Source organism: Thauera sp. K11, from assembly GCF_002354895.1.
GTDB classification, from domain to species: domain Bacteria; phylum Pseudomonadota; class Gammaproteobacteria; order Burkholderiales; family Rhodocyclaceae; genus Thauera; species Thauera sinica.
In genome coordinates this window covers 2,867,043-3,768,970 of the sequence record NZ_CP023439.1, presented here as the reverse complement: position 1 = coordinate 3,768,970, position 901,928 = coordinate 2,867,043, and the positions used below count along the sequence as shown (strand labels likewise).

At 68.6% G+C, this 901,928-nt stretch carries 807 protein-coding genes, 6 tRNA genes, 1 other RNA gene, 8 pseudogenes and 1 riboswitch (2 of these 823 cut by a window edge); of the genes and pseudogenes, 434 read left to right on the top strand and 388 right to left on the bottom strand.

Features of this window, described 5'->3' with window-relative positions; translation table 11 throughout:
- From CCZ27_RS16395 to CCZ27_RS16380, 4 genes are all read left to right on the top strand, one after another.
- On the top strand, window positions 1-941 hold the 3' portion of the coding sequence (locus CCZ27_RS16395) for an STAS domain-containing protein (RefSeq protein ID WP_096449939.1). It extends 241 nt beyond the left edge of the window; the window shows 941 of its 1,182 coding nt (coding positions 242-1,182); its start codon lies off the left edge, out of view; its stop codon occupies window positions 939-941.
- Between the two features lie 38 nt (window positions 942-979).
- On the top strand, window positions 980-1,516 hold the full coding sequence (gene hslV / locus CCZ27_RS16390; RefSeq protein WP_096449937.1) for an ATP-dependent protease subunit HslV: 537 nt from the start codon (window positions 980-982) through the stop codon (window positions 1,514-1,516).
- A gap of 21 nt (window positions 1,517-1,537) precedes the next feature.
- Window positions 1,538-2,872 (top strand): ATP-dependent protease ATPase subunit HslU, encoded by a 1,335-nt coding sequence (hslU, locus tag CCZ27_RS16385; protein WP_096449935.1) that lies wholly within the window; start codon window positions 1,538-1,540, stop codon window positions 2,870-2,872.
- A 96-nt stretch (window positions 2,873-2,968) separates the two neighbouring features.
- Window positions 2,969-3,844 carry an AEC family transporter gene (locus CCZ27_RS16380; protein ID WP_096449933.1) on the top strand — a complete coding sequence of 292 codons (876 nt, stop codon included), beginning with the start codon at window positions 2,969-2,971 and terminating at the stop codon, window positions 3,842-3,844.
- Window positions 3,845-3,856: 12 nt separating this feature from the next.
- On the opposite strand, the gene CCZ27_RS16375 is transcribed toward CCZ27_RS16380, so the two are convergent.
- The 9 genes from CCZ27_RS16375 to CCZ27_RS16335 all read right to left on the bottom strand — a co-directional run bounded on the left by CCZ27_RS16375 (window position 3,857) and on the right by CCZ27_RS16335 (window position 13,314).
- Window positions 3,857-4,657: a slipin family protein gene (locus CCZ27_RS16375; protein ID WP_096449931.1), complete on the bottom strand. Its 801-nt coding sequence runs from the start codon at window positions 4,655-4,657 to the stop codon at window positions 3,857-3,859.
- On the bottom strand, window positions 4,654-6,087 hold the full coding sequence (locus tag CCZ27_RS16370) for an NfeD family protein (protein ID WP_096449929.1): 1,434 nt from the start codon (window positions 6,085-6,087) through the stop codon (window positions 4,654-4,656). Before CCZ27_RS16370 ends, CCZ27_RS16375 begins: the two co-directional genes overlap by 4 nt.
- 140 nt (window positions 6,088-6,227) lie before the next feature.
- Window positions 6,228-6,623 carry an RNA-binding S4 domain-containing protein gene (locus tag CCZ27_RS16365; protein ID WP_096449927.1) on the bottom strand — a complete coding sequence of 132 codons (396 nt, stop codon included), beginning with the start codon at window positions 6,621-6,623 and terminating at the stop codon, window positions 6,228-6,230.
- Between the two features lie 34 nt (window positions 6,624-6,657).
- A complete protein-coding gene (gene cysN / locus CCZ27_RS16360; RefSeq protein WP_096452694.1) occupies window positions 6,658-7,938 on the bottom strand; it encodes a sulfate adenylyltransferase subunit CysN in 1,281 nt (426 codons plus the stop codon).
- Between the two features lie 404 nt (window positions 7,939-8,342).
- A complete protein-coding gene (cysD, locus tag CCZ27_RS16355; RefSeq protein WP_096452692.1) occupies window positions 8,343-9,257 on the bottom strand; it encodes a sulfate adenylyltransferase subunit CysD in 915 nt (304 codons plus the stop codon).
- Between the two features lie 144 nt (window positions 9,258-9,401).
- Window positions 9,402-10,172 (bottom strand): phosphoadenylyl-sulfate reductase, encoded by a 771-nt coding sequence (locus tag CCZ27_RS16350; RefSeq protein WP_096449925.1) that lies wholly within the window; start codon window positions 10,170-10,172, stop codon window positions 9,402-9,404.
- A gap of 75 nt (window positions 10,173-10,247) precedes the next feature.
- On the bottom strand, window positions 10,248-10,799 hold the full coding sequence (locus tag CCZ27_RS16345) for a DUF934 domain-containing protein (protein ID WP_096449923.1): 552 nt from the start codon (window positions 10,797-10,799) through the stop codon (window positions 10,248-10,250).
- The gene (locus CCZ27_RS16340) at window positions 10,792-12,480 is read right to left on the bottom strand and encodes a nitrite/sulfite reductase (RefSeq protein WP_096449921.1); all 1,689 of its coding nucleotides are present in this window, start codon (window positions 12,478-12,480) and stop codon (window positions 10,792-10,794) included. Before CCZ27_RS16340 ends, CCZ27_RS16345 begins: the two co-directional genes overlap by 8 nt.
- A gap of 54 nt (window positions 12,481-12,534) precedes the next feature.
- On the bottom strand, window positions 12,535-13,314 hold the full coding sequence (locus tag CCZ27_RS16335; protein WP_096449919.1) for a sulfite exporter TauE/SafE family protein: 780 nt from the start codon (window positions 13,312-13,314) through the stop codon (window positions 12,535-12,537).
- A 119-nt stretch (window positions 13,315-13,433) separates the two neighbouring features.
- Here CCZ27_RS16335 and CCZ27_RS16330 point away from each other — a divergent pair, with 119 nt between their 5' ends.
- Window positions 13,434-14,375 carry a CysB family HTH-type transcriptional regulator gene (locus tag CCZ27_RS16330; protein WP_096449917.1) on the top strand — a complete coding sequence of 314 codons (942 nt, stop codon included), beginning with the start codon at window positions 13,434-13,436 and terminating at the stop codon, window positions 14,373-14,375.
- Window positions 14,376-14,776: 401 nt separating this feature from the next.
- Here the strand turns inward: CCZ27_RS16330 and CCZ27_RS16325 are convergent, their stop codons facing one another.
- The 5 genes from CCZ27_RS16325 to CCZ27_RS16305 all read right to left on the bottom strand — a co-directional run bounded on the left by CCZ27_RS16325 (window position 14,777) and on the right by CCZ27_RS16305 (window position 19,127).
- Window positions 14,777-15,862: a type II asparaginase gene (locus CCZ27_RS16325; protein ID WP_096449915.1), complete on the bottom strand. Its 1,086-nt coding sequence runs from the start codon at window positions 15,860-15,862 to the stop codon at window positions 14,777-14,779.
- Between the two features lie 70 nt (window positions 15,863-15,932).
- Window positions 15,933-16,661 carry an amino acid ABC transporter ATP-binding protein gene (locus CCZ27_RS16320; protein ID WP_096449913.1) on the bottom strand — a complete coding sequence of 243 codons (729 nt, stop codon included), beginning with the start codon at window positions 16,659-16,661 and terminating at the stop codon, window positions 15,933-15,935.
- Between the two features lie 18 nt (window positions 16,662-16,679).
- On the bottom strand, window positions 16,680-17,360 hold the full coding sequence (locus CCZ27_RS16315; protein WP_096449911.1) for an amino acid ABC transporter permease: 681 nt from the start codon (window positions 17,358-17,360) through the stop codon (window positions 16,680-16,682).
- 1 nt (window position 17,361) lies between these two features.
- Window positions 17,362-18,096 carry an amino acid ABC transporter permease gene (locus tag CCZ27_RS16310; RefSeq protein WP_096452690.1) on the bottom strand — a complete coding sequence of 245 codons (735 nt, stop codon included), beginning with the start codon at window positions 18,094-18,096 and terminating at the stop codon, window positions 17,362-17,364.
- 134 nt (window positions 18,097-18,230) lie between these two features.
- On the bottom strand, window positions 18,231-19,127 hold the full coding sequence (locus CCZ27_RS16305; RefSeq protein ID WP_096449909.1) for a transporter substrate-binding domain-containing protein: 897 nt from the start codon (window positions 19,125-19,127) through the stop codon (window positions 18,231-18,233).
- Window positions 19,128-19,339: 212 nt separating this feature from the next.
- On the opposite strand from CCZ27_RS16305, the gene prsT reads away from it, so the two are divergent.
- Together prsT and xdp1 are read left to right on the top strand one after the other, a co-directional pair.
- The gene (gene prsT, locus CCZ27_RS16300; protein WP_096449907.1) at window positions 19,340-22,147 is read left to right on the top strand and encodes an XrtA/PEP-CTERM system TPR-repeat protein PrsT; all 2,808 of its coding nucleotides are present in this window, start codon (window positions 19,340-19,342) and stop codon (window positions 22,145-22,147) included.
- 95 nt (window positions 22,148-22,242) lie between these two features.
- Entirely contained in the window at window positions 22,243-23,184 is a 942-nt protein-coding gene (gene xdp1, locus CCZ27_RS16295) for an exosortase-dependent surface protein XDP1 (protein ID WP_157748612.1), read from the top strand.
- Between the two features lie 86 nt (window positions 23,185-23,270).
- On the opposite strand, the gene CCZ27_RS16290 is transcribed toward xdp1, so the two are convergent.
- From CCZ27_RS16290 to CCZ27_RS16260, 7 genes are all read right to left on the bottom strand, one after another.
- On the bottom strand, window positions 23,271-25,088 hold the full coding sequence (locus CCZ27_RS16290; RefSeq protein WP_096449903.1) for an ABCB family ABC transporter ATP-binding protein/permease: 1,818 nt from the start codon (window positions 25,086-25,088) through the stop codon (window positions 23,271-23,273).
- Window positions 25,089-25,387: 299 nt separating this feature from the next.
- A complete protein-coding gene (locus tag CCZ27_RS16285) occupies window positions 25,388-28,915 on the bottom strand; it encodes an indolepyruvate ferredoxin oxidoreductase family protein (RefSeq protein ID WP_096449901.1) in 3,528 nt (1,175 codons plus the stop codon).
- 127 nt (window positions 28,916-29,042) lie between these two features.
- On the bottom strand, window positions 29,043-29,837 hold the full coding sequence (dmpH, locus tag CCZ27_RS16280) for a 2-oxo-3-hexenedioate decarboxylase (protein WP_096449899.1): 795 nt from the start codon (window positions 29,835-29,837) through the stop codon (window positions 29,043-29,045).
- 16 nt (window positions 29,838-29,853) lie between these two features.
- A complete protein-coding gene (gene dmpE, locus CCZ27_RS16275) occupies window positions 29,854-30,636 on the bottom strand; it encodes a 2-oxopent-4-enoate hydratase (RefSeq protein WP_096449897.1) in 783 nt (260 codons plus the stop codon).
- A 95-nt stretch (window positions 30,637-30,731) separates the two neighbouring features.
- Window positions 30,732-32,192, bottom strand: a complete 1,461-nt coding sequence (locus CCZ27_RS16270; RefSeq protein WP_096449894.1) for a 2-hydroxymuconic semialdehyde dehydrogenase — start codon at window positions 32,190-32,192, stop codon at window positions 30,732-30,734.
- A gap of 150 nt (window positions 32,193-32,342) precedes the next feature.
- Window positions 32,343-33,275, bottom strand: a complete 933-nt coding sequence (locus CCZ27_RS16265; RefSeq protein ID WP_096449892.1) for a catechol 2,3-dioxygenase — start codon at window positions 33,273-33,275, stop codon at window positions 32,343-32,345.
- A gap of 2 nt (window positions 33,276-33,277) precedes the next feature.
- Window positions 33,278-33,745 (bottom strand): 2Fe-2S iron-sulfur cluster-binding protein, encoded by a 468-nt coding sequence (locus tag CCZ27_RS16260; RefSeq protein ID WP_332460882.1) that lies wholly within the window; start codon window positions 33,743-33,745, stop codon window positions 33,278-33,280.
- A gap of 479 nt (window positions 33,746-34,224) precedes the next feature.
- Between CCZ27_RS16260 and benA the strand changes: the two genes are divergently transcribed.
- The 5 genes from benA (at window position 34,225) to CCZ27_RS16235 (ending at window position 39,626) form a co-directional block, all read left to right on the top strand.
- The gene (gene benA, locus CCZ27_RS16255) at window positions 34,225-35,577 is read left to right on the top strand and encodes a benzoate 1,2-dioxygenase large subunit (RefSeq protein WP_096449890.1); all 1,353 of its coding nucleotides are present in this window, start codon (window positions 34,225-34,227) and stop codon (window positions 35,575-35,577) included.
- A gap of 19 nt (window positions 35,578-35,596) precedes the next feature.
- On the top strand, window positions 35,597-36,085 hold the full coding sequence (gene benB / locus CCZ27_RS16250; RefSeq protein ID WP_096449888.1) for a benzoate 1,2-dioxygenase small subunit: 489 nt from the start codon (window positions 35,597-35,599) through the stop codon (window positions 36,083-36,085).
- A 135-nt stretch (window positions 36,086-36,220) separates the two neighbouring features.
- Window positions 36,221-37,231 carry a benzoate 1,2-dioxygenase electron transfer component BenC gene (gene benC / locus CCZ27_RS16245; protein ID WP_096449886.1) on the top strand — a complete coding sequence of 337 codons (1,011 nt, stop codon included), beginning with the start codon at window positions 36,221-36,223 and terminating at the stop codon, window positions 37,229-37,231.
- A 43-nt stretch (window positions 37,232-37,274) separates the two neighbouring features.
- Complete coding sequence (locus CCZ27_RS16240; protein WP_096449884.1) at window positions 37,275-38,057, top strand: 1,6-dihydroxycyclohexa-2,4-diene-1-carboxylate dehydrogenase; 783 nt, start codon at window positions 37,275-37,277, stop codon at window positions 38,055-38,057.
- 201 nt (window positions 38,058-38,258) lie between these two features.
- Window positions 38,259-39,626, top strand: a complete 1,368-nt coding sequence (locus tag CCZ27_RS16235) for an MFS transporter (RefSeq protein WP_096449882.1) — start codon at window positions 38,259-38,261, stop codon at window positions 39,624-39,626.
- A gap of 144 nt (window positions 39,627-39,770) precedes the next feature.
- Here CCZ27_RS16235 and CCZ27_RS16230 read toward each other — a convergent pair whose 3' ends face one another.
- On the bottom strand, window positions 39,771-40,724 hold the full coding sequence (locus CCZ27_RS16230) for an AraC family transcriptional regulator (RefSeq protein WP_096449880.1): 954 nt from the start codon (window positions 40,722-40,724) through the stop codon (window positions 39,771-39,773).
- Between the two features lie 451 nt (window positions 40,725-41,175).
- On the opposite strand from CCZ27_RS16230, the gene CCZ27_RS16225 reads away from it, so the two are divergent.
- From CCZ27_RS16225 to CCZ27_RS16210, 4 genes are all read left to right on the top strand, one after another.
- Window positions 41,176-42,459 carry an OmpP1/FadL family transporter gene (locus CCZ27_RS16225; protein ID WP_096449878.1) on the top strand — a complete coding sequence of 428 codons (1,284 nt, stop codon included), beginning with the start codon at window positions 41,176-41,178 and terminating at the stop codon, window positions 42,457-42,459.
- A 113-nt stretch (window positions 42,460-42,572) separates the two neighbouring features.
- Entirely contained in the window at window positions 42,573-44,954 is a 2,382-nt protein-coding gene (locus tag CCZ27_RS16220; protein WP_096449876.1) for a 3-hydroxyacyl-CoA dehydrogenase/enoyl-CoA hydratase family protein, read from the top strand.
- A gap of 13 nt (window positions 44,955-44,967) precedes the next feature.
- On the top strand, window positions 44,968-46,167 hold the full coding sequence (locus CCZ27_RS16215; RefSeq protein WP_096449873.1) for an acetyl-CoA C-acyltransferase: 1,200 nt from the start codon (window positions 44,968-44,970) through the stop codon (window positions 46,165-46,167).
- Between the two features lie 77 nt (window positions 46,168-46,244).
- Complete coding sequence (locus CCZ27_RS16210) at window positions 46,245-47,045, top strand: enoyl-CoA hydratase/isomerase family protein (protein ID WP_096449871.1); 801 nt, start codon at window positions 46,245-46,247, stop codon at window positions 47,043-47,045.
- A gap of 19 nt (window positions 47,046-47,064) precedes the next feature.
- Here the strand turns inward: CCZ27_RS16210 and CCZ27_RS16205 are convergent, their stop codons facing one another.
- Entirely contained in the window at window positions 47,065-47,838 is a 774-nt protein-coding gene (locus tag CCZ27_RS16205) for a YdcF family protein (RefSeq protein WP_096449869.1), read from the bottom strand.
- A gap of 136 nt (window positions 47,839-47,974) precedes the next feature.
- On the opposite strand from CCZ27_RS16205, the gene CCZ27_RS16200 reads away from it, so the two are divergent.
- The 9 genes from CCZ27_RS16200 to CCZ27_RS16160 all read left to right on the top strand — a co-directional run bounded on the left by CCZ27_RS16200 (window position 47,975) and on the right by CCZ27_RS16160 (window position 56,391).
- On the top strand, window positions 47,975-48,499 hold the full coding sequence (locus CCZ27_RS16200) for a DUF2802 domain-containing protein (protein WP_232516447.1): 525 nt from the start codon (window positions 47,975-47,977) through the stop codon (window positions 48,497-48,499).
- A gap of 91 nt (window positions 48,500-48,590) precedes the next feature.
- Complete coding sequence (gene ridA, locus CCZ27_RS16195; protein ID WP_096449867.1) at window positions 48,591-48,971, top strand: deaminase RidA; 381 nt, start codon at window positions 48,591-48,593, stop codon at window positions 48,969-48,971.
- A gap of 70 nt (window positions 48,972-49,041) precedes the next feature.
- Window positions 49,042-51,156 (top strand): ATP-dependent DNA helicase RecG, encoded by a 2,115-nt coding sequence (gene recG / locus CCZ27_RS16190; RefSeq protein ID WP_096449865.1) that lies wholly within the window; start codon window positions 49,042-49,044, stop codon window positions 51,154-51,156.
- 359 nt (window positions 51,157-51,515) lie between these two features.
- Window positions 51,516-52,082, top strand: coding sequence for a chorismate--pyruvate lyase family protein (locus tag CCZ27_RS16185; protein WP_096449863.1), 567 nt, complete (start codon window positions 51,516-51,518; stop codon window positions 52,080-52,082).
- Window positions 52,079-52,960 carry a 4-hydroxybenzoate octaprenyltransferase gene (ubiA, locus tag CCZ27_RS16180; RefSeq protein WP_096449861.1) on the top strand — a complete coding sequence of 294 codons (882 nt, stop codon included), beginning with the start codon at window positions 52,079-52,081 and terminating at the stop codon, window positions 52,958-52,960. Before CCZ27_RS16185 ends, ubiA begins: the two co-directional genes overlap by 4 nt.
- A 73-nt stretch (window positions 52,961-53,033) precedes the next feature.
- Window positions 53,034-53,279 carry a PA2433 domain-containing protein gene (locus tag CCZ27_RS16175; RefSeq protein WP_198363155.1) on the top strand — a complete coding sequence of 82 codons (246 nt, stop codon included), beginning with the start codon at window positions 53,034-53,036 and terminating at the stop codon, window positions 53,277-53,279.
- 133 nt (window positions 53,280-53,412) lie between these two features.
- Window positions 53,413-54,249, top strand: coding sequence for an orotidine-5'-phosphate decarboxylase (gene pyrF / locus CCZ27_RS16170; RefSeq protein WP_096449859.1), 837 nt, complete (start codon window positions 53,413-53,415; stop codon window positions 54,247-54,249).
- A gap of 76 nt (window positions 54,250-54,325) precedes the next feature.
- Entirely contained in the window at window positions 54,326-55,816 is a 1,491-nt protein-coding gene (ubiD, locus tag CCZ27_RS16165; RefSeq protein WP_096449856.1) for a 4-hydroxy-3-polyprenylbenzoate decarboxylase, read from the top strand.
- A 155-nt stretch (window positions 55,817-55,971) separates the two neighbouring features.
- On the top strand, window positions 55,972-56,391 hold the full coding sequence (locus tag CCZ27_RS16160; RefSeq protein ID WP_096452682.1) for a DUF4870 family protein: 420 nt from the start codon (window positions 55,972-55,974) through the stop codon (window positions 56,389-56,391).
- Window positions 56,392-56,455: 64 nt separating this feature from the next.
- Here CCZ27_RS16160 and dacB read toward each other — a convergent pair whose 3' ends face one another.
- A complete protein-coding gene (gene dacB, locus CCZ27_RS16155; protein ID WP_096452680.1) occupies window positions 56,456-57,859 on the bottom strand; it encodes a D-alanyl-D-alanine carboxypeptidase/D-alanyl-D-alanine endopeptidase in 1,404 nt (467 codons plus the stop codon).
- Between the two features lie 214 nt (window positions 57,860-58,073).
- On the opposite strand from dacB, the gene CCZ27_RS16150 reads away from it, so the two are divergent.
- On the top strand, window positions 58,074-58,421 hold the full coding sequence (locus CCZ27_RS16150; protein WP_096449854.1) for a hypothetical protein: 348 nt from the start codon (window positions 58,074-58,076) through the stop codon (window positions 58,419-58,421).
- A 36-nt stretch (window positions 58,422-58,457) separates the two neighbouring features.
- Here the strand turns inward: CCZ27_RS16150 and lysA are convergent, their stop codons facing one another.
- Both lysA and lptM read right to left on the bottom strand, forming a co-directional pair.
- On the bottom strand, window positions 58,458-59,720 hold the full coding sequence (lysA, locus tag CCZ27_RS16145) for a diaminopimelate decarboxylase (RefSeq protein WP_096449852.1): 1,263 nt from the start codon (window positions 59,718-59,720) through the stop codon (window positions 58,458-58,460).
- Window positions 59,717-59,911, bottom strand: coding sequence for an LPS translocon maturation chaperone LptM (gene lptM / locus CCZ27_RS16140; protein ID WP_096449850.1), 195 nt, complete (start codon window positions 59,909-59,911; stop codon window positions 59,717-59,719). Before lptM ends, lysA begins: the two co-directional genes overlap by 4 nt.
- 45 nt (window positions 59,912-59,956) lie before the next feature.
- On the opposite strand from lptM, the gene cyaY reads away from it, so the two are divergent.
- The gene (gene cyaY, locus CCZ27_RS16135) at window positions 59,957-60,283 is read left to right on the top strand and encodes an iron donor protein CyaY (RefSeq protein WP_096449848.1); all 327 of its coding nucleotides are present in this window, start codon (window positions 59,957-59,959) and stop codon (window positions 60,281-60,283) included.
- A 217-nt stretch (window positions 60,284-60,500) separates the two neighbouring features.
- Here the strand turns inward: cyaY and CCZ27_RS16130 are convergent, their stop codons facing one another.
- Window positions 60,501-62,924 (bottom strand): penicillin-binding protein 1A, encoded by a 2,424-nt coding sequence (locus CCZ27_RS16130; protein WP_096449846.1) that lies wholly within the window; start codon window positions 62,922-62,924, stop codon window positions 60,501-60,503.
- Between the two features lie 172 nt (window positions 62,925-63,096).
- Between CCZ27_RS16130 and CCZ27_RS16125 the strand changes: the two genes are divergently transcribed.
- The 11 genes from CCZ27_RS16125 (at window position 63,097) to CCZ27_RS16075 (ending at window position 78,239) form a co-directional block, all read left to right on the top strand.
- Entirely contained in the window at window positions 63,097-64,173 is a 1,077-nt protein-coding gene (locus CCZ27_RS16125; RefSeq protein ID WP_096449844.1) for a pilus assembly protein PilM, read from the top strand.
- A complete protein-coding gene (locus CCZ27_RS16120) occupies window positions 64,170-64,778 on the top strand; it encodes a PilN domain-containing protein (RefSeq protein WP_096449842.1) in 609 nt (202 codons plus the stop codon). The genes CCZ27_RS16125 and CCZ27_RS16120 overlap by 4 nt, the downstream gene beginning before the upstream one ends.
- Entirely contained in the window at window positions 64,775-65,452 is a 678-nt protein-coding gene (locus CCZ27_RS16115) for a type IV pilus inner membrane component PilO (RefSeq protein WP_096449840.1), read from the top strand. Before CCZ27_RS16120 ends, CCZ27_RS16115 begins: the two co-directional genes overlap by 4 nt.
- A gap of 8 nt (window positions 65,453-65,460) precedes the next feature.
- The gene (locus CCZ27_RS16110; protein WP_198363154.1) at window positions 65,461-65,967 is read left to right on the top strand and encodes a pilus assembly protein PilP; all 507 of its coding nucleotides are present in this window, start codon (window positions 65,461-65,463) and stop codon (window positions 65,965-65,967) included.
- On the top strand, window positions 65,964-68,117 hold the full coding sequence (locus tag CCZ27_RS16105; protein WP_096449836.1) for a type IV pilus secretin PilQ: 2,154 nt from the start codon (window positions 65,964-65,966) through the stop codon (window positions 68,115-68,117). Before CCZ27_RS16110 ends, CCZ27_RS16105 begins: the two co-directional genes overlap by 4 nt.
- 111 nt (window positions 68,118-68,228) lie before the next feature.
- Window positions 68,229-68,762 carry a shikimate kinase gene (locus tag CCZ27_RS16100; RefSeq protein ID WP_096449833.1) on the top strand — a complete coding sequence of 178 codons (534 nt, stop codon included), beginning with the start codon at window positions 68,229-68,231 and terminating at the stop codon, window positions 68,760-68,762.
- Window positions 68,750-69,832 (top strand): 3-dehydroquinate synthase, encoded by a 1,083-nt coding sequence (aroB, locus tag CCZ27_RS16095; RefSeq protein ID WP_096449831.1) that lies wholly within the window; start codon window positions 68,750-68,752, stop codon window positions 69,830-69,832. The genes CCZ27_RS16100 and aroB overlap by 13 nt, the downstream gene beginning before the upstream one ends.
- A 46-nt stretch (window positions 69,833-69,878) precedes the next feature.
- A complete protein-coding gene (locus tag CCZ27_RS16090; RefSeq protein WP_096449829.1) occupies window positions 69,879-71,003 on the top strand; it encodes a deoxyguanosinetriphosphate triphosphohydrolase in 1,125 nt (374 codons plus the stop codon).
- 265 nt (window positions 71,004-71,268) lie between these two features.
- Window positions 71,269-75,942 carry a glutamate synthase-related protein gene (locus tag CCZ27_RS16085; RefSeq protein WP_096449827.1) on the top strand — a complete coding sequence of 1,558 codons (4,674 nt, stop codon included), beginning with the start codon at window positions 71,269-71,271 and terminating at the stop codon, window positions 75,940-75,942.
- A 3-nt stretch (window positions 75,943-75,945) separates the two neighbouring features.
- Complete coding sequence (locus tag CCZ27_RS16080; RefSeq protein ID WP_096449825.1) at window positions 75,946-77,409, top strand: glutamate synthase subunit beta; 1,464 nt, start codon at window positions 75,946-75,948, stop codon at window positions 77,407-77,409.
- A gap of 80 nt (window positions 77,410-77,489) precedes the next feature.
- On the top strand, window positions 77,490-78,239 hold the full coding sequence (locus CCZ27_RS16075; RefSeq protein ID WP_232516675.1) for a sulfite exporter TauE/SafE family protein: 750 nt from the start codon (window positions 77,490-77,492) through the stop codon (window positions 78,237-78,239).
- A gap of 66 nt (window positions 78,240-78,305) precedes the next feature.
- Here CCZ27_RS16075 and CCZ27_RS16070 read toward each other — a convergent pair whose 3' ends face one another.
- Both CCZ27_RS16070 and CCZ27_RS16065 read right to left on the bottom strand, forming a co-directional pair.
- Window positions 78,306-79,496, bottom strand: coding sequence for an acetate/propionate family kinase (locus tag CCZ27_RS16070; RefSeq protein ID WP_096449821.1), 1,191 nt, complete (start codon window positions 79,494-79,496; stop codon window positions 78,306-78,308).
- Window positions 79,493-80,905: a bifunctional enoyl-CoA hydratase/phosphate acetyltransferase gene (locus CCZ27_RS16065; RefSeq protein ID WP_096449819.1), complete on the bottom strand. Its 1,413-nt coding sequence runs from the start codon at window positions 80,903-80,905 to the stop codon at window positions 79,493-79,495. Before CCZ27_RS16065 ends, CCZ27_RS16070 begins: the two co-directional genes overlap by 4 nt.
- A gap of 194 nt (window positions 80,906-81,099) precedes the next feature.
- Between CCZ27_RS16065 and glmU the strand changes: the two genes are divergently transcribed.
- From glmU to tnpC, 8 genes are all read left to right on the top strand, one after another.
- Window positions 81,100-82,461: a bifunctional UDP-N-acetylglucosamine diphosphorylase/glucosamine-1-phosphate N-acetyltransferase GlmU gene (gene glmU, locus CCZ27_RS16060; protein WP_096449817.1), complete on the top strand. Its 1,362-nt coding sequence runs from the start codon at window positions 81,100-81,102 to the stop codon at window positions 82,459-82,461.
- Window positions 82,462-82,510: 49 nt separating this feature from the next.
- On the top strand, window positions 82,511-84,337 hold the full coding sequence (glmS, locus tag CCZ27_RS16055; RefSeq protein WP_096449815.1) for a glutamine--fructose-6-phosphate transaminase (isomerizing): 1,827 nt from the start codon (window positions 82,511-82,513) through the stop codon (window positions 84,335-84,337).
- A gap of 490 nt (window positions 84,338-84,827) precedes the next feature.
- Complete coding sequence (locus CCZ27_RS16050) at window positions 84,828-85,979, top strand: DUF262 domain-containing protein (protein ID WP_096449813.1); 1,152 nt, start codon at window positions 84,828-84,830, stop codon at window positions 85,977-85,979.
- Window positions 85,980-86,001: 22 nt separating this feature from the next.
- Window positions 86,002-87,108, top strand: a complete 1,107-nt coding sequence (locus CCZ27_RS16045) for an AAA family ATPase (RefSeq protein ID WP_096449811.1) — start codon at window positions 86,002-86,004, stop codon at window positions 87,106-87,108.
- Window positions 87,108-87,977: a hypothetical protein gene (locus tag CCZ27_RS23635; RefSeq protein ID WP_157748611.1), complete on the top strand. Its 870-nt coding sequence runs from the start codon at window positions 87,108-87,110 to the stop codon at window positions 87,975-87,977. The genes CCZ27_RS16045 and CCZ27_RS23635 overlap by 1 nt, the downstream gene beginning before the upstream one ends.
- A gap of 41 nt (window positions 87,978-88,018) precedes the next feature.
- Window positions 88,019-88,336 (top strand): IS66 family insertion sequence element accessory protein TnpA, encoded by a 318-nt coding sequence (gene tnpA, locus CCZ27_RS16040; protein ID WP_096449809.1) that lies wholly within the window; start codon window positions 88,019-88,021, stop codon window positions 88,334-88,336.
- Window positions 88,336-88,695, top strand: a complete 360-nt coding sequence (tnpB, locus tag CCZ27_RS16035; protein ID WP_096449807.1) for an IS66 family insertion sequence element accessory protein TnpB — start codon at window positions 88,336-88,338, stop codon at window positions 88,693-88,695. The genes tnpA and tnpB overlap by 1 nt, the downstream gene beginning before the upstream one ends.
- Before the next feature lie 22 nt (window positions 88,696-88,717).
- Window positions 88,718-90,496, top strand: a complete 1,779-nt coding sequence (tnpC, locus tag CCZ27_RS16030; RefSeq protein WP_096449805.1) for an IS66 family transposase — start codon at window positions 88,718-88,720, stop codon at window positions 90,494-90,496.
- 317 nt (window positions 90,497-90,813) lie between these two features.
- Here tnpC and ilvA read toward each other — a convergent pair whose 3' ends face one another.
- Both ilvA and CCZ27_RS16020 read right to left on the bottom strand, forming a co-directional pair.
- Window positions 90,814-92,058, bottom strand: a complete 1,245-nt coding sequence (gene ilvA / locus CCZ27_RS16025) for a threonine ammonia-lyase (protein WP_232516446.1) — start codon at window positions 92,056-92,058, stop codon at window positions 90,814-90,816.
- Window positions 92,059-92,230: 172 nt separating this feature from the next.
- Window positions 92,231-94,033, bottom strand: coding sequence for a sigma-54-dependent Fis family transcriptional regulator (locus CCZ27_RS16020; RefSeq protein WP_232516445.1), 1,803 nt, complete (start codon window positions 94,031-94,033; stop codon window positions 92,231-92,233).
- 429 nt (window positions 94,034-94,462) lie between these two features.
- Here CCZ27_RS16020 and CCZ27_RS16015 point away from each other — a divergent pair, with 429 nt between their 5' ends.
- The 9 genes from CCZ27_RS16015 to CCZ27_RS15975 all read left to right on the top strand — a co-directional run bounded on the left by CCZ27_RS16015 (window position 94,463) and on the right by CCZ27_RS15975 (window position 105,914).
- Window positions 94,463-95,374: a VOC family protein gene (locus CCZ27_RS16015; protein WP_096452676.1), complete on the top strand. Its 912-nt coding sequence runs from the start codon at window positions 94,463-94,465 to the stop codon at window positions 95,372-95,374.
- A gap of 46 nt (window positions 95,375-95,420) precedes the next feature.
- Window positions 95,421-96,302 (top strand): alpha/beta fold hydrolase, encoded by an 882-nt coding sequence (locus CCZ27_RS16010; protein ID WP_096449803.1) that lies wholly within the window; start codon window positions 95,421-95,423, stop codon window positions 96,300-96,302.
- A gap of 31 nt (window positions 96,303-96,333) precedes the next feature.
- Window positions 96,334-96,861, top strand: a complete 528-nt coding sequence (locus CCZ27_RS16005; protein ID WP_198363153.1) for a flavin reductase family protein — start codon at window positions 96,334-96,336, stop codon at window positions 96,859-96,861.
- Between the two features lie 21 nt (window positions 96,862-96,882).
- A complete protein-coding gene (locus tag CCZ27_RS16000) occupies window positions 96,883-98,088 on the top strand; it encodes an acyl-CoA dehydrogenase family protein (protein WP_096449799.1) in 1,206 nt (401 codons plus the stop codon).
- 65 nt (window positions 98,089-98,153) lie between these two features.
- A complete protein-coding gene (locus CCZ27_RS15995) occupies window positions 98,154-99,800 on the top strand; it encodes a DUF1302 domain-containing protein (protein ID WP_198363152.1) in 1,647 nt (548 codons plus the stop codon).
- Window positions 99,801-99,827: 27 nt separating this feature from the next.
- Window positions 99,828-101,222, top strand: a complete 1,395-nt coding sequence (locus tag CCZ27_RS15990; RefSeq protein WP_096449795.1) for a DUF1329 domain-containing protein — start codon at window positions 99,828-99,830, stop codon at window positions 101,220-101,222.
- A gap of 120 nt (window positions 101,223-101,342) precedes the next feature.
- Entirely contained in the window at window positions 101,343-102,422 is a 1,080-nt protein-coding gene (locus CCZ27_RS15985) for a WD40/YVTN/BNR-like repeat-containing protein (protein WP_096449793.1), read from the top strand.
- A gap of 26 nt (window positions 102,423-102,448) precedes the next feature.
- Window positions 102,449-104,905, top strand: coding sequence for an efflux RND transporter permease subunit (locus CCZ27_RS15980; RefSeq protein ID WP_096449791.1), 2,457 nt, complete (start codon window positions 102,449-102,451; stop codon window positions 104,903-104,905).
- 13 nt (window positions 104,906-104,918) lie between these two features.
- Window positions 104,919-105,914 carry a universal stress protein gene (locus tag CCZ27_RS15975; protein WP_096449789.1) on the top strand — a complete coding sequence of 332 codons (996 nt, stop codon included), beginning with the start codon at window positions 104,919-104,921 and terminating at the stop codon, window positions 105,912-105,914.
- 41 nt (window positions 105,915-105,955) lie between these two features.
- Here the strand turns inward: CCZ27_RS15975 and CCZ27_RS15970 are convergent, their stop codons facing one another.
- Together CCZ27_RS15970 and CCZ27_RS15965 are read right to left on the bottom strand one after the other, a co-directional pair.
- Window positions 105,956-106,879, bottom strand: a complete 924-nt coding sequence (locus CCZ27_RS15970) for a LysR family transcriptional regulator (RefSeq protein ID WP_096449787.1) — start codon at window positions 106,877-106,879, stop codon at window positions 105,956-105,958.
- 196 nt (window positions 106,880-107,075) lie between these two features.
- The gene (locus tag CCZ27_RS15965) at window positions 107,076-107,855 is read right to left on the bottom strand and encodes a glucose 1-dehydrogenase (protein ID WP_096449785.1); all 780 of its coding nucleotides are present in this window, start codon (window positions 107,853-107,855) and stop codon (window positions 107,076-107,078) included.
- A gap of 345 nt (window positions 107,856-108,200) precedes the next feature.
- Here CCZ27_RS15965 and CCZ27_RS15960 point away from each other — a divergent pair, with 345 nt between their 5' ends.
- From CCZ27_RS15960 to CCZ27_RS15895, 14 genes are all read left to right on the top strand, one after another.
- On the top strand, window positions 108,201-108,833 hold the full coding sequence (locus tag CCZ27_RS15960; protein ID WP_157748610.1) for a TetR/AcrR family transcriptional regulator: 633 nt from the start codon (window positions 108,201-108,203) through the stop codon (window positions 108,831-108,833).
- A 59-nt stretch (window positions 108,834-108,892) separates the two neighbouring features.
- Window positions 108,893-110,923 (top strand): hydantoinase/oxoprolinase family protein, encoded by a 2,031-nt coding sequence (locus CCZ27_RS15955; protein ID WP_096449781.1) that lies wholly within the window; start codon window positions 108,893-108,895, stop codon window positions 110,921-110,923.
- Window positions 110,920-111,249 carry an acetone carboxylase subunit gamma gene (locus CCZ27_RS15950; RefSeq protein ID WP_096449779.1) on the top strand — a complete coding sequence of 110 codons (330 nt, stop codon included), beginning with the start codon at window positions 110,920-110,922 and terminating at the stop codon, window positions 111,247-111,249. Before CCZ27_RS15955 ends, CCZ27_RS15950 begins: the two co-directional genes overlap by 4 nt.
- A 10-nt stretch (window positions 111,250-111,259) precedes the next feature.
- Window positions 111,260-112,054 (top strand): hypothetical protein, encoded by a 795-nt coding sequence (locus CCZ27_RS15945; RefSeq protein WP_096449777.1) that lies wholly within the window; start codon window positions 111,260-111,262, stop codon window positions 112,052-112,054.
- Between the two features lie 45 nt (window positions 112,055-112,099).
- Window positions 112,100-114,238 (top strand): hydantoinase/oxoprolinase family protein, encoded by a 2,139-nt coding sequence (locus tag CCZ27_RS15940; RefSeq protein ID WP_198363151.1) that lies wholly within the window; start codon window positions 112,100-112,102, stop codon window positions 114,236-114,238.
- A gap of 52 nt (window positions 114,239-114,290) precedes the next feature.
- Complete coding sequence (locus CCZ27_RS15935; RefSeq protein ID WP_096449773.1) at window positions 114,291-116,363, top strand: hydantoinase B/oxoprolinase family protein; 2,073 nt, start codon at window positions 114,291-114,293, stop codon at window positions 116,361-116,363.
- A 10-nt stretch (window positions 116,364-116,373) separates the two neighbouring features.
- Window positions 116,374-117,990 (top strand): AMP-binding protein, encoded by a 1,617-nt coding sequence (locus tag CCZ27_RS15930; protein WP_198363150.1) that lies wholly within the window; start codon window positions 116,374-116,376, stop codon window positions 117,988-117,990.
- Complete coding sequence (locus CCZ27_RS15925; RefSeq protein ID WP_096449769.1) at window positions 117,987-118,433, top strand: Zn-ribbon domain-containing OB-fold protein; 447 nt, start codon at window positions 117,987-117,989, stop codon at window positions 118,431-118,433. The genes CCZ27_RS15930 and CCZ27_RS15925 overlap by 4 nt, the downstream gene beginning before the upstream one ends.
- Entirely contained in the window at window positions 118,426-119,574 is a 1,149-nt protein-coding gene (locus tag CCZ27_RS15920; RefSeq protein ID WP_096449767.1) for a thiolase family protein, read from the top strand. Before CCZ27_RS15925 ends, CCZ27_RS15920 begins: the two co-directional genes overlap by 8 nt.
- A 42-nt stretch (window positions 119,575-119,616) precedes the next feature.
- Complete coding sequence (paaI, locus tag CCZ27_RS15915) at window positions 119,617-120,087, top strand: hydroxyphenylacetyl-CoA thioesterase PaaI (RefSeq protein WP_096449765.1); 471 nt, start codon at window positions 119,617-119,619, stop codon at window positions 120,085-120,087.
- A 47-nt stretch (window positions 120,088-120,134) separates the two neighbouring features.
- The gene (locus CCZ27_RS15910; RefSeq protein ID WP_096449763.1) at window positions 120,135-121,229 is read left to right on the top strand and encodes a WD40/YVTN/BNR-like repeat-containing protein; all 1,095 of its coding nucleotides are present in this window, start codon (window positions 120,135-120,137) and stop codon (window positions 121,227-121,229) included.
- Window positions 121,226-123,622: an efflux RND transporter permease subunit gene (locus CCZ27_RS15905; protein WP_096449761.1), complete on the top strand. Its 2,397-nt coding sequence runs from the start codon at window positions 121,226-121,228 to the stop codon at window positions 123,620-123,622. Before CCZ27_RS15910 ends, CCZ27_RS15905 begins: the two co-directional genes overlap by 4 nt.
- A gap of 77 nt (window positions 123,623-123,699) precedes the next feature.
- Entirely contained in the window at window positions 123,700-125,217 is a 1,518-nt protein-coding gene (locus tag CCZ27_RS15900) for a DUF1302 family protein (protein WP_198363149.1), read from the top strand.
- Window positions 125,218-125,249: 32 nt separating this feature from the next.
- A complete protein-coding gene (locus CCZ27_RS15895) occupies window positions 125,250-126,509 on the top strand; it encodes a DUF1329 domain-containing protein (protein ID WP_198363148.1) in 1,260 nt (419 codons plus the stop codon).
- Between the two features lie 267 nt (window positions 126,510-126,776).
- Here the strand turns inward: CCZ27_RS15895 and CCZ27_RS15890 are convergent, their stop codons facing one another.
- The gene (locus CCZ27_RS15890) at window positions 126,777-128,057 is read right to left on the bottom strand and encodes an NAD(P)/FAD-dependent oxidoreductase (protein WP_096449759.1); all 1,281 of its coding nucleotides are present in this window, start codon (window positions 128,055-128,057) and stop codon (window positions 126,777-126,779) included.
- Between the two features lie 120 nt (window positions 128,058-128,177).
- The gene (locus CCZ27_RS15885) at window positions 128,178-128,513 is read right to left on the bottom strand and encodes an SMR family transporter (protein ID WP_096449757.1); all 336 of its coding nucleotides are present in this window, start codon (window positions 128,511-128,513) and stop codon (window positions 128,178-128,180) included.
- A 147-nt stretch (window positions 128,514-128,660) separates the two neighbouring features.
- On the opposite strand from CCZ27_RS15885, the gene CCZ27_RS15880 reads away from it, so the two are divergent.
- The 6 genes from CCZ27_RS15880 to CCZ27_RS15855 all read left to right on the top strand — a co-directional run bounded on the left by CCZ27_RS15880 (window position 128,661) and on the right by CCZ27_RS15855 (window position 136,097).
- Window positions 128,661-130,010: a sigma-54 interaction domain-containing protein gene (locus CCZ27_RS15880; protein WP_096452670.1), complete on the top strand. Its 1,350-nt coding sequence runs from the start codon at window positions 128,661-128,663 to the stop codon at window positions 130,008-130,010.
- A gap of 281 nt (window positions 130,011-130,291) precedes the next feature.
- Window positions 130,292-130,885, top strand: a complete 594-nt coding sequence (petA, locus tag CCZ27_RS15875; RefSeq protein ID WP_096449755.1) for a ubiquinol-cytochrome c reductase iron-sulfur subunit — start codon at window positions 130,292-130,294, stop codon at window positions 130,883-130,885.
- A 443-nt stretch (window positions 130,886-131,328) separates the two neighbouring features.
- Window positions 131,329-132,801, top strand: a complete 1,473-nt coding sequence (locus CCZ27_RS15870; protein WP_198363147.1) for an efflux transporter outer membrane subunit — start codon at window positions 131,329-131,331, stop codon at window positions 132,799-132,801.
- 11 nt (window positions 132,802-132,812) lie between these two features.
- Window positions 132,813-134,108 carry an efflux RND transporter periplasmic adaptor subunit gene (locus CCZ27_RS15865; protein ID WP_198363146.1) on the top strand — a complete coding sequence of 432 codons (1,296 nt, stop codon included), beginning with the start codon at window positions 132,813-132,815 and terminating at the stop codon, window positions 134,106-134,108.
- Between the two features lie 79 nt (window positions 134,109-134,187).
- Complete coding sequence (locus tag CCZ27_RS15860; RefSeq protein ID WP_096449749.1) at window positions 134,188-134,895, top strand: ABC transporter ATP-binding protein; 708 nt, start codon at window positions 134,188-134,190, stop codon at window positions 134,893-134,895.
- On the top strand, window positions 134,895-136,097 hold the full coding sequence (locus tag CCZ27_RS15855) for an ABC transporter permease (protein WP_096449747.1): 1,203 nt from the start codon (window positions 134,895-134,897) through the stop codon (window positions 136,095-136,097). Before CCZ27_RS15860 ends, CCZ27_RS15855 begins: the two co-directional genes overlap by 1 nt.
- Window positions 136,098-136,126: 29 nt before the next feature.
- Here the strand turns inward: CCZ27_RS15855 and CCZ27_RS15850 are convergent, their stop codons facing one another.
- Complete coding sequence (locus CCZ27_RS15850; protein WP_096449745.1) at window positions 136,127-137,281, bottom strand: ribonucleotide-diphosphate reductase subunit beta; 1,155 nt, start codon at window positions 137,279-137,281, stop codon at window positions 136,127-136,129.
- Window positions 137,278-140,043, bottom strand: a complete 2,766-nt coding sequence (locus tag CCZ27_RS15845) for a ribonucleoside-diphosphate reductase subunit alpha (RefSeq protein WP_232516444.1) — start codon at window positions 140,041-140,043, stop codon at window positions 137,278-137,280. The genes CCZ27_RS15850 and CCZ27_RS15845 overlap by 4 nt, the downstream gene beginning before the upstream one ends.
- A gap of 159 nt (window positions 140,044-140,202) precedes the next feature.
- Window positions 140,203-140,399, bottom strand: a riboswitch (cobalamin riboswitch).
- A gap of 253 nt (window positions 140,400-140,652) precedes the next feature.
- On the opposite strand from CCZ27_RS15845, the gene CCZ27_RS15840 reads away from it, so the two are divergent.
- The gene (locus CCZ27_RS15840; protein WP_096449741.1) at window positions 140,653-140,985 is read left to right on the top strand and encodes a YnfA family protein; all 333 of its coding nucleotides are present in this window, start codon (window positions 140,653-140,655) and stop codon (window positions 140,983-140,985) included.
- Between the two features lie 64 nt (window positions 140,986-141,049).
- Here CCZ27_RS15840 and CCZ27_RS15835 read toward each other — a convergent pair whose 3' ends face one another.
- The 5 genes from CCZ27_RS15835 to CCZ27_RS15815 form a co-directional block, all read right to left on the bottom strand.
- Window positions 141,050-141,832, bottom strand: coding sequence for a DUF2894 domain-containing protein (locus tag CCZ27_RS15835; protein ID WP_096449739.1), 783 nt, complete (start codon window positions 141,830-141,832; stop codon window positions 141,050-141,052).
- Window positions 141,829-142,470 carry an OmpA family protein gene (locus tag CCZ27_RS15830; RefSeq protein WP_096449737.1) on the bottom strand — a complete coding sequence of 214 codons (642 nt, stop codon included), beginning with the start codon at window positions 142,468-142,470 and terminating at the stop codon, window positions 141,829-141,831. The genes CCZ27_RS15835 and CCZ27_RS15830 overlap by 4 nt, the downstream gene beginning before the upstream one ends.
- A 2-nt stretch (window positions 142,471-142,472) precedes the next feature.
- Complete coding sequence (locus CCZ27_RS15825; protein ID WP_096449735.1) at window positions 142,473-144,683, bottom strand: DUF802 domain-containing protein; 2,211 nt, start codon at window positions 144,681-144,683, stop codon at window positions 142,473-142,475.
- Entirely contained in the window at window positions 144,680-145,438 is a 759-nt protein-coding gene (locus tag CCZ27_RS15820; protein WP_096449733.1) for a DUF3348 domain-containing protein, read from the bottom strand. Before CCZ27_RS15820 ends, CCZ27_RS15825 begins: the two co-directional genes overlap by 4 nt.
- Window positions 145,439-145,499: 61 nt before the next feature.
- On the bottom strand, window positions 145,500-146,414 hold the full coding sequence (locus CCZ27_RS15815; RefSeq protein ID WP_232516443.1) for a LysR substrate-binding domain-containing protein: 915 nt from the start codon (window positions 146,412-146,414) through the stop codon (window positions 145,500-145,502).
- A 177-nt stretch (window positions 146,415-146,591) separates the two neighbouring features.
- Between CCZ27_RS15815 and CCZ27_RS15810 the strand changes: the two genes are divergently transcribed.
- Entirely contained in the window at window positions 146,592-147,041 is a 450-nt protein-coding gene (locus CCZ27_RS15810; RefSeq protein WP_096449729.1) for a MaoC family dehydratase, read from the top strand.
- Window positions 147,042-147,159: 118 nt separating this feature from the next.
- On the opposite strand, the gene CCZ27_RS15805 is transcribed toward CCZ27_RS15810, so the two are convergent.
- Window positions 147,160-148,512 carry a virulence factor family protein gene (locus CCZ27_RS15805; RefSeq protein ID WP_157748609.1) on the bottom strand — a complete coding sequence of 451 codons (1,353 nt, stop codon included), beginning with the start codon at window positions 148,510-148,512 and terminating at the stop codon, window positions 147,160-147,162.
- Between the two features lie 40 nt (window positions 148,513-148,552).
- The gene (mprF, locus tag CCZ27_RS15800) at window positions 148,553-151,126 is read right to left on the bottom strand and encodes a bifunctional lysylphosphatidylglycerol flippase/synthetase MprF (RefSeq protein ID WP_096449725.1); all 2,574 of its coding nucleotides are present in this window, start codon (window positions 151,124-151,126) and stop codon (window positions 148,553-148,555) included.
- 339 nt (window positions 151,127-151,465) lie between these two features.
- Here mprF and CCZ27_RS15795 point away from each other — a divergent pair, with 339 nt between their 5' ends.
- Window positions 151,466-152,878, top strand: coding sequence for a nicotinate-nucleotide adenylyltransferase (locus tag CCZ27_RS15795; RefSeq protein ID WP_096449723.1), 1,413 nt, complete (start codon window positions 151,466-151,468; stop codon window positions 152,876-152,878).
- 35 nt (window positions 152,879-152,913) lie between these two features.
- Here the strand turns inward: CCZ27_RS15795 and CCZ27_RS15790 are convergent, their stop codons facing one another.
- The 6 genes from CCZ27_RS15790 to CCZ27_RS15765 all read right to left on the bottom strand — a co-directional run bounded on the left by CCZ27_RS15790 (window position 152,914) and on the right by CCZ27_RS15765 (window position 159,160).
- On the bottom strand, window positions 152,914-153,831 hold the full coding sequence (locus CCZ27_RS15790; RefSeq protein ID WP_096449721.1) for a LysR family transcriptional regulator: 918 nt from the start codon (window positions 153,829-153,831) through the stop codon (window positions 152,914-152,916).
- A 49-nt stretch (window positions 153,832-153,880) separates the two neighbouring features.
- The gene (locus CCZ27_RS15785) at window positions 153,881-154,651 is read right to left on the bottom strand and encodes a flavin reductase family protein (RefSeq protein WP_157748608.1); all 771 of its coding nucleotides are present in this window, start codon (window positions 154,649-154,651) and stop codon (window positions 153,881-153,883) included.
- Window positions 154,652-154,894: 243 nt separating this feature from the next.
- Complete coding sequence (locus CCZ27_RS15780) at window positions 154,895-155,518, bottom strand: aromatic-ring-hydroxylating dioxygenase subunit beta (protein ID WP_096449717.1); 624 nt, start codon at window positions 155,516-155,518, stop codon at window positions 154,895-154,897.
- Window positions 155,515-156,849, bottom strand: a complete 1,335-nt coding sequence (locus tag CCZ27_RS15775; protein ID WP_096449715.1) for an aromatic ring-hydroxylating oxygenase subunit alpha — start codon at window positions 156,847-156,849, stop codon at window positions 155,515-155,517. Before CCZ27_RS15775 ends, CCZ27_RS15780 begins: the two co-directional genes overlap by 4 nt.
- A 66-nt stretch (window positions 156,850-156,915) precedes the next feature.
- Window positions 156,916-157,620 (bottom strand): glutamine amidotransferase-related protein, encoded by a 705-nt coding sequence (locus tag CCZ27_RS15770; RefSeq protein WP_096449713.1) that lies wholly within the window; start codon window positions 157,618-157,620, stop codon window positions 156,916-156,918.
- Between the two features lie 61 nt (window positions 157,621-157,681).
- Window positions 157,682-159,160 (bottom strand): glutamine synthetase family protein, encoded by a 1,479-nt coding sequence (locus CCZ27_RS15765; protein ID WP_198363145.1) that lies wholly within the window; start codon window positions 159,158-159,160, stop codon window positions 157,682-157,684.
- Window positions 159,161-159,397: 237 nt separating this feature from the next.
- Here CCZ27_RS15765 and CCZ27_RS15760 point away from each other — a divergent pair, with 237 nt between their 5' ends.
- The 3 genes from CCZ27_RS15760 to arsB are packed head-to-tail and all read left to right on the top strand — an operon-like array spanning window position 159,398 to window position 161,244.
- A complete protein-coding gene (locus CCZ27_RS15760; protein WP_096449709.1) occupies window positions 159,398-159,757 on the top strand; it encodes an ArsR/SmtB family transcription factor in 360 nt (119 codons plus the stop codon).
- Complete coding sequence (locus tag CCZ27_RS15755) at window positions 159,754-160,167, top strand: arsenate reductase ArsC (protein ID WP_096449707.1); 414 nt, start codon at window positions 159,754-159,756, stop codon at window positions 160,165-160,167. The genes CCZ27_RS15760 and CCZ27_RS15755 overlap by 4 nt, the downstream gene beginning before the upstream one ends.
- Before the next feature lie 9 nt (window positions 160,168-160,176).
- Window positions 160,177-161,244, top strand: coding sequence for an ACR3 family arsenite efflux transporter (gene arsB / locus CCZ27_RS15750; RefSeq protein WP_198363144.1), 1,068 nt, complete (start codon window positions 160,177-160,179; stop codon window positions 161,242-161,244).
- A gap of 151 nt (window positions 161,245-161,395) precedes the next feature.
- Here the strand turns inward: arsB and CCZ27_RS15745 are convergent, their stop codons facing one another.
- Window positions 161,396-161,587: a hypothetical protein gene (locus CCZ27_RS15745; RefSeq protein WP_096449705.1), complete on the bottom strand. Its 192-nt coding sequence runs from the start codon at window positions 161,585-161,587 to the stop codon at window positions 161,396-161,398.
- A 235-nt stretch (window positions 161,588-161,822) separates the two neighbouring features.
- On the bottom strand, window positions 161,823-162,116 hold the full coding sequence (locus CCZ27_RS15740) for a hypothetical protein (protein WP_232516442.1): 294 nt from the start codon (window positions 162,114-162,116) through the stop codon (window positions 161,823-161,825).
- 233 nt (window positions 162,117-162,349) lie between these two features.
- On the opposite strand from CCZ27_RS15740, the gene CCZ27_RS15735 reads away from it, so the two are divergent.
- Both CCZ27_RS15735 and rquA read left to right on the top strand, forming a co-directional pair.
- Window positions 162,350-163,291, top strand: a complete 942-nt coding sequence (locus CCZ27_RS15735) for a pirin family protein (protein ID WP_096449700.1) — start codon at window positions 162,350-162,352, stop codon at window positions 163,289-163,291.
- A 242-nt stretch (window positions 163,292-163,533) separates the two neighbouring features.
- Window positions 163,534-164,271, top strand: a complete 738-nt coding sequence (gene rquA, locus CCZ27_RS15730; protein WP_096449698.1) for a rhodoquinone biosynthesis methyltransferase RquA — start codon at window positions 163,534-163,536, stop codon at window positions 164,269-164,271.
- A gap of 19 nt (window positions 164,272-164,290) precedes the next feature.
- Here the strand turns inward: rquA and CCZ27_RS15725 are convergent, their stop codons facing one another.
- Complete coding sequence (locus CCZ27_RS15725) at window positions 164,291-166,801, bottom strand: sensor domain-containing protein (protein WP_096449696.1); 2,511 nt, start codon at window positions 166,799-166,801, stop codon at window positions 164,291-164,293.
- Window positions 166,802-166,983: 182 nt separating this feature from the next.
- Between CCZ27_RS15725 and CCZ27_RS15720 the strand changes: the two genes are divergently transcribed.
- The gene (locus CCZ27_RS15720; protein WP_096449694.1) at window positions 166,984-167,853 is read left to right on the top strand and encodes a peptidoglycan DD-metalloendopeptidase family protein; all 870 of its coding nucleotides are present in this window, start codon (window positions 166,984-166,986) and stop codon (window positions 167,851-167,853) included.
- Window positions 167,854-167,871: 18 nt separating this feature from the next.
- On the opposite strand, the gene CCZ27_RS15715 is transcribed toward CCZ27_RS15720, so the two are convergent.
- The 13 genes from CCZ27_RS15715 to CCZ27_RS15655 form a co-directional block, all read right to left on the bottom strand.
- Window positions 167,872-168,108: a hypothetical protein gene (locus CCZ27_RS15715; RefSeq protein ID WP_096449692.1), complete on the bottom strand. Its 237-nt coding sequence runs from the start codon at window positions 168,106-168,108 to the stop codon at window positions 167,872-167,874.
- A 49-nt stretch (window positions 168,109-168,157) separates the two neighbouring features.
- Window positions 168,158-169,777, bottom strand: coding sequence for an MFS transporter (locus tag CCZ27_RS15710; protein ID WP_096449690.1), 1,620 nt, complete (start codon window positions 169,775-169,777; stop codon window positions 168,158-168,160).
- Window positions 169,778-169,832: 55 nt separating this feature from the next.
- The gene (locus tag CCZ27_RS15705) at window positions 169,833-170,282 is read right to left on the bottom strand and encodes a universal stress protein (protein WP_096449688.1); all 450 of its coding nucleotides are present in this window, start codon (window positions 170,280-170,282) and stop codon (window positions 169,833-169,835) included.
- A 78-nt stretch (window positions 170,283-170,360) separates the two neighbouring features.
- Window positions 170,361-171,875: a tripartite tricarboxylate transporter permease gene (locus CCZ27_RS15700; protein ID WP_096449686.1), complete on the bottom strand. Its 1,515-nt coding sequence runs from the start codon at window positions 171,873-171,875 to the stop codon at window positions 170,361-170,363.
- A 4-nt stretch (window positions 171,876-171,879) separates the two neighbouring features.
- A complete protein-coding gene (locus CCZ27_RS15695) occupies window positions 171,880-172,332 on the bottom strand; it encodes a tripartite tricarboxylate transporter TctB family protein (RefSeq protein WP_157748607.1) in 453 nt (150 codons plus the stop codon).
- A 39-nt stretch (window positions 172,333-172,371) separates the two neighbouring features.
- Window positions 172,372-172,824, bottom strand: a complete 453-nt coding sequence (locus CCZ27_RS24025; RefSeq protein WP_198363143.1) for a PaaI family thioesterase — start codon at window positions 172,822-172,824, stop codon at window positions 172,372-172,374.
- A 64-nt stretch (window positions 172,825-172,888) separates the two neighbouring features.
- On the bottom strand, window positions 172,889-174,241 hold the full coding sequence (locus CCZ27_RS15685; RefSeq protein WP_096449682.1) for a 3-hydroxyacyl-CoA dehydrogenase: 1,353 nt from the start codon (window positions 174,239-174,241) through the stop codon (window positions 172,889-172,891).
- An 11-nt stretch (window positions 174,242-174,252) separates the two neighbouring features.
- Complete coding sequence (locus CCZ27_RS15680; RefSeq protein ID WP_096449681.1) at window positions 174,253-175,041, bottom strand: crotonase/enoyl-CoA hydratase family protein; 789 nt, start codon at window positions 175,039-175,041, stop codon at window positions 174,253-174,255.
- Between the two features lie 26 nt (window positions 175,042-175,067).
- Window positions 175,068-176,036 carry a PDR/VanB family oxidoreductase gene (locus CCZ27_RS15675; protein ID WP_096449678.1) on the bottom strand — a complete coding sequence of 323 codons (969 nt, stop codon included), beginning with the start codon at window positions 176,034-176,036 and terminating at the stop codon, window positions 175,068-175,070.
- A 99-nt stretch (window positions 176,037-176,135) separates the two neighbouring features.
- Window positions 176,136-177,119, bottom strand: a complete 984-nt coding sequence (locus CCZ27_RS15670; RefSeq protein ID WP_096449676.1) for a tripartite tricarboxylate transporter substrate-binding protein — start codon at window positions 177,117-177,119, stop codon at window positions 176,136-176,138.
- Window positions 177,120-177,171: 52 nt separating this feature from the next.
- Window positions 177,172-178,410 (bottom strand): Rieske 2Fe-2S domain-containing protein, encoded by a 1,239-nt coding sequence (locus tag CCZ27_RS15665; RefSeq protein ID WP_096449674.1) that lies wholly within the window; start codon window positions 178,408-178,410, stop codon window positions 177,172-177,174.
- Between the two features lie 52 nt (window positions 178,411-178,462).
- On the bottom strand, window positions 178,463-179,458 hold the full coding sequence (locus CCZ27_RS15660; protein WP_096449672.1) for an amidohydrolase family protein: 996 nt from the start codon (window positions 179,456-179,458) through the stop codon (window positions 178,463-178,465).
- Window positions 179,459-179,478: 20 nt separating this feature from the next.
- Window positions 179,479-179,865, bottom strand: coding sequence for a RidA family protein (locus CCZ27_RS15655; RefSeq protein WP_096452663.1), 387 nt, complete (start codon window positions 179,863-179,865; stop codon window positions 179,479-179,481).
- Window positions 179,866-180,455: 590 nt separating this feature from the next.
- On the opposite strand from CCZ27_RS15655, the gene CCZ27_RS15650 reads away from it, so the two are divergent.
- On the top strand, window positions 180,456-181,529 hold the full coding sequence (locus CCZ27_RS15650; protein ID WP_157748606.1) for a porin: 1,074 nt from the start codon (window positions 180,456-180,458) through the stop codon (window positions 181,527-181,529).
- A gap of 344 nt (window positions 181,530-181,873) precedes the next feature.
- Here CCZ27_RS15650 and CCZ27_RS15645 read toward each other — a convergent pair whose 3' ends face one another.
- Window positions 181,874-182,623, bottom strand: coding sequence for a GntR family transcriptional regulator (locus CCZ27_RS15645; protein WP_096449668.1), 750 nt, complete (start codon window positions 182,621-182,623; stop codon window positions 181,874-181,876).
- A gap of 344 nt (window positions 182,624-182,967) precedes the next feature.
- Here CCZ27_RS15645 and CCZ27_RS15640 point away from each other — a divergent pair, with 344 nt between their 5' ends.
- The 16 genes from CCZ27_RS15640 to CCZ27_RS15565 all read left to right on the top strand — a co-directional run bounded on the left by CCZ27_RS15640 (window position 182,968) and on the right by CCZ27_RS15565 (window position 199,175).
- Window positions 182,968-185,106, top strand: coding sequence for an acetate--CoA ligase family protein (locus tag CCZ27_RS15640; RefSeq protein ID WP_232516441.1), 2,139 nt, complete (start codon window positions 182,968-182,970; stop codon window positions 185,104-185,106).
- A gap of 12 nt (window positions 185,107-185,118) precedes the next feature.
- Window positions 185,119-186,306 carry an acyl-CoA dehydrogenase family protein gene (locus CCZ27_RS15635; RefSeq protein WP_096449664.1) on the top strand — a complete coding sequence of 396 codons (1,188 nt, stop codon included), beginning with the start codon at window positions 185,119-185,121 and terminating at the stop codon, window positions 186,304-186,306.
- A 28-nt stretch (window positions 186,307-186,334) separates the two neighbouring features.
- Window positions 186,335-187,468 (top strand): acyl-CoA dehydrogenase family protein, encoded by a 1,134-nt coding sequence (locus CCZ27_RS15630; RefSeq protein ID WP_096449662.1) that lies wholly within the window; start codon window positions 186,335-186,337, stop codon window positions 187,466-187,468.
- 49 nt (window positions 187,469-187,517) lie between these two features.
- Entirely contained in the window at window positions 187,518-188,498 is a 981-nt protein-coding gene (locus CCZ27_RS15625) for a Bug family tripartite tricarboxylate transporter substrate binding protein (protein ID WP_096449660.1), read from the top strand.
- 30 nt (window positions 188,499-188,528) lie between these two features.
- A complete protein-coding gene (locus CCZ27_RS15620; RefSeq protein WP_096449658.1) occupies window positions 188,529-189,734 on the top strand; it encodes a thiolase family protein in 1,206 nt (401 codons plus the stop codon).
- Window positions 189,735-189,736: 2 nt separating this feature from the next.
- Window positions 189,737-190,165 carry a Zn-ribbon domain-containing OB-fold protein gene (locus CCZ27_RS15615; RefSeq protein ID WP_096449656.1) on the top strand — a complete coding sequence of 143 codons (429 nt, stop codon included), beginning with the start codon at window positions 189,737-189,739 and terminating at the stop codon, window positions 190,163-190,165.
- Window positions 190,166-190,176: 11 nt separating this feature from the next.
- Window positions 190,177-191,397 carry a CaiB/BaiF CoA transferase family protein gene (locus CCZ27_RS15610; RefSeq protein ID WP_096449654.1) on the top strand — a complete coding sequence of 407 codons (1,221 nt, stop codon included), beginning with the start codon at window positions 190,177-190,179 and terminating at the stop codon, window positions 191,395-191,397.
- A gap of 21 nt (window positions 191,398-191,418) precedes the next feature.
- Window positions 191,419-192,417 carry a DODA-type extradiol aromatic ring-opening family dioxygenase gene (locus CCZ27_RS15605; RefSeq protein WP_096449652.1) on the top strand — a complete coding sequence of 333 codons (999 nt, stop codon included), beginning with the start codon at window positions 191,419-191,421 and terminating at the stop codon, window positions 192,415-192,417.
- Window positions 192,418-192,454: 37 nt separating this feature from the next.
- Window positions 192,455-193,129: an RraA family protein gene (locus tag CCZ27_RS15600; RefSeq protein WP_096449650.1), complete on the top strand. Its 675-nt coding sequence runs from the start codon at window positions 192,455-192,457 to the stop codon at window positions 193,127-193,129.
- Between the two features lie 5 nt (window positions 193,130-193,134).
- On the top strand, window positions 193,135-193,800 hold the full coding sequence (locus CCZ27_RS15595) for an RraA family protein (protein WP_096452661.1): 666 nt from the start codon (window positions 193,135-193,137) through the stop codon (window positions 193,798-193,800).
- Entirely contained in the window at window positions 193,797-194,459 is a 663-nt protein-coding gene (locus CCZ27_RS15590) for a 4-carboxy-4-hydroxy-2-oxoadipate aldolase/oxaloacetate decarboxylase (protein WP_096449648.1), read from the top strand. Before CCZ27_RS15595 ends, CCZ27_RS15590 begins: the two co-directional genes overlap by 4 nt.
- Before the next feature lie 51 nt (window positions 194,460-194,510).
- Window positions 194,511-195,302, top strand: coding sequence for an enoyl-CoA hydratase/isomerase family protein (locus CCZ27_RS15585; RefSeq protein ID WP_096449646.1), 792 nt, complete (start codon window positions 194,511-194,513; stop codon window positions 195,300-195,302).
- A gap of 109 nt (window positions 195,303-195,411) precedes the next feature.
- Entirely contained in the window at window positions 195,412-196,161 is a 750-nt protein-coding gene (locus tag CCZ27_RS15580) for an electron transfer flavoprotein subunit beta/FixA family protein (RefSeq protein WP_096449644.1), read from the top strand.
- Window positions 196,162-196,255: 94 nt separating this feature from the next.
- Window positions 196,256-197,188: an electron transfer flavoprotein subunit alpha/FixB family protein gene (locus tag CCZ27_RS15575; RefSeq protein ID WP_096449642.1), complete on the top strand. Its 933-nt coding sequence runs from the start codon at window positions 196,256-196,258 to the stop codon at window positions 197,186-197,188.
- 39 nt (window positions 197,189-197,227) lie between these two features.
- Complete coding sequence (locus CCZ27_RS15570) at window positions 197,228-197,956, top strand: TerC family protein (protein ID WP_198363141.1); 729 nt, start codon at window positions 197,228-197,230, stop codon at window positions 197,954-197,956.
- 217 nt (window positions 197,957-198,173) lie between these two features.
- Window positions 198,174-199,175 (top strand): Bug family tripartite tricarboxylate transporter substrate binding protein, encoded by a 1,002-nt coding sequence (locus CCZ27_RS15565; protein WP_096449638.1) that lies wholly within the window; start codon window positions 198,174-198,176, stop codon window positions 199,173-199,175.
- Between the two features lie 45 nt (window positions 199,176-199,220).
- Here the strand turns inward: CCZ27_RS15565 and CCZ27_RS15560 are convergent, their stop codons facing one another.
- From CCZ27_RS15560 to benC (CCZ27_RS15550), 3 genes are all read right to left on the bottom strand, one after another.
- Entirely contained in the window at window positions 199,221-199,835 is a 615-nt protein-coding gene (locus CCZ27_RS15560; protein WP_096449636.1) for a trimeric intracellular cation channel family protein, read from the bottom strand.
- 175 nt (window positions 199,836-200,010) lie between these two features.
- Window positions 200,011-200,721 (bottom strand): MFS transporter, encoded by a 711-nt coding sequence (locus CCZ27_RS15555; RefSeq protein WP_096449634.1) that lies wholly within the window; start codon window positions 200,719-200,721, stop codon window positions 200,011-200,013.
- A 130-nt stretch (window positions 200,722-200,851) separates the two neighbouring features.
- On the bottom strand, window positions 200,852-201,871 hold the full coding sequence (benC, locus tag CCZ27_RS15550) for a benzoate 1,2-dioxygenase electron transfer component BenC (protein WP_096449632.1): 1,020 nt from the start codon (window positions 201,869-201,871) through the stop codon (window positions 200,852-200,854).
- 570 nt (window positions 201,872-202,441) lie between these two features.
- On the opposite strand from benC (CCZ27_RS15550), the gene CCZ27_RS15545 reads away from it, so the two are divergent.
- Window positions 202,442-203,473, top strand: coding sequence for an AraC family transcriptional regulator (locus CCZ27_RS15545; RefSeq protein ID WP_096449630.1), 1,032 nt, complete (start codon window positions 202,442-202,444; stop codon window positions 203,471-203,473).
- A gap of 10 nt (window positions 203,474-203,483) precedes the next feature.
- Here CCZ27_RS15545 and CCZ27_RS15540 read toward each other — a convergent pair whose 3' ends face one another.
- Complete coding sequence (locus CCZ27_RS15540; RefSeq protein ID WP_096452658.1) at window positions 203,484-204,362, bottom strand: LysR family transcriptional regulator; 879 nt, start codon at window positions 204,360-204,362, stop codon at window positions 203,484-203,486.
- A gap of 152 nt (window positions 204,363-204,514) precedes the next feature.
- On the opposite strand from CCZ27_RS15540, the gene CCZ27_RS15535 reads away from it, so the two are divergent.
- Window positions 204,515-205,750 (top strand): multidrug effflux MFS transporter, encoded by a 1,236-nt coding sequence (locus CCZ27_RS15535; protein WP_096449628.1) that lies wholly within the window; start codon window positions 204,515-204,517, stop codon window positions 205,748-205,750.
- 267 nt (window positions 205,751-206,017) lie between these two features.
- Complete coding sequence (locus CCZ27_RS15530; protein ID WP_096449626.1) at window positions 206,018-206,491, top strand: MarR family winged helix-turn-helix transcriptional regulator; 474 nt, start codon at window positions 206,018-206,020, stop codon at window positions 206,489-206,491.
- Between the two features lie 170 nt (window positions 206,492-206,661).
- On the opposite strand, the gene CCZ27_RS15525 is transcribed toward CCZ27_RS15530, so the two are convergent.
- On the bottom strand, window positions 206,662-208,419 hold the full coding sequence (locus CCZ27_RS15525) for an FAD-dependent oxidoreductase (RefSeq protein WP_096449624.1): 1,758 nt from the start codon (window positions 208,417-208,419) through the stop codon (window positions 206,662-206,664).
- A 17-nt stretch (window positions 208,420-208,436) separates the two neighbouring features.
- On the bottom strand, window positions 208,437-209,576 hold the full coding sequence (locus tag CCZ27_RS15520) for an ABC transporter substrate-binding protein (RefSeq protein ID WP_096449622.1): 1,140 nt from the start codon (window positions 209,574-209,576) through the stop codon (window positions 208,437-208,439).
- Between the two features lie 70 nt (window positions 209,577-209,646).
- Between CCZ27_RS15520 and CCZ27_RS15515 the strand changes: the two genes are divergently transcribed.
- Complete coding sequence (locus CCZ27_RS15515; RefSeq protein ID WP_232516440.1) at window positions 209,647-210,345, top strand: GntR family transcriptional regulator; 699 nt, start codon at window positions 209,647-209,649, stop codon at window positions 210,343-210,345.
- A 15-nt stretch (window positions 210,346-210,360) separates the two neighbouring features.
- Here CCZ27_RS15515 and CCZ27_RS15510 read toward each other — a convergent pair whose 3' ends face one another.
- Window positions 210,361-210,804, bottom strand: coding sequence for a gamma-glutamylcyclotransferase family protein (locus CCZ27_RS15510; protein WP_096449618.1), 444 nt, complete (start codon window positions 210,802-210,804; stop codon window positions 210,361-210,363).
- Window positions 210,801-211,460, bottom strand: coding sequence for an HAD family hydrolase (locus CCZ27_RS15505; protein ID WP_096449616.1), 660 nt, complete (start codon window positions 211,458-211,460; stop codon window positions 210,801-210,803). The genes CCZ27_RS15510 and CCZ27_RS15505 overlap by 4 nt, the downstream gene beginning before the upstream one ends.
- 190 nt (window positions 211,461-211,650) lie before the next feature.
- Between CCZ27_RS15505 and CCZ27_RS15500 the strand changes: the two genes are divergently transcribed.
- Complete coding sequence (locus tag CCZ27_RS15500) at window positions 211,651-211,977, top strand: thioredoxin family protein (protein ID WP_096449614.1); 327 nt, start codon at window positions 211,651-211,653, stop codon at window positions 211,975-211,977.
- Window positions 211,978-212,008: 31 nt separating this feature from the next.
- Here the strand turns inward: CCZ27_RS15500 and CCZ27_RS23625 are convergent, their stop codons facing one another.
- The 3 genes from CCZ27_RS23625 to CCZ27_RS15490 form a co-directional block, all read right to left on the bottom strand.
- Window positions 212,009-212,164: a hypothetical protein gene (locus CCZ27_RS23625; RefSeq protein WP_157748605.1), complete on the bottom strand. Its 156-nt coding sequence runs from the start codon at window positions 212,162-212,164 to the stop codon at window positions 212,009-212,011.
- A gap of 51 nt (window positions 212,165-212,215) precedes the next feature.
- A complete protein-coding gene (locus CCZ27_RS15495) occupies window positions 212,216-212,854 on the bottom strand; it encodes a LysE family translocator (protein ID WP_232516439.1) in 639 nt (212 codons plus the stop codon).
- Between the two features lie 123 nt (window positions 212,855-212,977).
- Entirely contained in the window at window positions 212,978-214,279 is a 1,302-nt protein-coding gene (locus CCZ27_RS15490) for a DUF1615 domain-containing protein (protein WP_096449610.1), read from the bottom strand.
- A 461-nt stretch (window positions 214,280-214,740) separates the two neighbouring features.
- Here CCZ27_RS15490 and CCZ27_RS15485 point away from each other — a divergent pair, with 461 nt between their 5' ends.
- Window positions 214,741-218,043: a bifunctional diguanylate cyclase/phosphodiesterase gene (locus CCZ27_RS15485; RefSeq protein WP_096449608.1), complete on the top strand. Its 3,303-nt coding sequence runs from the start codon at window positions 214,741-214,743 to the stop codon at window positions 218,041-218,043.
- A gap of 36 nt (window positions 218,044-218,079) precedes the next feature.
- On the opposite strand, the gene CCZ27_RS15480 is transcribed toward CCZ27_RS15485, so the two are convergent.
- On the bottom strand, window positions 218,080-218,325 hold the full coding sequence (locus tag CCZ27_RS15480) for a hypothetical protein (protein WP_157748604.1): 246 nt from the start codon (window positions 218,323-218,325) through the stop codon (window positions 218,080-218,082).
- Window positions 218,326-218,500: 175 nt separating this feature from the next.
- Here CCZ27_RS15480 and CCZ27_RS15475 point away from each other — a divergent pair, with 175 nt between their 5' ends.
- Window positions 218,501-219,418 (top strand): LysR substrate-binding domain-containing protein, encoded by a 918-nt coding sequence (locus CCZ27_RS15475; protein WP_096449604.1) that lies wholly within the window; start codon window positions 218,501-218,503, stop codon window positions 219,416-219,418.
- 138 nt (window positions 219,419-219,556) lie between these two features.
- On the top strand, window positions 219,557-220,297 hold the full coding sequence (locus tag CCZ27_RS15470; RefSeq protein WP_096449602.1) for an SDR family oxidoreductase: 741 nt from the start codon (window positions 219,557-219,559) through the stop codon (window positions 220,295-220,297).
- Window positions 220,298-221,677: 1,380 nt separating this feature from the next.
- Here CCZ27_RS15470 and CCZ27_RS23620 read toward each other — a convergent pair.
- From CCZ27_RS23620 to CCZ27_RS23605, 5 genes and pseudogenes are all read right to left on the bottom strand, one after another.
- Window positions 221,678-221,929 carry a hypothetical protein gene (locus CCZ27_RS23620; protein WP_157748603.1) on the bottom strand — a complete coding sequence of 84 codons (252 nt, stop codon included), beginning with the start codon at window positions 221,927-221,929 and terminating at the stop codon, window positions 221,678-221,680.
- A gap of 59 nt (window positions 221,930-221,988) precedes the next feature.
- Window positions 221,989-222,794, bottom strand: a pseudogene (locus CCZ27_RS15465) (IS5 family transposase).
- Window positions 222,795-222,934: 140 nt separating this feature from the next.
- Complete coding sequence (locus tag CCZ27_RS23615) at window positions 222,935-223,279, bottom strand: DUF2489 domain-containing protein (RefSeq protein ID WP_157748602.1); 345 nt, start codon at window positions 223,277-223,279, stop codon at window positions 222,935-222,937.
- A gap of 30 nt (window positions 223,280-223,309) precedes the next feature.
- Window positions 223,310-223,702 carry a hypothetical protein gene (locus tag CCZ27_RS23610; protein ID WP_157748601.1) on the bottom strand — a complete coding sequence of 131 codons (393 nt, stop codon included), beginning with the start codon at window positions 223,700-223,702 and terminating at the stop codon, window positions 223,310-223,312.
- A 781-nt stretch (window positions 223,703-224,483) separates the two neighbouring features.
- On the bottom strand, window positions 224,484-225,047 hold the full coding sequence (locus CCZ27_RS23605; protein WP_157748600.1) for a hypothetical protein: 564 nt from the start codon (window positions 225,045-225,047) through the stop codon (window positions 224,484-224,486).
- 437 nt (window positions 225,048-225,484) lie between these two features.
- On the opposite strand from CCZ27_RS23605, the pseudogene CCZ27_RS15455 reads away from it, so the two are divergent.
- Window positions 225,485-225,733: pseudogene (locus tag CCZ27_RS15455) on the top strand (IS3-like element ISAzo10 family transposase); the annotation flags it as partial.
- Window positions 225,734-225,775: 42 nt separating this feature from the next.
- On the opposite strand, the gene CCZ27_RS15450 reads toward CCZ27_RS15455, so the two are convergent.
- From CCZ27_RS15450 to gcl, 21 genes are all read right to left on the bottom strand, one after another.
- Window positions 225,776-229,375, bottom strand: coding sequence for an RHS repeat-associated core domain-containing protein (locus tag CCZ27_RS15450; protein WP_198363139.1), 3,600 nt, complete (start codon window positions 229,373-229,375; stop codon window positions 225,776-225,778).
- A gap of 73 nt (window positions 229,376-229,448) precedes the next feature.
- Window positions 229,449-230,120, bottom strand: coding sequence for a hypothetical protein (locus CCZ27_RS23600; protein WP_157748599.1), 672 nt, complete (start codon window positions 230,118-230,120; stop codon window positions 229,449-229,451).
- Between the two features lie 12 nt (window positions 230,121-230,132).
- Entirely contained in the window at window positions 230,133-232,316 is a 2,184-nt protein-coding gene (locus CCZ27_RS15445; protein WP_198363138.1) for an RHS repeat-associated core domain-containing protein, read from the bottom strand.
- Window positions 232,310-232,645 carry a hypothetical protein gene (locus CCZ27_RS23595; RefSeq protein ID WP_157748598.1) on the bottom strand — a complete coding sequence of 112 codons (336 nt, stop codon included), beginning with the start codon at window positions 232,643-232,645 and terminating at the stop codon, window positions 232,310-232,312. The genes CCZ27_RS15445 and CCZ27_RS23595 overlap by 7 nt, the downstream gene beginning before the upstream one ends.
- Window positions 232,642-236,799 (bottom strand): RHS repeat-associated core domain-containing protein, encoded by a 4,158-nt coding sequence (locus tag CCZ27_RS15440; RefSeq protein WP_198363137.1) that lies wholly within the window; start codon window positions 236,797-236,799, stop codon window positions 232,642-232,644. The genes CCZ27_RS23595 and CCZ27_RS15440 overlap by 4 nt, the downstream gene beginning before the upstream one ends.
- Before the next feature lie 32 nt (window positions 236,800-236,831).
- The gene (locus CCZ27_RS23590) at window positions 236,832-237,521 is read right to left on the bottom strand and encodes a hypothetical protein (RefSeq protein ID WP_157748597.1); all 690 of its coding nucleotides are present in this window, start codon (window positions 237,519-237,521) and stop codon (window positions 236,832-236,834) included.
- 9 nt (window positions 237,522-237,530) lie between these two features.
- Window positions 237,531-240,998 carry an RHS repeat-associated core domain-containing protein gene (locus CCZ27_RS15435; RefSeq protein ID WP_198363136.1) on the bottom strand — a complete coding sequence of 1,156 codons (3,468 nt, stop codon included), beginning with the start codon at window positions 240,996-240,998 and terminating at the stop codon, window positions 237,531-237,533.
- A gap of 61 nt (window positions 240,999-241,059) precedes the next feature.
- Entirely contained in the window at window positions 241,060-241,779 is a 720-nt protein-coding gene (locus tag CCZ27_RS15430; protein ID WP_096449594.1) for an SMI1/KNR4 family protein, read from the bottom strand.
- Between the two features lie 2 nt (window positions 241,780-241,781).
- Window positions 241,782-242,672, bottom strand: a complete 891-nt coding sequence (locus tag CCZ27_RS15425) for an IS630 family transposase (RefSeq protein ID WP_232516438.1) — start codon at window positions 242,670-242,672, stop codon at window positions 241,782-241,784.
- 51 nt (window positions 242,673-242,723) lie between these two features.
- Window positions 242,724-242,987, bottom strand: a complete 264-nt coding sequence (locus CCZ27_RS23585) for a hypothetical protein (protein WP_157748596.1) — start codon at window positions 242,985-242,987, stop codon at window positions 242,724-242,726.
- A 24-nt stretch (window positions 242,988-243,011) separates the two neighbouring features.
- The gene (locus tag CCZ27_RS15420; RefSeq protein WP_096449592.1) at window positions 243,012-247,553 is read right to left on the bottom strand and encodes an RHS repeat-associated core domain-containing protein; all 4,542 of its coding nucleotides are present in this window, start codon (window positions 247,551-247,553) and stop codon (window positions 243,012-243,014) included.
- A 24-nt stretch (window positions 247,554-247,577) separates the two neighbouring features.
- Window positions 247,578-250,664, bottom strand: coding sequence for a transglutaminase-like domain-containing protein (locus CCZ27_RS15415; RefSeq protein WP_157748595.1), 3,087 nt, complete (start codon window positions 250,662-250,664; stop codon window positions 247,578-247,580).
- Window positions 250,665-250,690: 26 nt separating this feature from the next.
- Window positions 250,691-251,500 (bottom strand): hypothetical protein, encoded by an 810-nt coding sequence (locus tag CCZ27_RS15410; protein WP_096445229.1) that lies wholly within the window; start codon window positions 251,498-251,500, stop codon window positions 250,691-250,693.
- Window positions 251,497-252,768, bottom strand: a complete 1,272-nt coding sequence (locus CCZ27_RS15405) for an MYXO-CTERM sorting domain-containing protein (protein WP_096449588.1) — start codon at window positions 252,766-252,768, stop codon at window positions 251,497-251,499. The genes CCZ27_RS15410 and CCZ27_RS15405 overlap by 4 nt, the downstream gene beginning before the upstream one ends.
- A gap of 241 nt (window positions 252,769-253,009) precedes the next feature.
- A complete protein-coding gene (gene pyk / locus CCZ27_RS15400; RefSeq protein WP_096449586.1) occupies window positions 253,010-254,428 on the bottom strand; it encodes a pyruvate kinase in 1,419 nt (472 codons plus the stop codon).
- Window positions 254,425-254,841, bottom strand: coding sequence for a GlcG/HbpS family heme-binding protein (locus CCZ27_RS15395; protein ID WP_096449584.1), 417 nt, complete (start codon window positions 254,839-254,841; stop codon window positions 254,425-254,427). Before CCZ27_RS15395 ends, pyk begins: the two co-directional genes overlap by 4 nt.
- A 38-nt stretch (window positions 254,842-254,879) precedes the next feature.
- Entirely contained in the window at window positions 254,880-256,142 is a 1,263-nt protein-coding gene (locus tag CCZ27_RS15390) for a glycerate kinase type-2 family protein (RefSeq protein WP_096449582.1), read from the bottom strand.
- A gap of 23 nt (window positions 256,143-256,165) precedes the next feature.
- Window positions 256,166-256,588 carry a DUF3830 family protein gene (locus CCZ27_RS15385; protein ID WP_096449580.1) on the bottom strand — a complete coding sequence of 141 codons (423 nt, stop codon included), beginning with the start codon at window positions 256,586-256,588 and terminating at the stop codon, window positions 256,166-256,168.
- Window positions 256,589-256,703: 115 nt separating this feature from the next.
- The gene (locus CCZ27_RS15380) at window positions 256,704-257,591 is read right to left on the bottom strand and encodes a 2-hydroxy-3-oxopropionate reductase (protein WP_096449578.1); all 888 of its coding nucleotides are present in this window, start codon (window positions 257,589-257,591) and stop codon (window positions 256,704-256,706) included.
- A 47-nt stretch (window positions 257,592-257,638) separates the two neighbouring features.
- A complete protein-coding gene (gene hyi / locus CCZ27_RS15375; RefSeq protein WP_096452654.1) occupies window positions 257,639-258,418 on the bottom strand; it encodes a hydroxypyruvate isomerase in 780 nt (259 codons plus the stop codon).
- A 118-nt stretch (window positions 258,419-258,536) separates the two neighbouring features.
- Complete coding sequence (gcl, locus tag CCZ27_RS15370; protein ID WP_096452652.1) at window positions 258,537-260,312, bottom strand: glyoxylate carboligase; 1,776 nt, start codon at window positions 260,310-260,312, stop codon at window positions 258,537-258,539.
- Window positions 260,313-260,592: 280 nt separating this feature from the next.
- On the opposite strand from gcl, the gene CCZ27_RS15365 reads away from it, so the two are divergent.
- A complete protein-coding gene (locus tag CCZ27_RS15365) occupies window positions 260,593-261,507 on the top strand; it encodes a LysR family transcriptional regulator (RefSeq protein ID WP_096449576.1) in 915 nt (304 codons plus the stop codon).
- Window positions 261,508-261,675: 168 nt separating this feature from the next.
- Window positions 261,676-264,072 (top strand): calcium-binding protein, encoded by a 2,397-nt coding sequence (locus CCZ27_RS15360; protein ID WP_198363135.1) that lies wholly within the window; start codon window positions 261,676-261,678, stop codon window positions 264,070-264,072.
- A gap of 49 nt (window positions 264,073-264,121) precedes the next feature.
- On the opposite strand, the gene CCZ27_RS15355 is transcribed toward CCZ27_RS15360, so the two are convergent.
- Window positions 264,122-265,231 (bottom strand): RNA methyltransferase, encoded by a 1,110-nt coding sequence (locus CCZ27_RS15355; RefSeq protein WP_096449571.1) that lies wholly within the window; start codon window positions 265,229-265,231, stop codon window positions 264,122-264,124.
- Between the two features lie 378 nt (window positions 265,232-265,609).
- On the opposite strand from CCZ27_RS15355, the gene CCZ27_RS15350 reads away from it, so the two are divergent.
- The 3 genes from CCZ27_RS15350 to CCZ27_RS15340 all read left to right on the top strand — a co-directional run bounded on the left by CCZ27_RS15350 (window position 265,610) and on the right by CCZ27_RS15340 (window position 267,946).
- Window positions 265,610-266,419 (top strand): amino acid ABC transporter substrate-binding protein, encoded by an 810-nt coding sequence (locus tag CCZ27_RS15350; RefSeq protein ID WP_096449569.1) that lies wholly within the window; start codon window positions 265,610-265,612, stop codon window positions 266,417-266,419.
- Between the two features lie 113 nt (window positions 266,420-266,532).
- The gene (locus CCZ27_RS15345; RefSeq protein ID WP_096449567.1) at window positions 266,533-267,183 is read left to right on the top strand and encodes an amino acid ABC transporter permease; all 651 of its coding nucleotides are present in this window, start codon (window positions 266,533-266,535) and stop codon (window positions 267,181-267,183) included.
- A gap of 10 nt (window positions 267,184-267,193) precedes the next feature.
- Complete coding sequence (locus tag CCZ27_RS15340; RefSeq protein WP_096449565.1) at window positions 267,194-267,946, top strand: amino acid ABC transporter ATP-binding protein; 753 nt, start codon at window positions 267,194-267,196, stop codon at window positions 267,944-267,946.
- 16 nt (window positions 267,947-267,962) lie between these two features.
- Here CCZ27_RS15340 and CCZ27_RS15335 read toward each other — a convergent pair whose 3' ends face one another.
- Entirely contained in the window at window positions 267,963-268,196 is a 234-nt protein-coding gene (locus CCZ27_RS15335; RefSeq protein ID WP_096449563.1) for a DUF2789 domain-containing protein, read from the bottom strand.
- 273 nt (window positions 268,197-268,469) lie between these two features.
- On the opposite strand from CCZ27_RS15335, the gene CCZ27_RS24355 reads away from it, so the two are divergent.
- Window positions 268,470-269,429, top strand: coding sequence for a methyl-accepting chemotaxis protein (locus CCZ27_RS24355; protein WP_157748594.1), 960 nt, complete (start codon window positions 268,470-268,472; stop codon window positions 269,427-269,429).
- 9 nt (window positions 269,430-269,438) lie between these two features.
- On the opposite strand, the gene CCZ27_RS15325 is transcribed toward CCZ27_RS24355, so the two are convergent.
- The 3 genes from CCZ27_RS15325 to CCZ27_RS15315 are packed head-to-tail and all read right to left on the bottom strand — an operon-like array spanning window position 269,439 to window position 271,534.
- Window positions 269,439-270,113: an alpha/beta hydrolase gene (locus tag CCZ27_RS15325; RefSeq protein ID WP_096449559.1), complete on the bottom strand. Its 675-nt coding sequence runs from the start codon at window positions 270,111-270,113 to the stop codon at window positions 269,439-269,441.
- A 33-nt stretch (window positions 270,114-270,146) separates the two neighbouring features.
- The gene (locus tag CCZ27_RS15320; RefSeq protein ID WP_096449557.1) at window positions 270,147-270,686 is read right to left on the bottom strand and encodes a cytochrome b; all 540 of its coding nucleotides are present in this window, start codon (window positions 270,684-270,686) and stop codon (window positions 270,147-270,149) included.
- Window positions 270,687-270,718: 32 nt separating this feature from the next.
- On the bottom strand, window positions 270,719-271,534 hold the full coding sequence (locus tag CCZ27_RS15315) for a DODA-type extradiol aromatic ring-opening family dioxygenase (protein ID WP_096449555.1): 816 nt from the start codon (window positions 271,532-271,534) through the stop codon (window positions 270,719-270,721).
- Window positions 271,535-271,658: 124 nt separating this feature from the next.
- Here CCZ27_RS15315 and CCZ27_RS15310 point away from each other — a divergent pair, with 124 nt between their 5' ends.
- From CCZ27_RS15310 to CCZ27_RS15290, 5 genes are all read left to right on the top strand, one after another.
- On the top strand, window positions 271,659-272,606 hold the full coding sequence (locus tag CCZ27_RS15310; RefSeq protein ID WP_096449553.1) for a LysR family transcriptional regulator: 948 nt from the start codon (window positions 271,659-271,661) through the stop codon (window positions 272,604-272,606).
- Between the two features lie 43 nt (window positions 272,607-272,649).
- On the top strand, window positions 272,650-273,672 hold the full coding sequence (locus CCZ27_RS15305) for a patatin-like phospholipase family protein (RefSeq protein ID WP_096449551.1): 1,023 nt from the start codon (window positions 272,650-272,652) through the stop codon (window positions 273,670-273,672).
- Between the two features lie 28 nt (window positions 273,673-273,700).
- On the top strand, window positions 273,701-274,723 hold the full coding sequence (locus CCZ27_RS15300; RefSeq protein ID WP_096449549.1) for a DUF5924 family protein: 1,023 nt from the start codon (window positions 273,701-273,703) through the stop codon (window positions 274,721-274,723).
- Between the two features lies 1 nt (window position 274,724).
- Entirely contained in the window at window positions 274,725-275,714 is a 990-nt protein-coding gene (locus tag CCZ27_RS15295; protein WP_232516436.1) for a toll/interleukin-1 receptor domain-containing protein, read from the top strand.
- A gap of 104 nt (window positions 275,715-275,818) precedes the next feature.
- Window positions 275,819-276,082, top strand: a complete 264-nt coding sequence (locus CCZ27_RS15290; RefSeq protein ID WP_157748593.1) for a hypothetical protein — start codon at window positions 275,819-275,821, stop codon at window positions 276,080-276,082.
- A 31-nt stretch (window positions 276,083-276,113) separates the two neighbouring features.
- On the opposite strand, the gene CCZ27_RS15285 is transcribed toward CCZ27_RS15290, so the two are convergent.
- The gene (locus tag CCZ27_RS15285; RefSeq protein WP_096449545.1) at window positions 276,114-278,852 is read right to left on the bottom strand and encodes a cation-transporting P-type ATPase; all 2,739 of its coding nucleotides are present in this window, start codon (window positions 278,850-278,852) and stop codon (window positions 276,114-276,116) included.
- Window positions 278,853-278,968: 116 nt separating this feature from the next.
- Between CCZ27_RS15285 and CCZ27_RS15280 the strand changes: the two genes are divergently transcribed.
- Window positions 278,969-279,856, top strand: coding sequence for a universal stress protein (locus CCZ27_RS15280; protein WP_096449543.1), 888 nt, complete (start codon window positions 278,969-278,971; stop codon window positions 279,854-279,856).
- Between the two features lie 9 nt (window positions 279,857-279,865).
- On the opposite strand, the gene nudC is transcribed toward CCZ27_RS15280, so the two are convergent.
- Window positions 279,866-280,732: an NAD(+) diphosphatase gene (gene nudC, locus CCZ27_RS15275; RefSeq protein ID WP_096449541.1), complete on the bottom strand. Its 867-nt coding sequence runs from the start codon at window positions 280,730-280,732 to the stop codon at window positions 279,866-279,868.
- Entirely contained in the window at window positions 280,725-281,984 is a 1,260-nt protein-coding gene (locus CCZ27_RS15270; RefSeq protein ID WP_096449539.1) for an Hsp70 family protein, read from the bottom strand. The genes nudC and CCZ27_RS15270 overlap by 8 nt, the downstream gene beginning before the upstream one ends.
- Before the next feature lie 138 nt (window positions 281,985-282,122).
- On the opposite strand from CCZ27_RS15270, the gene CCZ27_RS15265 reads away from it, so the two are divergent.
- The 4 genes from CCZ27_RS15265 (at window position 282,123) to CCZ27_RS15250 (ending at window position 286,966) form a co-directional block, all read left to right on the top strand.
- The gene (locus CCZ27_RS15265) at window positions 282,123-283,706 is read left to right on the top strand and encodes a thymidine phosphorylase family protein (protein WP_096449537.1); all 1,584 of its coding nucleotides are present in this window, start codon (window positions 282,123-282,125) and stop codon (window positions 283,704-283,706) included.
- Complete coding sequence (locus CCZ27_RS15260) at window positions 283,706-284,611, top strand: ribose-phosphate diphosphokinase (RefSeq protein WP_096449535.1); 906 nt, start codon at window positions 283,706-283,708, stop codon at window positions 284,609-284,611. The genes CCZ27_RS15265 and CCZ27_RS15260 overlap by 1 nt, the downstream gene beginning before the upstream one ends.
- A gap of 246 nt (window positions 284,612-284,857) precedes the next feature.
- Window positions 284,858-285,772 carry an adenylate/guanylate cyclase domain-containing protein gene (locus CCZ27_RS15255; protein ID WP_096449533.1) on the top strand — a complete coding sequence of 305 codons (915 nt, stop codon included), beginning with the start codon at window positions 284,858-284,860 and terminating at the stop codon, window positions 285,770-285,772.
- 84 nt (window positions 285,773-285,856) lie between these two features.
- Window positions 285,857-286,966, top strand: coding sequence for an NAD(P)/FAD-dependent oxidoreductase (locus CCZ27_RS15250; RefSeq protein WP_096449531.1), 1,110 nt, complete (start codon window positions 285,857-285,859; stop codon window positions 286,964-286,966).
- 54 nt (window positions 286,967-287,020) lie between these two features.
- Here CCZ27_RS15250 and CCZ27_RS15245 read toward each other — a convergent pair whose 3' ends face one another.
- The 8 genes from CCZ27_RS15245 to CCZ27_RS15210 all read right to left on the bottom strand — a co-directional run bounded on the left by CCZ27_RS15245 (window position 287,021) and on the right by CCZ27_RS15210 (window position 304,314).
- Window positions 287,021-290,284: an efflux RND transporter permease subunit gene (locus CCZ27_RS15245; protein WP_096449529.1), complete on the bottom strand. Its 3,264-nt coding sequence runs from the start codon at window positions 290,282-290,284 to the stop codon at window positions 287,021-287,023.
- A 1-nt stretch (window position 290,285) separates the two neighbouring features.
- Window positions 290,286-291,800, bottom strand: coding sequence for an efflux RND transporter periplasmic adaptor subunit (locus CCZ27_RS15240; RefSeq protein WP_096449527.1), 1,515 nt, complete (start codon window positions 291,798-291,800; stop codon window positions 290,286-290,288).
- A complete protein-coding gene (locus tag CCZ27_RS15235; protein WP_096449525.1) occupies window positions 291,797-293,083 on the bottom strand; it encodes a TolC family protein in 1,287 nt (428 codons plus the stop codon). Before CCZ27_RS15235 ends, CCZ27_RS15240 begins: the two co-directional genes overlap by 4 nt.
- A gap of 129 nt (window positions 293,084-293,212) precedes the next feature.
- Window positions 293,213-293,554, bottom strand: a complete 342-nt coding sequence (locus CCZ27_RS15230) for a copper-binding protein (RefSeq protein ID WP_096449522.1) — start codon at window positions 293,552-293,554, stop codon at window positions 293,213-293,215.
- Window positions 293,555-293,893: 339 nt separating this feature from the next.
- Window positions 293,894-299,188, bottom strand: coding sequence for a beta strand repeat-containing protein (locus CCZ27_RS15225; protein ID WP_096449520.1), 5,295 nt, complete (start codon window positions 299,186-299,188; stop codon window positions 293,894-293,896).
- Window positions 299,189-299,579: 391 nt separating this feature from the next.
- Window positions 299,580-300,101 carry a hypothetical protein gene (locus CCZ27_RS23580; RefSeq protein WP_157748592.1) on the bottom strand — a complete coding sequence of 174 codons (522 nt, stop codon included), beginning with the start codon at window positions 300,099-300,101 and terminating at the stop codon, window positions 299,580-299,582.
- Window positions 300,102-300,730: 629 nt separating this feature from the next.
- Window positions 300,731-302,176, bottom strand: coding sequence for an HlyD family type I secretion periplasmic adaptor subunit (locus CCZ27_RS15215; RefSeq protein WP_096449516.1), 1,446 nt, complete (start codon window positions 302,174-302,176; stop codon window positions 300,731-300,733).
- Complete coding sequence (locus CCZ27_RS15210; RefSeq protein WP_096452648.1) at window positions 302,173-304,314, bottom strand: type I secretion system permease/ATPase; 2,142 nt, start codon at window positions 304,312-304,314, stop codon at window positions 302,173-302,175. Before CCZ27_RS15210 ends, CCZ27_RS15215 begins: the two co-directional genes overlap by 4 nt.
- 420 nt (window positions 304,315-304,734) lie before the next feature.
- Between CCZ27_RS15210 and CCZ27_RS15205 the strand changes: the two genes are divergently transcribed.
- From CCZ27_RS15205 to CCZ27_RS15070, 28 genes are all read left to right on the top strand, one after another.
- Window positions 304,735-305,418, top strand: a complete 684-nt coding sequence (locus CCZ27_RS15205) for a heavy metal response regulator transcription factor (protein WP_096452646.1) — start codon at window positions 304,735-304,737, stop codon at window positions 305,416-305,418.
- A complete protein-coding gene (locus CCZ27_RS15200; protein WP_096449514.1) occupies window positions 305,415-306,836 on the top strand; it encodes a heavy metal sensor histidine kinase in 1,422 nt (473 codons plus the stop codon). The genes CCZ27_RS15205 and CCZ27_RS15200 overlap by 4 nt, the downstream gene beginning before the upstream one ends.
- Before the next feature lie 30 nt (window positions 306,837-306,866).
- A complete protein-coding gene (locus CCZ27_RS15195) occupies window positions 306,867-307,346 on the top strand; it encodes a DUF411 domain-containing protein (protein ID WP_096449512.1) in 480 nt (159 codons plus the stop codon).
- A gap of 309 nt (window positions 307,347-307,655) precedes the next feature.
- A complete protein-coding gene (locus CCZ27_RS15190; RefSeq protein ID WP_096449510.1) occupies window positions 307,656-307,997 on the top strand; it encodes a hypothetical protein in 342 nt (113 codons plus the stop codon).
- On the top strand, window positions 307,994-308,833 hold the full coding sequence (locus CCZ27_RS15185; protein WP_096449508.1) for a DUF3025 domain-containing protein: 840 nt from the start codon (window positions 307,994-307,996) through the stop codon (window positions 308,831-308,833). Before CCZ27_RS15190 ends, CCZ27_RS15185 begins: the two co-directional genes overlap by 4 nt.
- A gap of 78 nt (window positions 308,834-308,911) precedes the next feature.
- Window positions 308,912-309,628, top strand: coding sequence for a hypothetical protein (locus tag CCZ27_RS15180; RefSeq protein WP_096449506.1), 717 nt, complete (start codon window positions 308,912-308,914; stop codon window positions 309,626-309,628).
- 584 nt (window positions 309,629-310,212) lie between these two features.
- Window positions 310,213-311,451, top strand: a complete 1,239-nt coding sequence (locus CCZ27_RS15175; RefSeq protein WP_096449504.1) for a benzoate/H(+) symporter BenE family transporter — start codon at window positions 310,213-310,215, stop codon at window positions 311,449-311,451.
- Window positions 311,452-311,505: 54 nt separating this feature from the next.
- On the top strand, window positions 311,506-312,210 hold the full coding sequence (locus tag CCZ27_RS15170; RefSeq protein WP_096449502.1) for an AzlC family ABC transporter permease: 705 nt from the start codon (window positions 311,506-311,508) through the stop codon (window positions 312,208-312,210).
- On the top strand, window positions 312,207-312,533 hold the full coding sequence (locus tag CCZ27_RS15165; protein ID WP_096449500.1) for an AzlD domain-containing protein: 327 nt from the start codon (window positions 312,207-312,209) through the stop codon (window positions 312,531-312,533). Before CCZ27_RS15170 ends, CCZ27_RS15165 begins: the two co-directional genes overlap by 4 nt.
- 90 nt (window positions 312,534-312,623) lie before the next feature.
- Window positions 312,624-312,833 carry a hypothetical protein gene (locus tag CCZ27_RS15160; protein WP_096449498.1) on the top strand — a complete coding sequence of 70 codons (210 nt, stop codon included), beginning with the start codon at window positions 312,624-312,626 and terminating at the stop codon, window positions 312,831-312,833.
- Between the two features lie 121 nt (window positions 312,834-312,954).
- Window positions 312,955-313,566, top strand: coding sequence for a 30S ribosomal protein S4 (gene rpsD, locus CCZ27_RS15155; protein WP_096449496.1), 612 nt, complete (start codon window positions 312,955-312,957; stop codon window positions 313,564-313,566).
- Window positions 313,563-313,862: a hypothetical protein gene (locus CCZ27_RS15150; RefSeq protein WP_096449494.1), complete on the top strand. Its 300-nt coding sequence runs from the start codon at window positions 313,563-313,565 to the stop codon at window positions 313,860-313,862. Before rpsD (CCZ27_RS15155) ends, CCZ27_RS15150 begins: the two co-directional genes overlap by 4 nt.
- Before the next feature lie 111 nt (window positions 313,863-313,973).
- On the top strand, window positions 313,974-314,663 hold the full coding sequence (locus CCZ27_RS15145) for a PA4824 family protein (protein ID WP_232516435.1): 690 nt from the start codon (window positions 313,974-313,976) through the stop codon (window positions 314,661-314,663).
- Between the two features lie 66 nt (window positions 314,664-314,729).
- A complete protein-coding gene (locus tag CCZ27_RS15140; RefSeq protein ID WP_096449492.1) occupies window positions 314,730-315,878 on the top strand; it encodes an imelysin family protein in 1,149 nt (382 codons plus the stop codon).
- 100 nt (window positions 315,879-315,978) lie between these two features.
- The gene (locus CCZ27_RS15135; RefSeq protein ID WP_096449491.1) at window positions 315,979-317,424 is read left to right on the top strand and encodes a di-heme oxidoreductase family protein; all 1,446 of its coding nucleotides are present in this window, start codon (window positions 315,979-315,981) and stop codon (window positions 317,422-317,424) included.
- Complete coding sequence (locus CCZ27_RS15130; protein WP_096449489.1) at window positions 317,424-318,449, top strand: imelysin family protein; 1,026 nt, start codon at window positions 317,424-317,426, stop codon at window positions 318,447-318,449. Before CCZ27_RS15135 ends, CCZ27_RS15130 begins: the two co-directional genes overlap by 1 nt.
- Window positions 318,439-319,530 carry a DUF1513 domain-containing protein gene (locus CCZ27_RS15125; protein WP_096449487.1) on the top strand — a complete coding sequence of 364 codons (1,092 nt, stop codon included), beginning with the start codon at window positions 318,439-318,441 and terminating at the stop codon, window positions 319,528-319,530. Before CCZ27_RS15130 ends, CCZ27_RS15125 begins: the two co-directional genes overlap by 11 nt.
- Window positions 319,531-319,807: 277 nt before the next feature.
- Window positions 319,808-320,149, top strand: coding sequence for a heavy-metal-associated domain-containing protein (locus tag CCZ27_RS15120; RefSeq protein ID WP_096449485.1), 342 nt, complete (start codon window positions 319,808-319,810; stop codon window positions 320,147-320,149).
- Window positions 320,136-320,831, top strand: a complete 696-nt coding sequence (locus CCZ27_RS15115; RefSeq protein ID WP_096449483.1) for a ferritin-like domain-containing protein — start codon at window positions 320,136-320,138, stop codon at window positions 320,829-320,831. The genes CCZ27_RS15120 and CCZ27_RS15115 overlap by 14 nt, the downstream gene beginning before the upstream one ends.
- A gap of 1 nt (window position 320,832) precedes the next feature.
- Window positions 320,833-321,207 carry a hypothetical protein gene (locus CCZ27_RS15110; protein WP_096449481.1) on the top strand — a complete coding sequence of 125 codons (375 nt, stop codon included), beginning with the start codon at window positions 320,833-320,835 and terminating at the stop codon, window positions 321,205-321,207.
- A 4-nt stretch (window positions 321,208-321,211) separates the two neighbouring features.
- The gene (locus tag CCZ27_RS15105) at window positions 321,212-321,553 is read left to right on the top strand and encodes a hypothetical protein (RefSeq protein WP_232516434.1); all 342 of its coding nucleotides are present in this window, start codon (window positions 321,212-321,214) and stop codon (window positions 321,551-321,553) included.
- A complete protein-coding gene (locus tag CCZ27_RS15100; protein WP_198363134.1) occupies window positions 321,546-322,037 on the top strand; it encodes a hypothetical protein in 492 nt (163 codons plus the stop codon). Before CCZ27_RS15105 ends, CCZ27_RS15100 begins: the two co-directional genes overlap by 8 nt.
- Entirely contained in the window at window positions 322,034-324,187 is a 2,154-nt protein-coding gene (locus CCZ27_RS15095) for a heavy metal translocating P-type ATPase (RefSeq protein WP_198363133.1), read from the top strand. The genes CCZ27_RS15100 and CCZ27_RS15095 overlap by 4 nt, the downstream gene beginning before the upstream one ends.
- The gene (locus CCZ27_RS15090; RefSeq protein WP_096449477.1) at window positions 324,184-324,429 is read left to right on the top strand and encodes a FeoA family protein; all 246 of its coding nucleotides are present in this window, start codon (window positions 324,184-324,186) and stop codon (window positions 324,427-324,429) included. Before CCZ27_RS15095 ends, CCZ27_RS15090 begins: the two co-directional genes overlap by 4 nt.
- Window positions 324,430-324,498: 69 nt before the next feature.
- A complete protein-coding gene (locus CCZ27_RS15085; RefSeq protein ID WP_096449475.1) occupies window positions 324,499-324,726 on the top strand; it encodes a FeoA family protein in 228 nt (75 codons plus the stop codon).
- A complete protein-coding gene (feoB, locus tag CCZ27_RS15080; RefSeq protein ID WP_096449473.1) occupies window positions 324,726-327,050 on the top strand; it encodes a Fe(2+) transporter permease subunit FeoB in 2,325 nt (774 codons plus the stop codon). The genes CCZ27_RS15085 and feoB overlap by 1 nt, the downstream gene beginning before the upstream one ends.
- Window positions 327,051-327,062: 12 nt before the next feature.
- Window positions 327,063-327,299, top strand: coding sequence for a FeoC-like transcriptional regulator (locus CCZ27_RS15075; RefSeq protein ID WP_096449471.1), 237 nt, complete (start codon window positions 327,063-327,065; stop codon window positions 327,297-327,299).
- A 19-nt stretch (window positions 327,300-327,318) separates the two neighbouring features.
- Window positions 327,319-327,879 (top strand): hypothetical protein, encoded by a 561-nt coding sequence (locus tag CCZ27_RS15070; RefSeq protein ID WP_096449469.1) that lies wholly within the window; start codon window positions 327,319-327,321, stop codon window positions 327,877-327,879.
- Window positions 327,880-328,157: 278 nt separating this feature from the next.
- Here CCZ27_RS15070 and CCZ27_RS15065 read toward each other — a convergent pair whose 3' ends face one another.
- Window positions 328,158-328,589 (bottom strand): HMA2 domain-containing protein, encoded by a 432-nt coding sequence (locus CCZ27_RS15065; RefSeq protein WP_096449466.1) that lies wholly within the window; start codon window positions 328,587-328,589, stop codon window positions 328,158-328,160.
- Window positions 328,590-328,974: 385 nt separating this feature from the next.
- On the opposite strand from CCZ27_RS15065, the gene CCZ27_RS15060 reads away from it, so the two are divergent.
- From CCZ27_RS15060 to CCZ27_RS15035, 6 genes are all read left to right on the top strand, one after another.
- Complete coding sequence (locus tag CCZ27_RS15060; RefSeq protein ID WP_096449465.1) at window positions 328,975-331,062, top strand: TonB-dependent receptor plug domain-containing protein; 2,088 nt, start codon at window positions 328,975-328,977, stop codon at window positions 331,060-331,062.
- A gap of 1 nt (window position 331,063) precedes the next feature.
- Complete coding sequence (locus tag CCZ27_RS15055; protein WP_232516433.1) at window positions 331,064-332,200, top strand: ABC transporter substrate-binding protein; 1,137 nt, start codon at window positions 331,064-331,066, stop codon at window positions 332,198-332,200.
- Window positions 332,197-332,988, top strand: coding sequence for an ABC transporter permease (locus CCZ27_RS15050; RefSeq protein ID WP_096449463.1), 792 nt, complete (start codon window positions 332,197-332,199; stop codon window positions 332,986-332,988). Before CCZ27_RS15055 ends, CCZ27_RS15050 begins: the two co-directional genes overlap by 4 nt.
- Complete coding sequence (locus tag CCZ27_RS15045) at window positions 332,985-333,947, top strand: ABC transporter ATP-binding protein (protein WP_232516432.1); 963 nt, start codon at window positions 332,985-332,987, stop codon at window positions 333,945-333,947. Before CCZ27_RS15050 ends, CCZ27_RS15045 begins: the two co-directional genes overlap by 4 nt.
- 373 nt (window positions 333,948-334,320) lie before the next feature.
- A complete protein-coding gene (locus CCZ27_RS15040) occupies window positions 334,321-335,619 on the top strand; it encodes an NnrS family protein (RefSeq protein WP_232516431.1) in 1,299 nt (432 codons plus the stop codon).
- Between the two features lie 72 nt (window positions 335,620-335,691).
- Entirely contained in the window at window positions 335,692-336,702 is a 1,011-nt protein-coding gene (locus CCZ27_RS15035; RefSeq protein ID WP_198363132.1) for a cytochrome-c peroxidase, read from the top strand.
- 129 nt (window positions 336,703-336,831) lie between these two features.
- Here CCZ27_RS15035 and CCZ27_RS15030 read toward each other — a convergent pair whose 3' ends face one another.
- The 18 genes and pseudogenes from CCZ27_RS15030 to CCZ27_RS14945 all read right to left on the bottom strand — a co-directional run bounded on the left by CCZ27_RS15030 (window position 336,832) and on the right by CCZ27_RS14945 (window position 356,990).
- Window positions 336,832-337,515 (bottom strand): Fe2+-dependent dioxygenase, encoded by a 684-nt coding sequence (locus CCZ27_RS15030; RefSeq protein WP_096449459.1) that lies wholly within the window; start codon window positions 337,513-337,515, stop codon window positions 336,832-336,834.
- An 18-nt stretch (window positions 337,516-337,533) separates the two neighbouring features.
- Window positions 337,534-338,646, bottom strand: coding sequence for an alpha-hydroxy acid oxidase (locus CCZ27_RS15025; RefSeq protein WP_096449457.1), 1,113 nt, complete (start codon window positions 338,644-338,646; stop codon window positions 337,534-337,536).
- A gap of 61 nt (window positions 338,647-338,707) precedes the next feature.
- On the bottom strand, window positions 338,708-340,993 hold the full coding sequence (locus tag CCZ27_RS15020) for a TonB-dependent siderophore receptor (protein ID WP_232516430.1): 2,286 nt from the start codon (window positions 340,991-340,993) through the stop codon (window positions 338,708-338,710).
- Window positions 340,994-341,637: 644 nt separating this feature from the next.
- Window positions 341,638-343,062 (bottom strand): efflux transporter outer membrane subunit, encoded by a 1,425-nt coding sequence (locus CCZ27_RS15015; protein WP_096449453.1) that lies wholly within the window; start codon window positions 343,060-343,062, stop codon window positions 341,638-341,640.
- 5 nt (window positions 343,063-343,067) lie between these two features.
- Complete coding sequence (locus CCZ27_RS15010) at window positions 343,068-345,044, bottom strand: MacB family efflux pump subunit (RefSeq protein WP_096449451.1); 1,977 nt, start codon at window positions 345,042-345,044, stop codon at window positions 343,068-343,070.
- Window positions 345,041-346,426 (bottom strand): efflux RND transporter periplasmic adaptor subunit, encoded by a 1,386-nt coding sequence (locus CCZ27_RS15005; RefSeq protein WP_096449449.1) that lies wholly within the window; start codon window positions 346,424-346,426, stop codon window positions 345,041-345,043. The genes CCZ27_RS15010 and CCZ27_RS15005 overlap by 4 nt, the downstream gene beginning before the upstream one ends.
- Before the next feature lie 167 nt (window positions 346,427-346,593).
- Window positions 346,594-347,010, bottom strand: a complete 417-nt coding sequence (locus CCZ27_RS15000) for an ExbD/TolR family protein (RefSeq protein ID WP_096452632.1) — start codon at window positions 347,008-347,010, stop codon at window positions 346,594-346,596.
- A complete protein-coding gene (locus CCZ27_RS14995) occupies window positions 347,010-347,768 on the bottom strand; it encodes a MotA/TolQ/ExbB proton channel family protein (RefSeq protein ID WP_096449447.1) in 759 nt (252 codons plus the stop codon). The genes CCZ27_RS15000 and CCZ27_RS14995 overlap by 1 nt, the downstream gene beginning before the upstream one ends.
- Window positions 347,769-347,774: 6 nt before the next feature.
- Window positions 347,775-348,578 (bottom strand): energy transducer TonB, encoded by an 804-nt coding sequence (locus tag CCZ27_RS14990; protein WP_232516429.1) that lies wholly within the window; start codon window positions 348,576-348,578, stop codon window positions 347,775-347,777.
- Window positions 348,579-348,639: 61 nt separating this feature from the next.
- Window positions 348,640-349,119: a bacterioferritin gene (gene bfr, locus CCZ27_RS14985; protein WP_096449443.1), complete on the bottom strand. Its 480-nt coding sequence runs from the start codon at window positions 349,117-349,119 to the stop codon at window positions 348,640-348,642.
- Between the two features lie 106 nt (window positions 349,120-349,225).
- A pseudogene (locus tag CCZ27_RS14980) lies at window positions 349,226-349,354 on the bottom strand ((2Fe-2S)-binding protein); the annotation flags it as partial.
- A gap of 41 nt (window positions 349,355-349,395) precedes the next feature.
- The gene (gene hemP, locus CCZ27_RS24015; RefSeq protein WP_198363131.1) at window positions 349,396-349,593 is read right to left on the bottom strand and encodes a hemin uptake protein HemP; all 198 of its coding nucleotides are present in this window, start codon (window positions 349,591-349,593) and stop codon (window positions 349,396-349,398) included.
- A 135-nt stretch (window positions 349,594-349,728) separates the two neighbouring features.
- Window positions 349,729-350,136 carry a hypothetical protein gene (locus CCZ27_RS14970; protein ID WP_096449441.1) on the bottom strand — a complete coding sequence of 136 codons (408 nt, stop codon included), beginning with the start codon at window positions 350,134-350,136 and terminating at the stop codon, window positions 349,729-349,731.
- Between the two features lie 25 nt (window positions 350,137-350,161).
- Complete coding sequence (locus CCZ27_RS14965; protein WP_096449439.1) at window positions 350,162-351,376, bottom strand: hypothetical protein; 1,215 nt, start codon at window positions 351,374-351,376, stop codon at window positions 350,162-350,164.
- 4 nt (window positions 351,377-351,380) lie between these two features.
- Window positions 351,381-353,825 (bottom strand): EAL domain-containing protein, encoded by a 2,445-nt coding sequence (locus CCZ27_RS14960; RefSeq protein ID WP_198363130.1) that lies wholly within the window; start codon window positions 353,823-353,825, stop codon window positions 351,381-351,383.
- Window positions 353,826-353,941: 116 nt separating this feature from the next.
- The gene (locus CCZ27_RS14955) at window positions 353,942-355,324 is read right to left on the bottom strand and encodes a malonyl-CoA decarboxylase (protein WP_096449437.1); all 1,383 of its coding nucleotides are present in this window, start codon (window positions 355,322-355,324) and stop codon (window positions 353,942-353,944) included.
- Between the two features lie 148 nt (window positions 355,325-355,472).
- Window positions 355,473-356,270: a prolipoprotein diacylglyceryl transferase gene (gene lgt, locus CCZ27_RS14950; RefSeq protein WP_096449435.1), complete on the bottom strand. Its 798-nt coding sequence runs from the start codon at window positions 356,268-356,270 to the stop codon at window positions 355,473-355,475.
- Window positions 356,271-356,285: 15 nt separating this feature from the next.
- Window positions 356,286-356,990: a YceH family protein gene (locus CCZ27_RS14945; protein ID WP_096449433.1), complete on the bottom strand. Its 705-nt coding sequence runs from the start codon at window positions 356,988-356,990 to the stop codon at window positions 356,286-356,288.
- A 163-nt stretch (window positions 356,991-357,153) separates the two neighbouring features.
- On the opposite strand from CCZ27_RS14945, the gene ilvD reads away from it, so the two are divergent.
- The 9 genes from ilvD (at window position 357,154) to CCZ27_RS14900 (ending at window position 366,007) form a co-directional block, all read left to right on the top strand.
- The gene (gene ilvD, locus CCZ27_RS14940; protein WP_096449431.1) at window positions 357,154-359,004 is read left to right on the top strand and encodes a dihydroxy-acid dehydratase; all 1,851 of its coding nucleotides are present in this window, start codon (window positions 357,154-357,156) and stop codon (window positions 359,002-359,004) included.
- A 92-nt stretch (window positions 359,005-359,096) separates the two neighbouring features.
- A complete protein-coding gene (locus CCZ27_RS14935) occupies window positions 359,097-359,291 on the top strand; it encodes a hypothetical protein (protein WP_096449429.1) in 195 nt (64 codons plus the stop codon).
- Between the two features lie 4 nt (window positions 359,292-359,295).
- Window positions 359,296-359,598 carry a cell division protein ZapA gene (locus CCZ27_RS14930; protein ID WP_096449427.1) on the top strand — a complete coding sequence of 101 codons (303 nt, stop codon included), beginning with the start codon at window positions 359,296-359,298 and terminating at the stop codon, window positions 359,596-359,598.
- Window positions 359,599-359,622: 24 nt separating this feature from the next.
- Window positions 359,623-359,804: non-coding RNA, 6S RNA (ssrS, locus tag CCZ27_RS14925), on the top strand.
- Between the two features lie 80 nt (window positions 359,805-359,884).
- Window positions 359,885-360,691 (top strand): sulfite exporter TauE/SafE family protein, encoded by an 807-nt coding sequence (locus tag CCZ27_RS14920; RefSeq protein WP_096452626.1) that lies wholly within the window; start codon window positions 359,885-359,887, stop codon window positions 360,689-360,691.
- 52 nt (window positions 360,692-360,743) lie between these two features.
- A complete protein-coding gene (locus CCZ27_RS14915) occupies window positions 360,744-362,870 on the top strand; it encodes an ATP-dependent helicase (RefSeq protein ID WP_096449425.1) in 2,127 nt (708 codons plus the stop codon).
- Between the two features lie 155 nt (window positions 362,871-363,025).
- Complete coding sequence (locus CCZ27_RS14910; protein ID WP_096449423.1) at window positions 363,026-363,607, top strand: tetratricopeptide repeat protein; 582 nt, start codon at window positions 363,026-363,028, stop codon at window positions 363,605-363,607.
- Window positions 363,608-363,712: 105 nt separating this feature from the next.
- Entirely contained in the window at window positions 363,713-364,519 is an 807-nt protein-coding gene (locus CCZ27_RS14905; protein WP_096449421.1) for a hypothetical protein, read from the top strand.
- 99 nt (window positions 364,520-364,618) lie between these two features.
- Entirely contained in the window at window positions 364,619-366,007 is a 1,389-nt protein-coding gene (locus tag CCZ27_RS14900) for a fused MFS/spermidine synthase (RefSeq protein WP_096449419.1), read from the top strand.
- An 80-nt stretch (window positions 366,008-366,087) separates the two neighbouring features.
- Here the strand turns inward: CCZ27_RS14900 and CCZ27_RS14895 are convergent, their stop codons facing one another.
- The 11 genes from CCZ27_RS14895 to CCZ27_RS14845 form a co-directional block, all read right to left on the bottom strand.
- Window positions 366,088-367,521 carry a c-type cytochrome gene (locus CCZ27_RS14895; RefSeq protein WP_096449417.1) on the bottom strand — a complete coding sequence of 478 codons (1,434 nt, stop codon included), beginning with the start codon at window positions 367,519-367,521 and terminating at the stop codon, window positions 366,088-366,090.
- Window positions 367,522-367,669: 148 nt separating this feature from the next.
- Complete coding sequence (locus CCZ27_RS14890; protein ID WP_198363129.1) at window positions 367,670-369,271, bottom strand: c-type cytochrome; 1,602 nt, start codon at window positions 369,269-369,271, stop codon at window positions 367,670-367,672.
- 126 nt (window positions 369,272-369,397) lie between these two features.
- Window positions 369,398-371,497 (bottom strand): hypothetical protein, encoded by a 2,100-nt coding sequence (locus CCZ27_RS14885; protein ID WP_096449415.1) that lies wholly within the window; start codon window positions 371,495-371,497, stop codon window positions 369,398-369,400.
- A 72-nt stretch (window positions 371,498-371,569) separates the two neighbouring features.
- Window positions 371,570-372,490 carry a hypothetical protein gene (locus CCZ27_RS14880; RefSeq protein WP_096449413.1) on the bottom strand — a complete coding sequence of 307 codons (921 nt, stop codon included), beginning with the start codon at window positions 372,488-372,490 and terminating at the stop codon, window positions 371,570-371,572.
- A gap of 16 nt (window positions 372,491-372,506) precedes the next feature.
- On the bottom strand, window positions 372,507-375,092 hold the full coding sequence (locus CCZ27_RS14875) for a hypothetical protein (protein WP_096449411.1): 2,586 nt from the start codon (window positions 375,090-375,092) through the stop codon (window positions 372,507-372,509).
- A 364-nt stretch (window positions 375,093-375,456) separates the two neighbouring features.
- Window positions 375,457-376,044 carry a phasin family protein gene (locus CCZ27_RS14870; protein WP_096449409.1) on the bottom strand — a complete coding sequence of 196 codons (588 nt, stop codon included), beginning with the start codon at window positions 376,042-376,044 and terminating at the stop codon, window positions 375,457-375,459.
- A gap of 164 nt (window positions 376,045-376,208) precedes the next feature.
- Window positions 376,209-377,144, bottom strand: a complete 936-nt coding sequence (locus CCZ27_RS14865) for a metal ABC transporter solute-binding protein, Zn/Mn family (protein ID WP_096449407.1) — start codon at window positions 377,142-377,144, stop codon at window positions 376,209-376,211.
- A 17-nt stretch (window positions 377,145-377,161) separates the two neighbouring features.
- Entirely contained in the window at window positions 377,162-378,028 is an 867-nt protein-coding gene (locus CCZ27_RS14860; protein WP_096449405.1) for a metal ABC transporter permease, read from the bottom strand.
- Window positions 378,029-378,070: 42 nt separating this feature from the next.
- On the bottom strand, window positions 378,071-378,907 hold the full coding sequence (locus tag CCZ27_RS14855) for a metal ABC transporter ATP-binding protein (RefSeq protein WP_096452622.1): 837 nt from the start codon (window positions 378,905-378,907) through the stop codon (window positions 378,071-378,073).
- Between the two features lie 183 nt (window positions 378,908-379,090).
- Window positions 379,091-379,582, bottom strand: a complete 492-nt coding sequence (locus tag CCZ27_RS14850; protein WP_385961205.1) for a Fur family transcriptional regulator — start codon at window positions 379,580-379,582, stop codon at window positions 379,091-379,093.
- Window positions 379,583-379,744: 162 nt separating this feature from the next.
- Complete coding sequence (locus CCZ27_RS14845) at window positions 379,745-380,527, bottom strand: enoyl-CoA hydratase/isomerase family protein (RefSeq protein ID WP_096449401.1); 783 nt, start codon at window positions 380,525-380,527, stop codon at window positions 379,745-379,747.
- A 228-nt stretch (window positions 380,528-380,755) separates the two neighbouring features.
- Here CCZ27_RS14845 and CCZ27_RS14840 point away from each other — a divergent pair, with 228 nt between their 5' ends.
- The 4 genes from CCZ27_RS14840 to paeA all read left to right on the top strand — a co-directional run bounded on the left by CCZ27_RS14840 (window position 380,756) and on the right by paeA (window position 385,718).
- The gene (locus CCZ27_RS14840) at window positions 380,756-381,076 is read left to right on the top strand and encodes a DUF485 domain-containing protein (protein WP_385961207.1); all 321 of its coding nucleotides are present in this window, start codon (window positions 380,756-380,758) and stop codon (window positions 381,074-381,076) included.
- On the top strand, window positions 381,076-382,755 hold the full coding sequence (locus tag CCZ27_RS14835; RefSeq protein WP_096452620.1) for a cation acetate symporter: 1,680 nt from the start codon (window positions 381,076-381,078) through the stop codon (window positions 382,753-382,755). Before CCZ27_RS14840 ends, CCZ27_RS14835 begins: the two co-directional genes overlap by 1 nt.
- A gap of 146 nt (window positions 382,756-382,901) precedes the next feature.
- Window positions 382,902-384,305: a class II fumarate hydratase gene (fumC, locus tag CCZ27_RS14830; RefSeq protein WP_096449397.1), complete on the top strand. Its 1,404-nt coding sequence runs from the start codon at window positions 382,902-382,904 to the stop codon at window positions 384,303-384,305.
- A gap of 117 nt (window positions 384,306-384,422) precedes the next feature.
- Entirely contained in the window at window positions 384,423-385,718 is a 1,296-nt protein-coding gene (paeA, locus tag CCZ27_RS14825; protein WP_096449395.1) for a polyamine export protein PaeA, read from the top strand.
- Between the two features lie 22 nt (window positions 385,719-385,740).
- Here the strand turns inward: paeA and CCZ27_RS14820 are convergent, their stop codons facing one another.
- Window positions 385,741-386,412, bottom strand: a complete 672-nt coding sequence (locus tag CCZ27_RS14820) for a GntR family transcriptional regulator (RefSeq protein ID WP_096449393.1) — start codon at window positions 386,410-386,412, stop codon at window positions 385,741-385,743.
- A gap of 328 nt (window positions 386,413-386,740) precedes the next feature.
- Between CCZ27_RS14820 and scpA the strand changes: the two genes are divergently transcribed.
- The 5 genes from scpA to ypfJ all read left to right on the top strand — a co-directional run bounded on the left by scpA (window position 386,741) and on the right by ypfJ (window position 394,756).
- Complete coding sequence (gene scpA / locus CCZ27_RS14815) at window positions 386,741-388,903, top strand: methylmalonyl-CoA mutase (protein ID WP_096449391.1); 2,163 nt, start codon at window positions 386,741-386,743, stop codon at window positions 388,901-388,903.
- Window positions 388,904-388,989: 86 nt separating this feature from the next.
- Window positions 388,990-390,006, top strand: coding sequence for a methylmalonyl Co-A mutase-associated GTPase MeaB (gene meaB, locus CCZ27_RS14810; RefSeq protein WP_096449389.1), 1,017 nt, complete (start codon window positions 388,990-388,992; stop codon window positions 390,004-390,006).
- A gap of 88 nt (window positions 390,007-390,094) precedes the next feature.
- The gene (locus CCZ27_RS14805; RefSeq protein WP_096449387.1) at window positions 390,095-391,627 is read left to right on the top strand and encodes an acyl-CoA carboxylase subunit beta; all 1,533 of its coding nucleotides are present in this window, start codon (window positions 390,095-390,097) and stop codon (window positions 391,625-391,627) included.
- 138 nt (window positions 391,628-391,765) lie between these two features.
- Window positions 391,766-393,754: an acetyl-CoA carboxylase biotin carboxylase subunit gene (gene accC / locus CCZ27_RS14800; RefSeq protein WP_096449385.1), complete on the top strand. Its 1,989-nt coding sequence runs from the start codon at window positions 391,766-391,768 to the stop codon at window positions 393,752-393,754.
- A 135-nt stretch (window positions 393,755-393,889) separates the two neighbouring features.
- Window positions 393,890-394,756 (top strand): KPN_02809 family neutral zinc metallopeptidase, encoded by an 867-nt coding sequence (ypfJ, locus tag CCZ27_RS14795; RefSeq protein ID WP_096449383.1) that lies wholly within the window; start codon window positions 393,890-393,892, stop codon window positions 394,754-394,756.
- Window positions 394,757-394,777: 21 nt separating this feature from the next.
- Here ypfJ and CCZ27_RS14790 read toward each other — a convergent pair whose 3' ends face one another.
- From CCZ27_RS14790 to CCZ27_RS14775, 4 genes are all read right to left on the bottom strand, one after another.
- A complete protein-coding gene (locus CCZ27_RS14790; protein WP_096449381.1) occupies window positions 394,778-395,257 on the bottom strand; it encodes a VOC family protein in 480 nt (159 codons plus the stop codon).
- Window positions 395,258-395,843: 586 nt separating this feature from the next.
- Entirely contained in the window at window positions 395,844-396,566 is a 723-nt protein-coding gene (locus CCZ27_RS14785; protein ID WP_096449379.1) for a response regulator transcription factor, read from the bottom strand.
- Entirely contained in the window at window positions 396,563-398,605 is a 2,043-nt protein-coding gene (locus tag CCZ27_RS14780) for a PAS-domain containing protein (RefSeq protein ID WP_096449377.1), read from the bottom strand. Before CCZ27_RS14780 ends, CCZ27_RS14785 begins: the two co-directional genes overlap by 4 nt.
- 115 nt (window positions 398,606-398,720) lie before the next feature.
- A complete protein-coding gene (locus CCZ27_RS14775; protein ID WP_096449375.1) occupies window positions 398,721-399,803 on the bottom strand; it encodes an AraC family transcriptional regulator in 1,083 nt (360 codons plus the stop codon).
- A 141-nt stretch (window positions 399,804-399,944) separates the two neighbouring features.
- Between CCZ27_RS14775 and icmF the strand changes: the two genes are divergently transcribed.
- On the top strand, window positions 399,945-403,211 hold the full coding sequence (gene icmF, locus CCZ27_RS14770) for a fused isobutyryl-CoA mutase/GTPase IcmF (protein ID WP_096449373.1): 3,267 nt from the start codon (window positions 399,945-399,947) through the stop codon (window positions 403,209-403,211).
- 67 nt (window positions 403,212-403,278) lie between these two features.
- On the opposite strand, the gene fic is transcribed toward icmF, so the two are convergent.
- The 3 genes from fic to CCZ27_RS14755 all read right to left on the bottom strand — a co-directional run bounded on the left by fic (window position 403,279) and on the right by CCZ27_RS14755 (window position 406,642).
- Window positions 403,279-404,391 carry a protein adenylyltransferase Fic gene (gene fic, locus CCZ27_RS14765; protein WP_096449371.1) on the bottom strand — a complete coding sequence of 371 codons (1,113 nt, stop codon included), beginning with the start codon at window positions 404,389-404,391 and terminating at the stop codon, window positions 403,279-403,281.
- A gap of 127 nt (window positions 404,392-404,518) precedes the next feature.
- Window positions 404,519-405,619, bottom strand: coding sequence for an extracellular catalytic domain type 2 short-chain-length polyhydroxyalkanoate depolymerase (locus CCZ27_RS14760; protein ID WP_096452618.1), 1,101 nt, complete (start codon window positions 405,617-405,619; stop codon window positions 404,519-404,521).
- A gap of 231 nt (window positions 405,620-405,850) precedes the next feature.
- On the bottom strand, window positions 405,851-406,642 hold the full coding sequence (locus tag CCZ27_RS14755) for a DNA-binding transcriptional regulator (protein ID WP_096449369.1): 792 nt from the start codon (window positions 406,640-406,642) through the stop codon (window positions 405,851-405,853).
- 200 nt (window positions 406,643-406,842) lie between these two features.
- Between CCZ27_RS14755 and mhpA the strand changes: the two genes are divergently transcribed.
- The 16 genes and pseudogenes from mhpA (at window position 406,843) to CCZ27_RS14675 (ending at window position 426,826) form a co-directional block, all read left to right on the top strand.
- Window positions 406,843-408,570 (top strand): bifunctional 3-(3-hydroxy-phenyl)propionate/3-hydroxycinnamic acid hydroxylase MhpA, encoded by a 1,728-nt coding sequence (mhpA, locus tag CCZ27_RS14750; protein WP_096449367.1) that lies wholly within the window; start codon window positions 406,843-406,845, stop codon window positions 408,568-408,570.
- On the top strand, window positions 408,570-409,517 hold the full coding sequence (locus tag CCZ27_RS14745) for a 3-carboxyethylcatechol 2,3-dioxygenase (RefSeq protein ID WP_096449365.1): 948 nt from the start codon (window positions 408,570-408,572) through the stop codon (window positions 409,515-409,517). The genes mhpA and CCZ27_RS14745 overlap by 1 nt, the downstream gene beginning before the upstream one ends.
- 93 nt (window positions 409,518-409,610) lie before the next feature.
- Window positions 409,611-410,750 (top strand): ABC transporter substrate-binding protein, encoded by a 1,140-nt coding sequence (locus tag CCZ27_RS14740; RefSeq protein WP_096449363.1) that lies wholly within the window; start codon window positions 409,611-409,613, stop codon window positions 410,748-410,750.
- Window positions 410,751-411,019: 269 nt separating this feature from the next.
- The gene (locus tag CCZ27_RS14735) at window positions 411,020-412,057 is read left to right on the top strand and encodes a branched-chain amino acid ABC transporter permease (RefSeq protein WP_096449361.1); all 1,038 of its coding nucleotides are present in this window, start codon (window positions 411,020-411,022) and stop codon (window positions 412,055-412,057) included.
- Window positions 412,054-413,846: pseudogene (locus tag CCZ27_RS14730) on the top strand (branched-chain amino acid ABC transporter ATP-binding protein/permease). The gene CCZ27_RS14735 and the pseudogene CCZ27_RS14730 overlap by 4 nt, the downstream one beginning before the upstream one ends.
- Window positions 413,847-413,862: 16 nt before the next feature.
- Window positions 413,863-414,681, top strand: a complete 819-nt coding sequence (locus CCZ27_RS14725; protein ID WP_443081511.1) for an ABC transporter ATP-binding protein — start codon at window positions 413,863-413,865, stop codon at window positions 414,679-414,681.
- 35 nt (window positions 414,682-414,716) lie between these two features.
- Window positions 414,717-415,313 (top strand): hemerythrin domain-containing protein, encoded by a 597-nt coding sequence (locus tag CCZ27_RS14720; protein ID WP_096449359.1) that lies wholly within the window; start codon window positions 414,717-414,719, stop codon window positions 415,311-415,313.
- Window positions 415,314-415,846: 533 nt separating this feature from the next.
- The gene (locus CCZ27_RS14715; protein WP_198363128.1) at window positions 415,847-416,707 is read left to right on the top strand and encodes an alpha/beta fold hydrolase; all 861 of its coding nucleotides are present in this window, start codon (window positions 415,847-415,849) and stop codon (window positions 416,705-416,707) included.
- A 383-nt stretch (window positions 416,708-417,090) separates the two neighbouring features.
- A complete protein-coding gene (locus CCZ27_RS14710) occupies window positions 417,091-419,079 on the top strand; it encodes an AMP-dependent synthetase/ligase (protein ID WP_096449355.1) in 1,989 nt (662 codons plus the stop codon).
- A 23-nt stretch (window positions 419,080-419,102) separates the two neighbouring features.
- Window positions 419,103-419,930, top strand: a complete 828-nt coding sequence (locus tag CCZ27_RS14705; protein WP_096452614.1) for an ABC transporter ATP-binding protein — start codon at window positions 419,103-419,105, stop codon at window positions 419,928-419,930.
- A gap of 15 nt (window positions 419,931-419,945) precedes the next feature.
- Window positions 419,946-420,875: a branched-chain amino acid ABC transporter permease gene (locus tag CCZ27_RS14700; RefSeq protein WP_096449353.1), complete on the top strand. Its 930-nt coding sequence runs from the start codon at window positions 419,946-419,948 to the stop codon at window positions 420,873-420,875.
- Between the two features lie 18 nt (window positions 420,876-420,893).
- Window positions 420,894-421,958, top strand: a complete 1,065-nt coding sequence (locus CCZ27_RS14695; RefSeq protein ID WP_096449351.1) for a branched-chain amino acid ABC transporter permease — start codon at window positions 420,894-420,896, stop codon at window positions 421,956-421,958.
- 91 nt (window positions 421,959-422,049) lie between these two features.
- Entirely contained in the window at window positions 422,050-423,366 is a 1,317-nt protein-coding gene (locus tag CCZ27_RS14690) for an ABC transporter substrate-binding protein (RefSeq protein ID WP_096449349.1), read from the top strand.
- A gap of 87 nt (window positions 423,367-423,453) precedes the next feature.
- Window positions 423,454-424,263, top strand: a complete 810-nt coding sequence (locus CCZ27_RS14685; RefSeq protein ID WP_096449347.1) for an ABC transporter ATP-binding protein — start codon at window positions 423,454-423,456, stop codon at window positions 424,261-424,263.
- Between the two features lie 43 nt (window positions 424,264-424,306).
- Window positions 424,307-425,551: a phenylacetate--CoA ligase family protein gene (locus CCZ27_RS14680; RefSeq protein WP_096449345.1), complete on the top strand. Its 1,245-nt coding sequence runs from the start codon at window positions 424,307-424,309 to the stop codon at window positions 425,549-425,551.
- 90 nt (window positions 425,552-425,641) lie between these two features.
- Window positions 425,642-426,826 (top strand): CaiB/BaiF CoA transferase family protein, encoded by a 1,185-nt coding sequence (locus CCZ27_RS14675; protein ID WP_096449343.1) that lies wholly within the window; start codon window positions 425,642-425,644, stop codon window positions 426,824-426,826.
- Between the two features lie 6 nt (window positions 426,827-426,832).
- Here the strand turns inward: CCZ27_RS14675 and CCZ27_RS14670 are convergent, their stop codons facing one another.
- From CCZ27_RS14670 to CCZ27_RS14660, 3 genes are all read right to left on the bottom strand, one after another.
- Window positions 426,833-427,249 (bottom strand): PhaM family polyhydroxyalkanoate granule multifunctional regulatory protein, encoded by a 417-nt coding sequence (locus CCZ27_RS14670; protein WP_096449341.1) that lies wholly within the window; start codon window positions 427,247-427,249, stop codon window positions 426,833-426,835.
- A 104-nt stretch (window positions 427,250-427,353) separates the two neighbouring features.
- Window positions 427,354-429,282: a hybrid sensor histidine kinase/response regulator gene (locus CCZ27_RS14665; protein WP_096449339.1), complete on the bottom strand. Its 1,929-nt coding sequence runs from the start codon at window positions 429,280-429,282 to the stop codon at window positions 427,354-427,356.
- A complete protein-coding gene (locus CCZ27_RS14660; RefSeq protein WP_096449337.1) occupies window positions 429,279-430,226 on the bottom strand; it encodes an ABC transporter substrate-binding protein in 948 nt (315 codons plus the stop codon). Before CCZ27_RS14660 ends, CCZ27_RS14665 begins: the two co-directional genes overlap by 4 nt.
- Window positions 430,227-430,462: 236 nt before the next feature.
- Between CCZ27_RS14660 and CCZ27_RS14655 the strand changes: the two genes are divergently transcribed.
- Window positions 430,463-431,095, top strand: a complete 633-nt coding sequence (locus CCZ27_RS14655) for a response regulator transcription factor (protein WP_385961626.1) — start codon at window positions 430,463-430,465, stop codon at window positions 431,093-431,095.
- Window positions 431,096-431,176: 81 nt separating this feature from the next.
- Here CCZ27_RS14655 and CCZ27_RS14650 read toward each other — a convergent pair whose 3' ends face one another.
- The 4 genes from CCZ27_RS14650 to CCZ27_RS14635 form a co-directional block, all read right to left on the bottom strand.
- The gene (locus tag CCZ27_RS14650; RefSeq protein WP_096449335.1) at window positions 431,177-431,884 is read right to left on the bottom strand and encodes a P-loop NTPase family protein; all 708 of its coding nucleotides are present in this window, start codon (window positions 431,882-431,884) and stop codon (window positions 431,177-431,179) included.
- Between the two features lie 98 nt (window positions 431,885-431,982).
- Window positions 431,983-432,735 (bottom strand): class I SAM-dependent methyltransferase, encoded by a 753-nt coding sequence (locus CCZ27_RS14645; protein ID WP_096449333.1) that lies wholly within the window; start codon window positions 432,733-432,735, stop codon window positions 431,983-431,985.
- Window positions 432,736-432,898: 163 nt separating this feature from the next.
- Window positions 432,899-436,453, bottom strand: coding sequence for an indolepyruvate ferredoxin oxidoreductase family protein (locus CCZ27_RS14640; protein ID WP_096449331.1), 3,555 nt, complete (start codon window positions 436,451-436,453; stop codon window positions 432,899-432,901).
- Between the two features lie 184 nt (window positions 436,454-436,637).
- A complete protein-coding gene (locus tag CCZ27_RS14635; RefSeq protein ID WP_096449329.1) occupies window positions 436,638-438,044 on the bottom strand; it encodes an FAD-binding oxidoreductase in 1,407 nt (468 codons plus the stop codon).
- Window positions 438,045-438,205: 161 nt separating this feature from the next.
- Between CCZ27_RS14635 and CCZ27_RS14630 the strand changes: the two genes are divergently transcribed.
- The 47 genes and pseudogenes from CCZ27_RS14630 to galE all read left to right on the top strand — a co-directional run bounded on the left by CCZ27_RS14630 (window position 438,206) and on the right by galE (window position 471,524).
- Window positions 438,206-438,290: transfer RNA gene (locus tag CCZ27_RS14630), tRNA-Tyr, on the top strand.
- A gap of 82 nt (window positions 438,291-438,372) precedes the next feature.
- Window positions 438,373-438,446: transfer RNA gene (locus CCZ27_RS14625), tRNA-Gly, on the top strand.
- A 29-nt stretch (window positions 438,447-438,475) separates the two neighbouring features.
- Window positions 438,476-438,550 (top strand) — tRNA-Thr (locus tag CCZ27_RS14620).
- A gap of 85 nt (window positions 438,551-438,635) precedes the next feature.
- On the top strand, window positions 438,636-439,826 hold the full coding sequence (gene tuf, locus CCZ27_RS14615) for an elongation factor Tu (RefSeq protein WP_096449306.1): 1,191 nt from the start codon (window positions 438,636-438,638) through the stop codon (window positions 439,824-439,826).
- Window positions 439,827-439,888: 62 nt separating this feature from the next.
- Window positions 439,889-439,964 (top strand) — tRNA-Trp (locus CCZ27_RS14610).
- 24 nt (window positions 439,965-439,988) lie between these two features.
- Entirely contained in the window at window positions 439,989-440,336 is a 348-nt protein-coding gene (secE, locus tag CCZ27_RS14605; protein ID WP_096449326.1) for a preprotein translocase subunit SecE, read from the top strand.
- A 1-nt stretch (window position 440,337) separates the two neighbouring features.
- Window positions 440,338-440,871 carry a transcription termination/antitermination protein NusG gene (gene nusG / locus CCZ27_RS14600; RefSeq protein ID WP_096449324.1) on the top strand — a complete coding sequence of 178 codons (534 nt, stop codon included), beginning with the start codon at window positions 440,338-440,340 and terminating at the stop codon, window positions 440,869-440,871.
- A gap of 122 nt (window positions 440,872-440,993) precedes the next feature.
- Window positions 440,994-441,424: pseudogene (gene rplK / locus CCZ27_RS14595) on the top strand (50S ribosomal protein L11).
- A 2-nt stretch (window positions 441,425-441,426) separates the two neighbouring features.
- Window positions 441,427-442,128: a 50S ribosomal protein L1 gene (rplA, locus tag CCZ27_RS14590; RefSeq protein WP_096449322.1), complete on the top strand. Its 702-nt coding sequence runs from the start codon at window positions 441,427-441,429 to the stop codon at window positions 442,126-442,128.
- Window positions 442,129-442,419: 291 nt separating this feature from the next.
- Window positions 442,420-442,920 (top strand): 50S ribosomal protein L10, encoded by a 501-nt coding sequence (gene rplJ, locus CCZ27_RS14585; protein ID WP_096449320.1) that lies wholly within the window; start codon window positions 442,420-442,422, stop codon window positions 442,918-442,920.
- A gap of 73 nt (window positions 442,921-442,993) precedes the next feature.
- Window positions 442,994-443,368, top strand: coding sequence for a 50S ribosomal protein L7/L12 (gene rplL, locus CCZ27_RS14580; RefSeq protein ID WP_096449318.1), 375 nt, complete (start codon window positions 442,994-442,996; stop codon window positions 443,366-443,368).
- Between the two features lie 151 nt (window positions 443,369-443,519).
- Window positions 443,520-447,653, top strand: coding sequence for a DNA-directed RNA polymerase subunit beta (gene rpoB / locus CCZ27_RS14575; RefSeq protein WP_096449316.1), 4,134 nt, complete (start codon window positions 443,520-443,522; stop codon window positions 447,651-447,653).
- A 101-nt stretch (window positions 447,654-447,754) separates the two neighbouring features.
- A complete protein-coding gene (gene rpoC / locus CCZ27_RS14570) occupies window positions 447,755-451,969 on the top strand; it encodes a DNA-directed RNA polymerase subunit beta' (protein ID WP_096449314.1) in 4,215 nt (1,404 codons plus the stop codon).
- 133 nt (window positions 451,970-452,102) lie between these two features.
- Complete coding sequence (rpsL, locus tag CCZ27_RS14565) at window positions 452,103-452,480, top strand: 30S ribosomal protein S12 (RefSeq protein ID WP_096449312.1); 378 nt, start codon at window positions 452,103-452,105, stop codon at window positions 452,478-452,480.
- 33 nt (window positions 452,481-452,513) lie between these two features.
- Window positions 452,514-452,984: a 30S ribosomal protein S7 gene (gene rpsG / locus CCZ27_RS14560; protein ID WP_096449310.1), complete on the top strand. Its 471-nt coding sequence runs from the start codon at window positions 452,514-452,516 to the stop codon at window positions 452,982-452,984.
- 107 nt (window positions 452,985-453,091) lie between these two features.
- Window positions 453,092-455,191 (top strand): elongation factor G, encoded by a 2,100-nt coding sequence (fusA, locus tag CCZ27_RS14555; RefSeq protein WP_096449308.1) that lies wholly within the window; start codon window positions 453,092-453,094, stop codon window positions 455,189-455,191.
- Window positions 455,192-455,219: 28 nt separating this feature from the next.
- Window positions 455,220-456,410: an elongation factor Tu gene (tuf, locus tag CCZ27_RS14550; protein WP_096449306.1), complete on the top strand. Its 1,191-nt coding sequence runs from the start codon at window positions 455,220-455,222 to the stop codon at window positions 456,408-456,410.
- 65 nt (window positions 456,411-456,475) lie between these two features.
- Window positions 456,476-456,787, top strand: a complete 312-nt coding sequence (gene rpsJ / locus CCZ27_RS14545; RefSeq protein ID WP_002931577.1) for a 30S ribosomal protein S10 — start codon at window positions 456,476-456,478, stop codon at window positions 456,785-456,787.
- A gap of 113 nt (window positions 456,788-456,900) precedes the next feature.
- Window positions 456,901-457,539: a 50S ribosomal protein L3 gene (gene rplC, locus CCZ27_RS14540; protein WP_096449304.1), complete on the top strand. Its 639-nt coding sequence runs from the start codon at window positions 456,901-456,903 to the stop codon at window positions 457,537-457,539.
- Window positions 457,540-457,553: 14 nt separating this feature from the next.
- Window positions 457,554-458,174 carry a 50S ribosomal protein L4 gene (gene rplD / locus CCZ27_RS14535; protein ID WP_096449302.1) on the top strand — a complete coding sequence of 207 codons (621 nt, stop codon included), beginning with the start codon at window positions 457,554-457,556 and terminating at the stop codon, window positions 458,172-458,174.
- Window positions 458,171-458,476: a 50S ribosomal protein L23 gene (rplW, locus tag CCZ27_RS14530; RefSeq protein ID WP_096449300.1), complete on the top strand. Its 306-nt coding sequence runs from the start codon at window positions 458,171-458,173 to the stop codon at window positions 458,474-458,476. The genes rplD and rplW overlap by 4 nt, the downstream gene beginning before the upstream one ends.
- Window positions 458,477-458,482: 6 nt before the next feature.
- Window positions 458,483-459,310 carry a 50S ribosomal protein L2 gene (gene rplB / locus CCZ27_RS14525; RefSeq protein WP_096449298.1) on the top strand — a complete coding sequence of 276 codons (828 nt, stop codon included), beginning with the start codon at window positions 458,483-458,485 and terminating at the stop codon, window positions 459,308-459,310.
- Between the two features lie 10 nt (window positions 459,311-459,320).
- On the top strand, window positions 459,321-459,596 hold the full coding sequence (gene rpsS, locus CCZ27_RS14520) for a 30S ribosomal protein S19 (RefSeq protein WP_096449296.1): 276 nt from the start codon (window positions 459,321-459,323) through the stop codon (window positions 459,594-459,596).
- Window positions 459,597-459,605: 9 nt separating this feature from the next.
- Entirely contained in the window at window positions 459,606-459,935 is a 330-nt protein-coding gene (gene rplV, locus CCZ27_RS14515) for a 50S ribosomal protein L22 (RefSeq protein ID WP_096449294.1), read from the top strand.
- Between the two features lie 9 nt (window positions 459,936-459,944).
- The gene (gene rpsC / locus CCZ27_RS14510; protein ID WP_096449292.1) at window positions 459,945-460,715 is read left to right on the top strand and encodes a 30S ribosomal protein S3; all 771 of its coding nucleotides are present in this window, start codon (window positions 459,945-459,947) and stop codon (window positions 460,713-460,715) included.
- Window positions 460,715-461,131 carry a 50S ribosomal protein L16 gene (gene rplP / locus CCZ27_RS14505; RefSeq protein WP_096452610.1) on the top strand — a complete coding sequence of 139 codons (417 nt, stop codon included), beginning with the start codon at window positions 460,715-460,717 and terminating at the stop codon, window positions 461,129-461,131. Before rpsC ends, rplP begins: the two co-directional genes overlap by 1 nt.
- Window positions 461,132-461,134: 3 nt before the next feature.
- Window positions 461,135-461,329, top strand: coding sequence for a 50S ribosomal protein L29 (rpmC, locus tag CCZ27_RS14500; RefSeq protein ID WP_096449290.1), 195 nt, complete (start codon window positions 461,135-461,137; stop codon window positions 461,327-461,329).
- Window positions 461,326-461,595, top strand: coding sequence for a 30S ribosomal protein S17 (rpsQ, locus tag CCZ27_RS14495; protein ID WP_096449288.1), 270 nt, complete (start codon window positions 461,326-461,328; stop codon window positions 461,593-461,595). Before rpmC ends, rpsQ begins: the two co-directional genes overlap by 4 nt.
- A gap of 151 nt (window positions 461,596-461,746) precedes the next feature.
- Window positions 461,747-462,115, top strand: coding sequence for a 50S ribosomal protein L14 (rplN, locus tag CCZ27_RS14490; RefSeq protein ID WP_096449286.1), 369 nt, complete (start codon window positions 461,747-461,749; stop codon window positions 462,113-462,115).
- Window positions 462,116-462,127: 12 nt separating this feature from the next.
- Window positions 462,128-462,445, top strand: a complete 318-nt coding sequence (rplX, locus tag CCZ27_RS14485; protein WP_096449284.1) for a 50S ribosomal protein L24 — start codon at window positions 462,128-462,130, stop codon at window positions 462,443-462,445.
- Window positions 462,446-462,454: 9 nt separating this feature from the next.
- Window positions 462,455-462,994 (top strand): 50S ribosomal protein L5, encoded by a 540-nt coding sequence (gene rplE, locus CCZ27_RS14480; RefSeq protein WP_096452608.1) that lies wholly within the window; start codon window positions 462,455-462,457, stop codon window positions 462,992-462,994.
- 7 nt (window positions 462,995-463,001) lie between these two features.
- The gene (gene rpsN, locus CCZ27_RS14475; protein ID WP_096449282.1) at window positions 463,002-463,307 is read left to right on the top strand and encodes a 30S ribosomal protein S14; all 306 of its coding nucleotides are present in this window, start codon (window positions 463,002-463,004) and stop codon (window positions 463,305-463,307) included.
- 13 nt (window positions 463,308-463,320) lie between these two features.
- Complete coding sequence (gene rpsH / locus CCZ27_RS14470) at window positions 463,321-463,716, top strand: 30S ribosomal protein S8 (RefSeq protein WP_096449280.1); 396 nt, start codon at window positions 463,321-463,323, stop codon at window positions 463,714-463,716.
- Window positions 463,717-463,727: 11 nt separating this feature from the next.
- Window positions 463,728-464,261, top strand: a complete 534-nt coding sequence (gene rplF, locus CCZ27_RS14465; protein ID WP_096449278.1) for a 50S ribosomal protein L6 — start codon at window positions 463,728-463,730, stop codon at window positions 464,259-464,261.
- A gap of 11 nt (window positions 464,262-464,272) precedes the next feature.
- The gene (gene rplR / locus CCZ27_RS14460; protein WP_096449276.1) at window positions 464,273-464,626 is read left to right on the top strand and encodes a 50S ribosomal protein L18; all 354 of its coding nucleotides are present in this window, start codon (window positions 464,273-464,275) and stop codon (window positions 464,624-464,626) included.
- Window positions 464,627-464,638: 12 nt separating this feature from the next.
- Entirely contained in the window at window positions 464,639-465,163 is a 525-nt protein-coding gene (gene rpsE / locus CCZ27_RS14455; protein ID WP_096449274.1) for a 30S ribosomal protein S5, read from the top strand.
- Between the two features lie 3 nt (window positions 465,164-465,166).
- The gene (rpmD, locus tag CCZ27_RS14450; RefSeq protein ID WP_096449272.1) at window positions 465,167-465,349 is read left to right on the top strand and encodes a 50S ribosomal protein L30; all 183 of its coding nucleotides are present in this window, start codon (window positions 465,167-465,169) and stop codon (window positions 465,347-465,349) included.
- 1 nt (window position 465,350) lies between these two features.
- Window positions 465,351-465,788: a 50S ribosomal protein L15 gene (gene rplO / locus CCZ27_RS14445; protein ID WP_096449270.1), complete on the top strand. Its 438-nt coding sequence runs from the start codon at window positions 465,351-465,353 to the stop codon at window positions 465,786-465,788.
- A 12-nt stretch (window positions 465,789-465,800) separates the two neighbouring features.
- Window positions 465,801-467,126, top strand: a complete 1,326-nt coding sequence (gene secY, locus CCZ27_RS14440) for a preprotein translocase subunit SecY (RefSeq protein WP_096449268.1) — start codon at window positions 465,801-465,803, stop codon at window positions 467,124-467,126.
- Window positions 467,127-467,129: 3 nt separating this feature from the next.
- Window positions 467,130-467,348, top strand: a complete 219-nt coding sequence (infA, locus tag CCZ27_RS14435) for a translation initiation factor IF-1 (RefSeq protein ID WP_096449266.1) — start codon at window positions 467,130-467,132, stop codon at window positions 467,346-467,348.
- A gap of 24 nt (window positions 467,349-467,372) precedes the next feature.
- On the top strand, window positions 467,373-467,486 hold the full coding sequence (gene rpmJ / locus CCZ27_RS14430) for a 50S ribosomal protein L36 (RefSeq protein WP_011767118.1): 114 nt from the start codon (window positions 467,373-467,375) through the stop codon (window positions 467,484-467,486).
- A 53-nt stretch (window positions 467,487-467,539) separates the two neighbouring features.
- Window positions 467,540-467,902, top strand: coding sequence for a 30S ribosomal protein S13 (rpsM, locus tag CCZ27_RS14425; protein ID WP_096449264.1), 363 nt, complete (start codon window positions 467,540-467,542; stop codon window positions 467,900-467,902).
- A 12-nt stretch (window positions 467,903-467,914) separates the two neighbouring features.
- On the top strand, window positions 467,915-468,304 hold the full coding sequence (gene rpsK / locus CCZ27_RS14420; RefSeq protein WP_096449262.1) for a 30S ribosomal protein S11: 390 nt from the start codon (window positions 467,915-467,917) through the stop codon (window positions 468,302-468,304).
- A 14-nt stretch (window positions 468,305-468,318) separates the two neighbouring features.
- The gene (gene rpsD / locus CCZ27_RS14415; RefSeq protein ID WP_096449260.1) at window positions 468,319-468,948 is read left to right on the top strand and encodes a 30S ribosomal protein S4; all 630 of its coding nucleotides are present in this window, start codon (window positions 468,319-468,321) and stop codon (window positions 468,946-468,948) included.
- 40 nt (window positions 468,949-468,988) lie between these two features.
- A complete protein-coding gene (locus CCZ27_RS14410; RefSeq protein WP_096452606.1) occupies window positions 468,989-469,969 on the top strand; it encodes a DNA-directed RNA polymerase subunit alpha in 981 nt (326 codons plus the stop codon).
- A gap of 27 nt (window positions 469,970-469,996) precedes the next feature.
- Window positions 469,997-470,392: a 50S ribosomal protein L17 gene (rplQ, locus tag CCZ27_RS14405; RefSeq protein ID WP_096449258.1), complete on the top strand. Its 396-nt coding sequence runs from the start codon at window positions 469,997-469,999 to the stop codon at window positions 470,390-470,392.
- A 109-nt stretch (window positions 470,393-470,501) separates the two neighbouring features.
- Window positions 470,502-471,524, top strand: coding sequence for a UDP-glucose 4-epimerase GalE (gene galE, locus CCZ27_RS14400; protein ID WP_096449256.1), 1,023 nt, complete (start codon window positions 470,502-470,504; stop codon window positions 471,522-471,524).
- Window positions 471,525-471,641: 117 nt separating this feature from the next.
- On the opposite strand, the gene uvrA is transcribed toward galE, so the two are convergent.
- Window positions 471,642-474,470 carry an excinuclease ABC subunit UvrA gene (gene uvrA / locus CCZ27_RS14395; protein WP_096449254.1) on the bottom strand — a complete coding sequence of 943 codons (2,829 nt, stop codon included), beginning with the start codon at window positions 474,468-474,470 and terminating at the stop codon, window positions 471,642-471,644.
- Window positions 474,471-474,576: 106 nt separating this feature from the next.
- On the opposite strand from uvrA, the gene CCZ27_RS14390 reads away from it, so the two are divergent.
- The 3 genes from CCZ27_RS14390 to CCZ27_RS14380 all read left to right on the top strand — a co-directional run bounded on the left by CCZ27_RS14390 (window position 474,577) and on the right by CCZ27_RS14380 (window position 477,529).
- The gene (locus tag CCZ27_RS14390; protein ID WP_232516426.1) at window positions 474,577-475,791 is read left to right on the top strand and encodes an MFS transporter; all 1,215 of its coding nucleotides are present in this window, start codon (window positions 474,577-474,579) and stop codon (window positions 475,789-475,791) included.
- Window positions 475,792-475,846: 55 nt separating this feature from the next.
- Complete coding sequence (gene ssb / locus CCZ27_RS14385) at window positions 475,847-476,353, top strand: single-stranded DNA-binding protein (protein WP_096449252.1); 507 nt, start codon at window positions 475,847-475,849, stop codon at window positions 476,351-476,353.
- Window positions 476,354-476,515: 162 nt separating this feature from the next.
- Entirely contained in the window at window positions 476,516-477,529 is a 1,014-nt protein-coding gene (locus CCZ27_RS14380) for an MBL fold metallo-hydrolase (RefSeq protein WP_385962252.1), read from the top strand.
- On the opposite strand, the gene CCZ27_RS14375 is transcribed toward CCZ27_RS14380, so the two are convergent.
- Window positions 477,519-478,331 (bottom strand): tetratricopeptide repeat protein, encoded by an 813-nt coding sequence (locus tag CCZ27_RS14375; protein ID WP_096449248.1) that lies wholly within the window; start codon window positions 478,329-478,331, stop codon window positions 477,519-477,521. The genes CCZ27_RS14380 and CCZ27_RS14375 overlap by 11 nt on opposite strands.
- 171 nt (window positions 478,332-478,502) lie before the next feature.
- On the opposite strand from CCZ27_RS14375, the gene CCZ27_RS14370 reads away from it, so the two are divergent.
- The 6 genes from CCZ27_RS14370 to CCZ27_RS14345 all read left to right on the top strand — a co-directional run bounded on the left by CCZ27_RS14370 (window position 478,503) and on the right by CCZ27_RS14345 (window position 484,737).
- The gene (locus CCZ27_RS14370) at window positions 478,503-479,345 is read left to right on the top strand and encodes a tRNA threonylcarbamoyladenosine dehydratase (protein ID WP_096449246.1); all 843 of its coding nucleotides are present in this window, start codon (window positions 478,503-478,505) and stop codon (window positions 479,343-479,345) included.
- Between the two features lie 16 nt (window positions 479,346-479,361).
- Window positions 479,362-479,757, top strand: coding sequence for a sirohydrochlorin chelatase (locus CCZ27_RS24350; protein WP_385962257.1), 396 nt, complete (start codon window positions 479,362-479,364; stop codon window positions 479,755-479,757).
- A 92-nt stretch (window positions 479,758-479,849) separates the two neighbouring features.
- Complete coding sequence (locus CCZ27_RS14360) at window positions 479,850-480,905, top strand: efflux RND transporter periplasmic adaptor subunit (RefSeq protein ID WP_232516425.1); 1,056 nt, start codon at window positions 479,850-479,852, stop codon at window positions 480,903-480,905.
- Between the two features lie 16 nt (window positions 480,906-480,921).
- On the top strand, window positions 480,922-484,158 hold the full coding sequence (locus CCZ27_RS14355; RefSeq protein WP_096449240.1) for an efflux RND transporter permease subunit: 3,237 nt from the start codon (window positions 480,922-480,924) through the stop codon (window positions 484,156-484,158).
- A complete protein-coding gene (locus CCZ27_RS14350; protein WP_096449238.1) occupies window positions 484,158-484,367 on the top strand; it encodes a YgaP family membrane protein in 210 nt (69 codons plus the stop codon). Before CCZ27_RS14355 ends, CCZ27_RS14350 begins: the two co-directional genes overlap by 1 nt.
- A gap of 61 nt (window positions 484,368-484,428) precedes the next feature.
- Window positions 484,429-484,737: a PilZ domain-containing protein gene (locus CCZ27_RS14345; protein ID WP_096449236.1), complete on the top strand. Its 309-nt coding sequence runs from the start codon at window positions 484,429-484,431 to the stop codon at window positions 484,735-484,737.
- A gap of 186 nt (window positions 484,738-484,923) precedes the next feature.
- Here the strand turns inward: CCZ27_RS14345 and CCZ27_RS14340 are convergent, their stop codons facing one another.
- Window positions 484,924-485,436 carry a disulfide bond formation protein B gene (locus CCZ27_RS14340; RefSeq protein ID WP_096449234.1) on the bottom strand — a complete coding sequence of 171 codons (513 nt, stop codon included), beginning with the start codon at window positions 485,434-485,436 and terminating at the stop codon, window positions 484,924-484,926.
- A 266-nt stretch (window positions 485,437-485,702) separates the two neighbouring features.
- On the bottom strand, window positions 485,703-486,623 hold the full coding sequence (locus tag CCZ27_RS14335) for a LysR family transcriptional regulator (protein ID WP_096449232.1): 921 nt from the start codon (window positions 486,621-486,623) through the stop codon (window positions 485,703-485,705).
- A 98-nt stretch (window positions 486,624-486,721) separates the two neighbouring features.
- On the opposite strand from CCZ27_RS14335, the gene CCZ27_RS14330 reads away from it, so the two are divergent.
- Entirely contained in the window at window positions 486,722-487,321 is a 600-nt protein-coding gene (locus CCZ27_RS14330; protein ID WP_096449230.1) for an FMN-dependent NADH-azoreductase, read from the top strand.
- Between the two features lie 91 nt (window positions 487,322-487,412).
- Window positions 487,413-488,291, top strand: a complete 879-nt coding sequence (locus CCZ27_RS14325) for a pirin family protein (RefSeq protein WP_096449228.1) — start codon at window positions 487,413-487,415, stop codon at window positions 488,289-488,291.
- Between the two features lie 100 nt (window positions 488,292-488,391).
- Here CCZ27_RS14325 and ybiB read toward each other — a convergent pair whose 3' ends face one another.
- Window positions 488,392-489,330, bottom strand: a complete 939-nt coding sequence (gene ybiB / locus CCZ27_RS14320) for a DNA-binding protein YbiB (RefSeq protein WP_096449226.1) — start codon at window positions 489,328-489,330, stop codon at window positions 488,392-488,394.
- Between the two features lie 29 nt (window positions 489,331-489,359).
- Between ybiB and CCZ27_RS14315 the strand changes: the two genes are divergently transcribed.
- From CCZ27_RS14315 to CCZ27_RS14305, 3 genes are all read left to right on the top strand, one after another.
- A complete protein-coding gene (locus CCZ27_RS14315; RefSeq protein ID WP_096449224.1) occupies window positions 489,360-490,241 on the top strand; it encodes an NAD(P)-dependent oxidoreductase in 882 nt (293 codons plus the stop codon).
- An 11-nt stretch (window positions 490,242-490,252) separates the two neighbouring features.
- Window positions 490,253-491,137, top strand: coding sequence for an NAD(P)-dependent oxidoreductase (locus CCZ27_RS14310; RefSeq protein ID WP_096452602.1), 885 nt, complete (start codon window positions 490,253-490,255; stop codon window positions 491,135-491,137).
- 137 nt (window positions 491,138-491,274) lie between these two features.
- Entirely contained in the window at window positions 491,275-491,559 is a 285-nt protein-coding gene (locus CCZ27_RS14305; RefSeq protein ID WP_232516424.1) for a hypothetical protein, read from the top strand.
- Window positions 491,560-491,583: 24 nt separating this feature from the next.
- Here CCZ27_RS14305 and CCZ27_RS14300 read toward each other — a convergent pair whose 3' ends face one another.
- Window positions 491,584-492,258 carry a class II aldolase/adducin family protein gene (locus CCZ27_RS14300; RefSeq protein ID WP_096449222.1) on the bottom strand — a complete coding sequence of 225 codons (675 nt, stop codon included), beginning with the start codon at window positions 492,256-492,258 and terminating at the stop codon, window positions 491,584-491,586.
- The gene (gene mtnA, locus CCZ27_RS14295) at window positions 492,255-493,349 is read right to left on the bottom strand and encodes an S-methyl-5-thioribose-1-phosphate isomerase (protein WP_096452598.1); all 1,095 of its coding nucleotides are present in this window, start codon (window positions 493,347-493,349) and stop codon (window positions 492,255-492,257) included. The genes CCZ27_RS14300 and mtnA overlap by 4 nt, the downstream gene beginning before the upstream one ends.
- A gap of 200 nt (window positions 493,350-493,549) precedes the next feature.
- Between mtnA and CCZ27_RS14290 the strand changes: the two genes are divergently transcribed.
- Genes CCZ27_RS14290 through CCZ27_RS14275 form a run of 4 tightly spaced genes read left to right on the top strand, consistent with a single transcriptional unit; the run spans window position 493,550 to window position 497,925 of the window.
- Window positions 493,550-494,707, top strand: a complete 1,158-nt coding sequence (locus CCZ27_RS14290; RefSeq protein ID WP_096449220.1) for a pyridoxal phosphate-dependent aminotransferase — start codon at window positions 493,550-493,552, stop codon at window positions 494,705-494,707.
- Window positions 494,708-494,757: 50 nt separating this feature from the next.
- Entirely contained in the window at window positions 494,758-495,006 is a 249-nt protein-coding gene (locus tag CCZ27_RS14285; RefSeq protein WP_096449218.1) for a PP0621 family protein, read from the top strand.
- Window positions 494,981-496,558, top strand: coding sequence for a sensor histidine kinase (locus CCZ27_RS14280; protein ID WP_232516423.1), 1,578 nt, complete (start codon window positions 494,981-494,983; stop codon window positions 496,556-496,558). The genes CCZ27_RS14285 and CCZ27_RS14280 overlap by 26 nt, the downstream gene beginning before the upstream one ends.
- Window positions 496,555-497,925, top strand: a complete 1,371-nt coding sequence (locus CCZ27_RS14275; protein WP_096449213.1) for a sigma-54-dependent transcriptional regulator — start codon at window positions 496,555-496,557, stop codon at window positions 497,923-497,925. Before CCZ27_RS14280 ends, CCZ27_RS14275 begins: the two co-directional genes overlap by 4 nt.
- 167 nt (window positions 497,926-498,092) lie before the next feature.
- On the opposite strand, the gene CCZ27_RS14270 is transcribed toward CCZ27_RS14275, so the two are convergent.
- Window positions 498,093-498,902, bottom strand: coding sequence for an outer membrane lipoprotein-sorting protein (locus tag CCZ27_RS14270; protein ID WP_096449211.1), 810 nt, complete (start codon window positions 498,900-498,902; stop codon window positions 498,093-498,095).
- A gap of 44 nt (window positions 498,903-498,946) precedes the next feature.
- Here CCZ27_RS14270 and CCZ27_RS14265 point away from each other — a divergent pair, with 44 nt between their 5' ends.
- The gene (locus tag CCZ27_RS14265; protein ID WP_096449209.1) at window positions 498,947-499,696 is read left to right on the top strand and encodes an ABC transporter ATP-binding protein; all 750 of its coding nucleotides are present in this window, start codon (window positions 498,947-498,949) and stop codon (window positions 499,694-499,696) included.
- Window positions 499,697-499,709: 13 nt separating this feature from the next.
- Window positions 499,710-501,032: a DUF1302 family protein gene (locus CCZ27_RS14260; protein WP_096449207.1), complete on the top strand. Its 1,323-nt coding sequence runs from the start codon at window positions 499,710-499,712 to the stop codon at window positions 501,030-501,032.
- 45 nt (window positions 501,033-501,077) lie between these two features.
- Here CCZ27_RS14260 and CCZ27_RS14255 read toward each other — a convergent pair whose 3' ends face one another.
- Window positions 501,078-501,854 (bottom strand): N-acyl amino acid synthase FeeM domain-containing protein, encoded by a 777-nt coding sequence (locus CCZ27_RS14255; protein ID WP_096449205.1) that lies wholly within the window; start codon window positions 501,852-501,854, stop codon window positions 501,078-501,080.
- Between the two features lie 222 nt (window positions 501,855-502,076).
- On the opposite strand from CCZ27_RS14255, the gene CCZ27_RS14250 reads away from it, so the two are divergent.
- From CCZ27_RS14250 to CCZ27_RS14165, 18 genes are all read left to right on the top strand, one after another.
- Window positions 502,077-502,706: an XrtA/PEP-CTERM system exopolysaccharide export protein gene (locus CCZ27_RS14250; protein ID WP_096449203.1), complete on the top strand. Its 630-nt coding sequence runs from the start codon at window positions 502,077-502,079 to the stop codon at window positions 502,704-502,706.
- An 80-nt stretch (window positions 502,707-502,786) separates the two neighbouring features.
- Entirely contained in the window at window positions 502,787-504,334 is a 1,548-nt protein-coding gene (locus CCZ27_RS14245) for an XrtA system polysaccharide chain length determinant (protein ID WP_096449201.1), read from the top strand.
- Window positions 504,335-504,347: 13 nt separating this feature from the next.
- A complete protein-coding gene (locus tag CCZ27_RS14240; protein ID WP_096449199.1) occupies window positions 504,348-505,295 on the top strand; it encodes an XrtA-associated tyrosine autokinase in 948 nt (315 codons plus the stop codon).
- Window positions 505,258-506,886, top strand: a complete 1,629-nt coding sequence (locus tag CCZ27_RS14235) for a TIGR03016 family PEP-CTERM system-associated outer membrane protein (RefSeq protein ID WP_157748590.1) — start codon at window positions 505,258-505,260, stop codon at window positions 506,884-506,886. Before CCZ27_RS14240 ends, CCZ27_RS14235 begins: the two co-directional genes overlap by 38 nt.
- Before the next feature lie 11 nt (window positions 506,887-506,897).
- Window positions 506,898-508,001: an XrtA/PEP-CTERM system-associated ATPase gene (locus CCZ27_RS14230; protein ID WP_096449195.1), complete on the top strand. Its 1,104-nt coding sequence runs from the start codon at window positions 506,898-506,900 to the stop codon at window positions 507,999-508,001.
- Window positions 507,998-509,161 (top strand): non-hydrolyzing UDP-N-acetylglucosamine 2-epimerase, encoded by a 1,164-nt coding sequence (wecB, locus tag CCZ27_RS14225; RefSeq protein WP_096449193.1) that lies wholly within the window; start codon window positions 507,998-508,000, stop codon window positions 509,159-509,161. The genes CCZ27_RS14230 and wecB overlap by 4 nt, the downstream gene beginning before the upstream one ends.
- A 2-nt stretch (window positions 509,162-509,163) precedes the next feature.
- Complete coding sequence (locus tag CCZ27_RS14220; protein ID WP_096449191.1) at window positions 509,164-510,003, top strand: XrtA system polysaccharide deacetylase; 840 nt, start codon at window positions 509,164-509,166, stop codon at window positions 510,001-510,003.
- 22 nt (window positions 510,004-510,025) lie between these two features.
- Entirely contained in the window at window positions 510,026-511,084 is a 1,059-nt protein-coding gene (locus CCZ27_RS14215) for a FemAB family XrtA/PEP-CTERM system-associated protein (protein ID WP_096449189.1), read from the top strand.
- A 5-nt stretch (window positions 511,085-511,089) separates the two neighbouring features.
- Window positions 511,090-512,394: a TIGR03087 family PEP-CTERM/XrtA system glycosyltransferase gene (locus CCZ27_RS14210; protein ID WP_096449187.1), complete on the top strand. Its 1,305-nt coding sequence runs from the start codon at window positions 511,090-511,092 to the stop codon at window positions 512,392-512,394.
- 79 nt (window positions 512,395-512,473) lie between these two features.
- Window positions 512,474-513,664 carry a TIGR03088 family PEP-CTERM/XrtA system glycosyltransferase gene (locus CCZ27_RS14205; RefSeq protein WP_096449185.1) on the top strand — a complete coding sequence of 397 codons (1,191 nt, stop codon included), beginning with the start codon at window positions 512,474-512,476 and terminating at the stop codon, window positions 513,662-513,664.
- 46 nt (window positions 513,665-513,710) lie between these two features.
- A complete protein-coding gene (locus CCZ27_RS14200; protein ID WP_096449183.1) occupies window positions 513,711-515,642 on the top strand; it encodes an XrtA/PEP-CTERM system amidotransferase in 1,932 nt (643 codons plus the stop codon).
- A gap of 26 nt (window positions 515,643-515,668) precedes the next feature.
- Window positions 515,669-515,869 carry a hypothetical protein gene (locus CCZ27_RS14195; protein ID WP_096449181.1) on the top strand — a complete coding sequence of 67 codons (201 nt, stop codon included), beginning with the start codon at window positions 515,669-515,671 and terminating at the stop codon, window positions 515,867-515,869.
- Window positions 515,866-516,120 carry a ParE family toxin-like protein gene (locus tag CCZ27_RS14190; protein ID WP_096449179.1) on the top strand — a complete coding sequence of 85 codons (255 nt, stop codon included), beginning with the start codon at window positions 515,866-515,868 and terminating at the stop codon, window positions 516,118-516,120. The genes CCZ27_RS14195 and CCZ27_RS14190 overlap by 4 nt, the downstream gene beginning before the upstream one ends.
- Window positions 516,121-516,124: 4 nt before the next feature.
- Complete coding sequence (locus CCZ27_RS14185; protein WP_096449177.1) at window positions 516,125-517,330, top strand: TIGR04063 family PEP-CTERM/XrtA system glycosyltransferase; 1,206 nt, start codon at window positions 516,125-516,127, stop codon at window positions 517,328-517,330.
- 163 nt (window positions 517,331-517,493) lie between these two features.
- Window positions 517,494-518,597, top strand: coding sequence for a glycosyltransferase family 4 protein (locus CCZ27_RS14180; protein ID WP_096449175.1), 1,104 nt, complete (start codon window positions 517,494-517,496; stop codon window positions 518,595-518,597).
- A 17-nt stretch (window positions 518,598-518,614) separates the two neighbouring features.
- Window positions 518,615-520,240, top strand: a complete 1,626-nt coding sequence (gene xrtA / locus CCZ27_RS14175) for an exosortase A (protein WP_096452596.1) — start codon at window positions 518,615-518,617, stop codon at window positions 520,238-520,240.
- A 16-nt stretch (window positions 520,241-520,256) separates the two neighbouring features.
- A complete protein-coding gene (locus tag CCZ27_RS14170; protein ID WP_096449173.1) occupies window positions 520,257-521,630 on the top strand; it encodes a phenylacetate--CoA ligase family protein in 1,374 nt (457 codons plus the stop codon).
- Entirely contained in the window at window positions 521,618-522,943 is a 1,326-nt protein-coding gene (locus CCZ27_RS14165) for a putative O-glycosylation ligase, exosortase A system-associated (protein WP_096449171.1), read from the top strand. The genes CCZ27_RS14170 and CCZ27_RS14165 overlap by 13 nt, the downstream gene beginning before the upstream one ends.
- Here the strand turns inward: CCZ27_RS14165 and CCZ27_RS14160 are convergent.
- Window positions 522,926-524,767 carry an asparagine synthetase B family protein gene (locus tag CCZ27_RS14160; protein WP_232516422.1) on the bottom strand — a complete coding sequence of 614 codons (1,842 nt, stop codon included), beginning with the start codon at window positions 524,765-524,767 and terminating at the stop codon, window positions 522,926-522,928. The genes CCZ27_RS14165 and CCZ27_RS14160 overlap by 18 nt on opposite strands.
- A gap of 9 nt (window positions 524,768-524,776) precedes the next feature.
- Here CCZ27_RS14160 and CCZ27_RS23575 point away from each other — a divergent pair, with 9 nt between their 5' ends.
- From CCZ27_RS23575 to CCZ27_RS14145, 4 genes are read left to right on the top strand one after another with little or no spacing between them, the layout of a single operon-like run.
- Window positions 524,777-524,932, top strand: coding sequence for a hypothetical protein (locus tag CCZ27_RS23575; protein WP_157748589.1), 156 nt, complete (start codon window positions 524,777-524,779; stop codon window positions 524,930-524,932).
- A complete protein-coding gene (locus tag CCZ27_RS14155) occupies window positions 524,929-526,173 on the top strand; it encodes a hypothetical protein (protein ID WP_096449169.1) in 1,245 nt (414 codons plus the stop codon). The genes CCZ27_RS23575 and CCZ27_RS14155 overlap by 4 nt, the downstream gene beginning before the upstream one ends.
- Window positions 526,174-526,204: 31 nt before the next feature.
- Window positions 526,205-527,377, top strand: a complete 1,173-nt coding sequence (locus CCZ27_RS14150; protein WP_096449167.1) for a glycosyltransferase family 4 protein — start codon at window positions 526,205-526,207, stop codon at window positions 527,375-527,377.
- Window positions 527,374-528,279, top strand: coding sequence for a tetratricopeptide repeat protein (locus CCZ27_RS14145; RefSeq protein ID WP_096449165.1), 906 nt, complete (start codon window positions 527,374-527,376; stop codon window positions 528,277-528,279). The genes CCZ27_RS14150 and CCZ27_RS14145 overlap by 4 nt, the downstream gene beginning before the upstream one ends.
- Here the strand turns inward: CCZ27_RS14145 and CCZ27_RS23570 are convergent.
- Complete coding sequence (locus CCZ27_RS23570; RefSeq protein WP_198363127.1) at window positions 528,255-529,421, bottom strand: glycosyltransferase family 4 protein; 1,167 nt, start codon at window positions 529,419-529,421, stop codon at window positions 528,255-528,257. The two genes, CCZ27_RS14145 and CCZ27_RS23570, sit on opposite strands and share 25 nt — an antisense overlap.
- Here CCZ27_RS23570 and CCZ27_RS14130 point away from each other — a divergent pair.
- The gene (locus tag CCZ27_RS14130) at window positions 529,399-530,514 is read left to right on the top strand and encodes a glycosyltransferase family 4 protein (protein WP_096449163.1); all 1,116 of its coding nucleotides are present in this window, start codon (window positions 529,399-529,401) and stop codon (window positions 530,512-530,514) included. The genes CCZ27_RS23570 and CCZ27_RS14130 overlap by 23 nt on opposite strands.
- A gap of 37 nt (window positions 530,515-530,551) precedes the next feature.
- On the opposite strand, the gene CCZ27_RS14125 is transcribed toward CCZ27_RS14130, so the two are convergent.
- From CCZ27_RS14125 to CCZ27_RS14035, 19 genes are all read right to left on the bottom strand, one after another.
- A complete protein-coding gene (locus CCZ27_RS14125) occupies window positions 530,552-533,662 on the bottom strand; it encodes a sulfatase-like hydrolase/transferase (protein ID WP_096449161.1) in 3,111 nt (1,036 codons plus the stop codon).
- A 63-nt stretch (window positions 533,663-533,725) separates the two neighbouring features.
- Complete coding sequence (locus CCZ27_RS14120) at window positions 533,726-534,643, bottom strand: glycosyltransferase (RefSeq protein ID WP_096449159.1); 918 nt, start codon at window positions 534,641-534,643, stop codon at window positions 533,726-533,728.
- A gap of 160 nt (window positions 534,644-534,803) precedes the next feature.
- Window positions 534,804-535,727, bottom strand: coding sequence for a glycosyltransferase family 2 protein (locus tag CCZ27_RS14115; RefSeq protein ID WP_096449157.1), 924 nt, complete (start codon window positions 535,725-535,727; stop codon window positions 534,804-534,806).
- A 9-nt stretch (window positions 535,728-535,736) separates the two neighbouring features.
- Window positions 535,737-536,534, bottom strand: coding sequence for a polysaccharide deacetylase family protein (locus CCZ27_RS14110; protein WP_232516421.1), 798 nt, complete (start codon window positions 536,532-536,534; stop codon window positions 535,737-535,739).
- A gap of 3 nt (window positions 536,535-536,537) precedes the next feature.
- Window positions 536,538-537,509: a beta-1,6-N-acetylglucosaminyltransferase gene (locus CCZ27_RS14105; RefSeq protein WP_096449153.1), complete on the bottom strand. Its 972-nt coding sequence runs from the start codon at window positions 537,507-537,509 to the stop codon at window positions 536,538-536,540.
- Window positions 537,506-538,447, bottom strand: a complete 942-nt coding sequence (locus CCZ27_RS14100; protein ID WP_096449151.1) for a glycosyltransferase family 2 protein — start codon at window positions 538,445-538,447, stop codon at window positions 537,506-537,508. The genes CCZ27_RS14105 and CCZ27_RS14100 overlap by 4 nt, the downstream gene beginning before the upstream one ends.
- 4 nt (window positions 538,448-538,451) lie before the next feature.
- Window positions 538,452-539,918, bottom strand: coding sequence for a lipopolysaccharide biosynthesis protein (locus tag CCZ27_RS14095; protein ID WP_096449149.1), 1,467 nt, complete (start codon window positions 539,916-539,918; stop codon window positions 538,452-538,454).
- A 154-nt stretch (window positions 539,919-540,072) separates the two neighbouring features.
- Window positions 540,073-540,996, bottom strand: a complete 924-nt coding sequence (locus tag CCZ27_RS14090; protein ID WP_232516420.1) for a hypothetical protein — start codon at window positions 540,994-540,996, stop codon at window positions 540,073-540,075.
- Window positions 540,983-542,080: a polysaccharide deacetylase family protein gene (locus CCZ27_RS14085; RefSeq protein WP_232516419.1), complete on the bottom strand. Its 1,098-nt coding sequence runs from the start codon at window positions 542,078-542,080 to the stop codon at window positions 540,983-540,985. Before CCZ27_RS14085 ends, CCZ27_RS14090 begins: the two co-directional genes overlap by 14 nt.
- Window positions 542,081-542,140: 60 nt before the next feature.
- A complete protein-coding gene (locus tag CCZ27_RS14080; RefSeq protein WP_096452588.1) occupies window positions 542,141-543,097 on the bottom strand; it encodes a UDP-glucuronic acid decarboxylase family protein in 957 nt (318 codons plus the stop codon).
- Window positions 543,098-543,116: 19 nt separating this feature from the next.
- Window positions 543,117-544,196, bottom strand: coding sequence for a glycosyltransferase family 61 protein (locus CCZ27_RS14075; RefSeq protein WP_157748587.1), 1,080 nt, complete (start codon window positions 544,194-544,196; stop codon window positions 543,117-543,119).
- A gap of 168 nt (window positions 544,197-544,364) precedes the next feature.
- Window positions 544,365-545,294, bottom strand: coding sequence for a glycosyltransferase family 2 protein (locus CCZ27_RS14070; protein WP_232516418.1), 930 nt, complete (start codon window positions 545,292-545,294; stop codon window positions 544,365-544,367).
- 59 nt (window positions 545,295-545,353) lie between these two features.
- Window positions 545,354-546,280: a sulfotransferase family protein gene (locus CCZ27_RS14065; protein ID WP_096449141.1), complete on the bottom strand. Its 927-nt coding sequence runs from the start codon at window positions 546,278-546,280 to the stop codon at window positions 545,354-545,356.
- A gap of 62 nt (window positions 546,281-546,342) precedes the next feature.
- Entirely contained in the window at window positions 546,343-547,110 is a 768-nt protein-coding gene (locus tag CCZ27_RS14060) for an FkbM family methyltransferase (RefSeq protein WP_096449139.1), read from the bottom strand.
- A complete protein-coding gene (locus CCZ27_RS14055; RefSeq protein ID WP_096449137.1) occupies window positions 547,107-548,336 on the bottom strand; it encodes a glycosyltransferase family 4 protein in 1,230 nt (409 codons plus the stop codon). Before CCZ27_RS14055 ends, CCZ27_RS14060 begins: the two co-directional genes overlap by 4 nt.
- An 87-nt stretch (window positions 548,337-548,423) precedes the next feature.
- Complete coding sequence (rfbC, locus tag CCZ27_RS14050) at window positions 548,424-548,969, bottom strand: dTDP-4-dehydrorhamnose 3,5-epimerase (RefSeq protein ID WP_096449135.1); 546 nt, start codon at window positions 548,967-548,969, stop codon at window positions 548,424-548,426.
- Window positions 548,970-549,096: 127 nt separating this feature from the next.
- On the bottom strand, window positions 549,097-549,975 hold the full coding sequence (rfbA, locus tag CCZ27_RS14045; RefSeq protein ID WP_096449133.1) for a glucose-1-phosphate thymidylyltransferase RfbA: 879 nt from the start codon (window positions 549,973-549,975) through the stop codon (window positions 549,097-549,099).
- Window positions 549,976-550,137: 162 nt separating this feature from the next.
- Window positions 550,138-551,226, bottom strand: coding sequence for a dTDP-glucose 4,6-dehydratase (gene rfbB, locus CCZ27_RS14040; protein ID WP_385960929.1), 1,089 nt, complete (start codon window positions 551,224-551,226; stop codon window positions 550,138-550,140).
- 116 nt (window positions 551,227-551,342) lie between these two features.
- Complete coding sequence (locus CCZ27_RS14035) at window positions 551,343-554,906, bottom strand: VanZ family protein (protein ID WP_096449131.1); 3,564 nt, start codon at window positions 554,904-554,906, stop codon at window positions 551,343-551,345.
- A gap of 149 nt (window positions 554,907-555,055) precedes the next feature.
- Between CCZ27_RS14035 and CCZ27_RS14030 the strand changes: the two genes are divergently transcribed.
- Window positions 555,056-555,550: a hypothetical protein gene (locus CCZ27_RS14030; RefSeq protein ID WP_157748586.1), complete on the top strand. Its 495-nt coding sequence runs from the start codon at window positions 555,056-555,058 to the stop codon at window positions 555,548-555,550.
- Between the two features lie 72 nt (window positions 555,551-555,622).
- Here CCZ27_RS14030 and CCZ27_RS14025 read toward each other — a convergent pair whose 3' ends face one another.
- The 4 genes from CCZ27_RS14025 to CCZ27_RS14010 all read right to left on the bottom strand — a co-directional run bounded on the left by CCZ27_RS14025 (window position 555,623) and on the right by CCZ27_RS14010 (window position 559,384).
- Window positions 555,623-556,876, bottom strand: a complete 1,254-nt coding sequence (locus tag CCZ27_RS14025; protein ID WP_232516417.1) for a pyridoxal-dependent decarboxylase, exosortase A system-associated — start codon at window positions 556,874-556,876, stop codon at window positions 555,623-555,625.
- A gap of 109 nt (window positions 556,877-556,985) precedes the next feature.
- The gene (locus CCZ27_RS14020; RefSeq protein WP_096449128.1) at window positions 556,986-557,381 is read right to left on the bottom strand and encodes a HEPN domain-containing protein; all 396 of its coding nucleotides are present in this window, start codon (window positions 557,379-557,381) and stop codon (window positions 556,986-556,988) included.
- On the bottom strand, window positions 557,374-557,688 hold the full coding sequence (locus CCZ27_RS14015; RefSeq protein ID WP_096449126.1) for a nucleotidyltransferase domain-containing protein: 315 nt from the start codon (window positions 557,686-557,688) through the stop codon (window positions 557,374-557,376). Before CCZ27_RS14015 ends, CCZ27_RS14020 begins: the two co-directional genes overlap by 8 nt.
- Before the next feature lie 112 nt (window positions 557,689-557,800).
- Window positions 557,801-559,384, bottom strand: coding sequence for an acyl-CoA ligase (AMP-forming), exosortase A system-associated (locus CCZ27_RS14010; protein WP_096449124.1), 1,584 nt, complete (start codon window positions 559,382-559,384; stop codon window positions 557,801-557,803).
- A gap of 109 nt (window positions 559,385-559,493) precedes the next feature.
- Here CCZ27_RS14010 and CCZ27_RS14005 point away from each other — a divergent pair, with 109 nt between their 5' ends.
- Window positions 559,494-559,745, top strand: a complete 252-nt coding sequence (locus CCZ27_RS14005; RefSeq protein ID WP_096449122.1) for a phosphopantetheine-binding protein — start codon at window positions 559,494-559,496, stop codon at window positions 559,743-559,745.
- Window positions 559,746-559,879: 134 nt separating this feature from the next.
- On the opposite strand, the gene cysQ is transcribed toward CCZ27_RS14005, so the two are convergent.
- Window positions 559,880-560,662 carry a 3'(2'),5'-bisphosphate nucleotidase CysQ gene (gene cysQ / locus CCZ27_RS14000; RefSeq protein WP_232516416.1) on the bottom strand — a complete coding sequence of 261 codons (783 nt, stop codon included), beginning with the start codon at window positions 560,660-560,662 and terminating at the stop codon, window positions 559,880-559,882.
- Between the two features lie 183 nt (window positions 560,663-560,845).
- Between cysQ and cysD (CCZ27_RS13995) the strand changes: the two genes are divergently transcribed.
- Window positions 560,846-561,763 carry a sulfate adenylyltransferase subunit CysD gene (gene cysD / locus CCZ27_RS13995; protein WP_096449120.1) on the top strand — a complete coding sequence of 306 codons (918 nt, stop codon included), beginning with the start codon at window positions 560,846-560,848 and terminating at the stop codon, window positions 561,761-561,763.
- An 81-nt stretch (window positions 561,764-561,844) separates the two neighbouring features.
- Window positions 561,845-563,761, top strand: a complete 1,917-nt coding sequence (gene cysN / locus CCZ27_RS13990; RefSeq protein WP_096449118.1) for a sulfate adenylyltransferase subunit CysN — start codon at window positions 561,845-561,847, stop codon at window positions 563,759-563,761.
- Window positions 563,762-563,821: 60 nt separating this feature from the next.
- Here cysN (CCZ27_RS13990) and CCZ27_RS13985 read toward each other — a convergent pair whose 3' ends face one another.
- Window positions 563,822-565,243, bottom strand: a complete 1,422-nt coding sequence (locus tag CCZ27_RS13985) for a DHA2 family efflux MFS transporter permease subunit (protein WP_096449116.1) — start codon at window positions 565,241-565,243, stop codon at window positions 563,822-563,824.
- A 60-nt stretch (window positions 565,244-565,303) separates the two neighbouring features.
- Between CCZ27_RS13985 and CCZ27_RS13980 the strand changes: the two genes are divergently transcribed.
- The gene (locus CCZ27_RS13980; RefSeq protein WP_157748585.1) at window positions 565,304-565,732 is read left to right on the top strand and encodes a MarR family winged helix-turn-helix transcriptional regulator; all 429 of its coding nucleotides are present in this window, start codon (window positions 565,304-565,306) and stop codon (window positions 565,730-565,732) included.
- Between the two features lie 86 nt (window positions 565,733-565,818).
- On the opposite strand, the gene argB is transcribed toward CCZ27_RS13980, so the two are convergent.
- The 6 genes from argB to CCZ27_RS13955 form a co-directional block, all read right to left on the bottom strand.
- Window positions 565,819-566,721: an acetylglutamate kinase gene (gene argB / locus CCZ27_RS13975; RefSeq protein WP_096449112.1), complete on the bottom strand. Its 903-nt coding sequence runs from the start codon at window positions 566,719-566,721 to the stop codon at window positions 565,819-565,821.
- 167 nt (window positions 566,722-566,888) lie between these two features.
- Window positions 566,889-567,080, bottom strand: coding sequence for a YgaP family membrane protein (locus CCZ27_RS13970; RefSeq protein ID WP_096449110.1), 192 nt, complete (start codon window positions 567,078-567,080; stop codon window positions 566,889-566,891).
- A 145-nt stretch (window positions 567,081-567,225) separates the two neighbouring features.
- On the bottom strand, window positions 567,226-567,918 hold the full coding sequence (locus CCZ27_RS13965) for a Crp/Fnr family transcriptional regulator (RefSeq protein WP_096449108.1): 693 nt from the start codon (window positions 567,916-567,918) through the stop codon (window positions 567,226-567,228).
- An 84-nt stretch (window positions 567,919-568,002) separates the two neighbouring features.
- On the bottom strand, window positions 568,003-568,770 hold the full coding sequence (xth, locus tag CCZ27_RS13960) for an exodeoxyribonuclease III (protein ID WP_096449106.1): 768 nt from the start codon (window positions 568,768-568,770) through the stop codon (window positions 568,003-568,005).
- 137 nt (window positions 568,771-568,907) lie between these two features.
- The gene (locus tag CCZ27_RS24550; RefSeq protein WP_269769075.1) at window positions 568,908-569,039 is read right to left on the bottom strand and encodes a hypothetical protein; all 132 of its coding nucleotides are present in this window, start codon (window positions 569,037-569,039) and stop codon (window positions 568,908-568,910) included.
- 66 nt (window positions 569,040-569,105) lie between these two features.
- Window positions 569,106-569,921, bottom strand: a complete 816-nt coding sequence (locus CCZ27_RS13955; protein ID WP_096449104.1) for a sulfite exporter TauE/SafE family protein — start codon at window positions 569,919-569,921, stop codon at window positions 569,106-569,108.
- A 268-nt stretch (window positions 569,922-570,189) separates the two neighbouring features.
- Between CCZ27_RS13955 and CCZ27_RS13950 the strand changes: the two genes are divergently transcribed.
- Window positions 570,190-571,014 carry a polysaccharide pyruvyl transferase family protein gene (locus CCZ27_RS13950; RefSeq protein WP_096449102.1) on the top strand — a complete coding sequence of 275 codons (825 nt, stop codon included), beginning with the start codon at window positions 570,190-570,192 and terminating at the stop codon, window positions 571,012-571,014.
- Between the two features lie 61 nt (window positions 571,015-571,075).
- On the opposite strand, the gene CCZ27_RS13945 is transcribed toward CCZ27_RS13950, so the two are convergent.
- The 15 genes and pseudogenes from CCZ27_RS13945 to CCZ27_RS13875 all read right to left on the bottom strand — a co-directional run bounded on the left by CCZ27_RS13945 (window position 571,076) and on the right by CCZ27_RS13875 (window position 589,763).
- Window positions 571,076-571,573 (bottom strand): glutaredoxin family protein, encoded by a 498-nt coding sequence (locus CCZ27_RS13945; RefSeq protein WP_096449100.1) that lies wholly within the window; start codon window positions 571,571-571,573, stop codon window positions 571,076-571,078.
- Window positions 571,570-573,654, bottom strand: a complete 2,085-nt coding sequence (locus tag CCZ27_RS13940) for a M3 family metallopeptidase (RefSeq protein WP_096449098.1) — start codon at window positions 573,652-573,654, stop codon at window positions 571,570-571,572. Before CCZ27_RS13940 ends, CCZ27_RS13945 begins: the two co-directional genes overlap by 4 nt.
- Window positions 573,655-573,790: 136 nt before the next feature.
- The gene (locus CCZ27_RS13935; RefSeq protein ID WP_096449096.1) at window positions 573,791-574,564 is read right to left on the bottom strand and encodes a DUF2189 domain-containing protein; all 774 of its coding nucleotides are present in this window, start codon (window positions 574,562-574,564) and stop codon (window positions 573,791-573,793) included.
- 194 nt (window positions 574,565-574,758) lie between these two features.
- Window positions 574,759-576,030 carry an MFS transporter gene (locus tag CCZ27_RS13930; protein WP_096449094.1) on the bottom strand — a complete coding sequence of 424 codons (1,272 nt, stop codon included), beginning with the start codon at window positions 576,028-576,030 and terminating at the stop codon, window positions 574,759-574,761.
- 512 nt (window positions 576,031-576,542) lie between these two features.
- The gene (locus tag CCZ27_RS13925) at window positions 576,543-577,460 is read right to left on the bottom strand and encodes a phosphoribosylaminoimidazolesuccinocarboxamide synthase (RefSeq protein WP_096452580.1); all 918 of its coding nucleotides are present in this window, start codon (window positions 577,458-577,460) and stop codon (window positions 576,543-576,545) included.
- A gap of 46 nt (window positions 577,461-577,506) precedes the next feature.
- Window positions 577,507-578,802, bottom strand: coding sequence for a DUF3422 family protein (locus CCZ27_RS13920; RefSeq protein ID WP_096449093.1), 1,296 nt, complete (start codon window positions 578,800-578,802; stop codon window positions 577,507-577,509).
- A gap of 356 nt (window positions 578,803-579,158) precedes the next feature.
- Complete coding sequence (locus tag CCZ27_RS13915) at window positions 579,159-580,499, bottom strand: dicarboxylate/amino acid:cation symporter (protein WP_096449091.1); 1,341 nt, start codon at window positions 580,497-580,499, stop codon at window positions 579,159-579,161.
- 95 nt (window positions 580,500-580,594) lie between these two features.
- Window positions 580,595-580,780: pseudogene (locus CCZ27_RS13910) on the bottom strand (class II fructose-bisphosphate aldolase); the annotation flags it as partial.
- A 53-nt stretch (window positions 580,781-580,833) separates the two neighbouring features.
- Window positions 580,834-582,072 carry a phosphoglycerate kinase gene (locus tag CCZ27_RS13905; RefSeq protein WP_096449089.1) on the bottom strand — a complete coding sequence of 413 codons (1,239 nt, stop codon included), beginning with the start codon at window positions 582,070-582,072 and terminating at the stop codon, window positions 580,834-580,836.
- 137 nt (window positions 582,073-582,209) lie between these two features.
- Window positions 582,210-584,237, bottom strand: coding sequence for a transketolase (gene tkt, locus CCZ27_RS13900; protein ID WP_096449087.1), 2,028 nt, complete (start codon window positions 584,235-584,237; stop codon window positions 582,210-582,212).
- 445 nt (window positions 584,238-584,682) lie between these two features.
- Window positions 584,683-585,564 carry a phosphoribulokinase gene (locus tag CCZ27_RS13895; RefSeq protein WP_096449085.1) on the bottom strand — a complete coding sequence of 294 codons (882 nt, stop codon included), beginning with the start codon at window positions 585,562-585,564 and terminating at the stop codon, window positions 584,683-584,685.
- 23 nt (window positions 585,565-585,587) lie between these two features.
- Entirely contained in the window at window positions 585,588-586,676 is a 1,089-nt protein-coding gene (locus tag CCZ27_RS13890; protein WP_096449083.1) for a class 1 fructose-bisphosphatase, read from the bottom strand.
- Between the two features lie 29 nt (window positions 586,677-586,705).
- Window positions 586,706-587,632 (bottom strand): CbbX protein, encoded by a 927-nt coding sequence (gene cbbX / locus CCZ27_RS13885; RefSeq protein ID WP_096449081.1) that lies wholly within the window; start codon window positions 587,630-587,632, stop codon window positions 586,706-586,708.
- A gap of 213 nt (window positions 587,633-587,845) precedes the next feature.
- Complete coding sequence (locus tag CCZ27_RS13880; protein WP_096449079.1) at window positions 587,846-588,271, bottom strand: ribulose bisphosphate carboxylase small subunit; 426 nt, start codon at window positions 588,269-588,271, stop codon at window positions 587,846-587,848.
- A 25-nt stretch (window positions 588,272-588,296) separates the two neighbouring features.
- Complete coding sequence (locus CCZ27_RS13875; protein WP_096449077.1) at window positions 588,297-589,763, bottom strand: form I ribulose bisphosphate carboxylase large subunit; 1,467 nt, start codon at window positions 589,761-589,763, stop codon at window positions 588,297-588,299.
- Window positions 589,764-589,869: 106 nt separating this feature from the next.
- On the opposite strand from CCZ27_RS13875, the gene CCZ27_RS13870 reads away from it, so the two are divergent.
- Complete coding sequence (locus tag CCZ27_RS13870) at window positions 589,870-590,790, top strand: LysR substrate-binding domain-containing protein (RefSeq protein ID WP_096449075.1); 921 nt, start codon at window positions 589,870-589,872, stop codon at window positions 590,788-590,790.
- Window positions 590,791-590,877: 87 nt separating this feature from the next.
- Here the strand turns inward: CCZ27_RS13870 and CCZ27_RS13865 are convergent, their stop codons facing one another.
- Together CCZ27_RS13865 and fba are read right to left on the bottom strand one after the other, a co-directional pair.
- A complete protein-coding gene (locus CCZ27_RS13865; RefSeq protein WP_096449073.1) occupies window positions 590,878-592,731 on the bottom strand; it encodes an ATP-dependent nuclease in 1,854 nt (617 codons plus the stop codon).
- A gap of 216 nt (window positions 592,732-592,947) precedes the next feature.
- Window positions 592,948-594,012, bottom strand: a complete 1,065-nt coding sequence (gene fba / locus CCZ27_RS13860; RefSeq protein ID WP_096449071.1) for a class II fructose-bisphosphate aldolase — start codon at window positions 594,010-594,012, stop codon at window positions 592,948-592,950.
- A gap of 457 nt (window positions 594,013-594,469) precedes the next feature.
- Here fba and CCZ27_RS13855 point away from each other — a divergent pair, with 457 nt between their 5' ends.
- Complete coding sequence (locus CCZ27_RS13855; protein WP_096449069.1) at window positions 594,470-594,868, top strand: hypothetical protein; 399 nt, start codon at window positions 594,470-594,472, stop codon at window positions 594,866-594,868.
- Window positions 594,869-594,917: 49 nt separating this feature from the next.
- Here the strand turns inward: CCZ27_RS13855 and CCZ27_RS13850 are convergent, their stop codons facing one another.
- The 4 genes from CCZ27_RS13850 to tkt (CCZ27_RS13835) form a co-directional block, all read right to left on the bottom strand.
- On the bottom strand, window positions 594,918-596,843 hold the full coding sequence (locus tag CCZ27_RS13850) for a B12-binding domain-containing radical SAM protein (RefSeq protein ID WP_096449067.1): 1,926 nt from the start codon (window positions 596,841-596,843) through the stop codon (window positions 594,918-594,920).
- Between the two features lie 126 nt (window positions 596,844-596,969).
- Window positions 596,970-598,154, bottom strand: coding sequence for a phosphoglycerate kinase (locus CCZ27_RS13845; protein WP_096449065.1), 1,185 nt, complete (start codon window positions 598,152-598,154; stop codon window positions 596,970-596,972).
- A 62-nt stretch (window positions 598,155-598,216) separates the two neighbouring features.
- Window positions 598,217-599,233, bottom strand: a complete 1,017-nt coding sequence (gap, locus tag CCZ27_RS13840) for a type I glyceraldehyde-3-phosphate dehydrogenase (protein WP_096449063.1) — start codon at window positions 599,231-599,233, stop codon at window positions 598,217-598,219.
- A 90-nt stretch (window positions 599,234-599,323) separates the two neighbouring features.
- The gene (tkt, locus tag CCZ27_RS13835) at window positions 599,324-601,342 is read right to left on the bottom strand and encodes a transketolase (protein WP_096449061.1); all 2,019 of its coding nucleotides are present in this window, start codon (window positions 601,340-601,342) and stop codon (window positions 599,324-599,326) included.
- 198 nt (window positions 601,343-601,540) lie between these two features.
- On the opposite strand from tkt (CCZ27_RS13835), the gene CCZ27_RS13830 reads away from it, so the two are divergent.
- The gene (locus CCZ27_RS13830; protein ID WP_096449059.1) at window positions 601,541-601,819 is read left to right on the top strand and encodes a type II toxin-antitoxin system HicA family toxin; all 279 of its coding nucleotides are present in this window, start codon (window positions 601,541-601,543) and stop codon (window positions 601,817-601,819) included.
- A 19-nt stretch (window positions 601,820-601,838) separates the two neighbouring features.
- Here the strand turns inward: CCZ27_RS13830 and CCZ27_RS13825 are convergent, their stop codons facing one another.
- Together CCZ27_RS13825 and CCZ27_RS13820 are read right to left on the bottom strand one after the other, a co-directional pair.
- A complete protein-coding gene (locus CCZ27_RS13825) occupies window positions 601,839-602,714 on the bottom strand; it encodes a phosphoribulokinase (protein ID WP_096452578.1) in 876 nt (291 codons plus the stop codon).
- Between the two features lie 23 nt (window positions 602,715-602,737).
- The gene (locus tag CCZ27_RS13820) at window positions 602,738-603,547 is read right to left on the bottom strand and encodes an inositol monophosphatase family protein (protein WP_096449057.1); all 810 of its coding nucleotides are present in this window, start codon (window positions 603,545-603,547) and stop codon (window positions 602,738-602,740) included.
- Window positions 603,548-603,672: 125 nt separating this feature from the next.
- Here CCZ27_RS13820 and CCZ27_RS13815 point away from each other — a divergent pair, with 125 nt between their 5' ends.
- From CCZ27_RS13815 to CCZ27_RS13795, 5 genes are all read left to right on the top strand, one after another.
- Window positions 603,673-604,401, top strand: a complete 729-nt coding sequence (locus CCZ27_RS13815; RefSeq protein WP_096449055.1) for a 16S rRNA (uracil(1498)-N(3))-methyltransferase — start codon at window positions 603,673-603,675, stop codon at window positions 604,399-604,401.
- Between the two features lie 65 nt (window positions 604,402-604,466).
- Entirely contained in the window at window positions 604,467-605,948 is a 1,482-nt protein-coding gene (gene pap / locus CCZ27_RS13810) for a polyphosphate:AMP phosphotransferase (protein WP_096449053.1), read from the top strand.
- 155 nt (window positions 605,949-606,103) lie between these two features.
- Complete coding sequence (gene argA, locus CCZ27_RS13805) at window positions 606,104-607,459, top strand: amino-acid N-acetyltransferase (protein ID WP_232516415.1); 1,356 nt, start codon at window positions 606,104-606,106, stop codon at window positions 607,457-607,459.
- A 59-nt stretch (window positions 607,460-607,518) separates the two neighbouring features.
- Window positions 607,519-608,898 (top strand): sensor domain-containing diguanylate cyclase, encoded by a 1,380-nt coding sequence (locus tag CCZ27_RS13800; protein WP_096449049.1) that lies wholly within the window; start codon window positions 607,519-607,521, stop codon window positions 608,896-608,898.
- Window positions 608,899-608,942: 44 nt separating this feature from the next.
- Window positions 608,943-609,215: an oxidative damage protection protein gene (locus tag CCZ27_RS13795; protein ID WP_096449047.1), complete on the top strand. Its 273-nt coding sequence runs from the start codon at window positions 608,943-608,945 to the stop codon at window positions 609,213-609,215.
- A 123-nt stretch (window positions 609,216-609,338) separates the two neighbouring features.
- Here the strand turns inward: CCZ27_RS13795 and phoU are convergent, their stop codons facing one another.
- From phoU to moeA, 3 genes are read right to left on the bottom strand one after another with little or no spacing between them, the layout of a single operon-like run.
- A complete protein-coding gene (phoU, locus tag CCZ27_RS13790; protein WP_096452576.1) occupies window positions 609,339-610,037 on the bottom strand; it encodes a phosphate signaling complex protein PhoU in 699 nt (232 codons plus the stop codon).
- 46 nt (window positions 610,038-610,083) lie between these two features.
- A complete protein-coding gene (gene rpiA, locus CCZ27_RS13785) occupies window positions 610,084-610,770 on the bottom strand; it encodes a ribose-5-phosphate isomerase RpiA (protein WP_096449045.1) in 687 nt (228 codons plus the stop codon).
- 53 nt (window positions 610,771-610,823) lie between these two features.
- Complete coding sequence (moeA, locus tag CCZ27_RS13780) at window positions 610,824-612,071, bottom strand: molybdopterin molybdotransferase MoeA (protein ID WP_096449043.1); 1,248 nt, start codon at window positions 612,069-612,071, stop codon at window positions 610,824-610,826.
- A gap of 112 nt (window positions 612,072-612,183) precedes the next feature.
- On the opposite strand from moeA, the gene CCZ27_RS13775 reads away from it, so the two are divergent.
- Window positions 612,184-613,044, top strand: coding sequence for a ferritin-like domain-containing protein (locus CCZ27_RS13775; protein WP_096449041.1), 861 nt, complete (start codon window positions 612,184-612,186; stop codon window positions 613,042-613,044).
- Between the two features lie 259 nt (window positions 613,045-613,303).
- Here the strand turns inward: CCZ27_RS13775 and CCZ27_RS13770 are convergent, their stop codons facing one another.
- On the bottom strand, window positions 613,304-613,933 hold the full coding sequence (locus CCZ27_RS13770; RefSeq protein ID WP_096449039.1) for a c-type cytochrome: 630 nt from the start codon (window positions 613,931-613,933) through the stop codon (window positions 613,304-613,306).
- A gap of 130 nt (window positions 613,934-614,063) precedes the next feature.
- Between CCZ27_RS13770 and yihA the strand changes: the two genes are divergently transcribed.
- From yihA to CCZ27_RS13755, 3 genes are all read left to right on the top strand, one after another.
- Window positions 614,064-614,750 (top strand): ribosome biogenesis GTP-binding protein YihA/YsxC, encoded by a 687-nt coding sequence (gene yihA / locus CCZ27_RS13765; protein ID WP_232516414.1) that lies wholly within the window; start codon window positions 614,064-614,066, stop codon window positions 614,748-614,750.
- Window positions 614,751-614,973: 223 nt separating this feature from the next.
- Window positions 614,974-615,990: a porphobilinogen synthase gene (gene hemB, locus CCZ27_RS13760; RefSeq protein WP_096449037.1), complete on the top strand. Its 1,017-nt coding sequence runs from the start codon at window positions 614,974-614,976 to the stop codon at window positions 615,988-615,990.
- Window positions 615,987-616,484: a GNAT family N-acetyltransferase gene (locus tag CCZ27_RS13755; RefSeq protein WP_232516413.1), complete on the top strand. Its 498-nt coding sequence runs from the start codon at window positions 615,987-615,989 to the stop codon at window positions 616,482-616,484. The genes hemB and CCZ27_RS13755 overlap by 4 nt, the downstream gene beginning before the upstream one ends.
- Window positions 616,485-616,486: 2 nt before the next feature.
- Here CCZ27_RS13755 and CCZ27_RS13750 read toward each other — a convergent pair whose 3' ends face one another.
- On the bottom strand, window positions 616,487-617,134 hold the full coding sequence (locus CCZ27_RS13750) for a pyrimidine 5'-nucleotidase (protein WP_096449035.1): 648 nt from the start codon (window positions 617,132-617,134) through the stop codon (window positions 616,487-616,489).
- An 18-nt stretch (window positions 617,135-617,152) separates the two neighbouring features.
- The gene (locus tag CCZ27_RS13745; RefSeq protein WP_096449033.1) at window positions 617,153-618,100 is read right to left on the bottom strand and encodes a methyltransferase domain-containing protein; all 948 of its coding nucleotides are present in this window, start codon (window positions 618,098-618,100) and stop codon (window positions 617,153-617,155) included.
- A gap of 159 nt (window positions 618,101-618,259) precedes the next feature.
- On the opposite strand from CCZ27_RS13745, the gene CCZ27_RS13740 reads away from it, so the two are divergent.
- Together CCZ27_RS13740 and CCZ27_RS13735 are read left to right on the top strand one after the other, a co-directional pair.
- The gene (locus CCZ27_RS13740) at window positions 618,260-618,979 is read left to right on the top strand and encodes a ComF family protein (protein WP_232516412.1); all 720 of its coding nucleotides are present in this window, start codon (window positions 618,260-618,262) and stop codon (window positions 618,977-618,979) included.
- Window positions 618,980-619,082: 103 nt separating this feature from the next.
- Window positions 619,083-619,565, top strand: a complete 483-nt coding sequence (locus CCZ27_RS13735) for a tRNA (cytidine(34)-2'-O)-methyltransferase (RefSeq protein ID WP_096449031.1) — start codon at window positions 619,083-619,085, stop codon at window positions 619,563-619,565.
- Between the two features lie 42 nt (window positions 619,566-619,607).
- On the opposite strand, the gene CCZ27_RS13730 is transcribed toward CCZ27_RS13735, so the two are convergent.
- The 7 genes and pseudogenes from CCZ27_RS13730 to CCZ27_RS13705 all read right to left on the bottom strand — a co-directional run bounded on the left by CCZ27_RS13730 (window position 619,608) and on the right by CCZ27_RS13705 (window position 622,669).
- Window positions 619,608-620,594, bottom strand: a complete 987-nt coding sequence (locus CCZ27_RS13730; RefSeq protein WP_096452570.1) for an NAD(P)H-dependent glycerol-3-phosphate dehydrogenase — start codon at window positions 620,592-620,594, stop codon at window positions 619,608-619,610.
- A gap of 17 nt (window positions 620,595-620,611) precedes the next feature.
- Window positions 620,612-620,869, bottom strand: coding sequence for an SH3 domain-containing protein (locus CCZ27_RS24345; RefSeq protein ID WP_232516411.1), 258 nt, complete (start codon window positions 620,867-620,869; stop codon window positions 620,612-620,614).
- Window positions 620,869-621,075 (bottom strand): annotated as a pseudogene (locus tag CCZ27_RS24340) (SH3 domain-containing protein); the annotation flags it as partial. The pseudogene CCZ27_RS24340 and the gene CCZ27_RS24345, both read right to left, overlap by 1 nt.
- A 7-nt stretch (window positions 621,076-621,082) precedes the next feature.
- A complete protein-coding gene (gene secB, locus CCZ27_RS13720; RefSeq protein ID WP_096449029.1) occupies window positions 621,083-621,547 on the bottom strand; it encodes a protein-export chaperone SecB in 465 nt (154 codons plus the stop codon).
- 75 nt (window positions 621,548-621,622) lie between these two features.
- Window positions 621,623-621,892 carry a glutaredoxin 3 gene (grxC, locus tag CCZ27_RS13715; protein WP_198363125.1) on the bottom strand — a complete coding sequence of 90 codons (270 nt, stop codon included), beginning with the start codon at window positions 621,890-621,892 and terminating at the stop codon, window positions 621,623-621,625.
- A 2-nt stretch (window positions 621,893-621,894) separates the two neighbouring features.
- The gene (locus CCZ27_RS13710) at window positions 621,895-622,311 is read right to left on the bottom strand and encodes a rhodanese-like domain-containing protein (protein WP_096452568.1); all 417 of its coding nucleotides are present in this window, start codon (window positions 622,309-622,311) and stop codon (window positions 621,895-621,897) included.
- A gap of 31 nt (window positions 622,312-622,342) precedes the next feature.
- Entirely contained in the window at window positions 622,343-622,669 is a 327-nt protein-coding gene (locus CCZ27_RS13705; RefSeq protein WP_096449025.1) for an ArsR/SmtB family transcription factor, read from the bottom strand.
- Window positions 622,670-622,884: 215 nt separating this feature from the next.
- Between CCZ27_RS13705 and CCZ27_RS13700 the strand changes: the two genes are divergently transcribed.
- From CCZ27_RS13700 to CCZ27_RS13685, 4 genes are all read left to right on the top strand, one after another.
- A complete protein-coding gene (locus CCZ27_RS13700) occupies window positions 622,885-624,297 on the top strand; it encodes a murein hydrolase activator EnvC family protein (RefSeq protein ID WP_232516410.1) in 1,413 nt (470 codons plus the stop codon).
- A 50-nt stretch (window positions 624,298-624,347) separates the two neighbouring features.
- Window positions 624,348-625,727, top strand: a complete 1,380-nt coding sequence (locus tag CCZ27_RS13695) for a S41 family peptidase (protein WP_096449023.1) — start codon at window positions 624,348-624,350, stop codon at window positions 625,725-625,727.
- 16 nt (window positions 625,728-625,743) lie between these two features.
- Complete coding sequence (locus tag CCZ27_RS13690; protein ID WP_096449021.1) at window positions 625,744-626,193, top strand: hypothetical protein; 450 nt, start codon at window positions 625,744-625,746, stop codon at window positions 626,191-626,193.
- 62 nt (window positions 626,194-626,255) lie between these two features.
- Window positions 626,256-627,011 (top strand): HesA/MoeB/ThiF family protein, encoded by a 756-nt coding sequence (locus CCZ27_RS13685; RefSeq protein WP_096449019.1) that lies wholly within the window; start codon window positions 626,256-626,258, stop codon window positions 627,009-627,011.
- A 78-nt stretch (window positions 627,012-627,089) separates the two neighbouring features.
- Here the strand turns inward: CCZ27_RS13685 and ribD are convergent, their stop codons facing one another.
- From ribD to pmbA, 5 genes are all read right to left on the bottom strand, one after another.
- On the bottom strand, window positions 627,090-628,196 hold the full coding sequence (gene ribD / locus CCZ27_RS13680) for a bifunctional diaminohydroxyphosphoribosylaminopyrimidine deaminase/5-amino-6-(5-phosphoribosylamino)uracil reductase RibD (RefSeq protein WP_096449017.1): 1,107 nt from the start codon (window positions 628,194-628,196) through the stop codon (window positions 627,090-627,092).
- Window positions 628,177-628,692, bottom strand: a complete 516-nt coding sequence (gene nrdR / locus CCZ27_RS13675; RefSeq protein WP_096449015.1) for a transcriptional regulator NrdR — start codon at window positions 628,690-628,692, stop codon at window positions 628,177-628,179. The genes ribD and nrdR overlap by 20 nt, the downstream gene beginning before the upstream one ends.
- A gap of 37 nt (window positions 628,693-628,729) precedes the next feature.
- Window positions 628,730-629,980: a serine hydroxymethyltransferase gene (gene glyA, locus CCZ27_RS13670; RefSeq protein WP_096449013.1), complete on the bottom strand. Its 1,251-nt coding sequence runs from the start codon at window positions 629,978-629,980 to the stop codon at window positions 628,730-628,732.
- Window positions 629,981-630,075: 95 nt separating this feature from the next.
- Window positions 630,076-630,744, bottom strand: a complete 669-nt coding sequence (locus tag CCZ27_RS13665) for a histidine phosphatase family protein (RefSeq protein ID WP_232516409.1) — start codon at window positions 630,742-630,744, stop codon at window positions 630,076-630,078.
- A 136-nt stretch (window positions 630,745-630,880) separates the two neighbouring features.
- Window positions 630,881-632,221, bottom strand: coding sequence for a metalloprotease PmbA (gene pmbA / locus CCZ27_RS13660; RefSeq protein ID WP_096449011.1), 1,341 nt, complete (start codon window positions 632,219-632,221; stop codon window positions 630,881-630,883).
- Window positions 632,222-632,285: 64 nt separating this feature from the next.
- On the opposite strand from pmbA, the gene yjgA reads away from it, so the two are divergent.
- Together yjgA and mog are read left to right on the top strand one after the other, a co-directional pair.
- On the top strand, window positions 632,286-632,867 hold the full coding sequence (gene yjgA / locus CCZ27_RS13655) for a ribosome biogenesis factor YjgA (protein ID WP_096449009.1): 582 nt from the start codon (window positions 632,286-632,288) through the stop codon (window positions 632,865-632,867).
- Window positions 632,864-633,454, top strand: a complete 591-nt coding sequence (gene mog / locus CCZ27_RS13650; RefSeq protein ID WP_096449007.1) for a molybdopterin adenylyltransferase — start codon at window positions 632,864-632,866, stop codon at window positions 633,452-633,454. Before yjgA ends, mog begins: the two co-directional genes overlap by 4 nt.
- 77 nt (window positions 633,455-633,531) lie before the next feature.
- Here mog and msrQ read toward each other — a convergent pair whose 3' ends face one another.
- The 5 genes from msrQ to CCZ27_RS13625 all read right to left on the bottom strand — a co-directional run bounded on the left by msrQ (window position 633,532) and on the right by CCZ27_RS13625 (window position 637,019).
- Window positions 633,532-634,218 carry a protein-methionine-sulfoxide reductase heme-binding subunit MsrQ gene (gene msrQ, locus CCZ27_RS13645; RefSeq protein WP_232516408.1) on the bottom strand — a complete coding sequence of 229 codons (687 nt, stop codon included), beginning with the start codon at window positions 634,216-634,218 and terminating at the stop codon, window positions 633,532-633,534.
- A gap of 10 nt (window positions 634,219-634,228) precedes the next feature.
- Complete coding sequence (gene msrP / locus CCZ27_RS13640) at window positions 634,229-635,173, bottom strand: protein-methionine-sulfoxide reductase catalytic subunit MsrP (RefSeq protein WP_096449003.1); 945 nt, start codon at window positions 635,171-635,173, stop codon at window positions 634,229-634,231.
- A gap of 147 nt (window positions 635,174-635,320) precedes the next feature.
- Entirely contained in the window at window positions 635,321-636,100 is a 780-nt protein-coding gene (locus CCZ27_RS13635) for an anti-sigma factor family protein (RefSeq protein WP_096449001.1), read from the bottom strand.
- A complete protein-coding gene (locus tag CCZ27_RS13630; protein WP_096448999.1) occupies window positions 636,097-636,615 on the bottom strand; it encodes a sigma-70 family RNA polymerase sigma factor in 519 nt (172 codons plus the stop codon). Before CCZ27_RS13630 ends, CCZ27_RS13635 begins: the two co-directional genes overlap by 4 nt.
- Window positions 636,616-636,632: 17 nt before the next feature.
- Window positions 636,633-637,019, bottom strand: coding sequence for a COG4315 family predicted lipoprotein (locus CCZ27_RS13625; RefSeq protein WP_096448997.1), 387 nt, complete (start codon window positions 637,017-637,019; stop codon window positions 636,633-636,635).
- A 147-nt stretch (window positions 637,020-637,166) separates the two neighbouring features.
- Between CCZ27_RS13625 and aroG the strand changes: the two genes are divergently transcribed.
- The 3 genes from aroG (at window position 637,167) to CCZ27_RS13610 (ending at window position 641,502) form a co-directional block, all read left to right on the top strand.
- The gene (aroG, locus tag CCZ27_RS13620; RefSeq protein ID WP_096448995.1) at window positions 637,167-638,252 is read left to right on the top strand and encodes a 3-deoxy-7-phosphoheptulonate synthase AroG; all 1,086 of its coding nucleotides are present in this window, start codon (window positions 637,167-637,169) and stop codon (window positions 638,250-638,252) included.
- A 245-nt stretch (window positions 638,253-638,497) separates the two neighbouring features.
- Window positions 638,498-639,610 carry a DNA polymerase IV gene (gene dinB, locus CCZ27_RS13615; protein ID WP_096448993.1) on the top strand — a complete coding sequence of 371 codons (1,113 nt, stop codon included), beginning with the start codon at window positions 638,498-638,500 and terminating at the stop codon, window positions 639,608-639,610.
- A gap of 17 nt (window positions 639,611-639,627) precedes the next feature.
- Entirely contained in the window at window positions 639,628-641,502 is a 1,875-nt protein-coding gene (locus tag CCZ27_RS13610; RefSeq protein ID WP_096448991.1) for an ATP-binding cassette domain-containing protein, read from the top strand.
- Window positions 641,503-641,637: 135 nt separating this feature from the next.
- Here the strand turns inward: CCZ27_RS13610 and CCZ27_RS13605 are convergent, their stop codons facing one another.
- Window positions 641,638-642,696, bottom strand: a complete 1,059-nt coding sequence (locus CCZ27_RS13605; protein ID WP_157748584.1) for a porin — start codon at window positions 642,694-642,696, stop codon at window positions 641,638-641,640.
- Window positions 642,697-642,896: 200 nt separating this feature from the next.
- Window positions 642,897-643,448, bottom strand: coding sequence for a cob(I)yrinic acid a,c-diamide adenosyltransferase (locus tag CCZ27_RS13600; protein ID WP_096448987.1), 552 nt, complete (start codon window positions 643,446-643,448; stop codon window positions 642,897-642,899).
- 145 nt (window positions 643,449-643,593) lie between these two features.
- On the opposite strand from CCZ27_RS13600, the gene alaS reads away from it, so the two are divergent.
- Window positions 643,594-646,215, top strand: a complete 2,622-nt coding sequence (alaS, locus tag CCZ27_RS13595; RefSeq protein WP_096448985.1) for an alanine--tRNA ligase — start codon at window positions 643,594-643,596, stop codon at window positions 646,213-646,215.
- A gap of 116 nt (window positions 646,216-646,331) precedes the next feature.
- Here the strand turns inward: alaS and CCZ27_RS24335 are convergent, their stop codons facing one another.
- The 7 genes and pseudogenes from CCZ27_RS24335 to CCZ27_RS13565 form a co-directional block, all read right to left on the bottom strand.
- Window positions 646,332-646,670 (bottom strand): acyl-CoA thioesterase, encoded by a 339-nt coding sequence (locus tag CCZ27_RS24335; RefSeq protein WP_232516668.1) that lies wholly within the window; start codon window positions 646,668-646,670, stop codon window positions 646,332-646,334.
- Window positions 646,671-646,751: 81 nt separating this feature from the next.
- Window positions 646,752-647,084 (bottom strand): annotated as a pseudogene (locus CCZ27_RS24760) (acyl-CoA thioesterase); the annotation flags it as partial.
- 229 nt (window positions 647,085-647,313) lie between these two features.
- Window positions 647,314-648,705, bottom strand: coding sequence for a phosphomannomutase/phosphoglucomutase (locus CCZ27_RS13585; protein WP_096448981.1), 1,392 nt, complete (start codon window positions 648,703-648,705; stop codon window positions 647,314-647,316).
- 75 nt (window positions 648,706-648,780) lie between these two features.
- The gene (locus CCZ27_RS13580) at window positions 648,781-649,758 is read right to left on the bottom strand and encodes a hydrolase (protein WP_096448979.1); all 978 of its coding nucleotides are present in this window, start codon (window positions 649,756-649,758) and stop codon (window positions 648,781-648,783) included.
- Window positions 649,759-649,764: 6 nt separating this feature from the next.
- A complete protein-coding gene (locus CCZ27_RS13575; protein ID WP_096448977.1) occupies window positions 649,765-650,193 on the bottom strand; it encodes a YybH family protein in 429 nt (142 codons plus the stop codon).
- A gap of 109 nt (window positions 650,194-650,302) precedes the next feature.
- The gene (locus CCZ27_RS13570; protein ID WP_096448975.1) at window positions 650,303-650,503 is read right to left on the bottom strand and encodes a zinc-finger domain-containing protein; all 201 of its coding nucleotides are present in this window, start codon (window positions 650,501-650,503) and stop codon (window positions 650,303-650,305) included.
- Window positions 650,504-650,515: 12 nt separating this feature from the next.
- Window positions 650,516-651,436, bottom strand: a complete 921-nt coding sequence (locus tag CCZ27_RS13565; RefSeq protein WP_096448973.1) for a branched-chain amino acid transaminase — start codon at window positions 651,434-651,436, stop codon at window positions 650,516-650,518.
- Window positions 651,437-651,604: 168 nt separating this feature from the next.
- Between CCZ27_RS13565 and CCZ27_RS13560 the strand changes: the two genes are divergently transcribed.
- Genes CCZ27_RS13560 through mnmA form a run of 3 tightly spaced genes read left to right on the top strand, consistent with a single transcriptional unit; the run spans window position 651,605 to window position 653,988 of the window.
- Window positions 651,605-652,057 (top strand): NUDIX hydrolase, encoded by a 453-nt coding sequence (locus CCZ27_RS13560; RefSeq protein ID WP_096448971.1) that lies wholly within the window; start codon window positions 651,605-651,607, stop codon window positions 652,055-652,057.
- A 13-nt stretch (window positions 652,058-652,070) separates the two neighbouring features.
- On the top strand, window positions 652,071-652,874 hold the full coding sequence (locus tag CCZ27_RS13555; RefSeq protein ID WP_232516407.1) for a hypothetical protein: 804 nt from the start codon (window positions 652,071-652,073) through the stop codon (window positions 652,872-652,874).
- Between the two features lie 16 nt (window positions 652,875-652,890).
- Window positions 652,891-653,988 (top strand): tRNA 2-thiouridine(34) synthase MnmA, encoded by a 1,098-nt coding sequence (gene mnmA / locus CCZ27_RS13550; RefSeq protein WP_096452560.1) that lies wholly within the window; start codon window positions 652,891-652,893, stop codon window positions 653,986-653,988.
- A 34-nt stretch (window positions 653,989-654,022) separates the two neighbouring features.
- Here mnmA and CCZ27_RS13545 read toward each other — a convergent pair whose 3' ends face one another.
- The 4 genes from CCZ27_RS13545 to glnE all read right to left on the bottom strand — a co-directional run bounded on the left by CCZ27_RS13545 (window position 654,023) and on the right by glnE (window position 660,053).
- Window positions 654,023-654,997, bottom strand: coding sequence for a hypothetical protein (locus CCZ27_RS13545; protein ID WP_232516406.1), 975 nt, complete (start codon window positions 654,995-654,997; stop codon window positions 654,023-654,025).
- Window positions 654,998-655,120: 123 nt separating this feature from the next.
- The gene (locus tag CCZ27_RS13540; protein ID WP_096452558.1) at window positions 655,121-655,573 is read right to left on the bottom strand and encodes a SixA phosphatase family protein; all 453 of its coding nucleotides are present in this window, start codon (window positions 655,571-655,573) and stop codon (window positions 655,121-655,123) included.
- Between the two features lie 101 nt (window positions 655,574-655,674).
- Window positions 655,675-657,189, bottom strand: a complete 1,515-nt coding sequence (locus CCZ27_RS13535) for a CYTH and CHAD domain-containing protein (RefSeq protein ID WP_096448969.1) — start codon at window positions 657,187-657,189, stop codon at window positions 655,675-655,677.
- A gap of 101 nt (window positions 657,190-657,290) precedes the next feature.
- Window positions 657,291-660,053, bottom strand: a complete 2,763-nt coding sequence (gene glnE, locus CCZ27_RS13530) for a bifunctional [glutamate--ammonia ligase]-adenylyl-L-tyrosine phosphorylase/[glutamate--ammonia-ligase] adenylyltransferase (protein ID WP_096448967.1) — start codon at window positions 660,051-660,053, stop codon at window positions 657,291-657,293.
- A 240-nt stretch (window positions 660,054-660,293) separates the two neighbouring features.
- On the opposite strand from glnE, the gene CCZ27_RS13525 reads away from it, so the two are divergent.
- From CCZ27_RS13525 to CCZ27_RS13510, 4 genes are all read left to right on the top strand, one after another.
- Window positions 660,294-664,229, top strand: coding sequence for a YhdP family protein (locus CCZ27_RS13525; protein WP_096448965.1), 3,936 nt, complete (start codon window positions 660,294-660,296; stop codon window positions 664,227-664,229).
- A 57-nt stretch (window positions 664,230-664,286) separates the two neighbouring features.
- Window positions 664,287-665,129: a carbon-nitrogen hydrolase family protein gene (locus CCZ27_RS13520; protein WP_096448963.1), complete on the top strand. Its 843-nt coding sequence runs from the start codon at window positions 664,287-664,289 to the stop codon at window positions 665,127-665,129.
- A gap of 94 nt (window positions 665,130-665,223) precedes the next feature.
- On the top strand, window positions 665,224-666,669 hold the full coding sequence (gene tldD, locus CCZ27_RS13515) for a metalloprotease TldD (protein ID WP_096448961.1): 1,446 nt from the start codon (window positions 665,224-665,226) through the stop codon (window positions 666,667-666,669).
- Between the two features lie 254 nt (window positions 666,670-666,923).
- Entirely contained in the window at window positions 666,924-668,180 is a 1,257-nt protein-coding gene (locus tag CCZ27_RS13510) for an HD-GYP domain-containing protein (RefSeq protein ID WP_157748583.1), read from the top strand.
- A gap of 44 nt (window positions 668,181-668,224) precedes the next feature.
- On the opposite strand, the gene CCZ27_RS13505 is transcribed toward CCZ27_RS13510, so the two are convergent.
- The 5 genes from CCZ27_RS13505 to CCZ27_RS13485 are packed head-to-tail and all read right to left on the bottom strand — an operon-like array spanning window position 668,225 to window position 672,952.
- Window positions 668,225-669,322: a PA0069 family radical SAM protein gene (locus tag CCZ27_RS13505; RefSeq protein WP_096448957.1), complete on the bottom strand. Its 1,098-nt coding sequence runs from the start codon at window positions 669,320-669,322 to the stop codon at window positions 668,225-668,227.
- Complete coding sequence (locus tag CCZ27_RS13500) at window positions 669,309-669,503, bottom strand: hypothetical protein (protein WP_096448955.1); 195 nt, start codon at window positions 669,501-669,503, stop codon at window positions 669,309-669,311. Before CCZ27_RS13500 ends, CCZ27_RS13505 begins: the two co-directional genes overlap by 14 nt.
- A gap of 14 nt (window positions 669,504-669,517) precedes the next feature.
- Window positions 669,518-670,933 (bottom strand): sigma 54-interacting transcriptional regulator, encoded by a 1,416-nt coding sequence (locus CCZ27_RS13495; RefSeq protein ID WP_096448953.1) that lies wholly within the window; start codon window positions 670,931-670,933, stop codon window positions 669,518-669,520.
- A complete protein-coding gene (locus tag CCZ27_RS13490) occupies window positions 670,930-671,553 on the bottom strand; it encodes a hypothetical protein (RefSeq protein WP_198363123.1) in 624 nt (207 codons plus the stop codon). Before CCZ27_RS13490 ends, CCZ27_RS13495 begins: the two co-directional genes overlap by 4 nt.
- Window positions 671,543-672,952, bottom strand: a complete 1,410-nt coding sequence (locus CCZ27_RS13485; protein ID WP_096448951.1) for a sensor histidine kinase — start codon at window positions 672,950-672,952, stop codon at window positions 671,543-671,545. The genes CCZ27_RS13490 and CCZ27_RS13485 overlap by 11 nt, the downstream gene beginning before the upstream one ends.
- Before the next feature lie 346 nt (window positions 672,953-673,298).
- Here CCZ27_RS13485 and CCZ27_RS13480 point away from each other — a divergent pair, with 346 nt between their 5' ends.
- Window positions 673,299-673,898, top strand: coding sequence for a bactofilin family protein (locus CCZ27_RS13480; RefSeq protein ID WP_096448949.1), 600 nt, complete (start codon window positions 673,299-673,301; stop codon window positions 673,896-673,898).
- Window positions 673,899-673,986: 88 nt separating this feature from the next.
- On the opposite strand, the gene CCZ27_RS13475 is transcribed toward CCZ27_RS13480, so the two are convergent.
- Together CCZ27_RS13475 and CCZ27_RS13470 are read right to left on the bottom strand one after the other, a co-directional pair.
- Window positions 673,987-674,643 carry a lytic transglycosylase domain-containing protein gene (locus tag CCZ27_RS13475; RefSeq protein ID WP_096448947.1) on the bottom strand — a complete coding sequence of 219 codons (657 nt, stop codon included), beginning with the start codon at window positions 674,641-674,643 and terminating at the stop codon, window positions 673,987-673,989.
- Window positions 674,643-676,397 (bottom strand): proline--tRNA ligase, encoded by a 1,755-nt coding sequence (locus CCZ27_RS13470; RefSeq protein WP_096448945.1) that lies wholly within the window; start codon window positions 676,395-676,397, stop codon window positions 674,643-674,645. Before CCZ27_RS13470 ends, CCZ27_RS13475 begins: the two co-directional genes overlap by 1 nt.
- A gap of 157 nt (window positions 676,398-676,554) precedes the next feature.
- On the opposite strand from CCZ27_RS13470, the gene CCZ27_RS13465 reads away from it, so the two are divergent.
- From CCZ27_RS13465 to coq7, 7 genes are all read left to right on the top strand, one after another.
- Window positions 676,555-677,118 (top strand): RNA pyrophosphohydrolase, encoded by a 564-nt coding sequence (locus CCZ27_RS13465; protein ID WP_096448943.1) that lies wholly within the window; start codon window positions 676,555-676,557, stop codon window positions 677,116-677,118.
- Window positions 677,119-677,253: 135 nt separating this feature from the next.
- Window positions 677,254-677,850 (top strand): CBS domain-containing protein, encoded by a 597-nt coding sequence (locus tag CCZ27_RS13460; RefSeq protein WP_096448941.1) that lies wholly within the window; start codon window positions 677,254-677,256, stop codon window positions 677,848-677,850.
- A 147-nt stretch (window positions 677,851-677,997) separates the two neighbouring features.
- A complete protein-coding gene (locus CCZ27_RS13455) occupies window positions 677,998-678,417 on the top strand; it encodes a rubrerythrin family protein (protein ID WP_096448939.1) in 420 nt (139 codons plus the stop codon).
- Between the two features lie 90 nt (window positions 678,418-678,507).
- On the top strand, window positions 678,508-679,860 hold the full coding sequence (locus tag CCZ27_RS13450; RefSeq protein ID WP_096448935.1) for a (Fe-S)-binding protein: 1,353 nt from the start codon (window positions 678,508-678,510) through the stop codon (window positions 679,858-679,860).
- The gene (locus CCZ27_RS13445; RefSeq protein WP_232516405.1) at window positions 679,860-680,444 is read left to right on the top strand and encodes a DUF3501 family protein; all 585 of its coding nucleotides are present in this window, start codon (window positions 679,860-679,862) and stop codon (window positions 680,442-680,444) included. The genes CCZ27_RS13450 and CCZ27_RS13445 overlap by 1 nt, the downstream gene beginning before the upstream one ends.
- A gap of 20 nt (window positions 680,445-680,464) precedes the next feature.
- A complete protein-coding gene (locus tag CCZ27_RS13440) occupies window positions 680,465-680,992 on the top strand; it encodes a CNP1-like family protein (protein ID WP_096448931.1) in 528 nt (175 codons plus the stop codon).
- Window positions 680,989-681,609 carry a 2-polyprenyl-3-methyl-6-methoxy-1,4-benzoquinone monooxygenase gene (gene coq7 / locus CCZ27_RS13435; protein WP_096448929.1) on the top strand — a complete coding sequence of 207 codons (621 nt, stop codon included), beginning with the start codon at window positions 680,989-680,991 and terminating at the stop codon, window positions 681,607-681,609. The genes CCZ27_RS13440 and coq7 overlap by 4 nt, the downstream gene beginning before the upstream one ends.
- 66 nt (window positions 681,610-681,675) lie before the next feature.
- Here the strand turns inward: coq7 and CCZ27_RS13430 are convergent, their stop codons facing one another.
- Window positions 681,676-682,095, bottom strand: coding sequence for an OsmC family protein (locus CCZ27_RS13430; RefSeq protein ID WP_096448927.1), 420 nt, complete (start codon window positions 682,093-682,095; stop codon window positions 681,676-681,678).
- Window positions 682,096-682,684: 589 nt separating this feature from the next.
- Between CCZ27_RS13430 and rplM the strand changes: the two genes are divergently transcribed.
- Entirely contained in the window at window positions 682,685-683,113 is a 429-nt protein-coding gene (gene rplM / locus CCZ27_RS13425) for a 50S ribosomal protein L13 (RefSeq protein ID WP_004258894.1), read from the top strand.
- 13 nt (window positions 683,114-683,126) lie between these two features.
- Entirely contained in the window at window positions 683,127-683,519 is a 393-nt protein-coding gene (rpsI, locus tag CCZ27_RS13420) for a 30S ribosomal protein S9 (RefSeq protein ID WP_096448925.1), read from the top strand.
- 149 nt (window positions 683,520-683,668) lie between these two features.
- Here the strand turns inward: rpsI and pip are convergent, their stop codons facing one another.
- Window positions 683,669-684,736 carry a prolyl aminopeptidase gene (gene pip, locus CCZ27_RS13415; protein ID WP_232516404.1) on the bottom strand — a complete coding sequence of 356 codons (1,068 nt, stop codon included), beginning with the start codon at window positions 684,734-684,736 and terminating at the stop codon, window positions 683,669-683,671.
- A 202-nt stretch (window positions 684,737-684,938) separates the two neighbouring features.
- Here pip and pqqA point away from each other — a divergent pair, with 202 nt between their 5' ends.
- From pqqA to pqqE, 5 genes are read left to right on the top strand one after another with little or no spacing between them, the layout of a single operon-like run.
- Entirely contained in the window at window positions 684,939-685,013 is a 75-nt protein-coding gene (gene pqqA, locus CCZ27_RS24635; protein WP_096452556.1) for a pyrroloquinoline quinone precursor peptide PqqA, read from the top strand.
- A 59-nt stretch (window positions 685,014-685,072) separates the two neighbouring features.
- Complete coding sequence (gene pqqB / locus CCZ27_RS13405) at window positions 685,073-685,987, top strand: pyrroloquinoline quinone biosynthesis protein PqqB (protein ID WP_096448921.1); 915 nt, start codon at window positions 685,073-685,075, stop codon at window positions 685,985-685,987.
- Window positions 685,984-686,760: a pyrroloquinoline-quinone synthase PqqC gene (gene pqqC, locus CCZ27_RS13400; protein WP_198363122.1), complete on the top strand. Its 777-nt coding sequence runs from the start codon at window positions 685,984-685,986 to the stop codon at window positions 686,758-686,760. Before pqqB ends, pqqC begins: the two co-directional genes overlap by 4 nt.
- On the top strand, window positions 686,757-687,053 hold the full coding sequence (pqqD, locus tag CCZ27_RS13395) for a pyrroloquinoline quinone biosynthesis peptide chaperone PqqD (RefSeq protein ID WP_232516402.1): 297 nt from the start codon (window positions 686,757-686,759) through the stop codon (window positions 687,051-687,053). Before pqqC ends, pqqD begins: the two co-directional genes overlap by 4 nt.
- 1 nt (window position 687,054) lies before the next feature.
- Window positions 687,055-688,236, top strand: coding sequence for a pyrroloquinoline quinone biosynthesis protein PqqE (gene pqqE / locus CCZ27_RS13390; protein WP_096448919.1), 1,182 nt, complete (start codon window positions 687,055-687,057; stop codon window positions 688,234-688,236).
- A 192-nt stretch (window positions 688,237-688,428) separates the two neighbouring features.
- On the opposite strand, the gene CCZ27_RS13385 is transcribed toward pqqE, so the two are convergent.
- From CCZ27_RS13385 to CCZ27_RS13375, 3 genes are all read right to left on the bottom strand, one after another.
- Window positions 688,429-689,076 (bottom strand): response regulator, encoded by a 648-nt coding sequence (locus CCZ27_RS13385; protein ID WP_096448917.1) that lies wholly within the window; start codon window positions 689,074-689,076, stop codon window positions 688,429-688,431.
- Entirely contained in the window at window positions 689,060-690,505 is a 1,446-nt protein-coding gene (locus tag CCZ27_RS13380; RefSeq protein ID WP_096448915.1) for a sensor histidine kinase, read from the bottom strand. Before CCZ27_RS13380 ends, CCZ27_RS13385 begins: the two co-directional genes overlap by 17 nt.
- A 122-nt stretch (window positions 690,506-690,627) precedes the next feature.
- Window positions 690,628-691,332: a sigma-54-dependent transcriptional regulator family protein gene (locus CCZ27_RS13375; protein WP_157748582.1), complete on the bottom strand. Its 705-nt coding sequence runs from the start codon at window positions 691,330-691,332 to the stop codon at window positions 690,628-690,630.
- A gap of 299 nt (window positions 691,333-691,631) precedes the next feature.
- On the opposite strand from CCZ27_RS13375, the gene CCZ27_RS13370 reads away from it, so the two are divergent.
- The 8 genes from CCZ27_RS13370 (at window position 691,632) to CCZ27_RS13335 (ending at window position 698,789) form a co-directional block, all read left to right on the top strand.
- The gene (locus CCZ27_RS13370; protein WP_096448910.1) at window positions 691,632-692,621 is read left to right on the top strand and encodes an ABC transporter substrate-binding protein; all 990 of its coding nucleotides are present in this window, start codon (window positions 691,632-691,634) and stop codon (window positions 692,619-692,621) included.
- Window positions 692,618-693,481 carry an ABC transporter permease gene (locus CCZ27_RS13365; RefSeq protein ID WP_232516401.1) on the top strand — a complete coding sequence of 288 codons (864 nt, stop codon included), beginning with the start codon at window positions 692,618-692,620 and terminating at the stop codon, window positions 693,479-693,481. Before CCZ27_RS13370 ends, CCZ27_RS13365 begins: the two co-directional genes overlap by 4 nt.
- A 2-nt stretch (window positions 693,482-693,483) precedes the next feature.
- Window positions 693,484-694,245 carry an ABC transporter ATP-binding protein gene (locus CCZ27_RS13360; RefSeq protein ID WP_096452549.1) on the top strand — a complete coding sequence of 254 codons (762 nt, stop codon included), beginning with the start codon at window positions 693,484-693,486 and terminating at the stop codon, window positions 694,243-694,245.
- Window positions 694,238-694,996 carry a lanthanide ABC transporter ATP-binding protein PedB/LutE gene (locus CCZ27_RS13355; protein ID WP_096448908.1) on the top strand — a complete coding sequence of 253 codons (759 nt, stop codon included), beginning with the start codon at window positions 694,238-694,240 and terminating at the stop codon, window positions 694,994-694,996. The genes CCZ27_RS13360 and CCZ27_RS13355 overlap by 8 nt, the downstream gene beginning before the upstream one ends.
- Window positions 694,997-695,093: 97 nt before the next feature.
- Window positions 695,094-696,080 (top strand): PQQ-dependent catabolism-associated beta-propeller protein, encoded by a 987-nt coding sequence (locus CCZ27_RS13350; protein WP_096448906.1) that lies wholly within the window; start codon window positions 695,094-695,096, stop codon window positions 696,078-696,080.
- 53 nt (window positions 696,081-696,133) lie between these two features.
- The gene (locus CCZ27_RS13345) at window positions 696,134-697,381 is read left to right on the top strand and encodes a lanthanide ABC transporter ABC transporter substrate-binding protein PedA1 (protein ID WP_096448904.1); all 1,248 of its coding nucleotides are present in this window, start codon (window positions 696,134-696,136) and stop codon (window positions 697,379-697,381) included.
- 17 nt (window positions 697,382-697,398) lie between these two features.
- Window positions 697,399-698,208: a lanthanide ABC transporter permease protein PedC gene (locus CCZ27_RS13340; protein WP_096448902.1), complete on the top strand. Its 810-nt coding sequence runs from the start codon at window positions 697,399-697,401 to the stop codon at window positions 698,206-698,208.
- A gap of 32 nt (window positions 698,209-698,240) precedes the next feature.
- On the top strand, window positions 698,241-698,789 hold the full coding sequence (locus CCZ27_RS13335) for an SRPBCC family protein (RefSeq protein WP_096448900.1): 549 nt from the start codon (window positions 698,241-698,243) through the stop codon (window positions 698,787-698,789).
- A 72-nt stretch (window positions 698,790-698,861) separates the two neighbouring features.
- Here the strand turns inward: CCZ27_RS13335 and CCZ27_RS13330 are convergent, their stop codons facing one another.
- Both CCZ27_RS13330 and CCZ27_RS13325 read right to left on the bottom strand, forming a co-directional pair.
- Complete coding sequence (locus CCZ27_RS13330; protein ID WP_096448898.1) at window positions 698,862-700,409, bottom strand: diguanylate cyclase; 1,548 nt, start codon at window positions 700,407-700,409, stop codon at window positions 698,862-698,864.
- A gap of 194 nt (window positions 700,410-700,603) precedes the next feature.
- Window positions 700,604-701,518 (bottom strand): MBL fold metallo-hydrolase, encoded by a 915-nt coding sequence (locus CCZ27_RS13325; protein ID WP_157748581.1) that lies wholly within the window; start codon window positions 701,516-701,518, stop codon window positions 700,604-700,606.
- Window positions 701,519-701,581: 63 nt separating this feature from the next.
- Here CCZ27_RS13325 and CCZ27_RS13320 point away from each other — a divergent pair, with 63 nt between their 5' ends.
- Window positions 701,582-702,130, top strand: coding sequence for a DUF3280 domain-containing protein (locus tag CCZ27_RS13320; protein ID WP_096448894.1), 549 nt, complete (start codon window positions 701,582-701,584; stop codon window positions 702,128-702,130).
- Between the two features lie 66 nt (window positions 702,131-702,196).
- On the opposite strand, the gene CCZ27_RS13315 is transcribed toward CCZ27_RS13320, so the two are convergent.
- The 7 genes from CCZ27_RS13315 to CCZ27_RS13285 form a co-directional block, all read right to left on the bottom strand.
- A complete protein-coding gene (locus CCZ27_RS13315; RefSeq protein WP_096448892.1) occupies window positions 702,197-703,045 on the bottom strand; it encodes a quinoprotein dehydrogenase-associated SoxYZ-like carrier in 849 nt (282 codons plus the stop codon).
- 16 nt (window positions 703,046-703,061) lie between these two features.
- Window positions 703,062-704,033, bottom strand: a complete 972-nt coding sequence (locus CCZ27_RS13310) for a quinoprotein relay system zinc metallohydrolase 2 (RefSeq protein ID WP_232516400.1) — start codon at window positions 704,031-704,033, stop codon at window positions 703,062-703,064.
- An 8-nt stretch (window positions 704,034-704,041) separates the two neighbouring features.
- The gene (locus CCZ27_RS13305) at window positions 704,042-704,407 is read right to left on the bottom strand and encodes a hypothetical protein (RefSeq protein ID WP_198363121.1); all 366 of its coding nucleotides are present in this window, start codon (window positions 704,405-704,407) and stop codon (window positions 704,042-704,044) included.
- On the bottom strand, window positions 704,404-705,102 hold the full coding sequence (locus tag CCZ27_RS13300) for a hypothetical protein (protein ID WP_096448886.1): 699 nt from the start codon (window positions 705,100-705,102) through the stop codon (window positions 704,404-704,406). The genes CCZ27_RS13305 and CCZ27_RS13300 overlap by 4 nt, the downstream gene beginning before the upstream one ends.
- A 77-nt stretch (window positions 705,103-705,179) precedes the next feature.
- Window positions 705,180-706,031, bottom strand: a complete 852-nt coding sequence (locus CCZ27_RS13295; protein ID WP_232516399.1) for a quinoprotein dehydrogenase-associated putative ABC transporter substrate-binding protein — start codon at window positions 706,029-706,031, stop codon at window positions 705,180-705,182.
- A 79-nt stretch (window positions 706,032-706,110) separates the two neighbouring features.
- Window positions 706,111-706,503 (bottom strand): c-type cytochrome, encoded by a 393-nt coding sequence (locus CCZ27_RS13290; protein WP_096448882.1) that lies wholly within the window; start codon window positions 706,501-706,503, stop codon window positions 706,111-706,113.
- A 274-nt stretch (window positions 706,504-706,777) separates the two neighbouring features.
- Window positions 706,778-708,601, bottom strand: coding sequence for a methanol/ethanol family PQQ-dependent dehydrogenase (locus tag CCZ27_RS13285; RefSeq protein ID WP_096448880.1), 1,824 nt, complete (start codon window positions 708,599-708,601; stop codon window positions 706,778-706,780).
- A gap of 274 nt (window positions 708,602-708,875) precedes the next feature.
- On the opposite strand from CCZ27_RS13285, the gene CCZ27_RS13280 reads away from it, so the two are divergent.
- The 9 genes from CCZ27_RS13280 to fae (CCZ27_RS13240) all read left to right on the top strand — a co-directional run bounded on the left by CCZ27_RS13280 (window position 708,876) and on the right by fae (CCZ27_RS13240) (window position 716,607).
- On the top strand, window positions 708,876-709,739 hold the full coding sequence (locus CCZ27_RS13280; protein ID WP_157748580.1) for an ATP-grasp domain-containing protein: 864 nt from the start codon (window positions 708,876-708,878) through the stop codon (window positions 709,737-709,739).
- The gene (locus CCZ27_RS13275) at window positions 709,739-710,074 is read left to right on the top strand and encodes a hypothetical protein (protein WP_096448876.1); all 336 of its coding nucleotides are present in this window, start codon (window positions 709,739-709,741) and stop codon (window positions 710,072-710,074) included. The genes CCZ27_RS13280 and CCZ27_RS13275 overlap by 1 nt, the downstream gene beginning before the upstream one ends.
- A gap of 14 nt (window positions 710,075-710,088) precedes the next feature.
- The gene (locus tag CCZ27_RS13270) at window positions 710,089-710,475 is read left to right on the top strand and encodes a 4a-hydroxytetrahydrobiopterin dehydratase (protein WP_096452547.1); all 387 of its coding nucleotides are present in this window, start codon (window positions 710,089-710,091) and stop codon (window positions 710,473-710,475) included.
- Window positions 710,475-711,407 carry a triphosphoribosyl-dephospho-CoA synthase gene (locus CCZ27_RS13265; RefSeq protein WP_096448874.1) on the top strand — a complete coding sequence of 311 codons (933 nt, stop codon included), beginning with the start codon at window positions 710,475-710,477 and terminating at the stop codon, window positions 711,405-711,407. The genes CCZ27_RS13270 and CCZ27_RS13265 overlap by 1 nt, the downstream gene beginning before the upstream one ends.
- 132 nt (window positions 711,408-711,539) lie before the next feature.
- Window positions 711,540-712,607: a beta-ribofuranosylaminobenzene 5'-phosphate synthase family protein gene (locus CCZ27_RS13260; protein WP_232516398.1), complete on the top strand. Its 1,068-nt coding sequence runs from the start codon at window positions 711,540-711,542 to the stop codon at window positions 712,605-712,607.
- A 70-nt stretch (window positions 712,608-712,677) separates the two neighbouring features.
- A complete protein-coding gene (locus CCZ27_RS13255) occupies window positions 712,678-713,583 on the top strand; it encodes an NAD(P)-dependent methylenetetrahydromethanopterin dehydrogenase (protein ID WP_096448870.1) in 906 nt (301 codons plus the stop codon).
- A gap of 87 nt (window positions 713,584-713,670) precedes the next feature.
- Window positions 713,671-714,681, top strand: coding sequence for a methenyltetrahydromethanopterin cyclohydrolase (gene mch / locus CCZ27_RS13250; RefSeq protein ID WP_096448868.1), 1,011 nt, complete (start codon window positions 713,671-713,673; stop codon window positions 714,679-714,681).
- A 91-nt stretch (window positions 714,682-714,772) separates the two neighbouring features.
- A complete protein-coding gene (locus CCZ27_RS13245) occupies window positions 714,773-715,735 on the top strand; it encodes an ATP-grasp domain-containing protein (protein ID WP_232516397.1) in 963 nt (320 codons plus the stop codon).
- Window positions 715,736-716,097: 362 nt separating this feature from the next.
- Complete coding sequence (gene fae, locus CCZ27_RS13240; RefSeq protein ID WP_096448866.1) at window positions 716,098-716,607, top strand: formaldehyde-activating enzyme; 510 nt, start codon at window positions 716,098-716,100, stop codon at window positions 716,605-716,607.
- A 120-nt stretch (window positions 716,608-716,727) separates the two neighbouring features.
- Here the strand turns inward: fae (CCZ27_RS13240) and CCZ27_RS13235 are convergent, their stop codons facing one another.
- Window positions 716,728-717,249, bottom strand: a complete 522-nt coding sequence (locus CCZ27_RS13235) for a dihydroneopterin aldolase (protein WP_232516396.1) — start codon at window positions 717,247-717,249, stop codon at window positions 716,728-716,730.
- 245 nt (window positions 717,250-717,494) lie between these two features.
- Between CCZ27_RS13235 and CCZ27_RS13230 the strand changes: the two genes are divergently transcribed.
- From CCZ27_RS13230 to CCZ27_RS13215, 4 genes are read left to right on the top strand one after another with little or no spacing between them, the layout of a single operon-like run.
- Entirely contained in the window at window positions 717,495-718,118 is a 624-nt protein-coding gene (locus CCZ27_RS13230) for a flavoprotein (protein WP_096448864.1), read from the top strand.
- The gene (locus CCZ27_RS13225; RefSeq protein WP_232516394.1) at window positions 718,097-719,575 is read left to right on the top strand and encodes a DUF6513 domain-containing protein; all 1,479 of its coding nucleotides are present in this window, start codon (window positions 718,097-718,099) and stop codon (window positions 719,573-719,575) included. Before CCZ27_RS13230 ends, CCZ27_RS13225 begins: the two co-directional genes overlap by 22 nt.
- Window positions 719,559-720,137 (top strand): DUF447 domain-containing protein, encoded by a 579-nt coding sequence (locus CCZ27_RS13220; protein ID WP_232516392.1) that lies wholly within the window; start codon window positions 719,559-719,561, stop codon window positions 720,135-720,137. Before CCZ27_RS13225 ends, CCZ27_RS13220 begins: the two co-directional genes overlap by 17 nt.
- The gene (locus tag CCZ27_RS13215; RefSeq protein ID WP_096448862.1) at window positions 720,137-720,880 is read left to right on the top strand and encodes a (5-formylfuran-3-yl)methyl phosphate synthase; all 744 of its coding nucleotides are present in this window, start codon (window positions 720,137-720,139) and stop codon (window positions 720,878-720,880) included. The genes CCZ27_RS13220 and CCZ27_RS13215 overlap by 1 nt, the downstream gene beginning before the upstream one ends.
- A 180-nt stretch (window positions 720,881-721,060) precedes the next feature.
- Here the strand turns inward: CCZ27_RS13215 and CCZ27_RS13210 are convergent, their stop codons facing one another.
- The 3 genes from CCZ27_RS13210 to CCZ27_RS13200 form a co-directional block, all read right to left on the bottom strand.
- A complete protein-coding gene (locus tag CCZ27_RS13210) occupies window positions 721,061-721,666 on the bottom strand; it encodes an amino acid kinase family protein (protein ID WP_232516390.1) in 606 nt (201 codons plus the stop codon).
- 190 nt (window positions 721,667-721,856) lie between these two features.
- Window positions 721,857-722,993, bottom strand: coding sequence for a hydantoinase/oxoprolinase family protein (locus tag CCZ27_RS13205; protein WP_232516388.1), 1,137 nt, complete (start codon window positions 722,991-722,993; stop codon window positions 721,857-721,859).
- A complete protein-coding gene (locus CCZ27_RS13200) occupies window positions 722,990-724,201 on the bottom strand; it encodes an ATP-grasp domain-containing protein (protein ID WP_157748578.1) in 1,212 nt (403 codons plus the stop codon). The genes CCZ27_RS13205 and CCZ27_RS13200 overlap by 4 nt, the downstream gene beginning before the upstream one ends.
- Window positions 724,202-724,205: 4 nt before the next feature.
- Here CCZ27_RS13200 and CCZ27_RS13195 point away from each other — a divergent pair, with 4 nt between their 5' ends.
- The 11 genes from CCZ27_RS13195 to erpA all read left to right on the top strand — a co-directional run bounded on the left by CCZ27_RS13195 (window position 724,206) and on the right by erpA (window position 736,800).
- On the top strand, window positions 724,206-724,928 hold the full coding sequence (locus tag CCZ27_RS13195) for a HisA/HisF-related TIM barrel protein (protein WP_096452537.1): 723 nt from the start codon (window positions 724,206-724,208) through the stop codon (window positions 724,926-724,928).
- Window positions 724,929-724,969: 41 nt separating this feature from the next.
- Window positions 724,970-726,265, top strand: a complete 1,296-nt coding sequence (locus CCZ27_RS13190) for a molybdopterin-binding domain-containing protein (protein ID WP_096452535.1) — start codon at window positions 724,970-724,972, stop codon at window positions 726,263-726,265.
- Window positions 726,266-726,344: 79 nt separating this feature from the next.
- Window positions 726,345-728,018 carry a formylmethanofuran dehydrogenase subunit A gene (locus CCZ27_RS13185; RefSeq protein ID WP_096452533.1) on the top strand — a complete coding sequence of 558 codons (1,674 nt, stop codon included), beginning with the start codon at window positions 726,345-726,347 and terminating at the stop codon, window positions 728,016-728,018.
- On the top strand, window positions 728,015-728,962 hold the full coding sequence (fhcD, locus tag CCZ27_RS13180) for a formylmethanofuran--tetrahydromethanopterin N-formyltransferase (RefSeq protein WP_232516386.1): 948 nt from the start codon (window positions 728,015-728,017) through the stop codon (window positions 728,960-728,962). The genes CCZ27_RS13185 and fhcD overlap by 4 nt, the downstream gene beginning before the upstream one ends.
- Window positions 728,959-729,783 carry a formylmethanofuran dehydrogenase subunit C gene (locus CCZ27_RS13175; protein WP_096448858.1) on the top strand — a complete coding sequence of 275 codons (825 nt, stop codon included), beginning with the start codon at window positions 728,959-728,961 and terminating at the stop codon, window positions 729,781-729,783. Before fhcD ends, CCZ27_RS13175 begins: the two co-directional genes overlap by 4 nt.
- A gap of 108 nt (window positions 729,784-729,891) precedes the next feature.
- Window positions 729,892-730,422 (top strand): formaldehyde-activating enzyme, encoded by a 531-nt coding sequence (gene fae, locus CCZ27_RS13170; protein WP_096448856.1) that lies wholly within the window; start codon window positions 729,892-729,894, stop codon window positions 730,420-730,422.
- Window positions 730,423-730,458: 36 nt separating this feature from the next.
- The gene (locus tag CCZ27_RS13165; protein ID WP_096448854.1) at window positions 730,459-732,357 is read left to right on the top strand and encodes a chorismate-binding protein; all 1,899 of its coding nucleotides are present in this window, start codon (window positions 730,459-730,461) and stop codon (window positions 732,355-732,357) included.
- Entirely contained in the window at window positions 732,347-733,048 is a 702-nt protein-coding gene (locus tag CCZ27_RS13160; RefSeq protein ID WP_232516383.1) for an HAD family hydrolase, read from the top strand. The genes CCZ27_RS13165 and CCZ27_RS13160 overlap by 11 nt, the downstream gene beginning before the upstream one ends.
- A 156-nt stretch (window positions 733,049-733,204) precedes the next feature.
- On the top strand, window positions 733,205-735,262 hold the full coding sequence (locus CCZ27_RS13155; RefSeq protein ID WP_096448850.1) for a sigma-54-dependent Fis family transcriptional regulator: 2,058 nt from the start codon (window positions 733,205-733,207) through the stop codon (window positions 735,260-735,262).
- A gap of 67 nt (window positions 735,263-735,329) precedes the next feature.
- Complete coding sequence (gene argC, locus CCZ27_RS13150) at window positions 735,330-736,358, top strand: N-acetyl-gamma-glutamyl-phosphate reductase (RefSeq protein ID WP_096448848.1); 1,029 nt, start codon at window positions 735,330-735,332, stop codon at window positions 736,356-736,358.
- 91 nt (window positions 736,359-736,449) lie between these two features.
- Entirely contained in the window at window positions 736,450-736,800 is a 351-nt protein-coding gene (gene erpA / locus CCZ27_RS13145; RefSeq protein WP_096448846.1) for an iron-sulfur cluster insertion protein ErpA, read from the top strand.
- A gap of 80 nt (window positions 736,801-736,880) precedes the next feature.
- On the opposite strand, the gene CCZ27_RS13140 is transcribed toward erpA, so the two are convergent.
- Entirely contained in the window at window positions 736,881-738,206 is a 1,326-nt protein-coding gene (locus CCZ27_RS13140) for a M23 family metallopeptidase (RefSeq protein ID WP_096448844.1), read from the bottom strand.
- Window positions 738,207-738,295: 89 nt separating this feature from the next.
- Here CCZ27_RS13140 and tyrS point away from each other — a divergent pair, with 89 nt between their 5' ends.
- Together tyrS and murI are read left to right on the top strand one after the other, a co-directional pair.
- Entirely contained in the window at window positions 738,296-739,495 is a 1,200-nt protein-coding gene (tyrS, locus tag CCZ27_RS13135) for a tyrosine--tRNA ligase (protein ID WP_096448842.1), read from the top strand.
- A gap of 37 nt (window positions 739,496-739,532) precedes the next feature.
- Window positions 739,533-740,345, top strand: coding sequence for a glutamate racemase (gene murI, locus CCZ27_RS13130; protein ID WP_096448840.1), 813 nt, complete (start codon window positions 739,533-739,535; stop codon window positions 740,343-740,345).
- A gap of 34 nt (window positions 740,346-740,379) precedes the next feature.
- Here the strand turns inward: murI and CCZ27_RS13125 are convergent, their stop codons facing one another.
- From CCZ27_RS13125 to CCZ27_RS13115, 3 genes are all read right to left on the bottom strand, one after another.
- The gene (locus tag CCZ27_RS13125; RefSeq protein ID WP_096448838.1) at window positions 740,380-741,234 is read right to left on the bottom strand and encodes a sulfurtransferase; all 855 of its coding nucleotides are present in this window, start codon (window positions 741,232-741,234) and stop codon (window positions 740,380-740,382) included.
- Window positions 741,231-741,593 carry a SpoIIAA family protein gene (locus CCZ27_RS13120; protein WP_096448836.1) on the bottom strand — a complete coding sequence of 121 codons (363 nt, stop codon included), beginning with the start codon at window positions 741,591-741,593 and terminating at the stop codon, window positions 741,231-741,233. The genes CCZ27_RS13125 and CCZ27_RS13120 overlap by 4 nt, the downstream gene beginning before the upstream one ends.
- An 86-nt stretch (window positions 741,594-741,679) precedes the next feature.
- Window positions 741,680-742,522 carry a DMT family transporter gene (locus CCZ27_RS13115; protein ID WP_096452529.1) on the bottom strand — a complete coding sequence of 281 codons (843 nt, stop codon included), beginning with the start codon at window positions 742,520-742,522 and terminating at the stop codon, window positions 741,680-741,682.
- Window positions 742,523-742,720: 198 nt separating this feature from the next.
- Here CCZ27_RS13115 and glpK point away from each other — a divergent pair, with 198 nt between their 5' ends.
- Both glpK and CCZ27_RS13105 read left to right on the top strand, forming a co-directional pair.
- A complete protein-coding gene (gene glpK / locus CCZ27_RS13110) occupies window positions 742,721-744,211 on the top strand; it encodes a glycerol kinase GlpK (RefSeq protein WP_096452527.1) in 1,491 nt (496 codons plus the stop codon).
- 31 nt (window positions 744,212-744,242) lie between these two features.
- Window positions 744,243-745,811, top strand: a complete 1,569-nt coding sequence (locus CCZ27_RS13105; protein WP_096448834.1) for a glycerol-3-phosphate dehydrogenase/oxidase — start codon at window positions 744,243-744,245, stop codon at window positions 745,809-745,811.
- Window positions 745,812-745,845: 34 nt separating this feature from the next.
- Here the strand turns inward: CCZ27_RS13105 and CCZ27_RS13100 are convergent, their stop codons facing one another.
- Window positions 745,846-746,199: a DUF2917 domain-containing protein gene (locus CCZ27_RS13100; protein WP_232516382.1), complete on the bottom strand. Its 354-nt coding sequence runs from the start codon at window positions 746,197-746,199 to the stop codon at window positions 745,846-745,848.
- Between the two features lie 98 nt (window positions 746,200-746,297).
- On the opposite strand from CCZ27_RS13100, the gene gcvA reads away from it, so the two are divergent.
- Window positions 746,298-747,320: a transcriptional regulator GcvA gene (gene gcvA / locus CCZ27_RS13095; RefSeq protein ID WP_096448830.1), complete on the top strand. Its 1,023-nt coding sequence runs from the start codon at window positions 746,298-746,300 to the stop codon at window positions 747,318-747,320.
- On the opposite strand, the gene CCZ27_RS13090 is transcribed toward gcvA, so the two are convergent.
- Window positions 747,286-748,617, bottom strand: a complete 1,332-nt coding sequence (locus tag CCZ27_RS13090; RefSeq protein WP_096448828.1) for an ATP-binding protein — start codon at window positions 748,615-748,617, stop codon at window positions 747,286-747,288. The two genes, gcvA and CCZ27_RS13090, sit on opposite strands and share 35 nt — an antisense overlap.
- Entirely contained in the window at window positions 748,614-749,378 is a 765-nt protein-coding gene (locus tag CCZ27_RS13085) for a response regulator (RefSeq protein ID WP_096448826.1), read from the bottom strand. The genes CCZ27_RS13090 and CCZ27_RS13085 overlap by 4 nt, the downstream gene beginning before the upstream one ends.
- Window positions 749,379-749,566: 188 nt before the next feature.
- Here CCZ27_RS13085 and CCZ27_RS13080 point away from each other — a divergent pair, with 188 nt between their 5' ends.
- Window positions 749,567-750,136, top strand: a complete 570-nt coding sequence (locus CCZ27_RS13080) for a Spy/CpxP family protein refolding chaperone (RefSeq protein WP_096448824.1) — start codon at window positions 749,567-749,569, stop codon at window positions 750,134-750,136.
- Window positions 750,137-750,227: 91 nt separating this feature from the next.
- Here the strand turns inward: CCZ27_RS13080 and aceA are convergent, their stop codons facing one another.
- The 4 genes from aceA to clpS form a co-directional block, all read right to left on the bottom strand.
- Window positions 750,228-751,541, bottom strand: a complete 1,314-nt coding sequence (gene aceA, locus CCZ27_RS13075; RefSeq protein ID WP_096448822.1) for an isocitrate lyase — start codon at window positions 751,539-751,541, stop codon at window positions 750,228-750,230.
- Window positions 751,542-751,860: 319 nt separating this feature from the next.
- A complete protein-coding gene (rraA, locus tag CCZ27_RS13070; protein ID WP_096448820.1) occupies window positions 751,861-752,340 on the bottom strand; it encodes a ribonuclease E activity regulator RraA in 480 nt (159 codons plus the stop codon).
- A 196-nt stretch (window positions 752,341-752,536) separates the two neighbouring features.
- On the bottom strand, window positions 752,537-754,813 hold the full coding sequence (gene clpA, locus CCZ27_RS13065) for an ATP-dependent Clp protease ATP-binding subunit ClpA (protein ID WP_096448818.1): 2,277 nt from the start codon (window positions 754,811-754,813) through the stop codon (window positions 752,537-752,539).
- Window positions 754,814-755,122 (bottom strand): ATP-dependent Clp protease adapter ClpS, encoded by a 309-nt coding sequence (clpS, locus tag CCZ27_RS13060; RefSeq protein WP_096452525.1) that lies wholly within the window; start codon window positions 755,120-755,122, stop codon window positions 754,814-754,816.
- Between the two features lie 342 nt (window positions 755,123-755,464).
- On the opposite strand from clpS, the gene CCZ27_RS13055 reads away from it, so the two are divergent.
- Window positions 755,465-755,668, top strand: a complete 204-nt coding sequence (locus CCZ27_RS13055) for a cold-shock protein (RefSeq protein WP_011764868.1) — start codon at window positions 755,465-755,467, stop codon at window positions 755,666-755,668.
- Between the two features lie 204 nt (window positions 755,669-755,872).
- Here the strand turns inward: CCZ27_RS13055 and rpmG are convergent, their stop codons facing one another.
- From rpmG to radC, 3 genes are all read right to left on the bottom strand, one after another.
- A complete protein-coding gene (gene rpmG / locus CCZ27_RS13050) occupies window positions 755,873-756,040 on the bottom strand; it encodes a 50S ribosomal protein L33 (protein ID WP_096448816.1) in 168 nt (55 codons plus the stop codon).
- 26 nt (window positions 756,041-756,066) lie between these two features.
- Entirely contained in the window at window positions 756,067-756,303 is a 237-nt protein-coding gene (rpmB, locus tag CCZ27_RS13045) for a 50S ribosomal protein L28 (RefSeq protein WP_096448814.1), read from the bottom strand.
- Window positions 756,304-756,438: 135 nt separating this feature from the next.
- Entirely contained in the window at window positions 756,439-757,116 is a 678-nt protein-coding gene (gene radC, locus CCZ27_RS13040; protein ID WP_096448812.1) for a RadC family protein, read from the bottom strand.
- Between the two features lie 85 nt (window positions 757,117-757,201).
- Here radC and coaBC point away from each other — a divergent pair, with 85 nt between their 5' ends.
- Genes coaBC through CCZ27_RS13025 form a run of 3 tightly spaced genes read left to right on the top strand, consistent with a single transcriptional unit; the run spans window position 757,202 to window position 759,329 of the window.
- Complete coding sequence (gene coaBC / locus CCZ27_RS13035) at window positions 757,202-758,395, top strand: bifunctional phosphopantothenoylcysteine decarboxylase/phosphopantothenate--cysteine ligase CoaBC (RefSeq protein ID WP_096448810.1); 1,194 nt, start codon at window positions 757,202-757,204, stop codon at window positions 758,393-758,395.
- Between the two features lie 53 nt (window positions 758,396-758,448).
- Window positions 758,449-758,898: a dUTP diphosphatase gene (gene dut, locus CCZ27_RS13030; RefSeq protein ID WP_096448808.1), complete on the top strand. Its 450-nt coding sequence runs from the start codon at window positions 758,449-758,451 to the stop codon at window positions 758,896-758,898.
- Entirely contained in the window at window positions 758,898-759,329 is a 432-nt protein-coding gene (locus CCZ27_RS13025; RefSeq protein WP_096448806.1) for an NUDIX hydrolase, read from the top strand. The genes dut and CCZ27_RS13025 overlap by 1 nt, the downstream gene beginning before the upstream one ends.
- 19 nt (window positions 759,330-759,348) lie before the next feature.
- On the opposite strand, the gene CCZ27_RS13020 is transcribed toward CCZ27_RS13025, so the two are convergent.
- On the bottom strand, window positions 759,349-760,626 hold the full coding sequence (locus tag CCZ27_RS13020; protein ID WP_096448804.1) for an NAD(P)/FAD-dependent oxidoreductase: 1,278 nt from the start codon (window positions 760,624-760,626) through the stop codon (window positions 759,349-759,351).
- Between the two features lie 13 nt (window positions 760,627-760,639).
- On the bottom strand, window positions 760,640-760,948 hold the full coding sequence (locus CCZ27_RS13015; RefSeq protein WP_096448802.1) for a c-type cytochrome: 309 nt from the start codon (window positions 760,946-760,948) through the stop codon (window positions 760,640-760,642).
- Between the two features lie 275 nt (window positions 760,949-761,223).
- Between CCZ27_RS13015 and soxY the strand changes: the two genes are divergently transcribed.
- Both soxY and soxZ read left to right on the top strand, forming a co-directional pair.
- On the top strand, window positions 761,224-761,691 hold the full coding sequence (gene soxY / locus CCZ27_RS13010; protein ID WP_096448800.1) for a thiosulfate oxidation carrier protein SoxY: 468 nt from the start codon (window positions 761,224-761,226) through the stop codon (window positions 761,689-761,691).
- A 19-nt stretch (window positions 761,692-761,710) separates the two neighbouring features.
- A complete protein-coding gene (soxZ, locus tag CCZ27_RS13005; RefSeq protein ID WP_096448798.1) occupies window positions 761,711-762,022 on the top strand; it encodes a thiosulfate oxidation carrier complex protein SoxZ in 312 nt (103 codons plus the stop codon).
- Between the two features lie 22 nt (window positions 762,023-762,044).
- On the opposite strand, the gene aceK is transcribed toward soxZ, so the two are convergent.
- The gene (aceK, locus tag CCZ27_RS13000; RefSeq protein ID WP_096448796.1) at window positions 762,045-763,844 is read right to left on the bottom strand and encodes a bifunctional isocitrate dehydrogenase kinase/phosphatase; all 1,800 of its coding nucleotides are present in this window, start codon (window positions 763,842-763,844) and stop codon (window positions 762,045-762,047) included.
- Window positions 763,845-764,098: 254 nt separating this feature from the next.
- Here aceK and icd point away from each other — a divergent pair, with 254 nt between their 5' ends.
- Entirely contained in the window at window positions 764,099-765,343 is a 1,245-nt protein-coding gene (gene icd, locus CCZ27_RS12995) for an NADP-dependent isocitrate dehydrogenase (RefSeq protein WP_096448794.1), read from the top strand.
- Here the strand turns inward: icd and CCZ27_RS23565 are convergent.
- A complete protein-coding gene (locus CCZ27_RS23565) occupies window positions 765,262-766,056 on the bottom strand; it encodes a hypothetical protein (protein ID WP_157748577.1) in 795 nt (264 codons plus the stop codon). The genes icd and CCZ27_RS23565 overlap by 82 nt on opposite strands.
- 481 nt (window positions 766,057-766,537) lie before the next feature.
- On the opposite strand from CCZ27_RS23565, the gene CCZ27_RS12985 reads away from it, so the two are divergent.
- Genes CCZ27_RS12985 through CCZ27_RS24010 form a run of 4 tightly spaced genes read left to right on the top strand, consistent with a single transcriptional unit; the run spans window position 766,538 to window position 770,126 of the window.
- Entirely contained in the window at window positions 766,538-768,391 is a 1,854-nt protein-coding gene (locus CCZ27_RS12985; protein ID WP_096448790.1) for a lipase family protein, read from the top strand.
- Window positions 768,388-769,542, top strand: a complete 1,155-nt coding sequence (locus tag CCZ27_RS12980; protein ID WP_096448788.1) for a T6SS immunity protein Tli4 family protein — start codon at window positions 768,388-768,390, stop codon at window positions 769,540-769,542. Before CCZ27_RS12985 ends, CCZ27_RS12980 begins: the two co-directional genes overlap by 4 nt.
- Window positions 769,539-769,739, top strand: coding sequence for a hypothetical protein (locus tag CCZ27_RS23560; protein ID WP_157748576.1), 201 nt, complete (start codon window positions 769,539-769,541; stop codon window positions 769,737-769,739). Before CCZ27_RS12980 ends, CCZ27_RS23560 begins: the two co-directional genes overlap by 4 nt.
- Before the next feature lie 15 nt (window positions 769,740-769,754).
- The gene (locus tag CCZ27_RS24010) at window positions 769,755-770,126 is read left to right on the top strand and encodes a PAAR domain-containing protein (RefSeq protein WP_232516667.1); all 372 of its coding nucleotides are present in this window, start codon (window positions 769,755-769,757) and stop codon (window positions 770,124-770,126) included.
- Window positions 770,127-770,156: 30 nt separating this feature from the next.
- On the opposite strand, the gene CCZ27_RS12970 is transcribed toward CCZ27_RS24010, so the two are convergent.
- The 9 genes from CCZ27_RS12970 to CCZ27_RS12930 all read right to left on the bottom strand — a co-directional run bounded on the left by CCZ27_RS12970 (window position 770,157) and on the right by CCZ27_RS12930 (window position 779,764).
- On the bottom strand, window positions 770,157-770,417 hold the full coding sequence (locus CCZ27_RS12970) for a DUF4212 domain-containing protein (RefSeq protein ID WP_096448786.1): 261 nt from the start codon (window positions 770,415-770,417) through the stop codon (window positions 770,157-770,159).
- 82 nt (window positions 770,418-770,499) lie between these two features.
- Window positions 770,500-772,554: an elongation factor G gene (gene fusA / locus CCZ27_RS12965; protein WP_096448783.1), complete on the bottom strand. Its 2,055-nt coding sequence runs from the start codon at window positions 772,552-772,554 to the stop codon at window positions 770,500-770,502.
- Between the two features lie 111 nt (window positions 772,555-772,665).
- The gene (locus CCZ27_RS12960; protein WP_096448781.1) at window positions 772,666-774,297 is read right to left on the bottom strand and encodes an MFS transporter; all 1,632 of its coding nucleotides are present in this window, start codon (window positions 774,295-774,297) and stop codon (window positions 772,666-772,668) included.
- Window positions 774,298-774,386: 89 nt separating this feature from the next.
- Entirely contained in the window at window positions 774,387-775,121 is a 735-nt protein-coding gene (locus tag CCZ27_RS12955) for an LrgB family protein (protein ID WP_096448779.1), read from the bottom strand.
- Window positions 775,118-775,483 (bottom strand): CidA/LrgA family protein, encoded by a 366-nt coding sequence (locus tag CCZ27_RS12950; protein WP_096448776.1) that lies wholly within the window; start codon window positions 775,481-775,483, stop codon window positions 775,118-775,120. The genes CCZ27_RS12955 and CCZ27_RS12950 overlap by 4 nt, the downstream gene beginning before the upstream one ends.
- A gap of 73 nt (window positions 775,484-775,556) precedes the next feature.
- Window positions 775,557-776,492 (bottom strand): nucleoside recognition domain-containing protein, encoded by a 936-nt coding sequence (locus CCZ27_RS12945; protein ID WP_096448774.1) that lies wholly within the window; start codon window positions 776,490-776,492, stop codon window positions 775,557-775,559.
- A gap of 76 nt (window positions 776,493-776,568) precedes the next feature.
- Entirely contained in the window at window positions 776,569-777,522 is a 954-nt protein-coding gene (locus CCZ27_RS12940) for a DMT family transporter (protein WP_096448772.1), read from the bottom strand.
- A 150-nt stretch (window positions 777,523-777,672) separates the two neighbouring features.
- Entirely contained in the window at window positions 777,673-779,271 is a 1,599-nt protein-coding gene (aceB, locus tag CCZ27_RS12935) for a malate synthase A (RefSeq protein ID WP_096448770.1), read from the bottom strand.
- Between the two features lie 139 nt (window positions 779,272-779,410).
- Window positions 779,411-779,764 (bottom strand): TSUP family transporter, encoded by a 354-nt coding sequence (locus tag CCZ27_RS12930; RefSeq protein WP_385960858.1) that lies wholly within the window; start codon window positions 779,762-779,764, stop codon window positions 779,411-779,413.
- 130 nt (window positions 779,765-779,894) lie between these two features.
- On the opposite strand from CCZ27_RS12930, the gene CCZ27_RS12925 reads away from it, so the two are divergent.
- The 15 genes from CCZ27_RS12925 (at window position 779,895) to CCZ27_RS12855 (ending at window position 791,772) form a co-directional block, all read left to right on the top strand.
- On the top strand, window positions 779,895-780,794 hold the full coding sequence (locus CCZ27_RS12925; protein WP_096448766.1) for a LysR family transcriptional regulator: 900 nt from the start codon (window positions 779,895-779,897) through the stop codon (window positions 780,792-780,794).
- A gap of 70 nt (window positions 780,795-780,864) precedes the next feature.
- Window positions 780,865-780,940: transfer RNA gene (locus tag CCZ27_RS12920), tRNA-Thr, on the top strand.
- 9 nt (window positions 780,941-780,949) lie between these two features.
- Window positions 780,950-781,026 (top strand) — tRNA-Met (locus tag CCZ27_RS12915).
- Window positions 781,027-781,336: 310 nt separating this feature from the next.
- Window positions 781,337-781,861 carry a glycine cleavage system transcriptional repressor gene (locus CCZ27_RS12910; RefSeq protein ID WP_096448764.1) on the top strand — a complete coding sequence of 175 codons (525 nt, stop codon included), beginning with the start codon at window positions 781,337-781,339 and terminating at the stop codon, window positions 781,859-781,861.
- A gap of 192 nt (window positions 781,862-782,053) precedes the next feature.
- Window positions 782,054-782,821 (top strand): 3-hydroxyacyl-CoA dehydrogenase, encoded by a 768-nt coding sequence (locus CCZ27_RS12905; RefSeq protein WP_096448762.1) that lies wholly within the window; start codon window positions 782,054-782,056, stop codon window positions 782,819-782,821.
- Window positions 782,822-782,984: 163 nt separating this feature from the next.
- Window positions 782,985-785,480, top strand: coding sequence for a heavy metal translocating P-type ATPase (locus CCZ27_RS12900; protein WP_096448760.1), 2,496 nt, complete (start codon window positions 782,985-782,987; stop codon window positions 785,478-785,480).
- Window positions 785,481-785,489: 9 nt separating this feature from the next.
- Window positions 785,490-785,696 (top strand): cbb3-type cytochrome oxidase assembly protein CcoS, encoded by a 207-nt coding sequence (gene ccoS, locus CCZ27_RS12895; protein ID WP_096448758.1) that lies wholly within the window; start codon window positions 785,490-785,492, stop codon window positions 785,694-785,696.
- 436 nt (window positions 785,697-786,132) lie between these two features.
- Entirely contained in the window at window positions 786,133-787,560 is a 1,428-nt protein-coding gene (gene ccoN, locus CCZ27_RS12890) for a cytochrome-c oxidase, cbb3-type subunit I (RefSeq protein ID WP_096448756.1), read from the top strand.
- An 18-nt stretch (window positions 787,561-787,578) separates the two neighbouring features.
- Window positions 787,579-788,214 (top strand): cytochrome-c oxidase, cbb3-type subunit II, encoded by a 636-nt coding sequence (gene ccoO / locus CCZ27_RS12885; protein ID WP_096448754.1) that lies wholly within the window; start codon window positions 787,579-787,581, stop codon window positions 788,212-788,214.
- A 14-nt stretch (window positions 788,215-788,228) separates the two neighbouring features.
- Entirely contained in the window at window positions 788,229-788,417 is a 189-nt protein-coding gene (locus tag CCZ27_RS12880; protein ID WP_096448752.1) for a cbb3-type cytochrome oxidase subunit 3, read from the top strand.
- The gene (ccoP, locus tag CCZ27_RS12875; RefSeq protein ID WP_096448750.1) at window positions 788,410-789,300 is read left to right on the top strand and encodes a cytochrome-c oxidase, cbb3-type subunit III; all 891 of its coding nucleotides are present in this window, start codon (window positions 788,410-788,412) and stop codon (window positions 789,298-789,300) included. Before CCZ27_RS12880 ends, ccoP begins: the two co-directional genes overlap by 8 nt.
- A 74-nt stretch (window positions 789,301-789,374) precedes the next feature.
- A complete protein-coding gene (gene ccoG, locus CCZ27_RS12870) occupies window positions 789,375-790,802 on the top strand; it encodes a cytochrome c oxidase accessory protein CcoG (RefSeq protein ID WP_096448748.1) in 1,428 nt (475 codons plus the stop codon).
- A gap of 3 nt (window positions 790,803-790,805) precedes the next feature.
- Window positions 790,806-791,318 (top strand): FixH family protein, encoded by a 513-nt coding sequence (locus CCZ27_RS12865; RefSeq protein ID WP_096448746.1) that lies wholly within the window; start codon window positions 790,806-790,808, stop codon window positions 791,316-791,318.
- A 28-nt stretch (window positions 791,319-791,346) separates the two neighbouring features.
- Entirely contained in the window at window positions 791,347-791,493 is a 147-nt protein-coding gene (locus CCZ27_RS12860; protein WP_096448744.1) for a DUF3149 domain-containing protein, read from the top strand.
- A gap of 33 nt (window positions 791,494-791,526) precedes the next feature.
- Window positions 791,527-791,772 (top strand): hypothetical protein, encoded by a 246-nt coding sequence (locus CCZ27_RS12855; protein ID WP_096448742.1) that lies wholly within the window; start codon window positions 791,527-791,529, stop codon window positions 791,770-791,772.
- 66 nt (window positions 791,773-791,838) lie between these two features.
- On the opposite strand, the gene CCZ27_RS12850 is transcribed toward CCZ27_RS12855, so the two are convergent.
- Window positions 791,839-792,282: a universal stress protein gene (locus CCZ27_RS12850; protein ID WP_096448740.1), complete on the bottom strand. Its 444-nt coding sequence runs from the start codon at window positions 792,280-792,282 to the stop codon at window positions 791,839-791,841.
- Between the two features lie 128 nt (window positions 792,283-792,410).
- Between CCZ27_RS12850 and CCZ27_RS12845 the strand changes: the two genes are divergently transcribed.
- Window positions 792,411-793,820, top strand: coding sequence for an MBL fold metallo-hydrolase RNA specificity domain-containing protein (locus CCZ27_RS12845; RefSeq protein ID WP_096448738.1), 1,410 nt, complete (start codon window positions 792,411-792,413; stop codon window positions 793,818-793,820).
- 63 nt (window positions 793,821-793,883) lie between these two features.
- On the opposite strand, the gene CCZ27_RS12840 is transcribed toward CCZ27_RS12845, so the two are convergent.
- The 22 genes from CCZ27_RS12840 to CCZ27_RS12735 all read right to left on the bottom strand — a co-directional run bounded on the left by CCZ27_RS12840 (window position 793,884) and on the right by CCZ27_RS12735 (window position 818,179).
- Complete coding sequence (locus CCZ27_RS12840; RefSeq protein ID WP_096448736.1) at window positions 793,884-794,453, bottom strand: cysteine dioxygenase family protein; 570 nt, start codon at window positions 794,451-794,453, stop codon at window positions 793,884-793,886.
- Window positions 794,454-794,540: 87 nt separating this feature from the next.
- Window positions 794,541-795,350 carry a class II aldolase/adducin family protein gene (locus CCZ27_RS12835; RefSeq protein ID WP_096448734.1) on the bottom strand — a complete coding sequence of 270 codons (810 nt, stop codon included), beginning with the start codon at window positions 795,348-795,350 and terminating at the stop codon, window positions 794,541-794,543.
- A 197-nt stretch (window positions 795,351-795,547) separates the two neighbouring features.
- Entirely contained in the window at window positions 795,548-795,976 is a 429-nt protein-coding gene (locus tag CCZ27_RS12830) for an ExbD/TolR family protein (RefSeq protein ID WP_096448732.1), read from the bottom strand.
- 15 nt (window positions 795,977-795,991) lie between these two features.
- Window positions 795,992-796,414 (bottom strand): ExbD/TolR family protein, encoded by a 423-nt coding sequence (locus CCZ27_RS12825; RefSeq protein WP_096445567.1) that lies wholly within the window; start codon window positions 796,412-796,414, stop codon window positions 795,992-795,994.
- Between the two features lie 3 nt (window positions 796,415-796,417).
- A complete protein-coding gene (locus tag CCZ27_RS12820) occupies window positions 796,418-797,227 on the bottom strand; it encodes a MotA/TolQ/ExbB proton channel family protein (RefSeq protein WP_096448730.1) in 810 nt (269 codons plus the stop codon).
- Between the two features lie 23 nt (window positions 797,228-797,250).
- Window positions 797,251-797,889 carry an energy transducer TonB gene (locus CCZ27_RS12815; RefSeq protein WP_096448727.1) on the bottom strand — a complete coding sequence of 213 codons (639 nt, stop codon included), beginning with the start codon at window positions 797,887-797,889 and terminating at the stop codon, window positions 797,251-797,253.
- A complete protein-coding gene (locus CCZ27_RS12810) occupies window positions 797,886-798,941 on the bottom strand; it encodes a PhnD/SsuA/transferrin family substrate-binding protein (protein WP_096448725.1) in 1,056 nt (351 codons plus the stop codon). Before CCZ27_RS12810 ends, CCZ27_RS12815 begins: the two co-directional genes overlap by 4 nt.
- Before the next feature lie 24 nt (window positions 798,942-798,965).
- A complete protein-coding gene (locus CCZ27_RS12805; RefSeq protein WP_096448723.1) occupies window positions 798,966-800,300 on the bottom strand; it encodes an LLM class flavin-dependent oxidoreductase in 1,335 nt (444 codons plus the stop codon).
- Window positions 800,301-800,310: 10 nt separating this feature from the next.
- Window positions 800,311-802,449, bottom strand: coding sequence for a TonB-dependent receptor family protein (locus CCZ27_RS12800; RefSeq protein ID WP_096448721.1), 2,139 nt, complete (start codon window positions 802,447-802,449; stop codon window positions 800,311-800,313).
- Window positions 802,450-802,492: 43 nt separating this feature from the next.
- The gene (locus CCZ27_RS12795) at window positions 802,493-803,839 is read right to left on the bottom strand and encodes an NtaA/DmoA family FMN-dependent monooxygenase (RefSeq protein WP_096448719.1); all 1,347 of its coding nucleotides are present in this window, start codon (window positions 803,837-803,839) and stop codon (window positions 802,493-802,495) included.
- 55 nt (window positions 803,840-803,894) lie between these two features.
- Complete coding sequence (locus CCZ27_RS12790) at window positions 803,895-805,232, bottom strand: LLM class flavin-dependent oxidoreductase (protein ID WP_096448717.1); 1,338 nt, start codon at window positions 805,230-805,232, stop codon at window positions 803,895-803,897.
- A 322-nt stretch (window positions 805,233-805,554) separates the two neighbouring features.
- Window positions 805,555-806,850 carry an NtaA/DmoA family FMN-dependent monooxygenase gene (locus CCZ27_RS12785; RefSeq protein WP_096448715.1) on the bottom strand — a complete coding sequence of 432 codons (1,296 nt, stop codon included), beginning with the start codon at window positions 806,848-806,850 and terminating at the stop codon, window positions 805,555-805,557.
- Between the two features lie 48 nt (window positions 806,851-806,898).
- A complete protein-coding gene (locus CCZ27_RS12780; RefSeq protein ID WP_096448713.1) occupies window positions 806,899-807,870 on the bottom strand; it encodes an ABC transporter substrate-binding protein in 972 nt (323 codons plus the stop codon).
- The gene (locus tag CCZ27_RS12775) at window positions 807,867-808,553 is read right to left on the bottom strand and encodes an RraA family protein (RefSeq protein ID WP_198363119.1); all 687 of its coding nucleotides are present in this window, start codon (window positions 808,551-808,553) and stop codon (window positions 807,867-807,869) included. Before CCZ27_RS12775 ends, CCZ27_RS12780 begins: the two co-directional genes overlap by 4 nt.
- A gap of 13 nt (window positions 808,554-808,566) precedes the next feature.
- Window positions 808,567-811,002 (bottom strand): TonB-dependent receptor plug domain-containing protein, encoded by a 2,436-nt coding sequence (locus CCZ27_RS12770; protein ID WP_157748575.1) that lies wholly within the window; start codon window positions 811,000-811,002, stop codon window positions 808,567-808,569.
- A gap of 191 nt (window positions 811,003-811,193) precedes the next feature.
- The gene (locus CCZ27_RS12765; protein ID WP_096452519.1) at window positions 811,194-812,297 is read right to left on the bottom strand and encodes an LLM class flavin-dependent oxidoreductase; all 1,104 of its coding nucleotides are present in this window, start codon (window positions 812,295-812,297) and stop codon (window positions 811,194-811,196) included.
- A gap of 231 nt (window positions 812,298-812,528) precedes the next feature.
- Window positions 812,529-813,137, bottom strand: coding sequence for an NADPH-dependent FMN reductase (ssuE, locus tag CCZ27_RS12760; protein ID WP_096448709.1), 609 nt, complete (start codon window positions 813,135-813,137; stop codon window positions 812,529-812,531).
- A gap of 30 nt (window positions 813,138-813,167) precedes the next feature.
- Window positions 813,168-814,010 (bottom strand): ABC transporter permease, encoded by an 843-nt coding sequence (locus tag CCZ27_RS12755; RefSeq protein ID WP_096448707.1) that lies wholly within the window; start codon window positions 814,008-814,010, stop codon window positions 813,168-813,170.
- Between the two features lie 46 nt (window positions 814,011-814,056).
- Window positions 814,057-815,007 (bottom strand): NAD(P)-dependent oxidoreductase, encoded by a 951-nt coding sequence (locus CCZ27_RS12750; RefSeq protein WP_096448705.1) that lies wholly within the window; start codon window positions 815,005-815,007, stop codon window positions 814,057-814,059.
- Between the two features lie 106 nt (window positions 815,008-815,113).
- Window positions 815,114-816,304 (bottom strand): acyl-CoA dehydrogenase family protein, encoded by a 1,191-nt coding sequence (locus CCZ27_RS12745; protein ID WP_096448703.1) that lies wholly within the window; start codon window positions 816,302-816,304, stop codon window positions 815,114-815,116.
- A gap of 11 nt (window positions 816,305-816,315) precedes the next feature.
- Complete coding sequence (locus CCZ27_RS12740) at window positions 816,316-817,140, bottom strand: ABC transporter ATP-binding protein (protein ID WP_096448701.1); 825 nt, start codon at window positions 817,138-817,140, stop codon at window positions 816,316-816,318.
- Window positions 817,141-817,255: 115 nt separating this feature from the next.
- On the bottom strand, window positions 817,256-818,179 hold the full coding sequence (locus CCZ27_RS12735; RefSeq protein WP_096448699.1) for a LysR family transcriptional regulator: 924 nt from the start codon (window positions 818,177-818,179) through the stop codon (window positions 817,256-817,258).
- Between the two features lie 96 nt (window positions 818,180-818,275).
- On the opposite strand from CCZ27_RS12735, the gene CCZ27_RS12730 reads away from it, so the two are divergent.
- Window positions 818,276-819,892 carry a rhodanese-related sulfurtransferase gene (locus CCZ27_RS12730; RefSeq protein ID WP_096448697.1) on the top strand — a complete coding sequence of 539 codons (1,617 nt, stop codon included), beginning with the start codon at window positions 818,276-818,278 and terminating at the stop codon, window positions 819,890-819,892.
- Between the two features lie 59 nt (window positions 819,893-819,951).
- On the opposite strand, the gene CCZ27_RS12725 is transcribed toward CCZ27_RS12730, so the two are convergent.
- Complete coding sequence (locus CCZ27_RS12725; protein ID WP_096452517.1) at window positions 819,952-820,632, bottom strand: Crp/Fnr family transcriptional regulator; 681 nt, start codon at window positions 820,630-820,632, stop codon at window positions 819,952-819,954.
- 98 nt (window positions 820,633-820,730) lie between these two features.
- Between CCZ27_RS12725 and CCZ27_RS12720 the strand changes: the two genes are divergently transcribed.
- Window positions 820,731-821,129, top strand: coding sequence for a SirB2 family protein (locus CCZ27_RS12720; RefSeq protein WP_096448695.1), 399 nt, complete (start codon window positions 820,731-820,733; stop codon window positions 821,127-821,129).
- A gap of 28 nt (window positions 821,130-821,157) precedes the next feature.
- Here CCZ27_RS12720 and fnr read toward each other — a convergent pair whose 3' ends face one another.
- Complete coding sequence (gene fnr, locus CCZ27_RS12715; protein ID WP_096448693.1) at window positions 821,158-821,898, bottom strand: fumarate/nitrate reduction transcriptional regulator Fnr; 741 nt, start codon at window positions 821,896-821,898, stop codon at window positions 821,158-821,160.
- A 143-nt stretch (window positions 821,899-822,041) separates the two neighbouring features.
- Between fnr and hemN the strand changes: the two genes are divergently transcribed.
- The gene (hemN, locus tag CCZ27_RS12710; RefSeq protein WP_096448691.1) at window positions 822,042-823,433 is read left to right on the top strand and encodes an oxygen-independent coproporphyrinogen III oxidase; all 1,392 of its coding nucleotides are present in this window, start codon (window positions 822,042-822,044) and stop codon (window positions 823,431-823,433) included.
- A 92-nt stretch (window positions 823,434-823,525) separates the two neighbouring features.
- Complete coding sequence (locus CCZ27_RS12705; protein WP_096448689.1) at window positions 823,526-824,236, top strand: sulfite exporter TauE/SafE family protein; 711 nt, start codon at window positions 823,526-823,528, stop codon at window positions 824,234-824,236.
- A 44-nt stretch (window positions 824,237-824,280) separates the two neighbouring features.
- Here the strand turns inward: CCZ27_RS12705 and CCZ27_RS12700 are convergent, their stop codons facing one another.
- Window positions 824,281-824,721 (bottom strand): MerR family transcriptional regulator, encoded by a 441-nt coding sequence (locus tag CCZ27_RS12700; RefSeq protein ID WP_096448686.1) that lies wholly within the window; start codon window positions 824,719-824,721, stop codon window positions 824,281-824,283.
- A 69-nt stretch (window positions 824,722-824,790) separates the two neighbouring features.
- Here CCZ27_RS12700 and CCZ27_RS12695 point away from each other — a divergent pair, with 69 nt between their 5' ends.
- From CCZ27_RS12695 to CCZ27_RS12660, 8 genes are all read left to right on the top strand, one after another.
- A complete protein-coding gene (locus CCZ27_RS12695) occupies window positions 824,791-827,067 on the top strand; it encodes a heavy metal translocating P-type ATPase (RefSeq protein ID WP_096448684.1) in 2,277 nt (758 codons plus the stop codon).
- Window positions 827,068-827,104: 37 nt separating this feature from the next.
- Window positions 827,105-827,314: a heavy-metal-associated domain-containing protein gene (locus CCZ27_RS12690; protein ID WP_096448682.1), complete on the top strand. Its 210-nt coding sequence runs from the start codon at window positions 827,105-827,107 to the stop codon at window positions 827,312-827,314.
- Between the two features lie 202 nt (window positions 827,315-827,516).
- Window positions 827,517-828,029: a sigma-70 family RNA polymerase sigma factor gene (locus tag CCZ27_RS12685; protein ID WP_096448680.1), complete on the top strand. Its 513-nt coding sequence runs from the start codon at window positions 827,517-827,519 to the stop codon at window positions 828,027-828,029.
- Window positions 828,026-829,051: a FecR domain-containing protein gene (locus CCZ27_RS12680; protein ID WP_096448678.1), complete on the top strand. Its 1,026-nt coding sequence runs from the start codon at window positions 828,026-828,028 to the stop codon at window positions 829,049-829,051. Before CCZ27_RS12685 ends, CCZ27_RS12680 begins: the two co-directional genes overlap by 4 nt.
- Before the next feature lie 125 nt (window positions 829,052-829,176).
- Window positions 829,177-831,939, top strand: coding sequence for a TonB-dependent receptor (locus CCZ27_RS12675; RefSeq protein WP_096448676.1), 2,763 nt, complete (start codon window positions 829,177-829,179; stop codon window positions 831,937-831,939).
- Window positions 831,940-832,013: 74 nt separating this feature from the next.
- Window positions 832,014-833,135: a cytochrome-c peroxidase gene (locus CCZ27_RS12670; RefSeq protein ID WP_096448674.1), complete on the top strand. Its 1,122-nt coding sequence runs from the start codon at window positions 832,014-832,016 to the stop codon at window positions 833,133-833,135.
- A gap of 85 nt (window positions 833,136-833,220) precedes the next feature.
- Window positions 833,221-833,748: an inorganic diphosphatase gene (ppa, locus tag CCZ27_RS12665; protein WP_096448672.1), complete on the top strand. Its 528-nt coding sequence runs from the start codon at window positions 833,221-833,223 to the stop codon at window positions 833,746-833,748.
- Window positions 833,749-833,880: 132 nt separating this feature from the next.
- Complete coding sequence (locus tag CCZ27_RS12660) at window positions 833,881-834,693, top strand: helix-turn-helix domain-containing protein (RefSeq protein WP_232516378.1); 813 nt, start codon at window positions 833,881-833,883, stop codon at window positions 834,691-834,693.
- 15 nt (window positions 834,694-834,708) lie between these two features.
- On the opposite strand, the gene CCZ27_RS12655 is transcribed toward CCZ27_RS12660, so the two are convergent.
- The 3 genes from CCZ27_RS12655 to CCZ27_RS12645 form a co-directional block, all read right to left on the bottom strand.
- The gene (locus CCZ27_RS12655) at window positions 834,709-836,748 is read right to left on the bottom strand and encodes a multiheme c-type cytochrome (protein ID WP_096448668.1); all 2,040 of its coding nucleotides are present in this window, start codon (window positions 836,746-836,748) and stop codon (window positions 834,709-834,711) included.
- A gap of 38 nt (window positions 836,749-836,786) precedes the next feature.
- Window positions 836,787-838,550: an arylsulfatase gene (locus CCZ27_RS12650; RefSeq protein ID WP_198363118.1), complete on the bottom strand. Its 1,764-nt coding sequence runs from the start codon at window positions 838,548-838,550 to the stop codon at window positions 836,787-836,789.
- Window positions 838,551-838,704: 154 nt separating this feature from the next.
- Window positions 838,705-838,998 carry a hypothetical protein gene (locus CCZ27_RS12645; RefSeq protein ID WP_157748574.1) on the bottom strand — a complete coding sequence of 98 codons (294 nt, stop codon included), beginning with the start codon at window positions 838,996-838,998 and terminating at the stop codon, window positions 838,705-838,707.
- A gap of 53 nt (window positions 838,999-839,051) precedes the next feature.
- Between CCZ27_RS12645 and CCZ27_RS12640 the strand changes: the two genes are divergently transcribed.
- Window positions 839,052-839,516, top strand: a complete 465-nt coding sequence (locus tag CCZ27_RS12640; RefSeq protein WP_096448664.1) for a hypothetical protein — start codon at window positions 839,052-839,054, stop codon at window positions 839,514-839,516.
- A gap of 104 nt (window positions 839,517-839,620) precedes the next feature.
- Here the strand turns inward: CCZ27_RS12640 and CCZ27_RS12635 are convergent, their stop codons facing one another.
- From CCZ27_RS12635 to CCZ27_RS12590, 10 genes are all read right to left on the bottom strand, one after another.
- The gene (locus CCZ27_RS12635; RefSeq protein ID WP_232516376.1) at window positions 839,621-840,424 is read right to left on the bottom strand and encodes a tetratricopeptide repeat protein; all 804 of its coding nucleotides are present in this window, start codon (window positions 840,422-840,424) and stop codon (window positions 839,621-839,623) included.
- Between the two features lie 45 nt (window positions 840,425-840,469).
- Window positions 840,470-843,349, bottom strand: a complete 2,880-nt coding sequence (locus CCZ27_RS12630; protein WP_096452513.1) for an adenosylcobalamin-dependent ribonucleoside-diphosphate reductase — start codon at window positions 843,347-843,349, stop codon at window positions 840,470-840,472.
- Window positions 843,350-843,956: 607 nt separating this feature from the next.
- Window positions 843,957-844,460 (bottom strand): GNAT family N-acetyltransferase, encoded by a 504-nt coding sequence (locus tag CCZ27_RS12625; protein ID WP_096448660.1) that lies wholly within the window; start codon window positions 844,458-844,460, stop codon window positions 843,957-843,959.
- Window positions 844,457-844,747: a type II toxin-antitoxin system TacA family antitoxin gene (locus CCZ27_RS12620; RefSeq protein WP_096448658.1), complete on the bottom strand. Its 291-nt coding sequence runs from the start codon at window positions 844,745-844,747 to the stop codon at window positions 844,457-844,459. The genes CCZ27_RS12625 and CCZ27_RS12620 overlap by 4 nt, the downstream gene beginning before the upstream one ends.
- 66 nt (window positions 844,748-844,813) lie before the next feature.
- Window positions 844,814-845,437 (bottom strand): hypothetical protein, encoded by a 624-nt coding sequence (locus CCZ27_RS12615; RefSeq protein ID WP_096448656.1) that lies wholly within the window; start codon window positions 845,435-845,437, stop codon window positions 844,814-844,816.
- Window positions 845,434-847,038, bottom strand: a complete 1,605-nt coding sequence (locus CCZ27_RS12610; RefSeq protein WP_096448654.1) for a substrate-binding domain-containing protein — start codon at window positions 847,036-847,038, stop codon at window positions 845,434-845,436. Before CCZ27_RS12610 ends, CCZ27_RS12615 begins: the two co-directional genes overlap by 4 nt.
- A complete protein-coding gene (locus CCZ27_RS12605) occupies window positions 847,025-848,203 on the bottom strand; it encodes a toxic anion resistance protein (protein WP_096448652.1) in 1,179 nt (392 codons plus the stop codon). The genes CCZ27_RS12610 and CCZ27_RS12605 overlap by 14 nt, the downstream gene beginning before the upstream one ends.
- 10 nt (window positions 848,204-848,213) lie before the next feature.
- Window positions 848,214-849,308 (bottom strand): substrate-binding domain-containing protein, encoded by a 1,095-nt coding sequence (locus CCZ27_RS12600; RefSeq protein ID WP_096448650.1) that lies wholly within the window; start codon window positions 849,306-849,308, stop codon window positions 848,214-848,216.
- Between the two features lie 440 nt (window positions 849,309-849,748).
- On the bottom strand, window positions 849,749-850,606 hold the full coding sequence (locus CCZ27_RS12595; RefSeq protein WP_096448648.1) for an HDOD domain-containing protein: 858 nt from the start codon (window positions 850,604-850,606) through the stop codon (window positions 849,749-849,751).
- Between the two features lie 29 nt (window positions 850,607-850,635).
- Window positions 850,636-851,652: a cation diffusion facilitator family transporter gene (locus CCZ27_RS12590; protein WP_232516374.1), complete on the bottom strand. Its 1,017-nt coding sequence runs from the start codon at window positions 851,650-851,652 to the stop codon at window positions 850,636-850,638.
- Window positions 851,653-852,036: 384 nt separating this feature from the next.
- Here CCZ27_RS12590 and CCZ27_RS12585 point away from each other — a divergent pair, with 384 nt between their 5' ends.
- A complete protein-coding gene (locus tag CCZ27_RS12585; protein WP_096448644.1) occupies window positions 852,037-852,897 on the top strand; it encodes an endonuclease/exonuclease/phosphatase family protein in 861 nt (286 codons plus the stop codon).
- A gap of 71 nt (window positions 852,898-852,968) precedes the next feature.
- On the opposite strand, the gene CCZ27_RS12580 is transcribed toward CCZ27_RS12585, so the two are convergent.
- From CCZ27_RS12580 to CCZ27_RS12570, 3 genes are read right to left on the bottom strand one after another with little or no spacing between them, the layout of a single operon-like run.
- Window positions 852,969-853,763 carry a DUF2189 domain-containing protein gene (locus CCZ27_RS12580; protein ID WP_096448642.1) on the bottom strand — a complete coding sequence of 265 codons (795 nt, stop codon included), beginning with the start codon at window positions 853,761-853,763 and terminating at the stop codon, window positions 852,969-852,971.
- A gap of 54 nt (window positions 853,764-853,817) precedes the next feature.
- Complete coding sequence (locus tag CCZ27_RS12575; RefSeq protein WP_096448640.1) at window positions 853,818-854,630, bottom strand: alpha/beta fold hydrolase; 813 nt, start codon at window positions 854,628-854,630, stop codon at window positions 853,818-853,820.
- Window positions 854,631-854,639: 9 nt separating this feature from the next.
- Window positions 854,640-854,855 (bottom strand): YdcH family protein, encoded by a 216-nt coding sequence (locus CCZ27_RS12570; protein WP_096448638.1) that lies wholly within the window; start codon window positions 854,853-854,855, stop codon window positions 854,640-854,642.
- A gap of 182 nt (window positions 854,856-855,037) precedes the next feature.
- Here CCZ27_RS12570 and greB point away from each other — a divergent pair, with 182 nt between their 5' ends.
- Window positions 855,038-855,595 carry a transcription elongation factor GreB gene (greB, locus tag CCZ27_RS12565; protein WP_096448636.1) on the top strand — a complete coding sequence of 186 codons (558 nt, stop codon included), beginning with the start codon at window positions 855,038-855,040 and terminating at the stop codon, window positions 855,593-855,595.
- Between the two features lie 117 nt (window positions 855,596-855,712).
- A complete protein-coding gene (gene htpG, locus CCZ27_RS12560; protein WP_096448635.1) occupies window positions 855,713-857,644 on the top strand; it encodes a molecular chaperone HtpG in 1,932 nt (643 codons plus the stop codon).
- A 121-nt stretch (window positions 857,645-857,765) separates the two neighbouring features.
- Here htpG and CCZ27_RS12555 read toward each other — a convergent pair whose 3' ends face one another.
- Window positions 857,766-858,344, bottom strand: a complete 579-nt coding sequence (locus CCZ27_RS12555) for a YceI family protein (RefSeq protein ID WP_096448633.1) — start codon at window positions 858,342-858,344, stop codon at window positions 857,766-857,768.
- 54 nt (window positions 858,345-858,398) lie between these two features.
- On the bottom strand, window positions 858,399-858,971 hold the full coding sequence (locus CCZ27_RS12550; protein WP_096452511.1) for a YceI family protein: 573 nt from the start codon (window positions 858,969-858,971) through the stop codon (window positions 858,399-858,401).
- 360 nt (window positions 858,972-859,331) lie between these two features.
- Between CCZ27_RS12550 and CCZ27_RS12545 the strand changes: the two genes are divergently transcribed.
- A complete protein-coding gene (locus tag CCZ27_RS12545) occupies window positions 859,332-861,245 on the top strand; it encodes a diguanylate cyclase domain-containing protein (protein WP_096448631.1) in 1,914 nt (637 codons plus the stop codon).
- A gap of 60 nt (window positions 861,246-861,305) precedes the next feature.
- Here the strand turns inward: CCZ27_RS12545 and CCZ27_RS12540 are convergent, their stop codons facing one another.
- Entirely contained in the window at window positions 861,306-862,523 is a 1,218-nt protein-coding gene (locus tag CCZ27_RS12540) for an MFS transporter (protein WP_198363117.1), read from the bottom strand.
- 55 nt (window positions 862,524-862,578) lie between these two features.
- On the bottom strand, window positions 862,579-863,019 hold the full coding sequence (locus tag CCZ27_RS12535; protein ID WP_096448627.1) for a GatB/YqeY domain-containing protein: 441 nt from the start codon (window positions 863,017-863,019) through the stop codon (window positions 862,579-862,581).
- A 174-nt stretch (window positions 863,020-863,193) separates the two neighbouring features.
- On the opposite strand from CCZ27_RS12535, the gene CCZ27_RS12530 reads away from it, so the two are divergent.
- Window positions 863,194-864,087, top strand: coding sequence for a DMT family transporter (locus CCZ27_RS12530; protein WP_096448625.1), 894 nt, complete (start codon window positions 863,194-863,196; stop codon window positions 864,085-864,087).
- A gap of 97 nt (window positions 864,088-864,184) precedes the next feature.
- On the opposite strand, the gene CCZ27_RS12525 is transcribed toward CCZ27_RS12530, so the two are convergent.
- From CCZ27_RS12525 to CCZ27_RS12505, 6 genes are all read right to left on the bottom strand, one after another.
- Window positions 864,185-865,837: a flagellar assembly protein A gene (locus CCZ27_RS12525; protein WP_096448623.1), complete on the bottom strand. Its 1,653-nt coding sequence runs from the start codon at window positions 865,835-865,837 to the stop codon at window positions 864,185-864,187.
- A gap of 50 nt (window positions 865,838-865,887) precedes the next feature.
- Window positions 865,888-868,980: an efflux RND transporter permease subunit gene (locus tag CCZ27_RS12520; RefSeq protein WP_096448621.1), complete on the bottom strand. Its 3,093-nt coding sequence runs from the start codon at window positions 868,978-868,980 to the stop codon at window positions 865,888-865,890.
- The gene (locus CCZ27_RS12515) at window positions 868,977-870,143 is read right to left on the bottom strand and encodes an efflux RND transporter periplasmic adaptor subunit (RefSeq protein WP_232516372.1); all 1,167 of its coding nucleotides are present in this window, start codon (window positions 870,141-870,143) and stop codon (window positions 868,977-868,979) included. Before CCZ27_RS12515 ends, CCZ27_RS12520 begins: the two co-directional genes overlap by 4 nt.
- Entirely contained in the window at window positions 870,131-870,376 is a 246-nt protein-coding gene (locus CCZ27_RS24320; protein WP_232516370.1) for a hypothetical protein, read from the bottom strand. The genes CCZ27_RS12515 and CCZ27_RS24320 overlap by 13 nt, the downstream gene beginning before the upstream one ends.
- Before the next feature lie 34 nt (window positions 870,377-870,410).
- Complete coding sequence (locus tag CCZ27_RS12510) at window positions 870,411-871,655, bottom strand: nitronate monooxygenase (protein ID WP_096448617.1); 1,245 nt, start codon at window positions 871,653-871,655, stop codon at window positions 870,411-870,413.
- A gap of 99 nt (window positions 871,656-871,754) precedes the next feature.
- A complete protein-coding gene (locus CCZ27_RS12505; RefSeq protein WP_096448615.1) occupies window positions 871,755-872,951 on the bottom strand; it encodes a methyltransferase in 1,197 nt (398 codons plus the stop codon).
- A gap of 486 nt (window positions 872,952-873,437) precedes the next feature.
- Here CCZ27_RS12505 and CCZ27_RS12500 point away from each other — a divergent pair, with 486 nt between their 5' ends.
- Window positions 873,438-873,950: a MarR family winged helix-turn-helix transcriptional regulator gene (locus CCZ27_RS12500; RefSeq protein ID WP_232516369.1), complete on the top strand. Its 513-nt coding sequence runs from the start codon at window positions 873,438-873,440 to the stop codon at window positions 873,948-873,950.
- 137 nt (window positions 873,951-874,087) lie between these two features.
- Here the strand turns inward: CCZ27_RS12500 and CCZ27_RS12495 are convergent, their stop codons facing one another.
- The 3 genes from CCZ27_RS12495 to CCZ27_RS12485 are packed head-to-tail and all read right to left on the bottom strand — an operon-like array spanning window position 874,088 to window position 877,562.
- Window positions 874,088-875,266, bottom strand: coding sequence for a vWA domain-containing protein (locus tag CCZ27_RS12495; RefSeq protein ID WP_096448611.1), 1,179 nt, complete (start codon window positions 875,264-875,266; stop codon window positions 874,088-874,090).
- Between the two features lie 19 nt (window positions 875,267-875,285).
- Window positions 875,286-876,695, bottom strand: a complete 1,410-nt coding sequence (locus tag CCZ27_RS12490) for an EAL and HDOD domain-containing protein (protein WP_096448609.1) — start codon at window positions 876,693-876,695, stop codon at window positions 875,286-875,288.
- Window positions 876,696-876,710: 15 nt separating this feature from the next.
- On the bottom strand, window positions 876,711-877,562 hold the full coding sequence (locus CCZ27_RS12485; protein WP_096448607.1) for an AAA family ATPase: 852 nt from the start codon (window positions 877,560-877,562) through the stop codon (window positions 876,711-876,713).
- Between the two features lie 102 nt (window positions 877,563-877,664).
- Here CCZ27_RS12485 and CCZ27_RS12480 point away from each other — a divergent pair, with 102 nt between their 5' ends.
- The gene (locus CCZ27_RS12480) at window positions 877,665-878,249 is read left to right on the top strand and encodes a c-type cytochrome (protein WP_096448605.1); all 585 of its coding nucleotides are present in this window, start codon (window positions 877,665-877,667) and stop codon (window positions 878,247-878,249) included.
- Window positions 878,250-878,271: 22 nt separating this feature from the next.
- On the opposite strand, the gene metC is transcribed toward CCZ27_RS12480, so the two are convergent.
- The 12 genes from metC to CCZ27_RS12420 form a co-directional block, all read right to left on the bottom strand.
- Complete coding sequence (gene metC, locus CCZ27_RS12475; RefSeq protein ID WP_096448603.1) at window positions 878,272-879,477, bottom strand: cystathionine beta-lyase; 1,206 nt, start codon at window positions 879,475-879,477, stop codon at window positions 878,272-878,274.
- Between the two features lie 565 nt (window positions 879,478-880,042).
- Window positions 880,043-881,023 carry a cysteine synthase A gene (gene cysK / locus CCZ27_RS12470; RefSeq protein ID WP_096448601.1) on the bottom strand — a complete coding sequence of 327 codons (981 nt, stop codon included), beginning with the start codon at window positions 881,021-881,023 and terminating at the stop codon, window positions 880,043-880,045.
- Window positions 881,024-881,154: 131 nt separating this feature from the next.
- Window positions 881,155-881,958, bottom strand: coding sequence for a class II glutamine amidotransferase (locus CCZ27_RS12465; RefSeq protein ID WP_096448599.1), 804 nt, complete (start codon window positions 881,956-881,958; stop codon window positions 881,155-881,157).
- A gap of 181 nt (window positions 881,959-882,139) precedes the next feature.
- On the bottom strand, window positions 882,140-882,571 hold the full coding sequence (locus CCZ27_RS12460; protein ID WP_096448597.1) for a DUF1841 family protein: 432 nt from the start codon (window positions 882,569-882,571) through the stop codon (window positions 882,140-882,142).
- A gap of 71 nt (window positions 882,572-882,642) precedes the next feature.
- Window positions 882,643-883,275 carry an endonuclease III gene (gene nth, locus CCZ27_RS12455; protein ID WP_096452509.1) on the bottom strand — a complete coding sequence of 211 codons (633 nt, stop codon included), beginning with the start codon at window positions 883,273-883,275 and terminating at the stop codon, window positions 882,643-882,645.
- A gap of 11 nt (window positions 883,276-883,286) precedes the next feature.
- Entirely contained in the window at window positions 883,287-883,988 is a 702-nt protein-coding gene (locus CCZ27_RS12450) for an electron transport complex subunit E (protein ID WP_096452507.1), read from the bottom strand.
- Entirely contained in the window at window positions 883,988-884,671 is a 684-nt protein-coding gene (locus tag CCZ27_RS12445) for an RnfABCDGE type electron transport complex subunit G (protein WP_503660834.1), read from the bottom strand. The genes CCZ27_RS12450 and CCZ27_RS12445 overlap by 1 nt, the downstream gene beginning before the upstream one ends.
- Complete coding sequence (locus CCZ27_RS12440) at window positions 884,668-885,672, bottom strand: RnfABCDGE type electron transport complex subunit D (RefSeq protein WP_096448595.1); 1,005 nt, start codon at window positions 885,670-885,672, stop codon at window positions 884,668-884,670. The genes CCZ27_RS12445 and CCZ27_RS12440 overlap by 4 nt, the downstream gene beginning before the upstream one ends.
- Entirely contained in the window at window positions 885,669-887,378 is a 1,710-nt protein-coding gene (gene rsxC, locus CCZ27_RS12435) for an electron transport complex subunit RsxC (protein ID WP_096448593.1), read from the bottom strand. The genes CCZ27_RS12440 and rsxC overlap by 4 nt, the downstream gene beginning before the upstream one ends.
- A complete protein-coding gene (gene rsxB / locus CCZ27_RS12430; protein WP_096452503.1) occupies window positions 887,375-887,926 on the bottom strand; it encodes an electron transport complex subunit RsxB in 552 nt (183 codons plus the stop codon). Before rsxB ends, rsxC begins: the two co-directional genes overlap by 4 nt.
- A gap of 69 nt (window positions 887,927-887,995) precedes the next feature.
- Entirely contained in the window at window positions 887,996-888,580 is a 585-nt protein-coding gene (gene rsxA, locus CCZ27_RS12425) for an electron transport complex subunit RsxA (protein ID WP_096448591.1), read from the bottom strand.
- 76 nt (window positions 888,581-888,656) lie between these two features.
- A complete protein-coding gene (locus CCZ27_RS12420; RefSeq protein ID WP_096448589.1) occupies window positions 888,657-889,211 on the bottom strand; it encodes an NUDIX hydrolase in 555 nt (184 codons plus the stop codon).
- A gap of 186 nt (window positions 889,212-889,397) precedes the next feature.
- On the opposite strand from CCZ27_RS12420, the gene CCZ27_RS12415 reads away from it, so the two are divergent.
- The 10 genes from CCZ27_RS12415 to CCZ27_RS12370 all read left to right on the top strand — a co-directional run bounded on the left by CCZ27_RS12415 (window position 889,398) and on the right by CCZ27_RS12370 (window position 899,949).
- A complete protein-coding gene (locus CCZ27_RS12415) occupies window positions 889,398-891,380 on the top strand; it encodes a diguanylate cyclase (RefSeq protein WP_096448587.1) in 1,983 nt (660 codons plus the stop codon).
- Window positions 891,381-891,515: 135 nt separating this feature from the next.
- Entirely contained in the window at window positions 891,516-891,833 is a 318-nt protein-coding gene (gene flhD, locus CCZ27_RS12410; protein WP_096448585.1) for a flagellar transcriptional regulator FlhD, read from the top strand.
- A gap of 10 nt (window positions 891,834-891,843) precedes the next feature.
- Window positions 891,844-892,395 carry a flagellar transcriptional regulator FlhC gene (gene flhC, locus CCZ27_RS12405; RefSeq protein ID WP_096448583.1) on the top strand — a complete coding sequence of 184 codons (552 nt, stop codon included), beginning with the start codon at window positions 891,844-891,846 and terminating at the stop codon, window positions 892,393-892,395.
- Window positions 892,396-892,547: 152 nt separating this feature from the next.
- Window positions 892,548-893,402, top strand: a complete 855-nt coding sequence (gene motA / locus CCZ27_RS12400; RefSeq protein ID WP_096448581.1) for a flagellar motor stator protein MotA — start codon at window positions 892,548-892,550, stop codon at window positions 893,400-893,402.
- 139 nt (window positions 893,403-893,541) lie between these two features.
- Window positions 893,542-894,492, top strand: coding sequence for a flagellar motor protein MotB (motB, locus tag CCZ27_RS12395; RefSeq protein WP_096448579.1), 951 nt, complete (start codon window positions 893,542-893,544; stop codon window positions 894,490-894,492).
- 120 nt (window positions 894,493-894,612) lie between these two features.
- A complete protein-coding gene (locus CCZ27_RS12390; protein WP_096448577.1) occupies window positions 894,613-895,581 on the top strand; it encodes a chemotaxis protein in 969 nt (322 codons plus the stop codon).
- 10 nt (window positions 895,582-895,591) lie between these two features.
- A complete protein-coding gene (locus tag CCZ27_RS12385; protein WP_096448575.1) occupies window positions 895,592-896,548 on the top strand; it encodes a chemotaxis protein in 957 nt (318 codons plus the stop codon).
- Window positions 896,549-896,579: 31 nt separating this feature from the next.
- Window positions 896,580-896,981, top strand: a complete 402-nt coding sequence (cheY, locus tag CCZ27_RS12380) for a chemotaxis response regulator CheY (RefSeq protein ID WP_096448573.1) — start codon at window positions 896,580-896,582, stop codon at window positions 896,979-896,981.
- Between the two features lie 40 nt (window positions 896,982-897,021).
- Window positions 897,022-897,972 carry a protein phosphatase CheZ gene (cheZ, locus tag CCZ27_RS12375; protein WP_096448571.1) on the top strand — a complete coding sequence of 317 codons (951 nt, stop codon included), beginning with the start codon at window positions 897,022-897,024 and terminating at the stop codon, window positions 897,970-897,972.
- 96 nt (window positions 897,973-898,068) lie between these two features.
- Entirely contained in the window at window positions 898,069-899,949 is a 1,881-nt protein-coding gene (locus CCZ27_RS12370; RefSeq protein WP_198363116.1) for a chemotaxis protein CheA, read from the top strand.
- Window positions 899,950-900,099: 150 nt separating this feature from the next.
- Here the strand turns inward: CCZ27_RS12370 and tal are convergent, their stop codons facing one another.
- Complete coding sequence (gene tal / locus CCZ27_RS12365) at window positions 900,100-901,176, bottom strand: transaldolase (protein WP_096448567.1); 1,077 nt, start codon at window positions 901,174-901,176, stop codon at window positions 900,100-900,102.
- Window positions 901,177-901,281: 105 nt separating this feature from the next.
- Window positions 901,282-901,928, bottom strand: the 3' portion of a protein-coding gene (locus CCZ27_RS12360) for a pseudouridine synthase (protein WP_096448565.1). The gene runs 130 nt beyond the window's last position; only the last 647 of its 777 coding nucleotides appear in the window; its start codon lies beyond the right edge, outside the window; the stop codon is at window positions 901,282-901,284.

The window sequence follows — 901,928 nt, the reverse complement described above, 5'->3', positions numbered from 1 at the left end:
GCGACGTGGCCGAGGCCGAGCGGACGCTCGAGGCGGCACTCGACGATCCCTCTACGATCGCGGGCGACGGGCTCTGGCTGATGCTGCTCGATCTCTACCGCCTCACCGGCCAGAAGCAGCGCTTCGAGGCGCGGGTGCTCGACTACGCCACGCACTTCGAGCGCTCGCCGCCGCCCTGGGCCGATCTGTCGCCGCAGGCCGAACGCCGGGACGCGGGCGTCGCACCCATGGTCAACCTGTCGGGCAGGCTGTCGGCGCAGGCCGCCGCGCAGTTCCAGCAGATCGGCATCATCGGCCGCAAGAGCGGCGCGATCCGCATCGACCTGGGCCGCGTGCGCGGCGCCGACGAGGCCGGCTGCGCATTGCTGCGCCAGGCCCTGGCCGCGCTGGCCGCCGATCGGGTGAAGGTTGCGCTGCTCAATTGCGGGCCGCTGGCCGACTCCCTTGCCGGGCAGACGGCGCCCGGCCGCGCCGAGGGGCGGGACGTGTGGTTGCTGCTGCTCGACCTGCTGCAGTACGGCGCCGACGAGGCGCGCTTCGAGAACCTCGCCATCGACTATGCGGTGACCTTCGAGGAGTCGCCGCCCTCGTGGGAAGGGCGCGCGGCGCAGGCGCCGGCGGGGCGGGCAGCCGCGGCGACCGTCCCGGCGGGGGATGCCGGCGCCGATGACGTGTTCCGTTTCGATGCCGAACTGGCCGGTGCGTCGAACGACACGCTGCGCGCACTGGCGGCCTTCGGTGCCGAGCGCACCGCGATCATCGTCGATTGCGCCCGCCTCCGGCGCATCGATTTCGTTTGCGCGGGCACGCTGTTCAACATTCTGTCCACGCTGCGCGCTCAGGGTAGACTGGTCACCCTGCAGAACGTCAATGCCATGGTCGGCGCCCTGCTGCGTGTCATGAACGTCGACCAGGTGGCCCATGTCACGCTGCGCGACTGAGCGTACGGCCGGGCCGAACATCCCGCAAGGAAAGGCTCATGGAACAGTATCACGGCACCACCATCCTGTCGGTGCGGCGCGGTGACCACGTCGCCCTCGGCGGCGACGGCCAGGTCACCCTCGGCAACATCGTCATCAAGGCTTCGGCGCGCAAGGTGCGCACCCTCTACGGCGGCAAGATCCTGGCCGGTTTCGCCGGCGGCACGGCCGATGCCTTCACGCTGTTCGAGCGCTTCGAGGCCAAGCTCGAGAAGCATCAGGGCAACCTGCTGCGCAGCGCGGTGGAGCTTGCCAAGGACTGGCGCACCGACCGCATGCTGCGCCGCCTCGAGGCCATGCTGGCGGTGGCCGACCGCGACAACTCGCTGGTCATCACCGGCAACGGCGACGTGCTCGAGCCGGAGCAGGGCATCGTCGCCATCGGCAGCGGCGGCGCCTATGCGCAGGCGGCGGCGCGTGCGCTGGTCGAGAACACCGAGCTCGAACCGAAGGACGTGGTGGCCAGGGCGCTCGCGATCGCCGGCGACCTGTGCATCTACACCAACCAGTGCCACACCATCGAGACGCTGGACTGAAGCCGGCGCGAAGGTAGAAACATGACCCAGATGACCCCGCCGGAGATCGTCTCCGAACTCGACAAGCACATCGTCGGCCAGGACAGGGCCAAGAAGGCCGTCGCCATCGCGCTGCGCAACCGCTGGCGGCGCGCCCAGGTGGCCGAGCCGCTGAGGAGCGAGATCACGCCCAAGAACATCCTGATGATCGGCCCCACCGGCGTCGGCAAGACCGAGATCGCGCGCCGCCTTGCGCGGCTGGCGAACGCGCCCTTCATCAAGATCGAGGCGACCAAGTTCACCGAGGTGGGCTACGTCGGCCGCGATGTGGACACCATCATCCGCGACCTGGTCGAGATCGCGATCAAGGATGGCCGCGAGCGGGCGATGAAGACGGTGCGCGACCGCGCGCTCGATGCCGCCGAGGACCGCGTGCTCGATGCGCTGCTGCCGCCGGCGCGTCCGGTCGGCTTCAACGCCGAGCCGGAACCGCAGGATTCGGCCACCCGGCAGAAATTCCGCAAGAAGCTGCGCGAGGGCGAACTCGACGACAAGGAGATCGAACTCGAGGTCGCCGCGCCGTCGATGCAGGCGGAGATCTTCGCGCCGCCGGGCATGGAGGAACTCACCCAGCAGATCCAGGGCATGTTCCAGAACCTGGGCGGGGGCAAGAAGAAGCAGCGCAAGCTGAAGATCCGCGAGGCGCTCAAGCTGCTCGCCGACGAGGAGGCCGCGCGCCTGATCAACGACGACGAGATCAAGGCCGAGGCGGTGCGGGCGGTGGAGCAGGACGGCATCGTCTTTCTCGACGAGGTCGACAAGATCGCCGCGCGCACCGACGCCCATGGCGCCGACGTGTCGCGCCAGGGCGTGCAGCGCGACCTGCTGCCGCTGGTCGAGGGCACGACGATCTCGACCAAGTACGGCATGATCAAGACCGATCACGTGCTGTTCATCGCCAGCGGTGCCTTCCACCTGTCCAAGCCGAGCGACCTGATCCCCGAACTGCAGGGGCGCTTCCCGATCCGCGTCGAACTCGAATCGCTGTCGGTGGACGATTTCGAGCGCATCCTGACCAGCACCGACGCCTGTCTGACGCGCCAGTACGAGGCCCTGCTCGCCACCGACGGGGTGAAGCTCGAGTTCGCGCCGGACGGCATCCGCCGCCTCGCCGAGATCGCCTTCCAGGTGAACGAGAAGACCGAGAACATCGGTGCGCGGCGGCTCTACACCGTGGTGGAAAAGCTGCTCGAGGAGGTCTCGTTCGAGGCCGGCCGCAGCAGCGGCGAAATCGCGGTGCGCGTCGACGCCGCCTACGTCGACGGCCGCCTCGAGGTGTTCGCCGAACGCGAGGATCTCGCGCGCTACGTGCTGTAACCCGCTCCAGGCGACGATCCGGCGGGCCGCCGCACGAAGCGGCCCCCGGTACCGGTCCGCGGTACTGCCGCGGACCTTTCATTTTCAGGCCACCCCATGCTGATCCGCATCGTCTCCATCCTGTTTCCGCTGTTCTCGATCACCGCGCTCGGCTATTTCGTCGGCCGCCGCATGAAGCCCGACCTGTCGCACGCGAACAAGCTGAACATGGACGTCTTCGTGCCGGCGCTGGTGTTCGGCGCGCTGGTCAGCAAGGACTTCCGCATCGGGGAATACCTGCCGCTGCTGCTGGCGACGGTGGTGATCATCGTGGGCTCGGGCGTGGTCGGGCTGTTCGTCGCGCGCGCAGCCGGCATCGCGCCCAAGACGCTGGTGCCGCCGATGATGTTCAACAACTGCGGCAACCTCGGCCTGCCGCTGGCGGTGCTGGCCTTCGGCGAATCGGCGCTGGCGCCCGCGGTGGTGATGTTCGTGGTGTCGAACGTGATCCACTTTTCCTACGGCGCCTGGCTGCTGGACCATCGCACGCGGCTGACCACCGTGTGGAGATCGCCTCCTATCCTGGCGACGATCGCCGGCCTGACGGTGGGGCTGCTCGGCATCGAGGTGTGGCCGCCGCTGCTGATGTCGATCAGGATGGTCGGCGACATCTCGATTCCGCTGATGCTGTTCGCACTCGGTGTCAGGCTGGCCGATTCGCGCATCGGCGCAGTGGGCTTCGGCCTCTTCGGCGCGGCGCTGCGTCCGGCCGCGGGCATGCTGCTGGCGTGGGGCATCATGCTGCTGATCGATCTGCCGCCGCGTGAGCGGGCGCTGCTGCTGGTATTCGGCGCGCTGCCGCCGGCGGTGCTCAACTACATGTTCGCCGAGCGCTACGACCAGGAGCCGGACAAGGTCGCGTCGATGGTGCTGATCGGCAACATCGCCGCGGTGGTGTCCCTGCCGATCGCGCTCGCGCTGGCGCTGCCCTGAGGCACCGCGGAACTACGCCTTGCCGCCGCCCGGGTCCGCATCGCCGGGCGCGGGGGAGCGGGCGCCCGCGAGCAGGCTGCCCAGCAGGTCCACCGGCACGGGAAAGACCAGCGTCGAGCTTTTGTCGCCCGCGACCTGGGTGAGCGTCTGCAGGTAGCGCAACTGCATCGCCGCCGGCTGGCGCGCGAGCATGTCGGCGGCGTCCAGCAGCGAGCGCGCGGCCTGCTTCTCGCCCTCGGCGTGGATGACCTTGGCACGCCGCTCGCGCTCGGCCTCGGCCTGGCGGGCGATGGCGCGCACCATGCTGTCGTTGAGGTCGATGTGCTTGATCTCGACGTTGGTCACCTTGATGCCCCAGGAGTCGGTCTGCGCGTCCAGGATCTGCTGCACGTCGAGGTTCAGGCGCTCGCGCTCGGCCAGCATCTCGTCCAGTTCGTGCTTGCCGAGCACCGCGCGCAGCGTGGTCTGGGCGAGCTGGCTGGTGGCGACGAGGTAGTTTTCCACCTGGATGATGGCCTTCTGCGGGTCGACCACGCGGAAGAACACGATGGCATTGACCTTGACCGACACGTTGTCGCGCGAGATCACGTCCTGCGACGGCACGTCCATCGTCACCACGCGCAGGTCCACCTTCACCATCTGCTGGACGCCGGGGAGCACGATCACCAGCCCCGGCCCCTTCACCTTCCAGAAGCGTCCCAGCATGAAGATCACGCCGCGCTCGTATTCGCGCAGGATGCGCAGCGACGACAGGCCCAGCAGGATCAGCAGCAGGATCAGCGGGGCAAGGCCGAATTGAAGGTCGATGCTCATTGTGGTCTCCGGGGCGTGCGGGTTGGGGGAGCGGGCGGGTCGGCGGGAGAAACGTCCACGGTGAGCCCGTCGAGCCGTTCGACCCGCACCCTGGCGCCGGGCGACAGCGGCACAGGGGAGCGGGCGCGCCAGTTTTCGCCGTGGACGGTGATCCACCACGTACCGTCGTCCGCCGCGGCGCCGACGGTGCCGAGCGCGCCGACGAGTTCCTCGCGGCCGCTCACCACCGGGCGGCTGCGGCTGCGGGCGGCGAAGCTGCCGATGGCCAGCAGGATCGCGGCGCTGGCCAGCGCCAGGCCGACGACGAGCCCCACCGGCACGCCGAAGCCGGGTGCCTCGGCGTCCATCAGGAACAGCCCGCCGACGACGAAGGCGACGATGCCGCCCACGCCCAGCACCCCGAAGCTGGGCAGGAAGGCCTCGGCCAGCATCAGGCCGGCGCCGACGGCTAGCAGCAGCACCCCCACCCAGTTCACCGGCAGCAGGTGGAAGGCATACAGCGCGATCAGCAGGGAGATCGCGCCGGCCACGCCGGGTACGCCGCCGCCGGGCGAGGAGAATTCGAAGAACAGGCCGTACAGGCCGATCATCATCAGGATCAGCGCCACCTGCGGGCTGGCGAGCGTGGCGAGGATGCGGTTGCGCCAGTCGGGCTCGACGCGCTCGATCGTCACCCCGGCGGTGGTCAGCGTGCGGGAACCGCCGGACGCCGAGATCTGGTGGCCGTCCAGCTTCTTGAGCAGTTCGGGGACGTCGGCCGCGATCAGGTCGATCACGCCGCCGGCGAGCGCCTCTTCGGCCGACAGGCTGGCCGCCTCGCGCACCGCGCGTTCGGCGAAATCGGCGTTGCGGCCGCGCAACTGGGCGAGGCTGCGCAGGTAGGCGGTGGCGTCGGACATCGCCTTGGCGGCCATCGCATCGGCGCCGGCGGCGGCCTTGTCGTCCGGAGGCTGGGCAGGCGAGCGCTCGCCGGCTGGCGGAGCCGGCGAGGTCTTGCCCGGCTGCGGTCCGCCGATGCCGATCGCCACCGGCGTGGCGGCACCCAGATTGGTGGCCGGCGCCATCGCCGCGATGTGGCTGGCGTAGAGGATGTAGGTGCCGGCACTGGCCGCGCGCGCGCCTTCAGGCGCCACGAAGGTGGCCACCGGCACCGGCGAGGCGAGGATGTCCTTGATGATGGCGCGCATCGAGGTATCCAGCCCGCCGGGCGTATCCATCTCGATCACCACCAGCCGGGCGCCGCCGGATGCCGCGCGTGCCAAGCCCTTGTGGATGTAGTCGGCACTCGCCGGTCCGATCGCGCCATCCACCTTCAGGACCAGCACGCCTTCTGCCGCCGCGTTCGTGCTTCCGGCCGCGAGGATCAGCAGTGCGAGCAGCGACAGCACGCGGGCGATGTACCGCGACGGGGCGAACGAACGGATCTGCATCGCGTGCCTCCAGTGCGTGCCGCATGGGAGCGCTGCGGCTTCCAACGGTGGGAGTGCGGATGCGGGTGCAAGTTCATTGCGGGCGAGGGCATGTCGTCCGCGTTTGCGGTCCGGCGGCATCCACGGCCGCCGGGGCGGGCTCAGCGCCCGCCGAAGCGGTCCATCCGCCTGCGGTCGCGCTTCGTCGGCCGGCCGTGCAGGTCGGCGCCCGGCACGGCGGCCAGGCGGTGCATCTCGCGCGCGGCTTCGCGCTTTCGGATGCTCTCCGGCGTTTCCTCGTACAGGGTCTGCGCCACGCTGGCCGGTCCGCGTTTGTCGGCCAGCGCACGCACGACGACGGTACGCACGCCGTCATCGGCGGTGATCTCGACCCGATCCCCCGCCCTGACCTCGCGCGCCGGCTTCACTGCCGCGCCGTTGAGCTTCACACGGCCGCCGTCGACCGCCTCGGTGGCCGCGGTGCGGTGCTTGAAGAAGCGCGCCGCCCACAACCATTTGTCGAGGCGGATGCGTTCGCTGGTTTGCTCGGTGGCCATGCGGGTTCGGTCGGGTGGCGTGCTGTGGACCGCTTCAGCCGATCATGCCGGCGCCGACGGTGTTGTTGGTGCTCTCGTCGATGACGATGAAAGCGCCGGTGGTACGGTTGCCGGCATAGCGGTCGGCGACGATGGGCTGCGCGAGCTTCAGCGTGACGCGGGCGATGTCGTTCATCGCCAGGCCGGTCGCCGCTTCCCGCTCCAGCGTATTCACGTCCAGGCGGTAGTCGATCTTCGCCACCTTGGCCTTCACTTCGCGCGTGGTGTGGCGCACGAGGTAGGTGCGGGCCGGCGACAGCGGGGTTTCGGAGAGCCAGCACACGGCGGCCTCGATCTGCTTGACCGGCTCGGGCGCTTCCGACGATTTCACGATCAGATCGCCGCGCGAGATGTCGATCTCGTCCTCCAGCAGCAGCGTCACCGACTGCTCGTGGATCGCGCGCGGCAGCGGCACGCCGCCGAGTTCGATCGCCTTCACCCGGCTCGCCGCGCCCGAGGGCAGCACCGTGATCTCGTCGCCGACGGCGATCTCGCCCGACTCCACCCGGCCCATGAAGCCGCGGTAGTCGTGCAGTTCGGGGTTGGCGGAGTCCTGCGGCCGGCACACGAACTGCACCGGAAAGCGGAAGTCCTCGGCCCGCTCGGTGTGGGCGGCCGGCGCGGCCTCGAGGATGTCGAGCAGGGTGGGGCCGCTGTACCAGTCCAGGCGGTCGCCACGCTCGACGACCATGTCGCCGTTGAGCGCCGACAGCGGAATGAAGCGCACGTCCCGGATGCCGAGCTTGCCGGCGAAGGCGCGGTAGTCGGCCTCGATGCGCTCGAACACCGCCCGGTCGTAGTCGACGAGGTCCATCTTGTTCACCGCGACGACCAGGTGGGGAATGCCGACCAGGCTGGCAAGGTAGGAGTGCCGCCGGGTCTGCGTCAGCACGCCCTTGCGCGCGTCGATGAGGATGATGGCGAGGTTGGCGGTGGAGGCCGCGGTCACCATGTTGCGGGTGTACTGCTCGTGGCCGGGGGCGTCGGCGATGATGTACTTGCGCCGGCCGGTGGAGAAGTAGCGGTAGGCGACGTCGATGGTGATGCCCTGCTCGCGTTCGGCCTGCAGGCCGTCGGTGAGCAGCGACAGGTCGACCGCGCTCATGCCGCGCTTGGCCGAGGTCTTCTCGATGGCGTTGAGGGTGTCGGCGAGAATGGTCTTGGTGTCGAACAGCAGGCGGCCGATCAGCGTGCTCTTGCCGTCGTCCACGCTGCCGCAGGTCAAGAAGCGCAGCAGGCCGTTGTCGATCTCGGGCAGTTGTTCGGGAGCGGACATGGTCATGATTCCTTCAAGCTTTCTCAAATTCGTTGGCTGCGGGCCTCTGCCGGTGGGGCGTTCGCGCCTGCGATCCGCCGGAGCCGCACCGGGTGTTCCTTCCGAAGGCTGCGGAACTCGCCCTTCGGGCTCGGACAGTCCTCGCCTTCTCCAGGAACACCCGGCACGTCTCTGGCTACCGTGGATGGTGGTTCATGCGCCGGCAGGGAACGATCGACGGTTCGGTTTTTGCCTTTGCGGCCATCGGTAACACCGTGGCGGGACGAGCGGGGTGTTTGCGGAGTTGGGCGAGGACTGTCTGAGCCGAGCGCAGCGAAGGCGAGTTCCGCAGCCCAACGGAGCAAATACCCCGCGCGCCGTCCGTTCAGATTTCCGTGGTCTTGCCTTTCAACAGGGTCAAGAAATCAGAAATACCCTTCCTTCTTGCGCTGCTCCATCGACGCTTCGGAGGTCTGGTCGTCCATCCGCGTCGCGCCGCGCTCGGTGATCGTCGTCGTCGCGGTCTCGGCGAGGATCTTCTCCACCGTGTCGGCGTCGGACTCGACCGGCGCCGTGCAGGTGATGTCGCCGACGGTGCGAAAGCGCACGAGAACCTCCTCGACCACGTCGCCGTCCCTGGCCGGCGTCACTTCGGTCACCGGCTGCAGCAGGCCGCTCTTGCGCACCACCGGGCGGGTGTGGGCGAAGTAGATCGACGGCAGTTCCAGTTGCTCGCGGGCGATGTACTGCCACACGTCGAGTTCGGTCCAGTTGCTGATCGGGAAGGCGCGGATGTTCTCGCCCTTGTGGCTGCGCGCGTTGTACAGGTTCCACAGCTCCGGGCGCTGGTTCTTCGGGTCCCATTGGCCGAACTCGTCGCGGAAGCTCATGATCCGCTCCTTCGCGCGCGCCTTTTCCTCGTCGCGGCGGGCGCCGCCGATGCAGCAGTCGAAGCCGAATTCCTCGATCGCCTCCAGCAGCGTCACCGACTGGTGCTTGTTGCGGCTCTCCTGCGGGTGCTTCAGCACCACCGTGCCGCGCGCCATCGAATCTTCCACCGAGCGCACGATCAGGCGCTCGCCCAGTTCGGCGGCGCGCCTGTCGCGGAAGTCCGTCACTTCCCTGTAGTTGTGGCCGGTGTCGATGTGCATCAGCGGAAAGGGGAAGCGGCCCGGGCGGAAGGCTTTTTCGGCCAGGCGCAGCAGGCAGATCGAATCCTTGCCGCCGGAGAACAGCAGCACCGGGTTGGAGCACTGGCCCGCGACTTCGCGCAGGATGTGGATGGCCTCGGCCTCGAGCCAGTCGAGATGGGAAAGCGTCTGTTTGGTAAGGGTCGACATGATTCTGTTCAGCATTTCGTGGGTGTCGCGGGGCCGAAGGCGTGCAGGCCGGCCCGCAGCGCCGGCAGCCGGTCCCGGCCGGGGAGCGGAGCGCGCGGGGCGCCGCACCGGGGGGGCGTGTGCCGGATGCGGGCTTTGCATCGCTCAGCGCTCGCTCACGTGCAGGCCGCATTCCTTGGTGGCGGGGTCCTCCCACCACCAGCGGCCGGCGCGCACGTCCTCGCCGACGGCGATCGCCCGCGTACAGGGCGCGCAGCCGATGCTCGGGTAGAACTGGTCGTGCAGCGCGTTGTAGGGCACGTCGTGGATGCGGATGTAGGCCCACACCTCGGCTTCGCTCCAGTTCAGCAGCGGATTGAGCTTCTCGAGGCCGTTGCCGTCGTCGAACTCGCGCAGGGCCATGCCGGTGCGGGTCACCGACTGGGCGGCGCGCAGGCCGGTGATCCAAGCCTTCTTGCCGGCGAGCGCGCGGCGCAGCGGTTCCATCTTGCGCACGCCGCAGCAGGCTTTGCGCAGATCGACCGAATCGTAGAAGGCGTTGATGCCGCTGGTGCGCACGAACTGTTCGACCGCGGCGGCGTCGGGGAAGAAGATCTTCAGCTTCACGCCGTAGCGCTTCTCGACTTCGCCGATCAGCGTGTAGGTCTCGGCCGGCAGGCGGCCGGTGTCGAGCGAGAAGATCTCGATCGGCAGCTTCGCCTGCAGGATCAGGTCGGTCAGCACCATGTCCTCGGCGCCGAAGCTGTTGGCGAAGGTGAGTTCGCCGCCGGTGCCGAACTCGGCCATCGCCGCGCGCAGGAAGTCCTGTGCGGCCGCGGCCTTGCCGGCGACCGCCGCGCGCAGTGCGTCGGTCAGTTCGGGGCGGGTGGCGGGGTTGGTCGGCGCCGGGCGCAGCAGGGAGACGGTGGCGCTCATTGGACTACCCTCCTGTCGCTGCGCGACATCCTCCCCGAGGGAGGATGAGCGCCCCCTTCGGGCGGGCGGGGGCGCTCATGCTTTTTCCTTGGCCGGAGCCGGGTGCGGGCGGCGGCGGAACAGCGGCTCGGCGACATCGACCGCGCCCTGGTAGGGTTCGGAGAAGGTGCGCAGGCTGGCGAGCGCCGCCTCGAGCTGGGCGTGGGTGTATCTGCCCGCGGGCGGCTGCATGCTGTCGAAGCCGCAGCGCTTCATGTAGAAGAACTGGTCGCGCAGCACTTCGCCGATCGCGCGCAGTTCGCCGCCGTAGCCGTACCGGCTGCGCAGCAGCGCGGCGATCGAATAGCCGCGGCCGTCGACGAACTTCGGGAAATCGACCGCGATGAGCTGCAGCCTCGGCAGGTCGCCGGCGAGCGCCGCCGGATCGTCGCTGCCGGCCAGCCAGACGCCGAGCACGCCGGCTTCGGCCAGCGGCAGCAGCGCCTCGCGGCGTGCGAGCCAGACGGCGAGCGGGACGATCACGCGGCCCGCAGGCAGTCCGGCGCCGGCGGCGTCCTCGTCCGCGGCAAGGCGCAGCACCGTCCATTCGTCGGCATGGACCTGGCCGTTCTTGATGATCTCAGGCATGGGCGGTCTTCCTTTCTTCCTGGCGGGAGGCGCGTTCGGCATACACGCGCGTCTTGAACGGCTCGATGCCGAGGCGGCGTACGGTGTCGACGAAGGACTCGCCTTCGTTGCGGTTGTCGACGTAGCTGCGGATCAGCGACTCGACCACGTCGGGCATCTCGGCCGCGGCGAAGGACGGGCCGATGACCTTGCCCAGCGAGGCGTTTTCGCCCTGGGCGCCGCCGATCGTGACCTGGTACCACTCCTCGCCGCTCTTGTCGACGCCGAGCACGCCGATGTGGCCGACGTGGTGGTGGCCACAGGCATTCATGCAGCCGGAGATGTTCAGCTCGAGTTCGCCGATGTCGTGCAGGTAGTCGAGGTCGTCGAAGCGGTCCTGGATCGCCAGCGCGATCGGGATCGACTTGGCATTGGCGAGCGAGCAGAAGTCGCCGCCGGGGCACGAGATGATGTCGGTCAGGAGGCCGATGTTGGGCGTGGCCAGGCCGAGCGTGCGCAACTGCTGCCACAAATCGTACAGGTCGGCTTCGCGCACGCTGGCGAAGGCGAGGTTCTGCTCGTGCAGCACGCGCACTTCGCCCTGGGCATGGCGCTCGCACAGGTCGGCCACCGCGTCGAACTGTTCGGCGGTGATGTCGCCGGGGGCGATGCCGGGCTTCTTCAGCGACAGCACGACGCTGGCGTAGCCGGAGAGCTGGTGCCCGCGCACGTTGCGCCTGGCCCAGTTGGCGAAGCCCTTGTCGTCGGCGAGACGGGCGCGGTAGTCCTCGTCCGGCGGCAGCGGCGCCAGTTCCGGATCGGTGAAGCGGCCGGCGACGCGGTCGATCTCGGCCTGGGTGAGCGTGGACGGGCCGTCCTTCAGATGCACGAACTCGGCTTCGACCTGGCGCGCGAACTCTTCCACGCCCAGCGCCTTCACCAGGATCTTGATGCGTGCCTTGTAGGCGTTGTCGCGCCGGCCGTGCAGGTTGTAGACGCGCAGCACCGCCTCGCAGTAGTTGAGGATCTGCTGCCACGGCACGAAGCTCGCCACTTCCTCGCCGAGGATGGGCGTGCGGCCGAGCCCGCCGCCCACCAGCACGCGAAAGCCGACGTTGCCCCCGGCGTCGCGCCTGAGGTCGAGGCCGATGTCGTGGATCTGGATCGCGGCGCGGTCTTCCGCCGCGCCGTTCACGGCGATCTTGAACTTGCGCGGCAGGTAGGCGAACTCGGGGTGGAAGGTGCTCCACTGGCGCACGATCTCGCACCACGGGCGCGGGTCGATCAACTCGTCGGCGGCCACGCCGGCGAACGGGTCGGACGTGACGTTGCGGATACAGTTGCCCGATGTCTGGATGGCATGCATCTGCACGCTGGCGAGCAGGCGCAGGATCTCCGGCACGTCCTCGAGCTTCGGCCAGTTGTACTGCAGGTTCTGGCGCGTGGTGAAGTGGCCGTAGCCGTGGTCGTAGGTGCGTGCGATGTGGGCGAACATGCGCAGTTGCTCCGCGCGCAGGTTGCCGTAGGGAACCGCGATGCGCAGCATCGGCGCGTGGCGCTGGATGTAGAGGCCGTTCTGCAGGCGCAGCGGACGGAACTCGTCCTCGCCCAGTTCGCCGGCCAGGTAGCGTGCCGTCTGGTCGGCGTATTGCGCCACCCGTTCGTCCACGATGTGCTGGTCGTATTCGTCGTATCGGTACATTGCGTCTCTCTGGTTAAGTCCGGGGGTTCTTCACCGCGTGCTGCGGGCGCGCTGTCAGCGGCCGATCAGCTTCGCACCCACCATCACCAGCATCGCCGCCAGCATCGGGCGGAGGATGCGGTCGGGCACCTTGGTCGAAATGTGGCTGCCGATCCAGATGCCGGGCAGGGAGCCGACCAGCAGGCTGCCCAGCAGCAGCCAGTCCACGCTCCCCAGCATCCAGTGCCCGATGCCGGCGACGGCGGTCAGCGGCACCGCGTGGGCGATGTCCGAGCCGACGATGCGCAGGGCGGGCATGGCCGGATAGAGAAAGAACAGCGCGGTGACGCCCAGTGCGCCGGCGCCGACCGACGAGATCGACACCAGCACGCCGAGCACCGCGCCGGTCAGCACCGTCAGCCGCGCGGTGCGGACCGGGTTGGGCGTGTCGCCGAAGTGCCGGCGGGCGTAGTCCTGGATGCGCTTGCGCAGGATCAGGGCCACCGCCGTCAGCAGCAGGGCCACGCCCAGCACCACCTTGATCAGGTCGGCTGCGCCGTCGATGCCGCCGGGTGCGAACTGGTGCACCAGCAGCAGCGTCAGCGCGGCGGCCGGAATGCTGCCGGATGCCAGGCGGCGGGTGATCTGCCAGTCTACCGTCCCTCGCAGGCCGTGGGCCAAGGTTCCGCCCGCCTTGGTGATTGCAGCGTAGAGCAGGTCGGTGCCCACCGCCACCGACGGATGGATACCGAACAGCAATACCAGCAGCGGCGTCATCAGCGAACCTCCACCGACGCCAGTGAGTCCGACGATGGCGCCGACCGAGAAGCCTGCGAGCGTGTAGGCGAAATCCATAGAATGTTCCTTTTTTATGCCCGGCATCCTAATCGTGACGGTTAGGGCGATAAAGGCGATGTGCGTTAGACTTTAAGAACTATTGGTTATTAAGCACGCCCGGCACGTGCGAAACCACGATGAATCTCCAGCAACTGCGTTACATCCACGAGGTCGCGCGGCGTGGTCTCAACGTGTCGGACGCGGCCGAGGCGTTGTTCACCTCGCAGCCGGGCGTTTCGAAGCAGATCCGCTTGCTGGAGGCGGAACTGGGGGTCGAGATCTTCGCCCGCCACGGCAAGCGCCTCGTCGCGGTCACCGAACCGGGCCGCGCAGTGCTGGCGATCGCCCAGCGCATGCTGCGCGACATGGACAACCTGCTGCAGGTGGGGGAGGAATTCTCCAACGAGTCGTCCGGCACGCTGTCGATCGCCACCACCCACACCCAGGCGCGCTACGTGCTGCCGCGCGTGGTGCGCGACTTCATGCAGCGCTATCCCGGGGTGCGGCTGGAGCTGCACCAGGGCGATCCGCAGCAGGTGTGCGACATGGTGCTGAGCGGCGGCGCCGACATCGCCATCGCCACCGAGGCCATCGCCGACAATCCCGACCTGGTGATGCTGCCGTGCTACCAGTGGAACCGCTGCATCGTCGCCACGCCGCGCCACCCCATCCTGCGCGAGCATCCGCTGACGCTGGAGGCGATCGCGCGCTATCCGCTGATCACCTACGACGATGCCTTCACCGGCCGCGGCCAGATCAACAAGGCGTTCCTCGGCCGCGGCCTGAAGCCGAACGTGGTGCTCACCGCGATCGACTCGGACGTGATCAAGAAGTACGTGGAGATGGACCTGGGCATCGGCATCCTCGCGCGCATGGCCTACGATGCCGACGAGGACCGCAAGCTCGGCATGGTGGATGCCAGCCACCTGTTCGAATCGAGCACCACGCGCATCGGCATCCGCCGCAACGCGTGGCTGCGCGGTTTCGTCTATGCGTTCATCGAGCTGTTCGTGCCCTCGCTGACGCGCCGCATCGTCGAGGCGGCGCGCAGCGGCGGCGGGACCGACGCCGGCCTGTGAGGTCGCCGGGCCAGGCTCATGGATGCCCGGCAATCCGGTCTGGAGTCGGGATGCGCTCCGTCGGCTGCGGAACCCGCCCTCGCTGCGCTTGGGGCTTGGGCGGTCTTCGCTCGTTACGGCGCGTCTCCTGAGTCCGGTCCGGAGCCGGGGGGTGCGTTCCGTCGGGCCGCGGAACCCGCCCTCGCTGCGCTTGGGGCTTGGACGGTCTTTGCTCGTTACGGCGCGTCTCCTGAATCCGGTCCGGAGCCGGGGGATGCGTTCCGTCGGGCTGCGGAACTCGCCCTCGCTGCGCTCGGTGCTCGGACAGTCCTCGCCCGCTCCACGCATCCCCCGGCTCCAGACCTGCCGCGTCGAGTCATCCGGTCGCCGGCTGGCGAGGGTGTCGTCCGCCTGGGCCTGGTTCAATACTCCCAGAAGATGCGTTGCAGGTCCTTGGCGTCGCGCGGCTGGGTCAGGGCGACGGCGGCGAGGATGCGTGCCTTCTGCGGGTTGAGGTCGTGGGCGACGACCCAGTCGTACTTGTCGTCCGGCTGCTCGGCGTTGCGGATGACGAAGCCGCCGGTGGTGACGCGCGACGAGCGGATGATGTGCAGCCCCCGCCCGCGCAGCTCCTGCAGGGCCGGCACCACCTGGCTCGCCACCGAGCCGTTGCCGGTGCCGGCATGGACGATGGCCTTGGCGCCGGCCTGGGCGAAGGCGCGGTAGGCCACGTCGGAGAGGTTGCCGTAGCCGTAGGCGATCTCCACCGGCGCCAGCGTGCCGATCCGGTCGATGTCGAACTCGGAGGCCGTCGTGTGGCGCTTGGCCGGCTGGCGGAACCAGTAGGTCTTGCCTTCGACGACCATGCCCAGCGCGCCCCACGGGCTCTTGAAGGCTTCGGTGCGGATGTTGATCATCTTGGAGACGTCGCGCCCGGTGTGGATCTCGTCGTTCATCGCCACCAGCACGCCCTTGCCGCGCGCCTCGGGGCTGCGCGCCACGGCGACCGCGTTGTACAGGTTTAGCATGCCGTCGGCGGACATCGCCGTGCCGGGGCGCATCGAGCCGACCACGACGATCGGCTTGTCGCTGTGGATCACCAGGTTCAGGAAGTAGGCGGTTTCCTCGATGGTGTCGGTGCCGTGGGTGATCACGATGCCGTCGACGTCGCCCTGTTTCGCCAGTTCGCCGACGCGCTTGCCCAGTTGCAGCAGGTGGTCGTTGGTGAAGCTCTCCGAGGCGATCTGGAAGACCTGCTCGCCGCGCACGTTGGCGAGGTCCTTGAGTTCGGGCACGCCGGCGATGAGCTTGTCCACCGGCACCTTGGCCGCCTGGTAGGTGGCGCTGTTGGCCGCGCTGGCGCCCGCGCCGGCGATGGTGCCGCCGGTCGCGAGGATGACGACGTTGGCGAGCCGGGTGTCGGTCGGTGTCTCCCGGGCCTGCAGGCCGCCGGGCAGCAGCAGGGCGATGGCGGCGAGGCCGGGCACGATGCGGTGCAGTATCTTCATGGTCGTCTCCGTGGGAAGGGGCTGGCCATGTGGCGGCCGGCCAGGGCGCGTCCGGCGGCGGGCAGGCCGCTCAATGCTGCAGGATCTTGGCGAGGAAGCTCTGCGCGCGCTCGGAGCGCGGCTTGCCGAAGAAGTCGTCCTTCGCGGCGTCCTCGACGATGGCGCCGCGGTCCATGAAGATCACGCGGTGGGCGACCTTGCGGGCGAAGCCCATCTCGTGGGTCACGCACATCATGGTCATGCCCTCGCGCGCGAGTTCGACCATCACGTCGAGCACCTCGTTGATCATCTCGGGGTCGAGCGCCGAGGTCGGCTCGTCGAACAGCATGCAGATCGGGTCCATCGCCAGCGCGCGTGCGATCGCCACGCGCTGCTGCTGGCCGCCGGAGAGCTGGCCGGGGAACTTGCCTGCGTGCGCCTTCAGGCCGACGCGGTCGAGCAGCTTCAGGCCCTTGTTCACCGCTTCGTCGCGGCTGCGGCCGAGCACCTTGATCTGCGCGATCGCCAGGTTGTCGGTGATCGTCATGTGCGGGAACAGCTCGAAATGCTGGAACACCATGCCGACCTGCGAGCGCAGCCTGGGCAGGTTGGTCTTGGGGTCTTCGATGGCGATGCCATTGACGACGATGCTGCCCTGCTGGAAGGGCTCCAGCGCATTCACGCACTTGATCAGCGTGGACTTGCCCGAGCCGGACGGGCCGCACACGACGACTACTTCGCCCTTGGCCACATGGGTGGTGCAGTCGGTCAGGACCTGGAAGCTGCCGTACCACTTGGAAACGTTCTTGATCTGGATCATCGGTGGGAACTCCCCGGGTCAGCGAATGATGGCGATGCGGGCCTGCAGCCGTTTCACCAGCCTCGACAGCACGAAGCAGATGATGAAATAGACGACGGCGACGGTGGTGTACATCTCCACCGGGCGCAGGTCGCGCTGGGTGATCTTGTCGGCCGCGCCGAAGAAGTCGGTGGCGCCGATGGCATACACCAGGGACACGTCCTGGAACAGCACGATGGTCTGCGTCAGCAGCACCGGCAGCATGTTGCGGAACGCCTGCGGCAGCACCACCAGGCGCATCGTCTGGCTGTAGGTGAAGCCGAGCGCGTAGCCCGCACCGATCTGGCCGCGCGGCACCGACTGGATGCCCGAGCGCATGATCTCGGAGTAGTAGGCGGCCTCGAAGATCGTGAACGTGAAATAGGCCGAATTCTCCGCGCCGATCGGGATCATCCGGCCGGTGACGAACTGCAGCACCAGCGGCAGGATCAGGTAGAAGGCGAGGATCACCTGCACCAGCGGCACGCTGCGGAAGAAATTCACGTAGCCGGCCGCGAACCACTGCAGGGGCTTGATCGACGACAGCCGCATCAGCGCGAGCAGCGTGCCGAGGATGATGCCTCCGGTCATCGCGGTGACGGTGACCTGCAGCGTGTAGCGCAGGCCCTCGGCGAGAAATCTCCAGTTCGCGGTGATGACCGAGAAATCGAAGTCGCTCATGTCACTTCCCTCCCGTACCCGTGATCAGGCCCGGCACCCGGGTGCGCTTCTCGACGAAGGCCAGCAGCCGGTTCATGACGAAGGCCAGGATGAAGTAGGCGAGCGTGACGACGATGGTGATCTCGAGCACCTGCGAGGTCTTCTCGATGATCTGCTTGTACTGGAAGTAGAGTTCGAGGATGCCCACCGCGTAGGTCACCGCCGAGTTCTTGAAGATGTTCATCGCCTCCGAGGTGAGCGCCGGCAGCACGATGCGGTAGGCCATCGGCAGGCGCACGTAGCGGTAGGTCTGCCACTCGGTGAAGCCCAGCGCCAGGCCGGCGAAGCGCTGGCCGCGGGGCAGCGAGTTGATCCCGGAGCGGACCTGCTCGGCGATGCGCGCGGCGGTGTAGAGGCCCAGCCCGACGACGGCGGTGACGAAATAGGGCAGGTCCTGCTTCATCCAGATGCCCATCTGCTGCGGCACCAGCTCGGGCACGACGAAGAACCACAGGAAGAGCTGGACGATCAACGGCACGTTGCGGAACACGTCCACATAGGTGTCGCCGACCGCCACCAGCCAGCGCTTGGGCGTGGTGCGCATGACGCCGAGCACCGAGCCCAGCAGCAGCGCGACGGCCAGCGAGGCGAGCGACACGGCCGTCGTCCACCCCAGGCCGGACACTACCCACTCGTAGTACTTGAGGCCGTCGTCGGTCTCCTGGAAGAAGAACTGCCAGTCCCAGTGGTAGTCCATGAGCATCCCCTGGCATGAGGCGGCGCGCCGGCCACGCGCCGCGGGTACCGGCCGGCAGGCCGGCCGGCGGACGGATCATATTGGCCCGGTGCGCGGCTCGTCCGGGCCGCGCACCGGGCCTGGGCGGTTGCCGCTTATTCGACGCCCTTGTCGGTCGGCGTCTCGAGGGCGGCCTTGAGGGCCGGGCTCATCGGGAAGTTGAGGTTCACGTTGCGCGGCGGGATCGGGTTCATGAACCACTTGGTGTACAGCTTTTCGGCCTCGCCCGACTTCATCAGGTCGACCAGCGTCTTGTCGACCAGCGCCTTGAAGGGCGCGTCGTCCTTGCGCAGCATCACGCCATAGGGTTCGTCGCGCAGCGACGGGCCGACGATGGCGAAATTCGCCGGATTCTTGGAGTTGGCGATGAGGCCGGCGAGCAGGATGTCGTCCATCACGAACGCGGAGGCACGCCCGCTCTCGACCATCAGGAAGGAGTCGGCGTGGTCCTTGCCGTAGATGTTCCTCACGTCGATCGACCTGCCTTTCTCGTTCTGCTTGATCAGCGCGTCCGACGTGGTGCCGGTGGTGGTGGCGACCGGCTTGCCGTTGAGGTCGCCGATGTCCTTGACGCCGGAATCCTTGCGTACCGCCATGCGCACGCTGGTGATGAAGTAGCTGACGGAAAAGCCGACCTGCTGCTGGCGCGCCACGCTGTTCGTGGTGGAACCGCATTCGAGGTCGATGGTGCCGTTCTGCATCAGCGGGATGCGGTTCTGCGAGGTCACCGCCTGATACTTCACCTGCAGATTGGGCAGCTTCAGCTCGGACTTCACTGCATCGACGACCTTCGCACAAAGGTCCATCGCATAGCCGACCGGTTTCTGGTCGGCGTCGAGGTAGGAGAAGGGCACCGACGACTCACGATGGCCGACGGTGATCGTGCCCGATTCCTTGATCTTCTGCAGCGTGCCGGTGAGCTGGGCGTGGGCCGGTGCGGCAAGTCCGGCGGCGGACAGGCACAGGGCGAGGACGGTGAGGGACTTGCGCATGGACAGCCTCCAGTCGTGGTCGAAATGATCGGGTGACGGACATCCCTGTATCCAAGCATCGCACAAAACCGCGTGCTGCCGAAATTGCGGCCAACACTGACGCGTGGCGCGCCGGAGCGTGCGATCACGGCGGCAGCCAAGGATGTCACGGCGGTATTTGCCCGAGTTCCCTAAAGTGTGCGCGTCCACCACACGCCGCTGCCGGCTCCGCCATGACCAAGTCGTTTCGCCCCTTGCTGCTGCCCGTCGCCGTCGCGCTCGGCCTGATGTCGCTCCCGGTCGCCGCGCTGGCCGATGCCGCCGCCGCCAGCCGTTACTATGAGGATGGACTGGCGCGCTACCAGAAGCAAGACGTCACCGGCGCGATCATCCAGTTGAAGAACGCGCTGCAGCAGGACCGCAACATGCTCGCGGCGCATCTGCTGCTGGGAAACGCCTACCTGCATGACGGCGACGTCGGTCCGGCCGAGGTGGAGTTCAACGAGGCGCTGCGCCTGGGCGTGAATCGCGCGGAGGTGGCCGTGCCGCTGGGGCGCATCTACCTGCTGCAGGGGCGGCCGGGGAAGCTGATCGAGTCGATCCCGGCGGATGGCCTGCCGCCCGGCATACGGCTCGAACTGCTCGCGCAGCGCGGCACGGCCTACGCGGCGCTCGACAAGCGCGCCGAGGCCGAGCGCAGCTTTGCCGATGCGCGCGCGATCGACCCTGCGTCGCCGGTGCCGCTGATCGCGGAGGTGCCGATGCTGATCGCGGCGGGACGCATGGACCTCGCCCGCGAGCGCGCCGCGAAGGCCGTGCAGCTCGGGCCGACCCATGCCGCCGCCTACAACGTGCGCGGCTCGGTGGCGCATGCCGGCGGCGACGTCGCCGCCGCGCTGAAGGACTACGAACGCGCGATCGAACTGCAGCCGGGTTTCGTCGACGCCCGCGTCGCGCGTGCCGGCATCCTGATCGACCTCGGCCGCGATGCCGACGCGCGCACCGATCTCGAGGATCTGGCGAAGGACGGACCGGTCGAGCCGCGCGCGTCCTACCTGCTGGCGCTGCTGGCCAGCCGCCGCGGGGATGCGGCCCAGGCGACGCAATATCTCGAGGAGGCGGCGCGCCTGGTCGATGCCCTGCCCATCGAATGGCTGGCCGGCCACGAACCCCTGCTGATGGTGGGCGCGCTGTCCCACCATGCCGGGCGCCAGTACGAAAAGGCGCGCAAATACCTCGATTCGCTCGTGGCACGCTTTCCGCGCAACCTCGGTGCGCGCAAGCTGCTGGCCTCCATCCATGTCGAGACGGCCGACTACGCGCGGGCGACCGGCCTGCTCGAACAGGTGCTGCGCGCGCAGCCGGACGACCCGCAGGCCCTGCATCTGCTGGGGCGTGTCTATCTCGCCCAGAAGCGCTACGCGAAGGCCACCGAACTGCTGGAGAAGGCCGCCCAGGGCGGCGACACGCGCGCCCAGGCCGCGCTCGGCGTCAGCCGCCTCGGACAGGGCGACACCGTGGCAGCGGCCATGAACCTGCAGGCGGCGTTCGACGGATCCCCCGGCGATCTCGGCCTGGCGACCACGCTGTCGAACACGCTGATGCGCCAGGGCTATCCGAAGAAGGCGCTCGACGTTGCGCAGCGCGCCAGCGCCGCCCTCCCCGGCAACCCGGCGGCGCTGAACCTGCTCGGGGTGGTGAAGGGAGGCGCCGGCGACCGCGCCGGGGCCCGTGCTGCCTACACGGATGCGCTCGGGCGCGACCCCGGCTTCACCCCGGCACGCTTCAATCTGGCCCGGCTCGACATCGCCGAGGGCCGCTTCGACGATGCGCGCAAGACCTACGCCGAGATGCTGAAGAAGGACAGGCGCGATGCGACGGCGATGTACGAATCCGCGCTGCTCGAACAGCGTGCCGGCAGTCCGGCCGAGGCGATGCGCTGGCTGGAGAAGGCGTCGGCCGAACGCCCGAACGATACGCGCGTCGGCCTCGCCCTGGTCCGGGCAAAGGCAATGGCCGGCGACCGGCCCGGCGCGCTCGAGGCGGCGAAGGCTCTGGCGGCGCGGCGCAGCGACGATCTCGCCGTCCTGGCCGCACTGGCGCAGGCGCAGCTCGACAGCGGCGACGGCAAGTCCGCGCAGCAGACGCTGCGCGACATGACGAAGCTGGCGGAGTTCGACACCGATGCCCAGGTCCGCGTCGGCCGCCTGCAACTGGCTGCCGGCAACCCCGCCGGCGCCCAATATTCCGCTGAAAAGGCGCTGGCCGGGCGCCCCGGCGATGCGGGCGCCCTGATCCTGGCGGCAGAAGCCGCGATGGCGTCCACGGACTTCGACAAGGCGCGCGAGCGCACCAGGACGCTGCGCGACCGGCACCCCGGCAATGTCGAGGGTCTGCGCCTGGGCGGGGATCTCGCGCTGCTGGCCGGCCGGTATGCCGAAGCCGAAGACGCCTACCGCGAGGCGGCGCGCCTCCAGCCTTCGGGCGCGAGGGTGCTGAGCGTCGTCCGCGCGCAGATGGCGCAGGGCAAGCGTGCGCAGGCCGTCGCGACCCTCGAGGCGCGGCTGCAGCAGCAAAATGACGATGCCGCGGTGAGGCAGGCCCTGGCGGAACTGCACATGCGCGCGGGGAGTTGGCCCGCCGCCGCGCGCGAGTACCGGACCCTGGTGGACAAGGGCGCGGCCCATCCCGGCGTGCTGAACAACTACGCGCTCGTGCTGCACGAACTGGGGGACGCGCAGGCGCTGGCCATGGCGGAAAGGGCCCACGCCCTGGCGCCTGCCGACCCGAACGTGGTGGATACCTACGGCTGGCTCCTGCTGCGTGCCGGGCGCCGCGAGGAGGGCATGCGCTACCTGCGCGAAGCGAGGCTGCGCGATCCCGACAACCTGGAGATCCGCTACCACCTCGCGCGCGCTTTGCATGAAACGGGCCGCACGGCCGAGGCCCGCGCCGAGATGGTGGATGTCTCCGGCATGCCGGCGGCGTCGGTTCCCGAGAAGGTCGGCAGCTTCCTGCGTGAGATCAATGCCGGCAAATAGATGTCGGCGATTCTTACAGGTTTTTCCAGCGAGTACTGCTAGTCTTCAAAAAATCATTTATTTTCAGTTGCTTGTGAAGTTGGATCGATTCTTGCATGTCTAGCGCAATAGCGTACAACCGGAGATTTACCATGTTCTACCGCATTCCTCTGACGCTCACTGCAGCCGCCGTACTGGCCCTGGCACCGGTTGTGGCGCAGGCGGCGACGGACTGGTCCTTCAATCTGCAGACCAATGCAACGACGTCGACGACGTCCGGCGATGCGTCCGGCTACGGCAACTCCCGCAACTACACCAACTCGGGCGTGACGGTGGGCGTGAGCGCGTATTCCAATACGGGCAACAACGGCGCCTCGACGACGAGCGTGGACAACAGCAATGCCAACCGGCTCCAGACCGCGAGGCTCGCATACGACAGAACCTGGGAAGGGCTCGGCGTCTACAACCGGGACGCCGGCGGCAGCACGTCCAGCAGTTCCGGTTACGACTGGCAGGAAAGCCAGAGCCCCGAGCATTCCATCGACAACAACGAGCGCGCCGACTCGGTGCTGCTGTCGTTCGGCACCGCCGTCACCCTGAACAGCATCACGTTCGGCTGGACGACCAACGACAGCGACTTCTTCGTGCTCGCCTATATCGGGGGCGGCACGCCGACGCTCACCGACCTGACCTACGCGACCCTGAGCGGCTGGACGCTGGTCGGCAACTACTCGAACAAGGGTACGACCAGCGTCGATCTGAGCGCGCAGTCGGCAGGGATCACGTCCAGCTACTGGCTGATCGGCGCGGGCGGTTTCACGGTTGGCACCGGTGTGAATTCGGGAGATACGTCCGGCAGCAGCTACCTCCCCCTGGATTCGACGTCCAGCAAGAAGAAATTCGACTACCTCAAGCTCACCAGCATCGGTGGCGTGACGGGTGGCGGCGGCACCAGCGGCGGCGGTGGAAGCGCACCCGAGCCCGGTTCGCTCGCCCTTGCCGGCGTGGCCTTCCTCGGCATGGTGGGGTTGCGCCGCCGCCGCAGGGCTGCCGCCTGACGGCTTTGATATAGAAACAGAAACCCGGAAGGGTTCAGGGAGGGGGAATCGGCGCCTGCGGGCGCCGATTCCTTTCCGGGCGCCACTCAGGCGGCAGGCGCGGCTGCCTCTTCTTCCTCCTGCTGCTGCAACAGCCACATCTGCGCGTAGGTGCCGCCGCGCGCGAGCAGCGCCGCATGGCGGCCGCGTTCGACGATGCGGCCGGCTTCCAGGACGATGATCTCGTCGGCATCCATGATGGTCGACAGCCGGTGAGCGATGACCAGCGCGGTGCGGCCTTCGGCGGCGCGTTCGATCTGTGCCTGGATCGCCTTCTCGGTCTTCGAGTCCAGCGCCGAGGTGGCTTCGTCGAAGATCAGGATGGCGGGGTTCTTCAGCAGGGCGCGGGCGATGGCGACGCGCTGCTTCTCGCCGCCGGAAAGCTTCAGGCCGCGCTCGCCGACCCGCGTTCCATAGCCGTCCGGCAGTTCGCGGATGAAGTCCTCGAGCTGGGCGGCACGCGCGGCGGCCTCGACCTCGGCGCGGCTGGCGTTCGGGCGGCCGTACTGGATGTTGTACAGCAGGGTGTCGTTGAACAGCACGGTGTCCTGCGGCACGATGCCGATCGCCGCGCGCAGGCTGTGCTGGCCGAGCTGGCGCAGGTCGTGGCCGTTGATGCGGATGGCGCCCTGCTGCACGTCGTAGAAGCGGTACAGGAGCCGCGCCAGGGTCGATTTGCCGGAGCCGGAATGCCCCACGACCGCGACGGTGCTGCCGGCGGGGATCTCGAAATCGACGTCGAACAGGATGGGGCGCTTGGCATCGTAGGCGAAGTCCACGTGTTCGAAGCGCACGCTCGCCGGGCCGGGTGGCAGCGCCAGCGCACCCGGCGCGTCGGCCACCTCGCGGTGCTGGTGCATCAGCGCGAACATGCGTTCGATGTCGGTCAGCGACTGGCGGATCTCGCGGTACAGCACGCCGAGGAAGTTCAGCGGGACGTAGAGCTGGATCAGGAAGGCATTCACCAGCACGATGTCGCCGATCGTCATGCTGCCGGCGGCCACCCGCACGGTGGCCTGCCACATCATCGCGGTGACGCCGACGGCGATGATCGCCGCCTGGCCGACGTTGAGCGCCGACAGCGAGTACTGGTTGGTGATCTGGGCCTTGATCCACTTCTGCAGCTGTTCGTCGTAGCGGCGCGCTTCGTATTCCTCGTTGTTGAAGTACTTGACCGTCTCGAAGTTGATCAGGCTGTCGATCGCGCGCGAGTTTGCCGCGGAATCCAGTTCGTTGGCATGGCGGCGCAGCGCGGTGCGCCAGTTCGTGACGCTCACGGTGAACACCACGTACAGCAGGAGCGTCGCCAGCGTGATCAGGGCGAAGACGGCGTCGTAGCGGACCAGCAGGATGCCGATGACGAGGCTGATCTCGATCATCGTCGGCAGGATGGAGTACAGCGTGTAGCTGATCAGCGAGCCCACCGAGCGGGTGCCGCGCTCGATGTCGCGGGTGAGGCCGCCCGTCTGGCGCTCGAGATGGAAGCGCAGCGACAGCGAATGCAGGTGGCGGAAGGTGCGCAGCGTGATCTCGCGCACCGCCTGCTGCGTGACGCGGGCGAACACCACCTCGCGCAGTTCGGTGAATAGCGAGGTGGAAAAGCGCAGCATGCCGTAGGCCAGCAGCAGCGCCGCGGGCACCACGATCAGCGCCTGCTGCGGCGTGATCGACAGGGCGTCGATCAGATCCTTGAAGATCAGCGGCACCGCCACGTTGGCGCCCTTGGCGGCGAACAGACAGGCGAGCGCGAACAGTACGCGTCCGCGGTAGGCCCAGATGAAAGGCAGCAGGCTCTTGACCGTCTGCCAGTCGTGGCGTTCGGCGGGTTCGGGGGCGGGGAGGGCGGCGGCTGGGGCGCGTCTCATGAACTGGAGATCCGGAAGGGCGTTCGGGTTGGTGCCGGGCAGGCGGCTGGATGGCCGTGCCCGCATCCGCAGGCATCGCCGCGGCCGGCATGTGGCGGGCTGCGCGGGCAGGCCGGATTCTGTTGCCCCCGGCGCCGGGCGTCAAACGTGGTGCCGCGAAGGGCGGCGACGGTGCGGGCGGAGGAAAAAAAGAGCCCCGCCCGCGATGCGCGGGAGAGGCCAAGAGGGAGCTGATGCCGCCGGCGCCGGGCGGCTTTCCGCGCAGCGGCGGAAGGCCACCCTGCCGCGCAGGGGAAGAATCAGGCGGCGACGCGGGCCGGCTGTGGATTGCGGAAGGCTTCGAGCAGCCTGGCTTCCTTCTCCTTCGCCAGATGGATGTTCTTCTCCTTCACGTGACCGTAGCCGCGGACGTCGTCCGGCACGCTGGCCAGTTGCACGGCGGTGGCGAGGTTGTCGCGGCTCAGCTTGCCGGCGATCTCGTCGAGCAGCCTGCCGTAGTCCTCGATCGCCTGGCGTTCCTGGCGGCGCTCCTCGGTCTTGCCGAAGATGTCCCACTTGCCGCCGCGCAGGTGCTTGAACCTGGCGAGATGGCGGAACGCCTTCAGCACCCACGGGCCGTACTTCTGCTTGATGAGTTCGCCGGTCTCCGGGTCGCGCTTCGAGAACAGCGGCGGCGCGAGGTTGTACTCGACCGTGTAGCCGTTCGGGAACTGCGCGTCCAGCTCGGCCAGGAAGGCCGGGTCGGAGTGCAGGCGCGCCACTTCGTATTCGTCCTTGTAGGCCATCAGCTTGTAGAAGTAGCGGGCCGCGGCCTCGGCCAGCGCGCTGCTCTCGGGCGCGACGCGCTTCTCGGCTTCCAGCACGTCCTTGATCTTCGCGGCATAGCGGCGCGCGTAGGCGGCATCCTGGTATTCGATCAGGTCGGGGACGCGGACCTCGAGCAGGTGGCGGACCTCGCCGGCGGCGCCGACGGAATCGACGATCTGGCGGGCTTCCGGCGTCAGCGCCGGCAGTCTGGACGCCTTGGCTTCGTACTTGTGGATCTCGGCCTTGACGAAATCGAGGTCGACCACCGCCATGCGGCCCCACTTGAACGCCAGCAGGCTCATCTCGATGCCCACGCCGGCCTGCTTGATCGCCGCTTCGATGGAGGCCGCGCCGATCGGCAGCGCGCCGGCCTGGTAGGCCACGCCGACCATGAACATGTTGGTCGCCATGCTGTCGGCGAACAGACCTTCGGCCAGCGTCTGCGCGTCCATGTAGACGTTGTCGTTCTTGCGCGTGACGCGGTCGATGCCGCGCGTCAGCCCGCCGACGTTGGGGAACTGGACAGACTTGTCGGACACCATGTAGCCCGTCGGCGCCTGGCCGGTCGCCACGATGGCGATCGTGCGTTCCGGATGGCACTTGTCGAGGTTCTTGGGGTCGGTGGCGTTCAGGATGTCGAAGCCGAGGTAGAGGTCGGTGCTGCCGTCCGAGATCTTGTTCGAGCCGTCGAACCGGGTGCCGGTGACCTTGATGTCGGAGATCACCGCGCCGCCCTTCTGCGCCAGGCCGGTCTGGTCCAGGCCGATGGCCCACTTGCCGTCGATGCGCGCCGCATTGGCGATGGTCGCCGCCACGGTCACCGAGCCGGTGCCGCCGATGCCCATGATGTGGGCGCCGAAGTTGTCCGGATCGGCCTTGTACGCCGGCTCGGGCAGGCTGCGGTCGAGCGCCGGCAGGCGGCCCTTTTTCTTCTTCTTGCCGCCTTCCTCGGCCGGCGCGGCATTCGGCGTGATGGTCAGGAAGGACGGGCAGAAGCCCTTCACGCAGGAATAGTCCTTGTTGCACGACGGCTGGTGGATGCGGGTCTTGCGGCCGAATTCGGTCTGCACCGGCTCCACCGACATGCAGTTCGACTTGACGCCGCAGTCGCCGCAGCCCTCGCACACGCGCTCGTTGATCACCATGCGCGCTTCAGGCTCGAAAGCCTTGCCGCGGCCGCGCTGGCGGCGCAGCTCGGCGGCGCATTCCTGGTCGTGGATCAGCACCGTCGTGCCTTCCGTCGCGGCCAGTTCCTTCTGCGCGTCCATGATGCGGTCGCGGTGCCAGACCTCGGTGCTGCCGGCGAGGCTGACGCCGTTGTAGCGGCTCAGGTCCTCGGTGGTGACGATCACGCGCTTGACGCCGTTGGAGACCAGTTCGGACACCATCGCGCGCACCGGTTCCGCGCCCATGATCTCCTGCCCGCCGGTCATCGACGTGTGGCTGTTGAACAGGATCTTGAAGGTGATGTTGGTGTTGGTGGCGGCGCAGTAACGCACGGCGAGGCTGCCCGAGTGCGCATAGGTGCCGTCGCCCATGTTCTGGAAGATGTGCTTGGTGTCGGTGAAGGGCTGCATGCCGATCCACTGCGTGCCCTCGGCGCCCATGTGCGTACCCATCACCACGCCGCGGTTCATCCACATCGCCATCGTGTGGCAGCCGATGCCGGCCGACACGATGCTGCCGTCGGGCGCCTTGGTGGAGGTGTTGTGCGGGCAGCCGGAGCAGTACCAGGCCGAGCGGCCGAGCGTGGTCAGCGTGTTGCGGCTGTGGATCTCGTCCAGGCGCTTGATCCAGGCTTCGGCCGATTCCAGCCTGGCCTTGCGCGACATGCGGGCATGCAGCGCGCGGGCGATGATGTCCGACTCGAATTCGCTGTGGAAGGGCAGCAGGTCGCGCCCTTCCTCGTCGCGCTTGCCGACGATGCGCGGGGCGTTGGCGGTGCCGTAGAGGATTTCCTTGGCGAACAGTTCGATGAAGGGGCGCTTCTCCTCGATGACGAGGATCTCTTCCAGGCCCTTCGCGAAATCCTTGATGTCCTGCGGCTGCAGCGGATGCAGCATGCCGATCTTCAGGATGCGCACGCCGTAGCTGCGCAGCGCGTCGTCGTCCAGGCCCATCTCGAGGAAGGCCTGGCGCAGGTCGTGGTAGGTCTTGCCGGCGGCGATGATGCCCAGCCACGCGTCGGGGTTGGGCAGCACGACCTTGTTCAGGTTGTTCTCGCGCGCATACTGGCGGGCCACCTCGTGGCGCGCGTAGTACAGCGTGCGCTCCATGTCGAGCGCGTCCTTGCGCACGTTCATGCCCAGGTTCACCTCGGGCACGTAGGGCTTGCCGTCGAGTTCGACCACCGGCGCGACGAACTTCATGCGGTCGGGATCGACGATGGCGCTGCCGCTGCCGTCGGCCACGTTGGTGACGATCTTCAGGCCGCACCACAGGCCGGAGATGCGCGACAGGTAGTAGCCGTGCAGGCCGAAGTCGAGGATGTCCTGCACGTTGCCGGGGTACAGCGAGGGAATGCCGACGTGGTAGAACATCGCCTCCGACTGGCTCGGCAGCGAGGACGACTTACAGCTCGGGTCGTCGCCGAAGATGGCGAGCACGCCGCCGTTCCTCAGCGTGCCGGTGTAGTTGGCGTGCTTGAGCACGTCGCCGCTGCGGTCGACCCCCGGGGCCTTGCCGTACCAGGTGCCGACGACGCCGTCGAACTTCTGCTTGCCGACGGTGTGCAGCATCTGGGTGCCCCAGACGGCGGTCGCGGCGAGGTCCTCGTTGAGGCCATCGACGAACTGGATGTTGTGCTGCAGCAGCAGCTTCTGCTGCTTGATGAAATTCGCGTCCAGCATGCCGACGGGCGAGCCGCGGTAGCCGGAGATGAACATGGCGTTGTTCAGGCCGCGGCGGCGGTCGAAGCGGATCTGGTCCATCGTCAGCCGCACCAGCGCTTCGATGCCGCCGATGTGGATGACGCCTTCTTCCGCGGTGAACTGCCTGGTGAAGTCCTGTTTGGATGACATCGCTATGCCTCCCGAAAGCACCGCATCGCTCGGCCAGCCATGTCTGCGGCAGCAGCGGCGCCGGCCGCTGCTGCCCCGATGCGCAACGTTTCAGCGCATGACTGATCCTGGCGTGCAGTAGGTATTGTCAGACGAAGCGGAACGAGACGTTGCCGAGATCCTGGAAGCGGACGACGACGTTGTCGCCCTTGGCGACCGGAATCGCCTCGGTGACGCCGCCGGTCATGATGAAGGTACCGGCCGGGATCTCCTGGCCGCGCTTGCCGAGTTCGTTCGCCATCATCGCGATCGCGACCAGCGGGTTGCCGAGCACGGCAGCACCGGCGGCCATCGACTTGACCTCGCCGTTGATCTCGAGCACCACGCCCAGCGTGGGCAGGTCGAGTTCGCCGAGGTCGCGCATGTTGCCGCCGATGACGAAGCGGGCCGACGAAGTGTTGTCGGCGATCACGCTCTTGAGGTCGAACTTGAAGTCGCGGTAGCGCGAGTCGATCACTTCGACGGCCGGCAGCACGAAGTCGATCGCCGCCATCACGTTGCCGATGTGGCAGCCGGGGCCGCGCAGCGGCGCCTTGGTGACGACGCAGATCTCGGCTTCGACCTTCGGGTGGATGAGTTCGTCGAACTTGACTTCGCCGCCGTCGGGCACCGACATGTAGTCGGCGACGAAGCCGAACACTGGGGTCTCGACGCCCATCTGCTTCATCTTGGCGCGCGAGGTCAGGCCCGCCTTCAGGCCGGCGATCCTGTTGCCGCGGGCTTCCTTGCGGCGGCGGATCTCGTCCTGGATGGCGTAGGCATCTTCCCAGCTCATGTCCGGGTATTCGTCGGTGATCTTGGTGACGTCGTGCGCCTGCAGCTCGGCGTTCTCGAGATGCTCGGCGAGTCTGGCGATGGTTGCCTGGTCGAGGGTGATGGCCATGTGTGCGGATTCCTTGTCAGATGAAGCGGACCGACGTGCCGCCCAGGCCGCCGACGTTGCAGATGAGGCTGTCGCCGGCGACGACCGGGACGAGCGGGGATTGGGAGCCGGACAGGATGATCTCGCCGGCCTTCAGGCTGATGCCCAGGCGGCCCAGGGTGTTGGCCAGCCAGGCGATGGCGTTGACCGGCGAGCCCTGCACCGCGGCGCCGGTGGAGGTGCTGATGATGTCGCCGTTCTTGGCGAGCACCATGCCGGCCAGCGCGAGATCGAGCTGGCGCGGGCTCTTGCGCACGCCGCCGAGCACCAGCACGCCGCACGAGGCGTTGTCGGCCACGGTGTCCTGGATCTTGATCTTCCAGTCCTTGATGCGCGAATCGACGATCTCGAAGCAGGGCACCACGCAGTCGGTGGCGCGCAGCACATCGGCGGCGGTCACGCCGGGGCCGGTCAGGTCGCTCTTGAGGATGAAGGCGACCTCGGCTTCGGCCTTGGGCGCGATCATCGACGATGCCTGGATCGGCTCGCCTTCGTTGTACACCATGTTCGACAGCAACTGGCCGAAGTCGGGCTGGTTCACCTTCAGCATGTCCATGACGACCTTGCTGGTGACGCCGATCTTCTTGCCGACGATGGTGTGGCCGTCGTCGAGCTGGCGCTGGATCATGCGCAACTGGATCTGGTAGGCGTCCTCGATGGTGATGTCGCTTTCGCGGTCGGTGAGGGGCGCGACGGGAGTCAGCGTCTTGAGCGCGCTGTACAACTCGTCGCCGTAATGATCGATCTTGGTTTGGTCCATGTCTGGCTCGTGTGAATGTGCGGAGCGGGTAGGGATGCGGAACGGCGGGCGCCGGACGCGGGCGGGCGGTGGCCCCGTCCGCGCCGGACGTGCGATCAATACTTGACCATCACGTTGCGCAGTTCAGTGTAGAACTCGAGCGAGTGCAGACCGCCTTCACGGCCGATGCCCGACTGCTTCGAGCCGCCGAACGGCGTGCGCAGGTCGCGCAGGAACCAACTGTTGATCCAGCACAGGCCCACTTCGATCGCGTTGGCGAGGCGCATGGCGCGGCCGATGTCCTGGGTGTGGATCGAGGTGGCCAGGCCGTAGCGGTTGTTGTTGACCATCGCGATCACTTCCTCTTCCGTGTCGAACGGCTGGATGTGGCAGCAGGGGCCGAAGATTTCCTCGGTGATGACGGTCGCGGTCTCCGGTAGGCCGGTCCAGATCGTCGGCTGGACCCAGCAGCCGTCCTTCAGCTCGGCCGGCATGTCGGGGATGCCGCCGCCGAAGACGATGTTGGCGCCTTCTTCCTTGGCCTTGGCATACATGCCCAGCACCTTCGCCTGGTGCTTCTTGCTGACCAGCGGTCCGATCTTGGTGTCGGGGTCGAACGGGCGGCCGGGCTTCATCGTCTCGGCCTTCTCCTTCAGCGCGGCGACGAACTTGTCGAAGATCGGGCGCTGCACATAGACGCGCTCGGTGCCCAGGCAGACCTGGCCGGCGTTCTCGAAGCAGGAGCGGGTCACGGTGGCGATGGCGTTGTCGAAATCGCAGTCGGCGAACACCAGCGCGGCGTTCTTGCCGCCCAGTTCCAGCGACACCGGGCGGATGCCGTCGGCGCCCGCCTTCATGATGGCGGTACCGGTCCTGGTCTCGCCGGTGAAGGTGATGCCGTTCACGTCCGGGTGGGCGGTCAGGAAGGCGCCGGCGGAATCGACGCCGTAGCCGTTCACCACGTTGTACACGCCCTTGGGCAGGCCGACCTTGTTCATGACCTCGCCCAGCAGCGTGGCGGTGCTCGGCGTGTCCTCGGAGGGCTTGACCACCACGGTGTTGCCGCAGGCCAGCGCCGGGCCGCACTTCCAGGTCATCAGCAGCAGCGGCAGGTTCCACGGGCAGATGATCGCGATCACGCCGCGCGGCACGCGCACGCCGTAGCTGCGCGCGGTCTTGCCGTCGGGGGTGCGCATTTCGAACGACTCGGTCGAGGCGTTCTTGATCGTGTCGGTGAAGATCTTGAAGTTGGCCGCGCCGCGCGGGATGTCGACGTGGGAGGCGAGATGGACCGGCTTGCCGGTATCCGCGATCTCCGCCTGCAGGAAGTCGTCGAAGCGGCGGTTGATCTCGTCCACGACGGCGTCGAGCATGGCACAGCGCTCGACGACGGAAAGCTTGCCCCACGGGCCCTTCAGCGCGGCCTTGGCCGCCGCGACCGCTGCATCGACTTCGGGCTTGCCGGCTTCATGAACCGTGCCGATCAGCGAATTGTCGACCGGATTGCGTTTCTCGTACGTCTTGCCGCTGACGTTGGTGACGTACTCGCCGTTGATGAAGTTCTTGATGTCTTTCATGCTCAGGTTTCCCAAAGTTGATGGAGAAGGCGGCTACGCGGGCTGCGGCCGATCGGACTGCGCGGCTCGAACCTGCGGTGCCGGGCAGTCGTGGTCGGGCAGTCGCCGGAGGCCGCGATGCCTGGCCTCCGGGGTCGCCCGTTGCGTGAATCAGGAGAAAACAGACAGGAACTTCTCGTTGAGCACCCGGTCGTGGTAGAAAATTGCCTTGCCGAGCTGGTCGTCGGTCCAGTAGATCGTCGGCTTGTCCGGGTACCAGATGTAGCCGCCGGCGAACACCTCGTTGCGGTTGCCGCTCGGGTCGAAGAAGTAGATCGTCTCGCCGCGGGTGATGCCATGGCGGGTCGGGCCGATGTCGATGGACACGTCCTTCTTCGAGATGATGTCGCCCGCCCGCAGCACTTCGTACCAGTTGTCGAGCAGGAAGGAGGCGTGGTGCAGCTTGCCCTTCACCGGCTGGCGGATGAAGGCGACGTCGTGCGCCTTGTTCGAGCAGGTCAGGAAGGCGCCGATCGGGAACTTGTCGGGGCCGGCCACCACCAGTTCGGCGATGTTGAAGCCGAGAATCTCGGTGAACACCTTCACCGTGCCGTCGAGATCGTCGCCGTACAGCAGGCAGTGGTCGAAGCGGGAGGGCGCCATGCCCTTCAGGCCGTCAGGCCAGGCGTCCGGGTTGGTGGTCGGCATGCCGTTGCCGACCTGTTCCTTCTCGGCATACAGCTCCATGATGTGGCCGGTCGGGATCGTGAAGCGGAAGCGCTCGCCCGTCTTCGGGTGCTCGCCGGCCGGGACCCAGCTCAAGTCCGTACACAAGCCCGAGGCTTCGAGGTCGGCCGCCAGCTTCTTCAGCGTGGCGGGGGAATCGACGCGCCAGCCCATGTAGTCCATGCCGGCTTCGTCGGCCTCGCGCAGCACCACGCTGTGGTGGTCATGCTCGTCCCAGGCTTTGAGGAAGACGCGGCCCTTGTCGTCGCGGGCCGTCTCGATAAGGCCGAGAACCTCGACGTAGTGGTTGAGTGCCGCAGCCATGTCCAGTACGCGGATGACGACGTGGCCGGGACGAAGAACGCCAGTAAGTGCCATGATCAACTCTCCTCTCTGATGGTGGGCGAACGGCAAGGTTGGGCCGCCGCCAATGATTCGACACGCCCTTGCGGAGGGCGTGCCATGAAACGGTGCAGATCGAAACTCCGGGACATCTTCCCCAGTACGCCGAGTTCGATGTCGCTTTGAGGAAAGGCCCGGCAGGCCAGGACGACGCCCTCGGCTTCCTCCTCGTGCGTGACGCGCTGGCGGCTCATCTTCAGCGAGCGCACCCGGCCTTTCGCGATTCTTATCTTGCAGACGCCGCACCCGCCGCCGCGGCAGCCGACGGGGATCCCCCTGCGCGACAGGTGCTCCATCCCCTTGAGCAGATTGTCGCTTTCGGCGCAGACATACTCTTCTCCGCTATTGGAGATCAGCACGCTGAATTGCCGTGCGCAGTTATTGTTCTGTGGTGCGATTTTGCCGCCTCCTCCAATTGCAGGTAATTGCGCCGCCGATTCGGGCACGATTGCATGTCGTGCAGCGGCGTATTATTTTTTATTCGATAGATGAACGAATGTCGATTCGCCGCCCGAAATTCCGGCCGGCGCGAAGAGTCTCCCCTCGCCGCCGGCGATGTCATCGACGTGCGCCAAGGGGAAACCCTAATGCCTTCGCCCTGCCGTCGATAAATCCTGAATTTTCAGTTGCTTGCACGCTTTTCCAGCGTACAGCAAAAATATCTCGAGATTTTATACTCGAGAACGGCCGGTACTGCAAGAGGTTTGTCGATAAAAAAAATCCATGACTCCCGTTTCCCCTCCCGGCCGTGTCCGCCCCATCGATTTTCCTCTTCCATTCTCGTCACGTTTACGTAAACAGGGTATTCCTTTCATTCATCGACCGCATGCAAAAAACGGATATTGATCGTGCAGGAAATGGATATTATCGATCCGGCGCGATCTCTAATCTCTGCCCCTGCCAGCCAACGAAGGAGACTACGGCCATGCAAGTGACTAACGAGTACCTGGATTCCCTGCTCGAGAAGGACAAGGAGAAGGGGCTTTTCCGCTGCAACCGCGAGATGTTCACCAGCGAGGAACTGTTCGAACTCGAGATGAAGCACATCTTCGAGGGCAACTGGATCTACCTCGCCCATGAAAGCCAGTTGCCGAAGATCAACGACTACTACACGACCAAGATCGGTCGCCAGCCGATCTTCATCACGCGCAACAAGGACAACCAGCTCAACGCCTTCATCAACGCCTGTGCCCACCGCGGCGCCACGCTGGCCCGCTTCAAGCACGGCAACAAGGCGACCTACACCTGCCCGTTCCACGGCTGGACGTTCAACAACTCGGGCAAGCTGCTGAAGATCAAGGACCCGAACGAAACCGGCTATCCGGACAGCTTCAACACCGACGGTTCGCACGACCTCAGGAAGATCGCCCGCTTCGAGTCCTATCGCGGCTTCCTGTTCGGCAGCCTGAACCCGGACGTCGTCCCGCTCGAAGAGCATCTGGGCGAGTCGACGAAGATCATCGACATGATCGTCGACCAGTCGCCGGAAGGTCTGGAAGTGCTGCGCGGTTCCTCGACCTACGTGTACGAGGGCAACTGGAAGCTGCAGGCCGAGAACGGCGCCGACGGCTACCACGTCACGGCCACGCACTGGAACTATGCGGCCACCCAGGCCGCCCGCAAGGAGCGCGACGCCGGCGGCGACGGCATCAAGGCGATGAGCGCCGGCGGCTGGGCCAAGAAGGGCGGTGGTTCCTACTCGTTCGAGAACGGCCACCTGCTGCTGTGGACGCGCTGGGACAACCCTGAAGACCGTCCGCTGTATCCGGTGCGCGGGCAGCTCGCCGAGCGCGTCGGCGAGAACACCGCAGAGTGGATGATCAACAACTCGCGCAACCTGTGCCTGTACCCGAACGTCTATCTGATGGACCAGTTCAGCTCGCAGATCCGCGTGTTCCGTCCGCTGTCGGTGAACAAGACCGAAGTGACGATCTACTGCATCGCGCCGAAGGGCGAGAGCGCCGAGGCCCGCGCCCGCCGTATCCGCCAGTACGAGGACTTCTTCAACGCCTCGGGCATGGCCACGCCGGACGATCTGGAAGAATTCCGCGCCTGCCAGGAAGGTTTCAACGGCCGCAGCCTCGTCTGGAACGACATGTCCCGCGGTGCCGAGCACTGGGTCGAGGGGCCGGACGCCGAAGCCGACAAGATCGGCCTGAAGCCCATCCTCAGCGGTGTGAAGACGGAAGACGAAGGTCTCTACGTCGCCCAGCACACCTACTGGCTCGAGGAAATGAAGAAGGCGCTCGTCGCCGAACAGCAGGCCGCCGAACAATAATACCGAGGAGACGAATTAAATGAGCATTTCCTACGAGGCCGTGTGCGCCTTCCTCTACCGCGAAGCCCGTTACCTCGACGACCGCGACTGGGATAGCTGGCTGGCCTGCTACGACGAGAAGGCCACCTACTGGATGCCCGCCTGGGACGACGACGGTGAGCTGACGGAAGATCCGCAGAGCGAAATCTCGCTGATCTACTACGCGAACCGCGGCGGCCTGGAAGACCGTGTGTTCCGTATCCGCACCGAGCGCTCGAGCGCGACGATCCCGGATACCCGCACCTCGCACAACATCACCAACGTGGAAGTCGTCGAGCAGAGCGGCAGCCTGGTGAAGGTGCGCTTCAACTGGCACACGTCGAGCACCCGCTACAACCACACGGACCTGTTCTACGGCAGCAGCTTCTACACCATCGACTTCTCGGGCGCCGGCCCGATCATCAAGGACAAGAAGGTCGTTCTGAAGACCGATTACATCCGCCACGTCATCGACGTCTATCACGTCTGACGCAGGCGCCGGGCTCAGGCTCGGGCGTGTCAGTGGCCGGCGACAGCTCTTACCCGGGGTTGTCGCCGGTTTTCGCCTGATCGACATGTGGAGGGTGGTGTCGATTCGGGCTCATCTCCAGCAGAGGGGGTCAATATGACTTACAAGATCGCACTGAACTTTGAAGACGGTGTCACCCGCTTCATCGATTGCAAGTCGACCGAGACCGTGGCCGACGCCGCCTACCGCCAGGGCGTCAACGTTCCGATCGACTGCCGCGACGGCGCCTGCGGCGCCTGCAAGAGCTTCGCGGAGTCCGGCAAGTTCGAACTGGACTTCTACATCGAGGATGCCCTCAGCGAAGAGGAGGCGGGGCTGGGCTACGTCCTGACCTGTCAGATGCACCCCAAGAGCGACTGCGTGATCCGCATCCCGGCGTCGTCGGAAGTGTGCAAGATCAGGCAGAGCAGCATCGCCGCCACCGTCAAGGAAGTGCGCCAGTTGTCGGCCAGCACCATCAACCTGACGCTGCAGGGCGAAGGCATCGACAAGCTGTCCTTCCTGCCGGGCCAGTACGCCAACCTCGGCGTTCCCGGCAGCGACCAGCATCGCGCGTATTCCTTCAGCTCGATGCCGAAGGCGGGCGAGGTGTCCTTCCTGATCCGCAACGTGCCCAACGGCCTGATGAGCGGCTACCTGACCGGCAAGGCCCGGCCGGGCGACGAGATCAAGCTCGCCGGCCCGCTCGGCAGCTTCTACCTGCGCGACATCCAGCGTCCCGTGCTGATGCTGGCGGGCGGCACCGGCCTGGCGCCGTTCCTCGCCATGCTCGACAAGATCGTGGCCGACGGCGGCAGCGCGCAGCCGATCCACCTGATCTACGGCGTCAATACCGATGCCGACGTGGTCGAGACCGACAAGCTCGACGCCTTCACCAGACTGCTGCCGAACTTCACCTATGCCGTGTGCGTGGTGGCGGAGGACAGCGCCTGCCCGAGGAAGGGCTACGTCACCGCCCACATCGAGCCGGCGCACCTGAACGAGGGCGACGTGGATATCTACCTGTGCGGCCCCCCGCCGATGGTGGAGGCCGTTGCGCACAACCTGCGCGAGCGCAAGGTCGAACCGGCCAGCTTCCACTACGAGAAGTTCGCCGCCAGCGTCTGAGCGGGTTCCGATCCACGCAATCCATCCATTCGGGTAATTCGACATGCAGCAGAACAAGCGTTTCGACAACAAGGTCGCGGTCATCACCGGCGCCGCGCAGGGCATCGGCCTGCGCGTAGCGGAGCGGATGGCCGACGAGGGGGGACTCCTGGTACTGGTGGACCGCGCCGAATTCGTCCATGAGCTGAACGACACGCTGGGCAAGATCACCCAGGTGCTGACGCTGACGGCCGATCTCGAGCAGTTCGCCGAGTGCCAGAGGGTGATGGACGAGGCCGTCGAACGCTTCGGCCGCATCGACATCCTGATCAACAACGTCGGCGGAACGATCTGGACCAGGCCCTTCGAGCACTACGAAGAAAAGCAGATCGAGGCCGAGGTGCGCCGTTCGCTGTTCCCGACGCTGTGGTGCTGCCGCGCCGCGCTGCCCTACATGCTCGAGAAGGAGCACGGCGTCATCGTCAACGTGTCGTCGATCGCCACGCGCGGCGTCAACCGCGTGCCCTATGGCGCGGCGAAGGGCGGCGTCAATGCCCTGACCGCGTGCCTCGCGTTCGAGAACGGCGAGCGCGGCATCCGCGTCAATGCGGTGTCGCCCGGCGCCACCGAGGCGCCGCCGCGGCGCGTGCAGCGCAACACCGGCAAGCAGTCCCGGCAGGAAAAGACCTGGTACAAGCAGATCTACACCCAGTCGCTCGACACCAGCCTGATGAAGCGCTTCGGCACCACCGACGAGCAGGCCGGGGCGATCCTGTTCCTGGCCTCGGACGATGCCTCCTACATCACCGGCGTGGTGCTGCCGGTGGGCGGCGGCGATCTGGGCTGATCGCAGACACTCCCAAACGATAGACGGGGCGCCCCGCAAGCCGGGGCCGCAGCGGCGGAAAGCCACGGTTTCCGGTGCGTCATGCGCACTGGAGGGGAGACTGTGCGCGCAAAACAGGATCAGGCGCCCCGTCCCCTTCACGGATGCGTGGAAGAGCCTTCCCCATCCCCCGGTTTTTCATAAGCGAGCAGGAGACGTAACGTGGCAACGGTTGATGTACACAAAATAATCGACGAGGCGAAATTCAACAGATTTCACCTCAATGTCCTTTTCTGGTGCGCGCTGGTCATCATCTTCGACGGCTACGACCTCGTCATCTATGGCGTGGTGCTGCCCAAACTGATGGAACAGTGGGCGCTGAGCCCGATCGAGGCCGGTGCGCTGGGCAGCTACGCGCTGTTCGGCATGATGTTCGGAGCACTGATCTTCGGGCCGCTGTCCGACAAGATCGGCCGCAAGAAGGTGATCATGATCACGGTGCTCATCTTCAGCGGCATGACCTTCCTGAACGGCTTCGCCACCACGCCGACGCAGTTCGGCATCTGCCGCTTCATCGCCGGCCTGGGCATCGGCGGCGTGATGCCCAACGTGGTCGCGCTGATGACCGAATACATGCCGAAGAAGATCCGCAGCACCATGGTCGCGGTGATGTTCTCCGGCTATTCGGTGGGCGGCATGACCTCGGCCTTCCTCGGCATGTACCTGATGCCGAACTACGGCTGGCAGGCGGTGTTCTTCGTGGCCGGCGTCCCGCTGCTGCTGCTGCCGCTGATCTGGTTCTTCCTGCCGGACGCGGTGGGCTTCCTGATCCAGGCCAGGCGCGAGACCGAGGCGGGCGGGCTGCTGTCGCGGGTCGAGCCGTCCTTCAGGATGCGGGCGGGCGACACGCTCCACTACCCCACCGGCAAGGGCAAGGGCGCCGCGCTGGGCGCGCTGTTCCAGAACGGCCGCTTGCTGAGCACGCTGATGTACTGGGTCGCCTTCTTCGGCTGCCTGCTGATGGTGTACGCGCTGGGCTCGTGGCTGCCGAAGCTGATGGTCAAGGCCGGCTACGACCTGAAGAACAGCCTCGCCTTCCTGCTGGTGCTGAACTTCGGCGCGATCTTCGGCGCGATCGGCGGCGGCTGGCTGGCGGACCGCTTCCACCTGCGGCGCGTGCTGACGATCATGTTCGTGATCGCCGCGCTGTCGATCGGCGGACTCGGCTTCCTGCCGAAGGAAGACCAGGGCCTGCTGTACCTGTTCATCGCCGTGGCCGGCGCATGCACGATCGGCGCGCAGATCCTGCTGTACGCCTACGTCGCGCAGTACTACCCGCTGGCGATCCGTTCCACCGGCATCGGCTGGGCATCGGGCGTCGGCCGCCTGGGCGCCATCTCCGGCCCGATGCTGGGCGGCTTCCTGGTGAGCGCGGAGCTTGCGTTCCAGTTCAACTTCCTGGCCTTCGCGGTGCCGGGCGCCATTGCCGGCCTCGCGATCTCGATGGTCGGCCGCAGCGCGGTGCATGCGCCGGAAGAGGAAAAGAACCTCGCCTTCGCCGCCGAGACCGGCATGATGGAAGTCGACTGAGGCTGCGGCCGATGAAAACCCCCGGGCACCGCGTGGTCGTCCGGGTCTGTCGAAGGGCGGCGTTCCGGCATCGGGGCGCCGCCCTTCGTCCTTGCGGACGGCGCATGCGGGACGGCCGGCGCGGCGGCGAAGGCCGCGGCCAGGTCAGCGGCGTTTCAGGGAATCGGACGGCAGGATGCCGAAGGCTGCCTTGTAGCACTCGGAAAAGCGCCCGAGGTGCGTGAAGCCGTAGTCGAGGGCGACCGCGGTGACGCTGCGCACCGTGCTCGCCGGGTCGATCAGCGTCGCATGGATGCGTTCGAGCTTGCGCCGCTTGATGTAGTTCTTGGGCGTCGTGTCCGCATAGCGCTCGAACAGCAGGTAGAGCGAGCGCAGGCTCATGTGCGACACGCGCGCCAGTTCCTCCACCGAGATGTCGCGCTTGATGTTCTCGTCGATGTGCTGGACGAGCCGCTCGAACGAGCAGGACTGCAGGGTGGGAAACTCCCGCCGGATGTTGTGCTTGAGCAGGGTCAGCAGCTTGTTGGCGACGATCCAGTTGTAGTGCCCGAAGATCTGCAGTGAGCCGTCCGCGGATTCGGCCTCCTGGCACAGCAGCGCCAGCAGGTTCATGAGGCTCTCGATCTCGTGGAGCTGGTAGCGGATCGGGATGAACTTGATGCCCTCGCGGGGCTTGAGCCAGCCTTGTTCGGCGCAGACGTCGTCGAGCAGCGAGGCCGGGATCTTGAGGATGAACTTTTCGCAGTCTTCCGAGTAGGTCAGGTCGATCGGATCGTCGGGGTTCAGCAGCAGGATGTCGCCGGAAGAAAACTCATGGTTCTGGCGCGAGATCTCGTACCGGCAGTGGCCGCGCAGGATGATCTGCAGGTGGTAGACGTCGGACAGCCCGGTGGACACCACGCGTACCGGGCCGCCGTAGCTGATGCGGCACAGGTCGATCAGGCCCACCTTGCGGTGGCGCAGCCCGGCCGCGGGATCTGCGCTTCCCGGCAGCCGGATGCGGTGCACGCCGACGTGGCGATTGACGTACTCCGATACCTCGAACGGGTCCGCGCCTTCGAAGATCAGACTCTTCTCGTCGAGCAGGCGATATTTCATGGGGCTCCACCACCTATGGTTCCGTCCCACGTCGAAGGTAGTGCCAGAACGCCCGTGGCGCGGGAAGACGAGACCAACCCGGCCGGTCGTGGAGGGAACGGAATTTTTTCCTTAATCGTTTATATCACTATAAATGGCGGGAAGGTTCATTTCGACTGCCGCCCGGTCCGCCGCAACCGCTGCGCGACGGGCGCTGCCAGCGTGCAGGCACGGGCGTTTGCGGGGGGCGGGCGCTTGCCCGTGCGGGGAAACCCTGATTGGCGGAGAGGGCATGCTGCACGATGGTGCATTTCCGTGCGGCGACCGGACACGGCGCTGCGGCACGAAACCCCTCCCGGCGGGACAGGCGGTACCGTCGCATGGGCGGGTGCGCCGGGCCGGGGCATCGGGACCATCCCGGCCGCCGCGGATATCGGTGTCCATTACAAGACGAACCGTGGAGGGATGACAGATGCGGCGATCGACGATTTCAGGTGTGCTGGCCGCTGCGCTGGCGGCGATGGCTTCCGGCCCGGCGTCGGCAGCGGGCTTCCAGCTTCTCGAACAGAATGCGAGCGGCATCGCCAACGCGTATGCCGGGTCCGCGGCGATCGCCGAGAATGCCAGCACGATCTTCTTCAATCCGGCCGGTATGACGCGGCTGCCGGCGCGGACCCTGTCGGTCGGCCTGGCCGCGGTGCGGCCGAGCTTCAGGTTCAGCAACGAGGGCTCCCAGACCGGCGTGCTGAATGCCGGGACGAGCGATGCGGGGGGCTGGGCCGCCATTCCCAACGGCTATGTCTCATGGGCGCTCGACAAAGACGTCCATGTCGGCGTCGGCCTGGGCGCGCCCTTCGGCCTGATGACCGAATACGACGACGACTGGGCGGGGGCGGCGCATTCGACGAAATTCGACATCAAGACCTACAACATCAATCCGTCGATCGCCTGGCGCGTCAACGACAAACTGTCGCTCGGGGCCGGGGTGAACTGGCAGCGCATGGAGGTCGAATACGTCAGGCGCACGGGCATCGTGCCGGTGGGCGGATTTCCCCTCCCCGCCAGCTTTGCGACCCTGGATGCCGCCAGCGACGCGTGGGGCTGGAACGTCGGCGTCCTGCTCGAGCTGACCAGCGCGACCCGGGTCGGCCTCTCGTACCGCTCCAGCATCGATCACGAACTCAAGGGCGACCTCAAGGTGAAGGGGCCGTCGCCTCTCTTCAATGCGGCGCGAAGCTCGAATGCGAAGGCCGACGTCGAACTCCCCGATACCGTCATCCTCAGTGCCGTGCACAAGCTCGGCAGCAGGTGGGAACTGCTGGGCGACATCTCGCGCACCGGCTGGAGCAGCATCAAGAAAGTGGACATCGTGCGCACGTCGGGGCTGGACAACGGTGCCGTCGCGCAGGTGCTGACGACCGACTTCCAGGATTCGTGGCGGTACGCGCTCGGCGCGAGCTACCAGTACAACGATGCCTGGAAGCTCAAGTTCGGCATCGCCTACGATGAATCGCCGGTCAAGGACGCGCGCCGGCGCCTCACCTCGCTGCCCGACAACGATCGGACGTGGTTTTCGTTCGGCGGCCAGTGGCGGGCGGGCAAGGACTCGCTGCTCGACCTCGGCGTGGCGTATCTCTACATCCCGGATACGTCCATCGAGAACCGCGATGCGCGCGATCCCCTCAAGGGGCTGGTCAAGGGGGAGTACGATTCGAGCGTGTGGATTCTCGGCGCACAATACTCGCTGTCCTTCTGAACGTCCGCGATGCGGATGCCCGATGCGAAGAGGCACCGGGCCCGATGACCCGGCGAGGGAGCCCGCCCGCGACGGGTCCGGCTCTCCGCCCCGTTTCCAATCTGGAGCGCAGCATGAGCCGTTTCATGATTCGCAAGGTTGCCGTCCTGGGCGCCGGCGTGATGGGCGCGCAGATCGCCGCCCACTGTGCCAGCGCCGACGTGCCCGTGATCCTGTTCGACCTGCCGGCGAAGGAGGGGCCGCCGAACGGCATCGCGGCGAAATCGCTCGCCGGGCTCGGCAAGCTGGACCCGGCGCCGTTCGCGACCAGGGACAGGGCGCAGCACGTCGAGCCGGCGGACTACGGCAGCGACCTGGCCCGGCTGGGCGAGTGCGACCTGGTGATCGAGGCGATCGCCGAGCGCATGGACTGGAAGCTCGACCTCTACGCCAGGGTCGCGCCGCACCTGAAGCCGGGCGCGGTGTTCGCGTCCAACACCTCGGGGTTGTCGATCCAGGCGCTGGCCGCGGGCATGCCGCCGGATCGCCGTCCCCGCTTCTGCGGCATCCATTTCTTCAACCCGCCGCGCTACATGCCGCTGGTGGAGCTGATTCCCGCCGCGGAAACCGAGCCCGCGATGCTCGACGGGCTGGAAACCTGGCTCACCACCCGGCTGGGCAAGAACATCGTCCGCGCCCGGGATACCCCCAACTTCGTCGCCAACCGCGTCGGCGTGTTTTCGATCCTGGCGGTGATGCACCACACCGCGCGCCTCGGCCTCGCCTTCGACGAGGTGGACCTGCTCACCGGGCCGCGCATCGGCCGTCCCAAGAGCGCGACCTTCCGCACCGCCGACGTGGTCGGCCTGGACACGGTGGCCCACGTCATCGACACGATGCAGGCGACGCTGGCCGACGACCCGTGGAGCAGCCACTTCCGCACCCCCGAATGGCTCCAGGTGCTGATCGCGCGCGGTGCGCTCGGCCAGAAGAGCGGCGCCGGCATCTATCGCAAGGACGGCAAGCGCATCCTGGTGCTCGACCTGCACCGGCAGGACTACGTCGACAGCGGCGGCGAGGTCTTCCCCGACGTCGAGGACATCCTCAAGCTGCGCGATGCGGGAGAGAAGTTCGCCGAACTGGCGGCGCATCCGCATCCCCAGGCGCAGTTCCTGTGGTCGGTGTTCCGCGACGTGTTCCACTACTGCGCCGTGCATCTGGCCGACATCGCCGACAACGCGCGCGACATCGACCTGGCGATGCGCTGGGGCTTCGGCTGGACGATGGGGCCGTTCGAGACCTGGCAGGCCGCCGGCTGGCGCGCCGTCGCCCGGCTGATCCAGGAAGACATCGATCATGGCCGCGCGATGGCGAACGTGCCGCTGCCGGCCTGGGTGGGCGAGCGCGACGGCGTCCATGCGCCGTCCGGATCGTGGAGCGCGGCCGAGGGCGTGCTCGAGCCACGCACCGCGCTGCCGGTCTACCGGCGCCAGCTCTATCCCGACCGCGTGTTCGGCGAGGCGCCCGCGGACCGCGGCGAACTGCTGTGGGAGAACACCGGCGTGCGGCTGTGGCGGCGGCCGGACCAGGACGCGGGCATCGGCATCCTGTCGATCACTTCCAAGATGCACGCGATCGGCGACGACGTGATGGACGGCATCCTCGAGGCCATCGCGCGTGCGCAAGCCGATCTCGACGGCCTGGTGATCTGGCATGAACCGCCGTTCGCCGTCGGCGCCAACCTGCAGCAGGTGGCGCAGGCATGCCATGCGCACCGCTTCGACCTGCTCGATCGCATGGTGGCCCGCTTCCAGCACACGGCGATGACGATCCGGCATGCGCAGATCCCGGTGGTGGCCGCGGTGCAGGGCATGGCGCTGGGCGGCGGCTGCGAGTTCCTGATGCACGCGGCGCACCGCGTGCTGGCGCTGGAGAGCTACATCGGCCTGGTGGAGGCGGGCGTCGGCCTGATACCGGCCGGCGGCGGCAGCAAGGAATTCGCCCTGCAGGCCCACGCGATGGCGCAGCGCGCCGCGGGCGGCGACGTGTTCCCCTACATCCAGAACGCCTTCCAGACCATCGCCATGGCGACGGTGGCCAAGAGCGCGCTCGAGGCGGTGCAGCTCGGCTTCGCACGCGCGGGCGACGACATCGTCTTCAACGCCGCCGAACTGTTGTACGTGGCCATCCGCCGCGCGCGCGCGCTGGCGGAAGCGGGCTGGCATCCGCCCCTGCCGCAGCGCGCGGTCATCGTGGCCGGGCGCAACGGCATCGCCACCTGCGAGATGCTGCTGCTCAACATGGCCGAAGGCGGGATGATCTCGCCGCACGACTACCGCGTCGCCAAGGCCGCGGCCACCGCCCTGTGCGGCGGCGAGGTCGACAGCGGAACGCAGGTCAGCGAACAGTGGATACTCGACGTCGAGCGGGCGCAGTTCGTCGAACTGCTGAAGACGCACAAGACGCAGCAGCGCATCGGGCACATGCTGGAAACCGGCAAGCCGCTGCGCAACTGACACGGAGACGGGCATGAGCAGACAGATCCAGGATGCCTACATCGTCGCCGCCGTCCGCACCCCGGTGGGCCGGCGCAACGGCGTCTTCCGCCGCGTGCGCCCGGACGACATGCTGGCGCACGTGCTGCGCGCCGTGGTGGCGAAGGTGCCGGGGCTCGATCCGCAGGAGATCGGCGACGTCATCGCGGGCTGCGCGATGCCCGAGGCCGAGCAGGGCATGAACGTCGCCCGCATCGGCCTGCTGCTGGCCGGCCTGCCCGAGCGCGTGCCGGGCGTGACGATCAACCGCTTCTGCGCCTCCGGGCTGCAGGCGGTGGCCGATGCCGCGGCCCGCATCCGGCTGGGCGAGGCCGACGTGATGATCGCCGCCGGCACCGAGAGCATGAGCGCGATGCCGCAGATCATGGGCAACAAGGTGAGCATCAATCCGGAGATCTTCGCCCATGCGGAAAACCGCAGCATCGCCTTCGGCATGGGGCTGACCGCGGAAAAGGTCGCCGAGCAGTGGCGGGTGGGCCGCGAAGACCAGGACGCCTTCGCCGCCGAATCGCACCGTCGCGCCTGCGCGGCCATCGCCGACGGCCGCTTCGCCGGCGAGATCGCGCCCTATACCGTGCGCAGCCACCTGCCGGGCGAGGATGGAGCGGTGCGCATCGTGGAGAGCGTGGTGCGGCACGACGAAGGGCCGCGTGCCGACTCCTCCGTCGAGAGCCTCGCCAGATTGAAGCCCGTCTTTGCCGCACGCGGTTCGGTGACGGCCGGCAACAGCTCGCAGATGTCGGACGGCGCGGCCGCCGTACTGCTGATGAGCGAGGCCGCGCTCAGGCGCAGCGGCGCCGTGCCCATCGCGCGCGTCGCGGCGTATGCGGTGGCGGGCGTCCCGCCTGCGGTGATGGGCATCGGGCCGGTGGAGGCCATCCCGCGCGCCCTGGCGCAGGCAGGCATCGCGCAGGACGAAGTGGACTGGATCGAACTGAACGAAGCCTTCGCGGCGCAGGCGCTGGCGGTCATCGGGCAGCTCGGCCTCGATCCCGCCCGCGTGAATCCGCAGGGCGGCGCCATCGCACTGGGCCATCCGCTGGGCGCAACCGGCGCGATCCGTACCGCCACGCTGATGTCGGCCATGCAGCGCGACGCCAACCTGCGCTACGGCATGATCAGCATGTGCATCGGCACCGGCATGGGCGCGGCGGGCGTCTTCGAGCGGGTCTGACCGCCGCGCGGCGTGCAGGGAGCGGGTCCGGGTTCGTCCGCCGGACGCGCATCCCGACAGGAGCAGGAGCTATTGCAATGGCCGGAACCGCATTGCTCGACGTCGCCAGCGGCGTCGCCACCCTGACGCTGAACCGACCCGGCGCGCTCAACGCGCTGTCGGTCGAGATGATGCAGGACCTTTCGGCCGCCGCGCGCGAACTCGCCGGGCGCAAGGATGTGGGCGTGGTGGTCGTCACCGGCGCGGGCGATCACTTCATGGCGGGAGGCGACCTGAAGGACTTCGCGCGCCACCTGCATCTGTCGCCCGAGGCGCGCCTGGCCGCGTTCAAGGCGATGATCGTGCAGTACATCAACCCCACCGTCGAGACGCTGCAGAGCCTGGGCCAGCCGGTGGTCGCCAAGGTGCGCGGCGCCTGCGCCGGGTTCGGCCTGTCGCTGATGGTCGGCTGCGATCTTGCCGTATGCGCCGACGACGCGACGTTCGCCACCGCCTACTCGGCGATCGGGCTGCCGGGCGACGGCGGCGCCTCGTATTTCCTGCCCCGCATCGTCGGCCGGCGCAAGGCCGCCGAGCTGTTGCTGCTGGGCGAGCGCTTCGACGCGGCGCAGGCCCTGCGGCTGGGCCTCGTCAATCGCTGCGTGCCCGCAGCCGAGCTGGACGCCGAGGTTGGCCTGCTGGCGGAACGGCTCGCGAGCGGGCCGCGCCACGCCTACGCGGAAATCAAGCGCCTGCTCGCCGATTCGCACGGCAACCAGATCGAATCGCAACTGCAGAGCGAGGCCGAAGCCTTCGCACGCTGCGGCGCGACGGCGGACTTTGCCGAGGGCGTGACGGCCTTCCTGGAAAAGCGCAGGGCGGTGTTCAGGAAGGCGTGAGTGCCGCGGGCGCCGCCCTTCAGCGCGACAGCCGGTAGGCGATCAGGCCCAGCCATTCGTGCAGGGCGTACCAGCCGGCGTAGGCCGTGTTCTGGCTGGGCAGCAGCGCCAGCCTGTGGTCCTGCGATTCGTGGCTGCCCAGCCAGGCGGTGGGCGCCGGCACCACGTCGAGGCCCTGTGCCGCGAACTCGGCGCGCGCACGCGGCATGTGCGCCGCATGGGTGACCAGTAGCACACGGTGCACGCCGGCCTCCTTCAACTGCAGCGCCGACAGGCGGGCATTGTCGCGGGTGTCGCGCGATCCGGCCTCGACCCAGCGCGGCGTGACGCCGAAATCCTCGATCAGGCTTTGCCGCATCAGCACGGCTTCAGGCTGCTCGCCGGTCGGCGCGCCGCCGCTCACCAGCACCGGCAGGCCGCTTTCGCGCGCCAGGCGCGCGCCGTAGCGCAGCCGTTCCAGCGCGAGCCGGTTCACGGTTTCGCCGCCGAACTCCGGTGCATGGTCGCGCTTGCCCGCCCCCAGGATCACGATGGCCTGGGCGCCGCGGGCGGCCGCTGGCTGCAGCACCGGCTGCGCCTCCAGCGGGGCCAGCAGTAAGCCGACGGCGGGAGGAAAGACCAGCAGCAGCTGCAGCGCGACGCCGAGCCAGGCCAGCCCCAGGCCGAGGCGCCGGCGGCGGCGCAGCAGCAACAGCCCGGCTGCGACGAGCAGCAGGGGCATCAGCGGCGGCAGTACCACGAGGGCGACGAGTTTCTTCAGCCAGAAAAGCAGCAGCGAGGTATCGAACGGCATCGGCGTTTGTCTGTGCCAAGGGTGGTCGCTATTATCGGTTCAATTCAGCCCGTCCCCGCCGTCGATGATCGCTTTTGCCCCTGCTTCCCGCGTGTCCGTGCCGCAAGCTGGTTCCACCGGTCTGGCGGAGGTCTAGGTGGCCGTCGATCTGCTGGCCGTCGGAGGCGTCCTGCTGGCCCTGGCGGTGGCGGCCGGCGCGTGGTGGTACGTGCGTGCGCGCGGGCTGGTGCCCGCGCGCGGCAAGACCGGGGTGGATGCAGCGGCGGCGGGCGGGGCCCGGCAGCCGGCTCCGCCGCAGGCCGAAGACGACGAGTCCGATGCGGCGGACGACGATTTCGACTACGCGCCCGAACTGCGGCCGCAGCCTGCCGCGGTCACGGATGACGATGCCTTCCGCAGGTCGTTCGAGTGGCAGCACCTGCACCGCGAATTGGAGCGGCTGCAGCAGCGGTGCGCCGAGCAGGACCGGACCATCGCCGGCCTGCGCGCCGACGTCGAGGATCTGCGCGAGCGGCTGGCGCCGGCGCCGGCCGGCGTCTCGCCCGAATACGACGCGGCCCTCGCGTATGCGCGCCGCGGCGTCGAGGCCGCCGCCATTGCGGAGCGCTGCGGCATCACGCTGGCCGAGGCCGAACTGGTCCGTGCCATGGCGCAGCGCTGAGCGCGGCCGTACGCACCGCGGCGGGCGGAAGCGTGTCCGTAGTCCGGCAGGGGTTAGAATCCTGTGATTTCAAACACGCGAGGATGAGTTCATGAGCCGCAGCATCGTTTCCACGCCGAACGCTCCGGCCGCCATCGGCACCTATTCGCAGGCGGTGAAGGCGGGCAACACGGTCTACATCTCCGGGCAGATCGGCCTCGACCCTGTCTCCATGCAGATGGCCGAGGGTTTCGAGGCGCAGACCGTGCGCGTGTTCGAGAACCTGAAGGCGCTTGCCGAGGCGGCCGGCGGCTCGCTCGCCGACGCCGTCAAGCTGACGATCTTCCTGACCGACCTGGGGAACTTCGCCAAGGTGAACGAGGTGATGGCGCGCTACTTCGCCGAGCCGTATCCGGCGCGCGCCGCCGTCGGCGTGAAGGAGCTGCCGCGCGGCGCGGTGGTCGAGGCCGACGCCATCCTGGTTCTCGGCTGACCCGGGCTGCCGCTGCGAACGGACCGGTCCCGCGGGCCGGCCCGTTCGCCGACCGCTTCCCTTTTCCAGATTGCCGTCCGCGTCCGCCTCGAAGCCTGCCGCGCAGGATGCATCTCCGGCGGCGCCCGCGCCGGCTGCGCGCGGCTGGGCGGGCGTCGGCTCCCAGCTCGCCGGCCGCCTGGCGAAGCTCGACATCCACCGGCCGGAAGATCTCGTCCTGCATCTGCCGCTGCGCTACGAGGACGAGACCCGCATCACGCCGATCGAGGCCGTGCGCCCCGGCTTTCCGGCACAGGTCGAGGGCGAGGTGTCGTCCTGCGAAGTCACCCCGCATCCGCGCCGCCAGCTCGTCGCCCGGGTCCGCGACGCATCGGGCACGCTGGTGGCGCGCTGGCTCAATTTCTACCCGTCGCAGCAGAAGATGCTGGCGCCCGGCCGCCGTGTGCGGCTGTTCGGCGAGGTGCGCGGCGGCTTCTTCGGCGACGAGATGGTGCATCCGCGGCTGCGGCCGGTGGCGGCCGGCGAAGGGTTGCCCGAGGCGCTGACGCCGGTGTATCCGACGACGGCGGGCCTGGGGCAGGCGACGCTGCGCAGGCTGATCGACCGCGCGCTGGCGGTGTCGCCGCTGGACGATCCGCTGCCGCCGGCGGTATGCGATGCGCTGCTCCTGCCGTCTTTCGCCGACGCAGTCCGCGCGTTGCACCATCCGGCTCCGGATGCCGATCCGGCGGCGCTGGAGCAGCGGCATCATTCGGCCTGGCGGCGCATCAAGTTCGAGGAACTGCTGGTGCAGCAGATGTCGCTGCGCCGCGCCTACAACGCCCGCCGCGCGCGCGGCGCGGCCGCCTTGCCGGCGCGCCGCGAGCTGACGGACGCGCTGCTGGCGCAACTGCCCTTCCGGCTGACCGGGGCGCAGGCGCGCGCCGTTGCCGAGATCGCCGCCGATCTCGCGGCGGCGCATCCGATGCAGCGCCTGCTGCAGGGCGACGTCGGCAGCGGCAAGACCATCGTCGCCGCGCTGGCGATGCTGCAGGCGGCCGAGAACGGTTACCAGGCGGCGCTGATGGCGCCGACGGAAATCCTTGCCGAACAGCACTGGAAGAAGCTCGCCGCCTGGCTGGAGCCGCTCGGCCTGCACGTGGTCTGGCTGTCGGGCAGCAGGAAGAAGCGCGAGCGCGAGGCCGAACTCGAGCGCCTGCGCAGCGGCGAGGCGTTGCTGGCGGTCGGCACGCATGCCCTGATCGAAGACCCGGTGAACCTGCCCCGGCTGGCGCTGGCCGTCGTGGACGAGCAGCACCGCTTCGGCGTGCGCCAGCGCCTGGCCCTGCGCGAGAAGGGCATCGCCGGCGAAGGCGCCGGCCTGCGGCCCCACATGCTGATGATGTCGGCCACGCCCATCCCGCGCACGCTGGCGATGACGCACTACGCCGACCTCGATGTGTCGGTGCTCGACGAACTGCCGCCGGGCCGCACGCCGATCCGCACGCGGCTGGTGTCCGATGCGCGCCGCGACGAGGTCATCGGCCGGCTGCGCGCCGCCTGCAGCGAGGGGCGCCAGGCTTACTGGGTGTGCCCGCTGATCGAGGAGTCCGAGACGCTGCAACTGCAGACCGCGCTCGAAACCTTCGAGACCTTGTCCGCCGCGCTGCCGGAGCTGCGCATCGGCCTGCTGCACGGCAAGCTGAAGGCCGACGGGAAGTCGGCGACGATGGCGGCCTTCGCCGCCCATGAGCTTGACGTGCTGGTGGCCACCACCGTCATCGAGGTCGGCGTGGACGTGCCCAACGCCAGCCTGATGGTGATCGAGCACGCCGAGCGCTTCGGCCTGGCGCAACTGCATCAGTTGCGCGGCCGCGTCGGGCGCGGCAGTGCGGAGTCGGTGTGCATCCTCATCTACGCCCAGCCGCTGTCGCAGACGGGCCGTGAGCGCCTGAAGGTGATCTACGAGCACACCGACGGTTTCGAGATCGCCCGTGCCGACCTGCGCATCCGCGGCCCCGGCGAGTTCGTCGGCGCGCGCCAGAGCGGCCTGCCGCTGCTGCGCTACGCCAGCCTGGAGGGCGACGTCGACCTGATCGAGCCGGCGCGCACACTGGCCGAGCAGATGCTGCGCGACATGCCGCAGGCGGCCGAGCGGCTGATGGCGCGCTGGCTGGGCGGGCGGGAGGCGTTGCTGCGCGCTTGAGTGTTTCTGGCCGGCTGTTCGGAGGGGTTGCGGGCGCCATTGCGTGCTTCCCGCGATCCGGCGCCGGGGATTCGTTCCGTCGGGCTGCGGAACTCGCCCTCGCTGCGCTCGGTGCTCGGACAGTCCTCGCCCGCTCCACGAATCCCCGGCACCGGATCGCTGCGCGGTTGCGTGCCTGGGGCGGGGTGTGAGTCGTCTTGTCGGACAGTCCTCGCCCGTTCCGCGAATCCCCGGCGCCGAATCCCTGCGCGGTTGCGTGCCTGGGGTGGGGTGTGAGTCGTCTCGTTCCGTCGTGGCCGTCGTCGGGCCGGCTGCCCGATCGGCTTGCTAGAATGCCGCTCCGAACCGCCTTGCCCCTCATGCGTACCCGACTCCACCGCGAAACCTGGCGCCCGGCACCGCCGCGCGCCGGCGTCCCGTCCGCCCTGATCCCCTGGCTGACCGATCCTGCCTCGCTGACCTCGCGCATCCGTGCGCGCTGCACGCATTTCGCCGTGCGCCTGTTGTTCCAGGGGCCGGGCAGCGCGCGGCTCGACGAGGCAGCCTTGCTCGGCCTGCGTGCGGGCGAGCGGGTCTGGGTGCGCGAGGTGCTGCTGCTGGCCGACGGCCGGCCGGTGGTGTTCGGGCGTTCGCTGCTGCCGCGGCGCAACGTGCGCGGCGCCTGGAACCTGTTCCACGGCATGGGGTCGCGGCCGCTGGGCGAGGCGCTGTTCGCCGATCCGGCGATCAGCCGTTCGCCGCTGAGCTGCATGCGTTTCGATGCGCGCGATGCGCGTTATCATCGGGCGCGTTCCGCGCTCGCCGTGCACGACGGCGCCCCGCTGCCGCGGCAGTCGTGGGCGCGCCGCTCGCTGTTCCGCCTGCACGGCCGCGCCCTGCTGGTGAGCGAATTCTTTCTGCCTGCGATATTCGATCTGCCCCGATGATGAACACGATGACACTGAGTGCCAAACTGCCCCACTACGTCCGCCTGATGCGGCTCGACAAGCCGATCGGCACGCTGCTGCTGCTGTGGCCCACGCTGTGGGCGCTGTGGATCGCGGCGGACGGCGTGCCGCCGCTCCACGTGCTGCTGATCTTCGCGCTGGGTACGCTGCTGATGCGCTCGGCCGGCTGCGTGATCAACGACTACGCCGACCGCGACTTCGATGGCCACGTCGAGCGTACCCGGAGCCGTCCGCTCGCCACCCGCGCGGTGAGCCCGCGCGAGGCCCTGCTGCTGGCGGCGGGGCTGTCGGCCGCGGCCTTCATCCTGATCCTGCCGCTCCAGCCGCTGGTGATCTGGCTGTCGGTGCCGGCGCTGTTCCTGGCGGCGAGCTATCCGTTCACCAAGCGCTTCTTCGCCATCCCGCAGGCGTACCTGGGCATCGCCTTCGGCTTCGGCATCCCGATGGGTTTTGCCGCGATCCTCGGCGAGGTGCCGGCCATCGCCTGGGTGATGCTGCTGGCGAACATCTGCTGGGCAGTGGCCTACGACACCGAGTATGCGATGGTCGATCGCCCCGACGACCTCAAGATCGGCATCAAGACCTCGGCGATCACCTTCGGGCGCTTCGACGTCGCGGCGGTGATGCTGTGCTATGCCGCGGCGTTCGCGCTGCTGGCGGCGGTCGGCGTCGCCGCCGCCCGCGGCCCGCTCTATTTCGCCGGCCTGCTCGGCGCGGCCGGCATCGCCGGCTATCACTACACGCTGATCCGCGAGCGCGACCGCGCCAACTGCTTCAAGGCGTTCCGCCACAACAACTGGGTGGGGGCGGCGATTTTCGCCGGCGTGTTCCTCGACGACCTGCTGCGCCGCTTCTGATCCTGCCGCAACCCTCGGGCGTGGTGCCGGTCAACCCCTCGCGGGAATTGGCCCGCAAGCCGAGGAGATGATGATGAACGGGATGCACATGCTGGCAGGGGTGGCGGCGATGCTGCTGTCGGCGGCCGCGCTGGCCTTCCATTGCCCGGCCGACATGAAGAAGATCGACGAGGCGCTGTCGAAGAATCCGTCGCTGAGCAGCGAGCAGATGGCCGAGGTCAAGAAGCTGCGGGCCGAAGGCGAGGCGCTGCACGACGCCGGAAAGCACCAGGAGTCGATCGATACCCTGGCCAAGGCGATGAAGATCCTGAATATCTGACCTATCCGTGCTGCAACCGGCGCCGGCCGCATGGCCTGCGCCGGACGGTTCCCGGGCCGCGGCCCGAGCCTTCGCGGTGCGCGGCGCGCTTCATCGGGCTTATCATTGCGCCCGCCATCATCCAGGAACCATCATGCACTTCATGACCGCCCTGAAGGCCGCCTGGCAGCAGCGCAACAGCCTGCTGTGCGTCGGCCTCGATCCCGATCCGGCCAGGTTCCCGGCCCATCTGCAGGGACGTCCGGACGCCATCTTCGAGTTCTGCAAGGCCATCGTCGATGTCACGGCGGACGCCGTGTGCTGCTTCAAGCCGCAGATCGCCCACTTCGCCGCGCGCCGCGCCGAAGACCAGCTCGAAGCGCTGATCGAGCACATCCACGCCAGGCATCCCGGCACGCCGGTGGTGCTCGACGCCAAGCGCGGCGACATCGGCAGCACCGCCGAGCAGTACGCGGTCGAGTCCTTCGAACGCTACAAGGCCGATGCGGTCACGGTGAACCCCTACATGGGGCGCGATTCGGTCGAGCCCTACCTGGCCTACCCGGACAAGGGCGTGATCCTGCTGTGCCGCACCTCGAACCCGGGCGGTTCGGACCTGCAGTTCCTCGACGTCGGCGCCCCCGGCGGCAGCCTGAAACTCTACGAGCACGTCGCGCGCCTGGTGGCCGAGGAGTGGAATGCCGGCGGCAACTGCGGCCTGGTGGTGGGGGCGACCTTTCCGGCCGAGATCGCGCGCGTGCGCGCACTCACCGGCGACATGCCGCTGCTGGTGCCGGGCATCGGCGCGCAGGGCGGCGACGTTCCCGCCACCGTGGCCGCCGGCCGCACGGCGGACGGCACCGGGCTGATGATCAACTCCTCGCGCGCCATCCTCTATGCGGGCGCGATGTCCGCCGAAAGCGAAGGCTTCGCCGCCGCCGCGCGCCAGGCCGCGCTCGCCACCCGCGACGCGATCAACGCCTGCCGCTGAACACCCACCACCGCAATCGCCATCGGGCGTGGGTGCCGGACGGCGCTTCGCGCCCTGCGCCGATCACGAGACATCCATGAAATACGACGACCTGCGCGACTTCATCACCCAACTCGAGGCCCGCGGCGAGCTGAAACGCATCGCGGTGCCGGTCGACACCCATCTCGAGATGACCGAGATCGCCGACCGCGTGCTGCGCGCGGGCGGCCCGGCGCTGCTGTTCGAGAAGCCGGTGACGAAGGGCGTGCCGCAGTCGATTCCGGTGCTCGCCAACCTGTTCGGCACGCCGCAGCGGGTGGCGATGGGCATGGGCGAGGACGTCGCCGACGGCGACTGGAGCACGCCGCTGCGCGAGGTCGGCAGGCTGCTGGCCTACCTCAAGGAGCCAGAACCGCCCAGGGGCCTGAAGGACGCCTGGGAAAAACTGCCGGTGCTCAAGCAGGTGCTGAACATGGCGCCGAAGGAAGTCCGCTCCGCGCCCTGCCAGCAGGTCGTGTGGGAGGGCGCCGAGGTGGACCTGGCGAAGCTGCCCATCCAGCACTGCTGGCCCGGCGACGCCGCGCCGCTGATCACCTGGGGCCTGGTGGTGACGCGCGGGCCGCACAAGAAGCGCCAGAACCTGGGCATCTACCGCCAGCAGGTGATCGGCCGCAACCGCGTGATCATGCGCTGGCTGGCGCACCGCGGCGGCGCGCTCGATTTCCTCGAGCACCAGCGCGCGCACCCCGGCGAGCCTTTTCCGGTATCGGTGGTGCTCGGCTGCGATCCGGCGACCATCCTCGGCGCGGTGACGCCGGTCCCCGACACGCTGTCGGAATACCAGTTCGCCGGTCTGCTGCGCGGCGCCAAGACCGAACTGGTGAAATGCCTCGGCAACGAGCTGCAGGTGCCGGCCTCGGCCGAGATCGTGCTCGAGGGCGTGATCCTGCCCGGCGACACGGCGCCCGAAGGCCCCTACGGCGACCACACCGGCTACTACAACGAGGTATCCGACTTCCCGGTGTTCACGATCGAGCGCATCACCATGCGGCGCGACCCGATCTACCACAGCACCTACACCGGCAAGCCGCCCGACGAGCCGGCGATGCTGGGCGTGGCGTTGAACGAAGTGTTCGTGCCGCTGCTGCAGAAGCAGTTCCCGGAGATCGCCGATTTCTACCTGCCGCCGGAAGGCTGCTCCTACCGGCTTGCGGTGGTGGGCATCCGCAAGCAGTATCCCGGCCATGCCAAGCGGGTGATGTTCGGCATCTGGAGCTTCCTGCGCCAGTTCATGTACACGAAGTTCATCATCGTGGTCGACGACGACGTGGATATCCGCGACTGGAAGGAGGTGGTCTGGGCGCTGACCACGCGCATGGACGCCAGCCGCGACACGACCCTGGTCGACAACACGCCGATCGACTACCTGGACTTCGCCAGCCCGGTGGCCGGCCTGGGCAGCAAGATGGGGCTGGACGCCACCAACAAGTGGCCGGGCGAAACCGGCCGCGAATGGGGCCGACCCATCGTCATGGACGACGCGGTGAAGCGGCGCGTCGATGCGATGTGGAGCGAACTCGGGCTCTGACCGCCCGCGAACCTGCCGCGGCTTCGGAGCATCTGCCCGGCACGCGGCCGGGCGGGCCGACGACGTTGCGGCGCAAGAACGAAACGGACCCGCACGGGTCAACCGCCTCGACCGGCGCCACGGCGCCCGATTCCAGCATTCCGGAGGAACAACCGATGAACGATCCAGTCCCCGTCCCCGCGCCCGTGCAGGCCGGCCAGCCTTCCGAGAACATGGTCACGCTCACCCACCTGATCTACGCGCTGCATGCCTTCGCGGTCTTCTCGGGCGTGGTCGGCTCAGCCTCCATCATCGGCAGCTTCGTCGCCAGCCTGCCGTCGATCGCCGCGATCGTGCTGAACTACTGGAATCAGGACGCGGTGCGCGGCACCTGGCTGGAGTGCCATTTCCGCTGGCAGATCCGGACCTTCTGGTTCGCGGTGCTGTGGATCGCCGTGGCGGTGCTGATGATGCTCACCATCATCGGGATTCCGTTTGCCCTGCTGCTGCTCGGTCTCGCCGGCCTGTGGGTGCTGTACCGGGTGGTGCGCGGCTGGCTGGCGCTGATCAATCGCCGCACGCTGCCGATGAACTGACCCGCGGGAAGGGCCGGCTGCGGCGCCGTCCGCCTGCCGGCCGGCAACGGGGGCGGAGCCTGTCCTAGGGCGCGCGGCCCGGCCCGCCGGCCCACACCCATTCGAGCAGCGCATCCTGCGCCGCGGCGGTGTTCGCGGCCTCCGGGTGGTTGATCATCATGACCACGACGTGGCGGTGCCCCGTGTCGTCGAGCAGGTAGCCGGCGATCGCGCGCACGCCGTTGAGCGTGCCCGTCTTGACGTGGGCTTGTCCGCTGGCCGGGCTGCGGGCCAGCCGCTTGCGGGCGGTGCCGTCGACGCCGGCCACCGGCAGCGCCGAGATGTATTCGGGCATCCACGGCCGCTGCCAGGCGGTGGCCAGCAACTGTCCCAGGCTCGCCGCGGCGATGCGCTCGATGCGTGACAGGCCGGAGCCGTTCTCTATCACCAGTCCGCTCGTATCGATGCCGGCGGCGGCGAGCACGTCCGCGGCGACGCGGGCGCCGCCGGCCACCATGTCCGCCGCGGGCGCGGCGGCGGCGGTCGCCCCCAGGGTGGCCAGCAACTGGCGGGCGATCACGTTGCTCGACCACTTGTTCATGTCGCGCACGACGTCGGCGAGCGGCGGCGAGTCCTCGGTCAGGCGCACTTCGGCATCGGCAGGCGCGGTTCCCGGCCTGACCCTGCCGCGCAGTGCGCCGCCCATCTCGCGCCACAGGCCGGCGACGAGCGCCGTACCGTAATCGGCGGGGGCCAGCGGCGCCGCGCTCCAGTTGCGCGGGCCGCAACTGGCCGGCAGGCTGCCGGCCAGCACCAGGCGCGGGCCGGGGTCGAGGCGGGCATCGAGGTCGCGGTACCAGACCGTGCATGGCGCGTCCGAGGTGACCAGCCGGTTGTCGATCGCCATGCCGGAGAGCGGCTGCTCGGCGGCGACCGCCACCGCCTCGCCGGTGCGCGCGGCCGGGGTGAGGGCGAGCTGCAACGTGTTCCAGTTCAGCAGCAGGCCGTACGGTCCGCTGTTGTAGGGCCGCAGGCCGCGGCCGTCGAATGCGCCGGGGTCGTGGGGCGGCAGCGACAGTGCCGAGCCGTCGAGCACGATGTCTCCGCGCACCGTGTGGATGCCGAGCGCCTGCACGCGCCGCAGCATCTTCCACAGCCGGTCGTAGCCGAGCATCGGGTCCGCCCCGCCCACGATGTAAAGATCGCCGTCCAGGATGCCGTCGTGCACCTTGCCCGTGCTCGCGATCCGCGTCGTCCAGACGTGTGCGGGACCGAGGCGATCGAGGGTGGCGAACGCGGTGACGAGCTTCATCACCGAGGCCGGATTCATCGGCTGTGCCGCATTGAAGGCCAGTGCCGGCCGGCCCCCGTCGACGGGCTGGACCCAGATCGAGACCGCTTCGGCCGGAACCCTGGCCTGTTCGAGTGCCAGGCGCACGGTGGGCGGCAGGGTGTCGGCGGTGGCGAGCAGGGCGGTGCAGGCCAGCATGGCGCCGGCGAGGCCGCGCAGCCGGCGGCCGAAACGGTGGAGCATCGGGACGGTCATCGCAAACCGGAGCGTGGACGTGACGGAGAAGGGTTCGAACACCGTGGTGGGAATGTTGCGGTGCCGCAAGTATCGACGGGTGCGCAATACTATACGTTGGTGATCAGGGAGGAACAGCACCGGTGCGCGCGGCGCGCGCCCCGGGGAAGCGGCAATCATGAGCGGATTCGGGCATTACGATCGCACGGCGAAAGAAGTCGAACGGGAAATCATCAAGCGTTGCATCCTCCTCAGGCTGGACTGGAGAGATGCGGCGACGATGCGCGCGCTCGCGCGCGAGGCGCTGGAGTGCACCGCGGAGTGCCGGCTGGGGCTGCTGCGCGCTCCGGACTACGCGCGCCGCGGCAAGGGGGAACTCTTCGCGCTGGCCGAACTGATGCTGAACACGATGCGGCAGAGCGCGCAGATCGGCGTGCATACCAGCGGCGGGCCGGTCTGGAAGGCGTTCGGACGCGCGCTTTACGAAGAATCGCTGCGGGCCGGCACGGGCACCGCCAAGGCGTGAAGCCGGGGCCGGGCGCGGAGCCCGGCCCGCCGCCGCTCAGGCGAGCGGCTTCTCCGATGCATAGAGGCTCTCGATCGGCTCGCGCTCGCGCACCAGGTGGGTGCCGGCGCCATCGACGATGACCTCGGCCGCGCGGCCCCGCGTGTTGTAGTTCGAACTCATCGTCATGCCATAGGCGCCGGCCGACAGGATGGCCAGCAGGTCGCCCTCGGCGACGGCGAGGCTGCGGTCGTGCGCAAGGAAGTCTCCGCTCTCGCAGATCGGGCCGACGATCTCGTAGCGCCGCTCCGGAACCTCGCGCGCCTGCACGGCGACGACCTCGTGGTAGGCGTCGTACAGCGCCGGCCGCGCCAGATCGTTCATCGCCGCATCCACGATGGCGAAGTTCTTCTCTTCGCCCGGCTTCAGGTACTCGATGCGGGTCAGCAGCAGGCCGGCATTGCCCACCAGCGAGCGCCCGGGTTCAAAGCACAGCTCTTCCCGGCGCCCGTCGAAGACCGCCAGCAGCGGTGCCAGGTATTCGGCCACGGCGGGCGGAGTCTCGTCACTGTAGCGGATGCCCAGTCCGCCGCCGAGGTCGATGTGCTCGAGCGCGATGCCTTCGGCGGCGAGCCGGTCGACCAGGCCGAGCACCTTTTGCGCGGCCTCGGCCATCGGCGCGGGGTCCAGGAGCTGCGAACCGATGTGGCAGGCGACACCGCTGATGCGCAGGTTGGGCAACTGCGCCGCGCGGCGATAGATGGCGAGCGCGTCGTCGAAGGCCACGCCGAACTTGTTGCTCTTGAGGCCGGTGGAGATGTAGGGGTGGGTCTTGGGGTCGACGTCGGGATTCACGCGCAGCGCGATCGGCGCCCTGCGCCCCAGTTCGCCCGCCACGTCGTTCAGGCGCTCGAGTTCCGCCGCCGATTCGACGTTGAAGCAGCGGATGCCCGCCGCGAGCGCCTGGCGCATTTCGGCGCGGGTCTTGCCGACACCGGAGAAGACCACCTTGGCGGCCTCGCCGCCGGCGGCGATCACGCGTGCGAGTTCTCCACCCGACACGATGTCGAAGCCGGCCCCGAGCCGCGCGAACACCGACAGCACGCCCAGGTTGGAGTTGGCTTTCACCGCATAGCAGACGAGGGCGCGGCGGCCGTTCAGGGCTCGCCGGTAGGCATCGAAGGCCGAGGTCAGGGCTGCGCGCGAATACACGTAGGTGGGGGTGCCGTAGCGGGCCGCGATGTCCTGCAGCGCGACGTCTTCGAGCATCAGCGCACCGTCGACGGCGTGCAGCGTGGGCGTGGGGTAGGGGTGGCTCATCGGGGTCTCAGGGCGGGCGGCAGGCCGTCGTCCGGGGTGACGAAGGGTTTGTTATCATCGGCGCCCGCCCGGGAGTCCGTCCTGGCGGCCTTCCCTTCGGCCGGCGGCGGCGGCATGTACAGCGGCCCCTTGATGCCGCAGGCGGAAAGCAGCATGCAGCCGAGCACGATCACCAGAGACTTTGCTTGCATCGCCGTTCTTCAGGAAAAAGCGGAATGCTAACAGAAGGAGTCAGCATGGAAGAGTCTGCATTCAACGCGCTCGCCGAGGCGGAACTCGCGTGCATCGAGACCGCGCTGGAAGAGTGCGGCGCGGACTTCGACATCGAGCCCAAGCCCGGCGGCGTGCTCGAAATCGAGTTCGACAACGGCAGCAAGATGATCATCAACCGCCACACGGCGGCGCGCGAGATCTGGGTGGCGGCGCGCTCGGGCGGATTCCACTTCCGCCCCGAGGACGGCCGTTGGGTCGATACCCGCGACGGCGCCGACCTCTACGCCACGCTGTCGGCGCTGGTCGGCGAGCAGAGCGGCACGCCCGTCACGGTACGGCGCGGTCCCTGAGCGCTTCCGCCCGGCCGCCCGAAGGAAGCGCTCCCTCCCGCGGGGAGGGTGCCGCGAAGCGGCGGGAGGGCAGTGCGACAGGCGCTTCCGCCCGGCCGCCCGAAGGAAGCGCTCCCTCCCGCGGGGAGGGTGCCGCGAAGCGGCGGGAGGGCAGTGCGACAGGCGCTTCCGCCCGGCCGCCCGAAGGAAGCGCTTCCTCCCGCGGGGAGGGTGCCGCTCAGCGGCTGATGGGCACGGGCACCCGGTCGACGACCGGTGCTGGTGCCTGCATCGCGGGCACCTGGTGCCGCACCGCCGCCGCTGCCGGGTACGCGGCCGGCGCCGGCGGGATCGCCTCTTCGGGCGCCTCGGTCGCCGGCGTCGTCTCGTCGGAGAAGAGTTCCCTCAGCCAGTCCGGCACGGCGGGCGGTGCGGGCGGCTTGTTCTCGGCGTAGATGTAGTCCTGCCGGCTGCCGTCGCCGGCGGTCACGGCCAGCAGGCCGCCGGGCAGCGGATGCTCCCGCGGGGGCGCGTCGTTCAGCGCGGTGCGCATGTAGTCGATCCAGATCGGCAGCGCCGCGGCGCCCCCCGTCTCGCCCCTGCCGAGGTTGCGCGGCTGGCTGTAGCCCATCCACGCCACCGCCACGACGTCGCCGCCATAGCCGCAGAACCAGGCATCGAGGTAGTCGTTCGTGGTGCCCGTCTTGCCGGCCAGGTCGCTGCGGTTGAGGGCGCGGGCGCGCGTCGCGGTGCCGGAGCGGACGACGTCCTGCATCATCGAGTCGAGCAGCCAGGCATTGCGCTCGTCGATCACGCGGGGCGCGCTTTCGCCGGCAACCGGCGGATCGGTGCGCGCGATCAGCCGCCCGTTGCCGTCGTAGATCTCCTTGATGACGTAGGGTTCGACACGGTAGCCGCCGTTGGCGAACACCGCGTAGCCCGAGGCCATCTCCCATGGCGTGACCGAGCCGGCGCCCAGCGCCATGGTCAGGTAGGGCGGGTGCCTGGCGGCATCGAAACCGAAGCGGGTGATGTAGTCCTGGGCGTATTCGGGCGAGATCTGCTGCAGCAGCCGGATCGACACCATGTTCTTGGAGCGGGCGAGCGCGCTGCGCAAGGTCATCGGGCCGCCGTACCTGCCGTCGTAGTTCTTCGGTTCCCACGCCTGGCCGCCGGTGGTGCCGGCCGGGAAGGAGATCGGTTCGTCGCTCATCACGCTGCCCGGACCAAAGCCGCGCTCGAATGCAGCGGAATAGATGAAGGGCTTGAAGCTGGAACCCGGCTGGCGCTGCGCCTGGGTGACATGGTTGAACTTGTTGCGGTTGTAGTCGAAGCCGCCGATCAGCGCGTGCACCGCGCCGCTGCGGGCGTCGATCGACACCAGCGCGCCCTGGGCCTCGGGCAGTTGCGTGATTTCCCAGCCCTTGCCGCCGTTCGCCGCGCGGATGCGGACGATCGCACCGGGGCGGATGCGGCGGGTCTGCGGCGCCTTCTCGGCCAGCATCGGCGCGGCAAAGCGCAGGCCGGCGGCGGCGACGGTGACGCGCTCGCCATGGCGGTACAGCGTGACCTGCTTGGGCGACGATTCCAGCACCAGCGCGGCGAGCAGGTCGTCGTAATCGCTGACGTCGCCGATCAGGTCGTCGAGCTGCTCGTCGTCGAGCTTGCCGGCGGGCAGATCGACGAAGCCCTCCGGGCCGCGGTAGCCGTGGCGGCGGTCGTAATCCATGATGCCGTTGCGCAGTGCCGCGTAGGCCGCTTCCTGATCCTTGCGGGTGATCGTGGTGACGACGCGGATGCCCAGTTCGTAGGCGCGGTCGCCGAACTGCTCGACGGCGATCTGGCGCGCCATCTCCGCGACGTAGTCGCCGTGCAGCACCGGGTCGCCGCCGTTGGCGGCTGTGCGCCGGCTCGTCGTCAGCGGCTGGTCGATGGCGTCGCGGTAGGCGACTTCGTCGATGAAGCCCGCCTCGACCATGCGGCGCAGCACGTAGCGCTGGCGCAACGTCGCGCGCGCCGGGTTGACGATGGGGTTGAATGCCGACGGGGCCTTGGGCAGGCCGGCCAGCATCGCCGCCTCGGCCAGCGTGATCTCGGCCAGCGGCTTGCCGAAGTAGGTCTTCGCGGCAACCGCGAAGCCGTAGGAGCGCTGGCCGAGATAGATCTGGTTGAGGTACAGCTCGAAGATCTCGTCCTTGGACAGACTGCGCTCGATCTTGAGTGCGAGCAGGATCTCGTAGAGTTTCCGGTTGAAGGTCTTCTCGCGAGTCAGGAAGAAGTTCCGCGCCACCTGCATCGTGATCGTCGAAGCGCCCTGGCCGCGGCCGCCCGAGGAAATGTTGGCCAGGGCGGCGCGCATGATCCCCATCGGATCGATGCCAGGGTGTTCGTAGAAGCGCTCGTCCTCGGCAGCGAGGATGGCCTGCCTGAGGACGGGCGGCACGTCGGCGATGCGTACCACGCTGCGGCGTTCCTCGCCGAACTCGCCCAGCAGGTGGCCATCGGCGGTGAACACCTGCAATGGCACGCGCGGGCGATAATCGGTCAGCGTTTCGAGCGAGGGCAGGTTGGGCCAGGCGAAGAGCGAGATGGCCGCCAGGGTGGCGATGCCGAGGACCGCGAGCGAGATTGCCGCCACGACCGGATAAAGGACCCAACGCATTGGCAGTCCGCAAGAAAAATCGGGTCGCTAGTATAAAGGATGGGTGCCGGCAGGCCGTTACAACGGTTTATTCGTGAAGAGTTGCGCTTTACACCCATGGTCGTTGTTGCTAGCATCCAAGAAAATTAATCACAAGTTGCGCGTAACATAAAGAAATGTAAGGGTTTTCTTTGTGATTGAGCTCTCCCTCTTCGGTTCAAAGGCGCGTCAACTGGCCGGACTTGATATCTCATCTTCATCGGTCAAGCTTGTCGAGCTGTCCGGAGGGGACAAGGACGGTTACAAAGTCGAGCGTTACGCGATCGAGCCGTTGCCGCGCGACGCGGTCGTCGACGGCAATGTGGCCAACCTCGAGGCGGTCAGCGAGGCCGTGCGGCGCGCACTGCGGCGCTTCGGCGCGGGGGTGCGCAACGTGGCGATGGCCCTGCCCGCATCGTCGGTCATCACCAAGAAGATCATCCTGCCGGAGGGCCTGCGCGAGCAGGAAATGGAACTGGCGGTCGAGTCCGAGGCCAACCAGTACATCCCCTTCGCGCTCGACGAGGTCAATCTCGACTTCCAGGTCATCGGTCCGGCGCCCGGCAGCCCCGGTGAGGTCGAAGTCCTCATCGCCGCTTCGCGCAAGGACAAGGTGGAAGACCGCGTGGCGGTCGCGCAGTCGGCGGGACTGAAGGCGACCGTGGTGGACGTGGAGTCGCTCGCGATCGAGTCCGCCCTCGAACTCGTCAGCGCCCAGTTGCCCAACGGCGGGCGGGACAAGGTCATCGCGCTCATCGACGTCGGCGCCAGCGTGATGAACGTGACCATGCTGCGCAACCACATCCAGGTCTATTCGCGCGAGCAGGCGTTCGGTGGAAACCAGCTCACGCAGGACATTTCCCGCCAGTACGGCATGAGCGTGGACGACGCCGAGGCGGCCAAGCGCGCCGGCACCCTTCCCGAAGCCTACGCGCACGACCTGATGCGGCCCTTCATGGACAGCCTCGCGCTGGAGGTGTCCCGCGCCCTGCAATTCTTCTTCACTTCCACGCAATACAACCAGGTCGATCATCTCGTCCTCGCCGGCGGCTGCGCGGTGATGCCGGGGCTCGCGCAGGTGGTCGGCGCGCGGACGCAGGTCGAGACGGTCATCGCCAACCCCTTCGCGAACATGACCCTCTCGTCGAAAGTGCGGCCCAAGAACCTGCTTGCCGATGCGCCCTCCCTGATGGTGGCGTGCGGGCTGGCCCTGCGGAGATTCGACGCATGATCCGGATCAACCTCCTCCCCCATCGCGAGGAAAAGCGCCGGCAGCGGAGAAAGCAGTTCTACGTCCTGTCCGCGATGATGGTGGTGCTGGGCGGGCTGATCGGCCTGCTGGTGCATACCATCTACGCCGGCTACATCAGCGAGCAGGAGGCCCGCAACGCCTTCTTCAAGTCCGAGATCGCCAAGGTCGACCAGCAGATCGTGGAGATCCGCAGGCTGCGCGAGCAGATCGACGCCCTGCTGGCACGCAAGCAGGTGATCGAATCGCTGCAGGGGACCCGGGCGCAGACCGTGCATCTGTTCAACGAACTCGCCCGGGCGATGCCGGAGGGCGTGTATCTGAAATCGGCCAAGCAGGCCGGGCAGCGCGTGACCCTGGTCGGCTACGCGCAGTCAAACGCGCGCGTTTCCCACCTGATGCGCAATGTCGATGCCTCGCCCTTCCTCGAGCAGCCCGCGCTGGTCGAAGTCAAGGCGGCCACCGTCAACAACCGCCGCGTGAGCGAGTTCACGCTGGGCGTGAGCATCGAGCAGCCAAAGCAGGACGACGCGGCGCAGAACAAGGGCAAGGCGGCGCCGGCGGCGGGCAAGGGAGTGTCCAAATGAGTGCGAGCGGCGCGCTGGCCAGCCTGCGCAGTGTCGATCTGAAACGCCTTGCGCAGGATTTCCGCGGGCTCGATGCGAAGGACCCCGGCGTGTGGCCGCTGGCGCCGCGCGTCGCGGTCTTCGTCGGCCTGCTCGTCGCCACCGTCGCCGCCTTCTGGTGGTTCGACTGGAGCGAGCAGGCGCTGACGCTCGAGCAGCGCCAGGCCGAGGAGGCGAGTCTGCGCGAGGAATGGCTGAACAAGAAGCGGCAGGCGGTCAACCTCGACGAGCACCGGCGCCAGTTGTCCGAGATCGACCGGCAGTTCGGTGCGCTGCTGAGGCAGTTGCCGAACCGCGCGGAGATGGACTCGCTGCTGTCCGACATCAACCAGGCCGGGCTCGGTCGTGGCCTGCAGTTCGACCTGTTCAAGCCGGGTTCCGATGTCGTCAAGGACTTCTATGCCGAGATGCCGATCGACATCAAGGTCATCGGGGCCTACCACGACCTCGGCGAGTTCGCGAGCGACGTCGCGCAGATGCCGCGCATCGTCACGCTCAACAACGTCGCGCTGGAAACGGACAAGGACGGCAGGCTGAAGCTCGAGGCGAAGGCGGTCACCTACCGCTATCTCGACGAGGACGAGCTGGCCAAGAAGCGAGCGGCGGAGAAGGCTGCCAAGGGGAAGAAGAAGTGAGGCGCACCATGACCGTCCTCGCATGCTGCCTCGGCCTGGCCGCATGTTCGGGTGACGCGCAGGACGACATCCGGGGATGGATGGACGAGCAGGCCAAGACCATGCGCGGCAGTGTCAAGCCGCTGCCCGAGATCAAGCCGTTTCCGGTCGTGGCCTATGCGGCTGCGGGTCTGGTCGAGCCGTTCCGGGCGAGCCGTCTCGAGCCGGAGAAGGCGCCGGGCGGGGTGCGGCCCAATCTCGAGCGCCGCAAGGAACCGCTCGAAGCCTATCCGCTCGAGTCGTTGAAGATGGTCGGGGTGATGCGGCAGCGCAGGGCGGTCAATGCCCTGGTCATGGCCGACAAGAGCCTGTATCAGGTCAAGGTGGGGAACTATATGGGCCAGAATTTCGGCATCGTCACGGACATCTCCGACACGTCGATGACGCTGCGGGAGCTCGTCGAAGACGTCAACGGCGACTGGGTCGAGCGCGTGAGCACGCTGATGCTGCAGGAGCGCCAGGAGGGCAGGAAATGAAAAACGGCATCGGAGTGCTGCTGGCGGCGCTGTGCGTCGCGCTTGCGCCGGTCCAGGCTGCGCGCGCGCAGCAGGCCGCGCCGGCGCAGGCGCAGGCAAATCAGATCGAATCGCTCGAGGTGGCCGAGCAGGGCGGCACGCTCTACGTCCGGCTCGCCCTCAAGCAGCCGCTCGCGGCGGTACCGGCGAGTTTCAGCGTCGCCAATCCGGCCCGCATCGCCTTCGATTTTCCCGGCACCGGCAACGGGCTCGGCCGCACGCTGCAGAGCATCGACCAGGGCGACCTGCGCAGCGCCAACATCGTGCAGGTCGGCGACCGCACGCGGCTCGTGCTGAATCTGGTGAAGGTGAGCCCGTACGAGACCCGCATCGACGGCCGCAACCTGATCATCGCCATCAGCCCGACCGGCAAGAGCGCCGCGCCGGAGACGGCCGTCGGCCAGTCGTACGGCAATTTCTCCGATGCCCGCGCCGCCGCGCCGGGCGGCAGCAGCGTGCGGGACATCAATTTCCGCCGCGGCAGGAACGGCGAGGGCCGCGTCGTGGTGGACCTGTCGCGGCCCGATGCCGGCATCGACATCCGCCAGCAGGGCGGCAACCTCGTGGTCGATTTCCTGAAGACGACGCTGCCGGAGCATCTGCGCCGCCGTTCGGACGTCATCGATTTCGCCACGCCGGTCAGCGCCATGGCCGCGCAGCAGCAGGGCGACAACGTCCGCCTGGTGGTGACGCCCAACGGCATGTGGGAGCACAACGCCTACCAGAGCGACAACCAGTTCGTCCTCGAGGTCAAGCGCGTGATCGAGGACCCGAACAAGCTGGTGCAGGGCAGCCGCGGGCAGTACCAGGGCGAGAAGCTGTCGCTGAACTTCCAGAACATCGACGTGCGCTCGGTGCTGCAGGTCATCGCCGACTTCACCAACTTCAACATCATCACGTCGGACTCGGTGCAGGGCAATCTGACGCTGCGGCTCAAGGACGTGCCCTGGGATCAGGCGCTGGACATCATCCTGCAGGCCAAGGGCCTCGACAAGCGCAAGGAAGGCAACGTGATCTGGATCGCGCCGGGCGACGAACTCGCCGCGCGTGAAAAGCTGCAGCTCGAAGCCAAGGCGCAGATCGGCGACCTCGAGCCCGTGCAGACGGAGAGCTTCCAGATCAACTACCACAAGGCCAAGGAGATCGAGGAGTTCATCACCAAGCGCAAGGACCAGTCCCTGCTGTCCAAGCGCGGCAGCGTCACCCACGACGACCGCACCAACAAGGTCTTCGTCAGCGACGTCAGCATCCGCCTGCGCGAAGTGCGCAAGCTGATCTCCGAGATCGACGTGCCGCCGCGCCAGGTGCTGATCGAGGCGCGCATCGTCGAGGCGAACAAGACCTTCGCCCGCGACCTCGGCGTGCGGCTGGGCTTCGGCAACGCGAAGGTTGCCAACCTGGGCGGCCTGGGGCGGCTGGGCTTCGGCAAGTCCGAGTTCGCCACCGTCGCCGACGGCAAGATCACCACCTCGCCCGACCAGGTGCTGAATTCGACGGTCCGTCGCATCGGCGAGGACGCGACGAGCGGCGACGGCTTCCTGCCCAACGGCTACGGCTCGCTGGCGCTGACCTTGTTCAACAAGGGGCTGACGCGCTTCCTCAACCTGGAGCTGCAGGCGCTCGAATCCGATGGCCGCGGCCGGGTGGTGTCGAGCCCGCGTGTGCTGACGGCGAACCAGGTCGAGGCGTCGATCGAGCAGGGCACCGAGATCCCCTACCAGCAGGCGACCAGTTCCGGCGCGACCAGCGTGTCGTTCAAGAAGGCGGTGCTGTCGCTCAAGGTCACGCCGCAGATCACGCCCGACGGCCGGCTGCAGCTCAAGGTCGAGGTGAACAAGGACCGTCCGCTGTTCGAGGCCGCCCTGCTCGGCGTGCCGCCGATCGAGACCAAGAACGTCAAGAGCGAGGTGCTGATCGACAACGGCGGCACGGTCGTCATCGGCGGCATCTACGAGGAAGAGGAAACCACCAATATCGACCGCGTGCCCGTGCTGGGCGAACTGCCAGTGGTCGGCGGGCTGTTCCGCACGACGCGCAAGGACTCGAACCGCAAGGAACTGCTGGTGTTCATCACGCCGCGGATCGTCGCCGACGCGCTGACGCTGCGCTGAGCGGCCCCGTTCCGCCGCTCCTTTCCGCGTCCCGCACTGCTGTTACAATGCCGGGCGGGCACCCTCCGGGGGTGCCCGCCCTTTTTTTGATCAACTTCCGGCGAATCTGGCGTGAGCTGTCTGATATTGATCGGCATGATGGGAGCCGGAAAAACCACCGTGGGCAAGGAGCTGGCGCGCCGCCGCGGGGTGCGCTTCGCCGACGTCGATCAAGAGATCATCGCCCGCACCGGGGTGAGCATTCCGACGATCTTCGAGATCGAGGGCGAGGCGGGCTTCCGCAAGCGCGAGTCGCAGGCGCTGAACGACCTCACCCGGGAGTCCGGGATCGTCATCGCCACCGGCGGCGGCGCGGTGCTGGACCCGGGCAACCGCGAGCTGATGGCGGGGCGTGGCGTGGTGGTATACCTCAACGTACCGCCGCAGATCCTGTGGGAGCGGACCCGCACCGACCGCAACCGTCCGCTGCTCCAGGTGGAGAATCCGCGTGCGCGCATCGAGGAACTGTATCGTGCGCGCGATCCGCTGTACCGCGAAGTCGCCGACATCGTCATCGACGGCGGACGTGGCAACCCTGGCACGATGGTGCGGCAGATCGAGAAGGTCGTGCAGAATCTGGACAAGAAATTCCCATGCGAACCCTGAACGTTGCACTCGGCGATCGGGCCTATCCGATCCACATCGGCCGCGGGTTGCTCGCCCGGCCGGAACTGCTGCTGCCGGCGCTCAGGACGCCGCGCGCGATCATCGTCACCAACGACCGGGTCGGGCCGCTCTACCTCGCCACGCTGCGCGCCACGCTCGAAGGTGCCGGCGTGCGCGTGTCCGCCGTCGAATTGCCCGACGGCGAGGCCCACAAGGACTGGATGACGCTGAACCGCATCTTCGACGCGCTGCTCGAGGGGCGCTGCGAGCGTTCGACCACGCTGATCGCACTCGGCGGCGGCGTCGTCGGCGACATGGGCGGATTCGCCGCGGCCACCTACCAGCGCGGCATGCCGTTCATCCAGGTGCCGACCACGCTGCTTGCGCAGGTGGATTCCTCGGTCGGCGGCAAGACGGCGATCAACCATCCGCTCGGCAAGAACATGATCGGCGCTTTCTACCAGCCCAGGCTGGTGCTCGCCGACACCGCCACGCTGGACACGCTGCCCGCGCGCGAACTGGCCGCGGGTATGGCCGAAGTGATCAAGTACGGTCTGATTCGCGACCCCGGGTTCTTCACCTGGCTCGAGGCGAACCTCGAACGGCTCGTGGCCCGCGATGCGGAAGCGCTGGCCCATGCCATCGAACGCTCCTGCCGCAACAAGGCGGAAGTGGTCGCGGCCGACGAGACCGAGCAGGGCGAGCGGGCGCTGCTCAACCTCGGCCACACCTTCGGCCACGCCATCGAGACCGGTATGGGCTACGGCACATGGCTGCACGGCGAGGCGATCGCCGCGGGCACGATGATGGCGGCCGAGCTGTCGCGCCGCCTGGGCTGGCTGAGCGATGCGGACGTCGGGCGCATCGCGGCGCTGTTCGAGCGCGCGGGGCTGCCGGTATGGGGGCCGGAACTGGGCACCGGGCCTTATCTCGAACTGATGTCGCACGACAAGAAGGTCGAAGCCGGCAGGCTGCGTCTGGTGCTGCCGAAGTCGATCGGCCAGGCGGTGATCCACGCGGATGCGTCGCGCGAGGACATTGCCGCGGCGATCGCCGCGCGCTGCCGGTGAGGAGGCTCGACCTTCGGCGGCGCTCCAATCCATGGAGGATCGACGCATGATGCAACTCGCCCCGTATGCCGTCACCGAGGCCAATTCCCGCGGCAGGGTGCATGACGAGCCGGCGCCCGTGGCACGCGGCCAGTTCCAGCGCGACCGCGACCGCATCGTGCATTCCACCGCGTTCCGCCGCCTCGAGTACAAGACCCAGGTGTTCGTCAATCACGAAGGCGACCTGTTCCGCACGCGGCTCACGCACAGCCTCGAGGTTGCCCAGCTCACCCGCGGCATAGCGCGCGAACTGGGCCTGAACGAAGACCTCGCCGAAGCCATCGCGCTCGCGCACGACCTCGGCCACACGCCCTTCGGCCATGCGGGGCAGGAGGCGCTGAATGCTTGCATGAAGGCTTACGGCGGCTTCGAGCACAACCTGCAGTCGCTGCGCACGGTCGATCTGCTCGAGGACCGCTATGCGGCCTTCGACGGGCTCAATCTCATGTTCGAGACGCGCGAAGGCATCCTGAAACACTGCTCGCGGGCCAATGCCGAGCAGTTGGGAGCGCTCGGCCGGCGCTTCATCGAGGGTACCCAGCCCTCGCTGGAAGCCCAGCTCGCCAACCTCGCCGACGAGATCGCCTACAACAATCACGACGTCGACGACGGCCTGCGCTCCGGCCTCATCACCCTCGATCAACTCGAGACGGTGCCGATCTTCGCCACCAGGCGGCGCGAGGCGGAGGCGCTGTGGCCGGGCCTGGGTGGGCGCAAGCTGATCAACGAAACCGTGCGGCGGATGATCCACACCATGGTGATCGACCTGATCGGCCAGACGCGTGCGAACATCGCCGCCGCCGGTGTCCACACGCTGGCCGACGTGCACGCCGCGGGCCGCCTGGTCGCCTATTCGGACGAACTGCTGCCGCGCCTGCGCGAACTGAAGGTCTTCCTGCGCGACGAGCTGTACCGCCACTATCAGGTGCTGCGCATGACCAACAAGGCGCGCCGCATCGTCGGCGAGCTGTTCGCGGCCTTCATGGACGACCCCCACATCCTACCGCCGCAATACCAGGCCAAGGCGCGCGAAGACAAGCCGCGGGCCATCGCCGACTACATCGCCGGCATGACCGACCGCTACGCGATGAAAGAGCATCGGCGACTGTTCGCGGTCGGCGAGATCCACTGATGGCGCCCTTTGTTGCGGGATGATTGCCGCAGCGCAAAAAAACTTGAACCTCGCTCCCGTCGGGCGTATAGTTTTTTTCGTCAACAGTCAGTACGGTAGCCGGCGTCCCCGAAAAGCCCCGTTTCCCGTCTCTGTTATGCACCGATTCGGTGCAACCATAAAGCCGGTGCGCGTGCGCCCGGCTTTTTTGTGCGCGTTCGGTTTTGTTTGTACGGCCCTCCGGGTCCCTGCGCGTGATCTTGCGTGTCGTTTGAGGAAGAAAGAGATGGATCTGCCCCAAAAGCAGGGTCTGTACGACCCCGCCAATGAACACGATGCCTGTGGCGTGGGTTTCATCGCCCACATCAAGGGCGAGAAACGTCATGACATCGTTCTGCAGGGTCTCGAGATACTGAAGAACCTCGATCATCGCGGCGCAGTCGGTGCTGATCCGCTGCAGGGGGATGGCGCCGGCATCCTGATCCAGATCCCGGACCAGCTCTACCGCGAAGAAATGGCGCAGCAGGGCGTGGCCCTGCCGTTGTCCGGCGAGTATGGCGTAGGCATGGTCTTCCTGCCAAAGGAAGCTGCCTCGCGCCTGGCCTGTGAAGAGGAAATCGAACGCGCCGTCGTCGCCGAAGGCCAGTCCGTCCTCGGCTGGCGCGACGTGCCGGTCAACCGCGACATGCCGATGAGCCCCGCGGTGAAGGCCAAGGAGCCGGTGATCCGCCAGATCTTCATCGGCCGCGGTTCCGACGTGATGGTCACCGAGGCGCTCGAGCGCAAGCTCTACATCGTGCGCCGCCGCGCCGCGAACGCCATCGCCGCGCTGCAGTTGAAGCACGGGCGGGAGTTCTACATGGTCTCCATGTCGGCCCGCACGGTGAACTACAAGGGCCTGCTGCTGGCCAACCAGGTCGGCGAGTACTACGCCGACCTCGTCGATCCGCGCGCGGTGTCGGCGCTGTCGCTGGTGCACCAGCGCTTCTCGACCAATACCTTCCCGAAGTGGGACCTGGCGCATCCGTTCCGCTACATCGCCCACAACGGCGAGATCAACACGCTGCGCGGCAACTACAACTGGATGCGCGCACGCGAGAAAGGCGTGAATTCGCCGCTGCTCGGCGACGATCTGCAGAAGATCTGGCCGCTGATCTACCCCGGCCAGTCCGACTCGGCATCCTTCGACAACGCGCTCGAACTGCTGGTGATGAGCGGCTATTCGCTCGCCCACGCGATGATGATGATGATCCCGGAAGCCTGGGAGTCGCACACGCACATGGACGAGCGCCGCCGCGCGTTCTACGAGTACCACGCGGCGATGATGGAACCGTGGGACGGCCCGGCCGCCGTCGCCTTCACCGACGGCCGCCAGATCGGCGCCACGCTCGACCGCAACGGGCTGCGTCCCGCGCGCTACCTCGTCACCGACGACAATCTCGTCGTGATGGCCTCCGAGTCCGGCGTGCTTCCCATCCCCGACGGCAGGATCGTCAAGAAGTGGCGCCTGCAGCCGGGCAAGATGTTCCTGATCGACATGGAGCAGGGCCGCATCATCGGCGACCAGGAACTGAAGGATTCGCTCGCCAACGCCAAGCCGTATGCCGAGTGGCTGCGCCGCATCAACATCAAGCTCGACGGCCTCGAGGCGCCGGCCGATGCCGCCGCGCCGGAATGCGCCGCGGCGCTGCTCGATCGCCAGCAGGCTTTCGGCTACACGCAGGAAGACCTCAAGTTCATCCTCGAGCCGATGGGCAAGTCGGGCGAGGAAGGCACCGGCTCGATGGGCAACGACTCGCCGCTGGCGGTGCTGTCGTCGAAGGAAAAGCCGCTCTACAACTACTTCCGCCAGCTCTTCGCGCAGGTGACCAACCCGCCGATCGACCCGATCCGCGAGCAACTGGTGATGTCGCTGGTGTCCTTCATCGGCCCGAAGCCCAACCTGCTCGAGATCAACGAGATCAACCCGCCGTTCCGCCTCGAGGTCACGCAGCCGGTGCTGGATTTCGCCGACATGGCGAAGATCCGCAACATCGCGCACTACACCAAGAACAAGTTCCGCTCAGCCGAGCTGGACATCTGCTATCCGGCCGCCTGGGGCAAGGAAGGCGTCGAGGCGCGCCTGGCCTCGCTGTGCGCCGATGCCGAGAACGCGGTGCTGGGCGGCTACAACATCCTGATCGTGTCCGACCGCATGGTGTCGGCCGACAGCGTCGCCATCCCCGCGCTGCTGGCGCTGTCCGCGATCCACCAGCACCTGGTGGCGAAGGGCCTGCGCACGCGCGCCGGCCTGGTCGTCGAAACCGGTTCGGCGCGCGAAGTGCATCACTTCGCGGTGCTCGCCGGCTACGGCGCGGAAGCGGTGCATCCCTACCTCGCCCTCGAGACGCTGCAGCAACTGGCGGGCGACGCCGAGACCGGCGCCAAGTACGTCAAGCACTTCGTCAAGGCCGTCGGCAAGGGCCTCATGAAGGTCATGTCCAAGATGGGCATCTCGACCTACATGTCCTACACCGGCGCGCAGATCTTCGAGGCGATCGGCCTGCAGAAGGCGATGGTCGACAAGTACTTCACCGGCACCACGACCCAGGTCGAGGGCATCAGCGTGTTCGAGGTCATGGAAGAGGCGATCCACCTGCACAAGGCCGCCTTCAGCCCCGACCCGGTGCTGTCCGACATGCTGGACGCGGGCGGCGAGTATGCCTTCCGCATCCGCGGCGAAGAGCACATGTGGACCCCGGACGCCATCGCCAAGCTGCAGCACTCGACGCGCTCGGGCAAGTACGACACCTACAAGGAATACGCGAAGATCATCAACGACCAGAGCCGGCGCCACATGACGCTGCGCGGCCTGTTCGAGATCAAGCCCGCCGGCGCCCCGGTGCCGATCGACGAAGTCGAGCCGGCCAAGGAGATCGTCAGGCGCTTCGCCACCGGCGCGATGTCGCTCGGCTCCATCTCCACCGAGGCGCACACCACGCTGGCGGTGGCGATGAACCGCATCGGCGGCAAGTCGAACACCGGCGAAGGCGGCGAAGACCCGATGCGCTTCAAGCCGCTCACCAGGGCGACGAAGCTGTCGCAGGTGATCGGCGCCGGCCGCATCGAGCGCGACCTCGAACTGTCGGCCGGCGACAGCCTGCGTTCCGCGATCAAGCAGGTGGCCTCGGGCCGCTTCGGCGTCACTGCCGAATACCTGGTCAACGCCGACCAGATCCAGATCAAGATGGCGCAGGGCGCCAAGCCCGGCGAAGGCGGCCAGTTGCCCGGCCACAAGGTGTCGGAATACATCGGTTTCCTGCGCCATTCGGTGCCGGGCGTCGGCCTCATCTCGCCGCCGCCGCACCACGACATCTACTCGATCGAGGACCTGGCGCAACTGATCCACGACCTGAAGAACGCCAACCCGGCGGCCAGCATCTCGGTGAAGCTGGTGTCCGAGATCGGCGTCGGCACCGTGGCGGCGGGCGTGGCCAAGGCCAAGGCCGACCACGTCGTCATCGCCGGCCATGACGGCGGCACCGGCGCCTCGCCGTGGAGTTCGATCAAGCATGCCGGTTCGCCGTGGGAACTCGGCTTGGCCGAAACCCAGCAGACGCTGGTGCTGAACCGCCTGCGCTCACGCATCCGCGTGCAGGTCGACGGCCAGATGAAGACCGGCCGCGACGTCGTCATCGGCGCGCTGCTGGGCGCCGACGAGTTCGGCTTCGCCACCGCGCCGCTGGTCGTCGAAGGCTGCATCATGATGCGCAAGTGCCACCTCAACACCTGCCCGGTGGGCGTGGCGACGCAGGACCCGGTGCTGCGCCAGCGCTTCTCGGGCCAGCCCGAGCACGTCGTGAATTTCTTCTTCTTCGTCGCCGAGGAAGTGCGCGAGCTGATGGCCCAACTGGGCATCCGCAGGTTCGACGAGCTGATCGGCCGCGCCGACCTGCTCGACATGAAGAAGGGCATCGCGCACTGGAAGGCGAAGGGGCTCGACTATGCGCGCATCTTCTACCGCCCGAACGTGCCCGCCAGCGTGCCGCGCATGCACACCGAGGAGCAGGATCACGGCCTCGGCGGCGCGCTCGACCAGAAGCTGATCGAACTGGCCGCGCCCGCGCTCGAGCGCGGCGAGAAGGTCGCCATCGACCTGCCGGTGCGCAACATCAACCGCACCGTCGGCGCCATGCTGTCCGGCCGTGTCGCGGCCAAGTACGGCCATGCCGGGCTGCCCACCGACACCCTCCACGTGCGCCTGAACGGCACCGCCGGCCAGAGCTTCGGCGCCTTCCTGGCGCGCGGCGTGACGCTGGAACTGGTGGGCGAGGGCAACGACTACGTCGGCAAGGGCCTGTCGGGCGGCCGCATCATCGTGCGTCCGCAGGCGGAGTTCCGCGGCGACGCGGCCGACAACATCATCATCGGCAACACCGTGCTGTACGGGGCGATCGAGGGTGAAGCCTACCTGTCCGGCGTCGGCGGCGAGCGCTTCGCCGTGCGCAACTCGGGCGCCACCACGGTGGTGGAAGGCGTCGGCGACCACGGCTGTGAGTACATGACCGGCGGCACGGTCGTCGTGCTCGGCCAGACCGGCCGCAACTTCGCCGCCGGCATGTCGGGCGGCGTCGCCTACGTGCTCGACATGGACGGCACCTTCGAGCAGCGCTGCAACATGGCGCAGGTCTCGCTCGAGCCGCTGCCGGACGAGTTCGAGGCGCGCAAGGGCTCCGAATCCGGCGACGAACTGGAATCGCACGGCCGCGTGGACATCGACCACCTCGAGATGGGCGACGAGCTCATCCTGAAGGGCCTCATCGAACGTCACGCACGCTTCACCGGCAGCGCCCGCGCCCGTGAGATCCTGGACAACTGGGCCACCCACCGCGCCAAGTTCGTGAAGGTGTTCCCGCATGAGTATCGTCGCGCGCTGGCCGAGATGGCCGAGCAGCGGCAGCAGCAACTGGAGGCCGCGTAAAAAATGGGCAAGCCCACTGGTTTTCTGGAGTATCAGCGTCTTTCCGAAGCCTACGAGCCGGTCGAGGCGCGGCTGAGGAGCTACAAGGAGTTCGTCGTCCGCCTGACGGATGCCGAGGCCGCCGTGCAGGGCGCGCGCTGCATGGACTGCGGCATCCCGTTCTGCAACAACGGCTGCCCGGTGAACAACATCATTCCGGACTGGAACGACCTCGTTTACCGCGGCAACTGGCAGCAGGCCATCGAGGTGCTGCATTCCACCAACAACTTCCCCGAGTTCACCGGCCGCATCTGCCCGGCGCCCTGCGAGGCGGCCTGTACCTTGAACATCAACGCCGAGGCGGTGGGGATCAAGTCGATCGAGCACGCGATCATCGACAAGGCGTGGGAAGAGGGCTGGGTGCAGCCCAGGCCGGCCGCGGTGAAGACGGGCAGGAAGGTCGCCGTCGTCGGCTCCGGCCCCGCCGGCCTTGCCGCGGCCCAGCAACTGGCGCGCGCCGGCCACGACGTGACGGTGTTCGAGAAGAACGACCGCGTCGGCGGCCTGCTGCGCTACGGCATTCCCGACTTCAAGATGGAGAAGGGGCTGATCGACCGCCGCGTCGCGCAGATGGAAGCCGAGGGCGTGACCTTCCGTACCCGCGTGGTCGTCGGCACGCAGGACATCCCGGCCGGCATCGTCAATGACGCCGCCCGGATGGTCAGCGCCGAGCAACTGCAGAACGAGTTCGACGCCGTGGTGCTCGCCGGCGGTGCGGAAGTGCCGCGCGACCTGCCGGTGCCGGGGCGCGACCTCGACGGCGTGCATTTCGCGCTCGAGTTCCTGATTCCGCAGAACAAGCAGAACGCGGGCGATGCCTCCAACCCGATCTCGGCCAAGGGCAAGCATGTCGTCGTGATCGGCGGCGGCGACACCGGCTCCGACTGCGTCGGCACGTCCAACCGCCACGGCGCGGCCAGCGTGACGCAGTTCGAGCTGATGCCGATGCCGCCCGAACAGGAGAACAAGCCGCTGGTGTGGCCCTACTGGCCGACCAAGCTGCGCACCTCGTCCTCGCACGAAGAAGGCTGCGAGCGCGATTTCGCCGTCGGCACCAAGGCGTTCGTCGGCGAGAACGGCAGGATCAAGGCGCTGAAGGCCGCCCGCCTCGAATGGAAGGACGGCCGCATGAGCGAGATCCCGGGCTCGGAATTCGAGATCAAGGCCGACCTCGTGCTGTTCGCGATGGGCTTCACCCAGCCGGTGGGCGGCGTGCTCGACGCCTTCGGCGTGGCCAAGGACGCCCGCGGCAACGCCAAGGCCGCGACCGATGGCGAGGGCTGCTACACCACCAACGTGCCCAAGGTGTTCGCCGCCGGCGACATGCGCCGCGGCCAGTCGCTGGTGGTCTGGGCGATCCGGGAAGGGCGGCAGTGCGCGCGCGCGGTCGATGCCTTCCTGATGGGCGAGAGCCTGCTGCCGCGCTGAGCGGCCGGCCGGGAAACGGCATGCGGGGCGGTCTTCGGGCCGCCCCTGTCTTTCTGTAACGGGGAGCGGTGCGGGTGGACATGGATCTCGCCGGCTGGGCCGTCACCGCGGTCGCGGTGCTGCTCACCGGCATCTCCAAGTCGGGTCTGGGCGGCGCGCTGGGCGGGCTGGCGGTGCCCTTCATGTCGATGTGGATCTCGCCGCGCGACGCGGTGGCGGTGATGCTGCCCATCCTCATCGCGATGGATTTCGTCGGCATCCGCGCCTGGCGGGGCAGGGCCGACTGGGCGGAGCTGCGCCTGCTGATCCCGGCGGCGCTGGCCGGCATCGTGCTCGGCACGCTGGCCTTCGGCGTGCTGTCCGACCGGGTGGTGAAAGGGACCGTGGGCCTGATCGCCGTCGGCTTCGCCCTCGATCGCGTGCTGCGCCGCAGCCGCGGCGCAGTGGCCGGCCCGGGCGGGCGCCGGCGCGGCTTCGCCTGGCTGTGCGGCGGCGGGGCGGGCTTCACCAGCACGCTCGCGCATGCCGGCGGTCCGCCCTTCATGATCTACCTGCTGAGCCGCAGGCTGCCGAAGGAGACCTTTGCTGCTACCTCGGTCTTCTTCTTCGCGGCGATCAACCTGGCCAAGCTGCCTTTCTATCTCGGCCTCGATCTGTTCAGCCGCGACACGCTGCTGATGTCGGCCATGCTGCTGCCGCTGGTGCCGCTCGGCGTGTTCATCGGCATGCGCCTGCTGGCGCGGATTCCCGAACGCCCCTTCTACCTGTTCGCCACCGCGGCGCTCGGCCTGTCGGGCGCCAAGCTGCTGTGGGACGCGCTGCTGGCCTGAGGCGGTGAACGGACAAGGGCGGCCCGCTTCCTGCAGCGGGCCGCCCTTCGTGGCTTTGCGGACGGCTTACAGCAACTGCAGTCGTTCGACGGTGTAGCGCGCGATCATCAGTTCCTCGTTGGTCGGCACCACCGCCACCGCCACCCGGCTTTCCTCGCCGTCGATGCGCGAGGCGTCCGCCGCATTGGCCGCGAGGTCGATGCGCACGCCCAGCCAGGCCGATTGCTCGGCCACCTTCTGGCGCACCTGCGCCGCATGCTCGCCGATGCCGCCGGTGAACACGAGCACGTCGAGCCCGCCCGCCGCCGCGGCCAGCGAACCGAGTTCGCGGGCGATGCGGTAGCAGTACAGGTCGACCGCCTCGCGCGCTTCGGGCGCATCGGAGGCCAGCAGCGTGCGCATGTCGTGGCTGATGCCCGACACGCCGAGCAGGCCGGACTCCTTGTACAGCAGTTTCGTCAGGGCCCTGGCGTCCATGCCCTTCTGCTCCATCAGGTAGAGCATCACGCCGGGGTCCAGGCTGCCGGTGCGGGTGCCCATCATCAGGCCCTCGACCGCGGTGAAGCCCATCGTCGAGGCCACGCTCCTGCCTTCGCGCAGCGCGCACGCCGACGAGCCGTTGCCGAGGTGGCAGATCACCACTGCGCCGTGCGCACGCTCGCCCACCACGCCGGGCAGCGCGCGCGCGACGTAGTCGTACGACAGGCCGTGGAAGCCGTAGCGCTTGATGCCCGCGGCCGTCATCGCGCGCGGCAGCGCGTAGGTCTGCGCCAGCACGGGCTGGGTGCGATGGAAGGCGGTGTCGAAGCAGCCGATCTGGCGGATGCCCGGCATCAGGCCGGCGACGGCATGCACCGCGCGCAGGTTGTGCGGCTGGTGCAGCGGCGCGAGCGGCACGAAGCGCTCCAGTTCGGCCAGCACCTGGGGCGTCAGCTCCACCGGCGCGCTGTAGCGTTCGCCGCCATGCACCACCCGGTGGCCGGCGGCGACGATGTCGAGGTCCGGATTGTTGGCCGTCAGCCAGCGGAACAGGTGGGCCAGCGAGTCGCGGTGCTGCTGCTCGAGCTGGTCGCTGGAAGTGAGGACCGGCTCGCTGGACTTGTGCCCGTCGGCCGTCCTGGTGGTCAGCTCGGGCGTGGCGCCGATGCCTTCCACCTGGCCCGAGATGGCCGGGTGCGAGGCGAGTTCGCCATCGAGCGGGTACAGCGCGAACTTCAGGCTCGACGAGCCGGCGTTGAGGATCAGGACGGCCTTCATGCCTTCGTCGCCTCCCGCTTGCAGTGGGCCATCAGTTGCACCACGGCGCACGACGCGGCGCGGGTTTCGGCGGTGTCGGCACGGCTGGTCAGCACGATGGGCACGCGCGCGCCGAGCACCACGCCGGCCATCAGCGCATCGGCCAGGTATTCGAGCTGCTTGGCGACCATGTTGCCGGCCTCGAGGTCGGGCACCACCAGGATGTCGGCGTTGCCGGCCACTGCGGAGCGGATGCCCTTGGTCTTGGCGGCCACCAGCGACACCGCGTTGTCGAAGGCCAGCGGGCCGTCGAGCAGGCCGCCCTTGATCTGGCCGCGGTCGGCCATCTTGCACAGCGCGGCGGCCTCGATGGTGGAGCGCATCTTGGGATTGACCGTTTCCACCGCGGCGAGGATCGCCACCTTGGGCTCGGCCTGCCCCAGCACGTGGGCGAGGTCGATCGCGTTCTGGATGATGTCCACCTTGTCCTCGAGCGTCGGCTCGATGGTGATCGCCGCGTCGGTGATCATCAGCGGATGCGGGTAGGTCGGCACGTCGGCGAGGAACACGTGGCTGATGCGGCGGCCGGTGCGCAGGCCGGTTTCGCGGGCGACCACCGCCCCCATCAGTTCGTCGGTGTGCAGCGAGCCCTTCATCAGCGCCTCGGCCTTGCCGCTGCGGCACAGCGCCACCGCGGTGGCGGCGGATTCGTGGCTGTGGGCGGTGTTCACGATCTCGAAGCGGCTGATGTCCAGGCCGAACTCCTCGGCCACCGCGCGGATCTTCGCCTCCGGCCCGACCAGGATGGGCGTGACGAGGCCGGCGGCAGCGGCCTGCACCGGCCCGGCCAGCGATTCCTTGTCGCACGGGTGGGCCACCGCGATGGGAATGGGCGTGAGGCCGGCGGAGATCGACAGCAGATGGCTGTAGCGCAGCTCGCGGTCGGAAATCGTCACGTCGGGCAGGTTGACGCGCGGGCGGCGGATCTTCTCGGTGGGCGCGGCCACTTCCGCGGTGCCGTCGATGACCTTGAGGCCGTCCTGGTTCACCGCCAGGCAGTCGAACACGATGTGGTGGTTGTGCTCGTACTTCTCGCGGCAGGTGACGGTGATCGTCAGCGTGTCGCCGATCGTGATCGGGCGCCAGAAGTTCAGGTTCTGCGACACATACACCGTGCCCGGTCCGGGGAACTCGGTGCCAAGGACGGACGAGATCAGCGTGCTGCCCCACATGCTGTGGCCCACCACCTCGCGGAACTGGCTGGAGCGGGCGAACTCGGGGTCGACGTGGGTCGGATTGACGTCGCCGGACATCACGGCGAACAGGTGGATGTCTTCCGGCCGCAGCGTGCGCATGAGCTGGGCGAAATCGCCGCGCTGGATCTCGTCGAAGGTTCGGTTCTGGATGTATTGTTGGTTGGAACTTTCCATGGCGGATGTCTCTGTTTGCGATGCAACAATGTAATTCTATCCGCTCGGTCTGGTGGATAGGGCGAATCGGACGATCGTATTGTGCATTGCATTACCGTTTTGTTTCAGCCCTTTGCCATGAAGGCGATCACGTCTTAGGCAGATTGCCGCGTGCTACCATCGCGCCCGATTCGTGCAATGTTCGGGAAGCTCCCATGGAAGTCGTCATCCTCGCCGCCGGCCAGGGCAAGCGCATGCGCTCGATCCTGCCCAAGGTGCTGCAACCCATTGCCGGCAAGCCCATGCTGGCACACGTCATCGATACCGCCCGCACCCTGCAGGCCGAGCGCATCTGCGTGGTGTACGGCCACGGCGGCGAGGTCGTCCGCGAGCGCCTCGACGCGCCCGACCTCGCCTGGGCGCGGCAGGAGCCGCAACTGGGCACCGGGCATGCGGTGCAGCAGGCGCTGCCGCACCTGGCCGATGGCGACATGGCGCTGGTGCTGTACGGCGACGTACCGCTGATCGGCGTACCCACGCTGCGCCGGTTGTCCGAGGCAGCCGGCGCCAGCCGCCTCGCGCTGCTCACCGTCGAACTCGAAAACCCCACCGGCTACGGCCGCATCCTGCGCGACGCCGCCGGCCGCGTCACCCGCATCGTCGAGGAAAAGGACGCCACCGCCGACGAGCGCAAGGTGCGCGAAGTCAACACCGGTATCCTGGTCGCCCCGGTCGAACGGCTGCGCAACTGGCTGGGCCGCATCGGCAACGACAACGCCCAGGGCGAGTACTACCTCACCGACATCATCGGACTCGCCGTGGGCGAAGGCGTGGAAGTCGTCACCGTGCAGCCCGATGCGGCGTCCGAGACGCTGGGCGTCAACAGCAAGCCGCAACTGGCCGAACTCGAGCGCATCCACCAGGGCAACATCGCCCGCCGCCTGATGGAAGAAGGCGTCACCCTGATCGACCCGGCGCGCATCGACGTGCGCGGCGAACTCATCTGCGGGCGCGACGTCGAGATCGACATCAACTGCGTGTTCGAAGGTCGGGTGGAACTGGCCGACGGCGTGCGCATCGGCCCCAACTGCGTGCTGCGCGACGCCCGCATCGGCGCCGGCGGCCGCGTCACGCCGTTTTCCTTCATCGACGGCACGACGATGGAAACCGACTGCCTGGTCGGCCCCTATGCCCGCACCCGCCCCGGCACCAGGCTGGGCAAGGGCGTGCATATCGGCAACTTCGTCGAGATCAAGAACAGCACCATCGCCGACCAGTCCAAGGCCAACCACCTCGCCTACATCGGCGACGCCGACGTGGGCCGCAAGGTGAACATCGGCGCCGGCACCATCACCTGCAACTACGACGGCGTGAACAAGCACCGCACGGTGATCGAGGACGACGTCTTCATCGGTTCCGACACCCAGCTCGTGGCGCCGGTGCGCGTCGGACGCGGCGCCACGCTCGGCGCCGGCACCACGCTGACCAAGGACGCGCCGGCGGAACAGCTCACCGTCTCGCGCGCCAGGCAACAGAGCATCGCCGGCTGGAAGAAGCCTGAGAAAACTCCACGCTGAGCACCCCGGGCATCCGCCCGCCCCCTGACTTCTCCGAGGAGCCCTCGCCATGTGTGGCATCGTTACCGCCATCTCCACGAACAACGTCGTGCCCGTGCTGCTCGAGGGGCTGCGCAAGCTCGAATATCGCGGCTATGACTCCGCCGGCCTCGCCGTGCTGTCGGGCGAACTGATCCGCCTGCGCTCGGCCGGGCGCGTCGCGGAACTCGCCGCCCTGGCCGACGCGCGCCGCCTGTCGGCCACCATCGGCATCGCCCACACCCGCTGGGCGACCCACGGCGTGCCCTCGGAGCGCAACGCCCATCCGCACATCTCGAGCGGCCTCGCGGTGGTGCACAACGGCATCATCGAGAACTTCGAGACCATCAAGCAAAGCCTGCAGGCGCGCGGCTACGTGTTCGAATCCGAGACCGACACCGAGGCCATCGCCCACCTCGTGCACAGCAAGCTCGAGATCACGCCCGACCTCTTCGACGCGGTGCGCCTGGCCACCAACGAACTCGCCGGCGCCTACGCCATCGGCGTCGTCGCCGAGGCCGACCCCTTCCGCGCCATCGTCGCCCGCCGCGGCTCGCCGCTGCTGCTGGGCGTGGGCGAGGACGGCATGTATGCCGCCTCCGATACCGCCGCGCTGCTGCAGGTCACGCGCAAGGTCGTGTACCTGGAAGACGGCGACCTCGCCGAACTGCGCCTCGACGGCTACCGCATCGTCCGCCCCGACGGCACACCCGTGGAGCGGGAGGTGCACATCTCCAGCCTGTCGGCCGACGCGGTGGAACTGGGCCAGTTCCGCCACTACATGCAGAAGGAAATCTTCGAGCAGCCGCAGGCGCTGGGCAACACGCTGGAAATGATCGCAGGCGGCGGCGCCGTCGCCACCCAGCATTTCGGCGCCCGCGCGCCCGAAGTCTTCGAGGGTGCGCGCCGCGTGCTGGTGCTGGCCTGCGGCACCAGCTACCACGCCGGCCTGGTGGCGCGCTACTGGTTCGAAGCGGTCGCGAAGATGCCCTGCACGGTCGAGATCGCCAGCGAATACCGCTACCGCGAATCCGTGCCCGATCCCGACACGCTGGTCGTCGTGATCTCGCAGTCCGGCGAAACCGCCGACACCCTCGCCGCGCTCAAGCACGCCCGCAGCCTGGGCATGGAGCGCACGCTGGCGATCTGCAACGTGCCCGAATCGGCCATCGTGCGCGAATCGGCGCTGCGCTTCATCACCCGCGCCGGCCCCGAGATCGGCGTCGCCTCCACCAAAGCCTTCACCACCCAGCTCGCCGCGCTCGCGCTGCTGACGCTGGCCCTGGCCAAGCTCAACGGCCGCCTCTCCGAGACCGAGGAAAACCGCCACCTCACCGCCCTGCGCCACCTGCCGGTCGCGGTGCAGAAGGTGCTGGAGCTCGAACCCGAGATCGAACGCTGGGCGCAGCGCTTCGCCGCCAAGGAACACGCACTCTTCCTCGGCCGCGGCAGCCACTGGCCGATCGCCATGGAAGGCGCGCTCAAGCTCAAGGAAATCTCCTACATCCACGCTGAAGCCTACGCCGCCGGCGAACTCAAGCACGGCCCGCTGGCCCTGGTCGACAAGGACATGCCGGTCATCGCCGTGGCCCCGGCCGACGACCTGCTGGAAAAACTCAAGTCCAACCTGCAGGAAGTCCGCGCCCGCGGCGGCGAACTCTACGTCTTCGCCGACGCCGGCAGCGAGATTCCCGAAACCGAAGGTGTGCACATCCTGCACATGCCCGAGCACTACGGCATGCTGTCGCCGGTGCTGCACGTGATCCCGCTGCAGTTGCTGTCGTATCACGCAGCGCTGGTGAAGGGGACGGATGTGGACAAGCCGCGGAATCTGGCTAAGTCGGTTACGGTGGAATGATGGGGTCGCGTTGGCCTTGCTATTGCTGACAAATGAAGTCGAAAACGCCCGGTTGATTGCCGGGCGTTTTTTTATCTGGGGTCAGTTCAGAGTACGCTAGGACACGGTGGTTTGTATCTAGCAGGGGGAGGTTACAGTACTGAGCAGTTCAACCATTTCGGCTAAGCTCCAAATCGCTGCCGCCCGCCTGCTTCCGGGCGGCTTCTGCCATCTGTCCGACGCGAAAAACAGGATATAGGCTGGGTTACGGGCAACATCTTTCGGGGAACTTCAGCATGTAGTCGGACGACTCACTCTCCGCGAAATATCCACGGATGTGGTGCTAGGGGCACATCCTGAATTGATCTATATCCTGAGGGCGCGTGGTCACGCGCCGATCATAGCGCCTGCGACAACTTCACCGGGCACCCACTGCCCTCCCCAGGTCACGTCTGCGGGTTAAGTGTTATATGATAACCGGCTTACCAGCCTCCATTGCATACAGTACTCGATGAATCTCCAATCTAGCGACGCACTCAACGAAACGTACGAGCTTGAGACCGGCGATGAGCTTGCCGACGATCGCGACGGTGAAGTGACCGATCCATTAATGATGGAACCGTTCGATCCGACGAAAATAAACATCCAAGCCAAGCAGGATACTCTACGGAATCTAATTGATCGGCTGCGGAATGACGAGATCGACATGAATACCGACTTTCAACGGCATGCCGACCTGTGGACCCCAGGCCAAATGTCCAGGCTGATCGAATCGATTTTGATCCGCTTCCCGTTGCCTGCTTTCTACTTCGATGCCTCAGACGACGACAGATGGCTTGTGGTAGATGGTTTACAGCGACTATCTTCTATACGTCGATTCGTAATCGATCACGAAAAACCGCTCCGACTGTCCAATCTAGAATATCTTAAGGATCTTACGTCAAAAACTTATAACGATCTGCCGAGACAATACAAACGTCGAATCGACGAATGCCCGGTAACGCTGTTCTTGATTCAAAGAGGCACGCCAGGTGAGGTCAAATATAGCATCTTTCGCCGCATTAATACCGGCGGCTTAGTATTGAATAGCCAGGAAATCAGAAATGCTCTGGCGAAACCGCGCGAACGTGAATTCCTTCAAAAGCTAGCAAGAGATGAAAACTTTCTACGCACCATCGGGGACCAATCAAAGCGCCTGCTAGATCAGGAGTTGGTCTTACGTTTTATCGCTTTTCTCACACAAGACTACATAAAGAGTCCAAAAAATATCGCCGAATTCATGGACGAGGCAATGGGGGCTCTTGAAAAGAAGACAGACTTGGAGTTGGTAGATCTCGAAAAGAAATTTCGGGGATCGATGCAGTTGTGCGAGCAAATATTCGGCAATTCCGCATTTGAAAAGAAAGCAATAGGCGATACTGACCGGCGCAAGCGAAAGAATACAACCTTATTCGAGGTTTGGTCTGTCTGCCTGGCCAAGGTAAATTATGTATCCGCAGAAACCCTGATTTCTGCACGGCAAGATATTATCGCAAGGCTTCAAAGATTGATAACTGAAGATGATGATTTCTTTCGATCAATTTCGTTGGCAACACAAAAACGAGATCATGTTCGAATTCGTTACGAACGGATTAATCGGATAATAGCAGAAGCGGTACGATGACTTTCTCTTACGGAGATCATCAATGATTGAGTTTGTTCGAATTCAACGATTCAAAACGTTACTAGATAATAGTTTTGCACTCGGGCGGTTGAACCTGTTTACGGGTCTTAATGGAATGGGTAAATCGTCAGTTATTCAAGCATTGTTGCTGCTGAGACAGTCATATGAACTCAATGTGCTTCAAAAGCGTGGCCTTCTATTGAAGGGTGCATACGTCAATCTAGGCGTCGGTCAAGATGTACTTTCCGCTCAAGCGGATCTCAACTCATTTGAATTCTTCGTGAAATGGAGTTCTCTACCCGGAAGGAAATTCTGCTTTGATTACTCACAGGATTCTGACCTTCAGCCGTCCGGAGCATCAAACGACATTGAGCAGTTGGAATTACAGAGCTTATTTAATCGTCAGTTCCAATATTTGTCGGCGGACAGGATTGGGCCTCGTAGTCAGCACGAAGTTTCAGATTTCAATCTACGTCTCTTGAATTCAATCGGTAATCACGGAGAGTATGCGGTTCAGTATATTGCGGAGTACGGGCAAAAGACTGTTCAGAATCCTGTGCTACAGCATTCCATGGCGACGTCCAATACCATCTTGGCAAACGTAAATGCATGGATGTCCGAGATTTCACCTGGTGTTAGGATAAATGCATCAACGCAATCGCAGTTTGGTGTAGCAAACTTGTCCTTCTCTTTTGAGCAAGGGAAGGATCTAACCGCTGAATTCAAGCCTCAGAATGTTGGTTTCGGGCTATCGTACGTTCTCCCCGTTGTAACTGCAGTGCTACGTAGCGAGCCTGGGGACCTCATTATTGTTGAGAACCCAGAGTCCCACCTTCACCCCGCGGGTCAGTCGTCGATCGGAAGAATGTGCGCGCTTGCAGCCGCATCTGGGATTCAGTTGATTATCGAATCCCACTCCGATCACTTCTTGAACGGGATTCGTGTTGCTATACGTAAGAAGTCAATTGAACCGGACCAGGTTTGTTTATTTTACTTGGAACGTCATCAGGACGACAACGAACACGCATCTGTAGTTCAAAGGCCAGCCGTTGACGCAGACGGACGCATCGATCATTGGCCTACGGGATTTTTTGATGAGTGGGACAGGAATCTGGAGCAGCTTCTGTGATGGGAGAGTTTGCCTTCTTCAACCATCACTGCCTGCCGTTTGCTGACAAGGAGCAGCTCAATGACCTGATGCCAAAGTTCTTGAGATTATGCTTGAGGGCTGGGCGTTGTGGATTGAAAACAATCATTGTTGACCAGAATGTTGATGCGCACTGGTTTCGAATTGAACTGACTCCCGGTTACTATTGGCAGGATTGGTACTCGGAGAGGGCTCTTCGTGATCCATTACTGAGGGAACAGGCGCAGGCTTTTCGCAGCATCTCAACCCGACAGCCTTTTTTTTCACCGGAAGAATTAGAAGCTGCGCTATTGTTTGATGTCGAACATAGTGAATCAAAGACTTCATTTTCTGTGCTGAGGGCGGCTGTCTGGCATGGCTCTGGAATTATAAGCTTTCCCACTCGTCAACCATGGAATAAATCACCAATCATGGTTCACGTCCAGGAGATGGGCGATATCGGCGAGATTAAAATAAAAGCGAACTGGGTGGTAAACCTTTATTCGCTTGATGTGTTTGATGACGTTGAGCAGTCCCTGATTGCTGCAAGACATGCAGCAATGCGCTCAGGTAGGGAAATCTGGGAGAATAGAAATGGTTTGTTTCCGCACTTGGAATTCTGTGGCCGTGCGCCAGATCAGCTGCGGACGTGGAGCCATCGGTTATCCTGCCTCGAACAGAGCCGCGACGCGATGAGAGTTCTTGACGTGTTTGCAGACAAGTGGAAAAGGGGTGAGATTCACGAGTACACTCATGAAACATTGCGGCGTCTCGGTCTGGCCCACCGTGTAAGCGGAGAGTCTGAAACGTGCGCAAACGATCGAAGGAGGGTAAGCGCTCCACGAACCCCATCCTTATGTAGTCCCGGGTGAGCCGGCATGCTTTGGCTTCCGTTTTTTCAGTGAGCACGAGCATGTCGGAGCGCAGTACGTTCTGGTTGTCGCACCTGTCGGCAATCGAAGCCGAGGGCATTACCACAAAGGCGTACGCCGAGCGCGAAGGGCTGTCGCCACAGGCGCTCTATCAGTGGCGCAAGCGCCTGGTAGCCGGTGGCCGTGGTAGCCGCGCCAAGCTTGGCGGATTCGTCCCGATCCAGATCGAACCCTCGATGGCGGCCCGCGCGGGCTGCACGGTGGTGATCGATGCACAGTTGCGGCTCGAGTGCGCGACACTGCCGGGCGTCGACTGGCTCGCCGCGCTGTCGGCAGCCCTTGCCGAGCGGGGGCGCTGATGCACCCGGGGCATTCGATCGGCGCGGTGTATCTGTACCGGCCGGCGATCGACTTCCGCAAGTCCATCGGCGGGCTGTCGGCGCTGGTCGAGCAGGAGCTGGGGCTGAACCCGTTCGGCGACGCGCTGTATCTGTTCATCAACCGCCGCCGCGACAAGCTCAAGGCGCTGTACTGGCACCGAAATGGCTTCTGCCTCTGGTACAAGCGGCTGGAAGCCGAGCGTTTCGCCTGGCCTTCGACCGAGGCCGGTGAGCCCCCCTGCGTACTCACGATGAAGGAGCTCGAATGGTTGCTCGAGGGCTTTGATCTGTGGGCGGCCAGGCCACATAAAACACTGCAATACCAATCAGTTACGTAGCATAATCGGGTATAATTGCGGCATGCCGCACCGCCCCGCCGACCCGCTCTCGAACTCCGCCGTTGGCGTGTGCGCATCCGTCCTCCCCGCGCAGTTGCCCGACGATCCGACTGCACTCAAGGTCTTGCTGCTGGCGCAGCAGCGTGCCTTCGAGGCGCGTGAAGCCGAACGACAGGCAGCCCTCGAGGCCCGGGAGGCCGCATTCCAGCAAGCCATTGATGCCCGGCAGGCCGCACTTCAGAAAGCGTTCGATGCCCGCGAGCTTGAACGCCAAAGAGCCTTCGATGCGCGGGAGGCGGAACTGCACAAAGCCTTCGAGGCACGCATCCTCGAGCTCTACGAGCAATTGCGTCTGGCGCGTCGGCGCATGTTCGGGCCCAGCAGCGAATCGCACGCGGGCCAGGGGTGGCTCTTCGACGAGGCCGAGGCGCTGGTCGAGTCCGCGCCCGAGGCGGGCGACACCGCAACCTTGCCGCCGCCGGCCACCGAGACGACGGGGGAGACGCCCGCCGACACCGGCAAGAAGAAGGCGCGCGGCAAGCGCAAGCCCTTGCCGGTCGAGCTGCCGCGCATCGACGTCGTCCACGACGTCCCCGAAGCCGAGCGCACCTGCGCCTGCGGCACACCCATGGTCGAGATCGGCCAGGACGTCAGCGAACAGCTCGACATCGTCCCGATGCAGGTGCGTGTGCTGCGCCATATCCGCAAGCGCTACGGCTGCCCCCAGGGCGACCAGGCGCCGGTCACCGCCCGCGCCCCAGCGCAGGTGCTGCCCAAGAGCAACGCCAGCAACGACCTCCTGGCGATGCTGCTCGTCACCAAGTACGTCGATGGGCTGCCGCTGGCGCGTTTCGAGTACGTGCTCGCTCGCGCGGGCGTGCTCGTGCCGCGTCAGACCCTGGCCCGCTGGGTGATCGGCACCGCCCGGGCGCTGCAGCCGCTCGCCAACCTGATGCGCGACGTGCTGCTCGGGCACGACGTCATCCACATGGACGAGACCCCGGTGCAGGTGCTCAAGGAGCCTGGCCGGGCAGCCACGAGCAAGAGCCAGATGTGGGTGCAGCGCGGCGGCCCGCCGGGTAAGCCGGTGGTCCTCTTCGAGTACGATCCGAGCCGCGCGCAGGCGGTGCCCTTACGCCTGCTCGAAGGCTGGAAGGGGCATCTGATGGCCGACGGGCTCGAGAGCTACGGCGCGATCTCCTTCACCGAAGGGGTGACCCGGCTCGGCTGCTGGGTGCATGCGAGGCGTCGTTTCGTCGACGCCGGCAAGGTGCTGCCCGCCGGTAAGCGCGGCCGGGCCCACGAAGCCCTGGCCCTGATCAGCAAGCTCTACGCCATCGAGAAGGACGCACGCGGACTCAATGACGCCGAGCGCCTGGTGCTACGCCAGAGCAGAAGCCGCGCCGTCATCGACGAACTGCGCCGCTGGCTCGATCAAGCGCTCCCCACCGTGCCGCCCACCTCGGTGCTCGGCGGTGCGCTGGGCTACCTGCATCGGCAGTGGCCGCGCCTGATCCGGTACCTCGAGCGCGGCGATCTGCCGATCGACAACAACCCGGCCGAGAATGCCATCCGTCCCTTCGTCATTGGGAGGAAGGCGTGGCTCTTCTCGGACACCCAAGCCGGGGCGCGCGCCAGCGCGCTGCTCTACTCGCTGGTCGAAACCGCCAAAGCCAACGGCTTCGAGCCGTATCTGTGGCTGCGCCACGTGCTGCGCGCCTTGCCCGCTGCGACCACCGTCGAACATTTCGAGGCCCTCCTGCCCTGGAATCTCAAGGCTGAGCAGTTGATCACGGCGTAGCGGGCTCGGGGAAGGATGGGGTTCGTGGAGCGCTTACGAAGGAGGCAGCTTCAGCGCACTTTCCATTTGAACACTACGGGCGAGGCTGCTTACTTCCAAGATCATATTAAAGTGCAGCTTGGTTTCAGGGTTCATTTTTTTTGCGACACTAGGGACCGGCGCGTTCATGTAGGCTATATTGGGCCACACTTCAAATGAATTGACATAGCCATAATTTGGGCCAGTATAGCGATAGCTGGGGAGCGGCTCTTGTAGGCCCAAGCGATGTCAACACTCGAAGAATTTGGCATTATTCAAAAACGACTCGCCACCCACCCTCAGTTGCTCCCCATCCGCCGCGCCTCCACCCCCTGGCGCCCGAAGTGCTCGATCAACTCCTCTTGGTGGGCGGCGTCCCGGGTTTCCATCTGGAGGATGATCTCGGTCATGCCGACGGGTACGTGGAGTTCCCCGCGGCGGTGCTCCACGTGGCGGATGTTCATGCCGTGCTCCGCCACCAGGCCGAGGATGGATGCCAGGCGCCCCGGGGTGTCGGGGATGCGGACGGCGAGGCTCATCAGGCGGCCGCTGCTGGCGAGTCCGTAGTCGATGGTGCGGCCGATGAGGGTCATGTCGGCGTTGCCGCCGCTCACCACCACCACGGTGGGGCGATCCGCGTCCAGGGGGACGAGGCCGCGCATGAGGGCGGCGAGGCCCACGGCGCCGGCCCCTTCTGCCAGGGTGCGGGTGCGTTCCAGGAGACGCACCATGGCTTCGGCGATGGTGTCGTCGTCGACGGTGACGATGGCATCCACGTGACGGGCGATCACCTGCCGGGGGCAGTGGCCGGGGGCCTTGACCTTGATGCCGTCGGCAATGGTGTGGGCATCGGCCGGCACGGGGCCGACGCTGCCGTCGGCCAGGAAATGCCGCCACGGGGCGACGGCGTCGGCCTGAACGCCAACCAGGCGGACGTCCGGCCGCTGGCTCTTCACCGCCAGGGCGATTCCCGCCAGCAGCCCGCCGCCTCCCAGGGGGACGACGATCTGGGCCGTTGCGGGCAGGGCCTCGATGATCTCCAGGCCGACCCCCGCCTGGCCGGCGATGATCTCCCAGTCGTCGTAGGGGTGGATGAAGTTCGCCGCGCTCTCGGCGGCAATGCCTTCCGCGGCCTGGCGCGCCTCTTCCAGGGTGCCGCCCTGCAGGACGACCGTGGCGCCGAGATGGCGGCAGGCTTCGATCTTGGTGAGGGGCGCATTGACCGGCATCACCACGGTGGCCGGGATGCCCGCCTCCCGGGCCGCCCGGGCCACGCCGTGGGCGTGGTTGCCGGCGGAGGCGGCGACTACGCCATGCTTTCCTTCGCCACGGGACAGGAGGCACGCGATCTTGTGGGTCGCCCCCCGCAGCTTGAAGGAGCCGGTGCGCTGCAGGTTCTCCAGCTTCAGGTAGATGGAGCCGCCCAGTTCCTGCGAGAGAGGATCGTTCGCCCATAGGGGCGTGGTGAGTACGAGGCCGGCGACACGCTCCCGGGCAGCGCGAAGGGCGGCCAGATCCAGCGGCAGGGCGGGCATGGCGTCCATGGGAACGCTCCTTGGCGGAGTGGGGCCGGAACAGCGTAGTTCCTTTGTTTCCGAACATAAAGGGGGCGCGAATCAGGCGACCACGGCACCCATGGGCTGCCGCCCCGCTGCGCCGGCTGCCGCATCGATCCTTCCGTCGGCTGGCGCAGGCGAAAGCGGGTCGGGGAGATCCTTAGCCGGCACTGCCTTCGAGCTTCTTGACCCGATAGACGAGTTGCGCGCGCGTGAGGCCGAGCAGGCCGGCGGCTTTCGACATGTTGCCCCCGGCCGCGGAGAAGGCGGCCTTGACCAGCGAGTTTTCCACCACGTCGAGCGAAACGCTGGCGTGCTGAACGATGTCTTCGGCCCAGGAACTCCAGGCATCGGCCTCGACGCCGCCGTACTCGCCCGGCACCGTGGAATCGGTGGCCGGGGCGCTCTGCGCGGCGATCAGCCCGAGTTCGTTCAGTGCCATCGGACCGCTTTCCCGGGCCTCGCCGCCGATCGTGAAGAGCTGGTTATAGCCCAGCGGCTGATCGTCCTCGCCCAGGATCACGCCACGCTCGATCACGTTTTCCAGTTCGCGGATGTTGCCCGGCCAGCGGTAATTGAGGATGAGCTGCAGGCCCTGCGACGTCACGCCGGACACGCGCTTGCCGTGGAGGGCGCCGTAACGGCGGATCAGGTGCTCGAGCAGCAGCGGGATGTCGTCGCGCCGCTCGCGCAGCGGCGGGATCAGGATGGGAAAGACGTTGAGCCGGTAGAAGAGGTCTTCGCGAAAGCGGCCTTCCTTGACCGCGCCGTGCAGGTTCTCGTTGGTCGCCGCGACGATGCGCACGTCCACCTTGCGCGTCGTCCCGCCGCCGAGCGGCTCGAACTCCCCGGTCTGCAGGACGCGCAGCAGCTTGCCCTGCGCCGTCATCGACAAGGTGCCGATCTCGTCCAGGAACAGGGTGCCGCCGTCGGCGAGCACGAAACGGCCCGGCCTGGATTCGGCCGCGCCGGTATAGGCGCCGCGCTCCACGCCGAACAGTTCGGATTCCATCAATTGCTCGGGAATCGCCGCGCAGTTCACTTCGAGGAAGGGCCCGTCGGCACGCCGGCTTGCCCGCTGTATTTCGCGCGCGAAGGCGCTCTTGCCGACGCCGCTTTCGCCAAGCAGCAGCACCGTGGCATTGGTCGGGGCCACGCGGCGGATCTTGTGCATGATGGCGTTGAACTGGACCGAAGCCCCGATCACGCCCGTGCGCGGCAGCGCCGCAGCCGGCAATGGCTCGCCACGGAGGGCGGATACCGTCCCCGCCGGGACCGCCCCGAGTTCATGGGCCAGCATCCGGATCGGCCCCGGTTCGAAGTATTTCAGATCGTCCTCCGGATCGACCCAGTCCTCGACCGGCTTGGCAATGCAGCGGCAGACATCGTGGCCCATCGCCCGGCAACTGACCTCCCTGACCAGGATGCGCTTGCCCATGCAGGTACACAGAAAGCCCGAGGCATAGCCGACCGAGGTCCAGCACGCCGCCTCGCTGCCGATGCCGTAGGCCGCGATATGCACCTGGTCCTCAAAGCAGTTCTTCCAGACGAATTCGAGATGGCAGATGCCACGTTCGACATCGACTTCGGAATACACCTTCTCGACCATCACGATGCCCTGCAGCGCATGGAACTGCGCGCCGCTGACGAGGAGGTCGTCTATCGCCTTGGAGCGATTGCTGAGCTTCAGTGCCATTTCGGCATCCCGGCAGCCGGCGGCGTAGCCGAAGCGCGTCAGCAGGCCCCGCGCGGCCTCGATGCCCACGCTCTCGATCAATTCCTGGCGCAGCGCACCGATGGCATCGGCATGCATCAGCACCATGCGGCGGTCTTCCAGCCAGATCAGGCCCTCCGCCGGATTGAAGTGCAGGCGCTTGAGCACTTCGGGCGTGACCGGTAGCGGCACGTCGCCAACGATGGTGGGTGTTTGGACGGGCCTCTCCCGTACCTGGGATTTTCTCACTCGCGTCTCCCCCGACGGCCTCTGCGGGCCTGTTCGAACCTGGAAGCAGGGTAATCCCACAAATGATCCGCCTGCGCAAGTCCGGACGGGTGTCCGCGGGAAGCCGGGTCCGATGAAGTGCCGCAGGCCGTCGAGAAAATCATTCAGCCGCGGGGCGGCCGATTCCCGGGGAAATGAATAATTCCATTCATCCTCCCGATTTGCCCGTCCTGCTGCAATCGCAGCAAAGACGTCTCCAGGGCAACGTAGCTCTTCATTATCAAAAGAAAAAATTCATCTTGCGATGCAGCAGATCGATTCCTGCATCGATCTGGCACGCCGGTTGCTGATAGGTAGCCGCGGCGCCGATCGCGTCCGATTCTCAAAATCACAAGGCCGGTTCCACGATCAGCGCGGATGCGCGCTGCGGAGAAGGCACAGGAGGAGCACATGCCGGAAATCTCGACGCTGGGTTACGTGGTATTCGACGCCAGCAACCTCGACGAATGGGAAGGCTTCGCGACCCGGATTCTCGGGCTGCAGGTCGGCGCCCGGAGCGCCGATACGCTGCGCCTGCGCATGGATGAGCGCGAGCAGCGGGTGATCATCGAGCGCGGCGACGAAGACGATCTCGCGGCGCTCGGCTGGGAGTTCGACACCGCCGCGGAATTGAAAGCCTACGTGGTGCGCCTGCGCGAACGGGGCGTCGACGTGGTCGAGGCCGGCACCGAACTGGCCCGGGCGCGCAGCGTGGAAAAGGTCTACTACTGCGCCGATCCGACCGGCTTCCGGCATGAGTTCTTCTATGGACCCGCCCACGCGCCGCTCGCCAGGGTCTTCCATTCGCCGCTGCTGGCCGGCGGCGGCTTCGTGACCGGCGCGCTGGGCGTGGGGCACGTGTTCGCGGTCGCCAGGGACAAGGCGGAATCGGTGCGTTTCTACACCGAGGTGCTTGGACTGAAGATTTCCGACTACATCCGCGACCCCGAGGTGATTCCCGGCGTCGAGGTCGATGCCGTGTTCATGCATGCGCGCACGGGGCGCCACCATTCGCTGGCCACGGGCGTGGTGCCCTCGAAGAAGCGGATCAACCACCTGATGATCCAGGTGCGCAGCCTGGAGGACGTCGGGCTGGCGTACGACCGTGTGCGCGAGGCCGGCCTGCCGGTGATCATGGATCTCGGGCAGCACCCGAACGACCGGATGATTTCCTTCTACGTCGCCACGCCGTCCGGATTCGGCCTCGAATACGGCTGGGGCGGCATCGTCGTCGTCGACGCCGACTGGAATGTCCGCAGCTTCAGCAAGCTGAGCTACTGGGGGCATCGCTTTTCCCTTCCCGCGCCGCCTGTGGCTGCCTGAATGCGTCAGGCACGTCTTATCCATTCACAGATTGGAATTGAAAACCATGAGCCTGTGGCTTGATTTTCTTGGTGCGGAGATCCGCTACGTAGACACGCCGTCGTTCGGTTGTGTGCGAATCGCCGAGGCGGGCAAGGGCAATGCCGAATCCCTGATTCTGATGCACGGGATGGGTGGTCATCTCGAAGCCTATGCGAAGAATGTGCTGGCATTGGCCAATACCTTCCATGTGGTCGCGTTCGACTTCATCGGACACGGGCTGTCCGAGAAACGGACCGATGTCGATTACATGCCTTCGACCTACGCGGCCATGCTGGCCGAGCTGATGGACGTGCTCGGCATCGAGCGGGCGCACATTTCCGGCGAGTCGCTGGGGGGCTGGGTCGCCGGCCTGTTTGCCGTGCGCCATCCCGGTCGGGTGCGGCGTCTCGTGCTCAATACCGCGGGGGGTATCCCGGTGGTGAGCGAAAAGGGGCGGCGAGACCTTCAGGAACTCGACGAACTCAACAAGAAGAATTTCGGCAAACCGCCGTCGGTGGAAACCGTCCGCATGCGCATGCAGTGGCTGTTGCACAAAGCCAATTGGCACCTGCTGGACGACGAGCTGATCGGCTGCCGGCTCGCGTTCTATACCCGTCCCGAGTTCCAGAAGTCGGCCCCGCTGGTATTCAGTCTCGTGACCCGTCAGAGCGAAGTCGAGACACGTGGCGAAATGATGCCCGTGGAGGACTTGCAGTGCGACACGCTGTTTTTCTGGACCCGTGACAACCCCATTCACGACGTGGCCGCCGCCGAGGCCGCGTGCGTCCGTAACCCGCGGGCCAAGCTGTACGTGATGAAGGCCGACGCGGCGCACTGGCCGCAGTACGAGGCGCCGGACGAATTCAACGCGGTGATGCGCACCTACCTGCTGACCGGTGAGGTGTGAGATGGGAACGGCATTCGAAGGCGTATCCACCATGAATGGCCCTCCGCCGGTGGACGCAGCGGCGTTCAAGAACGGCATGCGCCGCCTCGCGGGTGCGGTCTGCATCCTGACCGTGCGAAAGGGCGGGATGCGGGCGGGACTCACCGCCACCGCGGTGATGTCGGTGTCGGCCCAGCCGCCGCGGCTGATGGTCTGCATGAATCGCGGGGTGTTCGCCCACGACCTGCTCGAGGTCGGCGGCCCGCTGTGCGTGAACGTGCTCGGTGCCGACAGCCTGGGCGATGCGCGGCGCTTTGCCGGGATGGTCGATGGCGTGATCGGCGATGAGCGCTTCCGGCGCGGCGCCTGGCGCGACGGCGAGGCGGGCGCGCCGGTGCTGGACGATGCCCTGGCCGCCTTCGAGTGCCGCGTGGTCGAGATGATTCCCGCTTCGTCGCACACGATGGTGCTGTGCGAGGTGGTGGGGCTGCGTACTCCCGGGGCCGACGAAGCCGCGGGCAGGTCCGGGCAGCCGCTGGTGTATTTCGATGGACGTTTCGCGTCCATCGGCGAACTCTGAAAAACGACAAGGAGACTGGAGATGGGAGTAGTGACTGAAAACGTGTCGGCAAGGCCGACGATGGACGATCTCGTGCAGCGCGCGGGTGCGATGCTGCCGTGGCTGCGCGAGCAGGCCGACGCGGTGGAGGCGGCGCGCAGCGTGCCGGCCGCGACGATCCAGGCGTTCAGGGAGGCGGGTTTCTTCAGAATCCTGCAGCCGGCGGCCTGGGGCGGCTACGAGATGAACCCGGAGGCGTTCTACCGGGTGCTGATGGAGCTGGGCCGCGGCTGCCCGTCCAGCGCGTGGAACCTGATGATCCTGGGCATCCACCAGTATGAGTTCGGCAAGCTCGATCCGCGCGCCGGCGACGAACTGTGGGCGGCCGACCGCGACATCCTGGTGGCGTCGTCCTATGCGCCCTGCGGCAAGGCGCGCAGGGTCGAAGGGGGCTGGATGATCTCCGGCACCTGGCCGACCTCCAGCGGTTCGGACCATGCGGAGGGCGGCGCCTTCCTCGGCGCGCGCCTGTTCGACGGCGACGGCAACATGATCGACCATCGTTCCTTCCTGGTCGGCCGCGACGACTACGAGCTGATCGACGACTGGTACGTGGTCGGCCTGGCCGGCACCGGCAGCAAGACGCTCAAGGTGAAGGGCGAAGCCTTCGTGCCCGACCATCGTTCCCACAGCATCATCGAGTACACGATGGGCCACGGCCCGGTGATCTACCGGCTGCCGTTCGCTCAGGTGTTCTTCGGCGCCGTGGCCTCGGTCATCGTCGGTTTTGCGAATGGCATGGTCGACTTGTTCGTCGAACACATGACGCCGCGCCGGAACGTTTTCATGGGCGGACCGGTGGCTGCAGCGAATCCCTTCGTGCAGGAAAAGCTCGGCAACGCGGTGCTGCTGATCCGCTCGGCGCGCGCCCGCATCCTGCAGTGCATCCAGGAGGCGACGGTGTATGCCGAGCGTAACGAACCGGTGCCGCTCGACGTGCGTGTGCATCAATTCCTCGACGTCCAGGGCACGAGCAAGGACTGCTTCGCCGCCAGCCACATGCTGTTCAAGAAGACCACTGCGCGCGGCATCTTCAACACCAGCCCGCTGCAGCGCCAGTTGCGTGCCCTGCTGGTGGCGGGCAATCACATCGCCCAGAACGAGGACGACACCTCGGCGCTGCTGGGGGCCTATCTCCTCGGCCAGGGCCTGCCGCCCGGCGTGTTCGAGCTGCCCCAGGCGAGCTGATCGGTCCCGCCCGGCGGGCGTCCGTCCGGCGGGCATGCGCACCAGAAGACATATAAGAGGTGGAGATGACAAAAAAATACAAGATGGATGTCCGGCAAGCGGGGACGGGTGACCGCCGTCTTTCCCCGATCCGGCTCGCCGCGATGCTGTTCGCGGCCGGCGCGAGCGCGCCCGCGCCGGCGATCGAGTTCGACACCGGCAACAGCGACCTGAAGATCCGCTGGGACAACAACCTCAAGTACAGCGCGATGTGGCGGGTGAAGGACGCATCGGGCGAGCTGGTCGCCGAGGCCAACCAGGACGACGGCGACCGCAATTTCTCCCGCGGCCTGGTCTCGAACCGCGTCGACCTGCTGTCCGAGCTGGACGTGGTCTACAAGGACGTCGGCTTTCGCGTGAGCGGCGCCGCCTGGTACGACGACATCTACAACCGCCGCAACGACAACGACAGCCCGCTGACCGCCAACGCGGCAAGCGTCGACCACCGCCACTTCACCGACCCCACCGAGAAGCTGCACGGCCGCAAGGCCGAACTGCTCGACGCCTTCGTGTTCGGCCGCTTCGACGCCGCCGGCATGCCGCTCACCCTGCGCGCGGGCAAGCACACCCTGGTGTATGGCGAGACGCTCTTCTTCGGCGCCAACGGCATCGCCGCGGCGCAGGGTCCGGTGGATGCGGTGAAGGCGCTGTCGGTGCCCAACACCCAGTTCAAGGAACTGCTGATGCCGGTGCAGCAGGTTTCCGGCCAGTTGCAGATCGACGCCGAGTTCAGCATCGGCGCCTACTACCAGTTCGACTGGAAGAAGACGCGCCTGCCGGCGGCCGGCAGCTATTTCAGCACCATCGATTTCCTCGGCGATGGCGCGGAGCGCCTGTTCGTCGGGCCGGGCGTCGCCTTCGGCCGGGTGAAGGACATGGAGGCGCGCGACCAGGGGCAGGGCGGCATCCAGTTGCGCTGGCGGCCGCAGGGCGGCGAGGGCGAGTATGGCTTTTACGCCGTGCGCTATCACGACAAGACGCCGCAGATCTACCTGCTGCCCGTAAGTGGCAGCTTCCGCTGGGTGTATCCGGAGAACATCAAAGCCTACGGCGCGAGCTTCAGCACGGTGCTGGGTGACACCAACGTGGCCGGCGAACTGTCCTACCGCACCGACATGCCGCTGGTGTCGCTTGGCCAACTCGACTTCACCGGCACCGGCGACAACGACGGCAACGCGCTGTACGCCATCGGCCGCACCGCCCATGCCAACTTCTCTGCGATCCATGCCTGGGGCAGCACCGCGCTGTTCGACAACGCCACCCTCACCGCCGAACTCGGCTGGAACCGCCTGCTGAAGGTGACGAAGAACCGGCCGGCGCTCGACCCGAACACGACGCGCGACGCCTGGGGCCTGCGCTTCATCTTCGAGCCGAACTACTACCAGGTGCTACCGGGGCTGGACGTCTCGGTGCCGATCGGCCTCGGCTACAACCCGCAGGGCCGCTCCGCGGTGGTCGGCGCGTTCAACGGTGGCGCGCACGAAGGCGGCGACCTCAGCATCGGGGTCAAGGGCGAATACCTGAAGAACCTGCGGCTCTCGCTCAATTACACGCATTTCCTCGGCGCCACCAGGACGACGCTGCGGCCCGTCGCCGGCGGCTATGTCCAGAACTTCGGCCAGGCGCTGGCGGACCGCGACTACGTGTCCTTCTCGGCGCAATACAGCTTCTGAAAACGACAACGATACGGAGACAACGGAATGAGCAGAATCAAGCATCACGCGCTGGCGGCCTGCGTCGCCGCCGGCGCGGCGCTGGGCGCCAATCTGGCCGCCGCGGTCGGCGAGGCCGAGGCGGCCCGGCTCGGCAAGGAACTCACCCCGCTCGGCGCCGAGCGCGCCGGCAACAAGGACGGCTCGATCCCGGAATGGAAGGGCTGCCCCGACCTCGGCGCGCCGCTCGACAAGCTCAAGGCCGGCGACCGCCGCTGGGACCCGTACGCGGCCGAGAAGCCGCTCTACACCGTGACGGCGGCGAACATGGCGCAGTACGCGGACAAGCTGTCCGACGGCGTGCGCGCGCTGCTGCAGAAGTACCCGGAGACGATGAAGCTCGACGTCTATCCGACGCATCGCAACCATTGCGCGCCGGAATGGGTGTACCAGGCCACGGCGAAGAATGCGGTCAATGCGAAGCGGGTGGCCGGCGGCGACAACGACGGCGTGGAGGGCGCGGTCAACGGCATCCCGTTCCCGATCCCGAAGGACGGCGCGGAAGTGCGCTGGAACACCAACTTCCGCTGGCGCGGCGAATCCTTCGAATCGAAGCTGCGGCACTTCTCGATGACTTCCGCCGGCGACCGCGTGCTCGGCACCCAGGACCTGCAGTACAACCAGTTCGAGGCTTACCGCAAGGGCATGTCGCCCCAGGAGTACGCCGCCAAGGGATACCTGGGCTGGATGCTGATGCAGATCACCGACGCGCCGTCGTTTCGTGCCGGCGAAGGGATCGTCGCGCGCGATTCCACCAACTACGTCGAGCGCGACCGCCAGGTGTGGCAATACCTCGTCGGCCAGCGCCGGGTGCGGCGCGCGCCGAACATGGGCTGGGATACGCCGGATTTCGTGAATTCGGGTGCGAACTTCTTCGACGAGGTGTTCGGCAGCCCCTACACCAGCCAGGAGCGCTACGAGTACAAGCTGGCCGGCAAGAAGGAGATGCTGATCCCGTACAACAACAACAAGGTGTTCGGCCTCAAGGAAGACGGGATCTATCTCAAGGACCACCACAACCCGGACGCCATCCGCTGGGAACTGCACCGGGTGTGGGTGCTGGAGGCGACGCTCAAGCCCGGCAAGCGCCATGCGGTGAGCAAACGCGTGTTCTACGTGGATGAGGACACCTGGGGCACGGCACTGTTCGACGGCTGGGACCCGTCCGGCAAGCTGTGGCGGGTCAGCCTGAGCCTGAACTACTACCTGCCGGACATGCCCGGGGTGATGAGTTCGTATTCCGACATCCTGTACGTGCTGGACGGAAGCTGGTCGTCGCGCAACACGGTGTTCTACGAGCCCGGCTACCAGTTGAAGGCGGTGGCGATGAAGCCGGACTCGGTATTCACCCCGGATGCGCTGTCGGGACGCGGCGTGCGCTGAGCGCCGCCGCACGTACCCGGCTTTCCCCTGAAGTGCGTTCGTTCCGCCGGCCGTTGCCGGCCGGCGGAACGAACGGACACGGCTCCAGACCGTGCATGTCTCCGGAAATGCCCAACGATCATGAGAATCCAGTTCTGCTCCGGTGTAGTGCTCGCCGCCTTGTTGTCGGGCCTGCACGCGGCCCCGCCTGCGCCTGCCGCGGATGAGGCCGCAGCGCAGGCGACACCCCTAGACCGCCCCGCCCAGCGCTCCAGACTGGCCGCGCACGGCGCGCTGCTCGACGTCGCCGAAGCCGAAGGCCGCCTGGTCGCGGTCGGCGAGCGCGGCCACGTGCTGCTCTCCGACGACGGCGGCGCCAGTTGGACGCAGGCCGCCACGCCGGTCTCGGTCACCCTCACCGCCGTCCATTTCGCCGACCGCCAGACCGGCTGGGCGGTCGGCCACGGCGGCGTGGTGCTGCGCACGCAGGACGGCGGCAGCCATTGGACCCGCCAGACCGACGGCCGCGCGCTCGCCGCCGCGCTGACGGAAGCGCTCCGCGCTGCGCAGGCGGCGGGCAAGGCCGCGCTCGCCGACAAGCTGCAGCGCTTCATCGACGAGGGCCCGGACAAGCCGCTGCTCGACGTGCTGTTCCTCGACGGCAAGCGCGGCTTCGCCGTCGGCGCCTACGGCCTGCTGCTCGCCACCGACGACGGCGGCGAGCGCTGGCGGGTGGCCTGCGACCTGCTCGACGACGAGGAAGACCGCCACATCTACGCCATCCGCCAACTGGGCGACACGCTCCTGCTGGCCGGCGAGCAAGGGCTGCTCTACCGCTCGACCGACGGCGGCGCCAGCTTCGCGCGGCTGGCCAGCCCGGCCGAGGGGAGCTGGTTCGGCCTGGTCGGCACGGGCGACGAACTGCTGCTGCTCGGCCTGCGCGGCGCGCTGTGGCGCTCGGACGACGGCGGCGCGCACTGGCACCGCCTGCCGGTCGATACCAAGTACTCCTTCGTCGCCGGCCTCGCGCTTGCCGCCGGCAAGGGCTATCTGCTCGCCGACGACGGCGGCGGCATCTGGCGGCTCACCACTGGCGACGCCGCGCCGCGCCGGCTCGACAGCTCCGCCCGCTTCCCGCTCGCCGGCCTCGCACGCACCGCGGACGGCGGCGTGGTCGCCAGCGGCCTGCTGGGGGCGCTGCGCATTGCCCCCGGACTCTGAACGCATCACCACACGCAGGTAGAAACATGGCCGTCTCCACACAGGAATTCGAATCGATCGCCCGCCTGGAGCAGTTCGACCACCGCTCCGGCAACGCGGTCGAGCGTCTGCTGTTCAACCATCGCGGGCTGATCGTGCTGCTGTGCGCGCTCGTCACCGCCGCGCTGGCCTTCTCGGCGCTGCGCGTGCAGCTCAACGCCAGCTTCCTCAAGACCATCCCCAACCAGCACCCCTACGTCCTCAACTTCCTCAAGTACGAGAACGAGGTCAAGGGCCTGGGCAACGCGGTGCGCATCGTGGTCGAGGCCGCGCCGGGCGGCGACATCTTCACGCCGGACTACGTCGGCATCCTCAAGGAGGTCAATGACGAGGTCTATCTGCTGCCCGGCGTCGACCGCCCCTTCATGAAGTCGCTGTGGATGCCGGCGGTGCGCTGGACCGGCGTCACCGACGAGGGCTACGAGGGCGGCCCGGTGATGCCGGACGGCTACGACGGCTCGGCCGCCAGCATCGCCGCCTTCCGCGACAACGTGCTGCGCTCGGGCGAGATCGGGCAACTGGTGGCGCCGGATTTCCGCTCGTCCATCCTCTACGTGCCGCTGGTGGAGCAGGCCGGCCAGCGGCTGGACTACGGTGCGCTGTCCGACCGGCTGGAGGACATCCGCGCGCGCTACGAGGCGCGCGGCGTCCATGTCCGCATCACCGGCTTCGCCAAGGTGATGGGCGACCTCATCGCCGGCCTCTACGCCATCCTCGCCTTCTTCGCCTTCGCGCTGGCGGTGACCGCGCTGATCCTGTACGCCTTCACCCGCTGCCTGCGCAGCACGCTGCTGGTGATCGCCACGACGATGATCGGCATCGTCTGGCTCATCGGCTGCCTGCCGCTCTTGGGCTTCGAACTCAACCCGTACTCCATCCTCGTGCCTTTCCTCATCTTTGCCATCGGCGTCAGCCACGGTGCGCAGAAGATGAACGGCATCATGCAGGACATCGGCCGCGGCACGCACAAACTCATCGCCGCGCGCTACACCTTCCGCCGCCTGTTCGTGGCCGGCGCCACCGCGCTGCTGGCCGACGTGGTCGGCTTCGCCGTACTGACGATGATCGACATCCCGGTGATCCGCGAGCTGGCGCTGATCGCCAGCCTGGGCGTGGGCATCCTGATCTTCACCAACCTCGCGCTGCTGCCCATCCTGCTGTCCTACACCGGGGTGTCGCCGCAGGCGGCCGAACGCAGCCTGCGCGAGGAGCGCCTCAGCGCCTCCACGGCCGGCCGGCACGGTCTGTGGCGCTTCCTCGACCTCTTCACCCGGCGCGGTCCGGCGGCGTGGGCGATCGGCGTGGCGCTGGCGCTGGGCGTCGGCGGCTTCCTGGTGAGCAAGCAGGTGAAGATCGGCGACCTCGATGCCGGCGCGCCGGAGCTGCGCGCGGACTCGCGCCACAACCTCGACAACGATTTCCTGGTGCGCAACTACCAGGCCGGCAGCGACGTGTTCGTGGTGTTCGGCCGTACCGAACCCGGCAAGTGCGCCGATTACGACAAGCTGCTGCAGGTCGATGCGCTGGAATGGTCGCTGCGCCAGTCGAACGTGGTCGAAGGCACCAGCTCCTTCGCCGGGCTGGTGCGGCGTGCCTCGGCGGGCATGAACGAGGGCAGCCTGAAGTGGTACGACCTGGTCGCCAACCAGCACCTCATCAACGGCAGCGCCGCGCGGGCGCCGCGCGAGCTGTTCAACGCCACCTGCGACCTGCTGTCGATCTACGCCTACCTGAAGGACCACAAGGCGGATTCGCTCGACGAGGTGGTGCGCGTGGTCGAGGACTTCAGCGCGGCCAATCCGTCCGCCGGCATCCGCTTCGAGCTTGCCGCCGGCAACGCCGGCATCGAGGCGGCGACCAACCAGGTGGTGAAGTCGGCCAACAACCGCATGCTGTTCGGCGTGTATGTGGCCGTGACCCTGCTGTGCGTGATCGCCTTCCGCTCGTGGCGGGCGGTGCTGTGCGCGGTGCTGCCGCTGGTGCTGACCTCCATCCTGGTGGAAGCGCTGATGGTGGGGCTGGGGATCGGCATCAAGGTGTCGACCCTGCCGGTGATCGCGCTCGGCGTCGGCATCGGCGTCGATTACGCGCTCTACGTGCTCAGCGTCACCCAGACCTGGCTGCGCAACGGCGCGACGCTGTCGGAAGCCTACTACCGCGCGCTGGTGTTCACCGGGCGGGTGGTGATCTTCACCGGCTGCACGCTGGCGATCGGCGTCGGCGCCTGGGCCTTCTCGCCGATCAAGTTCCAGGCCGACATGGGCATCCTGCTCACCTTCATGTTCCTGTGGAACATGCTCGGCGCGCTGATCCTGATCCCCGCGCTGGCCACCTTCCTGCTGCCGGCGCGGCGCGAGGGGGTGGCGGGCGCGGCTGCGTCGCCGCCCGCGCCGGTGGCGGAAACGCCACGGCCGCCGTCGGTCGCTGCAACGGTCCAAGCTTGAGGAGGGCGCGCAAATGTACAAGCACATCCTGATTCCGATCGACGAGAGTGCGCTGTCGATGCGCGTGATCGAGCGCGGCGTGGAGCTGGCGCGGGCCTTCGGCGCGCGTGCGAGCTTCCTCTACCTGCAGCCGGACGCGCAGGACATCATCGACGGCGACGCCGGCCTGCTGCACGCGATGGCGCCGGCACTGTTCGCGCGCAAGTACCTGTGGGCCGACGGCTACGTCGAGGCCAAGGCGCGCGCATGGGCACAGATGAACGGCGTCGAGGCCGATTTCATCGGCGGCGTCAGCCGGGGCAAGGTGCACGAGGAGATCGTGGCGACCGCCGCGGCGCGCGCGGCCGACCTCGTCGTCATCGGCTCGCACGGGCGCACGACGAGGCTGCAGAAGCTGCTCGACTCGGTCACCGTGAAGCTGATCCTGAATTCACCGCTGCCGGTCTTCGTCGCCGAGACCGGCGTCGCACCGCAGACGGCCAGGGATCGGCTGATCGCCCGCTTCCGCGAGGAACACGCGGCCTGGGTGGCGCTGACCGACCGCCTGGTCGACGCGCTTGCCGCCGACGAACCCCGCATCGATGCCGCCCTGATGGACGACACCCTCGACTTCCTCGCCCGCTTCAGCAGCGAGGCGCACGGCCCCAAGGAGGCGCGGCTGCTGGCCGCGCTGGAAGCCGGTGGTGCTGCGGCCGGGCTCGCCACCATCGAGGCCCAGCACGACGAAGAGCCGCGGCGCTTCGCCGAGCTGCAGGCCGCCTGGCGCCGGCGCGGCGACGCCGGCATCGCCCCGGCGCGGGCCGCGGCGATGGCGTGGCAGGACTTCATCGTCGCCCACGTCCGCGACGAGAACCGGCTGTTGCTGCTGCGCGCCGACGACGCGCTGTCCGAGGCCGGCTGGGCGCGGCTCGGCCAGGAGATCGACGGCACCGAGCGGCCGGCGCAGCGCGAGGCGCGCGACGACGAATTCCGCCGGCTGTTCGCGCGCTTCAGGGCGGGCGAAGCCTAGGGTGCCGGGGCATCGCGGCAAAAGTGGCGCGGGGCTGGCGTTCAGGCCGCCGGAACGACGGGCGGCAGGGCGCAGCGGACGGCGATCACCTCGCGCAGCCACTGGCTGGCCGGGTCGCGGTGGAAGCGCGCGTGCCAGAACTGGTTGACGGACAGCCTGGGAAGCTGGACGGGATGGCGGGAGCAGGCCAGCGACAAGGGCGAGATGTTGGGCTGGACCAGTGCCTCGGGCACGGTGGCGATCAGGTCCGAGCCGCTGAGGAGCCGTTCGAGGCTCGCATAGTTGGGGATGCGCAGGCGCACCTTGCGCTGGATGCCCTGCTTGCCGATCAGGTCGTCGACCTGCGCGTGGCCGCTGCCGGTGCCGGTGACGAGCACGTGTTCGGCCGCCAGGAAATCGTCCAGGCTCATCGTCCGTCCGGCCAGCGGATGGTCGGGGCGGAAGACGCAGACGTAGCCCTGCCTGTAGATCTGGCGGCGGAAGAAGCCGGCTTCGAGGTTGTCGATCAGGCCGATGGCCAGGTCGATGCGGCCGGCTTCCATGCCGGCCTTCAGCGTCTCGCCGTGGTCGCGCACCACGGTGATCGACACGCCCGGCGCTTCTTCCGCCAGCACGCTCAGGAGCCGGGGCAGGATGTAGATCTCGCCGATGTCGGACATGCGGATGGTGAAGTTCCTGTCGCTCGTCGCGGGGTCGAAGGAGGCGCGCTGGCTGATCGCGTTGCCGAGCGCATCGAGCGCGGAGGAAATCGGCTCGGCGAGCTGGCGCGCATGGGCGGTCGGCTCCATGCCGGTCGAGGTGCGGTAGAACAGTTCGTCCCCAAGCAGGTTGCGCAGCCGTTTCAGCGAGCGGCTGACGGCGGGCTGGGTGAGGCCGAGCTGGTCGGCGACGCCCGATACCTTCTTTTCCTTCAGCAACAGGTCGAAGATGACCAGCAGGTTCAGGTCGAAGTTCTTCAGGTCCATGCCTCGGCGGCTCCGGTGCGGGGCGCGGCGCCGCACCGGTCGGGCGGTCGCGGAACGTCCCCGGCCGCCATCATGACGGCAGGCGCGCCTTCGGAAAAGGCGCGGCAGGCCCGCCCGGCGCCTTGCCGTGCGCACGTGCGGCGCGCGATTGCGCCGCCGGCGGCTGCATCGGGGTCCGCCGTGGCGGCGTCCGGCGTCAGACGGCGGTGAATCCTCCGTCGATGATCAGGCTGGAGGCGGTGACGAAGCGCGATTCGTCCGAGGCCAGGTACAGGATGCCGTTGGCGATGTCGTCCGGCTGGCCGATGCGGCCGATGGGGTGCAGGGCGGTGAACATCGCGATCGCGTCTTCGTCCCGCGCGGCGCCGGTGGCCAGGCGCGCCATCTCGACGCCCGACCTGGTTTCGATCAGTCCGGGATGCACGACGTTGATGCGGATGTTGTAGCCCTTCTGCCCGCAATACACGGCGGCCGACTTGGACAGCATGTTGATGCCCGCCTTCGCCGCGCAGTAGGCGGCGAGGTTGGGGGCGGCGCTGAACGCGGCCACCGAGCTGACGTTGATGATGTTGCCGCCCCCCGTGTTCTTCATCCAGCGGATGGCGGACTGGGTGCCGATGAAGGTGGCGTCCAGGTTGATCGCCATGATCCTGCGCCATTGCTCGAGGCTGACGGTCTCGATGTCGTTGTAGGTGCCGCCGCCCGCGTTGTTCACCAGGATGTCGAGGCGGCCGTGGGCTTCGTCCAGCCGGGCGAGCACCGATGCCCAGTCGTCGGGGCTGGAGGCGTCGTGGTGGCAGTAGCGGGCCTTGCCGCCCGCGGCGCGGATGCCTTCGGCGGCGGCTTCTCCGCCGGCGTCGTCGATGTCCGTGAGCAGCACCAGGGCGCCTTCGCGGGCCAGCACGGCGGCGGTGGCGCGGCCGAGGCCGTTGGCGGCGCCGGTCACGAGGGCGATCTTGCCTTCTACGCGTTTCATGTCTGTCTCCTCCTTGTCTTGATCGGATGCGTCGGAACGGCGGGCGAACGACAGAACGATCGTTCGATACGAATACCTTAATTTGCCGGAAGGCGCTTCGTCAAGACGCCCAGGGCAGAGCGCGTGATGGCTCGTTTCGTACAAAAATACTGGGAAAGCGGTTGACAAGGGCAGGCGGCATCGCAAGAATGGACACAAGAACGATCGTTCGATTTATTTCCGCGCAACGAAGCCTGGACGATCCTGCTTCAACTTTCCCGACTGCCGCGCCGGATGGGAGCGCGGCTAACATGGGCGGGCAGTAGAACGAATGATCGATACCCATCAGCCATCGAGGAAACAGAAATGTTCGAAACCCCAGCCGTCGCTGTCGCCGAGGCCGAGCCGGTCGAGCGCACCGGACGGCGAGAAGAACTGCTCCAGACCGCGGTCGATCTGTTCGCCGCCAAGGGGTTCAAGGGAACGTCGATACGCGACATCGCCTCGACGCTCGGCGTGAGCGTTTCGGTGATCTACCACTACTTCACCAACAAGGAAGGGTTGTGGTCGGCGATCCTGGACTACTCGGTGAAGGGCCTGCCCGACCGGCTGGAGAAGGCGGCGGCGGGGGGCGGCCATGCGCTCGAGCGCTTCCGCCGCGTGCTGCGCGCGCATCTGGCCGCGTCGTCGGCCTACCAGAAGGAATCCAAGATCTTCCTGATCGACTACGACCGGATGTCCGCCAGCGGCGATCAGGCGAGCAAGGCGATCCAGAAGCGGGTGCTGGACGTGTACGTGGAACTGCTCGAGGCCCTGCACGCCGAGGGGCTGGTGAAGAGCCCGCACACCAAGATCCTCGCCTTCAACGTGCTGGGCGTCGTGAACTGGTACCTGCGCTGGTATCGCTCCGACGGCCCGATGAGCCCCGAGGAGGTGTACGAGGAGATCGTGGCCTTCGTCCTCTACGGCGTGATCGGCGCGCCGCCGGGGCGGAGCTGATCCGCGGTCGTCACCCGAAAAAAAACGCAAGCAACGACCGATGACAACGGAGGAGACAAATGGGTTTTACCGTCGATATCGACACCGGCGGCACTTTCACCGATGGGTTCGTCACGTCCGGCGATGCCTTCCGCACGGTGAAGACGCCGACCACGCCGCACGACCTCACGCTGTGCTTCATGGCGTGCATCGAGGAAGCCGCCCGCGCGTTCGACCTGCCGCTGCGCGACTTCCTGTTCCGCACCGACATCATCCGGTTCTCGAACACGATAGGCACGAATTCGATCATCCAGCGCGACGGTGCCAAGATCGGCCTCATCGTCACCGCCGGCCACGAGGCGCTCGCCCCGGCGGTGGATGCGGAAGGCAAGAGCCCGCTGGTGGCGCCGGACATGGTCGCCGGCGTGGATGAGGCGATGGACGCCACCGGCCGCGCGAGGCATGCGCCGCAGGCCGGGCAGATCATGGAGGCCGCGCAGCGTCTCATCGACCGCGGGGCGCGCTGCCTCGTCGTCGCGCTCGCCAACGCGGACCTGAACCCGGCCGGCGAGCAGGCCATCCGCGAGACCATCAAGCGCGAATATCCGCGCGACTACCTCGGCTCGGTGCCGGTCTTCCTGTCGTCCGACATCGTGCAGCGCAGCGGCTACCGGGAGCGCATCAACACCGCCGTCCTCAATGCCTACATCCACGGCAAGCTCACCCGGCTGCTGTACAAGGCCGGCGAGGACCTGCGCCGCCGCCACTACCGCGGGCAACTGCTCATCGGCCACAACAACGGGGCGGTGGCGCGCGTGGCCAAGACCCGCGCCATCAACACCTACAATTCCGGCCCCGCCGCCGGCCTGCTGGGCGCGCGCGAGATCGGGGCGCTGTACGGCGCGCGCTGCGTGATCTCCGGCGACATGGGCGGCACCTCGTTCGACATCGGCTGCGTGCTCGAAGGCGAGCCGGGCTATGCCCTGCGCCCCGACGTGGAAGGCTTCGACTGCAACCTGCCCATGCTCGAGATCCGCGCGCTCGGCGCCGGAGGCGGTTCGATCGCGAGCGTGGCGGGCGGGCGCCTGCGCGTCGGCCCGCAGTCGGCGGGCGCCTTGCCCGGCCCGGCCTGCTTCGGCCTGGGCGGAACCCAGCCGACGGTGACCGACGCCAACCTCGTGCTCGGCTGGCTGGACCCGGCCTACTTCCTCGGCGGCAGCCGCAGCCTGGATGTCGACAAGGCGCGCCGGGCGATCGCCGAGCACGTCGCCGGTCCGCTCGGCATCGGCATCGAGGAAGCGGCGTGGCGGATCAGGGAAACGGTGGAGGCCGACGTCGGGCGGGAGCTGGCGCGGCTGCGCGACCAGATGGGCCCGCAGCCCGACCCGCTGATGGTGATCTACGGCGGCGCCGGCCCGCTGCACAGTTGCGCGATCGCCGAAGCCGCGGCCATCGGCCGCCTCGTGGTCACGCCCTTCTCGGCGGTGTTCTCGGCCTATTCCTCCTCGCTGATGGACGTCGGCCACCTCTACTGCCAGCGGATGGATCTCTCCCTCGCGCCGGGGCAGGACGCCGAGCCCGTGCTGCAGGCGGTGGCAAGCCTGCGGCGGCGGGCTGAGGCCGACATGCGCGGCGAAGGCTTCGAGCGCGACGGCATCCGCTGGCAGCTCGAATCCATCGTCGACGATGGCGGCGGCCGCGAGGCGCGGCTGGCTGCGCCGCTGGAGATCCTCGACGAAGCGGCGCCGCTGGAAGCCCTGCGCCGGCGTGCGGCCGCGGCGCTCGGCCTGGAGCCGGACGCCGGCGCGCGGCTGGCGACGCTGGGCGTCTTCGCCCGCTCGTCGGTGCCGCACTACCGCCAGGCCGCCCGCCCGGCGACGGAGGCGCCGCTTGCCGCCGCGCGGCGCGGCGAGCGCAAGGTGTATCTGGACCCGCGCCAGGGCGTGCGGCCGCTGCCGGTGTACGACCGCGAGCGGCTGGGGCACGGCCATGCCCTCGCCGGGCCGGCGATCGTCGAATCCCGGCAGACGACGATGGTGATCCCCGCCGGATGGACCCTGCGGGTGGACCCGTACGACAACGCCCTCATCGAGCGGAGCCGCGAATCATGAAAGTGCGCATCACCGAATACCTCGACATCGAACTCTCCACCGAGCAATGGCAGTGCAGCCGCTGCGGGCACGCGCTGGCGCCGGCCCGCAGCAACTACAAGACCGGCTGCCTCGTGGCCGAGGTGCCGATGCGCGAGGCGCATCCGCCGCTGACGCAGGGCGAAGCCTTTTCCTTCTCGCCCGATCCGGACTACTGCCGCCTGGTGGAGTTCTACTGCCCGGACTGCGGCACGCTCATCGAGAACGAGTACCTGCCGCCGGGGCATCCGCTCACCCACGACATCGAACTCGACATCGATGCGCTCAAGGCGCGTCGCGGCTGCTGAGGGCCGCACCATGGGCTATTTCGCGACCCTGGCGGCGGGCGACCGGCCCGCGGGAGCCGGCGTCCTGACCTCGCTCGAAGCGCTGGCCGCCGACATGGAGGGCGTGGCCGAAGCCGCGCTCGCCGCCGATGCGACGCGCTGGGCGAATGCGCTGCCGCGGGCGGCGCGGCTCGTCGGCAGCAAGGCGCTGGCCGTCGGCGGCGGGCCGTTCCAGGCGGTCTTGCGCGCCGCGCTGGCCGAAGGCTTCGCGCCGCCGGCCGACACGCTGGTGGACACCGTCTCCCGGCTGGCCGAGACCCAGCGCGCGGAACGGGACCTCGCCGTCCTGCTGCCGGGGCCGGGCCGGCTGCTGGCCGACGGCACGAGCGTGAACGACGTCAAGGCCGCGCTGGTCGGCCTCATGGAGCGCATATGCGCCAGCCGGCCGGCAATGGTGCTGCTCGACGAGCGGGAGGATCCCGCCCTCGACGGCACCGCCTGCCGCCGCCTGGCGGCGACCGCGAGGAACGTCGCCGACTACTACGGCGTGGCCCTGGGCCTGTGCCTGTCGCAGGTGGACGACCCGCTGGCTGCGATCGCGGCGCGGCGCGCCCTGCGCCTGGACCACCTGCTGATCGCCGACGCGGCGGCCAGCCACGCCGAATGCCTGGCGGCCGCGAGCGCCGCCGGCTGGCGCAGCCTGGGGCTGGCCGGGCCGCCGGCCGGCGTGCCGGCGGCAGAGGGCGACGGTGCCGCGCCGTGGTTCGCGATGAGCGGCGCGCAGCGCGACATCGAGGCTCTGCAGCGTGCCCTGGCCGGCGTCTAGCACAGCAATCCGAACAAAAGAAGAGCGAACACAGGAGACATGAAAATGGGATTCAACGTGGGCATCGACATCGGTGGCACCTTCACCGATTTCTGCTCGGTCGGGGAGGACGGCCGGGTCGTCGTCTACAAGACGCCGACCACGCACTACGACCTGTCGGTCGGCTTCATGCGCGGCATCAAGGAGCTGGCCCGCCGCAGCGGGCTCGGCGGCCACGACTATCTGTCGCGGGTGGAGGCGCTGCGCTACTCGACCACGGTGGGAACCAACGCGCTCATCGAGCGCAACGGCCCCAAGCTGGGCCTCATCACCACCGCGGGGTTCGAGGACACCGTCTTCATCGGGCGTTCGCGCAGTTGGGCCGACGGCGTGCCGGTGCATCAGGCGCGGGACCTCGCGCGCATCCGCAAGCCCGAACCCCTGGTCGATCCGGAGATGGTGGTGGGCGTGCGCGAGCGCATCGACTGCAACGGCAGGATCGTCACCCCGCTGTCGCGCGAGGACGTGCTGGAAAAGCTCCAGCAACTGGTGGACCGCGGCGCGATGGGCTTCGTCGTGAGCCTGATGTGGTCCTTCGTGAATCCCGCGCACGAACGCATGATCAAGGAGATCATCGAGGAGGAATACCCGGAGGACTACCTCGGGGCGATGCCGGTCACGCTGTCGAGCGAGATCTCGCCCAAGTCGGGCGAATACACCCGCACCATGACCACGGTCGTGAATGCCTACATCCACGGCATCATGGCCGACAACCTGAACCGGCTCGGCAACGAGCTGCGCGACGGCGGCTACGAGCGGCCGCTGATCCTGGTCCACAACACCGGCGGCACGAAGAAGGTGTCCCGCACCAAGGCGGTGCTGACCCACAACGCCGGCCCGGTGGCCGGCATGTACGGCTCGGTCGAGATCGGCCGGCTGGCGGGGTACGACAACATCGTGTTCACCGACATGGGGGGCACCTCGTTCGACATCGGCGTGATTGCCGGCGGCGCGCTGCGCGCCCACGACTTCATCCCCGTCATCGACCGCTGGCGCACCAACATCCCCGCCATCGAGGTCAAGTCGATCGGCGCGGGGGGCGGCTCCATCGCCTGGATCAACGAACTGATGGGCAAGGCGCTGGAAGTCGGGCCGCAGTCGGCCGGCTCCATGCCGGGGCCGGCCTGCTACGACAAGGGCGGCACGCAGCCCACCGTCACCGATGCCGACCTGGTGCTCGGCTACCTCAACCCCGACAACTACCTGGGCGGCGAGATGTTCCTCGACCCCGACCTCGCCCGCGATGCCATCGAGGAAAAGGTGGCCCGGCCGCTGGGCATCGGCGTGCTGGAGGCGGCCTACCGCATCCGCCGCCTGGTGGATGCGCGCATGGGGCAGGAGGTGTTCAACGAAGTCGCGCTCAAGGGGCACGACCCGCGCAAGTTCGCGGTGTTCGCCTGCGGCGGCGCGGGGGCGGCGCACGCGTGCGGCTTCGCGCCCTACATCGGCGCGCGCACGGTGGTCGTGCCGGCGGTGGCCTCGGTGTTCGGCGCCTTCGGCGCCTCGACCATGCAGATCCGCCAGGTATGGGACGTGTCGCGCACCCTCAAGCTGTTCCGCTGGAACGAGCAGGCATGGCTGGACGACCTCGAAGCCTTCAACCGCGTCGTGCGTGAACTGAGGGACCAGGCGGTGCGCGACCTGCGCCTGGAAGGCTTCGCCGAGGACAGCATCGACTTCCGGCTCGAACTCGACATGCGCTACGGCAGCCAGTACAACCTCACCAAGATCGAGGCGCCGCGCCTGCTGCTGCAGGGCGGGGACGACGTGCGCGAACTGTGCGAGCGCTTCACGCAGCGCTACTCCGAGATCTATTCCCCCGAGGCGGCCTTCCCGGTGGGGGGCATCAACGTCGAATGCTTCTACCTGACGGCTTCCGTCAGCCAGCCGCGCGCGCCCTTCCACCACCAGGCCGCGGCCGGCGAAGACCCCGCCGCGGCACGCAGCGGCAGCCGCCCCGCCTGCTTCGATCCCGCCGCCGGGCTGGTCGAGACCCCGGTGTTCGACTGGACCAGGCTGGCCCCCGGCCACCGCATCGCCGGCCCTGCGCTGATCGAGGCGCCCGAGACCACCTACGTGATCCTGCCGGGCTGGACCTACCGCATGGACGGCTGGCGCAACGGCGTGCTCGAGCGCGCCGAATGAGGCTCCCGCCGCCCCCGACATCGACACAAGACGACCCGAATCAGGAGGAAACATGAACGCACGAGCGAATTTCCGCTACGGGCGCGACTTCGAAGTGGTGCAGCGCCTGCGCCCCGAGCCCGAGACCGCGCGCGAGACCGCCGCGCAGCAGGGCATCGACGACCTGGAGTTCGAGATCTTCCAGCACAAGGCGGGCATGATTGCCCTGGAAGGCAAGGAAACCACGATGCGCCTGGGCGCCTCCACCGCGATGCGCTGGGGCGACGTGGCCTTCGGCATCTACACCGCGCAGGGCGACCTCGCGATCTGCGCCACCGGCATCTACCACCACGCGGTGCTGTCGCAGATCCCCATCAAGTACATCGTCAAGCACTGGAAGGACGATCCCTCGGTGGGGCTGAAGGAAGGCGATTCCTTCTTCTACAACGATCCCTTCTACGGCGGCGTGCACAACGCCGACATGGGGCTGGCCATTCCGGTGTTCGCCGACGGCGAACTGGTGTGCTTCATCGGCGCGGCCGTGCATACCGGCGAGTGCGGCGGCTCCGAGCCGGGCGGCATGGTCAACGGCGCGCGCTCGCGCTACGACGAAGGGCTGCTGGTGACGCCGATCAAGATCGGCGAGAACTTCACGCTCAAGGAAGACCTGCTGGGCATGCTCGCCAACATGACGCGCGACCCGCGCACCATGCTGCTCGACATCAAGGCGCGGCTGGCGGCCTCGCGCATCGCCGAGCGGCGGGTGAAGGAGATCGTCGCCGAGAAGGGCGCCGACTTCTTCGTCGGCGCGCTGCGGCGGGTGCTGCGCATCACCGGCGAGGCGGCGCGGCGCAAGGTTGCCCGCATCAACGACGGCATCTACCGCCAGCCGCGCTTCATGGACACCACCGGCCCCGAGGACGCGCTGCTGAAGATCAACCTCGCGGTGAAGAAGCGCGGCGACCGCATCACGCTGCTGCTCACCGGCTCCTCGCCGGCGATCGCGGACCGCCCGGTCAACAGCTACTTCCAGGGCATCATCGGCCTGGCGATGGTGTATTTCTGCGGCTGGTTCTTCCACGACCTGCCCGCCAACAACGGCCTGCTCGAAAGCATGGACTGGGAGTTCGACGACGACTCGCTGGTGAGCGCGGGCGGCGACCTGCCGGTGTCCTACGCGCCGGCGACGCAGGTCGCCTTCACGCAGGGCATGTTCATGTGCGGCGCGCGCATGACCTACGCCATCGAGCCCGAGCGGGCGGTGGGCTGCTGGTACTCCGGCTTCGCGGTCACGCCCTACGGCGGCCTCAACCAGTGGGGCGAGCCGGTGGCGGACATCACGCCGGAGATCAACGCCACCGGCGGCGGCGCCTGCCCCGACGGCGACGGCGTCGATGCGGCGGGGGCGTTCTTCGCCACCATGAGCGACTGCGGCGACGTGGAAGCCACCGAGGCGGACCGGCCCTTCCTCTACCTGTTCCGCAACTTCTTCAGCAATTCCTACGGCCACGGCAAGTTCCGCGGCGGCTCCGGCGTGGGCTTCGGCGCGATGATCCACGGCGTGCCGGGGCTGGCAGTGGGCGGCATGGGCTTCGGCACGCGCTTTCCGGCCACGCTGGGCATCTTCGGCGGGCGCGCGGCGCCCACGGTGTTCGTGCAGGTGGTGTCGGGCAGCAACATGCCCGGCCTGCTGGCCGAGGGCCGGGCGCTGCCGCACAACCTCGACGAACTGTACGAGGGCGGCACGCCGGAAGCCGGACGGCGGCGGCTGCAGCACGTGAGCTTTCCGCCGCAGCCGCTGGCCGGCGGCGACACGATCTACGTGCCGGTGTCGGGCGGCGCGGGCTATGGCGACGTGCTGGAACGCGATCCGGAGCGGGTGATGGCCGACCTGCGGCGCAAGCTGGTGAGCCCGTGGGCGGCGCGCGAGATCTACCGCGTGGCCTACGACGAGGCTTCGCTGCACGTGGATGCGGCGGCGACCGGGGCCCTGCGCGCCGAGGCGCGGCGGGCCCGCATGGCGCGCGCCAGGCCCTATGCCGAGTTCGAGCGCGACTGGCTGCGGCAGGCGCCGCCGGCGCAGGTGCTGCGCTGGTACGGCCACTGGCCGGAGCCGGGCCGCCCGGCCCTGGCGGCCGCGGCCTGAGGTGCGCGCCATGGACTGGATCAAGCTGGACGGGCCGGATGAGCGCACGCTCCACGGCATGCTCGAGTGGCGCGCCCGCCGCCAGGCGGATGCGCCCTGGGTGTGGTTCCGCGAGCGGGTCATCACGTATGGCGAACTCGACGGCGACGCGGACCGCGTGGCCGCCGGGCTGGCCGCGCAGGGCGTCGCCAAGGGGGTGAAGGTCGCCGTCATGCTCGCCAACCGGCCGGCGTTCCTCGCCGCCTGGTTCGGGCTGTCCAAGCTCGGCGCGGTCGAGGTGCCGGTCAACACCGCGCACCGCGGCTACCTGCTGTCCTACCTGCTCGGGCAGGCGGACTGCGAGGTGCTGATCGTCGAAGCGGCCTTCGCCGACCGCGTGTCCGAACTGATGGCCGCGGCGCCGGACGCGCTGCCGCGCCTGCGCACGGTGGTGGTGCTCGACATGGAGCCGGGCGCATTGCCCCTGCCGGGGCGGACGGTGATGTCGTGGCGGGCGCTGGTGTCGAACGACGGCCGCTTCGAGCGTCCGGCGGTGCGCTGGAGCGACGCCATGGGCATCCAGTTCACCTCCGGCACCACCGGGCCGTCCAAGGGCGCCGTGCTGCCGCACAACTACGCGGTGCAGACCGCCGAGAGCGTGTGTGCCATCGCCCGCTACCGCGCGGAAGACTGCCTCTACAACGCCCTGCCGCTGTTCCACGGCAACGCGAAGTTCCTCTCCGCCGCGCCGTCGCTGCTGGCCGGAACCCGCATGGTGCTGGGCGAGCGCTTTTCCGCGCGCATCTTCTGGGACGATGTGCGGCGGCACGGCTGCACCGAGTTCAACTACATCGGCAGCATCCTGGCGATTCTGCTGAAGGCGGAGCCGCGCGCGGACGATGCCGACAATCCGCTGCGCGTCCTGTTCGGCGCCGGCGCCACGCCGGAGGTGCATGAAGCCTTCGAGCGCAGGTTCGGCGTGCGCCTGATCGAAGGCTACGGCATGAGCGAGATCGGCCTGGCGCTGGTGAGCGACCCGGACGATCCGCGCCCCGGCAGTTGCGGCAAGCCGCATCCCGACTGCGAGGTGGTGCTGGTCGACGACGACGGCGCCCCGGTCGGCGACGGCACGCCGGGCGAACTGCTGGTGCGGCCGAAGCGGCCGTGGTCGATGCTGCTGGAGTACTACGGCATGCCGGAGAAGACGGTGGCGGCGTGGCAGGGGCTGTGGTTCCACACCGGCGACACGCTGGTGCGAGACGCCGAGGGCTTCTACCGCTTCATCGACCGCAAGAAGGACGCCATCCGCCGCCGCGGCGAGAACATCAGCTCGTTCGAGGTGGAACGCCTCGTCGTCGGCCATCCGGCGGTGCTGGAGGCCGCCGCGCTGCCGGTGTCGTCCGAGCTGGGCGAGGACGAGGTGATGGTCTGCGTGGTGCGCAGGCCCGGCGAACGGCTGGAGGCGCAGGAACTCGTCGACTACTGCAAGGGCTTGATGGCCGGCTTCATGGTGCCGCGCTACGTGCGCTTCCTCGACGCCCTGCCCAAGACGCCCACCGAGAAGGTGCAGAAGTTCCGCCTGCGCGAGGAGGGCGTGACGCCGGACACCTGGGACCGCGAGCGGGCCGGCGTGGAGTGCGCATCATGAACGCGCGCAACGAAGCGGCCGAAGGCGGCGTGGAACTGGTGCCGGGCCTGGTCGAGGCGCTCGACGGAGCGGGGCGCTACGGCCTCATGGGCAGCCGCTGCCCGGACTGCGGTGCCTGGGCCTTCCCCGCGCTGGAACGCTGCCCGCGCTGCCAGGGCAGGCAGGCGCCCACGAGGGTCGGCACCGCCGGCAGCCTCTATACCTACACGGTCGTCCGCACGCGGGCGCCGTTCGGCCTGCCCGAACCCTATGCCGTGGGCTACGTGGACCTGGACGAATCCGGCCTGCGGGTGTTCGGGCTGATCGACCCGGCGGCGACGGACGGGCTCGAAGTCGGCCAGCGCATGGAGATCGGCCTGCGTTCCATCGGCGTGGACCGCCACGGCAGGCCCTGCCTGCGGCCGCTCTTCCAGCCGGCGGCGAGGGGGAAGCGGCATGACTGAACGCGTTTTTGTCGCAGGCATCGGCAGCACCGCCTTCGGGCGGCAGCCCGGCCGCAGCCTGCTCGATCTGGCGGTGGAGGCCGGCGCCGCGGCGCTTGCCGACGCCGGGCTCAAGCCGGCCGAGGTGGGCATGGGCGTGTTCGCCAACGCGCTCGCCGGCAAGCTGTTCGGCGATCTCACCGTGGGCCAGAACGTGTTCGCCGCGCTCGGCATGCCGCGCCTGCCGGTGGCCAACGTGGAAAACGCCTGCACCTCGGGTTCCACCGCCTTCTATCTCGCCTGCCTCGCGGTGCGCGCCGGCGAGGCGGACTGCGCGATGGTGATCGGCGCCGAGAAGATGTGCGTGCCGCAACTGGGCCTGCTCAGTTCGGGCGACAGCGAACTCGATACCCTGCTCGGCCTGGTGACGCCGGCCAGCTTCGCCATGCGCGCCCGCCGCCACATGGTCGAGTTCGGCACCACGGTGGAGCAGTTGGCGCAGGTCTCGGTGAAGAACCGCCGGCATGGCGTGCTCAATCCGCTCGCCCAGTTCCGCGGCGCGGTCAGCGTCGAGGAAGTGCTCGCCTCGCCGATGATCGCCGACCCGCTCACCCGCCTGCAGTCCTGCCCGATGGCGGACGGCGCCTCCGCGGTGATCGTCTGTTCGCCCGCCGTCGCGCGGCGCATCGGCGCGCGGGTCGCGGTGCGCGCGGCGACGCTGCTGTCGGGCGACTACGACAATCCGCAGGACATGGTGCGCTGGCGCACCGACCGCGAGGGCATCGAGCGGGCCTACGAGCATGCCGGCATCGGCCCCGCCGATCTCGATCTGGTCGAGTGCCACGACGCCTTCTCGATCGCCGAGATCCTGCACTACGAAGCGCTCGGCCTGTGCGCGCCGGGCGAGGGCGGCAGGCTGGCGGCGGAGGGCGCGACCGCGCTGGGCGGGCGCCTGCCGGTGAATGTATCGGGCGGGCTGATCTCGCGCGGCCATCCGGTGGGGGCGACCGGGGTGGAGCAGATCGTGGAGCTCACCCGGCATCTGCGCGGCACCGCGGGCGAACGCCAGGTGGCGGGCGCGAGGGTGGGCCTGGCCCACTGCATGGGGGGCGACCGCGCCGCCGACACGAAATCGATGACGGTGGCGATCCTCGCCGGCTGACCGGCGCCGCGCGCATCCGACGAACAGGGAGACGACAACGACATGAAGAACGACGAAACCGCAGCGGCCGCCGACGCCGTCGCGCAGGAGGTTGGCGCCGAGATGTACCGCAGGGACCGCGTGGCGCAGCGCCTGGGCATGAAGATCGAGGAGGTGCGGCCCGGCTTCGCGCGCATCGCGATGACGGTGATCGAGGACATGATCAACGGCCACGGCATCTGCCACGGCGGCTACACCTTCGCGCTTGCCGACACGGCCTGCGCCTACGCCTGCAATTCCTACAACGTGAATACGCTGTCGCAGGCCGTCAACATCGTGTTCATGGCGCCCGCCCGCCTGGGCGAGACCCTCGCCGCCGAAGCCGTGGAGAGCAGCCACGCCGGCCGCACGGGGAGCTACGACATCAAGGTCTACGGCGACGGCCGGCGCGTGGTCGCGGTGGCGCTCGGCCAGTGCCGCAGCCTGCGTGGCCGCCTGGTGGAAAGCCTGCCATCGCTGCGCGACAGCGCCTGATCCCGTCGGCCTGAGCGGAACGGGTTTGTCGAGGAGGAAACATCGACATGAATAGAACGAACGATCGATATGAGCTTGCCCAACTGCGGATGGCCTGCAACCCGGCGGCGCTGGCGATGCGCGCATCGCCGGCGCGCCGCGTCACCCCGGGCCGGCTGGCCGCGGCCGTCCTGCCGGCGACGGTGATCGCCGGGCTGCTGTACGCCGGGCTGTTCATCAAGCCGGCGCCGTCCGGGCAGGCGGTGCCGCTGCCGGTGCTGGAGCGGCGCGATGCGTTCTTCGGCATCGACATGCCGGCGAGCGGCGTGGTGTGGGCCGCCGGCAGCCGCGGCAAGATCGTGCGCAGCGACGACGGCGGGCGGACCTGGGCGCGGCAGGCGGCGCCGACCGCCGAGCACCTGCAGGACATCGCCGCGTGGGACGCGCAGCGCGCCGTCGCCGTGGGCAACCGCGGCGTGCTGCTGAGGACCGAGGACGGCGGCCGGCACTGGTCGAACGTCGCCGTGCCGTTGTCCGCCGTCGACAACAAGCTGCTGCGGGTCCGCACCACGGCGGACGGCCGGGCGTTCGCCGTGGGCGAGATGGGGGCGCTGCTCGGCAGCCGCGACCACGGGCGCAACTGGCAGCGCCTGATGCCGGAGCAGGACGTCGGCCTCAACGGCGTCGCCGTCGTCGGGGACCGGGTATGGGTCGCCGGCGAGCGCGGCCTGATCCTCCATTCCGCCGACGGCGGCGCGACCTGGGTCCGCCAGCCGGTGCCGGTGGCGCGCAGCCTGACGGCGGTCGCCTTCCGCGACGCGCGGCGGGGCGTGGCCGTCGGCCTCAACGGAACCATCCTGACGACCGAAAACGGCGGCCTGGACTGGAACGATCGTTCGATCCGGGATACACCCCATCTCTACGACGTCGCCCACGACGGCGAAGGCTGGTACGCCGTCGGCGAGCGCGACCTGCTGCTGCAGGCGGACGCCGAGGCCGGCGCGTGGCGGGCATCCCGCGCCACCGGCACGTCGCTGGCGTGGCATTCCGAGATCGCCATCCGCGACGGCCGCCGGCTCTACGCCGGCCCCGGCCCCTCCCTGGCGGCGCAGGCCGCGGCGGGCATCCCGCCCGCGAACGACGGCAAAGGACCACAGCAATGAAGGACGCCACCTATCGCAGACTGGGCGATTTCGTCGCCCTGTGCATCCGCCGCCGGCTCGCCGTGCTGGCCCTGCTCGGCGGCCTCACCGCCGTGTTCGCATGGCTCGCCGCCGGGGTGTCGGTGCGCACCGTGTTCTCCGACCTCCTGCCGGCGGCGCACCCCTACGTCCAGGTCCATGACCGCTTCAAGGGCGGGTTCGGCAGCTCGAACATGGTGTCGATCATGCTGGAGGTGGAGGAGGGCGACATCTTCCGCCCCGACGTGCTGGGCGAACTGCGCCGGCTGACGCGCGACCTGCAGAGGGTCGATGGCGTCGATCCCTTCCAGATCGTGTCGCTGGCATCCAGGAAGCTCAAGGAGGTCCGCGCGTCGAACGACGGCATCGAGATCCGCCCGCTGATGTGGCCGGACGTGCCGGCCGACGCGGCCGGCATCGCCGCGCTGCGCCAGGCGGTGATGGGCAACCCGATGGCCTACGGCGCCTATGTTTCCACCGACTTCAAGGCGGCGCTGGTGACGGTGGATTTCTACGACCACCTGCTGGACTACCGCGCCGTGTTCGAGCAGGTGCGCGCGCTGACCGGCGAGCTGGAGCGGCGCGGCGCGGGCCAGGGCATCCGCGTCAGCGTGGTGGGCGAGCCGATGCTGTACGGCTGGGTGGATCACTACCTGCCCGAGACCCTGCACATCTTCCTGCTGACCCTGGGCGCGCTGGTCCTGCTGCTCCTGCTGATCACCCGGAGCTGGCGCGGCACGCTGGTGCCGCTGACGGCGGGTGCCGTCAGCGCGGCATGGGCGCTGGGCGGGGCGCGGCTGATCGGCTATCACCTCGACCCGCTGGTGATCGTGGTGGCCTTCCTCATCACCGCGCGGGCGATCTCGCACTCCGTGCAACTGGTGACGCGCTTCGACGAGGAGATGGCGCGCGACGCCGCCGCGCCGCAGGCCGCGCTCGCCGCCAGGGCCGCCATGCTGGCGCTGTTCAAGCCGGGCATGCTGGGCGTGGTGGCCGACGCGGGCTGCATGATCGTGGTGATCCTGACGCCCATCCCGCTGCTGCAGAAGGTCGCCGTCATCGGCACGATGTGGGTCGCCACCATCGCAGTGAGCGCGGTGGTGCTGACGCCGGTGCTGCTGTCCTGGGCGCGCCGCGCGCAGGCGGCCGTGCATCCGGTCGACCTCGGACCGGCCCTGGCGCGGGTGCTGGGCCTGTGCACCGCGCTGGTCCGCGCGCGCCGGGCGAGGGCGCTGGTGCTGGCCGCCACCGCGCTGGTGTTCGCCGGCTCGCTGGCGTATGCCTTTAGGCTCAACGTCGGCGATGCCAATCCGGGTTCGCCCATCCTGTGGCCGGACTCCGGATACAACCGCGATGCCGCCCGCATCAACGCGCGCTTTCCCGGCGCCGACCGCATGTTCGTGGTGGCCGCCACCGGCCGCGCCGACGGCCTCAAGGACCCGGCCGTGCTGGACAACCTCGCCGGGCTGCAGCGCTTCATGGACGCCCAGCCCGACGTGGGCGCGAGCGTGTCGCTGGCCGACGTCGTGCCCACCGTGAAGCGGACGCTGCGCGAAGGCAGCCCGCGCTACGAGGAGTTCGGCAACTCCCCGGAAGAAAACGGCGAACTGCTCTACCTCTTCATCTCGGGCGCCGACCCCGGCGACCTCGAACGCTATGCGGACAGCCGTTTCGCCAACGGCGCGGTGACCTTCTTCTTCCGCGACCACCAGGGGGAGACCATCCGCACCGCGGTCGAGCGGGTCAAGCAGTACGCCGCCGAGCACCCCCTGCCGGGCGGCGGCGAGTACCTGCTCGCCGGCGGGCTGGTCGGGGTGCTCGCGGCGGTCAACGAGGTGATCCTGGCCGGGCAGATCGAAAGCATCGCGCTGGCGCTGCTCGTCCTCGTGCTGTGCTGCACGGTGACCTACCGCTCCGCCGTGGCCGGGATGTTCTTCATGGTGCCGGTGGTGCTCTCCAACACCCTCACCTTCAGCTACATGGCGTGGAAGGGCATCGGCATGAACATCAACACCCTGCCCATCGCCGCGCTGGGCATCGGCCTGGGGGTGGATTACGCGTTCTACATCGTCGACGGCATCCGCGAGGAACTGCACAAGCATCGCGACCTCGACCGCGCCATCGCGAATGCGCTGTCGAGCGCCGGCAAGGGGGTGCTCGTGACGGCGCTGACGCTCACCGCCAGCGTGATCCTGTGGGCGTCGTCGTCGCTGCGCTTCCAGGCGGAGATGGGGCTGCTGATGGCGCTGTGGCTCGGCGTCTCCGCCTGCTGCGCGCTCTTCGTCATGCCGGCGATGGTCCGCGTCTTCCGTCCGCGCTTCATCGTCGGCGCGCCGGACGGGATGCGCCCGAGCCCGCTCGCCGCACCCGCCTGACGCCCGTTTTCCGCCGGCTGCCCGGCGATGGCGGGCAGGACCGGGCAGCCGCAGCAAATCAACCAAGGAGGAGACAGATGAAAAGAACGACCTCGCCGATCCGGCCGCGGGCGCATGCCCTGCTGATCGCCCTGGCATTGGCCGCGACCACGGCCGCCGCCGACGACGGGCCTGAGTTCCACCTCGGCGGCTACGTGCGCGCCGCCGCGTCGGTCAACCTGCAGGACGCGCCGGAAACGCGGCAGGACGACGCCGGCACCCTGTCGATGCTGCGCGGCACCCTGCTGCTGGACGGCGACGCCCGCATGGGGCCGTTCCGCGTCAAGGGCATCGCGCGCGCGGTGCGCGAATACCAGACCGATTATCTCGACCGGCTGGAGAAGCGGGTGAAGGCGGGCACGCCCGGCGGGCCGGGCTCCGACATGATGGACTACCTCTACAACGAGGCCGAGATGCGCGAGCTGTACGTCGAATTCGACGCCTCCGACCGCGTGCAATTCAGGCTCGGCAAGCAGCAGGTGGTGTGGGGCGAGACCGATTTCTTCCGCGCCATGGACGTGGTGCACGGCTTCGACTACCGCTGGCGCGCCTTCCTCGAGCCCGAGAACGAGGAACTGCGCAAGCCGCTCATCCTCGCCAACGTGATGATCCAGGTGCCCGAGGCGCAGGGCGCCCTGCAGTTCCTGTTCCGGCCGGGCTGGGATCGCAGGCAGGACATCGGCAACACGGCGGACCTGGCCGGCGGGCGCTGGCGGCCCCAGCCCTACCGCGGCGTGGATACCCTGTCGGCCACCGACTACGACCCGCGCCACCCCGAGGGCGACGTGCGCGACAAGACCTGGGGCGCGCGCTGGAGCGGCAGGGCGGGGCCGGTCAACTACTCGCTGGCCTACTTGCAGACCTACAACCCCGATCCGGTGCTCAATTCCGCCTTCTTCCCGTACAAGAAGGCGCCGGGCGGCCTTCTGGGCGACTGGATACATCCGCGCAACGACGTCGTCGGCGCGACCCTGTCGGGCTACGTGCAGCCCATCGACGCGGTGCTCAGCACCGAGCTGGTCTACACCAAGGACGCAGCTTTCAACACCGGCAGCAGGAGCCTGTTCCCCGGCGTGCTCCCCGAGGGGCTGGGCGGCATCCTGCGCCGCGACACCTTCACCACGATGCTGCGCATGGACAAGAACCTGGACCTGCGCAACCTCATCGGCACCAGCAAGCAGTCGATGTTCTCGGTGCAGTTCTTCAACACCCGCATCCTGGATTTCGACCGCCAGGACGACATCGTGATGAACGTGGGCTACGCCACCCGCAAGAAGCGGGATTCCGCGCTGCTCACCGCCCTGCTGGGCATGCACTACGACGGCGACCGCATCAACCCGCAGATCGCCGCGGGCTGGGACATGAGCTACGGCGGGGGCTTCGTCATTCCCAGCGTGGATGTCGTCATGGGCGACCTGTGGCGGCTCAAGGTGGAGGCCGACCTGTTCTTCGGCGGCAAGCCGCGCCGGCCGGGCGACCTCGACAGTTCCACCAGCACGATGGGCTACTTCCGCGACAACAACCAGCTCTACGTCCGCCTGACACGCCAATTCTGAGCGGCCCGTTACCGAACATCACAGGAGGAGACATGAACAACGATACCGCCCGAACCGCCGCCCGCTGGATGCTCCTGCTCGGCATGGCGCTGGCTCCGGCCTGGGCCGCCGCCGCCGAAGTCGCGCCCGGCACGGTCATCAACGCCGCCAGCCTCGACAAGCTCAAGACCGAGAGCTTCGAGGGCAAGACCATCGCCAGCATGCTCACCGAGCGCATGGAGTACATGATCCGCAACCACGGCCTCTACATCAGGCTGCGCAAGTCGGCGCCCATCGCGCCCGACCCCCGCCTGCTCGAGGTCACGCGCAAGAACGCGGCGAACGTGAGCTTCGATGCGGCCACCCGCAGCGTGAAGGGCTGGACCGCCGGCCTGCCCTTCCCGGACGTGTCGGAAAAGGACCCCCACGCCGGCGAGAAGCTCATCTGGAACATGCGCTACGGCTCGATGATGGGCGACCAGCCGGTCGAGGACCTGCACTTCCTGATGGTTGATTTCGACAAGGGGCTCGACCGCGTGCAGAAATGGCAGATCAAGCGCTACATGACCGTGGGACGGCTCACCGGCGCGAAGACCTTCGAGGGCGATGGCAGCGAATATTCCCGCACCCTGCTGTACGCGACCTATCCGCACGACATCCGCGGCATCGGCACCTTCACCATCCGCTACACCGACCCGGCCAAGGTCGACGACAGTTGGGTGTATGTGAAGTCCGTGCGCCGCGTCCGGCGCCTGTCGGGCAACGCCTGGATGGACCCCATCGGCGGCACCGTGTCCCTCAACGACGACATCGACGGCTGGGATTCGCCGCCGTCGTGGTACCGGGAGGTGAAGCTGGTGGGCAAGCGCTGGGTGCTCGCCGTCGCCCACGGCAAGCAGGCGCTGGTGGACGGCAAGGCGACGCCGGAGGAGAGCTACCCGCAGGTGGATTTCAAGACGCCGCCCTTCATCAACACCCACGACGAATGGGAACCGCGCGAGGTCTGGGTGATCGAGGGCGTGCCGCCCGACGAGCATCCGTACGGCAAGAAGGTGGTGTACATGGACACGGCCTTCCCGCGCGTCTACATGGCCGAGATGTACGACAAGAAGGGCGAGTTCTGGAAGTTCTTCACCTGGCACCAGAGCACCGTGCAGGGCAAGGACGGCTTCCGGGCCATCGGGCCGCTGCAGGGCGAGCAGGTGGACGTCAAGGCGCGCAAGGCCACGATCTTCGTCGGCGACCTGCGGGTCAACGAAGCCATGAGCGCCGACGACGTGACGCTCGGCAAGCTCGAGGCCGCCGGCCGCTAGCGGACGGGCACGATACGCAGCCGGCGAAGGAGGGGGCTCCTTCGTCGTTGCCCGGCCTCGGCCGGGCTTTTTTTGTCTGTGGCGGCCGGGCCGGGTTGCTTCCCGGCGGCGGGCGCAGGAAACGGGAGGCGGGCCGGCGCCGGCTGCGGCATCATGCCGGACTGCAGCGCGAGCGGAGCAGCGATGACGACGACCGAATCCCGTACCGATTCCTACCGCCGCGCCACCGCGTACATCGCCGGCGTCGACGCCGAGGTAGCGGCTGATTCAGTGCAGCTTGAGCCGCCCAGACACCCGCTGCTGCAATAGCCGCGCCAGCGCCAGCACCGCGGTCTTGCCGGTGCCGAGGATGGCGCGGTGGTGGTTGAGGTGCAGCGACATGTACATCCACTTGGCGATCAGGCCCTCGACGAAGAAGTTGCGCCCGGACAGCCCGCCCATCAGGTTGCCGATGCCCTTGTTCTCGCCGAGCGACACCAGCGAGCCGAAGTCGCGATAGACGAAGGGTGCGTCGATGCGGCGCTCCTGCAGCGCGGCCAGCAGCACGCCGGCGAGGTAGCCGGCCTGCTGGTGGGCGGCTTGGGCGCGCGCCGGCACCAGCTTGTCGCCCTGCCAGCGGCAGGCGGCGCAGTCGCCCAGCGCATAGACGTTGGGCACCGAGGTCTCCAGCCGGTCGTTCACCACGAACTGGTTGATGCGGTTGGTCTCGAGGCCGAACTCGCGGTTGGCATCGGCCGCCTTGATGCCCGCCGCCCACACGATGATGTCGGCCGGGATCTCGCCGGCGGTGGTCAGCAGGCGGTCGCGCCGGACCTCGGTGACGCGGGTGGCGGTGAGTACCCGCACGTTCTTGCGCTCCAGCGCCAGGCGGGCCTGTGCGGAGATCTGCTCCGGCAGCCCGGCGAGGATGCGGTCGGCCGCCTCCACCAGCGCGATGTCGAGGCGGAAGCGCTGCTCGCTGCCCAGGCTCTCCAGCAGTTCGTTGTGCGCCTCGATCAGTTCGGCCGACAGTTCCACGCCGGTGGCGCCGCCGCCGACGATGGCGATGGACAGCGTCTTCTCGGCGGAGAACGAGGCGCGGGCGAAGGCGGCGAGCAGCTTGGCGTGGAAGCGCTGGGCGTCGCTGGCGTGTTCCAGCACGTGGGCGTGCTCGGCGCCGGGCGTGCCGAAGGAGTTGGAGCCGCTGCCCATCGCCAGCACCAGCCGGCCGAAGCTGATCGTGCGGGTCGGCACCAGCACGCCGCCATGTTCGTCGCGGGTCTCGCCCAGCGTGAGCAGGCGGCGCTCGCCGTCCAGCCCGGCGAGTTCGCCGAGCGCGAAGCTGAAGTGGTTGCGCCGCGCCAGAACCGGGTAGGACAGGCCCTCCTGGTGGGCGTCGAGCGTGCCGGCCGCCACTTCGTGCAGGGTCGGTTTCCAGATGTGGAAGACCGCGCGGTCCACCAGCAGCACCCGTTCGCGCCCCTGGCGCGGCCCGAGCTTGCGCCCGAGCCGCGCGGCGAGTTCCAGCCCGCCGGCGCCGCCGCCGACGATCACGATGTCGAAATGCATGGGTCGCCTCGTTGTATGGGATGGCGCGCAGTATCGCCCGGACCTGCGGACGGCGTCACCGTCGCCGCGTCCGCCGCGCCGTCACGGCGCTGCAGCCCTGCGGCGGCTGGGGAAGCGCCGCTACCCGTGGCCCGTCGTCTTCGAGAACAGGTTGAGGACGAGCACGCCGGCGACGATCAGCACGATGCCGACGATCGCCGGCAGGTCCAGCGCCTGGCCGTAGATGAGCCACGCCGCGAGGGCGATCAGCACCACGCCGGCACCGGACCACACCGCGTAGGCCACGCCCACCGGAATCGTCCGCAGCGTGAGCGACAGGAAGAAGAAGGCGACCGCGTAGCCCGCCACCACGATCAGCGACGGCCACAGGCGGCTGAAGCCCTCGGACGCCTTCAACGCCGAAGTCGCGATCACCTCGCTGACGATCGCCACGGAAAGGAAAAGCCACTGCTGCATGGATGAAATCCTCTGTTCGGGCCGGTGCGGTGCATTCGACCGCACGCCGCCCATCGTTGTCCGGCGCAATCCTGCCATCAAAGTCCGTTGCGCGGATCGTGCCGACGCGGCAGATTGTTGGCAGTGACAAAGCCAATGTGGCATCCGATGCCTGCCGATCCGCGCCCGCTGCCCGAACTCGTCTCCTTCATCGAAACGCTGCCCGAGCCGCACATCCTGTGCGACCGCGACTACCGCATCATCGCGGCCAACGCGGCCTACCGCAGTTCATGCGCCGGGGGGCGCAGCGTCGTCGGGCGGACCTGCTACGAGGTCTCGCACCGCTACAGCGTGCCCTGCGACCGCGCGGGCGAATCCTGCCCGCTCGCCAGGAGCCTGGATTCCGGCCAGCGCGAACGCGTGCTGCACCTGCACCACACGCCGCGCGGCGAGGAGTACGTCAACATCGAGCTTTCCCCGGTGCGCGATGCGGCCGGCGAGATCACCTGGTTCGTCGAGAAGATGGAGCCGATGCCCGTCGCCCGCGGCGTCTCCGGCCACCATGGGCTGATCGGCCGCGCGCCGGCTTTCCGGCGCATGCTCGAACTGGTGATGCGGGTGGCGCCGTCGGACGCCAGCGTGCTGCTGCAGGGCGAATCCGGCACCGGCAAGGAACTCGTCGCGGCCGCCGTGCATCAGGCCAGCCGGCGCGCCGACCGTCCCTTCGTGGTGGTCGATTGCTCCGGCCTGCCCGAGACCCTGTTCGAAAGCGAACTCTTCGGCCACGAGCGCGGCGCCTTCACCGGCGCGGTGGCGCGCAAGACCGGGCTGGTCGAGGCGGCCAGCGGCGGCACGCTCTTTCTCGACGAGGTCGGCGACATCCCGCTGGGCATGCAGGTCAAGCTGCTGCGCCTGCTCGAAACCGGCACCTATCGCCGCGTCGGCTCCACCGAACTGCGCCGTGCCGACGTCCGCCTGGTCTCCGCCACGCACCGGCCGCTGCAGCAGATGATCCGCGAAGGGCGCTTCCGCCAGGATCTCTACTTCCGCATCAACACCTTCCCCATCCGCGTGCCGCCGCTGCGCGAGCGAACCGGGGACCTGCCGCTGCTGGCATCCTCGCTGCTCGAACGGGTGGCGCCGCACCGCGGCCTCGCGCTGTCGCCGGCGGCGCTGCGCATGCTGGCCGCCTATCCCTTCCCGGGCAATGTGCGCGAGCTGCGCAACGTGCTCGAGCGCGCCAGCCTGATGTGCGACGGCGAGGTCATCGGCCCTGGACACCTTGCAGAGGAAGTCCGCCGACCCGCCTCCCTGCCGGCGGACGAAGCCGGCGGCGGGCAGGGCGCACCGGCCGCCGATGCCACGCCGGACCTGGGGGAGATCCAGCGCCAGGCCCTGCTGCAGGCCCTGCGCGGGCATCGCGGCAGCCGCCGCGAACTGGCGCGCAAGCTCGGCATGAGCGAGCGCACGCTCTATCGGCGGCTGCGCGCGCTCGGGCCCGAGGGGCCGGGCGACTGACGACTGCCAGGGTGCAGTGGCAGTGATCTGACGATTCTGGCGGATCTGGCAGTCCCCCTCCCGCGGCGAGGCCCGGTTCCACGGCATGGCGGGTGGATTCGCATGTGGCACGACGCTTGCACAAGGAGATGCCGGAGCGAAGCCGCGCCGCAATCGCCGTCCGATCGCCGCCTCTACGGTCACCCGCCCCTGGGACGGCTGTTGCGAGGCTCATCCCCCGGCGGCTTCGCTTCGCCTTTTCCATACCAATGCCACCCGCAAGCCTGCCCCGGAGAGCCGCCATGTCCGCCCGTCTAGAAGATCGCCGCAAGTTGCTGATCGCCACCGCCGGTGCAGGCGCGGCGGCGGCGGCCGCGAGCGCCGTACCCTTCGTCGCCAGCCTGACGCCGTCGGCGCGTGCACGCGCGGCAGGGGCGCCGGTGGAGGTCGACGCCGGCAAGCTCGCCGCCGGCGAGATGACGACGGTGGAATGGAAGGGCAAGCCGGTGTGGATCCTGCGCCGTACGCCGCAGATGCTGGCGACGCTCGAAGGCCACGAGGGCCGGCTCGTGGACCCGGCATCCGGGCAGGCGCAGCAGCCCGGGTACGCCGCCAACCGCCACCGTTCCGTCAAGCCCGAATTTCTCGTCGTGATCGGCATCTGCACGCACCTGGGCTGTTCGCCGTCGGAGAAGTTCGCACCGGGCGCGGCGGGCGGCATGAAGGACGACTGGCCGGGCGGATTCCTGTGCCCCTGCCACGGCTCGATCTTCGACCTTGCCGGGCGCGTGTTCCGCAACCAGCCCGCGCCGACCAATCTCGAAGTGCCGCCCTACAAGTGGCTGTCCGATGCCCGGCTCCTCATCGGAGAGGACGACGGCGGCGATGCGGCGTGACACCGCGCAGCGGCGGGGACGCGCCGGCCGGGGATGCGAAGCGGACTCCCGCAGCGGGTGCGCGTAGCCGCGTCCGGCCTCCCATAGCCGCCGGCGACCGTGACACCCTCGCACGCCCGGCTGCCGCGCCGGCCATGCGCCATGCGCTCATCGGCACATGCGTCGCCACTCGTCCGTTTCGTGCCGACACGGCTCCAGCGCCGCCGGAGCCTGCGCGCCGCGATGAAGCCGCATAGGTGAAAATGCGGCGGGCCGCGGCCGCGACACCGCGACGTCCGCCGGCCCTCGGGCAGAGAACGCGGGGACCGTCATATGCCCGCCATCTACATTCGGGTACATCCTCAGGCCGCCCCCCCGCTAGCATGGCGTCCGGCATGCTCTGCCGGACGGCGTCGCCGCCGGCGGGCACCCTTCTTCCAGGACGTCGAAAGACGGGAATCCGCATGAAACCTGTTTCCGTGCCGCTGCCCGCGTGGCGGCGCCTTCTTGCCCGCGGCGGCCCGATGCTGCTGGCGACCCTGGCGCTGTCGGCCTGCATGACCGTCGGCCCCGATTACCACGCGCCGCACGTGGCGGTGCCGGCCGCATGGTCGGTGGCCGGCGATGGCCGCGGCAGCGATCCCGCCGTGCTCGCGGCGTGGTGGCGGCAGTTCGACGATCCGGTGCTGGACGGCCTGGTGGCCGATGCGCTGGCGGCCAATCTCGATCTCGCCACCGCGCGGGCGCAACTGCGCGAGGCGCGGGCGCGGCGCCTGCTGGCGGGCGCCCAGCTCGGCCCGTCGGTGGATGCCTCGGGCAGCGCGCGGCGTTCGCGTTCCAGCGCCGAGAGCGGCAGCGGCAGCGCCGTCAATCTCTACAGCGCCGGCTTCGACGCGAGCTGGGAGCCGGACGTGTTCGGTGGCCTGCGGCGCGGTGTCGAGGCGGCCGAGGCCGATCTCGGCGCGGCGGTGGAAAGCCTGCGCGACGTCCGGGTGTCGCTGCTGGCCGAGGTGGTGCTGAACTACGTCGAACTGAGAACCACCGAGCGCCGCCTGGCGGTGACCGAGGCCAGCGTCGCCGCGCGCGAGGAAACCCACGCGCTGACCGGCTGGCGGTTGCAGGCCGGGCTGGTGTCGGAGCTGGACACCGCGCAGGCGCTGACCGAGCTGGAAAGCGCGCGCGCCGCGCTGCCCGCCTTGCGCACCGCCATCGTCGAGGCCCGCAACCGGCTGGCGGTGTTGTGCGGCCGTGCGCCGGGCGAACTGGCGGTGCGGTTGAGCAGTACGGAGACGACGGGCGTGGCGATTCCGCTGGCCGCCGAGGCCGTCTTCGCCGGCATCCCGGCCGACGTGCTGCGCCAGCGCCCCGACGTGCGCGCCGGCGAGCGCCGGCTCGCCGCCCAGACCGCCCGGCTGGGCGAGGCGCAGGCGGCGCGCTACCCGAGCTTCAGCCTGTCCGGCTCGATCGGCGTGGAAGCGCTGCGCCTGGGCGCGCTCGGCAACAGCGGCGCGGTGGCCCGCTCGCTGCTGGCCGGCGTCACCGCGCCCATCTTCGATTCCGGCCGCATCGCCGCCAACGTCGAGATCCAGGACGCGCTGCTGGAGCAGGCGCGCGTCGCCTACCAGGGCGCGGTGCTGACCGCGCTGGAAGACGTCGAGAACGCGCTGGTGGCGGTCGCCAACGGCACCGAACGGCACACCCAACTCGCGCGTGCGACCGCGGCGGCGCAACTGACCCTGCAGATCGCCCAGCACCGCTACGCCACCGGCCTGACCGACTTCCTCACCGTGCTCGACAGCCAGCGCACGCTGCTCGGCCTCGAAGACGAACTCGCCAGCAGCACCGGCGATCTCGCCAGCGCGCAGATCCAGCTCTACAAGGCGCTCGGCGGCGGCTGGTCGAGCGCCCCCGCCGATGAACCCGGCAACGCCTCATGAACGAGACCCGCATGCAGAACGAAGACAAGGCCGGCGCGCCGGCGACCGGCCTCCACGCCATCCTCGCCGCCAACGGCCGCGGCGGCCTGCGGCGCTGGCGCCTGCCGCTGCTCGGCGTGGCCGTAGCGGCGGTCATCGCCGCCGTGCTGGTGTTCAGGGGCAACGGCGAGGCGAACAGGCCGCAGTACCGCACCGAAACCGCGAGCGTCGATACCCTGGTCGTCGAGGTCTCGGCCACCGGCAATCTCGAACCGACCAACCAGGTGAACGTGGGCAGCGAACTTTCGGGCACCGTCGCCACGGTGCTGGTGGACGACGACGACAGGGTGAAGAAGGGCCAGGTGCTGGCGGTCCTCGACCTATCGAAGTTCGAGGACGCGGTGGCCAAGTCGCGCGCCGCGGTGGCGGTGGCCGAGGCCGGGCTGAAGCAGGCCGAGGCCACCGTGGTCGAGGCGCGCGCCAAGCTCGCGCGCTACCGCGAGGTGGCGCAGCTTTCCGGCGGCAAGGTGCCGTCCAAGACCGAGATGGAGACCGCCGAGGCGGAGTTGGCGCGCGCCGAGGCCAACGTCGCCAGCACCCGGGCCGCCATCGCCGAGGCCAAGGCGGCCTTGCGCACCGACGAGACCAATCTCGGCAAGGCGCAGATCCGCTCGCCGATCGACGGCGTGGTGCTGGCGCGCTCGGTCGATCCCGGCCAGACGGTGGCGGCCTCGCTGCAGGCGGTGACGCTGTTCACCCTGGCCGAGGACCTTTCCAAGATGGAACTCAAGGTGGACGTGGACGAGGCCGACGTCGGCCAGGTCAAGGCCGGGCTGAAGGCGAGCTTCACCGTGGATGCCTGGCCGGGGCGCCGCTTCGAGGCGGAGATCACCCGCGTCGGCTTCAACGCCACCGACGACAACGGCGTGATCTCCTACCCGGCGGTGCTGCGGGTGGACAACGGCGACCTCAGCCTGCGCCCCGGCATGACCGGCACCGCCGAGATCACCACGCTGGTGCGCGACAACGCGCTGCTGGTGCCCAACGCCGCGCTGCGCTTCGCGCCGCCGATAAGCGCCGCGCCGCAGAAATCCGGCGGCGGCGTGTTCGGTTCGCTGATGCCGCGTCCGCCGGCGAGCACGCCGAAGGCGGCCGCGCCGGCCGTCGGCACCGACGGCAGCCAGCGCATCTGGGTGCTGCGCGACGGCCAGGCGGTGCCGCTGCAGGTCAAGGCCGGCGCCACCAACGGCCGCCACACCGAGATCGTCGGCGGCGAACTGCAGGCCGGCATGGCGGTGATCACCGAAGCGCTGGGCGTCAAGCGATGAGCGCCCCCGCCCGGCCGCCCGAAGGGGGCGCTCTTCCTCCCCTGGGGAGGATGTCACGCAGTGACAGGAGGGTCGTTCAATGAGCGCAGCCGAACCGCTGATCCGGCTCGACGCCATCACCAAGACCTACGGCCGCGGCCAGGCGGCCTTCCAGGCGCTGAAGGGCATCACCCTCGACATCGGCGAAGGCGAGTTCGTCGCGGTGATGGGGCCGAGCGGCTCGGGCAAATCCACGGTGATGAACATCCTAGGCTGCCTCGACACGCCCACGACGGGCAGCTACCTGTTCCAGGGCGCCCACGTCGAGCGCCTGTCGCGCGACGAGCGCGCGCTGCTGCGGCGGCACTTCCTCGGCTTCGTGTTCCAGGGCTTCAACCTGCTGGCGCGCACCACCGCGCTGGAGAACGTCGAGCTGCCGCTGATCTACCGCGGCGAGCCCGCGGCCTCGCGCCACGCGGCGGCGCGCGAGGCGCTGCGGCTGGTGGGGCTGGAAGGCTGGGAGCACCATGCGCCCAACGAGCTGTCCGGCGGCCAGCAGCAGCGGGTGGCGATCGCGCGCGCCATCGTCACCGGCCCCAAGGTGCTGCTCGCCGACGAGCCCACCGGCAACCTGGACACCCACAACAGCCAGGAGATCATGGAACTGATCGCCGGCCTCAACCGCGAACGCGGCATCACCGTGCTGATGGTGACGCACGAGCCCGACATGGCCGCCCACGCCCGGCGCATCGTGCGCTTCGTCGACGGCCGGGTGGACAGCGACCGCCGCAACGAGGAGCGCGCCTGATGTGGTGGAACACCCTGCAACTGGCGATGCGCGCCATCCGTCGCAACCTGATGCGCTCCTTCCTCACCATCCTCGGCGTGGTGATCGGCGTCGCCGCGGTCATCACCATGGTGACGCTGGGCAACGGCGCGACGCAGTCGGTGTCGGACCAGATCGCCAGCATGGGCAGCAACCTGCTGATGGCGCGGCCCGGCCAGCGCTTCGGCCCCGGCGGCGAGGACGCGCCCCAGTTCAAGGCGGCCGACGTCGACGCGGTGCGCAACCAGATCGGCGGCGCGGCCGCGGTGGCGCCGGTGGTGAGCAGCAGCGTCACCGCGGTGTATCAGGCGCGCAACTGGAGTGCGGTGGTGACCGGCACCACCGACGCCTACTTTTCCGCCGGCAACTGGACGTTCGCCGCCGGGCGCAGCTTCACCGAGGCCGAGGAGCGTTCCGGCAAGGCGGTGTGCGTGATCGGCGAGACCGTGCGCGACAAGCTCTTCGGCCAGCAGAACCCGGTGGGCGCCGAGATCCGCATCAAGCAGTTCGCCTGCGAGGTGGTGGGGCTGCTGCGCTCCAAGGGCCAATCGGCGATGGGCTCGGACCAGGACGACACCATCGTGATGCCGCTGCGCACCGTGCAGCGCCGCCTCACCGGCAGCCTCGACGTGCGCATGGTCATGGTGTCGGTGGCGGGCAATGCCTCCATCGACGCGGTGAAGGCGCAGTTCGAAGCGCTGCTGCGCGAACGGCGCAAGATCGGCGAGGGCGAGGAGGACGACTTCCGCGTGATGGACACGCGCCAGATCGCCGAGGCGCTCACCGGCACCACCCGCATCCTCACCATGCTGCTCGGCGCGGTGGCGGCGGTGAGCCTGCTGGTGGGCGGCATCGGCATCATGAACATCATGCTGGTGTCGGTGACCGAGCGTACCCGCGAGATCGGCATCCGGCTGGCGATCGGCGCACTCGAACGCGAGGTGCTGCTGCAGTTCCTGATCGAGGCCGTGGTGCTGTCCAGCCTGGGCGGGCTGATCGGCATCGCGCTCGCCACCGCCGCGTCGCTGGCGCTGACCGCGGTGATGCAGGTGCCCTATGTGTTCGACCCGACGATCAACGTGATCTCGTTCCTGTTCTCGGCGGCGATCGGGGTGCTGTTCGGCTACTTCCCGGCGCGCCGCGCCGCGCGGCTCGACCCCATCGAGGCGCTGCGCCATGAGTGAGGGCGGGCAATGCCCGCCGGCCGGCCGCCTCAGTCCCAGGCCAGTGCGCCCCCCGTCTGGTACTCGGTGACCCGCGTTTCGAAGAAGTTCTTCTCCTTGCGCAGGTTGGCCTGCTCGTCCAGCCACGGCAGCACGTTCTCGGCCCCCGGGAAGGGTTCGGCCACACCCACCTGCCGCGCCCGCCGGTTGGCGATGAAGCGGAACTGCTGGACGTGCAGCTCGGCGTTGTAGCCGAGGATGGGCTCGCGCAGGATGTAGCCGGCGTAGGCCGCCTCCGCCGCCTCGGCCTCGTCCCACAGCGTGCGCAGCGCGTCCGGGGCGAGGGCGAGGTTTTCTTCCTTCAGCAGTTCGCGCACCACGCGGATGCCGAAGGCGCAATGCAGCACCTCGTCGCGCATGATGTACTGCAACTGCTCGGCGGTCCCCTTCATCAGGCCCCGCCGCTGCAGCGCGAAGATGGGGGTGAAGCCGTTGTAGAACCAGCAGCCCTCGAAGACGACCGCGAAGAAGAAGTACGAGAGCGCGAATTCGTGCAGCGCGTCGCGGTTGGCGAGGTCGAAGTCGGAACGCATCACCCGCTCCAGGCGCTGGCTGGCCAGCCGGATCTTGCCGTGGATCTCGGGAACGACGCGGTAGCGGTTGTAGATCTCCTGCTGGTCCAGGCCGATGCTCTCGATGCAGTGCTGGTAGGTCCAGGTGTGCAGCGCCTCTTCATAGACCTGGCGCGCCTGGTAGATCTGCAGCTCGGGCGCGCTCATCTTCTCCATCACCGCAAGGCCGATGTTCCGCATGGCCAGGATGTCGGACGTGGTGAGGTAGGCCAGCACGTTGGAGAAGACGTGGCGCTCGGCCCCGGTGAGCTTGTGGTGGTAGTCGTGGACGTCCTGCGCCATGCCGATTTCCAGCGGCGTCCAGTGGTTGCGGTTGGCCTTGAGGAAGAATTCCCACGCCCAGGGGTACTTGAACGGCGCCAACTGGTTGATGTCCGTCTTGCCGTTGACGATGCGCTTGTCCGCCGCATTGACGGGAGCGAGGCTTGGCGGGGCGGACGGTGCCGCCTCCCCGCCGGCGGGCGCGGCCGGCGCGAGCGCGGCAGTGCCCGCCGGAGCGGGTGCGCCCGGCATCGCACGGGTCGCGGCCGGCGCCGCCGGCATGTCCCAGTCGTCGAAACGCAGCGCGCTCATTGGCAAGCCTCGCATTCCGGGTTGTCGATGCTGCAGAAGCGGGGCGCCTCCTGCGCCGGGGCGTCGTCGCGCGCGCCCGCCTTCTCGGTCTGGCTGGCGCCCAGGGTGCGCAGGTAGTAGGTGGTCTTGAGGCCCCGCACCCAGGCGAGCTTGTAGAGTTCGTCCAGCTTCTTGCCCGAGGGCAGGGCGAGGTAGAGGTTGAGGGACTGCGCCTGGTCGATCCACTTCTGGCGGCGGGCGGCGGCTTCGATGAGCCACCGCGGGTCGATCTCGAAGGCGGTGGCGTAGCGTGCCTTGAGTTCGTCCGGAACGCGGTCGATGCGGGCGAGCGAGCCGTCGAAATACTTGAGGTCGGCAGCCATGACTTCGTCCCACAGCCCCAGCGCCTTCAGGTCGCGCACCAGCGCTTCGTTGATGACGGTGAATTCGCCGGACAGGTTCGACTTGACGTAGAGGTTCTGGTAGGCCGGCTCGATGCTGGCCGACACGCCGACGATGTTGGAGATGGTCGCCGTCGGCGCGATGGCGACGCAGTTGGAGTTGCGCATGCCGTAGCGGGCGATGCGCTCCTTCAGGCTCGCCCAGTCCAGGCTCGCGCTGCGGTCGGTGTCGAGGTAGCCGCCGCGGTCGGCCGCGAGCAGGTCGAGGGATTCGTGCGGCAGGATGCCCCTGTCCCACAGGCTGCCGGCGAAGCTCGAATAGCGGCCGCGTTCCCGCGCCAGTTCGGTCGATGCCCGGTAGGCGTGGAAGCACACCGCCTCCATGCTGCGGTCGGCGAACTCGACGGCTGCCGGCGAGGCGTAGGGCAGGCCCAGCCGGTACAGGCAATCGGCAAAGCCCATGATGCCCAGCCCCACCGGGCGATGCCGCAGGTTGGCGTTGCGCGCCTTGGGCGTGGCGTAGAAGTTGATGTCGATCACGTTGTCCAGCATGCGCATGGCCGTCTGTATCGTGCGCGACAACTTCTGCAGGTCCAGCTCGCCGTCCTTCAGGTGCGCCGGCAGATTGACCGAGCCCAGGTTGCACACCGCGGTTTCCGAAGCCGAGGTGTTGAGCGTGATTTCCGTGCACAGGTTGGAGCCGTGGACCACGCCCGCATGCTGCTGCGGAGAGCGCAGGTTGCAGGCGTCCTTGAAGGTGATCCACGGATGCCCGGTCTCGAACAGCATGGTGAGCATCTTGCGCCACAACTGCACCGCCGGAATCTTCTTGTGCAGGCGGATCTCCCCCGCCGCGGCCCTGGCCTCGCAGGCCAGGTAGGCTGCCTCGAACGCCGCGCCGAACTTCTCGTGCAGGTCGGGCACGTCCACCGGCGAGAACAGCGTCCACTCGCCGTTTTCGTGCACGCGCTTCATGAACAGGTCCGGAATCCAGTTGGCGGTGTTCATGTCGTGGGTGCGGCGGCGCTCGTCGCCGGTGTTCTTGCGCAGCTCCAGGAATTCCTCGATGTCGAGGTGCCAGGTTTCCAGGTAGGCGCAGACCGCGCCCTTGCGCTTGCCGCCCTGATTGACGGCCACCGCGGTGTCGTTCACCACCTTGAGGAAGGGGATCACCCCCTGGCTCTGGCCGTTCGTCCCCCTGATGCGGCTGCCCAGGGCGCGCACCGGCGTCCAGTCGTTGCCCAGGCCGCCGGCGTACTTCTGCAGCAGCGCGTTCTCCTTGATGGCCTGGTAGATGCCGTCGAGGTCGTCGTCGACGGTGGTGAGGTAGCACGACGACAACTGCGGATGCATCGTGCCGCTGTTGAACAGCGTCGGCGTCGAGCACATGAAGTCGAAGCTGGAGATGAGGTCGTAGAACTCGATGGCGCGGGCCTCGCGGTCGATCTCGCCCAGCGCCAGCCCCATCGCGACGCGCATGAAGAAGATCTGCGGCAGCTCGATGCGCTGCCCTTCGACGTGCAGGAAATAGCGGTCGTAGAGCGTCTGCAGGCCCAGGTAGCCGAACAGCAGGTCGCGTTCCGGCTTCAGCGCCGACGCCAGCCGGACGAGGTCGTATTCGGCCAGGCGGGGGTCGAGCAGGCCGGCCGCGATGCCGCGCCCGACGAACTCCGGCAGGTATTCGGCATAGGCCGGCGCCATGTCCTGCGGCGCCACCGCGCGGCCGGCGACCTCCTGCACCAGGCTGCCGAGCAGCAGGCGGGCGGTCGCTTGGTCGTAGCCCGGTTCGCGCTCGATGAGGGCGCGCGCGGCGAGGATGAGCGCCTGCTGCACGTCGGCCATGGCGACGCCGTCGTAGAGGTTCTTCAGCGCCTGCTCGAGGATCAGCCGTGCCGACACGCCTTCGTCCAGGCCGGCGCAGGCAGCCTCGCAGGTCTCCAGCAGCGCGGCCACGTCGAGCGGGCGGCGTTCGCCGTCGACCGTGACGTGCAGCGCCGGCGCGCCCCGGGCCTCGGCCAGCGCCGCGCGTTCCGCCGCCCGGCGCTCGCGGTACAGCACGTAGGCGCGCGCCACGTCGTGCTCGCCGGAGCGCATCAGCGCCAGTTCGACCTGGTCCTGGATGTCCTCGATATGCACCGTGCCGCCGTCCGGCAGCCGGCGGGTCAGGGAGCGGACGACGATGTCGGTCAGGCGCGCCACCAGTTCGCGGACGCGCGACGACACCGCGCTCTGGCTGCCCTCGACGGCGAGGAAAGCCTTGGTCATCGCAAGCGCGATCTTTTCGGGATCGAAGGCGACGACGGCGCCGTTGCGGCGGATGACCTGAAGTGCGGCGAGCGCGGATTCGCTGCCGACGGGCAGTGCTGATACGTTCGAGGACACGGCGATTCTCCGGATCGGGGGGCGGGGAACCGGCGGAGCATGCCGCACGCAAGCCGGCTTGCGCCCGCGGCAGAACCCGCGGCGGCAGACGACTTGCGAACGGAAACGAGCAGCGGCATGCACGGACCTTTCGCCAGGGACACCCCGCCCCGTCATTGGTTGGAAGGACGTTGCGGCAGGTCTCCTGGCTCTCGGTTCATCGCGCTCCGCCGCCTTCCCGGTACGCGACCAGTGGCGACGATGGCGAAGCGCTCGCCGATGACAGTTGCGGGGGCAGCTCCGGAATTCAGGCTGGCGGCCTGGCACCGGATTCCCTTTTAATCCCCGGACGGGGAACCGTTCAACGCCGGGAAGTCTAGTGGCCCGGGCTCCGGGCCGTCAAGCCGGATGACGCTACCGATAGTTGCCGGGTCGCCAGTTTCTACTACAGGTAGTATCCTGCTGCATCCCGCCGCCGCCCGGGCGGGGAGAATGGATGCGGTGCCGGCGAAGGATTCCACCCGGCGCGTTGCGCCCGGACACGCCAGCCGCCTCCTCGATCGCGGAGCCCTTCGCAGCGAAGCGGCGGGAGCGGCAGTGTCCTGATTCCAACCAACCTGGTCATTCGTCTTGGAAGCCCTGCGTCTGTGTTTCCTCTTCGCCGTGACGGCGCTGGCCGAGATCGTCGGCTGCTATCTGCCCTGGCTCGTCCTCAAGCAGGAGCGGAGCCCCTTGCTGCTGGTCCCGGCGGCGCTTTCGCTGGCCCTGTTCGCATGGCTGCTCACGCTGCATCCCACCGCCGCCGGCCGGACCTACGCCGCATACGGCGGCATGTACATCGCGGTCGCCCTGCTCTGGCTGAGATTCGTCGATGGCGTGCCGCTGACGCGCTGGGACGTCGCCGGGGCGGCGATCGCGCTCTTCGGCATGGCGGTCATCGCCCTGCAGCCGCCGGCCGATTGAGGCCGTAGCCTCGCCGCCGTCGCAGAGGTGGCATGGAAGGGGCGGCGGAAGCGCGCGGCCCGGATCAGCCGGCCTTGCCGCGGGCCGGCTTCCGTTTCTTGTCGCGTTCCCCGCGTGTCGTGCCCTTCACTGCCGTTCCCTTCGCCGCCGCGCTGCTGCGGCCGGCGTCCGCCTGGTCCAGCCACAGCAGGGCGTCGACGTAGGACATGAACTGCTCCAGGTAGGCCGGCGAAAGCTTGCGCATCTGCGTGAGCGAGCGCAGCACGAGGTGGTGCGAGTTGAGCGGGCCGGCGTTTTCGGGCGCGTGCGCCAGCGCGTGGGAGAACTGCCGGTCGATGCCGAGCTTCGACCAGGTGCGGCGGAAATGTTGCAGCGATTTCAGCTCGACCCGCGGCCCGTCGGCGGCCGGGGCGGGTGCGCCGGCCGGCGCGTGCCGCCCGGCATGGGCGAGCAGTTCGGCCAGCGGGCTGCGGCGGGCCCGGGCTCCCAGCGCGGTGAGCCGGCGACGCAGGGCGCCGAAATCGCCCGCCTCGCAGTCTTGCCGCAGCGCGTCGACGGCTTCCGGAAAGCGGTCCGCCGCGTGCGCGACGGCATCTTCGGCCTCGCGTCGGGCGCTGTCGAAGCGTTCGGCGTAGCCGGCGATCGCCGCTTCCAGCCTTTGGTCCAGCAGGCGCCGGACGTCGTCCCGCCGGGCTGCGGCCCGCTGCGCCAGGGCTTCGAGGAAGCGCAGGCCGACCGGATCGAAGCGTTCCGCGCCCCGCGCCCGCAGGGCTTCGAGCGGCGGCGCGGCGGGCGTGCCTTGCGGCGCGGCGTCCGGCGTGGCGCCGGCTCGGGCGGCTTCGTTCATCGGGGCGTTCCGTCCGCCCTGGACGACTTCGGCACCGGCGCCATCTCCACGCGCCGGTTGCGGGAGCGCCCTTCGGCGTCGGCATTGGAGGCCACCGGCTGTTCCGGCCCGAAGGCCGCGGCGAAGATCGACGAGGACGGGATGCCTTCGTCGATCAGGGCGCGGGTCACGGTCAGGGCGCGCTGGGCGGAAAGTTCCCAGTTGTCGGCGAACTGCCGGTTGCTGTCGTGCACCGGCCGGTCGTCGGTGAAGCCGCTCACCATCAGCATCTCGTCGCGGCTGCCGAGATAGGCGGCCAGCGGCGGCGCCAGGCTCTTCAGGAGTTGCCGGCCCTCGGGCTGCAGCGCGTCGGAGTTCAGCGCGAACAGCACGCTGCCGCTGATGCCGATGCGGCCGTCGTCCAGCGTCACGCGGCCGGCGGCGAGCGGCACGGCCAGGGCCTTCTCCAGCGCTTCGCGCCGCTGTTCCTCGATGCGGCGTTTCTGCACCTCGGCCTCCAGCGTGGTCGCCAGTTCCAACTGGACGCCGAGCACGCCCACCAGGATCAGCACGAAGGCGCCCAGAAGGCCGGACATCAGGTCGCCGAACACGGCCCAGACCGGCGTGGAATGCTCGATGCCGGCGTCGATCTCGTCCATCGTCACACCTCGCCGGCGAGCGAGGGCTGCCGGCCGGAGATCTGCTGCAGGTCGTCCACGATCCGCTTCTGCGACATCAGGCTCAGGTCGATGATCTCGCGCGCCTGGGCCACGTAGTAGGCGAGCTGTTCGTCGCTGCGTGCCATGGACTTGTCGAGCGCGCCTTCGACGCGCTGCAGCGTTTCCATCAGCTTGGCGCTGGAGTCGCCGAAGAGCTGCACCGCGAGCCCGAAAGCCTCGGTGAGGCTGGCCACCTCGACGGCGCCGCCGGCGACCTGGCTGGCCGCGTCGGCCATCTTCGCGGATTCCGCGTCGACGCGTTCGGCGAAGCGGCTGCCGGCGGTTTCGAGCGCCGCGGCGGAGGATGCCACCAGGGCGTCGATCGCCTCGCGCTGTTCCGTCGATGCGTGGTTGATCGCGGCGAGCAGCGCGCCCAGGGTTTCCATGATGCGGTTGCGCTCGGCCAGCATCTCGTTGTCGCGCGCGATGCTGGCGGACAGTTCCCGGCGCAGTTCACCGATGACCTCGGCCGCGGCGCGCGGCGCCTCGGCGGCGGTCTGCATGAGCCCGGCCATCTGCTCGATCGTCCGGCCGGCCTGGGCCTGCGCGGCGGCGGCGATGTCGCGGGCGGTGTCGTCCAGCGCCTCGCAGATTCGTTCCTGCTGGGCGCGGGCGTGTTCGCCGGCCTGCTGCCATTCCTGCCGCAGCGCCGCGGTCATCGCCGCCAGGGCTTCGGTCTGCGCCGCCAGCCGGGCCTGGTCCGCGGCGGCCAGTTCGGCGCGCAGGGCGGAGGCGGCTTCGCTCGCCCCGGCGAGCAGCGAGGCCGAACGCTGGCCGAAGGTCTCGGCGAAGGCGCCGAGGGCGGCGCGCAGTTCGGCGTTCAGCGTGTCGCCGGCCTGCTCGTGGCGGGCCAGCGCCGCCGTCCACGTGCCGGACACGGTGTCGACCGCCGCGCCGAAGCGCCGGGCGATGCCGTCGAGCTGCGTCCCGACGGCTTCCGTGAGGCCGGCGTGCAGCGCGCGGGTTTCCTGCGCCATGCCCGCCGTCGTGGCCGCCAGTTCCGCCCGCAGGCCGGCATGGGCGCCTTCCACCGAGGCGAGCAGCGCAGCCGAACGCTGCGCGACGGTGTCGGCATGGGCCGTCAGCGTGTCCTGCAGGCTGCGGGCCACGGATTCGCTGCTGTGTTCGTGGCGGGCCAGCGCCGCGGTCCAGGTATCGGATACGGTGGCGACGGCGCCGTCGAAGCGTGTCGAGAGCCCGTCGAGCTGGGCGGTGACGGTGTCGGCCACGCGCTGCTGCAGATCGGCCGTTTCCCGCGCGATGCCGGCCATGGTGGCCTCCACCGCCGGCCGGATCGCGTCGCCGGCGAGGCGCGCGCTTTCCGTCAGGCTGTCCCCGAGCGACTTGCCGACGGATTCCGCCAGCCCGGAATACGCCTCGCGCGCGTCCTGGTAGAAGCGCTGCTGCTCGGTGAACAGGCGCTCGTTCAGTTCGCGCTGCTGGCGTTCCATCTGCGCCATCATCGCCTGCAGCGTGCCCACCACCTCGGGCAGCGCCTGCGCCTGCTGCTGCACCGCCCTGAAGGTTTCCTGGCGTTGATGGGCGCGCGAGAAGCCGCGCAGATCGGTGGCGATCTTCGTGTCCAGCAGTTGCGACGCCTGCAGCCGCGCGCGGCGGCACAGGGCCGACATCAGCCCCAGCATGGCGGAGGCGGCCACGCCGGCCACCGAGGTGCCGAAGGCCACGCCCAGCCCCTTCACCGGGGCGGAGAGCGCGGAGCGGATGGCGTGCAGGTCGGTGGTGCTTTCCAGCGCCACCACCGCGCCGTTGAGCGTCACCACCATGCCGAGGAAGGTGCCGAGCATGCCCAGCAGCACCAGCAGCCCCACCAGGTAGGGCGTGACCGCCGGTCCGGGCAGGGCGGCGCGTTCGCCTTCGAGGCGCAGGCGCACCGGGTTGCGCAGCGATGGCGGCAACCGGCCGAGCCAGTCGCCCGGTTCCGGCAGGCCGTCGGGGATGTTCGCCAGCGCGCGTTCCAGCGCGGCCGTGGCGCGGTGGAAGCGCAGCAGTTCCACCGCACCGGCGACATGGACGGCGCCGATCAGGGCCGTCACCGCCAGGGCCAGCGCACTGTGGCCGATGTAGCCGGCGCCCACCCAGGCGACGGCGAGCAGGCCGGCGACGAAGGCGGCCACGCAGATGCTTTTGTTCATTGCTGCTTTTCTACCTCGTTGTCGAGTGCCTCGATCAGCCCCGCGACCGGCTGCAGGCGCAGTTCCAGCTCGGCCAGCAGCACCGCCCGCATCTCGCCGCAGAACCGCGCCAGCCAGCCGCCCGGCTCCATCCACCGGGCCGGATCGTCCGCCGTCTCCGCGTCGGCCCGTGCCGCCCGGTGCGCCTGGAACAGGCGCTCAAAGCGCCCGGCCAGCAGCGCCGGCACTGTCGCCAGCAGGGTGCGCTCCCGGTCGGCCAGGGCCTGGTCCATCGCCGCATCCAGGGCGGCGAGCCGCGCGAGGACGGGCGACTGCCGGGACAGCGCGGCCCGCACCGTGGCCCGCAGCGGGCCGACGTTCGCGTTCATGTCGCGCTGGTGCGCGAGATAGTAGCGATGGTAGGGGCCGAAGTCGGACGCGCTCTCCACCGTGTCGTGCGGCAGCGGGGCCGGCAGCGCGATGCGCGCCTTGCCCGGGTTCTGCACGCCGTCGATGGTGATCGATTCCGCCAGCGTGCCGCGCACGCGCGCGAACGCCTGCCGCGCCGGTGAGGGCGCGGCGGCCGGCGCACCGGATTCCCCCGCCGCCGCATCGAGGGCGGAGTACAGCGACAGCGCATGCGTGAAGTCCAGCCAGTCGCCCAGCCGCTCGGCGAACGACTGCCGCGCCTCCGCGACGTCCGCGACCGCGAGCCCGGACAGGAGGCGAACCAGTCCGGCGCTGTTGAAATGCGTGCGCGGAAGTCCTTGCGCCATAAGAAAGTTCGGGGCCGGATCGGCGAAAAAGGCGCAAGGCTACTACAAAGCGGCGGCCGGGTCAGCGGTGGCGGGAGCCTTCGGGTGGGAGATCGTCGCGCTCCCTTCCCGCTCCGTTCGCCTCGTCGATCAGCCATTGCCTGACCGCCGCGGCGGCCGGCCGCAGGGGCAGCCTGCGGTGGTGGACCACGTAGTAGCCCTGGGAGAGCGGCAGCGCGTGCGCGAAGGGTTCCACCAGCGAACCCGCGGCCACTTCCGCTTCGACCAGATGCGGGCTGGTCATCACCACGCCCTGTCCCTGCCGGGCGGCTTCGATGGCCGTCAGGCTCTGGTCGAAGTGGATGCGCGGGATGGCGTCGATCCGGGCATCCGGAAGGCCGCTGCAGGCCCGCAGCCAGGCGGGCCAGTGCGGCTGCAGCGTGGTCACGAGCAGGGTGGCGCGCGTGAGGTCGTCCGGCACGCGCAGGTCCAGCGACGCGAGGTAGCGCGGATTGCCGTACGCGCGGCCTTCGTCCTGCAGCAGCAGCGTGGCGTCCAGGTCGGGCGCCCGGCCGTCGAAATAGCGGATGGCGAGGTCGATCGGCTCGCGTTCGAAGTCGATCACCTGCGGCGTGGCGTTGAGGTGCAGTTCGATGGCCGGATGCCGCCGCAGCAGGCCGGCCATGCGGCGGGTGAACCATTGCGCCGCGAAGCCGGGGGGCATGGACAGCGACACCGCCATGCTGCGGCTGTTCCTGAGCTTGTCGCTGGCATCGACGATCTGGGCCAGCGCCGGCTGGATGCGCTGCCAGTAGGCCAGCGCCGCTTCGGTCGGCTGCACCTGGCGGGTCCGGCGCACGAACAGCGCCACGCCCAGCCATTCCTCCAGCTTCTGGATCTGCTGGCCGACGGCGCCGGGGGTGACGAAAAGCGCTGCCGCGGCAAGAGAAAAACTGCCCGTCCGCATCGCGGCATCGAACGCGACGAGCGCTTTCATCGGTGGATGGCGATTCATGGAATAGAAAATCTACGGCATGGCCCATATTAGATCGTTTGTCGGCGGCGTGCCGGGCCAGCACAATCGGCCTCGTCTTCCACACGGGGTGGAGCCATGTTCCACACCCTGCGCCGCCCGGGCGTGCTGGCGGTCGCTCCATACGAGGGAGTCTGAACGATGACAGAACCGCACTATCTCGACGACCTCGCGGTCGGGCAGAAATTCGGCTCCGGCCGTCTGGCGATCGATGCCGGGGCGATCTGGCGCTTCGCCGCCGAGTTCGACCCGCAGCCCTTCCACCTCGACGACGGCGCGGCGCGGGACACGATCTTCGGCGGGCTGGCGGCCAGCGGCTGGCATACGGCCGCGCTCACCATGCGGCTGCTGGTGGACGGCGAGTTCCGGCCGGCCGGCGGCATCGTCGGCGCCGGACTGGAAGAACTGCGCTGGCCCCGCCCGGTGCGCCCGGGGGACGAGCTGCGCGTCGAAAGCGAGGTGCTCGAAGTCCGGCCGTCGCGCTCCCGGCCGGAACAGGGCATCGTCCGGGTGAAGGTCACGACGCTGAACCAGGACGGGGAGGCGCTGCAGATCTACGTCGCGAGCCTGGTCGTGCGGCGCCGGCCGTAGGGGCCGCGGCCGCGGCGGCAGGGGATGCCCCGGACGTGGAGGGCGTACCGGGGAACGCCGGGGAGGCCCATCCCCCCGGCGTGTTCCGATGGCCGGCCGGCGGACCGGCCTGCCGGCTTCAGGGCGCGTCGCGCCGCTTCAGCCCCTGCAGGATGTGCCGCGCCAGCGCCTCGTAGTCGCCGTCGAAGTGATGGCCGCCGGAGGTGCGGATGAGTTCGAGGCCGTTGCCGACCTGCGGGCATGCGGCCTCGTCGTCGTCCTCGCCGTAGAAGCACTGCACCCGCTGCGGCTCGATGCGCCGGACTTCGGGCAGGGTGGGCAGCGCACCGCTGCCGTGCTGCCGCAGCCAGCCGGCGACGGTGACCTCGAAATCCGCCGTCGCCGAGAAGCCGAGCAGCGACAACTGCGCCACCGCCGCCCGGTCCGCGGCCGCGAGGCGGTTGTACAGCGCCGGCAGCACGTCGGCGCCGAAGGAAAAGCCGATCAGCGCGACCTTGTCCGCGCCCCACTTGCGGCGGTAGGCATCGATGATGCGGCCCAGGTCGTGCGCGGCCTGTTCCGGGCTGCGGTGCGTCCAGAAATAGCGCAGCGCGTCCACCCCGACCACCGGCAGGCCGTTGCGCTGCAGGATCGCGGCGAGCGACTTGTCGAGGTCGCGCCAGCCGCCGTCGCCGGAGTACAGCACGGCGAAGGCGCCGCCCGGATGGGCGACGGGAAGCTCGACCAGCGGCAGGTCGGCCACGCCCGCCGCCCCGGCCGGCGGCAGCGGCGCGGGCAGGGCGTCCAGCAGGGCGGACAGGGGCGATGCCTGGGGGGCGTCCGCCAGCTTCGCGTCCGGATGGCGGGCGGAGAATCCGGCCGCCTGCCGGCGGACGGGCGCCGTCGCCGCAACGCTGAGCCGGATGTCGACGCCGTAGGGCAGCCGGCCGGCGGGCAGGTCGTAGGCCGGCAGATCGTGCGGCGGCGGACCGGCGGGGCGGGGCGCGTCGGTGCACAGGGGCTTGCGGCCGGGCAGCGCGGGGTCGGGGTCGACCGCCAGCACGCGGTCTATCGTGGCGGTGGATGCCTGGCCGGCGACTTCGAGCGCCATCGTGCCGCCTGCCCGCATGCCGGCGAGCACCGGGAAGCGGTAGGCCGGCGCGCCCGCCTCGCGCTGCGCCTGGTGGCTGGCGGCCTCGATCTCGCCGATCAGCGTGGCGCAGGCGTCCCGGCTCGCCGCCATGCGGCGCAGGGTGGCCGCGAGGTCGATGCCGATGACGATCTGCCCGCGTCCGGCGAGCGTGGTGGCGATGCCGCGTTCCGCATCGCCCCAGCCGTCCGCGCCCGAGAACAGTACGACGGTGCCGGTGGGCGCGGCGCGGGGGAGCACGATCTCGGGCGTGCCTATGGTCGCCTGCGCCGGCATCGCGGCGCGGGCCGTGGCGGCGCACAGCAGCGCGGCCGCGGCCAGCAGGTGTCTGCGCAGGCTCATCGTCCGCCCGCCTTCTGCCCGTTGTTCGTGCATGTGCCGTTCATTTTCCGATCACGCCCTTGAGTCCGCCGCCGATCAGCACGGTGATGTCGGTCAGCGCCAGCATGGGGTTGATGCCGCCGCCGACGGCAAGATAGCGCGGCTGCCATTCGGGGCGGAACTTGGCCTTGAAGGCGCGCAGGCCGGAGAAGTTGTAGAAGCGCTCGCCGCGCTCGAACACCGCGCGGCCCACGCGGTGCCACACCGGCGCCGCTTCGCTCGCCGACAGGCCCGACAGCGGCGCCATGCCGAGGTTGAACGAGGCGTAGCCGGCGGCCTTGAAGTGCAGCATCAAGCGCGTGAGCAGGACTTCCATGACGCCGCCGGTGATCTCGGGGACGAAGCGCATCAGGTCGATGCTGGCCTCGTCGCGGAGGCCCGTCAGCAGCAGGTTGGCGAAGGCCACGATGCGCCCGTCCTGCGTCAGCACCGCCACCGGCTGGCCGCGCAGGTAGGCGGGGTCGAACGCCCCCAGCGAGAAGCGCTTCTCGCGCACCTTGTGATGCGCCACCCAGGCCTGCGACACGGCGGCGAGTTCGGCCATCCGGCCGGGCACCTCGTCCGGCGGCAGGATGGCGAATTCGAGCCGTGCGCGCTCGGCGCGGTTGAGTGCCTGGCGCAGGCCTGCGCGCCGGGCGCCCTTCACGTCGAAATCGGCCAGCGGCACCCGTGCTTCCTCGCCGAGCTTGAAGGCCATCAGCCCCGCGTCGGCATACAGCGCCAGCGAATCGGCGCCCACCTGGTAGAACACCGCGCGGCCGCCGGCGCGGCCGGCCATCTCGACGAAGCGCCAGACGAGTTCGGGCCAGCATTCGCGCGGGCCGACGGGGTCGGACAGCGCAACCCACGAGCGCCCCTGCCGGCCGTACATGATGAAGGCGCGCCCGTCGGCCGAGAACAGCAGGCTCTTGTCGCCCATCGCGGCCAGGCAGGCGTCGGTGCGCGGCTGTGCCGCGACGATGCGCATCGCCTGGTCGAGCGCCTGGGGCGTGGGCGGCGCCGTCGTGCCCGCGAAGGGGCGCAGCAGCAGCCAGCCGGCGCCGAAGCCCGCCGTCAGTATGATGCCGACCATGGCGCGCAGGCTGCGCGGTGCCTCGCCCGACAGTTCGAACTGCCACCACAGCTCGTGCGTGTAGGCGACCTCCTTGTAGACGAAGAACAGCAGTGCGGCCGCGGTCACGAGCAGCGTGCCCATCGCCGCCAGCCAGCCGGGCGACAGTGCCTGGTGCAGCAGCGAGGCGGGCCGCGAGAACACCCGGCGCGAGGCCACCAGCGCCAGCAGCAGCGTGGCCAGCAGCGCGATCTCTCCCGCCGCCATGCCCTTGGCCATCGACAGCATCATCGACAGCGGCACCAGCACCATCGCCAGCCACCACGCGCCGTCGAGCCTGAACACCAGCCCGCGCGCCACCAGCAGCAGGACCACGCCGAGGACGCTGCCCAGGAAGTGGGCGCCTTCGACCAGCGGCAGCGGCGCCCAGGCCCAGGGCGGGCCCGGCGGCGTCACGCCGGAGAAGATCAGCACCGCACCCAGCACCAGGGTGAGGGCGCCGATGGCCGGCGGCGCCATGCGCGTGGCCGCGCGCAGCGCCAGGCGGGCGAGCGGGCTTGCCGCCACCCGGCGCATCTCGAGGATGGAGATGGCGAGCACCGCCAGCACCAGCGGCACGACGTGGTAGATCACGCGGTACAGCACCAGGGCGCCCAGCACGGCGTCGAGGCCCGCGCGGTCGCCGAGGCCGGCGACGATCACCGTCTCGAACACGCCCAGCCCGGCCGGCACGTGGCTCAGCACGCCCAGCCCGACGGCGACGGCATAGAGCGCGATGACGGCGGGCAGGCTGACGCTGCCCGCCGGCAGCAGGACCCACAGCACCGTCGCCGATGCCGACACGTCGACCGCGGTGGCGAGGAACTGGCGCAGCATCAGCCGGCGCGACGGCAGGCGCCAGGCGCGGGCGAAGAGGGTCACCGTGCGCCCCGCGCCGGCGGTGAGCACGAGCCCCGCCAGGGCCGCCACCACCGCGGCGCCGAGCCATTGCAGGCCCGCCGGCGGCAGCGGCAGGCGCGCGAATTCGCCGGCCGCCGCCACCATGCCGAGACCGGCCACGCCGGCCAGGCCCAGGCCGAAGGCCACGGTGACGAAGGCGACGATGCCGGCGATCTCTTCCGGCTCCAGGCCCTGGGAGGTGTAGAAGCGGTAGCGGATCGCCCCCGCGGTGAGCGGCCCGAAGCCGACGGTGTTGCCCACCGCATAGGCGCAGAAGGAAGTCAGCGCCACCACCGGCAGGGGCAGCCGGCGGCCGACGAAGGCCAGCGCCCCGAGGTCGTAGAGCGTCAGCGCGGCGAAGCTCAACGCGGTGCAGGCCAGCGCCGCGAGCAGGGCGGCCGGCCCGATGCCGGCGATGGCCGAGCGCAGGTCGGCGTACGACACGTCCGACGCCAGGTGGCCGACCGCGAACCAGGCCAGGATCAGCAGCAGGGCCGCGACCACCGGCATGGCGAGGCGGCGCAGCACCTTCGTCCGCTCCGCGAATGCGCTCCGCCCGTCGTCCGTCGTCGTGTTTTCCTGCATGCGGTCATCCTCCGCGTGGTGGTCCGCTCCGCCGGGCAGTGCGCGGCGGACGGGTTGCTGTCGCGGTATTGGGCTGGCGCGCAGCGGATCGCCTGGGCATGCATCCCGGAGAGGGAAGGGTAACGACATTTTCATTGTTGCGTGGCCTCGTCGCGTGCGCGGCCTCCATCGGGCCGGACAGGGTTGCAGCGTAGATGCGTGCGACTTAACGCAGGCTTAAGGCCGCATCCCGGCGCGGATCGTGCCGCCGCGCTTGTCGCGGCCACGGCGCATGCAAGAAAATGACGTGCCGCTGCCGCGAGCCGCCCCATCCTGTCCATCAGCGCCGGAGCCCCGTCCATGCACAAGCGCGACACCTCCCTCACCACCGATCAGAAGGCCCTGCAGGTCAATCTCGACAAGTACAAGTACGGCTCCATCGTGGAGATCGGGGCCGGGCAGGAGGTGGCGCGCCGCTTCTTCCAGGTCGGCGCCGCCGCCGGGACCGTCGCCAAGACCATGTCGGCCTACGACATGGCGGTGAGCGACGACATCTACGGCCACGTCGACCGCTACGTCAGCCGCGCGCGGCTGCTGCAGATGCTCGACAAGGAGTTCGACCAGGTGGTGGCGCGGCTCGCCCACGTGCGGCCGAAGAACACCACCTTCTTCGCCTACGCCGCCACCGTCACCGCGCGCAGCTTCAAGCAGAAGAACGAATGCCACGGCTGGGTCGGCATCCGCCTGCAACTGCACCCGGGCGCCGCGCCCAGCGACGTGATCCTGCACGTGCGCATGCTGGACAACGACAACGCGCAGCAGGCCGAGGCGCTCGGCATCCTGGGGGTGAACCTGATCCACGGCGCCTTCTTCAACCACCACCATCCCGAATGGGTGATCGAAGGGCTGGCCGACGGGCTGGGCTCCGAGCGCATCGAGGTGGACCTGATCCACTTCTCCGGCCCCTACTTCGACGAGGTCGAGAACCGCCTGATGAACCTGCACCTGATCCGTAGCTGGCTGACGCGGGCGGTGGTGTTCAACCCGGCGGGCGAGGTCGTGGTGCCGGGCGAACTGTTCTACCGCAAGCCGGTGATGGTGATCCGCGGCAGCTTCAAGCCGGTGACCTGCGTCAACGTGGACATGATGACCGCCGGCCTGAAGCAGTTCAGCCAGCTCGCCGCGGTCGACCAGGACGAGATCGTGTCGCTGGCCGAGATCACGATGAATTCGCTCATCAGCGGCGACAACGTCGATGGCGCCGACTTCCTCGCCCGCATCGACCTGCTCGCCTCGCAGGGCTACACGGTGATGATCTCCGACTACGTGCGCTTCTTCCGCCTGCGCGCCTACCTGCGGCGCTACACGCAGAAGCCGATCGGCATCGTGCTGTCGGTGCGCGACTTCGGCTCCCTGTTCGACGAGAAGTACTACGACGGCCTGGAGGGCGGCATCCTGGAAGCCTTCGGCAAGCTGTTCCCGGACAACACCCACGTCTATGTGTACCCGTCGCGGCCCAGCGGCGGCGGCGCGGAACTGGTCACGCTCGACAACGTCGAGGTGCCGCCCAACCTGCGCCACCTGCTGGCCCACCTGGTGGACAACTGCAAGCTGCTCGCGGTGCAGCCGCTCGACGACAGCCACCTGCACATCGACGTGGCCGAAGTGCTCGCCGGCCTGCGCCGCGGGCGCGGCGCGTGGGAGAAGGACGTGCCCGAACCGGTGGCGCAGCGCATCGTCGGCGGGCGGCTGCTGGGGTATGACACCGAGTAGGGCGGGGCTTGCGGCGGGTTGCCGCCGCGGCGCGGTCAGTACGTCTGGATCGCCTGCCGCAGGCTCAGCGCCTCCTTCAGCATCTCGGCCAGTTCCCGCTGCCAGGCGGCCCGCAGGTCGAAGCGGCTGACCATCCACAGGTCTCCCGGGGTGTCCGGGCGGTCGGGGAGCACCGGGCGGAGGTCGGGATGGCTGGCCGCGGTGACGCTGGGCATGACGGCTACGCCCATCCCCAGTTCGCACATGCGCGCGAGCATCAGCATGCTGTCGGAGCGGCTGACCACCCTCCCGTGCAGCCCGAGTTCCTCCCACGTCAGTTCGCGGTAGGCGAAATTGTGGTCGCTCGAGGGAAAGCCCAGGTTCATCGCGAGCAGGTCGTGGCTGGCCGACTCGGGGCGTATTCCGCGGGCGGCCAGCCGCGCGAGGTAGTCCCGGCTGGCGTAGGCGTTGAGCCGGAGATCGCCGATCTTGCGGATGCGCAGCGAGCCGCCGTTGCGCAGCGGCCGGGCGAGGCGGATGGCGATGTCGACCTGCTCCTTCTCGAGGTCGACGAAGTGGGATTCGGTGGTGATGTTCAGGACGATGCGCGGGAACTTGCGCTGAAATTCGCAGAAGGCTTCGCTGAACAATTCGGCGCAGACATCGAGCAGGGTGATGGAGATGACGCCGGTGTTTTCCTGGCTCGAACTCGAGAAGGCGCGGGCGGCTTCTTCCATGCGCAGCGCGGCGCCGACCAGTTCGACCTGGTCGGGCGCCGCTTTCGAGCCGTGCTCGGTGCGCACGAACAGGGTCCGGCCCATGCGCTGCTCGAGCGTGCGTATGCGCCGCCGCAGGGTGGAGTCGTCGATGCGCTCCATCTCGGCGGCAACCGCGTAGTCGCCGTGGCGGTCCAGCGCGAGAAAGGCGCGGATCAGGTCCCAGGGAAGGTTGTTCGCTCCGTCGTCGTCCATCATTGGGCCTGCGCCGGGTTGATCTCATTGCCGCCGGACATGGCCCGCTCCATCACGGGAAGCGGATCGCCACCGCGCCGCCGGCCGCCCGCGTGCGGCAGGCCACCAGCCAGCCGTCGGCGACGTCGTCGTCGTCGAGCACGCTGTTGCCCAGGCGCACGACTTCTCCGCTGACGAGGCGGCACATGCACGACGCGCATTCGCCCGCGTTGCAGGCGTGGGGCACGTCCAGGCCGGCATCGAGCATCGCGCTCAGCAGGGATTCGCCGCCCTTCACCGGCACCGTCGCGGTGCGTCCGCCGAATTCTACGGCGAGCGTGGACGCGGGGGCATCCTCCCCGCCACCGGTCTCGTCGTCGCCGTCGGGCGGAGCGCCGAAATCCTCGCGGTGGATGTGCGAGGCGTCGAACCCCGCCCGCGCGAGCGCCTCGCCGGCGATCCGCATGAACGGTTCCGGCCCGCACACGTAGGCATCCCGGCCGCGGCGGTCCGCGGCGAACGACGCGAGCAGTTCGGCCGAGGGCAGGCCGTCGTCGGCGTCGTACCAGTATTCCAGTTCCAGGCGGTGGCCGTGCAGGGCGCGCATTTCCTCGAGTTCGGCCACCAGCATCGCCGACTCCCGGTCGCGGTTGGCGTAGAAGACGGCGGCCTCGCCGCCCGCCGCCAGTGCCTGGCGGGCGAGCGAGATGACGGGGGCGATGCCGCTGCCGCCCGCGAACAGCAGGGCCGGCCCGCCGGGCCGCCGCAGCGTGAAGCGCCCCGCCGGCGGCAGCACGGTGAGGGTGTCGCCGGCACGTGCGTTGTCGCATATCCAGTTCGACACCAGGCCCCCCGCACGCGGCGCACCAGCACCTCGAGCGGCGCCGCGGGAGCGCTGGTGATCGAGTAGCACCGCCAGCGCCGCGCATCGGCCGGCCCGGCCAGCAGGGTCAGGTACTGCCCCGGCCGGAAGCCGAAGTGCCCGGCCTGCGCCGCGTCCAGGCCGAAGCGCAGCAGCACCGCATCCGACCCCTGGGGAACGACGCCGGAGAGCGTCAGGGTATGAGCCCGCTTCATCCGTCGGCCCTCAGAGGAAGAACGAGTTGTTGCCCTGCGGCTCTTCCGGATCGAGCAGATTCACCTGCTTGAGCGCCAGCCGCAGGGTGCCGTCGACGCGGCGGACGACGAATCCGTACCAGCCGGCCAGCATCCGGGACCTGCCGGCGCGGGATTCGGCGACGAGGAAGTTGCAGCGCGCGTGCCATCCGCCGTCGCCGCCCGGCGCGGCCCAGACTTCGAGGCCGCCGAGCTGGCGCGCCGTGCGGGACGCCGGCAACTGCGAATAGGCCAGGCCAGTGCCGAGGCGGGCGATGCGATCCATCAGCCGCCGGCGGTCGTGGAATTCCAGGGTGATCTGCAGGCGCGGATCGCCCGCCGGCCGGGTGGACGGAATCCAGTACGCGCACTCGGGCAGGTAGAGATCGAGCCAGTCCGCGTAGGCATGCTGGTCGAGCAGGCGCGATTCGACGGTGAGCAGCCGTCCGACCTCGTCGTGCAGGGCCGCGTCGGCGCCGGCCGCGCGATCGGGCACGGCGGCGGCGAGATCCGCCGACACCTCGCCGAGCCACCGGTAGAAGGCGTCGTCGACGTAGTGCGAGGGAGGCTGGTAGCGGGATGCCGCGCTGGCCGCGGCCGTGTTGTCCGTGTTCATTGCGGGATCCTCGATTTGTTCGCCTGCAGCCTGGGGCTCGCCGCCATCAGGCGCTTCCAGTGCGCGTAGTACATGCGCAGGTGCAGCTCCGACGTCACCGGCCCGACGATGCGGCCCAGGTCGTCGCCGGCGTCGGCGCCCGTCTCGTGGTGGCGGCTGATGTCCACCCATTCGTCCTCGGGAAAGTTCTCCAGGCCGCGCTGGCATTCCTCGAAATTGCCCGCGTCGTCCATCTCGCCCAAGATCGGAAAGTCTTCCTGGGTGCGCATGCGCATCGTATTCAGCTCGGCGTCGGCATCGCGCCGGCAGGTCGCATGCCAGTGCATCGTCGTGGCGCCGGCATGCCGCGGCTGGATGACCTGGATCTGGTTGCCGATGAGCAGCAGGTTGGGAAAGATGTTCAGGTTCATCCCGGCGCCGACCGCGCTCTCGAGCACCCGCTTGACGTCCTGCTCCGGGACATTGGCGCGGACGTGGGCCTCGAACACCTCGCGGCCGGGCTGCGGGCGCTGCTGTTCCCAGGCCGAGTTGCCGTACATGTCGGGGCGCTGGTCGATGACCGTATGGCCGTTGCCCAGCGCGTAGAGCTTCATGCGCGAGCGGTCCGCGTCGGCGAAGTACGACATGTCGCCGCCGCCGTAGCGCGCACTGGTCATCTGCAGCAGCGACTGGTGCGAGAAGGGCACGTGGTAGCCGTCGCCCGCGTTGTCGAACACCATCTTCCAGTTGCATTCCAGGTGGAAGCGCTGCGCGCCGGCGACCACGATGTTGCCGGCGCCGCCCTGGTGATCGATCCACGCGTCGATGAAGCGCGCGGCGGCCCCGAGGTGCTCTTCCAGCGGCGGCGCGTCCGGGTTCAGCGTGGCGAACACGAATCCCTTGTACGAGGCGACCTGGGCGGGGCGGGCGAGGTGCATGTCCCGCGCCTTGAATTCCGGCCCGTAGGCCGTCTTGCCGGGGATGCCGAACAACTGGCCGCGCCTGTCGTACTTCCAGCCGTGGTAGGGACAGGTGAAGCCCGACGCGCGCCCGGCCGGCTCGCGGCACACGGTGGCGCCGCGGTGCGAGCAGCGGTTCGCGAAGACGTGGATGGCGCGGTGCTCGTCGCGGGTGACGATGACTTCGCGTGTGCCCATCCAGGCGCGGCGGAAATCCCCCGGCTCCGGGATCTCGCTCTCGTGCAGCAGGAACACCCAGGTCGCCGCGAAGATGTGGCTCATCTCGCGCCGGAAGATGGCGGCGTCGGTATAGACGCCGCGATGTACGCGATGCGGCTGGATCAGGAAGTCCAGCGGCGGCAGGCCGGGGGCCTGCGGAAATTCGGTATTCATGGTGTCACCATCGGATCGTGATTCGGTAAGGCGCCGTGCCGGGCGGAACGGCGCGTGGAGGCCGGCTCACAGCCGGCCCTGCGCCAGCAGGCGCCGGCCGAGCGCGACCATGCCGTCGCGCTGCAGCGGCAGTTCGGCTTCGCGCTCGACCGCCTGCCATGCCTGCGCCGGGAAAAGCGGGCGATGCAGCGGCATGAAGTGCGACTTCAGCGCATGCGCGCTCATCTCCGGATGCCCCTGGATGCCCAGCACGCGGTCGCCGACCAGGAAGACCTCGTGCGGGATCGAGGCGGACGACGCCAGTCCGACGCCGCCCGGCGGCAGGTCGAGCACGCATTCGCCGTGGCTGGCGACGATCGCCGCGGGCTGTGCCGCCTCGGGCCAGCGGGAGGCGGCGTCGTTCCATCGGATCGACTCCACGCCCAGGCGGAAGCCGCCGCCGGGATTGCGGCCCACCTTGCCGCCGCCGGCTGCCGCCAGCGCCTGGGCGCCGAAGCAGATGCCCAGCACCGGGCTGCCGGACGGCAGCGCGCGGTGCCGCAGCCATTCCAGCAGGCGCTGCACGGGCGGCGTGTGCGCATCGTCCATCACGGATTTCTCGCTGCCGCTCAGGACGTAGCCGTCGTAGCCGGCGGCCGCCTCGGCGAAGTCCGGGTCCGCCGGCGACAGAACGTTCCACTGCTCCCCTTCCCCGGCGAAGCACGCCAGCAGCATGTGCTGGAACTCTTCGCCCAGGCGTTCGGAGCACGATACAAGTGCAAATCTTTTCATTGGCCGTCTCGCCTCCTGCCCGCGTGGCGTCCGCCGGTGCGTCCGGCGAACGCCCGCCGCATCACATCAGTTCGAAATACTCGCGGTGTTCCCACTCGGTGACTTCGTCGGACGCGGCTCCCGCCTCGCCTTCGGCCGCCACGAAGCGGTTCCACTCGCTGCGGCGCAGGTGCAGCCAGTAGTCGATGAACTCGCCGCCGAACGCTTCGCGGTACATCTGCGAGCCGCCCAGGGCGTCGAGTGCCGCCGACAGGCTGGTCGGCAGGATGGTCACGTCGGCGGCGTAGGGGGTTTCCTGGAGCGGGCCCGGATCGAGGTGCCGGCGGATGCCGTCGAGCCCCGCGAACACCTGTGAGGCGAGGTAGAGGTAAGGGTTGGCGGCGGGTTCGCCCACCCGGTTCTCGACCCGGCTGGCCGGGTCGCCGGGGGCGGAGATGACCCGCGCCATCGCCGCGCGGTTGTCCATCGCCCACGTCACGCGGTCGGGCGCGAGCGAGTACGGCCGGCGGCGGCGATAGCCGTTGACCGTCGGGGTGGTGAAGCTGGAGGCGGCACAGGCATGCTCGAGCAGCCCGCCGACGTAGGCCCTGCCCAGCGCCGACAGCGGCTCGCCCTCCTGCGGGATGAACCGGTTCTGCCCGCTCGCGGTGTCCACCAGCGACTGGTGCAGGTGCCAGCCCGAGGCGTAGAAGCCGGGAATCCGCGGCTTGCACATGAAGCTGGCGAGATGGCCGCGCCGCCGGCAGATCTGCTTCACCGCGCTGCGGAACAGCATCATCGTGTCGGCCAGTTCCATTCCGGCCATGACGTCGAACGTGGTCTCCATCTGGCTGGGCGCCCACTCGTCCTCCATGCTGCGCAGGGGCATGCCCAGGGCGAGCAGATGCTGCCGGACTTCGGCCATGATCGGCTCGACCTCGTCCAGGTGGTTCTCCAGCAGGTAGGAGTAGCCCTTGGCCACCGGCATGACCTTGGGCGGCGCGGCGGGGGTGCCCGGGCCGCCGATGGTCTCGGGGTCGAGACAGGGATCGACGATGCGCGTCAGATACCACTCCACCTCCAGGCCGGCCCTGATCTCGTAGCCCGCCTCCGCCAGCTCCGCCAGCGCCTTGCGCAGGATGGCGCGCGGGCTGAGGGAAAAGGGGCGCCCGCTGCGCATGTACAGGTCGGCCAGCATCCAGCCAGTGCGATCGGCCCACGGCAGGACGCGGAACGTGGCTGGGTCCGGCACCATCACCACGTTCGGGCTGCCCGCCAGCTCCGACGAACCGAAGCCGCCGCCGGCTTCGAAGGGGTTGAAGACGATGGCGCTCGCCGTATCGAAGAAGAAGGGCGCCATCGTGATCTCGGAACCGCTCGCGAACGCCGACTTCAGCGCGGAGACCGAAAGCATCTTGCCGCGCAGCAGGCCGTACTGGTCCGACCACGACAGGCGCACCATCTGGATGCCTTCCTTCTCGATCCGCTCCAGGACCTCCCGCGCGGCGGCCCGCTGCGCGTCGGTCCACAGGTTGTGCTGCTCGATGAATCTCTTGCTCATCTGATGTCTCCTCATGTCTCTTCTTTGTTGGGGCGTCGTGTGCAACGCGCTCAGAATGTAAAAGGTGCCGTTTTTTTGATGAAGATCAAAACTGCGACTCCGGATTGCAGATATGCGAATCCACGGAGGTAGCGGCTGCCGGGGAGGGCGGGCATGTGATCCGATCGTTCTTGCCGTGGACGAAAGGGCTCCGGATGGCGTATGGTTCGGTTTCCATATTTCGATATTATTCAAATAATGGAAACATTGAACGCAGCCGAACTCCTTGCCGCGCTCGGCCACGAGACCCGCCTTTCCATCTTCCGCCTGCTGGTGGAAGCGGGTCCGGACGGGCTCAATGCGAGCGCCATCGGCGAACGGCTGGGCCTCGTCCCGGCCACGCTTTCCTTCCACCTGGCCCACCTCAGCCGGGTCGGCCTCATCGAGGGCGAGCGCGAAAGCCGCTTCATCCACTACTCGGCCAGGTACGACACGATGGACGAACTGATTGCCTTCCTCACCAGCAACTGCTGCCAGGGCAATGCCTGCCTGCCCAAGGCAGAAGGCTGCAGCACCATCGACAAGCGTCGGACCACCGCCACGAAGGACGCCCCATGACCGCACCCAGGACCGTGCTGATTCTCTGCACCGGAAACGCCTGCCGCTCGCAGATGGCCGAGGCCATCCTCAACCACGACCTGGCTGGCCGGGTCCGTGCGCTGTCGGCCGGCACCGTGCCGCAGTCCAAGGTGGCCGATGGCGCCATCGAAGCGCTGAAGCTCGCGGGACTGCCGACCGACGGCCTCCATCCGAAGGACATCGATGCCGTGCTGAACGAACCCATCGACCTCGTCGTCACCGTCTGCGACAACGCCAAGGAGAGCTGCCCGGTATTCCCGCGCCCGCTGCCGCGCATCCACCTGCCGTTCCACGATCCGCACGGCGAGCCGTTGGAACGCTTCGTCGCGGTGCGCGACGACATCCGCGCCCGGCTGCTGCCGGCGGTCCGCGAGGCGCTGGGACTGTGAGGAGGCATCATGTCGGTCCAATGTGAAGTGACGGCCAAGGTGGCGGCGGGTGCGCCGATGAGCGTTTTCGAGCGCTACCTCACCGTCTGGGTGTTCCTGTGCATCGTCACCGGCATCGCGCTGGGGCAGTGGCTGCCTGGCGTGTTCCAGGCCGTCGGCCGCATGGAGGTGGCCCGGGTCAATCTGCCGGTCGGCCTGCTGATCTGGGTGATGATCATCCCGATGCTGGTGAAGGTCGATTTCGGCGCGCTGCACGAGGTGCGCGAGCACGTGCGCGGCATCGGCGTCACGCTGTTCGTGAATTGGCTGGTGAAGCCCTTCTCGATGGCCTTCCTCGGCTGGCTCTTCATCCGCCACCTGTTTGCGCCGATGCTGCCCGCCGACCAGCTCGACAGCTACATCGCCGGCCTGATCCTGCTGGCGGCGGCGCCGTGCACGGCGATGGTGTTCGTCTGGAGCCGGCTCACCAACGGCCATCCGCTGTTCACGCTGTCGCAGGTCGCGCTCAACGACACCATCATGGTGTTCGCGTTCGCGCCACTGGTCGGCCTGCTGCTGGGCATCTCGGCCATCACGGTGCCGTGGGACACGCTGTTCACCTCGGTCGTGCTCTACATCGTCATCCCGGTCGTGCTGGCCCAGATCTGGCGCAGGCGGCTGCTGGCCCAGGGGCAGGCCGCGTTCGACGCGGCGATGGAGCGGATCGGCCCGTGGTCGATCGCGGCGCTGCTGCTGACCCTGGTGCTGCTGTTCGCCTTCCAGGGCGAGGCCATCCTGCGCCAGCCGCTGGTGATCGCGCTGCTCGCCGTGCCCATCCTGATCCAGGTGTTCTTCAACTCGGCACTCGCTTACTGGCTCAACCGCGCCGTCGGCGAGAAGCACGACGTCGCCTGCCCGTCGGCGCTCATCGGCGCCTCGAACTTCTTCGAGCTTGCCGTGGCCGCGGCCATCAGCCTGTTCGGCTTCGAATCGGGCGCGGCGCTGGCGACCGTCGTCGGCGTGCTCATCGAAGTGCCGGTGATGCTGCTGGTGGTGCGCGTCGTCAATGCATCCAGGGGCTGGTACGAAGCCCGGTGAGCCGGCAAGGCGCGGGCGTGCCGGCGCAGCGCTTGCCGGCGCGCAGGAATCGCCGGCCCGTCCCTTTGCGCGTCCCGATCTGCGCAATGCCAGCCGGGCCGATTTGCGCACCCCCGTGTAGCCGTCTTCTGAAAACGGCAGCCGCGGCGCTCTACGGCATGGCGTGCTGCCGCGCCGCGGCAGGGGGCGGCGCGGATGCGGCCCTCTGGCCGGCCGCCTGGAGTGCGGGGGCGGAGGTTTCGTGCGCGTCGGCGATGCCGGTCACGATGAGGAAAGCGAACACCACGCAGGCGTGCAGAAGGATGCGGCTCCAGCCGGGCAGTCGGTTGTGCGGTGCCTGCATGTCGGAAACTCCTCGAGAAATTCGGGGCCGCGTCGCATCCGGTCCGGGCGGGCGGAACCGCGGCGCGCGGGCGCCATGCGGTTCCCGATGGGCCGGCTGCCGTGGCCCGGCTTGCTCCCGGAAGAGCAGGAGAGGCCGGCCGCCGTGCGTGCCGGGCGCCGGGCGTGCGGAGAGGGGCGCATGCATCGCTTTCAGCCGGGTGGACGATGCAGCGGAACGACGCGGCCTTCTTCGGTCAGCCCGGAAACGGGATGGCCGAGGCGCAGGCGCGCGAAGAGCGCGAGCGAGGCGGCTTCGAAGTCGATGCATCGCCGGTTCCGCCTGCGCCGCAGGGATGTCGTCGACGGGATATCGCCTGGTCCAGTTGCTCGCATGATGTCATCAGCTCCCGATCCATGATGCCGGCGTCGAGACGACGCAGCAGAAGGCCCGCCTGGAAGGCGGCACGCGGACAGCCGGTGTCGAGGTAGCACGAGACGTGGGCCAGCACGCCGGCCAGCAGGCGTGTCTGCTCCAGGGTCGGGTCCATTGCCATGCGGGCACCTTTTTATTTGAGAATGATTCTTAATATCATGAAATCGGCTCAGGATGTCAAGCGCTTCGGCAACGGCCTGCAGGCGACCGCCTCCCGTCCGGCGTCGGTGCGCGGGGCATGGCGGACGCCGCCGTTGTACCGCCGGCCAAGGTGAGGTAGACCCGTTCCGTCGCGGTTCCGCGCATGGCTGCGGAGCCGGGCACCGCCATACATGACAGGAGGCAACCATGAGCAATCGCGATTCTCTCGGCGCATCGCCGCCGCCCACGGGACTGCCGGACGCGGGCGCGCCCCGGCTGCAGCGCATCGTCGCGCACACGGCGGAAATCGGCGGCGGGGTGCCGGTGAGCCGGCTGGTGCCCACGCGGCAGCGGCGCATGGTCGGCGCCTGGTGCTTCCTCGACCACGCCGGGCCGGCGCGTTTCGAGCCGGGGGCGGGGATGCGGGTGGGGCCGCATCCGCACATCGGGCTGCAGACCTTCACCTGGATGATCGAGGGCGAGATCCTCCATCGCGACAGCCTGGGCCACGTGCAGGTGATCCGGCCCGGACAGGTGAACCTGATGACGGCCGGGCGCGGCATCTCGCATACCGAGGAATCGCTGCCGGGCGAGCGCCGGCTGCATGCGGCGCAGTTGTGGATCGCGCTGCCGGCGGATGACCGGGACTGTGCGCCGGCCTTCGACCACTATCCCGATCTGCCGCTGTGGGACGAGCACGGCTGCCGCTTCACGCTGCTGGCCGGCCGCTGGGGCGGGCGGGAGTCCCCGGCGCGGCTGTATTCGCCGCTGGTGGGGCTGGACGTGCATGCGCCCGCCGAAACCCGCCTGCGGCTGCCGCTCGAACCGGGCTTCGAGCATTGCGTGCTGCCGCTGGAGGGCGCGGTGACGGTCGAGGGCGAGCAGTTCGGCGTCAATGAACTCGCCGACCTGGGCAGCGGCCGCGACGGCATCGACGTCGGCTTTGCCGCCGGCACCCGCGCGCTGCTGCTGGGCGGCGCGCCGTTCGGCACGGAAGTGCTGATGTGGTGGAACTTCGTCGGCCACGACAAGGCGGACATCGCCCGCGCGCAGCGCGACTGGGAGGCGGGCGGCGAGCGCTTCGGCCGCATCGAGGGCTGGGACGGCCCGCCGCTGGTGGCGCCGCCGTTGCCGTGGATCGGGGTCTAGCGCGCCGGGCGGGCGTCCTGCAGGCAACGCCCTGCGGGAAGGGGCGCCCGTGCCGGCGGGACGCGGACCGCCGCCTCTGTTAGCATCGCCCAGTGCATCCGCGTATGACCGGCGCGCACGGCCGCCGCTGACGGCGCGCCGCGCCCGGCGGCGGCGCGGCAAGGCAATCCCTTGGCACGACGACGTGCACAATGCCGCGGCCGCACGACGGCCCGGCGCGACGATCCCCATCCGGCCCCAGCATGAACGACAACCCCGACGCCATCGCCCCGGTCTATGGCGACCCCGCGACCCCCGCCGGCCTCTCCGCCCCCGGCATCCCCGCCTACCTGCAGAAGGTCTACTGGTGGGCCTACCTGCACCCCAACGCGGTGCGCGTGTTCGAGCGCGAATGGCTGGTGAACCTGATCCTGTGGGGCAACTTCCGCCGCTTGCGCGACGCGGCGCTGGCCGAGCTGGGCGAACGCATCGGGCAGCAGGTGCTGCAGATTGCCTGCGTGTATGGCGACTTCACCCAGCGCATCGCCGCGCGCCTCCATGGCGAGGGCCGGCTGGACGTGGTCGACGTGGCGCCGATCCAGCTCGCCAACCTGCGCCGCAAGCTGGGCACGGACGTGCCGGTGCGGCTGCACCGCCAGGATTCGAGCGCGCTGCAGTTCCCCGATGCGAGCGTCGATGCCGCGCTGCTGTTCTTCCTGCTGCACGAGCAGCCGGAGGACGTGCGCCGCGCCTCGCTGGCCGAGGCACTGAGGGTGACGCGCCCGGGCGGCAAGGTGATCATCGTCGATTACCACCGGCCGGCGCGCTGGCATCCGCTGCGCTGGCCGATGCGGCTGGTGCTGCGCACGCTGGAGCCCTTCGCGCTCGACCTCTGGCGGCACGACGTCGCGCACTACCTGCCGCAGGGCATCGACCCCGCCGCCGTCACCCGGACGACGGCCTTCGGCGGGCTCTACCAGAAGGTGGTCATCGTCCGCTGAGCGGGCATGCCGGCCCGGCTCAAGCGGTCGACCGGTTCCAGTCCGTCACCCACTGCATGACGCCGTCGGCGGGAATCGGCCGGGAGAGTCCGTAGCCCTGGGCGAGGTCGCAGCCGAGCGCCTTCAACTGCTCGATGTGGGCGGGCGTCTCGGCGCCTTCGGCGATCACCAGGCGGCCGAAGGCCCGGCCCAGGCCGATGATGCCCTTGACGATGCTGAGGTCCGCCTCGCTGTCGAGCATGGTCAGCACGAAGCTGCGGTCGATCTTGAGCACGTCGACCGGCAACTGCCGCATGTAGGTCAGCGACGAGTAGCCGGTGCCGAAATCGTCGAGCGAGAACAGCACGCCCAGCTCCCGGCACTCTTCCAGCCGGCGGCAGACCCGGGCGAAGTCCGAGATGCGTGAGGTCTCGAGGATCTCCAGCGTCAGCAGGTGCGGCTCGGCCATCGCGTGGTGCTGCAGCGCGGTGCGCAGCATGGGGACGAAATCATCGCCGAGCAGATGGTCGGCCGACACGTTGACGCTGACCGGCAGCCTGAGCCCCTGCGCGTGCCAGGCGCACTGCTGGCGCAGGGCCTCGTCGATCACCCAGTCGCCGACGCGCGTGTCGAGCGGGGTGCCGCTCAGGGCTTCGATGAACTCGCCCGGCGGGCGGATGCGGCCGTCGGGCAGGCGCCAGCGGATCAGCGCCTCCACCGACCAGACGCGGCCGCTGCGCAGGTCGAGCTTGGGCTGGTAGAAGAGGCGGAATTCGCCGTCGGCCAGCGCCCGTTCGGCCGCCTGCAGCAGGTCGGCGCGCACCCGGCTGATGAAGCCTTCTTCGCGGTCGAAGACGACGTAGCAGTTGCGGCCGCGTTCCTTGGCACGGTAGAGGGCCTGGTCCGCGTAGCGGATGAGTTCGTCCGCCGACAGGTCGAGTTCCGGATACAGGGCGACGCCGATGCTCGCGCTCAGCGCGATCTGCTCGTCCTGACGCAGGGAGAACGGCGTGCGCGCGAGTTCCATGACGCGGTGGATCAGCTCCAGCGCCTCGTGCCTGTTGCGCAGGCCGGTGAGCAGCAGCAGGAATTCGTCGCCGCCGACGCGGCCGATGGTGTCGTGGCCCCGCAGCGCGTCCGCGAGCCGTTCGGCGAACCGCGTCAGCAGCAGGTCGCCCACGCCGAAGTCGTGGTTCTCGTTGATCTGCTTGAAGCGGTCGAGATCGAGATAGCAGATGGCGACCAGTTCCTGGTGGCGCTTCGCATGCTCGATGGCGATGTGCAGGCGGTCGCTCGCCAGCCGGCGGTTGGGCAGCCCGGTGAGGGGGTCGTAGTAGGTGGCGCGGTCGAGTTCGTACTGGTGCTGCTTCACCTCGGTGATGTCGCGGAACACGCCGATGTAGTTCTCGGGCTGGCCCAACTCGTCCAGCACCGCGTCGATCGACAGCAGTTCGGGGTAGATCTCGCCGTTCTTGCGCCTGTTCCAGATCTCGCCGCGCCAGCGGCCCTTGAGCCGGAGGTCGCTCCACAGCGCGCGGTAGAAGTCGGGCCCCTGGCGGCCGGACTTGAGCAGCGAGGCACGCTGGCCGATGGCCTCCTCGGCGCGGTAGCCGGTCAGGCGGCAGAATGCCTCGTTCACCTCCAGGATGCGGGCATTCGGGTCGGTGATCATCACCCCCTCCTGGGTGGAGGAGAACACCTTGGCGGTGAGCTTGAGCTTGGCGCGCTGGCGTTCGGCCTCCGTCGCATCGAGCAGGAAGCCGTGCCACAAGGTGCTGCCGTCGGCCAGCCGCTCCGGCGTCGACACGCCGTCGATCCAGATCTCGCCGCGCGTCGGGTGGAGCACGCGATAGCGGTCGCGCCGCACGCCGAGCCGCACGGCCGACTCCGCGATGCCCGCGCGGACGCGGTCGCGGTCGTCCGGGTGGATGACCGCGAACACCGGCGCGGCATCGTCGGCGACGTCGGCCGGCGTGCAGCCGTAGATGAGTTCGATGGTGTCGGTCGCATAGGGAAAATGCGAACTGCCGTCCGGGCGCAGGCGGTACTGGTAGAGGCTGCCGGGCAGATGCGTGGCGAGGCGGCGGAAACGCTCCAGGATCTGGTCGCGTTCCGCCTCGGCCGCCTTCTGCCGCGTCAGGTCGGTGTGCGCGCCGAACATCCACTGCGGCCTGCCGCCCTCGTCGCGCGACAGCAGCCTGCCGCGGTCGAGTACCCAGACCCAGTGGCCGTCCTTGTGGCGCAGGCGGCATTCGCACTCGTAGCGGTCGGTCTTGCCGCGCCAGTGCCGCTTCAACTGCCGGCCGGATTCGGCGAGATCGTCGGGGTGCGCCAGTGATTCCCACAGCGTGATGGTGGCCGGCTCGAGTTCGGCCAGGGTGTAGCCGACGGTGCGCGCCCATTCGTCGGCGATGCGGATCTCGCCCGTTTGCACGTTCCATGCCCAGGTGCCGATGCCCGCGCCGTGGATCTGCAGCGCCGACAGGCGGTAGTCATCCGGGAGTTCATGCAGGGGCGGCGCATCCCACGGCGCGGGCAGGGAACGGGGCATCGCGGGGGCTCCTGTTTCCGCAAATCGATTTCGCGCAAAACATAGGCCCAAAATGGGCAATTGCCAAGGAACTTGGTCTCGCACGGCGCGTGCGCCGTTCTCGCCGGACGGGCACCGGCGTACTTGCCGCGGGCGCGGAAATCGATTCTCATCATCGCCCCGCCGGCACAGAATGGGGCCCCATGGCCTGCCTCTTCCTCCACCGCTCTCCGTGGCGCGGCATCGCAGCCGCGCTCGTACTTTCCGCCGCCTGCCTCTCCGCGCCGCATGCCGGCGCGCTGGAGCTGCCGCGCGCGCGCAGCGTGCCGGGCGGCGTCGCCATCGTCGATCTCGGCACGTCGGCTGCGGCGCCGCAGGCCATGCTGGACGGAGAGCCGGTGCTGGTGGTCGGCGAAGGCGGCCGGTGGCAGGCGGTGGTCGGCATCCGGCTCGACGCCGGGCCGGGCATGCGCGAACTCGTCGTGCGGCACGAAGGCGGCGCCGAGGCGCGGCTGCCCTTCGCCGTCGGCCCGGTGCGCTACGCCGAGCAGCGGCTGAAGGTGGCGCCCGGCAAGGTGGACCTGTCCGCCGAGGATCTCGCGCGCCATGAGCGCGAGCGCGAACACCTGGCCGCGGTGGCCGCCACCCGCAGCGATGCGCCGCCCGCCTCGCTGCGCATGCGCCCGCCCGCCGACGGGCGCCGCTCCAGCTCCTTCGGCCTGCGCCGCGTCTTCAACGGCCAGCCGCGCAACCCGCACAGCGGCATGGACATCGCCGCGCCGGCCGGAGCGCCGGTGGTCGCGGCGGCAGCCGGGCGCGTCATCGACAGCGGCGACTATTTCTTCAACGGCGGCACGGTCTGGCTCGACCACGGCAGCGGCCTGCTGACGATGTACTGCCACCTGAGCGCGGTCGACGTGAAGCCGGGCGACCTCGTCGCCGCCGGCCAGCGCATCGGCGCGGTCGGCGCCACCGGCCGCGCGACCGGCCCGCACCTGCACTGGTCGGTCAGCCTCAACCGCGCGATGGTCGATCCGGCACTGTTCCTGGACGAAGGCGGCGGGCGAAAATAGCCCGGACCGCCCGGCGCCTCACTTGCCCAGGGTGTCGATGCGGAACCGCATCTCGGCGATGGCCAGTGCCAGCGCCTTCGCCGCGCCATCGCCGTCGCCCGGGCGGTCGGGGTAGTCGGTCCATTCGCCGTAGCGCAGTTGCCAGCCCGCGGGCGCCGGATCTTCCCGCCGGACGATGTGTTCGGGCACCTCGAAGGACCGGCCGGCGGCGGTGGTCACGGTGCGGTAGCGGAGCGGTATGTCGGCGCGGCTCATGTCATATCCCCTGGTGGCTCGGCCCTTCGCCGCCCTGCGGCACGGGCCGCTAGACGGTGGATTCCAGCAGGTAGCGGTTGACCGCCGGCGGGGTGTCGCCGAGGTGGAAGGCGAGCTTGCGCTGGCGGAGGGCGACGTCGGCCGAGGTCACGCGGTCGAAGCGGCGCAGGTGCTCGATCCAGGATTCGTCGACCACCACCTCGACGAAGCGCCCCGGGGTGTTGAGGTCCTGCAGCAGTTCCCACGACAGGGCGCCGTGGCGCAGCCTGCTGCGGCGGCTTTCGTTCATCAGGGCGCGGAATTCGGCGGCCCGCGCGGGGTCGATGCGGTATTCCACCGTCGTCATCACCCGGCCCGAGGGCGGCGGTGCATTGGCGATCGGCGGGGGGAAGGCGTGCGACGGCGTGAGGTCGTCCTTGAACCCGAGGTCGGGCATCAGGCGATGGGCCAGCGCCATGCATGCGAGGCCGCTCACCGCCGCCACCGACAGGCCGAGCGGCACGCTGCCCAGGGTGGCGACCTGGCCCCACAGCGCTGCGCCGAGCGCGCTCGATCCCATCACGGCCATCTGCAGGATGGACATGCCGCGCGCGCGCACCCAGGCCGGCAGCCCCATCTGCGCCGACACGCTGAGCGAATTGGCGGTGGTGATCCAGGCGCCGCCGCAGACCAGCATCGCCAGGGCGGCGATCCACTCCTGCGTGGTGTTGCCCACGACCAGCATGGCGCCGGACAGCAGGATGCCGCTGCCCAGCACCAGCGTGTCGCGCGCGTGGCGCAGCCGCAGCCGCGGCAGGAACAGGCTGGAGGCGATGGCGCCGCAGCCCATGGAGGCGATCAGCAGGGTGAAGGTGCCGGCGTCGCCGCCCTCGATGCGGCGGGCGATCAGCGCGAGCAGGGCGAGCAGGGCCGAGGTGTGCAGGAAGAAGATCGCGGTGCGCAGCATGACCCCCTTGAGGTGGTAGGACTGCCCGACGTACTGCATGCCCACCCGCATCGCGCTGAACAGGCGTTCGCGCCCCAGCGGGTCGGGCTTGTGCTGGTAGCGCCAGCGCGCGATGGTGACCGCCGCGAGCAGCGACAGCACCGCGTTGAGCAGGAAGACCCAGGCGCTGCCGGCGCCGGCGATCAGCGCGCCGGCGGCGATGGGGCCGACGATGCGCGAGGTGTTCATCGCCACGCCGTTGAGCGCCAGCGCGGCGGCGAGCTGCGGTCGCGGCACGAGGTCGGGCACGATGGCGGCGAACACCGGCATGCGCATCGCCAGCCCGATCCCGTTGGCGAAGGTCAGCGCCAGCAGCAGCGCCGGCGACAGCGAGCCGAAGAATGCGAGCAGGCACAGCACCAGCGCGACGACGGCCACCCAGACCTGGGTCGCCAGCAGGTAGCGCTGGCGGTTGAGCATGTCGGCCAGCGCGCCGCTGGGCAGGCCGAGCAGGAACACCGGCAGGGTGGCGGCGGTCTGCACCAGCGCCACCCAGATGGGCGTGTCGGTCAGCGAGGTCATCATCCACGCCGCGGCGACGTCGTTCATCCACATGCAGACGTTCGCCACCAGCCATGCCGACCACAGCATGCGGAAGGCCGGCAGCCGCAGCGGCGCCAGCGGGGAGAGGGCGTCGGCGTGGGGCGCGGCGTCGCCCGGCGGCGCGGGATCGGGATGGTTCATGCTTCGGGCGTGGGGCGGGCGAAAGGCGCGGGGCAGGGCCTGTGCCCGGGGTGGATCAACGATACACCAGCACCGGGACCTTGCAGTGGGTCAGCACCTTCTGCGTTTCGCTGCCGATCAGCAGCGCCTGCAGGCCCTTGCGTCCGTGGGAGGCCATGAAGATCAGGTCGCAGCCGAGGCGTTCGGCGGCGGCGATGATGGCCTGGTGGGGGCTGGCGCCGGTCTCGGTGACCGCGGCGGCGGCCAGGCCGCGCGCCTGCGCCTTGTCCAGCGCCTGCGCGATGATCCTGCGGCCGGCCTCGGTCTCGTGGTCGACGAATTCCTGCTTGCGCTTCATGTCCACATGGCCGGACTCGGTGAAGTCGGTGACCGGGAACGGCGGTTCCGGCATGACGTGGATGAAGGTCAGCGCGGCGCCGGTCAGCCGGGCGAACTCGATGGCGTTGTCTTCGGCGACGTGGGAGATGCCCGAGCCGTCGGTCGGTACGAGGATGTGCTTGAACATGGGCTTTTCCTGGGCCGGGCGCGGGCCCGGCGAATCGGTGGATGGGTGTGGGGCCAGGCTTGCAGCGGCTGCCGGGCCTCAGTCTTCCTGGAAGGCTTCCTCGCGCCGCCGCGCCCACATCGGCGCCATCATCGCCGCCAGCATCAGGACCGCCACCGCCAGCAGCGCGGCGCTCAGCGGCCGGGTGACGAACACCGTGGGGTCGCCGCGCGACAGCGTCAGCGCGCGCCGCAGGTACTCCTCCATCATCGGCCCCAGCACGAAGCCGAGCAGCAGCGGCGCGGGCTCGCAGCCGAGCTTGGAGAAGGCGTAGCCGAGCACGCCGAAGATCGCCATCATCAGCACGAGGAAGGCCGAGTTGGAGACGCTGTACACGCCGATCGCGCAGATCGCGAGGATGGCCGGGTAGAGGAGGCGGTACTTCACCGACAGCAGCTTCACCCACAGGCCGATCAGCGGCAGGTTGAGGATCACCAGCAGCAGGTTGCCGACCCACATGCTGGCGATCAGCCCCCAGAACAGCGCCGGGTTGGCGGACATGATCTGCGGGCCGGGCTGGATGTTGTGGATGGTCAGCGCGCCCACCATGATCGCCATGATGGCGTTGGCCGGCAGGCCCAGCGTCAGCATGGGGATGAAGGAGGTCTGGGCGCCGGCGTTGTTGGCCGATTCCGGGCCGGCGACGCCTTCAATGGCGCCGTTGCCGAAGCGCGACGGGTCCGGCGAGATCTTCTTCTCCAGCATGTACGAGGCGAAGGAGCCGAGCACCGCGCCGCCGCCGGGCAGGATGCCGAGCACGGAACCGAGCGCGGTGCCGCGCAGCGTCGCCGGCCAGGCGCGGCGGAAGTCCTCGCGCGTGAAGTGCCACAGCTTGAGCTTCTGCTTGCCTTCGGTGAAGACCTCGCGTTCTTCCTCGCGCGTCTCCAGGTTGTTGATGATCTCGGCGATGCCGAACAGGCCCATGGCGACGACCACGAAGTCGATGCCGTCCATCAGTTCGGGGATGTTCAGCGTGAAGCGCTCCGTCCCGCTCTGCACGTCGGTGCCGACCAGGCCCAGCAGCAGGCCGAGGATGACCATGGCGATGGCCTTGACGATGGAGCCGCGCGCCATCACCACCGCGGCGATGAGGCCGACCACCATCAGCGCGAAGTACTCGGCCGGCCCGAAGGTCAGCGCCAGCGTCGCCAGCGGCGGGGCGAAGGCGGCGATCAGCAGCGTGCCGACGGTGCCGGCGAAGAAGGAGCCCAGCGCCGCCGTCAGCAGCGCGGTGCCGGCGCGGCCGCGGCGGGCCATCTGGTAGCCGTCGATGGCGGTGACCACCGAACTCGTCTCGCCGGGCAGGTTGACCAGGATGGCGGTCGTCGAGCCGCCGTACTGCGCGCCGTAGTAGATGCCGGCGAGCATGATCAGCGCGGTCGTGGGTTCCAGGCTGTAGGTGAGCGGCAGCAGCAGTGCGATCGTCGCCACCGGGCCGAGGCCGGGCAGCACGCCGACGAGCGTGCCGATCAGGGTGCCGATGAAACAGTACAGGACGTTCTTGACCGTCAGCGCGACCGAGAACCCGAGCGCGAGGTTGGAGAGCAGTTCCACGATGTCACTCCTGGCCGGAGACCGGCCACATCGGCATCTGCACGCCGAGGCCGTAGTGGAAGACGGCCGCGCACAGCACCGTCACCGCGGCCGACAGCACCAGCGTCTCGCGCCACGAATATTCCGGGCGGGCGGCGCGGCTGACGGCGCACATCGCCAGCAGGGTCAGCAGGAGGCCGGCGCGGGGCAGCAGCACCGAGAACAGCACGATCGCCAGCGTCAGGCTGGCGAGCGGCCGCCAGGCGATGCGCAGCTCCTCGCCGCCTTCGCTGCGCCGGGCGGCGAAGGCCACCAGCAGCCCGAACGCGATCAGCAGGAAGCCGAGCACGCGCGGGAAGTAGCCGGGGCCCATGCGCGCCGCGCTGCCGGCCGGCAGGTCGGCGGACAGCAGCAGGGCGAGCACGCCGAAGGTGGCGAACATCGCCCCCGATATCAGGTTGACTCTGTCGGTTTTCAATTTGTCTCCTTTCCCGTCGCTTGGATGCGGGATGTCTCGTTATCTGTCGGGCCGTACCTGCGCCGCGGCCTGGCGGGGGCGGCGCACCATGCAGACCGCCGCCGCGCTGGCGACGAGGGTGTCGCCCTGCCAGATCTCGCCGCGCACGTTGCAGATGTTCGCGCCGCGCCGCTCGAAGCTGGCCCTGCCGTTCAGCGTGCCGACTCCGGCCGGCGCGAGGAAGGAGGTGTTGAGGCTGAGCGTGGCGCAGAAGGCGCCCGGCTCCAGCGTGGCGGTGACGAGGACGGCGGTGACGTCGTCGAGCATCGCGCCCAGCATGCCGCCCTGGATCTGGCGGGCCGGGTTCTGGAAGGCTTCGCTGCCGTCGAACTCGACGGCGAGCGTGCCGGCCTCGAGATCGAGCGCCAGGATGCGGCGGCCCAGCAGGCGGGTGATGGGCGCGCGTTCGAGCAGCGCGACGAGTTCGGCGGGGGGCGGGTTGTTCGCTTGCACGATGATGTCTCCAGTGTGGCGGCCGGCGGCGCGCGGCCGGTGCGGGTGGGCGCGCCGCCGCGCCTCAGGCGGGCGTGGCCTGCAGGTCGGCGAAGCGCCTGCCCTCGCGCACCAGGCGTTCCAGCAGCGGCGCGGGCTGCCACCAGAAGCCGTCGCGTTCGTGGAAGCGCCGGATGTCGGCCAGCACGTTCTCCAGGCCGATGCGGTCGGCCAGGTACATCGGGCCGCCGTGGTGTTCCGGGAAGCCGTAGCCCGTCAGGTAGGTGATGTCGATGTCGCTCGGGCGCAGCGCGATGCCCTGTTCGAGCAGCTTCGCGCCCTCGTTGATCATGCCGTAGAGGCAGCGCTTGATGATCTCGTCCTCCGGGATCTCCCGCCGCACGATGCCCATGCGCGCCGATTCCGCTGCGATCCAGGCTTCCAGCTCGGGGTCGCGGTGCGGCGTGCGCCCGCCCTCTTCGTAGCGGTACCAGCCCTTGCCGGTCTTCTGGCCGAGGCGGCCGATGTCGCACAGCTTCATGATGAGGTCGTTCCAGCGGCGGTCGGCCGGGCGGGTGGCCATCTGCGCCTTGCGCGTCTGGTAGCCGACGTCGTTGCCGGCCATGTCGTGCACCGCGAAGATGCCCATGGCGTAGCCGAACTTCTTCAGCGCGGCATCCACCTCGTGCGGCAGCGCGCCGTCCTCGACCAGGAAATGCGCCTCGCGGGTGTAGTTGCGGAACAGCGCGTTGCCGATGAAGCCGGGGTAGATGCGCGCCAGCACGGCGATCTTGCCCATGCGGCGGCCCAGGTCCATGAGCGTGGCGACCACGTCGGGCGCGGTCTTCGCTGCGCGCACCACCTCCAGCAGCTTCATGACGTGGGCGGGGCTGAAGAAGTGCGCGCCGACCACGTCCTGCGGGCGGCCGGTGACCGCGGCGATCTCGTCCACGTCCAGGCCGGAGGTATTGGTGGCGAGGATGCAGCCGGGCCGGGCATGGGCGTCGAGCCGGCGGAACACGTTCTTCTTCAGCTCCATGTCCTCGAACACCGCCTCGATCACCATGTCGGCATCGCGCACGTCGGCGATGTCGATCGAGCCGGTGATCAGTCCGAGGCGCTGCGCCATGTCCGCCTCGGCGAGCCTGCCGCGTTTCACGCTGCCGGCGTAGTTGTCGCGGATGCGCTGCAGGCCGCGCTCCAGCCCTTCGGCGTTGGCGTCGACCAGGGTGACCGGGATGCCGATGCTGGCGAGCGACATGGCGATGCCGCCGCCCATGGTGCCGGCGCCGATCACCGCCACGCGGGTGACGGGGCGCAGTTGCAGGCCGGCGGGCAGGTCGGGGACGTTCGCCGCCTCGGCGGCGGCGAAGCGGGCGTGATCGAGCGCGCGGCGGCGCTCTTCGTCGGTGACGGAAAAGAGGTCTGTGGCGTTCATGGCGGGGTCTCTCAAGCCTGGTTGTCCTGCAGGCGCCGGGCTTTGCCGTCGACGAATTCGCGCAGGCGGGCCTCGGCCTCCGGCGGACGGGCGCGGGCGGAGTTGAGCTGCTCGACGAACAGGCCGTCGTCGTGCGACATGTCGTGGATGCGCGGCAGCACGTTGATGATCATCCAGTTGGTCTCGACGCTGTTCTTCGCCACGCGCGCGGCCAGTTCCCCGGCCTTCTGCAGCGCCTCGCCGGCGGGCACGACGTAGCGCACGACGTGTTCCTGCAGGCCCTCGGCCGCGGTGAGCAGGCGGCCGGTGAGCATCATGTCCATCATCACGCTGGTGCCGACCACGCGCTGGATGCGCACGGTGCCGCCGCCGCCGACGAAGATGCCGCGCTGCCCCTCGGGCAGGCCGAACGTCGCCGTCTCGTCGCACACGCGCAGGTGGGCGGCGGTGGCCAGTTCCAGGCCGCCGCCGACGACCGCGCCGTGCAGCGCGGCGACGAAGGGGATGGGGCCGCGGGCGATGAGGTCGAACACCTCGTGCCAGTTGTGGCGGCGGCGCTTGCGCGGCGGCTTGATCTGGCCGGTGGCGCGGGCGAGCGCCTCGGCGAGGTCGAGCCCGGCGCAGAAATTGCTGCCGTGGCCGAACAGCACCGCGACGTCGGCTTCTTCGTGCGCGCGCAGCACGGCGGCGCGCAGTTCGTCGATCAGCGGGTCGTTGATGGCGTTGCGCTTGTCCGGGCGGTTGAGCCCGATCAGGGCGATGTTGCCGTCCAGTTCATAGGTGATCAGCGGTTCGTTCATGGTGTGGATTCCGGAATGCGTGGGTGTCAGAGGTCGAGCAGCAGGCGGGCGCTCTTCGCGCCCGAGCAGCAGACCATCATGCGGTCGTTGGCGGCCTGTTCGTCGGCGCTGAGCACGAGGTCGCGGTGGTCGGGAACGCCCTCCAGCACGCGCACCTCGCAGGTGCCGCAGACGCCTTCGCGGCAGGAGTAGGGCGGCTCGATGCCGGCGTCGATCAGGCTGTCGAGGATGGTCTGGCCGGGGTGCACCTGGATGCGCTTGCCGGCGCGCGCCAGTTCGACGACGAAGCCGCCCTCGGTCGCCGCCGCCTCCCTGGCGGCGAAGTACTCGCGGTGCACGCGCTGCGGCGGCAGCCCGGCGGCGGCCTTCTCGAAGGCGTCGAGCATGGGCAGCGGGCCGCAGCAATAGACGTGGGCATCGGCCGGCAGCCCGCGCACGATGGCGGCGATGTCCATCATCGCGGCGCCGGGCTCCTGGTCGAAGACCAGGCTCACTTCCGCACCGGGCTCGTCGCGCCAGCCCTGCAGCAGGTCGAGGAAGGCGGCATGGCGGCGCGTGCGCGCCGCGTAGTGGAGCTGCCAGGGCATGCCCAGCGCGCGGGCGCGGGCGATCATGCTCAGCATCGGCGTGATGCCGATGCCGCCGGCGATGAAGACGCTGCGCGCCGCGTTCTCGTCGAGCGGGAAGTTGTTGCGCGGCGGATGGATGCTCAGCGTCTCGCCGGCGCGCAGCGTCTCGTGCATGTAGCGCGACCCGCCGCGGCTGGCGGCATCCTTGTTCACGCCGATGACGTAGCGGTGGCGCTCGTGCGGCGCGTTGAGCAGCGAGTAGCTGCGCGTCAGGCCGCTCGGCAGCAGCAGGTCGATGTGGGCGCCGGCGGTGAAGGCGGGCAGTTCCTTGAGCGGCGGCATCGGCACCAGCTCGAAGCCGAGGATGCCCTCGGCCTCGAAGCTGACGGCCCGCACGCGGGCCTGCAGGATCTCGGGAGTGTTCACGGTTGTCCTCGTGACGTGGTTTGGTTGCGCGCGGACGGGCGGGCGCGGCGGCTCCTCTGCCGCCGGCCGCTGCCGGCGGCGCGGGATGCGGCGGCGGACCTATTCGGGCTTGAAGCCGGAAGCCTTGATGATCGGCTCCCAGGCGGCCAGCTCCTTGCGCTGCTCCGCGGCCATCGCCCCGGCATCCAGGTAGCGCGGCACGACCGCCAACTGGGTGCGCAGGTGGTCGCCCACCTGCGGACGCGCGAGGATGCGGGCGAGCGCCTGCTGCATGCGCTCCAGCTCGGCCCCGGGCGTCTTCGCCGGCGCCCACATCGCGGTCCAGGCTTCGCCCAGGGTGACGTCGTAGCCCTGTTCCGCCAGGGTCGGCACCTCGGGCAGCAGCGGCGAACGCTTGTCGCTGAAGATGCCGAGCAGGCGCAGCGTGCCGGCGCGGTGCTGGGGCGCGAGCGATTCGATGAGCGCGACGCCGGCCGGGATATGGCCGCCCAGCAGGTCGTTCATCATCGGCGGCGTGCCCTTGTAGGGCGTCGGCTGCAGCTCGATGCCCGCCACCTTGGCGAACTGCACGCCGAGGAAGTGGGTCTGTCCGCCCATGCCGGCGGTGCCGAAGCTGGCCTGCGCCGGGTGGGCCTTCGCCCAGGCGACGAATTCGCGCGCATTGCCGACCTTGAGCGCGTTGCTCGCCGCCAGCCCGATCGGGTAGGAGACGAGGCCGGCGACGGGCGCGAAGTCGCGCCACAGGTCCCACCTCAACTGGTGGCCGAACACCAGGGTCTGGAAGGTGGGCGTCGCGTTCGGCGCGATCATGTAGGTGAGCCCGTCGGGCGCCGCCTTCGCCAGCGCGTCGGCGGCCAGCCGCCCGCCGGCGCCCGGCTTGTTCTCGACGATCACCGGCTGGCCCAGTTCGGCGCGCAACTGTTCGGCGAAATAGCGCGCGATGGCGTCGGTGCCGCCGCCGGCCGGCAGCCCGACCAGGATGCGTATCACCGCCTTGTCGCCGCCCTGCGCCTGCAGCAGCGGGCTGGCCGTCGCCAGCCCGAGGCCGATGCCCAGCGCCAGCAGCGCCTTTCTTCGCGTCATCGACACGATGCTGTCTCCTGTTGTTTGTTGTTGTCGTTGTTCCGGCGGGCCTTCAGGCCGCTTCGGCGATGCTGCGCCAGTCTGAGCCGGGGGGCAGCACGCCGCCGACCGACCTGACCTCGGTGTAGTCGAGTTCGGGGCTGGAGGCGATCGTCGGCGCCTTGCCTTCCTGGAACTCGCGCACCGCCTTCAGCAGCAGTTGGCGCAGCCGGATCACCGCGCCGTCGGCCGAGCACAACTGCTCGTCGGTGCGGTCGTAGACCGGGCCCTGGCTGAGGAACATGGCGAAGTCCTCGGTCCCCAGGTGCTGCGGGAAGCCGGTCTGGTGGCCGCGCTTCATCAGGTCGCGGTTCTGCCCCCAGTTGTCCTTCGCCTCGCCCGGCGGCAGCGGCGGGAAGTTCCACACGTCGGGCGAGGCCGACATCACGGTCATGCCCAGGTCGCGGTGCTGGTTGAAATGCACGAACCACGCGCGGTGGGTGACGTCGTCCACCGGGGTGGAGAAGAACACGGTGGTGGGGCCCTTCTCGTCGGGCGGACAGATGATCCCGTACCACGGCATCACGAAGTTGTTGATGCGCACGTAGATCGAACTGTCGGCCAGCGGGCGGATCGCGGCGTAGCGGTAGCCGTAGGGGCGTTCCTCGAATTCCAGGCGCGGCGCCAGCGACTTGGTCATCAGCATGCGCTGGTTGCCGCCGCCGGCGGTGAGCTGGGTGGTGGATTCGTGCAGCACGCCGACGTGCGAGGAATCCATCGACGCCTCCACGCCCTGCAGCCAGTTCGTCGGCACCTCGACGCTGGTCACCGAGCGCTGCGACTGCGGCAGGTCGACGAAGGGCAGCTCGGGGAACTTGGGCGGCGTGTCGCCCTGGCCCAGCCACACCCACACGATGCCGCCGCGGTCGGCGGCGGTGTAGCGGTTGACGCGCACGTGCTTGCAGAACTGCTCCTGGTTGCCGGTGTGGTTGGGCGCCTCGACGACCTCGCCCTTCACGTTCAGCTTCCAGCCGTGGTAGATGCAGCGCAGGCCGCCGTCCTCGTTGCGCGCCAGCGCCAGCGACGCCTTGCGGTGCGGGCACTGCTCGTCGAGCACGCCGACGCTGCCGTCGGTGGCGCGAAAGGCCACGTAGTTCCTGCCCAGCAGGCGCACCCGGACGGGCGCGCCGTCCGCTTCGAGCTTGCACGACGGTACCGCCGGCAGCCAGTAGTGCTGGCGGATCATCTCGCCCATCGGCGCGCCGTCGGCGACGCGGGTGAGCAGGTCGTTTTCTTCCTTGGTCAAAGGCATGGAGGTCTCCTCGGTTCTGTTGATCTGTCGCCGCGAACCCGCGGACGACGGCCTACTCCTTGGGGAAGGCGCGCCGGTAGACCCGGCGACTGTTGTTCTCGAAGACGTCGGCGCGCTGTTCGGCCGACAGCCATTCAATGCTCTCGATCACCGGCTTCATGTCGTCGTAGTCGCGTCCGCTGACGGGGTCGCGCGCGCTGCCGGTGCCGGGTTTCTCGGTGCCGAACAGCACGTTGCGGGTGCCGGCGACTTTGAGCAGGAGGTCGATCGCCTCCTTGCTGTAGTTGCAGGTGTCGAAGTAGAGCTTCTTCAACTGCTCGTCGAAGGTTTCCTTTTCGCCCCTGCGCACGTTCCACGAGCGGAAGCGGCCCATCTGGTAGGGGATGGCGCCGCCGCCGTGGGCGACGACGATCTTCAGCTCCGGGAAGGCTTCGAAGGTCTTCGCGCCGAGCAGCGACACGATGGCGATGCTCTCCTCGTTGATGAACTTCAGCGTGTAGGACTCGCGCGCGCAGCAACTGCCGGCGGAGTGGATGAGCCCGGGCACGTCGAGTTCGACCATCGCCTGGTACAGCGGGTGCCAGAACGGATCGCCCAGGCCCGGCGGGGTGGGGCCCTCGCCTTCGGTCGGGTCCGGGTTGATCAGGCAGCCGATGAAGCCCAGTTCGGTGACGCAGCGCCTCAGTTCCGGGACGGCCCTCGTTTCCGGGGACTCGTTCATGTACTGCGGCAGGCCGGCGACGCCGCGGAAGCGGTCCGGGAACATGGCGACGACGCGCGCGATCAGGTCGTTGCAGTGGCGCGACCACAGTTCGGTGACCTTGGCCGGCTTGACCGAGTGCATCTGCAGGTAGGGGCGCGGCGACAGGAACTGGATGTCGGTGCCGACCGAATCCATCGTCTTCACCAGTTCTTCGGCGACCTTGCGCACCGATGCGTCCGGGACGTTGGGCGTGGTGTGGGGGTTTGCGCGCCCGCCGACGAGTTCCGCCATGAAGCGGAAGCTCTCCGGCGGCATCACGATGTGGGCGTGGGAGTCGATGATCATCGGTTCTGTCTCCTGATCGATTATTGGATGACGGCCATGAATTCGAGCTGCAGCCACATGCCGTGCTGCAGGTCGTGGATGAGGACGTGCCGCGCGGGCCGGTCGGCGGGGTCGGGGAAGCAGCGCAGCCATTCGGCATTGACGGCCTCGCGCACCGAGTCGTCCCTGGCGTAGATGGTCAGCCTGACGACGTCGCCCGTCGTCGCGCCGCCCGCCGCGAGCAGCGCCTCCATGTTGCGGAAGGCGTTCTGCGCCTGGGTCCGGGCGTCCCCGGGCAGCTTGCCGGAGGACGCATCCTTGCCCGAGATGCCCGACGAGCAGAGCACGGCGCCGACTCTCGCGGCCTGCGGGATCGGGGCGTTGTGCGACAGCCCGGGAACGTCGATGGAACGGGGAATACGGGGCATGGCGTGTCTCGCAGCGTACTGGATGGCGGAGTCCCCGCCGGCGCCGGGCGCGATGCCGTCGACCGGTGGGGTGCAGGCGAATATATACATCGATTCTCTTGTGGTGTGCAATAGTTTTAAAAATAAATACCACGAACAGGCATTTTCGCTGCACTGCACCACCTGGTTTCCGCATCCGCCTCGTCGTCCGCGCAGCGCGGCACATCCGCTTCCATCGCCGCGCATAGACCGGCAGACGCGGTGCCCGTTTCCCCCTCTCCGGCTCCAAGGCCCCGCCATGAGCAGCTTTCCGGGCAGCGTCGCCGAGCGGCGGAACGGCTTGCCGCCACCGGCTGCCGCGCCGCCGCGGGCAGGCCCGGCGGTGCCGTCCGGCGGTCCGGCGGCGGCACGGCCTGGATGATCGTGTGCACCTCATTTGGAAGGGTGGATGCCAAAATTTAAAAACTGGTATGTACAAAATGTAAATGTGTACGCCACAATCGCGCCGCAAGCTGAATCGACCTTGCAGCAGGTTCCGGGCGGTGTGGGCGGGTCCGTGGCGACCGTCGCCCGGCACCGGCCGGATCGACATCCAGAAAAAGGAGACAGGTGTGCAGAAGAAAACGAATCGTTTCGTCCCCCTGGTGGCCGGCGGAGTGCTTGGCGCCGCGATGCTGCCGGCGGCGGCGCAGAGCAACGTCACCATCTACGGCGTGGTGGATGCGGCAATGACGAGGACCACCGGCGGCGGCTACAACCAGACGGCCATGGACGGCCGCGGCATCCTGCAAGGCAGCCGGCTCGGCTTCAGGGGAACGGAGGATCTGGGCAACGGCCTGAAGGCGCTGTTCCAGCTCGAACAGGGCCTCAACGTCGACACCGGCACCGCGCCTCCGGGGGCTCCCGCCGGCGAGAGCTGGGCCTTCCAGCGCCAGGCGTGGGTCGGCCTCGGCGGCGCCTGGGGCACGCTCGGGCTCGGCCGGCAGTACGCGCCGGGCTATGCCACCGCGCGCTTCGACATCCTCGAAGGGTCGGGGCTGTATAGCGCCCGCGGCTGGCTGACCTCGGTCGGCGGCTACACCATCAACCCCGGCTCCCCGGCGCGCTGGTCGAACTCCGTGCGCTACATGTCGCCGGACCTGAGCGGCTTCTCGTTCGAGGGCATCTACTCCAACTACAACAACGAGGACCCGGCCAGGACGCGCCATCCGAGCGGCGACGACCGCTGGGCGATGGGCTTCGGCTACGCGAAGGGGCCGGGCGAGATCGGCGTGGTCTACCACAACGTGGGGGTGGGTGCCGGCGTCGAGGACACGAGGGAGTTCTTCATCGGCGGCTCCTGGGACTTCGGCTTCCTGAAGGCGATGGCGACTTGGCAGCGCAAGGATGCCGAGGTCCGCAGCGGCGACAACCGGCTGTGGTCGGTCGGCGTGGTGGTGCCGGTGCTGACCTCGAGCGCCTTCCACCTGGGCTATGCCTCGCTCGACGTGAAGGGCAGGGACAACGACTCGAACTCGCTGTCGACCGGCTTCGTCCATAACCTGTCGAAGCGCACCGCGCTCTACGCCATCCTCAACCGCATGCATCACGACGACCTCGCGCCCAACCTGTCGGGCATCGAGCAACCCATCCAGCCCGGCGAGACCGCCAGCACCTGGGCGCTCGGCGTCCGTCACAAGTTCTGACGGCGGCCTCGCCCGGCATGCCCGCCGGCGCGCTTCCAGCAGGGGCGCGCCGGCGGGCGTGGCCGTTCCGGCGTGCCGCGGCAGCCTTCGTCCGGCCGCGGCGAGGGCGTGGCTTCGCCGCAGGAGCCGGCGTGCGGGAGCGGGATGGAGTTGTGGGATGTACCGCCGCTCATGCGGAGCGTCGCCGGGCGGAGCGTCGCCGGGCGGAGCGTCACCGGGCGGGTCGCCGCCGAGCGGACCGCCGTCGCGGTGCGCACGGTCGCGGCCGGCCGGCCGCGCTTCGGCGCCGGCGCTTCAGCCAGGCGGTTGCCGTGGCGGGAGATGATGCGTTGCGGCGCGGGCCTTCAGCGGTCGTGCGAATCCGACTCGAAGAAGCTCTCCGGCAGGCGGGCGAGGAATTCCGAGAAGCCGGTGGAGCCGGACGGGACGTGCTGCGCCATGCTCTGCGCCGCCTGGGCTTCGTCGCCTTCCTGGATGGCGCGCGCCACCTTCAGGTGTTCCTGCAGCGACTTGCTGATCTCGGCCTTGGTCTGGAAGTCCTTGGTGCGGTAGCGCTGTATCTGCCGCCGCGCGTTGCGGATCAGTTCGGCCAGGTAGGCGTTGCGGCTGCCGCCGTAGATCACTTCGTGGAACTGGTTGTTGGCGACCCCGTACTCGGCGGGGCTGCCCTGCACCGCCGCTTCCTGGCAGCGCTGCAGGGCGTCGTCCAGCGCCCTGCGCATGTCGTCGTCGATGCGCCGCGCCGCCAGCTTGGCGCACAGCGATTCGAGTTCGCCCACCGTTTCCATGATGGCGCGCACCTGGCCGATGGACAGGCGCCCGACCGTCACGCCCTGGCGCGGCGCGATGCGCACCAGGTCGCGCGCGGCGAGTTGCTGGAGCGCCTCGCGCACCGGCGTGCGCGACACGTCGAAGCGGGCGGCCAGGGCGCGTTCGTCGAGCGAGGCGCCCGGCGGCAGCCGGCCCGACTCGATCTCCTCCTGCAGCGTGGCACGGATCTCGTTTGCCCTCCCGCCGCGGCCGCGCGTTTCGGCGGACGGGGAAGGGGGCGGGATCTCCTGGAGGGCGGAAGTGGTGTTCGGGTTCTTTTCCATGGTGGCCGAAGTATATACATGGCGGAATTTTGCGCGCAAGAAGATGCGTCTGATACACCACGCGGCAGCAGGTGCATGCCGGTTTTTTGCGCCCGGCGGCGCGCAGGGCATCGACGGGCAACGGCGCCTTGCCGAAATTGAACAGACGAATCAATGGATTGTGCGTCGCCGCCGGGCTGCCGGCCATGTTTATTTCAGAGGCGATAGTGGATACCAATAAAAACTTGTGGCGTATTGATAAAGCTATTTTTGTATGCCAGAATCCGTCTCAACAATAATCAAGTGCTCCGGCAACCGCCCTGCACTGCACCAGACAGGAGGATGTGTACGAAATGAGTGTTTCCGTGTCCGGCTCCGTCCGCGAGCCCCTGCCCGTCGGCCGCATCCTTGCGCCGGCCTCCATCGCCATCGTCGGCGCCTCCGCCGATCCGCGCTCCTTCGGCGGCTTCGTGCTCGCCAACCTCGAGCGCTTCGGCTACGCCGGCGAGATCCACCTGGTCAGCCGCAGCAGCAGCGAGATCAACGGCCGCGCCTGCGTGAAGACGGTGGACGAACTGCCGGAAGGCATCGATCTCGCCGTGCTGGCGATCCCGGAAGCGGGCGTGCTCGACGCCGTGCGCTCGCTCGCCGCGCGCAAGGCGCATGCGGCGATGCTGTTCGCCTCGGGCTATGCCGAAGCGGGCGAGGACGGGCGCGCCAGGCAGGACGCGCTCGCCGAACTGGCGCGCGCTGCCGGCCTCTTGCTGGTCGGCCCCAACTGCATGGGCTTCACCAACCTCGCCGCCGGCATCCCGCTGACCTTCGAGCCGCTGCCCGCGCGCGAACGCGAACTGCGCCCCGGCGTGGGCGTGGTGGCGCAGAGCGGCTTCATGGCCGCCAACCTGCGCGAAGCCTTCCTCGGCCGCCGCCTGCCGACGACCGCGGTGTTCTCCACCGGCAACGAGGTTTCGGTTGGGATCGAGGACGTGCTGGCGCACTACATCGCCGATCCGCAGACGCGCGTCGTCGCGGTCTACGCCGAGCAGATCCGCCGCCCGCAGCTCTTCCTGCGCCTGGCGGCCTCGGCGCGCGCCGCCGGCAAGCCGGTGGTGCTGCTGATGCCGGGCCGCAGCGCGCGTGCCCGCGAGGCCGCGCAGTCGCACACCGGCGCGCTGGCCGGCGACCATGCCACCGCCGTCGCGCAACTGCGCAGCGAGGCGGTGGTGGTGGTCGATTCGCTGGACGAACTGGTCGACACCACCGCGATCCTGCTCCGCTTCCCGGTGCCGCCGGCCGGCGGCACCGGCTTCATGACCGGCTCGGGCGCGATGAAGAACCTCGCGCTGGATTTCTGCGACGACCTCGGCCTCGACCTGCCCGTACTCGCCCCGGCGACGGTGGCGAAGCTCGAGGCGATGCTGCCCGACTACGCGGTGGCCGAGAACCCGCTCGACTACACCACCATCGGCGTGCGCCAGCCGGGGCTGATCGGCGAGGTGCTGCTGACCATGCTCGACGATCCGGGCATCGGCAACATCGTGCTGGCGATCCCGGTCGGCCCCGAGGTGGCGCAGCGCGACAAGGCCGGGCACATCGTGCCGGTGGTCGCCCGCGCGACCAAGCCGGCGGTGCTGGTGCTGACCGGCGACACCAGCCCGATCGAGCCCTTCTTCGAGGAGGCGATCGAGGCCAGCGGCGTGCCGATGTTCCGCTCCGCCGACCGCGCCCTGCGCGCGCTGGGCAATGTGGCCGCCTACGGCGAGGCCCTGCAGCGCGCCGCGCGCGCGGTGGCGGACGGCGCCGGTGCGCTGCCGCTGCCGGGCGCCGTGCCGGCCAACGGCATCTTCGCCGAATACCAGGGCAAGGGCTGGCTGGCGCAGGCAGGGCTGGCGGTGCCGGCCGGCGGGCTGGCGCGCAGCGCCGACGAGGCCGCCGGCATCGCGGCGCGCATCGGCTATCCGGTGGTGCTGAAGGCGCAGGCGAGCGAGCTGCCGCACAAGAGCGACGTCGGCGGCGTGCTGGTCGGCCTCGCCGACGAGGCGGCGCTGCGCAGCGGCTGGGACCGCCTGCACGCCAGCGTCGCCTCGCACCGCCCGGAACTGAAGCTCGACGGCGCGCTGGTCGAGGCGATGGGCCCGCGCGGGCTGGAACTGGTGGTGGGCGCCAAGCGCGACGCCGACTGGGGGCCGGTGGTGCTGGTGGGCCTGGGCGGCATCTGGATCGAGGCGCTGAAGGACGTGCGCCTGGTCCCCGCCAGCATGGCCGAGGAAGACATCGTCGTCGAACTCGGCCGCCTCAAGGCGGCGAGCGTGCTGCGCGGCATCCGCGGCGCGGCCGGCGTGGATCTGCCGGCCATCGCCCGCGTGGTGGCGCTGATCGGCGCCCGGATGCGCGCCAATCCGCAGATCACCGAGATCGACATCAACCCGCTGGTGGCCTATCCCGCCGGCTCCGCCCAGCCGGTGCTCGCGCTCGACGCGCTGGTCGTGGCCGTCAGGGACTGAGGAGCCAGGCCGATGAAACTGGAATTTTCCGCAGCGGACGAAGCCTTCCGCCTCGAGGTGCGCGAGTTCGTCCGCACCCGCCTGCCGGCCGACATCAAGCGCAAGGTCGAACTCGGCCTGCGCCTGGAGCACGAGGACTACGTCACCTGGTTCCGCATCCTGGAGGAGCGCGGCTGGATCACGCCGGGCTGGCCGGTGGAGCACGGCGGCCCGGGCTGGAACCACGTGCAGCGCTACATCTTCGACGAGGAAACCCTGCTCGGCGGCGCACCGCGCATCATCGCCAGCGGCATCCAGATGCTGGGGCCGGTGCTGATCGCCTTCGGCAGCGAGGAGCAGAAGAAGAAGTACCTGCCCGACATCCGCCACAGCAACACCTGGTGGGCGCAGGGCTTCTCGGAGCCGGGCGCCGGTTCCGACCTCGCCGCGGTGCGCACCAGCGCGGTGCTGGAGCCCGACGGCGAGCACTTCGTCGTCAATGGCCACAAGGTGTGGACCTCGTACGCGCAGTGGTGCCCGATGATGTTCGCGCTGGTGCGCACCGATCCCGCCGCGAAGCCGCAGGAGGGGATCTCCTTCCTGCTCATCGACATGGCCTCGCCCGGCGTCGAAGTGCGTCCGATCCGCATGCTGGAAGGCGGCGCCGACCTCAACGAGGTGTATCTCGACAACGTCCGCGTGCCGGCCGGGAACCTCGTCGGCGAACTCGACAAGGGCTGGTCCTACGGCAAGTACCTGCTCGGCCACGAGCGCACCGGCATCGCCGGCATCGGCTCATGCAAGCAGCAACTGGCGCGTGCGCGCAGGATCGCCGCGCAGCAGGGGCTGGACGGCGATGCGTTGCTGCAGGCGCGGCTGGCCCAGTTCGAGATCGAGCTGATGGCGCTCGAATTCACCGCGCTGCGCCTGCTGAGCGCCAACCAGCGCAGCCGCATGCCGGCGGTCGAAGCCTCGATGCTGAAGGTGCGGGGCACCGAACTGCGCCAGGCGATCTACGAGACCCTGGTCGACATCGCCGGCCCCGACGCGGTGCCGTTCTCGCCCGAGGTGCTGGAGCTGGCGCACCTCGGCGAAGGCGTCGTCCCCGAAGAACTGGTCGCGCTCGCCGCCAACTGCCTCGATTCCAGAAAGATCACGATCTACGGCGGCACCAGCGAGGTGCAGCGCAACCTCATCGCCCGCGCGGCGATGGAAGCCTGACGGCGCGCCGCCACCACGAGGACATGCGATGGATTTCTCCCTGAACGAAGACCATCTGGCGCTCGCCGACGCGGTGCGGCGCTTCTGCGATGGCGAATATCCGCTCCAGCACCGCGGCAATCCCGAAAGCACGGACGAGGCCGCCCGCCGTCTGGCCGGCATGGCCGAAATGGGCCTGCTCGGGCTGCCCTTCCCGGCCGCGTTCGGCGGCGGCGAGCTGGGGCCGGTCGAGATCATGCTCGCAGCGCGCGAATTCGGCCGCTGCCTGGGCGGCGGCCCCTTCCTCTCCGGCGTGGTGATGGCCGGGCAGTTGCTGGCCCGCCTCGGCTCGGACGCGCAGAAGGAGGCGTGGCTGCCGGCGCTGGCGCAGGGTTCGCTGCAGGTGGCGCTGGCGGCCTACGAGGACGGCGCGCGCTACGACTGGCAGAGGGTCGCCACCCGCGCCGTGCCGGCCGCCGGCGGCTACGTGCTGCACGGCCGCAAGTCCCTGGTGCTGAACGGCGACGCCGCCGGGCTGCTGCTGGTCGTGGCGCGCACCTCCGGCGAGGCCGGCGAGCGCCGCGGCCTGACGGTGTTCGCCGTCGATGCCGGCACGCCCGGCCTGGCCGTGCGCGGCTTCGACACGCTCGACGGCCGCCGCGCCGCGCATCTGGCGCTGGACGGCGCCGCCGTCGGCGCCGATCGCGTGCTCGGCTGCGCCGGCGAGGCGGCGGACGACATCGAGGCCGTCCTCGACGCCGGCGCCGCCGCGCTGTGCGCCGAGGTCGTCGGCGCGGTCGAGGCGCTGATGGAGCACACCGTCGAGCACCTGCGCACGCGCAAGCAGTTCGGTGTGCCGCTGGCCAGGTTCCAGGTGCTGCAGCACCGCGTCGCCGACATGGCCATCGCGCTCGAGATGCTGAAGTCCATGGACTGCGCCGCGGCGATGGCGCTGGCCGGCGCCGACGCCGCCACCCGCCGCCGCATGGTGTCCGCGGCCAAGGTGCTCGCCAGCCAGCAGGGCCGGCAACTGGGCATGGCGGCGATCCAGATGCACGGCGCAATGGGCATGACCGACGAATGCCGCGTCGGCCACTACGCCAAGCGATTGATGGTGATCGGCCAGTTGCTCGGCGACGCCGGCCACCACCTCCGGCGCTTCGACGCACAGCGGCAGAACTGAGCGCGAACGCTTCCGACACACCACCCAGAGCAGAACGAAGGAGACACCCATGCTTTCCACCCGTACCCTCGGCCGCCTGTTCGGCCTCCTGATGATGGGCGCCGCCGGCGCCGCGCACGCCGCGGACGGCGACCCGGTGCGACTCATCGTCGGCTTCCCGCCGGGCGGCTCGACCGACACCGTGGCGCGCGTGATCGGCGACGAACTGCGCGAGCAGCTCAAGCGCCCGGTCATCGTCGAGAACAAGCCCGGCGCGGGCGGGCGCATCGCCGCGCAGGCGCTGAAGGGCGCGCCGGCCGACGGCACCGCCTACATGCTCGCCCCCAACGCCACCGCCATCTTCCAGAACCTGCTGTACTCCACCGCCGAGCGCAAGTACGACCTGCTGACCGATTTCACGCCGGTCGGCGTCGTCGTCTCCTATCCGCTGGCGCTGGCCGTCAGCAAGCGCGTCAAGGCCGGCAACCTGAAGGAATACGTCCAGTGGGTGAAGGCCCATCCGGAGGACGGCGTCTTCGGCACCGCCGGCGCCGGCGGCCACACCCACTTCTCCGGCCTGCAACTGGGCAAGGCGATCGGCGTCGATCTGCAGGTGGTGCCCTACAAGGGCAACGGCCCGCTGGTCACCGACCTGCTCGGCAGCCAGATCGCCGCGGGGGTGATGACCGCGGGCGACATCCTGCAGCACCACAAGGCCGGCACGGTGAAGGTGCTGGCGGTGTTCGGCGCCAGCCGTTCGCCGCTGATGCCGGACGTGCCCACCGTCAAGGAGCAGGGCTACGACGTCGACACCGGCGATGCCTGGACCGCGGTGTGGGCGCCGGCGAAGACGCCCAAGGCCGAGATCGAGCGCATGCAGCAGGCGCTCAAGGTGGCGCTCGACAAGCCGGCCATCCGCGAGAACCTGACCAGCAAGGCCACCCTGCAGCCGGATTTCCGCCCGGCGGCCGAGATGGACAAGCTGGTGCAGAAGGAACTCGCCTACTGGGGCCCGGTGATCAAGGCATCCGGCTTCACCCCCGCGCAGTGAGCGGCGGGACCATCCACGGGAAGGACTGAAATGAGCCTCAACGGAAAAGCCTGCATCGTCGGCGCCTACGAGCATCCGACGCGCCAGGCGGACGATCTGTCGGTGGTGCGGCTCCATGCCGACGTGGCCAGGGGCGCGCTGGAAGACGCCGGGCTGACGAAGGGCGATATCGACGGCTACTTCTGCGCCGGCGACGCGCCCGGCCTGGGCACCACTACCGTCGCCGAGTACCTCGGCCTCGATCTGCGCCACGTCGATTCCACCGAATGCGGCGGGTCCGCACCCATCCTGCACGTGGCGCACGCGGCCGAAGCCATCGCCGCGGGCCGCTGCAACGTCGCGCTGATCACCCTCGCCGGGCGCCCGCGCGCGCAGATGGCGCAGGCGCAGGCGGCGGCGAAGGAAGGCCGCGGCGGCAAGGCGCCGCTGGCGCTGAGGGCGCCCGATCCGGACGCGCCCGAACTGGCGTTCGAACTGCCCTTCGGCCCGGCGACGCAGAACCTCTACGCCATGGTGGCCAAGCGCCACATGTACGAGTTCGGCACCACCAGCGAGCAACTGGCGTGGATCAAGGTCGCCGCCTCCCATCATGCGCAGCACAACCCGAATGCGGTGCTGCGCAAGGTGGTGACGGTGGAGGACGTCGTCGAGTCGCCCATGGTCAGCGATCCGCTGCACCGCCTCGACTGCTGCGTGATGAGCGACGGCGGCGGCGCGATCATCGTCGCGCGGCCGGAGATCGCGCGCGAGCTGAAGCGCCCGCAGGTCGTGGTGCGCGGCACCGGCGAGGCGCCCAAGCACGGCATGGGCGGCCGGGTGGACCTGACCTGGTCCGCCGCGCGCCGGTCGGGCCCGCTGGCCTTCGCCGAGGCGGGCGTGACGCCCGCCGACATCCAGTACGCCTCGCTGTACGACAGCTTCACCATCACCGTGCTGATGCAGCTCGAAGACCTCGGCTTCTGCGCCAAGGGCGAGGGCGGCCGCTTCGTGATGGACGGCAACCTGATCTCCGGCGTCGGCCGCCTGCCGTTCAACACCGACGGCGGCGGCCTGTGCAACAACCATCCGGCCAACCGCGGCGGCATGACCAAGATCATCGAGGCCGTCCGCCAGCTCCGCGGCGAGGCGCATCCGGCCGTGCAGGTGCCCGGCTGCACGCTCGCGCTCGCCAACGGCATCGGCGGCGCGCTCGCCTCGCGCCACACCAGTGCCACCCTGATCCTGGAGAGGGTTTGACCATGAACCAGCAAGCCGACAGCGACAAGGCCGCCCGCGCGCCGGGCACGCCGCGCCGCATCCCCGCGCCGCGGGTCCTCCCCGAGTCGCTTCCGTTCTGGGAAGCCGCCAACGAGGGCCGGCTGCTCGTCAAGAAGTGCGCGGCCTGCGGCGAATTCCACCACTACCCGCGCGACATCTGCCCGCACTGCCTGAGCGCCGACACCGCGTGGGTGCAGGCCGCCGGCACCGGCACGGTGTATTCGTTCAGCACCATGGGGAAGGGCGAGGCCGCCTGCACCCTGGCCTTCGTCACGCTCGACGAGGGCGTGACGCTGCTGACCAACCTCGTCGATTGCGATCCGGCGAACGTCGGGATCGGCCAGCGGGTGAGGGTCAGCTTCAAACCCAGCGACGGCGAATACGCCGTGCCGATGTTCACCCCGGCGTGAAGGAGCCGCCCATGCACAACAGCGACAGCAACGGCAGCGTGCGCAAGGGGCCGCTGTCCCGCTTCACCGTCCTCGACGCCTCGCGCGTGCGGGCGGGCCCGACCGCGATCCGCCTGTTCGCCGACCTCGGCGCGCGCGTGATCAAGCTCGAGATCCCGTCCGGCGCCCCCGGCGGCGACGACATGATAGGCGGGCGCGACCACAACCGTGCCGACTACGAGAACCTGCACCGCAACAAGGAGAGCCTGACCCTCAACATGAAGGCGCCCGAGGGCATCGCCATCCTGCACAAGCTGGTGAAGCAGGCCGACGTGTTCATCGAGAACTACCGGCCGGACGTGAAGTACCGCCTCGGCATCGGTCCGGAAGCGCTGCGCGCGATCAACCCGCGGCTGGTGTATGCCAGCATCTCCGGCTTCGGCCAGGACGGGCCGTATGCCAACTGGCCGGGCTTCGACTCCATCGCCCAGGGCATGGGCGGGCTGATGAGCGTCACCGGCAAGCCGGGCGAGGGGCCGATGCGCGTCGGCATCCCCATCGCCGACCTGTGCGCCGGGCATTTCTGCGCGCAGGCGATCCTCGCCGCGCTGCTCGAGCGCGAAGTCTCGGGCGAAGGGCAGTGGGTCCAGACCTCGCTGCTGGAATCGCAGATCGCGATGCTCGACTTCCAGGCCGCGCAATGGCTGATCGACGGCAAGGTGCCGGGGCAGAACGGCAACGAGCATCCGCTGACCGTCCCCACCGGCGTGTTCGAGACCAGCGACGGCTACCTGAACCTCGCCGCCATCGGCCAGACGATGTGGAAGCGGCTGTGCGACGCGCTGGAGGTCCCGCACCTGGTGCAGGAACCCGGCTTCGGCTCCGACCCCGAGCGCGTGCAGAACCGCGAGCGGGTGAATGCCGCCGTCGGCGCGGCGTTCAAGACCCGCAGCACGGCGGATTGGACCGAGCGCCTGCTCGAGGCGGGCGTGCCCTGCGGGCCGATCCATCGCGTCGACCAGGTGTTCGGCGACGCGCAGGTGCGCCACTTGGGCATCACCCGGCCGATGCACCATCCCGAACTCGGCGACATTTCGCTGATCGGCCTGCCGATGCGCTTCTCGAGCCATCCCCGCGAGGACGGCCCGCTGCGTCCGGCGCCCCACCAGGGCGACCAGACCGATGCCATCCTGGCCGATCTCGGCTATGCGCCGGCGGACATCGCGCGCCTGCGCGCCGCCTTCGTCGTCTGACCCTCACCAGCGAGTTTCCACATGGCCCGACTAGTAGCCGCCTTCGGCTCCTCCCACAGCATCATGCTGGCCTCGCAGCGCGAGGACTGGCAGCACGGCTTTCGCGCGATCGACCCGAAGAACCGTTTCTATTACGACAAGAACGGCAACAAGACCGATTACGCAAGCCTGCTGCCGCTCGCGCCGCCCGGCGCGGACGAGATGGTCACGCCCGAACGCATGGGCGAGCGCTTCGACCAGGCCCAGGCCGCGATGGACGAACTGCGCGAGCGCATCCGCGCCGCGCGCCTGGACGTGCTGGTGCTGGTCGGCGACGACCAGACCGAGCTGTTCCGCACCACCAACAACCCGGCCTTCGCCATCTACTACGGCAAGACCATCCGCAACGGCGCCCAGGTGCACGGCGATGCCGACGCCTGGTACCAGAAGGCGCGCGTATGGCGCCAGGAGCCGGGCGGCGAGCGCGACTACCCGGTGCGCGCCGACATGGCCGAATGGCTGATCCGCCAGTTGTGCGACCGCGATTTCGACATCACCGCGATGGACGGCCTGGAACCCGGCCAGTACGAAGGGCACGCGTTTTCCTTCATCCACCGCCGCTACCTGCAGGACATCGAACTGCCGGTGATCCCGGTGATCGTCAATACCTTCGATCCGCCCAACCAGCCGACGCCGCGCCGCTGCATCCAGCTCGGCGCCGCGCTGCGCGAGCTGATCGCCGCCTATCCGGAAGACCTGCGCGTGGGCGTGCTGGCCTCCGGCGGGCTGAGCCACTTCGTCGTCGACGAGGATCTCGACAACGGCATCATCCGCGCGCTGCGCGACAAGGACACCGCCTGGCTGGCGGGCATCGATCCGAAGCTGCTGCAGGCCGGCAGCTCGGAGATCCGCAACTGGATCATCGCCGCCGAGGCGGTGAAGCCGCTCGACCTGGAATGGGTGCGCTACGTGCCGGGCTACCGCAGCCCGGCGCTGACCGGCACCGGCCTGTGCTTCGCGGCCTGGCAGACGCTGGACTGAGAACCCCGACCGCCCTCCATCGGCAAAGGATTTCCACATGACCGAAGTTTCCGACTCCGTGAGCGAGAACGTGCAGCGCCTGCGCCGTCTCGACGCCTGCGCGGTCTCCGACGCGCTCGACAAGCTCGGCCTGCCGGGCGCGGTGACCGGCTTGGCGCAGCGCTCCGGCAACCGCCGCATCGCCGGCCGGGTGATCACCGTCAAGCTCGGCACCGGCGAACCGCCGCCGGGGCCGCCGCGCCACCTGGGCTGCACCGCCATCGAGGCCGCCGGCCCCGACGACGTCATCGTCGTCGAACAGCGCACCGGCATCGAGGCCGGCTGCTGGGGCGGCCTGCTGACCCTGGGCGCCAAGGTGCGGGGGGTGGCCGGCGTGGTGGCCGACGGTCCGCTGCGCGACGTCGACGAGGCGGTCGCCTACGACTTCCCCGTCTTCAGCCGCAGCCTGACCGCGCGCACCGCCCGCGGCCGGGTGGTGGAGAAGGGCACCAACGTGCCGGTGCAGATCGGCGACGTGCAGGTGAATGCGGGCGACTACCTGCTCGCCGACGGCAGCGGCGCCATCTTCATCGCCGCCGCCGACATCGGGCGCGTGCTCGAAGCGGCCGAGACCATCGTCGCCAAGGAGGCCGCCATGGCCAGGTCCATCCTCGCCGGCACCCCGATCGGCGACGTCATGGGCGGCAACTACGAAAAGATGCTGGAGAAATGAACACCATGAGCAAGACCCGAGACCGCAACGTGGAACGCGCCGCCGCCTTCGACACCGCCACCCTGTCCGATGCGCTGGACAAGCTGGGCATCGCCGGCCAGTGCTACAGGATCAAGCCGCGCGACAACGGCTTTCGCATGGCCGGCCGCGCCTGGACCCTGCTCTACGGCCCGGCCGCCAATCCCCCCGGCACGGTGGGCGACTACATCGACGACGTGCCGCCGGGCAGCGTGATCGTGCTCGACAACGGCGGGCGCGACAACGCCACCGTGTGGGGCGACATCCTCACCGAGATCGCCCACCGCCGCGGCATCGCCGGCACGGTGATCGACGGCGTGTGCCGCGACACCCGCCTGTGCCTCGAACTCGGCTACCCGGTGTTCAGCAAGGACCACTGGATGCGCACCGGCAAGGACCGCGTGCAGGTCGAGGCCACCGGCATCCCGGTCAACATCGGCGATGCGCGCGTGGCGCCGGGCGACATCGTGCGTGGCGACGCCGACGGCGTGGTGGTGATCCCCAAGGAGCACGAGGACCGCGTGCTCGATACCGCCGACGAGATCGAGGCCGCCGAGAACCGCATCCGCGAGGCGGTGCGCGGCGGCATGCGGCTCGACGAGGCCCGCCGCCAGTTCAAGTACCACCAGTTGCAGACGCGGGAGGCTTCATGAACAGGCTGGATCCGGCGCTGACCACGCGCCTCGACTTCACCCGCCTGCCGCGCGAGCTGGCGGTGGCCGCCGCCGGGCTGCCGACCGCCACGCTGCACGAGGCGGCGAAGAAGACCGGCGCCCTGCCGGCGGCGATCAAGCCGGTGGCGCCGCACTTCCGCTTCGCCGGCTCGGCGCTCACCGTGCATTCTCCCGGCGGCGACAACCTGTGGCTGCACCGCGCGCTGGACGTCGCGCAGCCGGGCGACGTGCTGGTGGTGCATGTCGGCGGCGCCTACGAGCACGGCTACTGGGGCGAGGTGATGGCCACCATGGCCAAGGCCCGAGGGCTGGCCGGGCTGGTGATCGACGGCGGCGTGCGCGACAGCGTGCTGCTGGCCGGGCTGGGCTTCCCGGTGTTCTCCCGCGGCCTCAGCATCCGCGGCACCGGCAAGGACTTCGGCGCGACCGGCTGGATCAACTACCCGGTGATGATGGGCAACGTCATCGTCCATGCCGGCGACCTCGTCGCCGGCGATGCCGACGGCGTCGTGGCGATCCCCGCCGCGAGTGCCGCGGCGGTGGTGGACCTGGCCACCCGCCGGGAAGCGGACGAGGCCGCCATCGTGCGCCGCCTGGAACAGGGCGAGAGCACGCTGGACGTCTACGGCTGGCGCTGAGCCGCGCCGCCGCAGGCCGTTCCCGATCCCGCAGAAAAGGCAGAGGAAAGCATGTCCCGATCCAGCACGCCACCGCCGTCGCCGCCGCTGCTCGACGTCGACGGCGCGGTCGCCACCATCACGCTGAACCGCCCCGCCCACCGCAACCGCCTCCAGGAAGAGGACCTGCACGTGCTGCTGCGGCACTTCGAGCGGATCGACGATACCCCGTCGGTGCGCGTCGCCGTGCTCACCGCCAGCACCGCAGGGCAGACCCGGCCGGTGTTCTGCGCCGGCTACGACATGGGCAACTTCGACAGCCCCGACAGCGATCCGCATTTCTTCGAGCGCGTCCCGGATGCGCTCGCGGCGCTGCGGCCGGTGACGGTGTGCGCGCTCAACGGCAGCGTGTACGGCGGCGCCACCGACCTGGTGCTGGCCTGCGACCTGCGCGTGGCACTCGCCGGCATCGAGTTCCGCATGCCGGCGGCGGTGCTGGGCCTGCACTACTACCCCGGCGGCCTGCAGCGCTACGTGTCGCGGCTGGGCATCAATGGCGCCAAGCGCGCCTTCCTGACCGGACAGCCGCTGTCGGCGGAGACGCTCGACCGGTTCGGCTGCCTGGCGGCGCTGGCCGATGCCGGCGGCTTCGGCGACGCGGTGGACGGCCTGGTGCGGCAGGCCGCCGCGCTGGCGCCGCTGGCGGCGCAGGCGACCAAGCTGTCGCTCGACGAGATCGCCCGCGGCCAGCCCGACCTCGCCGCGATGCGCGCGCGCGAAAGGCTGACCCTGGCCTCGGACGACTTCCGCGAAGGCCGGCGCGCCTTCGCCGAACGGCGGACGCCGGATTTCAAGGGGCGCTGAACGCGGGTGCCGCCGCCGCGCGGCGCCCGCCACGATCAATCGGCCGCGCCGGCTCGCCCGCGCACGGCCCGGCCGGGGCCGCGGCGCCCCGCCAGCGGAGTGAAACGACATGAAGATTCTCATCCCCGTCAAACGCGTGGTCGATTACAACGTCAAGGTCCGGGTGAAGGCCGACGGCACGGGCGTGGACATCGCGAACGTGAAGATGAGCATGAACCCGTTCGACGAGATCGCGGTGGAAGAGGCGGTGCGTCTGAAGGAAGCGGGCGTGGCGAGCGAGGTGGTGGCGGTGAGCTGCGGCGTGGCGGCGTGCCAGGAGACGCTGCGCGCGGCGATGGCGATCGGCGCGGACCGCGGCATCCTGGTCGAGAGCGATACGGAGCTGCAGCCGCTGGCGGTGGCCAGGCTGCTGAAGGCGGTGTGCGACAGGGAAGGCCCGGCGCTGGTGATCTGCGGCAAGCAGGCGATCGACGACGACGCCAACCAGACCGGTCAGATGCTGGCGGCGCTGCTGGGGTGGGCGCAGGCGACGTTCGCCTCGAAGGTGGCGCTGGGCGAGGGCCGGGCGACGGTGACGCGCGAGATCGACGGCGGTCTGGAGACGCTGTCGGTGAAGCTGCCGGCGGTGGTGACGACGGACCTGCGGCTGAACGAGCCACGCTACGCGACGCTGCCCAACATCATGAAGGCGAAGAAGAAGCCGCTGGAGACGGTGAAGCCGGCGGACCTGGGCGTGGACGTCACGCCGCGGCTGACGACGCTGAAGGTGGCCGAGCCGCCCCGGCGCAGCGCGGGCGTGCGGGTGGCCGACGTGGCCCAGCTGGTCGACAAACTCAAGAACGAAGCGAAGGTGATCTGAAGATGGATACGACCCCCACGTTTGCGGCATCCGCCACTGCACTGCCCCCCAAGGGGGCGTGCCCCCTCCTCGGGACGGCCCAGCGGAGGGCGCAATGCTCCTGGTGATTGCGGAACATGACAATCAGTCGCTCAAGGCGGCGACGCTGAACACGGTGGGCGCGGCGGCGAAGATCGGCGGCGAGATCCACGTGCTGGTGGCCGGTTCGGGCTGCGGCGCGGTGGCCGGGGCGGCGGCGAAGATCGCCGGCGTGGCCAGGGTGCGGGTGGCCGATGCGCCGCACTACGAGGCGCAGGCGGCGGAGAACGTGGCCGAACTGGTGAAGGGGCTGGCGGGCGGCTACAGCCACGTGCTGGCGCCGGCCACGTCGTCGGGCAAGAACGTGCTGCCGCGGGTGGCGGCGCTGCTGGACGTGGCGCAGATCTCGGACGTCGTCGGGGTGGAATCGGCCGACACCTTCGTGCGGCCGATCTACGCGGGCAACGCGCTCGCCACGGTGCAGAGCGCCGATGCGGTGAAGGTCGTGACGGTGCGCACGACCGCGTTCGAGGCGGTGAGCGGGGACGGCGGAGCGGCGCCGATCGAGGCGGTGGCGGCGGGCGCCGACCTGGGGCTGGCGCAGTTCGTGGGGCGCGAGATCACGAAGAGCGCGCGTCCCGAGCTGGGCGCGGCGAAGATCATCGTGTCGGGCGGGCGCGGGGTGGGCAGCAGCGAGAACTACCACGCGCTGCTCGAACCGCTGGCCGACAGGCTGGGTGCGGCGCTGGGCGCCAGCCGCGCGGCGGTGGATGCGGGCTACGTGCCCAACGACTACCAGGTGGGGCAGACGGGCAAGATCGTGGCGCCGCAGCTCTACATCGCGGTGGGCATCTCGGGGGCGATCCAGCACCTGGCTGGGATGAAGGACAGCAAGGTGATCGTGGCGATCAACAAGGACCCGGAGGCACCGATCTTCCAGGTGGCCGACTACGGCCTGGTGGGCGATCTGTTCCAGGTGGTGCCCGAACTCACCGCGGCCGTGGGCTGAGCGCCCGCCCCGCACGACAACGACGGACGGATTCACATCATGGTCGACATATTCTCGGCGAGTTTCCTCGTCGCGCTGCTGCAGATCATCCTCATCGACATCCTGCTCGGCGGCGACAACGCGGTGGTCATCGCGCTGGCCTGCCGCCGGCTGCCGCCCGACAAGCGCAGGCAGGGCATCCTGTGGGGCGTTGCCGGCGCCATCGGGTTGCGCGTGGTGCTGATCTTCTTCGCGCTGCAACTGCTGGCGGTGCCTTGGCTGAAGGTGGCGGGCGCGCTGCTGCTGTTCTGGATCGGCATCAAGCTGCTGCAGCCCGAGGACGGCGGGCATGGCGAGGTCGCCGCGCCGGCCACGCTGGCCGGCGCCATCAAGACCATCGTCGTCGCCGACGCGGTGATGAGCCTGGACAACGTCATCGCCGTCGCCGGCGCGGCCAATGGCAGCCTCGCGCTGGTGGTGTTCGGCATCCTCGTGTCCATCCCCATCGTCGTGTGGGGCAGCCAGTTCGTGCTGAAGATGATGGACCGCTTCCCGATGGTCATCACCGGCGGCGGCGCGCTGCTCGGCTGGATCGGCGGCGGCATGATCGTCGGCGATCCGGCCCTGCCGCCCGACCTGTTCGCGGCGGTGCCGTACGCGAAATACCTCGCCTCGGCGCTCGGCGCCGTCCTCGTGGTGGCGGCCGGCAGGCTGCTTGCGCGGCGTTCCCGGCAGGCGGCGGAATGCCCCGGCGAAGAACCGGCCGAGCCGGCGCCGGAGACCGTCTGAAGCCGGCGATGGCAGGCACGGCGGGACGCCGCGCACCGGGCTTCGCACCACTGGCCGGCCGGGTCGCGCCGGCGGCGCGGACCGCCGCGCCTTCATCTCTCCTCCGGTGGGCGGTCTTTCCTGTTTCTTGCCTGCCCACCGTCTTCGGTCCGTCCGAGGCTGGCGCCTCGGACGGATTTTTTTGATCTTCCATCGTGGATCGCGTCAGGAGCATCCCATGAGCCGCATATCCGAATCCCGTTCCTCCAACCCCTTCCGCGCCCTGTGCGGCCTGGCGCTGGCATCGGCGCTGGCCGGCACGGCGGCGCAGGCCGCCGACTTCCCGTCGCGGCCGGTCACGATCTACACCGTATCGGCACCGGGCAGCGGACCGGACGTCCTGCTGCGCTTCATGGGCGGCAAGCTGGAGAAGTCGTGGAAGCAGAAGGTGAGGGTGGAGAACCGGCCGGGCGGTGCGGGCTTCCTCGCCATCGGCGCCGCCCGCCGCGAGGCGGCCGACGGCCACGCCCTGCTGGAGCTGGAATGCGAGCACCTGACCGCGCTGCAGCACCTCTACCCGAAGCGCAACTTCAACGCGCTGACCGTCTTCGATCCGGTCACCGCGCTGCTGAAGACGCCCTTCATGCTGGCGGTGTCGAGCAAGTCGCCGTGGACCAGCGTGAACGACCTGATCTCGGCCTCCGCCAGGACGCCGGACGAGATCACCTATGGTTCCTGGGGCGTCGGCAGCGCGGGGCACCTGGGTGGCGAACTGCTGGAACTGAGCGCCGGCGTGAAGACCGCCCACCTGCCGTTCCAGGACGTCGGCCAGCTCTACAACGCGGTGGCCAAGGGCCACGTGTCGTGGAGTTTCGCCAGCATTCCGTCCAGCCTCGAGGCGTATCGCGAAGGCGGCATCCGCTACCTCGCGGTGGCCGCGCCCAGGCGGATCGACCTGTTTCCCAACGTGCCGACCATCGCCGAGGCGGGCGGCCCGGCCGGCGTCACCGTCGAGTCGTGCGCGGTCATCGTCGCGCCCCGGGGCGTACCCGGGGCGGTGCGCGAACGCATCCACCGCGACGTGCAGCAGGTGCTCGCCGAACCCGAGGTGCGCGAGAAGCTGCGCGGCTTCGCCTACGAGCCGCTGACCTGGTCGGCCGAGGAGATCCGCCGCAACGCCGAGCAGCGCTCGCGCGAGTATGAAAGCCTGATCCGGCGCGCCAACATCCGGCTCGACTGAAGCGCGCGGGCCGGCCGCACGGCATCTGGCTGGCCGGCGCCGCTCCTACTTGCGCTCGGCGTAGGTCGGCAGCGTGATGCGGAAGACGATGGCGAGCAGGCGCACGGCGAAGATCAGCGCCATCGCGCACCAGGCGGCGAGCACCGGCGGCACGCCGAGCCGCTGCAGCCCGACCAGCGACAGCGCGCCGGCCCAGGCCGCCGAGGCATAGAGTTCGCTGCGCACGAAGACCAGCGGGACGTCGTTGCACAGCACGTCGCGCAGCACGCCGCCGACCACGCCGGTGATGACGCCAAGCAGGCTCGCCGCCAGCCAGGGCGCCTGCCATTCGAGCGCGATCTGCGTGCCGACGACGGTGAAGAGGGCCAGGCCGACCGCGTCCGGGATCAGGAACAGGCGCGCCGGGAGCCGCAGGCCGCGCACCGCGAAGAAGGTGGCCACCGTGGTGGCCAGGGCGGCCACCAGGTAGGTCTGGTCGTTGATCCAGAACACCGTGCGGTCGAGCAGGATGTCGCGCACCGTGCCGCCGCCCAGCGCGGTGGCGCCGCCCACCATGACGACGCCGATGATGTCCATGTTCTTGCGCCCGGCATCGAGCACGCCGGTCAGCGCATTGACCGCCACGGCGGCGAGGCCGACCCAGTAGAGCAGGTTGTCCATCCCAAGTCTTCCGGTTCGCGGGAGGTCTGCAGTGTATCGGCTCCGCCCCGCCGCGCTAAGGGCATGGCCGGGCGGGAATGCGGGAGAAAAAAAGTCCATCGCGCGATCCCGGGGAAAGCGCGATGGACGGGAAGGCGGGGCGCTCCGGCGGCGGCGCTCCCGCGTGGATCTCCGCTCAGCGGCTGGAAGTGCCGGCCGCCAGCGCACGCTCCGGCGCCGCGTCGGGCACCTCGGCGCTGACGTCCTCGTGATGCGCCGAGGCCGAGCGGCGGTGGTCGATCAGCGTCAACGCGGCCGCCGCGATCACCGCCGGGATGGCGATGGCGACGAAGTTCTGCTGCAGCGGCAGCGCCATGCCGACCAGCGTGCCGATGACGATGGGCGCGAGGATGGCGCCGGCGCGGCCGATGCCGAGCATGAAGCCCAGGCCGGTGGAGCGCACCGCCATCGGGTAGAACTGGCCGCAATAGGCGCAGGTCACGATCTGCGTGCCGATGGTCGAGGCCCCGGCCAGCGCGACCACCAGGTACAGCATCCCGGTCGGCAGCTTGTAGCCGAGCAGCGTGATCGACGCCGCCGCCAGCAGGTACATGCCCACCAGCACGTGCTTGATGTGGAAGCGATCGGCCAGCCAGCCGCCGCCCACCGCGCCGGCGATGGCGCCGGCGTTGAGCACCAGCACGAAGGTCAGCGCCGAGCCCAGGCTGTAGCCGGCGCTGGTCGCATCGACGCCCATCTCCTTCATGATGGACGGCAGCGCGATGCCGGCCACCGCCAGGTCGTAGCCGTCGAAGACGATGATGAGCGCGCACCACAGCAGCACGAGGCCGTGGAATCCGTTGAAGCGGGCGTCGTCCGCCAGCTTGTGTACATCGATCTGACGCATGGGATGTCTCCTCCTTTTTGGGTTGTTGTCTGCAGAATCGTGGGCAATGCCGGCCGCCGCCCGCGCACGGGGCGGGCGGGGCGATCGCGGGCGGGAGCCGCCCTGCCGCGGCCGGTGGGCCCGGGGCCGCTCAGGCGGTGCTGGCGGCGAACTTCTCGTAGTGGAACGAGGCCGACTCGACGCCGATCTCGCGCAGGTGCCGGGCCACCGCTTCGACCATCGGCGGCGGTCCGCACAGGTAGATGTCGACCTCGCCGCCGTTGAGGCGGGCGGGCTCGATGTGCTGCATGACGTAGCCCTTGCGCGGGTGGCCGCTGTTCTCGTCGACCACGCAGACGGCGTAGCTGAAGTTCGGGATCAGGCGCGTGAAGGCGTCCAGGCGCGCGGTCTCGACCACGTCGCCGTCGGTGTTGACGCCGTAGATCAGGTGGATCGGGTGCGGGTTGCCGCCGGCCGCGGCGATCCTGTCGAGCATCGCCAGGAACGGCGCCAGGCCGGTGCCGCCGGCGAGCATCAGCACCGGGCGCTGGACGGGGCGCAGGTAGAAGCTGCCGAAGGGGCCGGTGAGGGTCATCGCCTCGCCCGGCCGCGCGCGTTCGGCCAGGTAGCCGCTCATCAGCCCGTCGGGGACGTTGCGGATCAGGAACGAGACCGTGTCGCCGCCGGGGTCCATCGAGCTGAACGAATAGGCGCGGTGGTGCGCGCCGTCGCCGGGCACCTGCAGGTTGGCGTACTGGCCGGGCAGGAAGAGCAGCTTCTGCAGCGCGTCGCCCTGCAGGACGAGCGAGAAGGTGTTGTCCGACAGCCGGCGCACCTCCCTGATCTGCGCGGTGTAGCTTTCCTGGCGCGTCTTGCACACCGAGGAGTCGGCGGGAATGCGCACGACGCAGTCGGACGTCGGCCGCATCTGACAGGCCAGGGCGTAGCCCTGCGCCGCCTCGTCCCCGCTCAGCGCGTCTTCGATGTATTCGCCGAGCGCATAGCTGCCCGATTCGACGCGGCACTTGCACGCGGCACAGGCGCCCTCGCGGCAATCCATGGGAATGTTGATGCCCTGGCGGTAGGCGGCATCGACGACGGATTCGCTGCCGCTGCACTTGATGAAGCGGGTCACGCCGTCTTCGAAATCCAGCGCGATGGTGTGGCTCATTGATCTGTCTCCTGTCTCATCGGCGAACCTTGCCGGGTTGCCGTCCCCTTTCGCGCCCGGCACGAGGCCGGGAGCCGGGGTGCGGTGTCGAGGTGAATCAATGCTTTTGTTCTGGTCCGGATTCCGCAGGACCTGCGTGTTCGCGTCCATACCCTTCGGATCGGGGGATGGTGCGGCATTGATCCGGGTCGAATTCTAGAAATATCGAGAAATTTCCGTATATCCGAAATTTGCGCCCGGAACAGGCAATGAAGTCCGCTTCCGGCAGGCCACCGGCGCGGGTCGCCGCCGTGGCGGCCGATGTTGCGCAGCACCCAGGCGACGGCGCTGCGGGCCTGTTGCTGTCGGGGGAACCGTTCAGTCTAGAAGCGCGCCGCCGGCCGGACTATCCGGAAACGGCGGTGGGCGGGCGCGGATTCGTCCGGAAACGGCAGCCGGCGGTGGCGGGGAAGGCCACTTCCTTGCACGAATACGATGCTTGGTGTTTGATGAACATCAAACGGAACGCTCATCTCGTGCCGCCGGTGCTCCGCCGCCCGCACGAGCCCGCCGGCCGATCGATGGAGGCCCATGTCCGCCAAGCCCAGCGTCCTTGCCCCGCTGTATGGAAACTGCCTCTTCCGTTCCGACGAGCGCGTGGAGGCGCACGAATACGTCGCGCGCGAACTGATCGACCATGTGCTGCGCTGGAAGCGGGGGCGGCCCGACGTCGCGATGTACAAGGGCCAGGCGAACCGCCTGCAGGTCTACCTGCTGCGGTACGGCGCCGAGGTCGAAGTGACGCCGCGTCCGTTCGACGACTTCGCGCTGGTGCACACCTCGCTGCTCGGCGCCGCCGAGATCGAGGCGGACGGCAACCGCATCGAACTGGCCGAAGGCAGGACGGCCGTGCTGGCGCCGCGGCGGCGCCTGCTGCTGCGCTGGTATCCGGGCACCGAGCAACTGATCGTGAAAGTGCCGCACGCATTGATGCGGGAGGCCGCCGCCGGCGAGGAAGACCAGCCGCTCGGCCTCGCGCCGGGCTTCATGTTCGCGCGCACACACGGCGTGCAGTGGGGCCTGCTGCTGCAGTCGCTGCTGAACATGACGGCGATGTCCGGCGAGCCGGGCGGCGAGGGCATGAACCGGGCGTGGCTCGACCACTTCGAACGCAATCTCGCCCTCTTCATGCTCTCGCACCAGCCTGACGGCCTTCCTGCCACGGAGCAGGCCGCGACGGGCCCCGGCGGCGCGACGCCGGTTGACGACGCGGGCACGGCGCCGCTGCGCGATGCCGGCGACGCGCGCATGGCGGCGCTGATGGAATACATGGAAGCGCGCCTGTGCGCGCCGATCACGCTCGAAGACCTCGCCCGCGCGGCCGGCACCAGCGTGCGCACGCTGAACCAGCTCTGCCACCGCCACCACGGCGTCACGCCGATGGACCTGCTGCGCAATCTGCGGCTGGACGCGGTGCATGCGCGGCTGCGGCTGCAGCCCGACCTCGGCATCACCGAAACCGCGCTGGCCTTCGGCTTCGGCCATCCGGGCCGCTTCGCGCAGTACTACCAGGAGCGCTTCGACGAACTGCCGCGCCAGACCCAGGCCAGGATGAAGGCGTGACGGCCCGCCTTCAGCCGGCGAGCCGGGCGGGCAGATGTTCGGCCAGATGGTCGACGAAGGTGCGGATCTTCGCCGACAGGTGCTTGCGGCTGGGATAGACCGCGTAGATGCCGATCGGGTCGAGCGTGTAGTGCTGCAGCACCTCCACCAGCCGCCCGGCGCGCAGCTCGTCGCCGACCAGGAAGCGCGGCTGGCGCAGCAGGCCGACGCCATCGGCCGCCAGTTGCAGCAGCATGTCGCCGTTGTTGGCGCGTACGGTGCCGCCCACCTTCACCGTCTGTTCGCCGTCGGCGCCGCGCAGGGTCCATTCGCTGCCGGAGGAGGAGTAGCTGTAGAGCAGGCAGTTGTGCCGCTGCAGATCGGCCGGCGAGGCCGGCACGCCGTGGCGTCGCAGGTAGTCCGGCGAGGCGCAGAACACCACGCGGTCGGTGGCGAGGCGGTGGGCGATGAGCCCGGGTTCGGGCGAGGGCCCGGCGCGCAGCGCGAGATCCATGCCTTCCTCAATGAGGTCGACGCGGCGGTCGCTGAGCGTGGCGTCGATGCGCACCTCCGGGTATTTCGCGAGATAGCCCGAAATCAGCGGCCCCAGGTGGCGGACGCTGAACGAGACCGGCATCGCCACGCGCAGCAGGCCCTGCGGCTTCACCGTCAGGTTGACGGCGCTGGCCTCGGCTTCGGCGATCTCGGCGAGGATCTGCGTGCAGCGCTCGTGATAGGCCGCGCCCGATTCCGTCAGGCCCAGCCTGCGCGTGGTCCGGTGCAGCAGGCGGGTGCCGAGATGTTCCTCCAGGTGGGCGATGTACTTGGACGCCATCGCCCGCGACAGGCCCAGGCGCTCGGCCGCCGCGGCGAAGCTGCCGCCATCGACGACGGCGGCGAAGACTCTCATGCTGGTCAGCGTATCCATGGCCGTCCGTGCAGGCGATCGAAACGGGTCGATTATCAACAATCGAGAACCAAACCATCAACGGCTCCCGGGTTTATCCATTCACTATGCGCAAATAGAATCGCTGCCATCGTCCGTCTCCCGATGCGCCCGCCATGTCGCCGCCCTTCGTCATCCTGATCCTGTCGCTGCTGCTCGGCCTGCAGCCGCTCACCACCGACCTCTACCTGCCGGCCCTGCCGGCGCTGACCAAGAGCTTCGGCACCGTGCCGGCGCAGGCCCAGCTTACGCTCACCGCGCTGCTGCTGGCCTTCGGCCTGTCGCAACTGGTGTGGGGGCCGGTGTCGGACCTGGTCGGGCGGCGCAAGGTGCTGCTCGCCGGCCTGGCGGGCTACACCGTGGCCGCCGTCGGCAGCACCCTTGCCGCGTCGATCGAGGCGCTGGTGCTGTGGCGCACCGTGCAGGGCGCCTGCATGGGCGCGGGCACGGTATGCGCGCGGGCGATCGTGCGCGACCTGTACGCACCCGAGGCAGGTGCGCGGGCGATGAGCAAGGGCCTGTCGGGGCTGGGTGTGGTCGCCTGCATCAGCCCGCCGCTGGGCGGCCTCGTCGCCGAACTGTTCGGCTGGCGCACGGCGCTGATGCTGCTGGCGCTGTTCGGCGGCGCCACGCTCTTCGTGGTCGCGCGCCGCTTCGAGGAGACGCTGCGGGAGCGCCGCCCCGCAGCGCTGCGGCCGGCGGTGCTGGCGGGCACGGCGAGGCAGATCCTCGGCAACGGCACCTTCTGGGCCTTCGCCCTGCTGTGCACCTCGTCGTTCGGCGGCCTGTTCTGCTTCCTGGCCTCGTCCTCGTTCATCTTCATCGGGCTGTTCGGTTTCTCCTCCACCGCCTACGGCATGGTGCTGCTGTCGCTGTCCGCCTGCTACATCGCCGGCACGATGCTGTGCCGGCGCCTGCTGGTGCGCATCGGCGTGACGCGCGCGGTACGGGTGGGCGGGCTGCTGTCGCTGAGCGGCGGCGGGCTGATGGCCGCGCTGCTGGTGGCCGGGGTGAACGACCCTTGGGCGGTGATGGCGCCGGCCTGGCTCTACATGCTCGGCCACGGCATCCACCAGCCCTGCGGGCAGAGCGGGGCGGTCGGTCCGTTCCCGCAGGCGGCCGGCACCGCCTCCGCGCTGGCGGGCTTCCTCATGATGGCGGTGGCGTTCGCATCCGGCGGCTGGGTGGGTGCGCACATGGACGGCACCGCGTCGCCGCTGATCGAGGGCATGGCGTTCTGGAGCGTGTCGGTGGCGCTGGTGGCGTGGGTCCTGGTGCGGCGTGTCGGCCCCCGGCATGAGCCCGCCGCGCCGTCGGCCGCCGGCGCGGCATCGCGGCAGGGATGCGCCTGAGGCATCGTGCCGGCGCGAACGCGGGGAAACGCGTGCCGCCCGGCCACGCTGCCGCCGGACGGGCCGGCGCACATCCGCCCGCGTCCGCCGACATCCACCACTGGCACGCGCATCCGGTGCAAGGCGCGGATCGAAGGCAGGCGTCCGTCATGCGGTTCCGGCACGGCAGGGCGCTGGGATATACTTGCAAAGTAAAGTGATTCCCCGGCAGCGTCGCCGCAAAGGCCCGCCGGAGAGCATCCCGCCGCGAAACGGAACGACAACAGCATGCCCGCGAAGAAGAAGATCAGCCGCTTTCTGCCCGACAGCGAAGCCTTTCGCTACGAGGATTTCCCGTTCTACTGGCTCGCCCGGGTGCATGGCATCTACGCGCTCGAGATGGAACGGGTACTGAAGAAGCTCGGCACCGACATCCCGACCCGCCGCGTGCTGATGATGCTGCGCCTGCACGGCACCGTCAGCGTGTCGGAGCTGGCGACGCATTCCATCATCAAGCTGTCCACGCTGACCCGCATCATCCAGCGCATGCGCGAGGAGGGCCTGGTCGAGACGAAGACCAATGCCGAGGATGCGCGCATCACCGATGTCCACATCACGCAGAAGGGCGAGGAACTCGCCGACCGCATCCAGCAGGCGACGAGGAAGATCTTCGTGAAGGGCTACCAGGGCCTGACGGAATCGCAACTGACGAAGTTCACCGAGACCCTGCAGGTGATCTTCCGCAACTTCGCCGACGACTGAATCACGGGCCCCGGCATCCCGGCCGCTGCCGCGCCGGTCTGGATATGCGAGTCCGCGCCGCGCGCGTGCGCTTCAGTCCCCGATGCCGTCGCACTGGCCGCCCGGCACGCCCCGCACCCTGTTTGCGAAGCGTTGCCGGATGCTGCTCCGCCGCGGGCGGAGCGGGCGTCCTAGCCGCGGCGGTCGAGCACCGCATCGATGGCGGCGGAGAGCTGGCGCAGCGCCTCGGCGTCGTCCCACACGGCTTCGCCCTGGCGCCATGCGACATGGCCGTCCGGCCGCACCAGCAGGGCGCCGGCCTCGTGGATCTCGCGCACCCGCTGCCAGGCGCAGTACGGGTCGGCGGTGCCGCGCTCGCCGGTGACGACGGTGCGCAGGAAGGGCAGATCCAGCGCTTGCGTGGCGCGTACCCAAGCCTGGCCGGCGATGCCGGTCAGCAGCGTGAACCGGCCCTTGCCGGTGACGTCCAGCGTCGACACGCGCAGCCCGCGCCGGTCGACCAGCCAGGCGTGCGGGATCTTCGCGCCCGGCCGCGTGGTGGCCTGGAGATGGAGCTGGCGGTCGCGCTTCCAGACCTCCTCGCCGGCGGCGGGGTCGGGGATCACCGCGGAGGATTCGTAGCGCTGGTTCAGCTCCACGCCCTGCGCGTTGAACTCGGTGTTCTTCAGCTCCAGCGCCTTCTGCAGCGCCTCGCGGACCTGCACGCCCTCGGGCGTGGGCGCGCGCAGACGGGCCAGCCCGGCGGCCACCGGATCGCTGCCGCCTTCGGCGCGGAGGCATGCGTGCAGCGGCGCGTAGTCCTGCCGCGACTGGTTGGCGCGGGCCACGATCTGCCGGCCCACCGGCACGCGCTCGGCGCCGTAGCTGTCGAGCAGGCCGGGGCCGGCGTGGCCCTTGATCACGTAGGCGAGCTTCCACGCCAGGTTGAACGCGTCCTGCATGCAGGTATTGGAGCCCAGGCCGCTCGACGGCGGATGGCGGTGCACCGCGTCGCCGCCGCAGAACACGCGGCCCCTGGAATACGCGGTGGCGTGCTGCTGGTTGACGTACCAGGTCGAGCTGCGCACCAGTTCCACTTCCAGTTGCGGGTCGCCGACCAGGGTGCGGATCTTGCCCAGCATGGCTTCGTCCGACAGGTCGGGTTCGCCGTCGGCCATGTCGAAGCCCCAGCCGGCGATCCATTCGTCCCACGGTCGCACCGCGCGCAGCAGGCCCATGCCGATCTCGCCGAAACCGGCGGCCGAGGTCGCGATCCAGTGCAGGATGCTGGGGCGGTGAGCGACGTAGCGGGCGAGGTCGGCGCGGAAGATCACGTAGGCGGTGCCGGCGCGCGCCATGACGCCTTCCAGCGGCAGGCCGAGTTCCTCGACGATCTGCGAACGCGCGCCGTCCGCCCCCACCAGGTAGCGGGCGCGCATCGAGTACTCGTGCCCGGACAGGCGGTCCCTGAGCCTCGCGGTGACGCCGTCGGCGTCCTGCTCGTGGCCGAGGTATTCGGTGTTGAAGGCCACGCTGGTGCCGCGCTCGGCGGCGTTCTTCAGCAGGATGGGCTCCATCTTCGGCTGGATCACGTCGAGCAGCGTGCAGGGACTGCCCTGCACGTAGTCGCCGTGGCGCTCGTCGCCGGTGCCCCAGGTGCGCAGGCGGGCGATCTCCTCGCCGGCGAGGCTGGTGGCGAACAGCGTGTCGCCCATCTGCTCCCACGGCGTGGCGTACTTGCGCACCTCGTCCTCCACGCCGAGGTCGCGCAGCACCTCCATCGCGCGCTGGTTGGTGATGTGGGCGCGCGGCGTGTCCGCCAGCCAGTTCCAGCGGGACACCATGTGCACCCGCACGCCGTAGGTGGCCAGCGCGAGCGCGGTGGTGGCGCCGGTGGGGCCGGAGCCGACCACCAGCACGTCGGTATCGAAACCGTCCGGGTCCTTCATCTCCGTTTCCGCTGCGCTCACTTGACCAGCTTCCACGCGCCGTTGGCGACCTCGATCAGCACCGGGCCGGCGGGATCGTAGCCGCCGTGGTCGGTGGGCGACATGGTGTAGGTGCCGTTGGCGCCCACGACCTTGTGCGACTTCTCGAGCGCGTCGCGCACCGCCTCGCGGAACTCCGGCGTGCCGGGCTTGGCGCTCTTCAGCGCCTGGGTGAAGGCGCCTTCGAGCAGCAGCCAGCCGTCCCAGGACGCGCCGGCGAAGGTCGAGCGCGTGTTGGGGCCGTTCTTCGCCTCGATCGCCTGCACCAGGCCGAGTCCGACCTTCTTGTTCGGATGGCTGTCCGGCAGTTGCTCGGCGACCAGCACCGGCGCCACCGGCAGGCGCGTGCCTTCGACGGCCTTGCCGCCGACGCGCAGGAACTCCTTGTTGGCGACGGCGTGCGACTGGTACATCGGGCCGGTGTAGCCGCGCTCGCGCAGCGTGGTCGCCGGCAGCGCCGCGGGCGTGCCGGTGCCGCCGACGAAGATGGCGTCGGGTTTGGCGGCGAGCAGCTTGAGGGACTGCCCGGTCACCGACGTATCCACGCGGGCGTAGCGCTCGGTGGCGACGATCTTGATGCCGGCCGCTTCGGTCGTCCTGGTCAGCGCCTTCAGCAGCAGTTCGCCCCAGGAGTCGGCAAAGCCGATGAAGCCGACCGTCTTGATGCCCTTCTCCTTCATGTCGGCCACCGCGCGGCCGACCATCACGTCGGCGGTGGGCTCGACGCGGAATGCCCATTTCCGCTTTTCGGGCGCGATCTCGATCGGTGCCTGCGACAGCAGCGCCACTTTCTCTTCGTTGGCGACGTCGGCCATCGCCATGCCGGAGGTGATGAGGTTGGGCCCGAACAGCACGTCCACCTTGTGCTCGCTCGCCAGCTTGCGCGCATTCTTGACGGCGTTGCCCGGATCGGTGGCGTCGTCGAGCACGATGTAGTTGATCTTCTCGCCGCCCAGGCTCTGCGGCATCAGGTCCACCGCCTTCTTCGTCTCCAGGCCGAGCGAAGCGGCCGGACCGGTGAGCGAGAACACCACGCCGACGTTGATGTCGGCCAGTGCCGGCGCTGCGCCCAGCGCGAGGCAGAGGGCGGCGAGTAAGGTCTTGAGCGTGGATTGCATGGGGGTCTCCGGGTTGTTGTGGTGTAGAGCTTGCATGCTAGCATGCAAGTTGTAGGATGCAAGGGGGCCGATGCTAATATCCGCCCTCGCCATTTCCGCCCGCGGCGCCGACGACATGGAAACCCCGCACAAGAAAGCCCTGATCTACCAGGAGATCCTGCAGCGCCTGCTGGCGGGGCGCTACCGCTTCGGCGAGCGCATCCCGGTGAAGGAGATCGGCGAGGAAACCGGCGTCAGCCGCCAGCCCGTCATGACGGCGCTGTACAGCCTGCAGGAGCGCGGCTTCGTACGCATCACCGCCCAGGTCGGCTGCGAGGTGATCTCGCCCGCGCCGGACGAGGTGGAGGACTTCTACCGCATGTTCGCGGCGGTGGAGGGCGTCATCGCCGGCCTGGCGGCGGGCCGCGCCACCGCGGACGAACTGGCGCGGCTGCGCGACATCAACGCGCAGCTCGACCATCTGGCGCCGCATGCGGCGAGCGCGGCCGACTACCGCCGCATCAACGTCGACTTCCATCGCCAGTTGCACCTGATGGCGCATTCGCCGCTGATCAGCGCGCGCCAGCTCGCCAACTTCGAGATGTCGGACTTCTTCATCGTGCAGAGCTGCGGCTTCGACGCCCACCTCGACCGCGTCGCCGGCGAGCACCAGGACGTGATCGACGCGATCGCCTCCGGCGACGCGCGCCGTGCCGACGCCGCGGCGCAGGCGCACATCCTCAGCGTGTCGGCGACGGTGGTCGGCTACCTGCGCCGCCTCGCCGGCTGAGGTGCCGCGGCGGTTTCAGCCGCGGCGGTCCGCGTCGCGTGCCAGCACGCCGAAGCCGAGGTAGGCGGCCTCGAAGCGCGCCTTGCCGTGGCGCAGGAAGCGGTCGAAATCCCAGTCGCCGGCGGCGAGCCGGGCGGCGTAGCGGGGCTTGAAGAGATAGGTCCAGGCGGCGACCGTGCGGCCGTCGGCAAGGCTCACGTCGACCCGGCCGCGTTCGTACTCCTCGCCTTCGAAGGCATCCAGCCGCGGCCAGGCCGCCGTCGGCAGATCCAGGTAGAGCACGCCCTGGACCGTGCTGCCGGCGGCGCACACCATGCCAGGGTAGTGCTGGCCGATCACCGGGTGGCGGCGATGGTCCGCGAGCACGGCGGGCGCATGGCGGGTGCAGGCCGTGCCGCACACCGCCGACATGATGTCCTCGCACATCAGCGAGCCGTAGGTGAAGCAACTGGAAATCATCGTTCGTCCAGGACGGCGTCGGCGAGCGCCGCAGGGCTGGGCAGCGCGCGCCAGTGCGGCGCCAGTCCGGCCGCGTCCAGGCTGCCGTAGCCCCAGGTCGCGGCGAGAAAGGGCAGGCGGTTGGCGTCGGCCGCTTCGCCATCCTCGCTGCGGTCGCCCACATACACCGCCGCCTCGCGCGGTATGCCGCGGTCGGCGAGCAGGCGCGCGATCATCGCCGCCTTGTCCGGCAGGCGCGGCTCGGACATGTCGAGCGCGTAGACCGCGTCGAAATGCCCGGCCCAGCCCAGGTGTTCGAGGATCAGCCGCGTCGGGTGCAGGCGCTTGTTGGTGGCGATGGCGAGCCGGCACCCGCCCGCGGCCAGGCGCGTCAGCATGTCGCCGACGCCGTCGTAGGCGGCGGTGCGGCGGTAGCCGGCGGTGTCGTAGCTGGCCTTGAAATGGGCGGCGAGTTCGCCGACCAGCGCGGCATCCGTGCTGCCGGCGAGCAGTTCGAGCGTTTCGAGCAGCGGCGGGCCGACGATGCCCTCGTCGATGGGGACGGCAGGCGCGCGGCCGGCGGCGGCGAAAGTCTCGCGATAGCTGGCGAGGATGGCGGGCGCGGAGTCGATCAGGGTGCCGTCGAGGTCGAACAGCACGTGCTGGTAGCGGGACATGGGCTGGGCTGCGGATGGCGAGGCGCCATTCTACGCGCCCGGCGCGCGCCGCGTGCCGGTGCTCCGTCGCCGCCGGCCGCGCGCCTGCGGCACCCGATACGAGGGCCGGCGGTAAACTGGCAGCGCGCGACCGCATCCCGCTCGGGGCGCGGCGCAAGGATCCAGGAACGATGTTGAAGGGAGGTGTGGCTTGCACGACGATTCCACCGCGCACGAGCCTGCGCGCAGCGAGGTCGACGCGCTCGAAGGGGCGACGGTCGTCGAGTTCGGCGCCTCGTGGTGCGGCCATTGCCGGGCGGCGCAGCCGGCGATCGCCGCCGCCCTGGCCGCGCATCCGCGCGTGCGCCACCTCCGCGTCGAGGACGGCCCCGCCCGCCGCCTGGGCCGCGCCTTCCGCGTCAAGCTGTGGCCCACGCTGGTGTTCCTGCGCGACGGCGAGGAAGTCGCGCGGCTGGTCCGCCCCACGGCCGCCGGCGAGATCCTGCAGGCGCTCGGGCAGATCGACCACGCCGCCTGAGCAGCTCTCTGCCACGCCGCAGGGCGGCGCCTCAACGCGCTTCGCGCTCGATGCAGCCGGTCCTGCCCGGCCACACGCCGGACAAGTCGATGTGGCGCTGGCCGGTGAGCCACTGTCCCAGCGGGATGATCCAGTTGGGGACGATGAGGCGCCCGTCGAACGATGCGAAGGTGTAGGCGATCGGCACCGGCTAAGGAACGCACGATCCCGGTGTTGCATGGCCATGCTCCGGGATAAGTCAGCGCTCGGCCATGGCCAGCCGGGCGGCCAGTCCGACGAAGACGCAGCCGGCCACCTTGTTCATCACCGGGATGGCGCGGGGCGACCTCTTCAGCCACCCGCCGAGGCTGCCGGCGGCGCAGGCGATGGCGCAGAAGACGACGAGCGCCGACAGGATGAACAGCATGCCCAGTTGCGCGATCTGGAACGTGACGGAGCCCGCATCGGCCTTCACGAACTGCGGCAGGAAGGCAAGGAAGAAGATCGCCACCTTGGGGTTCGTGAGATTCATCAGGACGCCGCGCCCATACAGCGCAAGCCCCGATCTTTCCGCCGCCGCCCCCTCTGTCCCGCCGCCCGCCGGCGTTCCGCCGCCGGCCCTGAAGGCGCCGTACGCCAGGTAGAGCAGATACGCGGCGCCGAGGATCTTGAGCGCGGTGAAGGCCGTGGCCGACGCCTGGAAGATCGCGGCTACGCCGAGGGCGACCGCAGCGGTATGGACGACCAGGCCGGTGCACAGGCCGAGCGTCACGGCCACGCCCCTGCGGCTGCCGCCGATGGCCGATTGAAGCAGGACGAACAGATTGTCGGGCCCGGGCACGAGTGCGAGCGCGATCGACACGACGATGAACTGCACCGCGACGTCCAACGGAATCACGCGTCCTCTCCCTCTCCGGCGGTACGGGGCGGTTGCCCCGATCATTGCGCCGATTGTCGCGATCCGCGGCGGAAACATCCAGCGGGCGGCGCCACCCGGCGCGTGGCCGCCGCCGGCCTGCGGCTACAGGCTGCGGGCGAGGGCGGCGCGGTCCATGCAGTGGCCGTAGCGCATCTTGACGCGCTCGGCGAACCAGCCGGTGGTGATCCTGCTGCGGATCTTGGGGCTCTTGAGGTCGATGCGCGGCACCGCTTCGCGCGGCAGCGGCCGGCCGGCGGCAGCGTCGGCCAGGGCGAACACGCGCCGATAGACCTGCGTGCGGTAGAAGGATTCGTCCTTCTCCTGGCGCAGGCCGGCCTGGATTTCTTCCCGGCTCAGGCCGAGCCTGCGCGACAGGCCGAGCACCGCGCGCTGCGTGTTGCTGGCGGTGGCGGCGGGGGTGCCGCCGGCATAGTTCAGCAGGTCGCCGTCGAGCGCCAGCGTGCGTCCGGAAAGCCGTGCCACCGCCTGCTGGAAGGCGGCGTTGCGGCTGCTGTAGTGGCCGGCGTTGAAGTCGGCGAAGCGGTACAGCGGGTCGCGGTAGGGCGCCGGGTAGTCGAGCAGGTGGGCGATGCCGAAGTACAGGCCGCCGCGGCGGGTGAACACCGCGTCGCGCAGCGTGGCCCGGGCCGGCAGCGGATAGGGCCGGGCGCGCGCATGCTCCTCGGCGAAGGCGACGCTGACCTGCATCGGCCCGCCGGTGCGCACCGGGTTGTAGCCGGAGAGCAGCAGCTTGCCGGCCGGCAGTTCGTCGATCATGTCGCCGAAAAGCTCGCTCATCTCGCGTTCCGTGCGCAGCGCGTCGATGCGCTGCCGGTAGCTGCGGCCGCCGGGCGACGGCCTGGCCAGGGCGGTATCGAGCGCGACTCGCGGGATCAGGTACTTCGCGCGGCGGGCCTCGATCTCGCGCCACACGATCTTCGACAGGCCGGGCACTGCGGGGTCGGCCTGGAAGGTCGATTCCTGCTCGATGACGGCGATCGCCGCGCAGTAGTTCTCGGCGCTCGGCGGCAGGCCCAGGGCGGTGAAGGCGGCGGCGATGTCGGCGGCCCAGCCGGCGCGGTCCTTCGTCACCACCGGCGGCAGCAACTGCTGCACCAATGCCTGGCCCTGCGGACCGGTGAACGGCGCCGGCGCGGCAGGGGGCAGGCCGGGTGCGGGCAGCGGCTGCAACACGCCGCCCGGCGCCGCGGGTGAAGGCGCGGGCAGCGGCACGGGGGCTGCCGCCGGCGCGGTGGCCGGCGGCCGGACGCTGCCGGGCATGCGGCTTTCGACCGGTGCCGGAGGCTGGGTGCGGGGCGGCTCCGGCGTGGCGCAGGCGGCCAGCAGCGTGGCGAGCAGGATGCCGGAAACCGGCAGGCGGAGGCGAGAGGAGCGAGGCTTCATGGCGTCCCGGCAGGCGTGAGCGGTAGCCGCGGAAGGCGCGATTCTATCCATGCCGCAAGGCGCCCGCCAGCCGCGGGCGGCGCATGATCCAGGCCCATCTTACGATGTCTTTCATCGGTCCGGACCGCGCGGCACGGCAGGTCCGGTGGCGGGGGATGGGTGGAGCGGGCGAGGACTGTCCGAGCCCCGAGCGCAGCGAGGGCGAGTTCCGCAGCCCGCGGAACGCATCCCCCGCCATCGGACCGGATTAGAGAAACACATGGAGCGAGTGGAGGCCGCCCAGGCACCGGACAAAGCGAACCCGGGTTCCGCAGCCCGACGGAACGCCTCCCCCGCCATCAGTCCGGATTCCAGGCACTCACGCGATCGCCCTGGCGCATAATCCGCGCAACATTCGTCATCCCCCGAAGCAATGGCGGGTTCGTGCCGCGACGCATCCGGCATGGGCGCGCGCCCTTTCCATGACCATGCCGAGCAGCCCGTCCCGATTCCGCAAGCTCCTGATCCCGGTTCTCATCTTCATGTCCGGCGTGGCGATCACCTGGTTCGTCCAGGATGCCCTGCGCGAGCATGCGAAGGCGACGCTGCGCGAGGAATTCTCCTTTCGCGTGGACGAACTGGTCGGCAACATCCGCGGCCGGCTGGCGAGCTACGAGGAAGTGCTGTGGGGGACGGCCGGCCTGTTCGCGGCCTCGCACGTGGTGGAACGCGGCGGGTTCCGCGCCTATGTGCGCATGCTGAAGCTGGAGAGCACGTATCCGGGCATACAGGGGGTCGGTTTCGCGCAGTGGATGGCGGCCGAGGACAAGGCGGACCATGTGCAGGCGGTGCGCGCGGAGGGCTTTCCCGACTACGACCTGCGTCCGCCCGGCGAGCGCGAATGGTATTCGTCGATCCTGTACCTGGAGCCCTTCGACTGGCGCAACCAGCGCGCCTTCGGCTACGACATGTACACCGAGGCGGTGCGGCGGACCGCCATGGAACGCGCGCGGGACGAGGGCGGCACGACGATCTCCGGCCGGGTGCGGCTGATGCAGGAGACGGAACGGGACGTGCAGTCCGGTTTCCTGATGTACCTGCCGCTGTACCGGCCGGGCATGTCCGTCGACACCGTGGACGGCAGGCGCGCGGCGCTGCTGGGCTGGGTGTATGCGCCATTCCGCATGGACGACCTGATGAGCGGCATCCTCGGCAGCCACTTCGGCGAAACCGGCGCCGGTCTGGGGCTGGAGATCTACGATGGGCGCGGCACCGGCCGCGATGCGCTGATGTTCGAATCCGCCGGCGCGGCCGACGGCGCGCGGGCGCGCTACCGCATCGAGCGCCCGATCGAGATCTTCGGCCACCCGTGGACGGTGGTGGCGTATCCGCTGCCGGCCTTCGATGCGCGCCTGCGCACCGACGCCGCCGACCTGATCCTGACCCTGGGCGTGCTCGGCAGCGCGCCGCTGGCCTGGGTGGCGTGGCTGACGCTCACCGCGCGCGCACGCGCGCTGGCAATGGCCGGCCGCATGACCGACGAGCTGCGCCGCTCCGAGGCCAAGCAGACCGCCCTGTTCGAGAACATGGGCAGCGCGCTGGCGGTGTTCCGGGCGTCGGCCGACGGGCGGGATTTCTACTTCCGCGCCTTCAACCGGGCGGCCGAGCGCATCGACCGCATCCCGCGCGGCGAGGTGCTGGGGCGGCGCCTGCAGGACGTGTTTGCCGGCGTCGCCGGCAGCGGCCTCCTGGACATGATGCGCCGCGTGTGGCTGAGCGGCACGCCGGAAGCGTGTCCGGTGAGCTTCTATGCCGACGAACGCGTTTCGGGCTGGCGCGAACGCTTCGTCTACAAGCTGCCGGACGGCGACATCGTGGTGACCTTCGGCGACGTCACCGCGCGCAAGGAGGCGCAGCTTGTGCAGGAAAAGCTCAACCGCGCGCTGCGCCTGCTGAGCGACTGCAACACCGCGCTGGTGCACGCCGACGACGAGTACCGGCTGCTGGTCGAGGTCTGCCGCCTCATCGTCGAACGCGGCGGCTACCTGATGGCGTGGGTGGGCTACGTGGATGCCGGCGCCGGCAAGACCGTGCGCCCGATCGCGCAGTCGGGCCACGAGGCCGGCTACCTGGACGACATCCACGTCACCTGGGACGAATCCCAGCATGGCCGCGGCCCCGTCGGCACCGCCATCCGCACCGGCAGGACGGCCGTCATCCAGAACGTGCTGACCGACCCGCAGATGGCGCCGTGGCGCGAGGCCGCCCTCGAGCGCGGCTACCAGGCCGCCCTGGCGCTGCCGCTGATCTGCGAGGGCACGACGCTGGGCGCGCTGACGCTGTACTCGCGCGACGCCCATGCCTTCAACCCCGACGAGGTCGGCCTGCTGGAAGAGATGGCGAGCGATCTCGCCTTCGGCATCGTCACCCTGCGCACCCGCGCCGAGCATGCCGCCGCCAAGGAGAAGGTCGCCTTCCTCGCCAGCTACGACACGCTGACCGGCCTGCCCAACCGCCTGCTGCTGCGTGACCGCTTCGAGCATGCGGCGCTGATCGCCGACAAGGAGCAGGGCGGCTACGGCCTGCTGGCGATGATGTACCTCGACCTGGACAACTTCCAGCACGTCAACGAAGGGCTGGGCCACGACGTCGGCGACAGGCTGCTGGTGGGGGCGGTGGAGTACCTCAGGCGCTGCGTGCCGGAAACCGACACCATCGCCCGCCTGAGTGGCGACGAATTCGTCGTGCTGCTGTCGGGCGGCCGCGACCTGGCCGGCATCGCCGCCGTCGCCAACGCCATCCGCGACGCCTTCGCCGAGCCGCTGGCGGTGGACGGGCACCTGCTGACGACCTCGTTCTCGATCGGCATCAGCGTGTTCCCGCACGACGGGCGGGATTTCGACACCCTGCTCAAGCGCGCCGACACCGCGGTGCATAGCGCGAAGGAAAGCGGGCGCAACACCTTCCGCTTCTATACCCGCGAGATGAATGCCGACGTGGTCGAGCGGATGCGGCTCACCGGCATGTTCCCGGGCGCGCTGCGCAACCGCGAGTTCGTGCTGCACTACCAGCCGCAGGTACACGCCGCCACCGGGCGCATCGTCGGCGTCGAGGCGCTGCTGCGCTGGCAGCACCCCGCCGAAGGGCTGATCTCGCCGGGGCGCTTCATCCCCATGGCCGAGCAGAGCGGGCACATCGTCGCCATCGGCGAGTGGGTCATCCTCGAAGCCTGCCGCCAGGGGCGCGCGTGGCTGGAGCGCGGCGGCGCGCCGCTGGTGATCGCGGTCAATCTTTCCGCGCTGCAGTTCAAGCGCGGCGACGTGCTCGAGACGGTGACCGCGGCGCTGCGCGACTCCGGGCTGCCGCCCCACTGCCTGGAACTCGAACTGACCGAATCCATCTTGCTGCAGGACGTCGACACGACGATGAAGACGCTGCATGCGCTGAAGGCGCTGGGCGTCAAGCTCTCGATCGACGATTTCGGCACCGGCTATTCCAGCCTCGCCTACCTGAAGCGGCTCGCGGTGGACAAGCTGAAGATCGACCAGTCCTTCGTGCGTGACATGCTGACCGACGCCGACGGCGCCTCCATCGTCAAGGCCATCATCCAGCTCGGGCACACGCTGCAACTGACGGTGATCGCCGAAGGCGTCGAGACCGAGGCGCAACTGGCCTTCCTCGGCGGGTCGGGATGTGATGAAGTGCAGGGCTACCTGTTCAGCCGGCCGGTGCCGGCGGCAGCCTGCGGCGACCTGCTGGCCGCGGGGCTGCCGAAACGCGCGTGAGCGGCCGCCGGGCGCCGCTCCGTGCGGGGTCCGGCCTCAGCCGACGCGGCGGACCGGCGTCTGCGGCCGCTGTGCGGCGCCGGCTTCGGCGAGGGCGGCGCGCAGCACCTTCTGCGCGGTGCGGTGCATTTCGTGCCAGCTCGGCGCCGCGGTCATCGCCGCGTTCGCCGAGGCGATGGCCGCCAGCAGGGCCGCGTTCTGGGCGCGGAGCCGCTCGATTTCGCCGGCGACTCTGCCGGCCGGGGTGCGGTCGTGGGTGCGCGTGCGTTCGATGGCTTCCATGATATTGCTCTCCTTGGTCGAAACTTCCGTGGCAGGGCCTGAGTGCTGCCGGCCGGTGCCCGACATGCCGTCGCTGCGGCATGCTTTCATCGGAAGGACGATTGCAGTGTACGCGGCGGTTTTGAATTCGTAAAATGAATACAAATCATAAAATCGATTCTATGAAGGAATGAAAATGGACGTACGGGCCCTGCGTTATTTCGTGGAAGTGGTGAATCAGCAAGGTTTCACGCGCGCGGCGGAAGCCCTGCACGTCACCCAGCCGACCATCAGCAAGATGGTGCGCAGCCTGGAGGACGAACTCGGCGGCCCGCTGCTGATCCGCGAGGGGCGGCACACCCGGCTGACCGATGCCGGCAAGGTGGTCCATGCCCGCGGCCAGGCAGTGCTGAACGAGGTGGCGCGCCTGTACCAGGAAGTGGCCGAAGTCGAAGGCCTGACCCGCGGCGAACTGATGATCGGCATCCCGCCCGCGACCGGCCCCTATTTCGCCCAGGCGATCGGCGCCTACCGCCAGCAGTATCCCGACGTCACGCTGCGCCTGCGCGAGCAGGGCACCCGCGCGCTGGAGGATGCGGTCGCCAGCGGCGAACTGGACATCGGCGTGACCTTCCTGCCTGTGGCGCGGCCCGGGATCGCGAGCTACCCGGTGGCGAGGCAGGCCGCCTCGGCCCTGTTCCCGATCGCGCGCGCGCCGGCAGGCCAGGGCCCCGTCGCCTTCCGCGAACTGGCCGACTACCCCTTCGTGTTGTACGAGGACGATTTCGCGCTCGCCTGCATCGTCTCCGACGCCTGCGCCAGCGCGGGCTTCGTGCCCAACGTGGTGGCGCGCAGCCGCTACTGGGACTTCATCGGCGAACTGGTGGCGGCCGACGTGGGCATCGGCATCCTGCCCGACGAGGCTTTCACCCGCCTCGACCCCGCCCGCATCGCGCGCCGTCCGCTGAAGGACCCCGAGGTGGTGTGGGAACTGGGCCTGATCTGGCGCGAGGACTACGTCTCGCGCGCGGCGCGGGCGTGGCTGGGCTGCTGCGAGCGGATTTTTCCGCGGCCGTTGCAATCGAACGGAGTGGCCGGGGAAGTGCGCTCGTGAGTTCTACCGCCCGGCCGTCCGAAGGGGACGTTCGAAGGGCAGGGCAGGGATCTTGCAGAGCACCGCTTCGCGCCTGCGGAACGGGCCGGCCGTGCGAGGCCGGCCTGCCGTCCCACAGCGACGACAGGAGATAGTTCAATGACCATCAAGGCCATCGTCACCGGACACAGCCGCGGCCTGGGCGCCGCCATCGCCGAGGACCTGCTGCAGCGGGGCGTTGCCGTGCTGGGCCTGGCGCGCAGGCACAACGACGAACTGGCCGCGCGCTTTCCGGCCGGGCTGGCGCAGCATGCGATCGACCTTGCCGATCCGGCGCGCCTGGCGGCGTGGCTGGGCGGCGGCGAGTTCGCCGGCTTCGCCGCCGACGGCGATATGCTGCTGCTGGTGAACGATGCCGGCACGCTGCAGCCGGTCGGGCCGCCGCGCCTGCAGGACGTGGCGGCGATCGCCCCGGCGGTGGCGCTGAACGTGGCGGCGCCGCTGATGCTCGCCGCCGCGGTCGCGGCGGTGGAATCGACCGCCGCCGAACGGCGCGTGCTGCATGTGTCGAGCGGCGCGGCGCGCAAGCCCTATGCGGGCTGGAGCGTGTACTGCGCCACCAAGGCCGCGCTCGATCATCACGCGCGCGCGGTGCAGGCGGACGCGCAGGCGGGCCTGCGCATCTGCAGCGCGGCGCCGGGAGTGGTGGATACCGGCATGCAGGCCGAAGTGCGCGCCTCCACGCTGGAACAGTTTCCGCTGCGCGACCAGTTCGCCGCAATGCAGCGCGCCGGCGGCCTCATCCCGCCCGCCGCGGCCGCCGCGCGTCTGGTGGCCCATTTGCTTAGCGAGGATTTCGGCGCCGCACCGGTGGTCGACCTGCGCGACCTGCCCGGCTGAACCACGGGCCGCGGGCGGGCGAGGGCCAAGGACAAGTCTGCCACACCGTAGCCAAGTCCTGAGCCGTCTGATTCCTGGGGAAAAGCGTATCTGCAGGAATTGTTGTACCACTGGTCGGAAGGTTTGCCGGGTTGTCCTCGAATGGGTCTCGTGGTTCCAATCGCAGCCCGTCAGCACTCTCGACCAATTATGGGTACTCTTGGATTCTCGTCACTGAATATCGACGCTGCCCTTCGTTAACTCCGTCCATTCTAATGGTAACGAATGCGCGCATTTTTTCTCCTTTTGCCAGATAAAGATATTCCCGATATGGTGGAGTCTGGCCCCCATGGCCGATATAGTAACGTTTGTGAAGGGAATAATCTGAAATCACTCCCACTTGCTCTATAACTTCTTTGCTTGTCAGTAGGAGATGAAGGGCTTCTCTCTGTCCCGAATCAAAATAGTCCAACCCTTTCAATAGAGCAGACATAGCAATTGCTGATACAAAAAATAGGAATACCCATTTCAATTTTTTTGGCATTGCCATTGCTCGGTGGATTATTTTCTGTAAATATTTACTATATGATTAATGTTAGTTTTGCTTGAGTATGACGAGTACGATTCAAAAGTAGAGGGAGAAGTAATCTGCTCAAAACTCAACAATGGATTGAAAACAGGCTCTGCCTTCATTAATTTTTCATCATCATATTGGATGGATACAGGTCTTTTTATATAGCTTCCCACTTCAATGCCAACGGCGCCATTTAATCGCACCCCAAAATACGGCTTACTCACTTCATTGCTTACTGAGTATGTGGCTCCTGAAGATTCGAGATAATCCCCACCTACGGGAGTTGTAATTGCATTTCCTGATCGCCATGTAGTAGAACTGCCTACTCCAAACGGACCAGCACCTGCTTCCAGTCCGACCGATGAAAATGATCGTGCAATATAATTGGAGCTATCTTTCGCATGTCTAGACGGGCTCCCTGTGGGTTCATACTGCAGTCCGCCACCAAGACCAAATCTTCCAACAATTGGCGGTAACGGTGGCCATGCCCGGGGCGATTCAAAATCCGCTCATCCGCTTCACTCGATCAGAACCAATCCAGTGCGCTCTGCGCATCAAGCTTGCCCACAAACGAACTCCACATATGGCACCGACTGGAAATCCAATCGACGATGCCAAGATGATTCTCAAGAGCACAGGGTTATTCCTTACTTGACCACTCAAAACCCCGGTTACAAGGCCTATCCCGCCCACCAAAAAAAATGATATGAAAATTATTGAGTAGACAACAACGAGCCCAATTCCGACCAACATTAGCAACCATGACAGCCAAGCCAAGAAGACTCGAATCCTGCTTTCCGGCAGTAGAACTGAACCTTCCCTACTGATCATTTAAATAGCCTAAGCTGGTAAGTGTGCGCCCCGAACCGTGTTTGCGCCCGTGACGTTTCGGAACGAACGCCGCTGCGCCCTGGCCGGCAAACCAGCGCGACCACTTCCATCACTGTCGAGATCGACATGCCACGCACCTTCGCAATTTCGGCCCAAGTGAGCCACGTCTCTCGGTGCAGCGTCAGTGCCTGACGGCGAAGCAGTTTCAGTGATTCGGCGGATAGGGCGCGAGCGTCGATTTTCTTCATTCTCGAATCGTACTCGATCCTTTTTGTTTGCCGGCTTAGAAGCGCTAACAAAATGCATGCTATGCCTTTCGCAATTGCCGCCAGCAGATGATGCAGCAGGCTATCTCGAGAAAGGCTTCGTGGATGATGGCCAGCCGCTCGAAACGGATGCGCAATCGCCGAAAGTTGTGCAGCCAACCCAAGGTGCGTTCCACAACCCAACGGGTCTTGCCCAGACCGCTGCCATGCGGTTGGCCCCGGCGGGCGATCTGGGTGGTGATGCCTGCAGCGTGGAGCGGTCGGCGGTACTTGTCGTGGTCGTAGCCGCGATCGGCCTGCACGAGTCGGGGTTTCGACAGCGGTCGGCCGCGCTTGCCACGGATCGGCGGGATCGCCTCGACCAAAGGGAGAAGCTGGGTGACGTCGTTGCGGTTGGCACCGGTGAGGATCACCGCCAGCGGGATGCCTTGCGCTTCGGTGATGAGATGGTGCTTGGAGCCTGGACGAGCGCGATCGGTGGGGTTCGGTCCTGTTTTTGACCGGCCCCCACAGCGCGTATGGACGAGGAATCGACGATGGCGCGAGACCAATCGAGGCGGCCGGCAGCGCGCAACCGTGCAAGCAGCACTTCGTGCAGGCGGTCCCACACGCCGGCCTCCTGCCACTTCCGTAGTCGTCGCCAGCAGCTCATCCCTGAGCCGCAGCCCATCTCCTTGGGGAGCATCTCCCAAGGAATGCCCGACTGCAGCACGAAGAGGATGCCGGTGAGCACCTTGCGGTCGTCCAGTGGCTTGCGTCCGGGATACCGTTCCCGGCGCGGCTTCGGTGGCGGCAACAGCGGCTCGATCAACGCCCACAATTCGTCATCCAGTATCGGTTTCGCCATCTCCTCTGCCTCGACAAACAAGGCAGAGGTTAACAAATGAAATCAAGGGTGAACAGCCCATTTCATCATTTTGTTAGAGCTTCTTAGCAGCTACCCGCCAGCGGCGGGTGGGGTAGGTTTTTCTGTTTTACTCCGACCCCTTATCGGTTCGGGTTTTCCCCGTCGGATAGTTCTGCAATGAGCCGCCGACATGCGTCCTTGATCTTCTCGGACATATGGGACAGGTATCGCGCCTTCTCGGCGTCAAATTTCTTCAACGCGTTCTCGCTGTACCTATATCTATTCTCCGGTTCCGGCCACACGTCTGTTTCAGAAACGAACGCAACAAAGAAGTCGAAGCACTCGTCATCGGAGTTATCCAATTCAAGCCGTAGATCAGTAATTTGGCGTGAACCGGAAACCGGGTCCATCTCTTCACTCAAGATCGCGCGCGCAAGATCGACTATGCGAGCTGCCACATTTGTCCCATTAGGCATCCATTCCATCCTAACCGCTCCGAGCTTGCCCCTCGATCGTCACTTTTTTTTATACACCGACTGCAACTGGTTGGTATTCGCTTTGTTCGGATATAGCAAGAACCCACCCGCTGAAGACTGCGGCGGTGAATAACATCCTAAGCACCACCATGGCCCTGGTATTGAACCTTCGGGCGCCTTTGAGCCAGAGGTAATGTAGGTCGTCGGATCCAAGACCTCGCCCGCAATTGCTGCTGCGCCGAGGATCGCCGAACCAGCATCCAGAAGAGCTGCACCTGCCTTCTTGCTCCATTCGTTCACAATAGTCTTGAATTCGACATTGAGTCCAAGTGCATTATTCTGGTCCAATCCCAGTGTGTGGTCGCTCCCAAACGTCTGCGCGCACACGGTGGAATCCGTGCTTGGCAAGGCGTTGATCGAGAAAAGACCCAATTCGCTCCTGCATTTCGACTGTTTTAAGAGGTGAGTGTTTCGGATTACGAGGCGGCTTTTTGAATGGCGTGCTATCAAAAATAAAATAGGTAATTTCGTCCCAGACGCGCAGAAGAAAAAGCCCCGTCTTCATTTACGATACACCGAATGCATTATATTGGCATTCGAGTTGCTGGGATAGCCAAGGCTAGCGCCTACCCCTTCTGCTATTGCGGGAGTTAGAGTGAGAGCCTGGTCCCATGGCCCGAAGCGGAGAGTTTCGATAGCGTTAATTGCCTGCCCTTCGATTCCAGCTCTCATGGCACGAGAGCCGCTGGCAATGCCAACGCCACCATTCTCAATAACCCCATATCCCGCTTTCTGTACCGCGGTGAGGGGAGCGTTTCCGTATTTCACTTCGACGCCAGTAAGTTTGGCAAGGTCATCAAACGATCCGGTAACATAGTCGACTCTTGGAGCGCCAGCGAAGGTTTTCACCATAATTTGCTGCCACAAAGCAGACGTGCCCAACACATCACCCCGTAGCGACGATTAGGACGCTGGCGATGGAGAGAAACGACCCTATTACTGCTGACTTACCCATGCCTAGGGCAATGTATTATCGATCAGGGGACAGGGGAAAATTGGCAATTCGCTTCCATGACCTCATCAGCCTACTTTGCGTAGACCAGACTACATCTGGTTTGCATTGGGCCCTTGCGGATAGAGAAGGAATCCTCTTGCCAAGGAAATAGCGAGATCAATTAATTCAGCAATAGCGGTCGTGAGCATTGCCTCCCCCTCAATCATGCCCGAATATCGTGCTGGCCAATAATCCAAATAGACCAACCACAATAGGAACGACGAACACCATGTAGAAGTAGCGTCTACGACCAATTTTATAATAACCCATATATCCGGTTTGATAACTCAATGCCAGCAGAACGCCTAACATTAACAGACCAGTAATCATTGATTGCTGGAAACCTATACTGGGGTTTCTCCATTGAAATCCAGCAAACACTGAACCAACCCACATCAAAACCGGTAGAAAGAAGAAATCGAGAATCAACCTAAGTAAATGCACTGGAATCTTGCTGTAAACCGATTGCATCATGTTGGTATTGGCATTGTTCGGATAGAGCGGGAGCCCACCGTAGGAGGAAGATGGTCCAAAGTTGCTCCCGCTGAGCACGTCGCTGCACACGCCAGCACTGATGCAGCGGCCCAAACCTTCCGAGCGCAGCAAACCCCAAGGAGAGACCGCGTCCATCAAGGTATCCGCAGCTTCTGCAGCTTCCGCGACCCCACCCAGCACGGCAGCACCGGCCCCGAGAAGCCCTCCCTGATGGAGTATCGAGCTCATCGAGGCTGACGGCTGAAGTGCTCGGCCTGAGCAAAGCCGGCTGAGGCGTCAGAACCCGCTCATCCGCTTGATCCGCTCTGCGCTGATCCAGCCGGTACGGCGCATCAGCCGCGACCATAGGCGCACACAGAGCAAGGCGCCAGGTGCTGAACCAATAAAGGCACTTGCCAGCAAAGTACGGAATGCCCTTTCCTCATCGACAGGTATCGGCCACGGTGTCCATTGAAGCTGCCCAGTCAGCAAGAGCCAGAGATAGGTAACGCTGAATGCCCCAAACACCCCCCCAGCCGAAACAGCCAGCCATAGCAGGATGCCACTGGCAATCACATATAGCCTGGACTCTCGCGCCTCGTTCACTGGCAACCCCCTAGCTCTCGCGGAGGCCGATCACGCATATTGCCACGGCGCCCGGCTAAGTCTAGTGCTGGGACATAACCTACAACTTCGAGCACCTGCATAGCGGTATTCGCTATGTCGAGCCAGCGCAGCGCCATGCCGGCGAGGATCACGCGATCCTGCAAGCGCGTCATCGAACGTATCTCCAGGCGCGAGTACGCCATCCGTCACGCTGGTCCGACCCCACACGCGACTGGTCACCGATCTGCGTTGTCACGCTTAATCCCGAGCGCGATGCCGTCATTTGCGACCATCTCCATGCAGAAGACAAGAAGCAGTCCGTTGCATAAATCAGGCGACAACTACCTTGACGTGCTCCGCAACGCGGATATCTACTTGACATAAACCGACTGCATCATGTTGGTGTTGGACTTGTTGGGATAGAGCAAGAAACCGCCGGCCGCGCCCTGGGATGCGCTCAACTGCTGGAAGCTTTGCAGGGTCTGGCTACCGCTTGATGCGTCCCCGGCAGGCGGAGTCGGGAAGAGCATGTTCTCGATGGCCTGTCCGCCCGCCTCGAAGGTGCCGCCTATGGCCCCTTCCGTGAGCGCCCGGAAGGTGCTGCCCGTATGCTGAACAGTCGGAGTGACAATGGTCAGGGAGCGGGAACCCCAAGTCACGCTGGTACCCACCGAAGTGGCTGCCGCGTTGCCAACGAGCTTGGCCGGAACGCTGGCGAGTACATTGCCAGTAGCGGAACCAGCAACAGCACCCCAACTGAAATTGGTGCCTGGTGTCTGACCCGTCACCACGTTTCCGGACAATTGGCCCGCCGCGCTGGAAGCGCCGCCAACCAGAAGCGTAGCAGCGGTCGCCCCTACTTGATGCGAAAGCCAGGGAGTAACTGCACCAACGCCCGCACCAACAACAAAACCTGTGCCGAACCCCTTCGCTGCCCCCGACCAGCCTTCAGACGCATAGCCGCTGATTGCCCCACCAACACCGCCAGCAATTCCACCGTAGATCATGCCAACTACAGCGACCTCCCCGCTGGGGTCTGTGTAGTTGACCGGGTTGTTTCCCACATAGGCATAGAAATTGACATCCCCCGCCGCGAACCCAAGCGGGTCTTCGGAGATGAATCGCCCTCTGCCAGGATCGTAGTAGCGCGCTCGGTAATAATACAGCCCCGTTCCATCATCCTCGCGCCCCGTATATTTCAACCGGTTCGGACTGCTCCCCGAGTTCGTGATCACGTTGCCGAAGGCGCCGTAGGCGATGTGCTGGATCGTGCCGCCGTTGTGCCCCGTCACCGCCGTGGTGTTGGTCAGCGCATCGTGGTGAAAGAGGTAGGGCTTCGTCTTGCCCTCGCCGTCCTTGAGGAAACCGGCGACCAGTTCGTCAGTACCGGCGCCCCGGAAGTAGCGTTCGACCAGTTCGCCGCCGCGCTCGACCGATTCCAGATGCTCGCCTTCGAGGAAATAGCTGCGGCTGCCGAGGCTCCCGCCGCTGCGCCCGATGCGGTAGTCCATCGGATCGTAGGTGTAGGACTCCGCTCCTGCCGTCTTCAGCCGGCCCTTGGCATCCCACGTCAGCGCCTTCGCGCCGGCTCCGGTCTGGCTGGTGAGCCGCCCTTCATGGTCATGCACAAAGCTGGATTCCACCGTGCCGCCCGTACCGCCGATGCGGATATCGAGCAGCCGGTTGGTGCCCGCCGTATAGCCGTAGTAACGCGTGTTCGCGTTCGGCGCGAGGCTGCCCCTGGTGTGCGTGAGCCGGTTGCCGACCGCGTCGTAGGTAAACGCTTCGTCGTTCGTCGCACCCGGGTAGTCAGCCGTTTTCAGGCGGTAGCGTGCATCGTAGGCGTAGGTCGTCGTGCCCGCGCCGTCGTTCCGGGTGAGGATGTGGCCCACCCGGTCGCGCGTGTAGGTGGTGTCGGAGACCAGGGTGTTGGCCGCGTCGTACTGGGTTTCGCGGGTGAGCGTGCCGTTGGCTTCGTACTGGTAGGTGCTGCGCGCGCCGTTGGCGGTGACGCGCGAGAGCATCCGCCCGGCCGGATCGTACTGGTAGTCGACCTGGGTGTAGTCGGGGTTGCGGAGCATCACCAGCCGGTTGGCGGCGTTGTAGACGTAGTGCGTCGTGCTGCCCTGGTAGGTCGTCTTGGTGAGGAGGTTGCCCGCCGCGTCGTAGGTGAAGCTCAGGCTGCGGCCGCGGCTGTCGAGCTTGGCGGTGGGCCGGTTGAGCACGTCGTACTGGAAGGTGTAGCTCACCGCCCCGTTGGCCGCGGCGCTGCGGTTGCCCGCCGCATCGTAGGCGAAGGTCTCCGCGCTGCCGTCCTTGAGGTAGTCCACTCGAGTGAGGCGGTTGCCCGTGTCGAAGCTGTAGCGGGTGACCTCGGCGAGGCGGTTGGTCTTCTCATAGACGTTGCCCGCTTCGTCCGCCTTGTAGGCAAGGCTCTTGCCGGCATGATCCGTCTCCGCGGCGAGACGGCCCAGGTCATCGTAGGCGAAGGCCCAGGTCTTGTTCGCGGCATCGGTCACCGCCAGGCGGTGGCCCGCGAGGTCATAGGTGAAGGCCGTTTCGCCGCCCAGCGCATCGACGATCCGGGTCACGCGGTTCAGTTCGTCGTACTGGCGGAATTCCGTGCAGCCGTGGCTGTTCTTGGGCTGCAGCCCGGCCTGGGCGTTGGCGTCAGTGGTGCAGACGAGGTTGCCCGCCGCGTCGTACTGGAACTCGCTGCGATAGCCCCTGGCGTCCACTGCGGCGGTCTTGCGGCCCAGCGCGTCGAACTCGAAGACCACGGTCTCGGTGTTCGCGTTCGTGAGGGCGATCGCGTCGCCGCGCTGGTTGTAGGCGGTCTCGGTGCGGTAGCCGGTGGCGTCCTCCACCGCCGCCTTCCGGTTCATCGCGTCGTATTCGACACGCGCGGTGTGGCCCTCGGCATCGGTCACCGCCACCACGTTGCCTGCCGCGTCGTAGGCGTAGGTGGTCGCATGCCCTGCGGCGTCGGTCTCGGTCTTGACCCGGTCGGCGGCATCGAACGTCCGGGTGGCCACGTCGCGCACGTCGAAACTGCCGTCAGGGCGCTTGTAGCGGTGCGCGATCTTCCAGAGCTGGCCGTTGGCGTCGAAGCTGTTGATGACTTCGTTGCCCAGCGGATCGGTCGCCTTGACGACGCGGTCGAGCGCGTCGTAGTCGTAGCGGGTGGTCAGGTCGAGGAGCGTCGCATTGGTCGGGCTCGTGCGGCGCTTGAGGGTCTCGGTTCTCTTGCGGCCCAGCGCATCGTAGGTGTAGGTGCGGGTGACCGTGGCGCCCGACGGCATGCCGACCGTCTGCTGCTGGCTCACGTTCAGTCCGTTGTCGGTGTAGCTGAGCCGCGTCTCGACGTAGCGCGTGCCGTCCAGGTATTGGCGGCGGTGGGCGAGCGTGGCATCGCCGTTCCAGCACTGGCTCGCGAGCAGCACATTGCCCGATCCCGCCAGGGTGCTGATGCGGGTCTCCTTCGGGCGTCCGGCATGGTCGCAGCCGCTGGTCGCCGTGCCGAAGGTCGTCGTCGTGACCGTGCCGCGCGGGTCCTTGACCGTGGCGACCTGGTCGAGCGGGCCGTAGCCGTAGTCGATGGTGCGCCCGAGCGCGTCCTGCTCGCGGGTGACGTTGCCGTAGGCATCGGACGTGCCGGTGAAGGCGCGATCCAGCCGGTAGCTGTAGCGGGTCGCGTAGCCCAGCGCATCGACCTTCGCGCTGCGAATGGCGTCGGCCTGGTTCTCGAAGTTGAGGATCGCGCCGTCGGCCTCGACGAGCTTGGTCATCCGGCCGTTCTCATCGTAGTCGTACTGGCGCACGCCGCCGCGCGGATCGGTCACCCGCGTACTGCGGCGGAAGAGGTCGTAGTCGAGGAACTCGCCTTCGCCCAGCGCGTTGGTCTGGCTCATCGCGCGGCCGTTCTCGTAGTAGGTGAAACGCGTTTCGACGGCCTTGCCATCGCGCTGCAAGGGCTTGGTGATGCGGGTGAGCAGAGGCTTCGGGACGTCGTAGCCATTCGTGTTAATGCCTCATCTGCGAGACTCAATCATTCTTGCCAACATATGTGATCTTTCCAGGCTTACCAGACTTATAGGCCTGCTCAGCAAGATGCCACGAGGCGAGAAGTGCAAAGTGGTCTGACATTGCGAAATGCTGTGGTTCAGCGTTAAACCACTCTTCTGGTATGCCACGCTCGAAAAAATCAAACAGTTCTGGCAGGAGCGACGCGGCCTTATCTACCTCGTTGTGCAGGTATCGCTGAGGATTCAGCATATAGAAAATGATTCTGAATGGATTCGTGAACAATGCGTTTAGGGCTCCGAACCCGAAAATACTATCACTCGCGCTCCGCCCTTTTTGAAGACGTAGCTGCACTGGCCCCATGCCCAGGTACGCCTCTTCCCGTGGGATATCGACTATTGCACTAGAAGTAAGCTTTTTGCACACAGGCGGCAGCACTGAGACTTCGACTATGAATCGCGGCCTTCCCCGCTTATCGAAGTGAAGCTCCACGATAGGCCAATTAGTGCCGCTACGCTTCAAAAGCGTGATGTAGTTCAAGTTCCTTATCGCCGGTGGCTCCATGCTTTTGAGCCAAACAAAGCCGTGCTTTTCGAACTCCGGTACAATGCGCGTACACACCTGTTCGACTAGGTAGTTCGTGTTCTGGCCGAGCTTCGCACGCCAACGAGTGAAACGTTTTTGATAATCCATGATGCACCCTGGCTACTTCGAGTAGATCGACTGCATCATGTTTAAATTAGCTTTGTTTGGATAAAGGAGAAATCCTCCTCCTGCGCTGCCATAGTCGTAACCGACAGCCCCCGCAGAGAAACTGCCTCCGGCAACTCCAGAAACGGTCGGATAGGTCCACTGGTGTACGGTTAGCGATGTGCCTGGTATTTGTGCGGCTTCACGCTGTGCGGAGGATAGGGTCGCTGTGCCCCATTTCGATTCAACGAAATTGCGATAGCCTGCCAAGCCGAAATCATATGTAGATGCTTGACCATTTCTAACTACTCCATTCTCGACTTGTGTGCTGAAAGACCGGCCAGTTGCAGTTAGCCCGATTGCAGACATCGCTTCTCCAAGCGAGCCTTTAACCTGATTTGCCGTACCAGTACCCAAGAGGCTGGGCAAGGTTGTCTTGAACAAATACGGCACCACGGTGCCCGCCACCTTGCCGCCGACAGCACCCAGCGCAGTATCGGTAACAAAGTTCCAGGCACTTACCGCCTGCCCCTGCGCCCAATTGATTCCCTGTGTCGTCGCGCTGCTCACTGCTCCGGCCGCGGTACCCGCGCACATCGGTCCGCAAGTGACCGCTGCCGCGCCGCCCGCCGCGCCACCGGTGAGCGCCCCGGCGTAATCCGCGAAGGAACTGAGCCTGCCGCGGGCCAGATCAATGCCTCCTTGTGTCAGCAATCCGCCGACGCCGCCGACAACAGCCCCGCCAAGCTGCATCGCGGCATGCCCACTTGGATCATTCGCATTTGTGGGATTGTTCCCGACATAGGTATAGAAGTTGACATCCCCCGCCGCGAACCCAAGCGGGTCTTCGGAGATGAATCGCCCTCTGCCAGGATCGTAGTAGCGCGCTCGGTAATAATACAGCCCCGTTCCATCATCCTCGCGCCCCGTATATTTCAACCGGTTCGGACTGCTCCCCGAGTTCGTGAGGACATTGCCAAAGGCCCCATAGGCGAGGTGCTGAATCGTGCCGCCGTTGTGCCCCGTCACCGCCGTGGTGTTGGTCAGCGCATCGTGGTGAAAGAGGTAGGGCTTCGTCTTGCCCTCGCCGTCCTTGAGGAAACCGGCGACCAGTTCGTCAGTGCCGGCGCCCCGGAAGTAGCGTTCGACCAGTTCGCCGCCGCGCTCGACCGATTCCAGATGCTCGCCTTCGAGGAAATAGCTGCGGCTGCCGAGGCTTCCACCGCTGCGCCCGATGCGGTAGTCCATCGGATCGTAAGTGTAGGACTCCGCTCCTGCCGTCTTCAGCCGGCCCTTGGCATCCCACGTCAGCGCCTTCGCGCCGGCTCCGGTCTGGCTGGTGAGCCGCCCTTCATGGTCATGCACAAAGCTGGATTCCACCGTGCCGCCCGTACCGCCGATGCGGATATCGAGCAGCCGGTTGGTGCCCGCCGTATAGCCGTAGTAACGCGTGTTCGCGTTCGGCGCGAGGCTGCCCCTGGTGTGCGTGAGCCGGTTGCCGACCGCGTCGTAGGTAAACGCTTCGTCGTTCGTCGCACCCGGGTAGTCAGCCGTTTTCAGGCGGTAGCGTGCATCGTAGGCGTAGGTCGTCGTGCCCGCGCCGTCGGTCCGGGTGAGGATGTGGCCCACCCGGTCGCGCGTGTAGGTGGTGTCGGAGACCAGGGTGTTGGCGGCGTCGTACTGGGTTTCGCGGGTGAGCGTGCCGTTGGCTTCGTACTGGTAGGTGCTCCGCGCGCCGTTGGCGGTGACGCGCGAGAGCATCCGCCCGGCCGGATCGTACTGGTAGTCGACCTGGGTGTAGTCGGGGTTGCGGAGCATCACCAGCCGGTTGGCGGCGTTGTAGACGTAGTGGGTCGTGCTGCCCTGGTAGGTCGTCTTGGTGAGGAGGTTGCCCGCCGCATCGTAGGTGAAGCTCAGGCTGCGGCCACGGCTGTCGAGCTTGGCGGTGGGTCGGTTGAGCACGTCGTACTGGAAGGTGTAGCTCACCGCGCCGTTGGCCGCGGCGCTGCGGTTGCCCGCCGCATCAAAGGCGAAGGTCTCCGCGCTGCCGTCCTTGAGGTAGTCCACTCGAGTGAGGCGGTTGCCCGTGTCGAAGCTGTAGCGGGTGACCTCGGCGAGGCGGTTGGTCTTCTCATAGACGTTGCCCGCTTCGTCCGCCTTGTAGGCAAGGCTCTTGCCACATAGACATAAATTCAGCACGAGCTTTGTATAAATTGGTAGGCGGCAACGCCTGAAATAACCAGCACTACAGCTAGGCTAACTACCTCAGTCTTCCATGTTGCGCGCCAAGGAATGAGTCCGAAGTGGCGTGCTAAATCAATGCCTGCAAGTATTGCAAATTCGGACAGAAGCGCACTTGCTAAGAAAGCAAGCATGATCATACCGAGTGCCGCACCACCTCCGGCAGCGTTCTCGCCGTGAAGATCATCGCAATAAAACTGATCCATGCGGAACAGGATTTCGCTAGCGAGTATTCCGGCTACTAAACTGACAAAAAAAAACCGAAGGCCACGTAGGAAAATTTTCACTTCGAGTACACCGACTGCATTTGATTGGTATTCGGTTTATTCGGATAGAGGAGGAAACCGTCTGCGGCATCGGTACCCAAGCCACCCCCTCCATTTGATGATGACGGGAAATTATATCCAAAGTGAATCGCTTGCTGATCCCTTGGATCGTCTAGCGAACCGTTTGCTCTTATAGATTGAACTTGTGCACCAATCCGAGCAACCAGCTCGCTTATGCCAAGCGACCTCAAACCAGCGCCCCAAATGGCATTCCCAACATAATCCCTTAACTCGACCTTCCCATTGATGGCATAAACACTCGTGGGGGATAAGAACTGTTTTGTATCCCAAACTCTTCCTTCACCAGACTGCCTGTTGACTTCCGACAAAGAAGCGTCCCCACTCGCACCGCTAAGCCGGTTATTCTGAATATGCGAAACACCCCAATCAACAATTTTTGCGGTCTGTATTGCGCCAATGACATTATCGAATGGGCGGCCCTGCACCACGGTTCTCTGATATACACCCGTCCCCATAGGATAAGTGGCACCATCCGAGCCAGCTACAAAATAATTCCTTCCAGGGGAGTTAATATTTGTGATGATTGGTTTCAGGCTGCCGGCAGAATAAGTAATATCAATCATCCCGCTCGGATCATTCGCATTGACCGGGTTGTTCCCTACATAGGCATAGAAGTTGACGTCCCCTGCCGCGAACCCCAGCGGGTCTTCGGAGATGAATCGCCCTCTGCCAGGATCGTAGTAGCGCGCTCGGTAATAATACAGCCCCGTTCCATCATCCTCGCGCCCCGTATATTTCAACCGGTTCGGACTGCTCCCCGAGTTCGTGATCACGTTGCCGAAGGCGCCGTAGGCGATGTGCTGGATCGTGCCGCCGTTGTGCCCCGTCACCGCCGTGGTGTTGGTCAGCGCATCGTGGTGAAAGAGGTAGGGCTTCGTCTTGCCCTCGCCGTCCTTGAGGAAACCGGCGACCAGTTCGTCAGTACCGGCGCCCCGGAAGTAGCGTTCGACCAGTTCGCCGCCGCGCTCGACCGATTCCAGATGCTCGCCTTCGAGGAAATAGCTGCGGCTGCCGAGGCTCCCGCCGCTGCGCCCGATGCGGTAGTCCATCGGATCGTAGGTGTAGGACTCCGCTCCTGCCGTCTTCAGCCGGCCCTTGGCATCCCACGTCAGCGCCTTCGCGCCGGCTCCGGTCTGGCTGGTGAGCCGCCCTTCATGGTCATGCACAAAGCTGGATTCCACCGTGCCGCCCGTACCGCCGATGCGGATATCGAGCAGCCGGTTGGTGCCCGCCGTATAGCCGTAGTAACGCGTGTTCGCGTTCGGCGCGAGGCTGCCCCTGGTGTGCGTGAGCCGGTTGCCGACCGCGTCGTAGGTAAACGCTTCGTCGTTCGCCGTACCCGGGTAGTCAGCCGTTTTCAGGCGGTAGCGTGCATCGTAGGCGTAGGTCGTCGTGCCCGCGCCGTCGTTCCGGGTGAGGATGTGGCCCACCCGGTCGCGCGTGTAGGTGGTGTCGGAGACCAGGGTGTTGGCCGCGTCGTACTGGGTTTCGCGGGTGAGCGTGCCGTTGGCTTCGTACTGGTAGGTGCTGCGCGCGCCGTTGGCGGTGACGCGCGAGAGCATCCGCCCGGCCGGATCGTACTGGTAGTCGACCTGGGTGTAGTCGGGGTTGCGGAGCATCACCAGCCGGTTGGCGGCGTTGTAGACGTAGTGGGTCGTGCTGCCCTGGTAGGTCGTCTTGGTGAGGAGGTTGCCCGCCGCGTCGTAGGTGAAGCTCAGGCTGCGGCCACGGCTGTCGAGCTTGGCGGTGGGCCGGTTGAGCACGTCGTACTGGAAGGTGTAGCTCACCGCGCCGTTGGCCGCGGCGCTGCGGTTGCCCGCCGCATCAAAGGCGAAGGTCTCCGCGCTGCCGTCCTTGAGGTAGTCCACTCGAGTGAGGCGGTTGCCCGTGTCGAAGCTGTAGCGGGTGACCTCGGCGAGGCGGTTGGTCTTCTCATAGACGTTGCCCGCTTCGTCCGCCTTGTAGGCAAGGCTCTTGCCGGCGTGATCCGTCTCCGCGGCGAGCCGGCCCAGGTCATCGTAGGCGAAGGCCCAGGTCTTGTTCGCGGCGTCGGTCACCGCCAGGCGGTGGCCCGCGAGGTCATAGGTGAAGGCCGTCTCGCCGCCCAGCGCATCGACGATCCGGGTCACGCGGTTCAGTTCGTCGTACTGGCGGAATTCCGTGCAGCCGTGGCCGTTCTTCGGTTGCAGCCCGGCCTGGGCGTTGGCGTCAGTGGTGCAGACGAGGTTGCCCGCCGCGTCGTACTGGAACTCGCTGCGATAGCCCCTGGCGTCCACTGCGGCGGTCTTGCGGCCCAGCGCGTCGAACTCGAAGACCACGGTCTCGGTGTTCGCGTTCGTGAGGGCGATCGCGTCGCCGCGCTGGTTGTAGGTGGTCTCGGTGCGGTAGCCGGTGGCGTCCTCCACCGCGGCCTTCCGGTTCATCGCGTCGTATTCGACGCGCGCCGTGTGGCCCTCGGCATCGGTTACCGCCACCACGTTGCCTGCCGCGTCGTAGGCGTAGGTGGTCGCATGCCCCGCGGCGTCGGTCTCGGTCTTGACCCGGTCGGCGGCATCGAACGTCCGGGTGGCCACGTCGCGCACGTCGAAACTGCCGTCAGGGCGCTTGTAGCGATGCGTGATCTTCCAGAGCTGGCCGTTGGCGTCGAAGCTGTTGATGACTTCGTTGCCCAGCGGATCGGTCGCCTTGACGACGCGGTCGAGCGCGTCGTAGTCGTAGCGGGTGGTCAGGTCGAGGAGCGTCGCATTGGTCGGGCTCGTGCGGCGCTTGAGGGTCTCGGTCTTCTTGCGGCCCAGCGCATCGTAGGTGTAGGTGCGGGTGACCGTGGCGCCCGACGGCATGCCGACCGTCTGCTGCTGGCTCACGTTCAGTCCGTTGTCGGTGTAGCTGAGCCGCGTCTCGACGTAGCGCGTGCCGTCCAGGTATTGGCGGCGGTGGGCGAGCGTGGCATCGCCGTTCCAGCACTGGCTCGCGAGCAGCACATTGCTCGATCCCGCCAGGGTGCCGATGCGGGTCTCCTTCGGGCGCCCGGCATGGTCGCAGCCGCTGGTCGCCGTGCCGAAGGTCGTCGTCGTGACCGTACCGCGCGGGTCCTTGACCGTGGCGACCTGGTCGAGCGGGCCGTAGCCGTAGTCGATGGTGCGCCCGAGCGCGTCCTGCTCGCGGGTGACGTTGCCGTAGGCATCGGACGTGCCGGTGAAGGCGCGATCCAGCCGGTAGCTGTAGCGGGTCGCGTAGCCCAGCGCATCGACCTTCGCGCTGCGAATGGCGTCGGCCTGGTTCTCGAAGTTGAGGATCGCGCCGTCGGCCTCGACGAGCTTGGTCATCCGGCCGTTCTCATCGTAGTCGTACTGGCGCACGCCGCCGCGCGGATCGGTCACCCGCGTACTGCGACGGAAGAGGTCGTAGTCGAGGAACTCGCCTTCGCCCAGCGCGTTGGTCTGGCTCATCGCGCGGCCGTTCTCGTAGTAGGTGAAACGCGTTTCGACGGCCTTGCCGTCACGCTGCAAGGGCTTGGTGATGCGGGTGAGCAGGTGCCTGGTGTCGTAGCCGTAGGTGAGCGTGTGCGAGAGCGGATGGGTGGTGCTCGCGAGGTTGCCCGAGCCGTCGTAGGCGAAACGCCATTGGCGACCGCTCCAGTCGGTGACGTCCTTCAGCCGGCCATTGGGGTCGTAGGTGAAGGTGAGGCCCGTACGGTTCGGGATGCCGAGGTTGTCGGTGATCGTCGAAAGCCGCCCGTTGGCGTCGTAGGCGAGCGTGAGGCGATCGCCCCAGGCGTTGTCGATGTACTTCAGGCGCGCCGTGACGTTGGGCGTCGTCTTCAGGTTGCCGCTCGGCGTCTCGAAGACGTACTTCACGCCGTTGCGGAACGTCAGCGTGTGCTGGCCGGCGGCCGGGCTGTCCAGGGTGAGGGTGTCGTGAATCCCCTGGGGCGCGGTGATGGCGTAACTGGATTCGTTGACGAGGAAATTCTGTTCGCCGCCGCGCTCGTCGGTGTAGGTGACCGAGCTGGTCTTGCCGTTGCCGTTCTCCGGCTTTTGGCTGGTCGCGCAGTTGGGGCATTCGCCGAAGTCGTTCGAACGCAATTGCATCATGTCGCTGCGCATCCGCTGGTCCAAGTCACAACTTATTTTCCAGTTCGTTTCACTATCTCATCAAGCAAGAACTCCAACTCTTTCTCAGAGTAATTGAGTCCAATGGCTAAATATGTTGCCAGCATTAACAGCCTTTCATTGCTTGCCTGAATGTACACAGCGGAATCCTTCTCCCAAATGCGATAATTCATCAGGCGGTCTAATGTAAGAATGAAAGATGGAAACCCCGCTTTAGAAAGTCCAATCCTAATCTTACTGCTCTTGATTTTTTTATAAGCCTTTAGCAGACTATCTCTCGCAGACCCCACAGATCGATAGTGTAAAGCTGGATCAAGAAATAGATTAGGGTTTTTGGGCTTTCTTCTTGTGCCGCCAATATTTTTTAGAAGCTCAAGCAAGAAGTCTTGGCGAGCAGATTGCCGACTGGCTTCCCATTTTTCAATCTCGGATGGATCAAGCTCTCTATTAATCGCATCTTCTGTGGCAGAAAGAAGTTTTTTTGGAAAATCAATTCCATTTTCAATATATATCGCAGCAAGCGCAATAACCTCGTTGTTTGTTACTGTATCGCCGTGATTTATTGAATCACCCCATTGCAGAAAGAAACGATTCGCGGCCTCATCATAACTAATCGCGCCGTGACCTTCTGTCCAGCTACTCCATCGTTCCTTAACGTCAAGCCCTTCATCGCACTCAAACGGATTCACCCCCCAAGCGCCCATTCGTTGCTCCTATTTTCTATACACACCATTTGCTATTCCAGCAATGGGTTGTGATGGGTAAAGATTCGCGCTTGCCCCTGTTATTGACCCAGCGGAAATCGGATTCCAAATTGATTGCGCAGGAGTTGCGATCGAGGTGATGTTACCCAGTGTTGGATTGTTCAACAATCCAGATCGGGCGGATCCAATAGGGTTTACCACATTTAGCACGCCTGTCGCATTAACTCCGCCCATATTATTCAATGTCAATTGCTCGGCAACTTCCCGGCTAGTCTTGCTGCCGCTTACCGCAGCCCTTACAGCATCGTCAATGGATGATATTGGTTTTGTGGCATCTGCGACATGAGTGGCTAGGCGCGTACTTAATTGCCCAGATTGGCCAACATAACTTGCACCACCTTGCTCAAGAAAATAAATCCCACTGGTTATTTCTGCCTGAGCTGCCGAACCGCTGCTTGCTGTCAATTTTGTTATGAGTGGAGCCGCAATGTGACGAGCTTGGTAAAGCTGGATTGCTTTGCTGGTAAGACCCGCCCCAACACTGCCTAGGGCTGCATCTCTTGCGGCGTCTTGCCATGTATATTCTTGGTCAGTAAGCATGGATATTCCGTAACCCATTGCTACGCTAATGCCACCACCAACCAACAGGTTTGCGAACTTTCCTTCCGGATCATTCGCATTGACCGGGTTGTTGCCAACATAGGTATAGAAATTGACATCCCCCGCCGCGAATCCGAGTGGGTCTTCGGAGATGAACCGGTCGATGCCCAGGCAATAGTACCGTGCGCGATAGTAGTAGCATCCATTGCCGTCATCCTCGCGCCCGCTGTATTTCAACCGGTTCGGACTGCTCCCTGAGTTCGTGAGCACGTTGCCGAAGGCCCCATAAGCGAGGTGCTGGATCGTGCCGCCGTTGTGCCCCGTCACCGCCGTGGTGTTGGTGAGCGCGTCGTGGTGAAAGAGATAGGGCTTCGTCTTGCCCTCGCCGTCCTTGAGGAAACCGGCGACCAGTTCGTCAGTGCCGGCGCCCCGGAAGTAGCGTTCGACCAGTTCGCCACCGCGCTCGACCGATTCCAGATGCTCGCCTTCGAGGAAATAGCTGCGGCTGCCGAGGCTCCCGCCGCTGCGCCCGATCCGATAGTCCATCGGATCGTAGGTGTAGGACTCCGCTCCTGCCGTCTTCAGCCGGCCCTTGGCATCCCACGTCAGCGCCTTCGCGCCGGCCCCGGTCTGGCTGGCGAGCCGCCCTTCGTGGTCATGCACAAAGCTGGATTCCACCGTGCCGCCCGTGCCGCCGACGCGGATATCCAGCAGCCGGTTGGTGCCCGCCGTGTAGCCGTAGTAGCGCGTGTTCGCGTTCGGCGCGAGGCTGCCCCTGGTGTGCGTGAGCCGGTTGCCGACCGCGTCGTAGGTAAACGCTTCGTCGTTCGTCGCACCCGGGTAGTCAGCCGTTTTCAGGCGGTAGAGGGCATCGTAGGCGTAGGTCGTCGTGCCCGCGCCGTCGGTCCGGGTGAGGATGTGGCCCACCCGGTCGCGCGTGTAGGTGGTGTCGGAGACCAGGGTGTTGGCGGCGTCGTACTGGGTTTCGCGGGTGAGCGTGCCGTTGGCTTCGTACTGGTAGGTGCTCCGCGCGCCGTTGGCGGTCACGCGCGAGAGCATCCGCCCGGCCGGATCGTACTGGTAGTCGACCTGGGTGTAGTCGGGGTTGCGGAGCATCACCAGCCGGTTGGCGGCATTGTAGACATAGTGGGTCGTGCTGCCCTGATAGGTCGTCTTGGTGAGGAGGTTGCCCGCCGCGTCGTAGGTGAAGCTCAGGCTGCGGCCGCGGCTGTCGAGCTTGGCGGTGGGCCGGTTGAGCACGTCGTACTGGAAGGTGTAGCTCACCGCCCCGTTGGCCGCGGCGCTGCGGTTGCCCGCCGCATCGTAGGCGAAGGTCTCCGCGCTGCCGTCCTTGAGGTAGTCCACTCGAGTGAGGCGGTTGCCCGTGTCGAAGCTGTAGCGGGTGACCTCGGCGAGGCGGTTGGTCTTCTCATAGACGTTGCCCGCTTCGTCCGCCTTGTAGGCAAGGCTCTTGCCGGCATGATCCGTCTCCGCGGCGAGACGGCCCAGGTCATCGTAGGCGAAGGCCCAGGTCTTGTTCGCGGCATCGGTCACCGCCAGGCGGTGGCCCGCGAGGTCATAGGTGAAGGCCGTTTCGCCGCCCAGCGCATCGACGATCCGGGTCACGCGGTTCAGTTCGTCGTACTGGCGGAATTCCGTGCAGCCGTGGCTGTTCTTGGGCTGCAGCCCGGCCTGGGCGTTGGCGTCAGTGGTGCAGACGAGGTTGCCCGCCGCGTCGTACTGGAACTCGCTGCGATAGCCCCTGGCGTCCACTGCGGCGGTCTTGCGGCCCAGCGCGTCGAACTCGAAGACCACGGTCTCGGTGTTCGCGTTCGTGAGGGCGATCGCGTCGCCGCGCTGGTTGTAGGCGGTCTCGGTGCGGTAGCCGGTGGCGTCCTCCACCGCCGCCTTCCGGTTCATCGCGTCGTATTCGACACGCGCGGTGTGGCCCTCGGCATCGGTCACCGCCACCACGTTGCCTGCCGCGTCGTAGGCGTAGGTGGTCGCATGCCCTGCGGCGTCGGTCTCGGTCTTGACCCGGTCGGCGGCATCGAACGTCCGGGTGGCCACGTCGCGCACGTCGAAACTGCCGTCAGGGCGCTTGTAGCGGTGCGTGATCTTCCAGAGCTGGCCGTTGGCGTCGAAGCTGTTGATGACTTCGTTGCCCAGCGGATCGGTCGCCTTGACGACGCGGTCGAGCGCGTCGTAGTCGTAGCGGGTGGTCAGGTCGAGGAGCGTCGCATTGGTCGGGCTCGTGCGGCGCTTGAGGGTCTCGGTTCTCTTGCGGCCCAGCGCATCGTAGGTGTAGGTGCGGGTGACCGTGGCGCCCGACGGCATGCCGACCGTCTGCTGCTGGCTCACGTTCAGTCCGTTGTCGGTGTAGCTGAGCCGCGTCTCGACGTAGCGCGTGCCGTCCAGGTATTGGCGGCGGTGGGCGAGCGTGGCATCGCCGTTCCAGCACTGGCTCGCGAGCAGCACATTGCCCGATCCTGCCAGGGTGCTGATGCGCGTCTCCTTCGGGCGTCCGGCATGGTCGCAGCCGCTGGTCGCCGTGCCGAAGGTCGTCGTCGTGACCGTGCCGCGCTTGTCCTTGACCGTGGCGACCTGGTCGAGCGGGCCGTAGCCGTAGTCGATGGTGCGCCCGAGCGCGTCCTGCTCGCGGGTGACGTTGCCGTAGGCATCGGACGTGCCGGTGAAGGCGCGATCCAGCCGGTAGCTGTAGCGGGTCGCGTAGCCCAGCGCATCGACCTTCGCGCTGCGAATGGCGTCGGCCTGGTTCTCGAAGTTGAGGATCGCGCCGTCGGCCTCGACGAGCTTGGTCATCCGGCCGTTCTCATCGTAGTCGTACTGGCGCACGCCGCCGCGCGGATCGGTCACCCGCGTACTGCGGCGGAAGAGGTCGTAGTCGAGGAGCGCAAGGTGGAGAACTTATGCATCGTTAATTGTAGAACCTTCGTACTTCACTATCCAAATCATTTATCAGCCCCTCAAATGACTCAGCAACAAAGTGCACATTGCGATAATTTGGGGGCACTTGCTCCGCATACCAATCCCACAAATAGACGCTTCCGAAATCTTTTCCCGAGAGTGCCAAGCAGATAACACTTCCCGAACCATCGCAAGCAATCGGAAGGAAATCACTCGGAATTCTATTTGCCAATACTCTATAGTTCCACAGAATACTACGCGGATCCAATTTTTCGATAAGCTGAAAGAAGGAGTGCACAGTGTCAGTGACCTCTTTTACATTTCGATGCCCCGGTTCTCTTAACTCCTTGACCCTGTGCATCTGGGCATACAGATTTCCTTTTGCGTTGCTCTGGTGAAAGCGGCTAATAGCACTATGCCTCCCCGTAATTAGATGAACATCGTAAGGCACCAACTGCAGTTTCTCCCCGTTTTCAACATGATGCCAAATGTAGCCTTCGGGTGTTTTAACAAGGCCACTGGCTTTATTGGCTGACGATTCACCTTCAAAGTAGCGTTTCAGTTCTGATTCAACACACATCCAAAAAACAGCTGGATACGTTTCTGGAGTCCCACCGTTATGAATGAGCAGAAACCTTCGGTACTCTGAAGGCAGTGCAAAGCCAATTTCATGCTCAAAAGCATCAATGTCAGCTTCCGACAAAGAGGGGCCAGCATGCAGAAGATTCATTATTAACCCGGCAATAAGTCGGAATTGAGTTCCGGCGCATAGGGCGGCAGGTAAAACAGCTCGATCTTTCCGACATGCTCAGCGACCCACTCACGAACACGGTTGGCACGATGCACACGCAGGTTGTCGACGATCAGAAACACCTTACGCTGCGCGTCCTGGATCAGATCCTGCAAAAAGACGATGAAGCGCTCGGCATCGATGGCCCCCTCGAAGAACGAGAAACGCACCAGCCCCTGGTTGGTGATCGCCGAGATCATCGAGATCGAGCCACGGCGAGCGGCCGGAAGGGGCAGTTCCGGCGTCATCCCCGCCGGCGAGTAACCGCGCACCCAGTTCGAGTCCTGGCGAATCGCCGTCTCGTCGCCCCAGTAAATCTCGGCGTCCTCAGCCTTGGCGCGCGTGACGATCTTCGGGTATTCGTCCTCGAGCCACGCCTTGAGCCGAGCTGGATCCTGTTCAAGTGCGCGCTTGACTGGTCGCTGCGGCGTGAAACCCCAGCGTCGAAGGTACTCGCCAACCGTGCGAATGGGCATATCGATACCGTACAGCTGCTTGATCGCAAGCATGACCGCACGACGGTTCCACAGCGCAAATTCGAGTTGCAACTGCGCGGGGCTCGAACCGATGATCCTCAAGCGCAACTGCTCTTCTTGAACCAGCGTCAGTGTTCGCCCCGAGCCATGGCGGCGGCCACGCTGCCCGCCCTTGATGACGGTATCGACGCTGTCCGCTTGGGCACGCCGCGCCCATTTCAACACCGTGCCAACATGAACCCCGCAAACCTCAGCGATATGAGCCCATGTGTAGCCCTGCTTGTGAAGCACAAACGCCTGGCGGCGAATATGTTCGAGGGTCTCAGGCGGCAGCTTTCTGGCATCGATCTTGTCCATGCCGGAATCTTAACAGAATCTATTTGATTGCCGGGTTAATAATAGAAGCTATCAGACAAAAGAAATCGCCTCAAGAAATGAGGCAATAGCAATGCGCGCGCTTTCTTTTAGCGTTTTCTTTTTCTTTAACCATTGATAAATGAACACGGGAAACGCCCATAGAACGAAAAATGAAATTTCGACTGCAAATATCGCAACCGCTACCCCCCTAATTATCGGAGACCAAGGGTTGAATAAACACGCAAAAGCCAACACTTGGAGTGCAATAAGAATCTTAAACCACGGAAACGATGAATTATTTCCATTTGGGTTCATCGACCAGCCTCCATATTTTTATATCTATTTGTTATAAACAGACTTCAATAAAGAACTCGGATCGCTCGCGTAAGAAGAATTGGCCCCAGAAGACACTAAATTCGGCAGTCTACTCTCGATGGAATTGACTGTGGAGTAAGTCTTACTAAGATCAAGATTGTATTCTGGCAAGACAGGACCTATTCCAACCCCAGCTGCCGTCGTCCCGACCTTCAGTTGTGCAACCAAACCCAAGCTTCCAAGAGTATTCGCGGTGCTTTGGCTTAGCCCAGAGCTCAAGGCAACAGCTTTAAGAGCGCCCTGAGCTCCCCCAGGAATTGCTCCTAATGCTCCCGTGACTCCCACTTCTGTCAAATTGATTTGTCCCCTATTGCCGAAGAATTGTCCAGAAGCGCTACCGCCTGCTGCGGAAGCTACCCCGATGGCTGCACCTTTGGCTACTAGTGCAGTACTTGATGCAGCCACACTCGCGCCGAACGTCAAGCCTGCTACTGCACCGAATACCCCACCTGCCAGCGCACCTTTCCAAGTGGCTGACCAATCCCCTCCGGATTTAATGAAGGCTGTCATGCCTCCTCCTATACCTCCAATAATCGCTCCACCAGCACCAGCAAAGAGGTTGACTGCCTCGCCGCTCGGATCATTCGCATTGACCGGGTTGTTCCCTACATAGGCATAGAAATTGACATCCCCTGCCGCGAACCCGAGCGGGTCTTCGGAGATGAACCTGTCGATGCCCAGGCAATAGTACCGTGCGCGATAGTAGTAGCACCCATTGCCGTCATCTTCGCGCCCCGTATATTTCAACCGGTTCGGACTGCTCCCTGAGTTGGTGAGCACGTTGCCGAAGGCTCCATAGGCGATGTGCTGGATCGTGCCGCCGTTGTGCCCCGTCACCGCCGTGGTGTTGGTGAGCGCGTCGTGGTGGAAAAGATAGGGCTTCGTCTTGCCTTCGCCGTCCTTGAGGAAACCGGCGACCAGTTCGTCAGTGCCGGCGCCCCGGAAGTAGCGTTCGACCAGTTCGCCACCGCGCTCGACCGATTCCAGATGCTCGCCTTCGAGGAAATAGCTGCGGCTGCCGAGGCTCCCGCCGCTGCGCCCGATCCGGTAATCCATCGGATCGTAAACGTAGCTTTCCGCGCCGGCCGTCTTCAGCCGGCCCTTGGCATCCCACGTCAGCGCCTTCGCGCCGGCTCCGGTCTGACTCGTGAGCCGCCCTTCGTGGTCGTGCACAAAGCTGGATTCCACCGTGCCGCCCGTGCCGCCGATGCGGATGTCCAGCAGCCGGTTGGTGCCCGCCGTATAGCTGTAGTAACGCGTGTTCGCGTTCGGCGCGAGGCTGCCCCTGGTGTGCGTGAGCCGGTTGCCGACCGCGTCGTAGGTAAACGCTTCGTCGTTCGTCGCACCCGGGTAGTCAGCCGTTTTCAGGCGGTAGAGGGCATCGTAGGCGTAGGTCGTCGTGCCCGCGCCGTCGGTCCGGGTGAGGATGTGGCCCACCCGGTCGCGCGTGTAGGTGGTGTCGGAGACCAGGGTGTTGGCCGCGTCGTACTGAGTTTCGCGGGTGAGCGTGCCGTTGGCCTCGTACTGGTAGGTGCTGCGCGCGCCGTTGGCGGTCACGCGCGAGAGCATCCGCCCGGCCGGATCGTACTGGTAGTCGACCTGGGTGTAGTCGGGGTTGCGGAGCATCACCAGCCGGTTGGCGGCGTTGTAGACGTAGTGGGTCGTGCTGCCCTGGTAGGTCGTCTTGGTGAGGAGGTTGCCCGCCGCGTCGTAGGTGAAGCTCAGGCTGCGGCCACGGCTGTCGAGCTTGGCGGTGGGCCGGTTGAGCACGTCGTACTGGAAGGTGTAGCTCACCGCGCCGTTGGCCGCGGCGCTGCGGTTGCCCGCCGCATCAAAGGCGAAGGTCTCCGCGCTGCCGTCCTTGAGGTAGTCCACTCGAGTGAGGCGGTTGCCCGTGTCGAAGCTGTAGCGGGTGACCTCGGCGAGGCGGTTGGTCTTCTCATAGACGTTGCCCGCTTCGTCCGCCTTGTAGGCAAGGCTCTTGCCGGCGTGATCCGTCTCCGCGGCGAGCCGGCCCAGGTCATCGTAGGCGAAGGCCCAGGTCTTGTTCGCGGCGTCGGTCACCGCCAGGCGGTGGCCCGCGAGGTCATAGGTGAAGGCCGTCTCGCCGCCCAGCGCATCGACGATCCGGGTCACGCGGTTCAGTTCGTCGTACTGGCGGAATTCCGTGCAGCCGTGGCCGTTCTTCGGTTGCAGCCCGGCCTGGGCGTTGGCGTCAGTGGTGCAGACGAGGTTGCCCGCCGCGTCGTACTGGAACTCGCTGCGATAGCCCCTGGCGTCCACTGCGGCGGTCTTGCGGCCCAGCGCGTCGAACTCGAAGACCACGGTCTCGGTGTTCGCGTTCGTGAGGGCGATCGCGTCGCCGCGCTGGTTGTAGGTGGTCTCGGTGCGGTAGCCGGTGGCGTCCTCCACCGCGGCCTTCCGGTTCATCGCGTCGTATTCGACGCGCGCCGTGTGGCCCTCGGCATCGGTTACCGCCACCACGTTGCCTGCCGCGTCGTAGGCGTAGGTGGTCGCATGCCCCGCGGCGTCGGTCTCGGTCTTGACCCGGTCGGCGGCATCGAACGTCCGGGTGGCCACGTCGCGCACGTCGAAACTGCCGTCAGGGCGCTTGTAGCGATGCGTGATCTTCCAGAGCTGGCCGTTGGCGTCGAAGCTGTTGATGACTTCGTTGCCCAGCGGATCGGTCGCCTTGACGACGCGGTCGAGCGCGTCGTAGTCGTAGCGGGTGGTCAGGTCGAGGAGCGTCGCATTGGTCGGGCTCGTGCGGCGCTTGAGGGTCTCGGTCTTCTTGCGGCCCAGCGCATCGTAGGTGTAGGTGCGGGTGACCGTGGCGCCCGACGGCATGCCGACCGTCTGCTGCTGGCTCACGTTCAGCCCGTTGTCGGTGTAGCTGAGCCGCGTCTCGACGTAGCGCGTGCCGTCCAGGTATTGGCGGCGGTGGGCGAGCGTGGCATCGCCGTTCCAGCACTGGCTCGCGAGCAGCACATTGCCCGATCCTGCCAGGGTGCTGATGCGCGTCTCCTTCGGGCGTCCGGCATGGTCGCAGCCGCTGGTCGCCGTGCCGAAGGTCGTCGTCGTGACCGTGCCGCGCTTGTCCTTGACCGTGGCGACCTGGTCGAGCGGGCCGTAGCCGTAGTCGATGGTGCGCCCGAGCGCGTCCTGCTCGCGGGTGACGTTGCCGTAGGCATCGGACGTGCCGGTGAAGGCGCGATCCAGCCGGTAGCTGTAGCGGGTCGCGTAGCCCAGCGCATCGACCTTCGCGCTGCGAATGGCGTCGGCCTGGTTCTCGAAGTTGAGGATCGCGCCGTCGGCCTCGACGAGCTTGGTCATCCGGCCGTTCTCATCGTAGTCGTACTGGCGCACGCCGCCGCGCGGATCGGTCACCCGCGTGCTGCGGCGGAAGAGGTCGTAGTCGAGGAACTCGCCTTCGCCCAGCGCGTTGGTCTGGCTCATCGCGCGGCCGTTCTCGTAGTAGGTGAAACGCGTTTCGACGGCCTTGCCGTCACGCTGCAAGGGCTTGGTGATGCGGGTGAGCAGGTGCCTGGTGTCGTAGCCGTAGGTGAGCGTGTGCGAGAGCGGATGGGTGGTGCTCGCGAGGTTGCCCGAGCCGTCGTAGGCGAAACGCCATTGACGACCGCTCCAGTCGGTGACGTCCTTCAGCCGGCCATTGGGATCGTAGGTGAAGGTGAGGCCCGTACGGTTCGGGATGCCGAGGTTGTCGGTGATCGTCGAAAGCCGCCCGTTGGCGTCGTAGGCGAGCGTGAGGCGGTCGCCCCAGGCGTTGTCGATGTACTTCAGGCGCGCCGTGACGTTGGGCGTCGTCTTCAGGTTGCCGCTCGGCGTCTCGAAGACGTACTTCACGCCGTTGCGGAACGTCAGCGTGTGCTGGCCGGCGGCCGGGCTGTCCAGGGTGAGGGTGTCGTGAATCCCCTGGGGCGCGGTGATGGCGTAACTGGATTCGTTGACGAGGAAATTCTGTTCGCCGCCGCGCTCGTCGGTGTAGGTGACCGAACTGGTCTTGCCGTTGCCGTTCTCCGGCTTCTGGCTGGTCGCGCAGTTGGGGCATTCGCCGAAGTCGTTCGACTTCAGCCGCATCATGTAGCTATGCACCCAGCCATACCCCAGGCCGCGATCCACCTTGGTGACGGGCAGGCTGTTGTAGGTGCGCGTAAAAACGATGTTCAGCCCATTGCGGCCGCGGATCGTGAAATCGGTCTCGTCGTGATAGTTGTTGCCCGTCACCGTCGAGATGGGGTCCGAGGTCGAGGGCGTGCGCAACCAGTCGTTGTTCACCGCACTCACCAGTATCTTGTCGGTGAAGGACGCGTTGTTGTAGGCAACCACCGGCGGCGTGCCGGGATTGACCGGCGGCACCGACGGGATGATGGGCTTGGCGGCCGTCACGAAACCCCCCGCCATTGCGGGGGCCGCGGTCGTCAGCGTGAAGGCGGCGAGCGTCAGGCCGGCAACGATGCGGCGCACGCGTGGATGTCGAGTGGACATGATGGATCGTTCCTTCCGCAGACCTCAGTCCGCATCGCTCTGGTTGGAGATGGCGTAGCTGGACGACTTGTAGCTGCCATCCGAGTTGAACTCGTTCAGCAGATGCACGTTGAAGAGATAGCCGTCGCCTTGCGGCATCCGGCTCGGCAGCACGTATTCCACGAGGCCAGGTTCGGCGCCGTAGTAGGCGCCCTGCAGCGATTTGAGGAATCGCACCGGATACTCGTTGGCCGCCTTTGTCGCAGCGTCCCGGAACAGGTACAGCGAGGGATTGAAACCCTTGTTCCGGTCGAGGAAGTCAATCAGGTCGATCGCACCGGCGATGGCCGGCTCGAAGCACTGGGTCCTGAGGCTGGACAGCAACTGGGTCGGGGTACCGCTGAATGTCTGGCCGTTGCAGGCCTGGATGCTGATTGCGTCGGAGGTGTTCACCCCGTTCAGGGCAAAATCCATGAGGCCTTCGATCACCCGGTTTTCCCGCGCCCAGAATGCCTGGCCCCCAATGGCATTGTTGTTCACGATATACGGGGTGCCCGACTGGTTGTACGCCATGCCACTGGCGACGAGCTGAATCACCAGATTGTCGGTGTCCGATATGTAGGCGATTTTCTCGACTCGGGCTGTCGCTGCCGTGTTGTAGGGTATCTGGCTCGGATAGCTGACGACCCTGAAAGCCGGGTTGCTGGACGTCATGCCGGTCAATGTGAAGCTGTACCCCTGCGCAGGAATGGGAATGTCCCATGTCGTCTTATTGGACGTGGCCAGGTAGAGGCGAGTCAGGATGTTGTATGTGTTGTCAGGCAGCGGCGGGTTCTTCTCGTTGTACGTGAGACGATGGGTCGTCGAATCGAGGCGGCTCACGCCTACCGAGAAACCAGACGGCGGACTGGTCACATCGGCCCTGACGATGTCGTAGTTTTGCGTTCCCACGTCGGTCTGGATGTTGGTCTTGGGCTGTCCTTCACTCGGCTGCCGTTCAAGCAGGAAGTTTTCGACGTCGTCGTAGCTCTTGATGACGGACTGCACGTTGACGGATACCCAGAACTGGTCGGGTTCGGCATTGAGCACGCTGGCGGAGACGCCACTGGCGTTGGCGCGGATGATGTCCAGCCCGGCGGCAGCGGGATTCGATCCGGTGTATTCCCACGTGTAGATCCTGCGGCCGAACAGCGTGTATTCACGCGGCGTGTAGCCGGCCGGTGGCGTGCTCTTGAAACGCCAGGCATCGAGCGCCGCGGGAAGCGGATCGACCGACGTACTGCGTTTCAGCGTGAGCAGACTGTGCCCCTGGCTCAGGCTGGTCTGGAAACCGCGCAGGGTGGAGATGGCATCGAGCCCCGTGACCTTTTGCCAGACCTCGTGCTCGTGGGCGGACAGCGCATGGCCCACGAACAGAAAGGTGGACGACGGCGCCCGGCTGACCGTTTCGCGCTTGTAGGTCCCCCCGGTCTGGTAGGCCTGCAGGTCGATCAGCAGACCTTCGGGCGCGATTCCGAAGCTGGTCTCGCCCAGGTAGTGGGCGGCCTGCGCGGTACTCAGAATGCCCCCCGAGGACTGCAGGAGGTCGATATGGTTGGTCAAGAGCGTATATCGATCCACGGAGTGCTTGAGGGACCTCACGTAGAGCCGCGAGGCCACGTCGAGCAGGCCGCCAACCAGGGCTTCGCGAGCCTGGGCGTGATTGCCCAGCAGCGTATCGCCCGTATCCACGGCGCCATTGCCGTTGCGATCGACGTACACCGCACCGCCCGAATCGACGACCAGCGGATACTGGTCATTCGCTTCGTTGAGCCGGGTGTAGGCACGCTTGACCTGATCCCAGTTCGAGACCTCGGCGCCGGTGGCAAGCACGAAGTACCCGCCAATCGTGAGGTTGTCGTACTTTGCGGAAACCGCGGCGGAATCCTGGTCGATATTGTCGAACGAGACCGTGGCCGTCACGCGGCTGCCCGCGCCGAGCGTCCGGGTGGAACCATCGGTGCAACTCACCTGCTGGCTGCCCAGGGTGACGGTGCTGCCCTGTTGTACGCCGTCGAGCTGGAAGCCGAAACGGGTCTGGCCGCCATCGGTCAGGGTGCCAAAGGTGAGCCGCGAGCTCGCGAGCACCGCGAGCGGCACCTGAGCCGACGGCAGCACATGGGCGGTGTCGCCGCAGTCGTCGACTTCGAGCGTGACCGAAGCCATCCGGCGCCATCGCGTGGAAATTGCGGCATCGTGGTCGTCGACCGAGGGGTAGCGGCCCGTTGTGGTCGCTGCAAAGGGGAGTGACGCCGGCAGCAGGCCACTGTCGTCGGCGACGATTTCGCCCACATCGGCCACGTCGTCCAGCGTGACGCCGGCGTGATTCGCCTTCAGGTAGGCTTGGGCCTTTTCCTCGAAGATGGTGATCGGGTTCTTGTTTTTCAGGCTCGCATCGTGGTTCGGGCTCGCCGGGTTGTCGGCGTTGTAATAGGCGGTGAAATCGAAGCCGACATCCCTCAGCAGCAGATGCTTGTCCGGATGGGCATAGCGCTTTTGCTTGAAGGAGGGGTCGAGTGCCACCCAGCGGCAGTCGACGCTCTCCGCGGCGCATGTAGCGGGCGCCGCGCCACGGTAGGCACGGTAGGGCACCAGGGCCTCGACCCAGGTACGCTCGATGGTCATCGTGGTATCGGTGTTCGCGGTGTAGATGACCCCCTGGGAACCGAGCACGGTGGGCAGAAGCGCGATGTTGTCCACGCGAAGCTGGTTGGCAAGCGGGTTCTTCTGAATGGTGGCCGAACCCAGTGCGTAACGCGCCTTGATGCCTTGCGAGCGCAGCATCGCGATGAGCGTGGAGGCGAGGTCTACGTCGTTGCCGACGAGCCCGCCGAAACTGTTGATCGAGTCACTGCGCGCGCCGTAATACGGGGTGTATTCCGCATGGTTGCGCAGGTAGGCGTAGATGTCCGCAGCGTTGCCCAAGGCGGCGGCCTTGTTGCGCAAGACCTGTGCCGCTTCGCCCCGGAAACGGATTTCGCGGGTTTCGCACAGCAGCGGGTCTTCTGCGGTGTCGAGACAGAGTGCCTGCGCGCTGGCAGCACTCGCCGCAAGCAGGATCGATACGACACATCTGGGGAAGGAAATCTTCATGGCGGCACGCGCTTCCTTGTCCGGGCTCACTTGCGGGGGGCTGATTGGCGAACGTCCGGCCCGACATCCACTGGCACCTGCCGGATCGACGGGCTCGAAGGCTTGAGCGCCGGCGGCTCGGGCGCTTCGAGGGCGCGGCGCAGGCGGCGGACCTCGGCCAGGCGCTGGGCCGGCTCTTCGGGCAAGGCGTCGAGCCGCTCCAGCACCTGATCCCACTGGCGCTCCACTGCATCCGTGTCGGCAACGACTCGTTCTCGCCGCTGCAGCCCGCGCGCTGCGGCGATGCGCGAGCGCGCTTCGCTTTGCTTTTGCGCCAGGTGTTCCATGGCTGCCGCGTTGCGCCCTCCCGCCTTGCCCGTCAGCTCGGACCAGTTGAACACCTGTGGTGCGGGCTGCGGCATGGCGGGTGCCGCCAGCGGTCGCGCAGGACGGGAGGGGTCGAATCTGAAATCGACGGGAACGTCGGCCGGCACCAGCTTGAGATCGATGCGTGGCACCGGCTGGTCGCGCTTCTGGCTGCCGCCGGCCAGCAGGCGCGGATGCATGACCTCTTCGGTCAGGGACTGCTCCAGTTCCTTCAGCGCGTCCTTCACCGGCGCCAGGCGGGCGCGCTCCTCCGCGGCTTCCTGATCCGCGACCGCGCGTTCGGTCGCCATGGCCTGCAACACGCGGCTGCCAACCATCTGCAGCGTCTGGACCTGCCGGGGATTCAGTACCTCGGGCGGGATGGCACCACTGCGGCCGACGGCGGGCGGCTCGGCGCCCGCCGGGATAGCGAGCAGGGAAAGGCTGCCTGCCAGGAAGAGGCAGGTGAGGGCTGTGCGTAGCGGGGTCATGAACCTCTCCGGTTGCGCGAACGGCGCATGGCGCCCACAAAGGCCGCGCCCAATGCAGCCAGCGCCCAGGCCGGCAGCGGGGTTTCGCCCATGGGCATCGACGTGCCGCCCGCGCTGCACCCGGCGCAGGGATTGCCGGCCAGATCGGTGGTTGCGAGCTGGGTCAGGCCATTCAGGGGCGAGGTGTCCGTGATGCTGTTGTTGGCGGCATGGAGCGCGGTGAGACTGGTGGCGTACTCCAGCCCGGCCAGGCTCGTCACCCCGCTCCCCGAGATGTCGAGCGAGGTCAGCTTCGCCAATTCACCGCGATTGAGATGATCCAGCGCCCCCCGGTTGAGCGCCTTGTTGATGGCTGCCCGCAGGGCTTCGTCGGGGACTTCGACGCGCAGGCGCTGCGCAGCAAGATCACTGCCGGCCGCCACCGCGAGGGCCTGCAGGGCCGAGGCGGTGGCGTGGATGTCGCCGCCCCAGGCGCCGTCGCTTCCCTGCTGGGCGAGTACCCCGTTCATCAGCGCGATGCCGCTGGAAGACGCCGGATCGCGCGCCAGCAGGGCCTGGGCGGCCAGCGCGCGCATCTGCACCGGCGCCCCGGCGCCGACCTGGGCCGCGAGCGTCGCCGCCGCATTGGCCAGGGGCGTGGCCAGCGTGTTGTCCTGGGCCCGGTAGGGAACAAGCGCCAGGATGACCATGGCGTTGGTCGTGGCGTCGCTGGCGGTGTTCTGGCTGATGGACCAGCCCTTGTCGGTGCCGGTGAGCTGGGCCCCCTTGAGGTAGGAGATGGCGGCGGACGTATCGACGGTCTGGCCGCTGACGCCGATCGCCTGCAGCGCGAGCGCGGTATCGAGCGGCGAGCCGTTGTAGGCGGCGGTGAGTCCCCATCCGCGATTGAAAGGGGCGCCGGGGCGCTGTTCGCTCAGCAACGCCTGGAGGTCGTTCGAGACCACCGCGCCGCTCTCGGCCAGCGCCACCATCCGCCGCGCGCGGTAGTCGATGTTGCCGGTCTCGTGGTTCTTCAGCCAGGCGATACCCGCGTAGTAGGCGGCGTCGCGCCGGTTCATGGCGTGCAGCGCGCGCACGGCCAGGGCGGTATGCACGGGTTTCAGGCCGGGCGCGTTGCCCCAACTGCCGTCGCTCGCGTCCTGCCGGGAAATCAGCCAGTCGGCAGCCTGCCGGCCGGCCAGTCCGTAGTCGCCCGCCGCGAACGCCGGGACGGCGCTGGCGGCGAGCAAGGTGCCGGCAAGCGGCACGGCGATGAAACGACGAAGCACGGGCGCTCTCCCCAATCGATCGGCATTGGAGAGTACGCCTTCATCATGACCCGGAGATATATCCGGCATGATCCACACGAGCTAAGACTTAGGTGATAGACCCGGTTCGGGTAGCCTCCCATCACGTCATCCCCGCATCACTTCGATGGGCTGCCGGAACCTGCCGGAGCGATGCGCTCCGGTTCGGCCACGCACAGTCCCCACGCGCAACCGCCGCCCTGGTGGTCCAGGGGCCACCGGATCAGCGCGGAATGCGCTCCACATGCAGCAGGTTGGTGCTGCCGCTGCGCCCGAAGGGCAGGCCGGCGATGACGACGATGTTGTCGCCCGGCGCGGCGAAGCCATGGCTCACCGAGGCGCCGGCCGCGTGCGCGACCATCTCGGTGACGTCGGCCACCTGCTCGAACGGGATCGGATGCACCCCCCAGGCCAGGGCCAGCCGGCGCGCGGTGCCGAGCTGCGGCGTCAGCGCCAGGATGGGCGCCACCGGCCGCTCGCGGCTGGCGCGCAGCGCGCTGAAGCCCGACGAGGTGTAGGCGACGGTAGCGGCCGGTTCCAGCAGCGCGACCACGCGGCGCAGCGCGCAGCAGATCGCGTCCGGCGTGTTGGCGCCGGCGGGCGTGTGGCTCGCTTCCAGGCCCTCGCGCCAGGCCGGGTCCTGCTCCACCTCGCAGATGATGCGGTGCATGATGCCGACCGCCTCCACCGGATACTGGCCGGAGGCCGATTCGGCGGACAGCATCACCGCGTCGGCGCCGTCGTAGATCGCGGTGGCGACGTCGGAGGCTTCCGCACGGGTGGGCACCGGCGCGCTGATCATCGATTCCAGCATCTGCGTCGCCACCACCACCGGGCGGCCGGCGGCGCGCGCGGCGCGCACGATGCGCCGCTGCAGCACCGGCACCTGCTGCGGCGGCAGTTCCACGCCGAGGTCGCCGCGCGCCACCATGATGCCGTCGGCCAGCGCGACGATGGGTTCGAGATGCTCGATCGCCGCCGGCTTTTCCAGCTTGGCCATGATCCAGGCGCGGTCGCCGATGATCTCGCGCGCCTCGCGGATGTCTTCGGGGCGCTGCACGAAGGACAGCGCCACCCAGTCCACGCCCAGCGACAGGCCGAAGTCGAGGTCGGCGCGGTCCTTGGCGGTGAGCGGGGAGATCGGCAGCACCACGCCGGGCACGTTGACGCCCTTGCGGTCGGACAGCACGCCGCCCACCAGCACGGTGGTGTCGGCGAAATCCGGGCCGAAGGCGTCCACGCGCAGGCGCAGCTTGCCGTCGTCGAGCAGCAGGTCGGTGCCGGCCTCGAGTGCGGCGAAGATCTCCGGATGCGGCAGGTTGGCGCGGTGCTCGTCGCCGTCCTCCGGCGACAGGTCGAGGCGGAAGCGCGCGCCGGGGGCCAGCACGACCTTGCCGGCGGCAAAGCGGCCGACGCGCAGCTTGGGGCCTTGCAGGTCCATCAGCACGCCGATCGGGCGGCCGAGTTCCTGCTCGACCTGGCGGATCAGCTCCAGGCGCTCGGCATGGTCGGCGTGGCTGCCGTGGCTGAAGTTCAGGCGGAACACGTCGGCGCCGGCCTCGGCCAGCGTGCGGATGCGTTCGAGGGTGGAGCTTGCCGGCCCGAGCGTGGCGAGGATGCGGGCGCTGCGTTCGCGTTTCATGCTGCCTCCCTGGGCGCAGTGACGGCGGCGACGCCGGCGCGCGCCACCTGGGCGTCTTCGCCCGATTTCACGCCCGACACGCCGACGGCGCCGATCACCGTGCCGTCGATGACGATGGGTTCGCCGCCTTCGAGCGGCACCACCGGCATCCTGAGCGCGGCGAAGCGGCCGTTGTTGACCATCTCTTCATAGACGCGGCTGGGCTTGCCGCTCAGCACGCAGGTGCGCGCCTTTTCCGGCGCCACGGCGGCGCTCATCGGCGCCGCGCCGTCCATGCGCTGCAGCCACAGCGCGTGGCCGCCGGCGTCGCACACCGCGATGCTGACGGCCCAGCCATTGGCCAGTGCCTCGGCCTCGGCCGCCGCGGCGATGCGCTTCACGTCGTCCAGCGTCAATGCCTTGATGTCCTTCATCTGCTTGTCTCCTTGCTCGTTCTCGTGGCGGCGCCGGATCAGGTGATCAGGATGGCGCGGAAGTCGTTCACGTTGGTCAGCGTCGGGCCGGTGACGAGCGAATCGCCGAGCGCTTCGAAAAAGCCGTGGCCGTCATTGTCGTCCAGGCTGTCGCGCGGACGGATGCCCCGCGCCCAGGCGCGCTCGAGCGTGTCCGGGGTGACGAAGGCGCCGGCGATCTCGTCCAGCCCGTCCACGCCGTCGGTATCGCCCGCCACCGCATGGATGCCGGGTGCGCCGTCGAGTGCCACCGCGAGCGACAGCAGGAATTCGACGTTGCGCCCGCCGCGGCCCTTGCCGCGCACGGTGACGGTGGTTTCGCCGCCGGACAGCAGCACGCAGGGCGGCGGCACCGGCTGGCGGTGCTTGGCGACCTGCAGCGCGATGCCGGCCATGACCTTGCCCACGTCGCGCGCCTCGCCCTCGATGCCGTCGCCCAGCAGCACCGGCGTCACGCCTTCCAGCGCGGCGACCTTGGCGGCGGCCTTCAGTGCCAGTTGCGGGGTGGCGACCAGGTGGGTGGAAACGCCGGCGAGGCGGCCGTCGCCGGGCTTGACCGTCTCGCTGGCGCCGCTCTCGAGCAGCCGGCGCGCGCCCTCGGGCAGGTCGATGCCGTAGCGGCGCACGATCTCCAGCGCGTCGGCGCAGGTCGTGGGGTCGGCCACCGTGGGGCCGGAGGCGATGTCGATGGGGTCGTCGCCGGGCACGTCGGAGATCAGCAGGTTCACCACCCGCGCCGGATGGCAGGCCGCCGCCAGGCGGCCGCCCTTGATGGCGGAGAGGTGGCGGCGCACGCAGTTCATCTCCGAGATCGTCGCGCCGGATTTCAGCAGCGTGCGGTTGATCGCCTGCTTGTCCTCCAGCGTGATGCCTTCGCCGGGCAGCGGCAGCAGCGCCGAGCCGCCGCCGGAGACGAGGCAGATCACCAGGTCGTCTTCGGTGAGGCCGCGCACGAACTCCAGCAGGCGTCCGGCGGCCTCGCGGCCGGCGGCGTCCGGCACCGGGTGTGCCGCCTCGACGATCTCGATGCGCTCGCACGGCACCGCGTAGCCGTAGCGGGTGACGACCAGGCCCTGCAGTTCGCCCGGCCAATGGCGCTCCAGCGCCCGCGCCATCGCGGCCGACGCCTTGCCGGCGCCGATGACGAGGGTGCGGCCGCGGGGCGGCTCGGGCAGGAAGCGCGGAATGCAGTGTTCGGGCTGCGCCGCGTTCACCGCGGCGGCGAACATGTTGGCGAGCAGCTCGCGCGGGGTGAGGTTCATGTCGGTGTCGCTCCGTCGTTGCGTCAGCGCTGGCCGGGATCGCTGAAGCGGATCGGCTGCGCGCCCTGCCACAGCACCCGGCGGCCCATTTCCATCAGCCGCCCGCCGCCCTCGACCACGGTCAAAAAGTGGTTGCCGGCCAGTTGCCCCATCTTGCTCGCGAAGCAACTGCTGCCGTAGGCGAACAGGATCTCGGTTTCCGAGAAGCCGCCGGGGTAGAGCAGGATATCGCCGCGCGAGGGGTGGCTGGTGTGGTTCTCGAAGCCGAGGCGGGTGTCGAAGTCGCCCAGCGGAATCCAGACCGCCTCGCCGCTCCAGCGCGAGTGGATGACCTGGTTGGCGAAGGGCAGCAGTTCCAGGAAGGCGGCGCAGGTGCGGGGCGCGGCTTCTTCTTCGAGGCGGGCGACGAAGCGGATGTCTCCGACTTCGATGGCGAGATGACGCATGACGTGCTCCTCTGGTGGCCCCGCCGGGCGCTGCGCCCGGCGGGGCGGGCCGGTCCTTGCCTGCCCTTTGTCGTTGTCCGGCGCGGTCCGCGCCGCGTGCCGGCGAAGCGCCCGCCTACCTGCCGCCGATCTCGTAGTTGGCCATGCGCTCGAGCGCGCGCACCATCGCCGAGTGGTCCTGGCCGGCGCCGCCGTGCGCGGCGCAGGCGTTGAACAGTTCCTGCGCGGTGGCGGTGTTGGGCAGCGACACGCCGAGCTGGCGCGCGGTGGTCAGGGCCAGGTTGAGATCCTTCTGGTGCAGCTCGATGCGGAAGCCCGGATCGAAGGTGCGCTTGACCATGCGCTCGCCATGCACTTCGAGGATGCGCGAGTTGGCGAAGCCGCCCATCAGCGCCTGGCGCACCTTGGCCGGATCGGCGCCGGCCTTCGCCGCCAGCAGCAGGGCCTCGCCCACCGCCTCGATGTTGAGCGCGACGATGATCTGGTTGGCGACCTTGGTGATCTGGCCGTCGCCGTTGCCGCCGACCAGGGTGATGTTCTTGCCCATCAGGTCGAACAGCGGCTTCACTTCGTCGAAGGTGGCCTGGCTGCCGCCGACCATGATGGTCAGGCTGGCGGCCTTGGCGCCGACCTCGCCGCCCGACACCGGGGCGTCGAGGTATTCGCAGCCCAGCGCGTTGATGCGCCTGGCGAATTCCTTGGTCGCGACCGGCGAGATCGAACTCATGTCGACCACGATCTTGCCCTTGCTCAGGCCGGCGGCGACGCCCCTGGGGTTGAACAGCGCGTCCTCGACGTGCGGCGTGTCCGGCACCATGGTGATGATGATGTCGGCGTTGCGCGCCACTTCGGCACCGTCGGCGCACGTCTTCGCGCCCGCCTCGATCAGCGTCTTCGGCGTTTCGCCGTGGGTGAAGGTGTGGACCGTGTGGCCGCCGGCGATGAGGTGGCCCGCCATGGGGGCGCCCATGATGCCCAGTCCGATGAAGCCGATGTTTGCCATTTCCTGCGTCTCCTGATGCTCGTTGGTGGATGCTCGTGTCCGTGCCGTCAGCCGGCCAGCGTCTCGATCCAGCCCAGGCCGGCGGCGGTGCCGGCGGCCGGCTTGTATTCGCAGCCGATCCAGCCGTCGTAGCCCAGCCCGTCGATGTGGCGGAACAGCCACGGGTAGTTGATCTCGCCGGTGCCCGGCTCGTTGCGGCCCGGGTTGTCGGCGAGCTGGATGTGGGCGATGCGCGGCAGGTACCTGGCGATGGTGTTGCCGAGTTCGCCTTCCATGCGCTGCGCGTGGTAGATGTCGTACTGCACGAAGAGGTTGTCGGAACCGACCTCGTCGAGCAGGGCGATCGCCTGCGCGGTGCGGTTCAGGTAGAAGCCGGGGATGTCGTAGGTGTTGATCGGCTCGACCAGCAGCCGGATGCCGGCTTCCTTCAGTTGCCCGGCGGCGAAGCGCAGGTTGTCGACGAAGGTGGCGCGCACCTCGTCGGCATCGGCGCCGGCCGGCGCGATACCCGCCAGGCAGTTGACCTGCTTGCAGCCCAGCGTGGTGGCGTAGTCGATCGCGCGGCCCACGCCGTCCTGGAATTCGCCGACGCGGTCCGGGTGGCAGGCGATGCCGCGCTCGCCGCCTTCCCAGTTGCCGGCGGGCAGGTTGTGCAGCACCTGGGCCAGGCCATGCTGCTGCAGGCGCCCGGCGAGTTCGTTCTTGTCGAAGGCATACGGGAAGAGGTATTCCACGCCCTTGAAGCCCGCTTCGGCGGCGGCCTGGAAGCGGTCGAGGAAGGCGACCTCGTTGAACAGCATGGTCAGGTTGGCGGCAAATTTCGGCATGTCGGTCACTCCGGACAGGGTTGCGGGGTGTGGGATGTCGCGGCCAGGTCCACTCCGGCGTACGTGGAGGGAGGAGGGAGCGTAAGCACCGGAGCGGGCCTGGCAGCGAACACCTGCATCAATCGAGCATCGAGACCGCGGTCGGCGCGTCGGCGCCTTTTTCTGCGAGTTCCTCGAATTCGTTGATGGCGTTGATCTCGGTGCCCATCGAGATGTTGGTGACGCGCTCGAGGATGATCTCGACGACCACCGGCACGCGGAATTCTTCCATCCACTGCCTGGCCTGGGCAAACGCGGGCTGGATGTCCTCGGGCTTGCGCACGCGGATTGCCTTGCAGCCCAGGCCCTCGACCACCGACACGTGGTCGACGCCGTAGCCTTCGGTCTGCGGCGCGTTGATGTTCTCGAACGCGAGCTGCACGCAGTAGTCCATGTCGAAACCGCGTTGCGACTGCCGGATCAGGCCGAGGTAGGCGTTGTTCACCAGCACGTGCAGGTAGGGCAGCTTGAACTGCGCGCCCACCGCCAGCTCCTCGATCATGAACTGGAAGTCGTAGTCGCCGGAGATCGCCACGACCTTGCGCTGCGGGTCGGCCGCGCACACGCCCAGCGCCGCCGGCACGGTCCAGCCGAGCGGGCCCGCCTGGCCGCAGTTGATCCAGTGGCGCGGCTTGTACACGTGCAGGAACTGCGCCGCGGCGATCTGCGACAGGCCGATCGTGCTGACGTAGCAGGTGTCCTTGCCGAAGGCGCGGTTCATTTCCTCGTACACGCGCTGCGGCTTCATCGGCACGTCGTCGAAGTGGGTCTTGCGCTGCAGGGTGCGCTTGCGTTCCTGGCACTCCGCCACCCACGCGCCGCGGTCGCGCAGCCGGCCGGCGGCCTTCATCTCGCGCGCCACTTCCAGCAGGCGGTCGAGCGCCGCGCCGGCATCGGACACGATGCCGTAGTCGGGGCCGAACACGCGGCCGATCTGCGTCGGCTCGATGTCGACATGCACGAACTTGCGGCCTTCGGTATAGACCTCGACCGAGCCGGTGTGGCGGTTGGCCCAGCGGTTGCCGATGCCGAACACGAAGTCGGAGGCCAGCATCGTCGCGTTGCCGTAGCGGTGCGAGGTCTGCAGGCCGACCATGCCGGCCATCAGCGGATGGTCGTCGGGGATGGTGCCCCAGCCCATCAGCGTGGGGATCACCGGCACGCCGGTGATCTCGGCGAATTCCTGCAGGCGGGCCGCGGCGTCGGCGTTGATCACGCCGCCGCCGGCGACGATCAGCGGGCGCTCGGCGGCGTCGAGCATCTCCATCGCCTTTTCGGCCTGGGCGCGGGTGGCGGCGGGCCTGTAGGCCGGCAGCGGCTCGTAGGTGTCGATGTCGAACTCGATCTCGGCCATCTGCACGTCGAACGGCAGGTCGATCAGCACCGGCCCGGGGCGGCCCGAGCGCATCAGGTGGAAGGCTTGCTGGAACACGCGCGGCACCAGGGCGGGCTCGCGCACGGTCACCGCCCACTTGGTCACCGGCTTGGCGATCGATTCGATGTCCACTGCCTGGAAGTCTTCCTTGTACAGGCGGGCGCGCGGCGCCTGGCCGGTGATGCACAGGATGGGAATGGAATCGGCGGAGGCCGAATACAGGCCGGTGATCATGTCGGTGCCGGCCGGGCCCGAGGTGCCGATGCACACGCCGATGTTGCCCGGGTTGGCGCGGGTGTAGCCCTCGGCCATGTGCGAGGCGCCCTCGACGTGGCGGCCGAGGATGTGATTGAAGCCGCCGTTCTTCTTCAGCGCCGAATACAGCGGGTTGATCGCGGCGCCGGGCACGCCGAACACGGTGCCCACGCCTTCCTTGCGCATCACCGCGGCGGCGGCGTCGACTGCTCTCATACGGGCCATCTTTGTCTCCATTGCCATTGTTGGTCGAGGATGGCGCAAGGTTAGAGGCATGCCCGCGCCTGTTGAATGCCAGCGCCCGTCGCTTCTGCCGATACTTTAGGTATCGAACGGCTCCGTCGCTCCGCCGTCTTGCCTATGCGGCTGATAACGGCCTGAACCCTCCGACGACGAACTGCGCATCGGCTGCCGCGAGGTGCTCGGGCGGGGGCGGCGCATGGCCGCGGCGCGGCCATCGCGGCTAACATCGCGGTTCCGCCGGGGCAGGGAGCCGGAGCAAGGAATGGACCGCCACACCGAAATCCGCAGCTTCACCCTCGTCGCCGAGAAGGGCAGCTTCGCCGCCGCCGCGCTGGCCGAAGGGGTCACCCCCGTCGTGATGGGGCGCCGGCTCGACGCGCTCGAGCGGCGCCTGGGCGTCAAGCTGATGCACCGTTCCACGCGCGGGCTCACGCTCACCGACCTCGGCGAACAGTTCCTCGAACAGTGCCGCCAGTTGCTGCGCGAGTTCGATGCCATCGAGACCGGCATCAGCGCCGGGCGCACCGTCGTGCGCGGGCATCTCGTCGTCTCGGCGCCGGCGGCCTTCGGCCGGCGCCACGTCGCGCCGCATGCGCCCGCGTTCAAGGCGCTGCATCCCGAACTCAGGATGTCGTTCAACTTCACCGACAGCGTGGTGGACCTGGTGCGCGAGGGCTACGACATGGCGATCCGCATCGGCGAGGTCACCGACCCGAACTACGTCGCGGTGCGCCTGTATCCCAACCGGCGGGTGGTGTGCGGCACGCCCGGATACTTCGAGCGCCACGGCGTGCCGCGCGTGCCCGAGGATCTCGCGCGCTACAACTGCCTCGCCTTCAACCTGCAGGGCGGCCAGCAGCGCGGCTGGAGCTTCATGCGCGACGGCAGGCTGTTCGCGGTGCGGGTCGACGGCGACCTCGACTGCAACGACGGCGAACTGCTCTACGGCTGGGTCAAGCAGGGCCTGGGGATAGGATGGCGCTCCACCTGGGAGATCCAGGCCGAACTCAAGCGCGGCGAACTCGTCACCGTGCTCGACGAGTTCGCCGTGCCCAGCTACGACATCCAGGCGGTATATCCGCAGCAGCGCTACCTGCCGGCGAAGGTGCGGCGCTTCATCGATCACGTGAAGGCGATCTACAACACGCCCGGCTACTGGGAGGGCGGGGCGGCCTGACGGGAAACGGCCGCCGTCGCCGGCCGGCGGCGATGCGGGCGGGCATGGCGGCATGAGGGCGGCGGCCGGAGCACGGCGCCCCGCCGGCCGCGCACGCGGTAGCGCCGTACGGGCGCGCCGGTTAGACTCGCCGCGGATTGATTCGTCCAACCTGCGATGGGATACGACATGAGCACATTCGGCAACATCGGCGACACCCGCGTCATCGGCCCCGGCTTCGACTATGCCGATTTCGCGGTGGAGATGAATACCGTTTTCGGCACGCTGTATGCGGTGGCGGCCGCTATCTCCGGTGAATATCCGCAGCCTTCCTACGGCCCCGGCCAACTGGTGCTGAACTGGAGCGACGGCACCACGCTGGTGGGCGACATCGCGTCGCAGCACGGCAACGTGGTCACGCTCGACCACATCGGCCTGGAGACCTCCGGTATCTGGGTCGAAGGCTACGGCAAGCTGAAGATCGACGGCGGCAATGGCACGCTGTCGCAGGTGAGCGCATCCAGGCTGGGCTTCGGCAACGGCCAGGTCACCGAGGTGTGGACCGGCAACCTGACGCTGGACCTCGCCACCGGTGCGGCGACGGGCGATCTCAAGACGATGACCCTGGCGTGGAGCGTGGACGATCCGGCCACCCCCGCCTTCGAATGGCAGTACTTCACGCTCAAGGGCGATGCCAGCATCACGCCCGCCGGTGAGATCACCGGAAAGGTGACCGGCGTGGAGTGGGGGACCGCCACCAGCGCCGAGCTGCACGACGCCGACCTGGTCCTCGCGCCGGCCGCCAGCATCGGCGGCCTGAAGTTCGATGCTGCGACGCTGTTCGCCGCGGTCGGGAGCCATGGCTTCGCCTCGCTGGCGGCGGGCCTGTATGCCGGCAACGACGTGATCCGCGGCACCGCCGGCGGCGACTACCTGGATGCCGGCGACGGCAACGACGAGGTGTACGGCGAAGACGGGGACGACGAGATCTACGGCGGGGCGGGCAACGACACGCTCTTCGGCGGCGGCGGCAACGACTTCATCTCGGGCGGCCCGGGCAACGACCGCATCGTCGACACCGAGGGCGACAACACCATCGTCGACACCGAAGGCAAGGCCGACATCATCACCGGCAGCGGCAACGACGTGATCGAGACCGGCGCAGGCAATGACACGATCGTCGCCGGCGATGGCAACAACCAGATCTACGCCGGGGGCGGCAACAACACGGTGGAGGCCGGAGCGGGCGACGACTTCATCGAGACCGGCACGGGCAATGACACGATCGTCGCAGGCGACGGCAACAACCGGATCTACGCCGGCGGCGGCAACAACACGGTGGAGGCAGGGTCGGGCGACAATTTCATCGAGACCGGCGCGGGCAATGACACGATCGTCGCCGGCGATGGCAACAACCAGATCTACGCCGGGGGCGGCAACAACACGGTGAAGGCCGGAGCGGGCGACGACTTCATCGAGACCGGCACGGGCAATGACACGATCGTCGCAGGCGACGGCAACAACCAGATCTACGCCGGCGGCGGCAACAACACGGTGGAGACAGGGGCGGGCGACGACTTCATCGAGACCGGCACGGGCAATGACACGATCGTCGCCGGCGACGGCAACAACCAGATCTACGCCGGCGGTGGCAACAACACGGTGAAGGCCGGAGCGGGCGACGATCTCATCGAGACCGGCACGGGCAATGACACGATCGTCGCCGGCGACGGCAACAACCAGATCTACGCCGGCGGTGGCAACAACACGGTGAAGGCCGGAGCGGGCGACGATCTCATCGAGACCGGCGCGGGCAATGACACGATCGTCGCCGGCGACGGCAACAACCGGATCTACGCCGGCGGCGGCAACAATACGGTGGAGGCAGGGTCGGGCGACGATTTCATCGAGACCGGCGCGGGCAATGACACGATCGTCGCCGGCGATGGCAACAACCAGATCTACGCCGGCGGCGGCAACAACACGGTGAAGGCAGGGTCGGGCGACGATTTCATCGAGACCGGCGCGGGCAATGACACGATCGTCGCCGGCGACGGCAACAACCAGATCTACGCCGGCGGCGGCAACAATACGGTGAAGGCTGGGGCGGGCGACGATTTCATCGAGACTGGCGCAGGCAATGACATGATCGTCTCCGGCGGCGGCAACGACACGATCAACGCCGGTGCGGGCAACGACACGATCGAGGCCGGCGCCGGCGACGACGTGCTGAGGGGCGGCGCCGGCAAGGACGTGCTGTCGGGCGGCGCGGGCAGCGACATCTTCGTGTTCGACAACCTCGCCGTCGGCGGCTACGACACGATCACCGATTTCGGCGCCGGCGACATGCTCGCCTTCGACGCCGCCGTCTTCACCAGCCTTGCCGGCGGCATCGATGCGGACAACGTCGTCGTCGGCAAGGGCGCGGCGGCCACCACGCCCGATCATCATCTGATCTTCAACACCGCGGGCGGCAAGCTCTACTACGATGCCGACGGCAACGGGGCCGGCGCCGCCGTGCTGATCGCGGTGATCCAGGGCTCCACCGCCGGCCTGGGCCACGCCGATTTCACGGTGCTCGGCTGACGCCGCGACGGCGCGCTCGCCTGGCCGGCTCCGTCCGCGTGCCGGCGGTTCAGGCGGGTGAATCCGGCTTGCCCTCCGGAGCGGCGATGCCGGCACCGGACGCGCCGCCCGCCGCCCGCATCGCCCCATGCAGCCGGATGCGCGCCGGCAGCGGCTGCAGACCGGCCGCCGCGGCGCGGGCGCGCAACTGGCCGCAGCCGCCATCCACGTCCTGCCCGGCCGAGCGGCGCAGCTTGGCCAGCACGCCGCGCCGGTGCAGGCTGCGCGCCATCTCGGCGGCACGCTCCCACGGCGGGCGGCGGTAGGGCAGTTCGGCCACCGTGTTGTATGGGATCAGGTTCATCACCGCGTACTTGCCGGCGAGCAGGCGCGCGATGCCATCGACTTCGTCGTCGCCGTCGTTGATGCCTTCGAGCAGCGTCCACTGGTACTGGATGGGGTAGCCGGTGGCGCGTGCGTAGCGCTCGGCCAGTTCCACCAGTTCGTCCGGCGCGATGCGCGGCGCGCGCGGCAGCAGCGTCTCGCGCAGTTCGGCGCGGGTGGTGTGCAGCGACAGTGCCAGCGCCGGCTTCACCCCGCCCTGCGGCAGGCGTTCGAACACGCGGCGGTCGCCGACGGTGGAGAACACCAGGTTCTTGTGGCCGAAGCCGCCGCTGGTGCCGAGAAAGCCGATCGCCGCCAGCACTTCGTCCAGGTTGTGCGCGGGCTCTCCCATGCCCATGAAGACGACCTTCTTCAGCGCCTGGCGGCGGCGCGCCAGCACCACCTGGGCGACGATCTCGGCGCTGCCGAGCTGGCGCAGCAGGCCGTCGCGGCCGGTCATGCAGAACACGCAGCCCACCGCGCAGCCGACCTGGGTGGACACGCACACGCCGCCGCGCGGCAGCAGCACGCTTTCCACCGTCTGGCCGTCGGCCAGCGCCACCAGCAGGCGCGTGCCGTCCTCGCCGGGATGCTCGGAGAGCACGCGGGCGAGCCGTTCGAGTTCGTCGTGGAAGGCCGGCAGCGCGGCACGTACGCTCAGCGGCAGGAAGTCGTCGGCGCGGCTGCGGCGGGCGTCCAGCGTGCAGGCCCGTGCCCACGCCTGCAGCACGCGCCGCTCGTGGCCGGGCTTGGCGCCGGCGGCGCGCAGGCGTTGGCGGAGATGTTCGATGTGCATGGCGGGCGGATGCTAGCACCGCCGGCGGCGGCGCGATCGCATGATCGCCCGAATCCGGTCTGGCGGCGGGGGATGCGCTCCGCGTCCTGCGCAACTCGACCTCGCTGCCGCTCGGAATCTGGACAGTGCCCGTCCGCTCCACGCATCCTCCGCCGCGACGTCAGACCAATGGCCGCAAGACCTCTTCATGCGATTGCCCTGGTCGGGGCGGACGCGGGTTGATCGGGCGTGGCTTCGGGCGGACAATCACGCCCGCGCCGTGGCCGTGACGGAACCGCCGGTGCGCCGGCCCGCGTGCCTTCCGGTGCCTGCAGTGCGTCTTTCCCTGCGTTTCCTTGCGTCTTTCCTGCGACTTCTTCTTTTCCCGGGCCCGAAACCATGAACAGACTGACGTCCCTCCTGATGATGTCCCTCACTGCCGGCGCGCTGCTGGCCGGCTGCGGCAGGAACGAACCCGCGCCGTCCGCCCAGACCCAGGCCGCGCCGCCGGCCGCTGCCGCTTCCGGCAAGATCGTCATCGGCCTCGACGACAATTTCCCGCCGATGGGCTTTCGCAACGAGAAGAACGAACTGGTCGGCTTCGACATCGATCTGGCCAGGGAGGCGGCGAAGCGCCTGGGTGTGGAGGTGGAGTTCAAGCCCATCGACTGGAGCGCGAAGGAAGCCGAACTCAACGGCAGGCGCGTCGACGCGCTGTGGAACGGCCTCACCATCACCGAGCAGCGCAGGCAGAACATCGGCTTCACGTCGCCGTACATGGAGAACCACCAGATCGTCGTGGTGCCGGCGAATTCGGCGATCAGGACGAAGGCCGACCTCGCCGGCAGGACGGTGGGCGTGCAGGACGGCAGCAGCGCGGTCGACGCGGTGCAGAAGGACGCGGTGGCCGGCTCGATCAAGGAACTGCGCAAGTTCGCCGACAACGTGACCGCGCTGATGGATCTGTCCGCCGGCCGCGTCGATGCGATCGTGATGGACGAAGTGGTGGGCCGCTACTACACGGCGAAGAAGCCGGGCGAATACCAGGTGCTGGACGATCACTTCGGCACCGAGGAATACGGCGTGGGCACGCGCAAGGACGACACCGAACTGCTGGCGAAGCTGCAGAAGGCGATGGACGACATGAAGCAGGACGGCAGCGCGGCGCGCATCTCCACCGAGTGGTTCGGCAAGGACATCATCAGATAAGAAGCGGACGCGGACGCCGGGCCTCCCGCGCGGCGCCGGACCGGCTGCGGCATCCGCCCTGCGCGCAGTTCCCCACGCGGCCCGGGCCGCCTTTGCATCGCTTCGATCGCCGCATGGACTACATCCTCAGCATCGTCGGGCCGCTGGCACAGGGTTCGGTGGTCACGCTCAAGCTCTTCTTCGTCACGCTGGCGCTGGCGGTCCCGCTGGGGCTCGCACTGGCGCTGGTGCGCATCTCGCGCTTTCGCACCGCCAGCCGGCTCGTCAACGGCTACCTGTGGCTGATGCGCGGCACGCCGCTGATGCTGCAACTGCTGTTCATCTACTTTGCGCTGCCCTTCGTGCCGGTGGTCGGCGTGCGGCTGCCGGACTTTCCGGCGGCGATCGTCGCCTTCGCGCTGAACTACGCGGCCTACTTCGCCGAGATCTTCCGCGCCGGCATCCAGTCCATCGACCGCGGCCAGTACGAGGGCGCCAAGGTGCTGGGCTTCACCTATGGCCAGACGATGCGCCGCATCGTGCTGCCGCAGGTGGTCAAGCGCATCCTGCCGCCGATGAGCAACGAGACGATCACGCTGGTGAAGGACACCTCGCTGATCTACGTGCTGGCGCTCAACGACCTGCTGCGCGCCGCGCGCGGCATCGTGCAGCGCGACTTCACGATCACGCCCTTCGTCGTCGCTGCGGCCTTCTACCTGGCGATGACGCTGGTGCTGACCTGGCTCTTCCAGCGCCTGGAGAAACGCCATGCCGTCTATGACTGACGCTGCGCCGATGATCCGCGCCGAAGGCATCCGCAAGCGCTTCGGTGCGCACGAGGTGCTCAAGGGCGTGTCGCTCGCCATGGCCAAGGGCGAGGTGATCGCGGTGATCGGCCCGTCCGGCTCGGGCAAGAGCACCTTCCTGCGCTGCCTGAACCACCTGGAGACGATCGACGCCGGGCGCATCGACATCGAGGGCGACACGCTGGTCGCCACCGACGCCGCCGGCCACTGCCGCTACGCGCCGGACGTCGAGGTGCGCCGCATCTGCCGGCGCATGGGCATGGTGTTCCAGCACTTCAACCTGTTTCCGCACCTCACCGTGCTGCAGAACATCATCGAGGCGCCGGTCACGGTGAAAGGGCTGAAGCGCGAAGCCGTCGTGCCCAAGGCCGAGGCGCTGCTGCGCAAGGTGGGCCTCTCCGACAAGCGCGACGCCTATCCGGCGCGGCTCTCCGGCGGGCAGAAGCAGCGCGTGGCGATCGCCCGCGCGCTGGCGATGGAGCCGGACATCATGCTGTTCGACGAGCCGACCTCGGCGCTGGACCCGGAACTCACCGGCGAGGTGCTGCGCACCATGCGCCAGCTCGCCGACGAGCACATGACGATGCTGGTGGTCACGCACGAGATGGGCTTCGCGCGCGAAGTCGCCAGCCGGGTGGCGTTCATGGACGGCGGCGAACTGATCGAGTCGCGCCCGGCGGCGGAATTCTTCGCCCGCCCCGAGCATCCGCGCACGCGCGCCTTCCTCGACAGCATGCTGTAGGCGCGCGCCGCGTCTCTCACTCGCTCAGCAGCACCGCCAGCGTGTCGATCAGCTCGGCCCAGTCGGCATCGTCGTCGATTTCCTCGCGCAGGAACTGGGCCTGGCTCGGCGACCAGAAGGGGGCATCGGCCAGCGGCACGCCGGGCGGCAGCGGGCGATGGCTGGCGATGAAGCGCTGTATCGATTCGGCGTCGTCGGGCAGGCCGAGCTGGCCGAACAGCTCCGAAAGTTCATGCGTCGCTTTTTCCATGCTGGGTCTCCGTGGCGAAGGCGTGCCGGTGTGGCGGGCGGGCAGGCGGCGATGCAAGCCGCCTCGTGCACACGATAGAGCAGTATCGCCGCAGGCAAAAGGGCGGCGGGGCGGCGCCCGGCCTGCCGCCGGACGCCGATCTTCGGCCGTCGACTGCGTCACATCTGCGCGCCGGTGCCGATGGGATATCATCCTCGCCATTGCCCGTGCGTACGCCGCGGAAAATGGCGGTGCGTGCACGGATCCCGTAGTTCCACTCTTTCGATTCCCGCCATGCAATCCAGCTCTCGTGTTTCCGCAGGCTCCCTGCTCTGCCTGCTGTCGGCCATCGTCGTCATCGCCGTCTCGTTCCTTTCCCCCGACATTGCCCGCATCGGCGGCGGCGTCGCGGTGCTGCTAGCGCTGGCCGGCGCGGCGCTCGGGCTGCGGGGCGCGCCGGCGGCCAGGCACGAAGCCGCGCTGCGCGAGCTGCAAGCCGATCTCGAACGCAGCCGCGGCGAGAACGCGACGCTGCGCACCCGGCTGCAGAACGCCGAGGCAGAGGCCGCGGCACGCCCGCAGTCCGACGCAGCCGCGAGCGGCGCGCAGGTCGCCGCGCTGCAGCGCACGTGCGCCGATGCCGCCGGGCTGGCGACGGAGCTGATCGCGCTGGTGGATCAGGCGTTGTCCGACATGGCGGTGGCCAACACGCTGGCCAAGAGCAGCGGCGAGAGCGTGGCCGCCGGCGCCGATCTGATGACGCGCGCCAGGGAGGCGATCGACCTGCTGGGTGCCGGCCTGCAGCGCGCGCAGGACGATCTCGTCGCGCTGGCGGCGCAGTCGGGCGAGATCAGCGGCATCGTCGCGTCGATCACGCAGATTTCCGAGCAGACCAACCTGCTCGCGCTCAACGCGGCGATCGAGGCGGCGCGTGCCGGCGAGGCGGGCCGCGGCTTCGCGGTGGTGGCCGACGAGGTGCGCAAGCTGGCCGAGCAGGCGCGCAACGCCAGCGAACGCATCGGCCGCATCGCCGCCGATCTCAACATGACCTCGCGCGACGCCTCGGATGCGGTGCGCGAAACGAGTCGCGTGGTCGACAGCGGCCGCTCGCTGGCCTCGGGCGCGCACGACGCGATGGTCCAGATCCAGTCGGGCGCGAAGCAGCGCGTCGAGGTCGTGACCCAGATCACCCGCGCGATCGGCCGCCAGCGCGAACTGGGCGCCAGCATCCTGCAGGCGCTCGAAACCCGCTGACGGCGCCTCTCAGCCGCGCGGCGCCAGCAGGCGCCGCACCCACGCGGCGAAATCGTCCGCCATGTCGCGGGTGATCTCGTGGCGCGCGGCGTAGCGCCTCTCTTCGAAGCGCACGCCCAGCCGCCGCAGCAGTTCGGCGCTGCGCTGCGCCCACGCCACCGGCAGGCGGTCGTCCTGTTCGCCGTGGGCGATCAGCGCCTCCAGCCCGGCCAGGGCTTCCGGCGGTGCGATCAGCGGGGCGATCTCCGGCAGGATGCGGCCCGACAGGATGGCGAAGCCTGCCACCGTTTGCGGACAGGTCAGCGCCAGCCCCGCCGCCATGATGCCGCCCTGGCTGAAGCCCGCCGCCAGCGTGCGCGCCGGCGCGATGCCGGTGCGCGCCTGCAGTTCGCCGGCGAAACGCTGCAGCCTGCGGCGGCTGTCTTCCGCCGCGGCGGCGTCGATCACCGGGCCGTTTGCGGTGAATTCCACGGTGAAGGCGCTGTAGGAGCCCGGCGCCATTTCCAGCGGCGAGCGCACCAGCGCCACGGCGACGTCGTCGGGCAGCAGCGCGGCCAGCCCGGCGAGCGAGCTTTCGTTGCTGCCCACGCCGTGCATCAGCAGCACGAGGCCGGCGGCGGCGCCGTGCGCCTCCCTCAGGCGGTAGGGCAGGCTCAGGTCTTCGGTCAGCGGCGGCAGGTCCATGCGGGTTCTCTCATAGGGATGCGGAAGGGACGGTCAGCTCTTCTGCGTGGCGGGCAGCATGCGGGTCAGCACGTCGTCGCGGTCGATGAAGTGGTGCTTCAGCGCCGCGCCGACGTGGGCCACGACGACCGCCAGCAGCGTGAAGTTGAGCGCCTTGTGCACACCCAGCAGCAGATCGCCCAGTTCGGCGTCCTTGGCCACCAGGTCGGGCAGCGGCAGCACGCCGAACCAGACCGTCTGGAAGCCCTTGGCCGAACTCATCAGCCAGCCGCTGATGGGGATCATCAGCATCAGCGCGTACAGCACCCAGTGCGCGGCCTGCGCCGCCGCGCGCTGCAGCGCCGGCATGGCCGCCGGCAGCGGCGGTGCCGGATGGGCGATGCGCCAAGCCAGGCGCACGATGGCCAGCAGGAACAGCGTCACGCCGGCCCATTTGTGCCAGGAATAGAGCTGCAGCTTGGTCGGCGACAGCGGCAGGTCGTGCATGTACACGCCCAGGGAGAAAGTGCCGATGATGCCCAGCGCAACCAGCCAGTGCAGCGAGATCGCGGTACGGTCGTAGCGGTTGTCCATGTTCGTTCCTTAAATCCGGGGGAAGGGGGTTCTCAGGCCGGCACCGGCTGCGGCACGGCTTCGAGCGCGAGGCGCACGCCGAACACGAAGCTGTCCATGCTCAGCACGCCGTAGGTGATGCCGCCTTCCAGCCGCGTGGCGCTGCGCCAGTCCTCGCCCGCCGCGCCGATGGCGAAGTACAGCGGCAGGAAGTGCTCGTCGGTGGGATGTGCGCGCACCGCCGACGGCGCCTGGCTGCGGTAGTCCAGCAGCGCGCCGAGGTCGCCGTCGCCGATGCGCTGCCACACCCAGTCGGCGAACGCCTGCGCATAGGGGTCGCCGCCGCCGGCGCTGCGAAACTCGTACAGGTTGTGCGTCATGCTGCCCGAGGCGACGATGAGGATGCCGCGTTCGCGCAGCGGTGCCAGCGCCTGGCCCAGTTCCAGCAGCGCGAGCGGCGACGGGCTGCTCGGCTGGGTGATCTGCACCACCGGGACGTCGGCGCCGGGGTAGAGGTAGCGCAGCGGCACCCAGGCGCCGTGGTCGAGCCCGTTGTGCGGATTGACCGTGGCCTGCAGGCGATGGTGGGCGAGCTGCGCGACCACTTCGGCGGCCACCTCCGGCGCGCCGGGGGCAGGGTAGCGCAGTTCGTACAGCATGCGCGGAAAGCCGCCGAAGTCGTGCACCGTGTCGGGCGCGGCGGCGCCGGTCACTTCCAGCCGGCGGCCCATCCAGTGCGGGGACAGCACCAGCACCGCGCGCGGGCGCGGCAGCGCATGGCCGAGCCGGCCGAGCAGCGGGCCGAGCAGGCCCGGCTCCACCGCGAACATCGGCGAGCCGTGGGACAGGAACAGCGTGGGCAGCTTCATCGGGGTTCCTCGGGCCGGAGCCTGTGCCGGCATGGCGATGGACGTAATCTATTGCCATTGCCGGCAGGGATAAACCACGGAATGCTTGATTGACTGTAAAGGAAAAGTTGACGATAAGTCACATATGGATCGCTTCCGGGAAATGGAGAGCTTCGTCGCGGTGGTGGAAGCCGGCAGCTTCGTCGGCGCCGCCGAGCTGCTGCGCGTGACCAAGGCGGCGGTGTCGCGCGGCGTGATCGAACTCGAGGAGCGGCTGGGTGCGCGCCTGCTGCAGCGGACCACCCGCCGCCTGTCGCTGACCGAAGCCGGGCGCGCCTACTATGGCCGCTGCAAGCAGATCCTGGCCGAAGTGGAAGAGGCCGACGGCGCGGTGGGCGCCGTCACCGGCCATCCGGTGGGGCGGCTGCGCATCAACGCGCCGTTCTCGTTCGGCATCCTGCATCTGGCGCCGCTGTGGGGGCCGTTCATGGAGCGCTATCCCGACGTCGAACTGGAGGTGAGCCTGGCCGACCGCCTGGTCGACGTGGTCGAGGAAGGTTTCGACGTCGTCGTGCGCATCAGCCGGCTGGAGGATTCCAGCCTGGTCCACCGCCGGCTGGCGTCCACCCGCGTGGTCGCCTGCGCCAGCCCGCAGTACCTCGCCCGCCACGGCAGCCCGGCAAGCGTTGCCGAACTCGCGCGCCATCCGGTGATCGCCTACACCTATGCCGCCAAGGGCGACCTGTGGCGCTTCGCCACCGCCGACGGCGAAGAGGAAGTGCAGACCCGCCCGCGCATGCGCGCCAACAACGGCGACACCTGCCGCGCAGTGGCGCTGGCGCACCAGGGCATCGTGCTGCAGCCGGACTTCCTCGTCGCCGGCGACCTGGCCGCGGGCCGCCTGGTGGAAGTGCTGCCCGGCTGCAGCGGGCCGGAGATCGGCATCTTCGCCGTCTACCCGTCGCGCAAGCACCTGTCGGTGAAGGTGCGCGCGCTGGTGGATTTCCTCGCCGCGGCCTTCGCGCGGCCGTCGTGGCAGGCGCCGGCCGCCGCGGCTGATACGCGCGGTAACGGGCTGCGCTTGCAGTTTTGATGCTGCAATGCAACATTAAAGTTTTCTCCAGCCGGAGCCGCCCATGCTGTTCACCCCGCGCCACGCCAACCGTGTCAGCCTCGCCCTGCAGGGCGGCGGCGCCCATGGCGCCTTCACCTGGGGCGTGCTCGATGCGCTGCTGGAGGACGGCAGGCTGGAGTTCGACGGCGTCAGCGGCACCAGCGCCGGGGCGATGAACGCCGTCGTGCTCGCCGACGGCCTGGAGCGGGGCGGCCGCGACGGCGCGCGCGAGGCGCTCCGGCGCTTCTGGGAAGCGGTGGCGAGCGCCGCTCCGTTCGACCTCAGCGTCGGCGCCGACGCCGAAACCGGCACCCTGGCGCCGGGCATCCGCATGCTGCTGTACTGGGCGCGGCAGTTCTCGCCGTCGCAGCTCAATCCGTTCGACATCAACCCGCTGCGCGACGTCATCAGCGCGCAGATCGACTTCGAGCGCCTGCGCGCCACCAGCCGGCTCAAGCTGTTCGTCGCCGCCACGCACGCCAACACCGGCCGCCTGCGCTTGTTCCGCACGCACGAACTGAGCGTCGCGGCGCTGCTGGCCTCGGCCTGCCTGCCGTCGATCCACCACACCATCGAAGTCGACGGCGAACCCTACTGGGACGGCGGCTACTCGGCCAACCCGGCGATCTTTCCGCTGGTGTACGACTGCAGCGCCACCGACATCGTGCTCGTGCTGCTGAGCCCGCTGCTGCACGGCCAGACGCCACATAGCGCCGAGGAGATCCGCGCGCGCCAGATGGACCTCGCCTTCAACGCGACCTTCCTGCGCGAGATGCGCTCCCTGGCGCACGCGCGCGAATACGCGTCGCGCTCGCTGCTGCCGCTGGGCCGGCTGGAGCGGCGGCTCAAGCGCGTGCATTTCCACCTCATCGCCGCCGACGAACTGCTCAGCCAGCTCGCCACCGAGACCAAGCTGACCACCAGCCTGGCCTTTCTCGAGATGCTGCGCGAGCGCGGCCGCGCGCACGCGGCGGACTGGCTGGAAGCGCACCGCTGGGAGATCGGCCGGCGCTCGTCGGTGGACATCGGCGGCGTGTTCCATTGAAGTCTCGGCCCGCCGCCGTCCGCCGTCGATGATCGTCTGGAAAACCCGCCTGCTGCGGCTTTTCGTCCTGGTCCGCCGCTACCCTGGCGTCATCGCCGCCTTCGGCTTCGTGTCGGGCCTGGTCAGCTTCTTCCTCGTCGACCGCCACGAAGGCTTCGCCCGCATCATCGCGGTGCTGATGCTGGCGAGCTGGGTGTGGCTGATCCTCGAGCAACTGCTGTGCCGCCTGGTGGAGCGCTGGTTCGGCTTCACGCTGCCGCCGCCGCTGTTGCGCTACGCTACCCAACTGATCCATCAGGAAAGCCTGTTCTTCGCGCTGCCCTTCTTCGCCACCACGACCTCGTGGAACAGCGGCCAGTTCGTGTTCACCGGCCTGCTCGGCGCGGCGGCGCTGGTATCCATCATCGATCCGGTCTACTACCGGCGCCTGGCGCCGCGGCGCTGGCTGTACCTGACCTACCATACGCTGACGCTGTTCGCGGTGCTGCTCGCCGCGCTGCCGGTGATCCTGCAGACGCCCACGCCGCAGAGCTACCGGCTGGCGCTGGGCGTGGCAGTGCTGCTGTCCTTTCCCAGCGTCGCCGGGTCGCTGCCGCTGCGGCGCTGGTGGCGCGGCGCGGTGCTGATCGCACTGATGGCGGCGCTGGCTGCTGCCGGATGGTGGCTGCGGCTATGGGTGCCGCCGGCCACGCTGTGGCTGCACCACGTCGCGGTGACGGCCGAATTCGACGGTGCCAGCCGCGTCCCGGGGCAGACGCTGCGCGAGATCGACGCCGCGCAACTGGCTGCGCAGGGCCTCTATGCCTATACCGCCATCAATGCGCCGCAGGGCCTGCAGGAGCGCATCTGGCACGTCTGGATGCGCGACGGCGTCGAGGTGGACCGCATCGCGCTCGACATCCGCGGCGGGCGCAGGGAAGGCTACCGGGCGTGGACGCACAAGCAGAACTTTCCGCCGCAGCCGGCCGGGCGCTGGCAGGTGAAAGTGCTGACCGACGCCGGGCAGATGATCGGCACGCTGCGCTTCCAGGTGACGGAAGCGCAGCAGTAGGATGAGCGGCCGCGGGCCGGGCGCGGACGGCCTGTCGGCGGAGGGAGGGAAAAGGATGGCGCGGCTGTTCGTGTCCTATCGCAGGGAAGACAGCGCCGGCTTCGCCGGGCGCCTCACCGACGCGCTGGAGCGCACCTACGGCGAAGGCAGCGTCTTCCGCGACGTGGACGACATCCGCCCCGGGGAGGACTTCGCACAGATCATCCAGCGTGGCCTCGACGAGGTGGCGGCGGTGCTGGTGGTGATCGGCCCCGGCTGGCTCGATGCCGGCGACGCCGGCGGACGGCGCCTGGAACGCGCCGACGATTTCGTGCGGCGCGAGATCGAGGGCGCACTGGCCGTCGGCAAGCCGCTGCTGCCGATCCTCGTCGGCGGCGCCCGCATGCCGGCCGCGGAGCACCTGCCGCCGTCGATCCGGCCGCTGGCGGCGCGGCAGGCGCTGGTGCTGGGCGATGCGTCGTGGAAGAGCGACCTGGCCGCCCTGGAGGCCGCGCTGCAACCCGTGCTGGCCGGCGGCGGGGATGAGGCGGCCAGCACCTCCGTACCGCCGCGGGGGCGCCCGCCGGCGCGCCGTGCGTGGCTGCTCGCCGCGCTGGGGGTCGTGCTGGCGGCGTCGCTGGCGGCCCTGGTCCCCGGCTGGCGTGCGGAGCCCGCAATGGCCGACGACATCGCCGGGACCTGGGGTGGCAGCGTCGAATATCCATGGGGCGCGCGCCACGACGAGCGCTTCGAGCTGGCCGTGCGCGACGGCGCCATCGTCGGCAGCGCCAGCTTCCTGGGCCTGCCGCGCACCATCGAATCCGGCGAACTGCGCGGCGGACGGCTGCATTTCACCACCCGCAGCAACGAGGTACTGGGCGACTCGCCACCGCGCGAGGTGCTGCACCGCTACGTCGGCGAACCGGGGCGGGACGAGATCCGCTTTGTGCTCGAAAGCCGGAATGGCTACAGTGCCAACCCGCCGACGCATTTCGTGCTGCACCGCCGGTAGGGCGTGCCGCCAGGGCGATGCGGGCGTCCCGACTGCGGCGCGCCCCGGTGCGGCGGCGGTACATGCCGGCACGACCGGGGACCCGTCCTTTGCGGGAGAACATCATGAGAGGCTTGACTCACACGGTATTGACGACGCTTGCGGCGTCCGTGCTGGGCGTGTCGGCCAGCGCTTTCGGCGGTTCCATGGGGCACGCGGGCCATGCCGCTGCGGACGACCCGTGGTCCGGCGATCTGCGCTACGGCATCTATCACATCGCCGCCGAACGCGACGCGATGAAATCCGGCGGCATGGAAGCCGGGCAGGCAGGCCGCGTCGGGCCGGAATCGGTGCCGGTGAGCCAGTTGCGAAGGCGCGCCGGCACGTGATCGGGGCAATGTGTCCGGCATGCGGCCGGCTTCAGCCCCCGGCTACCCGGGCCGCGAGGCCGCTGCGGCGCAGCGCGAATTTCTCCAGTTCGGCGACGACGAACACCAGCAGCCCGGCGCAGAACACCTTCAGCCATTCGAGCGGCGACAGATCGGCCGAGCCGAAGATCTGCTGCATGGTCGCGGTGTGGGTGAACGCGAGCTGCAGCGGGATGCACGCCGCGATGGCCAGCAGCGCGGCGCGGTTGCCGGTGAGTCCGGCGCGGTTGGCGACCGGTGCGAAGATGGAGCGGCTGTTGAGCAGGTAGAACATCTCGGCGGCGACCACCGCGTTGACCGCCATCGTGCGCGCCGCCTCGATGCCGGTGCCGCGATCGAGTTCCCACAGGAAGAGGCCGAGCGCGCCGCTCATCATCAGCACCGACACCATCGCCACCCGCCACACGAAGAAGCCGGTGAGCAGCGGCTGGCCGGGCGGGCGCGGGCGGCGCGCCATGATGTTGCGCTCGGCCGGCTCGAAGGCCAGCGCCAGCCCCAGCGTGCTGGAGGTGACCATGTTGATCCACAGCACCTGCGCCGGGGTGAGCGGCAGCGTCAGCTCGAACAGGATGGCGGCGATCACCACCAGCGCCTCGCCGCCATTGGTGGGCAGCATGAACAGGATGAACTTCTTCAGGTTGTCGTACACCGCGCGGCCTTCTCGCACCGCGGTGGCGATGGTGGCGAAGTTGTCGTCGGCCAGCACCATGTCGGCGGCTTCCTTGGCCGCCTCGGTGCCCTTCAGCCCCATCGCCACGCCGACGTCGGCGCACTTGAGCGCGGGGGCGTCGTTGACGCCGTCGCCGGTCATCGCCACCACCTGGCCGTCGTCCTGCAGCGCCTGCACCAGGCGCAGCTTGTGCTCCGGGCTGGCGCGCGCGAACACGTCCACCTCCATGGCGACGCGGCGCAGTTCGGCGTCGTCCATCAGCGCGACCTCGGCGCCGGTCAGGGCCGGCCGGCCGGCGCCGATGGCCAGTTGGGCGCCGATGGCGCGCGCGGTCTCGGCGTGGTCGCCGGTGATCATCTTGACCCGGATGCCGGCGCGGTGGCAGTCGGCGACGGCCTCGATCGCCTCTTCACGCGGCGGGTCGATGATGCCGACGATGGCCAGCAGCATGTAGCCGTGCTCCACGTCGGCCAGGCCCAGCGCGCCGTCGGCGGGGGCGGCGCGCCGGCACGCCAGCGTGAGCAGGCGCAGGCCCTGCGCCGCCAGGTGGGTGGCGGCGCGGCGCCAGGCGTCGGCATCGAGCGCGCGTTCGCCGTCGTGGCCGAGCTGCGAGGCGCAGATGTCCAGGATGCGCTCGGGCGCGCCCTTGACGAAGATCCACGGTTCGCCGTCGGCATCGCGGTGGTGGGTGGCCATGAAGCGGTGCTCGGACTCGAACGGGATGGTGTCCACCCGCGGCCACGCCGACTTGCCGGCATCGCGCGTGAAGCCGGCCTTTTCGCCCAGCACCAGCAGCGCGCCTTCGGTGGGGTCGCCTTCCACCCGCCACACGCCGTCCTCCCTGCGCAGGCGGGCGTCGTTGCACAGCACGCCGGCGCGGATCGCCAGCGCCAGCGCAGGATAGCGCGCGGTGTCGACGACGCGGCCGTCGATGCCGATGTCGCCCACCGGCGCGTAGCCGATGCCGCCCACGTCGAACACGTGGCCGGCGCAGGCGATGCGCTGCACGGTCATCTCGTTGCGCGTGAGCGTGCCGGTCTTGTCCGAGCAGATCACCGTGACCGAGCCCAGCGTCTCGACCGCCGGCAGGTGGCGGATGATGGCGTTGCGCCGCGCCATGCGCTGCACGCCCAGCGCCAGCGTGACGGTCATGATCGCCGGCAGCCCTTCGGGAATCGCCGACGCCGCCAGCGCCACGACCATCATGAACATCTCGGCCGGCGCATGGCCGCGCCATAGCGTGCCGATGATGAAGGTCGCCGCGGCCATGCCGGTGATGGCCAGCGCCAGCACGCGGCCGAAGCGGTCGATCTGGCGGATCAGCGGCGTGGCCAGGCTGCGGATGCCGCTCAGCATCTCGTCGATGCGGCCCAGCTCGGTGGCGCTGCCGGTGGCTACGACGATGCCGGTGGCCTGGCCATGGACGACCAGCGTGCCGGAATACGCCATGCCGCCGCGGTCGCCCAGCGGCGCGTCGGCCGCCACCGCCACGGTGTCCTTTTCCACCGGCAGGGATTCGCCGGTGAGCGCCGCTTCCTCCACCCGCAGTTCGCGCACCGACACCAGGCGCAGGTCGGCCGGCACGCGGTCGCCCGAAGCGAGCGCGACGAGGTCGCCCGGCACCAGGTCGGCGGCGTCGATCTCGCGCCGGTGGCCGTCGCGGATCACCATCGCATGCGGCGACAGCATGCCGCGGATGGCGTCCAGCGCGGCTTCGGCGCGGCCTTCCTGGATGAAGCCGATGATCGCGTTGATCACCACCGCGGCGAGCAGCACGCCGGTGTCGACCCAGTGGCCGAGCAGCGCGGTGATCAGCGCCGCCGCCATCATCACGTACAGCAGGATGTTGTGGAACTGCGCCAGCAGGCGCAGCAGTGCGCCGCGGCGCTTTGGCGGCGCGAGGCGGTTCGGCCCGTAGCGGGCGAGGCGCGAGCGCGCCGCGGCTTCGCTCAGGCCGTACGGCCCGGTCTGCAGCAGATCGCGCACCTCGTCGCCGGACAGCGTGTGCCAGTGGTGGGAAGGCGCCTCGGTGCGGGCGGCGGCAAGCGCATCGTCGTGCATGGCGGGGTACCTGTCATGGGACGGTCATGGACCGTTCGATTGGATTCTCACGAAACTATAATGGCTTCTCCATCCGTACCGGGCGTTCTGCCCGGCGACGAGCAAGGAGCGAAGCGATGGCCCATCGACTGCAACACCTGCTGGCGGCGACCGATTTCTCCGCCCCGGCGCGCCATGCCGCCGACCGCGCGGCGCTGGTCGCGCGCGAATCCGGCGCCACGCTCGACCTGCTGCACGTGGCCGCGCTGGCGCCGCTGCAGAAGTTCCGCCGGCTGGTGGGCGCGGTGCCCGAGCGGATCGAACAGCAGATGCTGGACGCGGCGCGGGACGAACTGGCCGCGCTCGCCGCCGTGCTGCATCGCCATCACGGCGTGGCCGCCGGCGTGCACGTGCGCAGCGGCGCGCTGCTGGCCGAACTGGCGGCGCAGGCCGGGGAGAGCGGCGCCGATCTCGTCGTGCTCGGCGCGCGCGGCGCCAGCTTCATGCGCCACGTGCTGCTGGGCTCGACCGCCGAGCGCATGATCGGGCGCGCGACGCGGCCGATGCTGGTGGTGAAGCAGGCCGCGCACGAGGCATACCGCAGCGTGCTGGTGCCGGTGGATTTCTCGCCGTCGTCCGAGCGCACGCTGCGCGACGTGCGTACGCTCGCACCCGGCGCCGACATCGTGCTGCTGCACGCCTTCGAGGTGCCGTTCGAAGGCAAGCTGCGCCTGGCCGGCGTGGAAGACGATGTGATCCACTGCTACCGCGGCGCCGCGCGGAAGGAGGCGCTGGAGAGGATGCGCGCGCTGGCCGCCGGCGCCGGCCTCGAACCGCAGCGCACGCACATGCTTGTGGTGCACGGCGAGCCGTGGCAGCACATCATCGAGCAGGAGCAGGAACAGGACTGCGACCTGGTCGCCGTCGGCAAGCACGGCGAAAGCCCGGTCGAGGACGTGCTGCTGGGCAGCGTCACCCGCCACGTGCTGACGCAGTCGCAGGGCGACGTGCTGGTGTCGGTGTAGCGGGCGCGCCTACGCCGGCGGCCAGGCGCGCCCGCGGCGGCGGCAGAAGTCGCGCAGCAGCCAGTGGGCGATGGTCGAGGGCCCCGGCAGCGAGGCGGGCAGCGCGTCGATGTGGAAGAAGGCGGCGTGCTCGATCTCGTCCTCGGCGCAGACGACGTTGCCGCCATCGTAGTCGGCGTGGAAGCCCAGCATCAGCGAGTGCGGGAAGGGCCACGGCTGGCTGGCGAAGTAGCGCAGGTTGCGCACGCGCAGCGCGACCTCTTCCTGGATCTCGCGGTGCAGGGCCTCCTCGGCCGATTCGCCGGCATCCACGAAGCCCGCCAGCGTGCTGTAGAAGCCGGGGGCGAAATGGTACGAGCGGCCGAGCAGGATCTCGTCGCCGCGCTCCACCGCGACGATGATCACCGGCGACACGCGCGGATAGTGCTCGCGTCCGCATCCGGGATCGGTGCAGCGGCGCACCTTGGCGTCGCCGTCCTGCACCGTGGGCGCGCCGCAGGCGCCGCAGAACTGGTGGGCGCGGTCCCATTCGATGAGTTCCAGCGCACGCGCGGCCAGCCGGCGCAGGCCGTCGGGCAGGTGGTCGTTGAGCCGCTTCAGGTGGGTGAAGGCGGTGCCCGGCGGCGGTTCGGCATCGGCCGGCAGTTCGGCCGCGTGGCAGGGCAGGCCGGTGCCCGCGCCCGCCTCCGGCGGAATGCCCAGCGACTGGATGCGCAGCGGCAGGCAGCCGAGGGCGGCGAGGGCGTCGCCGGCCGGCAGCGTGCCGGTGTCGGTCAGCAGCAGTTCGGCGCCGCGAAAGGCCAGCCAGCGCCCCTGCCGGGGGTGTTCGAGGGCGCCGTTCGTGCGCGCGTCCCGTTCCGTCGATCCGTCAGCCATAGCGTCTTGCCGCCTCCACCGCGAGTCCGGCGCCGATACTGCCATACAGGTCGCCCTCCACGCTGCGCGCGGCCGGCAGTTCCGCGGCGATGCGCGCGCGCAACTGGGCGACGCCGCTGGCGCCGCCGGTGAAGTAGATGGTGTCGATCCGGTCGCGGCCGATGCCTGCGTGGTCCAGCAGCCCGCTCACGCATTCGCCGACGCGCTCGACCAGGCTGCGGGTGGCGCGGGCGAAGTCTTCGCGGGTGACCGCGTGCGCGAGGCCCGGTTCCAGGCGGTCGAGCTGCAGGGTGGCGTCGGGCGCGGCCGACAGGTCGATCTTCGCCTGTTCCACCTGCAGCGCCAGCCAGTGCCCCTCGCGCCGGCTCACCAGCCGCGACAGGCGGTCGAGTTCGGTGCGTGCGGCGGCGTCGCGGTAGATGTGCTGCAGGTCGGCCCACACCTGGCGGCTGTAGGCGAAGTTGATCGTGTGCCAGGTGGCGAGCTGGAAGAAGATGCTGGACGGGATTTCCGCGCCGTTCTTCATCCTGCCGCGGTAGCCCAGCAGCGGCATCACGCATTCCAGGCTCAGCGCGCGGTCGAAGTCGGTGCCGCCGACATGCACGCCGGCGTTGCCGAGCAGGTCCTCGCGGCGCTCGCTGCTGCGGGCGCGCTCGGGCGAGAGGCGCACCAGCGAGAAGTCCGCGGTGCCGCCGCCGATGTCGGCGATCAGCACCAGTTCCTCGCGCGCCAGCGACAGTTCGTAGTGCAGCGCGGCGCCGATCGGCTCGAACTGGAAGCTCACGTCGCGAAAGCCCGCCTCGCGGGCGATCGCCTCCAGCGTGTCCTGGGCCTTGCGGTCGGCCGCCTCGTCGTCGTCGACGAAATGCACCGGGCGGCCGAACACCGCCTGCTCGAAGCGGCGTCCCGCCTGCGCTTCGGCGCGCCGCTTGAGTTCGCCGATGAAGCTCCCGAGCAGGTCGCGGAAGCGCAGCGCGCGGCCATGCACCTCGGTGTGGCCGTCGATCAGGCTGCTGCCGAGCAGGCTCTTGAGCGCGCGCATGAGCCGGCCCTCGTAGCCTTCCAGGTATTCGGCGAGCGCGGCGCGGCCGTAGCTGGTGGTGTCCTCGTCGGCGTTGAAGAACACCGCCGACGGCAGCGTCGGCCTGTCGTCCTCGAGCGCGAGCAGGGTGGGCGCCGCCGGGCGCAGCCAGCCCACGGTGGAATTGGAGGTGCCGAAGTCGATGCCGCAGGCGCGGGCGGGTGCTTGCATGGTCGGGTTCGGTGGCGGGATGGGCGGCGATGCTACGCCAGCACGCCGCCACGGTCGAGCGCCACGGCAAGGCCGGCCCGCCTGGCAGCGCGTGCGCCGGCCCTTCAAGCCCGGCGCACGCGGGTGTAGGCTGCGCCCATGGACGAGACCGAACCGACGCCTGCCGCCGGCAACGGCGGTGCGGCTTTCCCGCTGGTGCTGCGGCGCGTGGCGATCGACACCTACCGCGAGAACGTCGCCTACCTGCACCGCGATTGCGAGGTGTATCGCGCCGAGGGCTTCCAGGCCCTGGCCAAGGTCGAGGTGCGCGCCGACGGCCGGCGCATCCTGGCCACGCTCAACGTCGCCACCGATCCGCGCATCGTGCGCTGCAACGAACTCGGCCTGTCGGAGGATGCCTTCGCGCAGCTCGGCGTGGAGAACGGCGCGCCGGTGCGGGTGTCGCAGGCCGAGCCGCCGCCGTCGATCCCGGCCCTGCACCGCAAGATCGCCGGCGAGCGCCTGACGCGCGAGGATTTCCACGCCATCGTGCGCGACATCGCCGGGCACCGCTATTCCAAGATCGAGCTGACCGCCTTCGTGGTGGCGTCCAATCAGGGCGAACTCGACCGCGAGGAGGTCTACTTCCTCACCGAGGCGATGTCGCAGGCCGGCAGCCGGTTCGACTGGCGCGAGCGGCCGGTGGTGGACAAGCACTGCATCGGCGGCATCCCCGGCAACCGCACTTCCATGCTGGTGGTGCCCATCGTCGCCGCGCACGGCATGCTGTGTCCGAAGACCTCCTCGCGCGCGATCACCTCGCCGGCGGGCACCGCCGACACCATGGAGGTGCTGGCCGGCGTCGAACTGCCCATGGCGCGCCTGTCCGAGATCGTGCGCGAGCACCGCGGCTGCCTCGCATGGGGCGGCACCGCCCAATTGTCGCCCGCCGACGACGTGCTGATCTCGGTGGAGCGGCCGCTGTCCATCGATTCGCCGGGGCAGATGGTGGCCTCCATCCTGTCGAAGAAGATCGCCGCCGGCTCCACCCATCTCGTGCTCGACATCCCGGTGGGGCCCAGCGCCAAGGTGCGTTCCATGCCGGAGGCGCAGCGCCTGCGCAAGCTGTTCGAGTTCGTCGCCGCGCGCCTGAACCTGACGCTCGACGTGGTGATCACCGACGGCCGCCAGCCCATCGGCTGCGGCATCGGCCCGGTGCTGGAGGCCCGCGACGTGATGCGGGTGCTGGAGAACGATCCGCGCGCACCGGTGGACCTGCGCCAGAAGGCACTGCGGCTGGCCGGGCGCATGCTGGAGTTCGATCCCGACGTGCGGGGCGGCGACGGCTTTGCGATCGCGCGCGACATCCTCGATTCCGGCCGCGCGCTGGCGAAGATGAATGCGATCGTCCATGCCCAGGGGGCCCGGCCGTTCGACCACAACGCGCCGGAACTCGCGCGGCTCGACTTCACCGTGGCCGCGCCCGCCGCAGGCGTGGTGACCGCCATCGACAACCATCAGCTCGCCCGCATCGCGCGCCTGGCCGGCGCCCCCAAGGTGCGCGGCGCGGGCGTCGACCTGCTGCGCAAGCTGGGCGATCCGGTGGATGCGGGCGGGATCCTGTACCGGGTGCATGCCGACTTCCCCGCCGACCTCGAGTTCGCCCGCCAGGCCGCCGTGCGCGCGAGCGGCTACACGATAGGCGATGCCCGCGAAGTGCCGCACATGTACGTGGAGTTCTGATGGGCGCGGCGCTGCTCTTTTTCGACGACGAACGCGGCGCCGCCGCGCGCCTGGCGCAGGCCGCCGGGCTCGAACCGGCCTGCATCGAACGCCACCGCTTCCCCGACGACGAACTGCGCCTGCGCCTGCCCGTCGGCGCCGACGGCCGGCTGCCGCCGCGCGTGGTGCTGTTCCGCAGCCTGGCGCGCCCCAACGAAAAGCTCGTCGAACTGCTGCTCGCCGCGCGCACCGCGCGCACGCTCGGCGCCCGCCAACTGGTCCTGGTCGCCCCCTACCTCGCCTACATGCGCCAGGACGCCGCCTTCCGCCCCGGCGAGGCGGTCAGCCAGCGCGTGGTGGGCGACTTCCTCGGCAGCCTGTTCGATGCGCTCGTCACGCTGGACCCGCATCTGCACCGCGTCGCCGCGCTGTCCGAGGCGGTGCCGCTGCCGCATGCGGTGGCCCTGTCGGCGGCGCCGCTGCTGGCCGACCTGATCGCCGCCCGCTGCACGGCGCCGGTGCTGATCGGCCCCGACGCCGAATCGGCGCAGTGGGTCGGCGCCGCGGCCGCGCGCCACGGCTTCGATCACGCGGTGTGCACCAAGCACCGGCACGGCGATCACGAGGTGGACATCGAACTGCCGCCGCGGGACGTGCGCGGCCGCGCCGTGGTGCTGCTGGACGACGTCGCGAGTTCGGGGCGCACGCTGGCGCGGGCCGCCCTGCTGCTGCGCCGGGCGGGCGCCGCCAGCGTGGACGTGGCCGTCACCCACGCCCTCTTTGCCGGCGATGCGCTGCAGGCCATTCTTGCCGCCGGCGTCGGAAGGGTGTGGAGCACCGACTGCATCGCCCACCCCACCAACGCCGTTGGTGTGGCGCCGTTGCTGGCCGCCGCGCTGCGCGAACTGCCCGGCCCGGCGGCCTGATCCCGAACCCGTTCCGGGCGATACCGCTGGGCCTCGTCCCGCTGCAGATCGATTTTCCGTTCGACGGTCCCGGGGCGGCGGCATGGCGGCGGGGCGCATCGGCCGTGCGCCGCCGCAGCGAGGCCCGCGGGCGATGACGATTGCCGCGCCGCAGTGTTAGGATTCGGCCCTGAGTCGATCTCCAAGACAGCCAGCGCGGCGCCGCGGCCAGCAGTCGTCCGGCACGGCCCTTTTCTGAGGAATGATGTGGAACAGTCGGTAAGGACCGTCGTATTTGTCGACCTGACGGGCAGTACCGGTTTGTTCGAATCGGTCGGCAACGTGCTTGCGACGCAGATCGTCACGCGCTGCACGCAGGCGATCGGCCGCCATTTCGCACGTGCCGGCGGCCAGGTCGTCAAGTATCTGGGCGACGGCGTGCTGGTGCTCTTCGGCGATACCGTCGCCGCGGTCGAAGCCTGCGCGCGGGTCAAGGACCTGCTTGCCGAACTCGACATCGCCGAACTGCGCGGCGCGCCGCTGGAGGCCAAGACCGGCATCGAGCGCGGCCTCATCGTCGAGCACGACGGCGACTGCTACGGCGATGCGGTCAACGTCGCCGCCCGCCTGAGCGATCTGGCCCAGCCCGGCGAGATCCTCGTCGGCGAGTCCGTCCATGCCTGCCTGCCCGATTTCCACCGCGTCGGCTGCCACAACCTGGACCGCATCACCATCCGCGGCAAGGCCGAGCCGATGCGGGTGTGGCGCATCGACTGGGCGCGCACCGCCGAGACGACGCTGACCGCGCCGCTGGAATTCTTCGAGCTGCAGGGCGAACGGTCCGCGCTGCAGCGCATCGACCTCGACTGCATGGACCAGCATCTGCAGCTCGAACCGCGCAACGGGCCGCTGATCATCGGGCGCGGCCAGGACGCGGGCTTCCAGGTGAACGACCAGCGCGTGTCGCGGCGCCATGCCCGCATCGAGTGGAACGGCGGCCAGTGCGTGCTGAGCGACTCCAGCAGCAACGGCACGTGGGTGCGCTTCGCCGGTTCGCCGGTGGCGGTGATGCTGCGGCGCGACAACTGTACGCTGAACGGCGAGGGCGAAATCGGCCTCGGCGCCACGCCGGACGATTTCACCGCGCCGACGGTGAGCTTTCGCGTCATCAACGACGCCTGAGCGGCTGCGCCGGGCCGCCGGCGAGCGGCGCGGTTTCGCCTGGCCGGCAGGCGCATCGGGCGCCGGCGGCGCCGGGAGCAGGCCATGCCGCACGATGCAGGCAGCGTTGCGCAGACGCCCGCGGGCGATGCGGTGGTCATCGCCGGCGCCGGCCCGGCGGGCCTGGCTGCCGCCATCACGCTGGCGCGCGCCGGGCGCCGGGTGGTGGTACATGAGGCCCGCCGCGAGGTCGGATACCGTTTCGGCACAGACCTGCAGGGGCTGGAAAACTGGTCCAGCCGCGACGACGTGCTCGACGAACTGCGCCGCGACGGCCTGGGCACCGCCTTCGCGCATCTCGGATGCAGCGCGGGTGTCGCCTTCGACGCCTGGGACGTCTCCTACCCGCTGGCCGCTTCAAGCCCTCTCGTCTATGTGGTCGAGCGCGGTCCGCGGCCGGGCAGCCTGGACCATGCGCTGCAGCAGCAGGCGCTCGCGCTGGGCGTGGAACTGCGCTTCGGCAGCCGCGTGCGCGACGCCGGCGCGGCGCGCATCCTCGCCACCGGACCGACGCATGCCGACGCCATCGCCGCTGGCTACCACTTCGAGACCCGCATGGCCGACGGCTTTTGGCTGGTGCTGGACGACGCGCTCGCGCCGTGCGGCTATGCCTACCTGCTGGTCATGGGCGGCCGGGGTACGGTGAAGAGCTGCATGTTCGCGGATTTCGGCCGCCAGCAGCGATACGTCGAGCGCACGGTGGCGCGCTTCCGGCGCCTGGCCGGCCTCGACATGCGGGCGCCGCGCTTCCATGCCGGGGTCGGCAACATCCTGCTGCCGCGCACGGCCATGGAAGGGGCGAGCGCGGTCGTCGGCGAGCGCGCCGGTTTCCAGGATGCGCTGGCCGGCTTCGGCATGCGCCACGCGATGCGTTCGGGCGTGCTGGCCGCCCGCGCGCTGCTCGAAGGGTGCGACTACGACAGCCTGTGGCGCGGCCGCATGGCCCCTGCGTTGCGTGCCTCGCTGGTCAACCGCGCGCTGTACACCATGCTCGGCAACCGCGGCTACCGCTGGCTGCTGCGTGTGCAGGCCGCCAGCGGCGATACGCGGGCCTTCCTGCGCTGGCTGTACGGTGCCGGCCTGCTCGGCCGCGGCCTGCTGCCGTGGGCACGGCGGCGGTTCTGCAGCCGGCGTGAGGCGCCGCAGCCGCGCTGACGCGGATCGGTGCGACCGCGCGGGGGAGGGCGCGCGCCCGTCCGCGGCGCGCCGTCAGTCCGGGGCCGGGCCCGATGCGTCCCGCCGGCGATCCCCGCGCATCTGCCACCCCTTCACCCAGGCATAGATCGCCGGAATCACCGCCAGCGTCAGCACGGTGGACGAGAGCATGCCGCCCACCATCGGCGCGGCGATGCGGCTCATCACCTCGCTGCCGGTGCCGCTGCTCCACATGATGGGCAAGAGGCCGGCCATGATGGCGACCACCGTCATCATCTTCGGCCGCACGCGCTCGACGGCGCCGTCCATGATCGCCGCGGAGAGGTCGGCGGCGGTCGGCTGCGCCCCTGCCGCGCGGCGCCTCGCCTTGGCCGCTTCCCACGCGTGGTCGAGGTAGATCAGCATGATGACGCCCGTTTCGGCGGCGACGCCGGCCAGCGCGATGAAGCCGACCGCCACCGCCACGCTCATCTGGTAGTCCAGCCACCACATCAGCCATATGCCGCCGACCAGCGCGAAGGGCACCGACAGCATCACGATCAGGGTTTCGGTCAGGCGGCGGAAGTTCAGGTACAGCAGCACGAAGATCAGGCCCAGCGTCAGCGGCAGCACGATCTTCATCCGCTCCCTGGCGCGCTCCATGTTCTCGAACTGGCCGCTCCAGGTGGCGTAGTAGCCGGGCGGAAAGCTCACCTGCTCCGCCACCGCCTGGCGCGCGCGCTTCACGAAGGCGCCGATGTCGGCATCGCGGGTGTCCACATACACGTAGGCGGCCAGCAGCGCGTTCTCGGTGCGGATGCCCGAGGGGCCCTGGGTGAGGCGCACGTCGGCGAGCTGGCCGAGGGGGACGGGGCCGTTTTCCGTCGGCACATAGACCTCGCGCGCGATGCGCTGCGCGTCGTCGCGCAGGCCGCGCGGGTAGCGCACGCCGACGCCGTAGCGCTCCAGCCCTTCGACGGTGGTCGTCACCCGCTCGCCGCCGAGCGCGGTGGCGATCACCTCCTGCACCATGTCCATGCTCAGCCCGTGGCGCGCGAGCTGCTCGCGCCGCGGCTCGATGTCCAGGTAGTAGCCGCCGGCGACGCGCTCGGCGTAGGCGCTGGCGGTGCCGGGCACGCTGCGCACCGCGGCCTCGACCTGTCTGGCCACCTTCTCGATGGTCGCCAGGTCCTTGCCGAACACCTTCACGCCCACCGGCGTGCGGATGCCGGTGCTGAGCATGTCGATGCGCGCCTTGATCGGCATGGTCCACGAGTTCGCCAGGCCGGGGAATTTCAGCGCCGCGTCCATCTCGGCGACCAGCTTGTCGGTCGTCATGCCCGGCCGCCACGCCTGGTGCGGCTTGAGGTTGATGATGGTCTCGAACATCTCCAGCGGCGCCGGGTCGGTGGCGGTGCTGGCGCGGCCGGCCTTGCCATATACCGATTCGACCTCGGGAAAGGTCTTGATGATGCGGTTGGTGGTGGCGAGCAGGCGCCCGGCCTCGGTCACCGACATGCCGGGCAGCGCCGCCGGCATGTAGAACAGCGTGCCCTCGTCGAGCGTCGGCATGAATTCCGAGCCGAGCTGGCGCGCCGGCGCCACCGTCGCCGCCATCGCGGCCAGCGCCAGCAGCAGCGTCGGCCCCTTGAAGCGCAGCACGGCGCCGATGACCGGCCGGTACAGCCGGACGAGGACGCGGTTCACCGGGTTGCGGGCCTCGGGCAGGATGCGCCCGCGCACGAAGTACAGCATCAGCACCGGCACCAGCGTCACCGACAGCAGCGCGGCGCCGGCCATGGCGAAGGTCTTGGTGTAGGCCAGCGGCGAGAACAGGCGCCGTTCCTGGCCTTCCAGTGCGAACACCGGCAGGAAGGACACGGTGATGACGAGCAGCGAGAAGAACAGCGCCGGGCCGACCTGCTTGCACGCCTGGATCAGCGCGGCGGCGCGCTCGGCGCGCGGCGGGCCGCCGCGCTGCCCGGCGTACTGCGCGTCGAGCTGTTCCAGCCGCTTGTGCGCGTTCTCGATCATCACGATCGCCGCATCCACCATGGCGCCGATCGCGATCGCGATGCCGCCCAGGCTCATGATGTTGGAGCCCAGCCCGAGCGCGCGCATGGCGATGAAGGCGATCAGGATGCCCAGCGGCAGCGTGACGATCGCCACCAGCGCGCTGCGCACGTGCAGCAGGAACACCACGCACACCGCTGCCACGATCAGGCTTTCCTCGAACAGCGTCCAGCGCAGGTTGGCGATGGCCTGTTCGATGAGGCCGGAGCGGTCGTACACCGGCACGATTTCGGCGCCGGGCGGCAGGCCGGGGGCGATCTCGGCGATCTTCGCCTTCACCCCGGCGATCACGTCGAGCGCGTTCTGGCCGAAGCGCGCCATCACGATGCCCGAGGCCACCTCGCCCTCGCCGTTGAGTTCGGCGATGCCGCGGCGCTCCGCCGGCACCAGTTCGACGCGGCCCACGTCGGCGATGCGCACCGGCGTGCCGCGCCCGGCCTTCAGCACGATGGCGGCGATGTCGTCCGCGCCGCGCAGGTAGCCGCGGCCGCGCACCATGTATTCCTTTTCGGCCAGTTCCACGACGCGGCCGCCGACGTCGCGGTTGGAGGCGCGGATCGCCTTCGTCACCTCGTCGAGCGCAATGCCGTAGCCCGCCAGCCGCTGCGGATCGACGGTGACCTGGTACTCGCGCACGAAGCCGCCCAGGCTCGCCACCTCGGCCACGCCCTGCGCCTTGGTGAGCTGGTAGCGCACGTACCAGTCCTGCAGGCTGCGGGTGTCGGCGAGGCTCATGTCCTTGCCCGTCAGCGCGTACTGGAACACCCAGCCCACGCCGGTCGCGTCCGGCCCCATCTGCGGCGCCACGCCCTGCGGCAGCCGGCCGGCCACCGAGCCGAGGTATTCCAGCACGCGGGCGCGCGCCCAGTAGATGTCGGTGCCGTCCTCGAAGATCACATACACGTACGACGCGCCGAACATCGAGAAGCCGCGCACCGTCTTCGCCCGCGGCACCGCCAGCATGGACGTGGCGAGCGGATAGGTGACCTGGTCTTCCACCACCTGCGGCGCCTGGCCGGGAAAGTCGGTGTAGATGATGACCTGCACGTCCGACAGGTCGGGCAGGGCGTCGAGCGGCGTGTGCTTCACCGCGTAGAGGCCGCCGCCCACCAGGAACAGCGTCGCCAGCAGGACCAGGAAGGCGTTGTGCGCCGACCAGTCGATGACGCGGCCGAGCAGGCCGGAGCCCGCTTCCGCCGCGGCCGCTCCGGTCGTGGCTGCCTCCGTTGCGCCTTCCACCGCGCTCTCGCCGGACGCTTGCCGCATGTCAATGCCCCTCGTGCGCCGTGCCGGCGGCCGGCGGCGTAGCCTCGTCGATGCGGGTGACGACGAATTCGCCCGGCGCGCGCTGCTCGAACTCGAAGCGGACCGCCGTGCCCGGCGCGAGTCCGGCGGCGAGATCCGGCCGCGCGAGGCCGAAGTCCATGCTCATCTCCGGCCAGTTCAGGGCCGGGATGGGGCCGTGGGCCAGCGTCACGCTGTTCGCCGCCAGGTCCACCGCCTCGATCACGCCTTCGGCGCGATACGCCGCCGCGGCCACACCGCCGCCCGCATCGCCGTCGGCGAAACCGGACAGCGCCGCCTTGAGCTGGCTTTCCGAATCCAGCAGGAAGTTCGCCGACACCACCACGCGCTCGCCCGCGCGCAGGCCCTCGCGCACCTCGACGTAGTCCCGCCCGCGCGCGCCCAGTTTCACCGGCTGCGGCCGGAAGCGGCCCTCGTCCAGCGCCAGCAGCACGACCTGGCGGATGCCGTCGTCGATGACGGCCGAGGCTGGCACGGCGAGGCGCGGCGTGCCGGCGCCGGTGGCGAGTTCGACGTGCGCGAACATGCCCGGGCGCAGCAGCCCCTCGCGGTTCGGCAGTTCCAGCCGCAGCCGGGTGCTGCGGGTGGCGGCGTCCAGCGTCGGGTAGATGTAGCCCACGCGCGCGGTGAAGCTGCGGCCGGGGTAGGCCGGCAGCGTCACCGCCGCGGCCTGGCCGACCCGCACCCGCGCCAGATCCTGCTCGAACACGTCGGCGATGACCCACACCGAGGACAGGTCGGCGATGCGGTAGATCGTCTCGCCGGGCATGAAGCGCGCGCCCTGCACCGCGTTCTTTTCCAGCACCACGCCGCCGGCCGGCGAGGCAAAGGTCTGGCGCTCGCCCGTCTGGCCGGCGACCTCCAGGTTGCGCAGCCGGGCACGCGCAGCCTCGGCCAGGCGCTGCGCGGATTGTGCGGCGGCGGGGTCGATTTCGGCGCTGTCTTTCCGCAGGCGTTCGGCGATGCGCAGTTCCTCGCCCGCCGACTGCAGCTCCGGGCTGTAGGCGGTGAACAGCGGCTGGCCGCGGCGCACCGGATCGCCGATCGCATTCACGTGCAGGCGCTCGATCCAGCCCTCGAAGCGTGGCGCCACCTCGACCACCGCGCGCTCGTCGATCTCCACCCGGCCGACCGCGCGCAGCGCTTCGTCCACCACGCGCTCCCCGGCCGGCTCCGTCTTGACGCCCAGCGTCTGGATGCGCGCCGGGCTGACGGCCACCGTGCCGCCGTCGTCCGGTCGGTCGTCGGCATACACCGGGATGTAGTCCATGCCCATCGAATCCTTCTTCGGCACCGGCGAGGTGTCGGGCAGGCCCATCGGGTTGCGGTAGTACAGGATCTTGCGCTCGCCGCCGGCCGGCGCGGGCGCCGGGGCGCCGCCGCCTTCGCCCGCGCCGCGGCTGCCGAGCAGGTAACCCGCGCCCAGCGCGAGGATGGCCACTGCGGCGGCCAGCGTCAGTTGCAGGGCGGGCTTCATCGGATGTCTCCGGCCAGTTTCTCGATGTCGGCGAGCGCCATGCGGGTATCGACCTCGGCCTGCAGCAGCGCCATGCGGGTGTCGGTGATCTGCCGCTCGGCCTCCAGCGCCGAGTCGAAATCGACCCGGCCGTTGGCGAAGGCCGCGCGCGTGGCGTCGCGCGTCGCCTCAGCCTGCGGCAGCAGGGTGCCCCGCAGCAGGCGCACGGTGTCGCGTCCGCTGGCGAAGGCGGCATGCGCGCGGCCGAGTTCGCCCATCAGCTTCGCCTCGGCGGCGGCGCGGCGGGCATCCGCCGCCGCTTCCATGCTCAGGGCCTCGCGTTCGCGCGCACGGCGGGCCGGCTGCTGCAAGGGGATCATGACCTCGAACATCACATCCCACGACTGCTCGCCGCCGCGCGGCCGGTTGTTGGTCAGGCCCACGGCGAAGTCGGGGTAGCGTTCGCGCCAAGTCCGCTCGCGTTCCAGCCGTGCCGCCTCCATGCCGTGCGTTTCCGCGGCCAACGCCGGGCTGAAGCCGCGCGCCCGCTCGGCCAGCGCCGCGAACTCCGGCACCGGCGGCAGCGGGGAAAGTTCGCCCGGCGCCGCCAGCGGCGCATCGGCCGCGCGCGCCAGCAGGGCGTTGAGTGCCGCCATGGCCCCTTGCCGGCGCTGCTCCACCGCCACCAGCGCCACCCGCTGCACGGTGATCTCGCGCTGCGCGCGCAGCACCGCCGCCTGCGGCAGCAGGCCGGCGCGGTAGCGCGCCAGCGCCGTTTCCTCCAGACCCTGCATCAGCACCAGCGCGTTGCGCGCCAGTCCCGCCTCGCGGTCGGCCGCGTAGTGCCGCAGCCAGGCCGCTTTGATGTCGGCCTCCAGGTTCAGCCAGGCTACATCGCGGTTCGCATCCGCGCGTGCCGCCAGCGCGCCGGCGGCCTGCGATGCCAGCTCGCGCTTGCCCCAGCCGGGCAGCGGCTGCGTGATGCGATAGCGCGTCTCGCCCACCTGGCCCGGCAGCAGCGAAGCCGATCCGCCGCGCATGGCATTGGTGAAATCCATCAGCTCCAGTTGGAAGGTCGGGTCGGGCAGGGCGCCCGCGGCGTCCGCCCGTCCGCGTGCGGCGTCCGCCTCGGCCCGTTCCAGCGCGTACATCGGGCTGTTCCGGCGGGCATGCTCGATCAGCCCGGCGACGCCCGCACCGGGCGCGCCCGGATCGGCCGGCGCCGGGCCGGCGGCGAAGACCGACAGCGCCACGATCAGCGCCGGCCCGAGGCGCCGCCGCACCAAGGCAGTTGTGATAACCATCGGAAGTGATTCCACGGACAGGCTCTCGTGTTCCGCCGCCGGGCAGGCGCCGACAGGTTCCGCGGCCCGCGGCACGCAGACTCCGCCGGCCCGGGGAAGGCGGACTGAATGGAATGCCGGCCCGGCGCGCTACCGCGCCGGTTCCAGCACCGTCACGGTATAGACGCCACCCACCTTCTCGACCCTGAAGCGGACCTTGTCCTCCGCCCTGACCCTGTCGACCATCGCCGCATCGCTCACGCGGAACACCATCGTCATCGGCGGCATGCCCAGGTTGTCGAGCGGGCCATGGGCGATGGTCAGCTTGCCCGCGGCCTTGTCCACCTTCTTCACCGTTCCCTCCGAGAGTGCGGCCGCGGCGGCGGCGGGGGGCGTGGCCGCGTGGTGCGCGTCGTGCCCGGATGTGGCCCGGGCCGGCGCGGCGGAAAGCAGGGACAGGCAGATCGCCGACAGGGCGAGAGGGATCTTCATGCGGGACTCCAGCGATGGCGGAAACGTGCCGCCAAGTGTGCCGGCGCCTGCCGGACAGCGCGCTGACGCGGGGATTACATTTGTGTCAGCTTCGGCCGGCAGTGGGTAGAAGGCCGGGGCAGGGCCGTGCTCGGGACGGCTGGCGCAGGGGCCTATGCATCAGACCGATTCGCAGAGGGGTTTCGGCACCGACATGGCAGATCGACGGAGGTCTGCGGGGCAGATGCGCCGCCGGTCCGTGAGGATGCGCATCGGACACGAAAACCGGCGCGCGTGGGGCTGCGGAGCATTCTTGCACCCGGCTCCATGACGAATGGAGCCGGGATCTCGCATGGGAGTCTATTTCCAGCTTGCAGCAATGATGGATGAAAGCGCGGCCTGATGTTCCGGAGGAAGCGTGGTCTGCCCCGCAGGCGGTGGGTTGAAGGCCGCCATTGCAGAGACCAACGCATTGACCTGACTGTCGAGCAGCGTCAGGCCATCGGCGGTGGTGAACTTCTCGATATGGTAGGCGGTGCCCGAATACCAATCGTTGACCGTGATCTTGTCTCCGGTACCGATGACGCTGACCTCGAGGTTGCTGCCGACGCGGCGGAACCACAGGTCGTCGGAGTCGATGCCTTCGCCGAACTGCATCACGTCCGTGTAACCCGAGTAGGGCGTGTAGTCGGTGATCGTATCGACCCCGTCGCCGAGGTTGAACACGTAGCTGTCGGCATAGTAGCTGCCCGTGATCGTGTCGTTGCCCGCGCCGCCGGCCAGCACATTGTTCGACGAGGTCGCCGCCACCAGCAGGCGGTCATTGCCCGCCCCGCCATCGAGCACGTTGCGGCCCTTGCCGCCATCGAGCACGTCGTTGCCGGCGCCGCCCGACAGGATGTCGTTGCCGCTCCAGCCCGTCAGCGTGTCGCTGCCGTCCGTGCCGATCTGCTCCAGCCCGCTGGCCGCGATCTGCGACCACGTCCACGCGGTGCCGTCGGCAAAGCGGACCGTCTCGATCAGGTAGTCCGTCACCGCCGACGCACTCGAATCCGTGTAGTCGAACCAGTTCTTGACCACCACCCGGTCGGTGCCGTTGCGATGCGTGAACACCAAGTCCAGTCCCGAGCGCAGCGTCCGGATGTCCGAGGCCGCGATGCCTTCGCCGAACTGCAGCACGTCCGTGTAACCCGAGTAGGGCGTGTAGTCGGTGATCGTGTCGACGCCGTCGCCTAGGTTGAACACGTAGGTGTCGGCGTAGTAGCTGCCCGTGATCGTGTCGTTGCCCGCGCCGCCGACCAGCACATTGTTCGACGAGGTCGCCGCCACCAGCAGGCGGTCATTGCCCGCCCCGCCATCGAGCACGTTGCGACCCTTGCCGCCATCGAGCACGTCGTTGCCGGCGCCGCCCGACAGAATGTCGTTGCCGCTCCAGCCCGTCAGCGTGTCGCTGCCGTCCGTGCCGATCTGCTCCAGCCCGCTGGCCGCGATCTGCGACCACGTCCACGCGGTGCCGTCGGCAAAGCGGACCGTCTCGATCAGGTAGTCCGTCACCGCCGACGCACTCGAATCCGTGTAGTCGAACCAGTTCTTGACCACCACCCGGTCGGTGCCGTTGCGGTGCGCGAACACCAAGTCCAGTCCCGAGCGCAGCGTCCGGATGTCCGAGGCCGCGATGCCTTCGCCGAACTGCAGCACGTCCGTGTAACCCGTGTAGGGCGTGTAATCGGTGATCGTGTCGACCCCGTCGCCGAGGTTGAACACGTAGGTGTCGGCGTAGTAACTACCCGTGATCGTGTCGTTGCCCGCGCCGCCGGCCAGCACATTGTTCGACGAGGTCGCCGCCACCAGCAGGCGGTCATTGCCCGCCCCGCCATCGAGCACGTTGCGGCCCTTGCCGCCATCGAGCACGTCGTTGCCGGCGCCGCCCGACAGAATGTCGTTGCCGCTCCAGCCCGTCAGCGTGTCGCTGCCGTCCGTGCCGATCTGCTCCAGCCCGCTGGCCGCGATCTGCGACCACGTCCACGCGGTGCCGTCGGCAAAGCGGACCGTCTCGATCAGGTAGCCCGTCACCGCCGACGCACTCGAATCCGTGTAGTCGAACCAGTTCTTGACCACCACCCGGTCGGTACCGTTGCGGTGCGCGAACACCAAGTCCAGTCCCGAGCGCAGCGTCCGGATGTCCGAGGCCGCGATGCCTTCGCCGAACTGCAGCACGTCCGTGTAACCCGTGTAGGGCGTGTAATCGGTGATCGTGTCGACGCCGTCGCCTAGGTTGAACACGTAGGTGTCGGCATAGTAGCTGCCCGTGATCGTGTCGTTGCCCGCGCCGCCGGCCAGCACATTGTTCGACGAGGTCGCCGCCACCAGCAGGCGGTCATTGCCCGCCCCGCCATCGAGCACGTTGCGGCCCTTGCCGCCATCGAGCACGTCGTTGCCGGCGCCGCCCGACAGGATGTCGTTGCCGCTCCAGCCCGTCAGCGTGTCGCTGCCGTCCGTGCCGACCTGCTCCAGCCCGCTGGCCGCGATCTGCGACCACGTCCACGCGGTGCCGTCGGCAAAGCGGACCGTCTCGATCAGGTAGTCCGTCACCGCCGACGCACTCGAATCCGTGTAGTCGAACCAGTTCTTGACCACCACCCGGTCGGTACCGTTGCGGTGCGCGAACACCAAGTCCAGTCCCGAGCGCAGCGTCCGGATGTCCGAGGCCGCGATGCCTTCGCCGAACTGCAGCACGTCCGTGTAACCCGTGTAGGACGTGTAGTCGGTGATCGTGTCGACGCCGTCGCCCAGGTTGAACACGTAGGTGTCGGCGTAGTAGCTGCCCGTGATCGTGTCGTTGCCCGTGCCGCCGGCCAGCACATTGTTCGACGAGGTCGCCGCCACCAGCAGGCGGTCATTGCCCGCCCCGCCATCGAGCACGTTGCGGCCCTTGCCGCCATCGAGCACGTCGTTGCCGGCGCCGCCCGACAGGATGTCGTTGCCGCTCCAGCCCGTCAGCGTGTCGCTGCCGTCCGTGCCGATCTGCTCCAGCCCGCTGGCCGCGATCTGCGACCACGTCCACGCGGTGCCGTCGGCAAAGCGGACCGTCTCGATCAGGTAGCCCGTCACCGCCGACGCACTCGAATCCGTGTAGTCGAACCAGTTCTTGACCACCACCCGGTCGGTACCGTTGCGGTGCGCGAACACCAAGTCCAGTCCCGAGCGCAGCGTCCGGATGTCCGAGGCCGCGATGCCTTCGCCGAACTGCAGCACGTCCGTGTAACCCGTGTAGGGCGTGTAATCGGTGATCGTGTCGACGCCGTCGCCTAGGTTGAACACGTAGGTGTCGGCATAGTAGCTGCCCGTGATCGTGTCGTTGCCCGCGCCGCCGGCCAGCACATTGTTCGACGAGGTCGCCGCCACCAGCAGCCGGTCATTGCCCGCCCCGCCATCGAGCACGTTGCGACCCTTGCCGCCATCGAGCACGTCGTTGCCGGCGCCGCCCGACAGAATGTCGTTGCCGCTCCAGCCCGTCAGCGTGTCGCTGCCGTCCGTGCCGATCTGCTCCAGCCCGCTGGCCGCGATCTGCGACCACGTCCACGCGGTGCCGTCGGCAAAGCGGACCGTCTCGATCAGGTAGTCCGTCACCGCCGACGCACTCGAATCCGTGTAGTCGAACCAGTTCTTGACCACCACCCGGTCGGTGCCGTTGCGATGCGTGAACACCAAGTCCAGTCCCGAGCGCAGCGTCCGGATGTCCGAGGCCGCGATGCCTTCGCCGAACTGCAGCACGTCCGTGTAACCCGTGTAGGGCGTGTAATCGGTGATCGTGTCGACGCCGTCGCCCAAGTTGAACACGTAGGTGTCGGCGTAGTAGCTGCCCGTGATCGTGTCGTTGCCTGCGCCGCCGGCCAGCACATTGTTCGACGAGGTCGCCGCCACCAGCAGCCGGTCATTGCCCGCCCCGCCATCGAGCACGTTGCGGCCCTTGCCGCCATCGAGCACGTCGTTGCCGGCGCCGCCCGACAGGATGTCATCTCCATCGCCGCCGGACAAAACATCATTGCCATTTCCGCCGTACAACTGGTCAGCTCCGGCGTCGCCCGACAATGTGTCGTTGCTTCCTTGTCCCACGATCAGGTCGTCGCCGGTAGTGCCCGTTACATTGCCTGAACCGATGATGTAGCCAAGTGCAGCAAAATCCACGCGCATGGCTTCGTCGATCGACAGTGCATCGGTCCACCCGACGATTCGTTCCGCTCCGTCCCATCCCATTGCCAAGAGCGCATCTCCCTGATGTTTGCGCAACTCGAGCACATCGAACATCGCGCTACGGGGATCTGTTGCATAAGCCTGATCGAGCAACGTCTCCATGGCGGCGAAATCGAATTTCAGCCCGCTGTCGTCGATCGTCAATTGCACCGCATCCAGATAAGGCTTCAGCCTCGTCTGCGAGAGCAGCCCTTCGTACACCGACTGTTTCAGTGCGTCATAGCTCTGCTGCAGCAGATCCAACTGACCTTGAGTATAAGAAACGTTCAGAATCCGTTCGGGCCATCCGAGAAGGATGACGGCACCACCGGATTGCCCATTCGACAATCCCACGGCGCCCGGCCTGAGTTCCCCATTCTGCGTCGGCAGATCGAAGAAATACTCCCCGTTGAACGCCTCGAGAATATGGATCTTGTTGCTCCACTCGGCGACGAGGCTCCGATACTCCGCGGTCAGCATACCGTTCCCGGCATCTGGTACATACCCTCCAAGGTAGGAGGTTTGCGAGGTTAGGTTCTTATCTCGTGTGACGTTCCCGAATCCCATGTACAGGAATGCAAAGCTCCCCGGATACCGCGAATCCAGGTCTTCCGCCATGCCGGAAGTGTCGGCCCACGCGTCGAGCAATTCGTCGAGAAGCGCCAATTGCGCGTCGCGCGTCGACGCCCGGCTGAATTGATCCAGCAGATCGGCCAGCCGACTGGATTGGCTTGCCGCTTCGCGCAGATCGCGGACACGGCCGGAGCCGCCCATGTCCGGCAGGGCTGCCGCCTGTTCGGTGATCTGGATCGGATTGGTGAATTCGCGGTAGAACGGATTGCTGGCCAGGTCCAGGTTGGCTGCCGTACCGACGCTGGCCGTGCTGCCGTCGGTGCGGGTAAAGCTCGCCGTGGCCGTCTGCGCGTTGCCGCCCGCAAGCGTCTTGGTCGTCCGGCTGACCTGGAGCGAGATGCTGGCAATGCCGGCGTCTCCAAGCGACATCAGTTCGCCCGCGTCGGAAACGCCGTCCTGATCCAGATCACGCCAAAGGCGGACGTTGCCGAATTGTGCGTCGGCCGCATCGAAAGTGCCGTCGCCGTTGCTGTCGAGATCGCGCAGGGCCGCGAACCCGTCCGTCGCCTTCTTTCCATTGGCGAGCACCGTATCGACCCCGAAGAGTTCCGCGCCGCCGTCGATGGCGCCGTTGCCGTTGCGGTCGAGCACCAGCAATGCATCATCAGCCTTGACCCAGCCCGTGCCGGTGCGGATGCCATCGCCGTCGTGGTCGAAGAGGACTGTGCCATCGGCCCCGCGGGTTTCGATGCCGTCGCCGTCGAGGTCCAGGGCGAGTGGGTCGACAGGAAGACGCCAGGCACGGGCACTGGAGAAGTAGGTGTTTGTGCCACGGTCGATGGGGCGCATGCCTTCGGGGAGGAAAAAATTCAGGAACTCATTGGCAAATTCATTCCCTAACGCGGAGGCCCAGCTATCACTGGCTTCAGGGCTAGTCAATGCGTCCCACACCTGCTCGCCAAGCCACTCCCCAGCTTTTCCCGCAATATAACCAGCAGCAATGGCCGCCACAATAGGACCACCCATGCTGACCACAATTGCTCCAGCGAGCGCTCCCATTCCAACGTCGAGAATTGCACCAAACGCATCGCGCCCAGTATTTTGGTCGCGATAGTAATTCTGAACCAAGACATCATTCATTGTCTTTACATCAGGAATTGCCTGAATTATGTCTTTTTGCACCGGAGACAGGCTTCTCCATGCATTGGCTATGCTAGACAGTGCTCCCGCAGATAACATATCAATCCCCTTCGTTAGAGTTAATAAATATTACAACCTCAATAAACCCGCGAAATGTCATAGACCAGCAAATTACAATTAATGCCGATAAGAATGAAAAACCAATAGAGAAAGATGAGAGAAAACGACCAATAGATCCACTGCTTACGGGTGCTAAAAAAGCAATCAATGAAATTAATGGCATTACAAAGGAAAACAGGATTAATCTGTTACGGCCAGTAACTTTTCGGAAAAACATCTTCTTTGGTATGCACATGTATGACATTAAAATTATCGGGAAAAATAGTATGAGTACGCAAAAATGTACTTTTGCCATCAATGCATTAAAGACGGCTCCATGTTCAATTGATTTTACGGCAGGGATAAATTCAAGAAATCTCAAAATCTCAGCAAGATTCTTTATTAAATCATTCGGAATTATCTCCAGTGCGATATAAATTAAATATGAGGCGGCTATCCAAAATATGGAGGCGGTTTCATCTGTTTTGGTTAGAAAGGAGCGGCAGTAATTGGTATATATCATTTATGTGAACTATCCAAAGACGGACAGGAAGGAAATTGATGGTAATCACTATAAAACCTAACAAAATACATTAAATGCAAAACCATTCCGGATATCATTGTATAGATCATAGATTCTAGTCATTACAGCCTCCCATTAATTATGCTCGCACTCATCACAACTCATTTCACCAGCAGGCGTAATTCTTACCTCAAGCACGCAAGACCTTGCCGTCACGAAGAACTCACATCCAGCGCGTTTGCGTAATTGCCCATTGCTTACTGTAAACTCAATTTCATACACATTACGCCCCTCGACCACAGGCACATCGGAGAACCCGTGCGCCCCCCTTGGAATACTTACCAACGGCTTAGTCAACTTATTTCCATTTATCGCAAACCCGTCGATAATTACATCGTCGTCCAACCCATTCCTAATGAAAACCATCGACTCTGACCGAAAAGAGAAAAATACATATAACAATCCGAGTAATGTTGTGATCGCAAGCACCAGAACCAAAAATATGAAGTATCTCTTTATCATAATTATGATAAATGGTATCTATATAAAATTTTATTTGACAGTTTAAAACTTGAAAAATGACATTGCCGCTCGATACACCCCACTGATCAAATAATCCACCACCCCCTTCACCGTTCCCCCAAACTTTCATCCATCGTCTGCAACACCGGGCTAAGGAAATACTCGATTACCCTTCGGTGCCCGGTCTTGATCTCCGCCGTCACCGCCATGCCTGCGGCCAGATTCACCGTCCGCTCGTCGACCTGCAGCGTCGAACGCTCCAGCTTCAACCTCACCGGAAACACCAATCCGCGCTGCTCGTCGGTCACTGCATCGTTGGAAATGAAACTGACTTCGGCCGGAATCGTGCCGTAGCGGGTGAAGGGAAAGGTTTCGATCTTGATCTCGGCATGCTGGCCGGGCTTGACGAAGCCGACGTCCTTGTTTTCCAGCACCGCCTCGACTTCCGCCGAATAATCGTTGGGTACGACCACCATCAGCGGCTGGGCCGGCGTGACGACGCCGCCCTCGGTGTGGATGGCCAGTTGCTGCACGGTGCCGTCGACGGGGGCGGTGAGCCGCATCAGGCGGGACTTGTTCTCGGTCTTGGTGACTTCGGCCTGCAGGCTCGCAGCCTGCTGTTCGGCCTCCGTGAGTTCGGCGGTGACGCCGCGCAGGAACTCGGCCTGCCAGGCGCTGCGGTTGGCGCGGCCTTGGGCGATGGTCTGGCCCAGTTCGGCGAGTTTGGCGCGCTGGTAGGCGAGGTCGCGTTCGATCTCGATGCGCGCCTGTTCCTGTTCCAGGTAGCCGTGCTGGGAGACGAAGGCGCGTTCGACCAGGTTCTTGTAGTCGGCCTCGCGCCGGCGGGCGATGGGCAACGTGGCGTCGAGTTTGGCGACCAGTTCGCGGGTGGCGGATTGCTCGGCCTGGGCACGGGCGATTTCGCCGTCGAAGGCGCGTAGCCGGCTGCGGTATTCCTCGAACTGGCGGGTGAGCAGTTGCGTTTCAGCCAGGCGCCGGCTGGCCGGGATGTCGGAGAGTTCAGGTTGGGCGGGCAAGGCTGGCAGACCGGCGTTCTCGCCCCGTTCCAGGCTGGCGAGCAGGCTGCGGGCGCGCTCGGCCTTGAGCCGCGCGGTGGCCCAGGCTTCGCGCGCCTGGGCGTCCTCGGCGCCGGCCGCGGTGGCGTCGAGTTCGACCAGCAGGTCGCCCGCGTGCACGGCCTGGCCGTCGGCGACGTGGATGCGCCGCACGGCCGCGGTCTCGATCGGCTGGATGACCTGGGCGCGGGTGCTGGGGATGATCTTGCCGGAGGCGCTGGCGACGGTGTCGATGCGGCCGAGGATGGACCAGGCGAGCGCGATGGCGAAGGCGATGATCAGCGTCCACATCAGCACGCGCGGCAGCGGGCTGGGCGGGGTGTCCTGCAGTTCGAGCGCGGCGGGAAGGAATTCCCTTTCGAGCGCGCCGCGCGGGGTGGGGGCGAGCTGGTGGCGAACGTTCCAGGCGGCCGCGAAGACGCGCTTGTAGCGGGCCAGCAGGTCCAGCGCGGCCTCAAGGGTAGGCTTGGCGATCATGGCTTACCCTGCTGCAAGGCATAGAGCTTGGCGTAGGTGCCGTTGGGGCGTTCCTTGAGTTCGCCGTGGTGGCCTTCCTCGATGAGTTCGCCGTGGTCCATGACCAGGATGCGGTGGGCGTCCTTCACCGCCGAGAGGCGGTGGGCGATGACGATGACGGTGCGGCCCCGGCAGATGTCGCGCATGTTGTCCTGGATGATGCGTTCGGATTCGTAGTCGAGCGCGCTGGTAGCCTCGTCGAGGATGAGGATGCGCGGGTTGGTGATGAGGGCACGGGCAATTGCGATGCGCTGGCGCTGGCCGCCGGAGAGCGTGGCGCCGTGCTCGCCCACCGGGGTGTCGTAGGCTTGCGGGAGCTGCATGATGAAGTCGTGCGCGCCGGCGAGTTTCGCGGCGGCGATCACGGCTTCGAGCGGGGCGCCGGGGTCGGTGAGTGCGATGTTGTCGCGGATGGAGCGGGCGAAGAGCATGTTCTCCTGCAGCACCACGCCGATCTGGCGGCGCAGCCAGACCGGGTCGGCGAGCGCGAGATCGACGCCGTCGACCAGCACGCGGCCGCGTTCGGGCACGTAGAGGCGCTGGACCAGTTTGGTGAGCGTGCTCTTGCCCGAGCCGGAGCGCCCGACGATGCCGATGATTTCGCCCGGCGCGATGGCGAAGGACACGCCCTTGAGGATCTCCGCGCCGTCCGGGCGGTAGCGGAAGCGCACCTGTTCGAATTCGATGCGTCCCTGCATCGCCGGCAGCGCCGTGCGGCTGGTGGGCAGTTCGGTGCGGGTGTTGAGGATGTCGCCGAGGCGCGCCATCGAAATGCCGGTCTGCTGGAAGTCCTGCCACAGGTTGGCGAGCCGCATGATGGGCTGCGAGACGCGCCCGGCGAGCATGTTGAAGGCGATCAGCCCGCCCACGGTGAGCGCGCCGTCGATCACCTGATAAGCGCCCAGCCACAGGATGGCGACCGTGGTGAGCTTGCCGATGAGGCCCACGCCTTCGGATGCCCAGGCGCCCAGGCGGGTGACGCGAAAGCCGGCCGCGACGTAGCCGGCGAGCTGGTTGTCCCAATGGCGGGTGAAGTGCGGTTCGACCGCCATCGCCTTGACCGTCTGGATGTTGGCGACCGATTCGACCAGGAATGCCTGGTTGTCCGCGCCGCGCTGGAATTTTTCGTTGAGGCGGCGGCGCAGCAGCGGGGTGACGCCGATGGAAAGCGCAGCGTAGAGCGGCAGGGTGGCGAGCACGACGAGCGTGAGCCAGACCGAGTACCAGGCCATGACCGCGATGAAGACGATGGAGAAGAAGAGGTCGAGCACCAGCGTGAGCGCCTGGCCGGTGAGGAACTGGCGGATGTTCTCCAGTTCGCGCACGCGCGCGACCGAGTCGCCGACGCGGCGGGCTTCGAAGTAGGCCAGCGGCAGGTCGAGCAGGTGGCGGAAGAGGCGTGCGCCCAGTTCGACGTCGATGCGGCTTGAGGTATGGGCGAAGAGGTAGGTGCGCAGTGCGGAGAGCAGGCTCTCGAAGAGATTGACCACCACGAGGCCGACCCCGATCACGGTGAGGGTGGAAAAGCCTTTGTGCACCAGCACCTTGTCCATGACCACCTGGAAGAAGAGCGGCGTGACCAAGGCGAAGAGCTGGAGGAAGAAGGAGGCGACGAGCACCTCGCCGAGCAGCTTGCGGTACTTGACGATGGCCGGGATGAACCAGGAGAAGTCGAAGCGGGCGAGTTCGGCGGCGAGCGAGGCACGCGAGGCCAGCAGTACGAGGGTGCCGTCCCAGCGGGCCAGGAAGTCGGCTTCCGGCAGGATCTGGGGCCGGCCGGTGGCGGGGTCCTGGATCAGGACGCGGCGTTCGGCGCCGGGGTCGGCGCCGTGCTCGATGCGGGCGAGGATGAAGAAGCCGCCGTCGCGGTCACAGGCGATGGCCGGCAGCGGTGCGTTCGCCAGGGCATCGCCGCGAAAGCGCCCGTGCCGGGCCTTGAGGCCGAGTTCGCGCGCGGAGAGCAGGATGGACGGCAGCGGAAAGCCCCCGGCCGGGGTGCCGTGGCGGTGACGCAGCGCATCCGCGTCCGCCGCCACGCCGTGCAGGCGAGCCAGCATGATGAGGCAGGCAAGCCCTGAGCTTGCTCGCATGTTCGACATGTAGATCAACTCTCATGGAATACAAACATCACGCGAGAATAGCCGATCACCAAAGTATGAATATGACGAATATCACATTCGGTAATCCAGAATGAAAATCTATCTGGACTGAAACAGGTGAGCTGCATATTTGGCGTCGATCTCGGGAACCATCCGACGGGAGAGTCAAGATCGAAGCGGGCGCAGCCCGAGGAAATGTGGATATCGCGCGCCGGGTGCGGACACCGGGCAGCCGCGTCCAGGCTTGCCGGGCGGTCGAGGGCGCGGCCACGCCGACGGGGTGGCTGGTTCGCACGTGGGGCCGGGGCGGCGTCCACAAGCTGACGTTGCGATTACATCTTTGTAATCCTGCTGCCGCCCTCGCCGCCGCCGGGCACAATGCGCCCGGAACCTGCCTGCACGAACCGACGCGAGACCGCGGTGAAGATCCTGATCGTCGAGGACGAACCCAAGACCGGCGACTACCTGCGCCAGGGCCTGAGCGAGGCCGGCTTCGTCGTCGACCTCGCGCGCGACGGCCTCGACGGCCTGCATCTCGCGCTCACCGGCGAATACGACCTCGTCGTGCTCGACGTGATGCTGCCTTCGCTCGATGGCTGGGGCGTGCTGCAGACGGTGCGCCGCGGCGGGCACGACATGCCGGTGCTGTTCCTGACCGCGCGTGACCAGGTGGAGGACAGGGTGCGCGGGCTGGAACTCGGGGCCGACGACTACCTCGTGAAGCCCTTCGCCTTCTCCGAACTGCTGGCGCGCGTGCGCACGCTGCTGCGCCGCGGCAAGACCAGGGAGGCGGAGGTGCTGCGCGCGGCCGATCTCGAACTCGACCTGCTGCGCCGCCGGGTGACGCGGGGCGGCACCCGCATCGACCTCACCGCCAAGGAGTTCGCGCTGCTGGAACTGCTGCTGCGCCGCCAGGGCGAGGTGCTGCCGCGCTCGCTGATCGCCTCGCAGGTGTGGGACATGAACTTCGACAGCGACACCAACGTCATCGAGGTGGCGGTGCGGCGGCTGCGCGCCAAGGTGGACGAACCCTTCGAGCCCAAGCTGATCCGCACCGTGCGCGGCATGGGCTACGTGCTGGACGCGGCGGAGCCGGCGCGGTGAGGCTGTCGCTGACCGCGCGCCTGGCGCTGCTGTTCGCCGCGGCGACGGCCGGCCTGCTGGTGGTTGTCGCGGTGGTGCTGGGGCGGGCGGTGGAGGCGCACTTCGACGAACTCGATGCGCACGAGCTGGCGGGCAGGATGACGCTGATCGGCAACCAGTTGCAGCGCACCGGCGACCCGCAGGCGCTGGCGACGCTGCCGCGGCGGCTGGACGATGCGCTGGTCGGCTTCGACACCGTCGCAGTGCTGATCCGCGATGCCGAAGGCGCGGAGATCTACGCCTTCCGGCCGTCGAATTTCGACGCCGCGCAGCGCGCCGGCACCGCCCTGCCCGCCGCCGGCGCGGCCTGGACGCAGGACGGGCGCCGCTACATCGGCCGCGAATCCGTCTTTCGCCTGCCGGCGCCGGATGCGGCGGTTGCGGCAGGCGAGGTGCGCGTGCTGGTGGCGCTGGACATCTCCCACCATCTGCACTTCCTCGAGACGGTGCGCAGCCGGCTGTGGCTGGGCATCTCGCTGGCAGCGGCCGCGGCGGCGCTGCTGGGCTGGGTCGCGGCGCGGCGCGGCCTGGCGCCGCTGCGCCGGGTGACGGCGACCGCGTGCGGCCTGTCGGCCGACCACCTCGACCGGCGCCTGGACGAGCGCAACGCCCCGTCCGAAGTGCGCGAACTGGTGGAAGCCTTCAACGGCATGCTCGACCGCCTGCAGTCTTCGTTCCGGCGGTTGTCGGATTTTTCCGCCGACATCGCCCACGAGCTGCGCACGCCGGTCTCCAACCTGATGACGCAGACAGCGGTGGCGCTGTCGCAGGTGCGCAGCGCCGACGAGTACCGCGAGGTGCTGGGCTCCAACCTCGAGGAATACGAGCGCATCGCGCGCATGGTGGGCGACATGCTGTTCCTCGCCCAGGCCGAGAACGGCCGTCTGCCGCTGCCGGTCGAGACCGTCACGCTGGCCGACGAGGCGCGCGCGCTGGCCGAGTTCTACGAGGCGCTGGCCGACGAGGGCGGCGTGCGCATCTCGGTGCACGAAGCGGGAGAAGGCGTCGCGGTGGCGGGCGACCGCCTGATGCTGCGCCGGGCGCTGTCCAACCTGCTGTCGAACGCGCTGCGCCACACGCCGGCCGGCGGCACGGTCGCCATCGACGTCGGGCATCGGGGCGACGAGGCGGTGATCGCGGTACGCAACGCTGGCAAGCCCATTCCCGCGGAGGAACTGCCGCGCATCTTCGAGCGCTTCCACCGCGCCGGCCCCGGGCGCCGCGACCGCGGAGAGGGCGCCGGGCTGGGGCTGGCGATCACCCGTTCCATCGTCGAGGCGCATGGCGGACGGGTGGAGGCGGCGTCCGATGCCGGGGAGACGCGCTTCATCCTTCACCTGCCGCTCGCCCGTCCCCGGCCGGCGCGCGTGGCCGGTTGAGACATCGAACATCCTTGTGGAGAACGCAGCATGAAGCATCCATTCCATTCCGGCTTCCGGCCGGCCGCCGCGTGGCGCGGCCTGCCCGGCGCGCTCGCCTGCGCGGCCGTCCTCGCACTGCCCCCGGCCGTCGCCGCCGCGGACGAGGTGATGATGTACAAGGACCCGAACTGCGGCTGCTGCGGCAAGTGGGCCGAGCACATGCGCGCCGGCGGTTTCGCGGTGAAGGAGATCGCCACGCCCGGCATGGGCGAGGTCAAGCGCACCGCGGGCGTGCCGCAGGCACTGGGTTCCTGCCACACCGCGAAGGTGGGCGGCTACGTGATCGAGGGCCACGTGCCGGCCGCCGACGTCAAGCGCCTGCTCGCCGAAAAGCCGGCGATCGCCGGCATCGCTGCGCCGGGCATGCCGCAGGGCTCGCCCGGCATGGAGGGACCGTTCCCCGCCGACCGCTACGAGGTCGTCGGCTTCGACCGCGAAGGCCGCAGCACGGTCTTCGCGCGGCACTGAGCGGAAGGCGCGAGGCGCCGCGCGGGCTCCGCGCGCCGGTGGTGCGGACCGCTTTCGGCTGCTGCTGCGGGGCATGCCTGCGCGTGGAGGCGCCGCCGCTCGGGGAATGCGCGGCGCGGCGTGCGATGCGCGCGCGGCCGGGGCGGAATCGGCGGAGAAAGGCGTGGTCGACAACGTAGCCGGCGGAAGGCCGGAAGTGCAGGACGGGCCGCCGCGGAGGAGCGCAGGTGCGTCTGTGCGGCGCGTCCGTGGCAGGGATGGGCGACAATGGCGCCCGGGAAACGGCGAACGCATCGTCAGGAGCAGCACATGAAACGACTTCTTCGGAACCGCGTGCAGGCACTCTCCCTGATCGCCGCACTGGCGCTGTCGCCTGTCGCGCCGGTTGCCGCCCAGCAGAACGACACCGTGACCGGCGACCGCGGCGGCGACATGGCCGTCGATCTGGTGGTGGTGCGGCCGCTGGGCATCATCGCCACCGTGATCGGCACCGCCGGCTTCGTGCTGGCTTTACCCTTCACCGTGCCGAGCGGCAGCGCCGGGGATACGGCGCGCGAGTGGGTCGCCGCTCCCTTCGAATACACCTTCAACCGGCCGCTGGGCGATTTCGACCGCTGCGGCGCCGACCGCCATCCCTGCGGGGGGCGATGAGCGACGGGGCTTCCGGGCCGGCCGCCCACGCGGCGCGCCCGCTGTTCGAGCCCATCGCCCACCTGCTGGCGGCCTGCGGCGGTTCCGGCGTGCCGGATGCGCAGCAACTCACCGGACTGCTGCGCCGCGTCGCGCCGGCGGCCGCGAGCGGGTCGGGGCGGCCGATCCGCTTCGCCGAACCGCGGGCCGGGATGGATGGCTACGAGGCGCACATCCACGCCACCGGCGAGGTGCCCACCCGCGCCGGCGACTGGCACGACTTCTTCAACGCGCTGGCGTGGTGCGTCTGGCCGCGCAGCAAGGCCGCCTGCAATGCGCTGCACATGGAGGAGCGGCTGGCGCGTGAACGGGCGGGCCTGCCCGGGCGCGGCTGGCGGCGCGACGCGCTGACGCAGTTCGACGAGTGCGGCATGGTGGTCGTCTGCGCCGATGGCGAGATCCCGTCCCTGCTGGCGGCGCACGAGTGGGAGGAGGTCTTCTGGCGCCGCCGCGAGCGGCTGATGCGGACGACCTGCTTCATGGTGTTCGGCCACGGCAGTTGGGATCAACTGCGCGCGCCGTTCGCCGGCCTGTGCGCGAAGGCGGTGTATCGGGTGGTCGAGCCGGCGTGGCTGGCGCTGGGGCGCGCGGAGCGGCAGGCGGAGACCGACGCCTGGCTCGCCGCCCGGCTGTCCGGCCCCGCCTGCATCGCCACGCCGCGCGACCTGTCGCCGCTGCCGCTGCTGGGCATCCCGGGCGTGACGCCCGCCAGCGAGTGCGCCGCCTACTACCGCGACACGCGCCAGTTCCGGCCGCGGCGCGAGGCGCGTGCTGCGCAGTCTTCCGCCATCGGCTAGTGTGAAAATCGGGGCTGGCGGCGCGCACGGGGCGGCCGCGAGTGGTGCGGGCAGCGGAACGAGGAGGCGGACATGCGAATGGAAGTGGTCATCGGGTCGTTGCTCGCCGGCCTGTCCGGCGCGGCGGCTGCCGCCGGCGGCGAGTGGCTGTCGCTGGGCAGCAAGCACTGGGCGCCTTCCGTGGTCTCGAAATCCGGCATCGGGACCGCCAAGGCGGCGGCCGAGGCGCGCGTGACGCGCGAGGAGATCGAGGGCTGGTGCCAGAACTGGTCGCCGGGCGACCGCGGCTGCGCGCAGCGCGAACTGTCCTCGCCCGAGGCCAAGCGCACCTACCGCGCTTCGGCCGACTGCACCCGCGGCCGCATCACCGCCGTCGATGGCGAGACCTACACGCTGGCCGGACGCTGGGACAACAGCGACATCGGCGGCGGGCGTACGCGCTGGCGCGACCGTGGCGGCCAGATCGTCGGCCGCGACAACGCCAGTGGCGGGCTGGGCATCTCGCAGCAATGGGAAGTGCTGTGTCCGGAAGGCCGCGCCACGGCGCGCACTGCGCCGGCGGTGCAGGCGCCGCAGCAGCAGCGCGCACCCCAGCCGGCGGCGGCGATGGCGCGCAGTTTCTCGGTGGGTGAGGTGGTCTATGCGCGCTCGGGCCCGGCCTGGGTGCGCGGCCGGGTGACCCACGTCAGCCAGGTCGCCGGGCCGCAAGGTCCGGAACTCGCCTACGGGGTGACGCTGGACAGCGGCGCGCGCGGCGTGATGCCGCCGCACATGCTGCGCAAGGCGCCGCGCTAGCAATCTGCGCTTGCGTTCGCACCGCGGCAAAGGCGGCGGGGCGATCGCATGAGTGCGTGGAATCTGGTCTGGCGGGGGATGCGTTCGGTCGAGCGGTGGAATCCGGGCTCGCTTGGTCCGGTGCTTGGGCAATCTCCGCTCGTTCCGTGTGTCTCCTGAATCCGGTCTGGTGGCGGGGGAGGCGTTCCGCGGGCTGCGGAACTCGCCCTCGCTGCGCTCGGGGCTCGGACAGTCCTCGCCCGCTCCACGCATCCCCCGCCACCAGACCTGCCGTGTCGCGTCGTTCGGGCCGATGGAAAACCATCGTGCGATCGCCCTGGCAAAGGCGGGTGCCTTGGCATGCTGCCGGTTTCACTACGATTGTTTTGCGTGAATGAATAGTGAAGCGGTAGTACTAGCGTTTATCCCGGAGCGGCGAATAACGATAATTTGCTGCGATGCAACTTGCGAGAGCCGGCTTCATCGGCGGCGGTAAAGGCGGAATGGATGGCATTCCGCACTCCTGGCGACGGTGTTCCCCGGCTCGCGCGGCGTGTACCGCCGCGCAGGCTGCAGACAACCCGACCGGAGAATCGAGGCCCCGAATGCTCGCCCAACTCGAACGCCCCACCCTGCCGGCGCCGCCCCCGCGCCAGATCCTTTCCGACTACGGCCTGACCTACTTCGTCAATGGCCTGATCGCCTTCATCTTCTCGGCCACCGGTCCGCTCGCCATCATCCTGTCGGTCGGCACCCGCGGCGGGTTGTCGCAGGCCGAGCTGGCGTCGTGGGTGTTCGGCGTGTTCTTCGTCAACGGCCTCGTCACCATCGCGATGAGCTGGCGCTACAAATCGCCGCTCGGCTTCGCCTGGACCATCCCCGGCACCGTGCTGGTGGGGCCGGCGCTGCAGCACCTGAGCTTCGCCGAGGTGATCGGGGCGTTCTACGCCACCAGCCTGCTGATCCTGGTGATGGGTGCCAGCGGCTGGGTCAAGCGGCTGATGTCGGCGCTGCCCATGCCCATCGTCATGGGCATGGTGGCCGGCGTGTTCCTGCGCTTCGGCCTCGACCTGGTGCGCGCGCTGCACGGCAACGTCGCGGTCGCCGCGCCCATGGTCGTCGTCTTCCTGATCCTGTCGGCGAGCCCGGCGCTCGCCAGGCGCATGCCGCCGCTGATCGGCACGCTGCTGGTCGGCGCGCTGGCGGTCGGCCTGCTGGGACAGATCGACACCGGCGCGCTGGGCAGCTTCGCCCTGGTGGCGCCGGTCGTGCAGGCGCCGGTGTGGTCGGTGGGCGCGCTGGTGGAACTGGTGGTGCCGCTCGCGATCACCGTGCTGGTGGTGCAGAACGGGCAGGGCGTCGCGGTGCTGAAGAATGCCAGGCACGACCCGCCGGTCAACGCCATCGCGGTGGCCTGCGGCATCGGCGCCGCGCTCAGCGCCGCGGTCGGCGCGGTCAGCACCTGCCTCACCGGCCCCAGCAACGCGCTGATGACGTCGTCGGGCAAGCTGGAGCGCCAATACACCGCGGCCTTGACCTTCGGCGCGTTCGGCCTGCTGTTCGGCCTGATGGCGCCGACCTTCACCGGCCTGATGCTGGCCGCGCCCAAGGAATTCATCATGGTGCTCGGCGGCCTGGCCATGCTGCGCGTGCTGCAGGGCGCCTTCATCGCCTCGTTCGGCGCGGGCAGGTTCACGCTGGGCGCGCTCGTGAGCCTGCTCGTGGCGGTCACCGACATCGGCATCCTGAACATCGGCGCCGCGTTCTGGGGGCTGGTCGCCGGTTTCGTCGTGTCGTGGCTGATGGAGAAGGCGGACTTCGTCGCCCTGGCCAACAAGGACTGAAGCCGGGCCGGCCGCCGCCGCCGATATACTCCGTTCCTTTTCCGGTCCCTGCCGATGGATTCCCCCTTTCGCCGCGGTGCCCGCGAGGGCATGCGCGCGTTCCTGCCGATCTCGGTCGGCCTGATGCCCTGGGCGGTGGTCACGGGCATCGCGATGCGCTCGATCGGGCTGTCCGGGCTCGAGGCGATGGGCATGAGCCTGCTCGTGTTCGCCGCCACCGCGCAGCTCGGCACCTTGCCGCTGATCGCCGCCGGCGCACCGCTGTGGCTGATCTTCGTGACCGGGCTGGTGCTGAACCTGCGCTTCCTGATCTTCAGCGCGGCGATCGCGCCCGCCTTCCATGACTATTCGCTGGCGCGCCGCCTGGCAAGCAGCTATCTGCTGACCGACGGCGTGTTCGCGGTGGTGTCCGACAAGCTGCTCAAGTCCGACGACCCGCAGTGGCGCTGGGGCTGCTACCTGGCGCCGTCGCTGTACGGCTTCGTGCTGTGGCAGGTGTGCGTGCTGGTCGGCGTGCTCGGCGCCGGCGCGGTGCCGCGTGACTGGTCGCTGGAGTTCATGGCGACGATCGCGCTGATGGTGATGGTCGTGCCGATGGTACGCACGCGCCCGATGCTGCTCGCCGCGCTGGTGGGCGGGCTGGGCGCGGTGTTCCTGCGCGGGCTGCCGCTGCGGCTGGGGCTGTTCGCGGCGATCGCGCTGGGCATCGGCGCGGGCTTCGCCGCCGAGCACTGGGGCGAAAGGAAGGCGCGCAGATGATGGAAGACGTGTGGCTGTGGATCACCTTCGGACTGCTGTCGCTGACGACCATGCTCACGCGCGGCAGCTTCATCCTGATCGGCGAGCGCGGGCGCCTGCCGCCCCTGGTGCAGCGCGCGCTGCGCTACGCCCCGGCGGCCGCGCTGGCGGCGCTGGTGGTGCCCGACGTGCTGCTCGAAGGGGAACGGTTCGTGCCCTTTAATCCCAAGCTGCTGGCGGCGGTGGTCGTGGTGGCGATCGCCCTGCGCACGCGCAACCCGTGGCTGCCGTTCATCCTCGGCATGGGCGTGCTGATCGCGCTGCGCAAGGGCCTGGGCTGGTAGGCGAGGGCGCGCTGCGCCGCGCAGGGGCTTGACTTCGGGATCGATGAGAACGATTATGAGAATCGTTCGCAAATAAGTCAGGAGCCCGCCGTGTCCGCCACGCAACCCGGCCCCGAATGCGCCGTCATGCTCGCAGGCGTGCTCGCGCACGTGTCGAGCTATCTGAACACCGGTTGTCCCCGAGCCGCGCAGCAGGCGCGGCTGCTGCTGCATCGGCTCGATGCCAGCGCACTGGACCGGGACCTGGCCGCGTCATGCGAACTGCTGGACCAGGCGATCTCGAACCGGCATTGCCAGTAGCGAAAGAAAACCGCGGCGCGGCGGCCTGGCGCTTCGGTGCCGGCTCCGGCTGCGCCGTCCGCGCGCCTGCGTTGCCGCATCCGCCATCCGTACAAACCCGATCCGATCGAAGGAGAACCCAGTGTCCCGTTACACCGGCCCCCGCCTGAAAGTGATGCGTGCCCTCGGCACGGAACTGCCCGGCCTGTCGCGCAAGGCGCTCGGCGAGCGCAACTATCCGCCCGGCCAGCACGGCCAGAAACCCAAGCGCAAGTCGGGCTTCGGCGTGCAACTGATCGAAAAGCAGAAGCTGCGCTTCAACTACGGCCTGACCGAAAGCCAGATCCAGCGCCTGTTCCGCGAAGCCAAGCGGGCCAAGGAGCCGACCGGCGAGAAGCTGCTCGAACTGCTCGAGCGACGTCTGGACAACTTCGTGTTCCGGGCGGGCTTCGCGCCCACCGCCGTGGCCGCCCGCCAACTGGTGCGCCACAAGCACGTGCTGCTGAACGGCAGGGCGGTGAACATCCCGTCGATCCGCGTGCGTGCGGGGGACCGCATCGCGCTGACCGACACGGGGCGGAAGATTCCGATGGCCGCCGAGTCGCTCGCCGAACCGGCGCTGGCGCGCCCGGAGTGGCTGAACTTCGACGAGGCCGGCTGCGCGGCCACCGTCACCCGCATGCCGGCGGCGGACGAAGTGCCGTTCCCGATCGAGGTCCAGCACGTCGTCGAATACTACGCGGTGCGGCTGTGAACCCGGCTGCCCGCCACGAACCGGAGGCCGCGGCGGCGCGGCCTGCCGACGGCCCGCAGTACGACTGCCAGCCCGAGCTGGCCGTCGCCGCCGTGCTCTACCTGCTGTCGCGCTTTCCGGCCCGGCAATCGCCGGCGCTGGCGCGCGCCATCGTCGACCATCTGCAGATCATAGAAGGCGATGCCCGGTTCGGCGATTGCCTGCGCGACTGCGCAAGCAGACTTGTTGACGAATGGCAAAAGTATGCCCTGCTGTCCTGCGCTACGATGACCGCGAATGCGAGTCAGTCGCATTAGTGGGTGCCTTCCCCAGCAGACCGTGCCGCGCAACCGGCTGCCCGGTGTCGTTGGTGCAGAGGCACCCGCCTGTAGGTGTCAGAACGCACAAAACGACTCAGGGAGCTGACGATGTACTGCAAGGGGATGATGCGCAACGCGCTGATGGTGTCGATATTGTTGGCATATGCCGGCTTCGCCCGGGCCGAGCGGCCGATGGCGGTGGATGACGCCGGAACGCTGGACCGCGGCGGCGCGAAAGTGGAGTTCGGCTGGGCCAAGGACGGCAAGGTCCGCGGCTTCGAGGGGGCGGTGGGCTACGCGCCGATCGACGATCTGGAACTGGAATTCGACTTCGGCCGGGCGCGCGACCACGAGCCCGCGCACACCGAGACCATCCGCGCGCTGGGCGCGGTGGTCAAGTGGGTGCCGCTGAAGTCGGACGTCGGCCTCTCTGCGGGGTTGAAGTACGAGTACATCAACGAGCGCGTGCTCGGCGACGCATCGGCGCATGGGCAGGCGCTCACCGGCCTGTTCACATGGTCCTTCGAAGCGGGCCCGCTGCTGCACGTCAACCTCGGGCGCGAATGGGTGGATGCGGACGACGACGGCGACGCCGCCAACGTGTGGGGCGTCGGCCTGGACGTGCCGCTGACCGAGCAGTTGCACGTCACGGTGGAAACCTTCGGCGCGCAGCACGCGCGGCCGGACCGCCAGATCGGCCTGCGCTACGAGATCGCCGAGGGGCTGAAGATCTCCGGCGCGGTGGGGCGCGGCAACGACCGCAACATCGCCAACGTGGGCGTTGCCTGGGAATTTTGACCTGGCCGGGGCGGCCGGCCGCGCGTCGCGGCGGCGCTCCGGCGTATTCATCTGGGAGAAGCATCGATGCGTCTGAAGTTCATCGCGGCCGGCGCGCTCGCCGCCGCTTGCGCCTTTCCTGCATGGGCCGACAAGGGGCCGGCCGTCACCGACGTGCTGGCACACTATGGCGAACTGGTGCATGCGAGCTATGCCGACAGTGCGGCCGCGGCGCGCAGGCTGCAGGCCGCGGTGGACGCCTTCGTCGCCGCGCCGGGCGAGGCCGGCCTCGACGAGGCGCGCAAGGCGTGGCTGGCGGCGCGCGAATGGTATGGCCAGACCGAGGCCTTCCGCTTCTATGGCGGCCCGATCGACGGCAAGGACGGCCCCGAAGGCCGCATCAACGGCTGGCCGATGGACGAAGCCTACGTGGATTCCGTGCAGGGCCATGCCGATGCCGGCATCGTCAACAAGCGCAAGATCCGCCTCGACGCGCGTACGCTGTCCGGCCTGAACGAGAAGGGCGGCGAAGAGAACATCGCCACCGGCTGGCATGCCATCGAATTCCTGCTGTGGGGGCAGGACCTCAGCGCCGACGGCCCCGGCAAGCGTGTCTACACCGATTTCGTGGACGGCTCGGCGCCCAACGCCGACCGCCGCCGGCAGTACCTGAAGGTCGTCACCGACCTGCTGGTTTCCGATCTCGCCGCGCTGGAGAAGGCGTGGGCGCCGCAGGCGAAGAACTACCGCGCCGGCTTCGTGAAGCAGCCGGCCAGTCTCGCCAAGGTGATCTCGGCGCTGGGCATCCTCAGCCGCGCCGAACTGGCCGGCGAGCGCATGGAAGTGGCGCTCGATTCGCAGAGCCAGGAAGACGAGCATTCGTGCTTCTCGGACAACACCCACCGCGACATCGTCGCCAACGCCACCGGCATTCGCAACGTGTGGCGCGGCGAATTCCTGCGCGCCGACGGCAGCCGCCTTGCCGGGCCGTCGCTGCGCGACCTGGTCGCCGCCAGGGACAAGGCGGTGGCGGACAAGGTGGATGCGCAGATGGATGTCAGCGTGCAGGCCGCGCAGGCGGTGCCGGCGCCCTTCGACCAGGCGATCCTCGCCGGCAATCCGGGCCGGCTCAAGGTCGAGGCGACCGTGGTGGCGCTGAAGGCGCAGACCGAAAGCCTCGTCGAGGCGGCGCGCGTGCTCGGCATCAAGCGCCTGAACACGGCCCTGCCGGAATAAGGCGGGGCGGCTGCCGGGGCCGGGCGGGCGGAGCGTTCTGCTTCGCCGTTCCGGCCTTCCCGCTGCCGCCCGTTTCGATCGATCGGGAGAACGACCCGCCATGGGTTCCAGACTGCTTCAGGTTGCGGCGCTCGCGGGCGCCGCGTTTTGTTTGACCGGCGCCGCGCCGCTGCCCGGCTACGAGCCCGGCGAGGAACTCGCCGGCGGCGACACCACCGTCAACGATTTCGGGCGCAACGCCTTTTCCTATCCCGCCGCCAACCTGTCGGTCGAGCGGCAGACGGCATTCTTCATCGGCAACTCCTTCTTCAAGAAGAACTGGGTCGAGGCGCCGGCCTCCACCACCGGGCGCGACGGGCTCGGGCCGCATTTCATCACCCGTTCCTGTGCCGGCTGCCACGCCATGGACGGGCGCGCCGCGCCGCCCGCGGTGAAGGCGGGCGCCAGCACCGAACAGCCCGTCGGCCTGCTGCTGCGGCTGTCCATCCCGGCGGCGCCGGGCCAGGACACCGGCAAGGACGGCGTGATCCCCGAGCCGGCCTACGGCGGCCAGTTGAACAACGCCGCCATCGCCGGCATCAAGCCCGAGGCCGAGGTCGTCATCGAATACACCGAGCAGCCGGGCCGCTTCGCAGACGGCACGCGCTACCGCCTGCGCCGCCCGGCCTACCGGCTGCGCAACCTCGCCTACGGTCCGCTGCACCCCGGCACGCTGATGTCGCCGCGCATCGCGCCGCAGGTGATCGGGCTCGGACTGCTCGAAGCGATTCCCGAGGCCGGCCTGCTGGCGATCGCCGAGCGCCAGGCCGCGGCCGGGCAGGGCGTGTCCGGCCGCCCCAACCGCGTGTGGGACGCATCGCGCCAGGACTGGGTGATCGGCCGCTTCGGCTGGAAGGCCAACGTGGGCAGCGTCGCCCACCAGACGGGCGGTGCCTTCAACGGCGACATGGGCATCACCTCGTCGATGTTCCCGCACGAGGAATGCACCGCCGCGCAGACCGACTGCCGCGAGCGCCAGCAGCGCGAGGCGGCGTGGCGCAGCGGGCGCGGGGAACCCACCGTCGACCTGGACGACCGCGCCTTCGAACGCACCGTCTTCTACACCACCACGCTCGCCGTGCCGGCGCGCCGCGACCCGCGCGACGCGCAGGTACTGCAGGGCAAGGGGCTGTTCCACGCCGCCGGCTGTGCCGCTTGCCACGTGCCGCGCCACGTCACCGGCGACGTCCCCGGCCTGCCGGAACTGTCCCGCCAGACCATCTACCCCTACACCGACCTGCTGCTGCACGACATGGGCGAGGGGCTGGCCGACCACCGCCCGGACTTCGCCGCCGACGGCCGGGAATGGCGCACGCCGCCGCTGTGGGGGCTCGGCCTGGTGAAGACGGTCAACGGCCATACCTTCTTCCTGCACGACGGCCGCGCGCGCAACCTGATGGAAGCCGTGCTGTGGCACGGCGGCGAGGCGGAGGCGGCGAAGCAGGCCGTGCTGGACATGCCGAAGGCCGGGCGTGCTGCCCTGATCCGTTTCCTGGAGTCGCTGTGATGAAGCTGCGCTGCCTGTGCATCGTTCCCGTCCTGGCGCTGGGCGCGGCCTGCGCCTACGCCGCGCCGCCGGCACCGGTGGTGGCGCCCGCGCAGTGGATGGAGGGTCTCGCCCGCGGTTACCTGCAGCCGGCGTATGCCGATCTGTCCGCAAGCTCGCAGGCGCTCGCCGACGCGGTGCACGAATCGTGCGAACGGCGCGACGCGGCCGCCACCGCCCAGGCGCGCCGGCAATGGGAGGAGGCCGCGCTGGCGCTGCGCCGCGTGGCGGCGCTGCCGCTGGGGCCGGCGATGGACAGCCGGTTGCTGCGCCGCGTCGACTTCTGGCCCACGCGGCCGGCGCAGATCGAAACCACCGCCGCCGGCTTCAGCCCGGATGCGGCCGCGCGCGTCGGCACCACCGCACGCGGCCTGCCGGCGCTGGAATACCTGTTGTTCGACCGCGGCCGCGCCGCGCTCGCCACCGACGCCAGGGCCTGCGCCTACGCGGAATGGGTGGCGCGCGACGTGGCCGACACCGTCCGCCCGGTGGCCGAAGCGTGGCCGGCGTGGGCGCAGGCAGTGCCCGATGCCGGAGACGAAGAGCAGGCGCGCATGCTGACCGATGGGGTGAACATCCTCATCGGCAGCATCGACACCCTGCGCCTCAAATACCTGGAAAAGCCGCTGCGCGCCAAGAATGCCGCGCCCGAGCTTGATGCCTGGCGCAGCGGCCGGACGCGCGCGCACCTGGCGGCCTACTTCGCCGGCGTGCGCGCCGGCCTGCAGGGTGCCGGGCAGGCGTACGGGCTCACCGCCGTGCTGCGCGGACGCGGCCTGCTGGAACTGGCCGGGCGGGTCGATGCCCGCGTGGCGGCGGCCGAGGGCGCGCTCGCCGCGCTGCCGGACGATCTCGCCTCCGCCCGCGGGCGTGCGGCAGCGGCCACCGCCATCGATGCGCTGGGCCGGCTGCAGGCGGTGCTCGGCAACGACGTCGCCGGTGCGCTGAAAGTGTCGATCGGCTTCGGAGACAACGATGGCGACTGATCCGCTGCGCCGCCGGCTGCTGGCGGCCGTGCCCGCCGCCGGCCTGCTGCTCGCCGCGCCGCCGCTGCGTGCGGCCGTGGCGCAATCCGCGCCCAGGCTCTTGACCTGCTGGAGCGATTCGGCCGAACGGCCGTCCGCCTTCCATGCCGGCCGCCCGCATGCCGCGAGTTCTGCCCTGGCGCTGCCCGCGCGCGGCCACGACATCGCCTGGCACCCGGCCAGCGACGGCAGCGCGGTGGTCGCGGCGCGGCGGCCGGGCAGCTTCCTGGTCCGCTGGCATGTGGCGAGCGGGCGGGAACTGGCGCGCTTCGACGCCGACGACGACATCCGCTTCGAGGGGCATTTCGCCTTCAGCCGCGACGCTCGCCTGCTCTTCGCCACCGCCACCGATCTCGACAGCGGCGACGGCCGGCTCGGTGTCCATGACGCACGCACGCTGGAACAGATTGCGTTGTGGGAGGTGGGCGGGATCGGCCCGCATGCGGTCGCGCTGCTCGCCGACGGCCGGCTCGCGGTGGCCAACGGCGGCATCCTGACGCTGCCCGAGACCGGGCGCGTCAAGCGCAATCTCGACAGCATGGACCCGTCGCTGGCGCTGCTCGATCCGGCCGGCGGGCGGCTGCTGTCGCAGCACCGGCTGCCGGATGCCTTCATGAGCGTGCGCCACGTCGCCCAGGCCGCCGACGGCACCGTCGGCGTCGCGCTGCAGAACGAAGGGCGCGAGCCGAGACCGCTGTTCGCCCTGCTCGACGGCGAGCGGCTGCGCTACGGCGAGGCCGACGACGCCCTGCTCGCCGCCTGCGGCACCTACGCCGGCGATGTCGCCGCGGTGGGCGGCGGTTTCGCGGTGAGCTGCACGCGCGCCGGCGTCACCGCGCTGTGGGCGCGGGACGGCCGGCCCCTCGCGGTGCTGCCCACGCCGCGGGTGTGCGCGCTGCTGCCCGAGGGCGATGTGCTGCTGGCCACCGGCGATGGCGGCGACGTGTGGCGGGTGGCGCCGGCCGGGGGCGGAGCGCCGACGCTGGCCCGCTGGCATTTCGGCGTCGCGCTCGACAACCATGCGGATGCCGGCAGGGGATGATGCGCCGGCAGCCTGCGGGAAGTTGATCGATATCAGAGCATGGGTGGCCGTATGGGTATATGTTGCAGACGATTCCCGACGAACCGGATGTCTCTCGCCGGCCTGCACCGCAGGCGGCGGATGGCGCGGTTTCTCGTTCGGGCGGTTCGCGTAGCCAGCCGTGGAACGGCAAGCCAGGTACCGGGCGGGGAGTTTCCCGCCATGGGGGCGCCTGAAGGGCGCCGTCGTCACCGGGGCGGCCTGCAGTCGCTCCCGTTCCGTAGGTGGGGAGAGGCGGATGGCGCCTGGCTTTGACGAACTGCGTGGCGGCCTCGCGGGCGTGCGCATCGCGCATCACATCCGCGGCCGCGTGAGGCTCAAGCTGGAGCCGCAAGAGGCGGCCTTCGAGCTGCCCGACAGGCGCGTGCGGGCCTTCCAGGACATCCTCGACCGCATCCCCGGCGTGCATGCAGTGCAGCTCAACCTGCTCGCACGCTCATGCACCGTGCGCTACGACCCCGACGTGATCCCGATGCAGGCGTGGGGCGATTTCATGGCCGGCGTCGATTCCGGCGCGGCGGAGATCCTCGAGCGCATTCTCCACGACGCGTGGCGGGAGATCCGCAATGCAGAACTATGACGAACTGATCCTGCGCGGCCGGCGCATCGATTCCGCCGCGCCCTTCCCCGTGCTGCACCAGGCGGTGCGGATCGCGATGTACGAAGAGTATGCGGCGCGCAGTTTCCATGCCCGCGTCGTGGAGGCGTTCGGCCCGCGCCCGCCCTTCGCCGACGTGCTGCGCTCGCAGGAGCAGCAGGTGGCGGCGCTGGCGGCGCTGTGCGAGCGCTTCGGCATTCCGCGCCCGCTGGACCCCTTCCCGCAGCAGACCTCGGTGGCGCCGCTGTGGCTGGCCAACTGCGAGCGTGCGATGGCCGGCGAGGCCGGCAAGATCCGGCTGTACGGCTACCTGCTGGCGAACGTCGCCGAGCCCGAGGCGCGGCGCGTGCTGCAGGACCTGCAGGCGACCGCCTTCGAGCGCCATCTGCCCGCCTTCCGCCAGGCGGTGTCCGATGCGCAGGCGCAGGAAAGCTACCACGCCGCGCGCGGCATTCCGCCGCAGCAGGCGTACGTCCGCCACGGGCCGGTGTCGGATTTCCTCGAGCGGGCGCTGGCCCAGCTGGGGCCGCATGCCGGCCCGCTCGGCCTCTTCAGTCCGCTCCTGCGTCGAGCACACCCCGCCATGCTGGCCGGCATGGTCGCGGGGGGCGCCGGGAGCTACCTGTTGAAGAACAGGATCGGCCGCCATCGAAAGGAGAATTGACATGTTCCCGCTGCTTCCATTCGCCGCCGGCGTGCTGGCCGGCGCGGTCGCGCTCCGCCTGATGAAGGCGGACAAGGCCAAGGCAGGGCTGGAGAAGGCCCAGGACAGGCTGCGCGACGCCACGGTGTCGAGCCTCGAGGCGATCGAGCAGGCTTCGGCGCGCGCGCGCCAGCGCCTGGCCGGCGCCGCGGCCGAAGCGGCAGAGCCCGGGGCGGCAGAGCCCGAGGCCCCCGCCGCGAAGGCGGATGCCGCCGAAGACACTCCCGCCGCGAAGGCGCCCGCGCGCCGTGCGCCGCGCAAGGCCGCGCCGCGTGCGCCCAAGGCCGCGGCGAAACCCGCGGCCAGGCCCGCGGGCGATGAACCTGCCCAGGAGTGACGCCGTGCTTGCCCCGATCCGGCCCTACTACCCCTATGCGGCAGGCGCTGCGCCGCAGCAGGCCGCGGGCGGCGATTTCATCCGCGGCTTCGTCGCCGGAGGCTGCCTTTCCGCCTTCCAGGACAGGCCGTCGCCGACCTCGCCCGCCGACCTGAAGCGGGTGCTGCGCCATGCGCTGCAAGCAGGAACGGCGCTGACGGCGGGGGCGCAGGCCGCCGCCGCGCTGCACCGGCAGGACTACGGTGCGGCGCTGCTCACGGCCGCGGCGGGCGCCGCCGGCGTGCTGTTCATCGAACGAATGCTGCGCGACGCCGCGCAGGCCGACATGGAGAAGGACAATGGCTAAGAAGCACAAGAAGCGCTACGGCGCCGGCCCGGCGGGCACGATGCAGGGCGGCCCGCAATACGGCGGGGCTGCCTGGCAGGGCGGCGGCTGGGGCGGCGAAGCGGCGGGCGGATACGGCGGGGAGGCCGCGGGAGCAGCCTACGGCGCCGGCAACGGCTTCGGTTTCGGCCAGGGGCAGGGCTTCGGCGCCGGTCCCGGGATGCAGGCCGGCATCCAGGCCGGACTGGCCGCCGCGGGCATGGACGCCGGCCTGCTGCAGGGCATGCCGGCCTTCCTGCGCACGCGCAACACCGAGCAGTTCCTGATCGGCGCGCTGATCGGCGCCGCCGCGGCCTGGGTGCTCAGCGACGAGGAACTGCGCGGCAAGATTGTCAAGTCGGCGATGAAGCTCTACACCGGCATCGCCGGCGGCTTCGAGGAAATGAAGGAGCAGATGGCCGACATCCGGGCCGAAGTCGAAGCGGAGCGCCACGGAGACGCATGATGGGCGGCGGCTGGTTCTCGCTGCTGGAGCCGGTGCATGCCACCCGCGGCCGGGTGCGCTTCCGCTACGGCTGCCGCGCCGGCGCGCCGCGGGAACCTAGGCAGATCGAGCGCGCGGTGGCGGCGCTGGACGGCGTGGCGAAGGTGCGCATCAACGCGGCGGCGCGCGCGCTGGTGATCGACTTCGAGCCCGGGCGCACCGATGCCGGCGCGCTGGGCGCGGCCATCCTCGGCCTGGCGCCGCCGGTGCTCCCGGCACGGCCGGGCAGGGGCAACGGCGAGGTGAGCATGGCGCCGGTGGCGCTGAGCGGCGCCACGCTGCTGGCCACCCGCGCGCTGCGCCCGCAACTGCAGGCGCCGGTCGCGTTCGGCACGGCGATCCCGCTGCTGGGCGAGGCGATGGACGATTTCCTCGAAAAGGGCGTCACCTCGCACGTGCTGGAGGCAATGGCGGTGGCGATCTCGATTGGCCGCCGCGACTTCCTGACCGCTAACACCACGTCCTTCCTGCTCGCGCTGGGCGAGTATCTCGAAGAGTCGATCGAACAGCGCTCCGACGAACTGCTCAAGCACCTGCTCAAGCCGGCGGTGAGCGAAGTGTGGGTCGAGCGCGGCGGCGCCGAGGTGCAGGTCGATGCCGCCGAGGTGCGCGTGGGCGACACGGTGATCGCCGCCACCGGCACGGTGATCCCGGTCGACGGCACGGTGCTGGGCGGGGAGGCGCTGGTCAACGAAGCGACGATGACCGGCGAGAGCGTGCCGGTGGCGCGGCGCCGCGGCGACCCGGTGCTGTCGGGCACGCTGGTCGACGAGGGCCGCCTGCGCATCTATGCCGAAAAGGTCGGCGCGCAGGCGGCCGCGGCGCGCATCGCCGATTTCGTCGAGCAGTCGCTCGCCGCCAAGAGCAACACCCAGCTCGAAGCCGCCCGCCTGGCCGACCGCCTGGTGCCGATGGTGCTGGGGCTGGCCGGCGCTACCTGGCTGGTGGCGCGCGACTGGCAGCGCGTGGCCGCGGTGCTGCAGGCCGACTATTCGTGCGCGCTCAAGCTGTCCACGCCGGTCGCCTTCAAGGCGGCGATGTACGAGGCCGGCAGGTCCGGCATGCTGGTGAAGGGCGCCCGCGCGCTGGAACGCCTGGCCGACGCCGACACCTTCGTGTTCGACAAGACCGGCACGCTGACCAGCGGCGCGCTGAAGGTGACCGATTCCGTCGCCCTGCGGGCCGGCTACACGCCGGAAGACCTGATCAACCTCGCCGCGTCGGTCGAGGAGCACTATTTCCACCCCATGGCGCTGGCGGTGGTGCAGGCGTCGCACCGGCTGGATCATCCGCACCACTTCGACCACAAGGAAGTGCAGTTCATCGTCGCCCACGGCGTGGCCAGCGTCATCGACGGCAAGCGCATCGTCGTCGGCTCGCGCCACTTCGTCGAGGACGACGAAGGCGTTTCCACCCGCGACCACCTCGACGTGATCGACCGCCTGCGCCGCGAAGGCAAGACGCTGCTCTACATCGCCTACGACGGCGAACTGCTCGGACTCCTGGCGTTGAGCGACACGCTGCGCCCCAACAGCGCGGCGACGGTGGCGCGGCTGCGCCGGCTCGGCGCCAGGCGCATCGTCATGCTCACCGGCGACCATCCCGAGCGCGCGCAGGCGATGGCCGGGGAACTGCGGCTGGACGCCTTCCACGCCGGCCTGCTGCCGCAAGACAAGGCGCGCATCCTGAAGCAGCTCGCTGACGAGGGTGCCCGCATCGCCTTCGTGGGCGACGGCGTCAACGATGCGCCCGCGCTCACCGGCGCGCACGTCGGCATCTCGATGCACAACGGCGCCGACGTCGCGCGCCTGGCGTCGGACATCGCGCTGCTGGAAGACGACATCGGCCGCGTCGCCGACGCGAAGGCGCTGGCCCTGGCCACGCGGCGCCTGATCGACAGCAACTTCAAGCTCACCGTGGGCCTGAACACCGCGGTGCTGTCGGCCGCCGCCTTCGGCTTCCTGAGCCCGGTGGCCGCCTCGGCGCTGCACAACGGCAGCACCATCGCGATTCTGCTGCGCGCACTGGCGGGCGCCGGCCTGCCGCGGCAGCGGCGGCGGCAACGCGCCGCGGCGCCGGCCCGTCTTCCCGTCAGCGAGCTTGCCGGATGAACGCGCCCCGGTCCGCCGCCACCTTTCCGCTCGCCATGGCCGCCGAGGGCGACGTCCTGCGGGTGGCCGCCATCGTCGGCGGCGCCGGCATGGCGCGGCGGGTCGCCGAGATGGGCCTGAACGTCGGCAGCGAGATCATCGTGCGCCAGCGCCAGGGCGCCGGGCTCGTCGTGTTGCGCGGCGAGGCGCGCTTCGCGCTCGGCGGCGGCATGGCCCACAAGATCATGGTGTGCAAGGTCTGATCCGATGAACCCTTATACCGGGCGGTGCTCCGGCATCGCCGCCTGTTTCCGGACCCTGGAGAATTCCAAATGATGCTCAAGCAACTCGCCGTCGGCGACCGCGCCAAGGTGCTCGGCTTTTCCGAGGGCGGCGGCGCCTATCGCCGCAAGCTCCTGGCGCTCGGCCTGACCCCGGGCGCCGAACTGAGCGTGACGCGGGTCGCGCCGATGGGCGATCCGGTCGAGATCCGCGTGCGCGGCTTCGCGCTGTCGCTGCGCAAGGACGAAGCTGATGCGCTGACGGTGGAGAAACTGTGATGGATACCCGCTACACCCTGGCCCTCGTCGGCAACCCCAATTGCGGCAAGACCACGCTGTTCAACGCGCTCACCGGCTCGCGCCAGCGGGTGGGCAACTGGCCCGGCGTCACGGTCGAGAAGAAGAGCGGCGAATACCGCCGCGAGAACATCCACTTCGAGGTCGTCGACCTGCCCGGCACCTACTCGCTGGACGTGGTGGACCGCGAAGTCTCGCTCGACGAACGCGTGGCGCGCGACTACGTGCATGCCGGCGAGGCCGACCTGGTCATCAATATCGTCGATGCCTCCAACCTGGAGCGCAACCTCTACCTCACCACCCAGCTCGCCGAGATGCGGGTGCCGGTGCTGGTGGTGCTCAACATGGTCGACGTCGCGCGCGACAAGGGCATGCGCATCGACGCGCAAGCGCTGTCGCGGCGGCTCGGCTGCCCGGTGCTGCCGGTGGTGGCTTCCGAAGGCGAGGGCATCGACGCGCTGAAGGAGGCGATCCGCGCCGCGGCCGAGGCGCGCCGCCCGGCCAGTGCGCTCATCGACTACCAGCCCGCGCTGGAAGAGGCGATCGCGGCGCTGGTGCCGCAACTGACGCAGGCGGCCGAAGGCGCCGGCACGTCGGCGCGCTGGCTCGCGGTGCGCCTGCTGGAAGGCGACGATCTCGCCCGCGCCACCGCCGGCGACGGACTCGCCGCGCTGGCGGAGCAGGCCGGCGGCGGGCTCGGCGACGATCTCGACATCATGATCGCCGACGCCCGCTACGGGCTCGCCAACCGCATCGCCGGCGAGGTGGTGGCGGTGAGCGGGCGCGCCAGCCGCGACATCACCGACCGCATCGACCGCGTGGTGCTCCACCGCGCGCTCGGCATCCCGATCTTCCTGGTGATGATGTACCTGATGTTCCTCTTCACCATCAACATCGGCGGCGCCTTCATCGACTTCTTCGACCAGTTCGCCGGCGCGCTGCTGGTCGACGGCCTGGGCGAGGCGCTCGCCGGCCTCGGCGCGCCGGCGTGGCTCAATCTACTCGTCGCCAAGGGCATCGGCGGCGGCATGCAGGTGGTCGCCACCTTCATCCCGGTGATCGGCTTCCTGTACCTGTTCCTGTCGGTGCTGGAAGACTCCGGCTACATGGCGCGCGCGGCCTTCGTCATGGACCGCTTCATGCGCTGGGTCGGCCTGCCGGGCAAGTCCTTCGTGCCGCTGATCGTCGGCTTCGGCTGCAACGTGCCGGCGATCATGGCCACGCGCACGCTGGAGCACCGCCGCGACCGGCTGATGACGATCGCCATGGCGCCGTTCATGTCGTGCGGCGCGCGCCTGCCGGTGTACGTGCTGTTCGCCGCCGCGTTCTTCCCCGAAGGCGCGCAGAACGTGGTGTTCGGCCTCTACCTGATCGGCATCGCGGTGGCCATCCTGACCGGGCTGGTGCTGCGCAACACCCTGCTCAAGGGCGAGGCCACGCCCTTCATCATGGAACTGCCGCCCTACCACCTGCCCACCGCGAAGGGCGTGCTCATCCACACCTGGGACCGGCTCAAGAGCTTCATCTTCCGCGCCGGGCGCGTCATCGTGCCGATGGTGCTGGTGCTCAACTTCCTCAACGCGATCGGCACCGACGGCAGCTACGGCAACGAGGACAGCGACGCCTCGGTGCTCGCCGCGGTCGGCCGCGGCATCGCGCCCGCCTTCGGCCCGATGGGGCTGACCGAGGAGAACTGGCCGGCGGCGGTCGGCATCTTCACCGGCGTGCTGGCCAAGGAAGCGGTCGTCGGCACGCTGAACGCCACCTATTCGGCACTGGCCGAGGAGGACGCTGGCGGCGGCGGGGAAGAGGAGCCGTTCGACCTGCGCACCAGCGTGGAAGCCGCGTTCGCCACCATTCCGGAAAATCTCGCCAAGGCGCTGGGCGCATGGGCGGACCCGATCGGGCTCGACGTGGGCGATCTGAGCGACCAGGCCGCGGTGGCCGAAGAGCAGGAAGTGTCCACCGGCACCTTCGGCGCCATGGCGGCGCGTTTCGACGGCGCGGCCGGCGCCTTCGCCTACCTGTTGTTCATCCTGCTGTACTTCCCGTGCACCGCGGCCGTCGCCGCGATGTACCAGGAAGCCGGCATGCGCTGGACGATGTTCGTCGCCGCATGGACCACCGGCCTGGGCTACGGCCTGGCCACGCTGTACTACCAGGCCGCGACCTGGGCGCGCCATCCGGGCGCGTCGCTGGGCTGGATCGCCACCGTCGTCGTGGCGTTCGCGGTGGTCATGTTCCTGCTGCGCCGCTACGGCGCGCGCGATGCAGGCGCGCGCCTGCCGCTGCCGCAGCGGGCTTGAACGGAGATCCGCATGATCCTGTCCCGTCTGAGCAACTACCTGCGCGAGCATCGCCGCGCGAGCCTGGCCGACATGGCCAACGGCCTGGACAGCACGCCCGAGGCGCTGGAAGCGATGCTCGGCACGCTGGAGCGCAAGGGCCGGGTCAAGCGCCTGCCGCCGGGGTCGACCTGCGGCTGCAGTTGCTCCAATTGCGACTCGGCCACCCAGACGCTGTACCAGTGGACGGGCGACGGCCCGGCGCAGTGACCGTCGCCGCGCGCGTGCCATGAACCCCGCGGCCACCCTGCTGGTGCTGGGCATCCACCGCGAGGAACGCGACTTCGGGCGCGAGGTGGCCGCCGGCCTGCAGGCGCGGGAGGTGGCGGTGCTCGAGATCCCGGAAGGTCTGTCGGGGCGCCGCCCGCGCCCCGACCAGTGTTTCCGCTACGACACGCTGCACCGCGCGCTCTACCTGCAGTTGCTGCCCCACATACTGAAGCGCCATCGCCTGCTGATCGACCTGCACACCGGTTTCGACGAGAACGGCCCGTGCGCCGACTTCATCTGCGCCGACGCGCCCCTGCGCGAACGGCTGCTCGCCGCCCTGGAGCAGGACGGCGCCGACGCCGGCAGGGTGCGGGTGATTCCGCTCGGCCCGCCGTTCTCGCTGCACGCGCGCACCGTGATCCCGGAGCAGATCTGGAACAACCGCGCCTTTCGCTATCTCGGGCTGGAGATCTACCTCGCGGACGAAGCCCGCAGCCGCGCGCCTGCGGTCGCGCTGGCAAGGCGGCTGGTGGGCCTGGCGGCTGGCTGCGTGGAACACGAGGACGCGCCTGGCGGCTGACGCCGGATCACGCGGCTCGCCCCGGGGCCGTGCCGGCGTTCCACCACCGTCGCCTCGGTTACCGGGGTTGAGTGCCTGGAATCCGGTCTGATGGCGGGGGATGCGTTCCTCGGGCTGCGGAACTCGCCCTCGCTGCGCTCGGTGCTCGGACAGTCCTCGCCCGCTCAACGCATCCCCCACCACCAGACCTGCCGTGTCGCGCCATCCGGGCGGATGAAAAAACCGTCGTGCTCGCCCTGCTCGGTTTCCGGGGCGGCACGTGAGGCGCGATCCCGGTTTCAGCGCAACAGATGCCGCCTGTGTACGCCCAGATGCACGCCCAGGCAGGCCACGAAGATTGCGCCCGACACCGCATGCCCGCGCTTCTGTCCGGTGGCGGCCAGTGCGAGCGAAGTCGCCAGGCTGCCGATCATGCCCATCTTGGCGTAGCGGTTCACCTGCACGCGCAGCGAACGCTGGCCCGGCGCGCGCGCCGGCGCCGCCAGCACCGCGTCGATGACCGCATCCACCTCGCCTTCGAGTTTGGCCACGTCCACCTGCTTCGGATCGAAGTGCAGCACGACGCTGCCCGCGCCGGTGTTGGTCTGCACGTTATGCACTCCGCGCACGCCGCCGAGCGCGCGCTCGACCCGGGCCAGGCGCTCGAGGTTGCGCAGGGTCTTGTCGCGCACGCGTATGCGGCCGGGGAGGGAAGAGACGATGCGGCTCACGCGTCGTCTCCGGTCGTGTGCCGGGGGATCGGGAGGGAACGGGCGGAATGAGGAGGCATCGGCGGACCGGAGGGCAAGACGCAGCGCGCAACTATAGCTCGAATGAGAACTGAACGCATTACGGTATCCCGGCGTGCCTGGCCGGAGGGACCGCTGCCGGCCGGCATCCGATTATCCGCACGCATGGGAACCTGAACCTTCGATCTCCGGACGCTTCCGGTTTCCGCAGGCGTCCGGCCGCGGCAAGTTCCCGGCCAGCAAGGTCCCACTTTTGACGAAGATCAAATAATAATAATTCTCATTTGCAGTATTATCCGCACATCCCGTTTCCACCCAGGGCAAGCCAGCCGCCGCCAGCCAGCCCATCCTTTCGATGGAGTGCTGCATGGTGCTGCGTATGCGTCCGCTGGTTCTGGCCTTGCTGGGCCTGGCCGTGTTTCCGTTGTCATCTTCCCGCGCCGATGCCGCCGAGGCGGACGAGGCGGCCGCGACCGTGCTTGCCGAGCAGTTCGTCACCGCCAAGGGCTACGCCGCGGATGCGCTGGAGACGCCGCAGGCGGTGGAGGTCGTGCGAACGCCCGAGGCGGCCGCCACGGTGGTGGGGGATCTGCTGCGCGGCCGTCCCGGCCTGGCGGTGCATGCCGATGGCGCATGGGGGCAGAACCCGGTGCTGCGCGGGTTGAAGAAGGAAAGCGTGGTGGTGATGGTCGATGGCCTGCGGGTGAATTCCGCCCAGCCGCAGGGGGCCATCGCCTCGTTCGCCGATCTCGGACTGCTCGACCGCGTCGAAGTGGTGAAGGGGCCGGGCTCGGTGCTGTACGGCAGCGGCGCGCTGGGCGGGGTGGTGAACCTGATGACGCCGGATGCGCGTTTTTCGGCCACGAGCAGGACGGGCGGGCGCATCGGCCTTGCCGCCAGCAGTGTGGACCGCGGTCTGGCCGGCGCCGTGCTGCTGACGCATTCCGATCCGGGGCATGCGCTGGTGCTGGGCATCGCCGGCCGCGAGGTCGGCGACTACCGCAGCCCGGACGGACGCGAAGCGAACACCGGCTACGAATCCGATTCGCTGCTGGCGAAATACCGCCATCGTCTGTCCGACGACGTCAGCCTGCGGCTGAACCTGCAGCGCCATACCGACCACGACGTGTGGTACCCCGGCTCGGCGCGCAGCGGCGCGGGCATCCCGGCGCCGCTGGGCGTGGCGACCATCCATTCGCCCGAGCAGCGGCGCGAACTGTACGAGCTGGGCATCGATGCCGCGCTCGGCCCCGGCCAGCTTGCGGCGGAGGTGTATCACCAGGAGGTGTTCCGCCAGATCCGCGCCTACGCATCGAGGCTGGGGCGCGACTACGTGCGCAACGACGTCACCTTCTCCACCGACGGCGCGCGCGCGAAATACCTGCTGCCGCTGGGCGAGACCCAGATGCTGACGGTGGGCGCCGAGACGTGGCGCATGACGGGCGACCCGGCGCGCTACATCGACAACAACGCGCCTTTCTTCAACAACAACCAGCGCAACGATCCCTTCGTCGATGGCCGCATCGAATCCTCCGGCCTGTTCGTGCAGGACGAGATCGCACTGGGCGCCACGCGCGTGGTGGCGGGGGCGCGCTACGACCGCGTCACGGGCGATGCCAAGCGGAAGGGCGCGGGGCCGGCGGCCCAGACCAGCGGGCTGGACAACGCCGACGGCAACCTGTCGTGGTCGCTGGGCGCGATCCATCCGCTGACTGCGGCGACGAGCGTGTATGCCAGCGTCGGCCGGGCCTACCGCGCCGCCGACATGCGCGAGCGCTTCGAGGATTCGGCGCGCGGCGACGGCTACTACCACGTCGGCAATCCGCAACTCGCGCCGGAGGTGTCGACCAGTTTCGAGGTCGGGCTGAAAGGGCGCGAGCGCGCGCTGAGCTACCAGCTCGCCGCCTTCCACACCCGCGTCGATGACTACATCGCCGGCCGCATCACCGGCGCGCGCCACCCCGGCACCGGGCTGCCGCTCAAGCGCACCGAGAACCTCGACCACGTCACCATCTACGGCGTCGAAGGCGGTGCCAGCGTGCCGCTGGCCGCCTGGGTGGTCGATGCCGGCTTCACCTGGCTGCGCGGCACCAACCACCAGGACGACGAGCCGCTGTACCAGATGCCCGCGCCCGAATTGACGCTGGGCATCGGCCAGCCGGCCGAACGCGGCTTCTACTGGCGTGCGCAGTTGCGCGCGGTGGCGGCGCAGAACCGCATCGCGAAGAAATTCTCCAACGGCACCGAAGACCGTACCCCCGGCTTCGTCACCGCCGACGGCGAGTTCGGCTGGCACTTCGGCGCGCTCGGCGCCTTCGATGCCGCCACGCTGGGCGTGAAGCTCACCAACCTCGCCGACAAGCGCTACCACGAGCATCTGACCGACGGCGTCTCGGGCCGGGAGCTGGCCGCGGCCGGGCGCGGCGTCGCGCTGAGCCTGTCGGGGAGATTCTGACATGTGCGCCTGCCATCGCCGCCTGCTCCCGGCCGGCACCAGCGCCGGCCTGGCCGCCCCCGCGCGCCTGCCGCCGCAGGGCACGGCCATGCGCCGGGACGGTATGCATGCGCCGGCTCCCGCATTCGCCTGGATGCGCGTCCTGCTGCATGTCTGCGTAGTGCTGGCGCTGGCCGTCGTTTCCGGCGCGGCCGGCGCCGCCAGGCTGCCGAAGCTGGTGCTGGCGGGCCCGGCCGCCGCGGTGTCGAACCCGCTGATCCGCATGGTCGATTCCGGCGCGCTCGCGGACGTCGCCGAGCGCGTCGAATTCGTGCCGTGGCGCGACCCCGACCAGTTGCGCGTGATGGCGCTCGACGGCGGCGCCGACGTGCTGGCGATGCCCACCAACGTCGCCGCCAACCTCTACAACCGCGGCGCCAGGCTGCGCCTGCTCAACGTCTCCACCTGGGGCATCCTGTGGCTGGTGTCGCGCGACCCGGCGCTGAAGACGATCGCCGACCTGCGCGGCAAGGAACTGGCGCTGCCGTTCCGCGGCGACATGCCCGACATCGTGTTCGGCCTGCTGGCCGAACGGCAGGGCCTGGACCCGCGCAAGGACCTGCGCCTGCGCTACGTCGCGAGCCCGGTCGATGCGATGCAGTTGCTGGTGATGCGGCGGGTGGACCATGCGCTGCTGGCCGAGCCGGCGGTGTCGATGGCGCTGCGCAAGACGGGCTCCTTCCCGCTCAGCGTGGTGGCGCCGGAACTGCATCGCAGCATCGACTTGCAGACCGAATGGGGGCGGGTTTTCCAGCGCGAGGCGCGCATTCCGCAGGCGGGCATCGCGGTGATGGGCGCGCTGCGCGAGCGGCCCGATCTGGCCGCGCGCATCGAAGCCGAGTACGCCCGCGCGCTGGCCTGGTGCCGCGACCACGCCGCCGAATGCGGCCGCGGCGTGGCGGCGCGGGTGGATGCGCTGAGCGCCGAGGCGGTGGCCGATTCGATCGCGGTGAGCCGCATGGAGGCGGTGCCCGCGCGCGCGGCACGCGGCGAACTGGAATTCCTGTTCGGCGAACTGCTGCGCAAGAACCCGGCACTGGTCGGCGGCAAGCTGCCCGACGACGCGTTCTACGGCGTCGGGCCCGCCGCGTCCCCATGAAGCTGCTGCGCGCCTGGCTGGGCGGCCTGCCCGCCTACCTGTGGAGCGGCTGGGGCGCGCTCGCCAGCCTGTTCCTGCTGCTGGCCGCATGGGAGGCGGTGAGCCTCGTCCATGGCCCGCTGGTGCTGCCGGACCCGCGCGCGGCCTTCGCCGCGCTGTTCGATCTCATGCGGAGCGGCGCGGCCTGGCCCGAACTGGCCGCCACCGCGCGCCGCGCGCTGGCCGGCTATGCGCTGTCGGTAGCGGCCGGCAGCACGCTGGGGCTGGCCGCCGGCCTCTCCGCCACCGCCTCGACGATGGCGCGCCCGCTCGTCACCGTGCTGATGGGCACGCCGCCCATCGCCTGGCTGGTGCTGGCGCTGCTGTGGTTCGGCGCCGGCGACGGCACGCCGGTATTCACCGTATTCGCCGCGGCCTTTCCGGTGATCTTCGTCGGTGCGCTGCAGGGCGCGCGCACGCTGGACAACCAGTTGCGCACCATGGCCGCGGCCTTCCGCCTGCCGCGCCGCATGATGTTCGCCGACGTCTATCTGCCGCACGTGGCGTCCTACCTGTTTCCGGCCTGGATCGCCGCGCTCGGTACCGCGTGGAAGGTGGTGGTGATGGCCGAGTTGCTCGCCACCCAGGACGGCGTCGGCGCGGCGCTGGCGGTGACGCGCGCGCACCTGGACACCACCGCGACGATGGCCTGGATCGTGGCGGTGGTCGGCTTGCTGCTGGCGCTGGAGTACCTGGTGCTGGAGCCGGTCAAGCGCGAGATCGAGCGCTGGCGCGAGCAGGGGGCATGAGCATGGACGATGCGCTGGACGTGCGGCGGACCGGGCCGGATGGAACGCACTCCGGCGCGGCGACGGGCGGCGCGGCCTCTCCGTCCGCCGCGACCTGTCCGCCGCCATCCGCCGGCTTGCGGGTGGCGGGCCTGCGCCATGCCTATGGCCGCGACGAAGTGCTGGCGGACATCGGCTTCGAGGTGCGCAGCGGCGAATCGGTGGCGCTGGTGGGGCCGTCCGGCTGCGGCAAGACCACGCTGCTGCATCTGTGCGCGGATCTGCTCGCGGTGCAGGCGGGCGAGGTGGAAAACCGCTTCGCCGCCACCGCCTTCATGTTCCAGCAGGCGCGGCTGCTGCCGTGGAAGACCGCGCTCGACAACATCGCGCTCGGCCTCAAGGCCACCGGCATGGCGCGGCGCGCGCGGCACGAGCGCGCGCATGCGCTGGCGCTGCGCCTGGGGCTGGCGGCGCGCGATCTCGACAAGTTCCCGCACCAGCTTTCGGGCGGCATGCAAAGCCGCGTGGCGCTGGCGCGCGCGCTGGTGCTCGAACCCGACCTGCTGCTGCTCGACGAACCGTTCTCGGCGCTGGACGTGGGATTGAAGGAAGAGCTGTACCGCCTGCTGCTGGACCATCAGGCGGCGCGCGGCACCGCGGTGCTGATGATCACGCACGATCTGATGGAGGCGGTGCGCCTGTCGCACGCCATCCTCGTCATGGCGCCGGCGCCGGGGCGCATCGTGGGCCGCTTCGAACTCGCCCGCCCGGCCGCCCTGCGCGACGAATCCTGGGTGTACCGGCACACCGCCGAACTGCTGCAGACGCCCGAGCTGCGCACCGGCTTCGGACTGCCGCCGCCGGCGATGCCGGCATGCAGGCCGGTCACCGACGGCTGGCAATCCGCGCCGGATCTGCGGCCACTGGCGCCGGCCGTGCCGGCAGGCCCGGCTGCGCGGACCGGCAGGTGTGGCGCATGAGTCCGCACGGGCCGTTCGCCGGCCGGTGCCCGGGGCGTTTTCCGCTGGCGCCGGCGCCCGCAACCCGCTTGGATCTGCCGGCTTCCCGCGGGTCGCGGGTCTCGTGCGGGCCGCCGAGTGGCCGTGGCCATGGGCGGCAACCGCAGGGGGACGGGAATCGGATTGCATCCCCGGCGCCGCGCCTGTTCCCGGCCGATGTCCGCGCGCGCCATCGCCTTCCCGTCGGGCATGCCTTGCCCGGCGGATGCTTCGCCGTCGCGGGCCATCCGCTTCCTGGCCGCGCGGAAGGCGAGGGGGTTACCCGCGTCCGCTTCCGGTGGATGGCTCCGGGGCATCGCCATGGCGTGGTCTTCGCGGTGAGGAGGGCAGCCCGGTGAACGGCCGATCGACCACCGGCGTGTTCGCGCGCATGGCGGCGCAGCCGCTGTTCATGTGCGGCTTCCGGCCGTTCTTCCTCGCCGCGGCCGTGTATGGCGCGGTGCTGCTGCCGCTCTGGCTGGGGTATCTCGGTGCCGGCCTGGCCTTGCCCGCGGTACCCGGCGGGCCGGTGGTGTGGCATGCGCACGAACTGATGTTCGGCTTCGGGCTCGCCGCGGTGGCCGGCTTCGTGTTGACCGCGGTGCCGGAATTCACCGCCACCGCGCCTTTCGGCCGTGGCACGACGCTCGGCCTGGCGCTGCTGTGGCTGGCGGCGCGGCTGGCGTTCTGGTCGTCGGGCAGCCTGGGCGCGGCGGGGCAGTGGCTGGCGGCGCTGCTGGATGCCGGTTTTGCCGCCGCGTTGCCGCTCGCGGTGGCAAGGCGCCTGTGGCGCGACCCCGCGCGGCGCCACCGCGGCTTCCTGTGGGGGCTGGCGGCGATGGCGGCCACGGTGGCGGGCTTCCAGGCCGACGTGCTGCGCGGCCTGTATCCGATGCGCTGGCTGGTGGCGGCGGTGGGCGTGATGATGGTGCTGATCGTCGTGGCGATGAGCCGCATCTCGATGCGCATCGTCAACGACGCGCTGGATGCGCAGCGCCGCCGCCGCGACGCGGAGGACGGGGAGGCCGACGATCTCCCCGCCTACCGCGCGCGGCCGCCGCGGCGCAACCTGGCGATCTTCGCCATTTCGCTATGCACCGCCGGCGGCCTGCTGGCGATACCGCCGGCCGTTGCCGGCTGGCTCGCGCTCGCCGCGGCGGCGGCGGTGCTGAACCTGCTCAACGACTGGCACGTCGGCCGCGCCCTGCTGTCGCGCTGGGCCTTCCTGCTGTACATGGTGTATTGGCTGATGGCGCTGGGCTACGGGCTGCTCGGCCTGGCGCAGCTCGGCGCGCCGGTCGCCGCCGGCGCCGGCCTGCATGTGCTGACGGTGGGCGCGATGGGCCTGTCCATCCTCGCCGTGCTGTGCATCGCCGGCCGCACCCATGCCGGGCTGCCGCTCGACGGGCGGCCGTGGGTGATGCTCGCCGCGGCGGCGATCGGCGTTGCCGCCGCCGTGCGCGCCGCGGCCGGCATGACGGGCCTGCCCGCCGGCTGGCCGCTGCCCTTGCTTGCCGCCGGTGGGACGGCCTGGGCGCTGGCCTGGGGGCTGGCCGCGGCGCGCCTGGCGGGCGTCTTCGTGCGCGCGCGCAGCGATGGCGGGAGCGGGTGCGAGGAGGCATCCGCCGCTGCCGGGGATGTCCTTTCGCCTTGACCTGAATCAAGACCGGCGGAGGGGGCGGGAGGAAAATGTTACCGGATATTTTTTCTCCGCCTCAAAGGACGCATGATGAAAACGAAAGCGGTGGTTTCCGCCCTCGCCCTGCTTGCCGGCCTCGCCTCCGCGGATCTGGCTCGGGCCGCCTCCGACGAGCCGATCCAGCCGATCAGCCCGCCGCAGAACATCAACCTCGGGATGGTGGAACTGGGCAAGAAGCTGTACTTCGATCCGCGCCTGTCGAAGTCGGGCTTCATCTCCTGTAACTCCTGTCACAACCTGTCGATGGGCGGCACCGACAACATCCCGACCTCGATCGGCGACAAGTGGCAGCAGGGCCCGATCAACGCCCCCACGGTGCTCAACTCCAGCCTGAACGTGGCGCAGTTCTGGGACGGCCGCGCGGCCGACCTGAAGGCGCAGGCCGGCGGCCCGATCGCCAACCCGGGCGAGATGGCCTTCACCCACACGCTGGCGCTGGACGTGCTCGAATCGATCCCGGCCTACGTGCGTGAATTCAAGCAGGTCTTCGGCAAGGACAGGATCGACATCGACCAGGTGACGCTGGCCATCGCCGAGTTCGAGAAGACGCTGGTGACGCCCAATTCGCGCTTCGACCAGTGGCTGCTGGGCAGACAGGACGCGCTCACCGCCGACGAGATGGCCGGCTACGGGCTGTTCAAGGAGTCGGGCTGCGTGGCCTGCCACAACGGGGTGGCGGTGGGCGGCAACTCGTTCCAGAAGATGGGCCTGGTCGAGCCGTACAAGGCCAGCAGCCCGGCCGAGGGCCGTTCGGCGGTGACGGGCAAGGACGCCGACCGCTTCAACTTCAAGGTGCCGACGCTGCGCAACGTGGAAATGACCTACCCGTACTTCCACGACGGCGCCGCCAACACGCTGACCGAGGCCGTCGACACCATGGGCCGCCTGCAACTGGGCAAGAAATTCACGAAGGACGAGAACGCCAGGATCGTCGCCTTCCTGAAGACGCTGACCGGCGAGCAGCCCAGCTTCACGCTGCCGGTGCTGCCGCCGTCCTCGGACACGACGCCGCGTCCCAAGCCTTTCGACAAGAAGTGACCGGTGCCGGCCGGCGCGTTGCGCCGCGCCGATGGGAAACGGGGCTTCGGCCCCGTCCTGCTGCTGCGCGCCGGGTCCGCCGCATCTGCGCCGTGGGCGCGGCGCACGCTTCGCCGGGAGACGCCCGGCTCAGGTGCTGGCCCAGCGCCGCAGCAGGTTGTGATACACGCCGGTGAGCTGCAGCAGGTCGGGCGTGCCCTGCAGGCCTGCGGCGGTCAGGCCCTGGATGGAGCGGTCCAGGTCGTACAGCAGGGTGCGTTCGCCTTCGTCCTGCACCATGCTCTGGATCCAGAAGAAGGAGGCGATGCGTGCGCCCCGCGTCACCGGGCTCACCAGGTGCAGGCTGGACGATGGGTACAACACCATGTCGCCGGCATCGAGCTTGACCGCCTGCACGCCGAACGGCCCTTCGATCTGCAGTTCGCCGCCTTCGTATTCGTCCGGCTCGGACAGGAACAGCGTCGCCGACAGGTCGGTGCGCACGGTGAGGCTGGTGCCGGGCACCTGCATCAGCGCGCTGTCGACGTGCGCACCATAGGTGCCGCCGTCGCGGTAGCAGTTGAACTTGGGTGGATAGATGCGCAGCGGCAGTGCGGCGGAGATGAATTCCGGCATGCTGCCGAGCTTGCGCAGGATGTGGTTGCCCAGGCTCATGGCCAGCTCCGAGCCGTCGGCGATCTGCAGGTTGCGCTTGACCGCGCTGGCCAGCGTGCCGGCGGTCTGCAGGCCGTCCTGCCATTCGGCCGCCTCCAGCCCTTGCCTGAACCGTGCGACTTCGTCCTTGCCGAGGACGTTTTCAATCGAGATCAACATACGCGTTTCCTAATCGCTTCAACGTTCGATGAAGGCCGGCGTGATGTCGGCCGGCGTGGGGCAGCCCGCCAGGGCCATGCACAGTTCCAGTTCTTCGCGCAGCAGCTTGACGAGGTGGGCGACGCCGAGCGCGCCGGCCACCGCCAGCGCATAGACCTGCAGGCGGCCGATCATCACCGCGTCGGCGCCCAGCGCCAGGGCCTTGAAGATGTCGCTGCCGCCGCGGATGCCGCTGTCGAGCAGCAGCGGATAGCCTGCGCCGACCGCTTCGCGGATGCGCGGCAGCGCCTTCAGGCTGGCGGGGATGCCGTCCAGCGTGCGCCCGCCGTGGTTGGACACCACCAGGCCGGCCACACCCATGGCCTGCAGCGCGTGCGCGTCGTCCGCATGCAGCACGCCCTTGACCAGCACCGGCAGCGCGGTCTGGCCCATGATCCAGGCGAGGTCGTCCCAGGTGGGGGCTTCGCTCATCAGGCCCTGGAAGATCAGGCTCTGCCCGCCCGACAGCGTCACCTGGCCGGGCTGGACGTGGTGCTGCAGATTGGCCGGCCGCACGTCGTCGGGCATGCGAAAGCCCGCGCGGCGCGCGCGCAGGCTGGGGCTTTGCACCGACGCATCCACGGTGACGACCAGGGCACCGAAGCCGGCCGCTTCCGCGCGCCGCACGAGGTCGAGCGTGCTTTCGCGGCGCGGCTGGAAATAGAGCTGGAACCACTTGTCGCCGCGCGTGGCGCGGGCGATGTCTTCCAGCGGAAAGGACGACAGCGTGCTGGCGACCAGACAGGAATCGGTGGCGTCGGCCGCGCGCGCGGTCTCGATTTCGCCGCCCGGATGCGCCAGCGTCTGGAAGGCGACCGGCGCCAGCAGCACCGGGTGGCGCAGTTCGCGCCCGAGCAGCTTCACGCGGGTGTGGCCGGCGGTGACGTCGCGCAGCAGGCGCGGCGCGATGCCGATGCCGTCGAAGGCCGCGAGATTGGCGCGCAGCGTCGCTTCCTGCCCGCTGCCGCCGGCGATGTAGGCGTGCGCGGGGGCGGGGATGAAGCGGTCGGCGAGGGCTTCGTAGTCCTGCGCGCACTGGATCCCGGGCGGGATGTGGTGCAGGGCCGGAATGACGGAAGGACGCTCATTCATCTAGGCATGTCCAATGCAAAAAGGCCGGGCGATCATGCCCGGCCTTTTGCTTCTAGTCAGATCAGAAGTTGTAGTCGAGGGTCAGGCGCACGTTGCGGCCGTCGCCCTTGTAGGTGAAGGAGCCGGAGCGGTACGCCGCGGTGTAGTAGTCCTCGTCGGTCACGTTGATCACGTTCAGGCGCGCGTTGAGCTGCTTGGTGATCTTGTAGGCCGCGAACAGGTCGAACACCGTGTATTCGGGCACCTTCAGATTGGTTGCCGCGACACCTTCCGGCGTGCCGGAGTACTTCTTGCTGGAGTGGGTCAGCCCGCCACCGAAGGTGAAGCTGGGCGTGGCTTCGTAGCTCAGCAGCAGCGAGGCGGTCTGCTCGGGGAAGTTGCTCAGCGTTTCGCCGACGTTCGCCCGGTTCTGCGATTCGAGGATCTTCGCCTTCATCACCGCGTAGCCGGCCTGCAGCATCAGCTTGTCGGTCAGCTTGCCGGAGAGGCCCAGTTCCAGGCCCTGGATGCGGTACTTGCCGGTGTTGATGGTGCCGATGTCGTTGTAGTTGGTGGCGCTGGTGGTCTCCATCACGTCGCTCTTCTCCGTGCGGAACAGCGCGGCGGTGGCCAGCAGCTTGCCGCCCATCAGATCCCACTTCGTGCCCAGCTCGAAGTTCTGCGTCTTCTCGGGCTTGCTGCCGGCGAAGATGCGCACGCGGTCCGAGGCGGTGCCGACGCTGGGCACGCAGATGCCGCCGTAGTCGCAACTCGCGCCGACGTCGGATTCGCCGCCGTTGAAGTCGCTCGCCGTGCTGTAGTTGGCGTAGACGTTGGCGTAGGGCAGGAACTTGTAGGTCACGCCGAGGTGGCCGTTCCACAGGCCGTCGTCGAGCTTGTAGGTGATTTCGGAACGGGTGAGCGGATTGACCGCGTTGCTGGCGACGGTGTTGCTGTAGTCGAAGCGGTCGTAGCGCAGGCCGCCGAAGACGGTCCACTTGTCGGTCAGGTCAACGGTGTCCATGGCCGACAGCGACAGGGTCTTGACGTTCCAGTCGGAGTCCCACGGGCCCTTGCCGACGGCGCGGTTCAGGAGGCGATCGGTGTTCGGCCGCCACACGCCGTTGGCAATCGGAGTGGCCGTGGGAAAGCTCGTCGTGCCGGTGAGGGTGTTGACGTACAGGCCGTTCGTCACGCTGTGGTCGGAGTATTCCGCGCCGAACACGAACTGGTGCTTCATGCCGGCGATGTCCTGCTTCACATGCAGGTTCAGCGCGTTGGCGAAGTAATTCACGTCCTGCCAGCCCTGGTGGGTGCTGAGGGTGGTGCCGCGATAGCCGGTCATGAGGTAGCCGTTGCGGGTGGTGCCGTAGCGGGTCAGGTTTTCCAGGCGCACGTCGGGCGTGAACTGGTAGCCGACGCGCAGCGTGTAGGTGTCGATCGTGGACTTCAGGAAATCCTCGTCCTGCAGGTAGGGCCGCGTCTTGACGATCTTGCCGGTAGCGCCGTTGATGTAGTCGCCCAGGTCGGGCTTGTCCGCCCCCTTCAGGTGATAGTAGTCGGCGACCACGTCGAGCTTGTCGACCGGCTTCCACAGGAAGGACAGCGCGGCGCCTTCGCGGTCGCGGTCGGCCGGCGAGCGGTCGGGCACTTCGCGGTAGGCGTCGAGCAGGTTCAGGCGCACGGCCATCGTGTCGGAGATCACGCGGTTGCCGTCGAAGGTGTAGCGGCGGAACTCGTCGGTACCGAAGCCGGCCGACAGCTTGGCGAAGTCGAGGTCGGTGGTGGCCTGCTTGGTGATGGAGTTCACCGCGCCGCCGGTGGAGCCGCGGCCGGCGAAGGTGGAGCTGGCGCCCTTGGTGATCTCGACCTGCTCGGTGGCGAAGCTCTCGCGCACCGTCATGCCGGGGTCGCGCAGGCCGTCGACGAACACGTCGCTGCGGGCTTCCTGGCCGCGGATGATGTAGCGGTCGCCGAAAGCGTTGCCGTTCTCGCCGGTGCCCAGCGTGATGCCCGGCTGCGCCTGCAGGATGTCGCGCAGGTCGGTGGTGCCGCTGTCCTCGAGCTGCTTGGAGGTGATCACCGTGATGGTCTGCGGCGTCTCGGCCAGCGGCTTGACGTGGCGGTCGTCACCGGACGTCCTGGCCTTGTACGGAACGTTGGGTTCGGCGTTCGGGTTCGGGTCGATGACGGTGTCGACGATCTTGGTGGCTTCGAGCACCGTTTCGTTCTCGGCCGACATGGCGGTGGCCGGCATGATCATCGCGGTGGAGATGCCCAGCGCGAGGCTGGTCTTCGCCATGGTGCGGGCGGAGGCGGCGGGCTTGCTTCGCAGGCTGGCGGGGCGCTTTGCTTTCGGATTCTTCATTGGCATTGTTTTCCTGGTCCATCGTGGTTTGTCGGTCGCTTCCGCCTGCCTGGAAGCCGTTCCCGTGCGGCCGCGCCGCACGCGGACGTGCGCGGATGGCGAGGGAGGGACGGACGATGGAATGCCGGCGCCGAACGGGCTGCCGCGACGGATGCGCGACGCCGTTCGCCGCCTGGCGGACCTCCAGGGCAAGCGTTGCTGAACTGGGCTTGGCTGGCTGGTCCGCGAGGGCGGACTGGCTGGCTGGTGATACCGGGGTGCCCGGGCCGGGCCCGCCGTGAAAGGCGGGCTTCGGCACGTCTGCGTATGCAGATGCGGCCGATTCTTACAAAAAGCTACAAGGCAGGTCAATGCAACTACGAATTATTCGCATTACTGATTACGCGATGCGTTGTTTTTTTGCACTGCATGTGTCCTTGCGAGCCGGGGCGGCAGGCGGAGGGTGCCGGGGAAGCGGGCGTGTTCCCTGCTGGCCGCCGGGCGGGAGCGCTCGCGGGCCATCTCCCCCGCCGCTGCGCGGCATCCTCCGGGGCGGATGTAAGGGGACGACGCGCGGCGGGAAGAAGCTGCGGCCGGAGGCGGCCCCGGCCGGAAGGGGCGGCGGCACGGCCCGGCGGGAAGGCCGGCGCCGTGCCGCCGCGCGTTCAGGATGCGGCCGGGTCGTCGGCCTGCCAGCCGCCGCCCAGCGCGCGGTACAGGTCGACGCTGTCGACGAGCCGCGCCAGGCGCAACTGCGCCAACTGGTCCTGCGCGCCGAACAGCGTGCGCTGGGCGTCGAGCACCGACAGCAGGTCGTCGGCGCCCTCGCGGTAGCGCAGCTCGGCCAGCCGCAGCGCGCGCTGGGCTTCGGCGACGATTTCGCGCTGGGCGGTTTCCTGGTTGGCGTCGCGCTCGGTGTTGGCGAGCGCGTCCTCGACTTCCTTCAGCGCGGTGAGGATGGCGCCGCGGTAGCCCTCGACCAGTTCGCGCTGGCGCGAGCGCGCGATGTCGGCCTGCGCGCGCAGGCGGCCGCCGTCGAACAGCGTCTGCACCAGCGCGGCCGACAGCGACACGCTGCGCGACGGGTCGGCCAGCGACAGCAGCAGCCCGCTCGCCACGCCGCCGGAGGCGGACAGGCTGATGCGCGGCAGCAGTTCGGCGCGCGCGGCGGCGACGTTGGCCGCGGCGGCGGCGAGGTCGGCTTCGGCGGCGGCGAGGTCCGGGCGGCGCAGCAGCAGGTCGGACGGCAGGCCGGTGGCGACCGCGGGCAGCGCCAGTTCGGCCAGGCGTGCCCCGGCGGCGGGCGGATCCTGCGGCACGCGGCCGAGCAGCAGCGCGAGCGCGCTGCGCGTCTGGCGTTCCTGCACCGCGAGCGGGTCGATCGCGGCGCGCTGCGTCAGCACCGCGGTGCGCTGCCGGCTCACGTCCAGCGCCGAGGCCGCGCCGTTGCGAAAGCGCGCTTCGACGACCTTCAGCACGCGCTCGGCGATGGCGAGATTGTCGCGCGCGATGCTCAGCCGTTCCTGCAGCGCGAGGCTCTGGAACCAGGTGGTCGCCACCGCGGAGGCCAGGCTCAGGCGCGCGGCATCGCGGTCGAAGCGGGTGGCGGAGAGCGAGGCTCTGGCGCTGTCGACGGTGGCGCCGATGCGGCCCCACAGGTCCAGTTCGTAGCTCGCCGACAGGCCCAGCGAGGTGGACTTGCGTTCGCTGGCCGGGCTGCCGTCGGCATGGGTTCGGCTCCAGCCGCTGTCGGCGCTCAGGCCCAGCGACGGGAACAGCGATGCGCCCACGCTGCGCAGCGCCAGTTCGGCCTGCACCACGCGTTCGGCCTGGATGCGCAGGTCGGGGCTGGCGGCGAGCGCCTCGGCGACCAGCGCGTCGAGCTGCGCCGAGCCGAACTGGCGCCACCAGGTGTCGGACTGCAGCGGTGCGGCGGCGGGGTCGGCGGCCTCGGACCAGGTGGCGGGCAGCGCCACGTCGGGGCGCGCGAGCGGCACCGTGGGCGCGCAGCCATGCAGGGCGAGGCCGGCGGCGAGCGCGAGGAGGGCGTGGCGGGCAGGAAGGCGGTACGAAGGACGGATCGGTTTCATGGCATTCATTCGGAGGCGAGCGCGACGACCGGGTCGAGGTGCGCGGCCTTGCGCGCGGGCAGGTAGCCGAAGATCAGGCCGGTGGCGAAGGCGCAGCCGAAGGCGAGCACGACCGGCGTCAGCGAGTACTGGATCGGCGTGCCGAAGGCGGCGATCACCGCCGCGCTGCCCAGGCCCGCGGCGACGCCGATGGCGCCGCCCACGGCGGACACCACCAGGGCCTCGATCAGGAACTGCTGCAGGATGTTGCGCGTGCGCGCGCCGGTGGCCATGCGGATGCCGATCTCGCGCGTACGCTCGGTGACCGACACCAGCATGATGTTCATGACGCCGATGCCGCCCACCACCAGCGAGATCGCCGCCACGGTGCCGAGCAGCACGGTGAGCGTGTTCTGCGTTTCCGACACGGTGTCGAGCACCGAGGCCATGTTGCGGATCTGGAAGTCTTCCATGCCGTGGCGCGCCAGCAGCAGGTTGCTCACCTCGGCCTGCGTGTCGTCGATGCGCGAGACGTCGTCCACCGCGACGGTGACGTTGCGCAGGAAGCGCTGGCCGGTCAGGCGCAGGCTGCCGGTGGTGAACGGCACGAAGACGATGTCGTCCTGGTCCTGCCCCCACGGCGTGGCGCCCTTGGGCGTCATCACGCCGACGACCTGGAACGGGATGTTGTTCACCAGCACGTACTGCCCGATGGGGTCGGCGCCGCCGAACAGCGCCTGCGCAGTGGTCTGGCCCAGCACCGCGACGGTGGCGTAGCGCGCCTCGTCGTCGGCGCTGAAGAAGGTGCCGCTGGCCACGTCCCACTTGCGCGCGACGATGTAGTCGGCGGAGGTGGCGTTGAGGCTGGTGCGCTGGTCGGTGTTGCCGTAGCGCACCGTGATGCTGGCGCTCTGCTCGGGCACCGAGGCGAGCACGTTGGGCAGATCGCCGATGGCGCGCACGTCCTCGATCACCAGGGTGGCGGTGGTGTCGCGCCCGCGCTGGTTGGGCGCGCCGGGGCGCACGGTGAGCAGGTTGGTGCCCATCGCGCTGATCTGGTCGATCACCTTCTGCTTGGCGCCGTCGCCGATGGCGAGCATGGCGATCACCGAGGCCACGCCGATGACGATGCCCAGCAGCGTCAGGATGGCGCGGAACAGGTTGGCGCGCAGCGCGCGCAGGGCGGTGCGGGTGGCCTCGATGACGTCGGACAGCGACGAGGTGCGGTCCACGTGCGGGGTGAAATCCGGTTCCGGGCCGGCCGGCGGGTGCGGGCCGGGGTCGGCGACGATGCGGCCGTCGCGGATCTCGATCACGCGCGCGGCCAATTCCGCGACTTCGCGCGCATGCGTGATCAGGATGATGGTGTGGCCCTCGGCCGAGAGCTGGCGCAGCAGCTTCATGACGTCCTGGCCGCTCTTGCTGTCGAGTGCGCCGGTGGGTTCGTCGGCGAGGATGATGCGTCCGCCGTTCATCAGCGCGCGGGCGATCGACACGCGCTGCTGCTGGCCGCCGGAGAGCTGGTTGGGGCGATGGTGGCCGCGCTCGGCCAGTCCCAGCGTGGCGAGCAACTGGTCGGCGCGCGCGTGGCGCTCGGCCGGCGGCATGCCGGAATACACCGCCGGCACTTCCACGTTCTCGCGCGCGCTGGCGCCGCCGATCAGGTTGTAGCTCTGGAACACGAAGCCGAAGGCTTCGCGGCGCAGGCGCGCGAGTTCGTCGCGGCTGAAGCCGGCGACGTCCTCGCCCAGGAAGCGGTAGGTGCCGCCGGAGGGGCGGTCGAGGCAGCCGAGGATGTTCATCAGCGTGGACTTGCCGGAGCCGGACGCGCCCACGATGGCGACGAACTCGCCGGGGTAGATGGCGAGATCGATACCGTGCAGCACGGGGGTCACGACTTCGCCGTTCACGAAGCTGCGGGTGATGCCCGACAGCTCGATCAGGGGCGTGCGCGCGGCGGCAGAGGCGGTGGCGGCCGGTACGCCGAAGGTGTCGCGTTTCATAGGCGGGGCGTCATGCGCGGGGCGCCGGCCGCGGCGGCGCCGGCGGTGACGAGGCCGGAAACCACGCGCTCGCCCTCGGCGAGGCCGGAGCGGATCTCGGCCTGCACGCGGTTCGTCACGCCCAGTTCCACGGTGCGTTCTTCCAGTGCGCCGTCGTCGCGCGCGACCTTCACCGTGCCGTGGCGCGGCGGCCGGCCGCCGGCGCGGGGGCCGCGCTCGGGCGCGCCGGCTTGCGGGGCGCCGCCGTTCGCGGTGCCGTCGGCGCGCGGTGCCGGCGCACTGCCGGGAGCAGGCGCAGAAGCCGCCTGCGCGGCGGGCCGTGCCGCCGCCGGGCTGCGCGCCGCGCGGGCGCCCTGGCTCAGCGCGGCCATCGGCATCAGCAGCACGTCCTTCGCCTGCGCGACGACGAAGAACACCTGCGCGGTCATCTGCGTCATCAGCTTGCCGTCGGGGTTGGGAACGTCGAACAGGGCGTTGTACAGCACCACGTTGTTCGTCACCGTCGGCGTCGGCTCGACCTTTTCCAGCTTGCCGTACCAGCGCTGGCCCTGGCCGCCGAGCGTGGTGAAGTAGGCGTCCATGCCGAGCTTCAGGCGGCTGACGTCGGCTTCCGAGACCTGGGTCTGCACCGTCATCGTGCTCAGGTCGGCCACGCGCAGGATCACCGGTGCCTGCTGGTTGGCGTTCAGCGTCTGGCCCTGGCGCGCGGTGATGGACACCACGGTGCCGGTCATCGGCGACAGGATGCGGGCGTACTGCAGGTTGGCCTCGTCGGCGCGCAGCGTGGATTCGATCTGCTCGATCTGCGCACGCAGCGCCTCGAACTGCGCCTGGGCCGATTTCAGCGAGGTCTCGGCGGTCTGCAGTGTTTCCCGGGTGGTGGCGTCCTCGGCCATCAGTGCGGTCTGGCGGCGGAACTGGATGCCCGCGAGCGCGACCTGCGCCTCCCTCTCCTTCAGTTGCGCGCGCAGGTTGCGCAACTGCGCGCGGGAGGCGTCCACCCGCGCCAGGTACACGGTGGGGTCGATCTCGGCGAGCAGGTCGCCTTCCTTCACCTCGGAGCCGACCTCGACGTGGATCTTGCGCAACTGGCCGGAGACCTGCGCGCCGACGTCGACGTAGTCGCGCGGCTGCAGCGTGCCGGTGGCGGTGACGACATCCTCGATGTCGCCGCGCTGCACCGCGACGAACTGGTATTTCGACTGCTCGTCGTTCTTGCCGACGAGCTTGGGCCACACCAGCCACACGATGCCGCCTGCCAGCGCGGTCGCGGCCAGCAGCAGCGCGGCGCGGCGCCACGGCGGGCGGCGCGGCGGGGTCGGGGGGACGGCACGGGGGGGCGTCGGTTCCGGGGGGCGGTCGGGCTCGGCGGTTCGGTTCATTGCGTGGATCGTCTGCGTCGGATGGAGTCGCATGGGCGACGGTGCGTGAAGCATAGAGGCTCGGCCACCTGCGCTGTGTATCGTATTGCTGCTGCGGCGCAAAAAGACGAACGGGGCACCGCGCGATGCGCGATGCCCCGTGGCGGGCAGCGGGTGGAAGCGGCCGGCTACTGCTGCGGCACGGTGATGAAGCCCATCTTCTCGATGCCGGCGGTGCGTGCGGCGGACATGACCTCGGCCAGCTTCTGGTAGCGGGTGTCGTGGTCCGCGCGCAGGTGCAGCTCGGGCTGCGGCGTCTTCGCCGCAGCTTCGGCCAGCCGCGCGGAGAGCGCCGAGTCGTCCAGCGGCTGGTTGTTCCAGAACATCCTGCCTTCGGCGTCGAGCGCCAGCGTGACCGTTTCGGGCTTTTCGATGGTGGGCTGGCTGGCCGCCTGCGGCAGGTCGATCTTCACCGAATGCGTCAGCAGCGGCGCGGTGATCATGAACACGATCAGCAGCACCAGCATGACGTCGATGAGCGGCACCATGTTGATTTCGCTCTGCGGGGCGCGCACGTCGCCCTGGCTGAATCCGCCGAAGGCCATCATGCGGCTCCGGTGGCCGCACGCATGGCGGGCGCGGCGGGCGAGCTGGCGGTCGGGATGTCGGCCAGCGGCACGATGCGCGAGCCGGTGGAGAACCAGGCCAGCAGGTCATGCGCGAAGGCGTCGAGTTCGGACAGCTCGAGGCGGTTGGCGCGGTTGATGGCGTTGTACGCCAGCACCGCGGGAATGGCGACGAAGAGGCCGAAGGCGGTCATGATCAGCGCTTCGCCGACCGGGCCGGCGACCTTGTCCAGCGTCGCGGCGCCCGACACGCTGATGTTGACCAGCGCGTGGTAGATGCCCCACACGGTGCCGAACAGGCCGACGAAGGGCGCGGTGGAGCCGATCGACGCCAGCAGCGTCATGCCCGATTCCAGGCCGGCGGTGGACAGCGCGATCGACTTGCGCAGCGCGCGGGTGATCATTTCGTCGGCATCGAGCGTGCCGCCCAGGCTGTCGTGGCGGGTGTGGCGGCGCAGGTGGTCGGCGGCGGCGGCGGCCTGCTGCGCCAGCGCGTCGAACGGCGAGTCGGGCGCCCTCTCGCTCAGGCGCCTGAGCCCCTGGGCGAAGTCGGGCGCGGACCAGAACGCTTCGATCGCGCCTTCATGGCGGCGCGCGCGGATCTGGCGCAGCAGGCGCAGCAGGATCAGGTACCAGCTCGTGACCGACATCGCCAGCAGCAGCAGGGCCACCGCACGGATCATGAGGTCGGATTGCGCCCACAGGTGGGCCAGGCCGAATGCCTGTGCAGTTTCCATGTTCGATTACTCCTTCAGTTCGAAAATGAGGGGGACGAGAGTCCAGGATTCGACGGCGTGGTCGCCTTGCCGCGCCGGGACGAAGCGCCAGCGCCGCACGGCGTTCTCCGCCGCGCGGTCCAGGCGCTCGAAGCCCGAGCTGCGCGAGACCTCGACCTGCGCAGGCAGCCCGGCGGGCGATACCAGCACCCGCAGCATGACCTTGCCTTCCTCGCGCATGCGGCGCGACAGCGGCGGATAGGCCGGCGGCGGATTGTTCAGATAGTCGGCGTCGAAGCGCGCCGCCGTGATCGCGGGCGTCGGCGGCCCCGGCGGCGCGCTGACCGGGGCCGGCGGAGCGGGCGCGGGGGTGGGCTCGGGCGCCGGCGCGTCGGAGGTCAAGGCCGTCCTGGATTCGGTGACCGGCGCGGCTTCCACCGGCTTGCGCGGCGCCGGCTTTTCCTGCGGGCGGGGGCGCGGCTGCGGCTTCGGCGGGGATGGCACGACCTTGGGGATGGGGGGCTGCACCACCGGTTCTGGTGGCGCGGAGACGGGCGGCGCGGTCTGTTCCTGGATCAGCGAGACCTGGATGGGCAGGGCGACCGGCATCGTGGTCTCGGCCGGGGCGAGCCAGCCGAGCACGGCCAGCCCGGCCACGTGCAGGGCCAGCACGAGGCCGGCCAGTCCGGTTTTCTTCAGGCCGACCGGTCCGGCCGTGAAACCGCTGTTTTCCCTGGAGCGCCGCTGCCGGGCGGGTCGGGCGCGGCGCTCGGGGGAGGGCGCCGGCGTCATGGCGGGCAATGGAAGGGCGTCGGAAACAGCGTTCATCATCGGTTGTCAGGTTGGTGCGGCCGGTCCGCGCGGCAACGGGCGCGGCCGGCCGCAGGCAGGATCAGGACGCGCCCGGCTCCATCTGTGATTGCAGGTAGTTCTGCAGGCCGACGCTGTCGACCAGCCCGAGCTGGGTTTCGAGGTAGTCGATGTGTTCCTCGGTGTCTTCCAGGATGTGCTCGAACAGCTCGCGCGACACGTAGTCGCGACAGGATTCGCAGTAGGCGATGGCCTCGAGCAGGTCGGCACGCCCGCCCTGTTCGAGTTTCAGGTCGCCCTGCAGGCATTCGGGCACGTTCTCGCCGATCAGCAGCTTGTTGAGGTTCTGCAGATTGGGAAGGCCCTCCAGGAACAGCACGCGCTCGATGAGCTTGTCCGCGTGCTTCATCTCCTCGATGGACTCTTCGTATTCATGCTTGCCAAGCTTGACCAGGCCCCAGTTCTTGTACATGCGTGCGTGCAGAAAGTACTGGTTGATGGCAGTGAGTTCCGTCGTGAGCTGCTTGTTCAGCAACTGGATCACCTTCTTGTCGCCTTTCATGGGGACTCCGTAGCGAGGAAAAACCGGGATGGGGACTGCGTATGCAGATCTGGTCGTCCGCGTCCGCGGGCCGGGTCAGCGCATCGCGAAGGCATTGGTGGGCGCACTTGGCGCACCGCCCGCAGTCGGCGGTCACGCCCAGCGTCTCCCGCAGTTGCCGGAGCCGGGTCATGCCGCTTCGTGCCGCTTCGAAGATGTGCCTTTCGGTCACTGCATTGCAGACGCAGACGTACATAGTCTAGCCTCGCTGGAGGGCCTTGCCTAAGCTCGAAAGTTTTACTTGGTCAGAATCAGCTTGCCGCTGCGCGTCGCGCGCAGCACATAGCGCGTACCCTGATGCTCGATTTCCACCGCCTGCCGGCCACCGAGCAGTTCGGCGCTCGACAGCGTCCGCGCCGCCTCGGGGGTGGTGCCGGGCGCGGCGGGCGATTCGGGGACGGGTGTGCGCGGTGCGGAACAAGTTGTCTGATTCACGACGTGTTCTTGCAAACAACAATGATTCGCATTTAACCAGTTGCGCGCCCGGCCGTCAAACGGGAATTGCAATGGATGCCTCGACGTGCGGCGGCGATGCCGGGGATTTCGCGCAGCCCGGTATGCCGCCCGGATTCAGGGCAGCTTCAGCAGCACGCGCAACCTGGGATCGATCGGGCCGTCGGGCAGGTAGCCGATCGCGGCTGAGTCGCCGGACAGCAGCGCGGGAAGGTCGGTGGCGCTTCCGGCTTCGCGCGGCGGCAGGGCGCGGCCGGTGAACACCTGGCGCGACCAGTAGGCGCGGATCTGGTTGGGGTTCTTGCCCGTCAGCAGTTCGTAGAAGCGGTTGCGCGTGAGGCCGTTGGGCAGGTCGAACAGCGCGACCGGCGTGCCGTCGTTCAGCATCGTGCGCCGCCCCAGGTAGAGCTGGCTCGCTTCCTCGGCCGTCAGGGCGGCGATGTTTCCGGTGGCCGACGTGACGAGCACGACCTCGGCCGCCTGGGCCGTGGTTGCGAGAACGATGGCACCGGTGAGCAGCAGCATGGCCCGTCGAAGGCGATGGCGGATCCTAGAATGTGACATCGACGGACAGGCTCAGCATGTTGATCGAGCGCCCCCCCATGCGGCCGGCCGCTGCGTCGCCGGCCGGATCGAAGGTGCCCCAGGCGTTCGTATCGGTGCGGGCGCGGGTGAATTCCGCCTTTACCGCGGTGTTGTCGCGGACGTCCCAGCGCACGCCCGCGGTGATGCTGCGCTGGGCAAGATTGCGCGAGGCGTTGAAGCCGGCGAGGCCGGCGCGCAGTTCGTCGAAGCCGGGCGGCAGGCTGTTCAACTGCTCCGCGCCGATCACCGCCTCGTCCTGCGAGTGGCGTGCGACGACCGCGTAGGGGGTCACGGCGCCGAAACGGTGGCCGACGGTGAACTGCCAGGCGTGCGCGCTGTTGGCATAGCGCTGGGCGCGCCTGCGGGCGTATTCGCCGATCAGCAGCCACTGCCCGTCGTCCCACTGGAAGCCGGCGGAACTGAAGCGGACGACGCCGTCGTCGCCCGACATGCGTGACACGATGTCGTTGCGGCCCAGCGCGCGCAGTATCGGCGACAGCCCGGTGTAGAACGGGTCGTGCCAGTTGATCTCGAGTTCGGCCTCGGCGTGGCCGACGTGCACCGAGAGGTCCCCGCGCGTCATGGTCAGGTTGACGCCCGCGACCCGCCTGAGACGGGCCTTGGTGTCCGGGTAGAGCGAAATCCGGCTGGTGCCGAGGAAGGGGTGCAGCTCGATGTCGGTGTTGCCGGTGCGCACGCGGTAGAGCAGGTCGAGTCCGTCGAGATCGGCAAACGGGCTCAGGCCGTACACTTCTTCGGGCGGACGCACCCAGGGATGCGCGTAGTTGATGTTGATCGAGTCGGACTGCATGAAGAAGGGGATGCGCAGCCTGCCGACGCGCGCCGCGAGCGCCGGGGTGAACTGGTGGCTCAGGAAGGCCAGCGTGGGCCGCGGCTGGTAGCTGCCATCGGTGTTCTCGCGGCTGACGAACTGCAGCACGGCGGCGCTCGACTCCCCCAGGCGCAGATTGCCCTGCACGCCGATCACCGAATCGGGGCCGGTGTCCGGTCTTTCGCTGCCCGGCCGGTCCACGCCGACGCGGGTGAAACGCATGTCGGCTTCGTCGGTGGCGACGAAGCCGAGGGTGGCGAAGCCGGAGAGGCTCAGCATCTGCCTGTCGTCGCCCGCGGATGCCGCCAGCGCCCACAGCGTGAGCGCCGGGATGATTGCCCATTTCATTCGTTCATGCCCCCAGTGGCATCTTCTTGTGCAGCAGGTTCTGGGCACTCTGCGCGTCCGTCGGTCGCGCGAACAGGTAGCCCTGCCCGTAGTTGCAGCCCATGTCGCGAAGGATGAGCGCCTGGTCTTCGGTCTCGATGCACTCGGCGACCACGGTCATGCCCAAGTCGTGGGCCAGCTCGATGCTGCGTGCGACGATGGCGCGCAGGCGTTCGTCGACGGTGATCGAACGCACGAAGGAGCCGTCGAGCTTGACCTGGTCGCAGGGGATCGTGTGCAGGTAGCTCAGCGTGGAGTAGCCGGTGCCGAAGTCGTCGATCAGGATGTGGACGCCCGCCTCGCGCAGCCGGTGCAGGGTGCGCGAGGCCGGGCCGCCGGGGTGGGCGAGCACGCTCTCCGTGATCTCGAAGCGCACCGAGGCGCGCGGCAGTCCGTGCGCATCGATGACCGCCAGCAGTTCGTCCGCCAGTTGCGGGCGCGACAACTGGCGCGCGGACAGATTGACTGCGACGCGCGCCGGCGGGGCGAGCGGGTCGCGCTGCTGCCATGCGCGGATGTCGCGGCAGGCCATGGCCAGGACCTGCATGCCGAGATCGTGGATGAGATCCAGCGTCTCGGCGAGCGAGATGAACTCGAAGGGGGGCAGCAGGCCCTGGGTGGGATGCGGCCAGCGCACCAGGGCCTCGAAGCTCGTGATGCGGCGGTCGGCGAGCGACACGATGGGCTGGTAATGGACGGTCAGTCCGCCGTCGCGCAGGGCGGCGCGCAGGTCGACCTCGAGCCGCAGCGAGCGGATCGCCTGGGTGTGCATCGAGGTGTGGAAGAACTCGACCGGCGAACCGTCGCTGCGCCGGGCCTTGTGCAGCGCATTGTCGGCGTCGCGCAGCAGGGCCTCGGCATCGTCGCGTTCGTCGTCGCTGAGGGCGATGCCGATGCGGCAGCGGGGGTGCAGCTCGCCTTCGCCCGAGGGCGTGGCGAAGCCGGGCAGTTCGACCAGGGCCTCGGCGATGCGAAGCGCTTCGGTCGAATCCGACACGCCGTTCAACAGCACGGCGAACTGGTCGCCGCCGACGCGCGCGGCGACGTCGCCTTCGCGTATCCGCGCGGAGATGTGGCCGCTGGCGCGGCGCAGCAGTTCATCGCCCACCGCGTGGCCGTAGCTGTCGTTCACGAGGCTGAAGCGCTCGATGTTGATCGCCAGCACGGCGAACTGGTAGCGCTCGTCGCGCCGCTGCTGGCCGATCGCCCGCGTCACGTGCTCGATGAACAGGGCCCGGTTCGGCAGGCCGGTGAGGCCGTCGTGCAGCGCGTCGTGGATCAGCCTCTGCTCGGCGCGCTTGCGCAGGTGGATGTCGCCGATCGAGCCCGCCATGCGCACCGCGCGGCCGCTCCCGGTGCGGCGGGCGACGCCGCGCGTGAGCACCCAGCGGTAGCTGCCGTCGGGTTGCCGCACGCGGTGCTCCAGCATGAACTGCGAGGTGAGTCCCCGCAGGTGGGCGAGGACTCTTTCCTTGTAGATCTCGACCTCGTCCGGATGCAGGTACGGGAGGATGCCTTCAGGATTGGAGGGCAGGGAGGCGGGCGGCAGGCCGAGAAGCTCGCACGAGCGGTCCGAGAAGTAGATCGTGCGGCCCGGGATGTCCCAGTCCCACAGGCCGTCGTTGGCGCCGCGCATCGCCAGTGCGTAGCGCTCCTCGCTCGCCTTGAGCCGGCTGGCCGTGTCCTCGAGTTCGCCGATGCGCTGCTGCAGCGTCGCCGCCATGATGTTGAAGTGGCGGGCGAGCACGGCGAGTTCGTCGTTGCCGGTGGCCGGCAGGCGGTGGTTGAAGTGGCCGTCGGCGATGGCCTTGCTGCCCGCGAGCAGGCGTCCGAGATTGTGCGTCAGCAGGTAGCCGATGCCCGACAGCAGCACGAAGGTCAGTGCGATCTCCACCAGCGAGATGATCGCGCCCTGTTCGATGATCGCCTTGCGGGCGGCGGCCAGCACCGATACCGAGACGCCGAACTGCAGGAAGCCGATCTCGTTGCGCGGCAGCAGCAGCGGGCGGCGTACATGGACCACCTTGGTTTCGAAGATGCCTTCGAGCGCCCCCTCTTCCGCGAAGGACGGCGGCGGCAGGCTCCTCATGTCGGGCCTGCCGGCGCTCAGCACCAGCCGTCCGCCGGGGGAGACGATCCGCACATAAACCAGACCTTCGGTCGAATCGTTCAGCAGTTCGCCGAGGATGTCCTCGAGTTCGCCGTAGCGCTGCTGGTCGCCATAGGACACGGACATTGCATGCAGCATGCTGGCGTTCTGGTTGACGAGCGTATCCAGGCTCGCCGACGCGGCATTGTTCATCAGCCGCACGCTGTTGGCGAGCAGCAGCGTCAACAGCACGATCTGCACTGCGGTACTGGCGAGCAGTAGCCGGAAGCGGATGGATGAATGCCTGAAAGGCAGGCGCACGCGCTTGTCTCCGGGGGCCGTCGAAGCGGGCGCATCCCGCCACGCGCTTGCAGAATAGCCTATCCCGCTCGCGTATGTGCCGGAATGTCCGCCGTTCGGGGCGTCGTGCCGGAACGTCACCGCCGGGCCTGCCTTCGCACTGCCGCAGAGGCGTCGATACGGCCGTCCGCGGCGAAAGCCTCGAGGTTGGACTCGATGCGGTCCGGGTCGTACAGATAATTGACCATCATGCCCCAGGATTGCGCCAGCCCCTTCGCGGAGGTGTCCGCGAGCCAGTTCAGGCGCTCGACGCGCGCGCCGTTGCCGAGATGGAAGCGCGCCACCGGGTCGGCCGGCTCGTCGTCCCGCTTGGCATCGAGCAGGTAATGGGCGGCAAGGCGCATCAGCGGTTCGCGCAGGGCGCGTGCGAGCGCCTTGTCCTCCACCCAGTCGCCCGCGCCGCCGAGCAGCGCGCGCATGCGCGGCGATTCAGGCCCTTCCAGGCCCGCGGCGGCGAGCTTGTTCCAGTCGGCGCCGGCGAGGATCTGCGCGCATTCGGCCGGATTGCGCGCCGCCCAGCGCGCCAGCCCGGGGATCGGCGACAGGGTGGAGAAGGTCTTCAGGCGCGGGAAGTCGCGCTGCAGGTCGTCCACCACCCGCTTGAGCAGGAAGTTGCCGAACGAGACGCCGCGCAGGCCCGCCTGCGTGGACGTGATCGAATAGAAGATCGCGGTGTTGGCCCGGCTGGCGTCGGCCAGCGGGGCCTCGATGTCGAGCAGCTTCTGCACGTCGTCCGCAAGCTCGTCCACCAGCGCGACCTGCACGAAGATCAGCGGCTCGAGCGGCATGCGCGGATGGAAGAAGGCGTAGCAGCGGCGGTCGGAGTCGAGGCGGTTCTTGAGGTCCTCCCACGAGCGGATCTCGTGCACCGCCTCGTACTCGACGAGCTTTTCCAGCAGGGCGGCGGGCGACTGCCAGGTGATGCGCTGCAGTTCGAGGAAGCCCACGTCGAACCAGGCGGAGAGCCGCCCTTCCAGTTCGCGGTCCAGCGGCTTGAGCAGCGGGTCGCCGGCGAGGTAGCGCAGCAGGTCCGCACGCAGGTCCACCAGGAACTTGACACCCTGCGGGATGGCATTGAACTGCGTCAGGATGCGCAGGCGCCGGGATCGCATCGCGGCGCGCAGATCGGCTTCTGCATCCCACTGCCGGTCGCTGCCCACCGCCGCCTGGTAGGCGCGGTGGGCCTGGGCCACGCGGGCCGGTTCGGGGCCGAATTCGAGGGCGATCATGCGCAGGAATGCCTGCCGGCCCTCGTCGTTCAGCCGCAGGTAGGTTTCGGCCAGGCGGGCGGCCCGCTGCCGGGTGGAGACTTCTCCGCCCCGGCCCTCGGCGCATTCCTGCAGTTGCTGGCGGATGCGCTCGATGTCGCGCTCGGAGGGCGCGCGCGTGCGCGCCGGCGGGGCCGACATGAGGGCCCGCATCTTCGAGAGGCTGCGCGAGAACAGATCCCCTGCTGACATGTCGTCTCTTTTTTCCCTGCGGTGTGCGTTGGTGTCCTTTTGGGAGCCATGTTAGCCGCAACGGGGGACTCGCTACCGTGCATAATGCCCGCTCGACCTGCATCCTGGCCCGCCGTGGGCGGGCCAGCGCGCTGCGGCGAGGGGTCGGTCAGGCGACCGGCGGGCGACGGACGGCCGGGATCAGCAGGAAGATGCCGACGATCACCATGGGTACGCAAAGCCACTGCGCCGTGGACAGCCCCAGCGACAGCGTACCGAAGATGCCCGCATCGGGCGTGCGGAAGAACTCCGCGGCGAAACGCAGGCTGCCGTAGCCGACGAGGAACACCGCCGACACCGCGCGCAGCGGCCGCGGGCGGGCGGCGTAGAGCCACAGGATCACGAACAGCAGCATGCCTTCGCCGGCCGCCTGGTAGAGCTGCGAAGGGTGGCGCGGCACCTGGTCCACCCACGGGAAGATCATCGCCCATGGCAGATCGCCCGGTGCCGGCCGGCCCCACAGCTCGCCGTTGATGAAATTGCCGATGCGGCCGGCGGCCAGGCCGGTGGGCACCAGCGGCGCGATGAAGTCGGTGATTTCCCAGAAACCCTTGCCATGGCTGCGCCCATACAGCCACACCGCCGCCAGCACGCCGAGAAAGCCGCCGTGAAAGCTCATGCCGCCCTTCCAGACGGCGAGGATCTCGGCCGGGTGGCTCAGGTAGTAGCCCGGCTGGAAGAAGAGCACTTCGCCGAGCCGGCCGCCCACGATCACGCCGATCACGCCGTAGAACAGCAGGTCGTCGATCATCGCGGCGTTCCAGCCGAGTTCGGGACGGCGCCGGGCATGCAGGCGGCCGAGCACGATGAAGAGCACGAAGGCGACGAGGTACATCAGCCCGTACCAGCGTACCGAGACGGGGCCGATGGCAAAGGCGACGGGGTCGAACTGCGGATGGATCAGCATGGGCGTGGCGGCGGATCAGTCGAACTGCTGGCGGAAGGTGTCGAAGTCGCGGCGCAGCGCCTCGATTTCGCTGCGCAGGCGCGCGACCTCGTCTTCCAGCTCGGCGATGCGGCTGCGCCCGGCCGCGCCGCCACCGACGGACTGCGCCTCCGCCATCTCCTCGAGCAGCGCAGTGCCGCCGAGCAGATGCGCATGGCGCACCTCCTTGGTGCCCGGGGCGCGCGGCAGGGTCGCGACCATGGGCGGGAACTTCTCGGCGAGGTGTTCGAGCACCGCCTCGACCGCCGCGATGTCGTCGAAACGGTGCAGCCGCTCGCAGCGCTGGCGGATCTCGCCCGCAGTCTGGGCGCCGCGCAGCATCAGCGTCGCCAGCACCGCCTGCTCGGCGGGCGGCAGCGAATGGCGCACCCGCACCAGATGCTCGTACTTGGCCACCCGGGCGCCGGCCTGGTCGCGCCGCGACACCAGCTTGCGCGCCATCAGGCTGTCGATCGCGGCCTGGGCCTCGGCTTCCGCGACCGACATCACCGGTTCGCGCGCGGTGAGCTGGTTGCAGCCGGCGACGATGGCGTTGATCGACAGCGGATAGGCGTCGGGCGTGACGAAGGCTTTTTCGACCAGTACGCCGAGCGCGCGGATCTCTACCGGATCGAGGTCGAAACCCTCGTTCGGGGCGGCGGCTTCCGATGTCGGCGCGGGCAGCGGATTGCGGGCTTCCATGATGGCTCCGGACGGGATGGCTGGCAGGGGAGGGATGATACGCAGGGTGTGGCGGTCCCGGCCACCTCGCGGCGCGGCCGGGGCAGGCGCGGACGGCGTGACCGGCCGGCCGGCCGGCGTTAGAATCCGAAGCCTTTCCGCACAGATTTCCCGGAGCGCCCCCATGCCCCAGTACCGTTCCCGCACTTCCACCGCCGGCCGCAACATGGCGGGTGCCCGCGCGCTGTGGCGCGCCACCGGCATGAAGGACGGCGACTTCGAAAAGCCGATCATCGCGATCGCCAACAGTTTCACCCAGTTCGTGCCGGGCCACGTGCACCTGAAGGACCTCGGCCAGCTCGTCGCGCGCGAGATCGAGGCGGCCGGCGGCGTGGCCAAGGAATTCAATACCATCGCCGTCGACGACGGCATCGCCATGGGCCACGGCGGCATGCTGTACTCGCTGCCCTCGCGCGAGCTGATCGCCGACAGCGTCGAATACATGTGCAACGCCCACACCGCCGACGCGCTGGTGTGCATCTCGAACTGCGACAAGATCACCCCGGGCATGCTGATGGCGGCGCTGCGCCTCAACATCCCGGCGATCTTCGTGTCCGGCGGGCCGATGGAGGCTGGCAAGGTGAAATGGGAAGCCAAGGTGATCTCGCTCGACCTCGTCGACGCGATGGTCAAGGCGGCCGACAAGCACTGCTCCGACGAGGAGGTCGAGGCCATCGAGCGCTCCGCCTGTCCGACCTGCGGCTCGTGCTCGGGCATGTTCACCGCCAACTCGATGAACTGCCTGACCGAGGCGCTCGGCCTGTCGCTGCCCGGCAACGGCACCACGCTCGCCACCCATGCCGACCGCGAGCGCCTGTTCCGCGAAGCCGGCCGCCGCATCGTCGATCTCGCCCGTCGCTGCTACGAAGGGGACGACGCCTCGGTGCTGCCGCGCTCCATCGCCAGCTTCGAGGCGTTCGAGAACGCGATGAGCCTGGACGTGGCGATGGGCGGCTCGACCAACACCGTGCTGCACCTGCTGGCGGCGGCACGCGAGGCCGGCGTCGATTTCACGATGAAGGACATCGACCGCATCAGCCGCCGCGTGCCCTGCCTGTGCAAGGTGGCGCCGGCGGTGCCCGACGTGCACATCGAGGACGTGCACCGCGCCGGCGGCATCATGTCCATCCTCGGCGAACTCGACCGCGCCGGCCTGCTGCACACCGACGTGCCGACGGTGCACAGCGCGTCGATGGCCGAGGCGCTGGCGAAGTGGGACATCAAGCGCACCTCCGACGAGACCGTGCATACCTTCTTCCGCGCCGCGCCCGGCGGCGTGCCGACCCAGGTCGCCTTCAGCCAGGACCGGCGCTGGAAGGAACTCGACGCCGACCGCGAGGCGGGCGTCATCCGCACCAGGGAACACGCCTTCACCGCCGACGGCGGCCTCGCGGTGCTGTACGGCAACATCGCCGAGAAGGGCTGCATCGTGAAGACGGCCGGCGTGGACGAGTCGATCTGGACATTCACCGGCAAGGCGCGGGTGTACGAGAGCCAGGAAGACGCGGTCGACGGCATCCTGGGCGAGCAGGTGCAGGCCGGCGACGTGGTGGTGATCCGCTACGAGGGCCCGAAGGGCGGCCCCGGCATGCAGGAGATGCTCTACCCCACGTCCTACCTGAAGAGCCGCGGCCTGGGCGCGCAGTGCGCGCTGCTCACCGACGGCCGCTTCTCCGGCGGCACGTCCGGCCTGTCGATCGGCCACGCCTCGCCCGAGGCGGCCTGCGGCGGCGCCATTGCGCTCGTCGAGGATGGCGACACGATCGAGATCGACATCCCCAACCGCCGCATCCACCTGGAGGTCGGCGAGGAAGAACTCGCCCGCCGGCGCGCTGCGATGGAAGCCAGGGGCCGTGCGGCATGGAGGCCGGCCAGGCGCGAACGCGCGGTGTCGGCGGCGCTGCAGGCTTACGCGGCGCTCACCACCTCGGCCGACACCGGCGCGGTGCGCGACGTGACCCAGGTCCAGCGCTGAGGCGCGGCCGCTCCGGCGCGGAGCGTTTTTCGCGCCGGACGGCCCGCAACGGCGTATTGACCGCCTTTCCTTCCCACTTCTACCATCAGCGCATGGATGACGAACTCACCCGCCTCGAAGCCCAGCTCGAGCAACTCATCAGCCTTCACGGCGCCCTCAGGGCGGAGAACCTGGCGCTGCGCTCCCGCGTCGTGAAGCTCGAAGCCGAAAACCACCAGCTCTCCGACAAGGTGCGGCGTGCCGCCGAGCGCCTGGAAGCGGTGCTGGACAAACTGCCGGAGACCTGAGCACGTGGCGACCGATTACCTCGACATCGTTCTGCTGGGCAAGGAATACCGCGTCTCCTGCCCGCCCGAGAACAAGGAAGCGCTCCAGGCCGCGGTGTCCTACGTGGACGGCAAGCTCGTCGAACTGGCCGACAAAACGCATGCATCGGGCGAGCGTCTCGCCGTCATGACGGCGCTCAACATCGCCCATGAATTCCTCATGTACCAGCGCGGCGGCGGGTTTGACATAGCAGGCGCGAAGCGTAGAATCGGACTCATGAAAGCGCGCCTCGACGGGGTGCTGGCCCAGCAGGAAAAACTCTTTTGAGGGCCGGTTCGGGGCGGCAAGGTCAATCCCCTGCAGTGTTCGTTGAAGCCGTAGATTCCTTGAACCAATAGTCGAGAGACTTGGTTGCCTACCATGGATGCCGCGGTGTGCACGCCCCTCGCGGGTGAGCCTTAAGCGGAAGGAAAGCGACCTCCCTGAACCCCTGGTTCAGGATGCCCGGCGGAGACGGCACAGGCGGGGGGCCATTCACAAAGCGCGGCGCAAGCCGCGTTTTTTCTTTGTGCGCCCCGGATGGGCGCGCTGGCTTGCGGAGACGCTGCGGGCGATGGAATTCGACGTGTGGTGGCTGGCCTACCCGGTGCTCGGCGCGGGGGTGGGCTTCTTTGCCGGACTGCTCGGTGTCGGCGGCGGCGGGATCATGGTGCCGATGCTGACGACCTTCTTCGTCGCCCAGGGCTTTCCCTACGAGCAGGTGGTGCATATGTCGCTGGGGACGTCGATGGCGAGCATCGTCCTCACCTCGATCTCCAGCCTGCGCGCCCACCAGCAACACGGCGCGGTACGCTGGGACATCGTCAAGGGCATCACCCCGAGCATTCTGCTGGGCACCTTCGGCGGCACCTTCATCGCAGCGCGCGTGGACACCGCGCCGCTGGCCATCTTCTTTTCGATCTTCATGGCCTACGTGTCGCTGCAGATGCTGGTCAACATCAAGCCCAAACCCTCGCGCGACATTCCCGGCCCGGTCGGCCTGAGCCTGGCGGGTGCCGGCATTGGCGGCGTGTCGGCGCTGGTGGCGATCGGCGGCGGCTCCCTGTCGGTGCCCTTCATGACCTGGTGCAACGTCAAGATGCAGCATGCGATCGGCACTTCGGCGGCGATCGGCCTGCCGATCGCGGCGGCGGGCACCGTCGGCTACATGGTCAATGGCTGGGGCGCGCCGGACATGCCGGCCCACACGCTGGGCTACATCTACCTGCCGGCGCTGGTGCTGGTGAGCGTGGTGAGCATGGCGGTGGCGCCGGTCGGCGCCAGCCTTGCCCACAAGCTGCCTGTGTCCGTGCTGAAGAAGATCTTTGCCGGCGTGCTGATCGCACTGTCGCTGAAGATGCTGCACAGCCTGTTCGGCTGAAAGCGGCCGCGAACCGGCGGCAAGAGCAGGGTGACTGGATATAATTCCAGTCATGAACGCATCCGCCCATCCGTCCGCTCCGCCGTCGTCCGGGCGGACCGATTCCGCCGCCATGCCGTGGCTGGCGAGCCTCAATGCCGCCCAGCGCGAGGCGGTCGAGTTCGGCGGCGGCGAAGGCGGTGTGGCCGGGCCGCTGCTGGTGATCGCCGGCGCGGGCTCGGGCAAGACCAGCACGCTGGCGCATCGCGTCGCCCATCTGATCGCCGGCGGTGCGGACCCCGCGCGCATCCTGCTGCTGACCTTCTCGCGCCGCGCCGCCGACGAGATGGGCCGCCGCGTGCAGCGCCTGCTGGGGCAGCTCGCGGCGACCCACCCGTGGCTCGCCCATGCCGAACTGAACTGGTCCGGCACCTTCCACGGCATCGGCGCGCGGCTCCTGCGCGAGTACGCCGGCCGCATCGGGCTGGACGTGGCGTTCACCATCCACGATCGCGAGGATTCGGCCGACCTGCTGAACCTGGTCCGGCATGAGCAGGGCTTCTCCGAAAAGAGCCGCCGCTTTCCGCTGAAGGGAACCTGCCTCGCGATCTATTCCGCTGCGGTGAACACCCGCGCGCCGCTGGCCGAGGTGCTGCAGGCTTCCTTCCCCTGGTGCGCCGAATGGGAGGATGAACTGAAACGGCTGTTCCGCGCCTACGTCCAGGCCAAGCAGGCGCAGCAGGTGCTCGACTACGACGACCTGCTGCTCTACTGGGCGCAGATGATGGCCGAGCCCGAACTGGCGCAGGAGGTCGGCGCGCTGTTCGAGCACGTGCTGGTGGACGAATACCAGGACACCAACCATCTGCAGGCCGCGATCCTGCTGGCGATGAAGCCCGATGGCCGGGGCCTGACCGTGGTCGGCGACGACGCCCAGGCCATCTACGCCTTCCGCGGCGCCACGGTGCGCAACATCCTGGATTTTCCCGCTGCGTTCGAGCCGCCGGCGCGCATCGTCACGCTGGAGCAGAACTACCGCTCGACGCAGCCCATCCTCGCCGCCGCCAACGCGGTGATCGCGCTCGCCGCCGAGCGCTACGCCAAGGACCTGCGCTCCGACCGCGGCTCATCGCAGCGGCCGCGCCTGGTATCGGTGAAGGACGACGCGGAACAGGCCGCCTACGTGGTCGAGCAGGCGCTCGCGCGCCGGGAGGACGGGCTGCGGCTCAGGCAGCAGGCGGTGCTGTTCCGGGCTTCCAGCTACAGTGCGCGCCTGGAAATGGAACTGACGCGGCGCAACATCCCGTTCGTGAAGTTCGGCGGGCTCAGGTTTCTCGAGGCCGCCCACGTCAAGGACGTGCTCGCGCTGCTGCGCTGGGCGGAAAACCCGCGCGACCGCATCGCCGGCTTTCGCGCCGTCCAGTTGCTGGCCGGCATCGGGCCGAAGACGGCGGGGCGGGTGCTCGACAACGTCTGCGCCGCGCCCGACGGCTGCGCGCTGCTCGCCGAGCAGCCGGTGCCCGACGGCGCGCGCGAGGGCTGGCTGGCGTTCGCCGCGCTGATCGACCGCCTCGCCGGCCGCGACGGCGGCCCGGCACCGTGGCCGGCCGGATTCGAACTCGCCTGCCGCTGGTACGAGGCGCAGATGCCGCGCCTGTACGAGGACGCCCCGGTGCGCCTGCCCGACATCCAGCAACTCGCGCGCATCGCCGCCACCTATCCCGGCCGCCGGCAGTTCCTGACCGAACTCACGCTCGATCCCCCCAGCGCCACCAGCGGCGAGCCCGGCATGCCGCTGGTCGACGAGGACTACCTGATCCTGTCGACGATGCATTCGGCCAAGGGACAGGAGTGGAGCGCGGTGAGCGTGCTGAACGTGGTCGACGGCTGCATTCCGTCCGACATCGCCACCCGCAACGGCGCCGAGATCGAGGAGGAGCGCCGCCTCCTGTACGTGGCGATGACCCGCGCCAGGGACCACCTCGATCTCATCCTGCCGCAGCGCTTCTACGTCTCGCAGCAGCAGGGGCTGGGCGACCGCCACGTCTATGCCGGCCGCAGCCGTTTCATCCCGAACCGGCTGCTGGAGCATTTCGAGCAGATCACCTGGCCGCTGCCCCCGCCCGGCCTGCGGGGCACGCCGGCCTCGCGCCAGGCGGCGGTCGATCTCGCAGCGAAGATGCGCGACATGTGGCGCTGAGGCGAGGGCGATCAGCCGAGTCGCCCGGACGCCGGGGCCGCCACGCCGCCTTCCGGCGCCGGCGCACGTCCTGCTTCGCCTCCGGGCAAAAGTCATTGTGCTGGAAATGTAACTTAATATAATGAGCCACCTTTCGACCGGATGACGCATCGCTCATGAGAGTTCCAGCCCATCTCGCTCTGTGCCTGCTGCTCGCGGCCTGCGCGCAGCCGCCGCAAAAGGAGACCGCCCGCATCTGCGATTCCGCGGGATGCGTGGAACGTCCCCGCGACTACGTCAGCCCCGAGGTCGCGCAGGCGTCGCAGCCGGAGGACGACGGCCGGGCCGCCGCATTGCAGTCGCTCGCGGAGCGGGATCCGCGTGCGGCCTACGATCTCGCGCTGCGCTATTTCCGCGGCGACGGCGTGCGCCAGGACAGCTACCAGGCCCTGACCTGGATGCGCTCCGCTGCCGAGCGCGGGCATCTCCAGGCGCAGAAGGCGCTCGGCCGCTTCTACCTGTCCGGGCTGGAGGAAATGGGGCCGGATCCCGCAGAGGCGGAGAAATGGCTCACGATCGCGGCGGGCCGGGGTGACAAGGAATCCGCCAAGCTGAAGGCCGAAGCCAGCGCCGCGCGCAAGTCGGACGATGCCGAACGGCGCTTCCGCCAGCACTGGCGGCCGCTGGTGTATGACTACTGGTACCGGGGCTACCCCTATCTCGGTCTGTGGCGCGACGGCAACTGGTACTACCGTTAGCCTTTCCGAATCCGGAAGAGGGCGATTTTCCAGTTTTTCCACAAGGACGGCCCGCATGTCGCGGGGCGTGCCCATGACCGACCTATTGATGGAGGTAGACTCACCATGATCCGTTCAGCCATGCCCCGCCTGGCGCTGACCCTGCTCGCGGCGGCCGCGCTTGCCGGATGCGTCACCACCGGCACCAACAAGACCGCCACCACCGGTGCCGCGGCCGGCGGCACCAGCGTCGATGCCAATCCCCAGATGGAGCGCTGCGACGCGCCGTTCGGCACGATCGCGGTGGACGACGGCCGCGCCGCCGACTGGTACGGCCAGTTCGGCAGCGAGACGCATGTGACGACGATCGAGCCGCTGCTGCGGCTTGCCGTCCAGCAGTCGAACTGCTTCGTCATCACGTCGATCGGCAACCTGCGCACCGACAGCCGCCTGTCGCGCATCACCGACATCCAGCGCAACTCCGGCGAATACCGTGCCGGCTCCAAGCAGCAGAAGGGCCAGCGCGTTGCCGCGGACTACTACCTCGAACCGCAGATCATCATCAACAACGACTCGGTCGGCTCGGTCGGCGGTGCGATCGGCGGCCTGTTCGGCGGTGCGGCCGGCGTCATCGCCGGCGGCCTTCAGTCCAAGGTCTCGGTGGTGACCCTCAGCCTGTACGACATCCGCTCCGCGGTGCAGATCTCGGCGGCGGAAGGCAGCGCCACGGCGACCAACTTCGGCGCGGCGCTCGGTGCCCTCGGCGGCAGTGCCGGCGGTGCGCTGGGCGGCTTCTCGCGCACGCCGGAAGGCAAGGCGACGGTGGCCGCCTTCATGGACGCCTACAACAGCATGGTCGTCGCGCTGCGCAACTACAAGGCGCAGGACGTGAAGGGCGGCCTCGGACGTGGCGGCACGCTGCAGGTCAAGTAATCCCCGCAGGGAAACCTCCGGCTGGACGCGCGCGATGCCTGCGTCCGGCCGGAGGTTCCGCTCCCCGGCGGCGCATGCCGCTGCCGCAGGGCCGGCCTGATGGCGTCCGCTGAGCGCCACGGCGCGTCGATGCCCTCACCCCGCCTGCTCTTCGCGCTGGTGTTCGTCGAGGGCTATGCCTCGCTCGGCGCCGAGATCCTGGCCCTGCGCCGGCTGCTTCCCTTCCTCGGCAGTTCGATCACCGTCACCGCGCCGACGATCGGTTTCTTCCTCCTCGCACTCGCGCTCGGCTACCAGGCCGGCGGCCGCGTGGGGCAGGATTTCCTGCCGCGGGTGCGCGTCAATTTCCTCGTTGCGGCGGCACTGATCGCGATCGGCATGGCCGGACCGGTCGTGGACGCGCTGTTCGCCCATCTGCGCCCGGCCTGGCTCGCCTATCTGGTCTTCGTCGGCGGTGTGCTGTGCCCGGTCGCCTGGCTGCTGGGCCAGACGGTGCCGATACTCACCAACCTGCTGCGCCACGAACGCGCCGGTGCGCGCAGCGGCGCGGCGCTGTACTGGTCCACGCTGGGTTCCTTTCTCGGCTCGCTGTCGCTCTCGCTGCTGGTGATGCAGTGGCTGGGCGTGTCCGCGGCGATTCTCGTCTGCGCGGCGCTGCTGCTCGCGCCGGTGCCTTTCCTGCCCGCCGCCACGGGGCGGCCGGCGTGGCCGGGCAACGGGCTGGGCGGTGCGCTCGGCGCGGCGGCGCTCGCCGCCAACCTGTGGCTGCCGCAGCAGATCGAAACCGCCTACGCCACCTACCGGGTGGAGGCGGTGGAACTGCCCGGCATGCACGAGCCGCGCGTGTTCTGGATCAACAACTCCCTCGCCTCGCTGATGGACGGCGGCGAGCCGCCGCGCTACACGCGCTACATCGAGCGCCTGCGCACCCTGCTGCTGGACGAGATGGGTTTTCGCGGTCGCCGCATCCTGGTGCTCGGCGCGGGCGGCTTCACGCTGTCGCACCGGGAGCCGGCCAACGACTACACCTATGTGGACATCGACCCGGCCATCCGCGAACTGGCCGAGCGCGAGTTCCTGCGCGAGCCGGTGCGCGGCCGCTTCATCGCCGCCGATGCCCGCCGCTACGTGGCCGACACCGCCGAACGCTACGACGCCATCGTGGTGGATGCCTACAGCGCGCTGACCAGCGTGCCCGCCCACCTGGTCACGCAGGAGTTCTGGAGCGCGACGCGGCGTGCGCTCGCGCCCGGCGGGGTGACGTTCATCAACCTCATCCTCGACCAGCGGCTGGCCACGCCCTATGCGCGCAAGCTGCTCGGCACCATCCAGTCGGTGTATGGGCCCTGCGCGGTCGAACCCTTGTTCCGCGACCGGCAGCAGGGCAATGTGCTGGTGCAGTGCTTCGCCGGGCCGGTACCGGACGGCGAGCCGGCCTACCGCGACGAGCGCAATCCGTCCGACCTCGACCTGCTGCGCTCGCGCTAGCGCCTGCCGCAGCGGCGGGGACGGCAGGGCGGACAGTCCGCGCAGGGCAGGCGCGCTGCCATGGGGTTTTCTCCCCGGCCCTACAAAGTCTTCAGGTATTCGACGAGTGCGTCCTTGTCGGCCGCCGGCAGATCGGTGCCGAAGGCATGGCCCTGGTTGCCGCCGCCCTTGGCTGCGACGTCGTGGCGGGTGCCGGCGCGTTCGGCCTCGGGGCCGCTGCTGACGAAGCCGGCCCGCGCCGGGTCATACACGTCGTAGCCGCGCCAGAACGTTGCGGGGCGCTCGGCCGGCGGCAGCAGCAGGTCGCGCAGCGAGGGCACCGAGCCGTTGTGGAGATAGGGCGCACGCAGCCAGATGCCGTCCAGGAAGGCGGCGACGTAGCCGGTGAGCGGTGCCTCCACCAGGCCCGGGCGCTCGATGCCCATGTCGCGCACGACCTCGTTCGCCTCGCGCGCGGCCTTCTCGTTCCAAGTGTCGATGCGGTCGCGGCTGGTGCCGATCTCGGCCAGCGGCACCACGGTGCCGGTGCGCGCGGAGGCGTGGCATGCAGCGCAGGCAGCGTCGAACACCGCCTTGCCGCGTTCGGCCTGGGCGGCGTCGATCGGGAAGGGGTAGGGCGGCGCGCGTTTCGCGGTGACGTAGTCCTGTATCCATTTGACGTGGCCGAGGAATTCGGCGTTGTCCTTGGGCGGCGCGCCGAGCAGGCCGAGCGCCGAATCGATGATCACCGAATACGGATCGTGGCTGTCGCCGGCGAAGTTCAGGCGCATGCCCCGCTCGGGCTTGTACTTGCCCAGGTTCCAGATCGAGGGCATGTCGGTCGGCCCCAGGCTGTCGTCCATCGGCCAGCGGATCATGAAGTACTTGGTCAGGTTCATCGCGTCGTCGCGGCCGCGGCCCCAGGGCGGGAAATCGGCGCGGTACAGCCAGGCGAACTGGCGTTCGCGTTCGAGCAGGCGCTTCTTCGTGACCGGAATGATGAGGAAGCGGTAGAGCATGCGGTCGACGAAGGACATGCCGGTGACGAGGCGGATCTCCGCCATCAGGTTGTCGGCGTTGAAGCGCGGATCCTTTGCGCAATCGACCAGGAAGCGGAAGAAGGCCCACAGGTTCAGCGTGTGGTTCGGCCCGGCGGGCACCAGCACCGGCGGCGCGTCGGGCGCGGTGCGGTAGCTGGCGACGTGGCAGGACGCGCAGTTGTTGGCCACGCGCGGGAAGCCCGCCACCTTTTTCGAGAAGCCCACCGGCAACTCCTGCCCTTCCTCCCACACCACCCCGAAGGAGGCGTAGCCGCCCGGTCCCGGCAGCAGGTCGGGGAACACCCGCGGCAGCACGTAGAAGATCCAGTACGGAATGCCGGCGTCGCGCTCGGCGCCGATCGAGCCGTACTTGAAGCGCATGTCCGGATCGTTCGTGATCCACTCCGGCTGTGGCTCCTCGCGGAAGAACTTGTACCAGGCGAAGGCGCCGCCCGCCGCGCCCAGCACCAGCACCAGCGCGACGAGGGCGGCCATGCCGAAGCCGGCGGCCCTGTGTCGCGCGCTCCGCTTCCGGCGGCGGCGGGGAAGGCTGCCGCCGGCGTGCGTCCGGGGGTAGGGCCGGCCCGCAGCGGAGCGGGGGCGGCGTCCGGGAAGGCGGATGTCATGGCGATCTCCTTCCTTGCTAGAAGGTCTTCAGGTATTCGACCAGCGCATCCTTGTCGGCGGCGGGCAGGTCGGTGCCGTAGACGTGGCCTTCGTGGCCGGCGTTGCCGTTGCCGGGGAGGGTGGTGTCGTAGGCGAACAGGCCCGCGGCGGCGGCCTGCGCCGGGCCGGCGGGCAGGGCGCAGGCGAAGCCCACGCGCGCCGGGTCGTAGATGTCGTTGCCGCGCGCGAACTTCGCCGGGCGTGCGGATGCGGGTTCGAGCAGGTCGCGCAGCGTGGGCACCGAGCCGTTGTGCAGGTAGGGCGCGCGCAGCCAGATGCCGTCGAGCGGCATGTTGGCGTAGCCCCGGGTCTTGCGGAAATGCTGGAAGCGGTGCGGATAGCCGGCGTACAGGGTGGCCTGGTTCACCGCGAGGTCGCGGGTGTAGGAATCCAGCCGCGCGCGGTCGGTGCCGATGTCGGCGATCGGCGTCACATGGCCGACCCTCGCGCCGCGGAAGTCGCTGCCGCCGGTGCCGTGGCAGGCGGCGCAGCGTTCGGCGTACAGCGGCGCGCCGCGCGCGGCAAGCCCGTGGTCGATCGGGTAGGGGAAGGGCGGCGGCGCCGCATCCAGCAGCCAGCCTTCCACGCGGCCGATCGCGGCGAGGTCTATGGTGGGCGGCGTGGTGCCGGTGCCGAACGCGGCGCTCTTGTTGCGTTCCTCGGTATGGGTGTTGTTGCCGTCCCAGTGCAGTTCCATGCGCTGGCCGTCGTCGCGCGCCATGCGCTTTCTCTGGTTCCAGATCGAGGGGAAATCCGACGCGCCGAGCAGTTCGTGCGCCGGCAACTGCTTCATCGGGAAGTTGAACAGCACCTTGGCCGAGTTGAAGGTGTCGACCCGCCCCGGGCCCCATTCCGGCTGCTCGAACACGAAGGCGAAGCGGCCGCGCAGCATCAGCAGGCGTTCGCGCATCAGGGCGATCGCCACCGGGTATACCAGGTAGCGGTCGATCGGGCCCAGGCCGCCGGCGAGGCGCTCGATCTCGGGCACGATGAATTCGCGCGAGAACCGGGGGCCGGCGGCGCAGTTGAAGAAGAAGGTCTCGAAGGCACGGATGTCGAAGCGGTGCGCCGGCATGCCGGCGATGATGCGCGGCGCGGCGTCCGGCGCATCGCGCACGGTGCTGGTGTGGCAGGCGGCGCAGTTCAGGAACACGCGGTCCAGCCCGAGGTGGCGCCGCTTCGATACGCCGATCGGCAGGTCGCGGCCTTCCTCGTAGATCAGGCCGAACGCGGCGTAGTCCGCCGTGCCGCGCGCGGCATGTCCCGCCTCCGCTGCCGCGTCGGCATCGCGCCCGCCGCCCGGCAGGTGTTCGGCGCACACCCGCGGCAGGGCCTGCCAGATCCAGTACGGAAAGCCCGACTCGCGCTCGCCCCCGGTGGAGCCGTACTTGAAGTGCTGGACGGGGTCGTCGTAGGTGACCGCTTCGTCCGGCAGGAAGCGCGCGGCCGCATACAGCGCGGCGATCAGGATCGCGATCCACGGCAGCCAGACGATGAGGCGCCACGACAGCCAGCGCCGCCTGCGCGGCGCGGCCGGCGGCGAGGCTCGCGGCGATTGGGGGCGGGGGGACGGAGTCATGGCGATCCTCCTCGGCGCGGCATCATTCGGCGCCTGCCGTGCAGGGGGCGAGTGTTGCGTAGGGGCGGGCGAGCACGCCGGCCGGCGCAAGCGCGCGCTGCGCCAGCAGGCCCTCGAGCAGGGCGGTCATCGCCGGATAGTCGGGCGATTGCGCGAAGGCCGCGGCATGGGCGGCGGCGGGGGCGGCATCGGCGTCTTGGGCCGCGCGGCGGGCGGGCGTGCGTTCATCGCCAGGCGAAAGAGCATGCGCTCGGCACAGGCGGCGATCCTGCCGCGCACCTGTTCGTCGCCGCCGCGCAGGAAGCCCGGGGGAAAGGCCGTGGCGGCGGCATGGCACTGGCCGCACTGGCGCGCGAAAGGCTGCAGTTCGGGCGGCCAGGCGCCGTCGCGCGCCGCGGGCGGATCGGCCAGCCGCGGTGCGGATGGCGCTGCGGATGGCGGCGCGGGCGCCGGCGTGCCGAGGTCGGTCAGCAGCGCGGGCAGCAAGGCCGAGCGGCGCAGCGGCAGATCGTCCAGGGCGTCGCTCCGGCCGGCGAGCGTGGCCTGGGCGAGCCGATCGATCGCCACATCCAGCGGCGCCAGATCGGCGACCAGTTCCAGGGTGGCGGTGGCTGGCGCGGCGGCGTTCGCGGCCGGGCGCGGGATGTCGATCCGGCGGATCGCTTCGCCGCCGGCGGTGCGCACGGTGCGGCCGCCGCGGTCCGGTATGAAGCGCATCGTCTCCGCCCCGGCCCGCTGCCGGCGGTTGGCGGCGGGTTTCAGCGCGACGGCGCCGATCGCGTCGTTGCCGGGCAGCACCAGCCGGTCGGCGGTGCCGCCGGTCGCCATGCCAGCCTTCAGCACGAGGCGAGCCTGCAGCCGCGCGCCGTCGGCGCCGGCGCAGTCCAGGTCGAGCCGACCGTGGTCGGTGGTTTTCCGTCCGCTGCAGGACAGGGCGATGTGGCGGATGGACGCCATGCGACCGTCCGCCAGGGCGGCCAAGGCGGGGTTCCCGCGTTCCGCAGCCCGCGCGGTGGCGGCGGCAGGAGACGCGGACAGGACACTCAGCGCGCGGTCGATGGCGGCGACGTCCGCTCGCGAGAAGAACATCGACAGCGCGGCCACGAAGCGGCCGGCGTCGGCGGCGCTGCGGCCCGGCCACGTCTCGAGCGGTGCGCGCAGTGCGAGCGGGTCGAAGGCGGCGGCGATGTCGGCGTAGCGGCGCAGTTCGTCGTCGGACGGCTGCGGCCGCCCGCCCTCGATGCCGGCGAACGGCTGGCGGTTGGGCAGCGACGGGTCCGGGATCGCCAGCCCCGCCGGCCAGCGCTGCCGCCAGTTCGCAAGCAGCGGTTCGACCAGGGCGGGCCGGCGGGCGCGCCGTTCCGCCGTGGTGCTGCGGCCGTCCGTCAGCCGATGGCGCAGGGCCTGGCGGAGGGCTTCGGCACGGCAGGCGACCGCGGCCTTGCGGTCGGGCGCGGCGCAGCCTTCGCGCCACAGGCGCTGAGCGGTGCCGAGGAGGTTGGCGCGCGCGGCGGCGGTGTCGATCGCGTCCGGCACATCGACGCCGTGGCGCCATGCGAGTCCGTAGTAGGGCAGGCCGGTGGCGGCGAGCCGCGCGGCCACCGGCGTGCTGGCGCTGGTCTCGTCCCACGACTGGCGCGAGAAGATCGGCGCCGCGTTGTGATGGCAGGCAAGGCAGAGCGTGCGGTTGGCGTAGCCGGGCTCGGGTGCGGCGCCCTCGCGGTAGTTGCGCACGAGCTGGAATTCGAAGCGGCCGGCGGCCTCGTTGTAGCTGATCACCTCCAGGGCCGCGGCCTTTTCGTGGTAGGCCACGTACAGGCGGTCGCGCAGGTAGGGGTGGCCGGGCGGGGCGGCGGCCGGCGGCTCGCCCGTGACGGCCGCGACCACGCGCGGATGGCGGAAGGCGTCGACATCGCCGGCGGCATGGCGCTGCAGCGAGCGGCCCAGTGGAATCAGCACCACCGACAATCCTCCCGACGGTTGCCCGGCGTCGAGCTGCTGCGCGATGCGCTGCAACAGCGCGGGGAAGGGAAACGGCAAGCGCGATGCGCCGTCGGCATCGGCACCGAACAATTCGTCGAACAGCGAGCGCCCGGCCGGCGGCAGGTCGGGCCCGGGCGGCTCGATGGCGCCGGCCGGTTGCGCCGCGCCGCCGGCGTTCGCGCCGTCCGGCGACGGCGCGAGGGCCAGTGTCAGAGCCGCAAGCAGCGATGTCCATCGGAGCATGTCCGCCCCCGCGTGCGTGGGGACTCGGGCCGTGCGCGCCTTCCGGGCGCGGCCCGCGGGCGGCCAGCAGCCTTACCCGGTGCCCCCTTGCCCCATCACCACCAGGCGCTGCTGCGTGCCGCCCCAGCAGTCCTGCTGCACCTGGCCGGTCTTGAGGAATTCTTCCCTGGCGCGCTCGGCGACGTCCTTGTTGTACAGCACGAAATTGACGACGAAGACGCGGTCCATGTAGGCGCGGCCGAGATAGAAGCCGGGATACACCATGCGGATCTCGTCGCGGATGGCGAAGCCGTCGCGGCCGGCCATCATGTCGGGCATGCGGCGGTAGCCCGGCAGTTCGTCGGTGAAGGCGTAGTCGATGACGATGGATTCGCGCCGGCCGTCGAGCAGGCTCTGGCCGCAGTACAGCTTGGCCGGGAACAGCAGCCACTGGTCCTTGCCGCCGACGTGCACCTTCTGCAGCGGGTTGGCGGTGCTGTCCTCGACCAGGCCGAGCTTCTTCAGCGCCGACAGATCCTCGATGCGGTTGCGCAACAGGCGCTGGTCGCGATAGAAGACCTTGCCCTTCCACAGCGTCTCGCCGATGAGGTCGAGCTTGGCGCCGGCGACGTTCACGAACAGGCTCTTGAGGCCGCCGCCGGCGATCTCCGACAGCCGCAGCTTGCCGCTGCCGCCGCGCGGGAAGAACAGGTCGCCCTCGAACGGGCCGTCGGGGATCGGCCCGGCGGACAGCCGCGCGTAGATCTGGTCCACCTGTTCCTGGTCGAGAAAGGCCAGGTTCTTTGGCGTGATCTTGTACAGGTCGGCGGTTGCCAGCGGAAAGCGGTGCTCGACGTAGGCGAAATCGGGCTTGCCGGCGTAGTGCTCGGTGTAGGGCGCGAACGAGATCGGCGGCGCGGCCTTGTCCTCGGCGTTTTCGAAGAAGCCGCAGCCGGACGGTGCCAGCGCGGCGGCGGCGCACAGACTCAGTGCAAGGGTCGGGATCGGTTTCATGGCGTATCCCCGGCAATCACAGCGTGGCGAGGAAGGCGATCAGCGCCTTCTTGTCGGCCTCGGGCAGGTCCTCGCCGAAGCGGTGGCCCTCGTTTTCGATCTCGGCGGTGCAACTGCTGTAGATCTGCTTGATGAGGTAAGGCCGCGCCTTGAGCGCTGCGACCAGGGCATCGGGCTTGCCGGCCAGTTCGCCGGCGATCGCCTGCAGGTCCTGCAGCACCTTGTCGCCGGTCTCGGCGCCGAAGCGCTGCGCCAGGTCGTTGCCGAGCGACTTGGCGTCGGTCCTGGCGCGCACCAGGTCGACGACGAACTGCTTGTGCTGGAAATTGCCCAGCGTGCCGGCGGTGACGCCGCGGCCTTCGATCTCGTGCGGGATGGTGAGCGAAAAGCCCAGCAGCTTTTCCTTCTCGGTGCCGTCCCACAGCCGCGGGCCGATGCGCAGCGTGACGTCTTCGTTGAGCAGCGTGACCTTGGGGACGCGCTGCGCCGGGTTCAGCAGCTCTTCCATCGATGCCTTGTACAGCCGGAAGCGCCCTTCCACGCCGGGGTCGTACTCGAAGCAGGCCGGCTGCTCGCCGGGAGGCAGCAGCCTGACGCTGGTGCCGTCCACATAGCGCGGCCGCTGGGCGTAGAAGTCGTTCGCCGCGTTCTTCGGCTTGCCGCACAGTTCCGGGCCGAGCGCGTTGTTGTGCAGGAAGGGGGCGTGCGCCCACAGATTGAGCAGCGAGACGTTGCGGTAGTAGCCGCGTCCGCCGTCGCCCGGCTCCTTCACGTTGGGGTCGGGCGGCCGCGCGCGCAGCGTCTCCGAGCCGTATTCCTGCCACACGTGGCCGGCCATGTGGTTGGAATGCAGTGCGCGGCAGCGGAAGGTGCCGACTTCGGACACCGGCGTGGCGCGGTCGTTGCCCATCCAGTCCTCGCGCATGCCGGTGGCGGGGTCGGCCTTGTGGAAGTCCAGCGCGGCGAACGCCCCGGCCAGCGCCTCGGGCTGGCTCGAGTGGCAGCGCGCGCAGGTGCCGGCGAAGACTTCGCTGCCGCGCGCGACCGCGCCGGCGCCGAATTCGTTCTCGAGGTCGGCGATCAGGTCCTGGTCGGTGTAGGTCGCCGTCGGCATGGCCGCGCGCCGGACGTTCTCGCGTGCGGCGCGCAGGTCGGCGACGTGCGCCTCGGCCGACAGGAAGAAGGCCAGGATGTCGCCCAGCCGGTCCTCGATCGCGCGGAAATGCGGGCAGTCGCGCCGGCACTGGCCGATGTCGAACGGCGTCTGGCCGAAGCCGCGCTGCTGCGGATCGAGCTGGCGCAGGTCGGAGAGGTGGTTCACCCAGCACTGCTCCGAGCACGAGCCGATGTTGAAATACACGCGCTGGATCGCCTCCAGCGCGCCGATCGAATCCTCGCCGCCCTTCAGGATGTGATGCACGGTGTCGTTGCCGGGCGACTTCTTCCAGCACTTGCCGCTGCGCCCGGGCTCGCACCAGCAGCTCGCCTCGTCCTTGTCGTCGCTGCAGCTTGCGGCCTTGCGCCACTTGAGGACGGCCTCGTCGGCGAAGGTCGGGCGCCTGGCGATGTTGATCAGCGCGTTGATGGTGCCCGGGTTGTTCACCTGGTCGGTCGGTATCGCCGAGGTGTCGCTGGTGCCCGGGCGGGCGTGCGCGAACATCTGCCATTCCAGCGTGTTGCCGGGCATGCCCGACACCATGATCTCGGAGATGCGGCTGTACTGGTTGCCGACCAGTCCCTTGATGTTGTCCCACTTCGGGTTCGCCGGATCGGCGGGCGGATTCAGCGGATCGAAGGCGATGTGACAGGAACCGCAGGACGTGCCGATCAGGAAGGGCGGTTCGACCGCGCCGTCCTGCAGGTGCGAGCGCGCCGCCTCGCCGCCACCGCCCGCGGCGGCGATCGGCCGGCCGTAGCCCTCCCACGAGCCGGCGTGGCCGTTGAGCCTGATCCAGGCCGCCCTGTCGAAGCGCGGGTTTGGGAACTTGCGGATGCCCAGCGCCCCGGTCGAGGTACCGAAGCGCAGATCGCAAGCCGACTGGCGCTGGTCGGCGGCACCGTGCGGATCGCCTTGCGCGAGCGGCGCATCGCGGAAATCGCAGGCCGGCTCGGGATAGCCGCCGCGGCCGACGTAGCCGAGCAGTTCCTCGTCGCCCGGGCACCAGTCGAAGCCGTAGGTTTCGTCCAGGCTCTTGGCCGGGCAGTTCTTCGCGCCCGGCACGCAGCACGACGGATCGTTGATGATGCCCCAGGCGCGGAAGCGGTCGCCGCGCTGGTCGGCGCGCAGCACGCGGTACCAGTCGATCAGCACGCCGACGCGCTGCTGGAAGACGTAGGTGTGGAAGCGCTCGTTGCCCGCGGTGGCCTTGAACCAGATCAGGCGGCCGGCGCATTCGGACTCGTTCAGCCCCTCGCGCGCGCAGGCTTCGTAGTAGGGCACGTCCTGTTCATGGACGACCTTCGCCGCGGGCGGTGTGCCGGCCGCCGGCGGGGCGGTGGCGGGTGTCGCGCCGGCGCCTTCCTGCTGCGTCGTGGCGGCGATGGGGATGGCGGCGACGAAGACCGCAGCGAGGAGGGCGAGGACGGCCGGCGCGCGCTTCATGATGCCACCTCCGAGGGGGCGGGCCGACATCGGCGACGCAACACGTGTCCGCCCGCTCGGGCGATCGCAACGGGCAGGGGCCGGACGCATCGTGCGTCGCGGCGGCCTGCGCGCGGCAGGGCTCTCTGTCGACCCGACGGGCGCACCGCCAGGGGCACGCGCCCGCAGCTTGTTTCTGGTACTTCATTCGTAGCAGGAAATACCCCGTTTGCAAGCGCCCGGACGGCAGCCGGGCGGGGCGGATCCCGCCAGTGGCGCGGCATGGCCACGTAAACGGCATTCGCCGCCCGGGGCGGTGCCGGGCGGCGAATGCGGGACGTGGCGCCGCCGGGGCGATGCAGGCATCACCCCGGATACGACGGCATCAGGCGGAGGCGTCCTTCTTGGCGGCGGTGCGCTTCGGGGCCGGGGCGGGCGCCAAGGCCGACACCGGCACGACGGCCTTCTTCGCCGCGGCGAGGTTGGCTTCCAGGGTCTCGGTGGCTTGCTTCACCAGCTTGGTGAACTCGGCGTAGGCTTCGTTGGCTGTGGCGATCGCCTGCTTCACGCCCGCGAACAGCGGCTCGGAACCGGCGGGAGCCGACTTCTCGGCACGGGCCAGCGCTTCGGCGAACGCCTGGTTCACTTCGGCGATCTGGGCTTCGACCAGCTTCGAGAGTTCCTGCTGGCCTTCGCTCGCGATCTCGAACACGCTGCGGCTGTAATCGACGAACTTGTCGACCACCGGCTGGGCGACGTCCTGCTGCAGCTTGGCGAGATCCTGCGGCTGCTTGATCTCGAGCAGGGTCCTGGCGGTGGCGGCGCCGTCTTCCAGCACGCTGCGCAGCACTTCCATGTTCAGCGCGGCGAGGCGTTCGGCGCGGCTCTGGGTGCTTGCGACCAGGTTCTGCAGGGCTTCGAGGCTGGCCTTGTTGGCCGCGGTAAAGGCGTTGGGGGTGGTGAAGTAGTTCATGGGCGATCTCCTGGGTGGGTGTGGTGGGTCCGGTTGCGAATCTGTCTGGCGCATTATTGTGCGCTGCAACATTGGGCAGTATAAGGACGTGCCGCCAGCCGTCAACTATTTTTTGTTGCAGTGCACCAATTCGACGTTTCCGCAGGATCGGGACCCCCTGCAGGCTAGCGCGGCGACAGCGCCTCCTTCAGGCCCTTCAGATTGTGCCGCATCATCGACAGGTAGTCCGGCGCCGGGCCGCCGGCGGCCGACAGCGCGTCGGAATACAGCGTGCCGCCGACGCGGGCGCCGCTCTCGCTGCGGATGCGCTCGATCAGGCGCGGGTCGGCGATGTTCTCGACGAAGACGGCGGGAGCTTCCTCCGCCTTGATCTGGCGGATGAGCTGCGCGATGCCCTGCGCGGTGGGTTCGGCATCGTTCGACACCCCGACCGGAGCCAGGAAGCGGATGCCGTAGGCGTGCGCGAAGTAGCCGAAGGCGTCGTGCGAGCTGACGACCTTGCGCCGCGTCGCCGGCAGGGCACCGAGCGTTGCGCGGATCTCGGCATCGAGCGCCTTCAACTGGCCGGCATAGCGTTCCGCGTTGGCGCGGTAGGCGGCCGCGCCGTCCGGGTCCGCGGCGGCCAGCGCGTCGGCGATGTTGGCGACGTAGCGCCGGGCGTTCGCCACGTCCTGCCAGGCGTGCGGGTCGATGCCGCCATCGTGGCCGTGGCCGTCCTCGCCGCCGTGGCTGCCGCCGTCCTCCATGCCGAGGCTGCGCACGCCGGTGCTGGCGACGACGATCCTGCCGCGAAAGCCGGCCGAACTGGCCAGGCGCAGGACCCAGTCGTCGAAACCGAGGCCGTTGGCCACCACCAGCTTCGAACGGCCGAGCGCGCGCGCATCCGACGGCCGCGGCTGGAAGGTGTGAGCGTCCTCGTCGGGGCCGACGAGCACCCGCACCGCGACGCGGTCGCCGCCGACCTGGCGCACGAAGTCGCCCAGGATGCTGAAGCTGGCGGTCACTTCCAGTGCAGGGGCGGCATTCGCGCGGGGAACGGCGAGAAGGGCGAGCAGCGCGGCGCAGGCGGCGGCCGCTGCGCGGTGGAACGGCAGGCGCATGGGATTCTCCGGGAAGGTCAGGACTCGAGGTGGTGGCGCACCGGCAGGCGGCCGGCGAGCAGGCCGCCGGGGGCGGCGAGCAGCGAGGCGAAATAGACCAGGCCGCACATCAGCACGATGGCCGGGCCGGCCGGCACGTCGGCATGGAACGACAGCAGCAGGCCGGCGACGCCGCTGGCCGCGGCGAAGACGACGGCGAGCCCGAGCAGCGCCGGCAGTTCGTGCGCCCACAGCCGCGCGGCGGCCGACGGGAGGATCATGATGCCGACGGCCATCAGCGTGCCCAGCGCATGGAAGCCGCTCACCAGGTTGAGCACCACCAGCATCAGGAAGCCGTAATGCGCCACCGGCGACCAGCGGCTGACGCCGCGCAGGAAGGCGGGGTCGAAGCATTCGAGCGCCAGCGGGCGGAACAGCAGCGCCAGGCCGAACAGCGTCAGCGTGGCGATGCCGCCGATCAGCAGCAGCGAGCCGTCGTCCAGGGCCAGCACCGAGCCGAACAGCACGTGCAGCAGGTCGAGGTTGCGGCCGCGCAGCGACACGATCATGACGCCGGCGGCGAGCGACAACAGGTAGAAGGCGGCGAGGCTGGCGTCTTCCTTCAGGATCGAGGCGCGCGTCACCACCCCCGCAGCCAGCACCACGACGATGCCGGCGACGATGCCGCCCACCGTCATCGCGCCCAGCGACAGCCCGAAGGCGAGGTAGCCCAGCGCCGCGCCGGGCAGGATGGCGTGGCTCATGGCGTCGCCCATCAGGCTCATGCGCCGCAGCAGCAGGAACACGCCCACCGGCGTGGCGCCCAGCGCCAGCGCAAGGCAGCCGGCGAGCGCACGGCGCATGAAGGCGAAATCGATGAAGGGCGAAACGAGCAGGTCGTACACGGCGGGTTTGCGGGCGTGAAGGTCGGAAAGGGCGGGGTGGGGTCAGTGCCGGTGGCCGGCGTGGTCGTGCGGATGGCCGTGGTCGTGCAGCGGGACGACCTCGCCGCCGGGCCCGTGGCCGCCGGACTCTTCCGCGCGGTGGCATTCCGGGGCGTCGTCGTCGAAGGCTTCGGACAGCCTGCGCGCGTGCGCCAGCAGCGTGTCGGTGAGGACCTGCGGCGTGGGGCCGAAGGCCACCGGTTCGCGCGCCAGTAGCAGGCAGGTGGGGAAGTGGCGCCGTACCTGCTCGAAGTCGTGCACCACGGTCAGGATGGTGCGGCCCTCGGCGTGCCAGCCGAGCATCAGGCGGACGAGGTCGTCCACCGTCCGGCTGTCGATGGCGGCGAAGGGTTCGTCGAGCAGGATCAGCGGCGCGTCCTGCAGGATCAGGCGGGCGAAGCGCGCGCGCTGCAACTGCCCGCCGGACAGCGAGCCGACCGGACGCGACTCGAAGCCTTCCATGCCCACCGCGGCCAGCGCCTCGCGCACACGCCGGCGCCGGCTGTCGTCCAGGCCGCCGAAGGCGCCGAGTTCGCGCCACAGCCCCATGGCCACGACGTCGAACACCGATACCGGGAAGCCGGGGTCGATCTCGCTGCGCTGGGGCATGTAGGCCACGCCGCCGCGCGGCAGCGCGGCGCGTTCGATGCGCCCGCCGATCGGTCGCAATTCGCCCGCGACGCCCTTGAGCAGCGTCGATTTGCCCGCGCCGTTGGGGCCGATCACCGCGACCAGCGCACCGGCGGGAATCTCGCCGCTGAGATGGTGCACCGCCGGGTGGCGCTCGTAGCCCAGGGTGAGGTTGTCGAAGCGGATGACGGGGGGTGGGGCGGGGTGCATCACGACTCCCGTGGCCGCACCGGGGCCGGCCTGCTGCGAACGAAATGGAGGCACGGGGTGTGTCATGTCAGCTCAGGGCCCAGAAGATCGCGAGCCACAGCAGCGCCGCGGCTGCGCCCGCAAGGGCCAGGCGCTTGCCCAGGCTGGCGGTGAGCAGGCTGAACGGCGTGCCGGCGGGGCGGCTCATCGTGCCTGCGCCTCCGCGGCGCTGCGGCCGCATGCGGCGCAACTGCCGTGCAGTACGAGTTCGGCGCGGTCGACGTGAAAGCCGCTCGGCAGTCCGGTGGTCGGCGCTGGTTCCAGCCCTTCCAGGCAGACCACCTGGCCGCAGCGGTCGCAGTGGAAATGGGCGTGGCGATGTGTGGCGTCGCGCATCACCTCGAAGCGCCAGGCGCGCTCGCCGCCGGCGATGCGCCGCGCCAGCCCCCGTTCCACCAGCCAGTCGAGGGCGCGGTACAGCGTGACGCGGTCGTGGGCGATGCCGGCTGCCGCCAGCGCCTCGCCGATCTCGTCGTGCGACAGCGGGTGTGGGCTTTGCTGCAGCAGTTCCAGGGCGACCAGCCGCGTGCGCGTGACGCGACCGCCCAGCGCGGCAATGCGCTCGCGGGCGCTGCCGTGGGGAGCGGGGTCGTCGCGAAGGGTAGGCGGAAGCTGCTCGGATTGGGGTCTGGCCACGGCGTTCTCCAATGGCGGGCTCGTTTTGCAACATTGTAGCATTAGGAGCCTCGCCCTGCGAGTTGCGCCTGCGGCGGCCCGCCGGATCCGGAAGGGACGCCGGGGCCCCGGCCGCGGGCCGCGCGGAAAGGGCGTCCGGCCCGAAGGCCGCGGCACGCCGCTTCAGCGGCCGTGGAAACGCGGCGTGCGCTTGGCGAGGAAGGCGTCGATGCCCTCGCGGTAATCGTCGGTCGCGAGGAAGTCGAAGGCGGCGCGTTTCTCCTCTTCGCTCAGCGGCACGCCGTTCATCAGCCGCTTCACCCACTGCTTGTGCCAGCGCGCCACCAGCGGCGCGCCGGCGCAGATGCGCGCCGCGCAGGCGGCGGCTTCGCCGAACACCTTGCCGTCGTCCACCACCCGGCTCAGCAGGCCCTTCTGCAGCGCCTCGCGCGCGTCGAGGATGCGGCCTTCGAGGAGGATCTCCAGCACCACCGCCGGCCCCGCCAGGGCGAGCAGGCCGGCCATTTCCCCCGGATACATCGAGAACCCGAGGCGGTTGATGGGCGCGCCGAAGCGCGCGGATTCGCCGGCGATGCGGATGTCGCAGCAGCCGGCGATCTCCAGCCCGCCGCCGATGCAGGCGCCGCGGATCGCGGCGATGGTCGGCACCGCGCAGCCGCGGACGGCCTCCAGCGCATTGGCCACCAGGTCGTCGTGGTAGTGCAGGGCGTCGTCCACCGTCGCGCGCACGGTCAGGAACTCTTCGATGTCGCCGCCCGCGGCGAAGGCGTCCTCGCCGGCGCCGCGCAGGATCGCGCAGCGCACGCCGTCGTCGGCGGCGATGCGGTCCATGGCCGCGCGCAGGCCCCGCCACATGGCCGCGGTGACGGCATTGAGCTTGGCCGGATTGGCCAGGGTGATGGTGGCGATGCCGTTTGCGACGTCGAATCCGATCCGTGTGTCCATGCCTTGCTGGCGCCTCCGAGTTGGATGGAATGTGCCGGGAGAGCAGGAAGTTGAAAAATTCTCCCATTGCGACAAGTGTTTACTTTTCCATACGCACTGGTATGGAATCTTGTAGATGATATATCATCCGCCCGTCGATACGCTGCGCCAGACAGCCGGTCGGCAGGAAGAGGGTGAGGCGGCAACCAGGTGTGCCCGTTGTTTTCTTGTTCTTGAGGAGGGGGAAAAATGTCTAGTTCGATGTATGCGCACATCAGGCGCAATCCGCGGTTCGCGGAGCTGGTGGCGAAGCGGACCCGCTTCGCGAGCCTGCTCGCGATCACCGTGCTGGTGATCTTCTACGGTTTCGTGCTGCTCGTCGCCTTCGCGCCCGAACTCATCGGCCGCCGGCTGTTCGCGGGCAGCAACCTGACCTTCGGGGTGCTCGCCGGCCTGTTCCAGTTCGTGTTCTTCTGGGTGCTGACGCTGATCTACGTGCGCCGTGCCAACGGCGAGTTCGACGATCTCAACAAGGAGATCGTGCACGCCGCCTGGAAGGAGGACAAATGATGCGCGCCAGCCTGCTCTCCCGCGCCGGTGCGGGCCTCGCCGGACTGTCGGCCTCGGTACCTTTGCTTGCCGCCGGGCCGGCCATGGAGGCTGCGCAGAAGCAGCCGCTCAATCTCCACGCCATCGGCATGTTCTTCGTGTTCGTGCTGATGACCCTGGGCATCACCTACTGGGCGGCCAGCCGCACCAAGTCCACGTCGGACTTCTACACCGCCGGCGGCGGCATCACCGGTTTCCAGAACGGCCTGGCGATCGCTGGCGACTACATGTCCGCGGCCACGCTGCTGGGCCTCACCGCGATGATGTTCGCGCAGGGCGTGGATGCCTACATTTACATGATCGCCTTCTTCGTCGGCTGGCCCATCATCCTGTTCCTGATGGCCGAGCGCCTGCGCAACCTCGGCAAGTTCACCTTCGCCGACATCACCGCCTACCGCCTCGACCAGGGCAAGGTGCGCACGATGGCGGCGGTGAGTTCGCTGACCGTGGTGTGCTTCTACCTCGTCGCGCAGATGGTCGGCGCCGGCCAGCTCATCAAGCTGCTGTTCGGCCTCGACTACAACATTGCGCTGGTCGTGGTCGGTGCGCTGATGATGATCTACGTGACCTTCGGCGGCATGGTCGCGACGACCTGGGTGCAGATCATCAAGGCGTGCATGCTGCTCCTGGGGGGCACCGCGGTGATGCTGCTGGCCTTCAGCCAGTTCGGCTTCAGCTTCGACGAGCTGACCAGCCGCGCGATGGACGTGCACAAGCTGGGCGCCAATCTGCTGAACCCGGGCAGCCTGCTGGCCGATCCGGTCACCGCGATCTCGCTCGGCCTCGGGCTGATGTTCGGCACCGCCGGCCTGCCGCACATCCTGATGCGCTTCTTCACCGTGACCGACGCCAAGGAAGCGCGCAAGTCGGTGCTCTACGCCTCCGGCATCGTCGCCTACTTCTTCAACGTCATTGCCATCATGGGCGTGGCGGCGATCATCATCGTCGGCCAGAACCCGCAGTACTTCGAAGGCGGCTCGATCGGCGGAAAGATCGTCGGCGGCGGCAACATGGTGGCCATGCACCTGGCGCACGCGGTCGGCGGCAACCTGCTGCTCGGCTTCCTGTCGGCGGTGGCCTTCGCCACCATCCTCGCGGTGGTGGCCGGCCTGGCGCTCGCCGGCGCGTCGGCGATCTCGCACGACATCTACGCCCGCGTCATCATGAAGGGCAGGGCCTCGGAGACCACCGAGCTGAAGGTGTCCAAGATCGCCACCATCGGCCTGGGCATCGTCGCGGTGCTGCTCGGCATGGTGTTCGAGAAGATGAACGTCGCCTTCATGGTGGCGCTGGCCTTCGGCGTCGCCGCCTCGGCCAACTTCCCGGTGCTGATCCTGTCGATGTACTGGAAGGGGCTGACCACCCGCGGCGCGCTGGTGGGCGGCTATCTCGGCCTGTTCAGCGCAGTGGCTTTCGTCGTGCTGTCGAAGTCGGTGTGGGTCGACGTGCTGGGCTTCGCCTCGCCGATCTTCCCCTACACCCAGCCGGCGCTGTTCTCGATGCCGATCGCCTTCTTCGCCATCTGGCTGTTCTCGGTGACCGACGGCAGCAAGGCGGCCGGCGACGAGCGCGAAGCCTTCGAAGACCAGTACGTGCGTGCGCAGACCGGCGTCGGCGCCGCGACCGCCTCGACGCACTGATGCCGCCGTCCGCGGACGCCGGACGGCGTCCGCGGAAACGACCTCCGACCCCGCCCGGCGCAGGCCGCGGCGGGGTCTTGTCTTGTGGGGAATCTGTTGTGCCGGGAGGCGTCTACCGGGCGTCACGCATCCGCCGGGAGACCTTCATGCAGGCATCGATCCGTATCGAACACGATTCCATGGGCCCGGTCGAGGTGGCGGCCGATCGCTACTGGGGCGCGCAGACGCAGCGCTCGCTGCACCACTTTCCGATCGGCGTCGCGCGCTTTCGCTGGGGGCGGCCGATGATCCGCGCGCTGGGCCTGCTGAAGAAGGCCGCGGCCCAGGCCAATGCTGAACTCGGCGAGCTTCCCCCCGAACTGGCCGCGCTGATCGTGCATGCCGCCGACGAGGTGATCGCCGGCGCGCTGGATGCGCATTTCCCGCTGGTGGTGTTCCAGACCGGCTCGGGCACGCAGTCCAACATGAATGCCAACGAGGTGATCGCCAACCGTGCCAACGAGATGGCCGGCGCGCCGCTCGGCGGCAGGTCGCCGGTGCATCCGAACGACCACGTCAATCGCGGCCAGTCGTCGAACGACACCTTCCCGACCGCGATGCACGTGGCGATCCTCGGCGAACTGGAGCTGCGGCTGTTTCCCGAGGTCGGCCGCCTGCGCGACACGCTGGCGGCAAAGGCGGCCGCCTTCGCCGACGTGGTGAAGACCGGCCGCACCCATCTGCAGGACGCCACGCCGGTGACGCTGGGGCAGGAGATCGGCGCCTGGGTGGCGCAGATCGACTTCGGCCTCGGCGCCGTGCGCGCGGCGCTGCCCGGCCTGCACGACCTGGCGATCGGCGGCACGGCGGTGGGCACCGGGCTCAACGCACATCCGCGCTTCGGCGCCCGCGCCGCCGAGATCCTCGGCCTGCTGACGGGCCTGCCGCTGCGCAGCGCGCCGGACAAGTTCTTCGCGCTGGCCGCGCACGACGCGCTGGTGCAGGTTTCGGCCGCGCTGCGCACGCTCGCCGGCGGGCTGATGAAGACGGCCAACGACGTGCGCTGGCTCGCCAGCGGGCCGCGCTGCGGCATCGGCGAACTGCGCATCCCGGAGAACGAGCCCGGTTCGTCCATCATGCCGGGCAAGGTGAATCCGACCCAGTGCGAGGCGCTCACCATGGTCTGCGCGCAGGTGTTCGGCAACGACGCCACGGTCGCCTTCGCCGGCAGCCAGGGCAATTTCCAGCTCAACGTGTACAAGCCGGTCATGGCGCACAACGTGCTCGAGAGCATCGACCTGCTGGCCGACGCCTGCGCGGCCTTCGACGCGCATTGCGCACGCGGCATCGAGCCCGATCCCGAACGCATCCGCGAACACCTGGACGCCAACCTGATGCTGGTCACCGCGCTCAACCGCCACATCGGCTACGACCGCGCCGCGCAGATCGCGAAGAAGGCGCTGCACGAGGGCCTGAGCCTGCGTGCAGCGGCGCTGGCGAGCGGCTTCGTGAGCGAGGAGCAGTATGCGAGCTGGGTGGTGCCGGCGGACATGACGCGCCCCGGAGACTGAAGGCCGCCGCTTGCTGCGCCGCACCAGGCGGCGGCCGGCGCCGGATGGCGAGGTGATAGACTCGTGCCGGCGCCCCCGCGGCATCCCGCGCGTGGGGCCGTTCCCGCAGGAGTCGCCGTGCTGCTCAACCAGTTGTTCGCCATCGCGCTGCTGATCGCCGTCAGCGCGTTTTTCTCCCTGGCCGAGATCTCGTTGGCCGCCTCGCGCAAGATCAAGCTGCGCCAGCTCGCCGACGAGGGCAGGGAGCCGGCGGCGCGCGTGCTCGCGCTGCAGCAGAATCCGGGGCACTTCTTCACCGTGGTGCAGATCGCCCTCAACGCGATCGCCATCCTGGGCGGCATCGTCGGCGAGCAGGCGCTGTCGCCGCAGGTCGCCGACCTGCTGCGCCCGTTGTACGACGGCGTCCATCTCGACACCATCGGCTTCCTGATCGCCTTCGGCTTCGTGACCTCGCTGTTCGTGCTGTTCGCCGACGTGATGCCCAAGCGCATCGCCATGGTGCGGCCCGAGGCGGTGGCGATGGCCGTGGTGCAGCCGATCCAGTTGTGCATGTGGCTGTTCGCGCCGCTGGTCTGGATGTTCGACGGCATCGCGGACCGCCTGCTGCGCTTCTTCAAGCTGCCCAGCGCGCGGCCCGAGGACATCACCGCCGGCGACATCGTCGCGATGGCCGATGCCGGCGCGCAGGCCGGCGTGCTGCTGCGCCAGGAGCAGCAGTTGATCAGCAACGTGTTCGAACTCGATACGCGCATCGTGCCGTCGGCGATGACCGCGCGCGACAGCATCGTGTTCCTGACCCTGGCCGAGTCCGAGGAAAGCATCCGCAACAAGATCGCCGCCAGCCCGCACGGCAAGTTCCCGGTGTGCAAGGACGCGATCGACAACGTGATCGGCTACGTGGACTGGAAGGACATCCTGCCGCGCATCCTCGACGGCCAGCCACTGTCGCTGCGCAACGCGCCCATCGTGCGCAACGTGCTGGTGCTGCCCGATTCGCTGAGCCTGTTCGAGGCGCTGGAGCGCTTCCGCGATGCGAAGGAGGACTTCGCGCTGGTGGTCAACGAATACGCGCTCGTCGTCGGCCTGCTGACGCTGCAGGACGTCATGAGCACGGTGATGGGCGAACTCGTCAGCCCCTTCCAGGAGGACATGATCGTGCGCCGCGACGACAACTCGTGGCTGATCGACGGCGCGACCCCGATCGAGGACGTGATGGCGGCGCTGGACATCGCCCAGTTCGAGGGCTTCGACAACTACGAGACCATCGCCGGCTTCCTGATGTACACGCTGCGCAAGGTGCCGCGCCGTACCGATTCGGTGAACTACGGCGGCTATACCTTCGAGGTGGTCGACATCGACAACTATCGCATCGACCAAGTGCTGGTCACGCGCGACGGCTCCGGCGAGGGCTGACGCCCGCGCCGGGCGCCGCCGGTCAGGCCACCTTGCTCTTTGCCCGCGCGATGCGCTCCAGCGCCGTGCGGCCGCTGCGGATGTGCTCGCGCATGCGCGCCTCGGCGGCGCCGGTGTCGCGTTCGAGCAGCGCGTCGAGGATCGCGCGGTGCTCGGCCAGCGCCTGTTCCAGGCGGCCTTCCGAGAACAGCGAATGGTGGCGCGACAGCTTGATCACCTTGCGCAGATCCTCGATCACCTGCAGCAGCCAGCGGTTGTCGGCGATCTGCTGGATCGCCTGGTGGAAAGCCTGGTTGGCCTCGAAGAAGCGATCGATGTCCTGCTTGCCGGCCGCGCGTTCGAGATCGGTATGGATGGACTTCAGCCGCGAGAGGTCGGATTCGCCCGCGCGGCCGGCGCAGGCCCGTGCGCACTCGCCCTCGAGCATCGCCATCACGGTGAAGATCTCGTCGAGGTCGCGGTCGGAAATCTCGGTGACGTAGCAGCCGCGCCGCGGCTTGAGCGTGACGAGCCCCTCCGCGGCCAGCACCTTCAGGGCCTCGCGCAGCGGCGTGCGCGAGATGCCGTACTGCTCGGCCAGAGCCTGCTCGTCGACCCAGGTGCCGGGCTGCAGTTCGTGCGAGAAGATGCGTTCGCGCAGGCGTTCGGCGACTTCCTGGTACAGCGCGAGCGGGGCAATGCGTGAGGCGCTCATGAGATTGGCTGGTGGCGTTGCGGGAGACGTATCCGCGGCGTGACGGCGGCGGCGGTGAGGCAGTCTCCCAGGGTCGTTGCATTCATAATTATGGATAAAGTATTATTTCGTCCGTAGTACAAGTCAACTTCCTTCGTGCGGCGTGGCATGGGAGGTGTCGGGCAGCGCCCGGCAAGCATGAGAGGGGCCGCGTCGCCGAAGGGGCGTCGGCGGCCGTCCGTGGCATCGGCCACGGACGGCATGTCGCCGCGTTGCGAATTTCAATCGATCAGTGCATCGCCCTATATCAACGCCGCATCTGCGGCGCGATGGCCAGAGAGGATCAGTCATGTCGAACGCGAACGAGCCCGTCTATCCGCAGCCGGATCTGGAGGCATGGAAGAAAGCCGCCGCCAGGCAGGCGCCGGGCGGCGATCTGGACAAGCTGAACTGGACCACGCCCGAAGGGCTGACGGTCAAGCCGCTGTATACCGCGGCCGACCTGGAAGGGCTCAAGCACGCCGACACGCTGCCCGGCTTCGAGCCGTTCCTGCGCGGCCCCCAGCCCACCATGTACGCGGTGAAGCCGTGGACCATCCGCCAGTACGCCGGCTTCTCCACCGCCGAGGAATCCAACGCCTTCTACCGCAAGGCGCTCGCCGCCGGCGGCCAGGGTGTGTCGGTGGCGTTCGACCTCGCCACCCACCGCGGCTACGACTCCGACAATCCCCGCGTGCTGGGCGACGTCGGCAAGGCCGGCGTGGCGATCGACTCGGTGGAGGACATGAAGATCCTGTTCGACGGCATTCCGCTCGACAGGATCTCGGTGTCGATGACGATGAACGGCGCGGTGCTGCCCATCCTCGCCGGCTATATCGTCGCCGCCGAAGAGCAGGGCGTGAAGCAGGAGCAGCTCTCGGGGACCATCCAGAACGACATCCTCAAGGAGTTCATGGTCCGCAACACCTACATCTACCCGCCGACGCCGTCGATGAAGATCATCGCCGACATCTTCCAGTACACGTCGGCCAACATGCCCAAGTTCAACAGCATCTCGATCTCGGGCTACCACATCCAGGAAGCGGGCGCGAACCAGGCGATCGAACTCGCCTTCACGCTCGCCGACGGCCTGGAGTACGTGCGCACCGGCATCGCCAGCGGCATGGACGTCGACACCTTCGCCGGCCGCCTGTCCTTCTTCTGGGCGGTGGGCATGAACTTCTATCTCGAGATCGCCAAGATGCGGGCCGGGCGCCTGCTGTGGTGGCGGATCATGAAGCAGTTCGACCCGAAGAGCGCCAAGTCGATGATGCTGCGCACGCATTCGCAGACCTCCGGCTGGTCGCTCACCGAGCAGGACCCGTACAACAACGTGGTGCGCACCACCATCGAGGCGATGGCCGCGGTGTTCGGCGGCACCCAGTCGCTGCACACCAACGCGCTCGACGAGGCCATCGCGCTGCCGACCGAGTTCTCCGCCCGCGTCGCGCGCAACACGCAGATCATCATCCAGGAAGAGACCCACATCTGCAGCGTCGTCGACCCGTGGGCCGGCTCCTACCTGATGGAAAAGCTCACCCAGGACATGGCCGACAAGGCATGGGCGCTGATCGAGGAGATCGAGGCCATGGGCGGCATGACCCGCGCCGTCGAATCCGGCTGGGCCAAGATGAAGGTCGAGGAATGCGCCGCCGAGAAGCAGGCGCGCATCGATTCCGGCAAGGACGTCATCGTCGGCGTCAACAAGTACAGGCTCGCCAAGGAAGACCCGATCGACATCCTCGACATCGACAACCACGTCGTGCGCGAGGCCCAGATCGAGCGTCTGGCGCGCATCCGCGCCACCCGCGACCAGGCCGACGTCGACGCCGCGCTGGCCGCGCTCACCGCATGCGCGCGCGGCGGCGAAGGCAACCTGCTCGACCTCGCCATCAGGGCGGTGCGCCTGCGCGCCACCGTCGGCGAGATCTCCGATGCGCTGGAGATCGTCTTCGGCCGCTATCGCGCCAATCCGCAGGCCGTGTCCGGCGTGTATGGCGGCGTCGTCGACGAGGATGCGGACTGGAATGCGCTGAAGGCCGAGATCGAAGCCTTCGTCGCCGAGGAAGGCCGCCGCCCGCGCATCATGATCGCCAAGCTCGGCCAGGACGGCCACGACCGCGGCGCCAAGGTGGTGGCCTCGGCCTTCGCCGACCTCGGCTTCGACATCGACATCGGCCCGCTCTTCCAGACCCCGGAAGAGGCCGCCCGCCACGCGGTCGAGAACGACGTGCACGCGGTGGGCTGCTCCAGCCTCGCCGCCGGCCACAAGACGCTGGTGCCGGCGATCATCAAGTCGCTGAAGGAGCAGGGTGCGGACGACATCATCGTCTTCGTCGGCGGCGTGATCCCGGCGCAGGACTACGACGCCCTGTATGCCGCCGGCGCCAAGGGCATCTTCGGTCCGGGCACGCCGATCCCGAAGTCGGCCCGCGAGGTGCTCAGGCAGATCCGCGCCGCGCGCGCCGCATGACCGCGGCCGCGGCGCAGGTCGCGGGCGCGATGCCCCAGCCCGCGCCGCGGTGTGCACCGGCCCCGCGTTCTCCAGTCCCCGACCCGATGACGATGAACATGCCCGAAAACCCGCTGGCGCATGCGGCGCCGCTGACCGATGCCGACCGCGCGCTGGTCGACGGCGTGCTGGCGCGCCGGCTGCGGCCGCTGGCGAAGACGATCACGCTCATCGAGTCGCAGCGGGAGGACCACAAGGCGCGTGCGCGCCAGGTGCTCGAGGCGCTGCTGCCGCATACCGGCGGCGCGATGCGGGTCGGCATCTCCGGCGTGCCGGGGGTGGGCAAGTCGACCTTCATCGAGGCGCTCGGCCTGTACCTGATCGGGCAGGGCATGCGGGTCGCGGTGCTCGCGGTCGATCCGTCCTCGTCGCTGACGGGCGGCTCCATCCTCGGCGACAAGACGCGCATGGAACTGCTGAGCCAGAACCCCGCCGCCTTCATCCGCCCCAGCCCGTCGGCCGGCAGCCTGGGCGGCGTCGCGGAAAAGACGCGCGAGACGATGCTGGTGTGCGAGGCCGCCGGCTTCGACGTGATCATCGTCGAGACCGTGGGCGTCGGCCAGTCGGAGACCGCGGTGGCCGGCATGACCGACATCTTCTGCCTGCTGCAACTGCCCAATGCCGGCGACGACCTGCAGGCGATCAAGAAGGGGATCATGGAGCTTGCCGACCTGATCGTCGTCAACAAGGCCGACATCGACCCGATGGCCGCCACCCGCGCCCAGGCGCAGATGAAGACCGCGCTGCACATGCTGCGCCCGGCCAGCCCGAACTGGACGGTGCCGGTACTGACGCTGTCGGCGCTGCAGAAGCAGGGCATCGCCGACTTCTGGAAGGAAGTCGCCGGCTATCGCGCCGCCCTCGTGAAGTCCGGCGAATTCGACGCGAAGCGGCGCCACCAGGCCCTCGCATGGATGTGGGACCTGATCGATGCCGGGCTGCGCAGCCGCTTCCGCGGCCATCCCCGGGTGAAGGACGAACTGCCCTCGCTGGCGCGCGCGGTGGAAGCGGGGGCGACCACGCCCGCGGCCGCGGCCCAGCGCCTGCTCGGCCATCTGGGCTGAAGCCGGGCAGGGAAAGAAGCGACGCGAAACGACGAACGTCCCCGCCGCCGGGCGGGGCACTCAGAAAAATCCGATAGGAGGTCAAACAATGCACGAAATCATTCGTCGGCTGGACGAAAAGCGCGCCCAGGCCCGCCTCGGCGGCGGCCAGAAGCGTATCGACACGCAGCACGTCAAGGGCAAGCTGACCGCGCGCGAACGCATCGAACTGTTCCTCGACGACGACAGCTTCGAGGAATGGGACATGTTCAAGGAGCACCGCTGCACCGACTTCGGCATGGAGGCCGAGCACGTGCCGGGCGATGGCGTCGTCACCGGCTACGGCACGGTCAACGGCCGCCTGGTGTTCGTGTTCTCGCAGGACTTCACCGTGTTCGGCGGCTCGCTGTCCGAAACGCACGCCGAGAAGATCTGCAAGGTCATGGACCACGCGATGAAGGTCGGCGCGCCGGTGATCGGGCTGAACGACTCGGGCGGCGCGCGCATCCAGGAAGGCGTGGATTCGCTCGGCGGCTACGCCGACGTGTTCCAGCGCAACGTCCTGGCCTCGGGGGTGGTGCCGCAGATCTCGCTGATCATGGGCCCCTGCGCCGGCGGCGCGGTGTATAGCCCGGCGATGACCGACTTCATCTTCATGGTGAAGGATTCGTCCTACATGTTCGTGACCGGTCCGGAAGTAGTGAAGACCGTGACCCACGAGGAAGTCACCGCCGAGGAACTGGGCGGCGCGATCACCCACAACACCAAGTCCGGCGTCGCCGACCTCGCCTTCGAGAACGACGTCGAGGCGCTGATGATGACGCGCCGCCTGGTGGGCTTCCTGCCGTCCAACAACCGCGAGAAGCCGCCGGTCATGCCGTCCTACGACCCGGCCGACCGCCTCGAGATGTCGCTCGACACGCTGGTGCCCGACAACCCGAATCAGCCCTACGACATGAAGGAGCTGATCGTGAAGATGGTCGACGATGGCGATTTCTTCGAGCTGCAGCCCGACTACGCCAGGAACATCATCATCGGCTTCGCGCGCATGGAAGGCTCGCCCGTGGGCATCGTCGCCAACCAGCCGCTGGTGCTGGCCGGCTGCCTGGACATCAAGAGTTCGATCAAGGCCGCGCGCTTCGTGCGCTTCTGCGACGCCTTCAACATCCCGGTGGTGACGCTGGTGGACGTGCCGGGCTTCATGCCGGGCACCGCGCAGGAATACGGCGGCATCATCAAGCACGGCGCCAAGCTGCTCTACGCCTATGCCGAATGCACGGTGCCCAAGGTCACCATCATCACCCGCAAGGCTTACGGCGGCGCCTACGACGTGATGTCGTCCAAGCACCTGCGCGGCGACGTCAACTTCGCCTGGCCGAGCGCCGAGATCGCGGTGATGGGTCCGAAGGGCGCGGTGGAGATCATCTTCCGCGAGGAAAAGAACGACCCCGAGAAGCTCGCCCGCCGCGAGGCCGAATACAAGGAGCGCTTCGCCAACCCGTTCGTGGCGGCGCACCGCGGCTTCATCGACGACGTGATCATGCCGAACAACACCCGCAAGCGCGTGTGCCGCTCGCTGGCCATGCTGCGCGACAAGAAACTCGAGAATCCGTGGCGCAAGCACGGCAACATCCCGCTCTGATCGCCGCACGAGGCTACCTACTCATGTTCAAGAAGATACTGATTGCAAACCGCGGTGACCAGCCGCAAAGCGGCGCAGCGACGCAGTCACATCGCCTGGCGCGCGCAGCGCGCCGCGATTTCACCGCGGAGACCACGAATGTTTAAAAAGATACTGATTGCAAACCGCGGTGAAATCGCCTGCCGCGTCATCAAGACCGCCCGCAGGATGGGCATCAAGACGGTCGCCGTGTATTCGGTGGCGGACAAGGACGCGCTGCACGTCGACCTCGCCGACGAGGCGGTGTGCATCGGCGCGGCGCCGTCCAAGGAATCCTACCTGGTGATGGACAAGATCATCGCCGCCTGCAAGGAGACCGGTGCCGAAGCGGTGCACCCGGGCTACGGCTTCCTGTCCGAGAACGAAGAGTTCTCGCGCCGGCTGGAAGAGGAAGGCATCGTCTTCATCGGCCCCAAGCATTACTCGGTCGGCAAGATGGGCGACAAGATCGAGTCGAAGAAGCTGGCGATGGGAGCCGGCGTCAACACCATTCCCGGCTACAACGACGCCATCTCCGGCCCGGACGAGGCGGTCGAGATCGCGAGGAAGATCGGCTACCCGGTCATGATCAAGGCGTCGGCCGGCGGCGGCGGCAAGGGCCTGCGCGTGGCCCACGACGACAAGGAAGCGCACGAAGGCTTCGCCTCCTGCGTCAATGAGGCGCGCAACAGCTTCGGCGACGATCGCGTGTTCATCGAGAAGTTCGTCGTCGAGCCGCGCCACATCGAGATCCAGGTGCTGGGCGACGCCCACGGCAACGTGGTGTACCTGCACGAGCGCGAGTGCTCCATCCAGCGCCGCCACCAGAAGGTCATCGAAGAGGCGCCGAGCCCCTTCCTCGACGCCGCCACGCGCAAGGCGATGGGCGAGCAGGCGGTCGCGCTGGCGCGCGCGGTGAACTACCAGTCGGCCGGCACGGTGGAATTCGTCGTCGGCGCCGACAAGAGCTTCTACTTCCTCGAGATGAACACCCGCCTGCAGGTGGAGCATCCGGTCACCGAGAACATCACCGGCATCGACCTCGTCGAGCAGATGATCCGCGTCGCGGCGGGCGAAAAGCTTTCCTTCGGGCAGGGAGACATCAAGCTCGACGGCTGGTCGATGGAATGCCGCATCAACGCCGAGGACCCGTTCCGCGGCTTCCTGCCCTCCACCGGCCGGCTGGTGAAGTTCCAGCCGCCGGAAGAGATCCCCGGCCAGGTGCGCGTCGACACCGGCGTGTATGAAGGCGGCGAAATCTCGATGTACTACGACTCGATGATCGCCAAGCTCATCGTGCACGGCCGCGACCGCGAGCAGGCGATCGCGCGCATGCGCGACGCGCTCAATGCCTTCGTGATCCGCGGCATCAGCTCCAACATCCCGTTCCAGGCCGCGCTGCTGCAGCACCCGCGTTTCTGCTCGGGCCACTTCAACACCGGCTTCATCGCCGAGGAATACCCGCAGGGCTTCGACGCCTCCATGGTGCCGCACGACGACCCGGCCCTGCTCGCCGCCATCGCCACCTTCGCCCGCATGCGCTACATCCAGCGCGCGGTGCGGATCGAAGGCCAGCTCCCCGGCCATGGCCGCAGCGTGGCCAGGGACTGGGTGGTGGTCATGGGCGGCAGGCAGTACCCGGTCTCGGTCGAACAGGTCGACGGCGGCATGGTCATGCGCAGCGAAAGCAAAGCCTACTGCATCCTGTCCGACTGGCGTTTCGGCGACCTTCTGTTCAAGGGCACGGTCAATGGCGAGCCGATCTGCCTGCAGCTCGAGCGCCGCGGCCTGCGCTACCGCATCTCGCACTTCGGCCTGCAGGTCGAGCCGATGGTCATGACCCGGCATGCCGCGCACCTGCTGTCGCTGATGCCCGAGAAGCTGCCGCCCGACCTGTCCAAGTTCCTGCTGTCGCCGATGCCCGGCCTGCTGCGCGAGGTGTCGGTCGCACAGGGCCAGGAAGTCAAGGCGGGCGAGAAGCTCGCCGTCATCGAGGCGATGAAGATGGAGAACGTGCTCAAGGCCGACAACGACGGCAAGGTGAAGAAGATCGTCGCCAGCGCGGGCGCCAGCCTGGCGGTGGACGAGGTCATCATCGAGTTCGAGTGAGCCGCGTCCCGGTTCGCCGGCGGCCTGCCGCCTCCGGCGTCCGCAGCAGAGCGAAAGCCCGTCTCAGGATGGGCTTTCGTGCTTCTGGCGGTCCATAATGCGCGGGGATTTCGGCGCCATCGACAGGGAGGCGGCATGCGCTTCGAAAACGGCAGGGAAAGCGACAACGTCGAGGATCGCCGCGGCACGGGCGGCGGCATGAACATCGGCGGCCGCGGCAAGCTCGGCATCGGCACCATCGTGCTGGCGCTGGTGGCGTGGTATTTCGGCGTCGACCCCAGCGTGGTGCTGGACACCGCCAGCGTGGTGCAGCCGCCGGCGGCGCAGAACCTGCCGGCATCGCCGCGGCCGCGCGCGGAGGATGAAGTGGCCCGCTTCGCATCCATGGTGCTGGCCGATACGGAAGACACGTGGGGCGCGATCTTCCGCGGCGCGGGCCGCCAATACCAGGAACCGCGCCTCGTCCTCTACACCGGCGCGACGCAGAGCGCCTGCGGCGTGGGGCAGGCGGCGATGGGCCCCTTCTATTGCCCGGCGGACAGCAAGCTCTATCTGGACCTGTCCTTCTTCGACGAACTGAGGACCCGCTTCGGCGCGCCCGGCGATTTCGCGCAGGCTTACGTGATCGCCCACGAAGTCGGGCACCACGTGCAGAACCTGCTCGGCATCTCGGCCAAGGTGCAGCAGGCGCGCCAGCGCGTGTCCGAACGCGAGGCCAACCGCCTGTCGGTGCGGCTGGAACTGCAGGCGGACTGCCTGGCCGGCGTGTGGGCGAACCACGCGGACCGCTCGCGCAAGGTGCTCGAAGCGGGAGACATCGAAGAAGGGCTCGCGGCAGCGTCGGCCACCGGCGACGACCGCCTGCAAAAGCAGGCGCGCGGCTACGCGGTGCCCGACAGCTTCACCCACGGCTCCTCGGCGCAGCGCGCGCGCTGGTTCCGCGAGGGCCTCACGCAGGGGACGCTGCGCGCCTGCGACACGTTCAGCACCGCCGCGCCGTAGCCGCCCCGCCGCAGTCCCCCGTCAGCCCGCGGCGAGGCGGGCGAAGGCGTCGACCACTTCCTTCGGCGCCTGCACCAGTTCGATCAGCACGCCCTCGCCGCCGATCGGGAACTCCTCGCTGCCCTTCGGGTGCAGGAAGGTGATGTCGAAGCCGGCGGCCCCGCGGCGGATGCCGCCCGGCGCGAAGCGCACACCGTTCGCCGACAGCCACTCGACCGCCACGGGCAGGTCATCGACCCACAGGCCGACGTGGTTCAGCGGCGTTGCGTGCACCGCCGGCTTCTTCTCCGGGTCCAGCGGCTGCATCAGGTCGACCTCGACCTTGAACGGCCCGGCGCCCATCGCGCAGATGTCCTCGTCCACGTTCTCGCGTTCGGACACGAAGTTGCCGGTGACTTCCAGCCCCAGCATGTCCACCCACAGGGTCTTGAGCTTCTCCTTGCTCGGTCCGCCGATGGCGATCTGCTGTATGCCGAGGATCTTGAACGGGCGCTGGGACATGGTGGGTCTCCGGATGGGAAGTGGATTAAGAATTCATAATTATAGCGGCGGATGGTTTCTTATTGGGTGCAGGTGCGAGTGCGGGTGGCGCATGCGCGGGTACGTACGGGGAGGCGGAGGGCCGTTGCCGGCCGGGGCGGTGTTCGTTCTGCCGGCTGCGGAACTCGCCCTCGCTGCGCTCGGTGCTCGGACAGTCCTCGCCGGCGCCACGAACACCGCCCCGGCCGGCAACTACCGCGTTGCGTGTCGGATGTCTTCGATGGTGATGGACGATGGACATCGGGCCGCACCGGCGCTGTCGGGAATGCGTGGGTTTGCGGAGCCGGCGGGGACCGCCCTCGCTTACGGCCGGCAACTACCGCGTCGCATGCCCGATGTCGTCGATGGGTGACGAACCATGGGCATCGGACCGCACCGGCGTTGTCGGGAGTGCGCGGCGTTTGTGGAGCCGGCGAGGACTGTCCGAGCCCGAAGGGCGAGTTCCGCAGCCGGCGGAGCAAATGCCACGCGCTCCCGACAGGGGACCGCGGACCATCTGCCATCAGCAATACCCTCCGCAGTCAATCATGCGCAGGCGGCCCCGGCGTCACTCCCACCCCACCTGCGCCGAGAACAGGTAGCCCGCGCCATACACCGTCTTGATCAGCTTCGGGTTCTGCGGATCGTCGTCGAGCTTGCGGCGCAAGCGGGAGATGCGCACGTCGATGCTGCGGTCGAAAGGGTCGACGTCGCGTTCGCCGAGCAACTGCTCGCGCGACAGGATCTTGTTCGGGCGCCGCAGCAGGCTGGCGAGCAGGCCGGCCTCGGACGACGACAGCCCGATCTCCCGCCCGTCCGGTGCGGTGAGCGAGTGGCGGGCGCCGTCGAAGGTCCAGCCGGCAAAGCGTGCGATCGTGCGCTCGGCGGGCTCGGCCGCCGCGGCGCGGTGGTAGCGGCGCAGGATGGAGCGCACGCGCGCGACGAGTTCGCGCGGCTCGAAAGGCTTGACGATGTAGTCGTCGGCGCCCAGCTCCAGTCCCAGCACGCGATCGGTGACGTCGTTGCGCCCGGTCAGGATCAGCACCGCGCACGGACTGCCCTCCTGCAGTTCGCGCACGACCTGCATGCCGTCCATGTCGGGCAGGCCGAGATCGATGATGCACAGGTCCGGCGTCGTCTGGCGCGCGCGCGACAGCAACTGGCGGCCGGTGCTCAGGTGTTCGCAGCGGAACCCATAGTCGCTAAGGCTGGCGCAGATCAGGCGCGCGATGTCGGGTTCGTCCTCGAGCACGAAGATCGTGGCGGGCGTGTCGGGGCGTGGCAGGGTCATGTCGGGCTGGCTTCCAGGAGATCGGCGAGTGCGCCGGCGAGGGCGGGCTGGTCGAAGGGCTTGCGCAGCACCGGTATGTCCGTCCCGGCGCTGGCGGTGAGGCTTTCGCTGGCGTAGCCGGTGATCAGCAGCACCGGCAGGCCGGGCCGCAGCGCGCGTGCGCGGGCCGCCAGTTCGGGGCCGCCGATGCCGCCGGGCATCACCGTGTCGCTGACGAGGATGGCGATGTCGCCGACGTTCTCGAGCAGGGTCAGTGCCTCGATGCCGTCGCCGGCCTCGATGACGGGGTGGCCGAGCGCGTTGAGCTGCATGCGGATCACCTTGCGCACCTCCGGCTCGTCCTCGACCAGCAGAACCGGGCCGTCGCGCATCGGCGGGCTGCCGGCCGGCCGCTCGGCACGCGGGGTCGTGGCCTGGGCCGCGGAGGTCATCGGCAGCACGAAGCGCACGTTGGTCCCCTTGCCCGGCGTGCTGAGAATGCGCAGGTTGCCGCCCGACTGGCGCACGAAGCCATAGACCATCGACAGGCCCAGGCCGCTGCCGCCGCCGAAGGGCTTGGTGGTGAAGAACGGCTCCATCACCCGGGGCAGCACCGCCGGCTCGATGCCGCAGCCGGTGTCCGAGACGTCGATCTGCACGTAGTCGCCCGGCGGCACCTCCGCCGCCCGCGCCAGCGCCGCATCCAGCGAGCGCTGCGTCACCGCGATCGTCAGCTCGCCGCCGTCGGCCATGGCGTCGCGCGCGTTCAGCGCCAGGTTGAGGATCGCGTTCTCGAGCTGGTGCGGATCGACCAGCGCGTGCAGCGGCTCGCCCGGCAGCCGCAGCCGCATGCGGACCGTCTCGCCGAGCGTGCGCACCAGCAGGTGGGTCATGTTGTGCACCAGCGAACCGACCTCGACCGCGGTCGGTTCCAGCGTCTGCCGGCGCGAGAAGCCCAGCAGCCGGCGGATCAGTTCCGCGCCGCGGCGCGCGGCCTGCAGCGAGGGCCCGACGTACTGCGCGACGTCCGCGCCCTCGGGCCGGTCCTGCAGTGCCGACAGGTTGCCGATGATGATGGTGAGCAGGTTGTTGAAGTCGTGCGCGAGGCCGCCGGTGAGCTGGCCCACCGCCTCCATCTTCTGCGCCTGCACCAGCGCGGCCTGGTTGGCCTTCTGCTCGGTGATGTCGGTGGTCATCACGAAGAAGCCGACCACCGTGCTGCCGTCGGCGCCCATCTCCGGCACCAGCACGCTGCGCGCATGGAGCAGGCGGCCGTTGCTGCCGGTGCGGCTGTACTCGTAGCACACGCGCTCGCCGGTGCGGGCGCGATCGACGTGCTGCCGGATCTGGACATAGGCGTCGTCGCCGAGCACTTCGCGGATGCCGCGGCCGACGATCTCGTCCTTCGGGTAGCCGAACCATTCGGCGTAGCCGCGGTTGGCGAAATGGTAGATCTCGTTGCTGTCCACGTAGGCGATCAGCGCCGGGATCGAATCGATGATCAACTGCAGGCGGTGTTCGCTGCGGCGCAGGGCGCCGGCGATCTGGTCGATCTCGCTGTTGGCCTCCTCGAGTTCGGCGGTGCGCTCGCGCACCCGCGCTTCGAGCTGCGCGTTCTGGCCCTGGATCAGCGTCTCGTAGCGGCGCTGTTCGGTGATGTCGGTCCACAGCGACACGAAGCCCAGGTTTGGAATCGGCACGCCGCGCACGGCCAGCACCGTGCCGTTGGGCCGGGCCCGCTCCACGTAGTGGGGCTGGAAGGCGCGCGCCGCGGCGACGCGCTCGGCGACCAGGCGCTCGACGTCGCCCTCGCCGTACTCGCCGCGCTCGGCGTTGAAGCGCACGAAGGCTTCGAAGGGCGTGCCGACCCTGACCAGCTCCTCGGGAAAGTCGAGCAGGCGCACCATGGCCTTGTTCCAGGTGACGAGCCTGGGCGCGGTGTCGAACACCGCGATCGCCTGGTCGAGCAGGTCGAACCCGGCCAGCAGCAGATCGTGCCGGCGCAGTTGCTCCGGCGTGAAGGGCGGGCCTTCAGGCATGGCATCGGCGGGCTTCGCCATGGGCGAGGTGTCTCCGGATCATGAGTCGTCGTTATGGGGACGATGTTTGCACAACTTCCGTTTCCGCGTGCGTGCGAATCGACGCGTTCGGCTGCGTGGCCGGTGCATGTCCGCCTCAGCCCGCGGCGCTTCCTTTCCCGCGCCCGGCGAGCCGGCGGCGGAACTGCTCCGGCGACACGCCGCACCAGGCGACGAAGGCGCGGTAGAAGGCCGAAGTGTCCGCATAGCCGAGGTCGGCGGCCAGTTGCGCGATGGGCTGCTGCGTCTTGGTCAGGCGCGCCAGTGCGATGTCGCGCCGGATGGCGTCCTTGATCGTGCGAAAGCCGGCGCCTTCTTCCTCCAGGCGCCGGTGCAGGGTGCGCGGCGAGACGTGCAGGCGGGCGGCGACTTCTTCCAGCGGCAGGTTGGCGGGCAGGGCGTCGCGCAGCAGGTCGCGCACGCGGAAGACCATCTCGCGGTCGCGGCGGTACAGCATGGAGATCTTGCCCGGCGCGCCGTCGAGGAATTCGGCGAGCGCCGTCTCGTCGCGGCGGAGCGGCAGGTCGAGCAGATTGGCCTGGAAGCCGGCGCACAGCGACCCGGCCCCGAAGCGGGAGTGCTCGGTGTAGACCAGCGCGTAGTCGTCGGCATGCGGCGGCCGGGCGTAGGGAAAGCTCACCGCGTCCAGCGCCAGCCCGCGGCCCGCGAACCAGCACGCCAGGCCGTGCAGCAGGCGCAGCAGCCATTCGAAGGCGAAGACCCGCGCGGGATCGTCCGGCTCCGCCGCGAGCGGCCGCGTCTCGGCGATCCGCAGCTCGGCCCGTCCGTCCTCGCGCCGGATGCGGACCTCGAGGTCCGGCAGCACGATGCGCATGAAGCGCGCCGCGCGCGCCAGCGCCTCGGCCAGCGTCGGGGCGCCCAGCATGCCGCGGCACAGGAATTCGAAGCAGCCCGGCGGCATGCTGCGGCTGAAGAGGCCGAAACCCTCGTCATCGAGTTCGGCGATCACCCGGTTGTACAGCGCCGCGTAGCGATCGACCGGGATGCGGCTGGCAGCGTCTGCAAGGTCGATGCCGCTGGCGGCGAGGATGGGCGCGGGATCGCGGCCCTGCCGGCGCATGCCTGACAGCATGCCGGTCACGAAACCCATCGCCACCGTGGCGCGGCTGCGATAGGCGCGGGGGGATGCAGTGGCGGCGGCGGGCGCGGGGTAGGGCATGGCGGCGGTGGGACGGACCTCGAAAAAGCGGCCGGCGATTCTGGCGGATTCTGCACGATCGTCGTCCGCTGCGGCAATGGCAATGCAGGCGCCCGACTTCTACCATTCGAAGACAACATTCATCCGGCGGAGGAGCACGACATGACCGACCTGAGCGTGGCGCACAAGCTGGCGCCCTACAAGCCGAAGAACAAGGTGCGCTTCGTCACCGCGGCGGCGCTGTTCGACGGGCACGATGCCTCGATCAACATCATGCGCCGCATCCTGCAGTCGACCGGCGCCGAGGTGATCCACCTCGGCCACAACCGCTCGGTCGGCGAGATCGTCAATGCGGCGCTGCAAGAAGACGTGCAGGGCATCGCCATCACCAGCTACCAGGGCGGCCACGTCGAGTTCTTCAAGTACATGGTCGACCTGCTCAAGGCCAACGGCGGCGAGAACATCAAGGTGTTCGGCGGCGGCGGCGGCGTGATCGTGCCGGCCGAGATCAAGGAACTGCACGGCTACGGCGTCACCCACATCTTCTCGCCCGAGGACGGCGCCAGGATGGGCCTGCAGGGCATGATCAACAGCGTGGTCGAGCACGCCGACGCCGATCTCACCGCCGCGGCGCCGCAAAAGGCCGACGAGGTGCTGAAGGCGCTCGCCAGGGGCGACCGCCGCGCGCTGGCGAAGATCATCACCGCGCTGGAAAACGGCGGCTACGGCGACGACGTCAAGCAGGCGCTGAAAGAGGCCGCGGCCAGGACCAGGGTGCCGACGCTGGGCATCACCGGCACCGGCGGCGCGGGCAAGTCCTCGCTGACCGACGAACTGGTGCGCCGCTTCCGCCTCGACCAGGGCGACAAGCTCAAGCTCGCCATCGTCTCCATCGACCCCTCGCGCAAGCGCACTGGCGGCGCGCTGCTGGGCGACCGCATCCGCATGAACGCGATCGAGCACGAAGGCATCTACATGCGCTCGCTCGCCACCCGCGACACCGGCTCCGAAATCTCCGCCGCGCTGCCGGAAGTCATCGCCGCGTGCAAGCTGGCCGGCTTCGATCTCGTCATCGTCGAGACCTCGGGCATCGGCCAGGGCAATGCCGCGATCGTGCCCTTCGTCGACCTGTCGCTGTACGTGATGACGCCCGAGTTCGGCGCCGCGAGCCAGCTCGAGAAGATCGACATGCTGGATTTCGCCGATTTCGTCGCGATCAACAAGTTCGACCGCAAGGGCGCGCAGGACGCGCTGCGCGACGTGCGCAAGCAGTACCAGCGCAACCGAGAGCTGTTCAACCTGCCGGCCGACGACATGCCGGTGTTCGGCACCATGGCGGCGCGCTTCAACGACGACGGCGTCACCGCGCTGTACCAGGCGATGCTGCCGGCGCTGGCGGGCAAGGGCCTGAAGGCGGGCAAGAGCAGGCTGCCGGCGGTGACGGTCAAGGCATCGTCCGAAGGCCGTGCCATCGTGCCGGCCGAGCGCATCCGCTACCTGGCGGAGATCGCCGACACGGTGCGCAATTACCACGGGCACATCTCCAGCCAGGCCCGCGTGGCGCGCGAGCGCCAGTCGCTGAGGATCGCCAGGGCGCTGTTCGAGCAGTGCGGCAAGGAGGCAGGTTCGTTCGGCGAACTGATCGACTGGAAGGACGGCGAACTCACCCCGGCGGCGAAGAAGCTGCTGGAACAGTGGCCCACCACCAAGGCGCTGTACGCCGCCGACGAATACGTGGTGAAGATCCGCGACAAGGAGATCCGCACCCAGCTCACCCACACCTCGCTGTCCGGCAGCAAGATCCGCAAGGTGGCGCTGCCGGACTTCGAGGACGACGGCGAGACGCTGAAATTCCTGATGAAGGAGAACGTCCCCGGCTCCTTCCCCTACACCGCCGGCGTGTTCGCCTTCAAGCGCGAGGGCGAGGACCCGACGCGGATGTTCGCCGGCGAAGGCGACGCCTTCCGCACCAACCGCCGCTTCAAGAAGGTCTCCGAAGGCATGCCGGCGCATCGCCTCAGCACCGCCTTCGATTCGGTCACCCTGTACGGCTGCGACCCCGACCTGCGCCCGGACATCTACGGCAAGATCGGCAACTCCGGCGTCAGCATCGCCACGCTGGACGACATGAAGGTGCTGTACGACGGCTTCGACCTGTGCTGCCCGACCACCTCGGTGTCGATGACGATCAACGGCCCGGCGCCCATCATCCTGGCTTTCTTCTTCAACACCGCGCTCGAGCAGCAACTCGCCAAGTTCACGGCCGACAACGGCCGCGAGCCGACCGAGGACGAATACGCCAAGATCCGGGCATGGACGCTGTCCTCGGTGCGCGGCACGGTGCAGGCCGACATCCTCAAGGAAGACCAGGGCCAGAACACCTGCATCTTCAGCACCGAATTCGCGCTGAAGATGATGGGCGACATCCAGGAGTATTTCGTGCACCACAAGGTGCAGAACTTCTACTCGGTGTCGATCTCCGGCTACCACATCGCCGAAGCCGGCGCGAATCCCATCAGCCAGCTCGCCTTCACGCTCGCCAACGGTTTCACCTACGTCGAGAGCTACCTCGCGCGCGGCATGCACATCGACGACTTCGCGCCCAACCTCAGCTTCTTCTTCAGCAATGGCATGGACCCGGAATACACGGTGATCGGCCGCGTCGCCCGCCGCATCTGGGCGGTGGCGATGAAGAACAAGTACGGCGCCAACGAGCGCAGCCAGAAGCTGAAGTACCACGTGCAGACCTCCGGCCGCAGCCTGCACGCGCAGGAGATGGACTTCAACGACATCCGCACCACGCTGCAGGCGCTGATCGCCATCTACGACAACTGCAACAGCCTGCACACCAACGCCTACGACGAGGCCATCACCACGCCGACCGAAGAGAGCGTGCGGCGCGCGATGGCGATCCAGCTCATCATCAACCGCGAATGGGGCCTGGCCAAGAACGAGAACCCCAACCAGGGCGCCTTCGTCATCGAGGAACTCACCGACCTCGTCGAAGAAGCCGTGCTCAAGGAGTTCGAAGCCATCGCCAGCCGCGGCGGCGTGCTCGGCGCCATGGAGACCGGCTACCAGCGCGGCAAGATCCAGGAAGAGTCGCTGTACTACGAGCACAAGAAGCACGACGGCTCGTATCCCATCATCGGCGTGAACACCTTCCTCAATCCGAAGGGGCAGGCGCAGCAGGAAATCGAGCTGGCACGCTCGACCGAAGAGGAAAAGCAGGGACAGTTGCAGCGCCTCAAGGATTTCCACGCCCGCAATGCCAAGGAGTCGCCGAGGTGGCAGGCGAAGCTGCAGCAGGCCGTCATCGACAACGCCAACGTGTTCGAGGTGCTGGTCGACGCGGTGCGCTACTGCTCGCTGGGGCAGATCACCGAGGCGCTGTACAAGGTGGGGGGGCAGTACCGGCGCAGCATGTGATCAAGGCCCCAACGCCAACAGAGAGGGAGACGGCGCTTCGGCGCCGTTTTTCTTCTGGCGGGTGAATTCAGGCGTAAGCGGCAAACAGGTTGCTGTCGCGGGTGAGGAGTTGCATCAGTTTGGGATGAATGAACAGCTTTTCCCGCCCGGCCTGGAATTCGTGCAGAACGCCGATGGCAACCAGTTCCTTGAGGTAATGAGAGGCGGCCTGGCGCTGGGCGATGTTCTTTTCGACCAGGTTGGCGATGCGGCAGTAGGGCTGCTCGAAAATGACGTCGACGAGTTCGCGGCTGTAGATCTTGGGTTGTCTTTCCCGGATATGGCTGGCCGTATGTTCCGCCAGGCTGCGGATGGCGCCGATCTTGGCGGTGGTCCATCGCGCGGTTTCCTCGACGGCCTGCAGCATGAAGAGTATCCAGGGTTCCCAGGCGCCTTGGCGTGTCACGTCCAGCAACAGCCGGTAGTAGTCGGCCTTGTGGGCGATGATGTGGCGGCTCAGGTAAAGGATGGGGAGACCGAGCAGGTTCTGCTGGATCAGATAGAGGATGTTGATGACGCGGCCGGTGCGGCCGTTGCCGTCGCTGAAGGGGTGGATGGCCTCGAACTGGTAATGGGCAACGGCCATGCGCACGAGGGGGTCGATGTCTTCCTCGCCGTGCAGGAATCTTTCCCAGTTGGCGAGCAGTTCGCGCAGGCAGGCTTCGCCTTCGGGCGGGGTGTAGATGGTTTCCCCGCTGCGGTCGTTGGCCAGCCGGGTGCCAGGGGTGCGCCGGATGTCCATGTCGACGCCCTTCGTCGTCCGGCAGACCTCGATGGCCGTGGCCGTGCATAGGGGGCGCTCGGCCAGCGAGCGGAAACCGCGGTAGAGCGCGGTACGGTAGCGCAGGGCTTCCTTGGTGGCCGGGTCGGCCTGGCTGTCGCTGTGTGCGAACTGGAACAGCTTGTCGGTGCTGGTGACGATGTTCTCGATTTCCGAGCTGTCCTTGGCTTCGAGCAGGGGAATGGTGTTGATGAGCATGTCCTGGTTGGGAATCAGCTCGGCCGCCTGCTTGAGTTCGGCCAGTGCGGCCCTGGCGGGGATGCAGCGTTTGAGTACGGCCCTGGTTTCGATCTCCTGGCCGGGAGGAAGGAGGGGGAGACCGTCGTAGGGCCGTTCAGGGTGCCAGGCTGGCGATGTCATGGTGTCAAAATCGATTTTTGGCGACAGGTCTGGAGGATATGTCGCTGCCGTCGACAGGTCAATGAAACGTGTCGATATTTTCGAAAATCGACAACATATTCTAGGGCCGGGTTGCCGCCTTCCTTCGTCATCTGGCGCCGGCCGCCAGCCCGTCGACCATCGCGCGCAGCGTGCGGATCTGCACGCCCTTGCGGGTGGCGTAGTCGTCGCCGGTGTAGCCCCACCAGTCCCAGCAGCCGTTGGGGTTGCGGAACGGGATGGACACCGCCTGCGGGTACAGCACGACGATGTGGTTGTTGTCGGCCCAGCGGTCGTAGCCGGTGTTCTTGACGAACAGCGTGCCATTGTAGAGGCCGCCGCCCGGCGGCCGGCGCAGCGGCAGGTAGCTCTGGCCCTGCTTGCAGCCGTGCAGCGCGATGTGCACCCGGCATTTCTCGCCCCGTGCGCAACTGTCCGGCACGTAGGCCCAGCCGGTCCTGTCCAGGCCGGTGCTCCAGCCGAAGGCGATGCCGCCGTCCCTGGGCAGGTAGGTGCCCTGGTCGAACTCGACGAAGCGGCCGGCCGGCTTGTCGCCCGGCGGCTTCAGCGGGCCGTAGATCCAGCCCAGGATCTGGCCCGCGCTGTCGTAGCCGCACTTGCCGATGTAGGGCTCGGTCTCCTTGTCGCAGGCGAGGCCGTAGCCGGACGTCGGCATCGTGTGTCCGGCGTCGGGCAGCCGGACCGCCGACAGGTTGGCGGCGGGCACGCCCAGGGCGGCGTAGAAGGCGGACAACTGGTCGGCGATGGCGGGCGGCACCAGGGTGTCCTTGGCGCCCGAGATGGTGAGGATGCGCTGCCTGGCCAGGTTGTCCGTCGGGTCGATGAGCCCCTTGTCCGCCCGGGCCCTGGCTTCCGCCGCCAGCGCCGGCGCGTTGGCGCTCGTCGGCGTGACCTTGCACGACACCGCCGGCTCGCCGGTGCAGGAGCATTGCGCCACCGCCCGCATCACCTCGCCCTGGGAACAGTCGTACGGTCCGCCGGCGATGACGCCGGCGCCCTTGACGATGGACGAATGCACCACCTGGAACTGCACCGTCATGAAGCCGCCGGACGAGATGCCCGACACCGAGGTCTGGCCCACGTCGATGTCGAGGGCCGGCAGCGGCGGGGTGGCGACGGCCGGCAGGGCGAGTGCGCCGGCGACGAGGCCGAGCGCCAGGGCGTGGCGGGGAAGGGCCAAGGCACGCATCGGGTTCTCCACGGTATCGTTCGAGAGTCCGCCCGGCGCCGTCCGGCGGACGTCGCCGGGCCGACGGATCGCTGCGATGCCCACCCGCCGCTGCGCGGGCAGCCTGCGGTGTGTGCACTGCAACATGGCCGCATGATGCACGGATACGCTGACGGGTGGAACCTTCCGCGGAAAAAAGGACCGCCGCCCGCGGCGGGCAGCGATCGGGTGGAGCGCCCGACGCGGGGAAGGCTACGGCCGGGCCAGCGCCGCCTCGATCTGCCGGCTGGCGCCGTGCAGCGCCGGCAGGTAGCGTTCGGCCGCTTCCGCATGGGAAATGGCGCGGCTCAGGTAGATGACGTTGATGGTCGCCGCCACCCGGCCGCCCTCGAACACCGGCACCGCGATCGCGCCCATCTTGCGTTCGGCCGCCCAGTCGCCTTCGTTGGAGCTGTAGCCGCGGGCGCGCGTCTGTTCGACGAGGTTGTCGACGAAGCGCCGGTCGGTGGCGAGCTTGCCCTGCACCGGGTCCTGCCGCAGCAGCGCGAGCAGGGCCTCGCGCTCCTCGTCGGGGCAGTAGCTGAAATAGGCGCGGCCGGCGGCGGTGATCAGCATCGGCAGGTGCGTGCCCACCATCGCCGGATTGAACGACAGCGCGCTGAAGCGGTGCGTGGATTCCCGGATCAGCATCGCGCCGCCGTCGGGCGTGCACAGGTCCGACGGCCAGCGCACCTGCTGCAGCAGGTCGGCGAGCACCGGCCCGGCCACCGACGACACGCGCTCGTCGTCGGTGAAGCCTTCCGCCAGCGAGCGCACCTTCAGCGCCAGCACGTAGCGGTCGTCAGATTCGCTGCGCCGCACGTAGCCCTGCTCGATCAGCGTTTCCAGCAGCCGCCGCACCGTGGTGCGGTGCAGGCCGGTGCCGTTGGCGAGCTGGGTCAGCGAGGCACGGCCCTTCTCGTGCCTGTTCAACGCGCACAGCAGGTCCAGGCCACGGACCAGGCTGCGCACGGTACTGTATTCGGCATCGGTGCGCGGGCGCATGGCTGCCTCCTCGATAAGGCATTGAAAAACAATATTGTGCATCTGGTGGACGCGGCATCAAGTCTTGTTGAGGGGCCTGGGGTGCATTCCTAGAATGCGCCCCAGATCCAGGCAATACCTTCATCAAACAATTTCATGAGCCCTGCCCGCGCGGCGGACCCGAGGCCCGCCTCCGGCGCGCAGGCGACGAGGAGACAAAAATGACTGAAGCCCGCCAATTCGATGCCGACGTGATCGTCGTCGGCGCCGGCCCGGTCGGCCTGAGCCTGGCCAGCATGCTCGGCCTGCACGGCGTGAAGACCATCCTGCTCGAGCGCGGCGATGAGCTGATCGACTACCCCCGCGCCGTCGGCATGGACGACGAATGCCTGCGCACGCTGCAGGGCATCGGCATGGCCGAGGCGGTGCTGCCGCACCTGACGCCCTACCACTGGATGCGCTTCGTCACCGGGAGCGGCCGCTGCTTCGCGTCCATCGAACCGCGCACCGACGAGTTCGGCTGGTCGCGCCGCAACGCCTTCAACCAGCCGCTGGTCGACCGCGTGCTGCTCGACGGCCTGCAGCGCTTTTCCAACGTCGAAGCGCGCCTGGGCAGCGACGTGATGCGCTTCGAGCAGGATGCGGACGGCGTCACGCTGGACGTCAAGCGCACCGACGGCTCGACGTACTCGCTGCGCAGCCGCTGGCTGGTGGGCAGCGACGGCGGCCGCAGCCCGATCCGCACCGCGCTCAACGTCGGCTTCGGCGGCTTCACCGACACCTCCAAGTGGCTGGTGGTGGACGTGCGCAACGACCCGCTGGGCGTGCCCAACATCTACCTGCACTGCGACCCGTCGCGCCCCTACGTGTCGGTGGCGCTGCCGGATTCGATCCGCCGCTTCGAGTTCATGATCTTCGAGAACGAATCCGAAGAGGAAATGACCCAGCCGCACAGCATGGCCATGCTGATGGCCAAGGTGCTGCCGCCGGGCGTGGACCCGAACAGCCTCGACTACATCCGCAAGCGCGTCTACACCCACAACGCGCGCATCGCCGACCGCTGGAAGGTGGGCCGCGTGATGCTGGCGGGCGACGCCGCGCACATCATGCCGGTGTGGCAGGGCCAGGGCTACAACACCGGCATGCGCGACGCCGCCAACCTGGGCTGGAAGCTCGCCTACGTGGTGAAGGGCATCGCCTCCGAGAAGCTGCTCGAAACCTACCAGCTCGAGCGCCCGCCGCACGCCAAGGCGATGATCGACCTGTCGGTGACCGCCGGCCGCATCTTCTCGCCGCGCAACCGCTGGGTGGTGGCGGCGCGCGACTTCGCCACCTGGGCGCTGAACCTGGTGCCGCCGCTCAAGCGCTACTTCACCGAGATGCGCTTCAAGCCGATGCCCAAGTACGAAGACGGCCTGGTGGTGCGCGAATCCGAGATCAACGCCGAAGCCTCGATCGGCCAGTTGCTGTGCCAGATCGCCAGGAAGACGCCGCTGGCCCGCTTCGTGCCCGCCGCCGCAAGCGGCAAGAAGGACGACTCGCCGGTCGGCAAGCTCTTCATCCAGCCCAGGGTGCGCACCCGCGACGGCGAGGTGAAGCTGCTCGACGACGTGCTCGGCAGCGGCTTCGCGCTGGTGTGCTGGGGCGTGGATCCGAGCTTCTGGCTCGACCAGCGCAGCCGCGACGTCCTCGCCGCGCTGGGCGCGCGCATCATCACTGCCAAGCCGGTCGTGCAGATCCACCGCGACAAGGACATCGGTCCGGACGCCATCGTCGTCGGCGACGAGCAGATGCGGCTGAAGGAATGGTTCGGCAGCCATTCCGGCGCGGTGGCGGTGATCCGCCCCGACCGCTTCGTCGCCGGCCTCGCCTACCCGGCGAAGATCAACGAACTGCTCGTCCAGGTGGCCGACAAGATGGGCCTGAACGTCAAGCAGGGAGCCGCGTGATGAGCGCCCTGCTGCAGTGCCTGTCGCACACCCCGCTGAAGGGCTACTTCGATCCCGACGCGGCGGTGGTGCAGGAGGTCGACGGGCTGGTGGCGCGCCTGCGCGGCGAGGTCGAAGCCTTCGATCCGGACGTCATCTACCTGTTCTGGCCCGATCACCTGAACGGCTTCTTCCTCGACACCATGCCGCAGTTCTGCATCGGCATGGCGGCCGAGTCGGTCGGCGACTACCAGACCACCGCCGGGCCGCTCGACGTGCCGCGCGAACTCGCCGAGGCATGCGCCAACGCGGTGGTGGATGCCGGCATCGACCTCGCCTTCTCCTACCGCATGCAGGTGGACCACGGCTGCGCGCAGCCGCTGGAAGAACTCACCGGCGCGCTGGCCCGCTACCCGGTGGTGCCCATCTTCATCAACTCGGTGGCGCCGCCCGTCGTGAGGACGCGCCGCGCCCGCCTGCTGGGCGAGGCGGTCGGCCGCTTCGCGCGCGAGCGGGGCCAGCGTGCGCTCTTCATCGGCTCGGGCGGGCTGTCGCACAACCCGCCGGTGCCGCAGATGGCCACCGCCACCGACCCGGCGGTGATCGAGCGCCTGATCAACAACCGCAACCCCTCCAAGGAAGCGCGCGACGCCCGCCAGGCGCGCACGATCGCCGCCGCCGAGGCTTTCACCGCCGGCACCGGCACGCTGCATCCGCTCAATGCCGAGTGGGACCGCCGGCTGATGGCACGGCTCGCCGCGCGCGACTGGGCGGCGCTGGACGCCTACCGCAACGAGGACATCACCGCCGATGCCGGCGGTTCGGCGCACGAGGCCAAGACCTGGGTGGCGGCGGTGGCGGCGATGGATGCCGCCTGCGCCGGCGCCTGGAAGGCTGAAGAACGCTACTACCGCGAAATCCCCGAATGGATCGCCGGCTTCGGCGCGCTGACCGGCCGGTCCGACTAGAACGCAGTCCCCCGCAGTCCCCCGCAGTCCCCGCAGTCCCCGCAGTGCCACTCATATACCCATAAGACGCAGCCCAAGAAACAGGAGATGACAATGACCACCACCCGCATCAAGACCTTTGCCGCCCTCACGCTGGCCCTGGCCGCAGGCCAGGCCCTCGCCGACATCAACGTCGGCGTCGTGTTCTCGCTCACCGGCCCCGCGGCCTCGCTCGGCGCCGAGACGAAGAAGGCGATCGAACTGATGCCCGCGACGCTGGGCAAGGAAAAGATCAACTACATCGTCCTCGACGACGCCACCGACCCGACCAACGCGGTCAAGAACGCGAAGAAGCTGATCGGCGAGAACAAGGTGGACGCCATCATCGGCCCCAACCTGATCACCAACGCGCTGGCGATGGCCGACGTCGCCAACGGGGAAAAGGTCGCCATGCTGTCGATCGCGCCGGTCGACGTCGCGCCGGAGAAGCGCCAGTGGGTGTTCCGCGTCGAACCCGCGGCCGAGGTGATGATCGGCCGCGTGGTCGAGGACATGAAGGCCAAGGGCGTGAAGAGCGTCGGCTTCATCGGCTTCTCCGACTCCTGGGGCGAACTGGGCCTGAAAGCGCTCACCAGGACGACGGAAGCGGCCGGCATCAAGATCGTCGCCACCGAGCGCTACGCCCGCACCGACACCTCCGTCACCGGCCAGGCGCTGAAGGTGCTGGCGGCCAAGCCCGACGCGGTCTTCATCGGCGCTTCCGGCACCCCGGCCGCGCTGCCGCAGGCCACGCTGCGCGAGCGCGGCTACAAGGGCCCGATCTACCAGTCGCACGCCGTCGCCAACAAGGAATTCCTGCGCGTGGGCGGCAAGGCCGTCGAGGGCGCGCGCCTGCCGGTGGCGCCGGTGCTGGTCGCCGAGCAACTGCCCGACGGCCATCCCAACAAGCAGAGCGGCGTCGCCTTCCTGCAGAAGCTCGAAGGCAAGCTCGGCCCGGATTCGCGCTCGACCTTCGCCGGTGCGTCGTGGGACGCCTGGCTGCTGCTCGAAGGCGCGATGACGGCGGCGCTGAAGACCGCCCAGCCGGGCACCCCGGCGTTCCGCGAAGGCGTGCGCGCCGCGCTGGAAAAGACCTCCGGGCTGGTCGGCGCCAACGGCACCTACACCATGAGCGCCGAAGACCACGGCGGCTACGACCCGAAGGCGGTCGTGCTGATCGAGGTCGCGGGCGGCAAATGGCAACTCGTCAAGTGACGCGATTCGTCGAGTGACGCGTCGGGCCGACCGGCGCCGCGGCCCGGCCGGGCGGCAGCATCGCGTGATCGCTTTCACGCGGGGCCACCGCCGGAACGGCCATGTCCGCCGGCGTGGACGACCTGGACCGATCGTGCCGCGGCAGCCCCCTGCGGGCCGGCTGCGGGCACCCATGGCCGCAGCCCGTTCCGAATCGTGATGCCCTCGCAGGGAGTACGCTTCCTCGCGAGGTATCGTCACGCCGGGCCCGCGGCCGACGGAGGAGACAAATGGATCTGACGATAGCGCTGATGCTGGCCCAGGACGGGCTGACGAACGGAGCGATCTACGCGCTGCTGGCCTTGGCGCTGGTGCTGGTGTTCGCGGTGACGCGGGTGATCTGCATCCAGCAGGGGGAGTTCGTGGCGTACGGGGCGCTGACGCTGGCGATGATGCAGTCGGGGTCGGTGCCGGCCACGGTGTGGCTGCTGGTGGCGCTGGGCGCGGCGGTGGCGGTGCTCGACGGCGCGGCGGCGCTCAAGGCCGGGCAGGGGCGCCGGCTGGTGGCGGTGCTGGGCTGGAACCTCGCCGGCCCGCTGGCGCTGGCGGGTCTCTTGGCGGTGCTGCCGGTCCCGTCCCTGCCGCTGGCGGTGCAGGTGGGGCTGGCGCTGGCGGTGGTGGTGCCGATGGGCCCCTTCATGTACCGGCTCGTCTACCAGCCCATCGCCTCGGCGCCGGTGCTGATCCTGCTGATCGTCTCGGTGGCGGTGCACGTGGCCATGGTCGGGCTGGGGCTGCTGTTCTTCGGCGCCGAAGGCCAGCGCACCCCGGCCTTCAGCGACGCCAGCCTCGAAGTGGGGCCGCTCTTGGTGTCGGGGCAGACGCTGTGGGTGATCGTGGCCTCGCTGGTGCTCATCGTCGGGCTGTACCAGTTCTTCGAGCGCACGCTGTACGGCAAGGCCCTGCGCGCCACGGCGATCAACCGGGTGGGGGCGCGGCTGATGGGTATCTCGCCGTCGCTGGCGGGCAAGCTCACCTTCTTCCTGGCGGCGCTGATCGGCGCGCTGTCGGGCGTGCTGATCGCCCCCCTTACCACCATCTACTACGACACCGGCTTCCTGATCGGGCTGAAGGGATTCGTGGCCGCCATCATCGGCGGACTGGCCAGCTACCCGATCGCCGCGCTGGGCGCGGTCGCGGTGGGGCTGCTCGAAGCGTTCTCCTCGTTCTGGGCCAGCGCCTACAAGGAAGTCATCGTCTTCACCCTGATCATCCCGGTGCTGCTGTGGCGCTCGCTCACCAGCCGGCACGTGGAGGAAGAAGAATGAGGCCCGACCGTCTGATCCTGGGCGCCTTCCTGGCGCTGCTGCTGGGGGTGCCGGCGCTGCTGTCGCCGTTCTACGTCACGCTGCTCAACTACATCGGCCTGTACGCGCTGGTGGCCCTCGGTCTGGTGCTGCTCACCGGCGTCGGGGGCTCACCAGCTTCGGGCAGGCCGCCTTCGTCGGGCTGGGCGCCTACACCAGCGCCGCGCTCACCACCGCGACGGCGCTGCCCGGCTGGATCGCCTGGGCCGGCACCTCCCCCTGGCTCGCGCTGGGCGTGGGGCTGGTGCTCACCGCCGCGGTCGCGCTGATCCTGGGCTCGCTCACGCTGAAACTGTCGGGCCACTTCCTGCCGCTGGGCACGATCGCCTGGGGCATCAGCCTGTACTTCCTGTTCGGCACCATGGAAAGCCTCGGGGGGCACACCGGGCTCACCGGCATCCCGCCGATCACGCTGTTCGGCTGGACGCTGGACGAAGGCGGCGAGATCTACTACCTCATCTGGGCCTTCGTGCTGGTGGCGGTGCTCACCACGCAGAACCTGCTGGATTCGCGCGAAGGGCGGGCCATCCGGGCCTTGAAGGGCGGGCGGGTGATGGCCGAGGCGATGGGGGTGGACACCGCGCGCTCGCGCATGATCATCTTCGTGATCGCCGCGCTGCACGCCTGTGCCTCGGGGTGGCTGTACGCGCACATGCAGCGCTTCGTCAATCCGACCCCGTTCGGGCTGCACATCGGCATCGAATACCTCTTCATGGCGGTGGTGGGCGGCGCGGGCCACGTGTGGGGCGCGCTGGTGGGCGCGGGGGTGATCACCGTGCTCAAGCAATGGCTGCAGGACCTGCTGCCCAAACTCTTGGGCGCCAGCGGCAACTTCGAAGTGATCGTGTTCGGCCTCATGATGGTGCTGGTGCTGCAGCGCGCGCGCAACGGCCTGTGGCCGCTGCTGAAGAAATGCGTGCCGGTGCAGGGCGTGCCCAAGCGCATCGACGCGGCGGCCGAGCCCCTGCCGCGGCGCACGCTGCCGGCGGCGGGCACGCCGATCCTCGAAGCGCAGGACGTCACGAAGAAGTTCGGCGGGCTCATCGCCAACAACAACATGAGCCTCACGGTGAAGGCGGGCGAGATCCTGGCGCTGATCGGCCCCAATGGCGCGGGCAAGAGCACGATGTTCAACCAGATCTCGGGGGTGGACACCCCCACCTCGGGCGAAGTGCGCTTCCTGGGCAAGGCGGTGGCCGGGCACGACTCGCGCGAGATCGCCAGGATGGGCATGAGCCGCACCTTCCAGCACGTGAAGCTGCTGCCGACGATGACGGTGCTCGAGAACGTGGCGATCGGCGCGCACCTGCGCAGCCGGCAGGGCGTCCTGCGCTCGGCCTGGCGGCTGGACCGGCACGAAGAAGCACGGCTCTTGAAGGAAGCCGCGTACCAGATCGAGCGCGTGGGTCTGAAGGACCACCTGTACGACGAAGCGGGCAGCCTGGCGCTGGGCCAGCAGCGCATCCTCGAGATCGCGCGCGCGCTGTGCTCGGACCCGTGCCTGCTGCTGCTGGACGAACCGGCGGCGGGGCTGCGCTTCAAGGAGAAGGAAGCGCTCGGGGAGCTTCTGAGAAAGCTGCGGGCCGAAGGGATGGCGACGCTGATCGTGGAGCACGACATGGACTTCGTGATGGGGCTGGTGGATCGGGTGGTGGTGATGGAGTTCGGTCAGAAGATCGCCGAAGGGCTGCCCGACGAGATCCAGCAGCACCCGGCGGTGCTCGAAGCCTACCTGGGCGGCGTGGACTGAGCGGAGGGGACAGGAGATGACGATGCAGACGCAGGCCCAGACCCAGACCCAGGCCCATCCCCCGCCCACCCCGTCGAACGCCGGCGCGACGTCCCCGGTGCTCGAAGTAAAAGGGCTGTGCGTGTCGTACGGCAAGGTGGAAGCGCTCACGAACGCGACGCTGACGGTGGGCGAAGGTCAGATCGTGACGGTGATCGGCCCCAACGGGGCGGGCAAGACGACGATGCTGTCGGCGATCATGGGGGTGCTCGAGGCGAAGGGCGAGGTGTGCTTCGACGGCACGGTCGAAGCGGTGCCCGAGGTGGAGCGCCGGGTGGCGCGCGGCATGAACCTGGTGCCGGAGAAGCGCGAACTGTTCGGCGAGATGAGCGTCGAGGACAACCTGGTGCTGGGCGCCTTCCAGCGCTACCGCAGCGGGCACCGCGACCACGGGCAGACGATGGAGGAGGTGTACGGGCTGTTCCCGCGGCTGAAGGAGCGGCGCACGCAACTGGCGGGCACGCTGTCGGGCGGGGAGCGGCAGATGCTGGCGGTGGGCCGTGCGCTGATGGCCCGGCCGAAGCTGCTGATGCTGGACGAACCGAGCCTGGGGCTGGCGCCGCTGATCGTGCGGGAGATCTTCCGCATCATCGCGGAGCTGAGGCGCCGTGGGGTGTCGATCCTGCTGGTGGAGCAGAACGCGCGGGCGGCGCTGCAGGTGGCCGACTACGCGTACGTGCTGGAGACGGGGCAGGTGGCGATGCAGGGCCCGGCGCACCAGCTGGCGGACGACCCGCGGGTGATCGAGGCGTACCTGGGGCTGGGGGGCAAGCACCAGGCGATGCTCAGTACCTGAGCGGATCGAAGACACACGGAAGGAGGACGAGGCCAATGGAAGCGATGCGCATCCTGATGGACGAACACCAGTCGCTGGCGGCGATCATCCACGCGATCCGGCATCTGATCGGAGAGATCGGGGCCGGGCGGCTGGAAGCGGACCAGGGCCTGCTGGCGGCGATGGTGCATTACCTGGACGCCTACCCGGAGAAGCGCCACCACCCGAAGGAGGACCGGTACCTGTTCGGTCCGCTGAAGGCGAAGACGGGAGAGGGGGCGGCGGCGCTCGAGCGGCTCGCGCGCGAGCACGGCGAGGCGGAGGCGCGGATCAAGGGGCTGGAGGCGGCGCTGGGGCGTTACCGGGCGGGGGAGCCCGGGGGCTTCGAGGGCTTCGCGCAGGCGTTCGAGGGGTACGCGGCGTTCTACCGGGAGCACATGCTGCTGGAGGAGCGCGAGGTGCTGCCGCTGGTGATCGCGCACTTCACGGAAGCGGACTGGGCGGCGGCGGAGGCGGGGTTCCTGGCGGACGATCCGCTGCGGGGCACGCGCACGGGCGAGGGGGAGGAGGACTTCGGGCGGATCTTCTCGAAGCTGGTGGCCGCGGCGCCGGCGCCCATCGGGCTGGGGGCCGGGCCGTACAAGGAGCAATGAGGGGAGGATCGGCGCCAGGACGGCAACGGAACAGATGCGGCCGGCGGCCCGGGCACCGGTACGGGACGCCTTCGTACGATGTGACCACATCAATCGCACGAGGGCCTTTCAGGCGCCTGGATCACGCAATGCGGCAGGTCTGGTGGCGGGGGAGGCGTGGAGCGGGCGAGGACTGTCCGAGCCCCGAGCGCAGCGAGGGCGAGTTCCGCAGCCCGCGGAACGCCTCCCCCGCCACCAGACCGGATCAGAAGAGACGGACCGCGCAGGCGGAGACCGACCAGCCCGGATTCGAGAGACCGACCAGCCCGGATTCGAGAGACGGACCAGCCCGGATCCGGGAGACGGACGGCGCAAATGGAGACTGTCCGGGCACCGGACAAAGCAAGCGAGCTTGCACAGCCCGGCGCACCGAATCCTCCGGCAACCCGGATGGATTCGGGAGGCATACGGAGCAGGCGGAGGATGAGCGGCACGCCGCGGGCCGCGAAGTGATTGACTGAACAGCAGGACGACCCAACGAAGGAGAGATGACGATGACTGCAACCCTGACCGAAGCCGCGACCAGCCGCTTCATGCGCATCAGCGAAGGCGATATCGACGCGCAGATCCACTACAACGACGCCGGCGAAGGCGCGGAGACGGTGGTGATGCTGCACGGCTCCGGCCCCGGCGCCAGCGGCTGGGCCAATTTCCACCGCAACGTCGATGCCTTCGTGGCGGCGGGCTACCGCGTGGTGCTGATGGACTGCCTGGGCTGGAGCAAGAGCGATCCGGTGGTGTGCACCGGGTCGCGCTCCGATCTGAATGCACGCACGCTGAAGGGCCTGCTCGACGGCCTGAAGCTCGACAAGGTGCACATCGTCGGCAACTCGATGGGCGGTCACAGCGCGGTGGCCTTCGCGCTCGCCAACCCGGCGCGCGTCGGCAAGCTGGTGCTGATGGGCGGCGGCACCGGCGGACCGAGCCAGTTCGTGCCGATGCCGACCGAGGGCATCAAGCTGCTGCAGGGCCTGTATCGCGAGCCGACGATCGAGAACCTGAAGAAGATGATGAACGTGTTCGTGTTCGACGCCAGCAGCCTCACCGAGGAACTGTTCCAGGCCCGCCTGGACAACATGCTGGCGCGGCGCGACCACCTCGACAACTTCGTCAAGAGCCTCGCCGCCAATCCGAAGCAGTTCCCCGACCAGGGGCCGCGCCTGGGCGAGATCCCGGTACCGGCGCTGGTCATCTGGGGCCGCGACGACCGCTTCGTGCCGCTCGACACCGGCCTGCGCCTGGTGTGGGGCATGCAGAACGCCGAGATGCACATCTTCAACCGCTGCGGCCACTGGGCGCAGTGGGAGCATGCGGACAAGTTCAACCGCATGGTGCTGGACTTCCTGGCGCACTGAGCCGAGTTCGCCGGGCGCTGCGATCCGCGCCCGGCGGCGGCGAGCAGAAGTACGGGAGGCGGCCGGCCGCCCCCCGTGCCGCCCGGCCGGCCTGCGACCCCTTCCAAAGTCCTTTCGCCGCCCGTCCCGTTTCCATCCATCCAGTCCCGCCTCATCCCGGATCCATCGGGCTTCTCCGCCGGGACTCATCGCCTCTCCCCTCGGGAAACCGGCAACTGCACAATTCAGTACATTTCAAAAACAGTTGCGCAAACATGCCTTGCGAGACTGCAGCCTGACAACGTTCCCGATGCGCCTGCGGGCGCTGCGCTCCCAAGCCCGGATACAAGAAAAACGGGCGGGGCGGCGGAACGGCGGTGACGAACCGGAGGAGGAGAAGGGGCATGTCCGACATCCACGGGCAGGGCGCGGCCAGCGCAGGGCCGGAAGGGCCGCTCGACACGTTTCCGCGGCTGCTGATGCATCACGCCAGGGTACGGCCGCAACGGCCGGCGATGCGCGAGAAGGAATACGGCATCTGGCAGACCTACGACTGGGCGCAGGTCGCCGAGAACGTGCGGGCCATCGCCTGCGGGCTGGCGCAACTGGGCTTCAAGCGCGGCGACCGGCTGGCCGTCGTCGGCGACAACCGGCCGCGACTGTACTGGTCGGTGGCGGCCTGCCAGTGCCTGGGCGGCATCCCGGTGATGATGTACCAGGACGCGGTGGCGCAGGAAATGGTCTATGTGCTGCAGGACGCAGAGATCAAGTTCGCCGTGGTGGAGGACCAGGAGCAAGTCGACAAGATGCTCGAGATCGCCGCTGAGGCGCCGCTGCTCGAGCATGTGATCTACGACGATCCGCGCGGCATGCGGCACTACACCCAGCCCCTGCTGATGGGGCTGGACGAGTTGCAGGAGATGGGCCGCATCCACGACCGCAACCAGTCCGACTTCCTCGACCGCGAGATCGCCAAGGGCGCGGGCGACGACATCTCGGTGATGCTCTACACCTCGGGCACCACCGGCAAGCCCAAGGGGGTGTGCCAGACGCACGGCGCCTTCATCGCCGCCGCCACCGGGGCGATGCAGTTCGACAGGCTGACCGAGCGCGAGGACATCCTGTCCTACCTGCCGATGGCCTGGGTGGGCGACCACCTGTTCTCGTTCGCGCAGGCGATGGTCGCCGGCTTCACGATCAACTGCCCGGAGTCCGCCGAGACGGTGATGATCGACCTGCGCGAGATCGGCCCCACCTACTACTTCGCGCCGCCGCGCGTGTTCGAGAACCTGCTGACCCAGGTGATGATCCGCATGGAGGACGCCGGCGCGCTCAAGCGCAGGATCTTCCACCACTTCATGGAGGTCGCCCGCCGCTGCGGCGCGGACCTGCTCGACGGCAGGCCGGTGGCGGCCGGCGACCGCTTCCAGTACTGGCTGGGCCGGCTGCTGGTGTATGGGCCGCTGAAGAACGTGCTGGGCATGAGCCGCATCCGCGTGGCCTACACCGCCGGTGCGGCGATCGGTCCCGACCTGTTCCGCTTCTACCGCTCGATCGGCATCAACCTGAAGCAGCTCTATGGTCAGACCGAGACCTGCGCCTACGTGTGCCTGCAGCCCGACGGCGAGATCAAGCTGGATTCGGTCGGCAAGCCGGCGCCCTTCGTCGAGGTCAGGCTGGCCGACAACGGCGAGATCCTGGTCAAGGGGCCGATGCTGCTGAAGGCTTACTACAAGCGCCCGGATGCCACCGCCGAGTCGATCAACGCCGACGGCTACTTCATGACCGGGGACGCCGGCTTCTTCGACGAGGACGGCCACCTGAAGATCATCGACCGCGCCAAGGACGTCGGCAAGCTGGCCGACGGCTCGATGTTCGCGCCCAACTACATCGAGAACAAGCTGAAGTTCTTTCAGCACGTCAAGGAGGCGGTGACCTTCGGCACGGGCCGCGATTTCGTCACCGCCTTCATCAACATCGACCTCGAGGCGGTGGGCAACTGGGCCGAGCGCCGCGGCCTGCCCTATGCCGGCTATACCGACCTGGCCGCGCAGCCGGCGGTGTACGAACTGATCCGCGACTGCGTCGAGAAGGTCAATGCCGACCTGGCTCCGGACCCGAAGATGGGCGGCTCGCAGGTCCGCCGCTTCCTGATCCTGCACAAGGAACTGGACGCCGACGACGGCGAACTGACGCGCACGCGCAAGGTGCGGCGCAACTTCATCGCCGAGAAGTACACGGTGCTGATCGATGCGCTGTTCGAAGGCCGCGGCAGCCAGTACATCGAGACCCAGGTGACCTATGAGGACGGCCGCACCGGCAAGGTCGCCGCCGACCTGCGCATCGAGGAAGCGAAGACGTTTCCGGTCCAGGCCGCGCGCAAGGCGGCATGACGGGCGGCGCGAGGAGGAAAGACATGATGATGGACGACATGGCCGCGGCGGCCGAGGCGCCGGCGGTCGGCGGGCGCCGCATCGGCGACGTGATCCTGGACCTGCAGAACATCTCGCTGCGCTTCGGCGGCGTGAAGGCGCTCACCGACATCAGCTTCAACGTGCGCGAGCACGAGATCCGCTCGATCATCGGCCCCAACGGCGCCGGCAAGAGTTCGATGCTCAACGTGATCAACGGCGTGTATTACCCGCAGGAGGGACGCATCCTGTTCCGCGGCGAGGAGCGCAAGAAGATGGAGCCGCATATGGCGGCCACCCAGGGCATCGCGCGCACCTTCCAGAACATCGCGCTGTTCAAGGGCATGAGCGTGCTCGACAACATCATGACCGGGCGCAACCTCAAGATGAAGTGCAACCTGCTGCAGATGGCGTTGTACTGGGGCGCGGTGCAGAAGGAGGAGATCGCCCATCGCGGGAAGGTGGAGGAGATCATCGACTTCCTCGAGATCCAGAGCGTGCGCAAGACGCCGGTGGGCCAGTTGCCCTACGGCCTGCAGAAGCGCGTGGAGCTGGGGCGCGCGCTGGCGGCCGAGCCTTCGCTGCTGCTGCTCGACGAGCCCATGGCCGGCATGAACGTGGAGGAAAAGCAGGACATGTGCCGCTTCATCCTCGACGTGAACGACCAGTTCGGCACCACGATCGTGCTGATCGAGCACGACATGGGCGTGGTGATGGATATCTCCGACCGCGTCGTGGTGCTTGACTACGGCAAGAAGATCGGCGACGGCGCGCCCGACGAGGTGCGCAACAACGAAGAAGTCATCCGTGCCTACCTGGGCACGTCGCACTGAGCGGGGGAGCGAGACATGGGCTTTTTTCTGGAAACCCTGTTCGGCGGGCTGATGGCGGGGATGCTGTATTCGCTGATCGCGCTTGGTTTCGTGCTGATCTACAAGGCGTCGGGGGTGTTCAACTTCGCCCAGGGGGCGATGGTGCTGTTCGCCGCGCTGGCGATGGCGCGCTTTGCCGAGTGGATTCCGAAGTGGCTGGGCTTCGACAGCCTGATCCTCGCCAACGTGCTGGCCTTCGCCGCGGCGATGGCGCTGATGGTGGTGCTGGCCTGGGTGATCGAGCGCCTGTGCCTGTCCAGGCTGGTGAACCAGGAGGGCATCACGCTGCTGATGGCGACGCTGGGCATCAGCTACTTCCTCGACGGCCTGGGCCAGACGATGTTCGGCAACGACATCTACAGCATCAACGTCGGCATGCCCAAGGACCCGGCGATGATCCTCGAGAGCACGTTCGAGGGCGGCCTGCTGCTGAGCAAGGAAGATCTGGTCGCGGCGATCATCGCCGCCGCCCTGGTCGCGCTGCTGGCGCTGTTCTTCCAGAAGACCGCGACCGGCCGCGCGCTGCGCGCGGTGGCGGACGACCACCAGGCGGCGCAGTCGATCGGCATCCCGCTCAACCGCATCTGGGTCATCGTCTGGTCGGTGGCGGGTTTTGCCGCGCTGGTGGCCGGCATCATCTGGGGCTCCAAGCTGGGCGTGCAGTTCTCGCTGTCGCTGGTGGCGCTCAAGGCGCTGCCGGTGGTGATCCTCGGCGGCCTGACGTCGGTGCCGGGGGCCATCCTCGGCGGGCTCATCATCGGCGTCGGCGAGAAGCTGTCGGAGATCTACCTCGGCCCCTTCTTCGGCGGCGGCATCGAGATCTGGTTCGCCTACGTGCTGGCGCTCGCCTTCCTGCTGGTGCGCCCGCAAGGGCTGTTCGGCGAAAAGATCATCGACCGCGTCTGACCCAACAGGAGACCCTTCATGCTCTACAGGGAAAACGGCCAGTTCAAGACCAGCTACGCGGCCGACCAGCAGATATTCCCGATCCTGCAGGACCGCGTCGCCATCGGCGTGCTGCTCGCCATCGCCTTCGTCGTGGTGCCGATGTTCGGGTCGGACTACCTCTTCCGCGCGATCCTGATCCCCTTCCTGATCCTCGCGCTCGCCGCGCTCGGCCTCAACATCCTGGTCGGCTACTGCGGCCAGATCTCGCTCGGCACCGGCGCGTTCATGGCGGTCGGGGCCTATGCGGCGTACAACTTCCTGGTGCGCATCGACGGCATGCCGCTGATCGCCGCCATGCTGCTGGGCGGGCTGTGCGCGACGGTGATCGGCGTGCTGTTCGGCATTCCGTCCCTGCGCATCAAGGGCCTCTACCTGGCGGTGGCGACGCTTGCCGCGCAGTTCTTCACCGACTGGGCATTCCTGCGCATCGGCTGGTTCACCAACAACTCCACCTCCGGTTCGGTCAGCGTGGCCGGGCTCAACGTGTTCGGCCTGCCGATCGAGTCGGCGGTGGCCAAGTACCTGTTCTGCCTGGCGGTGGTGTGCGTGTTCGCGCTCGGGGCGAAGAACCTGGTGCGCAGCGCGATCGGCCGCCAGTGGATGGCGATCCGCGACATGGACGTGGCCGCGGCGGTGATCGGCATCCGGCCGATGTACGCCAAGCTGACGGCGTTCGCGGTGAGTTCGTTCATCGTCGGCGTGGCCGGCGTGCTGTGGGCCTTCGTCCATCTCGGCGCGTGGGAGCCGGCGGCGTTCAGCATCGACCGCTCCTTCCAGTTGCTGTTCATGGTCATCATCGGCGGCCTGGGCTCGATCATGGGCGCCTTCTTCGGCGCGGCCTTCATCATCGTCCTGCCCATCCTGCTCGACCAGGTGCCGCAGTGGTTCGGCATTCCGCTCTCCACCGCGACGACCTCGCACCTGGTGCACATGATCTTCGGCGCGCTGATCGTGTTCTTCCTGATCGTGGAACCGCACGGGCTGGCCAGGCTGTGGAGCATCGGCAAGCAGAAACTGCGGCTGTGGCCGTTTCCGCACTGATCCGGCGCGAAAGGCGGCGCAGGTGCGATCGGGGTGCAAGACGTACGGCACGCGTGAGTTGCCATCGACCAATGACACGAGAGGAGACACCATGAAGTCCAGACCTTTTGCCCTTGCCGCGGCGCTGGCGGCCGCCGGCCTGGCGGCGCCCGCCGCCGCGCAGCAGGCGAACGAACAGTTCTTCCCGCTGCTGGTGTACCGCACCGGCGCCTACGCGCCCAACGGAACGCCCTGGGCCAACGGCAAGCAGGACTACGTCAAGTACATCAACGCCACCGGCGGTATCAACGGCGTCAAGATCGCATGGGAGGAATGCGAGACGGGCTATGCCACCGACAAGGGCGTGGAGTGCTACGAGCGCCTGAAGGGCAAGAAGTCCTCGCTGATCGACCCGCAGGCCACCGGCATCACCTTCGCGCTGACCGACAAGGCGCCGGTCGACAAGATTCCGCTGATCACGCTGGGCTACGGCCTGGCGGCGTCGCAGGACGGCGGCGTGTTCAAGTGGAACTTCCCGCTGATGGGCAGCTACTGGACGGCGGCCGATGCGCTGATCCAGCACCTGGGCAAGAAGGAAGGCGGGCTGGACAAGCTCAAGGGCAAGAAGATCGCGCTGGTGTACCACGACTCGCCGTTCGGCAAGGAGCCGATCCCGCTGCTGCAGAAGCGGGCCCAGATGCACGGCTTCGAACTGGTGCTGCTGCCGGTGACCGCGCCGGGCGTGGAGCAGAAGGCGACCTGGCTGCAGGTGCGCCAGCAGCGCCCGGACTACACGCTGCTGTGGGGCTGGGGCGTGATGAACTCGACCGCGCTGAAGGAGGCGGTCGCCACCGGCTATCCGCGCGAGAAGCTGTTCGGCGTGTGGTGGTCGGGGGCCGAGCCGGACGTGAAGGACGTCGGCGCCAACGCCAAGGGCTACAGCGCGCTGGCGCTGAATCCGCACGGCACCGACTCGGCGCTGATCAAGGACATCCTGAAGAAGGTGCATGACGCCGGCAACGGCGCCGGCCCGCGCGACGAGGTCGGCTCGGTGCTCTACATGCGCGGCCTCCTGATCCAGATGTTCGCCACCGAGGCGGTGCGGACCGCGCAGGCCAAGTTCGGCGCGGGCAAGGTCATGACCGGCGAGCAGGTGCGCTGGGGCCTGGAGAACCTGAACATCGACGACAAGCGCATCGGCGAGCTGGGCCTGGCCGGCCTGATCCGCCCGCTGAAGACGACCTGCACCGACCACATGGGGTCGACCGCGGTGCGCCTCCACACCTGGGACGGCAGCCAGTGGAAGATGCAGGCCGACTGGTACGAGGCCGACAAGGCGGTGATCGACCCGATGGTGAAGGAAGCGGCGGACCGCTACGCGACGGAGAAGCAGATCAAGCGCCGCGACCCGAGCGACTGCAACGCCTGACCGAGGCCGCGCCGCGCCCGCGTTGCCGGGCGCGGCGCAGTTCCGCACACGAAGCGGCCCGCAGGGCCGGACCGACCGGATGAAGCGATGAACCCAGCCAATCTCCTTCTCGACGTGAATGGCATCGAGGTGATCTACAACCATGTGGCGCTGGTGCTCAAGGGCGTCTCGCTGCAGGTCCCGGAGGGCCGCATCGTGGCCATCCTCGGCGGCAACGGCGCCGGCAAGACCACCACGCTGCGGGCGATCTCCAACCTGCTCAAGGGCGAGCGCGGCGAGGTCACCAAGGGGCGGATCGAGCTGGAAGGCGAGCGCATCGAGGCGCTGTCGCCGTCCGAACTCGTGCGCCGCGGCGTGGTGCAGGTCATGGAAGGGCGGCACTGTTTCGCCCATCTGACGATCGAGGAAAACCTGCTCGCCGGCGCCTACACCCGCAAGGACAAGGGCGAGATCGCGGCCAACCTCGACAAGGTCTATGCCTACTTCCCGCGCCTGAAGACCCGCCGCACCAGCCAGGCGGCCTATACCTCGGGCGGCGAGCAGCAGATGTGCGCGATCGGCCGCGCGCTGATGTCCAGTCCGCGCATGGTGCTGCTGGACGAGCCGTCGATGGGGCTGGCGCCGCAGATCGTCGAAGAGGTGTTCGAGATCGTCAAGGATCTGAACGTGAAGGAAAAGGTGAGCTTCCTGCTCGCCGAGCAGAACACCATGGTGGCGCTGCGCTATTCCGATTTCGGCTACATCGTCGAGAACGGCCGCATCGTCATGGAGGGCGAGGCCAGGGATCTCGCCTCCAACGAGGATGTGAAGGAGTTCTACCTCGGCCTGTCGGGCGAGGGGCGCAAGAGTTTCCGCGACGTGAAGCACTACCGCCGGCGCAAGCGCTGGCTGAGCTGAGCCGGCGTTCCTTTACCTGCCGACCTTTCCGACGGATGCCGCCATGAGTCCTTCAGAGTTCTTCGATGCCAGGGAAACCCGTGCCCCAGCCGAACGCGAGCGCGATCTGCTCGCCCGTCTGCCGGCGCACATCGCGCATGCCCGCGAACGTACGCGAGGCTTCGCGGCCTTGCTCGCCGACGTCGATCCGGCCAGGGTGACGACGCGCGAGGCGCTCGCGGCGCTGCCGGTGATACGCAAGTCCGAACTGCTGGAAAGGCAGAAGGCGGCGCGGCCCTTCGGCGGCTTTGCCGCGGTGGCCTGGGGTTCCGCCTGCCGCCGCGTGTTCGCGTCGCCGGGCCCGCTCTACGAGCCCGAGGGCGCGCGGCCCGACTACTACCGGTTGGCGCGGGCGCTGCATGCGGCGGGTTTTCGTGCCGGCGACCTGGTGCACAACACGTTTTCCTACCACTTCACGCCTGCCGGCTCGATGATGGAGACGGCCGCGCATGCGCTGGGCTGCACGGTGTTTCCGGCCGGCGTCGGCCAGACCGAGCAGCAACTGGCGGCCATCGCCGACCTGCGGCCGAACGCCTACGTCGGCACGCCGTCCTTCCTGCGCATCCTGCTCGACAAGGCGGACGAGGTGGGCGTGAAGCCGGCCTTCACCAAGGCTTTCGTCTCCGGCGAAGCCTTCCCCGCCGCGCTGCGCGAGGACTTCGCCGCGCGCGGCATCGATGCCTTCCAGGCTTACGCGACGGCCGACATCGGCCTCATCGCCTACGAGACCGCGGCGCGCGACGGACTCGTGGTCGACGAGGACGTCCTGCTCGAGATCGTGCGCCCGGGCACGGGCGAGCCGGTCGCGCCGGGCGAGGTGGGCGAAGTCGTCGTCACCACCTTCAACCCCGACTACCCGCTGATCCGCTTCGGCACCGGCGACCTGTCCGCGCTGCTGCCCGGCGCCTCGCCCTGCGGCCGCACCAACCTGCGCATCCGCGGCTGGATGGGGCGTGCCGACCAGACGACCAAGGTGAAGGGCATGTTCGTCCATCCCGGGCAGATCGCCCAGGTGGCGCACCGCCACCCGGAGTTGCTGCGCGTGCGGCTGGTGGTGGACAATCCCGGCCTCAACGACCGCATGACGCTGATGTGCGAGACGGACGGCGGCGGCAGCGAGGCGCTGGCCGAGGCGGTCGCCGCCAGCATCCGCGAGGTCACCAAGCTGCGCGGCGAGGTGGCCTTCGTGCCCGCCGGTTCGCTCGCCAACGACGGCAAGGTCATCGACGACCTGCGCAAATTCGACTGAGCGGTTCGGGCCGCGGGTGCCGGGCGAGCGCTTCGTCCCGGCGGCCGCGGCCCTCCCTTTTTCCGCCCGGGCATTGGACACCGACCTGCCATGACACCTTCCCCCACCCGGCCGGCCCCGCTGCAGGGCCTGCGCATCCTCGACCTCACGCGCCTGCTGCCGGGGCCGCTCGCGACCCAGCATCTGGCCGACTACGGCGCCGAGGTGATCAAGGTGGAGGACACCGGCGCCGGCGACTACGCGCGCACCATGGGGGCGATGGGTGGCGACACCAGCTACTTCTACCAGGTGGTCAACCGCAACAAGAAGAGCCTGCGGCTGGACCTGAAGCACCCCGAGGGCAAGGCGCTGTTCCTGCGCCTGGCCAAGGATGCCGACGCGCTGGTCGAGGGCTTTCGCCCCGGCGTGATGGACAAGCTCGGCCTCGGCTACGAGGCGCTGGCGGCCGTCAATCCCCGTCTGGTGTATTGCAGCATCACCGGCTATGGCCAGACCGGGCCCTATGCGCAGCGCGCGGGACATGACATCAACTACATCGGCTACGCCGGCGTGCTCGACCAGATCGGCACCGCCGGCGGCGCCCCCGCGCTATCCAACCTGCAGATCGGCGACCTGCTCGGCGGCACGATGGCGGCGGTGATGGGCATCCTGGTCGCGCTGCTGGATGCGCGCGCCGGCGGGCGGGGCCGGCATGTGGACGTGGCTATGACCGACGCCGCGCTGGCGCACGCGATCTTCCCGCTGGTCGAAGTGCTCGCCCGCGGCGGCGTGCGGCCGCGCGGCGAGGATCTGCTGACCGGCGGCGTGCCGTGCTACGGCGTCTATGAGACGGCCGACGGCCGCCACATGGCGGTGGGTTCGCTGGAAGAGAAGTTCTGGCATCTCGCCTGCGACACGCTGGGACGGCCCGACCTGAAGCCGGCCCACCTGGCGACCGGCGGGGAGGGCGCGCGGGCGCGCGCCGAGATGGCGGCGATCTTCCGCTCGCGCACGCAGGCGCAATGGGTGGCAGCGTTCGACGGCGTGGATTGCTGCGTGACCCCGGTGCTGCGCCTGGAGGAGGCGATGGAGAATCCGCAGATCCGCGCCCGCGGCATGGTGCAGGAGGTGGCGGGAGTGCGCCGGTTCGGTCCGCCGGTGCGCATGTCGGGCCTGGAGGCGCCACCGCCGACGGCGGCACCGGCCCGGGCGGGCACGGATGGCGATGCCATCCTGCGGGCGCTCGGGCTGGACGATGCGGACATCGCCCGCCTGCGCGCCGCAGGCGTGGTCTGAGGCGGCTTACTTCTCGGTCGCGGGCCTGCGCCGCACTGCACTGCGCTGCGCCGCCTTCGCCTCGCTCTCGGCGGCGGGGTGCGGCGCCGGCTGCCCGCCCATCAGGTTCCAGGGCCACATCGCCGCGGCGGCGGCGAAGGGGTTGGAGGCGCTGCCGGCGGCTTCGCTTTCCTGGGCATGCTGGCTCATCGCCTTGACCGCCGCCAGCGCGGCGCGCTGCATCTCGAGCCCCTGGGTGGTCATCTGCATCATGTTGAGATTCATCTTCAGCCAGCCCTCGACCGCCTTCATGTCGGCGATGCGCTTGTCCAGCTCATCCACGTCCAGTGTCGGCGTCACCATGCCCGGCAGCGAAAACCCCATGCTCTGCCACATCCCGCGCACGAACTCGAGCGGGTCCTGAGCGTTCTGGTCCTGAGACATTCGAGTGCTCCCGGCTGGTGTCGATGAAACATCATACCCGATGCCCGCTGGCCGGATCACGTTGCGGGGCAGCATGTCCGGGCGCGGCGCAGGCCCCGCCGCGCTCAGTCCGCCGCGTTCAGCAGGCGGTGGATGAGGGCGCGCAGGCGTGCCGGACGCACCGGCTTGTGCAGCAGCACGATGCCGGCCTGCTGCGCGCTGGCCAGCGTCTCGGGGCCGGTGTCGCCGCTCAGCAGGATGGCGGGCAGCGACGGCAGGTGGTCGGGGCTGCGCAGCAGGCGGATCAGGTCGATCCCGTTGAGTTCGCCGCGCAGGCGGAAGTCGCTGATCAGCAGCGCCGGATGCCAGTCGCCCGGCGCCAGGGCGGCGAGCAGATCGTCGGGCGTCTCGGTGGCAAGCACCTCGCAGCCCCAGGATTCGAGCAGGCTCTGGGTCCCGAAGCGGGCGAGGGGGTCGTCGTCGAGCAGGGCGATGCGCATGCCGCTCAGGTCGCCGGGAGGGCGCTCCTCGCCGTGGATCTCGGGTGCGGCGCCGGCCTGTGCGAGCGGGGCCTCGATGGCGAAGACCGAACCCGCTCCCGGCGCGGAACGCAGTTCCAGCCCGTGGCCGAGGAGGTCTGCAAGGCGGCGGACGATGGCCAGGCCGAGACCCAGCCCCTTGTCGCGGGAGCGCTCGGCGTTGTCGAGCTGCACGAACTCCTGAAAGATGATGTCCTGCGCGTCCGGAGGAATGCCGACGCCGCTGTCGCGCACCTCGATGCGCAGCCGCTCGCCGCGCCGCCGGCATGCGATGAGGATGGTGCCGCGCGGGGTGTAGCGGATGGCGTTGCTGACGAGGTTGGCGAGGATGCGCTCCAGCAGCAGCGGGTCGCTGTACACCCACGATGCGCAGGGCCGCAGGATGAGGCGCAGGCCGCGATCCACCGCCGCGGGGCGCTGGCTGGTGACGAGGCGCTCGAGCAGGGGCTGCACGCAGAAGGGCTGCGGCATGGGGGCGAGGACGCCGGCATCGAGCCGCGAAATGTCGAGCAGGCTGTCGAGGAGGTTCTCCATCGCCTCCGCCGAGGCGGCGATGTGCTGCACCAGGCCGCGGGCGCGCGGCTCGAGCGGCTGCTGGCTCAGTTCGGCGATGAAGAGGCCGAGGGCGTGCATCGGCTGGCGCAGGTCGTGGCTCGCCGCCGCCAGGAAGCGGGACTTGGCGAGGTTGGCGTGCTCCGCTTCTTCCTTGCGGGTACGCAGTTCTAGGGTGGCCTCGTCGATCTTGCGCGCCATGTCCTGGTGGGCTTCCGAGAGGCGTTCGGCCATCTCGTTGATGCCCTCTGCCAGCTTGCGCAGGCTGCCGCCGCCGGTGGGCGGGACGCGCTCGTGCAGCCGGCCCTGGCCGAGGCGCAGGGCGGTGTCCGCCACGCGCCGGATCGGCCCGCTCACGCCGCGGCTCATGTAGCCGGCCAGCAACAGGCTGCCGAACAGGACGAACACGACGGAAACGATGCCCGTCCACAGCAGTTCGCCGCGGCGGCGCTGCAGACGGTCGAGCGACAGTTCCACCGTCACGATGCCCAGCGAGTCGGCCCCGGAGGCCGTGCCGCTGCGCAGTGCGCTGGTACTCAGGCCGTCGTCCAGTTGCAGTTTGGTGGCCCGGATGGGTTCGACCAGGCGCAGCGTGCGCCCGTGCCTGACCGTCAGCGGCTGGAGCTGGCGGACGGTGGTAAGCGTCGGCAGTTGCCCGTCGATCTTGCCGATGTGCACCAGCGTGTCGCCGTCGCGGCCCACGATCCGCACGCCGACGATGTCTTCCTCGCCCATGACGGTGGCGGCGAGTTGCTGCAGCGCCTCGCGGTCGCCGGAGAACACCGAGTATTCGCTGGCCGCCGCCAACTGGCGGGTGAAGGCGCGGCCGCGGTCGGTGAGCGCCTGGTCGAGATCGGTGATGCGCAGCGAGGTGTACAGGGCGGTCATGAGCGCGGCCAGCACCAGCATCGGCAGGACTGCGGCGAACATCACGCGGGCGCGGATACCCCAGTTGGCAATCATGGCTGGGCACGCTCGCGGCGCTGCAGTTCGGCGGTGAGTTCGTGCGCGGGCTTCATCGCGATGCCCAGCGAACGGGCGACGTTGAGGTTGATGCCGACTTCGAACTGTGCCGGCGCCGCCGGCGCCGGCAGCCGCTCGCCGCGCAGCACCCTGGCGGCCACGCCGCCGGCCTGGGCGCCGATCTGCGCTGGCGTCGAATACAGGCCCAGCAGTGCGCCGGCGCGCACGTAGGCGGCGGAAAAGCCCAGCACCGGCGAACGGTTGCGGTAGGCGGTGAGCAGCACGTTCTGCACGGTGTAGCTGTTGAAGATGCGCGGGTCCGGGACCGCGACGAGCACCGCCGGTTCGGCCAGTACCTGCTGCAGGGCCGGATACAGGTCGTCGTCGGCCTCGACCGAGGTGGCACGGACCAGCAGGTGCCTGGCGGTGGCGGCGTCGCGCAGGCGGCTCGCGATGCCGTCGCTGGCGCTGCCGGAAATCAGCGCCACGCGGGGCCAGTCCGGAAGGGCGAGGCGCAGCAGGGCGATCTGGCGCTCGGCGGGCTGGTCGAGAAAGATGGCGGAGCTGGGCGCACCGGCCTGGGGGCGCGGCAGGCGCTCGAACGCACTTGCCGGCAGCAGGGTGTGCAGCACCGGGCGGGCCGGGCCCAGTTCGGCGACCCGCTGCGCGGCCTGGGTGCCGACGGTGACGATCAGGCGCCGATTCGCCAGGTCGCCCGCCGCCACGCTGTCGCCGGCCAGCACCTCGACGTTCGCGCCCGGTTCGGCGGCGGACAGGGCTGCGCGGAGGGCCTGCAGCGTTTCCTGGTAAGGCGCCTCGTGCGAGCTGGTGACCACCGCGACACGCAGCTCGGACGTGGCGTTGTCGGCGTGGGCGGCCATGCCGTGGGAGACACACGGCAGGATGCACCACAGCAGCAGGAGGAGCAGGCGGCGAAAGGACATCGGGCGGAGGTGGTTTGCGGGCGACCCGGGCACGCCGCTCTTGCCGCGCGTACCGGCCGTCCGTCGGGCGGCGCGTCGCGAGGGGCGGACCCGGGTGATCCGCTCATGCAGACGGGATCGGCCCCGTGGATCGACAGACGGATTCTCCCTGCTTTCGGTGCGGGCCGGTAGGGGGAACGGTCACGCGTGCATGCTATGCTTCACGCATCGAAGCCGCTGCGGGGGAGGCAGCCTCGGTGGATGACGTCCTGAAGATTCTCGTCGTGGAAGACCACGCCCTGGTCCGGGAGGCCATGGCGCAGACGCTTGCCCGCCTCGACGCGAACATCGTCTGCGTCGAGGCGAGCAATGCCGGCGCCGCGCTGCGCATGCTGGAAGAAGGTGGGCTCGATCTGGCCATCGTCGATCTGATGCTGCCCGACATGAACGGTTTCGCCCTGCTGGGCGTGCTGGCCAAGCGCTTTCCCGACGTGCCGGCGATCGTGGTGTCGGCCATGGACGACGGAGCCTCGGTGCGGCGGGCGATCAAGGGCGGGGCGTCGGGCTTCGTGTCGAAGACGAGTTCCGGCGAGGAGATGCTGCGCGCGGTGCGGATCGTCCTCGGCGGCGGCGTCCATGTGCCCGATTCGCCGGCACCGGCCACCGGGCGGCGTCCGGGCGGAGGCAGCAAACGTTTCGTCCTCACCGCAGCGCAGGGCCGCGTCATGGAACTGCTCGCCCTGGGCAAGACCAATCGCGAGATCGCCGATGCGCTCGGCCTGTCCGAGGGCACGGTGAAGGTGCACATGTCGGCGATCTTCCGCGCGCTCGGCGTGTCGAGCCGGGCGCAGGCGCTGGTGGTCATCTCGCGCAACGGCAACCGCCTGTAGGCTGATTCGCACGCCGGGCCGGACGCGGTCCGCCGGAGCCCTGCAGCGCGCCGCCGGTTCCGTTGCCGGGCGGCGTTCCGGTCAGTGCGGGCGCCGGGCCGTCGAGGCAAAGCGCATCGGCATCTCGGCCGGAGACAGGCGTTCGATTTCTTCCACCTCGTCGGCGTCGATCACCGGTTCGGCGAAATCCACTTCCAGCACCTCCAGCACCTGTCGCGCGATCGCCCGGCAGGCGTTGGCGAGCGGCGTGGGCAGTTGTTCGGGCACCTGCCTTTGCAGCAGCAGCTTGGAAGAGGACAGGGCGCCCACCGGCCGGAGGATGCGATGGCGATGCGCGCCCATCAACTGGGCCACGGTGCGGTCCGCCGCATCGCGCTGCCAGGGGTTGCCCGGCCATTGCGACGGCACGGCGTAGGCGCGCGGAAACATCTCGAGGTCGCGGATCACCGTGCGGATGTCTTCGTGGGACTCGCGGAAGGGCAGCAGCACGATGTCGGACAGCGCGTAGAGCTTGCGGTCCATCTCGGTGCGGTTGCCGCCGCCGTCGATGATGCCGATCCAGTCGTCGAGCGTGCGCAGTTTGTCCACCACTTTGGTGAGGGCGTCGCGCGTGCGGGCGTCGGCAGTGATGTAGCGGCGCCCCGCCGGTTGCAGCGGTTCGCGCGACGTGTCGGTCAGCACGCAGGCGGCGCGCTGCCCCAGCAGGCCCAGGCCCTGGCACAGCATGTGCGATAGGGTGGTCTTGCCGGTGCCGCCCTTGTTGCCGATCACGCAGATGATCTCAGCCATGAACTTCCCTTCGTCAACACGCGGCCGATCCGCCGCATGGTGGGATTATCGGCATCCGCCCCCCGGTTCATGAGGCGAAATAACGCCGATTCGCGCCGTCATTTCGGTGCACGCGGCGCCGGAATGCGCCAGGCCAGCAGGCGGGTGGCGCGACGGTCGGCGACCTCGACGACGAAATCCGGCTTGCGGCCGGGGATGTCGAAGGTGTTGCTGACGAGCAGGCTGCCGGGGCGCATCTCCGCAACCGCCTTCCGCCATACCGCCTCCATCGGTACCGGAGACAGGAAGGCATACACCAGATCGTAGTCGGCCCAGGGCTCGGAAAAAAGGTCGGTGCGCCGCCATTCGACCTGCGGCTGCCGTGCGAGCAGCAGTTTGCCCGCCAGCCACGGCCCGGGCGCCAGCTCGACGCCGCAAAAGCGGCAGTCGGGCCGCAACGCGGCGAGCCGGCGCAGCAGCGAGCCGGTGCCGCCGCCGATGTCGAGCATGCGGGCGGGCGATTCCGGCAGCAGCCCGGCGAGGGCTTCGGCCGTGGGCCGGTTGCTGAGGTAGAGCGGGACCTGGGTGCGAAAGCTCGTCCAGTAGATCAGCAGCAGGCCGACGAAGGCCGCGAGATACCAGCCCGGCGCGAGGTTCAGCGTTCGCGCCGCGACGGCCAGCGGGGTGAAGGCGAGGTGGATCGGCAGCCACCAGCGTGCGCTGCGCAAGGCGGCTGCGGCGGCGACGGCGCACAGCGCCTGCGCGGCGACGAGCGGCCACAAGCCGGCGGGGAGCGCCCCGCTGCGCACCAGCGCGAAGGCGGCGATCCAGCCGGCGATCTGCGCGGCCAGGGCTTTGAGGGCAGGGGGCATCGAACGGCGATCCTGGCGGAATGGCCGCGATCATAGCGCCGCAGGCGGCATCGTGCAGCGAGTGCTCCTGCGCCGCGGCCGGTGGCGGGCGGCGGTTCCGTGCCCGGATGATCGGAGCCGCCGCCTCTTCCGCATCCGGTACGCGCCGTCCGCCCATCGCGCCTCACGCGGCGCTGCGGATCTTCGCCCTCTGAACGTCGTGCAGGCGCCAGGCGGCGAGCAGGCGCTCGCGCCTTTGCGCCGCCGCTTGCATGCTGTGCGCCTTGACGTGGCCGTAGCCGCGGATCTCTTCCGGCAGGCGGGCGATCTCGACCGCGTCGCCGAGGCGGTCCCAGCTCAGCGTTTCGAGCAGCTCGGCCACGTCGTTCTCGTACTGCGCGATCAGCGCGCGCTCGGCACGGCGCTCGGCGGTATGGCCGAACACGTCCCAGCGCGTGCCGCGCAGCCCCTTCATGCGGGCGAGCAGCCGGAAGATCCGCATCATGCCGGGGCCGAAGCTGCGCTTGGCGATGCGTCCGGTGTTCGGGTCCGGCCGGGCGACGAGCGGGGCCGCGAGGTGGAAGCGGACCTCGAAATCGCCGTCGAAGGTCGTGTGCACGCGCTCCCAGAACGCCGGATCAACGTACAGGCGCGCCACTTCGTACTCGTCCTTGTAGGCGAGCAGCTTGAAGTAGTTGTGCGCCACCGCCTCGGCGAGCCTGGTGCCGCCGCCGGCCTTTCCGGCTTCGGCGTCGCGCACGCGCTCGACCAGCCTGCGGTAGCGCTCCGCATAGGCCGCGTCCTGGTAGTCGGTGAGCACCGCGACGCGGCGGGCGACGATCTCTTCGAGCGTTGTCGCCGGCGCGGGTGCCGCCGCGGCCGGCCGGGCACAGCGCTCGACGGCCTCCAGGTCGTGCGCGGCGCGCCGGCCCCAGAGGAAGGCGCGCTTGTTCATGTCTACCGCGGTGGCGTTGAGTTCGATCGCCTGCATCAGCGCGGCGTGCGACACCGGGACCATGCCCCGCTGCCAGGCATGGCCGAGCAGGAAGAGGTTGGTCGCGATCGCGTCGCCCATCAGCGCGGCGGCGAGCGACTGGGCGTCGAGGAACTGCGCGTCGTCACCGGTCGCATCGCGGATCGCCGCCTGCATGCGTTCGAGCGGGAACTGCCAGTCCGGGTCGCGGGCGAAGGCCGAGGTCGGCGTCTCGGCGATGTTGACCACCGCGTGCGTGCGGCTTGCCGACATCTTCGCCAGGGCCTCGACGCTGGCGGTGACGACCGCGTCGCCGCCGATCACCGCGTCGGCCTCGCCGGCGGCGATGCGCACCGCGTGCAGATCTTCCGGCCGGTCGGCGATGCGGACGTGGCTATAGACCGAACCGCCCTTCTGCGCCAGTCCGGTCATGTCGAGCACGGTGACGCCCTTGCCGTCGAGGTGGGCGGCCATGCCGACCAGCGCGCCGATGGTCACCACCCCGGTGCCGCCGACGCCGGTCACGAGCAGCCCGAAAGGCTTGGCGGTGGAAGGAATCTCCGGTTCGGGCAGGCCGGCGAAGGCGGCCTCGTCGGCCTGCAGCGCCTGCCCCTTGCGCAGGCGGCCGCCCTCGATGGTGATGAAGCTCGGGCAGAAGCCGTTGAGGCAGGAGTAGTCCTTGTTGCACGACGACTGGTCGATCTGCCGCTTGCGTCCGAATTCGGTTTCCACCGGCAGGATGGACATGCAGTTCGACTTCACGCCGCAGTCGCCGCAGCCCTCGCACACCGCCTCGTTGATGAACACGCGCCGCGCCGGGTCGGGGAAGGTGCCACGCTTGCGCCGGCGCCGCTTCTCGGCTGCGCAGGTCTGATCGTAGATCAGCGCGGTGACGCCGCCCGATTCGCGCAGCTCGCGCTGGATGACGTCGAGTTCGTCGCGATGGCGGATCGGCACGTGCGGCAGGTCGGCCGGACCATAGGCGCGCGCGGTGCCGTCGGTGACGACGACGATGTTCTGCACGCCCTCGGCAAGCAACTGATGCACGATCTGCGGCACCGACAGGGCGCCGTCGACCGGCTGACCGCCGGTCATCGCCACCGCGTCGTTGTAGAGGATCTTGTAAGTGATGTTCACCTTCGCCGCCACCGCCTGGCGGATGGCGAGCAGGCCGGAGTGGAAGTAGGTGCCGTCGCCGAGGTTGGCGAAGATGTGCTTCTCGCCGGTGAAGGGCGCCTGGCCGACCCACGGCACACCTTCGCCGCCCATCTGCGTGAAGGTGCCGGTGCGGCGCTCCGGCATCCAGGTGACCATGTAGTGGCAGCCGATGCCGGCCAGCGCGCGGCTGCCCTCGGGCACGTGGGTGGATGTGTTGTGCGGACAGCCGGAACAGAACGTGGGCACGCGGTCGATGGCGAAGTTGCGCGCCGCCAGCGTGCGCTCCTTGGCCTCGAGGAAGGCCAGCCGCGAGCGGATGTGCTCCGAGGTGAAGAAGCGCTCGATGCGCGAGGCGACCGCGCGCGCGATCATCGCCGGCGTCAATTCCCCGGCGGCCGGCAGCAGCCAGTCGCCATGGTCGATGGTGCCGTCGGGCCGCACGACGTGGGCCCACTCGCCCTTCTCGTCGAACTTGCCGATGACCCGCGGGCGCACGTCCTCGCGCCAATTGTAGAGTTCCTCCTTGAGCTGGTATTCGATCAACTGGCGCTTTTCCTCGATGACCAGGATCTCGTCCAGCCCTGCGGCGAAGGCGCGCACGCCGTCGGCCTCGAGCGGCCATACCATGCCCACCTTGTACAGCCGGATGCCGATCTGGGCGGCCAGCGCCTCGTCGATGCCGAGATCGTCGAAAGCCTGGCGCACGTCCAGGTAGCTCTTGCCCGAGGTGATGATGCCCAGCCGCGGCGCCGGCGAGTCGATGACCAGGCGGTTGAGCCCGTTGGCACGGCAGTAGGCGAGTGCCGCGTACAGCTTGTAGTGCAGCAGGCGCTTTTCCTGCACCAGCGGCGGATCCGGCCAGCGGATGTTGAGGCCGTCGGCCGGCAGCGCGAAATCACCGGGGATGACGACCTGCACGCGATGCGGATCGACGTCGACCGAGGCCGAGGTCTCCACCGTGTCGGCCAGCGCCTTGAATGCCACCCAGCAGCCGGAATACCGCGACAGCGCGTAGCCGTGCACGCCGAAGTCGATGTATTCCTGCACGCCGGCCGGCGCCAGCACCGGCATCATCATCGACTTGAAGAAATGGTCGGTCTGGTGTGGCAGCGTGGAAGACTTGGCCGCATGGTCGTCGCCGGCGATCACCAGCACCCCGCCGTGTTTCGAACTGCCCGCCGCGTTGCCGTGGCGGAACACGTCGCCGCAGCGGTCCACGCCCGGCCCCTTGCCATACCACAGCGCGAACACGCCGTCGTATTTCGCCTGCGGCGACAGACTCACCTGCTGGCTGCCCCACACCGCGGTGGCCGCCAGATCCTCGTTGATGCCGGGCTGGAAGACGATGCTGGCGTGCTGCAGGTGCGCCTTCGCTTTCCACAGCGTCTGGTCCAGGCCGCCCAGCGGCGAGCCGCGGTAGCCGGACACGAAGCCGGCGGTATCGAGGCCCGCCGCCTCGTCGCGCGCCTTCTGGATCAGCAGCAGGCGCACCAGCGCCTGGTAGCCGGTGAGATAGACCCGCCCCGACGCGAGGGAGTACTTGTCGTCGAGGCTCGGTACGTGCGGGCCGGATGCCGTCGCATCGGGCCTGGGATCGCCTTCCGCCATTTCGCCGCCTCCTGGGAATCGTGTCTTTGGCGTGCTGCGCATGCGGCTGCCGGGGCCGGCCTCGTGGGCGGGCGGGGCAGCGGTCGAGCAGGCTCAGCCTGGCATCCCGGCCGGACCGGCTCAATCCTTGGATACCCTGATCGGCAGAAGGTTTGCGGGGAAGGGGCGGAGGAAGGGCAAGGGTTCAGGCCGGCGGCAGCACCTTGCCGGGGTTGAACAGGTCGTGGGGGTCGAGCGCCTGCTTGATCAGCCGCATGGTATCGACCGCCTCGCGGCCGTGCTCGCGCAGCAGGAAGTCCTGCTTGCCGATGCCGATCCCGTGTTCGCCGGTGCAGGTGCCGCCCAGCGCGAGCGCGCGCTCGACGATGCGCCGGTTGAGGTCTTCGGCGTGGGCGATCTCCGCCGGGTCGTCCGGATCGACCAGGATCACGCAATGGAAGTTGCCGTCGCCGACGTGGCCGACGATGGGCGCGATCAGGCCGCTGGCGTCGATGTCGGCGCGGACCCCGTCGACGCATTCGGCCAGGCGCGAGATCGGCACGCACACGTCGGTCGAGATGCCGCGGCTGCCCGGCCGCAGGTTGAGGCTCGCGAACAGCACGTCGTGGCGCGCCGCCCACAACCGGCTGCGGTCCTCGGGGCGGCTCGCCCATTCGAAATCGAGCCCGCCGTGGTCGCGCGCGATCTCCTGCACGGTGCGCGCCTGCTCCTCGACGCCGGCCGGCGAGCCGTGGAACTCGAAGAACAGCATCGGCGACTCGCGCAGCGTGGTCTTGCTGTAGCGGTTGATCGCCTTCACCGTCAGGGCGTCGAGCAGTTCGATGCGCGCCACCGGCACTCCGAGCTGTATGGTCTGGATCACCGTGTTGACCGCATCGACGATGTCGGGGAAGGCGCACACCGCGCCGGAGATCGCCTCGGGCACGGGATGCAGGCGCACGGTGAGTTCGGTGATGATGCCCAGCGTGCCCTCCGAGCCGACCAGCAGGCGGGTCAGGTCGTAGCCGGAAGCGGACTTGCGTGCGCGTCCCCCGGTGCGGATCGTGCGCCCGTCGGCGAGCACCGCGGTGAGGGCGAGCACGTTCTCGCGCATGGTGCCGTAGCGCACGGCGTTGGTCCCCGAGGCGCGCGTCGAGGCCATGCCGCCGAGGCTCGCATCCGCCCCGGGGTCGATGGGGAAGAACAGCCCGCTGCCGTGCAGCGCGGCGTTGAGCTGCTTGCGGGTGACGCCCGGCTGCACGACCGCGTCCATGTCCTCGGCGTGGATGGACAGCACCTGGTTCATTTCGCCGAGGTCGATGGTGAGGCCGCCCCGTACCGCCAGGATGTGGCCCTCGAGCGAGCTTCCCGCGCCGTACGGGATGATCGGAACCCGATGCGCCCTGCAGGTATCGACGACGAACACCACGTCGTCGGCGCCGTGCGCGAACACCACCGCATCCGGCAGGGCGTCCGGAAAGTGCGACTCGTCATGGCCATGGTGGGCGCGTACCGCCTGCGCAAGGCTGAAGCGCGGGCCGAAGCGCTCGCTCATGGCGTCGACGAAGGCTGGGGGCAGCGGGGGACGGCCGGGTTCCGAGGGGGTGTGCATGTCATTTTTCTCCGGAATGCGTCGCGTGATTATCCACCTCATCGGCGAGCGCCGATGCCCGTGGACGGCCGCCGTATCGGGCCGTGAAGCCTGCTCGCAGTAACCGGGAAAAATATTTGACAGACCCCAAAGTGGGGCCTATAGTGCGGGGCTTGCCGCGTGGAGGGATACCCAAGCGGTCAACGGGATCAGACTGTAAATCTGACGGCTCTGCCTTCGAAGGTTCGAATCCTTCTCCCTCCACCAAGAATTGGTGTTCCGTCCGTGGGGTTCTGCGGTCGGTGAGCGGTTGAGTCGGATCGGCTCCTGGTTTGTAATCGTGGTAAGTGCGGGTGTAGCTCAATGGTAGAGCAGAAGCCTTCCAAGCTTATGACGAGGGTTCGATTCCCTTCACCCGCTCCAGGTTTGCTGCGGTTGTGCTGTTTTTCGGAGCCCATGTAGCTCAGTGGTAGAGCACTCCCTTGGTAAGGGAGAGGCCACGTGTTCAATCCACGTCATGGGCACCACTCATTTTCTGCCTGGCCTGGCGCGGCGGCCAATCGACTTGGTCGCCGCACTGGTTTTTCTGGTTCTGATTTTAAGGATGGCGATATGGCTAAGGGTAAGTTTGAGCGGACGAAGCCGCACGTAAACGTTGGTACGATCGGTCACGTTGACCACGGCAAGACGACGCTGACGGCGGCGATCACGACGATCCTGTCGAAGAAGTTCGGCGGCGAAGCCAAGGCCTACGACCAGATCGACGCGGCGCCGGAAGAGAAGGCGCGCGGGATCACGATCAACACGGCGCACGTGGAGTACGAGACGGCGACGCGCCACTACGCGCACGTGGATTGCCCGGGCCACGCCGACTACGTGAAGAACATGATCACGGGCGCGGCGCAGATGGACGGTGCGATCCTGGTGTGTTCGGCCGCTGACGGCCCGATGCCGCAGACCCGCGAGCACATCCTGCTGGCCCGTCAGGTTGGCGTGCCGTACATCATCGTCTTCCTGAACAAGTGCGACATGGTCGACGACGAGGAACTGCTCGAGCTGGTCGAGATGGAAGTGCGCGAGCTGCTTTCCAAGTACGACTTCCCGGGCGACGACATTCCCATCGTCAAGGGCTCGGCGCTGAAGGCGCTCGAAGGCGACCAGTCGGACATCGGCGAGCCGGCGATCCTGCGCCTGGCCGAGGCGCTGGACAGCTACATCCCGACGCCGGAGCGCGCCATCGACAGGCCGTTCCTGCTGCCGATCGAAGACGTGTTCTCGATCTCGGGCCGCGGCACCGTGGTGACCGGCCGTGTCGAACGCGGCGTGGTCAAGGTCGGCGAGGAAATCGAAATCGTCGGCATCAAGCCGACGGTCAAGACCATCTGCACGGGCGTGGAAATGTTCCGCAAGCTGCTGGACCAGGGCCAGGCGGGCGACAACGTGGGCGTACTGCTGCGCGGCACCAAGCGTGAAGACGTTGAGCGCGGCCAGGTGCTGGCCAAGCCGGGTTCGATCACGCCGCACACGCACTTCACCGGCGAGGTGTATGTGCTGTCGAAGGAAGAGGGCGGCCGTCACACGCCGTTCTTCAACAACTACCGTCCGCAGTTCTACTTCCGCACGACGGACGTGACCGGTTCGATCGCGCTGCCCGAGGGCACCGAGATGGTGATGCCGGGCGACAACGTGTCGATCACGGTGAAGCTGATCGCGCCGATCGCGATGGAAGAAGGTCTGCGCTTCGCGATCCGCGAAGGCGGCCGCACCGTCGGTGCCGGCGTCGTCGCCAAGATCATCGAGTGATCGAAGCCTGATTTTCGATGAAAAAGCGCACCCTTGCGGGTGCGCTTCGTAGTCTCTGCTGCAGGGGCATAGCTCAATTGGCAGAGCGTCGGTCTCCAAAACCGAAGGTTGGGGGTTCGATTCCCTCTGCCCCTGCCATACTTTTCCGGGTTTCTCTTTCCGATGGCCGATAAGTTGAAGTTCGCGCTGGCTTTGGCACTGGTTGCGGCCGGCGTGGTCGGCTTCTACCTGCTGTCCGAGCAGGCGATGGTGCTGCGGGTGCTGTCCGTGTTCGCGGGCGTCATCGCGGGTGCTGCGGTTGCATGGTTCTCCGAGCCGGGGCGCCGGTTTGCCGATTTCGCGCGCGACGCGATCACCGAAACCAAGAAGGTCGTGTGGCCGAGCCGCAAGGAAACCGTGCAGACCACGGGGCTGGTGTTCGCCTTCGTGGTGATCATGGCGGTTTTCCTGTGGGTGACCGACAAGGGCCTCGAGTGGGTTCTTTACGATCTCATTCTGGGATGGAAGTGATATGACGAAGCGCTGGTATGTGGTGCACGCCTATTCGGGCTTCGAGAAGTCTGTCCAGCGCGCGCTGATTGATCGCATCAATCGCGCGGGCATGCAGGATTCCTTCGGCCAGATCCTGGTTCCGGTCGAAGAGGTCGTCGAGATGAAGGGCGGCCAGAAAAGCATTACCGAACGCAAGTTCTTCCCCGGCTACGTGCTCGTCGAGATGGAAATGAACGACGAGAGCTGGCACCTGGTGAAGTCGACCCCCAAGGTCACCGGCTTCGTCGGCGGCACCGCCACCAAGCCCGCGCCGATTTCCGACAAGGAGGTCGACAAGATCATGCAGCAGATGCAGGAAGGGGTGGACAAGCCCCGTCCCAAGGTGCTGTTCGAGATCGGCGAGGTGGTGCGCGTGAAGGAAGGGCCCTTCACCGACTTCCACGGCACGGTCGAGGATGCCAACTACGAGAAGAACAAGCTGCGCGTGTCGGTGACCATCTTCGGTCGCGCCACGCCGGTGGAACTGGATTTCGCCCAGGTCGAGAAGACCTGAGCGCGATGACGGCAGGCCGCAGGGCCTGCCGTAGCCCGTTGACGCCGCCATGGCGCACGGGCAACGCGAGGAGCGTCGGGCAGGTCCCGGTGCGCTAGCACTCAACACAGGAGCAAGCCGCAATGGCAAAGAAAATCACTGGTTACGTCAAGCTGCAGGTGCCGGCCGGCAAGGCCAACCCCAGCCCCCGATCGGTCCGGCGCTCGGTCAGCGCGGCCTGAACATCATGGAATTCTGCAAGGCATTCAATGCCAAGACCCAGGGCCTGGAGCCGGGTCTGCCGATTCCGGTGGTGATCACCGCCTACGCGGACAAGAGCTTCACCTTCATCATGAAGACGCCGCCGGCCACGATCCTGATCAAGAAGGCCGCGGGCATCCAGAAGGGCTCGCCGAAGCCACATACCGACAAGGTCGGCTCGATCAGCCGTGCGCAGGTCGAGGAAATCGCCAAGACCAAGATGCCCGACCTCACTGCCGCCGACATGGAAGCCGCCGTGCGTACCATCGCCGGCTCCGCGCGCAGCATGGGCATCACCGTGGAGGGCCTGTAATCATGGCGAAACTTTCGAAGCGAGTTCAGGCGCTGCGCGCCAAGGTCGACCGCAACCAGGCTTACCCGGTGGCTGAAGCCCTGGCCCTGGTCAAGGAGTGCGCGACCGCCAAGTTCGACGAATCCATCGACATCGCCGTCAATCTCGGCGTCGACGCGCGCAAGTCCGACCAGGTCGTGCGCGGTTCGGTGGTGCTGCCGGCCGGCACGGGCAAGAGCGTGCGCGTCGCCGTGTTCGCCCAGGGCGACAAGGCCGAGGCCGCTCGCGCCGCGGGTGCCGAGGTCGTCGGCTTCGACGACCTCGCCGAGCAGATCAAGGCGGGCAACCTCAACTTCGACGTCTGCATCGCGACGCCGGACGCCATGCGCGTGGTCGGCCAACTGGGCCAGATCCTCGGCCCGCGCGGCCTGATGCCGAACCCGAAGGTCGGCACGGTGACGATGGACGTCGCCACCGCGGTGAAGAACGCCAAGGCCGGTCAGGTGCAGTACCGCACCGACAAGGCCGGCCTGGTGCACGCCACGATCGGCCGCGCCTCGTTCGGCGTCGAAGCGCTGCAGCAGAACCTGTCGGCCTTCGTCGACGCGCTGGTGAAGGCCAAGCCGGCCGCCGCCAAGGGCATCTATCTGCGCCGCATCGCCGTGTCCAGCACCATGGGCGCGGGTGTGCGCGTCGAGCCGGGCAGCGTCAACGCCGCCGCATGATGGACGCGCGGCCACGCCGCGCGATGCAGCAAGCCGGCCCCGTGCGGGCCGGCCAGCAGGAACTTTGGGCCGTTCGGACGCCTGCCGGCGCCGGACGGATCGTCAAAGACCGCAGGTGCGGGTGCTTCGGCAACCGTTTAATCGTCTCCGGATGGCCTGCGCAGACGGTGAGCCCAGAACAGGATTTTGGCGGCAGGCGGCGACGCCTGCAGCCGCACTCCTGATCCAGGTCGCCGTGGGTGCGGATCGCGGCATGCGGTCCGCGTGTTGACTTGATAGGAGGAAGGACCCGTGGGTCTCAATCTCGATGACAAGAAAGCCGTAGTGGCTGAGGTGTCGGCACAAGTGGCCAACGCCCAGACGATCGCGGTGGCCGAGTATCGCGGCATTGCGGTGGGCGATCTCACCGTGCTGCGCGCCAAGGCCCGCGAATCTGGCGTTTATCTGCGCGTGCTGAAGAACACCCTGGTGCGCCGTGCGATCGCCGGTACCCCGTTCGAAGGGCTGGGCGATCAACTGACCGGGCCGCTGATCTATGGCATCTCGACCGATCCGGTCGCCGCCGCCAAGGTGCTCAACGACTTCGCCAAGGGCAACGACAAGCTGTCGCTGAAGGCCGGTTCCTACGCGGGCAATACGCTCGACAAGGCTGGCGTGCAGGCGCTCGCGTCGATCCCGAGCCGCGAAGAGCTGCTCGCCAAGCTGCTGGGCGTCATGCAGGCGCCGGTGTCCGGCTTCGCCTGCACGCTGGCGGCGCTCGCCAAGAAGCGCGAGGAAGAAGCGGCCGCCTGAGGGCAGGCTGCCGATTCCGCTGCGACTACCGTTTTCTGTTTTCCGAACAGTTTAGATTCTGGAGTGATTTGACATGGCAATCAGTAAAGAAGACATCCTCGAAGCCGTTGGCTCGATGACCGTGATGGAACTGAACGACCTGGTGAAGGCGTTCGAAGAGAAGTTCGGCGTTTCCGCCGCCGCGATGGCCGTGGCCGCCCCGGGCGCCGCCGCTGCCGCCCCGGCCGTCGAAGAGAAGACCGAGTTCGACGTGATCCTGGCCGCTACCGGCGAGAAGAAGGTCGAGGTCATCAAGGTCGTCCGTGCCGCCACCGGCCTGGGCCTGAAGGAAGCGAAGGACGTCGTCGACGGCGCGCCGAAGGCCGTGAAGGAAGGCATCTCGAAGGCCGATGCCGAAGCGCTGAAGAAGCAACTGGAAGACGCCGGCGCCAAGGTCGAGATCAAGTAATTCTCGTCTTTCCAGCGGGGCTGGCACTCCTTGGGGTGCCGGCCCTTTCGTGCTTTGTACTGAACCTTGGCCGAAAGCCAGACCAGAGCGTCACCGCCCAGCGGGCGCTGTGTTCTGACTTTTTGATGTTCGAACTCTAGCCGGAGCATCCATGGCGTATTCCTACACTGAGAAAAAGCGTATCCGCAAGAGCTTCGCCAAGCGCGCGGCCGTGCTCGATGCGCCTTTCCTGCTCGCCACCCAGATCGAGTCCTTCGCCGAATTCCTGCAGGCGGAAACGCCGCCGGAGGCGAGGCGCAACCAGGGCCTGCAGGCGGCCTTTTCCTCGATCTTCCCGATTTCGAGCCACAGCGGCAATGCCCGTCTGGAGTTCGTCCAGTACATGCTGGGCGACCCCGCCTTCGACGTGAAGGAATGCCAGCAGCGCGGCCTGACCTTCGCTTCGCCGCTGCGCGCGCGCGTGCGCCTGGTGATCATGGACCGCGAAGCGCCGAAGGAGACCATCAAGGAGGTCAAGGAACAGGAGGTCTACATGGGCGAGATCCCGCTCATGACGACCACCGGCTCCTTCGTCATCAACGGCACCGAGCGCGTCATCGTGTCGCAGTTGCACCGCTCGCCCGGCGTGTTCTTCGAGCATGACCGCGGCAAGACGCATTCGTCCGGCAAGCTGCTGTTCTCGGCCCGCATCATCCCCTACCGGGGTTCCTGGCTGGATTTCGAGTTCGATCCGAAGGACTACCTGTACTTCCGCGTCGACCGTCGCCGCAAGATGCCGGTGACCATCCTGCTGCGCGCGATCGGCATGACGCCGGAGGACATCCTCGGGACCTTCCACGACTTCGACAACTTCGTGCTGCAGCCCGAGGGCGTGTCCTTCGAGATCGTGCCCGAGCGCCTGCGCGGCGAGGTGGCCCGCTTCGACATCAGCACTGCCGACGGCAAGCTGATCGTCGCGCGCGACAAGCGCATCACCGCCAAGCACATCCGCGAACTCGACCAGGCCGGGGTGAAGACCATCTCGGTGGGCGACGACTTCATCCTCGGCCGCGTGATCGCCACCAACATCGCCGATCCGGAGACCGGCGAGGTGCTGGCGCGCGCCAACGACGAGATCACGGAAGACGTGCTCGACAAGCTGCGCACCGCCGGCGTGGCGCAGGTGCGCACGCTGTACGTGAACGACCTCGACCGCGGCGCCTACATCTCGCAGACGCTGCGCATCGACGAGACCGCCGACCAGTGGGCGGCCAGGGTGGCGATCTACCGCATGATGCGCCCGGGCGAGCCGCCCACCGAGGACGCGGTGGAGGGCCTGTTCAATGGCCTGTTCTACGCCGAGGAACGCTACGACCTGTCGACCGTCGGCCGCATGAAGTTCAACCGCCGCGCCTACCCGGAGAAGATCGACGACAAGTCGCCGGGCTGGCTCAAGCGCTTCTACGAGCGCGTCGGAGCGCACGGCGAGGACGGCCCGGGCGTGCTCGTCAATGACGACATCCTGGCGGTGATCGGCGTGCTGGTGGAGCTGCGCAACGGCCGCGGCGAGATCGACGACATCGACCACCTCGGCAATCGCCGCGTGCGGTCGGTCGGCGAACTGGCCGAGAACCAGTTCCGCGCCGGCCTGGTGCGCGTCGAGCGCGCGGTGAAGGAACGCCTGTCGCAGGCCGAGTCCGACAACCTGATGCCGCACGACCTGATCAACGCCAAGCCGATCAGCGCGGCGATCAAGGAGTTCTTCGGCTCCAGCCAGTTGTCGCAGTTCATGGACCAGACCAACCCGCTGTCCGAGATCACGCACAAGCGCCGCGTGTCGGCGCTCGGCCCGGGCGGCCTGACGCGCGAGCGCGCCGGCTTCGAAGTGCGCGACGTGCATCCGACGCACTACGGCCGCGTGTGCCCGATCGAGACGCCGGAAGGCCCGAACATCGGCCTGATCAACTCGCTGGCGGTCTATGCCCGCACCAACCGCCACGGCTTCCTGGAGACGCCGTACCGCAAGGTGGTCGACGGCAAGGTCTCCGACCAGATCGACTTCCTGTCGGCGATCGAGGAAGGCCAGTACGTCATCGCCCAGGCGAACGCCGAGATCGGCGCCGACGGTGGCCTGGCGGGCGACCTCGTGTCCTGCCGCCACAAGGGCGAGTTCCTGCTGGCGACCGCCGACCAGGTGCAGTACATGGACGTGGCGCCGGGCCAGATCGTGTCGGTGGCGGCCTCGCTGATTCCGTTCCTGGAACACGACGACGCCAACCGCGCATTGATGGGCGCCAACATGCAGCGCCAGGCGGTGCCCTGCCTGCGTCCGGAGAAGCCGCTGGTCGGAACCGGCATCGAGCGCCGCGTGGCGGTCGACTCGGGCACCGCGGTGCAGGCGACCCGCGGCGGCGTGGTGGACTACGTGGATGCGAACCGGGTGGTGATCCGGGTGAATGACGACGAAACCCTGCCGGGCGAGGTCGGCGTCGACATCTACAACATGATCAAGTACACCCGCTCCAACCAGAACACCAACATCAACCAGCGTCCGGTGGTGAAAGTGGGCGACATCATCGCCAAGGGCGACGTGGTGGCCGACGGCGCGTCCACCGACCTCGGCGAACTGGCGCTCGGCCAGAACATGCTGGTCGGCTTCATGCCGTGGAACGGCTACAACTTCGAAGACTCGATCCTGATCTCCGAGCGCGTGGTCGCGGAAGACCGCTTCACCTCGATCCACATCGAGGAACTCACGGTCGTCGCCCGCGACACCAAGCTGGGGCCCGAGGAAATCACCCGCGACATCGCGTCGCTGGGCGAGGCGCAACTGTCGCGCCTGGACGAGTCGGGCATCGTCTACATCGGTGCCGAGGTCGAGGCCGGCGACGTGCTGGTGGGCAAGGTCACGCCGAAGGGCGAGACCCAACTGACGCCGGAAGAAAAGCTGCTGCGCGCGATCTTCGGCGAGAAAGCCTCCGACGTGAAGGACACGTCGCTGCGCGTGCCGTCCGGCATGGTCGGCACCGTCATCGACGTGCAGGTCTTCACCCGCGAGGGCATCGAGCGCGACAAGCGTGCGCAGTCGATCATCGACGACCACCTGCGCAGCTACAAGACCGACCTCGCCGACCAGATGCGCATCGTCGAGCGCGATGCGTTCGCGCGGATCAAGCGCATGATCCTGGGCCAGAAGGCCAACGGCGGTCCGAAGAAGCTCGCCAAGGGCACCGAGATCACCGAGGAATACCTCGACTCGCTCGAGTTCTACCACTGGTTCGACATCCGCCTTGCCGACGAAGCGCTGGCCACCCAGCTCGAGGCGGTGCGCGAAGGTCTGGAGAACACCCGCAAGGACTTCGATCTCGCCTTCGAGATCAAGAAGAAGAAGCTCACCCAGGGCGACGAGCTGCCGCCGGGCGTGCAGAAGATGGTCAAGGTGTACCTGGCCGTCAAGCGCCGCCTGCAGCCGGGCGACAAGATGGCCGGCCGCCACGGCAACAAGGGGGTCGTGTCGAAGATCGTCCCGGTCGAGGACATGCCCTACATGGAAGACGGCACGCCGCTCGACATCGTGCTGAACCCGCTGGGCGTGCCGTCGCGGATGAACATCGGCCAGATCCTCGAGACGCACCTGGGTTGGGCGGCGAAGGGCCTGGGCAAGCAGATCGACCGGATGATGCGTGCCAAGGCGGCGGTCGAAGAGCTGCGTTCCTTCCTCGACAGGATCTACAACTCGAGCGGAAAGTCCGAGAACGTCGCTGAACTCGGCGACCAGGAAGTTGTCGAGCTGGCATCGAACCTGAGCAAGGGCGTGCCGTTCGCGACGCCGGTGTTCGACGGCGCGAAGGAGGCCGAGATCTCGGCGATGCTCGAACTGGCCGGCCTGCCGGTCGGCGGCCAGGTCACGCTGTACGACGGCCGCACCGGCGAGGCTTTCGAGCGCAAGGTTACCGTCGGTTACAAGCACGTGCTGAAACTGCACCACCTGGTCGACGACAAGATGCATGCTCGCTCGACCGGCCCGTACTCGCTGGTGACGCAGCAGCCGCTGGGCGGCAAGGCCCAGTTCGGCGGCCAGCGTTTCGGCGAGATGGAAGTGTGGGCGCTGGAGGCTTACGGCGCCGCCTACACGCTGCAGGAGATGCTCACCGTCAAGTCGGACGACGTGACCGGACGGACGAAGGTGTACGAAAACATCGTCAAGGGCGAGCACAAGATCGATTCCGGCATGCCGGAGTCCTTCAACGTGCTGGTGAAGGAAATCCGCTCGCTCGCGATCGATATCGATCTCGACCGCGAATGATCCGTGCATGATGCGGAAAGCACCACACCAGTAACCCGTCGCCGCCTGCGATTGAATCCCGAGGGCGCGGCACACGATGCCGCCCCCGGATGGAGTGATACATGAAGAGCCTGCTCGCTGACCTGTTCAAGCAAACCCTGCCGAACGAGGAAGAATTCGACGCGATCACCATCGGCCTCGCGTCGCCGGACAAGATCCGGTCGTGGTCCTATGGCGAGGTCAAGAAGCCCGAGACCATCAACTACCGCACCTTCAAGCCGGAACGCGACGGCCTGTTCTGCGCCAAGATCTTCGGCCCGGTGAAGGACTACGAGTGCCTGTGCGGCAAGTACAAGCGCCTGAAGCACCGCGGCGTGATCTGCGAGAAGTGCGGCGTCGAGGTGACGCTGTCCAAGGTGCGCCGCGAGCGCATGGGCCACATCGAACTGGCCAGCCCGGTCGCCCACATCTGGTTCCTGAAGAGCCTGCCGAGCCGCCTCGGCATGGTGCTCGACATGACCCTGCGCGACATCGAGCGCGTGCTGTACTTCGAAGCCTTCGTGGTGGTCGAGCCGGGCATGACCCCGCTCAACCGCGCCCAGTTGCTGACCGAAGACGACTACCTCGCCAAGGTCGAGGAATACGGTGACGACTTCGACGCGGTGATGGGCGCGGAAGGCATCCGCGAGCTGCTGCGCACGCTGGACGTCAACCTCGAGATCGAGCGTCTGCGCGGCGACCTCGAGACGACCAATTCCGAAGCGAAGATCAAGAAGTACTCCAAGCGCCTGAAGGTGCTCGAGGCCTTCCAGCAGTCCGGTATCAAGCCGGAGTGGATGATCCTCGAAGTGCTGCCGGTGCTGCCGCCGGACCTGCGTCCGCTGGTGCCGCTGGACGGCGGCCGCTTCGCCACCTCCGACCTGAACGACCTGTACCGCCGCGTCATCAACCGCAACAACCGCCTCAAGCGCCTGCTCGAACTGAAGGCGCCGGACATCATCGTCCGCAACGAGAAGCGCATGCTGCAGGAAGCCGTCGACTCGCTGCTCGACAACGGCCGCCGCGGCAAGGCCATGACCGGCGCCAACAAGCGCCCGCTGAAGTCGCTCGCCGACATGATCAAGGGCAAGGGCGGCCGCTTCCGCCAGAACCTGCTGGGCAAGCGCGTCGACTATTCGGGCCGTTCGGTGATCACCGTGGGTCCGCAGCTCAAGCTGCACCAGTGCGGCCTGCCCAAGCTGATGGCGCTGGAGCTGTTCAAGCCCTTCATCTTCAACAAGCTGGAGCTGATGGGGCTGGCGACGACCATCAAGCAGGCCAAGAAGATGGTGGAATCCCAGGAGCCGGTGGTGTGGGACATCCTCGAAGAGGTGATCCGCGAGCACCCGGTGATGCTGAACCGTGCGCCGACCCTGCACCGCCTGGGCATCCAGGCGTTCGAACCGGTGCTGATCGAAGGCAAGGCGATCCAGCTCCACCCGCTGGTCTGCGTGGCGTTCAACGCCGACTTCGACGGCGACCAGATGGCCGTCCACGTGCCGCTGTCGCTGGAGGCACAGATGGAAGCGCGCACGCTGATGCTGGCTTCCAACAACGTGCTGTCGCCCGCCAACGGCGATCCCATCATCGTGCCGTCGCAGGACATCGTCCTGGGGCTCTACTACGCGACCCGCGAAGGCGTGAACGTGCCGGGTGAAGGCATGCTGTTCACCGACGTCGCCGAGGTGAAGCGCGCCTACGAATCGGGCCAGATCGCCCTGCATGCGCGCGTCACCGTGCGCCTCAAGGAGGCCGAGCTCGGACCCAACGGCGAGCGCGTCGAGAAGATTTCGCGCTACAACACGACGGCCGGCCGCGCCATCCTGTCCGAGATCCTGCCCGCCGGCCTGCCTTTCAGCGTGATCGACAAGGCGCTCAAGAAGAAAGAGATCTCCAGGCTCATCAACGCCTCGTTCCGTCGCTGCGGCCTGCGTGCGACAGTGATCTTTGCCGACCAGTTGATGCAGTTCGGCTACCGCCTGGCGACCCGCGCCGGTATCTCGATCGCGGTCAAGGACATGCTGGTGCCGACGGCCAAGCATGAACTGATCCGTGCCGCCGAGGCCGAGGTCAAGGAGATCGCCCAGCAGTACACCTCCGGCCTGGTGACCGACGGCGAGCGCTACAACAAGGTGGTGGACATCTGGGGCCGCTGCGGCGACCAGGTCGCGAAGGCGATGATGGAGCAGCTCGGTTCCGAAGACGTGGTCAACCGCGATGGCAAGAACATCCGCCAGGAATCGTTCAACTCCATCTACATGATGGCCGACTCCGGCGCCCGCGGTTCCGCCGCCCAGATCCGCCAGTTGGCCGGCATGCGCGGCCTGATGGCCAAGCCGGACGGCTCGATCATCGAGACCCCGATCACGACGAACTTCCGCGAGGGCCTGAACGTTCTGCAGTACTTCATCTCGACGCACGGCGCCCGCAAGGGTCTGGCCGACACCGCGCTGAAGACCGCGAACTCCGGCTACCTGACCCGCCGCCTGGTCGACGTGACCCAGGATCTGGTGGTGATCGAAGAAGATTGCGGCACCCGCGACGGCTTCGCGATGAAGGCCCTGATCGAGGGCGGCGAAGTCGTCGAACCGCTGCGCGAGCGCATCCTGGGCCGCGTCTGCGCCGAGGACGTCGTCAATCCCGACAACCAGGAAACCGCCATCGAGGCCGGCAGCCTGCTCGACGAAGATGCGGTCGACCTGATCGAGAGCCTGGGTGTGGACGAGGTCAAGGTCCGCACGCCGCTGACCTGCGAAACCCGCTACGGCCTGTGCGCCAAGTGCTACGGCCGCGATCTGGGCCGCGGCTCCATGGTCAACGTCGGCGAGGCGGTGGGCGTCATCGCTGCGCAGTCGATCGGCGAACCGGGCACGCAGCTGACGATGCGTACCTTCCACGTCGGCGGCGCGGCATCGCGGGCCGCCGCGGCCAGCGGCGTCGAAGCCAAGTCCGGCGGCACCATCCGCTTTGCCGGCAACATGCGCTACGTCGCCAACGCCAAGGGCGAGAAGGTGGTCATCGCGCGTTCGGCCGAAGTGGTGGTGGCCGACGACCTGGGCCGCGAGCGCGAACGCCACAAGCTGCCGTACGGCGCCACGCTGATGGTCGACGACGGCGCCGCGGTCAAGGCCGGCACCCAACTGGCGTCGTGGGACCCGCACACCCGCCCGATCGTGACCGAATATGCCGGTACGGTGAAGTTCGAGAGCGTCGAGGAAGGCGTGACGGTCGCCAAGCAGATCGACGAAGTGACCGGCCTGTCGACGCTGGTGGTCATCGACTCCAAGCGCCGCTCGGCCACCGGCGTGGCCAAGGGCCTGCGCCCGCAGGTCAAGCTGCTGGACGAGAGCGGCGAGGAAGTCCGCATCGCCGGCACCGACCATGCGGTGGCCATCACCTTCCAGGTCGGCTCGCTGATCACGGTCAAGGACGGCCAGCAGATCAACGTCGGCGACGTGCTTGCGCGCATCCCGCAGGAATCGGCGAAGACTCGCGACATCACCGGCGGTCTGCCGCGCGTGGCCGAGCTGTTCGAGGCGCGCTCGCCGAAGGATGCCGGCCTGCTGGCCGAATACACCGGCACGGTGTCGTTCGGCAAGGAGACCAAGGGCAAGCAGCGTCTGGTGATCACCGAGCCGGACGGCAACGTGCACGAGTTCCTGATCCCGAAGGACAAGCACCTGATGGTCCACGATGGCCAGGTGGTGAACAAGGGCGAACTCATCGTCGATGGCCCGGCCGATCCGCACGACATCCTGCGCCTGCAGGGTGTGAACGAACTGGCGCGCTACATCATCGACGAGGTGCAGGACGTCTACCGGCTGCAGGGCGTGAAGATCAACGACAAGCACATCGAGGTCATCGTCCGCCAGATGCTGCGCCGCGTGGTCATCACCGATCCGGGCGACACGAAGTTCATCCGCGAGGAGCAGGTCGAGCGTTCGGAAGTGCTGGACGAGAACGATCGCATCGAGGCTGAAGGCAAGCTGCCGGCGCAGTACGAGAACGTGCTGCTCGGCATCACCAAGGCATCGCTGTCGACGGACTCGTTCATCTCCGCTGCGTCCTTCCAGGAGACCACGCGCGTGCTGACCGAGGCGGCGATCATGGGCAAGCGCGACGAACTGCGCGGCCTGAAGGAAAACGTCATCGTCGGCCGCCTGATCCCGGCCGGTACCGGCCTCGCCTATCACCGCAGCCGCAAGGCGCAGGAAGAGGGCGTGGATCTCGGCGCCGAGCATGCATGGGCGCCGGCCGACGTGATGGTGGAAACGCAGCAGGACATCGGGGCCAGTTGACTTTGCTGTCGGCCTCGGAATAAACTCCGGCCTCTTTTTGTAGACCGACCAATCGTAGTCGGTCTCAGCCGGAATAATCCGCCCGAGGCGGCCCGCGGTGGGCTGCCTCGGTCTTTTGGGAAATTCTTAAGCTATGCCAACAATCAATCAGCTTGTCCGCAAGCCGCGTCAGATGGAAGCGATCAAGAGCAAGGTTCCTGCGCTGGAAGCTTGCCCTCAGAAGCGTGGTGTGTGCACCCGCGTCTACACGACGACCCCGAAGAAGCCGAACTCCGCACTGCGCAAGGTGGCGAAGGTTCGTCTGACCAACGGCTTCGAGGTCATCTCGTACATCGGCGGTGAAGGCCACAACCTGCAGGAGCACTCGGTGGTCCTGATCCGTGGTGGCCGTGTGAAGGACTTGCCGGGTGTGCGTTACCACATCGTCCGCGGTTCGCTCGACCTCCAGGGGGTCAAGGATCGGAAGCAGTCGCGTTCGAAGTACGGTGCCAAGCGCCCGAAGAAAGCCTGATTGTTGGTCTCAGAAATTTAGCCAGAGGTTGCCATGCCGCGTCGTCGTGAAGTACCCAAGCGCGAAGTCCTGCCCGATCCGAAGTTCGGTAACCAGGATGTTTCGAAGTTCATCAACGTGATCATGCAGTCCGGCAAGAAGTCGGTTGCCGAGCGCATCGTCTATGGCGCGTTCGAGAACATCGCCAGCAAGTCCAGCAAGGACCCGCTGGAAGTCTTCGCTGCCGCGGTCGCGAACGTCAAGCCGGTCGTGGAAGTCAAGAGCCGTCGCGTCGGCGGTGCCAACTACCAGGTCCCGGTCGAGGTTCGTCCTTCCCGCCGCATGGCGCTGTCCATGCGCTGGCTGCGCGAGGCGGCGCGCAAGCGGGCCGAGAAGTCGATGGCCCAGCGTCTCGCGGGCGAACTCCTCGAGGCTGCCGAAGGTCGCGGCTCTGCCATGAAGAAGCGGGAAGAAGTTCACCGCATGGCGGAAGCCAACAAGGCGTTCTCGCACTACCGCTTCTGATTCCCTTCGGTAGCGGTACCTCGGGCCCTGTAGAGGGCTCGATTGTTTTCTAACGCATGAAACGGCTCACCGCGTCACAGGCGCGAACAACACAAGGCAGGTAAAACGTGGCTCGCAAGACTCCCATCGAGCGCTACCGCAACATCGGTATTTCCGCTCACATCGACGCCGGCAAGACGACTACGACCGAGCGTATTCTCTTCTACACCGGCGTCAGCCATAAGCTTGGTGAAGTGCATGATGGTGCCGCGACCACCGACTGGATGGTGCAGGAGCAGGAGCGGGGCATCACGATCACGTCGGCGGCCGTGACCTGCTTCTGGAAGGGAATGGACAACTCCTTCCCCGAGCACCGCTTCAACATCATCGACACCCCGGGACACGTCGACTTCACCATCGAGGTCGAGCGCTCGATGCGCGTGCTGGACGGCGCCTGCATGGTGTATTGCGCGGTGGGCGGCGTGCAGCCGCAGTCCGAGACGGTGTGGCGCCAGGCGACCAAGTACAGGGTGCCGCGTCTGGCCTTCGTCAACAAGATGGACCGTTCCGGCGCGAACTTCTTCAAGGTCGTGGACCAGATGAAGACCCGCCTGAAGGCGAACCCGGTTCCGGTGGTCATCCCCATCGGTGCCGAAGACGGCTTCAAGGGCGTCGTCGACCTGCTGAAGATGAAGGCCATCATCTGGGACGAGGCGTCCCAGGGCATGAAGTTCGAGTACCAGGACATTCCTGCCGAGTTGCTCTCCACGGCGGAAGAATGGCGCGCGAACATGGTCGAGGCCGCTGCCGAAGCCAATGAAGACCTGATGAACAAGTACCTCGAGGAAGGCGAGCTTTCCGAGGAAGACGTCATTTCCGGTCTGCGCGCCCGCACGCTGTCCTGCGAGATCCAGCCGATGCTGTGCGGCACCGCGTTCAAGAACAAGGGCGTGCAGCGCATGCTTGACGCGGTCATCCAGTATCTGCCGTCGCCGGTCGACATTCCGCCGGTGGCCGGTGTGGATGACGACGAGAAGGACGTGGTGCGCTATGCCAAGGACGAAGAAAAGTTCTCGGCGCTTGCGTTCAAGCTGATGACCGACCCGTTCGTCGGCCAACTGACCTTCATCCGCGTCTATTCCGGCGTGCTCGAATCCGGTTCCACCGTGCTGAACTCGGTGAAGGACAAGAAGGAGCGCATCGGCCGCCTGCTGCAGATGCACGCGAACGACCGCGAAGAGATCAAGGAAGTGCTCGCCGGCGACATCGCGGCCGTGGTCGGCCTGAAGGATGTCACCACCGGCGAAACGCTGTGCGATCCGTCGGCACCTGTGATCCTCGAGCGCATGGTGTTCCCCGACCCGGTGATCCACGTTGCCGTCGAGCCCAAGACCAAGAGCGACCAGGAGAAGATGGGCATCGCGCTGGGCCGCCTGGCGGCGGAAGACCCGTCGTTCCGCGTCCGTACCGACGAGGAATCGGGCCAGACCATCATCTCGGGCATGGGCGAACTGCACCTCGAGATCATCGTCGACCGCATGAAGCGCGAATTCAACGTCGAGGCCAACGTCGGCGCGCCGCAGGTCGCCTATCGCGAAACGATCCGCAAGGCGGCCAACGACGTCGAAGGCAAGTTCGTCAAGCAGTCGGGCGGCCGCGGCCAGTACGGCCACGTCGTCATCAACCTCGAGCCGGCCGAGCAGGGCAAGGGCTACGAGTTCGTCGATGCGATCAAGGGCGGCGTGGTGCCGCGCGAGTACATCCCGGCGGTGGACAAGGGCATCCAGGAAACGTTGAACAACGGCGTGCTCGCCGGTTTCCCGGTGGTCGACGTCAAGGTCACGCTGCACTTCGGTTCGTACCACGACGTCGACTCGAACGAAAACGCGTTCAAGATGGCCGGCTCGATGGCGTTCAAGGAAGCGATGCGCCGTGCCGGTCCGGTTCTGCTCGAGCCGATGATGGCCGTGGTCGTCGAGACGCCGGAAGACTACATGGGCAACGTCATGGGCGACCTGTCGGGCCGCCGCGGCATCGTGCAGGGCATGGATGACATCCCTGGCGGCATGAAGGAGATCAAGGCGGAAGTGCCGCTGGCCGAAATGTTCGGCTATGCCACGCAGCTCCGCTCGCTGACCCAGGGCCGTGCGACGTACTCCATGGAGTTCAAGCACTACTCCGAGGCGCCCAAGAGCGTGGCCGAGGCCGTGATCAGCAATCGCAAGTAATCGAAACTCAACATAAGGACCCATCAAGATGGCAAAGGGCAAGTTCGAACGTACGAAGCCGCACGTAAACGTTGGTACGATCGGTCACGTTGACCACGGCAAGACGACGCTGACGGCGGCGATCACGACGATCCTGTCGAAGAAGTTCGGCGGCGAAGCCAAGGCCTACGACCAGATCGACGCGGCGCCGGAAGAGAAGGCGCGCGGGATCACGATCAACACGGCGCACGTGGAGTACGAGACGGCGACGCGCCACTACGCGCACGTGGATTGCCCGGGCCACGCCGACTACGTGAAGAACATGATCACGGGCGCGGCGCAGATGGACGGTGCGATCCTGGTGTGTTCGGCCGCTGACGGCCCGATGCCGCAGACCCGCGAGCACATCCTGCTGGCCCGTCAGGTTGGCGTGCCGTACATCATCGTCTTCCTGAACAAGTGCGACATGGTCGACGACGAGGAACTGCTCGAGCTGGTCGAGATGGAAGTGCGCGAGCTGCTTTCCAAGTACGACTTCCCGGGCGACGACATTCCCATCGTCAAGGGCTCGGCGCTGAAGGCGCTCGAAGGCGACCAGTCGGACATCGGCGAGCCGGCGATCCTGCGCCTGGCCGAGGCGCTGGACAGCTACATCCCGACGCCGGAGCGCGCCATCGACAGGCCGTTCCTGCTGCCGATCGAAGACGTGTTCTCGATCTCGGGCCGCGGCACCGTGGTGACCGGCCGTGTCGAACGCGGCGTGGTCAAGGTCGGCGAGGAAATCGAAATCGTCGGCATCAAGCCGACGGTCAAGACCATCTGCACGGGCGTGGAAATGTTCCGCAAGCTGCTGGACCAGGGCCAGGCGGGCGACAACGTGGGCGTGCTGCTGCGCGGCACCAAGCGTGAAGACGTCGAGCGCGGGCAGGTGCTGGCCAAGCCGGGTTCGATCACGCCGCACACGCACTTCACCGGCGAGGTGTATGTGCTGTCGAAGGAAGAGGGCGGCCGTCATACGCCGTTCTTCAACAACTACCGTCCGCAGTTCTACTTCCGCACGACGGACGTGACCGGTTCGATCGCGCTGCCCGAGGGCACCGAGATGGTGATGCCGGGCGACAACGTGTCGATCACGGTGAAGCTGATCGCGCCGATCGCGATGGAAGAAGGTCTGCGCTTCGCGATCCGCGAAGGCGGCCGCACCGTCGGTGCCGGCGTCGTCGCCAAGATCATCGAGTAACATCCGCACGCGGCGGAACCCCGGGTTCCGCCGCATCGCTCTTTTCGCTCTTTGGGACCAATACCATGCAAAACCAGAAAATCCGCATCCGCCTCAAGGCGTTCGACTATCGCCTGATCGACCAGTCCGCGCTCGAGATCGTCGACACGGCCAAGCGTACCGGCGCCGTCGTCCGTGGCCCGGTGCCGCTGCCGACGCGGATCGAGCGCTTCGATCTGCTGCGCTCGCCGCACGTCAACAAGGCGTCGCGCGACCAGATGGAGATCCGCACCCACCAGCGTCTGATGGACATCATCGATCCGACCGACAAGACGGTCGATGCGCTGATGAAGCTGGACCTCCCGGCGGGCGTGGATGTCGAGATCAAGCTCCAGTAAGCGGCTTGCTTGCGGATTCTTGAAACAGGCCGGTATAATCCGGCCTTTGTGCCTTTTGGCGCATTAATCAGTGTGACCCCCGGTCAATCGCAACCGGGATTCAGGAGAAAAAAATGAGTCTAGGCCTTGTTGGGCGCAAGGTCGGCATGACTCGCATCTTCGCCGAGGATGGCAGGTCCATCCCGGTGACGGTGCTTGACGTGTCCGACAATCGCGTTTCCCAGATCAAGACGCCTGAAACCGACGGCTATGCCGCGGTTCAGGTGGCATTCGGCAAGCGCCGTGCCAGCCGCATCACCAAGCCCGTGGCGGGGCATCTCGCCAAGGCCGCCGTCGAACCGGCGCGCGGGCTGAAGGAGTTCCGCGTCGAGGCCGGGCAACTGGCTTCGCTCAAGGCGGGCGACGTCGTCGGTGCCGACCTCTTCCAGGTCGGGCAGAAGGTCGACGTCACCGGCGTGACGATCGGCAAGGGCTTCTCCGGCCCGATCAAGCGCCACAACTTCTCGTCGAACCGTGCCTCGCACGGTAACTCGATTTCCCACAACTCCCCGGGCTCCATCGGCATGGCGCAGGACCCGGGTCGAGTGTTCCCGGGCAAGCGCATGGCCGGCCAGTACGGCAACGTGCAGCGCACCACCCAGGGGCTGGAAATCGTTCGCGTCGATTCCGAGCGTCAGTTGCTGCTGGTCAAGGGTGCTGTGCCGGGGTCCAAGGGTGGCGACGTCGTCGTCCGTCCTGCGATCAAGGCGTAAGGAGCAAGCCCGCAATGGAACTGAAACTCTTGAATGACCAGGGTCAGCCCGCGTCGACGCTGCAGGCGTCGGATGCGCTGTTTGGCCGTGAGTACAACGAAGCGCTCGTGCATCAGGTCGTGACCGCCTATCTGGCGAATGCGCGCTCGGGCAATCGCAAGCAGAAGGGGCGCTCGGAAGTCGCCAAGTCGACGCGCAAGCCGTTCCGCCAGAAGGGTACGGGCAATGCGCGTGCCGGTATGGCCTCGAGCCCGCTGTGGCGCGGGGGCGGCAAGATCTTCCCGAATACGCCGGACGAGAATTTCTCGCAGAAGGTCAATCGCAAGATGTACCGCGCCGGCGTTGCCGCGATCCTGTCGCAGCTCGCGCGCGAGGATCGTCTGGCGGTGGTCGACAGCTTCAGCGTCGAGGCGCCGAAGACCCGTCTGCTGTCGCAAAAGCTGAAGGGCATGGGCCTGGATTCCGTTCTCGTCATCACCGACGAGATGGACGAGAACCTGTTCCTGTCCTCGCGCAATCTGCACCAGATCCTGGTGCTCGAGGTTCAGGAGGCCGATCCGGTGTCGCTGGTTCGCTTCCCGAAGGTGATCGTCACCAAGGGTGCGCTGGCGAAGATGGAGGAGGTGTGGCAATGAGCGCGATCAGTCAGGAACGTCTGCTGCAGGTGCTGCTCGCCCCGCAGGTTTCGGAAAAGGCGACCTATATCGCCGACAAGAACGAGCAGGTCGTCTTCAAGGTGGCTTCCGATGCCACCAAGCCGGAAGTGAAGGCTGCCGTCGAGCAATTGTTCAAGGTCGAGGTCGAATCGGTGAACGTTGCCAACGTCAAGGGCAAGTCCAAGCGCTTCGGCCGCATGATGGGCCGCCGCAAGAACTGGAAGAAGGCTTTCGTCAGCCTGAAGCCCGGCCAGGAAATCAACTTTGCGGCTGGGGAGTGATAAATCATGGCACTGGTAAAACTCAAGCCTACCTCCGCCGGCCGCCGCGGTATGGTGAAGGTCGTCAATCCGGATCTGCACAAGGGTCGTCCCTTTGCTGGCCTGGTTGAGAAGAAGTCGAAGAATGCGGGCCGCAACAACAACGGCCGCATCACGATGCGCCACCAGGGTGGCGGTCACAAGCAGCACTATCGCTTTGTCGATTTCCGTCGCAACAAGGACGGCATCCCGGCGAAGGTCGAGCGTATCGAGTACGACCCGAACCGTTCGGCGAACATCGCGCTGCTGTGCTACGCCGATGGCGAGCGCCGCTACATCATTGCCCCGCGCGGCGTGGAAGTCGGTCAGCAACTGCTGAGCGGTTCCGAGGCGCCGATCAAGGCCGGCAATGCGCTGCCGATCCGCAACATCCCGGTCGGTTCGACCATCCACTGCGTCGAGATGACGCCGGGCAAGGGCGCGCAGATCGCCCGTGCCGCCGGCACCTCGGTCCAGTTGCTGGCGCGCGAGGGCGTGTATGCCCAGTTGCGCCTGCGCTCGGGTGAAATCCGCCGCGTGCACGTCGAGTGCCGCGCGACGATCGGAGAGGTCGGCAACGAAGAGCACAGCCTGCGCAAGATCGGCAAGGCGGGTGCGAACCGCTGGCGCGGCATCCGCCCGACCGTGCGCGGTGTGGCGATGAACCCGGTCGATCACCCGCATGGTGGTGGCGAAGGCCGGACCGGCGAGGCACGTGAGCCCGTGAGCCCGTGGGGCACGCCGGCCAAGGGTTATCGCACGCGCAGCAACAAGCGCACCGATAACATGATCGTGCAGCGTCGTCACAAGCGTTAAGGGGTAACAGATGGCACGTTCTATCAAGAAAGGCCCGTTCATCGACGCGCACCTCCTGAAGAGGATCGACGCCGCGCGGGCAAGCAACGACAAGCGTCCGATCAAGACCTGGTCGCGTCGTTCCACCGTCCTGCCGGATTTCGTCGGCCTGACGATCGCCGTCCACAACGGGAAGCAGCACATCCCAGTGTACGTCACCGAAAACATGGTCGGCCACAAGCTGGGCGAGTTCGCGCTGACGCGTACCTTCAAGGGTCACGCCGCGAGCAAGAAGGCGAAGCGCTAAGAGGACGACATGGAAACCAAAGCAATTCTCCGTGGTGTTCGCCTGTCGGCCCAGAAAGGCCGCCTGGTTGCCGACCTGGTGCGCGGCAAGCCGGTCGAGCAGGCGCTCAACATCCTGACGTTCTCGCCGAAGAAGGGCGCGCAGATCATCCGCAAGGTCCTGCTGTCGGCCATTGCCAACGCCGAACACAACGACGGCGCGGACATCGACGTGCTGAAGGTGAAGACCATTCACGTCGAGGAAGGCATGACGCTGAAGCGTTTCACCGCGCGTGCAAAGGGACGCGGCAACCGCATCCTCAAGCCGACCTGCCACGTTTACCTCACGGTTGGCGAGTAAGGAGTAGATATGGGTCAGAAAATTCATCCGACCGGCTTCCGGCTCGCCGTCACGCGTGACTGGGCTTCCCGTTGGTTCGCGTCCAGCAACGACTATGCTGGCATGCTGCACGAGGACCTGAAGGTCCGCGACTACCTGAAGAAGCGTCTCGCGCACGCCTCCGTCGGCCGCGTCATCATCGAGCGTCCGGCGAAGAACGCCCGCGTCACGCTGTACAGCGCCCGTCCGGGCGTGGTGATCGGCAAGAAGGGCGAGGACATCGAAGCGCTCAAGCGCGATCTGCAGAAGATCGTGGGCGTGCCGGTGCACGTCAACATCGAGGAAGTGCGCAAGCCCGAGATCGATGCCAAGCTGATCGCCGACTCGATCGCGCAGCAGCTCGAGAAGCGCATCATGTTCCGCCGCGCCATGAAGCGCGCGATGCAGAACGCCATGCGCCTCGGCGCGCAGGGCATCAAGATCATGAGCTCCGGCCGTCTGAACGGTGCCGAAATCGCCCGTACCGAGTGGTATCGCGAAGGCCGTGTGCCGCTGCACACGCTGCGCGCCAACATCGACTACGGCGTGTCCGAAGCCAAGACCACCTACGGCATCATCGGTATCAAGGTGTGGGTGTTCAAGGGCGAGATGCTGGGCCGCAACGAGCAGCCCGTCGCCGCCGAGCCCGAGGCGGATGCCCGCCGCGGCCGCCGTGGCGCGCCGCGCGACGGCGAAGGCCGTCCGGGCCGTCGTCCCGCTCGCCGCGGTGAAGGCCGGCAAGAAGAAAGCAGGAGTGAATGATGCTGCAGCCGACTAGAAGGAAATATCGTAAGGAGCAGAAGGGCCGCAATACCGGCGTGGCGACGCGCGGTGCCAAGGTCAGCTTCGGCGAGTACGGGCTGAAGGCGATCGGCCGCGGCCGTCTAACCGCGCGCCAGATCGAATCGGCGCGCCGTGCCATGACCCGCCACATCAAGCGGGGCGGCCGCATCTGGATCCGCATCTTCCCGGACAAGCCGATTTCGAAGAAGCCGGCCGAAGTCCGTATGGGTAACGGCAAGGGCAACCCCGAATACTGGGTCGCCGAGATCCAGCCCGGCAAGGTCCTGTACGAAATGGATGGCGTAGACGAAGCGCTCGCGCGTGAAGCTTTCCGGCTGGCCGCCGCGAAGCTTCCGCTGGAGACCGTGTTCGTGACCCGCCAGATTGGGGGTTGAGGAATGAAAGCGAATGAACTTCGCGCCAAGAGCGCGAGTGAATTGAACCAGGAGTTGCTCGAGCTGCTGAAGGCGCAGTTCTCGCTGCGCATGCAACATGCGACTCAGCAACTCGGCAACACGAGTCAGATCGGGAAGGTCCGCCGCGACATCGCGCGCGTGCGCACCATCCTGCGTGAGAAGGCGGGTCAGCAATGAGCGAGCAAGTCGAGAAGGTTCGCCGTGCCCTGGTAGGGCGCGTGGTGAGCGACAAGATGCAGAAGACGGTGACGGTGCTGGTCGAGAGCCGGGTCAAGCACCCGCTCTACGGCAAGATCATCACCCGTTCCGCCAAGTATCACGCCCATGTCGAAGACGGTGTCGCAGCCGCGGGCGACATGGTCGAGATCGAGGAGTGCCGCCCGATTTCGCGCACCAAGACCTGGCGTGTCGCCAAGGTGCTCGAAAAGGCACGAGTGATCTGAGTCAGCGAGCAGTCGTTTTTGCATGAGACAGCTTGGCGTTCCCGCGCCAAGCTGTTATACTTTTTCATCTTTGCTCCGGTGCTCGCTGGGGCATCCTGCCCTGACGGGTTCCAAGACTGACCGCGATGCGGGAGAAGTTGGAGATAAATTCATGATTCAAATGCAGTCCAAGCTGGACGTGGCCGACAACACCGGCGCGCGCTCGGTGATGTGCATCAAGGTCCTGGGTGGTTCCAAGCGCCGGTATGCCGGCATTGGCGACATCATCAAGGTTTCCGTGAAGGATGCAGCGCCGCGCGGTCGCGTCAAGAAGGGTGACGTCTACAACGCCGTGGTGGTGCGTACCGCCAAGGGCGTGCGTCGTCCCGACGGGTCGCTGGTCAAGTTCGACAACAATGCGGCCGTGCTTCTCAACAACAAGCTCGAGCCGATCGGCACCCGTATCTTCGGGCCGGTCACCCGTGAGCTGCGTACCGAGCGATTCATGAAGATCGTCTCGCTCGCGCCGGAAGTGCTCTGAGGAGTCGCACAGATGAACAAGATCCGCAAGGGTGACGAGGTTGTGGTGCTGACGGGCAAGGATCGCGGTCGCCGCGGCACCGTCCTGCGCCGCGTCGACGACGATCTGGTCGTCGTCGAGGGTGTGAATCGGGTGAAGAAGCACGTGCGCCCGAATCCGCTCAAGGGTGAAGTGGGCGGCATCGTCGAGAAAGAGATGCCGATCCAGGTTTCGAATGTCGCGCTGTTCAATCCGGCGACGCAAAAGGCTGATCGCGTCGGGATCAAGGTGCTTGAGGACGGCCGCAAGGTCCGTTTCTTCAAGTCGAACGGCGAGCTGGTGAACGCCTAAGGAGTGACGATGGCTCGCTTGCAACAGTTTTACAAGGACACCGTCGCGCCTGAACTGCAGAAGCGTTTCGGTTACAAGTCCGTGATGGAAGTGCCCCGCATCACCAAGATCACCCTGAACATGGGTGTGGGCGAAGCGGTCGGCGACAAGAAGGTGCTCGAGAACGCCGTCGGCGACATGACCAAGATCGCCGGCCAGAAGCCGGTGACGACCAAGGCGCGCAAGTCGATCGCGGGCTTCAAGATCCGCGAGGGCTATCCGATTGGTTGCATGGTCACCCTGCGTGGACCGCGCATGTTCGAGTTCCTGGATCGCCTCGTGACCATCGCGCTGCCGCGCGTGCGCGACTTCCGCGGCATCGCGGCCAAGGGCTTCGACGGTCGTGGCAACTACAACCTCGGCGTGAAGGAACAGATCATCTTCCCCGAGATCGAGTACGACAAGATCGATGCGCTACGCGGCATGAACATCAGCATCACGACCACGGCGAAGACCGACGAGGAAGCGCGCGCGCTGCTCGGCGCGTTCAAGTTCCCGTTCAAGAATTGAGGGTGATATGGCGAAACTGGCTCTGATCAACCGCGAAGAGAAGCGTGCCAAGCTGGTGGCGAAGTTCGCCGCCAAGCGCGCCGCGCTCGTCGCCCAGGTCAATGATAGCAAGCTGTCCGACGAAGAACGCATGGCTGCGCGCTTGGCGCTGCAGCAACTGCCGCGCAATGCCAACCCTACGCGCCAGCGCAACCGCTGCGCCCTGACCGGGCGTCCGCGCGGGGTGTTCCGCAAGTTCGGTCTGTGCCGCAACAAGCTGCGCGAGATCGCATTCCGTGGCGAAGTGCCCGGCATGACCAAGGCGAGCTGGTAAGGAGAATCTGAAGATGAGTATGTCCGATCCGATCGCCGACATGCTGACGCGTATCCGCAACGGACAGCAGGCGCAGAAGGTGAGCGTGAGCATGCCTTCGTCGAAGCTGAAAGTGGCGATTGCGAAAGTTCTGCAGGAAGAAGGTTATATCGATGGTTTCGCCGTGCGCGAGGACGCGGGCAAGGCTGCCCTCGACGTGTCGCTGAAGTACTACGCCGGTCGTCCGGTGATCGAGCGCATCGAGCGCGTCAGCCGTCCCGGCCTGCGCGTGTACAAGGGTAGTGACGATCTGCCGCGCGTGATGAACGGCCTCGGTGTCGCCATCGTTTCGACGCCCCGCGGCGTGATGACCGATCGTGCCGCCCGCGCCAGCCGCGTTGGCGGCGAAGTCATCTGCCTCGTGGCCTAAGGGGAGATGCAATGTCTCGTGTAGCTAAGAATCCGGTTGCGATCCCCGCCGGCGTCGAAATTTCGATTTCCGCCGCCGAGATCGCGGTCAAGGGTCCGCTGGGCACGCTGCGCCAGTTCCTGAGCCCGGCGGTGAGCGTCGAGCGCGAAGGCGATTCGCTGCTGTGCAAGGCGCGCGAAGGCGCGCCGAACGCGAATGCGCTGTCGGGTACCACGCGCGCGCTGGTGAACAACATGGTCACCGGCGTGACCAAGGGCTTCGAGCGCAAGCTCACGCTGGTCGGCGTCGGTTACCGCGCGCAAGCGCAGGGCGACAAGCTGAACCTGTCGCTGGGATTCTCGCATCCGGTCGTGCATCAGATGCCGGCCGGCATCAAGGTCGAGACCCCGACCCAGACCGAGATCGTGATCAAGGGCATCGACAAGCAGCAGGTCGGCCAGGTCGCGGCCGAGGTGCGTGCCTACCGCGCTCCCGAGCCCTACAAGGGCAAGGGCGTCCGTTATTCGGACGAAGTGGTGGTGCTCAAGGAAACCAAGAAGAAGTAAGGCGGTTCGTCATGAACAAGAAAGAAACTCGTCTTCGCCGCGCGCGCAAAACCCGCGCCAAGCTTGCGGAGCTCAAGGCGGTCCGCCTTGCCGTATTCCGTTCCAACTGCCACATCTACGCTCAGGTGATCTCCGGTTGCGGCTCCCTCGTGCTGGCTTCCGCTTCTACGGTCGAGCCGGACGTGCGTGCCACGGTGCCCAACGGCGGCAACGTGGCCGCTGCCCAGATCGTCGGCAAGCTGATTGCCGAGCGCGCGAAGGCTGCTGGCATCGAGACGGTCGCGTTCGATCGTTCCGGTTTCCTGTATCACGGTCGCGTGAAGGCGCTGGCCGAGGCCGCCCGCGAAGGCGGTCTTAAGTTCTAAGCGAGGATTCGAATGGCTAAGCAGCAAACTAAGCGCCCGCAGGCCAACGAAGAGCGTGATGACGGCCTTCGGGAGAAGATGGTCGCGATCAATCGCGTTACCAAGGTGGTGAAGGGTGGTCGGATCCTCGGTTTCGCGGCGCTGACGGTAGTCGGCGACGGCGACGGCGGCATCGGCATGGGCAAGGGCAAGTCGCGCGAAGTGCCGGTGGCGGTGCAGAAGGCGATGGACGAAGCCCGTCGCAAGATGGCCAAGGTTGCGCTGAAGAACGGCACCCTGCAGCACACGGTGATCGGCAAGCACGGCGCCTCGTCGGTGCTGATGCAGCCGGCGCCGAGCGGTACCGGCATCATCGCCGGCGGCCCGATGCGTGCCGTGTTCGAAGTGATGGGCGTGACCGACATCATCTGCAAGTGCATCGGCTCGTCCAATCCGTACAACGTGGTTCGCGCGACCATCAACGGCCTGATGGCGATCAACACCCCGGCGGAAATCGCTGCCAAGCGCGGCAAGACCGTCGAAGAGATCCTGGGGTAAGCGATGTCCGACAAGAAGATCAAGGTTACGCTGGTCAAGAGCGTGATCGGTACCAAGCAGTCCCACCGTGCCACGGTTCGCGGCCTGGGTCTGCGCCGACTGAATCACACCGTTGAACTCGTCGACACCCCGGCGGTGCGCGGCATGATCAACAAGGTGTCCTACCTCGTGAAGTGTGAGGGTTGATATGCGCCTGAATTCCATCAAGCCGGGTGCCGGCTCGAAGTCGGCCGCCAAGCGCGTCGGTCGTGGCATCGGCAGCGGTCTGGGCAAGACCTGCGGCCGCGGCCACAAGGGCCAGAAGTCGCGCGCGGGCGGTTTCCACAAGGTCGGTTTCGAAGGCGGCCAGATGCCGCTGCAGCGCCGCCTGCCGAAGCGTGGTTTCGTGTCGCTGACACGCGACCGCAACGTCGAGGTCCGCCTGTCGGAACTGGCGAAGCTGCCGGTCGAGGAGATCGACCTGCTGACGCTGAAGCAGGCCGGCGTGATCTCCGGGGATGCACTGTCTGCCAAGGTCGTGCTGTCCGGCGAGATCGGCAAGAAGGTCGTGCTGCGCGGCATTGGCGCGACGGCGGGTGCGAAGGCGGCGATCGAAGCCGCCGGCGGCTCCGTTTCGGCCGAGTAACAGGGTAAAGCTGTGGCCAAGCCTGCTGCCACGTTGGGCAATCCCGGGAAGTTCGGCGACCTGAAGCGCCGGCTGCTGTTCCTCGTAGGCGCGCTGATCGTCTATCGCATCGGCGCGCACATACCTGTTCCGGGGATCGACCCGGCCCGTCTGGCCGAGCTGTTCCAGTCCCAGTCGGGCGGCATCCTCGGCGTCTTCAACCTGTTTTCTGGCGGTGCGCTGTCGCGCTTCACCATCTTCGCGCTGGGGATCATGCCGTACATCTCGGCATCGATCATCATGCAGTTGATGACGGTCGCGGTGCCGCAACTCGAGGCGCTGAAGAAGGAAGGAGAGGCGGGCCGGCGCAAGATCACGCAATACACGCGTTACGGCACGCTCGTGCTGGCGTTCGCCCAGTCGCTGGGGATCGCGATCGCACTAGAAGGTCAGGCCGGCCTGGTGCTCGAGCCCGGCGTGATGTTCCGCTTCGTGACGGTGGCGACGCTGGTGACGGGAACGATGTTCCTGATGTGGCTGGGTGAGCAGATCACCGAGCGCGGCATCGGCAACGGCATCTCGATCATCATCTTCGCCGGTATCGCGGCCGGTCTGCCGGCTTCGATCGGGGGCCTGTTCGAGCTGGTGCGGACGGGGGCGATGCATCCCTTCACGGCCCTGTTCATCTGCATCCTGGTGGTGCTGGTGACCGCGTTCGTGGTGTTCGTGGAGCGGGGGCAGCGCAAGATCCTGGTGAATTACGCCAAGCGGCAGGTCGGCAACAAGGTGTATGGCGGGCAAAGCTCCCATCTGCCGCTGAAGCTGAACATGTCGGGCGTGATCCCGCCGATCTTCGCGTCGAGCATCATCCTGTTCCCGGCGACGCTGGGGCAGTGGTTCGGTGCGGCCGAGGGGATGTACTGGCTGCGCGACATCGCATCCACGCTTTCGCCGGGCCAGCCGATCTACGTACTGCTCTATGCGATGGCGATCGTGTTCTTCTGCTTCTTCTACACGGCGCTGGTGTTCAACGCCCGTGAGACGGCGGATAACCTGAAGAAGAGCGGTGCGTTCGTTCCCGGCATCCGTCCGGGCGATCAGACCGCGAGGTACATCGACAAGATCCTGATGCGTTTGACTCTGGCCGGCGCGGTGTACATCACGCTGGTCTGCCTGCTGCCCGAGTTCCTGATCCTGAAGTGGAACGTTCCGTTCTATTTCGGCGGGACTTCGCTGCTGATCATCGTCGTCGTGACGATGGACTTCATGGCGCAGGTCCAGGCATTCGTAATGTCGCACCAGTACGAGAGCCTGCTGAAGAAAGCGAATTTCAAGGGGGCGGGTCTCCCGACCAGGTAAGCGATGGCGAAGGAAGACGTGATCGAGATGCAGGGGGAGGTGACCGAAAACCTCCCCAATGCAACGTTCCGGGTCCGGCTCGAAAATGGTCACGTGGTGCTCGGCCACATTTCGGGGAAGATGCGGATGCATTACATCCGCATCCTTCCCGGTGACAAGGTTACGGTGCAGCTTACCCCCTACGATCTGACCAAGGGCCGGATCGTGTTCCGGACCAAGTGAAGAATAGAGAAACAGGAGCAAGAAATGAGAGTCCAGGCTTCAGTCAAGCGGATCTGCCGCAACTGCAAGATCATTCGCCGCAAGGGCGTGGTCCGCGTGATCTGCACCGACCCCCGCCACAAGCAGCGCCAGGGTTGATCAATTCAGCCCAATGTATTAAAATTTAATGTTTCGCATTCTGGGGTAAACGAATGGCCCGTATTGCTGGGGTTAACATTCCCAATCACAAGCATGCCGAGATCGCGCTGACCGCCATCTATGGGATCGGCCGTTCGCGTGCTCAGCGGATCTGCGACGCCGCCGGTGTCGCCCGCTCGGTCAAGGTCAAGGATCTGACCGAGTCCGATATGGAGAAGCTTCGCGACGAGGTCGGCCGGTTCGTGGTCGAAGGCGACCTGCGCCGCGAAGTGACGATGAACATCAAGCGGCTGATGGATCTGGGTTGCTATCGTGGTGTTCGTCATCGTCGTGGTCTGCCGCTGCGTGGTCAACGTACCCGCACGAACGCGCGCACCCGCAAGGGCCCGCGCAAGGCGATCGCCGGCAAGAAGTGATAGGAACCGATAATGGCAAAGACTGGTACTAAGGTTCGTAAGAAGATCAAGAAGAACGTTGCAGAAGGCATCGCACACGTTCACGCGAGCTTCAACAATACGATCATCACGATCACCGACCGTCAGGGCAACGCGCTGTCCTGGGCGACCTCGGGCGGCGCGGGCTTCAAGGGCTCGCGCAAGAGCACGCCTTTCGCTGCGCAGGTCGCGGCCGAGGCGGCGGGCAAGGTTGCACAGGAATGTGGCGTGAAGAATCTCGAGGTTCGCATCAAGGGGCCCGGCCCCGGTCGCGAATCCGCGGTGCGTGCGCTCAATGCGCTGGGGATCAAGATTTCCAGCATCACGGACATCACCCCCATCCCGCACAACGGCTGCCGTCCGCCGAAGAAGCGCCGTATCTGACAAGGAGTTGAAACGTGGCTCGTAATCTCGATCCCAAGTGCCGTCAGTGCCGTCGCGAAGGCGAAAAGCTGTTCCTGAAGGGCGAAAAGTGTTTCACCGACAAGTGCGCCATCGAGCGCCGCGCGTACGCGCCCGGCCAGCATGGCCAGCGCTCGGGCCAGCGCCTGTCGGGTTATGGCGTGCAACTGCGTGAGAAGCAGAAGATCCGTCGTCTGTACGGCGTGCTCGAGCGCCAGTTCCGCAAGACCTATGCCGAAGCCGACCGTCGCCGCGGGCAGACGGGTGAAAACCTGCTGCAACTGCTCGAAGGCCGCCTGGATTCCGTCGCCTACCGCATGGGTTTCGGCGCCTCGCGTGCCGAAGCTCGCCAGGTGGTGCGCCACAACGGCGTGCTGGTCAACGGCAAGCGGGTGAATATTCCGTCGTACGTCGTTCGTCCGGGCGACGTCGTCGAACTGACCGAAAGCACGAAGGGCCATCTGCGCGTGAAGGCTGCGCTCGAGGCTGCCGCCTCGCGCGGCTTCCCGGAATGGCTGGAAGTCGACGTGAAGGCGGGCAAGGGCGTGTTCAAAGCCTACCCGGCTCGCACCGAACTGCCGCCGACGATCAACGAAGGTCTGGTGGTGGAACTGTATTCCCGCTAAGCGGGCATGCCGATCCTCTTCTAGTTCCGAGGAAATGCTGATGCAAAGCAATGCACTGCTGAAACCGCGCATCATCGACGTCCAGAGCATCTCGCCGGTTCAGGCGCGGGTGACGATGGAGCCGTTCGAGCGTGGTTTCGGCCACACACTGGGGAATGCGCTGCGGCGCATTCTCCTGTCGTCCCTGCCGGGCCATGCGGTCACGGAAGTGACGATCGAGGGCGTGCTGCACGAGTACTCCACGCTGGACGGTGTCCGCGAGGACATCGTGGACCTGCTGCTGAACCTGAAGGGCGTCGTGATGAAGCTGCACAATCGCAGCGAAACGATCGTCCGTCTGGCGAAGTCGGGCGAGGGCGTGGTCACCGCGGCGGACATCGAGGTGGGGCACGACGTCGAGATCATCAATCCCGAGCACGTCATCGCCCACCTTGCCCCCGGCGGCAAGATCGACATGCAGATCAAGGTCGAGGAAGGCCGCGGCTATGTGCCGGGCAATGTCCGTCCGGCCTCCGGCGAGAGCAAGACGATCGGGCGCATCATGCTCGATGCGTCGTTCGGACCCGTCCGCCGCGTGAGTTATCTGGTCGAGAGTGCGCGCGTCGAGCAGCGTACCGACCTGGATCGCCTGGTCATCGACATCGAGACCAACGGTGCGGTGGACCCGGAAGAGGCGATCCGCTATGCGGCGCGCGTACTGATGGATCAGCTTTCGGTGTTCGCGGATCTCGAGGGCACGCCGACGGCATCGGTGGTCGAGCCCAAGGTGACGGTCGACCCCGTGCTGCTGCGTCCGGTCGACGATCTGGAGTTGACGGTGCGCTCGGCCAACTGCCTGAAGGCCGAGAACATCTACTACATCGGCGACCTGATCCAGCGCACCGAGACCGAGCTGCTGAAGACGCCGAACCTGGGCCGCAAGTCGCTCAACGAGATCAAGGAAGTGTTGGCCTCCCGCGGGCTGACCCTGGGCATGAAACTGGAAAACTGGCCGCCGGCCGGGCTCGAGAAGCTCGGTTGAAACGGTTCGGAATAGTGAGGAATTGAAATGCGTCACCGTCACGGTCTTCGCAAGCTGAATCGTACGAGCAGCCACCGTCAGGCGATGTTCCGCAACATGGCCAATTCGCTGCTGCGTCACGAAGTCATCAAGACGACGCTGCCGAAGGCAAAGGAACTGCGCCGCGTCGTCGAACCCATGATCACCCTGGGCAAGAAGCCCAGCCTGGCGAATCGCCGCCTGGCTTTCGACCGTCTGCGCGACCGCGAGATCGTCGTGAAGCTGTTCGACGAGCTGGGCCCGCGCTATGCCAGCCGTAATGGCGGCTACCTGCGCATCCTGAAGTTTGGTTTCCGCAACGGCGACAACGCGCCGATGGCGCTGATCGAGCTGCTGGACCGTCCGGAAGGCGGGGCGGTCGAGGGCGAGGTCGTCGCCGAGTAAGCGCAGGCAGCCGTTTGCGATTGCGTTATGGAGAAGCCGGGCTAGCCCCGGCTTTTTTGTTTTTTGTTGCGGCCGCTTGTACGCGGGCCGGCTTTCAGGGAGAGACGGAATGGCGGTGACCTTGGTGACGGGTGGGGCGGGGTATATCGGTTCGCACACCTGCGTGGAGCTGCTGCTCGCCGGGCGTGATGTGGTGGTGGTGGACGATCTGTCGAATTCCTCGCCCGAGGCGGTGCGGCGGATGGAAGAACTGGGTGGGCGCCCGCTGGCCGGATTCGTCCGGGGCGACGTGCGGGACCGCGAACTGCTCGCGTCGGTTTTCCGGCAACACGAGATCGAGGCCGTCATCCATTTCGCGGCAAAGAAGGCGGTGGGCGAATCCGTGGCGCTGCCGCGCGAATACTATGACAACAATCTCAACGGGCTGCTGACCCTGCTGGCGGTGATGGGCGAAGCCGGGGTCAAGTCGCTGGTGTTCAGTTCATCCGCGACGGTCTATGGCGATCCGGCACGGGTGCCGATCGACGAATCCTTCCCCACGTCGGCGACGAATCCGTACGGCCGCACGAAGTTGATGGGCGAACTGATCCTGCGCGATGTCGGTGCGGCCGATCCGGCGTGGAACATCGTGCTGCTGCGTTACTTCAATCCGGTCGGCGCGCACGACAGCGGCCGCATCGGCGAAGATCCGAACGGCCTGCCGAACAACCTGATGCCCTACGTCAGCCAGGTCGCAGTCGGGCGCCTGCCGCGGCTGCGCGTGTTCGGCGGCGACTATCCCACGCCGGACGGGACAGGGGTGCGCGACTACATCCACGTGGTGGATCTTGCTCAGGGGCACCTGCGGGCGCTGGAGCGCATTGCCGCGCTGCCTGGCGTCACGACGGTGAATCTGGGCACCGGGCGCGGCTACAGTGTGCTCGAGGTGGTGAACGCGTTCGAGGCTGCGTCGGGGCGTCCGGTGCCGTACGACGTCGTCGAGCGGCGGCCGGGCGACGTCGCTGCGTGCTGGGCGGACCCGTCGCTGGCAGCCGGGTTGCTGGGCTGGCGCGCGGAGCGCGACCTGGCGCGCATGTGTGCCGACGCCTGGCGGTGGCAGAGCGCGAATCCGGAGGGGTACGCGGGCGCCTGAACGGTGCATCGTGGTGCCGGGCGGCCTTGCGTGAGCGGGCGGCCCGGCATCCTACGGTACGGCACGGCCCTCCGCGCTCGCCGGACGGGCCGGAAGCACCGGCTGCTCCCCCCGCGCTTATGCCGGCGGCGCGAGCACCTTTGCGAGATAGCGGCCGGTGTGGCTGCCGACATTGGCCGCGATCTGCTCCGGCGTGCCGCAGCCGACCACCGTTCCGCCCCGGTCGCCGCCCTCGGGGCCCATGTCGATGATCCAGTCCGCGGTCTTGATGACGTCCAGGTTGTGCTCGATCACGACGATGGTGTTGCCGTGGCCGCGCAGGCGGTGCAGCACCTTGAGCAGCAGTTCGATGTCCTGGAAGTGCAGGCCGGTGGTCGGTTCGTCGAGGATGTAGAGGGTGCGGCCGGTGTCGCGCTTCGACAGCTCGAGTGCGAGCTTCACCCGCTGGGCCTCACCGCCGGACAGGGTGGTCGCGCTCTGCCCCAGGCGGATGTAGCCGAGGCCGACGTGCATCAGGGTTTCCAGCTTGCGCGCTACGGCCGGCACCGGCTGGAAGAAGTCGAGCGCCTGCTCGACCGTCATGTCCAGCACCTCGTAGATCGTCTTGCCCTTGTAGCGGATCTCCAGCGTCTCGCGGTTGTAGCGCTTGCCGTGGCAGATGTCGCAGGGCACGTACATGTCGGGCAGGAAGTGCATCTCGACCTTGATCAGGCCATCGCCCTGGCAGGCTTCGCAGCGTCCGCCCTTGACGTTGAACGAGAAGCGGCCGGGGCCGTAGCCGCGTGCGCGAGCCTCGGGCACGCCGGCGAAGAGTTCGCGGATCGGCGTCAGCATGCCGGTGTAGGTCGCCGGGTTGGAGCGCGGCGTGCGGCCGATCGGTGCCTGGTCGACATTGATGACCTTGTCGAAGGCGTCGAGCCCCTCGATGGCGTCGCACGGTGCCGGCTCGGTGGCGGAGCCATAGAGCGTGCGCGCCGCCAGCGCCGCGAGCGTGTCGTTGATCAGCGTGGATTTGCCCGAACCCGACACGCCGGTCACGCAGGTGAGCAAGCCGACCGGCAGATCGACGGTGACGTTCTTCAGGTTGTTGCCGCGCGCGCCGACGATGCGCAGCAGGCGCTCGGGAGCGGGCGCGGTGCGCGAGGACGGCACCGCGATGCGGCGCTTGCCGGACAGGTAGGCGCCGGTGAGCGAGGCCGGATCGGCGAACACCTCTTCCGGCTTGCCGCAGGCGACGATCTCGCCGCCATGCACGCCGGCGCCCGGCCCCATGTCGACCAGGTAGTCGGCCGCGCGGATCGCATCCTCGTCATGCTCGACGACGATCACGGTGTTGCCGAGATCGCGCAGGCGCGCGAGCGTCGCCAGCAGGCGGTCGTTGTCGCGCTGGTGCAGGCCGATCGAGGGCTCGTCGAGCACGTACATCACGCCGGTCAGGCCGGAGCCGATCTGGCTGGCGAGCCGGATGCGCTGGGCTTCGCCGCCGGACAAAGTGTCGGCGGAGCGGTCGAGCGACAGATAGTCCAGGCCGACGTCGATCAGGAAGCTGAGGCGGTCGGCGATTTCCTTGACGATCTTCTCCGCCACCTGGGCGCGCTGCCCGCTCATCTGCAGCGTGTCGAAGAAGGCCCGGCATTCGCCCAGCGGCATCGCCGACACCGCATGCAGCGGCCGTCCGCCGACCAGCACGTGACGCGCCTCGCTGCGCAGGCGGGTGCCGCCGCAGGACGGGCAACTGCGGGTGGCGCGGTACTTGGCGAGTTCGTCGCGCACCGCGATGGAATCGGTCTCGCGGAAGCGCCGCTCGAGGTTGGGGATGATGCCCTCGAAGGGATGCTGCTTGGCCACCATGCGGCCGTTGTCGCCCATGTACTGGAAGCCGATGCGTTCCTGGCCGGAGCCATGCAGCACGATGTCGCGCACGTTCTGCGGCAACTCGCCGAAGGGAGTGTCGACGTCGAAACCGTAGTGGGCGGCCAGGCTGCCCAGCATCTGGAAGTAGAACTGGTTGCGCCGGTCCCAGCCGCGGATCGCGCCGGCGGCGAGCGACAGTTCGGGGTGGGCGACGACGCGCTCGGGGTCGAAGAACTCGACCTGGCCCAGGCCGTCGCACCTGGGGCAGGCGCCGGCCGGGTTGTTGAACGAGAACAGGCGGGGTTCCAGTTCGGCCAGCGCGTAGCTGCATACCGGGCAGGCGAAGCGCGCCGAGAACAGGTGCTCGCGCCCGCCGTCCATCTCCACCGCGATCGCGCGGCCGTCCGCGTGCGCCAGCGCCGTCTCGAAGGATTCGGCGAGACGGCCGCGCAGATCGGCGCGCACCTTGAGGCGGTCGATGACGACTTCCACCGTATGGCGGCGTCCCTTCTCCAGCGGCGGCATGTCGTCCAGCTCGCATACCCGGCCATCGACGCGCACCCGCGCGAAACCCTGCGCGCGCAGGTCGGCGAACAGGTCATGCTGCTCGCCCTTGCGGGCGGCGACCACCGGCGCCAGGATCATCAGCCGCGTTTCTTCCGGCAACGCCAGCACGTGGTCCACCATCTGCGACACCGTCTGCGCTTCCAGCGCCTGTTCCGGGTGGTCGGGGCAGTGGGGCGTGCCGGCGCGCGCGTAGAGCAGGCGCAGGTAGTCGTGGATCTCGGTGACGGTGCCCACCGTGGAGCGCGGGTTGTGGCTGGTCGCCTTCTGCTCGATGGAGATCGCCGGCGACAGGCCCTCGATCAGGTCGACGTCGGGCTTTTCCATCAACTGCAGGAACTGGCGCGCGTAGGCCGACAGCGACTCCACGTAGCGGCGTTGGCCTTCGGCGTACAGCGTATCGAAGGCCAGTGAAGACTTGCCCGAGCCCGACAGGCCGGTGATCACCGTCAGCCTGTTGCGCGGCAGATCGAGGCTGATGTTCTTCAGGTTGTGTGTGCGGGCGCCGCGGATGCGGATTTCGTCCATGAGCGAGGGCTGACGGCGGAAGGGAACGCGAAACTATAGAAGAGAAGCCGTGCCCGGGCCAATGCTAGAATTCCGACCTTTCCAGTTCAGCCGACGCCACGCCCGCATGTCTGCCCCTCCGCGCGATCCGATGACGCCCGACGAACGCCGTGCCGGCGTGAGCCTCGCCGCGATCTTCGCGTTGCGCATGCTCGGCCTGTTCCTGATCCTGCCGGTGTTCTCGGTGCATGCCGCGCACCTTCCCGGCGGCGACAACCTGACGCTGGTCGGCCTGGCGATCGGTGCCTACGGCCTCACCCAGGCTCTTCTGCAAATCGCCTTCGGCGCCGCGTCGGACCGCTTCGGGCGCAAGCCGGTGATCCTGTTCGGACTGGCCCTTTTCGTTCTCGGCAGCGCGGTGGCGGCGCTGGCGAGCGACATCCACACGATCATCGCCGGCCGCGTGCTGCAGGGGGCCGGTGCCATCTCGGCGGCGGTGACCGCGCTGGCGGCGGACCTGACGCGCGACCAGCATCGCACCAAGGTGATGGCGATGATCGGCTCGAGCATCGGCCTGGTGTTCGCGCTGTCCATGGTTGCTGCGCCGCTGCTGTACGCGGCGATCGGCATGAGCGGCATCTTCTGGCTCACCGCCGTGCTGGCGCTGGCGGCGATGGGGGTGGTGCTGTGGGTGGTGCCGGATGCGCCGCCGGTGCCGCGGGCCAGCGGCGGGCGCTTCGGCGACGTGCTGCGCGACGGCCAGTTGATGCGGCTGAACCTCGGGGTGTTCGCCCTGCACCTGATCCAGACCACGATGTGGGTCATGGTGCCGGCCGCTCTGGTGGCCGGCGGCGGATTGCCGGTGGCCGAGCACTGGAAGATCTACCTGCCGGCGGTGCTGGTGTCCTTCGTCGTGATGGTGCCGGCGATCATCGTCGCCGAGCGCCGCAACCGCATGAAGCAGGTGTTCGGCGCCGCCGTCGGGCTGCTTGCGCTGGTGCAGTTCGGCCTCTACGCGGCGGGCGACCGCCTGCTGCCGCTGGCCTTGCTGCTGACGCTCTTCTTCGTCGCCTTCAACGTGCTGGAGGCTACCCAGCCGTCGTGGATTTCGCGCATCGCGCCGCCGCACGCCAAGGGCACCGCGCTGGGCGTATATAACACCCTGCAGTCCGTCGGCCTGTTCCTCGGCGGTATGCTGGGCGGCTGGATCGCGCAGCATTTCGGCCACGGCGTGGTGAACCTGGCGTGCGGTGCGCTGGCGCTGGTGTGGCTCGCGCTCGTCGCCGGCATGGCGCCGCCGCCCGTTCGTGCCGTGCCGGCACCGGCGCCGGCCGGGGGCTGACGGAAAACGGCGGGCGCCGGGAGGCGGCCGCTTTTGCATTCAAAGGAGAATCTCGATGGCATCCGTGAACAAGGTCATCCTCATCGGCAACCTCGGCGCCGATCCCGAAACCCGCTTCGCCCCGTCCGGCGACGCGATCTGCAACATCCGCCTCGCCACCACCGAAACCTGGCGCGACAAGAACACCGGGGAACGGCGCGATGCCACCGAATGGCACCGCGTGTCGTTCTACGGCAAGCTCGCCGAGATCGCCGGCCAGTACCTGCGCAAGGGCAGCCAGGTCTACATCGAGGGCAGCCTGCGCACGCGCAAATGGCAGGACCAGAGCGGCCAGGACCGCTACACGACCGAGATCCGAGCCGACGAGATGAAGATGCTGGGCCGCCGCGAAGGCGCGGGCGAGGCGCCGATGCGTGGTGACGATGCCGGCGGCGGCTACGACGCTCCGTCGCCGTCGCGTGCGCCCTCGGCCCCGGCTCCGGCCTCGGCGCCGCGTTCGCAGCCCGCGCCGCAGCCGTCGTCCGGCGGCTTCGGCGATTTCGACGACGACATCCCGTTCTGAACGGCGGCGAGGGCCAGCCGCAGTGCCGGCCGGGCTGCTGCATTCGGTGCGGCAGCCCGCGTCTTTTTCGCTCCATCCGTGCGACGAGGGAACGTTCCGGCTCCGGCGTGACCAAAGCACGCGAACAAGGGCGCGCCGGCAGCGTAGGCTGAGGCGCAAGTCATGACTGCGCAAAAAGAGCAGACGCAAACGGGGGAGCTTGTCGTGCAGCATCTCATCACCCATCTGCATGGCATCCATGCGGTCGATTCGGGCTATGGCAGGCCGATGCTTGCCGCCATCCACATCATCGTGCACAACGGCCATGCGGCGGTGGTCGATACCGGCAGCAATGCCTCGGTGCCGCGCGTACTGTCGGCGCTGGCGCGACTGGGCATCGCCCCGGAAGCGGTCGACTGGGTCCTGCTCACCCACATCCATCTCGATCACGCCGGCGCCGCCGGCAGCCTGATGTGCGCCCTGCCCAAGGCCCGGCTGGTGGTGCACCAGCGCGGCGTGCGCCACATGGTGGACCCGGCCCGGCTATGGGAGGGCACCTCGGCGGTGTATGGGGCGGAGCGGGCGTTCGAACTCTACGGCCGGCTCGTGCCGGTGGCGCCGGAGCGCATCGTCGCGGCGACCGACGGGCTGGAGATCGACCTGGCCGGACGGCGCCTGCGCATGCTCGACACGCCCGGCCATGCGCGCCACCACATCTGCATCTGGGACGAAACCGCCTGCGCCTTCTTCACCGGCGACACCTTCGGGCTTTCCTACCGCGAACTGGACGTCGATGGCCGGGCCTTCATCATCCCCACCACCACGCCCACGCAGTTCGATCCGGCGGCGATGCATGCCTCGATCGACCGCCTGCTGTCGTTCCAGCCGTGTTCGATGTACCTCGCCCACTTCAGCCGCGTCACCGAGGTCGAGCGGCTCGGCGCCGACCTCCACCGCCTGATCGATACCATGGTCGCGGTGGCGCAGGCGGCGCGCGGCGAAGGGGTGGCGCGCCATGTCGAGATCCTGGCCGGGCTGGAACAGGTGGTGCGCGAGGAAACCGCACGCCAGAGCTGGGCCCTGTCGGAAGACGATGCGCTCGAACTGCTGCGCATGGATCTGGAACTGAACGCGCAGGGCCTGGGCGAGTGGCTGGACAGCCGGCGCGAAGCGGCTGCCGGTCTCGTCAGCGCGTAGGCGGTTCCGGCATGGCGGGCGGGGCGGCGGTCGCCGGTGCCGCGTCCTCGCCCTGGCCGCCGTCCCGGCCTTCGTCCTGGTCATCCCCGCCCAGTGCCTGAAGGCGGGCCGCCGCCGCCAGGTCTCCCTGGCGGGCGGCGGCGGCGTACCAGTGGACCGCAAGCCGCTTGTCCTGCGGCAGGCCGTAGCCTTCCTCGTACATGTTGCCGACCAGGAACTGCGCACCCGCCTCGCCGGCGCGGGCCGCCGCCAGGTACCACTGCGCCGCCTGCACGTAGTCGGGCGCGGCACCGGCGGCGCCGACGAAGTACATCGTCGCCAGCGCGACCTGCGCTTCCACGTGTCCCTGCTCGGCCGCCCGGCGATACCACTCCCTGGCGGTCGCGGCAGACCTGGGGACGCCGTCGCCGCGGTCGTAGATCTGCGCGAAACGGTATTGCGCCTCGGCCAGGCCGGCTCCGGCCGCCCGGCGCAGCCAGCGCCAGGCGGCGTCGCCCGTGCCGGCCGGTGCGCGGGTCTCGCCCCGGTACAGCATCATCGCGTAGTTGAACTGGGCGAGCCGGTTGCCGGCGCGGGCGGCCTGCTCGAACAGCCCCGCCGCTTCATCGATGCGCCCGGCCTCGTAGGCGGCCACGCCCGCCTGCGCGACGTCGGCCGAGGGCGCCGACGCCGCCGGCCGGGACAGCGACAACAGGAGCACGCAGGCCAGGAGGCCAGACCAGCGGCCCGCCGCGGCGAGACAGTTCGAGTGCGTGCGGGGGCTCGCGAGGGGGTGTCCTGCTGCATTCGCATTCGGTGTCATGATGGCCTTCAGGGCGGGCGTGGAGTGCAGGAAGCGCGGCGGATGCGGATTGGAACCTGCATGTCGGCATGAGTTCAGCCGTCGCCGGGCCGCTGCGGTAACATGCGCTGACCCTTGCCGGCCGGCGCAATGCGCAGCCAGCCGGCGGCAAAGCGCAGGACCCCCCTCCCGATGACGACCGGACTCTCCATCGACACCCCCACCGCAAGCGCGCCGGCCGCGCCCGACCCCGAACGCCGCTTCGGCGGACTCGACCGGCTGTACGGCTCGGGCACCGTGCATGCGCTGGCGCAGGGGCGTGCCTGCGTGGTCGGCATCGGCGGCGTCGGGTCCTGGGTCGCCGAGGCGCTGGCGCGCAGCGGCGTGGGGCGGATCACGCTGATCGACCTCGACCACGTCGCGGAATCCAACATCAACCGCCAGGCGCATGCGCTCGACAGCACGCTGGGGCAGGCCAAGGTGCTGGCGATGGCGGCGCGCATGCGCGACATCAACCCCGGCTGCGGGGTCGATGTCGTCGACGACTTCCTCACCGCCGAGAATGCCACAGACCTGCTCGCCGGCGTCGACGTGGTCGTCGATGCGATCGACGACGTGCGCGCCAAGGTTGCGATCGCCGTGGTGTGCCGCGAGCGCCGGCTGCCGCTGGTGATGGCCGGCGGCGCGGGCGGCAAGCTCGACCCCGGCCGTATCCGCGTCGACGACCTGTCGCGTACCGAGCAGGACCCGCTGCTGGCCAAGGTGAGGGCGCGCCTGCGCAAGGAGCACGGCTTCACCCGCGACCCGAAGCGCAAGTTCGGCATCGAGGCCGTCTATTCCACCGAGCCGCTGCGCTATCCCGCGCCCGCCGCCTGCGACGTCGGCGAGGCGCCGCACGGCGGCACCGCGCCCCGGGGGCCGCAGGGGCTGGCCTGCGCCGGCTATGGGTCCAGCGTGGCGGTCACCGCCAGCGTCGGCCTGTTTGCCGCGGCGAGGGCGATGGAACACCTGCTGCGCGTGCGCAGGCCGGATTGATCCGGAGGGGACGACCGTGAACGGACAAGCAGGCGGGACTGGGTCGGCGGTGATCCTGTTCGGGCATGGCGCCCGCGATCCGGAGTGGGCGCGGCCGATGCAGCGCATCCGTGCCGCCTTGCAGCAGGACGGGGGGGGGCTGCCGGTGGAACTCGCCTTCCTCGAGTTCATGACGCCCACCCTGCCCGAAGCGATTGCCCGCCTCGCCGCCGAGGGCGTGGGCCGCATCGCGGTGGTGCCGGTCTTTCTCGCCCAGGGGGGGCATCTGAAGCGGGACCTGCCTGCGCTGATCGGGCAGGCGCAGGCCCTCCATCCGGAGTGCCGGATCGTGCTGGCCGAGGCGGCCGGCGAGGCCGACGGCGTGATCGCCGCGATTGCGGATTACGCAAAGGGCTGCCTGCGCGCGATGTAGGCCGGCGGTGTGGTGGAGCGTGGCGTGCGGAACGCCGGCGCGGCGTTGACGCTAAAGTTTATAAGAATATACTTATAAACATGAAAGCGCTCATGATCCCGCCGTTTCTCGTCGCGCTCCTCGGCAGTGCGGCGTTCGCTGCGCAGGCCGACGTGCCCGTCGTCCGCATCGAGGCGCATCCGGTGATGCGCGCCCAGCCCGCCGAGGCCACCATCGAGGCAGTGCGGCAGTCCGTGCTCGCCGCGCAGGTGGCGGGCCGCGTGGTGGAACTGGCGGTGGATGCCGGCGACGCGGTGCGCCGCGGACAGGTACTGATGCGCATCGATGCCGCGGAAGCCGCAGCGGCAGTGGCGGGAGCCGATGCCGGCGTGGCGCGGGCCGAAGCCGATCTCATCAACGCGCGCGCCGAGTACGAGCGCGCGCGCAGCCTGGTCGAGCGCAGGTTCGTCAGCCAGTCCGCGCTCGACCAGGCCCGCACCCGCTTCGACGCCGCCGAGGCGCAGTTGCGCGCCGCGCGCGCCGGCCGCGGCCAGGCGGCCACCGTGCAGGGCTATACCACCATTGCTTCGCCGCTGGATGGCCTCGTGGCTGCACGCCACATCGAGCGCGGCGAGATGGCGCAGCCGGGCCGCGTGCTGCTGACGGTGTATGACCCGACCGCGATGCGCGCGCTGGTCGACCTGCCGCAGCAGCGCATCGCCGAACTCGGCGGTGCGGCGGCGCTGCGCGCGCGCATCGAGCTGCCCGACCGTGGGCGCTCGATCGACGCGGCGGCCGTCACCGTGCTGCCTGCCGCCGATGCCCGCACCCACACGGTGCGCGTGCGCGTCGATCTGCCGGCGGGCACCCAGGACGTGCTGCCGGGCAGCTTCGCCCGCGTCCATTTCCACTCCGCCGATGCATCGACGCAGACGGCGCCGGTGATGGTGCCGCCCGCGGCGGTGTTGCGCCGCGGCGAGCTGACGGCGGTGTATGTCGTCGACGGGCGCGGCGGATTCACGCTGCGCCAGGTGCGCATCGGTCAGGCGGTCGGCCCGCAGGGCGAGGTCGAGGTACTGGCCGGGCTGGCGGGGGGCGAATCGGTGGCGGTCGATCCGGTGCGGGCGGGCATCGCCGCGCAGGCGGCCGGGCCGGTCGCGGGACGCTGAGCGCGGAGCACCGGCGATGGAAGACCGACTCGGCATCTCCGGCCGCATCGCGGCCGGCTTCCAGCGCAACGCGCTGACGCCGCTGATCGCGCTGGTGCTGCTGCTGGCCGGCGTGTTCGCGACGCTGATCACGCCCAAGGAAGAGGAACCCCAGATCGACGTGACCATGGCCAACGTGCTGGTGCCTTTTCCGGGCGCCTCGGCGCGCGACGTCGATGCGCTGGTGGCGCGGCCGGCGGAGCAGGTGCTGTCGCGCATGGCCGGCGTCGATCACGTTTATACCGTGTCGCGGCCGGGCATGGCGGTGATCACCGTGCAGTTCGAGGTCGGCGTGCCGAACCAGACCGCGCTGGTGCGGCTGTACGACACGGTGCATTCGAATTCCGACTGGCTGTCGCCGCAACTTGGCGTCGGCACGCCGCTGGTCAAGCCCAAGGGCATCGACGACGTGCCCATCGTCAGCCTCACGCTGTGGACGGCCGACCCCGCGCGCGCGGGCTTCGACCTGCAGCAGGTGGCGCGCGCGGTGGAGACCGAACTGAAGCGCATCGACGGCACGCGCGACGTTGCCACCGTCGGCGGCCCCGGCCACGTGATCCGGGTGCAGATGGACACCGAGCGCATGAACGCGCACGGCGTCACCGCGCAGGACCTGCGTGCGGCGCTGCAGCTCGCCAACGCGTCGCAGCCGGCCGGCAGCCTGGTCGCCGCCAACCGCGAGGTGCTGGTGCAGACCGGCACCTACATCGAATCGGCCGAAGACGTGCGCCGGCTGGTGGTCGGCGTGCACGACACCAGGCCGGTGTTCCTGCGCGACGTCGCGCAGGTGGACGACGGGCCCGACCAGCCTTCGCGCTACGTCTGGTTCGGCTCCGGCGCAGCGGCTGCCGGGCAGGGGCTCTTTCCCGCGGTGACGCTGGCGGTCTCGAAGAAGCCGGGCGCGAATGCGTCCGACGTCGCGCAGGCGGCCATCTCGCGCATCGAATCGCTGCGCGGCGCGCTGATCCCCGACGGTGTCGAGGTCACGGTGACGCGCGACTATGGCAAGACGGCGAACGACAAGGCCACCCAGCTCATCGGCAAGCTCGTCTTCGCCACCGCGGCGGTGGTCGCGCTGGTGTTCTTCGCCCTCGGCCGCCGCGAGGCGGTGATCGTCGGCATCGCGGTGTCGCTGACGCTGGCGGCGACGCTGTTCGCGTCCTGGGCCTGGGGCTTCACGCTGAACCGGGTGAGCCTGTTCGCGCTGATCTTCTCCATCGGCATCCTCGTCGACGACGCCATCGTGGTGGTGGAGAACATCCACCGCTGGCACACGCTGGAGCCGGACACGCCGTTGTGGAAGCTGATTCCGAAGGCGGTCGACGAAGTGGGCGGGCCCACCATCCTCGCCACCTTCACCGTCATCGCCGCGCTGTTGCCGATGGCCTTCGTGACCGGGCTGATGGGGCCCTACATGAGCCCCATCCCGATCAACGCCTCGATGGGGATGTTCATCTCGCTGGCGGTGGCCTTCGTCGTGACGCCCTGGCTGGCGCAGAAGCTGCTGCGCTCGGTCGATGCGCACCACCACGAGGGCGAGGACAGGCTCACCCGCCGCCTGGACGGCCTGTTCCGCCGCGTGATGGCGCCGATGCTGGACGAGCGCACCGGCGCGCGGGCGCGGATGAGGCTGTGGCTGGCGGTGCTGGCGCTGATCGCCGCGTCGGTGGCGCTGCCGGCGGTGCAACTGGTCGTCCTGAAGATGCTGCCCTTCGACAACAAGAGCGAGTTCCAGGTGGTGCTCGACATGCCGGTGGGCACGCCGGTGGAGGAGACCTCGCGCGTGCTCAACGAGATCGGCGCGCACCTGGCGACCGTGCCGGAGGTGACGGACTGGCAGTCCTACGCCGGCACCGCGGCGCCGATCAATTTCAACGGCCTCGTGCGCCAGTACTACCTGAGGAGCAGCCCGGAGATGGGCGACATCCAGGTGAACCTGGTCGACAAGAAGGCGCGCCACCGCAAGAGCCACGAGACCGCCGTGGCGGTGCGCGAGGCGGTGACGGAGATCGCCCGCCGCAACGGCGGCAATGCCAAGGTGGTCGAGGTGCCGCCCGGCCCGCCGGTGCTGTCGCCCATCGTCGCCGAGATCTACGGGCCCGACTACGCGGGGCAGGTCGAGGCGGCGAAGAAGGTGCGCGCGGCGTTCGAAGGCACGGCCGACATCGTCGGCGTCGACGACACGGTGGACGAGGCTGCGCCCAAGCTCGTGCTGCGCGTGGATCAGGCCAAGGCGGCGCGCATGGGCGTGGCGCAGGCCGACGTCGTCGAGGTGGTGCGGCTCGGCCTGTCGGGCGAGGACGTCACGCCGGTGCATGGCGGCGACAACAAGTACGAGATCCCGGTGCGCATCCAGTTGCCGTCGGTGCGGCAGTCGGACGTGGCCAACCTGCTGGCGATGAAGGTGCGCGCCGGCGACGGGCGGCTGGTCGCCATCTCCGAACTGGTGCAGGTGCACGAGACCACGCGCGAACAGGTGCTGTACCGCAAGGACCTGCTGCCGGTGGTGTACGTCACCGGCGACATGGGCGGCAGGCTGGATTCGCCGCTCTACGGCATGTTCGACATCCGCGGCAAGGTGAAGGACATGGAACTCGCCGGCGCGCCCGGCCTGGGCGGCACGCTGGGCGAGTGGTTCATCCGCCAGCCGGCCGACGCCTATGCGGGCTACCAGTTGAAGTGGGACGGCGAGTGGCAGATCACCTACGAGACCTTCCGCGACATGGGCGCCGCCTACGCCGTGGGGCTGGTGCTGATCTACCTGCTGGTGGTGGCGCAGTTCCGCAGCTACCTGGCGCCGCTCATCATCATGGCGCCGATCCCGCTCACCATCATCGGCGTGATGCCCGGCCATGCGCTGCTGGGGGCGCAATTCACCGCGACCTCGATGATCGGCATGATCGCGCTCGCCGGCATCATCGTGCGCAATTCCATCCTGCTGGTGGATTTCGTCAACCAGCAGGTGCGCGAGGGGATGGCCTTCGACGAGGCGGTGATCCGCGCCGCCGCGGTGCGCGCCAAGCCGATCGGCCTCACCGCGCTGGCGGCGATGATCGGCGCGCTGTTCATCCTCGACGACCCGATCTTCAACGGGCTGGCGATCAGCCTGATCTTCGGCATTCTCATCTCGACGCTGCTGACGCTGGTCGTGATCCCGGTGCTGTACTACGCGGCGATGCGCAACCGCCTCGCCCGGCTCAAGGAGGAAGACTGATGGCGCTCAACGTCAACAAATTCGTGCGCATCTTCGCCGGCGCCTTCGTGCTGATCTCGCTCGCGCTCGGCGTGGAGGGCTCGCCGCTGTTCGTGAACAAGAACTTCCTGTGGTTCACCGTCTTCGTCGGCGCCAACCTGTTCCAGAGCGGCTTCACCGGCCTGTGCCCGCTGGAGAACATCCTGCGCAGGTGCGGCGTGAAGGACTGACCGGACCGCCGCCCGCGGGCGGGATAGAATGGGCTCCCTTCCATTCCACCCGCCCGTCATCATGAAAGACAGAAGCGGCCGCGACGACCGGCGCCTCGACCGCCGCATCCCGATCGGCTGCCCGGCGCTGATCCACCTCGGCGAAGGACGGCGCATCCCCGCGAAGTGCATGGAACTCGGCGTAGGCGGCATGACGCTGCATGCCGCCTACGTGCCCGGCGAGGGCGAGGTGCTCGAGGTCGCGGTCGCCGCGCCGGAGGGCGGGATCGAACGGCCGCCGCTGGTGGCCCGGCTGCGGGTGAAGCGCTGCAATGCGCTGGGCGGCGGCATGTACGAGATCGGCGGGGCGATCGTGCGCGTGGTCGGCTGAACCGGCCCGCGTCCGGGCGGCCGGTCCGGCCTTCTGCCCGGCAGCGCTCAGGCCGCTTCGCGCAGCGGTTCGAGGCGCGCCTGGAACAGCCGCGTCAGCGCGCTGTGCGGCCGGGTGGTCAGGCGCTCGGCGACGAGCGCGCCGGCCGCCGGCAGGGCGGCGCGGCGTGAGCAAGCGGGGCGCCGCTCAGCCGCCGCTGCGGCGCAGCGCCAGCCAGGCCGAGAAGGCGATCACCGCGCAGAAGCACAGCAGCGACCAGTTGGCCAGCGACAGGCCGAGAAAGGTCCAGTCGATCGTGGCGCAGTCGCCCGCGCCGCGAAAGATCATCGGCAGCGACTGGCCGAGCGGGAAGCTCTCCAGCAGGTACTCCAGGCCGGGGCCGCATTCCGGGATCTCCGGCGGATTGAGCTGCATCCAGCTCTGGCGCGCGGCGACGCCGGCACCGGCGAGTGCGGTGATGCCGGTGAGCAGGGCATACACCCGCGCTCCCGTGGCGGCCGGGCCGTGCAGGGCGGCGATCAGCGCGATCAGCGCGACGGCCACGAAGGCATAGCGCTGCATGATGCACATCGGGCAGGGCTGCAGGCCGACGACGTGCTGCAGGTAGAGGCCGCCGCCGAGCAGACCGACGCAGATGGCGAAGAGCGCGAAGAACAGGGTACGGGCCGGCAGGCGGCAGATTTGCTGGAGCAGTGACATCGGAGCGGAGGATCGTCGTTGGTGGTTGATCGGTCGTGCGGCGCGGACCCGGGCCGGCGGCGACGCGATTGTAGGCGATGAAGTCCGCCAGCCTTTCGCGCGCCCCGCTTTGGCGCGCATTTCCCGCGCAAGTTCCGCGCTCGCCGGACTGCCTTCGCGTCGCCGCGCCGGCCTTGCACGGCCGGCCCGTTCCGCAGGAGCAGGGCGGCGCTCCGCAACCCCCGCCCGGGCGAGGACGGGCCCCCTTCCGGCGGCCGGGCAGGCGCTCAGATTTCGGCTGGCGGCAGGGCGTCGTCGTCGAGCGCGGCCTGCAGCATGTCGATGAAGGCGCGGGTCTTGGCCGGCATCAGGCGGCGCCCCGGAAACACCGCCCAGGCGGTGTGCGAAGGCAGGCACCAGTCAGGCATCACCCGGCGCAGTTCGCCGCGGCGCACGCGCGGATTCGCCGCGAACTCCGGCACCGCAGCGATGCCGGCGCCGGCGCGCGCCAGGCGGATCAGCAGTTCCGGCGAGTTCGCCGTGGTGCGCCCCGGCGGCACGCCTTCCCAGCGCTGCGGGCCGCGCTGCAGGAGCCAGGGGATGGGGTCGCCGCTGCGGGCGAGCAGGCGCAGGGCCTCGTGTTCGCCGAGATCGTCGGGCGACAGCGGCTCGCCGTGCTCGGCGAGGTAGGACGGCGCGGCGTACAGGCCGTGGGGAAAGACGGCGATCCGCCGCGCGGCGAGCAGCGAGTCGTCGGGCAGGGTGCCCATGCGCAGCGCGACGTCGAAGTTCTCTCCCAGCAGGTCGACCCGCCGCGGCGACAGGTCCAGTTCCAGCGAGATGTCCGGATGCATCGCGATGAAGGCGGCGAGCATGTCGGTGAGCAGCAGGTTGGCGAAGTCGCTCGGCATCGACACGCGCAGCCGGCCGCGGGGCCGCGCCTGGCGATGTTCGGTCAGCGCCCGCACCGCGTCCACCTCGGCGGCGACCTGATGCGCATGCTCGAGCAGGTGGTGGCCGAACTCGGTGAGCGTCAGCCGGCGGGTGGTGCGCAGCATCAGGCGTTCGCCCACGCGCTCTTCCAGCAGCGCGATGCGGCGCGACACGGTGGACTTGGGCAGGCCGAGCCGTTCGGCGGCGCGGCTGAAGCTGCCGGCATCGGCGACGCGGGCGAAGATCAGCAGGTCGTTGGGTTCGAACTGTTCCATGGTCGGGACAATGTAATCCGTTTTTCGATCTTATGTGAGCGTGTTGGCAAGATTAAAGTGTGTCTCACCCAATCTCGTTCAGCACAGAGGACCGACACATGAACATCCTGCAGATCAACTCCAGTGCCCGCCGCGAAGGCGCCAACTCCACCCGCGTCGCCAACGACGTCGCCGCCCGCCTGCTGGCGGCCAACGCCGGCGCGAAGCTGTCGGTGCGCGACCTCGCCGCCGACCCGGTGCCGGTGCTCGACGAAGCCGGCCTCGGCGCGCTGTTCACGCCGGCCGGGCAGCGCACGCCGGAACAGGCTGCCCGCGTGGCGCTGTACGACGCGCTGATCGCCGAGGTGCAGGCGGCCGACGTGCTGGTGCTCGGCGTGCCGATGTACAACTTCACCGTGACCGCCCAGTTCAAGAACTGGATCGACGCGATCGCCCGCGCCGGCGTCACTTTCCGCTATACCGAGAATGGCCCCGAGGGCCTGCTGACGGGCAAGAAGGTGTTCGTCGCACTGGCGCGCGGCGGCCTGTACCGCGGCACCGAGCGCGACACCCAGGTACCCTACCTGAAGACGGTGCTCGGCTTCCTCGGCATGACCGACGTGCGCTTCATCTACGCCGAGGGCCTCAACATGGGTCCCGAGGCGGCGCAGAAGGGCTTTACCCAGGCGGCCGCGGATCTGGAAGCCGCGCTCGCCTGACGGTCCGGCGTGCGGGGCGCCGTCCGGTGCCCCGCCGCGATCCGATGACGGCGGGCCGCTCCCGGCGGCCCGTCTTTTCAGGAGGAGGAACATGACGATCCAGACCGCACCTCGCACCGAACAGGTCGCCCATCCCCGCAGCGTCGAGCGCCTGGTGGCCGGCAAGGCGACCTCCGATGGCGCCGGCGTGAAGCTCACCCGGGTGCTGACGCAGCCGCTGCAGCGCAGGCTCGATCCCTTCCTGATGCTCGATGCCTTCGGCAGCGACCGCCCCGACGACTACATCGCCGGTTTCCCCGATCATCCGCACCGCGGCTTCGAGACCATCACCTACATGATCGCCGGCCGCCTGCTGCATCGCGACAGCGCCGGCCACGAGGGCCTGCTGGAAAACGGCGGCGTGCAGTGGATGACCGCCGGCCGCGGCGTGATCCACTCGGAGATCCCGCAGCAGGAAGAAGGCATGATGGAAGGCTTCCAGTTGTGGCTGAACCTGCCCGGCCGCGACAAGATGTGCACGCCCTGGTACCGCGATTTCGCCGCCGGCGAACTGCCGCGCTTCGCCACCGCGGAGGGTGTCGAGGCGACGGTGATCGCCGGCGGGAGCCACGGCGTCGCCGGCGCGGTGACGCGCGAGGCGACCGCGCCGCTGTACCTGGACCTGCACCTGCCCGCGGGCAGCCGTTTCGCCCAGGCATTGCCGGCGGGGCACAACGCCTTCGTCTATGTGTATCGCGGCGAGGGGGACGTGGGCGGCACCGCGGTGCCGGTGCAGCGCATGGCCATCCTCGCCAACGACCCGCAGGCCGACGGCGTGGTGATCGAGGCGCGGCAGGATGCCAGGGTCCTGCTGATCGCCGGCCAGCCGCTGGACGAGCCGATCGCGCAATACGGGCCGTTCGTCATGAATACCGAGCAGGAGATCTATCAGGCGCTGAGCGATTTCCGCGACGGCCGGCTGGCGGCCTGAGATCCCGGGCCGGCGCCCCGCTTCCGCCGCGGGAGCGGCGCCGGCCCTGTTCTTGCGCCGGCCGGGCCGTGCGGCATGAAGCCCGCGCCGCGGGACGCGGTCAGGTCTGGTCCGGCAGCGGGGCGTCCGCCGCCAGTTCGGCCAAGGCCGCGACCTGCGCCCGGACGGGCTCCGGCACCGCTTGTTCGCCGGCCAGCATCGCGCGGATGATCGCGGCGTTGTCGGCCACCGACGGCGTATCGGGCAGGCCGGGGAGCGGCGGGGCGCCGCCTTCCTCTGCCGGCACCGCGATGCGCCCTTCGCCGTCGGCATACACCTTCAGTTCGGGGCAGCGCCGCGGATTGGCGTAGATCTCGCCTTCGGTGCCGCGCAGCAGCATCGCCCGGCCGCCATCGCGGCGCAGGAAGCCGTCCATGCGCTCGAGGTATTCCGGATGCGTCACCGCCACCACCCGCACGCTGCGCCCGATCGCCGGGTCCAGCAGCTTGGCCATGGTGTGGCCGCTGCCGCGCACGCCCATGCGCGGACGCAGCGACAGCAGGCGGTCGAGCCCCGGCAGCAGTTGATCGACGCGCAGGCAGGCCAGCCGCGAGGCGGCCAGTTGCGCCGCGGCCGACGCGGCGTTGGCCGCGGGCTCGATGCCCAGCGCGGCGAGCAGTCCGAAGGGGCTCACCCGGGTCTCGAAGTCGTGCCGCCCCTGGATCAGCACCGGCACGCCCCGGCGCGCCAGCAGCAGGGCGACCAGCGGCATCAGGTTGGGCTGCCGGCGCGCGCCGTTGTAGGTCGGCAGCACCACGCAGCGCGGGCCGGCCGGCACCGCGACCTGGGCGCAGCGCGCGTCCATCGCCTGCTTGAAGCCGAGCAGTTCGTCCAGCGATTCGCTCTTCACCCGCAGCGCGATCAGGATCGCGCCGAGTTCGAGGTCGGGCACCTTGCCGTCGAGGATGTCGCCGAACAGGTCCGCCGCGGTGGGAATGTCGAGCGGCCGCGAGCCCTTGGCGCCCCGGCCGATTTCCTTGATGATGGGTCCGTAGTTCATCGCGCGATTATTCAAGGAGGACGGCGTAAATGGAAGTCGGATTCATCGGACTCGGCTTGATGGGGCGTCCCATGGCACTCAACCTGCTGAAGGCGGGGCACCGGGTGCATGTGTGGAGCCGCCGCCGGGCGTCGATGCAGCCCTTGCTGGAGGCCGGTGCCACCGGCTGCGCCAATGCCGCCGAAGTCGCGCACCGGGCGCCGGTGACGATCAGCATGGTGGCCGACGCGCCCGACGTCGGGCAGGTCACGCTCGGTCCGGGCGGCGTGGCCGACGGCGCGAAGCCCGGCCACGTCCATATCGACATGAGCACGATCGCGCCCGCCGCGGCGCAGGACATCGCCGCGCGCCTGCGGGAAAGAGGGATCGTCGCCCTCGATGCTCCGGTTTCGGGCGGCGAAGCGGGTGCCATCGCCGGTACGCTGACCATCATGGTGGGCGGCGACGAGGCGGCGTTCGGCATGGTGAAGCCGCTGCTCGGGGCCATGGGCGGGTCGGTGACGCGGATCGGCGCGGCGGGCGCCGGCCAGGTGGCCAAAGCCTGCAACCAGATCATCACCGGCGTGGGCATCGCGGCGGTGGCCGAGGCGCTGAACTTCGCGGCCAGCAGCGGCGTGGATGGCGGCAGGGTGCGCGAGGCGCTGCTCGGCGGCTTCGCCTATTCGAAGATCCTCGAGAACCACGGCCAGCGCATGCTGGAGCGCAACTTCAGGCCCGGCTTCAAGGCATGGATGCACCAGAAGGACCTGCGCATCGTCATGGAGGAGGCGCACCGGCTCGGCCTCGCGCTGCCGTCGGCAGCCGCGGCCGCGCAATTGTTCAACGCGATGGCCGGCAGCGGCCTCGGCGACGAGGACTCGGTGGCGATGCTGAAGCTGCTCGAGCGCATGAGTGGAGGGCCGGGGCAATGAGCGGCGCAAAGATGAAGGTGGGCTTCGTCGGCCTCGGTGCCATGGGGGCGCCGATGGCCGGCCATCTGCTGGCGGCCGGGCATGACCTGGCGGTGTGGGCGCGGCGGCCGGAATCGACGGCGCCGCTGGCGCGGGCCGGCGCGGCGGTGTGCGATACGCCGGCGGCGCTGGCCGCGCGCAGCGACGTGGTGGTCAGCATCGTCACCGCCAGCGCCGACGTCGAAACGCTGGCCTTCGGCGCGCAGGGGCTGGCGGCGGGCTTTCGCCCCGGCGCCATCCATGTGGACATGAGCACCATCGCGCCGGCGACCGCGCGCGCACTGGCCGCCCGCTATGCGCAGCAGGGCGTGGGCTGGGTCGATGCGCCGGTGTCGGGCGGTGCGCAGGGCGCGATCGACGCCGCGCTGGCCATCATGGCCGGCGGCGAAGAGGCGAGCCTGCAGGCGGTGATGCCGCTGCTCGAGGCGATGGGCAAGCGCATCGTCCATATCGGGCCGGCAGGCGCGGGCCAGGTGGCCAAGGCTTGCAACCAGATGATCATGGTGTCGGCGATCCAGGCTTGCGCCGAGGCCATGCAGCTTGCCGCCGCCCACGGGCTGGACCTCGCCGCGGTGCGCCATGCGCTTGCCGGCGGCTCGGCGGGCTCGCGCGTGCTCGACGTGATGGGCGAACGCATGGTGAAGCGCGACTTCCGGCCCGGCATCGAGGCCCGCCTGCACCACAAGGATTTCGGCATCCTGATGAACGACGCCTCGCGCCTGGGAGTGCCGCTGCCGGTGGCGGCGCAGGTATGGCAGCAGCTCAATGCGCTGATGGCCAGCGGCTGGGGGCGCGAGGACACTTCCATCCTGCTGCACGTGCTGGAGCAGGCCGCCGGCGGCAGGGAGGCAGCGTGAGCGCCGCCGCCCGGCCGCCCGAAGGGGGCGCTCGTTCCAGGGCCGGCTTTGCGCAGCCGGCCCGTTCCGCGGGCGCAGAGCAGTGCTCTGCAAGATCCCTGCACTACCCTCTCCGAGGGCGTGCGAGGGCGGCGGGGTTGCGCGACGCCCTGCTTCGCGCCGCCCGAGCGGGCCGGCTGTGCAAAGCCGGTTCCCCGTCGCGTAGCGACAGGGCGAGTCCAATACGTCCGCGGCTGGTCGTCGCCGGCCTTTTCCTTGCGCTGCTGCAGGGCTGCGCGGTGGTCGCGGTGGCCGACGCCACGGTGACCGTCGCCGCCACCGCGGTGAAGGCCGGGGCCGCGGTGACCGGCATGGCGGTCGATGCGGTCGCCGCCGGCGTCGATGCGGCAACCGGTGGGGACGACGACGGGAAAGAGGAGTGAACGCGGGGTTGCGGCGGGCCGGGATCAGCCGGACGTCCGCAGCGGCTTCCCGTACCACTTGAAGCGCTCGAGCACCTCCGCCATTTCCTCGTCCGACAGCAGCACCGGCGGGCCGAGCTGGCAGGTGCGCCAATACTGTTCGCACAGGGTCTCGAACTCGATCGCCAGCGCCAGCGCATGATCGAGGTTGCGGCCGTGCACCACCATGCCGTGGTTGGCGAGCAGGCAGGCGCGGCGGCCCCGCAGCGCCGCCACCGCGGCATCGGACAGGGCCCGGGTGCCGAAGGTGGCGTAGCGCGCGCAGCGCACGGTGCCGCCGCCGAAGCGGGCGATCATGTAGTGGAAGGGCGGGATGTCGCCGCGCTGGCAGGCCAGCGCGGTGGCGAAGGGCGCGTGAGCGTGCAGGATGGCGCCGGCGTCGGGGAAGGCGGCATAGACGGCGCAATGCAGCTGCCATTCCGACGAGGGCAGGAGTGCGCCGTCGAAGCGGCCGTCGGCGCGCACGACGACCATGTCCTGCGGCGTGCAGCTTTCGGCCGGCAGGCCGCTCGGCGTGATCAGCAGGCCGTCGGCCTGCGGGTCGCCGCCGAGCCGTGCGCTGGCATTGCCGGCGGTGCCGGCGTTGAGCCGGGCGGCAGCCATCGCGCGCGCGGTCTCCAGCAGCGCAGCGCGCAGCGCGTCGGCGTCTTCGGGCTTCATCGGGCCTGCTCCGGGTAGAGGCCGTGCAATTCGCCGGGGGCGGCGATTCCGCGCTCGGTGATGATGCCGGCGATCAGTCGCGCCGGCGTCACGTCGAAGGCGGGATTGGCCGCCGCCGCGTCGTGGGGTGTGAGGCGCAGTTCGGCGACGCGCCCGTCGTTGCCGATTCCGCGCACGACGCGCAACTCGTCGGCATCGCGGTCTTCGATCGGGATGCGCGTGCCGTCCGCGCAAGCGAAATCGAGCGTGGAATGAGGCGCGGCGACGTAGAAGGGCACGCCGGCTTCGCGCGCCGCCAGCGCCTTCAGCAGGGTGCCGACCTTGTTCGCGGTGTCGCCGTTGGCGGCGATGCGGTCGGCGCCGGTGATCACCACGTCGACCTCGCCGCGGGCAAGCAGCAGCCCCGCCGCGTTGTCGGCGATCAGCGTGTGCGGCACGCCGGCCTGGCGCAGTTCCCATTCGGTGAGCAGGCCCTGGTTGCGCGGCCGGGTCTCGCTCACCAGCACCTCCACTGCGATGCCTTGTACATGCGCTGCATACACCGGCGCGAGTGCGGTGCCGGCGCCGCAGGTGGCGAGCCAGCCTGCGTTGCAGTGCGTCATCACCCGCACGCGGCCTTGGCGGCGGGCGATTCCGGCGAGCAGGGCCAGGCCGTGCCTGCCGATGGCGGCGCAGGTGGCGGCGTCGTCGTCGGCGATGGCGTCCGCCTCGCGCCATGCCGCGTCCCGGCGCGAGCCGGGGGCGAGGGGGCGGAGGACGCGCTCCATGCGCGCCAGCGCCCACTGAAGGTTGACCGCCGTGGGGCGGGTGGCGCCGAGCGCGGCGAGCGCGCGGTCGAGCACTTCGTTGCCGCTTCCGTCGGCGGCGAGTGCGATGGCCACGCCGTAGGCGGCGGTCGCGCCGATCAGCGGGGCGCCGCGCACCCGCATCATGCGGATGGCTTCGGCGACCTCGCCGACGCTTTCCAGCCGCCGGGTCTCGCCGCGAAAGGGCAGCAGCGTCTGGTCGAGGATGGCGATGGCGTCGCCATCGCGCCGCAGCGTGGCGACGGGCGGGCGAAAAGGCGGGTCGGGGCGGGCGGTGTCGTGCATGCCCGCCATTCTAATCACTGCCGTCGCCGGCCGGCGGCTGCCCGCCGTGGGCCGGTGGCGTCCGCCGTCGGGCCTTCCCCGAACCTTCGCCGGCACCGGTGTCCGGCGGGCGACGCGCGTAGTGATTCATCCCTGTCGCCGGCAGCGCACGGGTTTGCGAGAATGTGCGCTCCCCGCACCAAGAATGCCGGAGCGCCGCCATGCCGACCTTCCCCGCCCCGATCGAATCGCGCCTGCCCGGTGTCGGCACCACCATCTTCACCGTCATGTCCCGCCTCGCGCAGGAGTGCGGGGCGATCAACCTGTCGCAGGGCTTTCCGGACTTCAATGCGGAAGACGTCCTGTTCGAGCGCGTGGCGCACTGGATGCGGGCCGGCCACAACCAGTACGCGCCGATGGCGGGTTGCCTGCCGCTGCGCGAGGCCATCGTGCGCAAGGTGGCGACGCTGTACGGCACCGCCTACGAGGTGGAATCCGAAGTCACGGTGACCGCCGGCGCCACCCAGGCGCTGTTCACCGCGGTGACGGCCTGCGTGCGGCCCGGCGACGAGGTGATCGTGTTCGAGCCGGTGTACGACTCCTACGTGCCGGCGATCGAGCTGGCCGGCGGCCGCGCCGTGCGCATGCGCCTGGCCGCGCCCGACTACCGCCCCGACTGGGACGCGGTCGCCGCCGCCGTCGGGCCGCGCACCCGCATGATCATGATCAACTCGCCGCACAACCCGACCGCCACCGTGTGGTCCGCGACCGATCTCGACCGCCTTGCCGCCATCACCCGCGGCACGGGCATCGTGGTGGTGGCGGACGAAGTGTACGAGCACATCGTCTTCGACGGCGCCGGCCACGCGAGCTGCGCGGCGCATGCGGAACTGGCGGCGCGCAGCTTCGTGGTGTCGAGCTTCGGCAAGACCTACCACATCACTGGCTGGAAGGTGGGCTACGTGGTAGCGCCGCGCGAACTGATGGCGGAGTTCCGCAAGGTGCACCAGTTCAACGTGTTTACGGCGAATACGCCGGTGCAACTCGCGCTGGCCGACTACATGGCCGACGGATCTCGGCATCTCGCGCTGGCGGCCTTCTACCAGGCCAAGCGCGACTTCTTCCGGGATGCGCTGGCAGGCTCGCGCTTCGAACTGCTGCCCTCGCGCGGCACCTATTTCCAGTTGGCGCGCTACGGGGCGATCTCGGACGAGAGCGACGCCGCATTCTGCAGCCGGCTGACGCGCGACGTCGGCGTCGCCGCGATTCCGGTGTCCGCCTTCTTCGCCGACGGCCGCGACGAACGGGTGATCCGCTTCTGCTTCGCCAAGAACGAGGCGACCCTGGCGGCGGCTTGCGAGCGCCTCGTCCGGGTGTGAGCGGGCCGCGTGCTAACATTCGCGGCTCGTCATCCGCTGCGACCGCCGCCGTGCGCAATCTGCTGATCTTCCTGTTGGCCCTGTGGGGAATCTGGTGGATACGGCGTGCCATCAGGCGCGCCGGCGAGGGGCGGGCGGCAGGCGGGGAGAAGGCCGGGAAGACCCGGCGCCGGGTCGAACACATGGTCGAATGCGCCCATTGCGGCGTCCACGTGCCCGAGAGCGAGGGCGTGCGTGATGGCGAACGTTTCTTCTGCAGCGAGGCGCATCGTCTTGCCGGCCCACGCAAGCGCGACTGAGGGACCGGCCGGCTGGGCGGGCGTCGATCGTTCGCGGCGCCTGTCGCTGCGCTATTTCAATTTCTTCCGTCTGCTGCTGGCGGGCATCTTCGTCGGCGGCGGGCAGAGTTTCGGGCTGGGCGGCGAGCACCCGTTCGCCTACGAGATCGCCTCCTTCGGCTACCTCGCGGCGGTGCTGTCGCTGGGCTTTCCCGATGCGGTGCGGCGCCTCGGCCTGGAGCGGGTGATCCTGCTGCTGATCCTCGCCGACGTGCTGGGCCTGTCGGTGATCATGTGGGCGAGCGGCGGCTACCGCAGCGGCATGCCGGTGCTGATGATGGTGGTGCTGGCCGGCACCGGGCTGCTGGCCGAAGGCCGCATGGTGCTGTTCTTCGCCGCGCTGGCGACGCTGTCGGTGCTGCTCGAGAACGCCTGGCGCTTCGCGGCGGGCGGCCAGCCGGGCGACTTCCTGCAGGTCGGCATCTTCTGCACCGGCTTCTTCGGCATCGCCATCGTGTCGCGCCGGCTGGCGCTGCGCGCCCAGGTCAACGCCTTGCTGGCGGCCGAGCGCGGCCAGGCGCTGGCGCGCCAGCAGGCAGTCAATGAACGCATCATCCGCGACATGCACGACGGCGTGATCGTGGTGGGGGTGGATGGCCGCGCGCTGCAGATCAATCCGCAGGCGGCGATGCTGCTCGGCGTGTCGCGCCTCGAAGGCCGGCTGCTGGCCGAGGTCGACCCGGTGTTCGAGGAGGCGCTCGCGCGCGGCGACGGCCTGGGGCCGCGGGTGCTGCGGCTGGGGCCCGCCGGGCGGCTGATGCGCTGCCGCACGGTGCGCAGCGAGGCCGGAGGCGCCACGGGCGAAATCCTGATCTACCTGACCGATTTCGAGGACGTGGAGCGCCAGATGCAGCAGCTCAAGCTCGCCGCGCTCGGGCGGCTGACCGCCAGCATGGCGCACGAGATCCGCAATCCGCTGTCGGCCGTCACGCAGGCGGCCGAACTGCTGTGCGAGGAAAAGCGCGCCGACATGCAGGCGCGGCTGGCGCGCATCATCAACGACAACGCGCATCGCATCGAACGCATGATCCGCGACGTGCTCGCGCTCGGGCGCCGCGAGCATGCCGTGCCCGAGGCGCTGCCGCTGGCCGCGTTCGCCGCCGAGGTGATCGACGCCCGCGTGCTGACCGACGAGACGGAGCGTGCAGTGTATGCGCTGGACATCGGCGCCGGGTTCACGCTGGGCATCGATCGCGCCCACCTGCACCAGATCCTCGACAACCTGCTCGCCAATGCGCGCCGCTACTGCAGCGGCCAGCCCGGCTCGGTGCGCCTGTACGCCGAGCCGCTGGCCGGCGGGCGCGTGGCGCTGCACGTCGCCGACGACGGCCCCGGCATCGACGCAGCGACCCGCAGCCATCTTTTCGAACCCTTCTTCACCACGCACGCCAAGGGCACCGGGCTGGGACTCTACATCGCCCGCGAACTCGCCGAGGCCAACGATGCCGAGCTGGAACTGCACGGCGAGGGGCCCGGTGCCGATTTCGTGCTCACCGGACGGAGCCGACCATGAGCGTCATCGAGCGCCGCAACCGCCCCGACAGCATCGACGTCCTCGTCGTCGACGACGAGGAGGACATCCGCGAACTGCTCGAACTCTCGCTGCTGCGCATGGGACTGGCCTGCGACGCCGCCGGCGGCGTGGCCGAGGCGCGCGAACGGCTCGCGCAGCGGCGCTATCGCCTGTGCCTGACCGACATGCGCCTGCCCGACGGCGACGGCCTCGAACTCGTCGAATACATACAGGGCAACCTGCCGGGCCTGCCGGTGGCGGTGATCACCGCCTACGGCAGCATCGAGACGGCGATCCGCGCGCTCAAGCTCGGCGCGTTCGACTTCGTCACCAAGCCGGTCGAGCTGAAGGCGCTGCGCGAACTGGTGACGCACGCGCTGAAGCTCGAACCCAGGGCCGCGCCGCTGCCGCCCGGCCGCAGCCTGATCGGCCATTCGCCGGCCTTCGAGCAGTTGCGCGCGCAGATCGGGAAGCTCGCCCGCAACCAGGCGCCGGTCTTCATCCGCGGCGAATCCGGCACCGGCAAGGAGGTCATCGCGCGCCTGATCCACGGCCTGGGGGCACGCGCCGCCGGACCCTTCGTGCCGGTCAATTGCGGCGCCATCTCGCCGGACCTGATGGAGAGCGAGTTGTTCGGCCACCGCAAGGGCAGCTTCACCGGCGCCAGTTCCGACAAGGAGGGGCTGTTCCAGGCGGCGCGCGGCGGCACGCTGTTCCTCGACGAGGTGGGCGAACTGCCGCTGGGCATGCAGGTCAAGCTGCTGCGCGCCATCCAGGAGCGGGCGGTGCGGCCCGTCGGTGCGCATGCCGAGGAGCCGGTCGACGTGCGCATCCTGTCCGCCTCCCACCAGGACCTGTCGCGCCTGGTCGCCGACGGCAAGTTCCGCCAGGATCTGTATTTCCGCATCAACGTCATCACGTTGCGCGTGCCGCCGCTGCGCGAGCGCGCCGAGGACATCCCCGAACTGGCCGAGCACATCCTCGCCAGGGTGGCCGAACGCGAAGGCGGCGCGCCGCGGCGGTTGTCGCCCGATGCGCTCGCCGCGCTGCGGGGCCATGCCTTTCCCGGCAACGTGCGCGAACTCGAGAACCTGCTCGAGCGCGCCTGCGCGCTGTGCGAGGGAGAAACCATCGGTGCCGCGGACATCGACCTGCAGCCCGCCGACGGCCTTGCCCCGCCGCCGCCCGAACGGGAGGCGCCCGTCGCCGAGGGCGGCGAGGAGAGCGGTGATGTCAGCGACGACGAGCGCCAGCGCATCCTGCGGGCGCTGGACGAGACGCGCTGGAACCGCTCCGCCGCGGCGCGCAATCTCGGCATGACGCTGCGGCAACTGCGCTACCGGCTGCAGAAATGGGGCCTGGAGTAGGGCCGGCGGGGAGTGCGCGGGCCGCGCGGCTCGAAGGGAGCGGATGGCGGGCGCGGCTGCGGCTCAGTCCGGTCGCGCCGTGGTGCGGGCCGTGATGGCCGGGTTCGTGCGGATCGCCTTCCATGTGCCGTGGATGCCGATCCCGGATGGACGGACCGGCCGCCGCGTCACTCCAGCTTGCGCAGGTATTCGCGGGTGAACATGCGTTCGGGAAGGTCGCGCACGGCCATGCTGTCGTAGGTCAGCACCGATACGTCGCCCTTCTTCAGCGCGTCCTCCATCACCAGCCGGGTCGGGCGCACGCGGCCGGCCATCTCGCGGAAATCCTCGTAGCGGCAGGTTTTCAGCAGGCGGCCGGACAGGGCGTAGAACTCCGCCTTCACCGGGCGGCCGTCCTTTTCATTCACCCAGTATTTCACCTTCGCATAGGTTACGCCGCGATCGACCGCCGTCAGGTCCATCACCAGCGCGGGCTGGCCGTTGATGGTGTCGCGGCCGACGATGCGCGGCGAATAGTCGCCGGCGAAGTTGGCGCGCGCCAGGTCGCCGTTGGCCACCTGGCCGGTGAGCCGCTGGGCGAGGGACAGGCGGACCGGCTGCGACACGCTGGGCATGAAGATCCACAGGTCGCGGCCGCGCAGCAGCAGTGCCTGGCCGCGGTCGGTGGCCGGTTCCAGCGTCATGACGATCGTGTTCTCGTTGCCGCGCGACAGCACGCGGAACTTGCGCTCGTCGCCCGGCTGCCCGTCGCTGCTGCTCTTGACGAGGATCTCGGTCTGGAAGCTCTCGCGCGGAAAGCGGATCTCGTCGGCGCGCACCACGGCGCGCACCGCCGCCTCGTCCACCTCCGCGGCGGGCTCGGCTGCCGTCTGGGCCGAATCCTGGGCGCGGGCGAGGCCGGTCGCGAATCCGGGGACGAACAGGCTGCCGGCGAGGCCGGCGAGGAATGCGCGGCGGGATCGTGTGCTTCGGGTCATGAATGCTATCCTAGTTGCGTTTTCATCAGGAATTGGCCGCATCGATGTCGATTGTCCGGGTCGAACATGTCAGCAAGCATTATCGCCTCGGCGATCAGGACGTGCAGGCGCTGACCGATATCTCGCTGTCGATCGAGCCCGGTGTGTTTCTCGCCATCGCCGGGCCGTCGGGCAGCGGCAAGTCGACCCTGCTCAACATCATCGGCTGCATCGACACGCCGACCGACGGCAAGGTCATCATCGACGGCCACGACGTTTCCGGCCGCACGCCCGACCAACTGGCCGATCTTCGTGCCCGTACTATCGGCTTCATTTTCCAGACCTTCAACCTGTTGCCGGTGCTCTCGGCGGAAGAGAACGTCGAATACCCGCTGCTGCAACTGCGCGAGCTGTCCAGGGCGGAGCGCCGCGAGCGCGTCAGCTATTACCTCGACATGGTGGGGCTGACGAAATATGCCGACCACCGGCCGAACCAGCTTTCCGGCGGCCAGCGCCAGCGGGTCGCGATCGCCCGGGCGCTGGCCACGCATTCCAAGATCGTGCTCGCCGACGAGCCCACGGCGAACCTGGACAGCAAGACCGGGACCGGCATCCTGCGGCTGATGCGCGAGATCAACCGCAAGTCGGGCACCACCTTCGTGTTTTCCACTCACGACCGCAAGGTCATGAACATGGCGGACCGTCTGGTGCGCATCGCCGACGGGCAGATCACCGCGCTCGGCATGCGTTCGGACAACCGCTGGATTTTCGTGCAGGATCGCCGCCCCGCGGGCGAAGACGATCCGGAAGTCTAGGGAGTTCCTTTCGATGCGTCTCGTGAAGGCGGCCGTGATGGCCGCGATGTGCGGCTGGGGTGCGGTCGCGGCGGCGGCCGATGATGCCATGGACGATGCGCAGATCGATGCGCTGCTCAAACCCGCTGCCGCGCCCGGAGCCGGGGCTTCTGCCACGAAGCTGACCGGTGCCGCGGAATTCGGCGCGGCCTATACCCTGCCGGACCCCGGGCACTGGTCGAAGTTGCGCGCCCGCGTCGAACTGGGCGCTGGAGGGCGCCTGAACGATACGGTGAAATGGAAGCTGTCCGCGCGCGCCGATGCGGACGCTGCCTACGACCTCGAGCGCAATCACTATCCCGGCGACGTCCGCCGCAACCAGCGCAACGATGCCTCCATCCGCGAAGCCTACGTCGATGTCGGCGCCGGCGACCTGGAATTCCGGCTGGGCCGGCAGCAGATCGTGTGGGGCGAGATGGTCGGCTTCTTCTTCGCCGACGTCGTTTCGGCGCGCGACATGCGGGAGTTCCTCCTGCCCGAACTCGAGAGCATGCGCATCGCCCAGTGGGCGGCGCGCGCCGAGTACTACGCGGGCGAGACGCACCTCGAGGCGTTGTGGATCCCGGTGGCGAGCTACGACAGGATCGGCAAGCCGGGCAGCGATTTCTATCCCTACCCGCTACCGGCCGGCACCCGCGTGCGCGAACGCACGCCCGACCGGAACGGCGAGAACGGCAACTGGGGCCTGCGGGCTTCGCGCCTCATCGGCGGCTGGGATTTCTCCGCGTTCTACTACAGCAGCCTGGACATCTCGCCGACGCTCAGCTTCAACCTCGAGACCAACGGTCTCGAACTGCGCCACGACCGCATCCGCCAGGTGGGCGGCACCTTCAGCAAGGATCTCGGCAGTTTCGTGCTGAAGGGGGAGGTCGTCCATACCCGGGGCCGCGGCACCAACACCCTCGATCCGCTCGGACGGCTCGGCGTGGTGAAGACGGACATGCTCGATTACGCGATCGGCGTCGACATCCCGGTCGAGGACGTATGGCGCTTCAACGTGCAGTACTTTGCCCGCGTGCTGGACGACCATCATCCCGACATGCAGGTGGACAGGGAAGAGCGCGGGGCCACCTTCCAGGTGGTGCGCGATCTGGGAAATCAGATGGAGGCCGAGTTTCTCGCCGCGTCGAGCCTGAATCGGCACGATCTCATGCTGCGCCCCAAGCTGACCTGGAAATTCGCCCCGGCCTGGCGCGGCATCGTGGGGCTGGACATCTTCGAAGGCCGGCCGACCGGGATGTTCGGGCGATTCGACGATCGCGACCGGGTCTATGTCGAAGTGAGGCGCTGGTTCTGAGCCACGCGGGGCTGCCGCGCGGCTGCGGAGGCGATGCGGTCCTGCTCAGGAACTGAGCAGGGCGCGATGCAGTTCGCTCAGCGCGGCCGGCGTCGGGAAGAGGCGGTAGAAGCTTCGGGCGGAGCTGTCGGCGTTGCCCGCGAAGCGCTTCACGAGCATGTCCAGCTTCTTCGCGCACAGGTGCAGCAGCACGGCCGGGGCACCGACGCGGGGGCAGGTGCGTTCCTGTCCGACGAGTTCATATCCGAGCAGCCGCTGGTAATAGCCGGCGTGGCGCGGGTGGACCTCGATGAATATGTCGCTCGTCTTGTGGACCATGCTCACCAGGATGTAGAGGATCTGCACCATGCCGGCCAGCGCTTCCTGCGAGCCTTTCTCCGGGTCCATCGCGAGGCGGGTGATTTCGCACACCCGCCCGCCTTTCCTGCGTACGGCGTCGACTTCCTTCTGGTAGAGCGTGTCGGCCATCAGGCCGGTTCCCGTATCGACGCCCAGGGTCATGGTGCCGACGAGGTGCTCGCCGCAGCAGGCGACGATCGTGGTGAGGCGTTCGTCGACATCCGCCGTCGGCCGGTACGCCTGCAGGCCGCGCGAGGCATACATGCGCTCGATCAGCCAGGCGGTCCGTGTCTTGAGTGCGTGCTCGCCGTCCAGGACCCGGATCTCGAAGCCGTCGCGGAAAAGTACGAAGTCGGGGTTGAAGCGGAAGACGCTGCCCTTGTCCTTGGGGTCGTCGAATTCTTGCGGGGCTGGCGAGAGCCCCTCCTCGCCGATCGGAAAGTGTCTTAGGTAGTGATACGCCTGGGCGCAGAATGGGGACATGGATGGATTCATGCTAGTGATCTGTCCTTCCCTCGGCGGCGGGGCGAGGTCAAGTCTTGTTGCAAACCTGCCGGACTCTAAACGTGCATTGTTTCGCCCGGCAGGCACACAGTGTAAGCGTTTGTGTATTTGTTCCTGTAGCAACAGGCGCCCATCTTCGTAGCATTGGGCTGATTGTCTGGGCGTATCATAGCGCCCGTTCGCATTCAGGGGGCCTTGATCATGAGCAACATCGCGTCGACGAAATCGGGAAAATGCTGCGGGCCGGTTGCCGCCGCGCTTGCTGCCGGGCTGCTGTCCGCCTGCGCGACGCAGTATCCGCCGGCACCTGCACTGTCCGCCGATCCCGATTACAACTACGTGATCGGTCCGGGGGACTCCGTCAATATCCAAGTCTGGCGCAATCCGGAATTGTCGACCACGGTGCCAGTGCGCCCGGACGGCAAGCTGACCGCGCCGCTGGTCGAGGACCTGCCGGCGATGGGCAAGGATTCCACCACGCTGGCGCGCGACATCGAAAAGGCGCTGGGCAAGTACATCCGCGATCCCATCGTCACGGTGATCGTCGGCAATTTCGTCGGCCCCTACAGCGAGCAGATCCGCGTCGTCGGCGAGGCGGCCAATCCCCAGGTGCTCGCCTACAAGCAGAAGATGACGCTGCTCGACGTCATGATCGCAGTCGGCGGCATCACCGACTTTGCCGACGGCAACGGTGCATCCATCCTGCGCACCGGCGAGGGCAACAAGCAGTACAGCGTGCGCATCCGCGACCTCATCAAGCGCGGCGACGTGTCGGCCAACGTCGAGATGCGGCCGGGCGACGTGCTCATCATCCCGCAGAGCTGGTTCTGATTCCGTCGTTTTCCTCTCCACCATCCGCGTGCCGCCGGACCATGCGTCCGGCGACGTGCCGACCTGAGCGGTATTGATTCATGGAAGAACTCGTAACACAGCTGATCGGCTATCTGCGGGGCATGTGGCGCTTTCGCTGGTGGGGGCTGGCGCTGTCCTGGCTGGTCGGCGTCGTCGGCTGCGCCATGGTCTACCTGATGCCCGACAAGTACGAATCGAGCGCGCGCATCTTCGTGGATACCCAGTCGGTCCTGCGTCCGCTGATGTCCGGCCTGGCGGTGCAGCCGAACATCGACCAGCAGGTCGCCATCCTCAGCCGCACGCTGATCAGCCGGCCGAACGTCGAAAAGCTGATCACGATGGCCGACCTCGACCTGGGAGTGCGCTCCCAGAAGGAGCGCGAGGCGCTGATCGATTCGCTGAGCAACAGCCTGCAGATCCGCTCGGCCGACCGCAACAGCAACAACCTGTTCCTCCTGGCCTATGCGGACACGCAGCCCGCGCGCGCGCAGCGGGTGGTGCAGTCGCTCGTATCGCTGTTCGTCGAATCCGGCCTCGGCAGCAAGCGCCAGGACAGCGATGCCGCCCGGCGCTTCATCGAGGAGCAGATCAAGAGCTACGAGCAGAAGCTGATGGAGGCCGAGAACCGGCTGAAGGAGTTCCGGCTCAAGAACATGGCCCTGCTCGGCAGCAGCGCCGGGGACTTCGTCAGCCAGATCGGCAAGCTGCAGGAGCAGCTCGAACAGGCCAGGCTCGAACTGCGCGAGGCGGAGAATTCGCGCGACGCCATGAAGCAGCAGCTTCTCGGCGAGCCGTCCTCGCAGGAGATGGCGCCGCCCGTGGCGATGGCGACGCCCGAGATCGACGCCCGCATCGACGCGCTCAAGCGCAACCTCGACGACATGATGCAGCGCTATACCGAGCAGCACCCGGACGTGGCCGGTGCGCGCCGGGTGATCGCGCAGCTCGAGGAGCAGAAGAAGGAGCAGGTCGCGCAGTTGCAGCAGTCCGCGACCAGTGCGCCGATGAGCATCATGAGCGCGAATCCCGCCTTCCAGCAGCTCAAGCTGGCGCTGGCCGAAGCCGACGCCCGGGTGGCCTCGATGCGCGCGCGCGTGGGCGAGTACGAGAGCCGCATCCAGCAACTGAGCAATTCGGCCAGGATGGTGCCGGAGCTGGAGGCGGAAATGACGCAGCTCAACCGCGACTACGCGGTACACAAGAGCAACTACGATGCGCTGGTGGCCCGTCGGGAGTCCGCCAACATCGGCGTCGAGATGAGCGCGCAGGCCGGGATCGCCGAATTCCGCCTGATCGATCCGCCCACCCTGCCGACCAAGGCCTCGGCACCGAACCGCCTGCTGCTGCTGCCGCTGGTCGGCCTGGCGGCGCTGGTGGCCGGCGCGGCGCTGACCTTCCTGATCAGCCAGTTGCGGCCCGCCTTCAGCGATGGGCGTGCGCTTCGCGAGGCGACCGGCCTGCCCGTGCTGGGGACCGTTTCCATGCTGTCGACGCCGGAGCGCATCCGCGCCCGCCGCCGCGGCCTGCTGGTCTTTTCGGGCGGACTTGCGTCTTTCGTGGGAGCGGTCGCGATGGCGACGGTCGCGCTCATGGTGATCCAGCGTTGAACGGAACATAACGATGAGCCTGATCGAAAAAGCAGCACAACGCCTGGAAAAGCTCAAGCAGGCGGCGGGTGACGAGATCGACGTAGTCGAGCCCGTGGCCGCCGTCCGCCCGGAGCCACCGGCACCCGCCGCCGAGCCCGCGCCGGCCGTCCAGTCCTCCGCGGTACCGCGGCAGACGCCGCTGCCGGCCAATCCCGTCGTGTCCCGCAGCGTGGACATCGACCTCGAGCGTCTGCGCCACGTCGGCATGGTGACGCCGGAGCAGTCGCGCGGTGCGCTGGCCGACGAGTTCCGCGTCATCAAGCGGCCGCTGCTGCAGAACGCCACGGCCGCCGGCCCGACCGCGATCGACAACGGCAATCTGATCATGGTGACCAGCGCGCTGCCGGGCGAAGGCAAGTCCTTCACCGCCATCAATCTGGCGATCAGCATGGCGATGGAACTCGACCACACCGTGCTGCTGGTCGATGCCGACGTGTCCCGTCCCTCGGTGTTGCGCCATCTCGGCCTGCCGCCGGAACGCGGCCTGATGGACGTGCTTTCCGGCGAAGTGGACGACCTCGGCGAGGTGCTGCTGCGCACGAACATCGAGAAGCTCTCCATCCTGCCCGCCGGCATGCCGCACCCGCGCGCCACCGAACTGCTGGCCTCCGACAACATGAACCAGTTGCTGGAACAGATCGCCAAGCGCTACGCCGACCGTATCGTCGTGTTCGACTCGCCGCCCCTGCTCGTGACCACCGAGGCCCGCGTATTGGCCACCCACATGGGGCAGGTGGTGATGGTGGTCGAGGCCGAGCGCACCACCCAGGGCTCGGTCAAGCAGGCCCTGGCGACGATCGAGGCTTGCCCGATCAAGCTGATGGTGCTCAACAAGTCGCGCCGCTCGGGGCCGGGCTCCTATTACGGTTATGGATATGGCTATGGATATGGCGCCGAGGGCGGCCAGCAGGCGGCCTGACGCCGGGCGCCGGCCCGCGCTGCCGCTGCTGGCGGCGGCGGTGATGCTCGGCTCCGGCGCCGCCGCCGCGCAGACCACCATCGTCAGCCCGACGTTCGACGCCCGCCTGACATGGACCGACAACGCCAGCGCTTCCGGGCTCGGCGGGTTCGGTGGTCTGGGCGGGGGCCGCAGCGATCGCCGCGGCGCGGACTGGATCCTCGAACTGTCGCCCGGCATCTCGATGTCGCGCGACAGCGGGCGCCTGAGCGGCACGCTGAGCGCGAACTTCCGCAACCTGATGTATGCGAGCAGCGCCGACGACAATACGTCCTATCTCGCGCTCGCCGGCAACGGGACGTTCGAGGCCATTGAGGACATGCTCTTCATCGATGCCGATGCGTCGATCAGCCGCAACAACCTCTCGGTCTTCTCGACGCGCGGTCCGAACGACGAACTCGACGTGAGTTCGGACAACGAGACGCGCGTCTTCTCGCTGTCGCCGCGTTTCCAGTTCCGCATCGGCAACGACACCCGCGGCTCGCTGCAGTATCGCTGGCGCTGGGCGGATTCGGGCGCCTCCCGGCTTGCCGACCAGAACGAGAGCCAGTGGTCGGCGCAGATCTCCAATACGCAGATCACCGGCATCTTCGGGCTGGGCCTCGACTACAACCGCAGCTCGGGCGACTCCGACAACGCGTCCGGGGCGCTGGGCGGCGGTCCGGGCTCGGGTTCCGGGCTGCGCGGCGGCAAGACCCGCGAGATCGCCCGCGCCACGCTGTACGCCAAGGTCACGCCCGAATTCCGCCTGCGCGGCATCGTCGGCCGCGAATCGAACGACTACGGCAGCCGGGGCGAGCAGAGCAGCACGGTCACCGGCGGCGGCTTCGACTGGAATCCGACCAACCGCACCGCGATCTCCGGCACCGTCGAGCGGCGCATCTTCGGCCGCGGCTACGATTTCAGCTTCCAGCACCGGCTCGCGCGCACGACCCTGTTCGCGAGCTTCCGGCGCGACATCCAGTCGTCGCTGGATCTGGTCGCCGGCGGCGGCCTGCTCGACCCGTTGTTCCAGCCCCTGTTCAACGATCCCCTGCTGGTCGCGCTCTATCGCGACCCGCTGGTCCGGCGCGACGCGGTGCTGCTGCTCCTGCGGCGCCTGCGGGGCGACGTGCTGACCAACGCCTATTTCGTGAGCCGCGATTTCTCCGGCGGCGTCACCTACAGCCTGCCGCGCGGCGTGCTGTCGCTGACGCTCAGCCGCTCCGAGAATACGCGCCTGGGCTCGGCCGAGGGGCTCGGTCCGGTCGATGACTTCCGCAACTTCAACGACGTGAAGTCGAAGACGGTGACGCTCTCCTACAGCCATCGGCTGACGCCGCAGACCTCCCTGAGCACCTCGGTGAGCCGCTCGAATTCCGAGGGCAGCGGGGCGGCCGCGGCCGATTCGCAACGGACGTCGTTCGTGATCGGCCTGAGTTCCAGCCTCGGACCGAAGACCAGCGGTTCGCTGCAGTATCGCCATCAGCGCTCCGACGGCGACAGCTTCGGCTCCGGAACCAACGATTTCACCGAAAACGCGGTCACCGCCAGCGTTGGCATGCGTTTCTGACTGGGCAGCAGATGTACGAATCCTTCTTCAAGCTCCGCGGCAAACCCTTCCAGCTCAACCCCGATCCGGCGTTTTTCTTCGGCAGTCGCGGGCACAGGAGGGCGATGGCCTACCTGGAATACGGACTGCACCAGAGCGAGGGCTTCATCGTCATCACCGGCGAGATCGGTGCCGGCAAGACCACGATCGTGCGCAGCCTGCTCGAGCATCTGGACCCCGGCAAGGTGGTCGCGGCCAACCTCGTCAGCACCCAGGTCGACGCCAAGGACATCCTGCGCATGGTCGCGGCCGCGTTCGGCCTGCCCAACCGCTCGCTCGACAAGGCGGGGCTGCTGCTCGCGCTCGAAACCTTCCTCGTTTCGGTCACCGCCGCGGGCAAGCGGGCGCTGCTGATCGTCGACGAGGCGCAGAACCTGACCGCCGACGCGGTCGAGGAATTGCGCATGCTGTCGAACTTCCAGCTCGAGGATCATGCACTGCTGCAGAGCTTCCTGATCGGCCAGCCCGAGTTCCGCGACATGATGCAGGGCACCGAGATGCAGCAGTTGCGCCAGCGCGTCATCGCCTCCTACCACCTGGGCCCGCTGGACGCCGAAGAAACGCGCGCCTACATCGAGCACCGCCTCGGCCACGTCGGCTGGGACGGCGACCCGATCTTCGCGCCCGACGCGTACACCGCCATCTACGGCCACACCGGGGGCATCCCGCGCCGCATCAACACCTTGTGCGACCGCCTGCTGCTCGCTGCCTTCCTCGCCGAGCGCCATTCGATCGACGAGGCGGACGTCCGCGCCGTCATCGCCGAACTCGACGAGGAATTCGCCGCGCGCGAGGGCCGGACGGATGCCCGGCCGCTCCTGCGCGATGCCGTTTCGGGCGCCGGTGCCGGCCTCAACGTGCCCGAGATCCGCTTCGACGATCTCGCGCTCGATCGCCTGAGGGTCACGCCCGAGATGGCCGAGCAGGTCGCCGGCATGGCCGCCAGCTTCGACGTGCAGCGCATCGAAGCGCGGCTGGCCGGACTCGAGCAGTCCATGTCCGCCACGCTGAACGTGCTCAACCAGCTCTTGCTGGCCGTGCGCCGCGATGGCCCGATCGAGGAGGAGTCGCGATGAGTGCGCCGATTGGCGCCGCCGCGCCCATCCTGTGCGTGGTCGGTGCCCGCCCCAACTACATGAAGGTGGCGCCCATCATCCGTGCGCTTGCCGCGCACGAGCCGCCGCTGCGCACGCTGCTGGTGCACACCGGCCAGCACTACGACGCGGCGATGAAGGACCGCCTGTTCGCCGACCTCGGCCTGCCCGAGCCCGACGTCAACCTCGCGGTCGGCTCCGGCTCGCATGCGGTGCAGACGGCGGAGGTCATGAAGCGCTTCGAGCCGGTCATCGACGAGCACGGTGCGCGCGCCGTGCTGGTGGTGGGCGACGTCAATTCCACGCTGGCCTGCGCCCTGGTCGCGGCCAAGCGCCACATTCCGGTGATCCACGTCGAATCCGGCCTGCGCAGCGACGACCGCCGCATGCCCGAGGAGATCAACCGCGTGCTCACCGACCAGATCTCCGACCTGCTGTACACCACCGAACGCAGCGCGCACGACAATCTCGCGCGCGAGGGCATTCCGGCCGGGCGGGCGGTCTTCGTCGGCAACGTCATGATCGACAGCCTGCGGGCGAGCCTTCCCAAGGCGGTGCCGGCGGCGGACCTGCTCGCGGCCGCCGGCCTCGATGCGGAGCGCATCCGCGGCGGCTACGGCGTGGTGACGCTGCACCGGCCGTCCAACGTGGATCACGCCGACACGCTCGGCCCGATCATCGGCGCGCTGCGGCAGATCAGCACGCGCCTGCCGCTGGTGTTCGCGCTGCATCCGCGCACGTGCGGCAATCTCGAGCGCTTCGGCATGCTCGACAGGCTGGACGCGCCCGGCTTCCTGATCCTGCCGCCGCAGGGCTATCTCGAGATGCTGGGCCTGATGTCCGGCGCGACGATGGTGCTCACCGATTCCGGCGGCATCCAGGAGGAAACCACCGCGCTGGGCGTTCCCTGCCTGACCATCCGCGAGAACACCGAACGGCCGATCACGGTGGAGCAGGGCACCAACACCCTGGTGGGCATCGCGCCGCAGGCGCTGATCGACGCTGCCGACGTCATTCTCGCCGGCGGCGGCAAGCGCGGCCGCGTGCCCGAGCTGTGGGATGGCCGCACCGCCGAACGCATCGCCGCGCACCTGGCCGGCTGGCTCGGGGCGCACGAAGGCGCGGCCGCGCAGGGAGCCTGACCATGGCCGAACGCATCACCAACGCCTTCACCTGCGACGTCGAGGACTACTTCCAGGTCTCGGCGCTCGCGCCGCACTTCCCGCGGGACACCTGGGAAAACGTGCCGTGCCGGGTCGAGCGCAACGTCGAGCGCATCCTGCAGATGCTCGACGAGCACGGCGCACGCGGCACCTTCTTCACGCTGGGCTGGGTCGCGGACCGCTTTCCGCAGCTCGTACGCCGCATCGCCGACGCCGGCCACGAGGTGGCAAGCCACGGCTATGCGCACGAGCGCGCCAGCGCGCTCACGCCGGGCGCGTTCACCGCCGACATCTCGCTCGCCAAGGCGGTGCTCGAGGACATCACCGGCCGTGCGGTCACCGGCTACCGGGCGCCGAGCTTTTCCATCGGCGAGGCCAACCTCTGGGCGCACGACTGCATCGCCGAGGCGGGCTACCGCTACAGCTCCAGCGTGTATCCGGTCAGGCACGACCACTACGGCATCCCCGATGCGCCGCGCTTCCCGTGGCGGCTGGAGAACGGCCTGGTCGAAGTCCCCGTCACCACCCTGCGCGCCTTCGGCCGCAACTGGCCCGCCGGCGGTGGCGGCTTCTTCCGCCTGCTGCCGTATTTCGTGTCGCGCTGGCAGATCGCCCGCGTCAATGCGCAGGACCGGCAGCCGGCGATCTTCTACTTCCATCCGTGGGAGATCGACCCCGGCCAGCCGCGCGTGCGCGACGCGGCCGCCCGCACGCGCTTTCGCCACTACGTCAATCTCGAACGCACCGAGTCGCGCCTCGAGCGCCTGCTGTCCGACTTCTCGTGGGGTCGGGCGGACGAAGTGTTCCGCGACGCCGCCTGAACATCCTGCGAAGCCGGAGAACATGGACAGACTTCCCGTGAAAGTGAAGACACTGGCGTCCGGCGATGCCGAAACGGCCGCGCGCTGGGACGGCTTCGTGCACGCCTGCCCGCAGGCGACCTTTTTCCACCTGTCCGCGTGGCAGGGCATCATCCGGGACGTCTTCCGCCACCGCACCTTCTTCCTCTATGCGGAGCGCGCTGGCGAGATCGTCGCGGTGCTGCCGCTGGCCGAGGTCAAGAGCCGGCTCTTCGGCCACGCGCTCACCTCGCTGCCGTTCTGCGTGTATGGCGGCATCGCCGCCGACGCCGAATGCGAAGCCGATGCCGCCGCCGCGCTCGAGACCGAAGCCGATGCGCTCGCGCGCCGGCTGGGCGTGCAGCATCTCGAATACCGCAACCTGGAGCCGCGCCACCACGACTGGCCGCGGCAGGAACTGTACGTCACCTTCCGCAAGGCGATCCTGCCCGAGGTCGAGGACAACATGCTCGCCATTCCGCGCAAGCAGCGCGCGATGGTGCGCAAGGGCATCAAGAACGGCCTCGTCGGCCACGTCGACGGCGACGTCGACCGCTTTTTCGCGCTGTATGCCGACAACGTGCTGCGCCACGGCACGCCGGCGCTGCCGAAGAAGTTCTTCCGGCGCCTGAAGGAGAGCTTCGGCAGCGCCTGCGAGGTGCTCACCGTCGCCGACGCCGCGGGCAAGCCGCTGTCCAGCGTGCTCAGCTTCTACTTCCGCGACGAGGTGCTGCCTTACTACGCCGGCGACGACCTCGCCGCGCGCGACCTCGCCGCCAACGACTTCAAATACTGGGACCTGATGCGCCGCGCCTGCGAGCGCGGCTGCAAGGTGTTCGACTACGGCCGCAGCAAGATCGGCACCGGCCCGTGGAGCTTCAAGAAGAACTGGGGCTTCGAACCGCAGCCGCTGTCCTACGAATACCGCCTGTACAAGCGCGGCGACGTGCCGCAGAACAACCCGATGAACCCCAAGTACCGCGCCTTCATCGCGCTGTGGAAACGCCTGCCGGTCGGCGTGGCCAATGCCATCGGCCCCCACATCGTGCGCAACCTGGGGTAACGGCCATGCCTTCCGAGCGTGCGTCGCGGCCGCCCCTGCTCTACCTGGTGCACCGCATCCCGTATCCGCCCAACAAGGGCGACAAGCTGCGGTCGTTCAACATCCTGCGCCAGCTCGCACGGCGGCATCGGGTGTATCTCGGAACCTTCGTCGATCACCCCGACGACCTGTGCCACGTCGGCGCGCTGTCACAGTGGTGCGAGGACGTCCACGCCGTGCCGCTGAACCCGCGCCGCGCGCGGCTGGCCAGCCTGCGCGGGCTGCTCACCGGCGAGGCGCTCAGCCTGCCGTACTACCGCGACGCCGGCCTCGCCGCGTGGGTGCGCGACACCGTGGCGCGCCACCGCATACGCGACGCGGTGGCGTTCTCGGGGCCGATGGCGCAGTACCTGGGCGCCGCCGGGCTCAGGCGGCGCATCATCGATTTCTGCGACGTCGATTCTGCCAAATGGACCCAGTACGCCGCCGGCCGGCGCTGGCCGATGTCCTGGCTGTATCGCCGCGAGGGCGCACGCCTGCTGGCCTTCGAACGGCGCGCCGCGGCGGATGCCGGGGCCAGCCTGTTCGTCACCGAGGCCGAAGCCGAACTGTTCCGCCGCATGGCGCCCGAGGTGTCCGCCAAGGTGGGCGTGATGCAGAACGGCGTCGATGCCGAGTACTTCTCGCCGCGGCACGATTTCGCCTCTCCGTTCCCCGAGGGCGGGCCGGTGCTGGTGTTCACCGGCGCGATGGACTACTGGCCCAACATCGACGCGGTGACCTGGTTCGCCGCCGACATCCTGCCGGCCATCCGCGCGCGGGTGCCCGGCGTGCGCTTCTGGATCGTCGGCATGAACCCGGCGCCGGCGGTGCAGGCGCTCGCCGGCGGGGCGAAGGACGGCGATATCCGCGTCACCGGCACCGTGCCCGACGTGCGTCCCTACCTCGCCCATGCCGACGTGGTCGTGGCGCCGCTGCGCATCGCGCGCGGCATCCAGAACAAGGTGCTGGAGGCGATGGCCATGGGGCGGCCGGTGGTGCTGTCCGCGGCCCCGGCGGCCGGCCTCGCCGCCGAGGACGGGTGGGACTGCGCGATCGCCGGCGACGCGCCCGGTTTTGCCGACAAGGTCGTCGAACTGCTCGAACGCCCCGGCCATCGCCGCGACATGGGCCTGGCCGGCCGCGAAGCCGTGCTGCGCGGCTACAGTTGGGCAGCGCACCTCGCGCAGCTCGAGCGCCTGTTCGCGATGCGCAGGGCGGACGATCCGCCCGACGCGGCAGTCGCCGACGGCACCGCGATCGGCGCTCCCGCCGGCGCCGCGCCGCGATGAGCGCCCCTGCCCGGCCGCCCGAAGGGGGCGCTCTCCCTCCCTCGGGGAGGATGTCGCGTAGCGACGGGAGGGTCGTCCGGTGAGCGATCCGCGTCCGCTGGTGATGCACCTCGTCTACAGCTTCGACGTCGGCGGGCTGGAGAACGGGGTCGTCAACCTGATCAACCGCATGCCGCCGGAACGTTTCCGGCACATGGTGGTGGCGCTGACGAAATGCGCGCCGGCCTTCTGCGAGCGCGTCACGCGCGCCGACGTCGACTTCGTGTCGCTGCACAAGCCGCCGGGACAGGGGTTCAAGCTCTACCCGGCGCTGTACCGCCTGTTCCGCCAGCATCGCCCGGCGATCCTGCACAGCCGCAACCTGGCCGCGCTCGAAGCGGTGGTGCCCGCGCGTGCGGCCGGCGTACCGGTGCGGCTCCACGGCGAGCATGGCTGGGAGGAGTCCGACCCGCGCGGCACGCGGCGCAAGTTCCGCGTGCTGCGGCGCCTCTACCGGCCCTTCGTCACGCATTACGTCGCGCTGTCCGGCGACCTCGAGCGCTACCTGGTGCGGGCGGTCGGCGTGCCGCCCGGCCGCGTCACGCGCATCTGCAACGGCGTGGATACCATCCGCTTCCGGCCGGCGGAGGAGGGGCGCACGCTGATCGCCGGCTGCCCCTTCGATGCGCCGGATCGGGTGCTGATCGGCACGGTCGGCCGCCTGCAGGCGGTGAAGGACCAGGTCACGCTGGTGCGCGCCTTTGCGCAGGCCGTCGCGCAGCACGCGCCCGGCAGCGAGCGCGCATGCCTCGTCATCGCCGGCGACGGTCCGCTGCGGGCGCAGGTCGAGGCCGAGGTACGCGCCGCAGGGCTGGGCGGGCGGATCTGGCTCGCCGGCGAGCGCAAGGATGTGCCGGAACTCATGCGCGGGCTCGATATCTTCGTGCTACCGTCGATCTCGGAAGGCATCTCCAACACCATCCTCGAGGCCATGGCCAGCGGCCTGCCTGTCGTCGCCACGGATGTCGGCGGCAACGGCGAACTGGTCGCCGCGGGCGAAACCGGCGCCCTCGTGCCGGCGTCCGACCCCGCTGCCATGGCCCGGGCGCTGTCAGACTACGCTGCGGATGCCGCGTTGCGGCAAAGCCATGGCGCGGCCGGCAGGCGGCGGGTGGAGCAGGGGTTCAGCCTCGATGGGATGGTCGCGCGCTACATGGATCTCTACGCCCGCCTGGCGGGACCGGCGCGGGCCGCGCGACGGCAATCGCGCAACGAGCGGCTCGCCAGCTGACGCGCGCTCCGCCGACTTCAGGCAACCTCGACAAGGAAACGCAACGATGTGCGGTATCGCCGGCCTCTTCGACATCCGTGGCAAGCGCGACTTCGATCGCGAGCTGATGCGCCGCATGAACGACGTCCAGCACCACCGCGGGCCGGACGAAGGCGGCTATCACTTCGAGCCCGGCGTCGCGCTCGCCCACCGCCGCCTGTCCATCATCGACCTCGCCACCGGCCAGCAGCCGCTGTTCAACGAGGACGGCTCGGTGGCAGTCGTGTTCAACGGCGAGATCTACAACTACCAGGAACTCGTCCCCGAACTCGAAGCGCTCGGCCACGTGTTCCACACCCGCAGCGACACCGAGGTGATCGTCCACGCCTGGGAGGCGTGGGGCGAAGACTGCGTGCAGCGTTTCCGCGGCATGTTCGCCTTCGCGCTGCACGATCGCAACCGCGACACCTTCTTCATGGCGCGCGACCGGCTCGCGGTCAAGCCGATGTTCTACGCGCTGCTGCCCGACGGCACGCTCGCCTTCGGTTCCGAACTCAAGGTGCTGATGCAGCACCCGGCGCTCGACCGCCGCATCGACCCGCAGGCGGTGGAGGAATACTTCGCGCTCGGCTACGTGGCCGAGCCGCGCACCATATTCGAGGGCGCGAAGAAGCTCGGCCCGGGCGAATCCCTGTGCGTGCGCCGCGGCCAGCCCGTCCCGGCGCCCCGGCAGTACTGGGACGTCGAATTCACCCTCGACAACGGCATCGGGTTTGCCGACGCCGCCGCCGAACTCGCCGGGCGCCTGCGCGAATCGGTGCGGCTGCGCATGATCGCCGAGGTGCCGCTGGGCGCCTTCCTGTCGGGCGGCGTGGATTCCAGCGCGGTGGTCGCGACCATGGCGGGGCTCAGCGGCGAGCCGGTGAACACCTGCTCCATCGCCTTCGACGACCCCAAGTTCAACGAGTCCGAGTTCGCCCGCATGGTCGCGGAGCGCTACCGCACCAATCACTATGTCGAGACGGTGAAGTCCGACGACTTCGATCTCATCGACACGCTGGCCGCGCTGTATGACGAACCCTATGCCGACAGCTCCGCCATCCCCACCTACCGCGTCTGCCAGCTCGCGCGCAAGAAGGTCACCGTGGCGCTGTCGGGCGACGGCGGCGACGAGAGCTTCGGCGGCTACCGGCGCTACCGCCTGCACCTCATGGAAGAGCGCATGCGCTCGGCGATGCCGCTGGGCGTGCGCCAGCCGGTGTTCGGGCTGCTGGGACGGGTATATCCGAAGGCCGACTGGGCGCCGCGCGTGTTCCGCGCCAAGACCACCTTCCAGGCGCTGGCGCGCGACTCGGTGGAAGCCTATTTCCACTCGGTCTCGCTGCTGCGCGACGACATGCGGCGCAGCCTGTTCACGCCCGGCTTCCGCAAGCAGCTCGCCGGCTACAACGCCATCGACGTGTTCCGCCGCCATGCCGCCGGGGCCAACGCCGAAGACCCGCTGGCGCTGATCCAGTACCTGGACCTCAAGACCTACCTCGTCGGCGACATCAACACCAAGGTCGACCGCGCCAGCATGGCCCATTCGCTGGAAGTGCGCGAGCCGCTGATGGACCACGAACTGGTCGAATGGCTCGCCACCCTGCCGTCCGGCCTCAAGATCAAGGGCAACGAAGGCAAGTACCTGTTCAAGAAGGCGATGGAGCCGCTGCTGCCGGACGACGTGCTCTACCGTCCCAAGATGGGCTTTGCCGTGCCGCTCGCGCGCTGGTTCCGCGGCCCGCTGAAACAGCGCGTGCGTGACGCGGTACTCGGCGAAACCCTGGCCGCCACGGGTATCTTCCAACGCAAGTACCTGGAGCATCTGGTCGATGCCCACCAGTCCGGCGCGCGCGACTACAGCTCGCCGCTGTGGACGGTGTTGATGTTCGAGGCGTTTGTCCGGAACATCGGAAATGGTGTCGCCCACGACAAATCTTCCGAGGCGTGCGCCGTTTGAGTGTCAGGTATTCAAGGAGCAGGTAAATGAGCCGAGTCGAGGAAATCGAGAAGAGTGTGCAGGCATTGTCCCCACAGGAGCTCGCCAGTTTTCGCGAGTGGTTCATTCGCTTCGATGAGGCGGCATGGGATGAGAAGATCGAGCGCGACGCATCGGCTGGTGAGCTCGATGCGCTGGCGAATGCCGCCTTGCGCGCACACCGCACCGGAAAGAGCCGAGAACTGTGAAGCATCATGCTTCAGAGGACTTCTGGGCGCGGTTCGATGTCTTGCCTGAGCACGTGCAGGAGTTGGCGCGTCAGAATTTTGAACTGCTGAAGTTGAACCCATCTCATCCCTCGCTGCATTTCAAGAAGATCGGGAAATACCGCTCGGCGCGTGTCGGGCTTCGGTTTCGTGCGCTGGGTGTCGAGGTCGAAGACGGGATCCTCTGGTTCTGGATCGGCAGCCATGCCGATTACGACAGGCTGCTGGGTTGATTCAATGCGCATTCTCCACATCCTCGACCACTCCATTCCGCTGCACAGCGGCTACACCTTCCGCACCGCCGCTATCCTGCGCGAACAGCGGGCGCTGGGCTGGGAGACCTTTCACCTGACCTCGCCCAAGCAGGGCAAGGCCGCGGCCGACGTCGAGGACGTCGACGGCCTGCGCTTCTACCGCAGCCCGGTGGCGGAACCCGGCAGGGCGGGGCTCAACGAGCTGCGCCAGATCCGTACCGTCGAGGCGCGGCTCGAGCAGCTCGCGCGCGAACTCGGGCCCGACGTGCTGCACGCTCATTCGCCGGTGCTCAACGCCATTCCCGCCATCCGCGTCGGCAGGCGGCTGGGCATCCCGGTCGTGTATGAGATCCGCGCCTTCTGGGAAGACGCCGCCGTCGATCACGGCACCACCAGCGAGGGCAGCATGCGCTACCGCGCCACCAGGGCGCTGGAGACCTGGGCGCTCAGGCGCGTCGACCACGCCTTCACGATCTGCGAAGGACTGCGGCGCGACATCGCGGCCCGCGGCATTCCGGAAGCCAAGGTCACCGTCATCCCCAATGCGGTCGACGTCGAGGGCTTCCAGCTCTCGGGCGACGCGGACCCCGGACTGCGCCGTACGCTGGGCCTGGAAGGCGCCACCGTGCTCGGCTTCGTCGGTTCCTTCTACGCCTACGAAGGGCTGGACCTGCTGCTCGATGCGTGCCCCGGCCTGTTCGCCAGGCGGCCGGAGCTGCGCGTCCTGCTCGTCGGCGGCGGTCCGCAGGAGGCCAATCTCAAGGCGCAGGCGCAGCGCCTGGGCATCGCCGACCGGGTCGTCTTCACCGGCCGCGTGCCGCATGCCGAGGTCAGCCGCTACTACGACCAGATCGACCTGCTCGCGTATCCGCGCCACTCCATGCGCCTCACCGAACTCGTCACCCCGCTCAAGCCGCTCGAGGCCATGGCGCAGGGACGGCTCTTCGTGGCGTCGGACGTCGGCGGCCACAAGGAACTGATCCGCGACGGCGAGACCGGCAAGCTGTTCGCGGCCGGCAGCGCCGACGCGCTCGCCAGCGCCATCCTCGACATGCTCGAGCACGGCGGCCGCTGGCCGGCCATGCGGGCGGCCGGGCGCCGCTTCGTGGAAGAGGAGCGCAACTGGAAGAACAGCGTCGCCAACTACGCGCCCGTCTATCGCCGCCTCGTGCTGCAGCAGGCCGCATGACCGGCCCGGCCGTTGCATCGGCGGGCCTGCGGGCGACCGCGAGGCGGCGCCGCGGCCGCGCCGGCTCCGGCGCGGCGCCGGCGGCGGTCGCGGGAAGGCGCGGCGCAGGGCACGGCGGCCGTCCCGCAACGTCCGGCCGCATCTGCCGGTGCCCCGCCCGCCGATGAATTTTTCCGAGCTTCGCCTTCTTCTCGTCGGACCGCTGCCGCCGCCGGCCGGCGGCATGGCCAACCAGACGCGGCAACTCGCCGAACTGCTGCGCGGCGAGGGTGTGCAGGTCGAGGTCGCGCAGGTCAATGCACCGTACCGTCCCGCCTGGGCCGGCCGCATCAAGGGGATGCGCGCGCTGTTCCGCCTCGTGCCGTACCTGTTCGCGCTCTGGCGCGGCTGCGGCCGGGCCGGCCTGGTGCACGTGATGGCGAATTCCGGCTGGTCGTGGCACCTGTTCGCGGCGCCGGCGGTGTGGATGGCCCGGCTGCGCGGCACGCCCGTGGTGGTGAATTACCGGGGCGGCGAGGCCGACGCCTTCCTCGCGCGGGCGGGGAAGTGGGTGCGGCCGACGATGCGGCGCGCCGACGCGCTGATACTGCCGTCGGGCTTCCTGCTCGAAGTCTTCGCGCGCCATGGCATGCCCGGGCGCATCGTGCCCAACATCGTCGACCTCGACCGCTTCCGCCCTGCCGGCGCGCTGCCCGGCGCCGGCGACGCCCCGCACCTCATCGTCGCCCGCAATCTCGAGCGGATCTACGGCAACGACACGGTGCTGCACGCTTTCGCCCGCATACTCGAACACTTTCCCGGGGCCCGCCTGTCGGTCGCCGGCTCGGGGCCGGAGGCCGCCGCCCTCGCGGCGCTCGCGCGCGAGCTGGGCATCGCCGGGCGCGTGCGCTTCACCGGCCGGCTCGACCGCGACCAGATGGCTGCGCTCTACCGTGAAGCACATCTCATGCTGAACGCCAGCAGAGTGGATAACATGCCCAACGCGATACTCGAGGCGCTGGCGAGCGGCGTTCCCGTGGTCAGCACCGGGGTGGGCGGCATCCCGCACATGGTGCGCGACGGGCACACCGCGATGCTGGTGCCGCCCGACGATGCGCCGGCGCTCGCCGCCGCCGCTCTCGCAGTGCTGCGCGACGACGTGCTTCGCGGCCGGCTCGTGGCCGGCGGCCTCGCCGACGTGCGCCGGTATCGCTGGGAGTCGGTGCGGGCCGAACTCGCCGCGGCCTACGACGATGCGACCCGGGCCGAGCGTCCGCAGGTCACTTGAAAGATATGAAGGAACCGATGCGCGCCCCTCCCCATCACGCCGATTTTCTCGAATCCGCAGGCCAGTCCGGGGGCGGCGGCACGGTCGCCGCCGGCGATGCGGCCAGGCCCGCGCCGGCAGCGGCCGCCGCTTCCGCACGCAACCTGCACCTCGCCGTGCTCGGCCTGGCGCTCGCCTGGCTGCTGTTCTGGTACCGCGACACGCTGATCTCCATCATCGACATCTGGAACCGTTCCGATACCTATGCGCACGGTTACCTGGTGGCGCCGATTTCGCTGTGGCTGGTGTGGCGGCATCGCACGCACATCGACGGCGTGCCGATCGCCCCGTCGCTGCTGGGCGTGCTCGCCGGCGCGGTGGCCGGCTTCGGCTGGCTGCTGGGCGAACTCACCAGCGTCGCCAGCGTTTCGCAGTTCGCCCTGGTCGGCATGATCATCTCGCTGATCTGGGCGGTGATGGGCACCGCGGTGCTGCGCGCCTACGCCTTCCCGATCGGCTTCCTCGTCTTCCTCGTGCCCTTCGGCGAATTCCTGTTCCCGACCATGATGGACTGGACCACCGATTTCGTCATCGGCGCGCTGCGGTTGTCCGGCATCCCGGTGTATGCCGAAGGGCGCAGCCTCGTCATCCCGTCGGGCAACTGGCAGGTCGTCGAAGGCTGCAGCGGCGTGCGCTACCTGATCGCCTCGGTCGTGGTGGGCAGCCTGTATTCCTACCTCAACTACCGCTCGCTGAGGCGGCGGCTGGTCTTCACCGCGGTGTCGGTGGTGCTGCCGGTGCTCGCCAACTGGGTGCGCGCCTGGGGCATCGTCATGCTCGGCCACTTCAGCGGCAACAAGCTCGCCACCGGCGTGGATCACCTGGTCTATGGCTGGGTGTTCTTCGGCATCATCATGATGCTGCTGTTCTGGATCGGCGCGCGCTGGCAGGAAGACGAGGCACCCGCGCCGGTGCTGCCCGCCGGCGCGGCCGCCGAGGCCGGCCTGGCGCGCAGGTCGAACGCCGTCTGGTTCGCGCTGGCGGTGCTTGCGGTGCTGGCGTGGAGGCCGGTGCTCGATGAACTGGACCGCCGCGGCCAGCACGGGCCGGTGCAGTTCGCGCAGGCCGAATCCCGCGCGGGCTGGCAGACGGTCGAGCTTTCGCGCCTGCCCGAGTGGACGCCCAGCTATTCCGGCATGCGCGGCGTGCATCGCGAGGCGTGGGCGGCGGGCGAGCGTCCGGTCGGGCTCTACGTGGGCTACTACCGTGACCAGAAGCCGGGAGAGGAACTGATCAACTCCGAGAACCGCGTCCTCATCAGCAAGGACCCGGTCTGGAAGATGACCTCCTACGGCAGCCGCTCCGCGGTCCTCGGCGACCGGCCGCTGTCGCTGCGCACGACCGAGATGGTCAGCGCCCATGGCCGCATGATCGTCTGGCACGCCTACTGGATAGGCGGCCGCTGGACCACCAACGACTACGCCGCCAAGGCTTATCTCGCCCTCACGCAATTGCGCGGCGACGGCGACGATTCGGCGGTGGTGATGGTCTATGCGCCGTATCGCGAGAACGAGCACGAGGCCGGCGTCGCCGACCTCGAGCGCTTCCTCGCCGAGATGGGGCCGTCGATCGGCAGCATGCTCACGCAGACGATGTCGCGCTGAGCCGGAGCAAGCGAACATGTCCAGCCTCTACACCCGGCTCGTCTCGGGGCTGATCTTCCCGCTCCACGAGCGGCTCAAGCATCACGATACCGTCGCGGTGCGAAGGCGGCTCGAGGATTCGCAGTGGTGGAGCCGCGACCGGCTCGCGCAACTGCAGGCCCGGCGCCTGCGCGAACTGCTGCAGCATGCCCGCGCGCACGTGCCCTATTACCGCGATCTCTTCGCCCGCACCGGCTTCGATCCCGATGCCGTCACCCGCGTCGAGGACCTGCAGCGCCTGCCCTTCCTCGGCAAGCCCGAGATCCGCGCCAACACCGAGGCGCTCAAGGCGGACGACGCGCAGGGGCTGGCCCGCTTCAACACCGGCGGCTCCAGCGGCGAGCCGCTGATCTTCTTCATCGGCAACGGGCGCGTCACCCACGACGTGGCCGCCAAGTGGCGGGCCACCCGCTGGTGGGGCGTCGATATCGGCGACCCCGAAATCGTCGTCTGGGGCTCGCCGATCGAACTCACCGCGCAGGATCGCGTCCGCGCGATCCGCGACAAGCTGCTGCGCACCGAACTGCTGCCCGCCTTCGAGATGTCCGGGGCCAGGCTGGACGGCTTCGTCGCCCGCATCCGCGAGCGCCGGCCGAAGATGCTGTTCGGCTACCCGTCGGCGCTGTCGCACATCGGGCTTCACGCCGAGCAGCGCGGCATCCGCATGGACGACCTCGGAATCGAGGTCGCCTTCTGCACCTCGGAGCGGCTCTACGACCACCAGCGCGAGGCCATCGAGCGCATCTTCGGCTGCCCGGTGGCCAACGGCTACGGTTCGCGCGACGCGGGTTTCATCGCCCATCAGTGCCCCTCGGGCAGCATGCACGTCACGGCGGAGGACGTGATCGTCGAGATCGTCGACGGCGAGGGCAGGGTGCTGCCGCCCGGCCAGGCGGGCGAGATCGTCGTCACCCACCTCGCCACCGGCGACTTCCCCTTCATCCGCTACCGCACCGGCGACGTGGCGGTGATGGGGGCCAAAAGCTGCGCCTGCGGCCGCGGATTGCCGGTGCTCGAGGAGATCCAGGGCCGCGCCACCGATTTCGTCGTCGCCCGCGACGGCACGGTCATGCATGGCCTGGCGCTGATCTACATCCTGCGCGATCTGCCGCAGGTGGCGGGTTTCAAGATCATCCAGGAGAGCCTGGACCGCACCCGCGTGCAGGTCGTGCCCGCTGCCGGCTTCGACGCCGGCACGACGCAGCGCATCCAGCACGGCCTGGCGGCGCGGCTGGGCGAGGGCGTCGGCATCGAAGTCGAGACCGTGTCCGCCATCCCGCCGGAAAAATCGGGCAAGCACCGCTACGTGGTCAGCCGCGTGGCCGTGCCGGGGGCGCCATGCGCGACATAATCGTCACGCTCGCCGTTTTCGGGTCCTTGCCGTTCATCCTCAGGCGGCCGTGGATAGGCATCCTGATGTGGTCGTGGCTCGGCTACATGAACCCTCACCGGCTGGCGTGGGGCTTTTCCACCTCGATGCCGTTCGCGCTCATCGTCGCGCTCACGACTTTCGGGGCGCTGCTGATGTCGCGCGAGAAGAAGGAAATCCTCTGGACGAGGGAGACGAAGCTCCTTCTCCTGTTCACCGGCTGGATGTTCGTCACCACCGCGTTCTCGATGTACCCGTGGATGGCCTGGACGCAGTGGGACAAGGTGTGGCGCATCATGCTCATGACCTTCGTGACCATGCTGGCCATCCGGGAGCGTGAGCACGTCCACTGGCTCGTCGTGGTGATCGTGGCATCGCTGGCGTTCTACGGCGTCAAGGGCGGGATCTTCGTGCTCACCGGCGGCAGCGCGCACAACGTCCGGGGGCCGGACGGTTCCTTCATCGCCGACCGGAATTCCGTCGGACTGGCGCTGCTCATGACGATTCCGCTCATCTGGTATGTGCGGCTCCAGGCGAAGCGGGTGTGGGAGCGCCAGATATTGATGGCCGCCGGTGCGCTCACGCTGATCGCCATCATCGGAACGCACTCGCGGGGGGCCCTGCTCGGACTGGGGGTCGTCGGCCTGTTCTTCATCATGAAGGCGAGAAACCGGTTCGGCATCCTCGTCGCGGTGATCCCCCTGATCCTGGTGCTGATGTTCGTCATGCCCCAGGAGTGGTTCGATCGGATGCACACCATCGAGACCTACGAGGACGATGCCTCGGCCCGGGGCCGGCTGTACGCCTGGGGCAATGCCATCGAACTGGCGAACATGAGCATCTTCGGCGGTGGATTCCGGGCGGTGACCGGCTACGGCGGCACGGATTCCCACAGCAACTGGTTCGGCGTTCTGGGCGAACAGGGATGGATAGGGCTGGTGATGTTCGTGCTGCTGCACCTCTTCACGTGGCGGACGGCATCGCGGGTCATCCGTGAAGTCAGGCCCTACAAGGAACTCACGTGGGCGCGCGATCTGGCGTCCATGATCCAGGTGAGCCTCGTCGGATACATGTCGGCCGGATCGTTCCTGGGGCTGCAGTACTTCGACCTCTTCTACCACCTCATCGTGATCGCGGTGATCCTGGCCGCAATCGTGCAGCGCGAGATAAAGGCGCTGGCGCCCGAAACGCCGCGCCGGCCCTTGCCGATGGACGGTCTGAGGCCGCCTTTCCCCGTGGCCCGGGTTCCGCCGGCCGCGAAGCCGGCGGGGCGGCCGTCAGGCGTTGTGCCGTAGCCAAAGCTCCATCTGCACCAGCACCCAGATCATCACGCCGTAGTAGCTGGCGTGGCCGGAGGCGTGCGCCTCCCGCAGCCTTTCCAGATAGGCGGGGCGGATGATGCCGCGTTGCGCCAGGCTGGCGAGCGCGTCGTTCGCCAGGGCCTGCAGCGGTCCGTGGCTGTCGAGCCAGACACCGAAGGGCAGGCCGAAGCCGTGCTTGGACTTGGCGATCGTCTCGTCGGGGAGGAAGCCGCGCAGCGCGTCCTTGAAGAGAACGCGCAGCCTGCCGTTGCTCACCTTCCGATCCGTCCGGAGCGTGCCGGAGAACGCGACCAGATCGTCGTCGAGGAACGGGAAGCGCACTTCGACGCCCGCCGCTTCGCACATGCGGCTGACCTTGCGCAGATCGTTGTCGGCCAGCGTGAACTTGTGGTCGAGATGCATCATGCGCTCCACCGGCTCCGGCGAGGCGCAGCGGAAATAGGCTTCGCGCATCAGCGCCAGGGGGCGGTCGGGGTCGATGCCGGCGAGGAAGTCCGCTTCGAAGATTTCCTGCAGCGGGTCCCGGTGCAGGAAGTTGTAGGTCTCCAGCCGGTCCGGCAGCGGAATGCGGGCCTGGCGCACGTAGCTCTGCGCCTTGCGCACCGGCCACAGGGAGGCGCCGAGCGGAAAGTTCAGGATCAGCGGTTCGACGACGCGGCGCAGCGCGGAGGGCAGGCCATGGTAGTGCTCGAACACGCCCTGCTTGGCGTAGCGCGCGTTGCCGCCGAAGAACTCGTCGCCGCCGTCGCCGGCCAGCACCACTTCGATGCCGTTTTCCCTGGCGAGCTTCGCGCAGAAATAGGTGGGCGCCGCCGACGCGTTGCCGAACGGTTCGTCGTAGGCGGCCGCGATCAGCGGGATCGCCTCCGCCACGTCGTCGGGGGTGACGTAGTACTCGTGGGCCCGGGTGCCGAAGTGCTTCGAGGTGATGCGGGCGTATTCGAGTTCGTCGAACCCCTGGGCGTCGAAACCGATCGAGAAGGTGTCGGCCGGCTTGCCGGCGATCCGGCCGAGCATGCCGCTCACCGTCGAACTGTCGGTGCCGCCGGAAAGGAAGGCGCCGGTCGGGCGAACGTCGTTCTGGCGGGCCACCGCCTGCTGCACCAGCTCGATGAAGCGGCGCTTGCTTGCTTCGTCGTCGTCGGCGCCGCCGGTGTCGTAGGCAAGATGCCAGTAGTGGCGGCGGGCGGCGGACGTTCCTTCGAGTTCGAGGCACTCCGCCGGCAGCAGCTTCTCCACGCCGGCGAACGCCGTGTCCGGGCTGGGCACCATGTGGCAGTAGAGGTACTCGAACAGCGCCTGCCGGTTGACCGGCGCGGCGATGGCCGGGTGCCGGGCGACCGAGCGGGCGCTCGTCGAGAACACCAGCAGCGGCCCCACCCGCGCAAAGCAGAGCCGCTCCGCGCCGCTGCGATCCACCGCCAGCGTCAGCTTGCGGCTGCGGGGATCGGCGATCACCAGCGCGAAGCTGCCGTGCAGGTCGGCGAGCAGTCCGTGGCCGTGGCGGCGGTAGTGCGCGATCGCCGCCGCGGCGTCTCCGCGCAATGCCGCGACGTCGGCCGCTTCGGGGTTCGTCCACCGGGGGCGTCCCAGCACCGCCGCGATGCAGCCGGATTCGGCATCCTGCGCGATCGATGCGCCCGCCCTTCCGGCGGCGACCACCGCGGTCCCGGACGATTCCACGGCCACGTCGCCGCGTGTCAGTCCCTCGGCTGCCAGCATGGCATCCAGCGCTTCGGCCGGTACTTCATCGCCGCCGAAATTGATCCAACCGCCAAGTATTCGTCGTGTATTCATCACTCTAGAATGGCAAAGTTCATCGGCACGGCGGCAATGGTAGCCGACGCCGATGATTCCAAGTGCAAGGCACGTCACGCCGTGCCGGCTTCCTTCATGTCTTTTCCGGCCGGGTCTGGCCGGTTCCGCGCCTGCGGGCTGCAGATCCGCCGCTTCGCCCGATGATTTCGACGCTGCTCTATCTCGTCTTGTTGTGGCTGCTGGCGACGCTGGCATGCTTGCTCGGCCGCCATGCGTCGACCCTGCGCGCGCTGTGGCGGGAGCCGGCCCTGCGCCATCCCGTGCTCATCGTGGAAAGCGACGACTGGGGGACCGGGCCGCCCGGCGATGCCGCCATGCTGCGCCGCATCGCCGCGGTGCTGCAGCGCGCCCGGGACGAGACCGGCCGGCCGGCGGTCATGACGCTCGGAGTCGTCGGCGGCCAGCCCGACGGGGCGTCCATGCTCGCCGCCGGCCTTGCACGCTACGTGCGGCGTACGCTGGACGAGCCGGAGTTCGCCCCCATCGTCGCGGCGATGCAGGCGGGGTGCGCGGCCGGGGTGTTCGCGCTGCAGCGGCACGGGCTGGAGCATTGCTGGCCGGCCTCCGTGCTGGAACGTGCGCGCGAAGACGCGGCGTTGCAGCGCTGGCTGGCCGATCCCGCGGCACGCAGCGAGGCGTTGCCTCCGGCCCTGCAGAGCCGCTGGATCGATGCCGCCGCGCTGCCCAGCCGGCCGCTGCCTCCGGAACGGATCCGCGCGGCCGTGGATGAGGAGGCGCACCTGTTGCAAGCGCTGTTCGGCAAGGCGCCGATGGTCGCAGTGCCCAACACCTTCGTGTGGAACGACGACGTCGAGAGGGCCTGGGTGGCCAGCGGCGTCACCTGCATCGTCACCGGCGGGCGCCGCTTCGAAGGGCGGGGGGCGGACGGCGCGCTGCAGCGGCCTGTTGCCACGATGCGAAACGGGGACCGTTCCCGTGCCGGAGCGATGCTGCTGGTGCGCGACGATTACTTCGAACCCGTCCGCGGGCACCGGGCCGAGCGCGTGTGGCAGTCGGTCGGGCTGAAATGCCTGCTCGGCCGGCCGGCCCTGCTCGAAACGCACCGCGAGAGCTTCATCGCTTCGCCGGAGATCGCCGGGCAGGCGCTCGCCGAGCTGGAGAGGGCCCTGCAGGGCGCCCTGGAGCGCCATCCCCGGCTGCGTTTCATGTCCACCGAGGAGCTTGCGGGCCATCTGGCGGACCCTGCCTCGCCGCTGAGGGAGCAGCGCTGGCGCAGGCGCGCGCGCGCCTTCCTGTTCCGCGCGATGCACGAGGCGGCGCTGGCGCGCATCTTGAAGTACAGCGGCCTCGGCGCGGTGCTGAGGGTGCTCGCGCCCGTGCCGGGCGGCGTGAAGCATGGCCGCATCGGGGCGGAAGCAGGGTGATAGGATCGCACGTCGTACATGGAAGCACGCAATGCAGAATCGATACCTGGTCCTCACCGAGCTTTTCCTGCCCACCAAGGGGGGCACCGCCGTCTGGTTCGACGAGGTCTATCGCCGGCTCGGGGGCAAGGAGATCCACATCGTCACCGCCGACGTGCCCGGCGCCGCCGAGTATGACCGCGATCACCCCAACACCGTCCACCGCCTTTCGCTGAAGCGCGTGCCCTGGCTCAAGCCGGAGTCGCTGCTGATGTACCTGAGGTTCGTGCTGGCGTCCCTGCGGCTGGCGCTCACGCATCGCTTCGATGCGATCCACGCCGGCCGCGCGCTGCCCGAAGGGCTGGTGGCCTGGCTGGTGGCGCGCCTCACGTTCCGGCCGGTCGTGATCTACGCCCACGGCGAGGAATTGACCGGGTGGGGGCGGGGAAACAAATACAAGGCGATGTGCTTTGCGCTGCGCCACGCCGACAAGGTCATCGCCAACAGCGATTTCACCCGCGACACGCTGGTGGGCATGGGGGTGGAGCCGGAGCGCATCGTCATGATCCATCCCGGCGTCGACGTCGAGCGCTTCCGTCCGGGCCTGCCTTTCCAGGACCTGCGCGACGGCCTGCGCCTGCAGCCCGGCGCAAAGCTGATCCTGTCGGTCGGGCGGCTGAGCCGGCGCAAGGGCTTCGATACGATGATCGACTGCATGCCGGCGCTGCTCGAAGCCGGACTCGACGTCCACTACGCGGTGATCGGCATCGGCGAGGACAAGGATTACCTTTCCCGGCTGGTTGCCGAGCGCGGCCTGGAAGGACGCGTGCACCTGCTGGGCCACGTCGCGATGGAAGACCTGCCGCGCTGGTACAACGCGTGCGACCTCTTCGTCCTGGCCAATCGCGACATCGACGGCGATACGGAAGGGTTCGGAATCGTCTACGTCGAGGCTGCCGCCTGCGGCAAGGCGTCCGTCGCGGGCAAGGCCGGGGGGACCGGCTCGGCCGTGCTCGATGGCGTGACCGGCTTTCGCGTCGATGCCGAGGCGCGAGGCGAACTCAACAACGTGCTGCTCATGCTGCTGGAAGATGAGCAACTGTGCGAACGCCTGGGCACGTCCGGCCTGCAGCGGGCGCGTACGGCACTGAGCTGGCAGGCGATCGCCCAGCGGACGAGCCGGCTCGCCCCCGACCAACCGATGAAACCGAGGCCATCGCCGTGAGAAAGGAATTTCGGGCTTTCCATCTGGGGCTGCTCCTGGCCGCCGCGGCATCCGCGGCCCAGGCGCAGCACAATCCGGCCGGTACCGCGGCGGAGCAGGCCGCGCTGCCGGCCTTTTGCCAGGTGAAGCTGAGGGACGAGAACCGGAGTCTGGAGGCGCAGCGATATATCGCACAGTTCGGTTTCGACAACTGGCTGCATCTCCACCACTACTGCTACGGGCAGAACTTTCTCAGCCGGGCTGCCAAAGCGGCCGATGCGAAGGATCGATCGTCCCAGCGCCGCCTGGCGACGAAGGAGTATGAGTACGTCCTGCGGGGCGTCCGTCCGGACTTCTGGATGCGCCCGCAACTGTACGTGGAGCTGGGCCGCATCTACCAGCAACTGGGCGACGCCGCGCGGGCAACGGGATTGTTCAACGATGCGATTCGCGTCAGCCCGGGCTATCAGGCGGCATACCTGGCGCTCGTCGCCCAGCTTCGCCAGAGCGGCTCGGGCCGGGAAGCGCTTGCCGTGGCGACGGAGGGCTTGCGCAACCTGCCCGATTCCGAGGCGTTGAAGAAGGCGTACAAGGAACTCGGCGGCACGGAGCCGTTCCCCTCGCCGGTGGCGGGCAAGTCCGCCCCGCGAAGGAGGAGGCAGCGGCAGCTCCGCAGGAACCGGCGGTCACGCCGCAGGAGTCGGCGGCCGCACCCCGGGACGCCGCGACGGACGAGGGGGCGGACCCGGCGCCCAACGCGAATGGCGAAACCGCGGAAGGGGACGCCGGCGGCCGCAAGTGCCGCTTCTGCCCGCCGGAGGACATCCAGGACCGCTGGCGCAAGTCGTTTGAAGAACCGGCGCAGCGGTGACGGGCAGCCTTCCGTGCCGATCGAGCCTCAGACGTGGCAGAGAGCCGCGTAGAGCGACTGCATCTTTTCGATCGGCGCTTTCGAGAACGTCGACAGTGCAAGCTCCCGGGCTTCGTTGCCGAGACGCCGGCGTTCCTGCTCGTCGTCCACCAGGTGTTGCATGTGATTGACCAAGGCATCGAGGTCGGTGCGCTCGAAGAGATAGCCGGTCCGGTCGTGCTGCAGGATCTCGGGCGTACCGCCGGTCGCCGACGCGATCACCGGTTTGCCGGCCGCGGCGCTTTCGAACAGGATCATCGCGCACGGTTCTTCCCATTGCGACGGCATCACCATGACGTCTGCCGTGGCGTAGAGATTTTCCGCATCGGAGCGGTAGCCGATGTAGCGGACGCGCGGATCCGCCCCGCACAGCGAGTGGACCTCCGCTTCGGTGTAGGCGCCCTTGGTGTCGCGGATCGGTCCTGCCAGAAGGAAGCGGACATGTTCGCCGCGCACGCGCCGTGCCGCCTCGATGAAAAGCTCGATGCCCTTTGCACGGATCATCTGGCCCGCAAGCATGATGACGACGTGGCTCCGGTCCAGGCCGAATTCGGCGCGGATATCCCGGCCGTGGCTGAAGCGGCCCAGGTCGGAAACGTTGTGTACCACGTGCTTGGGCACGCCCCACGATTCCAGCCCGTCGGTGACGTAGCGCGACACCCCTATGGCCGCCGCGGTATGGCGGAGAAAGGACGAGGGGGTGCGTACGCCGGTATGGAAGTGGTTGATGACGGGAATCCCCGCGAAACGGGCAGCCAGGATCTCGGCGGGCTTCCAGCCGATTGCCCCGTAGTTCAGGTGGATCAGGGAGATTTCGTGCGCCTTGAGCATCCGCCAGGCACGCAGGACATCCAGTGCGTATGCCGGCAGGTTGGGGCGGCTGTCGTGAATGCCCCAGACGAGCGTCTCGATGTGCTCGTCGCGCAGCGTCGCGGACAGCTTGCCTTCCTGCGTCAGGACGACGATCGGCTCGAAACGGGTGCGGTCGATGGTGCGGACGAAATTCAGCGTGGCGCGGCTGGCCCCGCCCCAATCCTCATGGGTGCCAAGGAAGTAGGCGATTCGTATCCTGCGCGCCGTCTGTGTCGATGTCATACGCCGAAAGATCCACTCGGTTGATGGAGATGAACCGATGATGCCTGAAAAGAACCGCATCACCGCGTGCTTTATTACCGGCAGCGCAGGCGATTGGGGCGGCGCCAGCCGCGTGATCTATACGCTGCTGCGCCGCCTTCCGCGCGAACGCATCGATCCGCTGGTGCTCCTGCCGGGAGACGGTCCCGTCGCCGGCGAACTGGAGGCCAGCGGCATCCGTTTCCGGCTGTGGGGGGCATTGACGGAGCTGGAGCTGCCCTCGCCATGGCGCTACGTTTCCGCCCTCGTCCGCGCGATGGCCTTTTTCCGGCGTCACCGGGTGCGCGTGGTGCACGTCAATCATTCCGGTTTCTGGCGTGCGGCGGAAATTCTCGCCGCACGCCTGCTCGGGATTCCGGTCATCGCTCACTACCACGTCGTCAACGCCCGGCCCGCACCCGGCATGGCATGGTGTGCGAAGGCAGTCGCCGTGTCCGACTACGTGGCGCGGATGTCCGGCCCCGCCGGGCTGGAGAAGTGCGTCGTCTACAACCCGGTGGACCCCGGGCGCTTTGCGGCCGGCCGGTCGCTGCGTCCGGATCTGGGGATTCCGGACGCGTGCCCGGTCGCCGGTTTTGCGGGTCAGATCCGTGACATCAAGGGCGTGCAGGATTTCATCCGGATGGCCCGGATGATCGACGCCCCGGATGCGGTCTTCCTGATCGCGGGAGAATGCCGCGATCCGGCGAAGTTCCCCGGCTCCTACACCGAACCCCAACTGCGCGAGATGATCGGCGGCGACACGCGCATCCGCTACCTGGGCTACGTGGAGCGGATCGAGGACGTCTATGCGACGTCCGACGTGATGGTGGTGCCGTCGCGCTGGCAGGAACCGCTCGGGCTCATCGCGATAGAAGCCGGCCTGATGGGGCGGGCGGTCGTGGCCACCCGGGTCGGAGGTATTCCGGAAGTCATCGTGGACGGCCAGACCGGCTGTCTTTTCGAGGTCGGCGAGATCGGGGAAATGGCGGCATGCGTCGCTGCACTGCTGCGCGATGCCGGCGAGCGCGCCCGCCTTGGCGGGTCGGCGCAGGAACGGGTGACGCGGCTTTTCGTCGATGGCCCGGTGCGGGAGTTCGAGGCACTGCTGTTCGACAGCGCGCGCCGCGCATGAGCGCGGCCTTGCCGGTCCGCATCATCGCAGGATCTGTCTAGCGGGAGCCTCCTTCGACCAGGAAAGGCTGCATCTGGAGCCAGAGCTGTTCCTGCTCCACGGCATTGATCCCGGATACGTCCTCGTGGCAGCCCGGATCGTTTGCGACGTCATAGAGGCAGAGCCGGTATCCACCCGTCAGCGGCTGGTAGACCAGCTTCCATCGCCCTTCGCGCAGCATGCGGTCCTTGGCCTCGACGATCGCGTGCTGGAAATCCGTCTTGATGGCGAGGGTGCCGCTGTCCTTGTCCGGCACTTCGAGCATTTCCAGGAGATTCGGATAGCGCAGATGGGTCGGGTCCATGCCGGGCGGCGGCGTCAGCCACAAACCCGTCTCGTTGTAGGCTTCGAGTTCTCGCGGGGCGGCCTCGTCGCGGAGCAGCGGCACGAGCGACACGCCCTCCATGCTGGGCGCGGGCGGAGAGCCGGTCAGCGCCAGCAGCGTCGGCGCGATGTCGATGCTGCGCACCACGTCGGCCACGACCCCGCGGGCCGGCATACCCGGCGCGCGAACGATCAGCGGTATGCGCGCCGAATGGTCGCCGACCGCCGAGTTCCCCTGTCCCCAGGTGTCATGCTCGAAGAACTCCATGCCATGGTCCGAATAGACCACGACGATGGTGTTCTCCGCCAGGCCGCTGGCCGCCAGATGGGCCAGCATCTTGCCGACCTCGTCGTCGAACTGGGCCACGCAGCCGTCGTAGAGGTCGATGATGTGGTCGAGGTCGAACTCTTCGCGCGGTTCTCCCTGGCGGCGAATGATGTCGAAGGGGTCGTTCAGCTTGGCCATCGCGAAGCGGGAACTGCCGTCATACGCCGGATCGGCGAATTTTTCGTACCACGGCCATTCGGAGGCGAAGGGCGGGTGCGTCGTCGAATAGAAGACGTTGAGCAGGAACGGCTTGTCGTCGGCCGCCAGGCGCGACAGCAGGCGCCGGCTGCGGCGGCCGATGTCGTCGGTCAGCGGCACGCCCCCCAGGTAGAACACCTCCGGCAGAAGCAGGCGGCCGAGGCGGTTGTGGGTGAAGGCGGAGATGAACAGGCGCAGGTCCTTGGGTCCCTGGCGGATCAGGTACTTGAGGTTCCATTGATCCTCGGGCAGGTCCGTCAGCGCGAAACCGAATGAGAACTTGCCCAGGTCGGCCCCGCACCAGTCCGACAAGGACGCGGTATTGTAGCCCCGGGATTTCAGCAGGGCCGGGAGGGCGTCCACCGTGAGGCGCGTCTCTTCGTCGGCGACGAAGTTGTCGCGGATGCCGTGGCGTTGCGGCCAGGTGCCGGTGAACAGCGAAACCAGGCTCGGCGCCGTGCGGGCGCAGGGCACGTAGCAGTGGGTGAACAGGCTGCCCTGAAGGCCGAGGGCATCCAGGTTGGGCGTCAGGCGCCGATGGTAGCCGAGTGCGCCCAGGCGGTCGCTCCGCAGCGTATCGGCGCCCATCATCAGGATGTTGGGCCGGGTGCTGCGCGCAGGCTGGCGGGGGCGTGCGCGGGATTCCGGCTCCAGCTCCGTCCATGCGATGGCAGCCACATAGAACACCACGGCGCCCCACAGGGTGAGCAGGGTGCCCAGTTCTCCCTGCTGCGCCAGCCTGGCGGTGGAGGTGGCCAGGAGCAGGGCGAAGACGGCGAGCGCGGCCGACTGGACGTTGCGGATGCGTTTCGCCGTCGCCCGGCGCCACAGCGGATGCAGCCGCGCCATGCGGTAATGCATGGATGCCACCAGAAGGCCGGGGTTGAAACGCAGCAGGCGCACGAACTGGGCCGTTGCGGCACCGAGGAGCCCCAGAACCGCCGCCGCGGTTTCGGCCGCGACCGACCACGACCATCCGAAACTGGTGGCGAGCAGGCCATAGACCAGCACGCCGCCACCGGCGAGAAAGCTCATCAGCGCGAAGCTCCACAGCCCGAGGCGGGCGAGGGCATACAGCGAATACCGGCGGTAGTGGGCAAGGATCTCGTTGCGGATGCTGGGGCCGGTGCGCGAGAAGTCCAGTATCGATTTCCACAGCAACGAGCCGGTGCCGGCGGCGGCGACGACCGCGATGGGCCATAGCGCCGCGGCGGGATCGTCCCCTGCGGCAAGCCATGCGGTGGCGGCGCCGGCCAGGGCGAGCAGGGCGAGCAGCCACAGGCCGACGCCGAGGCCGTCGGCCGGCAGGGTGAGCCCGCGGCCGCGGTGGCCGGATTCGCCGCGCCCCTGCAACTCGCCCAGGGCCGCCGCAGTGCGTACCCAGTAGAAGCGGCGTTTGGCCCAGGAAAGGCAGAACGTGCCGCGAAAGGCATATCCCCCCACCTTGCGCCACATGTAGAGCGGCACCCGGCCGTTGCCGCGGATGCGCGAAGTGGAGCGGGTGCGCTGGTAGCCCTTGCGCATCAGGTAGGACAAGGTCAGCCGCTCGTTGTCGACATAGTGGTACTGGATCATCGCCGGCTGGTACTGGCAGCGAAGGCCGCGCTCGAGCGCGCGCAGCACGTACTCGCTGTCCTCGCCGCCGCCCAGGTCGTGGCCGTGCGGCCCCAACTCGGTCGAAAATTGCCCGCACAGGTCGAACACCTCGCGGCGGACGGCGAGATTGCCGCCCCCGGGGATCGGCCCTTCCTGCGCAGTGATCGTCTTTGGCACGTCGCCCTGGTCGTAGCGCGGCACGGGCAGAGGGTAGATCCGGTAAGGCCCCTCGTCGTGCACCCATGCCGGCTCGGTTCCGTCCCAGTCCGGCAGGATGCGGCCGCAATACAGACTCGCATCCGGCCACTGCCGGACGGCGTCTTCGATGGCGACGAGATAGTTCGCATCGACGCGATGGTCGTCGTCGACGAAAGCGACGATTTCGCTGTCGATCCTAGGGATCGCCGTGTTCAGCGCGTGGGACTTGCCGGGCGTCGGCACCTCGAGGACGTCGAGCGGCAGCCTGCTGCTTCCCGGCTGCGCCGCCCGATAGGCGTTCATCCGCGCCACCGTGTCGTCGGTGCAGGCATTCGCGGCGACGAGGATGCGCACGGGCAGGGCCGGGCGAACGGCCGTATTGAGGGACGCGATCACACGTTCGAGCAGGGCTGCACGATTGTGGGTGCAGATCAGGATGGTCAGGCTGGCGGTAAATGGGGACACGTCAGGCTCGCACGATGGGGAGGTCGATCACTGGCAGCAATCCGGTCGATGGAGCGGCGCGGTTCATTTGCGCCTTGCTTCCACCAGGCCGCGTATCGTGCCGAGAAAATGCCACAGGATGATTTCCTGCATGAACGCTTCGTCCTCGGGGCGCGTCAGGCGGGCGATCAATGCGCGAAAGGCGGAACGGGCCGTCTGCACGATGAAATAATGCGGTACGTTGAACAGCCTTCTCGTGCCCGGAATGCCTTTGCTGAAGGCGATATTGCGGCTGGTCTGATACCGCCAGCGGCGAAAGTAGCGCTTTTCGAGCCGATACGCTTCGACCTTGTGGCGGACGCGGGACCTTCCCAGGAAGACGGCCTTGATGCCCGCTCGCAGGAGGCGATCGAAGAGTTCGCCGTCCTCGCCGCTGGCCAGGGTGTTTCCTTTTCTGCCACGCGAAGTGTCGAACGGGCCGACGCGGTCGAATACCTGTCTGCGGAAGGCCATGTTCGCGCCGAAGGGCGCATCCGCCGGTTTCGCAATGACGTAATCGTCGGTTCGCGCATCGCGAACGGCAAGAAAACCGTGGAAACGGGCCGTCAACCAGGCCGGCGGCGGCGTTTCGAATATCGGCGAGATGAATCCGCCGCAGGCATCGGCACCATGTTTCGCCATTCCGTCCAGCGTCTGCACGAGCCAGTCGCGTTCGGGCAGAACGTCGTCATCGGTGAAAAGGATCGTCGCGCCCCGCGATTCCGCGATTCCCCGGTTGCGGGCGTTGGACAAACCCTGTTTTTCCTCGAACACATAGCGGATATAGCCGTATCGATCCAGATACGGCCGCACGACCTCCGCGGTCTGGTCCGTGGAGTTGTTGTCCACGATGATGACTTCGTGCCGTATGCCGCCGGGAACGTCGAGGCCGCATATCGCGTCGATCGTTTCTCCCAGGGAGCCGGATCGATTGTAGGTGCATACGACGATGCTAGCGTCCATGCCTGTTCCCCCGCACGGTCCGGTCCAGATAGTCGTTCGTCAGCGTTCTCATGCCGCCATCGTGGGTTCCGGGGCTCTCATCCTCGTCGATGGCGTTCGGGCTTCATCGCTACGCCGTGCATCGCCCGGGACAATGTACCGCATCCGCATGTCCGCGCCGTCAGGCCACATCGCGCACCCAGCCGAACACATAGCCGGTGAAATAGGCGGCATTCATCTCGAGCCGCAGCGAATGGTCGGCGCCCTCGCTCAGGCGTTTGGCGATCGCCCTGCCAAAGGCGCGCAGCATCTGGGGCGCGAGGTACTTCGGCGGCATGCGCGAGCCGCCGCCGCGCTTGCGCGCGCCCTGCCAGCGGCCCTGGCGGAAATGCAGATCCAGAAAGTAGTGGCGCTGCAGCTTGGGAGTCTGGATGCGATGGTTGATGACCGCTGCCGGCACCCAGCGCACCCGGCACCCATGCGCCAGCAGCCTCCGGTGGATCTCCGTGTCCTCGCCGCCGGTGTTGATCGCACCCATGCGGCCGAGCCGGGCGTCGAAATCTCCGATGCGTTCGAAGACCTCGCGGCGAAATGCGAAATTCCCGCCGAAGATCGGCGTTTCCTCGGAGGTCAGCCAGCATGCTTCGCCATGATCGAGCTTGCCCAGAAAGCCCAGCAGCTCATCCTGCAGCCAGGGTGGGCGCGCGCCGTCCTCGAACATGACTGCGATCCGCCCGCCGAGCGCATCGGGCGCATGGGCGATCATCGCGTCCTCCAATGCCTGCAGCCAGCCGGGCTCCGGGGTCTCGTCGTCGTCCATGAAAACGAGGTATTCGCCCCGTGCCTCGCGCAGCGCGCGATTGCGGGCATTGGAGAGTCCGAGCCTGTCTTCCCGCACGACGCGAATCTGCGCTCCCTGGAGCGCCCAGTCGCGGGTGGCCAGCATCTCGCTCGTACCATCGGTGCAGCCGTTGTCGATGACGAGAAATTCCCAGGGCCGGACCGGCGCGTGCAACGATGCGAGGTCCGCCAGGGTCCGGACCAGGCGGTCCAGATGGTTGTGCGTGCACAGTGCAACCGAAATGAACGGTTTGGTCTCGGTCATGATCGCCGGTCAGCTTGCGGTTAGTCCCATCCGGGCGAGAAGCCGGTTGGCCGAATACTTCAGGCTTTTCGCCACGCTGCCGTCGTTGCTGCCCAGGCGGATCTTGCGCGACAGCGCGGCGGCGGTATCGGTCCCGAATACGTCGAGCCGGCGCAGCCGGAAACGGTCCATCCCGTCCCGGTTGAAGCCCGGCCGGGTGGAAAAGGCGGCGAGGTATCCGACGTTCCGGGCGGCCTGCACCACACGCTCGTCGTGCCGGCCGAAGGGATAGGCGAGATATTCGATCGGCGAGCCCAGCAGATCCTGCAACTCCGCACGCGAGCCCGCGAGTTCGGCTCCGAGGGCGTCGTCGTCCAGGGTCGGCAGATCGGGGTGGCTCCGGGTGTGCGACTCGAAGCGGAAGCCGCACGATTGAAGCTCCCGCAGATGGTGGGCGTCCATCAGGGGGTAGGTCGCGCCGCTGGGATTGTGCGCTTCGCACCATGTGTCGCGCTTGCCGACGAGCGTGCTCACGAGGAAGACCGTCGCAGGCCAGCCGAGCGATTGCAGCACCGGTGCCGCATGTTCGTGCACGCCGAGGAAACCGTCGTCGAAGGTGAGCAGGAAGGATTGCGCCGGCAGTTCGACGGAACCATCCAGCCAGTCCAGGAACTGCCGAAGGGTGACGGCATGCCAGCCCCTGGCGCGGAGCAGGTCCATGTGTTCCGCGAAGCGGGACGGACTGACGCAATACTTGCGTTCCCAGTCATTGTGGGCGTCGCCTATGCGGTGGTACATCAGTACGGGAATACGGGTGGTCGGGATCATGCTTCAGTCGGCGGGACGCAAACCCAGCTTGTGGTCGATGTGGTCGAGCAGCTCCGGGGATGCATTCTGGTCGAATTTCAACGCAAAGTATGCGGAGGATGCCTCGAGTTCCGGCAGGTGGCGCAGGTCCATCACGCCTCCGCTCGCCGAGTGGCCGCCGGGCCAGTATATGTACCGCAGGCTGTCGTCGACGATGTGCAGGGCGGGCGAATTCCTGAGGATGGTTGCAAAGAACGCCTCGTCGGGGAGCGCGGTACGGCGGAAGTAGGCGCAGTAGGCGGGATGCGAATCCACATGATCCAGAATCGCCTCGATCGCCGAGCGCCGATAATTCGTATTCTGGTTGCCGCCACCCAGTTTCATGTCCGTGCCGTTGAAAGGGCGGCGGGGGCACAGTATCCCCAGCCGCGTCGGCAGGCCCTTGGGGTAGGGAAATAGCCTCAGCACCGGCTGGATGCGGTTGAAGGCACGGATGGCGGCGGGAATGCGGTCGCGGACGATGGCCGGAACCCGATGCCAGTATCTGAATTTCGGCAGCTTGAAGTATCTGTAGTGGTAGCGTTTCGCCGCCTCGCCGCGCGGCCAGACCGCCGGATCGTAGGCGTCGAAGTTGATCAGGTACGCATCCGCCGGAGATGAGGCGAGAAACCTTTCCAGTTCGTCCAGCCGCCCGATCGGATAGCTTTGTCCCGTGAGGGTGATGAACCAGTCGAATTCGAGGTTGCCGACGCACCATCGCATTACGTGGAGATGCTGGAGTACCTGCGACCAGTCGCCCCATTCGCCCGGGACGGGATCGGGAATGAGCACGCCGCCCGCTTGCCGGACCCGGGCCGGATCGAGCGCCTCATGTGCCGGATCGTGATGCACGACGATGTGGGCCTGCGGCGAGAGGGCGCGTAGCGCTGCTACCAGCCGCAATACCTGCGCAGGATTGACGTGCGAAAAGATCGCGTAGACACACTTGATGGTCATTGCACTTCCTTCATTCCCTGGCCGAGCAATCGTGCCAGCCCCAGATGAAGGAATTTGGGGAGCAGGCTGGGCGCCATGCGGAGCTTGTCCTTGGCCGACCCGCGTCCGGACAGCAGGGCCTTGCGGTATAGCGGGCGGGCGGCGTCGATGTTGCCCTTCCAGTAGAGCGCGTTGGCGCCGGCGATGAACGCGCCCCACGTCAGTGTTTCGAGTTCGTGCCGCGGGATGGCCGCCGCCAGATCCGGGTGCCGTCCGAGGAATATCTCCTTGGCCTTCAAGGTATCGAGCAGCGCGCGGGGTTTGTCCTGCGTGGCCTGCGGTCCGCCGTGGTGATGGTAATACGCGAGCACTTCGGGTACGCGCAGGATGCGTCCCTGCGCGGCGACTTCCATCCACAGCAGATAGTCTTCCCCGATCCTGAGCCGCGGATCGAACCGGCCGGCGGCTTCGATCGCCGTGCGGCGGGTGAGGCAGGCGTGGATCGGCCAGCGGCAGCTTTCGAGCAGCGAGATCGTCTTGCGCGGCGCCTCGTAGTCGGGCGGAACGAAGGGGTTGCCGCGCAGCCCGGAGAGCCCCAGGTTCTGCCAGCCGCAATAGGCCAGCACTGCGTCCGGCGTGTTCTCGAGCGCGCCGAGCAGGGTGCGGAGAAAATCCGGCGCCCAGGTGTCGTCCGCGTCCAGAAAGGCGATGAACTCTCCGCGGCAATGCGACAGCCCCGCGTTGCGCGCGGCGCTGACCCCCTGATTCGTCTGTGATATGACCCGGATTCTCGGCTCGTCGAGCGAGCGCAGGCAGGCGAGCGTACCGTCACGCGAGCCGTCGTCCACCGCGATCAGTTCCCAGTCGCCGGCACTCTGTGCCAGCACGGAGCCGATGCTGCGTGGCAGATGGTGTGCCGCGTTGTAGCACGGCATGACGATCGAGATGCGGGCGGGCACGGTCTCAGCCGGCTCTGAAGCACTGCGTGAGCTTGGTCTTCCACCGGGCCTGTTCGCCGACCAGGGCCGGGATCGGCGCATACAGGAAGCCCAGCCCATAGACGATGCCGCCGATCGCCGTCATCGCCAGGACGTACGCGATGGGCGTGGCGCGCAACTGGTGCGGAAGGACGTGCTCGGCGGCGAACAACGCGATGGCGAGGATCAGGTTCAGGAGCACGGCCGGCAGGAGCGCAATGGCGAAATCGTACCAGCGGGCGCGCAGGCAGCGCGAGGCGAGGACGTACATGTAGATGGCGGAAAACGCCGCCGCGGCGACGATCGCCCATGCCACGCCTTCTATGCCGAAATCCAGCGCGAGAAGGATCGCCGCCATGGTGAAGCCGAAGCTTGCCAGTTGCGACAGGACTTCGCGATGGAGCCAGGCGAAGGCCGCGAGCACCGCTCCCGAGAGCATGTCGAGCAGCCAGAAGGGCCAGGCGAAGGCAAGGATGAAGAGCGGGCCGGCAGCCTCGAGCCATTTTTCACCATAAAGGCCGACCGTCAGCGGTTCTGCCAGCCACAGCAGGCCGAGGTAGAACGGCGTGCCATAGACGGCCACCAGCGCGATGCTGCGGAAGAACAGGTAGCGGCACTTGTCCAGGTTGTCCTGCTCCGCGGCGAGCGCACGGAACAGGACTTGATAGACCGATCCGGTGATGAAGCCGTTGGGCATTCCGGCCAGGCTCTCGCCCTTGTTGTACAGGCCCACCGCTGCCGGGCCGAGCGTGCGCGACAGGACGAATGCGCTGGCCCGCGTCCGCAGGTAGACGATGATGTCGGTCACGGACACGAGCATGCCGTAGCGTGCGACTTCCCTGGCGCGCCGGATGTCCAGGGAGAGGCCCGGACGCCACTTGGCCAGGATGCTGAACAGCGGGATCGTGATCAGCGGGCTGACCATGCCGCCCAGGATGAGCGCCCAGACGCCGAAGCCGTAGTAGGCGAGCGCAATGCAGGCGAGGTTGGAGGCGAGGAGCGACAGCGCGCGCACCCAGGTCATGTCCTTGAACCGCATCTCGCGGTGCAGGATGCTCGCGGGCACGTTGTTGAACGGGCGGAAGAGGAAGGACAGCGCCGACACGCGGATGAGGTCGCCGTAGAGCGGCGTGTCGTACCAGTCGGCGATCAGCGGTCCCGCGACGAAGAAGATGGCGTAGATCCCGCAGCCGATGACGAGCTGCAGCGTGAAAACGATGTCGTAGTCGGCCCGCGTGGTGTCCTTGGCGCGGACCAGCGCCTGACCCATGCCGGCGCCGGCGATGAAGCCGGCGACGCCGGTGAAGACCTGGATGGTGAGCAGCATGCCGAACACTTCCGGCGCCAGCATGCGTGCGAGGACGATGCCGAAGAGGAAGCTGAGGATCTGGCTTCCGGTGTTGCCCATGAACGACCAGAGTGCGCCGCTGCGGATCTTGCTGCCAGTGGTCATACGTCGCTTCGATGTTGGGGATTCGTTACGGATGATGCGAAGAGCGCGGCAGCACTTCGCGATCACGCGCCGGGAGGCTGAAGTATGTCATCCGACCCGCGAACGCGGCCGTGAACCAATACATGGATCGGGATATTGCGGCCGGGGCGAGATACTACAGGGCGCCGGCGTAGCGTTCGAGAATATCGCCGCGGGACCACGCCATCAGGTAGCGGGTGGGCGTGTATTCGCCCCGTTCATGGAGTGCGCGACGGGTACGGGAGGTGGCGGTGGCGTCTCCGGCCACGTCCGGCCCCGTGCCGGCGGGCAGGAACAAGGCGCCTTCCCGCGCAGGCGTGTCGTGGAGATACGCGAGATGCGGGCTGATGCGGCGCACCTGCGGATCGTAGTACCAGCTCAGGCCGATCAACCCCTTGCTGTCGGGCCAGCATTCCAGCAGCCGGGCAACGAGCCCGAAGCAGGTTTCCCGGCCGGCCGGATTGAAGTGCGTCAGCATTGCCGGATGAACGTGGTTCTCCAGGAAGGGACTGAAGCCGCTCGTGCGAAAGCCGAAAAAGCCCAGCGCGGAGATCAGGCGCCGGGGCGTCTGGCGCAGCAGCAGGCTGCGCGGGACACCCGAGTTCCGGAAGACGAGATGCGAGGCGCAAGGTATCAGCGTCATGCAGAGGATGCCGAGATCCTTCAGGAAGATGTCGCTGTGGGGTGAGCCGGCCCAGGCGTGGCCCGAGATCGCCCTCTGGAGGATGCGGTCGATGTTTTCCCGGTAGTAGGGCAGCAAGGGCATCGGCAGGCGCGCCCGCTCGAAGCGCTGCGCGAATTCGCCGGCGAGATCGACGAGTATGAGGTTCAGCAGGTCGTGCCCGGAACCGGGCGTCGCGGCCAGGGCGTTGCCGACGTGCGCGTAGAAAGGTGCTGGCAGGTCGCGGTAGCCGCGCGCCGGCGCGGCGTCCGACAGCAGCGAGACGGCATCGCGGGAAAGCGCCTGCGCCGCGCGGGATGCATCGCCCAGGCGCCGGGCGACGGCCTCCCTGGCTGCATCGGCCGGGGGCGCGGAAGGTGCCGTGCTAGTGGCGGCCATTGCCGCTCTGGGAAGAGACGGGGTGGCGCGCGCCTTCGTAGATCGCCTTGGTACGCCGCAGGCTTGCCTTCAGCCCGGCCCTGATTCCGGTCACCAGGCTCCAGAAACCGCAGAGGCGGGCTTCCAGTTCGAGGTTGCTCATGGATTCGCAGTCGAGGATGCGTTTGAGGGCGAGGGGTTCGGCGGACGGGGCGTTGAGGCCGAAGTCGGTGGTGGTGGCGGACCGGATGCCCGCTCGCCGCAGGATCGGGTAGATCGTGTCGCGATGCAGGCCGCTCGGGTAGCAGAAATGAACGAATTCGCTCTCGTCCTGCCCGGTGATCGGAGCGAGGTGCTGGCGGTTGAGGGTGATTTCGGTCGCCACCCTGGCGGCGTCGAAGTTGTGCATGCGGTGCGTGTGGGTATGCAACTGGACGTCGACGCCGCGGGCGCGGGCAAGGCGGATCTCGTCCGGGTCCATCAGGGAAAAGGCGCCCCGCGTTTCCAGGTCGGTCGTGTCGACGCCGAGCCGGTCGCCTATGCGGGCCAGGGCCGCCCTGCGGTCGGCTGCGGTGGCGTGCCTGGAGACATGGCCCGCGAGCGCTTCGGCAATCCGCGCCTGATCCGTGGTCTTGAGCCCGAGTTCAGGGAAAAGCCCGGCGTGATCCGCCGGGTTCCGGCAGGAGCGCGCCAGCAGGTACGGCGTGAGCAGATGCAGCAGCGGCTCGCCGAGGAGCACCGGCTCGGTGGCGATATACAGCGTGGCAGGAAAACCGCACTCTTCCAGCACGGGGAGCATGTGGCGGTAGGCGCCCTTCCATCCGTCGTCGATGGTGATGACGATGTCGCGCGCACCGAGCCGCCCCGCCGGCAGACGCTCGCATGCCTGCGCGAGCGGGATGACGCGGTAGCCCCGGCGTTTCAGGGCGTCCATGCGCTGCTGGAAACGCTTGGCGTTCATGAACAGGCAATCGCCGTAGTGCGGGGCGGGGCCGAGCCATGTGCCGTGGTAGCAGAGGATGCGCAGGTGCCGGCGCGTCAGGTACCGGCAGAGGCTGAACAGGCCGAGGTACTGCGCGGCGAACAATATGGCAGTCTTCAACATGATGGCTGGGGTGGCTGTCCGTTCCGTGTCTGGTGTGCGGGCCGCGTGACGGGGCCGGCGCTACGTGAGCCCCTTGGCGATCAGCGCCCGGAAGTAGTCGATCGTCTTGACGAGGCCGTCCTTCAAGGCGGTGGCCGGGGCCCAGCCGAGCAGTTCGCGCGCCTGCGTGATGTCCGGTTGCCGCTGACGCGGGTCGTCCTGGGGCAGAGGGTGGAACTCCAGCGTGCTGGACGACCCGGTCCGCGCGATGACCTGCTCGGCCAGCGACCTGATGGTGAATTCGTCGGGATTGCCGATGTTGATCGGGCCGGTCAACGTCTCGGGCGATTCCATGAGCCGGATGAGGCCGTCGATCAGGTCGTCGACATAGCAGAACGAGCGCGTCTGGGCACCGTCGCCGTACAGCGTGATGGGCTGGTTTCGCAGCGCCTGGACGATGAAGTTGGAGACGACGCGCCCGTCGTTCGGATGCATGCGCGGACCGTAGGTGTTGAAGATCCGGGCGACCTTGATCTGCAGCTTGTGCTGGCGGTAGTAGTCGAAGAAGAGCGTTTCGGCGCAGCGCTTTCCCTCGTCGTAGCACGAGCGCGGGCCGATCGGGTTCACATTGCCCCAGTAGCTTTCCACCTGGGGATGGATGTCGGGGTCGCCATAGACCTCGCTGGTCGATGCCTGAAGGATGCGGGCACGGGTCCGCTTGGCGAGGCCGAGCATGTTGATGGCGCCGTGCACGCTCGTCTTGGTCGTCTGCACCGGATCGAACTGGTAGTGCACGGGCGATGCGGGGCAGGCGAGGTTGTAGATCTCGTCGACCTCGACATAGAGCGGGAAGGTGATGTCGTGCCGCAACAGTTCGAAGTGGGGATGGCCCTGCAGGTGCAGGATGTTCTCGCGCGAGCCGGTGAAGAAGTTGTCGGCGCACAGGACGTCGTAACCCTTCTCGAGCAGCCTTTCGCACAGGTGGGAGCCGAGGAAGCCGGCTCCGCCGGTGACGAGGACGCGTTTGCGTAGGCTCATGCGCATGTCGGGAATTCCTTCAGCGGGTGGGGAAGACGGTGTCCAGCGTCCGTTCGAGGGCTGCGACGTCTACCGCGAAGCTGCTGTGGCGTCCCTGTTCGTCGGCGCACAGGTGGCAGTAGCGGTGTCCCATGGAGCGGGCCATGTAGTAGTAGTGCGGCATGATCGCCCGCGTCGGATGCAGTTCGATGACGTCGATCGATTCGGCGTACAGCATGTTGGTGAGGCCGGCGCCGTGCGGTGCGACGACGGCTTCGGCGTCGTAGAAGAGTTCGATCTGGGCGGACAGGTCGAGGTCCTCCAGGGCGATGGGGGTGACGCGGTACCGTTCCAGGACGCGCACCACCTCGGCTTCGTTCGTCACCCTCCGCCCGCCCGGTGCGCTGCGCCGGGTGATGTAGATGCGATGGCGCCGGTCGCGCGGCCGCGCCGGCAGCACGCGCGGCAGGAAGAAGTCGAGGTAGCGCCGCGGCAGGTGGCCGGACATCGCGCGGCTCAGGTAGCTGCCGAACAGGGTCGCGTCGCTGCGCCACAGGTATCTGGGCTCGATCTCGACGATCCGGGCGGTCGGCGGCAGCAGCCGCGGGAGGTAGGAGGCTTCCCACGGGCGATAGGGGCCCGGCACCAGGATCGTGATCGGAATCCCCGCCATGGCTTGCTGGTGGAGCCAGAACAGGCGCGGCAGGTTGTCGACGACGGTGTGGTAGTAGTTGTTCGCGGGCGAGCGCAGGGCGAGCGTCGTGCCCCGCAGCCGCCGCGTGGGGCGCAGATACTGGTCTCGCCAGTAGTAGCGGCGGTGGATCGGCGAGTTCGGCCACTCTTGCCAGACGTTGTCGGTGTCGAGGAGGATACGGCCGCGTCCGGCGACTAGGATGTTCGCCGACGCGTGGTAGAGCGCGTCCGGCAGGATGGCGGCGAACATGTCCGGCGTCGCCTCTCCCTCGGCATGCAGAAAGCGGGCTTCCTCGGCGAAGTCCGGCCTGGGTTCCGCGGGCGGGGGGAGATGCTCACCCGGCAGGCGGGCAAGGGGTTCGACGTGCGGATAGGCTTCCCGCACATGGGTCGCGCGAACCAGCCGGTTGGTGATGCCGAGCTTCATCCGATCTCCAGATTTCCCCTTCCAGGCCGCCTGCACGATTCCACCCCGGCCGCTCGCCGTGCGGTCGCGGCCGGCGACCCGGCCAACCGGGTTTATTTCCATTTAAGCGCATATTGTGCTGCGACATCAATGCGGATTTTTGATCGCGGTGCCGCTTTGGCGCCCCGCTCAGGCGCGCAGCACCGAGGCGATTCCGCGTAGTGCCCTGGCGCCGGGGGACTCCCACAGCAAGGGCAGGACGGCGGCGAGCGCGGCCCGCCGCCGTCCTGCGCGGGCGTAGGCATATGCCAGGTTGAGCCGGCCGCTCGCCACCCTCGATCTCACGCCGCGCCTGACGGGCGGGGGGAAGGCCGCCGACTCCTGGAGCATCCTGCGCAGCGTCTTCACGTTGTCGATCTGGGCCTGGAGCGGATTTCGCCGTGTGGCGCTGGCCTCGTGGATCAGGTAGGCCGCCATCGGCGCGCAGACGATGCCGGCACGCCGGCTGCGCGCGCACAGCCGCACGAGGAAGAGCACGTCTTCGCACACGCGAAAACCCGTCGGATAGCCGCCAAGCTCCAGGAAGGCGGCGCGCGGTACGCTCAGCGTGTGCGTGTCGCCGAAATGGTCGGCGACGAAGGGTTCGAACTCCGCGGCGGCCATCGTCACGCGAAGGGCGCCGGCGGCCTTGGCCAGCATTGCCTTGCCCGAGGGGTGGATCTCCATGGAGCCGGATATCCGGCTGCCGTCCGGACGGCGGTAGTCGTAGTCGCCAGTGAGGAAATCCAGTTCCGGGTCGTCGCCGATGAACTCGGCGTGCAGCCTGAGCCGGTCGGGATAGAACCAGTCGTCCGCATCCAGAAATGCCAGCCAGTCGCCCGTGGCGGCGCGGGCGCCGGCATTGCGCGCCGCCGAGACGCCCGCGTTGGCCTGCCGCAGCAGGCGCACGCGGCTGCCGTAGGCGGCGGCGACCTCGGGGGTGGCATCGGTCGAGCCGTCGTCGACGACGATGATCTCGTGCGCGGGCCAGCTTTGTGCGAGTACCGAGTCGATCGCCCGGCCGATGAAACCCGCTCCGTCACGGACGGGGATGACGACGGAGAAGCGGGGGGGGCTCACCGGACGACCCTTGTCGCTACGCGACGCAGCGCCGCCTTCGGACGGCCGTGCGGCGGCGCTCATGCCGGCGGATAGCCCATGTCGTGCGCGACCCCGGAGACCCGGCCGAGCACGCGCTCGACGCGTTCGCGGTTGCGCCCCTTCTTCCATTTGTCGAGTTCGATCTCGCCGAACACGTCGTAGGGCTTGCTCAGCACCTGCTCGCAGTGGGCCTGCACCTCCGGGGTGAAGGCGAGCCCGCAGTCGGCGTAGAGCTTCCGGTAGCCGGCCACCGGATCGCGCACGAGGTCTTCGTAGAAGACTTCCACCCACTGCGAGGCGGGAACCGAGCCGCGGGCCTCGAGAATTGCGCGGTTGATGGCTTCGTACTGGAAGGCGGCGACTTCTTCGATGGGCGCGCGCAGGTAGCCGCGCCATCCCTCGGCGAGGAAGAAGCACCAGCGCTCGTAGCGGCCGCCGTCGACGGCGACGGTTTCGGGGAACACGCCGCTCCAGGTGGCGTACTTGTCGGGCTTGCCCCAGCCTTCGATCAGCGAATTGATGTTGTCGCCGGGGCTGCGTTTCACATAGACGAAGATCGCGTCGGGAAAGAGCGTCCGCAGGTAGGGGACGCACAGGCCGTTCTGGTTGTTCTTGTCCACCCAGCGATTCTTGCCCGTCCAGCGGTAGAAGTAGCGTGCGACGTGGTTCCGGTCGCGCTGGCTGGCGTCGGCGGCGTGCAGGGCGTGCGTATCCCAGCCCTTCTCGACGAGCGGATGCAGGTCGACCCAGAAATCGTGGGTTTCGCGCTGCAGCGTGCCCAGCTCGGGCGATTCGGAGAGGGTCTTGTAGACGACGGTAGTGCCGGCGCGCGAGCATCCGAGGACGATCACCGGGCGATCCGCGGCGGGGCGGCGGACGTCCCACGACAGTCCGCGCAGGGTGCGCAGCGCGGCATCGCCGTGGTGGTTGAGGGTCTTGGCGACTTTCTGGAGGAATTCACTCATGTCTGTTTGCTATCCGGTATTCCTTGAACATCGGCCCGATTGCGGAGCCGGCGCACTGCGGGTCACTGGGCATCGAGGATGCGCCGTGCGTGGTTGGTACTCACCATGATGCAGTCGAACTCGAGAAGCTGCAGGGCGGCATCGTGGGCTACCGGAAACAGGCCGGAGATCGAGAAGCCTCTCGGGGAGAGATGTTCCAGCATCTCGGCATAGGACGGCATGTCGCGGTAGAGCGGCACGATGGAGCCTTCGAACTGGAGTCCGGCGAGCGAGCCGAGCCCTTCGCCGGCGCCGCGCAGGACTTCGAGGTCGAACCCCTGGGTGTCCATCTTGAGGTAGGGGCGGTGCAGGCCGTGTTGCTGCAGGAGGGGCATGACCTGGCGGTCGAAGGTCTCGACCGGAACCTCTTCCTCTTGCACGATCCGGCGCTTGAGCGCCGCCATCTCCGTTGCGGCGAAGTCCGGCTCGCGCAGCGAATTCAGGGTGCTGTGGCCCGCTACGTGCAGGGTCGCCGTGCCCGGCGCGGCGCCCAGCGCCATCTTGAAGGCCAGCCAGCGTTCGTCCGCCTCGACGTGCCGGGCGAGGGTTGCGAACGTCGTCGGATGGGGTTCGAAACTCAGTATCCATCCCTCGAAGCCGACCTCGTTGCGCAGGAAATCGCCGTATTGCCCGACATTGGCGCCGACGTCGATCACCGCGTCGATCCCGTACTTGCGGAAGACGCTGCCCAGATGTTCGGCCATGGGCAGGCGCACCATTCGCCACTTCGGCATCAAGGCGAGTCCGAACCTGTCGGCGGCATCGATCAGTCGTTTTTCCAGCGCATTCATGGGCGTCGCTCCCCGGGCTGATGAAAGGTGGTGTGGCCGCTATCGCCGCGGTGGCGCGCGATGGCCGTCTCCCAGAGACGTTCCATGCCGGCGATGTGCGAATCGAGGGAGAAGAGCCGCGCTGCACGCTCGCGTCCCGCCTCCCCCATCGCCCGACGCAACCCCCCGTCCGCGCCGAGCGTCCGGATGCCGGCCGCGAGACCGTCGACGTCGCCGCAGGCGAAGAGCAGGCCGGTGCTGCCATCGGCGACGATCTGGACCGCCCCGCTGGAGCGGGCCGCGACGACCGGCAGTCCCACTGCCATCGCCTCGATCATGGCCATGCCGAACGGCTCTACGTCGGCCGCATGCACGAGAAGGTCGGATGCGGCGAGCCGGGCCATGATCCGGTCGTGGGGAACGTTGCCCTCGAGGCGGATGCGGTCGTCCATCCCGAGTTCGCGGATGCAGGCGCCGAGCGGTTCGCGCAGGGGGCCTTCGCCGAAGATCGACAGGTTGCAGCGGAGCGGTCCGCTCGCGTCGACGCGAGCGACCGCGTCGATGGCGTCGGCGATGCGCTTTTCCTGCGCGAGCCGGCCGATCGTCACGATTTCGAGCGTGCCGGCCTGCGCGTGGGGCGGACGCGCGGCAGGGAGCGATGGCAGGGGCAGTCCGTTCCAGACCCGCGACAGTTTGCGGTCCGAGCCCGTGCATCGGGCCCATGCTTCGAGTTCTCCGTCGCTGACGAGGACGATGGCATCGGCCTCCGCCTGCACGTGCTTGAGAAAGTCCGGGTTCGTGTCCGAGACGGCGCCGTGGGCGGTCACGACGCAGGGCTTGTCCAGCAGGCGGGCCAGCGGGATGCCGACCTCCACGGCCCACTGGACGAAATGGACCTGGACGAGATCGACGCCGGCAATCCCCGGGCGCGACACGAGGTCGCAGAAGAAGGTCTTCCGGCGTTCGGCGAGCAGGCGGCCGTATAGGGCGCTGTTCGCCGCGGCGGCGAATCGCCGTTCGAACCGGCGCAGATCGAGGCCCAGCGCGGGGTAGTCCCGAAAGCCGGCGCAGGTTGCCCGCACCCCCTGGAGGCCGAGCCGGGAAACCATCGCCTGGCCCGCCTCGTTGCCGCGGTTCGCCGCCAGGACATGAACCTCATGTCCCCGCGCCAGGGCGCCGTGCAACTGCCAGAGAACGAAGGTGTGCGTTCCCACGGGGTAGCTGCCGACGACGTGGAGCTGCTTCATGCGCTCTCGCTCCCCGGCACCGGAGGCGGGCTCTTGCGCGATGCGGGATGGCCGGGCATGTCGCGGACTCCTCGGGAATGCCCGGCGTCATCCGCCGGGTGTCCGGCCCATCTGCCCGAGCGTCGGCAGCTTCGCGTCCTTGGCCGACAGCAGGGGATGCTCGACAGGCCAGGGAATGGCGAGGCCGGGGTCGTTCCAGATCACGCCGGCTTCGTCTTCGGGGCGGTAGAAGTCGGTGCACTTGTACTCGAGATCGGCGACTTCGCTGATGACGCAGAATCCGTGGGCATATCCGGGCGGAATCCACATCTGCCGGTGATTGCCGTCGTCCAGTTCGACGCCCACGTGGCGGCCGAACGTCGGCGAGGCGGGATCGACGTCGGCTGCCACGTCATACACCGCCCCGCAGCTGACGCGCACCAGTTTGCCCTGCGGGCGCGACCTCTGGAAATGCAGTCCGCGCAGCACGCCGCGCTGCGAGCGGGAATGATTGTCCTGGACGAAGGGCTGCGCGATCCCCGCTTCGCGGTAGCGCTCGGCCTGGAAGGTTTCCAGGAAGAAGCCGCGCGCGTCGCCGAAGACCTTCGGTTCGATGATCAGTACGCCGGGCAGGGCGGTTTCGATGATTTTCATTCCGGAGGCCGGTGTGCGATGTACGGGTCCTGGGGCGGGCGAAGGCGGGGAATTATGGCACCGCGAACCGGATGCCGTGCGTGTCGCGCTTGGCGCGACGCTGCCGATGCCTGTCGCGGGAGCGCGGTCATCTCGCCGGACCGTGCGCGAGTATCCGCTGCAGGTACTTGCCGTAGCCGGTATTGCCGAGGACGTCGGCCTCCCGGGCGAGCTGTTCGCCCGACAGCCAGCCGTTGCGGTAGGCGATTTCCTCCAGGCAGGCGATCTTCAGGCCCTGGCGTGCCTCGATGGTCTGGACGAAGTGGCTGGCTTCCATCAGGGAATCGTGGGTGCCGGTGTCCAGCCAGGCGAAGCCGCGGCCGAGCACGCTGACGTGGAGGTCGCCGCGCTGCAGGTAGGCGTTGTTGACATCGGTGATCTCGAGTTCGCCGCGGGCGGAGGGCTTGACCTGTCCGGCGATGCGGACGACGTCGTTGTCGTAGAAGTAGAGGCCGGTGACGGCGTAGCTGGATTTCGGCACCCTGGGTTTTTCCTCGATGGAGACGGCCTTGCCGCCGGCATCGAACTCGACCACGCCGAAGCGCTCCGGATCGTTGACGTGATAGCCGAAGATCGTGGCGCCGCTCCCGCGCGCGGCGGCTTCGTGCAGGATGGCGCTGAAGCCGTAGCCGTAGAAGATGTTGTCGCCCAGGATGAGGCACACGCTGTCCTTGCCGATGAATTCCTCGCCGATCAGGAAGGCTTGCGCGAGGCCGTCGGGCGACGGTTGTGCGGCGTAGGCGAGCGAGATGCCGAAGTCGCTGCCGTCGCCCAGGAGCTTGCGGAAATTGGGCAGATCGTCGGGCGTGGAAATGACGAGGACCTCGCGGATGCCGGCCAGCATCAGTACCGACAGCGGGTAATAGATCATCGGCTTGTCGTAGATCGGCAGCAACTGCTTGGAAACCCCGCGCGTGATGGGGTGCAGCCGCGTGCCGGAGCCGCCGGCGAGGATGATGCCTTTCATTGCTTGCTCCAGGGGATGGCGCGCCATTTTCGCCTCGGCGCAGTGACGCGGCGGTGAATTATGCATCCGGCAGCCGTACGCGAAGTCTTGCTGCCGGTGTCGGCCGGGCATCTCTCGCGGCGGGGGCGCCCGGGCGTGATCGAGCGGCGGACGATGCTCCGCTCAGCCTTGCCCCAGCCTTCCCAGCCGGTATTCCCCGCTCAACACCCGCCGCCACCACGCCTCGTTCCGCAGGTACCACTGCACCGTCCTGCGGATGCCGCTGTCGAAGGTCTCCTGCGGCGTCCAGCCCAGTTCGCGCTGGATCTTGGAGGCATCGATGGCGTAGCGGCGGTCGTGGCCTGGGCGGTCCTTGACGAAGGTGACGAGGTCGCGGTAGCGGGCGACGCCGGCGGGCTTGCCGGGCGCGAGTTCTTCGAGCAGGTCGCACAAGGTCTCGACCACTTCCAGATTGCGCTTCTCGTTGTGGCCGCCGATGTTGTAGGTCTCGCCGGGGCGGCCGCGGCCGACGACCTGCACCAAGGCGCGGGCGTGGTCTTCCACGTACAGCCAGTCGCGGATCTGCGCGCCGTCGCCATACACCGGCAGCGGCTGGCCGTGCAGCGCGTTGAGGATGATGTGGGGGATGAGCTTTTCCGGGAAGTGGAAGGGGCCGTAGTTGTTGGAGCAGTTGGTCACCAGCGTGGGCAGGCCGTAGGTGCGCTGCCAGGCGCGCACCAGGTGGTCGGAGCCGGCCTTGGAGGCGGAGTAGGGCGAGCTGGGCGCGTAGGGCGTGGTCTCGGTGAACAGGTCGTGCGTGCCGGCGAGGTCGCCATAGACCTCGTCGGTGGACACGTGGTGGAAGCGGAAGGCGTCCCGGTCCGCCTGCGGCAGCGCCTGCCAATGGCTGCGCGCGGCTTCGAGCAGGGTGTAGGTGCCGACGAGGTTGGTCTCGATGAAGGCGGCCGGGCCGTCGATGGAGCGGTCGACGTGGGATTCGGCTGCCAGGTGCATCACCGCGTCGGGGCGGAATCCGGCGAAGACCGCCGCCAGCGCCGGTCCGTCGCAGATGTCGATCTCGTGGAAGCGGTAGCGCGGCGAATCGGCCACCCCGGCGAGCGATTCGAGGTTGCCGGCATAGGTGAGCTTGTCCACGTTGGCCACCTCGTGGGGCGTGTCCCGGATGAGGTGGCGCACGACGGCCGAGCCGATGAAGCCGGCGCCGCCGGTGACGAGGATGCGCATGAAGGGTTCTCCGCGGTTCGACTGCATGCTGCCCGCTTCCGGGGCGGGGACGGGATATCCGCCGCGGATTATCGCATCGGCGGCCGATGGAGGCTCCGCCGCCGCGGACCCGGCCATCCGCCGACGCGCGGCCCCGGTCCTGCTCAGCGGGGGGCGAGGAGGTGTCTTCGGGCGCCGTCCGATCCGACGACCTCGATCTCCACCCCCTGCGTACCGGGCCGGTACCACCAGCGCGTGGTGCGCTGCGGTCCGATCACTTCGGCGCCGACGCGGCCGCCGTCCTCCAGCCGGTGCACGACGGCCTGCGGCGTGTGGCCGGCGAGCGTGGGCAGCATGACGACCAGGAACTGGTCTTCCTTCGCCTCGCTCGGCGGCATCAGCTCGATGCGCCAACTGCCGGGCTCCGGGCGGCCGGGGCCGGTCTTCTGCATGGCTTCGCGCACCCTGCCGCCGTCGTCGTAGTTCTTGCCATCGACGAAGAACTCGAAACCGGGGCCGCCGATGACGTTCAGCAGCGGCTTGCGCGGCAGCAGCACGTGGCCGAGGAGCTGGCCGCCGCCGTGGCCCGGCTGCGCGCTGGCGGCGATGAACAGGCTGAAGGTGTCGGCGCCGGCGAGCGGCGGTTCGATCGCATGCAGCAGCCAGCGCTTGCGGAAGGCCGCGTCGGTGGCGACGACGTCGTCGAACACGACGATGGCGTCGTTGGCGCGGTCGTAGCCGAACACCCGCCACAGGCGCTCGACCCGCTTCGTGCGGTGGGCGAAGGTGCCACGGCCGGACTGGCTGTTGGTGTAGGCCGGGGTGAGGTCGGCGACGGCGACGACGAGGTCGTCCTCGTCGAGATGCTGGACGATGCGGCCGGTGTGGTAGGTGTCGCGCCGCTTCTGCCACTCGGCCAGGTCCAGCGGCGCCGCCTCCACCCCCCAGCCCGAGCCGATGCGGCGCTGGCCGCCGTCGTTGGCGTAGTGGCGCGGATTGCCGGCGTCGAAGCCGGGGCCGGGCATCACGTCGCCCGGGTCGGTGACGGTGACGAGGTTGTGCGCGATGCTCTGGTAGGTGTAGTTCATGTGGTGGTCCGAGCCGTAGGCCGGGCCATAGAGGCCGCTGTCGATGGCGAGTTCGCCGCCCTTGTAGATCGTGAACGCACCCTGGTCGAGATGGCTGTGCGACCAGAAGTTGTCGCCGGCCTTGAAGCTGACGTAGGTGGCGTCGGGCGACCAGTCGCTGCGCGCCACGAGCATGCCGATGCCGTCGAACAGGCGCGCCGGCGGCAGCGCCCCGGCGGCGTGCGGATCGATCGGCGAAGCGTCCGACAGCGGTCCCCACGGCCAGCCGGTCGGCACCGGCCCGCGCTGCGGCGGCGCCAGCGCATAGGCCGCCGCGTGGCGGTATTCGAGCGCGAGCGGCACGGCGTCGGGCGGCTGGCGCAGGAAGTGCGAGCCGTCGCCCCAGCGGTACTGCGTGCCATCCGGCCGCGTGCGATGGACGAGGAAGTCCAGGAAGCCGCGGATGCCGGGTTCCGTGTCGAAGAGATCCTCGCCGGTGGCGGCGCGCCACATCGCCGGCAGCGTGTAGATGGCCTGGCCGATGCCGATGGCAACGTACTCGCCGCCCTCGTGCCAGCCCCCGTTGCGCCCGAAGACCTGCCGCCACACCGGCAGCACGCGGTTCTTCCACAGTTCGTGCGTGAAGGTCATGTAGGCCCCGCCGCGCGGATGGTCGCGGTACAGCGCGATGGCGCAGGCCATCAGCGCCTGCAGCGGCGCGTTGTAGAGGTAGACGTTGTAGGGCGAGAGCTGCTCCTTGCGGATGACGTCGATGACGTAGTCGCAGCCCTCGGCGAGCTTGTCGCGCAGGGACTCGCGCTCCGGCACCGTCCATTGGTCGTACAGCCAGTCGTAGGCCAGCGCCAGGGGCTTGACCTGGGCGTGGCCGCGTTCCCAGAACCGCAGCGCCATCAGCTTCTCGTGGGTGCGGGCGAGGTCGACGCTGTACGGTTTCACTGCGGCGGCCAGGATGGCCGCGTCCACCGCGCCGGGGTTGGTGCGGGCGATGTTGGCGATCTGGCCGAGATAGCCCGGATTGCGGGCCTGCAGCAGGGCGATGTCGCCCGGCGACGGATGCGGCAGGCGCGGGCGGGCGAAGCGGAATTCGGGCAGATCGACCGGTGGGATCGCCGACGGCGGAGGGTAGGTGGCGGCTGCCCCGTCGAGCGGACCGGCGGGCGGCGCGGACGGGACGGTGGTGGCCACGACGGCGAACAATGCGGCGACCGGCAGCACTGCGCCGAGCAGCACCGGCCGCCAGGCCGTCGCGCCGCGGGCGGCGGGCGGTGCGGGGCGCGTCGCCGCCTGGCCCGGCGCCTCCACCCAGGCGGCGCCATGCGCCAGGAGCCGCCGCACGACCCAGTGCAGGCCCCATGCGCTTGCCGCGGCGATCAGCAGGTTGGTGGGGTCGGGGCGTGTGCCGACCGAGAACAGCTTCAGCAGTTCGATGGCGAAGCACAGCACCAGGGTGAAGAGGACCGCGCCGATGGCGGCGCGCCGCGGCGTGGCCGGCCAGCCGATGGCCGCCGCGACCCCGACCGGCGCGTAGCTGCCGGCGACGAACAGCAGGCTGCGCACGGCGGCGGTCTCGCTCGTGTAGTAGTGGTAGTAGAAGGGCAGGAAGCGCAGCCCGTCGAGCTTTTCCAGCGCCGCCCATTCCGGCTGCAGTTGCAGCGGCAGCAGGCCGTTGAGCGCAAGGGCCAGGCCGATATGAACCGGCAGCAGCATGAGAATGACGCGCCGCGCCGCTGCCGGCGAGTAGTCCAGCCAGCGGCGCGGATGGCTGCCCGCCAGCATCACGCCCCAGGCCCCGCCCAGGGCGCGGGTGAGGACGGAGACGAGCTGCGTGGTGCCCGACGCGAGGACGATCTGCACCGCCTCGACCACGAGCCCCAGCGCCGCCCCGGCCGCCAGACCCCACACGGGCGCCATCGCACGGACGCCGCCGCGGCCGGCCCGCGCCAGGACCAGCAGCAGCCCGAACGGCACCACCAGCAGCGCCTCGACCAGCAGCTTGACGCTGCAGGTGAAGCCGCTGCCGCAGGACAGCCCCGGCCCGATGCCGAAGCTGTCCGGCCTGGCGAGCTTGGCCGCGAGTTCGCCGGACGAAACCAGGAAGTCGTAGGGGAAGAAGCTGAGCCCCAGGTAACCCAGCGCATACAGTGCCAGCAGCGCGCGGATGCTGTGCGTGCCGCCCGCGGTGAAGCGCTCCCACATCGCGGCCACCCGCCTGCCGGACACGAACCACAGCCCGGCGCCGAGCATGGTTCCGATGCCTTCCGCGAGCAGGTCGTTGAGCGACACCGTGCGCGGCGGAAAAAAGAGCTGCAGGAATTCGATGCCGGCGGCGAGCGCCAGGCAGGCTCCCAGCACGACGCCCAGCAGCACGATGCGCAGGCCGCGGGCCGCGCGCAGGGTCCATACCGCGCCGGCGGCGAAGTAGGCGAGGACGACGTACAGGAGGATGTTGGCCACCCAGTCCGCCCGCGACCCGACGCCCAACTGCAGCCACGGCGTGTGCAGGAACTGCTGCCAGGCGTTCGGGTTGGGCCTGAATTCGAGCGGAACCAGGCTGCCGTAGGTCACGAACACTGCCCAGGCGATGGCCAGCCGCGCGTGTTGCCACGCACGTGAGGCGGGCTGGTGTGGATTGGTGCTCATCGTCCGCATGAATTCGTTAACGACCGCTGCAATTGTCGTACGGGATGCGGCAAACTGCGAACGTTGTCGTCGGGCTGGCGCAGCGGAACGGGTTCTCCAGGCCGGGGCACGCGTGGGATTCCTGGTGCGGGCGATTGCAAGGAGTGGTCATGGATAGGACGAGTGTTTTGGTGGGGCTCATCGCGCTGGGCTCGCTGGCCGCGTCGGGCCAGGCGATGGCGGCGTGCCCGGGCAAGCAGCCGGTCAAGCCCGAGCTGCTCGAGGGCCATACGCTGTGTACGGCGCGTGGCAAGGACGCCTGGCAGGAGTATCACGAGCCGGGCGGCAGGCTGATCGACTACAAGATGGGGCCGAATGACAAGGTCGACCCGACCAAGCAGGTCGGCACCTGGTCCGCGAGGGGGGAGCGGGTGGTCTACACTTTCGGTTCGAGCACCTCGAACTACAGGGTGTTCGAGAACGGCGGCGCGAGCTATTGCATGGAAGGCAGCGACGGCGATTTCTCGGTGACGTTCAGGAAAGGGCTGAGCAAGTGCGCGGGCACCGCACCGGTGGCGCTGGCCCGGGGCGATCAGCGCTCCGACGACCGGGGCCGGGACGACCGCGGCCGCGGCCGAGACGATCGTCCCGGCCCGCGCTTCTGATCCGGCGGGCGGCCGTTCCCGGGTTTGCGGCGGGCGCAGGCGGGTAACTCCAGCCCGGCGGAGCCCGCCCGATCAGACCAGCGCTTCCGCCACCGCCGGATGGCTGAGAAAGCCGCCCGGGCTCGCGGTGGCGCCGTAGGCCCCCGACTGGAAGACCACCACCAGATCCCCCGGCTGCGCGTCCGGCAGCGGCATGCGGTCGGCGATCAGGTCGAGCGGCGTGCATAGCGGGCCGACCACCGAAACCGGCGCGGCGGCCGCAGCCTCGTCCATCCGGTTGCCGATGGCGACCGGATGGTTCTTGCGGATCACCTGGCCGAAATTGCCGCTCGCCGACAGGTGGTGATGCAGCCCGCCGTCGGTGACGAGATAGACCTGGCCGCGCGACACCTTGCGGTCGGTCACCCTGCATACATACACGCCGGCCTCGCCGACCAGGTAGCGGCCCAGTTCCAGCACGAGTTCCGCGCCCGGCAGCCTTTGTGCGGCAGTCTGCGCGATTTCCGCGAGGCTGGCGGCGATGGGCGCCAGATCCAGCCGCGTGTCTCCCGGAAAGTAGGGGATGCCGAAGCCGCCGCCGAGGTTCAGCACCTTGACCGGCGCGGGGGCCGATCCGGCCAGGCGCAGCGCCAGCGCGAGGCTCTTCTGCTGCGCGTCGGCGATGGCTTCGGCCTTCAGGTTCTGCGAGCCGGCGAACAGGTGGAAGCCCTCGAAGGCGAGGCCGGCGCGGCCGATCCCGGCCAGCAGCGCGGGCACCTCTTCGGCATCGACGCCGAAGGGCTTGGGGCCGCCGCCCATCTTCACCGCCGAACTCTTCAGCTCGAAATCCGGATTCACGCGCACCGCGACGCGCGCCGGCAGCCCGAGCGCCTGCGAGGCGCGCGCGAGCACCGGCACCTCGCGGAAGGATTCGACATTCACCAGGATGCCCGCCGCCACCGCGCGGAGGAGTTCCGCGTCGCGCTTGCCCGGGCCGGCGAAGCTGATCTCGCGCGGGTCGGCGCCAGCGTCCAGCGCCACCGCCAGTTCGCGCTCCGAGGCGACGTCGATGCCATCGACCAGCTGCACCATGTGCCCGACCAGCGCCGGCATCGGATTGGCCTTCATCGCGTAGTGCAGTTTGACCGACGCCGGCAGCGCCGCGCGCAGTTCGGCGACGCGCCGCGTCAGCAGGCCGCGGTCGTAGGCGTAGAACGGCGTCTGCCCGACGCGGGCGGCCAGCCGGCAAAGCGGAATGCCGCCGACGACGAGTTCGCCGTTCTCGACCGGGAACTGGGACATCGGGGCGTGGATGGGGGCCGTCTTGGCCGGGGGATGATTGCTCATTTCGGACGGTTCCTCGGCTTCACGATTCTGCGAGGGGAAAGCGGGCAGGTGCCCTGGGTATCCAGGCGTCACCTCTTGTGTTCGTACGATAGTCCTTTGCTGCCGGGCTCTAGCGCAGCAGGCTCGCCCTTACCGCCAGGACGATTTGCTCCGCGAGGTTTGCCGCATGCCGGACTTCATCGACATCCGGGTCCGGCACGTCCGTCGGATAGCGGAACTCGGTTGCGAACGGCGTCAGTTCCTCGCAGGCGTCTCTCAGCGAAATCAGCGTCGAATCGATTGCGATGCAGCGTTCGACAAGGGCGCGCAGGTCGTGCGTCTTGGGGATGGGCGTGTCGGTGATCGCGATCAGCGCCTTGAGCGCCTTTTCGGCCGCCTGTTGGCAATGGTAGGCGGCGGAGGCGGGAAACGGGTCCGGATCCGCAAGCAGCTTGCGTGCGGCGCCGAGGTCGTCGCGGGCGCGCAGCAGCCAGTTTTCCGCTTCGCGCTCGAGGTCGTCACGCATCCAGGCGTTTCCCTTCGTTCAGGGCCCTGAAGAGCAGCGACGAGCGCGTGTGGTTCACCGCTTCGATCTCGGCCTGAGTGCGGACGATGATGTCGCACGGCACGGTCAGCCCCCGCAACGCCCTGTGCGCCCTGACGGCGCGCCTGTGCGGGGTTTCGTCGGAGTCGGGCACGATGACGAGCAGATCGACGTCGCTGTCGTCTCCCGGCGTTCCCCATGCGTGGGAGCCGAACAGGATGATCTGCTCCGGATGGAGCGCGGCCGCGATGCGTCGTGAAATTTCCTGCAGGACTTCGTTGCTGAGCATGACGTGCTCTTTCTGGTCGAATTCGCGGGCAATGTTAGCACCGTGGGCACTGCGACGACCCGACACGGCGATCGAGGCCGTCCCGGAGGTCCGGTGCCGCCAGCGGGGCCGGCTAGATCGTCGATGCCGCCAGCGCCTTCCTGTCGATCTTGCCGTTCGGATTGCGTGGCAGCGTGCCTTCACGTATCTCGATGCGCACCGGCACCATGTAGGCCGGCATGCGCCGGCGGCATTCGGCCAGCAGCGCGGCGGCGTCGGCCGTGGCGCCGGGCGGCGGCGTGACGACGGCGACGATGGCCTGGCCCAGCGTGTCGTGCGGGATTCCGAAAGCGGCGCATTCACCGACCAGCGCGGTGGCGTAGAGGATCTCCTCGACTTCGCCGGGGCTCACGCGGTAGCCGGAAGTCTTGATCATCTCGTCGCGGCGGCCGATGAAATACAGGAAGCCGTCCTCGTCGCGGCGCACGGTGTCGCCGGAAAAGACCGCGATCTCGGGCAGCACCAGGCCGCCATCGCGGCCGGCGACGGCGTGCGGCAGCGGGCGGTAGCGCTCGGCGGTCTTCTCCGGGTCGTTCCAGTAGCCCATGCCGACCAGGGCGCCGCGCTGCACCAGTTCGCCGGGTTCGTTGGGTGCGCATTCACTGCCGTCCTCGCGCAGCACCAGCACCTCGGCGTTGGGAATGGCCTTGCCGATGGAGTCCGGCCGGCGGTCGGCTTCCTCCGGCGGCAGGTAGGTGGCGCGAAAGGCTTCCGTGAGTCCGTACATCAGGAAGGGGCGGGTGTGCGGCAGCCTGGCGCGCAGCGCGGCGAGCGTGTCGTGCGGCATGCGGCCGCCGGTGTTGGCGATGTAGCGCAGGTGTCCGGTCACCGTCTGCGGCCAGTCGAGCTGCGCGAGCTGTATCCACAGCGGCGGCACCGCGGTGAGGCCGGTGACCTGCTCGCGCACCACCGCGTTCAGCACGTCGCGCGGCAGCAGGTAGTTGAGCAGCACGACGCGGGCGCCGGCGTGGAAGGCGGTGGTGAGCTGGGAGAATCCGGCGTCGAAGGACAGCGGCAGCGCGGCGAGCAGCGTGTCGCCGGCGTGGTTGCCAAGGTAGCCGGCGACGCTCTGGGCGCCGATCACCATGTTTCGATGCGACAGCACCACGCCCTTCGGGCGTCCGGTGCTTCCCGAGGTGTAGAGGATGGCCGTCATGTCGCTGTCGATGACGCGGTGCCCGGCGTGCGGCGGCGCGTCGTCCAGTTCGGCCCAGCGATGCACCGAGGCGCCGGCCACGGCGGGAAGTTCCCGCGGGTCGCCGACCACGACCACCTGGCGCAGATCGTGGCAGGCAGCCAGCGTCGGCAGCAGCAGGGCGAGACGCTCGGCGCTGGTGACGAGCACGCGCACGTTGCAGTCGCGCAGGATGTAGCCGACCTGGTCGGGCTTGAGCAGCGGATTGACCGGCACGAAGGCGCCGCCGGCCGCGGCCGCGCCGAAGCAGGCGGCGACGAATTCGGGGCGCTTGTCCAGATACACCGCGACCCGTTCCGCGCGCGCCAGGCCGAGCGCCATCAATCCGCTGGCGAAGCCCTCGCACCGGCGGGCGAGTTCGGCATAGGTCAGCGCCGACTGGCCGCTGGTGAGCGCGACGCGTTCGGCGGCGCGCTCGGCGGACGACAGGACGATCTGGTGCAGCAGGGTGGCGGGGGGCATCGGCGGGCTGGATCGAGTCGCATTACACCACCCTGAGTATAATGCTGCGTTCTTGAAACCGGCCGCGTCGCGGCGCGCCGGTCGTGTTGGGTTTGGAGAACCGGTTCCCTTGAATATCCAGGAAGAAATCCTGTCGCTGCTCGACGAGACGCTGAGCCTGAATGGCCGCGGCCTGAGCTTCGACGCCGATACCGCGCTGCTGGGCAACCTGCCGGAGCTTGATTCCATGGCCGTGCTCGCGGTGATCCACGCCATCGAGGAGCGCTTCGGCATCGCCGTGCCGGACGACGAGATCGACGGCAGTTCGTTTGCCACCGTCGGCTCGGTGGTGGAATTCGTCAGCCGCCTGTCGGCGCACTGAGGGGCGGTACATCAGGGGACGGCGATTCGCACCGGTGCCGCGGGGCCGGATGCACGGTCGGGCGGCCGGTTGCCGGAGGAAAAGGGAAGACCGTTGCCCGCACCACCGGCCGCAGTCGCCGCGAAGGGGCGGAATCAGCCGGTCAGGCCCTCGGCGGCGAAGTGCGGGTTGTCGAAGCCCGGCTTGCCATAGGTGAGCCTGCTGCCGTCCAGGCGGGTGACGCTGCCGCCGGCCGCGGTCAGCACGGCGTGTCCGGCGGCGATGTCCCATTCCATGGTGCGGCCCAGGCGCGGATACAGGTCGGCCTCGCCGGCGGCGATCAGGCACAGCTTGAGCGAGGAGCCGGCACTCTTGAGCTGGGCGACCTTGCGTCCGGCGAGGAAGGCATCGAGCGCGGCAGCGTCGCCGTGCGAACGGCTGGCGACGACGGTGAGCCCTTCGAGCGGCGGCCGGCGGCATTTGATCGGGCGGCGGCCGATGCAGTTCTCGATGAAGGCGCCGCAACCGGCCGCGCCGGCAAAGGTCTTCTTCAAGGCCGGCGCATGCACCAGGCCCAGCACCGGCTCGCCGTTTTCCACCAGCGCGATGTTGACGGTGAATTCGCCGTTGCGGCTGATGAACTCCTTCGTGCCGTCGAGCGGGTCGACCAGCCAGAAACGCTCCGCCACGCTGGGTATCCGGCCGGCGGCGAAGGCTTCTTCGGCGACCACCGGCACGCCCGGCAGCAGGGCGTCGAGCGCGGGGACGATCAGCGCCTCGGCGCGCTCGTCGGCTTCGGTGACGGGCGAGGCGTCGTCCTTGCCGCGGACGGTGAAGTCGGTTTCATACACGGCCATCACCACATCGCCCGCGGCGCGGATGATGGGAAGCAGGTGCTCGATGAGATCGAGGCGTTCGGCACAGGACGCGTTCGTCACGGCAGAAATCCGGTTTGAATCATTGCAGACGCCATTTTAGCGATCGCCTTTATATTCAGCGCGGCAGGAACGCGGTTTAATAGCGGCCTTTCGGGAAATATTTCCTCCTCACGTCAAAGTCGTTCTCCCGCAATCGTCCGCGAAGGGCGAGCATCGCGGCAGATCGATCAGCCCATCCCGCCCATGCCGAACATCGACCCGACAACACTGACCCACCTGCAACGCCTGGAAGCCGAGAGCATCCACATCCTGCGCGAGGTGGTGGCCGAAGCGGACAATCCGGTGATGCTGTACTCCATCGGCAAGGACAGCGCGGTGATGCTGCACCTGGCGATGAAGGCGTTCCATCCGGCCCGGCCGCCGTTTCCGCTGCTTCACGTCGATACGCGCTGGAAGTTCCGCGACATGTACGCGTTCCGCGACCGCATGGTGGCCGAACTCGGCTTCGACCTGCTGGTGCACATCAACCCCGAGGGCATCGAGAAGGACATCAACCCCTTCACCCACGGCTCGGCCATCCACACCGACATCATGAAGACCGAGGGGCTCAAGCAGGCGCTCGACAAGTACGGCTTCGACGCGGCCTTCGGCGGCGCGCGGCGCGACGAGGAGAAGTCGCGCGCCAAGGAGCGGGTGTTCTCGTTTCGCACCGCGGGCCATCGCTGGGACCCGAAGAACCAGCGCCCCGAGCTGTGGAAGCTCTACAACGCCAGGAAGCACAAGGGCGAGTCGATGCGGGTGTTTCCGCTGTCGAACTGGACCGAACTGGACATCTGGCAATACATCTACCTCGAGAACGTCCCCATCGTGCCGCTGTACTACGCGGCGGAGCGGCCGGTGGTCGAGCGCGACGGTACGCTGATCATGGTCGACGACGAGCGCATGCCGCTCCTGCCGGGCGAAGTGCCGATGCGGAAGAAGGTGCGCTTTCGCACGCTGGGCTGCTACCCGCTCACCGGCGCGGTGGAGTCCGAGGCCGACACGCTGCCGGCCATCATCCAGGAGATGCTGCTGACCCGGACATCCGAGCGCCAGGGCAGGGTGATCGACCATGATTCGGCCGGTTCGATGGAGAAGAAGAAACAGGAGGGCTACTTCTGATGGGCCCCCACACTCACATTCGTTCGTTGCCCCCGCGGGGGCGAAGGCCTCCTTTGGGGCGGCCCTGCAGGAGGCCTGCTGATGGCACACGTATCGGATCTCATCGCTACCGACATCGAGCAGTACCTGAAGGCGCACGAAAGGAAGAGCCTGCTGCGCTTCATCACCTGCGGCAGCGTAGACGACGGCAAGAGCACGCTGATCGGCCGCCTGCTGTACGAATCCAAGATGCTGTTCGAGGACCAGCTCGCCGCGGTCGAGGCCGACTCCAGGAAATGGGGCACGCAGGGCGAGGAGATCGACTTCGCGCTGCTGGTCGACGGACTCGCCGCCGAGCGCGAGCAGGGCATCACCATCGACGTCGCCTACCGCTTTTTCTCCACCGACAAGCGCAAGTTCATCGTCGCCGACACGCCGGGCCACGAGCAGTACACCCGCAACATGGTCACCGGCGCCTCGACCGCCGACGTGGCGATCCTGATGGTCGATGCGCGCAAGGGCATCCTCACCCAGACGCGGCGCCACAGCTACCTGGTGTCGCTGCTGGGCATCCGCCACATCGTGGTGGCGATCAACAAGATGGACCTCGTCGACTACGCCGAGAAGACCTTCCGCGCCATCGTCGAGGACTACGCCGCCTTCGCCCGGCAACTCGGGCTGCAGGACGTCACCTTCATCCCGATGTCCGCCTTCAGGGGCGACAACATCCTCGCGCCCAGCGAGCACATGCCGTGGTACCACGGCACCACGCTGATGGGCTACCTGGAGACCGTCGAGATCGACGATGCGCGCATGCAGCGCGAACCCTTCCGCCTGCCGGTGCAGTGGGTCAACCGCCCCAACCTGGACTTCCGCGGCTTTGCCGGGCAGGTGGCCAGCGGCGTGATCCGCCCGGGCGACCGCGTCCGCGTGCAGCCCTCGGGGCGCCAGAGCACGGTGGCGCGCATCGTCACCCGCGACGGCGACCTGGCGCAGGCGGTGGCCGGCCAGTCGGTGACGCTCACGCTCGCCGACGAGATCGACATCTCGCGCGGCGACGTCATCTCCACCGTGGACGCACCGGCCGAGGTGGCCGACCAGTTCGAGACCACGCTGGTGTGGATGCACGATGAGCCGATGCTGCCGGGCCGCCCGTACCTGATGAAGGTCGGCGCCAAGACGGTGACGGCCACCGTCACCGCGATCAAGCACCAGGTCAATGTGAACACGCTCGAGCACATCGCCGCCAAGAAGCTCGAACTGAACGGCATCGCCGAGTGCAACCTGAGCCTGGACCGGCCGATCGCCTTCGACCCGTATCCGCACAACCGCGACACCGGCGGCTTCATCCTGATCGACCGGCTCTCCAGCAATACGGTGGGCGCGGGCATGATCAACTTCGCGCTGCGCCGCGCGCACAACATCCACTTCCAGCACGTGGACGTGGACAAGGCCGCACGTGCGGCGATGAAGGGGCAGAAGGGCTGCGTACTGTGGCTCACCGGCCTCTCGGGTGCGGGCAAGTCGACGATCGCCAACATGGTCGAGAAGAAGCTGCACGCGATGGGGCGGCACACCTACCTGCTCGACGGCGACAACGTGCGCCACGGGCTCAACAAGGACCTCGGCTTCACCGACGCCGACCGGGTGGAGAACATCCGGCGGGTGGGCGAGGTGGCCCGGCTGATGGTCGATGCGGGGCTGATCGTGATGACCGCGTTCATCTCGCCGTTCCGCTCGGAGCGGCGCATGGCGCGCGGGCTGCTGGAGGCCGACGAGTTCGTCGAGATCCACGTCGCCACGCCGCTGGCAGTGGCCGAGGAACGCGACCCCAAGGGCCTGTACAAGAAGGCGCGCCGCGGCGAACTGAAGAACTTCACCGGCATCGACTCGCCCTACGAGCCCCCGGAAACGCCGGAACTGAGCATCGACACGACGGCCTGCACCGTCGAGGAGGCGGCCGACCAGGTGCTGGCCTACCTCGAGCAGCACGGCCTCATCGCCGGCCGCGCGCCCTGAGCAGTCCGCCGCGGCGCCGGGCGGGAGCGGCGCCGCGGCTCGCTCCCCGGGGATCCGTGTTCAGCGCGGCGCCTTCTCCTTCATCAGGCAGGCCGCCGCGAGCGCGACCAGGAACACGCCCGCGATCATCATGAAACCGTCGGCGTATGCGCCGGCGACGCCGTCGGCCGCTCCTGCGCGGACGGTTTCGCGCCACGACACGAATACCGCGGCCATCGCGATTCCCAGCACCCCGCCCAACTGCCGCACGTAGCTGATCACCACCGACGACTGGCTGAGGTGGTGCGGCTCCAGGTGCCTCAGCGTGGCCATGCTCAGGGCCGGCAGGATGAGGCCGAGGCCGACGCGCCCGAGGATGGTCGCGGCGATGATCTCCAGATAGGTGATGTGCCCCGCCACCACGCCGAAGAACACGAACGACAGGCAGAACAGCACGAGGCCCGCGATCGTCACCGCCTGCGGCGAATGGCGGTCGGCCATGCGCCCCGCCAGCGGAATGGTCAGTGCCAGCACGATCCCCGACGGCAGCAGCGCCGTGCCGGCCGCGGTGGCCGAGAAATGCAGCGCATGCTGCAGGAACACCGGGATCAGGTAGGACGAGCCGAACAGCCCGAAACCGTAGGCGAAGGACACCAGCGTACCCATCGAAAAGGAACGCCGCCGGAACAGGCCGATGCTGATGATGGGATGCCTCGCCCTGCGCGCGTGCAGCACGAAGCCGCCGACGGCCAGCGCCGCGAGCCCGAACTGGAGCAGCGTCCAGCCCGCCGCCGGCCCGCTGTGCTGCAGGCTGGCGATGCCTTCGACGATGGCCAGCGTCGACACCGTCAGCAGGGCCACGCCGGGCCAGTCGAACTTGTGGCGGACCACCTCGCGCGGCAGCGGCAGCAGGTAGAGGCCGAGCAGCCCGGCGAGCAGGCAGGCGGGCAGGTTGATCAGGAAGATCGCCGGCCAGCCGAAATGGTCGAGCAGCACGCCGCCCAGGCTGGGTGCGACTGCCGGCGCCAGCACGATGCCGAAGCCGAGAATGCCCGATGCGCGGCCCTGGCCCCGGTCGGGGAAGAGGCGCACGACGGCCAGCGTGCCCATCGGCTGCAGCACGCCCGCCGCCATCCCCTGCAGGATGCGCATGGCGACGACGAGCCGGTAGTCCGTTGCAAGGCTGCCGGCGATGCTGGTGACCGCGAGCAGCACGATGGCGCCGAGGAAGAGCTTGCGAAAACCCAGGCGGTCCAGGATCCACGGCGTGGGCAGCATGCCGACCGTCATCGCCGCCATGTAGCCGGTCATCGTCCATTGCACCTGTTCCTGGCCGAGGCCGAATTGGCGCATCAGGGCGGGCACGGCGACGCTGAAGCTGGTGGTCGACAGCACGCCGGCGATCACGCCGAGGCCGGCGACGAGCAGGACCAGCCACTTGTAGCGCTTGCCATGGCGTTGCGACAAGGCGTCGAAGGATACGGCGCGGGGCAGCGGATACATCTGGACGGATCGGCAGGCAGAAGGCAACATGTTAGCAGTAAAATAATTAGCATGCTAACAATGAAGCCGAAGCGGGAAGAATTCGCCGTGATGCTGTATCGCTGCGCCGTCGTCTGGCGGGGCCGGGTCGACGAGCGGTTGCGCCCGTGGGACATGAGCTATTCCACCTGGCGCATCCTGAAGCTGCTGCTCGCGGCGGAGCAACGCTACAACCAGCGCAGCCTTGCCGCCGGCATCGGCGTCGAAACGCCGACCCTGGTACGGCTGCTGGACCGCATGGAAAAGCTCGGGCTGGTGCGGCGCGAGCCGGACGGGCGCGACCGGCGGCAGAAACACGTCGACATCACGCCCGACGGCCGGGCCCTGATGGCGCAGATCGACCCCGAGGTGCTGGCCGTACGCGAGCAGATGCTGTCCGGGCTGGCGGACGCCGAACTGCAGGCCGGCGTCGAACTGCTGGCGAAGATCCTGCGCAATGCAACGGTCTGAACTTGCCTCCGGTGCCTGGGCGCCGCGCACTGGGCAGGGCCGGCACTGGGCGGCCGCTGCCCGCCCGGACGCAGGGCCCGACCGGCTTACTTGCTCTTGATCATCGTGCCGACGCCGTGGTCGGTCAGGATTTCGAGCAGCAGGCAGTGTTCGACGCGGCCGTCGATGATGTGCACCGACTTCACGCCGTTGCGCGCGGCATCCAGCGCCGAGCCGATCTTGGGCAGCATGCCGCCCGACAGCGTGCCGTCGGCCACCAGTTCGTCGATCTGGCGCGGCGTGAGACCGGTGAGCAGCTTGCCGGCCTTGTCCAGCACGCCCGGCGTGTTGGTGAGCAGCACCAGCTTTTCCGCTTTCAGGATCTCGGCCAGCTTGCCGGCGACGACGTCGGCGTTGATGTTGTAGGTTTCGCCGTCTTCTCCCACGCCGATCGGCGCGATCACCGGGATGAAGTCGCCCTGGTCGAGGAAGGCGATCAGGCTGGGGTCGATCTGCGTGATCTCGCCGACCTGGCCGACGTCGATCACGTCGCCCTCGGGCGCGTCGAGCTTTTGCATCAGCAGCTTCTTCGCGCGGATGAAGCTGGCGTCCTTGCCGGTGAGGCCCACCGCCTTGCCGCCGTGCTGGTTGATCAGGTTGACGATTTCCTTGTTGACCTGGCCGCCCAGCACCATCTCGACCACTTCCATGGTCTCGGCGTCGGTCACGCGCATGCCCTGGATGAATTCGCCCTTCTTGCCGACGCGGGCGAGCAGGTTCTCGATCTGCGGGCCGCCGCCGTGCACCACCACCGGGTTGAGGCCGACCAGCTTGAGCAGCACCACGTCGCGCGCGAAGCAGTCCTTCAGGTGCGGGTCGGTCATCGCGTTGCCGCCGTACTTGATGACGATGGTCCTGTCGAAGAAGCGCTTGATGTAGGGCAGAGCCTCGGCAAGGATCTCGGCCTTGAGTGCGGGCGTGACGCCTTGCGGCGGAGTGGTGTCGGTCATGGTGTTCCTCTGGCGGGCTCGAAAAGGGCATGCCGGGCGTGGCGGCCGCGGACTCCGCGATTTTAATGCGCCGGCGCCGGGCCGGCACCATCCGGCGGCGGAGCGCGGGCAACAAAAAAGCCGGGTCGCCCCGGCTTTCGCGGCAATGCCCGGCAGCGGGCGGAGAACTACGGCTTCTTCAGCGGGCAGGTGTTCATGCCGAACAGCGTATAGGCCGGGCACCAGCCGAGCAGGCCGGTGGCGAGCGGAACCACGCCGATCCACGCCCACACCGGGCCGCCCATCAGGGCCCAGATCACCAGCGCGATGCCCGCCAGGATGCGCACGACCTTGTCGATGCCGCCAACGTTCGTCTTCATGTGATGCTCCTCGGGGTAGTGAAGTGGACCCATTGGAGCATGGCGGGGGACCGCGGGTCTGTAACCGCGGTTACACAGCGCGCCGGCGACTGGCTGCCGCGTTTCCCGCTTCCCCGTTGCGCGAGCGCGCGGCAGGCGGGTCTGCTCACGAGTGGCGCGCTTCCCCGGCGGCGAGCCGGCGCAGGCCGGGTGCGTCGAGGATCTCGATCTGCTCGCGCGACAGCCGCACCAGGCCCTGGTCGGCGAAGCCCTTCAGCAGGCGGCTGACGATCTCGCGCACGCTGCCCAGTTCGTCGGCAAGGTGCTGGTGGGTGACCCGCAGCGTGTGCCCCTTGCCCAGCAGCAGGGCGGCCAGGCGCTGGTCGAGCTTGCGGAAGGCGACCTCGTCGATCAACTGCATCAGGTCGGCGATGCGATCGGCAAACAGGTGGAACACGAAGCCGCGGAAGGCGGGCTCGCCGAGCAGGTCGTCGAACACCGCCTTGGGCAGCAGCATCAGCAGCGTGTCGCTCTCGGTGACGCCGCGTGCGTTGTAGTCTTCGTGGCCGAGCAGGCAGGACGACGAGATGATGCAGGTCTCGCCCGGGCTCACCCGGTACAGCGGCAACTCGCGGCCGCTGGGTGCGCACTTGGCGACGCGCACCGAACCCTCGACGACGAATGGAAAACCCTCGCAGGACTGGCGGTCGTCGAACAGCAGGGCGCCGGCGGGCATCTTCAGCCAGCGCGCGCTGGCCTGCAGTCGGGCGCGCGCAGCCGGCGACAGCGCGCCGAGCACGGGATAGAGCGCGCCGAGCCGGCCGTCGCTGCCGGGGGCGGGGACGGTGTCCGCAGCCATTTCAGTACGCGCCGAACCGCCTCGAGCGTACCGACGCCCCCTCGAGGAGCAGCGAACGCACCGAGCGTGGGGGTCGTTCCATTTTCAGGTCTCGAGTTCCAGCACCACCGGCGCGTGGTCGGACGGGCGCTCCAGCCGGCGCGGCGCCTTGTCGACGACGCAACTGCGGCAGGCGTCGCGCAGCGCCGGCGACACCAGGAGATGGTCGATGCGCAGGCCGAAATTGCGGCGGAAGGCCAGCATGCGGTAGTCCCACCACGAGAAGCTGCGCTCGGGCTGTTCGAACAGGCGGAAGGCGTCGACCAGGCCCAGGCCCTGCAGCGCGCGGAAGGCGGCGCGTTCCGGTTCGGACACGTGGATCTCGTCCTTCCAGTCGGGGTGGGCGTCGCGGTCTTCCGGTGCGATGTTGAAGTCGCCGGCCAGCACCAGCCGCGCGTGGGTCTTCAACTCCTCGCGCAGCCAGTCGGTGAGCGCGGCGAGCCAGCGCAGCTTGTAGTCGAACTTGTCCGAGCCCACCGCCTGGCCGTTGGGAAAGTAGCCGCACACCACCCGGACGCCGCCGATGGTCGCCGCGATCAGCCGCCTCTGCGCGTCCTCGAAGCCCGGGATGTTGCGCACCACGCCGGCTTCGTCGATCGGCGCCGGGCTCAGGATGGCGACGCCGTTGTACGTCTTCTGCCCGGTGAAGACGGCGTGGTAGCCGGCGGCTTCGAGTTCGGCGACCGGGAAGGCCCTGTCCTCCAGTTTGAGTTCCTGCAGGCACAGCGCGTCCGGCCGGTTGGCGGCGAGCCAGTCGAGCGCCTGGGGCAGGCGCACTTTGAGGGAGTTTACGTTCCAGGTGGCGATTTTCATGGTATGGGCGATTTATTTTGATTTCAGTCGCTTGCGTGGATGGTTTGCCTGATTTCTCGCTCTGGCCATCCATCTGGCTATCCGCTTCCGGGGCGCTGCGGGTGTGGCGCCAGTGTCGCGCGGATGCCGCCATGGTATCAGCGGACGGTCTTGTTCCGCTCGATCCCCGCCGGCGCGTTTGACCTGGGCCGAGCAATCCAGTTGCCGCTGGAGGGCGGCTGGCCGGCGTCTGGCTCGCGCATTTCCGGCGTGCCGTCATAGGTCGCCATCCACCGCCGTTCGATCGAATGAACAGAGCCCGTGCCAAGGTGGCATGGCCGGCCGTTTGACAGGCGTTACGCGAAGGCCATGACGATCGACACCGCCACGGCGAGAGCGGCGAAACTTTGCTGCAGTCGGGGGCCGGAGATGCGGCCGGCGACCGTGCGCCCGAGCACCATGCCGAGCACCGCCCCGCCGACGAAGGGCAGCACGGCGGCCAGCGGTACCGTCCGCCCATGCAGCAAGCCGCTGAGGAAGGTGCCCGAACTGGTCAGCGCGATGGCCATCAGCGACGTGGCCACCGCGGAGTGCATCGACAGCGGCACCGTCGCGCGCAGCGCCGGGACGATCACGAAACCGCCGCCGACGCCGAGCAGGCCGGAAAGAAAGCCGGTGCAGGCGCCGATGAGCGACATCGTCACCGCCACCGCCTGCGTCCAGACCAGGCGCCCGGTCGCCGGATTCACGCTGCCGACCCTGCCCCTGGAAGACCGCCCTTCGCCCGCCACCGCCGAGCGCACGACGGCGGCGTCCTCGCCGCAGCGCCGCGCGGCCAGGAACATGCGCACCCCGACGATGGCCAGCACGAGCGAGAAGATCTTCGTCAGCGTCGGCTGCGGCAGCCGGTCCGCGAGGCCGATGCCGGCCGGTGCGAAGAACGTGCCGACGAGCGCCATCAACGTCGCCGCGCGGTAGCGCACATAGCTGTGCCGCCAAGCCAGCGCGGCGCCGACGGCGGCCGAGATCGCCACCGCCAGCAGCGAAGCGGTCGACGCCTGCGTGATTGGCCAACCCAGGCCGGCCATCAGCAGCGGCACCGCGAAAATCGATCCACCCGCACCGGTCAGGCCCAGGACCAGGCCCACCGTCAATCCGATCAGGATGCTCATGGCCCAAGCATACCGCCGGCACGAGAGCGAGGCACGCGGCGATCCGGGACCACCGTGACGTCCGGCGCGGTCGCTTCCTCGTCGTGCCGGCCGGCTCGCGGCCGGCGCCGGTGTTATGATTTCGGCATGGGTGCTCGTGCTGCTGCTGTGGCCGGCCTTCCGCCGCGGCGCTGCCGGCACCCTGCGCAGCCGCGCATTGCTGCGTGCCGAGCGAGGCGCCAGAAGAACGGAAATACCGGCAATGGACCGGAAAGGAGTCGGACCCCCAATGCTGTACAAGATCAGGAACCTGCTGCGGCGGCCTCCTCCGAGGATGCCGCCGGCCATCATGCCCCACGGGCTGCCCTACGGGCATGTCTCGCTGTTCCACTGGCGCCCGGCGGACGGCAGCGTGAACTTCGGCGACCATCTTTCGCGGATCGTCGTCGCGCGCGTGCTCGGCACGCGCGGCATGACGCTCGACGACGAGGTCGGGCAGGCCGCGAGGCTGCTGGCGATCGGCTCCATCCTGCATTTCGCCGGCGACGGCGACATCGTGTGGGGCTCGGGCATCAACGGCAAGGTGCCCGAATCCAGCTTCACCGCGCGCCGCCTGGACATCCGCGCCGTGCGCGGCCCGCTGACCGAGGAATTCCTGCGCCGCCGCGGCCACGCCGTGCCGATGGTGTTCGGCGATCCGGCGCTGCTGGTGCGCCACCTGTTCCCCGAGCGCTTCCGGCCGACGGGCGAAAGGCCCTATGTGTTCGTGCCCAATCTGCACGACCTGAAGCTGGTGGCCGATTCGCCGCACGTGGTTTCGCCGCTGGCGGGCTGGAACACGGTGATCGCGGAGATACTCAAGGCGCGCCTGGTGCTGGCCAGTTCCCTGCACGGCCTCGTCATCGCCGAGTCCTTCGGCATCCCGGCCCGCTACGTCCGCCTTTCCGAGACCGAAAACCTGTTCAAGTACCTGGACTACTACTACGGCACCGGGCGCAGCCGCTTCGACTACGCGACGTCGATTCCCCAGGCGCTGGAAATGGGGGGAATGCCGTCGTTCGGCTTCAATCCCGGCCCGCTGCTCGCCGCCTTTCCGTGGGACCTGTGGCTGTGAGGTGCCGTCGCCGGGGCCGCCTGCGGGCGGCTACGGCCGCACCGGCCGGCGCTGCCCGGCCTCAGCGGACGGGCGCCTTCGGGTAGCCTGCGTCGTCGAGCATGCGCATCCAGCGGGCGCCGTCGTAGCCCTTCATCGTCTGCCGGCCGACCGCGATGGCGGGTACTTCTTCGGGCTGGCCGAAGCGTTCGCGGTAGGCGGCGAGTTCCGCTTCGTCATCGACCTTGTGCTCGGTGAAGGGCACGCCGCGCCTCGTCAGCGACTCGCGCGCGGTGTCGCAGTACTGGCCGCAGTTGTCGGCGACGTACAGGTCGATCGGGAACTCTTCCGCCGCCGTGCGCAGCGTGTAGGACGGCGCGGTGTCGGCAGGCGCGCTGCCGAACCGCCGTTCTTCCACCTTGCGCACTTCCGGCGGCGGCGGCCGGTCGGAGTAATTCACCTGGCCCCGCTGGTCCACCCAGCGGTAGGTATCGGTCTGCGCCGTGGCGTCGGCCGCGCCGAGGCCGGCAAGTGCTGCGGCCAGGCCGGCCGCGGCGGAGAAAACGGAAAGCCTGTTCATGTGCGTGCCATGCCGTTGTGACGCAGCAGGGCGTCGACGCGCGGCTCGCGGCCGCGGAAAGCCTTGAAGGATTCGATCGCCGGCCGGCTGCCGCCCACCGCGAGGATCTCGCGCCAGAAGCGGGCGCCGGTCTCGGCGTCGAGCAGGCTGCCCTTGCCCGCGCCGGCCTCCTCGAACGCCTCGAAGGCGTCGGCCGACAGCACTTCCGCCCACTTGTAGCTGTAGTAGCCCGCCGCGTAGCCGCCGGCGAAGATGTGCGAGAAGCTGTGCGGGAAGCGGTGCCAGGCGGGCGGGAACAGTACCGCCACCTCGCGCCGCACCTCGTCGAGCAGCGCCATCACGCGCTCCACCGGCACCGGTCCGGCACCGGCGCCGGGTTCGGAATGCAGCCGCAGGTCGAACATCGAGAACTCCAACTGGCGCACGGTCTGCATGCCGCTCTGGAAGTTCTTCGCCGCGATCATCTTGTCGTACAGCGCGCGCGGCAGCGGTTCGCCGCTGTCGACGTGGGCGGTCATGCCCTGCAGCACGTCCCATTCCCAGCAGAAGTTCTCCATGAACTGGCTCGGCAGTTCGACGGCGTCCCACTCGACGCCGTGGATGCCCGACACGGCGAGGTCCTCCACCCTGGTCAGCAGGTGGTGCAGGCCGTGGCCGCACTCGTGGAACAGCGTCAGCACGTCGTCGTGGCTGAAGGTGGCGGGCTTGCCGCCGACCGCGCCGGGGAAGTTGCACACCAGGTAGGCGACGGGCGTCTCGGTGCCGTGCGGGGTGCGGTGGCGGCTGCGCGCCGAATCCATCCACGCGCCGCCGCGCTTGGTCGGGCGCGCGTGCAGGTCGAGGTAGAAGTGGCCGACGGTGTCGCCGTCCTTCTCGATGCGGAAGAAGCGCGTGTCCGCATCCCAGCTCGGCGCCTCGTCGGGCAGGATGTCGACGCCGTACAGCGCGCGGATCACGCCGAACAGGCCGTCGAGCACCTTGGGCTCGGGGAAGTACTGCTTCACCTCCTGGTCGGAGTAGTCGTAGCGCGACTGGCGCAGCTTTTCGGAGGCGTAGGCGACGTCCCACGGCTGGAGCGGGTCCAGGCCGAGTTCGGCGCCGGCGAAAGCCTTCAGTTCGGCGAGGTCGCGTTCGGCGAAGGGTCTGGCCCTGGCGGCGAGTTCGCGCAGGAAGGCGAGCACCTGGGCCGGCGTGTCGGCCATCTTGGGTACCAGCGATACCTCGGCGAAGCTGGCGTAGCCGAGCATCTTCGCCTCTTCGGCGCGCAGCGCCAGGATGCGGCCGATCAGCGGGCCGTTGTCCCATTCCGGCGCGCCCTGCTCGGAGGCGCGGACGGCGTAGGCGCGGTACATGCGCTCGCGCAGCGCGCGGCTGTCGGCGTACTGCATCACCGGCAGGTAGGACGGCATGTGCAGCGTGAAGCGCCAGCCGGGCTTGCCTTCGGCCTCGGCGGAGGCGCGCGCCAGCGCCCGGGCGTCTTCCGGGATGCCGGCCAGTTCGGACTCGTCGGTGATCAGTTCTTCGTGCGCGTTGGTGGCGTCGAGCAGGTTTTCGGAGAACTTCGCCGCCAGTTGCGACTGCTCTTCCTGGATGTCCTTGAAGCGCGGCTTGAGTTCGTCGGGCAGCTCGGCGCCCGACAGGCGGAAGTCGCGCACCTCGTGGTCGAGGATCAGGCGGCGGGTGGGCGACAGCGCGGCGTACTCGGGGCCGTCGCGCAGCGCCTTGTATTTACGGAACAGCGCGAGGTTCTGCCCGACCTCGGCGAAGAAGCGCGAGACTTCGGGCAGCAGCGCGTTGTAGGTCTCGCGCCACTCCGGCACGTCCATCACGCTGTGCAGGTGGCCGACCACGCCCCAGGCGCGGCCGAGGCGCTCGCCGGCCTCGGTCATCGGCGCGACGAACGTATCCCAGGTGGGCGTGGCGGGGTCGGCGGTCAGGCGCTCGATCAGCGCGCGGTTCTCGTCGAGCAGTTGGCGCATCGCCGGCGCGACGTGTTCCGGGCGGATGTCCGCGAAGCGCGGCAGGCCGGAGAAGTCGAGCAGGGGGTTGCCGGAGGCGGCGGGGGCGGACGTCTGGGTCATGATCTCGGTATGTCTGGGATGCGGGCGTTGCGGGTGCGGCCTATTGTGCCGCAAAAAAAAGCCGCGGGCGCCGCCAGGGCGCCCGCAGGCCGCGTCCGGTCGCGGGCGGTTCCCTTGCGGGAGGCCCGCCCCGGATTCACTCGACGAGGTCGCGATAGGCGTGCCAGGTCGCATGCCCGAGCAGCGGCAGCAGCACGGCCATGCCGATCATCATCGTCGCGAAGCCGATCGCGACCAGCGCCACGATCAGCGCCGCCCAGACCGCCATCGCGCCGAGATTCATGCCGACGGCCCTGGCGCTCGTCATCGCCGCGCTGATGGCATCGACGTCGCGGTCCATCAGCATCGGGATGGAGATCGCCGACAGGGCGAACACCAGCGCGGCCAGCGCACCGCCGACGACCATGTAGGCGACGACGAAGTGGGTGTATTCACCCGACAGGAACACTTCGCGGGCGAAGTGGGACAGTTCCGGCACGTTGCCCTGGTAGAACAGCGCGAACAGGATGGCCGACAGGCGTTCCCAGCTCAGCAGCACGATGGCCAGGAAGAGGCCGAAATACATCAGGCTGTCGCCGTGCCGCATCAGGCCGCGCAGCGAAGCGCCCAGCGATGCCCGCTCGCCGGCGTCGTGCCGGCGCGAGATCTCGTACAGGCCGGCGGCGGCGATCGGGCCGACGAGGAAGAAGCCGGAGATGGCGGCGGTGAAGAGGTAGGGCCGGTCGCTCGCGTAAGCCAGGATCAAATAGCCGAGCGCGGCGAAGAAGACGCCGTACGACAGGCTCGCGCCCAGGTTGTCGCGCATGTCGCTCCAGCCCATGCGCAGCCAGTGGAAGGGACGGGAGCCGCCGACCTGGCGGATGCGTGGCAGGTGGAAGTGGTGCTCCAGCGTGTTCAGCGATTTGTCCATGACAACCTCCGTGCGGTGAGGAACGTCGCCCCGGGCTACCAGCCGCTCCGTGCCCTCGCCCGGGAACGGACTGCGGCTGTGTAACCTGAGAGTAGGACAAGGCGGGATGAGTTCGCCAATGCGTCCCATTGTCGTTTACCATCGACGATGCGCTGCCGCCGGCCATCCCGGCATCCGTGCCCGCCTGCCGCCGTTCAGGTGGAAGCGGCCGCCGGCTTCCAGATGTTGCGGCAGCCCGTCTCGCGCAGGAAAAGCGTCATCAGCGCGCCGAAGAAGGCCGAGGCGGCCAGCAGGGCGATGCCGTGGCGGAAGGTGTCGACCGAATACAGGCGCACGCCGTTGGCGACGGCGCCATCCCAGCCGAAATCCATCAGCGCTCCCACCGCCGGCTGCAGCAGCGCACCGGAGAGAAAGCCGCCCATGTTCGTCACGCTGGTGCTCATGCCCGAGAGCTGCGGCGGATTGACCTCCTTGGCGCAGGCCCAGGTCAGCGAGAAGCTCGCGGTGGCCAGGCCCATCAGCGCGAACAGCGCATAGCTCAGCCCGATGGGCATGCGCACCGCCGACAGCCACACCAGCCACAGCGCGCAGTAGAGCGCGGTGCCCGCCATCAGCACCGGCCGGCGTTTTCCGATCCGGTCGGACAGGCTGCCGATGGCAAAGCAGCCGACGGCGAAGCCGGCGAAATACAGCGACAGATGATTGGCCGCCTGCACCCGCTCGAGCCCGTGCACCTGTACCAGGTAGGGCGTGGCCCACAGCCCGGCGAAGGCGAAGAAGCTGCCGCCGATGCCGAAATTGACCCACACCGCCGGCCAGGTCGCGCGGTTCGACAGTACCCCCATCAGGCCGCCGATGATCGCGGTACGGTCGAAGCGCGGCGCCGGCGCGCCGGCGTTCCGGTTCTCGCGGACGAAGATCCAGCACGCCACGCCGAGCAGCGCGGAAAGCACCGCGGCGCCGAAGAACACACCGCGCCACGAAGTGAGCTGCGCCACCGCCGCCAGCGGCGTGCCGGCGAGCACCGAGCCGAGGTTGCCGAGCAGCATCGACAGGCCGACCAGCGTGGCGAAGCGGCGCTCGTCGAACCAGACGGCGATGAGCTTGAGCATGGCGATGAACACCACCGACACGCCGAGCCCCACCAGCGTGCGCCCCGCCAGCGCCACGTCGAGGTCGGGCGCCATGCCGAACAGCGCACTTCCGGCGCCGGCGATGAGTCCGCCCAGCAGCAGGATGCGGCGCGGGCCGAGCGTGTCCACGAGGATGCCGGTCGGCACCTGCATCAGCGTATAGACGTAGAAGTAGGTGGCGGCCAGCACGCCGAGCGAGGCGGCGCTGGTCTGGAAGGCCGCGGCAAGATCCTGGGCGATGCCGGCAGGGGCGAAGCGATGGAAGAAGGACAGCACGTAGGCGGCGATGACGATGGCCATCGGCAGCATGCGGCCGGAGGCGGGCACTTGCATGGGTTCATGTCTCCCTTGGTTGCGCGGCGGGGCTTCGTGGCGGCTCCTTCGCGCATTTGGTGTTGGTATCGAGTGTTCTTGGTGGTTTTGTCGGGGAAGGCGTGGAGTGTTCCCTGCTGCGTCGCTCGCGGGGGGATCCGGACGCCACGCGGGGTATTCGTTCCGCCGGCTGCAGAACTCGCCCTTCGGGCTCGGACGGTCCTCGCCGGCTCCACGAATACCCCGCATGTCGTCCTTGCCGTGGCGGTATTCAAACACCTGGACGAAGACTTGGAAACCATCGCACGGCGGGCTGGCGGTGGACGGTTGTTGGGGAGGTGCGGGGGTGGGCGTTCGTGAGGGGGATCCGGACGCCACGCGGGGTATTCGTTCCGCCGGCTGCGGAACTCGCCCTTCGGGCTCGGACAGTCCTCGCCGGCTCCACGAATACCCCGCGTGGCGGCCGGTTCAACCGCCCAACCGAAGAGCCTGCGCCCGGTATGCGGTACAAGACCGCGGGCCGGGGAGGGGAGTCAGGCCAGTTTCTGCCCGGTCAGCCGCTCGTACGCCTCGCGGTACTTCGTCGCGGTGTGTTCGATCACGTCGGCCGGCAGTCTGGGGCCGGGGGCTTTCTTGCCCCAGTCCAGGGTCTCGAGGTAGTCGCGCACGTACTGCTTGTCGAAGGACGGCGGGCTGATGCCCTCGCGGTAGCTGCCGGCCGGCCAGAAGCGGGACGAATCGGGCGTCAGCGCCTCGTCGATGAGATGCAGCGTGCCGGCCTTGTCCACGCCGAACTCGAACTTTGTGTCGGCGATGATGATGCCGCGGCCGGCGGCGTATCCGGCAGCCTCGGAGTACAGCGCGATCGCCGCGTCGCGCGCCTGGGCGGCCAGCGCGGCGCCGTCGAGGCCGGGCAGCATGGCGGCGCAGCGTGCCTGGGCCTGCTCGAACGAGATGTTTTCGTCGTGGTCGCCGGCCTCGGCCTTCGAGGCCGGGGTGAAGATCGGCGCCGGCAGCCTTGCCGCCTGCCTGAGGCCCGCGGGCAGGGCGATGCCGCAGATCGCGCCGGTGTCCTGGTAGTCCTTCCAGCCCGAGCCGATCACGTAGCCGCGCACCACCGCCTCGATCGGCAGCGGCTGCAGGCGCTTGACCACCAGCGCGCGGCCGCGCACCTGGTCGCGCTCGCCGGCGGCGACCACGGTTTCCGGGTCGATGCCGGTGAGCTGGTTGGGGATGATGTGGCCGAGCTTCGCGAACCAGAAATTCGCCATCGCGGTCAGCACGCGGCCCTTGTCCGGGATGGGATCGGGCAGGATGACGTCGAAGGCCGACAGGCGGTCGCTGGTGACGATCAGCAGCTTGTCGGCGTCGACGGCATAGATGTCGCGCACCTTGCCGCGGCCGAGCAGCGGGAGGCTCTTGATGGTGGATTCGAAAAGCGCAGTGGCCACGGGGAAGCTCTCGTTGGGCAAAGCGCGATTATAGGCCACCGCCCTTTCAATGCTCCGCCGCGCCGTCCCCGGTGTCGAGCAGCTTGCGCATGCGGCGCAGGCCGAGGGCGACGATGCCGGCGATGACCGGGATCGACGCCGCGGTGAGGACTTCCGGCGTCAGCGGCTCGATCAGGTGCTTGGCCCCCTTGGCCATGTAGTTCACCAACTGCGACGCATAATAGGTGATCGCCACCACCGACAGGCCCTCCACCGTTTCCTGCAGGTGGAGCTGGATCTTGGCGCGGCGGTTCATCTGCGCCAGCAGTTCCTGGTTCTGGCGTTCCAGTTCGATGTCGACCCGGGTGCGCAGCAACTGCGAGTTGCGGGCGATCCGCGCCGACAGGTCGTCCTGGCGGCGGGCGATGGAGGCGCAGGTGTCGATGGCTGGCATCAGGCGCCGGTCCATGAATTCCCCGATCGGCGAGAAACCGGGCAGGCGCTGCTCGCGCAGGTCCTCGATGCGCTGGCGCACCAGCCGGTAGTAGGCGGCGGCGGCGCCGAAGCGGAAGGTGGTGCGCGCCACCGAGCGCTCCACGTCGGCCGCGAGCCGCGACAGGCGGGCGAGCACCGCGCGGTCGTCCTCGGCGGTGCGCGCCTGGCCCATGCCGTCCATCAGATCGGCCAGTTCGTCTTCGGCGCGCGACAGCAGCCGTCCCACCTGCTTCGCCACCGGGAAGGCGAGCAGGGCCATCACGCGGTAGGTCTCGATCTCGACCAGGCGCTGCGCGATGCGGCCCGCCTGGCGTGGCGTGAGATGGTCGTCCAGCACCAGGAAGTGGGAGAAGCCTTCGTGCAGGTGGAAGTCGGTCAGCACCCAGCCGGCGCCGTCGGCCACCCGGGAGGCCACCAGTGCCTGGCCACGCGGGGATTGCTGGTGCAGCGCCGTTTCCGGCGGCACGTCGGCGGTGCTGCGCACCTCGATGTGGGTGGCGGCGATCAGCAGGCCGGGAATCGCCTTGCGCCAGGCGGCGGGCACGTGGAGCAGCGCATAGTCGCCGGCTGCGTCGGTGGGGTCGATGCGGCGGAAGAAGCAGTAGCTGGAGAACTCGTTGTGCCGCTCCCACTTCAGCCGGAAGCCGCCGGCTTCGAGCAGCACGTGGCCGGAGCCGGTGTCCGGCGCGGGCCGGCCCATCTGTTCCGCCAGCGAGCGCAGGTGGTCCGCTTCGCGTTCCGCGCTGCCCTCGTGATGGACGAAGGCGAGATAGGTGACGAATTCCGGCGTGTCGAGCGCGACCGGCGGCCGGGCGTGGACTTCGTCGCTGAGGGTCTGGCGCAGGGGGTGCTGTTCGAACGAGGGCATGGCGTCGCCGAGGGCGCCGCGACGCCCCGCATGGTATTGGGGAGGCCGCATTCTTGCCCACCGTTTCCAGCACTGACAAGCGCGAAGGGCAGGGCGATCGCCCGAGGGCTCTGTCGGCCGTCGGCCTGGCGTCGCGGCAGGTCCGGTGGCGGGAGATGCGTGCAGCGGACGAGCACTGTCCGAGTCCCGAGCGAAGCGAGGTCGAGTTGCGCAGGACGCGGAGCGCATCCCCCGCCACCGGACCGGATGCCGGGCGATCGATCATGCGCGCGCCCAGCGTGGGAAAGGCGAAGGCGTGCGACCAGCAAGACACCGGGAGCGCCAGTCGGCGCCCCGGTCCTCGGTCCGGCCCGCGTTCAGGACGGCTGGGTGGCCGGGCGCACGTGCAGGTGCGCTTCGACTTCGTCCAGCACGGTCTCGGGCTCGTCGGCTTCGAGTTCGGTCTCGTTGTTGAGGTGGGCCTGCAGGCGGTCCTCGTCGAGGTCCTTGCACCACTTGGCCACCACCACCGTCGCCACCGTGTTGCCGATCAGGTTGGTCAGCGCGCGGGCTTCCGACATGAAGCGGTCGATGCCCAGGATCAGCGCCAGGCCGGCCACCGGGACGCCGCCCACCGCGGACAGCGTGGCCGCCAGCACGATGAAGCCGCTGCCGGTGATGCCGGCGGCGCCCTTGGACGTGAGCAGCAGCACCAGCAGCAGCGTGATCTGCTGGGTGAGGTCCATCGGCGTGTTGGTGGCCTGGGCGATGAACACCGCCGCCATCGTCAGGTAGATCGAGGTGCCGTCGAGGTTGAACGAGTAGCCGGTGGGCACCACCAGGCCGACGGTGGATTTCTTCACGCCGAGGTTTTCCAGCTTGGCCATGAGGCGCGGCAGGGCGGATTCCGACGACGAGGTGCCGAGCACGATCAGCAGCTCTTCCTTGATGTAGCGGATCAGCTTCACCACCGAGAAGCCGTGCAGGCGGGCGATGGTGCCGAGCACGCCGAAGATGAAGATCAGGCAGGTGGCGTAGAAGGTGCCCATCAGCATGCCGAGCTGGGCCAGCGCGCCGACGCCGTGCTTGCCGATGGTGAAGGCCATCGCGCCGAAGGCGCCGATCGGGGCGACCTTCATGATGTAGCCGACGATACCGAACAGCACGTGGGAGAACTTCTCGATCATGTCAAACACGAGCGTGCCGCGGCCGCCGAAGCGATGCAGCGCGAAGCCGAACAGCACCGAGAACAGCAGCACCTGCAGGATCTCGCCCTTGGCGAAGGCATCCACGACGGTGGTCGGGATCACGTGCAGCAGGAACTCGGTGGTCGTCTGCATCTTGCCCGGCGCGGTGTAGGCGGCGATCGCCTTCGTGTCCAGCGTGGCCGGATCGACGTTCATGCCCGCGCCCGGCTGCACGACGTTGACGATGATGAGGCCGACCACCAGCGCGATCGAGCTGACGATCTCGAAGTACAGCAGGGCGAGGCCGCCGGTCTTGCCGACCTTCTTCATGTCCTCCATGCCGGCGATGCCGACGACCACGGTGCAGAAGATGATCGGGGCGATGATCATCTTGATCAGCTTGATGAAACCGTCGCCGAGCGGCTTCATCGCCGCGCCGGTCTCGGGATGGAAATGGCCCAGCGCCACGCCGATGATGATCGCGACGATCACCTGGAAGTACAGCGAGCGGAAGATCGATTTACGGATCATGGATGTCTCCTCCTTTGAAGGTGGGGCGGATTATTTCCGGGCCCCCGCCGCGCGGAAATTGTGAACATCCACACTGTGGAAACTACGCATTTCTACAGGAACGCCTCGCCGGCATAGCCGCGGGCGCCGGCCGACGCCTGCAGGATCACCGGGCTGGCGGTGGCCTCGGCGGCGAGCATGATGGCCTGGATCTGTTCCATGTTGTTGATGTTGAAGGCCGGTACGCCGTAGCCGTGTTCGGCGGCGTGGTCCAGCAACTGGCGAAGGGCGATCATGGCCATGGAAATTCTCCTTCGGGCGGGGTGGGAATGGAGGGGCGTGCGGGCGGGCGCGCTCAGGTGGGTTGCGGTTCGTTCTCGAATTCGGGCACCGGCCCGATGCGCCGGCTGCCCGGCCGCGCGCGTGCCTTCAGCGCGGCGACGGCGGGCAGTTCGCGGCCCTCGAGGAATTCGAGGAAGGCGCCGCCACCGGTGGAGATGTAGTCGATGCGGTTTGCCACGCCGAAGCGGGCGATGGCCGCCAGCGTGTCGCCGCCGCCGGCGATGCTGAACGCCCGGCTCGCGGCCACCGCGCCGGCCAGCGCGGCGGTGCCGGCGGCGAAGGGCTCGAGTTCGAACACGCCGACCGGCCCGTTCCACACGATGGTGCCGGCGCGCTCCAGCAGTTCGGCGAGCGAGCGCCGGCTGTCGGGGCCGATGTCGAGGATCATCTCGTCGCCGGCCACCGCGTCGATGGGCAGGCAGCGGGTGCGCGCATCGGCGGCGAAGCGGTCGGCGGCGATCACGTCTTCCGGCAGCCAGGCCACGCCGTCGTGCGCGGCGAGCCGGCGCTCCACCGCGCGTGCGGCATCGGCCAGGTCCGGCTCGTACAGCGAGCGCCCCACCGGGTAGCCGCGCGCGGCGAGAAAGGTGTTGGCGATGCCGCCCCCCAGCACCAGCACGTCGACCTTGCCGGCCAGGCTCTCGAGGATGGTGAGCTTGGTCGACACCTTGGAGCCGGCCACGATCGCCGCCAGCGGCCGTGCCGGCTGTGCCAGCGCGCGGCCCAGCGCGTCGAGTTCGGCGCTCATCAGCGGCCCGGCGCAGGCCACCGGCGCGGCCAGCGCGAGGGCGTGGAGCGTGCACTCCCTGCGGTGCGCGGTGCCGAAGGCGTCGTTCACATAGACGTCGACGAAGCGGGCGATGCGCGCGGCCAGCGCCGCGTCGTCGGCCTTCTCGCCGACGTTGCCGCGGCAGTTCTCCAGCAGCACGACGTCGCCGGGGCGCACGCCGAAACCGCCATCCACCCAGTCGCGCACCAACGGCACCGGCCGCCCGAGCAGGTCGCCCAGGCAGGCGGCCACCGGCGCCAGCGAATCGGCTGGCGTCAGCGCGCCTTCCAGCGGGCGGCCCAGGTGCGAGGTGATCATCACCGCCGCCCCTGCCTCCAGGCAGGCGAGGATGCCGGGCAGGGCGGCGCGGATGCGGGTGTCGTCGGCCAGCGTGCCGTCGGCCTTCAGCGGCACGTTGAAATCGGTGCGGATGAAGACGCGCTTGCCGGCGAGATCCACGTCGGAAAGGCGGAGAAAGTTCATCGGAGTCTCCTTGGACGGTCGAAATGGGTGGCGCCGGTCGGCGGCGCAAGAGGCGAAGGCGGTCTTCCGCACGAGGGGCGAAGCGCCCGCCGGCGGGCGTGCTGCCGTAACGGTGCGGCAGCGGCAGGCCGCGGCCGTCAAGGCGCCGCGAGCAATGCCCTGGCGCGCGCGAGCACCGCCCCGGCGGTGAAGCCGAAATGCCGCAGCAACTCGTCCGCCGGCGCCGATGCGCCGAAACGGTCGATTCCGACGACTGCGCCGGGCGCACCGGCGAGGTACTTCCACCAGCCGTCGCTGCGCGCCGCCTCGATCGCGAGCCGCGGCACGCCGGCCGGCAGCACCGCGGCCCGGTAGTCGTCCGGCTGGCGGTCGAACACGCTGGTGCAGGGCATGGACACCACCCGCACCGCGACCCCCTCCGCCTGCAGCGCCAGCCGCACCTCCATCGCCAGCGCCACCTCCGAGCCGGTGGCGATGATCACCAGCACCGGGTCCGCGGCATCGGCGAGCACGTAGCCGCCGCGCGGGATCGCCTGCAATGCCGCATCGTCGCGTGGCTGGTGCGGCAGGTTCTGGCGCGACAGCGCGAGCAGGGTGGGGCCGTCCCGGCGGGCGACCGCCGCATGCCAGGCCGCCTGCGTCTCGACCGCATCGCAGGGCCGCCAGACGTCGAGATCCGGAATCAGCCGCAGGCTGGGCAGATGCTCCACCGGCTGGTGGGTGGGGCCGTCCTCGCCGAGAGCGATCGAATCGTGCGTCATCACGTGGATCACGCGCTGCTTCATCAGCGCGCTCATGCGGATGGCGCTGCGCGCGTAGTCGGAGAACACCAGGAAGGTGGCGCCGAAGGGGATGAAGCCGCCGTGCAGCGCGATGCCGTTCAAGGCCGCGCCCATGCCGAATTCGCGCACGCCCCAGTTGATGTGGCGCCCCGGCTGGTCGGCGCGCACCGCGCCGCAGCCCGGCCAGTCGGTGAGGTTGGAGTGGGTGAGGTCGGCCGAACCGCCGAGCAGCTCGGGCAGGGCGCCGGCCAGCCGGCCGATCGCGAGCTGGCTCGCCTTGCGGCTGGCCATCGTGGCCGCCTCGTCATGGACGCCGGCGACCAGCGCATCGGCCAGCACGGCGAATCCGCCCGGCAGTTCGCCGCGCATGCGGCGGCCGAATTCCGCGGCAAGTTCCGGATACGCGGCGGCGTAGGCGGCCATGCGTGCCTTCCATTCTTCATGGCGCGCATGGCCGTCCGCGTGCGCGTCGAGCGCGGCGCGCACTTCGTCGGGCACTTCGAACGGGCCGTGGTGCCAGCCCAGCGCGGCGCGCGTCGCCGCCGTCTCGGCGGCACCCAGCGGTGCGCCATGCACGTCGGCGCTGCCGGCCTTCGCCGGGCTGCCCCGGCCGATGGTGGTGCGGCAGCAGATGAGCGTGGGGCCGGCGTCCCTGCCGGCGTTGTCGAGCGCCTGGCGGATGGCGTGGTCGACCGCCTCGACGTCGTGTCCGTCGACCGCCGGGATGACGTTCCAGCCGCAGGCGCGGAAACGCGCCGGGGTGTCGTCGCCGAACCAGCCGGCGACGTCGCCGTCGATCGAGATGCGGTTGTCGTCCCAGAAGCAGATCAGCCTGGAGAGCCGCTGCACGCCGGCGAAGCCGGCCGCTTCGTGGCTGATGCCTTCCATCAGGCAGCCGTCGCCGACGAAGACCCAGGTGCGGTGGCCGACGATGGTGTGGCCGGGGCGGTTGAATTCGGCGGCGAGCAGTTTTTCGGCCAGGGCCATGCCCACGGCGTTGGCGAGGCCCTGGCCGAGGGGGCCGGTGGTGGTTTCGACGCCGGTGGTGTGGCCGGTTTCGGGATGGCCGGGGGTGAGGCTGCCGAACTGGCGGAAGCGCTTCAGTTCTTCGAGCGGGAGGTCGTAGCCGCTGAGGTGGAGCAGGGCGTAGAGCAGCATGGAGCCGTGGCCGTTGGACAGCACGAAGCGGTCGCGGTCGGGCCAGGCTGGGTCCGCGGGGTCGTGCCGGAGGTGCCGCGTCCATAGCGCGACGGCGATTTCGGCCATGCCCATCGGCATGCCGGGATGGCCGGACCTTGCGGCTTCGACGGCGTCGATGGCGAGAAAGCGCAGCGCGTCGGCACATAGTGTGTCGATGGCTGCCTGGGTGAATCGCATGTTCATGTCGTGGTCCTGATAGTCAAATCCGGGGTGAGGGACGAAACATCGAAGTTCCGGCACGGGGTTCCGGCGCAAGGTTTCCCGACGCGGCCAGCGAGGCGTGCGGGGTGTTCCTGGAGCAGCCGAGGACTGTCTGAGCCGAGCGCAGCGAAGGCGCTCATTTGCCAACCCTCCGCCGCGCCGCGTAGCGGCAGGCTGCGGAAGGAACACCCCGTGCGCCTCGCATTTCGTGAGACGCGGCGTGGGCGGCGGTGGTGTTTTCAACCGTCGAGAATCGACTCCCTGCGCCTTGAACCCGCGGAGCAGCCGGGGTATTCGCTCCGCGGGCTGCGGAACTCGCCCTCGCTTCGCTCGGGGCTCGGACAGTCCTCGCCCGCTCCGCGAATACCCCCGACTACTCCGCTGGACGCCCGAGGGGCTCATTGGGCGGGGCGGGGGCCTGCGCCTCTTACTGGTTCAGCGCCTTCTTCCTGCGTTCGATCAGGCGCCAGATGAAGGGCGTGAAGATCAACTGCATCGCCAGCTCCATCTTTCCGCCTGGTACCACGATGGTGTTGGCGCGGCTCATGAAACTGTTGTGGATCATGTTCAGCAGGTAAGGGAAATCGATGCTCCTCGGATTGGCGAAGCGGATCACCACCATCGATTCGTCCGGCGTCGGGATCGAGCGCGCGATGAACGGATTGGACGTATCCACCATCGGCACGCGCTGGAAATTCACATGCGTGCGTGCGAACTGCGGGCAGATGTAATGCACGTAGTCGTGCATGCGGCGCAGGATGGTGTCCGTCACCGCCTCGGTCGAATAACCGCGGGTGCTCTTGTCGCGGTGCAGCTTCTGTATCCACTCCAGGTTCACCACCGGCACCACGCCGATCAGCAGATCGACGAAGCGCGCCACGTCGACCTCCTCGTGCTTTACCGCGCCGTGCAGGCCCTCGTAGAACAGCAGGTCGGTGCCGGTGGGCAGTTCCCCCCACGGGGTGAAGGTGCCGGGCTCCTGGCCGTAGGCTTCGGCCTCCTCGGCGCTGTGCAGGTACTTGCGCCGCATGCCGCCGCCGGTCTCGGAGTAGGCGCGGAACAGGTTCTCCAGTTCGCGGAAGAGATTGGCCTCCGGGCCGAAGTGGCTGAGCTGGCAGGCGGCCTGGGCTTCGCATTCGGCGAGCTTCTCGCGCATCGTCCTGCGGTCGTAGGCGTGGAAGCTGTCGCCCTCGATCACCGCGGCGGTGACGCCGTCGCGGCGAAAGATCTCTTCGAAGGTGCGCTGCACGGTGCTGGTGCCGGCGCCGGACGAGCCGGTGATGGCGATGATGGGATGGCGTTCGGACATGATGGTCTCTCCCGTCTGGGCGGCTACTGGCTGAGTTCGGCGTCGCGGAACAGCGAGCGGCTGTGGAAAAGCGGCTGTTCGGGCAGGTCGTCGTCGGGCCGGCGTTCGCGGTGGTAGCGCTCGATGCGTTCGACTTCCTCGCGCGAGCCGAACACGAAGCCGATGCGCTGGTGCAGCGCCTCGGGCTGCACCTCGAGGACGGGCCGCACGCCGGTGCTGGCGCGGCCGCCGGCCTGCTCGACGATGAAGCCGACCGGATTGCATTCGTACAGCAGGCGCAGCCGGCCCGGTCTGGCGGGGTCCTTGCGGTCGCGCGGGTAGAGGAACACGCCGCCGCGCATCAGGATGCGGTGGGTCTCGGCCACCAGCGAGGCGATCCAGCGCATGTTGAAGTCGGCGCCGCGCGGGCCGGTGCGGCCGGCGAGGCATTCGTCCACGTAGCGGCGCACCGGGCTCTCCCAGAAGCGTGCGTTGGAGGCGTTGATGGCGAACTCGCGCGTCGTCTCCGGCACGCGGATGTCGGGATGGGTGAGGTAGAACTCGCCGATGATGGGGTCGAGGGTGAAGCCGGCGACGCCGTTGCCGACCGTCAGCACCAGCATCGTCGAGGGGCCGTAGATCGCATAGCCGGCGGCCACCTGGCGGGTGCCGGGCTGCAGGAAATCGGGCTCTGTCGCATCGGCGCCGGGGATCGGTGCGCGCAGGATGGAGAAGATCGAGCCGACCGCCACGTTGACGTCGATGTTGGAGGAGCCGTCGAGCGGGTCGAAGGCGAGCAGGTACTTGCCGCGCTGGTCGCTGGCCGGCAGCGGGATGGGCGCTTCGTTTTCTTCCGACACCATGCCGGCGAGGTCGCCGCCCCAGTGCGTGGCGCGCAGGAAGATCTCGTCGGCGAGGACGTCGAGCTTCTTCTGTTCCTCGCCCTGCACGTTGGTGCTGCCCTGGCCGCCGAGCACGCCGGCGAGCGTGCCGTGCGCCACCGCGCGCGAGATCGCCTTGCACGCCTGGGCGACCTGCAGGATCAGCGCGTTGAATTCGCCCGTCGCTTCCGGGTTGCGGCGGCGGTGTTCGATCAGGTATTCGGTGAGGGTGCTGCGGTCGAGGCTGAACATGGTGGTCTCCTTTTCGGATCTGCACGGGATCAGGTCTGGCCCTGGGCGCCGGTCCCGGCGGCTGGCCGGAAGTGGCGGCTGGCGCGCACGTCGGCCTCGGCGATGGTGGCGAGCATCTCGGCGTCGACCAGTCCGCCGCGCTCGAACAGGCGCAGGGCCTGGCGCAGGCGCATGCGGTCGAGCGCGTTGCGGATGCTGCGGGCGTTGGCGAAGTGCGGCCGGCTGCGGCGCAGGGCGATGTAGTCGTCGAAGGCGCGCCGCGCCGGTTCGTCGAAGCGGTAGTTCCAGCCGGCGAGCATGCGGCGGGCGATCTCGGCGAGTTCGGCGTCGGTGTAGTCGGGGAAGTCGACGTGGTGGGCGATGCGCGACTTCATGCCGGGGTTGGATTCGAAGAAGCGTTCCATGCGCCCGGCGTAGCCGGCGAGGATGACGACGAGGTCGTCGCGCTGGTTTTCCATGACCTGCAGCAGGATCTCGATGGCTTCCTGGCCGTAGTCCTTTTCGTTCTCCGGGCGGTAGAGGTAGTAAGCCTCGTCGATGAACAGCACGCCGCCCATCGCGCGCTTGAGCACGTCGCGGGTCTTGGGCGCGGTGTGGCCGATGTACTGGCCGACGAGGTCGTCGCGGGTGACGGCGACGATGTGGCCGCGGCGGCAGTAGCCGAGGCGGTGCAGGATCTCGGCCATGCGCAGGGCCACCGTGGTCTTGCCGGTGCCGGGGTTGCCGGTGAAGCTCATGTGCAGCGAGGGCGGTTCGGTGGCGAGGCCGAGGCGCCGGCGCACGCGGTCCACGAGCAGCAGGGCGGCGATCTCGCGCACGCGGCGCTTGACGGGGGCGAGGCCGACGAGGTCGCGTTCGAGCGCGTCCAGCACTTCGCCGACGCCGGCCTCGCGGAATTCGGCGCCCAGGTCGATCGCCGCGGCGGCGGGCGGGGAGGCTTGCTCGGGGGCGTTCATGAGGGGCGTCTCCTGAGTTTCCTGGGGCGTTTCGTTGTGTGTGTGGGCCTTTGGAGGAGGGCGGCGCGGGCTGGCCGGCCGGCGGGGCGTCTTGCGCCGCCGGGCTGCGGAACTCGCACTCGCTTCGCTCGGGGCTCGGACAGTCCTCGCCCGGCTCTGCAAGACGCCCCGCCGGCCTGCGGCGGCGGTGGCGACGACCTCGGTGGGGCTTTTCTAGCGGTTGTAGCGGGCGCCTTCGGGGCTTCGGTCTACCGCGTAGCTTTCCATCGTGTAGTGCAGGCTGCGGCCCTTCGTTTCCTGGCGGACGAGGCGGAAGCCCGGTTCGGCGGCGGGGCGCTGGACGATGAAGGACATGCGCACCGTCTCCCAGCCGCGGGTCGGATCGAAGGCGTTGATGCGGATGTAGGTTTCGGGGTTGGCTTCGCGGCAGGCCCCGAGTTCGGCCATCGCGCCGGCGGGGTCGCGCAGGTCGAACATCGGCAGGCCCCACATGGCCCAGTAGGTGTTGCGCGGGTGCGGGTCGTCGGTGTATTCGAGCGACACCGCCCAGCCCTGGCGGAGGCAATAGTCGACCTGGGCGGCGATCTGCGCGTCGGTGAGGTCGGGCAGGTAGGAAAAGCAGCCTTGGGTGATGCGCATGGTCGTGTCTCCTCTGGTCCGGGGTTCAGGCGACGCTGGCGGTCGGCACGAAGTCCGAGGTGTCGGTGCTGGTGTAGTCGAAGGTGACCTCGCCCCAGGTGTCGAGGGCGGCGCGCAGCGGCTGGCACCATCTGGCGGCGTCGGCGAGGATCTGCGGGCCTTCCGCGGCGATGTCGCGGCCCTCGTTGCGGGCGAGCACCATGGCTTCGAGCGCGACGCGGTTGGCGGTGGCGCCGGCCTGGATGCCCATCGGGTGGCCGATGGTGCCGCCGCCGAACTGCAGCACCACGTCGTCGCCGAAGAGGCTCAGCAACTGGTGCATCTGGCCGGCGTGGATGCCGCCCGAGGCGACCGGCATCACGCGCCTGATGCCGGCCCAGTCCTGGTCGAAGAAGAGGCCGCGCGGCAGGTCCTGCGCCGTCGCCGTCTCGCGGCAGACCTTGTAGAAGCCCTGCACCGTCATCGGGTCGCCTTCGAGCTTGCCCACCGCGGTGCCGGTGTGCAGGTGGTCGACGCCGGCCAGCCGCAGCCACTTCGCGATGACGCGGAAGCTCACGCCGTGGTTCTTCTGCCGCGTGTAGGTGCCGTGGCCGGCGCGGTGCATGTGCAGGATCATGTCGTTGTCGCGGCACCAGTTGCTGATCGACTGGATCGCGGTCCAGCCGATCACGAGGTCGATCATGACGATGCACGAGCCCAGGTCGCGGGCGAATTCCGCGCGCTTGTACATCTCCTCCATGGTGCCGGCGGTGATGTTGAGGTAGTGGCCCTTGGATTCGCCGGTCTGCGCGGCCGCCTGGTTGACGCCTTCCATGCAGTACAGGAAGCGGTCGCGCCAGTGCATGAAGGGCTGGGAGTTGATGTTCTCGTCGTCCTTCGTGAAGTCCAGCCCGCCGCGCAGGGCCTCGTAGACCACGCGGCCGTAGTTCTTGCCGGAGAGGCCGAGCTTGGGCTTCATCGTCGCGCCCAGCAGCGGGCGGCCGTATTTCTCCAGGCGCTCGCGTTCGACGACGATGCCGGTGGGCGGGCCCCTGAATGTCTTCACATAGGCCACCGGCAGGCGCATGTCCTCCAGGCGGCAAGCCTTGAGCGGCTTGAAGCTGAACACGTTGCCGATGATGGAGGCGGCGAGGTTGGCGATGGAGCCTTCCTCGAACAGGTCGAGGTCGTAGGCCACCCAGCAGAAGTACTGGCCCGCCGAGCCCGGCACCGGGTCGATGCGATAGGCCTTGGCCCGGTACTTGTCGCAGGCGGTCAGGCGGTCGGTCCACACCACCGTCCAGGTCGCGGTGGAGGATTCGCCCGCCACCGCGGCGGCGGCCTCGACCGGGTCGACGCCTTCCTGCGGCGTGACGCGGAAGACGGCCAGCAGGTCGGTGTCCTTCGGCTGGTAGTCGGCGTTCCAGTAACCCATCTGGGCATATTTCAGCACGCCGGCCCGGTAGCGCTTCTTCGGGTCGATGATTTGTTGCGGGGTGTCTGCAGCGCCCATGGACGTCTCCTCGGTGGTGAATCCTCGGTGGTGCTGACTGGACAATAGGCCGGCCCGTGAATAAGCTCCAATGACGTTTTATTTGGATTCGAGATCAGGATTCCTGATGAAGCTCGCGCAACGCGTCACCCTCAGGCAATTGCGCGCGCTGGCGGCGGTGGCCGACAGCGCCAGCTTCACGCAGGCGGCGCGCCTGCTGCACCTGACCCAGCCGGCGATCTCGATGCAGATCCGCGACATGGAGGACATCGTCGGCCAGGTGCTGGTCGACGGCCGGCGCGAAATCCACCTGACGACGGCGGGCGAGATCGTGCTGCGCGCCGCGCGCGAGGCGCTGGAAGGGCTGGAGCGCGCCGAGGTGGAACTGAAGGCGCGCATGGGGGTGGCGGCCGGCACGCTGGACGTGGTGGCGATCACCACCGCGGAGTACTTCGTGCCTCACCTGCTGGCGGAGTTCGGCCGCCGGCATCCGGACATCTCGTTCCGCCTGACGGTCGACAACCGCGAGCGCGTGCATGCGCTGCTGCAGGAAAACCGCGTCGACGTGGCGATCATGGGGCAGCCGCCGCGCGGGCTGGCGCTGCGGCGCATCCCGTTCGCGCCGCACCGGCTGTCCTTCGTCGCACGGCCGGGCCATCCGCTGGCGGCCAGGCGCAACATCCCGGTGGCGGCGCTGGCCGGCGAGCGCCTGCTGCTGCGCGAGCAGGGCTCGGGTACGCGCGACAACCTCGAACGCTTCCTGCGCGCCAACGGCGTCAAGCCGCTGGCCGCCGACCAGTTGGGCAGCAACGAGACGCTGAAGCAGGCTGCGATGGCCGGCATGGGCATCGCCTTCCTGTCGCACCACACCTTCGCCATGGAGGTGGAATACGGCCGCCTGCAGCGCCTGGACCTGCAGGACACGCCGGTGATCCGCGAATGGAACGTGGTGGCCCGCGCCGACCGGCCGCTGACTCCGGCGCTGGAGGCGCTGCTGGAATTCCTGCAGACCGAGGGCGCGGCGATGATGCGCGCGATGGAGCGCTGAGCGGCCTTACCGCTGCGGAGCACGTTCGACCATAGCCCCGGGGAGACGCTCGGCTATGGGTACTGGAGCGCGCTACGTTCGAAACGGTCAGGCGCGTGTCGCCTCGGCAGCATTGCTGCCCCGCTCCGCCGCAGGTTCGGCCGCCGCCTCTTCATGGCCGTATGCCGCTTTGAACAATTCCATCAACTGATCGAGCTTTGTTCGGACCTCTGTTTCCGCGGCTGCCGTCAGTGGGGAATGTCCTGCCAAACGGTGCAATTCGCCTTTCTTGAGAAGCATCGACCCGCCCAATTTCAGTGCCAGCCGTCGGAAGAACTCCTCGGCAAGCATACTGAGCTTGCGGCGTTCGGTCTTGGCTTCCCAGACCAGACGATTTGCATCCGGGGGAGACTCGCTCCACAAGCGGTAGTCATCGGCGCTGCCGTCGAAAACCAATTCCGTTACCACCTCGGTAAGTGCTTCGCGGATTGCGGCATGTGTCTGTACCGAGAACAGATCGTCCGCCGGGTACTGACTTTCCGCGTATCGACGTAGCACGTCCGGGGTGACGAAATAGTTTTCTGCCTCGTAGCGTCGCCAGTAGCGGATTCTCAAAGCGCCGAAATCCTGGTCCTGCCGGTTCTGGCCGTCGTTGTCGAGGATTGCCAGACCTTTCAGGTCCGGGAGCAGGTTACGCAAGCCGTTGAAGTGGTCGCGGGGGGTTACGCCGAACCCTCCTTCTACCCGCTCGAGTTCGGCTTGCGCATCCTGCAAGGGATAGTTGTTCTGTACGTAGAAGGAGTTGATGCGCTCGTCCCAGATCGATAGCACTGGATGCTTCAGGTGTTCGGCAAGCGCCCGCAGCATATCGACGTCGGTGCCGCCTTCCACGTAAAGTACGTAGCCGCGCTCCCGTGCCTTTACGTAGTGTTCCGCCCCGAAGTGCTTGAGACTGTTGCGGATATCCTGCTTCTTTGCCAGGTTGTCGGCTTGGCCTTCCAGCAGCAAGGTCAGATTGGTGTCCAGCGATTCGTCGAGAATGACCTCAGAGTGAGTCACCAGAATGACTTGAGAGCCGTTCTCGCTCGCGATGTCGCGTAGCAGCACATAAACCTGTTTTTGACGCAAGATCTCCAGGTGGGCGTCCGGTTCATCGACCAGCAGGACGCTGCGTTTATGTGAATAGAGATAAGCGAACACCAGCAGCATCTGAAGGAAGCCCCGGCCTGCCGACGACACGTCCAGCGCCTCTTTCACTCCCGGTTGGCGGTAGTGCAATGCAATGCTGCCCCGTGCCGTCTCCGTTGGTGCTTCCAGCGATACGTTAAACAGGCGGCGCATCAGGCCAACGATGCGGTTCCAGTCTTCGGCGGAAGACCTGGCCACCGATAGGCACAGGTTGCGCAGGACGTCCGCCGTACGCCCCTGGCCAAGCAACACGTCGATGCGGCCTGGCTGGAGGATTGGTTCTTCCGTATCCAACCCTGACATCGGATATAGGAGCTCCACCCGCAGCGAGGAGGAATGAGCGATCAACTCGAGATCGCGGGCGACATCGCTATCCGGGGTGCAATAGACCAATTCGTCACCCTGATTGCGGAAGCGCATCGGCAGCGGTCGGATCTGCCCCTGGAATTCCACCCCGACAGTGATGATGAGCGGAATGTCCTTATTGCCCTTGCGCACCTGCGTGTTGTGCCAGAAGAATCGCGTGCGCTGCACCGGCACGGCGACAATGTTCAGGCGGTTCAACGAGGTCGCCGTACGCTCCTTGGCCGACGAGTCCTTACGTGCGTCATACCACGTGCGCACGGCCTGGGACCACAGCGCCAGGGCCTGGATCGCGCTGGTCTTGCCGCAGTTGTTGGGACCGATGAGCACGGCCGGATGATCCAGCTCAATGCGCTGCTTTTCGCCGAAGCGTTTGAAATTCTCGATTTCGAGGTAGTGCAGCAGTCGCATTTTTGGGCACTTCGTTCCATTTCTCGTATCGTTCCGCCGGCGTCAACTCGCGGATGAGGCAGACGCGGTCCGCGTCTGCGTGTGTTCGAGTTCAGCCGTCTCCCGGGCAGACATGCCCATCCTTTCCGATTGACTGCGAGTACCGATCAATCGGAAGAAATGGGCGCGGTGGCAGGAGGGAGAGCGCAACGCTCTCCGACACGCCTTGTTGCTTGTTCAGCGCACGACCTGGGCCAGCTCGCCGGCCTTGTAGCGCGCGGCGACCTTTTCCAGCGACACCGGCTTGATCCGGCTCGCCATGCCGGCGCAGCCGAAAGCCTCGAAGCGCGCCTTGCACACCTGCTTGGCGGCTTCGCGCGCCGGTTTGTTGAATTCGCGCGGGTCGAACTTGGACGGGTTCTCGGACAGGAACTTGCGGATCGCGCCGGTCATCGCCAGGCGGATGTCGGTGTCGATGTTGATCTTGCGCACGCCGAACCTGATCGCGGTCTGGATCTCCTCGACCGGCACGCCGTAGGTTTCCTTCATGTCGCCGCCGTACTGGCGGATGATCTCGAGCAGTTCCTGCGGCACCGACGAGGAGCCGTGCATCACCAGGTGGGTGTTGGGGATGCGCGCGTGGATGGCCTTGACGCGCTCGATGGCGAGGATGTCGCCGGTGGGCTTGCGGGTGAACTTGTAGGCGCCGTGGCTGGTGCCGATGGCGATCGCCAGCGCGTCGCAGTCGGTCTGCTTGACGAAGTCGGCGGCCTGGTCGGGGTCGGTCAGCAGCATCGAGTGGTCCAGCGTGCCTTCGGCGCCGATGCCGTCTTCCTCTCCCGCCTGGCCGGTTTCCAGCGAGCCCAGGCAGCCGAGTTCGGCTTCCACGGTGACGCCGATGGCGTGCGAGAACTTCACCACCTCGCGCGTGACGGCGACGTTGTAGTCGTAGGAGGACGGCGTCTTGCCGTCTTCGAGCAGCGAGCCGTCCATCATCACGCTGGAGAAGCCAGAGCGGATCGCCCCCATGCACACCGCCGGGCTCTGGCCGTGGTCCTGGTGCATGACGACGGGAATCTGCGGATAGGCTTCGATGGCGGCGTCGATCAGGTGGCGCAGGAAGGCTTCGCCGGCGTATTTGCGCGCGCCGGCCGAGGCTTGCATGATCACCGGGCTGTCGCACTCGGCTGCCGCTTCCATGATGGCCTGGACCTGTTCGAGGTTGTTGACGTTGAACGCCGGCAGGCCGTAGCTGTTTTCAGCCGCGTGGTCGAGCAACTGGCGCATGGAAACGAGGGGCATGTCGAATCTCCGAGGGGCCGGGCGGGGCCGGCGATGCGGGGGAAGTGAAGCCCGGATTCTAGCCCGAGCCTTCCGGCGCCGGAACGGCCCTTCGAGGATAGTCACAAATGCCCGTGTGCGATCGCACGGACGATCGTCGCGGCCGTAATGAGGCCGTAACGCGGCAGGTCGGGCGGCGGGGATGAATGGCCCCCTACTCCAGCGTTCCCGGCGGCGGATGGTCGCCCACGCGCACGATCTTCAGCGTGTCGGTGCCTCCGGAGGCGCCGATCGGTTCGCCGATGGTGAGCACTTGGTGTGGCGCGGCATGTTGCCTCCGGTCCTGCTGTCTGTCGGTGTGGGTTCCGCCGCGGGTGCCGGCCGTTGCCACGCGGCGTCGCCGGGCCGAAGGTGCCGTCGGGACGCAGCGCTGTCCGCCATGAAGCTATAATGACGCCCAGGATCGTGGAGCAGAACCATGGCTGAAGGAATTCTGTGGGGCGCGCTGGCCATCGTCGTCGCGATGACGATGATGCGCCTGTTCCGCCGCGGCAAGACCGAGGCAGACGAGCGTGTCGCCTTGGGCGACGTGCATCCCTATCACTGCGTCGGGGTCACGGCCATGTCCAGCGCCTGCGTCGCGGCACGCAAGCTGCAGGGCCAGCGCTTCCTGGCCAACGAGGCGCCGCGTCTTCCGCTGCAGGGCTGCAGTTCGCTCGATTGCACCTGCGTCTATGCGCACTTCGACGACCGGCGCCACCACGCGCGCCGCGACCCGTGGTCGCACCAGGCGCTGGCGATCGAGCCCGAGCAGGTCGAACGCCGCGTCTCGCGCGGCCGGCGCAAGACGGACGGCATGTACCACCCGGCGAACTGAACGGCGCGGCGCTCCGCGTGCCGGCCCTTCCGCGGCCGCCGCGGGAGGTTCAGCGCAGCGCGCGTGCGATGAAGTGGCGCGGCACCCGGGTGCGCGGCACGCGGCCGCCGAACCAGGCGCGCACGTCCTCGTCCAGGCCGATGCCGTGCATGAAGTTGTACAGCGCCTTGTTCAGCGCGGCGCCCAGCGTGGCGTGGTCGGTGCCGGTGGGGTCGGTGAAGCCGACGTCGTTCTTGGCGAAGCTGACCGGCGGCAAGGGTTGCAGCGTCACGCCGTATTCTTCCGGGTGCATGCCCACCGGCGAATGCACGGTGCACGCGAAGCGGTGGAAGAAGCCGGAGTGGATGCAGCCGGCCTCGAACAACTGGCGCACGTATTCGAGCGCGTCGACCGTGTCCTGCACGGTCTGGGTCGGAAAGCCGTACATCAGGTAGGCGTGGACCAGGATGCCGGCCTCCGCGAAGCCGTGCGTGACGCGCGCCACCTGTTCCACCGACACGCCCTTCTTCATCAGTTTCAGCAGCCGGTCGGAGGCGACCTCCAGCCCGCCCGACACTGCGATGCAGCCGCTGTCGGCCAAGAGCCCGCAGACCTCGGGGGTGAAGGATTTCTCGAAGCGGATGTTGCCCCACCACGAGATCGCACGCCGGCGTTCCAGCAGTTCGAGCGCCAGGGCTTTCAGTGCCTTCGGCGGCGCGGCCTCGTCGACGAAATGGAAGCCCGTCTGGCCGGTCTCGGCGATGATCGCGTCGATGCGGTCGGCCAGCGTCGCCGCGGTGGCGCCGTCGTAGCGCGAGATGTAGTCGAGGCTGATGTCGCAGAAGCTGCACTTCTTCCAGTAGCAGCCGTGCGCCACGGTGAGCTTGTTCCAGCGTCCGTCCGACCATAGCCGGTGCATCGGGTTGAGCATGTCGAGCACCGACAGGTAGCGGTCGATGGGCAGGCCGTCCCAGGTCGGGGTGCCGATCTCGGCGAACGGGACGTCCGCCTCGGCGAAATCGATGTAGCGCACGCGGGCCGGCTGGCCGCCGTCGGCCGGTTCGCGCACGAAGGTGCGCACCAGGCGCTGGCGCGAGCGCTTGCCGTCCAGGTGCTCGAGCAGGGCCAGCAGCGGCCGTTCGCCGGCGTCCAGCGTGACGTGGTCGAAGTAGTCGAACACCCGCGGCTCGGCGAGTTCGCGCAGTTCGGTATTCACGAAGCCGCCGCCGAGCACGGTGACGATGGCCGGATCGAAGGACTTCACCGTCTGCGCGATGCGAAAGGCGGCATACACCGCGCCGGGGAAGGGCACCGACAGCAGCACCACGCGCGGCGCATGGCGTTCGAGCGCGGCGACGGCCAGCGCGCGCAGCGTGTCGTCGACCAGGTTGGGCGGCGCGGCCAGCGCGGCGGCCAGCGGCTCGAAGGTCGGCTGGCTCTGCGCCAGCAATTCGGCGTAGCGCACGAACTCGAAGCGCGCATCCACCGCGTCGCGCAGCACGTCGGCGACGTCGTTGAGGTACAGGGTGGCCAGATGCCGGGCGCGATCCTGCGTGCCGAGCGCGCCGAAGGCCCAGGCGAGCGGGTCGCCGCCGGTCGGATCGTCCGGATCGACATACACGTCGAGCGCGGCGAAGCGCGGCCCTTCCGGCAGGAAGGCGCGGCCGGCGATGCGGTGCGCGATGGTGGTGTCGCGCCCCTGCAGGAAGGCGATCGCCGGGTCCATCGTCGCCCGGTAGCGCTCGAAGTGCTCGAGGAAGAAAGCCACCGCCGCCGAACGCCTGCGCGCGGGCAATGCCTGCGCACGCACGCGGATCCCGTCCAGCCCCGCGCTGCTGAGCAGGCGCAGCACCAGCGCCAGCGCCAGGTCCTCCTGCACCGCGTCGATTCCGCGCGAACGCAGGAAGCCGGTGAGGTAGGCGGTGGAGGGGTAGGGCGTGTTGAGCTGCGTCATCGGCGGGATGATCGACAGCACGCGTCTCGGCGGCTTGGGCATGGCAGGGGCGGGGCCGGGTGTCCCGATCGGTTGGAGGGAGGATCGCTGCGCGGCATGTTGCGACGGCTCGCGCCGCAAAGCAAACGGCCACCCGCGGGTGGCCGTGGCGACGCGGGGCGGGCTGCTTCAGTCGTTGAAGCGTGCTTTCAGCGCGGCGATCGCCGGCAGGGTCTTGCCTTCGAGGAATTCGAGGAAGGCGCCGCCGCCGGTCGAGATGTAGCCGACGTCGTCGGCGATGTGGAACTTGGCGATGGCCGCCAGCGTGTCGCCGCCGCCGGCGATCGAGAAGGCTTCGGAGTGGGCGATGGCCGATGCCAGCATCTTGGTACCGCCGGCGAACTGCGCATGCTCGAACACGCCCACCGGACCGTTCCAGACGATGGTGCCGGCGTGCGCGATGATGTCGGCGAGCTTGGCCGAACTCTTCGGGCCGAAGTCGAGGATGCGGTCGTGCGGGCCGACCTCGTCCACCGGGATGCGGTTGGCGCGGGCGAGCGCGGACACCTCGTCGGCGACCACGACGTCGGTGGGCAGCGGCACTTCGGCGCCGCGCGCCTTCATGATGTCCATGACCTGCTGCGCCTCGCGCACCATTTCCGGTTCGGCCAGCGATTCGCCGATGCGCTTGCCCGCCGCCAGCAGGAAGGTGTTGGCGATGCCGCCGCCGACGATGAGCTGGTCGACCTTCTCGGCCAGCGTCTTCAGGATCGTGAGCTTGGTCGACACCTTGGCGCCGCCGACGATGGCCACCAGCGGGCGCGCCGGGTCGTGCAGCGCCTTGGTGAGCGCGTCGATCTCGGCGCCCATCAGGATGCCGGCGCAGGCCACCGGCGCGAAGCGGGCGATGCCGTGCGTGGTGGCTTCGGCGCGGTGGGCGGTGCCGAAGGCGTCGTTGACGTAGATGTCGCACAGCGCGGCCATCTTCTTCGCCAGTTCCTCGTTGTCCTTCTTCTCGCCCTTGTTGCAGCGGCAGTTCTCCAGCAGCACGATCTCGCCCGGCTTGACCTCGAAGCCGCCGTCGACCCAGTTCTGGACCAGCCGCACCGGCTTGTCGAGCAACTGGCCCAGGCGTACGGCCACCGGCATCAGCGAATCGTCGGCGTGGAGTTCGCCTTCGGTGGGGCGGCCGAGATGGGAGGTCACCATCACCGCGGCGCCGCGGTCGAGGCAGTAGCGGATGGACGGGATCGAGGCGCGGATGCGGGTGTCCTCGGTGATGTTGCCGGCGTCGTCCTGCGGCACGTTGAGGTCGGCGCGGATGAACACCTTTTTGCCGCGCACGTCGAGGTCGGTGAGTTTCTTGACTTGCATGATCGGGTCGGTCTCGTGAAAACGCCCTGCTGGGCAGGGCGTCGGATGGGTGGCGGGGCCGCTTACCTGGCGCCGGCGACGGCGCGGGCGGCGTCGAGCATGCGGCAGGAATAGCCCCACTCGTTGTCGTACCAGGCCAGCACCTTGACCAGGTTGCCGTCCATCACGCGGGTCTGCGTGGCGTCGAAGATCGACGAGTGCGTGTCGTGGTTGAAGTCCGACGACACCAGCGGGTCCTCGTTGTAGCCGAGGATGCCCTTCAGCGCGCCTCTGGAGGCTTCCTTCATCAGGCCGTTGATCTCTTCCTTGGAGGTCGCGCGGCTGGCGGTGAAGGTGAGGTCGACCAGCGACACGTTCATGGTCGGCACGCGCAGCGCGAAGCCGTCGAACTTGCCCTTCAGCGCCGGCAGCACCAGGCCGACGGCCTTGGCGGCGCCGGTCTTGGTCGGGATGATGTTCTGCGCGGCGGCGCGGGCGCGGCGCAGGTCCTTGTGGCGCACGTCCACCAGCACCTGGTCGTTGGTGTAGGCGTGGATGGTGGTCATCAGGCCCTTTTCGATGCCGATGTTGTCCTGCAGCACCTTGGCCACCGGCGCCAGGCAGTTGGTGGTGCACGAGGCGTTGGAGATGACCGTCATCGCGCTGGTCAGCACGTCTTCGTTGACGCCGCAGACGATGGTGGCATCGACGTCGTCGCCGCCTGGCGCGGAGATCAGCACCTTCTTCGCGCCCTGCTTGACCAGCACCTCGGCCTTGGCCTTGCTGGTGTAGGCGCCGGTGCATTCCATCAGCACGTCGACGCCGAGGTCGCCCCAGTTGATCGCCAGCGGGTCCTTGGTGGAGAAGAACGGGATACGGTCGCCATCGATGATGATGGTGTTTTCGCCTTCGGTCTCGACCGGGAAGGCGAAGCGGCCGTGGGTGGTGTCGTACTTCGTCAGGTGGGCGTTGGTCGCGAGGTCGCCGGAGGCGTTGATGGCGACGATCTCGAACTGGTCGCGCAGGCCGAGTTCGTACAGGGCGCGCACGGTGCAGCGGCCGATGCGGCCATAGCCGTTGATCGCGATCTTGATGGTCATCGAAGGTTCTCCCGGAAGGTTGCTGGAAAGATCGGCTGCCGGGCTTCCCGCCGGCGCGCCGTGCGCCGGGCGGGAGTCCCGACGCATTGCCTATTGGATGAGCGACTTCACCGCCTGCACCACGGCGTCCGCCGTGATGCCGAAATACTTGAACAGTTCGCCGGCCGGCGCGGACTCCCCAAAGCGGTCGAGGCCGATCACGCGGCCTTCGAGCCCGACGTACTTGTACCAGCCGTCGGTGCTGCCGGCCTCGACGGCGACGCGCGGCAGGCCGGCCGGCAGCACCTGCGCCCTGTAGGCGGCGTCCTGGCGGTCGAACACGTTGGTGGAGGGCATGGACACCACGCGCACCGAGATGCCTTCGTCGGCCAGCGCCTTCTGCGCGGCCATCGCCAGCGCCACCTCCGAGCCGGTGGCGATCACCACCGCGCGCGCTTCGCCGGCGGCGTCGGACAGCACGTAGCCGCCGCGGCGGATGGCCGCGACCTGCGCCGCCGTGCGCGGCTGGAAGGGCAGGTTCTGGCGCGAGAAGCACAGCGACGACGGGCCGGTCGCGCGCTCGATGGCGCAGGCCCAGGCGAGCGCCGATTCGACGGTGTCGCACGGGCGCCAGACATCCATGCCGGGAATCAGGCGCAGCGTGGCGGTCTGTTCCACCGGCTGGTGCGTCGGGCCGTCCTCGCCGAGGCCGATGGAATCGTGGGTGAATACGAAGATCTGGCGCAGCTTCATCAGCGCGGACATGCGCAGCGCGTTGCGCGCGTACTCGCTGAACATCAGGAAGGTGGCGGTGTAGGGGATCAGGCCGCCGTGCAGCGCGATGCCGTTGCCGATGGCGGCCATGCCGAACTCGCGCACGCCGTAGTGGATGTAGTTGCCGCCTCCGGTCCTGCCGACGCCGCGGGCGCCCGACCACAGCGTGAGGTTGGAACCGGCGAGGTCGGCCGAGCCGCCGATCAGTTCGGGCAGCTTGGGCGCGAAGGCTTCGATCGCGTTCTGGCTGGCCTTGCGCGTGGCGATGGTCTCGGCCTTGTCGGCGATCCTCGCCAGCACGGCTTCGACGTGCTGCGGCCAGTCGGACGGCAGTTCGCCGTCGAGCACGCGGCGCTTGAATTCGGCGGCCGGTTCGGGGAAGGCGGCCTGGTAGGCGGCGAACTTGGTGTTCCAGTTCGCCTCGTGCACGCCGCCGTTGGCGCGCGCATCCCAGGCGGCATGGACGTCGGCGGGGATCTCGAACGGCGGATGCGTCCAGCCGATGTGCTCGCGCGCGGCGGCGATCTCGGCGGCGCCCAGCGGCGCGCCGTGCACGTCGTGGCTGCCCTGCTTGTTCGGGGCGCCGGCGCCGATCACCGTCTTGCAGCAGATCAGCGTCGGGCGGGTGGCGTCGGCCCGGGCCTGGGCGATGGCCGCCTCGATGGCCTCCGGGTCGTGGCCCTGCACGTCGCGGATCACCTGCCAGCCGTAGGCTTCGAAGCGCTTCGGCGTGTCGTCGGTGAACCAGCCCTCGACGTGGCCGTCGATCGAGATGCCGTTGTCGTCGTAGAAGGCGGTCAGCTTGCCCAGGCCCCAGGTGCCGGCGAGCGAACAGGCTTCGTGGCTGATGCCTTCCATGAGGCAGCCGTCGCCGACGAAGACCCAGGTGCGGTGGTCGACGATGGTGTGGCCGGGGCGGTTGAATTCGGCGGCGAGCACCTTTTCGGCCAGCGCCATGCCCACGGCGTTGGCGATGCCCTGGCCGAGCGGGCCGGTGGTGGTCTCGATGCCGGGCGCGTAACCGTATTCGGGGTGGCCGGGGGTCTTGCTGTGCAACTGGCGGAAGCGCTTGAGTTCCTCGATCGGCAGATCGTAGCCGGTGAGGTGCAGCAGCGCGTACAGCAGCATGGAGCCGTGGCCGTTGGACAGCACGAAGCGGTCGCGGTCGGCCCACCGGGGGTTGGCCGGGTTGTGCTTCAGGTGGCGGCGCCACAGCACCTCGGCGATCTCGGCCATGCCCATCGGCGCGCCGGGGTGGCCGGAACCGGCCTGCTGCACGGCATCCATGGCGAGGGCGCGGATGGCGCCGGTGATCGGGTTGAAGACGGGAGGTTGGGCTGCGCTCGAAGACGACATGGCGTGGAGGCCGAATGGCTAAAACGCGAATTATCCTTTATTGCGCGGGTGTTTGGTAGGACGGCGGCCACCGCACGGCCGGCATGCGAGGCGGCGGGGACGGCCGCCGGGCCCGGCCGGCGGTGCGATAATGCGCCTGCAGGCGCGGCGACCGACCGCCGTGCAGCCCGGCCACCTCGGAGCAATCCCGGAGGAATCATGAGCCACAAACACCTGCACCTGCTGCGGGCGATCTACCAGGATCCGCCCAGCGCCAACATCCACTGGCGGGAGGTCGAGTCGCTGCTGAACCATCTCGGCGCGACGGTGGAGCCGGCCCACGGCGCGCGCTTTCGCATCGTGCTGAACGGGGTGGAAGCCTTCCTGCACCACCCGCACAACAGCAGCACCTGCACCCGGCAGGACATCAAGAGACTGCGCGAATTCCTCGCCCAGGCCGGCGTCACGCTGGCGCGCTACGAGGCCGGGCAGGATTGAGCGGCCGTCCTTCCGACGCCTAGAGCTGTTTGCGGCGCCGCTCCATCAGCTTCCAGATCAGCGGCGTCAGGATGAGCTGCATCGCCAGATCGAGCTTGCCGCCGGGAATGACGATGGTGTTGGCACGGCTCATGAACGAGTCGTGGATCATGCGCAGCAGGTAGGGGAAGTCCACGCCGCGCGGGTTGCGGAAGCGGATCACCACCATCGATTCGTCCTGTGTCGGCACTTCGCGCGCGATGAAGGGATTGGAGGTATCGACCACCGGCACGCGCTGGAAGTTGATGTGCGTGCGGGAGAACTGCGGCACGATGTAATGCACGTAGTCGTGCATGCGGCGCAGGATGGCATCGGTCACCGCCTCGGTCGAGTAGCCGCGGATGCTCTTGTCGCGGTGCAGCTTCTGTATCCATTCCAGGTTCACCACCGGCACCACGCCGATCAGCAGGTCGACGTATTTCGTGACGTCGACCTGGTCGGTCACCACGGCGCCGTGCAGCCCTTCGTAGAACAGGCAGTCCGTGCCGACCGGCAGGTCCTCCCAGGGCGTGAACGTGCCCTGCGGCAGGTTCCACGCCGCCGCTTCGCTTTCGAAATGGATGTAGTGCCGCCGCCGGCCGATGCCGGATTCGCCGTAGCCGCGGAACAGCGCTTCCAGTTCGTCGAACAGGTTGGCCTCCGGCCCGAAGTGGCTGATGCCGCGCTGGCCGACGCGCTCGGCATCCTCGATGAGCGCATTCATCTCGCTGCGGGTGTAGCGATGGAAACTGTCGCCTTCGACGACGGCGGCGTTCACATGCTCGCGGTGGAAGATCGCCTCGAAGGTGTGCTTGACCGTCGTGGTGCCGGCGCCGGACGAGCCGGTCACCGCGATGATCGGATGTTTCATTGACATCGGTCTGCTCCGGCCGGCGACGTTCAGGACCGGCCCTTCAGCCAGGCGGACCACTCGGCGAACAGCGTGGGGGTCGCGGCGGCGATCACGCCGCGCTTGACCGCCGGGCCCGCCATCAGCGTGCCGCCGTCGAGCGGCGCGGCGGTGCCGCCTGCCTCGGCCAGGATCAGCGCGCCGGCGGCGTAGTCCCACAGCATCTGCCCGCCGTGCAGATAGACGTCGAGGCGGCCGGCGGCGACGAAGCACCACTCCAGCGCACTGGAGCCGAAATTGCGCTGCGAATAGTACGGCGGGCGGGCGGCGAGTTCGTCGGCGAGGCGGTTGCTGACGCGCTTGAAGTCCACCCCGGCGACCGCATCGGCGACATGCGCCGCGGTGGTCCGCAGCGGCAGGGCGGTGCCGTTGAGGAAGGCGCCCGCGCCGCGCGCGGCGTAGAAGGCTTCGTCGGTCACCGGGTTGTAGACCACGCCGAAGTCCGGCTCGTGGTTCACCAGATACGCGATCGACACCGCGAAGAAGGGGATGCCGTTGGCGAAATTGGTCGTGCCGTCGATGGGATCGATGCACCACAGCCCCTCGCGGCCGGCGCTCCACAGGCGGGCCTGTTCCTCCGCGCTCATTTCCTCGCCGAGCACGGCGCCGGGCATCAGTTGCGGCAGCGCCTCGGTGAAACGCTGCTGCGAGGCGAGGTCGGCCTCGGTGAACAGCGAGCCGTCGCTCTTGCGGTTGCGGGTGGAGTTCAGGTAGCGCGGCAGGATCTCCTCGCGCGCGATGTCGCGTACCACGGACTCCAGCGCCCGCGCCTGGGTCAGTCGACTGCTTGCATTGCTCATGTCGGGCCTCTCGTGGGGCTGTCGGGGCGGAGCGGCTCATGCCGCGCGCGCCGGACGGTTCGGCCTTCTGGCGCCGCGCACGCGCTGCGGCGCCTCGGCAGATGGGGCAGGCTTATAATTTTACGATGATTTCACGCTTCCATTTTCCGCAGCCGCTGCCGCACGAAGGCGAGATCGAGCTGCCCGAGGCGGTTGCCCATCATGCGGCGCGGGTGTTGCGCCTTGCCGACGGCGATCCGCTGGTGCTGTTCGACGGGCTCGGCGGCGAGGTCGAGGCGCGTCTGCTGCTGCGCGGCAGGGCGGCTTTCGCCGAGCTTTGCCGTTACCGCGAACCGCGGCGCGAATCGCCGTTGCGCCTCGTGCTGGTCCAGGCGCTGGCCACCGGCGACAAGATGGACTGGATCGTGCAGAAGGCGGTGGAACTGGGCGTGGCCGGGGTCCAGCCGATACAGGCCGAGCGTTCGGTGCTGCGGCTCGCCGGCGAGCGGGCAGAGAAGCGCCGGGCGCACTGGCAGCAGGTAGCGGTGTCGGCCTGCGAGCAGTCGGGGCGCAATCGCGTGCCCGAGGTGGGCATGCCGATGCCGCTGGCGAACTGGCTCGCCGCCGGGCAGGCGCAGGCGCTGTGCTACGTGCTGGCGCCGGACGGCGGCGAGGCGGCCTTCGGCACGGGGCCGCGGCCGGCCGCCGGGGTGCAGCTCATGATCGGCCCCGAAGGCGGCTGGACCGCGCACGAACTGGCGGCCTGCCGCGCCGCCGGCTGCATCGCGGTGGGGCTTGGTCCGCGCGTGCTGCGCACCGAGACGGCGGGACTGGCGGCGATCGCCGTGCTGCAGGCGCGCTGGGGCGATTTCTAGCGGCCGGCCCGCACGGGCGGCCCCGATCGTTCGCGGTGTCCGCCCCGGCGGGCGAGGGAGGAAGCATGTTCGAATCGGCTGAACTGGGGCATAGCGTCGCCGGCCCGGCCTACGAGGCCGAGGAGCCGGCGCTGCGCGCCGCCTTGCTCGACGCGCAGTACGATCTGCTGGAACTCGGGCAGTTCGCGGTGATCGTGCTGATCAACGGCATCGACGGTGCGGGCAAGGGCGAAACGGTGAATCTGCTCAACGAGTGGATGGACCCGCGCCACATCGAGACCTGCGCGTTCGACGCGCCGACCGCCGACGAATCCGAATATCCCGCCATGTGGCGCTTCTGGCGCAGCCTGCCGCCGCACGGCAAGATCGGCGTGCTGTTCAACAACTGGTACCACCAGCCCATCGTCGAACGGGTCGAGCGGACGAGCCGGCGCGCCGAGCTGGAGCGCCGGCTCGACGAGATCCGCCGCTTCGAAGCCATGCTCGTGCGCGAGAATGTACTGCTCGTCAAATTCTGGTTCCATCTGTCCAAGGCGGCGCAGAAGCGGCGCTTCCGGACGCTGGAGAAGGACCCCGGCACCCGCTGGCGCGTCACCCGCCGGGACTGGCGCGACCACGCGCTGTACGACCGCTACCGCGACGTCGCCGCACAGGCGCTGCGCAGCACGAGCAGCGGCGATGCGCCGTGGCTGATCGTCGATGGCAGCGATGCAAACTTCCGTGCGCTCTTCGTCGGCCGGGCGCTGCTGGAGGCGCTGCGCGGGCGGCTGCAGGCCGCGCGCCGGAAATGGGTGCCGCGCCGGACGGCGGCGCCGCTGCCGCCGGCCGTCGACACCGTCAACCTGATCGACAGCCTGCGTCGCCAGGACATGGGGCGCGAGGAGTACGACGAACTGCTCGGGCGCCACCAGGGCCGGCTCGCGCTGCTAACCCGCCAGCCCGCCTTTCGCCGGCGCTCGCTGGTGCTGGTGTTCGAGGGCATGGACGCGGCGGGCAAGGGCGGGGCGATCCGGCGCATCTCGGCGGCGCTCGATGCGCGCCAGTACCGCATCGTGCCGATCGCCGCGCCGACCGAGGAAGAGCGCGCCCAGCCCTACCTGTGGCGCTTCTGGCGGCACGCGCCGCGGCGCGGCAAGGTGGTCATGTTCGATCGCTCCTGGTACGGGCGCGTGCTCGTCGAGCGCGTCGAAGGCTACTGCTCCGAGGCCGACTGGATGCGTGCCTATGCCGAGATCAACGACTTCGAGGACGATCTCGTCGGCGCGGGCGCGGTGGTGGTGAAGTTCTGGCTCGCGGTCGGCAAGGACGAACAACTGGCGCGCTTCAAGGCGCGCGAAGCCGAGCCGCACAAGCGCTTCAAGATGACCGCCGACGACTGGCGCAACCGCGAGCGCTGGGACGACTACGTGCGCGCGGTGTGCGACATGGTCGACCGCACCAGCACCGCGGATGCGCCATGGACGCTGGTCGAGGCGGACGACAAGCAGTACGCCCGCATCAAGATTCTCCGGACGATCTGCGAGCGGCTGGAAGCGGCGCTGCGCTAGACCCGTGTGGGCCGGCCGCGGAGGCGGGCACTGCGCCACGCCCGCGCCGCGGTGCCCGCGCGGCGGGGAATGGCTTCCGCTAGAATCGCGTCAATGACAACGGTTCGGCGAGGCTTTCCTGCAATGCGTCGCCGGTTCAACGATGCGGTGAGTGCTTGAACGCCGATTCCCTGCCTGTTCCGGTTGCTGCGGTGCCGGAAGATTCCAAGTCGCGGTTCGTCGCCTGGGTGCGGGGCGCCGCGCCCTACATCCACGCCTTTCGCGGCAAGACTTTCGTGCTCGGCTTCGGCGGCGAGGTCGCCGCCGGCGAGCGCGCGCAGACGCTGGCCTACGACTGCAACCTGCTCGCCGCGCTCGGCATCCGGCTGGTGCTGGTGCACGGGGCGCGCCCGCAGATCGACGCCGAACTGGCGCGCCGCGGCCTGGAACCGCGCTTCCACCAAGGGCTGCGGGTGACCGACGCCGCCGCGCTGGAATGCGTGAAGTCGGCGATGGCGGTGACGCGTTTCGAGGTGGAAGCGCTGCTGTCCCAGGGGCTGCCGAACACGCCGATGGCTGGCAGCTACATGCGGGTGACGGGCGGCAATTTCATCACTGCACGGCCGGTGGGGGTGGTCGACGGCGTCGACTACCAATACACGGGCGCGGTGCGCCGCATCATCGCCGAGGAGATCAACGCCGACCTCGACCAGCAGAACGTGGTGCTGATCACGCCGCTGGGTGTGTCGCCGGCGGGAGAGATCTTCAACCTGGCGATGGAGGACGTGGCCGAGGCGGTGGCGGTCGCGTTGAAGGCGGAAAAGCTGATCTACCTGTGCGACGCGCCGGGGTTGCTCGACAACGACGGGCGCCTGATCGAATCGGTGACCGCCGACGAGGCGCAGCGAAAGCTCGACGCGCGCGAGGGGCTGACCGACGACCTGCACCTCTACCTGCCGTGCGCGATACGCGCGGTGCGCCGCGGCGTGTCGCGCTGCCATCTGATCGACCGCGACAAGGACGGTGGGCTGCTGCTCGAATTCTTCACCCATGCGGGCGTGGGCACGGTGGTGTCGCGCGACCCGTTGTTCCGCCTGCGCGAGGCCACGATAGACGACGTCGGCGCGCTGGTGTCGCTGATCTCGCCGATGGAGGCCGACGGCACGCTGGTGCGGCGCGGCCGCGAACTGCTGGAGCAGGAGATCGAGCGCTTCACCGTCGTCGAGCACGACGGCGTGCTGGTGGGCTGTGCGGCGCTGTATCCGTTCAGCGAGGAGAACGCGGCCGAGCTTGCCTGCCTGGCGGTGATGCCGGAGTACCGCCGCGCCGGGCTGGGCGACCAGTTGCTCAAGCGCATCGAGCGGCGGGCGCGGGTGCAGCGCCTGGAACGGCTGTTCGTGCTCACCACCCGCACCGCGCACTGGTTCCGCGAACGCGGCTTCGCCGAGGTCGGTCCCGAGGCGCTGCCGCAGAAAAAGCGTGACCTCTACAACTACCACCGCCGTTCCAAGGTGTTCGTGAAGCCGCTATGACGTCTCGCCGGCGATTGCGTACCGTTCCGGCCTGTGCCGATGGCGGCGCGGCGAATCCGATGGATCGGCCGGGCCTGTCCCTGCTGCGCAAGGTCGCCGAAGGCGTCCACGGCGTGGAGGCGCTGCTCGACGCCGGAGGCCGGCTGCTGTGGATCAGCCCTTCCATCGAGCGGGTGACGGGGCGCTCCCCGGCGCAATGCCTGGCCGCCGCCGATGCCATCGAACTGCTGGTGGTGGACACCGATCGCAACCACTGCCGCCGCCTGCTCGCGCAGGTGCTGCAGGACGGCGCCACCCGCGACGTCGAACTGCGCTTCACCCGCGCCGACGGCGCCGTGGTGTGGGTGGCCTCGCACTGGCGGCGCGTCGACGGCGAGAACGGCGAACCCGCCGTGCTGCAACTGTCGGCAGAGGACATCCAGACGCGCAAGGAAACCGAGTACAAGCTGCTCGAGACGGTCGCCGAACTGCGCCGTGCGCAGGCGCTGCGCGAACATTACCTGGTCCGCAGCATCGACGAGCGCCAGCGCCTGGCTGTCCTGCTGAACCTGATCCGTCTCGGCATCCTGTTCATCGACAACGACCGGCGCGTGCTCTATGCCAATCGCGCCATGCTGGAAATCTGGGGCTATTCCCCCGACACCAACCTCATCGGCACGCGCGAGGCGGTCCTCAAGCAGACGGTCCTGCCGCTGCTGGCCGAACCGGACGTCTTCCTCGCCCATCTCGAGCAGGTGCTGGAGAACCGGCTTCCGGTCAGCGAACCGTTCGAGATCCGCTTTCGCGACGGGCGCACCGTCACCGACCGGTCGGCGGTGGTGGTCGGCGGCCAGCGTGCCCACGGCATCGGCCGGGTATGGATCTACGAGGACATCACCGAGTCGCGCAGGGTGTCGGAGCAGCTCGTGGCGCTGGCCGAGCGTGATCCGTTGACGAACCTGTACAACCGGCGCCGCTTCCACGAGGAACTCGAGCGCATGCTGGTCGACGCGGTGCGCCGCAACGCCGGGGTGGGGCTGGTGGCGCTGGATCTCGACGGCTTCAAGCCGATCAACGATGCCTTCGGCCACCAGGCCGGCGATGCGGTGCTGGTGGGACTCGCCGAAGGCGTGCGGCGCATCATCCGCCGCAACGAGATGTTCTTCCGCCTGGGGGGCGACGAGTTCGCCCTGCTGGTGCCGGATACCGATACGCGCGGCCTGTCCGAACTCGCGGCCCGCCTGCGCGAGGGCGTCGCCGGCCTGCAGTTCAGCTTCGGCGGCCGTGCGGTGAGCGTCACCGCCAGCATCGGCATGGCGATCTTCCCGGACCATGCCGACGACGCGGAGGGCCTGATGGCGGCGGCCGACGAGGCGATGTACCGGTCGAAGAGCGAAGGGCGCAACCGGTGGACGTTCTCCACCCGCCAGCCGGGCGAGTTCAGCCGCCATTCGGGCTAGAATGCGGCCTCGGCTTCTTGATGAACCACTCTGAGGATTGAACGATGGCGCGCATGGTGAACTGCGTGAAGCTCGGCCGCGAGGCCGAAGGGCTGGATGTTCCGCCGGTTCCGGGCGAGATGGGCAAGCGGATCTTCGACAACGTGTCGAAGGAAGCATGGCAGCAGTGGGTCAAGTACCAGACCATGCTGATCAACGAGAACCGCCTGAACCTGATGGATGCGCGGGCGCGGAAATACCTCGCCGAGCAGATGGAAAAGCACTTCTTCGGCGGCGGCGCGGACGAGGTGAGCGGCTACGTGCCGCCCGCGCAATAAGGCAGCCCGGCCCCCTGCGCGGGGTACCATCATGAAACGACAAGGGGATGGCCGCGGCCATCCCCTTGTCGTTTCATGCCGCCGCTGCGGCGGGCCGGGCTTTCCCCGGCGCTCTTTTCCGGCTCAGGCTTCCTTGCCCGATTCCTTCGCCAGCGACTTCTCGTAGCGCACGTCGCTGCCCTGCACCAGGAACACCACGAACTCGGCGATGTTCTTTGCATGGTCGCCGATGCGTTCGATCGACTTCGCGATGAACAGCAGGTCCAGGCTGTTCGTGATGGTGCGCGGATCTTCCATCATGAAGGTGATGAGCTGGCGCATCGTGCCCTTGAAGTTGGCATCGACCTCGGCGTCCTGCGACTTGATCGAGGCGAAACCGGACGCATCCGCACGGGCGAAGCCGTTGAGCGCATTGCGCAGCATGTCCAGCGCGATGCCGGCGCTGTGGCCCAGCTCGACGCGCGGCGAAAAGGGCTTGTCCCCGCCGTGCAGGCGCCTTGCCGCCTTGGCGATCTTCTTCGCTTCGTCGCCGATGCGTTCGAGGTCGGAAGCCGACTTCACGACCGTCATCACCAGACGCAGGTCGACCGCGGTCGGCTGGCGCTTGGCGATGATGTGGTTGCAGTCCTCGTCGATCTGCATCTCGAGCAGATTGATGCGGTGGTCGCTCTCGATGACCTGGTCGAGCAAAGCCAGGTTGCCCGACTTCAGCCCTTCCATGGCATTGGCAACCTGGGTTTCGACCAGTCCGCCCATCTTCAGTACGCCGCTGCGGATGGCCTCGAGTTCGGAGTCGAACTGCCGGTGAGTGTGTTCGTTCATCGTTGCCATGGTTCAGTCCAAGTTGGGGCAGCCTATCAGTGGAATGTTAAATTCTTGTTTCAGTCATGGCAGCGTCACGTAGGCGCCGCTCCACGCCCTCGCTGCCGGCCAGCAGCAGCACGTCTGCGCCGCGGGCGGCAAAGAGGCCGTTGGTCACCACGCCCACGATCTGGTCGATCCGGGCTTCCAGGGTGAATGGGTCCGCGATCGTCAGGCCATGCACGTCGATGATCAGGTTGCCGTTGTCGGTGACGAAATTCTCGCGCACCCGCGGCTGCCCGCCCAGCCTGGCCAGTTCGCGGGCGACGTGGGAGCAGGCCATCGGGATGACTTCCACCGGCAGCGGAAAACGCCCGAGCGTGCCCACCAGCTTGCTGGCGTCGCAGATGCAGACGAAGCGGGCCGATACCGCGGCGACGATCTTCTCGCGCGTCAAGGCGCCGCCGCCGCCCTTGATCATGCAGAAGCGGCCGTCGATCTCGTCCGCGCCGTCCACATAGAGCGGTATTTCTTCGATGCCGTTCAGGTCGAACACCGGGATGCCATGGGCCGCCAGGCGCGCCGAACTGGCCTCCGAACTGGAGACGGCGCCGCGGATGCGCGTGCGCATGGCCGCCAGGCCGTCGATGAAATGATTCACCGTCGAGCCGGTGCCCACGCCGACGATGGTGTCGTCGACGATGTAGTCCAGTGCGGCCAGCGCCGCGGCCTTCTTGAGTTCGTCCTGTGTCATCGGGATTTCCGGTAGGGATGCGTGAAGATGCCGGGCCGGGCGGCGCGCCAGGCTCAGACCAGGCCGGCGAAGGGTTCGACGAGGACGGCGTCGCCGGGCCGGACGCCGGCGCAGTCCTCGGGCAGCACGATGAAGCAGTCGGCTTCCGACATCGAGCGCAGCACGCCCGAACCCTGCGCGCCGGCCAGCGTGACCGCGAGCCGGCCGCCGTCGCGCAGCAGCCGGCCGCGCACGAACTCGCGGCGGCCGGGCTGCCTGCGGATGGCCATCTCGCATGGCACGTGGAAGCGCTGCGCAGCGGGCAGGGGCGATACGCCCATCATCTGCAGCAGGGCGTCCTGCACCACCTGATAGAAGGTCACCAGCACCGCCACCGGATTGCCGGGCAGGCCGAACAGCACCGCATCGCCGATGCGGCCGAAGGCCATCGGCTTGCCCGGCTTGATGGCCAGCGTCCAGAAGGCCACTTCGCCCATGCGGGACATCAGGTCGCGGACGAAGTCGGCCTCGCCGACCGATACGCCGCCGCTGGTGACGATCACGTCGGCTGCGAGCGAGGCGTCGCGCAAGGCGCCCTCGAGAGAGGCCGGATCGTCGGCTACGACGCCCATGTCGAGCAGGTCGCAGCCGAGCCGGCTGAGCGCGCCGAAGAGCGTGTAGCGGTTGCTGTCATAGACCTCGCCCGGCGCCAGCGGGCGGCCGATGGGAGCGATCTCGTCGCCGGTGGAGAAGAAGGCCACCCGCAGCCGGCGCCGCACGGCGACTTCGGCGATGCCGAGCGAGGCGATCAGGCCGAGCTGCGCAGGGCCGCAGCGGGTGCCGGCGGCGACGGCGACGGTGCCTTGCACCAGATCCTCGCCGGCGCGGCGCACGTTCTGCCCGGTTTCCTGCCCCGGAGGCACGACGATGCGGCCGCCGTCGCGGCGGACCGCTTCCTGCATGACGACGGTGTCGGCGCCCTGCGGGATCGGCGCGCCGGTCATGATACGGATCGCCTGGCCGGGTCCGACGGCGCCTGCAAACGGCCTGCCGGCGAACGCGGTGCCGGCCACCGGCAGGACGGTGTCGTCCCCCGCGGCGAGGTCGGCGGTGCGCATCGCATAGCCGTCCATGGCCGAATTGTCGTGGGACGGAACGTTGCACGGGGCCACGACGTCTGCCGCCAGCACCCGTCCGAGCGCCGCGCGCACGGTGACGTACTCCCGGCCGACGACGGCGGAAACGCTATCGAGAATCATCCTGCGGGCATCGGCGACGCTGAGCAGGTCGCGCGTGTCGGCGGCAGGGTTTTGCTTGGGCATCTGACGGAATCCGGTGTGCTGCATGCTGCGCAATTGGTTTCCTTTTACCACAATGTGCCATCGGAGCGCGCCGCCGCGGGCGACCCGGTCCGTGTTTGCTAGACTCGCGCGCATGATTCGCTTGATCCACGATGCCGCGCTCCACGCCCTGATGCTGTGCGACCCGGCGGAAAAATGCGCGGCGACCGCCAGGCTGCGTTCGGACTGGCTGCAGGGGCGCCTGCATGCCGTTGCCGCGGAAGACCGGCAGGAGCCCATCGACGTACCGGGCCGGCCGCCGAGGCCGATCCTGGTGGAGGGCCGGAAGGTTCCCGGGCGCGGCATCGGCAGCCGGGAGGGGCATGGGGCCCTGCTGCACGCCATCGCCCACATCGAGTTCAACGCGATCAACCTAGCGCTGGACTGCGTGCATCGCTTCCGCAGCATGCCGGCCGATTTCCACGACGACTGGCTGCGCGTGGCGGCCGAGGAAGCCCATCACTTCGATCTGGTGCGCCGGCGGCTGAAGGCGCTCGGCTTCGACTACGGCGACTTCCCCGCTCACGACGGCCTGTGGATGATGGCCTGCCGCACTGCCCATGATCTGCTTGCGCGCATGGCGCTGGTGCCCAGGGTGCTGGAGGCGCGCGGTCTCGACGCGACGCCGCCCATCATGGCGAGGCTGAAGTCGATCGGCGACGAGGACAGCGTGGCCGTGCTCGAGATCATCCTGCGCGACGAGATCGGCCACGTCGCCGTCGGCGACCGCTGGTTCCGGCTGTCGTGCGCCGGGCGCGGTCTCGAGCCGGAAGCGACCTATCTGGCGCTGATCGACGCCTTCGACGCGCCGCGGCCGCATCCGCCCCTGCATCGCGAAGCGCGGCTCGCAGCCGGCTTTTCCGAGTCGGAACTCGACGTGCTGTCCGGCAGCAGCAAGGGAGGCTGCGCGAGTGCGGGGGCTGCCGTGCCCGCTGCCACCCGGAGCGGGCCGTAGGAGGGCGGGCCCGTCTGCGGCATGTTCAGGCCGCAGATGGCGACGACCGTCCGGCCAGTCCGATCCTTGTCGGCGCGACGGCGAGAATGGCGGGCAGGCCGATGACAAGGCGCATCGAGCCCGGCAGTTCGAACGCTGTGCGCGATGCCGTGCCGGATGCCGGCCCCGCCGGTCAGCGACGGCGTGCGGGTGCGACGAGCCGAAAAAAAGAGGGGTGGCAGCAGCCACCCCTCGTCGCCCAGTCCCGATGCCGCGCGAATCAGCGCAGGCCGGCTGCGTAGTCGGCGACGGCCTTGATCTCAGGATCGGTCAGCTTCAACGCGATCATGCTCATCATCCGGTTTGGATCGTTGGCGCGCACGCCGTCGCGGAAGGCTTTGAGCTGGACTTCGGTGTATTCGGCGAACTGGCCGGACAGGCGCGGGTATTGCGCCGGCAGGCCGGCGCCGGCCGGACCGTGACAGGCGGCACAGGCCGGCACACCCTTGGCCGGTATCCCGCCGCGCCAGATCTTCTGGCCCAGTTCGATGGTGGCGAGGTTCTTGGCGGGTTCCGGCTGCAGTGCCGCCGCCGAGAAATGCTGTGCCAGTCCCTTCATGTCCGCTTCGTCCAGGCCGGCGACCATGGCCGACATGATCGCGTTCTCACGTACCGCCTTCTTGCCGTCCCAGCCCTTGAAGTCGTGCAACTGCTTGTAGATGTAATCGGCATGCTGCCCTGCGAGCTTCGGGTTGGCCGGAAGCATGCTGTTGCCGTCCGCATTGTGGCAGGCCGCACAGACCGTTTCCGCGGTCTGCTTCGCCTTGGCAGGGTCGGGCGCCGGCGCCTGGGCCTGGAGACTGCCGGCGACCAGCAGCAACGACGAGAGCAGCAGGGAACGCTTCATCATGGTGTCCTCTGAAAGCCGTGAGTGAATGTTTCAAATGTTTCAAACGCGGTATTCTATCCCATGAAACGCGCCTTGCGCGATGCGATGCGGGCTCCGTTCCGCTGTACTGCAGGTTTTCCGTCCATTTTTCATGTCCCTGTTCCGCAACGCACAATTCGAGATATCGATCGCCAAACCGTCCGGGCTTCCGCCTCCCGGCGGGGCCGAGATCGCATTCGCCGGGCGCTCCAATGCCGGCAAGTCGAGCGCGATCAACACGCTCGCGGGGCATGTGAGGCTGGCCTTCGTGTCGAAGACGCCGGGCCGCACCCAGCTCATCAATTTCTTCCGCCTCAATTGCGGCGCCTCGCTGGTCGATCTGCCGGGATACGGCTACGCCGCCGTGCCCGAGAAGATCCGTCGCCAGTGGCAGGGGCTGATCGAGACCTATCTGAAGAAGCGCGAAAGCCTGATCGGCCTGGTGCTGATCATGGACGTGCGCCATCCGCTGACCGACCTGGACCGCCAGATGATCGACTGGTTCGTGCCCTCCGGCCGGCCGCTGCACGTGCTGCTGACGAAGAGCGACAAGCTGTCGCGCGGGGCGGCGAGCGCTGCGCTGCAGGCCGTGCGCCGGGAGCTTTCCGCATTCGGCCCGCAGGTGACGGTGCAACTGTTCTCCAGCCTGAAGAAGGCGGGGGTCGAGGAGACCGAGCGCGTCGTCGCGGGCTGGCTGGGACTGCGCACGGACGAGACGGCCGCACCGCCGGCGCCGGGCGGAGAGGGGGCCGAAGATGGCGCCCGGCCGAAAACAAAAACCCCCGACCAGGGGATATAGTCGGGGGTGAAAATGCCTTACTGGGGGGTAAGGCACCCGCTCAGGGAGGTGAAGCGGGAGACGGCTCAGCACCATCTGCGTTGTAAGATAGACCATAACGCGGGAAGTTCCCGATCGATTTCGTTTCCTCATGTTTTTCCGGGGCTTGCGTGATTGTTTCCCGTATGCGCAAGGCTTCGGGACCCATCCGGCAATCCACCGAATTCCATACATTCCGAACCTCATGCGACCCACTCCCGCCTTTCCCGTCACCCGCATGCGCCGCATGCGGCGGGACGAATTCTCGCGCCGCCTGATGCGCGAATCCGTGCTCACGACCGATGATCTGATCTACCCGGTTTTCGTCCTCGAAGGACAGGACCGTACCGAGGCCGTGCCGTCGATGCCGGGCGTCAGCCGCGTCTCGCTCGACAATCTGCTGCGCGTCGCCGAAGAGGCGCAGACGCTCGGCGTGCCGGCGCTGGCGCTGTTCCCGGTGATCGACGCGGCGCGCAAGTCCGACGGCGCCGAGGAAGCCTGGAATCCGGATGGCCTCGTGCCGCGCGTGGTGCAGGCGCTGAAGGAGCGCTTCCCGGCGCTCGGCGTGATCACCGACGTCGCGCTCGACCCCTATACCAGCCACGGCCAGGACGGACTCATCGCGCGCGACGACCCGCGCGCCTACGTGATGAACGACGAGACCCTCGAGGCGCTCGCCAAGCAGGCGCTGTGCCATGCGCAGGCGGGCGCCGACGTGGTGGCGCCGTCCGACATGATGGACGGGCGGGTCGCCCGCATCCGCGCCGAACTCGATGCCGGCGGCCGCATCCACACCCGCATCCTGGCCTATTCGGCGAAATACGCCTCCAGCTTCTATGGGCCGTTCCGCGACGCGGTGGGCTCGGCCGGCAACCTCGGCGCGGGCAACAAGTACACCTACCAGATGGACCCGGCCAACAGCGACGAAGCCATCCGCGAGGTGGCGATGGACATCGCCGAGGGGGCGGACATGTTCATGGTGAAGCCCGGCCTGCCCTACCTCGACATCGTGCGCCGGGTGAAGGCCGAGCTGCAGGTGCCGACCTATGTCTATCAGGTCAGCGGCGAATACGCGATGCTGAAGGCCGCGGCGGCCAACGGCTGGCTGGACGGGAAGGCGTGCGCGATGGAGGCGCTGCTCGCGTTCAAGCGTGCCGGCGCCGACGGCATCCTGACCTATTTCGCGCTCGACGCCGCGCGCTGGCTGAAGGCGGGCGCGTGACGCCGGCGCCGTCCGCGGCGCTCGTCCTGCGCCCGCTGCGCGCGGATGATCTGCCCGCCGTGCTGCGCATTCAGCGCGAAGCCTACGGCGATGCCTACCAGGAATCCGCCGGCGTGCTCGGCCGCAAGCTCCAATTGGCGCCGGAGGGCTGCTGGCTGGCCGAAGCGGGAGGCGAGGGCGTGGGCTACGTCCTCGCCCATCCCTGGTCGGACGGCGCGCCTCCCCTGCATACGGAAGTCGAACGCCTGCCGGTTGGTGCCGAACACGGGTTCGTCCACGACCTGGCCGTGTCGCCTTGCGCGCGCGGCACCGGCGTCGGCGGCAGGCTGCTGGCGCGCGTGGCGGACTGGTCGCACGCCGCCGGCCACCGCGGACTGCGGCTGGTGGCGTTGGCCGATGCGGTTGCCTTCTGGCGGCGGCTCGGATTCTCCGGCATCCCTTTCCGCCTGCCCGAAGGCTATGGTGCGGGCGCGGTCCTGATGCAGCGCCGCTGAGTTCAGGCGATCAGGCGTCCGAGTTGGCGCCGCAGGTCGAGCACCGAGGCGAGCTTGATGTCGACGTAGGCGGGCGTGCGCAGGCCGCGGCTCACCAGCACGGTACGCATGCCCAGCCGCTTGGCGGTGCGCAGGTTCGCCGCCGTGTCCTCGACCATGATGCAGCGCGACGGATTGAGGCGGCGCGCCGACAACAGCCGCCGGTAGGCCTGGATACCCGGCTTGGGCTGATAGTCCAGGTCCTCGATGCCGACCACCTCCTCGAATTCGCCGGCGACGCCCATGACTTCCAGCGCCGCCCGCGCGTAGTGCCGCGGCGCATTCGAGAACACGATCCGGCGCCCCGGCAGCCTGCGCAGCATGCCGCGCAAGGCGCGGTCGAACACCATCATCTCGTGCAGGCGCTCGAAGCGGTGCGTCTCGACGAGGAAGTGCCGCGGATCGGTGCCGTGGTGCCGCATCAGGCCCAGCAGGGTCGCGCCGTAGCGCTCCCAGTAGCGCTTGCGCAGCGCATTGGCCTCCTCCCGGCCGAGCGACAGGTGCCGCTCCAGGTATTCGGTCATGCTGCGGTTGATGTGCGGGAAGATGTGCGGGCTGGCGTCGTGCAGCGTGTTGTCGAGATCGAAGAGCCAGATCGGAAGGGAAGCCATCGTGCGTGCGGGAGCGGGTCAGTGCGGCAGGGGGCGGGGGTGGAAGCGCACGATGCTGCGTCCGTCTGCCGCGGTTTTCGGTGCGGCCTTCCAGGCGTGGCCCTGGATGATCTCGAAGCTTGCCGGGAGACGTCCGCCGCTGCGCAGCCTTTCATAGGCCGCGCGGGCCTCGGACCATGCGCGCCGGCCCGACAGCCCGCGTGGGCGCGCGGTGCTGGCGTTGGTGCTGCCCGTGGCGCGAAGGTCGGCGAAGAGGCCGTCGAGATCGGCATAGGTCAGGGTGAGCATTTCCATGTCCATCACCGGATCGGCGAAGCCGGCCTTCACCAGCGTGTCGCCGATGTCGTGCATATCGATGAAACGGTGTACCCGTTCGCCGCTGCCGGCAGGCAGGACGGCACGCAGTTCGCGCAGGGTGTCGGGCCCCAGGGTGGAGAACATCAGCAGGCCGCCGACCTCGAGCACCCGGTGGATTTCCTGCAATGCGGGCAGCGGGTCGTCGAGCGCGGCAAGCATGAGGTTGGACCACACCATGCCCAGCGTGCCGTGCGCGAAGGGCAGGCTGCGGGCGTCGGCGGCGACGGCCGGCAGCGGCTTGCCTCCGCCGCCAAGCAGCCTGCGCAACAGGCCGCCCGGCGGGGCCGACGGCTTGCGCGCGCGCGCCCGTGCGAGCATCGGCAGGGCGAAGTCCGCGGCGATCACCTGGGCTTCGGGAAAGCGCTCTCCCAGCCGTTCGAGGTCGGCGCCGGTGCCGCAGCCGAGGTCGAGGATGCGCTTCGGGGCGAGGCGGATGTAGTCTAGGCGCTCGTCCATGCGCCGGGCGATCTCGCGGATCAGCGGATCGGCGCCGTCGGAAGTGGCGGCGGCGCGGGCGAAGCGGCGCCGGAGCAGGTGGCGGTCGAGATGGAAGGCGTCGCCGGCGGCGGCTGCATCTCCGGGTGCGGAGTCTTGGGGGCGGGATGTCATGAGCGGGGCAGAGGGCGACGGCCGGGCTGCGCACGGTGTCGCGCCGCCGGCCGCCGCCGCGTGGTTTTGCGCTGCGGTAACCATTGTCATGGACCGGGATCCACGCTGTAATGGACGGCGTGGTTCGGAACCCCGAATGTTCTGCCAGCGGTCGAAACCTTGTCAAACGCCCCCGACGCCCTGCGTGGCCTGTTGCTGTATGTCGCCGACCTGTTGATGCCGCAGGAGTGTTTCGTCTGCGGCAGCCATGCGGACGGCCAGGCGGTGTGCGATGCATGCCGTGGCGAACTGCCCTTCCACGCGGCCGCTGCCTGTCCGGTGTGTGCGGAGCCGACGGCCGACGGGCTCACCTGCGGCCGCTGCCTGCGCCATCCCCCCGCCTTCGATGCGACGCGGGCCGTCTTCGACTACGCGTTTCCGGTCGAGGCGATGCTGCATGCGCTGAAATACGGCCATCGCCTCGCGCTGTCGGATTTCTTCGCCGGCGAATTGGTTCGTCTGGCGGCCGACCTGCGGCTGCAGGCCGACCTCGTCCTGCCGATGCCGCTGCATCCGCAGCGGCTGGCCGAGCGCGGTTTCAACCAGGCGGTGGAGATCGCGCGTCCGCTCGCGCGCGCCAGCGGTCTGCCGATGGAACTGGCGTCGGTGCGGCGCATCCGCAACACGGTCGCGCAGGCCGGGCTCGACCGCGAGATGCGGCTGCGAAACACGCGCGGCGCCTTCGTCTGCAAGGTACCGCTGGACGGCCTGCGGATTGCAGTCGTCGACGACGTCATGACGACGGGCGCCACGCTGGACGAACTGGCGCGGGTGCTGAAGCAGCGGGGTGCGGCCTGGGTCGGCAATTTCGTCATCGCCCGCACGCCGGTGCCGGATTGAGCTAGAGTTCCGCACCCGCCGCCCGCACGGCGCGTCCGTGGCGCATGCGGCCGCCCTTTTCGACCCCGGCGCGGTTCCCGCGCGCCGTGCCGCTTCTGCATCGATGTTCGATATCGTCCTGTTCCAGCCCGAGATCCCGCCCAATACCGGCAACGTGATCCGCCTGTCCGCCAATGCCGGCGCCAGGCTGCATCTGGTCGAGCCGCTTGGTTTCGATCTGTCCGACAAGCATCTCGCGCGTGCCGGCCTGGATTATCACGACCTCGCCCACGTCACCGTGCATCGCGGCTGGGATGCCTGCCGTGCGCATCTTTGCGGGCGTCGTTTCTTCGCGCTGACGACGAAAGGCGCAGTGCGCCACGATGAGATCGCTTACCGCGAGGGCGACGTGCTGGTGTTCGGGCCGGAAAGCAGCGGCCTGCCCGCCGCGCTGCTGGCGGAGTTTCCTGCCGGCTTGCGGCTCCGCATCCCGATGCGCCCGACCAACCGCAGCATCAACCTGTCGAATGCGGTGGCGGTGGTGGTGTACGAAGCCTGGCGGCAGCATGGTTTCGCCGGTGCGGCGGAGGCGCCGGGCCCGGCCTGACGTGCCCCGCCTTGCCGGCGGTCCACGGCGGGCAGTGCTTCGCTATTCGTGGCGCGGGTCGCGTGCGAGGAGTTGTTCGACGGCCGCCCGCGCGCCGCGGCCGTGATGAAGCAGGGCGTCGACCGCCTCGCAGATCGGCATCTCGACCTGCTGCCGGCGCGCGAGGCTGACGACCTCGCGCGCGGTCGACACGCCTTCCGCGACGTGGCCGAGGTCGCGCAGGATGTCGGCCAGGCTCTTGCCCTGGGCGAGCGCCAGGCCCACCCGGCGGTTGCGCGACAGATCCCCGGTACAGGTGAGGATCAGGTCGCCCACGCCGGCCAGGCCCATCAGCGTTTCGCCGCGGCCGCCCAGCGCCCGGCCCAGGCGCGCGATCTCGGCCAGCCCGCGGGTGATCAACGCGGCACGGGCGTTGAGGCCGAAGCCCATCCCGTCCGACACGCCCGCGGCGATCGCCATGACGTTCTTGACCGCTCCGCCGATCTCGCAGCCGACCAGGTCGGTGTTGGCATAGATGCGCAGGCGCGGCTGATGCAGCATGCCGACCCAGGTCTCGGCGAACGCGAGGTCGGCGGCCGCCAGCGTGATGGCCGTCGGCAGGCCGCGTGCCACTTCGGCGGCGAAGCTGGGGCCGGTGAGCACGCCGCACCGCGCCGCCGCGCCGATCTCTTCGGTGATGATCTCGTGCGGCAGCTTGCCGCTGCCTGCCTCCAGGCCCTTGCAGGCCCACAGCAGCGGGACGCCGGGCGCGATGCGATCGAGCGTCCGCACCGTTTCGCGCAGGCCGGCCAGCGGCGTGACGACCAGGTGCAGGTCGGCCCCCTGCGCCGCGCGGGCGAAATCCGGTTCGAATTCGAGCGCGTCGCTGAGCCGGATGTCCGGCAGATAGCGCCGGTTTTCGCGCGTGCGGCACAATTCGTCCATCAGCCTGTGGTCTCGCCCCCACAGGCGCACGCGGTGATGGTCGGCGAAGGACTGGGCGAGCGCGGTGCCCCACGCGCCGGCGCCGAAGACGCTGATGCGGCGCATGCCTCCGCCGGCCGGCGTCACAGACCCCAGACCTCGTTGACGCGGACGTAGCCGGAAGCGCCGTCGGTGTGGCGAACCTTGGCCCAGCCTTCGGCGGGGGGTCGGAAAGCTCCAGCACGACGTCCTTGGCGGCCTCGAACACCGCCGTCGACGATTCGGTCGGCTGCCTGCGCACCACCGCCCGCGTCGCGCTGATCTGGACGGTGCGCTTGGTGCTGAGTGCGCTGCGTTCGATCCAGGTGATCGAGCCGGCCGGTTCGCGCACCTTGATCCACTTGTCCAGCGTCACGACCACTTCCACCGGCGTGCCGGCCGACACGATGAACAGGCGCTTGCCCTTCTCGGACGGGGCGTCATAGAGGATGGCGGGCGCGGCGACCGAGCGATATTCGATCGCATGGGCGACGCCGCCCGCGCCAAGGCCGCAGGCCAGCACGAAGGCGGCGCCGAGGGAGCGGCGCAGGGCGGGGGCGTTACGCATCTTCAGCTCACTGGATGGGGACTTCGCCGGCGTCCCGCACGGCAGCCTGTTCGCGCTGGGCCTGGTAGAGGGCCTCGAAATTCACCGGCGCGAGCTGCACGGGCTGGAAGCCGGCGCGGGTGATGGCGTCCGACACCGATTCGCGGGCGTAGGGGAACAGGATGTTGGGGCAGCCGATCATCATCACCGGCTCGAGATCGCCTTCGGGGATGTTGCGGATCTGGAAGACGCCGCCCTGGGCCACTTCGATCAGGAATACGTTGCGGTCGCCGCCGAGCCGGGCGGTGACGGTGACCGTGAGGACCACTTCGTACAGGCCCTCGTCGAGGCCGCGGCCTTCGGTGCGCAACTGGACATTGATTTCGGGCGTCTCGCGTTCGAGATAGATCTGCGGGGCGCCCGGCACTTCGAGCGACAGATCCTTCACGTAGATCTTTTCGATGGAGAAGACGGGTTGCGCGTTTTCGGTCATTTGGGTGTTCCGGGAAGTGAGGTGGACAGGTGGATGGGAAGGGAGAAGGGATTGCCGGCACGGCGCCGGCCGGCCTCAGGCGGCTTCGCCGCGCAGCAGCGGGTCGAGCCGGCCCTCGCGGTCGAGGGCATGGAGCTCGTCGCAGCCGCCGACATGGTAGTCGCCGATGAAGATCTGCGGAACCGTGCGGCGTCCGGTGATCGTCATCATCTCGTCGCGGCGTGCCGGGTCGAGGTCGATGCGGATCTTTTCGAGCGTCGTCACGCCCTTGCGCAGGAGCAGTTGCTCAGCCCTTACGCAGTAGGGGCAGACGGCGGTCGAGTACATCCGGATTGCAGGCTGCATGGTCATTTCCTCTTGCGGCTGACCGGCTGGCCAGCCTTTTCCCATTCGATCAGGCCGCCGCGCAGGTTGTAGAGCTTCTCGAAGCCCGCCTTCTTCAACTGGGCCACGGCCGAGGCCGAGCGGGCGCCGCTGGCGCAGTACAGGATCAGCGGACGGCTCTTGAACTTCTCGAGCTCCCCGGTGCGGCGCGCGAGTTCGGCGAGCGGCACGTGGCGGGCGTTGGGAACGTGGCCCTGGGCATATTCGCCCTGGTCGCGCACGTCGACGACGATGGCGTCTTCGCGATTGATCAGCAGCGTGGCTTCGACCGGCGACAGCACGCCCTGGCCGCCCTGATTGCGGACGAAGTCGAACAGCAGCCAACTGCCGCTCGCCGCGGCGAGGGCAGCCCAGTACCAATTTTGTTGCAGGAATTCCACGAAATGCATGCTCCGTCGGATGGGGGTCTTGTCAAGTCTCGGGGGTGGGGCCGCAGAATACTTCGCGCATGAGGCCGATCAACTGCAGCGTGCGCTGGTCGCCCACACGGTAGTACACCCGGTTTGCATCCTTGCGCGTCTGCAGGACACCCTTGTCGCGCAGGATCGCGAGATGCTGGGAGATGTTGCTCTGCGAGGTGCCGACCGCTTCCACGATGTCCTGCACGCACACTTCGCTGTCGCCGAGCACGCAGAGGATCTTCAGGCGCAGCGGATGGGCGATGGCCTTGAGTGCGCGCGCGGCGGTCTCGATGTGCTCGTCCTTGTCGATGAGCGCGAGGATGTCGTCTTTGTTCACGAGCGGGGTCGGGTTCGGCGAGGCAGGTAGTATAAAATATCGCATTCTGCTCATGGTCGGATAGCCGGCTCAGATCCGGCCCGACCTCCGAACCGCACACGAAAGCTCCCGCAACATGAACGATACCGCTCTGCTTCGCCACGGCGCATCCATGTGGAACGACGAAGGCTGCGCCGGCGCTGCAGGCCAGGGCAGGGCCCGGGGCTGAGTTGGGCGTGGCGCACCGCAAGGGAGCGGCCGTGCGCGCGATGCTCGCATCGGTCCTGATTTCGCTTGCCGCCGCGGGTCTGCCCGGGGTGGCGGATGCGCAGTCCGGAACCGATCTCACCGACAAGCGTTCCGACCTCGACGATCTCAAGCGCCGCATCCGCGATCTGCAGAAGGACATGGCGCAGACCGAGGCGTCGCGCTCGGGTGCGGCCGAGGCGGTGGCGGAGGCGGAGCGTGCGGTGTCGCGCGTGCAGCGCCGGCTGCGGGAGATCGAAGGCGAGCGCGCGGAGGCCGAGAAGCAGGTGGCGGCGCTCGAGGCGCAGCAGCAGGTGGTGCTGTCGCGCATCGCGGCGCGCCAGGGCGAACTGGGCGACTGGCTGCGCCGGCACTACATGCACGGGCCGGCCGACGGCGTGGCGCCGCTGCTCGCCGAGCGCGATCCCAACCAGATCGCGCGCGACGCGCACTATCTCGAACATCTGGGGCGTGCGCGGCTGGAACTGATCGATGGCCTGCGCGCCGACCTGCGCGATACCCGCGCCCGTGCCGCGGACATCGCCGCGCGGCGCGACCGCCTCGTGGGGCTGGAGTCCGAACAGCGCCGCCAGCGGACCGAACTCGAATCCGTCCACGTCCAGCGGCGCCAGGCGCTCGCCGCGCTGTCGGTCCAGTTGCAGAGCCAGCGCAAGGAAGTGAGCGATCTGCAGCAGGACGAACAGCGTCTTGCGCGGCTCATCGACACCCTGGTCAAGCGCGCCCGCGAACAGGCCGCGCGCGAGGCGGCCCGGCGTGCTGCCGCGGAGCGGCGGGCGGCCGAAATGAGGGCAGCGGAGCAGCGTGCCGCCGCGCAACGGGCCGCCGAGCAGCGCGCGGCGGAACAGCGCGCGTCCCAGGCGCGTTCGGGGGAAATTTCGCCGGGGCCGCCGGTCGGCACGGCATCCGCTCCGGCACCGGCGCGTCGCGTCGAGCCGGTGGTGGCGGAGGTCGCGCGCAGCGCCGGGCCGACGCCGACCAACGTCAATTTCGGCCAGTTGCGCGGCCAACTGCATTTCCCGGTGCGCGGCGAACTCATCGGACGCTTCGGTGCTCAAAGGGCGGAAGGCGGGACCACGTGGAAGGGTGTCTTCATCCGCGCTGCCAGCGGCAGCGACGTGAGGGCGGTTGCAGCAGGCGAGGTCGTCTTTTCCGACTGGCTGCGAGGCTATGGCAATCTGCTCATCATCGACCACGGCGGCGACTACCTGTCGGTCTATGGCAACAATGACGCCTTGCTGAAGGAGGTCGGCGCCGCGGTGAAGGGCGGCGACGTCGTGGCCAGCGTGGGGGCCGGCGGAGGCGTGGCGGATTCGGGTTTATACTTCGAAATCCGCCACCAGGGTCGTCCCCTCGATCCTATGCAGTGGGTCAGGCTCAGATAGAAAGAGGCGGCGCGCGGCGTCGCGAAGGCATCTTCTCCGATGGAGTTCTCATGCGCAGCAAGCTGAAGCAGTTCGGACTGGTCATGACGGGCGTGTTCGCCGGCGTGATGATCAGCCTCAATTTTTCCGCCAATGCCGACAAGGTGGCGCTGGCGCCCTTGCCGGTCGAGGAACTGCGCGCGTTCGCCGACGTGTTCAACGCGATCAAGCAGGGCTACGTGGAGCCCGTCGAGGACAAGAGGCTCATCACCGATGCGATCAGCGGCATGCTGTCCGGGCTCGATCCGCATTCGGCCTATCTGGACGCCGAGGCGTTCAAGGATCTCCAGGTCGGTACGCAGGGCGAATTCGGCGGGCTGGGCATCGAGGTCGGCATGGAGGACGGCTTCGTCAAGGTCGTCTCGCCGATCGAGGACACGCCCGCGTTCCGCGCCGGCGTGAAGACGGGCGACCTGATCGTCAAGCTCGACGACACGCCGGTGAAGGGCATGAGCCTGAACGACGCGGTCAAGCGCATGCGCGGCAAGCCCAAGACCGACATCGTGCTGACCATCATGCGCAAGGGCGAGAACCGCCCGATCGTGATCACGCTGACGCGCGAGATCATCAAGGTGCAGAGCGTGAAGTCGAAGATCGTCGAGCCCGGCTACGGGTACGTGCGCATCGCCCAGTTCCAGGAAAACACCGCGGCCTCGCTGGTGCAGCATCTCGACAAGCTCGCCAAGGGCAACGACCTGAAGGGCATGGTGCTGGATCTGCGCAACGATCCGGGCGGCCTGCTGCACGGTGCCGTCGGCGTGGCCGCCGCCTTCCTGCCGGCCAACACCCTGGTGGTGTCGACCGACGGCCGCACCGAGGACGCCAAGCGCGAGTATCGCGCTTCCCCCGAGGACTACCTGCGCGGTACGCGCGACGATTTCCTGCGCAACGTGCCGCCCACGGCGCGCGACCTGCCGATGGTGGTGCTGGTGAACGGCGGTTCGGCGTCGGCTTCCGAGATCGTCGCCGGTGCGCTGCAGGATCACAAACGCGCGGTGGTGATGGGGACGCAGACCTTCGGCAAGGGCTCGGTGCAGACCATCCTGCCGCTCAACAACAACACCGCGATCAAGCTCACCACCGCGCGCTACTACACCCCGAGCGGGCGCTCCATCCAGGCCAAGGGAATCGAGCCGGACATCGTCGTCGAGGACACCGCGAACGGCTCGAGCAAGCGTGTGCGCGAGGCCGACCTGCAGCGCCACCTCGGCAACGACAAGGACCCGGACGCCGAGCGCAAGACCGAGCAGAAGGACAAGACCGCCGCGCCGGCCGAGGACGAGGCGGCGGAGCAGCCGCGCTTCGAACTGGCGGGCAAGGACGACCGCCAGCTCGACCAGGCGATCAACCTTCTCAAGGGGCTGCAGATCGTCCAGAGCAAGAGCAAGTAGATGCAGGGGGCTCGTGATGCGTCGGGAAACCGCCTACAAGCTGGCCGGCAGGCATCATGAGCACCGCGCCCGCGGCACGGGGCTGATCAAGCAGCGCGAACTGCGCTTCAAGCCGACGCCGCCCGGGCAGCATGAGCGGGCCTGGCGGGCGTTGAGCATGCTCGAGGGCGTGGAGGTGGAGCGCACCGGTCGCGAGCTTGCGCTGACCGTGCGTTACTCCGTTCTCGACCATTCGCTCGAAGCGCTGGAGGACGCCCTGCGGGAAGCCGGCTTCGCCCTGGACGACTCGCTGTACATGAAGCTGGTACGCGCGCTGGTGTATTTCACCGAGGAAACCCAGCGCCACAACCTGGTTTCGCCCGAACGGCTGATCAAGCAGTCGCACGAGGTCTACATCCAGGCGTGGAGTCACCACGTGCACGGCGATCACGACGATACGCCGCCCGAACTTCGCGAATACAGATAAGACGAGTCCGGCCGCCCCGGACCGGTCGTGCTCCAAGCCGCGCTGCAATGCGCCCACCGGCCATGAACGACGATCAGCTGCTGCGCTACAGCCGCCACATCCTGCTGCCCGAGATCGATGTCGCCGGCCAGGAGGCGATACTCGGCGCGCGCGTGCTCGTCGTCGGCGCCGGCGGGCTCGGCTCGCCGGCGGCCATGTATCTGGCTGCGGCCGGCGTCGGCACGCTGGCGCTGGCCGATGACGATGCGGTGGATCTCACCAACCTGCAGCGCCAGATCCTGCATTCCACGCAGGCCGTAGGGCAGCCGAAGGTCGAGTCGGGGCGCGACACGCTGCATCGCCTCAATCCACTGTGCCGCGTGGAGACGATCGCGCGGCGACTCGAAGGGGAGGCCCTGGCCGAGCAGGTGGCCGCGGCGGACGTGGTGCTGGACTGCAGCGACAATTTCGCCACCCGCCACGGCGTCAACCGGGCCTGCGTGCGCCATCGCAAGCCACTGGTGTCCGGGGCGGCGATTCGTTTCGACGGCCAGGTGTCGGTGTTCGACATGCGCCGGCCGCAGGCGGCCTGCTATCACTGCCTGTTCCCCGAGGGGGACGACGTGGAAGAAGTGCGCTGCGCGGTGATGGGCGTGTTCGCGCCGCTGGTGGGCATCATCGGCGCGACCCAGGCCGCCGAGGCGCTGAAGCTGATCGTCGGCTGCGGCGAGCCGCTGGCCGGCCGGTTGCTGTTGCTCGACGGCCTGTCGATGACCTGGCGCAGCGTCGCGTTCGGCAGGGACCCGGGCTGCGCCGTGTGCGGCAGTGCCGCGCGGTAGCGCGGAGTTCGCGCCGCGCCGGACGGGGAGAGGCCGGACCGCCGCAGGGCAGGAGGGCGCGGCGAACCGCAGTCCGCCCTAAGCGGCTTCCGCCGGCGGGATCGGCCGCGCGAGCAGCCGGAAGTCGTCGCCGATGCTGCGCAGGTCGTGTATGCGCAGGCGCCTGGCATCGTCCAGGCTGGCGAGCTCGGGCAGCCTGAACAGGCCCTGGGCCGCGTCGCCGACCAGCATCGGCGCGACGTAGAGAAGCAGCTCATCGACGCAGTGCTCGCGCAGCAGCGAGCCGTTCAGCCCGAGACCGGCCTCGGCGTGGATCTCGTTGAGCCCGCGCTCGGCAAGCACCTGCATCAACCTGGGCAGATCGACCTTGCCCGCGGCGTTGGGCAGGACGACGACCTGGTGGCCGTCGGCTTCCAGCGCGCGGATGCGCGGCCCGTCCTCGCTCGCCGTGACGATCAGAATGGGGTCGCCATGCAGGATGCGCGCCCGCGGCGAGATTTCGAGCCTGGCATCGACGACGATGCGCAACGGCTGACGCTCGCAGGGCACGGCCCGTACGGTGAGCTGCGGGTCGTCCTCGCGCACCGTGCCGATGCCGGTCAGGATGGCGCAGGCGCGCGCGCGCCAGCGATGGCCGTCGCGCCGGGCGGCTTCGCCGGTGATCCACTGGCTGGCGCCGTTGCCGAGGGCGGTCTTGCCGTCCAGCGTGCTCGCCGCCTTCAGCCGCAGCCACGGCCGGCCGCGCGTCATGCGCGACACGAAGCCGATGTTGAGTTCCTGCGCCTGCTGCAGCAGCAGTCCGTGCTGGGTGGCGATGCCGGCGGCCCGCAGGCGGGCGAGCCCGCGGCCGGCGACGAGCGGATTGGGGTCTTCCATCGCCGCGACCACGCGGCTGACGCCGGCCTCGATCAGTGCGTCGGCGCAGGGCGGGGTACGGCCGAAGTGGGAGCAGGGCTCCAGGGTCACGTAGGCGGTGGAGCCCTGCGCCGCGCTGCCGGCCATCGACAGTGCGTGGACTTCGGCATGGGGCTCGCCGGCGCGCCGATGCCACCCTTCGCCCACGATCCGTCCGTCCTTCATCAGGATGCAGCCGACGCGCGGATTGGGCGAGGTCGTTTCCAGCCCGCGCGCCGCGAGCGCCAGCGCCTGCGCCATCGCAGCGTGGTCAGTTGCCGAAAAGGTCATTCTCGGAATCGGCCGCCGGCTGCGCGGGCGGGCGCCCGCGCCTGGGCCGGGCCTGGACCTCGCGGATCACCTCGGAGAATTCGTCGACGTCGGCGAAGTTGCGATACACCGAGGCGAAGCGGATGTAGGCGACCTTGTCGAGCTTCTTCAGCTCCTTCATCACCAGTTCGCCGATCTTCGCGCTCGGTACCTCCTGCTCGCCCATGGACAGCAGCCGCGCCTCGATGCGGTCGACCGCCGCCTCGATCGCCTCCATCGTCACCGGACGCTTGCGCAGCGCCAGCTTCATGCTGCCGGCGAGCTTGTCGTGGTCGAACTCGGTGCGGTTGCCGTTGCGCTTGACGATGTGCGGCATCTTGAGGTCGATGCGCTCGTAGGTGGTGAAGCGCTTGTCGCACTTGACGCAGCGACGGCGACGCCTCACGACGTCGCCGTCCTCGTTCTCGCGCGTGTCGGTGACCTGGGTGTTGGGGTCGCCGCAGAAGGGGCATTTCATGGCAGGTCGGGCAGGGCTCGCGCCCCGCCGGGGCCGGTCACTTGCCGTACACCGGGAACTTCGCGCACAGCTCGGCCACCTGGCCGCGCACGCGCGCGATCGCCGCCTGGTCCTCCGGAGCGTCGAGCACGTCGGCGATCAAGTGGGCGATCTGCTCCGCCTCGATCTCGGTGAAGCCGCGGGTGGTCATGGCCGGCGAGCCGATGCGGATGCCGGAGGTGACGAAGGGCTTTTCGGGATCGTTCGGGATCGAGTTCTTGTTCACCGTGATGTGGGCGCTGCCCAGCACGGCTTCGGCGGCCTTGCCGGTGATCTTCTTCGGACGCAGGTCGACGAGGAAGACGTGGCTCTCGGTGCGGCCGGAGATGATGCGCAGGCCGCGCTCCTCGGAGAGCACGCGCGCCATCACGCGGGCATTGGCGATGACCTGTTCCTGGTAGTTGCGGAAGGCGGGGGAGGCCGCTTCCTTGAACGACACCGCCTTCGCCGCGATCACGTGCATCAGCGGGCCACCCTGCAGGCCGGGGAAGATGGCGGAGTTGATCGCCTTCTCGTGCTCGGCCTTCATCAGGATGATGCCGCCGCGCGGGCCGCGCAGCGTCTTGTGGGTGGTCGAGGTGACGACGTCGGCATGGGGAACGGGGTTCGGGTAGAAACCCGCCGCGATCAGGCCGGCGTAGTGCGCCATGTCGACCCAGAAGATGGCGCCGATTTCCCTGGCGACCTTCGCGAAGCGCTCGAAATCGATGCGCAGCGAATAGGCCGACGCGCCGGCAATGATGATGCGCGGCTTGTGTTCGCGCGCCAGCGCTTCCATCTTGTCGTAGTCGATCTCTTCCTTCTCGTTCAGGCCGTAGGCGACGACGTTGAACCACTTGCCCGACATGTTGAGCGGCATGCCGTGGGTCAGGTGGCCGCCTTCGGCCAGGCTCATGCCCATGATGGTGTCGCCCGGCTTGGCGAAGGCCATCAGCACCGCCTGGTTGGCCTGCGAGCCCGAATTCGGCTGCACGTTGGCCGCTTCGGCGCCGAACAGCTTCCTGAGGCGGTCGATCGCCAGTTGTTCGGCGACGTCGACATGCTCGCAGCCCCCGTAGTAGCGCTTGCCCGGATAGCCTTCCGCGTACTTGTTCGTGAGCTGGGAGCCCTGGGCTTCCATCACGGCGCGGGAGACGTAGTTTTCCGAAGCGATCAGTTCGATGTGATCTTCCTGGCGGCGGTTCTCCGCCTGGATGGCGGCCCACAGTTCGGGATCGACCTTGGCGAGGGTGTCTTGCGAGGAGAACATGGAGCGGACTCTGAAAAGAGAATTGATTTCGGGCAGGAATTCTATCACGGGCGGGCTTTCACGCCCCCGGGCGGCGGGCTGGCGGAAAGGCGGGGTCAGGCGTTCGGCAACTCGTCCAGCGCGTGCGCGAGATGGCGCTCGTCGCCCCAGGCGATCAGGCGCCACCGCCCGGCGTCGTGCTCGATCCAGTTCAGCGCCGCGTTCGGGATCGTGAAGTCGCGCGGCGTGTGCAGCGGCTTGCCGGCGGCGAGGCGGTGCGCGACGTCCAGCACGCCGCCGTGCGCGACGACGAGCACCCGTTCGCCGGCGTGGCGCTGCGCGATCTCGGTCAGGGCCGCGACCACGCGGGCGGCGAAGGCGGCGAGGCTCTCGCCGTCACCGGGTATCGGCTGCTCGATGTCGCGTGCCTTGAATCGTGCATAGGCTTCGGGAAAACGCACCGACGCCTCGTCATGGGTGAGCCCCTGGAACACGCCATAGTGCCGTTCGCGCAGTCGGGGCTCGGTCTTCAGCGGCTGCGGGCGGAGCCCGGCGATGGCCCGTGCGGTGGCGTGCGCGCGCTGCAGGTCGCTGCTGTACATTGCGCCGAAGCGGTGGTCCGCCAGGCTGCGCGCCGTGCTCGCAGCCTGCGCGAGCCCCCTGTCGTTGAGCGGAATGTCGATGTGTCCCTGCAGCCGCCTCTCGGCATTCCAGCCGGTCTCGCCATGGCGGACGAGGCAGATCCTGCAGCCGGCGGGGTTCGGAAAATGGATGTTCATGTTCATCGCTACGCAATCGCCCCAGGTTGGCGCAAATCCGCGCCATGCAATGGTCTGCGCGCCCTTTGGCGCCGTGTGACCCATGGGATGGTCCGTCCGGGCAGGGTCATCCGCGGAAAGTCCTGACCCCGCCGCGTGCGGGTCAGCGGCCGGCCACCTTCATCCGGTCGATGAGCAGGGAGCCGCAATGCTTGGCGCCGCGCGGCAGGGCGTCGTTGCCGACGGCGACGATGCCGCGGAACATGTCGCGCAGGTTGCCGGCGATGGTGACCTCTTCCACCGCGTGCTTGATGCGGCCCTTCTCGACCCAGAAGCCCGCCGCGCCGCGGGAGTAGTCGCCGGTGACGTAGTTCACGCCATGGCCCAGCAACTCGGTGACCAGCAGGCCGCGGTCCATCCTGCGGAGCAGCGCGGGAAGGTCGTCTTCGCCCGCACTGACGCGCAGGTTGTGCGAGCCGCCGGCGTTGCCGGTGGTCTGCATGCCGAGCTTGCGCGCCGAATAGGCCGACAGGAAGTAGCCCTGCAGCACGCCGTCGACCACCACTTCGCGGTCGCGGGTGGCCACGCCCTCGTTGTCGAAGGGGCTGGAACCGAAGGCTTTCTTCAGGTGAGGGCGCTCGGAGATGCCGACGACGGGCGAGAACACCTGCTGTCCGAGGCTGTCGAGCAGGAAGCTGGACTTGCGGTACAGCGAGCCGCCGCTGACAGCCTGCACGAAGTTGCCGATCAGCGCGACAGCGAGCTGCGCCTCGAAGATCACCGGCACCTCGCAGGTGCGGATCTTCTTCGCGCCGAGCCGCGCCAGCGCCCGCTCGCCGGCGATGCGGCCGATGTCCTCGGCCGGCATCAGATCCGCGGCATCGCGCCGGGAGTCGTACCAGTATTCCCGCTGCATGCCGTCGCCTTCGCCCGCGATCACCGAGCACGACAGGCCGTGGCGTGTGCTGGCATAGCCGCCGACGAAGCCGTGGCTGTTGGCGGAGACGAAGTGCGCCTGCTGGATCGAGGTGTTGGCGCCTTCCGAGTTGGTGATCTTCGGGCTCACCGCGAACGCCGCCTCCTCGCAGCGCCGGGCGAGCGCGATGGCCTCGTCCACGCCGATGTTCCACGGATGGCACAGGTCGAGATCGGGGCAGTCCTTCGCCATCAGCGCCGCATCGGCGAGGCCGGCGCAGGGGTCGGGGGCGGTGAAGCGTGCGATCGACAGCGCCGCGTCCACCGTCGCCTTGAGGGCCGCCTTGGAAAAATCCGAAGTGCTCGCGTAGCCGCGCTGCTGGCCCAGGTAAACGGTGACGCCGACCCCCTTGTCGCGGTTGTATTCGATGGTGTCGACCTCGCCCTTGCGCACGGCGACCGATTGGCCGAAGCCTTCCGAGACGTCGGTCGAGCAGGCCGAGGCGCCCCGCTTCTTCGCGTACTTCAGGATGTCGGTGGCAATCTCGCGCAGATGCGCCTGGGAGAAGGAAAAGCCTTGTGCGGACATGGATGGGAGCGGGTTGGGCAAGGGCTATAATCTTAACCCGTTCCCGCCAGCCCTCTACGCCGTGATGCAATCCGATTCGCGCCGCCGCCACTCCGGGCATGCCGACCCCGAGCCCGAGCCGCCCAGCAAGACCAGCCTCAAGCGCGAGATGCACGCCTTGCAGGATCTCGGCGAGCAACTCGTCGCGCTGTCGCCCGAGCGGCTCAGGAAGGTGCCGCTGCCCGAGCCGCTGTACGAGGCGATCCGGGACGCGCAGCGTTTCAAGATGGAGGCGCGCCGGCGCCAGATGCAGTACATCGGCAAGCTGATGCGCAAGATCGACCCCGAGCCTATCCAGGCCCAGCTCGACGTCTTCAACGGCAGTTCCGCCGCCGAGGTGGCGAAGATGCATCGCCTCGAACGCCTGCGCAGCGAGTTGCTGGAGGACGAGAAGGCGATCGGCACGATCGCCGAGGCCTGGCCCGACGCCGACCTGCAGTACCTGCGCACGCTGCGCCGCAACGCGCTGAAGGAGCGCGAGGCGGGCAAGCCGCCCAGGGCCTTCCGCGAGATGTTCCGCGTGCTGCGCGAACTGGAAGAGGGCGGCGCGCAGGAGGAAGACGCCGCAGGCGATGCCGGGGGCGACGACGGGCGGGCAGTTCAGTGAGCGGGCATCTGCGCATCGGCCTGGTGTCGATCAGCGACCGCGCATCGGACGGGCGCTACGAAGACCAGGGCATCCCCGCGCTGCAGGACTGGCTGGCGGCCGCGCTGGTCTCGCCGTGGAGCGCCGAGACGCGGCTGATCCCCGACGAGCGCCCGTTGATCGAGCGCACCCTGATCGAACTCGCCGACGTCGCCGGCTGCGCGCTGATCCTGACCACCGGCGGCACCGGCCCGGCGCCGCGCGACGTCACGCCCGAGGCGACGCTGGCGGTGGGCGACAAGGAGATGCCCGGCTTCGGCGAGGAGATGCGGCGCATCAGCCTCAGTTTCGTGCCGACCGCCATCCTGTCGCGCCAGGTCGCGGTGATCCGCGGCAAGAGCCTGATCGTCAACCTGCCCGGCCAGCCGAAGTCCATCCGCGAGACGCTGGAAGGCGTGCGCGCGGCCGACGGTAGCGTGCGGCACGTGGGTATCTTCGCCGCCATCCCCTACTGCATCGACCTCATCGGCGGCCCCTACGTCGAGACCGACGACGCGGTGGTCAAGGCTTTCCGGCCGAAGAGCGCGATCCGCCCGCGGCAGGCGTAGGCGCGGGCGGCGCGGCTGCGGGAGAAGGCCGGCGCGCCCTTGCGGCGGCCGGGTCTCGCGGGCCAGGGGGCTTCCCGCTACTTGTCCGTCGGCACGATGCGGATGACGCGGCCCTTGAAAGGAGGTACCGGCGGCGGCATGGACTGCTGCCGGCGCCGCTCCTGCTCGCGCCACCAGGCGCGCATGCCCAGCAGCCAGGCCAGGGCGAAGGCGTAGAGCATCGGTTCGCGCACGTCCGCCTTCACCAGCCACCAGTAGTGGACCACGCCGAGGATGGCGATGCCGTACACCGAGCGGTGCAGCGCCTGCCACCTGCGGCCGCCTAGGTGCCGGATCGACCACGCGTTGGAGGTGAGCGCCAGCGGCGTCATCAGCACCAGCGCGGCGAAGCCGACGGTGATGAAGGGGCGCTTCAGGATGTCGTGCGCGATCGCCGGCCAGTCGAAGAACTGGTCCAGCCACAGATAGGTCGCCAGGTGCGCGCAGCCGTAGGCGAACGCGAACAGGCCCAGCATCCGCCGCAGCCGCAGCAGCCAGTTGAGGCCGGAGAGGCGGCGCAGCGGCGTGACGGCCAGCGTGATGAGCAGGAAGTTCAGCGTCCACTCGCCGCTGGCGCGGGTGATCGTCTCGATCGGGTTCGCTCCCAGGGCGTCGTCCTGCCAGCCCAGCGCGAGACGCAGCGCGGGCAGCAGGCAGAGCGCGAACAGTACGGCCTTGATCCAGCCGATCCAGACCCGGCCCGGCATTCGAGGTGTCGTCGTCATGGCATAGGGCTCAGAAATTGGCGCGCAGGTCCATGCCCTGGTAGAGGCTCGCGACCTGCTCGGCGTAGCCGTTGAACATCAGCGTCGGACGCTTGCGGATCTCGCCGATGCGCCGCTCGGTCGCCTGGCTCCAGCGCGGGTGGTCGACCTGCGGGTTCACGTTCGAATAGAAGCCGTACTCATGCCGTGCGGCCTTGTTCCACGCGGTGGCGGGCTGCTTCTCGGTGAGTCGGATCGTCACGATGGACTTCACGCTCTTGAAGCCGTACTTCCACGGCACCACCAGCCTCACCGGGGCGCCGTTCTGGTTCGGCAGCACCTCGCCGTAGAGGCCGACGGTCAGGATGGTCAGCGGATGCAGCGCCTCGTCCAGGCGCAGGCCCTCGGTGTAGGGCCAGTCGAGCACCTGCCGGCGGCTCATCACCTGCGGGTCGTAGTGGGTGACGAACTCGACGTACTTCGCGCTGCCCAGCGGCTCCACCCGCTTGAGCAGGCTGGCAAGCGGGAAACCCACCCACGGGATCACCATCGACCAGCCCTCGACGCAGCGCATGCGGTAGATGCGTTCCTCCAGCGGTGCGAAACGCAGCAGTTCGTCGATGTCGAAGGTGCGCGGCTTGCCGGCGAGCCCTTCGACGCGCACCGTCCACGGGCGGGTGGCCAGGCGGCCGGCGTTTTCCACCGGATCGCCCTTGTCGGTGCCGAATTCGTAGAAGTTGTTGTAGGTGGTGACGGCCTTGTAGCCGGTTTTCTCCTCGCCCGTGCTGAACGGGGACGCGGCGAGCGGACCGAGCTTCGCTGCGGCGCCGGCCGCTTCGGCCCTGGGCAGGGCGCCGCCGATCGCGCCGGCGGCGAGCAGCAGGCCGGTGTCGCGCAGGAAGCGGCGGCGGTCTTCGAACAGGGCATGCGGCGTGATTTCGGACGGAAGGATGTCGGAGGGGCGCTGGATGAGCATGATTGCGTGGGTCGGTTGCGGTTCTTGCATCGGCGGCCGTTGTGTCGGTGGAGCCGGCACGTCCGGGACTGCGGCGGTCCTGCGCGGCGTTGTTCCTGCTGCCCGTCGATCGCCAGCAGCAGTCAGACGCGCGCGGCGGGATTCGGTTCAGGGGCCGAGCTGCCGATAGACCGCCTCGGCCACGGGCAGCAGGACCTCGCGCCGCGCCTTGCCCGACAGCGCGTAGGCAAAGCCGCGGTCTACCCAGTAGAAAACCCCGATGCCGTCCTCTTCCGCGAAGCGGAACCCGGTGCGCACGTCCTCGCTTCGCTGCGCACTGACGTAGAGCGTCAGGCGCCGGCCGGCGGCATCCTCGTACATGAACTGGGCGCCGGGGCCGGCTTCGGCGGCGAGCAGCCGGCCGCCCACCAGATCGTAGCCGTGCGCACCGAGCCTGGGAACGCGCAGCGGCGTGCCCAGGCGCTTGGACAGCCAGGCGACGAGGTGGGCCTCCTGGTCCGCGCCGACTTCCACCGGATGCCGCTGCTCCGGGCTGTAGACGGCGTGGGCGATGGCGGCGCGGCGCGCGAGATCCGTCCCCGCCGCGGCGGAGAGCGCGGGCGCCGCATCGAGGCTGGCGTAGCGGTAGCCGCCGGCCGCACCGATCAGTCCGCCCAGCATCAGCCAGCCCGCGGCGGCGGCGGCGGCCAGCGATGGCCGGCGGCGTGCGGACAAGGCCGCCCCGAGCCGCGCGGGCACCGTCTCGTGCAGCATCGGCTCGTAGGCTGCGCGCAGGCGTTCGTTGATCATGCGCCAGTCCTCCAGCTCGCGCGCCTCTTCGGGGTGGGCGGCAAGCCAGGCGTCGACGGCGGTGCGTCCGTCGGTGTCGAGGCGGTCGTCGACCCAGGCATTGAGTTCGGCGTCGGAGATGGGGGGGCGGGTGCTCATTTCACGATTCGCAGATGGGATCTGCCCGAGGACGTCGGGTGCGGCGACGCGCCCGACAGCAGGCCGCGCAGCCGGCCGCGGGCGCGCGACAGGCGCGACATCACGGTGCCGACCGGCACGCCGGTGATGCGCGCGACGTCCTCGTAGGTGAGATCCTCGAGGCCGATGAGCAGCAACACTTCGCGCTGTTCGGCAGGGAGCGCCTGCAGGGCGCGCTCCAGGTCGCGCAGCTCCAGCCCGTCGTCCTGGGGCGGGCGCGCCGGACGCTCGGGCAGTTCGGCGCCGTCGCGGTATTCGACCGCGGACACGGCACGGACTTCGTTGATGAACAGGTTGTGCATCATGGTCATCAGCCAGGCCCGCAGGTTGCCCGGGCGCCACAGCCGCCAGCGGCCGAGCGCGCGCTCCAGCGTGTCCTGCACCAGGTCGTCGGCGCGCGCGGCATCCCCCGTCAGCGCCCGGGCGTAGCGGCGCAGGCGGGGAATCTCGGCGAGCAGGTCGTCCTGGAAGGACATGCCGGCAGGGCGCGGGCTCAGGGCGCAGCGGTGTGCCAGACGCCGTTCATGCCGTCGCCGCTGCGGTCGCCGGGCTTCTGGTCCTTGCTCCAGGTGTAGAGCGGCTTGCCCTTGTACGACCACTGCATGCCACCGTCGTCGCGCGCGATCGGCTTCCAGTCGCCGGTGGGGGCGGCCGACTTGTCGGCGGCGAGCGGCGGCCAGTTGTTTGCGCAGGGGCCGTTGCACATGCTCCTGGTGGCGTCCGCCGGGTCCTTGTCGAAGGTGTACAGCGTCATGCCGGCCGGCGTGACGAGGACGCCGTCCCTGGCCATGGCCGGCGCGTCGGCGGCGTGCGCACCGGGGCCGGCGGCGGACAGGGTCAGCAGTGCGAGGGCGGCGAGCAGGCGGCTTCGAGTGTTCATGGTGTGTCTCCTTTCGGGTGTGGGGTATCCGATGAACAGGTGGCGGTCCCCGTTTATTCCCTCGCGGAGGAATTTCCCGCTGGCGCAGAGCGGCCGGGACTTGGGCTAGAATCGAAGACCATTTTCGATTTAGCACACATTTCCAGCATGCCTGCCTCCATGAAGATCCATATCGACGACGTCCGTATCAAGGAGATCAAGGAACTCGTGCCGCCGGCCCACGTGCTGCGCGAGTTTCCGGCCACGCCCCGGTCGGCCGGCGTCGCGTACGAGGCACGCCAGGCCATCCACCGCATCCTGTACGGCGCAGACGACCGGCTGCTGGTGGTCATCGGGCCGTGTTCGATCCACGACGCGGATGCGGCGATCGAATATGCGCGCAAGCTGAAGGCGGAAGCCGATCGGCTGAAGGACGACCTGCTGATCGTGATGCGGGTCTATTTCGAGAAGCCGCGCACCACGGTGGGCTGGAAGGGCCTGATCAACGATCCGTACCTGGACAACAGCTTCCGCATCAACGAGGGCGTGCGGCTGGCGCGCAAGCTGCTGTGGGAGATCAACGAGATCGGCCTGCCGGCGGGCACCGAGTTCCTCGACATGATCACGCCGCAGTACATCGCCGACCTCATCAGTTGGGGGGCGATCGGCGCCCGCACGACGGAAAGCCAGGTGCATCGGGAGCTGGCTTCCGGCCTGTCGTGTCCGGTGGGGTTCAAGAACGGCACCGACGGCAACGTGAGGATCGCGGTGGATGCGATCAAGGCCGCGCAGTCGCCGCATCATTTCCTGTCGGTGACCAAGGCGGGGCATTCGGCCATCGTGTCGACGCGTGGCAACGAGGATTGCCATGCCATCCTGCGCGGCGGCAAGAGCACGAACTACGATGCGGCGAGCGTGGAAGCGGCGTGCAAGGACCTGGCCGCGGGCGGCGTGCCGGCGAAGGTGATGATCGATTTTTCGCACGCCAACAGCCGCAAGCAGCACAGGCTGCAGATCGAGGTGGCGCGCGACGTGGCGGAGCAACTGGCGCAGGGCGACGATCGCATCATCGGCGTGATGGTCGAGTCGCACCTGAAGGAGGGGCGTCAGGACCTGATTCCGGGGAAGGAACTGGAGTACGGCAAGAGCATCACCGACGCCTGCATCGGCTGGGAGGACAGCGTGGTCGTGCTCGACGTGCTGGCCGAGGCGGTGCGCCAGCGCCGGGTGAAGCGGGCGACGCAGTTCGAGTGACCGGGCCGTTGCCGCCGAGGCATTCCGGGCCCGCCTTCGCGCGGGCTTTTTCGTGGGCCCGGCGATGAGGACCGGCGCACGGACTGGCCGCGGCAGACGCGCGGGGCATTCCCTCCGCCGGCTGCGGAACGCGCGCTGCGCGCCCGGACGGTCCTCGCCGGCTCCGGGAACCCCGCGCGCGTCTGCCGCTACCGCTGCAAAGGCTTGCCGAAGCCCGGTGCCTGCCTGTTGGACGGCCAAAGCCCATGCGCAAGATCATCCACTGCGATTGCGACTGCTTCTACGCCGCGATTGAAATGCGCGACGACCCGTCGCTCGCCGGCAAGCCGCTGGCGGTGGGCGGCCGGGCGGAGCAGCGCGGGGTGGTGGCGACCTGCAATTACGAAGCGCGCGCCTTCGGCGTGCATTCGGCGATGTCCACCGCGCGCGCGCTGACGCTGTGCCCGCACCTCATCCTGCTGCCGCCGGACTTCGCCCGCTACCGCGAGGCTTCGCGCCGCATCCTGGCAATCTACCGCGGCTACACGCCGCTGGTGGAGCCGCTGTCGCTCGACGAAGCCTATCTCGACGTGACCGGCGTCGATCGCTGCCGCGGCTCGGCGACGCTGATGGCGCAGGAGATCCGTGCGCGCATCCGCGAGGAGGTGGGCATCACCGCGTCGGCGGGTATCGCGCCGAACAAGTTCCTCGCCAAGGTCGCGAGCGACTGGAACAAGCCGGACGGGCAGTTCGTGGTGCGGCCGCAGGACGTGGATGCCTTCGTCGCCGCCTTGCCGGTGAAGAAGATCTTCGGCGTCGGCAAGGTCACCGCGGCGAAGCTGAACCGGCTCGGGGTGGAGACCTGCGGCGACCTGAGGGCGTGGAGCCTGGCCGATCTCGCGCGCGAGTTCGGCAGCTTCGGCGCCAGCCTGCACCGTCTGTGCCGCGGGATCGACGAACGGCCGGTGCGGCCGGACCGCATCCGCAAGTCGCTGTCGGTGGAAACGACGTATGCCGCCGATCTGCCCGATCTGGCGGCCTGCCGCGCGGCGCTGCCGGCGCTGATCGACGAATTCCGGCAGCGTTTCGCCCGCACCGGGGAGCCGCGGCCGGTGCACAAGGCGGTGGTCAAGATCAAGTTCGCCGATTTCAGCCAGACCACCGCCGAGTGCGTTTGCGCCGCGCCGGACGAGGCGGTGTGGATGGCGCTGCTCGACGAAGGCCATGCGCGCCGCGCGCGGCCGGTGCGGCTGCTGGGCGTGGGGGTGCGGTTCGCCGAAGGAGCGGCGCAGGACGACGGGCACGGGCAGATCGGGCTGTTCGATGACGGTCCGGCGTGCGAGGATAGCCGCGAGCCGGACAACCAAACGACAAACTGACCTTCGAGGTCACCACCATGACCGAGCCCACCTCCGCCGCTCTCGAGGACCCGCTGCCTCATCCGCCCGCCGTCGCCGTCGACGAAGCTCACGTCCCCCACGAACGCCCGGTTAGTCTGCCGGCCCTGTACAAGGCCCTGTGGCATCACGCCGCGGGCATGCGGCGCCTGATCCTGGGCGCCTTCCTGTTGTTGCTGGCGTCCCAGATCTTCAAGCTGGGGGTGCCGTGGCTGGCCGGGAATGCGATCAACGCGATCCAGTCGGGCGGGCTGGATTCGCTGCCGTCGGCGGCGCGCTGGCTGGCGCTGGTGTTTGCCGCCATCGTCGCGAGCTGGCTGCTGCACGGGCCGGGGCGCATCCTCGAGCGCAACGTCGCGCTGAAGGTGCGCGAGCGGCTGTCGGCGCTGCTGGTGGGCCGCCTGATGTCGGCGCCGCTGGCCTGGCACGAAAGCCACCATTCCGGCGAGGTCACCCACCGCGTGCAGCAGAGCACGCATGCGCTGTACGACTTCGCGCAGAGCCAGTTCATCTACCTGCAGAACACGGTGCGGCTCGTCGGGCCGATCATCGCGCTGTACCTGATCTCGCCGCTGGTGGGCTGGGTCGCGATCGTCGGCTATGGCTTGATCGGGCTGCTGATCACCCGCTTCGACCGCGTGATGATGCGGCTGGCGGTGGACGAGAACCGCGCCGAGCGCGCGTATTCGGCGGCGCTGGTGGACGTGCTGGGCAACGTGCTGTCGGTGCTCGCGCTGCGGCGCGGCGAAGGCGTGGCGCGACTGATCGGCGAGCGCCTGGTGGCGGTGTTCGGCCCGCTCAAGCGCAGCATCGTGCTGAACGAGGTCAAGTGGTGCTCGGTGGACCTGCTCGCCAGCTTGCTGTGGTGCGTCCTGGTGGCGGTCTACGCGGCCGAGGCGTCGGGGGCGATCGGCGGCGCGGCGGTGGCGGGCGCGGCGGCCGGCATCGCGCTCGGCAAGGTGTTCATGGTGTACGAGTACGCGCAGCAGGCCGGCGGGGTGATCACCGCGATCGCCGCGCATTTCCAGTCGCTGGCGCGCCAGCGCGCGGACTATGCCGCCGCGCAGCCGCTGCTCGAGGCGAAGGAGGTGGAAGTGCCGACGGTGCGTTCGTCCTCCACCGACCACTGGCAGCGCCTGAGCATCGAGGGCCTGCGTTTCTCGCATGCCGGGGCGCGCGAGGCAGCGGGTATCCGCATCGACGGCCTGGAACTGGAGCGCGGCCGCCACTACGCCCTGATCGGCCCCAGCGGCGCCGGCAAGAGCACCTTGCTGCGCCTGCTCGCCGGGCTGGACGAGGCGGCGGAGGGCTCGCTGCATTTCGACGGCGCGCGCGAATCCGATCCCGCTTCGACGCTGCGCACCATCGCGACGCTGATTCCGCAGCAGGCCGAGATGTTCGAGGGCACGCTGGCGGAGAACCTGCTGCTGGGCGGCAGCGCCGGCGCCGAGCGCATTTCGGCCGCCCTGCACGCCACCTGCGCCGATCCGCTGGTCGATGGGCTGAAGGGAGGGCTGGCGACGCGCGTCACCGAGGGCGGTTCGAACTGGTCGGGGGGCCAGCGCCAGCGTCTTGCACTGGCGCGCGGCGTGCTCGCGGCCGAAGGCTCGTCGCTGGTGCTGCTCGACGAGCCGACCAGCAGCCTCGATCCGGAGACCGAAGTCAGGGTCTATGCCCGCCTGTTCGAGCATTTCGCCGATGCGACGCTGATCTCGTCGGTGCACCGGCTGCACCTGCTCGACCGCTTCGACGGCGTGATCCTGATGCGCGCCGGCCGTGTGGAGGCGGCGGGCACCGCGTGGCAACTGGCGCAGTCGTCGGCGCTGTTCCGCGAGATGCTGGCGGCCCAGGGCGAGACCAACGGCGGCGGCTGACGGCCGCTCTCCGGCCATGCCGGGACTCGCTGCCGCGTCCGGCGCCGCTCCTGCCGGGGCCGGAAGGCGTGAACGCGTGAACGAAAACGGCGCCACCCGGAGGTGGCGCCGCTTGCACGATGGCGGTGAATCCGATCAGAAGCTGTGGCGCACGCCGAGAGCGAGTTCGGTCGCGTCGCCGAGCTTGTCGGACGAGCCGCTCTTGTCCAGCACGACGTTGGCGTACTGGCTGGCATAGGCGTACAGACTGGTGCGCTTGGACAGCCCATGGTCGTATACGACGGCGAAGCCGCTGCGGTTGTCGTCGAACTTGCGGCCGTACTCGTTCATGTTGCGGGCATCGTTCACGCGCTGATAGGTGGCCATCAGCTTGCCCGCGGTGCTCACCGGCACGGTGAGGCCGACCAGCCAGGCGTTCTCGTTGTCCGCATCCTTCTTGAAGCCGCGGTTCTTCAACTGGCCGTAGCCGAAGTGGGCCTTGAGCGCGCCGAAGTCGTAGGTGGCGCCGATCGCGATGTTGCGGGTGTCGTCGCGGTTGACGGTCGTGTTCGAATCGGCCACGTCCTTTTGATCGTAGGTCAGCACGGCCAGCAGCGGGCCGTTGCGGTAACGCAGCGCGGCGGAGACCACGGCGGTGTCGTTCTCGTTGCCCGCCGTTTCGTTGCCGTTGCCGTTGCGCGCATACCCGATCGCGCCCTGGAAGCCGGAAAAGCTGGGCGAATAGTAGAACACCGCGTTGTCGACGCGTTCGGCGACGTTGTCGTAGCCGAAGATGGTCTTCGGGTTGGCCTGCAGGTAGTTGGTGCCCCACGGCGTCACGCCGCCGGCGAACCAGTCGTAGCCCAGCGCATTCTGGCGGCCGGCGCGCACTTCACCGAAGGCGCCCGCCAGGCTGACCCAGCTCGCGCGGCCGAAGGTACGCCCGCTCTGGTCCGATTCGCCGGTGTCGGGCTTGATGCCCTGCTCGAGCACGAATTTCACATTCAGGCCGTTGCCGAGATCCTCGGTGCCGCGAAAGCCGAGGCGCGAACCGGATGAGATGCCGCTGTCGATGGCGTTGCGGTTGCTCTGGCCATCGGCGTCGCGGAAGCTGTAGCCGAGGTCCACGATCCCGTACACGGTCACGTTCGATTGGGCGTGAACCGCGCCCGAGAGGCCCGCGGCGATGGCGCAGGTGAGGAGAGTCTTCTTCACTGGTGAGTCCCGGATTATGAACGGAAAGGCTGGGCGCCCCGCGCGTGCAGGGCGTCCAGCCACATCGACTATGACGCAACAATGTTAAATTATTGTTACAATGTGCATATGTACTAGGAATTAAATGCCAAATGGGAGATGGGCGCGGCCGCGCCGCGCTTCCTTGGCGGGCTGGTCGGCCCCCGTCCTTCGGTGCCGGGTCAGGCGTTCTTCCGCTTCTGCCACAGCACGTCGCCGCGGCCGCCTGCGCGATTCAGCACGCGGCCGAGCACGAACAGCAGGTCGGACAGGCGGTTCAGGTACTGGCGGGGGCCGTCGTTGACCGCCTCTTCCTGCGCCAGCGCGACCAGTGCGCGTTCGGCGCGGCGGCAGACGGTGCGCGCATGATGGGAGAGTGCGGCGGCGCGCGTGCCGCCCGGCAGGATGAAATCCTTCAGCGGCTCGAGCGGTTCGTTCAGGCGGTCGAGTTCGTTCTCCAGGTGGGCGACCTGCTTCCCGGTGATCATGCTCATGCCCGGGATGCACACCTCGCCGCCGAGGTCGAACAGGTCGTGCTGCACGTCGGTGAGCAGGGCGCGGACGTCCTCGGGCAGTTCCTCGCACAGCAGGAGGCCGATGATCGCGTTGGTCTCGTCAACCTCGCCCAGCGCACCGATGCGCAGGCTGTTCTTCGATACGCGCCGGCCGTCGCCCAGGCCGGTGGTGCCGGCGTCGCCGGTGCGGGTGTAGATCTTGGAAAGACGATGTCCCATGGCTGTCCCTGTCGTTGGTTGACGTGAACGTCAATTATAGGGGAGCGACCCCCGGTGCGGCCTCCGGAGCGGCCACTAAGCTCATGATAGACTTGCGCATTCGCCCGCCATGCGGGCCTTTCGCTCCGAAACGACGCCAACGCCGATGAAATCCGCCGAAATCCGCGACAAGTTCCTCAAGTTCTTCGAATCCAAGGGCCACCAGATCGTGGCTTCGAGCTCGCTGGTGCCGCACGAGGACCCGACGCTGCTGTTCACCAACGCCGGCATGAACCAGTTCAAGGATGTGTTCCTCGGCTTCGACAAGCGTCCCTACACCCGCGCCACCACCTCGCAGAAGTGCGTCCGCGCCGGCGGCAAGCACAACGACCTGGAAAACGTCGGCTACACCGCGCGCCACCACACCTTCTTCGAGATGCTGGGCAACTTCAGCTTCGGCGACTACTTCAAGCGCGATGCGATCGGCTACGCATGGGAACTGCTCACCGAGGTCTTCCGGTTGCCCAAGGACAGGCTGTGGGTCACGGTGTATGCGGAGGACGACGAAGCCTACGGCATCTGGACGAAGGAGGTCGGCGTGCCCGCCGAGCGCGTGATCCGCATCGGCGACAACAAGGGCGCGCGCTACGCTTCGGACAACTTCTGGATGATGGGCGACACCGGCCCCTGCGGCCCGTGCACCGAGATCTTCTACGACCACGGCCCCGACATCTGGGGCGGCCCCCCGGGCTCGCCCGAGGAGGACGGCGACCGCTACATCGAGATCTGGAACAACGTGTTCATGCAGTTCAACCGCGACGAGCAGGGCGTGATGCATCCGCTGCCCAGGCCGTCGGTCGATACCGGCATGGGCCTCGAGCGCATCTCGGCGGTGCTGCAGGGCGTGCATAGCAACTACGAGATCGACCTGTTCCAGGCGCTGATCGGGGCCGCCGCGCGCGAGACCTCGGGCGCCGACATGGATGCGCCGTCGCTGAAGGTGCTGGCCGACCACATCCGCGCCTGTTCCTTCCTCATCGCCGACGGCGTGATCCCCGGCAACGAGGGCCGCGGCTACGTGCTGCGCCGCATCGTCCGCCGCGCCATCCGCCACGGCTACAAGCTGGGCGCGCGCGCCGCCTTCTTCCACCGCATGGTGCCGGACCTGGTCGCCGAGATGGGCGCCGCGTATCCGGAACTGAAGGCCGGCGAGAAGCGCGTGGCCGAGGTGCTGAAGCAGGAAGAGGAACGCTTCTTCGCCACCATCGAGAACGGCATGGCGATCGTCGAGGCCGAACTCGCGGCGATGGAAGCCGCCGGCGAGAAGGTCTTCGACGGCGGCACCGCCTTCAAGCTGCACGACACCTTCGGTTTTCCGCTGGACCTCACCGCCGACATCTGCCGCGAGCGCGGCGTGACGGTGGATGCGCCGGCCTTCGACGCCGCGATGGCGCGGCAGAAGGAACAGGCGCGCGCCGCCGGCAAGTTCAGGATGGTGGCCAACCTCGACTACGACGGCCCGGAGACGACCTTCCACGGCTATGAACTGCTCGAGGAGAAGGGCAACATCCTCGCGCTGTACAAGGACGGCGCGGCAATCAATGAACTCGCCGAAGGCGACATGGGCGTGGTGGTGCTCGACCACACGCCGTTCTATGCCGAATCCGGCGGCCAGGCCGGCGACCGCGGCGAACTGCGCGGCAGCGCCGGCATCTTCGGCGTGGAAGACACGCAGAAGATCCAGGCCGCGGTGTTCGGCCACCACGGCGTGGTGCGCACCGGCAGGCTGTCGGTGGGCCAGGGCGTGAATGCCCGCGTGGACGTCGCCGCCCGCCTCGCCACCGCGCGCAACCACTCCGTCACCCACCTCATGCACAAGGCGCTGCGCGAGGTGCTCGGCGCCCACGTGCAGCAGAAGGGCTCGCTGGTCGATTCCGACAAGACGCGCTTCGACTTCGCCCACACCGCGCCGATGACGCCGGAAGAGATCCGCGAGGTGGAGGAGATCGTCAACCGCGAGATCCTCGCCAACGCCGCCACCGAGGCCGCGGTGATGGCGCTCGAGGATGCGCAGAAGGCGGGCGCGATGATGCTGTTCGGCGAGAAGTACGGCGACGAGGTGCGCGTGCTGACGATCGGCTCGTCGAAGGAACTGTGCGGCGGCACCCACGTGGCGCGCACCGGCGACATCGGCCTCTTCAAGATCGTGTCCGAGGGCGGCGTCGCCGCCGGCATCCGCCGCGTCGAGGCGGTCACCGGCGAGAACGCGCTGCATTACGCCCAGGAGCAGGAGCGCCGCGTGCAGGGCATGTCGGCGCTGCTGAAGGTGCAGCCCGACGAAGTGGCCGAGCGCGTCGCCGGCATCCTCGACAACGTGCGCGCGCTGGAGAAGGAACTCGCGCGCCTGAAGAGCAGGCTCGCCTCCAGCCAGGGCGACGACCTCGCGGACCAGGCCGCCGACGTGAAGGGCATCAAGGTGCTTGCCGCCACGCTCGACGGCGCCGACATGCCGACGCTGCGCGAGACGATGGACAAGCTGAAGGACAAGCTGAAATCGGCGGCGATCGTGCTTGCCGCGGTGGCCGACGGCAAGGTGTCGCTGATCGCCGGCGTCACCGCCGACCAGACCGCCAGGGTGAAGGCCGGCGAGCTGGTGAACTTCGTCGCCCAGCAGGTCGGCGGCAAGGGCGGCGGCCGTCCCGACATGGCCCAGGCCGGCGGCACGCAGCCGGAGAACCTGCCGGCGGCGCTGGCCGCGGTGAGGGACTGGGTGGAAGAACGGCTCTGATGCGCTGACGGACGCCACGACGTCCGCCAGCGAAACGGCCCGGGAACGCCATGCGTTCCCGGGCCGTCGTTCGTTTCAGGGCTGCGGAACGGCTGCCGATGCCGGCAGCCGGCGGCTCACGCCGCCCGGATCGGATGCTTGGCGCGGAATTCGTCGATGGCGACGTAGGTCAGCTTGGCCTCGGTCACCTTCACCACCACCGGGTTTTCCGGATGGCGGCGGGCGAAGACCTCCACGTCGACGGTGACCGACGTGGTTCCCACATGCACGATCTGCGCATAGAAGCTGACGACGTCGCCGACCGACACCGGCTGCTTGAAGACGAAGGAATCCACCGCCACCGTCGCCACCCTGGAGCGTGCCTGGCGGGTGGCGGGGACGGCGCCGGCGATGTCGACCATGGACATGATCCAGCCGCCGAACACGTCGCCGGCCGGATTCAGGGCGGCCGGCATCGGCACGACGCGCAGCACGAGTTCCTTGTCGGACGGCGGCTCGGTGCATCCGGCCACTGCTTTCTCCAGGCCGATTCCGGTGACTTCGCGCTTGCGTCCCTCGCGGTCCATCGCGACGTAGGTCAGCCGCGCCTCGGTCACCTTCACCACGAGCGGGTTGGCCGGGTGGCGCTCGGCGAACACGTGGACGTCGACGGTGATCGAAGATCTGCCGACCGTCGCCACCGTAGAGTAGAAGCTGACCACGTCGCCCACCGACACCGGCTGCTTGAACACGAAGGAATTCACCGCCACCGTCACCACGCGCGAACGTGCATGGCGGATGGCGGGAATCGCCCCGGCGACGTCGACCATCGCCATGATCCAGCCGCCGAACACGTCGCCGGCCGGGTTGAGGTCGGCGGGCATCGGCATCACGCGCAGCGCGAGATGTTCGTCGGGCGGGATTTCGCCGGCGGTCGCGGGATGGTCGGCCATGGAGTTCTCCTGTAGCGGGCGGGCAGAGGTCACGAGCGGAGATCATGCCAAGAAATGCCTGGCCCATGTTGGCCCCGGCGCCGCGCCTGCGGAGGAGGGCAGGGCCGGCATGCCGCCGGCCGGCTGCTGCAAGGGGCCGGCGCGGCGACGGATCGGAACGGGGGCTTCAGAACGGCAGCTTCAGGCCCGGCCACACGCCGTCGATGGCGTCGCGGAAGGCGGCCTGGATGCGCGCCAGGGCCGCCGCGTCGTCGGCCTCGAAGCGCAGCACCACCACCGGCGTGGTGTTCGACGGGCGGGCGAGGCCGAAGCCGTCGGCATATTCGACACGGACGCCGTCGATGGTGATCGTCTCCTCCGCGCCGTCGAAGCGCGCCGCTTCCTTCAGGCGCTTCACCAGCTCGAAGGGCTCGCCCTCGGCCATCTTCAGGTTCAGCTCGGGCGTGCTGACCGCGTTCGGCAGTGCCTTCAGCGCGGCATTGGCGTCGGCGCGGGCGGACAGGATCTCGAGCAGGCGAGCGCCCGCGTACAGGCCGTCGTCGAAGCCGTACCAGCGCTCCTTGAAGAACATGTGGCCGCTCATCTCGCCGGCCAGCGGCGCGCCGGTCTCCTTCAGCTTGGCCTTCACCAGCGCATGGCCGGTGTTCCACATCGTCGGCTTGCCGCCGCGCGCGCGCACCCAGCCGGCGAGGTTGCGGGTGCATTTGACGTCGAAGATGATCTCGCCGCCCGGCACGCGGGAGAGCACGTCCTCGGCGAACAGCATGAGCTGGCGGTCGGGATAGATGATCTCGCCGTCCTTGGTGACCACGCCGAGGCGGTCGCCGTCGCCGTCGAAGGCCAGCCCCAGTTCGGCATCGGTGTCGCGCAGCGCACGGATCACGTCCTGCAGGTTCTCGGGCTTGGAGGGGTCCGGATGGTGGTTGGGGAAGCGGCCGTCGACCTCGCAGAACAATTCGACGACTTCGCAGCCCAGGCGCTGGAACAGCGCGGGGGCGATGCCGCCGGCCACGCCGTTGCCGCAATCGACGACGATCTTCATCGGCCGCGCCAGCTTCACGTCGCCGGCCACGCGGTCGAGGTAGGCGGCGGTGACGTCGGCCTGCGTCAGGCGGCCCTCGCCATGCGCCAGGTCGCCGTCGGCGATGCGGCGGCGCAGTGCCTGGATCATGTCGCCATATAGCGTCTGGCCGCCGAGCACCATCTTGAGGCCGTTGTAGTCGGGCGGATTGTGGCTGCCGGTGACCGACACGCAGGAGTCGCAGCCGAGCTGCCAGGCGGCGAAGTAGGTGAGCGGCGTCGGCACGCAGCCGATGTCGATGACGTCGACGCCGGCGGCGCGTATGCCGTCGGCCAGCGCACCGGCCAGCGCCGGGCCGGAGAGGCGTCCGTCGCGGCCGACGGCAACCGCCTTCTGGCCGCGGGCCACGGCCTCGGAGCCGATGGCGTGGCCGATGGCGCGTACCGCCTCGGGCGTGAGCACGGTGTCGACGATGCCGCGGATGTCGTAGGCCTTGAAGATTTCCGCGGCGGGCAGGGCGTAGGGGCGTTGGGTCATGTGTGGGTCCGGATGGGGCGGGTGATCGGCGGCGTGGGACGGTATTCTCGCTGCGGCGCAGCATGGGCAAGTATGTCATGCACCATTGTGCAGTTTCGTGTCGAAGTGCTTCAGCAGCCGCCGGGCGAGCCAGTCCTGGTCGCCCGGCCAGGGGCCGCCGATGAAGCCGACGTGGCCGCCGCCGGCCGGACATTCGAAGACGACCGCAGGCGGCAGGTCCTCTTTCGCGGGCAGGGCCGCCGGCGGGACGAAGCTGTCGTTGGCCGCGCCGAGCAGCAGCGTCGGGCAGGCGATCGCGTGCAGCCAGGGTTTGCTCGAAGCGCGGCGCCAGTAGTCGTCGGCGCCGGTAAAGCCGTGCGCGGGCGCGGTGTAGGCGTCGTCGAAGTCGTACAGCGTGCGTGCGCGGCGGATGCGCTGTGCGTCGAACAGTCCGGGGTGGCGTGCGCACTTCTCCAGCGCCTTGCGCCTGAGCGTGGCGAGGAAGTGCAGCGCGTAGAGGCGGTTGAAGCCGTGGCCGAGGGCATGGCCGGAGACGGTCAGGTCCAGCGGCGGGCAGACCGCGGCGGCGGCGTGCAGCAGTACGCCCGCCCGCGGGCCGCGCTCGCCCAGCCATTTCAGCAGCGCGTTGCCGCCCAGCGATACGCCGGCGGCGAACAGCGGAGCGCCGCCGGCCAGCCGGTGCAGGCGCTGCAGTATCCAGTCGATCTCGTCGCTGTCGCCGGAATGGTAGGCGCGCGCCAGCCGGTTCGGCGTACCGGAGCAGCCGCGGAAGTGCGGCACCACGCCGCGCCAGCCGCGCCGTGCCAGCGCACGCATCAGGGTGCGCGCGTAGTGCGACCGGCTCGAGCCCTCGAGGCCGTGGAACAGCACGACCAGCGGCGCATCCGCGGCGCCGCCCTGGACCCAGTCGAGGTCGATGAAGTCGCCGTCCGACGTGTCCCAGCGTTCGCGCCGGTAGGCGGGCAGCGCGCCCTTGCGCGCCAGCGGCCAGATCGTCTGCAGGTGGCCGCCGGGCAGCCACCATGGCGCGCGGTAGGCAGACGGCCCGCTCATCGGCCTTCAGTGCACGATGCGCGGCGCCAGGTCGGCGACCGGATTGCCCTCGGGCACCGGGGAGGCGTGATGCATCACCATGCGCCAGCCGAGCGCGCCGCGCAGGTAGACGTTGGTGGCGGCGATCAGCGGGCTGCGCCGGCGCGCCTCGTCGATGCTGATGCGCTCGAACACGCTGTGCACCGCCATCAGCGCGTTGCCGGTGACGACCGCCTGGCTGACCTCGACGCCGAGCCGCACGCCGTTGCCCATCATCTGGCGCCAGATCTCGCGGATGCCGGCGAGGCCGACCAGGCGCGGGCCGCCCGGATGGATGCACACCACCTCGTCGTCCTCCGCCCACACCGACATCATCTTGTCGAGGTCGGAGCGGGCCAGTGCGTCGTAGAAGGCGGCTTCCGCGTCGGCGGACGAGGTGTAGATCGGCTTGCTCATGGGTTCTCTTCGCGGGACGGTCGGGCAGGGGAAAGGGGCCGGCGGGGCCCCAAAAGCACACGGGGGCGTCAGCCCCCGCGCTTCATCGACCGCCGGGCGTGCGCCGGGTTCAGTGGTGGCCCTTCGGACGCTCGCCGGCGAACACGTAGTGGGCGCTGCAGTACGGGCAGACTACCTCGCCGGTCTTCAGCACGTCGAGGAACACGCGCGGATGCCGCGCCCACAGCGGCGCGCCGGGCAGCGGACAGTGGAGCGGCAGATCCTTGGCATGGATGACGACGGCCTGCGTCTTGTCGGTGTTCTCTACCATGGCGGGTCCCTTTCAGATGTAAGCGAGCCAGTTGTCGTATTCGGGCGCCCGGCCGCCGACCACCTCGAAGAAGCGCGCCTGGATCTTGCTCGTGACCGGGCCGCGGCGGCCTTCGCCGATCTTGCGGTCGTCGAGTTCGCGGATCGGCGTGACCTCGGCGGCGGTGCCGGTGAAGAAGGCTTCGTCGGCCAGGTAGATGTCGTCGCGGGTCAGGCGCTTGGTGACGATCTCGTAGCCGAGTTCGCGCGCGATCGCGTGGATGGAATCGCGCGTGATGCCGGTCAGCGCGGAGGCGATCTCGGGCTCGTAGATCCTGCCGTCGCGCACGATGAAGAGGTTCTCGCCCGCGCCCTCGGCGACGAAGCCCTGGTTGTCGAGCAGCAGCGCCTCGTCGTAGCCCTGGCGGGTGACCTCGAGGTTGGCGAGGATGGAGTTCGGATAGGTGCCCGACAGCTTGGCGCGCGGCATCGTCGAGTTGACGTGGTGGCGGGTGTAGGACGACACCTTCACGCGGATGCCCTTCTCCAGGCCCTCCTCGCCGAGGTAGGCGCCCCACGGCCAGGCGGCGACGATCACATGCACCCTGGCGCCGATCGTCGAGATGCCCATCTTCTCGGAGCCGTAGAAGGCCAGCGGGCGGATGTAGCAGGATTCGAGCTTGTTGGCGCGCACGACCTCTTTCTGCGCTGCCATGAGTTCATCCCTGGAGTAGGGGATGTCCATCATGTAGATCTTGGCGGAGTTGATCAGGCGCTGGGTGTGCTCGGCGAGCCGGAAGATGGCGGTGCCCTTGGCCGTGTTGTACGCGCGGACGCCCTCGAATACGGCCAGGCCGTAGTGCAGGGAATGGGTCAGCACGTGCGTGGTCGCCTCGCGCCACGGAACGAGCTTTCCGTCTTGCCAGATGAAACCGTCGCGGTCAGCCATGGACATGATTCGGATCTCCAACTCGAGAGGTGTTTGAAGTGCCCCGGCCGTGCCGGGCAGAATTCCAGGATTCTAGCGCAAAGGCGAACGCCGAATGCGCCGGACCGCGTTCGCGGCCTTGGGCCGGCCAGCGGCGCGTTAGAATTCCGCCTTCTTGTCGATGGAGCGCCTCGCATGGATCGCAGTTGGAAACCCAACGTCACCGTCGCCGCGGTCGTCGAGCGCGACGGGCGCTTCCTGCTGGTGGAGGAGGAAACCCCCGAGGGGCCGCGCTTCAACCAGCCCGCGGGGCACCTGGAGAAGGGCGAGTCGCTGCTCGAGGCGAGCGTGCGCGAGGCGCTGGAAGAGACCGCGCACCACTTCGTGCCGGAGTTCCTGGTCGGCGTCTATCAGTGGCCGCGTCCGCAGGGCGACATCACCTATCTGCGCTTCGCCTTCGGCGGGCGGGTGGCGGGCGAGGAGGCCGGACGGCCGCTGGACGCGGGCATCCTGCGTCCAGTGTGGATGACGCGCGACGAGCTGGCCGCCACCCGCGAGCGCCATCGCAGCCCGTTGATCCTGCAATGCGTGGACGACTGGATCGCCGGGCGGCGCTATCCGCTCGATCTGATCCGGCATTACGCCTGAGCCCGGCCCGCCGATGCGCCGTCTGCTGCCGGTATTGATCCTGTCCGCCGTGGCGGCTGCCGCGTCCGCCGCGCCGCGCGCCGCCGCCACGGTGCCGGCGAAGGCGCTTCCGGCGAAGGTGCTTGCCGTCGCGCCGCAGTCCGTGCCGTCCGTGCCCGCGATCGAGCCGGCTGCCGACGACACTTTCCGGATCTGCTTCAACTACGGCTGCCTCACCGAGCGCGACATTTCGGTGCCGGGGGCGACGCTCGACACGATCCGCGGGCGGCTGGAGGCCGCGCCCGATGCCGCGGCCGAGCGCGAGGCGCTGGCGCAGGCGGTGGGCATGCTGCTGGCGGTGGCGGGACGGCAGACGCCGGTTGCGGCCGACCGCGCGGGCAATTTCCTGGACCAGGAGGTCGAGGGGCGGATGGACTGCATCGATCATTCGACCTCGACCACGCGCATCCTCGGGCTGCTCGAAGCGCACGGCTGGCTGCGTTTTCATCGCGTGCTGGAGCCGGCGCGGCGCACGCGGCTGATCCTGCAGCACTTCGGCGCAGTGGTGGAGGAGGTCGCTCCGCGCCTGCAGGAGCGGGCGACGGAGAAGGCGGTCGAGGTGCCGGACCACGTTCCGGTGCTGCTCGCGCTGTGCGACTGCGCCGGGGCGGCGAACGACGCCGGGCGTCCGGACGAGCGCGCCGGCCGGGCGGAGATGGCGGAGGCGAGGCCGGGCGACCGTTACGTGATCGACAGTTGGTTCGTCGACAATGGCGAAGCGGCCATCGTGCTGCCGCTCGCCGAATGGCTAGATGGAGGTGGACCGGATGTCCAGTAAGCAGGACCCGAACGGGATGAGGGTGGTGGTCGGCATGTCCGGCGGGGTGGATTCGTCGGTCACTGCGCTGCTGCTCAAGCAGCAGGGCTACGCGGTGACGGGCCTCTTCATGAAGAACTGGGAGGACGACGATGACGACGAGTACTGTTCGACCCGCCAGGATCTGGTCGACGTGGCGTCGGTGTGCGACGTCATCGGCATCGATCTCGAAGTGGTCAATTTCAGCGCCGAGTACAAGGACCGCGTGTTCGCCGATTTCCTGCGCGAATACGAGGCGGGGCGCACGCCGAACCCCGACATCCTGTGCAATTCCGAGATCAAGTTCCGCTGCTTCCTCGACCATGCGATGCAGCTCGGCGCCGAACGCATCGCCACCGGCCACTACGCCCAGGTGCGCGAATGGAACAACGACGGGCGCACCGAATACCAGTTGCTGAAGGCCGAGGACGGCACCAAGGACCAGAGCTACTTTCTGTACCGCCTCACCCAGGCGCAACTGGCGAAGACGATGTTCCCGCTGGGCGCGCTGTACAAGCGCGAGGTCCGCAGGATCGCCGAGCAGGCGGGCCTGCACGTGGCGGCGAAGAAGGATTCGACCGGCATCTGCTTCATCGGCGAGCGGCCGTTCCGTGAATTCCTGATGCGCTACCTGCCCACCCGGCCGGGCGAGATCCGCGCGCTCGACGACGACCGCGTGCTCGGCGAGCACCAGGGCCTGATGTACCACACCATCGGCCAGCGCAAGGGCCTCCTGATCGGCGGCATCAAGGGCAACCAGGACGAGGCCGGCGAGCACGACGCGTGGTACGTGGCGAAGAAGGACGTCAAGGCCAACGTGCTCTACGTGGTGCAGGGACACGACCATCCGGCGCTCCTGAAGGAGCGCCTGACCGCCACCGACCTCAACTGGATCGCCGGCCGCGCCCCCCACACGCACTGGGTCTACACGGCGAAGCCGCGCTACCGCACGCCCGACATGCCGTGCGAGATCGATTCCATCGCCGGCGGGCGCGCCGAGATCGCCTTCGCCCAGCCGCAATGGGCGCTCACGCCGGGCCAGAGCGTGGTGGTCTATGAGTCCAGGGTGTGCCTGGGCGGGGGCGTGATCGCCTGAGTTCCGCCGGTAGCCGCGCAGCCCGCGGCCGCCGTCAGGTGCGCGCCGGGGCGGCGCCGGCCAGCACCGCGCGGCCCGAGTTGCGCACCAGTTCGCCGTAGCGCCCGCAGCGTTCGATGTATTCGCGCGCGCTCTTGGGCATCGTCACGCGCGCGCGGGTGATGTCGGTCAGCAGGTTGCGGCCCTGCACGATGAGGTGCAGCCCGTCGCTGGCCAGTTGCTGCTCGGCGGGGTTGGAGGCGGGCGCCAGCCTGGGGGCGAACAGGCCGAGCTGCTCGGAGGCGACGACGAAATCCGCCCACACGTCGAAGATGTCGGGATCGGTGCGCAGCGTCTCGCACTTGACCTTCGCGATGCAGGCGAAATCGGCCACCAGCGGTTCGATGCCGTGGAACATCGGGGTGGCGGCGAAGGTCGAGGTCATCACTGCGGCGATCAGGTCGATGTCGCGCAGTGCCTGGGCGATCTTCACGTAGCGGCTTTCGTAGAAAGCCTCTACCGGGATCGAGAAGGCGCGGAACGGCTCGCCCCACAGTTCGTCGATGCCCTCTTCGCCGCTGCGGTGCAGTACGAGCTTGCCCAGTTCCAGCGCCTCGTGCAGACAGAGGCCGCACTCGCGCATCAGCGCGTTGTCGGTGTCGATCTCGATGCCGAGTTCCTGCAGTTCCACCAGCTTGGTGAAGATGTCGGTGGCGCGGTTGAACAGCGCCCCGGCCAGCATCGCCCCCTTGACGCGCTTGTGCGCCGGGTCCGGCTCGGTTTCGTAGGAGCGCCGCGCGTCGTCCAGACGCTTGCCGGGGATGTTGATGCCGTGCTCGACGTGGTTGAACAGGCGGCGGGTGAGCGCCTGGATCAGCGTCTTCTTGGCGCTGAGCGAATCGAGAGGCGGATCATAGACCTTGAGCCAGTAGCCGTCGTAGTAGACGCGTCGCACGCCATCGATGGTATCGGGCGTGCCGTTGGGCAGGTCGTTACATGCCGCGGGGGGCGGGAGCTTGGCTGTATTCATCGCCGCAACAACAATAGCTTTTCGTCGTGTCGCGACGGCCGGTCGCCATCGCGGAACGAAGTCGGCGCGAGGATGCCACTTCCAGCGCGTTTTGGCTATGGCGTGCTGCCTGCGCGCGGCGGGTCAGGCGAAGTCGGCGGGGATCACCGCGCGCAGCACGGTCTGGGTTTCGTCCTCGCGCACGCGGTTGGTGAACCACCACAGCGCGCCCTTCTTGATCGTCCAGTCCGCCTCCGCGCCCGACAGCAGCAGCGCGCACAGGCGGCCGAGCGCCGGTTGATGGCCGACGACGAGGGCGGCACCGCGCGCGTCGGGCCAGCCCGTGGCTGCAAGGATGTCGGCGACGCCGCCGTCGGGGCTGAGCGCGCCGACGACCTGGAAATCGTCGGTGAAGGCCGAGGCGGTCTGCCGGGTACGCAGCGTGGGGCTCGCATACACCTTGAGCTGCTTGGGCCGATGCTGGTCCAGCCACGCGGCCACGCGCCGCGCCTGCCGGCGGCCGCGATCGGTCAGTTCGCGGGTGTGGTCCGGGCTGCCGTCCGCCGCCTCGGCATGGCGCCACAGCAAAAGATCCATGCGTTTCTCCATCCTTGCAGGGGACGGCATCATGCGCGCCTCCTGTTGCACGGAAATGTCGGCCAGCCCGCTTTCGGCCAGGGCGGCCGGCAGCGTGTTGCTCACCATGGCGTCTTCCCCCACAGCAACGGTTCACAGTCGTGCAGTACGCGCCGGCGCAGGCGCGCGTAGCGCGGCCCGTGCCAGCCGAGGATGAAGGCGGCGGCGGCGCGCAGGCCGCCGTTCTCGCCCGCCCAGGCGGCCAGCCGGCCGTGCGCGATGTCGACGTCCTGCAGAAAACCCAGCGTGTCCTGCGCGCGCGTCAGCGCGGCGATGTAGCGCGTGGTCGCCTTCGCCGGAAACAGCGGCGCGAAGAACTCGATGCCGTAGCGCAATTCCTTGAAGCTGATGCGCAGTGCATGCAGGCGCACCGGCACCAGGCCCGCCGCGGCGTCGAACTGGCGCCGGCCGCGCTTGCGCAGGCGCGCCAGGCGCAGGCGGGCGAAGGTACGCAGGTCGGCCGCGGCAGCCAGCGGGCCAGTGGGCAGCCGCAGCAGGGCGGCGGTGAACTCCAGCATCAGGCGCCCCTGCGCGGCGGGGTCCAGGTTGCGTTCGGCATTGCGCCGCGCGGCCGTGCGGGCGTCCGCCGCCAGCCGCAGCAGGCGCGCCATGCCCTCGGCGTCGGGGAGCCCCTCCGGTTGCACCGGATCGATCAGTTCCATATGCAGCACGTCGAGATCGCGCGCGTCGCCGAAGCGGTTGGTGTTTTCGCGCAGGCGCACGTTCCATTCGCCGACGAACTCCACCGGCAGCGCGGGCGCGAAGGCTTTCAGCAGCGAGCGCAGGCGGCGCTGCGACACGCGCAACTGGTGGATGAAGTCCGGATCGTGGCTGTGGGCGGCGGCGCTGGCATTGGCCTGCCACTGGCGCAGGCAGGACAGCGCCAGCGTGCGGAAGGCTTCGACCACGTCCTGGTCGGCGCTGATCGTCGACGGCTCGGCGCGGGCCAGCGTGGCCGGCTGCTGCAGGAAGAGGCGGTAGCCGCGTTCGGCCTTGGACGCGTCGGCCGGCATCAGCGGCAGATCGCGGGCGAGTTCGCAGGCGAGTTCGAGCAGGTCGGCCGGTGCGCCGTGTTCGAGTTCGAGTTCGAGTTCGCTGATGAGGTCGGTGCGCTTTTCGCCGTCGGGCGTGGCGACCTCGATGCTGCCGGTGTCGATCATCAGCAGGATGCTCACCCCCGTGCGCGGCTCGTGGCGGCGGGTTTCGCGGCGGAAGCGGGTGGTGAACACCGGCTCCAGCGCGGCGGCGTGGCGGGCGAGCAGGCGGGCCGTGGCGGGCGCGTCCACCTGCGAGAAATCGAAGGTTCCGCCGTAGGGCTGTTCCCATTCCGGCCGCTGCGACAGGCCGCCGCCGGATACCGCGGCGCACTTCACCGTCTGCAGCCGGTTGCGGCCCAGCTGCCGGGTGCGCACCGCCACCTTGTGCGCCTTGAGGTCGAGCGATGGCGTGTCGTAGTAGGTGTTGTGCAGCGTCTGCACCGGACCGAGCCTTGGCGCGGCAGCGACCAGCGGGTGGCGGCGCAGGGCGGCGACGGCGCGCGGGGGAAGTGTGAGCTTGAGTTCGATTTCCTGGCTCATGGCGGCGCCCTCGAGGCGGGCGGCAATCCGTCTGTCTGAAAGACGGCGATTCTAGCCGTGGCGTTCCCGCTTCGTCATGCGCTGTTTCATGACATGAAATATTACAATTCGGCCGTCCCACGGACGCCGGCCGGCATGGTGCCGGCCGCGCCGGGCGCTTCCTCGCCGAAAACCGCCTGCCACAGCGCCATCACCGGCCTGCGCGCCGTCTGCGCCTCGGCGGGATCGATCCGCGAGGGCTGGTCGTTGAGGCGCTGGCGGTGCTGCAGGCGGCGCATCTGCCGATAGCTGTCGGCGCAGGCCGCCGCGAGGTCGGCGGGGATCAGGCCGAGCCGGCCGGCGATGCCGAGCAGGGCGATGTTGCCGAGGTTGCCGGTGAGTTCCGGATGCGCGTGCGAGTGGCCGAGCACGAGGTACTGGATCAGGAACTCGACGTCGATGAGCCCGCCGCGGTCGTGCTTGAGGTCGAACAGTTCGCTCTTGCCGCCGTGCGCGTCGCGCATCTTGCGCCGCATCGACAGGACCTCTGCGCGCAGCGGGGCGAGTTCGCGCGGCAGCCGCAGCACCTCGATGCGGATGCGCTCGAAGGCTTCGCCGAGTGCGCGGTCGCCGGCGGAGAACCGCGCCCGCGTCAGCGCCTGGTGTTCCCACACCCAGGCCGATTCGAGCTGATACTTGCGGAAGGCATCCAGCGAGCAGGCGATGAAGCCGGACTCGCCGTTTGGCCGCAGGCGCAGATCGGTCTCGAACAACTGGCCGGCGGCCGTGTGCGAGGACAGCCAGGTGTTGGTGCGCTGTGCCAGCCGGCCATAGACCTCGGCCGCTTCGAGGGAGGGATCGTCGTACAGGAACACGATGTCGAGGTCGGACGCGTAGCCCAGTTCCTTGCCGCCGAGCTTGCCGTAGCTGATCACCGCGAACTTCGGCTCGTCGCGGTGGCGGATCTTGATCTTGCGCCACACCAGCGGCAGCGTGACGTCGAGCATGATGTCGGCAAGCTCGGAGAGGTGGTCGGCGAGCTTTTCCACCGTCAGCAGGCCGGCGATGTCCTGCGTCAGCAGGCGGAATTCCTGCGCGTGATGGCGCTCGCGCATGACGTCCATCTGGCGTTCCATGTCCGGCTCGAGGGCATCGAGGTCGGCGGCCAGCCCGGCGCGGAAGGACGGCCAGTCGGGGGCGGTTTCCATCGCGCGCGGGTCGAGCAGTTCGTCGAGCAGGATGGGGTGGCGGGTGAGGTACTGTGCCGCCCAGCGCGAAGCGCCGACGAGGTCGGCGACGCGGCGCAGGGCGTGCGGATACTGCTGCAGCAGCGCGAGGTAGGCGCCGCGGCGGCCGATCGCCTCGAGCAGGTCGAGGCAGCGCGCCAGCGTGTCGTCGGCGCCGGGCGTGGCCGCGGCGGCTTCGATGACGCGCGGCATCAGCGCGTCGAACCGGCTCCTGATGTTGTTCGGCAACTGCTTGTAGCGCGGGCCGGCGTGGATGGCGGCGAGGCGGGCGGCGGCGGCGCGCGGATGACGGTAGCCGAGTTCGCCCAGCGCCGCGGTGGATTGATCGGTGTCCTCGGCGGCCTTCCACACCGCGTCCAGGCTGTGGTCCTCTTCCGACGGGTCGCCGAACACCGCGTCGAAATGCCGGCTGACCACCGCGCGATGGCGGTCCAGCACCTCGAGCAGCGCCGCGTAGTCGGCAAAGCCCATGCCGCGCGCGATCAGCGCGCGGTCGGCGTCACCGGCCGGCAGGTCGTGCGTCTGCGCATCGTCGAGGTACTGCAGCCGGTGCTCGAGGCGGCGCAGGAAGTCGTAGGCCGCACCGAGTTCGCGCACCGCCTCGGCCGACAGGATGCCGCGCTCGGGCAGCAGCGACAGGACCTTCAGCGTGGGCCGGATCTGCAGCGAGGCGTCGCGCCCGCCGCGGATGAGCTGGAACACCTGGGCGATGAATTCGATCTCGCGGATGCCGCCGGGGCCCAGCTTGATGTTGTGGGCGCGGTCGCGGCGCGCGACCTCGCGGCGGATCTGGGCGTGCAGGTCGCGCATCGCGTTGACCGCGCCGAAGTCGAGGTACTTGCGGAAGATGAAGGGGCGGGCGATGTTCTCCAGTTCCTGCCAGCGCTCGCCGGCCAGCACCCGGGCCTTGATCCAGGCGTAGCGCTCCCATTCGCGGCCCTGCGTGATGAAGTAGTTCTCCAGCATGTCGAAGCTGCCGACGAGCGGGCCGGAGTCGCCGTTGGGCCGCAGCCGCATGTCCACCCGGAACACCTGGCCGTGCTCGGTCACCTCCGCCAGCGCCTGGATCAACTGCTTGCCGAGGCGCTCGAAGAACTCGAAGTTGCTGATCACCTTGGCGCCGCCGGTGTCGCCGTCCTCGGGGTAGATGAAGATGAGGTCGATGTCGGAGGACACGTTCAGTTCGCGCCCGCCGAGCTTGCCCATGCCGATGACCAGCAACTCCTGCTCCCAGCCGGTGGGCGACAGCGGCAGGCCGTAGCGCTGCACCAGCGCGGCGCGCAGCACGTCGTGGGCGCGGCGGACCGCGACCTCGGCGAGCACCGTCATCGTTTCGGTGACTTCGGCGAGGTCGGCGCGGCCGCCGAGGTCGCGCACGGCGAGGTGGCACAGCACCCAGGTGCGCAGGTGGCGCAGCGCGGGCCGCAGCGCCGCCTCGGCGCCGCCGCCGGCGGCCTCCTGCTCGTCGAGGAAGGCGTGCATGGCGTCGGCGTCGAGCGCATGCCCGATGCTGGCGGCAAGCCGGGCACCGAGCCAGGGGCGGCTGTCCAGCATGCGCATCAGGAAACGCGACAGCCGGGCGGCCTCACGGATCGGCCCGGGAAGCATGTCGTTGACGGCGGTGGGCTGGGAAGGCATGAGTCGAACTCCCGGTGAGAGATGACGATCGTTGGTAGAATGCCGGTTTGCAGCGTGTCGGGACGGCCCGCAGGGGCGGCGTTCCGATTCTATCCGGGCCCGTGTCCGCTGGCTCGCCGGGGTATCTCCGGCCCGTGCGGGCAGGCCGCGGAGATCGGCGGCACGATGCGACCGGCTGCGCCGGCTCCACCGGTCCCGCAGGGACCGCACCTCCGGCACCCGGCTGCCGGGCGACATGGCATGAACGACCCCTCACCGTCCTCCCTCGACCAGACAGACGCCGCGGACCCCGCTGCCGAAGCGCGCAGCGCATCGCGTGCGCGCCGGGTGCTGCGCGCCGCGGGGCTGCTGGCGCTGGCCGCATGGTTCGTGCTCGGCACGGCGGTCCTGCTGGTGCGGGACGTCCTGCTGCCGCGCATCGACCGCTATCGCGGGGACATCGCCGCGATAGCGAGCGAGGCGCTGGGCCTGCCGGTGTCGATCGGCGCCATCGATGGCGACTGGAGCCGGCTGCGCCCGCGGCTGCACCTCGACGACGTCGTCGTCGCCGATGCCGAAGGGCGGCCGGCGCTGAACCTGCCGCGCGTCGACGCCAGCTTTTCGTGGGCCTCGCTGCTGCAACTGTCACCGCACTTCAGCCGGCTGGAGATCCACTCGCCCAGGCTGGCGGTGCGGCGCGAGGCCGACGGCAGTCTTTTCGTCGCCGGCCTGCGCGTCGGCGCGCAGGCCGGAGGCGGCGGCATGCTCGACTGGCTGCTCGGCCAGGGGCAGATCGTCGTCCGCGATGCGTCGGTGTCATGGACCGACGCGCTGCGCGGTGCGCCCGAACTGCAGCTCGAACGCGTCGACTTCCGCCTCGACCGCCGCTTCGGCATGCATCGTTTCGCGCTGCTCGCGCAGCCGCCCGCGGCACTGGCGTCGATGCTGGACGTGCGCGGAGAACTGCGGCGTCTGTCGGCGGACGACCCGCTGCGCGCCGCGGGCAGGCTGTACCTGTCGCTGGAGCGCGCCAACCTCGGCGGCTGGCGCGCCTGGGTGGACTACCCGCTGCCGCTGCAGGGCGAAGGCGCCGTGCGCGCCTGGGTCGACCTCGGCGAGCGGCACGGCGACGAGCCGCGGACCGCTGCCGTGACGGCCGACGTCGCGCTCGGTGCCGTCGATACGCGCCTCGGCGACACCTTGCCGGAACTGCACCTGAACCGCCTCGCCGGGCGCCTGAGCGTATCGCGGCGTGCCGACGGCTTCGACGTGTCCACCCGGCAACTGGCTCTCGAGACCGGCGGCGGGCTGCGCGTGGTGCCCACCGATTTTTCGCTGCAGGTGCGCAATGCGGCGGACGGGAAGATGGCGCAGGGCAGCCTGCGCGCGAACCGGCTCGATTTCGCCGCCCTGGCCGGGCTCGCGGCCTACTTGCCGTTCGGCGACGCGGTCCGCGCGCGCCTGGCTGGATTCGATCCGCGCGGCGAGCTGTCCGGCCTGCGGCTGGACTGGCGCGGCGAAGCGGCGGCGCCCGAGGCGTGGACCTTGGCCGGGGACTTCGCCGGCGTGGGCGTCGCGGCGCACGACGGGCTGCCGGGGCTGGGCGGGCTGTCGGGCCATGTCGAAGGCAACGAGCGCAGCGGCCGCTACCGCATCGACGGCCGCGACGTCCACCTCGACCTGCCGGAAGTGTTCGAGTCGTCGCGGCTGGACTTCTCCGTGCTGCGCGCCGAAGGCGGCTGGCAGCGCCGCGACGGCCGGCTCGAGATCGCGCTCGATACGGCGGGTTTCGACAACGCCGACGCCACGGGCAGCGCGTCGGGGCGCTACTGGCCGCAGCCCGGGGGAGCGGGCGAGATCGATCTGCAGGCGCGCCTCACCCGCGTGGAAGGGACCTCGGTGTGGCGCTACCTGCCGCGCGTGGTCAACCGCGACACCCACAACTGGGTGCGCAGCGCGATTCGCCGCGCGGTGGTCCCGGACGCCCGGCTGCGGCTCAAGGGCATGCTCGACGACTTCCCGTTCCGCGACGGCAAGGGGCAGTTCCTGGTGTCGATCAAGTTGGCCGACGCGCTGCTCGAATATGCGCCGGGCTGGCCGGCGATCGACGGCATCCATGGCGAAGTGCGCTTCGAGGGGCCGGGCATGCGCATCGAGGCGCCCAGCGCGCGCATCTTCGGCGTCCAACTGGCCGGCGTCGTCGCCGACGTGCCCGATCTCGACGTGCTGCCGAGCGAGATCATGACGATCACCGGCAAGGCGACGGGCCCGACGGCGGATTTCCTGCGCTTCGTCGCCGAGAGCCCGGTCGCCGGCCACATCGACCATTTCACCGACGGCATGCGCGCGGAAGGCGGCGGCACCCTGGACCTGCGGCTGGTCATGCCGCTGCGCAGCGCGAACGACACGACGGTGCGCGGCGACTATCGCTTTGCCGCCAACCGGCTGTGGCCGATCGACGGCCTGCCGGCGCTCGATGCGGCCGGCGGCCGGCTGACCTTCACCGAGAAGGCGCTGGCGATTCCCGAGGCACGCGCGCAGATGCTGGGTGCGCCGCTGCGCCTGACCGCGCGCACCGAGGCCGACGGCAGCGTGCGCTTCGAAGCGGCCGGAGCGGCCAGCCTGGGCGCGCTGCGGGCGGAGTGGCCGCAGGCGGCCGACTGGACGGTGGCCGATCACGTGTCGGGAAGCGCGCCGTGGAAGGCCGACATCCGCGTCGGCCGGACCGGCACCGAGGTGCTGGTGACGTCGGACCTGGACGGGATGAGCACCAGCCTGCCCGCGCCCTTCAACAAGCCGGCAAACGAATCCTGGCCGCTGCGCGTGAAGTTCGCCCATCCGTCGGACGGCGGGCCGCCGAGTCTCGAGGCGGACCTCGCCGGCCGCGTCTCCGCCAGGCTGCAGAAGGACGCGGCCGGCGGATCGGCGTGGCGCGGCGGGGTCGGCATCCTGCAGCCGGTGCGCGGCGCGGAGAAGGGCGTGATGGTGACGGCCGAGTTCGACAGCCTCGACGTGGATGCATGGCGGCGTGCGCTGACGACCGATGGCGACGCACCGGCCGGCGCCGATGCGGCGCCGGCTGGCGAGCCGGCGCTGGCGCTTGCCGGCGTGGCGATGCAGGCGCGCGAGGTGCGGGCCTTCGGCCAGACGCTGAAGGGCGTCCAGTTGCGCGCGCTCGCCGACGCCGGCGGCTGGAAGGCGCGCCTGGACAGCGACCTCGCGGTGGGCGAATTCGACTGGCGCCACGCGGGGGACGGTACGCTGAATGCGCATTTCCGCCACCTGACGGTGGGCAGCGACGGCGACGAGCACGCGAAGTCCGCCGCCGCGCCGGACGAGGCGCCGCCGCGCCGGCTGCCCGGCGTCGACATCGTCGCCGACCGCTTCTCGCTGCACGGCAAGGAACTCGGCCGGCTCGAAGTCGTCGCGCGCAACCGCGGCGGGCTGTGGCAGCTCGAACGCCTGTCGGTGGCCAATGCCGACGGCCGCCTGACGAGCTCCGGACGCTGGCAGGCGGCCGGACGCCAGCTCACCGACCTCGATTTCAGGCTGGAGACGCCCGACGTCGGGCGCTTCTCGCGCCGCTTCGGCTATCCCGACGCGGTTCGCGGCGGGCAGGCGACGCTGGCGGGAAAGCTGAGCTGGCGCGGCGCGCCGACGCGCATCGACTTCCCGTCGCTGTCGGGCAGCATGACGCTGGAGGCCAGGGACGGCCAGTTCAACAAGCTGGAGCCGGGGGTCGGCCGGCTGCTCGGCATCCTCAGCCTGCAGGCGCTGCCGCGGCGCATCACGCTCGATTTCCGCGACGTGTTTTCGTCGGGATTCGCCTTCGATCGCATTTCCGGTAGCATCGACGTCGCCCGCGGCGTGCTGCGCACCGACGACCTCGAGATCCGCGGCCCGGCGGCGCGCATCCGGATGCGCGGATCAGCCGACATCGAGGCGGAAACGCAGGACCTGAAGGTGGCCGTGCAGCCCACGCTGTCCGAATCGGTGGCGGTCGGCGCGGCGGCGGGCTTGGTCAATCCGGTGGCGGGGGTCGTGGCCTACGTGGCGCAGAAGGTGCTGAGCGACCCGATCGAGAAGTTCTTCGCCTATGAATACACCATCACCGGGACGTGGGACGATCCGGTGGTGAGCAAGTCGGGCAGCGCTGCGGCCGATCTCGCCCCGGGCCGCGGCGGAAACGAGCGCTAGCGCGGCCGAATACTCCAACCCGAGCGCGCGCATGCGCGTTCCGAGCAAGACGACACGATGAGTTCCCAGCAGACGTCCAGCGACAGCGCCCCGGCGGGCGGCACCATCCGCATCGCCGCGATCCAGACCGTATCGGGCCCCGACGTGGGCGAGAACCTCGCCACCGCCGGGCGCCTGATCGGCGAGGCCGCGGCCGCGGGGGCACGGCTGGTGGCCCTGCCCGAGTACTTTCCGCTGATCTCGGGCGACGAGCGCGACAAGGTGCGCTTTCGCGAGACGGACGGCGAAGGCCCGATCCAGTCTTTCCTCGCCGACGCCGCCCGCCGCCACGGCGTATGGCTGGTCGGCGGCACGCTGCCCCTGGTGGCGGGCGTCGACGACAAGGTGCGCAACACCACGCTGGTGTTCGACGACCAGGGCCGGCGGGTGGCGCGCTACGACAAGATCCATCTGTTCGGCTTCCAGCGCGGGAGCGAACGCTACGACGAGGCGGCGACGATCGAGCCGGGCCGCGAGGTGGTGCGTTTCGCTTCCCCGGCCGGCTCGACGGGCCTGTCGGTCTGCTACGACCTGCGGTTTCCCGAGCTGTTCAGGGCATTCGGCGAGGTCAACCTGATCATCCTGCCGTCCGCCTTCACCTACACGACCGGCCGCGCGCACTGGGAAGTGCTGCTGCGCGCGCGCGCCATCGAGAACCTGTGCTACGTGATGGCGCCGGCGCAGGGCGGACGCCATCCCAGCGGGCGCGTCACCTGGGGCCACACGATGATCGTCGACCCGTGGGGCGAGATCCTCGCCTGCCAGGACGAAGGCCCCGGCGTGGTGCTGGCGGACCTCGACCCGGTGCGCCTTGCCTCGGTGCGCGAAAGCCTGCCGGCGCTGCGGCATCGCCGCCTCTGAACGCCGCCGGCCGGCGCGCGGCCCGCGCATCCGGAAACGGAGATCGTTTTTGCGCCAACCCGGTCCAACCGGGCAACGTGACCATGGAATCCTCATGAGCAAGACAAAGAACCCCCTCAAGGTTGCCGAACGCTATCTGCTGTCGCCCTACGACCTGGACGACGCCAAGCTCGAGAAGGTCTTCGGCAAGCTGATGAAGCACCGCCTCGACTACGCCGATCTGTACTTCCAGTACCAGCGCTCCGAGGCATGGAGCCTGGAAGAAGGCATCGTGAAGTCGGGCAGCTTCGACATCGAGCAGGGTGTGGGCGTGCGCGCGATCAGCGGCGACAAGACGGCCTTCGCCTATTCCGACGACATCTCGCTCGACGCGCTGGCCGGTGCGGCCACCGCGACACGCGCCATCGCCGATGCCGGCGGCCGGCGCAAGGTGGCGATCGAGGCGGCCAGGACCAAGCCACGCCTCTACCGCGGCGACGATCCGCTCGATTCCCTCGACGACACCGCCAAGGTGCAACTGCTCGAACGCCTGGAAGGCATGGCGCGCGCCGAGGACCCGCGCGTGACCCAGGTCATGGCCCACATCGCCGGTTCCTGGGAGGTCGTGCTGGTGGCGCGCAGCGACGGCCACATGGCGGCCGACGTGCGGCCGCTGGTGCGGGTGTCGATCACCGTGATCATGGAAGAGGACGGCCGCCGCGAGCAGGGCAGCGCCGGCGGCGGCGGGCGCTACGACTACGGCTACTTCTGCGACGACCGTCTGCATGACTATGCGCGCGCCGCGGTGCATCAGGCGCGCGTCAACCTGGGCGCCGCACCGGCACCCGCGGGCACGATGCCGGTGGTGCTCGGCCCGGGCTGGCCGGGCATCCTGCTGCACGAGGCCATCGGCCACGGGCTGGAGGGCGACTTCAACCGCAAAGGCAGCTCGGCCTTCTCCGGCCGCATCGGCCAGCAGGTGGCGGCCAGGGGCGTCACCGTGGTGGACGACGGCACGCTGCCCGATCGCCGCGGCTCGCTGACGATCGACGACGAGGGCAACCCGACGCGGCGCACCGTGCTGATCGAGGACGGCATCCTCACCGGCTACATGCAGGACATGATGAACGCGCGCCTGATGGGCATGGCCCCCACCGGCAACGGCCGGCGCGAGTCCTTCGCCCACCTGCCGCTGCCGCGCATGACCAACACCTACATGCTGAACGGCGAACGCGATCCGCAGGAGATCATCAAGTCGGTGAAGAAGGGGCTGTACGCGGTGAACTTCGGCGGCGGACAAGTCGACATCACGTCGGGCAAGTTCGTGTTTTCCACCGCCGAGGCATACCTGATCGAGAACGGCAAGGTCACCCGCCCGGTGAAGGGCGCGACGCTGATCGGCAATGGTCCGGACGTGCTGACGCGTGTCAGCATGATCGGCAACGACATGGCGCTGGACCCGGGCGTCGGGACCTGCGGCAAGGATGGGCAGAGCGTGCCGGTGGGCGTGGGCCAGCCGACGCTGCGCATCGACGGCCTGACGGTGGGCGGCACTGCCTGAGTGGCAGGCGGGCGCCCGGCGGCAGGCGTACCCGCTGCGTGGGAAGGAAGCGGGACGTGCCGGGGCATCTACGCCCTTCGTGCCCAGAATGGGCTGCGCGGGTGGGGACAGAGCCCTGCCCGGCGTGATCTTTGACCCCATGTCTGCCCCATCGCCGGCCGTCGGCCGGGAGCGTTCGGGTAAGATGGCGGACACATAAGCCCCCTGCCGCCATCATGTCCCTAGCGTCGATTCCGGCTGATCTGGCCGAACCCGTGGATCAACGCCCCCACTACGTCCGCTCGGTGACCGAGATGGGGGAGCGCCAGTCGATCGTCGCCCACGAGGACATCTACGCTTCCAACGGCATGAAGCTGCTGGCGCGCGGGGCGAGCGTCGATCGGAGCTACATCGACCTCTTGTGCCGGCACAAGCTGCGTGCGCCGCTCGATCTCGCCCTGTCGGCGGAGAATCAGGTCGACTCGACGCAGCTCGCCTTCGAGGCGAACAAGCTGCTCGCCTCGGACTCCGTGATGGCCACGCTCGCCGAGCGCTCGGGTGATCCGCTGGGCTTTCGCCAGTGCCTGGGCGCGCTGCCGCTGCCGGCGCCGATCATGTTCCGGCTGACGGTGATGCGCGAGATGCGCAGCGCGCTGTTCGACCACAGCCTGCGCATCGCGCTGATCACCTATGCGCTGGCCGTACGCATGAACGTGCCGAGGCGGGACCTGAACGACCTGCTGATCGCCGCGCTGTGTCATGACCTGGGCGAGATGCATACCGACCCCGAACTGCTCGCGCCCGGCCACAGCATCACGCTCCAGGAACGGCGCTTCATCCATGTGCATCCGGTGACCGGCTACGTGCTGCTGTGCGACGTGCCTTCGATCTCGAACGCGACGCTGCAGGCGGTGCTGCAGCATCACGAGCGGCTCGACGGCAGCGGCTACCCGGCGGGCCTGAGCGGCGGGCGCATCCATGCGTTCGCCCGCATCCTGTGCGTGGCCGAGGTGACCGAGGGGCTGGTGCGGCGCGGTGATCCGCGCCGGGTGGACGTGCTGCTGCGCCTCAATCACCAGCGCTTCGACACCGAGGTGACGCACACCCTGCGAGAACTGCTGCTCATCGGGCAGCCGTCTCCCGACATCCGGCCCCCTGCGCTCGATCCGACCGCCCAACTGGCGCGGTTCGAGAGGCTCTTCGCCGATTCGCCCGGCCTGATCGAGCGCCTGGAAGGGCGCCCGGACGGTGCGCAGGAACTCGCCTTCGTGCGGGAGCGGATCGCCATGCTGCGCGCGCTGGTGCATAACTCCGGGATGAGCCCCGAGTATCACGATGCCCTCGTCGACGTGATCCGCGAGGACCCGGAGGTCGCATCCGAGTTCGCCGCCACCATGGACGAGCTGAAGTGGCTGATGCTCGACATCGCCAACGAAATCGAACGCCGTGCGGCCCTGGTCGCACTGGTCGATGACGAGGCCGCCGGCGTCGCCGCCGAACTGCTCGCGCTATTGCGTGGGACCGGGGCCTGAGCGGCGGTCGCCGTCGCGGCGAGCGCCGGCCCCGGGACGGCGCGTCAGAAGAGCGCGAGCTGCGGGCCGGCCTCGCGCGGCGGGCGGAACAGCGAGGTGTCGAGGTCGCGCCGCATCCGCCCGAGTCCGTGCCTGCGTTGCAGGCGGGCGAGGCGCTGCCGGTACAGGTCTGCCAGCACGCCGGTGCCGCGCATGCGATGGCCGAAGCGCGGATCGTTCTGCCTGCCGCCGCGCAGATCGGTGAGCAGGCTCATGACGTGGCGCGCCCGCTCGGGCGCATTGCGCTCGAGCCAGTCGGTGAACAGGGTCCTGAGTTCGTACGGCAGCCGCAGCACCACGTAGCCTGCGCTGTCCGCACCGGCCGCGCAGGCCGCGTCTATGACGGCTTCGAGTTCATGGTCGTTGAGGGCCGGGATCAGGGGCGCGCACAGCACCCCGACGGGCACACCGGCTTCGTGCAGCCGGCGTATGGTCTCGATGCGTCTTGCCGGGCGCGCGGCGCGCGGTTCCATCCTGCGGGCGAGCTCGTCGTCGAGCGTGGTGACCGACACCATCACCTGCACCAGGCCGTCGTGTGCGAACCCGGCAAGCAGGTCCAGGTCGCGCTCGATGAGTGCGGACTTCGTGATCAGGCTCACCGGATGGCGCGCTTCCAGCAATACCTCGAGGATGCTGCGGGTGAGGCCGGTGTGCCGTTCCACCGGCTGCCAGGCGTCGGTGTTGACGCCGACCGCGATCGGCGCGCAGCGATAGCCCGGCGCGGCCAGTTCGCGGCGCAGGATCGCCGCGGCGTCGGGTTTCCAGAACAGTTGCGTTTCGAAATCGAGCCCCGGCGACAGGTCCAGATAGGCGTGGCTCGGCCGTGCGAAGCAATACACGCAGGCATGTTCGCAGCCGCGGTAGGGATTGATGGAGCGGTCGAAGGGAACGTCGGGAGAGCGGTTGTAGGTGATGACGTGCTTCGCGCGATCGATGTGCAGCCGGGTCGCCACCCGCGCCGGGGCGCCGGAATCCTCCGGCGCCCAGCCGTCGTCGAACGCGGCGCGCTGCCATCGCAGGAAGCGGCCGTCCGGGCGCAGGCCGGTGCCGCGGCCGCGCGGCGTGGCGGTGAGAGTGGATGGACTGTAATTATTTACATGCATGAGGCCGAGTTTCGGCCTCGCCCGCTGCCGCGTCAAGCGGCTGATTGTCGCGGCTGTCGGAGTGGGGCGCGTTGCGCGCGGCATAAGCCTCGGCGAGACTGACGGCGCGGGCCGGCGTGCTGATCGAGAACGCGATCGCGGTGGTGGTCAGAATGGCGGCAACTGTCTGGCGTGTGATCATGCGGTGCTCCTTTTTCAGGGTCGTCGTTGTCTTTCTGGCTCGGGATCTGGTGTTTCCGTGCGGAACAGGCCGGGGTCCAGGCCATGGCGCTGCAGCAGGCGGTAGAACTCGGTGCGGTTTCGCTCCGCGAGCCGTGCAGCGTCGCTCACATTACCGGCGGTGAGTTTCAGGATCTGTATCAGGTAGTTTCGCTCGAAGCGCTGCTTCGCCTCGGCGTAGCTGAGCGCTTCGAGCGGACGCACGCGCAGCGCCCGCTCGACCAGGGTGCGCGGGATCAGCGGCGTGGTGGCGAGCGCGCAGGTCTGCTCGACCACGTTCTGCAACTGGCGCACGTTGCCCGGCCAGGCCGCGGTGGCGAGCGCCGTCAGCGCATCCGGCGCGAAGCCGCGCACCTTCTTGCGATACTTGCGCGCCAGTGCGGCGAGGAAATGCTCCGCGAGCAGCGGGATGTCCTCGCGCCGCTCGGCCAGCGTGGGCAGGGTCAGCGTGACGACGTTGATGCGGTAGTAGAGGTCGTCGCGGAACTCGCCGCTGGCGAGCAGGGCGTCGAGGTCGCGATGGGTGGCCGAGATGATGCGCACGTCGATCGGTTCGGCACGGATGGCGCCGACCGGCCGCACCGTCCGCTCCTGCAGCACGCGCAGCAGCTTCACCTGCAGCGAGAGCGGCATGTCGCCGATTTCGTCGAGGAAGAGCGTTCCGGCATGGGCGGTCTGGAAGAGGCCGGGATGGTGGCCGGTGGCGCCGGTGAAGGCGCCGCGCACGTGGCCGAACAGCTCGGATTCCAGCAGCGGTTCGGGGATCGCGCCGCAGTTGATGGCGACGAAGGGCGCCTCGGCGCGCGGGCTGGCGTCGTGGATGGCGCGCGCGAGCAGTTCCTTGCCGGTGCCGCTGTCGCCGCGGATCAGCACGCTCGCATCGGAGGCGGCGACCAGGCGCGCTTCGTCGAGCAGGGCGTGCATGCGGGAACTGCGGCTGACGATGCCGCTGCCGTCGGTCGCGCCCCTGCCGCGCCCGGCCGGCGCGGGGGCGTGATGCAGCGCGTCGCGGATGCGTTCGAGCAGTACCTGGCTGTCGAAGGGCTTGGTGAGGTAGCCGGCGACGCCGCGCGAAGTGGCCTCGACCGCATCGGGAATCGTGCCGTGCGCGGTGAGCAGGATGACCGGCAGCGTCGGGAACTGGGCGTGGATGTCGCCGAACAGCGCGAGGCCGTCGCGGTCCGGCAGGCGCACGTCGCTCAGCACGAGATCGAACCGCTCCGCGGCCAGGTGGGCGAGGGCGGTTTCGGCGCGGGCGCAGGCGACGACCCGGTAGCCGTTGGCGCCGAGGCGCATCTCGAGCAGGCGCAGCAGGTCGGTATCGTCGTCGACGATGAGCAGGCGGGCGCCGTGGTCGGGCGGCGGGGACGGGCTCACGGCTTGGCGGTTCATGGCGGCGTGCGGCGTTCCTCGGTGGGGGAGGCGGTGGCGGGGGATGTGGCAGCGGGGAGCGGAGCGGACAGGTTGCGCTCGATTTCCGCGAGCGCGTCGAGCTTGCGCTGCAGTGCGTCTGCCCGTGCGCGCATCTCCTCCTGCTGCCGGGTGGACAGTTCGAGCTGGGCGGCGCTGCGGTCGAGCTGCTGGGCGAGCCGCTCGTTGAGTGCGTCGAGCCGCAGGCGCTCGTTGACCTGTTCCAGCAGCAGGCGCGCCAAGTCGTGCAGGGGCTGCGCCTCGGCATCCTGCGCCGCGAGCACCGATTCGAGCAGCGTGCGGGCGCGAGACAGGTTGAGGCTGCGAGGATGCAGGGCGAGGAGGGCGGACTGCATCTTCGACTGCGCGGTGCGTTCCGTGCCCAACTGCCGGCGCTCGCGTGCCAGATCGGCCGCGGCGAGCGGCTGTATGCCGCGGTGGAAGGCAAGCACATGGGAAGCGGCGTCGCCTTCATCGCGGACTGGTGCAGCTTCCGGCGCGGGCGGGATGGCGGTGCAGCCCGCGGCCAGCAGGAGGGCGGCTGCGGCGCAGGTCGCGCGCTGCCGGGCGACCGTTCCGGGCGCGAAGCGGTCAATACGCATCGGGCAGTTCCATCCTGAAGTGCGCGCCGCGCGCAGCCGGCAGGGCGGCGATCGTGCCGCCATGGGCCGCCACCAGTTCGCGCGCGATCGCCAGCCCCAGGCCGTTGCCCTTGTTGGGGCGGGCGGCGGCGATGCTGCCGCGGAAGAAAGGCTCGAACACGCGGTCGAGTTCGGCCGGCGGAATGCCCGGGCCGTCGTCGATACAGTCGATGACCACCTTGCCGCCATCGCGGTTCAGGGCCACCCTCACCACCGACCCGGCCGGGGCATAGGCGATCGCGTTGGCGACCACGTTGGACAGTGCCGTCTCCAGCTTGGCCGCATCGGCATGCAGGCTGCCTGCGGAGCCGTCGACTTCGAGGCGGACTCCTTTCGCACGTGCCGGCAGGCGCTGGTCGGCGGCCACCTGGTCGGCGATCCCTCTGGCATCCACCGGTTCGCGCATCAGGCGGGCGGCGTCGAACTGCACGGCATGGAAATCCAGCAACTGTTCGATGCGGGCCTGCAGCAGGCGGGCATTCTGATCGAGGATGGCTGCGACCTCGCGTTGCCCGTCCTCCAGCGGGCCGATGGTCCCGTCCCGCAGCAGGGCGATGCCCTCGCGCAGCGATGCCAGCGGTGTCTTCAGTTCGTGCGACACATGGCGCAGCACCCGGTTGCGGTCGGCTTCCAGCGCGGCGAGGCGCTGGCGCAGCCAGTCGAGACGCCGGCCGAGCCGGCGCAGGTCGGACGGACCGCCGACCGCGACCGGCTCGTCGAGGCGGTTGTCGCCGAGGCGGACGATCGCCCGTTCCAGCCGCTGCAGCGGGCGCAGCGTCCACCAGCCGGCGAGGACGGCGAGCGCCAGCGCAGCGGCAAAGGCGGCGGCGAGCTGGCCGGCGAGTTGCTCGCGGCTGCGATCGAGGGCGCCGAGCAGGGCAGCATTGCCGGTGGAGAGCGCCTCGCGGACGCGGGCGGCGAACTGGTCGTTGAGGGCCGCAAGGCGGGCGAGGAGGCGCGGCAGGTCCGCGGCCGCGTCGGTGTCGTCCCCGTCGTCGAGGCCCGCGCGCAGGGCGGCGGCGGCGCTGCGCCATTCCGCGACGTGGCCGGAGAGGCCGGGCAGGTTGTCCTGGAGCACCGCGAGCGCGGCCAGCGCTTCGTCATGCGCGGCATCGAAGCGCGCCCGCAGTGCCGGCTCCCGCAGCACGCGGTATTGGCGCGCGCTGCGTTCGAGGTCCACGGTGCGTTCGCCCAGGCTCTGCAGCGCGCTCGTCAGCCCCAGCGCCATGCGGCTGCCATCCCAGCTCATGCGCGAGAAGCGCTCCAGGCTCAGCCAGCCGCCCGCCGCGGCCGCCCCCAGGATGCCGGCAATCAGCATGAAACTCGCCAGCAGCGTGAGGCGGAAAGACGGGTGCGGCATTGCGGCGACGGCTCGAACTGGATTTGCAAGAATGCAGTTTAGGCGCCGGTGCGGGCCGTCGGGCAAGGCAAGTGCAAGACGATGTGTCGGTACCGCCCCTGCACCGTCGCACTGGGGCGACAGGATTTCTTCATTTCGTATCAGTGACTTGCCTGGATTTGCCGCGACAGGTGTCGGGCCGCGGCGACGGATCGGTGCGGAAAGCGGCTGGACGGGTGTCGTCAGGAGGTCGCGGTATGAATTGCAAGACGTTGATATGAATTGCAATTCCGTTGCCTGGCACATGCCTTGCATAGAGCCGTGCCGGGCCGTGTCGGACGGCCCGATCCATGCTCAAGGAGAAACCATGTTCAACAAGCCCACCATGTTCCCGAAGAATGGCGAAACCCATGCCGATCGCGGTTTGCGGCCCGGACAGGGCGGTAGCGGTCTGACCGGTGGCGCGCTGTCTTCCGTCTCCGCCGCGACGGCGGTGAGGGACAATCCGCCTTCCGACACGACGGACACCAAGGCATCCGTGTCGACGCAGCCTGCTGCGGACGCCGGCCAGGCCACCGGCAGCAGCCTCATCGTCGGCCCCGACGTAAAGCTGAAAGGCGCGGAGATCCTGGACTGCGACACGCTGGTGGTCGAAGGCCGCGTCGAGGCGACGATGGACAGCCGCGTGATCCGCATCGCCCAGAACGGCTCCTACTCGGGGACGGTGGGCATCGACGTGGCCGAGGTCCATGGCGTGTTCGAGGGCGAACTCACCGCCCGCAAGCAGCTCATCATCCACGCCACCGGCCGGGTCAGCGGCAAGATCCGCTACGGCAAGATCCTGATCGAGGAGGGAGGCGAGATCTCGGGCGACGTCAAGTCGCTCGCGGCTGCGGGCAAGGAAAGCGGCAAGCCCGTGGAGAAGTTCCCTGCCGAGGCCAAGCCCCTGGCAGCGGTCGCCGGCTGAGCAGACGCGGGAAGGGCGGCGGCGGTTCGCGCCGTCCGCCGCTTTGTTCGGGCCGTCTGCCGTATGGTTCCCGCAGGCGCGGGTTCGTTCAGTTGCGCCCGTCGCCGGGGAGGGTGCCGGCGGCGATCTGCTCCGGCCGCCAGCCCCAGCCCCGCTCCCAGGCGGTGCGGACCAGGGCGGGGTATTCCGGCCGGCCCAGGCTGCCGTTGTAGCGGCCGAGCGCGCGGAAGAGATCGCCCTTCTCGATGTCGAGGTAGTGGCGCAGTATGGTGCAGCCGTAGCGCAGGTTGGTACGCAGGTGGAAGAGGTTGTCGTCCGGCCTCTCCATCACCTTCAGCCAGAACGGCATCACCTGCATGAAGCCGCGGGCGCCCGCCGACGAGATCGCGTACTTGCGGAAGTTGCTCTCCACCTGGATCAGTCCCAGCACCAGTTGCGGGTCCAGCCCGGCGCGGGTGGCTTCGTAGTGGATGGAGGTGAGCAGTTCGGCGCGATAGGCGGCATCGGGAATGCGCCGCTCCAGCCGGCGCGACATTTCCGCCAGCCAGCGCGCGCGTTCGCCCGCATCCGCGATCGGCAGCATGGGCGCCGCCGCGTCGCTCACCGCCGCATGAAGGGCGGCCCGGACGCTGGCCGCCAGCGGTTCGTACTGCTGCGCGCCGGCCCGCGCGCCGCTGCTTGCAGCCGCCAGCAATAGCGCGGCGGCGAGCGTGGCGAGAGAGGGTGCAGTGCGCGGCAGGCGCATCAGGCCCGTGCCGCCTTGACGCGCTCGATGACGAAGGCTGCGACGTCCGCCACCGGCACCTTGCTGGCCTCGCCGTCGCGCCGTCCCTGGTATTCGGCGATGCCGTCCTTCAGGCCGCGCTCGCCGAGGGTGATGCGATGCGGCACGCCGATCAGTTCCCAGTCGGCGAACATCACGCCGGGGCGCTCGTCGCGGTCGTCCAGCATCACATCCACGCCGGCGGCGAGCAGTGCGTCGTAGAGCCGCTGCGACTCTTCGCGCACCGCCGGCGACTTGCTCCAGCCCACCGGGCAGACGACGGCCTCGAAGGGCGCGATGGGTACCGGCCAGATGATGCCGCGGGCATCGTGGTTCTGCTCGATCGCCGCGCCCAGGATGCGGGTGACGCCGATGCCGTAGCAGCCCATCTCGAAATGCTTGGGCTTGCCGTCGTCGTCGAGGAAGGTCGCGTTCATCGCCTCGGAGTATCTGGTGCCGAGATAGAACACGTGGCCGACCTCGATGCCGCGCTGGATCGCCAGCGTGCCCCGGCCGTCGGGCGAGGGGTCGCCCTCGACGACGTTGCGGATGTCCGCCACCAAGTCGGGCTCGGGCAGGTCGCGGCCCCAGTTCACGCCGGTGTAGTGGAAGCCTTCCTCGTTGGCGCCGCAGACGAAGTCCGCCATGTCGGCGACGGTGCGGTCGGCCACGATGCGCACCGGCCTGCGCGGGCCGATCGGGCCGAGCGACCCCGGCCGGCTGCCGAAGTGTTCGAGGATCTCGGTCTCGCTGGCGAAGCGGAACCCGGCCTTCAGTCCGTCGATCTTGCCGGCCTTGACCTCGTTGAGTTCATGGTCGCCGCGCACCAGGAGCAGCCACACGGTGGCGCCGGCGGGACGGCCCGCTTCGTCCACCTCGTCGGCCGCCAGCACCAGCGACTTGACCGTGCGCTCCAGCGGCAGGTCGAGCAGGTCGGCGACCTCGGCACAGGTCTCGCGGCCCGGCGTGGGCGTCTTCTCGAGCCCCTCTTCGGGCGCGGCGCGGTGCGGCAGCAGCGATACGGCTTCGGCCAGCTCGATGTTGGCGGCATAGGCGGACGTGGGGCAGTAGACGATCGCATCCTCGCCGGTGTCGGCGATCACCTGGAATTCGTGCGAACGGTCGCCGCCGATCGCGCCGGTGTCCGCCGCGACCGCGCGGTAGGCGAGGCCGAGGCGGTCGAAGATGCGCTGGTAGGCGGCGTACATGATGTCGTAGCTGCGGCCGGCGGCTTCGGCGCTGCGGTCGAACGAGTAGGCGTCCTTCATCACGAATTCCCGTCCGCGCATCACGCCGAAGCGGGGCCGGCGCTCGTCGCGGAACTTGGTCTGGATCTGGTAGAAGTTCTTCGGCAGTTGCCGGTAACTCTTTAGCTCCTGGCGCGCGATGTCGGTGACGACTTCCTCCGAGGTGGGCTGCAGGGCGAAGTCGCGTTCGTGGCGGTCCTTGAGGCGCAGCAGTTCCTCGCCCATCTTGTCCCAGCGCCCCGTCTCCTGCCACAGCTCGGCGGGCTGCACCAGCGGCATTACCAGTTCCATGGCGCCGGCACGGTTCATCTCCTCGCGGATGATGGCTTCCACCTTGCGGATCGCGCGCAGGCCCATCGGCATGTAGCTGTAGATGCCGGCCGCCGCCTTGCGGATCATGCCCGCGCGCAGCATCAGCTTCTGGCTGACGACTTCGGCGTCGGAGGGAGCTTCCTTGAGGGTGAACAGATGGAACTGGCTGGCGCGCATGGAGGAGTACGGAAAAGCGTTGGTCGGACGCGGGATTCTAGCGCATGGCGCCGCGGCACGAACCGGCGGGCAATGGAACCGGCGCCGGGGCGCGCTTTCAAACCGCCTGCAAGTGTGAAAAAATTCGGTCAACTCACCAAATTTTGAAGGTTTCAGCATGCTCGACCGTGAAGGCTTCCGCCCGAACGTCGGCATCATTCTGGTCAACGCGCGCAACGAGGTCTTCTGGGGCAAACGGATTCGCGAACACTCCTGGCAATTCCCGCAGGGTGGCATCAAGCACGGCGAGTCGCCGGAGCAGGCGATGTACAGGGAACTGTTCGAGGAAGTCGGGCTGCGCCCGGAGCACGTGAAGATACTCGGCCGCACGCGAGGCTGGCTGCGCTACGAAGTGCCGAAGCACTGGATACGGCGCGAATGGCGCAACACCTACCGCGGTCAGAAGCAGATCTGGTTCCTGCTTCGCCTGGTGGGGCGCGATTCCGACGTGTGTCTGCGCGCGAGCCATCATCCGGAATTCGATGCCTGGCGATGGAGCGACTACTGGGTCCCGCTCGAGGCGGTGATCGAGTTCAAGCGGCAGGTGTATCAGCTCGCGCTGATCGAGCTTGCGCGCGTCCTCTTCCGTTCCCGCAGTTTCGAGATGCCGGAAAGCTACCGCGCGTCCACCCCGCAGGCGCTTGCCGGGCCGGTCAAGGTGGTGCTGGGAAGTCCGCGCTGAGATCGCGGGCTTTTCCGCCTGCGGCAGCGCTTGCCGCGGGCGAGGGCCTGGGCTTTACTCGATGAAGGGGCTCGCCGTTGCGTTGCCTCGCGCGCACCGTGCGACCCCGTTCCACTCCAGAACGGGAGGCTCATCATGCATCGGGATCGCTATTCTCCTCTTCCGCAGGCTCCGCTCGAAAGCCTGCGCTGCGACATCGCCGACGTGTCGGCAGAGCGTCGCGTCCGACTCGATTCGTCCGCCCTGGAGGTGATGACCGACCTGCGCCAGGTGCCCGCGGCGAGCGTCGACGCGGGCATGGGCCAGGACGAGGCGCATCGCGCGATGCAGGCGCGCGGCGTGAGGCTGCTGCTGGTGACCGATGCGGCGCGCGGCGTCGCCGGCCTGGTGACGGCCGCCGACTTCCTGGGCGAGCGCCCGATGCGCGTGGCCCAGGAACGCGGACTGCGCATCGGCGAGGTGGGCGTGGCCCAGGTCATGACGCCGCTGTCGGCGATCGAGGCGGTGCGCCTGGAGGACGTGCTGCACGCCGAAGTCGGCCACGTCATCGCCACCCTCCGGCGTTCCGGTCGCCAGCATGCGCTGGTGATCGAACCCGCGGGGGAAGGCCGCGCGCGCATACGCGGAATCTTCTCGATGACCCAGATCGCGCGCCAGTTGGGCGAACCCCTGCCGGCCGCGACCGAGATCGCACGCAGTTTCGCCGAGATCGAGGCCGCGCTGGCCACCTGAACGGCGGCGGGACCCCGCGCCGGGGCGCATAGATTCACCCAATGCTTCGCATAGCAGTCGGCTATTTGGCATGTGCCGGCCATTGTCTAGGCTGAAAGTGTCCCGGCGTCAGGGGCATTCATCCGTTTGACGACAAGGAGAGGAGACATGCAACTGAAAGGTTCCCAAACCGAAGCCAACCTGAAGGCTGCCTTTGCGGGCGAGTCGCAGGCGAACCGTCGTTACCTCTATTTCGCCGCCAAGGCCGACGTCGAAGGCCAGAACGACGTGGCGACCGTGTTCCGCTCCACCGCGGAAGGCGAGACCGGCCACGCGCACGGCCACCTCGAATATCTCGAAACCTGTGGCGATCCGGCCACCGGGCTGCCGTTCGGCCCCACCCGGCAGAACCTCGGCGCAGCGATCGCCGGCGAGACGCACGAGTACACCGACATGTATCCGGGCATGGCGAAGACCGCGCGCGGCGAGGGTTTCGACGAGATCGCGGACTGGTTCGAAACCCTGGCCAAGGCGGAGCGTTCGCACGCCAACCGCTTCCAGAAGGCGCTCGACGCGCTGGCCGACTGAGTTTCCGGTCGCAAACGAACGGGCGGTCCAACCGCCCGTTCTGACATTCGCCGACAGGCGGCGATTTCCTTCGCCGCGGGAGGAGTTGTCATGACCAAACGTGAAGGCAGTCTCGAGGCACCGACGCGGCACGCCGTCGCGTGGCGCGATCCCGGGTTCTACGACGACGCGGCCCTGATGGGCGAGATGGAGCGGGTGTTCGACATCTGCCACGGTTGCCGGCGCTGCGTGAATCTGTGCACCACCTTCCCGACCCTGTTCGACCTGGTGGACGAAAGCAAGACGGGCGAGGTCGATGGCGTGGCCAGGCAGGACTACTGGAAAGTCGTCGACCAGTGCTACCTGTGCGACATCTGCTTCATGACCAAATGCCCCTACGTGCCGCCGCACGAGTGGAACGTGGATTTCCCGCATCTGATGCTGCGCGCGAAGGCGGTCAAGTTCCGCAAGGGCGAGGTGCGTTTCCGCGACAGGCTGCTCACCAGCACCGATGCGCTGGGCAAGCTCTCCGCCATCCCGGTGGTGGCGCAGACGGTGAATGCCGCCAACCGCAACGCGGCGGCGCGCGGCGTGCTGCAGTCGGTCCTTGGCGTCGACAAGCGGCGCGAGCTGCCGCCCTATGCGCCGGCGAAGTTCCGCTCCAGGGCCAGGGTGGCCGGGCGCTGGCCGGTGCGGGACGGCGAGCGCACGCCGGGCAAGGTGGCGATCTTCTCCACCTGCTACATCAACTACAACGAACCGGGCATCGGCCATGACCTGGTCGCCATCCTGAACCACAACGAGATCCCCGCCGTGCTGGCGCGGCAGGAATCCTGTTGCGGCATGCCCAAGCTGGAGCTGGGCGACCTCGAAGGCGTCGAGCGGCTGAAGCAACGCAACATCCCGGCGCTGGTCGAGCTTGCCCGCCAAGGCTACGCCATCCTCGCTCCGGTGCCGTCCTGTGCGCTGATGTTCAAGCAGGAACTGCCGCTGCTGTTTGCCGGCGATGCCGACGTCGCCACGGTCGCCGAGGCGATGTTCGACCCCTTCGAGTATTTCATGCTGCGCAACCGGGACGGATTGCTGAAGACCGACTTCAAGCGCCCGCTCGGCAAGGTGTCCTACCACATCCCCTGCCATGGCCGGGTGCAGAACGTCGGCCAGAAGACCCGCGAGACGCTGCAACTGGTTCCCGACACGCAGGTCACCACTGTCGAGCGCTGCGCCGGCCACGACGGCACCTGGGGCGTGAAGGAAGAGTATTTCGACATGTCGATGAAGATCGGCCGCCCGGTGTTCCGCCAGATGGCGCAGGCCGAGCCCGACTTCATCAGTTCCGACTGTCCGATCGCCGGCCGCCACATCCAGCAGGGCATACGCGACGGCGGCACCACGCTGGCGGCGGAGAAGGCGCATCCGCTCACCCTGCTGCGCATGGCCTATGGACTGGAGGAGACATCGTGATGGCGATCGCACGCGACAGCCTGCTGAGCCTCGAGCAATACGCACGCCAGCGCCCCGAGTTCCGCGCGCGGGTCATCGCGCACAAGAAGACCCGCACGCTGCATGCCGGCGAGCACGTGACCCTGGTGTTCGAGGACGAACTGACGATCCGCTACCAGGTGCAGGAGATGCTTCGCATCGAGCGCATCTTCGAGGAGGCCGGCATCCGGGACGAACTCGATGCCTATAATCCGCTCGTTCCCGATGGCCAGAACTGGAAGGCGACCATGCTGATCGAGCTCCCGGACGAGGCCGAGCGCCGCATCTGGCTCGCGCGCCTGAAGGGTGTGGAGGATCGCGTGTGGGTGGGGGTGGCGGGCTTCGAACCGGTATACGCCATTGCAGACGAGGATCTCGAGCGGGAAAATGCCGAAAAGACGTCTTCGGTGCATTTCCTGCGCTTCGAACTCGGGCCCCAGCGCTCGCGTGCGATGCTGCAGGGTGCGGCGCTCGCCGTCGGAATCGACCATACCGCCTACACCGTGGCCGTCGATCCGGTGCCGGAGGCGATTCGTAACTCGCTCTGTGGAGATCTGCGCGTTTGAACATCCCATCGCGTCGCAACATGCGCGGGGGCCTCCGGGCCCTCGCATGCTTTTACGGCCTCGTGCTGGCAACGGGTGCCGGTGCGGAGGGCCTGCTGCTCGGGCCCGATCCGGACTGGGCGGAGGGCGAATACGCGCTGCCGCCGGCACCGGCCGAAGCCGGCCTGCGGCCGTTCTTCGTCAGCAGCGCCTCGCCCAACCGGTTTTTCGTCGATGAACGCAGCGTGAGCGTGGGAAGCGATGGCGTCGTACGCTACGCGCTGGTGGTGCGCACGCCGGGCGGGGCGGAGAACGTCACCTTCGAAGGCATACGCTGCGCCACCGGCGAACGCCGCATCTACGCCAGCGGCCGCGCGGGGGGCGAATGGACGCCGCTCAAGGTGAGCGAGTGGCAGCGCATCGGCGACAATTCGTACAATCGGCCGCGCGCGGCGCTGGCCTACGATTACTTCTGCGACGGTCCCGTCGCCCCGCGCGACCGCGAGCACGCCCTGCGCCGCCTGCAGGGCGAGCGCGACCCCGGCGAGCCGAGAGGAATACGGCCATGATCGACCAACTGATACTCGAATTCGACAAGGCGCTGCGCACCGTTTTCGCGCCGGCACGCACGGTCCGTCCCGTCCCCGGCGACGACCTTCCCGACGCCCCGCTCGAGGATGCCGAGCGCCGCCATGCCGCGGCGCTGATGCGCGTCAATCACGTCGGCGAGATCTGCGCGCAGGCGCTGTACCAGGGGCAGGCCATGATGTCGCGCAACCCGGCGATCCGCGAGGCGCTGCAGCAGGCATCGAACGAAGAGACCGAACATCTCGCCTGGACCGAGCGGCGCATCGCCGAACTCGGCGGCCGCAAGAGCCTGCTCAACCCCTTGTGGTACGGAGGTGCGCTGGCGATCGGCATCGCCGCAGGCCGTTTCGGCGATCGCTGGAATCTCGGTTTCCTGGCCGAAACCGAGCGCCAGGTCGAGTCCCATCTCAAGAGCCACCTGGACAGCCTGCCGCAGGAAGACCGCAAGTCGCGCGCGATCGTCGAACAGATGAAGGCCGACGAGGTCGAGCATGCCGAGACGGCGATACGGCTGGGGGCGCACGCACTGCCTGCGCCGGTGAAGGGAATCATGAAGCTCGCCTCGCGCGTCATGACGCGCACGACCTACTGGGTCTGAGGCGAAGGGCGGACCACGCCCGCTGCGGTCCGTGCGCGCGGCTCGGCCGGTCCGCCGAAAGCCCATCTACTCGACGTCGACGATCTCGCATTCGTGCGTGATCTCGGCCGTCCTGGCGAGCATGATCGACGCCGAGCAGTACTTTTCCGCCGACAGGTGGATCGCCCGCTCCACCGTCTCGCGCTTCAGGTTCCTGCCCGTCACAGTGTAGATGAAACGGATGCGGGTGAACACCTTGGGGTCGGTCTCCGCCCGCTCCGCTTCCAGGCGGACCTGGCATCCGCGGATGTCGTGCCGTCCCCGCTTCAGGATCAGCACGACGTCGTACGCGGTGCAGCCCCCCGCGCCGGCGAGCATCAGCTCCATCGGCCGCGGCGCGAGGTTGCGGCCACCGGCTTCGGGCGCGCCGTCCATCGTCACGAGGTGCCCAGTTCCCGTCTCGGCGATGAAGGTCATGCCGTCCATCCACTTGATCGTGCATTCCATGCGTATCGTCTCCATGAACTTCCGGCCGAAGGGCCGGCCAGCCGGGGGCTGGGCGGCATTCTACCGGAGACGGTGCGCCGTTTTCGGGCGCCGGGGCAGGGGCCGGACGGATTCGCAACGGTATCGGCGCCGGAGCGGCGCCGATACCGTTGCGTATGGCTGCAGCGCCGCAACGTGCATCACAAATGGATAGTTCCGACGCAGGCATTGCCGCTGGCGGCTGCCCCGGAATCCGCTGGAATTGAGATGAATCAAGGGATTCGATAAATATAAGGGGGGCTTATTTATTGATCGAAATATTTGTTGTGCAATGCAACAAATATCGCTTGCCCTGCCGTGGGGGCTTATGGATAATTCGCCTCAGTCGGGTCGCAGACGCATCGCACCAGGCGGTGCCGGATCCAAAACGGTGTCTCCTCCACCCTCCTCCTTTGGTGTGGATTTAACGCAGTCCCAACGGACTGCGTTTTTTTTGTCTACTTTTCCCCGTGAGTGCAGCGCCATTGACACGCCGGTGCCGTTCGCATTAGCATTGCCAGCTTTCCGTTTGGTGGCCGGCACGCAAGGCCTGACAAGATCGAGGTTTCAAATGAAGACGTTTTCTGCCAAGCCGCACGAGGTAAAGCGCGACTGGTTCGTTGTCGACGGCACGGACAAGGTGCTTGGTCGCCTCGCAGCCGAAGTGGCCCGTCGCCTGCGTGGCAAACATAAGGCCATCTACACGCCGCACGTCGACACGGGCGACTTCATCGTCGTCGTCAACGTCGAGAAGCTGCGCGTGACCGGAAACAAGGCGCAGGACAAGAAGTACTATCGTCACTCCGGCTACCCGGGCGGTATCTACGAGACCAATTTCACCAAGCTGCAGCAGCGCTTTCCCGAGCGCGTGCTGGAAAAGGCCGTGAAGGGCATGCTGCCGAAGGGCCCGCTGGGCTACGCAATGCTGAAGAAGCTGAAGTGCTACGCGGGTCCGTCGCATCCGCATACCGCCCAGCAGCCCCAAGTTCTCGAGATCTGACAGGAGCCGTCAAATGGCTGTGACTTACAACTACGGAACCGGCCGCCGCAAGACTGCGGTTGCCCGTGTGTTCATCAAGCCGGGCACCGGCAACATCGTCGTCAACGGCAAGCCGGTCGACGAATTCTTCTCGCGTGAAACTGGCCGCATGATCGTGCGCCAGCCGCTGGTCCTGACCGGCAGCGAAGGCAAGTTCGACATCTTGGTCAACGTCGTCGGCGGTGGCGAATCCGGCCAGGCCGGTGCCGTCCGTCACGGCATCACCCGCGCGCTGATCGACTACAGCGCCGAGCTGAAGCCCGAACTGCGTGCCGCCGGTTTCGTGACCCGCGATGCCCGCGAAGTCGAGCGCAAGAAGGTCGGTCTGCGCAAGGCGCGCCGCGCGAAGCAGTTCTCGAAGCGCTGATTTCCCGCGTTTGCGCCAAAGCGAAAGGCCGCCTTCGGGCGGCTTTTTGTTTGTGGTGCCTCGTGCGTGTCTTCCGTACGCCTCGCCCGCGGATGAAGAAAGATGCCGGCGGGCAGGCGCGATGCGCGTCAGGCCCGCGCCGGCCGGGTTCAGGCTGCAGGACCGGCCGGCCAGCCGGCGAAGCTGCCGTGGGCTAGGAAATGCCTGCCCGCTGCTGCCAGGGCCTGTGCCATCGGCGTGTCGAACGGGCTGTGTCCGGCGCCGTCGACGAACTGCAGGCGGCTGCCGGGCAGGGCGCGGTGCAATATCCAGGCGTTCGAGGGCCTGCACACCAGGTCCAGACGGCCGTGCAGGATCGCCGTCGGCAGCCCTTGCATGCCGCGGGCGAAATCGAGTGCGCGCGACTCGCCCATGAAGCACTCGCGGCGCAGGTAGTGCGCCTGCAGCCGATACTTGGCGATCCGCGCCGAGGCTGCCTCGCGGCTCGCCGTGCCGGCGGGCGGGGGTGGCGAGCCGGGGCGGGACAGCGCTTCCTCCCAGTCCATCCAGCGTCGCACCGCGTCGATGCGGACTTCCTCGTCTTCGCCGGCAACCGCGTCGAAATACCAGGCTGCCAGTGCCGTCCTGCGGTCCGGCGGTGCGATGGCGGCGAGTGTCGCCCAGTGTTCGGGGAGCAACTGGCCGGCGCCGTTGAAGAACCAGTCGATGTCGCCGGCTCCGGTCAGGAAGATGCCGCGCAGGATGGCGCCCAGGCAGGCGTCGCGGTGCTGCGCGCAGTAGGCCAGCGCGAGGCTGGCGCCCCAGGAGCCGCCGAAGACCAGCCAGCGGTCGATGCCCAGGTGCGTCCGCAGCCGTTCGATGTCGGCGACGAGGTCGGCGGTGGTGTTCGACCGGCATTCTCCATGCGGTGTGCTGCGGCCACAGCCGCGCTGGTCGAACAGCACGACGCGCCAGCCGGGGCCCGGCAGGCCCCGGTGCCGCGGGCTGCAGCCGCTGCCCGGGCCGCCGTGCAGGAAGACGGCGGCAGGCCCGTCGGCCGCGCCGCACTGCTCGTAATGGATGCGGTGGCCATCGCCGACGTCCAGCCAGCCGCGGTCGATGGGCTCCATCGCCGGGGAGCGCGCTTCGCCGCCGCATGGCACGGCGCCGGCCGTCGCGTCGTCCGGGGCCGCCGGCGCGGCCGGCCGTGCTGCGTCGCCTGGGGTTCGGATCGTCATGGCTGCATCTTAGCCGCCCGTGCCGCGCACCGGCGCGAAGTCCTCCATCGCGACCGCCTCATGAAAATCATGAGGCCGTTTCACGGAATTTCCGGATGCGGCGGGTTGCCGCGGATCGCTATCGTATGGACGTGCCACCGTGTGTCCGTCCCGGCACGCGGCGGGCACACCTTCCACATAACTGCGAGACCGGAGACCGATCATGAAATGGGAAACCCCGACAGCCAGCGACTTCCGCTTCGGCTTTGAAATCACCATGTACATCGCGACGCGCTGAGCGCCGATGCCTTCGGCGGGCGAGTCGGAGACGGCGAGCCCGCCGAAGGCCGACCGCCCATGAGAGTCCATGTCCTAGGTTCCGCCGCCGGCGGCGGCTTTCCGCAGTGGAACTGTAATTGCCCCAATTGCGACGGTGTGCGCAGGGGCGGCATCCGCGCCGCGGCCAGAACGCAATCCTCGATCGCCGTGAGCGGCGGCGACGGGCAGTGGGTGCTGTTCAACGCATCGCCCGACGTGCTGCAGCAGATACGCAGCTTCCCCGAACTCCAGCCGGCGCGCACCCTGCGCGACACCGCGATCGCCGCCATCGTGCTGATCGACGCGCAGATCGACCACACCACCGGCCTCTACATGCTGCGCGAGCACCGGCAGCCCTGGCAGGTGTGGTGCACCGCCTGCGTGCGTGAAGACCTCTCGGCCGGCAACCCGGTGTTCGGCGTGCTCGGCCACTACTCGGGCGTGGCCTGGAACGAGGTGCCGCTTACGGCCGAGTTCGCCATCGACGGCGTTTCCGGCCTGCGCTTCGCCGCGCTGCCGCTGACGAGCAACGCGCCGCCGTACTCGCCGCATCGCGACAGGCCGCAGCCCGGCGACAACATCGGCGTGACGCTGATCGACACGCGCAGCGGCAAGCGCCTGTTCTACGCGCCCGGGCTGGGCGAGATGGAGCCGCACGTCTGGGAGGCGATGCATCAGGCCGATTGCGTGCTGGTCGATGGCACGCTATGGACCGATGACGAAATGATCCGCCTGGGCGCCTCGCCCAAGACCTCGCGTGCGATGGGCCACCTGCCGCAGTCCGGGCCCGGCGGCATGATCGAATGGCTGGACCGCCTGCCGCCAGCGACGCGCAAGGTGCTGATCCACATCAACAACACCAATCCGATCCTCGACGAAGACAGCCCGCAGCGGGCCGAACTGGCCGCGCGCGGCATCGAGGTATCGCACGACGGCATGGAGATCCGCCTGTGAGCGCCATCGGCATCGACCACCTCGCCGACCTGACGCGCCGTTCCGCGCTGCCGCCGTGGAGCCCGCAGGAGTTCGAGGCCAGGCTGCGCGACAAGGGCGCCGGCTACCACATCCACCATCCCTTCCACGTCATGATGGCGCAGGGCAGGCTCACCCGCGCGCAGCTCCAGGGCTGGGTGGCGAACCGCTTCTACTACCAGATCGCGATCCCGGTGAAGGACGCGGCGATCATGTCGAACTGCCCCGATCGCGAGATCCGCCGCGAGTGGATACAGCGCATGCTGGATCACGACGGCTACGAGATCGGCGGCATTTCCGAGCCGGGCGGCATCGAAGCCTGGGTCCGGCTCGGCGAGGCGGTGGGCCTGTCGCGCGACGACGTCACCTCGCTGCGCCACGTCGCGCCGGCCGCGCGCTTCGCGGTGGATGCCTACATCGACTTCGCGCGCCGGCGGCCGTGGCAGGAGGCGGTGGCTTCCAGCCTCACCGAACTGTTCGCGCCGCACATCCACCAGCAGCGCATCGACACCTGGCCGCAGCAGTATCCGTGGGTCGATCCGGCCGGCCTGCAGTACTTCCGCAACCGGCTGACCCAGGCGCGGCGCGACGTCGAGCATGGTCTGCGCTTCACGCTGGAATACTTCAGCCAGACGCGGGCGATGCAGGAGCGTGCGCTGGAGATCCTGCAGTTCAAGCTCGACGTGCTGTGGGCGCTGGCCGACGCGATCATGCTCAGCCAGTGCGAGATCGAGATCAGGGGGCCGCGCCAGTGAACGCACCGCAACCGGATCGGGCCGCCGGCGTGGATGCGGCCGCCAGGCCGAAGGTGTCGCCGAAGTTCCGCCTGCAATGGGAGGACGCCCAGCAGGCATGGGTACTGCTTTACCCCGAGGGCATGGTCAGGCTCAACGCCAGTGCCGGCGAGATCATGAAACGCTGCGACGGCAGCCGCACGGTCGGGGAACTGGTCGCCGAACTGGAGCGGGCCTTCGATGCCCGCGGCCTGCACGCCGACGTCGCCGACTTCCTCGACATGGCGCGCAAGCAGCACTGGATCGAGGTGTGACATGGATGCCGGAGCGCCGCTCGACCCGCGCGCGCAGATTGCTGCGACGGTCGGCCCGCCGCTGTGGCTGCTGGCCGAGATCACCTACCGCTGCCCGCTGCACTGTGCGTTCTGCTACAACCCGACCGACTTCGCCGCGACCAACGACGAACTCGGCACCGACGACTGGCTGCGGGTGCTGCGCGAGGCGCGCGCGGCCGGCAGCGTGCAGTGCGCGTTTTCGGGCGGCGAGCCGCTGCTGCGCGACGACCTCGCGGTACTGGTGGCCGAGGCCCGCCGCCTGGGCTTCTACACCAACCTGCTGACTTCCGGCGTGGGCCTCACCGAAGCGCGCGCGTCGGCACTGAAGGCGGCGGGGCTGGATCACATCCAGTTGTCCTTCCAGGATTCGACGCGCGAACTCAACGACTTCCTGTCGCACACCCGCACCTTCGACCTCAAGCAGCGCGTGGCGGCGACGATCAAGGCCAACGGTTGGCCGATGGTCATGAACTGCGTGATCCATCGCCTCAACATCGACTACATCGAGAACATCATCGACATGGCGGTCGAACTCGGCGCCGAATACCTGGAACTCGCCAACAGCCAGTACTACTCCTGGGCGCTGCTCAACCGCGACCACCTGCTGCCGTCGCGCGAGCAGATCGAACGCGCCGAACGCATCACCAACGAACGCCGCCGGCGCTACGGCGAGCGCATCCGCATCTTCTTCGTCGTGCCCGACTACTACGAGACGCGGCCGAAGAAGTGCATGAACGGCTGGGGCAGCGTGTTCCTCACCGTCACCCCCGACGGCACCGCCTTGCCCTGCCATACCGCGAAGATGCTGCCCGGCATGTCCTTTCCCAACGTACGCGGCATGGGCGTGCGCGAGATCTGGTACGACTCCCCCGGCTTCAACCGCTTCCGCGGCGACGGCTGGATGCAGGAGCCGTGCCGCACCTGCCCGGAAAAGGAGAAGGACCGCGGCGGCTGCCGCTGCCAGGCCTACCTGCTCGCCGGCGATGCGGCCGCGGTCGACCCGGTGTGCGACAAGTCGCCCGCCCACCGCAAGGTGCTCGAGGCCGTCGAGCGCGCCCAGCGGCCCGATGTCTGCGCGGTGCGCGAGATGCCGCTGATCTTCCGCGGCCCGGCCGAATCGAAGCGTCTGATCGCGCGTTCCGGCAAGGCGGTCGCACCTTAGTGCCGACGCTGTCCGGATGAATCGGCTGCATCGCGTGCCGCGCCATACCCCTTCCTTCGTGCGGCAGCAGGACTCCTTCTGGCCCGGCTGAACCGGACCATATCGGCCCGTGGACGGCTGCGGCCCGTTGCCTGAGGGCGGGTCTCGCCCGCGCTCGCCGGGCCGGCGGGCGGCCGCTCCATACATCGCGTCCTAGACGTCGATCAGCCCGCTGCGTACCGCGATCAGCGCCAGTTCCGCCGCGTTGCTGGCGTTGAGCTTTTGCTTGATGTGGTAGAGATGGGTGCCCACCGTGCTCGGGCTCAGGTTGTGCGCGGCGGCGATGTCGCTCACCGAGCGCCCCTGCGCCAGTTGCAGGAAGATCGCGAATTCCTTGTCGGTGAGCGCCGCTGCCGGATCGACGCCGCCGCCGAGCTGGGCCAGTGCGAGCTGCGGCGCCAGCTCCGGGTCCACGTAGCGCTGGCCGCGCGCCACCTGGGCCACGGCGCGGATCAGCTCCTGCGGCTGGGCGCGCTTGGACAGGTAGCCGGTGGCGCCGGCGCGCAGCGCACGCGCCGGGATCTGCGCATCGTCGTGCGCCGACAGCAGCAGCACGTGCGCGCCGGGCGTGTGGGCGAGCAGGCGTTCGAGTGCGCCCAGCCCGCCGATGCCGGGCATGGATACGTCCATCACCAGCACGTCGGGGCGATGCTGCGCGTAGGCCGCCACCGCCGCTTCGCCGCTGTCCGCCTCGCCGGCCACGGTGCCACCGGCGCCTTCCAGCAGCAGGCGGAAACCCATGCGCACCGCGGCGTGGTCGTCGGCAAGGAGGATGCGGAGTCCTTCAAGTGTCTGGGCCATGCTGCAATTCCGGTTCGTTTCCGCGTTTCGGCAGCCGTGCGCTCACGCACAGTCCGCCTTCGGCCGGCGTGTCGATCGCCAGCGTGCCGTCGAGCGCGGCCACCCGCTCCCGCATGCCGGCGATGCCGAAGCGGTCATGCATGCCGTGCCCGGCGGCCAGGCCCCGGCCGTTGTCGCTCACCCGCAGCACGAGCGCGTCGCCCTCGCTGCCGAACACCACTTCGGCGCGCGTGGCGCGGGCGTGGCGGGCGATGTTGGTGAGGCTTTCCTGCAGCAGCCGCAGCACGGCGAGCGAGGTCGTCTCATCCACCGGCCAGGCCGGCGCCTCGATGCGGCAATCCAGTCCGACCTCCGGATGCAGGCCGCTCCACAGCGTGCAGTAGTCGCGCAGGACCTGGTCCGGCGCCGCCCCGGCCGCCGTCGAACGCAGGCGGTGCAGGATGGCGCGCACGCCGTCCTGCATCTGGTCGGTCATCGCCAGGATGGCCTGCGCGCTGCCGTGGAGCTGCGGCAGTTGCTCGCAGCGCTGCATCATCGCGCCGGCGATCGCCCGCACCGCGGTGATTCCCTGGCCGAGTTCGTCGTGCAGCTCGCGCGCGATGAAGCGGCGCTCTTCCTCCAGGCGCAACTGCAGCGCGCGCGCGAAAGCCTGGTCTTCTTCCAGGCGCACGTTCAGCGCGCGGCTCCGATCCAGGTGATCGGCGAGGCGGTTGTAGCTGTCGGCGAGCCGGTCCAGCTCGGCGGCGCCATAGGATGGCAGCCGGGTGTCGAACAGGCCCGCCGCGCCGCGGGACAGGGCGGCGTTGATCTGCGCCAGTGGCGCCAGCGCCCGGTCCAGCGCCAGGCGCACGGCCAGCCCGATCAGCAGCATCGCGGCAAAGGCCCAGCCCAGCCCGGCGGTGAAGTAGTCCCAGGCGTCGAGCACCGCGCGCGAGGCGTCTGGCCGCAGCACGATCTGCCGGTCGCCCGCGTCGAAGATGTGGGTCGGCACGTCGGGCGTGAGCCGCCGGGCGAACCATCCGGGGGCGAAGCGGCCGGCCTTGTAGGTCGGCTCCGGCGACACGTAGATCGGCCGGCCGTCGGTGTCCAGCACCTCCAGCCGGTTGGCGCGCAGCCGCCCCACCGCCGTCAGGTAGGCCATCAGCCGCTCCGGGCCCTGCACGCGGTCGCGCAGGGTTTCGGCCACCAGCACGTTGACCCACTGCTCGGCGACCCGGCTCGCCGCGTTGATCTCCTCGTGGATCGCGCGCCGCGTCTCGTGCATCCAGCCCGCGGTGGCGATGGCGATGACCAGCAGCAGGAGCCCGGTCAGCACCCGGCTGACGCGGGCCCGCAGCGTGGAACGCCGTCCGCCGGCGGGCGGCGTGCCGGCGGACGTTCCCGGCGCGTCGCCGGGAACGGGATGTGAGGGCGGGGAGGACTGCGGCATGGTCGATTGCGGTCGCGGCGGAAGGGGCGGAACGGACGGGGCGCGACCCGAAGGGTGGAGCGGGTATCCGGTCAAGCAACTTTCTTGCCGGATGAGCGGCGGACCGGCCGGCGGCAGGCGCGTCAAACGATTCCCTGCCTGAGGGTGGTCCGCGCGAAGAAGCGCTCGCCGTCGCAGGTTCTCAGGGGGAAAGGTTCGATCAGGCGCAGCGAGGCATACCCCACCAGGTTGAGCCACTGCACGTCGAAGCAGTCGTTGCAGCGCAGGCGGGCGAGGTCGCCGCCGACCGCCAGCAGCGTGGCGGCGGTCCGGTTGATCGCGACGAAGCGGCTGTCCTGGTCGAACACCGCCAGCGCCTCGAGCGGGCCGCCGAGCAGGGCCTGCCGGGCGTGGAAATGCAGGCGGAGAAAGCCGCGCTCGTCGCTTTCCACCAGCCTGTGCTCGATCATCTCGACGGTAGTCTGCAGCAGGGCGCGGATGTGGTCGGAGTTCTCCCGCGAGGTGGCGGCGTGGTCGGCCGCGATCAGCAGGCAGCCGTCGGTGCCGTGGATCGGGACGGCGATCGACAGCACGGGCAGGGTGCCGTCGGCCATGGCGCGGCGCTGCGCGGCCGCGCCGACGATGCGCAGGATCTCGCCGTCGCGGTTGGCCAACTGGACCTCGAGCGAGGGGCTGGCGAACTGCTGGTAGAGGTTTGCCATCACCGGCATGGCGAGCGTCATCAGCCGCATGTGCGTTCCGGTGCTGCCGGAATAGGCGAACAGCGGAGCGGAGTCACTTGGCATCGGGCACAGGGTGTCGTTTGCAGGAGCCTTGGGGTGCTTCATGTCTGCGACTTCCTCGCGACAGGCGGCCGGACTTGCTGCAGTACGTCCCGCACGTTTCATGCCTAGTTTTTGGGCAACGCGGCGCGGTACCGCATCATCGCGCCGTGCGAGATCCGGAGTGCTCCACTACGGAACAGTTGCTCTCAATCGATACACCCGAGCGCATTGCGGGCAGTTTCGAGCACGCTTGCGCGGCGAAAGAGGTGTGCGGGCGCGGGATGGCGGCAATGGCATGGAGACTGCTTTCCCAAGGCCATGAGACGGGCCTCCAGGCCCGCAGACCTTGGAGGAAGGATTCGATGGCGCGACTGGCGCGGATGCTGGCATGGCTCGCCGCCGCCTGCCTGCCGATGCTGATGCCGGCCCCTGCCGCAGCCACCGCGGTGGTGCGGGTGGGCGTGCTGCAGTTCGGTACGGTGAGCTGGGAGATCGAGGCCATGCAGAAGGCCGGACTGCTCGAACGCGAGGGCGTGCGCGTCGAGGTCGTGCCGCTGGCCGTCAACGATGCGGCCAACGTCGCGTTCCAGGGCAATGCGGTGGATGTCATCGTCAACGACTGGATCTGGGTGTCGCGGCAGCGCTCGGAAGGCCGCGCCTATGCCTTCGTGCCCTATTCGCTCGCCGTCGGCGGCGTGATGGTGCGGCCCGATGCCGGCCTGCGCTCGTTCGCCGACCTGCGCGGCAAGCGCCTGGGCATCGCCGGCGGCGCGCTGGGCAAGAGCTGGCTGCTGCTGCGCGCCTATGCCCGCAAGACGGTGGGCGAGGATGCGGCCACCTTCGTGCGCACCGACTTCGCCGCGCCGCCGCTGCTCAACCAGCTCGCGCTCGGCGGCGAGATTCCCGCGGTGCTCAACTACTGGCACTACAACGCCCGGCTGCAGGCGGCGGGCATGCGCGAGATGCTGAGCATGCAGGACATCCTCGCCGGGCTCGGCGTACGGTCCGAACTGCCGATGGTGGGCTGGGTGTTCCGCGAGGACTGGGCGAAGGCCAATCCGGCGGCGATCGAGGGCTTCCTGCGCGCATCGGCGGCGGCGAAGAAACTGATGCTGGAGTCCGACGGCATTTGGACCGCCCTGCGGCCGGTGATGCGGGCGGAAGACCCGGCCACGTTCGAGGCGCTGCGCGCCGGCTATCGCGCGGGGATTCCGCGCGGCACGGCCGCGGAGGCGGAGAGCACCGCCCGGCAGGTGTTCTCCATCCTTGCCGCGGTCGGCGGCCGGGACCTCGTGGGCGACGCGCAAACCCTGGCGCCGGGCACCTTCTGGCAGGCGGGTGGGGATCGGTGACGGGAAGCGGGCAAGGTCTGCGCGACGCCGGCACGTCCCGCGCGCGCGGTGGAGCGGTAGAGCGGCACGCTGCCGCCGGCGCCGCGGCGACGGGGAACGCCCCGCCGCGGGGCGTCCCGGGCGGCGGCGCGGGCCTGCGGCTGGCTTCGATCGTGGTCTTCCTGCTGTCGTGGCAACTGGCGGCGGCGGTGCTGCAGAGCGCCACGCTGCCCACGCCGGGCGCCGTCTTCCAGCGGCTGCTCGCCGAAGTGGCATCGTTCGCGCTGCCGCGGCACCTGGGGATCACGCTGTCGCGCGTCGGCGTCAGCTTCCTGCTGGCGATGGCGATCGGCACGGTGATCGGCATCGCGATGGGGCAATGGCGGCGGCTCGACATGTTCCTCGACACCTGGCTGGTGCTCGGCCTCAACATCCCGGCGCTGGTCACCATCATCCTGTGCTACGTGTGGTTCGGCCTCAACGACTGGGCGGCCATCGTCGCGGTCGCCATCAACAAGATCCCCACCGTGGTGGTGACCGTGCGCGAGGGCGCGCGCGCCGTCGACCCGCACCTGATGCAGGTGGCGGCGGCCTACCGGCTGCCGCGCTGGCGCACCCTGGGCCGGGTCTATCTGCCGCAGCTCCATCCCTACCTGATGGCGGCCGCGCGCGCCGGCCTGTCGCTGATCTGGAAGATCGTCCTGGTGGTGGAGCTGCTCGGGCGCAGCAACGGCATCGGCTTTCAGCTCAACGTGTTCTTCCAGTTCTTCGACATCGCCGGCATCCTCGCCTACACGCTGGTGTTCGCCGCCGTGGTGCTGCTCATCGAGGCGCTGCTGCTGCGCCCGCTGGAGCGCCGGCTGACCGCATGGAGGGGCTGAAGGTGCTCGAGATCGACATCGCCCGCAAGATCTACCCCGACCGCGGCGGCCGCAGCCACGTGGCGCTGCAGGATCTGCACCTGACGGCGCAGCCGGGCGAGTTCGTGTGCCTGGTGGGTCCGTCGGGCTGCGGCAAGAGCACGCTGCTGAACCTGGTCGTCGGCCTGGATGCGGACATGGACGGCCGCGTGACGCTGGAAGGCCGGACGCCGGGCAAGGGCATCGGCGTGATGTTCCAGGAGCCGCGGCTGATGCCCTGGCTCAGCGTGCTGGAGAACGTGCTGCTGGTGACCGCCGATCCGCAGCGCGAAAGGGAAAGGGCGATCGAACTGCTGCAGGCGATGGAACTGGGCGACGTGCTGCACGCCTACCCCGGCCGCCTGTCCGGCGGCATGCAGCGGCGCGTGGCGCTGGCGCGCGCCTTCGTCATCGAGCCGGCGCTGCTGCTGATGGACGAGCCCTTCGTCTCGCTCGACGCGCCGACGGCCGATCGCCTGCGTGCGATGCTGGTCGGGCTTTGGCAGCGCCGGCGGTCGACGGTAGTGTTCGTCACCCACGACCTGCGCGAGGCGATCGCGCTCGCCGACCGTGTCTGCTTTCTGTCCGCCGCGCCGGGGCGGGTCGTGCTCGAGGTGCCGGTTTCGCTGCCCCGGCCGCGCGCGCCCAACGACGCCGCGGTGCTCGCGCTGCGGGAGCGGCTGCTGGCGCAGCACCCGGACCTGCTTGCCGGACTCACCACCCAGGAGCCCGAGATCGATGCCTGAAACGCCGTCCGACGACGCCATCCTCAGCCTGGGCGGGGTGCGCAAGTCCTATGGTCCGCGCGAGGCGCTGAAGGGCGTCAGCCTGGCGATCCGCCCGGGCGAGTTCGTCGCGCTGCTCGGCCCCAACGGTGCGGGCAAGAGCACGATGTTCCAGTTGCTCACCGGCCTGTTCAACGCCGATGCCGGCGAGATCCGCGTCTGCGGCCACGACATCGGACGCAGCCCGGTCGCGGCGCTGGCCTCGATCGGCGTCGTGTTCCAGCAGACCACGCTGGACATGGATCTCAGCGTCGAGGCCAATCTGCGCTTCCACACCCGGCTGCACGGCATCGCCGGGCGCGAGGCCGGCACGCGCATCGCCGCGGCGCTGGCGCGGCTCGGGCTGGCCGAGCGCATGCACGAGCCGGTGCGCGCGCTGTCGGGCGGCAACCGGCGCAAGGTGGAGCTGGCGCGCGCCCAGTTGCACCGCCCGTCGGTGCTGTTGATGGACGAACCCACCGTCGGGCTCGATCCGGCGTCGCGGCGCCAGTTGCTGGACGAGGTGCTGGCCCTGCGCCGCGATGGCGTCGCGGTGCTGTGGGCCACGCATCTCGTCGAGGAGGCGGAGGAGGCCGACCGCGTGGTCGTGCTCGATGCCGGCAAGGTGCTGGCCGAAGGCACGCCCGCCAGCCTCGTCGCGGCGGCGGGCGCGGCCAGCCTCGCCGAGGCATTCCTCGGCATGACCGGGCATCGGGAAGCGGCGCCGGCGTGAGCCGGCACATAGGGGCACGGATGCCGGCGAAGACGGAAGAGACCGGCGGACGAAACCACGGGCGGCGCCTTTCCACGGCCGCGAGGAGACTGGAACCATGAAGAAGAACACGGTGTTCGCAACGATGCTCGCCACGGCGCTGCTGGCGCCGGGGCACGGTGGCGCGCAGGCCAGGGGCACGGGCTACCTTTTCGTCAGCAGCGAGAACGACAACGCGGTGACGGTGCTCGACGGCAAGACCTACGCGGTGGTGAAGACCATCCCGACCGGCGAGCGGCCGCGCGACATGAAGCTCAGCGCCGACGGAACCCAGGTCTATGTGATCGCCAGCAACAAGCATCGGCTGGAAGTGATCGACGTCGCGAAGCTGGCGGTCACGCGGACGATACCGGTGGGCGACGATCCCGAAGCCTTCGACTTCAGCAAGGACGGCAAGCGCATCTACGTGTCGAACGAGGAAGACGCGCAGGTGTCGGTGGTCGATTTCGCTTCCGGCAAGACCATCGCCAAGATCGAGGTCGGCGAGGAGCCCGAGGGGGTCAGGGTCAGCCCCGACGGCAGCCGCGCCTACGTGACCTCCGAGGTGGCGAACATGGTGCACGTCATCGACACCGCGACGAACAAGATCCTGGCCAACGTCATCGTCGGCAACCGCCCGCGCCGCTTCGCGATCACGCCCGACGGCGCGGAAGTCTGGGTCACCAACGAACTGGGGGCGTCGATCAGCATCATCGACGGCGCGACCCACAAGGTGAAGGGCACGGTCGCATTCGAGCCCAGGGGCTTTCGCAAGGACGACGTCACGCCGGTCGGCCTCGTCATGACGCGCGACGGCAAGACGGCCTACGCCACGCTGGGGCGCGCCAACCACGTGGCCGTGATCGACGTGCCGGCGCGGACGGTGAAGGGCTACGTGCTGGTCGGCAACCGGGCGTGGGGCGTGCAGCTCAGCCGCGACGAAAGCCTGCTCTACGTCGTCAATGGCCTGTCCGACGACCTGTCCATCGTCGATACGAAATCCCTGAAGGTCTTGAAGTCGGTGCCGGTGGGCCGCGTGCCGTACGGCGTGGTGGCCGACGACTGAAGGCCCGGCGGCCCGCATTTCGCGACTTCGGAACACGAGGAGGAACCGCCCGCATGCCGATCCGACACATCGCCCGCCGCCTGGCCGCAGTGGCCGGCGGCATTCGCCTCGCCGCCGGCCGTCGTGCGCCCGCGCTCGCGGCACTCGCCTGCGCCGCGGCCGCGGGCCTGCTGCCGGGCGCGCCCGCGCATGCCGCGCAGGTGAAGTTCGGCTTCCTGGAACTCGGCCGGGACGCCCGCTACGACGAGGAGAAGACCTATTTCCGCAGCCTGTCCCGTCCGCTCGGCCGGCCGGTGGCCGGCGCCGAGGTGGCGCTGCGCGAGTCGCGCTTCGTCGGCCAGGCGGTGGGCGCGGAATTCGCGCTCGAGCGTGCGCAGGCCGACGATGCGAAGGGGCTGGTGGAGCAGATCGGCAAGCTCCATGCCGCCGGCGTGCGCTTCTTCCTGATCGACGCGCCGGGCGCGGTGGTGGCCCAGGTGGCGCAGGCGGTGCGCGGGCGCGAACTGCTGCTGTTCAACGTGTCGGCCGCCGATGACGCGCTGCGCCAGGAGCAGTGCCAGCCCAACCTGCTGCACACCATCCCCAACCATGCGATGCAGGCGGACGCGATGGCGCAGTACCTGGTGTCGCGCAAGTGGCGCACGGTGCTGCTGCTCGAGGGGCCCCTGCCCGACGACAAGCTCGTTGCCGCCGCGTTCGAGAATGCGGCGCGGCGCTTCGGCCTCAAGATCGCCGACAAGCGCGCCTTCCTGCTCAGCAACGATCCGCGCCAGCGCGACCAGGGCAACGTCGGCCTGCTCACCGCCGGCCCCGACTACGACGCGGTGTTCGTCGCCGACACCGACGGCGAGTTCGCGCGCAGCGTGCCCTACCGCACCGTGCGTCCGCGGCCGGTGGTGGGCAGCGAGGGGCTGGTGGCCGAGGCGTGGCACTGGGCATGGGAGCGCCACGGCGCGCCGCAGCTCAACAGCCGGCTCGAGAAGCAAGCCTCGCGCCGCATGGCGAGCCCCGACTGGGCGGCATGGATCGCGGTGAAGGCGGTGGTGGAGGCGGTGGTGCGGACCAACGGCGGCGACTTCCGCACGCTGGCGAAGTACATCGGCGGCGACGAGATCACGATCGACGGCTTCAAGGGCAACCGTCTCGGCTTCCGGCCGTGGGACGGCCAGTTGCGCCAGCCCGTCCTGCTCGCCACGCACAACGCGGTGATCGAGCGCGCGCCGATCCAGGGCTTCCTGCACCAGACCAACAACATGGACACGCTGGGTTTCGACCGGCGCGACAGCCGCTGCAAGTTCTGACCGACCGGACCTTCCCGATGAGACCCGCTCATGCCCTGCTCGCGCTCCAGGCCGTCACCAGCCGGGAGATCGCGAAATTCGTCCGCCAGGGCGGCCGCCTCGCCTCGGCGCTGGTGCGCCCGCTGCTGTGGCTGGTGGTGTTCGCCGCCGGCTTCCAGAACGTCTTCGGCGTCTCCATCATTCCGCCCTACGACACCTATATCCCGTACCAGGTCTACATCGTGCCCGGCCTGCTCGGCATGGTGCTGCTGTTCAACGGCATGCAGTCGTCTCTGGCGATGGTCTATGACCGCGAGATGGGGGTGATGCGCCTGCTGCTGACGGCGCCGCTGCCGCGCTGGTACCTGCTGCTGGCCAAGCTGCTGGCCGGCACCCTGCTGTCGGTGCTGCAGGCCTACGTCTTTCTCGCCATCGCGGCGCTGTTCGGCGTCGCCGTGCCGTGGATGGGCTGGCTGCAGGCGCTGCCGGTGCTGGTGCTGAGCGGCATGATGCTGGGCGCGCTGGGCCTGTTGCTGTCGGTGCAGATCCGCCAGCTCGAGAACTTCGCCGGGACGATGAATTTCGTCATCTTCCCGATGTTCTTCCTGTCGCCGGCGCTGTATCCGCTGTGGAAGCTGGAAGAGTCGGGGGCCGAGGCGATCCACTTCGTCGCGCAGTGGAACCCCTTCACCCATGCGGTGGAGGCGATCCGCTTCGCGCTCTACGGCCAGGTCTCGGCCGTGTCGCTGTCCATCGTCGCGGGCTGCCTGGTGGCATTCTTCTTGCTGGCCGCATGGGGGTACGACCCCCAGCGCGGCATGCTGAAACGCACCGGCAAGCCGGGCTGACAACGATACGAACATCCGGCAGCGGAGGAGCAATGATCATCACCACCAGGCATCTCGTTCTGGCGGCCGCCTGCGGCGTCGCCGCAGGCGGCGCGCCCGCCCACGGCCCGGCCCGGCTCAAGATCGAGCACAGCGTCGACATCCAGGCCCCGGCGGACAAGGTGTGGGCGCGCATCGGCGATTTCCAGGACATGTCCTGGCATCCCGCGGTCGCCGGCACCCGGGGAAGCGGCGGCAACGCGCCGCAGGCGACGCGGCTGCTGACGCTCAAGGGCGACGGCAAGGCGACGATCGAGGAGGCACTGAACAAGTACAGCGCCGAGAACATGAGCTACATGTACAAGATCACCAACGTCGACGTGGCGGTGCTGCCGGTGACGAACTACGCGTCGACCATCACCGTCACCCCGACCGGCCCCGCCAGCAGCAAGGTCGAGTGGCGGGGCGGCTTCTACCGCGGCTTCCCGAACAACGACCCGCCGCCCGACCTCAATGACGACGCCGCGATCAAGGCGGTGACCGGCATCTACCAGTCCGGCCTGGAAGCGCTGAAGAGCGAGATGGAGAAGGGCGGCCGCTGAGCGGAAAGGCGCGCCCCGGACGGGAGACGGCGGGGCGGCCGTGCGTCTTCGATGCGGTTCCGGACGCCGCCGTCAGAACGGGATCGGCGGCATGGTCACCAGGCGGTTGCGTCCCGAATGCTTGGCCTGGTAGAGCCCCCGGTCCGCCCGCCGCATGGCGACGTCCACGTCGTCGTGGTCGGGCGTGGCCAGCGCCAGCCCGAGGCTGATCGACAGGCTGCCGACGACCGGGGTGGGGCTCGCCTGGATGGCGAAGCGGATCTTCTCGCCGACGCGCCGCGCGCCGTCGAGATCGGTCGCGGGCAGTACCGCCAGGAACTCCTCCCCGCCGAAGCGGGCGACGAAGTCGCTCTCGCGGATCGACTGCTTCAGGATGTCGGCGGCGTGGCGCAATACCGCGTCGCCGGCGGCATGGCCGTGCGAGTCGTTGATGGACTTGAAATGGTCGAGGTCCATCATCAGCACGGCGTAGGGGTTGCCGGACCGCTTCATGCGGACGAACTCGTCGGCGAGCCGCTCGTTGCCGGCCAGCCGGTTCGGCAGCCCGGTGAGCGCATCGCGCCGGGCGAGCAGGCGCAGTTCCACGTTGGCGCGCGCCAGTTCCTGCGTGCGTTCGGCCACCTTCTGTTCGAGCCGGGCGTTCATCTCCGCCAGCGCCTCGGTCGCCTTGTGCAGGGCCTGCTCGTCGCGCTTGCGCGCGGTGATGTCGGTCACGCAGCCGGCCATGCGCATCGGCCGCCCGTCTGCGCCGCGCTCGACGACCTCGCCGCGGTCGAGCACCCAGATCACGCTGCCGTCGGTCCTGCGCATGCGGTGTTCGTGGCGGTATCGCCCGCTCTCGGCCTTTGCCGCGTCGATGGCGGCGAGCACCGCTTCGCGGTCGTCCTCGTGCAACTGGGATGCGAACACTTCGATCGGATGCCGCAGATCGCTCAAGGGAAAGCCCAGCAGCGCGCACCAGCTCGCATTGTGGGTGACGAGGCCGCGCTCGATGTCCCAGTCCCAGATGCCCTCGCCGGCCGCCGCCATGGCGTAGGCGTAGCTGCGCTCGCGCTCCTCGATGACCTTGTGCGCGCGCTGCAGGTCGGTCACGTCGTGCGCGATGACCAGGATGCGGTGCTCGCCGTCCGGGCCGCGGAGCGGCTTCTTGATCGAATGGAAATGGCGGATCTCGCCCGTCTCGGCGTTCGTGGAGCTTTCCTGCACCAACTGCGTTTCGCCGCCCAGCATCACGCTCTGCACGTTCCGCAGGTAGAAGTCCACCTGCTCGCGATTGGGGTTGAAATGGCCGTCGTCCTTGCCCACCAACTGGTCGGGCGTCGTCCCGTACAGCGTCGCCAGTGCCATGTTGCCGAGCAGGAAGCGGCCGTTCCAGTCCTTCATCAGGATGATGTCGGGCGACTCGTCGATGACGGTGCGCAGCAGTTCCTCGCCCTCCCTGGCGCGCACCCAGCGCGCCACCGCCTCGCCGGCATCCGCGCCGCCCGGACCGGCGGCGCCGCAGTCGCGGCAGTGTATGGCCCATCGTCCCGCGGCGTCGCCGGAAACGAAGGTGTGCGGCGAATGGCAGAACGGGCAGGGTGCGGGAGCCAGATCGGTGGGAGAACTGCTCGACGGCATGGTGTGGGTTCGCTGATGTCCTCTGCCGCGGACTGACATGGCCGCGGAAACCGAGATGTTACCGAAGCGTGCGGCGATGGTGCGCGGTCATGTTGATGGCGTGCCCTGCCGCGCCGCCGCCGCTGTTGCGTTTTTCCCGCAACTTCCGCTGCCGGGACGCCCCGCGGTGCCGCGCGGACCGGGGCCGGGGGCGATCAAGGATTCAGCTCCTCGTTCTCGAACTGCAGGTAGAGCCTGTGCACGTTCCGTGGATGCAGGACGGCATGGAGTGCCCAGTCCGCGAACCCGGGCAGCCTGGTATCGCGTATCGCTTCGTACAGACTCGCGCCGCCCCGCTGCCTCGCCAGCACCTCTTCGGCGAGCCGCTCGATGTAGTGCCGCACCGGCACGAGCGCGCCGGCGTCCGCCACCGGACCGTAGCCGGGGACCAGGGTGCGTGGCGACAGCTTGCCGAGGGCGTCGAGCGCATCGAGCCAGCCCCGGACGTCGGCGTCGCGCAGGTCGGGTATGCGGCCGACGGACACCAGCGCCCCGGCGAAGAGGGTGCCGCTGGCCGGATCGAGCACCGCGAGATCGCCCGGCGTGCTGCCCCAGCCGAAGTGGAGCAGGCGCAGCCGGCGGCCGCCGGCCTCGATGTCGCCGGATTGCGAAACCGTACGCGCCGGCACCACCACGCGGGTGCCGCGCATCGCCTGCGCGCCGAGCAGGCGCGTGAGGTTGCGCAGGCATTGCTCGCAGCGCTCGCCGATGAGCCGCGCGGCGGCCTCGTGGGCGAGCAGCGGGATTCCGCGCTCGGCGAAGGCCGCGCTGCCCATGATGAATTCCTGCAGCGGCTGGGTGATCACCGCGAGCACCACCGGCTTGCCGCCGATGCGCTCCGCCGCCTCGAGCAGCTCGCGGCCATGGCGGTAGGAACTTCCGGTATTGATGACGACGGTGCCATCGGGGCCGACGATGAAGCCGGCGTTGCCGACCCTGCCGCGGTTTTCGGGGCTGGCCTCGTTCGTGCTTCCGATGATCGTGTAGATGCCGTTCCCGGCAGGCGTCACGACCGGCGCGGCCGTCTCCGCCGCGAGCGCCGGGCCCGCCGTCAGGCAGGCGACGAGCATCGCGGCCCGCCGCGCACGCGGCAGCGCATCCTTCAGTCGAACCCGGAGCAAGGGGAGCAGGCGATGAACGAACGGAAAGGGACCTGGACGGGATGGCCGGGGCGGGTGTTGCTGCTGGCCGGCCTGCTGGCGGCGGTGTCCGTCCGGGCCGAGGCGCCGGCGCTGGTGGTGGCGCCCTTCGACCTGATCGACGATCACCCCGATCCGGCCCGCGCCGCCGATCAAGAGCGGCGCCTCTCGGCGATCCGCGGCCAGTTCGTCGACGGGGTGGAGTCGCATGGCCTTTATCGCGTGGCGGCGCCGGGGGCGGCGGCGGATGCTCTTGCCCGGCTGAGGGCGCAGCGCGAGTTCCTGTACGACTGCCCGCCGTGCAAGACGGAACTCGGCAAGGCTGCCGGCGTGCGCCTGGTGGCGGTGGGCTGGGTGCAGAAGGTCAGCAACCTGATCCTCAACATCAACGTGGAGATCAGCGATGCCGGCAGCGGGCGGGTGGTCTTCGTCAAGTCGGTCGACATCCGCGGCAACACCGACGAATCCTGGATGCGCGGCATGCGCTTCCTGGTCCGCGAACTGGCCGAGCGCGGCCAGGCGGGCAAGCTGCCCGGCGGCTGACCGGGCGGCGCGCCGGGGCGTGCGAGCGCGCCGCCCGCACACGCTGGCAGCATCGTGCCCACATGCTCAGTTGGTGCTCTTCGAGGGTTGCACCAGCAGCGCGGTCTCGAAGCGCAGCGCATTGCTGTCGACCACTTCCGCCTTCAGCTCTCCCTGGCCCGCGGGCTGGAAGTAGAAGCGGAAATTGGGGTTCTCGCTGATCGAGAAATCGACCTCGGCGCTCATCACCGGCTCGCCGGCATAGCTGACGCGGACGGTGCGCACGTAGTGCGCCGGCGTGTAGTGCCGCGTGAGCTGGTCCATCGCCAGCCCCGAGTGGTTGGGGTGGCTCACCATCAACTGCGCGAGCACGGGCCGGCCGGCCGCCGGTTCGCCATCGATGCGCAGCCGCATCCTGCCCAGCGTGGCCAGGGCGGCCTGCGCGTCCTTGCCCGGCGGCGCGGAACAGCCGCCCGATGCCTTCACGAAGCGGGTGCTCATGTAGAGCCGCCCGTCGCTGGTCTCTGCGACGGCGCGCACGTGCGTGTAGGCGTCGATGCGGACCCGCGTCTCGATGTCGGCGCGCCCGCTTGCCGGCGTGAAGTGGAATATCGCGCCGAGCGGGGAAGGGTTGTTGTCGATGATCAGGTAGATGCTGCGGATGTAGCGCGCGTCGGTCTGGGCGAGCCGCGTCCTCACCGCGATCGGCACGATCGCGGCGTCTTCGGCGCGCGCCGGGGCTTCGAGCTGCAGCACGTCGTCGGCCGGGGTGTGGATCGCCCGGCCGGCGAACAGGCTGTCGCGCACCTGCAGCCACATCGGATTCGCTTCCGCGTCGAGCGCCGGGTCGGCACTGCCGGCGGGCTGGGCGTGCAGCATCTTGCCCAGGGCCAGCAGCAGGGGAAGCGCGATCAGCCTTCTGCGATTCGGATTCATGCCTGCCTCCTGCGCATCAGTCTTCCCATTCCAGCTCGGCATACGCGGCCGTCAGGTTGCGGCGGTGGAATTCGGCTGCGAGCTGCCATCCCGCGGTGCCGGTGCCGGCGAGTTCGTCGACCGCGCGCGACATCGGTACTCCAGCCTTGATCGCGGCGCGCACGCCGTCGCGCACGGCCGACAGGTAGGCTTCCTGCGGCGCGATCGCCCGGCGAAGGTCGGCGGTCGTGTCGCCGTGGCCCGGGACCGCCCGCTGCACGTCGAGGGCCTTGAGTTCGCCGATCGCCTCGAGCCAGCCGCGAAGCCGGCCGTCGATGACCGGCAGGTGGCCGATGAAGAGCAGATCGCCGGTGAACAGCGTACCCGTGCGTTCGTCGTAGACGGTCAGGTCGTTGTCGGTGTGGGCGGTGGGCCACGCCCTGAGTTGCAGCCGGCGTTCGCCGAGATCGAGCGTCGCCCGCTCCGCTACCGTCCGCGTCGGGTAGACCACCGTTTCCGCCGCGAGTGCCTGCCCGGATTCGCGGCGGAAGGCTTCGAGATAGTAGGGTGCGCGCGCGGAGAGCGAGGGGCCGAGCCGCACGTGCCCGACGAATTCCGGCGGGGGGCTGCCGCCCGCCAGCGCGACGTTGCCCAGCACGTGGTCGGGATGCACGTGGGTGTTGATCACGTAGCACACGGGCAGTGCGGTCAGGCGCCGTATCGCGGCGCGCAGCCGCTCGCCCAGCGCGGGGCTGCCGCCGGTGTCGATCACCGCGGCGCAGCGCGAGCCGACGACGACGCCGAGATTGGCCACGTCGCTCGCGCTGCCGGCCGACCAGGCGCGATGGCTGCCGTGGTGGACGTGGACGCCGGGCGCGATCTCGGTCATCGGCAGCGGCTCGACGGCGGCTTCCCCTGCATGGACCGCGCCGGCGGCGAGCATGACGGCGGCCAGCAGCGCGCCCGGCGATATCGCCGGGCGGCGCATTGCCGCGCGGGGAGTGCTCATCGTCCGGCCTACTTCGCCGTGGCGTCGATGAAGCAATGCTTGTTGGCGCGGGCCTGGATCTCGCGCAGGCGCCGCACTTCCTTGCCGACGGCGGTGTTGTCGCGCAGCACGGCGCCGCGCTCGCCCGCGATGCGCTGCGCCAGCGTGGCCGTGTGCAGCGTCGTGTATTCGTCGTAGCCGATCTCGCTGGCGACGGCGTCGAGCGCGCAGGAGCACTTGCTGATCATCTCGTAGCCGTCGCCCGGATGCTGCTGCATGCATTCCTGCACGTAGAGCACCCGCTCCTGCGTCGGAAAGTCGTTGGGGCGGGCCGCCGAGACCGGCGGAGCCAGCAGCATTGCAAGCACGAATGGCAGGAACGGGCCGGGTTTCATCGGGTTTCCTCTCGGGGGCGGGGTACGGCATCGGCGCCGTCGATGTACATCTCTTCGACCATCAGCGGCGGCGAAGATGCGTCGTCGGCGCGGTCGATCCGGCTGCGGATGCCGTACACGCGGCCGGGAACGGCGTCGGACATCATGAAGACGTAGTGCTTGCGGGCGAGGCGCTCGAAGCGCGCCCGCGACGGATCGTCCTCATACGGCGAGATGGTGACCTCCTGGCCGTCGACCGCGCGTCCGCGGTAGCGGAAGGTGGCCGGCTGCACCTGTGCGCCGTTGTAGACCGCCATGCGGATGCGTTTGCGGAAATGCGCCTGCTGCCCCTTGGTCAGCCGCTGCATGTCGCGCACGTCGTGCTCGAGGAAATACAGGATCACCGGGTTCGAGCGCGCCTCGTCGATCTGCGGCAGCGCGAGCCTGTGCGCGCCGCTGAGGAATTCGCCCGCGGCGGTGCAGCAACTGCCGTCCGGCCGGGGGCCGAGCGCGATGCTGACGGTGTCCTCGAACGGGGCTTCGAGGCTGCCCGACTTGCGGAACGCGTAGCGCAGGGTCGTCGGCGGACGCTCGGCGGCGAGATGTTCGTCCACGAACAGCAACTGCTCGGCGGCGGAGTAATCGGGTGCCGGCTCCGCGCGGGCCGCCAGCGCCGGCAGGCAGACGGCGAGGCCCAGGAGAAGGCGGGAAAGCATCCGCCCCGGCACGATCCCCGACGGCCCTGCCTGGACGGGGCGGCCGCAGCCGGGAGGTGAGCGCCGGGCGGGCATGCTCATCGTCCGTCCGCGGCCGCCGCGGGCGGCTCTTTGCTCAGGGGCACCCGGTATTCGGCGAGGATGGACAGGATTTCGGCGCGATGCGCGTCGATGAACTGCTCGACCTGCTTCTTCCACTCCGGCTCGCCATAGCGCACGCCCATGCCGACGGAGAACTCCATCGGGATGCCCGGCTCGGACCGGATCGGCACGACGTGCATCGGCTGTTTCGCGGCCACCTTGCCGTAGTAGCTGCCGACCGGGCCCCACACGATCGCGACGTCGATCTTTCCCGATGCGAGGTCTTGCTCGATGATGCGCCCGGGGTAGTAGTCCATCTCCATGTTGATCGTGTGATACGGCACCCCCTGGTCGACGAGGTTGTGCCTCGCCATCCACTGCGAGGCGGGCGACTGGTCGAACACGCCGATCTTCAGCCCGGCGAGCCTGTCCGGGCCGAGCGCCAGGAAGTCGTCGCTGCTGCGCACGTCGTCCAGCCCCTTGCCAGCCGGAAACACCAGCACGTACGGCGAGCGGAAATAGGGCCTGGTCACCGACGCCTGGCCGAAGCCGACCGGCAGCCCCATGATGATGTCGCACGGATAGTCCTCGCCCGGCAGCTTGTAGCGCAGGGTGTTGCGGATGAAGACGAAGCGCTGCGGGTAGTTGTAGTAGGTGACCGGCAGGTCGAGCGACTTGCCGAACAGCTCGGCGATGCGGTTCTCGAAACCCTGCTGCCTGTCGTTGGCGAACGGCAGGTTGTTCGGGTCCTGGCAGACGCGCAGCGCCTTGCGCTCCGGCGCCGGCGCACGCTCCTGGGCGCCGGCGGCGCCGCTCGCCAGCGCGGCGGCGATGCCGGCGACGATCATGGCGGCGATCCGTCCGGCCCTGCGTGGATGGCGTCCCGCCGGCCTCTCTGGCATTGGGGTCATCGTCGCTCCTCCGGGCTCACTCCATCGGCTGGACCTTGGCCTGCGTGATGGCGCCGTCCGAGCGCCCTTTCAGGTAGGCATACAGGCTGTCGATGTTGTCCATCACGTTGGGATTGTTGCCGAAGCTCTGCATGCCTTTCTCCAGCCTGCCGTCGCGCACCGTCTGGACGAACTGCTCCTTGGTCAGGACTTTCAGGCTTTCGATGAGCGAAGGGCCGACCAGGCCCTCCTGGTTCGCGCCATGGCAGCGGTCACAGGCCGCGGCGCGCCAGGTGCGGAATCCTTTCAGCGTGTTCGCGTCGACCTTGTTGCCGTCGATCACGGTGTACAGCGGTTTCTGATCATCCGCAGCATGGACGGGGCCGCCGACGATCATCAGTGCTGCACACAACAACATCGCGTACTTCATGGGTGAATCCTCCTCGCTTGCTGCGGACGCGCCGTGGCTGCATGGGCCCGGCGCCTGTGGTTTGATACGGGCCGGCCGCGCCCGCGGGCGGGGCATCCGCCGCGGCGGGCCGTCGCCTTCCTCTTGCTGTCCGTGACACTTGATTCGAGCCGGGAACCCGGCCCGGAGCTCGTGGCTTCCGGCATGGCTGCCGGGCCCTCCATGCAACTATCGGGCCCGGCAGCCGGGATGCCGCGGGGCATCCCCCGGGGCCGGATCGCTCCGGCCTTGCGCCTCAGTTGGGCAGGGCGAAGATCGTCAGCGAACCGCCGAGCTGCGTGTAGTCGGCCAGTTCGCGATAGCCGCCCACCGCGCCCAGGCCCTCGGTCGGCTTCTCCAGCCCTGCCGCCATGCCGATGCCGGCCCAGCCGCCGATGCCCGAGAACACGCCGATGTACTGCTTGCCCTTGTGCTCATAGGTGAACACGTTGCCGATGATGCCCGACGGCGTCTTGAACTTGTACAGCTCCTTGTTGATGTTCTTGGCATCGACGCACTTCAGGTAGCCCTCGAGCGTGCCGAAGCACGAGAGGCCGCCCGCGGTGTTGAGCGCGCCGCTCCACACCGAGAACTTCTCCGGCTTGGACTGCACGATCTTGCCCTTGCCCGCGTCCCATGCGATGAAGTTGCCCATGCCGCCGTGGCTGTCCGGCGTCGGGAACATGGACAGCGTCGCGCCCACGTACGGTTGTCCGGCGACATAGCTCACCTCGAACGGTTCGTAGTCCATGCAGACATGGTTGGTCGGTACGTAGAACAGCTTGGTGTTCGGGTCGAACGATGCCGGCTGCTGGTCCTTGGAACCGAGGGCCGCCGGGCAGACGCCCTTGGTGTTCACGTCGGGGCCGTTCTGCCCGGTGGAGTACTTGGCGACGACCTGCGGGCGGCCAGTCTTCATGTCGACGTGCGTCGCCCAGTTGACCTTCGGATCGTACTTCTCGGCCACCAGCAGTTCGCCGCTGACGCGGTCCAGCGTGTAGCCGAAGCCGTTGCGGTCGAAGTGGACCAGCGCCTTGGTCGGCTTGCCCTTCACGTCGATGTCGGCAAGGATCATCTCGTTGATGCCGTCGAAGTCCCACTCGTCGTGCGGCGTCATCTGATAGACCCACTTGGCCATGCCGGTGTTCATGTCGCGGGCCATGATCGTCATCGACCACTTGTTGTCGCCGGGGCGCTGCGACGGGTTCCACGTCGACGGGTTGCCGGTGCCGTAGTAGACCGTGTTGGTCGCCTTGTCGTAGCTGTACCAGCCCCAGGTCGTGCCGCCGCCGATCTTCCACTGGTCTCCCTTCCAGGTCTTCAGCGAAGAATCCTTGCCGACCGGCGCCATCTTGCCGTCCGTCCAGGTCACGGTCTTGTCCGGATCGATCAGCATCTCGTTGTCGGGGCCGGTGCTGTAAGCCTTCCATACCAGCTTTCCGCTGTTGATGTCGTAGGCGGCGACGAAGCCGCGCACGCCCCATTCGCCGCCGGAGATGCCGGTCAGGACCTTGTCGCCGAACACGTGCGGCGCGTTGGTATTGACCGCGCCCAGCTTCGGATCGCCGTTGACCGCGCTCCAGATCTGCTTGCCGGTCTTGGCATCCAGCGCGACCAGGGTGGAGTCGGCCTGCTGCAGGAAGATCTTGCCTTCGGCATAGGCGAGGCCGCGGTACACCGTGTCGCAGCACATCTGCGCGATCACCGACGGGTCCTGCTTGGGCTCGTAGCGCCAGACGATCTTCTGCGTATCGAGGTCCATGGCGAAGACCTTGTTCGGGAACGGCGTATGCAGATACATCATGCCGTCGATGACGAGCGGCGAGCCCTCGTGTCCGCGCAGCACGCCGGTGGAGAAGGTCCATGCGACCTGCATCTTGCCGACGTTGCCCGTGTTGATCTGCTTCAGCTTGCTGTAGCGCTGGTTGAACATGTCGCCGGCCTGCATCGCCCAGTTCTTCGGGTTGGCGATCTTCGATTCCAGGTCGGCGTTGGCCAGCGCGACGCCGGGAAGAGCCAGCGCCAGCGAGGCGGCGAGAACGGTCGGTGCAAGCCGTGCAGGTGTTCCGGAACGTTTCATTTTTTGTCTCCTCTCTTTATGAACAACATGCGACATCGCCACATGAAAAGACCGGAGGCCCCGCCGCGGCATGCGGAGCGCGGGTTCCAAACGACAGCAGCCATGTCGATGCAAAGCCTGTGCCAGAATCCGCAGATGGGCGGCCGGAGCGGAAAGCGACTGACCAGGCCGGGAAAAATGCCCGGGTGCGGATCCGGTGCCGAATGTGCCGGAGAAGTGTTCGGCGCTTTGCTGCAAAGTGGGGCAAGTGCTACTTTTTGATACAGGAATGCGTGTGGCGGCATCGATCGGCAGTGACGCATCCGGACGCATCCGCGTGGCGGTTGCGGCCATGTCGGCCCGCATGATGGCGGAATCGGTCGCCCGCGGCGGCGGCGCGGTGGTGGCGCTCGATCTCTTCGGCGACGGCGATACGCGCGCGGCTGCGGAGGCGTGGCACGGCATCGGCAGCGCCGGGGCGCTGCGCTTCGACGATGCGGCCTTCCTCGATGCGCTCGCGCTGCTGGCGCGCCAGAACGACGTGGCGGGCTGGGTGGCGGGCAGCGGCTTCGAGGCGCGGCCGGACCTGATCGCGCGCGGCGCCTCCGTCCTGCCGCTCTTCGGCAATGCGCCGGAGCTGGTGCGGCGGGTCCGCACGCCGGGCTGGTTCTACCCCTGGCTTGCGGCGCGGCAGGTGCCGCATGCCGAGGTGAGCATCTCCCGGCCCGCGCAGCCGGAGGGCTGGCTGGCGAAGGATGCGCGCGCCTGCGGCGGCTGGCACGTGCGCCCGGCGGCGGCGGCCGGGCCGGCGTGCGGCGTCGGGCGCTACTTCCAGCGGCGGATCGAGGGCATGCCGCTGTCGGTGCTCTTTCTCGCCGATGGGCGGGACTGGCGCATCGCCGGCATCGCGCGGCAGATCGTCCGCCCGCTCGGCGGGCATGCCTTCGTGTATCGGGGCGGGGTGGGGCCGGTCGGCCTGCCGCCGCCAGCGCAGGAAGCATTGGCGGCGATGCTGGATCGCGTCGTGCCGGGACTCGGCCTGATCGGCCTGAACGGCATCGATTTCGTGCTGCGGGCCGGGGAGCCGGTGCTGATCGAACTCAACCCGCGGCCGACCGCGAGCGTCGCGCTGTTCGACCGCTGCGTGAACGGGGGCTGATGCTGGCGCACGTGGCGGTGTGCCGGGGGACGGCGCCCGGCGAACTGGCGTTCGTGCCGTCACGGGGCGTGTGCGGCAGCGAAGTGGTGTTCGCGCGGCGTGCCGGGCGCGTCGATGCGGCATGCTCGGCGTGGATGGCGGGCCGCGGCTGGTGCCGCGATCTGCCGGCCGCCGGCACGCCGCATGGGAGCGGCGACCCGGTGTGCAGCGTGAGCGCCGACGGCGAGTGCGTGGAGGAGGTCGAGCATCTGCTGGCCGGGCGCCGCCGGGAGGTGCTGGACAGGCTGGCGGAGGTTGCCCCTTCGCGGCGATGCGGGCCGGAAGGCACGGACTGAAGGAGGACGAGGACATGGCACAGTGGCGCAGCAAGGAAAAGGATGAACCCTATGGCGAGGACGAGATCAAGGCACGCCTCGCGGCGGAACTGCCCGAGTGGTATTACGAGAACGGCTGGATCCGGCGCAAGTACAGGACCGGCGGCTGGAAGGGGACGCTGATGGTGATCAACACCGTGGGCCATCTGGCCGAGGCGGCGTTTCATCACCCCGACATCGCCGCCTCCTACGCCTTCGTGATCGTCAAGCTCATGAACCATGCGGCCAAGGGTGTCACCGACAAGGATTTCGAACTGGCGAAGAAGATCGAGGAGGTCGTGATGTGGCAGCCGGGCAAGGAAGGCGGTGCATTGGAGGGGACGCCCGACGACCCCCGTTTCAGCTACATCAAGTACCGCTGATGGTTTTTCCTACACTTTCCGACGATGGGTCGTCCGGCGGCCGGGCGAACGGTGCAGGGGACCTCTACCGGGATGCCGACGCCGCCTATCTGTGGGCCTGCATGCGGGACGTGGCGGTGTTCAAGCCGGGCAACGTGAGCCTCGCATCGGCCGGGCACGGCATGGCGGCCGTGCAGTTCCTCTCCAGCGCGGCGGCGTCGGCCGGGCCGCTGCTGCGCACCGGCGCGCCGGTCGGCGCGCGCATCGAGGGCGCCGTCGTCGCCACGCGCGCGGTGGCCGGCTGCAACACCAACCTGGGCATCGTGCTGCTGTGCGCGCCGGTGGCGCTTGCCGCCGAGCGCGCGGCGGCGAAGGGCGAGGCGGCCCTGCTCGGGGCGCTGGGCGGGGTGCTGGACGGGCTCGACGTCGCCGATGCGTGCGCGGCCTACCGCGCCATCGCCCTGGCCAGTCCGGGGGGGCTGGGCAATGTGGGCGAGCAGGACGTGTCGGTGCCGCCGACCATGGACCTGAAGTCTGCCATGGCGCTCGCCGCCGACCGCGACATGATCGCGCGCCAGTACGCCCGGGGCTTCGACGACCTGGCGATCGCGGGCCTGCGCCCCTTCCTGCGCGAGACCGATGTCGGCGGCGACCTCGCTGCGTGCGTGCAGCGGCTCTTCCTGCGCTTTCTGTCGGCCTTTCCCGACTCGCACATCGTGCGCAAGTCCGGGCTGCCGGCGGCGCGCTCGGTGCAGGCCGAGGCCGCGCCCTGGCTGGCGAGGCTCGAGCGCGATGAGTCGGCGGGCTCATGCGCCGCCTTCACGGCCTGGGATGCCTCGCTCAAGCAGCGCGGGCTCAACCCCGGCACCAGCGCGGACCTGACCGTGTGCACCCTGTTCATGGCGGCGCTGCTCCGCCCCGCGCTGATCGGCCGCCGGGCGCGGAAGGCATGAGACGGGACGCATGAGACGGGCCTGCGGCGGACCCGTGCCGCCCGCGCCGGCCGGCGGGCCGTGGAGTGGACTGGATCTTGCTGAGCGGCTGGGCCGCCCACGCAACATCGATCGCCCGAGGATTGCCGCAAGATGTCTCCCGATGCCGCACTCACACGCCGAACCCGCGAGATGATCCGCCAGGTGGCCCATGCGCCCGGCCCCGATGCGCTGATCGTCGATGCGCCGGCGCGGCTTCATCTGGGCTTCATGGACCCGGGCGGAAGCCTCGGCCGGCGCTACGCCAGCCTCGGCCTCGTCATCGGCGGGCTGAATACCCGCATCGGCATCGCCGCGGCCGCGCACAACCGGGTGGAGGTCGCCGCCGGCGTCGATGCGGCCGAGTGCGAACGCCTGCAGCGCCATCTCGACACGCTGCAGGCCCGCACCGGACGCGACCTGCCGCTGCGGGTGACGCTGCTGCGCGCGCCGCCGGCCCATTCCGGCTTCGGTTCCGGCACGCAACTGGCGCTGGCGCTGGGCCATGCCTTCGCGCGTCATCACCGGCTCGACATGGGCAGCGCCGACATCGCCGGGCTGCTCGGCCGCGGCGAGCGCTCCGGGGTGGGCATCGCCGGGTTCGACCGCGGCGGCCTGCTGCTCGACTGCGGCCCGGGCGCCGACGGCTCGGCCGCGCCGCTGGTCTCCCGTATCGAATTTCCCGAGGCGTGGCGGGTCGTCCTGGTGCTGGACGGACGCGCCACCGGCCTGTGCGGCAGCGCCGAACGCGAGGCCATGGCGGCCCTGCCGCCGTTTCCTCGCGAGCGGGCGGCCGACATCTGCCACCAGGTCCTGATGCGGGTGCTGCCCGGCGCCATCGAACGCGACTTCGCACCCTTCGCCGAGGGCGTGAGCGCCATCCAGCGCCTGATGGGCGGCTATTTCGCCCCGGCGCAGGGCGGTTCGATGTACACCAGCCGGGCGGTCGGGCGCGTCATCGACTGGATTTCGCGCCATCGGCTCGCCGCGGTGGGCCAGAGTTCCTGGGGGCCGACGGGGTTCGCCATCCTGCCCGGCGAGGACGAGGCCGAGCGTGCGGTCGACGCGGCGCGCGGCGCGGGGGTCGTCGATCCGGCCCTGCGCATCCTGATCGCGGGCGGGCGCAACCACGGCGCGCGGATCTGCGCCGCGGCCGACTTCCGGTCCGATCCGGGCGATTGAGCCGCACCGCGCACGGTCCGCGCAGGCGGGCCGGCGCCGGCTTCTTCTTTCAATCCAGAGGGATGCAACGATGGAACGCACCTACATCCTGCACATGTTCACGCCGGGCAGGCAGATGAGCCCGTTCGACATCAACATGGCCGTCGACGCCGGCTACCAGGTCGTCGTGCCGTATTGCGGGGTCGTTGCCGGCGACGTCGCCGGGCTGACGCAGGACGCGATCTTCTCGCGCGGCCCCAAGGGGGTGAAGGCGACCGGCATCTTCATCGGCGGGCGCGACGTGCTGCTCGCCGCCGACATGCTGGAGAGTGCGCGCAAGGCGATGGTGCCGCCGTTCGAGGTGTCGGTCATCGCCGACCCGAGCGGTTCCTACACCACCGCCGCGGCGCTTGTCGCCTGCGTCGAACGCCAGTTGCAACGCAGCCACGACACCGATTTCGCCGGCAAGCGCGTGCTGATCCTGGGAGGGAGCGGGACGGTGGGGCGCATCGCCGGCGTGCTCGCGGCGGGCCTCGGCGCCGAGGTCACCCTGGCCAGCCACCGCGATGCGGCGACCGCGCAGGAGGCGGCGAAGGCGACCGGCGAGCGCTTCGGCTGCAGGCTCGACGGGGCCGGGCTCCCCGGGCCGCAGGCGCGCCGCGAGGCGCTCGCGCAGGCCGACGTGGTGCTCGCCACCGCGGCGGCCGGCGTGCAGGTGGTGAGCGTGGACGAGCGCGCCGCCGCCGTCCGCCTGCTGGTGGCGGCCGACGTCAATGCGGTGCCGCCCGAAGGCATCGCCGGCGTCGGCGTCATGGACGACGGCAAGGCGCTGGCGGACGGCCGCGCGGTGGGGATCGGCGCCCTGGCGGTCGGCAACGTCAAGTACCAGACCGAGCACCGCTTGCTGGCGGCGATGCGCAATGCGGAAAAACCGCTGTATCTCGGCTTTCGCGAGGCGTTCGCCAAGGCGCGCGAGATCGTGGCGGAGAAGGGTTGAACGGCAAGGGCGGACGGCAGCGGGGTGGCGCGGTGCGGATGGCGCCGCCGCGGCGAGATCAGGACAGGCAGATGGCGGAGCAGGCACATGGGTGACGGCGGACAGGACGGGTGGGGCGGGCTCAGCGTCAATCGGCTGGCGGCGCCGCGCGTGGCGGCGCTGCTGGATGGGGCGGGCCCGCTCGGGTTGCGGGTGGAGCGGCTGGAGGACGGCGTGACGCTGGTCGATGCCGGCATCGACGCGCCGGGCAGCGTGGCCGCGGGCGTGGCGATCGGCGAGATCTGCATGGGCGGGCTGGGTTCGGTGAGGCTGTCCGCGCGCGCCGCGGACGGCTGGCCCGACTGGCTGGAAGTGGCCAGCCCGCAGCCCGTCCTCGCCTGCCTGGCGAGCCAGTACGCGGGCTGGAGCCTGTCGGCGGGCAAGGAAGAGGCCGGCGGGCGGAAGTTCTTCTCGCTCGGCTCCGGGCCGGCGCGCGCGCTGGCCGGCCGCGAAGAGCTGTTTGCCGAACTGGGCTACCGCGACCGGCCCGACGACGGTGCGCCGGTGGCGCTGGTGCTCGAGGTCGATCGCCGCCCGCCCGCGGTGGTGATCGACAAGATCCTGCGCGACTGCGCTCTCGCGCCTCGGCAACTGGTTCTGGTGCTGACGCCCACGTCCAGCCTGGCGGGCACCACGCAGGTGGTGGCGCGGGTGCTGGAAGTGGCGATGCACAAGGCACACGAACTCGGTTTCGCGCTGCACGACATCGTCGATGGCAGCGCGTCGGCGCCGCTGCCCGCCCCCAGCCCGGACGGTGGCATCGCCATGGGGCGGACCAACGACGCGATCCTGTACGGCGGCCGCGTCCACCTGTCGGTGCGCGGCAGCGACGAGGCGGCGCACGATCTGGCGCTGCGCCTGCCGTCGCTGAATTCGCGCGATTACGGCCGCTCGTTCGCGGACATCTTCCGCGACTACGAATACGACTTCTACAAGATCGATCCGGCGCTCTTCGCCCCGGCCGAAGCGTGGGTCAGCAACCTCGACAGCGGCCGCACCTGGAACGCCGGCAGCCTGAACATGGCCCTGCTGCGCAGCCTGTGGCTGGAGGAATCGTGATAGGGAGCCGGCCGTGCTCCCGCCCGCCCGTCCGGCGGGGCATGCCTCCGCCCGCGGGGAGGGTGTCGCGCAGCGGCGGGAGGGCGGCCCGGTGAGCACCGGCGCCGTGCCGCGCCCGCGGGTGGCGATCTTCACCGACGAGACCGGCTGGCACACCCGCCGGCTGCAGCGCGCGCTGGCGCGCCGGGGCTTCGAGGGGCGCTGCGTGGATCTCGCGCAGTGCCGCTTCGAAACCGGCGTGCCGGGCCATGGCCTGGTGATTCCGGGCTTCGGACGCGACCTTCCGGTGGCCGCCATGGTGCGCGGCATCGCCGGCGGCAGCCTGGAGCAGATCACCAAGCGCCTCGGCATCCTGCATGCGCTGCGCGAGCTGGGCGTGCCGGTGTACAACGATGCGCGGGCCATCGAGCGCAGCGTGGACAAGTCGATGACCAGCTTCCTGCTGCAGAAGGCGGGGGTGGACTCGCCCCCGGCCTGGGCGCTGGAGGACGAGGCGCAGGCACGCCGCATTCTGATGCGCGAGGCGTCGGCCGGGCGCAGCCTCGTGCTGAAGCCGATGTTCGGCTCGCAGGGCAAGGGGCTGATGCGTGTCGGCATGGTCGATGGCGTGTCCGTGCCGCTGCCGGACCCGGGCCGCCATGGTGGTCTGATCTACCTGCAGCGCTTCGTGCCGCAGGCCCGGGTGCCGGGTTTCGACTGGCGCGTCCTGGTGATGGGCGGCCAGGCGGTGGCGGCGATGAGGCGCGTCAGCGAGCACTGGGTGCGCAACGTCGCGCAGGGTGCCCGGTGCGTGCCTTGCGGGCTGGAGCCCGGCATCGCCGACCTCGCCCGGCGCGCGGCCCGTGCGCTGGACATGGACTACGCCGGCGTCGATCTCGTGCCCGACCCGGCCGTGCCGGCCGGCGCGCAGGTGATCGAGGTCAATGGCGTGGCGGCGTGGCGCGGCCTGCAGAAGGTGACGCCGTTCGATATCGCGCAGGCGCTGGTCGACGACCTGCTGGAGCGCCGCCTGGGCATGGGCAAGCTGCGTGCGGAGTCGTCGCAGGCCGGTTGAAGGACGGCGATTCCTCTTGCTGCGGCGAGCCCCGGCCGGAACGTGGCGATGCGCCCCGGCTTTTCCTGGCTCATCGCGTCCTTTCCGGGAAGGCACGGCGGGCGTTTTTTCGCCGCAATGCGGTGTCACGGAACGCTACACTTGTTGAATCCGCCTGTTCCGTTTCGATGCAACGGCCGGCGGGGCGGCCTTCGCCGGTGCGGATCGGGTTCGGTTCCGCGCGTATGCCGCGGTTCCGGTCCGCGGCGGGCGGGCTGGCACGAATCCTGTATCGCATGGACGGGTATCGGATTGCCGACGGGCGTCCGAATATCGGACTTCCCGCCCTTGGGGGGCCGAACATTTCTACGAGGAGAAGATGAATGGCGAAGATCGATCGGATGATGGTGGGCGAGTCCCTTGTCGGCGACGGCAACGAAGTGGCGCATATCGACCTGATCCTGGGGCCGCGCGGCAGCGCTGCGGAAACCGCTTTCGCGCATACGCTGACCAACAACAAGGACGGCTTCACCTCGCTGCTCGCGGTGGTGGCACCCAACCTGCTGTGCAAGCCGGCCACCGTCATGTTCAACAAGGTCACGATCAAGGGTGCCAAGCAGGCGGTGCAGATGTTCGGCCCGGCGCAGCGCGCGGTCGCGCTGGCGGTGGCGGACAGCGTCGAGGACGGCACCATTCCGGCCGATGAGGCCGACAACATCTTCGTCTGCGTCGGCGTGTTCATCCACTGGATGGCGGAGGACGACGCCAAGATCCAGGAGTACAACTACCGCGCGACGCGCGAGGCGATCAAGCGTGCGGTGACGGGCGAACCGTCCGCCGCCGAAGTGCAGGCGAAGAAGGGCAGTTCCGCCCACCCGTTCGCGGCCAAGTGAAGAGCCGGTGCCGCGCGCTGCCGCGGCACCGCGGCGAAAGAAAGCCGAAGCGGCGCTTCGGCTTTCTTTTTTCTGCGGCGGGGCGCACGCCGGGGCATTGGCCGGCGGGGCCGCGCGGCGTCAGCGGCCGCGGCCGCCGGGCACCATGCCCGAGGCCAGCAGGCTCAGCACTTCGGCGTCGCGCCGCGGCGCGGCGGGTTCGCGGTGGGCGCGGCGGCGCTCGATCAGCACGCCCACGCCTTCCACGTCGTCGAACTTGCGCGGCTTGGTGATGCCCACCCGCACCCAGTGCGCGCCGAAACGGCCCAGCAGCAGGTTGGCGACCCCTTCGGCGAAGGCTTCGAGCAACTGGTGGCGGTGATGCCGCAGCAGTTCGCGCAGGGCGCCGCGTACTTCGCCGTAGTCGATCGTGTCGCCGATGCGGTCGGTGTCGCATGCCAGGCTGCGCGGCACGCCGGCCGCGAGGTCGATGCGCAGCGGCTGGGGGCGGTCGAGTTCATCATGGTGGATGCCGATGACGGTCTCGCCGACGAAGCCGTGGATGAAGATGACGTCCAGCGGCGCCTCGCCGCCGCGGCCGGCGGGCGCCGGGTCCACCGGGAAGAAATGCGGCATCGGCTGGCTGGCGGGGATGTTGGTCACTGTGGGCTCCTGGCGGGTGGGTGCGGGCGGCGGATGTTCTCAGACCTTCGGCTCTTTAGCGAGAAACGGGCCAGGGCTTGCGGCGGAGGGGGCGGCATGGGCATGCTTGTTGCCTCCGTACGAAGCTCCCTCGCCGCCGCGGCCCATTCCGCGGGTTTCCCGAGGGAGGAATCCTGCCCCGGCGAACGCGCCCGTGCGCCACGGGCACGCAAGCCAGCACCCAGAGACACCGCCGGAACCCATCGATGCCGCGACGAAAGCCCGATTCGGACGAACTGCACCCCACCGGCGGCACGGCCGGCGATTTCCGCCGCCGCAGCCGCTTCGCGTGGGCGGTGACCGGCTCCGGCCATCATCTGGTGGAGTGCATGGAACTCGCCTTCCGCCTGCCGGATCTGGATCTCTTCCTGTCGGCGGCGGCCGAGGAGGTGCTGCCGCTGTACGACTACCGCATCGATGCGCTGAAGGTGCGCTGCCGGGTGTTCCGCGACAGGACGGCAAGCTCGGTGCCGGTCGGCATGCTCTACGACGACATCTACCACACCGTGGTGATCGCGCCCGCCACCAGCAACACCGTGGCGAAGTGCGCCTTCGGCATCTCCGACACGCTGCCCACCAACATCTTCGCCCAGGCCGGCAAGCTGGAGATTCCGGGCATCGTGCTGGCCTGCGACACGCAGCCGGTGGTCGTGACCCCGAGCCCGCGCGAGTGGGTGGAACTCAAGCCGCGCAACATCGAACTCCAGAACGTCGAACGGCTGCGCGCCGTCGATCACGCGGTGGTGGTCGAGGACCCGCAGGCGCTGCAGCGGGCGCTGCAGGCGCGGCTGGACGAACTCGGTCTGGCATGGAACACATCGTCTTCCTGACCGGCCGCCTGGCGCAGCGCAACCTGGAAAAGGTTCTGGCCGGCATGCAGCCGCCGTCATTCACCTGGGAAGTGCGCGAGATCGGCCTGCAGGTCGCCGGCCTGATGACGGCCGACATGATCCGCCGCCGCGTCGAGGCGCCGGTGCGGGCGGACCGCATCATGGTGCCGGGACGCTGCCGCGGCGACCTCGATGCGCTGTCGGCGCATTTCGGCCTGCCGGTGGAGCGCGGGCCGGAAGAGCTGAAGGACATTCCGCGCCACTTCAATCGCGCGGCGCAGCATGCGGACCTGTCGGCCCACGACATCCGCATCTTCGCCGAGATCGTCGATGCGCCCCGGCTGGCGGTGCCCGCCATCCTGGCAAGAGCGCGGGTGCTGGCAGCCGACGGCGCCGACGTGATCGACATCGGCTGCCTTCCGGCCACGCCCTTCGGCCATCTCGAGGAAGTGGTGGCGGCGCTGAAGGCGGAGGGCTTTTGCGTCAGCGTCGACTCCATGGATGCGCAGGAACTGCTGCGCGGCGGCCGCGTCGGCGCCGACTACCTGCTCAGCCTCACCGTCGACACGCTGTGGCTGGCCGACGAGACCGACGCCGTGCCGGTGCTGATCGCGCGCGGGCTGCAGGACGAAGCCTCGCTCCATGCCGCGGTCGACGCCATGCTGCGCAAGGGCAGGCCCTTCCTCGCCGACGCCATCCTCGACCCCATCCCCTTCGGTCTGCTCGCCTCGCTGTGCCGCTACCAGCGCCTGCGCGAGCGCTATCCCGGCATCGACATCATGATGGGGGTGGGCAACGTCACCGAACTGACCGAGGCCGACACCAGCGGCATCAACGCGGTGCTGTTCGGCATCGCCGCCGAGCTGCGCGCCGGCGCGGTGCTGACCACGCAGGTCAGCGGCCATGCGCGGCGCGCGGTGAAGGAGGCGGACGTGGCGCGGCGCGTCATGTACGCCGCGCGCGAGCACCAGTCGCTGCCCAAGGGCTACACCGACGAATTGATGACGGTGCATGCCAAGCGCCCCTTCCCCGACAGCGACGCCGAGATCGCCGAGACGGCCGCCGCGGTGCGCGACCCGAACTTCCGCGTGCAGGTGTCGGACTCCGGCCTGCACGTGTACAACCGCGACGGCATCCGCCGCGGCACCGACCCCTTCGCGCTGTGGCCGCAACTCGGCCTGGACGGCGATGCCGGCCACGCCTTCTACATGGGCGTGGAACTGGCCCGCGCCGAGATCGCCTGGACGCTGGGCAAGCGCTACGCGCAGGATCAGCCGCTGGATTGGGGCTGCGCCGCCGCCCGCCAGGCCCAGGACTTGCTGCATCAATGCGCACCGGGGCCGACGAAGAAGAGCCGCGGCGCCCATCCGCAGCCGCGTGCGGAGGCCGCGCCGGGCGAGGCGCCCGCGACGCCGCCCGCCAGCAAGGAAACCGAACCCGATGCCGATGATCTTTGAAACCCTGGTGACGACGCAGTCCGCCGCCGGCGCGGTGCATCTGGCGCCGATGGGCGTGCGCTACGAAGGCGGCGAGGTGGTGCTGATGCCGTTCAAGCCCTCGGCCACGCTGGACAACATCCTCGCCACCGGCTGCGCGGTGCTGAACCTGACCACCGACGTGCGCGTGTTCGCAGGCTGCGTCACCGGGCGGCGCGACTTCGCCACCGTGCCGCTGGCGGATTTCGCCGGCCGGCGGCTGGCAGGTGCGCTGGCCCACGTCGAACTCGAACTGCTGCGCCACCGGGACGACGCGCTGCGCCCGGTGCTTTGCATGGCGCGCCGGCGCGAGGTCACCCACGCCGCCTTCGCCGGCTTCAACCGCGCGCAGGCGGCGGTGATCGAAGGCGCGGTGCTGGTGAGCCGGCTCGGCATGCTGCCGCGCGACAAGGTGGAGCGCGAGATGGGCTACCTGCAGATCGCCATCGACAAGACCGCCGGCCCGGCCGAGCTGGAAGCCTGGCGCTGGCTCGTCGAGGCGGTGGAGCGGCACCGCGGCGGCCCGTCGGCGGAGGCGGCGTGATGCGGATGCTCGTCAGCGTGCGCGACGGTGCCGAAGCGCTGTGCGCCGCCGGCGCCGGCGCGGACTTCATCGACCTCAAGGAACCGGCGGCCGGCGCGCTGGGCGGGCTCGCGCCGGCGCGCATCCGCGACATCGTCGCCGTGCTGCGCGCCCGGCATCCCGGCACGACGATCAGCGCGACCATCGGCGACGTTCCGGTAGACGACGGCGAGACCATCCTGCGCCGGGTGGATGAGGTGGGCGGCTGCGGGGTCGACCTGGTCAAGGTGGGCGTGCCCGGCTGCGGCGGTCCGGCGGCGCGCATGCTGCTGCGCCGGCTCGGCGCCGCGGCATGGCCGGTGGTGCCGGTGTTCCTGGCCGACGACGGCATCGACGGCGAGCTGTTCGGCGCCGCCTGTGCCCGGCCTTTTCCCGCGCTGATGCTCGACACGCAGGGCAAGTCCGCCGGCAGCCTGTTCGACTTCGTGGCGATGCCGGAGCTTGCCGCGCTGATCCGCCTCGCGCGCGCGGCCGGCAAGCCGGTCGGCCTCGCCGGTGCGCTGCGCGAGCCCGATCTGCCCGGCCTCCTGGCACTGCAGCCGGATTTCGCCGGCTTTCGCAGCGCGGTGTGCGACGGCGCGCGCACCGGCACGCTGGCCGGCGAAAAGGTCCGCGCGCTGCGCAAGGCGCTGTGCGACGGCCATGCGCAGGCTGTCGCGCCGGCGGCCGGGGGGCGTCCGGCCGAGTTGCAGCAAGCGCCGTAGGAGCCGGCAGCAACGGTTCGACTGCCGCCCTCCCGGCTCGGGTGGCTGCCGGCGTCGCCCATGGCTGGAGGCTGCGGTCGTCGGGTGGGGCGTCCGTTCCGCTGCGTCCCGCCCGGTCCGCCGGGGCGGGTCCGTGCCGCCGCACCGCTCCGGCCGGCTGCCAGGGGAACGCGCCGCGCCCTACGACAGCTCGTCGTGCCCGTGCTCGCCGCACAACGCCGCGCGCAGCGTTTCGGCGCCGCCGCGTTCGAGCAGGGTGATGCGGCCGCGCGTCTCGCGGGCCAGCGCGGGAAAGCGCCGGTCGACGATGCCGGCGGCAGACAGCGCGTCCCAGTCCGCCGAGGCGGGCAGGGAGCAGGATTTCACCAGGATCACCCGCCCGGCATCGAGCCGGCCGCCGAGCCACAGTGCCAGACTGTCGGAGGTGACGTCCCAGCTCGTCAGCGCATCGGCCTCGTCGCGCAGCAACTCGAAGGGCTGCCAGATCGCGGCGCGGCCGGCAGCCAGCGCGGTGCGGATCTCCGGCACGCTGCGGGCGAGGACCAGCGCCGGACACAGGCCGTGCAGCAACTGGCCGAACTGCGCCATGCCGAGCACCGCCATGTTGTGCGCGGCCACGTCGTCCAGCGGCCAGACGGCCTGCGCCGCGCGCGCCGCATCGGCGAACGGGCCGCCGCCGGGGATGACGGCGACGCGTCCGCCGCCATGGGCGGCGATGATCCCGAGCCAGGAGGGCAGCAGCGGATCGCGTGCGAGACTGCCGCCGAGCTTGACGACCCAGCTCACCGGCCGGTCCTCCTGCCGCCATGCGACGGCCGGCCGGCCTTGCACTGCCGGTGGCCCGTTCCGCAGGCGCAAAGCGGTGTCTCCGGCTCCATCCTCCATGGGGAGGATGGGCGCTCCTTCCGGGCGGTCTGGATGGCGGGGCTCACTGGACCTGCGGTGTGAGTGCCTCCGGGCGGCCGTGCGGGGGCACTCATGGAACCTGGCGGCCGAACAGCACGGCGACCGCCACGCTCGGCGCGCAGGTCGCCACCCACTTGCGGCAGCCGGGGGCGGCGTCGATCAGTGCGTCGAACGGCAGGAAGGGCCGTCCCAGGCGTTCGGCCAGTGCGCGCGCCAGGAACAGGCCGCAGCCGGCGCCGACGACCGGCACCGCGGTGGCCGGGCCTTCCGCCGCATCGCGGGCAGGCGGGTGGTCGCCCGTTTGCGCGCCAAGGCGCGAGGCGGGCTGCGGGAAGAGGCGGTCGACGCGGCGCAGGTTGCGGGCGATCTCGGCGACCATGGCATGCCGCCAGCCGTGCGCGAGGTCGTGCCAGTCGGCCGCGGCGGCCTCGCGTGCGTCGCGGCCTATCATGCGTGCCAGCCGCTGGCAGGTGGCGGCGGGGTCCTTGCCGCCGCCGTCGGCGGGCGGGTACTGGTCGTGGTCGGGGTCCAGCTCGCCGGTGAGCCGGAAGACGTCGGCGGTGGTGGCGAAGAACTCGTTCATGACGTTGCCGGGCGTGCCGCGGAAGGCGATGCGGCGCGCCACCGCACACAGCGGGGTGCGCACCACGCCCAGGTAAACCAGTTCGCCCGTCCGCAGGCGCGCGGCGTCGGTGCGCCCGGCGGGCGACGGATGGCCGGCGATGACGGGGATGAGGTCGGTGGTGGTGCTGCCGATGTCCACCAGCAGGGCATCGGGCCGGCCCAGTCCGACCATCTGCGCGGTGGCGAGCCAGTTCGCCGAGGCAATGCGATCCCAGCAGCCGGCGACCTCGTCCGCCCCCGTCCAGCCGTCCTCGCCGGCGAAGAAACGGACGCCGGGGCCGAGCCGCTCCGCCAGCCGCCCGGCGATCTCCAGCACCCCGGCCTCGCGGTTCGGAAACAGGTCGGCCATCTCCGCCGTCATCGTCACCGCGTGGCGCGCCGGCCCGAAGGCCGGCCAGCGCTCGCGGGCGGCGGCGATCGCCGCGTCCAGATGCGCGAGCCCCTGCCACATCGGCGCCGGCCATTGCACGATGTCGGCGACGCGGCCGCCGGCCAGCAGGCAGGCTTTGACGTGCGCGCCGCCGACGTCCCAGCCGATGACGGGGGACGCGGCGGACGACGTGGTGCCGGCACCTGCGCTCACCGGGACGTCCACCCGTCCGGGCAGGGGAAAGCACCCGCCGCATTGCCGCCGGAGGGTTGCGCGGCCGCCGCGCTGCGGGTATCGGAGGCGAGGATCCCGGCGGCGAGGTTGCGGCCGATGCGGGCGGACAGGCCGACGTAGGCGCAGGTCGGCCGCGGGTTGATCTCGATGACCACCGGCTGGCCGCCGGACGTCCACACCAGGTCGATGCCGACGAATCCGGCCAGCCCGGGCACTGCCGCATGGACGGCGTGCGCCAGCTCGCCGAGCACCCGGCCACGTGCGCCGCCGGGCGCCTCGATGCCGACGTCCACGCCGTGGTAGCCCAGCTTGCCGTCCGCGCCGAGGCGGATGCGCTGGCGGTTGATGCACAGCAGTTCGGCTCCGCGGCTGCCGCACAGCAGGGACAGGCTCAGCGGCTCGCCGTCGACCCAACGCTCCAGCGCGAACGGCCGCCCGCTTGCCGCATGCGCCGTGAATGCGGCGCGGGCGGCGTCGAAGCCGGCATGGCGGCGCGTATCCTGCGCGCCGGCGCCGTCGTCGGGCTTGACGATCCAGGCGCCATCCGGATGCGGCCTTGCCTCGCCAGGCTGCCAGCCGTCCGGTACGGCGATGCCGTGGGCGGCGAGCCGCATGCGGGTCGCCGTCTTGCTGCCGCACAGCGCGATGGCACCGGCATCGCAGCCGGCCCAGCGCGCGGGGCCGACCGCGCGGCACAGCCCGGCGAGGATGCCGTCGGTCTCGGGGGCGACGACCCACACCCGGTCGAAGCCCGGCGAGACCCGCGCGAGAAAGGCGGCCGGCGTCTCGTCCGGCATCGCGCGCAGCGTGGCGCAGCCCGGGGCCGCGGAGCGTGCGGATGGCGCGCGGGCGGCATCCGAGCTACGCGGCGGGCATGCGGCGCCGTGCCGTACGGGGCGTTCGTGCGCGGTGTCGCGGCCCTCCGGTGAGGCTGCGGCCGCCGGCAGCGGAAACGGCGCGGCCGCGCTGTCGGCCACGCAGACCCGGTATCGCCCTGCCGCCAGCAGGTCGGCAGCGATCGCGTCGCGCATGGCGATGCCCTGCAGCAGCAGCGGCTCGCCCGCATCGCCGTCGTCGGGCGGCACGCCATGGCCGCCGGTGGATGCGCCGGTGCTAAGCTGCACGCCCGCTCCGGCGGCGCTGATGAATTCGTAGACGAGGATGCGTGGGAGCGGTCGTTCAGTCATGGTCATGCAAATCATACCGGTAGTGGATCTGATGAAAGGGCAGGTGGTGCGCGCGGTGCGCGGCCTGCGCGGCGAGTACCGGCCGGTCGTGTCCGCGCTGTGCGCCGGCAGCGATCCGGTGCGGGTGGCGCAGGCGCTGTGCGGCTATGCCGGCGCCGATACGCTGTACGTGGCCGACCTCGACGCGCTGACGGGCGGCACGGCGCAGGCGGCGGTGATCCGCGACCTGCTCGCCGCGCTGCCGGGGGTGAGTCTCTGGCTGGATGCGGGCTTTGCCGATGCGGCCGCGTTCGACAGGCTGCGCGACGTGCTCGGCGAGGATGGAGCAAGAGTCGCGCCGGTTTTCGCCAGCGAGGCGCTCGCCACGCCCGGGGCCGCGTGCGCCAGCCTGGCGGACAGGTCCGGCGCCATCCTGTCGCTGGACCGCCGCGGCGGGCGGAGGATGGACCCGGCCGGTTGCTGGGACCGCCCCGAAATCTGGCCGGAGCGGGTGATCGTCATGACGCTGGATCGCGTGGGCTCGTTCGACGGGCCGGACCTCGGGACGCTGCGCGACTGCGCCCGCCGCGCGCCGCGGGTGACGCTGATCGGCGCCGGAGGCATCCGCGACGAGGCCGATCTGCGCACTGCGCAGGCGGCGGGCGCCAGCGCCTGGCTGACCGCTTCGGCGCTCCACGACCGCCGCATCCCGCCGCGTGCGCCAGCGGCGGGGCAAGGCACGGATTGAGAGCCCGCCCCGTTGGCACACGATTTGCAATGGAGAGCGCCATGAACGCCTCTACCCAAGCCCCGAATCCGGCCTCGACCGGCGGTTCGCCGCAGGACTGGACCTGTCCGTTCTGTTCGCTGCTGTGCGACGGCTTCGGTGTCGAAGTCCGGCAGGGCAGCCTGCGGCTGGTCGGCAGCGACTGTTCCAAAGCGGTACAGGCGCTGGCGGGTTTCGATGCGCCGCGCCCGGCTCCGGCCCTGGTGGACGGCCGGCCCGTCGCCGCCGAAGCCGCGCTCGATGCCGCCGCGGATAGGCTGGCCACCTGCCGCCTGCCGCTGTTCGGCGGCCTCGCCACCGACGTTGCCGGCATGCGCGCGCTGTACCGCCTGGCCAACGCCGGCGGCGCCATCCTCGACCACGCCCGCGGCGACGCGCTGATGCACGTGCTGCGCGCGCTGCAGGACCGCGGCCAGATGTTCTCGACGCTGGCCGAGATCCGCAACCGCGCCGACCTCGTCGTCTGCATCGGCACCGATGCGGCGACCGGCTTTCCCGAGTTCTTCCGCCGCTCTGCGCCGGTGGAAGGGGCCGGTTTCGCACGGCGCGTCGTCTTCGTCGGCGCGCAGCCGCCGGCCGCGCCCGGGCTGGAGGGGCTGCAGGTGCAGCACCTGGACCCGGCGGGGGACCTGTTCGATACCGTCGCGATGCTGGCGGCGCTGGTCGATGAGCACCGGCCGCCCGCGCCCGACGCCGCGCTGGCGGATCTGGCGCAGATGATGCGTGCCGCCCGCTACTGCGTGGTGGTGTGGGAGCCGGGCCGCCTGCCGCCGCAGGGGGCGCTCATCGCCGAGGCGTTGCTGCGCATCGTGATGTCGCTCAACCGCGGGACGCGCGCTGGAGCCTTCATCCTCGGCGGCGCCGACGGAGCGCAGACGGCCAATGCGGTCACCACCTGGATGTCCGGCCTGCCGCTGCGCACCCGCGTCGGGCCGCACGGCGTCGATCACGATCCGCTGCAGTACGCCACCGCGCGGCTGCTGGAAGAGGGCGCGGTCGACCTGCTGCTGTGGGTCGCGAGTCTGGGACCGGACCTCGGGCCGCCGGCGACGTCGCTGCCGCGCATCGTGCTCGGCCATCCGGCCCTGGCGGCAGCCTGCGGCGGCAGGGGCGTCGTCTTCATCCCGGTGGCCACCCCCGGCGTCGGCGCCGGGGGTCACATGTTCCGTGCCGACGGCGTGGTGACGCTGCCCGTGCGCGCCGTGCGCGACGACGGCCTGCCGACGGTGGCGGACGTCGCCGCGGCGCTGGAAGCGCGCCTCGCCCTGCGCCGCCTGGCCGCGGAGGGGACGCCGTGAGCGCACTGTTTTGCACCTGCGGAACGGGTCGGCCGTGCAAGGCCGCCCCGCCGCCGCGCAGCGACGGGAGGGCGATCCGGTGAGCACGATCCGGCTCAAGGGCGGCAGGGTGTATGACCCGGCCAACGGCGTTGATGGCGAGGTGCGCGACGTCGGCATGCGCGATGGCCGCATCGTCGCGCTGGATGCGCAGGAACGCGCCGACCATGAGTACGACGTTTCCGGCTGCGTGGTGATGGCCGGCGGCATCGACCTGCATACCCACATCGGCGGCGGCAAGGTGAACCTCGCGCGCATGATGCTGCCCGAGGACCACCGCGCCAACCGCGAGCGCGACTCGATGCTGGAACTGGCCTCGGGCGGCTGCTGCACCCCCGGCACGCTGGAGACCGGCTACCGCTACGCGCAGATGGGCTATACCGCCGCCTTCGAGCCGGCGATGCTGGCGGCCAACGCGCGCCACGCCCACATGGAGATGGGCGACACGCCCATCCTGGACCACGGCGCCTACGTGATGCTGGGCAACGAGGAACTGTTCCTCGAGATGCTGGCGCGCGGCGAGGATTTCGAGCGCATCCGCGACTACGTCGCCTGGTCCATCGACGCCAGCAAGGCGATGGGCGTGAAGGTGGTGAACCCGGGCGGCATCTCCGCCTTCAAGTTCAACCAGCGCAAGCTCGACGTCGACGAGAACCATGCGCACTGGCAGGTCAGCCCGCGCCGGGTGGTGAATACGCTGGCACGGGCACTGTTCGAACTGGGCGTGCCGCATCCGCTGCACATCCACGCCAGCAACCTCGGCGTGGCGGGCAACATCGAATCCACGCTGGCCACCATCGATGCGCTCGACGGCCTGCCCGGCCACCTGACGCACATCCAGTTCCACAGCTACGGCAGGGAAGGGCCGAAGAAGTTTTCGTCGGCCACGCGGCAGCTCATCGACAAGGTCAGGGCGTCGCCGAACGTCAGCATCGACGTCGGGCAGATCATCTTCGGCCAGACGGTGACGGCCTCCGGCGACACCATGCGGCAGTTCGCCAACGCCGGCCTGGGCAGCCCGCGCAAGTACGTCGGTGGCGACATCGAGTGCGACGCCGGCTGCGGCGTGGTGCCCTTCCGCTACCGCGAGCAGAGCTATGTGAACGCGCTGCAGTGGGCGATCGGGCTGGAGATCTTCCTGCTGATGGACGATCCCTGGCGGGTGGTGCTGACCACCGACCATCCCAACGGCGGACCGTTCACCAGCTACCCGCACCTCATCAGGCTGCTGATGGACAAGTCGTTCCGCGACGGGCAGCTCGCGCGCCTGCATCCCGACGTGGCGGCGTCGGTCGACCTGCGCGAGATCGGCCGCGAACTGAGCCTGTACGAGATCGCGATCATGACCCGCGCCGCGCCGGCGCGCCTGCTCGGCCTTGCCGACCGCGGCCAGTTGGGCGTCGGCGCCGCGGCCGACGTCGCGGTGTATCGCGAGGACGCCGACCGCGAGGCAATGTTCGCGACGCCCGAGTACGTGTTCAAGGACGGACGGCTGGTCGCGCGCAAGGGCCGCATCGAGGCGGTGCCGGTGGGCGGCACGCACTTCCTCGAGACCGAATTCGATGCGGGCATCGAGAAGACCATCGCACGGTACGCCGAACGCCACCTCAGCGTGAGCTACCGCAACGCCAGGATAGGCCGCGACGAACTGTGCTCGTGCGCCAACGGCGGCGCGCTGCTGGCGTGCAAGGTACACGGCAGGAGGAACGGATGAGCGCGCAGCCGGACGCGATGCCGGGCGCGCTGGTGCGCAACGGCGTGACGATAGACCCGACCTTCGCCGAAGCCTTTCCGATGAAGGCGACGAGGGTGCTGATCACCGCGCACGACGAGACCTGGGCACGCCACGCCGCGGTGTCGATGACCGGCTTCGCCACCTCGGTGATCGCCTGCGGCTGCGAGGCCGGCATCGAGCGCATGCTGGCGCCGGACGAAACGCCGGACGGCAGGCCCGGCGCGTCGGTGCTGCTGTTCTCGATGTCCGGCAAGGAGCTTGCCAGGCAGCTCGAACGCCGCGTCGGCCAGTGCGTGCTGACCTGCCCGACCACCGCGATCTACGCCGGGCTGGAAGAGGGCGAGCCGGTCGCGCTGGGGCGGAATCTGCGCTTCTTCGGCGACGGCTGGCAGATCTCCAAGATGATCGACGGCAGGCGCTACTGGCGGGTGCCGGTGATGGACGGCGAGTTCGTCGCGCAGGAGACGACCGCGGTGGTGAAGGCGGTGGGCGGCGGCAACCTGCTGCTGCTGGCGCGCGATACCAGCACCGCGCTGGCCGGCGCACAGGCGGCGGTCGAGGCGATGCGGGCGGTGCCCGGCGTGATCATGCCCTTCCCCGGCGGCGTGGTGCGTTCGGGCTCCAAGGTCGGCAGCAAGTATGCGTCGCTGATGGCGTCCACCAACGATGCCTTCTGCCCCGCGCTGATCCCGCTGGCGAAGAGCACCGAGCTGGATGCGCAGACCCGCTGCGTGATGGAGATCGTCATCGACGGGCTGACCGAGGCCAACGTCGCGGCGGCGATGGGCGCCGGCGTCGAAGCGATCGTCGCACGGGGCGCCGCGGCCGGGGTGACGCGGATTTCCGCCGGCAACTACGGCGGCAAGCTCGGGCCTTTCCATTTCCATCTCCACCGGCTGCCGGGCATGGAGGGGCGGGCATGAGCGCGGCCTCGGGTTTCCGCCTGCGCCTGCGGGCGCAGCCCGCCTTCCGGGTGGATATGAGTCCGGTGCTGCCCGCCGCCCTGGCCGGCAGCAGCGCCGCCGACGTCGCGCGCATCGCACTGCGCCACGGCAACGATCACCTCGCGCTGGGCGAACTGTTCGACGTCGGCGCCCTGGAAACCGGCGCGCCCGAAGTGCGCCTGGAGGGCGACCTGGCCCGCTTCGACCGCATCGGCCAGGGCATGGACGGCGGCCGCCTGAGCGTGGCCGGCAGCGTCGGCGACTACCTGGGCGCCGCCATGCGCGGCGGCGGGATCGCGGTGGATGGGTGCGCCGGGCATCTGGCGGCCTGCGAGATGGCCGGAGGCCGGCTGGAGGTGCGCGGCGACGTCGGCGACTTCGCCGCCGGCGCATTGCCCGGCAGCATGGACGGCATGCGCGGCGGCACGCTGGTGGTGCGCGGCAATGCCGGCGCGCGCCTGGGTGACCGCATGCGGCGCGGCACGGTGCTGCTGCTGGGCGACGCGGGCGATTTCTGCGCCTCGCGCATGGTGGCCGGCACCATCGCGCTCGCCGGCCGCACGGGCGCCCACTGCGGCTACGGCATGCGGCGCGGCACGCTGGTGTTCTGCGGGCCGGCGCCGGAGGTGCCGGCGACTTTCGCCGGCACCGCGCACGACGTCCGCGTGTTCTGGGCCCTGCTGTCGCGCAGCCTCGCCGCGCAGGACGCCGCCTTCGCCGGCCTGGCGGCGCGCCGGCCGCAGCGCGTGGTCGGAGATCTCGCGGCCGACGGCAAGGGCGAGTGGCTGATCGCCGGCTGATCCGCCAGCCGCCGGCCTGCGCGGCGCGACGTCCGCAATCTTTCTTCCCCGGCCGGGCCCTACAATGCGGGCCTGGCCGGTTTCCAACACGTCTCTTCCGGAGTCTTCATGAGCAAGTACGTATTCCATGCCGGCGAAGCCACGGTGCTCGCCGCCGAAGGCCAATTCACCGATGCGATGCCCGAGATCCTGATCGGCCGCACCGACGGTCCGGTGGGGCAGGCTTTCGCCAACATGATGGCGCAGACCAAGGGCCACACCGCGATGTTCGCGATCCGCGCCTGCAACCAGATGGTGCGGCCGGCGACGATCACCGTGCCCAAGGTCACGCTGAAGGACATGGCCAACATCGAGCTGTTCGGCGGCGTGGTGCAGTCGGCCACCGCGGATGCGGTGCTGGACTGCGTGATCGAGGGCATCATCCCGAAGGATCTGGCCGACGACCTGTGCATCATCAGCCTGGTGTGGATCGACCCGTGCTGCGCGACCGATCCGAACCTCGACAAGAAGGACATGTACCGCACCAACTACGAGGCCACCCGGCTCGCCATCCGGCGCGCGCTCAACAACGAGCCCTCCATCGACGAACTGATCGCCAACCGCCACACGATCAGGCACGACTACGACGACTGGAGCTGAACGGCCTTTGCAGCCGGGCTTCCGGCACCCGATCGCATGGACTGCTTCGCACTGCTCGACGACTGCGCCGCCACCGCGGCGGAACCGGCGAGCCGCCTCTATACCGGCTTCGTCCGCGAATGCCGCTGCGACGACCCGGCGCGCCTGGACGAAGCCTGGGCGGAGGCGGACCGCGAGATCCGTGCCGGCCGCCACGCCGTGGTGCTGGCCGACTACGAATGGGGCGCGCGCCTGCTGCACGCCGGCGACGGGCGGCTCGCCCCGGCGCAGCATGGCGCGCTGTGCTTCCTGATCTTCTCGTCGCTGCGGCGGTTGTCCGCGGCCGGGGTCGACGCGTGGCTGGCGGCGAAGGAGGGCGGGCCGCAGCCGGCGGGCGGTGGCACGGTCGCCGGCCCGGCGCCCGCCGGCGTGCTCGACATCCGCCCCAGCGTGGACCGCGACGCCTTCCACCGCGCGATCGGGCGCATCCATGCCGCGATCCGCGAGGGCGAGACCTACCAGGTCAACTACACCTACCGGCTGGATTTCCGCGCCTTCGGGGCGCCCGCCAGCCTCTACCGGCGGCTGCGCGCGCGCCAGCCGGTGGCCTACGGCGCCTTCATCGCGCTGCCGCCCTCGCACGACGGGCCGACCCACATCCTGTCGTGTTCGCCGGAACTCTTCCTGTGCAACCGCGGCGGCCACCTTGAGGCCAGGCCGATGAAGGGCACCGCGTCGCGCGCCGGCGTGCCCGAAGGCGACAGCGAGATCGCGCGCATGCTCGGCGGCGACGCCAAGAACCGCGCCGAGAACCTGATGATCGTCGATCTCCTGCGCAACGACCTGGGCCGCATCGCGCGCACCGGCAGCGTGCGCGTGCCGGCGCTGTTCTCGGTCGAGTCCTATCCGACGGTGTTCCAGATGACGTCGACGATCTCGGCGGAACTGCCCGCCGACGCAGGCTTCGCCGACCTGCTGCGCGCCCTGTTTCCCTGCGGCTCGATCACCGGCGCGCCCAAGCACCGCACGATGCAGCTCATCGCCGAACTCGAAAGCACGCCGCGCGGCCTCTACACCGGCGGCATCGGCTGGATCGACGCGCCGGCCGCAGACCGGGCGGCGGCGTGCGGCGACTTCTGCCTGTCGGTGGCCATCCGCACGCTGACGCTGGACGCGCCGGCACAAGCCGGCATGCGCCCGGGGCGGCTGGGCATCGGCGCCGGCATCGTGATCGACAGCCGCGCCGACGACGAGTACGAGGAGTGCCGGCTGAAGGCGCGCTTCCTGACCGGGCTCGACCCCGGATTCGCCCTGTTCGAGACGATGCATGCGACGCGCGAGGCGGGCGTGCGCCATCTCGACCGCCACCTCGGGCGGCTGGCGGGCAGCGCGGAGGAACTCGGCTTCGCGCTGCCCGCCGCCGGCATCCGCGCCGCGCTGGATGCGCAGGTCGCCGCGCTGGCCGCCGGGCAGGCGTTCCGCGTGCGGCTGGCCCTGCACAAGGACGGGCATTTCGACATCGTCGTCGCGCCGCTCGACCCCTTGCCCGACGGGCCGGTGTCCCTGCTCGTCGCCGCCGAACCGGTGGACGGCGCCGATCCCCTGCTGCGCCACAAGACCACGCTGCGCGGGCGGTACGATGCCTCGGTAGCCGAGGCGGCACGCCGCGGTGCGTTCGACACGCTGTTCCACAACGGTGCCGGGGAACTGACCGAGGGCGGGCGCAGCAACGTGTTCCTGCTGGTCGACGGCGGCTGGGTCACGCCGCCGCTTGCCGCGGGCGTGCTGCCGGGGGTGATGCGCGGCGTGCTGCTCGAAGACCCGGCCCTGCGCGCACGCGAGGCGCGGCTGACGCTCGCCGACCTGTACCGCGCCGAGCGCATCGTGGTGTGCAATGCGTTGCGCGGAGCGCGCGAGGCGTGGCTGGCCGTGGAAGGGCGGAACAGTGACGCCTGAGCGGGAACTTGCGCTGTTCGACCTCGATTTCACGCTGGTCCCGTTCGACAGCGGCATGCAGTGGGTGCGCTTCCTGATGGCCGGCGGCATGCTGGAAGCCGGTTTCGACGATGCCTATCTCGCCCTGTGCCGGCGCTACGTGGCGGGGGAGGGCGATGCCGCGGCGCCGCACCGCTTCATGCTGGGCAGTCTGGCGCGCCTGCGGGCGGATGAACTTCCGGCGCTGCAGCGGCGCTTTGCCGCGACGCTGGCCGATGCCGTGCCCAAGGCCGCGCACGCGCTGGTGGCCGGGCATCGGACGGCGGGCCACGTGTGCTGCATCGTCACCGCCACGACGCGTGCGATCGCCGCGCCGTTCGCCGGGCTGTTCGGCATCGAGCACCTGATCGCCAGCGAGGCGCAGCGGGATTCCGGGGGGCGCCATACCGGCGAGATCAGCGGCGAACTGTGCCATGGCGTGGCCAAGGTCCGCCGCGTCGCCGGCTGGCTGCAGTCCCGGGGCGAGGACTGGTACGACTACCCGCGCACGACCTTCTATTCCGATTCCAGCAGCGACCTGCCGCTGCTCTCCGCGGTCAGCCATCCGGTCGCGATCCGCCCCGACGAGACCCTGCGCCGCCACGCGGCGCAGCAGGGCTGGCCGGTGTTCGACGACCTGCAGGCCCTGCATGCGGTGCGCGCGCGAAGCTGAACGTCTGCCGGGCAGGGCGGGTCAAAACTTGTGGCAGATCCTGCCTGGCGAGTTGCTTCAAACTGGTGCAGGTGCTAATTTTTGGCACATCATAAGAAAGATCTGAAACAGGTCTTGCACTGCGTCGCGGCAGACGACGAGGGAAGGAGGAGGTGGGTGTTGCTCCAGCCTAAGGATTCGCGGGATCACGCCATCGTGATCGCGCGCCAGAAGTTCTTCGACGACGGCATCGTTCCGGAAAGCGACGTTTCGCCGGTGATCCTGCGTTCGTGGCAGCGCTGCCGGGACAGCGGCCTGAACCATCTGGACAGCCGGCCGTTGGACCCTGTCGGGCGCCTGCAACTGGCGGAATCCCGCGAGCGCAACGGCACGCTGCTGGCGCATGCGGGCGGCGTGATGGAGCACGTGTTCGACCAGATCCGGGCGTCGGGCAGCATGGTCATGCTGGCCGACGTGGATGGCACGATCATCCACAGCCTGGGCGACCCGTCCTTCGTCGACCGGGCGGGGCGCGTCGCGCTGCAGGCGGGGGCGTGCTGGAGCGAGAAGCTGCGCGGCACCAACGGCATCGGCACCGCGATCGAGGACCGCATGGCGGTGGAAGTGCTGGGCTCCGAGCACTATCTCGACCGCAACGGCTTTCTCACATGCAGTGCGGCGCCGATCTTCGGCACCGACGGCGAACTGGTCGGCGTACTCGACATCTCGGGCGATTTCCGCAACCCGCAGCGCCACACGCTCGGGCTGGTGCGCCTGTCGGTGCAACTGCTCGAGAAGCGCCTGTTCGAGGCCTGCTTTCCGAACGACATCCTCATCGCCTTCCATCCGCGGCCCGAATACCTCGGCAGCTTGCAGGAAGGGCTGCTCGCGCTCGGCGCCGACGGCTCCATCCTCGGCGCCAACGGCGCCGCGCGCGAATGGCTCGCGCGGGCGCGCCGCGGTGCGCCGGTATCGAGCTTCGCCAGTTTTTTCAAGATCGGTTTCGGTGCCATCCTCGACCGCGCGTCGATGGCGCCCAACGCCCTGCTCAAGCTCGATCTGCGGGAGGGCGGCGAGATTTACCTGCAGGTGCGCTCGCTGCGTCCGCTGATGGTGGCGAACCCGCACATGCAGGCGATGGCGCCCTCGGCTGCGGCCGTTCCGGCGGTCGCGGAGGCGCGCCCGAAGGCGCCCGCGGCCGGTGGCGCCGGGCGCAGCGCGGATGTGTCGCTCTCCAGCCTCGCCATCGGCGACGAGCGCCTGCAGCGTGCGCTGGACCGCGCGATGCGCATCGAGGGCAAGGGAATCCCGCTGCTGATCCAGGGCGAATCCGGCGTCGGCAAGGAACTCTTCGCGCGCGCCTTCCACAACAGTGGGCCGCGGGCGGACGGTCCCTTCGTGGCGGTCAATTGCGCGGCGATCCCGGAGAACCTGATCGAATCGGAACTCTTCGGCTACGTCGGCGGCGCCTTCACCGGCGCGCGGCGCGAGGGCAGCATCGGCAAGGTGCAACTGGCGCACGGCGGCACGCTGTTCCTCGACGAGATCGGCGACATGCCGCTGGCGATGCAGACCCGCCTGCTGCGCGTGCTGCAGGAACGCTGCGTGACGCCGGTCGGGTCGACGAAATCGCTTCCGGTCGATATCTCGCTGGTGTGCGCCACCCACCACGCGCTGCGCGAAGCGGTGGCGGCAGGCGAGTTTCGCGAGGACCTCTACTACCGCATCAACGGCCTCACCGTCACGCTGCCGCCGCTGCGCGAGCGCAGCGACATCCGCGCGCTGGTGCAGTCGATCTTCGATGTGGAGCTGGAGGAGGTCCGGCGCTCCGGCGTGTCGATCGGCGAAGAGGTCATGGGCTTCTTCGAGCGCTACGCCTGGCCCGGCAACATCCGCCAGTTGCACAACGTCCTGCGCCTCGCGGTGGCGCTGATGGACGAGGACGAGGACGAACTGTGCGCCATCCACCTGCCGGAGGATCTGTTCGGCAGCGAGCCGTTCGATCATGCACCGTCGTCTGCGCGCAGCGCCGCCGCCGTGGAGCTTGCTGCCGCCGACGCCGCGCCGGCGGCCGAGGGCGGGCGCCTGAAGGCCGAGCCGCGCAGCCTCGACGAGATCAAACTGGAGGCCATCACCTCGGTGATGCGCGAAGTCGGCGGCAACATCTCCGCCGCTGCGCGCCGGCTGGGGGTCAGCCGCAACACCTTGTACCGCAAGCTCGGCCGCATGCACTGACCGCCCCTCCTCCGCCGGCCCGGTGGTGCGATAATCGCCGCTGTTCCACATCAGGCAAGGAAGGGAAATGATCAAGGTTGGCGTTGTAGGCGGGACGGGTTACACCGGCGTGGAACTGCTGCGGCTGCTGTCGCGCCATCCGCAGGTCGAACTGGTCGCGATCACGTCGCGCGGCGAGGCGGGCATGGCGGTGTCGGACATGTTTCCGAGCCTGCGCGGCAGGGTGGGGCTGAAGTTCGTCACGCCGCAGGATGCCGCGCTCGACAAGTGCGATGCGGTGTTCTTCGCAACGCCCAACGGTATCGCGATGCAGCAGGCGGCCGGGCTGGTTGCGGCCGGCGTACGCGTCATCGACCTCGCGGCGGATTTCCGCATCAGCGACATCGCCGAATGGGAGAAGTGGTACGGCATGACGCACGCCGCGCCCGACCTCGTAGCCGAGGCGGTGTATGGCCTGCCCGAAACCAGCCGCGAGCAGATCCGCACGGCGCGCGTGCTCGCCAACCCCGGTTGCTATCCGACCTCGGTGCAACTCGGCTTTCTGCCGCTGGTCGAGGCGGGCGTGGTGGATCTCGCGCACCTGATCGCCGATGCCAAGTCGGGCGTGTCCGGCGCCGGCCGCAAGGCGGAGGTGCCCACGCTGTTCTCCGAGTCGGCCGACAGTTTCAAAGCCTACGGCGTGTCGGGCCACCGCCACCTGCCCGAGATCCGCCAGGGTCTGACGCGCTTCGCCGGACAGCCGGTGGGGCTCACCTTCGTGCCGCATCTCACGCCCATGATCCGCGGCATCCACGCCACCCTGTACGCGCGCCTGACGAAGGACGTCGACCTGCAGGCGCTGTACGAACAGCGTTTCGCCGGCGAGCCTTTCGTCGACGTGATGCCGCAGGGCAGCCACCCCGAAACGCGTTCAGTGCGCGCTTCCAACATGTGCCGCATCGCGGTGCATCGTCCGCAGGGCGGCGACACGGTGGTGGTGCTGTCGGTCATCGACAACCTGGTGAAGGGGGCTGCCGGCCAGGCGGTGCAGAATCTCAACATCATGTTCGGCATCGAGGAGAGCACCGCGCTCGACATCGTGCCGGTCAGCCCATGACGGGAACTTGTCCTGCCCGGAACAATCAGATTTTGACGATAAAGGGGCGGATGGCGCATCATCCGCCCATACCCCCTGCAGAGGAGAAAATATGAGCGCTGTAGCCGAAACCCCCGAAATTCTCGTCTTTACCGACAGCGCCGCGAACAAGGTTCGCGAGTTGATCGAAGAGGAAGGCAATCCCGGTCTGAAACTGCGTGTGTTCGTGTCCGGCGGTGGCTGCTCCGGCTTCCAGTACGGCTTCACTTTCGACGAAGAAGTGAACGAGGACGATACGGCCTACGAGAAAAATGGCGTGACGCTGCTCATCGATCCGATGAGCTACCAGTATCTCGTCGGCGCCGAGATCGATTACTCCGAAGGTCTGGAAGGCTCGCAGTTCGTGATTCGCAATCCCAATGCCACCAGTACCTGCGGCTGTGGTTCTTCCTTCTCCGTCTGATCACGTCGGCGGCAGCGTGGAATGAAAGCGGGGCGCCATCGGCGCCCCGCCTGCTTTCCGGGCTCGCGCCCGGAGGCGCGTCACTCCGCGCGGGCGACCTGCGTGCTGCGGTTGAGCAGCGCGAAGCGGTGCAGCAGCGGCGCGGTGTCGCGTCTGAATGCCTGCAGTTCGCGGCTTTCCAGGGCGTTGGCGAGCGGCAGCGCGACGGTCATCGGGTCGTGCGCCTCGCCATTGATGCGTACCTCGTAGTGCAGGTGCGGGCCGGTCGACATGCCGGTGGTGCCGACATAGCCGATGAGGTCGCCCTGGCTCACCGCTTGTCCCTGCTTCAGGTTGCGGGCGAAGCCGTTCAGGTGCGCGTAGGCGGTGGCGATCCTGCCGCGGTGCTGCAGCACGATGAGGTTGCCGTAGCCGCGCTGCCAGCCGGCGTACTCGACGACGCCGTCGGACGTGGCCTTGACGGGCGTGCCGACGGGCGCGCCGAAATCGACCCCCTTGTGGTCGCGCGCGCGGTTCAGGATGGGGTGGATGCGGCCGCCGAAGCTGGACGTGACGCGTGAGAACTCCAGCGGCGAGCGCAGGAACGCCTGGCCCAGGCTGCGGCCGTCGGCGGTGTAGTACTGCTCCTTGTCCGCGCGCTGATGCAGCACAACGACGTGGCTCTTGCCCTGGTTGATGAATTCCGCGGCGAGCACCCGGCCGGTGCGCACCGCGGTGCCGCGGTCGTAGATCGCCTCGTAGATCACGTTGAAGCGGTCACCCTTGCGCAGGTCGGCATGGAAGTCGATCTCGGTGCCGAACAGTTCGACGAGTTTGTTCGCCACCTCGTCGGGCAGGTCCGCGGCGTCGGTCGCGGCGAACAGCGAACTGCGGATCACGCCGGAACGCATCTCGACGAGCGTGGCCGTCGCCGCTTCGCGATCCGCGCGCAGCTTGAGCCTGCCGTCGCCGCCGCGCTCGACCACGACCCGCTCCCCCTCCTGGCCGGCCGGCAGGGCGAAGGACTGAAGTTGGCCGTTGCCATGCACCACCGCGGTCACCGAGCGGCCGGCCCGCAGTTGCCGCAGGGCCTGCCTGCCCTCGCCGGACTCGGTCAGGAAGGCGAGCGCTTCGGGGTCGTCGATGCGCAAGCGGCGGAACAGGGCTTGCGCCGTGTCGCCGCTCTGCACGCGAAGTTCGCTGACGAAGGGCAGATCGTTCGGGGCCGGAGCGGCCGCCACCGGGGGCGGCAGCCTCTCGACGACGGATCGGGTGACGATCTGGGAAGGCCCTTGCTGGGGCACGGCGATGGCTGCGACCACGCCCGACAGGGAGATTCCCGCCACCGCGGCTACGGCCCATGCGCGGGGGTGGCTGAGGAGTTGGGCCGGCAGTTCGGCTAGAATTCGGGTCTTTCTGGTCTGCATCGGGGCAGCGGCTCCAGAAGTGGACAAAAAAACGAGTGAATTTTAACAAATGTTTCGCCTGCCCTGGAAAGGGTTTTTGGAGAAGTCGAATGAGCGATGTCCAGGCCGCGATCGAACTGATCAAGCGCGGGACCGATGAACTGCTGATCGAGGCCGAACTGGTCGAGAAACTCAAGAGCGGGCGTCCGCTGCGCATCAAGGCCGGCTTCGATCCGACCGCTCCCGACCTGCATCTCGGCCACACCGTGCTGATCAACAAGATGCGGCATTTCCAGGAACTCGGGCATCACGTGACGTTCCTGATCGGCGACTTCACCGGGATGATCGGCGACCCGAGCGGCAAGAACACGACCCGGCCGCCGCTGTCGCGCGAGCAGATCACCGAAAACGCGCAGACCTACCAGGACCAGGTGTTCAAGATCCTGGACCCGGAAAAGACCGAGATCTGCTTCAACTCGGCCTGGATGGAAGGGCTGGGTGCGGCCGGCATGATCCGGCTCGCGGCGCAGCAGACGGTGGCGCGCATGCTCGAGCGCGACGACTTTGCCAGGCGCTATGCCAGCAACCAGTCGATCGCGATCCACGAATTCCTCTACCCGCTGTGCCAGGGGTACGACTCGGTGGCGATGAAGGCCGACGTCGAACTGGGCGGCACCGACCAGCGCTTCAACCTGCTGATGGGGCGTGAGCTGCAGAAGCATTACGGCCAGCCGCCGCAATGCGTGGTGATGGTGCCGCTGCTCGAGGGGCTGGACGGCGTCAACAAGATGTCGAAGTCGCTCGGCAACTACATCGGTATCGCCGAACCGCCGAAGGAGATCTTCGGCAAGACGATGTCGGTGTCGGACACGCTGATGTGGCGCTACTACGACCTGCTGTCCTTCCGCTCGGCGGCGGAGATCGCGCAACTGCGCAGCGAGGTCGAGGGCGGGCGCAATCCGCGCGACGTCAAGGTCATGCTGGCGATGGAACTGGTCGGACGCTTCCACGGCCGGCAGGCGGCGGACGAGGCGCTGGACGATTTCGAGGCCCGCTTCCAGCGCAATGCGATTCCGGACGACCTGCCCGAGGTGCGGGTGGAGGTCGGTGCGCAAGGCATGCCCGTCTTCCAGGTGGTCAGGCAGGCGGGCCTGACCGGCTCCACCTCGGAGGCGATGCGCATGATCGAACAGGGGGCGGTGAAGCTCGACGGCGAGCGGGTGGACGACAAAGGCCTGGTGCTGGCCGCCGGCGCGACCGTCGTGCTGCAGGTCGGCAAGCGCAAGTTCGCCGCCGTGGTGCTCGAATGAGGCAGGCATCCGGCGCGGACCGCGGGGAGCGGGCGTCGTGACCACGGCCGACGCGGCGCGCCCGATCGGCGTGTTCGATTCCGGCGTCGGCGGGCTCACCGTCGTGCGCGCGCTGATGGAGCGCCTGCCGCTCGAGAGCATCATCTACTTCGGCGACACCGCGCGCGTGCCCTACGGCGTCAAGTCGGTGGCCACGATCGAGCACTTCACCGAGCAGATCACCCGCTTTCTGCTGCAGCGCGACGTGAAGATGCTGATCATCGCCTGCAACACGATGGCGGCTGTGGCGGCGCACGTGGTGCACAGGCTGGCCGGCAGCATTCCGGTGCTCGACGTCATCGAGGCCGGCGCGCGCGCCGCGGTGGCGGAGTCGCCCGGCGGGCGCATCGGCGTGATCGGCACGCCGACCACCATCAACAGCAATGCCTATGCCCGCCGCATGCACGCGCTGGATGCGTCCGTGCGGGTGTATTCGCAGGCGTGCCCGCTGTTCGTGCCGCTGGTGGAAGAGGGCTGGCTGGACCACGAGGTCACCCGCCTCACCGCGCAGGAGTATCTGCGCCCGGTGCTGGCCGAGGATGTCGACAGCCTGGTGCTGGGCTGCACGCACTACCCGCTGCTCAAGCCCTTGCTGCGCGACGTGGCCGGGCCGGCGGTGAAGCTGATCGATTCGGCCGTCACCACCGCGGAATTTGCCGCGCAGCGGCTGCAGCACGAAAGGCTGGCATACGGTGGAGATTCACCGGCAACCTACCGCTGCGTGGTCAGCGACGTGCCGCTGCGCTTCCAGACCATAGGCGAGCGCTTTCTCGGCCGTTCGCTCGGCCAGGTCGAAAAGGTGGACTGGTAGCACCCGCGGCCGTCGCGGGCCGCTTCGCGCGGGATCAGGCCGGGCCGGTGGCGACCGGCCGCGACGGGTCGGCGCACCATTCGCTCCACGAGCCGGCATACAGGCGCGATCCGGGAAAGCCCGCCGCCTCCATCGCCAGCAGGTTGTGGCAGGCGGTGACGCCGGAGCCGCACTGGTGCACGACCTGGTGCGGATTGCGCCCGGCGAGCAGGGTGCCGAACTCCTCGCGCAGCATCGACGCTTGCTTGAAGCAGCCGTCCTCCTCGAGGTTGTCGCGGAAGAAGCGGTTGATGGCGCCGGGGATGTGGCCGCCGACCGGGTCGAGCATCTCGTTCTCGCCGCGGAAGCGGTCGGGGCTGCGGGCATCGACCAGCAGCATGTCGGGCTTGCCCAGGTGCGCGGCGACGTAGTCCGCGTCCACCCGCCCGGGCTGGAGGGAGAAGGTATAGCTGCGCGCCGTCGTTTCGGGCGTTTCGCCATCGAGCGCCTGCGCGGCCCGGCACCACGCCTGCAGGCCGCCGTCGAGCACCGCCACGCGACGGTGACCGAGCCAGCGCATGAGCCACCACAGGCGCGCGGCGAACATGCCGTTGGTGTCGTCGTAGGCCACCACCTGGCAGTGGTTGTCGATGCCGCATTCGCCCAGCCGCGCGGCGAGCTGTGCCGGATCGGGCAGCGGATGGCGGCCGTTGCCGCCGGTGCGGAACCCCGACAGGTCGGAGTCGAGATCGAGGTAGAAAGCGCCGGGAAGGTGGCTGCGGCGCCAGGCCTGGTAGCCGAAATCGGGGTTGGTCAGGTCGAAGCGGCAATCGACGACGACCCAGCCGGGGTCGTGCAGGTGCTGTGCCAGATCCAGCGCGCCGATCAGTGTCGCGAAGGATGCATTCACCGCGCCGCCTCTGCCGTTTCCGCCAGCCAGTCGCGGGCTTCGGCCTCGTCGTCGAAGACCTGCACCTCCGCATCGACGAAGAGCTGCGACACCCACGCACTCCAGGTCACCCACTGGTCTTCGGTGAGGACGGCGATGCGCCGGAAGTCGTGCGCGTGTTGGCGCGAGAACTTGATCTCCTCCCACGCCACATCGAGCGTGAAACCGGCCATCTCGCGCAAGTCCATCAGCAGGTCGACCTGGCCCTGGAACTGCACCTTGAAGTTCACCAGCTCTTCGAATTCCTTGTAGTCGGCGAGCGTGAATTCGCCGAAGACGGTGACGGCTACCAGGCTGGCGCTGTGCTCGGTGGTGATCATGGCGGCCTCCGCAGGGCATTGAAGTTGGTTCTCACTATAGCCCTCGCGCCTGCACCGCTCAATCGCGGCCCGTGAGGCGGCGGCGCTCAGCCGGGGCGGCCCGCGGCGAGCGACACGAAGATGCCGCTGGCGACGATGAGCGCGATCGCCGCCCACGCCGCCAGCGCCAGGTGTTCGTCCCACAGCAGCGCGCCGAAGAGGCTGGCGAAGATCACCGTGGAATAGCTCAGGCTCGCCGACACCACCGTGCGCCCGTAACGGTAGGAACGCGTCATCGCCAGTTGGGCCAGTCCGCCGAAGAGCCCCGCGCCCAGCACCGTGGCCAGGCCGTCCGCATCGGGCGGATGGAAGTCGCCGGTGGCGGCCCATGCCAGGCCGAGCAGCGACGTGACGAGCGAGAACCAGAACACCGTGCGGACCTCCGGTTCGCCCACGCGGCCGAGTTCGCGCACGCTGATGTAGGCGAGGCTGGCGATGGCGCCCGAGCCCAGCCCGACCGCCGCGCCCAGCCATTGCTCGGGCCGCAGCGTCGGCTGCAGCAGCAGCGCGACACCGGCGAAGCCGACGAGGACCGAGCCCAGCACCGGCCAGCGCAGCCGCTCGCCGAACCGCAGGGCGAGCAGCAACGCGACGAAGATCGGCGACGTGTAGCTCAGGGTCGCGGCCGTGGCCAGCGGCAGGATGCCGATGGCGAAGAAGTAGCTCATCAGCGCCACCGACCCCGACACGCTGCGCGACAACTGCATCCGCCAGTGCGGCGTGGCCAGCGCAATGCCCTGTGCCCGGGCGGCGGCCAGCATCATCAGCACGCCGACGAAGCCCCGGTAGAACACCAGTTCGCCGGTCGAGAAGCGGCCGGACCCCAGCTTCACGCACACGCCCATGCAGGCGAAGAAGAAGCTGGCGACGATCATCCACAAGATGGGCATGGCGACGATGTTGCGGTGCAGAATCCGAAGGCGGGATTGAACCATATCCGGCTGCCGGCCGGGACCTCGCGCGGATGCCGATGGCCTGCAGCGTCCGGCGGCCCGGATCGTGTCTGCGGAGGCCCTCGCGGTCGCGCGGCGCGGGCGAATCGGGTTAGGCTGGAATCCGCATGGATGCACCTATACGGGGGGATGACGATGGGCTACCTGCTGGCCCTGGACCAGGGCACGACGAGTTCGCGGGCGATGGTGTTCGATGCGGACGGGTGCCTGCGCGGTGCGGCGCAACTGGGTTTCGCCCAGCACTACCCGCAGCCCGGCTGGGTCGAGCATGACGCCCATGAAATCCTGCGGACACAGCTCGACTGCGTCCGCATGGCGCTCGTTGACGCCGGCGTGCGGGCGGACGAACTGGCCGCCCTGGGCATCGCCAACCAGCGCGAAACCACCGTGCTGTGGGAGCGCGCCGGCGGCCGCGCGCTGGCACCCGCCATCGTCTGGCAGGACCGGCGCACCGCCGCCGTCTGCGACCGCCTGCGCGCGCAAGGCTGGGCCGACGACCTGCGCGAGCGCACCGGCCTGGAGCTGGACCCCTATTTTTCCGCCACCAAGCTCGCCTGGCTGCTCGATCACCTGCCCGGCGCGCGCGACCGCGCCGAACGCGGCGAACTGGCCTTCGGCACCATCGATAGCTGGCTGGTCTGGCACCTGAGCGGAGGCCGGCTGCACGTCACCGATCCCGGCAACGCATCGCGCACGCTGCTGTACAACCTGCACACGCGGGATTGGGACCCGCTGCTGCTGGAACGCTTCCGCATTCCGCCGCGCCTCTTGCCCGCAGTGGTGGACAGCATCGGCGTGTGCGGCGAGACCGACCCTGGCGTGCTCGGCGCGGCGGTGCCGATCGCCGGCCTTGCGGGCGACCAGCAGGCGGCCACCTTCGGCCAGGCGTGCTTCGCACCGGGCATGGCGAAGAATACCTATGGCACCGGCTGCTTCCTGCTGATGAACACCGGCGGGGCGCCGGTCGCCTCGCGCAACCGCTTGCTGACCACCGTCGCCTGGTCGGGGCCGGGCGGAACCCGCTATGCGCTCGAAGGCAGCGTGTTCATGGGCGGTGCGACCGTGCAGTGGCTGCGCGACGCGCTCGGCCTGATAAAGCGTGCTGCCGACATCGAGGCGCTCGCCGCCAGCGTGGCGGACAGTGGAGGCGTGGTGATGGTGCCGGCCTTCACCGGCCTGGGGGCGCCGCATTGGGATGCCTACGCGCGTGGTGCGCTGCTCGGGCTGACCCGCGGCACCGGCGCCGGCCACATCGCGCGGGCGGCGCTGGAAGCGATCGCGCTGCAGACCGTCGATCTGGTCGAGGCGATGAAGCGGGATGGCGCCGCGCCGCTGAGCGAACTGCGCGTGGACGGCGGCGCGGCGGCGAACGACCTGCTGATGCAGATCCAGGCCGATCTGCTGGGGGTGCCGGTGCTGCGGCCGCGCATGCTCGAAACCACCGCGCTGGGCGCGACCTTCCTCGCTGGCCTGGGGGTCGGCATATGGCCGGGTCCGGACGCGCTGGCGGCGCAGTGGCAGGTCGACCGCGTCTTCTCGCCGTCGCTGCCGGCCGACGTGCGTGAGGCGGTGTGCGCGCGCTGGCAGCGCGCAATCGAACGGACGAAGGGGTGGGAATCGCAATGATGATGCTGGACATGATCGACCGGGAGAGGGAATGCGCACCCCGGACCCATCGCGCCCCGCGCTGATCGCACGCCTGCGCGGGCGGCGCAATTGGGACGTGATCGTCGTCGGCGGCGGCGCCACCGGCCTGGGCTGTGCCGTCGATGCCGCCGCGCGCGGCCATTCGGTGCTGTTGCTGGAAGCGCGCGACTTTGCCGCCGGCACCAGTTCGCGTGCCACCAAGCTCATCCACGGCGGCGTGCGCTACCTGGCGCAGGGGCGCTTCGCCCTGGTGCGCGAAGCGCTCGCCGAACGCGCGCGGCTGCTCGAGAACGCTCCCCACCTGGTGCAGCCGCTGCGCTTCGTGGTGCCGGCCTACCGCTGGTACGACCGGCCGCTAATCGGCGCCGGGCTGGCCGCGTACGACCTGCTCGCCGGCGGCGGCCTTGGCCGCCGCCGCTTGCTCGATGCCGCGCGCACGGTGGCGGCGCTGCCCACGGTGAGAACGGAAGGGCTGTGCGGCGGCGTGGCCTACATGGATGCGCAGTTCGACGACGCACGTCTTGCGCTGGCGCTCGCGCGCACGGTGTTCGATCTGGGCGGAACGGCGATCAACCACTGCGAGGTGAGCGGCCTCGCCGTCGAAGGCGGCCGCGTCTGCGGCGTGCGTGTCCGGGACTGCGAAACGGGCGAAGCGTACGACGCGGCTGCCCGGGTGGTGATCAATGCCGCCGGCGTGTGGGCCGATACCGTCCGCCGCCTGGCCGATCCGGCCGTGCCGGGCCTGTTGCGCCCGAGCCAGGGCGTGCACCTGGTCGTCGGCCGCGAGTTCCTGCCCGGCCCGGATGCCATGCTGGTGCCGCGCACAGCCGATGGGCGGGTGCTGTTCGCGATCCCGTGGCAGGGCAGGGTGCTGCTCGGCACCACCGACACGCCGCGTCCGGATGCACCGTTCGAGCCGCGTCCGCTGCCGGGCGAGGTGGATTTCATCCTCGCCACGGCCGCCCGCCATCTGGCGCGGGCGCCGGGCCGCGCCGACGTGCTCAGCGCATTCGTCGGGCTGCGGCCGCTGATCGGTGTCGGCGAGGCCTCGGCCACCCGCAACCTGTCGCGGGAGCACGTCGTCGACGTGTCGTCCGGCGGGCTGGTCAGCGTGACCGGCGGCAAATGGACGACCTACCGCCTGATGGCGCAGGACGCGGTCGACGCGGCGCAGTCGGTGGCGGGCCTGCCGCGGCGCGACTCGCCGACCGCGCGCCTGCCGCTGCATGGCGCGCCGCGGGCGGACGGCGCGGCGGCGCCAAAAGACCCCTACGGCACCGACCGCGAGCAGGTCGACCGGCTGCCCGGCGCGCGCCGCCGGCTGGTCGAAGGCTTCACGCTGACCGAGGCCGAGGTGCGATATGCCGCGCGCGCCGAATTCGCCCGCACGGTGGAGGATGTCCTGGCGCGGAGGCATCGGGCGCTGTTCCTCGATGCCGCGCTGGCGGCCGAGGCCGCTCCCGCGGTGGCCGCCATCCTGGCGGAGGAAAGGGGTGTCGGCGCCGACTGGTGCGCGGCCGAGTGCGCGCGCTTTTCCGCCCTGGCCGCCCGCTACCGCGATCCGGGCGCGGAGGACTGACCGCCGCCATGGGCCGGCCGGTGCGGCGTCGCGCTCAGGAGCGCGCGGTGCAGCCGAGCGCCTCGGGCCGCACGATCGCGGTATTGGCGGCTGCGCGCAACAACTGCCGGCTCCGCGCATGGACGATTGCGACCAGGCGCGCCGCGCGGCTCTCGGCCGGCGGCTGCAGCCTGATGCGGGCGGCGCCGTCAGCCTCGATGAGGGCGTGGCCTCCTTCGGGCAGCACGAAGCGCTCGCCGGCGGACAGCCACTTGTCCTGTGAATGTCCCTCAAGTGTGAGCCAGGCGCGCCCGGCTTCGCAGATCACGGCCCAGCCCTCTGCGTCGCGCACGGACAGCAGCCGATCGACGTCGAAGGTCTGCACGAACGATGCTAATCTGGCTTCCACGATGCTCTTCCTCGGTCGGTTGCGGTGCTTCATTGTGGTCGAGCCCAGGGCATCTGAAAAACGATGAAATCTCTCGGATTTGTGAGCAGGGCTAACAGATGGAACGTCCCGGCAGGCTGCCTCCGCTGTCCGCGTTGCGCATGTTCGAGGCGGCTGCCCGGCTGGGCAGCTTCTCGCGCGCGGCCGACGAACTCTTCGTCACGCACGGCGCGGTCAGCCACCAGATCCGCGCGCTCGAAGAGCAGCTCGGCTTTCCGCTCTTCCTGCGCCAGGGGCGCCAGGTCAACCTGACGCCGGCCGGCGAGGAACTGCTGGCGAGCACCAATGCGGCCCTGCGCCAGTTGTCGGACACGGTGGCCACGCTGCGCCGGCGCATGAACCGCAACCGCCTGTCGGTCAGCGTGATGCCGTCCTTCGCCGGACGCTGGCTGGCGCCGCGCATCGGCGACTTCATCGACCGCCACCCCGGGGCCGAGGTGAACATCACCGCCACCAACGAACTCACCGATTTCTCGCGCGATGCGGTCGATGTCTGCATCCGCTGGGGCCCGGGCGGCTATGCGGGCGTGCGCGCGGAAGTGCTGATGGAAGACGAAATGTTCCCGGTGCTCAGCCCGGCACTGGCGGCGGGTCGGCGTCTCGACCGGCCCGCCGATCTCGCCGGCTTGCCGCTGCTGCGCTCGGACGGGGAGGACTGGGTGCCGTGGTTTCGCGCGGCGGGGCTGGACTGGCCCGAGCCGTCGGCCGGGCTGATGATCTCGGATTCCGGCCTGGTGGTGCAGGCGGCGATCGAGGGCCGCGGCGTGGTTCTGGCGCGGCGCAGCCTCGCCGCCCTCGCGCTGCGCGCCGGCAAGCTCGTGCGGCCGTTCGAGATCGGCATCCCCGCCTCGCATACGCCCGACAGCGAGAGCTGCCGCAGCTTCGATTATCCGGCGGCGTTCGAGTCGCGTCCGCGGTGGCGCTACTGGATCGTCCTGCCCGAGCGCCGCGCCGACACGCCGCTGCTGGCCGACTTCCTGGCGTGGCTGCGTGCCGAAGCGGCCGCCGACCTCGCCACGCCCCTGGGCCCGGCGGCAGCACCTGCGCTCAATGCGCCGCCGCAGGCGCCGGCGGCAGGGTGACCACGGCTTCGAGCCCGCCTTCGGGGTGGTTGCGCAGCCTCACGTCGCCGCGCTGCGCTCGCAACAGGTTGCGGGCGATCGCAAGCCCCAGCCCGGTGCCGCCGGTCTCCCGGCTGCGCGAGGATTCGGTGCGGTAGAAGGGCTCGAACACCTTCTCCAGTTCGGACTCCGGCAGACCGGGCCCGTTGTCGCGGATGCGGATCTCGAATCCGTCCGCGCTCTCGCGCAGTGCGATGGCGACCCGCTGGCCGAACTTGACGCCGTTCTCGATCAGGTTCCACAGCGCGCGGCGCAGCGCGGTCGGCTGGCCGGGGCAGGCGTGCCGTGCGCTGCCGGCGAGGCTGACCTCCCAGCCCATGTCTTCGGCATCCGCCCGCAGGGCGGACAGCAGGCCCTCGAGGTCGATCGGCTGCGCGGGCTGGCGTTCATCCAGGCTGCGCGCATAGTCCAGCCCCTCCCTGACGAGCGCCTGCATCGCGTCCAGGTCGGACTGGATGCGTGCGCGCAACGTGTCGTCGTCGACCATCTCGGCGCGCAGCCGCAGCCGGGTGATCGGCGTCTGCAGGTCGTGCGAGATCGCGGCGAGGATGCGGGTGCGCTCGGCCACGTGTTCGCGGATGCGCTGCTGCATCTGGTTGAAGGCGACGGCGGCCTGTGCGACCTCGGTGGGGCCGGCGGTATCCATCGGCGCGCGTTCGGGGTCCTCGCCGATGGCGCGGGCCGCGGCCGCCATGCGCGACAGCGGGCGGGTGGCGAGGCGCACGGCGATCCAGGCGAGCAGGCTGACGCCGCCGATCAGCGCGAGCAACGCCGCGAGCAGGCGGTCGGGCGGCGGCAGCCGCAGCCCGGGCGGGGGGGGAAAGCCGGGCAGCCGCACCAGCAGGGCGGTGCCGTCGGCGAGGCCCACCGAAGCGGCGAGCATCGGATGCGGCATGCCGTGGCGTTCGATGCGGTGCAGGCTCACCGTCCGTTCCGGCATGGCGTCGCGCAGCGCCTGCAGCAGCGGGTTCCCGGACTGTTCCGTCGGCGGCATCTCGCCCGGTTCGCGCAGGGCGAAGCGCAGGCGCCGGCGGCCGAATTCGTCGATCCAGCGCTCGCGTTCGGCGGCCGGCATGCGGTCGAGCACGTCCGCGGCGGTGGCGATCTCCTGCGCGATGCCGGCCAGAAGAGCCGCACGGCCGACGCGCTCGCGCTCGCCAGCGAACAGCATGAAGCTGAGCGCGAGCACCAGCGCGATGCCGACCAGCCAGATCAGCATCAGGCGCGAGAACAGGCTGCGCGGCCAGGGCAGCTTCATGCCTCGTCCTGCGCGCCGGCGACCGCGGTCACCTCGGCGGCGAGCACGTAGCCTTCGTTGCGCACCGTCTTGATGATCGAGGGCTCGCGCGCGTTGTCGCCCAGCCGCTGGCGCAGCCGGCTCACCAGCAGGTCGATCGAGCGGTCGAAAACGTCGGCCTCGCGTCCCTGGGTGAGTTCCATGAGCTGGTCGCGCGACAGCACCTTCTGCGGATGGGAAAGGAACACGCCGAGCAGACGGTATTCCGCGCCCGACAGCGCGACGACCGTGCCCGCGGTGTCGATCAGGTGGCGGTTCGCGGTATCGAGGCGCCATTGCGCGAAACGCAGTTCGCGCGCATTGGCCGGCGGCGCGGCGTCGAGGTTGGGCGGCAGCGCACGGGCGCGGCGCAGGATGGCGCGGATGCGGGCATACAGTTCGCGCGGCACGAAGGGTTTGGGCAGGTAGTCGTCGGCGCCCATCTCGAGGCCGAGGATGCGGTCCATGTCCTCGCCGCGCGCGGTCAGCATCAGGATGGGCGTGTTGGCATTCGGGCCGCTGCTGGCGCGCAGGTTGCGGCACAGCGTCAGGCCGTCCTCGCCCGGCATCATCACGTCGAGCACGATGAGGTCGACGCGGTGGGCCTCGAGCTTGGCCTTCATGTCGCGGCCGTCGGCGGCGGCGGTGCAGCGCAGCCCCTGCTTTTCGAGGTAGTCGGCGAGCAGGGTGCGGATGTCGCGATCGTCATCGACGATCAGGATGTGGTCGGTGTGGTTGCTCATGGCGATCTCTCCATGGCCGGCATGTTATGCCGGCAGACGGCCGGCTTTGTATCCCAGCGTATCCGGCCGGGGGCTGGAGACATGGGGCCGCAAAACGGCGCCCGGGCGACAAATCCCGCTTACATCCGGGTGGTTCAATGGCTCCGTCGCCCGAATGAACGGGCATCGTCCCCGCAAGGAGAAACCTCATGAAGACTTGGATGAAGACCACCATCGCCGCCGCCCTCGCTGCGACCGCCGCCTTTGGCGCCACCGCCGCGATGGCCCGTGGCGGCCACTGCGACGGCTACGGTTATGGCTACGGCCACGGGCCGATGATGCAGCGCCTCGATCCTGCGCAACTGAGCGAACGCATCGCACAGCGCGCGGAGACCCGGCTCGCCCGCCTCGAACTCGCGCTGGCGCTGAAGCCCGAGCAGCAGGACGCATGGGCGCAGTTCAAGGGAGCGATGCTGGTGCGTGCGAAGAGCGCCGGCGAGCGCATGGCCGCGTTCCGCCAGGGCGACCGGCCGGATACCGCGCTCGAGCGCCTGCAGCGCATGGAAGAGATGAGCCGTGTCCATCAGACCGAACTGGCCGAGACACGGCGTGCGGTCGAAGCCTTCTATCCGCGGCTGAGCGAGGCGCAGAAGAAGGTCTTCGACGCCGACTTCCACATGGGGCCGCAAGGCGGCAAGGCTGAACGCGGACCGGGCATGCGGCCGGGCCGCGGTGGCGCCGCTGAGCCGGGCCCGGGCCCAGGGCCGGCCCGCAACTGAGGCCAGGAAAAAACGAGGCCGCCCCGGGCATCCGGAGCGGCCTCGCCCGTACAGCATCGGCGGGCCGGCAGAGCCGGTCCGCCGCCGCTGCTTAGTGGAACTGTTCTTCTTCGGTCGAACCCGTCAGCGCCTTGACGCTGGACGAGCCGCCCTGGATCACGGTGGTCACGTCGTCGAAGTAGCCGGCGCCGACTTCCTGCTGGTGCGACACGAAGGTGTAGCCCAGTTCGCGGGCGGCGAATTCCGGCTCCTGCACCATCTCGGTGTAGTGCTTCATGCCCTCGCCGCGGGCATAGGCGTGGGCGAACCTGAAGGTGTTGTACCAGTTGATGTGGATGCCGGCCAGCGTGATGAACTGGTACTTGTAGCCCAGCGCCGAGAGTTCGTCCTGGAACTTGGCGATGGTCTTGTCATCCAGGTTCTTCTTCCAGTTGAAGGACGGCGAGCAGTTGTACGACAGCAGCTTGCCGGGGCAGGCGGCATGCACGGCCTGCGCGAACTCGCGGGCGAAGCCCAGGTCCGGCGTGCCGGTCTCGCACCACACCAGGTCGGCGTAGGGCGCGTAGGCGACGCCGCGGCTGATGGCCTGCTCCAGACCGTTCTTGACGCGGTAGAAGCCTTCCTGGGTGCGCTCGCCGGTCAGGAAGGGCTTGTCGTTGGCGTCGTGATCGGAGGTGATCAGGTTGGCGGCCTCGGCGTCGGTACGGGCGAGGATGATCGTCGGCACGCCCATGGTGTCGGCGGCGAAGCGGGCGGAGATCAGCTTCTCGATCGCTTCCTGGGTCGGCACCAGCACCTTGCCGCCCATGTGGCCGCACTTCTTCACCGCGGCGAGCTGGTCTTCGAAGTGCACACCGGAGGCGCCGGCGGCGATCATGTTCTTCATCAGTTCGAAGGCGTTCAGCACGCCGCCGAAGCCGGCTTCGGCATCCGCGACGATAGGCAGGAAATAGTCGATGAATTCCTTGTCGCCCGGATTGACGCCGCGCGACCACTGGATCTCGTCGGCGCGCTTGAAGGTGTTGTTGATGCGGCGGACCATGGTCGGCACCGAGTCGTAGGCGTACAGCGACTGGTCCGGGTACATGGTCTCGGAGGTGTTGGCGTCGGCGGCGACCTGCCAGCCCGACAGATAGACGGCCTCGAGGCCGGCCTTGGCCTGCTGCATCGCCTGGCCCGCGGTGACCGCGCCGAAGGCATTCACGTAACCCTTCTTGGCGCCGCCGTTGATCTTCTCCCACAGCTTCTGCGCGCCACGCTGGGCCAGCGTGTATTCGGGCTGCAGGCTGCCGCGCAGGCGGACCACGTCGGCGGCGGAGTAACCGCGCTTGATGCCTTTCCAACGGGGATTCTCGGCCCAGTCTTTTTCGAGGGCGGCGATTTGCTGTTCGCGGGTCAGGGTCATGATGCGTCCTTGTCTGATTCGAGTGTTGATTCAACCTCAGGCGGCTTCGGGCTTGCCGTCAGAGGTCCACGCCGGAACATCTTCGAGGGGAGAGGTGTCGCGGTTGAGACGAAGTATAGGCTGCATCATGCGTAGCAGCAATATGTCTTATATAAGACATAAGAAAAAAATTTATGCTTTAAAACAATGCATTGTGATTCTATTTTTACGATGTGAAACGTGAATCAGATTGGTGAAACGGAGGAATGCCGAAACGTGCTGCGGTGCGGCGTCACGTCCGCCGGCCGGGGCATCCTCCGCAACCGCAGGCGCGGGACGCTCAGATCAGCGCCGTCGGCGACACGATGACGCCGTCCTCGTCCGCATACAGGTGGTGGCCCGGCACGAAGGTGACGCCGCCGAAAGTGACCGGGATGTCCGCTTCGCCGGTGTTGCGCTTGACGGTCTTGCGCGGATGGGTGCCGAGCGCGAACACGCCGATGTCCATCGCGCCGATCGCTTTGGCGTCGCGGATGCAGCCATAGACGACGATGCCGGCCCAGCCGTTCTCGACGCCGAGCGCCGCCAACTGGTCGCCGACGAGTGCGCAGCGCATCGAGCCGCCGCCGTCGATGACGAGCACGCGGCCTTCTCCGGCGCCCTCGAGCGTCTTGCGCACCAGCGCGTTGTCCTCGAACAGCTTCAGGGTGGCGATCGGCCCGCCGAAGGCGGTGCGGCCGCCGAAGCTGCGGAACATCGGGCTGACGACGCTGACCTTGTCTTCGTTGGCGTCGCAGAGATCGGTGGTCTGGATGGTCATGGAGGCTCCTCGTTATCCACGGGCAGGGCGGATGCCCCGCGGGCCTGCGCATGATAGCCGACTGTGCCCCGGCGCACGGAGAGCCCCTGTATGCCGATGGCCCCGTACGCCGGGCCGGCATCGGGGCGGACGGAAGCGGACAAGAAAACGCCTCCCGCAAGGGGAGGCGTCCGGTGCGGGACTGCCCGGGTGGAGATCAGACGGTGGTCGCGTCCTCGGTCTGCTCGAACACCAGCCTGACCTTGTCGTTCTCGTCCAGGCCGATGGTGACCTTGCCGCCATTGGCCAGCCGTCCGAACAGCAACTCGTCGGCGAGCGCGGAGCGGATCGTGTCCTGGATCAGGCGGGCCATCGGGCGTGCGCCCATCAGCGGATCGAACCCCTTGTCGGCAAGCCAGGTCTTCAACTCGTCGGTGAAGTGCGCCTCGACCTTCTTCTCGTGCAACTGGGCCTCGAGCTGCATCAGGAACTTGTCCACCACCCGCAGGATGATGTCGTTGTCCAGCGACTTGAACGAGATCATCGCGTCGAGCCGGTTGCGGAACTCCGGCGAGAACATGCGCTTGATGTCCTCCATCTCGTCGCCCGCCTCGCGCTTGGCCGAGAACCCGATGACGGATTTCTGCATCGTCTCGGCGCCCGCGTTGGTGGTCATGATGACGAGCACGTTGCGGAAGTCCGCCTGCCGGCCGTTGTTGTCGGTCAGCGTGCCGTGGTCCATGACCTGCAGCAGGATGTTGTAGATGTCCGGATGCGCCTTCTCGATCTCGTCGAGCAGCAGCACGCAGTGCGGCTTCTTGGTGATCTGTTCGGTGAGCAGGCCGCCCTGGTCGAAGCCGACGTAGCCCGGGGGGGCGCCGATCAGGCGGCTGACCGCATGGCGCTCCATGTATTCGGACATGTCGAAGCGCACCAGTTCGATGCCCAGCACGTAGGCAAGCTGGCGTGCGACTTCGGTCTTGCCCACGCCGGTCGGCCCGGAGAACAGGAAGGAGCCGATCGGCCTCTGCGGATTGCCCAGGCCGGAGCGCGACATCTTGATCGCCTGCGCGAGCGCCTCGATCGCGGCATCCTGGCCGAACACCACGTTCTTCAGGTCGCGCTCGAGCGTCCTCAGCGCCGCCTTGTCGTCGTTCGACACCGTACGCGGCGGGACGCGGGCGATCTTGGCGACGATCTCCTCGATCTCGTTCTTGCCGATGGTCTTCTTCTGCTTGGACTTGGGCAGGATGCGCTGCGCCGCGCCGGCCTCGTCGATCACGTCGATCGCCTTGTCGGGCAGGTGGCGGTCGTTGATGTAGCGTGCCGACAATTCGGCCGCGCTCGACAGCGCCGAAGTCGAGTACTTCACGCCATGGTGTTCCTCGAAGCGGCTCTTGAGGCCCTTCAGGATCTCCACCGTCTCGGCCACCGAAGGTTCGACCACGTCGACCTTCTGGAAGCGGCGCGACAGCGCGTGATCCTTCTCGAAGATCTGGCGGAACTCGTTATAGGTGGTGGCGCCGATGCACTTCAACTGGCCGGAGGACAATGCCGGCTTCAGCAGGTTCGACGCGTCGAGCGTGCCGCCCGATGCGGCGCCGGCGCCGATCAGCGTGTGGATCTCGTCGATGAAGAGGATCGCATTCGGGTTCTCGAGCAACTGTTTCAGCACCGCCTTCAGGCGCTGTTCGAAATCGCCGCGGTACTTGGTGCCGGCGAGCAGGGCGCCCATGTCGAGCGCGAACACCTGCGCATGTTCCAGGATCTCCGGCACCCGGCCCTCGACGATGCGGTGCGCGAGCCCCTCGGCGATGGCCGTCTTGCCCACGCCGGCCTCGCCGACGAGCAAGGGGTTGTTCTTGCGCCGACGGCACAGGGTCTGGATGACGCGCTCGACTTCCTTCTCGCGCCCGATCAGCGGGTCGATCTTGCCCACCAGCGCCTGCTGGTTCAGGTTCTGCGTGTAGTTCTCCAGCGCACCGCCGGGCTGCTTCTCTTCCGCTTCCTGCTCGCCCTGTTCGGGTTCGTTGCGGTTCTGCTGGTTGGCTCCCTGCTGCGGCGCCTTGGCGATGCCGTGCGAGATGAAGTTCACCACGTCCAGGCGCGAGATGTTCTGGCGCTGCAGGAAATACACCGCGTGCGAGTCCTTCTCGCCGAAGATCGCGACCAGCACGTTGGCGCCGGTGACTTCCTTCTTGCCGGACGACTGCACATGCAGGATGGCGCGCTGGATCACGCGCTGGAAACCCAGGGTCGGCTGCGTGTCGATCTCCTCGCTGCCTTCGATGGTCGGGGTGTGCTCGTTGATGAAGTTCATCAGTTCCCGCCGCAGCTCGTCGATGTTGGCGGCGCAGGCGCGCAGCACTTCCGCTGCCGAGGGATTGTCGAGCAGGGCAAGCAGCAGATGCTCCACGGTGATGAACTCGTGTCGCTTCTGGCGTGCCTCTACAAAGGCCATGTGCAGGCTCACTTCAAGCTCTTGCGCGATCATTCAATTTTCCTCCATCACGCATGCCAGCGGATGTTGATGCTGACGAGCAAAGGATACGACCTGTTCGACCTTCGTCGAGGCAATGTCTCGCGGAAAGACTCCGCATATCCCCATGCCCTCTCTGTGCACTTGGAGCATGACTCGCGTGGCACGTTCGCGATCCATGCCGAAAAATTTCTGCAGCACGATGACCACGAAATCCATCGGCGTGTAGTCGTCGTTGAGCAGAAGCACCTTGTATAAGGGTGGCGGCTTGGTGCGTGTCCGCTTCGCCTCCAGCAGGAATTCGTCTTGTTTACGGGTACCCATGGAATTCATTCTAAAGAACTCGGGGCAGAGTGCAACAAGCCGGATTCAGCTCCGAGATGGGGGTGTGTGGCGCGACTTCAAGGGCACGTCCTGCGGTGCGACATGCGCGGACCGCGAAAAAAGTTTCAAGAAATTGAAAGGCTTCCGACGGCATGGGTTTTTCGCAATGCTGCGACGCGTCAAATTTCGCCCCGAAGAAATCGTTGACGCTGTGCGGGCAAGTGCGTAAAAGCCAAGCTGTGTGCTGGTTTCGGGCGCGTCGAGCATCTCGGCGCCGGGCTGGCGCCGATGTATCGGCCGGGGGGCCGGTCGTATCAAGCAACCTTGAAGGAAAGATGCAATATGGCAACTGGTACCGTGAAGTGGTTCAACGATTCCAAGGGTTTCGGCTTCATTACTCCCGATGACGGCAGCGAAGACCTTTTCGCGCACTTTTCTGCCATCAACATGAATGGTTTCAAGACCCTCAAAGAGGGTGAGAAGGTTTCCTTCGAGGTGACCCAGGGCCCCAAGGGCAAGCAGGCCTCGAACATTCAGCGGGCTTGATGCGACCATCGCCGGCCGCGGCTTGTCGCGGCCGGACCTGGAATGCAAGAAGGCCATCGGGACGACCGATGGCCTTCTTGCATTCTGGAGTCGGTATGCGTCGTACGCCGCTACGCCTTCAGGCGCGATCTGCCGCCATGGGGACGGCAATCAGCGGGTAAGCGGGGCGCAACGCGACTGGGCGGACCGGCTCCGCCCGGCGCATCACTTCAGCTTGATTTCCTTGTACGGCACGTGCTTGCGTGCGACCGGGTCGTACTTGTTGAACTCGAGCTTTCCGGGCGTGGTGCGCTTGTTCTTGGACGTGGTGTAGAAATGACCGGTGCCGGCGGTCGATTCCAGCTTGATCTTTTCGCGGATGCCTTTTGCCATGGCGTTCTCCGTTCAGTTCGGGCGGATTACAGCTTCTCGCCGCGGGCGCGAAGCTCGGCAACGACGACGTCGATGCCCTTCTTGTCGATGGTGCGCAGGCCGGCATTGGATACGCGCAGGCGGATCCAGCGGTTTTCGGTCTCGCTCCAGAACCGGCGATTCTGCAGGTTCGGCAGGAAACGGCGCTTGGTCTTGTTGTTGGCGTGGGAGACGTTGTTTCCCACCATCGGTGCTTTACCGGTGACTTGGCAGACGCGAGCCATACGTTGCTCCAGGGAATTCTGAGTTCGGAAAACGGCGAAGGATACTGCAAGATCCCCGGCAATGGCAAGCGGTGTTTGGCTGGCGCTGCACGGCGCCAGCCGCGAATGCCCGCGGGCCGGAGCCGCCCCGTGCATTCAGAGCAGGCCCCGCTCTGCGAACGAAACCGGCATGCCGTGGGCGGGAACGACGAAATGATCGAGCACGCGGACGTCCACCAGTGACAGCGCATCCTTGAGCGCGCGCGTCAGCACCTCGTCGGCCGTGCTCGGCTCGGTGGCGCCGGACGGGTGGTTGTGCGCGAAGATGACCGCCGAGGCGTTGCGCTGCAGCGCGAGCTTGACCACCTCTCGCGGATAGACCGAGGTCTGCGTCAGCGAGCCGCGGAACAGGTCCGCGGCATCGATCAGGCGGTGGCGCGCATCGAGCAGCAGCACGCAGAAGGTTTCGTGGGGCAGGTGGCCCAGGCGCAGGCGCAGCCAGTCGCGCACCGCCTGCGGCGAATCGAACAGCGTGCGTTCGGCCATCGTCTCGGTGAGTGCGCGCCGGGCCAGTTCCATCACTGCCTGCAGTTGGGCATACTTCGCCAGCCCCATGCCCGGGACGGCGGCGAAATCGTCGGCACTGGCATTGCACAGCCGGGTGAGGCTGCCGAAACGGTGCATCAGGCTGCGTGCGAGGTCGACCGCGCTTTGGCCGCGAATGCCGACGCGCAGGAAGATGGCCAGCAGTTCGGCATCGGATAGCGCCTGGGAGCCGCGTGTGAGCAGCTTTTCGCGTGGTCTTTCGTCCGTGGGCCAGTCGGTGATTGCCATGGAGGTTCCTTTTCGGGGCGGTTTCGGCACGAGGTCGACGTCGGTTGCGCGGCAGGCCGCGCGGATTCCATTCTAGTCTAATGTCATGAACGGTCTACAGGGCAGGAAAATCGTGCTGGGCGTCACCGGCGGTGTCGCGGCATACAAGGCGGCCGAACTCGTGCGGCTGCTGGGCAAGGCGGGCGCCGACGTGCATGTGGTGCTCACCGAGGGCGGTGCGCGCTTCGTCACGCCGGTCACCTTCCAGGCGCTGTCGGGCAACACCGTATGGTCCGACCTGTGGGATGCGCGCATGCCCAACAACATGGCGCACATCGACCTCGGCCGCGATGCGGACGCCATCCTGGTGGCGCCGGCGACGGCCGACTTCATCGCCCGGCTGGTGCATGGCCTCGCCGACGACCTGCTGACGACGCTGTGCCTCGCGCGCGACGTGCCGCTGATCGTGGCGCCGGCGATGAACCGGCAGATGTGGGACTCGCCGCCCACGCAGCGCAACGTCGCCCGACTGCGCGCCGACGGCGTGGCGGTGTTCGGTCCGGCCGCGGGCGACCAGGCATGCGGCGAGGTCGGCATGGGGCGCATGCTCGAGCCGGAGGAACTCGTCGAACTCCTTGAGGGTTTCTTCGTGCCCAAGCGCCTGGCCGGCCGCAAGGTGGTGATGACCGCCGGGCCGACCTTCGAGGCCATCGATCCGGTGCGCGGCATCACCAACATCAGCTCGGGCAAGATGGGCTATGCCCTGGCACGCGCGTGCGTCCAGGCGGGGGCCGAGGTGGTGCTGGTGAGCGGGCCGGTGTCGCTGCCGGTGCCGCTCGGCGTCGAGTGCGTGCCGGCCGCCAGTGCGCTGGACATGCGTGCCGCGGTGCTGCGGGCGCTGCCCGATGCGGACGTGTTCATCGGCGTGGCGGCGGTGGCCGACTACCGGCCGCTGCAGGCGTCGGAGCACAAGCTCAAGAAGACGGGCGAGGCGCTGTCCATCGCGCTGACACAGAACCCTGACATCCTTGCCGAGGTGACGGCCCTGCCGGCCGCACCGTTCTGCGTCGGCTTCGCGGCCGAGAGCCGCGACCTCGACGCCTACGCCGAGGGCAAGCGGCGCAACAAGCGCCTGCCGCTGCTCGTGGGCAACCTCGTGAGCGACGGCATGGGCGGCGACGACAATACCGTCGTCCTGTACGACGATGCCGGACGCCATCCGCTGCCGCGCGCCTCCAAGGCCGAGGTGGCGCGCGGCATCGTCGACCACCTTGCCGCCATGCTGCCGCCCAGGGTCTGAACGGCGGCGACCCCATCCCGAGCGATACCGACGGACGAAACAGGGAGCGCGACATGCACCGAATCGACATCAAGATCCTGGACGAGCGGCTCAAGGGCCATCTGCCGGCCTATGCCACCGGTGGTTCCGCCGGCCTGGACCTGCGCGCCTGCCTGCCGGCGGCGGTCACCCTGCATCCGGGCGAGACGACGCTGGTGCCGAGCGGCCTGGCGATCCACCTGGCAGACCCCGGCCTCGCTGCCATGGTGCTGCCGCGCTCCGGGCTCGGGCACAAGCACGGCATCGTGCTCGGCAACCTCGTCGGGCTGATCGATTCCGACTACCAGGGGCAGATCTTCGTGTCGGTCTGGAACCGCGGGCGCGGCAGTTTCACCGTCCAGCCGATGGAGCGCATCGCCCAACTGGTGGTCGTGCCGGTGCTGCAGGTCGCGTTGAACGTCGTCGACGACTTCGCCGCCAGCGAACGCGGCAGCAACGGCTTCGGCAGCACGGGGCAGCACTGATGCCCCATGCGGGCATCCCGACCGGCGTGCACATGGTGTGCGAGCGCGAGGGATGCATCCTGCTGATGCGGCGCGCCGGCACCGGCTTCTTCGACGGGCTGTACAGCCTGCCGGGCGGCCATGTGGAGCCGGGCGAATCCGTACTGCAGGCCGCGGTGCGCGAGATGCGCGAGGAGACTGGGCTGACGGTGGCCCTGCAGGACCTGGAATGGGTCGGCGTGGTGCATCGGCTGTCCGATACCAATCGCATCGACTTCTTCGTGCGTGCGACGCGCTGGAACGGCGAGCCCGCCATCCGCGAGCCCGGGAAGTGCGACCGCATGGGATGGTTCGACGCCGCCGCCTTGCCCGAGGCGACGGTGCCCTATGTGCGCGAGGCGCTGCGGGCGGGGCCGGGGCCCTGGATGCTCGAACTCGGCTGGCGCGGCTGAACCGCACCAGCCCGCGGGTTCAGGCCAGCATGTCGGCCCAGATGTTCTTCGCCCAGGCCAGTGCGAACCGGCCCTCGGCCTCGCTGGCCACGGTCGACAGGCCGCCCGCGCCCTCCACCGGAATCGGCTGCCGCTTGGCGGCATCGTATTGATGCACCGAGGCGATGTGGATCACGTTGCGGTCGTCGACGAAGCTGTAGCAGGTGTTCATGACGACCGGCGCGGGGTTGGGCGCCTCGCCGGCAAGCAGGTTCAGGATGGCCGCGGCGGCCACCTTGGCGTGCTGGTTGGCCATGTGGCCGGACTTGGGCATGGCCGGCGCGGGCTGCAGGGCATCGCCGAGCACATGCACGCCGGCGACGCCTTTCGCTTCCATCGTCAGCCAGTCGACATCGACCCAGCGGCCGTTCGACAGGGGCAGCCCGGCCTTCGTGGCGATGGTGCCGGCGCGCATGGGCGGGATCACGTTGAGCACGTCGGCGCGGATGCGGTCGAACTCCAGTTCCGCGCTGCGCGTCGCGGCGTCGACCGAACGCAGTTCGCTATTGGGCACGTATTCGATCAGTCCGCCGTAGCCCTCGAATACCTTGGCGAACAGCGCTTTCTTCGACTGGATCTCGCCGTTGGCATCCAGCACCAGCACCTTGGAGCGCGGTTTGTGCCGGCGCAGGTAGCTCGCCACGACGCAGGCGCGCTCGTAGGGGCCGGGCGGGCAGCGGAAGGGCGCCTTCGGGATGTGCAGCACGAACACGCCGCCGTCGGCCATGTCCTGCAGTTGCCGGCGCAGCAGCACCGTCTGCGGCCCGGCCTTCCAGGCATGCGGAATGCGCTCGAAGTTGCCTTCGAGGCCGGGCACGGCGTTGGGCAGGAAGTCGATGCCCGGCGACAGCACGAGCCGGTCGTAGCTCAGCGTGCCGCTGGCGGCGGTGCTCACCGTGCGCTTGCCGGCGTCGATCGCGGTGGCTTCGTCGTTGATCAGCCGCACGCCCCATTTCGACTGCAGGCCGGCATAGGACGCGGTGATGCCGGCAAGCTCGCGGTAGCCGCCCACCACCAGGTTCGAGATCGGGCAGGAGACGAAGCTGGCGTTGCGCTCGACCAGCGTCACGTCGACCTCGCCCTGGCTCCACATGCGCAGGTATTTCGCGGCCGTGGCGCCGCCGAAGCCGCCGCCGACCACCACCACGTGGGCACGTGCGCGCGACGGCGCGACGCCGGCACAGGCGGCGAGGCTGCCCAGCGCGGCGGCGCCGACGGCGCCGGCGAGGCCCTTCATGAAGCCGCGTCGATTCGGCATGCTGTCGGTCTCCTCAATCCTGGGCCCGCTGGGCGGCAAAATAGCCGGCGATCAGCGCGAGCTGTTCGTTGCTGTAGCCCCGGGCGATCTGGTGCATGATCGTGGCCGGCCGCTCGCCGGACTTGAAGGCGAGCAGCTTTTGCAGCAGCCCGTCGCGCGATTCGCCGGCCAGCCTGTCCATGCCGCCGACGCTGCGGCCGTCGGTCCCGTGGCAATTCGCACAGGTCGCGGCGAGGTTGCGGGCGAGGTTCGGATCGGCCGCAGCGGCGGCGCCGGCCGTGCCCAACAGGCACAGCAGGGCGAGGGCAGGGGTGAGTTTCACGTCGGGCTCCTTTTTTTCGCGCCGGGAGAGCGAACTTCCGTACGCGACGCCGGTCGTCCATGCGAATGCGGCGCAATGCGATCGCCTCCGGGCCGGGAAGTATAGCCGAGCCGTGCCGGGCGCCGCGCCGCGTGCCACGCCGCGTGCCACGCCGCGTGCCACGCCGGCCGGCGGGATGCCTGCGCCGCGTGCCCGGCTGCGGCGTCATGGAGATCAGGGGCGAATGCGCACTGCGCGAGTACGCGTCGCCACATATGTATTGCTGGAGAGAATGAATGGATCACCAACGCAGGGAAGCGCTGCGGGCGGCCGGCGGGCTGGGCCTGTTCGCGCTGCTCGCGGCCGCCGGCCTGATCGGCCCGGAACTCGCGCAGGCCGCGCAGAACCGTGCCGGCTTCGAGGCGCACACGCTGGAGGCGGCGCTGTCGGCGCTCGGCGCGGGCAAGCCGGCGGCGAGCACCGACATCGAACTCAACGTGCCCGACCTCAACGAGAACGGCGCGGCGGTGCGCCTGGGCATCGTCAGCCGGCTGCCGAAGACCGAGCAGATCGCCATCCTGATCGAGAAGAACCCCAACCTGCTGGCGGCGCACTTCACCCTCCCCGAGGGCACGGTCGCCGACCTGCAGGCCGAGGTGAAGATGAGCCAGTCGTCCGACATCCACGTGCTGGTGAAGGCGGATGGGCGCTTCTACGCGATCAGGAAGGAAGTGAAGGTCACCATCGGCGGCTGCGGCGCCTGACCGGGAGGAACGAGGAACCATGACGAACCCGACGCGCATCCGCGCGACCGTGAAGGACGGCATCACCGAGGTGCGCGCCAGGATGTCCCACGCGATGGAGACCGGGCAGCGCAAGACCGCCGCGGGCGGGCTGGTGCCGGCCCACTTCATCACCGATCTGACCGTGCATCACGGCGACCGCGTCGTGCTCAGTGCGCAGTTCGGCCCGTCGGTGTCGGCGAACCCCTACCTCGCGTTCAAGTTCCGGGGCGGCGCCGCGGGCGAGCGCGTGCGCGTGAGCTGGATCGACAACAAGGGCGAAAGCCGCAGCGACGAAGCCGAGATCGCATGACCGGCCGCAGCGGCCGGGCGCCTCACGCCGTGCGTGCGGGCCGCGTCCCCTCCCGGCGGCGCCTCTTCGCCGCGGCGCTGCCGAACTGCCTGCAAAAGCGCAGTTCGAGCGGATACGGAAAGAAGTCCTCGATGTAGCCGTCGCGGATGCGCTGCTGCGCCTGCTGCCAGAAGGCGGGCTCCAGCAGGTCGCGGTGGTGCTTGACGAAGGCTTTGCGCACGCGCGGCGAGCCCAGCAGGAAGGTGGCGAACTCTTCCGGGAACACGTCCATCGGCCCGGCGCAGTACCACGGCTCGCCCGACATCTCCATGTCCTCGTAGGGCGCGGGCGGGATGCGGCGGAAGTTCATGTCGGTCATGTACTCGATCTCGTCGTAGTCGTAGAACACGACCCGGCCGTAGCGGGTGACGCCGAAGTTCTTCCACAGCATGTCGCCGGGGAAGATGTTGGCGACCGCCAGTTCCCGGATGGCGTTGCCGTATTCGATGACCGCCTGCTCCACCTCGTCGTCCCCGGCCTGTTCCAGGTAGATGTTGAGCGGCGTCATGCGGCGTTCGATGTAGAAGTGCTTGATGATCACCTTGTCGCCCTCCACGTCGAAGGCGCTGGGCGCCAGCGTGCACAGCTCCTCGAGCAGGGCGGGGTGGAAGCGCGACAGCGGCAGCGCGGCGTTGGAGAATTCCAGCGTGTCGGCCATGCGGCCGACCCGGTCGACGTGCTTGACCATCAGGTACTTGCGCTGGACGGTGGCGCGGTCCATGTTCTTCGAGCTGCCGAACACGTCCTTGATGATCTTGAACACGTAAGGGTAGGACGGCAGCGTGAACACCAGCATCACCAGCCCGCGGATGCCGGGCGCGATGATGAAGCGGTCGTTCGAGTGGCGCAGGTGGGCGACCAGGTCGCGGAAGAACATCGTCTTGCCCTGCTTGCCCAGCCCCAGCATCGTATAAAGCTCGGAACGCGGCTTGTTCGGCATGATGGAGCGCAGGAACTGCACGTAGCCGGACGGCACTTCCATGTCGACCATGAAGTAGGCGCGCGACAGCGAGAACAGCACCGAGATGCGCCAGGGATCGAGCAGGATGGCGTCGATGTAGAGCAGGCCGGCGTCGTTGTGCCGCACCGCCACCGAGAACGGGTACTCCTGGTAGCCGTTGATCGCCTTGCCGATGATGTAGGCGGTCTTGTTGCGGTAGAAGGCCGAATACAGCACCTGCAACTGGCAATTGACCTCCATCTTCGGCCACGCGCCGAGGTGCGTCCGGATCGCGCGCAGGATCAGGCCCACGTCGCGGTCCAGGTCCTCGAAGCTGCGCTGCCAGTCGAAGTCCTCGACGATGCGCTTCACTGTCGCGCGCAGGCCGTCATCCTGCGGGTAGTAGCTGGAATAGACCGGCGGGTAGGACTCGATGAACTCGGTGGAGATCGCCGGCCGCGCGAACAGGTAGTCGTTGTTGAAGTAGCTGCGGTGCAGGATCCTGGTGGTGACCGAATTGAAGAAGGTCTCCGCAAGCTCCGGCTGGCGATGGTTGATCAGCATGCCGATGAAATGGAGCTTGACCTGCTGCCAGGTGGGGTTGTCCACCGAATCGGCGTCGAATTCGCCGTGCAGCCGGCGCACCGTCTCGTCCACCCGGTCGTCGTAGAACTGCACCCGCTCGCGCACCGCGTTGAGCTGCTCCCGCCACTGGGCCGCCTCGAAGTACTCCTTCGCCCGCCGCGAGGTTCCGCGGAAGATGCGGTAATGCTTGTCGAAACCCTCGATCAGCGCATGCGCGATCGCCTGTGCAACCGGGTTTTCTCCAATCAGGGGTTCCATCGCATGACTCCGGACGTGCGCTGTTGCGGGGCCTGCCGGCGGGCGGGCAGCGGCGGAAATCTTAGCATTCCGCCCGCCGCGCCCCGGCGGCGCGGTCGGGCCGGATTGCTTCCGGGCCCATGGCTTTTGGGCGATAATCGGCCGCCGGCCGTGCTGTCCCGACTGCCCGTTCGGTGAGCCCGCGCACCCGGCCGTCGCATTGCGACCGCATGCAATCGCGATGCATCCAGAATTCATCGAGAGAGGGAGCAGGTATGAGCGAATCCAGGATCAAGGTACCCGCCGGCGGCCAGAAGATCGTGCCCGGGCAGCCGACCCCCGACAATCCCATCATCCCCTTCATCGAGGGCGACGGCATCGGCGTGGACATCACGCCGGTGATGATCAAGGTGATCGATGCCGCGGTGGCCAAAGCCTACGGCGGCAGGCGCAGGATCCACTGGATGGAGGTCTATGCCGGCGAGAAGTCCGTCGGGCTCTACGGCCCGGACCAGTGGATACCGCAGGAAACCTTCGACGCGCTCAAGGAGTACTCGGTGTCGATCAAGGGGCCGATGACGACGCCCGTCGGCGGCGGCATCCGCTCGCTGAACGTCGCGCTGCGCCAGGAACTCGACCTCTACCAGTGCCTGCGCCCGGTGCGCTATTTCAAGGGCGTGCCCTCGCCGCTGAAGGACCCGAGCAAGACCGACATGGTGATCTTCCGCGAGAACACGGAAGACATCTACGCCGGCGTCGAATGGCAGGCCGACTCCGACGCTGCGAAGAAAGTCATCAGGTTCCTGCAGGACGAAATGGGGGTCACGAAGATCCGCTTCCCGCAGAACTGCGGCATCGGCGTCAAGCCGGTGTCGGTCGAAGGCTCCTCACGCCTGGTACGCGCCGCGATCAGGTACGCGATCGACAACGACCGCAAGAGCGTGACCCTGGTGCACAAGGGCAACATCATGAAGTTCACCGAAGGGCTGTTCCGCGACGTCGGCTACCAGGTGGCGAAGAACGAATTCGGCGCCCAGCCGATCGACGGCGGCCCGTGGTGCTCGTTCCAGAACCCGGCCACCGGCCGCGAGATCGTCATCAAGGACGCCATCGCCGATGCCTTCCTGCAGCAGATCCTGCTGCGCCCGGCCGAGTACGACGTGATCGCCTGCTGCAACCTCAACGGCGACTACATCTCCGATGCGCTCGCCGCGCAGGTCGGCGGCATCGGCATCGCGCCGGGCGCCAACATCTCCGACAAGTACGCCTGCTTCGAGGCTACCCACGGCACCGCGCCGAAGTACGCCGGCCTCGACAAGGTGAATCCGGGCTCCATCATCCTGTCGGCCGAGATGATGCTGCGCCACCTCGGCTGGCGCGAGGCCGCCGACCTGGTGATCAAGGCCGTGGAAGCGGCGATCGGCGACAAGGTGGTGACCTACGACTTCGCCCGCCTGATGGACGGCGCCACCGAGGTCGGCTGCTCGGCGTTCGGCGACGCGATGATCGCGCGCATGTGATCCGGGCGGCACCGGGGGCGGCAAACCCCGGTGTAAAAGGGAAACCCGCCGACGTCCCCGGCGGGTTTCTTTCGTTTACCGCCGGCTTGCCGATCGACTTCGGTGATGCCGGCGGCGGCCAGGGTACCGGCCAGCGCGACCTGCACAGCGTCCGGGCCGATGTCGGCACGGCCGTCGGCGCCGGGTACGGCAAAGCCGCTGTCGCCCGCCGCCTCACCGGCCGCGGCTGCGGTCGTGCTCGCCGTGGAGCCCATGATCCTGGCGCGCGGCGTATCGGCGTCGCCGGCGATGGCCTGCGGCTGCGCCATCGCGCTCCCGCCTGCATTGCCCGCCTTCTCGGCGTCCGGGAGCGCCGCCGGACTGCCGGCAGCGACACCGCCCGCGCCCACGGTCTGGAAGCCGTTTCCTTCCGCGCCGTCCGCGGGCATGGCCGCTTCGATGTCCCGGACCGCATCTGCAATGTGCTGCGCTGCCGCCTTGCCCGCAGGCCGGGAGCCGGGCGTTCTTGCCGGGACATATCCACGGCAGCCACATGCACGGGCCGGTCCGCCGGGAATGCCCGCCCGACGCGCGGGCGCGGCACCCGCAATACACACGGTCCCACGCTCCGCCGCCTCTCGGGCGATGCCGGGCGATTTCGCCGCGAGCATGCGGTAGCGCTGGGCGAGCTTCTTTGCTTCCGCGACGGGGGCGAGGATCGGAGCGTTCGTCATGGACGGGCCCAGGGTATTGCGGATGGCATGGCGGCCGGGCAATGCCGGCTGACTGCTGCATGGATTCGCGGCAGGGCTACATGGTATGTCATCGGCGCCGCCTTTTTTTCCTGCTATGCAGATCTTGTATGCCGCAAGCGCAGCGCCGGACGCATCTCGGGGCGCAAACACGCTGTCCGGCGCGCCGGTCCCGTCGCCGGTCGCCGCCGTCGCGCTTGATTCCAGGCGCGATGCGCCATCCCGGCCGCCTGCATGCGAAGACAGGAAGCGTTCGGGCGCATGAATCAGGCGGCGGTCGTCTTGACGCGATCAGCATGTCGAGTCGAGAATGAAAGCATATTCCTTTATGCTATTCCCGCGCACTGTGGGGCCGGTCGGGAATCTTTCTTCAAGCGCTACCGGAAGCGGGAGGATCGACCTTCCTGCAGAAAGGCTTCTCCCCCGAAGGGCTGGTAATACAAATCCTGGACATCGAACTGCCATGAACGACGACAACCAGAACGCATCCGCGGACCATCATCGCCAGGCGACTCAAAACATAGGCGGCTCTGCCGGTACGACGGCAATCACGACCCCGGAAGAAGACCCGCGACGTATCAGGCTGACGCTGCCCACTGGCAAGGTGCTGCCCATCATCTTTCTGCCCGGCATCATGGGCAGCCATTTGCGGATGAGCCGTGCCCGCCAGGAAAAGCTGAAGCGCGATGACAACATCGCCTGGCGGCCGGACTATATGTTCGAGACGGTGGGTCGCGTAGTACATGATCCGGATGTCCGCCAACTCAACTTCGACCCCGACGAAACGGAAGTCGAAGTGTACGAATGGACCAGCGACGGCGAGCGCTTCGACCCGAAGCAGGCCAACGACAAGCGGCACGACAACGTGCCCGACACGCTGGACGACATCCCGCCGCTGCTGATGGCCGACCCGGAACCGGAGGGCCTGCATGCCGCGAAGAATCCCGCGACGGCCAGCGCTGCGCAAAAGGCCCGCTGGCGCGGCTGGAGCGAAGTCATGTTCGGCACCTACGGCACGCTGCTGAAGCAACTCGAAGCCCGCCTCAACAATGCCACGCACGGCAGCGAGCAGATAAATGCCATCTGGGACTTCAGGTACGTCGACAAGGCGGTCGATACCTGGGGCCGGCCGGCCGGCGCGCCGCCGCCGCCCGTGACGGCCGACGACCTCAAGGCGCTGGCATCGGGCTGGTGCCCCGTCCATGCCATGGGCTACAACTGGCTGCAGAGCAACGGCAAGCAGGCCAAGAAGATTGCCAAGCGCATCCGGGCGCTGATCCGGCGCTACAAGGACCTCGGCTTCGAGTGCCCCGGCGTCATCCTCGTCACCCACAGCATGGCTGGGCTGCTCGGCCGGGCGCTGATGCACAAGGACTACGGCAACCTCACCGCCAACGAGGTGCTCGGCATCGTCCATGGCGTCATGCCCACTCACGGGGCGGCCGCCACCTACAAGCGCATGCGCGCGGGCTTCGAAGGGGCGAGCGGAATCAACCCCCTGTCCCGGCTCAAGGAAAGCATTATCCAGCAGGTGCTCGGAGAGACCGGCAAGGAAGTCACCGCCGTGCTGGCCAACGCCCCGGGCGCCCTCGAACTGCTGCCCAACGACCTCTATGGCTACGGCTGGCTGCAAGTGCGGGACCGCGACGGCAACACCCTGCTCAAACTGCCTCGGGAACCGTTCGGCGAAGAGTATGCGGCGATCCAGTCCGCCCGCAAGCACGGCAGGCCGCTCCCCGGACCGCTCAAGCCGAACAAGTCCCTGGAAGGCATCTACACCCAGCCGGCCGAGGCGTGGTGGCGCCTGATCAACCCGGACTGGATCGATCCGGCGAAAAAGTATGAAGGCGACAAGGAGCGGGCGCTGGAGGCTGTGACGAAACGACTGGAGAACGCAATGAAGTTCCACGGTGCGATCCAGGACACCTTCCACCCCTGCACCTACGCCCACTACGGCGACGACAGCCGGCATGCGGCCTACGGCAACGTGGTGTGGGAGGTCGTCGCCGGAGACGTGGCGCGGGCCGGCGACCCGCTTGGCTGGACCCTGCTCGAGGACGACGGCGAAGGCCGGCTCAAAGTGCGGGGGGAGCAGGGCGTGGTGCTCACCCTGCGCCTGCAGCCCCCGGCCGAGGCCGGCGACCAAACGGTGCCGGCGGCCCGCTCCGCGGCCTGGGTCAGGGGCACCGTCCTCGTTCAGACCGGCTACGAACATCAGTCCAGTTATGAGGACTGGGACGCCATTGCCGCCACCCTCCACAGCATCGTCAAGATCGCGGTCGCCCAAGCCGCCCAACAACCGGAGTCCTCGTCATGAGCGCACGCATCGACCGCCTCTTCACCCAGACCAAACGGGTCTGCTTTGGCCGCTACACCTTGGAGGTGCCGGCGGAAGCCCGACTGATCTTCGGCACGCACCGCATCAGCGGCGGATTCAAAGCCTATCCCGACCAAGGACACAGGATTCGCGATTTCCTGAACGAACATTGGGGAAAGGTGCAGTCCAATGACCCCAGCGCCGAGATCATTGAGGTCATCAAAGGCCCCGTGCCCGGCGGGGAATATTACTGGTACCACGAAGACGCGTACGACAAACGGAAAAACATACGCCGCTTTTTCGGTGCAATTCCTATTAACGGCCATACCTTCACTTATGAAGGATGGGCATTGAACGGCAAAGCCGACCAGGAGTTTGCGCGGCAGGCTCGCCTGATCCAGGCCCTGCGCTATCGCGACCCCGACGAAATTCCCCAAGAGCCCGGTGTCTGCATCGAATTGGGCTTCGTGGCAGAAAGGACCTGCCAGTACCAGGAAATGTTCGCAGCCGGCATCCATATGCCGAGTCTGCCCGATGTGCGCTTTTCCGTTTTCTCCAATAAGGGCGCAGAGGTGGACAAGGAGAAAGGCGGTCTGATGAACGGCATCGCCAAACAAAAAAAGGCCTTGGGAATCTTCTACCCTTCGCTGAGCACGCTGCGCGAAGGCGCGCGGACGGTGGGCGTCTGGGATGGGGCGGAATCGCTGGTGCGGCGCAAGGGCGGCGAGCACGAATTCGACTGGGAGTTCCTGGGCGACCGTACCGTCAGTCATCCGGGGCGCCTGGAAGCCGGCCTGCGCAGCAAGATCGAGCAGAACGTCGTCGGTGCGGCGGAGAAGGCCTCGATCAACGACGACGAGGCGCTCGCGCTGTGGGACCGCCTGCTCAACAGCCTCGCCTTCCGGGTGCCGGTCCCCGGCGGCAGCCGCGTCGAAATGAACATCAACCAGATGAACCTGCGGTGCGGCGACCCTTGTCCGGTCACCGGGATATGGCGGGCCGAGCATCCTGGCCTGAAAGGCGGTGCGAGCGAACATCATGTGCTGTGCGGAACCCGGCTGCCGGGTGCGGACTGGTTCCCCTTCCTGAAAGATCCCGGCACCGTGGTCTGGAAACTGGCCATCAAGCTCAAGGACAGGGGGAATTCATGAACCGCTCCGCCATTCGCCGCCGGTTCCTGAAATCGCTGCTGGGCCTTGCCGCGCTGTCGGCAACCCCCGCATACGCCCGTCTTCGCACGCTGCCGGAACCGTCCGCCGCGAGTCTGCCGAGTGTTCCGCTGTTGTGGCGTCCGATCGATGCACCGGGTGCCATTGCCCGCCGCGTGAGGGAGTGGGACATCGCATGAGCTGTCGTCTTGCCGATGAAACCGCCATGCCTGCTCTTCCTTTGCATGTGGGATTCCATCGTCGGGCGTATCGTTCGTCTCGATGTGCCACTGGGCGAGATCCATTGGCAATTTCTTTTCATTGGCGGCTTCTTCAAAAAAGCCGGGCAGATGATCAAACGGATCATCGTGACCGGCGACGCCATGACGCACGGCGGCGCCGTGATTTCTGGCGCGCCGAATGCAAAGTTCGACGGCAAATCGATTGCCCGTCCCGGCGTTCTCGTGGACTGCCCGGAGAAATACTCCAGGGGCGCGCCGCACGGCATCAACAAGATCATCGAAGGCTGCAAGACCGGATGTGGCTGCGCCTCGATCGGCAGCGTCCGAGGAATGGTCAGCGGGTGAACCCTTCAGGAGCCGGGCGTGAGCGCTTGCTCAGCGCCGCTCGCCGACGCCGTAGCGGCGGTCGAGCCGGTTCATTGCGAACACGTAGATGCCGACGATCGCCAGGTACACGATCAGCGAGCCCTGCGCGAAGACGTAGAAGCCCAGCGGAAAGTCGAGAAAGCTGAAGGCATTGAGTTCGCGCGCGTAATAGCCGGCGATGAAGGTGACCGCGGACCAGACCACCAGCAGGCCGAAGGTCAGGATCAGATTGCGGCGCCAGTAGGCGCGGTGCCTGTCGGTCAGCTTCATCGGGCGCGGGGGCGGGCCGTCCGCGGCGGCTCCGGGGAGGGCGCCGCGGACGGGGCCGGGCAGGAGCGGTTCGTCTGCCGCATCAGCCGCCGTTTCCGTTGCCCGTGGTGGCGAAGCTGCGCGCTAGTTCGTTCTGCACGTCCTGCGGCGCCGGCTCGTAGCCGCCGGCCTCGAGCACGAACTCGCTCTCGCCGGCGCAGATCGCCTTCAGCCGGCTCTCGAAGCCGTCCATCTCCGACATCGGCACGCGCGCCGAGATCAGCATCCAGCCGGCGGCCGGGCTGTCGGTGCTGGTGAGCCGGCCGCGGCGGGCCGAAAGTTCGCCGCTGACTTCGCCGAACAGTGCGTCGGCCACCTTGACCTGCACGTCCAGCATGGGTTCGAGCACCTGCGGCCTGGCGGCGAGCACCGCCTCGATCAGCGCGTGGCGCGAGGCGGTGGCGAAGGACACTTCGTTGGAGTCCACCGCGTGATGCTTGCCGTCGGTCACCACGACGCGCAGGTCCTGGATCGGAAAGCCGGCGAGGGCGCCTTCCGCCAGGGCCTGGCGCACGCCCTTTTCCACCGCGGGCATGAAGTTGGTCGGGATCGCGCCGCCCTTGACCTCGTCGCCGAGTTGCAGGCCCGCGCCGCGCTCCAGCGGTTCGACGCGCAGGGCCACCTCGCCGAACTGGCCGGCGCCGCCGCTCTGCTTCTTGTGGCGGTAGCGCGCCTCGGCCACGACGGAAATCGTCTCGCGGTAGGGAATCGCCGGCGGGGCGGTGTCGAGCTGCAGGTTCCAGCGGGTGGAAAGTTCGTCGAGCACGATCTTCAGGTGCTGCTCGCCCAGGCCGCGCACCACCGTGCGGCGCCCGCGCACGTCGTAGCTGACTTCGAGGCAGGGGTCCTCGTCGGTCAGGCGGGCGAGCGCCTCGGAGAGCTTCTGCTCGTCCGCAGGCTTCTTCGTGATCAGCGCGAGGCCGTATACCGGCTGCGGATAGGCTTGCGGCGCGAGGTGGAAGTAGTCCTCGTCGTGCGAGTCGTGCAGTACGGCGTCGCGATGGATCTCGTCCACCCGTGCCACCGTGCACAGGTCGCCGGGCACGCCGAGCGGCGTCTCGACCGCGTTGCGGCCCTGCATGCGCAGCAGGTGGGCGACTTTGAACGGCTTGCGGCCGTCGCCGACGTAGAGCTGGGAACTGGGCGTGACCTGGCCTTGATGGATGCGGAACAGGCCCAGCTTGCCGCGGTAGGGATCGTTGGAGATCTGGAACACGTGGGCGACGACGTGGCGTTCGGGGTCGAGCGCCACCTCGACCCTCCCGGCCGCCGCGCCCTCGCCCTTCAGGAAGGCGGGCGGGTTGCCCTCGGTGGGATCGGGCGCCAGCCTGCCGAGGATGTCGAGCAGTTCGCGCACGCCCGCGCCGGTGCGGGCGGACACGAAGCACACCGGAACCAGGTGGCCTTCGCGCAGTGCCTGCTCGAACGGGGCATGCAATTGCTCCGGGTCCAGCGACTCGCCCTGCTCGAGGTACTTCGCCATCAGTTCCTCGTCCAGTTCGACGATCTGGTCGACGATCGCGCTGTGGGCTGTGTTGACGCTGGAGAAGGCGGTCGTGGTCGCACCGTCCGGCGCGAAGAAGCAGTCCACCACCTTGCCGCCGCCGGGGGCCGGCAGGTTGATCGGCAGGCACTCGCGGCCGAATTCGGCGACGATGGCATCCAGCAGCGCGGCGAAATCCGTGCCGGCGGCATCGATCTTGTTGACGATGATCATGCGGCACTTGCCCCTGGCCGCCGTCATCATGCGGCGCGTGCCGCTTTCCACGCCGGAGCCGGCGCCGACCACCACGGCGGCGGTCTCCACCGCGGGAAGGGTGGCCAGGGCGCGGCCGGCGAGGTCGGGCAGGCCGGGCGCATCGAGCAGGTTGATCCAGTGGCCGGCCCACTCCAGATGGACGAGGGAGGCGTGCAGCGAGTGGCCCATCGACTTTTCCTGCGGGTCGTAGTCGGAGACCGTGTCGCCGCGTTCGACGCTGCCGGCCGCGCCGATTTCGCCGGCGGCGGCGAGCAGCGCCTCGGCGAGCGTGGTTTTGCCGCTGCCGGCCTGGCCGAGCAGGCTCAGGTTGCGGATGTCGTGAACCGAACTGGGTGTCATCGCCGTACTCCCCTTATTTGTGTCTGCAACCGCGCCAAGTTTCCGCCTGCCGTCGGTCGAAGGCAATGCGTCGGATCAAGGAAGCGCGCGGCTGCGCGCTGTGCCGCCGGTTCAGGCGCTGCGCAGGCCGAGCAGCCGGGTGAGCGCGATTGCAGCGAGCGGCAGTACCAGGCCGATCACCGTCACCGTGACGAGCAGCGTGCCGAGTTCGCTGTAGTCGGCCGGGGTGGTGATCGCGCCGGTGGCGGCGTCCTTCACCTGGCGGCTGACGGTGTAGATCTGGTTGAGGTACTTGGTGCCGAGCTGGGCGGCCGACAGCGCGAGGTTGGTGAAGGAGGCCATCACGGCGAAGTAGGTCGCCTTCAGGTGCGGCGGTGCGGAGTTTGCGATCCACGCCAGCATCGGCACCATCGACACCTGTCCGAGCGGGGATTCCAGCGCGGTGTTGGCGATGGCGATGAAGCGTGCATCGACCATGCCGCCGGTCACGCCCGCAGTCCAGTGGTGCAGGCCGTGGAACATGCCGATGATGGGCAGCGACAGCAGCGTGGTGGCGATGGTCAGGAACAGGACGATCCGGGCGATCGACTTCTCCGCCATGAAGCGCCGGAACAGGAACAGCCCGGCCAGCGTCAGGCCGCTGGTGATGAGGTCGAGCCGCGACAGGAAGGACTGGTCGAAGCCGAGTTCGTCGATCATCCACCAGCTCGCGCCCGCGCCCGGGCCGGGCAGCGCGCGGAAGACGAAGATGACGATGATGGTGCCGAGCAGCATGCGGCGCGCATCGGGCGCCAGTTCCCGCACCAGCCGCACGATCATGAAGCCGATGATGGTGAACGAACCGGCGAAGATCAGTTCCTGGCCGTATTCGGCGCCCGACAGGCCGATGGCGAGCGTGAGCGCGACGAAGACCGCGCTGCCGCCCAGGATCCACCAGTTGGGGGTGGTCTTTTCTTCCGGTTCGTGCAGCAGGCGGTCGATCTCGGCGCGGTCGCGCCCCAGTGCGGCAAGCCGGCGGGCCTCGCGCCGCTTCAGCACGCCGGCCAGCAGCACGCCGCTGACCGACAGCAGCGGGATCACCAGCGCGAATTCGTAGATGCGCAGGTAGATCGCCACCTTCTGCGCCTCGGCGAGCGCTTCCGCGCCCTGGAACATCACCACGTTGGCGAGCGCGACCAGCACCGTGCCGCCGATGATGGCGACGCGGCCCAGCATCTGCATGGTCGTGTGCATCAGCCGCACCGCTTCGTCGGGCAGCGGCTCGCCGTGTGCGTCCAGGCGCGGCACGGCTTCGACCGTCATCGCGTCGGCCACCGCGTCCTGCATCACGTAGCCGACCGGCGACAGCAGCACGGACAGCACGAACCACGCCTCGACCGGCATGACCGCGCGCATGGCCTGCGGCTGGCCGATGAGGCCGATCATGATCGCCAGGCTCGCCGCGATCAGCGCCGCGCCCAGATACACGAGGCCGGCCTTGTGCCGCCACAGCAGGTCGACGAGGTGGCCGATCGGCATCTTCAGCGCCCACGGGATGCCGGCCCAGAAGCCGAGTGCGGCGAGGAAGGCGGCCGACAGGCCGAGGTAGTCCTTGACGAAGAAGGTGCCGACGATGCCGGTGAGGCCGGACACCCCGGCGGCGCAGTACACCATCAGCGGCGGCAGGTAGGACAGGCGCAGCTCGCGGCCGAGTTCGAGGATGTTGCGGTCGATCCAGCGGTGGAGGGCATTTTGCTTTTGCATTTGGTGTCCTCGTTGGTGGGCCGGGGGCGGGATGCGGGTCCGGCGAGTTGCCGCGCGGGGGCGTGCGGCCGGCAGTGGTGTCGGTGGTCTCAGCGGCCGAACAGGCGTTCCATCCAGGGCATGATCCACGGCAGTGACAGCGCGGTGACGAGGCCGTTCAGCCCCATCGCCAGCGCGGCGAAGGCGCCTGCCTGCTCGCCGATCTGGAAGGCGCGCGCGGTGCCGATGCCGTGGGAGGCGAGCCCGATGGCGAAGCCGCGCACCGCTGGGTCGTCGATGCGCAGCCAGCGGTACAGGTAGCGGGCGCCGATCGCGCCCAGGATGCCGGTGCTGATCACCAGCACCGCGGTCAGCGAGGGCAGGCCGCCGAGCCGTTCCGCGACCGCCATCGCGATCGGCGTGGTCACGCTCTTGGGCGCGAGCGACATCAGCGACTCGCGGCTGGCGCCGAGCAGGGCGCCGATTCCCCACGCCGACAGCGACGCGGTCAGGGAGCCGGCGACCAGTGCGATCCCCAGCGGTGCCGCCATCGCCTTCAGGCGCGGCCACTGCGCGTACAGCGGGATCGCCAGCGCCACCGTCGCCGGGCCGAGCAGGAAGTGCACGAACTGGGCGCCGTCGAAATAGGTCTGGTAGGGCATGCCGGTGAGCAGCAGCACGCCGGCGAGCATGGCGACCGCGAGCAGCACCGGGTTGGCGAGCGGATGGAAGCCGGCGCGGCGATAGGCCAGGAAGGCGGCCTGGTAGGCGAGGAGCGTGAGCGTGAGGCCGAGCAGCGGCGTCGCCGACAGATAGACCCAGATCTCGTCCAGGCGCGGCGTCATTGCCGTGCTCCGCCGGCCGAAGACGGGCGCTGCCGCGTGAGAGCGCGCAGCACCACGGCGGTGACGGCGATCGCCAGCGCGGTGCTGGCGACCAGTGCCGCCAGCAGGGGCAGCCATTCGGTCGCGAGGCGGTCGCCGTAGAGCACGATGCCGGTGCCTGCCGGCACGAACAGCAGCGAGAGATGCTGCAGCAGCGTGCCCGCCGTCTGGCGCAGGTCCTCGCCCGGCCCGCCGCGGATCAGCAGCGCGAGGAACAGCAGCGCCATGCCGATGACGGGGCCTGGCACCGGCAGCGACAGGGCGCGGGCGATGACTTCGCCGAGCAACTGGAAGACGAGCAGCACGGTCAGGGCGGCGATCATGGTCGGGCTCCGGGTGGACGGTTTGGAAGGCGGACGTATCGGGGCTGCCGCTGCGGGGAGGGCGCAGCGCCGCTCACAGCAGCGCGTGGCCGGCCATGCGCACGGCGATGCCGAGCGCGGCGCCCAGGGCAGCCGGTTTCCAGACCGCGGCGACGCGCCGGCCGGCGGAGATCAGCACCGCGACGCCGCCCACGTCCAGCGGGTGGATCAGGAAGCCGGCATTGGCGTTCAGCATCGCCACGCTGGCGCTGCCGTTCTTCAGCATGTCTTCCATGACGCCCATCATCGCGGTGCCGCCGGCGATCGCCTTGGTCAGCGTCAGCAGCACCATGGCCGGATGGATGTCCAGCGCGGCGAGCAGCGGCGTGAGCGCCCCGGTCAGCGCGTCGATGGCGCCGCTCGCGCGCAGCGCCATCACCACCACCAGCGCGAGCACCAGCATCGGGATCGCGCCGACCGAGATCTTGAAGGCTTCCGCGCCGGCCCGGTTGATGACGTCGAGCACGCCCTTGGCATCGTCGGCGACGCGGTGCTGCAGGGTTTCGTCCAGCGGGCCTTCGGCCGACGACAGGCTGCGGCCGAAGCCGTGATAGGTCGCGGCAGCCGCGACGAGCCCGCCGACCAGGGACAGCAGCAGCGCGGGGCCGAAGGCCAGCCCCATCGCCGCCATCGGAAAGGTGACGTTGGCCTGCGCCATGGCCATCACCATCGCCAGCGTCGCCGCGAGGTGGCGGTCGGAGGCGCCGCGGCTTTCCATCATGGTGAGCGTCGCGACCGGTGCGGCGAAGCTGACGAAGTTGATCTGCAGCGCGGCAAACACGCCGAGCCCGGTCAGTCCGGCCGGACGCAGCAGCGGAGCGAGGCGCGCAACGACCCAGTCGAGCGCGCCGCGCGCCTCGAGCAGGCGCATCAGAGCAAGCATCACCACCATGATGGGCAGCAGCACGAACAGGGCGAGCTCGACCGCCGAGCGGCCGGCCTGCAAGGTGGTCTGGGTCAGGAGGTCCATCGGGATCGGAAGGCTTGCGATTGTTGCGATGCCGGATGTTAAGCGCGGTGCCGTTCGCCGTCGATTGCGGATCGCCTCAGGCGCGGCCGAAGACCCGCACGCCCAGCAGCACGCCGATCGTCAGCAGGACGATGCCCGCCATCTCGGCGGGGCCCGGCCAGCGCTGATGCCAGACGAAGGCATACAGCAGTGCCGAGAGCGTCTCGAAGACGATGAGCTGGCCGACCAGCGCGGCGGGCAGGCGGGCGCTGGCGTGGTTCCACAACAGCGTGCCGAGCCAGGATGCGGCCAGCCCGAGGGCGAGCATCATGCCCACGAACAGGGCGGGCCGCGGGCCGAACGGCCAGCCGAAGCCGGCGCCGGGCGCGGCCGTCACGCCGTCCCAAAGCGCATAGCCGAGCGCGGCCAGCAAGGCCAGCGGCAGCGTGGCGAGCCCCTGGGCGGTGGCCCAGGCGCGCGACAGGCCGGCGTCGCGCGCGCGCAGCCAGCGGCCGTTGCGGATCGGATACCAGGTCCAGCACGCCAGCGCACACGCGGCGGAGGCGATGCCGAGCAGGTAGCCGGCGCCGTCGGGATCGTCGGCGCCGGCCCGCCCGGTGGTGTCGGCATGCACCAATAGCAGGCCGCCCAGCATCGCCGCCAGCGGCAGTGCGAGCCGGCGCCAGGGCACGCCGCCGGCTGCGGTACGCCGGTCGACCAGGTTGGCGCAGACGGCGATCACGACTGGCAGCGTGCCGATGATCAGCGTGGGCAAGGGCGCGCCAGCCAACTGGATGGCGGTGGACAGCGTGGTGTAGTAGAGCAGGTTGCCGATCGCGGCCAGCTTGAACGCCTCTATCCAGTCGGCACGGCCGAGCCTGGCCAGCGTGTGGCGGTCGAACCAGGCCAGGCCGAGCGCAAGCACGCCGAACGCGGCATAGCGGCCGATCGACAGCATCAGTCCGGGATAGTCGTCCAGCACCAGGGGGGTGACGAACACCAGCCCCCACAGCAGGCCGGCGCCGAGCGCGCAGAGCAGTCCGGAGATCATCGGGGCCGGGCGGTGGGGCTGGTCGTCGAAAGGGTCATGGGTGGCGGCCGGCCGGGGGCGGGAACGGGACGTGGCGGGGCATGGGCGACAAAAAACGGCGCCCGCGGGCGCCGTTCCGGATTCTACGCGCAGCGCACGGGCCGCGGCGCATCACTCCATCGCTTCGTACAGCGGCAGCGTCAGGAACTCCGGGAAATCCTCGGTCAGCGACATCTTCTCGAAGATGGCGGCGGCCTGGTCGTAGGTCGCGGTGTTCTCGCCCTGCGCGCTGACGGTGGCCTTCACCTTGGCCAGTTCCTCGGGGATCAGCGCGCGGACCCAGTCGGCGGTGACCTTGCGGCCGTCGTCGAGGATGCCCTTCGGCGACACGACCCACTGCCAGATCTGCGAGCGCGAGATCTCGGCGGTGGCGGCGTCTTCCATCAGGTTGTGGATGGGCACGCAGCCGTTGCCGGCGAGCCAGCTGCCGAGGTAGTGGATGCCGACGTTGATGTTGTTGCGCACGCCGGTCTCGGTGATCGGCTGCTCGGGCTGGAAGTTCAGCCAGTCCTTCGGGCCGAAGCGGCCTTCGACCTGCTTGTCCCACTGGTTCGGGCGGTCGCCGAGCACCTTGACGAACTCTTCCATCGCGATCGGCACCAGGCCGGGGTGCGCCACCCAGCCGCCGTCGTAGCCGTCGTTGGCGTCGCGCGTCTTGTCGTGGCGGATGCCGGCCAGCGCCTTTTCGTTGGCGACCGGGTCGCCCTTGATCGGGATCAGCGCGCTCATGCCGCCCATCGCCGGGGCGCCGCGCTTGTGGCACGCCTGCACCAGCGCCAGCGCGTAGCTGCGCATGAAGGGCACTTCCATCGTGATCGAGCCGCGGTTGGCGAGACAGAAGTTCTTGTTCTTCTTGAACTTCTTGATGCACGAGAAGATGTAGTCCCAGCGCCCGGCGTTGAGCCCGGCGGAGTGCTCGCGCAGTTCGTACAGGATCTCTTCCATCTCGAAGGTGGCGAGGACGGTCTCCACCAGCACGGTGGCCTTGATCGTGCCGCGCGGCAGGCCGATCTCGTCCTGCGCCATGCAGAAGATGTCGTTCCACAGGCGGGCTTCGAGGTGCGACTCCATCTTCGGCAGGTAGAAGAAGGGGCCGGCGCCGCGGGCGATCTGTTCCTTGGCGTTGTGGAAGAAGAACAGCGCGAAGTCGAAGATGCCGCCGGACACGCGCTGGCCGTCGATCAGCACGTGCTTCTCGTCGAGGTGCCAGCCGCGCGGGCGCACCTGCAGCGTGGCGATCGTGTCGTTCAGGCGGTATTCCTTGCCGGCTTCGTTCGTGTAGCCGATCTGGCGGCGGACGGCGTCGTGGATGTTCACCTGGCCCTGGATCTGGTTGTACCAGTTCGGGCTGTTGGAGTCCTCGAAGTCGGTCATGTAGGAATCGGCGCCCGAGTTGAAGGCGTTGATGATCATCTTGCGCTCGACCGGGCCGGTGATCTCCACGCGGCGGCATTCCAGCGCCTTGGGCAGCGGCGCGATCTTCCAGTCGCCTTCGCGGATGTGCCGGGTCTCGGGCAGGAAATCGGGCATCTCGCCGGCGTCGATGCGCGCCTGGCGGGCGACGCGCGCCTTCAGCAGTTCCTGGCGGCGGGGTTCGAAGGTGCGGTGCAGCTTGGCGACCAGTGCCAGCGCGTCGCGGGTCAGGATCTGGTCGAAGCGGGGCGACAGCGGGGCGTTGATCTGCATGCCCTGGGGCAGGTCGAGGCTCATGGGAATTCCTTGTGCGTTCGAGTGGGTCGTTGTTTGGGGAAAGGCTGTGGCGTGGTGTGGAAACGGATGCGAAAAGAATGCGAAAGGGGCTGGTCGGATCGAAGGGGCGGTCAGGGTGCCTTGGCGCAGTAATGGGCGGTCAGCAGGGGGCGGTCAGCGGTCTTCCGACCGCGATGATGCAGCGCCGCAGCCATACCGGCGGGATGCGGCGCGCCAGCGTTGCGCCCACGTAGCCGCCCAGCGTCGCCGTGGCGAGCATGATCGGTGCGTGCGGCCACGACACCGCGCTGGCGACGACGAAAGTGCCGACGGTGACACTGTAGATTACTGCCGACAGCCGGTTTTTCAATGCATTGATCTCATGCACGTCCTCGACGCCCTGCATGGCCGGCGCCGCGATCAGCGGGATGCCCAGGCCGCCGCCGGCGACCGGATTCACCGCGCCCGCCGCGAAGGCGGCGATGCCGATGAGTACGATCTGGAAGAAGTCCATGCCGGCCATGTCGTGTCTGTCGGATGTGGGCGAGCCTTGTGTTCGGGCTCTACCGCGCTGCAGTGTATGCGAGTCTTATATAAAACAACAGATCAGGTATGATCAATTCGGTTTTTACTTTTTGTCAAAAATGGACCAGCTCAAGCAGATCGAAAGCTTCGTCGCAGTTGCTATTCGCGGCAGCCTGTCCGCCGCCGCGCGCGCCGAAGGAGTGACGCCGGCGGTCATCGGCCGGCGGCTCGATGCCCTCGAACGGCGGCTCGGCGTCCGCCTGCTGCTGCGCACCACCCGCAGCGTCACGCTGACCTTCGAGGGCAGCGCCTTCTTCGAGGACTGCCAGCGCATCCTCAACGACCTGTCGAACGCGGAGGCGGCGGTCAGCCTGGGCAGCGTGAAGGCGAGCGGCCATCTGCGCATCTCCGCGCCCGCGGGCTTCGGCAGGCGGCACGTCGCGCCGCTGGTGAGGGCGTTCCTCGATGCCCATCCCGAGGTGAATTGCACGCTGGATCTGAGCGACCGCCTGGTGGACCTCGTCAACGAAGGCATCGATTGCGCGATCCGCATCGGCGAACTGGGGGATTCCAGCCTGGTATCGGTGCGGCTGGCCGAGAACCGGCGCGTGGTCGTCGCCAGCCCGGACTATCTCGGCCGCCGCGGCGTGCCGACCACGCCGGCCGAACTCGCCGGGCATGTCTGCCTGTCTCTGGGCCAGCAGCGCGGCTGGCAGTTTCGCGATGCCACCGGGGAACTGGTCACGGTGAAGGTCGGCGGGCGCTTCGAATGCAATGACGGCGCGGTGCTGCACGAGTGGGCACTGGCCGGCCATGGCCTGGCGTGGCGCTCGCTGTGGGAGGTGGACGGCGATCTGCGCGCAGGGCGGCTGGTGTCGGTGCTGGACGATTTCGCCGCGCCGTCCAACGGCATCCACGCGGTCTTTCCGCAACGGCGCAATCTCGCCCTGAGGGTGCGTCTGTTCATCGACTTCCTGCGCAGCCATTACGGCGATCCGGCCTACTGGGCGCAGAAGTGAACCCGCTTCAGGGTCTTGTCATGTGGATGGTTGAAACTGTTTCAGCCCTCGGGTATAGTGCGCGTCCTTTGCTGCTGTAGCTCAGTCGGTAGAGCAACTGATTCGTAATCAGTAGGTCACCAGTTCGATTCCGGTCAGCAGCACCAGAACTCCGACGCGGGGTGGAGCAGTCCGGTAGCTCGTCGGGCTCATAACCCGAAGGTCGCAGGTTCAAATCCTGTCCCCGCAACCAAACGGCAAGAAAGCCCGGTCCGCAAGGCCGGGCTTTCTTGCATCTGCGCCGCCGGTGCCTCATGCGCACCGCTCTTGCGTGCCCCACCGTTGCATGCCCCCTTTCCACCGGTTTGCCGTCGCAGGGCCTGGACGGGCTGTGCGGATGCCGGTTGAGTTTGCTCTCCGGTCGCCTACATTTCGACTACGAGGCCGACGCGCGCTCGACCGACGCGGCCGACCAGCGGGCGCGCGGATACGATGCCTGCCACCCGAAGGGGTTGTCGCCAGAACTGTGAATGGCAGCTCCGTCCACCGTAGAGGATTCCGAGATGAAGACGTCCCTCGTGCTGACACTCATCGGACGCGACCGGCCCGGGCTGGTCAGCGCCCTCGCGGCGCGGGCGAGCGCGGCCGGCGCGAACTGGATGGAGAGCCGGCTGGCGCAACTGGCCGGCCAGTTTGCCGGCGTCGTGCGCCTCGAGGTGGAGGAGGGCGACGCCGCCCGGCTCGAAGCCGCGCTGCGCGGGCTGGAGGCCGAGGGGCTGCGCCTCGCCATCGAGCACGCCGCCGCCGCGGGCGCGGCCGGGGCGCGGCGGATGGTGCGGCTCGGGCTCGTGGGCCACGATCGCCCCGGCATCGTGCGCGACATCTCGGCCGTGCTCGCGCGCCATGGCGTCAGCATCGAGGAACTCGAGACGGCCTGCGAAAGCGCGCCGATGTCGAGCGAACCCCTGTTCAGGGCGGATGCCCTCCTCGACGTGCCGGCCTCGGTGTCGCTCGAGGCCGTGCGTGGCGACCTGGAGGCGCTGGCCAACGAACTGATGGTGGACCTGAGCCTCGACGAGCGCGGGTAGCAGCGCCTTTCCGCCTGCGGCGCGGGTGCGGGTGAATCGGGCGGGTGCTGGTTGCCATGGGCGGCCTGCGCGCTGCATCGAAGCGAAGAAATCCGGCAGCGGTGGTTTTGGTTGACGTTTACGTTAACTGCAAATATGTTCGCGCCTTGGTGTTCGCCGCAGGAGGCGGACAGGGAGAGAGGAGTTGCGTTGATGAAGATCGAAGACGGCATATTCGTGGTGACGGGCGGCGGATCGGGGCTGGGTGCGGCCACGGCCCGCATGCTGGTGGAAGGAGGCGGCCGGGTGGTGCTGGCCGACGTGAATCGCGAGGCCGGCGAGGCGACCGCGGCCGAGCTGGGCGAGGCGGCGGTCTTCGTCGCTACCGACGTCACCGACGAGGCGAGCGCGAAGGCGGCGATCGACAGTGCGGTGTCGCGCTTTGGCGGGCTGAACGGCCTGGTGAGCTGCGCCGGCGTCGCGCCCGCGGAGAAAGTGGCCGGCCGTGATGGCCCGCATCGGCTGGAATCCTTCGCGCGCACGGTGAACATCAACCTCGTCGGCACCTTCAACATGCTGCGGCTGGCCGCCGACGTGATGAGCAAGGCCGCCCCCGATGCGGGCGGCGAGCGCGGGGTGATCGTCAATACCGCCTCGGTCGCGGCCTTCGACGGGCAGGTGGGGCAGGCCGGATACGCCGCATCGAAGGCAGGGGTCGTCGGCCTGACCCTGCCGGTGGCACGCGAGCTGGCCCGCTTCGGCATCCGCGTGATGACCATCGCGCCGGGCATCATGGAAACGCCGATGCTGATGGGCATGCCGCAGGACGTGCAGGACTCGCTGGGCAAGACGGTGCCTTTCCCGTCGCGCATGGGCAAACCGGCGGAATTCGCCGCGCTGGTGCGGCACATCCTGGAGAACGGCTACCTCAACGGCGAGGTGATCCGCCTCGACGGCGCGATCCGCATGGCCGCCAAGTAAGACGCCGCGCCGCCTCGCACGGCGGTGCGGTGCGGCCTGCGCCCGCTTGCCGCAGGGATGCTGCGGTGCAATGGCCGGCGTGGCGGAAATGTGCTAAAAGACCGCATCCTTTCTGACCGCCCCGGATGGCTGGGCCATCCGGGGCGGCTGCCTATCGTCGTCGATGAACACAGCCGACCTGCCGCCCGCCCAAGCCGTCGATTCCGTCCGCGACGAGACGGCGACCGACACCGATTGCTATCACTGCGGGCTGCCGATCCCGCCCGACACCCGCCACTACGTACGCATCGACGGCCGCGACCGCCGCATGTGCTGCATCGGCTGCGAGGCGGTGGCGCAGTCCATCGTCGATAACGGCCTGGCGGACTACTACCGCCATCGCGACGCGATGCCCGAGACGCGGCGCGAGGCGATGCCGGTGGAACTGCAGGAACTCGGCCTGTTCGACCATCCCGATTTCCAGAAGAGTTTCGTGCGCCCGGTGGGCGAGCACGAGCGCGAGGCTTCGCTGATCCTCGAGGGCATCACCTGCGCCGCCTGCGTGTGGCTCAACGAGCAGCACGTGGCGCGCCAGCCCGGCGTGTCGGCGGTCCAGATCAACTACGCCACGCGCCGCGCCCGCGTGCGCTGGGACGAGCGCCGCATCAAGCTGTCGGACATCCTGGCGGCGGTCCAGGCGATCGGGTATCGGGCGTATCCCTACGATGCCGAGCGGTCCGAACAGATCGCGCACAGGGAACGGCGCTCGATGCTGTGGCGGGTGTTCGTCGCCGGCTTCGGCATGATGCAGGTCATGATGTACGCCTTCCCGGTATATGTGGCGGGCGAGGGCGACATGACCTGGGACATCGAGCTGCTGCTGCGCTGGGCGAGCCTGCTGCTCACCCTGCCGGTGGTGCTGTACTCGGCCGCCCCCTTTTTCCAGCGCGCCTGGCGCGACGTCAAGCTGCGCCACCTGGGCATGGACGTGCCGGTGGCGCTCGGCGTGGGCAGCGCCTTCCTCGCCAGCCTGTGGGCGACGCTCACCCACGGGCCGGAGGTGTATTTCGACTCGGTCACGATGTTCGTGTTCTTCCTGCTCGGCGGCCGTTACCTGGAGATGGTCGCGCGCCAGCGGGCGGTGCGCGGCGTGGAGGAACTCGGCAAGGTGCTGCCGGCCTTCGCCGAGCGCCTCGCCGCATGGCCGGCGCAGGAGGGCGAACGCGTGCCGGTGTCGCAACTGGCGTCCGGCGACGTGCTGCGCGTGCGGCCGGGCGAAACCGTTGCCGCCGATGGCGTGGTGATCGCCGGCACGGGCGAGGTCAACGAGGCGCTGCTGACGGGCGAGAGCCGTCCTGTGCCGAAAACCGTGGGCGCGGCCCTGACCGGCGGCAGCATCAACGTTTCGAGCCCGCTGGTGTTCCGTGTCGAGCAGGTCGGCGACGCGACGCGGCTCGCCGCGATCCGGCGGCTGATGGAGCGCGCGGCCGGCGACAAACCGCGGGTGGCCGCCGTGGCCGACCGGGTCGCGGCGGTCTTCATCGTCGTGTTGCTGGTGCTTGCGGGCCTGACCGGCATCGCCTGGTATTTCATCGATCCGCAGCGTGCGCTGTGGGTCTTCGTGTCGGTGCTGGTCGTCGCCTGCCCCTGTGCGCTGTCGCTGGCGATGCCCACCGCGCTGACCGTGGCGACCGACGCGCTGGCGCGGATCGGCGTACTGGTGACGCGGGGGCATGCCATCGAGACGCTCGCGCGAACCAATCATGTGGTGCTCGACAAGACGGGGACGCTGACCTACGGGCGCATGAAACTGCAGGAAGTGAAACCGCTCGGCGAACTGTCGGCGGAGGAGGCGCTGGCGCTGGCGGCCTCGATCGAGCAGGGATCGGAGCATCCGGTTGCCGCCGGCCTGCGCGAGGCTGCGGCGGGGCTGGCGTTGCCGGCGGTGCATGGCCTGCGTGCGGTGACCGGGCAGGGGATGGAAGGCGAGATCGACGGCCGCGCGATGTGGATCGGCCGGCCAGGCTTCGTGGCCGCGCAGGCGCAGGCGGCGCTGCCCGGCGAACTGGCCGGATTCGAAGAGCGCGGCGGCACCGTGGTGGCGCTGGGCACGCGGGGCGGCTGGCTGGCGCTGTTTCGCCTCGCCGACCTGCCGCGCGCCGAAGCCGCCTCGTTCGTGGCACGGTTGGCGGCGGACGGTATCGACACGACGGTCCTGTCCGGCGATTCACCGGCCGTGGTGGGCGCGGTCGCAGGCGGGCTGGGAATCGCCGACGCGCACGGCGGCCTGACGCCGCAGGACAAGCAGGCGTACATCGCCGCGCTGCAGCGGGAGCCGTCGGCCGTCGTGGCGATGGTGGGCGACGGCGTCAACGATGCACCGGTGCTCGCGCAGGCCCATGTGTCGGTCGCGATGGGCGGCGGCACCGACCTCGCCCGCAACCAGGCCGACATCGTCCTGCTGAACGAAGACCTGGGCAGCCTCGGCCGCGGCATCGCGGTGTCGCGCAGGACGCTGCGCATCATCCGCCAGAACCTGTGGTGGTCGTTCGCCTACAACTTCACGTCGGTGCCCCTGGCCATGGCCGGCCTGGTGACGCCGTGGATGGCGGGCATCGGCATGGCGGCCAGTTCGCTGCTGGTGGTGCTCAACGCGATGCGCCTGCAGGGCGCGCGCTGAAGGACGGACATGGAAAGCCTCTATCTGCTGATCCCGGTGTCGGTGATCCTGGTCTTCATCATCGGCGCGCTGTTCTGGTGGTCGCTGCGCAGCGGGCAGTACGACGATCTCGAAGGGCCTGCCTATCGCCTGCTCCTGGACGACCGGGACGAGTTCCCTTCCGCCGGAACGAAGCGGGATGGCGGCGCGCAGCGCGCCGAGGACGAAAAGCCATGATCGGGCGCCATCGCGATGCCCGGTGTCATGCAAGGTCCGTTGACCTAGGTCAATACTCCCCTCCGGCAGATGCGCATAATTCAACCGTGGTTCCGGTTCTGCCAGGTGCCAGTCGCTGGCGGACAGAGCCGGGAACGTTTGTCTCTCTGTTGGGGTTGGGGGTGCGTGCATAACGCACCCTTTTTTTTCGCCCGTCGAACGGCTGCGATCGATGCTGCATGCATGCGATTCCGCGGCCGGCATGCCTGGGGCGCCCGTCGGCGCAGCATCGTTTCGTCTTCTTGCTTCCGCCTGCTGACGCGGTGCAATACAATGTTGATCTGTATCAAATTGTGGGCCCGACCCCGCGGTATCCTTGCGGCGTTTTGCGCTGCAGGCATGTCTTGCGGCCTGGGGGCGTTACTCCAAAACGTTTTCTTTCGTAGAGGTGACTCACATGCAATCGCAAGCGACTTATAACTATAAAGTCGTGCGCCAGTTCGCCATCATGACGGTGGTGTGGGGCATCGTGGGCATGCTGGTCGGCGTCATCGCCGCGGCACAGCTCGTATGGCCCGAACTGAACGCGCATGAATTCCTGCATTTCGGCAGGCTTCGTCCGCTGCACACCAACGCGGTGATCTTCGCCTTCGGCGGCTGTGCGTTGTTCGCGACGTCCTATTACGTCGTCCAGCGTACCTGCCATACCCGGCTGTTCGCGCCGGCCCTGGCCTCCTTCACTTTCTGGGGCTGGCAACTCGTCATCGTGCTGGCTGCGATCACCCTGCCGCTGGGCTACACCCAGGGCAAGGAATACGCCGAGCTCGAATGGCCGATCGACATCCTGATCGCCGTCGTGTGGGTCTCCTACGCGATCGTGTTCTTCGGCACCGTGGCCAAGCGCACGGTGTCGCACATCTACGTCGCCAACTGGTTCTACGGCGCTTTCATCCTCGCCGTCGCCCTGCTGCACATCGTCAATAGCGCGGCGATTCCGGTGTCGTTCTCCAGCATGAAGTCCTACTCGGCCTATGCCGGCGTGCAGGACGCCATGGTCCAGTGGTGGTACGGCCACAACGCGGTGGGCTTCTTCCTGACCGCCGGCTTCCTGGGCATGATGTACTACTTCGTGCCGAAGCAGGCCGAGCGTCCGGTGTATTCCTATCGCCTGTCGGTGGTCCACTTCTGGGCGCTGATCTTCACCTACATGTGGGCAGGCCCGCACCACCTGCACTACACCGCGCTGCCCGACTGGACGCAGTCCGTCGGCATGGTCTTCTCGCTGATCCTGCTGGCGCCGTCCTGGGGCGGCATGATCAACGGCATCATGACCCTGTCGGGTGCCTGGCACAAACTGCGCACCGATCCGATCCTGAAGTTCCTGATCACCTCGCTGTCCTTCTACGGCATGTCGACCTTCGAAGGCCCGATGATGTCGGTGAAGACCGTCAATGCGCTGTCGCACTACACCGACTGGACCGTGGGTCACGTGCATTCCGGCGCGCTGGGCTGGGTCGCGATGGTGTCGATCGGCTCCATCTACTTCCTGTTGCCGCGCATGTACGGCAAGACCGAGATGTACAGCACCAAGCTGGTCAATGCCCACTTCTGGATCGCTACCATCGGCGTCGTGCTCTACATCGCCTCGATGTGGATCGCCGGCGTGATGCAGGGACTGATGTGGCGCGCCACCAACCCGGACGGCACGCTGACCTACTCCTTCGTCGAGAGCGTGAAGGCGAGCTACCCGTTCTGGACGATCCGCTTCATCGGTGGCGTCCTGTTCCTGAGCGGCATGCTCCTCATGTTCTACAACATGCTGAAGACCATGGCGGGTGAGAAGGCTTACAACGCGCCGGTGCTCGCGCCTGCGGCCGCTCACTGACAACCGGAGAAAAACAAGATGGCCCAATCGAAGCACGAAAAGATCGAGAGCAACGTCTTCCTGCTGATCGTCCTCACGCTGCTGACCATCAGCGTGGGCGGTCTGCTGGAAATCGTGCCGCTGTTCTTCCAGCATTCGACCACCACGCCGATCGACAACGACGGCAATCAGTTGCCGGTGAAGCCTTACGATCCGGTACGCCTCGTCGGTCGCGACATCTACATCCGCGAAGGCTGCTACAACTGCCATTCGCAGATGATCCGCCCGTTCCGGGCCGAAACCGAACGCTATGGCCACTATTCGGTGGCGGGCGAGTTCATCTACGACCACCCGTTCCAGTGGGGCTCGAAGCGTACGGGCCCCGACCTGGCCCGCGTGGGCGGCCGCTATTCGGATGAATGGCACCGCGTGCATCTGCTCAATCCGCGCGACGTCGTTCCGGAATCGAACATGCCCGCCTTCCCATGGCTGAACCGTCCGGTCAAGGCCGACGACATCCAGGACCGCATGCGCGCGCTGAACAAGGTCGGCCTGCACAAGTACAGCGACGAGGAGATCGCCGCCGCACCGGCAGCCCTGACCGGCAAGACCGAGCTTGATGCCGTCGTCGCCTATCTGCAGGGCATGGGCCGTGCGCTGCAAAACGTGAAGTAAGGAGAGGTCGAGCCGTGGACATCAACGACTTCCGAAGCATCATCACGGTACTGGGGCTGCTGTCTTTCCTGGGTATCTGCGCCTGGGCCTATAGCCGGCATGCCAAGGATGGGTTCGATGAAGCGGCGCGCCTGCCCCTGAACGAAGACGATCTGCCGGCCGGCGTCGGCCGGCGAGAACAAGAAGGAAGACAAAATGGCTGACTTTATCAGCGGTTTCTGGAACGTGTATGTGATGGCGATCGTCGCCCTCAGCCTCCTGTTCTGCGTGTTCGTACTGGTGTCGAACATGACGAAGCGGGAGGCGGGGGCGGTCCAGTTGCATGGCCACGTTTGGGACGAGACGCTTGCCGAGTACAACAATCCGCTGCCGCGCTGGTGGATGTATCTGTTCTGGATCACGATCGGCTTCGCCATCGTGTATCTGTCCATCTATCCCGGCTTCGGCACGACCAACCAGGGTCGCGGCGCGCGTGCCCAGTACGAGGCGGAAATGAAGGCGGCCAACGAGAAATACGGTCCGATCTTCGCCAAGTACAAGGACATGGATCTTGCTGCGGTCGCGGCCGATCCCGAAGCGAAGGCCATGGGCCAGCGCATGTTCCTGACCTACTGTGCCCAGTGCCACGGTTCGGCCGCCCAGGGGGCGAAGGGCTTCCCGAACCTGACGGACGAAGAATGGCAGTGGGGCGGCGACCCGGCGACCATCAAGACCACCATCCTCGGTGGCCGGATGGGGGTCATGCCGCCGTTCGGGCCCGCACTGGGTGCCGAAGGCGTGAAGGACGTCGCCAACTACGTGCGTTCGCTGTCGGGCCTGGCGCACGATTCCCTGCGCGCGCAGCGCGGCAGCGATCTGTTCCAGCAGAACTGCGTGGCGTGCCACGGCGCCGATGCCAAGGGCAACGTCGCCATGGGGGCTCCGAACCTGACGAACAAGTCGTGGTTGTACGGATCGTCCGAGGCCACGATCATCGAAACGATCACCAACGGCCGCAACAACCAGATGCCGCAGTTCGGCGAGTTCCTGGGTGAGGACAAGGTCCATCTGCTGGCTGCCTACGTGGTCGGCCTGAGCAAGAAGTAAGCACGTCTTGCCCCGGAGGATTTCCTCCGGGGCATCTCGCTGAAATAAAATTAGTATCCACTAATAAAACGATCATGAGAGACGCTTCCCCCAAGCCGGCTGCCGGGCGGGATGCCGCGGCCGAGCAAGAAGAAGTCCTTTATGCGCCGCGCCGCAAGCTCTACGTGCGGGCGGTCACCGGTATCTTCGCCAAGTGGCGCTGGGCCTTGGTGTGGCTCACGCAGCTCGTCTTTTACGGCCTGCCCTGGTTGACCTGGAACGACCGGCAGGCCGTTCTGTTTCATCTGACCGAACGCAAGTTCTACATCTTCGGCTGGGTTTTCTGGCCGCAGGATGTCTTCTTCCTCGCGATCCTGCTCATCATCTCCGCCTATGCGCTGTTTTTCTTCACTGCGGTGGCCGGGCGGCTGTGGTGCGGCTACGCCTGTCCGCAGACGGTCTACACCGAGATCTTCATGTGGATCGAGCAGAAGATCGAAGGCGACCACAACAAGCGCCAGAAGCTCGAGCAGGCGCCGATGAGCGGCCGCAAGCTGGCCCTCCGCAGTGCCAAGTACGGCGCGTGGGCGCTGCTCTCGCTGTGGACGGGCTTCACCTTCGTCGCCTACTTCTCGCCGCTCAAGGAACTGCTGCATTCGGTGACGAACTTCGGCTTCGGCCCCTGGGAGCTGTTCTGGATCCTCTTCTATGGCAGCTTCACCTATCTGTTCGCCGGCGTCATGCGCGAGCAAGTGTGCAAGTACATGTGTCCCTACGCCCGCTTCCAGAGCGTGATGTTCGACGCCGACACGCTGGTCATCACCTATGACGAGGAACGCGGCGAACCGCGCGGCACCCGCAAGAAGGGGCTCGATCCGAGGAGCGTGGGCAAGGGCGATTGCATCGATTGCGGCATCTGCGTCCAGGTATGCCCGACGGGGATCGACATCCGCAAGGGTCTGCAGTACGAATGCATCGGCTGTGCGGCCTGTATCGACGCCTGTGACGAAGTCATGGACAAGATGAACTACCCGCGCGGGCTGATCCGCTATTCCACCGAGAATGCGCTCAGGCAGCATTGGGGCACGAAGGACATCGTCGCCCATGTGCTGCGTCCGCGCACGCTGCTGTATGGTGCCGTTCTGGCACTGGTGTGCATCGGCTTCGTGTGGGGGCTGGCCACGCGCGAAACGCTGCGGGTGGACGTGATCCGTGACCGCGCCTCGCTCGCCCGCGAGGTGGAGGACGGCATGATCGAGAACGTCTACCGGCTGCAGGTCATGAACATGACCGAAACCGCGCGTGCCTTCAGCCTCGCCGTATCGGGCCTGGAGGGTGCGAAGATCGATGGGGAGAGCGAGGTGAAGGTCGGCCCGGCCGCCACCGAAGCCGTCACGCTGAGGGTTCTCGTTCCCTACGACTCCGGCAAGCCGGGGGCCAACGAGATCGCCTTCGATGTGAAGGCCGGGGATGATCCGTCCCTGACGGTGCATGAGAAGACCACGTTCCTGTTCCCACGCTGATGGATGAGTACGACATTGACCGATCGAAACAACGTCCGCTGGTACCGCCAGGGATGGCCCTGGTTCCTGATTGCACTGCCCGCCATTGCGGTCATCGCCGGCCTCATCACCCTGGTGATCGCGATCAGGACGTGGGATGGCCTGGTGGTCGATGATTACTACAAGGAAGGGCGTGCCATCGTACAGACCATCGGCCGCACGGAACGGGCGCGGGAACTCGGGCTTTCGGCGCGGGTGAAGATCCGGAGCGATGCACTGCGGATCGAACTCGCCGCGCGCGATGCCGCCAGTCTGCCGGACAAGCTGATCGTGACGGTCTCGCATCCGACGCGCGCGGGCCTCGACCAGGTGCTGACCCTGAGCGGTGCCAACGGGGTGTTCGAGGGCGGGATGACCGCCCTCGGCGCCGGCCGCTGGTTGTTCCAGTTAGAAGACGAGTCCCGCAGTTGGCGCATGAACGGGACCGCATACCTCCCGACAGAGACGGAAATCCGGATGGACCCATCCGTTTCTTGACCCGTCGACCCTGTAAAGGAGGTGTACCATGGCCCTGAAAGAACTCTTCAGTACCGATATCGGGCTGCTCAGCCTATTCACCATCGGTTTCGTCATCGTGATGGCAGCGTATATCTATCGCTTCGCAAAACGCCATATCGCCGAAGACGAACGTAACGCGAAACTGGGCCATTAGGTCGAACCGGTCACGGCAAAGGAGGAAGACGAGATGCGCAAGTGGATTCTGGTGTTGTGGCCGTCCTTCCTTGTCGCAGCGCTGGCGGAGGCCATCTTCTTTACCGTGATCGATCCGCAGGAGCTGTATCTGTTCGGCCAGCCGGTGTACTACAGCCCGCTGACGACGTATTCGATCGGCTTTCTCGGTTTCTGGCTGGTGTGCGCTGCATCCAGCCTGACGACCATCTTCCTGCAACGTCCGGCGCAGGAACTCAATCGGCCCAGCCATCCGCACTGAAAAAGAACGGCCCGCCGAGGCGGGCCGTTCGTTCGGATGCGCACGCCACGCCTGTGGCGTCGGCGATCAGCGGTAGACCAGGACCGGCGTCTTGCTGTGTGTCAGCACCTTCTGCGTCTCGCTGCCAAGCAGCAGCCCGGCGATGCCGCGCCGTCCATGCGACGCCATGAAGATCAGGTCGCAGCCATGGCGGTCGGCCGCATCGATGATGGCCTCGTAAGGCACCTCGTTGACCACCGTGTCGGTGTCCGCCGACACGCCTTCGGCGTCTGCCACGCTCTTTGCGCGCTGCAGGATCTGCTCGGCTTCCGCGGCGGACGCCTTGGCGAATTGTTCCGGCGTCGTCGGGTCGATCAGCGCGCCTTCACCATAGATCGGCATCGGGAAATCGGGCTGCGCATAGAAGAAGGTGACGCGTGCGCCAGCTTCCTTCGCGAACGACACCGCACGTGCGACCGTGCCCTCCGACAGCGCGGAACCGTCCGTCGGCACGAGGAAATGTTTGAACATCGCGGGGCTCCCTTGCTAGTGTGATCGACGACTCATTATAGCCAGCCAAGGCGGGATGGGCGGTTTGACGGCCGTCAAACGAATACCGCTTGAGGCGGCCAACGACACACGCGCAGGGAGGCGACGGAATGGAGCTGAACTTCTACGGGGCCGCAGGCGAAGTGACGGGGTCGTGCACCCTCGTCAGGCACGAGGCCGGTTGTTTCCTGGTCGATTGCGGGCTGTTCCAGGGCGGGCGCAACGCCGCGCTCCGCAACGTGCGCGCGCTGGATTTCGACCTGCACGCGATCGACTTCGTGTTGCTGACGCATGCACATCTCGACCATTCCGGCCTGCTGCCGCGGCTCGTGGCGCTCGGTTACAAAGGGCCGATCTATGCGACGCGGGCGACGGTGGACCTGCTCGGCGTGATGCTGCTCGATTCCGCCCACATCCAGGAGAAGGAGGCGGAGTGGGCCAACCGCCACGATCGCGCGCGGCACGCCAGGCGCGGCTGGGACGTGGCTCCGCTGTACACGGTGGAGCAGGCGCGGCTCAGCCTTTCGCACCTGCGCGCGATCGACTACGAGCAGGGCTTCGAGCCGTACAAGGGGATCCGCTGCCGCTTCCGCGACGCCGGGCACATCCTCGGTTCGTCCTTCATCGAGGTCGACGTGGCGGCGCGCGGCGCCGTGCGCCGGATCGTCTTCAGCGGCGATCTCGGCCAGCCGCTGCGGCCCGTGCTGCGCGATCCGGAGATCGTCGACCATGCCGACATCCTGTGCATCGAATCGACCTATGGCGACCGCGCGCACCGACCGATGGCGCAGACCATGGACGAGCTGACGCGCGCGCTGCAACAGACGCTCACGCGCGACGGCGGCAACGTCATCATTCCGGCCTTCGCGGTGGGGCGCACGCAGGAGTTGCTGTTCGTGCTGGCGGACCTCGTGCGCACAGGGCGCATCGACAGGCTGCGGGTCGTGGTCGATTCGCCGATGGCGTCGGCGGTGACGGCGCTGACGGTGAAGCACGAAGAGTTGTGGGATGCCGAAACGCGCGAACTCTACCGCTGGGTCCAGCACAACACCGACCGCTTCAGCGTGCGCTTCGTCGAGGATGTGGAGGAGTCGATCGCGTTGAACGATTGCCGCGGCGGTCTGGTGATCGTGTCGGCATCGGGCATGTGCGAAGCCGGCCGCATCAAGCACCACCTGCGCTACAACCTGGATCGCCGCGAGTGTGCGGTCGTCATCGTCGGCTTCCAGGCGGCCGGCACGCTCGGCCGGCGGCTGGTCGATGGGGCCCGCCATGTCACGCTTTTCGGCGAACGCATCCCGGTCCGTGCGCGCGTACATACGATAGGCGGCTTGTCGGCCCATGCCGATCAGCCGGCGCTGCTCGCATGGCTGCGCCATCTGCGCCTGCCGCCGCACAGGGTTTTCATCGTGCATGGCGAAATGGCGGCGGCCACCGCATTCTCCAACGCCATACAGTCCGCTCTCGACTGGCCGGCACCGGTCATTCCGGAGCCGGGCAGGGCGTACGAATTCCGCTGAGCCGCGCAGGCCAGGGACGGCGCGGCACCGATCCGTGCCCTCCTGCCGGGGCGGATGCGCCTCTCAGGCCCACAGATTGGGCACGACGCTGCTGGCGTAGCCGGAAACGAAGGATTTCGCGGCGCCGCTGTCCGGATCGAACACATGGCGCTGCACGCGCCCGATGTTCAGGCCATAGACATGGATGCTGACCGATGGCTGGTCGGCCAGGTCGTTGGCCACCTGGTGCACGTCGCCGATGGATGGCGACACCGCTGCGGTCTGGCCGGGCAGCAGCAGGCGGGTGTCGGTCGCCCGGAAGCTGCCGTCGGCCTGCCGCTCGTACGCGGTTTCGCGCTCGCGCCCGCGCAGACAGCCGACCAGCCCCCAGGTCAGGTGATCGTGCACCGGCGTGCGCTGGCCCGGTCCCCAGACGAAGCTGACGATGGAAAAGCGGTCCAGCGGATCGGCGTACAGCAGGTACTGCTGGTAGTACTGCGGATGCGGCTGCGCGAAGGCGTCCGGCAGCCAGTCGTCGACCGCGACCAGCCCGGCCAGCCGTTCGCGGCCGCGCGCCAGGATGCGCGCTTCGTCCGATTCGCCGGCGAGCAGGCGGGTGATGTCCTGCACGAATTCAAGCAGTTTGCGGCTCATGCGCGCCTCCAGTGGCGGGTTCCGGGCCGGACGCGCGTCTCGCGGCGCATGGCAGGTGTCGAACGATGTCCCTTCATTCCGGTTTCCTCACTGCTCGTAGCCCGGACTGTGCCGCTCGACCTTGCGGCGGATCGCCTCCCAGTTCAGGCGGTCCGTCTTGCGGCGCTGCTCGTCGCCATCGTCGCCATCGCCGCCGCCGGGCCGGGGCGCGCCGGGGGCGGTTTGCCGGCGTACTTCTTCCTGCGCCGCTTCGGGCGCGATCAGCACGCCGTCGCGTCCGGCGCTCAGTGCGCGGATCTGCGCGGTGGCGGCCTTTTCCAGTCCGTAGATACGCGTCCAGGCCTCGCCCACGGTGCGGCCCAGTGCCAGCGTGCCGTGATTGCGCAGCAGCAGCAGGTTCTTGTCGCCGAGGTCGGCCACCAGCCGTTCACGTTCGTCGAGATTGAGGGCGATGCCTTCGTAATCGTGATAGGCCAGCCGCGGAACGATGGCCAGCGCGCGCTGGTTCAGCGGCAGCAGGCCGTCCTTCTGCGAGGACAGCGCCATGCCGTCGTCGCTGTGGAAGTGGGCGATGAACTGCGCATCCTCGCGCGCCGCGTGGATCGCCGAATGGATCACGAAGCCGGCGTAGTTGATGCCGTACTCGCCCTCGTCGAGGATGTTGCCGTCGAGGTCGATCTTGACCAGGCTGGAGGCGGTGACCTCCTCGAACCACAGGCCCATCGGATTGAGCAGGAAATGATGTTCCGGGCCCGGAATGCGGGCCGATATGTGGGTGTAGAGAAAGTCGTCCCAGCCGTAGAGTGCGGCCAGCCGGTACAGCGCGGCCAGTTCCACGCGCCGCTGCCATTCCTCGGCGCTGACCCGGCTCTTGGCCGATAGCTTCGGCGCATTCATTCGGCATCGCTCCGGGAAAGGACGGTACGGTGCTGGCCGTGGCCGGACTGGGTTTGTCTGGGCGCTGTCATGGGGTGCGACTCCTTGCGAAACGGATGGCGGTTGGACATGCCGAAATGGCATTCTGTGCATGTTAATTCTCCAATAACATTCTTTTTATGAATAATGTTGATATAGATATGTGCGGATGCCGTTCGCTACAGGAACTGTTCGGCGCCGACGAGCCCGATCTTGGTGAGCTGGTTGCGCTGTATCGCGGCCATGACGGCGGCGACGGTGTCGTACTGCACGGCGCGGTCGGGCCGCACGTGCAACTCGGGCTGCACGGCCTGCGCGGCGGCCGCGGCCAGACGCGGTTCGAGCGCGGCGAGGCCGGCGACGGTCTCGCCGTTCCACAGGATGGCGCCGTCGGCCTCGATGTGGATGCGGACCACCTCGGGTTCGACCAGCGGCGGCGGGGGATTGCCCTGCGGCAGGTTGAGTTCGACCGAGTGCAACTGGATGGGGATGGTGACGATGAGCATGATGAGCAGCACCAGCATCACGTCGATGAGCGGGGTGGTGTTGATGTCGATCATCACCTCGGGATCGCCCGAGGCGGACGGGCTGCCGACGTTCATGGCCATGGGGCTCTCCTGGGTTCAGCCGCGCGGCGGCGGTTCGGTGATGAAGCCGATCTTCTGGATGCCGGCGCGCTGGCAGGCGAGCACCACGCGGCCGACATGCTCGTAAGGCGCGCCGCCGTCGCCGCGGATCTGCACCTCGGGCTGGGGCTGGGCGACGGCGACGGTCTTCAGGCGCTCGACCAGCGCGTCCTGCGCGAGGGCCTCCTGGTTCCAGAACACCTTGCCGTCGCGGGTGACGGCGAGGTTGATGTTCTCCGGCTTGGTCTGGCGCGGCTGGTTGATCTCCTTGGGCAGGGCCACCGGCACCGTGTGGGTGGCCACGGGGATGGTGATGAGGAAGATGATGAGTAGCACCAGCATCACATCGACCAGCGGCGTGGTGTTGATGGCCGAGATGACGCCTTCGTCCTCCTCGGCCTGTCCGACGTTGATGCCCATGGATCAGCTCCGCGCCACGGAAACGAGCTTGGCCGCGGCGGTGCGGGCGTTGCCGCCGCCGAGCAGCACCGCGTGCAGATCGACGCCGAAGGCGCGCACTTCGTCGAGCGCGGCCTTGTTGCGGCGGACCAGCCAGTTGTAGCCGAGCACCGCGGGGACGGCGACGGCCAGGCCGATGGCGGTCATGATGAGCGCCTCGCCCACCGGGCCGGCGACCTTGTCGATGGAAGCCTGGCCGGCGATGCCGATGGCGGTGAGGGCATGGTAGATGCCCCACACGGTGCCGAAGAGGCCGATGAAGGGGGCGGTGGAGCCGACCGTGGCCAGCAGCGCCAGCCCGTCCTGCAGGCGGGTCTGCACGTTCTCGATGGCGCGCTGGATGGACTGGCCGACCCAGGTGTTGAGGTCGATGTGCTCGAGCAGGCCGGTGTGGTGCTCCCTGGCCTCCAGGCCGGACTGGGCGATGAAGTGGAAGGCGCCGCGCGGGTTCAGGGTGTCGGTGGCCTGCTGCACGCCGCCGGCGGTCCAGAAGTTCTGCTTGGCTTCCGTGGCGTGGCGGCGCAGCTTGTGCTGCTCGTAGAGCTTGGTGACGATGACGTACCAACTGGCGGCGGACATGATGACGAGGATGACCAGGGTGCCCTTGGCGACGAAGTCGCCCTGCGCCCACAGGGCGTCGAGGCCGTAGGGGTTGGTGACGGTTTCGCCGCCGGCCTGGGAACTGGCCTGGGCGAAGGCGGACGGCAGCGCGGCCAGGGCCGCCAGCGCGGCGAGGGCGAGGCGGCGCAGCCGCGACGGGATGGTGATGTTCATGATGTGCTCTCCGGAGGAAGGGTTCAGTTGTCCAGCGCGAACTGGAAGGGGACGGTGACGCGCACCGGACGTCCCTGGCCCACGCACTTCAGGCGGGCGACGGCATCGGTGGCGACCTTGTTGAAGACGGCGTCGGTGGATTTCACGATCCGCACGCTGCCGATGCCGCCTTCGGCGCCGACGACGAACTCGACCACCACCTGGCCGTCCTTGCCCAGGCGCAGGGCCTGGGGCGGATAGGGCACCGAGCTGCGGATGCTGACGTGGTTGGGGCAGGTGACGCCGATGGGGGCGGCGACCGGTTCGGGCGGTGCCGCCGGTTCGGGCGGGGGCGGTTCGGCCTGGACGACGGAGATGGTCGGGGCGGGTTCGGCCGGGGCCTGGACCTTCACCTCGGGCGGCGGCACGTAGGCCGGCGGGGGCGGCGCCGGCCGCGGCCGGGCGACGATCTTCTTCACCGGCTCGGGCGGTGGAGGCGGCGGCGGAGGGACCGGCTTGACCTCCTCGATCAGGCGCACGTCCAGCGGCTCCTTGAAGACCTTGACCACCTCGCGGGCCAGGCCGTTGGCGAGCGCGTAGGCGAGCAGGACGTGGAACAGGACGACGAAGGCGATGCCGGGCAGGTGCCGGCGCGGGTCCCGTTGGGCGAGTGCGTAGTTCATGGCTGTGCGGATGCGGCGAGGCGGCCGGAACGGCTTCCCGCCAGCATGACGTCGTTGAATTGATGATCGAACAGCGCGCCGACGTCTATCCTGCCCATTGCGCCGGTGCCCTGCCAGAAGCCGGCCTCCTGTTCGAAGGCCGCGCTCAGTTCGGCCCGCTGCCCGGCCGTGAGGCCATATTCGAAGCGGGTCCGCCGTGCGATCTTCAGCATCGCCGGTTCGTCGATGCGCGTCAGCCGGCTGGCCGCGCTCGCCCAGCTTTCGGGGTGCTCGCCCACCCAGACCGTCGCATGCGCGAGCCGCCCCAGGAAGTCGGCGATGGCGGCCCGCTTGCCGGGATCGTTCAATGCCGCGCTGGAGGCGAGCTGAATCGCGTAGGACGCGTCCTTGCGTCCGATCCAGCCCAGCGAGCGCAGATCGGGGCGCGCCTCCAGGACGGTCGCCTGCGGGTCCCAGATGCCCCAGGCATCGATGTGCCCGGCCACCAGCGATGCCAGCGCCGCATCGTTGCCCAGATTCAGCAGCTGGACGTCCTGTAGGGACATGTCGATGTCCTTCAGCGCCAGGCCGAGCAGGTACAGGGTTCCGGTGCCCTTCATCACCGACAGCCGGGCGCCGCGCAGATCGGCGAGCGAATGGTAGGGCGAGTCCTTGCGCACGAGGATGGCCGCGCCCGACGGGACGCCGCTGGTCGAGCGGCCGGCCGCGACGACCTTGATGTTGCCGCTCCTGCCGTTGGCCGCCTCGAAGATGACGCCGGTCTGGCCGCCGTTGCCGCCGACATCGACGTTGCCCGAGCGCAGCGCGTCTATCAGCGCCGGCGTGGCCGAGAACTCCGACCACTCGATCCGGTACGGCACGTCGTCGAGCAGCCCGGCCGCTTCCAGATAGGGGCGGTTGCCGATCTTGTTGGGTGCGCCGACGCGCAGAACGACCCGCGAAAGATCGATTCCGTCGGCGCGCGCCGCGGTCGGCGCCGCTTCGTCGGCGGGCCGGCATCCGCCCAGCAGCGCCACGGACAGCAGGAGGATGAACGGCTTCAGAAGACGCATGGCGACGGTGCTCCGGTTGCGCGCCTATCGCGCCGCATGCGGGCTTGCCGGGCGGGGAATGCCTAGGTTCTCGCGCAAGGTCCGGCCCTCGTAGGCCGTGCGGAAGATGCCGCGGCGCTGCAGCTCCGGCACCACCAGATCGACGAATTCCTCCAGCGGCGCCGGAAAGTGCGGAAACATCAGGTTGAAACCGTCGGCGCCGTCGTTGTCGAGCCAGTGCTGCATCTCGTCGGCGATGCGTGCCGGCGTGCCGTAGATGAAACGGTGTCCGCCGGCGCAGGCGAAATGCTTGGCGAGCTGGCGGATGGTGAGATTGTCGCGGCGGGCCAGGTCGACCAGCAGCTTCTGGCGCCCGAGCGCCGAGTTGTTCGGCGGCAGGTCGGGCAGCGGCCCGTCCAGCGGATACTTGGACAGATCGAGTTCGCCGGCCAGGCGGTTGATCGGCTTGCTGCCCAGATCGGCGGGCAGCAGATCCAGCAACTGCTGGTATTTCTCGTGCGCTTCCGCTTCGCTGCGGCCGACGATGGGCAGCAGGCCGGGCAGTATCTTGATGTGATCCGGATTGCGCCCGTGGGCAGCCGTCCGCGTCTTCACGTCGGCATAGAATTCGCGCGCTTCGTCCAGCGTGACCGCCGCGGTGAACACCAGATCGGCCGAGCGGGCGGCCAGGTCGCGCCCGGCCGGCGATGAGCCGGCCTGCGACACCACCGGCCGGCCCTGCGGCGAGCGTGCGACGTTGAGCGGTCCGCGCACGCGGAAGTGCCTGCCCCGGTGATCGAGCCGGTGCACCTTGGCGGTGTCGAAGTAGATGGCGCTGTCCTTGTCGCGCAGCAGCGCGCCGTCCTCCCAGCCGTCCCACAGGCCGCGCACCACGTCGTAGAACTCGCCCGCCCGCTCGTAGCGGGCCGCGTGTTCCAGGTGCTGGTCGCGGCCGAAGTTTCCGGATTCGTTCTCGATCTGCGAGGTCACCAGATTCCAGCCCGCCCGGCCGCCGCTGATGTGGTCTATCGAGGCGAACTTGCGTGCGACGTGGTAGGGCTCGTTGTAGCTGGTGGTGGCGGTGGATATGAGGCCGATGTCGCGGGTGACCGCCGCCAGTGCGGCGATCAGCGTCACCGGCTCGAGCCAGCTCACGCGCGCATAGCCGTTGCGCCCGCCGTCGGCCAGCGTGTCGTCGGCGATGGCGGCGGTGTCCTGGAAGAACACCGCATCGAGCTTGCCGCGCTCCGCGGTCTGCGCCAGCTTCGCGTACAGCGCGAAATCCATGTCGGTTTCGGGTATCGCGGCCGGGTGGCGCCAGCCTCCCGCATGGTTGCCGGGAGTGAACAGGAAGGCGCCGAGTTTCAGTTGTCGGGTCATGGTGTTTCGCTCAGAAGGTGTAGTGCGCGCCTGCCACCACCGCCCGGCCGTCGCCCGGATAGAACACCGCCTGATCCCTGCCCCGGGCGTTGTACACCGTGGTGCCGCCCGACGCGTAGGCCTTGTCGCCGAGATTTATCAGGTCGACGAACAGCAGCCAGCGGCGGTCGGCCGGCGTGTAGCCGAGGCGGGCGCCGAACACCGCGTAGCCATCCGACTTGAAGGAATTGGCGTAGTCGACGTAGTAGCTGGACGCGGCGGTGACGTTGACTCCGGCCGAGAAGCCGGCGGCGCCGTCGTAGCGCAGTTCGGCCTGGTAGTAGTGGCGTGGCACGCCCGGCAACTGGTTGTCGCCGAACGCGCTGTCATTGCGGAAATGGAAGTCGTTGAAGGTGTAGGCCTGACGCAGCGCGATCCGGCTGCCGGCGTCTTCCCACAGCGTGGCGGTCAGGCCGGCTTCCACGCCCTGGTGTATGGTCGGGCTGCCATTGAAGGCGGTGATGAGCGGGATGGCCGCGCCCGGCGCGATGTCCACGTTCAGCAGTTCGTCCCTCACCCACGAGCGGTATACCGCCAGGCTGGCGTCGAAGCGGCTGTTGTTGGCGCGCAGGCCCAGTTCGAAGGTGTTGGCTTTCTGGTTGACCAGCGGCTTGACGAAATTGATGGCGCTGCTGAAGGTCGATGGCGAGTACTGCCAGGTCGCTCCGGGATTGATCGAGCGGCTGACGTTGCCGAACAGCTGCAGCGCCGGCGTAGCCTGCCAGCTCAGGCCGAAACGCGGCGCCAGACTCCATTTGTCGAACACGTGGTCGCCGGAATAGCCGGCATTGATCGGCAGCGCGCTGTATTCGATGGATATGTCGCGCTTGACCTGGATGGCCGACAGGCCGGTCAGCAGCTTCACATCGGGCGTCAGGCTCAGCGTGTTGCCCAGCGCCAGCACGTTGTCGAAGGAGCCTTTGTAGCTGCTGTACTTGACGCGCGTCAGCGAGTCGTCGGCGTTGCGCCGGTAGGTGTCGGTGCGCCCGGTGGTCTGCCGGGTGTAGAACCAGCCGGCAGTGCCCACGCTGGGCAGGCCGAACAGTTCGCCGTTGTGGACATAGCGCAGCGTCAGGCTGGTGTCGCGATAGTCGGACGTGCTCGGCGTGGCGCTGTAGCCGTTCAGGCGCTGTGGCAGCTTGTAGTAGCCGAAGCCGAATTCCAGGCTGGACGCGTCGTCTATCCGCCAGTTGGTGCGGTTGCCGAGCTGCACCGAACCGTACTTGTCGACGTGGTTGCGGTTGGTGCGCACCGCCGCGCTGGTCTGTTCCGGGTCGGTGCGCAACTGGCTCAGCGTGAGCGCGCCGGAGGCCTGGTGGTACTCCTCGCGGTAGCGCAGGTAGAAGCGCGTTTCCACGTCCGGGCTGATGCGGTAGCCGAGGTTGGAACTGAAGCCGGTGGAACGCTTGAACGTCAGGTCCTGGAAGCCTTCGCGGCGCGAATCGGTGGCGTTGAAGTAGTAGTCCGCGTCGCCCGCCACGCCGCCGGTGGCCACCTGTGCCTTGTGATAGCCGAAGCTGCCGCCTTCCAGATGCAGGCGCAGTCTCGGCGCGGTATAGCCGGTATGGCTGACGAAATTGACCGCGCCGCCCAGCGACAGCGCGCCGTAGTCGAAGGCGTTGGCGCCGCGCAGCACTTCGGTGTAGGCCAGGCCCAGCGGTTCGAACAGCTCGTAGGAGGCGCCGGCCGGGCCGGTCAGCGGCAGGCCGTCCACCAGGTATTTCACCCCCAGCGGCATGTTGCCGAGGTTGGACATGATGCCCGAGCCGCGTATGGAGATATGGATGCCGTCGTTGCCGCCGGCGTTCTGCACGAACACGCCCGGCTGGTAGGCGAAGATGTCCTGCGGCGCGGCGCGGCCGCGTTCGGTGTCCTCGCCGGAAATCACGCTGGCGCCGCCCGGGATGTCCTTCAGCTTTTCCCTGATCGTTTCCACGGTGGTCAGGCGCTGCCGCTGTATGACCACGGTGTCGAGCGACTGGGTCGCCTCGCCGCCGTCCTGCTGCGGCCAGGCCTGGGTCGCGGTCAGCAGCAGGATGGCGGTCCCGATGGTCGAGGGTGCGGCAAGGCGGTTCCGGCCGTTATGCTTTCGTCGTGGATGTTTTCTCATGCGGACTCTCTTCTGTGTCATCTGTGGGAAATGGAAGGTCGCGTCATCCGGCGCGGGCGGCGTGCGCGGGCGGCTGGCCGAACCGGCTGCCCGGTACCGGCAGGCCGAGGTTCCCGCGCAGGGTGTCGGCTTCGTAGTCGCGCCGGAACAGGCCGCGCCGCTGCAGGATGGGTACCACCTCGCCGGCGAAGATTTCGATGCCGCCCGGGCCCTGGCTGGGCATGAGGATGTAGCCGTCGGCCGCGCCGTTGAGGAACCATTCCTGCAGGTGGTCGGCGATCTGTTCCGGCGTGCCGACGATGCGGCCGTGGCCGGCCGACGACGCCTGCAGCCGCAGCAGCCGGCGCACGCTCCAGCGCTCGCTCAGCGCGAAGTCGCGGAAGATGCCGTAGCGGCTCTGCCGGCCCTGCACCGCGAACAGTGCGGGCAGGCGCTCCGCCGGCACCGGCTGGTCCGGGTCGAGATCCGACAGGTCTATGCCGCCGAGCTGCTGTTCCAGCGCCCGCAGCACGTGCGGCGGGATGTCGTTCCACTGTTCGTCGTCGAGCCGGCGGGCGCTCTCTTCGGTATCGGCGATGACGGTGCACAGGCCGGGCAGGATCTTGATGTGCTCCGGGTCGCGCCCGTGCGCGCGCACGCGCCCCTTCAGGTCGGCATAGAAGGCCTGCGCGCCCGCCAGCGTCTGCTGTGCGGTGTAGATGCCTTCGGCGAAGGGCGCGGCGAAGGCCTTGCCGTCTTCCGACGAGCCGGCCTGGAACAGCACCGGATGGCCCTGGCGCGAACGCGCCACGTTGAGCGGCCCTTCCACCGCGTAGTAGCGACCGCGATGGTCGATGCGGTGCACCTTGTCCGCCCGCACCGCGATGTGGCGGCCATGGTCGTTGACGATGGCGTCGTCTTCCCACGAATCCCACAGCTTGCGCACCACCTCGACGTGTTCCGCCGCGCGCCGGTAGCGTTCGCCGTGGTCCGGTATCGGCGCATCGCCGAAATTGCGCTCGCCGTTGCTGGAGGTGACCACGTTCCACGCGGCGCGGCCGTCGCTCAACTGGTCGAGCGACTGCAGTTGCCGGGCCAGGTTGAACGGCTCGGTGAAGGTGGTGGACACGGTCGGCACCAGGCCGATGTGGCGGGTGATGCCGGCCAGCGCCGAAAACAGCGTGACCGGCTCCGGGCGCGGCGCCTGCTGGTGCGCCGATTCGGTGGACACGGTGTCGGCCACCATCAGGAAATCGAAGCGCGCCTGTTCCAGCCTGCGCGCGATGTCGGCGTAATAGCCGAGCAGGCTGTGCGCCGGCCGGCCGTCGGCGGCGGCGGCCGATTCGGGCCGGTCGCTGCCCGGCGAGTTGAACAGCAGTCCGAGTTTGATCTGGCGATGGGCTTGGCTCATGGCATTTCCTCGTGGTGGATGGCGGCGCCGGCGCGGGTTCCGGACAGCGGCCCGGTCAGGCCGCCGCGCCGCCGCGGCGGGCCGCGGTGTAGCGGTTCTCCGGCACCGCGAGGCCGAGATGGCCGCGCAGCGTGCCGGCGCCGTACTCCCGCTTGTAGATGCCGCGCTGCTGCAGGATGGGAATCACCAGTTCGACGAAGGCATCGATCTGGCGCGGCAGCGCCTCGACGAAGTTGAAGCCGGCGATGGCGCCGCTGTCGAACCAGCGCTGGATGGCGTCGGCCACCTGTACCGGATCGCCGATGAATTCCTCGCGCGGGCCGGCCGCGCGCAGCGCGGTTTCGCGCAGCGTCAGCCGGTTGTCGCGGGCGAAGCGGGTGATGCGTTCGGCGGTGCTGCGGCTGCTGCCATAGGCGGCCGGCCCGAGCTCGGGAAACGGCTCGTCCAGCGGATGCTGCGAAAAGTCGTAGTTGTCGAACGGCACGCCGAGCTGCTTGAGCGCCTCGTCGATGCGCAGCAGCCCCACCGCCTCTCGATACTTGCGCTGCGCTTCTTCCCGGGTCGGCGCGACGACGGTGCGCAGGCCCGGGTACAGGCCCACGCTGCCGGGCGCGCGGCCGAAGGCGGCGGCGCGGCGCTGGATGTCCTCGGCATAGGCGGCGGTGGCTTCCAGCGATCCGGCTTCGACGAACAGCGCCTCGGCATGGCGGGCGGCGAAGTCGCGGCCTTCCGCCGATGCGCCGGCCTGGAAGATGACCGGCCGGCCCTGCGGCGAGCGACCGATGTTGAGCGGGCCGCGCACCGAGAAGAATTCGCCCTTGTGGTTGAGCGCGTGCTGCTTCGCCGGGTCGAGGAAGACGCCGGCCTCGCGGTCGCGCGGGAAGGCGTCGTCCTCGTAGGAATCCCACAGCCCCTGCACCACGTTCAGGTGCTCGGCCGCCCGCCGGTAGCGCTCGTCGTGCTGCAGGTGTTCCGCCTTGCCGTAGTTGGCGGCGGTGCCGGACAGCCACGAAGTCACCACGTTCCAGCCGGCGCGGCCGCCGCTGATGTGGTCCAGCGACGCGAACTGGCGGGCCACCGTGTAGGGCTCGGTATAGCTGCTGGTGGCGGTGCCGACCAGGCCGATGTGCGTGGTCGCGCCGGCCAGCGCCGACAGGATGGTGAGCGGCTCGAAGCGGTTGAGGTAGTGCGGACTGGAACGTTCGGTGACGAACAGGCTGTCGGCGACGAACAGGAAATCGAACTTGCCGGCCTCGGCCACCCGCGCCAGATGCCTGTAGTGCGCGATGTTGATGCTGCCGTCGGCCACCGCGTCCGGATGGCGCCAGTCGTCATAGCCCTGGCCGCAGCCGGCGAGGAGGAAACCGAATTTGATCTGCCTGGATGCTGTCATGGTGTGGGTCCGGCGAAGTGGTTGGACCGAAGGTGGCGATGTGCTCGAGCTCCGGTGGCTGTCGTCATAATAGGGGCCGATCTTAATTACACAACAGAATAAAGTTGATATCGATATATGCGCTTCATGATTGGTCGGCGGCGTTCGCACGCGCGCTCGCCACACCCGGGGGAGGCGGAATGGATGGCGGAACAGGTAACAAAAAGGCGCGGGAAGGACGTCCGGATCGCAGGTCGGGTGCGATCCGGACGGGTCCGCCCATTGCGGGCGGGCGCGGAACGGGGGCGGGCGTTTTCCGGCGGGGGCCGGCGGCCTGGCTAGGTCATCGAATGCCCGCCGGCGCCAGGCGGTCGCGCAGGCGGATGGGAGTGGCGGCCGGCGGTGCCAGCAGGCCGCGCGCGCGCAGCCGCGCGGTGAGGTGATCGGCGAAATCCTCATAGACGCCGGGGGTGGTCGCGGAGGAAATGTTGAAGCCGTCCAGCCCGGTGCGTGCGGCGAGGTCGGCGATCTGGTCGACCACTTCGTCGGGCGTGCCGAGCACGGTGAAAGGTGTGCGCAGCCGGCGCGTGTGCTCGATGTAGTCCTGGATGGTCACGTCGTGGCGCCCGTTCACCGAGCGCAGTGGGCGCGTCGTGCCGTAGGTCGCCAGATCGGACAGCCGCGTGTCGCGCGGATAGCGGCGGATGTCTATGCCGTTCCACGCCAGAATGCTGTCGTCGTTCCTGAAGCGGGTCTGCCGTTCCAGTTTTTCCTCGGCTTCCGCATGGCTGGCGCCGATCGCCAGATTGATGCCGGCGAACACCAGCGGCCGCGCCGTCCGTCCGGCCGTCCGCGCCAGTCCCTCCAGCCGCTCGATGCTGGCTTTCAACTGTTCCGGATTGCCGGCGTTGGTGTAGAGCGCCTCGGCGTGGCGGATCGCGAAATCGAAGCCGGTGTCGGAAGCGGTGGCCTGGAAGTACACCGGCCGGCCCTGCGGCGACGGTTCGACCAGATGCGGGCCGCGCACCGCGTAGTGCGCGCCGCGATGGTCGATGGCGCGTACCTTGGCCGGATCGGCATAGACGCCCGACGCCTTGTCGCGGCGCAGCGCGTCCGCCTCCCACGACTGCAGCCAGAGCTTTTCCAGCACTTCGATGTACTCGTCGGCGCGCGCGTAGCGATCGGCGTGCGTCACCTGCTCGGTCAGTCCGAAGTTCGCCGCGGCGCTGTCCAGATAGGAGGTGACGATGTTCCAGCCGATGCGCCCGCCGGTGAAATGGTCCAGCGTGCTGAAGCGGCGCGCCAGCAAGAAGGGTGGCTCGTAGGTGGTGGAGGCGGTGACCACGAAGCCCAGGCTGCGGGTGGCCGCGGCCAGTGCGGACACCAGCGTGAACGGGTCGCCGAGCGGGAACACGTGGGCGTCGCGCACCGAAAGTTCGGCGCCGCTCTCGCGCGTTTCGAACACGCCGAGAATGTCGGCGAAGAACATCGCATCGAAGCCGGCACGTTCCAGCAGTTGCGCCTGGCCGATCCAGTAGTTCAGATCGAGGTGGTTGCGGATGTTCTGCGGATCGCGCCACACGCCGTTGTCGCCCGGCGTGAGCATCTGGAAGGCGGTGAAGTGCAATGGCTTGGTCATGGTCTGGTATGTCGGTGTCGATGGAGCGGGTCGGAAGCGCGGCCGCGGCTAGCCGAAGCTGACGTCGCGCGCCCACAGATAGTCCACCGGCGTGTCGTCGGTGATGATGCCTTCGGCATGGAGGAAGTCGGCTACCTTCTGCTGCGAGGCGATGGCCGCCTGGCTGACCGGCACGACCCGGGTCGGCTGGCTCTGTTCGCTCACCTGGGTCAGGAAGTCTTCCTCCGGCACGCCGGTCAGCAGCGCGCTGCGGCGCGCCCAGGCCGCCGGATGGCGTTCCGCCCAGTCCCACATGCGCTGGATGCGGCCCACGTAGTCGGCCAGCCGGGCGCGCGTGGCGGCGTCCTGCAGCGCGCGGGTCTGCGACACCAGCAGCAGGTTGCCGGACAGATAGCCGCTGGCGGTCAGCAGCACCCGCGCGCCCAGCACGCGCCGCGCACGCAGGCCGTAGACGCCCCAGATCACCCAGGCGTCGAGATTGCCGTTCTGGAAAGCGGCGTAGGCGTCCTCCACGGCCAGCGCGCTGACGCGCACGCCGCTGAAATCCAGCCCCTGTTCGCGCAGCACCTGCGCCAGGAAGTAGTGCGCGGTGGTCGAGCGCGCGTAGCCGATGCGCTTGCCGGCCAGTTCGCGGACATCGCGGATCGACGAATCGCGCGGCAGCAGGATGACCTGGTTGTTCACGTCGGTCTGCTGCACGGCGACGATGCGCAGGATGGTGTTCTTTTCCTTGACGAACAGCGGCGGGATTTCGCTCATGCTGCCCAGGTCGAGATGGCCGTTGCTGAGCGCCTCGACTTCCAGCGGCGCGCCGGCGCCGGGAAAGCGTATGCCCTCGACCGGATAGTCCGGCTCGGCGATGCCGGCGTCGGCGAAATAGTTGCCCGGCGTGTCGCGTCCGCTGATCACCCGCAGCGCGGCGTGCCGCGGCCCGTCGTCCCGCCGCGCCAGCCAGCCGGCGCCGGCCAGCGCGGCCAGGCCGAGGCCGGCGCCGTAGAGGAATTTCCGCCGGCCGCTCATCTTTCCGCCGCTCCTTCGTCCAGCGCGGCGCCGATCGCCGGCGGCAGGCCGAAGATGTCCAGCAGCGTTTCGCCGCGCGACAGCCGTTCCAGCGTGATCTTCTCGGCCGCCTGCCGGCGCAGCGCCTCGTCGACGATTTCGGCCAGGCGCTGCGGCGGGCAGACGAAGATGCCGCTGTCGTCGGCCAGCACCGCGTCGCCCGGGCTGATGGCGACGCCGCCGACCGACACCGGCACGTTGACCGCGCCTTCGATCGGCAGGCCGCCCTTGACGGTGACCGGCGAGGCGCCGCTGCACCAGCACGGGATGCCGTGTTCGCGCTGTTCCTGCAGATCGGTGGTCGGGCCGTCGACGACGATGCCGGCGATGCCCGCCAGCCGGGCCGCATAGCTGGTGACGTAGCCCCAGTTGGCATGTCTGGATTCGCCGCAGCGGTCCACCACGATGAAGTCGCCGGGGCGGGCGTTCGACACCAGCCAGCCCATCGGGCTGCCGAGGATGTTCGGCGCGCGCAGCGTGATGGCGGTGCCGGCGACGCGCACGCCGGGCTTCACCGGGCGCAGGTCGTTGCGCAGGAAGCCCTGGTGTTCGGAATGCCCGATGGTGCCGGTTTCGCATTGCGCCAGCCGGGCGATCAGCGCCGCCGGAATCTGTTCCGGCATCGGCCGCAGGGTCAGGTTCACTGTTTCGCACCCATCAGAAGCTCACCTTCACATTGGCGTAGTAGTAACCGCCGTTGAAGCCGAATGGCGACACGTAGCCGTAGGGCGGCAGGCCCTGCGGATTGCCGCCGGGGAAACCCTTGGCGTCCGGCTTGACGTCGAGCAGGTTGTTGGCGCCGATCTCCACCGTCAGGGCGTCGGTCGCCTGCCAGGACAGCGCCAGATCGGTGAGCCACTTGGCGCCGTAGGAAACGTCGTAGATCGGGTTGTTCTCCAGCTCCTTGATCGAGCCGTAGCGGGTCAGCCGGAGGTCGGCGCCGAAGCGCCCGTATTTCCAGTTGCTGCCGAGTATCAGCTTGCTCCTTGGCTGCGACACCGTCAGATAACCCTGCTTCTGGCGGTTGAACAGCGTCAGGCCCAGCCCCTGGAGGATGGCCGGCGCGTCGTGGATGCGGGTGATTTCGGTTTCGTTCCAGTTGTAGGCCACGCTCCAGCGCACATTGCCCCAGCGGCCGGCGTCCTGCAGGTACTCGGCCACCAGGTCGAGGCCGTGCGTGCGGGTGTCCAGCGCATTGGCGAAATACTTCACCCGGTAATAGCTGGGCAGGCCGGCGGCGACCAGGATCTGCGATACGGCGGTGCCGCTCAGCAGCCCGGTCGAGGCGATGCGGTCGCGCAGCGCGATGCGGTAGGCGTCGGCGGTGAAGCGCAGGTTGCTGGCGGGTTTCCAGGTCAGCCCCAGCGTGAAGTCGGTGGACGTTTCCGGTTTCAGCGGCTGCGCGCCGAGCGCCTGGCCCAGCGCGGAATAGACGCCGACGCGCTGCGAGCACACCTGCTGGCTGACGCCGTCCAGCCGCGACAGCGTGCAGGTGGAATCGGTGCCGATGAACTGCGACAGCGACGGCGCCTTGAAGCCGTTGCCGAAATTGCCGCGGATGGCCAGCGTCGGCGAGATTTCGTAACGGCTGGATATCTTGCCGATGGCGACGTTGCCGGCGCTGTCGTCGAAGTATTCGTAGCGGCCGGCCAGGCCGATGAACCACGCTTGCGTCGGGTTGAGGCCGACGTCGACATAGGCGGAGTAATTGTTGCGGCTGATGGCGCCGGCGGCCGAGGCGTCGCCGATCTGGTAGGTCCCCTGAGCGCCCGGCGCCGCCGCCCGGCCGGCCAGCGGCCCGCTGCTGAACACATAGTCGCCGATGGCATAGGAAGCCGGATCGCCCGCCTGGATCTCGTATTTCTCGTAGCGGTGCTGCAGGCCCCAGGAGAACTGCAGCGGCTTGGCCAGGCCGGCCAGTTCGAATTCGCGGCTCAGGTCGAGGTTGCTGGTCCACTCCTGGTTCTTCCACGTGTACAGCAAGAAGCGGGTGGGGCTGGTCGGCCCGAGCGAGGCGTTGAGCGTGTCGTCCACACCGTGCTTGGTGCGGTTGTAGCTGTAGCCGCTGCTCAGGTCCCAGCTCCAGGCGCCGGCGCTGCCGCGTCCGCCGAAGCGCAGTTCCCAGTCGATCTCGTCGAAGGTGTACTTCGGCACGAAACCATCCGGATAGATTTCCAGGATGTTGTTAACCGAATTCGGCCGCCGGTAGTTGTGCCAGACGGTCGGCTCCCGCTTGGCCACGGTGGCGAAGGAGTAGAGCTGCAGGTTTTCGTCGACCGGCAGTTCGGCGTTGTACGACGCGTTGACGCCCCAGACTTCCGGCGAACCGCCGTAGGAACGCCGGCGGTTGAGGTTTTCGCGCGGGTCCGGGCTGCCGTCGGCCAGCGGCGCGTAGAACTGGTCGGTGGCGTCGATCGAGCGGTCGGTGCGCGCGTTCTTGCGCGCGTCGATCGCCACGTTGAAGAAGCCGTCGTTGGGCAGCGCGAAACCCTGGTTCCAGGTCTGCTTGTAGGTGGCGCCGTCGCCTTCGTAGTACTGGCCCAGCGAGGTGATCGCTTCGCCGCCGTGATCGTTGGATTTGAGGATGATGTTGACCACGCCCGCGATGGCGTCGGAGCCGTACTGTGCGGCGGCGCCGTCCCGGAGCACTTCGATGCGCTCGATGGCGCTGACGGGGATCAGGTCCAGATCCACCGGGTTCACCCCGGTTTCGTCCTCGTTGGTGCGCTGGTACAGCGAACTGTTGTGCCGCCGCTTGCCGTTGATGAGCACCAGCACATGCCCGGCGCTCAGGCCGCGCAGCCCGGTCGGCTTCATCACGCTGTCGTTGTTGTTGCGGTGCGAGGAGCGGATGTAGAGCGAGGGGATGGCCTTGTCCAGCGCTTCTTTCAGGCCGACCCCGCCGCTGGCCAGCTGGTCGCCGCGGATGACGTCGATCGGCGTCGGGCTGGTGGTCACGGTGCGGTCCCGGCTGCCGCGCGTGCCGGTGACCACGATGGCTTCCAGGCCGACCGCGTCCGGGCCGTTGCCGTCGTCCGCGGCTTCCGCGGCGGACGGGCCGAACGCGGTCAGGAAAAGAAGGGGCAAGGTCATCAGCGGACGCCTTACGGCAAGGTGGCGCGCTGGGAAAAACGGAGTGGGCACGTCGTGCTTGGGCAGCATGATCCTGTTCTCTGTATTTGCGATGTGCGAAGAAACCCCCTGCCGCTGTCGTCCGGACAGCGGCATGGAACGGAAATACCGATCGGGAACGGGCGGGCCGGTCGTGCCGGCCGCCGCGGACGCTAGCCGGCCTTGCGCCGGTTCGTGGCTTCGCGCCCGGCCACCAGCGCGCGTATGCGCGGCAGCAGTTCCTGTCCGTACTCCACGGCGTCGCGCAGAGGATCGAAGCCGCGGAACAGGAAAGTGCTGACGCCGAGGTCGTAGTACTCGGCCACCGCCTCGGCGACCTGATCCGGCGTGCCGACCAGGGAGGTCGAATTGCCGGTGGCGCCGGTCAGCGCGGCGATTTCGGTCCACAGCCGCTTGTCGTGAACGCGCGCTTCGCGGGCGATGTTCACCAGGCGCTCGGAACCGACGTTGGCGCTGAAGCCGCGGAACTTGGCGTGGGTGGCGGCGTTGCCGATCAGTTCCTTGGCGCTGGCCAGGATGCGGGCCGCCCGCGCCCATGCCTCTTCTTCGGTGGCGCCGAGTATCGGGCGCAGCGACAGGCTGAAACGCAGTTGCTGGTCGCGGCCGTACGCGGCGGCAGCCGCGCGCACGGTGGCGATGCGCTCGCGGATCTGCGCCAGGGGTTCGCCCCACATCATGTATACGTCGGCGTGCCTGGCCGCCACCCGGACCGCCGCGTCCGACGCGCCGGAGAAGTAGATCGGGATGTGCGGCTGCTGCACCGGCTTGACCTGGGTCAGATTGCCTTCGATGCGGTAGTGCCGGCCCTGGTGGCCGAAAGGTTTTTCGCTGGTCCAGGTCTTCCTGAACACATCGAGGTATTCGTCGGTGCGCTCGTAGCGGTCGTCGTGGCCGACGAAATCGCCATCGCGCTGCAGGTCGCCGCCATCCCCGCCGGTGATGACGTTGATTGCGACCCGTCCATGGCTCAGCTGATCCAGCGTGGCGAACTGGCGGGCGGCGAAGGTGGGCGCCTGGAAGCCAGGGCGGTGGGCGATCAGCAGGCCGAGGCGGTCGGTGACGGCGGCGGCATAGGTCGCGAGCACGAAGGAATCCGGCGAGGCGGTATTCACCGCCAGCAGCACTTTGTCGAAACCGCCGTACTCCTGCGACTGGGCCGATGCCTTGAGAAAGGCGACATCGACATTGGGGCCGCGCGGCGCGAGCGATTCGCTGCTTTCCTGCGCGCTGACTAGACCGATGAATTCCAGACTCATGATGCTCATCCTCGTTGTGAAGTGCGGTTATGCACGCGTGGCCGGTCGAACGACTCCCGCCCACTGGCGACTCTTAGCATGTTAAGGGCGCCAGATAATTACACAACAGAATAATCATGATATCGATATATGCGCAGGATGCTTAGTCGGGCCGTCCGCTCGCCGACGGAAGAGGATCCACGCGGTACGGCCGCCGCCGACAGCTGACCCATGGTGGACCGGTGCCGCGACTCAGGCGCCGCAGCGCACGGCCAGAGGTTCGTGATCGCCGGCGGGCGCGTGTTCCGGCAGCGGCGGCCGGGCGGCGCGGTCGTCCGGCGTCAGCGCTTCCTGCAGCCGGAACAGGCCTTCGCCGATGCGCTGGTCCACGGCCCCGTCCAGTTCCAGCGGCTGGCCGTCCACCAGCTTCACCTGGCCGTCGACCACGTAGATGCTGGCCAGCAGATGCCGGGCGCCGAGCGCGGACAGCACCGGCTTGAGCCCGTAATCCAGCGCGAGCGTGTGAGCGAGGCTGCCGCCGGTGGCCAGCGGCAGGATGGTCTTGCCGGACAGGCCGTCCTGCGGCAGCAGATCGAGGAAGGTCTTGAGCAGGCCGGAATAGGCTGCCTTGTAGACCGGGGTGCCGATGACGACGGCGCGCGCCCGGGCGACGCGGGCGAGCGCGGCGGCGATGGTCGGTTCGCCGGCGTCCGCGGCGAGCAGCGCGGCCGGCGGCAGTTCGCGCACCGACAGGCTGTCCACCCGATTGCCGCGGGCACGCAGTTCGGTGGCGATGTGCTGCAGGATGCGATGGCTTTTCGAAGTGGCCGACGGGCTGCCGGACAGGGTGAGTATGGTCATTGCGGATTTCCTTGGAATGGCGTGCGGCGTTCAGCCGACGATGGACGGGCGCCAGGCCAGCGCGCGCCGTTCCAGCGCGCGCACCAGCGCATCGGTGACCAGGCCGAGCAGGCAGTAGATCAGCAGGCACACCACGATCACGTCGGTGCGCATGAAGTCGCGCGCCTCGTTGATCAGATAGCCGATGCCGGCGCTGGCGTTGATCTGTTCCACCGCCACCAGCGCCAGCAGAGAGATGCCGAGCGCGTAGCGCAGGCCGACGAAGAAGGCCGGCAGCGCGCCGGGCAGGATCACGTGCAGGATGGTTTCGATGCGGCTCAGGCCCAGCGTGCCGGCGGCTTCGACCAGCTTGTGGTCCACGCCCCGGATGCCGCCGTACAGCGTCAGATAGACCGGCGTCTTGGTGGCCAGCGCGATGAGCGCGATCTTGGTCACTTCGCCGATGCCGAACCAGACGATGAACAGCGGGATGACGCCGAGGAAGGGCAGCGTGCGCAGCATCTGCATCGGCGGATCGACCGCCGCCTCGCCCAGCCGCGACAGGCCGGCGACCAGCGCCGCGCCGACGCCGATCGCCAGGCCGATGGCCAGCCCGCTCGCGGCGCGCTGCAGCGACACCAGGAAATGGCGGAACAGCTCGCCGGAGGCGACCAGTCCGACCAGCGCGTCGGCGATGGACGACGGTGCGCCGATCACGTGCGGCGGGATCACGCCGGAGCGCGACAGCAGTTCCCAGAGGGACAGCAGCAGCAGTGGGCTGACCAGCCGGCCCAGGCCGGCCCAGCGCGGCGTGCGGACGCCGCCGCCGTCGCTGGCCTGCGCGGATGCGGACGATGGAGGCGCCGATGTAGTGGTGGTGGCGGCGTGAGTCATGGTGGTCCCGGGTGTTTGAGTGCGTGCGCGTGCCGCTCGCGTCGGATCAGTAGCCACGCTGCCTGTCGACCACGTCGCTCAGCACGGCGCCCTGGCGGTAGCGTGCGAGGTTGGCGAGAAACAGGTCGGCCAGCGTCGCCGCACTGTGATGGGTGATGGACGACAGGTGCGGCGACAGGCGGATGCGCGGATGCGCGTAGAACGGATGGCCGGCCGGCAGCGGTTCCACCTCGGTCACGTCCAGCGTCGCCAGGCCGATGCGGCCATCGTTGACGGCGTCGAGCAGTGCTTTGCTGTCGACCAGGCTGCCGCGGGCGATGTTGACCAGGTGCAGGCCGGGCCGCGCGGCGGCGAGCACGTCGCGGCCGACCAGGTGATGGGTGCGGGCGGTGGCCGGCGCGGCGACCACCACGTGGTCGGCCGCGGCGAACAGCGCCTTCAGGTTTTCCGCCCGCTCCACCCCGGGATGATCCAGCGGCTCCGGCGTGCGCCGGACCGCGATCACCTTCATGCCGAACGCCCGGGCGCGCACGGCGAGCGCGTGGCCGATGGCGCCGAAGCCGACGATGCCCAGCACCTGGCCCTTCAGCAGACCCAGCCGGCTCCAGCGCCAGTCCTCGCGGCTGGATATCCAGATGTCCGGCAGGTGCTTGGCCGCGGCCAGTATGGCCGCCATCGCGAATTCCGCCACCGCGTCGGCGGTGCCGGCGCGCGCCGATGTGACGACCGGGCCGTCGAACAGCCAGTCCGGATAGTAGTCGGCGCCGGACGAGCCGAGCTGTATCCAGCGCACGCCGAACGGCCAGCCGGCCGGCGGCCCGGCGTCGCGCGGCGCGCCGGCCGGGAATATCGGCCGCACGAACAGCACCTCGACCTCGGGCGCCAGTATTGGCGGCAGGCCCGGCGCGATGTCGACCACGGCCGCGTCCGGCAGCGCGGCGCGCAGATGGTCGTTGATTTCGCTGCTTTGCTGGCTGGCGATCACCAGACTGTTCATGACGGTGTCCTCGCCGCTTCCGCCGGCGTGCGGCCACGGCCTGTCGATATGGATTGCATGTTCTTGGTCATCGGGTTCTGTCCTGGGGAGCGGGAGCGGCGCGCCTTCATCGCTGCCCGCCGTCCGTCCATTCGGCGAAGGCCGCCGCGCCGGCGCTGCTCAGCGCGAAATCGCTCTGCGGCGCATGCACCCGGCTGCACAGCACGTCGCGGTAATGGCGTTCCAGCGGATTGGCCCGGGTGAGGCCGGGATTGCCGGTGAGCTGCACCGCGCGCTCGACCACGGCGATGGCCTGCGTGGTGACCAGATGCTTGAGCTGGCCGATCTGCTTCAGTGCGACGCTGCCGTCCGCGGCGCCGGCGAAAAGGCGGTCGTTGGACAGCAGCAGTGCGTCGATCTCGCCCAGCGCCTCCTGGAAGCGCGGCAGCGTGGAAAGCGGACGCCCCAGATTGGTCGGCACGCGGGTGGTCGAGAACTCGACCAGCCAGTCGCGCGCGGCGCGCGCCACGCCGTCGTACACCGAAGGGATGAGCACGCCGCCCCAGCGCGCGCCATGCGGATCGGCCACCGGCGGGGAACCGGCCGGCTGCAGCTCCAGCGTGTGCGTGCCGGGCACCGGCACGTCGTCGAACACCACCTTGTGGCTGGCGCTGGCACGCAGGCCAAGGTGGTCCCAGTCCTCGACGATGCGTATGCCCGGGCTGTCGCGATGCACCAGCCAGTAGCCGACACGCGGCGCGGCTTCGGCGCTGTGCGCGAGCACCAGCATCCAGGTCAGGCCGGGCGCGCCGGTGGAATAGATCTTGGCGCCGCTCACCCGCCAGCCGTCGCCGTTGCGGCGCGCGACGGTGGCCGGCACGCCGCCGCGCACCGGCGTGCCCAGTTCGGGCTCGACGCGCAGCGCGTTGATGAGCGACCCGTTGCGCGCGATGTCTCGCGCCACCTCCAGCCGCACTGCGCGCGGCCATCCGGGCGTGTCGTGGCCGAGGCGGGAACTGATCGAGTACTGCAGCGCCAGCACCAGCGCGGTCGCCGCCTCGCCGCGCGCCACCGTGCGCACGATGTGCAGCGCATCGGCCAGGTTGGCGCCGCCGCCGCCCAACTCCATCGGCAGCGCGTGGCCGATCAGGCCGGCTTCGTGCAGCCGGCGGATGTTGTCGTGCGGGAACAGATTGGCGCGGTCGTAGTGCGCGGCGGTGGCGGCGAATTCGGTGGCCAGCGCGGCGGCCAGCGTATGCGGTTGCGTGTCGGCGGGGCGGGTCGTGTCGATGACGGCGAGGGTTTGCGGGGAAGGCATGGAGGTATCGGTCAGTCGTAAGCGGCGGCCACGCGCAGACCGGCGGTGTCGCCAGCCCGTGGATGACCGGATCGGGTTGCATCTGCGTCGGCGCCGTCGTCCAGTCCGAGCCAGCCGAGCAGGCGATGGCGCAGCGCGCGGAAATCGGCGAGGTCCGCGCTGCGCGGCCGCGGCAGATGGATGCGCTGGTCGGCGACGAATCGGCCGCGTTCCAGCACCAGGATGCGGTCCGCCAGCAGCAGCGCCTCGTCGACGTCGTGCGTCACCAGCAGTACCGCGGGCCGGTGCGCCAGCCACAGCGCCTGCACCAACTGGTGCATGCGGATGCGGGTCAGTGCGTCGAGCGCGGCGAAAGGCTCGTCCAGCAGCAGCAGTTCGGGTTCGCGCACCAGCGCGCGGGCGAGCGCCACGCGTTGCGCTTCGCCGCCGGACAGCGTGGCCGGCCACGCGTCCAGCCGTTCGGTCAGGCCGACCTCGGCCAGCGCCTGCGCGGCGCGCGAGCGCGAGTCGGCGCTGCGCACGCCCAGCATGACGTTGCGCAGCACGCGCTTCCATGGCATCAGCCGGTGTTCCTGGAACACGACGGCGCGCGCCGGCGGCACCTGTACATGGCCGCTGTCGACACGGTCGAGGCCGGCGAGCAGGCGCAGCAGCGTGGTCTTGCCGCAGCCGCTGCGGCCGAGCAGCACGACGAACTCGCCGGCGGCGATGTCCAGGTCCAGCCGTTCGAACAGCGCGCGCGGCCCGAAGCGCTTGGCTACGCCGCGAAGGCTGACCGCGGCCGGCTGGTCCGGCGCGCCGCCGCCGCTCCTGAATTTGTTGATGGACGCGCTCATTGGCATCGCTCCGAAGAAGTTGGAGCGATGCTAATGAAGGCATATTAATGCCACAAACGAATTATACTTATATCGTTATATTCGTTCTTTGTATGATCTGGGTGCGCGCACACGTTTACGCGGCGGTGACGGCGTCGCGTACGTCGAACATTGCCGCCACCGTGTCGGCGAACAGTTCTATCGGGCGCTTGAGGTTGCCCGGAGCGCGATTGTGCACCAGCCACATTTCGGTAGACGGATTGAAGTCGAGCATGGGCAGCTCGCGGATGCGGCCGCGGTACTGGCTGCGTTCGAGCTGGGCGCGCGTGGCCAGGCCCAGGCCGAGGCCCTCGCTGACGAATTTCAACTGCAGTTCGGTGCCGAAGGCGTCCATGGCAATGTGCAGCGGCAGGCCCAGATCGGTGAGCGCACGCTGCAGCCGGGCGCGGAAGCCGCAGCCGTCCGGGTTGACGATCCATTTGCTGTCGCGCAGATCGGCCAGTCGGTACGGTCCCGGCTCGGTCGGCGCGCCGCCGGCGACGCCGACCACCAGCATGTCGACCGGCATCAGGTGGCGGGCGGCCAGGGTGGGCGGAAATTCGGTACCGGCCGGCAGCATGACCGCGGCGGCGTCGATGTCGCCGCGTTCCAACTGGCGGACCAGGTCGGCGCTCCAGCGCGTCCCCAGTTCGACTTCCAGTGTCGGATAGTGCAGCTTGAACGCGTCCAGCAGGCCGCTCAGCCCGATTTCCGCGACCGACTGCGTGATGCCCAGGCGCAGCGTGCCCTGCGGTGTACTTTCGGTTTCCACCAGCGCCTTCAGATTATCGACCTCGCGCAGCACCTGTTCGCACTGGGCGAACACGCGCCGGCCCAGCGCATTGGGCTTGGGCGGCTTGGTGTCGCGGTCGAGCAGTACCGTGCCCAGGCTTTCTTCCAGGCTCTGGATGCGGCGGGTGACCGCCGGCTGGGTCAGTCCGAGCGCGTCGGCGGCACGCGACAGCGACTGGTGGCGTACCGTGGCAACAAAGGAAACAAGATCGTCGATCTTTATGCTCATGGTGCGTATGGATAGCAAAAAAATGGATAAAACATATATTTAATGCGATATATCATGCGCTCCCCGCATGGTTTCCGTCCACAGGATTTTGTTCATATGACCCATTCCGTCCCGTCCCCGGCCGCGCGCCGGGACATCCCGCTGACCGGCTATGCTGCCGTGCGCGCCGCGCTGCTCGAACGCCGCGAAATCGCCTTGCTGGACGTGCGCGAGGAAGACCCCCACGCGCAGGCGCACCCGCTGTTCGCCGCCAATCTTCCGCTGGCGCGCATCGAACTGGATGCCTACGCCAAGCTGCCGCGCCGCGACGCGCCCATCGTGACGCTGGACGACGGCGAGGGCCTGGCCGAACTCGCCGCGCGGCGCCTGCGCGCGCTCGGCTACACCAACGTCGCGGTGTTCGACGGCGGCGTCGAAGGCTGGCGGGCGGCCGGCGGCGAACTGTTCCGCGACGTGAACGTGCCGAGCAAGGCGTTCGGCGAGCTGGTCGAGGCCGAGCGCCATACGCCGTCGCTGCCGGCGGAAGAAGTGCGGGCGCTGATCGACGCCGGCGCCGACGTGGTGATCGTCGATGCGCGCCGCTTCGACGAATACCAGACCATGACCATCCCCGGCTCGACCAGCGTGCCGGGCGCCGAACTGGCGCTGCGCATCGCCGAACTGGCGCCGCGGCCGGACACGCGGGTCATCGTGAACTGTGCCGGCCGCACGCGCAGCATCATCGGCACGCAGTCGCTGATCAACGCCGGCATTCCCAACCCGGTGGCAGCGCTGCGCAACGGCACGATAGGCTGGACGCTGGCCGGCTTCGAACTCGAACGCGGCGCCGGCCGGCGCTTCCCGGAGGCGGGCGAGGCGACGCGCGCGGATGCCGCGGCACGTGCGCATGCGCTGGCCGGGCGCGCCGGCGTGCGCCGCGCCACGCTGGCCGAGGTGGACCGCTGGCGCGGCCAGCAGGGCCGCACCACCTATTTCTTCGACGTGCGCACGCCGGAGGAATACGAAGCCGGACACTTGCCCGGCTTCCGTCCGGTGCCGGGCGGTCAACTGGTGCAGGAAACCGAAATGGTGGCGCCGGTGCGCGGCGCCCGCATCGTGCTGGCGGACAGCGACGGCGTGCGTGCCAACATGAGCGCTTCCTGGCTGGCGCAGATGGGCTGGGACGTGCATGTGCTGGACGGCGCCGGGGCCGGGGAATTCGTTGCGAGCGGACCGTGGGCGCCGCCGTTGCCGCAGCCGCCCGCGGCGAGCCGCATCCAGCCGGAAACGCTGGCGCGCTGGCAGGCGGCCGGCGACGACGTCGCCGTGCTCGATTTCACCACTAGCGCCAACTACCGCCGCCGGCACATTCCGGGCGCCTGGTTCGCGCTGCGTTCGCAGTTGTCGGACGCGCTGAAATCCGTGCCATCGGTGGCGCGCTACGTGCTCACCTGCGGCAGCAGTCAGCTTGCGCAGTTCGTGGTGCCGGAACTGCAGGCGCTGGTGGATGCCGAGGTCCTGCTGCTCGACGGCGGCAATGCCGCGTGGTTCGCCGCCGGCCTGCCGGAAGAGCACGGCGAGACCCGCCTGGCATCGCTGCCCATCGACCGCTACCGCCGGCCGTACGAGGGCACGGACAACACCGCCGCCGCCATGCAGGCCTACCTGGACTGGGAGTTCGGGCTGGTCGGGCAACTCGCCCGCGACGGCACGCACGGCTTCCGGGTGGTCTAGATGCAGTTCATACATCTCGCTTTTCTGGCACTTTTGCGCAGAAAATCGGGAACAGGCTTTCAGCTCTGGTAACGGGCCAGGCGGACCGGATCGTGCAGCGTGATGTGCTTGCCCTGCACGGTGATCAGGCGCGCGTCGGAGAGGTCGTGGAAGATGCGCGACAGCGTTTCGGGCGTCAGGTTGAGCCGCGAGGCGATGACCTGCTTGCTGGTGGGCAGCGCAAATTCGCAGGGCTTGTCGCCGTCGGCCTGCTGCAGCAGGTAGCCGATCACCCGCTGGACGCTGGAGCGCAGCGAATAGGTTTCGACGTCGCTCACCAGACCGTGCATGCGCACCGACATGCCTGCCAGCAGCTTGAGGGCGAACTTCGAATCCTGCTCGATCAACTCGGTGACGACGGCCTGGCCGATGTGCAGCAGTACGCTTTCGCTCAGCGCTTCGGCAAACACCGGGTACGGACGGTTCATGAACATCACCGCCTCGCCGAAGCTCTGCATCGGGCCGAGGATCTCGACCACCTTCTCGGTGCCCTGGGCGGACGAGAACGCCAGCTTCACCTGGCCGCTGACCAGAAAGTAGAAACCGTGCGGCAGGTCGCCGCGCTGGAACAGCACCTCGCCGCGTGCCAGACGGCGTTCGCGTGCAAAGCGCAGGACGCGATCGAGATCGGCATCGGACAATTCGCTGAACAGCGGGATGCGGCGCAGCAGGGTGGGGATATCGACAGGCGAGGTGGCCATCAGCATGCTCTCCGTAGTGAGAAGCAATTTTAGCGCGCTCGTGTTAGGGTCGCTTCCCCAAGTACCAGAGCCCGCGCGTTCGAGATTCAGGAGAAGGAATGTATTTCGCGATCAAGCACCTGCACGTCACCTGCGTGGTCCTGAGCGGCCTGGGCTTCCTGCTCCGCGGGACGTGGATGCTGAGCGGCAGCGGGTTGCTGCATCACCGTCTGACGCGGGTTCTGCCGCACATCGTCGACACCCTGCTGCTCGGCAGCGCCCTCGTGCTGGCAGCCATGATCGGGCAGTATCCCTTCGTCGCCGACTGGGTGACGGCCAAGGTGTTCGGGCTGATCGCCTACATCGTGCTCGGCGCGGTGGCGCTCAAGCGCGGACGCACGCTTGCGGTCAGGGGCGCCGCGTTTGCGGCGGCGACGGCGGTCTTCCTGTGGATCGTGTCGGTGGCGCTGACGAAGAATCCGCTCGGCTACCTGGCGGCGCTGGGCGGGGCCGCCTGAATCCGTGCGCGGGCCGGCAGCGCCCGCCTCAGCGGCTGCCGGACTGGTGCTGCAGCAGGCGTTTCAGCCCGGCGGCGTCCAGGATGCGGATGTGCTTCTGCTGCACGCTCACCAGGCCCTCTTCCTGGAAGCGCGAGAACGCGCGCGACACCGTCTCGAGCTTCAGCCCGAGGTAGGAGCCGATCTCGTCGCGCGTCATGCGCAGGTGGAACTCGGCCGGCGAGAAGCCGCGCGCGGTGAAGCGCTGCGACATGTTCAGCAGGAAGGCGGCCAGGCGCTCCTCGGCGCGCATCGAGCCCAGCAGCATCATCACGCCGTGATCGCGCACGATCTCGCGGCTCATCACCTTGTGGAACTGATGCTGCAAGCCTTCGACCTCGCGCGACAGCTCCTCGAGCTTGGCGTAGGGAATCACGCAGACTTCGCTGTCCTCGAGCGCGATGGCGTTGCACGAATGCGATTCGGTGCTGATGCCGTCCAGGCCGAGGATCTCGCCTGTCATCTGGAAGCCGGTGACCTGGTCGCGGCCATCCTCCAGCAGCACGTCGGTCTTGAAGGAGCCGGCGCGGATCGCGTAGATCGCTTCGAACGTGTCGCCCGCGCGGTACAGGCTGTGCTGGCGCTTGATCTTGCGCCGCGCGCCGACCAGTTCGTCGAGACGGTTCAGATCGTCCTCGGACATTCCGAACGGCAGACACAGCTCAACGAGGTTACACTGCGAGCACGACGCCTTGAGCCCATTGATCGTGATGGGAGCTGCCGCCTTCATCTGCACGAAATCTTGTTTCCCTAGTTCGGATCGCGGACGGCCGACGTCGGCCCATCCCGGGCGCCGTTGATCCACGTCAACCACAAAACGAGGGTGATCTGCCATTGTTTGGCACATCCCCGCAGTACACCCGCAGCACGACAATGACCAGCCCGAACGAACTCATATTCGATCCGCAACTGATTCGCCGCTTCGACATCAACGGCCCGCGCTACACGTCCTATCCTACCGCAGACCGTTTCGTCGAAGCCTTCAACGCCGATGCGCTGAAGGCCTGGCTGGCGAAGCGGGTGATCGGCGGGGTCAGCAAACCGCTCTCATTATACTTCCACATCCCGTTCTGTAACACGATCTGCTACTACTGCGCCTGCAACAAGATCATCACCAAGGATCATGGCCGCTCGGCGAAGTATCTGAAATATCTGGCAAAAGAGATCGCGATGCAGTCGGCCTGTCTGGAAGGTAGCCGGCAGGTCACCCAGTTGCACCTCGGCGGCGGCACGCCCACCTTCCTGTCCCACGACGAGATGCGCGAGCTGATGGCGGCGGTGCGCGAGCACTTCACGCTGGTGCCCAACGGCGAATACTCGATCGAAGTCGATCCGCGCAAGGTCGATTTCGACACGGTGAAGCTGCTCGCCGATCTCGGTTTCAACCGTATGAGCGTCGGCGTGCAGGATTTCGCCGAGGACGTGCAGAAGGCGGTCAACCGCATCCAGAGCGTCGACGAAACCAAGCTCGTCATCGATGCCGCGCGCGAGACCGGCTTCAAGTCGGTCAGCATGGATCTGATCTACGGCCTGCCCAAGCAGAACGTGATCAGCTTCAACCGCACGCTGGAGCAGGTGCTGCAGATCGCGCCCGATCGCGTGTCGCTCTACAGCTATGCGCATCTGCCGGGCCTGTTCAAGCCGCAGCGGCGCATCTTCATGAGCGACATGCCGACGCCGGACGCGAAGCTGCAACTGCTGCAGCTCGGCATCCGGCGGCTGACCGAAGCCGGCTACGTGTATATCGGCATGGACCACTTCGCCAAGCCCGGCGACGAACTCACCATCGCCCAGCGCCAGGGGCGCCTGCACCGCAATTTCCAGGGCTATTCCACCCAGGCCGAGTGCGATCTGCTGGCCTTCGGCGTATCGGCGATCGGCAAGGTGGGGCCGGTGTATTCCCAGAACGTGAAGACGCTCGACGAATACTACGACGCGCTCGACCGCGACGAACTGCCGGTGCTGCGCGGCATCGAACTCACCGCCGACGATCTCCTGCGCCGGGCGGTGATCCAGGCGCTGATGTGCCATTTCGAGCTGTCGATGCAGTCGATCGAGATCGCCCACCTGATCAACTTCCGCGAATACTTCGCCGAAGAGCTGCAGGACCTGGCCGAGATGCAGGAGGCCGGCCTGCTGAAGATCGAGGGCGACTGGATCAGCGTGCTGCCCGCCGGCCGCCTGCTGGTGCGAGGCATCGCCATGGTGTTCGACCGCTACCTGCGCGCCGACCGTGAAAGGACGCGCTATTCCCGCGTGATCTGAACGGCGCGGTGTTGCGCCGCGGCGTAGAATGGCGATCCCGTCGCTTGCGGCGTCGTCTTCCCGTGTCTTCCAGTTCTTCGCGCTGATCGCCCATGCCCGAAACCGGCTATTTCGCCGTCTTCATCATCGGCCTGCTCGGCGGCACGCATTGCGTGTCGATGTGCGGCGGCATCGTCGGCGCGCTCACCGCGCAGGTGCAGGCGCCGGGCGGCAGGCCGCAGTGGCCCATGCACCTGGCCTACAACCTGGGCCGCATCACGACCTATACGGCGATCGGCGGTGTCGTCGGCGCCCTCGGTTCGGTCGGCATGCTGTACGACGGCATGCTGCCCGTGCAGATGGCGCTCTACGTGCTGGCCAACCTGATGCTGGTCGCGCTGGGCCTCTACCTCACCGGCTTCACCCGCCTGCTGGCGCCGATCGAGCGCGTCGGACACATCCTGTGGCGGCGGATCCAGCCCGCCACGCGCCGCTTCCTGCCGGCGCGCTCGGTCCGGCAGGCGCTGCCGCTCGGCCTGCTGTGGGGCTTCATCCCCTGCGGGCTGACGTATTCCATCCTCGCCACGGCGCTGGTCACCGGCTCCGGCGCACGCGGCGCCGGGCTGATGCTGGCATTCGGCCTCGGCACGCTGCCCAACCTGCTGCTGGCGGGCATGCTGTTCAAGCGCTTCCGCGATTTCACCCGCAACCGCAAGGTGCGCTTCGCCTCGGGCCTGCTGGTGCTGGGCTTCGGGCTGTTCGGCCTCTACCACGCGCCCACGCTGGGGGGCGATCTGTGGAGCGGTGTCGTCTGCGCGGTTTGAGGGTCGGGCGGCGCGGGCCTCGGCACGGCGGCGAGCAGAATGCGTCAATCCTGCGACAAGGCGCGCAGGATGGGGCAGGGGGCGCTTGCCTCGGCGTGCTCGCAGCAGTGCACCAGTTCGGCCAGCGCGTCGCGCATTCCCTGTAACTGGCGGATGCGGGCGTCGATGAGCCCGATCTTGGCCTGCGCCGCCTCGCGTGCGTGCCGACGGTCGCGTTCCTCGTTGAGCGAGAGCAGGCCGTCGATCTCTTCGAGCGAGAAGCCGAGCTGCTGTGCCCGGCGGATGGCGCGCAGGCGGGCAAGCTCTTCGTCGCCATACACCCGGTAGGCTCCGCGCGTCTGGCCGGGTTCGCGCAGCAGGCCGCGGCGCTGGTAGTACCGTATCGTCTCGACGCCGACGCCGGCGGCCTTCGCCAGCGCGCCGATGGTGAATTGCGATGGCGCCGCGGCGGTCCGGGTGAATTCCTTCCGCTCGTGAGGGTCCATGGGGTTGACTCCGTAGCTGAGTACGGAGTTTACACTGCGCTTCACGATCAACGTGCGCAAGAGGATGCCATGTCAGGAATCACACTCGGCGCGCCCGGCGTGGTCGAGCCCCACGGCCGGCAGGAAACGATGGAACTCGCCATCTCGGGCATGACCTGCGCCGCCTGTGCCACCCGGTTGGAGAAGGTGCTGAACCGCCTGCCGGGCGTGCAGGCCACCGTCAATCTGGCGACCGAGCGCGCAACGCTGCATTACGCCGCCGGCGCGCTGACGTTCGAGGCGGCGAAGGCCGCGGTCGAGCGTGCCGGTTTCGGCGCTGCCGAGACGGGCGCGCTGCAGCGCGAACAGGCGCGGGCGCGGCACGAGGTGCAATGGCGGGCGGAATTGCGCCACTTCTGGATCGCCGTGCTGCTCACGCTGCCGCTCGCCGCGCAGATGCCGGCGATGTTCGGCCTGTGGCCGGGCGGCGAACTGCACCACGACGTGATTCCGCGCTGGCTGCAACTGCTGCTGGCCACGCCGGTGCAGTTCTGGATCGGCGCGCGCTTCTACCGCGGCGCGTGGGCCTCGCTGCGCGGCGGCAGCGCCAACATGGACGTGCTCGTGGCGCTCGGCACCAGCATGGCCTACTTCTACAGCCTGGCGGTGACGCTTGCCGGCCGCCACGACCTGCACGTGTATTTCGAAGCCTCGGCGATGATCATCACGCTGATCCTGCTCGGCAAGCTGCTCGAAGCCCGCGCCAAGGCGCGCACCACCGCGGCGATCGATGCCCTGCTGCGGCTGCAGCCCAGGATGGCGCGTATCGAGCGCGGCGGCGAGGTCGTCGAGGTGCCGGTCGAGACCCTGCATCCGGGCGATGCCTTCCTGCTGCGCCCGGGGGATGCGGTGCCGGTCGACGGGGTGATCGAGAGCGGCAGTTCGGCGGTGAACGAATCGATGCTGACCGGCGAGAGCCTGCCGATCGACAAGCGTGCCGGCGACACGGTGTATGCCGCCACGATCAACGGCGAAGGCGTGCTGCGCTGCCGCGCCACCGGCGTCGGCGCGAGCACGATGCTGGCCGGCATCATCCGCCTGGTGGAACAGGCGCAGGGCTCGAAGGCGCCGGTGCAGCGCATGGCGGACCGCATCTCCGCGGTGTTCGTGCCGGTGGTGGTGCTCGTCGCGTTCGGCACCTTCGCCGGCTGGTGGCTGTGGAGCGGCGATTTCCAGCAGGCGCTGATCAACGCGGTGGCGGTGCTGGTGATCGCCTGCCCCTGCGCGCTCGGGCTGGCCACGCCGACCGCGATCATGGTCGGCACCGGGCAGGGCGCGCGCGCAGGCATGCTGGTGAAGAATGCCGAGGCGCTGGAACTGGCCGAGCGCATCGACGTGCTGGCGGTCGACAAGACCGGCACGCTGACCGAAGGCGAACCGGCCGTCACCGACGTGGTGGCGGCCGAAGGCTGGACGCGCGGCCAGGTGCTGGCCGTGGCGGCGGCGCTGGAACAGAGCAGCGCACATCCCATCGCGAAGGCGGTCGTGATGGCGGCGAAAGAGGATGACGAGGCGCGCGGCGTGGCCTTCGCGCCGGCCGAAGCGGTGCGCGCGATAGGCGGCAAGGGGCTGGTGGGGCGGGTGCGCGGCGTACAGGGGGGCACGGAGGATGGCGGTGAGCGCGAGATCGTGCTCGGCTCGCCGGCCTTCGTCGCCGAGCACGGCGCCGTGGTGCCCGACGCGACGCTCGGCGAGCTGGCCGCCGCCGGCCGCACGCTGGTCGCGCTCGCCTGCGACGGCCGCTTCGCCGGGCTGATCGGCGTCGCCGACCGCGTGCGCGCCGATTCCGCCGCCGCGGTGGCGCGGCTGCAGGCGAAGGGCCTGCGCGTGGTGATGCTCACCGGCGACCACCCGGCCACCGCCGCCGCCATCGCCCGCCAGACCGGCATCTCCGACTGGCGCGCCGGCGTGCTGCCGGGCGACAAGGCCGCCGCGGTGCAGGCGCTGGCCGCGGGTGGGGCGCGCGTGGGCATGGCGGGCGACGGCATCAACGATGCGCCGGCGCTGGCCGCGGCCGACGTGTCGTTCGCCATCGGCGTCGGTGCCGACGTGGCGGTGGAGGCGGCCGACATCACCCTGGTGCGCAACAGCCTGCATGGTGTGGCCGATGCGATCGACCTGTCGCGCGCGACGCTGTCCAAGATCCGCCAGAACCTGTTCTTTGCCTTCATCTACAACGTGCTGGGCATTCCGCTCGCCGCCGCGGGCATGCTCAACCCGGTGATCGCCGGCGCGGCGATGGCGATGAGTTCGGTGTCGGTGGTGAGCAATTCGCTGCTGCTCAAGCGCTGGCGGCTGCGGCGGTGAAGACGGACGAGAGATTTCTTACCCGAGGAGCGATGCAATGAGCGAAGTGACGATCAAGGTCGAAGGCATGAGCTGCGGCGGTTGCGTGAACAACGTCACCGGCGTGCTGAAGGCGCTGCCGGGCGTCGAGGATGCGCAGGTCTCGCTGGAAGGCGCGTCCGCCACGGTGCGTTTCGATCCTGCCCGCGTGTCGGTGGATGCGATGCGCGCGGCGGTGGAGAACGCCGGCTTCGAGGCCCCGGCCTGAAAGCCCGCTGTCACGCCGCCTTCGGGGGCTCCCCGGAAGGCGGCTGGCTGGAGGTTGCGGGCGCGGCCGCTGCTCATTGGAGGCCGCGCGCTCGCAATGTCGACTTGCGTAAAATTCCGATTTGAGAATAATTCGCATCTAGCCAGCGCCATCCCTCCGCGCAAGCCAGCCGTCCCTGCCTGCTTGCCTACGCGGAGCCCCAATGTCGTCAGCCAATGCCCCGGAACACGTCGATCTCCTTTATCGGGACCATCACGGCTGGCTGCTGGGATGGCTGCGCCGCAAGCTCGGCTGCGCGCATGATGCCGCCGATCTCGCGCACGACGCCTTCCTGCGCCTGCTGCGCCGGCCGGTCGATCTGCCGCTGCGCGAACCCCGCGCCTACCTGACCACCATCGCCCACGGCCTGGTGGTCAACCACTGGCGCCGGCTGGAGATCGAGCGCGCCTGGCTCGACGCCCTGATGCAGCAGCCCGAATCCTGCCAGCCCTCGCCCGAAGTCCGCGCGCTGGCGATCGAAGCCCTGCTCGAAGTGGATGCGCTGCTCTCCACGCTGCCCGACAAGCCGCGCCGCGCCTTCTTGATGGCCCAGCTCGACGGCTTCACCTACCGCGAGATCGCCACCGAACTCGGCGTCTCCGAACGCATGGTCAAGAAATACATGGCCCAGGCAATGCTGCACTGCCTGCGCGCCGAACTGGCTCCCGGAACATGAACCTGCCGATGGAGCGCGGTATTCCGTCCCGCGCGCTGGAAGAAGCCGCCGACTGGTTCGCCAGCCTGGGCGAAGCGGGCGCCGACCGCCGCATCCGCCAGCGCTGGCAGGCGTGGCTGGACGCCGACCCGGCCCACGCGCAGGCATGGCAGGCGGTCGAACGGATCAGCGGGCATTTCTCGCCCCTGCGCTCCCAAGCCGGAGCGGCGCGCCGGGCGCTGGAAGTGCCACGCCATGGCGCCCGCCGCCGTACGCTGGGCGTGCTTGCCGCGGTGCTGACGCTGGGCGCGCCGCTCGCGGCGCTGCGCCTGCCGTGGCGGGAATGGGAGTACGGCCTGTCGACGGCATTGGCGACGCACCGCAGCGGGCGCGGCGAGAGCCGGGCGGTGGAACTGGCCGACGGCGGCAGCGCCTGGATAGGCAGCGACAGCGCGCTCGACGTGGACTACGGCCCCGCATTGCGCCGGCTGCGTTTGTTGCGGGGCGACCTGCTGGTGCACACCGCGGCCGATACGGCCGTTCCCCCGCGCCCCTTCGTCGTCGATACCGTGCATGGCCGCCTGCGGGCACTCGGCACGCGCTTCGCGGTGCACACCGAGGCCGCGCACACCCGCATCGACGTGTTCGAAGGTGCGGTGGAACTGAGCCCGGCCGCGGCCCCGGCCGATACCCGCGTCGTCGCTGCCGGCGAGTACGCGCTGCTGGGGCCACGCGCGGTCGAAAGCCAGGGCCGCGCCGACCTCGCCCGCAGCGGCCTCGCGCGCGGCGTGCTGGTCGCCGACGGCCTGCGCCTCGACGAACTGCTCGCCGAACTCGGGCGCTGGCATCCGCTCGCCATCGGGTGCATGCCCGACGTCGGCGCGCTGCGCGTGGTCGGCACCTATCCGCTGCAGGAGCCGGAGCGCGTCCTCGCCGCGCTGGAGGCCAGCCTGCCGGTCCGGATCGAGCGCGGCCGCCACGCCATCCTGATCGCCGCCCGCCCCGCCCCGGCCGCCGTCACACCGCCCCGCCGCCGGCCCTGAGCGGGCAGCGGCGGAAGAGCCGCGTTTCCGGTTCCCCTTTTCGGCGTTCGATTGGCAATACGGTCGTGAGCAGTGCGCGACGCTGCCCGCCTTCCAACCGGATCCGAAGAAGAAAGGAACATCCCATGCGCTTCAGCGCTTACCGAACACCCCGTGCAAGACTGCTCGCTCTCGCCCTGGGCAGCCTGACGCCGGCCGCCGCCATGCTGCTGCCCACGGCAGCCCACGCCCAGCAGGAGGCCGAGCGCAACTACGACATCCCTGCCGGCCCCTTGTCCGGCGTGCTCGCCCGCTTTGGCGCCGAATCCGGGCTGCTGCTGTCGTCCGATGCCGCGCTGCTCGAAGGGCGCCACTCGGCCGGCCTCAAGGGCCGCTACGGCGGCGTTGCCGCGCTGCGCCATCTGCTGGCCGGCAGCGGTCTCGAATTCCGCACCGGCGGCGGGGTGATCGTCATCGAGCCGGCCGCCGCCAGCGACGCCTCGGGCACCACGATGCTGAACGCGGTGCGGGTCACCGCCCGTCCCGAATCGCTCGGCACCAACGTCATCGACCGCGAACGGCTCGACGCCATCGGCGCCGGCAATGGCGACATCACCAGCGCGCTGCGCATGCTGCCCAACATCCAGTACGCCAACGACCAGTTGCACACCGGCCGCCAGGGCGAGATCGAGCCGGCTGAGATCAGCATCCACGGCGCCAAGTTCTACGACAACCAGTACCTGTTCGACGGCATGTCGTTCTCCAACGACATCGATCCGGACCAGACCAATCCGAACGAGGCTTCCCGCCCGTCCTCGTCCAGCCAGGGGCTGGCGATCGACACCAGCCTGCTGTGCAACATCACCGTGCGCGACTCCAACATCCCCGCCGAGTACGGCCGCTTCTCCGGCGGCGTGGTGGCGGCCGACACCTGCGCGCCGACGCGCGATTTCGGCGGCAGGGTGTCGATGGAGATCACCCGGTCGGAGTGGATGGAATACAAGCTGACCGACAGCCAGAAGGCCGACTACGCGGTGTCGACCAGCGACAGCCAGCAGCCCGACTTCGACAAGAAGACCTACCGCCTCGCGCTGCAGGGCCGTCCGACCGAGAATCTCGGCCTGATCGGCAGCTACGTGCTGAAGACTTCCGAGATTCCGCTCAAGGCTTACGGCGGCGGCGCGATCAGCGCGAGCGACGATTCCGGCAAGACCGAGAAGCGGCGCAGCGAGAACCTGTACCTGCGCGGGTTCTGGAACCTCGGCAGCGGTGTCGACGCCGATTTCGCGCTCTCCTACGCGCCGGCCACGAGCAGGAACTTCATCGTCAACACCAAGGATTCGTGGTTCGACATCAAGAGCGGCGGCCAGGGCGTCAATCTCGGCCTGCGCCACCGTCACGATGCGGCGACCGTTTCCCACCGGCTTACCTGGAGCGAATACGAGAGTTCGCGCGATTCCGACGCCAGCGTGTTCCGGACGTGGCGCCATTCGGCCGCCAAGGATTGGGGCTACCGCTCCAGCGCGACGGCCTGGAACAGCCAGGAAGGCCAGTACGGCGACATCGAGCAGAAGCAGAGCACGTGGTACTACCAGGTCAAGGCCGACTGGCTGCCGTTCAAGCTCGGCAACACCGAGCACGGCTTCCAGACCGGCCTGGAACTGAGCCGGCAGGAGAAATACTTCCATCGCCTGCAGAACGGCGCGATGATCTTCACGCCCACGTCCGCCACCACCTGCGCCACCGCGGGCGGCGGCGTCGATAGCGAGAACTGCTCGATGGGCGCGACCTCCGTTGGCAACTGGCCGGGCCAGTACCTGAAGTCGGCAACCTTCTACCACGCCGGCAAGTTCAACCTGGACAACAACTACCGCGCCGTCTTCGGCCAGTACGAAATGCAGTGGGAGCGCGTCCGCCTGCGGCTCGGCCTGCGCTACGAGGACGACGATCTCGCCCCCGAGCCCACCGTCGCGCCGCGCAGCGCGCTGCTGTGGGACGTGTTTGGCGACACCGCCACCCGCGTCGAACTCGGTGCCAACCGCTACTACAGCCGCAACTTCATGGCCTTCTACACGCGGCAGAAGATCCTCGCGCTGCAGACGTCGGCAACCCGCAATCTCACGCGCGGCGTGCTCACCGACTGGGTCGAGACCGCCAGCACGTCGTGGAGGAACTACCGCAGCTCCGAACTCGACGTGCCCTACAGCGACGAGCGCATGGCCGGCATCAGCCAGCGCTGGCTGGGCGCGATCTGGAGCCTGAAGTGGGTCGAGCGCGAAAGCCGCGACGAGATCCTGCGCCGCACCGCGGCGGAAGGCGGCTGGAGCTACCGCAACGGCGGCCAGACCAGCGCCCGCAGCACCACGCTGGGGATCGAGAGCGAGCGGCCGTTCCGCTTCGGGCCCACTTCGACCACCTTCGTCTTCAGCGTCGAGCAAGACGACATCAAGACCTCGCACGCCAGCTACGACGACGGGATCAGCGACGTGCTGTGGGGCAGCATCGTCCGCTACGACGGCAAGTTCATCAACTACAACGACCGCCCGGCGAACAACTTCAACCGTCCGGTCACCGCGCGCCTGCTGCTGGCCACCTCGATCCCGTCCAGCCGGCTGACGGTGGGCAACCTGTTCCGCTACCGCGACAGTTACCGCAAGATCGTCGCCAACGGCACCGCCGACTACGACGGCATGGCCGTGACCAACTACGAACCGCGCACCTTCCGCCCGGCGGTGACGTGGGACATGCGGATCAACTACGACCTGCCGACCGTCGGCGACCAGAGCGCCTTCGTCGTGCTGTCGATCGACAACGTGCTCAACCGCAGCAACGAGATCGAGGACAGCGCCAACGAGCTGGTCTATGAAAAGGGCCGGCAGTTCTGGGTGGAGTTCGGCTACCGCTTCTGATTCACGAGCCGGTTCCGCAGCCGGCCCCGCGCGCTGCGGGGCCGGCCTTCTTCCCACGTACTGCGCATACGTCCATGGACTTTAGACATCTGTTCGCACCGCTGCTGCTTTCCGTCGCCCTGTGCGCTCCCGCCGCCGCGGCCCGGCCGCCGGTTCCCGCCGCCGACTCCTGTCGTGGCAATGACGGGGGCTGGAACCTCGCCTGCCTGCGCGCCGCCTACGGCCGGCCGATTGCGGCCTGGCCGCAACCGCAGGTGCCCGACGGCGAACGCTGGCAGGAGATGGCGCCGCTGTCAGCGCTGCCCGTGCCCGATGCACCCGCCGGGCAGGTCGCGCTGGGCGAACGCCTGTTCGCCGACCCGAGCCTGTCGCGTTCCAACCTCGTCGCCTGCATCAGTTGCCACCGGCCAGGGCATGCCTTCGCCGACACCCAGGCGGTGTCGGCCGGGCACGAAGGCCGGCTCGGCCGCCGCAACACGCCCACTCTGTACGGCGCCGCCCACGCGCCGGCGCTGTTCTGGGATGGCCGCGCCGACTCGCTCGAAGCCCAGGCCGTCGGGCCGATTGCCCATCCGGACGAGATGGCGATGGCGCTGGACGCGCTGCCGGCCAGGCTGGCAGCGACCGGCGACTACCCACCGGCGTTCGAGCGCGCCTTTGGCGACGGCGAAGTCACGCTGGCGCGCATCGTCGCCGCGCTGGCCGCCTATCAGCGCACCTTGCGTCCGCCCGTCACCGCCTTCGACCGCTTCCTCGACGGCGAGCGCGGCGCGCTCGACGACCGCGCGCTGCTCGGCCTGCACCTGTTCCGCACCAAGGCGCGCTGCATGACCTGCCACCACGGCGCGCTGCTGACCGACAACCGCTTCCACAACCTCGGCCTGACCTACTACGGCCGCAGCCAGTACGAAGACCTCGGCCGCCACGACGTCACCGGCCGCGACGAGGACGTGGGGCGTTTCCGCACGCCGACGCTGCGCCAGGTCGGCGAATCCGGGCCGTGGATGCACAACGGCCTGTTCCGCAGCCTGCGCGGCATCCTCAACATGTACAACGCCGGCATGCCGCGGCCGCGCCCGGCCGACGCGGCGCAGGCCGCCGACCCGAAGTTCCCCGTCACCTCGCCGCTGCTGCAGCCGCTACGGCTGGACGAGGCCGAGCTGCAGGCGCTGGAAGCCTTCCTGCGCGCACTGTGAGCGTACCTGCGCCGATGCGATTGCGCGCTGCGGCGCGGCAGGGTTTGCCCTTATAATCCGGCCACTTTTTCCACGGGAGGGAACCATGGGTTTCGATCTGGTCAGCGCCGGCAAGGACGTGCCGAACGACATCAACGTCATCATCGAGATCTCCGCGCAGGGCGATCCGATCAAGTTCGAAGTGGACAAGGACAGCGGCGCCGTCTTCGTGGACCGCTTCATGGGTACCTCGATGCGCTATCCGCTCAACTACGGCTACGTGCCGCACACCATCGCCGGCGACGGCGACCCGGTGGACGTGCTGGTCGTCACCCCCTTCCCGCTGCAGCCGGGCGTGGTCATCCGCTGCCGTCCGGTCGGCGTGCTGAAGATGGAAGACGACGGCGGCGTCGATGCCAAGGTGGTCGCGGTGCCGGTCTCCAAGCTGACCCCGCTGTACGACAAGGTGCAGACCACCGACGACCTGCCCGAACTGCTCATGAAGCAGACCGTGCATTTCTTCGAGCACTACAAGGACCTCGAGCCGGGCAAGTGGGTCAAGATTCTGGGCTGGGGCACGGTCGAGGAAGCGAAGCAGGAAATCTCCAACGGCCTGGCCGCCGCCAAGAAGTAAACCGCCGGGCGTTCGCCGCGGGGCGGACGGGTGCAGGAAGGGGCTCGCATGCGCGGGTCCCTTTTTTCTTTTACGGCCGGTCCCGATCGCGGCCGCGAAGATGCCGCGCCGCAGCGGCGGGAGGTAGGCGGATTGAAATCCATACGCGCCCTCGAGCGCGGGCTGGAAGTGCTGCGCCTGCTGAGCCAGCACGAAGGACGCTCGCTGCAGCAGTTGCACGAGTCCTGCGGCCTGCCCAAGCCCACGCTGCTCCGCATCCTGCATACGCTGGATCAGGCCGGGCTGGCATGGCGGTCGATCTACGACGGCCACTGGCGGCGGGGCGTGTCGCTGCAGGTGGATGAGCGTCCGTCGGAGCGCGCGCTGCGCCTGGCCGAGATCGCCGCGCCGCATCTGGCGGCATTGCAGCGCAAGGCGCTGTGGCCGTCGGACCTGCTGATCTACAACGATTTCATGATGGAGATCGCCGAGAGTTCCCGCCGCCTGTCCGGCCTGGCGATGAACCCGCGATACCGCATCGGCTACCGCGTCGACCTGTTCCTGTCGGCACCGGGACGGGTGTGGCTGGCCTTCTGTTCCGATGACGAGCGCGAGGCGGTGTACGCCCACTACGGCGAGCAGCCGCCGTCCAACATGCGCAGCGCCCATGTCTTCAGGCATGAACTGGCGGCCATCCTCGCGGAAACCCGGCAGCGGGGCTATGCGGTGCGCGATGCCGTGTTCGGCGGCGCGGAGGAGGACATGAGCGAGTTCGACGACGGCCTGGATGCGATTGCCGTGCCGATCCTGACGCCGACCGGCGTGCGCGCTTGCATCAACCTGGTGTGGCCGCGGCGTTATGGCCTGCGCGCGAAAGTGGTGGAGGCGCATCTGGAGGATCTGCGCTCCGCCGCGCAGGCCATCGCCGAGGGCCTGGGCGGCGGCGGGGCGTCCGGCGCCCGATGAGGCGCGCGGGCGGGATCAGTGCTGCGGGGCCGCCTGCAGGCGACGCAGGACGATGTCGAGATTGCGGCGAATGCGCGCATCGCCGGGCAGCAGCGCCGCGGCGCGCTGCAGTTCGCGTGCCGCTTCGTCCCACTGCTGGCGCCGCCCCGCCAGCAGGCCGAGGGCGAAGTGCAGTTCGCCCGGGTTGGCCGACTGCGCCAGGCCGTCGCGCAGCACGCGGGTGGCCTCGTCCTGGCGGCGGGCGGCCAGCAGCAACTGCGCATAATCCAGGCGGGCGGGATCGAGCGCCGGGTCCTGCGCGATGGCGAGGCGGTAGTGGCGCCCGGCCCGCGCCTGATCGCCCTGCGCCGAAAACAGCGTGGCCAGGTTCACCTGCGCGCCGGGCATGTCGGCCATGGCCTGCTGGGCGGCGACGAACTCGGCCAGCGCGTGGCTGCGCAGCGTCCGGACGTCGGCGGAAAGCAGTGTGTCGCCGATGTCGGCGAGGCCGCGCGCCGCCGTGATGCGCACCGCGCGGATCGGATCGCCCAGCAGCGCGGGCAGCCGCGCGAGGCGTTCCGCGGCCGGCTGCGCGCTCCATGCCGCGGCGGCCGCGGTGCGCACGACCGGATCGGTGTCCGCCAGCGCCGCGGCGGGCGGCTCGCCGCCCATGCCCGCGAGCAGCTCGATCGCGCTGGCGCGGACGATGGCGGGCAGCCGGCCGTCGCCGATCAGCGCGGTGAGGCGGGCGTCGCTGCCGGGCCGGCCGGCGCGCGCCGCCGCGAAGACCTCGCCATAGTGCTCGGGCGGCGTACGGCTGCCGTGATGCTTCGCGATCGCGGCTTCCGCCCATTCGGGCGGTCGGTCGGCATGGCAGCCCTGGCAGGCGTTGGGCGTGCCGATGCGGCGGGTCAGGTCGGGGCGCGGGATGCGGATCGCATGGTCGCGCCGTTCATGCACGATCATGTAGTTGCGGCCCGGCATGTGGCAGGACACGCATTCGCTGCCTGGCTTGCCCGCGGCGTGGAAGTGGTGCCGGGGCGAATCGTAGTCCTTCGCCTGCAGGCCGGCGAAGCGGGCGGTGTCGGGGTCGGCGTTGTGGCAGGCCACGCACAGCGCGTTGCCCGTGGCGCGCGTCTTGCCGCCGTGCGGTTCGTGGCAATCGCTGCAGGCCACGCCCGCCTGGTACATGCGGCTCTGGCGGTAGGAGCCGTATTCGAACACCTCTTCCAGTTGCTGGCCGTCGGCATGGTAGAGGTCGGCGCGCAGGTTGTCGGGCACGAAGTCGTCGAGGAAGGGGCGGCCCGGCGGGGTCGATTCCTGCAGCCGCGTGCGGCGGGCATGGCAGGCGGCGCACTGGTCCACCTGGTCGTGCGCGCCGTGCAGCGCGCGATTGGGCGTTGCCGCCGGCGCCGTACCGCTGCCGGCGAGGCGCCCGGCGCTGGTCGCATGGTCGCGGCCGGGGCCGTGGCAAGCCTGGCAGCCGACGCTGCCCTCGGCCCACGTCGTCCGATAGCCGTCCCGGGCCTCGTCGTAGGCTTTCTCGTATGCCGTGGTGTGGCACTCGCCGCACATCAGGTTCCAGTTCTGGTAGCGGCCGCTCCAGTGCAGGCTGCTGCCGGGGGCGATGCCGCCTTCCGGGTAGAGCGAAAACCAGCGCCGGGCGCGGACGTCCCAGGCGATGGTCAGCGCCTGCAGCCGGCCGCCGGGCAGCGGCAGCAGATACTGCTGCAGCGGATGGACGCCGAAGGTGTGCGTCACCGGGAAATCGGCGTCCTTGCCGTCGGGCCCGGCGGTGCGCACGACGAATTCCCCGCCCCGGCGAAAAAAGCGGGCGCGGTGATCTGCGCCCGGGAAGAGGGCGTCGTCGAAATCGCCGAGCACGGTGTCCGGCGTGGCCGGCTGCATCGCGAGGGCGTGCTTGGAGCCCGCCCAGCGTGCCGCCTGTCCGGCATGGCAGGCGACGCACTGCTGGTCGGGAACGTGGTCGGCGCGGGCCTCTCCCCGCGGCGGCGCGGCCTGGGCAGGCGGCACCGCGAGGAGGAGGGCGATCAGGCCGGCCAGGCCGGAAAGCATGGCCGCGCCGATCGCCCGGTGCCGTCGTGGAGCCGGGCTCACCGGGCCGCGCGCGGCTTCTGTGCGGCTTCGACCTTCAGGTCTTCGTAGTACTTGCCCGCGTTGCTGTAGCCGGGACGATAGGCGAGGCCCTCGAGTTCCAGCGTGCCGGTCTCGGCGACGTAGTCCTTCCACGCCACCAGCAACTCGCCGAGCTTCTGGGGGTTCTCGGCCGCCAGGTCGCGGCTTTCGGTACGGTCGCGGGCGACGTCGTACAGCTCCCAGCCGTCCTTGCCCCAGGGCTTGTTGGCATACACGATCTTCCAGTCGCCCTTGCGCAGCGCCTTGCGCCCGCCCAGTTCCCAGCCGACCGGCTCGTCGTCGCCCCGCACCTGCCGCGCCTTGCCCTGCAGGTAGGGCAGCATGGACTTGCCGCGCAGCGGCAGCACCGTCCGGCCCTGGTATTCGGTTCCCGGATGGCGGGTGCCCGCGAGTTCGAAGATCGTCGGTGCCACGTCGGTGACGTGGGCGAACCCGCGCTTGACGGCGCCGCCTTCGATGCCCGGCCCCCAGGCGATCGCCGGCACCGAGATGCCGCCTTCGTACATGAACGACTTGTAGAGCTTGAACGGCGTCATGCCGACCTGCGCCCAGCCCGGCCCGTATTCGGCGAAGGAGCCGGGCCTGCCGATGTTGGCGATGCTGTTGTCGAAATCCTTGTGGATCCACTCGCGGGTCCGCGCGACGTCATACACCGAGTTGCCGTCGGCGCCGTTGTCCGACATGAAGAAGATGAAGGTGTCGTCGAGCTGGCCGGTGCTCTTCAGGTAGTCGAGCACCCGGCCGACCTGGCGGTCCATGTTGTCGACCATGGCGGCATAGACGGCCATGCGGCGCGCCTCGGACGCCTGCTCGGCCTGCGACAGGCTCTCCCACCGCGGCCATTGCGGATGGCCCTCATACACCGGCGTGCCGGCCGCGACGAGGCCGAGCTTCTGCATGCGCTCGAGACGTTCCTGCTGTAGCTTGTCGTAGCCTTCCTCGTAGCGGCCCTCGTACTTCGCGATGTCGGCATCGGGAGCGTGCAGCGGCCAGTGCGGCGCGGTGAAGGCCAGATAGCCGAAGAAGGGCCTGCCGGACTTTTCGCCGCTCTTCAGGTATTCGATGAGCTTGTCGGCGAAGGCTTCGGAAGAGAAGAAGCCGTTGCGCGGGATGTCGATCTCCTTGCCGTTCTCGCGATAGACGGCCTTCGGCGGCTTGTCCGGATCGACGGCGACGATGCCCGACTGGTCGCCCCAGTGGCTCGCGCCGCCGATCACCATCGCGTACGACTGCTCGAAACCCCGGTTGGCCGGGCTGTATTCTTCCTTGACGCCCAGGTGCCACTTGCCGGCCATCGCGGTGCGGTAGCCGGCGTCCTTGAGCACCTGCGGCATCGGCACCACGCGCTCGCTGAGGTAGCCCTCGTAGCCCGGCTTGCCGCGTTGCTCGGCGGTGATCAGCTCGGCCATGTCGCCGAAGCCGACGAGATGGTTGTCGCTGCCGGACATCAGCATCGCCCGCGTCGGCGAGCAGAAGGGCGAGGCATAGAAGCTGGTCATCTTCGTACCGGTGTTCGCCAGCCTGTCGAGGTTGGGTGTGGCGATCTCCGCGCCGTAGGCGCCGAGATCGGTGTAGCCGAGATCGTCGGCGACGATCAGCAGGATGTTGGGGCGCTTGGCCGGGGCGGCCGCGGGCGGGGCGGCCTGCACGGCGGGCTGGATCGCCGTCGCGGCGACGACGGGCACGCAGAGTTTCGCGATGCGTCGCGGGATGTGCTTCATGGTTGTCTCCTCGGTGGATTGTTGTTGGTATGCAATGCATTGATACGGAAGCGGAATCTATCGGCCTCCAGGATTCCTGTGAAGGAACGCCGGGAAATGTTCCATCTGGTGGAACGATGTCTGCCACGAAGACGGGTGGCCCGTTTTTCGCTGGTTAGCGCATGTGCATGGGGCTGCGCTTGCCGACGCCGCGGATCCGCGCCGCGCGAATCTGTTCTCGAAGCTGGAAGTGGATGCGCTGGCGCAGTTGATCCGCCGCTATGCGCAACGGGTCGAGGAAGAGGGCGCGGCCTGGCCTGGCGTACCGCCGCGAGCGGGACGAAGGATGGGTGATCGGCGGGCTTGCCGCGGGGGATCGCATGGCGGGGGCGGGCGCTATCCGACGGAAAAACAACGCTTTTTTTCGGCAGCCGGATTTGTGCACCGCAGGAATGGTGTTAGACTTCAATCATCATTGCTGCAGTGCAGCATGAAGAACACCCTGCATTCCTGAAGGAGCCCATGATGTCGAACATCGGCAAACTCATGCTTTCGGCCCTGTCGGCCGTCGTCCTGTCCGGTGCCGCGCCGGCGCTTGCGTCGCCGGATGCGGTGCTGTCCCTGTCGGTGGCGACGCCGTCCGGCCTCACCCAGCGACTTGAATTCCGCGGTGCCGAAGGCTGGCGTCTGCTGCCGGAAGGCGGTGCCCAGCCGGTGAAGCTCGCTTCGTCCGGTACGCCGGCAGCCGACGATGCGGTTGCTGTGCAGCCGCTGGCCGTCTTCCTCGATCGTCCGACGGGCAGCGCTTTCGTGTATCTGCCCGAAATGGGCTGGCAATATCTCGGCCGCAGCGAGTTCGGCCGCGCGGCGAAGTCGGATGCGGGTTCGATGACGTTGTTCATCGATGGCCCGAGCGGCTTCGTTTACCGCTATGCCGCCGACCAGGGCTGGAAATTCTCCGGACGCGTCGGCGATCGCAAGCTCTGATGCCGCGCGCCGCCGGCAGGCGGCAAGAAAAGAAAACGCTGCATGGTGTCCGCCATGCAGCGTTTTTTCTCGGAGTGCCCGACCGGCGGCGCAGGGTGGAGAAATCAGCGCTGGGCCATGCTCTCCGGTTGCGGCGCCTGGGATGGGGTGTGCGCCGTCCGGGCGTGATCGTGCGCCGATCGGGCCTGGGCCTCGCGGAGTTCTTCCGGCCGCAGCTTCAGCGCAACGTTCTCGCGTTCGCCCAATGCCTCGGTGTGCAGGGCGGCCGCGGCGCGGTTGAACCACACATAGGCTTCGACCAGATCCTGCTTGACGCCGGTGCCCGAGCGGTACATCCGGCCCAGCTCAAGCATCCCTTCGGCATCTCCGCCGTCGGCCGCCTTGCGCAGCCAGGCCAGCGTCAGGTCGAAGTTCTGCAGCACGCCCAGGCCGGTCCGGTAGAGCTTGCCCAACTGCACCATCGCGCCGGTGTGGCCGCTCTCGGCCGCACGCCGCAGCCAGTCCACCGCCTCTGCCGCACCAGTCCGGCCGCGGCTGCTGTCGTAGAGCATGGACCTGGCGAGCCGGTACTGCGCTTCGGGATCGCCCGTCTGCGCCGACTGCAGCAGCGTGTCGGACTCGTTCGACACGGGCGCGGCCGTCGTCGCGTTCGTCCGCCGTTCGTCGTCGCGGCCGTCCAGCACATGGCTGACCCCGAGCGCAACGCCGCCCAGCACGACCGCCAGCAAGCCGGCCGCCACGCCTATCAGCTTGCCCCGTCCGGCGGGCAGATGGCTTGCGGCGCCGATGAAGCGGCAAGAGCAGTCCAGGCAGCGATAGGGGTGGCTGCCCGGATGCTCGGACTTCTCCCGCTGAGAGCGCCATCTCGATTCGCGGCACGCTGCGCTACCGCATTTCGGGCATTTCACGATGCAACTCTCGCAGGGATATGATCTTTTTCTAGATTATCATCCTCAGCCGCAGGTGCCCACGGCGCCGCATGCGGTGCAGAAATCGCAGCCGTCCTTGCGGATCACCGTGTGGTTGCCGCATTCGGTGCACAGCGCGCCCTGCATCAGTTTCGGCTCGCTGTCGTCGCGCGGCGACTCGAGAATGCCCATCTCGCGCGTCGGGTAGCCTTTCTCGTCCAGCACGCCGAGCATGGCGTAGCGGTGGATGATGAGCTGGGCCAGGTAGGCCACCGTGCTGGGGTAGTTCTGCTGGCGCCTGGTGCCGGGCACGAAGGCCATGAAGTCGCCCAGCGGCTCGGGGTAGTCGAGCAGCTTGCGCAGCTTCATGCCGATCCAGGCCGGGTCCATGACGCGCATGTCGAGCGACAGGATGCGGGTCAGGCCGTCCAGCGCGCGCGGATAGTTGCCCGACAGCCACACCGAGTACGGGCGGGTGACGCCCACGGCGTAGCCGTCCTGCGCCGGCAGCGTGATTTCCTTCAGGCCGAGCACGAAGTCTTCGCCGGTGGCCGGGTTGTGGATGTCCACCGTCCACGACAGCGTGCCGTCGGTGCCGGTCTTGGGCTCTTCCAGGCTGAACAGGGTGTCCAGCACCGGGTTGGTTTCGTCTTCCTTGTCGAAGGTGCCGAGCTTTTCGCAGCGGTAGCGCACCACCTGGGCGAAGGCCGACACCGTGCCGGGAAACAGCTTCTTCTCGCCGTGCGGCGGGAAGGGCATCTCGAAGGATTTCTCGCCCACCGTGCGCGCCAGCGTTTCGAGCTTGAGCCTGAGCCAGCCGCGGTCGTTGGCGCGCATGTCCATCGACAGGGTTTTGGCGACCGCGCCCAGGCCGCGCGGCTGGTCGGCGCCGTTCACCCACACTTCGAACGGGAAGGTGCCGCCGTTGGTGCCGAACTGGCCGACGAAGAGGGCGAAGTCGCCCGTCGGGGTGTTGAGCATGTAGGTCCATGCCATGTTGCCGTCCGGCATCTCCGGGCGCCCCGGCCAGCGCAGGCTGGCTAGCACCGGCGCCGGCAGGCTCTTGATCGACAGGCGGCGGTTGGCGTCGGAGAGTTCGACGTCGTGCGGCTGCTTCTGCCCGGTCGTCGGCGTCACCGACAGCACCGAACCGAGCACGTTGTTCGGGCGGTAGGTGGCCAGGCCCTTGAGGCCGGCCTTCCAGGCGGTGAGGTAGAGATCCTCGAACTCGGCGTACGGATAATCTTCCGGCACGTTCACCGTCTTGGAGATCGACGTGTCGATGTAGGGCGCGACCGCGGCGACCATGTCCTTGTGCGCCTGGGCGGAAATCTCCAGCGCGGTGACGAAGGAGGCGGGCAGCGCGTCGACGTTGCCGCCGAGGTGCTTGTACAGGCGCCAGGCGTAGTCTTCGACCGCGTATTCCTTGAAGGTGCCGTCGGCCATGCGCTTGCGGCGGGTGTAGGTGTAGGAGAACGGCGGCTCGATGCCGTTGGAGGCGTTGTCGGCGAAGGCCAGCGAGATCGTGCCGGTGGGCGCGATCGACAGCAGGTGCGAGTTGCGGATGCCCTGCTTGCGGATCTTGTCCTTCACCTCGGCCGGCAGGCGCGAGGCGAAGTTGCCGCCCGACAGGTACAGGTCGGCATTGAACAGGGGGAAGGCGCCGCGTTCCCTGGCCAGGTCGGACGAGGCCAGGTAGGCGCGGTTGCGCATGTATTCGGAGATCCCGCGCGCCACGTCGCGCGCTTCCGGCGTGTCGTAGCGCTTGCCGAGCATGATCAGCGCATCGCCCAGGCCGGTGAAGCCCAGGCCCACGCGGCGCTTGGACTGTGCTTCGGCATGCTGCTGCTCGAGCGGCCAGTGGGTGGCCTCGAGCACGTTGTCGAGCATGCGGATGGAGATGTCGACCACCTTGCCGAAGGCGGCGTAGTCGAACTCCGCCTTGTCGGCGAAGGGATGCTTGATGAACGGCGTCAGGTTGATCGAACCCAGGCAGCAGCAGCCATAGGGCGGCAGCGGCTGTTCGGCGCACGGGTTGGTGGCCTCGATGGTCTCGCAGTAGTACAGGTTGTTGTCCTGGTTCATGCGGTCCAGGAACAGGATGCCCGGTTCGGCGTGATCGTAGGTGGAGCGCATGATCTGGTCCCACAGATCGTGCGCGCGCACCTTGCGGTACACCCACATGCCGTCGTCGCGCTGGTAGGCGCCGGCCTGCTTCAGGTCCTCGGTCGGTTCGGCCTTGTGCACCAGTTCGACGTCGCCGCCGGCTTCGACCGCCTTCATGAAGGGGTCGGTGACGCCGACCGAGATGTTGAAGTTGGTGAGGTCGCCCTCGTCCTTGGCGTGGATGAATTCCTCGATGTCCGGATGGTCGCAGCGCAGCACGCCCATCTGCGCGCCGCGCCGCGCGCCGGCGGATTCGACGGTTTCGCACGAGCGGTCGAACACGCGCATGTAGGACACCGGGCCGGAGGCGTTCGAGGCCGTGCCCTTCACCAGGGCGCCCTTGGGACGGATCGACGAAAAGTCGTAGCCGACGCCGCCGCCGCGGCGCATGGTTTCGGCGGCCTGGGCGAGCGCGGTGTAGATGCCGGGACGGCCGTCGACCGCCTCGGTCACCGAGTCGCCCACCGGCTGCACGAAGCAGTTGATGAGGGTGGCGGCCAGCGTGGTGCCGGCGGCGCTGTTGATGCGTCCGGCCGGCACGAAGCCTTTCTCCTGCGCTTCGAGGAACTTCGCTTCCCAGTAGGCGCGCTTGTCTTCGGCCTCGACGGCGGCAAGGGCGCGCGCGACGCGCTGGCGGACTTCGGCAACCGTCTTCTCGCCGCCCTTGGCGTATTTCTCGACGAGGACTTCGCCGGAGATTTCCTGGGCTGCCAGCGTGCCGGCGTCGAGCTTGGTGGTGTGCTGGATCGTTGCGCTCATGGTGCTTTTCTTCACCCTCGTTCTTGTATGTGGGACGGACTGAAGAATAGCGCGTAAATCCCGTTTTCGCAAAAAAATAAAAATGTTTTAAAACAGATATTTGTGATTATTTCTTGTGCAACATATCGTTCATTCGCACTAGATGTAGTATCTCCGGCCGTTGCCTTCCGGGAGCGGAAAATCCTTTGTTTTCGCGGAGTTCCGCCTGCCTGCGCGGGTTTCTCCGCAGGTGGGCGGGCGGAAAGAAAAGTGGCGCGGCCGCCTTCGACGAAGACTGGAGCTGCGGCACGCTTTGTTCGACGTTGGCGTTTCAGACGCTGGCGGGGGAATGGTAGTCATGCCCCGAATGCGCATGGGCGCCATGTGCCGGCAGCAGTATGCCTTCCCCGCCCCGCGGCCCGGTTGGCTGGCGCCGGCGCAAGAAACATCGCGGCGGCCAAACCTGCGAAGCAGCGGCCGAAAATACCAACCATCCACGCCCCCTTGCACAGCCCGGCACCGTTTCACTGCCGATCCGGTTCAACGATAGCGTAGATGGGAATCGTTCGCGACTCAGCGCGGCATACCCGCTCGAACGCGATCAACGGTTGGATTCACCCACAATCAGTCACGCCGAAGGGGCCAAGCTCGATCTCAAGTCGGTCAGTGTGACCATCAGCGTCATCGGATCCAGCGGTGATGACTCGAAGCCGATCTGCTCATAAAAAGCTTTTGCCTCGGCGGAGAGCGCGTGCACGATCATCCCGCGGATTCCGATGGTATCCGCAGCCTGGATGACGCGTAGTCCGGCATCCCGCATCAAGGCACGGCCCATACCTCTTCCCTGCAGTGAAAGGTCTACGGCCAGTCGTCCAAGGACCACGACGGGAATCGGGTCTGGCATGTTGCGGCGAAAACGGCCCGGTGCGGCGTCTGCGATAATCGCGCTCGAAGCGAGGGCGTAGTACGCCAGTACGCGGCGATCCACGCACGCAACGAAAGTGCGGGATGCACCAGTCGCCTGATTCTTCAGGGCGCGACGTTTCAGCCAATGGTCGAGACTCTCGACGCCCGACGAGAACGTTTCAAGCTCGTGATGAGAGTCCAACGGCTCCGGCGCGCGAACCGTCATGCATTCTCCCAAGGCGCCGGGGTCTGCATCGTCTTGCGCAGACGCTCGTTGGGCTGAGGAGGCATATCGAGCCGCGCCAAGAATGCCTCATAGGCTTCCGGGCTGGCCGAAATGATGACCTGGTCGAGCAGAGCTTCCTCGGCAGCAATTCGTGCGGCTTCCAGCACGAACTCGCTGCGATTCTTCCCTCGCGCCTTCGCGGCGCGGTCTATCAGACTCCGCTCATCGGGTTTGATGCGGATATTCAGCGTTTCGCGTGCGCCGCGTTCGGTGTTTGGTGTCGCCATGACTGGACCTCCTGCAATTCACCAGTCTAGCGCTGTGTAGTGTCGTTGTCAGTACAATTTGAGTTGTCAAACGCCAAGACCACCCCCCATCTTGTCCGCAAGAAACCGCCCATTCACCGCCAACGCTGAAGCATGCTCGTCGAACGCATCCTTGAGGCAGGTATCCATGTGCCGGTCTATCAGTGCCAACTGCTCGGTGAGCATCCGGGTCGGGCTGTTCGTGCCGGCCTGATGCAGCTTGAGGTAGGCCGGCGGCAGCGCGAGATAGCTGCCCAAGGTGTCGGGCAGGTAGCGGGTGATGCCGGTGAGTACGTCGTGACGGACCTTGGCGCCGATGACGCCGCGCTTTTCAAGGCTGTCCAGGGCGGGGATGAGGGTGTTGGCCTTCTCGACGATGGCGTCGATCAGCACGCGGGCGTCCTGCGGCACGCGCTTCCGGGCGGATTCGGCCAGCGTCCGAAGCTCCTGCAGCAGGCGGGATTCGTCCAGTTCGGCGGCGACGGCCGCCGTGTTCGTCAATCCGCGTGCAAGCAGGAAGCCCGCGACGTAGAGCCCGATCAGGATGGCCCACCAGCCCGGGCCGATGAACCCGCTGAAATAGAGCGCGAGGCCCAGCAGCACGGCGCCGCTGCCGACCAGATGAGGGGTGCCGTAGAGGAAGTATTCGACCTTGCTGGCCACACTGCTCACAGGTAACCCCGGATCTGCTTGAACGCGGTGCGCAGGCTCTTGCGGCCGTCGAACACGCGTCCGCCGGTAGCGTCGGCGATGGCCTTCAGTTCGTCGGCGTCCGCGTCGCCGAAGAGCACGACGAACACGGGAATGCTCTTTTGCGCGGAGGGCAGCCCTGCATACCAGCGGAGGAATTCCTCGCGGCCCATGCCGGCGGTGTTCTCGCCGTCGGTCATCAGCACGATGCCGTACTGGCGGCCAGCGTCGCGGCCCTTGTCGGACAGCGCCCTGGCGTAGGCGTGCTGCACGGCGGTGAAGATCGCGGTGCCGCCGTCGGGGCTCAGCGACTGGTTGAACCGGCGGATGCGTTCCAGCGTCGCCTGCACGTCGGCGGCGTTCTCCGGCATGGTCACCACGAGCGGCGGGAAGACCCTGTCGGAGAAGGGCAGCAGCAGGACCTGCTCACGCAACTGGAAACGGGCGAAGCGGCCGGTCAGCGAAGTGTCGTCGCCCGCCATGCCGGCGATGGCGCCCTGCAGTTGTTCGATGCCCTGGCCTTTCATCGAGCCGGATACGTCCAGCACGAAGTAGGTCGAGGCCGGGCGGCGCAACTGGGCCTGGTAGGCTTCGAGCAGCGCGTCCATCACCGTGCGCGAAGCGGGGAAGGGCAGTTCGATGAGCACGCGATCGGGAATGCTCGCGGCGCGTTCGACACCGGCGGTGATCGGTCGGCGCAGCGTGTTCCGGGTGATGAAGCCCTGCGTTTCCGGTTTGCGCAGGTAGGCGACCAGCCTGGTGTAGGCGTCGCGCTTGGTGTCGTTCAGCAGCATCAGCGGGTAGTCGGCCGTGACGATCCCTTCCTTGGGATACACCGGCACGAGCGGTTCCTGGAGCTTGCCGCCGGCGTTGAGCTGCAGGATGACCGACTCATAGTTCACGAGGCCGTCGAGTTCGCCCTGGCGCTGGACGTAGGCGTCGGCCAGCCAGCCGGACGAGCCGGCGATGAACTTCTGGCCCTTGAAGAGCGCGGCGAGCTTGTCGGTCTGGATGCTCTGGATGTCCAGCGCATCTCCGGTGCCGGCCAGCGCGGAGGCCACGCCGACCAGCGCGGTGAAGCCCGTGTTGGACGACGACGGGCTCGTCATCGCGTAGTCGAGCTTGCCCGTTGCAGCGGCGGTGGCCACGTCGCCCCAAGTGGGCTCGTTCTTCGTCCAGCCCAGCGCGTCGGCCTTGCTGCGCTTGACGCCGAGGATCACCGGGCTGGTCATGATGCGCTCGGAAGCCTTGATGCGCGGCTTGAGGCTTTCGGTCTGCTGCAGGTACTTGCCGTGGGACAGCCACACGGCGTCGTATTCCTCGCCGCTTTCCAGCGCCTCGACTGCGTCCAGCGAGCCGGTGTAGGAGAACTCGACCTGCATGCCCGCGGCGCGCGCCATGTCTTCCTTCAGCGGCGCGAGATCCTGCACTTCCGAGCCGGCCAGGATGCGCAGCGTGTCGCCGGACTGCGCGGCCGGGCCATCGGAGCCGCTTTGCGGTCCGCAGGCGGTCAGCGCCAGGACGGCGGCGAGGGTGGCGAGAGCGACGCCCAGCCGAGCGAACAGGGATTCAAGCCGGGACATGGCTTGCCTCCCGGGGCTCGACGGCGCCGCGGCGGGCGGCGATCTCCTGTTCGGCGCCGGTGATGAGGTCCTTCAGCATGGCGTTGTTCTTGGCCATGTTCTCCAGCGCCTGGCTGCGGAAGTTGTCCATGTTGTCGATGGCCTTGGTCGTGTTCTCGAACGCGGTCTTCAGCTTTTCGATGGCGACGACCGGGTTGGACGAGAATTCGCCGATGCGCTCGACGTGCTGGCCCAGCATCACCGAGGTCTGCTCGATGAGGTCGCCGATCGCGGCCGAGCTGCCCTTGAGCATGTCCATGACCTTGATCTGCGTGCCGGCCGCGCGCGCCAGCCCCTGCGCCGTGGCCAGCGCGCTGATGCCGGTGGTCGCCATCCGGTCGCAGCCGTTGATGAGCTCGCGGCCGGCCTTGCGCCAGACGCCGACCTGACGGTAGGCATTCACGTTTACCGCCTGCTGGGCCAACAGGTCGGACAGGGCCTGACGGGCGTAAAACAGCACCTCCTGTTCGAGCGCTTCGGCGCGGATGGTGTCGGTCGTGCGCAAGGTTTTGACTTCCTCGCTCAGGCGGGTGTCCAGCGCTTCGGCGAAGACAGTGGCTTCCTTGACCAGCCCCATCGACTGCCACAGCCTGCTTTCCATTTCGCCCAGTGCGGCAACGTCGCGGCGCAGTTCGTCCTGGGCGCCGCGCAGGTCACCCAGCAGCTTGCCGATGTGGCTGCCGGCGGAGTCGACCTTGCGCAGATAGGTCTTGAGCTTGCTGCCGAAGGGGATGAGGCCGAGGATCTTGTTCGGCGCGAGCAGGTCGCCTTCGCGTGCCGGGTTCAGATCCTCGAACAGGTCGCGCAGTTCGTTGATGGCGCGGAAGGCCGGGCTGTCTTCGAGGCCGATGAAGTTCTTGTCCATGAAGCGCCCGGTCAGCATGCTGGATTCCGCGATGGACTTGCGGCCGATGGCATTCGATTCGTCCATCTTCTTGCGGAAGGATTCGCTGCCGAAATCGGCCTGCAGCAGTTCGTGAACGTAGGCGTCGACACGGCGTTCGAGGTCGGACTGGCGTTCCGGCTTGACCGGCACCATGTCCGAAGCCGACCGGCGGGGCACGGGTGTCAGCACTTCGGGGGCTTCCAGCGCGGCGGGGGCTTCAAGGGTCGTCGTTTCGCTCATGGCCGTTCCTTTAACGAGAGAGTCGGGTTTCGATTTCGGAAATCATCTGCTCCAGGAAGTCATGCGCCGGGGCATCCGCCACGTCGATGATGTCGGGCAGGGCCATGCCCTGCGTCTGGAGTTTCTGCTTCAGCGTGTCGCCGGAACCTTCGACGCGGTAACCGTAGTCCGCCGAGATGGCCTGCACTTCCGGGTCCTTCAGCGCGGCGAGGAAGCGCATGCCGGGGTCGCTCAGCGCGACCGCCGTGTGCTTGGAGAACACCGTCGGCTGCGGATAGAGGAGCACCATGTCCGACTTGAGCGCGCCCTTCAGCGCCTGCTCGATGTACTGCGATTCATAGACCCAGACCAGCGGCACCTTGCCGAGGCCGATGGTCATGTAGTCCTCGAACGGCCCGGCGCTGGACGATTCCTGAAAGCCTTGCTTGGCGAAGAAGGGGACGACCTGGTCCGCAATCTTGCTGGCCGTCGCGCTGTCGGCCACGACGTCGCGGCCGTTGAAGAGATAGCTCGCCAGCGCCAGGAACTGGGCCGCCGAGTTGGAGGTTCGTACGTCCGTCGTGGAAATCAGGATGGACTTGCCCACCGCGTAGCTCTTGTTGCCCGGCAGGTCCCGCCAGCGCTCGCCCTTCGTCATCAGCGCCAGCAGCTTTTCCATGTCGATGACCCACAGCGCGCCATCCGCTTCCCGGACGATGCCGTTGGCCTTGAGCAGTTCGGCGACCGGCTTCCAGCTCGCGATGACCATGGGCGTGACCAGCACGGATTCGGCCGCCTTGCTCGTCACCGCCTGGCGTATCTTCGCCGCGGCCGGCTGGCCGGCGGGGAACGCCACGTCGAAGCTTGCGAGGTCGCTGCGCACCGCGATCTCGCGCGAACCGGCCTTGCGCGCCTCGATGATCAGACCCTGGCGGGCCATCGCCGCCTCGAACCTCGGATCGGTCAGCAGCGGCATCTTTTCGCTGCCGGTCAGCACTTTCACGACGATGTGGGAGGCCTGGGCATCGTTCGCCGTCTTCTTGCCCGACGACCAGAAGACGGCAGCGATGACCCCGACCAGCATCAGGACTCCGAGCGCAAGGCTCAAGAGTTTTTTGGCTTGCATTCCTGGATTCCTCCCATGGCGGCCAGCCCGCGGCGGCGAAACGATGCACGAACTTCCTTACGAAATTACACGTACCGCCAATCTGGTGCTACCACGTGTCATTGTCGGCACGGATCCGGATCTCCACCTCTTGGCTACGAGGAAGGGCCTATCCGCCTTTCCGGGTTGGTGTCGCGACGCCGCCGGACTGCGCTTTCTTGCCGCTGGGCCGCCCCAGGGCAAAAAGCCCCATCGAAGGCTGACCTGATCCTGGATGACCTGTTCGCCGGCAAGCCGGGAGCGCTGTCATTCCGCGAGTGCTGCGCGGCCATCACTGGCGATGTGCGCATGACTGGGCACTGGCACAAGTGCGACCCGGTGCGCCTACGGGAGGTCTTCGGCGATCGATACGTCGAGGCGCCAACCTCGGCAAGTCGGGCCGTGGCGCTGGGCGATGCGTTTCAGCGGCTGCGCCCGCCGGGGAAGAACAGCGACACGTAGGCGGCGAGGTGGAGTTCCGCCTCTTCCCGGATGTCGCCGATCGAACGCGGCTGCAGGTCCAGCGTCGCCCACACCAGCGGATCGACGCCCGCAACGGCCTCCTCGCTGGAGAGGGTGAGTTCGTCGGCGCGCACGATATGGTTGGCCAGATGCACGACGCTTGCATCGCGCGCGTACTCGCCGCCGAGCCGCGGCCGCGTCTGGGCGCCGATGACGCCGGCGAAGCAGCCCGGCAGCTTCCAGTGGTCCATCAGCGTGGCGCCGACCTCGGCGAAATCGCAGCCGACCAGGCGTTGCTCGGCCAGGTACAGCGCTTCGCCCGATGCCGTCGACTGCGATGCCGCATCCTGCGCGGGCCCCGGGACGTAGTGGTACATCACCAGGTGGCCGATGTCGGCCAGCAGGCCGATGACGAAGATGCGTTCCGGCGCCGGCTGCTGGCAGGCCAGCGCGACCGCGCGCGCGGTGAGGCCGCGCATCACGCTGGCGCGCCAGAAGCGGTTCATGTCCATCGATTCGGGGTGGATGCCGCGAAACACCGATTCGAGCGACATCGCCAGCACCAGGTCGTGGACCTGCTGCAGGCCGAGGATGGTGATCGCGCGATGCACGCTGTCGATCGTGCCGTCGTAGCCGTACATCGCACTATTGACCACGCGCAGCAGGCGCGCCGTGAGGGCGGGGTCGGCCGCCACCAGGCGCGCCACCTCGTGGATTCCGCCATCGGGCGAATCGATCTGCTCGCGGATGCGCAGATACACGGTGGGCAGGGAGGTGAGGGCGTCGATCTGGCTGACCAGTTCCTGTGCGGAATACATGGGCGCTCGTCCGGAAGAGGATGCAGTGATTATCGGTGATCGGCGCCGGGTCTTGAACCATTGGGCATGAAAACCAATGGAGCGGCGGCGGGCAGCTCCGGTTGCAAGGTGACATGATCGATGCCGAAGCGTTCCGCGAGCAGGTGGCGCTGGGCCTCGAGGACGGCCGGCCAGCGCCGCGCGTCCGCCAGCACCAGATGGGCCGACAGCGCCGGCCGGCGGGAATCCAGGCTCCAGATGTGGAGGTCGTGCACCGAGCGCACGCCGTCCACCGCCGCCATCGCACGCCCGACTTCCGGCAGCGAGATGCCGTCCGGCACGCCCTCCAGCAAGGTGTGCACCACGCGGCGCAGCAGGCCGAGCGTCGAGGCCAGGATGAGGCCGCAGATCAGCATGGTCAGCAGCGGGTCGATCGGCATCCAGCCGGTGAACTGGATCACCAGGCCGGCCGCCAGCGCTGCGACCGAGCCGAGCAGGTCGCCCATCACGTGGAGCAGGGCCGCCCGCGTGTTCAGGTCCGATTCGCCGCGCGTGAGCAGCCAGGCGACCGCGAGGTTGAGCGCCAGGCCGCCCAGCGCCACCAGCGTCACGGTCGCACCCTCGATCAGTCGCGGTTCGGCAAGGCGCACCGCCGCCTGCCACAGCAGGGCGAGTACGAGCGCGAGCATGAACAGTGCGTTGGCCAGCGCGGCGAGGGCTTCGACACGCGGCAGGCCGAAGGAGTGGCGCGCGCTCACCGGGCGCCGTGCGACCCGCGCCGCGAGCGCGGCGAGGCCGAGGGCGGTCGCGTCGGTGACCATGTGACCCGCATCGCCCAGCAGCGCGAGCGAACCCGCCCACCAGCCGGCCAGCGCCTCGACGAAGGCAAAGCCCAGCGTCAGCGCGAGGGCCAGGGGCAGCCAGCGGCTGGCGGCGTGATGGTGCGAGTGCCCCGCGCCGTGCCCGTGCTGCGGATCGTGCGCGTGATGGTGATGTTCGTCGTGCCGGCCGTGTCCGGCGGCGTGATCGTGTTCCCGCGCATGCGCGTCCGCCGTGCCGTGTGGCACGGCGTGGTCCGATACGGCATCGGAGGTGTGGCGGGAGGGGCTTGGCATGGCGGGAGAAGAGACGGGAGCGATTCAATTATGGCCTCTGGCGGGGCGCCTCGAAAGCGAGGCCACGGCCACGGCGAGGCGATCGAACGAAGAAGGGCTTCGCAGCTTTCGAGGCGCGCGACGCGGCAGGTCCGGTGGCGGGGGATGCGCGGAGCGGGCGAGCATTGTCCGAGTCCCGAGCGAAGCGAGGTCGAGTTGCGCAGAACGCGGAGCGCATCCCCCGCCACCGGACCGGATTCCGGGCTCTCGTGCGATCGCCCCGGCGGCGCCGGAAGACGGCCCCCGTACGTACCACGGGCGCTATGATCGATCCCCTGGTCCGGAGCGGAGAAAGCGATGCGCATCGTAAGCTGGAACATACAGTGGGGCCGTGGCGCCGACGGCCGCGTCGATCTGGCGCGCACGGTCGCCGTGCTGCGCGAGGCGGCGGCCGACGTGATCTGCCTGCAGGAGGTGGCGAGCAACTTTCCCGGCCTGCCCGGCGGGGCCCGCGAGGACGCGCCTGCGCTGCTGGCGGAGGCTTTTCCCGGTTTCGAGGCGGTGTATGGCGCCGCCCTCGACGTGCCCGACGGCGAGGGCGGGCGGGCGCGCTTCGGCAATCTGCTGCTGTCGCGGCTGCCGGTGGGGCAGGCGTTCCGCCACCTGCTGCCCTTCCCGGCGGACCCGGCCGTGCCCGGCATGCCGCGCGTCTGCGTCGAGGCAGTGGTGAGCGCACCCTGGGGCGGGCTGCGCATCCTGACGACGCATCTCGAGTACTACTCGGCGCCGCAGCGCGCCGCGCAGGTGGCGGCGCTGTGCGCGCTGCAGGAAGAAGCCGCGGGGCATGCGCGGATGACGCCGCCCGGCAAGGAATCCAACCCCACCTTCGCCGCCCGGCCGCGGCCCGCCTCGGCGGTGGTGTGCGGCGACTTCAACTGCGAGCCGGGCTCGGCCGAATACCTGCGCATGTTCCAGGCGCCGGCCGCCGGCACGCCGTCGTGGCGCGATGCCTGGCGGGTTCTGCATCCGGATGCCGCGCATGCCCCCACCGTGGGCCTGCATGGCGCGGAGTGGCCCGACAGGGCGTATTGCTGCGATTTCGCCTTCGTCACGGACGACATCGCTGCCCGCGTGCGCTCGCTGCAGGTGCTGGCCGGCACCGCCGCCTCGGATCACCAGCCCATCGTGCTGGAACTCGACGACGCGCCTTCCTGCTGAAACCGCCTGCGGGAAGGGAGGCGCACGGCACCGGACCGCGCGCCTTCCCCCGCGGCGGACGCGGGCCGGGCCTAGGTCTTGGGCAGCGGCTCGACCAGGTCGCGATAGGCGTGCCATGTCGCATGCCCGACGATGGGCATCGTCACGACCAGGCCGAGGTGGAAGGTGAGAAAGCCGACGATCGTCAGGCCGACGATGAAGAAGGCCCACACCAGCATCGCTGCCGGGTTGCGCAGCAGCGCGCCGAAGCTGGCGAGCATGGAGCTGATCGCATCCTGGTTGCGGTCGAGCATCAGGGGAATGGACACCACGCTGGCGGCGAACACGATGGTGGCGAAGACCAGGCCGATGCCGAAATACACGCCGAGGAATTCGAAGTTCCGCAGGCTCAGCACCTGATCGAGGAAGCCGGACAGGTTGGGCATCTCGTTGGTGTAGAAGAGGGCGAAGATGACCAGCGAGGCGCGCGCCCACACCAGGAAGACCACGCCCAGCACCACGGCGAAGATGCCGAGGTTGCCCACGTTGCGGCGCCACACCGTGAGGGTCGGCGCAAGCGAGCAGCGCAGTCCGAGTTCGCGGCGGCGGCTGATCTCGTACAGGCCCATGGCGACGAAGGGGCCGAGCAGCAGGAAGCCCGAGGTCAGCGCAGATGTGTACTCGTAGGCGTGCTCGAACACGAAGGTGATCAGGAGGCCCATGCCCGCGAAGCAGAAGCCGTAGAACAGGCTGGGGATGGGGCAGGACCTGAGGTCGGCCAGGCCGCGTGCCAGCCAGCGCAGGGGGGCGCCGGCCGGCACGTCGCGCACGGTGGGGAAGGGCAGGTGCTGGCCGTCGTCCAGCGGGGCATCGTTCGGCTGCGGCATGTCGTTCTCCAGGTTGGGCCTCGGGTGCAGCGGAGCCGCGTGTCGCGGTTCTTGTCAGGGTGCCGTGGCGACGAACGCCCGGATCGCATCGCTCACGGTCGCCGGCGCTTCGTCCATCAGCGCGTGACCGGCGCCGGGAATCCGGATCAGGCTCGCGCCGCCCGCCGCGGCGTGCAGCGCGTCGAAGAGGGGCGCCGCCAGTTCGGGCGGGGTCATGCGGTCGCGCTCGCCGCAGATCAGCAGGGCCGGGCAGCGCACCCGCGCCGCGGCGGCCAGGCCGTCCTGCCAGGCGTCGCAGGCACCGAGATCGAGCGCGAGCGAACCGGCTGCCTGCCGCTCCATGCGCCGCAGGTTGCGGGCCTGGAGTGCGTCCAGCCGCGCTTCGCCGAGGACATCGACCGGGCCGAAGGTCCATTTGTTGATCAGCGCGTGCGCAACCGGCGGGTCCTCGCGTGCCGCCTCGAGCAAGACCGGCGCGACCGGCATCGGCGCCATGCTCCCGAGCAGCACCAGTCCGGTGCAGCGATCGGGCGCCCGCACGGCGGCGGCGAGGGCGGTCAGCGAGCCCATGCTGTGGCCTGCGAGGCAGAACCGCGGCAGTTCCAGCGCATCGACCAGGCGCAGCAGCCATCCGGCCTGCGCGCCGACGTCGGCGAGTGCGGGGCCGTCCGATCCGCCGTGCCCCGGCAGGTCCGGCGCCAGGGTCCGCAGGCCCGCGCCGGCGAGCGCGGCAGCCACCTCGTCCCAGGTCTCGTGGTCGTGGCCTGCGCCGTGGATCAGCACGACGGCCGGCGCATCGGCCGCGGGTGCGCCGCTGTCGGCCACGCGGACGCGCCGGCCGTCGAACTCCAGTTGGGCCAGGGGCATGGGCATCGCTCAGGCGAATTCGTCGGGTTCGACGATGCGCTCGATGGCGGCGATGCGATCCTTCAGCGCGAGCTTGCGCTTCTTGAGCCGGCGCAGCATCAGTTCGTCGTCGATCGGTGCGGCGGTGAGGCGCGCGATGGCTTCATCGAGGTCGCGGTGTTCCATCCGCAAGTCTTCCAGACGGGCTCGCAGGCTGGTTACGTCGTCGAAGGACGCATCGTTCATCGAGTCACCTGCATGGGCGGGAGGCGCTTGCGCGCCGGGGAGTGCTCGATCGGATGGTATGCGGCTGTCCGGAGAATGACAACCACGAGGCGCCGCCGTGCGGGACCCGAGGCCGAGGATGGCAGCGGCGCAGGGCATCGCTTAACATTCCGTGCTTGACGGACGGACCAGCGGCTTGATTCGTGAGCAAGGCATTCACCAGGGAAGGCGACGGCCAGGACGACGAGGACGAGGAACTCTCGCCCTCCTTGCGCCTGCCGCCCGGCAGCAAGAACTACATGACGCGCCGCGGCTACGATGCGCTGCGCGCCGAACTCGACCAACTGGTGCGGGTCGAGCGGCCCCGGCTGGTCGAGACCGTGGCGTGGGCGGCCGGCAACGGCGATCGCTCCGAGAACGGCGACTACATCTACGGCAAGCGCCGGCTGCGCGAGATCGACCGCCGCATCCGCTTCCTGATCAAGCGCATCGAGAGCGCCGACGTCGTCGACCCCGAGCGCCAGCGCGAACTGGACCAGGTCTTCTTCGGCGCGACGGTGACGATAGAGGACGTCGATTCCGCCGAGCAGCAGACCTGGCAGATCGTCGGCGTGGACGAGGCGAACGCTTTCGACGGGCGCATCAGTTGGATCTCGCCGCTGGCGCGCGCGCTGCTGAAGGCGAGGGAGGGCGATACGGTGCGCTTCCAGAGCCCGGCGGGGCTGCGCGAGGTCGAGATCGTCGCGATCCGCTACGTCTGAGATGCGGGCGGGCACCGTGCCCGCACCCGGCGCGGCCGGGAGACGCGGGCTTGAAAGCGGCGCGACCGGCCCCAGATAACGCTCCACCGAATCCATGACCAAGACGGAGCCGCATCCATGTCCGAAACCGCCGCAGCCGCCCAGACGCTGAACTTCCAGGCCGAGGTGAAGCAACTGCTTCACCTGATGATCCACTCGCTGTATTCCAACCGCGAGATCTTCCTGCGCGAACTCGTCTCCAACGCTTCCGACGCCTGCGACAAGCTGCGCTTCGAGGCGCTCGACGACGGCGCGCTGTACGAGGACGATCCCGACCTCAGGATCCGCATCGGCTTCGATGCCGAGGCCAGGACCATCACCGTTGCCGACAACGGCATCGGCATGAGCCGCGACGAGGCGATCGCCCATCTGGGCACCATCGCGAAGTCCGGCACCAGGGAATTCTTCGGCCAGCTCACCGGCGACCAGAAGAAGGACGCCCACCTGATCGGCCAGTTCGGCGTTGGTTTCTACTCCGCCTTCATCGTCGCCGACAAGGTCACCGTGGTGTCGCGCCGCGCCGGCCTGCCCGCCGGCGAGGCGGTGAGGTGGGAATGCTCGATGGCCGGCGACGAAGCCGGCGCCTACACCGTGGAGCAGGTCGAGAAGGCCGGGCGCGGCACCGAGATCACGCTGCACCTGCGCGAGGGCCAGGAAGACCTGCTGTCGTCGTGGAAGCTGAAGAGCCTCATCCGCAAGTACTCCGATCACATCGTGCAGCCCATCGTGATGAAAAAGGAGGAGTGGAACGACGAAGAGAAGAAGCAGGTGCTCACCGACGAGGACGAGACGGTCAACCAGGCCAACGCGCTGTGGACCCGCTCCAGGAACGACATTTCCGAGGACGAGTACAAGGCTTTCTACAAGCACGTCGCGCACGACTTCGAGGAACCGCTGGCGTGGACCCACTCGCGCGTCGAGGGCCGCCACGAATACACCAACCTGCTGTACGTCCCGAAGAACGCCCCCTTCGACCTGTGGGACCGCAACGCCCGCCACGGCATCAAGCTGTACGTGAAGCGCGTGTTCATCATGGACGACGCCGAGAAGCTGATGCCGACCTATCTGCGCTTCGTGCGCGGCGTGGTCGATTCGGCCGACCTGCCGCTCAACGTGTCGCGCGAGATCCTGCAGGAAAGCAAGGACATCGACACCATCCGCTCGGGCTGCACGAAGAAGGTGCTCGCGCTGCTGGAGGGCCTCGCCAACGGCGAGGAGGCCGCCGACAAGGAGAAGTACGCCGGGTTCTGGGGGGCCTTCGGCAAGGTGCTGAAGGAAGGCGTGGGCGAGGATTTCGCCAACAGGGAGAAGATCGCCGGCCTGCTGCGCTTCGCTTCCACCAAGGCCGACACGCCCGACGAAGTCGTGTCGCTCGCCGACTACATCGGCCGCATGAAGGAAGGCCAGGACAAGATCTACTACGTCACCGCCGAGTCCTTCAACGCCGCCAGGAACAGCCCGCACCTCGAGATCTTCCGCAAGAAGGGCATCGAAGTGCTGCTGCTGTCCGACCGCGTGGACGAATGGGTGGTCGGCAACCTCGCCGAGTTCGACGGCAAGGCGCTGGTGTCGGTCGCCAAGGGCGGCCTGGACCTGGGCGTGCTGGAGGACGAGGCCGAGAAGAAGGAAGCCGAGAAGGCCGCCGACGAGTACAAGGAATTGCTCGACAGGATGAAGGCGAGCCTGGGCGAGCGCGTGAAGGACGTGAAGGTGACGCTGCGCCTGACCGATTCGCCCGCCTGCCTGGTGGCCGACGAGCACGACGTGGGCATGAACCTGGCGCGCATCCTGAAGGCGGCCGGCCAGGACGCGCCGGCTTCCAGGCCCATCCTCGAGATCAATCCCCAGCATCCGGCGGTGCTGCGCCTGAAGTACGAGGAGAAGCACTTCGACGACTGGGCCGCGGTACTGTTCGACCAGGCGCTGCTGGCCGAAGGCGGCAAGCTCGACGACCCGGCGACCTTCGTCAAGCGCATCAACCAGTTGATGATGGCGATGAGCGGCAACTGAGCGGCGAACCCGGCCCGTCGCGGGCCGGCGCGCCGCGATGCGGACGTGAAAACGGGCGACTGGCGGGATGCCGGTCGCCCGTTCCTGTTTGCGGCCGCCGGTACCGGCGGCCGCGCCGCGTTCAGCCCTTGATCGCTTCGAGCGAGACGGTGATCGTCACGTCGTCGCCCACGTTGGGCGCGTACTTGCCGGCGTTGAACTCGGTGCGCTTGATGACGACGGTGGCGTCGGCGCCGATGGCATCCTTCTTCAGCATCGGGTGCGCCATGTTGACGAAGTTGGTGACCTTCAGCGTCACCGGCCTGGTGACGCCCTTGATCGTCAGGTTGCCGTCGATGCTCGCCGGCTTGTCGCCCTCGAAATTGACCCTGGTCGACTTGAAGGTGGCGGTCGGGTACTTGGCGGTATCGAGGAAGTCCTCGCCCTGGATGTGCTCGTTGAAGGTCGAATGGCCGGTATTGACCGACTTCATGTCGATGACGATGTCGACCGCGCCGGTCTTCGCCGCCTTGTCGAGCACCACGGTGCCGGTCGTCTTGTCGAAGCGCGAGAGCTGCGTGGACATGCCGAAGTGGCTGTACGAGAAGCGCGGGAAGGTATGGGTGCCGTCGACGTTGTAGGTCTCCGGCGCGGCCAGCGCGGGGGCGGTGGCAGCGGCGGCGATGACGAGGGCGGCGGAAAGTCTGGCGAAGGCATGCATGGATTTCTCCTTGGCGGGATGGAAGTCGCGGAAGGTTGGAAGGGGCGCCAGAGGCTACTTGCCGCTGGCAGCGATGCGGAACTTGATCTGCACGTCGTTGGCGACGATGTCGAAGGCGGACCAGGCGCCTTCGCCGACGGTGAAGTCTCCACGCCGGATGGTGAAGCTGCCGTCGAACGTGCCGGTATTGCCCTGCGGCGTGAACGTGGCGGGGACGACGACGTCCCGGGTCTTGCCCTTGATCGTCAGCTTGCCGGCCACTTCGTAGCGGTTGCCGCCGAGCGCCTTCACGGTGCCGGATTCGAAGCGCGCGGTGGGGAATGCCTTGGTGTTGAACCACTCCTTGCCGGCGACTTCGCCATCCGATTCGGCCCCGCCGGTGTCGACGCTGGCGAGATCGACCTCGATCGCCGCCTTCGCGTTCGCCGGCTGCGCGGGGTCGAAGCTCAACTGGCTGGTGAACTTGCGGAACCTGCCGTCCATCGCCACTCCCATCTGTTTGTAGCCGAAGGCGATGCTGCTCTTGCCGGCCTGGACCTGGTTGTATTCGACCGCCAGGGCGGCGGGCGGCAGGGTGGCGCCCAGCGCGGCGGCGAGGGCGAAGGCGAGGCGGGTGCTCTGTTTCATGGTCATCGTTCCAGGGGCGATTCGTGATGGGCGAACTCTAACCGGGCAGATTGATGTGAAATAGCCGACGGCCCGCAAATCACAATTGCCGGATCAGCAACAACCGCCCTGGCCCGGGAGCGGCCGCATGTGGACCGGCAATCGGGAACTTCGTTGATGAGTGGCGGCGGGGCCGATGAGTTCCTCGCCATCCGCCGCATCGTGCCCGAACGGGGTACGGCCTGCGGGCGGATTGCCGATGACGGCTGGCCGGCCCGCGTCGCGCCGCTCCCGCAAGCCGTTGCTGCCGCCCCATGTTCGTCGCGGCATCCGTCCCGAGATCCCGCATCTCGCGTTCCGGGCTCTGTGCCACAATGGGCTATGACAAATTCCTCCATCGGCCCGCAATCCGCGATCGACGGCAGGCAGTCGTTGTCGCTGCTCCAGCGCCGCATCCGGCTGTTCGAATGCATCGGCGTCGGCCTGACGGCGGTGCTGGTGGGGCTCGCCACGCTGATTCCGATGTACGGCCAGTTGCGGCGCAACGTGGATCTGGCGGTGGGCCACCACGTGCAGATCCAGGCGCAGGCGGTCGGCCACCTGTTCGCCAATTTCGCCAGCATCACCGCGCAGCTCACCAGCCGGTCCCAGATCCGCGAGGCGCTGGAGCACTACAACGAAGGGCGTCTTTCCCGCAGCGAACTGGAGGCTTTCAGCATTCCGCGGCTGCGGGACGCCCTCGAACAGTCGCCGCTGGTGGCGGGGCTGCTGCGCCTCGATCGCGAGGGGTATCCGGCGGTGGCGATCGGCAAGACCATCCCGCAGGCGCTATGGCGCATTCCCGCCACCGACGCACGCACACCCGAGCAGCACGGCCCCTTCCACCTGCTGGGGCAGGAGGTGCTGATCGTATCCGCCGCGATCGTGACGCGCGAAGGACTGCGGGTGGGGACGGACATCGTGGCCTTCGATCTGTCCGCGCTGCGCGAGGTCCTTTCCACCCTCAACGCGACGCCATATGCGCGCGGCGCGCAGGTCTATCTGTTCCACCGCGCCGACCGCCGGCTCGTGCAGTTCGCGCCGAACGGGGCCGGATTCGTCGTCGCCGGCGACGATCCGGTGCGCGCCGCGCTGGACGGGCTGCCCGACCTGGCGGCGGGCACCGCGTCCGTCCCGGGAGACGGGCAGCGCCAGCTCTTCGCCTCGGCGATGCCGAAGATGGAAGACTGGCAACTGGCGGTGACGATCGATCGCGCAGCCCTGTATGAAGGCGTCCGCCGGGAGCTGTACTGGCCGGTCGCGGCCATCGTCTTGCTGATGCTGGCCAGTGGCGCCCTGACCCTGGTCGCCATCCGTCCGCTGTCGCGGCGCATCGCCGGGCAGTCCCAGCGCCTGGCGCTGGCGGCGAGCATCTTCAGCTCCAGCGGCGAGGGCATCCTGCTGCTCGACGCGGACCGTCGCGTCATCGGGCTCAACCCCGCCGGCTGCCGCATGCTGCAGCGGCAGGCCGAGGAGGTGCTGGGCCGCCATTGCTGCGGCTTCGATGCCGGCGACGCGGTGGATGCCGACTGCGCGGCCATCTGGCGCAAGGTGGACGACGACGGGCAATGGCAGGGCGAAATGCCGCTGCGCCGGGCCGACGGCACGGTGTTCGACGCCTGGGTGTCGCTTGCCGGCGTGCGCGACGAGGACGGGCGCGTCACTCACTACAGCGGCCTCATCGTCGACATCTCGGCGCGCAAGGAGGCCGAGTCGCGGATCCGCACGCTGGCTTACCACGACGAACTGACGGGCCTGCCCAACCGCATCCTGATGCAGGACCGCCTCGGGCACGCCCTGCGCCAGGCCAGGCGGGCGCGCGACCGGGTCGCGCTGCTCTTCCTCGACCTCGACAAGTTCAAGCCCGTCAATGACAGCTACGGCCACGCGATAGGCGACCAGTTGCTGAAGGCGGTGGCCGAGCGCCTGCGCCTGACCGTGCGCGAGGGCGACACCGTGGCGCGGGTGCATGGCGACGAATTCGTGGTGATCCTCGAAGGCATCGAGACGCCCGAACCCGCCGCCCGCGTCGCCGGCAAGATCGTCGATGCGCTCGGCAGCCCCTTCACCGTCGATGGTCGCGAGATCCGTCTCGGCACCAGCATCGGCATCGGCGTCTACCCCGATCATGCGTCCGACGTCGAGACCCTGATCCGCTGCGCCGACATCGCCATGTACGATGCCAAGCAGGCCGGCCGCAACGGCTATCGCTTCTTCATCGCCGGCAATGCTCCCGGCGGGACGGTGCCCGGCTGAGGTAAGCGGCGGGCGCTCCCGGCCTTTCGGTTGCCGCCTGGTCCGGGCGCGGCGCGCCGGCTAGCGGCCGGCCGCGGGCGCGGCGGCGCGCGATGCCAGGCTGCGCTCGTCGATGGGCAGATGGGCGAGCGCTGCGACCACGCCCAGCGCGATCACGATGCCCCACACCAGATCGTAGGAGCCGGTGGCGTCGAACAGCCTTCCGCCCAGCCACACGCCGAGGAAGCTGCCGACCTGGTGGCTGAAGAAGATGACGCCCGACAGCATGCCGAAATAGCGCATGCCGAACACCTGGCCGACGATCGCGTTGGTGAGCGGCACGGTCGACAGCCAAAGCAGGCCCATGACGGCGGCGAACAGGTAGACGGCGAGCGGCGTCAGCGGCACCAGCAGGAACACGCTGACCACGATGCTGCGCAGGAAGTAGATCGACGCCAGCAGCATGCGCTTCGGGTAGCGGTTGCCGAGGTGGCCGTAGCCATAGGTACCGGCGATGTTGAACAGGCCGATCAGCGCCAGCGCGGTCATGCCGACGTTGGCCGACAGCCCCTTGTCCAGCAGGTAGGCGGGCAGGTGCACGCCGATGAACACCACCTGGAAGCCGCAGACGAAGAACCCCAGCGCCAGCAACTGGAACGAGCGTTCGCCGGCGGCCTGGCGCATCGCGGCTTGCGCCGACTGGCCGGCATGGGCCGCGGCGGGCGTCAGGCCGCGCGTCAGGGCGGCGCCCAGCGGCACCATCAGCGTTGCCGTGACCGCGAAGACGAGCAGGGTGCCGAACCAGCCCAGGCCGTCGATCAGGCCGGCCGCCATCGGCACCATCAGGAACTGGCCGAACGAGCCTGCCGCGCCGACCAGCCCCATCGCCCAGCTCAGGCGCGCCTGCGGCACGATGCGCCCCATCGCCGCGAACACCACGCTGTAGGTCGTGCCGCTCTGTGCCAGGCCGATCAGCACGCCCGCGCTGGCGGCCAGCCCGGTACCGGTGGCCGACCAGGCCATGCCGGCCAGGCCCAGCGCATAGAGGACGGCTCCCGCCCACAGCACCCGGCGTGCGCCGAAGCGGTCGGCGAGCAGCCCGGCAAAGGGCTGGAACGCTCCCCAGGCCAGGTTCTGCACCGCGATCGCGAGGGAAAAGACCTCGCGGCTCCACTGCTGTTCCTGCGTCATCGGCGCCAGGAAGAGCCCCATCGTGTGCCGGATTCCCATCGAGATGCAGACGATGAGCGCGGCGAACAGCAGGACCGTGGCGAGCGGGCGGGGAGACTGGCTTTGCATTCGATTCATCCGGGACGGCGGCCAGCCCGGGGCGGCCGCGGGAGGAGGGTGGCGTTCAGCCGTTGAGCGCTTCGCGCACCCAGGCGTTGGCCTGCTTCGCGTCGAAGCCGCTGCCGAACTTCGCCTTCAGCGCGGCCATCACCACGCCCATCGATTTCGGACTGCGGTCAGCCAGGCCGGCAACGGTCTCGGCAATCAGCGCCTTCACGTCGGCTTCGCCCGCCATCGGCGGCAGGTATCCGGTGAGGATGGCCGATTCTTCCTGCAGCGCCGCGCGGCGTTCCTCGTCCTTGATCACCGCCAGTGCTTCCTGGTTGTTCTTCAGGAACTTGCGGATCGTACCCTGCACCTCTTCGTCGCTGCTCTCGCGGTTGCCGGCGTTCTTGCCGACCATCTCGGCCTCGGCGATCAGGGTGGTGAGCAGGGTGGCGCGCACGCCGGCGGCGGACTTGCGCGCGAGCAGGGCGTCTTTCTTCAACTGGGACAGCAGGCTCATGGGGAACTCCAGGAATGTCGGGGCGGCGTCGTGTGCCGCGGCGCTGCCGCAGGCAGCCGGCGTGCCGCCCGTGAAGCGGTACGGGGCGACAGTGTACCGCGGCGCGCGAGAAGCTCGTGCATGTCGCGCCCTGCGCCCGGATAATCGCCCCTTTTGCCGCTTCCCGGCCCGCCCATGCGCCCTGCAGGTTCCGCCCACCCCGCGCCGCCGTTCAGTTTGCCCGACGTGCTGATGATCCTCGTCGCGCTGGTGTGGGGGACCAGCTACGGCGTGTCGAAGCTGGCGCTGGCCTACTACCCGGTGCTCGGCTTTCTCGCGGTGCGCTTCATCCTGACCTGCGTGCTGCTGCTGCCGGCCTTGTGGATGGCCAGGCCGGACGAGCGGCGCAACGCCATCGGCGCCGGCCTGCCGCTGGGCCTGCTGCTGCTGGCGATCATGCTGTGCGAGACCTTCGGCGTGGCCAACACCAAGGCTGCGAATGCCGCCTTCCTGATCAGCCTGTGCATCGTGCTGACCCCCTTCGCCGAATGGTGGCTGCTGCAGCGCAGGCCCGGCGGCACCGCGCTGGTGTGCGCGTCGGTGTCGCTGCTGGGGGCGGCGCTGCTCGGCGGCGGACCGGATGCGCGGCTCGGTTTCGGCGACGCGCTGATGCTGGCGGCGGCAGTGCTGCGTGCAGTCATCGTCTGCCTCACCAGCCGCATGATGTGGAAGCGGCCGGCGCCGGCACTGGCGCTGACCGCGGTGCAGACGGGCGTGGTCGGCTTCGGCTGCCTGGCGCTGGCCATGCCCGGCGGGCTGCCGCCCCTGCCGTCGGCGTCTTCGTTCTGGATCGCCACCGGCTACCTGGTGCTGGGCTGCACGGTGTTCGCCTTCTTCGCCAACAACTATGCGCTGAACCACAGCACGCCGACCCGCGTGGCCCTGCTGAGCGGCACGGAGCCGCTGTTCGGCGCGGTGTTCGCGATGCTGTGGCTGGGCGAGCATTTCGGTGCGCCGGCCTGGGCCGGCGGCGCGCTGATCGTCGCGGCGTCGACCTGGGCGGTGCTGCGCCGGGGGCCGCGGCGCTGAGGCCGCATGGCGAAAACCGTTCGGGCGGCCGGGAGGAAGCCCGCGCTTTCGCCGCCGGCGCACGTCGCGGGGCGACCGCCGCGCCGGTCCGGGCGGCTCAGCCGCGCCCCTTGTCCTCCACGAGCGGAAAGACGCCCAGCCCCCATTCGGCCAGGCGGACGGTGGAGGGGCCGAACTGCTGCGTGATGCGCAGCTTCTGTTCGCCCAGCGTGATCGTCACGCCGTCGTGGATCTCGCGCTCGGCATCCACCCTGGCCTGCAGGGCGAGGTCGAGGCAGTAGCGCAGGTCTGCCTCGTCGTTGCGCAGAACCTCGATCTCCGCCGCCAGGGTGGCCGCCGTCTGCTCGGCGCGGGCCACGACGTCCGGCGGTACGCGGCCGGGGTTGCGATCCGCGAGGGTGAGCAGCTTGCCCACCTCCAGCAACTGGTTTTCCTTCTGGTCGCGCTCTTCGATCTTTTGGTGCATGGCCTGGGCCAGCGCGGGACTGCTGCCGATCTCGAGTTCGGTGCGGACGCGGTTGGCGCCGCCGATCACCCGCGCCTGGATGGACAGCGAGGCGCGCACCACCCCACCGATGATGTGCCCGCGCCGATGATTGCCGACGCGGATGTGGTTCGCCGCAGTGAGTTCGCACTGCATCGCGACGTCGTCGATGAAGATCGAATCGCCGGCGTCGACGCGTGCCTGCTGGATATAGGTGGCGGAGAAGCTGCCGCCGCAGCGGATGCCGTGGGCGGCGTCGTCCTTGCCCGCCGTCTTGCTGCCCAGCGCGCCCATCACTCCGCCCTTCACCACGATGCTGCCGCCGGCCTCCAGCGTGGCGGGCTCCACCGTGCCGCCGATCTCGATGTCGCCGGTCGCGCGCACCGTCATGCCCGCGGTGACGTCGTCGAGCACCTTCACGTTGCCGTCGAAGCTGATGTTGCCGGTGGACATGTCCACCGACTTCAGCGTCAGGATGGGCTCGACGACGATGCCGCCGCGCATGCGGACGGGCTGGCCGTCGCAGGCGGCGATCAGGAGATCGGGGTCGTCGGGCGACACGCTCGTGCCGCGCAGGCCGGCCGGGAAGCGCGTCTCCTTGCCGGGCCGGGGCGCGAGCGGCCGGCCGAGCACGCTGAGGCCCTCCGTGCCGCCGGTGGGCGGATGGCGGCGCATCAGCGCATCACCCTGCCGCACGACCAGGATGTCGCCGAGGTCGCGGTAGTCGGTGCGCCCCGAGGGACGGATGTTGGGGACGCGGTCGCGCGCCTCGGGCAGCAGGCACTCGAGGCGGCCGTCCTCGCCGGCGACCGGCTCGCGGCCGCGGGCGATCACCAGTTCGCACGCCTCGCCGGTACCGATCGCGCGATTGATCTCGGGCACCAGGATGCCCTCGGTGATGCCCCTGGCGCTGATCTCGTCGAGCAGCATCGCACTCGTGACCGGATTGCCGCCCTGGGGCGGAAAGATGCTCAGCATGGCGGTCAGGCCGTCGGCAGGGACGGTGATCTGCAGGCTGCCGTCGACGACGTCGGCGATCGCGGTCGCCTCCACCGGCCGGCCGGCGTTGTACTGCGCGATCAGTCCGCGGATCGCGTCCGGGCGGATGCGCAGCGCCTGGTAGCCCGCGGCGGCGAGGCGGTCGCGCAGCCATGTCGCCTGGATGCTGGGGAAATGCGGGTCGTGGCCGAGCGCGGCGATGAGCACGCGTGCGTCCTCATCGAGCGTGAGCGTGAGTTCGGGGCCGTCGGGGCTGTCGTCTTTCATGCGTCAAACGGATTGCATGCGCGCGGCGCGTGAGCGGCATTGTAGTCGCGTCAACCGGCGCTTGCGCGATTCTCGTTCTTCCATGCCCGCCGGCCGCGGCGCAGGTGCTTCATCTTTTCGATGGCGTCGTCCACATAGGTGAAGACGACCGGGATCACCAGCAGGCTGAGGAAGGTCGAGGTGATCAGGCCGCCGATCACGACGATGGCCATCGGCGCACGGAAGCTCGGGTCGGTGCCCAGGCCGAGCGCGATCGGCATCATGCCGGCGCCCATCGCCACGGTGGTCATCACGATGGGCCGGGCGCGCTTGCGGCAGGCGTCGAGCAGGGCTTCGAAACGGCTCAGCCCGTGCTCGCGGCGCGCCAGCACCACGTAGTCGATCAGCAGGATGGAGTTCTTCGTGGCGATGCCCATCAGCATGATGAGCCCGATCATCGACGGCATCGACAGCGCTGAGTGCGTGACGAACAGCGCCAGGAAGGCGCCCGGCACCGACAGCACCAGCGCCGCGAGGATGGTGACCGGCTGCACGAAGTCGTGGAACAGCAGCACCAGCACGATGTAGATGCACAGCACGCCGGTCAGCATGGCCAGGCCGAAGCTGGCGAAGAGTTCGTTCATCGCCTCGGCGTCGCCCACCGTGGTGTGGATCACGCCGGGCGGCAGGTCGCGCATGCCGGGCAGGGCCAGTGCCTGCTTTTCGACCTCGCCCAGCGGCTGCTGGTTGAGTTCGATCTCGAAGTTGATGTTGCGCAGGCGGTCGTAGCGGTCGATCTCCACCGGGCCGCTGTCGATGGCGACGGTGGCGACGTTGCCCAGCGGCACCGGGCCGCGCGTGCCGGGCACGCTGAGCTGTTCGAGCAGCGCGAAGTCGCGCCGCGCCTGCGCCGGCAGCTTGACGACGATGGGGACCTGGCGCTGCGACAGGTTGAACTTGGGCAGGCCCTGGTCGTAGTCGCCGGTGGTGGCGATGCGCAAGGTGTCGCCGATCGCCGCCGCGGTGACGCCGAGATCGGCGGCGCGGGCGAAGTCGGGTCGCACGACGACCTCCGGCCGCACCAGGCTGGCGGTGGTGTTGACGTTGCCGATGCCCGGCAGGGTGCGCAGTTCGCGCTCGACCTGGCGGGCGTGCTCGGCGAGCGCCTCGCCGTTCTCGCTCGCCAGCACCAGCACGTATTTCTCGTTCGAGCCGCCCAGGCCCACCTGCACGCGCACGCCGGGCAGTGCCGCCAGCGCCTCGCGCAGCGCGTTCTCGACGTCCTGCTTGCGCATGCCGCCGCGCTCGCCGCGCGGCGTCAGGTTGATCGTCAGCGTCGCCTTGCGCACTTCGGCCGCGCCGCGCGGCGTGAAGGGGTCGGAACCGGCGGCGCCGCCGCCGACCGCGGTATAGACGAGCCGGACGTGCGGATTGCGCCGCACGATCACGCGCGCCTCTTCGGCGACGGCCAGGCTTTCTTCCAGCGTGGCGCCCGGCGGCAGGGCCAGGTGGACCTGGGTCTGGGACAGGTCGTCGGGCGGGATGAAGCCGGTGGGCAGCAGCGGCACCAGCGCGAACGAGCCGACGAAGAAGGCGACCGCGGCCAGCATGGTGACGAGGCGATGCTTCAGGCACCAGTCCGCCCAGCCGAGATAGCGGCCGAGCCAGCCCGGCTCGTGATGCCCGCCGCGCGGCGCCTTCAGCAGATAGGCCGCCATCATCGGCGTCAGCAGCCTTGCCACGACGAGGGAAAAGAACACCGCGATCGCCGCCGTCCAGCCGAACTGCACGAAGAACTTGCCGGCCACCCCGCTCATGAAGGCGGTGGGCAGGAACACCGCGATCAGCGTGAAGGTGGTGGCGATCACCGCCAGCCCGATCTCGTCGGCCGCTTCCATCGCCGCGTCGTAGGGCGTCTTGCCCATGCGCAGGTGGCGCATGATGTTCTCGATCTCGACGATGGCGTCGTCGACGAGGATGCCGACCACCAGCGACAGGCTCAGCAGCGTGACGACGTTGAGCGTGAAGCCCATCAGCCACATCGCGGCGAAGGCCGGCAGCACGGACAGCGGCAGCGCGGTGGCCGACACCGCGGTGGCGCGCCAGTCGCGCAGGAAGAGCCAGACGACGGCGACGGCCAGCGCCGCCCCTTCGAGCAGCAGCGACATCGAGCCGTCGAAGTTCTCCTGCACCGGATCGACGAAGTTGAACGCCTCGGTGATGGCGATGTCCGGATGCTCGGCCTGCAGCCGCGCAAGTTCGGCATGTACGCCGTCGGCCACCTCGACCTCGCCGGCGCCGCGGCTGCGGGTGATCTCGAAGCCGACCACCGGGCGGCCGTCCAGCAGCGCCGCCGAACGGCGCTCGGCCACCGTGTCGCTGATCGTGGCGAGCTGGTCCAGGCGCACGCGGCGGCCGTCCGGCAGCACGATCTCCATCGCCGCCAGTTCCTCGGCCGAGCGCACGGTGGCGATGGTGCGCACCGATTGTTCGATGCCGCCGATGTCGGCGCGGCGGCCCGCCGCCTCCTGCTGGATGAGGCGCAACTGGCGCGAGATGTCGGCGGCGCTCGCCTTCAGCGCCAGCAGGCGCCGGGGGTCCAGTTCCACCCGCAGCTCGCGGCTGACGCCGCCGACGCGCGCCACGGCGCCGACGCCGGCGACACTGAGCATGCGTTTGGCCACGGTGTTGTCCACGAACCACGACAGCGCCTCGTCGTCCATGCGGTCCGAGGCCACCGTGTAGGTCAGGATGGGGGCGCCGGAGACGTTTATGCGCGACACGATCGGGTCGCGCAGGTCGCCCGGAAGGTCGGAACGGATGCGCGCCACCGCGTCGCGTACGTCGTCGACCGCTTCCTGCGTCGGCTTCTCGAGGCGGAATTCGGTGGTGACGGTGGCAAGTCCGTCCTGCACCTTGGTGTAGATGTGCTTGACGCCCTGCACGGTGGCGATCGAATTTTCGAGCTTGCGCGCGACCTCGGTTTCCAGTTGCGCGGGCGCGGCGCCGGGCAGCGAGGCGGTCACTACCACGGTGGGCAGGTCGATGTCGGGGAACTGCTGGATCTTCATCGCGCGAAAGCCGATGAGGCCCAGCACGGTCAGCAGCAGGAAGAGCAGGATCGACGGAATCGGGTTCCGGATCGACCATGCGGAGACGTTCATCGCGCTGCCGTCCCCGGGGTCCGGGCGGCGTCGGCGACGCGCACCGTGTCTCCATCGGCGAGGAAGCCGACACCCTGCGCGACGACGCGGGTGTCGGCCGCCAGTCCGTCGGCGATCTCGATCCGTTCGCCGACGCGGCGGCCGATCTTCACCTTGGCCTGGGCGACGCGCGCCTCGCCGCCTTCGCCCGGCCCTTCGAGGCGGAACACGTAGGCGAAGCCTTCGCGCAGCAGCACGGCGGACTGCGGCAGGGTGAGCACGCTGTCGCGGCCCAGCTCGAATTCGCCGCGCGCGAACATGCCGGCCAGCACCGCCCCGCCTTCGGCCGCGGGCTGCAGGTCTACGTGGACGATGCCGTTGCGGGTCCCGGGATCGACGGTGGGCGCCACGGTGCGCACCCTGCCGCGCACCATGGCGCCGTCGGGGCCGGTCAGCGTGGCGGGGGTGCCGGGGACGAGGCGCCCCAGCGCGGCCTCGGGGACTTCCGCGCGCCATTCCAGCCGGCCGCCGCGAATCAGCCGGAACAGGGGCTCGCCGGATTGCGCCAGCGAGCCCACCGTGGCGGTGCGTGCCGACACGATGCCGTCGTCGGGCGCCAGCACCCGCGTCTGCGCCTGCCGCACCCGGTCGGCCTGCACCCTGGCCCGGGCCGCCTGCAGGCGTGCGGCGGCGGTCTGCTCCGCGCTCAGGTACTGGCGGATCTGCTGGTCGCTCATCGCGCCGCTGCCGTGCAACTGGCGCGCGCGCTCCGCGTTGGCCCGCGCCTCCTGCAGCGCGGCCTGGGCCTCGGCTTGCGCGGCGGTCGATTGGGCAAGCTCGGCGGCCACCGTGTCCTCGGCGATGCGCGCGAGCAACTGGCCCTTGCGGACGCGGTCGCCGACGTCGGCGTCGACCGCGGTCAGGCGGTAATTGCTGATCTCGGCGCTGATGACCGCTTCCTGCCAGGCCGAGATGTTGCCGGTGGCCGGCAGCAGCCGGGGCCATTCGGCCCGTTCCGGCACGGTCCCGGCGACGGTGAGGGCGGGCCGGACGCGGCCCGCCGGGCCGGGCTCCGGGGCGTTCTCGCCGCCCGGCGCCGCGATGGCCGCGACGATGCCGGCGGCCAGTGCCGAGGCGGCCAGGACCGCCGCGATCCTTCTTCGCCGGACCTTCACTTGCTGCACTGCAACTGTCCCGAACTCACCACCACCGCGCAGTTCAGGATGCCGCACTGGCAGTGCCGGATCACGACCGGTGCGCTGTCGGTGCCGAGGTTGACGCCGCGCGAGCACACGCATTCGGTGGGCATCGGGCTGGGCTGGGCGTGCGCCCGCTCCGCGGCCGTCGAGGCGATCAGCGCGGCCGCCGCCGCGAAGGCGGCAATCACGGCCGGAACGAGGAAGGGTCTTGCGCGCATGGCAGGCTCGAGGATCGGTGTTGCCGGGCCGGGCTCACTCCGGCAGCGCGATGCGGCCGTCGGTGCTGAACTGGTAGTCGCGGAACACGTGCTCGGCGCTCAGCAACTGGTAGTTCCCGTCTTCCTGCCGGCGCGAGGTGTTCTTCAGGCGGTAGGTGTACTGGCCGCAGGTCCAGCAGTCGAAGTTGCGCATGTGGGTGCACAGGCAGGTCTTGTCCCACACCTTCACCTTCTTCGCATCGGGATGCGCGGCGACCTCCCGGTTGTAGGCTTCGATGTACTGGCAATTGCCCTTGGAGTCGAGCAGGTAGCCGTAAGCCTCGCAGTTGGGACGGATGCCGCTGCCGATCGCCGGGCTGCTCTTGAGCATGCGCATCGGATAGCCGGTGGGGGAGATCTGGTTCACCTCGATCTCGTCCTCGCTGACCTTGAAGTAATCCTGCTTGACGTCCTCGGGCAGGCCGCACTCGCGGGTGACGGTGAAGCGCGTGGCGACCTGCACCGCCGACGCGCCCAGCTCGAGGAAACCGACCGCGTCGCTGCCGGTGAAGATGCCGCCGGCCGGGATCAGCGGGATGTCGAGCTGCTCGGCCTTCAGCCAGTCGCGGACCTCGATCAGGATCGTCGCCAGGTCGTATTCCGCCCAGTCCAGGCCGAAGCCGAGGTGGCCGCCGGCGAGCGGCCCTTCCACCACGACGTAGTCGGGCATGCGGCCGGTGCGCGAGTTCTTCTTCAGGAAGAGCTGCAGCGCGCGCAGCGAGGACACGATGATGCCCAGCTTGACGTCCCTGAAGCGGGGATGCTCCTCGATCAGCGCGAACGAGCCCAGGTGCAGGCCGGCCGCCAGCGTGATGCCGTCGATGCCGTTGTCCATGGCGGCGAGCAGGCGGGCCCGAAGGGTTTCCTTCGGGCTGTTCATGGTCAGCTTCTCCATGCAGTTGATGAAGATGAGACCGTCGCCGCGCTTGGCCTCCATCGTGCGCCGCACGTGGGTGGCGGTGGCTTCGGCCACCAGCCCGAGGTCGAACTGCACTACCGATTTGTCGGGATTCTCGACGTTGAACTTGTACTGCTTGAGCTTGTTCTTGACGTACTTGGTGTTGTAGCGGCGGTCGGAAACCGTCGGGAGCATCGCGTCCGAGATATGCCCGATCCCGCCGAGGCGGGCGGCCTCGAGGGAGAGTTCGGCGGTCGAGATGTCGACCCCCATGCCGCCCACCATGATCGGCACCAGTTCCCTGTTGCCGAACTGCAGGCGGAAATCATCAACGCGCTTCATTGCATCCGAGTCCAAATTTTTGCAGTCCGGCATTATCGCCCGACCGGGCCTGCAGATGGTGCGCGACCTGCGCGAATTGCGTGCGCGGCGTCCAATTTTTCATGCCGGACCCGCAGCGGATCGGCATGCCGGCGCTTTCGTCGGCGCGAGGCGCCACAGCGAGGTGATCTCCGCCGAGCGCGCCGCATGCAGCGGGTCGCTCCGGTCGCCGGCGCGTGGATGGCGCGGATGCGCATCGAGCCGGCCGGCGACCTCGAGGCCGGCCGCCGCGATCCAGTCCATCAGTTCGCCGCGGCTGCGCAGTCCGAGATGCTCGGCCAGATCGGACAGGATCAGCCAGCCCTCTCCGGCAGGCGCGAGGTGGGCGGCAAGCCCGGCGAGGAAGCCGCGCAGCATGCGGCTGTCGGGGTCGTAGACGGCATGCTCGAGCGGCGAGGTCGGACGCGCGGGCAGCCAGGGCGGATTGCACACCACCAGCGGCGCGCGGCCATCGGGGAACAGGTCGGCGCGCACGACGTCGACCCGCCCGGCCAGGCCGAGCCGCGCGACGTTGTCGGCGGCACAGGCGAGCGCGCGCCCGTCCTGGTCGGTGGCAACCACGTGCGCCACGCCGCGATGCGCGAGCACGGCAGCCAGTACGCCGCTGCCGGTGCCGATGTCGAAAGCGAGGGCCTGCGACGGCAGGGGCGCGGCCGCGACCAGATCGACGTATTCGCCGCGCACGGGCGAGAACACCCCGTAGCAGGGATGGATGCGTGCGCCGAGGGCCGGCACTTCGACCCCCTGGCGGTGCCACTCGCTGGCGCCGATCAGGCCGAGCAGTTCGCGCAGCGAGGCGACGGATGGTTCGCCGTCCGCATCCCACGCCTGGGCGCAGGCTGCGCGCGCGTCCGGGGCGCGCCGCAGCGGGATGCCGAAATCCGCGTCGAAGGGGATCAGCAGCATGCCCAGCGTGCGCGCCCGCTGGGCCTGGGCCTGGCGGTGCAGGTGGAAGGCTTCGGCCGGCGGTCGGACGCCGCCGTCGGCGCTCCCCGGCTTGCGCGGCCGGTGCGCGCCGCGCCTGGCCATCGCCTGCAGCAACTGGCGGGCATTGTGGTAGTCGCCGCGCCACAGCATGGCTGTTCCTTCGCAGGCCAGGCGATAGGCCGCATCGGCATTGAGGCGGTCGTCGGCCACGACGACCCGCCGCGGCGGCGGCAGCCCGCTTTCCGAACGCCAGCGGGCGCTGCGGGTGGCGCCGTCTTCTTCCCAGGTCAGCCTTGGCGCCGGCTGCGCGCAGTCGTCGGTCCGGTTCATCGCCTGCGGCTCCGGGCGGCGGCGCGGGGTGGTGCAGGGCAGGCGGACGGTGCACGCGACTCAGCCGGGCGCGAAATGCCGGCGACCATGGAGGCGGCCGTCGGCGGGATCGGTAACCGGGATCTGGCGGTCATTTCCATGACGAGGACGGTAGTCGGGGAAGTGGCCGGAGTCTGCGTCATCGCCGCGAGAAAGGCCACCGTGCCGGATACCGGCACGGCCGCATCCCATGCGTCCGGCAGCAGCGGAACGCGCCTGCCCGGGCTTCTTCCGCCGCATGTTGCCGCGGCCGTCCGGCGACGCGGAAACGGACGCGGGCGCTCCGGCGGGGCCGGCGTGGAAAAATGCACGCCCCGTGCGGACTAGTTCATGCGGACACGCGACGCCCGGCACCGCGGCTGCCGGAATTCGCTACCATATGAAGAACGCTGTGTGGTTAGTTTTTTGCAATCGTTGTTTTCGCGGATATGGCAGGAGCAAAGTTTCATGGTGGAGCTGCAACAGAGATCCAGGACGATGGGCGAGAAGGCTGCGCAGGTGTCGCCGTTGTCGGTGCTGCAGCGTTTCCGGGTGCTGATCCGCACGGCCCAGCGCCATTCCCAGTGGATCGAGCGCCAGAGCGGCGTCACCGGCGCGCAACTGTGGGCATTGCAGGAACTCAAGGAAGTGCCGGGACTGCGCGTGGGCGAACTGGCCAACCGCATGGCGCTCCATCAGTCGACCGCCTCGAACATGATCGACCGGCTCGAAGGCGCCGAAATGATTCGCAAGGAACGGACCAGCGCCGACCAGCGCGTGGTGCGGCTCTACCTCACCGAGCAGGGCGAGGCGCTGCTGGCGCGTGCGCCGTCGCCGGCGCGCGGCGTGCTGCCCGAGGCACTGCGCCTGCTCGACCAGGAGTCCCTGCGCGACCTGCAGGACGACCTCGACGCGCTGCTGCGCCAGATCAAGGACCTGGACGCCGGCTTCGGCATGCAGCCGCTGCCCTTTGCCGAATGAGCCCGGCCGTGGCGATGGTCCGCGGGCGCCGCTGCGACTGAACGCGGCGGGAGCGGCGGCGTTTGTCGTGCCGGCCCGCCGGGGCCGGGCGGTGCGTGATGCCGCGAGCGCGGACACGCTCGCCGCCGCGGGCCTTCTCAGTGCCGTTTCGACAGCGACTGCATCGCGCGCGCGAGGCCGTCCAGCGTCATCGGGAACATCCGGCCGCCGACGAGCTGGTGGACGATGCCGATCGACTGGCGGTAGCTCCACAGGCGCTCCGGTTCCGGATTCAGCCAGGCCGCGGCCGGATAGGCATCGAGCAGGCGGCGCAGCCAGGTGGCGCCGGGTTCGGCGTTCATGTGCTCGACCGAGCCGTGCGGCTGCAGGATCTCGTAGGGGCTCATGGTCGCGTCGCCGACGAAGATCAGCTTGTAGTCCGGGCCGTACTTGTGGATGACGTCCATCACCGCGGTGCGCTCGCGATGGCGGCGCAGGTTGTCGCGCCACACGCCCTCGTACACGCAGTTGTGGAAGTAGAAGTATTCGAGGTGCTTGAACTCGCTGCGGCAGGCGGAGAACAGTTCCTCGCAGACCGTCACGTGGTCGTCCATCGAACCGCCCACGTCGAGGAACAGCAGCACCTTCACCGCGTTGTGGCGCTCGGGGCGCATCAGCAGGTCCAGCCAGCCGGCATTGCGTGCGGTAGCGGCGATGGTGCCGTCCAGGTCGAGTTCCTCGCTCGCCCCCTCGCGCGCGAAGCGCCGCAGCCGGCGCAGCGCCACCTTGATGTTGCGGATGCCCAGTTCCACGCCGTCGTCGAGGTTGCGGAACTCGCGCTTGTCCCACACCTTCACCGCGCTGCGGTTGCCGGCCGATTCGCCGCCGACGCGGATGCCCTCGGGATGGGTACCGCTGTTGCCGAAGGGCGAACTGCCACCGCTGCCGATCCATTTGCTGCCGCCCTCGTGCCTGCCGTTCTGCTCGGCCAGGCGCTTGCGGAACTCATCCATCAGCTTGTCCCAGCCCAGCTTCTCGAGCTTCGCGCGCTCCTCGGGCGTGAGGTGTTTCCTCGCCATCGCGCGCAGCCATTCTTCGGGCAGGTCCACGTCCAGCCCGGGGATCTCCGTCACGCCGCGGAAGTACTCGCCGAAAGCCTGGTCGAAGCGGTCGTAGTGGCTTTCGTCCTTGACCAGGCAGGCGCGTGCGTAGAAGTAGAACTCGTCGAGCGAATGCCCGCACACCCGCTGCTGCAGGCCCTCGAGCAGGGTCAGGAATTCGCGCGTGGATACCGGCAGCTTGCGCGCCTTCAGGTGCAGGAAGAAGTCGATCAGCATCGTGCGCCTCCGGCCGGCGTCATTCCCCGATCGCCACTGCCCAGGACAGCGCCTTCAGGTGCCGCTCGGAGGCCGTGTGCGGGGGCACGCCGCAGCGCGACGCGGCGCTGACGATGCGTTCGGCGTTGAACTGTTCGCAGGCGATGGCCAGTTCGAGCAGCGGCGCGTAGGGGCCTTCGCCATGCCGCACCGCGAGTTCGATCTCGGGTGGCAGGGCCAGCGGCGCGATCGCCTTTTCCATCGGCACTTCGAGGATGACGTCGATCAGTGACAGCAGGCCGGTGAGGAAGAGCGCCTCGCGCTCGGCGCTTTCCCGCTCGGCGCCGAGCAGTTCCAGCATGCGAGCGCGCACCAGGGCGCTCTCCAGGGCCGCCGAGCTGCGGCCGGATCGGCCGTCGGTGCCGCACACGAGCAGGATCAGCCAGCGGTACAGCTTTTCGCGGCCGATCACCACGACCGCGCGCTCGATGGAGGAGACGTACTCGGCCAGGCCGTTGGATGCGGCGTTGATGTAGCGCAGCAGGCGCAGCGACAGCGCCGCGTCCTCCTTCAGGAGGCCGGCCAGTTCGCTGGTGTCGGCGTCGGTCCTGACCTTGCCGATCAGCCGCGTCAGGCGCGCGGTATTCGGCCCGAGGTCGCGATCGTCCCAGTTCTCCCGGCTGGTGATGAAGGGGCCCTGGAAGAGGCTGGCGCCCAGCTTGAAGCAGAAGCGGAAATCCTCCAGTCCAGGCAGATCGCGCACCAGCAGGCGCGCCTGCGGAGCCGCCTCGACCACCTGCGAGGCGAGTTGCAGGCTGCGGCGCGCATCCAGCGCCGGGGCGCGCAGCATGACGAAATCGGCCTGCGGCAGCAGCGGCTCGAATTCGCGCACGACCGTCGGGTCGGGCAGGGCGATGCGCACGCCGGTGACGCGCAGGCGCCCGATCGTTTCGCGCAGGGCATCGATGCCGGGGGCGCCCGGGTCCGGATGGGTGCCCAGCACCAGCACCGTCTTGTGCGGCGGCAACCCGGTGAGGCAGGGGTGCTCGAGGAACGAATCCGGGACGTCGATGAAGGCGAAGCGGCGCCCGATCAGCGTGCCGATGTCTGCCCGCGCGAGGTTGCGCACCAGGACTTCGGCGTACAGGTGGTGGACCCGCCGGCTGCTGTGGCGGATGCGGTTGCGCGTGCCTTCCTGCAGCATGAACTGGTAGCCGGCGATGCGCTGGTCGCGGCCGAGTACCGCTTCGCGGCACACGAAGACGGTGCTGGCGTCGAGTTCCGCCGGCGCGGCGTCGCCCTCGCTGCGCAGCGGGGCCGTCCGGTTGAGCGTCTGGAAGCCCGCAGGATCGCTGTCGCGGGGCGGGACGGGGGCCGGGCTTCGGCCTGCGGTGGCCGTGGCAGGCCGCCGGCGGCGGCCGAACAGCCAGTCGAGGATGGCTTTCAGCATGTCGCTTCCCCGGCCTCAGCGGTTCTGCCGCGCCATCATCACCAGCCGTTCGAACAGGTGCATGTCCTGTTCGTTCTTCAGCAGCGCGCCATGCAGCGGCGGTACGGTCACCTCGCGGTCGGGCGAGCGCAGCGCCTCGGCCGGGATGTCCTCGGCGACGAGCAGCTTCAGCCAGTCGATCAGTTCCGAGGTCGAGGGTTTCTTCTTCAGGCCGGGGATGTCGCGCAGGCCGAAGAACACCTCCAGCGCTTCGCTCAGCAGCGCCTTGCGGATGCCGGGGAAATGCACGTCCACGATGCGCTGCATCGTGTCGCGGTCCGGGAACTTGATGTAGTGGAAGAAACAGCGGCGCAGGAAGGCGTCGGGCAGTTCCTTCTCGTTGTTCGACGTGATGAAGACGATGGGGCGGTGGCGCGCCTGGATCGTCCGGCGCGTCTCGTACACGTGGAATTCCATGCGGTCGAGTTCGCGCAGCAGGTCGTTGGGGAATTCGATGTCGGCCTTGTCGATCTCGTCGATCAGCACCACCGTCGGCGCCTCGGCCTCGAAAGCCTGCCACAGCACGCCCTTGACGATGTAGTTGCCGATGTCGCGCACACGGTCGTCGCCCAGTTGCGAGTCGCGCAGGCGCGAGACCGCGTCGTATTCGTAGAGCCCCTGCTGGGCCTTGGTCGTAGACTTGATGTGCCACTGCAGCAGCGGCAGGCCCAGCGACGTCGCGACCTGTTCGGCGAGCATGGTCTTGCCGGTTCCCGGCTCGCCCTTGATCAGCAGCGGGCGCTGCAGCCGGATCGCGGCATTGACCGCCAGCATCAGATCCGGCGTGGCGACATAGTCGCGCGAACCTTCGAAGCGAAGTTCGGACATCGGGGATTCCTCTGATTAATTCCGTGCAATTATAGGTCTAGCGTTACGCAAAAAATGCGGACCGGCCGCGACGACGTCCACCCATCACGGAGACAAGACACAATGATCCGATCACATCTGCTGCTGGCGGCGGCGCTGTCCGCCTTCATGTCATCCTCCCATGCCGCCGAGGGCCATGCGGAGGCAGCGAAGACCAAACTGTCGATGTGCATCGGCTGTCACGGCATCCCGGGTTATCGGACGAGCTACCCCGACGTCTATCCCGTTCCCAAGCTCGGCGGCCAGCACTCCGAATACATCGTCAGCGCGCTCACCGCCTACAGGAGCGGCGAACGCAGCCATCCGACGATGCGCGGCATCGCCGAGGGCCTGTCCGAGCAGGACATGGCCGACATCGCCGCCTACTATTCCGCGGGCGCGCCGGCGCCGGCGGCGACGCCCGCGGCCAACGACAAGGCGCAGGTCTGCGCCGCCTGCCACGGTCCCGACGGCAACAGTCCGGCGCCCGCCTTTCCGCGCATCGCCGGCCAGCACCAGGACTACATCTACCAGGCCCTGCAGGACTACAAGGCCGGCCGGCGCAAGAATCCCATCATGGCGGCGCAGGTCGAGAGCCTGAGCAAGCGGGACATGGAGGCGCTGGCCGTGTGGTTCTCGTCGCAGCCCGGACTGTTCGTGAAGCGGTAGCGGACCGGCGGTGCGGCCCGCCTCAGGCCGGGCCCGCCCCTTCGTGCAGCCGGCCGAAGGCTCGTTCGAGGTCGGCGATCAGGTCGGCCGGTTCCTCGAGTCCGACGTGGAAGCGCACCGCCGGACCGCCCAGGTCCAGCGGGGCCGCGGTCCGCACGACGCTGCCGTAGGTGGGCAGCGCCAGGCTCTCGAAGCCGCCCCAGGAAGCGCCGATGCCGAACAGGCGCAGGGCGTCGATCATGGCGTCGATCCGCGTCTCGCCGAATTCGGGCCGGAACACCACGCCGAACAGGCTGCATGCGCCGTCGAAGTCGCGCCGCCAGATGTCGTGGCCCGGCGCGCCGGGCAGGGCGGGGTGCAGCACGCGCAGCACCTCGGGCCGGGCGGCGAACCAGCGCGCCACTTCCAGGCCGGAGGCCATCTGCTGCCGCAGGCGCACGTTGAGCGTGCGCAGGCCGCGCAGGGTGAGCCAGCAGTCGTCCGGGCTGGCGTACTGGCCGTAGAGCAGCGCGGTCTGCCGCACCGCGCGCCAGTCTTCGTCCGAACGGGTGACGATGCTGCCGAGCAGCACGTCGGCATGCCCGCCGGCGTACTTGGTGAGCGCCTGGATGGAGACGTCGACGCCGTGCCGGAAGGGCTGGAAGAAGTGCAGGCCCCAGGTGTTGTCCATCAGGACCTTGAGGCCGCGCCGTCGCGCCAACGCCGCAAGGGCGGGCACGTCCTGGATCTCGAAGGTGTGCGAACCCGGGCTTTCGAGGTAGAGCACGCGGGTGTTCGGGCGGACGAGCGCTTCGAGTTCGGCCGGGGCCAGGTCGGGCCGGTAGTAGCCGACCTCGACCGCCATGCGGCCGGCGAGCACGCCGTCGCAGAAGCTGCGCACCGGCCCGTACACGCTGTCCGGGATCAGGCAGTGTTCGCCGTGGCGAAGGTAGGCGAGCAGCGCGATGCAGTTGGCCGCCAGGCCGGAGGACACGACCTGGCAGCGCGTACCGCCCTCGATGTCGGCGATGAGGTTCTCGAGCGCGTGGTGGGTCTCGTTGCCGTGCAGGCCGTAGGTCAGGTACTGGTCGTAGCGGTGCTTCCAGCTCTCGCGGCGCGCGGCGGTCGAGGGGACGAGCACCGTGGAGCCGCGGTGCAGCGGCGGGTTTACGAAGCCGTGCACGCGCGTGCCGGGGCGGGCGAGGTGGGACAGGCGGGTGGCGAAGTGGTCGTCGTGTTGTTCGGGCATGAGGGTGGGGTAGGGCTCTGAGGTGGGGTGGGGTTCTAACCGCCGGCCGCGGCGGGTGTTCGTTCCATGGGCTGCGGAACTCGCTCGCTGCGCTCGCTCAGACAGTCCTCGCCCATTCCACGAACACCCGCCACGGCCAGCTTGACGGTGGTGGGGCTTCGTGAAGTGGCTTCTCGGAGTGTCTGGGGGAATCCGTGCCGATCGCTTCCGCCGACGTCGGGACGAGCGCGCCGGGTCTTCCCGCCGCCGGCTGCGGAACTCGCCTCTTTGCTTACTCGCCTTTGCTTCGCTCGGCTTGGATGTCCTCGCCGGCTCTGGAAATCCCCGGCTTTGCACCTCGGAAGATCAAGGGAAGCCTGCGCGGCGGACAAACGAATCGTAATCCCTGCCACTGCCCGGCGGTTTTCCTGAGGCCCGATACGGTCAAGCCGGCCGTGCGGGGTATTCGTGGGGTAGGCGAGGACTGTCTGAGCTCGCGTAGCGAGCGAGTTCCGCAGCCTACGGAACGAATACCCCGCGCGGCCGGCGGTTGGCACCCCAGACAGTCCGCCACCGAGAACAGCGATCAGATCGTCGCCACTCCCTTGTCGTCGAAATAGCCCTCGAACAGCACCGAACTCAGGTAGCGCTCGCCCGAGTCCGGCAGGATCACGACGAGGGTCTTGCCCGCGTTGGCCGGGTCCTTCGCCAGCCGCGCCGCCACGGCTACCGCCGCGCCGCACGAGATGCCCGACAGGATGCCTTCCTCGCGCGCCAGGCGCCGCGCGTATTCCACCGCCTCTTCGTTCCCGACCTGCTCGACCTGGTCGACCAGCGACAGGTCCAGCACCTCGGGAACGAAGCCCGCGCCGATGCCCTGGATCTTGTGCGGCCCGGGCTTGAGTTCCTGCCCGGCCAGCTTCTGCGTGATCACCGGGCTGGCCGACGGCTCCACCGCCACCGACAGGATCGCCTTGCCCTGCGTCTTCTTGATGTAGCGCGACACGCCGGTGATGGTGCCGCCCGTGCCCACGCCCGACACCAGGATGTCGATCGCCCCACCGCTGTCCTGCCAGATCTCCGGCCCGGTCGTGCTCTCGTGGATCCCGGGGTTGGCCGGGTTCTTGAACTGCTGCAGCAGCACGTACTTGCCCGCATCGGAGGCGGCGATCTCCTCGGCCTTCGCGATCGCGCCGCTCATGCCCTTCGCGCCCTCGGTCAGCACCAGCCTGGCGCCGTAGGCCACCAGCAGCTTGCGCCGCTCGATGCTCATCGTCTCGGGCATCGTCAGCGTCAGCGGGATGCCTTTCGCCGCGGCGACGAAGGCCAGCGCGATGCCGGTGTTGCCGCTGGTGGGCTCGACCAGTTCCTTGCCCGGGCCGAGCAGGCCGCGCTTTTCGGCATCCCAGATCATCGCCGCGCCGATGCGGCACTTGACCGAATACGCCGGATTGCGGCCTTCGATCTTGGCCAGCACGGTGGCGCTGGCGCCGTCGATGACCCGATTCAGGCGGACGAGCGGCGTGCGGCCGATCGAATCCGCGTTGTCTGCATACCAGTTGGACATGTTCCGTTTCCTCTTCCTGTCTTGGTCTGTCTGGGAGTGGTGCAGGACTGCCACCGGCGGCGAAACTTCCGTCCGCCGTGCCGATGGCGATCATACCGCCACTTCCAGATTAGCCCAGCTTCGGAAACGGGTCAGGCGGGGAGGGCGTGTTTCGCCGGAGCGTGCTGCACCGCCGCCTCGGTACCGTCGTGGAAATACCGCAGTTCGCCGGGCGTGAACGCGACCCATTCCTCGCCGGTGGTGAGCGGCTTGGTCGCGATGACGGTCATGCGGTCGTCGACGTGGTTGCGGCGGCTGAAATCCACGCTCAGGTCGTGATCGACCAGGCGCACGGACTTGAAGGGATGGGCGCGCCGCACCCGATGCAGTTGCGTCGAGCAGTGGGCGAACAGCCCGCTGCCGTCCGACAGCAGGAAATTGAAGGGGCCGAAACGGGAGATTTCCTCGCACAGCTCGGCAAGCGCGGCGAGCAGCGCGGCCGTCGTCGGGTGCGCGGTGCCGCAGCGGCGGCGCAGTTCCTGCAGCAGGTAGCAGAAGGCGTGTTCGCTGTCGGTGGTGCCGGTGGGCGTGTAGCTGCCGTCCAGCGGCAGCCGGTGGTTCTTGAGGTCGCCGTTGTGCGCGAACGCCCAGTTCCGCCCCCACAGCGCGCGGCCGAAGGGATGGCAGTTCGACAGTTCGACCGCGCCCTGGGTCGCCTTGCGGATGTGGACGATGAGGTTGTGTGACTTCACCGGATCGCGGCGCAGCCGCTCGGCGAGCGGGGAGGTGCAGGACGGGCGGTCGTCGCGCAGCACGCGGCAGCCTTCGCCGTCGAAATAGGCGATGCCCCAGCCGTCGCGATGCTCGTCGGTCTGCCCGCCGCGCCGCACGAAGCCCTCCAGCGAGAATTCCAGGCTCGCGGGTTTGTTGCAGTTCATGCCGAGCAGTTGACACATGATGGCGACGGACGATGGTGCGGTGCGGTAGGCACATCATCGCGTCCGTCTTGCGTGCGGACAATGAACTTGTTCCGCTTTCGCGTGCTGATCAGGCGAAACTGTCACAAGTGCGCAACACCGGCATCCCCGGCCGAAGCCGCCGCAGAGCGGGAGGCTACCGGCCGGCCCGCGGCCGGCCTCATTCCGCGCCGGCCCGCCTGCGCAGCCTGCCGACATAGGCGGCGCCGTCGGGCGGCGTGCCGTTGCGCTGGGCATCGAACAGCGTCTCGCCCAGGGCCTCGAGCGCGTCGTGCATGGCGTCGTGGCGGTCGCCGTGGTGCTGGCAGGCGGCGTCGAAGGCGGCGCGGATGCCGGACGGCTGGTCGATCGACAACTGTTCCTCGATCGCCAGGTGCAGCGACAGATGCAGGAAGGGGTTGATCTGGCCGGCTTCCGGCGGGAAGTCGCGGTCGACCGATTCCGGGTCCTCGATCACCGCATGGTATTCGGGGTGCATCGCCATGATGTCGGCGGCGACCGATTCCATCGGCGTCAGCACTTCCTTCGCGCGGTACTTGCGCCAGGTCTCGATGAAGAAATTGCGCACCTGGTCGCGGCTGGGGTTGAACATCTCGTGGGTCTCTCGTCGGTTTGCAGCGGCCGGGCACGGTCCGCCCGGGTTCGTCGGCAGGCGTTGCGCTTTCACGCCGTCTTGTCGCGGTACAGGCACAGGTCGCGCACGCAGCACTCGCCGCATTTCGGCTTGTGCGCGGTGCAGACGTAGCGGCCGTGCAGGATGAGCCAGTGATGGGCGTCGAGCAGGTACTCCTTGGGCACGCGGCGCAGCAGCGCGTTCTCCACCGCGACGACGTCCTTGCCGGGCGCCAGCCCGGTGCGGTTGGCGAGGCGGAAGATGTGGGTATCCACCGCCATCACCGGCTGGCGGAAGATCGTGTTCAGTACGACGTTGGCCGTCTTGCGGCCGACGCCGGGCAGCGCTTCGAGCGCCTCGCGCCCGGCCGGCACTTCGCCGCCGTGGCGCTCCAGCAGCAGGCGCGATAGCGCCACGGTGTTCCTGGCCTTGTTGCGGAACAGGCCGATCGTCCGGATGTGGCCGGCGACGCCGTCCTCGCCCAGCGAGACCATTGCCTCCGGCGTGGGGGCGGCGGCGAACAGCTTGCGCGTGGCGAGGTTCACGCTGCGGTCGGTGGCCTGCGCCGACAGCACCACCGCGACCAGCAACTGGTAGGGCGAGGCGTATTCGAGTTCGGTCTTCGGCTCGGGGTCGGCGTCGTGCAGGCGGCGGAAGAATTCGCGGATCGCTTCGCGTTTCATGTTCGCCATCGTCAGCCGGCCCCTTCCGCCGCGGCACCGGGCGCGGCACCCGGCGCCTGTGGGCGGCGGTGGGCGCGGGCTTCGAGCCGGGTCTTGATCGCGTTGTAGGCGGCGATCAGGCAGCCCAGGGCGAAGAAGGCGCCCGGCGGCAGGATCGCCAGCAGGAAGCCCGGATAGTCGTCGCCGAACACCACGAGGGCGGACGCGCCGGGGATGATCATCTCGATGCCGGAGAACAGCGTGCCGCTGCCCAGCAGTTCCCGGAGGCCGCCCAGCAGCGTGAGCACCCACACCAGCCCCAGTCCCATCATGACGCCATCCACGGTGGATGCGACCGGGCCGTTCTTGGCGGCGTAAGCCTCGACGCGGGCGAGCACGATGCAGTTGGTGACGATCAGCGGGATGAAGATGCCGAGCACCAGGTACAGGTTGTGCAGGTAGGCGTTGAACAGCAGATCGATCACCGTCACCAGCGCGGCGATGATCAGGATGAACACCGGGATGCGGATCTCGTAGGGAATGAAGTTGCGCAGGCTCGCGATCACGAGGTTGGACAGCGCCATCACGAGCACTGTCGCCAGGCCCAGGCTGGTGGCATTCACCATGCTCGTGCTGACGGCCAGGATGGGACACAGGCCCAGCAACTGGGCGAGGCCGGTGTTCTGCTTCCACAGGCCGTTGTGGGCGATCTCGCGGAACTGCCGTGAGGTGATCATGGCTGGCTTCCTTGCAGTGTGCTGCCGGGGGCGGCGGAGAACAGGGCGTCGCGCCGCGCCATGGCGAAGGCCGCGGCGTGGCCGGCGATGCGCGCCACGGCGCGGGCGCTGATCGTGGCGCCGGTGCGGTAGTCGAAGATCCCGCCATCCTTCTTCACCGTCCACCGCGCGGCGTCGATCTCGTTCCAGGACACGCCGGCGAACTGGCCGATCCAGGGCGAACGCTTGTTGCGGTCCTTCTTCGGGTCGATGTAGTCGCCCAGGCCGGGCGTCTCCTTGTGCGACACCACGCGCACGCCGGACACCGTGCCGTCGGCGCCGATGGCGACGATGATGCCGATGCGCCCGGCGTAGCCGTCAACGGCGGTGGCTTCGAGCACCAGCGCGGCGTCGGCGCCGTCCCGGCGCGCGCGCCATACACGTCCGCCGTCGTCGAGCCCCAGCGCCGGGGTCGGGCCCAGGTGCACCACGTCGTCGAGCAGCGCGTTGTCGTAACCGCCGGGCGGCAGCACTTCGCCGATCAGGCGCATCTGCGCTTCCTGCAGCGAGGACTGGATCGCCGGGCGGGTGGCCTCGTAGGCGGAGGCCATCAGCGCGGTGAACACCACGGTGAAGCCGAGCATGATGGCCGCGGTGCGCAGCGAGGTGCGGGCGGCGGAATAGCGCGCGCTCGTGGTCACGGGCGTTCTCCGCGATGGCCGAAGACGGGCGGCTGCGTCTTCATGTCGATGAGCGGCACGCAGATGTTCATCAGCAGCACGCCGAAGGCGATGCCGTCCGGGTAGGCGCCGAAGCTGCGGATGATCCAGGCGATGAGCGCGATGCCGGCGGCGAAGATCAGCTTGCCGCGCGGGGTCGTGGCGCCGGAGACCGGGTCGGTGACGATGAAGAAGGCGGCCAGCATCGCGCCGCCGCTCGCCAGATGGAAGAGCGGCGAGGCGTGGCGGGCCGCGTCGAACAGCCAGAACGCGCCCGACATGAGCGCCAGCCCGGCAACGAAGGCGGCGGGCAGATGCCACGTGATGGTGCGGGTGGCGAGCAGGAACAGGCCGCCCAAAGCGTAGCCGGCCGCGACCCATTCCCAGCCCTTGCCGCCCGCCGCGCCGAAGGCGCCGCCTTGCGACACGACCAGGTCCACGCCGTCGCCGCCGCGCATCCCGGTGCGCAGGGCGTCGAGCGCGGTCGCCGCGGTGACGGCATCGAGTTCGCGCGCGCCGCCGAGGATGAGGCCGAACTGGGTGGCGAAATCGAGCCGGCCGGCCGCCGGCCACTGCGACATCAGTGCCGGATAGGCGACGATCAGCGCGCAGAAGGCGACCATCGCCGGGTTGAAGGGGTTCTGGCCGAGGCCGCCATAGAGATGCTTCGCCGCGCCGACGGCAATCGCCACGCCCAGCAGCGTGATCCACCACGGCACGATGGGCGGGAGGCTCAGCACGACCAGCCAGGCGGTGACGATCGCGGAGAGATCGGCGACCGCGGGCGCGGCCGGCCGCCCGCGCAATTGCATGGCCAGCGCCTCGATGGCGACCGCCGCGGCGCTGGCCAGCGCGAGATTGACCAGGATGCCGGCGCCGAACTGCCACACGTAGGCGGCGATGCCGGGCAGCAGCGCGAGCAGCACCGTGCCCATCACGCGCTGGACGCTGGCCGGCTTGCGGATGTAGGGGGAGTGGATCATCTGGTCGGCGTGCGGGAATGGGTTTCCGGCGCGGGCGATGACGTCTGCGCGGGGGCGGGTTCGGCGGCCGCTGCGGCGCGGCGCCGGCGGGCTTCGATCGCGTCGATCTCGGCCTGCGTGCCGGGACTCGGGTCGTCCACGTTCCTGGGCCGGACCGCCGCCTTCTGCGCCTGGGCGCGTGCCAATGCGGCGGCGATCAGGGCCTTCTTGGGGTCGTCGGCGGCGGCCTGGATGGACGGAGTGGCGGCCGCGTCGGCGGCGGGTTCGCCCGCGATCCTGGCGTGCGTCTCGGCAGCCTTGGCGGCGAGCCTGGCCGCTTTCTCTTCCTTTTCGCGTTCCTGGCGGAAATTGCGGAACTCGAAGCGTTCGCGCGCCTGGTCGGCCGCCGACTTGTCGCGCTCGCGCGCCCAGATCTCGCTCTTGGCGAAGCGGTAGTAGTCCACCAGCGGAATGTGCGACGGGCACACGTAGGCACAGCAGCCGCACTCGATGCAGTCGAACAGATGGTATTCCTGGGCCTTGCCGAAGTTCCTGGCGCGGCTGAACCAGTAGAGTTCGAAGGGCTGCAGTTCGGCCGGACAGGCCCGGGCGCACTCGCCGCAGCGGATGCAGGGCTGCTCCGGCATCGGCGGCGGGAACAGCGCCGGCGACGCACAGATGATGCAGTTGCTGCCCTTCACGACCGGTACGTCGAGGCGCGGCAGCGCGAAGCCCATCATCGGGCCGCCCATCAGGTAGCGGTCGGTGTCCGGCCGCGGGCCGGCCAGCCGCAGCAGGTCGTCGATCGGCGTGCCGACGAGCACTTCCCAGTTGCCGGGGTGTTCGACGTTGCCGGTGAGGGTGACGATGCGCGAAATCAGCGGCTCGCCGTGCACGATGGCGCGATACACCGCGTATGCGGTGCCGACGTTGAAGCATTGCACGCCGTAGTCCGCCCCCAGCTTGCCGTACGGAATCTCGATGCCGGTCAGTACCCGGATGAGCTGCTTCTCGCCCCCGGCGGGATAGCGCGCGGGCACCGGCACCACGCCGACGCCCGTGGCCGCGCCTGCCGCGGCGCGCATGGCGGCGATCGCCTCGGGCTTGTTGTCCTCGATGCCGACGACGAGTTCGCGCGCGCCGATCAGATCCCGCAGGATCAGCGCGCCGGCGAGGATGTCCGCCGCGCGCTCGCGCATCAGCCGGTCGTCGCAGGTGATCCACGGCTCGCACTCGGCGCCGTTCAGCACCAGGGTGTCGATGCCCTCGCCCCTGCCGAGCTTGACGTGGGCGGGAAAGGTGGCGCCGCCCAGGCCGACGATGCCGCAGTCGCGCAGCCAGGCGAGCGCGTCGCCGCGGGAACGGTTGCGGTAGTCGAATGGAGCATGGTCGATCCAGCGCTCTTCGCCGTCGGGCTCGATCACCACGCAGCGGGTCTCGAGGCCGGAGGGGTGGGCCATCGCGTAGCGGCCGACATCCGCCACGGTGCCCGAAGTCGGCGCATGCACCGCCGTGCCGAGGACGCCTTCCGGATCGCCGATGCGTTCGCCCTTGAGCACCTTCTGCCCGGGCCGCACGATGCAGCGCGCGGTGGCGCGGGTGCTCTGGCGCAGCGGAACCTCCAGGCGGCCGGGCAGGGGCGCCCGGCGGATCGCCGCGCCGGCGGATTCGTTCTTGTGCGCATCGGGCTCGATGCCGCCGCGAAAACCGAACAGGCGCCCGATCATGCCGCCTTCCTGATCTCGATCACCGGGTATTTCCATTTCCAGGTCTGCACCGTCTCGGCGACCGGCACCATGCTGATGCAATCGACCGGACAGGGTGCCACGCACAGCTCGCACCCGGTACAGAGCTTGTCCACCACGGTATGCATCTGCTTGGCCGCGCCGACGATGGCGTCGACCGGGCACGCCTGGATGCACAGCGTACAGCCGATGCAGGTCTGCTCGTCGATCACCGCGACCGATCTGGGCTTCTCGATGCCGTGCTCTTCCGACAGCGGCTTGAACTCGCGCCCCAGCAGGTCGGCCAGCTTGCGGATGCCTTCCTCGCCGCCCGGCGGGCACTGGTTGATCCCGGCCTCGCCCCGGGCGATGGCCTCGGCATAGGGCTTGCAGCCGGGATAGCCGCACTGGCCGCACTGGGTCTGCGGCAGGATGGCGTCGATCTTCCCGACCAGCGGGTCGCCCTCGACCTTGAAGCGGATCGCGGCATAACCCAGCGCTGCGCCAAGCACGATGGCGATGCCGGTCATGACGAGAAGGGCTGAAAGCATGCGGGAACTCTTGTCGTTGTGCACCCGCGCCGCGATGCGGCGCGGCGGGCGGCCTCGCGGCACGATGGATTACTGGAAGCGGTCCAGCCCGGTGAACCCCATGAAGGCCAGGCTCATGAAGCCGGCGGTGATCATCGCGATCGCCGTGCCCTTGAACGGGGCCGGCACGTCGGCGCCGTCGAGCCGCTCGCGGATGCCGGCGAACAGCACCAGGGCGAGGGTGAAGCCGATCGACGAGCCGAAGCCGAACAGCAGCGATTCGAGCAGGCCGTGCCCGAGCCCGACATTGAGCAGCGGGATGCCGAGCACCGCGCAGTTCGTCGTGATCAGCGGCAGGTAGATCCCCAGCACCTGGTGCAGCACCGGGCTGGTCTTCTGGATCACCAGTTCGGTCATCTGCACGATGGCGGCGATCACCACGATGAAGGCCAGCGTGCGCAGGTAGGCGAGATCAAAGGGCTGCAGCAGGTAGTGGTCGATCAGGTAGCTGCTGCCGGATGCCACCGTCAGCACGAAGGTGGTCGCGGCGCCCATGCCGATCGCGGTCTCGAGCTTCTTCGACACGCCCATGAACGGGCACAGGCCCAGGATGCGCACGAAGACGACGTTGTTCACCAGAACCGCGCCGAGAATGACGAAGAGATAGCTGCTCATGGTCCGCAAGCCGGAAATGACGCGGCCGGATTATCCGCTTCCGCCCAGGGGGGCTCAACCCCGGGCGGGCAGCGGCTCAGGGCCGCGGTCCGGGTGCCGGCGGGGCGCCGATCACCAGGTTGTGGAAGGGCCACGCGCCCTTGCGCCGGTCGTCGAAGTAATGCTGCAGGGTCAGGGCGATGGTGCGGAAGGCGATCCGGTCCCAGGGGATGTCCTTTTCCCCGAACAGCGCGACCTCGAGGGACTCGTCGCCCGGGCGGAAATCCAGATCCAGCAGCCGCGCGCGGTAGATGATGTGCACCTGGCTGATGTGGGGCACGTCGATCAGCGTGTACATGGCGCCGAGTTCGATGTGCGCGCACGCCTCTTCCCAGGTTTCGCGCGCCGCGGCCTGCGCGGTGCTTTCCTCGTTCTCCATGAAGCCGGCCGGCAGCGTCCAGGCGCCGTAGCGCGGCTCGATCGCCCGCCGGCACAGCAGGATGCGGTCTTCCCATTCGGCCAGCGCACCGACCACCACCTTGGGATTCCGGTAGTGGATCGTGCCGCACTGGTCGCAGACGTGGCGGGGAAGGGAATCGCCGCTCGGGATGCGGAGCCGGACCGGGGCGCCGCAACTGGAACAGAACTTCATCGCAAAACGGGAAACGGACTGACCCGGCATTCTAGCCGGGATCGCCCCCGCCGGGACCGCCGCCGGCTGGCTGGAAGCACGGCCGGGCGCTAAAGTGCGGCCCTTTCCGTCCGTTTACGCCTTTCACGCAAACTGCGGCCGGCCATTGTGCCGCCGGCCCAGTCAATCCCGCCGCGAGCATGCCTCATGCAGAATCTCATCGACATCAAGCGCTTCGAGCAGCTCAAGGGAACGGGCGAACTGCCGTCGCCGCGCGGTGTGGCGCTCGCGATCATCCGCATGACGCAGGTGGAAGACGTGTCGATGGGCGAGCTTGCGCGGGTCATCAGGGGCGATCCGGCCTTCGTCGGCCGGCTCATCAAGGCGGCCAACGGTCTCGTCGGCCACGAGCGGCGCGCCGTCGTGTCGGTCCACGAGGCGCTGATGATGCTCGGCCTGCCGGCGGTGCGCACGATGGCACTCGGTTTCTCGCTGCTGTCGAACTACCGCAAGGGCGCCTGCACCGCCTTCGACTACACGCGCTACTGGTCTTCCTCCCTCCTGATGGCCCTCGCCATGCAGGCGCTGGCACGCCCCGTGCGCGCCATGGCCGCCGACGAGGCATTCAGCGTCGGGCTTCTCGCCCGTATCGGCGAACTCGCGCTGGCAACCCTGTACCCGGTGGAGTTCGGCCGCATCCTGACGGCCGTCAGGCATTCGGCCGGCGTGCGCCAGGCCGATCTCGAGCGGGAGGCGTTCGCGCTCGATCACTGCGCGCTGAGCGCAGCCATGCTCGCGGACTGGGGGCTGCCTGAAATCGTCATCAGGGCGGTGCGCCACTTCGAGCAGCCGGCGACGGCGCGCTTGCGCGAGAACAGCCGCGAGCACGCGCTCGTGCAGTCGCTCGTGCTGTCGCGCGCGGTGGCGCAGATCTGCCTGGCGGAGGAGAGCGAGCACGCCGCGCTGATGCCGGCCATGCTGCGGCTGGCCGCGCGGCTCGGAGTGTCGCGCGAGCATTTCGTCGCCGCCTGCGATCGCGTGGCGAGCGACTGGGTGGAGTGGGGCCGCCTGCTGCAGTTCGAAACCCATGCCGCGCCCAGGTTCGAGATGCTTGCCGGGCTCGGCGAGCAAGGCGAGACCGCGGCGCCGGCCGCGGGTGCCGAGTTCGCGCAGGCTGCGGACGCATCCGCGCCGGCGGCTCCCGATGCCGGGGCGCAGCCGGGCAGCCTGCGCGTGCTGGTGCTGGCTGCCGACGTGGCCGAGCGGCAGCGGCTGCGCCAGGCGCTCGAGCAGGACCGCCTCACCGTCTTCGAGGCGGACAGCGGAAGCCAGGGCATCGAGGCGGTGGTGGATCTGCAGCCGCACATGCTGCTCGTCGACTGGCAGTTGCAGGACATCGCCGGGATCGACGTCATCCGTTCGCTGCGCGAGACGCGGCTCGGACGCACGATCTACATGCTGTTGCTGATTCCCTCCGAGGACGACTTCCTGCTCGAAAAGGTCCTCGATGCCGGCGCGGACGACTTCGTCGCCAGGCCGTTCAGGCCGGTGCTGCTGGCATCGAGGCTGCGTGCGGCGCGCCGCATGGTCGGAATGCAACTGGAACTCGAACGCGAGCGCGAGGAGATCCGGCGCTTTGCCGCGGAGCTGGCGATCAGCAACCGCCGGCTCGAGGAAGTGGCGATGACCGACGCGTTGACCGGCTTCCCCAACCGCCGCTATGCGCTCGACCGCCTGCAGCAGGAATGGATCGCCGTCACGCGCAACCTGCGGCCGCTGTCGGCGATGATCATCGATCTCGACGGCCTCAAGCAGCTCAACGACGCGCATGGCCACGACGTCGGCGACATGGTGCTGCGCCAGTGCGCCGATGCGCTGCGCGGCGTGCTGCGCGCGCAGGATGTGATCTGCAGGACCGGGGGCGACGAGTTCCTCGTCATCTGCCCCGACACCGACCTCGGCGCGGCCTGCCACTGCGCGGAGCGCCTGCGGGCGGCGGCCGAAGCGCTGAGGATCGAGACCGGCGGCCCGCAACTGAGGATCACGGTCAGCATCGGCGTGGCGGCCCGCGACGGCCGGACGGGCAGTCTCGACGCGCTGATCAAGTGCGCCGACCGCGGCTCCTACCTGTCCAAGCAGCGCGGACGCAACCGCGTTTCCGCGCTGCAGCGCGAGGCGGACGGCGACTGAACGGACGGTCCGGGCCGTCTCTCCGGGTGTTGCTTTCGTGCGACGCGTGTCGCGGCGACGTGAATTTGTAACTTGCTGCAAGCTAGAAATTACTTTAACTTGCGCCACGTTGATCCCTGACAGGGAGCAGAATTCATGAGCCGCCCCGATTTTCAGGTCGAGATACGGGAACTGAACCTTGCCTATCTGATGCTCGCCCAGCAGATGCTGCGCAGCGACCGTGCCACGGCGCTGTACAGGCTGGGCATCGGCGAGAAGTTCGCCGACCTGATCTGCGACCTGTCTGCCGCGAAGCTGGTGAAGCTCGCCAGCAACCAGATGCTGATGCCGTGCTTCCGCTTCGACGACGCGGACCTGGCCCGTCTGATGAGCGGCGAGGGGCGGGATGCCGCCAGCGCCAGCCTGCATGCTGCGATCATCGCGGCGGGCAGGGCGGCGGAAGAGGCGGCCTGAGGAGCCTAGGATGAAGAACAAGCGTGTCATCGACGAGGCGCAGGACATCCGCCGCGCGGTGGAAATGGTGCAGTTGGGGGCCCGCATGCAGATGCTTGAGGTCGAGACCCGGCTCAGCCGCGAGAAGCTGCTCAAGATCTACAAGGAGGTGCGCGGCGCATCGCCGCCGAAGGGCATGCTGCCCTTCTCCACCGACTGGTTCATGACCTGGCAGCCGAACGTGCACGCGTCCCTGTTCATGGGGCTGCACCGCTTCTACGGGCAGCGCGCCGGCATCACCGGGCTGGATGCGACCATCAAGGCTTATCACCTCTACCTCGACCACATCGACGCCGAGGGCATGGAGCCGGTCCTGAGCCTGACCCGCGCCTGGACCCTGGTGCGCTTCTTCGACGCGGATCTGCTGCAGATGGCCAGGTGCACCTGCTGCGGCGGACACTACGTCGCGCACGCCTACGATCCCACCCACGCCTACGTCTGCGGCCTCTGCAACATGCCGTCGCGGGCGGGAAAGTCGCGTCGCCCGGCTGCGCGCAGGGCGCGTGCCGCCGCGGTCGCCTGACCGCCGCCGGCGCTTGGTACCGACGGGCTGTCCGCGTTGCGGACAGCCCGTCTTTTTTGTGCGTCCGGCGCCGGTGCGGCGTTCAAGTTTGCGCGGGGCGCGACGTTAAATTGATGCGACACCCCTTTCCGGGGCCTTCGGTGGAGTGAGCGGTGTTCCTGATCATTGGCTACGTCATCATCCTGGCAGCATCGGTCGGTACCTATGCCGTGCATGGCAGCCTGGGCGCCCTGTGGGTGCCGATGGAGTACCTCGCCATCTTCGGCCTGATGATAGGCGGCTTCGTCGCCAGCAACGGACCGAAGGCGCTCAAGGCGACCGTCGCCGCGCTGCCGATGGCGCTGAAGGGCTCGCCCTACAACAAGGCGCTCTATGTCGATCTGCTGGCCATGCTGTTCGAGATCCTGGCCAAGGTGCGCAAGGAGGGGCTCATGTCGATCGAGAACGACATCGAGAACCCGGATTCGAGCCCGATCTTCTCGAAGTATCCGGGCGTCACGTCGGATCATCACGTCATCGAGTTCCTGACCGACTACCTGCGCATGATGGTGGGCGGCAACCTGAACGCCTTCGAGATCGAGAACCTGATGGACATCGAGATCGAGACCCACCACCAGGAGGCGCACACCGCGCCCCACCTCGTGTCCAAGCTGGCCGACTCGGTTCCCGCCTTCGGCATCGTGGTCGCGGTGATGGGGGTGGTGAACGTGATGGGTTCGGTCGGCCAGCCGCCGGCCGTGCTGGGCAAGATGATCGGCGGTGCGCTGGTCGGCACCTTCCTCGGCATTCTCCTCGCGTACGGCTTCGTGGGGCCGGTCGCCAGCCAGCTCGAGCAGCGCGTGGAAGAAGGCGGCAAGATCTACCAGTGCGTGAAGGTGGTGCTGCTCGCCAGCATGAACGGCTACGCGCCGCAGGTGGCGGTGGAGTTCGGACGCAAGGTGCTGTATTCGACCGACCGGCCCGGCTTTGCCGAGCTGGAGCAGGAAATCAAGAACCGCAAGGGCTGACGATGGACCCCGCGTTCCGGCCTGCCGGCTACGGCCTTCCTGACCTTTCCGCCGCGCCGGGCGCGGCCGGCCGGGGCATGGCGGCGAGCGCTTCGGTCCGGCAGCCCGAAGGGCGTGCTCCTGCGGGGAGGGCCGTCCGGTGAGCGACGACACTCAGCAGCCCATCGTTGTCAAGCGCATCAAGAAGGGCGGCGGCGGACACCATGGCGGCGCCTGGAAGATCGCCTATGCCGACTTCGTCACCGCGATGATGGCCTTCTTCCTGCTGATGTGGCTGCTGGGCTCCACCGCGCAGGGCGACCTCGAAGGCATCGCGGACTACTTCCAGAATCCGCTCAAGGTGGCGATGCAGGGGGGCGAGGGCTCGGGCGACAGTTCGAGCATCATCAAGGGCGGCGGCGAGGATCTGAGCCGCTCGGTCGGCCAGGTGCGGCGCGGCGACAAGGAGTCGACCCGCGCGATCAACCTGGATGCGGCGACCAGCCACGTGCAGCGGGATGCCCCCGGCGCGACCGGCAGCAGCGAGGAGGGCGAGATGCGGCGCGAACGGGCGAAGCTCATCGATCTGCAGGGGCGGATCGAGGCCCTGATCGAAGCCAGCACCACGCTGCGCCAGTTCAAGAACCAGATCCTCATCGACATCGTCAACGAGGGCCTGCGCATCCAGCTCGTCGACGAGCAGAACCGGCCGATGTTCCTGTCGGCGAGTGCCGAGCTGCGCCCTTATTCGCGCGACCTGCTGCGGGCGATCGGCCATGCGCTCAACGACGTGGAGAACCGCGTCAGCCTGTCGGGCCATACCGACTCCGGCCAGTACGCCGGCGGGGAGCGCGGCTTCTCGAACTGGGAACTGTCGGCCAACCGCGCCAACGCCGCGCGCCGCGAACTCGTCGCCGGCGGCCTCGAGGCGGGCAAGGTGGTGCGCGTGGTGGGCCTGGCGGACACCATGCACCTGAACCGCGACGACCGGCTCGACCCGATCAACCGGCGCATCAGCATCATCGTGCTCAACAAGCGTGCCGAGGAGGCGTTGCGCAGCGAGGCTGCGAAGGCGGAAGCCGCACGCCCCGTTCCGCAGCCGCCGGCGTGATCCTTGCCCGGGTCCGTCCGGCCCGGGTGATCCGCCTCCTCAAGTCCGCCAGCGATCGGCCGATAATCAGGTGGTCCCCGCCGATCATCCGCATCGGCGGCGCGCAGGCGGAAGAACCAAATGTCCGATCTACTGAAGAACATCGACGCGCGCACCCGGCTTGCGGGTACCAACAAGCTGGAGATTCTGCTGTTTACGCTCGGCGTCGACGAGCGCACCGGGCGGCGCGAGACTTTCGGCATCAACGTCTTCAAGGTCCGCGAAGTGATGCGCACGCCCGCGATCACCGCCGCGCCCGAAATGCCTTCCGCGGTGCAGGGCATGGTCAGCCTGCGCGGCGAACTGGTGCCGGTGGTCGACCTTGCCAGCTACGTGGGCATCGGCGGCGGCGCGCGCGACATCATGATCGTCACCGAATACAACGGCCATACCCAGGGATTCCTGGTCGAGAACGTCGACACCATCCTGCGCCTGGACTGGTCGCAGATGCGCGTACCGCCCGGCATGCTGGTCGCCAAGATGGGCGGGCTGGTGACGGCGGTGACCGAGCTGGCAGACAACCGGCTGGTGATGATGCTTGACGTCGAGCGCGTGCTGTCCGAAACCACCCGCTACGACGACGAACTGCTCTTCAGGGAGATCGTCCACCTGCCCGGCGCCGACGCCCACACGGTGTACTTCGCCGACGACTCGTCGGTGGCGCGCCGGCAGATCTCGCAGACGCTCGACGCCATGGGCGTGCGCCACATCGGCTCGGTGAATGGCCGGCAGGCGTGGGAGGAACTGAAGAAGGTCGCCGCCCATGCGCAGGCCCACGGCCGTGCGATCAAGGACTTCGTCAGCCTGGTGCTGACCGACGTCGAGATGCCGGAGATGGACGGCTACATCCTCACCAAGCACATCAAGTCGGACCGCCGCTTCGAGGGCATTCCGGTGATCATGCATTCCTCGCTGTCGGGCATGTCGAACCAGCAGCTCGGCCGTTCCGTGGGTGTCGACGAGTACGTATCGAAGTTCGAGCCGCAGCGGCTCGCACAGACGATCGGCCGCCTGCTTGCCGCCGGCGATGCGGCTCGGGAAGAGAATTGAGGCACGCATCATGTTGAATTCCGACGCCCAGGACGACAGCGAACTGTTCGAGTCGGTCGATGGCCGGACGCGGCTCGCCGGTTCCAACCGCATGGAGTTGCTGCTGTTCTCGCTCGGCACGGACGAGTGTTTCGGCATCAACGTGTTCAAGGTGCGCGAAGTGTCGCGCACGCCCTTCATCACGCGCACGCCCAACATGCCGCACGGCATGGAGGGCCTGATCTCGCTGCGCGGCAACGTGATCCCGGTGCTGTCGCTGAACACGGTGCTCGGCCTGGGCCGCGCCGTCGTATCCGGCGGGGCGATGATGGTGACCGAGTACAGCAAGCACACGCTTGGCTTCCTGGTCCAGGCGGTCGACCGCATCGTGCGGGTGGACTGGGACAAGGTGCATGCGCCGGAGAACCTGGCCAGCGGCACCTCGGGCTTCATCACCGCCATCACCCAGCTCGACGACGGGCGCCTGGTATCCATCCTCGACGTCGAGACCATTCTCGCGAACACCTTCGGCGAGGCGGTGGTGGGCAACATCGCGCCGGTCGCCAACGGCCACGAGGTGAACGTCTTCTTCGTAGACGACTCGTCGGTGGCGCGGCGCAAGATCGCCGAGGTGCTGGACCGCCTCGGCGTGCGCCACAAGCACGCGCAGAACGGGCTCGAGGCGTGGAACAGGCTGGAGGGCATCGCTTCGCATGCGGCGCTGACCGGGCGCAGCGTGGCCGACGACATCGACGTCATCATGGTCGATGCCGAGATGCCGGAGATGGACGGCTACGTCCTGACGCGCAACATCAAGAGAGATCCGCGGTTCGAAGGCGTGCCGGTGGTGATGCACTCGTCGCTGTCGTCCGAGGCCAACCGGGCGATGGGCAGGCGCGTGGGAGTGGATTCCTACGTGGCAAAATTCGACGCCGACGTGCTCGCGGAAACGCTGCGGCCGCTGTTGCAGCGGGCCGGACAGGCGTGAGCGGGACACGACGCCCAACACGGAGAAGACGATGGCCGATCCCAAACTCAGATTTCTGGTGGTAGACGATTTCTCGACGATGCGCCGCATCGTCCGCAACCTGCTCAAGGAGCTCGGGTACGCCAATGTGGACGAGGCCGAAGATGGCGTCGTCGCCTTGCAGAAGCTCAACATGGCGCCGTTCGATTTCGTCGTGACCGACTGGAACATGCCGAACATGGACGGGCTCACCCTGCTGCAGACGATACGCCGCACGCCCCAGCTCAAGCATCTGCCGGTGCTGATGATCACGGCGGAAGCGAAGAAGGAGAACATCATCGCCGCGGCTCAGGCGGGTGCCAGCGGCTACATCGTGAAGCCATTCACCGCGGCGACGCTGGCCGAGAAGATGGAAAAGATTTTCGAGAGAATGGGCAGGAGTGCCGCCGCCTGAGCCGGGCGCGCACGATGCCGATCCAATCAGGAGCCTGGCGATGACCAAGAGGCCGAAGTTCGACGACGCAGGAGATTCCGACGAGTTGCAGGCGCTGTTCGACAGCATTGCCGCAGCGTCTCCGTCCGTGGCTGCGGGCGGCGTGGAGCCGCTGCGCGGCGAGCCGGGGGCCTCTTCCGCCGGTGACAGCGACGAACTGCAGGCGCTGTTCGACAGCGTGGCGGCCGACGTCGGCGGGTTGCGGCAGACGGAGCAGGCCGTGCGCGCGGCCGAACCCGCCGCCGGCGGCGACAACGACGAACTGCAGGCGCTGTTCGATGCGGTGGTGGCGGAAAGCTGGCAGGGGCAGGGCGAGGGCACGGCGCCGCCGGATGCACCGGGCGTGCCCGCGGACGCGGTGTTCAACCAGCTCGGCCAGATGGCCCGCAGGCTGCACGACGCGCTGCGCGAGCTTGGCTACGACCAGGCGCTGCAGCAGGCGGCCGATGCCATTCCCGATGCGCGCGAGCGGCTGGGCTACATCGCCCGCATGACGGAACAGGCTGCGGCCAGGGTGTTGAACGCGACCGACGTCGCACGCCCGATCCAGGATGCGCTCGGCGCCGATGCGAAGGCACTGGGCGGGCGATGGGACAGGCTCTATGCCAACGATCTGTCGGTAGACGAGTTCAAGGCGCTCGCCGGCGACACGCGCGCATTCGTCGCCCGGGTGGCCGATGCCAGCCGGACGACCAATGCGCAGCTACTCGAGATCATGATGGCGCAGGATTTCCAGGACCTCACCGGCCAGGTGATCAAGCGCGTCGTCGAACTCGCGCAGACGCTGGAGGCGCAACTGCTGCAGGTGCTGCTCGAGGCCGCGCCGCCGCAGATCCGGGAAGAGCGCCAGTCCGCATTGATGAACGGGCCGGTCGTGAGCGCCGCGGGCCGGGACGACGTCGTGACCAGCCAGGCGCAGGTCGACGATCTGCTCGAAAGCCTGGGATTCTGACCATCGAGAACCGCGGCGGGCGACGTGCCGGCGTGCTGGCCGGCCCCTGCCGCATGAAGGCGCGCGACCGCTGCGCCGTCGTGGAGCTGTGAGGCGATGACTGATTTTGCCGGCATGGAAGACCTCCTGCAGGATTTCCTGGTCGAAGCGGGCGATCTGCTGTCCGGGGTGGACAACAAGCTTGTCGATCTGGAACGCTCGCCCGCCGACCGGAACCTGCTCAACGACATATTCCGCGGCTTCCACACGATCAAGGGCGGTGCGGGATTCCTCAACGCGGGCGAACTCGTCACGCTGTGCCATCTCACCGAGAACCTGTTCGACCGGCTGCGCAACGGCGAACTCGCCGTGACGGCGGATACGATGGACGTCATCCTCGCGGCGACCGCGGCGGTGCGCGACATGTTCCGCGACCTCGAGCACGGCGTCCTGCCGCGCACGGCCGATCCGGTGCTGCTCGGGAGCCTGCAGGGGGCCATCCAGGGCGTGGCCGCGCAGCCGGTCCGGCCCGCCGCGGCCGGCACCGCCGCGGCGGTGCCGGCACAGGGTGGCGCCGGGCCCGACTGGCAACTGCTGCTGAGCGCGGTCGCCGCGGTGCCGGTGCCGGCCGTGGCAGCCGGCTCGCCGGCGGTGCAGGCCGTGGAGCCGCCGGTCGCGCAGGAGAAGATCATCGATGCGGCGCTGGGGCGTCGCGCCACCGACAGGCCGGGCGTGAGCGGACCGGTCGGCAGGCGCGAGACCGAACGCGTGCGCGACAATTCGATCCGCGTCGACACCGCGCGCCTCGACCAGGTGCTCAACCTGTCGGGCGAGATCGGCCTCACCAAGAACCGCCTCAACGCGCTGCGCAGCGACATCCTCAGCGGGCGCAACGACACCGAGACGCTGCATGCGCTCGATCTCGCGGTCAGCCAGCTCGACCTGCTCGTGTCCGATCTGCAGAACGCGGTCATGAAGACGCGCATGCAGCCGATCGGCCGCCTGTTCCAGAAATATCCGCGCATCGCGCGCGATCTCGCGCGCAACCTCGGCAAGGATGTGGAACTGGTCCTCGCCGGCGAGGAGACCGAGATCGACAAGACGATGATCGAAGATCTCTCCGATCCGATCATCCACCTGATCCGCAATGCGGTCGATCATGGCGTGGAGAGCGCGGCCGAGCGCGCGGCGGCCGGCAAGCCGTCGAAATCGGCGGTGCGTCTCGAAGCGCGCCAGGAGGGCGACCACATCGTCATCCTGGTGGCCGACGAGGGGCGCGGCATGGATGCCGAGCGCCTGCGCGCCAAGGCCGTCGCCAAGGGGCTGCTCTCCGAGGAAGAGGCGAGCACGCTGGACGAGCGCCAGAGCTACAACCTGATCTTCCTGCCCGGCTTCTCGATGGCGGAGAAGGTTTCCGACGTGTCCGGCCGCGGCGTGGGCATGGACGTGGTGCGCACCAACATCCAGAAGCTCAACGGCACGATCGATATCCGTTCCCAGCCTGGCAAGGGCACCACCTTCGTCATCAGCCTGCCGCTGACGCTGGCCATCCTGCCGGTGCTGCTGGTCAGGCTGGGCGATCAGCCCTTCGCCGTGCCGCTGTCCATGGTGCGCGAGATCCTGCCGATCGAACCCGCCATGGTGCAGGACGTCGGCGGGCGCGCCACGATGGTGGTGCGCGGCGAGGTGCTGCCCATCCTCCCGCTGTCGGGCCTGCTGGGCTGGCCGCAGGAGCAGGTGCCCGGCTACGGCGTGCTGATGCAGACGGCGGAATTGTCCTTCGTGCTCGCCATCGACAGCTTCGCCGGCCGCGAAGACGCGGTCATCAAGTCGCTCGACGATTTCCGGCCCAAGGGCGTGGCCGGCGTCACGACGCTGTCGAACGGGCAGATCGTGCTGATCCTGGACATGAAGGAACTCCTGGGCGGCAGCAACGCGATGCTGGGGGTGCCGCGCTCGGCCCTCGTTCCCGTGCCTGCCGAGGAAATCCCCGGCTGATCGTGCGCAGGCCGCGCCGTCGCGCGACTGCGCGCGGCGGCAGGGCGGTTCGGGTTCGGGACGGGATGTGCAATCGGCCCGAACGATCCGTCCAGGCCGATCGAGGGCTTCAGCCGACGGGCCGCCGGGGGCCCGCCAGCGCGTGCCGCATCAGGCGGTCAGTTCCAGCAGCGCGGCGAAGGCTTGTTCGAACTGCGCCAGCCCTTCCTGCTGCAGACGCTCGCCGGCCTCGTCCAGATTCACGCCCAGCGCGGCGAGGGCCGCGTACTGGGCCGCGGCCGCGTCGACGTCCTTGTCCAGTGTGTCCGCAATCCGGCCATGGTCGCGCAGTGCGGCCAGGGTGGCGTCGGGCAGGGTGTTGACCGTCTCCGGCCCGATCAGCGGCTCGACGTAGAGCAGGTCGCCGTACGCCGGATTCTTGGTGCCGGTGCTGGCCCACAGCATGAACTGGGGGCGGGCGCCGGCCTTGCGCAGCGCATCGAAGGCGGTGCCGTGGAAGCACTGGCGATAGCGCTGGTAGGCCAGCTTCGCGGTGGCGACCGCGGTCCTGCCGCGCAGCGCGAGCGCTTCGCCGCCGAGTTCGTCGAGCTGCCTGTCCACCAGGGTGTCGACCCGCGACAGGAAGAGGCTCGCGACCGACATGACCGGAGCCGGGCTGCCGCCGCCTTCCTGCAGGCGTTCGAGGCCGCGTACGTACGCCGAGGCGACCGCGTCCACATGCGCCAGCGAGAACATCAGCGTGACGTTGACGCTGACGCCGGCCGCGATGAGCCTTTCGATGGCGGCCAGGCCCGCGGCGGTCGCCGGCACCTTGATCAGGAGGTTGGGCCGGCCGACCGCCGCCTTCAGGCGCAGGCCGGCGGCGACCGTGCCGTCCGCATCGTGCGCCAGGGCGGGCGACACTTCGAGGCTGACGTAGCCCGCGTTGCCGCCGCTGTCGCGGTGCAGCGGCGCGAGCAGGTCGCAGGCGCGTTGCACGTCGGGAATCACCAGCGCCTCGTAGCGCGCTTCCGCGCTCAGCGGCTCGCGCTTCAGCGCCGCGAGGTCGTCTTCGTAGTAGCGGCCGCCGGCGATCGCCTTGTGGAAGATGGCGGGGTTCGTCGTCACGCCGGCTACGCCGTCGTCGGCGATGAGCTGCGCGAGATGGCCGTCGTTGAGCAGGGTGCGGGAAAGGTTGTCGAGCCAGATCTGCTGGCCGTGCTGGCGGACTTGAAGCAGGGGATTCATCGGTGGTCTCGGGCTGTGCCGGTTGCGCTGGGTGGCGGCCATTGTGCAACGGTTTGCGCGTACATGGCTATCGCCCGCCACGGCGCATGAACCGGGCCGCCGGCGTCAGGGAAAACGCCATCCGAGCGCCCGCACCACGTGCGCGAAATCCGGCGCGAGGGGGGATTCGATGCAGAGCGGCGCGCCGGTCCGCGGATGGGGCAGGGCCAGCCGGGTGCAGGCGAGCAGCAGCCGGTCGTTGCCGAAGAGTCGCCCGAACAGCCGGTTGTGGATTCCCTTGCCGTAGGTGGCGTCGCCGATGATCGGGTGGGCGATGTGCTTCAGATGCCGCCGGATCTGGTGCCGGCGGCCGGTTTCCGGTTCGAGTTCGACCAGCGCGTAGCGGCTCGTCGGGTAGCGGTCGACGCGATGCGGCAGTTCCGCCGTGGCCAGACGCCGGAAGGTGGTCAGTGCCGGCTGCGCGGCCGGCGCTTCATCCGGCGGCTCGTCGTCCTCGGGCGTGGCGCCGCTGCCCGGCCGGTTGCCGGCGCCCAGGCCGCGGCTGCGCTCGATGGGGTCGAAGCGGCGTGCGAGCGGGTGGTCGATCTCGCCCGTTTCGGGCGGATGGCCGCGCACGACGGCGACGTAGCGCTTTCCGACCTGCCGGGTCTCGAACAGCGCGGCGAGCCGTGCGGCGGTGTCGCGCTCGAGCGCGAACAGCAGCACGCCCGAGGTGCCGCGATCGAGCCGGTGCGCCGGGAACACGCGCCGCC

Bases quoted from the DNA above. Each gene is read 5' to 3' on its own strand.
- hslV (WP_096449937.1), top strand. From the start codon at position 980: ATGGAACAGTATCACGGCACCACCATCCTGTCGGTGCGGCGCGGTGAC.
- hslU (WP_096449935.1), top strand. From the start codon at position 1,538: ATGACCCAGATGACCCCGCCGGAGATCGTCTCCGAACTCGACAAGCAC.
- CCZ27_RS16380 (WP_096449933.1), top strand. From the start codon at position 2,969: ATGCTGATCCGCATCGTCTCCATCCTGTTTCCGCTGTTCTCGATCACC.
- CCZ27_RS16375 (WP_096449931.1), bottom strand. From the start codon at position 4,657: ATGAGCATCGACCTTCAATTCGGCCTTGCCCCGCTGATCCTGCTGCTG.
- CCZ27_RS16370 (WP_096449929.1), bottom strand. From the start codon at position 6,087: ATGCAGATCCGTTCGTTCGCCCCGTCGCGGTACATCGCCCGCGTGCTG.
- CCZ27_RS16365 (WP_096449927.1), bottom strand. From the start codon at position 6,623: ATGGCCACCGAGCAAACCAGCGAACGCATCCGCCTCGACAAATGGTTG.
- cysN (WP_096452694.1), bottom strand. From the start codon at position 7,938: ATGTCCGCTCCCGAACAACTGCCCGAGATCGACAACGGCCTGCTGCGC.
- cysD (WP_096452692.1), bottom strand. From the start codon at position 9,257: ATGTCGACCCTTACCAAACAGACGCTTTCCCATCTCGACTGGCTCGAG.
- CCZ27_RS16350 (WP_096449925.1), bottom strand. From the start codon at position 10,172: ATGAGCGCCACCGTCTCCCTGCTGCGCCCGGCGCCGACCAACCCCGCC.
- CCZ27_RS16345 (WP_096449923.1), bottom strand. From the start codon at position 10,799: ATGCCTGAGATCATCAAGAACGGCCAGGTCCATGCCGACGAATGGACG.
- CCZ27_RS16340 (WP_096449921.1), bottom strand. From the start codon at position 12,480: ATGTACCGATACGACGAATACGACCAGCACATCGTGGACGAACGGGTG.
- CCZ27_RS16335 (WP_096449919.1), bottom strand. From the start codon at position 13,314: ATGGATTTCGCCTACACGCTCGCAGGCTTCTCGGTCGGCGCCATCGTC.
- CCZ27_RS16330 (WP_096449917.1), top strand. From the start codon at position 13,434: ATGAATCTCCAGCAACTGCGTTACATCCACGAGGTCGCGCGGCGTGGT.
- CCZ27_RS16325 (WP_096449915.1), bottom strand. From the start codon at position 15,862: ATGAAGATACTGCACCGCATCGTGCCCGGCCTCGCCGCCATCGCCCTG.
- CCZ27_RS16320 (WP_096449913.1), bottom strand. From the start codon at position 16,661: ATGATCCAGATCAAGAACGTTTCCAAGTGGTACGGCAGCTTCCAGGTC.
- CCZ27_RS16315 (WP_096449911.1), bottom strand. From the start codon at position 17,360: ATGAGCGACTTCGATTTCTCGGTCATCACCGCGAACTGGAGATTTCTC.
- CCZ27_RS16310 (WP_096452690.1), bottom strand. From the start codon at position 18,096: ATGGACTACCACTGGGACTGGCAGTTCTTCTTCCAGGAGACCGACGAC.
- CCZ27_RS16305 (WP_096449909.1), bottom strand. From the start codon at position 19,127: ATGCGCAAGTCCCTCACCGTCCTCGCCCTGTGCCTGTCCGCCGCCGGA.
- prsT (WP_096449907.1), top strand. From the start codon at position 19,340: ATGACCAAGTCGTTTCGCCCCTTGCTGCTGCCCGTCGCCGTCGCGCTC.
- xdp1 (WP_157748612.1), top strand. From the start codon at position 22,243: ATGTCTAGCGCAATAGCGTACAACCGGAGATTTACCATGTTCTACCGC.
- CCZ27_RS16290 (WP_096449903.1), bottom strand. From the start codon at position 25,088: ATGAGACGCGCCCCAGCCGCCGCCCTCCCCGCCCCCGAACCCGCCGAA.
- CCZ27_RS16285 (WP_096449901.1), bottom strand. From the start codon at position 28,915: ATGTCATCCAAACAGGACTTCACCAGGCAGTTCACCGCGGAAGAAGGC.
- dmpH (WP_096449899.1), bottom strand. From the start codon at position 29,837: ATGGCCATCACCCTCGACCAGGCAACCATCGCCAGACTCGCCGAGCAT.
- dmpE (WP_096449897.1), bottom strand. From the start codon at position 30,636: ATGGACCAAACCAAGATCGATCATTACGGCGACGAGTTGTACAGCGCG.
- CCZ27_RS16270 (WP_096449894.1), bottom strand. From the start codon at position 32,192: ATGAAAGACATCAAGAACTTCATCAACGGCGAGTACGTCACCAACGTC.
- CCZ27_RS16265 (WP_096449892.1), bottom strand. From the start codon at position 33,275: ATGGCACTTACTGGCGTTCTTCGTCCCGGCCACGTCGTCATCCGCGTA.
- benA (WP_096449890.1), top strand. From the start codon at position 34,225: ATGCAAGTGACTAACGAGTACCTGGATTCCCTGCTCGAGAAGGACAAG.
- benB (WP_096449888.1), top strand. From the start codon at position 35,597: ATGAGCATTTCCTACGAGGCCGTGTGCGCCTTCCTCTACCGCGAAGCC.
- benC (WP_096449886.1), top strand. From the start codon at position 36,221: ATGACTTACAAGATCGCACTGAACTTTGAAGACGGTGTCACCCGCTTC.
- CCZ27_RS16240 (WP_096449884.1), top strand. From the start codon at position 37,275: ATGCAGCAGAACAAGCGTTTCGACAACAAGGTCGCGGTCATCACCGGC.
- CCZ27_RS16230 (WP_096449880.1), bottom strand. From the start codon at position 40,724: ATGAAATATCGCCTGCTCGACGAGAAGAGTCTGATCTTCGAAGGCGCG.
- CCZ27_RS16225 (WP_096449878.1), top strand. From the start codon at position 41,176: ATGCGGCGATCGACGATTTCAGGTGTGCTGGCCGCTGCGCTGGCGGCG.
- CCZ27_RS16220 (WP_096449876.1), top strand. From the start codon at position 42,573: ATGAGCCGTTTCATGATTCGCAAGGTTGCCGTCCTGGGCGCCGGCGTG.
- CCZ27_RS16215 (WP_096449873.1), top strand. From the start codon at position 44,968: ATGAGCAGACAGATCCAGGATGCCTACATCGTCGCCGCCGTCCGCACC.
- CCZ27_RS16210 (WP_096449871.1), top strand. From the start codon at position 46,245: ATGGCCGGAACCGCATTGCTCGACGTCGCCAGCGGCGTCGCCACCCTG.
- CCZ27_RS16205 (WP_096449869.1), bottom strand. From the start codon at position 47,838: ATGCCGTTCGATACCTCGCTGCTGCTTTTCTGGCTGAAGAAACTCGTC.
- ridA (WP_096449867.1), top strand. From the start codon at position 48,591: ATGAGCCGCAGCATCGTTTCCACGCCGAACGCTCCGGCCGCCATCGGC.
- CCZ27_RS16185 (WP_096449863.1), top strand. From the start codon at position 51,516: ATGCGTACCCGACTCCACCGCGAAACCTGGCGCCCGGCACCGCCGCGC.
- ubiA (WP_096449861.1), top strand. From the start codon at position 52,079: ATGATGAACACGATGACACTGAGTGCCAAACTGCCCCACTACGTCCGC.
- CCZ27_RS16175 (WP_198363155.1), top strand. From the start codon at position 53,034: ATGAACGGGATGCACATGCTGGCAGGGGTGGCGGCGATGCTGCTGTCG.
- pyrF (WP_096449859.1), top strand. From the start codon at position 53,413: ATGCACTTCATGACCGCCCTGAAGGCCGCCTGGCAGCAGCGCAACAGC.
- ubiD (WP_096449856.1), top strand. From the start codon at position 54,326: ATGAAATACGACGACCTGCGCGACTTCATCACCCAACTCGAGGCCCGC.
- CCZ27_RS16160 (WP_096452682.1), top strand. From the start codon at position 55,972: ATGAACGATCCAGTCCCCGTCCCCGCGCCCGTGCAGGCCGGCCAGCCT.
- dacB (WP_096452680.1), bottom strand. From the start codon at position 57,859: ATGCTGGCCTGCACCGCCCTGCTCGCCACCGCCGACACCCTGCCGCCC.
- CCZ27_RS16150 (WP_096449854.1), top strand. From the start codon at position 58,074: ATGAGCGGATTCGGGCATTACGATCGCACGGCGAAAGAAGTCGAACGG.
- lysA (WP_096449852.1), bottom strand. From the start codon at position 59,720: ATGAGCCACCCCTACCCCACGCCCACGCTGCACGCCGTCGACGGTGCG.
- lptM (WP_096449850.1), bottom strand. From the start codon at position 59,911: ATGCAAGCAAAGTCTCTGGTGATCGTGCTCGGCTGCATGCTGCTTTCC.
- cyaY (WP_096449848.1), top strand. From the start codon at position 59,957: ATGGAAGAGTCTGCATTCAACGCGCTCGCCGAGGCGGAACTCGCGTGC.
- CCZ27_RS16130 (WP_096449846.1), bottom strand. From the start codon at position 62,924: ATGCGTTGGGTCCTTTATCCGGTCGTGGCGGCAATCTCGCTCGCGGTC.
- CCZ27_RS16120 (WP_096449842.1), top strand. From the start codon at position 64,170: ATGATCCGGATCAACCTCCTCCCCCATCGCGAGGAAAAGCGCCGGCAG.
- CCZ27_RS16115 (WP_096449840.1), top strand. From the start codon at position 64,775: ATGAGTGCGAGCGGCGCGCTGGCCAGCCTGCGCAGTGTCGATCTGAAA.
- CCZ27_RS16110 (WP_198363154.1), top strand. From the start codon at position 65,461: ATGACCGTCCTCGCATGCTGCCTCGGCCTGGCCGCATGTTCGGGTGAC.
- CCZ27_RS16105 (WP_096449836.1), top strand. From the start codon at position 65,964: ATGAAAAACGGCATCGGAGTGCTGCTGGCGGCGCTGTGCGTCGCGCTT.
- aroB (WP_096449831.1), top strand. From the start codon at position 68,750: ATGCGAACCCTGAACGTTGCACTCGGCGATCGGGCCTATCCGATCCAC.
- CCZ27_RS16090 (WP_096449829.1), top strand. From the start codon at position 69,879: ATGATGCAACTCGCCCCGTATGCCGTCACCGAGGCCAATTCCCGCGGC.
- CCZ27_RS16085 (WP_096449827.1), top strand. From the start codon at position 71,269: ATGGATCTGCCCCAAAAGCAGGGTCTGTACGACCCCGCCAATGAACAC.
- CCZ27_RS16080 (WP_096449825.1), top strand. From the start codon at position 75,946: ATGGGCAAGCCCACTGGTTTTCTGGAGTATCAGCGTCTTTCCGAAGCC.
- CCZ27_RS16075 (WP_232516675.1), top strand. From the start codon at position 77,490: ATGGATCTCGCCGGCTGGGCCGTCACCGCGGTCGCGGTGCTGCTCACC.
- CCZ27_RS16070 (WP_096449821.1), bottom strand. From the start codon at position 79,496: ATGAAGGCCGTCCTGATCCTCAACGCCGGCTCGTCGAGCCTGAAGTTC.
- CCZ27_RS16065 (WP_096449819.1), bottom strand. From the start codon at position 80,905: ATGGAAAGTTCCAACCAACAATACATCCAGAACCGAACCTTCGACGAG.
- glmU (WP_096449817.1), top strand. From the start codon at position 81,100: ATGGAAGTCGTCATCCTCGCCGCCGGCCAGGGCAAGCGCATGCGCTCG.
- glmS (WP_096449815.1), top strand. From the start codon at position 82,511: ATGTGTGGCATCGTTACCGCCATCTCCACGAACAACGTCGTGCCCGTG.
- CCZ27_RS16050 (WP_096449813.1), top strand. From the start codon at position 84,828: ATGAATCTCCAATCTAGCGACGCACTCAACGAAACGTACGAGCTTGAG.
- CCZ27_RS16045 (WP_096449811.1), top strand. From the start codon at position 86,002: ATGATTGAGTTTGTTCGAATTCAACGATTCAAAACGTTACTAGATAAT.
- CCZ27_RS23635 (WP_157748611.1), top strand. From the start codon at position 87,108: ATGGGAGAGTTTGCCTTCTTCAACCATCACTGCCTGCCGTTTGCTGAC.
- tnpA (WP_096449809.1), top strand. From the start codon at position 88,019: ATGTCGGAGCGCAGTACGTTCTGGTTGTCGCACCTGTCGGCAATCGAA.
- tnpB (WP_096449807.1), top strand. From the start codon at position 88,336: ATGCACCCGGGGCATTCGATCGGCGCGGTGTATCTGTACCGGCCGGCG.
- tnpC (WP_096449805.1), top strand. From the start codon at position 88,718: ATGCCGCACCGCCCCGCCGACCCGCTCTCGAACTCCGCCGTTGGCGTG.
- ilvA (WP_232516446.1), bottom strand. From the start codon at position 92,058: ATGGACGCCATGCCCGCCCTGCCGCTGGATCTGGCCGCCCTTCGCGCT.
- CCZ27_RS16015 (WP_096452676.1), top strand. From the start codon at position 94,463: ATGCCGGAAATCTCGACGCTGGGTTACGTGGTATTCGACGCCAGCAAC.
- CCZ27_RS16010 (WP_096449803.1), top strand. From the start codon at position 95,421: ATGAGCCTGTGGCTTGATTTTCTTGGTGCGGAGATCCGCTACGTAGAC.
- CCZ27_RS16005 (WP_198363153.1), top strand. From the start codon at position 96,334: ATGAATGGCCCTCCGCCGGTGGACGCAGCGGCGTTCAAGAACGGCATG.
- CCZ27_RS16000 (WP_096449799.1), top strand. From the start codon at position 96,883: ATGGGAGTAGTGACTGAAAACGTGTCGGCAAGGCCGACGATGGACGAT.
- CCZ27_RS15995 (WP_198363152.1), top strand. From the start codon at position 98,154: ATGACAAAAAAATACAAGATGGATGTCCGGCAAGCGGGGACGGGTGAC.
- CCZ27_RS15990 (WP_096449795.1), top strand. From the start codon at position 99,828: ATGAGCAGAATCAAGCATCACGCGCTGGCGGCCTGCGTCGCCGCCGGC.
- CCZ27_RS15985 (WP_096449793.1), top strand. From the start codon at position 101,343: ATGAGAATCCAGTTCTGCTCCGGTGTAGTGCTCGCCGCCTTGTTGTCG.
- CCZ27_RS15980 (WP_096449791.1), top strand. From the start codon at position 102,449: ATGGCCGTCTCCACACAGGAATTCGAATCGATCGCCCGCCTGGAGCAG.
- CCZ27_RS15975 (WP_096449789.1), top strand. From the start codon at position 104,919: ATGTACAAGCACATCCTGATTCCGATCGACGAGAGTGCGCTGTCGATG.
- CCZ27_RS15970 (WP_096449787.1), bottom strand. From the start codon at position 106,879: ATGGACCTGAAGAACTTCGACCTGAACCTGCTGGTCATCTTCGACCTG.
- CCZ27_RS15965 (WP_096449785.1), bottom strand. From the start codon at position 107,855: ATGAAACGCGTAGAAGGCAAGATCGCCCTCGTGACCGGCGCCGCCAAC.
- CCZ27_RS15960 (WP_157748610.1), top strand. From the start codon at position 108,201: ATGTTCGAAACCCCAGCCGTCGCTGTCGCCGAGGCCGAGCCGGTCGAG.
- CCZ27_RS15955 (WP_096449781.1), top strand. From the start codon at position 108,893: ATGGGTTTTACCGTCGATATCGACACCGGCGGCACTTTCACCGATGGG.
- CCZ27_RS15950 (WP_096449779.1), top strand. From the start codon at position 110,920: ATGAAAGTGCGCATCACCGAATACCTCGACATCGAACTCTCCACCGAG.
- CCZ27_RS15945 (WP_096449777.1), top strand. From the start codon at position 111,260: ATGGGCTATTTCGCGACCCTGGCGGCGGGCGACCGGCCCGCGGGAGCC.
- CCZ27_RS15940 (WP_198363151.1), top strand. From the start codon at position 112,100: ATGGGATTCAACGTGGGCATCGACATCGGTGGCACCTTCACCGATTTC.
- CCZ27_RS15935 (WP_096449773.1), top strand. From the start codon at position 114,291: ATGAACGCACGAGCGAATTTCCGCTACGGGCGCGACTTCGAAGTGGTG.
- CCZ27_RS15930 (WP_198363150.1), top strand. From the start codon at position 116,374: ATGGACTGGATCAAGCTGGACGGGCCGGATGAGCGCACGCTCCACGGC.
- CCZ27_RS15925 (WP_096449769.1), top strand. From the start codon at position 117,987: ATGAACGCGCGCAACGAAGCGGCCGAAGGCGGCGTGGAACTGGTGCCG.
- CCZ27_RS15920 (WP_096449767.1), top strand. From the start codon at position 118,426: ATGACTGAACGCGTTTTTGTCGCAGGCATCGGCAGCACCGCCTTCGGG.
- paaI (WP_096449765.1), top strand. From the start codon at position 119,617: ATGAAGAACGACGAAACCGCAGCGGCCGCCGACGCCGTCGCGCAGGAG.
- CCZ27_RS15910 (WP_096449763.1), top strand. From the start codon at position 120,135: ATGAATAGAACGAACGATCGATATGAGCTTGCCCAACTGCGGATGGCC.
- CCZ27_RS15905 (WP_096449761.1), top strand. From the start codon at position 121,226: ATGAAGGACGCCACCTATCGCAGACTGGGCGATTTCGTCGCCCTGTGC.
- CCZ27_RS15900 (WP_198363149.1), top strand. From the start codon at position 123,700: ATGAAAAGAACGACCTCGCCGATCCGGCCGCGGGCGCATGCCCTGCTG.
- CCZ27_RS15895 (WP_198363148.1), top strand. From the start codon at position 125,250: ATGAACAACGATACCGCCCGAACCGCCGCCCGCTGGATGCTCCTGCTC.
- CCZ27_RS15890 (WP_096449759.1), bottom strand. From the start codon at position 128,057: ATGCATTTCGACATCGTGATCGTCGGCGGCGGCGCCGGCGGGCTGGAA.
- CCZ27_RS15885 (WP_096449757.1), bottom strand. From the start codon at position 128,513: ATGCAGCAGTGGCTTTTCCTTTCCGTGGCGATCGTCAGCGAGGTGATC.
- CCZ27_RS15880 (WP_096452670.1), top strand. From the start codon at position 128,661: ATGCCTGCCGATCCGCGCCCGCTGCCCGAACTCGTCTCCTTCATCGAA.
- petA (WP_096449755.1), top strand. From the start codon at position 130,292: ATGTCCGCCCGTCTAGAAGATCGCCGCAAGTTGCTGATCGCCACCGCC.
- CCZ27_RS15870 (WP_198363147.1), top strand. From the start codon at position 131,329: ATGAAACCTGTTTCCGTGCCGCTGCCCGCGTGGCGGCGCCTTCTTGCC.
- CCZ27_RS15865 (WP_198363146.1), top strand. From the start codon at position 132,813: ATGCAGAACGAAGACAAGGCCGGCGCGCCGGCGACCGGCCTCCACGCC.
- CCZ27_RS15860 (WP_096449749.1), top strand. From the start codon at position 134,188: ATGAGCGCAGCCGAACCGCTGATCCGGCTCGACGCCATCACCAAGACC.
- CCZ27_RS15855 (WP_096449747.1), top strand. From the start codon at position 134,895: ATGTGGTGGAACACCCTGCAACTGGCGATGCGCGCCATCCGTCGCAAC.
- CCZ27_RS15850 (WP_096449745.1), bottom strand. From the start codon at position 137,281: ATGAGCGCGCTGCGTTTCGACGACTGGGACATGCCGGCGGCGCCGGCC.
- CCZ27_RS15835 (WP_096449739.1), bottom strand. From the start codon at position 141,832: ATGAACGAAGCCGCCCGAGCCGGCGCCACGCCGGACGCCGCGCCGCAA.
- CCZ27_RS15830 (WP_096449737.1), bottom strand. From the start codon at position 142,470: ATGGACGAGATCGACGCCGGCATCGAGCATTCCACGCCGGTCTGGGCC.
- CCZ27_RS15825 (WP_096449735.1), bottom strand. From the start codon at position 144,683: ATGAACAAAAGCATCTGCGTGGCCGCCTTCGTCGCCGGCCTGCTCGCC.
- CCZ27_RS15820 (WP_096449733.1), bottom strand. From the start codon at position 145,438: ATGGCGCAAGGACTTCCGCGCACGCATTTCAACAGCGCCGGACTGGTT.
- CCZ27_RS15815 (WP_232516443.1), bottom strand. From the start codon at position 146,414: ATGAAAGCGCTCGTCGCGTTCGATGCCGCGATGCGGACGGGCAGTTTT.
- CCZ27_RS15810 (WP_096449729.1), top strand. From the start codon at position 146,592: ATGACAGAACCGCACTATCTCGACGACCTCGCGGTCGGGCAGAAATTC.
- CCZ27_RS15805 (WP_157748609.1), bottom strand. From the start codon at position 148,512: ATGAGCCTGCGCAGACACCTGCTGGCCGCGGCCGCGCTGCTGTGCGCC.
- mprF (WP_096449725.1), bottom strand. From the start codon at position 151,126: ATGCAGGAAAACACGACGACGGACGACGGGCGGAGCGCATTCGCGGAG.
- CCZ27_RS15795 (WP_096449723.1), top strand. From the start codon at position 151,466: ATGCACAAGCGCGACACCTCCCTCACCACCGATCAGAAGGCCCTGCAG.
- CCZ27_RS15790 (WP_096449721.1), bottom strand. From the start codon at position 153,831: ATGATGGACGACGACGGAGCGAACAACCTTCCCTGGGACCTGATCCGC.
- CCZ27_RS15780 (WP_096449717.1), bottom strand. From the start codon at position 155,518: ATGAACACGGACAACACGGCCGCGGCCAGCGCGGCATCCCGCTACCAG.
- CCZ27_RS15775 (WP_096449715.1), bottom strand. From the start codon at position 156,849: ATGAATACCGAATTTCCGCAGGCCCCCGGCCTGCCGCCGCTGGACTTC.
- CCZ27_RS15770 (WP_096449713.1), bottom strand. From the start codon at position 157,620: ATGAAAAGATTTGCACTTGTATCGTGCTCCGAACGCCTGGGCGAAGAG.
- CCZ27_RS15765 (WP_198363145.1), bottom strand. From the start codon at position 159,160: ATGAGCAAGAGATTCATCGAGCAGCACAACCTGTGGACCGACGCGCAG.
- CCZ27_RS15760 (WP_096449709.1), top strand. From the start codon at position 159,398: ATGGAAACATTGAACGCAGCCGAACTCCTTGCCGCGCTCGGCCACGAG.
- CCZ27_RS15755 (WP_096449707.1), top strand. From the start codon at position 159,754: ATGACCGCACCCAGGACCGTGCTGATTCTCTGCACCGGAAACGCCTGC.
- arsB (WP_198363144.1), top strand. From the start codon at position 160,177: ATGTCGGTCCAATGTGAAGTGACGGCCAAGGTGGCGGCGGGTGCGCCG.
- CCZ27_RS15745 (WP_096449705.1), bottom strand. From the start codon at position 161,587: ATGCAGGCACCGCACAACCGACTGCCCGGCTGGAGCCGCATCCTTCTG.
- CCZ27_RS15740 (WP_232516442.1), bottom strand. From the start codon at position 162,116: ATGGACCCGACCCTGGAGCAGACACGCCTGCTGGCCGGCGTGCTGGCC.
- CCZ27_RS15735 (WP_096449700.1), top strand. From the start codon at position 162,350: ATGAGCAATCGCGATTCTCTCGGCGCATCGCCGCCGCCCACGGGACTG.
- rquA (WP_096449698.1), top strand. From the start codon at position 163,534: ATGAACGACAACCCCGACGCCATCGCCCCGGTCTATGGCGACCCCGCG.
- CCZ27_RS15725 (WP_096449696.1), bottom strand. From the start codon at position 166,801: ATGCCCCGTTCCCTGCCCGCGCCGTGGGATGCGCCGCCCCTGCATGAA.
- CCZ27_RS15720 (WP_096449694.1), top strand. From the start codon at position 166,984: ATGGCCTGCCTCTTCCTCCACCGCTCTCCGTGGCGCGGCATCGCAGCC.
- CCZ27_RS15715 (WP_096449692.1), bottom strand. From the start codon at position 168,108: ATGAGCCGCGCCGACATACCGCTCCGCTACCGCACCGTGACCACCGCC.
- CCZ27_RS15710 (WP_096449690.1), bottom strand. From the start codon at position 169,777: ATGAACCATCCCGATCCCGCGCCGCCGGGCGACGCCGCGCCCCACGCC.
- CCZ27_RS15705 (WP_096449688.1), bottom strand. From the start codon at position 170,282: ATGTTCAAGCACATCCTCGTACCGACCGACGGCTCGGGCATCTCCCAC.
- CCZ27_RS15685 (WP_096449682.1), bottom strand. From the start codon at position 174,241: ATGAACGCCACAGACCTCTTTTCCGTCACCGACGAAGAGCGCCGCCGC.
- CCZ27_RS15680 (WP_096449681.1), bottom strand. From the start codon at position 175,041: ATGAACGAACCGCTGATCACCTATGAACTGGACGGCAACATCGCCCTG.
- CCZ27_RS15670 (WP_096449676.1), bottom strand. From the start codon at position 177,119: ATGACGCGAAGAAAGGCGCTGCTGGCGCTGGGCATCGGCCTCGGGCTG.
- CCZ27_RS15665 (WP_096449674.1), bottom strand. From the start codon at position 178,410: ATGCCTTTGACCAAGGAAGAAAACGACCTGCTCACCCGCGTCGCCGAC.
- CCZ27_RS15660 (WP_096449672.1), bottom strand. From the start codon at position 179,458: ATGATCATCGACTCCCACGCCCACATCGTGATGCCGCCGGAGAGCTTC.
- CCZ27_RS15655 (WP_096452663.1), bottom strand. From the start codon at position 179,865: ATGCCCCGTATTCCCCGTTCCATCGACGTTCCCGGGCTGTCGCACAAC.
- CCZ27_RS15645 (WP_096449668.1), bottom strand. From the start codon at position 182,623: ATGGAAAAGAACCCGAACACCACTTCCGCCCTCCAGGAGATCCCGCCC.
- CCZ27_RS15635 (WP_096449664.1), top strand. From the start codon at position 185,119: ATGAAACTGGAATTTTCCGCAGCGGACGAAGCCTTCCGCCTCGAGGTG.
- CCZ27_RS15630 (WP_096449662.1), top strand. From the start codon at position 186,335: ATGGATTTCTCCCTGAACGAAGACCATCTGGCGCTCGCCGACGCGGTG.
- CCZ27_RS15625 (WP_096449660.1), top strand. From the start codon at position 187,518: ATGCTTTCCACCCGTACCCTCGGCCGCCTGTTCGGCCTCCTGATGATG.
- CCZ27_RS15620 (WP_096449658.1), top strand. From the start codon at position 188,529: ATGAGCCTCAACGGAAAAGCCTGCATCGTCGGCGCCTACGAGCATCCG.
- CCZ27_RS15615 (WP_096449656.1), top strand. From the start codon at position 189,737: ATGAACCAGCAAGCCGACAGCGACAAGGCCGCCCGCGCGCCGGGCACG.
- CCZ27_RS15610 (WP_096449654.1), top strand. From the start codon at position 190,177: ATGCACAACAGCGACAGCAACGGCAGCGTGCGCAAGGGGCCGCTGTCC.
- CCZ27_RS15605 (WP_096449652.1), top strand. From the start codon at position 191,419: ATGGCCCGACTAGTAGCCGCCTTCGGCTCCTCCCACAGCATCATGCTG.
- CCZ27_RS15600 (WP_096449650.1), top strand. From the start codon at position 192,455: ATGACCGAAGTTTCCGACTCCGTGAGCGAGAACGTGCAGCGCCTGCGC.
- CCZ27_RS15595 (WP_096452661.1), top strand. From the start codon at position 193,135: ATGAGCAAGACCCGAGACCGCAACGTGGAACGCGCCGCCGCCTTCGAC.
- CCZ27_RS15590 (WP_096449648.1), top strand. From the start codon at position 193,797: ATGAACAGGCTGGATCCGGCGCTGACCACGCGCCTCGACTTCACCCGC.
- CCZ27_RS15585 (WP_096449646.1), top strand. From the start codon at position 194,511: ATGTCCCGATCCAGCACGCCACCGCCGTCGCCGCCGCTGCTCGACGTC.
- CCZ27_RS15580 (WP_096449644.1), top strand. From the start codon at position 195,412: ATGAAGATTCTCATCCCCGTCAAACGCGTGGTCGATTACAACGTCAAG.
- CCZ27_RS15575 (WP_096449642.1), top strand. From the start codon at position 196,256: ATGCTCCTGGTGATTGCGGAACATGACAATCAGTCGCTCAAGGCGGCG.
- CCZ27_RS15570 (WP_198363141.1), top strand. From the start codon at position 197,228: ATGGTCGACATATTCTCGGCGAGTTTCCTCGTCGCGCTGCTGCAGATC.
- CCZ27_RS15565 (WP_096449638.1), top strand. From the start codon at position 198,174: ATGAGCCGCATATCCGAATCCCGTTCCTCCAACCCCTTCCGCGCCCTG.
- CCZ27_RS15560 (WP_096449636.1), bottom strand. From the start codon at position 199,835: ATGGACAACCTGCTCTACTGGGTCGGCCTCGCCGCCGTGGCGGTCAAT.
- CCZ27_RS15555 (WP_096449634.1), bottom strand. From the start codon at position 200,721: ATGCGTCAGATCGATGTACACAAGCTGGCGGACGACGCCCGCTTCAAC.
- benC (WP_096449632.1), bottom strand. From the start codon at position 201,871: ATGAGCCACACCATCGCGCTGGATTTCGAAGACGGCGTGACCCGCTTC.
- CCZ27_RS15545 (WP_096449630.1), top strand. From the start codon at position 202,442: ATGTCCGCCAAGCCCAGCGTCCTTGCCCCGCTGTATGGAAACTGCCTC.
- CCZ27_RS15540 (WP_096452658.1), bottom strand. From the start codon at position 204,362: ATGAGAGTCTTCGCCGCCGTCGTCGATGGCGGCAGCTTCGCCGCGGCG.
- CCZ27_RS15535 (WP_096449628.1), top strand. From the start codon at position 204,515: ATGTCGCCGCCCTTCGTCATCCTGATCCTGTCGCTGCTGCTCGGCCTG.
- CCZ27_RS15530 (WP_096449626.1), top strand. From the start codon at position 206,018: ATGCCCGCGAAGAAGAAGATCAGCCGCTTTCTGCCCGACAGCGAAGCC.
- CCZ27_RS15525 (WP_096449624.1), bottom strand. From the start codon at position 208,419: ATGAAGGACCCGGACGGTTTCGATACCGACGTGCTGGTGGTCGGCTCC.
- CCZ27_RS15520 (WP_096449622.1), bottom strand. From the start codon at position 209,576: ATGCAATCCACGCTCAAGACCTTACTCGCCGCCCTCTGCCTCGCGCTG.
- CCZ27_RS15515 (WP_232516440.1), top strand. From the start codon at position 209,647: ATGCTAATATCCGCCCTCGCCATTTCCGCCCGCGGCGCCGACGACATG.
- CCZ27_RS15510 (WP_096449618.1), bottom strand. From the start codon at position 210,804: ATGATTTCCAGTTGCTTCACCTACGGCTCGCTGATGTGCGAGGACATC.
- CCZ27_RS15505 (WP_096449616.1), bottom strand. From the start codon at position 211,460: ATGTCCCGCTACCAGCACGTGCTGTTCGACCTCGACGGCACCCTGATC.
- CCZ27_RS15490 (WP_096449610.1), bottom strand. From the start codon at position 214,279: ATGAAGCCTCGCTCCTCTCGCCTCCGCCTGCCGGTTTCCGGCATCCTG.
- CCZ27_RS15485 (WP_096449608.1), top strand. From the start codon at position 214,741: ATGACCATGCCGAGCAGCCCGTCCCGATTCCGCAAGCTCCTGATCCCG.
- CCZ27_RS15480 (WP_157748604.1), bottom strand. From the start codon at position 218,325: ATGGAAGCCATCGAACGCACGCGCACCCACGACCGCACCCCGGCCGGC.
- CCZ27_RS15475 (WP_096449604.1), top strand. From the start codon at position 218,501: ATGGACGTACGGGCCCTGCGTTATTTCGTGGAAGTGGTGAATCAGCAA.
- CCZ27_RS15470 (WP_096449602.1), top strand. From the start codon at position 219,557: ATGACCATCAAGGCCATCGTCACCGGACACAGCCGCGGCCTGGGCGCC.
- CCZ27_RS23620 (WP_157748603.1), bottom strand. From the start codon at position 221,929: ATGAAGAAAATCGACGCTCGCGCCCTATCCGCCGAATCACTGAAACTG.
- CCZ27_RS23615 (WP_157748602.1), bottom strand. From the start codon at position 223,279: ATGGAATGGATGCCTAATGGGACAAATGTGGCAGCTCGCATAGTCGAT.
- CCZ27_RS23605 (WP_157748600.1), bottom strand. From the start codon at position 225,047: ATGAGCTCGATACTCCATCAGGGAGGGCTTCTCGGGGCCGGTGCTGCC.
- CCZ27_RS23600 (WP_157748599.1), bottom strand. From the start codon at position 230,120: ATGGATTATCAAAAACGTTTCACTCGTTGGCGTGCGAAGCTCGGCCAG.
- CCZ27_RS15440 (WP_198363137.1), bottom strand. From the start codon at position 236,799: ATGATGCAATTGCGTTCGAACGACTTCGGCGAATGCCCCAACTGCGCG.
- CCZ27_RS23590 (WP_157748597.1), bottom strand. From the start codon at position 237,521: ATGGGCGCTTGGGGGGTGAATCCGTTTGAGTGCGATGAAGGGCTTGAC.
- CCZ27_RS15430 (WP_096449594.1), bottom strand. From the start codon at position 241,779: ATGAATCTTCTGCATGCTGGCCCCTCTTTGTCGGAAGCTGACATTGAT.
- CCZ27_RS15425 (WP_232516438.1), bottom strand. From the start codon at position 242,672: ATGGACAAGATCGATGCCAGAAAGCTGCCGCCTGAGACCCTCGAACAT.
- CCZ27_RS23585 (WP_157748596.1), bottom strand. From the start codon at position 242,987: ATGAACCCAAATGGAAATAATTCATCGTTTCCGTGGTTTAAGATTCTT.
- CCZ27_RS15420 (WP_096449592.1), bottom strand. From the start codon at position 247,553: ATGTCCACTCGACATCCACGCGTGCGCCGCATCGTTGCCGGCCTGACG.
- CCZ27_RS15415 (WP_157748595.1), bottom strand. From the start codon at position 250,664: ATGAAGATTTCCTTCCCCAGATGTGTCGTATCGATCCTGCTTGCGGCG.
- CCZ27_RS15410 (WP_096445229.1), bottom strand. From the start codon at position 251,500: ATGACCCCGCTACGCACAGCCCTCACCTGCCTCTTCCTGGCAGGCAGC.
- pyk (WP_096449586.1), bottom strand. From the start codon at position 254,428: ATGAAACGCGAACGCAGCGCCCGCATCCTCGCCACGCTCGGGCCGGCA.
- CCZ27_RS15395 (WP_096449584.1), bottom strand. From the start codon at position 254,841: ATGAAGGACATCAAGGCATTGACGCTGGACGACGTGAAGCGCATCGCC.
- CCZ27_RS15390 (WP_096449582.1), bottom strand. From the start codon at position 256,142: ATGAACCTCACCCCGCGCGAGCTGCTCGCCAACATGTTCGCCGCCGCG.
- CCZ27_RS15385 (WP_096449580.1), bottom strand. From the start codon at position 256,588: ATGCGTCATCTCGCCATCGAAGTCGGAGACATCCGCTTCGTCGCCCGC.
- CCZ27_RS15380 (WP_096449578.1), bottom strand. From the start codon at position 257,591: ATGGCAAACATCGGCTTCATCGGACTGGGCATCATGGGCGCCCCCATG.
- hyi (WP_096452654.1), bottom strand. From the start codon at position 258,418: ATGCCGAAATTTGCCGCCAACCTGACCATGCTGTTCAACGAGGTCGCC.
- gcl (WP_096452652.1), bottom strand. From the start codon at position 260,312: ATGGCCCGTATGAGAGCAGTCGACGCCGCCGCCGCGGTGATGCGCAAG.
- CCZ27_RS15365 (WP_096449576.1), top strand. From the start codon at position 260,593: ATGGACCGCCACACCGAAATCCGCAGCTTCACCCTCGTCGCCGAGAAG.
- CCZ27_RS15360 (WP_198363135.1), top strand. From the start codon at position 261,676: ATGAGCACATTCGGCAACATCGGCGACACCCGCGTCATCGGCCCCGGC.
- CCZ27_RS15355 (WP_096449571.1), bottom strand. From the start codon at position 265,231: ATGCACATCGAACATCTCCGCCAACGCCTGCGCGCCGCCGGCGCCAAG.
- CCZ27_RS15350 (WP_096449569.1), top strand. From the start codon at position 265,610: ATGAACAGACTGACGTCCCTCCTGATGATGTCCCTCACTGCCGGCGCG.
- CCZ27_RS15345 (WP_096449567.1), top strand. From the start codon at position 266,533: ATGGACTACATCCTCAGCATCGTCGGGCCGCTGGCACAGGGTTCGGTG.
- CCZ27_RS15340 (WP_096449565.1), top strand. From the start codon at position 267,194: ATGATCCGCGCCGAAGGCATCCGCAAGCGCTTCGGTGCGCACGAGGTG.
- CCZ27_RS15335 (WP_096449563.1), bottom strand. From the start codon at position 268,196: ATGGAAAAAGCGACGCATGAACTTTCGGAGCTGTTCGGCCAGCTCGGC.
- CCZ27_RS24355 (WP_157748594.1), top strand. From the start codon at position 268,470: ATGCAATCCAGCTCTCGTGTTTCCGCAGGCTCCCTGCTCTGCCTGCTG.
- CCZ27_RS15325 (WP_096449559.1), bottom strand. From the start codon at position 270,113: ATGGACCTGCCGCCGCTGACCGAAGACCTGAGCCTGCCCTACCGCCTG.
- CCZ27_RS15320 (WP_096449557.1), bottom strand. From the start codon at position 270,686: ATGGACAACCGCTACGACCGTACCGCGATCTCGCTGCACTGGCTGGTT.
- CCZ27_RS15315 (WP_096449555.1), bottom strand. From the start codon at position 271,534: ATGAAGCTGCCCACGCTGTTCCTGTCCCACGGCTCGCCGATGTTCGCG.
- CCZ27_RS15310 (WP_096449553.1), top strand. From the start codon at position 271,659: ATGGATCGCTTCCGGGAAATGGAGAGCTTCGTCGCGGTGGTGGAAGCC.
- CCZ27_RS15305 (WP_096449551.1), top strand. From the start codon at position 272,650: ATGCTGTTCACCCCGCGCCACGCCAACCGTGTCAGCCTCGCCCTGCAG.
- CCZ27_RS15300 (WP_096449549.1), top strand. From the start codon at position 273,701: ATGATCGTCTGGAAAACCCGCCTGCTGCGGCTTTTCGTCCTGGTCCGC.
- CCZ27_RS15295 (WP_232516436.1), top strand. From the start codon at position 274,725: ATGAGCGGCCGCGGGCCGGGCGCGGACGGCCTGTCGGCGGAGGGAGGG.
- CCZ27_RS15290 (WP_157748593.1), top strand. From the start codon at position 275,819: ATGAGAGGCTTGACTCACACGGTATTGACGACGCTTGCGGCGTCCGTG.
- CCZ27_RS15285 (WP_096449545.1), bottom strand. From the start codon at position 278,852: ATGCACGACGATGCGCTTGCCGCCGCCCGCACCGAGGCGCCTTCCCAC.
- CCZ27_RS15280 (WP_096449543.1), top strand. From the start codon at position 278,969: ATGGCCCATCGACTGCAACACCTGCTGGCGGCGACCGATTTCTCCGCC.
- nudC (WP_096449541.1), bottom strand. From the start codon at position 280,732: ATGGCTGACGGATCGACGGAACGGGACGCGCGCACGAACGGCGCCCTC.
- CCZ27_RS15270 (WP_096449539.1), bottom strand. From the start codon at position 281,984: ATGCAAGCACCCGCCCGCGCCTGCGGCATCGACTTCGGCACCTCCAAT.
- CCZ27_RS15265 (WP_096449537.1), top strand. From the start codon at position 282,123: ATGGACGAGACCGAACCGACGCCTGCCGCCGGCAACGGCGGTGCGGCT.
- CCZ27_RS15260 (WP_096449535.1), top strand. From the start codon at position 283,706: ATGGGCGCGGCGCTGCTCTTTTTCGACGACGAACGCGGCGCCGCCGCG.
- CCZ27_RS15250 (WP_096449531.1), top strand. From the start codon at position 285,857: ATGCCGCACGATGCAGGCAGCGTTGCGCAGACGCCCGCGGGCGATGCG.
- CCZ27_RS15245 (WP_096449529.1), bottom strand. From the start codon at position 290,284: ATGCGGCAAGCGTCCGGCGAGAGCGCGGTGGAAGGCGCAACGGAGGCA.
- CCZ27_RS15240 (WP_096449527.1), bottom strand. From the start codon at position 291,800: ATGAAGCCCGCCCTGCAACTGACGCTGGCCGCCGCAGTGGCCATCCTC.
- CCZ27_RS15235 (WP_096449525.1), bottom strand. From the start codon at position 293,083: ATGGTTATCACAACTGCCTTGGTGCGGCGGCGCCTCGGGCCGGCGCTG.
- CCZ27_RS15230 (WP_096449522.1), bottom strand. From the start codon at position 293,554: ATGAAGATCCCTCTCGCCCTGTCGGCGATCTGCCTGTCCCTGCTTTCC.
- CCZ27_RS15225 (WP_096449520.1), bottom strand. From the start codon at position 299,188: ATGCGCCCCATCGACCGTGGCACAAACACCTACTTCTCCAGTGCCCGT.
- CCZ27_RS23580 (WP_157748592.1), bottom strand. From the start codon at position 300,101: ATGATATATACCAATTACTGCCGCTCCTTTCTAACCAAAACAGATGAA.
- CCZ27_RS15215 (WP_096449516.1), bottom strand. From the start codon at position 302,176: ATGATCGCCAAGCCTACCCTTGAGGCCGCGCTGGACCTGCTGGCCCGC.
- CCZ27_RS15210 (WP_096452648.1), bottom strand. From the start codon at position 304,314: ATGTCGAACATGCGAGCAAGCTCAGGGCTTGCCTGCCTCATCATGCTG.
- CCZ27_RS15195 (WP_096449512.1), top strand. From the start codon at position 306,867: ATGAAGCATCCATTCCATTCCGGCTTCCGGCCGGCCGCCGCGTGGCGC.
- CCZ27_RS15190 (WP_096449510.1), top strand. From the start codon at position 307,656: ATGAAACGACTTCTTCGGAACCGCGTGCAGGCACTCTCCCTGATCGCC.
- CCZ27_RS15185 (WP_096449508.1), top strand. From the start codon at position 307,994: ATGAGCGACGGGGCTTCCGGGCCGGCCGCCCACGCGGCGCGCCCGCTG.
- CCZ27_RS15180 (WP_096449506.1), top strand. From the start codon at position 308,912: ATGGAAGTGGTCATCGGGTCGTTGCTCGCCGGCCTGTCCGGCGCGGCG.
- CCZ27_RS15175 (WP_096449504.1), top strand. From the start codon at position 310,213: ATGCTCGCCCAACTCGAACGCCCCACCCTGCCGGCGCCGCCCCCGCGC.
- CCZ27_RS15170 (WP_096449502.1), top strand. From the start codon at position 311,506: ATGGATTCCCCCTTTCGCCGCGGTGCCCGCGAGGGCATGCGCGCGTTC.
- CCZ27_RS15165 (WP_096449500.1), top strand. From the start codon at position 312,207: ATGATGGAAGACGTGTGGCTGTGGATCACCTTCGGACTGCTGTCGCTG.
- CCZ27_RS15145 (WP_232516435.1), top strand. From the start codon at position 313,974: ATGTACTGCAAGGGGATGATGCGCAACGCGCTGATGGTGTCGATATTG.
- CCZ27_RS15140 (WP_096449492.1), top strand. From the start codon at position 314,730: ATGCGTCTGAAGTTCATCGCGGCCGGCGCGCTCGCCGCCGCTTGCGCC.
- CCZ27_RS15135 (WP_096449491.1), top strand. From the start codon at position 315,979: ATGGGTTCCAGACTGCTTCAGGTTGCGGCGCTCGCGGGCGCCGCGTTT.
- CCZ27_RS15130 (WP_096449489.1), top strand. From the start codon at position 317,424: ATGAAGCTGCGCTGCCTGTGCATCGTTCCCGTCCTGGCGCTGGGCGCG.
- CCZ27_RS15125 (WP_096449487.1), top strand. From the start codon at position 318,439: ATGGCGACTGATCCGCTGCGCCGCCGGCTGCTGGCGGCCGTGCCCGCC.
- CCZ27_RS15120 (WP_096449485.1), top strand. From the start codon at position 319,808: ATGGCGCCTGGCTTTGACGAACTGCGTGGCGGCCTCGCGGGCGTGCGC.
- CCZ27_RS15115 (WP_096449483.1), top strand. From the start codon at position 320,136: ATGCAGAACTATGACGAACTGATCCTGCGCGGCCGGCGCATCGATTCC.
- CCZ27_RS15110 (WP_096449481.1), top strand. From the start codon at position 320,833: ATGTTCCCGCTGCTTCCATTCGCCGCCGGCGTGCTGGCCGGCGCGGTC.
- CCZ27_RS15100 (WP_198363134.1), top strand. From the start codon at position 321,546: ATGGCTAAGAAGCACAAGAAGCGCTACGGCGCCGGCCCGGCGGGCACG.
- CCZ27_RS15095 (WP_198363133.1), top strand. From the start codon at position 322,034: ATGATGGGCGGCGGCTGGTTCTCGCTGCTGGAGCCGGTGCATGCCACC.
- CCZ27_RS15090 (WP_096449477.1), top strand. From the start codon at position 324,184: ATGAACGCGCCCCGGTCCGCCGCCACCTTTCCGCTCGCCATGGCCGCC.
- CCZ27_RS15085 (WP_096449475.1), top strand. From the start codon at position 324,499: ATGATGCTCAAGCAACTCGCCGTCGGCGACCGCGCCAAGGTGCTCGGC.
- feoB (WP_096449473.1), top strand. From the start codon at position 324,726: ATGGATACCCGCTACACCCTGGCCCTCGTCGGCAACCCCAATTGCGGC.
- CCZ27_RS15075 (WP_096449471.1), top strand. From the start codon at position 327,063: ATGATCCTGTCCCGTCTGAGCAACTACCTGCGCGAGCATCGCCGCGCG.
- CCZ27_RS15070 (WP_096449469.1), top strand. From the start codon at position 327,319: ATGAACCCCGCGGCCACCCTGCTGGTGCTGGGCATCCACCGCGAGGAA.
- CCZ27_RS15060 (WP_096449465.1), top strand. From the start codon at position 328,975: ATGGTGCTGCGTATGCGTCCGCTGGTTCTGGCCTTGCTGGGCCTGGCC.
- CCZ27_RS15055 (WP_232516433.1), top strand. From the start codon at position 331,064: ATGTGCGCCTGCCATCGCCGCCTGCTCCCGGCCGGCACCAGCGCCGGC.
- CCZ27_RS15050 (WP_096449463.1), top strand. From the start codon at position 332,197: ATGAAGCTGCTGCGCGCCTGGCTGGGCGGCCTGCCCGCCTACCTGTGG.
- CCZ27_RS15045 (WP_232516432.1), top strand. From the start codon at position 332,985: ATGAGCATGGACGATGCGCTGGACGTGCGGCGGACCGGGCCGGATGGA.
- CCZ27_RS15035 (WP_198363132.1), top strand. From the start codon at position 335,692: ATGATGAAAACGAAAGCGGTGGTTTCCGCCCTCGCCCTGCTTGCCGGC.
- CCZ27_RS15030 (WP_096449459.1), bottom strand. From the start codon at position 337,515: ATGTTGATCTCGATTGAAAACGTCCTCGGCAAGGACGAAGTCGCACGG.
- CCZ27_RS15025 (WP_096449457.1), bottom strand. From the start codon at position 338,646: ATGAATGAGCGTCCTTCCGTCATTCCGGCCCTGCACCACATCCCGCCC.
- CCZ27_RS15020 (WP_232516430.1), bottom strand. From the start codon at position 340,993: ATGAAGAATCCGAAAGCAAAGCGCCCCGCCAGCCTGCGAAGCAAGCCC.
- CCZ27_RS15015 (WP_096449453.1), bottom strand. From the start codon at position 343,062: ATGAAACCGATCCGTCCTTCGTACCGCCTTCCTGCCCGCCACGCCCTC.
- CCZ27_RS15010 (WP_096449451.1), bottom strand. From the start codon at position 345,044: ATGAAACGCGACACCTTCGGCGTACCGGCCGCCACCGCCTCTGCCGCC.
- CCZ27_RS15005 (WP_096449449.1), bottom strand. From the start codon at position 346,426: ATGAACCGAACCGCCGAGCCCGACCGCCCCCCGGAACCGACGCCCCCC.
- CCZ27_RS15000 (WP_096452632.1), bottom strand. From the start codon at position 347,010: ATGGCCTTCGGCGGATTCAGCCAGGGCGACGTGCGCGCCCCGCAGAGC.
- CCZ27_RS14995 (WP_096449447.1), bottom strand. From the start codon at position 347,768: ATGGAAACTGCACAGGCATTCGGCCTGGCCCACCTGTGGGCGCAATCC.
- CCZ27_RS14990 (WP_232516429.1), bottom strand. From the start codon at position 348,578: ATGATGAACGCTGTTTCCGACGCCCTTCCATTGCCCGCCATGACGCCG.
- bfr (WP_096449443.1), bottom strand. From the start codon at position 349,119: ATGAAAGGCGACAAGAAGGTGATCCAGTTGCTGAACAAGCAGCTCACG.
- CCZ27_RS14970 (WP_096449441.1), bottom strand. From the start codon at position 350,136: ATGCTGCTGCTCACCGGTGCCATCGTTCTCGCAACCACGGCCCAGGCG.
- CCZ27_RS14965 (WP_096449439.1), bottom strand. From the start codon at position 351,376: ATGAAATGGGCAATCATCCCGGCGCTCACGCTGTGGGCGCTGGCGGCA.
- CCZ27_RS14955 (WP_096449437.1), bottom strand. From the start codon at position 355,324: ATGTCAGCAGGGGATCTGTTCTCGCGCAGCCTCTCGAAGATGCGGGCC.
- lgt (WP_096449435.1), bottom strand. From the start codon at position 356,270: ATGCTGATCCATCCGCAGTTCGACCCCGTCGCCTTTGCCATCGGCCCC.
- CCZ27_RS14945 (WP_096449433.1), bottom strand. From the start codon at position 356,990: ATGGAAGCCCGCAATCCGCTGCCCGCGCCGACATCGGAAGCCGCCGCC.
- ilvD (WP_096449431.1), top strand. From the start codon at position 357,154: ATGCCCCAGTACCGTTCCCGCACTTCCACCGCCGGCCGCAACATGGCG.
- CCZ27_RS14935 (WP_096449429.1), top strand. From the start codon at position 359,097: ATGGATGACGAACTCACCCGCCTCGAAGCCCAGCTCGAGCAACTCATC.
- CCZ27_RS14920 (WP_096452626.1), top strand. From the start codon at position 359,885: ATGGAATTCGACGTGTGGTGGCTGGCCTACCCGGTGCTCGGCGCGGGG.
- CCZ27_RS14915 (WP_096449425.1), top strand. From the start codon at position 360,744: ATGAACGCATCCGCCCATCCGTCCGCTCCGCCGTCGTCCGGGCGGACC.
- CCZ27_RS14910 (WP_096449423.1), top strand. From the start codon at position 363,026: ATGAGAGTTCCAGCCCATCTCGCTCTGTGCCTGCTGCTCGCGGCCTGC.
- CCZ27_RS14905 (WP_096449421.1), top strand. From the start codon at position 363,713: ATGATCCGTTCAGCCATGCCCCGCCTGGCGCTGACCCTGCTCGCGGCG.
- CCZ27_RS14900 (WP_096449419.1), top strand. From the start codon at position 364,619: ATGGCGTCCGCTGAGCGCCACGGCGCGTCGATGCCCTCACCCCGCCTG.
- CCZ27_RS14895 (WP_096449417.1), bottom strand. From the start codon at position 367,521: ATGGCCGCCCTCGTCGCGCTGGTGCTGGTGCTGGGCGCGGCGGGCGGC.
- CCZ27_RS14890 (WP_198363129.1), bottom strand. From the start codon at position 369,271: ATGACTCCGTCCCCCCGCCCCCAATCGCCGCGAGCCTCGCCGCCGGCC.
- CCZ27_RS14885 (WP_096449415.1), bottom strand. From the start codon at position 371,497: ATGCTCCGATGGACATCGCTGCTTGCGGCTCTGACACTGGCCCTCGCG.
- CCZ27_RS14880 (WP_096449413.1), bottom strand. From the start codon at position 372,490: ATGAAACCGATCCCGACCCTTGCACTGAGTCTGTGCGCCGCCGCCGCG.
- CCZ27_RS14875 (WP_096449411.1), bottom strand. From the start codon at position 375,092: ATGAAGCGCGCGCCGGCCGTCCTCGCCCTCCTCGCTGCGGTCTTCGTC.
- CCZ27_RS14870 (WP_096449409.1), bottom strand. From the start codon at position 376,044: ATGAACTACTTCACCACCCCCAACGCCTTTACCGCGGCCAACAAGGCC.
- CCZ27_RS14865 (WP_096449407.1), bottom strand. From the start codon at position 377,144: ATGCGCCTGCCGTTCCACCGCGCAGCGGCCGCCGCCTGCGCCGCGCTG.
- CCZ27_RS14855 (WP_096452622.1), bottom strand. From the start codon at position 378,907: ATGCACCCCGCCCCACCCCCCGTCATCCGCTTCGACAACCTCACCCTG.
- CCZ27_RS14845 (WP_096449401.1), bottom strand. From the start codon at position 380,527: ATGGACACACGGATCGGATTCGACGTCGCAAACGGCATCGCCACCATC.
- CCZ27_RS14840 (WP_385961207.1), top strand. From the start codon at position 380,756: ATGTCTAGTTCGATGTATGCGCACATCAGGCGCAATCCGCGGTTCGCG.
- CCZ27_RS14835 (WP_096452620.1), top strand. From the start codon at position 381,076: ATGCGCGCCAGCCTGCTCTCCCGCGCCGGTGCGGGCCTCGCCGGACTG.
- fumC (WP_096449397.1), top strand. From the start codon at position 382,902: ATGCAGGCATCGATCCGTATCGAACACGATTCCATGGGCCCGGTCGAG.
- CCZ27_RS14820 (WP_096449393.1), bottom strand. From the start codon at position 386,412: ATGAGCGCCTCACGCATTGCCCCGCTCGCGCTGTACCAGGAAGTCGCC.
- scpA (WP_096449391.1), top strand. From the start codon at position 386,741: ATGTCGAACGCGAACGAGCCCGTCTATCCGCAGCCGGATCTGGAGGCA.
- meaB (WP_096449389.1), top strand. From the start codon at position 388,990: ATGACGATGAACATGCCCGAAAACCCGCTGGCGCATGCGGCGCCGCTG.
- CCZ27_RS14805 (WP_096449387.1), top strand. From the start codon at position 390,095: ATGCACGAAATCATTCGTCGGCTGGACGAAAAGCGCGCCCAGGCCCGC.
- accC (WP_096449385.1), top strand. From the start codon at position 391,766: ATGTTTAAAAAGATACTGATTGCAAACCGCGGTGAAATCGCCTGCCGC.
- ypfJ (WP_096449383.1), top strand. From the start codon at position 393,890: ATGCGCTTCGAAAACGGCAGGGAAAGCGACAACGTCGAGGATCGCCGC.
- CCZ27_RS14790 (WP_096449381.1), bottom strand. From the start codon at position 395,257: ATGTCCCAGCGCCCGTTCAAGATCCTCGGCATACAGCAGATCGCCATC.
- CCZ27_RS14785 (WP_096449379.1), bottom strand. From the start codon at position 396,566: ATGACCCTGCCACGCCCCGACACGCCCGCCACGATCTTCGTGCTCGAG.
- CCZ27_RS14780 (WP_096449377.1), bottom strand. From the start codon at position 398,605: ATGGCGAAGCCCGCCGATGCCATGCCTGAAGGCCCGCCCTTCACGCCG.
- CCZ27_RS14775 (WP_096449375.1), bottom strand. From the start codon at position 399,803: ATGCCCTACCCCGCGCCCGCCGCCGCCACTGCATCCCCCCGCGCCTAT.
- icmF (WP_096449373.1), top strand. From the start codon at position 399,945: ATGACCGACCTGAGCGTGGCGCACAAGCTGGCGCCCTACAAGCCGAAG.
- fic (WP_096449371.1), bottom strand. From the start codon at position 404,391: ATGACATCGCCAGCCTGGCACCCTGAACGGCCCTACGACGGTCTCCCC.
- CCZ27_RS14760 (WP_096452618.1), bottom strand. From the start codon at position 405,619: ATGCGTGCCTTGGCCCTTCCCCGCCACGCCCTGGCGCTCGGCCTCGTC.
- CCZ27_RS14755 (WP_096449369.1), bottom strand. From the start codon at position 406,642: ATGCGCCCGCGCACCGATGCCGAATACAGTACCGTGCGCAGCCTGGTC.
- mhpA (WP_096449367.1), top strand. From the start codon at position 406,843: ATGACTGAAGCCCGCCAATTCGATGCCGACGTGATCGTCGTCGGCGCC.
- CCZ27_RS14745 (WP_096449365.1), top strand. From the start codon at position 408,570: ATGAGCGCCCTGCTGCAGTGCCTGTCGCACACCCCGCTGAAGGGCTAC.
- CCZ27_RS14740 (WP_096449363.1), top strand. From the start codon at position 409,611: ATGACCACCACCCGCATCAAGACCTTTGCCGCCCTCACGCTGGCCCTG.
- CCZ27_RS14735 (WP_096449361.1), top strand. From the start codon at position 411,020: ATGGATCTGACGATAGCGCTGATGCTGGCCCAGGACGGGCTGACGAAC.
- CCZ27_RS14725 (WP_443081511.1), top strand. From the start codon at position 413,863: ATGACGATGCAGACGCAGGCCCAGACCCAGACCCAGGCCCATCCCCCG.
- CCZ27_RS14720 (WP_096449359.1), top strand. From the start codon at position 414,717: ATGGAAGCGATGCGCATCCTGATGGACGAACACCAGTCGCTGGCGGCG.
- CCZ27_RS14715 (WP_198363128.1), top strand. From the start codon at position 415,847: ATGACTGCAACCCTGACCGAAGCCGCGACCAGCCGCTTCATGCGCATC.
- CCZ27_RS14710 (WP_096449355.1), top strand. From the start codon at position 417,091: ATGTCCGACATCCACGGGCAGGGCGCGGCCAGCGCAGGGCCGGAAGGG.
- CCZ27_RS14705 (WP_096452614.1), top strand. From the start codon at position 419,103: ATGATGATGGACGACATGGCCGCGGCGGCCGAGGCGCCGGCGGTCGGC.
- CCZ27_RS14700 (WP_096449353.1), top strand. From the start codon at position 419,946: ATGGGCTTTTTTCTGGAAACCCTGTTCGGCGGGCTGATGGCGGGGATG.
- CCZ27_RS14695 (WP_096449351.1), top strand. From the start codon at position 420,894: ATGCTCTACAGGGAAAACGGCCAGTTCAAGACCAGCTACGCGGCCGAC.
- CCZ27_RS14690 (WP_096449349.1), top strand. From the start codon at position 422,050: ATGAAGTCCAGACCTTTTGCCCTTGCCGCGGCGCTGGCGGCCGCCGGC.
- CCZ27_RS14685 (WP_096449347.1), top strand. From the start codon at position 423,454: ATGAACCCAGCCAATCTCCTTCTCGACGTGAATGGCATCGAGGTGATC.
- CCZ27_RS14680 (WP_096449345.1), top strand. From the start codon at position 424,307: ATGAGTCCTTCAGAGTTCTTCGATGCCAGGGAAACCCGTGCCCCAGCC.
- CCZ27_RS14675 (WP_096449343.1), top strand. From the start codon at position 425,642: ATGACACCTTCCCCCACCCGGCCGGCCCCGCTGCAGGGCCTGCGCATC.
- CCZ27_RS14670 (WP_096449341.1), bottom strand. From the start codon at position 427,249: ATGTCTCAGGACCAGAACGCTCAGGACCCGCTCGAGTTCGTGCGCGGG.
- CCZ27_RS14665 (WP_096449339.1), bottom strand. From the start codon at position 429,282: ATGATTGCCAACTGGGGTATCCGCGCCCGCGTGATGTTCGCCGCAGTC.
- CCZ27_RS14660 (WP_096449337.1), bottom strand. From the start codon at position 430,226: ATGTCCTTTCGCCGCCTGCTCCTCCTGCTGCTGTGGTGCATCCTGCCG.
- CCZ27_RS14650 (WP_096449335.1), bottom strand. From the start codon at position 431,884: ATGGCTGAGATCATCTGCGTGATCGGCAACAAGGGCGGCACCGGCAAG.
- CCZ27_RS14645 (WP_096449333.1), bottom strand. From the start codon at position 432,735: ATGCCCCCTGCCCTCAAAGCCCTGGCCGCGCAGATCGCCGGCTGGATC.
- CCZ27_RS14640 (WP_096449331.1), bottom strand. From the start codon at position 436,453: ATGGCGGAAGGCGATCCCAGGCCCGATGCGACGGCATCCGGCCCGCAC.
- CCZ27_RS14635 (WP_096449329.1), bottom strand. From the start codon at position 438,044: ATGCACACCCCCTCGGAACCCGGCCGTCCCCCGCTGCCCCCAGCCTTC.
- tuf (WP_096449306.1), top strand. From the start codon at position 438,636: ATGGCTAAGGGTAAGTTTGAGCGGACGAAGCCGCACGTAAACGTTGGT.
- secE (WP_096449326.1), top strand. From the start codon at position 439,989: ATGGCCGATAAGTTGAAGTTCGCGCTGGCTTTGGCACTGGTTGCGGCC.
- nusG (WP_096449324.1), top strand. From the start codon at position 440,338: ATGACGAAGCGCTGGTATGTGGTGCACGCCTATTCGGGCTTCGAGAAG.
- rplA (WP_096449322.1), top strand. From the start codon at position 441,427: ATGGCGAAACTTTCGAAGCGAGTTCAGGCGCTGCGCGCCAAGGTCGAC.
- rplL (WP_096449318.1), top strand. From the start codon at position 442,994: ATGGCAATCAGTAAAGAAGACATCCTCGAAGCCGTTGGCTCGATGACC.
- rpoB (WP_096449316.1), top strand. From the start codon at position 443,520: ATGGCGTATTCCTACACTGAGAAAAAGCGTATCCGCAAGAGCTTCGCC.
- rpoC (WP_096449314.1), top strand. From the start codon at position 447,755: ATGAAGAGCCTGCTCGCTGACCTGTTCAAGCAAACCCTGCCGAACGAG.
- rpsL (WP_096449312.1), top strand. From the start codon at position 452,103: ATGCCAACAATCAATCAGCTTGTCCGCAAGCCGCGTCAGATGGAAGCG.
- rpsG (WP_096449310.1), top strand. From the start codon at position 452,514: ATGCCGCGTCGTCGTGAAGTACCCAAGCGCGAAGTCCTGCCCGATCCG.
- tuf (WP_096449306.1), top strand. From the start codon at position 455,220: ATGGCAAAGGGCAAGTTCGAACGTACGAAGCCGCACGTAAACGTTGGT.
- rpsJ (WP_002931577.1), top strand. From the start codon at position 456,476: ATGCAAAACCAGAAAATCCGCATCCGCCTCAAGGCGTTCGACTATCGC.
- rplC (WP_096449304.1), top strand. From the start codon at position 456,901: ATGAGTCTAGGCCTTGTTGGGCGCAAGGTCGGCATGACTCGCATCTTC.
- rplD (WP_096449302.1), top strand. From the start codon at position 457,554: ATGGAACTGAAACTCTTGAATGACCAGGGTCAGCCCGCGTCGACGCTG.
- rplW (WP_096449300.1), top strand. From the start codon at position 458,171: ATGAGCGCGATCAGTCAGGAACGTCTGCTGCAGGTGCTGCTCGCCCCG.
- rplB (WP_096449298.1), top strand. From the start codon at position 458,483: ATGGCACTGGTAAAACTCAAGCCTACCTCCGCCGGCCGCCGCGGTATG.
- rpsS (WP_096449296.1), top strand. From the start codon at position 459,321: ATGGCACGTTCTATCAAGAAAGGCCCGTTCATCGACGCGCACCTCCTG.
- rplV (WP_096449294.1), top strand. From the start codon at position 459,606: ATGGAAACCAAAGCAATTCTCCGTGGTGTTCGCCTGTCGGCCCAGAAA.
- rpsC (WP_096449292.1), top strand. From the start codon at position 459,945: ATGGGTCAGAAAATTCATCCGACCGGCTTCCGGCTCGCCGTCACGCGT.
- rplP (WP_096452610.1), top strand. From the start codon at position 460,715: ATGCTGCAGCCGACTAGAAGGAAATATCGTAAGGAGCAGAAGGGCCGC.
- rpmC (WP_096449290.1), top strand. From the start codon at position 461,135: ATGAAAGCGAATGAACTTCGCGCCAAGAGCGCGAGTGAATTGAACCAG.
- rpsQ (WP_096449288.1), top strand. From the start codon at position 461,326: ATGAGCGAGCAAGTCGAGAAGGTTCGCCGTGCCCTGGTAGGGCGCGTG.
- rplN (WP_096449286.1), top strand. From the start codon at position 461,747: ATGATTCAAATGCAGTCCAAGCTGGACGTGGCCGACAACACCGGCGCG.
- rplX (WP_096449284.1), top strand. From the start codon at position 462,128: ATGAACAAGATCCGCAAGGGTGACGAGGTTGTGGTGCTGACGGGCAAG.
- rplE (WP_096452608.1), top strand. From the start codon at position 462,455: ATGGCTCGCTTGCAACAGTTTTACAAGGACACCGTCGCGCCTGAACTG.
- rpsN (WP_096449282.1), top strand. From the start codon at position 463,002: ATGGCGAAACTGGCTCTGATCAACCGCGAAGAGAAGCGTGCCAAGCTG.
- rpsH (WP_096449280.1), top strand. From the start codon at position 463,321: ATGAGTATGTCCGATCCGATCGCCGACATGCTGACGCGTATCCGCAAC.
- rplF (WP_096449278.1), top strand. From the start codon at position 463,728: ATGTCTCGTGTAGCTAAGAATCCGGTTGCGATCCCCGCCGGCGTCGAA.
- rplR (WP_096449276.1), top strand. From the start codon at position 464,273: ATGAACAAGAAAGAAACTCGTCTTCGCCGCGCGCGCAAAACCCGCGCC.
- rpsE (WP_096449274.1), top strand. From the start codon at position 464,639: ATGGCTAAGCAGCAAACTAAGCGCCCGCAGGCCAACGAAGAGCGTGAT.
- rpmD (WP_096449272.1), top strand. From the start codon at position 465,167: ATGTCCGACAAGAAGATCAAGGTTACGCTGGTCAAGAGCGTGATCGGT.
- rplO (WP_096449270.1), top strand. From the start codon at position 465,351: ATGCGCCTGAATTCCATCAAGCCGGGTGCCGGCTCGAAGTCGGCCGCC.
- infA (WP_096449266.1), top strand. From the start codon at position 467,130: ATGGCGAAGGAAGACGTGATCGAGATGCAGGGGGAGGTGACCGAAAAC.
- rpmJ (WP_011767118.1), top strand. From the start codon at position 467,373: ATGAGAGTCCAGGCTTCAGTCAAGCGGATCTGCCGCAACTGCAAGATC.
- rpsM (WP_096449264.1), top strand. From the start codon at position 467,540: ATGGCCCGTATTGCTGGGGTTAACATTCCCAATCACAAGCATGCCGAG.
- rpsK (WP_096449262.1), top strand. From the start codon at position 467,915: ATGGCAAAGACTGGTACTAAGGTTCGTAAGAAGATCAAGAAGAACGTT.
- CCZ27_RS14410 (WP_096452606.1), top strand. From the start codon at position 468,989: ATGCAAAGCAATGCACTGCTGAAACCGCGCATCATCGACGTCCAGAGC.
- rplQ (WP_096449258.1), top strand. From the start codon at position 469,997: ATGCGTCACCGTCACGGTCTTCGCAAGCTGAATCGTACGAGCAGCCAC.
- galE (WP_096449256.1), top strand. From the start codon at position 470,502: ATGGCGGTGACCTTGGTGACGGGTGGGGCGGGGTATATCGGTTCGCAC.
- uvrA (WP_096449254.1), bottom strand. From the start codon at position 474,470: ATGGACGAAATCCGCATCCGCGGCGCCCGCACACACAACCTGAAGAAC.
- CCZ27_RS14390 (WP_232516426.1), top strand. From the start codon at position 474,577: ATGTCTGCCCCTCCGCGCGATCCGATGACGCCCGACGAACGCCGTGCC.
- ssb (WP_096449252.1), top strand. From the start codon at position 475,847: ATGGCATCCGTGAACAAGGTCATCCTCATCGGCAACCTCGGCGCCGAT.
- CCZ27_RS14380 (WP_385962252.1), top strand. From the start codon at position 476,516: ATGACTGCGCAAAAAGAGCAGACGCAAACGGGGGAGCTTGTCGTGCAG.
- CCZ27_RS14375 (WP_096449248.1), bottom strand. From the start codon at position 478,331: ATGACACCGAATGCGAATGCAGCAGGACACCCCCTCGCGAGCCCCCGC.
- CCZ27_RS14370 (WP_096449246.1), top strand. From the start codon at position 478,503: ATGACGACCGGACTCTCCATCGACACCCCCACCGCAAGCGCGCCGGCC.
- CCZ27_RS14360 (WP_232516425.1), top strand. From the start codon at position 479,850: ATGATCCCGCCGTTTCTCGTCGCGCTCCTCGGCAGTGCGGCGTTCGCT.
- CCZ27_RS14355 (WP_096449240.1), top strand. From the start codon at position 480,922: ATGGAAGACCGACTCGGCATCTCCGGCCGCATCGCGGCCGGCTTCCAG.
- CCZ27_RS14350 (WP_096449238.1), top strand. From the start codon at position 484,158: ATGGCGCTCAACGTCAACAAATTCGTGCGCATCTTCGCCGGCGCCTTC.
- CCZ27_RS14345 (WP_096449236.1), top strand. From the start codon at position 484,429: ATGAAAGACAGAAGCGGCCGCGACGACCGGCGCCTCGACCGCCGCATC.
- CCZ27_RS14340 (WP_096449234.1), bottom strand. From the start codon at position 485,436: ATGTCACTGCTCCAGCAAATCTGCCGCCTGCCGGCCCGTACCCTGTTC.
- CCZ27_RS14335 (WP_096449232.1), bottom strand. From the start codon at position 486,623: ATGGAACAGTTCGAACCCAACGACCTGCTGATCTTCGCCCGCGTCGCC.
- CCZ27_RS14330 (WP_096449230.1), top strand. From the start codon at position 486,722: ATGAACATCCTGCAGATCAACTCCAGTGCCCGCCGCGAAGGCGCCAAC.
- CCZ27_RS14325 (WP_096449228.1), top strand. From the start codon at position 487,413: ATGACGATCCAGACCGCACCTCGCACCGAACAGGTCGCCCATCCCCGC.
- ybiB (WP_096449226.1), bottom strand. From the start codon at position 489,330: ATGAACTACGGACCCATCATCAAGGAAATCGGCCGGGGCGCCAAGGGC.
- CCZ27_RS14315 (WP_096449224.1), top strand. From the start codon at position 489,360: ATGGAAGTCGGATTCATCGGACTCGGCTTGATGGGGCGTCCCATGGCA.
- CCZ27_RS14310 (WP_096452602.1), top strand. From the start codon at position 490,253: ATGAAGGTGGGCTTCGTCGGCCTCGGTGCCATGGGGGCGCCGATGGCC.
- CCZ27_RS14300 (WP_096449222.1), bottom strand. From the start codon at position 492,258: ATGAAGCCCGAAGACGCCGACGCGCTGCGCGCTGCGCTGCTGGAGACC.
- mtnA (WP_096452598.1), bottom strand. From the start codon at position 493,349: ATGCACGACACCGCCCGCCCCGACCCGCCTTTTCGCCCGCCCGTCGCC.
- CCZ27_RS14290 (WP_096449220.1), top strand. From the start codon at position 493,550: ATGCCGACCTTCCCCGCCCCGATCGAATCGCGCCTGCCCGGTGTCGGC.
- CCZ27_RS14275 (WP_096449213.1), top strand. From the start codon at position 496,555: ATGAGCGTCATCGAGCGCCGCAACCGCCCCGACAGCATCGACGTCCTC.
- CCZ27_RS14270 (WP_096449211.1), bottom strand. From the start codon at position 498,902: ATGACCCGAAGCACACGATCCCGCCGCGCATTCCTCGCCGGCCTCGCC.
- CCZ27_RS14265 (WP_096449209.1), top strand. From the start codon at position 498,947: ATGTCGATTGTCCGGGTCGAACATGTCAGCAAGCATTATCGCCTCGGC.
- CCZ27_RS14260 (WP_096449207.1), top strand. From the start codon at position 499,710: ATGCGTCTCGTGAAGGCGGCCGTGATGGCCGCGATGTGCGGCTGGGGT.
- CCZ27_RS14255 (WP_096449205.1), bottom strand. From the start codon at position 501,854: ATGTCCCCATTCTGCGCCCAGGCGTATCACTACCTAAGACACTTTCCG.
- CCZ27_RS14250 (WP_096449203.1), top strand. From the start codon at position 502,077: ATGAGCAACATCGCGTCGACGAAATCGGGAAAATGCTGCGGGCCGGTT.
- CCZ27_RS14245 (WP_096449201.1), top strand. From the start codon at position 502,787: ATGGAAGAACTCGTAACACAGCTGATCGGCTATCTGCGGGGCATGTGG.
- CCZ27_RS14240 (WP_096449199.1), top strand. From the start codon at position 504,348: ATGAGCCTGATCGAAAAAGCAGCACAACGCCTGGAAAAGCTCAAGCAG.
- CCZ27_RS14235 (WP_157748590.1), top strand. From the start codon at position 505,258: ATGGATATGGCGCCGAGGGCGGCCAGCAGGCGGCCTGACGCCGGGCGC.
- CCZ27_RS14230 (WP_096449195.1), top strand. From the start codon at position 506,898: ATGTACGAATCCTTCTTCAAGCTCCGCGGCAAACCCTTCCAGCTCAAC.
- wecB (WP_096449193.1), top strand. From the start codon at position 507,998: ATGAGTGCGCCGATTGGCGCCGCCGCGCCCATCCTGTGCGTGGTCGGT.
- CCZ27_RS14220 (WP_096449191.1), top strand. From the start codon at position 509,164: ATGGCCGAACGCATCACCAACGCCTTCACCTGCGACGTCGAGGACTAC.
- CCZ27_RS14215 (WP_096449189.1), top strand. From the start codon at position 510,026: ATGGACAGACTTCCCGTGAAAGTGAAGACACTGGCGTCCGGCGATGCC.
- CCZ27_RS14210 (WP_096449187.1), top strand. From the start codon at position 511,090: ATGCCTTCCGAGCGTGCGTCGCGGCCGCCCCTGCTCTACCTGGTGCAC.
- CCZ27_RS14200 (WP_096449183.1), top strand. From the start codon at position 513,711: ATGTGCGGTATCGCCGGCCTCTTCGACATCCGTGGCAAGCGCGACTTC.
- CCZ27_RS14195 (WP_096449181.1), top strand. From the start codon at position 515,669: ATGAGCCGAGTCGAGGAAATCGAGAAGAGTGTGCAGGCATTGTCCCCA.
- CCZ27_RS14185 (WP_096449177.1), top strand. From the start codon at position 516,125: ATGCGCATTCTCCACATCCTCGACCACTCCATTCCGCTGCACAGCGGC.
- CCZ27_RS14180 (WP_096449175.1), top strand. From the start codon at position 517,494: ATGAATTTTTCCGAGCTTCGCCTTCTTCTCGTCGGACCGCTGCCGCCG.
- xrtA (WP_096452596.1), top strand. From the start codon at position 518,615: ATGCGCGCCCCTCCCCATCACGCCGATTTTCTCGAATCCGCAGGCCAG.
- CCZ27_RS14170 (WP_096449173.1), top strand. From the start codon at position 520,257: ATGTCCAGCCTCTACACCCGGCTCGTCTCGGGGCTGATCTTCCCGCTC.
- CCZ27_RS14165 (WP_096449171.1), top strand. From the start codon at position 521,618: ATGCGCGACATAATCGTCACGCTCGCCGTTTTCGGGTCCTTGCCGTTC.
- CCZ27_RS14160 (WP_232516422.1), bottom strand. From the start codon at position 524,767: ATGAATACACGACGAATACTTGGCGGTTGGATCAATTTCGGCGGCGAT.
- CCZ27_RS23575 (WP_157748589.1), top strand. From the start codon at position 524,777: ATGGCAAAGTTCATCGGCACGGCGGCAATGGTAGCCGACGCCGATGAT.
- CCZ27_RS14155 (WP_096449169.1), top strand. From the start codon at position 524,929: ATGATTTCGACGCTGCTCTATCTCGTCTTGTTGTGGCTGCTGGCGACG.
- CCZ27_RS14150 (WP_096449167.1), top strand. From the start codon at position 526,205: ATGCAGAATCGATACCTGGTCCTCACCGAGCTTTTCCTGCCCACCAAG.
- CCZ27_RS14130 (WP_096449163.1), top strand. From the start codon at position 529,399: ATGATGCCTGAAAAGAACCGCATCACCGCGTGCTTTATTACCGGCAGC.
- CCZ27_RS23570 (WP_198363127.1), bottom strand. From the start codon at position 529,421: ATGCGGTTCTTTTCAGGCATCATCGGTTCATCTCCATCAACCGAGTGG.
- CCZ27_RS14120 (WP_096449159.1), bottom strand. From the start codon at position 534,643: ATGGACGCTAGCATCGTCGTATGCACCTACAATCGATCCGGCTCCCTG.
- CCZ27_RS14115 (WP_096449157.1), bottom strand. From the start codon at position 535,727: ATGACCGAGACCAAACCGTTCATTTCGGTTGCACTGTGCACGCACAAC.
- CCZ27_RS14110 (WP_232516421.1), bottom strand. From the start codon at position 536,534: ATGATCCCGACCACCCGTATTCCCGTACTGATGTACCACCGCATAGGC.
- CCZ27_RS14105 (WP_096449153.1), bottom strand. From the start codon at position 537,509: ATGACCATCAAGTGTGTCTACGCGATCTTTTCGCACGTCAATCCTGCG.
- CCZ27_RS14095 (WP_096449149.1), bottom strand. From the start codon at position 539,918: ATGACCACTGGCAGCAAGATCCGCAGCGGCGCACTCTGGTCGTTCATG.
- CCZ27_RS14090 (WP_232516420.1), bottom strand. From the start codon at position 540,996: ATGGCCGCCACTAGCACGGCACCTTCCGCGCCCCCGGCCGATGCAGCC.
- CCZ27_RS14085 (WP_232516419.1), bottom strand. From the start codon at position 542,080: ATGTTGAAGACTGCCATATTGTTCGCCGCGCAGTACCTCGGCCTGTTC.
- CCZ27_RS14080 (WP_096452588.1), bottom strand. From the start codon at position 543,097: ATGAGCCTACGCAAACGCGTCCTCGTCACCGGCGGAGCCGGCTTCCTC.
- CCZ27_RS14075 (WP_157748587.1), bottom strand. From the start codon at position 544,196: ATGAAGCTCGGCATCACCAACCGGCTGGTTCGCGCGACCCATGTGCGG.
- CCZ27_RS14065 (WP_096449141.1), bottom strand. From the start codon at position 546,280: ATGAGTGAATTCCTCCAGAAAGTCGCCAAGACCCTCAACCACCACGGC.
- CCZ27_RS14060 (WP_096449139.1), bottom strand. From the start codon at position 547,110: ATGAATGCGCTGGAAAAACGACTGATCGATGCCGCCGACAGGTTCGGA.
- CCZ27_RS14055 (WP_096449137.1), bottom strand. From the start codon at position 548,336: ATGAAGCAGCTCCACGTCGTCGGCAGCTACCCCGTGGGAACGCACACC.
- rfbC (WP_096449135.1), bottom strand. From the start codon at position 548,969: ATGAAAATCATCGAAACCGCCCTGCCCGGCGTACTGATCATCGAACCG.
- rfbA (WP_096449133.1), bottom strand. From the start codon at position 549,975: ATGAAAGGCATCATCCTCGCCGGCGGCTCCGGCACGCGGCTGCACCCC.
- rfbB (WP_385960929.1), bottom strand. From the start codon at position 551,226: ATGCAGTCGAACCGCGGAGAACCCTTCATGCGCATCCTCGTCACCGGC.
- CCZ27_RS14035 (WP_096449131.1), bottom strand. From the start codon at position 554,906: ATGAGCACCAATCCACACCAGCCCGCCTCACGTGCGTGGCAACACGCG.
- CCZ27_RS14030 (WP_157748586.1), top strand. From the start codon at position 555,056: ATGGATAGGACGAGTGTTTTGGTGGGGCTCATCGCGCTGGGCTCGCTG.
- CCZ27_RS14025 (WP_232516417.1), bottom strand. From the start codon at position 556,876: ATGAGCAATCATCCCCCGGCCAAGACGGCCCCCATCCACGCCCCGATG.
- CCZ27_RS14020 (WP_096449128.1), bottom strand. From the start codon at position 557,381: ATGCGTGACGACCTCGAGCGCGAAGCGGAAAACTGGCTGCTGCGCGCC.
- CCZ27_RS14015 (WP_096449126.1), bottom strand. From the start codon at position 557,688: ATGCTCAGCAACGAAGTCCTGCAGGAAATTTCACGACGCATCGCGGCC.
- CCZ27_RS14010 (WP_096449124.1), bottom strand. From the start codon at position 559,384: ATGCCCCCCGCCACCCTGCTGCACCAGATCGTCCTGTCGTCCGCCGAG.
- cysD (WP_096449120.1), top strand. From the start codon at position 560,846: ATGCCGAACATCGACCCGACAACACTGACCCACCTGCAACGCCTGGAA.
- cysN (WP_096449118.1), top strand. From the start codon at position 561,845: ATGGCACACGTATCGGATCTCATCGCTACCGACATCGAGCAGTACCTG.
- CCZ27_RS13985 (WP_096449116.1), bottom strand. From the start codon at position 565,243: ATGTATCCGCTGCCCCGCGCCGTATCCTTCGACGCCTTGTCGCAACGC.
- CCZ27_RS13980 (WP_157748585.1), top strand. From the start codon at position 565,304: ATGAAGCCGAAGCGGGAAGAATTCGCCGTGATGCTGTATCGCTGCGCC.
- argB (WP_096449112.1), bottom strand. From the start codon at position 566,721: ATGACCGACACCACTCCGCCGCAAGGCGTCACGCCCGCACTCAAGGCC.
- CCZ27_RS13970 (WP_096449110.1), bottom strand. From the start codon at position 567,080: ATGAAGACGAACGTTGGCGGCATCGACAAGGTCGTGCGCATCCTGGCG.
- CCZ27_RS13965 (WP_096449108.1), bottom strand. From the start codon at position 567,918: ATGGCTGCGGACACCGTCCCCGCCCCCGGCAGCGACGGCCGGCTCGGC.
- xth (WP_096449106.1), bottom strand. From the start codon at position 568,770: ATGAAAATCGCCACCTGGAACGTAAACTCCCTCAAAGTGCGCCTGCCC.
- CCZ27_RS24550 (WP_269769075.1), bottom strand. From the start codon at position 569,039: ATGGCGACCTATGACGGCACGCCGGAAATGCGCGAGCCAGACGCCGGC.
- CCZ27_RS13955 (WP_096449104.1), bottom strand. From the start codon at position 569,921: ATGAGCATCCTGATCGGATTGACGGTGGGCCTGGTCCTGGGCCTGACC.
- CCZ27_RS13950 (WP_096449102.1), top strand. From the start codon at position 570,190: ATGCTGTACAAGATCAGGAACCTGCTGCGGCGGCCTCCTCCGAGGATG.
- CCZ27_RS13945 (WP_096449100.1), bottom strand. From the start codon at position 571,573: ATGAACAGGCTTTCCGTTTTCTCCGCCGCGGCCGGCCTGGCCGCAGCA.
- CCZ27_RS13940 (WP_096449098.1), bottom strand. From the start codon at position 573,654: ATGACCCAGACGTCCGCCCCCGCCGCCTCCGGCAACCCCCTGCTCGAC.
- CCZ27_RS13935 (WP_096449096.1), bottom strand. From the start codon at position 574,564: ATGGACAAATCGCTGAACACGCTGGAGCACCACTTCCACCTGCCACGC.
- CCZ27_RS13930 (WP_096449094.1), bottom strand. From the start codon at position 576,030: ATGCAAGTGCCCGCCTCCGGCCGCATGCTGCCGATGGCCATCGTCATC.
- CCZ27_RS13920 (WP_096449093.1), bottom strand. From the start codon at position 578,802: ATGCCCTCGTTCGAACAGCACCCCCTGCGCCAGACCCTCAGCGACGAA.
- CCZ27_RS13915 (WP_096449091.1), bottom strand. From the start codon at position 580,499: ATGATCCGTAAATCGATCTTCCGCTCGCTGTACTTCCAGGTGATCGTC.
- CCZ27_RS13905 (WP_096449089.1), bottom strand. From the start codon at position 582,072: ATGAACTTTCTCCGCCTTTCCGACGTGGATCTCGCCGGCAAGCGCGTC.
- tkt (WP_096449087.1), bottom strand. From the start codon at position 584,237: ATGAACATGCGATTCACCCAGGCAGCCATCGACACACTATGTGCCGAC.
- CCZ27_RS13895 (WP_096449085.1), bottom strand. From the start codon at position 585,564: ATGTCCGAACGCCATCCCATCATCGCCATCACCGGCTCGTCCGGCGCC.
- CCZ27_RS13890 (WP_096449083.1), bottom strand. From the start codon at position 586,676: ATGTTCAGCCTCGACCGCAGCACCCTCACCGAATACCTGATCGAACAC.
- cbbX (WP_096449081.1), bottom strand. From the start codon at position 587,632: ATGAACGCCCCCGAGCAAGCCTCCCCGCCCGCCGCCGCGGCGATCGAC.
- CCZ27_RS13880 (WP_096449079.1), bottom strand. From the start codon at position 588,271: ATGCGCATCACCCAAGGCTGCTTTTCCTACCTGCCCGACCTCACCGAC.
- CCZ27_RS13875 (WP_096449077.1), bottom strand. From the start codon at position 589,763: ATGGGCGCTGCAGACACCCCGCAACAAATCATCGACCCGAAGAAGCGC.
- CCZ27_RS13870 (WP_096449075.1), top strand. From the start codon at position 589,870: ATGAAGCTCGCGCAACGCGTCACCCTCAGGCAATTGCGCGCGCTGGCG.
- CCZ27_RS13865 (WP_096449073.1), bottom strand. From the start codon at position 592,731: ATGCGACTGCTGCACTACCTCGAAATCGAGAATTTCAAACGCTTCGGC.
- fba (WP_096449071.1), bottom strand. From the start codon at position 594,012: ATGCCCCTCGTTTCCATGCGCCAGTTGCTCGACCACGCGGCTGAAAAC.
- CCZ27_RS13855 (WP_096449069.1), top strand. From the start codon at position 594,470: ATGGCTGAAGGAATTCTGTGGGGCGCGCTGGCCATCGTCGTCGCGATG.
- CCZ27_RS13850 (WP_096449067.1), bottom strand. From the start codon at position 596,843: ATGCCCAAGCCGCCGAGACGCGTGCTGTCGATCATCCCGCCGATGACG.
- CCZ27_RS13845 (WP_096449065.1), bottom strand. From the start codon at position 598,154: ATGCAAGTCAAGAAACTCACCGACCTCGACGTGCGCGGCAAAAAGGTG.
- gap (WP_096449063.1), bottom strand. From the start codon at position 599,233: ATGACCATCAAGATCGCGATCAACGGCTATGGCCGCATCGGCCGCTGC.
- tkt (WP_096449061.1), bottom strand. From the start codon at position 601,342: ATGTCGTCTTCGAGCGCAGCCCAACCTCCCGTCTTCAACCCGATCACC.
- CCZ27_RS13830 (WP_096449059.1), top strand. From the start codon at position 601,541: ATGAGCCACAAACACCTGCACCTGCTGCGGGCGATCTACCAGGATCCG.
- CCZ27_RS13825 (WP_096452578.1), bottom strand. From the start codon at position 602,714: ATGTCAATGAAACATCCGATCATCGCGGTGACCGGCTCGTCCGGCGCC.
- CCZ27_RS13820 (WP_096449057.1), bottom strand. From the start codon at position 603,547: ATGAGCAATGCAAGCAGTCGACTGACCCAGGCGCGGGCGCTGGAGTCC.
- CCZ27_RS13815 (WP_096449055.1), top strand. From the start codon at position 603,673: ATGATTTCACGCTTCCATTTTCCGCAGCCGCTGCCGCACGAAGGCGAG.
- pap (WP_096449053.1), top strand. From the start codon at position 604,467: ATGTTCGAATCGGCTGAACTGGGGCATAGCGTCGCCGGCCCGGCCTAC.
- CCZ27_RS13800 (WP_096449049.1), top strand. From the start codon at position 607,519: ATGGATCGGCCGGGCCTGTCCCTGCTGCGCAAGGTCGCCGAAGGCGTC.
- CCZ27_RS13795 (WP_096449047.1), top strand. From the start codon at position 608,943: ATGGCGCGCATGGTGAACTGCGTGAAGCTCGGCCGCGAGGCCGAAGGG.
- phoU (WP_096452576.1), bottom strand. From the start codon at position 610,037: ATGAACGAACACACTCACCGGCAGTTCGACTCCGAACTCGAGGCCATC.
- rpiA (WP_096449045.1), bottom strand. From the start codon at position 610,770: ATGACACAGGACGAACTCAAGAAGGCCGCGGCGCTGGCCGCACTGGAC.
- moeA (WP_096449043.1), bottom strand. From the start codon at position 612,071: ATGCCCAAGCAAAACCCTGCCGCCGACACGCGCGACCTGCTCAGCGTC.
- CCZ27_RS13775 (WP_096449041.1), top strand. From the start codon at position 612,184: ATGATTCGCTTGATCCACGATGCCGCGCTCCACGCCCTGATGCTGTGC.
- CCZ27_RS13770 (WP_096449039.1), bottom strand. From the start codon at position 613,933: ATGATGAAGCGTTCCCTGCTGCTCTCGTCGTTGCTGCTGGTCGCCGGC.
- yihA (WP_232516414.1), top strand. From the start codon at position 614,064: ATGTCCCTGTTCCGCAACGCACAATTCGAGATATCGATCGCCAAACCG.
- hemB (WP_096449037.1), top strand. From the start codon at position 614,974: ATGCGACCCACTCCCGCCTTTCCCGTCACCCGCATGCGCCGCATGCGG.
- CCZ27_RS13750 (WP_096449035.1), bottom strand. From the start codon at position 617,134: ATGGCTTCCCTTCCGATCTGGCTCTTCGATCTCGACAACACGCTGCAC.
- CCZ27_RS13745 (WP_096449033.1), bottom strand. From the start codon at position 618,100: ATGACATCCCGCCCCCAAGACTCCGCACCCGGAGATGCAGCCGCCGCC.
- CCZ27_RS13735 (WP_096449031.1), top strand. From the start codon at position 619,083: ATGTTCGATATCGTCCTGTTCCAGCCCGAGATCCCGCCCAATACCGGC.
- CCZ27_RS13730 (WP_096452570.1), bottom strand. From the start codon at position 620,594: ATGCGCCGCATCAGCGTCTTCGGCGCCGGCGCGTGGGGCACCGCGCTC.
- secB (WP_096449029.1), bottom strand. From the start codon at position 621,547: ATGACCGAAAACGCGCAACCCGTCTTCTCCATCGAAAAGATCTACGTG.
- grxC (WP_198363125.1), bottom strand. From the start codon at position 621,892: ATGCAGCCTGCAATCCGGATGTACTCGACCGCCGTCTGCCCCTACTGC.
- CCZ27_RS13695 (WP_096449023.1), top strand. From the start codon at position 624,348: ATGCGCAGCAAGCTGAAGCAGTTCGGACTGGTCATGACGGGCGTGTTC.
- CCZ27_RS13690 (WP_096449021.1), top strand. From the start codon at position 625,744: ATGCGTCGGGAAACCGCCTACAAGCTGGCCGGCAGGCATCATGAGCAC.
- CCZ27_RS13685 (WP_096449019.1), top strand. From the start codon at position 626,256: ATGAACGACGATCAGCTGCTGCGCTACAGCCGCCACATCCTGCTGCCC.
- ribD (WP_096449017.1), bottom strand. From the start codon at position 628,196: ATGACCTTTTCGGCAACTGACCACGCTGCGATGGCGCAGGCGCTGGCG.
- nrdR (WP_096449015.1), bottom strand. From the start codon at position 628,692: ATGAAATGCCCCTTCTGCGGCGACCCCAACACCCAGGTCACCGACACG.
- glyA (WP_096449013.1), bottom strand. From the start codon at position 629,980: ATGTTCTCCTCGCAAGACACCCTCGCCAAGGTCGATCCCGAACTGTGG.
- CCZ27_RS13665 (WP_232516409.1), bottom strand. From the start codon at position 630,744: ATGAACATGAACATCCATTTTCCGAACCCCGCCGGCTGCAGGATCTGC.
- pmbA (WP_096449011.1), bottom strand. From the start codon at position 632,221: ATGTCCGCACAAGGCTTTTCCTTCTCCCAGGCGCATCTGCGCGAGATT.
- yjgA (WP_096449009.1), top strand. From the start codon at position 632,286: ATGCAATCCGATTCGCGCCGCCGCCACTCCGGGCATGCCGACCCCGAG.
- msrQ (WP_232516408.1), bottom strand. From the start codon at position 634,218: ATGACGACGACACCTCGAATGCCGGGCCGGGTCTGGATCGGCTGGATC.
- msrP (WP_096449003.1), bottom strand. From the start codon at position 635,173: ATGCTCATCCAGCGCCCCTCCGACATCCTTCCGTCCGAAATCACGCCG.
- CCZ27_RS13635 (WP_096449001.1), bottom strand. From the start codon at position 636,100: ATGAGCACCCGCCCCCCCATCTCCGACGCCGAACTCAATGCCTGGGTC.
- CCZ27_RS13630 (WP_096448999.1), bottom strand. From the start codon at position 636,615: ATGTCCTTCCAGGACGACCTGCTCGCCGAGATTCCCCGCCTGCGCCGC.
- CCZ27_RS13625 (WP_096448997.1), bottom strand. From the start codon at position 637,019: ATGAACACTCGAAGCCGCCTGCTCGCCGCCCTCGCACTGCTGACCCTG.
- aroG (WP_096448995.1), top strand. From the start codon at position 637,167: ATGCCTGCCTCCATGAAGATCCATATCGACGACGTCCGTATCAAGGAG.
- dinB (WP_096448993.1), top strand. From the start codon at position 638,498: ATGCGCAAGATCATCCACTGCGATTGCGACTGCTTCTACGCCGCGATT.
- CCZ27_RS13610 (WP_096448991.1), top strand. From the start codon at position 639,628: ATGACCGAGCCCACCTCCGCCGCTCTCGAGGACCCGCTGCCTCATCCG.
- CCZ27_RS13600 (WP_096448987.1), bottom strand. From the start codon at position 643,448: ATGGGACATCGTCTTTCCAAGATCTACACCCGCACCGGCGACGCCGGC.
- alaS (WP_096448985.1), top strand. From the start codon at position 643,594: ATGAAATCCGCCGAAATCCGCGACAAGTTCCTCAAGTTCTTCGAATCC.
- CCZ27_RS24335 (WP_232516668.1), bottom strand. From the start codon at position 646,670: ATGCCGGCCGCCCTGAATCCGGCCGGCGACGTGTTCGGCGGCTGGATC.
- CCZ27_RS13585 (WP_096448981.1), bottom strand. From the start codon at position 648,705: ATGACCCAACGCCCCTACGCCCTGCCCGCCGCGGAAATCTTCAAGGCC.
- CCZ27_RS13580 (WP_096448979.1), bottom strand. From the start codon at position 649,758: ATGAGCGGGCCGTCTGCCTACCGCGCGCCATGGTGGCTGCCCGGCGGC.
- CCZ27_RS13575 (WP_096448977.1), bottom strand. From the start codon at position 650,193: ATGAGCAAGCCGATCTACACCTCGTCCGCCGACGCGGAAGCCGCCTTC.
- CCZ27_RS13570 (WP_096448975.1), bottom strand. From the start codon at position 650,503: ATGGTAGAGAACACCGACAAGACGCAGGCCGTCGTCATCCATGCCAAG.
- CCZ27_RS13565 (WP_096448973.1), bottom strand. From the start codon at position 651,436: ATGTCCATGGCTGACCGCGACGGTTTCATCTGGCAAGACGGAAAGCTC.
- CCZ27_RS13560 (WP_096448971.1), top strand. From the start codon at position 651,605: ATGGATCGCAGTTGGAAACCCAACGTCACCGTCGCCGCGGTCGTCGAG.
- CCZ27_RS13555 (WP_232516407.1), top strand. From the start codon at position 652,071: ATGCGCCGTCTGCTGCCGGTATTGATCCTGTCCGCCGTGGCGGCTGCC.
- mnmA (WP_096452560.1), top strand. From the start codon at position 652,891: ATGAGGGTGGTGGTCGGCATGTCCGGCGGGGTGGATTCGTCGGTCACT.
- CCZ27_RS13545 (WP_232516406.1), bottom strand. From the start codon at position 654,997: ATGAATACAGCCAAGCTCCCGCCCCCCGCGGCATGTAACGACCTGCCC.
- CCZ27_RS13540 (WP_096452558.1), bottom strand. From the start codon at position 655,573: ATGGATCTTTTGCTGTGGCGCCATGCCGAGGCGGCGGACGGCAGCCCG.
- CCZ27_RS13535 (WP_096448969.1), bottom strand. From the start codon at position 657,189: ATGAGCCAGGAAATCGAACTCAAGCTCACACTTCCCCCGCGCGCCGTC.
- glnE (WP_096448967.1), bottom strand. From the start codon at position 660,053: ATGCCTTCCCAGCCCACCGCCGTCAACGACATGCTTCCCGGGCCGATC.
- CCZ27_RS13525 (WP_096448965.1), top strand. From the start codon at position 660,294: ATGAACGACCCCTCACCGTCCTCCCTCGACCAGACAGACGCCGCGGAC.
- CCZ27_RS13520 (WP_096448963.1), top strand. From the start codon at position 664,287: ATGAGTTCCCAGCAGACGTCCAGCGACAGCGCCCCGGCGGGCGGCACC.
- tldD (WP_096448961.1), top strand. From the start codon at position 665,224: ATGAGCAAGACAAAGAACCCCCTCAAGGTTGCCGAACGCTATCTGCTG.
- CCZ27_RS13505 (WP_096448957.1), bottom strand. From the start codon at position 669,322: ATGCATGTAAATAATTACAGTCCATCCACTCTCACCGCCACGCCGCGC.
- CCZ27_RS13500 (WP_096448955.1), bottom strand. From the start codon at position 669,503: ATGATCACACGCCAGACAGTTGCCGCCATTCTGACCACCACCGCGATC.
- CCZ27_RS13495 (WP_096448953.1), bottom strand. From the start codon at position 670,933: ATGAACCGCCAAGCCGTGAGCCCGTCCCCGCCGCCCGACCACGGCGCC.
- CCZ27_RS13490 (WP_198363123.1), bottom strand. From the start codon at position 671,553: ATGCGTATTGACCGCTTCGCGCCCGGAACGGTCGCCCGGCAGCGCGCG.
- CCZ27_RS13485 (WP_096448951.1), bottom strand. From the start codon at position 672,952: ATGCCGCACCCGTCTTTCCGCCTCACGCTGCTGGCGAGTTTCATGCTG.
- CCZ27_RS13480 (WP_096448949.1), top strand. From the start codon at position 673,299: ATGTTCAACAAGCCCACCATGTTCCCGAAGAATGGCGAAACCCATGCC.
- CCZ27_RS13475 (WP_096448947.1), bottom strand. From the start codon at position 674,643: ATGCGCCTGCCGCGCACTGCACCCTCTCTCGCCACGCTCGCCGCCGCG.
- CCZ27_RS13470 (WP_096448945.1), bottom strand. From the start codon at position 676,397: ATGCGCGCCAGCCAGTTCCATCTGTTCACCCTCAAGGAAGCTCCCTCC.
- CCZ27_RS13465 (WP_096448943.1), top strand. From the start codon at position 676,555: ATGCTCGACCGTGAAGGCTTCCGCCCGAACGTCGGCATCATTCTGGTC.
- CCZ27_RS13460 (WP_096448941.1), top strand. From the start codon at position 677,254: ATGCATCGGGATCGCTATTCTCCTCTTCCGCAGGCTCCGCTCGAAAGC.
- CCZ27_RS13455 (WP_096448939.1), top strand. From the start codon at position 677,998: ATGCAACTGAAAGGTTCCCAAACCGAAGCCAACCTGAAGGCTGCCTTT.
- CCZ27_RS13450 (WP_096448935.1), top strand. From the start codon at position 678,508: ATGACCAAACGTGAAGGCAGTCTCGAGGCACCGACGCGGCACGCCGTC.
- CCZ27_RS13445 (WP_232516405.1), top strand. From the start codon at position 679,860: ATGGCGATCGCACGCGACAGCCTGCTGAGCCTCGAGCAATACGCACGC.
- CCZ27_RS13440 (WP_096448931.1), top strand. From the start codon at position 680,465: ATGCGCGGGGGCCTCCGGGCCCTCGCATGCTTTTACGGCCTCGTGCTG.
- coq7 (WP_096448929.1), top strand. From the start codon at position 680,989: ATGATCGACCAACTGATACTCGAATTCGACAAGGCGCTGCGCACCGTT.
- CCZ27_RS13430 (WP_096448927.1), bottom strand. From the start codon at position 682,095: ATGGAATGCACGATCAAGTGGATGGACGGCATGACCTTCATCGCCGAG.
- rplM (WP_004258894.1), top strand. From the start codon at position 682,685: ATGAAGACGTTTTCTGCCAAGCCGCACGAGGTAAAGCGCGACTGGTTC.
- rpsI (WP_096448925.1), top strand. From the start codon at position 683,127: ATGGCTGTGACTTACAACTACGGAACCGGCCGCCGCAAGACTGCGGTT.
- pip (WP_232516404.1), bottom strand. From the start codon at position 684,736: ATGACGATCCGAACCCCAGGCGACGCAGCACGGCCGGCCGCGCCGGCG.
- pqqB (WP_096448921.1), top strand. From the start codon at position 685,073: ATGAGAGTCCATGTCCTAGGTTCCGCCGCCGGCGGCGGCTTTCCGCAG.
- pqqE (WP_096448919.1), top strand. From the start codon at position 687,055: ATGGATGCCGGAGCGCCGCTCGACCCGCGCGCGCAGATTGCTGCGACG.
- CCZ27_RS13385 (WP_096448917.1), bottom strand. From the start codon at position 689,076: ATGGCCCAGACACTTGAAGGACTCCGCATCCTCCTTGCCGACGACCAC.
- CCZ27_RS13380 (WP_096448915.1), bottom strand. From the start codon at position 690,505: ATGCCGCAGTCCTCCCCGCCCTCACATCCCGTTCCCGGCGACGCGCCG.
- CCZ27_RS13375 (WP_157748582.1), bottom strand. From the start codon at position 691,332: ATGAAGCACCCCAAGGCTCCTGCAAACGACACCCTGTGCCCGATGCCA.
- CCZ27_RS13370 (WP_096448910.1), top strand. From the start codon at position 691,632: ATGGCGCGACTGGCGCGGATGCTGGCATGGCTCGCCGCCGCCTGCCTG.
- CCZ27_RS13355 (WP_096448908.1), top strand. From the start codon at position 694,238: ATGCCTGAAACGCCGTCCGACGACGCCATCCTCAGCCTGGGCGGGGTG.
- CCZ27_RS13350 (WP_096448906.1), top strand. From the start codon at position 695,094: ATGAAGAAGAACACGGTGTTCGCAACGATGCTCGCCACGGCGCTGCTG.
- CCZ27_RS13345 (WP_096448904.1), top strand. From the start codon at position 696,134: ATGCCGATCCGACACATCGCCCGCCGCCTGGCCGCAGTGGCCGGCGGC.
- CCZ27_RS13340 (WP_096448902.1), top strand. From the start codon at position 697,399: ATGAGACCCGCTCATGCCCTGCTCGCGCTCCAGGCCGTCACCAGCCGG.
- CCZ27_RS13335 (WP_096448900.1), top strand. From the start codon at position 698,241: ATGATCATCACCACCAGGCATCTCGTTCTGGCGGCCGCCTGCGGCGTC.
- CCZ27_RS13330 (WP_096448898.1), bottom strand. From the start codon at position 700,409: ATGCCGTCGAGCAGTTCTCCCACCGATCTGGCTCCCGCACCCTGCCCG.
- CCZ27_RS13325 (WP_157748581.1), bottom strand. From the start codon at position 701,518: ATGCTCGTCGCCTGCCTGACGGCGGGCCCGGCGCTCGCGGCGGAGACG.
- CCZ27_RS13320 (WP_096448894.1), top strand. From the start codon at position 701,582: ATGAACGAACGGAAAGGGACCTGGACGGGATGGCCGGGGCGGGTGTTG.
- CCZ27_RS13315 (WP_096448892.1), bottom strand. From the start codon at position 703,045: ATGAATCCGAATCGCAGAAGGCTGATCGCGCTTCCCCTGCTGCTGGCC.
- CCZ27_RS13310 (WP_232516400.1), bottom strand. From the start codon at position 704,033: ATGAGCACTCCCCGCGCGGCAATGCGCCGCCCGGCGATATCGCCGGGC.
- CCZ27_RS13305 (WP_198363121.1), bottom strand. From the start codon at position 704,407: ATGAAACCCGGCCCGTTCCTGCCATTCGTGCTTGCAATGCTGCTGGCT.
- CCZ27_RS13300 (WP_096448886.1), bottom strand. From the start codon at position 705,102: ATGCTTTCCCGCCTTCTCCTGGGCCTCGCCGTCTGCCTGCCGGCGCTG.
- CCZ27_RS13295 (WP_232516399.1), bottom strand. From the start codon at position 706,031: ATGATCGTCGCCGGCATCGCCGCCGCGCTGGCGAGCGGCGCCGCCGGC.
- CCZ27_RS13290 (WP_096448882.1), bottom strand. From the start codon at position 706,503: ATGAAGTACGCGATGTTGTTGTGTGCAGCACTGATGATCGTCGGCGGC.
- CCZ27_RS13285 (WP_096448880.1), bottom strand. From the start codon at position 708,601: ATGAAACGTTCCGGAACACCTGCACGGCTTGCACCGACCGTTCTCGCC.
- CCZ27_RS13275 (WP_096448876.1), top strand. From the start codon at position 709,739: ATGCTGGCGCACGTGGCGGTGTGCCGGGGGACGGCGCCCGGCGAACTG.
- CCZ27_RS13270 (WP_096452547.1), top strand. From the start codon at position 710,089: ATGGCACAGTGGCGCAGCAAGGAAAAGGATGAACCCTATGGCGAGGAC.
- CCZ27_RS13265 (WP_096448874.1), top strand. From the start codon at position 710,475: ATGGTTTTTCCTACACTTTCCGACGATGGGTCGTCCGGCGGCCGGGCG.
- CCZ27_RS13260 (WP_232516398.1), top strand. From the start codon at position 711,540: ATGTCTCCCGATGCCGCACTCACACGCCGAACCCGCGAGATGATCCGC.
- CCZ27_RS13255 (WP_096448870.1), top strand. From the start codon at position 712,678: ATGGAACGCACCTACATCCTGCACATGTTCACGCCGGGCAGGCAGATG.
- mch (WP_096448868.1), top strand. From the start codon at position 713,671: ATGGGTGACGGCGGACAGGACGGGTGGGGCGGGCTCAGCGTCAATCGG.
- fae (WP_096448866.1), top strand. From the start codon at position 716,098: ATGGCGAAGATCGATCGGATGATGGTGGGCGAGTCCCTTGTCGGCGAC.
- CCZ27_RS13230 (WP_096448864.1), top strand. From the start codon at position 717,495: ATGCCGCGACGAAAGCCCGATTCGGACGAACTGCACCCCACCGGCGGC.
- CCZ27_RS13225 (WP_232516394.1), top strand. From the start codon at position 718,097: ATGGAACACATCGTCTTCCTGACCGGCCGCCTGGCGCAGCGCAACCTG.
- CCZ27_RS13220 (WP_232516392.1), top strand. From the start codon at position 719,559: ATGCCGATGATCTTTGAAACCCTGGTGACGACGCAGTCCGCCGCCGGC.
- CCZ27_RS13215 (WP_096448862.1), top strand. From the start codon at position 720,137: ATGCGGATGCTCGTCAGCGTGCGCGACGGTGCCGAAGCGCTGTGCGCC.
- CCZ27_RS13200 (WP_157748578.1), bottom strand. From the start codon at position 724,201: ATGACTGAACGACCGCTCCCACGCATCCTCGTCTACGAATTCATCAGC.
- CCZ27_RS13195 (WP_096452537.1), top strand. From the start codon at position 724,206: ATGCAAATCATACCGGTAGTGGATCTGATGAAAGGGCAGGTGGTGCGC.
- CCZ27_RS13190 (WP_096452535.1), top strand. From the start codon at position 724,970: ATGAACGCCTCTACCCAAGCCCCGAATCCGGCCTCGACCGGCGGTTCG.
- fhcD (WP_232516386.1), top strand. From the start codon at position 728,015: ATGAGCGCGCAGCCGGACGCGATGCCGGGCGCGCTGGTGCGCAACGGC.
- CCZ27_RS13175 (WP_096448858.1), top strand. From the start codon at position 728,959: ATGAGCGCGGCCTCGGGTTTCCGCCTGCGCCTGCGGGCGCAGCCCGCC.
- fae (WP_096448856.1), top strand. From the start codon at position 729,892: ATGAGCAAGTACGTATTCCATGCCGGCGAAGCCACGGTGCTCGCCGCC.
- CCZ27_RS13165 (WP_096448854.1), top strand. From the start codon at position 730,459: ATGGACTGCTTCGCACTGCTCGACGACTGCGCCGCCACCGCGGCGGAA.
- argC (WP_096448848.1), top strand. From the start codon at position 735,330: ATGATCAAGGTTGGCGTTGTAGGCGGGACGGGTTACACCGGCGTGGAA.
- erpA (WP_096448846.1), top strand. From the start codon at position 736,450: ATGAGCGCTGTAGCCGAAACCCCCGAAATTCTCGTCTTTACCGACAGC.
- CCZ27_RS13140 (WP_096448844.1), bottom strand. From the start codon at position 738,206: ATGCAGACCAGAAAGACCCGAATTCTAGCCGAACTGCCGGCCCAACTC.
- tyrS (WP_096448842.1), top strand. From the start codon at position 738,296: ATGAGCGATGTCCAGGCCGCGATCGAACTGATCAAGCGCGGGACCGAT.
- CCZ27_RS13120 (WP_096448836.1), bottom strand. From the start codon at position 741,593: ATGATCACCACCGAGCACAGCGCCAGCCTGGTAGCCGTCACCGTCTTC.
- CCZ27_RS13115 (WP_096452529.1), bottom strand. From the start codon at position 742,522: ATGCCCATCTTGTGGATGATCGTCGCCAGCTTCTTCTTCGCCTGCATG.
- glpK (WP_096452527.1), top strand. From the start codon at position 742,721: ATGGGCTACCTGCTGGCCCTGGACCAGGGCACGACGAGTTCGCGGGCG.
- CCZ27_RS13105 (WP_096448834.1), top strand. From the start codon at position 744,243: ATGCGCACCCCGGACCCATCGCGCCCCGCGCTGATCGCACGCCTGCGC.
- gcvA (WP_096448830.1), top strand. From the start codon at position 746,298: ATGGAACGTCCCGGCAGGCTGCCTCCGCTGTCCGCGTTGCGCATGTTC.
- CCZ27_RS13090 (WP_096448828.1), bottom strand. From the start codon at position 748,617: ATGAAGCTGCCCTGGCCGCGCAGCCTGTTCTCGCGCCTGATGCTGATC.
- CCZ27_RS13085 (WP_096448826.1), bottom strand. From the start codon at position 749,378: ATGAGCAACCACACCGACCACATCCTGATCGTCGATGACGATCGCGAC.
- CCZ27_RS13080 (WP_096448824.1), top strand. From the start codon at position 749,567: ATGAAGACTTGGATGAAGACCACCATCGCCGCCGCCCTCGCTGCGACC.
- aceA (WP_096448822.1), bottom strand. From the start codon at position 751,541: ATGACCCTGACCCGCGAACAGCAAATCGCCGCCCTCGAAAAAGACTGG.
- rraA (WP_096448820.1), bottom strand. From the start codon at position 752,340: ATGACCATCCAGACCACCGATCTCTGCGACGCCAACGAAGACAAGGTC.
- clpA (WP_096448818.1), bottom strand. From the start codon at position 754,813: ATGATCGCGCAAGAGCTTGAAGTGAGCCTGCACATGGCCTTTGTAGAG.
- clpS (WP_096452525.1), bottom strand. From the start codon at position 755,122: ATGGGTACCCGTAAACAAGACGAATTCCTGCTGGAGGCGAAGCGGACA.
- CCZ27_RS13055 (WP_011764868.1), top strand. From the start codon at position 755,465: ATGGCAACTGGTACCGTGAAGTGGTTCAACGATTCCAAGGGTTTCGGC.
- rpmG (WP_096448816.1), bottom strand. From the start codon at position 756,040: ATGGCAAAAGGCATCCGCGAAAAGATCAAGCTGGAATCGACCGCCGGC.
- rpmB (WP_096448814.1), bottom strand. From the start codon at position 756,303: ATGGCTCGCGTCTGCCAAGTCACCGGTAAAGCACCGATGGTGGGAAAC.
- radC (WP_096448812.1), bottom strand. From the start codon at position 757,116: ATGGCAATCACCGACTGGCCCACGGACGAAAGACCACGCGAAAAGCTG.
- coaBC (WP_096448810.1), top strand. From the start codon at position 757,202: ATGAACGGTCTACAGGGCAGGAAAATCGTGCTGGGCGTCACCGGCGGT.
- dut (WP_096448808.1), top strand. From the start codon at position 758,449: ATGCACCGAATCGACATCAAGATCCTGGACGAGCGGCTCAAGGGCCAT.
- CCZ27_RS13025 (WP_096448806.1), top strand. From the start codon at position 758,898: ATGCCCCATGCGGGCATCCCGACCGGCGTGCACATGGTGTGCGAGCGC.
- CCZ27_RS13020 (WP_096448804.1), bottom strand. From the start codon at position 760,626: ATGCCGAATCGACGCGGCTTCATGAAGGGCCTCGCCGGCGCCGTCGGC.
- soxY (WP_096448800.1), top strand. From the start codon at position 761,224: ATGGATCACCAACGCAGGGAAGCGCTGCGGGCGGCCGGCGGGCTGGGC.
- soxZ (WP_096448798.1), top strand. From the start codon at position 761,711: ATGACGAACCCGACGCGCATCCGCGCGACCGTGAAGGACGGCATCACC.
- aceK (WP_096448796.1), bottom strand. From the start codon at position 763,844: ATGGAACCCCTGATTGGAGAAAACCCGGTTGCACAGGCGATCGCGCAT.
- icd (WP_096448794.1), top strand. From the start codon at position 764,099: ATGAGCGAATCCAGGATCAAGGTACCCGCCGGCGGCCAGAAGATCGTG.
- CCZ27_RS23565 (WP_157748577.1), bottom strand. From the start codon at position 766,056: ATGACGAACGCTCCGATCCTCGCCCCCGTCGCGGAAGCAAAGAAGCTC.
- CCZ27_RS12985 (WP_096448790.1), top strand. From the start codon at position 766,538: ATGAACGACGACAACCAGAACGCATCCGCGGACCATCATCGCCAGGCG.
- CCZ27_RS12980 (WP_096448788.1), top strand. From the start codon at position 768,388: ATGAGCGCACGCATCGACCGCCTCTTCACCCAGACCAAACGGGTCTGC.
- CCZ27_RS23560 (WP_157748576.1), top strand. From the start codon at position 769,539: ATGAACCGCTCCGCCATTCGCCGCCGGTTCCTGAAATCGCTGCTGGGC.
- CCZ27_RS24010 (WP_232516667.1), top strand. From the start codon at position 769,755: ATGAAACCGCCATGCCTGCTCTTCCTTTGCATGTGGGATTCCATCGTC.
- CCZ27_RS12970 (WP_096448786.1), bottom strand. From the start codon at position 770,417: ATGAAGCTGACCGACAGGCACCGCGCCTACTGGCGCCGCAATCTGATC.
- fusA (WP_096448783.1), bottom strand. From the start codon at position 772,554: ATGACACCCAGTTCGGTTCACGACATCCGCAACCTGAGCCTGCTCGGC.
- CCZ27_RS12960 (WP_096448781.1), bottom strand. From the start codon at position 774,297: ATGCAAAAGCAAAATGCCCTCCACCGCTGGATCGACCGCAACATCCTC.
- CCZ27_RS12955 (WP_096448779.1), bottom strand. From the start codon at position 775,121: ATGACGCCGCGCCTGGACGAGATCTGGGTCTATCTGTCGGCGACGCCG.
- CCZ27_RS12950 (WP_096448776.1), bottom strand. From the start codon at position 775,483: ATGATCGCCGCCCTGACCGTGCTGCTCGTCTTCCAGTTGCTCGGCGAA.
- CCZ27_RS12945 (WP_096448774.1), bottom strand. From the start codon at position 776,492: ATGGACCTCCTGACCCAGACCACCTTGCAGGCCGGCCGCTCGGCGGTC.
- CCZ27_RS12940 (WP_096448772.1), bottom strand. From the start codon at position 777,522: ATGATCTCCGGACTGCTCTGCGCGCTCGGCGCCGGCCTGCTGTGGGGG.
- aceB (WP_096448770.1), bottom strand. From the start codon at position 779,271: ATGAGCCTCGACCTGCCCCAGGGCATGCAGATCAACGCCCCGCTGTCG.
- CCZ27_RS12930 (WP_385960858.1), bottom strand. From the start codon at position 779,764: ATGGACTTCTTCCAGATCGTACTCATCGGCATCGCCGCCTTCGCGGCG.
- CCZ27_RS12925 (WP_096448766.1), top strand. From the start codon at position 779,895: ATGGACCAGCTCAAGCAGATCGAAAGCTTCGTCGCAGTTGCTATTCGC.
- CCZ27_RS12910 (WP_096448764.1), top strand. From the start codon at position 781,337: ATGAAGACGTCCCTCGTGCTGACACTCATCGGACGCGACCGGCCCGGG.
- CCZ27_RS12905 (WP_096448762.1), top strand. From the start codon at position 782,054: ATGAAGATCGAAGACGGCATATTCGTGGTGACGGGCGGCGGATCGGGG.
- CCZ27_RS12900 (WP_096448760.1), top strand. From the start codon at position 782,985: ATGAACACAGCCGACCTGCCGCCCGCCCAAGCCGTCGATTCCGTCCGC.
- ccoS (WP_096448758.1), top strand. From the start codon at position 785,490: ATGGAAAGCCTCTATCTGCTGATCCCGGTGTCGGTGATCCTGGTCTTC.
- ccoN (WP_096448756.1), top strand. From the start codon at position 786,133: ATGCAATCGCAAGCGACTTATAACTATAAAGTCGTGCGCCAGTTCGCC.
- ccoO (WP_096448754.1), top strand. From the start codon at position 787,579: ATGGCCCAATCGAAGCACGAAAAGATCGAGAGCAACGTCTTCCTGCTG.
- ccoP (WP_096448750.1), top strand. From the start codon at position 788,410: ATGGCTGACTTTATCAGCGGTTTCTGGAACGTGTATGTGATGGCGATC.
- ccoG (WP_096448748.1), top strand. From the start codon at position 789,375: ATGAGAGACGCTTCCCCCAAGCCGGCTGCCGGGCGGGATGCCGCGGCC.
- CCZ27_RS12865 (WP_096448746.1), top strand. From the start codon at position 790,806: ATGAGTACGACATTGACCGATCGAAACAACGTCCGCTGGTACCGCCAG.
- CCZ27_RS12860 (WP_096448744.1), top strand. From the start codon at position 791,347: ATGGCCCTGAAAGAACTCTTCAGTACCGATATCGGGCTGCTCAGCCTA.
- CCZ27_RS12855 (WP_096448742.1), top strand. From the start codon at position 791,527: ATGCGCAAGTGGATTCTGGTGTTGTGGCCGTCCTTCCTTGTCGCAGCG.
- CCZ27_RS12850 (WP_096448740.1), bottom strand. From the start codon at position 792,282: ATGTTCAAACATTTCCTCGTGCCGACGGACGGTTCCGCGCTGTCGGAG.
- CCZ27_RS12845 (WP_096448738.1), top strand. From the start codon at position 792,411: ATGGAGCTGAACTTCTACGGGGCCGCAGGCGAAGTGACGGGGTCGTGC.
- CCZ27_RS12840 (WP_096448736.1), bottom strand. From the start codon at position 794,453: ATGAGCCGCAAACTGCTTGAATTCGTGCAGGACATCACCCGCCTGCTC.
- CCZ27_RS12835 (WP_096448734.1), bottom strand. From the start codon at position 795,350: ATGAATGCGCCGAAGCTATCGGCCAAGAGCCGGGTCAGCGCCGAGGAA.
- CCZ27_RS12830 (WP_096448732.1), bottom strand. From the start codon at position 795,976: ATGGCCATGAACGTCGGCAGCCCGTCCGCCTCGGGCGATCCCGAGGTG.
- CCZ27_RS12825 (WP_096445567.1), bottom strand. From the start codon at position 796,414: ATGGGCATCAACGTCGGACAGGCCGAGGAGGACGAAGGCGTCATCTCG.
- CCZ27_RS12820 (WP_096448730.1), bottom strand. From the start codon at position 797,227: ATGAACATCACCATCCCGTCGCGGCTGCGCCGCCTCGCCCTCGCCGCG.
- CCZ27_RS12815 (WP_096448727.1), bottom strand. From the start codon at position 797,889: ATGAACTACGCACTCGCCCAACGGGACCCGCGCCGGCACCTGCCCGGC.
- CCZ27_RS12810 (WP_096448725.1), bottom strand. From the start codon at position 798,941: ATGCGTCTTCTGAAGCCGTTCATCCTCCTGCTGTCCGTGGCGCTGCTG.
- CCZ27_RS12805 (WP_096448723.1), bottom strand. From the start codon at position 800,300: ATGACCCGACAACTGAAACTCGGCGCCTTCCTGTTCACTCCCGGCAAC.
- CCZ27_RS12800 (WP_096448721.1), bottom strand. From the start codon at position 802,449: ATGAGAAAACATCCACGACGAAAGCATAACGGCCGGAACCGCCTTGCC.
- CCZ27_RS12795 (WP_096448719.1), bottom strand. From the start codon at position 803,839: ATGAGCCAAGCCCATCGCCAGATCAAACTCGGACTGCTGTTCAACTCG.
- CCZ27_RS12790 (WP_096448717.1), bottom strand. From the start codon at position 805,232: ATGACAGCATCCAGGCAGATCAAATTCGGTTTCCTCCTCGCCGGCTGC.
- CCZ27_RS12785 (WP_096448715.1), bottom strand. From the start codon at position 806,850: ATGACCAAGCCATTGCACTTCACCGCCTTCCAGATGCTCACGCCGGGC.
- CCZ27_RS12780 (WP_096448713.1), bottom strand. From the start codon at position 807,870: ATGAGCGGCCGGCGGAAATTCCTCTACGGCGCCGGCCTCGGCCTGGCC.
- CCZ27_RS12770 (WP_157748575.1), bottom strand. From the start codon at position 811,002: ATGACCTTGCCCCTTCTTTTCCTGACCGCGTTCGGCCCGTCCGCCGCG.
- CCZ27_RS12765 (WP_096452519.1), bottom strand. From the start codon at position 812,297: ATGAGTCTGGAATTCATCGGTCTAGTCAGCGCGCAGGAAAGCAGCGAA.
- ssuE (WP_096448709.1), bottom strand. From the start codon at position 813,137: ATGACCATACTCACCCTGTCCGGCAGCCCGTCGGCCACTTCGAAAAGC.
- CCZ27_RS12755 (WP_096448707.1), bottom strand. From the start codon at position 814,010: ATGACTCACGCCGCCACCACCACTACATCGGCGCCTCCATCGTCCGCA.
- CCZ27_RS12750 (WP_096448705.1), bottom strand. From the start codon at position 815,007: ATGAACAGTCTGGTGATCGCCAGCCAGCAAAGCAGCGAAATCAACGAC.
- CCZ27_RS12745 (WP_096448703.1), bottom strand. From the start codon at position 816,304: ATGCCTTCCCCGCAAACCCTCGCCGTCATCGACACGACCCGCCCCGCC.
- CCZ27_RS12740 (WP_096448701.1), bottom strand. From the start codon at position 817,140: ATGAGCGCGTCCATCAACAAATTCAGGAGCGGCGGCGGCGCGCCGGAC.
- CCZ27_RS12735 (WP_096448699.1), bottom strand. From the start codon at position 818,179: ATGAGCATAAAGATCGACGATCTTGTTTCCTTTGTTGCCACGGTACGC.
- CCZ27_RS12730 (WP_096448697.1), top strand. From the start codon at position 818,276: ATGACCCATTCCGTCCCGTCCCCGGCCGCGCGCCGGGACATCCCGCTG.
- CCZ27_RS12725 (WP_096452517.1), bottom strand. From the start codon at position 820,632: ATGGCCACCTCGCCTGTCGATATCCCCACCCTGCTGCGCCGCATCCCG.
- CCZ27_RS12720 (WP_096448695.1), top strand. From the start codon at position 820,731: ATGTATTTCGCGATCAAGCACCTGCACGTCACCTGCGTGGTCCTGAGC.
- fnr (WP_096448693.1), bottom strand. From the start codon at position 821,898: ATGAAGGCGGCAGCTCCCATCACGATCAATGGGCTCAAGGCGTCGTGC.
- hemN (WP_096448691.1), top strand. From the start codon at position 822,042: ATGACCAGCCCGAACGAACTCATATTCGATCCGCAACTGATTCGCCGC.
- CCZ27_RS12705 (WP_096448689.1), top strand. From the start codon at position 823,526: ATGCCCGAAACCGGCTATTTCGCCGTCTTCATCATCGGCCTGCTCGGC.
- CCZ27_RS12700 (WP_096448686.1), bottom strand. From the start codon at position 824,721: ATGGACCCTCACGAGCGGAAGGAATTCACCCGGACCGCCGCGGCGCCA.
- CCZ27_RS12695 (WP_096448684.1), top strand. From the start codon at position 824,791: ATGTCAGGAATCACACTCGGCGCGCCCGGCGTGGTCGAGCCCCACGGC.
- CCZ27_RS12690 (WP_096448682.1), top strand. From the start codon at position 827,105: ATGAGCGAAGTGACGATCAAGGTCGAAGGCATGAGCTGCGGCGGTTGC.
- CCZ27_RS12685 (WP_096448680.1), top strand. From the start codon at position 827,517: ATGTCGTCAGCCAATGCCCCGGAACACGTCGATCTCCTTTATCGGGAC.
- CCZ27_RS12680 (WP_096448678.1), top strand. From the start codon at position 828,026: ATGAACCTGCCGATGGAGCGCGGTATTCCGTCCCGCGCGCTGGAAGAA.
- CCZ27_RS12675 (WP_096448676.1), top strand. From the start codon at position 829,177: ATGCGCTTCAGCGCTTACCGAACACCCCGTGCAAGACTGCTCGCTCTC.
- CCZ27_RS12670 (WP_096448674.1), top strand. From the start codon at position 832,014: ATGGACTTTAGACATCTGTTCGCACCGCTGCTGCTTTCCGTCGCCCTG.
- ppa (WP_096448672.1), top strand. From the start codon at position 833,221: ATGGGTTTCGATCTGGTCAGCGCCGGCAAGGACGTGCCGAACGACATC.
- CCZ27_RS12655 (WP_096448668.1), bottom strand. From the start codon at position 836,748: ATGCTTTCCGGCCTGGCCGGCCTGATCGCCCTCCTCCTCGCGGTGCCG.
- CCZ27_RS12650 (WP_198363118.1), bottom strand. From the start codon at position 838,550: ATGAAGCACATCCCGCGACGCATCGCGAAACTCTGCGTGCCCGTCGTC.
- CCZ27_RS12640 (WP_096448664.1), top strand. From the start codon at position 839,052: ATGATGTCGAACATCGGCAAACTCATGCTTTCGGCCCTGTCGGCCGTC.
- CCZ27_RS12630 (WP_096452513.1), bottom strand. From the start codon at position 843,349: ATGAGCGCAACGATCCAGCACACCACCAAGCTCGACGCCGGCACGCTG.
- CCZ27_RS12625 (WP_096448660.1), bottom strand. From the start codon at position 844,460: ATGACGGTTCGCGCGCCGGAGCCGTTGGACTCTCATCACGAGCTTGAA.
- CCZ27_RS12620 (WP_096448658.1), bottom strand. From the start codon at position 844,747: ATGGCGACACCAAACACCGAACGCGGCGCACGCGAAACGCTGAATATC.
- CCZ27_RS12610 (WP_096448654.1), bottom strand. From the start codon at position 847,038: ATGTCCCGGCTTGAATCCCTGTTCGCTCGGCTGGGCGTCGCTCTCGCC.
- CCZ27_RS12605 (WP_096448652.1), bottom strand. From the start codon at position 848,203: ATGAGCGAAACGACGACCCTTGAAGCCCCCGCCGCGCTGGAAGCCCCC.
- CCZ27_RS12600 (WP_096448650.1), bottom strand. From the start codon at position 849,308: ATGCAAGCCAAAAAACTCTTGAGCCTTGCGCTCGGAGTCCTGATGCTG.
- CCZ27_RS12595 (WP_096448648.1), bottom strand. From the start codon at position 850,606: ATGTATTCCGCACAGGAACTGGTCAGCCAGATCGACGCCCTCACCTCC.
- CCZ27_RS12585 (WP_096448644.1), top strand. From the start codon at position 852,037: ATGCGCATCGTAAGCTGGAACATACAGTGGGGCCGTGGCGCCGACGGC.
- CCZ27_RS12580 (WP_096448642.1), bottom strand. From the start codon at position 853,763: ATGCCGCAGCCGAACGATGCCCCGCTGGACGACGGCCAGCACCTGCCC.
- CCZ27_RS12575 (WP_096448640.1), bottom strand. From the start codon at position 854,630: ATGCCCCTGGCCCAACTGGAGTTCGACGGCCGGCGCGTCCGCGTGGCC.
- CCZ27_RS12570 (WP_096448638.1), bottom strand. From the start codon at position 854,855: ATGAACGATGCGTCCTTCGACGACGTAACCAGCCTGCGAGCCCGTCTG.
- htpG (WP_096448635.1), top strand. From the start codon at position 855,713: ATGTCCGAAACCGCCGCAGCCGCCCAGACGCTGAACTTCCAGGCCGAG.
- CCZ27_RS12555 (WP_096448633.1), bottom strand. From the start codon at position 858,344: ATGCATGCCTTCGCCAGACTTTCCGCCGCCCTCGTCATCGCCGCCGCT.
- CCZ27_RS12550 (WP_096452511.1), bottom strand. From the start codon at position 858,971: ATGAAACAGAGCACCCGCCTCGCCTTCGCCCTCGCCGCCGCGCTGGGC.
- CCZ27_RS12545 (WP_096448631.1), top strand. From the start codon at position 859,332: ATGACAAATTCCTCCATCGGCCCGCAATCCGCGATCGACGGCAGGCAG.
- CCZ27_RS12540 (WP_198363117.1), bottom strand. From the start codon at position 862,523: ATGCAAAGCCAGTCTCCCCGCCCGCTCGCCACGGTCCTGCTGTTCGCC.
- CCZ27_RS12535 (WP_096448627.1), bottom strand. From the start codon at position 863,019: ATGAGCCTGCTGTCCCAGTTGAAGAAAGACGCCCTGCTCGCGCGCAAG.
- CCZ27_RS12530 (WP_096448625.1), top strand. From the start codon at position 863,194: ATGCGCCCTGCAGGTTCCGCCCACCCCGCGCCGCCGTTCAGTTTGCCC.
- CCZ27_RS12525 (WP_096448623.1), bottom strand. From the start codon at position 865,837: ATGAAAGACGACAGCCCCGACGGCCCCGAACTCACGCTCACGCTCGAT.
- CCZ27_RS12520 (WP_096448621.1), bottom strand. From the start codon at position 868,980: ATGAACGTCTCCGCATGGTCGATCCGGAACCCGATTCCGTCGATCCTG.
- CCZ27_RS24320 (WP_232516370.1), bottom strand. From the start codon at position 870,376: ATGCGCGCAAGACCCTTCCTCGTTCCGGCCGTGATTGCCGCCTTCGCG.
- CCZ27_RS12510 (WP_096448617.1), bottom strand. From the start codon at position 871,655: ATGAAGCGCGTTGATGATTTCCGCCTGCAGTTCGGCAACAGGGAACTG.
- CCZ27_RS12505 (WP_096448615.1), bottom strand. From the start codon at position 872,951: ATGAACCGGACCGACGACTGCGCGCAGCCGGCGCCAAGGCTGACCTGG.
- CCZ27_RS12500 (WP_232516369.1), top strand. From the start codon at position 873,438: ATGGTGGAGCTGCAACAGAGATCCAGGACGATGGGCGAGAAGGCTGCG.
- CCZ27_RS12495 (WP_096448611.1), bottom strand. From the start codon at position 875,266: ATGCTGATCGACTTCTTCCTGCACCTGAAGGCGCGCAAGCTGCCGGTA.
- CCZ27_RS12490 (WP_096448609.1), bottom strand. From the start codon at position 876,695: ATGCTGAAAGCCATCCTCGACTGGCTGTTCGGCCGCCGCCGGCGGCCT.
- CCZ27_RS12485 (WP_096448607.1), bottom strand. From the start codon at position 877,562: ATGTCCGAACTTCGCTTCGAAGGTTCGCGCGACTATGTCGCCACGCCG.
- CCZ27_RS12480 (WP_096448605.1), top strand. From the start codon at position 877,665: ATGATCCGATCACATCTGCTGCTGGCGGCGGCGCTGTCCGCCTTCATG.
- metC (WP_096448603.1), bottom strand. From the start codon at position 879,477: ATGCCCGAACAACACGACGACCACTTCGCCACCCGCCTGTCCCACCTC.
- cysK (WP_096448601.1), bottom strand. From the start codon at position 881,023: ATGTCCAACTGGTATGCAGACAACGCGGATTCGATCGGCCGCACGCCG.
- CCZ27_RS12465 (WP_096448599.1), bottom strand. From the start codon at position 881,958: ATGTGTCAACTGCTCGGCATGAACTGCAACAAACCCGCGAGCCTGGAA.
- CCZ27_RS12460 (WP_096448597.1), bottom strand. From the start codon at position 882,571: ATGTTCAACCCCAGCCGCGACCAGGTGCGCAATTTCTTCATCGAGACC.
- nth (WP_096452509.1), bottom strand. From the start codon at position 883,275: ATGAAACGCGAAGCGATCCGCGAATTCTTCCGCCGCCTGCACGACGCC.
- CCZ27_RS12440 (WP_096448595.1), bottom strand. From the start codon at position 885,672: ATGATCCACTCCCCCTACATCCGCAAGCCGGCCAGCGTCCAGCGCGTG.
- rsxC (WP_096448593.1), bottom strand. From the start codon at position 887,378: ATGATCGGGCGCCTGTTCGGTTTTCGCGGCGGCATCGAGCCCGATGCG.
- rsxB (WP_096452503.1), bottom strand. From the start codon at position 887,926: ATGCTTTCAGCCCTTCTCGTCATGACCGGCATCGCCATCGTGCTTGGC.
- rsxA (WP_096448591.1), bottom strand. From the start codon at position 888,580: ATGAGCAGCTATCTCTTCGTCATTCTCGGCGCGGTTCTGGTGAACAAC.
- CCZ27_RS12420 (WP_096448589.1), bottom strand. From the start codon at position 889,211: ATGAAGTTCTGTTCCAGTTGCGGCGCCCCGGTCCGGCTCCGCATCCCG.
- CCZ27_RS12415 (WP_096448587.1), top strand. From the start codon at position 889,398: ATGCAGAATCTCATCGACATCAAGCGCTTCGAGCAGCTCAAGGGAACG.
- flhD (WP_096448585.1), top strand. From the start codon at position 891,516: ATGAGCCGCCCCGATTTTCAGGTCGAGATACGGGAACTGAACCTTGCC.
- flhC (WP_096448583.1), top strand. From the start codon at position 891,844: ATGAAGAACAAGCGTGTCATCGACGAGGCGCAGGACATCCGCCGCGCG.
- CCZ27_RS12390 (WP_096448577.1), top strand. From the start codon at position 894,613: ATGTCCGATCTACTGAAGAACATCGACGCGCGCACCCGGCTTGCGGGT.
- CCZ27_RS12385 (WP_096448575.1), top strand. From the start codon at position 895,592: ATGTTGAATTCCGACGCCCAGGACGACAGCGAACTGTTCGAGTCGGTC.
- cheY (WP_096448573.1), top strand. From the start codon at position 896,580: ATGGCCGATCCCAAACTCAGATTTCTGGTGGTAGACGATTTCTCGACG.
- cheZ (WP_096448571.1), top strand. From the start codon at position 897,022: ATGACCAAGAGGCCGAAGTTCGACGACGCAGGAGATTCCGACGAGTTG.
- CCZ27_RS12370 (WP_198363116.1), top strand. From the start codon at position 898,069: ATGACTGATTTTGCCGGCATGGAAGACCTCCTGCAGGATTTCCTGGTC.
- tal (WP_096448567.1), bottom strand. From the start codon at position 901,176: ATGAATCCCCTGCTTCAAGTCCGCCAGCACGGCCAGCAGATCTGGCTC.